Origin of the sequence: Candidatus Erwinia haradaeae, assembly GCF_900698925.1 — a bacterium.
Classification (GTDB): domain Bacteria; phylum Pseudomonadota; class Gammaproteobacteria; order Enterobacterales; family Enterobacteriaceae; genus Erwinia_E; species Erwinia_E haradaeae_I.
In genome coordinates this window covers 230,686-1,076,893 of record NZ_LR217713.1, presented here as the reverse complement: position 1 = coordinate 1,076,893, position 846,208 = coordinate 230,686, and the positions used below count along the sequence as shown (strand labels likewise).

The 846,208-nt window shown below is 30.4% G+C and carries 465 protein-coding genes, 33 tRNA genes, 3 rRNA genes, 3 other RNA genes and 18 pseudogenes; 237 read left to right on the top strand and 285 right to left on the bottom strand.

The annotated features are described in order from the left end of the window. Positions 1–1,644: 1,644 nt before the first annotated feature. The 3 genes from HACICURV3402_RS03280 to hemW all read right to left on the bottom strand — a co-directional run bounded on the left by HACICURV3402_RS03280 (position 1,645) and on the right by hemW (position 5,644). A complete protein-coding gene (locus HACICURV3402_RS03280) occupies positions 1,645–2,211 on the bottom strand; it encodes a Sua5/YciO/YrdC/YwlC family protein (protein WP_157992870.1) in 567 nt (188 codons plus the stop codon). An 848-nt stretch (positions 2,212–3,059) separates the two neighbouring features. Next, entirely contained in the window at positions 3,060–3,533 is a 474-nt protein-coding gene (locus tag HACICURV3402_RS03275; protein WP_174232564.1) for a DUF494 family protein, read from the bottom strand. 974 nt (positions 3,534–4,507) lie between these two features. Continuing rightward, a complete protein-coding gene (gene hemW / locus HACICURV3402_RS03270; RefSeq protein ID WP_157992869.1) occupies positions 4,508–5,644 on the bottom strand; it encodes a radical SAM family heme chaperone HemW in 1,137 nt (378 codons plus the stop codon). A 620-nt stretch (positions 5,645–6,264) separates the two neighbouring features. Between hemW and serC the strand changes: the two are divergent. From serC to ffh, 7 genes and pseudogenes are all read left to right on the top strand, one after another. Then, positions 6,265–7,352, top strand: a pseudogene (gene serC, locus HACICURV3402_RS03265) (3-phosphoserine/phosphohydroxythreonine transaminase). Between the two features lie 1,290 nt (positions 7,353–8,642). Continuing rightward, complete coding sequence (gene cmk, locus HACICURV3402_RS03260; protein ID WP_157992868.1) at positions 8,643–9,326, top strand: (d)CMP kinase; 684 nt, start codon at positions 8,643–8,645, stop codon at positions 9,324–9,326. 153 nt (positions 9,327–9,479) lie between these two features. Then, complete coding sequence (rpsA, locus tag HACICURV3402_RS03255; RefSeq protein WP_157992867.1) at positions 9,480–11,159, top strand: 30S ribosomal protein S1; 1,680 nt, start codon at positions 9,480–9,482, stop codon at positions 11,157–11,159. 81 nt (positions 11,160–11,240) lie between these two features. Next, positions 11,241–11,525 (top strand): integration host factor subunit beta, encoded by a 285-nt coding sequence (gene ihfB, locus HACICURV3402_RS03250; RefSeq protein WP_157992866.1) that lies wholly within the window; start codon positions 11,241–11,243, stop codon positions 11,523–11,525. An 848-nt stretch (positions 11,526–12,373) separates the two neighbouring features. Beyond that, positions 12,374–13,696 carry a tRNA lysidine(34) synthetase TilS gene (tilS, locus tag HACICURV3402_RS03245; RefSeq protein WP_157992937.1) on the top strand — a complete coding sequence of 441 codons (1,323 nt, stop codon included), beginning with the start codon at positions 12,374–12,376 and terminating at the stop codon, positions 13,694–13,696. Between the two features lie 936 nt (positions 13,697–14,632). After that, positions 14,633–14,709 (top strand) — tRNA-Ile (locus tag HACICURV3402_RS03240). A gap of 473 nt (positions 14,710–15,182) precedes the next feature. Continuing rightward, entirely contained in the window at positions 15,183–16,544 is a 1,362-nt protein-coding gene (gene ffh / locus HACICURV3402_RS03235) for a signal recognition particle protein (protein WP_157992865.1), read from the top strand. Between the two features lie 132 nt (positions 16,545–16,676). Here ffh and priA read toward each other — a convergent pair whose 3' ends face one another. The 7 genes from priA to sdhC form a co-directional block, all read right to left on the bottom strand. Beyond that, positions 16,677–18,863 (bottom strand): replication restart helicase PriA, encoded by a 2,187-nt coding sequence (priA, locus tag HACICURV3402_RS03230; RefSeq protein WP_162297970.1) that lies wholly within the window; start codon positions 18,861–18,863, stop codon positions 16,677–16,679. A 297-nt stretch (positions 18,864–19,160) separates the two neighbouring features. Further along, the gene (sucB, locus tag HACICURV3402_RS03225) at positions 19,161–20,378 is read right to left on the bottom strand and encodes a dihydrolipoyllysine-residue succinyltransferase (RefSeq protein ID WP_157992863.1); all 1,218 of its coding nucleotides are present in this window, start codon (positions 20,376–20,378) and stop codon (positions 19,161–19,163) included. 9 nt (positions 20,379–20,387) lie between these two features. Beyond that, entirely contained in the window at positions 20,388–23,213 is a 2,826-nt protein-coding gene (locus HACICURV3402_RS03220) for a 2-oxoglutarate dehydrogenase E1 component (protein ID WP_157992862.1), read from the bottom strand. Between the two features lie 215 nt (positions 23,214–23,428). Further along, positions 23,429–24,145, bottom strand: coding sequence for a succinate dehydrogenase iron-sulfur subunit (locus HACICURV3402_RS03215; RefSeq protein ID WP_157992861.1), 717 nt, complete (start codon positions 24,143–24,145; stop codon positions 23,429–23,431). Between the two features lie 23 nt (positions 24,146–24,168). Next, the gene (sdhA, locus tag HACICURV3402_RS03210; protein ID WP_157992860.1) at positions 24,169–25,938 is read right to left on the bottom strand and encodes a succinate dehydrogenase flavoprotein subunit; all 1,770 of its coding nucleotides are present in this window, start codon (positions 25,936–25,938) and stop codon (positions 24,169–24,171) included. Beyond that, a complete protein-coding gene (gene sdhD, locus HACICURV3402_RS03205; RefSeq protein ID WP_157992859.1) occupies positions 25,938–26,285 on the bottom strand; it encodes a succinate dehydrogenase, hydrophobic membrane anchor protein in 348 nt (115 codons plus the stop codon). The genes sdhA and sdhD overlap by 1 nt, the downstream gene beginning before the upstream one ends. Next, the gene (sdhC, locus tag HACICURV3402_RS03200) at positions 26,279–26,656 is read right to left on the bottom strand and encodes a succinate dehydrogenase, cytochrome b556 subunit (RefSeq protein ID WP_408609275.1); all 378 of its coding nucleotides are present in this window, start codon (positions 26,654–26,656) and stop codon (positions 26,279–26,281) included. The genes sdhD and sdhC overlap by 7 nt, the downstream gene beginning before the upstream one ends. 1,669 nt (positions 26,657–28,325) lie before the next feature. Here sdhC and HACICURV3402_RS03195 point away from each other — a divergent pair. From HACICURV3402_RS03195 to rrf, 10 genes are all read left to right on the top strand, one after another. Next, positions 28,326–29,609, top strand: coding sequence for a citrate synthase (locus tag HACICURV3402_RS03195; RefSeq protein ID WP_157992858.1), 1,284 nt, complete (start codon positions 28,326–28,328; stop codon positions 29,607–29,609). Positions 29,610–30,844: 1,235 nt separating this feature from the next. Continuing rightward, the gene (gene truA, locus HACICURV3402_RS03190) at positions 30,845–31,657 is read left to right on the top strand and encodes a tRNA pseudouridine(38-40) synthase TruA (RefSeq protein WP_232037526.1); all 813 of its coding nucleotides are present in this window, start codon (positions 30,845–30,847) and stop codon (positions 31,655–31,657) included. Between the two features lie 715 nt (positions 31,658–32,372). Beyond that, a complete protein-coding gene (locus tag HACICURV3402_RS03185) occupies positions 32,373–33,056 on the top strand; it encodes a YggS family pyridoxal phosphate-dependent enzyme (RefSeq protein WP_157992857.1) in 684 nt (227 codons plus the stop codon). Between the two features lie 51 nt (positions 33,057–33,107). Further along, positions 33,108–33,647: a YggT family protein gene (locus HACICURV3402_RS03180; RefSeq protein WP_157992856.1), complete on the top strand. Its 540-nt coding sequence runs from the start codon at positions 33,108–33,110 to the stop codon at positions 33,645–33,647. Positions 33,648–34,624: 977 nt separating this feature from the next. Continuing rightward, complete coding sequence (groL, locus tag HACICURV3402_RS03175; protein ID WP_157992855.1) at positions 34,625–36,268, top strand: chaperonin GroEL; 1,644 nt, start codon at positions 34,625–34,627, stop codon at positions 36,266–36,268. 390 nt (positions 36,269–36,658) lie between these two features. Continuing rightward, positions 36,659–38,200 (top strand): 16S ribosomal RNA (locus tag HACICURV3402_RS03170). A gap of 71 nt (positions 38,201–38,271) precedes the next feature. Then, positions 38,272–38,348 (top strand) — tRNA-Ile (locus tag HACICURV3402_RS03165). 94 nt (positions 38,349–38,442) lie between these two features. Next, positions 38,443–38,515 (top strand) — tRNA-Ala (locus tag HACICURV3402_RS03160). Positions 38,516–38,741: 226 nt separating this feature from the next. Beyond that, positions 38,742–41,688, top strand: a 23S ribosomal RNA gene (locus tag HACICURV3402_RS03155). A gap of 123 nt (positions 41,689–41,811) precedes the next feature. Continuing rightward, positions 41,812–41,927: ribosomal RNA gene (gene rrf / locus HACICURV3402_RS03150) — 5S ribosomal RNA — on the top strand. The 16S, 23S and 5S rRNA genes sit together here with 2 tRNA genes alongside, the layout of an rRNA operon. A 212-nt stretch (positions 41,928–42,139) precedes the next feature. Here rrf and ubiH read toward each other — a convergent pair. Continuing rightward, positions 42,140–43,306 carry a 2-octaprenyl-6-methoxyphenyl hydroxylase gene (gene ubiH / locus HACICURV3402_RS03145; RefSeq protein ID WP_157992854.1) on the bottom strand — a complete coding sequence of 389 codons (1,167 nt, stop codon included), beginning with the start codon at positions 43,304–43,306 and terminating at the stop codon, positions 42,140–42,142. Continuing rightward, positions 43,303–44,619: a Xaa-Pro aminopeptidase gene (gene pepP, locus HACICURV3402_RS03140; RefSeq protein WP_157992853.1), complete on the bottom strand. Its 1,317-nt coding sequence runs from the start codon at positions 44,617–44,619 to the stop codon at positions 43,303–43,305. Before pepP ends, ubiH begins: the two co-directional genes overlap by 4 nt. Before the next feature lie 1,354 nt (positions 44,620–45,973). On the opposite strand from pepP, the gene zapA reads away from it, so the two are divergent. Then, positions 45,974–46,309, top strand: a complete 336-nt coding sequence (gene zapA, locus HACICURV3402_RS03135) for a cell division protein ZapA (RefSeq protein WP_157992934.1) — start codon at positions 45,974–45,976, stop codon at positions 46,307–46,309. 573 nt (positions 46,310–46,882) lie between these two features. Here the strand turns inward: zapA and ptsN are convergent. The 6 genes from ptsN to kdsD all read right to left on the bottom strand — a co-directional run bounded on the left by ptsN (position 46,883) and on the right by kdsD (position 53,268). Then, positions 46,883–47,359, bottom strand: coding sequence for a PTS IIA-like nitrogen regulatory protein PtsN (gene ptsN / locus HACICURV3402_RS03130; protein ID WP_157992852.1), 477 nt, complete (start codon positions 47,357–47,359; stop codon positions 46,883–46,885). A 1,590-nt stretch (positions 47,360–48,949) separates the two neighbouring features. Then, positions 48,950–49,678, bottom strand: coding sequence for an LPS export ABC transporter ATP-binding protein (gene lptB, locus HACICURV3402_RS03125; protein WP_157992851.1), 729 nt, complete (start codon positions 49,676–49,678; stop codon positions 48,950–48,952). A gap of 43 nt (positions 49,679–49,721) precedes the next feature. Continuing rightward, positions 49,722–50,237 carry a lipopolysaccharide transport periplasmic protein LptA gene (gene lptA / locus HACICURV3402_RS03120; protein WP_157992850.1) on the bottom strand — a complete coding sequence of 172 codons (516 nt, stop codon included), beginning with the start codon at positions 50,235–50,237 and terminating at the stop codon, positions 49,722–49,724. Next, complete coding sequence (gene lptC / locus HACICURV3402_RS03115) at positions 50,173–50,790, bottom strand: LPS export ABC transporter periplasmic protein LptC (protein WP_157992849.1); 618 nt, start codon at positions 50,788–50,790, stop codon at positions 50,173–50,175. Before lptC ends, lptA begins: the two co-directional genes overlap by 65 nt. Beyond that, a complete protein-coding gene (gene kdsC / locus HACICURV3402_RS03110; RefSeq protein ID WP_157992848.1) occupies positions 50,777–51,355 on the bottom strand; it encodes a 3-deoxy-manno-octulosonate-8-phosphatase KdsC in 579 nt (192 codons plus the stop codon). The genes lptC and kdsC overlap by 14 nt, the downstream gene beginning before the upstream one ends. A gap of 923 nt (positions 51,356–52,278) precedes the next feature. Continuing rightward, positions 52,279–53,268: an arabinose-5-phosphate isomerase KdsD gene (kdsD, locus tag HACICURV3402_RS03105; protein ID WP_408609280.1), complete on the bottom strand. Its 990-nt coding sequence runs from the start codon at positions 53,266–53,268 to the stop codon at positions 52,279–52,281. Positions 53,269–56,500: 3,232 nt separating this feature from the next. Here kdsD and HACICURV3402_RS03395 point away from each other — a divergent pair. Then, complete coding sequence (locus HACICURV3402_RS03395) at positions 56,501–56,701, top strand: hypothetical protein (protein ID WP_331869766.1); 201 nt, start codon at positions 56,501–56,503, stop codon at positions 56,699–56,701. Beyond that, the gene (gene recD, locus HACICURV3402_RS03100) at positions 56,653–58,338 is read left to right on the top strand and encodes an exodeoxyribonuclease V subunit alpha (RefSeq protein WP_331869765.1); all 1,686 of its coding nucleotides are present in this window, start codon (positions 56,653–56,655) and stop codon (positions 58,336–58,338) included. Before HACICURV3402_RS03395 ends, recD begins: the two co-directional genes overlap by 49 nt. 1,808 nt (positions 58,339–60,146) lie before the next feature. Here the strand turns inward: recD and ansP are convergent. The 3 genes from ansP to gmk form a co-directional block, all read right to left on the bottom strand. Then, positions 60,147–61,580, bottom strand: a complete 1,434-nt coding sequence (gene ansP / locus HACICURV3402_RS03095) for an L-asparagine permease (protein WP_157992933.1) — start codon at positions 61,578–61,580, stop codon at positions 60,147–60,149. Positions 61,581–62,520: 940 nt separating this feature from the next. Further along, positions 62,521–62,796: a DNA-directed RNA polymerase subunit omega gene (gene rpoZ, locus HACICURV3402_RS03090; RefSeq protein WP_157992846.1), complete on the bottom strand. Its 276-nt coding sequence runs from the start codon at positions 62,794–62,796 to the stop codon at positions 62,521–62,523. A 62-nt stretch (positions 62,797–62,858) separates the two neighbouring features. After that, positions 62,859–63,482: a guanylate kinase gene (gene gmk, locus HACICURV3402_RS03085; protein ID WP_157992845.1), complete on the bottom strand. Its 624-nt coding sequence runs from the start codon at positions 63,480–63,482 to the stop codon at positions 62,859–62,861. Positions 63,483–65,243: 1,761 nt separating this feature from the next. Here gmk and csdE point away from each other — a divergent pair. The 5 genes from csdE to purB all read left to right on the top strand — a co-directional run bounded on the left by csdE (position 65,244) and on the right by purB (position 72,520). Further along, the gene (gene csdE, locus HACICURV3402_RS03080) at positions 65,244–65,675 is read left to right on the top strand and encodes a cysteine desulfurase sulfur acceptor subunit CsdE (protein ID WP_232037525.1); all 432 of its coding nucleotides are present in this window, start codon (positions 65,244–65,246) and stop codon (positions 65,673–65,675) included. 312 nt (positions 65,676–65,987) lie between these two features. After that, entirely contained in the window at positions 65,988–66,623 is a 636-nt protein-coding gene (locus HACICURV3402_RS03075; RefSeq protein ID WP_157992844.1) for a riboflavin synthase subunit alpha, read from the top strand. A gap of 2,729 nt (positions 66,624–69,352) precedes the next feature. Next, positions 69,353–70,480 carry a tRNA 2-thiouridine(34) synthase MnmA gene (gene mnmA / locus HACICURV3402_RS03070; RefSeq protein WP_157992843.1) on the top strand — a complete coding sequence of 376 codons (1,128 nt, stop codon included), beginning with the start codon at positions 69,353–69,355 and terminating at the stop codon, positions 70,478–70,480. 2 nt (positions 70,481–70,482) lie between these two features. Further along, on the top strand, positions 70,483–71,127 hold the full coding sequence (hflD, locus tag HACICURV3402_RS03065) for a high frequency lysogenization protein HflD (RefSeq protein WP_157992842.1): 645 nt from the start codon (positions 70,483–70,485) through the stop codon (positions 71,125–71,127). A gap of 25 nt (positions 71,128–71,152) precedes the next feature. Beyond that, on the top strand, positions 71,153–72,520 hold the full coding sequence (gene purB, locus HACICURV3402_RS03060) for an adenylosuccinate lyase (protein WP_157992841.1): 1,368 nt from the start codon (positions 71,153–71,155) through the stop codon (positions 72,518–72,520). Between the two features lie 381 nt (positions 72,521–72,901). On the opposite strand, the gene cysQ is transcribed toward purB, so the two are convergent. The 4 genes from cysQ to rpe all read right to left on the bottom strand — a co-directional run bounded on the left by cysQ (position 72,902) and on the right by rpe (position 81,754). Next, positions 72,902–73,645 (bottom strand): 3'(2'),5'-bisphosphate nucleotidase CysQ, encoded by a 744-nt coding sequence (gene cysQ / locus HACICURV3402_RS03055; protein WP_157992931.1) that lies wholly within the window; start codon positions 73,643–73,645, stop codon positions 72,902–72,904. Between the two features lie 1,512 nt (positions 73,646–75,157). Next, positions 75,158–75,622, bottom strand: coding sequence for a SoxR reducing system RseC family protein (locus HACICURV3402_RS03050; protein WP_157992840.1), 465 nt, complete (start codon positions 75,620–75,622; stop codon positions 75,158–75,160). Positions 75,623–77,348: 1,726 nt separating this feature from the next. After that, complete coding sequence (gene pitA, locus HACICURV3402_RS03045) at positions 77,349–78,848, bottom strand: inorganic phosphate transporter PitA (RefSeq protein ID WP_157992839.1); 1,500 nt, start codon at positions 78,846–78,848, stop codon at positions 77,349–77,351. Between the two features lie 2,228 nt (positions 78,849–81,076). Then, positions 81,077–81,754, bottom strand: coding sequence for a ribulose-phosphate 3-epimerase (rpe, locus tag HACICURV3402_RS03040; protein ID WP_157992838.1), 678 nt, complete (start codon positions 81,752–81,754; stop codon positions 81,077–81,079). Positions 81,755–84,801: 3,047 nt separating this feature from the next. Here rpe and pykF point away from each other — a divergent pair. Both pykF and HACICURV3402_RS03030 read left to right on the top strand, forming a co-directional pair. Then, positions 84,802–86,217 (top strand): pyruvate kinase PykF, encoded by a 1,416-nt coding sequence (pykF, locus tag HACICURV3402_RS03035; RefSeq protein WP_157992837.1) that lies wholly within the window; start codon positions 84,802–84,804, stop codon positions 86,215–86,217. A 329-nt stretch (positions 86,218–86,546) separates the two neighbouring features. Continuing rightward, positions 86,547–87,293, top strand: coding sequence for a Nif3-like dinuclear metal center hexameric protein (locus tag HACICURV3402_RS03030; RefSeq protein WP_157992836.1), 747 nt, complete (start codon positions 86,547–86,549; stop codon positions 87,291–87,293). Positions 87,294–88,661: 1,368 nt separating this feature from the next. On the opposite strand, the gene djlA is transcribed toward HACICURV3402_RS03030, so the two are convergent. Beyond that, positions 88,662–89,489: a co-chaperone DjlA gene (gene djlA, locus HACICURV3402_RS03025; protein WP_157992835.1), complete on the bottom strand. Its 828-nt coding sequence runs from the start codon at positions 89,487–89,489 to the stop codon at positions 88,662–88,664. 1,589 nt (positions 89,490–91,078) lie between these two features. Between djlA and lptD the strand changes: the two genes are divergently transcribed. Both lptD and surA read left to right on the top strand, forming a co-directional pair. Beyond that, a complete protein-coding gene (lptD, locus tag HACICURV3402_RS03020) occupies positions 91,079–93,403 on the top strand; it encodes an LPS assembly protein LptD (protein WP_232037524.1) in 2,325 nt (774 codons plus the stop codon). 58 nt (positions 93,404–93,461) lie between these two features. Further along, positions 93,462–94,751 carry a peptidylprolyl isomerase SurA gene (gene surA / locus HACICURV3402_RS03015; RefSeq protein WP_157992834.1) on the top strand — a complete coding sequence of 430 codons (1,290 nt, stop codon included), beginning with the start codon at positions 93,462–93,464 and terminating at the stop codon, positions 94,749–94,751. A gap of 858 nt (positions 94,752–95,609) precedes the next feature. Here surA and ispF read toward each other — a convergent pair. The 10 genes from ispF to cysJ all read right to left on the bottom strand — a co-directional run bounded on the left by ispF (position 95,610) and on the right by cysJ (position 106,969). Next, positions 95,610–96,083 (bottom strand): 2-C-methyl-D-erythritol 2,4-cyclodiphosphate synthase, encoded by a 474-nt coding sequence (ispF, locus tag HACICURV3402_RS03010; RefSeq protein WP_157992833.1) that lies wholly within the window; start codon positions 96,081–96,083, stop codon positions 95,610–95,612. Position 96,084: 1 nt separating this feature from the next. Next, the gene (ispD, locus tag HACICURV3402_RS03005) at positions 96,085–96,801 is read right to left on the bottom strand and encodes a 2-C-methyl-D-erythritol 4-phosphate cytidylyltransferase (protein WP_157992832.1); all 717 of its coding nucleotides are present in this window, start codon (positions 96,799–96,801) and stop codon (positions 96,085–96,087) included. 142 nt (positions 96,802–96,943) lie between these two features. Next, positions 96,944–97,216: a septum formation initiator family protein gene (locus tag HACICURV3402_RS03000; protein ID WP_157992831.1), complete on the bottom strand. Its 273-nt coding sequence runs from the start codon at positions 97,214–97,216 to the stop codon at positions 96,944–96,946. A gap of 178 nt (positions 97,217–97,394) precedes the next feature. Continuing rightward, a complete protein-coding gene (cysC, locus tag HACICURV3402_RS02995; protein ID WP_157992830.1) occupies positions 97,395–98,000 on the bottom strand; it encodes an adenylyl-sulfate kinase in 606 nt (201 codons plus the stop codon). Positions 98,001–98,005: 5 nt separating this feature from the next. Next, positions 98,006–99,433: a sulfate adenylyltransferase subunit CysN gene (cysN, locus tag HACICURV3402_RS02990; protein ID WP_157992829.1), complete on the bottom strand. Its 1,428-nt coding sequence runs from the start codon at positions 99,431–99,433 to the stop codon at positions 98,006–98,008. A 9-nt stretch (positions 99,434–99,442) separates the two neighbouring features. Beyond that, complete coding sequence (gene cysD / locus HACICURV3402_RS02985) at positions 99,443–100,351, bottom strand: sulfate adenylyltransferase subunit CysD (protein WP_157992828.1); 909 nt, start codon at positions 100,349–100,351, stop codon at positions 99,443–99,445. Positions 100,352–100,384: 33 nt separating this feature from the next. Further along, a complete protein-coding gene (gene cysG / locus HACICURV3402_RS02980) occupies positions 100,385–101,773 on the bottom strand; it encodes a siroheme synthase CysG (RefSeq protein ID WP_157992827.1) in 1,389 nt (462 codons plus the stop codon). Between the two features lie 934 nt (positions 101,774–102,707). Beyond that, positions 102,708–103,439, bottom strand: coding sequence for a phosphoadenylyl-sulfate reductase (locus HACICURV3402_RS02975; RefSeq protein WP_157992826.1), 732 nt, complete (start codon positions 103,437–103,439; stop codon positions 102,708–102,710). Positions 103,440–103,451: 12 nt separating this feature from the next. Continuing rightward, complete coding sequence (cysI, locus tag HACICURV3402_RS02970) at positions 103,452–105,167, bottom strand: assimilatory sulfite reductase (NADPH) hemoprotein subunit (protein ID WP_157992825.1); 1,716 nt, start codon at positions 105,165–105,167, stop codon at positions 103,452–103,454. Then, the gene (gene cysJ / locus HACICURV3402_RS02965; RefSeq protein WP_157992824.1) at positions 105,167–106,969 is read right to left on the bottom strand and encodes an NADPH-dependent assimilatory sulfite reductase flavoprotein subunit; all 1,803 of its coding nucleotides are present in this window, start codon (positions 106,967–106,969) and stop codon (positions 105,167–105,169) included. Before cysJ ends, cysI begins: the two co-directional genes overlap by 1 nt. Positions 106,970–108,075: 1,106 nt before the next feature. On the opposite strand from cysJ, the gene queD reads away from it, so the two are divergent. Then, positions 108,076–108,432 (top strand): 6-carboxytetrahydropterin synthase QueD, encoded by a 357-nt coding sequence (queD, locus tag HACICURV3402_RS02960; RefSeq protein ID WP_232037523.1) that lies wholly within the window; start codon positions 108,076–108,078, stop codon positions 108,430–108,432. A 391-nt stretch (positions 108,433–108,823) separates the two neighbouring features. Here queD and queE read toward each other — a convergent pair whose 3' ends face one another. The 4 genes from queE to metK all read right to left on the bottom strand — a co-directional run bounded on the left by queE (position 108,824) and on the right by metK (position 113,293). Further along, entirely contained in the window at positions 108,824–109,495 is a 672-nt protein-coding gene (queE, locus tag HACICURV3402_RS02955; RefSeq protein ID WP_157992822.1) for a 7-carboxy-7-deazaguanine synthase QueE, read from the bottom strand. Between the two features lie 230 nt (positions 109,496–109,725). Beyond that, entirely contained in the window at positions 109,726–110,181 is a 456-nt protein-coding gene (locus HACICURV3402_RS02950; RefSeq protein WP_157992821.1) for a DNA polymerase III subunit chi, read from the bottom strand. Positions 110,182–110,331: 150 nt separating this feature from the next. Further along, positions 110,332–111,837: a leucyl aminopeptidase gene (locus HACICURV3402_RS02945; protein WP_157992820.1), complete on the bottom strand. Its 1,506-nt coding sequence runs from the start codon at positions 111,835–111,837 to the stop codon at positions 110,332–110,334. Positions 111,838–112,132: 295 nt separating this feature from the next. Beyond that, the gene (gene metK / locus HACICURV3402_RS02940) at positions 112,133–113,293 is read right to left on the bottom strand and encodes a methionine adenosyltransferase (RefSeq protein WP_157992819.1); all 1,161 of its coding nucleotides are present in this window, start codon (positions 113,291–113,293) and stop codon (positions 112,133–112,135) included. Positions 113,294–115,049: 1,756 nt separating this feature from the next. Between metK and HACICURV3402_RS03380 the strand changes: the two genes are divergently transcribed. The 3 genes from HACICURV3402_RS03380 to bioD all read left to right on the top strand — a co-directional run bounded on the left by HACICURV3402_RS03380 (position 115,050) and on the right by bioD (position 120,478). Further along, entirely contained in the window at positions 115,050–117,221 is a 2,172-nt protein-coding gene (locus HACICURV3402_RS03380; RefSeq protein ID WP_232037522.1) for a hypothetical protein, read from the top strand. A gap of 936 nt (positions 117,222–118,157) precedes the next feature. Continuing rightward, on the top strand, positions 118,158–118,907 hold the full coding sequence (hda, locus tag HACICURV3402_RS02930; protein WP_197730411.1) for a DnaA inactivator Hda: 750 nt from the start codon (positions 118,158–118,160) through the stop codon (positions 118,905–118,907). A gap of 875 nt (positions 118,908–119,782) precedes the next feature. Continuing rightward, positions 119,783–120,478 (top strand): dethiobiotin synthase, encoded by a 696-nt coding sequence (gene bioD, locus HACICURV3402_RS02925; RefSeq protein ID WP_157992818.1) that lies wholly within the window; start codon positions 119,783–119,785, stop codon positions 120,476–120,478. 2,370 nt (positions 120,479–122,848) lie between these two features. Here the strand turns inward: bioD and ubiB are convergent. The 5 genes from ubiB to rpmE all read right to left on the bottom strand — a co-directional run bounded on the left by ubiB (position 122,849) and on the right by rpmE (position 129,793). Then, positions 122,849–124,519 (bottom strand): ubiquinone biosynthesis regulatory protein kinase UbiB, encoded by a 1,671-nt coding sequence (gene ubiB, locus HACICURV3402_RS02920; RefSeq protein WP_157992817.1) that lies wholly within the window; start codon positions 124,517–124,519, stop codon positions 122,849–122,851. Beyond that, entirely contained in the window at positions 124,516–125,121 is a 606-nt protein-coding gene (locus HACICURV3402_RS02915) for an SCP2 sterol-binding domain-containing protein (protein ID WP_157992816.1), read from the bottom strand. The genes ubiB and HACICURV3402_RS02915 overlap by 4 nt, the downstream gene beginning before the upstream one ends. An 11-nt stretch (positions 125,122–125,132) precedes the next feature. Further along, on the bottom strand, positions 125,133–125,894 hold the full coding sequence (gene ubiE / locus HACICURV3402_RS02910; protein ID WP_157992815.1) for a bifunctional demethylmenaquinone methyltransferase/2-methoxy-6-polyprenyl-1,4-benzoquinol methylase UbiE: 762 nt from the start codon (positions 125,892–125,894) through the stop codon (positions 125,133–125,135). A gap of 1,457 nt (positions 125,895–127,351) precedes the next feature. Next, entirely contained in the window at positions 127,352–128,806 is a 1,455-nt protein-coding gene (gene rmuC / locus HACICURV3402_RS02905) for a DNA recombination protein RmuC (protein WP_157992814.1), read from the bottom strand. A 780-nt stretch (positions 128,807–129,586) separates the two neighbouring features. Next, the gene (gene rpmE / locus HACICURV3402_RS02900; protein WP_157992813.1) at positions 129,587–129,793 is read right to left on the bottom strand and encodes a 50S ribosomal protein L31; all 207 of its coding nucleotides are present in this window, start codon (positions 129,791–129,793) and stop codon (positions 129,587–129,589) included. A gap of 1,592 nt (positions 129,794–131,385) precedes the next feature. On the opposite strand from rpmE, the pseudogene proP reads away from it, so the two are divergent. From proP to HACICURV3402_RS02870, 6 genes and pseudogenes are all read left to right on the top strand, one after another. After that, positions 131,386–132,726, top strand: a pseudogene (proP, locus tag HACICURV3402_RS02895) (glycine betaine/L-proline transporter ProP); the annotation flags it as partial. Positions 132,727–133,291: 565 nt separating this feature from the next. Beyond that, positions 133,292–133,383, top strand: a tRNA-Ser gene (locus HACICURV3402_RS02890). Positions 133,384–133,387: 4 nt separating this feature from the next. Beyond that, positions 133,388–133,464 (top strand) — tRNA-Arg (locus HACICURV3402_RS02885). A 2,398-nt stretch (positions 133,465–135,862) separates the two neighbouring features. Continuing rightward, positions 135,863–136,687 (top strand): glutamate racemase, encoded by an 825-nt coding sequence (gene murI / locus HACICURV3402_RS02880; protein WP_157992811.1) that lies wholly within the window; start codon positions 135,863–135,865, stop codon positions 136,685–136,687. A 444-nt stretch (positions 136,688–137,131) separates the two neighbouring features. Beyond that, positions 137,132–137,207 (top strand) — tRNA-Glu (locus tag HACICURV3402_RS02875). Between the two features lie 2,507 nt (positions 137,208–139,714). Then, positions 139,715–139,790, top strand: a tRNA-Trp gene (locus HACICURV3402_RS02870). Positions 139,791–140,066: 276 nt separating this feature from the next. Here the strand turns inward: HACICURV3402_RS02870 and tsaB are convergent. After that, complete coding sequence (gene tsaB, locus HACICURV3402_RS02865; protein WP_157992810.1) at positions 140,067–140,771, bottom strand: tRNA (adenosine(37)-N6)-threonylcarbamoyltransferase complex dimerization subunit type 1 TsaB; 705 nt, start codon at positions 140,769–140,771, stop codon at positions 140,067–140,069. Between the two features lie 541 nt (positions 140,772–141,312). On the opposite strand from tsaB, the gene msbA reads away from it, so the two are divergent. Both msbA and lpxK read left to right on the top strand, forming a co-directional pair. Continuing rightward, on the top strand, positions 141,313–143,058 hold the full coding sequence (msbA, locus tag HACICURV3402_RS02860; RefSeq protein ID WP_157992927.1) for a lipid A ABC transporter ATP-binding protein/permease MsbA: 1,746 nt from the start codon (positions 141,313–141,315) through the stop codon (positions 143,056–143,058). Continuing rightward, positions 143,027–144,028, top strand: a complete 1,002-nt coding sequence (gene lpxK, locus HACICURV3402_RS02855; protein ID WP_157992809.1) for a tetraacyldisaccharide 4'-kinase — start codon at positions 143,027–143,029, stop codon at positions 144,026–144,028. The genes msbA and lpxK overlap by 32 nt, the downstream gene beginning before the upstream one ends. 2,066 nt (positions 144,029–146,094) lie before the next feature. Here lpxK and HACICURV3402_RS02850 read toward each other — a convergent pair. Then, a tRNA-Ala gene (locus HACICURV3402_RS02850) sits at positions 146,095–146,167 on the bottom strand. A gap of 1,158 nt (positions 146,168–147,325) precedes the next feature. Between HACICURV3402_RS02850 and folA the strand changes: the two genes are divergently transcribed. Then, on the top strand, positions 147,326–147,808 hold the full coding sequence (gene folA / locus HACICURV3402_RS02845) for a type 3 dihydrofolate reductase (RefSeq protein WP_157992808.1): 483 nt from the start codon (positions 147,326–147,328) through the stop codon (positions 147,806–147,808). Between the two features lie 843 nt (positions 147,809–148,651). Here folA and metG read toward each other — a convergent pair. Next, a pseudogene (metG, locus tag HACICURV3402_RS02840) lies at positions 148,652–150,301 on the bottom strand (methionine--tRNA ligase); the annotation flags it as partial. 1,106 nt (positions 150,302–151,407) lie between these two features. Here metG and trpS point away from each other — a divergent pair. From trpS to HACICURV3402_RS02820, 4 genes are all read left to right on the top strand, one after another. Next, entirely contained in the window at positions 151,408–152,412 is a 1,005-nt protein-coding gene (gene trpS / locus HACICURV3402_RS02835; protein WP_157992806.1) for a tryptophan--tRNA ligase, read from the top strand. Between the two features lie 749 nt (positions 152,413–153,161). After that, positions 153,162–153,398 (top strand): 50S ribosomal protein L28, encoded by a 237-nt coding sequence (gene rpmB, locus HACICURV3402_RS02830; protein ID WP_157992206.1) that lies wholly within the window; start codon positions 153,162–153,164, stop codon positions 153,396–153,398. 14 nt (positions 153,399–153,412) lie between these two features. Beyond that, positions 153,413–153,580 carry a 50S ribosomal protein L33 gene (gene rpmG / locus HACICURV3402_RS02825; RefSeq protein WP_157992805.1) on the top strand — a complete coding sequence of 56 codons (168 nt, stop codon included), beginning with the start codon at positions 153,413–153,415 and terminating at the stop codon, positions 153,578–153,580. Between the two features lie 1,091 nt (positions 153,581–154,671). Continuing rightward, positions 154,672–155,628: a DNA polymerase III subunit delta' C-terminal domain-containing protein gene (locus tag HACICURV3402_RS02820; RefSeq protein ID WP_331869764.1), complete on the top strand. Its 957-nt coding sequence runs from the start codon at positions 154,672–154,674 to the stop codon at positions 155,626–155,628. A 1,816-nt stretch (positions 155,629–157,444) separates the two neighbouring features. On the opposite strand, the gene lptG is transcribed toward HACICURV3402_RS02820, so the two are convergent. The 4 genes from lptG to alaS form a co-directional block, all read right to left on the bottom strand. Continuing rightward, positions 157,445–158,524: an LPS export ABC transporter permease LptG gene (gene lptG / locus HACICURV3402_RS02815; RefSeq protein ID WP_157992803.1), complete on the bottom strand. Its 1,080-nt coding sequence runs from the start codon at positions 158,522–158,524 to the stop codon at positions 157,445–157,447. A 1-nt stretch (position 158,525) separates the two neighbouring features. Beyond that, complete coding sequence (gene lptF / locus HACICURV3402_RS02810; RefSeq protein ID WP_157992802.1) at positions 158,526–159,632, bottom strand: LPS export ABC transporter permease LptF; 1,107 nt, start codon at positions 159,630–159,632, stop codon at positions 158,526–158,528. A gap of 1,275 nt (positions 159,633–160,907) precedes the next feature. Further along, positions 160,908–161,087, bottom strand: coding sequence for a carbon storage regulator CsrA (gene csrA / locus HACICURV3402_RS02805; protein ID WP_157992801.1), 180 nt, complete (start codon positions 161,085–161,087; stop codon positions 160,908–160,910). A gap of 440 nt (positions 161,088–161,527) precedes the next feature. Further along, positions 161,528–164,158 carry an alanine--tRNA ligase gene (gene alaS, locus HACICURV3402_RS02800; RefSeq protein WP_157992800.1) on the bottom strand — a complete coding sequence of 877 codons (2,631 nt, stop codon included), beginning with the start codon at positions 164,156–164,158 and terminating at the stop codon, positions 161,528–161,530. 1,584 nt (positions 164,159–165,742) lie between these two features. Here alaS and prfC point away from each other — a divergent pair. Next, positions 165,743–167,332 (top strand): peptide chain release factor 3, encoded by a 1,590-nt coding sequence (gene prfC / locus HACICURV3402_RS02795; RefSeq protein ID WP_157992799.1) that lies wholly within the window; start codon positions 165,743–165,745, stop codon positions 167,330–167,332. Positions 167,333–168,179: 847 nt separating this feature from the next. On the opposite strand, the gene HACICURV3402_RS02790 is transcribed toward prfC, so the two are convergent. Together HACICURV3402_RS02790 and HACICURV3402_RS02785 are read right to left on the bottom strand one after the other, a co-directional pair. After that, a complete protein-coding gene (locus tag HACICURV3402_RS02790; protein WP_162297969.1) occupies positions 168,180–168,473 on the bottom strand; it encodes an RnfH family protein in 294 nt (97 codons plus the stop codon). After that, on the bottom strand, positions 168,451–168,897 hold the full coding sequence (locus HACICURV3402_RS02785) for an SRPBCC family protein (protein WP_157992797.1): 447 nt from the start codon (positions 168,895–168,897) through the stop codon (positions 168,451–168,453). The genes HACICURV3402_RS02790 and HACICURV3402_RS02785 overlap by 23 nt, the downstream gene beginning before the upstream one ends. A 954-nt stretch (positions 168,898–169,851) precedes the next feature. Between HACICURV3402_RS02785 and smpB the strand changes: the two genes are divergently transcribed. From smpB to HACICURV3402_RS02760, 5 genes are all read left to right on the top strand, one after another. Then, on the top strand, positions 169,852–170,346 hold the full coding sequence (gene smpB / locus HACICURV3402_RS02780) for an SsrA-binding protein SmpB (RefSeq protein ID WP_157992796.1): 495 nt from the start codon (positions 169,852–169,854) through the stop codon (positions 170,344–170,346). 68 nt (positions 170,347–170,414) lie between these two features. Then, positions 170,415–170,796: a transfer-messenger RNA gene (gene ssrA, locus HACICURV3402_RS02775) on the top strand. A 1,852-nt stretch (positions 170,797–172,648) separates the two neighbouring features. Then, the gene (gene purU / locus HACICURV3402_RS02770) at positions 172,649–173,497 is read left to right on the top strand and encodes a formyltetrahydrofolate deformylase (protein WP_157992795.1); all 849 of its coding nucleotides are present in this window, start codon (positions 172,649–172,651) and stop codon (positions 173,495–173,497) included. 288 nt (positions 173,498–173,785) lie between these two features. After that, positions 173,786–173,861 (top strand) — tRNA-Val (locus HACICURV3402_RS02765). Between the two features lie 10 nt (positions 173,862–173,871). Further along, a tRNA-Lys gene (locus HACICURV3402_RS02760) sits at positions 173,872–173,947 on the top strand. 1,289 nt (positions 173,948–175,236) lie between these two features. Here the strand turns inward: HACICURV3402_RS02760 and HACICURV3402_RS02755 are convergent. From HACICURV3402_RS02755 to degP, 5 genes and pseudogenes are all read right to left on the bottom strand, one after another. Beyond that, a pseudogene (locus tag HACICURV3402_RS02755) lies at positions 175,237–176,399 on the bottom strand (glycosyltransferase family 4 protein). Then, positions 176,396–177,361, bottom strand: a complete 966-nt coding sequence (gene rfaC / locus HACICURV3402_RS02750) for a lipopolysaccharide heptosyltransferase RfaC (protein ID WP_157992794.1) — start codon at positions 177,359–177,361, stop codon at positions 176,396–176,398. The pseudogene HACICURV3402_RS02755 and the gene rfaC overlap by 4 nt, the downstream one beginning before the upstream one ends. Before the next feature lie 10 nt (positions 177,362–177,371). Next, positions 177,372–178,409, bottom strand: coding sequence for a lipopolysaccharide heptosyltransferase II (gene waaF, locus HACICURV3402_RS02745; protein WP_157992793.1), 1,038 nt, complete (start codon positions 178,407–178,409; stop codon positions 177,372–177,374). A 12-nt stretch (positions 178,410–178,421) separates the two neighbouring features. After that, positions 178,422–179,363, bottom strand: a complete 942-nt coding sequence (rfaD, locus tag HACICURV3402_RS02740; RefSeq protein WP_157992792.1) for an ADP-glyceromanno-heptose 6-epimerase — start codon at positions 179,361–179,363, stop codon at positions 178,422–178,424. Positions 179,364–179,561: 198 nt separating this feature from the next. Next, complete coding sequence (degP, locus tag HACICURV3402_RS02735; protein WP_157992791.1) at positions 179,562–181,001, bottom strand: serine endoprotease DegP; 1,440 nt, start codon at positions 180,999–181,001, stop codon at positions 179,562–179,564. Positions 181,002–182,165: 1,164 nt separating this feature from the next. Here degP and queC point away from each other — a divergent pair. After that, a complete protein-coding gene (gene queC, locus HACICURV3402_RS02730; protein ID WP_157992790.1) occupies positions 182,166–182,861 on the top strand; it encodes a 7-cyano-7-deazaguanine synthase QueC in 696 nt (231 codons plus the stop codon). Between the two features lie 532 nt (positions 182,862–183,393). Here the strand turns inward: queC and HACICURV3402_RS02725 are convergent. Then, positions 183,394–184,173, bottom strand: coding sequence for an inositol monophosphatase family protein (locus tag HACICURV3402_RS02725; RefSeq protein ID WP_157992789.1), 780 nt, complete (start codon positions 184,171–184,173; stop codon positions 183,394–183,396). A gap of 657 nt (positions 184,174–184,830) precedes the next feature. Between HACICURV3402_RS02725 and HACICURV3402_RS02720 the strand changes: the two genes are divergently transcribed. Further along, positions 184,831–185,052: a hypothetical protein gene (locus tag HACICURV3402_RS02720; RefSeq protein WP_331869763.1), complete on the top strand. Its 222-nt coding sequence runs from the start codon at positions 184,831–184,833 to the stop codon at positions 185,050–185,052. A 350-nt stretch (positions 185,053–185,402) separates the two neighbouring features. On the opposite strand, the gene kdsB is transcribed toward HACICURV3402_RS02720, so the two are convergent. The 9 genes from kdsB to cyoA all read right to left on the bottom strand — a co-directional run bounded on the left by kdsB (position 185,403) and on the right by cyoA (position 194,425). After that, complete coding sequence (gene kdsB / locus HACICURV3402_RS02715) at positions 185,403–186,149, bottom strand: 3-deoxy-manno-octulosonate cytidylyltransferase (protein WP_157992788.1); 747 nt, start codon at positions 186,147–186,149, stop codon at positions 185,403–185,405. Then, positions 186,146–186,331, bottom strand: coding sequence for a Trm112 family protein (locus HACICURV3402_RS02710; protein ID WP_157992787.1), 186 nt, complete (start codon positions 186,329–186,331; stop codon positions 186,146–186,148). Before HACICURV3402_RS02710 ends, kdsB begins: the two co-directional genes overlap by 4 nt. Positions 186,332–186,463: 132 nt before the next feature. Then, the gene (mdh, locus tag HACICURV3402_RS02705) at positions 186,464–187,402 is read right to left on the bottom strand and encodes a malate dehydrogenase (RefSeq protein ID WP_157992786.1); all 939 of its coding nucleotides are present in this window, start codon (positions 187,400–187,402) and stop codon (positions 186,464–186,466) included. A gap of 587 nt (positions 187,403–187,989) precedes the next feature. Then, on the bottom strand, positions 187,990–189,369 hold the full coding sequence (locus HACICURV3402_RS02700; protein WP_157992785.1) for an MFS transporter: 1,380 nt from the start codon (positions 189,367–189,369) through the stop codon (positions 187,990–187,992). Positions 189,370–189,543: 174 nt separating this feature from the next. Beyond that, the gene (cyoE, locus tag HACICURV3402_RS02695) at positions 189,544–190,395 is read right to left on the bottom strand and encodes a heme o synthase (RefSeq protein ID WP_157992784.1); all 852 of its coding nucleotides are present in this window, start codon (positions 190,393–190,395) and stop codon (positions 189,544–189,546) included. 12 nt (positions 190,396–190,407) lie between these two features. Continuing rightward, on the bottom strand, positions 190,408–190,743 hold the full coding sequence (gene cyoD / locus HACICURV3402_RS02690) for a cytochrome o ubiquinol oxidase subunit IV (protein ID WP_157992783.1): 336 nt from the start codon (positions 190,741–190,743) through the stop codon (positions 190,408–190,410). Then, positions 190,743–191,330, bottom strand: a complete 588-nt coding sequence (gene cyoC, locus HACICURV3402_RS02685) for a cytochrome o ubiquinol oxidase subunit III (RefSeq protein ID WP_408609273.1) — start codon at positions 191,328–191,330, stop codon at positions 190,743–190,745. The genes cyoD and cyoC overlap by 1 nt, the downstream gene beginning before the upstream one ends. Beyond that, the gene (gene cyoB, locus HACICURV3402_RS02680) at positions 191,320–193,311 is read right to left on the bottom strand and encodes a cytochrome o ubiquinol oxidase subunit I (RefSeq protein ID WP_157992926.1); all 1,992 of its coding nucleotides are present in this window, start codon (positions 193,309–193,311) and stop codon (positions 191,320–191,322) included. The genes cyoC and cyoB overlap by 11 nt, the downstream gene beginning before the upstream one ends. A gap of 229 nt (positions 193,312–193,540) precedes the next feature. Next, positions 193,541–194,425: a ubiquinol oxidase subunit II gene (gene cyoA / locus HACICURV3402_RS02675; RefSeq protein ID WP_157992781.1), complete on the bottom strand. Its 885-nt coding sequence runs from the start codon at positions 194,423–194,425 to the stop codon at positions 193,541–193,543. 564 nt (positions 194,426–194,989) lie between these two features. On the opposite strand from cyoA, the gene brnQ reads away from it, so the two are divergent. Continuing rightward, positions 194,990–196,285, top strand: a complete 1,296-nt coding sequence (gene brnQ / locus HACICURV3402_RS02670) for a branched-chain amino acid transport system II carrier protein (protein WP_157992780.1) — start codon at positions 194,990–194,992, stop codon at positions 196,283–196,285. 1,360 nt (positions 196,286–197,645) lie between these two features. On the opposite strand, the gene HACICURV3402_RS02665 is transcribed toward brnQ, so the two are convergent. Then, positions 197,646–198,545, bottom strand: a complete 900-nt coding sequence (locus HACICURV3402_RS02665) for a DMT family transporter (RefSeq protein ID WP_157992779.1) — start codon at positions 198,543–198,545, stop codon at positions 197,646–197,648. Between the two features lie 137 nt (positions 198,546–198,682). Here HACICURV3402_RS02665 and HACICURV3402_RS02660 point away from each other — a divergent pair, with 137 nt between their 5' ends. From HACICURV3402_RS02660 to HACICURV3402_RS02650, 3 genes are read left to right on the top strand one after another with little or no spacing between them, the layout of a single operon-like run. After that, positions 198,683–199,156 (top strand): Lrp/AsnC family transcriptional regulator, encoded by a 474-nt coding sequence (locus tag HACICURV3402_RS02660; protein ID WP_157992778.1) that lies wholly within the window; start codon positions 198,683–198,685, stop codon positions 199,154–199,156. A gap of 15 nt (positions 199,157–199,171) precedes the next feature. Next, positions 199,172–200,971 (top strand): SmdA family multidrug ABC transporter permease/ATP-binding protein, encoded by a 1,800-nt coding sequence (locus HACICURV3402_RS02655; RefSeq protein ID WP_157992777.1) that lies wholly within the window; start codon positions 199,172–199,174, stop codon positions 200,969–200,971. After that, positions 200,964–202,718, top strand: coding sequence for a SmdB family multidrug efflux ABC transporter permease/ATP-binding protein (locus HACICURV3402_RS02650; RefSeq protein ID WP_157992776.1), 1,755 nt, complete (start codon positions 200,964–200,966; stop codon positions 202,716–202,718). Before HACICURV3402_RS02655 ends, HACICURV3402_RS02650 begins: the two co-directional genes overlap by 8 nt. Positions 202,719–203,066: 348 nt before the next feature. Here HACICURV3402_RS02650 and sstT read toward each other — a convergent pair whose 3' ends face one another. The 4 genes from sstT to HACICURV3402_RS03400 all read right to left on the bottom strand — a co-directional run bounded on the left by sstT (position 203,067) and on the right by HACICURV3402_RS03400 (position 207,848). Then, complete coding sequence (sstT, locus tag HACICURV3402_RS02645; protein ID WP_157992775.1) at positions 203,067–204,296, bottom strand: serine/threonine transporter SstT; 1,230 nt, start codon at positions 204,294–204,296, stop codon at positions 203,067–203,069. 1,213 nt (positions 204,297–205,509) lie between these two features. Beyond that, positions 205,510–205,683 (bottom strand): hypothetical protein, encoded by a 174-nt coding sequence (locus HACICURV3402_RS02640; RefSeq protein ID WP_157992774.1) that lies wholly within the window; start codon positions 205,681–205,683, stop codon positions 205,510–205,512. 1,803 nt (positions 205,684–207,486) lie between these two features. Further along, on the bottom strand, positions 207,487–207,696 hold the full coding sequence (gene cspE, locus HACICURV3402_RS02635; protein ID WP_157991161.1) for a transcription antiterminator/RNA stability regulator CspE: 210 nt from the start codon (positions 207,694–207,696) through the stop codon (positions 207,487–207,489). An 83-nt stretch (positions 207,697–207,779) separates the two neighbouring features. Continuing rightward, complete coding sequence (locus tag HACICURV3402_RS03400) at positions 207,780–207,848, bottom strand: DUF2627 domain-containing protein (protein ID WP_408609279.1); 69 nt, start codon at positions 207,846–207,848, stop codon at positions 207,780–207,782. A gap of 1,581 nt (positions 207,849–209,429) precedes the next feature. Here HACICURV3402_RS03400 and lolC point away from each other — a divergent pair. The 9 genes from lolC to sufE all read left to right on the top strand — a co-directional run bounded on the left by lolC (position 209,430) and on the right by sufE (position 219,884). Further along, positions 209,430–210,632, top strand: coding sequence for a lipoprotein-releasing ABC transporter permease subunit LolC (gene lolC, locus HACICURV3402_RS02625; protein ID WP_157992773.1), 1,203 nt, complete (start codon positions 209,430–209,432; stop codon positions 210,630–210,632). Then, positions 210,625–211,332 carry a lipoprotein-releasing ABC transporter ATP-binding protein LolD gene (gene lolD, locus HACICURV3402_RS02620; protein ID WP_157992772.1) on the top strand — a complete coding sequence of 236 codons (708 nt, stop codon included), beginning with the start codon at positions 210,625–210,627 and terminating at the stop codon, positions 211,330–211,332. The genes lolC and lolD overlap by 8 nt, the downstream gene beginning before the upstream one ends. Continuing rightward, positions 211,329–212,576 (top strand): lipoprotein-releasing ABC transporter permease subunit LolE, encoded by a 1,248-nt coding sequence (lolE, locus tag HACICURV3402_RS02615; RefSeq protein WP_157992771.1) that lies wholly within the window; start codon positions 211,329–211,331, stop codon positions 212,574–212,576. Before lolD ends, lolE begins: the two co-directional genes overlap by 4 nt. A gap of 714 nt (positions 212,577–213,290) precedes the next feature. After that, positions 213,291–213,656 (top strand): Fe-S cluster assembly scaffold SufA, encoded by a 366-nt coding sequence (sufA, locus tag HACICURV3402_RS02610; protein WP_269472380.1) that lies wholly within the window; start codon positions 213,291–213,293, stop codon positions 213,654–213,656. Positions 213,657–213,661: 5 nt separating this feature from the next. After that, the gene (gene sufB / locus HACICURV3402_RS02605; protein WP_157992769.1) at positions 213,662–215,155 is read left to right on the top strand and encodes a Fe-S cluster assembly protein SufB; all 1,494 of its coding nucleotides are present in this window, start codon (positions 213,662–213,664) and stop codon (positions 215,153–215,155) included. Positions 215,156–215,193: 38 nt separating this feature from the next. Next, the gene (sufC, locus tag HACICURV3402_RS02600) at positions 215,194–215,943 is read left to right on the top strand and encodes a Fe-S cluster assembly ATPase SufC (RefSeq protein ID WP_157992768.1); all 750 of its coding nucleotides are present in this window, start codon (positions 215,194–215,196) and stop codon (positions 215,941–215,943) included. Next, positions 215,915–217,195, top strand: coding sequence for a Fe-S cluster assembly protein SufD (sufD, locus tag HACICURV3402_RS02595; RefSeq protein WP_157992767.1), 1,281 nt, complete (start codon positions 215,915–215,917; stop codon positions 217,193–217,195). Before sufC ends, sufD begins: the two co-directional genes overlap by 29 nt. Beyond that, on the top strand, positions 217,192–218,412 hold the full coding sequence (sufS, locus tag HACICURV3402_RS02590) for a cysteine desulfurase SufS (protein WP_157992766.1): 1,221 nt from the start codon (positions 217,192–217,194) through the stop codon (positions 218,410–218,412). Before sufD ends, sufS begins: the two co-directional genes overlap by 4 nt. A gap of 1,040 nt (positions 218,413–219,452) precedes the next feature. Beyond that, positions 219,453–219,884 (top strand): cysteine desulfuration protein SufE, encoded by a 432-nt coding sequence (gene sufE, locus HACICURV3402_RS02585; protein WP_157992765.1) that lies wholly within the window; start codon positions 219,453–219,455, stop codon positions 219,882–219,884. A gap of 471 nt (positions 219,885–220,355) precedes the next feature. Here the strand turns inward: sufE and glyA are convergent, their stop codons facing one another. Then, a complete protein-coding gene (gene glyA, locus HACICURV3402_RS02580) occupies positions 220,356–221,609 on the bottom strand; it encodes a serine hydroxymethyltransferase (protein ID WP_157992764.1) in 1,254 nt (417 codons plus the stop codon). 1,659 nt (positions 221,610–223,268) lie between these two features. Between glyA and mnmE the strand changes: the two genes are divergently transcribed. The 16 genes from mnmE (at position 223,269) to HACICURV3402_RS02500 (ending at position 245,195) form a co-directional block, all read left to right on the top strand. Then, entirely contained in the window at positions 223,269–224,630 is a 1,362-nt protein-coding gene (mnmE, locus tag HACICURV3402_RS02575; RefSeq protein ID WP_157992763.1) for a tRNA uridine-5-carboxymethylaminomethyl(34) synthesis GTPase MnmE, read from the top strand. A gap of 604 nt (positions 224,631–225,234) precedes the next feature. Next, positions 225,235–225,717: a transcription elongation factor GreA gene (gene greA, locus HACICURV3402_RS02570; protein WP_157992762.1), complete on the top strand. Its 483-nt coding sequence runs from the start codon at positions 225,235–225,237 to the stop codon at positions 225,715–225,717. Positions 225,718–226,485: 768 nt separating this feature from the next. Continuing rightward, positions 226,486–227,154: a 23S rRNA (uridine(2552)-2'-O)-methyltransferase RlmE gene (rlmE, locus tag HACICURV3402_RS02565; RefSeq protein ID WP_157992761.1), complete on the top strand. Its 669-nt coding sequence runs from the start codon at positions 226,486–226,488 to the stop codon at positions 227,152–227,154. A gap of 74 nt (positions 227,155–227,228) precedes the next feature. Beyond that, complete coding sequence (ftsH, locus tag HACICURV3402_RS02560) at positions 227,229–229,163, top strand: ATP-dependent zinc metalloprotease FtsH (RefSeq protein ID WP_157992924.1); 1,935 nt, start codon at positions 227,229–227,231, stop codon at positions 229,161–229,163. Between the two features lie 86 nt (positions 229,164–229,249). Then, positions 229,250–230,092 carry a dihydropteroate synthase gene (gene folP / locus HACICURV3402_RS02555; protein ID WP_157992760.1) on the top strand — a complete coding sequence of 281 codons (843 nt, stop codon included), beginning with the start codon at positions 229,250–229,252 and terminating at the stop codon, positions 230,090–230,092. A gap of 5 nt (positions 230,093–230,097) precedes the next feature. After that, on the top strand, positions 230,098–231,435 hold the full coding sequence (gene glmM, locus HACICURV3402_RS02550) for a phosphoglucosamine mutase (RefSeq protein ID WP_157992759.1): 1,338 nt from the start codon (positions 230,098–230,100) through the stop codon (positions 231,433–231,435). A gap of 739 nt (positions 231,436–232,174) precedes the next feature. After that, positions 232,175–232,522, top strand: a complete 348-nt coding sequence (secG, locus tag HACICURV3402_RS02545) for a preprotein translocase subunit SecG (RefSeq protein WP_157992758.1) — start codon at positions 232,175–232,177, stop codon at positions 232,520–232,522. A gap of 62 nt (positions 232,523–232,584) precedes the next feature. Continuing rightward, positions 232,585–232,671, top strand: a tRNA-Leu gene (locus tag HACICURV3402_RS02540). 65 nt (positions 232,672–232,736) lie between these two features. Continuing rightward, positions 232,737–232,813, top strand: a tRNA-Met gene (locus HACICURV3402_RS02535). 676 nt (positions 232,814–233,489) lie between these two features. Then, positions 233,490–234,998: a transcription termination factor NusA gene (nusA, locus tag HACICURV3402_RS02530; protein WP_157992757.1), complete on the top strand. Its 1,509-nt coding sequence runs from the start codon at positions 233,490–233,492 to the stop codon at positions 234,996–234,998. Positions 234,999–235,022: 24 nt separating this feature from the next. Further along, the gene (gene infB, locus HACICURV3402_RS02525) at positions 235,023–237,716 is read left to right on the top strand and encodes a translation initiation factor IF-2 (RefSeq protein WP_157992756.1); all 2,694 of its coding nucleotides are present in this window, start codon (positions 235,023–235,025) and stop codon (positions 237,714–237,716) included. A gap of 173 nt (positions 237,717–237,889) precedes the next feature. Next, positions 237,890–238,306: a 30S ribosome-binding factor RbfA gene (gene rbfA / locus HACICURV3402_RS02520; protein ID WP_157992755.1), complete on the top strand. Its 417-nt coding sequence runs from the start codon at positions 237,890–237,892 to the stop codon at positions 238,304–238,306. Continuing rightward, entirely contained in the window at positions 238,303–239,250 is a 948-nt protein-coding gene (gene truB / locus HACICURV3402_RS02515) for a tRNA pseudouridine(55) synthase TruB (RefSeq protein ID WP_157992754.1), read from the top strand. Before rbfA ends, truB begins: the two co-directional genes overlap by 4 nt. Positions 239,251–239,780: 530 nt before the next feature. Beyond that, entirely contained in the window at positions 239,781–240,050 is a 270-nt protein-coding gene (gene rpsO, locus HACICURV3402_RS02510; protein ID WP_157992753.1) for a 30S ribosomal protein S15, read from the top strand. 206 nt (positions 240,051–240,256) lie between these two features. Next, positions 240,257–242,329: a polyribonucleotide nucleotidyltransferase gene (gene pnp / locus HACICURV3402_RS02505; RefSeq protein ID WP_408609278.1), complete on the top strand. Its 2,073-nt coding sequence runs from the start codon at positions 240,257–240,259 to the stop codon at positions 242,327–242,329. 997 nt (positions 242,330–243,326) lie between these two features. After that, positions 243,327–245,195 carry a DEAD/DEAH family ATP-dependent RNA helicase gene (locus HACICURV3402_RS02500; RefSeq protein ID WP_157992751.1) on the top strand — a complete coding sequence of 623 codons (1,869 nt, stop codon included), beginning with the start codon at positions 243,327–243,329 and terminating at the stop codon, positions 245,193–245,195. Between the two features lie 78 nt (positions 245,196–245,273). On the opposite strand, the gene acpP is transcribed toward HACICURV3402_RS02500, so the two are convergent. The 13 genes and pseudogenes from acpP to rnpB form a co-directional block, all read right to left on the bottom strand. Continuing rightward, complete coding sequence (gene acpP / locus HACICURV3402_RS02495) at positions 245,274–245,504, bottom strand: acyl carrier protein (protein WP_157992316.1); 231 nt, start codon at positions 245,502–245,504, stop codon at positions 245,274–245,276. Positions 245,505–245,624: 120 nt separating this feature from the next. After that, on the bottom strand, positions 245,625–246,359 hold the full coding sequence (fabG, locus tag HACICURV3402_RS02490; protein WP_157992750.1) for a 3-oxoacyl-ACP reductase FabG: 735 nt from the start codon (positions 246,357–246,359) through the stop codon (positions 245,625–245,627). A 24-nt stretch (positions 246,360–246,383) separates the two neighbouring features. Next, a pseudogene (gene fabD, locus HACICURV3402_RS02485) lies at positions 246,384–247,317 on the bottom strand (ACP S-malonyltransferase). Between the two features lie 31 nt (positions 247,318–247,348). Beyond that, positions 247,349–248,302: a beta-ketoacyl-ACP synthase III gene (locus HACICURV3402_RS02480; RefSeq protein WP_157992749.1), complete on the bottom strand. Its 954-nt coding sequence runs from the start codon at positions 248,300–248,302 to the stop codon at positions 247,349–247,351. 6 nt (positions 248,303–248,308) lie between these two features. Then, positions 248,309–249,343: a phosphate acyltransferase PlsX gene (gene plsX, locus HACICURV3402_RS02475; RefSeq protein WP_157992923.1), complete on the bottom strand. Its 1,035-nt coding sequence runs from the start codon at positions 249,341–249,343 to the stop codon at positions 248,309–248,311. A 19-nt stretch (positions 249,344–249,362) separates the two neighbouring features. Further along, positions 249,363–249,533: a 50S ribosomal protein L32 gene (gene rpmF / locus HACICURV3402_RS02470; RefSeq protein ID WP_157992748.1), complete on the bottom strand. Its 171-nt coding sequence runs from the start codon at positions 249,531–249,533 to the stop codon at positions 249,363–249,365. Between the two features lie 2,271 nt (positions 249,534–251,804). Beyond that, positions 251,805–253,112: a histidine--tRNA ligase gene (hisS, locus tag HACICURV3402_RS02465; RefSeq protein WP_157992747.1), complete on the bottom strand. Its 1,308-nt coding sequence runs from the start codon at positions 253,110–253,112 to the stop codon at positions 251,805–251,807. A 177-nt stretch (positions 253,113–253,289) separates the two neighbouring features. Beyond that, positions 253,290–254,378 carry a flavodoxin-dependent (E)-4-hydroxy-3-methylbut-2-enyl-diphosphate synthase gene (gene ispG, locus HACICURV3402_RS02460; protein ID WP_157992746.1) on the bottom strand — a complete coding sequence of 363 codons (1,089 nt, stop codon included), beginning with the start codon at positions 254,376–254,378 and terminating at the stop codon, positions 253,290–253,292. 473 nt (positions 254,379–254,851) lie between these two features. Continuing rightward, positions 254,852–255,322 (bottom strand): annotated as a pseudogene (rodZ, locus tag HACICURV3402_RS02455) (cytoskeleton protein RodZ); the annotation flags it as partial. Between the two features lie 960 nt (positions 255,323–256,282). Continuing rightward, positions 256,283–257,458 (bottom strand): bifunctional tRNA (adenosine(37)-C2)-methyltransferase TrmG/ribosomal RNA large subunit methyltransferase RlmN, encoded by a 1,176-nt coding sequence (locus HACICURV3402_RS02450; RefSeq protein ID WP_157992744.1) that lies wholly within the window; start codon positions 257,456–257,458, stop codon positions 256,283–256,285. A 1,035-nt stretch (positions 257,459–258,493) separates the two neighbouring features. Beyond that, entirely contained in the window at positions 258,494–258,919 is a 426-nt protein-coding gene (gene ndk, locus HACICURV3402_RS02445; RefSeq protein WP_157992743.1) for a nucleoside-diphosphate kinase, read from the bottom strand. A gap of 770 nt (positions 258,920–259,689) precedes the next feature. Beyond that, entirely contained in the window at positions 259,690–260,889 is a 1,200-nt protein-coding gene (gene fabV, locus HACICURV3402_RS02440; RefSeq protein WP_157992742.1) for an enoyl-ACP reductase FabV, read from the bottom strand. An 869-nt stretch (positions 260,890–261,758) separates the two neighbouring features. Then, an RNA gene (gene rnpB / locus HACICURV3402_RS02435) (RNase P RNA component class A) lies at positions 261,759–262,134 on the bottom strand. 1,092 nt (positions 262,135–263,226) lie between these two features. Between rnpB and fabB the strand changes: the two genes are divergently transcribed. The 4 genes from fabB to purD all read left to right on the top strand — a co-directional run bounded on the left by fabB (position 263,227) and on the right by purD (position 270,801). Then, on the top strand, positions 263,227–264,450 hold the full coding sequence (gene fabB, locus HACICURV3402_RS02430) for a beta-ketoacyl-ACP synthase I (protein WP_157992741.1): 1,224 nt from the start codon (positions 263,227–263,229) through the stop codon (positions 264,448–264,450). A 1,512-nt stretch (positions 264,451–265,962) separates the two neighbouring features. Next, positions 265,963–266,706: a 1-acylglycerol-3-phosphate O-acyltransferase gene (locus HACICURV3402_RS02425; protein WP_157992740.1), complete on the top strand. Its 744-nt coding sequence runs from the start codon at positions 265,963–265,965 to the stop codon at positions 266,704–266,706. A gap of 355 nt (positions 266,707–267,061) precedes the next feature. Further along, on the top strand, positions 267,062–268,654 hold the full coding sequence (gene purH / locus HACICURV3402_RS02420; protein WP_157992739.1) for a bifunctional phosphoribosylaminoimidazolecarboxamide formyltransferase/IMP cyclohydrolase: 1,593 nt from the start codon (positions 267,062–267,064) through the stop codon (positions 268,652–268,654). 842 nt (positions 268,655–269,496) lie between these two features. Continuing rightward, positions 269,497–270,801, top strand: a complete 1,305-nt coding sequence (gene purD, locus HACICURV3402_RS02415; RefSeq protein WP_157992738.1) for a phosphoribosylamine--glycine ligase — start codon at positions 269,497–269,499, stop codon at positions 270,799–270,801. A gap of 732 nt (positions 270,802–271,533) precedes the next feature. On the opposite strand, the gene speD is transcribed toward purD, so the two are convergent. The 3 genes from speD to HACICURV3402_RS02400 form a co-directional block, all read right to left on the bottom strand. Continuing rightward, positions 271,534–272,343 carry an adenosylmethionine decarboxylase gene (speD, locus tag HACICURV3402_RS02410; RefSeq protein WP_157992737.1) on the bottom strand — a complete coding sequence of 270 codons (810 nt, stop codon included), beginning with the start codon at positions 272,341–272,343 and terminating at the stop codon, positions 271,534–271,536. A gap of 13 nt (positions 272,344–272,356) precedes the next feature. Continuing rightward, positions 272,357–273,226, bottom strand: coding sequence for a polyamine aminopropyltransferase (gene speE / locus HACICURV3402_RS02405; RefSeq protein WP_157992736.1), 870 nt, complete (start codon positions 273,224–273,226; stop codon positions 272,357–272,359). Positions 273,227–274,311: 1,085 nt separating this feature from the next. Next, the gene (locus HACICURV3402_RS02400; protein WP_157992735.1) at positions 274,312–276,267 is read right to left on the bottom strand and encodes an exoribonuclease II; all 1,956 of its coding nucleotides are present in this window, start codon (positions 276,265–276,267) and stop codon (positions 274,312–274,314) included. Between the two features lie 1,787 nt (positions 276,268–278,054). Here HACICURV3402_RS02400 and rpsF point away from each other — a divergent pair. The 3 genes from rpsF (at position 278,055) to rplI (ending at position 279,503) form a co-directional block, all read left to right on the top strand. Further along, a complete protein-coding gene (gene rpsF, locus HACICURV3402_RS02395) occupies positions 278,055–278,447 on the top strand; it encodes a 30S ribosomal protein S6 (RefSeq protein ID WP_157992734.1) in 393 nt (130 codons plus the stop codon). A gap of 338 nt (positions 278,448–278,785) precedes the next feature. Further along, a complete protein-coding gene (rpsR, locus tag HACICURV3402_RS02390) occupies positions 278,786–279,013 on the top strand; it encodes a 30S ribosomal protein S18 (RefSeq protein ID WP_157992733.1) in 228 nt (75 codons plus the stop codon). A 37-nt stretch (positions 279,014–279,050) separates the two neighbouring features. Beyond that, the gene (rplI, locus tag HACICURV3402_RS02385) at positions 279,051–279,503 is read left to right on the top strand and encodes a 50S ribosomal protein L9 (protein WP_157992732.1); all 453 of its coding nucleotides are present in this window, start codon (positions 279,051–279,053) and stop codon (positions 279,501–279,503) included. A gap of 511 nt (positions 279,504–280,014) precedes the next feature. Here the strand turns inward: rplI and HACICURV3402_RS02380 are convergent. Together HACICURV3402_RS02380 and dnaQ are read right to left on the bottom strand one after the other, a co-directional pair. Continuing rightward, positions 280,015–280,091 (bottom strand) — tRNA-Asp (locus HACICURV3402_RS02380). A 156-nt stretch (positions 280,092–280,247) separates the two neighbouring features. Continuing rightward, a complete protein-coding gene (gene dnaQ / locus HACICURV3402_RS02375) occupies positions 280,248–280,994 on the bottom strand; it encodes a DNA polymerase III subunit epsilon (protein ID WP_157992731.1) in 747 nt (248 codons plus the stop codon). Positions 280,995–281,063: 69 nt separating this feature from the next. Between dnaQ and rnhA the strand changes: the two genes are divergently transcribed. The 4 genes from rnhA (at position 281,064) to cmoB (ending at position 285,875) form a co-directional block, all read left to right on the top strand. Continuing rightward, positions 281,064–281,531, top strand: coding sequence for a ribonuclease HI (rnhA, locus tag HACICURV3402_RS02370; RefSeq protein WP_157992730.1), 468 nt, complete (start codon positions 281,064–281,066; stop codon positions 281,529–281,531). Positions 281,532–282,261: 730 nt separating this feature from the next. After that, entirely contained in the window at positions 282,262–283,023 is a 762-nt protein-coding gene (gene gloB, locus HACICURV3402_RS02365; protein WP_157992729.1) for a hydroxyacylglutathione hydrolase, read from the top strand. A 1,128-nt stretch (positions 283,024–284,151) separates the two neighbouring features. Next, the gene (gene cmoA / locus HACICURV3402_RS02360; protein WP_157992728.1) at positions 284,152–284,892 is read left to right on the top strand and encodes a carboxy-S-adenosyl-L-methionine synthase CmoA; all 741 of its coding nucleotides are present in this window, start codon (positions 284,152–284,154) and stop codon (positions 284,890–284,892) included. Continuing rightward, positions 284,892–285,875, top strand: coding sequence for a tRNA 5-methoxyuridine(34)/uridine 5-oxyacetic acid(34) synthase CmoB (gene cmoB, locus HACICURV3402_RS02355; protein WP_174232563.1), 984 nt, complete (start codon positions 284,892–284,894; stop codon positions 285,873–285,875). The genes cmoA and cmoB overlap by 1 nt, the downstream gene beginning before the upstream one ends. Positions 285,876–286,422: 547 nt before the next feature. Here cmoB and ygfZ read toward each other — a convergent pair. After that, positions 286,423–287,400, bottom strand: coding sequence for a tRNA-modifying protein YgfZ (ygfZ, locus tag HACICURV3402_RS02350; protein ID WP_232037519.1), 978 nt, complete (start codon positions 287,398–287,400; stop codon positions 286,423–286,425). Positions 287,401–288,343: 943 nt separating this feature from the next. Beyond that, on the bottom strand, positions 288,344–289,780 hold the full coding sequence (gene der / locus HACICURV3402_RS02345) for a ribosome biogenesis GTPase Der (protein ID WP_157992727.1): 1,437 nt from the start codon (positions 289,778–289,780) through the stop codon (positions 288,344–288,346). Between the two features lie 1,483 nt (positions 289,781–291,263). Between der and HACICURV3402_RS02340 the strand changes: the two genes are divergently transcribed. From HACICURV3402_RS02340 to ung, 5 genes are all read left to right on the top strand, one after another. Further along, a complete protein-coding gene (locus tag HACICURV3402_RS02340) occupies positions 291,264–292,028 on the top strand; it encodes a YciC family protein (protein ID WP_232037518.1) in 765 nt (254 codons plus the stop codon). A gap of 70 nt (positions 292,029–292,098) precedes the next feature. Beyond that, positions 292,099–292,653 (top strand): septation protein A, encoded by a 555-nt coding sequence (locus HACICURV3402_RS02335; protein WP_157992726.1) that lies wholly within the window; start codon positions 292,099–292,101, stop codon positions 292,651–292,653. Positions 292,654–292,694: 41 nt separating this feature from the next. Further along, positions 292,695–293,111, top strand: a complete 417-nt coding sequence (gene yciA / locus HACICURV3402_RS02330) for an acyl-CoA thioester hydrolase YciA (RefSeq protein WP_157992725.1) — start codon at positions 292,695–292,697, stop codon at positions 293,109–293,111. Positions 293,112–295,175: 2,064 nt separating this feature from the next. Continuing rightward, entirely contained in the window at positions 295,176–296,516 is a 1,341-nt protein-coding gene (pmbA, locus tag HACICURV3402_RS02325) for a metalloprotease PmbA (RefSeq protein WP_157992724.1), read from the top strand. Positions 296,517–297,881: 1,365 nt separating this feature from the next. Next, positions 297,882–298,580, top strand: a complete 699-nt coding sequence (gene ung / locus HACICURV3402_RS02320) for a uracil-DNA glycosylase (RefSeq protein ID WP_157992723.1) — start codon at positions 297,882–297,884, stop codon at positions 298,578–298,580. Positions 298,581–298,758: 178 nt separating this feature from the next. On the opposite strand, the gene grpE is transcribed toward ung, so the two are convergent. Further along, positions 298,759–299,346 (bottom strand): nucleotide exchange factor GrpE, encoded by a 588-nt coding sequence (grpE, locus tag HACICURV3402_RS02315; protein ID WP_157992722.1) that lies wholly within the window; start codon positions 299,344–299,346, stop codon positions 298,759–298,761. A gap of 120 nt (positions 299,347–299,466) precedes the next feature. Between grpE and nadK the strand changes: the two genes are divergently transcribed. Further along, complete coding sequence (nadK, locus tag HACICURV3402_RS02310) at positions 299,467–300,348, top strand: NAD(+) kinase (RefSeq protein ID WP_157992721.1); 882 nt, start codon at positions 299,467–299,469, stop codon at positions 300,346–300,348. A gap of 125 nt (positions 300,349–300,473) precedes the next feature. Here nadK and tig read toward each other — a convergent pair whose 3' ends face one another. Then, the gene (gene tig, locus HACICURV3402_RS02305) at positions 300,474–301,793 is read right to left on the bottom strand and encodes a trigger factor (RefSeq protein WP_157992720.1); all 1,320 of its coding nucleotides are present in this window, start codon (positions 301,791–301,793) and stop codon (positions 300,474–300,476) included. A 964-nt stretch (positions 301,794–302,757) separates the two neighbouring features. After that, entirely contained in the window at positions 302,758–303,819 is a 1,062-nt protein-coding gene (ompA, locus tag HACICURV3402_RS02300) for a porin OmpA (protein WP_157992719.1), read from the bottom strand. A 1,256-nt stretch (positions 303,820–305,075) separates the two neighbouring features. Between ompA and corA the strand changes: the two genes are divergently transcribed. Further along, complete coding sequence (corA, locus tag HACICURV3402_RS02295; RefSeq protein WP_157992718.1) at positions 305,076–306,035, top strand: magnesium/cobalt transporter CorA; 960 nt, start codon at positions 305,076–305,078, stop codon at positions 306,033–306,035. Between the two features lie 444 nt (positions 306,036–306,479). On the opposite strand, the gene ispH is transcribed toward corA, so the two are convergent. From ispH to ileS, 3 genes are all read right to left on the bottom strand, one after another. Beyond that, entirely contained in the window at positions 306,480–307,433 is a 954-nt protein-coding gene (gene ispH / locus HACICURV3402_RS02290) for a 4-hydroxy-3-methylbut-2-enyl diphosphate reductase (RefSeq protein ID WP_157992717.1), read from the bottom strand. 962 nt (positions 307,434–308,395) lie between these two features. Then, positions 308,396–308,875 carry a signal peptidase II gene (gene lspA, locus HACICURV3402_RS02285; RefSeq protein WP_232037517.1) on the bottom strand — a complete coding sequence of 160 codons (480 nt, stop codon included), beginning with the start codon at positions 308,873–308,875 and terminating at the stop codon, positions 308,396–308,398. Continuing rightward, entirely contained in the window at positions 308,872–311,688 is a 2,817-nt protein-coding gene (gene ileS / locus HACICURV3402_RS02280; protein WP_157992716.1) for an isoleucine--tRNA ligase, read from the bottom strand. Before ileS ends, lspA begins: the two co-directional genes overlap by 4 nt. A 1,025-nt stretch (positions 311,689–312,713) precedes the next feature. Between ileS and rpsT the strand changes: the two genes are divergently transcribed. Beyond that, the gene (gene rpsT / locus HACICURV3402_RS02275) at positions 312,714–312,998 is read left to right on the top strand and encodes a 30S ribosomal protein S20 (RefSeq protein WP_157992715.1); all 285 of its coding nucleotides are present in this window, start codon (positions 312,714–312,716) and stop codon (positions 312,996–312,998) included. 1,344 nt (positions 312,999–314,342) lie between these two features. Here the strand turns inward: rpsT and HACICURV3402_RS02270 are convergent. Both HACICURV3402_RS02270 and HACICURV3402_RS02265 read right to left on the bottom strand, forming a co-directional pair. Next, positions 314,343–314,501: a DNA gyrase inhibitor YacG gene (locus HACICURV3402_RS02270; RefSeq protein WP_157992714.1), complete on the bottom strand. Its 159-nt coding sequence runs from the start codon at positions 314,499–314,501 to the stop codon at positions 314,343–314,345. A gap of 1,061 nt (positions 314,502–315,562) precedes the next feature. After that, positions 315,563–315,638: transfer RNA gene (locus HACICURV3402_RS02265), tRNA-Gly, on the bottom strand. Between the two features lie 197 nt (positions 315,639–315,835). On the opposite strand from HACICURV3402_RS02265, the gene recC reads away from it, so the two are divergent. Beyond that, positions 315,836–319,198, top strand: a complete 3,363-nt coding sequence (gene recC, locus HACICURV3402_RS02260; RefSeq protein ID WP_157992713.1) for an exodeoxyribonuclease V subunit gamma — start codon at positions 315,836–315,838, stop codon at positions 319,196–319,198. A 2,708-nt stretch (positions 319,199–321,906) separates the two neighbouring features. Beyond that, entirely contained in the window at positions 321,907–323,730 is a 1,824-nt protein-coding gene (gene typA, locus HACICURV3402_RS02255; protein WP_157992712.1) for a translational GTPase TypA, read from the top strand. Between the two features lie 694 nt (positions 323,731–324,424). Here the strand turns inward: typA and ssb are convergent. Then, complete coding sequence (gene ssb / locus HACICURV3402_RS02250; RefSeq protein ID WP_157992711.1) at positions 324,425–324,955, bottom strand: single-stranded DNA-binding protein; 531 nt, start codon at positions 324,953–324,955, stop codon at positions 324,425–324,427. 1,008 nt (positions 324,956–325,963) lie between these two features. Next, positions 325,964–327,427 (bottom strand): cardiolipin synthase, encoded by a 1,464-nt coding sequence (gene cls / locus HACICURV3402_RS02245; RefSeq protein ID WP_157992710.1) that lies wholly within the window; start codon positions 327,425–327,427, stop codon positions 325,964–325,966. Between the two features lie 2,203 nt (positions 327,428–329,630). Between cls and ffs the strand changes: the two genes are divergently transcribed. Next, positions 329,631–329,727: signal recognition particle sRNA small type (gene ffs, locus HACICURV3402_RS02240), an RNA gene on the top strand. A gap of 682 nt (positions 329,728–330,409) precedes the next feature. On the opposite strand, the gene gshA is transcribed toward ffs, so the two are convergent. Then, complete coding sequence (gene gshA, locus HACICURV3402_RS02235; RefSeq protein WP_157992709.1) at positions 330,410–331,936, bottom strand: glutamate--cysteine ligase; 1,527 nt, start codon at positions 331,934–331,936, stop codon at positions 330,410–330,412. 1,194 nt (positions 331,937–333,130) lie between these two features. On the opposite strand from gshA, the gene pssA reads away from it, so the two are divergent. Both pssA and dolP read left to right on the top strand, forming a co-directional pair. Next, entirely contained in the window at positions 333,131–334,489 is a 1,359-nt protein-coding gene (gene pssA, locus HACICURV3402_RS02230; RefSeq protein WP_232037516.1) for a CDP-diacylglycerol--serine O-phosphatidyltransferase, read from the top strand. 2,085 nt (positions 334,490–336,574) lie between these two features. Further along, positions 336,575–337,147 carry a division/outer membrane stress-associated lipid-binding lipoprotein gene (gene dolP / locus HACICURV3402_RS02225; RefSeq protein WP_157992708.1) on the top strand — a complete coding sequence of 191 codons (573 nt, stop codon included), beginning with the start codon at positions 336,575–336,577 and terminating at the stop codon, positions 337,145–337,147. A 626-nt stretch (positions 337,148–337,773) separates the two neighbouring features. Here dolP and folE read toward each other — a convergent pair. Beyond that, a complete protein-coding gene (folE, locus tag HACICURV3402_RS02220) occupies positions 337,774–338,439 on the bottom strand; it encodes a GTP cyclohydrolase I FolE (protein ID WP_157992707.1) in 666 nt (221 codons plus the stop codon). Positions 338,440–338,879: 440 nt separating this feature from the next. Here folE and sdhE point away from each other — a divergent pair, with 440 nt between their 5' ends. The 6 genes from sdhE (at position 338,880) to rplY (ending at position 344,318) form a co-directional block, all read left to right on the top strand. Further along, positions 338,880–339,146 (top strand): FAD assembly factor SdhE, encoded by a 267-nt coding sequence (gene sdhE, locus HACICURV3402_RS02215; RefSeq protein ID WP_157992706.1) that lies wholly within the window; start codon positions 338,880–338,882, stop codon positions 339,144–339,146. Positions 339,147–341,010: 1,864 nt separating this feature from the next. Continuing rightward, positions 341,011–341,559, top strand: a complete 549-nt coding sequence (gene pgsA / locus HACICURV3402_RS02210; RefSeq protein ID WP_157992705.1) for a CDP-diacylglycerol--glycerol-3-phosphate 3-phosphatidyltransferase — start codon at positions 341,011–341,013, stop codon at positions 341,557–341,559. A 311-nt stretch (positions 341,560–341,870) separates the two neighbouring features. Continuing rightward, positions 341,871–341,944: transfer RNA gene (locus HACICURV3402_RS02205), tRNA-Cys, on the top strand. 14 nt (positions 341,945–341,958) lie between these two features. Continuing rightward, a tRNA-Leu gene (locus HACICURV3402_RS02200) sits at positions 341,959–342,044 on the top strand. Between the two features lie 1,142 nt (positions 342,045–343,186). Next, positions 343,187–343,262, top strand: a tRNA-Phe gene (locus tag HACICURV3402_RS02195). Positions 343,263–344,000: 738 nt separating this feature from the next. Then, positions 344,001–344,318, top strand: coding sequence for a 50S ribosomal protein L25 (rplY, locus tag HACICURV3402_RS02190; protein ID WP_157992704.1), 318 nt, complete (start codon positions 344,001–344,003; stop codon positions 344,316–344,318). Positions 344,319–344,634: 316 nt separating this feature from the next. Here the strand turns inward: rplY and nfuA are convergent, their stop codons facing one another. Together nfuA and sthA are read right to left on the bottom strand one after the other, a co-directional pair. Next, the gene (nfuA, locus tag HACICURV3402_RS02185; protein ID WP_157992703.1) at positions 344,635–345,210 is read right to left on the bottom strand and encodes a Fe-S biogenesis protein NfuA; all 576 of its coding nucleotides are present in this window, start codon (positions 345,208–345,210) and stop codon (positions 344,635–344,637) included. A gap of 1,316 nt (positions 345,211–346,526) precedes the next feature. Beyond that, positions 346,527–347,927: a Si-specific NAD(P)(+) transhydrogenase gene (gene sthA, locus HACICURV3402_RS02180; protein WP_157992702.1), complete on the bottom strand. Its 1,401-nt coding sequence runs from the start codon at positions 347,925–347,927 to the stop codon at positions 346,527–346,529. A 3,438-nt stretch (positions 347,928–351,365) separates the two neighbouring features. Between sthA and acpS the strand changes: the two genes are divergently transcribed. Next, positions 351,366–351,746, top strand: a complete 381-nt coding sequence (acpS, locus tag HACICURV3402_RS02175; RefSeq protein ID WP_157992701.1) for a holo-ACP synthase — start codon at positions 351,366–351,368, stop codon at positions 351,744–351,746. Positions 351,747–353,503: 1,757 nt separating this feature from the next. On the opposite strand, the gene pth is transcribed toward acpS, so the two are convergent. Next, on the bottom strand, positions 353,504–354,094 hold the full coding sequence (gene pth / locus HACICURV3402_RS02170) for an aminoacyl-tRNA hydrolase (RefSeq protein ID WP_269472379.1): 591 nt from the start codon (positions 354,092–354,094) through the stop codon (positions 353,504–353,506). A gap of 580 nt (positions 354,095–354,674) precedes the next feature. After that, a complete protein-coding gene (tmk, locus tag HACICURV3402_RS02165; protein WP_157992700.1) occupies positions 354,675–355,322 on the bottom strand; it encodes a dTMP kinase in 648 nt (215 codons plus the stop codon). A 1,386-nt stretch (positions 355,323–356,708) separates the two neighbouring features. Here tmk and HACICURV3402_RS02160 point away from each other — a divergent pair. The 5 genes from HACICURV3402_RS02160 (at position 356,709) to HACICURV3402_RS02140 (ending at position 358,623) form a co-directional block, all read left to right on the top strand. After that, on the top strand, positions 356,709–357,887 hold the full coding sequence (locus HACICURV3402_RS02160) for an FAD-dependent monooxygenase (RefSeq protein WP_157992916.1): 1,179 nt from the start codon (positions 356,709–356,711) through the stop codon (positions 357,885–357,887). Positions 357,888–358,092: 205 nt separating this feature from the next. After that, positions 358,093–358,168: transfer RNA gene (locus HACICURV3402_RS02155), tRNA-Thr, on the top strand. 11 nt (positions 358,169–358,179) lie between these two features. Further along, positions 358,180–358,264: transfer RNA gene (locus HACICURV3402_RS02150), tRNA-Tyr, on the top strand. Positions 358,265–358,467: 203 nt separating this feature from the next. Then, positions 358,468–358,542, top strand: a tRNA-Gly gene (locus HACICURV3402_RS02145). Positions 358,543–358,547: 5 nt separating this feature from the next. Then, positions 358,548–358,623, top strand: a tRNA-Thr gene (locus HACICURV3402_RS02140). A gap of 551 nt (positions 358,624–359,174) precedes the next feature. Here HACICURV3402_RS02140 and cysK read toward each other — a convergent pair. Further along, positions 359,175–360,158 (bottom strand): cysteine synthase A, encoded by a 984-nt coding sequence (gene cysK, locus HACICURV3402_RS02135; RefSeq protein ID WP_157992699.1) that lies wholly within the window; start codon positions 360,156–360,158, stop codon positions 359,175–359,177. Positions 360,159–360,888: 730 nt separating this feature from the next. On the opposite strand from cysK, the gene asd (HACICURV3402_RS02130) reads away from it, so the two are divergent. Together asd (HACICURV3402_RS02130) and mscM are read left to right on the top strand one after the other, a co-directional pair. Next, positions 360,889–361,800: an archaetidylserine decarboxylase gene (gene asd, locus HACICURV3402_RS02130; protein WP_157992698.1), complete on the top strand. Its 912-nt coding sequence runs from the start codon at positions 360,889–360,891 to the stop codon at positions 361,798–361,800. Between the two features lie 2 nt (positions 361,801–361,802). Continuing rightward, positions 361,803–365,057, top strand: a pseudogene (mscM, locus tag HACICURV3402_RS02125) (miniconductance mechanosensitive channel MscM); the annotation flags it as partial. A gap of 154 nt (positions 365,058–365,211) precedes the next feature. On the opposite strand, the gene epmA reads toward mscM, so the two are convergent. Then, positions 365,212–366,198 (bottom strand): elongation factor P--(R)-beta-lysine ligase, encoded by a 987-nt coding sequence (gene epmA / locus HACICURV3402_RS02120; RefSeq protein WP_157992697.1) that lies wholly within the window; start codon positions 366,196–366,198, stop codon positions 365,212–365,214. A 1,893-nt stretch (positions 366,199–368,091) separates the two neighbouring features. Here epmA and HACICURV3402_RS02115 point away from each other — a divergent pair. From HACICURV3402_RS02115 to hflC, 5 genes are all read left to right on the top strand, one after another. Further along, complete coding sequence (locus HACICURV3402_RS02115; RefSeq protein WP_157992696.1) at positions 368,092–369,375, top strand: N-acetylmuramoyl-L-alanine amidase; 1,284 nt, start codon at positions 368,092–368,094, stop codon at positions 369,373–369,375. A gap of 2,022 nt (positions 369,376–371,397) precedes the next feature. Beyond that, positions 371,398–372,336: a tRNA (adenosine(37)-N6)-dimethylallyltransferase MiaA gene (gene miaA / locus HACICURV3402_RS02110; RefSeq protein ID WP_157992695.1), complete on the top strand. Its 939-nt coding sequence runs from the start codon at positions 371,398–371,400 to the stop codon at positions 372,334–372,336. Between the two features lie 99 nt (positions 372,337–372,435). Further along, positions 372,436–372,756, top strand: a complete 321-nt coding sequence (gene hfq, locus HACICURV3402_RS02105) for an RNA chaperone Hfq (RefSeq protein WP_157992694.1) — start codon at positions 372,436–372,438, stop codon at positions 372,754–372,756. 979 nt (positions 372,757–373,735) lie between these two features. Continuing rightward, complete coding sequence (gene hflK, locus HACICURV3402_RS02100; protein WP_157992693.1) at positions 373,736–374,992, top strand: FtsH protease activity modulator HflK; 1,257 nt, start codon at positions 373,736–373,738, stop codon at positions 374,990–374,992. A gap of 2 nt (positions 374,993–374,994) precedes the next feature. After that, positions 374,995–375,945 carry a protease modulator HflC gene (hflC, locus tag HACICURV3402_RS02095; protein WP_157992914.1) on the top strand — a complete coding sequence of 317 codons (951 nt, stop codon included), beginning with the start codon at positions 374,995–374,997 and terminating at the stop codon, positions 375,943–375,945. A 62-nt stretch (positions 375,946–376,007) separates the two neighbouring features. Here hflC and dapB read toward each other — a convergent pair whose 3' ends face one another. The 9 genes from dapB to secE form a co-directional block, all read right to left on the bottom strand. After that, entirely contained in the window at positions 376,008–376,826 is an 819-nt protein-coding gene (dapB, locus tag HACICURV3402_RS02090) for a 4-hydroxy-tetrahydrodipicolinate reductase (RefSeq protein ID WP_157992692.1), read from the bottom strand. A gap of 100 nt (positions 376,827–376,926) precedes the next feature. Next, complete coding sequence (rpoC, locus tag HACICURV3402_RS02085) at positions 376,927–381,162, bottom strand: DNA-directed RNA polymerase subunit beta' (RefSeq protein ID WP_157992691.1); 4,236 nt, start codon at positions 381,160–381,162, stop codon at positions 376,927–376,929. A gap of 83 nt (positions 381,163–381,245) precedes the next feature. Next, a complete protein-coding gene (rpoB, locus tag HACICURV3402_RS02080; protein ID WP_157992690.1) occupies positions 381,246–385,277 on the bottom strand; it encodes a DNA-directed RNA polymerase subunit beta in 4,032 nt (1,343 codons plus the stop codon). A 330-nt stretch (positions 385,278–385,607) separates the two neighbouring features. Then, complete coding sequence (gene rplL, locus HACICURV3402_RS02075) at positions 385,608–385,976, bottom strand: 50S ribosomal protein L7/L12 (protein ID WP_157992689.1); 369 nt, start codon at positions 385,974–385,976, stop codon at positions 385,608–385,610. A 67-nt stretch (positions 385,977–386,043) separates the two neighbouring features. Continuing rightward, positions 386,044–386,547 (bottom strand): 50S ribosomal protein L10, encoded by a 504-nt coding sequence (rplJ, locus tag HACICURV3402_RS02070; RefSeq protein ID WP_157992688.1) that lies wholly within the window; start codon positions 386,545–386,547, stop codon positions 386,044–386,046. A 436-nt stretch (positions 386,548–386,983) separates the two neighbouring features. After that, entirely contained in the window at positions 386,984–387,688 is a 705-nt protein-coding gene (gene rplA, locus HACICURV3402_RS02065; protein WP_157992687.1) for a 50S ribosomal protein L1, read from the bottom strand. A 2-nt stretch (positions 387,689–387,690) separates the two neighbouring features. Continuing rightward, the gene (gene rplK / locus HACICURV3402_RS02060; RefSeq protein ID WP_157992686.1) at positions 387,691–388,119 is read right to left on the bottom strand and encodes a 50S ribosomal protein L11; all 429 of its coding nucleotides are present in this window, start codon (positions 388,117–388,119) and stop codon (positions 387,691–387,693) included. A gap of 228 nt (positions 388,120–388,347) precedes the next feature. After that, entirely contained in the window at positions 388,348–388,893 is a 546-nt protein-coding gene (nusG, locus tag HACICURV3402_RS02055; RefSeq protein WP_157992685.1) for a transcription termination/antitermination protein NusG, read from the bottom strand. A gap of 1 nt (position 388,894) precedes the next feature. Further along, complete coding sequence (gene secE, locus HACICURV3402_RS02050; RefSeq protein ID WP_157992684.1) at positions 388,895–389,281, bottom strand: preprotein translocase subunit SecE; 387 nt, start codon at positions 389,279–389,281, stop codon at positions 388,895–388,897. A 1,661-nt stretch (positions 389,282–390,942) separates the two neighbouring features. On the opposite strand from secE, the gene ptsI reads away from it, so the two are divergent. From ptsI to udk, 3 genes are all read left to right on the top strand, one after another. Continuing rightward, a complete protein-coding gene (gene ptsI, locus HACICURV3402_RS02045; protein WP_157992683.1) occupies positions 390,943–392,658 on the top strand; it encodes a phosphoenolpyruvate-protein phosphotransferase PtsI in 1,716 nt (571 codons plus the stop codon). A gap of 636 nt (positions 392,659–393,294) precedes the next feature. Further along, positions 393,295–394,167: a pyridoxal kinase gene (gene pdxY / locus HACICURV3402_RS02040; protein ID WP_157992682.1), complete on the top strand. Its 873-nt coding sequence runs from the start codon at positions 393,295–393,297 to the stop codon at positions 394,165–394,167. 306 nt (positions 394,168–394,473) lie between these two features. Beyond that, the gene (gene udk, locus HACICURV3402_RS02035) at positions 394,474–395,118 is read left to right on the top strand and encodes a uridine kinase (protein WP_157992681.1); all 645 of its coding nucleotides are present in this window, start codon (positions 394,474–394,476) and stop codon (positions 395,116–395,118) included. Between the two features lie 3,719 nt (positions 395,119–398,837). Here udk and mrcB read toward each other — a convergent pair. Then, a pseudogene (gene mrcB / locus HACICURV3402_RS02030) lies at positions 398,838–401,141 on the bottom strand (bifunctional glycosyl transferase/transpeptidase); the annotation flags it as partial. 1,813 nt (positions 401,142–402,954) lie between these two features. After that, positions 402,955–403,545, bottom strand: a complete 591-nt coding sequence (gene ribA, locus HACICURV3402_RS02025) for a GTP cyclohydrolase II (protein WP_157992679.1) — start codon at positions 403,543–403,545, stop codon at positions 402,955–402,957. 1,201 nt (positions 403,546–404,746) lie between these two features. On the opposite strand from ribA, the gene pgpB reads away from it, so the two are divergent. Beyond that, the gene (gene pgpB, locus HACICURV3402_RS02020; protein WP_157992678.1) at positions 404,747–405,484 is read left to right on the top strand and encodes a phosphatidylglycerophosphatase B; all 738 of its coding nucleotides are present in this window, start codon (positions 404,747–404,749) and stop codon (positions 405,482–405,484) included. A gap of 1,156 nt (positions 405,485–406,640) precedes the next feature. Here the strand turns inward: pgpB and ydiK are convergent. Beyond that, positions 406,641–407,708, bottom strand: a complete 1,068-nt coding sequence (gene ydiK / locus HACICURV3402_RS02015; protein WP_157992913.1) for an AI-2E family transporter YdiK — start codon at positions 407,706–407,708, stop codon at positions 406,641–406,643. 628 nt (positions 407,709–408,336) lie between these two features. Between ydiK and tgt the strand changes: the two genes are divergently transcribed. From tgt to secF, 3 genes are all read left to right on the top strand, one after another. After that, on the top strand, positions 408,337–409,452 hold the full coding sequence (tgt, locus tag HACICURV3402_RS02010) for a tRNA guanosine(34) transglycosylase Tgt (RefSeq protein ID WP_157992677.1): 1,116 nt from the start codon (positions 408,337–408,339) through the stop codon (positions 409,450–409,452). Positions 409,453–410,764: 1,312 nt separating this feature from the next. Then, positions 410,765–412,600, top strand: coding sequence for a protein translocase subunit SecD (gene secD, locus HACICURV3402_RS02005; protein WP_157992676.1), 1,836 nt, complete (start codon positions 410,765–410,767; stop codon positions 412,598–412,600). A 16-nt stretch (positions 412,601–412,616) separates the two neighbouring features. Beyond that, entirely contained in the window at positions 412,617–413,561 is a 945-nt protein-coding gene (gene secF / locus HACICURV3402_RS02000) for a protein translocase subunit SecF (protein ID WP_408609269.1), read from the top strand. A 63-nt stretch (positions 413,562–413,624) separates the two neighbouring features. Here secF and prmC read toward each other — a convergent pair whose 3' ends face one another. Next, on the bottom strand, positions 413,625–414,458 hold the full coding sequence (gene prmC, locus HACICURV3402_RS01995) for a peptide chain release factor N(5)-glutamine methyltransferase (protein ID WP_157992675.1): 834 nt from the start codon (positions 414,456–414,458) through the stop codon (positions 413,625–413,627). Further along, positions 414,458–415,540 (bottom strand): peptide chain release factor 1, encoded by a 1,083-nt coding sequence (gene prfA / locus HACICURV3402_RS01990; protein WP_157992674.1) that lies wholly within the window; start codon positions 415,538–415,540, stop codon positions 414,458–414,460. The genes prmC and prfA overlap by 1 nt, the downstream gene beginning before the upstream one ends. A gap of 1,479 nt (positions 415,541–417,019) precedes the next feature. Between prfA and lolB the strand changes: the two genes are divergently transcribed. From lolB to HACICURV3402_RS01975, 3 genes are all read left to right on the top strand, one after another. Beyond that, complete coding sequence (lolB, locus tag HACICURV3402_RS01985) at positions 417,020–417,694, top strand: lipoprotein insertase outer membrane protein LolB (protein WP_157992911.1); 675 nt, start codon at positions 417,020–417,022, stop codon at positions 417,692–417,694. 11 nt (positions 417,695–417,705) lie between these two features. After that, a complete protein-coding gene (gene ispE, locus HACICURV3402_RS01980; protein ID WP_157992673.1) occupies positions 417,706–418,566 on the top strand; it encodes a 4-(cytidine 5'-diphospho)-2-C-methyl-D-erythritol kinase in 861 nt (286 codons plus the stop codon). A 257-nt stretch (positions 418,567–418,823) separates the two neighbouring features. Further along, positions 418,824–419,771: a ribose-phosphate pyrophosphokinase gene (locus HACICURV3402_RS01975; RefSeq protein ID WP_157992672.1), complete on the top strand. Its 948-nt coding sequence runs from the start codon at positions 418,824–418,826 to the stop codon at positions 419,769–419,771. 3,272 nt (positions 419,772–423,043) lie between these two features. Here the strand turns inward: HACICURV3402_RS01975 and tyrS are convergent. Beyond that, positions 423,044–424,321 (bottom strand): tyrosine--tRNA ligase, encoded by a 1,278-nt coding sequence (tyrS, locus tag HACICURV3402_RS01970; RefSeq protein WP_157992671.1) that lies wholly within the window; start codon positions 424,319–424,321, stop codon positions 423,044–423,046. Positions 424,322–425,243: 922 nt separating this feature from the next. Between tyrS and kdsA the strand changes: the two genes are divergently transcribed. Beyond that, positions 425,244–426,077 (top strand): 3-deoxy-8-phosphooctulonate synthase, encoded by an 834-nt coding sequence (gene kdsA, locus HACICURV3402_RS01965; protein ID WP_157992670.1) that lies wholly within the window; start codon positions 425,244–425,246, stop codon positions 426,075–426,077. Positions 426,078–426,517: 440 nt separating this feature from the next. Here kdsA and lysS read toward each other — a convergent pair whose 3' ends face one another. Together lysS and prfB are read right to left on the bottom strand one after the other, a co-directional pair. Further along, positions 426,518–428,041 carry a lysine--tRNA ligase gene (lysS, locus tag HACICURV3402_RS01960; protein ID WP_157992669.1) on the bottom strand — a complete coding sequence of 508 codons (1,524 nt, stop codon included), beginning with the start codon at positions 428,039–428,041 and terminating at the stop codon, positions 426,518–426,520. Between the two features lie 12 nt (positions 428,042–428,053). Next, the gene (gene prfB / locus HACICURV3402_RS01955; protein ID WP_157992668.1) at positions 428,054–429,151 is read right to left on the bottom strand and encodes a peptide chain release factor 2; all 1,098 of its coding nucleotides are present in this window, start codon (positions 429,149–429,151) and stop codon (positions 428,054–428,056) included. Between the two features lie 240 nt (positions 429,152–429,391). Here prfB and tpiA point away from each other — a divergent pair, with 240 nt between their 5' ends. Beyond that, the gene (gene tpiA, locus HACICURV3402_RS01950) at positions 429,392–430,156 is read left to right on the top strand and encodes a triose-phosphate isomerase (protein WP_157992910.1); all 765 of its coding nucleotides are present in this window, start codon (positions 429,392–429,394) and stop codon (positions 430,154–430,156) included. A gap of 678 nt (positions 430,157–430,834) precedes the next feature. Here tpiA and nth read toward each other — a convergent pair. The 3 genes from nth to efp form a co-directional block, all read right to left on the bottom strand. Next, the gene (gene nth, locus HACICURV3402_RS01945) at positions 430,835–431,464 is read right to left on the bottom strand and encodes an endonuclease III (protein WP_157992667.1); all 630 of its coding nucleotides are present in this window, start codon (positions 431,462–431,464) and stop codon (positions 430,835–430,837) included. Next, positions 431,461–432,159, bottom strand: coding sequence for an electron transport complex subunit E (locus HACICURV3402_RS01940; protein WP_157992666.1), 699 nt, complete (start codon positions 432,157–432,159; stop codon positions 431,461–431,463). Before HACICURV3402_RS01940 ends, nth begins: the two co-directional genes overlap by 4 nt. A 1,132-nt stretch (positions 432,160–433,291) precedes the next feature. Beyond that, positions 433,292–433,858: an elongation factor P gene (gene efp, locus HACICURV3402_RS01935; protein WP_157992665.1), complete on the bottom strand. Its 567-nt coding sequence runs from the start codon at positions 433,856–433,858 to the stop codon at positions 433,292–433,294. A 39-nt stretch (positions 433,859–433,897) separates the two neighbouring features. Between efp and epmB the strand changes: the two genes are divergently transcribed. Further along, a complete protein-coding gene (gene epmB, locus HACICURV3402_RS01930) occupies positions 433,898–434,926 on the top strand; it encodes an EF-P beta-lysylation protein EpmB (protein WP_157992664.1) in 1,029 nt (342 codons plus the stop codon). A gap of 1,436 nt (positions 434,927–436,362) precedes the next feature. Here the strand turns inward: epmB and HACICURV3402_RS03405 are convergent. Beyond that, entirely contained in the window at positions 436,363–436,452 is a 90-nt protein-coding gene (locus HACICURV3402_RS03405) for an SEC-C metal-binding domain-containing protein (protein ID WP_456298294.1), read from the bottom strand. 131 nt (positions 436,453–436,583) lie between these two features. Beyond that, positions 436,584–439,077: pseudogene (gene secA, locus HACICURV3402_RS01925) on the bottom strand (preprotein translocase subunit SecA); the annotation flags it as partial. A 622-nt stretch (positions 439,078–439,699) separates the two neighbouring features. Here secA and HACICURV3402_RS01920 point away from each other — a divergent pair. Further along, complete coding sequence (locus HACICURV3402_RS01920; protein ID WP_157992662.1) at positions 439,700–440,215, top strand: DUF721 domain-containing protein; 516 nt, start codon at positions 439,700–439,702, stop codon at positions 440,213–440,215. A gap of 14 nt (positions 440,216–440,229) precedes the next feature. On the opposite strand, the gene lpxC is transcribed toward HACICURV3402_RS01920, so the two are convergent. The 14 genes and pseudogenes from lpxC to znuC form a co-directional block, all read right to left on the bottom strand. Continuing rightward, entirely contained in the window at positions 440,230–441,147 is a 918-nt protein-coding gene (gene lpxC, locus HACICURV3402_RS01915; RefSeq protein WP_157992661.1) for a UDP-3-O-acyl-N-acetylglucosamine deacetylase, read from the bottom strand. A gap of 234 nt (positions 441,148–441,381) precedes the next feature. After that, positions 441,382–442,411 (bottom strand): annotated as a pseudogene (gene ftsZ / locus HACICURV3402_RS01910) (cell division protein FtsZ); the annotation flags it as partial. Positions 442,412–442,491: 80 nt separating this feature from the next. Then, the gene (gene ftsA, locus HACICURV3402_RS01905; RefSeq protein WP_157992660.1) at positions 442,492–443,748 is read right to left on the bottom strand and encodes a cell division protein FtsA; all 1,257 of its coding nucleotides are present in this window, start codon (positions 443,746–443,748) and stop codon (positions 442,492–442,494) included. A gap of 794 nt (positions 443,749–444,542) precedes the next feature. Then, a complete protein-coding gene (locus tag HACICURV3402_RS01900; protein ID WP_157992659.1) occupies positions 444,543–445,463 on the bottom strand; it encodes a D-alanine--D-alanine ligase in 921 nt (306 codons plus the stop codon). A 20-nt stretch (positions 445,464–445,483) separates the two neighbouring features. Beyond that, positions 445,484–446,932 (bottom strand): UDP-N-acetylmuramate--L-alanine ligase, encoded by a 1,449-nt coding sequence (gene murC, locus HACICURV3402_RS01895; protein ID WP_157992658.1) that lies wholly within the window; start codon positions 446,930–446,932, stop codon positions 445,484–445,486. 64 nt (positions 446,933–446,996) lie between these two features. Next, positions 446,997–448,054: pseudogene (murG, locus tag HACICURV3402_RS01890) on the bottom strand (undecaprenyldiphospho-muramoylpentapeptide beta-N-acetylglucosaminyltransferase). After that, positions 448,055–449,266: a cell division protein FtsW gene (gene ftsW / locus HACICURV3402_RS01885; protein ID WP_157992657.1), complete on the bottom strand. Its 1,212-nt coding sequence runs from the start codon at positions 449,264–449,266 to the stop codon at positions 448,055–448,057. Beyond that, positions 449,266–450,582, bottom strand: coding sequence for a UDP-N-acetylmuramoyl-L-alanine--D-glutamate ligase (gene murD, locus HACICURV3402_RS01880; RefSeq protein ID WP_157992656.1), 1,317 nt, complete (start codon positions 450,580–450,582; stop codon positions 449,266–449,268). The genes ftsW and murD overlap by 1 nt, the downstream gene beginning before the upstream one ends. 2 nt (positions 450,583–450,584) lie before the next feature. Beyond that, positions 450,585–451,667, bottom strand: a complete 1,083-nt coding sequence (gene mraY, locus HACICURV3402_RS01875; protein WP_157992655.1) for a phospho-N-acetylmuramoyl-pentapeptide-transferase — start codon at positions 451,665–451,667, stop codon at positions 450,585–450,587. Then, the gene (gene murF / locus HACICURV3402_RS01870; protein ID WP_157992654.1) at positions 451,661–453,022 is read right to left on the bottom strand and encodes a UDP-N-acetylmuramoyl-tripeptide--D-alanyl-D-alanine ligase; all 1,362 of its coding nucleotides are present in this window, start codon (positions 453,020–453,022) and stop codon (positions 451,661–451,663) included. Before murF ends, mraY begins: the two co-directional genes overlap by 7 nt. Next, the gene (gene murE, locus HACICURV3402_RS01865) at positions 453,019–454,506 is read right to left on the bottom strand and encodes a UDP-N-acetylmuramoyl-L-alanyl-D-glutamate--2,6-diaminopimelate ligase (protein WP_157992653.1); all 1,488 of its coding nucleotides are present in this window, start codon (positions 454,504–454,506) and stop codon (positions 453,019–453,021) included. Before murE ends, murF begins: the two co-directional genes overlap by 4 nt. Positions 454,507–454,514: 8 nt before the next feature. Further along, a complete protein-coding gene (gene ftsI / locus HACICURV3402_RS01860; protein WP_157992652.1) occupies positions 454,515–456,266 on the bottom strand; it encodes a peptidoglycan glycosyltransferase FtsI in 1,752 nt (583 codons plus the stop codon). Between the two features lie 2,091 nt (positions 456,267–458,357). Further along, positions 458,358–459,143 carry a zinc ABC transporter permease subunit ZnuB gene (gene znuB / locus HACICURV3402_RS01855; protein WP_157992651.1) on the bottom strand — a complete coding sequence of 262 codons (786 nt, stop codon included), beginning with the start codon at positions 459,141–459,143 and terminating at the stop codon, positions 458,358–458,360. Between the two features lie 35 nt (positions 459,144–459,178). Continuing rightward, positions 459,179–459,898, bottom strand: coding sequence for a zinc ABC transporter ATP-binding protein ZnuC (znuC, locus tag HACICURV3402_RS01850; protein WP_157992650.1), 720 nt, complete (start codon positions 459,896–459,898; stop codon positions 459,179–459,181). Between the two features lie 78 nt (positions 459,899–459,976). Here znuC and znuA point away from each other — a divergent pair, with 78 nt between their 5' ends. From znuA to nfo, 3 genes are all read left to right on the top strand, one after another. Further along, positions 459,977–460,939, top strand: coding sequence for a zinc ABC transporter substrate-binding protein ZnuA (gene znuA / locus HACICURV3402_RS01845; protein WP_157992649.1), 963 nt, complete (start codon positions 459,977–459,979; stop codon positions 460,937–460,939). A 17-nt stretch (positions 460,940–460,956) separates the two neighbouring features. Then, complete coding sequence (gene mepM / locus HACICURV3402_RS01840; RefSeq protein ID WP_157992648.1) at positions 460,957–462,282, top strand: murein DD-endopeptidase MepM; 1,326 nt, start codon at positions 460,957–460,959, stop codon at positions 462,280–462,282. A 934-nt stretch (positions 462,283–463,216) separates the two neighbouring features. After that, positions 463,217–464,092, top strand: coding sequence for a deoxyribonuclease IV (gene nfo / locus HACICURV3402_RS01835; protein ID WP_157992647.1), 876 nt, complete (start codon positions 463,217–463,219; stop codon positions 464,090–464,092). Between the two features lie 58 nt (positions 464,093–464,150). Here the strand turns inward: nfo and fruA are convergent, their stop codons facing one another. Genes fruA through fruB form a run of 3 tightly spaced genes read right to left on the bottom strand, consistent with a single transcriptional unit; the run spans position 464,151 to position 467,940 of the window. Next, positions 464,151–465,839, bottom strand: a complete 1,689-nt coding sequence (fruA, locus tag HACICURV3402_RS01830; protein ID WP_157992646.1) for a PTS fructose transporter subunit IIBC — start codon at positions 465,837–465,839, stop codon at positions 464,151–464,153. Continuing rightward, positions 465,836–466,798, bottom strand: coding sequence for a 1-phosphofructokinase (gene fruK / locus HACICURV3402_RS01825; RefSeq protein WP_157992645.1), 963 nt, complete (start codon positions 466,796–466,798; stop codon positions 465,836–465,838). The genes fruA and fruK overlap by 4 nt, the downstream gene beginning before the upstream one ends. Next, positions 466,795–467,940, bottom strand: coding sequence for a fused PTS fructose transporter subunit IIA/HPr protein (gene fruB / locus HACICURV3402_RS01820; RefSeq protein ID WP_157992644.1), 1,146 nt, complete (start codon positions 467,938–467,940; stop codon positions 466,795–466,797). The genes fruK and fruB overlap by 4 nt, the downstream gene beginning before the upstream one ends. A 3,121-nt stretch (positions 467,941–471,061) precedes the next feature. Between fruB and ybeY the strand changes: the two genes are divergently transcribed. Both ybeY and lnt read left to right on the top strand, forming a co-directional pair. Beyond that, the gene (ybeY, locus tag HACICURV3402_RS01815) at positions 471,062–471,517 is read left to right on the top strand and encodes an rRNA maturation RNase YbeY (RefSeq protein ID WP_157992643.1); all 456 of its coding nucleotides are present in this window, start codon (positions 471,062–471,064) and stop codon (positions 471,515–471,517) included. Between the two features lie 1,479 nt (positions 471,518–472,996). After that, positions 472,997–474,532, top strand: coding sequence for an apolipoprotein N-acyltransferase (gene lnt / locus HACICURV3402_RS01810; protein ID WP_232037514.1), 1,536 nt, complete (start codon positions 472,997–472,999; stop codon positions 474,530–474,532). Between the two features lie 2,641 nt (positions 474,533–477,173). Here lnt and rlmKL read toward each other — a convergent pair. From rlmKL to accD, 5 genes and pseudogenes are all read right to left on the bottom strand, one after another. Next, positions 477,174–478,115 (bottom strand): annotated as a pseudogene (gene rlmKL / locus HACICURV3402_RS01805) (bifunctional 23S rRNA (guanine(2069)-N(7))-methyltransferase RlmK/23S rRNA (guanine(2445)-N(2))-methyltransferase RlmL); the annotation flags it as partial. A 2,517-nt stretch (positions 478,116–480,632) separates the two neighbouring features. Beyond that, positions 480,633–481,565 (bottom strand): type I pantothenate kinase, encoded by a 933-nt coding sequence (gene coaA, locus HACICURV3402_RS01800; RefSeq protein WP_157992641.1) that lies wholly within the window; start codon positions 481,563–481,565, stop codon positions 480,633–480,635. A 695-nt stretch (positions 481,566–482,260) separates the two neighbouring features. After that, positions 482,261–482,905, bottom strand: a complete 645-nt coding sequence (gene adk, locus HACICURV3402_RS01795) for an adenylate kinase (RefSeq protein WP_157992640.1) — start codon at positions 482,903–482,905, stop codon at positions 482,261–482,263. An 803-nt stretch (positions 482,906–483,708) separates the two neighbouring features. After that, positions 483,709–484,965 (bottom strand): bifunctional tetrahydrofolate synthase/dihydrofolate synthase, encoded by a 1,257-nt coding sequence (gene folC / locus HACICURV3402_RS01790; protein WP_157992639.1) that lies wholly within the window; start codon positions 484,963–484,965, stop codon positions 483,709–483,711. A 71-nt stretch (positions 484,966–485,036) separates the two neighbouring features. After that, a complete protein-coding gene (gene accD, locus HACICURV3402_RS01785) occupies positions 485,037–485,933 on the bottom strand; it encodes an acetyl-CoA carboxylase, carboxyltransferase subunit beta (RefSeq protein ID WP_157992638.1) in 897 nt (298 codons plus the stop codon). A 343-nt stretch (positions 485,934–486,276) separates the two neighbouring features. Between accD and lpcA the strand changes: the two genes are divergently transcribed. Continuing rightward, entirely contained in the window at positions 486,277–486,861 is a 585-nt protein-coding gene (lpcA, locus tag HACICURV3402_RS01780; RefSeq protein ID WP_157992637.1) for a D-sedoheptulose 7-phosphate isomerase, read from the top strand. 2,133 nt (positions 486,862–488,994) lie between these two features. Then, on the top strand, positions 488,995–491,595 hold the full coding sequence (gene acnB, locus HACICURV3402_RS01775) for a bifunctional aconitate hydratase 2/2-methylisocitrate dehydratase (RefSeq protein ID WP_157992636.1): 2,601 nt from the start codon (positions 488,995–488,997) through the stop codon (positions 491,593–491,595). Between the two features lie 1,075 nt (positions 491,596–492,670). On the opposite strand, the gene queF is transcribed toward acnB, so the two are convergent. Both queF and bamD read right to left on the bottom strand, forming a co-directional pair. After that, a complete protein-coding gene (gene queF / locus HACICURV3402_RS01770) occupies positions 492,671–493,522 on the bottom strand; it encodes an NADPH-dependent 7-cyano-7-deazaguanine reductase QueF (protein ID WP_157992635.1) in 852 nt (283 codons plus the stop codon). A 1,351-nt stretch (positions 493,523–494,873) separates the two neighbouring features. Continuing rightward, positions 494,874–495,587, bottom strand: a complete 714-nt coding sequence (bamD, locus tag HACICURV3402_RS01765) for an outer membrane protein assembly factor BamD (RefSeq protein WP_157992634.1) — start codon at positions 495,585–495,587, stop codon at positions 494,874–494,876. Positions 495,588–495,721: 134 nt separating this feature from the next. Here bamD and rluD point away from each other — a divergent pair, with 134 nt between their 5' ends. Beyond that, positions 495,722–496,699 carry a 23S rRNA pseudouridine(1911/1915/1917) synthase RluD gene (rluD, locus tag HACICURV3402_RS01760; protein WP_157992633.1) on the top strand — a complete coding sequence of 326 codons (978 nt, stop codon included), beginning with the start codon at positions 495,722–495,724 and terminating at the stop codon, positions 496,697–496,699. Positions 496,700–498,802: 2,103 nt separating this feature from the next. Here the strand turns inward: rluD and fabA are convergent. From fabA to HACICURV3402_RS01745, 3 genes are all read right to left on the bottom strand, one after another. Then, positions 498,803–499,321, bottom strand: coding sequence for a bifunctional 3-hydroxydecanoyl-ACP dehydratase/trans-2-decenoyl-ACP isomerase (gene fabA, locus HACICURV3402_RS01755; RefSeq protein ID WP_157992632.1), 519 nt, complete (start codon positions 499,319–499,321; stop codon positions 498,803–498,805). Positions 499,322–500,215: 894 nt separating this feature from the next. Further along, positions 500,216–501,988, bottom strand: a complete 1,773-nt coding sequence (locus HACICURV3402_RS01750; RefSeq protein WP_157992631.1) for an AAA family ATPase — start codon at positions 501,986–501,988, stop codon at positions 500,216–500,218. 648 nt (positions 501,989–502,636) lie between these two features. Continuing rightward, on the bottom strand, positions 502,637–502,951 hold the full coding sequence (locus tag HACICURV3402_RS01745) for a BolA family protein (protein ID WP_157992630.1): 315 nt from the start codon (positions 502,949–502,951) through the stop codon (positions 502,637–502,639). A 1,415-nt stretch (positions 502,952–504,366) separates the two neighbouring features. On the opposite strand from HACICURV3402_RS01745, the gene recB reads away from it, so the two are divergent. The 9 genes from recB (at position 504,367) to HACICURV3402_RS01700 (ending at position 516,188) form a co-directional block, all read left to right on the top strand. Continuing rightward, positions 504,367–507,945, top strand: a complete 3,579-nt coding sequence (gene recB, locus HACICURV3402_RS01740; protein ID WP_157992629.1) for an exodeoxyribonuclease V subunit beta — start codon at positions 504,367–504,369, stop codon at positions 507,943–507,945. A gap of 184 nt (positions 507,946–508,129) precedes the next feature. Next, the gene (gene glnS, locus HACICURV3402_RS01735; protein WP_157992628.1) at positions 508,130–509,809 is read left to right on the top strand and encodes a glutamine--tRNA ligase; all 1,680 of its coding nucleotides are present in this window, start codon (positions 508,130–508,132) and stop codon (positions 509,807–509,809) included. 1,350 nt (positions 509,810–511,159) lie between these two features. Continuing rightward, entirely contained in the window at positions 511,160–511,423 is a 264-nt protein-coding gene (ybeD, locus tag HACICURV3402_RS01730) for a DUF493 family protein YbeD (RefSeq protein ID WP_157992627.1), read from the top strand. 78 nt (positions 511,424–511,501) lie between these two features. After that, positions 511,502–512,182, top strand: coding sequence for a lipoyl(octanoyl) transferase LipB (gene lipB, locus HACICURV3402_RS01725; protein WP_157992626.1), 681 nt, complete (start codon positions 511,502–511,504; stop codon positions 512,180–512,182). 1,017 nt (positions 512,183–513,199) lie between these two features. After that, positions 513,200–514,111 carry a lipoyl synthase gene (gene lipA, locus HACICURV3402_RS01720; RefSeq protein ID WP_408609277.1) on the top strand — a complete coding sequence of 304 codons (912 nt, stop codon included), beginning with the start codon at positions 513,200–513,202 and terminating at the stop codon, positions 514,109–514,111. Between the two features lie 1,688 nt (positions 514,112–515,799). Next, positions 515,800–515,885: transfer RNA gene (locus tag HACICURV3402_RS01715), tRNA-Leu, on the top strand. A 28-nt stretch (positions 515,886–515,913) separates the two neighbouring features. Continuing rightward, positions 515,914–515,985 (top strand) — tRNA-Gln (locus tag HACICURV3402_RS01710). 44 nt (positions 515,986–516,029) lie between these two features. Continuing rightward, positions 516,030–516,106: transfer RNA gene (locus tag HACICURV3402_RS01705), tRNA-Met, on the top strand. Positions 516,107–516,113: 7 nt separating this feature from the next. Next, positions 516,114–516,188: transfer RNA gene (locus HACICURV3402_RS01700), tRNA-Gln, on the top strand. A gap of 1,695 nt (positions 516,189–517,883) precedes the next feature. On the opposite strand, the gene accC is transcribed toward HACICURV3402_RS01700, so the two are convergent. Next, on the bottom strand, positions 517,884–519,233 hold the full coding sequence (gene accC / locus HACICURV3402_RS01695) for an acetyl-CoA carboxylase biotin carboxylase subunit (RefSeq protein WP_157992624.1): 1,350 nt from the start codon (positions 519,231–519,233) through the stop codon (positions 517,884–517,886). Between the two features lie 11 nt (positions 519,234–519,244). Next, entirely contained in the window at positions 519,245–519,715 is a 471-nt protein-coding gene (gene accB, locus HACICURV3402_RS01690; RefSeq protein ID WP_157992623.1) for an acetyl-CoA carboxylase biotin carboxyl carrier protein, read from the bottom strand. Positions 519,716–521,329: 1,614 nt separating this feature from the next. Between accB and cysP the strand changes: the two genes are divergently transcribed. From cysP to aspS, 5 genes are all read left to right on the top strand, one after another. Further along, positions 521,330–522,331 (top strand): thiosulfate ABC transporter substrate-binding protein CysP, encoded by a 1,002-nt coding sequence (cysP, locus tag HACICURV3402_RS01685; protein WP_157992622.1) that lies wholly within the window; start codon positions 521,330–521,332, stop codon positions 522,329–522,331. Positions 522,332–522,333: 2 nt separating this feature from the next. After that, the gene (gene cysT / locus HACICURV3402_RS01680; protein ID WP_157992621.1) at positions 522,334–523,167 is read left to right on the top strand and encodes a sulfate/thiosulfate ABC transporter permease CysT; all 834 of its coding nucleotides are present in this window, start codon (positions 522,334–522,336) and stop codon (positions 523,165–523,167) included. After that, positions 523,167–524,009, top strand: coding sequence for a sulfate/thiosulfate ABC transporter permease CysW (gene cysW / locus HACICURV3402_RS01675; protein ID WP_157992620.1), 843 nt, complete (start codon positions 523,167–523,169; stop codon positions 524,007–524,009). Before cysT ends, cysW begins: the two co-directional genes overlap by 1 nt. A gap of 22 nt (positions 524,010–524,031) precedes the next feature. Next, entirely contained in the window at positions 524,032–525,093 is a 1,062-nt protein-coding gene (gene cysA, locus HACICURV3402_RS01670) for a sulfate/thiosulfate ABC transporter ATP-binding protein CysA (protein WP_157992619.1), read from the top strand. Between the two features lie 1,482 nt (positions 525,094–526,575). Further along, positions 526,576–528,351 carry an aspartate--tRNA ligase gene (gene aspS / locus HACICURV3402_RS01665; RefSeq protein WP_157992618.1) on the top strand — a complete coding sequence of 592 codons (1,776 nt, stop codon included), beginning with the start codon at positions 526,576–526,578 and terminating at the stop codon, positions 528,349–528,351. 1,052 nt (positions 528,352–529,403) lie between these two features. On the opposite strand, the gene cysS is transcribed toward aspS, so the two are convergent. Further along, positions 529,404–530,795: a cysteine--tRNA ligase gene (gene cysS / locus HACICURV3402_RS01660; RefSeq protein WP_157992617.1), complete on the bottom strand. Its 1,392-nt coding sequence runs from the start codon at positions 530,793–530,795 to the stop codon at positions 529,404–529,406. Between the two features lie 746 nt (positions 530,796–531,541). On the opposite strand from cysS, the gene lpxH reads away from it, so the two are divergent. From lpxH to HACICURV3402_RS01595, 13 genes are all read left to right on the top strand, one after another. Beyond that, positions 531,542–532,258 carry a UDP-2,3-diacylglucosamine diphosphatase gene (lpxH, locus tag HACICURV3402_RS01655; RefSeq protein ID WP_157992616.1) on the top strand — a complete coding sequence of 239 codons (717 nt, stop codon included), beginning with the start codon at positions 531,542–531,544 and terminating at the stop codon, positions 532,256–532,258. 170 nt (positions 532,259–532,428) lie between these two features. Further along, entirely contained in the window at positions 532,429–532,944 is a 516-nt protein-coding gene (gene purE / locus HACICURV3402_RS01650; protein ID WP_157992615.1) for a 5-(carboxyamino)imidazole ribonucleotide mutase, read from the top strand. Further along, the gene (gene purK, locus HACICURV3402_RS01645) at positions 532,941–534,011 is read left to right on the top strand and encodes a 5-(carboxyamino)imidazole ribonucleotide synthase (protein ID WP_157992614.1); all 1,071 of its coding nucleotides are present in this window, start codon (positions 532,941–532,943) and stop codon (positions 534,009–534,011) included. Before purE ends, purK begins: the two co-directional genes overlap by 4 nt. A gap of 565 nt (positions 534,012–534,576) precedes the next feature. Next, a complete protein-coding gene (gene erpA, locus HACICURV3402_RS01640) occupies positions 534,577–534,921 on the top strand; it encodes an iron-sulfur cluster insertion protein ErpA (RefSeq protein WP_408609276.1) in 345 nt (114 codons plus the stop codon). Between the two features lie 880 nt (positions 534,922–535,801). Then, entirely contained in the window at positions 535,802–536,500 is a 699-nt protein-coding gene (gene minC / locus HACICURV3402_RS01635; RefSeq protein ID WP_157992612.1) for a septum site-determining protein MinC, read from the top strand. A gap of 45 nt (positions 536,501–536,545) precedes the next feature. Next, entirely contained in the window at positions 536,546–537,358 is an 813-nt protein-coding gene (gene minD, locus HACICURV3402_RS01630; protein ID WP_157992611.1) for a septum site-determining protein MinD, read from the top strand. A gap of 3 nt (positions 537,359–537,361) precedes the next feature. Then, the gene (gene minE / locus HACICURV3402_RS01625) at positions 537,362–537,637 is read left to right on the top strand and encodes a cell division topological specificity factor MinE (protein WP_157992610.1); all 276 of its coding nucleotides are present in this window, start codon (positions 537,362–537,364) and stop codon (positions 537,635–537,637) included. A 190-nt stretch (positions 537,638–537,827) separates the two neighbouring features. Further along, positions 537,828–537,904 (top strand) — tRNA-Arg (locus HACICURV3402_RS01620). Positions 537,905–537,982: 78 nt separating this feature from the next. Beyond that, positions 537,983–538,058 (top strand) — tRNA-His (locus HACICURV3402_RS01615). 13 nt (positions 538,059–538,071) lie between these two features. Then, positions 538,072–538,158 (top strand) — tRNA-Leu (locus HACICURV3402_RS01610). A 27-nt stretch (positions 538,159–538,185) separates the two neighbouring features. Then, positions 538,186–538,262: transfer RNA gene (locus HACICURV3402_RS01605), tRNA-Pro, on the top strand. 541 nt (positions 538,263–538,803) lie between these two features. Continuing rightward, complete coding sequence (mtnN, locus tag HACICURV3402_RS01600; RefSeq protein WP_157992907.1) at positions 538,804–539,502, top strand: 5'-methylthioadenosine/S-adenosylhomocysteine nucleosidase; 699 nt, start codon at positions 538,804–538,806, stop codon at positions 539,500–539,502. Positions 539,503–539,870: 368 nt separating this feature from the next. Further along, a complete protein-coding gene (locus tag HACICURV3402_RS01595; protein ID WP_157992609.1) occupies positions 539,871–540,650 on the top strand; it encodes a TatD family hydrolase in 780 nt (259 codons plus the stop codon). Positions 540,651–541,239: 589 nt separating this feature from the next. Here HACICURV3402_RS01595 and HACICURV3402_RS01590 read toward each other — a convergent pair. Continuing rightward, positions 541,240–541,316: transfer RNA gene (locus HACICURV3402_RS01590), tRNA-Val, on the bottom strand. 1,650 nt (positions 541,317–542,966) lie between these two features. On the opposite strand from HACICURV3402_RS01590, the gene HACICURV3402_RS01585 reads away from it, so the two are divergent. From HACICURV3402_RS01585 to mreD, 3 genes are all read left to right on the top strand, one after another. Beyond that, complete coding sequence (locus HACICURV3402_RS01585) at positions 542,967–544,010, top strand: rod shape-determining protein (RefSeq protein ID WP_157992608.1); 1,044 nt, start codon at positions 542,967–542,969, stop codon at positions 544,008–544,010. A 344-nt stretch (positions 544,011–544,354) separates the two neighbouring features. Next, positions 544,355–545,329 carry a rod shape-determining protein MreC gene (mreC, locus tag HACICURV3402_RS01580; protein ID WP_157992607.1) on the top strand — a complete coding sequence of 325 codons (975 nt, stop codon included), beginning with the start codon at positions 544,355–544,357 and terminating at the stop codon, positions 545,327–545,329. Between the two features lie 21 nt (positions 545,330–545,350). Next, positions 545,351–545,893 carry a rod shape-determining protein MreD gene (mreD, locus tag HACICURV3402_RS01575; protein ID WP_408609265.1) on the top strand — a complete coding sequence of 181 codons (543 nt, stop codon included), beginning with the start codon at positions 545,351–545,353 and terminating at the stop codon, positions 545,891–545,893. Between the two features lie 1,112 nt (positions 545,894–547,005). Here mreD and HACICURV3402_RS01570 read toward each other — a convergent pair. Beyond that, positions 547,006–547,815, bottom strand: a complete 810-nt coding sequence (locus tag HACICURV3402_RS01570; RefSeq protein ID WP_157992606.1) for a biotin--[acetyl-CoA-carboxylase] ligase — start codon at positions 547,813–547,815, stop codon at positions 547,006–547,008. Continuing rightward, the gene (murB, locus tag HACICURV3402_RS01565; RefSeq protein ID WP_157992605.1) at positions 547,812–548,852 is read right to left on the bottom strand and encodes a UDP-N-acetylmuramate dehydrogenase; all 1,041 of its coding nucleotides are present in this window, start codon (positions 548,850–548,852) and stop codon (positions 547,812–547,814) included. Before murB ends, HACICURV3402_RS01570 begins: the two co-directional genes overlap by 4 nt. 1,253 nt (positions 548,853–550,105) lie before the next feature. On the opposite strand from murB, the gene tkt reads away from it, so the two are divergent. The 6 genes from tkt to HACICURV3402_RS01535 all read left to right on the top strand — a co-directional run bounded on the left by tkt (position 550,106) and on the right by HACICURV3402_RS01535 (position 563,490). Further along, entirely contained in the window at positions 550,106–552,124 is a 2,019-nt protein-coding gene (gene tkt / locus HACICURV3402_RS01560; protein ID WP_157992604.1) for a transketolase, read from the top strand. 1,095 nt (positions 552,125–553,219) lie between these two features. Further along, positions 553,220–554,398 (top strand): phosphoglycerate kinase, encoded by a 1,179-nt coding sequence (locus tag HACICURV3402_RS01555; RefSeq protein ID WP_157992603.1) that lies wholly within the window; start codon positions 553,220–553,222, stop codon positions 554,396–554,398. Between the two features lie 68 nt (positions 554,399–554,466). Then, entirely contained in the window at positions 554,467–555,546 is a 1,080-nt protein-coding gene (fbaA, locus tag HACICURV3402_RS01550) for a class II fructose-bisphosphate aldolase (protein ID WP_157992602.1), read from the top strand. 3,590 nt (positions 555,547–559,136) lie between these two features. Next, positions 559,137–560,078 carry a hydroxymethylbilane synthase gene (gene hemC / locus HACICURV3402_RS01545; protein WP_157992601.1) on the top strand — a complete coding sequence of 314 codons (942 nt, stop codon included), beginning with the start codon at positions 559,137–559,139 and terminating at the stop codon, positions 560,076–560,078. After that, complete coding sequence (hemD, locus tag HACICURV3402_RS01540) at positions 560,075–560,824, top strand: uroporphyrinogen-III synthase (protein WP_157992600.1); 750 nt, start codon at positions 560,075–560,077, stop codon at positions 560,822–560,824. The genes hemC and hemD overlap by 4 nt, the downstream gene beginning before the upstream one ends. Before the next feature lie 2,489 nt (positions 560,825–563,313). After that, a complete protein-coding gene (locus HACICURV3402_RS01535; RefSeq protein WP_157992599.1) occupies positions 563,314–563,490 on the top strand; it encodes a hypothetical protein in 177 nt (58 codons plus the stop codon). 2,223 nt (positions 563,491–565,713) lie between these two features. On the opposite strand, the gene ubiD is transcribed toward HACICURV3402_RS01535, so the two are convergent. Next, positions 565,714–567,177 carry a 4-hydroxy-3-polyprenylbenzoate decarboxylase gene (ubiD, locus tag HACICURV3402_RS01530; RefSeq protein WP_157992598.1) on the bottom strand — a complete coding sequence of 488 codons (1,464 nt, stop codon included), beginning with the start codon at positions 567,175–567,177 and terminating at the stop codon, positions 565,714–565,716. Between the two features lie 1,491 nt (positions 567,178–568,668). On the opposite strand from ubiD, the gene aceE reads away from it, so the two are divergent. From aceE to argS, 5 genes and pseudogenes are all read left to right on the top strand, one after another. Further along, entirely contained in the window at positions 568,669–571,332 is a 2,664-nt protein-coding gene (gene aceE / locus HACICURV3402_RS01525; RefSeq protein WP_157992597.1) for a pyruvate dehydrogenase (acetyl-transferring), homodimeric type, read from the top strand. Between the two features lie 21 nt (positions 571,333–571,353). Beyond that, positions 571,354–572,568: pseudogene (locus HACICURV3402_RS01520) on the top strand (2-oxo acid dehydrogenase subunit E2); the annotation flags it as partial. A 140-nt stretch (positions 572,569–572,708) separates the two neighbouring features. Further along, positions 572,709–574,136 carry a dihydrolipoyl dehydrogenase gene (gene lpdA, locus HACICURV3402_RS01515; RefSeq protein ID WP_157992595.1) on the top strand — a complete coding sequence of 476 codons (1,428 nt, stop codon included), beginning with the start codon at positions 572,709–572,711 and terminating at the stop codon, positions 574,134–574,136. 226 nt (positions 574,137–574,362) lie between these two features. After that, a complete protein-coding gene (gene trxB, locus HACICURV3402_RS01510) occupies positions 574,363–575,319 on the top strand; it encodes a thioredoxin-disulfide reductase (RefSeq protein WP_157992594.1) in 957 nt (318 codons plus the stop codon). A gap of 968 nt (positions 575,320–576,287) precedes the next feature. Beyond that, entirely contained in the window at positions 576,288–578,021 is a 1,734-nt protein-coding gene (gene argS / locus HACICURV3402_RS01505; RefSeq protein ID WP_157992593.1) for an arginine--tRNA ligase, read from the top strand. A gap of 387 nt (positions 578,022–578,408) precedes the next feature. Here argS and folB read toward each other — a convergent pair whose 3' ends face one another. Both folB and tsaD read right to left on the bottom strand, forming a co-directional pair. After that, on the bottom strand, positions 578,409–578,765 hold the full coding sequence (gene folB, locus HACICURV3402_RS01500; protein WP_157992592.1) for a dihydroneopterin aldolase: 357 nt from the start codon (positions 578,763–578,765) through the stop codon (positions 578,409–578,411). 690 nt (positions 578,766–579,455) lie between these two features. Further along, a complete protein-coding gene (gene tsaD / locus HACICURV3402_RS01495) occupies positions 579,456–580,472 on the bottom strand; it encodes a tRNA (adenosine(37)-N6)-threonylcarbamoyltransferase complex transferase subunit TsaD (protein WP_157992591.1) in 1,017 nt (338 codons plus the stop codon). A gap of 327 nt (positions 580,473–580,799) precedes the next feature. Between tsaD and rpsU the strand changes: the two genes are divergently transcribed. The 3 genes from rpsU to rpoD all read left to right on the top strand — a co-directional run bounded on the left by rpsU (position 580,800) and on the right by rpoD (position 585,010). Next, the gene (gene rpsU, locus HACICURV3402_RS01490) at positions 580,800–581,015 is read left to right on the top strand and encodes a 30S ribosomal protein S21 (protein WP_157990974.1); all 216 of its coding nucleotides are present in this window, start codon (positions 580,800–580,802) and stop codon (positions 581,013–581,015) included. A 145-nt stretch (positions 581,016–581,160) separates the two neighbouring features. Beyond that, the gene (dnaG, locus tag HACICURV3402_RS01485) at positions 581,161–582,903 is read left to right on the top strand and encodes a DNA primase (protein WP_157992590.1); all 1,743 of its coding nucleotides are present in this window, start codon (positions 581,161–581,163) and stop codon (positions 582,901–582,903) included. Positions 582,904–583,171: 268 nt separating this feature from the next. Next, positions 583,172–585,010: an RNA polymerase sigma factor RpoD gene (rpoD, locus tag HACICURV3402_RS01480; protein WP_157992589.1), complete on the top strand. Its 1,839-nt coding sequence runs from the start codon at positions 583,172–583,174 to the stop codon at positions 585,008–585,010. A gap of 332 nt (positions 585,011–585,342) precedes the next feature. Here the strand turns inward: rpoD and lon are convergent, their stop codons facing one another. Then, positions 585,343–587,697 (bottom strand): endopeptidase La, encoded by a 2,355-nt coding sequence (lon, locus tag HACICURV3402_RS01475; protein WP_157992588.1) that lies wholly within the window; start codon positions 587,695–587,697, stop codon positions 585,343–585,345. A 1,182-nt stretch (positions 587,698–588,879) separates the two neighbouring features. Next, entirely contained in the window at positions 588,880–590,655 is a 1,776-nt protein-coding gene (ligA, locus tag HACICURV3402_RS01470; protein ID WP_157992905.1) for an NAD-dependent DNA ligase LigA, read from the bottom strand. Between the two features lie 2,095 nt (positions 590,656–592,750). Between ligA and leuS the strand changes: the two genes are divergently transcribed. From leuS to holA, 3 genes are read left to right on the top strand one after another with little or no spacing between them, the layout of a single operon-like run. Then, positions 592,751–595,333: a leucine--tRNA ligase gene (gene leuS / locus HACICURV3402_RS01465; protein WP_157992587.1), complete on the top strand. Its 2,583-nt coding sequence runs from the start codon at positions 592,751–592,753 to the stop codon at positions 595,331–595,333. Positions 595,334–595,352: 19 nt separating this feature from the next. Beyond that, the gene (gene lptE / locus HACICURV3402_RS01460) at positions 595,353–595,955 is read left to right on the top strand and encodes an LPS assembly lipoprotein LptE (protein WP_157992586.1); all 603 of its coding nucleotides are present in this window, start codon (positions 595,353–595,355) and stop codon (positions 595,953–595,955) included. Next, positions 595,955–596,977, top strand: a complete 1,023-nt coding sequence (gene holA, locus HACICURV3402_RS01455) for a DNA polymerase III subunit delta (protein WP_157992585.1) — start codon at positions 595,955–595,957, stop codon at positions 596,975–596,977. Before lptE ends, holA begins: the two co-directional genes overlap by 1 nt. A gap of 914 nt (positions 596,978–597,891) precedes the next feature. On the opposite strand, the gene HACICURV3402_RS01450 is transcribed toward holA, so the two are convergent. The 5 genes from HACICURV3402_RS01450 to HACICURV3402_RS01430 all read right to left on the bottom strand — a co-directional run bounded on the left by HACICURV3402_RS01450 (position 597,892) and on the right by HACICURV3402_RS01430 (position 609,616). Then, positions 597,892–598,062: a hypothetical protein gene (locus HACICURV3402_RS01450; protein WP_157992584.1), complete on the bottom strand. Its 171-nt coding sequence runs from the start codon at positions 598,060–598,062 to the stop codon at positions 597,892–597,894. Continuing rightward, complete coding sequence (dapE, locus tag HACICURV3402_RS01445; protein ID WP_157992583.1) at positions 598,055–599,182, bottom strand: succinyl-diaminopimelate desuccinylase; 1,128 nt, start codon at positions 599,180–599,182, stop codon at positions 598,055–598,057. The genes HACICURV3402_RS01450 and dapE overlap by 8 nt, the downstream gene beginning before the upstream one ends. A gap of 3,554 nt (positions 599,183–602,736) precedes the next feature. Further along, positions 602,737–603,711, bottom strand: a complete 975-nt coding sequence (gene cysB, locus HACICURV3402_RS01440; RefSeq protein WP_157992582.1) for an HTH-type transcriptional regulator CysB — start codon at positions 603,709–603,711, stop codon at positions 602,737–602,739. Between the two features lie 1,275 nt (positions 603,712–604,986). Next, entirely contained in the window at positions 604,987–607,584 is a 2,598-nt protein-coding gene (gene topA / locus HACICURV3402_RS01435; RefSeq protein WP_157992581.1) for a type I DNA topoisomerase, read from the bottom strand. Between the two features lie 1,618 nt (positions 607,585–609,202). Further along, positions 609,203–609,616, bottom strand: a complete 414-nt coding sequence (locus tag HACICURV3402_RS01430; RefSeq protein ID WP_157992580.1) for a DNA polymerase III subunit psi — start codon at positions 609,614–609,616, stop codon at positions 609,203–609,205. Between the two features lie 292 nt (positions 609,617–609,908). Here HACICURV3402_RS01430 and rsmC point away from each other — a divergent pair, with 292 nt between their 5' ends. After that, the gene (gene rsmC, locus HACICURV3402_RS01425; RefSeq protein WP_157992579.1) at positions 609,909–610,928 is read left to right on the top strand and encodes a 16S rRNA (guanine(1207)-N(2))-methyltransferase RsmC; all 1,020 of its coding nucleotides are present in this window, start codon (positions 609,909–609,911) and stop codon (positions 610,926–610,928) included. A 2,372-nt stretch (positions 610,929–613,300) separates the two neighbouring features. On the opposite strand, the gene HACICURV3402_RS01420 is transcribed toward rsmC, so the two are convergent. Beyond that, complete coding sequence (locus HACICURV3402_RS01420) at positions 613,301–614,521, bottom strand: multifunctional CCA addition/repair protein (protein ID WP_157992578.1); 1,221 nt, start codon at positions 614,519–614,521, stop codon at positions 613,301–613,303. 1,334 nt (positions 614,522–615,855) lie between these two features. On the opposite strand from HACICURV3402_RS01420, the gene sohB reads away from it, so the two are divergent. Continuing rightward, the gene (gene sohB / locus HACICURV3402_RS01415; protein WP_157992577.1) at positions 615,856–616,884 is read left to right on the top strand and encodes a protease SohB; all 1,029 of its coding nucleotides are present in this window, start codon (positions 615,856–615,858) and stop codon (positions 616,882–616,884) included. Between the two features lie 613 nt (positions 616,885–617,497). On the opposite strand, the gene orn is transcribed toward sohB, so the two are convergent. The 42 genes from orn to HACICURV3402_RS01205 form a co-directional block, all read right to left on the bottom strand. After that, complete coding sequence (gene orn / locus HACICURV3402_RS01410) at positions 617,498–618,043, bottom strand: oligoribonuclease (RefSeq protein WP_157992576.1); 546 nt, start codon at positions 618,041–618,043, stop codon at positions 617,498–617,500. Positions 618,044–618,740: 697 nt separating this feature from the next. Further along, entirely contained in the window at positions 618,741–619,508 is a 768-nt protein-coding gene (locus HACICURV3402_RS01405; RefSeq protein ID WP_232037512.1) for a class I SAM-dependent methyltransferase, read from the bottom strand. 24 nt (positions 619,509–619,532) lie between these two features. Further along, positions 619,533–621,578, bottom strand: coding sequence for an oligopeptidase A (gene prlC, locus HACICURV3402_RS01400; protein WP_157992575.1), 2,046 nt, complete (start codon positions 621,576–621,578; stop codon positions 619,533–619,535). 1,052 nt (positions 621,579–622,630) lie between these two features. Continuing rightward, complete coding sequence (gene hldE, locus HACICURV3402_RS01395) at positions 622,631–624,073, bottom strand: bifunctional D-glycero-beta-D-manno-heptose-7-phosphate kinase/D-glycero-beta-D-manno-heptose 1-phosphate adenylyltransferase HldE (protein ID WP_157992574.1); 1,443 nt, start codon at positions 624,071–624,073, stop codon at positions 622,631–622,633. A gap of 1,687 nt (positions 624,074–625,760) precedes the next feature. Next, a complete protein-coding gene (locus HACICURV3402_RS01390; RefSeq protein WP_157992573.1) occupies positions 625,761–626,066 on the bottom strand; it encodes a TusE/DsrC/DsvC family sulfur relay protein in 306 nt (101 codons plus the stop codon). Between the two features lie 137 nt (positions 626,067–626,203). Beyond that, positions 626,204–626,596 (bottom strand): 50S ribosomal protein L17, encoded by a 393-nt coding sequence (gene rplQ, locus HACICURV3402_RS01385; protein WP_157992572.1) that lies wholly within the window; start codon positions 626,594–626,596, stop codon positions 626,204–626,206. 31 nt (positions 626,597–626,627) lie between these two features. Continuing rightward, positions 626,628–627,623, bottom strand: a complete 996-nt coding sequence (locus HACICURV3402_RS01380; RefSeq protein ID WP_157992571.1) for a DNA-directed RNA polymerase subunit alpha — start codon at positions 627,621–627,623, stop codon at positions 626,628–626,630. Positions 627,624–627,651: 28 nt separating this feature from the next. Continuing rightward, entirely contained in the window at positions 627,652–628,272 is a 621-nt protein-coding gene (rpsD, locus tag HACICURV3402_RS01375) for a 30S ribosomal protein S4 (RefSeq protein WP_157992570.1), read from the bottom strand. A 35-nt stretch (positions 628,273–628,307) separates the two neighbouring features. Continuing rightward, positions 628,308–628,697: a 30S ribosomal protein S11 gene (gene rpsK / locus HACICURV3402_RS01370; protein ID WP_157991967.1), complete on the bottom strand. Its 390-nt coding sequence runs from the start codon at positions 628,695–628,697 to the stop codon at positions 628,308–628,310. A gap of 16 nt (positions 628,698–628,713) precedes the next feature. Continuing rightward, the gene (gene rpsM, locus HACICURV3402_RS01365) at positions 628,714–629,070 is read right to left on the bottom strand and encodes a 30S ribosomal protein S13 (RefSeq protein ID WP_157992569.1); all 357 of its coding nucleotides are present in this window, start codon (positions 629,068–629,070) and stop codon (positions 628,714–628,716) included. 152 nt (positions 629,071–629,222) lie between these two features. After that, entirely contained in the window at positions 629,223–629,339 is a 117-nt protein-coding gene (rpmJ, locus tag HACICURV3402_RS01360; protein ID WP_157991965.1) for a 50S ribosomal protein L36, read from the bottom strand. A 33-nt stretch (positions 629,340–629,372) separates the two neighbouring features. Continuing rightward, a complete protein-coding gene (secY, locus tag HACICURV3402_RS01355; protein WP_157992903.1) occupies positions 629,373–630,725 on the bottom strand; it encodes a preprotein translocase subunit SecY in 1,353 nt (450 codons plus the stop codon). After that, entirely contained in the window at positions 630,715–631,149 is a 435-nt protein-coding gene (rplO, locus tag HACICURV3402_RS01350) for a 50S ribosomal protein L15 (RefSeq protein WP_157992568.1), read from the bottom strand. The genes secY and rplO overlap by 11 nt, the downstream gene beginning before the upstream one ends. Positions 631,150–631,153: 4 nt before the next feature. Then, positions 631,154–631,342 (bottom strand): 50S ribosomal protein L30, encoded by a 189-nt coding sequence (rpmD, locus tag HACICURV3402_RS01345; protein WP_157992567.1) that lies wholly within the window; start codon positions 631,340–631,342, stop codon positions 631,154–631,156. 2 nt (positions 631,343–631,344) lie between these two features. Further along, positions 631,345–631,848 (bottom strand): 30S ribosomal protein S5, encoded by a 504-nt coding sequence (gene rpsE, locus HACICURV3402_RS01340; protein ID WP_157992566.1) that lies wholly within the window; start codon positions 631,846–631,848, stop codon positions 631,345–631,347. A 15-nt stretch (positions 631,849–631,863) separates the two neighbouring features. Further along, positions 631,864–632,217, bottom strand: coding sequence for a 50S ribosomal protein L18 (gene rplR, locus HACICURV3402_RS01335; protein WP_157992565.1), 354 nt, complete (start codon positions 632,215–632,217; stop codon positions 631,864–631,866). A gap of 9 nt (positions 632,218–632,226) precedes the next feature. Beyond that, positions 632,227–632,760 (bottom strand): 50S ribosomal protein L6, encoded by a 534-nt coding sequence (rplF, locus tag HACICURV3402_RS01330; protein ID WP_157992564.1) that lies wholly within the window; start codon positions 632,758–632,760, stop codon positions 632,227–632,229. A gap of 12 nt (positions 632,761–632,772) precedes the next feature. After that, positions 632,773–633,165 (bottom strand): 30S ribosomal protein S8, encoded by a 393-nt coding sequence (rpsH, locus tag HACICURV3402_RS01325; RefSeq protein WP_157992563.1) that lies wholly within the window; start codon positions 633,163–633,165, stop codon positions 632,773–632,775. Between the two features lie 29 nt (positions 633,166–633,194). Beyond that, entirely contained in the window at positions 633,195–633,500 is a 306-nt protein-coding gene (gene rpsN / locus HACICURV3402_RS01320) for a 30S ribosomal protein S14 (RefSeq protein WP_157992562.1), read from the bottom strand. Positions 633,501–633,515: 15 nt separating this feature from the next. Next, positions 633,516–634,055, bottom strand: coding sequence for a 50S ribosomal protein L5 (rplE, locus tag HACICURV3402_RS01315; protein WP_157992902.1), 540 nt, complete (start codon positions 634,053–634,055; stop codon positions 633,516–633,518). Positions 634,056–634,071: 16 nt separating this feature from the next. Beyond that, a complete protein-coding gene (rplX, locus tag HACICURV3402_RS01310) occupies positions 634,072–634,386 on the bottom strand; it encodes a 50S ribosomal protein L24 (protein ID WP_157992561.1) in 315 nt (104 codons plus the stop codon). Between the two features lie 9 nt (positions 634,387–634,395). Next, positions 634,396–634,767, bottom strand: coding sequence for a 50S ribosomal protein L14 (rplN, locus tag HACICURV3402_RS01305; RefSeq protein ID WP_157992560.1), 372 nt, complete (start codon positions 634,765–634,767; stop codon positions 634,396–634,398). A gap of 169 nt (positions 634,768–634,936) precedes the next feature. Then, positions 634,937–635,191, bottom strand: coding sequence for a 30S ribosomal protein S17 (rpsQ, locus tag HACICURV3402_RS01300; RefSeq protein ID WP_157992559.1), 255 nt, complete (start codon positions 635,189–635,191; stop codon positions 634,937–634,939). Further along, on the bottom strand, positions 635,191–635,382 hold the full coding sequence (gene rpmC, locus HACICURV3402_RS01295; protein WP_157992558.1) for a 50S ribosomal protein L29: 192 nt from the start codon (positions 635,380–635,382) through the stop codon (positions 635,191–635,193). Before rpmC ends, rpsQ begins: the two co-directional genes overlap by 1 nt. After that, entirely contained in the window at positions 635,382–635,792 is a 411-nt protein-coding gene (rplP, locus tag HACICURV3402_RS01290; RefSeq protein WP_157992557.1) for a 50S ribosomal protein L16, read from the bottom strand. Before rplP ends, rpmC begins: the two co-directional genes overlap by 1 nt. 16 nt (positions 635,793–635,808) lie before the next feature. Beyond that, on the bottom strand, positions 635,809–636,507 hold the full coding sequence (gene rpsC / locus HACICURV3402_RS01285; RefSeq protein ID WP_157992556.1) for a 30S ribosomal protein S3: 699 nt from the start codon (positions 636,505–636,507) through the stop codon (positions 635,809–635,811). Between the two features lie 17 nt (positions 636,508–636,524). Further along, complete coding sequence (gene rplV, locus HACICURV3402_RS01280) at positions 636,525–636,857, bottom strand: 50S ribosomal protein L22 (protein ID WP_157992555.1); 333 nt, start codon at positions 636,855–636,857, stop codon at positions 636,525–636,527. 11 nt (positions 636,858–636,868) lie between these two features. Continuing rightward, on the bottom strand, positions 636,869–637,147 hold the full coding sequence (gene rpsS, locus HACICURV3402_RS01275; RefSeq protein ID WP_157992554.1) for a 30S ribosomal protein S19: 279 nt from the start codon (positions 637,145–637,147) through the stop codon (positions 636,869–636,871). Between the two features lie 16 nt (positions 637,148–637,163). Then, the gene (rplB, locus tag HACICURV3402_RS01270) at positions 637,164–637,985 is read right to left on the bottom strand and encodes a 50S ribosomal protein L2 (protein ID WP_157992553.1); all 822 of its coding nucleotides are present in this window, start codon (positions 637,983–637,985) and stop codon (positions 637,164–637,166) included. 16 nt (positions 637,986–638,001) lie between these two features. Beyond that, positions 638,002–638,304 (bottom strand): 50S ribosomal protein L23, encoded by a 303-nt coding sequence (gene rplW / locus HACICURV3402_RS01265; protein WP_157992552.1) that lies wholly within the window; start codon positions 638,302–638,304, stop codon positions 638,002–638,004. Next, positions 638,301–638,906 carry a 50S ribosomal protein L4 gene (rplD, locus tag HACICURV3402_RS01260; protein WP_157992551.1) on the bottom strand — a complete coding sequence of 202 codons (606 nt, stop codon included), beginning with the start codon at positions 638,904–638,906 and terminating at the stop codon, positions 638,301–638,303. The genes rplW and rplD overlap by 4 nt, the downstream gene beginning before the upstream one ends. An 11-nt stretch (positions 638,907–638,917) precedes the next feature. Next, the gene (gene rplC, locus HACICURV3402_RS01255) at positions 638,918–639,547 is read right to left on the bottom strand and encodes a 50S ribosomal protein L3 (RefSeq protein ID WP_157992550.1); all 630 of its coding nucleotides are present in this window, start codon (positions 639,545–639,547) and stop codon (positions 638,918–638,920) included. A 29-nt stretch (positions 639,548–639,576) separates the two neighbouring features. Next, positions 639,577–639,888 carry a 30S ribosomal protein S10 gene (gene rpsJ / locus HACICURV3402_RS01250; protein ID WP_157990933.1) on the bottom strand — a complete coding sequence of 104 codons (312 nt, stop codon included), beginning with the start codon at positions 639,886–639,888 and terminating at the stop codon, positions 639,577–639,579. A gap of 318 nt (positions 639,889–640,206) precedes the next feature. After that, positions 640,207–641,391, bottom strand: coding sequence for an elongation factor Tu (gene tuf, locus HACICURV3402_RS01245; RefSeq protein WP_157992549.1), 1,185 nt, complete (start codon positions 641,389–641,391; stop codon positions 640,207–640,209). A gap of 72 nt (positions 641,392–641,463) precedes the next feature. Continuing rightward, on the bottom strand, positions 641,464–643,572 hold the full coding sequence (fusA, locus tag HACICURV3402_RS01240; protein WP_157992548.1) for an elongation factor G: 2,109 nt from the start codon (positions 643,570–643,572) through the stop codon (positions 641,464–641,466). A 93-nt stretch (positions 643,573–643,665) separates the two neighbouring features. Further along, on the bottom strand, positions 643,666–644,136 hold the full coding sequence (rpsG, locus tag HACICURV3402_RS01235) for a 30S ribosomal protein S7 (RefSeq protein WP_157992547.1): 471 nt from the start codon (positions 644,134–644,136) through the stop codon (positions 643,666–643,668). A gap of 101 nt (positions 644,137–644,237) precedes the next feature. Then, positions 644,238–644,612 (bottom strand): 30S ribosomal protein S12, encoded by a 375-nt coding sequence (gene rpsL, locus HACICURV3402_RS01230; protein WP_157992546.1) that lies wholly within the window; start codon positions 644,610–644,612, stop codon positions 644,238–644,240. A gap of 161 nt (positions 644,613–644,773) precedes the next feature. After that, positions 644,774–645,061, bottom strand: coding sequence for a sulfurtransferase complex subunit TusB (gene tusB / locus HACICURV3402_RS01225; RefSeq protein WP_157992545.1), 288 nt, complete (start codon positions 645,059–645,061; stop codon positions 644,774–644,776). Between the two features lie 12 nt (positions 645,062–645,073). After that, on the bottom strand, positions 645,074–645,433 hold the full coding sequence (gene tusC / locus HACICURV3402_RS01220) for a sulfurtransferase complex subunit TusC (RefSeq protein WP_157992544.1): 360 nt from the start codon (positions 645,431–645,433) through the stop codon (positions 645,074–645,076). Then, positions 645,433–645,819: a sulfurtransferase complex subunit TusD gene (tusD, locus tag HACICURV3402_RS01215; protein WP_157992543.1), complete on the bottom strand. Its 387-nt coding sequence runs from the start codon at positions 645,817–645,819 to the stop codon at positions 645,433–645,435. The genes tusC and tusD overlap by 1 nt, the downstream gene beginning before the upstream one ends. A gap of 240 nt (positions 645,820–646,059) precedes the next feature. Further along, on the bottom strand, positions 646,060–646,992 hold the full coding sequence (ribF, locus tag HACICURV3402_RS01210; RefSeq protein ID WP_157992542.1) for a bifunctional riboflavin kinase/FAD synthetase: 933 nt from the start codon (positions 646,990–646,992) through the stop codon (positions 646,060–646,062). 284 nt (positions 646,993–647,276) lie between these two features. Beyond that, the gene (locus HACICURV3402_RS01205) at positions 647,277–647,879 is read right to left on the bottom strand and encodes a peroxiredoxin C (protein ID WP_157992541.1); all 603 of its coding nucleotides are present in this window, start codon (positions 647,877–647,879) and stop codon (positions 647,277–647,279) included. A gap of 2,261 nt (positions 647,880–650,140) precedes the next feature. Here HACICURV3402_RS01205 and fumC point away from each other — a divergent pair. Then, positions 650,141–651,538, top strand: a complete 1,398-nt coding sequence (gene fumC, locus HACICURV3402_RS01200; protein WP_157992540.1) for a class II fumarate hydratase — start codon at positions 650,141–650,143, stop codon at positions 651,536–651,538. 68 nt (positions 651,539–651,606) lie between these two features. Here fumC and glmS read toward each other — a convergent pair whose 3' ends face one another. Next, positions 651,607–653,436, bottom strand: a complete 1,830-nt coding sequence (gene glmS, locus HACICURV3402_RS01195) for a glutamine--fructose-6-phosphate transaminase (isomerizing) (protein WP_157992901.1) — start codon at positions 653,434–653,436, stop codon at positions 651,607–651,609. Between the two features lie 162 nt (positions 653,437–653,598). Further along, the gene (gene glmU, locus HACICURV3402_RS01190; protein WP_157992539.1) at positions 653,599–654,969 is read right to left on the bottom strand and encodes a bifunctional UDP-N-acetylglucosamine diphosphorylase/glucosamine-1-phosphate N-acetyltransferase GlmU; all 1,371 of its coding nucleotides are present in this window, start codon (positions 654,967–654,969) and stop codon (positions 653,599–653,601) included. A 4,483-nt stretch (positions 654,970–659,452) separates the two neighbouring features. Here glmU and pcnB point away from each other — a divergent pair. Then, complete coding sequence (pcnB, locus tag HACICURV3402_RS01185) at positions 659,453–660,880, top strand: polynucleotide adenylyltransferase PcnB (RefSeq protein WP_157992900.1); 1,428 nt, start codon at positions 659,453–659,455, stop codon at positions 660,878–660,880. Next, the gene (gene folK / locus HACICURV3402_RS01180; RefSeq protein WP_157992899.1) at positions 660,877–661,365 is read left to right on the top strand and encodes a 2-amino-4-hydroxy-6-hydroxymethyldihydropteridine diphosphokinase; all 489 of its coding nucleotides are present in this window, start codon (positions 660,877–660,879) and stop codon (positions 661,363–661,365) included. Before pcnB ends, folK begins: the two co-directional genes overlap by 4 nt. A gap of 859 nt (positions 661,366–662,224) precedes the next feature. Here folK and HACICURV3402_RS01175 read toward each other — a convergent pair. The 7 genes from HACICURV3402_RS01175 to ispA all read right to left on the bottom strand — a co-directional run bounded on the left by HACICURV3402_RS01175 (position 662,225) and on the right by ispA (position 672,620). Continuing rightward, the gene (locus HACICURV3402_RS01175; protein WP_157992538.1) at positions 662,225–662,857 is read right to left on the bottom strand and encodes a DsbA family protein; all 633 of its coding nucleotides are present in this window, start codon (positions 662,855–662,857) and stop codon (positions 662,225–662,227) included. A 1,260-nt stretch (positions 662,858–664,117) separates the two neighbouring features. Next, positions 664,118–664,687: a UbiX family flavin prenyltransferase gene (locus HACICURV3402_RS01170; RefSeq protein ID WP_157992537.1), complete on the bottom strand. Its 570-nt coding sequence runs from the start codon at positions 664,685–664,687 to the stop codon at positions 664,118–664,120. A gap of 555 nt (positions 664,688–665,242) precedes the next feature. Then, the gene (purF, locus tag HACICURV3402_RS01165; protein ID WP_157992536.1) at positions 665,243–666,760 is read right to left on the bottom strand and encodes an amidophosphoribosyltransferase; all 1,518 of its coding nucleotides are present in this window, start codon (positions 666,758–666,760) and stop codon (positions 665,243–665,245) included. A gap of 41 nt (positions 666,761–666,801) precedes the next feature. Continuing rightward, the gene (locus HACICURV3402_RS01160; RefSeq protein WP_157992535.1) at positions 666,802–667,281 is read right to left on the bottom strand and encodes a CvpA family protein; all 480 of its coding nucleotides are present in this window, start codon (positions 667,279–667,281) and stop codon (positions 666,802–666,804) included. Between the two features lie 1,145 nt (positions 667,282–668,426). Continuing rightward, the gene (gene ubiK / locus HACICURV3402_RS01155; RefSeq protein ID WP_157992534.1) at positions 668,427–668,693 is read right to left on the bottom strand and encodes a ubiquinone biosynthesis accessory factor UbiK; all 267 of its coding nucleotides are present in this window, start codon (positions 668,691–668,693) and stop codon (positions 668,427–668,429) included. Positions 668,694–669,818: 1,125 nt separating this feature from the next. Beyond that, positions 669,819–671,699, bottom strand: coding sequence for a 1-deoxy-D-xylulose-5-phosphate synthase (gene dxs / locus HACICURV3402_RS01150; RefSeq protein ID WP_157992533.1), 1,881 nt, complete (start codon positions 671,697–671,699; stop codon positions 669,819–669,821). An 18-nt stretch (positions 671,700–671,717) separates the two neighbouring features. Next, the gene (gene ispA, locus HACICURV3402_RS01145; protein ID WP_157992532.1) at positions 671,718–672,620 is read right to left on the bottom strand and encodes a (2E,6E)-farnesyl diphosphate synthase; all 903 of its coding nucleotides are present in this window, start codon (positions 672,618–672,620) and stop codon (positions 671,718–671,720) included. 1,478 nt (positions 672,621–674,098) lie between these two features. Between ispA and HACICURV3402_RS01140 the strand changes: the two genes are divergently transcribed. Then, entirely contained in the window at positions 674,099–675,070 is a 972-nt protein-coding gene (locus tag HACICURV3402_RS01140; RefSeq protein WP_157992531.1) for a polysaccharide deacetylase family protein, read from the top strand. Between the two features lie 276 nt (positions 675,071–675,346). Here the strand turns inward: HACICURV3402_RS01140 and pgi are convergent, their stop codons facing one another. The 4 genes from pgi to mrdA all read right to left on the bottom strand — a co-directional run bounded on the left by pgi (position 675,347) and on the right by mrdA (position 685,542). Further along, positions 675,347–676,990, bottom strand: coding sequence for a glucose-6-phosphate isomerase (gene pgi, locus HACICURV3402_RS01135; RefSeq protein WP_157992530.1), 1,644 nt, complete (start codon positions 676,988–676,990; stop codon positions 675,347–675,349). A 2,891-nt stretch (positions 676,991–679,881) separates the two neighbouring features. Beyond that, on the bottom strand, positions 679,882–680,970 hold the full coding sequence (ychF, locus tag HACICURV3402_RS01130) for a redox-regulated ATPase YchF (protein WP_157992529.1): 1,089 nt from the start codon (positions 680,968–680,970) through the stop codon (positions 679,882–679,884). A gap of 1,554 nt (positions 680,971–682,524) precedes the next feature. Next, positions 682,525–683,640: a peptidoglycan glycosyltransferase MrdB gene (gene mrdB / locus HACICURV3402_RS01125; protein ID WP_157992528.1), complete on the bottom strand. Its 1,116-nt coding sequence runs from the start codon at positions 683,638–683,640 to the stop codon at positions 682,525–682,527. A 24-nt stretch (positions 683,641–683,664) separates the two neighbouring features. Next, positions 683,665–685,542 carry a peptidoglycan DD-transpeptidase MrdA gene (mrdA, locus tag HACICURV3402_RS01120; RefSeq protein ID WP_157992527.1) on the bottom strand — a complete coding sequence of 626 codons (1,878 nt, stop codon included), beginning with the start codon at positions 685,540–685,542 and terminating at the stop codon, positions 683,665–683,667. Positions 685,543–687,597: 2,055 nt separating this feature from the next. Between mrdA and tamA the strand changes: the two genes are divergently transcribed. The 5 genes and pseudogenes from tamA to dapD all read left to right on the top strand — a co-directional run bounded on the left by tamA (position 687,598) and on the right by dapD (position 700,022). Further along, on the top strand, positions 687,598–689,343 hold the full coding sequence (gene tamA, locus HACICURV3402_RS01115) for an autotransporter assembly complex protein TamA (RefSeq protein ID WP_157992526.1): 1,746 nt from the start codon (positions 687,598–687,600) through the stop codon (positions 689,341–689,343). Then, positions 689,340–693,158, top strand: a complete 3,819-nt coding sequence (gene tamB, locus HACICURV3402_RS01110; protein WP_157992525.1) for an autotransporter assembly complex protein TamB — start codon at positions 689,340–689,342, stop codon at positions 693,156–693,158. The genes tamA and tamB overlap by 4 nt, the downstream gene beginning before the upstream one ends. Before the next feature lie 1,906 nt (positions 693,159–695,064). Further along, a pseudogene (hemE, locus tag HACICURV3402_RS01105) lies at positions 695,065–696,061 on the top strand (uroporphyrinogen decarboxylase); the annotation flags it as partial. A 1,953-nt stretch (positions 696,062–698,014) separates the two neighbouring features. Next, on the top strand, positions 698,015–698,233 hold the full coding sequence (gene infA, locus HACICURV3402_RS01100) for a translation initiation factor IF-1 (protein ID WP_157991919.1): 219 nt from the start codon (positions 698,015–698,017) through the stop codon (positions 698,231–698,233). Positions 698,234–699,197: 964 nt separating this feature from the next. Beyond that, the gene (gene dapD, locus HACICURV3402_RS01095; protein WP_157992524.1) at positions 699,198–700,022 is read left to right on the top strand and encodes a 2,3,4,5-tetrahydropyridine-2,6-dicarboxylate N-succinyltransferase; all 825 of its coding nucleotides are present in this window, start codon (positions 699,198–699,200) and stop codon (positions 700,020–700,022) included. 979 nt (positions 700,023–701,001) lie between these two features. On the opposite strand, the gene murA is transcribed toward dapD, so the two are convergent. Beyond that, positions 701,002–702,261, bottom strand: a complete 1,260-nt coding sequence (gene murA / locus HACICURV3402_RS01090; protein ID WP_157992523.1) for a UDP-N-acetylglucosamine 1-carboxyvinyltransferase — start codon at positions 702,259–702,261, stop codon at positions 701,002–701,004. Positions 702,262–702,372: 111 nt separating this feature from the next. Further along, positions 702,373–702,618 carry a BolA family protein gene (locus HACICURV3402_RS01085; protein WP_408609264.1) on the bottom strand — a complete coding sequence of 82 codons (246 nt, stop codon included), beginning with the start codon at positions 702,616–702,618 and terminating at the stop codon, positions 702,373–702,375. A 4,628-nt stretch (positions 702,619–707,246) separates the two neighbouring features. Between HACICURV3402_RS01085 and gshB the strand changes: the two genes are divergently transcribed. The 3 genes from gshB (at position 707,247) to ruvX (ending at position 709,280) form a co-directional block, all read left to right on the top strand. Beyond that, complete coding sequence (gshB, locus tag HACICURV3402_RS01080; RefSeq protein WP_157992522.1) at positions 707,247–708,224, top strand: glutathione synthase; 978 nt, start codon at positions 707,247–707,249, stop codon at positions 708,222–708,224. A 64-nt stretch (positions 708,225–708,288) separates the two neighbouring features. Further along, complete coding sequence (locus HACICURV3402_RS01075) at positions 708,289–708,855, top strand: YqgE/AlgH family protein (protein ID WP_157992521.1); 567 nt, start codon at positions 708,289–708,291, stop codon at positions 708,853–708,855. Next, positions 708,855–709,280: a Holliday junction resolvase RuvX gene (gene ruvX, locus HACICURV3402_RS01070; protein ID WP_174232562.1), complete on the top strand. Its 426-nt coding sequence runs from the start codon at positions 708,855–708,857 to the stop codon at positions 709,278–709,280. The genes HACICURV3402_RS01075 and ruvX overlap by 1 nt, the downstream gene beginning before the upstream one ends. A gap of 192 nt (positions 709,281–709,472) precedes the next feature. Here ruvX and htpX read toward each other — a convergent pair whose 3' ends face one another. The 7 genes from htpX to rsmH form a co-directional block, all read right to left on the bottom strand. Further along, a complete protein-coding gene (gene htpX / locus HACICURV3402_RS01065) occupies positions 709,473–710,360 on the bottom strand; it encodes a protease HtpX (protein ID WP_157992520.1) in 888 nt (295 codons plus the stop codon). Between the two features lie 3,161 nt (positions 710,361–713,521). Further along, positions 713,522–714,160, bottom strand: coding sequence for a glutaredoxin 2 (gene grxB / locus HACICURV3402_RS01060; protein ID WP_157992519.1), 639 nt, complete (start codon positions 714,158–714,160; stop codon positions 713,522–713,524). A 1,007-nt stretch (positions 714,161–715,167) separates the two neighbouring features. Further along, positions 715,168–715,707, bottom strand: coding sequence for a flavodoxin FldA (gene fldA / locus HACICURV3402_RS01055; RefSeq protein WP_157992518.1), 540 nt, complete (start codon positions 715,705–715,707; stop codon positions 715,168–715,170). 3,958 nt (positions 715,708–719,665) lie between these two features. Beyond that, positions 719,666–719,753 (bottom strand) — tRNA-Ser (locus tag HACICURV3402_RS01050). Between the two features lie 2,413 nt (positions 719,754–722,166). Continuing rightward, a complete protein-coding gene (gene mfd / locus HACICURV3402_RS01045) occupies positions 722,167–725,616 on the bottom strand; it encodes a transcription-repair coupling factor (RefSeq protein ID WP_157992517.1) in 3,450 nt (1,149 codons plus the stop codon). A 972-nt stretch (positions 725,617–726,588) separates the two neighbouring features. Continuing rightward, entirely contained in the window at positions 726,589–726,885 is a 297-nt protein-coding gene (gene ftsL, locus HACICURV3402_RS01040; RefSeq protein ID WP_232037511.1) for a cell division protein FtsL, read from the bottom strand. Continuing rightward, entirely contained in the window at positions 726,882–727,823 is a 942-nt protein-coding gene (gene rsmH, locus HACICURV3402_RS01035; RefSeq protein ID WP_157992516.1) for a 16S rRNA (cytosine(1402)-N(4))-methyltransferase RsmH, read from the bottom strand. The genes ftsL and rsmH overlap by 4 nt, the downstream gene beginning before the upstream one ends. A 1,571-nt stretch (positions 727,824–729,394) precedes the next feature. Between rsmH and HACICURV3402_RS01030 the strand changes: the two genes are divergently transcribed. Further along, on the top strand, positions 729,395–730,738 hold the full coding sequence (locus tag HACICURV3402_RS01030) for a UDP-glucose dehydrogenase family protein (RefSeq protein ID WP_157992515.1): 1,344 nt from the start codon (positions 729,395–729,397) through the stop codon (positions 730,736–730,738). A gap of 129 nt (positions 730,739–730,867) precedes the next feature. On the opposite strand, the gene tldD is transcribed toward HACICURV3402_RS01030, so the two are convergent. The 17 genes from tldD to rpsB all read right to left on the bottom strand — a co-directional run bounded on the left by tldD (position 730,868) and on the right by rpsB (position 752,204). After that, on the bottom strand, positions 730,868–732,319 hold the full coding sequence (gene tldD, locus HACICURV3402_RS01025) for a metalloprotease TldD (RefSeq protein WP_157992895.1): 1,452 nt from the start codon (positions 732,317–732,319) through the stop codon (positions 730,868–730,870). A 340-nt stretch (positions 732,320–732,659) separates the two neighbouring features. After that, a complete protein-coding gene (accA, locus tag HACICURV3402_RS01020) occupies positions 732,660–733,622 on the bottom strand; it encodes an acetyl-CoA carboxylase carboxyl transferase subunit alpha (protein ID WP_157992514.1) in 963 nt (320 codons plus the stop codon). Between the two features lie 12 nt (positions 733,623–733,634). Further along, complete coding sequence (gene dnaE / locus HACICURV3402_RS01015; protein ID WP_157992513.1) at positions 733,635–737,117, bottom strand: DNA polymerase III subunit alpha; 3,483 nt, start codon at positions 737,115–737,117, stop codon at positions 733,635–733,637. 555 nt (positions 737,118–737,672) lie between these two features. Continuing rightward, positions 737,673–738,818 (bottom strand): lipid-A-disaccharide synthase, encoded by a 1,146-nt coding sequence (gene lpxB, locus HACICURV3402_RS01010; RefSeq protein WP_157992512.1) that lies wholly within the window; start codon positions 738,816–738,818, stop codon positions 737,673–737,675. A gap of 3 nt (positions 738,819–738,821) precedes the next feature. Next, complete coding sequence (lpxA, locus tag HACICURV3402_RS01005) at positions 738,822–739,610, bottom strand: acyl-ACP--UDP-N-acetylglucosamine O-acyltransferase (protein ID WP_157992511.1); 789 nt, start codon at positions 739,608–739,610, stop codon at positions 738,822–738,824. Between the two features lie 3 nt (positions 739,611–739,613). After that, positions 739,614–740,069: a 3-hydroxyacyl-ACP dehydratase FabZ gene (gene fabZ, locus HACICURV3402_RS01000; RefSeq protein ID WP_157992510.1), complete on the bottom strand. Its 456-nt coding sequence runs from the start codon at positions 740,067–740,069 to the stop codon at positions 739,614–739,616. 152 nt (positions 740,070–740,221) lie between these two features. Beyond that, complete coding sequence (lpxD, locus tag HACICURV3402_RS00995) at positions 740,222–741,244, bottom strand: UDP-3-O-(3-hydroxymyristoyl)glucosamine N-acyltransferase (RefSeq protein WP_157992509.1); 1,023 nt, start codon at positions 741,242–741,244, stop codon at positions 740,222–740,224. 3 nt (positions 741,245–741,247) lie between these two features. Further along, positions 741,248–741,700 (bottom strand): OmpH family outer membrane protein, encoded by a 453-nt coding sequence (locus tag HACICURV3402_RS00990; protein WP_157992894.1) that lies wholly within the window; start codon positions 741,698–741,700, stop codon positions 741,248–741,250. Between the two features lie 184 nt (positions 741,701–741,884). Next, positions 741,885–744,296 carry an outer membrane protein assembly factor BamA gene (gene bamA, locus HACICURV3402_RS00985; RefSeq protein ID WP_157992508.1) on the bottom strand — a complete coding sequence of 804 codons (2,412 nt, stop codon included), beginning with the start codon at positions 744,294–744,296 and terminating at the stop codon, positions 741,885–741,887. Positions 744,297–744,350: 54 nt separating this feature from the next. Next, on the bottom strand, positions 744,351–745,700 hold the full coding sequence (gene rseP, locus HACICURV3402_RS00980; RefSeq protein ID WP_157992893.1) for a sigma E protease regulator RseP: 1,350 nt from the start codon (positions 745,698–745,700) through the stop codon (positions 744,351–744,353). Positions 745,701–745,709: 9 nt separating this feature from the next. Further along, positions 745,710–746,570 (bottom strand): phosphatidate cytidylyltransferase, encoded by an 861-nt coding sequence (locus HACICURV3402_RS00975; protein WP_157992507.1) that lies wholly within the window; start codon positions 746,568–746,570, stop codon positions 745,710–745,712. A gap of 29 nt (positions 746,571–746,599) precedes the next feature. Continuing rightward, the gene (gene ispU, locus HACICURV3402_RS00970) at positions 746,600–747,343 is read right to left on the bottom strand and encodes a (2E,6E)-farnesyl-diphosphate-specific ditrans,polycis-undecaprenyl-diphosphate synthase (RefSeq protein ID WP_157992506.1); all 744 of its coding nucleotides are present in this window, start codon (positions 747,341–747,343) and stop codon (positions 746,600–746,602) included. A 189-nt stretch (positions 747,344–747,532) separates the two neighbouring features. Then, on the bottom strand, positions 747,533–748,732 hold the full coding sequence (ispC, locus tag HACICURV3402_RS00965; RefSeq protein ID WP_157992505.1) for a 1-deoxy-D-xylulose-5-phosphate reductoisomerase: 1,200 nt from the start codon (positions 748,730–748,732) through the stop codon (positions 747,533–747,535). Between the two features lie 141 nt (positions 748,733–748,873). Then, positions 748,874–749,431 (bottom strand): ribosome recycling factor, encoded by a 558-nt coding sequence (gene frr, locus HACICURV3402_RS00960; RefSeq protein ID WP_157992504.1) that lies wholly within the window; start codon positions 749,429–749,431, stop codon positions 748,874–748,876. A 124-nt stretch (positions 749,432–749,555) separates the two neighbouring features. Next, positions 749,556–750,281: a UMP kinase gene (gene pyrH, locus HACICURV3402_RS00955; protein WP_157992503.1), complete on the bottom strand. Its 726-nt coding sequence runs from the start codon at positions 750,279–750,281 to the stop codon at positions 749,556–749,558. 193 nt (positions 750,282–750,474) lie between these two features. After that, on the bottom strand, positions 750,475–751,275 hold the full coding sequence (tsf, locus tag HACICURV3402_RS00950; RefSeq protein ID WP_157992502.1) for a translation elongation factor Ts: 801 nt from the start codon (positions 751,273–751,275) through the stop codon (positions 750,475–750,477). A gap of 185 nt (positions 751,276–751,460) precedes the next feature. After that, a complete protein-coding gene (rpsB, locus tag HACICURV3402_RS00945) occupies positions 751,461–752,204 on the bottom strand; it encodes a 30S ribosomal protein S2 (RefSeq protein ID WP_157992501.1) in 744 nt (247 codons plus the stop codon). 1,351 nt (positions 752,205–753,555) lie between these two features. On the opposite strand from rpsB, the gene map reads away from it, so the two are divergent. From map to serS, 4 genes and pseudogenes are all read left to right on the top strand, one after another. Further along, complete coding sequence (map, locus tag HACICURV3402_RS00940; protein ID WP_157992500.1) at positions 753,556–754,341, top strand: type I methionyl aminopeptidase; 786 nt, start codon at positions 753,556–753,558, stop codon at positions 754,339–754,341. A 2,004-nt stretch (positions 754,342–756,345) separates the two neighbouring features. After that, positions 756,346–756,923 (top strand): annotated as a pseudogene (gene gmhB, locus HACICURV3402_RS00935) (D-glycero-beta-D-manno-heptose 1,7-bisphosphate 7-phosphatase). Between the two features lie 1,137 nt (positions 756,924–758,060). Beyond that, entirely contained in the window at positions 758,061–759,173 is a 1,113-nt protein-coding gene (gene asd, locus HACICURV3402_RS00930) for an aspartate-semialdehyde dehydrogenase (protein WP_157992499.1), read from the top strand. Between the two features lie 860 nt (positions 759,174–760,033). Further along, positions 760,034–761,326 (top strand): serine--tRNA ligase, encoded by a 1,293-nt coding sequence (gene serS, locus HACICURV3402_RS00925; protein ID WP_157992498.1) that lies wholly within the window; start codon positions 760,034–760,036, stop codon positions 761,324–761,326. A 599-nt stretch (positions 761,327–761,925) separates the two neighbouring features. On the opposite strand, the gene thiL is transcribed toward serS, so the two are convergent. From thiL to HACICURV3402_RS00885, 8 genes and pseudogenes are all read right to left on the bottom strand, one after another. Then, positions 761,926–762,912, bottom strand: coding sequence for a thiamine-phosphate kinase (gene thiL / locus HACICURV3402_RS00920; protein WP_157992497.1), 987 nt, complete (start codon positions 762,910–762,912; stop codon positions 761,926–761,928). 49 nt (positions 762,913–762,961) lie between these two features. After that, on the bottom strand, positions 762,962–763,381 hold the full coding sequence (nusB, locus tag HACICURV3402_RS00915) for a transcription antitermination factor NusB (RefSeq protein ID WP_157992496.1): 420 nt from the start codon (positions 763,379–763,381) through the stop codon (positions 762,962–762,964). A gap of 16 nt (positions 763,382–763,397) precedes the next feature. Beyond that, complete coding sequence (gene ribH / locus HACICURV3402_RS00910; RefSeq protein ID WP_157992495.1) at positions 763,398–763,868, bottom strand: 6,7-dimethyl-8-ribityllumazine synthase; 471 nt, start codon at positions 763,866–763,868, stop codon at positions 763,398–763,400. Positions 763,869–763,920: 52 nt separating this feature from the next. Continuing rightward, positions 763,921–765,057 (bottom strand): bifunctional diaminohydroxyphosphoribosylaminopyrimidine deaminase/5-amino-6-(5-phosphoribosylamino)uracil reductase RibD, encoded by a 1,137-nt coding sequence (gene ribD, locus HACICURV3402_RS00905; RefSeq protein WP_157992494.1) that lies wholly within the window; start codon positions 765,055–765,057, stop codon positions 763,921–763,923. A 2,191-nt stretch (positions 765,058–767,248) separates the two neighbouring features. Then, positions 767,249–768,271: an NAD-dependent epimerase/dehydratase family protein gene (locus HACICURV3402_RS00900; RefSeq protein ID WP_157992493.1), complete on the bottom strand. Its 1,023-nt coding sequence runs from the start codon at positions 768,269–768,271 to the stop codon at positions 767,249–767,251. Positions 768,272–768,453: 182 nt separating this feature from the next. Then, positions 768,454–770,879, bottom strand: a pseudogene (gene plsB / locus HACICURV3402_RS00895) (glycerol-3-phosphate 1-O-acyltransferase PlsB). A 2,316-nt stretch (positions 770,880–773,195) separates the two neighbouring features. After that, complete coding sequence (locus HACICURV3402_RS00890; protein WP_269472377.1) at positions 773,196–773,834, bottom strand: haloacid dehalogenase-like hydrolase; 639 nt, start codon at positions 773,832–773,834, stop codon at positions 773,196–773,198. Between the two features lie 423 nt (positions 773,835–774,257). Further along, the gene (locus HACICURV3402_RS00885) at positions 774,258–774,596 is read right to left on the bottom strand and encodes a Grx4 family monothiol glutaredoxin (protein ID WP_157992492.1); all 339 of its coding nucleotides are present in this window, start codon (positions 774,594–774,596) and stop codon (positions 774,258–774,260) included. A 448-nt stretch (positions 774,597–775,044) separates the two neighbouring features. Here HACICURV3402_RS00885 and galU point away from each other — a divergent pair, with 448 nt between their 5' ends. After that, entirely contained in the window at positions 775,045–775,953 is a 909-nt protein-coding gene (gene galU / locus HACICURV3402_RS00880) for a UTP--glucose-1-phosphate uridylyltransferase GalU (RefSeq protein WP_157992491.1), read from the top strand. A 1,321-nt stretch (positions 775,954–777,274) separates the two neighbouring features. On the opposite strand, the gene pgm is transcribed toward galU, so the two are convergent. Further along, a complete protein-coding gene (gene pgm / locus HACICURV3402_RS00875) occupies positions 777,275–778,918 on the bottom strand; it encodes a phosphoglucomutase (alpha-D-glucose-1,6-bisphosphate-dependent) (protein ID WP_157992490.1) in 1,644 nt (547 codons plus the stop codon). 870 nt (positions 778,919–779,788) lie between these two features. Here pgm and HACICURV3402_RS00870 point away from each other — a divergent pair. After that, a complete protein-coding gene (locus HACICURV3402_RS00870) occupies positions 779,789–780,916 on the top strand; it encodes a glycosyltransferase family 4 protein (RefSeq protein ID WP_157992489.1) in 1,128 nt (375 codons plus the stop codon). A 3-nt stretch (positions 780,917–780,919) separates the two neighbouring features. Further along, positions 780,920–782,041 (top strand): glycosyltransferase, encoded by a 1,122-nt coding sequence (locus tag HACICURV3402_RS00865; RefSeq protein WP_157992488.1) that lies wholly within the window; start codon positions 780,920–780,922, stop codon positions 782,039–782,041. A 601-nt stretch (positions 782,042–782,642) separates the two neighbouring features. On the opposite strand, the gene ubiA is transcribed toward HACICURV3402_RS00865, so the two are convergent. After that, on the bottom strand, positions 782,643–783,506 hold the full coding sequence (gene ubiA, locus HACICURV3402_RS00860) for a 4-hydroxybenzoate octaprenyltransferase (protein ID WP_157992487.1): 864 nt from the start codon (positions 783,504–783,506) through the stop codon (positions 782,643–782,645). A gap of 1,108 nt (positions 783,507–784,614) precedes the next feature. Here ubiA and clpP point away from each other — a divergent pair. The 3 genes from clpP (at position 784,615) to HACICURV3402_RS00845 (ending at position 788,079) form a co-directional block, all read left to right on the top strand. Then, entirely contained in the window at positions 784,615–785,199 is a 585-nt protein-coding gene (clpP, locus tag HACICURV3402_RS00855; protein WP_157992890.1) for an ATP-dependent Clp endopeptidase proteolytic subunit ClpP, read from the top strand. Positions 785,200–785,318: 119 nt separating this feature from the next. After that, a complete protein-coding gene (gene clpX / locus HACICURV3402_RS00850; RefSeq protein WP_157992486.1) occupies positions 785,319–786,599 on the top strand; it encodes an ATP-dependent Clp protease ATP-binding subunit ClpX in 1,281 nt (426 codons plus the stop codon). Positions 786,600–787,413: 814 nt separating this feature from the next. Continuing rightward, positions 787,414–788,079, top strand: coding sequence for a DedA family protein (locus HACICURV3402_RS00845; RefSeq protein WP_157992485.1), 666 nt, complete (start codon positions 787,414–787,416; stop codon positions 788,077–788,079). A 241-nt stretch (positions 788,080–788,320) separates the two neighbouring features. Here HACICURV3402_RS00845 and HACICURV3402_RS00840 read toward each other — a convergent pair whose 3' ends face one another. The 7 genes and pseudogenes from HACICURV3402_RS00840 to rplU form a co-directional block, all read right to left on the bottom strand. Next, positions 788,321–790,054, bottom strand: a complete 1,734-nt coding sequence (locus tag HACICURV3402_RS00840) for a proline--tRNA ligase (protein ID WP_157992484.1) — start codon at positions 790,052–790,054, stop codon at positions 788,321–788,323. Between the two features lie 879 nt (positions 790,055–790,933). Further along, positions 790,934–791,542 (bottom strand): outer membrane lipoprotein chaperone LolA, encoded by a 609-nt coding sequence (gene lolA, locus HACICURV3402_RS00835; RefSeq protein ID WP_157992483.1) that lies wholly within the window; start codon positions 791,540–791,542, stop codon positions 790,934–790,936. A gap of 612 nt (positions 791,543–792,154) precedes the next feature. Then, positions 792,155–793,705, bottom strand: a complete 1,551-nt coding sequence (gene murJ, locus HACICURV3402_RS00830; protein WP_157992889.1) for a murein biosynthesis integral membrane protein MurJ — start codon at positions 793,703–793,705, stop codon at positions 792,155–792,157. 829 nt (positions 793,706–794,534) lie between these two features. After that, positions 794,535–796,070: a TerC family protein gene (locus HACICURV3402_RS00825; protein WP_157992482.1), complete on the bottom strand. Its 1,536-nt coding sequence runs from the start codon at positions 796,068–796,070 to the stop codon at positions 794,535–794,537. 631 nt (positions 796,071–796,701) lie between these two features. Further along, a pseudogene (gene cgtA / locus HACICURV3402_RS00820) lies at positions 796,702–797,694 on the bottom strand (Obg family GTPase CgtA); the annotation flags it as partial. A gap of 1,537 nt (positions 797,695–799,231) precedes the next feature. Further along, positions 799,232–799,489, bottom strand: coding sequence for a 50S ribosomal protein L27 (gene rpmA / locus HACICURV3402_RS00815; protein ID WP_157992480.1), 258 nt, complete (start codon positions 799,487–799,489; stop codon positions 799,232–799,234). Then, on the bottom strand, positions 799,479–799,817 hold the full coding sequence (rplU, locus tag HACICURV3402_RS00810; protein ID WP_157992888.1) for a 50S ribosomal protein L21: 339 nt from the start codon (positions 799,815–799,817) through the stop codon (positions 799,479–799,481). The genes rpmA and rplU overlap by 11 nt, the downstream gene beginning before the upstream one ends. 257 nt (positions 799,818–800,074) lie before the next feature. Between rplU and ispB the strand changes: the two genes are divergently transcribed. Continuing rightward, positions 800,075–801,049, top strand: coding sequence for an octaprenyl diphosphate synthase (gene ispB, locus HACICURV3402_RS00805; protein WP_157992887.1), 975 nt, complete (start codon positions 800,075–800,077; stop codon positions 801,047–801,049). 927 nt (positions 801,050–801,976) lie between these two features. Here the strand turns inward: ispB and HACICURV3402_RS00800 are convergent. The 4 genes from HACICURV3402_RS00800 to dnaK all read right to left on the bottom strand — a co-directional run bounded on the left by HACICURV3402_RS00800 (position 801,977) and on the right by dnaK (position 807,709). Then, positions 801,977–802,052, bottom strand: a tRNA-Asn gene (locus tag HACICURV3402_RS00800). A gap of 459 nt (positions 802,053–802,511) precedes the next feature. Next, positions 802,512–803,243, bottom strand: coding sequence for a bifunctional 2-polyprenyl-6-hydroxyphenol methylase/3-demethylubiquinol 3-O-methyltransferase UbiG (gene ubiG / locus HACICURV3402_RS00795; RefSeq protein WP_157992479.1), 732 nt, complete (start codon positions 803,241–803,243; stop codon positions 802,512–802,514). 1,301 nt (positions 803,244–804,544) lie between these two features. After that, positions 804,545–805,687, bottom strand: a complete 1,143-nt coding sequence (gene dnaJ, locus HACICURV3402_RS00790) for a molecular chaperone DnaJ (protein ID WP_157992886.1) — start codon at positions 805,685–805,687, stop codon at positions 804,545–804,547. Between the two features lie 99 nt (positions 805,688–805,786). Next, entirely contained in the window at positions 805,787–807,709 is a 1,923-nt protein-coding gene (gene dnaK / locus HACICURV3402_RS00785) for a molecular chaperone DnaK (RefSeq protein ID WP_157992478.1), read from the bottom strand. Between the two features lie 1,646 nt (positions 807,710–809,355). Here dnaK and HACICURV3402_RS00780 point away from each other — a divergent pair. The 8 genes from HACICURV3402_RS00780 (at position 809,356) to yfaE (ending at position 822,473) form a co-directional block, all read left to right on the top strand. After that, positions 809,356–809,429: transfer RNA gene (locus HACICURV3402_RS00780), tRNA-Pro, on the top strand. Positions 809,430–811,350: 1,921 nt separating this feature from the next. After that, positions 811,351–812,670, top strand: a complete 1,320-nt coding sequence (waaA, locus tag HACICURV3402_RS00775) for a lipid IV(A) 3-deoxy-D-manno-octulosonic acid transferase (protein ID WP_174232565.1) — start codon at positions 811,351–811,353, stop codon at positions 812,668–812,670. Then, positions 812,630–813,412, top strand: coding sequence for a glycosyltransferase family 2 protein (locus HACICURV3402_RS00770; RefSeq protein WP_157992476.1), 783 nt, complete (start codon positions 812,630–812,632; stop codon positions 813,410–813,412). The genes waaA and HACICURV3402_RS00770 overlap by 41 nt, the downstream gene beginning before the upstream one ends. After that, a complete protein-coding gene (coaD, locus tag HACICURV3402_RS00765; RefSeq protein WP_157992475.1) occupies positions 813,402–813,884 on the top strand; it encodes a pantetheine-phosphate adenylyltransferase in 483 nt (160 codons plus the stop codon). Before HACICURV3402_RS00770 ends, coaD begins: the two co-directional genes overlap by 11 nt. A gap of 1,599 nt (positions 813,885–815,483) precedes the next feature. Further along, positions 815,484–816,890: an NADP-dependent phosphogluconate dehydrogenase gene (gene gndA, locus HACICURV3402_RS00760; RefSeq protein WP_157992474.1), complete on the top strand. Its 1,407-nt coding sequence runs from the start codon at positions 815,484–815,486 to the stop codon at positions 816,888–816,890. A 1,832-nt stretch (positions 816,891–818,722) separates the two neighbouring features. Further along, positions 818,723–821,008: a class 1a ribonucleoside-diphosphate reductase subunit alpha gene (gene nrdA / locus HACICURV3402_RS00755; protein ID WP_157992473.1), complete on the top strand. Its 2,286-nt coding sequence runs from the start codon at positions 818,723–818,725 to the stop codon at positions 821,006–821,008. A 55-nt stretch (positions 821,009–821,063) separates the two neighbouring features. Beyond that, positions 821,064–822,197 (top strand): class Ia ribonucleoside-diphosphate reductase subunit beta, encoded by a 1,134-nt coding sequence (gene nrdB, locus HACICURV3402_RS00750; RefSeq protein WP_157992472.1) that lies wholly within the window; start codon positions 821,064–821,066, stop codon positions 822,195–822,197. A gap of 15 nt (positions 822,198–822,212) precedes the next feature. Then, positions 822,213–822,473, top strand: a complete 261-nt coding sequence (gene yfaE, locus HACICURV3402_RS00745; protein ID WP_232037510.1) for a class I ribonucleotide reductase maintenance protein YfaE — start codon at positions 822,213–822,215, stop codon at positions 822,471–822,473. A 1,002-nt stretch (positions 822,474–823,475) separates the two neighbouring features. On the opposite strand, the gene HACICURV3402_RS00740 is transcribed toward yfaE, so the two are convergent. Next, positions 823,476–823,895: a ZapG family protein gene (locus HACICURV3402_RS00740; RefSeq protein WP_157992470.1), complete on the bottom strand. Its 420-nt coding sequence runs from the start codon at positions 823,893–823,895 to the stop codon at positions 823,476–823,478. A gap of 2,606 nt (positions 823,896–826,501) precedes the next feature. Here HACICURV3402_RS00740 and rplM point away from each other — a divergent pair. From rplM to glyS, 6 genes are all read left to right on the top strand, one after another. Next, complete coding sequence (gene rplM, locus HACICURV3402_RS00735) at positions 826,502–826,930, top strand: 50S ribosomal protein L13 (RefSeq protein WP_157992469.1); 429 nt, start codon at positions 826,502–826,504, stop codon at positions 826,928–826,930. Positions 826,931–826,945: 15 nt separating this feature from the next. Beyond that, positions 826,946–827,338: a 30S ribosomal protein S9 gene (rpsI, locus tag HACICURV3402_RS00730; RefSeq protein ID WP_157992468.1), complete on the top strand. Its 393-nt coding sequence runs from the start codon at positions 826,946–826,948 to the stop codon at positions 827,336–827,338. 285 nt (positions 827,339–827,623) lie between these two features. Further along, a complete protein-coding gene (locus tag HACICURV3402_RS00725) occupies positions 827,624–828,265 on the top strand; it encodes a glutathione binding-like protein (protein WP_157992467.1) in 642 nt (213 codons plus the stop codon). Positions 828,266–828,272: 7 nt separating this feature from the next. Beyond that, positions 828,273–828,776, top strand: a complete 504-nt coding sequence (locus HACICURV3402_RS00720) for a stringent starvation protein B (RefSeq protein WP_157992466.1) — start codon at positions 828,273–828,275, stop codon at positions 828,774–828,776. A 512-nt stretch (positions 828,777–829,288) separates the two neighbouring features. Next, entirely contained in the window at positions 829,289–830,218 is a 930-nt protein-coding gene (glyQ, locus tag HACICURV3402_RS00715) for a glycine--tRNA ligase subunit alpha (protein WP_157992465.1), read from the top strand. Then, positions 830,211–832,289: a glycine--tRNA ligase subunit beta gene (gene glyS, locus HACICURV3402_RS00710; RefSeq protein ID WP_157992464.1), complete on the top strand. Its 2,079-nt coding sequence runs from the start codon at positions 830,211–830,213 to the stop codon at positions 832,287–832,289. Before glyQ ends, glyS begins: the two co-directional genes overlap by 8 nt. A 3,162-nt stretch (positions 832,290–835,451) precedes the next feature. Here the strand turns inward: glyS and HACICURV3402_RS00705 are convergent. Then, the gene (locus HACICURV3402_RS00705) at positions 835,452–835,760 is read right to left on the bottom strand and encodes a hypothetical protein (RefSeq protein ID WP_157992463.1); all 309 of its coding nucleotides are present in this window, start codon (positions 835,758–835,760) and stop codon (positions 835,452–835,454) included. A 284-nt stretch (positions 835,761–836,044) separates the two neighbouring features. Between HACICURV3402_RS00705 and rsmD the strand changes: the two are divergent. Continuing rightward, positions 836,045–836,672 (top strand): annotated as a pseudogene (rsmD, locus tag HACICURV3402_RS00700) (16S rRNA (guanine(966)-N(2))-methyltransferase RsmD). 2,325 nt (positions 836,673–838,997) lie between these two features. Next, a complete protein-coding gene (nlpD, locus tag HACICURV3402_RS00695; protein WP_157992461.1) occupies positions 838,998–840,113 on the top strand; it encodes a murein hydrolase activator NlpD in 1,116 nt (371 codons plus the stop codon). A 987-nt stretch (positions 840,114–841,100) separates the two neighbouring features. Here nlpD and dnaB read toward each other — a convergent pair. Both dnaB and gap read right to left on the bottom strand, forming a co-directional pair. Further along, positions 841,101–842,519: a replicative DNA helicase gene (gene dnaB, locus HACICURV3402_RS00690; protein WP_157992460.1), complete on the bottom strand. Its 1,419-nt coding sequence runs from the start codon at positions 842,517–842,519 to the stop codon at positions 841,101–841,103. Between the two features lie 1,464 nt (positions 842,520–843,983). Next, positions 843,984–844,985, bottom strand: coding sequence for a type I glyceraldehyde-3-phosphate dehydrogenase (gap, locus tag HACICURV3402_RS00685; RefSeq protein ID WP_157992459.1), 1,002 nt, complete (start codon positions 844,983–844,985; stop codon positions 843,984–843,986). Positions 844,986–846,208 lie beyond the last annotated feature (1,223 nt).

Below are 846,208 nucleotides of genomic sequence, written 5' to 3'. Positions count from 1 at the left end.
AAATATTATATCAATGGATATAAGATTAAGAAAAACATGATTTATATCAACTAATCACATCCTTTACATTAATTTCATACATGTTTTCTACACGAAAATCTAAAAAAAACCTAATATAGTATAAAAATTCAAGGCTGATTAATACATTTCAATATCAAATCAATATCAAACTAATGAATAAGTTTCGCATCTTAGGATAACTTTTTTTACATTGATTCTAAGCCAATCAGTTGACACGCTGTAATATATAATATACATTACTAATCATACGAATTAAGTCAAACCTAAATCTAAAAAATCTAAATCTAAAATAGATGTAAGAAAAAATTGAAACAAGATAAATTTTCTACGTTAAAATTAGAAAGAAGATAACCATTGTAATGTCTTAAATTTAATTAAATATTAAATTTATCTTATTTATCTTAAGATAATCAGAAAGTAGTGTCTGTATATTTTTAGATTATTTCATATAATACAAAACGTTAAAATCACTTTCAAAAAACATTGAAATTAGTTTCAATGTACCCTTAATAATTAAAGCAGTTTTAGTTAAGAAAAGATTTAAGAAAAAATTGATCTTAAGAAATAAATATAATACCTTGATTAAGCATATAAGATTAAGAATGCATATCATTACTAAACATATACATCAATACTAAACATATACATACAATTTACAGACACATTCATTAATGTGAATTTCATTTGATTTGATGTTATAAAATCAATATAACATCTAAAGATATCAATATACGTATAAAAATATCAATATACGTAATCATATTTAAACATCTGTTAACATAAAAATTCTGTTAGAAAATTTATATAAACAATAGAAATATATAAATATCAAATATATAAAATTTATAATTATAAAATATATACAACATATATAATATATAATACTATTACTAACTAACTACTATACTAATAACTATTATACTATATACTATACTAGTATATACTATACTAATATATATACCAACCTAATATATATATACTAACCTAATATACTATACTAACTATACTACTATACTAAAAACTAAAACACTAATACTAAAATAAAATAAAACGGTTCCTAAATAATAATAAATAAAATAAAATTTAATAATAGAAAATATTAGTAAGTCTTTAAGTCATCAATAAAACATTTACCAATAAAATATTTTAAACACAATAGATTACTGATTTTAATCATGGTTAAGTTTATATACTATTAAAATATAAATTATTTAATAATTTTTATCTAGAAAATTAATATACGGTACCTGTTTACAAAAGAAACATGGTTTAAATAAATATTTAAATATTGTAAGTTATATAGATAAATAAATGTATTTGGTAGATATACAAAGATGATTAATATTTATAGCCCAATTTAGAAATCCAAATAAAAAATAAATTTATTAGAATTTCAATTAGTATTATCAGATTCTGATGTACAATACAATACTAACTATGTGATCTTTGTATAATTCTTCTTTACTTAACAAAGAAAGATAAAAAGAAAATAAAAATCACATAAGATAATTTTTCATATAAAAACTTTATTTATTATTAATAAATTAAATTAATTGTATTTTTTAACTAAATTTACAATAAAAAATACCATTAAATAAAAAAATACAATTATCAACAAGATTTTTATCCTCCACGAATTAACTCCCCAGTGATAAGATTACGTATTTCGGATGGATGCGCATGCCCACTAGTTTGACCTACTAACACTGGAATATGATTACCAATATTTTCTATAACTTCAGATGCGCCACGACATGGAAGAAATCCCGTTAAATTAGCGCTTGTTGATACTAATGCCGTATTACAAGCTTTACATAAAGAAATTACAGTGGGATGATTACTAACACGTACTGCAATTGTAGTAAATTGCCCTCTTAGCCAGAATGGGGTTGTAGGGCGAGCTGGGACAATCCATGTTACCGGTCCAGGCCATCGTGAAAACATGTAAGATCTTTGATCATCAGATAATTCCTCATCAGCAATCCATGGTATAAGTTGTTTATAATTTGCAGATACTAGAATTAAACCTTTTTTCACGGATCGTTTCTTTAAGGAAAGAAGATATTTGACTGCTATCTGACTATTAGGATTACAGCCTAATCCAAAAACTGATTCAGTAGGATAAGAAACGACCATTGACTGAGATACATATTTTGCACATTGCATTAATGAATAAATCATGGGACTCATGTGTGCTATGCTCCAAATTAAAATGTCATCATAAAATATAAAAAATAAAAAATTATTTATATAATAAAATAAGCTCATAAATAAAAAATAAAAAATTTAAATACATTAATTAAAAATTTTTAATAAATAAAATATTTTATACATTCTTTGTAGAATTTATAAGATTTAGCACGTTTATAAATTAGTTCTTAAAATATTAAAACGATATTTCTTTATAGCGTTATTCATGCATTAATATATAATATTTATTAATAAATAAAAAAATTAAAAATATTTTACGAAAAATACTTTAAAATATATTATAATAATAAATATTATTGTAGATTATTACAATAATAAATTGTTATATATAAAATTATTATCTCTGTGTAAGATACAAGTATATTATGAGAAATAATTCAATATATCATATACATTTTTGAAATAGTTTTTATATAATAAATCATTGATATGATATTTACATCTTATAATATTTAAATCTATTGGTATAATTTACTGAATCGTCTTCATATTGAAATATACTTTCAAAGTAAAAAATATAAAAATTATTAACTAAGAAAAAAATCAAATCTTTTTTAAGATAAAAATTAATTATAGAAGATCGCTTGCTTTTCTATGTATAAGAAATTTATTATTTATTGGTAATTAATATTGAATATTTTGAATATTAATGCTTATTCAGTATGTAGTAATAATTTTTATAATCAGTCAGATAAAAATTATCTGACAAAAGAAAATACATAAGCAATTTTATTTTTTTTCAAATATTTTATCGATTTAAAATTAAATATTTAAAATATATTTATGCAATAATGTTGCATGTCACAAGTGTATTACAGTGTTCATGCTCAATGTGTAATATCATCATTATGATCAAATAATAATTCTTCCATTTTTTGATAAGCACCTTCGCACCCAGGAAGGTTAAATAAAACCATTAGCACTACCCACTTAAGATCATCCAGATTAAAGTCAAGAGTGTCTAAAGCCATAATACGTTCAATAACCAATTCACGTGTTTTGAGGTTTAAAACTTGAATCTGTTCTAAAAATAAAAGAAATCCTCGACAATTTACATCTAAACGCTGACTTTCCTCTTGAGTATAAATACGCATAGAAAACGAATCAGTAGTTAAAAAAACTGGAGAAATTAATTCATCTTGATAATCTACTAATTTTTCTAACCAGATCAAAGCATTAAAGATATCTTCACGATGAAAACCCGCATCCGATAAATCATTAGTTAATTTATCTTGATCCACGCGCATTTCTTCCTGATTATGAATATAAGTTTCAAATAAATACATCAGTACATCAAACACTGTATACCCTCATGACCTAGAAATAATGGATGGGTATAGCCCTATCGCCATACAGCTTACTCTAAGTTTTTTTAAAAATTTATTGTCCAAGATTACAAAATAGAGAGTGCTGGCACATGAATCTATGATATTAATAGATATTTCTTCAACTCATACGTTATCTAACACATAGTACAATGACATTTTTTTAATTACTTCATTCATAAATTCAAGTAATAATTGTAATAATTATTTTTAGACCAAACAATAGTGAAGCATGTCTTATTAAAGATAATAATACTATGAGAAAACTAAAATAACCATAAACAATAGATATACCATTCTATATTCAAGATTAATGTATCGATCTATTATTTTCCAGATTGAATTAGAATAGATAGTAAGATAACTTACAACCATCTGTCTCTCAGAAATGTTTAATTTAACAATCATAGTAACAATTAAAAATCTTAAAAATGCATTAAATTTTCATGAAATACTCTATAATAATGCAGTCATTGTACTAAAAAATCTTTTTTTAGATATGAAGTTATCTATCATAATAGCTACTATTAATTATTGTAAGTAAATTTATTTATCAATATAAATTAGTTAATTTATATTAATAATTTAAGTCAAACATAAAAATATGTTTAGTAGAATATATAAACAATTTTTTTTATAAAAAAATAAAAGAAAAAATATGTTACTCATCTAAATGAATGGATAATATATAAAATATATATAAAACTATCCATCTATATAAGATCATATGAGATTGAGATACAGTGATAATCACATGCTATAAGTTATTAACTATACGAAATAATAAATATATAAATTATACTAGAAAATAAAAAATATTATTTTATATTTGGATTATTATCACTTGTTTATAAAATAATTAAAATTATAAAATAAATAATAAAGTTTTCATTAGTTAAAGAGAATTTTTTATTGAGAAATAATATTTTATATAAAATATTAATACTGTTTTATTTAGATAAAAAGACCTCTAACATAGAATTAAGGAACAATCGTCCTTTTTGGGTGGTTTGCCAAAAATTATTTGTTTCCATTAAATAACCTTTTGTAATTAGTATATCAAGAGGAACCCTAATGCTATGTTCTAATAAACCAGTATAACTTCTGTATTCATTTTTTGGTATAGGTTCCAATAGTCTAAATCGATTCATAAAGAACTCAAACGGCTTATCATAGTCACACACTTCTGATAATTTATGTAAATAACAACCAGACATAAATTTACGAGGATGTTTCGTTTTTTCGGTACGAATGATAGAACCATTTAGTTGAGTAATTTTTCCATGCGCGCCACAACCAATACCTAGATAATCCCCAAATCGCCAGTAATTTAGATTGTGTGTACAGTAGTGCCCTTGTCTAGCATAAGATGAGATTTCATACTGTTCGTAACCAGAAGCATGTAACAACTGATGTCCTTTTTGAAAAATATCCCATAAATCATCTTCATTAGGTAATAAAGGTCGACATCTTGAAAATAATGTATTTGGCTCAATAGTTAATTGATACCATGAAATATGTGGAACATTTAAAGTAATTGCTACTTGCAAATCTCTTAATGCTTCTTTTTTTGTTTGGTGTGGCAGACCATGCATTAAATCTAGATTAAAACTATTTAAGCCTAGTGTATTTGCTAGCATTATGGCTCGTATTGCATCACTTGCATCATACGTACGACCAATATGTCGTAAACTTTTTTGATTAAAACTCTGAATACCAATTGAAATACGATTTACGCCAGATGCTTGATAACCGCTAAATCGATTTATTTCTACTGTTCCAGGATTAGCTTCTATAGTAATTTCCGCGAACGGAGACACGTGAATACGGGCGCGGACTCCATTAAGCAATAACTGAATACTTTTCTCACTAAATAAACTAGGTGTTCCTCCACCAATAAAAATACTGTCTATTTTTCTTTCAGATGCTAAAGAAATATCATTCGACAGGTCATTTAATACATGACGTATATAATTTTGTTCAGGTATTTGTGTTTTTGAAACAAATGAATTAAAATCACAGTATGGACATTTTTTCATGCACCAAGGTATATGAATGTATAAGCTTAACTTAGGAAGATTAGGCATGTTTCTAATTCTTATTATTTAGATCCATTATTTTAGTCATGACATAAACTTCAAGTATTTCTAATCCTTTAGTAAACGCATATTGCGGCTTTTTATGTTTTGGTAAATGAAATTTAATATCAAATTCATTGAGTAATATAATAATGTTTAATTCAATATTAAAAATCACTACTTAATATGATACAATGTTATCTATCATGTAACATACATTTAATGCAATCAATAGATAAATTCCCTATTTTCGATAAAATTAATAATTTAAATATAGATACATAATTTTTGTATAATAATTTGGTAAATAATTGAACCAGACTTATCACTCTAATTTAATACTTTATTCTTGCTTGTATGCATAATACTTAACCATTATAAAATTTATGATTTTAATGGATTAATTAAGTGTTTATTTGATAAATATTTTATTGGTATCAATCATGGCTTGGTAAAAAGCCTTTATATCTCAACTATTTTTATTCAAAGATTTTTTATTCACACCATCGATATGAAATAAAATTATCTATTAAAAAATAAATTTTTATAATACAATAGATAAAACAAGGCTCTAATATAATATAGAAAAATAAATTTTTAGCACATAACATTTAACATATGGTTAAAAAATGAGTCTCATTGTTAATTTTAGCTCTGGACCAGCCATGTTGCCTAGAGATGTTCTTAAACATGTTGAAAAAGAACTGAAAAATTGGCGAGGTTTAGGCATATCTGTTATGGAGATTAGTCATCGCAGTAAGGAGTTCATTGAGATTGCTGAAGAGGCTGAATATAACTTACGCGATTTACTTAAGATTCCAATGAGGTACAAAATTTTATTCTGCTCTGGGGGAGCACGCGGGCAATTTTCAGCAATTCCTTTAAACTTATTAGGGAGAAATCCTCAGGCAGATTATATTGATACAGGATATTGGTCTAGAAGTGCTAGCATAGAAGCAAAAAAATATTGCAAACCCAATGTTATTAACGCGACAACCTTGATGCAAGGATGTCGTTCTGTTCTTCCAATAAACGAATGGGGAATATCAGAAGATTCTACTTACGTACATTTTTGTCCCAATGAAACTATTGATGGAATTGCTGTTCATGAACAACCTAACTTTCCCCGTCATATTCTAGTCGCAGATCTGTCATCTACTATTTTATCGAGACCTATTGATGTAAACAAATATGGTATCTTCTATGCTGCTGCACAAAAAAATATTGGTGTTGCTGGTTTAACATTGGTGGTTGTACATGAAAGTCTTTTAGATCAAGCATGTAATGGATTACCATCAATTTTACATTATAAAGTATTAGCAGAGCATAATTCTATGTTTAATACTCCTCCTACTTTTTCTTGGTATATATCTGGTTTAGTTTTTAAATGGTTAAAAAAAAAGGAGGACTTAAAAAACTAGCAAAAATAAATAAAATTAAAGCAAATCTCTTATATAATACTATTGATGCCAGCGCTCTTTATTATAATAATATAGCTACACCCAATCGCTCATATACTAATATACCGTTTTATCTTCTAAATAAAAAATTAGAAAAACCATTTCTTTCTGAATCATTATCTGCTGGTTTATATGGATTAAAGGGTCATAAAACAGCAGGAGGTATGCGTGCATCACTTTACAATTCTATGCCACTTTCTGGCGTAAAAAAATTAATTGATTTTATGCTAGATTTTGAATATCGATACCATAGATAAATTATTTGAATTGTTTACCTTCTGATAAAATAAAAAAATTTTTTTAAATCTATAAAATTATTATTTTAATACATTATCTTAGAATTTAAGATGATGACAGTAATAAAAAAATTTTTAAATAATTAATGTGTTTTCTTTTTGATAAAAGACCAAACATCGATACAATTTCTTCTATGCTATAACCGTTGAAAAAGCTAAAATTCTACTATAAAACCTAAATGAAAATCTAAAATATTGATAGGAAACAATTACTTATGATGCTTTAAATATTGATTAATATATGTGACATATATATAAGCAGCAATGAATTCCATATTAGATTAGATTTAATTAAAAATGTTATAAATGATTTAATATTTCTGAATCTACTATTTTTTATAACAAAATATCAATTTTGATGTGATAAATAATAAAAATGATTACGATGTTTAAAATATTTTTTTTAAATGTTATTTTTTTTATTCATTCTTTTATTAAAGAAGATGCTCTAAATAAATATAAATAAATAGAGATTTTCATATAAGTAAATGAGAGATAATGAATTATCTTAAATAATCTTTAAATTAATTTTGTTTTATTCTGTTTTTTAAATGTTCTATTTTCAAAAATAGAAAAAGTTACTTTATTTTCTTGTATTTACAATTTATTAGTTAATATTAATTATTAATCTAACTAAACAGATAATATCCATACTAATTAATAAATAATATAAATAATGACTAATAAAGCTTTCTGTTTACAGCTGTATCCTAATCCTAATTTTATTGCAATATTTCTTTCATTTTATTATTTTTTTATTCATGATATTACTTTAATACAACTAAAAACTAATCTTTAAAATCTATAGCCTATATATACAGAAGATAATTGAGTAAATTTACAACAAAATCATTAAGCTCGATATTTAATATAAAATATTACACAATAGAATATGTAAGTAATAACAGTTACGCATTAAAATACAAAATAATTTATGTAGAATTATTACTCAATTTATATATAAAATAAAGCTACTAAAATAAGAAGTTCAATTGTTTCATTTTTTTACAATTCAATTATTACATAAAATAATTATAGGCGTACTTGAGCTACAGAATCTTATATAAATTCAATCTCTACACTATTTAATATTTTTATAAATACTGCATTTTAATATATGATTTGGCAGTTACATCAATATTTTATAGAATCTATCACAATTTATAATTCAGTCACTGTAGTGAAATATATTCATAATAAATTTAAATATCATTAGGTAGACTTCAGCGCTATAGTTAAGGAGAAATCTAGATGATCAAGATGATACCTGTTATAACTATTGATGGTCCTAGCGGCGTAGGAAAAGGAAAATTATGTCAAGAAATTATCAATGTTCTAAGATGGAATTTCCTTGATTCCGGCGCCATTTATCGAGCTCTAGCGCTATTAGCATTAGAAAATAAAATTAATACCAATTCTGAAGAAGATCTTTGCATAATTGCTATGAATCTGAAGATTTCTTTTTATTCTGAACATGGAAAAGTACAGGTTATTTTAGAAAATAAAGATATATCTGAGAAAATTCGTAGTCAAACTATTAGCAACATAGCATCAAAAATTGCTATATTACCTCGTCTTAGAGAAGTTTTGCTATCGTTTCAACGTAAGTTTCGTGTATTACCAGGACTTGTCACAGATGGTCGTGACATGGGATCAATAGTATTTCCTGATGCATTAGTTAAGATTTTTTTAGATGCTAGTTTATCTGAACGCGCAAACCGACGTAAGCTACAGTTGCAGAAAAATGGCTTTAGTGTTAATTTTAATAACCTTGTAAATCAGATTCAAGAGAGAGATGCACGTGACTGTTCCCGAAGTAGTTCTCCTCTTGTTCTTGCGCCTGATGCACTCAAGATTGATTCAACTAATATCCCAATGAAACAAGTACTTCAAATTGCTCTTAGTTATGTATATGAAAAACTGACTTTACTATAGATCTAAGGAATATTCATTGAATCTGTAAACAGTTAGATAGTACAGAATCATTTATCTAATTCTATGTGATGGATACCATGGATCATGCCACAAAATTCCACCTGTCAGGATGATAGGGGATGTTAAATTTAAGAATCCTGAAGATTATCAATTATGACTGAATCTTTTGCTTTACTATTTGAAGAATCTCTAAAAAAAATTGAGACCCGACCTGGCTCTATCGTTCGTGGTATAGTGTTATCCATTGATAAGGATGTTGTTGTAGTTGATGCAGGTCTAAAATCTGAATCTACTATCTCTATAGAACAATTTAAAAACGCATCTGGTAGGCTAGAAATACGAGTTGGTGATAAAGTTGATGTTGCCTTAGATGCAGTAGAAGATGGTTTTGGAGAAACGCTATTATCTCGAGAAAAAGCTAAACGCTACGAAGCCTGGATTGCTTTAGAAAAGGCTTATGACAAAGCAGAAACTGTTACTGGTGTGATCAATGGAAAAGTTAAGGGAGGGTTTACAGTTGAACTAGCTGGTATTCGTGCATTCTTACCAGGCTCCCTAGTAGATGTTCGTCCAGTTCGTGATACTCTGCATTTAGAAGGCAAAGAACTAGAATTTAAAGTTATAAAACTAGACCAAAAACGAAACAATGTTGTAGTATCTCGTCGATCGGTTATCGAATCAGAAAGTAGTGCAGAGCGCGATCACCTTTTAACCAATCTACAAGAAGGGCTAGAAGTGCGCGGAATAGTGAAAAACCTTACTGATTACGGTGCATTTGTTGATCTAGGTGGCGTTGATGGATTACTTCACATTACTGATATGGCTTGGAAGCGTGTAAAACATCCTAGTGAAATTGTTGTTGTTGGCGATGAAATCTTAGTGAAAATTCTAAAATTCGATCGTGAACGAACTCGTGTGTCACTGGGCTTAAAACAAATGGGAGAAGATCCATGGATAGCTATTTCTACACGTTACCCAGAGGGAACTCAATTGATTGGTCGTGTAACAAATCTAGCCGATTATGGATGTTTTGTTGAAGTTGAAGAAGGTGTGGAAGGTTTAGTGCATATATCAGAAATGGATTGGACTAATAAAAATATACATCCATCTAAAATTGTTAATGTATCTGATACAGTAGAAGTAATGGTTCTCGATATTGATGAAGAACGTCGTCGTATCTCTCTTGGTCTCAAGCAATGCCAGGCCAATCCTTGGAAGAAATTTTCTGAAACTTATAATAAGGGCGATCAAGTTATAGGAAAAATTAAATCCATTACAGATTTTGGTATTTTTATAGGCTTAGAAGGTGGTATTGACGGTTTAGTTCATTTATCTGATATTTCTTGGAATAATACAGGTGAAGAAGCTATACGGGATTATAGAAAAGGTGATGACATTGCTACTGTAGTATTACAAGTTGATTCAGAACGTGAACGTATTTCTTTAGGCGTAAAACAATTAGTAGAAGACCCATTTAGTAATTATCTTTTATTAAATAAAAAAGGCGCTCTTGTGAATGGGATAATTACGTCTATTGATTCAAAAGGTGCTACAGTAAAATTAGATGATGGTATAGAAGGGTATCTTCGTTTGATAGAAACAACATCAGAAAATACAGAAAATTCTGATGTTATATTCAAAGTAGGCGATTATATTACAGCTAAGTTTAATGGTGCAGATCGTAAAAATCGTATAGTGAATCTATCATCTCGCTCCAAGGATAAAATAGATGAACGAGATAATAGCAATCTTGTCAGCAAAGAGAAAGAGCAGGAAGGTAGTAACTTTTCTAATGTCATGGCTGAGGCCTTTAAAGCTGCACAAAGTGAATAAAATTAGTTTATACGGTGTTGTTTTTAGCAAGAAAGTTGAGTTATCACAATTATTTTAATTGGTAATTTAACGGAGGATTTTGTGACCAAGGCGGAATTAATTACAAGGTTAGCTGAACAACAATCGCATATTTCAGTACAAATTATTGAAGATGCAATACAAGAGATATTAGAACAGATGATTGGTATACTATCTAAAGGTGAGCGTATCGAAATTCGAGGATTTGGCAGCTTTTCTGTACGCTATCGCTCATCTCGCATTGGTCGTAATCCTAAAACTGGAGAGAAAGTACAGTTAAAGGGAAAATCTGTACCACATTTCAAACCAGGAAAAGAATTGCGTAATCGAGCTAACCTTAGTGATTAATTTAGTCAATAAGATTTAATCTTATAGTATTCAATACTAGGAAACCTGGATTAACACTCGACATCTATGATTGAAATATCATGATCATACTTATATTATTGAAGTTGTAGTCAATAAGTTATGTTGGGTGATCCAGGGATTCTAATTGTTACTTTACTAAAATTTTTAATACAATATCTTGGAACCATTAAGTCATCATTCATCACATACAATATTTTGTATACATTAAATATATAAATTTATGTAATAAAGTTATATATGTTATTATATAGTTGTATATAACACTGAAAGTTAATAACTTCTTGTTTAGTGCATGCACAATAAAGTAATCATATCAAATATATATAAATTATTTTTACATTATTAACAATCTAATAATATACATGCTATTATTATTTTGATATCATATTACATAAGTGATGTAAACTAATTAATTTAATTAGAACTGAATTTCACATTAATGATATGTAATCATAACTTCTTTCACGAAGATGCTATTATAATCCTATTTTATTGATTAAATAAACATAAGATTTTATCTAGCACGATTATTTTATTTATAAAAATAAAATTAACTATTAATTGTAAGAACTGTAATTTTAATAACTGAATAAAAAATAAACTATTTATTATACATACTAATATGTAAATATTTTATTTATTGTAATTAAAACTAGTACAATTACAGTACAGCTGATAAGATGACTAGTTAATACATATTACAAATCGTTAATTTTCCATTCTATAGAATATATATTCAATATATATACATTTAAGTTGATTACCTAGAAAGGTTTTTTATCATATCTGATATCTGGTGATTTTTTTCTTCTTTGCGATTATATAAAATGTTTTCTATCATTAATCTAGAAAAATCTCTTTGCAATCAACGTTCTGTGTTAATAGCTTATAGCGGTGGCTTAGATTCCAGCGTTCTTCTTCATCAATTAGTTCAATTACGTGAGCGATGCAGTGATTTTAATCTTCGGGCGGCTTATATTGATCATGGACTGCACGATTCTTCTAAACTCTGGATTGTTCATTGTCAAAATCAGTGTAATATTTGGAAAGTACCTTTAGTAGTGCAAAGTATTCAAGTTAATGTTAAAAAACATGGGTTAGAGTCTTCAGCACGTCAAGAACGTTATAATGCTTTATATAAAATACTATTATCAGAAGAGGCATTGCTTACTGGTCATCATCAAGATGATCAGTGTGAAACTGTGTTATTAGCATTAAAACGTGGTCGTGGCCCGGCTGGTATAGCAGCAATGTCTTCTGAGCGAAATCAAAAAGGCAGACACCATCTCCGCCCTCTTCTGACTTACACACGAAAGACATTAGAAGAATTAGCTAACTATCATGGTCTCATATGGATTGAAGACGACAGTAATTATAATATGCGTTATGATCGTAATTTTTTACGTTTACAGGTAGTTCCTTTACTCAATAAAAGATGGCCCTATTTTTCTAGAACAGTATCGCGCAGCGCGAAATTATGTGGTGAACAAGAACGTTTATTAGATGAATTTTTATCAGAAACATTACATTCTTTAATCGATTCTTCTAATTCATTAAATTATATACCATTATTAACAATGAGTTACGCTCGTCGTTCCGCTTTATTACGTAGATGGATTTCTCATCAATACAATGGTGAGTTACCATCTTGTGATGGATTACAACGAATATGGACGGAAGTAGTGATGAGTCGTCCAGATGCAAATCCATGTTTAAAAATTGGATTACGAGAAATAAGACGTTTTGATTCGCGATTATATTATATAGAATCGAGAAAGTCACTCATTGACGTTAATTTATTATGGGAACGACCTTGGGAACCTTTATTATTACCTGATGGATTAGGTCAACTAATTCAATCTTCAAATGGTATAGCGTTATGTTATCCTAACACACATGTTAGTGTTAACATACGTTTTTATTCGTGTGGTGTCTATAAAATTTTAGGTCGTTCTAAGAGTCGTTCGTTAAAGAAAATATGGCAAGAGTATAAGGTTCCGCCATGGAAACGTACACGAATTCCTTTAATTTTTTATGGAGAAGTTTTTATTGCTGCTGTTGGTATTTTTATAACTTTAGATGGACTTCCTAGGATAAATCAGAAGTCATGGCATGTTTCTTGGACAAGCTCATTACTAAATAAAAATTAATTTCATAATTAAATAAAATCATTCTAATTTAATAGATAAAAAAGAATAAATATCTAATAAATATCTATAAAAAAGATGACTTATATTAAATATATATATAAAATTACTCATATAGTTATTATAAGAACCTGTGTGTAGTATTACAAATGACTGGATCTCTTTATATTAACAATGAATAATATTTTTTTATTAATGTAATATATAACAATGTTTTTCTAAAACTACACAAGACATTAATTATAGATATTGTATCTATCAATTAATATATAATAGAATTGTATAAAATTGATAAAAATTATGATAATATTATAAATAGAACAACTTCTCCATTAGATCAATTTTTGAGTAAAATATAGTATAAACATACTTTTTTGGTCGGATTAATAATAAAATATTTGAGTGTCAACTTAATATTGAAAGAGACTGCCATAATACTTAGGTATCATAGATTTTTGTAGTATGAGTCGATTTAATAGTGGTTAGAATGACTATAAGTTATATACATCTGTCATTCATAAATTGCATATTTTTATTAGTTAAAAAACTGAGTCTTAATATAACAATTTAAATTTTTATGTTCCAACATGATGATAGCATTACTTTGCAGATGAAAGAAGTCACTCTTTAAATTACTATATCTCAAACTAATTTAACAAAAAATATTTGTATAATTGATTGTAAATGAATAATTATTATAATAATTTATTAATCTAATGTATGTTTTCTTTATAAGAATAGTAATTCATATTACTTAAGAACTAAAATAAATGAAAAAGAAAGGTTCATGTCAGTTATTTCAATCAGAATAAAGAATTATCACAGGATAATAGAGATTATCTATGATAATATCATGTTATGTGGTTTAAAATATATCATCATATGTATTAAATTATGAGTATACTAATTAGTAGTACTTTGAAATATCCTGCTTTTAAAGGCCCCTTAGCTCAGACGGTTAGAGCAGGCGACTCATAATCGCTTGGTCGCTGGTTCAAGTCCAGCAGGGGCCACCAAGATTTTAATTTGCAATAAATAAATGAAAAAAAATGATAATTTTAGTTTAAAGTATGATGGCATCCATCCTATATAGATAATTAACCTATAGATACATAAGTTGAAATTTATTAATACAGCTATTTTTTTATATTTTTATCTAATTGATTTTTTAATGTAGATAATTTATTTACGATAAAAAATGATGATTTTAATCAAAAAGGTATTTTAAATCCATTCTCAATGCATGGGTAATAGTGATTTTTAATATTTTTCTGTAGTCACTAGCATTAGATATAATCGATACAATGAATGAGTTATATTAACATTGAATAGATATTAATCGATATTATCTAAAAAAATGTAATCCACTTAACTAGAAATGGAAAAAATTTTTATAAATCTAATTATTTTTTAGTAATTAAATATTTAAATGTCATTTCTTAAAACATTGATTTCCTTAAAATGATTTTATTATTTTGAGACATAAAATATGTTCAATAATTTAACTGAGAGTTTATCACAAGCTTTAAAAAAAATTAGAGGTTGCAGTAGATTAACTGAAGATAATCTTAAAGATACCTTACGTGAAGTTCGGAAATCATTATTAGAAGCAGATGTTGCTTTACCGGTAGTTCGTTCATGCATTAGGCATGTAAAAGAACGCGCTATTAATCAGATAGTAAATAAGAGTCTTACCCCAAGCCAAGAGTTTATTAAACTCATGAAAGATGAGTTAACTTTGGTAATGGGTGAAAAAAATGAAACTCTTAATTTAAAAACTGAACCTCCAGCAGTTATTCTTTTAGTAGGTCAACAAGGTTCTGGAAAAACTACAAGCGTGGCTAAAATTAGCAAATTACTACATGATAAATATAAAAAAAACGTGCTGATGGTTTCTGCTGATATCTATCGTCCTGCTGCAATTCAACAATTAGAAACGTTATCTAAGGAAATTGGACTTGATTTTTTTTCATCTTACTTAAATCAAAATCCCATTGATATTGTAAAATCTGCACTTCAGCAAGCTAAGTTAAGGTTCCATGACGTTCTTGTAGTAGATACTTCAGGTTGTTTATATCTTGACAGTCTCAAAATGAAAGAACTTAAAGAATTATATACAGTCATTAAGCCAATAGAAACATTACTAGTGGTCGATGCGATGACTGGGCAAGATGCAGCTAATATTGCTCGAGCATTTAATGAATCATTGCAATTAACTGGTATAATTTTAACAAAATTAGATGGAGATGCTCGTGGTGGAGCCGCGTTATCGATTCGTTATGTCACCGGTAAACCCATTAAATTGATAGGTGTAGGAGAAAAAATTGAGGCATTAGAACCTTTTCATCCTGATCGAATTGCTTCGCGAATTTTGGGAATGGGTGATATATTATCTTTAATTGAAGATATTGAGAATAAAGTAGATCGAGTTGAAGCTGAGAAATTAGCACAAAAAACTTTTAAGAAAAATAATCTGGATTTTAATGATTTTTTGAATCAATTAAAACAATTTCGTAATATAGGTGGTGTTTCTACTTTGCTTAGTAAATTACCAGGAATGAAAGAAGTCCCAGATCATATTCAATCACAGTTAAATAATACCTCTCTAAAACGAATGGAAGCCATGATTCAATCAATGACATGCAAAGAGCGTCAATATCCTAATATAATCAAGGGATCTCGTAAGCGACGCATCGCTTCTGGCTCCGGTATGACAGTTCAAGATGTTAATAGATTACTTAAACAATTAAATGATATGCAACAAATGGTACAAAAGATAAAAAAAGGAGGTATGGAAAAAATGATGCGAAGTATTAAAGATATGATACCTACTAGTCTTACAAGACATTAATAGAATATTGATACATATGCATATTGATAATTAATTAAAACTGTTTATTTCAGTATATTATAAATTCATGAGAATTTGTTATATTTTGAGTCTTTTATATCATAAAAGTGTGTGATTGAGTTCTAATTAGAATTAATGGATTTCTAATCTCCATTTAATTTTTCTTATAATGGATAAATTTTTAATAGATATTAGACTTATTTTTGTCAATTGATAGAGAATAAATTGAGATGGATGATACAGAGATAGTTGCCATGTATATACATTATTTTGATTAACGGATAAGACGGGCGCAGGACCAATTATATGCAAAGATGCATTACATATTGGATTGAATTGAATAAGATTAATAAGTTTTATTAAGAAAGATTTTGCATGTTGTGTATCTTTATCCTCTACTTCAAAATATATTTGTTTAGTATATGGCGGAAGTAAAAATTTTTTACGTTCTACAAGTGTTTTTTTCGCAAAAAAAATATACTCTTTATTGAGTAAAGCTTGTAAAGAAGGATGTTCTGGATAACGAGTTTGAAATATGATTTCTCCTTTTTTTTTGTTATTTTGTAAAATGTTTATCACTTGATGATAAAATTGGGAAAAATGCTCCAGAGCTTGAAAATCAGTAGAAAATAAGACACTATCTATCTCTGGTAGAGCTATTAATGTTACGTTTGAAAGGAAGCATTCCTGAAAAAGTTCTTTTGTGCCAATTAAAATATGAGCTTTACCACCATGATTAATTGTTACTTGATCTAGAGATTTTCTGGTCGGAGTGATTCCATCAGAATCAATACTTATAACAGGAAAGTGAGGGAATAATGTTTGTAGGTTAAGTTTTATCTGTTCTTGACTTATATTAATTGGTGTTAGAAAAGTAGAGCTACAATGAAAACATTTCTTTGGTGTATCTATTGTCTTTGTACAATAGTGACAGCGTAGTTGGTATATTTTTTTATGTAAGGTGTAATAACAATTGCATTTTTCACATTTCATGATCCAGTTACATTTATTGCATAACAGAGAAAGAGAAAAATCAGGGTGATTTAAAAAAAATAATATTTGATTATGATTATTCAGATGAAATGAAATTCTTTCTACAAGAAACTTTGATAAACCATTTTTTAGATAGGGGATTTTTAAATCAATTAAAGTGCGGGTCACGGAGTGAGTACAGTTTTGAGATTTCTTTAAACTTATTGCGTGATATTTGCCTAAATGAACATTATGCAGAGTTTTTAATGCAGGAGTAGCAGAACCCATAATAATGGGTATGTTCTCTTTTTGGGCACGTAATACAGCTATGTCGCGAGTATTGTGATACCAATCTTTTTTATCTTGATAAGATGGATGATGTTCATCATCAATAATAATGAGTCCAAGTTGGCTTAAAGGGGTAAACAAGGCTGACTGAGTTCCTATAATGATAGCTATGTCGCCAGACCTAGATTTTTTCCAGACGCTTAAGTGTTTTTTATGATTTAATGCAGAATGCAAAATATCAATCGGCGCTTTAAACCGTTCTTCACATAGTTTATTCATGAGTAATACGGAACTAATTTTTGGTACTAAAATGAGTGTCTGCTTTCCCTGAGCAAGTGTTTGTTCGATTATACGAAGATATATTTCAGTTTTATCATCATGCATAGTCCAGATTAATAACCAGGCAATGAAAGTATGATTCGATTTACAGATAGACGAAACAGCTATTTCCTGTTCTACATTCATTCGTAAATATACATTATTAATAGAATAGGTCTTACGCCAATCTTCTTCAAGATAAGTAATTTTTTCTAATTTACATAGATCTTTAGAAGCTAGTGACTGAAGAATAAACTTAGTGATCTGATTTTTATTCGTTTGGTAACTAAATAGTGGTCTATGATATAGTATAGTTAACAGTTTATCCCTTTTAGTATGTGTATGAAAACCATCAGATACTTTTTGACGTCCTTTAGAAGTAATTACCCATTGATATAGGGGCTTATTTTCTACCAACGCTCCTTTACATAATAAACTTGGCAAAGCATGAAACAGAATCATTCCTAATGAAAGATGATAGTATTCAGCAATCCAATGCAAAACTAGCCACAGCGTAGGATGATATAGTGACTGTGTATCTAATACTGCATTTATTTTTTTTAGCTTTTTATATGGCAGCGTTGTATTATCTTTAATAGATATAGTTATACCAATTTCTTGGCGATTTCCAAAGGGAACGCGAACTCGCCCACCAATAATTATATCTTTTATATGAATAGGCAATATATAGTCAAAGCTGTTAGAATAGGGAATAGGTAACACTACCTGAACCACGGGCATATTTATAATCCAGAGAAAAATAATCATTATGATATTTTAATAATGATATTATATGTAATTAATATGGAATTTATATATCAATAACTAAAATCATCCTTGATGCAGAAAAAAAGATAGAAAGATAGATTGATTGTACTCTCAGATCCAAGTTGCATAGAAAACTTTGTACAATGTATTGCAGGTATCTATCATCATAACTGCAAAGAGAATGTGCATTCTAATAAATTTTTAATATAATAATGTATAAATAATATTTTTTGCTATCTTGTAATCTAGAAGATAGCCCAGTAATTATTTTTAAATATCTAGTAAGATACGTGTTGGATCTTCTAATAAGCTTTTTAGTTTTTCAAGATAACCAACCGCTTCACGACCATCGATCAGTCGATGGTCGTAAGAAAGAGCAAGATACATCATAGGCAAAATTACTATTTGACCATCAATTGCCATTGGACGATCTTTAATTGCATGCATTCCTAAAATAGCGCTTTGAGGTGGATTAATCAGTGGAGTAGATAGTAACGAACCAAAAACACCACCATTGGTAATGGTAAAGGTCCCTCCAGTAAGATCATGATAATTAAGTTTATTATTACGGGCCTTTGTTGCTAATTCTTTAACTGTCTTTTCCATATCAGAAATGCTTAAAATATCAGCGTTTCTTAATACCGGAGTAATAACACCACGCGGCGTAGACACGGCAATACTAATATCAAAATAGTTATGATAAACTATCTCTGAATCATCGATAGATGCATTAATTTCTGGATAATGTTTTAGACTTTCTATGACAGCTCTAATATAAAAGGGCATTAATCCCAAACGAACAGAGTGTTTGTTTTCGAATGCTAAACCATATTTTTTACGTAAAGTTAAAATTGGCTGTACATTTATTTCATTAAATGTGGTTAACATAGCTGTTGTGTTTTTAGTTTGTAAAAGGCGTTCAGCCATTCTTTTGCGAAAAAGTGTCATAGGAATTCGTTTTTCACTGCGATCTTGAGTGGTTAAGGATGCAGGTTTTTTTTCATCTTGTGATCTAGAAGAGCTTATAAAAGAATTAACAGAATGCTCTTTTATTTTTTCTTTTGAGACAATGGTATGACAGTTATTATTTTTTAATATTTGTGGTTGTACGTCATTCTCATGTACCAGACGACGCATGGATGGACTCAGAGATTGTACTTGTTCTGTATTGATATAATTCGTTTTATGAGAGTCTAGGGAATTTATTTGATCTGGAATATGAAAAGATTTGCATGGATTACTTGTCTTTAAGGAGTTAAAAATTCCTAATATTTGATGTGCTTTCACAGAAGAATCTGAATTAACTATAATGTCTGTGAGAATACCATCATGAGTTGCCGGAATTTCTATAATTACTTTATCTGTTTCAATATCAACCAAAATCTCATCACGCTTTATTGTATCGCCAATTTTTTTATGCCATTTAGAGACTGTAGCCTCAGACACAGATTCAGGTAAATCGGGAACGGTAATATTTATGCTACTCATTTTATTTCCTTAAGATTCTTTAATGGTCAATGCGTCATGTAATAGATCTTCTTGCTGCTGACGATGTAAAGATATATAACCTGCTGCTGGTGCAGCAGAAGGTGGTCGTCCAGAATAACGCAAGATAGCGCCTAATGGTAGTGTGCGTCGGTAATGTTTTTTAATAAAATGCCATGCTCCTTGATTCTTTGGTTCTTCTTGACACCAAATGAACTCTTTAACATGACTATATTGCTCTAATAAGCTTTTAAGGACTTGATGAGGGAAGGGGTATAGTTGTTCGAGGCGCAATATAGCAACATGAGTATTGTTATTTTGACGTCGTCGCTGTAATAGATCGTAGTACACTTTTCCTGAACAGAGTATAATACGTTTTAATGATGCTATCGAAAGTTTATCCACTTCCTTTATTACTAATTCAAAAAATCCAGATGCCAGATCTTCTAGTGAAGAGATAGCCTCTGGGTGACGCAATAAAGATTTAGGCGATATTACTACCAGTGGGCATTGTAGTCTCGACAGAATTTGACGTCGTAACATATGATATAATTGAGAAGGTGTCGATGGAATACATACTTGTATGTTGTTTTCAGAACACATCTGTAGATAACGTTCAAGGCGAGCAGATGAGTGTTCTGGGCCTTGTCCTTCGTAACCATGAGGAAGAAGCATTACTAAATTAGATCGATAGCCCCATTTTTGTTCACCACAACTAATGAATTGATCGATAACGACTTGAGCACCATTAGCAAAATCACCAAATTGAGCTTCCCAAATGGTTAAGTTGTCCGGAACTGTTATAGAGTAACCATATTCAAATGCTAATACGGCTTCTTCTGAAAGAATTGAGTCCCATATATCAAAATTACCTTGATTTTCATTGATATGTTTTAAAGGACAGTATATGGATCCATTTGATTGATTGTGAATCATAGCGTGCCGATGAAAAAAAGTGCCACGCCTAATGTCTTCACCAGACAAACGACATGAAATCCCCATATCCAGCAAAGTAGCATATGCCAGATTTTCAGCTGCACCCCAGTCAAACGGTCTATAACCAATTGCCATTTCGGAACGATTTTTGTAAATTTTTGTAATGCGCGGATGTGTAGTGATTTCTTTTGGAATTGTGTTAATTTGTATAGCAAGCGCTTTCAAATAATCTATAGTGATATTGCTTGTATTTGTATAAGTCTTTATAAGATTAGAAATCGTTAATGGTTTATTAAAAGAATCATCCTTTTGGGATTTGTTTAGTATTATAGGAGCGATATAATCTCCTTTTTCTAACAAATTACGATTTCTTTGAAACATCTCAAGCACATCTTTCTGTGTAATTACTTGTTCAGATTTTAAATGAGAAGCATAAATTTCACGAGTAGTCGGATGATTTTTAATAATTTGATACATCATAGGTTGTGTAGCACTGGGCTCATCTGCTTCATTATGGCCATGTCGACGGTAACAGACTAAATCAATAAATACATCTCGCTGAAAGATGTAACGGAAATCTAATGCTAGGCGAGTTACAAAGATTACCGCTTCGGGATCATCAGAGTTTACGTGGAAAATAGGTGCCATAATCATTTTCCCAACATCAGTGCAGTAGTTTGTCGATCTAGAGTCTTCTGGATTAGAAGTGGTAAATCCAATTTGATTATTAATAACAATCCGAATTGTACCACCCACTTGATAACCACGTGTTTTAGACATATTTAGCGTTTCCTGCACGACGCCTTGTCCGCTAATAGCTGCGTCACCGTGAATAGTAATGGATAAAATTTGAGACTGATCCATTTTATTCAGATGATCTAAATGTGCACGTGTCATACCCATGACTACTGGATTAACAATTTCTAAATGAGAGGGGTTATATGCTAATGATAAGTGCACGCTGCCACTTTCAGTTTTTATGTGAGAAGTAAAACCCATGTGATATTTAACATCACCACTTCCCTGAAATACTGGTTCTTGACCAGAAAATTCATTGAATAGGTCTTGTGGTTTTTTTCCTAGAACATTAATTAAGGTGTTTAGGCGCCCACGGTGTGCCATGCCAAGAATAATTTTACTGGTGTTTTTTTGTCTAGCATGTTGAATTAATATATTTAACATGGGTATTAGTGTATCTCCGCCTTCAAGTGAAAAACGTTTTGCACCTGGGAATTGCGAAGCAATATAGCGCTCAAAACTTTCTGATTTAGTAAGATCATTCAGGATTTGTTTTTTTTCTTTTATTAAAAATACAGTTGGTTGTTTTATTAACTCTACTTGTTTTTGAATCCATTTTCTTTCATCTGAATCAGTAAGATGCATGTATTCTATTCCTACAGAACCGCAATAAGTGTTGTGTAGTCTGAGATACAGATCTGCTAACTTGATGTCACCTATATCGTTAGAAAAGTAATGACTTGTGTGCAGTTTGTTTTCTAAGTCGTTATCGCTAAAATGGTAGTGGGATAGTTCTAATTCTGGAATTGTGTTTTTTTTATTTAAACTTAATGGATTGGTATTGGAGTTAAGGTGCCCAAATACACGAAATGCATTAATCAATTTCCATATTTTTACTGAATAATCAGTTGTGTTATACTTCTCTGTAGTATTCTGTGAGCTAAAATAGTCTATATTTAAGTCTAAAGAAGATTCTTTCGAGGAAAAGCAAGTTCGTTTTTGATTTATATTGGTTGTAGAAATGTTCTCAAAAATAGAACGCCATGTCTGATCTACAGAGAATGGATTAGTTAAGAATTCTATATAAAGGCATTCTATATAGGCTTGATTGGCTCCAGTAATCCAAGAGGAGTTTCGCCAGGACTTTATTGTGCTATTCTGCATTTGAATCCCTTAAGAATAGTTTGTATTTTATTTTATATGCGCATCATCTACTCTAATTAAAAATTAAATAAGTAGACTATAGTAGTATCAAATACTGATTATTTGTGGATGCGTTTAGTATATAGTGATCTTAGCATATCTTTAGCTACGGAATTATATTAAAGATAGTTGTTACATATTATATTAGTCAGTCGGAAGATAGTAATATACCAGTATCAAGCATCTCTCTGAAGAAGCTTGGATTTAATATGACCAATAGCTTCAGCAGGATTTAGTCCTTTTGGGCACGCTTGAGTACAATTCATAATACTGCGACATCGGAATGCACTAAAGGCATCGCTAAGATTATCAAGTCGCTTATTAGTTTCGGTATCTCTATTATCAATTAGGAAGCGATAAGAAGTAATGAGACTAGCTGGACCTAAAAATTTATCTGGGTTCCACCAAAAAGATGGACAAGCTGTAGAGCAGCATGCACAGAGAATGCATTCATATGAACCATCTATTTTATTTCGTTGTTCTGGTGTTTGTAGGTGTTCTTTTTCTGGCATTATTGTGGAAACATGGCATAAATAAGGCTGAACTTTTTCATATTGTAAATAAAATGGTTTCATGTCCACTACAAGATCTCTGACTACAGGTAACAGAGGTAACGGTCGGATAATAATTTTTTTATTTTTGTGTACTAATGTTGATATTGGAGTGATACAGGCTAGACCGTTTTTACCATTAATATTTAATCCATCTGAACCACAAACTCCTTCACGACAAGAGTAACGGAAAGTAAGTGTTGGATCATTTTCTTTGAGGAGAATAAGCGCATCTAAAAGCATAATATCTTCACCATCTTTTATTTCCAGAAGATGGTCTTGCATATATGGAGTTATATTTAACTCTGGATGATAACGATAAATAGAAAATTTAAGTATCATTAGATTATTTCCAGAAGCTACCTTTAGTAGCGACGTACTTGAGGAAGAAGGGGTGAACGAAAAATGGGCTTCATGTTTACTGCTCGTCGTATCATTTTTTTATATTTAGGGAGATAGAGTGTATGGCATAGCCAGTCTTCATCATTACGAGAAGGATAATCCACTCGACTATGAGCTCCTCGACTTTCGGTCCGGTAATATGCTGATAATGCAGTTACATAAGCAGTTTCGATTAAGTTATCTAATTCTAGACATTCAATGCGATTAGTATTGAATTCACTAGAATGGTCATCAAGACGAGCAGTCTGAAGACGTTTATGTAAATCTTTCAATTCTTCTATACCGCGAGACATAGAAGATCCTTCTCGAAAAACTGAGAAATTTCGATGCATACACTTTTGTAGGGCTTTTCGTATTATTTTCGGGTCTTCGCCTGCTTTATTATGATTCCAACGCAATAGGCGTGATAAAGAGGCTTGAATTTCATCATTACTTGCTTCCAATAAAGGTTCTTGTTTTTGAAATATAGAATTGATATGTAGACCAATAGCTCGTCCAAATACTACTAAATCTAACAAAGAATTCCCTCCTAAACGATTAGCACCATGTACTGATACACAAGCAACTTCTCCTACTGCAAATAAACCTGGGATGATTACATCTTCTCCCTTTTTATTCACTGTTAGGGCTTGTCCAGTGATAGTAGTAGGAATGCCTCCCATCATATAGTGACATGTTGGAATCACGGGGATAGGATCTTGAATGGGATCTATATGGGCAAATGTTTTGGACATTTCTAAAATACCAGGCAAGCGAGATTGGAGTATTTTTTTACCCAAATGATCTAGTTTCAGTTTGACATGAGGACCCGCTGGACCATCATAGCCTCGACCTTCGAGAATTTCAATCATAATGGAACGTGCTACTACATCACGTCCTGCTAGGTCCTTAGAGTTAGGTGCATAACGTTCCATAAAACGTTCACCATGTTTATTTAATAAATAACCACCTTCACCGCGACAGCCTTCTGTTACTAAAACTCCTGCTCCGGCTATTCCTGTAGGGTGAAATTGCCACATCTCCATATCTTGAACAGGCACATTTGCCCGAAGAGCCATTCCGATCCCATCACCAGTATTAATATATGCATTGGTTGTAGATTGATAAATACGTCCTGCTCCACCGGTTGCTAAAATTGTTGCACGTGCTTTGAAATAGACTACTGCACCATCTTCAATATTAAATGCAGTGCAACCGACAATATCACCATGTATATTTTTTACGAGATCAAGTGCATACCACTCAGAAAAAATAGTAGTCTTATTTTTTAAGTTTTGCTGATATAGAGTATGCAAAAGTGCGTGACCGGTGCGATCTGCAGCGGCAGCTGTGCGTGCAGCTTGCTCGGCGCCAAAATTTTTAGATTGCCCACCAAAAGGACGTTGATAAATACGTCCGTTATCTAGGCGAGAAAATGGTAAACCCATGTGCTCAAGTTCTATAATAGCTTCTGGACCAGATTTACACATATATTCAATTGCATTTTGATCACCAATATAATCAGAACCTTTAACAGTGTCATACATGTGCCATTCCCAATTATCTTGGTGAACGTTATTAAGTGCAACAGTGATTCCTCCTTGAGCAGATACTGTATGAGATCGAGTAGGAAACACTTTGGATAATAATGCACAAGTTTGTTGGCCGGACTTGGTAATTTCTAATGCAGCACGCATTCCTGCTCCACCTGCACCGATAACAATGGCATCAAATTCTCTTACTGGCAATTGCATCACACGCTCCAAACAATCATAGTGCCATATATAGCATATATAAAAAGAACTACGACTATTACTAGTTGAAGTGGTAGTCGTATTGAGTATACGGCGATATAATCAGTTAGCACCTGCCACATTCCAATCCAACCATGTACTACTAAAGAAATCAAGGCTAGACAAGTAAAAACTTTCGTAGCAGGTATACTAAAAAAAATATGCCAAGTGCTGTAAGTTATAGATTCTGATGTCGCAATCCATGCTAGAATATAAAGTATGTAAAGTGCGATTATGATAGCAGTCGCACGAAGTAATATCCAGTCATGCAAACCATTACGTCCTAAGGCAGAAGCGCTGCTTACCATATGAAAACTCCAGAGACAATTACAAATAAAATAGTAGAACCTAGTACAAGTTTTGAAGAAATATTACCTGTATCGACAGTTGTTCTAATAATTTCAAAGTCCATTATGAGATGCCGAATTCCACCAATAAAGTGAAAAAATAGTGTATTGACCAATACCCATGCAATAAATTTGAAATAAAAATTATCTATGATAGCGCATGCGTGAAGAAAGTTTGTAGGAGAGGAGAGTGATAGCCCAAGCAACCACAGAAGCGCTCCAATTGAGAAAAAAGTGATAATTCCAGATATTCTATGAAGAATAGATGTAACTGCGGTTAATGGGAAATAGATAGTAGACAAATTTAAGTTTATTGGTCTTTGTTTTTTCACGGTGTTTCTACACTCTCTTTCATATTTTATCCTGTATGCTGAATGGTGGAGATAAATAGACTGGGTCTATGTGTATTTATGTCTATACTAAATAGGTTTATCTATGATCTAGTTTTGATAATATAATATCGCTTTTTAGCGCCGGAGAAAATATTCTAACTATGTCAATATTATAGTTTATCATTATATAATTACAATATTTTCTATCATGGCTTTCTTCTATTTTTTATGATTAATGTAACAATATTAAGAAGTTGATATTTTCAGTTTATTTTACTAATCTGTGGTATATAGTGGTATATAGATACGTAGAGTTTTTGGAAGATTAAGGGTATCTCGTGAATTTATTAGAATGCATATATTTTAATAGTTTGTAATATATAGAAATATTTAATTTTTTTGTTACATAGTTTTGGTAAGAAACAATTTAGTTTACATTTAATATATAGAATTCAATGTGGATTAATAGTTTTTGAAGAACCTTTTGTCGTTATACAAGAGATCTCATATATCAAAAGTTTAATCTTGCTATAATTCTTCTACCTTCTTTTTATTAATTGTATAATAGGAGTTATAGTTTAAATCGGTGTTTTTTAGAAATTATCCAATATCTTCTATGTTGCTTGATTATGTATGTTTCTTGATTATTCTTCTTGTATTGTATAGAGTTTGTGTATTGACTCAGAGACTAATATTAAAAAATGTGCAAATATATTAAGATTGTGTCTTTCCCTTTGCTGTTGTTCTGAATATCATTTTTAAAAAATAGATATTTAAGAAGAGATATAATAATTTTTTGGTATATACTGAGAAATATGCTGATTAGAAAATGTAGATTAGACCTCTCATTATTCAGTATTCTAAGAAAAGAGTTACTTATATTACAATGCATTATCAATCTTTCTATTATCGCTAATTTAAGAAGAAAGAGAAAATATTAATCAAAGAGATTTATTGTTTAAGCTAGTCTATAATCTAGCGTTTGAGAAGAGAAAGATACATAAGCTTAAGTCATGACTTCATGAATTCTAATTAATATGTATAATTAATATGTATATATGATACATGTTATCTTTAAGTTCCTTTATTTATAAAGGACATTAATAATGGTTAGGTTTCAGGATAACGAGCTCATATTCTTGATAGCATATGAGTAGTACTAATTAATGATGATTGACTATTTTATGTTGAGAAATATCTTAATATTCAGGTTATTTTATGTTATCTGGGTTATAGAAAATCATTTTTATGATACATTTTAGTTATTTAATTAATTCAATATATTTTTTTATGAGTTGATAGAATATTGTTCTAAGTATTATAGAGTTATCTTATAAAAATCCTTTGAGGCGAATCTTGATATATTGTAGGATTGACATATGATAGGATTTCATCTCTTTCTCTGTTTTATTATATTTTTAATTCTTAATGTTTTTATTAAAAAATTAAATTTTTAAGGTTTTATCTTGAAATATTTTTTGACCTAACGGTTTTTTTTAATCTTATTTGCGAAGACACTCGTAGAAAGATTAAAATATACCGAAGAGATCAGTTAGGATTTTTAGATATCATTAAAAAATAGATTGTTTTTGATATCCGAGCATAGAGCTATAATATGAGTGGCATCAGTAATCACAATATGCATATTACGTCACTTAGGAGGTGATAGATGGATAAGAAAAAAGCAATATTGACCATCGATGGAAAAGATCCTATTGAATTGAATATTTTAAGGGGTTCATTGGGTTGTAAAGAGTTAGATGTTCGTACTCTTGGTGCGCAAGGATACTTTACTTTTGATCCAGGATTCACTTCTACTGCATCATGTCAATCTACTATCACTTATATTGATGGTGATAGAGGTATTTTGCTGTACAGGGGTTTCCCTATTGATCAGCTAGCATTGAATTCAAATTATTTAGAAGTATGTTATATTATTTTGTATGGTGAGGCTCCTAGTTTACAGCAATTCCATGATTTTAAACTTTCATTAACCCACCATTCTCTGCTTCACGAACAAATATATAATTTATTACGTTGTTTTTGTCGCCGTTCTCACCCAATGGCAATGCTTTGTGGAATGACGGGAGCGTTGGCCGCAATTTACCACGATTCAATGGATGTTCATAAAAAAAGTCATCGTGATTTAATTGCAATACGCTTGTTAGCACAAATGCCTATTATGGTATCTATGTGCTATAGATATGCAACAGGGAAGCCTTTTGTATATCCATGTCATGATTTTTCATATTCTGCTAATATTCTATATATGATGTTTTCTGATCCGTCAGAGACATATATTGTTAACCCGATTTTAGAACGCGCTTTAGATTCTATTCTTATTTTACATGCTGATCATGAGCAGAATGCTTCGACATCTACAATACGCACTGTTGGGTCGTCTGGTGTTAATCCGTTTTCTTGTATTTCAGCAGCCGTTGCATCGTTATGGGGTCCTGCGCATGGTGGGGCAAATGAAGCTTGTCTGTTAATGCTAGAAGAAATTGGTACCATTGAAAATATTCCTGTATTTTTGCGACGTGCTAAGGATAAAAATGATCCATTTCGTTTAATGGGTTTTGGTCATAGGGTCTATAAAAATTACGACCCTCGTGCAATGGTAATGCGTGAAGTATGTCATGAAGTTCTGAATCATCTAGAAGTAAAAAAAGATCTCATGGAAGTGGCAATGGAACTTGAATATATTGCATTACATGATTCTTATTTTATCGAGAGAAAGCTTTATCCAAATGTTGATTTTTATTCAGGTATTATCCTGAAGGCAATGGGTATTCCTTCATCTATGTTTACAGCAATTTTTGCTATGGCGCGCACGGTGGGCTGGATCGCACATTGGAAGGAAATGTATGATGAAGGTATTAAAATTTCTCGACCTCGACAATTATATACTGGATATACACAACGAAATTTTAGCTCTAATATTAAATCTTAGTATTTTTTAAAATTAGAGAAGTATGCGTCACAAGTCATTTTCAGTGATCAATTAGAAGCTTTCTATAACATGTGTCGATGTTAAGATATTTTTATTATATTTTAGTAAAAAATGATAGATCGATACTCTATCTCTGTTTTTTCTGTTTTGAAGAAAAAATGGGTTTGTGAATTTTTAGTTCGCTAGGCTTATTTAGTGAGAACCGTTTTTGCAGGCATAGTATTTATTCTTGACTTCTATGGTTTTATTTTGTTATCTGGTAATAAAATATTTAGGTAATTGTGATTATTAATGGATGTAATCGAAATTAATATTGTGATTGTAATCATACTAATGAATTAGGTAATATTTTTGTGAGTCTGAGTGTGTCTTATGTTAAAGTAATTGCTTGAACAATATATTATAGTTATTAATAACTTCATAAGATCAGATGGTAGATTTATATAAAAATAGAAGATTGTTTTTATTTCTAGAATAACTATCATACGGATTTATCAGAGAATAGAAAATTGATTTAATGTTTAATTTTTTTCCACTTTTTTCTTAATATAGAAAAAAGAATGAGATATATAATTTTTTAGCATACATAAGGATATGTGGTTTTTTGAGTTGGTATGGCTAATTACATAAAAGTATTATTGTTTGTAATTAGTCACAAAAAGCACTTTATTACTTACATTAGATTAGAAGTATGGGATAAGTTTAGATATGTGATCATTAATTAGTGATTTTTTTTGTATACATGTTGTATATCATGAAATGACTGAAGTTCTGTTGAGTTAATTTCCTTAATCAGTATTATGTCCTAATTAGATTAGCGATACAAATTAGAAGAGTACAGATACTAAAGAAATTATATTATCACTTTTATTTATGTAAGAGCTTAATTTGTGAGAACATTAGATAGATTCTCTATGTGATTTTATTTTTATTTTTCTCTCAATTCTTGCTCTATAATCAATTCTTGCTCTATAAATAGATATAAGATCTAGATTACAAATTTAGTATAGTCTCAACATTTTATGGTTATCGCAGATTTCAGTTATCAAAAAAGGAAACCTTGTTGAGAGTTATTAGTTTTGGATAGTTTAAATGTTATCACATGGGTTAGTTTAATTATAATGAGAAGAGGGTTTATCTGTGTAGTTTGAGTATAAATCATTCATCATTCATGATGAATGATGAGCTGAATAGCTGTTAATATTTAGTAATTTCATCTAGGAGTATATTAATTGGTGGCAACTCAGGTCATAAATACTTTTACTACATTAGCATTTGGTGTGGAATATGATGGGAGTTGTTACTCGGGTTGGCAGCGCCAAATTTCAGTTTCTACTGTACAGGAAGAAGTAGAAAGAGCAATTGGACGAGTCGCCGATCATAAAGTTGGGGTGACCTGCGCAGGGCGAACAGATTCTGGAGTTCATGCTACTGGGCAGGTTATTCATTTTAAAACTTTTTCTCAACGTACAGAGAAAGCTTGGCTGCGAGGTGTGAATAGATGCTTACCTGAAGATATAGTGATAAGGTGGGTAAAGAAAGTACCTGATTTATTTCATGCTAGATTTAGTGCTTTGTCTCGCTTCTATCGTTATGTGGTCAATAATCATAATTTACATCGATCTGCAATCTTTAGAGAAAGGGCGGCATACGTTTATCATTTTTTAGACATTGACAAAATGTATCGCGCTAGTCGTTGTTTGTTAGGTGAGCATAATTTTACATCATTTCGTTCTGGGCAATGTCAATCGCGTTTACCTGTGAGAAAAGTAATGTACTTAAATATTACTCGAGACGACAGGTATGTTATCATTGATATACAGGCTAATTCATTTGTTCATCATATGGTTCGTAATATTGTTGGTAGTTTAATAGAGGTTGGTTCTGGAAAAAAACCTGAGTATTGGATTTTTGATGTTCTTATGGAAAAAAATCGTGCATTAGCGGCCGCAACAGCTTCTGCTCGTGGTTTATACTTAATTTCTGTAGACTATCCTTCTAACTATGATATACCCAATACTGTATCTAGCGCCTTTTTTTCAGTCTAAAAAGAAGTCATTAGTTGAAAAATATTTTCGTTAAGCATTAGGTCTATTTTATTTTTTACGAGTTATACTTCATATAACGATATAACGAGAAGTAACTAAATTCATATTATAATTCGATGTTAGAAAGATTTTATTTTTTATTATGATCTACAATCATTTAATCTTTTAATGAGAAAATAAAAGATGTATATCATTACTTAATAATCAGGAAATAGCATTCTCTCTATGTTAAAAGAGAAATACGCGCGGTATTGTCTAGGTAACCGTCATTTCAGTATGTATAGTCTATTGTCATGGAAGTAGCCATGCCCAATGGTTATAATATTATTTATAACTATATGGTATCTCTAAAACACTAGATGATATTTAAGTTAAGTTTTTTTGTACTTACTTCTAACCTGTTTATTGATTATATCAGCATCACCGTATCCGTATGATGAAGATGACGATGACACTGATAATATGATATGATGAATAAGTGTACTCTTAGGACCAGATGTTTATATGATATATAATTAATATCTTGATTAAGAAGTATAAGATTACTAGAGTAATATGACTAAATTTGTAGTAACTATATCTATAAGCTTGGAGAATATTACTCTGAAACTTTATAGTAATTTAGAGGTTAATATCGGAAGGATCTGACTTCTCGCAACACAGTGAAGATAAATGTTTAAGTTTCTTCTTTTCTTCATCGTTATTTATGTAAAATATGAAATTAATTAAATATAATTTATACAATATCTGGAATCAAATGACAGATATGGCACACAAATGTGGCCGAAATCCTCAAGAGATTACTTTACTTGCAGTCAGTAAAAATCACTCTATTACAGCTATTAAGGAAGCTATTTCTGCTGGCCAATATTCTTTTGGTGAAAATTATGTACAAGAAGGGGTGGAAAAAATTAAAATTTTAGCCAACCCTCTTCTCTTGTGGCATTTCATTGGAAGAGTTCAATCCAATAAAAGTCGTCTCATATCAGAGTATTTTGATTGGTGTCACACAGTTAGTTGCTATCGTATTGCACACTTACTCAACAAATATCGATCTTGTGATCAAAAACCGCTTAATGTATTGATTCAGATCAATATTAGCTATGAAGAGACAAAAGCAGGTATTTTATTGGAAGATTTACCAGCGTTAGTTAGAGATATGAACCATTTTCCACGGTTGAAATTACGAGGTCTTATGGCTATACCGAAAGAGCCAAAGAATAATAATTCTCCAGTCATGGAATATCAGAGACTGAAAAACGCATTTAATCAATTAAAAGACGATTATCCTGATCTAGATACTCTTTCACTAGGTATGAGTAGGGATATTAACGATGCGATCATATGTGGAAGCACTATGGTGCGTATTGGTACTTCTATTTTTGGTAAACGACACTAGAGTGATAGAGGGTTACACTTGTCTGGTCAATAAAAATCACTAAGGAATTTCATGTTAGCGTTGATTTTTTTATTAACTACTGTAATAACTTTGTATATTAAGATATTGTTACTATATATTTGGATGCAGTGGACTGGCTGTGATTTTTATAATCCGTTCTTACAGCGTGCAATAAAAATTACTTACCCTATAGTTAGACCGTTTAAGCGCATTCTTTCTGTGTTTAGACCAATAGATATTGCCACATTAGCTATTGCTTATATTCTTAGTGTATTATTAGTCCCGATTACATTACGATTGTTAAGATTTGAACCTGTCTTTTTCTATTTTGGTTTGGTTCTTCTGATTAAATCAGTTGGTTCACTTGTTTTCTGGATTGTAATGAGTCGTGCGATTATAAGCTGGGTTCATCGTGAAGCAAATTCACTAGATTATGTTTTATTACAATTAACAGAACCGATGATGGTTAAAATACGTAGATTCATACCACTTATTGGTGGTATAGATTGTTCACCCATGCTCATTATTTTAATTCTATATCTGTTATATTTTATTGGTTTAGAATATGTTCCTGGATGGACCTTTTTTTAAAAAAAATCGATATTTATGATGATTAGCAGTTATGGTTTCAATATTATAATATTATAGGTTTATTTTATCTGTTTCTGTTTTTCATAATTGAATGCAATGCAGTGTGTAAAAAATTTGATTTTATAGGATATTTGATTATTTTTAATATCTTTAGAATAAGTTATAAATATAATAATGAAAGTTCATTAACGGTTTTTTTATTTTTCATTTATTGATGTATGTGTAGATTTATATGAACGTTCGAGTGGTTATTATGTTTTTAAGGTCTGAGTTATTATGAAGTTATGCATTGATGGAGCCTTCTAAATTTGATTTTATTTATGAATACCTGTATCGACAGAACAGGATATGATACATTGTATGATTCATGTTGATAACAATATAATGATCTATTAGATAGTTGTATTATTGTAATATAATTTATTTTTTCTTGATTGTTTATTACTTATAAGGGATGTAATTATATCTTGAAAAAAATTACGATGAATACTTGAAAGATCTTTTCTAATACCATATATAATTCAGTATAACTGTTAATTAGATTCGTAAGGTGATTTTAAAATATTTTTTTGATATTAACTTAGGTTTCTTTAATTAGGGGGTTAACGAATAAAGTAATTTGTTATATAATTAAGTTATTTACCAGTGAGCACAGATGTAGTTTGACTTTGATTTGTTTCTCATGAGTTTTGTTAGAAGAAGAATGATGGTTTAGTTCTTTACCGGAAGAAGATATTAATCGCATTACAATGGCATTTGTATTACTAAGAATCAAGGATTGAGTTAAGTTTAATTAAAGGTACCAATTTTACAACTATATCATATATATATCATATCATGGATTAATGATTGCGACGTTAGTGATGTACTTTAAGGTATGATATACTTGTAAAAGATTTAAGGATACATATCTAGAGTTAGAAAGCTTTATTATTTTCAACAAGTAATGTGAAATATAATATAAAAGGAAATACATCATGGCAGCTAAAGATATTAAGTTTGGTAATGATGCTCGAGTTAAAATGCTATCTGGCGTTAATTTGCTCGCTGATGCGGTAAAAGTAACCTTGGGGCCTAAAGGCCGTAATGTTATTTTGGATAAATCTTTTGGCGCACCTAGTATTACTAAAGATGGTGTGTCTGTTGCCCGAGAAATTGAATTAGAAGATAAATTTGAAAACATGGGTGCACAGATGGTAAAAGAGGTGGCTTCTAAAGCGAATGAAGCCGCTGGTGATGGTACTACGACTGCTACTGTATTAGCGCAATCTATAGTTAATGAGGGTTTAAAAGCAATTGCTGCTAGTATGAATCCTATGGATATTAAGCGGGGAATTGATAAAGCAGTAATTGCAGCGGTTGAAGAATTAAAAAAAATATCTGTCCCTTGTACTGACTTTAAAGGTATTGCGCAAGTCGGGACTATTTCTGCTAATGCTGACACATCTGTAGGTGAGTTAATTGCTAGAGCGATGGAAAGAGTTGGTAAAGAAGGTGTGATCAGTGTTGAAGAGGGCAATGGTTTACACGATGAGTTAGATGTTGTTGAAGGTATGCAATTTGATCGCGGTTACTTGTCGCCTTATTTTATTAATAAACCAGAAAATGGTTTAATAGAGCTAGAATCTCCATTAATTCTACTAGTGGATAAAAAGATTTCTAGTATTAGAGAGCTTATACCAATTTTAGAAGAAGTTGCAAAATCAAGTAAATCGCTTGTTATTATTGCTGAAGATGTTGAAGGTGAAGCATTAGCTACTTTAGTTGTAAACGCTATGCGTGGTATAGTAAAAATAGCTGCGGTAAAAGCGCCTGGTTTTGGTGATCGTCGTAAGGCTATGTTACAAGATATAGCTGTTTTAACTGGTGGAACCGTTGTATCAGAAGAGCTTGGTATGGACTTGGAAAAAACTGTATTAGAAGATATGGGTCAGGCAAAGCGCGTTGTAATTACCAAAGATACTACCACTATTATTGATGGTTGTGGCAAGACAGAGGCTATTTCTGCTCGTGTAAGCCATATTCGCCAGGAGATACAAGATACAAAGTCTGATTATGATCGTGAAAAGCTGCAAGAGCGTGTTGCAAAATTAGCAGGTGGTGTGGCTGTAGTAAAAGTTGGTGCGGCAACTGAAATTGAAATGAAAGAGAAAAAAACACGTGTGGAAGATGCTTTAAATGCTACCCGTGCTGCAGTCGATGAAGGAGTAGTAGCTGGAGGAGGTGTGGCTTTGGTTCGGGTAGCATCTTGTTTAGGCAATCTCCGAGGTCAGAATGAAGATCAAAATGTTGGAATTAAGGTTGCGCTACGCGCTATGGAATCACCAATGCGTCAAATTGTATCAAACGCAGGTGCAGAAGCTTCTGTAGTAACAAATTCTGTCAAAGAGGGATCAGGCAATTACGGTTATAATGCTCAAACGGAAGAGTATGGTGATATGATCAGTTTTGGTATTCTTGATCCAACTAAAGTCACTCGTTCAGCTTTACAGTACGCAGCGTCTATTGCTGGTTTAATGATTACCACTGAATGTATGATAACTGATGTACCAAAAAGTGATGTACCTGATATTGCTTCTAATCCTGGAATGGGATCTCCTGGAATGGGCGGTATGATGTAGTTATTCTTTTAATTCTTTATAAGACCCACTAATCCTTATCATGGTTAGTGGGTCTTAGATAGGTGATGAGCGAATGGTTGTTGATAGAGAATCTAATTCAGTTAAAGATCTTTATTAACAGAGGATTATAGATAGTTCATAAAATTATAATAAAAATGTTAAAAAAAAGTTGACTCTAAATAAGTTACGTGTATGATGAATATCTCTTGTAGTCGTTCTTTAAAAAATTGATCAGACAATCTGTGTGGGCACTCTAAGAATATCTATAAAAGGTTATTATAGCGTGAAGAATATCAAGTCTTAAATTTATATGTCAGTCTAATATAGATATATTATATATTCTGTATTTATTTTTAAGAATGTTGTTTCTATAATGAAGAATTGAACTTTTAATTGAAGAGTTTGATCATGGCTCAGATTGAACGCTGGCGGCAGGCCTAACACATGCAAGTCGAACGGTAACGGAGAGAAGTTTGCTTCTTTGCCGACGAGTGGCGAACGGGTGAGTAATATCAGGGAAACTGCCCGATGGAGGGGGATAACTACTGGAAACGGTAGCTAATACCGCATAATGTCTTATGACCAAAGTGGGGGACCTTTGGGCCTCATGCCATCGGATGTGCCCAGACGGGATTAGCTTATGGGTGAGGTAATGGCTCACCCAGGCCACGATCCCTAGCTGGTCTGAGAGGATGACCAGCCACACTGGAACTGAGACACGGTCCAGACTCCTACGGGAGGCAGCAGTGGGGAATATTGCACAATGGGCGAAAGCCTGATGCAGCCATGCCGCGTGTATGAAGAAGGCCTTAGGGTTGTAAAGTACTTTCAGCGGGAAAGAAACGAAAGAGGTTAATACCCTTTTTCATTGACGTTACCCGAAGAAGAAGCACCGGCTAACTCCGTGCCAGCAGCCGCGGTAATACGGAGGGTGCGAGCGTTAATCGGAATGACTGGGCGTAAAGGGCACGCAGGCGGATTATCAAGTCGGATGTGAAAGCCCTGGGCTTAACCTTGGAACTGCATTCGAAACTGGTAGTCTAGAGTTTCGTAGAGGGGGGTAGAATTCTAGGTGTAGCGGTGAAATGCGTAGAGATCTGGAGGAATACCGATGGCGAAGGCGTCCCCCTGGACGAAAACTGACGCTCAGGTGCGAAAGCATGGGGAGCAAACAGGATTAGATACCCTGGTAGTCCATGCCGTAAACAATGTCGACTTGGAGGTTGTTCCCTAGTGGAGTGGCTTCCGGAGCTAACGCGTTAAGTCGACCGCCTGGGGAGTACGGCCGCAAGGTTAAAACTCAAATGAATTGACGGGGGCCCGCACAAGCGGTGGAGCATGTGGTTTAATTCGATGCAACGCGAAGAACCTTACCTAACCTTGACATCCACGGAATTTTGCAGAAATGTAGAAGTGCCCTAGGGAGCCGTGAGACAGGTGCTGCATGGCTGTCGTCAGCTCGTGTTGTGAAATGTTGGGTTAAGTCCCGCAACGAGCGCAACCCTTATCCTTTGTTGCCATCGATTTGGTCGGGAACTCAAAGGAGACTGCCGGTGATAAACTGGAGGAAGGTGGGGATGACGTCAAGTCATCATGGCCCTTATGGTTAGGGCTACACACGTGCTACAATGGCATATACAAAGAGAAGCGACCTCGCGAGAGCAAGCGGACCTCATAAAGTATGTCGTAGTCCGGATCGGAGTCTGCAACTCGACTCCGTGAAGTCGGAATCGCTAGTAATCGTAGATTAGAATGCTACGGTGAATACGTTCCCGGGCCTTGTACACACCGCCCGTCACACCATGGGAGTGGGTTGCAAAAGAAGTAGGTAGCTTAACTTTCGAGAGGGCGCTTACCACTTTGTGATTCATGACTGGGGTGAAGTCGTAACAAGGTAACCGTAGGGGAACCTGCGGTTGGATCACCTCCTTACATTAAGTATAGAATTCCAAGAAGTGCCCACACAGATTGTCTGATCATTAGAGTAATACGAAAAACCTTATAGGCTTGTAGCTCAGATGGTTAGAGCACACCCCTGATAAGGGTGAGGTCGGTGGTTCAAGTCCACTCAGGCCTACCAAGTTATTTTGATTGTAAATAAAATCTTAAATGATTAAGATTTGTCGATTAGGATATTTAGTCTATAACAGGTTTCTTTCAGGTTCTAATTATATGGGGCTATAGCTCAGATGGAAGAGCGCCTGCTTTGCACGCAGGAGGCCAGCGGTTCGATCCCGCTTAGCTCCACAATAAAAACTTGTGTAAAAAGTAATTTTATATTAATATATTTAAAATTATAAAGTATTAGTATTTTTTTAAGAATAATGCTCTTTAATAATCCGGAACAAGCTGAAAAAATAAAATAGTATACTTAAAATAATTCTATTTACTATAAAAATAGAGAAAGTATATAACTGAGTGTATCTTAATAAGAAATTTAATTATTAGTCCACAGGACGCTTGTGGGTTGTAAGGTTAAGTGAATAAGCGTACACGGTGGATGCCTAGGCAGTCAGAGGCGATGAAGGGCGTGCTAATCTGCGAAAAGCGTCGGGAAGGTGATATGAACCGTAATAGCCGACGATACCCGAATGGGGAAACCCGATGTAATTTATTACATCATCATATTCATGAATAAATAGTGATATGAAGCGAACCGAGGGAACTGAAACATCTAAGTACCTCGAGGAAAAGAAATCAATTGAGATTCCCTTAGTAGTGGCGAGCGAACTGGAGAAGAGCCCAGAACCATAATCATCTTACGAATTAGTAGAATCGTCTGGAAAGACGAACAATAAAGGGTGATAGTCCCGTATATAAAAATTCGGAAGGAGTGGGTTCTAAAGAGTAGGGCGGGACACGTGATATCCTGTCTGAAGATGGGGGGACCATCCTCCAAGGCTAAATACTACTGACTGACCGATAGTGAACTAGTACCGTGAGGGAAAGGTGAAAAGAACCCCGGTGAGGGGAGTGAAAGAGAACCTGAAACCGTGTACGTACAAGCAGTGGAAGCATTTTTTTAGTGTGACCGCGTACCTTTTGTATAATGGGTCAGCGACTTGTATTTTGTAGCAAGGTTAACCGTATAGGGGAGCCGTAGGGAAACCGAGTCTTAATTGGGCGTTAGTTGCAGGATACAGACCCGAAACCCGGTGATCTAGCCACGGGCAGGTTGAAAGTTGGGTAACACTAACTGAAGGACCGAACCGACTAATGTTGAAAAATTAGCGGATGACCTATGGTTAGGGGTGAAAGGCCAATCAAACCGGGAGATAGCTGGTTCTCCCCGAAAGCTATTTAGGTAGCGCCTTATGAGTTCATCTCCGGGGGTAGAGCACTGTTTTGGTCAGGGGGCCACCCCGGCTTACCAAGCCAATGCAAACTCCGAATACCGGAGAATGTAATCATGGGAGACACACGGCGGGTGCTAACGTCCGTCGTGAAGAGGGAAACAACCCAGACCGCCAGCTAAGGTCCCAAAGTCATGATTAAGTGGGAAACGATGTGAGAAGGCATAGACAGCCAGGATGTTGGCTTAGAAGCAGCCATCATTTAAAGAAAGCGTAACAGCTCACTGGTCGAGTCAGCTTGCGCGGAAGATGTAACGGGGCTAAATCATGCACCGAAGCTGCGGCATCGGACGCATACTTAAAATAGTTAAATTAATTTAACTATTTTAAGTATGCGTCCGATGGGTAGGGGAGCGTTCTGTAAGTCGTTGAAGGTATATCGTGAGAGATACTGGAGATATCAGAAGTGCGAATGCTGACATAAGTAACGATAAAGCGGGTGAAATGCCCGCTCGCCGAAAGACTAAGGGTTCCTGCCCAACGTTAATCGAGGCAGGGTGAGTCGACACCTAAGGCGAGGCCGAAAGGCGTAGTCGATGGACAACAGGTTAATATTCCTGTACTAGTTATGACTGCCAAGGGGGGACGGAGAAGGCTATATTGGCCGGGGGACGGTTGTCCCGGTTTAAGCGTGTAGGTTTGAACTTTAGGCAAATCCTGAGTTCAGTAAGATTGAGACGTTATGACGAGACACTAAGGTGTTGAAGTAATAAATGCCATGCTTCCAGGAAAAGCCTCTAAGCATCAGGTCATAGTTAATCGTACCCCAAACCGACACAGGTGGTCAGGTAGAGCATACCTAGGCGCTTGAGAGAACCCGGGTGAAGGAACTAGGCAAAATGGTGCCGTAACTTCGGGAGAAGGCACGCTGGCTTGCAGGTGAAACGACAAGCTCGAGGAGCTAAAGCCAGCCGAAGATACCAGCTAGCTGCAACTGTTTATTAAAAACACAGCACTGTGCAAACACGTAAGTGGACGTATACGGTGTGACGCCTGCCCGGTGCCGGAAGGTTAATTGATGGGGTTATTCGAAAGAAAAAGCTCTTGATCGAAGCCCCGGTAAACGGCGGCCGTAACTATAACGGTCCTAAGGTAGCGAAATTCCTTGTCGGGTAAGTTCCGACCTGCACGAATGGCGTAATGATGGCTAGGCTGTCTCCACCCGGGACTTAGTGAAATTGAATTCGCTGTGAAGATGCAGTGTACCCACGGCAAGACGGAAAGACCCCGTGAACCTTTACTATAGCTTGACACTGAATACTGAGCTCTAATGTGTAGGATAGGTGGGAGGCTATGAAGCATAGATGCTAGTTTATGCAGAGCCATCCTTGAAATACCACCCTTTAAAGTTTGCTATTCTCACCCAACGCCGTTAACCGGCGTGGAGACAGTGTCTGGTGGGTAGTTTGACTGGGGCGGTCTCCTCCTAAAGAGTAACGGAGGAGCACAAAGGTCAGCTAATCACGGTCGGAAATCGTGAGGTTAGTGCAATGGCATAAGCTGGCTTGACTGTGAGAGTGACGATTCGAACAGGTGCGAAAGCAGGTCATAATGATCCGGTGGTTCTGAATGGAAGGGCCATCGCTCAACGAATAAAAGGTACTCCGGGGATAACAGGCTGATACCGCCCAAGAGTTCATATCGACGGCGGTGTTTGGCACCTCGATGTCGGCTCATCACATCCCGGGGCTGAAGCAGGTCCCAAGGGTACGGTTGTTCGCCGTTTAAAGTGGTACGCGAGCTGGGTTTAGAACGTCGTGAGACAGTTCGGTCCCTATCTGCCGTGGGCGTTGGAAGATTGAGAGGGGTTGCTCCTAGTACGAGAGGACCGGAGTGAACGTACCACTGGTGTTCGGATTGTCATGCCAATGGCATTGTCCGGTAGCTAAGTACGGAAAAGATAAGCGCTGAAAGCATCTAAGCGCGAAACTTGCCTCAAGATGAGTCTTCCCTGACCCTCCAAGGGTCCTAAAGGAACGTTGAAGATAACGACGTTGATAGGCCGGATGTGTAAGCGTAGCGATGCGTTGAGCTAACCGGTACTAATGATCCGTGAGGCTTAACCTTACAACACCAGAAGCGTTCTTTTAGATACTTAAGAACTCAGATATTATATAGTTCAGCTTGTAATGGATATGTATTTTACTTGTTCAGTAAAAAGAGAACAAGTTAAAAATATGACAGAACTTGTCTAGCGGCCATAACGCGGTGGTACCACCTGATCCCATACCGAACTCAGAAGTGAAACGCCGTGGTGCCGATGGTAGTGTGGGGCCTCCCCATGTGAGAGTAGGGAACCGCTAGGCATTATTTTAATAATAAAAGCCATCGTTATGATGGCTTTTATTATTAAAATAATGCCTAGAAAGTCAATGTAATATTTTTAACCTCAATATATATCAGTTGTGTATTTATTATATGTTGTAGTAACTGGTATTATTTATTCTTCAATATATTTAACTTTTTATTTTAACTGATATCTATATGAAATATTATGAAATACTATTCAAATAAAGATCTACTGAATAGATCGTTTAATAAGTATGTTGCGTAAGCATGCCATATCATTTATCATCATTAATCCTAGAGTTCGTCCAATAAAAAGTGTCGAGGAAGGATGAGAAAAAAGCCTGACTAATAAATCTGTAAAATGAATAGTTGTTTTTACATCTATAATTCGTTGTTTTTGGTATTGTTTTAACGTAGAATAATCACCTGCTTTTTTTCCGGTTTTCCACGCTGAAATTAAAATATCCGTTAATGTTAATATATCTCGCATACCTAAATTTAATCCTTGACCTGCAATAGGATGCAGTGTTTGTGCGGCATTGCTCACTAATACTATGCGTTGAGTAATGGTATTGACTCTAGTACATGATTCTATTGGATAGAAGTATCGTTTATCTACTTTTGTTATTTTTCCTAATCGCCATCCAAATATTTTCTGTAAATAAGAAAGAAATTCTTTGTCATTCCAGTTGGACATTGTTTTACGCTTAGTCCGATCTAAACACAAGACTAATGAACTAAATCCGCTAGAAATTGGTAGTAAAGCTAATGATTCATGTCTAGTAAACCGTTCAAAGGCTTGTCCTTGATGTGCTAATTCAGTAGAAATTTTAGTTACTAATGCTATTTGCTGATAATCTTTTTTTTCCCACTGTAAACCACATAATCTAGCTATGTTAGAAAATGTACCATCAGCAGCAACTAATAAATCACCTTTAATTTTTTCACCATTATCTAGTTTGATGAGAATATAATCTGTACATTGTTTGATAAGGACTACAGTGTTTGGGCAGTATAAAGTGATGTTTTTAGTTTTTTCTAGATGAGAAAAAAAATTTTTTTTTGCTTGATTTAATTCAAAAACCTGTCCTAGAAATGGGATCCCATAAGTAGAGGCATCAAGAGAGAAAAAACCACCAGAACCGAGTTCACTTACATGAATCCGAGTAATTGCGGTGGCTATAGGATCAAGTAATGACCAAAGATTGAGTGCGTCTATTTTCCGACAAAGCCCATAAGCTAATGCTATAGTGCGTCCATTGTAATTTGGGTGAAGAAATTTATCGGGTGAAGTAGCTTCTACTAATTTAATATCTTTTTTACCTTGTGTTAAATAAGACAAGGCGAAAGCTAGTGTTAGACCAGCTAATCCTGCTCCTACGATAATAACACTCATAAGGATTTCCTTTTTACCATAAAAGACTCTATTTCATTTATTTTTTTTATAGCTGTTGAGGTTAGATTTTCATTACCATTTTTAGTAATTAGAATGGTATCTTCAATTCGAACACCAATTCCACGATATTCTGATGGTACATTTGAATCAGTAGTGATATACAAACCTGGCTCAATAGTTAAGACCATGCCTGGTTGCAATATTCGTCTATCGTCTTGACTATAATAATTTGAATCATGCACATCTAAACCAATCCAGTGACTCAATTTATGCATGAAAAACTGTTCAATAGCTTTATCTTTAATTAGTTGTTGAACATCACCTTGCATGATTTTTAATTGCACTAACCTGTGTACTAGAAAAGCGATTATTGTTTTTGTAACTGTATAAATGTTGGTTCCAGGTTGATAAAGTTTTAGTGCTAGATTTAATGCATTTAAAACAGTAGTATAAATAAACCTTTGTGGGGCATTAAATTTTCCATTTACTGGAAAAGTACGTGAAATATCACTGGCATAACCTTGAAATTCGCATCCAGCATCAATCAATACTAGCTGACCATTTTTTATAAGCTTGTTATTGTCGGTATAGTGTAAAATACAGGAATTTTCTCCTGAGGCAATAATGGTGTTATAGGCAGTCCAGCGCGCACCATGATGATTAAATTCATATTGAATTTCCCCTTCTATCTGATATTCATGGATGCCATGAAATAATTTTTTGAGAGCTCGCATGTGACCTAAGGCGCTAATAAGTCCTGCTTTTCGTAGTAAAGTTATTTCTGATGAGGATTTAATTAAGCGTAATTCATGTACTAATGGGCGCCAATCGAGTAATATTTTAGGTACGGAGAGAGTTTTTTTTTGGTTTATTCGCAGTTTTTCTAATGCAGTAAAAATAATTTGATCAGAGAAATAATATTGTTTTTCTACATGATAAATTGTTTTTAATCCATCTAAAAAGAGATGGAGATGATCGTTTATGCTTTCCCATGGGAAAGCATAATCGACAGCTAATTGCATACGTGCAGATTCCTGTCCAATATAATTCTGTCCCCATATTTGAGCTTGTCGATTGTGGCTTCGATTAAAGAGTAGACTTTTATAACAGTTGTCAGAGTTTTTTATTAGTCCGAACATTGCTTCTGGTTCATTAAAACCAGTAAGATACCAAAAATCACTGTTTTGTCGATAAGGGTAGGGGTTATCATTGTTTCGTATAGCTACGGGAGCTGAAAAGATTAGGATAATACTAGAAGGTTCCATTTTTTTTAATAAAGCTAAACGGCGGCACAGAAATTCTTTTTCAATCACTGAATCTCCTTAAACTAAGTAAGATATTCTGGTTATTCTATTTAACATTTTATTTAAAGATATGTTCTAACCTTAGAAATTATTGTGATTGTAATTGTTATTATTCATATAAAAATTACATAATAGTTTTTAATAAAAAAAGATAAAATTACTTATCTGTTTCAGATGATTTTTAAAATAGATAACTATTAATTTTAGTATAACTGAATTCTTTTCATTGTAACTTTAATTAGATGATAAATAGCAATGGTAGATAGTTAATATGCATTTTAAATAGATCGCATCTAGTATGATTGATGTCTCATATGTTTTAGAGACATTATATAATGATAGAGTTAGTTATATTAAAATAAGATGATTATACTCATAAACTTAATATGGATTTTTTCATTGTTAATTTTTTCTATTATCGTTATATGTAAGGTAAAACATCTTATTCTAATAAAATTAGAAAGATAATTAACTATACTGTAATTTATTTGTTCTAAAGTTATTATATTGACAATATATTATAATATTTATCTTCTAATGTTGATAATGTTATATAAAATATTAGTTTATATAGGTAAATTTATTAACATAAGAGATTATATTACCTATGATCAGTATGGTTTATGATGTTCATGAGTTAAAAATCTCCTATATTTTTTAAAAATGAGATTAGAAATTATGTTGGGTTGTTCATGGATAACATGGATTATAATTTAATCTGTATTTTTAATAAAATTAGATGAGTTTATTTTTATTTTTATATTTTATATATTCATTTATTATTTAGTGTGTTTAAGTTTTATAAGGTATGGTTAGTGGGTAGTTTGGTTTATATGGTTCGTTTCTATTTCTAATAGACGAGGGATTTATATTTTGTAATTGTTTTTTTAAAATTCAGGTTTGATTTTCTATCATAAAAAAAAATTAAAAAATCATGTGTGTGTTTTTTTTGGAAAGAGGTTGCTATATTTCATGTATAATATTTTTTATATAAGCAAATGTATCTAAATTAGTTAGACATCAAATTATGGAAAAGACGGTTAAATTAGGTTTTATGATTTAAATCATACATGGTTTTTTAACGTATCGACATTGCAAGACTAAATTAACGTTCATGTAAATATGAGGGAATGATAGATAGACTGATTTCTTATTATAAATTTGGTGAATTCATATCATTATTGAATTATTCAATGTTATATGGATTTTCTTATTTAGATAAAATCATAATGTAAAGATTAAGATTTGTAATAAGTATTTGTAATAGGGTTGTTTCTTGTTGATTGGATAGTTATATTAATCTTTTTATAGTATATAGAAAAAATAGATCATGACGGATACCAAAATGACTCATCCTGGCGATATATCTACACAACCAGTAGATCTCCATATTCTTGGTTGTGCATTGCGAGTAAAGTGCCCTCATAAAGAGATGGGTGCATTAAATTTAGCTGCGGAAGATCTTTCTCAACGTTTACAAGATTTAAAGCTTCGTACTAAAGTCACTAATACTGAGCAATTAGTTTTGATTGCTGCTTTAAATCTTTGCTATGAATTAGCTGAGGAAAAAATTAAAACTCGTGATTATGCATTGCATATGGAAAAGAAGATGCGGAGTTTACAACAGATATTAGAACAAGCATTATTTGAGAAAGATAATATTACTTGTATTCAACAACCGTCCACTAAATTTGAATAATGTTATACAACATAAAGAATGGCTATTCTTAACGCTAATAGTCTATGTTCTTTTTTTTAGACAGATGTTAATTTTTTTTATTTGAATAGATATGCAGGACAGATTTGTATCTTTTTTAAAATAAAGAGATTAGTATTTTTTACCACGATAAAATAGAAACTTAAGGAGTGACTAGTATGGATACATCTTGTGATAATGTTTTTTGGTTATAATTTTTTAAAATCAAGAAAAAATGTTGTTTATAGTATCAATAATTTAAATGGTGATTATGGCTTCATAGTATTTAACTTCTGATAAAAAATTGAGTGATTCTGGTATTGGTAATCATTTTATAGCATAGTCAATTTGCCTTATTTTTATTGTTATATCTTATTAATTAATTTTTATTAGTATATAGAAACACATTTGTAGTTTATATAAAGCTATAGAGATTTTTATACAAAACTCATATATACAATTTTATCTTAATTTTCAGACATGGATATTAATAGATCTCCTGGAATACAATAGATGGAACAATAGAAGAATTAGATTAATAGTGAATTATTTTAGAAAAATTGTTATATAATAAGATTATATCTTTTTTTGAGTTATAATTCGGTATAAATCTTCATCGCTAGATGCGGATCTAAGTTGACGAAGAATTATTTTGTTTGCTAGGTGTTGTGCTACTAGAGATAGTGTGTATAAGTGTGTTTTACATTGTTGAGATGGAATAAGGATGGCAAATAGTAGGTCTACTGGTTGGTTGTCAATAGAATTAAAAATAATAGGATGTTTAAGATGAATAAAAACACCAATAGATTGTAATTTTTGTTCCTCAAGTTTGCAATGAGGAATTGCAATACCATTACCAATACCTGTACTACCTATTTTTTCTCTGTTTTGTATGGCATTAAAAATAATTTGCTGAGAAAGTCTAAGTTTTTGAGAAGCTAATTCACTAATAATTTCTAATGCTCTTTCTTTGTTGTGACAAAGAACATCGTTACGTGTACAAGAAATACTTAATATTACGTCTAATTCTAATTTAAAATTATTGTTTATCATAGTTATACTTGATTCTTTACTTTAAGAGAAGCAGTTTCTTTATATTTCATTATATCTAGTAATTAATATAAAGACTTGATATATAAGTAAAGTATATGTAATTAATAAAATCGTTGGTAGAGAACACCCCTACTCTTTAACTACACTTTTCATATGATTTTATAGTTAATATTATAAATTGTATAATTTTCTTGTTTTGATTGTATGCAGATCTTAGTAAAAAAATTAAGATCAGTAATTCGTATCTGAATATGGGATTATTAATAAGATCTATAGTGATTCTAAATATAGAATTTTATTGATAATACTATTGTTTTATAAGATATAAGAAGTAAAAGTATTATACTGGTCTAATATGGTCAAGATAGGTTTTAATTTCCTTAAAGAAAAAGAATTATATAGATGCACTATGTTGTGACATATTATTTATATTCATCTATATTGCTTATTATACCATTAAGCGTTTTTATAATTATAACTGATTTATCATCATTATTTTCTATAAATAATGTATAATGATGAGTAACATTATTATTCATGGATATTTTATATATGGTATAAAATAGGAACTGTAAGTTTAGAAACGTTTCTTACAACAATTATATTTAAGTTGTTTATATTATTTCTATGTCATATATAGATGTGTTAGTTATAAATATTAAGTTTTTTAGTGTTTTAAACCTGTTAACGAGCGTTTTATCTTATAGGATTGATAATCTTTTCTTATGCAGGACAAGATTTCTGAATGTTTATGTATGTTAACTCGTTTTAAATTCTAGGTTTAGCACCTGTTGTATATATTTTTTATATATTTGACAAGTTATTTTAAAAACTGTAATACTTAAAAAAGTAAGCATTGATTAATCTATGTTATAGTTTGTTCAGTTTTAGTAGTTGGTATAATTATTTTATTAATTTTTTTTAGTTAATCACTATACGTGTCACGTGACAAAATATTATTATTACATCATAGCATAAATGCTCTTTCGTCGCTAACACTTATATATGTTGAATGGAGTATTAAACTATGAAGAGTAGTTATATGAAGATAAAGGTTAGTTTTTGAGGAATAAGTAAGATCTTCAATGTCTTAAAAAAATTTATTTTGGAGATTTAAAATTTTTATTCTTAATACAAAATAAATAGCTAAATTATTTTTTACTGAGTAAAAAGAATTTGCATATATTATGTTTTAATTTCTAGTTTTTCCCAGAAAAATATTAACTCGAGTCGTAACAGAAATTAATTTTATAATTTATTTTTATTGTTTTTTTATTTTACATCCAGGGTCGTATTTTTTATTTAGAATATTTTTAATTATATGACCTAGCCTTTAATTTTAATCTTATCTAGATTAAGTTTATTAACTTCTATGATCTAGATATGAATGCGTTATGTTATTCATATTTTTTGAAAGAAAAAACTATCTCTTTATTTGGAGCCCAAGTTTGTAGTTAAGAGAAAAAATTTTTAATACAAATTAGAATAATGTAAATTCTTATTTAAGAATTGGTTTGTCACTGAATAAATATAAAATAGTTTAAGTAATATATTTTATTTTTTTATCTATTGATCAAGATTCACGCTTTATTAAAGTCTAAATTCTGTACCTAAATAAACATGTTGCACTTGTTTATCAGCCATGATTGCTTCCGGGTTTCCGGAAGCAATGACATGACCCTGGCTCACAATATAGGAATATTCACAAACATCTAGGGTTTCACGTACATTATGATCAGTAATTAATACTCCCAATCCACTGTTCCGAAGGTGTTCAATAATTTTTTTAATGTCTATTACTGAGATAGGGTCAACACCAGCAAAAGGTTCGTCTAAAAGAATAAATTTTGGATTTGCTGCTAATGCACGAGCAATTTCTACGCGACGACGTTCACCGCCAGATAATTTGTGTCCCATCATCTTGTGTAAATGATCACTAATATGAAATTCATCAAGAAGTTCTTTAGCTCTATAAAGTCGTTGTTTGTGAGTAAGATCTTTGCGAATTTGAAGAATAGCCATTAAGTTATCATATACACTCAATCGTCTAAAGATAGAAGCTTCTTGAGGAAGATATCCAATGCCACGACTAGCTCGAGCATGTAGCGGTAATAGGCTAATATCTTCATGATCAATGTAAATATATCCTTTATCGTGTTTAATAATCCCAATTATCATATAAAATGTAGTTGTTTTCCCTGCTCCGTTAGGCCCGAGAAGACCCACAATTTCACCAGATTTTACTTGTAGGCTGACACCTTTTACGATTAGATCACCTTTATAGGTTTTCATAAGGTTTTTGATTATTAGAGTTGGCATAATATTGAATAAATTTCTTTTTTATTTTATTCTTATAAAGGATTTAATTCTTCTGGTGAGAAGGTGTTAAAATAGTAGTAACATGTTGCCCTGTATTACTTATGGCATGCATTGTTTTTTCATTGATGAGATAGGTAATACGATCTCCTTGTATTCTATTGCCATCTTGTTCAAGATAAGCATTTCCGCTTAATTGAATTTGTGCTTTTTCTATTTCATAATGTATTTTTTTAGCATGTCCCGTGACAGATTGACCATTATTCAGTATGTGATAAAATTTAATAAGATTTCCATATGCGTTAATTATTATATTCTTATTTTTTTCTCCCGAGAAGGAGATAGTACTGGTATCAGCAATGATTTTAAGATTTCCTTGAGTAATGGAAACATTACCACTAGCAGTTGCTATATTGTTTTGTATATCAATGATTTGTTTTTCCGAATCGATATGAATTGGTGTTTTTAAGTGTGGATCCAGTCCTACTTCTGGCCTATTACAAGCCAGAAGTAGGATAGTTATTAATAATTGATTTATTTTTCTCTTCAGGATTAGCGCCATAAGTCGTACGGACTTTTCCTATAATTTGAGCTGTGTGTTTTTGTAAATTACCGTACATTTTCATTCCTGTTGAGAAAAAGGCAGGACCAGATAATGTTACTGTATTTTCAGAAGTCAACTCTTGGGTAATAAGGTTAATTTTTGCAGTTTCGGTTTGAAGATGTTTTAACTGTGTGATTTTCATTAAGCTATTTATAATGACGTTTCCATAAAGAAATAAAACTTTTTCTTTGGTGAGTTTAGCTTGGTTGGATTTTATAATCCACATTGGTAGTTTGTTCTCATTATATATGATCATAACTGGATTAGTAAACCAGCTAATTTCATCATTAGAGTAATATCTGCTTTTATCTGCTAAGATTTGATGGGATAATATCCCTTGAGGATTATACAAGAGTATTTGTGTCTGATGACTTACGCATGTGGGTATAAGAATATGATTGGTAAGAATTTTTGTATCTTCTTCCTTGTTTCTGTCTTTTATAAGATAGTTAACCACTATAATTGAAAATAGTGTTATAATCAGAGCTATTATGCTTTTAGCATAGATCATCTAGATTACCACTAAAATCTCTTAATATTTTATTTTGTGCTATTAAAATGAGATCAGAGATTTCTCGTATTGCCCCATTTCCTCCGTTCATCCTTGTTATGTAATCAACATGTGGTAGTAACATGGGGTGGGAATCAGCCACTGCGATACTTAATCCTACTTTAAGAAGTACTGGTAAGTCTATAAGATCATCACCAATATAGGCTATTTGATCTTCATTCAGGTGCAGTTTAGATTGAATGTCATTCAATGGTTTAGTTTTATTAGATTGCCCCTGATAAATATAAGAAATGCCTAATTTAGAACATCGATCTTTCAGCATTTGACTGTGATTTCCAGTAATAACTCCTACCTCTATTGCAAATTTAAGTAAACATTGGATACCATATCCATCCCTGACATTGAATCTCTGTATTATATTACCGTTATTGGTGTGATAGATCATTCCGTCGGACATGACACCATCTGAATCACAGATTAATAATTTAATATTTTTTGCTTTATTTAAGATATGATGATGAATGGGACCATAACAGGTGTTAATTGTAGTATGTTTATTACTCATAATTATTATTATCTCATAGATAATAGATTTGATGGAATAGTATGATCATTCATATGTGTAGTTATGTTATGATTACAACGAAAGAGATTTAATTTAATTATGATTAAAACCTGATCCTTTATGACTTTTCATTAGTTCGTGATATTATTTTAGATATATTGATATCTGGTAGTTATATAAACTTCTTTTATAGTTGAGATGTTATAATCTTGAAGATGGATGAATTTAAATTCAGTAGGAATTTTTTATCATTAAAATTAAGGTTAAGGTAGGGTTTCTGTTAATTGAAATTCATTAATCTTTTATACATGAGAATATAAGAGACGTCAATCGTCCGAAGTGATGTGGGATAATAAATACATTTTTATTCTTTAAGACAGCAGTTGGCGATTATAATTGATAATTATAATACTATTAATTATAATTTATTTAATTTAATTAAAGCAATTGAATATATCTTAGGTTATCTTATTATATTATATAATTAATAATGTATATATATTATTATAATGTATATACATTATAATAAGAATATGTATACATGCTGGATTGTGAATATAATCTATTTATTAATATCTCAATATGATTTAACAGAGTTTTCTTATATTGAGTGACTGAATAAGTCAATTTATATTGAATATGATTTGTGTTTTAATATAAATGTTAAAAGAAAAAATTATATTTTAAATTTTGATTTGGTGTAGTAATTTTTTTAAATAAAATAATAAAAATTGATTTTACATATAAAGTTATTGTTGTACTTTCAGGAAATAGGAAACTCTTTAATATTAGATTTCATCGAAACAGATGAGGAGTAATAATATTGTGTTCCAGATATTTATAATATGATATGCATTTTTAATTATTTAAGAAATAAGATAGTAGAGTCAATCGCTTTATATTAACCTTACTTCTGTAGTATATCACATTATACCAGCTTGGTAGATGTCATGTATATGAACTAGTCCAATAAGTTGATTCTGGTCGGAAATAATTATAGAGGTAATATTGTGTTTTTTCATTATATTAAGAGCTTCAATTGCTAGTGTTCCAGGTCGTACGGATATGCCTCTTGGTGTCATTACGCTGGCGATATAAGATCGATGAATATCAATGTTATCGTTAAATACTCTCCGTAAATCAGAATTCGTAAAGATACCTTCAATGTTTTTTTCATGATCACAAATTACTATTATCCCCATTTTTTTAGATGTCATTTCTAGCACAGCTTCACATAAATAAGTGTTAGGATGTATGTATGGTAAGTTATCACCAGAACACATTATATCATCGACTCGCATAAGGAGTTTACGTCCCAGAGCCCCGCCAGGATGAGACAGAGCAAAATCTTCTTGTGTAAAACCCCTAGATTTTAATAAAGCTACAGCTAGTGCATCGCCCATAACTAATGTGGCAGTAGTACTGCTAGTAGGCGCAAGTCCTAGCGAGCACGCCTCTTGTGGTACTTTTACACACAAATGTATCTTTGCATAGCGGGCTATTGTACTTTTTTCATGACCAGTGATTGCAATTACTGGGATTTGGCGATACCTCAGTAAAGGTATGAGTGCTAAAATTTCTAAAGATTCTCCAGAGTTGGAAATAGCAAGAATAACATCACTATTGCTAATCATTCCCAAGTCACCATGACTGGCTTCAGCAGGATGTAAAAAAAATGAGGGAGTACCAGTGCTAGAAAAAGTAGACGCTATTTTTTTTCCAATATGTCCTGATTTCCCCATCCCCATAATTACTACTTTTCCACGACATTGATAAATTAGTTCACAGGTATGGGTGAAATTTTCATTGATATACTGATCAAGCTGATCTAGTCCTTCGCGTTCAATTTGTACAACTTCTTTTCCTACTTGCTGGAAATTAAAGTTTTTTAATTTAAAGAAATTCACAATAATTACTGAGTCCTCTATGAATACCTATTATGGTTCTTTTTCATATATAGAGTTGTATAGGTTAGATGGTATACTGATATTACGTAGCTTTTAAGAGCTATATGGATAAAGTTTGTTCATTAATAGGTTACAATGTTTATCCTTTATTAGATTTTATTATTGCAATCTAGTGAGCATTGATACAAAATTATAGAGAAATCTTGATTTTATCAATGATATATTTCTATTTTTAAGCATTAATAAATAAAAATGAGAGCATATATGGCTATGTTTAAAAAATGAAGTATTGTGTATATTATTTCTATATTTCATGTTGTGATATTTTATAGTCATTGGGTGGATTATATTAAAGATAGTGAGTAATACGTATATATAATATTAGGTTTGTTACATTATCAATTGTTAGAGTTAGATTTTTAAGTCTTTTAACGAGAATGTTTTATATTGAATCTATGTAGAATTAGATCAAAAATACAAGTTGATAGTCAGTGTACAATATTTAACATTGATTAATTTATGTAAAATTTGTTAAAGTTTATATCTTGGATTAGAATTCTATATGACACTGGTCAAGATTTCTAAGAAAGTACGTTTGATAAGTATTATCGGTTAATTGTTAATCAAGATGTATATATGATAAATAAAAGGATTAGTTAATATTTAAAGAAATTATTCACATATGAGTTATGTAGACTTAAATATCTTATATCGTTATTTTGTTCTTAGTACTCAAATATTGTAAATATATTATTTATTTTATTTGGTATAGATTTAATAATTTTTTGGATGAGAAGCTGCGGAAGGGAGAGTATCGTATTAGTATTATTTTATCATCCATGATGAACTAATATATAGAATGTGTGGCAAATGAGATTCAAATTACATCTAAGGTGTAAATTTGGTCTAATAATATTAAGATGATTTCAAGGAAGATCGGTCGTTTCAGTATATCTGAATAGATATATTCTAGTTTGTTCAATATGAAAAGTTATATCATAAGAATATAGATATATATAATTTTTATATTATATGCATTATCTGGATAATGTCACATGATGGAAATTTATATTGTTTTTTAACAAATATAGATCCTTATAGGTTGATAAGGATGAAAGATCTGTATATTTGATATATCATAGGTCGACTTTTCTGATTGAAAAATTTATTCCAATAAATTTACATTAATTTAATTTTAGATAGAATTTAGATAAAATATATGGAAGATAGTACATTAATATAAAATTTAAATCAGGAAGTGTTCAATATTTCTTTAATTAACTATAAGTATTATTAGAGTAATGACAATGAGAATTAATATATAACCAGTATTACGAATAATCAATGGATTATCTAAGTAATTTATTTACATTTTTAGTTGTTCTGTTTTCATGTGAAACATTTTTAAAACACTGCCTATAATTTTCTTGATGAATGATTAGAAATCAATATTATCTGATTAAAAAATCATACATTTTATAGAAAAACTTCTCTTCTTGTGTCGTAGAGGGAAGAGAGGTGAATATAAGCCGATATTATACCATTTTTATTGTCTATGCTGTTATATCAGTGACTATGTGCAAAACGGATGAGGAGTATCTAATTCTGATAATGATTTTATGTTAATCAGGAATGATAAGTAATAGGAGTATGTTTCATATATATTATATAGTATTGATTGTATAAAAAATATTATCTGTTAGCCAAGAAAAAGATATTGTGCTCTTTGTATCTCATAGGGTTTTAACCATAAAGTTTTCTTTTTTATTCTAGATTTCAGTATCAACATTAGATAATTATTATAAAAATACCTATGATCAGCGATGATTCTTCTTTTTAAATTTTTTTAAGAAAATGAATTTTCTTTTTTTATAAAAGTAAAAATCTCTTTGTTTTGAATGTGAAAATATTATTTATTTTACGATTATTTGATTTTTTATTTTTACAAATTTTTTTAATCTGTATTAATGAAATATGTATCTGTTATATATCAGGTTGTAGATTATTGGTATCTTATTTTTTGAATTGATTTATATTTAATAGAGTTTTTTTTATTAATTCAGTGGACGTTTGTTTAACAAAGAACATAGACAGTGATATTAAGTATTTTATATTCTTAGATAAATATTTAATATTTAAGTCATTCTCTGTTTTATTCTAGTACCTATGCAATTTAATTGCATATTAATACAATCATTAATATATAATGTTTATATAAATTGTATTCTTCCTTTCATGATTTTTTCTTTATAAGAAAAAAGAATTTTCATTTGTCTTTGTGGTTATCTGAACAACTGTATCTTTAATATTATTTAAATTTATTTATTAGTAAATTTTTTAGTTTTGTATTAATTATAAACATATATGTATGTTGTGATAAGTCATGCATTATTGAAATAATGTTATCTAGATGTTATATAAAAATTAGAATAATATATATAGGATAGTTTTAATTAAATTTAAGATTTAATTTTATTAAGACTATTTTTTGTTGAAATAAGATTGGGATTTCTGAGAAATTTTTAATTTTTTTTAAAGTACTTAACTTGATTTAGATTGTAAAAATATTGAGAATGAGGCTCAGCTTATTACCATGGTACTTAAAGTTTTTCTTATTATTGTATATATTTTTATGATTTTTAATTAGTATTAAATTTTCATTTAACATTAGAATTAGAGAGGAAGAGAAAGATGTTTTGTAAATATCTAGGATATTAAACATCCTTTTAATACAAAATATAATTTTAGTTTATGTACTCTGTTAGTAAATGGTATTGGTTTGTAATTTATATTAGAAACTATATAACATCGTAGGTCTATCCTACGCAAAACCTTGTCAATTATAAAACAATTCTAGAGGTAGAATTAGAGTTAAAATAAAAAGATGTATTGCTTGTTGATTTAAAAATTTATCTTCTAAGTAGAGCTATAAGCATGATAGGGCTACTAATATTGTAGCGATAGGTATATTCCTATAGTAGGGTAGTTAGTTATCTATACTTTAAGGAGTAGAAATAAGAATTTATATATTAATTAATATAGGTTTTCAAGATGGATCTCCATTTTAAAAAGCAATAATTAAATATTAATAGTAAGACATTATAGTAGACTACTTAAAGTAATATGTTCATTTGGATTTTTTATTCACATCTAAAATTAATATATTTTAAATATGGCATGATGGTGTGCTTAGTTATATCATGTATTTTTTAATTATTATAAATTCGGCATATAAATTATGAAGTTAATAGAACTATTGTATCTCGGACAAGAGAAGAATCTATTTCGTTCTTTTGATGTGCAGTTTGCTAGAGTTATAGCAAGAGAAGAAAATTCTATTTTAATGCTAGCAACAGCATTGTTGAGTCGTGATGTCGGAGAAGGACATGTATGCCTTCCTTTATCACAGATACATCCAGAGTTTTTTTTTATGGTTTAAATCAAGAGTTAGCTCAATCTATATGGCAATCTGTTAACATGCCCCAGGATGTAGAGTTATTATTACATATGTATTCAGAAGTTAGTGATGGGACAAAAGTATCTCCATTAGTATTAAAGAATAAGCATTTATATTTACACCGTATGTGGAAAAGCGAAAAAGTGGTGCTTGATTTTATAAGATATAAAAGTTGTCTTATTCATTCAGAGGAAGGTAAGATTCGTAAGATACTAGATTTTTATTTTGGTCAAGAGGATCGATTTGACTGGCAAAAGATCGCGGCTGCAGTCGCGCTTACATCTCAAATATCAGTAATTTCTGGTGGACCTGGAACAGGAAAAACAACTACAGTAGCAAAGATTTTAGCTAGTTTAATTAATTTATCATTATCACCTCAGTGTATTAAAGTGGTTGCCCCGACTGGTAAAGCAGCATCTCGATTAACGGAAGAACTAGGTTTATTTTTACAGAATTTTATTTTAGATGATTGTGTTTTAGAGAATTTTCCCTTAGAAGCCACAACCTTACATAGGCTTTTAGGGGCTAAAATTGATAGTCAACATATGTATTATAATAGTTGTAACACTCTTCCGGTGGATGTTCTCGTAGTTGATGAATCTTCTATGATTGACTTATCAATGTTTGATAATTTAATTTCTGCTTTACCTAGTCAGGCACGGGTAATTTTTCTTGGTGATCGTGATCAGATATCTTCAGTAGAAGCTGGAACGGTATTTTCTGATATATGTCACTATTCTGATAATAGATACAGCCCTGACCGTTGTGTTCAGCTTTCTCGTTTAACTGGTTGTAACGTTATGACTCATGAATATAGCGATGTTTCATCAGTTGGTAATATGATTTGCTTATTGCATAAAAACTATCGTTTTAAAATAGAATCTGGGATTGGGCATCTAGCTGAAGCAGTCAATAGAGGCGATATTGGATTAGTTGAGCAAGTATTAAAGAGTGATTGTGATGATATTACTTACTATACAATAACAGGAGATTCTGATTATCATGATATGATAAAAATTATTACAGAAGGGTATTACTATTATTTAAGAAAATTAAAAGAAGGGTTAGGACCAGATAAGGTTTTAAATGCTTTTAGGCGATTTCAGGTTTTATGTGTGTTACGTGAAGGTTTATATGGTGTATTAGGAATGAATCAGTCTATTGAACATATTTTATATCAGGAGGGGTTGATTAGTCATGAAATGTTTTTAGATTATCCTTGGTATAATGGTCGTCCAGTTATGATTTTGCATAATAGCAAGGAACTTAAATTATCTAATGGTGATATTGGTATAGCTATCAAGGATGAACACGAACAGTTACGAGTCTGGTTTCCATTATCCAATGGAGGTGCGGTAGCTATTGACCCTTCTCGATTACCATTGCATCAGACTGCTTTTGCAATAACAGTACATAAGGCTCAAGGTTCAGAATTTGAGAATGTAGTATTGGTTTTACCCACCCAGGTCATGCCTATTTTGACGCGCAAATTATTCTATACAGCAATTACTCGTGCTAAGAAGTCTTTGACCATTTACGCTAATCAATTGGTTCTGGAGAGCTCTGTAAGAATGAACATCAAACGTCAGAGTGGTCTAGCGTATCAGATGCATCACTAGTAAAGTTATGTTATGTAAAAGATTATAAGAAATACTGCTAACACTATTCAATTTTTTTTGATTAGAATAGTATTGAAATATACTTAAATCTAATCTGATCAAATGTTTGTCAAATAATTAAAGATAAGTTAAATAGAATAATTTAATTGATAAGGGTTTATTGCATCAAAGAAGTAGGTTATAAATTTTTATAATTACAATAAAAGTTTTATTTTTAGTCAATATGAACTAGATAATAAATATTTAATATTTTTTTAGGAGATTGACAATATTTTAATTCTAATTTTATTGATTTTTATTAATTGATTTAGTAAGAAATGAGGTATTCATATATGTGACAATATAAAATTAAAAGAAAATATTGTTATTTTTTTTGATCCTAATTGTATGATTCAAAGGTTTGAAACATTATTGTTCTTTATTTTATAATTGTGTTCTTAAGATTGGTTGGATTAACTGTAGATACATTGATTGAAAATAATAATATCTAGAAAATCTCTTTGTCAGGTGAGAAAAATCTCTTGAAAAATTTTTTGCTTAATTTCTGATATTTTGTAGAGAATAAGTGTATAGATTGTCTATGATGATATAGCTAATTTTATTTTGATTATGTTAATAGTTTGCAGACAGATTAGTGTTTTCGTAATATTAGGCATGTTTGTTTTAGATATATTATAGTGAATTACATTTATCTTCAACTTTGGAGTCAGATTAGTTTTGTATATAATATATTATATTTTAATAAAACTTACTTATTCAGTATTTATATAAAAGAATGTATATTCTATCAATATAATTTTTATATTAGAGTAGTTATTTTCTTATTTCCTTCTTTTCTAGAATAAATGATCATATTTTATTTTTTTAAGATTATTTAACTCAAATAGGAATAAAAAATTTAACTTTCATTCTGGACTTTATATAAAGAAATAGAAATTAAATTTTAAATTATTTTTTCTTAAGAGCAAAATTCTCTATCCAATCTATGTGATATGAGTTCCTAAATTGTAATTAAATTTATTTAAATATGATAAACAAGGTTTGTTGATGATTAATATATTTTAGTGATAATTATAATTTATTTAGATATACCCAAGAAGAATTTAAATTAGTAAATTTATTTTTTTCCATTCATATAGTTATGTTACTAATTTTTATAGATATAGCTCGTCATGTAAATTTTTTAGTCAATGCATTTTTATGATAAAACGTTATTAGGCTTATTATCGTGCATTATGGTAATGTTGGGTTAATGAATAGATTGGTTTTTTAATCTAGTTTTTTTATATCTATGTGTTCAGTAGTGAGATTGTCATTTTTTTAATAAATTTAATTAAGATAAAAAATATAGATTTTAATGTTATAGAGGATTGTTAGTGTTATTAACAATCAATAGATCTTTAATTATAAGAATATCTATGAATGATTTAAAATTTATGCACTTTTTTAATTAGAACTAATAGAATGAAAGTATAATCTCTATTTATTAGGAAAGGTTCACTTAAAAATATAATGATAAATATTTTATTACATTTGATCACATAAGTAATGATTAATGAATGAATTTTTTGTATAACAAAATTGAGGAATTAAGTTTGATTGATATGTATTTTGGATGTTATATATTCATTTTGTTACTGAGGTAATAGCTTGATTGTTAGAATGGAAGGTAATGTCCTTTAAATTGGGAGTAAGTTTAGTTATATTGATTGTTTAATTTATTTCTAAATTCTTCTTATGCGTAATGACAAGAAGAATTTAGAAAACATAAGATATTAATTAATTATTATGCAGATAGTTTACCTACTTTATTGAGCTAGAGAGTGCACACGTCTGCGAACGCGGAGCCAGCCTAGAGTAAGTACTACCGCTAATAATGGTATTGATGCAATCGTATAGGTTCCATTTGGATAATCAAAGGCCATTAAGCCTAAAACGCTTACTAAGAAAATTAAAGTTAACCAAGATGTAACTGGAGATCCTGGAAGTTTAAAACTAATATCCTCGGCCTTGCCTTCTTTAATTGCTTGACGTAGTCGAATTTGACAAATAACAATAAAACCCCAAGATGAAATAATTCCTAGGGTTGCGATATTTAGAACGATTTCGAAGACGCTAGAAGGAAGGATGTAATTGAGATATACACCAACTATATATACAGCAACAGTCATAATAATTCCTATATATGGAACTTGCTGACTACTCATCCTCGACATGCATTTAGGAGCTGAGCCACCCATTGCCATAGAGCGTAAAATACGACCTGTAGCATATAAGCCAGAGTTTAAACTTGAAAGTGCTGCACTAAGTACTACAATATTCATAATGCTACCAGCATATGGTAGACCTAGTTTAGAGAAGAAAGTAACAAAAGGACTTTGCCCCGCTTGGTAAGCGTTCCAAGGAAGTAGTAAAACCAATAATACTACTGATCCAACGTAAAAAAGACCAATGCGCCAGATCACACGATTAATAGCTTTCGGTAATATTTTTTGCGGGTCTTTGCATTCACCTGCCGCTGTTCCTACTAGCTCAATAGATGCAAATGCGAACACCACGCCTTGAACTAATACAAGAGCAGGTAGTAAGCCGTTTGGAAAAAAACCTCCATTATCAGTAATTAGATGAAAGCCGGTTGTGTTTCCATCTAACGTCTGTCCGCTTCCTAAAAAAAGAGATCCTACAATTAAAAATATAACAATAGCCAGCACTTTAACAAGTGCAAACCAAAATTCCATCTCAGCAAACCACTTGACTCCAACCATGTTCATACCTCCAACAATAGCTAGAGCTCCAAGCGCAAATACCCACTGCGGTATGTCATTACAAGCAGTCCAGTAATGCATATATAAAGCCACAGCTGTAATATCAACTATTCCAGTCATTGCCCAGTTGACAAAATACATCCAACCTGCTACATATGAAGCTTTTTCACCTAAAAATTCACGAGCATAAGAAACAAAGCTTCCACTTGAAGGGCGATGTAGTACTAATTCACCTAGCGCCCGCAAAATAAAGAATGAAAACACACCGCATACCAAATAAACTAATGCTAATGCTGGTCCAGCGATTTGTAAGCGAGCACCGGCGCCAAGGAATAGACCTGTTCCAATTGCTCCACCGATAGCAATCATCTGAACATGGCGATTGTCCATTGCTTTATGATAACCAGAGTCTTGAGCGTTTAACCAACGTCTTGTTGAAGCGCGTTTTGCTGCGCTCGTTTTGTTATCTTCGTTCATATATAATCCTAGTTGTTCAGTTGACTGATAGTGCAATTACCTGTCCAGGTATTGTTATACCGTGTGCAGTATCTAGGTAGAATATTAAATATTTATATATTCGATAGTGTAACTAAGTCTGTCATTATTTCATCTATAAGCTAATTCATTTCTCTATGCCCCTCTGATAAACATCATTACTACTTATCCTGTAAAATACAGTGACCTATCCTAGCCCTTCTTAATTAATAGACGCACAATATAGGATATTATTAGGTGTAAAAGTGATATTTTTAGCATTATTTTAAATTTATTTATGATACTCTTTCTTTTTTTCTTGTGTCTAGTATGAGAATTTTGAATTAATATTTTATTTTCAAAATATGGAGCTATAATTATTCAGATTAATAATAAAGACTATAAACTATAATGTGATATATAACTTAAGTACAAGAAAGTAAAAGTAGTTGGTGAAAGCATGTATTTTTAAAAATTATTATATTTTTAATTATATTTATTTATTATTTATGTAATACACGATGTTATTCTTTCTATTGAAAGAAGATGGTTTGTTTTTTTATTTTACACACACCTTCTCTCAGAGTAAAAATTCTCAGTAGATAGGTTTGTTTTCAGATAAGATAGGGTCGGAAGGCTGCTTAGAAGAATATGTTGATTATGATTGATTATAAGAGCGATTAATATCAATATATTGCATAACGTTGTATCGTTAGTCAACATGTTTTTTTAAATTGATCATCATAGTGTTTTTATTCAATAAGAAATTATGGTTTGGTTAGGTAAAAATATAAAGATTCAAGTTTTCTCTCTAGTAATGCATTGGTCTATATATATTAGATATTAAGAATGAGACATTATACTTTAATTGTTAGAGTTTTCTTGCTATGGCTACGTGATTTATCAGACTTAACGGATAACATTTTATGCTATCCGTTAAATCTTAAAAATAATTTTTATTAATATTTTTAACCTCTTTCCATTCTTTATGTGTGTGATCTGTTCGTTCCTGGCAATCTAATATGTCAAGAATGTGGGTAGTAATAAGGCCTTGTTCAATTTCTCGAAGGGCAATGACTGTAGACTTATCATTTTTTTTTGGCACCAAAGGGCTTTTCCCACTACTTTGTATTTGACGAGCTCGCCGAGCTGCTACTAGAACTAGATCAAATTGATTACCAATTTTTTTTACTGCATTTTGTACGGTTATGCGCGCCATTATGATAGGTCTCGAATTTATTAGGATTAAGTAATTAGAGGTTAAGTATAATAAGTCAACCTTTAGACTGTCAGTAATTTATTTATTAAAGTTTTAGCACGTACTTTTTGACGGTTTAGACGTAAACGTTCAGATTTAATAATAGTCTGAAGATCTATAAGAGCATCGTCGAATTTTTGATTGATTATTAGATAATCATATTCTACATAATGACTGATTTCAGTCATAGCCTGGGCCATTCTCTGAGAAATGATAAACTGAGTATCTTGATTTCGTTGACATAATCTACGTTGTAACTCTTTTTTTGAAGGGGGTAATATAAAAATACTTTTAGATTTTGGCATTACCTTTCGAATTGCTCTAGCTCCCTGCCAGTCTATATCAAGTAATAAATCAAACCCTTGTTGTAGTATATTGGTAACATTTTGATGTGAAGTACCGTAGTAATTTCCAAAAACTTTAGCGTACTCTAAAAATTTTTTTTTATTAATCATGCTACGAAATTGATGGTCTTTAATAAAGTAATAATGTTCCCCATGATATTCTCCTGATCTTATTGTACGCGTAGTATGAGAGATTGATAGTTTTATATTCAATAGAGGTTTAATTTTTAAAAGTGATTGAATTAAACTTGATTTTCCGGCTCCGCTAGGAGCGGAAATAATAAATAGTATACCTTCATGCATTAGCTTTATAAGTTAGTTTAAAGTTGAAATATTTATTTAAAGAAATTGCATTGAATCCTAAAGTACATAAGTCATAATGTTATGAATAAGATAAAACTTATAGATAATATGATATATATTATCATATAAATCTAGAGTCTCCCATAGTAGCACCGTCTATATTAAAGAACTTTACATTTATTGTTTTATAGAAAGAAAGTAACATTATCTAGATTATAGAGCTTTTTGATCCATAGCTTATTTTTTAGTTAATTCGTAGAATTAGGTCTAGGATGTCTGTTTTTACTGATTTATGAAAATATTTTATTGCAAGAAATGTACGGCAGTTTTTTACTATTTTTCCATATTTGATCTATGTGACGATTAAAACGAGATAGGAAAAGAAATACTGCTTAAAGGTTGGAAATATAGCTTAATTAAGGGCTTATAGGTAATAACAATTGATTAGATTAGCGTTATAACATAAGACTCAATTATGTAGTTTTTATCATATAAATTCAGTAATACTGTTTAAAATTTGATTTAATTTTTTGGCTAAAAGAGTGTTACATATTTTCTAATAAACTTTCACTGTATTATCCATATTTTTATTAAACTGCTTATATATAAGAATAATATGTTATGTAATCAAATTAGCCTGGCCTTTCATTGAAAGGTATAAGTGGGGTTTTTTTATTTGTCCTGGCTATTTACTTAGAGTTGTAAGTTGGAAGCGTTTACGAGAAAGGTTGATGCATAACTATTGAATACAATATTTGAAATGTAATACGATTATATGAGCTTAATCAATAGTTAGAATTGTTATGATTTATTTTTTATGTATATGTATTTTTGGTGAATTTTTTCGTGATTTTTATTAGATTAGAAGGTCTTTAAATTATAATCTATTAGTATTATTTTATAGAAAGAATTGTATATACTGGATCATAAAAAGTTATTTTTGAGTGATTTATTACTTAAGATGTTTTGAGAAAAAGTAAGATCGCATGTATCTGAATGGTGGGTTCTATTTTTATTATAAAATACGAGATTATATATTTTATGTACCATACAGATAAAGAGCTTTTAATTTAAAGTCAGTATTTTCTATGGTTATATTTAACCTTTTATAAAAAAATATGATCTAGGATCTTATGACATTAAATGTCTATATACTAGAAAAGTCACTGAACCACTTATCCTAAGCGGTTAAGTGACTAGCGTAATATAGTTTAATGATTATTTATGTATCATATTGTCTATATTCAAGAGAATAATAAGTCGCATAGACCATTGGTATAAGATCAAATTTTTTTAAAAAAATTAAAACCTAGTTATAGTTTTTTTATAGGTTCTTATGATGAATATCATATGATGAATTATAATATCGTATAGATATATTATCAATGAGTTAATTAACGATATTTAATTTTAATGTTAAAGATTTTTACATACAAGCTAATACATTAATAAAAAATTTATTAATTATTTTCATCTAAAATTATCAGATCTTTAATAAATATAATGTATATATTTTTTTATTTTATTTAAACTTGATTACTAGTGCATGAATTATATTTTTTATATAAACAAATAATCTGTGATTATAGTGGTCAAGTTCATGAAATAATAAATAACATCATATATATCATTATTACTTCGACGTAATTATGACAGAATTTCTTCGAAAAGGAGTATAAATAGCAACTCTATGATTTCATTCATTTATTGTCAAAAGTTACATATGTTATGGAACATATAATCAACAGAGAGTTATTGATTATGCATCCTTTTGGTAAATCTATTACATCTGATTTCTTGTTAGATCAATTTTCTTATTTTACTGAATGGGAGGAGCGATATCGATACCTAATTCTATTAAGTAATCAGCTTCCCAAGCTACCTGATTCTATTAAAACCAATCAACTATCTGGGATAGGTTGTTCCAATCGGATTTGGTTTGGACATAAGATGCAGAAGTGTAATAAACTGCATTTTTATGGTGATAGTGATGCGCGAATAATTCGCGGGCTTATTGCGATTTTATTAACCCTTATTGAAGGTCAACGACCTAGTGATTTATGTAAGAAGGATCTATTTAGTTTTTTTATAGACTTAAGGTTAGAAGATTGTTTGACTATAGGTCGTAGCGCTAGTCTCAGTATTTTATCTAATAAAGCTCTAGAGATAGCATGGCAGTATGTAGAAAAATAAGTTATACGAAATTGATAGATCATTAATTTATATTGGACTTGATTGAAATTAGGGTTTAATAATGAAAAGATAAGGGATTGTTAGAAAGAGAGAAGTTTGTTCAAGTGTTTATTAGAATTTTATTCTATGACTTAAATGGTAAGGGTCTTGCATTTTATCATTAGTATTTTTATATATTGTATTTTAAAACGTTAATGGAATGGTTTTAAGGGAGGAATATAAATATAGCGTTCAACATTAATAACAGAATGATAGTCTTTTCTGTATGATCAGAAAATTACATAATATGTTCTTATGAGATTGAGGTTAAATATGTTTACCGGTTTGGTGCAGGGCACTGCAGAAGTATTTTTTATTGAGAATAAAATCAATTTAAGTACTTATGTGATTCAAATGCCATTAAATTTACTCTTAGGATTAGAAGTCGGTGGATCAGTTGCTTGTAACGGATGTTGCTTGACAGTTATTTCGGTTGAAAGTGATAAAATTAGTTTCGATGTACTGACAGAGACATTGAGACTAACTAATTTAAGTTTACTAAAAGTGGGTGAGAAAGTTAATGTAGAGCGTGCAGCTAAATTTAGTGATGAAATTGGTGGTCACTTAATATCAGGTCATATTATGATGACTGCGATAATTATTCGAATACGTAGTACATGTAATATTCACCAAATATGGTTTGAGGTTCAAGATTTTAATCAGATAAAATATATTTTTTATAAAGGATTTATTGCGATTGATGGTATAAGTCTGACGGTAGGAAAGGTTAGAAATAAAACATTTTGCGTGCATTTAATTCCAGAAACATTATCACGAACTACATTAGGTCTAAAGATTCTTGGTCAGAAAGTCAATATTGAAATTGATTTAAATACTAAATCAATTGTTGATACACTAGAGAGGTTTTTACTTGTTAGAAAAAATTTAAAATCATCTTTCTCTATCTGAGTTAAGATGGTGTGATGGCGTTCTTATTTATATGCTTATATAACATAAGTATGATTAATTAGTTTGTACTATTAGATAAGATAAAATCTTTAAATTATTCATTTTTTTTGGATCGGTGTATATAGATTAAAAATCTATCATTGATGCAATCAGATGATAATAAGTAATATATGACTTTTGGGGTCCTGAATTTATAACAGTTCTTTATCATCGAACGAGTGCTTTATAAGTCTTTTCGTAAAAGAAAAAGATTAAATTGTTTTAATCTATTACAGTTATAAACGTATAATTGTATTCATGTATTTTTACTAATTATTTAGTTTATCTTAAATATATAAATATGTATTTGTTTATTATTTCTTTTGTTTATTCATGAATTAAGAGAATCTATGTGATCCATTTACTATATGTATATATTTTATTTTTTATATATCCCGGATAAGAAGAAATAATTAATATTATGTATGTTATAAAGATGAGATTGTTATGATCAGATTAGTTGTCCATGGGATAGGATGAAATTAAAATAGAGAGTGCTTAGATAGATATGCTAATTTTAGTATATATTAGATATCATGTTTTAGGTTATATCCATTGTTTTATAGTCTAGACTAAACTTAGGCTAGTGTAGCCTATGCAAGATTAGAATTAAGATATATAGTCTTCAATAATCTAACATAATATTAGTCTTCCATAATCTATAGTTTTTAAAAAATAAACAATTGAACATAGGTCTGACCTTAATTGCTATAATGCAGGTAGAAGCAATGATAGTTCTAAATATTCTTACTGAAGAAGTGTATGTAGTGTGCCATCTATTATTTCTTGAGATGCTACAGAATTTATAAAACACCTTGGTAGGTGTAGCGATGATTTCCCTGAATAAATAGAAAGATGTTGAATATATTTTTTAGTATAGTTTTTGTAAGAGTTTTATAAAGAAATAATTTTTTGAGTATGTTAATAATCGATAGAGATTCTGTATTTTAGTAATATTGAGAGTTATAAGTTATTACTGTGATGTTTAGATACAAATCAATAATTAGAGTTACTATAACTATAACGCAATGTGTTTTAGGGGGGGGAATGTATTCTGCTTTTCATTAATTTTTCTTAATTGTTGTTTATTTTAAAAATGTATTAAATGAAATTTGGTGATAAGTCCTGAAAAGTAATGTATATTGATTATATGATTTTTCAAATCGTGTTTTTCTTTTTGATGATTTCTCTAAAAACTAGATTTATTTTGTAACTTAGATAAGAAGGAATTATTTAATAAATTGAAAATAATTAGATAATCAGTGAGATAAAGATTTAGTGTAAGTACACAATTTTATTAAATTTTAGTATGATTTTTTAACTAATGTCTATTGGATATTACAGTTGATTACATACATGAGTTGATCAAGGTAATTACTTATTTCATGAGAAAAAGGCAATTTTTGTTTATATTGAGTATGTTTTTTTAATTATGATGTTTTAGAATGATCAGAATGCTATTTTTATTGCGCTCTACTAAAGTAAAAGAGCTTTGATATGTATTTCTATAAAAAAATAAAGTTGTAATAGTTTACTATATAAAATAGGGTTATATTACCTTATAATTTGATATAATTTGGAAAAATTTTCTAATAAAATATTAATATATAGAATAATTATATGTAATATATTAATAATATGGTTTTTATCTGATTTGATTATTATTTGCGTTATCTGTCTATCTATTTTCATGAGTAATTGTATCAAAATACTATTTTTTTTATTCACTACATCGAAAAGTATTAAGATGATTTTAATCACTGATTTTTGATGTTAAATATATAACCTTGTCATCTTAAATGAAATTTATAATTAATTTTAATAGTCATGCAATACTGAAAAGTTGGGAATCAATTATGATGCGTTTACGAATGATAATTTATAATTGTTTAATTGTTATTAAGAGGTGCTCATAGGTTATAGTTATAATTATACTTATTATTTTACTTTAACTAACAGTATGTTGCTATTCATAAGATGGTTCTTAGTAATATATTGTTAATATGTGTATTGTCTGCATACTCTATGATAGTGATATAGATAGTTTGTAGTTATTCAATATAGTGTTCATATTGCATCCGATTGATTATGATTAGTGATTTTTACATCAAGTTAAAATATGGATTTATAGATGTAATTGTTAAATTTTATCTATCTTTATGTAGCATATTATATGACTTACATAAATGATATTAGATAATGACAGTTCAAGATATAGATCAAGATAAGTAGTGTGAAGAAAGAACGAGTGTTATGTATATCAGATTTCTGACGTCAGGATTGAGTTTTTTAGGGTTAAGTTTTTTCTTACTGAATGAGCAATGATAATTAATTCGATAATAACTAAGGGTCATTTTTTTTATTCTTTGTTATTAAAGGTCAAGCGTTATGAGGTCATTATTGACAGAGATGAGAGGAGATATCTTAATTTTGATATTGCGCAACCATATTATTGTTCTAATCACAAGCCTAGTAATTATATTAGGTTAGGGTCGCAGAAAGTTAGTTAAGGTGGATATTTAGATATATTAGTGGATATTGAATCAAATAATTTATGAATATTATTAAGCAATATTCCTAAATATTATGTTTTTTAATTTACTGTGATTAATGATCGTTCTAATAATAGTGTAGATGTCTGAGTATTTTTTAAGCTCTATCGGATTAGTGTTTTGAAGCTAGGTGATATAATGTCTGATAATAAAAAAAAAGTAATCGTTGGAATGTCTGGTGGTGTGGATTCCTCTGTAGCAGCTTTTTTATTGCAGAAAAAAGGTTATCAGGTTGAAGGTTTATTCATGAAGAATTGGGAGGGTGACAATGCTACAGAGCATTGCGAGGCAGCATCTGATTTAGCTGATGCTGAAACTACTTGTCAGCAGCTTGGTGTGAAGTTACATGTTGTTAATTTTTCTGCTGAGTATTGGGATTATGTGTTTCAGCCTTTTTTAGATGAATATAAATCTGGTAATACGCCAAATCCAGATATCTTCTGTAATAAAGAGATCAAATTTAAAATGTTTCTAGAGTTTGCGGTAGAGGATTTAGAAGCAGATTATATTGCTACAGGACATTATGTGCGTCGTAGAGATGTAAATGGTTGCCTCGAACTGTTACGGGGTGTAGATAGTAAAAAAGATCAAAGTTATTTTCTTTATACCTTAGGACATAAAGAAATCAAACGCAGTCTTTTCCCTCTTGGTGATTTATATAAATTTGAGGTACGAAAAATTGCTAAAGAACTCGGATTAATTACGGCAGAGAAAAAAGATTCAACTGGTATTTGTTTTATTGGTAAGCGTAATTTTTCCAGATTTCTTTCACGTTATTTGCCGGAACAGCCTGGTATCATTATTTCTGTTGATGGTGATAAAATTGGTGAACATCAGGGTTTGATGTATTATACGCTGGGACAGCGTAAAGGTTTAGGGATTGGTGGGAAAAAATTAAGTAATAATTATCCTTGGTACGTGGTAGATAAAGATATTTCCAAGAATATTTTAGTCGTGGCGCAGGGACATAGTCATCCCCATCTTATGTCAGTGGGACTAATAGCTCGGAAATTAAGTTGGGTGAATAGAAATTTATTAACAACTCAACTGAGTTGTGTTGTGAAAACTCGTTATCATCAGAAAGATATTCCCTGTATTTTAACTTTGTTAAATAATGATTGTATCATAGCACATTTTCAATATCCTGTGTCATCTGTCACGCCTGGTCAGTCTGGGGTGTTTTATCTTAATGATGTTTGTATTGGTGGTGGAATTATTGAACAACGTTTGCCGTTGCTGCCATGTGACTGGAGAAATAAGGAGTGACTGTGGTAAAAAAAAATCATGATATTGCCCTTTCTTTCGCAGGGGTATGTCAAGCCACACGGTTAGTGCAACAACTAGCACATCATGGTAAATGTTCGACATGGGCATTAAAAATTTCTCTTAATAGTTTGCTAGATTTAAATCCCGTTTCTACATTATCTGTATTTGGTAATAAAGCATCTAATCTTCAGTGTGGTTTGGAGACTTTAATAGGATTGTTTAACAGTAGAATTTATCAGGGTTTAACAAATGAAATTACTCATTATATTATGGGTATAATGATGTTAGAACGTCAGTTACAGGCTAGTAAAATAGCATTACAAAATTTATCTGGATGCATCATTAATCTCTCTAAACAATTAGATGATCACACTATAGATTCTACTAAAATAATAAGTGTAATTGCAGAAATGTATACTAATATCATTAGACCACTTGGTCCTTGTATTAAAGTTTGTGGATCTAAAGCGGTGTTGGAAAACATATATATACAAAATCAAGTACGTGCCATACTTCTTGCAGGTGTTCGTTCTGCTGTATTATGGAAACAGGTTGGAGGCAGTCGTTTTCAGTTATTTTTTTTTCGTCACCGTTTAGTAAAGGTGGCAAAGGATATATTGGAATCTTTAAACAAAGATAATATTTAATATTTTATTGTGTGGAGTCACGATCATGGAATTATGTTCCTTAACTGCTATTTCGCCTATTGATGGTCGTTATAGTGAGCAGGTCGCTCCTTTGCGGGTGATTTTTAGTGAATACGCCCTTTTAAAATTTCGTATTGAGGTTGAGATTCGTTGGTTACAAAAGCTATCTTCTTGTTTAGAAATTGATGAAGTTCCCGAGTTTTCTTCTGAAGAAAATGATTTTCTTGATACAATCATTAGTTCTTTCAATAACGAAGATGCTATGCGTATTAAGACAATTGAAAAAATAATTAATCATGATGTCAAGGCGGTAGAGTATTTTTTAAAAGAAAAAGTTGCGTCGATTCCTGCTTTGCATTCTATTTTGGAATTTATTCACTTTGCTTGTACTTCAGAAGATATTAATAATATTGCGTATGCATTAATGTTAAAAACAGTACGGAATGACATTCTTCTCCCTTTCTGGGAAAAAATTATTAATGTAGTTAAAGATTTATCTATACATTATCGAGAAATTGCACTTTTAGCTCGTACGCATGGACAACCTGCTACTACCACTACATTGGGTAAGGAAATGGCTAACGTGTGTTATCGATTGCAACGTCAATTAAAGCAACTAGAAAATATTGAGATCTTAGGTAAAATTAACGGTGCGGTTGGTAATTACAATGCTCATGTCGTTTCTTATCCAAGTGTAAATTGGTGTCAGATTAGTAAGGAGTTTGTGACTTCTTTTGGTATTAGCTGGAATCCTTATACCACACAAATTGAACCGCATGATTTTATTGCGGAGATGTTGCATTGTGTAACACGATTTAATACTATTCTTTTAGATTTTAATCGAGATATATGGGGTTATATCTCTCTTAATCATTTCACTCAGAAGATGATTGTTTCTGAGATTGGATCTTCTACTATGCCTCATAAAATTAATCCTATTGATTTTGAAAAATCTGAAGGAAATTTAGGCCTGTCAAATGCGATTTTAGATTATTTGGCAAGAAAGTTACCTATTTCGCGTTGGCAGCGTGATTTGACTGATTCCACTGTATTACGAAATATAGGAGTAGGGTTTAGTTATTCTTTAATTGCTTATCAATCTACTCTTAATGGTATTTCTAAATTAGAAGTCAATCATTCTTCTATATCAGAAGAGCTTAATTCTCACTGGGAAGTATTAGCTGAGCCTATACAGATGGTTATGCGTCGATATGGTATTGATAGACCTTATAATCAATTAAAAGATCTTACTCGCGGCAATAAAATTGATGCTAAAGAAATAAAAGATTTTATCGATGGTTTAGCATTACCCAAAAAAGAAAAAAAACGTTTAAAAGATATGACTCCAGCCACTTATATAGGTTATTCCGTGCAAATGGTCGATGATTTATAGTCGTCAATACGACGTTATTAAAAATGATAATTCTTCTTTTAGTTTATTTTATATGATAAGTGGTGGTGTTCTAGATTAATTGTTATAGTGGAAACTGTCTTTTTTATTTTTAGTTTCGGTAATGTCTATTTATTCTTTTAATATTTTTGTTACTGTATAACACATTTCTTCTATGATATTGTGTCTGATTATAGGTTACTGTATGAAATAATTTAACGCATTTATAATAATCAACTAACTATAGGAATTTGTTAATCTTACAGACTTTATTGCTTATTTCATATATGTGAGATAAGGACGTTTCTCATGTAATGGTATAATAAAAAAGTATCGGGGTGAGCATATCCTATTTTTTATATTTTTATATTATTCACAGAAATCTTATATTAATGATACAATAAATTCTGGATTAAGGCATGAATGAGTGGGGGTATAATCGATATGTTCTCCTTGAAAGTTAGTCATCTTAGCTCCTGATCCTATAGCGATTGCGTGTCCTGCACCTGTGTCCCAAATATGAGTTTTTCCTAATCTTGGATAGATCTGTGCTTTTCCTTCAGCTACCATACAAAATTTTAAGGAAGATCCCATCTTAATTACTTGGTGTTTTGGTAGTGTCTTGAGATAATTATTTAATTTTTTATTATTATTATGTGAACGGCTGATAACTACTATAGGCGGTTGTCTATTTTTTACTCGGAGTTGCATATTTAATCCATTTTCTTTTTTCCAAGCTTTATCCTTTATTGCATAATACATTTTTTTTAATGCCGGTGCGTATATGACACCTAATACAGGTATACCAGACTGGATTAATGCAATATTCACTGTAAACTCATCATTATGATTAAGAAATTCTGCCGTCCCATCCAGAGGATCTACTAACCAATATTGTGTCCAATTTTGTCGATTGATCCACAGATCTGACTCTTCTTCAGATAATATTGGTATCTGGGGGGTTAATATTCTTAAGCCTTCTGAAATAATCTTATGTGCTGAAAAATCTGCATTTGTGACTAAAGAGTTATCAGATTTTTTTTGTATATCTAAAGGTATAAATCCATTATATACTTGTATGATAGCGCAACCAGCTGTATAGGCTAGAGAACAAATTTTATCTATTATTTGTGTTGTGTATACCATACTTTCGTGTTCTAACATCAAGATTCCTTTATATTATCTAGTTTTGTGTAATATGATGTAGGATTTTAATAAATAACATGATTGTCAGAGTAATAAGTCAGTATATACTGTATTTAAGTATAATACATATATGTAAATTTTTTACATGTCTGTATTTTTACTACCTAGCTTTCTTTCGTGGATAATTTTTCTCATATTTTTCTATTTTTATAGGATATAATTATATATTATATATTATATATTAGTGTAGATTATATCATAATATACCATGCAGTCTATAGATGATAGAATATCTATAATAGGATTCATTGATGCATATAATGCTCTGGTATATATTAAACCATTTAAAGTCAAGTTTTAAGATAATTTTTGATGGTTATATTTTTAATTTTATTAAGATGACAGAATAATATTCTTATTCAAGAATATCTGTGATAGAGATAATTCAAAAGAAAAAATTTTAAAAAATAAATATTTATAGAATACTTATAATGGAATTAAGCTTATTGTGTGTAAATTAAGAGTCTAGTTGTCATGGTCTGTTTTTTATAGAACATTCAATATTGGTTCCAAAATAACACATGCTTAATCTATCTATATAAGAAAAAGACAGATGTTTGAACCATTATTCTTAAACAGTGAATATTTTATTATTAGATATGATTTTATATTATTTACATAATCTTAAATTTTTTTTGTAAAATGTCCATATATTTGATTATGGATAGAAATGTATTCTATATTTATTGTTTACTCCAAGCTCTCAGAAAATTTATAAGGAGTTGATTATATCCTATGATAATGTCATTATGACATAATTAACGTCTTGGTTTAATAATAGAATATTATTATTTAAATAATAAGAATTTTATTTTTTCGTATTGCAATGATAGTAGATAGATTTATAAAAAAATACTTTTTATTTAAATGATTATGTACATAAAAAGATTCTTTATCTAATTATAAATAATTGTTTAATTATCAAAAAAATTAAATATTGATATTCATAATACCTTTTAATATATAACAATTTTTTATATTTATGCAAAACTATTTTATTTATTTATTAAAATGAATTGATATAATTTAATATTTTTTTGGAATATATCATCGGTTGTATAGTTGATGTGTTTGAGGTATGCACATGATTTATTATTAAATACCATTATTCAATGGTATGCATTGTGACTCATCTGTTATCGCTACAATGCAAATTGACTTGAAAGTATTAAAATATATCACGACGGTGTATGATTTTAATCATTTATATTTTATTGTTAATTGTTAACATAAGGAGATTAGAGATTATAATGATTGATTAAATCGAGATGATTTTTGATATTTTTGTATAGTCTAGATAATGTTTTTAGTACATTTCTACATATTAGTATGATGCGTCTAGGTCATATAAAAATATAATTATGACCCATATGCTATCTTAGAGGTGTCTTTTTTCTGAGTATCTGATTACTCAAAAAGAGAGATGAAGAGTGACTAGTTCTTTATAGAAAGTTTGAGTGAACGAGATAGTATAGAGCTGTATATAATTACTGGTTGAAAAGATGGTGATTGCATTAATAATACAGATAGCCATTTTGTTAACAAAAATCCACTAATTCCTCCTAGTAACACTCCTATGATTGCTGCTAAATCAGTTTTTAAAAATATCTGAAACAATATGCCAGAAAGTAATAAACTCATCAATGGAGTTAGGTAAATGAGTAATGCCGTGATGAGCATGCTGGATTTAGATAAACCTATTTGAATTTGTTGTTTTGGTGCAAGAGCTTGATAGCTATATACTTCAATGATATATAAATTTTTAGAGGTGTTCTTTTTAAATCTATTTTTGTTATTTTCGGTACAAGAGATACAATTTATACAGGATCTATTTTTTTCTATATATAATGTAGCAAACCCATTATGATATTTTATCACTGTTGCCCATACTCGAATCATGTTTGATTCCTTAATATATTGCAATAAGATATGTCGTAATTTAATATAAAGTGCGTTTGGGAACTAGCTGTATATTCTGGGTATTAGTATAGACACATGATTTAAGATAAATATACTAAGTATTTATAAGTATTTAGTATCAAAGATTGTATGAATATTCTAAATTTAATAATTTATTTTAGTATTTTATCATTATTCCGTTTACTTAAATCTCGTATATTTCTACTACATTATAGTATACATGGTAAACATTGACTTAAATTGTAAGAAAGAAGAATAAGTTAGAGTCATTCAAAATAAACGAAGAGGTATTGTAGAATATATGTAATTTATGATTTATAACCTATAATTTATAATTAACAACCTATATTAAGTGTTGATTTATCTTTTTAAGCATAAGGTAGGTGAATTTTATCTATCCAAATATCAGGGTAGTAAAATAGAATCATTTTTTAATTAATATCGTATTTAATATGTGTGATCAATACTTATAATGTGCAACAAAGAAAATGTATCAATATAAATTTATTTGTACCCTTGATCTAAATATTATGCCACTTAACTGGCTCTTATTTTTTTAGGATGAGATAATTATATTATTATTTAATATATTTGTAATATATGCATATAAACTTATTTTTTGTGAATGGTTTTTTGCCTTGTTGTTTTATTTTTATATAAATTTAGAATATATATTCTGATATAATGTGTAATCTATGTTTTGATAGTTGAATAAAAGATATAGATAGTTCTTAGAAAGTAAGAGAATTTTTTTAAATAAAATGGATTGATCTATATTTTTATGAGTTTATTTTTTATATCAAGTAATATTGTCTTTGTCTATAAGATATGATAAATAGAATTTTTAGACTAATATATATATTCAGTTGATATATTTTAATATTTTATTTATTAGATATCAAACATCGATGAATTAAATGATATAGAATTAAATTCTATATTGATATTACAATCTATAAAAAATAGCATAATTCTATTAGATTTATCAATCTATAGAGTAATGATATCCAAGATATTAATAAGATTCAATCTTAAATTAAATAAGATAGATAGTTTCAATAAATGTGATTTTTTTATAGGATATTAATATATGGGGTATATCTTTTTCTTAGAACGATATTAGTATATTTTCATATGGTTGCTATTTGTTCTTTATCTATGTAATATATCTTCTATTAGTTTTTTTTGAAAAACAATACAATAAGTATTTGTATAGGAAAGTCTTAGTATTATAGTTCTATATATAATTGATGATAATGTTATCAAAATACAGGTTGTTAGATGAGGATATAATATAAAAATTATTTAGTATTTTTTGTACAAAAGAAAAAATATTTTTTGATGTAGGTATGGCTTGAAAATAGCTTTACAGAGTTTCATGTGAGTGATTGGTTTTAGTATTAATTTAACTATTTCTAGCTTAAAGTAAGTGATTAGATTTATAATTCATTGACACACTAGAATTATATTAGATGTTTTAGTATAATATACTTAGATTTGTGTAATTACTTATCCTAAGGGTCTTTAATAGTATGTTTAGATTAAATTATTGGTTTTTTTGGTTACTTTGTTTAGTAAATTTGTGAAAATTGATTATACCTTGAATACTATTTTATTTAGCAAGAAAGAGTAATTCGAGTTAATAAGTATAATAATATTATACATTAGTTCATTACTTTTTATAAGTTTTTCAGGATGTTATAATTCAGAGTATGGTTATCGTTATCCAATATAACGTTCCCGAAAGCATAATTGAAATAGGCAAGGTTAATACCCAAACAATGACAATATTTCTAATTGTAGGACCTTGCACTCCCCCCCCGCTGATTAACATGGTTCCTGCTACAGATGAAGAGAGAATGTGAGTGGTTGATACAGGCATTCCCGTGTAGCTAGCTACACCAATCGACATAGCTGCAGTGACCTGTGCAGCTACTCCTTGAGCATATGTCATGCCTGTTTTTCCTACTTTTTCACCGATTGTTATTGCAATGCGTTGCCAACCTGCCATTGTACCTAGTGATAGAGCTAATGCGACTAATAGTATAATCCATACAGGAGCATACTCGACGGTGCTGAGGATATCATGTTTTAGTTTTTTAAGAAAAACTTTTTCTTCATGTGTGATGTTTTTTGAGGAGGAAGCTATTTCTATTTTATCTGATATATGCATTAAGAGATGCCGTAATTGTCTTCGTTCTTCTAGGCTAAGTATTTGATAATTTGTGAGGTTATTAAGTATTTTTTGTGTTTCTTTGATTGGTAAGAGCAGTTGTGACATGTTTAAATTAGAATTAAATAGAGGAGTAGAATTTTCTTTTGATTCAAATCGTAGAATAGTTGATGATTTCTGTATGTTTTTTGGGAGGGACGGGATGTGTTGATGATAATATTGCTCGATATGGTTGATTGCATTTCGGGTACGAATAATTTCGTAATCACTGGCATGCATATTGACCACAAAACCAGCAGGTGCAACTCCAATAAGAACTAGCATGATAAGACCAATACCTTTTTGTCCGTCATTAGCCCCGTGCGAATAACTCACTCCTATTGCTGACAGGATTAGGGCCATTCGAATCCAGAACGGCGGCTTTTTCTTGCCATCGCATCTCTCCAACTCTATTGGAGTCATATGAATCTGTTTTTGTTTTGTACTTTTTCTCCAGTATTTCTGGAGGAGATGCATGAAGCTTCCGGCAATTATTAACCCTAAGAGCGGGGAAATGACCAGTGAGGTTAAGATATTTATCACTTGTGGAATATTGAGCGCATGGAGAATTGACGTTCCGGTTAACCATGCATTGGTCAGACTAATACCAATAATGCCACCAATTAAGGTGTGAGAGCTAGAAGCTGGCAATCCAAAATACCACGTACCAAGATTCCATATTATCGAAGATAATAACATAGAGCAAAGCATGATTAGTCCATGAAATGACCCAACGTTAAGAAGAAGATCAATAGGAAGAAGGTGTATAATGGCATAAGCAACACTTAGCCCCCCTAATAGAACACCGCAAAAATTAAATATTCCTGCCATGACAACCGCAAATTTAGAGCTCATTGCGCGAGTATAGATCACAGTCGCAACAGCGTTAGCTGTGTCATGAAAGCCATTTATAGCTTCATAAAATAATACAAAGAGAAGAGCTAGCAATAATAGTTCGCCATGGATATCAAGATTTGAAAATAGATCTAGCATAAGTGTGCGCCATTATAGGGGATATAAATGTATTATATTATTCAAAGATACACCATATCTTTGAAATTAAAAACGATTTACAATCATGAGCGAGTAGAGAAGTAATAACATGTTACAAATTGTATTTGTACAGCTAATAACATTAGAAATGTTGTTATCAGCGTTTTTGCAAGATACTAAATAAAATTTTAAAGCTTAATCAAACATAACAAGTGTAAACCTTTAATAACTACAACGTCACTTATATTTTGGTTCAAATTTAGATTTAACTTGATCGCTATGGATACATAAAGAATTAGAGTTTAGTCATATATGTGATCCTGATTACAGACAGTTGAATTTTTACGATCTCTCATCATTTTAGCAGTGTAACTGAAATAGCAGTAAATTAATATGGTAAATTATAGTTCTAAGGATGGATGTAGAATCGAGTATTATTTATAGAACATTGATTTAATTAGTATTGGTAGTATCTATATGTTATTTTATATTTATATTGCATTTTGTTTGGTATTCAGAAACATCTGTATTGTGTGTTTTGATAGCACTTATAATGATTTTTTTATTATTTTCTATATTGATATGTTTTATCTTTTTTAATTTGTAATATTATTTACCGTATTACAATGATTATAAGTTCATGATAGCTTGACGTTCTATGTGGTTTAATAAAACTGAGAAAGTTATTTGATAATACTTCTTTTATAACATGACTTTTAACAGAATTAGTACATGAATAGCAAGATATGGTTTGTCATTATTACATCTCTTATCTTGGAAAAGATAAGCCGATCTATCTGTTTCTGTGTGTCTGGTACGTTTTTTCTAAAATATGAAGATAGAATAAAGTATTCATTAAAAATTACAATAATCTAATTAGATAAGTTGTTATTTTTACTAGAATTAAAACTAATATATTTTTTTATCCGAAGACTTACCGTGGTAATATTTTTTCTGAATGTTAAGATAGAATAAAGACTGTTAGTTTGATTTAATTATTAATTTGTTTAATAGCCGCCGATTGTTTTTAATGTATTATTCATACATCCTAGATTTTTGGTCTATATAGCTAATTTAATTTAATCTGGGGATTTTAGACAACCTAGATACGTATAACTACTTTAGAGAGAGTTCTAACGTAAATTTTTTTATCTATTCTTTATTTTTTGAGCGTTTATTTTAATTTTTTTGCTTATATTATATAGAAAGTTGTCTGAAATAATTCTATTGTTTAGTGTGGAGAATTCACTGTATATAGTGCTTAGAGCGTTGTATATAAAGGTTTATTGCAAGATACTTTCATATTTGATTATATTTAGAGAATCTTATATTATTCATCATGAATAATGGTGATAACAAGAAAAGTATGAATGAATATTTATTCTATGGTTATTTGTTAGGACTATGGTTATTTGTTAGGACGATGGTGTTTTCTCTGATAAAAGAGACTATTTATCACTAGTCTTTCTTATGATTCGAAAGACTTAGAGAATTTTTTAGAATGTAGAATGATATTATATATGTATAATTGAGAATTATATTCTATTTATAGAATAAGATAATTTAATGTATATTAGTATATTAAGATATTATTTTCGTTAAGAATTGATAGAGGAGAAAAAATTATAATATTAGTATTGTAATTATCGATTTTATAATTCATTAGATGTGAGTTTAATATAATGTTAGTAGTGAGTTACAATGATTATTTGTTTTTATTGTATACTTCAGCAGGGTTACTTTAGTAACCCTAGTTAGATTTTATTCAGTCGGGATGAAATATTTTCTATTGAATACTTGCTTAGACGTTGGTTCTTAAGTAATTTCTCATGATTTGTGTGCCATAATTACTTGAGAGGTCTATAAGTGTGATTGGTTGCAAGTTAATATTGAGTGAAACATGATTTTCTAGATTATACGACGGAGTTGAAAATTTTTTAATTTTATATAATATTTTATATTTTAAAAAATGCTAAGAGATAGCATAAAAGAAGAATGTGCAGTGTATTTCATACATTATATAAATTAAGATATGTAATGCTTGGGTTCATATTATATTCAAATATTGTAGTAGTAAATTAGCTTAAATAACTATGAAGATAGTTATCTGTAAATGTAACTTGTATAAAAATATTCTATAAAAGTAAGAATATGATTAATAAATTACAAGATTACATAACTAATATTCATTTAGAAAAGGTGAGCCTATTATATAAGAATGAGTGTAATTATCTATAGTAAGATTTTTCTAGTTCAATTCGCATAGATGCAATTACTTTTTTATAATCTACATTATCAAATATAGTAGACCCTACTACTAACATATCTGTTCCTGTATTAGCAATTTCGCAGATATTATTAACATGGATACCTCCATCAACTGCTAGGCAAATATTATAACCACTTCGATCAATTAGATTGCGAACTTGATGTAGTTTTTTTAGGGTTTCGGGTATGAATAATTGTCTACTAAATCCTGGATTAACAGACATAAGTAAAATTATATCAATCTTATCCATGACATCACAAAGGATTTCAAGAGATGCGGTAGGGTTTAATGCTATACCAGCTTTGCAACCAGATTGGTGAATTAGTTGTAGAGTTTGGTCAATATGTTGCGATGTTTCGGGATGAAATGTAATGCAATTGGCACCAGCTTGTATAAAATCAGGTATTAAACGATCTACGGGTTCTGCCATAAGGTGTACATCAATCGGAGCTGTTATGCCATAATTACGGAGATCTCTTACAGTCGTTGGACCCATTGATAGATTAGGAACATAATGGTTATCCATGATGTCAACATGTACTAAATCACCACCTGCATCCAGGGCTTTAGAAGTGTCTTCACCAAGTCGGGCATAATCTGCAGCAAGAATTGATGGGGCAATTAAAAATTTTTTCATTTTTTGATACCTTTTATAACGGTGTTTTAAAATGTATTATGGCTTCTATATTATAACTATATTAATTTAGTATCTATATCTTATGATCTATATTGCAAAATTTTTAATTTATCGATATGTAATAATTTTTATAGAAATTGTTATTTCTGGCATTTCTCTATGAGATTTTTTATTAAAATATAGAAAATTATTTCCTAATTGCTATGAAAATATTCCTATATAGTTGAATATTATTTTTTTATAATACTGAGAGTTTATTAGATAGTAAGAGCGATAACTCAGTAGTTAAAGTAATTGTTAGGTTTTATCAGTGATAGAATATGACATAATAGTATTGTTTATTTTTTATAAGTTGAATATCAGGTGGAGTGATAACGGTTGGGTAAAATTATGGTGGATGTAAATAGAATAGGTTTTTAGAGAGATCATGTTATTATTATAATTGGATCTATATATCATTATAACCCATAGCTATGAATACATTAACAAAATCTTGTTTTTGCATGGTGATTATCAGGATGATAATAATGAAAAAAAGAAGTAAAGTTGGATCCATATATCTTATATGGAGTTGATCTGATTTCTGATATAAATTTTTTATTGAATATAAATCTTATTCATCTTAAGTAATAGAGATTAACATTTTAGTAACGAAATATTATAGTTCTGGTTCGTATTTTATGGAATTAAAATTTATAAGATGGATTGGTCATGTTACGATAATATGACATTATATAATTTGTCATTTTATAATTAAGTATATTTTCTTTATTTGCAGTTAGACATGACATGGACTCTTTGAGTTTATTTTGATTCAGAGTAGATCACATGTAAATAAATTAGTTGATATATTATCTATATTTTAATAAATATTTATTTTTGTAGATATTAATTTATTTAATTTTTTTTTAATTAAATGTATCTCTTATAGAAAGAGTAATCTTAAAAATATCTTTTGTATTGCAATTGCTCATGCAGTTAATCTTTAATTAAACAATTATATTGAGTGGAATGAAGTATTAACATAAAGATAAAACGTTTTTTTGTTTAGTTTATACCTAATCGTTATTTTTATTTTATTTTTTTGATTGTACCAGTCAACGCCCAGAAAGAGGAACAGGAATTTTTTATTCTCATCATATATTTCCATTTTGAATTTTAGTTAATTGTAAAATCGACTTGCATTCAGATATTTAATTAAGTTCATACGGTTTTGTGGATACGAGACGTATTGTTTTTTTGTAGTATTTTCATTACTATACTTTTATTTATGTTAAATATAAAATATTTCGATTTTAGGCCATAATTCAAATGGCGATAAAGTTTATATATGTAATAGTTGGAAATAAATTTAGATGTTTTCTATTGGTTTATTTGTATTAGCTTATACATATTGTATGTTAATTTAACCGCTATATTTGTTAATACGCGATGAGTTGGGTTAATTATATAAGAAATTTTTTTATTTTGATTTAGAAGAATTATCGTTAGGTAGTAAGTAGATATTCTTAATTGAATGGATATTAGATGTTATCTAATCTAAATTAATGTATTAACTAATATACTAATAATAGAAAATATTTCTATTTACTCAGGATAACAATGGTTTTTTGCTAAAAAATATGCATAATAGTTTGTTTAGAGCATGTAATCGGTTAATCTTAATTTAATTGTATGATTTATTATCTGATGGTTTATTCTTATTTCTGTTCTATTCTAAAGTGGTTGGCTATGATATGGACAATTATTGTTTAGTATTGATTATTAGTATAAATATTGGTTTCAGTCATCTGTCTACACAAGTTTAATTGTATTAAATATAATATTCTTTTCTATAATATCTCTATAATATCTTTACCATCGGTTTGGAAAGATAGATGTTGTTTTAATAACAAAGACACATATTTTTTGCAGAGTATAGTTAAATTATAAGCAATGTCACGGGTGGTGAGTTTATAACGTCTGGTGAGTGAATTTATAACATTGTTTTATCTAGTAAGAGTAGTTTTTGACTATCTTCTTAATTACTTAATTATATGAACAATTTTCTCATGCGTAAAAATTTTTTTCGACATCATTTTAATTAAGGATTCTCTTTTTAAAAAGAGAATCTTGAATCAAGATGATAATATATTTCTAAAATGAGTTTGTACTTGAAAGGTATTATATTGTTTATATATTGTATTATTCTTTAATTATACGTACATGCTTTACATTTTGTAGATGTATCTTACATTAACACATCAAGTGCAATAGCACAACTTGTTAGGTTATATTATCATTAATAATGATTTTTAACTTTTATTACTATTGTAAATCTGAGTAGACTCATGGTAATTCTGATGGATTTTATTTTAAAAAAAATTTAACTAATTTGTTTACTTATTTTTTTTACCAATTATAAGATATATGAGAAAATAACTTATTATTTTATTTGATAGGATTAGATAATCTCGGAAAAGTTTCTAAAATGCATATAGCGTGATATTATAATTTATATTTTTATTATATTACTTTGATATGATGAGTATATAGGATGTATATGATACTTGTTCTATATATTATGGAAGGTTCAAACACTCAACTCAGTCTTTTTAAATTGTACTGTAATAGTAAGATTACTACTTGATAGAAAAATCAGTGAATATTGTATTTTTCTTTAAAGAAGTCTTTTAAGTAGTCATCTTTGTGAATCTTTATAAGATATGTAGAAACTATCTATAGTATAGACTCCTTCTGACCAGAACTATCATATGCATTTGATTTATGAGTATTTATATTTTATATTCAATTATGTTGCAAAATATTTGTTATAAAATGGTTACTTTTTATCAACTTATTTGAAATAATAATAAAGATTATACTATGTTTAGTTATACATGTGAAAATTATATTTTAAATATGATGAATTTATTTCAATTAACCCCTAATTATAATATAGAATCTATAATTCAATATTTGATTGCATTAAAAAGTTGCATCAAATCTTTCAAGACGGATCGAGTATTAGTATATATTTTTTACTTATTACATTTAGATGAATCATTATGAAAAAAACTAAGATTGTTTGCACTATTGGTCCCTCAACTGAATCTCAGGAGATTTTAACTCAACTTCTAGATGCAGGCATGAATGTTATGCGCCTAAACTTTTCTCATGGCAGTTATCGAGAGCATGCGCAACGCATTACTAATTTGCGTAATGTAATTAGAAATAGTACTTATCAGGCAGCTATTCTTCTTGATACTAAGGGGCCAGAGATTCGTACTATGAACTTGGAAAGCTCCCAGGGTGTTCTCCTACAATCAGGGCAGAGGTTTACCTTTACTACTAATCAAAATATTAATGGCAATAACAAGGTTGTAGCGGTCAGTTATCCAGGTTTAACCTCAGATTTAAACATTGGAAACACTATTTTAGTGGATGATGGATTGATCGGTATGAAAGTAATAGAAATTACAAGCGGCGCTGTTATTTGTGAAGTTCTGAATAGTGGTATTTTAGGTGAGAATAAAGGAATTAATTTACCTGGTATCTCAGTGAATTTACCTGTTCTTTCAGAAAAGGATAAGCGTGATTTAGTTTTCGGATGCGAGCAGGGTGTGGATTTTATTGCTGCGTCTTTTATTCGAAAACCTGATGATGTAATGGAGATTCGTGAATATCTTAACGTACATGGTGGTGAAAAGATTCAGATTATATCTAAAATTGAAAATCAGGAAGGTTTGTATAATTTTGATGAAATTCTCCATATGTCAGACGGTATTATGGTTGCGAGAGGTGATTTGGGCGTTGAAATTCCAGTAGAAGAGGTTATTTTTGCTCAGAAAATGATGATTAAAAAATGTAATGAAGCACAAAAAGTGATCATTACCGCAACGCAAATGTTGGATTCAATGATTAAAAACCCTCGACCCACTCGGGCGGAAGCGGGTGATGTAGCTAACGCTATTTTAGATGGTACGGATGCGGTAATGTTATCTGGTGAAAGCGCTAAAGGTCAATACCCATTAGAATCTGTTAGGATTATGTCTACGATTTGTGAACGAACTGATCGCGTGATGCAAAGTCGTATTAATTTAAAAAGTAATAATCGAAAATTACGTATTACCGAAGCAGTATGTCGTAGTGCAGTCGAAATGGCTGAGAAGTTATCATCACCACTTATTGTTGTTGCAACTAAAGGTGGTAAATCAGCTAAAGCGATACGGAAGTATTTTCCTACTGCTACGATCTTGGCTTTAACAACAAATAAACAAATAGCAAGACAGTTGTTATTAAGTAAAGGTGTAATGACATTGTTAGTTGAACGAATTTCTTCTACAGATGATTTTTATCGCCTTGGTAAAGCAGCTGCAGAAGCAAGTGGATACGCCCGTAAAGGTGATTCTTTAGTTATGGTATCTGGAGCATTGGTAGAAAGTGGAACCACGAACACCTCGTCAGTTCATATTTTATCATGAGATTGAACAAATTATGAAGACCCGTATAAGCAATACGAATCAATAAATTTTATCTATAACATATAATTTTTTATTTTTATTTTTTCTAGATCTTTTTTGCAGTTGTGTAAAAATCAGATTATTAAGTGATAACGGCATAAAATTTATAATTTTATGTATTTTATTTAGTACGATGAAGAATCGATTGTTAGTCTGAAATAATAAACTTTATATTAAGAGCCAATCTAGACAATAATCTTTTATTTCATTTAAATTTTATACTGATAATAAATCTTAAATATAAGATCTAATTTAGTTTTTGAGACAATTCAATCACAGGATGCATAATTGTGCGTAACACTGATCTAGAAAAGATTGTCAATCAACTTTTAAATAGTACATCTTTTAGTGATTTTACATTCAATGGTTTGCAAATCGAAGGTCGAAGTGAGATTAAAAAAATTGTTAGTGGTGTAACAGCTTGTTATGCATTGCTTGATGAAGCGGTTCGTTTAAAAGCAGATGCAGTTTTAGTACATCATGGTTATTTTTGGAAAAACGAATGCCCTGGGCTTAGGGGTATGCAACGCAGACGAATTAAAATAATTTTGGAACATGATTTGAATCTTTTTGCATGGCACCATCCTTTGGATGCGCATCCAATTTTAGGTAATAATGCGCAGTTAGCCAGTTCTTTAGGAATTAAAATTAATGGTGAAATTCAATCATTATTACCTTGGGGCGAACTGAATACTCCTTTAAGCGCAGAGGGATTAAAGCAACGTATTTCTTTGACACTAGGGCGCGAACCATTACATTGTTCTAGTGATAAAGCACCTGTTTTGATTAGATATGTAGCGTTATGCAGCGGTGCTGGGCAGGGTTTTATTGATTCAGCTTCTTCTTTTGGGGTTGATGCGTTTATTAGTGGTGAGGTTTCTGAGAAGACTGTGCATAGTGCACGAGAGCAGGGTTTACACTTTTTTTCTGCAGGACATCATGCCACCGAAAGGGGTGGGGTAAAGGCATTAGGCCAATGGTTGTCTGAAAAACACTCTCTTCATGTTACTTTTATTGATATTGGTAATCCAGTTTAATTTGTTAGAAAAAAAAATTAGTTTTCCGGTGATTATACATACACACTTATCCGATAGATTCAGTTTGATTAGAGAAAAATAATCCCATTTTGATATATTATATGAATAGATTATTCTATAATATTTATACGATATGTTATAGTAGAAGCTCTGCACAAGAGCTATTAAGATCAGATTGTATGTATATTGATTCAGGAAAATAATTATTATATAAAGGGTATCCTATTATATTTTCGATCACAGAACTTTTTTTTCAGACAAAGTATGTTAGGGATAATAGATCGAGATTAGGTATCAAGGAAAAATTAGAATTGAGCTATGTATTATTATTGCTATCGAAAGTAGCATTGCTTATTTATTTAAAATAAATAGTATTTTTACAATAAATTATGCAGTCATTATATATAGGTGCTTATAGATTGTTTTATGTTTGTCAACATATTAACCAGTTCAGTTGTTATGAGGTATTTACATATTATATTAAGAAACTGTTTAAGTATTATTCTTTTATTAATATGATTGTTAATCATCTGATTTCTGAGATTATAAAAATAATCATTAAAAAAGAGGTAAGTTTAAACTAAGATTTAGTAATCTATTTCTGATCAATAGAATATTCTACCTCTATAGACTAGGTAAGTTACAAGACATAGGGGTAGATTGGTAGATACATGGATGGATAAAAGTATGATAACGATAACCGTTATTATATTTGTTTTAATATTTAACAGTGATATTAAATCTTTTATTGAATTTTTTACTACAATCGTTAGTTTTTGATTGTTAATATTATGAGTCTTAATGAATTATATTGTTATCTGAATTTATAGTTAGTAAGCAGGGTGCGAATTTTTATCGCATTTTTACCATGTCGCATGTAATTTTTTGAAAGAGTATTAAATCTTTTAGTGGGTTATACAATAATGGATAAGTCTTATGAAGCTTATTAGAAAGATAATAGTTTTTTAACTTTGTATAATCAAAATATTTCATCAAAGACCTGCTACGTATTTATATTGTGTTATCTACATTAACTAGCATAGTTTTTAACATTAAAAGCCTGATGCTTGCATTTCTCTAACATATAGAAATATTCAGAGTTAAATTACAAGTCTTTTTATCACTACTTATGTAATTCAAAATTATAGGCGGTCTTTAGAGACCTGTGTATAGATTAGTGATGAATTTTGTCCAAGAATGTTTTTCGTTTGTTTTGGATAAGGATCAAGATGGTTTGATTATCTAGGGATTCTAGATTATATATTAATATTCTTAACACAATAGTGAATATTATGAAAAGTATGTATCAGACCGGTTCGTTAGTTTATAAAATTAAATGTTAGTCACATAATTATAGAAGACGGTTAATTATTTAAAACCTTTTTCAAGCTTAATGAGGTTATATGCTTCTTGAATAGCCTGTGTTTTTTGTTTTGCCATTTCCATCATTTCTGGGGGAAGGCCTTTAGCTACTAATTTATCTGGATGATTCTCGCTCATTCTTTTGCGGTAAGCTCGTTTTATCGTCGTAAAATCGTCGTTTTGTGAAACGCCAAGCATAGCGCAGGCATCTTCGAGTGTTGGTGTTTGTTTTTTTGAACGATAGGTATCTTGATTATGTGAATGATGGTCATGATAATATGTGTTGTTAAACTGTTGCCCGCTTTCCATCATTTGTATGAATTGATCAAACTGTTGGCAAGATATACCTAGTTCTTCAGCAATAATATATAATATTTGACGCTCATTGGGATGTAAGATTCCATCAGCAAACGCTGCTTGAATCTGGATTTCAAGAAACATTCTCAGTAAATCAAAGCGACCTGAAGAGGCAATTCGTAGTTCACGTAATTTTTCGCGAATAGGGTAATCTATCTTTTTTCCTTCACGGAAAGCGCATTGCGCTTCGTGTCGGCTATTTCCATAGAGTTTCATTCGGTCCATTAGTTTGGAGGCAGTTTCAATATCTTTATCGGTTACTCTTCCTTTGGATTTTGTTAGATGTCCTAAAACTTGAAAAGTTGTACGAAAGAATAGAGATTGTCGATTTTGTTGCTCAAAAGCGTCATGCTGATTATCAGGGCAACGACTTTTATCAAATAAATGCCCTATTAGAATGCCTATGAGTATACTCCAGAGGCTTGAACCAGATAGTAATCCCCAAAATAATCCTAATATTTTCCCCCAGTAGAACATAAACTCCTCATTAGGTTATTGACTTTTAACGTTTTATAGCAAGATGAATATATATTCTCCTAAAGGGGAAGCGATTATGCAAGACATTAATTTAGCGTTGTATTTCTAATATTATAAGCCATTTGAAAAATTTTATCATGACCATGTCTAACCCATGAATGTTTTCACAGATCTTATGTGATAGCATACAAAATTCAAATATATTTCTTTACCTATTGTATATTTTGCATTTATTCCTCTTGTGAGCAAGTCATTCTTTATATATGAATTATTAATTTTATATTACAGTGGGTAGGATGTAGGAAAATTTTCTTCTTTAATATGCTTGATTGTTTCTCAAAGAATGGGGTTAGCTATATATTTTTAACTAATTTAAGATTTTATTAAGAAAATTGTGTAGATTAATGATGATGTTATAATTTTAACAAGTATGTTAATTTATCTTGCATTGTCAGTGGTAGTGTACTTAAATTAATATGCTTACTTAAAAAAGTTTGATTTTTTAAATTTTTAGAACAGAATGATATTGCTTTTTATTCCGATAAGTTGATTTGTAGTGCGCAAATAGAAGGAATGTTACTATATAATATTTTTTGTTACTACAGTTGGTGGAGGAGTAGAATAAAAGGTATTTTTTTAAAATTTATTTAGATAAACCAATATAGATACATATACAATTTAATTTTTTAATAAAAAAATTATATGTTTTAATGAACTAAAAATGAAAATGTAGTATTTAGATCATTAAATTGATGTATATAATAATAATGTTATCTAATAATGTATGTTTCGTATTTACATAAGTGTATAGATATTAAAGTAAGTACATAACTTTTATTATATTTATGTTAGTAATTTTTGTCTTATCACAAGGTAAGTTATTTGAGAATCGTGTAGTGTAGTACTAGGTAATTCGCACCATAGCTATATGGAGTATCAAGATTTTGGGTTCAAAGGAATGCATGAAACAATGCATATTTAACAATAAAATAATCTATATTAATAGAAGAGTTTCTTGATGCAAGGAGAGCGACAAGTATATGTTTAATTACAGCATAGTGAGAGAAAATATGGATTTTTATAATATTGAATTTAACCTATTTAGTTAAAAAAAATAATAACAAAGTCATAAAAAACCGATTATTTTTAGTAGAAATGTATGGAACAAGAAAATGGAACCATTGGTTTCGCGCATGGAGGTGTGACATGTATGTGATATAGAAGTTTTCATTCTATATCATCTCTTGATAATCTATTTGAAAAATTTAGTTGTGTATTGTGGTTCATAATATATCACTGAGATAAATCAAATGATTAAATCCTGATTAGTCATAAGATTTTGGTTGCAAATCCTTGTATTTATTATCTCTCTAGATAACAAAGAAACGACTAGTACGATAGAAGTATTATCATTTGGAGAAATAATGCAAGGAGCGTGGAAAACATAAATTTTATTTTATTTACAGAGACAACTGTCTCTTATTTTGTATACATAGTTCATTCTAATGGATCTTACCGATGGTTTCAGATAACAATTATTATAAGGATAATTCTTGATATTTTATATAATAATCAGATTATCTACTTTGGTGGTTGTTCTTGTTAATGTTATTCTATTTAGTTATACAGCTTTAGCTAGTGAATCTACATTACAATGTATTAGTACATCATCTAGTAATGAAGATCGATTTATACAAGAACAATGCTTGAATCAGTTGTCCGTAACCATTACTTCAGATATGGCCACTGTTATTTATTCAAATAACGCTATTTTCAATGGTCATGTTGATGTTTATCATGGAAATCGACATTTAAAATCTGATTATGTTTACTTAAGTCGAAAATTGTTCAGAGGTACTACGACCTTTATTGATACTATCGACTTATTAGGCGATGTTCAGTATGATGATGATCATATAGCTTTATCAGGACCTCAGGCTTGGATAAATCTACATACTAAAGATGTTAATATGTGGGATGGTACTTATACAGTTGTTGGACGACAAGAAAGAGGATTTGCTCGAAAAATAGAATTAAGAAAGAATAACCGTTATACTATTTTGAAGCATGGTACGTTTACTTCTTGTCCTCTTGGAAAGAGAGGATGGATTGTAGAGGGTTCTAAGATTATTCATGATCGTGATTCGGAATTATCTGAGATTTGGAATGCACGATTTAAGATAGGTTCTATTCCTATTTTCTACAGTCCTTATTTACAGATTCCAAAAGGAAATAAGGCTCGTTCTGGTTTTTTGGTACCAAGAGGATCTTATAATAAATTTGGGGGTTTACAATTTTTATTTCCGTATTATTGGAATATAACGCCTCAAGCAGATGCCACTGTTATGGCTCGTTATATCAGTCGACGTGGAATACAGTGGCAGAATGAATTTCGATATCTGATGATTGGTTCTGGTTTATTAGAATTCGATTATTTAAAACATGATCGCATATATACATGTGGACATGATCAACACGGTTCATCTTCTCCTAGATGGTTACTTCATTGGCATCATTCTAATTTTTTTACTGATTCTTGGCGTTTTCAGGCTGAGTATACCAAGGTCAGTGATTCTGATTATTTTCGAGATTTAGATTCTGAGTATGGATCCATAACCAACGGTTATCTTGCACAGAAATTTGACTGGAGTTATGTAGGACGTAATTGGGATATAACGTTATCTAGAAAATATTTTCAGATTTTATCTACAAAACATTATCATGATTTTTATTCAGCTGAGCCTCAGATAGATTTTAATTATTATTCACGCAATCTCAGGTTATTTGATAGTCATTTGTATTCCCAAGTTGTCAGATTTACTAATCGTAATCCATATATGCCAGAGGCTATGCGTTTACATATTGAACCAATGATATATTGGCCATACATAACTGAATGGAATAGATTAAATACTACAATCAAGGTTCTAGCTACTCATTATTTACAAAATAATATAGAGTATTATAATTTAGAGAACAAAAATATTAATAAGTTGAAAAATTCAGTTAATCGTATTATACCGCAATTTAGTATTGATGAGCAAATGCGTTTTGATCATGATATGATATTGTTACCAGGTTATACACAAAGTCTTGAACCCCGGATTCAGTATCTTTACATTCCGTATCATGATCAAAGATCAATACATAGCTATGATTCTACATTATTACTCCGTAATTATTATAGCTTATTTCAAGAACGTAAATATAGTGGTTTAGATCGAATTGAGTCTGCTAATCAATTAACAACCGGTTTAACTATGCGAATTTTTGATGGTCATTTGCATGAATGCTTTAATATTTCTATAGGGCAAATTTACTCGTTTGTGTCGGAATCTCGTAGAGTAAATCATGAGCCTGATCGTCATTCAGGTGTGGTATCGTTAGTTGCATGTGGTAAAGTTAGAATGCAAGACCATTTAGTCCTGTCTGGTGGAGTATATTATGATACTTATTTAGATAGAATCTCCCAGGGGGATTGCATTCTGGAATGGCGCTCTAATGTTAATCATATGATACAGATTAGTTATCGCTATATTAGTGAAAATTATATAACTCAGGTTTTATTAGAAAGCGATATAGATCAGTCTCGATATAAACAGGATATATCTCAAGTTGGTATCACTGCTAGTTGGTCGATTGTTGATCAGTGGTCTATAGCGGGTTCTTGTTATTACAACACAAAGACTCATTTGATAGTAGATCAGTTAGTGGGTATTCAATATAGCTCTTGTTGCTATTCGGTTAAATTGGGTTATGCACACAACATTAAAGATTGGGTACAAGGTACAAGTAAATATGATAATAAACTTATTTTCAATATTGAGCTCCGTGGTCTAAGTAGCAATAATTGTCGGTTAGATACTACTCAAATGTTCCATCAAGGTATTTTACCTTATCAAAGTGCTATCTAATCCTCTTATATATTGAAGATTCACAATCCTGTAGTTTGGAAAAGAAAATGGAATCCATATGACTTATTGGAAGGTATTAGTTCTTAGTGCAGGTCTTGTATCCAGTACTGCATTCTCATCTCCTCACGTAGTAGATCAAGTTGCTGCAGTTGTTAATCATAGTGTAGTTTTAAAAAGTGATGCAGATAGAATGATTCAATCTATCAAAAACGAAGCAATAAAGACTGGTCAAAGTTTACCTAACAAGAATGTTCTTTATCATCAGGTGTTAGAACAACTGATTATTAACAGCATTTTGTTACAAAAATCAAAACAACTTGGCTTGTATGTTAATGACTCACAGTTGCAGAAGGCTATTTCTAAGATTGCACAGCAAAAAAAAATGAGCGTAAGTCAATTAATTAGGTCTTTATCTGATTCAGGCATTAATTATGCTTCGTATCGTGAGATGATTCGTCATAATCTTATGGTATTAGAATTACGTACTAATGAAGTAAGGCGTCGTTTCTCTATTATGCCTGAGGAAATTAATTCATTGGTGAGTTATTTAGAGGCACAAAATAGTTCTAATTTTGTATTTAAACTGAGTCATATTTTATTGCCTTTATCAGAAAATCTAACACAGAAAGAAGCGTTAAATCGGGAGAATATGGCTGTTCAGTTAGTTCATCAGGCAAGAACGGGTTCTAATTTTAGTAAATTAGTCACGGATTATTCGTCTGGTGTGCAGAATCTTATAGAAGAAGACATGGGCTGGAGGAAGTTGAGGGATTTACCTTCATTGTTTTCTTCATTTTTAATGAAAGCAAACAAAGGTGATATTATTGGTCCTATTCGATCTGGAATGGGTTGGCATATTTTAAAAGTTAACGACATAGATGGAAAAAAGAAAAAAATTTCATCTCATCAGGTACATGTTAGACATGTTTTTCTTAGGTCATCACCAGTAGTATCTGATTCCCAACTTCGCTCTAAATTACTTCAAGTGTCTTCTGAAATTAGTAATGGCAGGATCTTTAGTCAGGTTGAACAAGATTTGTATCAAGATTTTCAATCAGAATATAATGGAGGAGATCTTGGTTGGCGTGGTATTGAGGAGTTTGATGATCTATTTCGTAATATTCTTGTAGGATTAAAAAATGGTGAGGTTAGCCAACCGATACATTCTGATTCTGGATGGCATATTGTGCAACTCCTAGATAGTCGAGTGATAGACATAACTGACATGGAACAGAAAGAAGAGGCTTATCAGATATTGCTTGAACGTAAGTTACCTATAGCTACACTGGATTGGATAGAAGATGAACGCCATTTTGCTTATGTTAAGATATGCGATGAGAATAATTAGATAGGGATTTCTTTTGATTAGAGTTGTGAAGGTATTATGATGTGTAATAGAGGGTATGATGGTGACTGTTATGTTGTGATTTTCCTATATTATTTTATAATATTATTTAAGATATATGTATAGAATAACATATGATTGTATAGATATTTGATTTGAATTTTTATTGAGATGAATTTTTCATGGAATCCATGTTAGTTGGTTATGATTTGTTTAGGATGAACCAATCTTATATTATATATTGATAATATTTATTATTAATTGATGAGATTGTAGAGCGTAAAAATTGTGTATAAGATATTTAAATTATAGAAGAAGGATTATTATTTATCTTCATAATTTCAGACTGTCTTATTTAACTAAGTTGAAGAGTAGGGAAGGTTATTATGATGATCGCTTTTATTTTTAAGAAGTGGAAGAATATCTTCATATATATAATGTAATATAGATTATAAAAATAATCGCATTCAAAACCATGTATTTTAATTGGCTTGAAGTTTAATATTTTCGACAGTATTTAGCATTGGTTATATACAGTAATAACTGTATTGATTATATAAAAATTTATGTTTTATTTTTATAGAAATTGCTACATGATCATGTATTTATTAAACCTTAAGAAATATATTAATAGGTTCTTATACTAGAAACAATTTTGGTTAATATTAATATATTTTTTATAAAAGAGTATTAATAATATTGCTTATAGTTACCAAGCGTGATGCTCAGATTAAAAGGAAATCTTCTTTTTTTTAAAAAATCATTAATACAGATAGTCAGGTTGATAGATTATAGTTTTATTATAAAAGTAATTTTAAAATATATTTTTTAATATATTAAATAGGATTAGATTTATCAGATTTAACATGGAAAAAGTAGCGATACTGCTTGACAAGCTATGCCTTCTTGTCGACCCACACATCCTAGTCCTTCAGAGGTTTTTGCTTTTACATTAACATTAGTTATATTAATAGATAAGTCTTCTGCAATATTTATTCTCATTTTTTGAATGTATGGAAGCATTATTGGTTCTTGAGCTATTATAGTTAGATCAACATTTCCTACATAATAGGAATTTTTGATAATCATTTTCATGGTCTTACTAAGAAGACAACGGCTATTTATTCCTCGATAGGCACGATCAGTATCTGGAAATAAACGTCCAATATCCCCTAATCCTGCTGCACCTAAAAGTGAATCTGCAAGGGAATGAAGCAATACATCTCCATCAGAGTGAGCCAGTAAGCCTTTGTGATATGGAATATGAACACCACCAATAATTAATGGGTTATTTCCACCAAAACTATGTATATCAAAACCGTTACCAATTCGCATGTTATATTCCTAATTTTTTATCTCTCTCCATAAGATAAAGCCGAGCTAGGGCTAGATCTTCTGGTTCTGTTATTTTAAGGTTATCTCGTCGTCCATGCAGTATTTCTGGATGAAATCCACAGAACTCTAATGCTGTTGCTTCATCGGTTATTTTATTTTTTTTATTCATAACTTTACTGAGACAGGTTTGTAAAAGTGGTAACGGAAATACTTGAGGTGTAAGAGCTTGCCATAAGTTATTACGTGAGACAGTGTGAGAAATATAATTACTACCCAAAAGAACGTGTTTTATAGTATCATTTATTGGTACCGCTAGGATTCCTCCGACTCGACTATAAGAAGTTAAAGCGAGTAAGCGACATAAGTCTTCAGGATAAATACATGGTCGAGCGGCATCATGAATTAATACCCATTTAGCAGAACCAGCCATCTTTAACGCTTCTATCACTGAATCGAATCGACTAAGACCACCGTATACTGTAGTAATGCGTATGTCTCTAGCTAGGGTTAAGTGATTAAAATAAGTATCTTCTGGGTGAATTGCAACTACTATATGTTGAATTTGCTTATTATTTAATAATATAGTCAAGCTGTGTTCTATAATTGTTTTTCCACAGATATGAAGATATTGTTTGGGACATGATGAGCGCATGCGACTACCGGTACCTGCTGAAGGAACTATAGCGACAATTTTAGAGTAGGAGATTGGATTATTCATGTGATAGGTTTTTACTTTATAAAATCATCATTGTAAATTATGTATTATAAATACACGATAAATGATAATTTTAATATACATTTATTAATTTGTATGAGATGGGTTATCTTTTTATTAAAAAGTAAAGCGCACAATATTACTACTAGGAACTGATGTTATTTTTAGATCCTTTATTTATATTAGACTTCTGTTGTCTCGTAATTTTTAGGTTGTCACGCAAGTTTTGGACCTTAGAAAGTAATTGATCATTTCGTATTCTTAATGCAGAATTGCAAGTTTTTTGCAATTCTAGATCTGTATGAGCTTGTTTTAAGGCGTATATTCCATTTTTTCCAAACCACAGCGAGTATTGCAGTTCACCTAGAAGAATAAATAAAAGTAAGGTAAGTTTAGTCATGCATTTTTTTTGAATCACATGCTAATCCATTTGGTTATTTTGTAAAGTTATTTTTTTGTATAATTAGGATAAATGTATCTTCATTTTTATAGTTATTTAAATGTATAAAATTTTTATCTGGTTTTGTTTGAGATGATCTGAGCCTCCAGTTTGTTAAAAAAGATGGAAGCTCTCATTAGTTTAATATTGCATTAGTTTAATATTGGATTATATTGCGTATTTTTAAGAAATGTAATACTTCATTGGTTAAAACTGTTATGCTTTTTTCACCATCAAGATGAATATCTGGTTTTAATGGTGCTTGATATTCAGAATCTATTCCCGTAAAGTTAGTAAGTGCTCCAGAGCGTGCTTTCTTGTACAGCCCTTTTGGATCTCGTTTTTCGCACATAGAGAGAGGAGTATCTATGAAGATTTCAAGAAAAGACTCTGAGCCAATTAGATTGCGCACCATTTTTCTCTCCTCATAATAAGGAGAGATAAGTGCAGTAAGAACTATTAGCCCAGCGTCAATCATCAGTTTTGCTACTTCCCCTATTCTGCGTATATTTTCTTTACGATCATGCACACTAAAATTCAGATCATGACATAATCCGTGTCTTAGGTTATCTCCATCAAGTAAGTAACTATTAATACCCATTTGGTACAGGTGTTTTTCTAGAGAACCTGCAATGGTTGATTTACCTGATCCAGAGAATCCGGTAAACCATAGCACAATGCTACGATGTCCATGAAGTTGTTCGCGTTCTTTTTGAGTAATAGGATGATTATGCCATATTAAGTTCTGGTTATTTTGTATCATGTTATTTACCTATCATATAGCTCACATACACCCCAATGTGGAAAATGACGGCGTACTAAAGCATTAAGCTCTAGCTCAAACTCACTAAATTTATTTTTATAAGACGTGGCTATATTTGTAAGAGCGCTTCTAACCATGCCAGCTCCAACAGTGCCGTTATTTAATCGGTCTATAAATATGATTGCACCAGTGACTCGATTATGTTCATAAGGGTCTATGGGAACTAGTTCATCGAAGATAATATCAACACGACCGATGGCATTAAGTGGTAATTCTTGAGAATTATAGCGCGTGAGATTATTAATATCAATTTGATGATGAATTTTATCTATACATGCTCGTGTTTTTTTTCCCGCAATCTTTATATTAAAGCTTTGACCGCGTGTAAGTGGTTTTTCTGCCATCCATACGACATCAACTGTTGCGCCTCGTGCAGCTATTAATTGTTCGTTTTCATTTATCAATAAATCACCACGGCTAATATCAAGTTCATCCTTAAGAACTAAAGTGATAGCCTCGTTTTCATTGGCGTATGGTAGATCGCCATCAAAGGTTACGATACGTGTGATTGTTGATTTATTACCACTAGGTAGAACTTGTATTTTTTGACCTATCTCTATTTTTCCAGAAGCTACGGTTCCAGAATATCCACGAAAATCAAGATTTGGACGATTGACGTATTGTATTGGAAATCGCATTGATTTTTGTTCTAAATTGCACTGAACATTAACAGTTTCTAGTAGATGGAGAAGAGTTGGACCTTCATACCAGGGCATTTTGTTATTAGTATGTACAACATTTTCACCCGTAAGGGCAGATAGCGGTATAAAGTGAATATCAATATTATTTGGCAGTTGTTTTGAAAAATTAAGATAGGATTCTTTAATTTTTAAAAATTGATCTTGACTGTAATTAACGAGATCCATTTTATTAATCGTTACGATTAAGTATTTAATACCTAGTAGCGTGGTAATTAAGCTATGACGACGAGTTTGATTCAGCAAGCCTTTTCGTGAATCAATAAGAAGAATAGCAAGATCGCAGGTGGACGCGCCTGTAGCCATATTACGTGTATATTGTTCATGACCCGGTGCATCGGCTATAATAAATTTACGTCGATAAGTAGAGAAATATCGATACGCAACATCAATAGTAATACCTTGTTCACGCTCTGCCTGCAAGCCGTCTACCAGTAATGCTAAGTCTATTTGATCTCCTTGTGTTCCATGGCGTTTGCTGTCATGACATAATGTAGATAACTGGTCTTCATAAATTTGTTTTGTATCGTGTAACAATCTACCAATAAGTGTACTTTTACCATCATCAACACTGCCGCAGGTAAGAAAACGAAGGAGAGTTGTATTTTTCTGTTGCGTTAGCCAGTTTTCTATGATAGAGGATTGAAGATTTTGATGAGGAATAATATTATTCATTACAGTTCCTTAGAAATAACCTTGTCGCTTTTTAAGTTCCATAGAGCTTGTTTGATCTTGGTCGATTAATCGCTCTTTTCGTTCGCTTGTATTAGAAATCAACATTTCAGCGATAATGTCAGGAATTGTTTTCGCATCGGATTCGATCGCTCCTGTTAACGGCCAACATCCAAGACTACGAAAACGAATCATTCGTTGTTCGATTTTTTCACTATTGTGTAAGTTAATTCGCTTATCATCAATCATAATAAGCATACCATTGCGTTCAAGAACTGGACGCATAGCTGCTAAATATAAAGGAACAATTTTAATTTTTTCTAGAAAAATATATTGCCAAACATCTAATTCAGTCCAGTTAGAGAGAGGAAATACTCGAATGCTTTCACCTTTATGAATTTGACCATTATAATTATGCCAAAGCTCAGGGCGTTGATTTTTTGGATCCCATTGGTGTAGATGATCTCGAAATGAATAGATTCGTTCTTTTGATCGAGATTTTTCTTCATCACGCCTGGCTCCTCCAAAGGCGGCATCAAATCCATATTTATTTAAAGCTTGTTTCAAGCCTTCAGTCTTCATAATTTCTGTATGTCGTGTTTTATTATCTAAAAATGGATTAGTATTTTCAGCTTCATTTGTTGAGTTGCGGTGTATTAAGAGTTCTGTGTTTATTTCTTTTGCGGTATGATCACGAAATTGATACATTTCACGGAATTTCCATCCGGTATCTATATGTAGCAATGGAAAAGCTATTTTTCCTGGATAAAAGGCTTTACGTGCTAAATGAAGCATAACTGAAGAATCTTTTCCAATAGAATATAACATTACGGGATTAGTAAATTCTGCTGCCACTTCTCGGATAATATAAATACTTTCTGCTTCGAGTTGTTTTAAGTGAGTACTATTGTTTGGATCCATTATATTGCCTTAAGAAAAATTAAGAATTAGGGTTTATGGTTCATTTTCGGTATTCTTAAACCATGAAAGCTGATGGTGCAAGTTTACTACTTCTCCGATTATTAATAATATGGGGGTGGGTATCTTGTGTGTTAATATTTCAAGTTCGTTCAGTGTTCCGATGAGCACTTTTTGGTCTGGATATGTACCGCGACTAATTATAGCAACAGGTGTTTGTAGATCTCGTCCGTTAATTATTAATTTTGAAGCGATAGCGCCTGCTGTAATAGAGCCCATATAAATAACTAGTGTTTGATTTGATTGTGTTAGATTTGGCCAATCAGTTATAGAATCGTGAGCACGGTAGTGTCCAGTAATGAAAAGAACACCCTGAGAATAATCTCTATGAGTTAACGGAATACCAGTATAGGCAGAAACACCAAGGGCTGTAGTGATACCGGGTACAACTTGGAAGGGGATTCCAGCTGATTTTGCTGCTTGTAGTTCTTCACCACCCCTGCCAAAGATAAAAGGGTCACCACCTTTTAGTCGCACAACACGCTTACCTTGTTTGGCTAGCTTGATTAGCATAAAATTAATTTCTTCCTGTGTGGTGCTATGAGAATTTGCACGTTTACCAACACAGATACGATCTGCATCGCGTCGACTTAAGTCGAGAACTTCTTCACTTACGAGAGAATCATATAGCAAAACGTCAGCTATTTGCATAACTTGTAATGCGCGTAAAGTTAATAAATCGCTATTTCCTGGTCCCGCTCCTACTAGAAAGATCTCACCTGACGATATGTTAATATCATCATTAATCTGTTGATCTAACGTTAACTTAGCTTCATTTAGCTGACCCCTTGCCACTTGATTAGAAAATACACCATTAAAAGCTTTATGCCAAAAATTTCGTCGTTCAGATAAGCTAAAGAATCGTTCTTTAACTTTATCACGCCACTCTCCAGCTATCTTTGCCATTAGTCCTAAATGGGCTGGTAGCAATGCTTCTATTTTTTCACGTAGTAATCGCGCAAGTACAGGTGCTGTTCCGCTAGATGAAATACCTATTATTATTGGGGATCGATCAATGATAGCAGGAAAAATACACGAGCAATGTTGTGGTTCATCTACTGTATTAACGAGAAGATAGCGAGAAGAGGCATCTTTATAAATACGCTGATTTAGTTTAGAGTTATTGGTAGCAGCAATGACTAGAAAGACTCTTTTTAGTTGTTGAGATTGATAAGTGGTAGAAATCCATTCACATTTATTCTTTTTATGTATGGCAATAAGTTCTTCACATAACTCCTGTGCTACTATTTGTATATGAGCGCCAGCTCGATTAAGCAACTCAATTTTTCGTGTTGCTACACGCCCACCGCCCACCACCAGTACCGGTTTATTTTTAAGATTAGCAAAAAGAGGTAGATAATCCACGTTTACCTTCATTAATTACATAACCGTATAATCAGCTATACACATCAATACGAAGTCTAATGCAATTTCTATTCAGAACAACTAATGACTGCATAGAATAACTTGAGGTTAGAGTTTAGAATAAGAGATTCTTAATATAAGATATTAAGAGTATTTACATGTTTCATATTGTATTCTTTTTATTGTCATATACATTTTAGGTGATGTAATACATAAATGTTATTTTTTCATTTAATATGGAAACAATCAGTAATTAGAGTGATCTACAGAAGAAACTGAATCAGAGTGTGTTCTTATTTTTTATAAATTCTAAACCAAACATTAGTTAGATTTTTTCCATTCATCTTTTTTTGGAGATTTTTTTGAATTTCGTGAGGATATTCTCCAACTCGTTGTTAGATTAGAAATAATTTAATTACTGTATATTCTTTAATTTAAAATGTTTAGTCGTTCTGAAATTATAGTCTAGATTCTATACTTAGATAGGTTATTTTAGTTTTTTTATTTTTTATTGGGATAGAGAGTAATTAGGTTCAGTTGAAAACTGTGTGACATAATTTACAAGATGTAGCGGTTTCAGTAATAAAATTCTATAAGCTTCATAGAATTTGATACAATATCTTAGATCATATTAATCTACTTAAGCGATCAAGGTCTGTCTGGTATACTGCTATTTTATCAAACCTTGGTTTGTCTTAAAAATATAATGTTAGATTATAAGAAACGTCATTTAGAGTTATGCACTAATTCATTTTGATAATTCGCATCAGTGTGTTATTGATCATGTAACTGGTGAGGGATTATATAGATGATAGTTTTTATATTTTTAATAAAATTTTTTATGGATTGATGAAAAGATTGGATGTTCGTATTATTTTATATTACTAATTCAAATTAGATTGTTCCTTATTAGATAAGTTTTATCTAACTGTACTTACTCGTGCAGCCCGCATTCTCGTTTGATTCCAAAGAAACGAGTGTCTTCCTCTTTCATTCCCGGTTGCCACTTTTTCGTACTGTGTGTATCTCCAATTGAGATATAACCCTTATTCCATAAGGGGTGGATGGGTAAATCGTGTTTTTGTAGATACTCATTAACCATCTGATCAGTCCAGTCTATAATTGGTAAGATTTTAAAAATTCCTTTATGGATCTCAAGAACAGGAAGTTGTGATCGATGAGTAGATTGGTTGCGACGTAAACCAGCAAACCATGTTTGTGCTTGTAATTTTTTTAGAGCTCTGTTCATTGGTTCTACTTTGTTAAGGTTGTTATATTTTTTTAGTCCATCCAGGCCTTGTTCCCATAACTTACCATAGCGCGCTTCTTGCCACGCAGGGCTGTTAGGGCAACGGAAGATTTTTAGATTAAGGTTCATCTTCTGTGTTAAATCATCAATAAATCGATAAGTTTCTGGAAATAGATATCCGGTGTCTGTAAGAATTACTGGAATGTCAGGTTTTTTTGTCGTTATAAGATGTAAACTGACTATAGACTGGATTCCAAAACTTGAACTTAAAATAGCTTGATGAGGTAGATTTTCCAGAGCCCATGCTACTCGGTTCTCAGCGGATAATTTATCTAGACTAGAATTAATATGAGCTAGATATATTATTTGTTGTGTTTTAGAAAGTGAATTTAGTTTGAGAAGATTCGGAGTTATCATTGCTAATCTCTTTTATGTCCAGAAGTCATTGGCTGGGTTAATTACTGGTTTGATTATATCAGCTCGAATGGTAAAATCACCAAAATCTTCATTTTGATATCGTTCTGTTGACCATCGGTAAATAAGTTTATCAAGATTGTTAAGGATTTGGTCTACATTAACATTATCTAGATACTTACGTGGAATACGTGTACCAACTCGATTGCCACCAATATAGAGATTGTATCGTCCTGGTGCTTTTCCAAGCAAACCAATCTCAGCTAATAATGCTCGACTGCATCCATTGGGGCATCCACTAACACGTACTATAATATACTCATGCCCTACACCGTGATTAGTCATAATTTCTTCTAGAGATGTGATAAATCTTGGAAGAAAGCGCTCTGCTTCTGCCATGGCTAGGGGGCATGTTGGAAATGATACGCATGCCATTGAGTTTATACGTTGGAGGCTAATATTATCTATAAGATTATATGATAAAGCTAGTTTTTCAATATTTTCTTTTTCTAACTCTGGTACTCCAGCAACAATTAAATTTTGGTTTGCGGTTAATCGAAAGTCTCCATGATGAATTTTAGCAATTTCTGCTATCCCAGTTTTAATTGGTCGATCAGGATAGTCTAGGATACGACCGTTTTCAATAAATAATGTTAAATTCCATGTATTGTTAATGCCTTGTATCCAGCCAATCAGATCACCACGGGTAGTAAATTTATATGGTTGTATTACCTTAAACTGAACATTAGCACGACGCTCTATTTCGGTTTTGAATATCTCAGGACCCACGCGATCTATTGTATATTTAGTTTTAGCGTTTTTACGATTAGTACGATTTCCCCAATCGCGTTGTATTGTTACTATAGCTTCTGCTACGTCAATAACTTTATTGAGTGATACATAGCCCAACTCACTAGCAGTTCGTGCATAAGTTAATTTATTTCCGTGTTCGATAGATAGGCCTCCTCCGACAAGTACGTTAAAACCGATTAGTCTGTTATTTTGAGACACAGCAACAAAACTCATATCATTAGCATGTACGTCAACATCATTATTTGGTGGAACAACAATAGAAGTTTTGAATTTACGTGGTAAATAGGTCGCCCCTAGTATGGGTTCTTCATCAGTCGTAGTGATTTTTTTTTGATTTAGCCAAATTTCTGCATAAGCACGGGTATGTGGTAAAAGGTGTTCAGATATTTTTTTTGCCCATTTGTATGTATCTTGATGTATCATTGATGCAACTGGATTGGAACTGCACAGTACATTTCGGTTTACATCATTTGCAGTAGCTATGGAGTCTAAACCAATATCATGTAGCATTTGATGAGCTGATTTTATATTATTTTTAAGAATACCGTGAAACTGAAATGTTTGTCGATTAGTTAAACGTATGCTTCCATATAGAGTTTTATTGTGAGAAAATCTATCGATTGCTAGCCATTGCTTCGGCGTGATAATGCCGCCAGGCAAACGACAACGCAACATGATTGCATGCCGAGCATCTAATTTTTGTTCTGCGCGTTCGGAGCGGATATCTCGATCATCTTGTTGGTACATCCCGTGAAATCGAATAAGGGAAAAATTATCGCCATGAAACCCGCCTGTTAAATTATCATAGAGATCTTCAGTAATACTTCCTCGTAAGTAGTTGCTTTCCTTTTTAATGCGTTCGGCATCATCTAGATGCCCTTCAACTATCAATGGGTTAGAGTGTTTTTTATTATTCATTAATAGACGTCTCTTTGATAACGGTGTTCGATACGCAGATCATTTAAAAAATCATCTGCTGTTTTAATATCCATTTTTCCAAATTTTTCAATTATTTTTAATAGAGCTTTTTCAACATCTTTAGCCATATGGCTGGCATTACCACATATATAAAGGTGAGCGCCATCTTGAATCCAGTTCCATATTTCCTCACCTCTAGTATAGATTCTATCTTGAACATAAATTTTATGCTCTTGATCACGTGACCAAGCTAAATCAATATGAGTTAATAAACCATTTTTTACATATCTTTGCCACTCTACTTGATATAAAAAATCTTCAGTAAAATGTGGGTTTCCAAAAAAAAGCCAATTTTTTCCACAGGCTTTTTCGCTATTTCGTTTTTGCATGAAAGCTCTAAATGGTGCGATACCAGTGCCAGGTCCAATCATAATAATTGGTTTTTTTGGATCCTTGGGTAAGCGAAAATGATTATTTTTTTCAATAAAAATACGTATTTCATCATTTTCATTGAGTCGATCTGCCAAATAGCTAGAGGCACCGCCAGATCGAGTTCGTCCATCTATATTAAATCGAACAACGCTCACTGTAATATGAATTTCGTTTTCATTTTCTTCTTGCGCGGAAGAAATGGAGTATAACCGTGGAGAAATTGGACGCAGTATGTTGATAAGATCTTGAGCATTTAGTTTAGCTGGAGAAGAGCGAAGCATTTCAACAATAGGTGTATTATTTGCATATTTTTGCAATTTATCTTGCGTATCAAGTTGTGTTATAAGCTGATTGTTAGATGAGAGCGAGGCATATTTTTTAATAATTTGAGTGGTATTGATTGTTAATTCATAATGAGTTTTTAGCGCCTCTTGGATTGAAATAATATTACCATTTACAATTACTGTATCATCAGAAGAAAGACATGTCAGATGCATTAATTCTTCTACTAATTTTGGATCATTTTCAAACCAGACCCCTAATGAGTCGCCTGGTTGATAGATTAAATTCGAATGGCTTATGTCAATTTCAATGTGACGCACATCTTGGTCGGAATTTCTTCCAGTGATTTTTTGATTGACTAAAAGGCGGGCTTTTAATGGTGTATCTTTAGTATACAAGGGATTATTTATTGAATTTATATTTTTTATGTTTGGTGTGATCACTTGATTAATGGTATCTAGAGATTGGTTTTGTAATATGTTAACCAATTCGGCACACCAAGAAGAAGCTTGATCAGAGAATTCTACATCAGCGTCTACTCGATTTAATAGGCGCGCAGCGCCTAGCTCCTCTAATCTTCTATCAAAATCTTTACCAGCTTGATTAAATAATTCATAAGAGCTATCACCTAATCCAAATACGGCAAATATACAAGAATTTATATTAGGCGCTTTTTTTGACATTAAAAATTTATATAATGCTAGTGCTTCTTCTGGAGGTTCGCCATTGCCTTGGGTAGATGTGATGAGCACTAATATTTTTTCTTGATTAATTTTTTTAAACTGATAGTCACTAGCATTTATGAGATTAGATTTTAATTTTTCAAGATTTAGTTTATCGTAAAGTTGCTTGGCCAAACGACGAGCATTGCCAGTCTGAGATGCAGAAATGATCGTAATAGTGGGTCTTGGGGTTTCTTTTTTTACTGAGTAGGATGTGTTTTTTTCTGCTTGATAAATGATTCCCGATATATAACCGGTAATCCAGGTTAATTGAGGGGACGAGCAATCATCTATGATTGAATGCAAGAGATCCAGTTTTTCCGGATTGAGTGGTAACATATTCTTCGCAGGTGCTTGAGTAGTCATTTCATCAAAATTCCAGATTTAAGAGATGTAAACAAAAAGGGTTAGGTTGATAGTTTTAATTTTTTTAAATAAGGGTTTTTTCAATTATCATGATAACCGAAATTTTTTTATTTTTTGTAAATAATTTATTTATTACCATAATTCTATTTTTATGCAAATTTTTTATTATTGTGATAACATGTGTTTTTATTAAAAGGTTAATTCTGGGTCTATATATCTCTGTTAAATCGTAGCATGCATCCAGGTAGAATCAGTATTCCTTTCTTAATATGAGAAAGTGAAAAATATAAATTTGGTGTATCTGGATAATATAAAAAATTAAATGAAGTATTGTTATTATTTTCTAGTGTGTATTGTTAGATTTTCAGTATATGATTGTAGTAGATCTACACAGAAGGGTAGAGGTTAATTGTTTTGTAAGATTTAAAAATTGCTATATGGATTGTATGATTAGAGCTTAAGATTTGTTATATATACAATATAGATATAGTTAATATAATTTGTGGATTCTGTTATTCAAAATATTCTGAGAAGAGATGGAATAATATACTTTTTTTATTTTTAGAACTGATAGTAACTTTTAATAAATTGATGGGTTTTGTAGAAGTGGGTTTAGGTTTATAATGATGAGTTAGTATTTAAAATACAGTTTGTTTTATAATATAGGATTGAGGTATTGATTTGACTTTTAAGCATTAATAAAGTGGTTCTAATAATAAAGTGGTTCTAATACATCTAATATAGTAGATGAGATTATTATTATTTTGATTCTTTTGATAGAAAAATTAAAATAATGAGATATTTAGTCATTCATAAGTGATTTATATTACGTTGTTTTCTGGTTTGTTATTGCATGCTAAAGTTAAAATAACTTGTATTATTAACAGTTAGATGATTTTCTGTAGAGATTAAGTATATTATCCATCTTATGGATCCATTAAGGCATCAGAATTAGAAAGAAGTATAAAATTGAATTTATATTTTTTAGGAAGTGTGATGATTCACTTAAAAATTTGGTACTGTTATTACAGTAAGGTAATGCCGTTGTTAAGAATTTATTGATATTGTTTAGAAGCTAAATATTTTAATCATAACTAGGTGTGGCGGTGCATAGTATATTTAAAGAGTTTCAGTTTGAAGCTGCACATTATTTACCCAATGTCCCTGCAGGACATAAGTGCGGTCGTTTGCACGGGCATTCTTTTTTAATTCGTTTAGAAGTAACTGGTGAATTAAATATTTATACTGGTTGGGTAATGGATTTTTCCAAGATTCAAAGTGCGTTTCAACCCATTTATGATCAGTTAGATCACTCTTATCTCAATATGATTCCAGGTCTTGCAAATCCAACTAGTGAATTATTAGTTAAATGGATTTGGATGAAAATGAAGGTATTGTTACCAATGTTAAGCGCAGTCTCTGTTCGAGAGACATGTACTTCTGGATGTGTTTATCGTGGTTAAATTTTTATTTCAGATCTTAATAGTTATGCATATAACTTAATCATTACTATGTTTTTAATTAGTAAAGTGTTAGATTTAGTAGATTGTAATGCATGGGGTGCATTAGGTTTTAGATTATGAATGCGACTATACAATTATATACTTAGAATATGATGATCTTCTCTTTAAAGAGAAAAGAGTAGTAAGTTGTTGTCTTATTAGTGACGATATTCAATTTTTTCTGTAATAATTTAGTTTAAACTTTTATAGATATGGCAATCTCTATATGGAATATCTACGAGAGATAAAGAGAGGAGTGTTCTAATTATTTTTCTAAACACAAAAGATAAGAGAATTGGGTTTAAAGTGATTTTCTTAATGTTTTTATCTGGTTTTTGTCATTCTTTTATATTCAGTCAAGATTAAGATATTTATGACTCTGAATTGATAGTCTCCAATTTCGAGTAATACATGTTTTAATACAGAGTTGTATGGCGTTGGTTTTTTGACTAATGGGTTGTAATGAAATAACACGTTGTTTATTATCATTAATCTTTTGAAGATAGGTGTCTAATTCATTTATATCACTTAAGCATCCGACTGGGTGCTTGATTTCGTCTGCTCGTACTAGGGCTTCATAAAGTACTGGATAGTGTCTGTTCATATTGATTTTTGGTGACACTGTAACCCATGTTTTTTTTGTACAAAGAACCAAATGAGTGCCGCTTGTTTCTATTTGACAAGTAAAACCTGCATTTTGTAATGTTTTGGTGAGTGGTATTAGATCATGTAAGCAAGGTTCGCCACCAGTAATCACAATGTGCTTGGCTGTCCATTGATGTCTGTAAATTACATCAAGAAGTATTTCTTTTCTTGCCATGCACCAGTGATTAGTATTTGTTTGTTTTTTAAGAATAAATTCTAGTGATACTTCTCGTTCCGAGAGTTTTTTCCAGCTATATTTAGTATCGCACCATATGCAGTGTATAGGACATCCTTGAAGGCGAATAAATATAGCTGGCCAACCAGAATACAGACCCTCTCCCTGTAAAGTTTGAAACATTGAATTGATTGGGTATGTCATTTTATACTCAATGAGTGATAAATTGGATGAATAATAATCATAGTATGCATTATTAATTTAAGAGTGAAATATAGTATATTTATGTACTATTTAGAAAAATAGTTATGAAATTGATTTTTAGAGACAATCTAATGTAGATTAGATAACTATATTATTATTGATTGATGATTTTTGAGTTTTTTTATACATGATAGTAATAAACAAATTAGATATATAATCTACGTATTATTTTATATGTGCTCTGATCGTATCTTTTGAATATCTATCTGGTATCCTAAACTTTGATATTTTTTATAGCGATTACGTGCTAGCTGTTTCCATGGTTGTTCATTTGGTGCAAAATCTATTATCTCCAAGAATTCAGAAAAAGAATTGATGAGATATGGTAAGAGATTAATAAGCAAGTTGCGTGGACCTGTAAAAACTTGATTTGACCATGTTATTTCTATTGGTGCACCGTAAGATGGGCCCTGTTGAGCTAGGTTATGAGGTACAAACGAATAAGTTGGTTGATTCCAAAGAGCTTGATCTATTTTAACAGCTTCTTTTTCGCTTGGACAAGATATCAGAATGCGTTTTCCTGTGCACCAATTTGTGTGTGCAAGATAATATATAAGTTTATCTTTAATTGTTGTTTCTTGAGATGAGTTTTCAGGTGGTAATAGATAAAAAGTTACATTTGTCATGCTACTGTCTTGTTTGTAAAATCAATAAATTATAATTCCATTGATTATTTATGATGTAATTAGAGTCTAAATGTTCATATTTAATACATAATATAAATTGTATAGATTATTCAAGTGGTCAATGGTGTTAATTTTTAGTGATTTTTATTCTTATAAGTTAGACCGATTTAATAAAAATTGAGATAGAAGAGATACTGGTCTACCCGTGGCTCCAGTATTGTTTTTAGAATCCCAAGCGGTTCCAGCTATATCTAAATGTGCCCAATGGTATTTTTTTGTAAAACGAGCTAAAAAGCAGGCTGCAGTAATTGCTCCGGCTTGTCCCTTTCCAATATTTGCCATATCTGCAAAGTTAGAATCAATTTGTTTGTGATATGCCTTAGTTATTGGTAGGCGCCATACCGGATCATTAGCTTGTCCTGAAGCTTTCAGAAGTTCATTGGCTAATAGATCGTCATTAGATAGTAGGCCGCTCATGTGATCTCCTAGGGCAATAACGCAGGCACCAGTTAGAGTGGCGATATCAATTACTATGTCTGGATGAAAACGCTTAACATAAGTTAATGCTTCGCATAATATTAAACGTCCTTCGGCATCAGTATTAAGAACTTCAACTGTGTGACCGGACATAGTAGTAAGTATATCCCCTGGGCGGTAGGCCGAGCTTCCGGGCATGTTTTCGCAACTAGCTAAAATTCCAATCACATTAAGAGGGATTTGAAGATCAGCTAATATATTCATTACAGCATATACAGATGCTGCTCCGCACATGTCATATTTCATGTGATGCATATTCTTTTCTGGTTTTAGGGAGATACCACCACTATCGAAGGTTACTCCTTTTCCAACTAGAACTATTGGGTTAGTTGTTTTATCTGGATGTCCTTTATACTCAATGATTGACATAAGAGATTTATTTTTTGAACCAGATCCTACTGCAATATAGGCATTCATACCTAATGCATTCATTTCTTTTTCATCCACAGTATAGGTGTTTATGTGGTGTCTGTAGGTTTCAGCCAAGTGATTAGTAAGAGAGGTAAGGTACGAAGAATTACAGATGTTAGGTGGCATATTACCTAGATCTTTAGCAATTTTAATCCCTTTTGCAATTGCTAGACCATGTTGCATAGCCTGCATTCCAGTAGTTAGTTCACGCTTGTTAGAGACATTAAAGGTAATTTTTTGGAGTACACATTTTGTTTTAGTCGTATGATTTTTAAATTGATTAAAGTCATACAATGCTTCATGAATAGCTTCTATTGCTTGGCGAATCGACCAGTAAACTTTATCTTCTGACATATCTGGTTCTAGAAGAAATAGAGCTGCTTCAATTGATGCAGTGTCATTTAACTTGCTAATTATTGCATAAATTATTTTTCTATACGTCTCTATATCATCTATCTCATGTTTTTTTCCGCAGCCAATCAGTAAAATGCGTTTAGAAAGAACATTTGGTATGTTATACAAGAGTAGACTTTGTCCAATCTTTCCTTCTATTGCGCCATCGCTCAATAGGGAAGTAAGATAACCATTGCTAATTGTATCTAGTTCTTCAGCTTTTGATGAAAGTTTTTGCGATTCAAATACGGCTACAACGATGGAGGAGGTATTGTGTTGTTTTGCAACTGTGCTGATTTTTACATTAAATTCCATATATTCTCCTAAATATATCTTGTGGTTTCAGTATTGTCTATAGCTTTAGTATATAGAAAGGATAGTCTTGAAGAATTTTAAGATTTGATCTTAATAAGTATTCTATTTAATATATAAATATTGTATTAATATATAAATATTGTAATAAATATTTTTTAACTAAATATGTCAATCTATAATTTTTTTAAGCTTAGATTACTTCTGTGTAGAATATATACTACACTTTTTATTATTTATATTGAGATATTTTATTTTTTGGATTTTTAAGTTTTGTTCGTTAAGAACAAATGTGTATCTAACATTTTTTAAGACCAGCAGCTTCACGTAGTTCAGATGCTTTTTCAGTTTTTTCCCATGGAAAGTGTTCACGACCAAAATGACCATACGAAGCTGTTTCGCGATAGATTGGGTGAAGTAGGTCTAGCATTTCGATTACACCATAAGGTCTAAGATCAAAGAACTTTCGTATCAGAAAGATTAATAGTTCGGTTTTAATTTTACCAGTTCCAAATGTTTCTACCATAATGGAAGTAGGTTCTGCGATACCGATAGCATAAGAAATCTGTAGTTCGCATCGCTCTGCTAGACCTGCGGCAACAATGTTTTTTGCTACATAACGTGCCGCATATGCAGCAGATCGATCCACTTTTGATGGGTCTTTTCCTGAGAAAGCACCACCACCATGGCGAGCCATACCTCCATAAGTATCAACGATAATTTTACGTCCAGTTAACCCACAGTCTCCCATGGGTCCTCCAATCACGAAACGGCCTGTTGGGTTAATATGGTATTTAATATGATTATTTGTCCAACTAGATGGTAGGACGGGTTTAATAATTTCTTCTATGATTGCTTCTTTAAGTTCTTTTTGTGAAATATTGTCTTCATGTTGAGTCGAAAAAACAACTGTATCAATACCAATAATTTTATTATTTTCATATTGAAAAGTAATTTGGCTTTTTGCATCTGGACGCAACCATGGTAATCGACCGCTTTTACGTATTTCAGATTGTTGTTTGACAAGTCGATGAGCATAGGTAATAGGTGCTGGCATTAATACGTCTGTTTCATTGGTAGCGTATCCAAACATCAGACCTTGATCGCCTGCTCCTTGTTCTTTTGGATTTGGACGAGTAATACCTTGGTTAATATCTGATGACTGTTTACCAATAGCATTCAGCACTGCACAGGAATTGGCATCAAATCCCATGTCGGAATGTATATATCCTATATCTCGTATGCTTTGTCTGGTAATTTCTTCGATATCTACCCATGCTTTAGTGGATATTTCACCTCCAACCATAACCATTCCAGTTTTTACATAAGTTTCACAAGCAACTCTGGCTTGTGGGTCTTGATCTAAAATAGCATCGAGTATTGCATCTGAAATTTGATCAGCAATTTTGTCAGGATGTCCTTCTGATACAGACTCGGATGTAAAAAAGTGTTTTGCCATCTTGTTGTTACCCTGAGCGTTACAGTATTTCATTAAGCATATTTTTATGGGTGTATAGCTTATATTCTCGATTATTAAGTATTGTACAATGTTCTAAAATGAGTCATCTTATATTAAGAGGTATGTAAGAGCTTGACACTAACTAAAAATATACAAAACATATGTGGTAGCAAATGTTATTTACTATTTTATAACACTATAATTACATAATTTTTTTATATTTAGATTTTTCTATCTAGCAATATATTTTAAGTTTACTTTGAGGTGTATTTTTGATCCAATCATAATACATAATATAAATGGTTGTATGTAGAGAACCAAAGAGATTGGTTGCATTTAATTCTAAAAGATATTTTCAATTTTTTTGAGGTAATTATAATCCACATCTTACTATATATTATAAGATATAATTTATCACATCTTTAATCACCTTGATATAGGGAGAGTGGTCAGATAATGAAAGATCGAGAAGAATATAATGGATATGATTTCAATAATTAATTTATAAGTCTTTGATATATATTGACTTATCTTGAAGTCATTGTAATGACATTATATTTTTGTATGTATTTTGGTTCAGTTTGTATAAAAAAGAATATATCTATTGAAAAATTTATTATTATGGTTAATGAATCTATGTAACAGCTTTGAGATTCATTTAGAAAAAAGATGAATGTGATTCAAAATAGTAAGTTTTGGGCCAAGTGACATGATTTGTATTATGATATGTCTACTTTATCAATCATTTTTTATAACATTCACGAAGAAAATTGTAGAGTCATCAGAATTATTTAAAAAATTAATATTTGATATTTCTCAGGTAGTTAAATCGATAGAATCGGTATTATTTTTTGTAATATTTTATAGGTTTTTTAATTTTTTAAACTGTCATACCATAATTAATGAGTAATTGGTAAGAGATGTTGACTTAATTTTATCATATATAATATATCATAATTAATTGAGCAGTAAGTATTTAAAGGATTAAGTTTGATAGATATTTATTCTTTTAATGTACAGTTTCACACTAATTAAAAGATTTAAAAAAATAATAGAATAATTAATCTATATTAATAAATATATTATTAATAAATATATTAATTTATATTGATAGATCTAGTGTTTAAAGTAGACAATGATTCTACTTTGATTTTCTAATGATAATATAATAATTATCTCTTATTTTTATATTTTAATACAAATATCTTAGGAGTTGGGTAAGCTTGAAAGAGTTTTAACAAAGAAAACCCTGAGAAGATAGAGATTAAGCAAGGATCGTAGAAGATATGTTAATTAGGCTACTCTGCATACCAGTTCATTGTTAGTTAAATTCTGTTCATATTATATTAATAATAAATATTATATTTAGTTATATAGGGTCTGATATTTTTAAGAGTAGGTTTATCGCTATTAGGTGAAATTATCACTATTGTGGTTTTTGAGGTTTTATAGTCTTAATTTTTTAAATTTTCAGAATTTTGTAATGAGAGTTTTTTATGATAAATTTAGAAGATGATTTAATATTTTTATTATTTATATAGTAGGTAAGGATGATTAAATTGACTAAGTTATGTAATATTTTAAAGTTGATGCTGATGATATCAAGTGATTTATGTGATATTCATTTTTTATTAGTGGTATGTAGATGTATTGAATTTAAATTATAGAGAAATATTTCTTACTATAATTGGTAAATTATAAGAGTCATCATAGTTATTTTATATTTTATGAAGACTTCTGAAGGAAATAGCGTTTTATGAAAAATCTTAAAATGAAAATCATTCAAATGATAATTGATATTTTTAATGTACGAATAAGTCAATTATGTTTGATTTTAGTTTTTTTTGGTACCTCTGTTTCGGTTTGTGCGCAAATAGATGAGATAGAATTTGTAGATAAAAAAATGATCTCAAAGTCAATAAGTGAACTAGATGCTGCACAGATCTATGCCATTTCTTTTGATGGTTCCGTAATGGGGGGGGATACGCCACCTAATTCTGATTTTAAAAAAGCAGTAGTGTGGACGGGAGACCATTGGGCCAATCAAATTATTTTAGGTGATTTGGGTTATCATTATTCAACTGGTGCTGGAGTTTCAGCTAGCTCCAAGGACGGAAAAATACTTGCGGGTTATGCTGCGGATAAGACAGGTGGTCGTCATGGAGTGATTTGGTATGGCGATCATTGGCGAAGTGTATATGATGTAGAAAAGGTGAGTACAGGTAAAAGGATTGTTTCTGAAGTATCTGCTTTGTCTGCCGATGGTACAGTGGCAGGAGGGCACTCTAGTTTTAGATCTGGTTATATTTATGCGACTATCTGGTCTGGCGATCATTGGTCTACCGCTATAGACTTAGATAAAAATGTGTCTCTTTCTCAAGGATCTAAAGTGTCCGCGTTATCCTATGATGGTAAAGTGGCGGGAGGATATCGTTTGCTATCGGCCAAATTGATAAACGCGACTATTTGGTTTGGTGATAATTGGTCTATGAGTAAATTACTAGCTAAACCTCAAGGTGATAAATTGCTTCCTTCTGAGGTTTTTTCTTTATCATCTGATGGAAAAATCGTAGCTGGTTATGTTACTAAACCTGATGGTAACAAGCGTGCATCTATTTGGTCTGGTGAGAACTGGGCAACTGAAACAGATTTAGGTACTTTTAAAAGTGATAATACTGGATCATCTGAAGTATATTCATTATCATCTGATGGAAAAATAGCAGCTGGTTATGCTACTGCAACTAATGGTAAGAAACATGCAGCTATCTGGTCTGGCGAGAAATGGGATAATAAGATTGATTTAGGCACACTGTGCAAGGATGATTCTGGAACTTCTGAAGTTTCATTACTATCTCCTGATGGAAAGATAGCTGTAGGTGACTCGATTGATGATGATAATAAGAGTCATTCATTTATACTTAGAATCCCTCGTTTTGCGTTAGATAAATCGCCATCGAGTTCGTCACCTATTAAACCAGCTTTAAATAGTGTATCAGATCATACTACTACGGCTGCATTAATTGATCTTATGAATACGCGTGATAGCGTGAATCAGGTAGTGAGAGACGCGTTTGTATTAATGACATTACAAAAACAAAGTTTAGCTAAGTTGCAGAAAGGGTGTGTAGTTTCTGATAAGAATTGGTGTTGGTTAATTAATTCAGATAAGTCTAATTTAATATCTAAGGATATGGCTCCGCTAGTTAATTTAGGATACGGTATAACCGATATGTTATCTTTGGGGGGTGTTATTACGAATTTTTTCCCTCATGTTCCACATAATAGTCATAAAATTAATGGGAATAATTTTGGGGTTGGGTTTTATGCTGATATGCATTCTCCATTAGGTTTTGGAGAACATTATTTTCGTCCTGCTGTTTCATTCATAGAGAATGGGATAGGGATTAGTCGTTCTGCTTTGTCTCACACTGAACAAGGAAAGGGCAATAGTAAATTAAATGGGTTTAGTTCGTCTATGGAATGGGGGAATGGTCAATCGATTTTTAATAAAAATATTGCATTTTTTTGGCACTTAGGTTTACGGTATGACTACTTATCTCGCTCTTCTTATCAAGAAGATAAGAAATTAAGTTTTCCTGTGAAGTACCATAAGATTAATTATGAAAATTGTAGATCCGATGTAGGGATGGATCTTCGGATTCTAGTTTCACCATCTTTAACATGGATATCTGGTATTAAAATTGAGAATATTATCAAAGATAGTGATTTGATCTCTGATTCTATGGTGAATGCGATAGGTGCGTTACAAAGTCAAATGGATATTAAGAAGACACAGTATATATTAAAGACTGGAGTTAGATATATTTTCAATAAAAATGGTTCTATATCATTTCTTACTTCGCTTAATCAAAAAAAATTAGGTAATGAAACCTTGAAGATTACTTTAGGTCTTACTAGTAAGTTTTAACATTAGAAAATATACTATCTTTGATATCAATCTTTAATTAATTAGTTAGATTAATAGTTTGTAATATATTGCATTCTAATTACAATGAGAGGTTTTTCATTGATCTACGTTGTGTAATTATATATAAAACTATTTTTATATATCTTTAACATACATCTATGCAAGATTGAAAGAAGAGGAATAAATTATAGATATGTTTAGTATTTTTTTATTCCATGTATCTATATAAAAAAGTCTAATATAATTATGATTTTTTTTGATATTAGATGTCAATTTTTTTATGGACTTTTCTATAGATTAGTAATGATATAGTTAATTGACTATTAAAACCAAGAGAAACTATATCCTTTTTTGGATAAAAGTAAGGCGCCCCGTTCTCTTATAAAGGAACGGGTCTGGGGTTTTTCTCTAAGAAGATTCAAAAAATTCAAGGAATGCATGCTGACTAAAGAGGAAAAGGATTGTATAAATATTGATATATTAGATTGCAATATATAATAATTCTCTTATCTAGGAAGATATTATTAGTAATATACTATAATGGAAATTTTAAGATTTATTATTAGGTTATTTAGGATTATTAAAATTCTAATTAATAATAATTTAAAAGAAGAAGTTGTGGATCGTTATAATCCAAAAAAATTTTTTGGTGCAACTTTTTTCTGAATCAAAGATCAATACAATTTTTATTGTATTAAATATTATTTCATTAATATGAGCGGATATTAGTTAATTTTTATATATAATATATATTGATTATGTTTATATTTAAGAGATAAATTAACTACAATAAGATTAAAGGAGAAAGAGATGTATGTAGCTATTTAAATACTATTTAGATGGATAGCTTATACTTTTAGTTTTTCTCTTTTCAAGAATTTGATATAAAATATTTAGTTTTTTTATTTCTGAGAGTTAAGGCGTCTACCGTTAGTTATGTTTGAATTATTACATCTTTTTCCTGCTCCAAGCGCCGAGGTGATTCTGAATAAGCCGGCACAGCTTTTGCTTCCATTTCATCTACCCAATGATAGTACTTTTTCTAGTTTTTGGGTAGGAGAAAATAGTTTACTATTAAATGCATTAAGGAGTTCTTTAACACAGAGTAATAGTAGTTATATTTACTTCTGGTCTAGTCAAAGAGGAGGGCGAAGTCATCTATTACATGCTTCTTGTTCAGAGTCTTCCGAATACGGAGAGACAGCAGGCTATGTACCTTTAGATAAGAGGGCTTGGTTTATTCCAGAAGTTTTAGATGGTATGGAGCATTTATTTTTAGTGTGTATTGATAATATTGAGTGTATTGCTGGTGATGAGGAATGGGAAATGGCGGTCTTTAATTTGTATAATCGTATTTTAGAAACAGGAAAAACACGATTATTTATTGCTGGAGATTGTCCGCCTCGTCAGTTAAATCTTAAATTAGCAGATTTAGCTTCTCGTTTAGATTGGGGTCAGATTTATAAGTTGCAGTCTTTATCAGATGAGGATAAATTGCAGGCATTAAAAGCACGTGCTCAGCTGCGCGGTTTTGAATTGCCGGAAGATGTGGGTCGTTTTTTGTTAAAACGACTGGATCGTGAAATCGGCACGCTTCTTATCATGCTGAATGAATTGGATCAAGCATCAATCAGTGCTAAGAGAAAACTCACTATTCCTTTTGTTAAAGGAACTTTAGCCCTTTAAGTGTTAGTAGTTCTGGATTTTATATCTTACTTTATAAGCTAATTATCGTATAATATTGAAGATTGGTATTGATGGTAGATGGTAATTTTTAGATATTAATGTATATATTATAGTATAATTACTGTTTTTTAGAAGCAATTAAATTATAATGATTAGGTTTATCTATTATGGATTATTTACAGGAGACATAGGATCTAGATTTGATATTAGAAAGATGAAAGTTTTTAGTTGATTCATGATTTGATACTTATTTGATAATAATTCTTTTTTAAAGAGAAGGTAATGTATTAGTAGTGTTATATATTTTTAATAGTATACTATGAGTAGCTTATAGATTGTTAGTGTTGATACATCCAGGTATATACTGATATTGATTATAGTTTAAAACTTGTTAGTTTATTTAGCAGATCAATTATTAGCGGGATCTAATAGTTTCTACTGGATTATTATTTTTTGTTATCAATATAAAACTTAGTATTTAATAGAAGAAGCGTTAATCCAATTGATTCTGAGAAAACATCTCATCAAGTATGTATAAATTAATATAAAAGATTAAGTTGACGTAGTGATGCTAGAAGAGCATCCGTATAAGGATATTGAAGCTGATTAGCAGGTCTCTGGTGTTAGTATAACTCGGAATTTTCCAATCTAATAGAGACTATTGTTATGATATGAAATTAACTTAGTGTATAATTGTGTTTGAGATTGTGAGTCATAGTAAAAATTAAGATTATATACTAGATCATCATAATCGAGAGGAAGTATTGTATTTAATTTTTATTTAGTCAGATAGAATACAGAAGTAAGGATTATGTGCATATATTTTTTATTTGATTTATAATTAACTGAAGTTTATTTTTAAGAGGTATTCTTATTTGGGTCAGTATGTTTTTGTTACTGGAACGGATACAAATGTTGGAAAAACTTTAGCATCTTGTGCGCTTCTACAATCTGCAGTTCGCAATGGATATCGTTCGGTTGGATATAAACCAGTTTCTTCTGGTTGTGTACTAACACCGCATGGTGCTAGGAGCAAAGATGCACTAGCGTTAATCGCTAATAGTAATGTTTCACTTAATTATAACCAAGTGAATCCATTTGCTTTATCCTCTCCTACCTCACCTAGTATTGCATGTCATATAGAAAGACAAAATATTGATATAAACCTGTTATCTAAAGGATTAACAGATCTAGGGATTATTTCAGATTTAGTGGTAGTAGAAGGAGTAGGAGGATGGCTAACCCCTCTAGGAGAAGAATTAGATTTTTCTGATTGGGTAAGATATGAGCGATTGCCGGTTATTTTAGTTTCGGGCATCAAGCTTGGTGTTATTAATCATTCACTCTTAACAGCTGCAGTTATTCATCAAGCAGGTTTGCGGTTAGTGGGGTGGATTGCTAATCATCCTCTGCCATCTGTTCAGTTTGCATCAGAGTACATAATAGATTTAACAAATCGATTAGATGTTCCATTGTTAGGAGTGATTCCATACTTAAGAAGATCTGAGGAGAGAGAACTTGGTCACTATTTAAACTTTTCTTTATTAAGAAGAATTATCTTAGCTAGATGATTTTATGATGAGTGGATAAAATATATATTTTTTTAAATAACTTACTTATATCCTATAAGGTTTATAATTTATTCGTAAGAAAGGATTGATATATATTATATATATGTTTTTTAACAGATTATTTCTAATAAGGTTTCTCTTTAAATGTTATTTTATCTTAAAATATTCATATTTATATCTATGTTAGAGTGATTATATTATATATTTATAAAATAAAAACGTGATGAATAAATACAATAAAGAATGATAATAAAGAATTTTATATATTATATAATTGTATGTTATGATATAAAATAAGCTATTAATTTTTTATTATGATATAAATTAAAGTGTTTGAATAGGAAATAATATTATCATTAATATGATATATGATAAAATGAATAATGTCATATTTATTTTTATGAATATCACCTTAAACACTGCAATAGTTTAATTTATTTTTTTGATTGTATAATCTCATATTACTGAGATAGTAGAGACCTGTATTTTAGATTATCTATATCGTATCAGTTGATTTATTTTTTAAAAAATTGGACATTATTTTATAAAAATTTTGCGTATACTTGATAGGATATTTAATAAAGGGACAACTATCTGTTTAATGTTTTTATTATTGTTAGCTTTTATATTTCGGGTAAAGGATGAAATTCTTATAAAACCGATGCGTAAGAAGTTCTTATGGATTTCATGTATTTTATTTTTCGGTATTTTTTATTGATTTTTGTTTAAAAATTTTAGTTTAATTACTAGTTTCTAGAGAAAATAAATTTTATTATCTTCATATTGTATTTTTTTTCATTTATTTTTGAATAGACCAAAAAAGAATGATTACAATCATTCTTTTTTGGTCTATTCAGTGTTTTTTGGTTGGTCTATTCAGTTGACATAGAATTATACATACCTGTATTGGATTTTATCGTGTGATGTATTTTCTTTTTCTTTAAGATACGGTATATGTATTGTATTTCAGATATCTATAACAGTGATCTACTATAGAATATTTTAGGACAAGAGAACAGATTATAATTAATTAATATATATTATTATCTTTACAATAAGATATTATCGTATATTTTTATTAATTATATTGATAATATTATTTTTATTTATAATCATAAATATGATTAATAGATAATTGAAAGATATATATGATCAAAATTAATAGTTTTATTATTCAAATAAATTTTATTCTGTTATTATAAATCTATATAATTCAAGACAGGAATAAGTATATATTGATTTATAGTAATTAATGTATATATAAAACTATTGTTAAGTTTGTTATAGTGGCAATATATATAATAAAATTACAAAACATATTTAATATTATTAATATTATTTATTTGTTATATTTTAATTAAAATATATAGAATAATTATTTATTATTTTAGTAACTATTTTATCAATTTTTATTCTTTATTATTCAATTGTATTTCAATAAAATATTATTATGGTATAATATATGGAATATATTTTTAAAATAATAACAATATGAAATAAGTATTGTCGTCATTTTACATAATTAAAGACAGAAGTATAAAATATTTATATATATGCATATGAAATTGAAGGAGAGATGGTCAAGTAAATGTGATTATTTTATTACAATAGTATACTTGTTTCGTCCTTCTCTATAAATGATTAGTAGATATTTATAGTTATATATTATAAATAGAATATAAAAGTTAATTATTAATATGATAAATAATATTTATTATAAATAAAAGGAATGTTAGATACTAATATATTATTATTGATAATATATAGAAAAAAGTTTTTAAAATGACTGGTAATATAGTTTAGTAACGAGAGGATTTTTATGAGTGTATTATTTTTTATGTAAAAATTGATCAATTATGAATGGTTTTATTTTTATTTTAGACTATATTAAAATAATTAATTTATAAATAATATTTATTTAATTTATTAAATTAAACATAATCATTATTCATAATATAAATGTCTCATATATATTTATTTTTTAATAAAAAATTTTTTAATATTATATACTATCTGATCTGAGATTTTTAAGGTCCTATATTTTATTCAAGATAATTTTAAAATCTATTATCAGAGTATCTATATATTTTCTAGGTTGTTATTACAGTTTTCTTTGTTTATCTCTATATTAGAATTAGTTGTTGATCAGAAGATCAATGAGTAATTTTTTATTATGATTCATGGTAAGAGATAGAGAATCATATAGTTTTACCATCAAGATAAATAAAAGCATATTCCTTATATTATGTAAGGAAACAGATAATTTTTTAGTTACATCTTTTATTGATTATATATTCAGGGTATGTAATATTTTATTTATATAATAATTATTAATTATTCTTATACTGATATTTCAATTAATATTAACGGTTAAGAATCTAGTTTATTAGGTGCCCGAGTTGGTCTTGCGTTGATCCACCATCCAATTAACCATGTTATCCATCCAGACATGATGAGTCCAATGGAAAGCGTTGTCCACTCTGAAGATAAGAAAAGTAAAATGATATTACTAAGAAGTAGTATAGGGCTAAGACTAAACCAACAATATGATTTTTTTTGTTTATTTTGTTCATAATATAGATTTGATGCTAGTTCATCTATACGATTGTGTATATTTTTATTTTGTTTAAGGTTTTCATAAAAAAGATCTGGTAATTCAGGTAGTTTTGATGCCCATGTTGGAATTTTATTTTTTAAATCTTGTAGTATTGCAAGGATACCTATTTGATTTTGAATCCAGTCCTCCAGAAATGGTTTAGCCGTCTTCCATAAATCTAGGTTGGGATCGAGTTGTCTACCAATCCCCTCTACATACAGCAATGTTTTCTGTAAAAGAACTAATTGTGGTTGGATTTCCATGTGAAAAGATCGTGTTATATTAAACAAACTAATTAGTAGTTGTGCAAAAGAAATTTCTATTAAAGGTTTTTTAAAAATAGGTTCACATATACTTCGAATAGCAAATTCAAAATCTTCTATATCAGTGCCTGGTGGCACCCATCCTGAGTCTATGTGTAGCGTTGCTACTTTACGATAATCACGATTCAAAAAAGCTAGAAAATTTTCTGCCAAGTAGCGTTTGTCTTCTTTTTGTAAAGTACCGACAATTCCGTAATCAATTCCAATGTATTGAGGATTATCTGGATGTGTATAGTTTACAAAAATATTACCTGGATGCATATCTGCATGGAAAAAACTATCGCGAAATACTTGAGTAAAGAAGATATGAACACCTCGCTCAGCTAAAAGATTTAAATTAACACCATATTGAATTAACATAACAATATTAGAAATTGGAATGCCATAAACACGCTCCATCACAAGAATGTTTTTAGTGCATAGTTCTGGATATATTTTTGGTACATATAATACTTGGCTATGATTAAAATTACGACGCATGCGCATAGCATTGTCCGCTTCACGTAATAAGTTTAATTCATTAAGAAGGGTTTTTTCATAGTTATGCACTACTTCTACTAGACGAAGTGAACGAAAAGAAGGTATAAAGTGTGGAATCCATAATGCAAGTCGATAGATAAGTTTTAAATCAGCCTTAATAAGGGGTAGAATTTCAGGTCGAATGATTTTTATAATTACTTCACAACCGTTATTTTTCAGTGTAGCGGTATGCACTTGAGCGATAGAGGCGGAAGCTAATGGGGTGATATTGAAGTTATTAAACTGAGTATGAATAGGCGCATTTAAGGCACATTCAATTAAGTGTCGCGCTTTGAGACCATCAAATGGGGTTACGCTATCTTGCAAGAGCATCAGTTCTTCAGAAATATGGGTGGGCAATAGATCGTGACGCGTAGATAGCATTTGACCAAATTTAATCCATATGGGGCCTAATTGTTCTAAAGCTAAACGTAATCGTACACCTTGAGGTTGGCTTAAGTATTGATTGGGTATCCAAAATAGACATCTTCGATACAATCTTAATACTCGAGAAGCAAATTCTAAAGGGATGAGATCATCTAGATTATAATGAAAACAAATACGAATAATTAGACAGATACGGCGGAACTCACCGTAGGTCATTTCTCCTCCAAAAGCGCTGTTCTTTTGTGTAGAGCATCTAATGAATATATGAGCGCATTCATTTCTTTTATAAACCAAACGAACTCTAATGGGTTAGGAATTAGCTTCCATTCTTCCATGAGGATTTCAAATAAATATCTTTTTTTATATTCTATAGTATGCCAGATCTCATGGGATAGTTGATTATTAAGGTGGTGAATAATTTTTTTAGTAAGGTTGTAGAACAATAGGATTATGTATTTTTTTTGATTTTTTGGTATAGAATACATTAAAGAACAAATATTCTGGATGACTTCTATATCACCTTCTATTTCGAGATTTCCGTCCTGAATTAGTCTGATGAGATTTTTATAATTGTGTATTTTTAGAAAAACTGTGTAGTGGATTGTTATCTTACAGTTTGTTATGTCAGTCCAGTCGGTAAATATAAATATTTCTTTTTCATTAAATAGCAAAGTAATTGGTGGTATTCTTTCAAAGAGATCTATAGATATAGTCTTATTTTTAAGACTTTTTTGAATAGCTTGGGGAGCCTTCTGATAATGCAGGATTATAGTTAAAAATTTTTCCAGTATGACTATATATAGTGTAGATAGTCTCATGTTTATCCTTTTTAGAATTTAAAACCGCAATGTAGTGCTACAATGCCTCCTGTTAGGTTTTTATATGTAGTATCCTGAAAACCAATATCAATCATCATTTGTTTAAGTGTTTCTTGATTAGGGTGCATCTGAATAGATTCTGCTAGGTAACGATAACTATGATAATCTTGTGCTACTATTTTTCCAATGCAAGGAAGGATGTGTAAATTGTATAGATTATATAATCTATGTAGTTTTGTGCATTTTGGGTGAGAAAACTCTAGCACTAACAGGCGTCCCCCTTTTTTAAGGGTTCGCAACATTGATCGTAGCGCTGTATCTATTTCAGTTATATTTCGCAAGCCAAATGCGATAGCGATGCAGTCAAAAAAATTGTCTGGAAATGGTAAGGCCTCCGCGTTAGTTTGTACATAATATATTTTACTAATCAGGCCTTTGTTACGTAATTTATCGCGTCCTATTTTTAACATTGAACTATTAAGATCTGCTAACACAACTAAGCCTGTTTTTCCGACTAAGTAATAAAATTGTTCTGTTAGGTCACCTGTTCCCCCTGCTAAATCAAGTACGCGTTGACCTGGTTGTACATTACTATATTTGATAGCCAAGCGCTTCCATATTCGATGTATACCTAGTGACATTAGATCGTTCATGAAATCATATTTAGACGCAACAGAATGAAATACATTAGTGACTAAATGAGTTTTTTCTTCCTTCATGACGGAGCGAAAACCAAAGTAAGTACTCTGTTTAGATGTATTATTCTGTTTCATATGCGCCCCAAGTATTGAAATTTATTCTAAGTGCATGGTTATGGATATAGATCTCTAATTCTTGATGATGGTTATAGAAATTATTGAAGTTTAAAATGTATTTAGAGAATGTATTGTTTAGATTATTTTTAAAGGTTTTCTAGTATAACATATCGTAAGCGATTGCGTGTACGCCTACAGTATTAAGAAACGTTTTAATTTTTTATCAAGTGAATACAGTTTTGAATTAATTGAGAGTTTTATCATTTTCTGTATTACATTTTTTAGATAAGTATATCATTTGATAGCACATATTTAGAGCATAGGATATATAATAATATAGTTCTTTCTAGACGAAAGTTAAATATATATTTGATTTAATTATTTTTAAGTAGAACGCTCTAATTCAGAGATTATTTAAGGAGATAATAATGTGTTATGGTATGTGTTATCCGGTATAAAAAGATAGGTGTTCTGAATTCAGCATGAAGACAAAATACTGAGAGTTAAAATTATTTTTAATAAGATTAATTGAGTTATTCATTACCAATTTTGTTAATTATACCTCTTTTGATTATAGACAGATAGATGAATTTAAGTATGAGATATTTAATTTTTTATTTTATTTTTTTAATTTATGCAGAGCTCTTTGTAGAAGAGAATATCTATTTATTTTTTGTATAAACATTAGTTGTTTAAAAAAATTAACTGTCTTGATTCTTCTTAATTACTATAATTTTTTATTTTGTGAGATTGTTAAGTAATCACTCAACGTATGATGAGAAGACTTGGTTGATTGTTCATATAAAAGGATTTTGTATAGTGTGCATGATTAAGTTCTTTTTAGAGAACTGCAGTAGATGAGATTCCTATATATATTGTATAATATAGAATAAGTTCTGATAAATATGTTTGATATTTTCTGATGTCAGAAGAAATTATATTTATAATATGGATAACGGTGTATGAATATATCCCATAGAGGATAGGTAATCCTCTTTACATCATCTATTTGTATCTAGTTAAAAATATTTATAATTGCTCCATTTTCTCTTTCATAAAGATATTAAAATGAGATACTTTCATTTATTTAAAGTATTTTAATATATTTATCTGTATAAAGATAAATATCGTGATATAATCATATTATTTTTATTAAAATAATATATCTAAGCTTTATTAGATTTTTGACAATATATTATTGGGTTACCTACGTTAGTTAGTCGATATGTTTATTCTTAAGTAAATATATGGTATGTTGATTACTTTTTTTATTAGATTAATAGATAGTAGAAAGGTTTTTTATATTTAGATAATTAAGCGTGAGATCAGAATGAATTGTATATAATTAATTCATTTACAGTTAGAATTAAATAATAATATTTATATATTATATTATATATTTTACCATACTAGGAATGTCTTATGATATATATTCATATTAATTAAGATCACTAACATTAGTGTGGTTTATGGTTTTATTTATCTTTTATAAGTAATGATTTTTCTATTATTTTTTTATGGATTGGTCGCTTTATTTCAACACCCATTTGACGAAAAGATTCAGCTTGGGCAATTAAGTTTCCACGTCCTTCTGATAACTTTTTCATAGCTTGCTGATAGCAATGTTCTGCTTTACATAGATTATCCCCAATGCTGCACATGTCGTCTACAAATAAGCGTATTTTATCATACATACGTGCAGCGCGATCAGAAATATGTTGGGCATAACGATTTTGGTTTTCATGATGCCACAGATTGTTGATAGTGCGTAATGCAACTAGAAGAGTGGTTGGGCTTACTAGCATAATATTTTGATTTAACGCTTCAGTAATGAGCTCGGGTTTTCTATTAATCGCAAGTAGAAAAGCTGGTTCTATTGGAATGAACATTAAGATATAATCTAGAGAGCGTATGCCTGGTAGTGATTGGTAATCTTTATTATGCAGGTGTTTTAAATGTCCACGAATCGCAATAATATGTTCTTTAATAGCTTTTTCTTGTTGGATGGGATCAATTGAATTGAAATAACGTTCATAGGCCACTAACGTCATTTTTGCATCGATTATTATATCTCTTTCATGAGGCATGTGAACAATAATATCTGGTTGCAAGTGTCCATTGTCCTCTGTTTGAATTTTGATTTGAGTTTCATATTCATAACCTTCTCGTAAACCAGCGGCATCTAAAATATTACTGAGAACTATTTCTCCCCAGTTTCCTTGGGTTTTGTTGTCTCCTTTTAATGCTCGAGTTAAATTGAGCGTTTCTTCAGTTATTTGTGCATTAAGTTTTTGAAGATTGTGAATCTCATAAGTTAAGGTATGGCGTTCTCGCGATTCTTGGCTTAACCCTTCTTGTACTTGACGTCGAAATCCTTCGAGTTGTTCGCGTAGTGGTGTTATTAAACTTTGTAGGTTGTTTCTATTTTGTTCATCAATACGATGTCCGGTATTTTCAAAAATACGATTTGCTAGATTTTCAAATTGCATATTGAAATGTTGTTCATTGCGTGCTAAGAGTTTATTTTTTTCTTCATTGAAGGTTCTTGTTTCTTCTAGACGGGCTGTAATTTCACGTAGTTCGGCTTTTTGGGCGTTATTAATTTCTATTTGACAATCTTTTTCATGTCTTAGTTTTTCATTTTCATTTTTCCAGTGCTCAATATTATCTATTGTTTCTCTAGTAGTTTCTAAATAATTATACAGTACGTCATATTCTTGTTCTTTTTTTTGTTGAAGAATTATGTGTTTCTCTATCTGCTCTTGTAATTGATTCAGTTCGTGATTTTTACATTGAATCTTTTCGTTATAAAGAAGTTTTTCCTTTTTTATTTTGGATAGACGGAATTTATAATGGATAGAGGTCCAGATCCAACCTATTATGGTTGCCGATAAAATATATATAAAATCATATTTAGTTATATTGTTCATTTTTGAGTATATTTTATTAGTATCTAATATTTTTTAAATTTTTTTTAGATTTTAATTGAAGAACATGACTTAATATAGTCTGATTTTGCGTGTAGACATGACGTTGAGAACGCATGTATGATCTATATAAATTCTAGTTAATTACTTATGTAAATTTAGATTTAATATTTTTATCGCGCACAATATCATGTTGTATATAATTTTATGTAATCTTTTTACTAAGATTAAGTTTTATGTATATTTGATCATTTTTTTTGGTGGGTGAGTCTTTATATGACGTTAATGGAGAGTGATATGTATAATTTTTTTATTATTATTCTTAATAATCAAATTAGGAGTACTGGAAATTTTTAAAATATTAATATATTTAGTATTTTTTATAGTGAGAAAAAAGTGATATTAGGTTTAGTATATTACTGGATCTATTGTATTGTCTTATGCCAAGAAAGGTTAGTAGAATATGATTCTATCGAAAGATAACATTCAATTCAGATTGTTATAGAAAACTATAATTACGTAATATATCTTGAATTTTAATTATTTGATCTTTTGTATGTATTTTAAGTGTCTATTTATTTTTATCTGATATGCCTTTATATGCGATATTTTATTAGTGTAGGTTTTCAAAGGTATTTATATAACGAGATAGTTACAGCATTTTTATTTGTATTAAGATTAAAGAAAGCTTAATATTAATAATATATAAATAATTTTAAATTATACAACCATACATTGGTTGTCAATATTTATATATTTTATACGGCTCATTTTATTCCATATCTAATTTGGAATTTTAAAACGCTTATTAAATCGATCGATTCTACCACCTTTGGCTGCATCACGTTGTTTACCAGTATAGAATGGATGGCATTGACTGCATACGTCAAGGTTTAAATCATGACCTAAAGTAGAGCGTGTTTGAATTATATTACCGCAAGAGCATTTGGCGGTAATTTCAGTGTAATTGGGGTGTATATCTTTTTTCATAAATAAAATCTCTATCTCTATTATTAATATTAATAATAATGTTCATTGTTACATTAAATTAATTATCTGAAATGAAGAATTTTTCATCATTTGATTTATATGTTATCTATTGTCACTTCATTAATAAGTCCTATAAAAATGAATAGAATTTTATTCTTATTATATTGGAATTGCAAGGGATATAAAAAATAGCTTGAACATAGTTTCCTTTGGGGGTGGTTTTGATTAATTTCTTACTTGTTTATGTAAAGTAGCATAAGGCTCTGATATTAATGGATTAAGATATTCGGTATCGTTCTGAATATTTTCTTGTAGAGGGGAAAGTTTTAGATCACTTATGATGTTTGTCTTTTTGTTGTTTTTTATTATTGATAATAATATTTTATTTTTTTAATTAAAGAAGAAAATTTTAATTTATTGATTTTATTTAATTTTTAGAATGAATCAAGTCGTATTTCTTTTGAAGGTATGGGATGATTCACACATCATATTGTATTTTATTATTATTTACTCAGGTCATTTGATATTTAGTAGTTAATTATCTGTAACGCTGGTGGTTTGGTGAGTATGGTTAACATCAAGTATTATTACAAGAATCTAGTAGAATTAATGTATAATCGATAAAATGATATTTTTTAGATATCATTGTTCTTATTTTTTTATATTCATTTTTTTAATTTATGTTTTGGATGTTTTATTTTATTGTTCGTATGCAATTAGTTAGGGTGTAAGAGGTAAGGGTTTGCACTAAACTAATATTTTTTATTACATACGATGATATTATTTTATATTGAAATACATTGAGTTAATTATTTTTCATAGTTTATATGTGATATATAAACACTATATTGATATATATCACCCATATAAGTATCGATGATGTTAGACGTGTATAGTGCTTAGTATGAACAAGATATTATAATATATAGAGAAATAATGGTTTTTTCTAGAAAAGAATCAATTAGAGTATTATTCATTTCATTAATATAGTTTGAGATAGGATCTATTACAAATATTATGATATGTGTTATGAAGAATATAGGATCTTGGGGTCTTAGATGTGATCTATGGTTCTGAAATATACATCTAGTCTAGAGAAAATACTATTTTACTTTTTCTCCCCTCAAGCATAACGATAACTGTATGCAATATAAGAATTTTTAAATAAAAATTAGAGTCTTCTTTTTAAGAAGACGATGAAGAGTTGTGGTGGATAGCTTGTGAGGATATTTCTATAGCCTCGCCTTCTTATTCGGTGAGGTGATAAACTGGTATCATTTTTGATAATATTCTCTTTCTTGTTTTTAGCAAGATTGAAAAGGTGGGTGCCTAGGTACAGACAATTGTATATCAGAGGATATTATAAAAAACAGATTGTATATTATACATATGCCATAATTATGGTCTCTTTAATAATTTTCTATACTCTTAAGTCGTATCTTAACTGTCATAGATCTGGAATTTTTATTTCAAAATTGATATTTAGGTTATAATAGTGTTTATGATAAGAAATGCTTTCTTTAAGGATAAATTTATTCTCACGAGCGGTTTATATGTATCTACAACTATCATATATATGGATACTATAAAAAATGCAGTTAAATAATAAGTACTTGAATCTTTTTAAATTAAAAGATATCAATATTATTGCTAGAGTTCGACTGTCTAAAGTCATTATGGCTACTTCATTAGGTAATGCTTGTGAGTGGTTTGATTTTGGAGTTTATGGATTTATGTCGAGTGAGATCGGCAAAATTTTTTTTCCTATCTCTGATTCCGATATTCAAAGAATTGCTATATTAGCAGCTTTTTCTATTCCTTTTTTTATTCGTCCGCTGGGTGGTTTATTTTTTGGAGTCCTAGGGGATCAATATGGTCGACAAAAGATACTTTCCATAACTATTATAATTATGTCAGTAAGTACAGCTTGTATTAGTTTTATTCCTTCTTATTCGGTAGTTGGTATTTGGGCTCCCATTTGTCTCATATTATGTAGAATAGTACAGGGTTTTTCAGTAGGAGGTGAGTATACTGGAGCTGCAATTTTTGTTTCTGAATATTCTCCAGATTGTAATCGTGGGTTTATAGCAAGTTGGTTAGATTTTAGTTCTATTTTCGGATTTTTTTTAGGAGCAGGGACAGTGGTTTCCATTACGAGCATTGCTGGTAAGTCCTGTTTTTTAGAATGGGGTTGGCGTATTCCGTTTATGATTAGTATACCTTTAGGTTTGATTGGTTTATATATGCGTTGTAGACTACATGAGACTCCTGTATTTTATGATTATATAACACAAACAGAAATAAATCATTATCAAAACTTATCGGAGGGGTGCGGGGTTTCTTGTAAAGAAATCATCATGAAGTATTGGAAAAGTTTGTTGATTTGTATTGGTTTAGTGGTAACAACAAATGTTCTATATTATACTCTTTTGACTTATATGCCAGGTTATTTATCATATAATTTGCATTATGAAGAGGACGAGGGATTGATTATCATGAGCTGTGTTATGTTTGTTATGTTATTTTTACAACCTATTATGGGTTGGATGAGTGATAAATTTGGTCGTCGTCCATTAGTTATTATAGGTAGCATAGCATTGTTCTGTTTCTCTACTCCATCTTTTATGTTAATTAATAGCGGAAGAGTCTGTTTTGTTATTTTTGGTTTATTAATATTGGCAGCTATTCTTAATAGTTTTACTGGTGTGACAGCATCTAGTTTACCAGAGATGTTTCCAACATCTATACGCTATAGAGCGCTGGCTAGTTCTTTTAATTTTTCAATCTTAGTGGCTGGTTTAACACCGGTTATTTTAGCTTGGTTAGTAGAGATTACTAGAGATCTGTATGTTCCAGCTTATTGTCTTATGATAATATCAGTGATTGGTTTTTTTACTGGAATTATGATGAAAGAAACTGTTAACACATCTTTGTGTAGAACTGATTCCATGGATTCCATTTAATATATATCTTGAGCTTCCTTGAAGATGTACAATCGTAACATAAAAAAGGAATGTTATATGAACAGTATTCACAGTTTGTATTTTTTAAAAAAATAGTATATATTAGATGTTTTTCTTATATAATAGAAAAGAGAACTTTTTTATCAATAGATTATTTTTATATTTTTTAATATTTTTTTAATTATCAGTGTGTGTTTAATGAGTAATTTTTGAAAACATGATACATAAATATATATTTTGCTTTTATTGAAATAAAAGTACAATTAGAATAGAAGTGTAACATTAATTAATTAATAATTGAGTCTTTGATTGATCTATTTGTCTATTTTATTTTGAATAGATATTAGTTATATTATAAAGGTGAATAATGTTATTAGACATATGTCTGGGTATGACATAGTTTTTATATGTATTTATTTGAAGTTTTTCGAAACAATTTGACTTGTAATATTAATATAAGTAGAATATTAATAATTTAAATTTTTTAAAATTTATTATTTTTTTGATATTAATTCTGTACTTAAGACGTAAAAATGGTGAGATGGCCGAGTGGCTAAAGGCACTCCCCTGCTAAGGGAGTATGTGATGAAAATTGCATCCGGGGTTCGAATCCCCGTCTCACCGCCATTTTGCATCCATAGCTCAGTTGGATAGAGTACTCGGCTACGAACCGAGCGGTCGGAGGTTCGAATCCTCCTGGATGCACCATTTTTGTGATAGGTTTGACTTTTCATTACAGTTCAATGAAATTGAAAAGATACATAATGTGTAGTACGTATATATAATACATATATATCATATGTATTATGTATCTACTATATTTGACTTGTAATCAGTTTATATTTTTTGTGTATAGAAAATCAAAGCATAGTTGGATATTTATGCGTCGTTAAAAGACATTACCATTATATATTAGACATTATATATAGATACGACTTAAAGGTGTTCTGTATTAAAAAATACTATTTTTTGTAAAATTTCTAATTGCCTATAGAGAAGAAGTGATTTTATATATTTAATTAAGAGTAATTAGTAGATATGATTATCTGGTGGTGTAGATAATTGTTATTGATAACACACCACTATACTACTTAATTTATAATATATAATATTATTTTTGATGATATAAAAGTTAGTTTTTTTAACTAAAAAATCTCTAAGTTTAGATTGTATGATCTTAATATATATTTATATCATTTGCTTACATTACGTTTAGTTTAGACATTGTTAATGTTTTTTAGTATAACGAAGATATTTTAGACAGAGTTCCTTTTTATCATAGATGTTTATTCATATATAGATTTTTATATTAATATATAAATTTGACTTCTATATTCCTAGTTAGTTTTTTTAGAACTAGAAGAAGTTCAGTGTATTTTTAGAGTAATGATAAAATTCTATTTTTTAAAAAATTATAGAAAGAAAGATTGAATAAAAATATCAATAATATTTAGCCGCACTGGGTAATGTTTGTGAGTACATGTGTATCAGATATTATTTTTGCTTTCAATGGTCACAGGTAGGTTTCTTTATATAAATTCCGCGTCGGAAGAAGATTTGACTTTTATAGAGAGACAAAATTATTTTTGTAGATTAGAATTATTGTTGATATTAGATACTAGTTGACTTGAGAATTAAAAATATAATATATATATTATGTAATTAATTTGATGTCAGTTGTTGTATTTTATTTTTTTTTATTTAGATTCTTTACTTGGAAATAAGTAGTAACTTGGAAATAAGTAGTAAAATACCATATATTTTTAATATATAATAAGATTATTGGTCAATAAGTACATTGTGTTTTGGATTTTTATCATATAAATAATTTTAGTCATCAAGTATTTGTAAAATGATCTCGGAATTAGAAGGGGAATCAGAGTACATCTTTATCGTGCTATATTTTTATTGGTTCTGTTTATTTTTCTGAATTATATGTATAAAAATATTTTTGTATCCTGAAGTGATAAAATAGATTTTTTGATAATATTTATATCAATTGAAATAGATACAATATCTTATATTTAATATATTTTGGGATATGTATTTTTAAAGAATGTTATGGTAATTATAGGTAGTACAATGCAATGGTGTTTTTTATATTATCTCGTTTTTTATTCATATACAAAATAGATTTAAAGAAAAATTTTAATAGTGTAATCCCCTTATTGCAAGAAATTTTTAATCAAGTGTAGAATGTTATTTGGGATGTTACGTTTTTCTATAAGTTGAGCCTGAATTGATAGAATTTAATGGATATGAATGGTTTATGATATATCAGTTGATATATTCTACAATCTCGAAGAGTAGAGTCTGGTTATTATATATTGAATTTTATATGTTGTGTTTTAAGAAACTGGGTAGTGAGATATAAGTTGAATGTTTAATAGATAGCAATTTGTTTAATCTGTAATTTTTATTTTTTAATTAGTTTATTTATATTGGGTTTAGATGTTATTTTTTTATTATTATATCAATTTTTAATTTACATTTGATTTAAATCGCGTGATAAGTAATGTTTTTATTTATTAATTCCATTAATTAGATCTTATTATCTGGTTATTTTATTTTTAATATTCAATAGGTGAATATCTATTTTAAGTATGATAGATTTTGTATTACATTGTTCAGTTCAGGATACACTGTAGTTATAGAAACTATTTTTATACATTTTGCATAATTGATTTTTCTATAAAAGAATAATGTTACTAAGTGATGTACTATAGTGAATACGTAGTATGAAGATTGCGTGTATTAAAAATTTTTTAATATTTTGGTATGTATTAATATTGTTTATTGTTTTGATTTGTTTGGTTAGAATTGTTGAAAGATTTTAGATATATATAGCTTTATTTTAAAATAAATATATAAGATTAATATTTTTATAATAAATGATGTGAATTATATGATGATCTTAATAAGGTACGTAATAGTGGTTTTTTTTAGCATGAGCAATTGTTTTCAGATGCGGTAATTAGAATCCTTTGATTCTGATTGAATGCCGATAAAGTGATTTATTCTTTTTTTCTTGTTTTAGGTTAGATATATAATGATATTAGGCGTAATAATAAGAGATCATCCATGAGGATATTTTTGGTTACGTATCATGCAACAAGATCAAATATCTTCTTTTAAAGAAGGTTCTACCGTTTTAATATTAGATTCCGGGGTAGGTGGTCTCTCTATTTATAACGAAATTCGCATATTACTTCCACATGTGCACTATATTTATTTTTTTGATAATATGGGGTTTCCTTATGGCGAAAAATCAGAACAGTTTATTATTGATCGTATCTTATCTATTGTTTTAGCAATCACTAATATGTATGCTATCGCTTTGGTTGTGATTGCATGCAATTCGGCTAGTATTGTGACCTTACCTTCCGTGCGTTCTCGTTTTTTATTTCCAGTTGTCGGAGTAGTGCCCGCAATCAAGCCTGCTGTAAAATTAAGTCGAAATAGTATTATTGGTTTACTAGCTACTCGTAGGACAATTGAGTGTAGTTATACGCATCAGTTAGTATCTCGATTTTCTGGAGAATGTCGTATTGAAATGTTAGCTGCTATGGAGCTAGTAGATCTAGTGGAAAATAAATTACATGGTTTTCCGATTTCAATAGAAAAAATTAGATTGACTCTACAACCATGGCTTTCCATGCGTGAGCTACCTGATACGATAGTATTAGGATGTACGCATTTTTCTTTTATTTTAATGGAATTAAAACAAGTATTGCCTCAGGGGACAGTTTTTATTGATTCTGCTATGGCTATAGCTCGTCGTACTGCGTGGTTTTTAGAGAATGGTGTATCTATACCAATTTCAGGAGCTAAGAATGTAGCTTTGTGCATGAAAATTACTTCTAAGAGTATTAGGTTAATACCCATGTTAAGATATTTTGGATTTGAGAATCTTAGGACACTTAAGCTTTAGAATGGGGTGTTCGGCATGAACAAAGTGTGTAGAACATAGTTTTTTCTAATTTTTTGGATATATTATTTATGGTAATAAGTTGATAGTAAGAAAGACATCTGATATAGTTAGAATTTATAAAATGATATAGTTAAAATTTATAAAATTTTATCTATTATGTTTAATACAAAAAGGAAGTTTAATATTTTAGATTGTAATAATGATTTTTTCTAAAATAACTAATTATTAGAAGAGATTAGTTTTTAACTCTATGTTAATATGATTGAATAAAGAAGAAGATAAGCTTTATAATGAATTATGATATGTATGCTGTTATTTTTTTAGATTGTAGGATAAGTTGAGTAATAGAATATTATATAATAATATTATTAGTTATCATGATGATTTATAGATGATGCAAATCATATATTAATTAATTTTAAATATATAATTAGGATGAAAAGAGTCCCCATCGTCTAGAGGTCTAGGACACTGCCCTTTCACGGCAGTAACAGGGGTTCAAATCCCCTTGGGGACACCAAGGATGTCATTAGTAATGCGTTATAGTTTGTGTGTAGAGGTGCAATCTAAACTGAGTTAATAGTGAGTATTAGAAATGATAGTTAAACTCTAATGTTTACGAAATATGAGTAAAATTTATTATTTTTATCATAAAATAATAAATTCATATATTCCTCTATAAATTAAATCATGAAACACTGTTTAAGTGAAATCGTGGATAGAGTTATATTTGAAATAATAAATGGCATATTATGTACAATATATATTTGGTATTGTAATTTTAGTTAAACTTTTTTTATATAAAAATTCATATAAGACAGTAGGTATGCATAATCTATCATAATATATCATGATATATTATATTAATAATTATAGTGTTAATGTTTTTAGAGCGAAGGATATAAAAATAGTGTAGCAATACATTGCATATAAGATTAGTATATTCATACTTTAACTATATAATTGATCTGTAAATATAGTCACAGTTTGTATTTTATGTATAACATTAGATTTTGGTCCGAAAAGTTCTTAAGTAATATTCGCCTCATTTTTATTTCATTTTTTTATTACTTTTTTACAAATAAACTTTTAATCAAGAGTTAATTGGAATGTAATTATTGGGAATAAAATATATATACAGTTTATATTTTAGCTAATGTAGTGAATTATAAATTAAACTTTTACTAACATTATTATTGTTTTTATTTTTATAGGACTTTTTTACAAAAATTTATATATCATATGGTATTGATTTTACTTATTTTTATAATATGTACACATTTTTAAAATATATTGTATATTGTGAGAATAATGAAAAAACTTAATCTATGATCTATATTGGTTAATTTTATTTACACAAAAAAGGAAGAATGGTTTTATAGTAAAATATTAATAATAAAATTATTTAAGTTTTATTGATCAGCGCTATGAAGAGTGACTGAGCTGTAATTTTGATATTTTAAATTATAAATAATTTATATTATATATAATATCAGTATCAGAACAATTAATTCATTGAGATTGTATAATATTGTTTAATGATATTCATCATACGAGACGACAATGGTTATCCTTTTTTAATACAATATATTGAAATGATATATGACTTTTTGCATCACAGTGTTAGTGAATAAATGGTAGTAGCATGTCACACTATAATTTAGTATTTATTTTTTATTTTGCAATATAATGTCACCTGTAATTAAGTTATTTATGTAACTATTATATATGCTATTTATATTTGATAGGAAATTATATTTGAGATGAAAATTTCTTAATTATTATAGATTTTATATTAAAATCTATACGATTCTTTAATAGGTAATCAATATTGCTATATACAATAAGTTATTAAATGAATAATAATTAACTATAGATATCATTTTTTCGTATGATTGTATAGTTTTTTCGGTATTTTTCGAAAAAAATATTATAAATTTATATTATTTGAGTAGTATCTAAACAAGAAGAGATGGTATTGAATGCACTGATTATTTTGATGTATTTATTGATTATGTTTTTCGTATAATGCACTATTTATCAATTTTAAAAGTGCATAGTTTGTTATATGATGCTATATAGATCTACAATAGATCTGTTGGGTGTACAAATATATGCATGTAATTTTATTGTAGTATATAGATTGTTTTATAGAGTGATTTTCATATATCTATTTCAATTAGTATTTAATAGGTATTGATTTTTTTTGTATATGAGAAGTTGTAGTGACTATTAAAATGAATCATGATGATAGTATGTTTTGGTTCTATATAATGTTTGTTTTTCTTGTAAAGAAGTGGTTTAATATATGAATTAATATTTGTGATATCTTCTCTAATTTATTGTTCAATAAATATTTTATTTCTTATTGTTTTTGTTTGTTATGTTATATTAACTAAGTGTTAATATAATCTGGATATTTATTTCTCACAAAAGGTGGAAGATTTTTGGGAATTTTTTCTTCAATATTCTTAGGTTATGTTTATTTCTAGATGATTTGAATATAGAAATACAAAATAGATTGGATTTATCTTTTTGTATAGTATTTATTTTACTATATTTTAGTATTATATTTGAATATACCTAGGAATTTAGGTAATTTTTTAAGACTGTGTTATTAAACATATTCGTACAACATATATATGTAATGTGGTATATGATTTTTTATATTATTTTATCTTAAATTAAGATAAAATAAATCATTTTTCATATGGTTCCTTAGATGAGAGTAATTTTAATAAGATTAGCGTATGATCAGTGTTATATTAATCTAAAAGGGTTTTTTATAAAATTATTGATAATATTTTGAATCTATGTTGATAGATTTTACTTAGATTAAAGGTATAAGGTATATCACTCACTTTAATATGATTATATTAGTATTGATATACTGTTTTCAAAGAAAGGATATTTAAATAAGCATATTTTAGTGAAATCTAATTTATATTAGGCGGGCAAAAATATATTTCTATTTGTTAGAGTTTAAAGTAGATCAAATTTTGATTATTAATTTAGCCTGTACATTACAGGGGCGTAGTTCAATTGGCAGAGCATCGGTCTCCAAAACCGGAAGTTGGGAGTTCGAGTCTCCCCGCCCCTGCCATACTAAATTACACTAACTTGAAAGAATCAATGTTGTAATTATGTTGTGGAGATCGCCTAGTTCCTAACTAGAAGATATTGAAAATAAAATCGATTACATTGTTCGATATTCTGGATTTATATATTTGTTTCAAAACAATATATTTTAGTCTAGATGAGAGTTAGTTCATATCTTTGTTATTTTAGAGGCGGTATAAATTTGTATATGAAAATATATTGTATTGAATCTTAAGATAAAAATTAGTAATATCAATGTTGATACAGCATTTGCGAAATCTTATTTTAATGAGGGAATTCTTATCATTTTGTTATAGATCTCGGTGCTGCGTAAATATGTTGGAGCGACATCTTCTACTTTAGAATGGACACCCTTTGATAATATTTTCAGAGCTAGAGGCAAAATGTCTTTTGCATGTGGTAATACAATTGTAGTCTTTATGAGATTGATTAATGAAAGTTTTATTAACTCTGATCGCTGTATCCACTCTGAGCCGACGCAGATCCATTTTTCAGTAAGATTGGTCATCCTATTTAATATGGTTTCTATATCTAATATAGATTCAGTGTGTTTTCCGAGCCAAGAACCATGAAGATTTCTTTGATATTCTGCCCAATAGATTTCACCTAGCCTTGCGTTCATGGCAACTAGGACGCGTTGAGCACCTAGCTCCCTCCAAGCTCGCTCTGCCATAATGTTAAGAGTTGAAATGCCTATTAATGGTATTTGAGAACCTAATGCTAAACCTTGCGCAATGCTTGTACCAACACGAAGGCCAGTGAAGTTACCAGGTCCGCAACTAAAAGCAATAGCATTTATTTGTTTTAAAGTAATTTGTTCATGTTGTAACAGTTTCTGTATTAATGGAAGAATACGTTGTGCATGTTTTTCAGAGGTTTGTTCAAAATAAAAACGCTCATTCTTATTATTGAGTAGTGCCACTGAACAGGCTTCTGCTGTTGTTTCAAGTGCTAATATACGCATTAATATGTTACCTCTTACAATACGATAGGTCCTTTGTATTACGTCGATCCAGTTGTGTTATCTTCTCATATTTCTGTATTGATTGGCTATGTTGCGGTGAGTCTTAGTATTTTATTAAAGTATTTGATTAAAAGTTATAAAAAGTTCTATGAATTTAATTTAATCTCGCAACAATAGCTATAAAAAATATGTGATTCATATTAGCATGTCCTAAAGTCTTTAGGGTTGTCTCATTCATTACTATGCCCATAGTACTAATAACTTCTCTTTCATCGGGGGGTTAGAAGGAATAATTATGTTAATAGACTGGTATTTATAATGAGATACTGTGTGTAGGAATATGGTAAGATTTTGAAGGATTAAGGACCTATCCTTTTCTTTTTTTTTGGTTTAAGGAGTAAGATGTTTAGGAAGTAACTATATCTTACTTATGTCCTTAGCCTAACAGAAATAATAACTTGCTAGTGTCAGAGATAGTTTTCTATGACGAGGGATGCTGGTTAGAATAATTAGTTCTGTTTCAACTAATGCTGGTTACATTATGTATCTAGATCAAAACTTTTCCACCTGGAGAACATTCCATCGGTTATGGCCGATCATTACACCATATAAATTAGGATTAATTGTCGCTTCTATTTCACTTATCTTTAATGCTGTCGGTGATACTTTAATGCTTTCGTTGTTAAAACCTTTACTTGATGATGGTTTTGGAAAAACAGGACATAAAGTATTATCATGGATGCCTTTAGTTATTATTGCTTTAATGTTATTACGAGGCGTAACCAGTTATATCTCTAGCTACTGTATTTCATGGGTTTCTGGTAATGTTGTGATGAAGATACGTCGTAGTTTATTTAATCATATGATGGGTATGCCTGTATCTTTTTTTGATCAACAGTCTACTGGCGCTCTATTATCTCGTATTACTTATGATTCGGAGCACGTTGCTTCTTCTTCTTCTAGTGCTTTAGTTACGATAGTACGTGAAGGGGCCTCCATCATTGGGTTGTTCATACTTATGTTTTACTATAGTTGGCAATTGTCTTTAATTCTGATTGTATTAGCGCCTATGGTATCACTGGCTATTCGCACTGTGTCTAAGCGTTTTCGTATTATTAGTAAAAATATGCAAAATATGATGGGTCAGGTCACAACGAGTGCTGAACAAATGCTAAAAGGGCATAAAGAAGTATTAATTTTTGGAGGTCAAGATATTGAAAATGAATGTTTTAATCGTGTTAGTAATTGCATGAGACAACAGGGTATGAAGATGGTTTCTGCTTCTTCTATCTCTGATCCAATTATTCAACTGATTGCTTCACTGGCATTGGCGTTTGTTCTTTTTGTGGCTAGCTTTCCTAGTGTAACAGAAACTTTGACTGCTGGAACTATTACTGTAGTTTTTTCCTCCATGATAGGTTTGATGAGGCCTTTAAAGTCTTTAACAAATGTGAATTCTCATTTTCAGCGTGGTATGGCGGCTTGTCAAACTTTATTTTCGATTCTTGATAGTCAAAAAGAAATAGATCAGGGTCAATATAGTGTAGAGCGTGTTGTTGGTAGAATTGAATTTCGTAATGTGACTTTTAGTTATCCAGGCAGAGAGTTTCCTGCATTAAAGAATATTAATTTTATTATTCCAGCTGGAAAAACTGTCGCTTTAGTAGGTCGTTCTGGGTCTGGAAAGTCAACAATAGCGAGTTTACTTACTCGGTTTTATGATATTCAGTTTGGTAATATTTTTTTAGATGGTTACGATTTACGTGAGTATAGACTAGGTTCATTACGTAGTCAGGTGGCTCTAGTGTCACAAAATGTGCATTTATTTAATGACACAGTAGCCAATAATATTGCCTATGCTTGTCAAGAGAAGTATAGTCGCGATGACATTGAGAGAGCAGCTATTATAGCACATGCGATGGAGTTTATTAGTAAAATGGATCATGGGCTTGATACATTAATCGGAGACAATGGTGTGGTGCTTTCTGGAGGACAACGTCAGAGAATTGCTATTGCACGTGCTATGTTACGTGATTGTCCAATTCTTATTTTAGATGAAGCGACTTCAGCGCTTGATACTGAGTCTGAGCGTTCTATTCAGGCAGCATTAGAAGAGTTACAAAAAAATCGTACTTCTCTCGTAATTGCTCACCGTCTTTCTAGCATTGAAAATGCTGATGAAATTATTGTTGTTGAAGATGGGGAGATTGTGGAGCGTGGTACTCATCACAATTTATTATCCGAACCTGGTGTATATGCGCAACTTTATAAAATGCAATTTGGTTAATAAGTTTATTTATTTGGAATATGGGTTTTTTCGCTACTTATTATTACCATTAAGCTTAATATATGGATTAATAACTAATTTCATACGTTTAAGTTATCTTTTAGGTTGGAGAAAAGCGTGGCGTTCTTCTGTACCTATAGTAGTGGTAGGAAACTTAACTTCCGGTGGAACTGGCAAGACTCCATTAGTGATTTGGTTGGTTCTTTCGTTACAAGATCTAGGCTTTTCTGTTGGTGTTGTTTCTCGTGGTTACGGTGGAAAGGCAGGATCTTATCCATTGATAGTGGGGTCAAAAACCACTACATACGAAGCTGGAGATGAAGCGATATTAATTTATCAGAGAACGAAAGCAATAGTAGTAGTATCACCCGTAAGACGAAGTGCAGTAGAGGCGTTATTAATTCAGTCTTCAGTGGATGTGATTATTAGTGATGATGGATTACAGCACTATGCCCTAGCCCGTGATGTTGAGATTGTAGTCATTGATGGCGAGAGACGATTTGGTAATGGATGGTGGCTTCCAGCGGGTCCAATGCGTGAACGAGAAGGTCGCTTGCGTAATGTGACAGCAAAAATAACTAATGGTGGTACGGTTTTACCAGGTGAATTAGGTATGTATTTACAACCTGATTTAGCGGTGAACTTACGTTCTGGAGAGCGCGCTCCAGCTGTACGCCTAAAGAATGTGGTAGCGATGGCTGGAATTGGATATCCACAGAGATTTTTTAATACACTGGAAAAGCAAGGAGTAACAATACTCAAGAAAGTAGTTTTTTCTGATCATCAGTTCTATACTGAAAAAATGTTATATTCTTTAGCCTCAAGAGAACAATCTTTGCTTATGACTGAAAAGGATGCAGTTAAAGTTCGTAATTTTGCTCAGGATAATTGGTGGTATTTGCCAGTGAATGTTGTTTTATCACCGCTAGAAGCTAAAGCGTTACTTTCTTTAATTATTGTTTTAATTTAGATTTTAATAATAATTATTATTAAGATGCAGATATTAAATAATGTTATTATCTTACTAGATAATAATTGATTTGTATGTTAAGTGAATTTATATTCACTAAATTATTTTTTCTTTTTATATTTTTTATACTTTTATTATAAAATAAGTAATTGATTTTTAAAATTTAAGTTTTTATCAAGAGTGAATGAAAGATGTCAGAAATATAATCTGATTCTGCATAAGATATTATAATTAATATTATTCACTGATTATTAAAATAGAATTATTGTTTCCTTTTTAGATGATCAAATATAATTTATGTTATAACTTAGACATAAAATAAGGTTGATGAAGCGATTTTATAATCGAATAACTATATCATTTAATCAAATAATCTCATAGATAATATTACTTTTTCTTGGTTTTATAAAATCTTTGATCAGTATCTTATTCTAATAAGATGGATAGAATGTGAAAGATTTATTTATGAAACTTTCATATTGATCTAAGTATTTTATTTATCTTAAGTCACTCTTGTTCAGTGTTATACTATAAAGTTAGTTAAGAGCGTAGATATTTAGTTAGATTAGATCTCTGTGAGAATATATTGAGTTTCATGTAGTAATTTATTCAAAAGGCATTGTTTTTATTTATTCAAGTTTATGTGTATTAGTATTGTTAACTCAAAAGGATCTTGACATTATAAAAATAAACATATTCTAGATAGAATAAAGATAAATTATTGGATATAGATTAGTTGAATCTAAATCTAAATGTTTCACTATTACAGTTAATATATACTGTGCTATTGATTATCATATAAGCTATTATCATTTTGCGCTTTAAATTGTATGTATACAATATAGACTATAAGAGGAGACCAATAGAATACCAGTATGAAACTATTATTTTGATTGATAATTGTATTATTTCTCTAATAAGAGAAGAGAGAAGGGGTGTGATTGTAAAATATATACATCTATTTTTTATTAAAGTAGAATGAGTTTTTTCAAACTATAATGAAATATATATTATATTATTTTAATTTTTGAATAAGATTTGCTCATTGAATAGTCTTTATATTATCTAAATTTAGTGAGACCAGAAGCAATATATAAGAAAAGATACTAATATAAGATATAAGAAAGATACTAAAATAATAAGATTAATAGAGAATATATAATAATCATATACATTAATTTTAGTAATGTGTATTGAATATGATGTTTTGTTAAACAAGTTTTATTTTTTTATATTGATAAAAAGTGTTTGTATAGAAAAACATTTTAAAAAAATTGATTAGATTGCATAACAATGTAATTTTTTAAATAGATTTTATGATTTTTAGTATCTCGCTGTATTTTTCTTATTCAAAATTAGGATAACGAAACACTTCAGGGGGGTTATTATATTGCCGTATTCTATAAGATCTTCCTTTTTTAGAATCATTTTTTTAGTTATTATCTAAAGTTTTACATGTTCACATGGTAGATTTTATTTTATATATTGTTTGATTTTTTATATTTAAATTTTTTATACTTCGTTTATCTGCCATGGGTATGGTTAAAATCTTATTGTTGAATTTAGACTATTTTATTTATACTATAATGTCTTTTATTTTTTTAGATTATATATAGAATTGTATTGGATAGGTAAGTGTTTTATTATTTGAAATTTGGCTGTGTGCATATGATATAGTATTACTATACTATAAGTTATATATAGGTAAGTATTTGTATATATTATGTTATTTCAAAACTTATTAAGTTAAAAGTGTATATTATATAATAAAATTATTCTGTTAAGCTAGCAGGTTTTTTATTAGTGGTCAGTATATAAAATAATTTTGAGTGTATTTAGATATTTTAGTGTGATCTTAAAACATCTGATCTATCTTTGATGTTATTTAATAACAGACAGATATTCTAGGATATATAATGTTATAATTTCTAATTTGTTCAGCGGATCAGAATTTTTCGCTTCTCGAGCAATATAGAATATAGATAGTAGGGCTCAAAAAATAATAAAATACTAATAGAATATCAGAATATATGTCGATGTATTATACAATATCGATTTCTATTTTGTGGAGATAAGCGGGATCGAACCGCTGGCCTCTTGCATGCCATGCAAGCGCTCTTCCGTCTGAGCTATATCCCCCTTAATTTTAATAACATATTAAATTATATAATCAATATTATCTTGCGAATTTAGTTACGTATTAATATAAATATTAATGTATTTTAGATAAAAAAATTATATCGTCAAGAATTTTTATGGTTTTTCCTTGAGGTAGTTTTTCTTTTTAAGTTTATCGATATGTTCATATTAGTTGAGATATATATCTTTAAGTATTTTTATTTTTTAATTAGTTAGAATTTCGTATTTAGATTGTGAATTATGATTAATAAAAGTATTTTTAAACAAAATGATTAGAAATCATATGTAATATTAATATAATTTTTTATTTTATTTTCATTATTATTTGTATTTTTTGTATTTTTTCTTTAAAAGCTAAATTTCTTAGGAGTTCGGAATTGATGGAAAGAATGGGAATTTAGGACAGAGTTGTCTAGGATATTTAATCAGACTTCATAATTAATGAAGATCAATAAAGAGTTAATTTTTTTCAAAAAATAGATTTATTGAGTTTGTCTAATAATTTATAATTAATAATTTCTAATTGGTTTTTTTATTAAAGTTTAAATTAATAGTAGTAATGAACATTATGTTCAAATACTTTAAGTATATAGGTAATATTGCTTTAATTATATATTTCTAGTCCACTTATTTATATTCTTGATTGAAATATAGATTGAATCCTAAAGAATGCTACAGATAAAATAGGTAAGATTTTTCTTATATAATGTTGATATAAATGGATTTCTTTATGACTTAAAGCTAATTATTATCTAATATATAGATATATGCTTTGTATATAGGAATGCACGTTAAATTTTATTCTTGTAATCTTTTTATTATTATAATACTAATATATAGTAATATGTTAGTAATTATCGATTATAGTTTAAGTATAAAGTCTAAGCTTGATAGACGAAAAGATAGCGTTTCGTTGATTTGTGTTTGTATTGTAAAATGAGTAGCAGGATGGGTTAAACTAGAATCTATTAACGGTAAGATGTAAGATATCTACAAATCATACTAAAGTAGATGAGAAGATATTACAATTAATGAGAGATTTTTTTATAGATAAACAGGTAGCATAGATTAGGTTTGAATAAAAATGAGATTTAATGAGGTCCTCTGTGATCAGAAACGTTTCTGTGATATATTGGACTAATTATTGGATTTTATAGCATGATAATTAGTATTATTGCAGCTATTGCAAGTAATCGTGTAATCGGAGCAGGAAATAAGATTCCTTGGGATTTACCTGTTGATCGAAGTTGGTTTAAAATAATGACATTACATAAGACTGTTCTTATGGGGCGTCATACCTGGGAATCCATCGCTGTTCCGCTAAAAGATCGATGTAATATTGTCATTAGTAGAACAAATTTAGATATTGTAGGAGCAAGGTCGGTTTCTACTATTGAAAAAGCATTGAGTCTAAGTGAGTTAGAAGAGGAGCTGATGGTAATTGGTGGTGGCAGTATTTATCAACAAATGTTACCAAAAGCAGAACGGTTATATCTCACTCATATTGATACAAAAGTAGAAGGAGATATTTATTTTCCGGACTATAATATCAGAAAATGGCAGGTGATCTTTAGTAAAGTTGTATATGCTGATGAGAACAATCCTTATAACTTATTATTTGAGATTCTTATCCGTCGTTAATTTTTTATTAATTAGGTTTAAGATTAATTATCTCATGAATGTATTTTTTAAATAAATATTTGGATTTCAGAGTAGGTATTAAGATTAGTTTCATGTGATAGTAGAAATTGATGTGATTGTGATATATTTTCATATCAGAGATTGATATTAATTGATGCATTTTTGTAGGATTATTAATCCTATTAATATTGATTAACTAAAACTAGATTCCCTTTCCTAAAGAAGAATAGGGTATTTCTATGGTTGATACTTATTATATTTGTCTTTTCTTGCGAGGGTTTTCTTTATTCAGTTTTTAATTTTGAATTTCTTAAAAGTTAATTATGTTAAATGATTAGTTTATATTATTAAGAATAATTTTATAGCTTTTATTATGATACACATCATCATGGAATTTTAGTGAAGGGGAGTGAATAAGTTTTTAGTGAGTTATAAGATTATATCTGTGGTCATAATAGATAAGAAGGGACACTAAAGGTATGATCATAATATACTGTATAATTATAGGAGTGTAATTTTTCCAATTTTATTGGAAGAAATTCCTTTTTTATTAGGAAAGGAATAGGATTGGTTTTTTTATAAACATAGAGACATAGAGCCCATTGATTTAAATATTCAATATGTTCTGATTTTTTTATGGTTATATTATAATGATGAACAACAGATAATGATTTATCTGAGTATGTGGAGACGCTTGTTGGATAGATAGATCTGGATATTTTATGTAAGTAGCTTATTTTAAATATATAATCTGAACATAACTAATTATTCAGGTAATTAATAATATAGTTATCCGAAAGAATCAATGGTTTATTACAATGTTTCTTGTTTTTTTATTAAATTAGAATCTTCTGAGGCAGAAGCCATTAGGTCATGAATTTGATTAATATTAATCCGTTCATATAAGGTTGTAAATATAGATATTTGATGGTTTAGTAGTGGTTTTTCAATGTTAGACCAGGTTAATTTATGATTAAGAAATGATTCAGATCGCGTAGCCAGTGATGGCATGACTGGTTTAAGACATGTTATGAGTATACGAAAAAAATTGATTCCCATTGAGCAGATAGCTTGCAGATCAGTAGATCTATTATTCACTTTAGCTATAAGCCATGGAGCTTTAGTATCAATATAGCGATTAGCAATATCAGCTAATTCTATAATTTTACGTGTTGCATGATGAAATTCTCGAGTATGCCAAAAATCAGCAATATTGTGAGATGCATTAATAAATATTTGATATACTTTTGGATCCAAAAGATTGTTAGATAATTTGCTTTCAAAATGTTGGTTAATAAAAGAGGCGGTGCGTGAAGCAAGATTTACAATTTTATTCACGACATCACTATTAATACGCTTAATGAAGTCTTCAAGATTTAAATCAATATCTTCAATGCCTGACGATAGTCGAGAAGCATAGTAGTATCGAAGGCTATCGGCATCTAAGTATTTAAGCCAGGTCCTAGCTTGGATAAATGTGCCACGTGATTTAGACATTTTTGTACCATTGATTGTGAGATAACCATGCACAAAAATTTTAGTTGGTAAACGGAGGTTGCTACCTGCAAGCATGGAAGGCCAGAATAAACTGTGAAAATAGATGATATCTTTTCCAATAAAATGATAAAGATGTGTATTAGATTTTTTATCCCAAAATTCTTCAAAATTAATATTTTTGTTTTTATTGCATAAACTTTTGAATGTAGATATATATCCGATAGGAGCATCTAGCCAGACATAAAAATATTTTCCTGGTTCGTTAGGTATTTCAAAACCAAAATATGGTTTATCACGTGATATGTCCCATTGTTTTAACCCAGATTTAAACCATTCTATGAGTTTATTGACAACTGACTCTTGTAGTGTTCCAGAAGAAGTCCAGGTTTTTAGTAGGGTGTGAAATTGTGGTAAATCAAAAAAGAAGTGTTTAGATTGACGCAGAACAGGAGTTATTCCAGAGATGACTGACTTGACATCAAGTAACTCTGTTGCGGTATAAATTGATGCGCATACTGTGCAATTGTCACCATATTGATTTGGTGCTTTACAGTGAGGGCAGGTTCCTTGGACAAAGCGATCTGGTAAAAACATTTTAATTTTTTCGTCATACAGTTGAGAGATAGTACGAGTAATAATTAATCCACGTTCTTTCAAGCGTAAAAAGATCGTTTCAGATAACTCACGATTTTCTTTACTATGGGTAGAAGAGTAATGATCGTGGTTAATATAAAAATCAGAAAAATCATTCTTATGCTCTTGATTTATATTTGCAATCATTTCTTCCGGCTTTATTCCCATTTCTTTCGCTTTTAGCATGACTGGCGTACCGTGCGCATCATCGGCACAGATGAAATAAACTTCATGTCCTTGTAGTTTCTGAAAACGAACCCATATGTCTGCTTGAATATGTTCAAGCATATGTCCAAGATGGATAGAGCCATTAGCATACGGCAAAGCGCACGTCACTAATATTTTTTGTGGGATCAGGGTCATAGTAATGCTTATTATACCTTTTAAAATATAAGATATTATAGTAGCTGATGATTACTTTTTCATAAACTACGATACTTATAGTAAGAGAGAGTTTTATTCATAATCAATATGATTTTTGTTTAGATGTTAAAAATTTTAGCACATAAAATTTATTGTAGTATTTACGTTATTTAATCTTCTCAAGGTTGACTTATTATAATAATTTATTACAACATAAAAATTTTTTTACATATAACTATTGTTACTAATAGATCGCTAATTGTTTAATTAGCAAGGAGAGCTATAGCATGATTTAGTAGAGATACAGCTAGTATAGGTTAGTATGTTATGTCTATATTTGTAGTATTGCTAGAATCTATTCTATTTTGATTTTTTAAGAAAAAAGATCAAGATCTTAAGGACAGAAATTATACTTACGATCTGATGAAATAAAAAAATTTTTATAATGATTTATAATCATTATGTTATGACTTTAATGTTCATTCGTGTAAAACAGAATTAGTTAATGTGGTTGCGGATGATACGATTATCAGGAATTCTTTTATTTAAGATGTAGATGACTTGAACTTATTTATTTAGTAAAGATTAAAGTAGTATTATTCGCTTTCTCTAAAGAATATTATATCAAGGAATGATGAGATGAGCGAATATTATAAGTTATGTTTGGAATTTAAGATTAGATTAGTGTCAGAATGATTTATTAAATTTATGATATCGATTTACTTTAGTGCTATATTTGTACTGAATACGCTACTTCTGCAAGAGGTAATGATTCTATTATTGTGTTTTAGTTACTTCTTTTTAGTTATTTGAATATCAATGTATTTATATGGTTTTTTAAGGTTAATGTTATATTCATGGGGTAAATGATATTCAGACTCTTAGATCTAAGTGTACTATTATGTATAGGGCATTTTGATATATAGTCTTTTAATAAATACGGTAGAGCTAGTGTTATTAGTTTAATTATAGTATTATTAGTAGCACATTAGATTATTACTATCTATAATATAATATATTAAGATATATATATTTTTTATATATATTATTTGGGTTAAGGTGGAACTGTTTTTGTCATTACAGATTACTTTTAAGTTAGATAAAAAATGAAAAAATCTATTGTATTTAGCGGTGCTCAACCATCGGGTCAACTAACTATTGGAAATTATATTGGTGCAATACGTCAGTGGGTGAAGATGCAAGATACCCATGAGTGTATTTATTGTATTGTTGATTTACATGCCATGACCGTCCAAAAAGATCCTAGTGTGTTGCGTAAAGCCATATTAGATACAATAGCACTTTATTTAGCTTGTGGAATAGATCCTGAGACAAGTATTATCTTTGTACAGTCACAAGTAGCTGCGCATGCACAATTAGGCTGGATCCTTAGCTGTTATTCTTATTTTGGTGAGCTACAACGTATGACACAGTTTAAGGATAAACTAGCTTCTCATAAAGAAACTATGAATGCTGGTTTTTTTACTTACCCAGTTTTAATGACAGCAGATATTCTTTTGTATCAGACTCAAAAAGTTCCAGTTGGTGAAGATCAAAAACAGCATTTAGAGCTTAGTCGTAATATGGTTTTGCGTTTTAATGCGCGATATGGTGATGTATTTACACTACCAGAACCATACATTCTTCAGTCTGGTGGTCGTATTATGTCTTTACTGGAGCCTACTAAAAAAATGTCCAAATCTGATAATAACTGTAATAATATTATTAGTTTATTAGAAGATCGGAGATCTTTAGTGAACAAAATTAAAAAATCCTTAACTGATAATGATGAGCCTCCTATTATTCGTTATGATTTAAAAAATAAACCAGGTATTTCAAATCTTCTAAATATTTTATCCGCAATCAGCAACATTTCAGTAGATGTTTTAGAAATAGAGTTTTCTGGAAAGATGTATAGAGATTTAAAAAACATGGTGATAGATAGACTATCTGGGTTTTTAATAGAATTGCAGAGCTCCTATTCTTGTTACCGAAATGATGAAGTTTTTCTAGAACAAGTAATGGCAGAAGGGGCTAAGAAGGCGCGGCGTAAAGCTCATGAAACATTGAAAAAAGTTCATGAAGCTATTGGTTTAATTTATGTACCATAATAAATATTAGAATCATTAGGTTCAAAGATATAATGGTAGAGATTTATATTTTTGATTTTCGAAATCTATTTTTTTAGATAGAGAAACGATTGATTATGGTATAATATAAACTATTTAGAATAGGATAAGATATTAATATTTTTTATTTTGGTTTAATTAGTAATTAGTAAGAATGGAAGTTTGATTCAGTTGTCGTAATGTAGTTAATAACAATAGTCTAATAGATAAATTATTGAATATAAGATATTTTTGATTTTTCGATTTTAATTTTTTGAATTATTTATTATGTAATTGAATTACAATTCTAATTTAAATTAGATAGCACTGTAGTATTATATTAAGAATTGTATCTAAAAATTGTGATAAATAGTTCAGCAAACATATATAGATGATTTAATCATAGATAAGGTTTACTATAGTAGTATTGAAAATATGCCAAGTTAAATATTTTATATATTATATGAATGTAAGTATTTTAACATAGTAGGTTTATATGATCTAGTAATAGACAAATTAATTGATTTCTAATATTGAAAAACTTAGTCTTAGCTATGAGCCAAACATCCAGGATGAATACTTAAAATAGTTTAAATAAAAGAATATTGTAGAAATTTCTATAGATCTGTATCTATAAATTAGTAAAAATACTGACTTGAAAAGATTATATATGATTTTGGTGTTTATATGTTTGGTGTGATTTGTCAATTCATCTTAGTTATTAAAAAATAATTTATGTTTGGAGAATGTATATGTCACAGGTGTGTCAAGTTACGGGCAAGCGTCCAATGATAGGAAATAACCGATCTCACGCAATGAATGCAACAAAGAGACGATTTTTTCCTAATCTTCATTCCCATCGTTTTTGGGTGCAAAGTGAAAAACGATTCGTTAAACTACGGATATCTATTCAAGGTATGCGTATTATTGATAAAAAAGGTATTGAGGTAGTTTTAGATGACCTGCGTGTATATCATAGGAATATTTAGATAAGGGGTATTTTATGGCAAAAGGGATGCGTGAGAAAATTAAATTAATTTCGTCTTCTGGGACTAGTCATTTTTACACAACAACAAAAAGCAAACGAAATAATTTAGAGAAGCTTGCATTAAGAAAATTTGATCCAATTATTCGAAAATATGTCATTTATAACGAAAATAAGATTAAATAATCTATTTAATGTCCTGTGAATATAAGCTGCAATATATCTTTGGGCTTTGGTATGAATAGAAATTTCATGCTCTTATGCCTCAACAAGGATGTATGATAATAGCTATTTTATATAATTCTCTGATAGGAAGTAGGTGTAGTTAGTACTAAAATCAGTATTAGAGTATAATGCTAATATCAGGTAGTGAGTGAATAATTAGAATCTTTTTCTTAAAATGGATTCATGTGGTTTATTCTTTTTAAGAGATAATTGATATAGTTGATGACTATCAGAATATTATTATTTTTCAAATAGATGATGGTTCGTGGATAGTTTAATTTTTGACATTCTTTAATTATAAAGAAGTTAAAAGAATGCGAGATATTATCTATGCATGTTGGTGAATAGGCCAACAGCGTGATTTTGTATATTATGAGCATCTAAATATATTATATTTTTTAGAAAAATTTATTCTATAGTATTATGGTTTTTAAAGTTTTTCATACTAATTTTGTTTCAAAATAAGGTAAGTATATATTTCTTTCTTTAGTTATGAAGTATTTTCATACTATTTATATAGAAGATTATTCTAGAAAATAAACATCATTATTTTGATTGCTTTTTCTAGGATAAGGTTACTAATTATTTTAATTAAAATTAATTAATTATTAAGGATTCAGAATAATATATTCTTTTATATAAAAGATTTTATCAAATGATCTACATATTTATAGGTAAAATGACTTACTGAGTAGAATTCTATATTGATAATTAGTTTGTGATGCCTGAGTGTTAGATGCAGTTGATTAATAGTTTTCGGTATTTTGGTAAAAATATTCTAGAAGAAAGGTTATAGTTGTATTTTTATTTTTTATTTCTGCGAACTATTGATCTTAAGAGTAGTATTTTTTTAAATTGTTTTTTAGAATTGTTGGTTTAGATATTCTATCTATGGTTAGTTTTTTAAACTATTCTGATTTATACAGTTTATTTGTTTTGTTTATAAGAATATTACTTTCTCACAAGAGAGTAGGTAAGTTCGTTTCTTCTGATTAGAAGAAATAGTTATTTATTTTTTTGAGAATAATATGCACAGATATCCTTGGTTAAGCTTGAGTTACAAAAAGATTCTCACACAACATCTTCTACAGAGAGGGCATCATGCTGTTCTCATTCAAACAGTTCCAGGGATGGCTGTAGAGATACTGATTTTATCTATGGCTCGATGGTTAATGTGTCACAATCCCTTAGGTTTGAAAAGTTGTGGACAATGTCATTCTTGTCGGTTAATGCTAGCTACAAGTCATCCTGATTGGTACCAACTAGAGTCTGATAAAAATACAAATATTATTGGAGTAGATGTTATACGAAAATTAATAGAAAAAATTTATCACCATGCTAGGTTCAATGGAGCTAAGGTAGTTTTTGTAGTAGATATTGAAAAGTTAACCGAGTCGGCATCAGGTGCATTATTAAAAACCCTAGAAGAGCCACCTCCAAATACCTGGTTTTTTTTAATCAACTATGAGCCTTCCTCTTTTTTATCTTCATTGCGTAGTCGATGTCTTGTATGGTATTTACCAATCTTGAATGAGACAGAAGGTGTGAGATGGCTAAAAAAACAGATCTCAGAAGAGCCTGAGAAGCTGAGTACAGCATTGCGTTTATCTTCTGGTGCGCCTCTAGCTGCTTTATCATTATTAGATTTAAAATATTGGGAGTCTCGACTTCAGGTTTGTCGTAGTTTATTAGATAATTTGACAGGTGATTTGTTAGGGTTACTTCCTATATTAAATCACAGTGATGTATTAAATCGAATTTTTTGGCTCTGTTCTTTGCTTGTAGATGCGGAAAAATGGAATAGGGATGCGGGAGAATTTATTAGTAATCTTGACCAGAGGGAGTTAATTGTTCACCTATCTAATGTATTAAGCCCCAAGGCTTTGAGCATAAGTTCTTACGAATGGATGATCTGTCGTTCACGATTATCAAGGATAGCTGGTATTAATGTCGAGTTATTATTAACAGAGCGATTGTTGTGTTGGGAGGCTCTTATAAACAATAATTAAGAAATACGTATATAAACAGTATTGAGTGTTTCAGTAAAAGATCAGTTTATATAAAAAGTTCAAATAAAGTGGCCTTAATAGAAGAATTAAATATAATTAGATTATAGTAATAATAGTTTATATCTGTGTCATAAGAAATAGAGTATCTTTAAATCTATATTAGATCAATGCATTACAGAATAGCATTTATTATTTCATATAACACGTTTGGTTGGTGACTAATATATGACTGAGAATTTTATATTAGATATAAATAAGATTACAAAGTTAGTTGTTCTGAAATTAAACGTAAGTGTAATTAATTTTATAATATCACAGATACTGTGATGATCGTATATTATGTTTTATTGCTCAGGTTCTAACATACTTTGTAATAATTTGTCATGAGTTATTCTTTTATTATTATATGTATAGAAATCATTTTGTATATTTTGACAATATAAGATATTGCATTATGTTCAGATGAATTTTAATTCTGGTCAGTTGTAAAATATAGCTTAGATTTAGTTATTATATCTACTAGATTTTTATTTTTAGATTTATATTTGAGTTATAAAATAGATTCGTTATTTAGTATGATCAGTAGATAATATTGATTAATGTGATGATAAGTGAGTTATCTTAAGACTAAGGATTGTTATGAGCCCGTTGATAATGACGGTATAAGGGACAATAAAATATTAGAGTAGAAGTGTTCAATCAACAGTATTCCTTTATTAAGGATAGGCTATAATATAGCTTGGTTTAATTAGGTGTGTATAATTTAGTTGGTTGATTGATTAGAGATCATAAATCTATTCATTTCCTTTGAATTTAGAGATGGACTAGTAAAAGTAACTAAGTATGATACAGAGTATTCTAAATAACAATTATAGTAAAACATAGTGATTATCATGTTTTTAGTGCAGTATCTACTGAGTGATATTTAAAACTTTGGGTATTCTACAATAATATTTTTGTATTTTAGAATAGTATTAACTATTAGTTGATGTAATATTAGTTACGTGGATACCCTATGAAGTTTATTTGATTTTTTTGCATTAAGAGCTTATTAAAGAAAGTTATTTACTATAACCTAAGATGGATATCTTTGAAAGATTTTTTATATTTTTACATAGGATAAGAATAGATGTAATAGATCATTTTTTGCTAAGAGTTGACTACACTCTTGGTATTTGGTGTCTCTAATGGAGAGGTAATTTAGTACCCAAATGTAGAAGAAATTGTCTATATAATATTTTGGATTATTCAGCAATATTTAATGTTTATTAAACTACTTATCTCTTCACTTGGATAGAGAGTTTTTATTACTATCTGTTTTGGTTTTAAATATTATAATATAAATTAATTTAAGATGGTTTCTATATAATATTTGAGTGTTGATTAGAAGAAAAGATTATTATGATCTAATGAAAATTAGTAAAAAATAGAGTTTGAGATCTGATTGCTTGTAAGTCTTATGGATTGTAACTTCCATAAGTTTTTTTACTTAACCATAAAGGCATAAAATACTATAGTATAATTCTATACAAAACTACCGTTTTGTTAGTTTTCGTACAATACAATATCTAATAATGTTTATTTGATATTTTTTTACTAAAGTTATTTAAATAAATTGTTTTTTTGTATGATAATTATAAAAAATTAGACATAAATCATTCTGATGGATATGATGTCGTTTTTTTTAATGAGACTATATTAAAATGTTTTAATAGTCTCTTTGTCTGGAAGTATGAACTTAATACGTGCGTATAATATAGTAATATAAAGTATAGAATAAAAAGATTATAGACGCGAGTATTTCTGTAATGATTATTTACTGTTTCCATTTTACTAAAAGTACTATACTAATAGTAAAAAATATAGTACTTGGAAGTACTACTGTTGGGATTGGAGGTATGTGATAAATTAAGCTTAATGGTCTAAAGATTTGATTTATTAAGTAAAAAGCGCTACCTAAACCACCTCCTATAACTATTTGTTTAGTGGTGGACATGTTTTTAAGAGGGCCAAAGATAAATGATAATGCCATGATCATCATGACTGCTACCGCAAGTGGCTGCGATATCTTCCCCCACATGTTAAGCTGGTATAGATCAGAATTCTGACCGCTTTGCTTTAAAAATGATATATAGTGATATAATCCACTAATTGATAATGTTGTTGGGTCTAATGTAATTAAATCCAGTCTATCGGGTGTTAAAGATGTCCTCCATTCTTTATTTAATATTTGAACATTTTTTATTTGATGCGGATCAGCTAGATTAGTTTGAGAGACTTTTTTTAAATCCCATACTTTTTTATTAATATCGTATATTGCAGACGATGCATAGCATATATTTTGTAGATTATGGTTGTATCCCAAGGAATAGATACTAACACCCAGAAGTTGTTTGTTATTGCAGATATGTTCAATAAAGATAAAGTCATTATTGTCTTTAGCCCATAACCCTGATTTAGTAGTTAAGATACTATGATTAGTCAGTTTATCAGTTCGATATGTTCGTGCAATCGCCTCACCCTGGGGAGCGATAAATTCACCACCCGCTAGGGATAGCAACATAAGTGGAATTGCGGTTTTAATTACAGATTTAGTAATTTTTATACGTGTAAAGCCTGACGCTTGCATTACCACTATTTCTCGGTGTCGTACAAGGGACCCCAATCCTATCAAAACTCCAAGTAAAGTTGCCATTGGTAAAAATATTTCAATATCTTTCGGCATGGTAAGCAATGTGTAGACAAAAGCACTTAGAGCTGTATACCCTCCTTTTCCGGTCTGTCTTAATTGGTCAAAAAACTTAATCATACTTGAGAGTGATACCAGTAAAAACAATGTTGTCATAATCATTTTATACATAGTTTTACCAATATATTTATCAAGAATTCCAAACATATTAGAGATCTCCTCGGTGAAAAAACCATGCACGTAAACGACGGACCAGTAGTGTATCCCATGTGTTACACAGTATACTTGCTGTTAGATAGGAAAAATTAATTATCCACATTGATAAAGCAGGGTTCATTCGGTTTTGATTACTTGCTGAATGCATCAAGCTTTGAAGTAAAAAAAAGATTAGATAAAGAAATATTGCGATAAGTATTGATGGTATGCGGCTTTTTCGGGGATTAGCTATGCCTAGTGGCACTGCCATTAATCCCATAACTAATACTGAGAAAACCAGTGTGAGGCGCCAGTGTAATTCACTTCTGTTCAAAGGAGAGCTAGAGCTAGTGACCCAAAGGGTATTTAGATTAATTTGATCAACATTGTATTTTTGAGTTATTGATTGATCATGAGTCAGTATTAATTGATAGTTTTTAAAACTGGTAATTCGGAAGTTATCTAGTACTGGATGACCTTGAAAGCAAGTACCTTGAGAAAGCGTAGTAATACTAGAATTATTACTATAATCTGATATTTTTCCATTTTTTGCGATAATTACATAAGGTATGGTATTATCTTTTTTTCTTAATTTAGCAAGAAAAATATTTTTTAATTGATTTCCTGTTCTTTCTTCAATAAATAGAGTAATTTGTCCGTTTTCAATTGTTTGAAATTTTTTAGGCGAAAGAATAGCTGAACCAGGATTCGATCGAATTTTTTGCAATATTTCATGTTCATAGTTAGTAGACCAAGGTTCTATCCAGCCATTATTAAGTATAGATGCCAGTGTAGTGAATGTAATTAAAATCATTGCAACTTTAATAAGCGAGTTATGACCGAATCCACACGCTTGCATTACTGTGATCTCACTATCTGTACAAAGGCGCCCAAGAGTGATGAGAATAGATAAAAAAAGGCTCAACGGTAGGATTAGTTGTGCCATTTTTGGCATACCCAGTCCTAAGATCGTTAATATGGTATTAATAGCAATTTCTCCTCCCTCTACAGAGGAAAGAGTTTTTATTAATTTTTGAAAAAAGAAGATGAAAAGTAAGATAAAAAGAATAATTAGTTGATTCTTAATGGTCTCCCATACTAGATATCTGGTAATAATCACACGTAATACGCCTTTAAAATCTTTTTAGCAAATTCTTAATATAGTCTCTGATATGTGAGTTTTCGTGTTAATGAAACATAGCATTGAAAATATTCTATATTAACCAAGCAATCTGGCTAGGGAAATATTCTGAATTAGAGTGTAATTATTTATAATTAATTAATACAGGTCTCTAAATAGATAGATTGGATGTATTCAGATCAAAGATAGATAAACAGACACCTCTATCTAATAGAAATACGAGATAGTATTTATATATGATGCTTTTGATGATCTCATAAGTTTTATGTTTAGTTGTTATATCTAAAGATATTATTATTTTATTAGTAATGGCTGAGATTACAGATTTTAATATAATTAATAGATTATATATCTATTTTTCTATTTTGATGTGTTATAGAAAATCCTTAACATTTATAAGTATATGAATTTATATAGTTTGTTTTTTTACAAATTCATTATTTTAATCAGAAAAAATGAATTACTATGTTACTAATTAGGTTTAACAATCGAAAGAATAGAGATTCAATGGATTGCTATATCACTGATTTAATAATGGCATTGAGATTCTAAGTATTTATAATACATTTCATGAAATGTTGAAAAAATAATAGAGAGACCTCTCTTTAATATAGAGTCTAAAATCAGTAGCTTTAGTAATCAGTCTGATTTTTACAATATTTGAAATAAATTTTCTTACTTTATATGCATGTTAATCAGCTAAGGGTGGTGTTGATTTTTCATGTGATTTTTTAATAAAAATTGTTGTTAGAATTATAACTATTCTCAAGCTTTAACATGGTATAAAGATGCAAATATTGTGACATAAAATTATCAATATTAATTATTATATCTTAAATACATATTTGTATATTATAAGATTAATAAATAACACAAATAGCTTATTTTAACGTATAGTTTTATGAGGTTACATTTAAATGAACTTAAAGTATTACAATTTCACTTAATTAGAGAGTATTAATAAGTCTTTTATTTTTTTAAGGTTTGTCAAGATTATCTTTTATGTCAATGAAATACTAAGTATAGTATTTGAGAAGAGTACAATGCATTACTTCAAAAGTAAGAGATATTTCTTGATTTTTTATTTAATATCGAGAGTTCTTTATATTTGATCATTCTCTCAATTTTTAATTTGTCTAATGATGATAGATGTTATGTCTAATATTAGAGAATAATTTTTACATATTTTAAGAAAGTGAACTCTCGATTTTTAAATGAAATTTTTAAGACTAGCGTATAATAAAGGAGTTTTATTTATTCTTTTTGTGTATTTTTTTTGTGTATACGCTGAAAAATTTCTTCACGATGTACTGCTATATCTTGTGGCGCAGCAATACCAATACGCACTTGATTACCTTTAACACCTAGTACCGTTACGGACACTGTTTCGCCAATCATTAGGGTTTCACCCACTCGACGAGTGAGAATAAGCATATTGTTCTCCCAGAGAGATTAAAAGATTTGATGTGATATCATATATAAGATTCATTCACATATTCTGTAATTGTATCTCTTGTATTGGAGATACTTTTTAAGTTGAAATCTCGTGTGTTTAGTAAGGCCGTGTCGCTGCTTGCATGAAAGTAAGATGGATTGTAATATTTTGATTGCATAAACGAAAGGTCTTCAAAGAATATCACAAAATATTTTTTATATTATTTTGTTTTTTATAAGATACTTAACCTTTATGGTTAAAGTCTAACTTTAATTATTACCCCGCTCTATGCAATAGAGCAGGGTAATAATTTTTAAAGAGATTCATGGGTCATATAAATTATTAGTTAATTCTTTTTTATCTGAACCAGTATCTTTTATATTAATTAGAATAGAACACTAGTTTTTTCTTTGAACATAGAGAAATTTTAGAGTAGACATTACAGGTTTTCCGATAGCCATTCTTTAATGTCAATTAAGGCTTTTGGTAGTGTGGTAATATTGAAGCCCATTGCTTGAGCTATATTAGGATGACCACCTCCCTTTCCATCAATTTTTTTAGCTAGTATTTCTATAATGCTACAAGCTTGGATTCTCCCTGTGAGATCAGAAGTCACACTAGCAATTATAAACACTTTTTCATCAATAATATTTGCTAGAACGATAATTCCTGATTTAAGTTGGTTTTTCAATTTTTTTACTATGATATGTAATAGTTTGGGTTCAAGATTATTTAAAGTATATACTAAGATCTGAACTCCTTTTATTGTCATAAAATTATTAGCCAGTAAGTTTTTAGTCTCAAGGGCTTTTTGTTGATATAGTGTTTTTATTTTTTCTTCTAAATTGTGGGTATGATTTATGAAGGAGTGAATTTTTTCATATATATTATAACGATTAGCCTTCAAAAGGTTAGTTATATTTAATAACTGTTCATTTTCTTTTTGTAGTATTAACAAAGCCTTGTCTCCAGTAACTGCTTCGATACGACGAACTCCTGCTGCTACACTGGATTCAGAGCGTAGGTGAAACAGGCCAATATCACCTGTTCTTTTAGCGTGAGTGCCTCCACACAGCTCAATAGAGAAATCACTTATCTTTAGGACTCGTACATAATCACTATATGTTTCGTTAAATAATGATATGGCTCCATATGATTTTGCATCTTCTAGTTTCATAACATGAGTTTCAATCCGTGAATTTAGTCGAATTTTAGAATTAATGATTTCTTCAACGGTATGTATCTCTTCTAATGTCATAGGTTTATAATGAGAAAAATCAAAACGTAAAGAAGAGTCACTTACCAATGATCCTTTTTGTTCAACATGTTTTCCAAGTACTTGTTGTAAGGTTGCTTGTAAAAGATGGGTGCTTGAGTGATTTAAACAAATACGTTTTCTTTTTTGTTCATTTACTTGTATTATTACTGTATCACCTATATGTAATTCACCGGTGATCATTTGACCACTATGCCCAATAGCTTGAGAATATTTTTGTGTATCATGAACAGAAAAATGAGAATTTTTTTTATCATATAGGTTGCCGCTATCACCTATTTGCCCACCAGATTCCGCATAGCAAGGCGTGCTTTCAAGAAAGATGATTCCATTTTTACCAGGTCTAATAGTTTCTACGGTGTTTCCGTTAATATTAATAGCAGTAATTACTGTTTGTAATTGTAAGTATTCGTATCCTTTGAATATGGAGGATTGAGTCGTGTAAATTGCGTTTTGATTTTTAGCATAAAAACGACTGCTATTACGAGCTTGTTGGCGTTGTTGTGTCATTGCATATTCAAATCCAATTTTATCAATTTCTATATTATGTTGTTTGCATATGCCTTCAGTCCATTCTAGAGGAAGCCCGAATGTATCATATAAACGGAATACAATATCACCGCCTAAGGTACGATCTGAAAGTTGTGTGATTTCTGTATTTAAAAGCGATATCCCTCTCTCTATATTTTTGGCGTACTGTTCTTCTTCAGTTTGTAGAATTTTTTCTATGTGTTTCTTTTTTTTGATAAAATTATTATCATTTATATTCATAATTGCAATTAAAGGATCTACAAGTTTAAAGAAAAATGTTTCTTTGGATCCCAGCATTTTTCCATGATGTACTGCGCGTCGAATTAGACGTCGTAATACATACGCTTGGTTATCATTTGATGGAATAACTCCATCTGCAATTAAAAATGCGCAGGATCGAATATGATCTGCGATAACATGTAAAGATTTATTATTTAAATCTGTTGTACCTATGGTTTCGGCGACTGACTGGATTAGTTTAGTAAAAATGTCAATTTTATAGTTTGAGTGTACATTTTGTAGGATTGCTGTAATTCTTTCTAATCCCATGCCAGTATCAACGCATGACTGAGGTAGGGGTAACATAGTGCCATTTAATTGACGATTAAATTGCATAAATACAATATTCCAGATTTCAACATATCTATCACCATCCTCACCTGAGGTGCCAGGAGGGTTGCCAACAATTTTGGGTCCATGATCAAAAAAAATTTCAGAAGAAGGTCCGCATGGACCGGTTTCGCCCATGCTCCAGAAGTTATCGGAATCATATAGAGCGTTTTTTTTGTCACCTATGCGAATAATTTGATTTGGTAATACTCCGATATCTTTTTTCCAAATGTTAAAGGTTTCATTATCGCCTTCATAGACAGTAACCCATAATTTTTCTTTTGGAAGATTAAACCAATGAGGGCTAGTTAATAATTCCCAAGAAAAAGCAATTGCTTCGTGTTTGAAGTAATCACCGAAGCTAAAGTTGCCCAGCATTTCAAAAAAAGTATGATGTTTGGGAGTAAAACCTACTTTTTCTAAGTCGTTATGTTTTCCACCAGCGCGCACACATCTTTGAGAACTAGTGGCTCGAGAGTAGTTTCGTTGATCTTTACCAAGAAAAATATCTTTGAATTGATTCATTCCAGCGTTAGTAAATAATATTGTTGGGTCATTTTTTGGAATCAGGGAGCTGCTAGATATAATTTTATGTCCTTTTTTGTGAAAGAAATTAAGAAACATTTGGCGAACTTCTGAAGTGCTTGGTTTCATATTTTTACCTTTACTGTTCTTATTTATTTTTTTTTAATTATCTCTTTATATTTATATTCTAAAAAAATAAATTATTATAGATTTAGTCAATTTTATATAAAAAATAAAATGAGTTAGTTTACAAATTACTAACTGGAATTAAATCTTTTTAAACGTAATAGATATTGTTTAGAAACTAGAGTTTTTCTTTTATAGGTATTGTTTTTATTTTTTAAGAATTTTATTTAGTATATGTGTAGAAATCTTCATAAGAACAATGTAGTACATTATGTCTTCTTTAATTTAAGTGCATGACTGTTCTATTTGTATTTAGGTACTTGTATAAATTAGAATACAGGTATTTTATAGATTCGTTGGATAAAAAAGAAATTATTATGTAGATTTGGCTTGATCAAAATATGAATATTGGATTACATAATAAGTTTTGTGCTAAAGAGTCGATTGAATTAGTAGTATTAGAGTGCTTAGATAGTAAATATTAGTTATTCTCATGGATACTAAGTTAGGTTTTTGTATAATTTTTTTCTACGGTATAAGTTTTTGACTGTTAGATACAACTCTAAATGATGGCATATAACACTGATTATAATATTATATTAAACTATCTCGATGAGTAGTTTCAGATACTCTGAGTGTAGTTTGTATAGTATGTATTCCAATATATTGATAAAATGTATAATAAATTTATTCTTCATTAAATTTTTACATACATAGGTAATCAAATTGTATTTCGATCTTATGTTTACAAGTGATTAAATATATTTACTGATATTAGTATTTTAATACTCATTGAATGTCGTCATGGTTCTAGAAGTTTATTGGTCATGTGTAGTGCTGTATCGTGTATTATAGGAACAGATATATATCTTTTATATCATTTAGGTGCAAATCAGGCTCATATTTACTGTAGGCTTAACTCTACTTAGTCACTTTTCTCTTATCATTTTATTTTTATATTATAATATGTTATCTATGAAGTTATTGGTTGGCTTGCTTTTAGATTAGATTGTGGAAAGCGTAGGATTTGATGAGTATAATATAGTTTATAATATACAGTTTAAGTATTTTAATATTTTGATTTTAATTTTTATATAGTTTTTAAGTTATTATTAAAGAGATTGATTTACGAGTTAGATCGATATTGCTTTATATACTAGATTACTTTTCAGTCTATACTGTTTGTACCAATATTTGTGTTTTTTATATATCGTATATTTATGATACTTAAGTGTTAGTGAGTAATTATTCATTAAAAGGATATGTATTGAATTTTTTCTATATATTTGAATGGATATTGTATCGTATTGTATATCATATAATCGTAATTGTTTTAAACGTTAATTTACATAAGGAAAGTTGTGAACTAAAGTTAGTGATTATAATGATTTAATTTCAATTCTAGTGTATTTATTTTATAAATAACAAGATTGTTTATATGGTTTATCAATATAGTTCAAAACTAATGTTTTTATTTTAATGCTTATTGTTAAGTTTAATACATACTAATAACCATGTTAGGTTAGTTTTTGATACATTACTTTATGCGATTTGTATAAGATTGCATGCTAAATTAGAAGAATCTTTATGTCAAATATATCTTTTTCTAAAGAAGTGGCGCGACGACGTACTTTTGCTATTATTTCTCACCCGGATGCTGGGAAGACTACCATTACGGAAAAAGTATTGCTCTTTGGGCAGGTTATTCAGATTGCTGGTTCTGTAAAAGGTTCTTTTTTTAATAGATCCGTTAGATCGGATTGGATGAACATGGAGAGAGAGCGGGGTATTTCTATTAGCACTTCGGTTATGCAGTTTCCTTATCGTGGGAGTTTAATTAATTTACTTGACACTCCGGGTCATGCAGATTTTTCGGAAGATACTTATCGAACATTGACTGCTGTAGATTGCTGTCTTATGTTAATTGATGCAGTAAAGGGTGTGGAGGATCGAACTTGTCAGTTAATGCATGTTACTCGTTTACATCGTACCCCTATTTTGACTTTTATGAATAAAATGGATCGTGAGATTCGTGATCCTATTACAGTTATGGATGAGGTGCAGAGTAAGTTAAAGCTTGTTTGCTCTCCAATTACTTGGCCTATTGGTTTTGGTAAGTTATTTAAGGGTGTTTATCATTTGTACAGACATGAGGCCTATTTATATCAGTCTGGTAGGGGGCACATTATTCAAGAAGTTCGTGTAGTAAAGGGTCTGAATAACCCAGAGCTAGAGATAGCCATTGGTGAAGTTCTTGCTAAGCAGTTACGAGAAGAAGTTGAGTTAGTAGAGAGCGCCTCATCAGTTTTTGATCGTCATCAGTTTCTTCAGGGTACTATGACGCCAGTATTTTTTGGTACTGCATTAGGTAACTTTGGTGTTGATCATGTTCTTGATGGCATAGTGGATTGGGGGCCTTCACCATTGCCTCGTTATAGCAACGAGCGGATTGTAACTGCAATGGATCAGGATTTTAGTGGTTTTATTTTTAAAATCCAGGCTAATATGGATCGAAAGCATCGTGATCGTGTAGCATTCATGCGTATAGTTTCTGGAAAATATAGAAAAGGAATAAAATTACATCACGTGCGTACTGGAAAAAATCTTGTTGTTACTTCTGCTTTAACTTTTATGGCCGGTGATCGTTATCAGACTGAAGAAGCCTATCCAGGAGATATTATTGGATTACATAATCACGGCAAGATCCAAATTGGTGATACTTTTACACAAGGTGAAAAGATAAAATTTTTTGGTATTCCAAATTTTGCACCAGAACTTTTTCGTCGCATTCGCCTGTGTGATCCATTAAAACAAAAACAGCTTCTTAAGGGTTTGGTTCAGCTTTCAGAAGAGGGTGCGATACAGATATTTCGACCATTAAATAATCATGATTTAATTGTTGGAGCGTTAGGTGTTTTACAATTTGATGTGGTAGTTTCACGTTTAAAAAATGAATATAATGTGATAGCAGCTTATGAAGAGATGAAAATTGTTGCTGCACGATGGGTTACATGCATTGATACGAGTAAACTTGAGGAGTTTCAAAGTAAAAATTCAACTTACTTGGCGTTAGATGGTAGTGAAAATCTCACGTATATTGCTCCAACTATGGTTCATCTAAGTATTATTCAAGAACGATATCCGGAAGTAGTTTTCTGGAAAATGCGTGAACATTAATTTTAATATGGTTTTTTAATTAATAAGAAGTTTAGATTTTTATGTGATAAACGAACTCTTATTTTAAAAAAATTAAAATTTTTTATGATATTGTTAATGTATAATTTATAATATTTTTATATTCTAATCGACAAAAATATAGATAAGGATGGTCAATTAAGAGTTACTAGATTAAATTGAAAGACTAGTACGTAACAATGATCAAATATTTTATTTTATATACTAAGTTATTTATGAAGTTGTAATCATGTTTTTGTCTTTTATTAGTTATAAGAAAATACATTGAGATTTATGGTTACCAGAGTTATCCCTTAACTAAGGGATAATATGGTTTTTCTTATTATATCAAGAAATATAGCTATTAGTTTTTTGTAGGAACCATTATTTATGGTTGGTATGTGATTTATTGCGGTGGTCTGAATGATTAATTAATTTATACTTATATTATATTAATCTATGTGGCATTAAGATAATGTTTTTTTGTATAAATTTTATGTCTTAAAGAGACAGGCATAGGTTATATGTGTTATTTATAATTAAATAATTAAAGCTTAATATAGTTTGTTCATAACATATAAAATATAGTTTTTAATTTACGATAGGTAGTTAGTTGTATCGATAAAAATTATTACTAGCGGGTTTTGTTTATATTTTATCTCTAAGAGATAATTATGAATTTTATTTTTTATTTTTCTAAATAATTCCTATGTATTTGACTATTGTTTATTTCTTGGTTTTCTTAACTATTTTAGTCTGATTTATGTTGAATTTTTACTGTATATATTGTAAGTATATAAAAATATATATTAGTATTTTATATATGTATAACAATGAGTAGGATAGGTTTTTATTTTTTATATATTGGTCGGTTTTTTTGTTGATGTAATAAATTTCTATAGTTTTTTCCTAAAGGGCGATATATTTCTACTCGATCACCATTATGCACTTGTGTGGATAATTTAACTAAATTACCAAAAATACCAAATTTATTTTTTTGAAGAATAATATCTTTTCGAGTTGTTAGTATTCCAGATTTAATAATAGTTTGCTCAACTGTGCTTCCTTCCTCTATGGTTAAGTGATAACAATATTGTTTATGAGGCAGTGCATAAACAACATCAACTATAATTTTTGTCATCATATATTTTTTTAGCGCGGGAAATAAAGGAATAAATAATCTTTTTATTGATGTTTTTAAACAGATTTTTAAATGTAATAGCGATTAGTCTATTGGTAAACTTTAAATTCAATATGAGCCTCACTTGGCAGGAGTTTTCACTTATTGGTATAAAATACCAGCTGCCATTAAGTTGAGAAAATGGGCCTTCTAGTAACTGTATATGGATGCTTTTATTAGAGATAAGAGTATTTCGGGTAATAATGGTCATTTTTATTCCGGATTTCTCAATATCTATAGAAGCAGTCATTTGTGAAGAGTTACAAGTTATTATTCGACTACCAATACATCCAGAAAGGAACTGTGGATAACATTCGATGTCATTTACAAGAATATACATTTTTTCAGAACTGAATGGCACCCATGATGAACAAATAATATTAGACATATTAATTCCAGTATTTTCTTAGACAGTTATTGCACCTGTTATAATTATGTATATGGATTTGTCTGACTAATTTCATGTTAGCATAATGAATTTACTCATAGTATATAGAACCCATGATTGGAAGTGTGTGTAAATATAGTAACTTGATTCATATTTTTTTTATTATCACCGCGCTTTTATGCTAATCAGAAGTATTAGTTTTTTTATAAAACATATTTATGTGTATTTATAGCTCTTTTTTATAAAAACTTGATTTGAAGCATGGACCAATGTAATTCCAAGTATTGTTATTTATTTAGATAAATATCATAGTATTATGATTTTTCTACAGTATGTTAATAGATAAAATATTGATAATATTAGGTATAATTAATAGTGTTTTATTTTATTTTTTATAAATTAGTCTATTTCAATGATATTGTTTTATAAAAAGTGAATCGGATTCATTTTATTGGCATGTCTGATTTTCAGATGATAATATGTTATTAGAAGAAAAAGTATGAAACGAAGTATTATGGTTTTTATCTAAATACATTTACTAATGGAAAATAACTTGACACACTATTATGTTATATTTTTATAACATATTTCACTAGTGATTGATAAGAAGATATTATATAATTGTTTATATAAGTCTTGTCAGTAGAGTCAGGCATGAGAATTATTATGAATTTATACTAACTAGTAGTTGTTTTTTATTTAGAAGAAAAAATAACAATATGTGTATGTTATTTTTTAATTATTTTTGACTGAGCCATTTACTTTAGAACGTATATTTTGATAAGTTTAATAGTTTTATCTGTTTTTTTAATTTGATTTTTAACAGATACTTCGATAGTTAAATAGATAAGCAGTAGAAAATATATTTTGCAAATTTTATTCAAAAAATTGGATATTTTAATACAGAGTCAATAATTTAGAATTAATAAGTTTGAGGTATTGAGTAGAATTTGGATGATGAATACAAAACAGAATTTAGTGCCTACTATTATTTCAATAAATAAGCACGCTCGTTATAATTACTTTATTAATGAAATAATGGACGCTGGATTACTTTTACATGGCTGGGAAGTAAAATCTTTGCGTGCAAAGCAAGTGAATATTCATGATAGTTATATTGTCTTCAGTGACGGTGAAGCTTATTTATGTGGATCCACATTTCAGCCACTCAGTCTTGTATCATCACATATTACGTGTTTACCTAACAGAAAACGTAAGTTGCTTTTAAAAAAAAGTGAACTAGATTGTCTTATTCGAAAAGTCAATCATGATGGATACACCGTGATAGCTTTATCAATTTATTGGAAAAGTGCTTGGGCTAAGCTTAAAATTGGGATTGCACGAGGGAAAAAGAAGTATGATAAGCGTAATGATTTAAAAGATCGTGAGTGGAAATTACATAAAGAGCGTATAGTAAAAAATATTAATTGCGTATTTATTAGAAATTAGTATAATATATTTTTTATTAGTAATAACTATTACTTAGAATTATCAGTAGTAACTATTACTTAGGATATGGGGCTGATCATGGATTTGACAGGATGTGTAAAGCGGGAGGTGCATGCCGAGGGGCGGTTGGCCTCGTTAAAAGCCGTATAAATAGTCGCAAATGATAAAAACTTTGCACCTGTTGCGTTAGCAGCTTAATTCGTTTAATAAACTGAAGGTGCCCTCTCTCTTCATATTCTCTTCTCTTAGAATAGAAGAATAGAGAGGTCAAAATTAAAAGAGATCGCATTGATATCTTGCTTGGGGTTGATATGTTAAATTAAATCAAGCTAGTTTTTTAGTTGCGTGTCCATTCGCGGCTAATAAATAAAATCTAATAATAGGACTAAGCATGTAGTGCCAATTGTATAGCCATTCTGGACGCGGGTTCAACTCCCGCCAGCTCCACCAATTATTAAAGTATTAAGGTAAGTCATCGTGGTTTGCATTTTACTTAAATGGGTTACTGGTGACTTTGATTTATTGCATTATATACATATACATATACATATATGGTTTTTGATTAAGAGCTAAGGTAGTTTTGCACTAATTTATTTTATAGTTTTTGTTAATGTTTTCTTTTGTTTATATAAAAATATAATATTGAGTTAAAAAGAAAGGTAGAGATAAGATTTATATCTTATATAAGTTAAGAGAAGAAGTAAATATACTGAAATATTTTAAAGGAGAAGAATAGTATTTAATACTGTCGATTTTATAAATAAATGATAATTAACTATATCTAATATATGCTTAGATATCAAAGAAGCTATATATTTTTTTATTAGAAAATCAGGATTTTAATATTAACGTCATTATTTTGAGAACTATCTATGAAACAGTTGATTTATTTTAACAAACTGTTTCAAAGTTAAGATAAATTGGTGTGAAAATATATTATACTTTTATTAAGTTTTGTATCAGAATTGTAGAATATTCTATTGGATATCTTAGAAAAGAATTAAGCTTTAATAAGAAATAAGGTTCTAAATGATCATTCAGTTTCTTAAATGCAATGTCATACATCATAGACATTCATCTAATTTTCTATACTTAGAAAATAGTAATTAAGATTTTTAATAGAATGATTTATGGATCAATGAATTTTTTTATTTTAAGATGTACAGAGATTTTTATATATAGAGAATGTCTTTTTTATCAATTGACATATTGACATCAGGATTGGATTTCAAGTACACAGAAATTATGTAATTTGAAAAAGAACAGAGTAATAGAGTAATGATGTGCAAGTCATTCATGGACTTTTTGTTAAAAAAAGAACTATGTTTCTGAGAAGTAGTCAAAGTAGCTGTAAAGTTAGTTTATCATCTTATTTAAGAGATTTAATAATTATATGTTATATTATCTTATGCGTATTTTTTAATGCGTTTCAGTGTTAAACTAGAACTAATAAGATTATTTTTCAAGAAATTTAATATATTTTTTATTAAAAATAAAATTTTTTATTTTATGTAATACAGTAATGCACTAATAATTATTGTATTTTTAAAGGTATTTTATATATTCAAACGGTGGTTTTGTTTACTTATTAAGGAAGATGTGGGGAGATATTATCTATATCATTAATTGATATATGAAGTAAGGTACATTTTTTGCTTATTTTAATGTACTATTTATATGTGGTGTGTTATCGGTAAGTTAGTTCTATTTTTTACATAGTAATTACTATATACACAGAGAGTGATAATTTTTATTAAATGTTCAGGAATAGTTGCAACATTATATCGTTGTATTTCTTGGATGAAAGGAACAAGAGATATTATCAGAATTCTTTGATATTAGATATATATAATATATTGGGTTTTGGTTGATTTGTATCGTTTTTTTAGATTGTAACATTGATTTCTATCAATATTATTTTTATCTGAGTGTGTAATAGTTTGGTGGGGCAATAATCGTGTATTTATCTGTATTTTAATAATTAACGTTGAATTAATTTTAGTAGATTGTTCTTGATCTTTACAAGACACTAATAACAATATTATTGTTCCGTCATAATGATAATGTGTATCTATTATAATGTGTATCTATTCATACAGTATACATTCTAGCCTATATTTATTCACGAGTCATCTGGTTATTTATAAATATAAATGTTTGAATAGTAAAGGATGTTAAAATAAGTATTGATATTATGAAATGCATTAATCAAATTATATTCATCTTTCTGATTTAAGAGTCAAATGAACTAACATGGTATATACATTACGAATATATATCATATAAACAGGGTGTGTTTAGAATGATTAAACCAAACCTGCAACGAAGAGTATTACATGTTATGTCTTCGAATGCGAAGGGATTGATTTCAAAAATTACTAACATATGTGATCGGAATGAACTTAATATTCTAGAAAACAATCAATTTATTGATGATGATACTAATTTATTTTTTATGCGTACAGATCTAGAAGGTTATTTTGATGATAATAAATTTCTTAAAGATTTGGATTGTGTTTTGCCGGTAGGATCTAGCTGTAAATTACATTTTCTTAGACGTCAGCGAATCGTGATTTTAGCTAGCCAAGAAACTCATTGTGTAGGGGAGTTGTTAATCAAAAGCGCTTATAACGAATTAGACTTGGATATTGCTGTAGTTATTAGTAATCATGAAACGTTACGTTCATTAGTAACGCGTTTTAATATACCATTTATTTTTGCTAGCCACAGAGGTGTGACACGCGTTCAACATGATAATAATATAGCAGATAAGATTGATGTTTATTGTCCTGATTACATAGTTTTAGCAAAATATATGCGTGTGCTCACAAAAGATTTTGTTCATCGTTATAAAAATAAAATTATTAATATTCATCATTCGTTTTTACCTGCATTTATTGGATCTCGTCCTTATCATCAAGCTTATCATCGTGGTGTAAAGATGATTGGTGCTACAGCTCATTATGTAAATGAAGATCTTGATGGTGGGGCTATTATTATGCAGGATACCATACCTATTGATCACAGTTATCATCCAGAAGATATGATGAGAGCTGGGCGTGATGTTGAAAAAAATGTACTTAGTCGTGCATTATATCAAATTATAACACAGCGTGTTTTTTTAAATGGAAATCGTACTATTTTGCTGTAATCAGTAAGTTATTTTTGATCTGAATGCAATTCAGTGATATTTTTTATTATTTTTAATCCTCTGTATTATATAATACCAGCACACTCTGGTTACAATGTGCATTAGTATTTGTTAATTAATTTAGTTTTGAAAATTTATTTGTTATTATAGATATAATAGAGCTGAAGTTAAGAATATAAAAAGATTAATCTAGATTATATGGAGCAATAGCAAGAAATTGTGTATTTTAATATGTAAATTTATTGACTCTTTGTTGGTATATTCTCTATAATCTAAAGAAGAGATTAAGGGTGATTAGCTCAGTTGGTAGAGCACCTCCTTTACACGGAGGGGGTCGGCGGTTCGAGTCCGTCATTACCCACCATATTTAAATTGGGTCGTTAGCTCAGTCGGTAGAGCAGTTGACTTTTAATCAATTGGTCGCAGGTTCGAATCTTGCACGACCCACCATATTAAAATGTTTAATTTACAAGGATTGAATAATGTTGCATAAATTATAATAATTTGTTAGATTATAATAAGAAATATAATGATAGTATTCAATAATATTAAAATGTTTTCATAACTAAGTATCAATGATACTGGACAAGCAGGAAAGAGAAGAATGGATAGTAGTGGGTTTATTTATAACATTCATGATGTAGATTAGTTTGTTATGATTTACATATTTTTATTATAGATAAAATTCTTATTAATTGGATTAGTTCAAGAATATTTATTTCAACTATATAAGTAATGCCTATTGAATAGGCATGAATTTCATTAAATTTTTTCATGAAAGTAAAATATAGATCACTTAAATAAAAATAAATTAAGTGTACTGTATTTTTATATTATCAGACAAAGTACATATATTTATTTCGAATATTCTGGTTTGTTGATGAATATATTTTTAATATGAGAAATAATCTAGTTGTAAGTTAATATTAGGTTAATAGATATTCTTATCATAAAAAATTTAGTGATATTTTGTAATTTTTAGTATGAAAAGAAGTATTTTTAGTTTTAATGATGTTAATCATATCATAATTGTATTGAAAAAATATTTTTTTAAAATATCTCGCTTTTAATAAAGAAGAAGTTTTATAGACTTCTAATCTAAATATTAGAAGATGAATGGCGCTTCTAGCTGTGAGTAATTAGAAGTACCATATTGATTACTTTTTTAGTATGATTTAGCTTTTTTTATTTCAACTGAATATCATAATTCTGAATATATAAAAATGATATAGAATATGGTCTAGATTTATAGAGACTCATTAGTTGATTTTTAATATATCTCAATTAGGTACAGATTATCTATTCTATCTGTAATCTATATTTTATTATAAATTGTGGCGCGTAATATATTATGGATATAATTGAATTTATATATCTCATTTCTTATGAGATGAATTGTGTATTTTATTATATACTATAATCATCTATAGAATTACTTAGTACAAAATACACAAAAATTGTGCAAAAATAGTTTTTTAAAAGTTGATTATATGAACTAACTATAGTATTTAACTTAAATAATATCAGAGTCAAGTAAAATTATTAATTGTTTTATTTAATAAGCAGATGTTTATCTATTTTCTATATTTTTAAAAATTTTAAATCAATTTATCGAGATAAAATATTGATTCAGTGCAGTAATGATATGTAAAAAATTAATAATGAAATCTTCTGTGTCTAAGGTGTTTGAACATTGTCAAATATAGTGTAGCATTGTCTAGTATATATACATAATAATATTATTTCTGTAAAAAGAAGAATAATGTATTCTGAAGTTGTTGTTCACAAATATCGAACGTAAATTTTTCTCTGGTACAGCGTTGCGCGTTCCAGCTAAATCGACTATAAGTCTCATTGACCATTAACATTTCTACTGCATTAGCACAATCTATATGTGAGATAAGTTTTGGTCTTATCAAAACATCGGCGATCGGATCATACACTGCATGGGGATAATTTATTTTTATTCCTGTAATGCATTCATGCTCTTTTACTGATACCTTCGGGACTAGTCCTAGACCACATATACGGTTACTAACTATTTCAGGTTGTCCATCAATAAGAGGAAAAATTACTGGAACTCCATGGTAGAGGGCTTCTAGACAAGATAGGCCGAATGCTTCTGTGATTGGAGTGCTCATGTAAATATCAATGCGATTAAAAAAATCAGACAATTCATTTTGAAAAGGTGAAAATATAACTTGATCATTTAAATTTAATTTTTGTGTTAATATTTCTAATTGCTTTTTATATGGTCCTTGTCCAATAATTTCAATTGTTACGTTGTGACCACGTAACAATAATTCATGCAGAGTTAGAAGAGACACACTAATTCCCTTAAGATTTACTAAACGTGATGCTGTTCCTAGTCGAAGTGGAAAAGTGGATAATTTATTTTTAATCGTTATATTTATTGGTTTTTGAATCCCATTATGTACTACTACATGGGGGCATGGAAGTTGAAATCGTAATTCCATGATTCTTTTTGATGCATATGAAACTGTAATTACACCATCAAGCATCGAAAAAAAATTTATTGTTTTTTTATTCAAAGTTAAGCGCGAGGAAGCTCCATGATCATAGTAGATCATTTTTCTATTTTTTGGTTTAGAAGATAGTCTAATAACAAGATCCCAGACAATGATAATATCAGAAGAAGTTTTTTCAATTTTCCATTTAAGCCAAAATTTACGAATAAATTGTGGACAGCGAAGAGCTAGATGATTACATAATCGACTAGAAAAAATGACTTTTTTTTCAATTTTTTTGTAATATCACTGCTGACTTTAGGACTGATACAAATAACTACATCATTTTCATGATCGATATGGTTAATATATTGTAGAAACATGCGCTCTACACCACCTAATTCATATAAATTAATGATATGAAGTGTTTTCATCTAATCACCTTTTCTAATTCTTTTTGCACCATAGAAGCAGTAAGTGTATCCATATGTTTATCTGATGAGCATAGTGAAATTTGATTATAACCATAATTGCCAATTAATTCGTGGTTAGTTGGTCCATAGAGTGTTATATTTGGTTGGTTAAGTGCAGAGGCTAGATGGCTGAGTCCTGTGTCAACTGATACTACGGCGCGAGAATTAATCAATATGTGTGCCAATTCTTCTAAAGATAGTTTGGGTAAGACCTCAACATAGCTGAATCCCTTTGCTAATCTTTTGGCGCGTTGCCATTCATCATTTGTTCCCCATGGTAATTTGATGTTCAGACCGTTAACATCCATAGAACTAATTAATCTGCGCCAATTTTTTTCTGGCCAATGTTTATTTTTTTGGGTTGTGGCATGCAAAAATACGAGATTCTTTTTAGAATCTTGGGAGGCCTGATTTGAAAAAAAATCTATAATAGCATAGTTAGCATCCATTTGTGGCATGCTATAATTAAGGCTTTTAGAAAAGAGAAGTCTCATTCGTTCCACGGCATGTTGTTTTTTATGAATTCGATGACGTTTATCATATACTAGGCTGGATAATGATTCTTTGGCACTATGAAAATCACCTCCATGTCGGATTCCTTTTGCTAGTCGAGTAATAAACCAAGCGCTTTTTATTAAACCTTGAGCATCAATTATAGCGTCATATTTATTTAATTGCACCGTATGTTTAAATTTCTCTCTTTCCTGTCGTATTTTATGACTAAACCAATTTTTACGCCAACGACGTAAAGCTACTGGAATTACTTTATGAACGGCTGGATGCCAGCCAGGAATTTCAGAAAAGTCTTCCTCGACTACCCAATCAAAACGAGGATTGGGGAGTGTTAGCATTGAATCAGTTAATGCGGGTAGAGTCTGGATCACATCTCCCATTGAAGATGTTTTAATGATTAAAATCCGCATTGTAACGCCTTTAAATAAGATTGAGTATTTTTAGTTCAGTAATGACTTTTTCTGGTGTAATCTTAATAAGACTTGGATGATACCCAGCGTGTATATCGTTTGTTTTTATTTTGTCTTTATTACTCATCAAATGAATAACCCGTGCATTCTTGGAAAGGGGAGGAGTAAAGCCTGGGTCACTGGGACCATATAGTGCAATTAATGGTTGATTTAATGCAGCGGCAATATGCATTAATCCAGAGTCATTGCTAATTATAGCATGAGAGCAGGAGATAAGGATAACAGCTTCTTCTAAGTTTGTTTTACCAATAAAATTACAGCAATATTTTCTGTTTTTTTTTGGAATGCCTTGTAAAATTACTATTCCAGTATATTTTTCATTAGTAGATCCAAGTAATAAAATTTGATAACCAAGATTAATTAAGTGTTTGGTTAGTTCTGCATAATGATAAAATGGCCAGCATTTAGCTAGTCCATGAGCTGTTCCAGGGCATAAACTTATAATTGGTCTCTTGTAATCGATGTTAAATGTATTAAGAGTAGTTTTTTTTTCTTTATCACTTACTGTAAGTCGAGGTAAACAGAGGGGTTTGGGTAGGTCGTTTATGCTGTGTATATTTTTTTTTTCGTATCCTAATGCGATATAGCGGTGCACCATTAGTGGAAAATTTGTATGGTTTAATATGCGTATATCATTTAGCAATCCATAACGCATTTCTCCACGCCATCCAGTACGACGCGGAATAGATGCCAAGAAAGGGATTAGAGCAGATTTAAATGAACCAGGTAAAACTAACGCTTGATCATAACATGATGTACGCAACCTTTGACTGAGACGCCAACGTTCTTTTAAGTTAAGAATTCCATGATTTAATGGCATAGTTAATGCTTTTCGCACTTCTGGCATGCGAGATATCAATGGTTTGCACCAATTAGGTGCGATTACATCAATGATGGTTTTAGGATTGTTTGTTTTTAAAGTACGATACAGGCTGTGTGACATCATCATGTCGCCAATCCAAGAAGGCCCTATAACTAGAATTTTCATTCTCTTATTTTTTCACCGTTTCATGGTAGGATTGAGTGATTTTATATATTCTAAAACCCCTATTTTAATGTGTTTAAATGACGGAACATAGCCTGTTTTTTTTAGTTTAGTAAGATTTGCTTTTGTGAATTTTTGATAGAATCCTTTAAGACTTTCTGGAAAAGGGATATATTCAATTTCATTTTTTTTATGAAATTCTAATATGATTTCAGCTACTTCTTGAAATGAAGTGGCAACGCCAGATCCGCAGTTAAAAATTCCAGATATGGTTTTTTCCCATAACCAAAGTTTTATTGATACCGCGTCTTTTACGTAAATAAAATCGCGTTTAAAGTTGTGACTACCTATAAATAATTGAGGATCTTTTCCAGTTTGTATTTGTTTGTTTAAGTGGAATATTATACTAGCCATATTATTTTTATGAGTTTCTTTTTCTCCATAGACGTTAAAGTAACGACATCCACAAATTGGTGATTTTGCTGTTGTTAAAGCTTTTCGAACATAATGATCAAAAAGCATTTTTGAATAGCTGTAAATATTGAGTGGAGATTCATATTTAGATTCTTCAAGACATTCATCTTTACAGTGACCATAAACAGAAGCAGAGGAAGCATAAAGAAATGGAATACTTTGTTGAATACACCAGTTTAGTAGGTCTTTAGAATACTGATAATTATTATGCATCATGTATTTTCCATTCCATTCAGTTGTATCTGTGCAGGCCCCTTCATGAAATACAGCCTCGACGTTTCTAAAGAAATTCTTGTTTGTTAGAATAGACATTCGAAAACTTTCTTTATCTATATAATCAGAAATATGTAGATCTGAAATGTTAGAAAATTTAATACCGTTGTTAAGGTTATCTACTACTAGTATATCAGTATAATTTTTTTCATTTAAGGAATGAATAATATTACTGCCAATAAATCCAGCTCCTCCGGTGACAATTACCATAAGTTTAAATCCTTAATAGAATGTTTTTACTAGGTAGCATGTTATGTTATTTTTTCTTTAGGATCCTAAAGAACATAAATCATTATTTTAATAATGAATGTTCTTTTATTTAAAGAAGTTGGTCTCAAGGAATATGTCAACTTGTCCTTATAAAGATAGAGTTGCGAATATATGATTAGCAGATATTTTCTCTTATTTTTACTGCATAAGAAGATAGATTGAGTTTTCACCACGTTGAATGTTAAGTGCAAGAACGGAAGGTTTGCTATCAAGGATTTTTCGTAGTTCATCTAAATTAGTAATTGGTTGTTGATTAATTCCCATGATAATATCATTCTTTTTAAGACCAATTCTTGCTGCTGCCGAGCCCTCTTTTAGGTTATCAATTTTAACTCCCTTTATACCTTGTGCGTCGTAATTTTTAAGATCTGCGCCCTCAATTCCACCATATATAGTACCAGATTCTACTTTTTCTGTTTTACTTGGCTCTAAAGAAAGAGTAATACTTATTGGTGCGCCAGAGCGTATTATACCTAATTTCATTGTCGTTCCTACTGGTAACGAACCGATTTGAGCGCGTAAAGCAGCAAAACTGGAGATTGGTTTGTTATTAATGGAGATAATTACATCACCTGCTCGTATGCCTGCCCGTGCTGCTGAAGATTTGGGTAATACTTGGCTAATAAATGCACCTCGCTGAACATCAACTTTAATGGCTTTAGCTAGTTCTGAGTTGAGCTCAATTCCAATAATTCCTAATTCTCCTCGTTTTACTTGACCATACGTAACCATTTGAGTACATAGGTTTTTGACCATATTTGATGGAATAGCAAATCCAATACCGATATTACCTCCATCTGGTGCAAGAATAGCAGTATTAATACCAATGAGCTCACCACTTAAATTGATTAATGCACCACCTGAGTTTCCCCGATTAATAGCAGCATCGGTTTGGATAAAGTTTTCATAGTGATCCGTATTGAGCCCGCTTCGTCCTAAGGCAGAAATAATACCTGAAGTGACAGTTTCTCCAAGACCATAAGGATTGCCAATGGCAACAGTATAGTCACCTACACGTAGGTTTTCTGAATCAGCGATCTTAATGGCTATGAGGTTTTTTACTTCTGATATTTGAATTAAAGCAATGTCTGATCGAGGATCTTTACCGATAATTTTGGCGTCATATTTTCTTCCATCACTTAATTGTACTTGAATTTTTGTTGCATTATCAACAACGTGGTGATTGGTTACTACATATCCTTTTATGGCATCGATTACTACGCCAGAGCCTAGTGCTCGAAATTTCTGTTGCTGTCCATCTGAGCCATAATTATCGTTTGGTGGGCCTGCGGGGCATAATGGTGAGCCAAGGAACGGGGAGCCTTCTTGACAAAATGGTGAGCCACCACCGAAGAAAGGTTGGAATTGTGAAAATTGTTCTGTTTTACGTAGTATTGTTCCCTCAACATTGATGCTCACTACTGATGGCATCACAGTTTCTAACATCGGAGCTAGACTATTAGATTGTGGTGATTGTTGAGATGATACAATGCTTTCACTAGAGGTTGCAGAAAAGGATGGCAGAGTTAAACCCAAGCTTAATGCTAATGCATTTAATATTAATATGTTTTTTTTCATAAGGAAGATTCTCAAGTTATTCAATAAAATATCTAATAGTTTATTTATTAAATAATAAGATTTATATATTTACCACTAGTTTTTATTTCTAGAGTCTTTTTGTATAAATGAGTATTTATTTTTTGTATTTATTACTTCATAAATTTTTTTAAATGTATTTGGATAGCTTTTATCTGTTATTTATTAGTATATGATATATAATTGATTTATTAAGATTTTTAAATTAAAGATTGTAAATGTTTATAAAAAATAGATTTTGTGAGCAACAAGACTTAACGTTATGTTTTATCTTTAAGTTAATTAGCTATATATTAATAGACACTGGATGGTATAGTAATTAATGTTTTATTTTTTTCTTATTTATTTTTTTTCAATAATGATCATGATAGTTTTGTAAGATGTATACTATTCTTTTTTCAGAAAAAAATAAGACTATTTTAATTTTGTATTTTGCAGTCAGTTAGAGAACTTCTAGGTGTTATTGAGGGGAAATCTAGAGTTAGTGGTTTTCTTATTTTTTATAATTTTGTATAGCCTGTATATATAGATACTTCTATGATAATGAAGTAGGGGCTATGGTATATAGTTTTTTTATGTTTGATTTACTTAATATTAATTTTTGATTAGCTAACAGATCTTACTTTTTCTGTATATTATGCTTGCGAAGCGTGGTCAATAATAGTATGAATGGTAGTCTAGATACTATTCAGTATATTATATAGTTTATAGATATGTGCATTATTTTTTTCTTTAGGGGTTCGCATTCTTTAAGAGATAATTCATTTATAATAAGATTATCAGATAAAATTAGGTAATTATTTTTATCTAATTATTGTTCTACGTTTCATTTGAATGATTGATCGAATATTGATTGATTTCATTATAATCGATCAGTTATTTCATATAATTTCATGAGCATTTTACCTTTATATTGTGTTATATTTTTTATTGATGGACATCTTATCCTTTTTGGGACTTATCTAAGGTTTAGATTTTTAATATCATTGTAATGTGTTCCTATAATAGGAACATCTTTGATGTTATTTACTACAAGGTTATTTTATGGTTACATAGATATTTATTTTCTTTAAATTAAAGTTAATGAAAAATAATGTGATTGATATGTTAAGCAAGAATTAATATTATTCCCAAGAGAGTTTATAGATGAAAAAGACAGCGGTTGTAGTCTTTAGTGGTGGTCAGGACTCAACTATATGTTTAATAGAGGCTCTCAAGCAGTATGAATTTATTTACTGTTTGACATTTTATTATGGACAACGCCATAAGAAAGAGATTGATGTTGCAAGAAATCTTGCTTTGCAATTAGGTGTTCAGTCTCATAAATTTATGGATATTTCGGTTTTGTATGAGCTTTCGTCTTCTAGTTTAATAATTAATAACTTATCAGATATTGAGGTGAGAAGCCATCAAGATGGGTCTATACCTAGTACTTTTGTTCCAGGTCGTAATATTTTGTTTCTCACATTAGCTTCAATGTATGCTTATCAGTTACAATCTTCAGTTGTGATTATAGGGGTTTGTGAAACAGATTTTTCAGGTTATCCAGATTGTCGTAATGCCTTTATTCTTGCCATGAATCGTGCTATATCATTAGGAATGCACTTCGACATTGTTTTTAAAACCCCTTTAATGAGGTTGACTAAAGCTGAAATTTGGGCATTAGCAGATCTTCTTGGAGTGTTATACTTTGTAATTCATGAAACTATTACGTGTTATAATGGTATAAAGAGTTATGGGTGTAGAGAATGCAATGCTTGTGTCTTGCGTAATAATGGTCTCAAAGAGTATTTAAATAATAAATCTTCTGTAAGACAAAGTTTACATGATAAGAGAAATTAATTAAAAGTCATAAGTTGGTTGAGAAATATAAATATTATGATCTAAGAGTGTTCTACAAAAGCTTGATAGCAAGTTTTATATTTAGCTCATCTTCATGAGCTATTGATTGTATATAGAAAAATTGAGAACATAGTAAATATCTATCTGTGATTTATACAGCGTGATGGTTTTTTTCTTTATATAAATTTAGACAGCAATATTATTTTTAATATAAGCATAGATTGATGGTGTGTCATAAAATATTTTATTCATGGTATGTTGAATAATTAAATAATAAGGTAAAATGAATTCGTTACAACCCTAACTAATTATCATATGTATCATAAAGGTTTTATTGATGATGTTTATAAGAGAGAATTGAGTATACTCGTATTAAGTTTAACTTATGCAAGATAAGATAGAAATCTATATAAAAATGTATTTGAAAGTAAGTAAATCTATCTTTTTATTTTATCGTTTAAATGTGAATATACTAAATATTAGTATTTACTTGAAATTAATTGATAAGAGCATTAATATTTTATGATGACTCTTATACCCTCTTTACATGCGTGAGTATTGTTTTCACGATTCGCGTATTACCTGCTATAAGATTTCCGGATTCAAAGTAATCATGTGCTCCAGAAAAGTCAGTCACTAGACCACCTGCTTCTCGTATTAAGAGTTCACCAGCAGCAAAGTCTAAGGGTTGTAATCCAGCTTCACAGAAAGCATCAATTCGTCCGGATGCTATGTACGCTAGATCTAATGATGGCGAACCACTGCTACGCATATTAGGGCATTGGGTCGAGATCCTATTGATTATATGAAAATAGGTTTTATGATTTGGGTTGTTTACAGAAGGAAAACTTGTTGCAATAATGGCGTTATTAATATCTCGGGAAAATCCACCCCTTATTCGATATCCATTTAATTGAGCACCCTGACCTCGGCTAGCGCAAAATAATTCATTGCGCATTGGGTCGTATACTACTGAGATCTCGCTTCGTTTTTTAATGCGAGCAGTAATAGAAACACTAAAATGAGGCAATTTTTTTCTATAGTTAACGGTGCTATCTATAGGATTAATTAGCCATTGTGTATTTAGGTTCTCTTCCATTTTGATGCTGTCTTCTGTAAAAATTAAATGTTCTGGATAAGATTTTAGAATCAATGCGCTCATTTGACATAGTATTTCCTGTTTTATGTTCTTAGATAAGGTCTGATGATTATCTTTATAGGTTTCGTGATACCCTGTCATTTCATAGTGCCTGGTAAGAATAGTGCCAGCTTTACGCACAGCGCGAATGGCAATGTTGAGCATAGGGTGCATAGGTGCTATAGTCTCGTTAAATATTTAAGAAAAGTATATGGGATGTTACATAGCAAGATTAGTTCTTAAATTTCTTGATTTATGACTAAGAAATAATCACAGTTTTTTCTAAACTTGAGCATGATATTATTTTATCATAAACAGATTAAAATAGTTCTCAGAATAGATGAAAACGATAGGTAGTTACTTGAATATATATTGTTTTTTAATCTATCAGATATCCTGATTAGACTATTTTGAAAATCGAGCAAATAATTATCTAGACGAAGTGATTTAGTGTTAGAGTAGTTTGTTCATTTTATTTTGTTTTAATCCTATTTATTTGTTATTTTTTTTATTTATTCATCAATACAAGATTTAACTGGAATATCGTTTTTGTAAATATTGATTTAATAGGTTTGAAAATTTTTGTCAATGTATATCTCTATAATGAATTTTCTCATAGTAAACTGATATGTTATACAGATTCATTATATTTTAATCTCCTTCTACCTGTGGTAGGTGATCAAAGTGTTTTTTTATATTTTAGATAAAAAATTAGATATCAAATCCTGTATTATAGTTACTATTCTTGCGTATAAGATATGAGAAATCGCTATTTATTACTTGTCACTGTAGTACACTGGGATCCAAAAACATAAATACATGTAGGAGTTGATGATGGATGAAGCAGATTTAGCGCAAAAGCGTGAACAGGATATGATTAAAGCAGCACTTTCATCCAGAGAACGTAGCTTGCAAAGTCCTGATGGAAAATGTATCTGGTGCAAGGATGAAATAATCGTTGTAGGTACAGCATTTTGCTCTGCCGAATGTGGTGATGACTATAATAAGTATCAACGAGAAATGAAACAACGTCTAGGTCGACAATATCAATAGTATTGGATAATTAAATTTCATATTTTTATTTTTTTATGTAATGGGAATAAAGATTAGGGATCATAAAGAAGAAAGTTCATTTGTAATGAGTGGAGGAATGTCAAAAGATTTGGAAAGTTCTTTTAAGAACTATAATGAATATTTCTGAATAGCTTCAGCCACATGAGTATTTATAGAATAAATAAGCAAGAAGAGCTTTTATAATCAGAATACATTCTTTTCATATAAGATATAAGAAGATATGTATAAAATGGATAATGAGTCAGTCAGACTGATTAAGTAATGTCTATCTTGTATATTCTTCCTTCTTAAGATGTGAGAATGGATAATGTAGTATGCGTACGGATGAGTTATATCTCAGCTGTACGTATGCGCATAAGATCTTCTGGTGTATCTATGCTATTACTTGGATTTACTGTTGCGAGGTCGACATGTATTTTTTCTCCGTAGGATAAAATTCGTAGTTGTTCTAGAGATTCAATGCATTCTAACGGGCTTTTATTCCATCGTATATATTGGCGAATTAAACGAGCGTGATAACTATAGATTCCAATATGCCGTAAAACATTGTCGCATATCGTGGATGATTTAATGCTTAATGGTTTGTAGTGAAAAGGAATGATAGCACGAGAAAAGTAAAGGGCATGGCCATAGAGATCGCGTACTACTTTGACTATATTTGGATTGAACGCTTCGTCTATAGAGGTGATTGGTGCTGCTATTGTTGCTATATTTACATCGTATAATTTAATATTACTTGCAACCTGATTAATTATTTCAGGAGGCATCATAGGTTCATCCCCTTGGATGTTAACAACGACTGTGTCATCAGGAAGTTGGTAGTGTTCGAGTACTTCAGATATTCTTTCAATACCGGAACTATGGTTGGATCTGGTCATGCATACTTCTCCATTTATCGCTTTAACTACGGACTCTATTCCAGGATGATCAGTAGCAACAATTACTCGTTTAGCATTAGATTTCCTAGCCTGTTCAATGACACGTACTATCATGGGTTTTCCGTGTATAGTTAAAAGAGGTTTTCCAGGAAGGCGGCTGGAAGAAAAGCGTGCTGGAATGATGGCAATAAAATTCATAAATGACTTTCTGGTATAGAGATAATTCGAGCTCGATTTTTTATTAAAATCGGTATACCGTCTTTAATTGGATACGCTATACGATCAGTTATACAGACTAGTTCTTTCTGACTTGTAGTGTAAAAAAATAGTCGTCCATGACAGATTGGACAAGCAATAATTTCAAGTAACTTTAGATTCATAGCATCTTAGGATTATAATATTAATATGATATGGATTTTATCCATATTTAAGATCTACCTTTTTTAAAGATGTACAAGTTTCTGTTAACATTTTCTATTCTATAATAGCTTCTATAACAATATTGAGATTGTTTATTCAATAAATTTTTCTCCGATACTAATATCATTATTTAGGGTGTTTAGCATATTACTTAGCATATTTTTTTCAAAATTACTTAGATATCCGATAGATCGATATTCTATAATTCCACTTTGACCCAATACAAATGGTTGTGAAAAAAAGCGCGCATATTCTGTATTGCCTTCTACATACGCATATTCTAAAATATTTCTTTCTCCCTCTAAAGCTCGTATTAACGAGAGAGTAAAGCGCGTAGCAGCTACGCTCATAGCAAGAGTGGCAGATCCTCCACCTGCTTTCGCTTCTAGAACTGCGTTACCTGCATTTTGTATTTGTTTAGTTAGATCGTAAATTTCTTTTTCGCTGAAATCATAATCTTGAGTTAATTGTGATAGAAGGGGAAGTATAGTAATGCCGGAGTGGCCTCCAATTACTGGGGTATTGATTTTTTCTGGATTTTTTTGTTTTAATCTGGCTATAAATGTATTAGATCGTATGATATCTAGTGTAGTTATTCCAAATAACTTACTTCTATTATAAACTCCAGCTTTTTTTAGAACTGAAGCGGCAACGGGAATGATTGAATTAATAGGATTTGTGATAATACCGATTAATGCGTTAGGGGTGTATATTGCAATTTCTTGGATAAGGCTTTGTATAATTTCTGCATTGCAGATAAAGAGATCAGAGCGATCCATTCCTGGTTTGCGTGCAAAACCAGCTGAAATAAGGACTATATTAGAATTACTAAGAGCTTCTCCAATCTGTACACTATGGAATCCGTTTATTTTTACAGAAGTCGGGATATGGCTTAAATCTAGAGCAATACCTGGAGTAACAGTGGATATATCGTAAAGAGAGAGATCTGAGTTATTCGGTAGCTTCATCTTAAGAAGAAGAGCAAGAGATTGTCCAATAGCTCCTGCTGCACCAAGCACTGTAACTTTCATATGTTATTCCTTATATGATGTTGTTAGGATTTTAGTGATGAATGAGTTTATATCATTTGGATTTAAATGGATTTAAAATATTGATTATTTTAATATATTTTATGTGATATATATCATTATGTGATATATATCATTCATGATTTATAAAAATTTGAAAGTAATACATTTGAATTTAGAGACTCAATCTCGTTCTGTTATTATAGTTTTTTGTTAAAGAAAAGGAAACTATATATAAAACTATATGTATATTCAAGCATGAGATTAATGTTATATGTTAGATTTTATGATTGATCTATGATTCATCGCAGAAGTTCCTGGTAAGTAGAGTAATTTTTTTATTGAGATTGGAAGGTTAATTGTATTTTATAAAAGCATGGATAGATATGATCATGTATTTATTACAGGAAGGCATGACAATGTCATTAGTCTTATCGATTAATTCTCAATAGATTATTTTTCATGGTTGATTTTTATCAATCTTATAGAATATACAAGCATGCCGTATAGGGTGAATATTGAACTTGATAATTGTAATACAAGATCGTGTTGGTGACAAAGGCATTGATCTAGATTTTTATTATTTCGTTTTATTTTTGAGGGATTGTGTGATCTGAAATAATTTTTTCTATTGAAGAACGGGAGGCAATTTTATTATCGATCTTGATATAAATATTTTTTTCTTTCGGTAGTAATAATACATCAAAAACCCCTTGATGAGCTCTTAGGGATTTCTCGAGTTTCACCATGTTGATAGAAGAAGATGAAAGTGTTAGTCGTAAACTGCTTAGATAAGGTGGTTCTCTCATATTCATAGTTAACAATAACCATGTTAGAGAAAGAAGAGAACCAAAAAGAAATACATGATTCACGCCAAAATGATCTAACAACCAGCCATTAACACTACCCCCAATTGCTACACCAAGAAATTGACTGGTAGAGTATAACCCCATAGCTGTCCCTTTGAAGCCTGCTGGGCATTCTTTATTAATTAGTGAGGGTAATATTGCTTCCATAATGTTAAAACTAATGAAAAATATTTGTAACCCCATGAATAGTTTATAAAATACATGATCAGAATGCCATAATAGGATTTCAGAACTTAACATTAATATTGTGCAAGAAATAACCACTGATTTCATTTTTTTGTTAACTTCAGCATAGAGAACAGATGGGATCGTAGTGACAAAAGAAATGAATATGGTGCATAAGTAAATTTTCCAGTGATCCTTAGAGGGAAATCCTGATAGTGAGAATTGTGTAGGCAAGCTAATAAAGTTAGACATTAGTAATACATGTAGAAAGAATATGCTAAGATTTAACTTAATTAAATGCTTATTGGTTATAATAGTTTTTATACCACTACGTACAGTTACTACATCGCGATTTAGTATCTGTATTGATGATGATGGAACTATAATTACTGTAATCATAATGGCGATAATAGCAAGCAAAGCAGTAATAGAGAACAATGCATGTATGTTTAGTATATTAGCAATAACGGGTCCTATTATGATGGCAATAGAAAAGGTGATGCCGAAACCCATACCAATAAATGTTATTGCTTTAGTATAGTTTTGTTCAGAGGTAAGATCAGATAATAAAGCCATAATAACAGATGATATTGCACCAGAACCTTGTAATGCACGTCCAAGAATGATACCCCATATGGATTCAGTTATGGCGGCTACTAAACTCCCTGCAGTGAAAAGCAATAGACCTATTATAATTAATGGTTTTCGTCCGAATCTATCTGACAATATACCAAAAGGGATTTGAAAAATTGCTTGAGTTGCACCATATATTCCAATAGCAAGTCCAATCAGTGTTTCGCTGGCTTTTGGAATCTGCATTCCATAAACAGTTAGGATTGGTAGTACTATGCACATACCCAACATACGTAAGAAAAATACTGTACTTAGACCCCAGGTAGCTCGTAGTTCAATTCTGCTCATTTTGTTATAATTCATAACTATCTCCAGGTCTTGAATTGTATTTTATGATTGCAGAGTAAATTTTTTTAAACATTATTAAAAGTGTTACGATTGGTTAAAAGAGGTTCTTTAGGTTTTATTGATTGGTTTTAGTTAAGTGGTTTTATGGATTTGAAATCGAAAAAAAGAGGGTGGTTTATTATAGGATTATTATGCAATATCTATTGATATCATAATGCTAAAAGCACTGATTACTATCAGGGATAAGAGAAAAACTTTTTTAGCCCAAAGTGGATTGCTGTAGGTTTTGTAACCAATAACAGCTACACTCAGCCACCAGATACCTACTATACTCATTACAATAAGATACTTATACCCAGTGTATCCTGCTATGAACAACATCATTGTGGAAGCAATAAATGCAATAATATATATTATGATATGTTTTTTAGCTTCTATAATTCCACGCTTGACTGGTAAAACTGGAATGTTAGTGATTTGATAATCTTTTAAATATAAAATAGAAATAGCATAAGAGTGTGGTATTTGCCAAAGGCTAAATATAGATAGCAATATTAGAGCTGCAGAGTCAAATTTTCCAGAGGCTGAGCAGTAGCCTATTAAAGGAGGGGTGGAACCTGATAGGGAACCTATAAGGGTACCATAGATAGAATGACGTTTCATATATAGACTATAGACGCCAACGTAAATTATAAACCCTATGATAGCGAAGCAGGTTGCTAAAGGATTTGTGCCATAAATAAGTATTATAAAACCGGATATACCTAATGTGGTTGCGTAAAAAAGAACAGTTCGCAAAGAAATGAGAGTGGATGATAAAATTCTATTTTTTGTTCTTTGAGCTTTTTTATCAATATCTCGATCTATGTAATTGTTATAAACACAACTAGATGCGATGATTAGAAGCGTTCCCATTATGGTGAAAAAAAAACGATAATAGTCGATCTTATATTCAGAAGCAAGTAAAAAACCGCCGATTAAAGCAATTAAATTTCCAACAATAATTCCCGGTTTCGTTAGTTCCAGATAGTGTTTAATCATTAGATTATCTATTTAATCATGTATCATATTTTGATTTAAATTCCACATGATCCATAAAGAACCAATAATAATAATTAAGACTATTATTGCTACAAATATGCTAGAGATTAAAGTCCATCCACCTTCTGATTTGTGATCAAGGTGCAGAAAGTATATTAGATGTACTAGTATTTGGCATACTGCGCATGTCAAAACTATAGATAGTATGCTAGTTCGAGATATTTGACCGTTTAAAACTACCAAAAATGGTACGACTGTGAGAAGAATTGAAAAAGATAAACCGGTGCTATAAGACTTGATAGCGGTTTTTGAAAAATTATCTTTAGACTTAATTGGAATCTGGTACATTATATTTTTCCTATTAAGTAAACAATGGTAAATACACATATCCATATTATATCTAGAAAATGCCAAAATAGGCTTAAACACATGATTCGTATACAGTTAATAGTGGTTAAACCTCTTCGAGCTATTTGGATCATGAGCAAGATCATCCAAATCAATCCAGCGGTCACATGTAGTGCATGCGCTCCAAGCAGTGTAAAGAAAGCAGATAAAAAACCACTTAGACTAGGTCCCATTCCTTTAGTGATTAGATGTAATAGTTCATATCCCTCCATTCCAATAAAAGAAAGGCCGAAGACAATAGTCAGTCCAAACCACAATATAACTGAATTTTTTTTCTCTTGATGCATTCGAATTAAGACGAGACCACAGGTCCCGGAGCTTATCAAAAGACAAATGGTTTCTAACAGAACAAATGGTAAATTGAAGATATCTTTACCTGTTGGACCACTTGCAGTGTTTGTTACCATTACGCCGTAGGTAGCAAATAAAGTAGCGAAAATAATGCAGTCACTCATCAGGTATAACCAGAATCCAAAGATTTTGTTAGTACTCATATTATCGTGGGGAGAGATGGTTTTAGTTAACATAATCAATCTCTGATTTTTTTCTTTCATTGATGTGATGATTTTCAATAATTATAATATCGTGAATAGGGACGTGGTAATCAATATCTTCATCAAAACTCTTTATCATCCAAGATATGAGAGTTGCTAAAAATGATATACAAACTAACCACCAAATATGCCAGATCATCGAAAAACCGAATAGGAGACTAAAGAAAGCTATGATAATTCCAACGCTACTATTTTTTGGCATATGAATGGCAGTATATTCTGGGATATCTTGAAATATTTTTTCTTTTTTTTTCATGTGCCAAAAAGCATCGCGTGCATTTATTTTAGGTAAAATAGCAAAATTATAGAATGGTGGTGGTGAGGAGGTTGACCATTCTAATGTGCGCCCTCCCCAAGGGTCACCAGTTAGGTCACGGTTATTTTTACGGTCACGGATGGTAACATAGAGCTGAATGAATTGGCAGATAATGCCACAACTAATCAATATAGTTCCCCCGGCTGCAATTACTAGCATAGTATGGAATTGTGGATCAATGTCTTGACTGAGACGCCGTGTCATTCCCATAAATCCTAAAACATATAACGGAATAAATGCAGTAAAAAAACCAAGAATCCAAAACCAGAATGAACGTATTCCCCATTTTTCATTTAAAATAATGCCGAATATTTTGGGGAACCAATATGCTATTCCTGCAAAACAGCCAAAGACGACCCCTCCGATAATCACATTATGGAAGTGAGCAATAAGAAATAAGCTATTATGTAAAACAAAATCCGCGCCTGGGATAGCGAGTAGTACTCCGCTCATTCCTCCCACAGAAAATGTAACTAAAAAACCGATAGTCCACAACATGGAAGAATGTAATCGGATTCTTCCTTTATACATTGTAAATAGCCAGTTAAAGATTTTCACACCTGTAGGAATGGCAATAATCATTGTCATTATACCAAAGAAGGCGTTTACATCTGCTCCAGCACCCATTGTAAAAAAGTGATGCAGCCAGACAAGGAATGATAGAATGGTAATAACTACTGTTGCTCCAATTAATGAGATATAGCCGAACAAGCTTTTACGTGAAAAGGTAGCAACAACCTCAGAAAATACACCAAAGATTGGTAGAATAAGGATATAGACTTCTGGATGACCCCAAATCCAGATTAAATTAACATACATCATCATATTACCCCCCATTTCGTTGCTAAAGAAATGAAAATCTAGATAACGATCTAGGGTTAGAAGGCTTAGAGTGGTTGTTAGAACAGGAAACGCAGCGATTATCAGTATATTTGTGCACAATGAAGTCCAAGTGAATACTGGCATCTTAAGCATGCTCATGCCATGGGTGCGCATCTTGAGGATAGTAACTATGAAATTGATACCCGTCAAGGTTGTTCCAATACCAGAAAGTTGCAGACTCCATATCCAGTAATCCACTCCGACGCCAGGGCTATATTGCGGGCCTGAGAGAGGGGGGTAAGCTAGCCAACCTGTTTGTGCAAATTCACCAATTCCTAGTGAGAGATTGATTAAAATTGCTCCTATAACAGTGAACCAAAAGCTTAGGTTGTTTAAAAATGGAAATGCTACATCGCGAGTTCCAATTTGTAATGGAACAATGATATTCATCAATCCTACGACTAGCGGCATAGCTACAAAAAAGATCATAATTACACCGTGAGCAGTAAAAATCTGATCGTAGTGATGTGGCGGTAAGAAGCCAGGCTTGCCTGCAGAGGCAAGAACTTGTTGGCTGCGCATCATAATAGCGTCGGCAAAACCTCGGAGTAACATGATAAAGGCCATCACAAGATACATAATTCCTATTTTTTTATGATCTAAAGAGGTTAACCATTCACACCAAAGGTATTTCCATTTATTACAATATGTAATAGCTGCGGCAATGCTAACACCAAGAATCATAATAGTAGAAAGAGTTATCATGATAATTGGTTCATGGAATGGTATAGAATTGAGAGTTAATTTTCCTAAAATCATGTGATGCCTCGGTTCCTCTGTAGGGAAGGAGTTTATGTATAAAATGTACAAAATAACTGAATTAGGGTTGATAACACTTAATTAAAGCTTAATGAGATACTAGCTATATAGTAGCAGTTGATATTGCTATTTATGAAATATTTTTCATTTTAAATGAATATTTAATAATTATTTTTTTAAATTTTCGGCATAAATATCAGAGCATATATGTCATTAATTGTAGATCCTATTTTTTATTTGTTTCTATTGTATTAGAATCTTTTACATGAAATTGGTCCATGATATTTTGAAATAATTCTGGTTTAACAGAAGAAAAAAATGTGACTGAATGATCATTTTTTAGTTGAGCCATATGATTGAAATCATTCATTGTTATCAAAGTTTTAGGAGATTTTTTTACTCTTTCTGTCCATTGATTAAACGTTTCTCTATTCTTAGTGGCAATAGCTTTAAATTTCATTTGTGAGAACCCATGACCACTATAATTAGATGAGATTCCATTAAACGTTCCTGATTTATTTGCAATTAAATTTAGATGAGTCTGCATTCCTGGCATCGCGTACATTTGGCTTCCTAGAGCCGGAACAAAAAAGGAGTTCATTACTGTATGAGAAGTAATTTTAAAGTGTACAGGACAATTGGCTGGAAAAGCAATTTCATTTATAGTAGCGATACCTTGTTCAGGATAGATAAATAACCATTTCCAGTTTAGCGAAACCACTTCGATTAGTATTGATTTAACATCAGATTTTAAAGCTTGTCGAGGTTCTAGTTCGTGGGTCGATTTCCATGAAAGAATGCTGAGAAAGATAATTATCAAGATAGGAATAGTCCATACTATTGCTTCCAATTTATATGAATGATCCCAATCTGGCTTATACTGTGCTAATGTGTTGGATTCTCGATATTTCCAAGAAAATAGAATAGCCATATAAATTGCAGGTAATACAACAATCATCATGAGGCCAAATGCTGTTAGAATGAGTGAGCGCTGTTCTATGGCAATGTGTCCTTTTGGATCCATTAACACACTTTGACAACTATTGAGCAGCATGAGCTGCATTATTAATGGAAAAATGGCTATTCTTTTCTTATATGTTCTGCATTTCATGGAACAACCTCAAATAGCAAGGATTTCATAATCATATACAATGGTTATGACTTTTGTTTATTAATTGTTTATTAATTATTTTTGATTTTGAAAAAGTTTATTTTAGTTAGTATATGGCTATATTTATGATTACTGTGATTGTAAATATATTTTGATTATGAATATATTTTATAGTCAAGGTCTTTCTTTTGTAAATTACTACCTTCTTATTTTTGTTTGATATTTTATTAAAAACGTTAATTTAAATTATAGTGAATGAATTAAAGCGGTTAGTATAGCATTAGAATGAGAGTAGTGCGATCTGTTCTGTTTAATTTTCACTTTCTTTTCTCATGTATTCTAGATAAATAAACTAGAATTAATAGCTTATTTAGGACGGGAGAGGCTTTCATTAGATCTGAATATTATAGATATTGGGAAGTGGTCAAAATTGGATTTCTAGCAGTTTTTCTATTTTTTCATACATAAAACATCATTTTAATTTATTGTGTGAATTTATATTTTATATATTGATCATGAGTTTGCGTGATAGAATAGATTGACTAATTAAGGATGATGATTGTTATGCAAAATTATTTAAGTTTTAAAGATATCTTATCGTTAGGTCTCATGGTTTTGGCTTTTTTTTTAGGAGCTGGAAATATAATATTTCCACCTATGTTGGGTATTCAGTCTGGGGAATATGTTTGGTATACCGCTTTAGGGTTTTTGGTTATGGCCGTAGGATTGCCATTTCTGGGAGTTATTGCATTAGCTCGAGCTGGAGGAAGAATTGAAGTCCTGAGCGCACCGATTGGTAAATGCTTAGGGGTTATATTAGCAACTATTTGTTATTTTATTGTTGGGCCTTTATTTGCGATACCACGTACTGCTAATGTTTCATTTGAAATGGGATTAGTTCCGTTATTTGAACATACTCAATCGCTTATGTTGCATTATAGTCTCTTCTATTTTTGTTTAGTTAGTCTTATTTCTCTCTATCCTGCTAAATTATTAGATATAATTGGTCATGTTTTAGCTCCATTGAAAATATTATCTTTAATTTTTCTATCGATTTCGGCATATGTATGGCCAGCAGGCAGAATGATGCCTATGTCAACGGATTATAAGAATCTAGCATTTTCTCATGGTTTATTAGGTGGCTATCTAACTATGGATGCTTTGGGTGCATTAGTGTTTAGCACTGTGATTATTAATGCTGTACGCTCACGCTCTATTAGTGAAGAAAAATTATTGATGCGTTATACTATAATTGCAGGAGGTATTGCCGCTCTTGGTTTAACTTTAATCTATTTGGCTCTGTTTAAAATCGGTTCTGATAGTGCTAGTATTTTGGATCATCATGTGAATGGTTCTGTGATTCTATATACTTATATTCAACATACTTTTGGTTTGGTTGGTACTATTTTTTTATCTATATTAATTTTTATTTCTTGTTTAGTAACTTCTGTTGGGTTGACTTGTTCTTCTGCGGAGTTTTTTGAGAGGTATCTACCTTTTAGTTATCGTCAAGTAGTTTGTATTATTGGTCTTCTTTCTTTGTTTTTTTCTAATCTTGGTCTTAGTTATTTAATTCAGATATCTATTCCTATATTGATAGCAATATATCCTCCTTGTATCATGTTAGTGTTATTAAGTTTTACGAGGCTTTGGTGGAAAAAGAGTAAAAGAGTTTTTATTCCAGTTTTTTTTGTTAGTTTAATCTTTGGTATTTTAGATGTAGTACAAAATTCCAGTTTAAAAGTTGTTCTTCCTGCGTTAATTCAAGATTTTCCTTTGATTGATCAGGGGATGATATGGCTTTTGCCGTCATTTGGAACGGCTCTTGTATTGGGTTTTTATGATCGCTTTTCTTCTTAGTTAGTAAAAAGATATAAAGTAAGTAAAAGGATGTACAATAGATATTGTGATCATATTGTATTTTTTTACAGTTTTTGCAAAATCACTTATGATTGGGATAGATACTGGTAGTATTTTATATGTTATACAATTAATTGAAATATATTTTTTCTTATGTTTAAGAAAGCATAAAAGAAGTTGATTATTAGTAGAAAAACAGTTTTTAGTAGCATTCTTAATCAATAGTTAAGGTTGCTGACATTGTGAATATAATTTTGTTGTTTAGGGAAGGATTCTCATCAATACATTATATATTTATATCTAATATTTTGGAAATATATTGGATGTTTTATTATCAGTTAGTTATGTCTTGGATTTAGAGAATATAGATTAGGTTTTTCGGATATAATTTGTAATTATTCGGGTCAAATTATTTTCTAAATTTTTTATTCTTAAATATTGGAATCTAGTTATGAGTTTACCTAAACAGGATTAAAAGAACCATGCGGTAAAGTACCAGAACTAGGAGTTTTTAATAACATAGTATAATACTATTAATATATGCTTTATATATAACTATTAATATATGCTTTAATATATGTTGAAGAGTTAGAATCATATGTTCTTAGTTTTATAAGAAGGTGAGTTATAGTGAGTGATGTAGTAACTGTTATAATTCATTTTAAAGTATTCCACAATTTTAATATGTTATCGTTAGGGAAGGGTTAGGTTTTTAATATGGTTGTATTGTTTTAATTAATATTTTGATTTTATGGTATTTAGTTTCTGTGAAATTTTAGATATGTTTGCATGCAATATATGTTATATTATGCGAATAATAACTATGTATATCTACATGTGCGATTTTGATAATAATCATGGATTATTAAGAAATCTAATACGACTTTAATTCTTTAATTATAGAAACGAGTTATTGGATTACGAGGAAGATAATTAGTATTATAATACTTAGTATATACAATGATTTTATGTATATTTAATTTTTTAGTTAAGCAACTTAGTTTTGTGAACAATAATGGTGATCCTAGGTGATTCACGTTTGTAATTTAATTCATTATTAAAATATAGCACCTCTAACATAGATTGATAAGTTATGTATGATCACAGTTCTTTTTTTTGGTTAGAAACCTGTAGAATGATAGATAAAATTTATAGTATGTTTATAAGTGATGTGGATACTAATAGAGCTTAGTGGAACGTTTTTATTTGTTTTTTCTTATTTCATATTGGTTGTGTTGGCAATAGGTGTTAGTGTTAGCGGTAAGCATGTTAGATCATATTTAAATGTTGATCTTAAAAATATCTAGATTGGTGCGAAAATCTTTCATATGGCATTGTAATTGATTTAAAATATTTCGTTTTAAAGGGAGTTTTTCTCCTTTGATTTATACAGTATGAGTATCATACCTACAAGAAATGGTATAAGTAATACTAGAGACGATTTGCTAAGACTGCTACCATTTATGAATCGTTCTAGGGTTAATGCGATCAAGGGGAATATCATAAAAACAAGCGATGCCTGAAAGGGTTTAATAATTTTTTGAAGAAAAAAATATGCTAGAACTCCTCCTACTCCTGCTACTATACCGAGGTAAGCTATGGCTAATAAGGCTTGTGTAGAAAACATCTTAAAATCAGTGGTTTCACTTAGACCGGCTATGGTAAGAATTATACCAGCGCCTAAACAAGGCAGGGTGTTATAACTGAGAACTGAGATAGTCATGCAGCGCTTTTTGCATAGAACATACATAATAGCATGTATTAGAACTGCTGCAACGAGTGCTAATACACCCCGTATTTGGGTATCTAGGTTATGATGTGCTTCTTGCCATAAAATTATGATTAATGTGCTAATGCTTATCCATAAACCAAAAATTTGTTGTATTGTGGTTCGTTCATTTAGAATGAATCGAGAGAGAATAAGAACAATAGCAGGCATGATAGAAAAAATAATTGACGCTAGACCAGAGGCAATGTATCTCTCTCCATAAATCATGAGCGTAAATGGTAAGGCAAAATAAAAAAGTGTGACATATAATTGGAAAAGGCCCTGACCAGACGGGAATAAAAGAGGAGCTTGTTTATAACGTGATAACAAAAACAGGAGTGGTGTTGCAAATAAAAAGCGAAGCCCGGTGGCAAGAATAGGCGGAACAGAAGAGACAGCAATTTTCATTGCCATCCAGGTAGTGCCCCAAGTAAAAGAGACAGCAGTGAATAAACTGATGATCACGAGGTTATGAAAAATTTTTCTTCGCATTATATCTCCATTCTATTAAACTTCTATTAAACTTTGGTACATGTCTTAAATGGTACATGTCTTAAATAAGATTAACGATATGTTTGGAGAAAAAGTTACTAAACTCTTATTTCAAAGGTTATTACAAGGAGAATATATTGCTACCAATAACGTTGGATAAAAAAGATCGTTTGTTACTCAGCCTTCTGCAGAAGGATTGTACTCTTTCTTTACAGGTTTTGGCAGAGACCGTTTGTCTCACTACCACTCCTTGCTGGAAACGACTGAAGAGGTTAGATGATGAGGGGTATATTCGTGCTCGGGTAGCATTATTAAATAGTGATAAGCTTGGTTTGGATCTTACTGCTTTTGTTTTTATAAAAACTCATCAGCATAGCAGTGATGGATTTGATCAATTTGTTAGTACAATACAAATAATGCCGGAGGTTATGGGGTTTTATCGAATGGCAGGGGAATATGATTATCTTCTTAGAGTTCAAGTTGCTGATATGAAAAGTTATGATAGATTTTATAAAAACTTATTGCATAGCGTACCTACTTTGTTGGATGTTACTTCAAGTTTTGCAATGGAAGAGATTAAGTATACTACTTCTTTGCCAGTGCGTCTTTAAATAGCGAGGTTTCGGATGAGTCAGGCCGATCATCAGGATTTTTCAGTTAGGTTATTTAGCCAATTAAGCTGGTATTTTTTACGTGAATGGCGTCGTTATCTTGGGGCGGTTCTTCTTCTTCTTATAATTGCAATATTAAAGTTATTACCACCATGCGTTGTAGGAAAAATAGTAGACGGCGTAAGTCGTAATGAATTAAGTCACAGTCAAGTGTTGATGTGGGTTGGTGTTATGCTTCTTACTGCTACGGTGATTTATGTATTACATTACTTATGGCGCATACTGTTATTTGGTGCTTCCTATCATTTAGCAGTAGAATTGCGCGCAGGTTTTTACAGGCAGCTTAGTTGTCAACATCCTGAATTTTATTTACGTCGTCGTACTGGTGATTTAATTGCTCGAGCTACTAATGATGTGGATCGTGTAGTCTTTGCAGCTGGTGAAGGTTTTCTTACTTTAGTAGATTCTTTAGTAATGGGAGTCACAGTGTTGCTGGTCATGGGTTCACAAATTAGTTTAAAATTAACAATTTTAGCGCTTCTTCCAATGCCTATAATGGCTTTAGTTATTAAATGTTATGGTAATCAACTACATCAGCGTTTTAAAAATGTACAAGCTGCCTTTTCATCATTAAATGATCAGACACAAGAAAGTTTAAGCAGTATTCGCATGATTAAAGCTTTTGGTTTAGAGGATCATCAATCTGCTAAATTTGCAGCTATCGCTAAAGATACAGGAGAGGAAAATTTGCGCGCTGCTCGTATTGATGCTCGTTTTGATCCTACTATTTATGTTTCTGTTGCATTGTCAAATTTGTTAGCTATTGTTGGTGGCAGTTGGATGGTGTGGCATAGTACGATTACTTTAGGTCAGTTAACTAGTTTTGTCATGTATCTAGGTTTAATGATTTGGCCTATGCTGGCATTAGCATGGATGTTGAATATTGTTGAGCGAGGGAGCGTGGCTTGGAGTCGTATTTTTGCACTCCTATCGGAGGCTCCAGTAGTGGTTGATGGTCAGAATATTTTACCTAAAAATCGCGGTTTGTTACAAATTACTATAGGAAAATTTTATTATCCAGGGTCAGAGAAGGCTATATTATCGAATCTTAATGTGACGATTAAGCCTGGTCAGATGTTAGGTGTATGTGGTCCAACGGGTTCTGGAAAAAGTACTTTATTAAGTTTAATTCAACGTCATTTTGACATTGATCAAGGAGATATTTTTTTTCATGAAACTCCTTTATCTCAGATTCGTCTTGATTCGTGGCGCAGTCGACTTGCAGTGGCGAGTCAAACTCCTTTTTTATTTTCTGATAGTGTAGCAAAAAACATTGCTTTAGGGCGTCCAACTTCTACTCAACATGAGATTGAGTATGTGGCAAAGCTTGCACATGTTCATGAAGATATATTGCGTTTACCTTGTGGTTATGAAACACAAGTTGGTGAACGTGGTGTAATGCTTTCAGGAGGGCAGAAACAACGTATTGCTATTGCTCGCGCACTTCTTTTAAATGCTGAGATTCTAGTGTTAGATGATGCGTTATCTGCTGTGGATGGACGTACTGAACATCAAATTATGCATAATTTGCGTCACTGGGGAGAAAGTAGAACGGTTATTATTACCGCTCATCGCCTTTCTGTTTTAGCTGAAGCTAATGAAATTTTAGTATTAAAGAATGGAATGGTGACGCAAAGAGGGGATCATAATAAGTTATTGGCTAATAAAGGTTGGTATCGTGAAATGTATCGTTATCAGCAGTTAGAGGATGTATTGGATAAGGATAATATAGAATACGGAGCGGCCGATGACTAATGTAGTCAAACTTTGGCCAACTATAAAAAGGTTACTTGCGTATGGTGCCCCGTGGTGGAAGTCTCTTTGTTTAGCTATTGTAATGCTATGGATTGCTGCTGGGGCAGAAGTTATAGGCTCAATACTTCTTAGTGTTCTCATTGATCACATGGCTAAACACTATGTGCCTTTTGGAGGTTTGTCGGGATTAATAGTATTGGGTTATCTTTTCTTACAGATACTGGCGGCATTGTTATATTACTGGCAAGCGCTATGGTTTAATCAAGTTTCAGTGAGAGTGGTTCAAGATTTACGAACTAATGTCATGGATGCAGCATTACGTCAGCCCTTAAGTGTTTTTGATGCTCAGCCAGTTGGACAAATTATTTCAAGGGTTACTAATGACACGGAAGTAGTACGTGATTTATATGTGACTGTAGTTTCTACAGCATTGCGTAGCAGCGCATTAGTTGGAACGATGCTTGTGGCCATGTTTAGTCTTAACTGGCGTATGGCATTAGTAGCGATGACAATTTTTCCTGCTGTATTAATAGTGATGTTTATATACCAGCGTTGTAGTACTCCCATTGTGAGACGAGTTCGTAGTTATTTAGCTGATATTAATAATGGTTTTAATGAAGTTATTAATGGAATGAGTGTTATCCAACAGTTTCGACAACAAGCTCGCTTTGGCAAGCGGATGGGAGAAATTAGTCGATTACATTATCTATCTCGTATGGAGACTCTAAGGCTCGAAGGGTTCTTGTTACGACCACTTTTAAGTTTTTTTTCTGCGTTGATTTTATGTGGTTTAATGATGCTTTTTGGTTTTTCATCTATTAATACTATTGAGGTTGGCGTATTATATGCTTTTATCAACTATCTTGCGCGGTTAAACGAGCCCTTAATTGAAGTAACTACGCAGCAATCGATTTTACAGCAGGCTGTGGTTGCAGGCGAGAGGATTTTTGAATTAATGGATTCTCCTCGACAACACTACGGTGAGGATATAGAGCCATTGCATTCTGGAAGTATTGATATTCGTAATTTAACTTTTACGTATTCTTCTTGTTGTCCGGTTTTAACCGATATCAATATATCGGTACCTACTCAACACTTTGTGGCATTAGTCGGGCATACTGGAAGTGGGAAAAGCACATTAGCAAATCTTTTGATGGGTTATTATCCTTTAAATAAAGGTGAAATATTACTTGATTCTAGACCATTGTCTTCGTTGAGTCATTCTGTATTGCGTGATAGTTTAGCAATGTTACAGCAAGATCCAGTAATATTAGCTGATACGTTTTTTGCTAATGTTACTTTAGGCAGATCTATTACTGAAGAGGTAGTTTGGCATATTTTAGAGACAGTACAATTAGCAGCTCTCGCGCGATCCATGCCACAAGGTATCTACACTCATTTAGGAGAGCAGGGTAATTTTCTATCTGTTGGACAAAAACAGCTTTTAGCGATAGCAAGAGTATTGGTTACCACACCACAGATACTGATTTTAGATGAAGCAACAGCTAATATTGACTCGGGTACTGAGCAAGCAATTCAGAAAGCTTTATGTCTTTTACGTAAAAAAGCAACACTTATAGTTATCGCCCATCGTCTTTCAACAATTACTGAAGCAGATACAATTTTCGTACTACATCGAGGGCGAATAGTAGAGAGTGGTAATCATCATCAATTATTACAAAAACAGGGTCGTTATTGGCAGATGTATCGATTACAATTGGCTAGTGAAGAAATTTTCATGATGTAATATATTTCATGAAATAGAGATTGTAATAATTTTATACTTTTAAGGCTTTGATATATAAGAACCAGAATATTACTTATACTAAGTGATATGTCATTAGTAATATGATATGTGTGATATAAAAAAAGAGTTGAGATATGACATGAGAGACCATTATATTTCGACAGAAATATAATATAGCCTTTTAAGTTCAATGAAGTATTGTATTTAGTTATTTTTTGATACATCAACGGAATTACAGACAGTATGGTGTGGATGTAGAATGTTTTCTATTAATTTGAGAATATTTTTGTTTTTTGTTCCTATCTTTTCTTTCCATTTTTATTTAATTGTCTATGTTCGTTATAAGAATTAGATCTTTTTATTTAATGGATTGTATTTTTCTGCCATACATACAGCAGCAGTAAATAAAATAGCTGCGGATGAGTTAAGAGCGGTCTCAGCAGAATCCTGCAATATGCTTATAATAAATCCGATTGCGACTACTTGCATGGCTATTTCATTAGGAATACCAAAGATGTGACATACTACTGGTATTAAAAGTAGCGATCCACTAGCAATACTAGAGGCACCACAAGCGCATAAAGATGCTACCAGGCTAAGTAGAATCGAAGTAGGCCAGTCTAGACTAATTCCTAGGGTGTGTATCGCTGCGAGTGTTAGCACCGTAATAGTGATAGATGCACCCGACATGCTAATATTGGCTCCAATAGGAATTGATATAGTATAGGTCTCTGGATTTAGATTTAATTTTTTGGCTAAAATAATATTGACCGGGATATTAGCAGCGGAGCTGCGAGTAAAAAAAGCAGTTACTCCGCTCTCTTTTAAACAGATAAAGACTAGTGGATAAGGATTACGACGTATTATATACCATACAATTAGAGGATTTAATAGTAGTGCAATTAGAAACATACATCCTATAAGGAGGCTAAGTAGTCCAGCGTATTGCCATAACACCTTAAATCCAGTTGAGGCTAGGCTTGAGGAAACTAATCCGCAAATGCCAATGGGTGCAAATTTAATGATTAAATGCACTAGTTGTGTGACTGCAGCCGCACAATCGTTTAGTAGAGAGCGGGTAGTTTTACTGCTGTGACGAAAGGCAAATCCTAAGCTAATTCCCCATAAAAGAATACTAATGTAATTCGCTTGCATTAATGATTCAATGGGATTAGTTACCATACTCATTAGCAAGATTCTTAATACTTCTAACGTTTTAGAGGGTTGGGTTACAATCGTAGAATGAGTTGACGGTAGTGTTAAAGTTTGTGGCATTAAGTAACTGAAGATTAATGCGATTATGACTGCGCTAAATGTACTGAGTAAATAGAGAATAATAATTTTTCGAATGTTATTTTTTTGTCCTTCGTTATAGTTAGCAATAGATGTTAGAGTAAGGACTAGCACGAGTAAGGGTGAGATGGATTTTAATATATTTACAAATAAATCCCCTAGCACCCCTATGGCTATTGCATACTCTTTTGAAAACCAAGCTAATGTCATGCCAAATGCTAAACCAACAATAATTTGCATTACCAAACTATTTTTTATATTTTTTTTATTTTTTTGTATTATCATTATAAGATCACTATGTATTAGTGTTTGTGATTTTCGGAATTTATATATACAGTATTGATGCAAAGAAGTATAAGGATATAGTGTAAGAGAAAAAATGGACTCATAGTTTTACATTATCATTGTTTAAATTTATAGAATTATAGTTATACATAATTAAGAAAAGTTGATTGAGTAATGTTTATTGAGTAATACTGAGTGAATTTTTTTATTTACATATAAGATTTTTCTCGATCAGAATTAGAAATAACTCTTCTGATGTAGAGTTATAGAAGACTGTGGATTGCATATTATATGATATATATAGGGAATATTTATGTAATGATGTAATAATTAGTAGATTGAGTTAATTCATAGGGTAGTTATACAGCGGAGGTGCTTGTATAGTCAAAGGATTTTTTTTAATCATAAGATGTTTTATTTACCGACAAAGTCTTCGTCATTAGATTTTAGAAACATATGTTTTGTTTTTTTTATTTATTTTTTTATAGCTACATGTCCGTTGTGTTTGCAAAATAAAGTGATCAAGAAATTATTTATTTTTTATATGAAGAACAAGATTAAAAGATTGGAAAAAAGATATGTATGAATATCTAAAGAGGGGTGATAGATATCAAGTTGATTATATATTTTATATAGTTTTCTCAGTGACATGTATTTGGTTTTATTTTTGCTTTGATCAATAATGAAAGTACAGCTTATAAGTTTAATTTTTAGTTCTTTCTTGTATCTTTTTAATCTTTGGATGAAATAGCTAATATAGAATTATTTCTTTATTTTTTATGGGTATAAATACAAGAACTTTTTTAATTTTTATTTATTTAGTCACTAATTTTTTTTATGAATATCAATAATTTAGTATGATGTATTATAGTATAAATTTAATTATGTTAAAATAGTTGAAGAATTTTCACAAAATAGTTTAGATGTAATCACCAAGATCACTTAGTGATATGTTTTATAATTATGTTATTCTATATTAGAAAAACAGTGGTTTTAAGAAAATTAACTTGTGAAATAATTTATATATAGATAAAAACCATAATTAATCTGTAATGATAAGAAAGTCATTATTCTATATATTGTATTTCTCTAGGTTTTTTAGGTTAATAGTTAAATTACTATTACATATGTGGAGAACATGAAGACCATACCTAATTCTATTCGTCTATTTGTTTGTTTGTGATTTCAATGGTGAATATATTGTGATGATGTACTAAATTAAATTCACTGTAATGACTGGATTGATATGACCAGCTTTACCGTAACGGGTAGGACAAGCAAGTCTATCTTGTATATTATTCAATAATTGGTATACAGGTGTCATACCATCTACGATTTCATCTTTAAAAAGCTGAATGTTTTTTAAAGCCATTGGTCTGTAGCTCATAAAAGAAAGATTGCTAATACTTCGTTATTTATGTTAGTGAAAAAGATAGAAGTAGTCGTCACACTATTTTCCTATTCTAGGCAAACTGTTCATTAAAGATTCATAGAGGTTAATGAAGACCCATGACTGCATATTCAGTCATGGATAACTCCATCAAATGGTAGTAGATCAAAACTAATACACACCGATTTTAGCATCGGTGTGTATTAGGCGTATTTGTATAAAAAACAACGGAAATTAGTATCTCAAGTAGGGATACTAGAACTCTCAGGGCGAGAAACTAGTGAAATTCCTAGTTTTTTACATTTGTATTAGATAGATTGACAACCATTCTGTGGTAGCGATCAGGATGAGATGTCTGTGTATATGTGAAAATTTACTTGAATTCGTTCAAATATATGTCTTTTTTATAGTACAGGTGTTTTTTCTTTTTTTTATTTAGGTCCTTGTAAAGTGTTTGTTCGAAGATAAGGTTTTCGATCTATTTTTTTAATTTTTGATTAATTTATTTTCTCGGAGAGAAAAAGAACCGATTGATGAGAGTTATATTTAGTTGATTTGTCATAAGATTTTATTAATATATACAGTTATTATAATATTTTTTTGCAGTAAAAATTCTGATATATTGACTTAATAACATTATATTACTTGATTTTAAATCAGTGATTAGATTGTAAGAACCGATCTTGAAAGAATAAAATTGATTAGATTTTTGGTTATGCCCTTTATTATCCCATGCCTCTGCATAGAGGTGTGGGATAAGTGAATGTATATTATAAAGTTTCAGAATATTGCATGTATTATGGTATGCTATATCTTTGATATAGCTTTCATATAAGTAATTAATTATTTGATTATTTACTACTATACTCATGTTTTAGGAAGTTTCAGAAGTATGCATACTAATGATCTTTTAATCGAAAAGATATTATAATTATAGTTCATAGAGTTGTTCGATAAGAGAGTTCAGCTTAATACTTAGGTTTAAACAATAGTCCATATACATCAGCTATTCAGTATTTTAGATTTATTCTTATGAATATTAATATAAGTAGGATTCTAATAGTTGTTGTTCTTTACCTTTAAAACCTATACTTACATTATATTCATTGTAAAAAGAAATGAGCTAGAGGATGATAAATATATCATATATTCTATTCATATCATGAATTATATTAATTATTATAAATAATAGTAAAGTTAATAGTGCTTATTTTATTTAAGTTTGAATGATTTATTTTTTTATATTTTTCTTGTTTTGTCATATGTTATGATATATGGAATTTTTTTATTGTAATATCAAGATATATCAGTTAACTCACAATAAATACAGAGACTGTATAATAAAAGTATTTCTATTTATCTAGATTTAGATAAAATATTATTTTATTCTTGTTATTAGTTACATGTAAACAGAAATGATTAGACACAACTAGAGTCTTTCTGAAGAAAAAAGATATAACACTTATTATGCGTATATTATAATTTTGTATAAAAATATTAATTTACAGTATGCAATCTCGTAAATATTTTTATTATTGATGGTGCATGCTACATTGATATTATATTATTTATATTTTTATGGTTTTATAATATTTTTAAAGATATGAGAATACTTACAATTCCAACATATCTAATAGCAAACTATTTCTACAAAGTTAACATAAATATTAAACATATCAATGGATCTATTTCTTTTAAATATAAAGAAGGGCCCCGTCATTTCTGACGGAGCTTATATAGAGTATTCAGATTTTCACTGATCTTACTTGTGGGTAGTCAATGATAAACTTAGATTACATATTAGATGGTGCTAACATTTACTGCAGCTGGGCCTTTCTGTCCATCCTGAATTTCAAACTCAACACTCTGGCCTTCAGCGAGAGTTTTGAAGCCGTTACCCTGAATAGCGGAGAAGTGCACAAACACATCTTTGCTTCCGTCGGAAGGAGTGATAAAACCAAAACCTTTAGACTCATTGAACCATTTAACCTGACCTTTAATCTTTGCCATTTTACACATTCCTTAGAGAGATTATTCGCCCGTGGGCTTTTGACGTTCAGAAAAACTAAAAACATTACTGTATGAGGTATTAATTAAGTCGTGGCAAGGAAGCGGTATTCAACGTCAACGTTTTTACTCATATCTTCTTTACTGTCTTTAATTCACATCTTCTTTACTTTTACTAAAGAAGTGGCTCATAAACAGAGATGTATCTTGTTTTACTAAGATGTTTATCACATATCTGCTAATTAATGGCAAGTCATTTTTACAAGATCAGGGTATATCTCAATATCTTTTAAATTCTATTTGTCTCATGCAGTATGACTATTGGTGTATTATGTGCTAATTAAATGCTCTCACCATTAGAATGAAAGGTAATTTAATTGGTTAGTTTGATTAATAAATCGGTGTATATCAAACATATGTTATTTGAAAATGTCGATGTTTATCTGTTGTTAAGAATATAAATAATGTCATATCAATGTAGCATGCACCGTCAATAATAAAAATATTTACGAGATTGCATACTGTAAATTAATATTTTTATACAAAATTATAATATACGTATAATCAATGTTATATCTTTTTTCTTCAGAACGACTCTAGTTGTGTCTAATCCTTTCTGTTTACATGTAACTAATAAGAAGCATGACATAATATGTTATCTAAATCTAGATAAGATAGAAATACTTTTGTACCATGTCTGTATGTATTCAGGATTTTTTCTGATGAATTTTTTATTAAGTTGGGCGAACTAAGATGGCATGACAAGGGAGATGAGTTATAAAATTATTGTAAGTTGATATTATATTAACATGATAGAGCATCAATTATATTTTTAGGATTATCAACATAAAGCATTATATTGTTAGGTAAAATGTATCTTTTATAGGACTGTTTCCCAGTGGACGTGTTGTGGAAAATCTTTATATTCAGTGTATATTTGATGAAATGGATTAAATATTATGGTTTTGATACATATAAAAAGACTGAAAGATGTTCTGTGTATAAATATTATTTATTGTATTTTTTATAAGATTATCGGGATGTGATAGAAATATTATAGTTTATGTGAATGAGATTATTATGTCTTTAATTGATATGATAAAATATCATGTATACGTGTCATAATGCGTATAGAATGAGAATTTTAGATGCTAATTTTTATAATCTATAAATTACTATTAACTTGGATATATAATTATCATTATCTAGAAGAGAGGTAAATTATTTCTAATTGTAAGCCGGATAAATTATTTTTATCGTACAAATTAAATGATTCTTTTCAAGGTGGTATACTAATAATATTACATATTTATTATAAAGATCATTTTAATACATAATATATCAGATATACCTGAGATTACAAGCAACCATTTTAGAACTTTATTCTTATATCTAATGTCTGATTATTTTATTTTTATAAGAGTTTATACAGTGATCTTAGTTGATTTTAACTTAAATAATGTCAGATTAAATAAGATTCTTATACTTTATTTTGTAGTCAGGTGGTTATAAATATTAATTATTTAGCTATTGTGAATTTTTATATTTTTCCTCTTTGATAAATATCATGTAATAAATTATGGATCTCTGATAAAATCAGTATTTATTATTTATATTATTCAGAGATTTATTGGTTTTTTTTATATATAGCATTAGAGATGATGTGTTTGTATAGGACAGTATCCCTATACGTGTAACGTATGATTTATTGCATAGGTGATTGGAAAGAGTAAGTGATGCATCAACCTTTAACTTTGTTTATTAGCTTACGTTATATGCAAGGTCGTAGATTCGATCGTTTTGGATATTTAGTTGCATGGTTCTCCATTATTGGACTGGCAATTGGTGTCATGGTTTTAATCACGGTGTTATCAGTAATGAATGGTTTAGAACACCAATTAGAAACAAAAACTCTTGGTTTTATGCCTCACGCATTAATTACTAGCGGTTCAGGATCTATTGATCCAAAGACAATTCCTTCTAGCAGTTTCCATTTGAAAGGTGTTAGTCGTATTGAATCATTAACTATAGGTGAAGTTGTGATACAGAGTGCTTATCATGTTAGCGCTGGGATGATTTTAGGTATTAATCCTAATAAACATGATATATTAGAACCCTTTTTTATTAATGCGCGACAGGTAGATCTGAAAGTAGGAAAATATAATATCATTGTAGGATCAAAGTTAGCCAATCAGTTAAGATTACACCAAGGAGAACAGGTGCGCTTATTAGTACCATCTGTTAGTTATTCAACTCCATTTGGTTTTCTTCCGAGTCAGAGGTTATTTAATGTTATTGGTATCTTTTTTTCTGATAGTGATGCAGATTCGTATCAGGTTATAGTTAATCAACAAGACGCTTCATCCTTGATGTCTTATCATATCGGGCATATTACTGGATGGCGCCTTTGGTTAGAAAAGCCATTAGAAGTTGAAAAAATTAGTTCTCAACCTTTATTAGAAGGTCTTGTATGGAAAGACTGGCGTGATCACAAAGGGGCGCTATTTCAAGCAGTAAACATGGAAAAAAATATAATGGGGTTGTTGTTGAGTCTTATTATTTTAGTATCTTCTTTTAATGTTGTCACATTTCTTTTTATTCTTATTTTAGAGAAAAAGAATGAGGTTGCTATTTTGCAAACTCAAGGTGTAAGGCGTAGTCAAATAGCTATGATTTTTATCATACAAGGATTGATAGTTGGTTTCTTTGGTTCCTTGATTGGAGCTTTTCTTGGGATATTTTTAACCACCCAGATTGGTTGTTTGATGGAGGCGTTAGGAGTTTTTATTACAGGTATTGTAAGATTGCCTACAATTATTTCTATATTTCAAGTGGTTGTTGTCACTTTCAGTGCTACCATGATTTCGTTTCTTGCAGCGCTTATTCCATCTATTCGCGCGTCCTCTCTTTCGCCAGTTGAGGCGTTGCGTCATGAGTGAACAGATTTTATTGCAGTGTAATAATCTATGTAAAAGTTATCAAGAAACTAATATAAAAACTGATGTTTTGCGTAATGTTACATTTAGTGTGCAATCTGGTGATATGATTGGGATTGTCGGTAGTTCTGGTTCTGGAAAAAGCACATTGCTTCATATTTTAGGTGGACTGGATTCTCCTACGTCGGGAGAAGTGCGATTTGAGGGTCGTTCGTTAAATACCATGTCCTCTTCAGATAAGGCTGAATTACGTAATCGAAAATTAGGTTTTATTTACCAGTTTCATCACTTGTTATTGGATTTTAGTGCATTAGAAAATGTAGCTATGCCTCTTTTAATTGCGAAAATGGATTATAGGAAGGCACGGGTTTTGGCAGAAAATATGTTAAAGGTTGTGGGTTTAAGTTCTCGTATGACTTATCGCCCATCAGAGCTCTCCGGGGGTGAGAGACAAAGAGTGGCAATCGCGCGTGCTTTAGTTCATGGTCCTCGTCTAGTTTTGGCAGATGAACCGACAGGTAATTTAGATACAGTTAATACGCATGTAATCTTTGAATTATTGACTGAGATGAACACAGAGCATAACATGGCGTTTGTTATTGTGACCCATGATTGGTATTTAGCTCAACGTTTACAACATAAAATAAAGATGAAAGATGGTTACCTAGGCAAGCTGAGCAGTGCATTAGGTCAAGTATTGTGAAACGCTCTTTAGCTTTGTTTTTGGGTTTGCGTTTCAGTCATGCTCGTCGACGAGGTAGCATAGTTTCTTTAATTGGGATGGTATCTATTCTTGGAATGGTTTTGAGTACTTCTGTTTTAATTATTAGCTTTAGTGTAATCAATGGTTTTGAATATGAATTAAATCAGCGTGTTCTCTCTGTGGTCCCGCATGGTGAGATAGAACCAGTGAGTCAAATCTTTTCTACTTGGAGGTCTTTGTTAAATGTTGTGGAAACAGTTCCTGGTATAAAGGCGGCAGCACCTTATATTCATTTTTCCGGGTTAGTGCAAACTGGAAAAAGAGTTTTAGCAGTTCGAATCAAAGGGATAGATGCACAATTAGAAAGTCGAATTAGCTCGATTCCTTTCTATGTACAGGGAGTAAGTTGGCAGAACTTCATATCCGGCCAAAAAAAAATTCTGATAGGAAAGGGGATTGCTCATAGTTTAAATGTTAAAGTAGGGGACTGGATTAGTCTTATAGTGACTACGAAAAACTATGAGAATAATATTTTAAAAAATAAGAAGGTCCTTCTGCAGGTTGTTGGGCTTATTAACCTTAATGGAGTGCATGGTAATAATCTAGTGTATATGCCACTTATTGATGCGCAGAATTTATTAGGGATGGGTGAAAATATTACTGGTATTGCTATTAAGGTTGACAATCCTTTTCATGCTGAAAAGTTAGTTCATCTAGCTGGAGAGGCCACAGGTTTATATGTTGGAGTGCGTAGCTGGATAAATTCTTATGGATACATGTATCATGATATTCAGATGATTCGAGGATTACTTTATCTAGCAATGGTTTTAGTCATGGGTATTGTTTATTTTAATATTATGTCTACATTAGTCATAGCTATCAAGGATAGAGGTGCTGATATTGCTATATTACGTACTTTAGGTGCTAAAGATGAGCTTATTTGTTCTATTTTTCTCTGGTATGGATTGTTGTTAGGTGGTGTAGTGGGAAGCACAATTGGGGTATTGATTGGAATTGTAGTGGTTGTTAATCTTGAATCTATTTTCTTTTGTCTTGAAAAAATCACCGGATATCACATGTTGTCAGATGAAGTTTATTTTATTGATTTCATTCCATCAAAATTGTATTGGTTTGATATAATTATTATATTATTTACGGCTTTAGTTTTAAGTTTAGTAGCTAGCTGGTATCCAGCTAGAAAAGCTATAGGCCTCTGTCCTGCTAGAGTTTTATTTAAGAAGTAGGAAAGATAATCACATAGTATTATGAAAATAATTATAATACGCCCTTTTTCTAAACTAAAGTATATTTTTTTTCTAAACTAAAGGATATAATGTTTATATTATATGTTTAAAATATATATGTGATATTTCTAATTATTTAATATTAAAAAGATTTTAAATAATTGATATTAGCTATATTTTTTGATTTTTTATAGATCTAAAATTTATCTAGCAATATTTTTGATCATTTTATATTCATCTATAGATGAAATTCAGTATTTTTTTAAAAGGATTATAAATGAATATTTGTTTCATGTCGCTTCAGATAAAGTTGAAAATTATTCATAATTCTTTAATTATTTATATATTTATTTGATATGTATAAGATTTATTTATAATTATTAAATTTTTGTTTTTTATATTAACTGATGAGTAGTAAATCCATTTTACTTACTATAGTTTATATATAGACGTCGGATGGATGTGAAAAAATAAAATTATATTTTCAATAGATAGTGATTATATGATTTTATTTACTTTGAGATGCGTAGTATATTTTATATTTTAAGAAAAATATATTTTAGTATAGGGTCAAATATATCTTAGATTAATATTGAAATATATCAAGAATCTTGTTTTTAATGAGCTATAAACATGAGTTTTATTAATTTATATGGGTAGTGAAATTTAATTTCAGTTAAAAATATACCATATTTTACACCAATGATTAAATAGTTGTATCTTGAGATATTAGATTTGGAGAATTCTATGTGGAAAGGGCTTAGATTAACTAATAGAGCAGTGAAACAGATTATCCATTTATCAGAAAGAGACCCTGAGATCAAAGGTGTTCAATTAGACATCAAATCTTCTGGCTGCGCCGGTTGGAGTTATGCCATGAAATTGGTTAAAGATTGCTCAGAAAATGATTTGATTTTTACTCATGATGGTGCAAGCTTATTTGTCCCTATTCGTGCTATGCCTTATATTGATGGTACAGAGGTAGATTACGTACGCATAGGTTTAAATCATATGTTTAAATTTAATAATCCTCAAGCTAACAATTCTTGTGGTTGTGGTGAGAGTTTTGCTATTGAGTAAAGTGTATGTCTAATAATCATAATAGCTCTGACGGTTCTCAACTCTTAAATAGTAGATATTTAAAATATAAGGAAGGCTTTGTTACTCAATTAAAAACTGAACAGTTAAAGAATGGCATTAACGAAGATGTAGTGCGTGCAATTTCCTCTAAGCGCAATGAACCTGGGTGGATGCTAGATTTTCGTCTTCGAGCATATACATCTTGGCTGAAAATGAAAGAGCCTCATTGGTTAAAGGCGGATTATAGTAATTTAAATTATCAAAATTATAGCTATTACTCTGCACCTTCGTGCTCTAGTACCGATAACTCTCATAACTCGACATTAGACATTTCTGTACCTTCTTCTCATGGTATTTCTAACTATTTAACCAAAGAAGTAGAAGAGGCTTTTAAGAAACTAGGCGTTCCCTTGCATGATGAACAAGGAGTAGCAGTTGATGCTATTTTTGATTCAGTATCTGTATCGACCACTTATCGTGATAAACTAGTAAAAAAGGGTATCATCTTTTGTTCTTTCAGTGAAGCGATTCACGCTTATCCTAATTTAGTAAAAAAATATCTAGGTAGTGTGGTCTCTTTTCGTGATAATTTTTTTGCTGCATTGAATGCAGCTGTAGCTTCTGATGGTACTTTTGTTTATATCCCTAAAGGGGTTAGATGTCCTATGGAGTTGTCGACTTATTTCCGTATTAATGCAGCTAAAACTGGTCAGTTTGAGCGTACTTTACTTATTGCTGATGAAGGAAGTTCAGTCAGTTATATTGAAGGCTGTTCTGCTCCAATTCGTGATTCTTATCAATTACATGCTGCCGTGGTTGAAGTAATTGTTCATAAGGACGCAAGCGTGAAGTATTCTACGGTACAAAATTGGTTTTCTGGAAGAGAAGCTACGGGTGGAGTTTTAAATTTTGTAACGAAACGTGCAATATGTTCTGGAAAGAATAGCAAAATGTCTTGGACTCAGTTAGAAACTGGTTCTGCTATTACCTGGAAATATCCAAGTGTAATTTTACGTGGTGAGAGCTCTATTGGTGAGTTTTTTTCAGTAGCACTAACTAGCGGTCATCAACAGGCTGATACTGGTACTAAAATGATCCACATTGGTAAAAATACAAAATCAACTATTATTTCTAAGGGAATTTCAGCAGGTCGCGGTCAAAATACATACCGTGGTTTGGTAAAGATCATGCCAACTGCTTCTAATGCACGTAATTTTACTCAATGTGATTCAATGCTTATTGGTTCTGAGTGTTCTGCGCATACGTTTCCATGCGTTGAGGTTCGTAACCATACTTCGCATCTCGAGCATGAAGCAACAACTTCACGTATTGGTGAGGATCAATTATTTTATTGCTTACAACGAGGGATTAATCAAGATGATGCTATTTCTATGATTGTTAATGGGTTTTGTAAAGATGTTTTTTCAGAGTTACCTTTAGAGTTTGCGGTTGAAGCTAAGAAGTTGTTATCCATTAGCCTGGAAAATAGCGTGGGTTAATTTGATATATATATGACCGTGGTTGACAAGGACATCTTATGTTAAGGATTAAAGATTTATATGTTAGTATTGACGGGAAAGAGATCTTACAAGGTTTAAGTCTTCATGTCAAGCCAGGTGAGGTACATGCTATCATGGGTCCTAATGGATCAGGAAAAAGCACTTTAGCAGCTACCTTATCTGGACGACAAAATTACAAAGTAACTAATGGTAGTGTTGATTTTAAAGGTAAAGACTTGTTAGGTTTAGGTCCTGATTCTCGTGCGGGAGAGGGTATTTTTATAGCTTTTCAATATCCAGTTGAAATATCAGGAGTGAGTAATCAGTTGTTTCTTCAAACTGCAGTCAACTCTGTTCGTAAGTATCGAAATCAGGAAATATTAGATCGTTTTGAGTTTCAAGATTTTATTCAAGACAAAATTAGTCTTTTGCAGATGCCTAAAGATTTATTGACTCGTTTTGTTAATGTTGGTTTTTCTGGGGGTGAGAAAAAACGCAATGATATTTTACAAATGTTTGCTTTAGAGCCTTGTTTATGCATTTTAGATGAAACAGATTCGGGTCTGGATATTGATGCTTTAAAAATTGTATCGAGTGGAGTTAATAGTTTACGCAATGTTGGTCGTTCGTTTATTATCATAACGCATTATAAACGAATGCTAGATTATATTCAGCCGTCTATGATACATGTTTTATCTCAAGGGAAAATTGTAAAATCAGGAGGTTTTTGGTTAGTAAGTCAACTAGAGGAGCAAGGTTATGGTTGGCTTCTGCAGCAGGAAGAATAATATAATCGAACAGTGGTCGAGTTTATTGAATCTTGGTCATGAGCAAATTTCTAAGGAAAGAGATATTCATCGAAAACAGTTGCTTCGTTTGGGTTTACCTGAACCTAAGCAATCAATTTGGAAATATACTCCATTAGATCGATTAATTGATAAGAAATTTGTTTTGCCAACATCATCTCAATTAGGTTGTGATTTTATTAATAAAGAAGCATTTACTATTGATGCAGTACGTTTAGTGTTTATAGATGGCTGGTTTGTACCGGAATTCAGTGATGATCAATATGATGCATTTTCTATTAAAATATCTCAAGAATTTGGCCAAAAGGAGGATTGTTCACCCATTATATCTGATTTTTTTTTACATTTAACTGAAAGTTTAGCGAGACAGGTAATCTTTATTCATTTAGAAAGTGGTATTATAGCCAGACGTCCACTTTACCTATTACATATTTCTAGTGGTAGCGCGAGTAACACTGTTTCTACTTCTCACTATCGTCATCATTTTCAACAGGATGATAGAAGTGAGGCTACAGTGATTGAACATTATATTAGTCTAGATAAGTCATCTCATTTTACTGGTTCTCGATTAACTGTGTCTGTGGGAAACGGTGCTAAGTTCACGCATTATAATTTTTCATTTGAGGGGAAGAAGAGTTATCATATATCTCATAATGACTTAAAGATTGGTTGCGCATCAGAAGTATGCAGTCACAGTTTCCTTTTAGGAGCCGGATTGACTCGCCATCAAACGAGCGCGCAACTTAATGGAGAGCGTTCTAATTTGATAATGAACAGTTTGATGATTCCTGTAGGTCAAGAAGTCTGTGAAAGTCGTACATTTCTAGAACATCACGCCGGTTATTGTCAAAGCTCTCAGATTCATAAAACTATTGTTTGTGACTGTGCTCGAGCAGTTTTTAATGGCATTATGCATGTATTAAAAGGTGCTAATAAAACAAAAGGTTATATAATTAATAGGAATATGTTACTTGGGTCTTTTGCAGAAGTTGATACCCAGCCTCACCTGGAGATTTATCATGATGATGTGCAATGTGGACATGGCGCAACCATTGGTGATATTGACAAAGAGAAAGTATTTTATTTACAGTCACGCGGTATTGATGAAGCTTCTGCGCATCGTATGATTATGTATGCATTTATTTCTGAATTGACTACAATGATTAGTAATGATCTTCTAAAAGAAGCATTAATTCATCGTATTATGAAGCGATTTTCCGGTGGTGTATTATGAGTTTTAATGTAACTTCTATTCGCTCAGAATTTCCATTATTATTACGAAAAGTGAACGGATATCCACTAACTTATCTGGATAATTCAGCAAGTACACAGAAACCATGGGTAGTAATTAATGCAGTAAATCATTTTTATAAACATGGTTATTCTTCTGTCCATCGCGGTATTCATACACTTAGTTCTGATGCTACCTTTGAGATGGAGCGCATTCGAGCTCAGGTTGCTTCTTTTATTAATGCATCTAGTATGGAAGAAATTGTTTTTGTGAAGGGCGCAACGGAAGCTATTAATTTAGTTGCTAATAGTTGGGGCGGAAGTAATCTTCAGTCTGGTGATAATATTATTATTACTGAAATGGAACATCATGCCAATATTGTGCCTTGGCAAATGGTAGCGAATCGTTTGGGAGTAGAAGTTCGTTTTATTCCTCTATGTTTGTCAGGGAATTTAGATTTACCCAGGTTGATGTCATTGATAGATGATCGCACTCGTTTATTAGCAGTTACGCATGTATCTAATGTGTTAGGTACAATGAATCCAGTTAAAGATATAGTTGCACAGGCTAAATCGGCTGGAATTGTTACTTTAATAGATGGAGCGCAGGCGGTAATGCATTATTCGGTAGATGTTCAGGATTTAAATTGTGATTTTTATGTTTTTTCAGGTCATAAAATGTATGCTCCTACTGGTATTGGAGTTCTTTATGGACGCAAGGATATTTTAAACATGATGCCGCCGTGGCAAGGCGGAGGGTCGATGATTTCTACGGTTAGCTTAAAAGATGGTACATCATATTCTGATATTCCTTGGGTTTTTGAAGCCGGTTCCCCAAATATTACTTCTATTATTGGCCTAGGAGCTGCTTTAACTTGGATTAAAGATTTAGGAATGGATCTGATTATGCATCGTGAAACAGAGTTAATGCGTTATGCTTTAGATCAGTTATCATTGGTTCCAGATATTATGATTTATGGGTCTTTGCAATCCTGTGGTATTGTTTCTTTTAATCTCGGTAAACATCATGCATTTGATGTAGGTAGTTTTCTTGATCAGTATGGGATTGCTATACGTACTGGGCATCATTGTGCTATGCCATTAATGCAGTATTATCATGTGTCCTCTATGTGTCGTGCCTCCTTTTGTCTGTATAACAGTGAAGAAGAAGTGGATCGCTTAGTAACTGGTTTGAAACGAATCCATAATTTATTGGTGTAAATAATTAGCATAATAAATGAGAATTCCTAGGATGTTGGGTAGTTAATTTTTAGTGGTATAATAATATTTAAATGATGATTTAATCATATTAAATATAGATAAAAGAGCTTACAGTATATCGTGAGAAAGATTTTATTGATATCCATAAAGAGATGAGGATCAAAAGTTTAGTTTATGATATATATTCTAATTGTAAGGCATCTAATCTCGATGATTTTTGTAGAGATAAGCACTTTTATATATAGCCTCTAAAGCAGTGTTACGCATAACATTTATATTTATAAATAGATAGATTGTTTTAGAAAAATCTCTTTTACTGGATATAGAAGCTATGATTTTTTTCTTTTTGAGAATATAGCAGGATAGATTCTATAGTCATTATAGACTGAATATTTTAAAATTGATTTATAATAATTTTTTTATGTTTAAAAAAATTATGATGTTAATGATCTATATTAGATATCAGTTTATTACTTAGGATTTTTAATAATATGATTAAGGATACAATTATTATAAATAAAAATATTTAAAAATAACAGTTTATTAAGTAACAGTTTATTAAAGTATGGTAAAGTTCGATCTTCTTGATTTACTGTGGAAATCTAGGTTGATTATAATTTAGGTAACGAGTTATACATAATATGTAGAATCTTTATGAACTATATTAGTTTTAAGAAGTGAAAATAGTATTTTTATTGATATCACGTATAGATATGATTGCAATCATGATTCAGGAATAGATATTACTTTTAGTGAGTGTGTAAAAATAGATTAAAAGGTGTCAACATAAATTCTCTAGTTGTGTTATAGAGCATTAGAATCCTTATTCTAGTAAACGCTAGTCATCTAGAAAAGAGTTATAATGATGTAATGATGTAGTGCAGAGTTATTTTGAGTCTTTATGTGCATTTATAATATAAGCATTATCCAAGATATACATAAATAGATTTATATAATGATATCGCTTTAATATCTTATGAATTAAAGAAAGTCTAAGGAAAATAAATATCATCAGTAAGCGGGTGAGAGTGAGGATTTTAATGAGCGCTTTACCAGATCGAGAAAAGTTGATATCTAATTTTAATCGCTGTCTTAATCAGGAAGAAAAATATTTATATATTATTGAATTAGGCGCTAGACTTCCATTATGTCCTGACTCTCTTTACACATTAGAGAACATCATTCCTGGTTGTCAAAGTCAGGTGTGGATAACTGTTAATCTTGATAGAAATGGTTTAGTTATTTTTAAAGGAGATAGCGATGCTGCGTTAGTTAGAGGTTTAATCGCGATTGTTTTTTCATGCTATCAAAATATGGCACCACACATTCTTTTAGAGTTTGATGTATGCGCTTGGTTTTCATCTCTTACTCTTACTATACACTTAACACCGTCTCGCTCACAAGGGTTGTTTTCTATTATTCGTTTTATTCAGAAGAAGTCATTGTTATTAAAAAAATATGGCAGTAATTAAATATGAGTAATAGCAATATAAAATTACAGGTTTTTAATTGTAAGACACGTATATGATCTTTTCAATGATGTTAAGATTAAATATAATTAAAGTGAATCTTAGTGTCTATATTTTATATAGTAATATATATTTGTCATATTTCTAATAAAAATATAGATTTGGGTTTAAAATATTAAATATTTTAATATATAATATATATAGGCATATATATTTTTCTTGGTTTTTTTAGAAGATTGATTTCTGTTATTAACTATTATTTACATAATACATTGAGTAATTAGAATACAAGTCGTTAACTTTCTTTAAGGGGTAAAGGGTTTTAGTGTGCGCGTTGGTTAATTAAGAAAACAGTTTTTTATGCTTTTCAAGTTAATTGATTGAGCTGATTGATGTAGATCAATTGTGAATGTATTTCTATTTGTGAAATAGATTGTGTGTTTTATTATATTAGTTATTTAGAAAAGAAGATATTTATTTGTAGATTGGAAATTGATTACAGATGGCAAGAACTTGTTTTTTTATTCTGAGACTAACAGTGTGGTTAGTAATATCGTCTAGTATGTCGCTCACCCATTCTGCAATTTTTTGTACTTCTTTTTCTCTTAATCCTCTTCGTGTTATTGCGGCAGAGCCAATGCGTATACCAGATGTAATTAAAGGGTTTTTAGGATCATTGGGTATGCTATTTTTATTAACAATAATATTAGCTTGACTTAAGGCAAGCTCTGTTTCTTTTCCGGTTAGGTTTTTATTAATTAGATTTAGAAGGAATAAATGGTTATAAGTTCTACCAGAGATAACTTGGTAACCGCGAGTTAAGAAGATTTTTAGCATTGCCTGGGCGTTTTTAGCTACATTCTCTTGGTATATTTTAAATTCGGGCTCCATTGCTTCTTTAAAAGCAACTGCTTTACCTGCAATTACATGTAATAACGGACCTCCTTGTCCTCCAGGAAATACTGATGCATTTAGTTTTTTATATAATAATTGATTTCCACCTTTTGCTAAAATAATTCCCCCGCGGGGGCCTGCTAGAGTTTTATGCGTAGTAGAAGTAACAACATGAGCATAGGGTAAAGGGTTTGGATAAATATCAGCAGCGATTAGACCAGCAATATGTGCCATGTCAACCAAAAGATATGCGCCTATACCATTAGCGATATAACGCATTTTTTCCCAATCACAGATACCTGAGTAAGCTGAGAATCCGCCGATAATCATCTTAGGTCTATATTTTTTAGCAAGATCAGACATTTCATTGTAATTAATATCACCATTATTATCTATACCGTATGAAATTGCATTATAAAGCTTACCCGATAAGCTTACAGAAGCTCCATGACTTAGATGACCTCCATGTGCTAATTTCATACCAAGTATAGTGTCACCGTTTTGAAGAAGTGCCGTATAAACAGCAAAGTTTGCTTGAGATCCTGAGTGAGGCTGTACATTAACATAATCAGCTTTAAATAACTCTTTAGCTCGATCAATGGCTAGTTGTTCAATCATATCAATATATTGGCATCCACCGTAGTAGCGTTGACCTGGATAGCCTTCTGCATATTTATTTGTGAGGCAAGAGCCTTGCGCTTCCATAACTCGGGGGCTGGTATAGTTTTCTGAAGCAATAAGATTGACATTGGTTTCTTGACGCTCTTTTTCTTTTTCTATAGACCGCCATAACTCTGTATCATAATCAGAAATATTCATATTTCTTTTTAACATTTGAATTTCCTAATAGTATATAGGTTAATAAGGTTATATCATTACTTTTCACCACAACATATCACTAATTTTTTTCGTATGGATTTATTTGATTTTAAGAATTGGTTTATAGATTAAGTTATGAAATAGATTCTGTAATATTAGTTTACTGGTAAATCATAAGAGAATCGTGTATTGCTAATAGATAAATAACAATAGTTTAGAGCTCCAGCTTTTAAGAGGTATTAATTTTTTTATTTTTACTTTCTGATCTTGACTTGGTATTTGTAGTTTACAACTCGATGCTAAATCAGAAATTATTAAAGATTCATTATAGGGTTTTTTATAATAAAAATTATGCTTAATAAGAATTCGATGAATTCATAGGTAAGTAGTAGACAATCATTTCAGTATATTGAAGTTTGATGGTCTTAATAATATTAAGACATAATAATAATTTCTATAATGAATAATTTTTTCATAAAAATTAGATTAAATAATGTAGTCTAGTATTTGGTTCTATAGTAACATCAAGTGCAATAATGTTTATAAGTATTTACTTAAAAGTTTATTCAATTTATATTTCAGTATGAAATATTAGAGAAGTATTTAATATATAATATTAAAGTTTTATTTAATTTATATTAAATTATATTAAATATATGAATTTTTTTATAGAGTCATTCAACACAGTAGTATTATAGATTCATTATATGCTTTTGTATAGAGTATTAATTTAATTCTAGATAGGTATATTTGTTAAACCCATTCGTAGAAGTATGATTAAATGTCGTGATATTAATAAGGCTTCATAGATTTTTTTTAGCCATTTGCATAATGTTTATTGTGTGTGAATAGTAACATTTTAATCATATTGAGATATCATAATGGATCTGTAAAATTATTTGTTATCTCAGTAATTTATTAGGTACTTATTCTGAATTGTTGTATATTAGATATGGTATATACATTTTTAGTTTTTAGTATAATTGCGTTAGATTAGGTCTTAGTAGGTATAAAGTTCCTCTAGTCCTTACAGCTATTCCTCATAATCTTTTGTGACATTGTGGAGTATTTACGTTTTAAGGGGTCGTGAGTAGATTTTAAGATTAATTATATAGTTTTGTTGATACATTGGATAAATAGATTGTCTTTAATTTTAATATAAAGACAAGTATAGCAATCAAATATTTGATAAGAAAGTTAGATTTAATAGAGATTAGATCGGAGAGAATATTACGCTATTTTAGTAAAGAATTAAGGTGAGTTGAATAGTGTCTTTTGATTATGTTATAAAAAATAGGTGTTTCACTTTTGATAATTATAGGAATAACGGTTCTTACATCATATGGATGAGATGACAATAGTATCATTTAGAATTTGATATGATTACAGAATATTCATAGTTTTCATTGATGAAGTTTAATTTTTTTGTTCTCTTATATGAGATAATTGTTTTTGATCAAAAATACTTAGGCCTGCTAGAGATATTTTCATATGTTATAGATAATAATAGATTATATGAGTTTGTGTGAATTCATCAATTATGATCTAAATTAATAATATTGATATACTTAAAAGTAGACGATATTTTTGTATTTCGTTTTTTTTAATTAGTTAGAGCAATATGTTAACTCAAACTAGTCAGTTTCTCATAGTGCTATAAAAAGAGAACCACCTATGCATCATAGTGATACGATTGTGGCACAGGCCACTGCGGCTGGATATGGAAGTGTTGGGATTTTACGTGTTTCTGGTCATAAATCAGATGAGGTTGCACGGCAGGTACTTGGAACTCTACCGAGACCAAGATATGCAGAATATCTTCCATTTTTTGATCTCAATGGTAGAATATTAGATCAAGGTATTGCACTATGGTTTCCTGCCCCATATTCTTTTACAGGTGAAAATGTTTTAGAGCTTCAAGGGCATGGTGGTCCAGTTATTTTAGATCTTCTTTTAAAGCGCATCTTGTTGTTACCTGGTTTGCGTATTGCTAAGCCTGGTGAGTTCTCAGAACGTGCTTTCTTGAATGATAAATTGGATCTTACACAGGCTGAAGCCATTTCTGATTTAATTCATGCTAGTACAGAACAGGCAGCACGTTCAGCAGTATGCTCGTTACAAGGTGGTTTTGCGACGCGCATTAAAGATCTAGTTGAAAGTCTAACTCGTCTGAGAATGCACGTAGAAACTATTCTTAATTTTCCAGAAGAAGAGATCGATGTTTTTTCTGAGAGGATCAAAACAGAGTTTAATCAAATAGTTTTGCATCTAGATTTAGTCCGTAAAGAAGCGCATTTAGGTAATGTTCTTCGTGAAGGGTACAGGGTGGTGATTGCTGGTCGGCCTAATGTAGGAAAATCTACTCTTTTCAATCTACTTACTGGGCATTCATCTGCTATTGTCACTAATATTGCAGGTACTACGCGGGATGTATTGCGTGAGCATATTAATTTAAATGGTATACCATGTTGTGTGCTTGATACTGCTGGATTGCACGAGGCTAGTAATGAAATAGAGCAGATTGGTATTGAACGAGCTTGGCAAGAGATTAACAAAGCTGACCATGTTTTATTTGTTTGTGACGCTACTTGTACTACTCATATCAATCCAGATAAGATTTGGCCAGATTTTACCGATCTCTTAAAGAGAGCTCCTTCTTTTACTGTGGTCCGGAACAAGGTAGATTTAACAAATGAAAAAATAGGCATTGTAGAAAAGAAGGGATATTCAGTTCTCTCTCTTTCGGCATTGAATAGAGAGGGTATTTCTGATCTTTATGCTCATTTAAAAGTTAAAATAGGTGTTGTTGGTTCTATGGAGGGTTCTTTTCTTGCTAGACGTCGTCATTTAGAGGCTTTAGAGTTAGCTGATACGTATATTAAGAATGCCTATCATCACCTCTTCTTAGAGGAAGAGCAAGATGTATTAGCGGAAGATTTGCGTTTAGCTCAAGAGGCATTGAATGAGATTACGGGTGTATTTAGTTCTAATGATTTATTAAATCGTATATTTTCTAGTTTCTGTATTGGTAAATAAGTAATAGTAAGTTAGTAATGGGTAATATAATGTATGATGATTATGTCAATATACTGATTGATGTTATAGACATTGAATAAGAGGATATTTTTAATACTTAAAAATATTTATAAGGTATTTAACAATGCTTTATTCTTGATTTGATTTTTAGATTGGATTGATTAATAGGTCAATCTCTTTAAGTTGATTTAGCTTAGTTAGGTAAAGAGCTATTAGATGGTAGACGGTAATGTTTTTTTATTTTTATTGTGGGATTTATACATAAAATTGGATAAATTTCTGGTATTTTTTATCATTGACGATGGATCAATAGAAATTCAGATAATATTAAAATTTTTCTTTTAGTGTTGTGAGTAATCATATTTTAATTATTTTTTGATCAATGACAGATTATATAAAATTACATAAGTTTTTTAGAGAGAAAATATAGATAATCTATAATTAGTTTTGGAATGATGGTTTCAATTGGTTGAAGATTTTTTCTGTACAGAACCTTCTTCTTTGGTCAGAATGGTTCATTTTAATTCGATAGAGAATTTACAATATTTTATATTCCTTTCAGTGTGATAATATCTTGAATGGATAGGTATTAGGAGGTGTAAGCATGAATAAGATTCCCATGACATTAAGAGGTGTACGTAAGCTTCGTCAAGAATTAGAAGAATTAAAACATGTAAAAAGACCTGCTATGATTGCTGCAATTTCTGCTGCTCGTGAGCACGGGGATTTAAAAGAAAACGCAGAATATCATGCTGCTCGTGAAGAACAGGGTTTCTGTGAAGGTCGGATTAAAGAATTAGAAGCCAAGCTCTCACATTCTCATGTTATTGATGTTAGAAAAATGGCTTCTAATGCTAATGGACGTGTAATTTTTGGGTCTACTGTCACAGTTTTAAATATTAAAACGAATCAAGAATTTACATATCGGATTGTAGGTGATGATGAAGCAGATTTCAAAAAACAATTAATTTCGGTTAATTCACCAATGGCGCGTGGTTTAGTTAGTAAGATGATTGATGATATCACTGTTATTAAAGCCCCTGGGGGTGATATTGAATACCAGATTGTACGAGTAGAATATCTTTAGTTTTTTAAATTAAATGATATTAATTATACCTTTATGATATATGATATAAGTTATGATATTTAATAAATACTTTCTAAGTATAGAAAATTATTCTTTCATTCTTTTCTTATTTTTTATTTGTTAAGAAATGTTTATTATATCCATCAGTTGATTTTGATTAAAATATAATTTTTCTTATTTTGGTAAAAGGAATCCAGTTGTATAAATAAATGATTAGTGTGTTATCTTGAGAGCATATTTAGAATATGAGCATCGATGTCAGAGGTTAGATACTATACAAATTGGTATATCTCGCAGGTCTCGAGAAGATTGTTTCTTAAATAGCCTTCATAATCTGTACGATGTCTATCAATATTATTATTATATGTCTATCAATATTATTATTATATTGTTTAAGTATTACAGTTTTCATAGTAAAAAATATGCATTAATGAGAAGTTATTTTATTTTTTAGAGTTGCTTTGTAAGAATAGTTGGATGCTTTGTTTGTATTTGTGTGATTGTGTGAAGTATTGATTTATGGTAAAAATATATTATTTTCGATGTGCGTGATAAGGTTATATCATTGATAAATTATTTTGATATGTTAGAAGGACGTCAGATTGATTTGAATCATGGTGTTGCATGGATTGCTTGCATATTGTTTATAGTTAAATCCTAAAACGGTTAAAGACCTAATGTATAGTGTATTTTATATTTTATATAAGATAAGTCATCACTCTATCTCTATCTAGTTTTTATTAAGTCTAAAACAGATATGGAAGTAATATGGGAACTAATAAGCGCTCGGTAAGTTCTAATTGGTGGCTTCAGCGACATTTAAGTGACCAATATGTACTTAAAGCAAAAAAACAAGGTTTACGATCACGTTCTTGGTTTAAGTTGGATTCTATTCAAAAAAGCGATAAATTATTTAGTTATGGAATCACGGTGATTGATTTAGGGTCCTCTCCAGGAGGATGGTCGCAGTATGCATCAAGACAAATTGGTTCTACTGGTCGTGTAATTGCTTGTGATCTTGCTGTGATGAAACCACTTATTGGAGTTGATTTTTTACAAGGAGATATTCGAGATCCATTACTGATGGAGGCTATTTTGGAACGCATAGGTTGCACTTCAGTTCAGGTGGTTATGTCTGATATGGCTCCTAACTTGACTGGTAATTCTGTTATTGATCTTTCACAATTATTTTACTTATGTAACATTGCATTAGAAGTTTGTTGTAAAGTTTTATCATTTAACGGGAGATTTGTAGTAAAAGTATTTCATGGTGAGGGTTTTGAAGAATATTTACGAGATATTCGCTCTTTATTTTCTAGTGTTAAAATTCGTAAACCAAATTCTTCACGTTCTTGTTCGCGTGAGGTTTATATTGTTGCTACAGGACCTATACCTACGAAGTGTAGAAGAGAGAGATCTTATACTATATTAAATTAAAGGAATGAGTGGTTTTTAGAACGATACTTAATTATTTATAGTGTGTATAACATGAGGTTAATTACTTGAGTGATATGGCAAAAAACTTAATTCTTTGGTTAGTTATTGCAGTTATGCTAATGTCGATATTTCAGAGTTTTGGACCTAATGAGTCAAATGGCCATCAGGTTGATTATACTACCTTTTTGTCAGAAGTTAATCAGGATCAAGTGCGGGAAGCTCGTATTAATGGTAGGAAAATTGATGTGCTCACCAGCAATAGTCGGAGATACGTTACTTATCTCCCCATGAATGACCCCAAGTTATTGGATAATTTATTAACTAAAAATGTTAAAGTTCTCGGAGATCCGCCTGAAGAGCCTAGTCTGTTAACATCGATTTTTATTTCATGGTTTCCGATGTTTTTGCTTATTGGTGTTTGGATTTTCTTTATGCGTCAAATACAGGTTGGTGGTGGAAAGGGGGCGATGTCGTTCGGAAAAAGCAAGGCCCGAATGTTAATTGATGACCAAATTAAAACTACTTTTTCTGATATTGCTGGTTGTGATGAGGCTAAAGAAGAGGTCAGCGAATTAGTTGATTATCTGCGTGAGCCTGGTCGATTTCAAAAATTAGGTGGTAAGATTCCAAAAGGTTTACTGATGGTTGGTCCACCAGGTACTGGTAAGACCCTTCTTGCAAAAGCAATTGCTGGTGAAGCTAAGGTCCCATTTTTTACTATTTCTGGTTCTGATTTTGTAGAAATGTTTGTTGGCGTTGGCGCATCTCGTGTGCGAGATATGTTTGATCAGGCAAAGAAAGCTTCGCCATGTATTATTTTTATTGATGAAATTGATGCTGTAGGTCGTCAGAGAGGAGCTGGCTTAGGTGGAGGGCATGATGAGCGTGAGCAAACACTAAATCAAATGCTAGTCGAAATGGATGGCTTTGAAGGTAATGAAGGTATTATTGTAATTGCAGCAACTAATCGCCCTGATGTATTAGATCCGGCATTATTACGTCCTGGTCGTTTTGATCGACAAGTTGTAGTTGGTTTACCAGATGTAAGGGGTCGTGAGCAAATTTTAAAAGTACATATACGATGCGTACCTTTATCAACTGATGTTGAAACAGGTATTATTGCTCGTAGTACTCCTGGTTTTTCTGGTGCAGACCTTGCCAATTTAGTTAATGAAGCCGCTCTTTTTGCAGCTCGTGACAATAAGAAGACTGTATCTATGCTTGAATTTGAAAAAGCTAAAGATAAAATCATGATGGGTGCAGAACGTCGCTCTATGGTTATGACTGAGGCACAGAAAGCTTCTACTGCCTATCATGAAGCTGGTCATGCAATTATCGGTCGATTGGTTCCTGAACATGATCCAGTACATAAGGTTACTATCATTCCTAGAGGTCGGGCGTTAGGTGTAACTTTCTTTCTTCCTGAAGGTGATTCAATTAATGCCAGTCGACAAAAGCTTGAAAGTCAGATTTCTACTTTATACGGTGGTCGTTTAGCGGAAGAGATTATTTATGGTATTAAAAATGTTTCTACGGGTGCATCTAATGATATTAAAGTAGCAACATCCATTGCCCGAAACATGGTTACTCAATGGGGGTTTTCAGAAAAACTTGGTCCTCTTTTGTACGCAGAGGAAGAGGGTGAGGTATTTCTTGGGCGCTCAGTAGCAAAACCTAAGCACATGTCTGATGAAACTTCGCGTATTATTGATCAAGAAGTTAAGTCTTTAATTGAAACAAATTATAGACGTGCTCGTGCACTTCTTTATGAGAATATTGATATTTTGCATGCTATGAAAGAAGCTTTAATGAAGTATGAAACTATTGATGCTTCTCAGATTGAGGATTTAATGGCACGCCGTGCGGTTCATCCTCCAGAAGGATGGGTGGATCTTGATCAAGCTAATGGATCTGATATAAATAGAGCACAAGAGACCCCTCCTATAGATAATGTTTCTAATGCATCTAGTATGAATAATACGATGTTTGAGAGAACTAAAAGTAAGTAAATACAATAGTTCTTTTGTAGGAATGATTGTTATGAATGATTGCTAGTCCCAAGAGTGATATGGCTCAAAACTGGGGATAATGTATTATGAAGTTATGGGCAAGGGATGTGATGCTAGATTTAACTCATTTTCATGTGATGGGAATTTTGAATATGACTCCTGATTCTTTTTTTGATGGAGGTAAGAATCACCTATTACCTGAGGCGCTTACCTATGTTCAGAGGATGATTGATTCTGGCGCTACTATAATTGATGTTGGTGGTGAATCTACTCGTCCTTATGCTTTGAAGGTTAGTGCAGAAGAAGAACTAGAGCGTGTAGTCCCTATAATTGAAGCTATTGCTCAACGTTTTTCAGTTTGGATCTCTATTGATACATCAAAGCCTGAAGTAATGAATGAGGCAGCTCATTCTGGTGCGCATATGATTAATGATATTCGTTCTTTAAGGTCTCCAGGTGCTCTTGCTATGGTAGAAAGATTAGGTTTGCCTGTTTGCTTAGTTCACATGCAGGGCGAGCCTGATAATATGCAGGATAATCCGTGTTATTATGATGTTTTAAATGATGTAGAAGCATTTTTCATAGAGAATATTTCTCGTTGTGAAGCGGTTGGGATTAAAAAGGTTCAGTTAATATTAGACCCTGGTTTTGGTTTTGGTAAAAGCATTATTCACAATTATCAATTATTAGGTCAACTGGAACGATTGCATCATTTTGGTTTACCATTATTAGTAGGTATGTCGCGTAAGAGTATGATTTCTGATCTTTTAAGCGTGGGTTCCTTAAATAGTTTAAATGGAAGTTTAGCTTGCGCAGTTATTGCTGCGCTTCAGGGTGTTCATATTTTTCGTGTTCATGATGTAAAAGAAACTGTAGAGGTATTGCGAATTGTTAAAATGATGCGGGCTGTTAATGGCAGGGATATATAAATAGCATGCGCATACGGAAATATTTTGGTACGGATGGCATTCGTGGTAGAGTGGGTAAGTTACCTATTACTCCAGATTTTATCTTAAAGCTAGGTTGGTCTGTAGGAAAGGTTCTGTTGCGCTATGATTCTAGGGAAATTATAATTGGAAAAGATACGAGAATTTCTGGCTACATGCTGGAATCTTCGTTAGGAGCTGGATTATCAGCGGCTGGATTATCGACGGCTCTAACTGGTCCAATTCCGACCCCAGCTATAGCCTATTTAACTCGTACTTTTCGAGCTTCTGCTGGAATTGTTATTTCTGCATCACATAATTTGTTTGATGATAATGGTATTAAGTTTTTTTCGAATGAGGGTAGAAAGCTTTCTGATGAAGTAGAATTAGCAATTGAAAATGAAATAGAACAATCATTTACTTGTGTAGATTCCGCCATTTTAGGTCAGACTACGTGCATTAGTGATGCTACCCGTAGGTATATTGAATTCTGTAAAGGTACGTTTCCTAGTTATTTAACACTAAAGACCTTGAAGATTGTTGTTGATTGTGCTAATGGCGCAACTTATCGTATTGCACCGAATGTTTTACGAGACCTTGGTGCTAAAGTTATTGCAATTGGTGTACAGCCTGATGGAATAAATATTAATAAAAATTGTGGTTCTACTGATTTGCGTTTACTGCAGTCGCGTGTGATTGAAGAAAAGGCTGATGTTGGGTTAGCTTACGATGGGGATGGTGATCGAATTATTATGGTTGATCATCTTGGCCATAAGGTTGATGGTGATCAAATTTTATATTTAATTGCCCGTGAGGAATTGTATCGAAAAGAGTTAAAAGGTGGTGTAGTTGGTACGATTATGAGTAACATGGGTTTAGAGATTGCTCTTAGAGAGTTAGGTATTCCATTTGCTCGATCTAGTGTTGGAGATCGCTATGTATTGGAGATGTTAAGAGAAAAAGGATGGCGCTTAGGAGCAGAAAATTCTGGTCATGTAATTTTATTAGATAAAACTACTACAGGTGACGGCATTATTGCTGGCTTACAGGTGTTAGCTGTGATGTTAAATAATAATACGACTTTATATGATTTGTGTAGTGATATTAAGCTTTTTCCTCAAAGAGTGATTAATGTATCTTGTAGTAGAAATGGGAATCCGTTAGAATCGATACAAGTACAAGAGGTACAATCTAAAGCAGAATTAGAGTTGAAAGGTTGTGGGCGCGTTCTTTTGCGTAAGTCTGGTACCGAACCATTAATTCGCATTATGGTAGAAGGAGATAATATGAAGCAAGTTACTTTTTTGGCGCAACATATCGCACATGTGATCAAAACTATAGTATAGTTGTGGACTTTTTAAAAATTTATTTTTTGTTATAATTATTTTATTTCAGGTTTACGTTTATGTGTTTAGTCTACTTTTAGTGGAACAGCAGATAGTTAGAACTTTGTTATATTTTTTATAAACTTAAGTGATATTTTAATTTTTTCTATTTGTAAAGCAATAAAATAAATGAAATATAATTTCATTATATATTGTTTGTTAATAGATGCATTATTTATAAGTATCTTTTGTGGGAATTAGTTTAATTGAGTTAAAGAATATTGATATTTTGCGATTTTTAATATAATTTTCTTGACTATTAAACCTAGAAGAGTATATTATTTATTTTAAACAAAATGCCGTTCTATGAAAATAGATTTTAAGTCTTGTTATGTGAATAGGGATACGAGCACATAGTTATTATACTATGTTAGAAATTTTTTTATTTATTACATGAAAGGATCATTGAATATTATATTCTGTTTAGATATAGAATAGATTTTACTTTTATTTCTGATGAAAATAGCATATTTTTATTTTTTTTCAAATAAAAAGATCTATGTATTGATAATATTTTATGTTATAGTATAATTCTCAGTGAATGAGATACGAGAAGAATGTTAAAAAGTAAAATTAGAAGTTATTCTTATAAAGAAGAAACTATTCTAAACATAATATGTTTTTAGGAAAAGGGTTTATTAATTTTTATTGTCAAGATATTTTGGTGAGATTTTGATATTTATAGGCAGTGGAAAAAGGGATGTTAAGTATTTATTCAGCTCTTGTTTCTATATTTATAGTAATAGCAATTACATTAATTACCTTAATTTTATTACAAAAGGGGTCAGATATAGCTATAGGCAATTCTTTAAGAGCAGGGGCTTCTAGTACTTTTTTTGGATCTAGCGGATCAGGTAGCTTTTTGACTCGTCGCATAACCCCTTTTTTAGCGATTTTATTTTTTTTTATTAGCTTGATAATAGGTAATATGAACAATCATTCAGAAAAAAATGATGATAAATTGGATAAAATTGTTCATTTAGAAAATGCTCAAAACTCTGAGCATAGTTTATCTCCTTCTCTTACAAACAAGAGAGAACTTCCTTGAACATTAAGGAAGAAGGTTTCTCTAAAATTAAGAGAATAGAAATTATATTGATTTTTTAAGAAGCCGTGGTGGTGGAATTGGTAGACACGCTACCTTGAGGTGGTAGTGCCTAAACAGGCTTACGGGTTCAAGTCCCGTCCTCGGTACCATAAAAAATTGTTTCTTAAATTAAATTTTTACTTGTGTATTTATTTTGGATCGGTATATAATAAACCGCGGGGTGGAGCAGTTTGGTAGCTCGTCGGGCTCATAACCCGAAGGTCGTTGGTTCAAATCCAACCCCCGCAACCACTTTGATAAACTATTTTGGTATTATAGTTTTATATAACAGATTACGATAGGTTGTTAGAGAAAAAAGTTTTTGGACATTACCGAACTTCTATAAGCGGGTTACAATGGTCCAGTAATAAAAAACCCCGAAACATTTCGGGGTTTTTTATTACTGGACCAAGGGTTGCTGGGCTCTATAGGCCCTTTTTTTACATCTACTAATTGAGTTTAAGGTAAAAGGATGTATATGCATTGTAAGCTTTTATCAATAAAGTTATATCTATATTCTTATTAGTATATGATTTTTGAATAAGTCAGGATATGGTTTTAGTTGCTCTCTTTTTGTCATATTAAGACAGATGAATAAAGATGTTACTGTTAAACTTTTTAGTAGTTTTAGTATATTAACTAAGTTATTGTGGTTATAGGTTAAAATAAAGAGAGAATAAGGGGGCTTCTGTAGCCTTAAGGATGAAAAATCAATTATTCATACAATGATGAAGATAATATCGGATACCGTCGAGTCGCGTTTTATACATTACAGATCAGAACCCTGGAAGTGGTAGGCTACTCTTTAGTTTTTTTAAAGATATGATGGTAACCGTTTGCAAGGGTAACGACAAAGCATTTGCTAATAAGCATCTAGCAAGCAAACGCGGTTTCCTACCTTTCGAAGTCTGGATTGAGGCATACTGGGATGAATAAAGAAATCTTAGCTGTTGTAGAAGCGGTCTCTAATGAGAAATCGCTCCCACGCGAGAAGATTTTTGAAGCGCTAGAGAGTGCACTGGGCATAGCCACTAAAAAAAAATACGAGCACGATATTGATGTGCGCGTGATAATTGATCGAAAAAGTGGCTATTTTGATACCTTTCGTCGTTGGCGCATTGTTGAAGAAGTGAGTCATCCTACTTGCGAGATTACATTAGAAGCCGCACTGTATGATGATGGATCGCTTTCTTTGGGCGAATATGTTGAAGATCAGATTGAATCTGTTACCTTCGATCGTATTACAACTCAGACCGCTAAACAAGTGATCGTACAAAAAATGCGTGAAGCGGAGCGTGCTATGATTATAGATCAGTTTCGCAAACAAGAAGGCAGGATCATTACTAGTATAGTGAAGAAAGTTAGTCGTGATATGATTTCTCTTGAAGTTCGTTCCAGCGATAGCTCTAATGCTATCGCAGAGGCAGTAATTATCCGCGAAGACATGTTACCTCGTGAAAATTTTCGACCGGGAGATCGTGTTAGAGGAGTATTATACTCTATCCGTCCTGAAGCGCGTGGGGCTCAGCTGTTGGTTAGTCGTTCTCGGCCTGAAATGTTAGTTGAGTTATTTCGTATTGAAGTTCCTGAAATCTCTGAAGAAATTCTTGAGATTAAGGCTGTAGTTCGTGACCCAGGTTCACGAGCTAAAATTGCTGTTAAAACTAATGATAAACGCATTGATCCAATAGGTGCGTGTGTTGGTATGCGAGGAGCTCGTGTTCAGGCGGTGTCTAGTGAGTTAGGGGGTGAGCGTATTGATATTATACTCTGGGATGACAATCCAGCGCAATTTGTAATTAATGCGATGGCTCCAGCAGATGTGACCTCTATTGTGGTAGATGAAGATGCCCATACAATGGATATTGCTGTAGAGTCTGGAAATTTAGCGCAGGCTATTGGTCGTAATGGTCAAAATGTTCGTTTAGCCTCACAACTAAGTGGTTGGGATTTAAACGTAATGAAGCTAGAGGATTTAGAAATCAAGCATCAGGCTGAGGTTGACAAGTCTGTTCATCTTTTTACTAAATATTTAAATATTGATGAAGATCTCTCCATTACTCTTGTACAGTCTGGTTTTTCTTCTTTAGAGGAGTTAGCTTACGTACCTCTTAATGAGTTGTTAGAGGTTCATGGTTTAGATGTGGCCAGGGTAAAAATGTTACGTGATCGGGCTAAGGATGCATTAACTACTCTTGCTCTTGCTAGAGAGGAAGGTATTGTTGAATATCAACCATCTGAAGATTTACTGAATTTGGTGGGATTAGAAAGAGATTTAGCTTTTAGATTAGCTAAAAAAGGAGTTTGTACGTTAGAGGCTCTTGCAGAGCAAGGTGTTGATGATTTGTCAGATATTGAGGGCCTAACCGATGAGTTGCGGGCTGGTAAATTAATTATGGCTGCACGCAATATATGTTGGTTCGGTGCCGAAACATAATAAACTGTAGCAGGAAGGAGTAGCATGACGAGAGATGTGACCATAAAATCGCTGGCTATAGAAATTCAGACATCGATAGAACGCTTAGTACAGAAATTTGCTGATGCGGGAATGCAAAAAACTGAAACTGATTTTGTTAATCAGAATGAAAAAGAGGCACTGCTTGCTCATCTTAACTGTAATCATGATAGTGGATTAGGTAAATTGACTTTACAACGCAAAACGCGCAGCACTTTGAACGTTCTAGGTACTGGAGGTAAAAGGAAATCAGTGCAAATTGAGATCCGAAAAAAGCGTACCTATACAAATTGCTCTTCAACTCGTGTAATACAAGGAGAAGAAGAAACGCAAGTATTTCGTGAATCTAAATCTGTTGAGTGTCGTAAAGATAATTCTAAATCTCAAATTTTAGAATTAAATTCAGACTTAACTAAACATGTAGAGAAAACTAAAAATATTAAAAATAATAAGTTTCATCGTCAAATAATAGTAAGAAAAGACATGAGTAATAAAAACTCTAATACTATTTCTTCTATTGAGCAAGCTGATAAAGTTCGTCGTGAAGCACAAGTGTTGGAATTAAAACGCAAATCTGAAGAAGAAACGCATCGCAAGATTGAAGAAGAAGCTAAGCGTGTGGCGCGCGAAGCTCGTAAAATGGCAGAAGAAAAAGGTGAAGAATGGTCCACAGTCATTAAAGAGATAGAGGATATTTCCGACTATCATGTTACAACCTCTACTCACGCCCGAGAAGCAGAGGATGAGAATGATGCTCAGGTTGAAAATGAGCGTCGTAGTCGTTCTATACGCACTCCTAAAACTCAAGTGCGAAAAAAAGGTAATAAACATTCTGAAGCTAAAACCGATCGTGAAGAAGCTCGTGCACAAGTACGCTATGGTAAAGGAGGAAAACGTAAGACCAGCGCTTTACAACAGAGTTTTCATAAGCCTGCACAGGTTATTAACCGTGATGTTATGATTGGTGAAACGATTACTGTATCGGAACTAGCCAATAAGATGGCTGTGAAAGGGTCTGAAGTGATTAAAACTATGATGAAGTTAGGTGTTTTAGCCACTATTAACCAAGTGATCGACCAGGAAACGGCTCAGGTAGTAGCAGAAGACATGGGTCATAAAGTAATATTACGGAGAGAAAATGAGTTAGAAGCGGCCTTAATGAGTGATCGGGATACCGATATAGTTTTAGCTTCGCGCGCTCCTGTTGTGACTATAATGGGTCATGTGGATCACGGTAAAACATCTTTGCTAGATTACATTCGTTCTACTAAAGTTGCCTTTGGAGAAGCCGGGGGAATCACTCAACATATTGGTGCTTACTCTGTAGAAACGGTAAATGGTATGATCACCTTTTTAGACACGCCAGGACATGCGGCTTTTACCTCTATGCGAGCTCGTGGAGCCAAGGTGACAGACATTGTTATCTTAGTAGTGGCTGCAGACGATGGAGTTATGCCTCAAACTATTGAGGCGATTCAGCATGCTAAGGCGGCTAAAGTCCCGGTTGTAGTTGCGGTAAATAAATGTGATAAGGCGGAATCTGATCCAGATCGTATTAAGCATGAATTAACGCCATATGGCATTATTCCAGAAGAGTGGGGCGGAGAGAATATTTTTATCAATCTCTCCGCTAAAACTGGTAGAGGTATTGATGACTTGCTAAAGGCTGTTCTTCTACAAGCAGAAATGTTAGAACTGACAGCGGCACATCAAGGTATGGCAGTTGGTGTGGTTATTGAGTCTTTTTTAGATAAAGGTCGAGGCCCAATTGCTACTATTTTAGTGCGTGAAGGTACGATAAAAAAAGGTGATATTGTTTTATGTGGTCTTGAATATGGTCGTATTCGAGCGATGCGCGATGAACTGGGTTGCGAGGTTTTAACAGCAGGGCCATCAATTCCCGTTGCAATTCTCGGTATGTCTGGTGTTCCAGTAGCGGGAGATATAGCTACGGTCGTTCGTGATGAAAAGAAAGCTCGTGAAGTCGCGTTATATCGTCAAGGTAAATTTCGAGAAATAAAATTAGCTCGCCAGCAAAAAGCTAAATTAGAAAAAATGTTTTCTAGTATTAAAGAAGGTGAGATATCTGAAATGAACATTGTGTTAAAAGCTGATGTTCAAGGCTCAGTAGAAGCTATTTCAGATGCACTAATTACTTTATCCACCTCAGAAGTTCAAGTTAAAATTATTGGTTCAGGTGTGGGTGGAATTACAGAAACTGATGCTACTTTGGCTGCAGCCTCTAATGCGATTGTGATTGGTTTTAATGTGCGCGCTGATGCATCAGCGCGGAGAATAGTAGATGTAGAAAATATAGACCTCCGTTATTACTCAATAATATATAATTTGATCCATGAAGTCAAATTAGCGATGAGTGGAATGTTATCGCCTGAGTATAAACAGAAGATTATAGGTTTGGCCACTGTTCGTAATGTGTTTAAATCTCCCAAGTTTAGTGCTATTGGTGGTTGCATGGTGACTGAAGGTATAATCAAGCGTCATAATCCAATTCGTGTCTTGCGTGACAATATAGTAATTTATGAGGGGGAATTAGAATCGCTTAGACGATTTAAAGATGATGTGAATGAAGTTCGTAATGGAATGGAGTGTGGTATTGGTGTAAAAAATTACAATGATGTTCGTGTAGGGGATATGATTGAGGTGTTTGAAATAATTGAAGTACAACGAAGTATAGATTAGCATTCCTTATGTAGAAAATAAAAATTGCATAGATATTGTGCTTTATGAGACAGTATATGCTTTTTTTATTTAGGTTATAGGGTTATAAGAAGGGTTGATTATCGAGGCTCGCTGATGTTAAAAATTTACGAAATGGGCCTCTCTAGCTGAGTTAATATCAGGAGATCACTTATATGGAAAAAGAATGCGGTCGTTTACAGCGCATTTCTCAGGAACTCCACCGAGAGATTGCTGTTATTCTTCAATCTGAAATTCGAGATCCTCGTTTAAATATAATGGTAACTGTTTCTGGGGTAGATGTCTCTCGTGATTTATCTCATGCTAAAGTATTTGTTACATTTCTAAATGAAAAAGAAGATGTACAAATTCAAATGCGTTTACTAGTTTTATCAAAGGTTTCTGGCTATATTCGTACTTTATTGAGTAAAGTCATGACGCTCCGTGTTATACCTCGTTTGACGTTTTATCATGACAACTCCTTAATAGAAGGTGAGCGTATGTCTAGTTTGATTTCTTCTTTAGTTACTCTTGACATGCATCGACGGGCTTTAGCAGAAGACAAAATTGAAGAAGGTCGTATAAACTCATGAAACATCCTTTGTATGTTGGTCGTGATATACATGGTGTTTTATTGTTAGACAAACCTTCTGGTCTATCTTCTAACCGCGCTTTACAGAAGGTAAAGCGTTTATATCAGGCTAATCGTGCAGGGCATACTGGTACATTAGATCCATTAGCTAGTGGTATGTTACCTATTTGCTTAGGAGAGGCAACTAAGTTTTCTCGATATCTACTTGATTCGGATAAATCTTATCAGGTTATTGCTAGACTTGGACAACGAACTACTACTGCAGATGCAGAAGGCGCTGTTTTAAGTGAACGTAAAGTGACATTTACTGATGAAATTTTGGAACAATCATTGCATAGTTTTCGTGGTGAAATACAACAAACTCCTCCCATGTATTCAGCCATTAAATTTCAAGGACATAAACTTTATCAATATGCGCGACAAGGTTTTCATGTACCGCGTCTATCACGTAGGATTATAGTACATAAATTATTCTGTAGAAGTTATAATAAACATGAAATAAAGTTAGAGATGCACGTATCAAAAGGAACATATATTCGAACTATTATTGACGATCTTGGTGAAAAACTAGGTTGCGGTGCACATGTAATCTATTTACGTCGTTTACAGGTTGCACATTATCAGATAGATCAGATGATTACTTTAAAAAGCCTTGAAAAAATAACCGATAAAGCCTGTCTTGCTGGTATAAATTCGCAACATTGGCTAGATCCTCTTCTAATGTCAACAGATAGTCCTGTCTCTTCATATCCAAAGATCAAGTTATTGCCGATATTGGCGGAGCTTTTCAAAAAAGGCCGCCCGGTACGAGTAGAGAGTTCTCTGGTATCTGGATTAGTGCGCGTAATTGAAGGTAATCAAGATAAGTTTCTTGGGATGGCAGAGATTACTTCTGATGGTATTGTGTTTCCTCGTCGCTTAGTATCAGTTGGAGTGCATTTGTAATGTAGAATTTATAATATAAAAGCAGGTGTTATAGAGAGTGGCACCATGTCGATTGGTATTAGGGATAAAGAGTACGAAATACTGATTATTTTTATGGTAGGCATAAATGTACTATGATTATTTTTAATTATATCATGTTCCTTGATTTAGATAATAACAATAGAAAATTTGTTACTTTATGAGTTTTGATAATGATATATCCAGTTAGAGAAGTAATTCTGTTGATTAAGGATTCAGTATATAGAATATATACCTCTATGTTTATAACTGAAATCTAATTGTATGTTATGCATTGTGTATTAAATAGTATGTTACATTACTAGGGGTTACTGTAAAAACAGATATATCAGATAATAACGATTATACTAAGACAGTTGATATTAAGTTATGCTACTAACAAGAAGTAGAGAAGTTTTTCTATTATATTTTATCCAGATTGCATGTTTTAATTAGTTTATGAATAATATTTAATAGCTGAATTAGAGATCGGCAGCTATATATGTATAGTACATTATATTGGAGTGATAATTATGTCTCTAAATAAGACAAAAAAACAAAAGATTATTTCTGAGTATGGTAAGAATGATAAGGATAGCGGTGCTACAGAAGTACAGATAGCATTGTTAACTGCCCGTATTAATCATCTTCAATCTCATTTTACTGAGCACAAAAAAGATCATCATGGTCGTCGTGGTCTTCTTCGAATGGTTTCGCAAAGGAGACAGCTTTTGCATTATCTAAAGAGAACAAAGGTTACATCTTACAATGGGTTAATTATTAATTTAGGTTTACGACGTTAGATCAAAATAGAGTGCATCTCTCTTGCTAAGAGCTAGTACAGCTTGGGTTGAGAAAGGAGATTTATTTTCCTTTAGTTATGGAACAATATTTATTGATCATGATGCATCACGAAGATTAGATTAATGACATCTATTTAAAATAGGCTAGATACTATATTAAGGATAGACTAGACACTATAATTGAGGAACTAATTTTGCTCACTTCGATGGTACAAAAATTTCAGTACGGTCAACATGCGATTTCTATTGAAACTGGTATAATGGCCCGTCAAGCTACTTCGGCTGTTATGGTTAGTATGGATGAGACAACGGTATTTGTAACCGTGGTTTGTCAGAAAAAGGCAAAATCAGGCCAGTCCTTTTTCCCTCTCACCGTCAACTACCAAGAACGTACATATTCCGCTGGTCGCATTCCAGGTAGTTTTTTCCGTCGTGAGGGTCGACCTAGTGAAGTTGAAATGCTGACCTCACGTTTAATTGATCGACCGATTCGACCTCTATTTCCGCAAGGATTTTTTAATGAAGTACAAGTTATTGCTACCGTTGTATCTGTTAATCCTCAGGTGAATCCTGATATTGTTGCAATTATTGGGGCGTCTTCTGCGTTAGCTTTGTCAGGATTACCATTTAATGGACCTATTGGCGTGGCGCGGGTTGGTTATATTAATAACCAATATGTTCTTAATCCAACCAGTGATCAATTAAAGGAGAGTAAACTGGATTTAGTAGTATCTGGTACTACAGGCGCGGTACTTATGGTTGAGTCTCAAGCCGAGATTTTAAGTGAAGAAGAAATGTTAGGTGCAGTCGTATTTGGGCACAAGCAGCAGCAGATTGTAATTAATAATATAAATTCTTTGGTAGAGGTAGCAGGAAAGCCACATTGGGATTGGAATCCAGAAGTGGTGAATAAGTCATTACGCTTACGAATGTCTGAATTAGCTGAATCCGATCTTAGTGATGCCTACTCTATTACTAAAAAACAGGAAAGGCAATCACAGATTAATATCATTAAATCTGAAACTATTTCGTGTCTATTAGAAGATGATCAGTCACTGGATCTTGATTTAATCAATACTCTTTTTTATGATTTAGAGAAAAATGTAGTAAGAAGTCGTATTTTGGATGGTGAACCGCGTATTGATGGGCGTGATAAAGATATGATTCGGGCCTTAGATATTCGTACTGGTATATTACCGCGCACTCATGGATCCGCATTGTTCACACGCGGTGAAACTCAAGCTCTTGTTACTGCTACACTAGGTACTTCGCGTGATGCACAGAATTTAGATGAAATCATGGGCGAGCGTACTGATAACTTCTTATTTCACTATAATTTTCCTCCATATTCTGTAGGTGAAATTGGTATAGTTGGTTCACCAAAGCGTCGTGAAATTGGCCATGGTCGCTTGGCGAAACGAGCTTTACTTGCCGTAATGCCAAAAGAAGCGACTTTCCCGTATACAGTGCGTATAGTGTCTGAAATTACTGAATCGAATGGTTCTTCATCTATGGCTTCTGTATGTGGTGCATCTTTAGCATTAATGGATGCAGGTGTGCCTATAAAATCAGCCATTGCTGGTATTGCAATGGGACTAGTGAAGGATAATGAAAACTTTGTTGTACTTTCTGATATTCTAGGTGATGAAGATTATTTAGGTGATATGGATTTTAAAGTTGCAGGTAGTCGTGAAGGTATTACTGCACTGCAGATGGATATAAAAATTGAAGGTATAACACCTGAAATTATGCGCGTTGCTCTTAATCAAGCTCAGGCGGCTCGTTTACATATTTTAGATGTAATGGAAAAGGCATTAAGCAGTCCGCGTTGTAATTTATCTCAGTTTGCTCCACGTATGCAAACTATTCATATTAGTGTTGATAAAATAAAAGATGTGATTGGTAAAGGAGGGGCAGTTATACGAGCTCTTACTGAAGAGACGGGGACTACTATTGAAATTAATGATGATGGAACAGTAAAAATTGCAGCTATTAATGATGAGAAGGTTCAACATATTCTTAGTAGGATTGCAGCAATTACTGAAGACATTGTAGTCGGTCGTATTTATAATGGTAAGGTTATGCGGATTGTAGATTTTGGTGCTTTTGTAGCTATTACAGGTGGCAAAGAGGGGTTAGTTCATATATCTCAGATTACTGACAAGCGTGTGGAAAAAGTAACAGACTATCTTCATATGGGACAGGATATTTTAGTTAAAGTCTTAGAGGTAGATCGACAAGGTCGTATTCGTTTAAGTATGAAAGATGCTATACAATAATCTTAGATTTAATAATCTACATCAAGAAATGTGAAAATAATAGAATGTTTAGTATGTTAAATTCATGCCCGCCGAGAATGGCGGGCATGAATGCTTAGAGAGTATATGGACTTTTTGTACAAAGGTAACAAAGAAAGCAAGGTGATGATTTAATGAATTTTTTGCTTATTAGATATATAGAGACCTTTGAAGAACTATATTTATCGTGCTACTTTTTTATGAAAGTAAGAATAATTTTTGATTATGTACCAAGGACGTGTTTGCACGGCTTTTATATATGAAAATAGTGTTGTATGATGTAGATCATACAGGTCAATATATCATATTGAATTATATTATTTATTTAAAATATATTTATCTGTTTTTTAGTGCAGATATTTTTTATAAATCAAAGACGTGGAATTTACTTTAATTTACTAATTATGAATGAGAAAAAGATTTTGGATATTAGTGATTTTTTAGTTTTAAATAGTGGATTATATATTTTAGATAATGATTTTTGCGAGGATAGGCCATCCCATTCTTTATTTTATAATAAGATGTAAAATGTATATTTAAGATAGAATACTCTTGTATTAGGTCTTTCTAATTTTATTTAAAATCATATATTAGTGTACCTAAGAGAGAAAAGATTAGAGCCTGGATTAAACTTGTAAGTGTCATGATTTAATCAGATATTAATTTGATCAAGATGTTTTTTTTTTAAATAGGTAACATGATAATATATCAACATATTTTATAATGGATTTTAATATTTAGTATTCTATGATTTATTATTGAATATAGTTAGTATTTCAAATATATACAGACAATGACTAGTTCGAGCTATCAGATACTTATTTAACACAGGTCCTATCACCATGATATTTATGGATAAATTTTAGTGTATTGACATTAATTAATTGAGCCGGTACACATCTTTTGATGAAAATAATTATCAATTTTCACAATAAGTTATGTAGACTGGCCGATGCAATCTAAGAGGCACATGTACTACATGACTGATATACAAACTACTTTTTCGTCTCTTGGTTTAAAAGAGACTTTGATTCAATCTCTTAATTCTATGGGTTATATTAGACCATCTCCTATTCAGGTTGAATGTATTCCACATCTTTTAGCTGGTCGAGACGTATTAGGAATGGCTCAAACTGGAAGCGGAAAAACCGCAGCTTTCGCATTACCATTAATTCAAAATATTATTATAACCAGCAAAGCGCCACAGGTTTTAGTTTTAGCCCCGACTCGTGAATTAGCAGTGCAGGTTTCGGAAGCAATTATAGAGTTTTCTAAAAATATGCGAGGTTTAAATGTTGTGGCTCTTTATGGGGGGCAGCGTTATGATGTTCAGTTACGAGCCTTGCGTCATGGACCTCAGGTTGTTGTTGGTACACCCGGTCGTCTTCTCGATCACTTAAAACGTGGTACGTTGGATTTATCTCAACTTCATGGGTTAGTTCTAGATGAAGCCGATGAAATGCTTCGCATGGGGTTTATCGAAGATGTTGAAACAATTATGGCGCAAATTCCGGATAATCATCAGACAGCTTTATTTTCTGCAACCATGCCAGATGTAATCCGTCGGATTACTAAACGTTTTATGAAAAATCCTCAAGAGATACGTATTCAGTCAAGTGTGAATACACGTCCGGATATCAGTCAAAGTTATTGGATTGTTTATGGGCGTAAAACAGATGCGTTAACTCGTTTTTTGGAAGTAGAAGATTTTGATGCGGTTATTATTTTTGTGCGTACTAAAAATGCTACATTAGAGGTAGCTGAATCACTGGAAAAAAGCGGTTACAATAGCGCCGCTCTTAATGGTGACATGAATCAATCATTGCGCGAACAGACTTTAGAACGTTTAAAAGATGGTCGTCTAGATATTTTAATTGCTACTGATGTTGCCGCACGCGGTCTCGATGTTGATCGAATAAGCTTAGTTATTAACTATGATATTCCTATGGATGTAGAATCTTATGTTCATCGTATTGGTCGCACCGGGCGAGCGGGAAGAGCTGGTCGCGCTCTTCTTTTTGTAGAGCATCGAGAGCGTCGTTTATTACGTAATATTGAGCGTAATATGAAGCTCAGTATCCCAGAAGTTGAATTGCCAAATACGAAATTACTTGGACAACGTCGTTTAGAAAAGTTTTCTGAAAAAATTAAAAAGCAATTAGAAAGTTGTGATTTAGAAGAGTATAGAGCATTGCTTTCTAAAATACAGCCTTCTGATTCAATAGATATTGAGATTTTAGCTGCAGTTTTATTAAAAATTGCTCAAGGTGAGCGTCCTCTCTTAATACCTTCAGAGCCGATTTATCGTTTTCGCCGTGAAGATAGAGATTACGAAGACCGTCGCAACCATCGATCCAGTCGTGACCTAAAGGATGGAGATCGACCTCGGAGAGACCGGCAAGAAACTAGAGACATGATGGCCTTGTATCGAATTGAAGTAGGACGAGATGACGGAGTAGAGGTTCGTCACATCGTCGGTGCCATTGTTAATGAAGGTGAAATTAACAGTCGTTATATTGGTAATATTAAATTATATTCGAAATATGCAACGCTTGAGTTGCCAAAAGGCATGTCTAATTCTTTGATCCAAAATGTTTCTCGCACAATGATTCTCAATAAGCCTATTAATATGAAGTTAATAGGTGATGCGCATGTACGTCGTAGTGTTGAGCGTCGTTATAGTAATAGCAACTTAAGCGCCTCTTACTCAAGTGAAGGAAATCGCTTTAGTAATGAAACTAAAAACGAACGACGCCTAGGTGGTTTTAACCGAGATAATCACCGTCGTACTACAAGTTCACCGCGTGAATATAGCGTGCGACATTTATCCCGACGGAATGATGTGTAGTTTAATTTATTTTATACACATTAATATCATGAAGTTCAGGCGGTTATAACATGTCCGCCTGAAACTGATCACTGATACTTAGTGCGTATTAATATAATCAATAGCAGCTTGAACAGTAGTTATTTTTTCAGCTGCTTCATCCGGGATTTCAGTATCAAACTCTTCTTCTAGTGCCATCACTAATTCAACAGTATCAAGAGAATCTGCACCCAGATCTTCTACAAAGGAAGCAACGTTGACTACCTCCTCTTGCTTAACACCAAGCTGTTCGCTAATGATTTTTTTAACACGTTCTTCGATAGTGCTCATATAGTTCAATTTCCTATCAAAACTCGCTTACGCGATGGTTTTTATAGTTTATAAAATGTTGAAAAAGATGCAACTAAATTCCAGTGAGTTATGCCATGATTTATACAGTTTATTTAATGATTATGTCATAAGCATTCCACCATTTACATGAAGTGTTTCTCCAGTAATATATGAGGCTGCTTCAGAGGCTAAAAATGTTACAGCTTGTGCAATGTCTTGAACTTGACCAAGGCGTCCTATAGGTATTTTTGTCATAATTTCTTCTCGTGTTTTTGCGCTAAGAGCCCGTGTCATGTCAGTTTCAATAAACCCAGGTGCTACAACATTTACGGTTATACCACGGGATGCTATTTCACGCGCAAGGGATTTACTTAATCCAATTAAACCTGCTTTAGTTGCTGAGTAATTAGATTGTCCTACATTGCCTGTGCTGCCAATAACAGATCCAATATTAATAATTCTACCGTTTCTTTTTTTGATCATAGTCCGTAAAACTGCTTTAGATAAACGAAAGATTGATGTCAGATTAGTGTCAATTACTTTATTCCATTCATCATCTTTCATTCGGATAAGTAGCTTATCACGTGTAATACCTGCATTGTTAACTAATATATCTATTTCACCGAAGTCACCGTGAATGTTATCTAATGTTTTTTCAATAGAATCTATGTTGCTTACGTTTAATAGAAAGCCTTTACCATTAGCACCTAAATATTTACTAATGGCATCTGCACCATTCTTGGTTGTAGCTGTTCCTAATACTGTAGCACCATGTATTATTAGATTCTCTGTTATAGCGCGACCGATCCCTCGACTGGCGCCGGTTACTATTGCAATTTTACCTTTGAAATTCATTTTATTATACCCCCCCTTTTTTTCTTATTGTACTTCGAGCGCCTTTGCTAAGCTATCTGGATCATTTATTGCAGTTAGCGTGAAACTAGGCTCAGTACGCCTATTTAGACCAGTTAAAGTTTTTCCTGGTCCAATTTCCAGCAAGCAGGTAATACCTTTTCTTTTAATAAATTTTATAATTTCTATCCATTGTATTGGGTGATCTAGCTGACGAATTAAGGCGTTACGTATGGCATGCGGTTTAGTTTCAATGACTACGTCAACATTATTTATTACTGGAAAAATTGGCGCATGAAAATCTATTTTTTCAAGTGCCATTCTGAGTTTTTCTGCTGCTGGTTTCATCAAAGCGCAGTGCGCGGGTACGCTAACTGATAGGGGTAATGTAAGTTTAGCTCCGGCACGTTTACAGGCTAAACTAGCACGTTCAACGGCTTCTTTATGACCGGCAATAACTGTTTGATCTGGCGAGTTATAATTTACTGGTGATACGATTTGGTCATGTGAAGATTCTTTACAAATTTGCATTATAGATTGAGGATCTAGTCCAATTATTACTTGCATGGAGCCTATTCCTTCAGGGAACGGCTTCTTGCATGAGTTTGCCACGAAGTTCTACTAGGGTAATTGCGTCAGGGAAGTTAAGAACTTCTGAACAAACTAATGCGCTGTATTCACCTAGACTATGCCCTGCTAGTAATGAAGGTATTTTTTTACTCCTTTTTTTCCAAATCTTAAAAATTGAAAAAGATGCAGCCAAGATAGCTGGTTGGGTATGGTACGTTTTATTTAATTTTACTGATGGCCCCTCTTGTACCAGTTTCCATAAATCATAACCCAGTACATTAGAGGCTTCTAAAAAGGTTTTTTCTACTAGATTATAAGCTTGAGCTAAGTCAGCTAGCATGCCTATTTTTTGTGATCCTTGACCTGGAAAGACCATTGCAATATTATTCATGTTAATTTCCTTTTTTAATATGCAATCATGATTAAAACCGAATTAGCGCTGACCCCCAAGTGAGTCCTGCACCAAAGGCTTCTAATAAAATTAATTGACCATGTTTAATACGATTATCACGGACTGCTTCATCTAGAGCTAGCGGAATGGAAGCTGCAGAGGTATTTCCATGACGATGAAGAGTAATAATCACTTTATGTATATCTAAGCCTAACTTGCAGGCAGTAGCACTAATAATGCGCAAATTAGCTTGATGTGGAATCAGCCAGTCTATAGAAGAGCATTGAAGATTATTCGCTTCTAAGGTTTCTTTAACAATATTTGCTAGTTTATTAATAGCTACTTTAAATACTTCATTGCCTGTCATACTAAGATAAGTATTGTTATCTGGTTTGGTGTTGTCTCGATTGGGCAGTGTTAGTATATGACCATATCGTCCGTCTGAATGTAGGTGAGTAGAGATAATTCCCTGTTCTTCTCCAGCACCTAGTACTACAGCACCTGCTCCATCGCCAAAGAGAATTAATGTATTACGATCGTTAGGATTTAACATGCGACTCAAGATGTCAGAACCAATGACTAGTGCATATTTAACTAAATTGCTTTTAATATATTGATCTGCTACGCTTAATGCATAGATAAAACCTGAACAGGCAGCTGCTAGATCAAAAGAAGCAGCATCATGAATTTCTAACATTTTTTGAATCATGCAGGCAGAGCTAGGAAAAGCATGACTTGAAGATGTAGTAGCAACAATAATTAAGTTAATGTCATTTTGTGCGATGCCGGACATTTCAAGAGCGCGTCGAGCCGCCTGAAAACCAATAGTTGCTACTGTTTCGTTGGGTAGAGCAATTCGGCGTTCTTGTATGCCAGTACGAGTTTTAATCCATTCGTCTGATGTATCTATCATTTTTTCCAAATCGGAATTTGTTCGTACCTGTTCGGGTAGATACCTGCCTGTACCAATAATTTTTGTATACATGTGCGCTTAGTCACTCTTAGATAATAAAGCTTGTACGCACATTGAAATCCTGTCGAGAACTCTTTGCTGTACTATTTGCTCAGCTTGTTGAATGGCTGCGATAAATCCGAAATTATTCGCAGAACCATGACTTTTTACTACTACGCCTTGTAATCCAATAAGAAGGGCGCCGTTGTATTTATCAGGATTTAAATGATGTAATTGATGTATTAAATCTTCGTCTAACCATTTTTTTAGTAGATTTTGTTTATAGCTTGGTTTTTTTTCTAGACCGTTGGGTTGAACTAGTAAAAGAAACATTCTTACTATTCCTTCTATAGTTTTTAATATAATGTTTCCTACAAAACCATCACAAACAAGCACGTCTGTTTTGTCAGAAAGGAGATCATGACCTTCAATATAACCAATAAAATTAATTTCTTTAGATGATTTAAGTATATATGCTGCATCTTGAACAGAGTTCAATCCTTTGATTGGTTCTTGACCGATATTAATCAAAGCAATGCGAGGTTTGTGGATAGCTAAGAGTTCTTCAGCTATTACAGCTCCCATTATGGCAAATTGTACTAGTAATTCGCTTTCTACAATAACATTAGCTCCCACATCTAACATTACAGTTTTACTTTTTTTTTGGTTTGGTAGAATAGTCATTAATGCTGGACGATTTATTCCATCTAGTGGTTTTAATAAGAGCTTAGCTAATCCCATAATAGCGCCAGTATGACCTGCGCTTACACAGGCATGTGCTTTACCGTTTTTTACTTGCTCTAATGCGATTCGCATCGAGCTTCCATGACTAGATCGAATAAATTCAGAGGGTTTTGCATTGTCAGAAATAACCGATTGAGAAGCAATAATTTCTAGACGAGACAATAAGAAAATGTCTGTATTCAGTAATAGCGGTTTAATAATAACAGGATCACCAACTAGAATAATATGTAAACATGGATTAAGTGATAATGCTTGAATTGATGCAGGCACTGTCATGTGAGCTCCTAGATCGCCGCCCATGACATCTATTGCTAAAGTCAGATTTTTCAAAATAATGGTAGATGATAATTTAAGTGAAAAGGACCTTTCGGCCTCGATAATAGCCATCTGCAGTAATGTGATGGCGACGATGCAGTTCACCAGATAGTTTATCAATGGAGAGTGTAACTGTCGTTAAGGCGTCATGCGCTCGTCGCATCCCTCGTTTAGATCGCGTTGGTTTGTTTTGTTGTACAGCCATAAGTTGTTCTCCTGTTATGGTTGATTTTTTCTTTTTTCAGGTCTGTAGTACGTCTAATTTATTGGTTATCGTTGGTTATCGTTATTTTTTTGGTTATATGTATCATCTGTGTGTCTTAAAAGTATAACAGTATATGATATGATTTTATTATAATATTCAGGAATAGCATAGTTATTCTTCTGTGATAAATGATAGTTAATACATATTATATCTAATAGAAATATAATTTCTAATTATAGTTAATGTATATGTTATATAACATAATTTGTATTATTAATTACTTTTATTCTTATATTTTTCATAAGATTTACTATCGTATTTATCTAAATACATTCATCTTTCTGTACGCTATTAGTAGAGAAAGAGTGATAGTATATAGCATTATTGAAGACGAATTATTAATTTTCTAAAATATGATATGTTTTATATTATTCATATTTTTATATATACCAATTAGTTTATCCGTAAGAATAGGATATTGACTTGTCTTTTTTATTGCAGAGGTATTGTTCATAATGAATTTTATGTTATGTAGATAAGGATAACTAAACAGATATTTAAATTACAGTAAATAACAGATTATTTTAGAGTTGTTCAATTTTTATTTTGAAATATATTATAGAGCATAGGATGCTGTCTATCAAGATATCCTTGATATCTACTTGTAGTATCACGAGTGCAACATCTTGATCTTTGGATATTCATATTAGGGGTCTTAAATTTAATATTACGCATGGGGTAATTCCTAATATTACTTCAGAGTGTGAATCGGGTTGTGAAAAATACAATTTTTTATTTACTAAATAAAGAAATGGTATTTTAATAGAAAGATACTTCGAGTATGCTCTCGGTATTTTTTCTATGACTTTTACTATAGTAGTGTTTATAATTGAAATTTAATATTGATTTACACTATAGTTTAATATTTTATTTGGTTCTTTTTTGGATTTATGAAAGCAGGTTATTATTTAAACAATGAATGTTATTTTTCTTTTTTTAGATTAGTTACAGATGTGACACATAGAATCAAGAGAAAGATTATTTGGAATTCAGAATTATTAATGTGTAGTTTTCTAGAATTTATTGGGTAATAATTGAAATTTAGTAAGATTATTTTAGTGTTTTATAAGAGATTTTTTTCAGAAGTAAAAGGATGAAGGCATATTAGTATATGTGAAGTATAGTATATATGAAGTTGATTTGTTTTTGTATTTTTTATGTTTACGAATATGAAGGATGGAATCATTAAATTGATTATATTTTGATAATATAAGAATAATAATTTATGATCTACTTTTATGGCATAAAAGGATAAGAATAGGTATATATATAATATAGATGTTAATATATAGATGTGATTTTTGGATTTATTTCAGATCCCACAATCATTCATGGATCTATTCTGCCATTTTATTTTAAATATAAACATGAATCTCTAAAAATTGTATTTATATTTTTATTTTTTTTGCACAAGCTATCTGTATATGCTGAATAAAGATTGTGTATATTATTTTAGATAGAAAATAATTTTTTATTTTAGTTTAGTTTTGTAAATTAGGTTATATCTCTGTAAAAGAGATATCAGTAGGACTGATAGTCAGTAGGATTAGATAAATGATTTTGCATCTATAAAATTTATATCGTGAATGTAAATAAGTGACTTTAGTTTAGAGTTCACGATTTTTATCATAAAGCTATATTCTAATACAACTGAATACATCTAATTATTAATTTCATAAATATAACATATTGTGCAACAACAAACTAGATCATAATTTAAGTTTTGATTTGATTATATAAATGTTATAGATAATCTATCTAGTAGAGAGATTTTTTTGATTTTTTTAGGTTTTTCGTTATAGATTTTTAATCTTGAGTCGGTTTTTCTTATTTAGGTATTATTGTCATAATAATGAACAAGTACTGTACTTATATTATTTTTTTAAGATTCTATGTAAGAAGATCGTGTTTATGATTTCTATTGAGAAACTTTGGTGCTATATGATTCATCAAATGAAAAGAGGATATAGTATAAGATAATGATAAGTCTCTATTTTTATAGATTAGAGCTGTCAACAATTGTTATCAAAAAATATGATAAAGCCGTTTTTGTTGAAATAATTTTTAGTTATATGGATATAAAATATGAGGTTTAATGCATGTTTTTGGATATTATATCTAGCTTAATATAATTTTTCTTGAGAGATAAGAATAGTCTTATACTATCTCAATAGTTTTGTATTTTCTATTGTATCTTGAGACCTTTAATAATTAAATTGATATATCATGGGTTGTTAAATGCATACGAAGAAGTGTAGTAAGGATAGAGCATGCATTAGTTTTCTCTATGTTTTTTTGTGTGTTATTCAAAAAATCTTTGAGAATTAGTTCTTCTGCACCTTCTGTATCTTTATTGATGATTATTACAAATCTTGCACCTAGTTTCATTGCGTGTGTGAAGTGTTTTTTTAGGCTTCCTTCACAGGAATTACGTATTAGTTTTAAGTCAGGTATATTGTCACGTAATTGTTCAGATAAAATTAATCCTAAATTGTTTTGTTTCTCTCCTTTTGTGATGAGATAAACATCGATAATTTGATTTGGTATTGGTATAGAGTTAAAATTTCGTACTAATAGTGCTAATCTTTCTAATCCTATTGCGAACCCAACAGCTGGAGTGGATGTCCCACCCAGTTCTTCAACTAAATCATCATATCGACCACCAGAACAGATTGTTCCTTGTGCACCAAGACTATTGGTGGTCCATTCAAAAACCGTTCGGTTGTAATAATCAAGACCGCGTACTAGACGTTGGTTAATATGATAAGGAATTCCAGCGATATCTAATTGGTCACATAGGCCTAAAAAATGATGACTAGATTCAATATCTAGATAATCCTTTAGAGGCGGAAGATCTTTTAATAGTTCTTGAATATGAGGATTTTTGCTATCTAGAATTCGAAGAGGATTAGAATATATACGATCTTTACAATCTTTGTCTAAAAGAGTAATGTGATTTCTTAGAAAAGAAATAAGTATATTATGGTATTTTTTTCGCGTCTCTAGTGATCCGATAGAGTTTAACTCTAACCGAAGATAATGAGAAATACCTAATAGTTTCCAACATCTTGCGGTCATTAAAATTAATTCAGCATCGATGTTTGGACCTTTTAGTCCAAATACTTCAGCACCAACTTGATAAAATTGTCGATAACGACCTTTCTGTGGTCTTTCATAGCGAAACATTGGTCCTATATACCATAGACGCTGTTCTTGATGATAAAGTATACCATGTTCAATTCCTGCACGTACACATCCGGCAGTCCCTTCTGGTCTTAATGTAATGCTTTCACCATTACGATCTTGAAAAGTATACATTTCTTTTTCTGTTACATCAGTAACAGAACCAATAGCGCGTTTAAATAGAGAGGTTTTTTCCACAATTGGCAGACGAATTTTACTGAAACCGTAGCTATTTATAACTTGTTTTAATATGCGTTCGATTTTTTGATAGCAAGTGATATCTATTGGAAGTTGGTCTTTCATACCACGAAGTGCTTGAATTTTATTTTTTTTCACTGTCTATCCTGTTATTTCTAATAACAATATAATTGTACTTATAGTTTATAAATTTATAGAATTATATATGCTTGCATAATTTTTTAATTAATTGAGATCTGTTGGATCTCTTTAACGAGATGATAATAATAAGATGTATTATAACTTATGCAATATTTTAAACTTTAAAGATGATTGCTATTTTTTTATATGTAGCGCTTTAGCGCGAATGCGTTCCTCTAGTTGGTCTACAAGAGTCTGATTATCGATTCGCACATTTAATTGAATTCCATCTTCATAAAAACTACTTTTGTTACGATTACCTACTAAAGCTAGGGTCGCTTGTTTAGCTTCCCCTGGACCATTGACCATACAACCAATAATTGCAATATCCATCGGAGTAAGAATGTCTTCTAGTCGTTTTTCTAGAATGTTAACTACGTTAATAACATCAAATTCTTGACGTGAGCAAGTTGGGCAGGCAATAAAATTAATACCACGTGAACGAATCTGTAGAGATTTCAAAATATCAAAACCAACTTTTACTTCTTCGATTGGGTCAGTTGCCAGAGATATTCGTAGTGTATCACCGATGCCCTCCAATAGAAGGGAGCCTATTGCTATTGCTGATTTTACTGCTCCAGCTCGCGCTCCTCCGGTCTCTGTAATGCCTAGATGAAGTGGTTGTTTAATTTGTTTAGCTAAAAGACGATATGCTTCTATAGCGGTTAAAACGTTAGATGATTTAACGCTGACTTTAAACATATCAAAGTTAAGGTTATCAAAATGATTAATATTACGTAAAGCTGATTCAACTAAAGCTTCTGCGGTAGGACTATTATATTTTTTTTGTAAATCTTGTTCTAGTGATCCGCTATTAATTCCAATTCGAATTGGAATGTTATGATAGCGAGCGCATTCTACCACTTGGCGAATTCGATGTTTATTACCGATATTTCCTGGATTAATGCGTAAGCAGTCTACTCCATATTCAGCAACTTTTAGGGCGATTCGATAGTCAAAATGAATATCTGCGACTAAAGGAGCAGTAACTTGTTTTTTGATAACACGAAATGACTCTGCAGCTTCCATAGTAGGTATAGATATTCGAATAATATCAGCACCAGCTTGTTCTAGAGATTGAATCTGAGAAATAGAGGCTTTAATATTAGTTGTAGGTGTATTAGTCATAGATTGCACAGAAATAGGCATGTTATCACCTATAGGAACTTTTCCAATATTAATACGCATTGATTCACGACGGGCAATAGGTTTCAAGTTATTCATATCTTTCTCCATAATAACTAAGGATGGGGTGAGAATGAAAGGTAAGCTAAAAGAAGGGGTATAGGGATAAGTGGATCTAACATTAAACATTCAAGCGCAGGGTTGTCTGTATCGTGCCTGGAGAGAAAGGTGTAGAAATTATAATATAAATAAAAGAACATTAGTTTAGTTAACTGATCTACTGGTTGTATTAGATGTTATTGGTATTATGTGATCTTACTTTGATTGTTATTCTCTTAATGAGAATATATTGTTATATATTTTATAAGAAAAGAATAAATAATTTGTTCTTAATTGACTCATAAAGTGAATTATTTTGGTCTCGGCTAGACATAAGATAAGTGAGTATTGTTTTGATTTGATTATGATTCATAGTATTTGTTGTAGAGTTTTATATAAATTATTAAATTTTGTATTAATCTATTATTCTAGCTTAGATTAATGTAAATATGAATTTATAAAAATCATTAACGATTCTCTCCTGTAATAATTGTATTTGAAGTTTTAATAGATACTAGATGATCCTGAGTGGTCGTGTAATTTTGCCACCACCAAGTCATAGTAAGACCAAGTATCAAAATAAGAATTAGCCAAGTAATAAGCATAAACCAGTTATCTCGCTTGGTTTTCTGTTGTCCTAGAGAGTAGCTTTGCATAATTTCTACTTTGGCATCATTAACTGGCATTTGTTGTTCCATAAGTGTGATAAGTTCTTCTTCTGAAATTTGAACCAAGCGGGCATAAGAGCGGATATAGCCTCGCAGGAAAGTTGATGCGAGTGAAGAAGAGACGGTATCTTCTTCGATATCGCGAATAATAGATACTTTTAGGCAGAGACGCTCAGCAATATGTTGCTGTGTGAGGCCCAGTTTTTCACGGGCATTCCGTAAGCGTTCTCCCGTTAAAGTTATATGGTATTTATCTTGAGTAGCTTCAATGGTCATAAGAAAAAGATATCGCTGCTGTATCGATAGTGAAAAGTTTTTTAAATTTCTTGTGAAATTATATATCAAAAATGCAATTTTCCTTCCAAAGAAAGGAAAATAATCTATATAAATTTTTTGAAAGAAATAGGATGTTTTTTGATACAAATTTCACAGGAAGCATAAGTTGAAGTATTTTCTTACTATTGGTCCTATTTTCTATTATTTCTCTAGATTAGTTTTAGACATATAAATGTCTAGTTTTACCTACATATTGCTTTATGGAAATATAAAATAATATCTATATTTTTATTGTTAGGAGCCATCTAGTTTTTTGTATATTTGTAATATATATCATATAAGAATAATATTATAGCATACCAAGCCAAATCAGAGGGAGTAGATTGTAATTATTATAATTTTATATATTAAGTTGAATTCTTTCTTTTTTATTTATAATATTTTTCTTGGTGTGGTATTCGTATTTATTGTACCTGGTTATACTATTGTAGTTAAGGACGTTTGTTAAAAGTTTTTTGTAATTTATCAATAGAAAATTAAATTGTATATTTATTAATTTCAAATCTTTATCAATAAAATCGTTGTTTTTTAAATTGAAATTGGGTTAATTTTGTATTTTTTCCATGATGTTAGAGAAAATTGAATTATAATTTAGTTAGAAATAGAAAATTATAGATCTGAATATTTATTTTTATTCTGATTATTTTTCTTATTTTGTAAAGTTAAGTTCGCGATCCTAGGTAAATTATATTAATTAGTGAGATTTTTTCTTTAGTCTATGTATATTTAGGTACATAAAAAAACTGATATTATTGATCTAATTCTTTTTAAGTAGATCCTATCATAGGTAGTTTATTATATTATTTATATTAGATTATATCTTATTTTTTTCAGGAGTTTTAGCTTAATGCGGTAGATTGTATATAATTAGATTAAATCAGAAGGTGATCATACGTGTAATTAATCATAGAGTTTGTTAATATTAATTGTTTCATCCATTCTTTTATCATGTGTTATGTGTTTAGTTCGGTTAATTACGTGTCCAGATAATTGCCCACAGGCTGCATTAATATCATGACCACGCGTTTTACGTATAATCGTAGTAAAACCATGATCTATTAGTATTTTAGCAAAACGATTAATACGGCTATATGAACTGCAATTAAAGAGTGCACCCGGAAAGGCATTCCAGGGTATTAAATTAATTTTACATGGTGTATCTCGTAGCAGTTTTGCCAGTTGATGCGCGTTATTTTGGCTATCATTAATTCCATCGAGCATGACGTATTCAATAGTTACACGTCCTTTATTTGCTCGAGACATGCTAATATAGCGTTTAACTGATTCTAGTATATTTTCAATATTATATACTTGATTGATAGGCATAATTTTATTACGTATTTGATTATTTGGTGCATGGAGTGACACGGCCAATGCTACATCAACTTTTTCTATTAGTTTATCTAGTGCCGGAATAATTCCAGAAGTAGATAAAGTAACGCGTCTTTTAGATAAACCAAAGCCAAAATCATCTAGCATGATTTCAATAGATTGAATAATATTATTTAGGTTCAGAAGTGGTTCGCCCATTCCCATTATTACTATATTAGTAATTGGGCGTTGATTAGTCATTATATTTTTTTTAAGGATTGTTATAGCACGCCAGATTTGTCCAATGATTTCAGAGGTTGTTAAGTTACGGTTAAATCCTTGTTGTGCTGTTGAGCAGAATTTACATGCCAGTTTGCAACCAACCTGCGAAGATATACAGAGTGTTGAACGATCTTTTTCTGGAATGTAGACAGTTTCAATTTGTTGTTTTCCAATCTGCATACCCCATTTAATAGTACCGTCTGAGGATTGTTGTGTTGTTGTTACTTCTGGAGCGCGGATTTCTGCAATGGATTTTAGTTTATTACGGAATAGTTTATTGATGTTAGTCATATCATCAAAATTGGTACAGAAGTGATGATAGATCCATCGCATAACTTGTTCAACGCGAAAGGGTTTTTCATTTAAATCAGAAAAGAATTCATGCATTTTTTGACGATTTAGATTTAATAGATTAATTTTTTCTGACTTACTAATTCTTATGTCATTTGAGGATGATAAGGATATTATGCTTGGTGCTAACATAAGTAGTCTCTAGTTTTTTTAGAATAGATCAAAGGAGTTGAGAATTAGTGTACATGTAAATAACTGCTATAGGAATCCTAATTGATTAGAGAAAACGGTTATTTATATGTTATATGTAGAGTAGAGGATGATGAGTTTGGAATTTATTGTAAAAGTAATAATATAGGTATTACGATTCCTCTTGAAAGAGAGGAGGGATATTATGTTAACGTATGCATAATAGGAAGCTGCGCTTATATCTGAATGTGAGTACAATCGTGATAATACTACTAGTATTGTATTACTTCATATTTCATGGAGCCACGTGATTGGTTTTGTCTAAATTTTTATCAAGTTTGCAATAATTTTTTTGTAAATTTATTTTTTTATTGAGATCTTAGAGTTACATATAATACGTCTATTTTATCAACATTAAATATTTTAAAATTTATAGTATCATGCATTATGATATAATATCTTATAATGATAATATGTTATTGATAACATATTATGTTGGTATACAATTAGGAGTTGTGTTTACATAATAAAAGATTAGATCTACTTCCTAAGTGGAAGGGATTGCAAATTAAAATTAAATGAGTTTAACGCCAGATGTTGTGTTGTGAGTAACATACTAGACATATAGATTTTATATTTATTTAATACATTGATGCATCAATAGCGAGCGTTATAGTAGATAGAGATCATTTTAGTTCAAGATTTAGTCAGACATAATATATTATGAGATATATATGATTACTATTATAATCTTAGTAAGCGCACAATGAATACTAACATAAGATTATGCTATCATAGTTTTTTTATATACTATAATAATTAATTATTAATCAATATAACTTATGTGGAAATGATTATGATTATTTATTGAGATAGTATAATAATTACTTTCTAAATATGGATATGTAAGTCATTTTGTAACGTCTTTATATAAAATATATACATATAACGTGAGTTTATGTATAAATTAGAATTTTAATATACAGGACAATTTTAAAAAAAGAGCATTCTTAGGCTAAGTACATTTATTTATTAATCCTATCTTGGGTATATTTCTTCTTTCTTGAAGAAGAATAAAATTTCACGTTTTGCAGACACGGATGAATCAGAGCCATGTATAGTATTTTCAGTCAAGCTATCTGCATAATCAGATCGCAGGGTCCCCGCAAGAGCCCTAGATGGGTTTGTATCTCCCATTAATTCCCTATATCGCTGTATAGAATTGTGTCCTTCTAATACTGAGAGAATAACTGCTCCAGAAGTCATAAATTTAATTAAATTATCAAAAAATAATTTACCCCGATGTTCTTGATAGAAATCTATAACTTGTTTTTCGGATAAAATTTGCATTTTGTTAGCAATAATTTTTAACCCCGCTGATTCACATCGATGAAAAATTGCACCAATAATATTTTTTTTTATAGCATTTGGTTTAAGAATAGACAAGGTCTTTTCCATAGTCATGTTCATCCTTGGGTTACTTGATATGCATTTAAGAATATTTGTTCATAACACTACAATTTAAAATTAAGGTATCAGTAATATTCAATAATCTATTTTAGATTTCTAACATACCATCGATTTTGTTTTTGATGGATTATCAATAACACTACTTTATCATAGTTTTAATTTTTTTTAAGGATTAAAATGAATATTGCAGAAGTTATATTAATAGAGACAAGGAGTATGTCCTTTTTGAAATTATTAGATTAGTTTTTTTGGATTATTATTTTATTTAAAATAGTGTTGTTTGACTTTAATCGTGCGTGGGGCAGTTATGTTTGCAAGTGAGTATAAATTTTTTATCTAGTAAATATAGAATAATCAAGGTGTATCAGAATCATTTATTTAAGTATTTTATTCTATCGTTTTCGCTTGTAAGCTGTGATTTTAAAAATATTTAAAGTATATCTTCTATATCTTTATATCTTGTTTTTAAGAAATATCACATAGAATATCTTTTATTTTTATTTTGCTTATTTTATTTATCTTGAAAAGATACATAGGAGCGCATGTAAAAAGATTGTAGAGATTATAATATTATCTGTGTGAATTATAGTTTATTGGGTATTTTCTGTCTTCAAAAGATTTAGAACGTTCTGTAACTGAAAATTTTTTAATTAGAAAAGGTGGTTGATTATAAATTGTCATGAGTTATTTTATATATTATTATCTATATTGTAAAATTTGGAATAACTTTTTACAGAATTATCTTTATTTTTATTTAGAAGTAATTACATCTGAATCAGATTTTTAATTTTTATATCTGCGTCTACATGATTTTCATAGTTAATTTCAGGTATGCCAAAGCCAAATAGGCGCATAAAAGCATTTTGATATCCAGAAAGATCAGTCAATTCACAAAGATTATCATCAGTGATAATTTTCCATCGTGTAGAGATAGCATTTTGTATATCAGGGTTTAATTCTTGAGAGTCCATTCGAAACCGACCCATCTTATCTAAGAGAGGTAAAGGATTGTACAAGTTGTCTTTTAAAAGAAAGTATACTTGCTCGATACAATCTTCATGCGTATTTCTTTCTTTCATCACTTTTAAGAGCAGTGATAAATATAATGGCATCATCGGAATGGCGGAGCTAGCTTGAGTGACTACAGCTTTAAGAACCGCAATGCGCGCATCACCGTTATTTTTAGTCATTAAGGTGTTTCGTATATGCAATGCTCTTGTGTCTAGATCTTTTTTTGCTGCCCCTATGGAGCCGTTCCAGTAGATGTCGTGTGTAATTTTTTCTCCAAGATAGCTAAAAGCGGTGGTTTTTGCTTCTTTGGATAGTACATTAGCTTCAAGCAGTGCATGTATCCATGTTTGCCAGTTTTTCCCTCCCATAACAGTGATCGTATTATTAATTTCTTCCAGTGAAGCAGGTTCTAATAAAATATGGGAAATTTTTTTTGTCTTAGTATTTAATGTTTTTGTCATCATAGGTGATCCTATGGGTTTTAATACGGAGCGCAACACTTGACCAGTATCTGGATCGGTACAATACGAAGCTGCGAGGCTATATATGACAAGATCTACTGTTCCCAAATCTCTTTTAATGATTTCAATAGTTTTCTTTTTAACAGAATTGGAATAAGCATCGCCATTAATATTTTTCACGTATAAACCAGATGATATTGCTAGTTCTGTAAATGCAGAAGAGTTATACCAACCAGCACTTGCTGATTTATTTTTTTCTCCTGAGCGTTCAAAAAATACACCAAGTGTACTGGCCCCACACCCAAAAGAAGAAGCAATGCGCATAGCTAATCCATAACCGGATGAAGCGCCAATGATTAGAACTTTTTTAGGGCCAGATGTAAGAACTCCTTTGGTTCTAATATATTGTATTTGTTTTTCTACATTATATTTACAACCTATTGGATGAGCAGTGACACAGATAAAACCTCTAGTCCGTGGTTGAATAATCATTTTGACCTCAATAAAATTATTTAAAAATCTATCTATTTATATCGTTTTTAAGAATGTAGTTACTACTATTTGAGTACAAGTTTAAATATATCTGTCATATTATATAAATAACTAGTTTTATGACATTGATTTATATCAGTAAGATTTACTCTATCTCAGACAATTTAGTTTTGTAAATATATATATTGTTAAGATTTTTATCATTGTTAGCTATTTATAATATGATTCCCAATAGATTTAGATGTACATGAATATGTTTGAAGTGCTTTAGGTAGGATAGTAAAATGATGACATATTGTGTTAAACAATATACACGAATATTTCGTCTATAATTATTTATTAAAAAATTTTTTGGATATGATTTATCTCGTAGTCTTCTAGAAGACCCATGATATATTGCTAGTATCAGATTTAATCAGAACGTATGAGTGCGTTGAGATAGCCATGTGCTTGAACCTTTTATGATTGTTATTGGAGAAAAGGAATTCTTCTTTTTTATGATAAGAAATTGACTGAAATTCTTCATTAATTGAAGAGTATTAAGGTGGGTTTATTTCTATGAGACTTAAGGAAAAATTTAATTTTAATAAAAATAAAGCTAAATATATACAATAAATATATACAATAATGTATATATAAAATATATGTATATGTATGTAATAGTAATAGTAATAGATGTGTGTATGTGATAGGTAATATTTTATTGTAGATGTTGGTATATTATGTTCATGAGAAATATTATAGGGTTATTTATTGTTTATAACACGAGTTATTGCATATAACATTCAGTATTTTACTAATAGTTTTTAAACAAGATAATTTTAAATTAATAATTTAATTAATTATGAGTTATTTCATACCATAACTAGTCATGAAGCTGACTGATAAGCCGGGTTCTGTCAAGGGCAGTCATTCATCTAGACTAGTAATCGCTTACTAGTTCAAGCAGCTTACCCGAGTTCTGTACGGGTCGTATTAGCGAACTCCTATTTAGCTTTGCTCCGGGTGGAGTTTACCGTGCCGCTATCTGTTACCAGATGCGCGGTGTGCTCTTACCACACCTTTTCACCCTTACCTGTAAATTCTAATTTGATAGAATACCGGCGGTATACTTTCTGTTGCACTGGTCGTTAGCTTACGCTACCCAGGCGTTACCTGGCACCCATACCCTCTGGAGCCCGGACTTTCCTCCCTCCTTTTCTTTTTTATGATAAGAAAAAAGACGGCGACTGCCTAGTCAGCTTCATTAGGAAGTATATAGGATATTATAGTGAACTGTCATTAATATTTTATATTAATTTAATTTAAAAATAAGATTAATATTAAACTTTAATGCTCGCCAAATGCTATTTTTTGTTTTTTGTTTGAGGTAGATAGTTATTAAAGGTAGATTATTATGGTTTGAGTACGTTAGGTTTTAAGAGGTTATTCTTTTTTATTAAGGTTATGTTTTTTATTAAATGTTCCTGATGGATTATGGTTCTTTAGATGGTATTAGATATAATTAGTATTCTTTTGAATTTCTAGTTGTATTTAATGATTTCAACTGTGATATATTTTAAAATAAATATAAGTGATTGCAATTCATTGTTTAGTATATATTTTATATGAAAAGATATAATCTAGCTATAGAGTAGTATATATTACTTTAATTTGCAGTAAGTATCAGTATGGAAGTTATATTAGTAGCTTAACTAATTATTAGTAAATTTTTTTCCATGCAAATAGATTCAGAATAAGTCTGCTATATATTATTATTTTTATACGATAAAAGTGCTAAAACATGTTTTTCATGTTCACAATTTATTATGTTGGTGTGTAGCCTTATTATTATAGATTAGATTGATATTATGTATATATGTGATGCACGATGGTTTTTTTAATTAGTAGATACAAGAATATTCAGCATTAGAAAAAAGATTTTTAATAATGATGTATGTTCTATTGAGCTTCTGTTAGTTTATACTTCCATCTGGTTGTTAGTATCTAAGTGCATTGTGTTGTGTTAACTTTCATATCATGATATTAAGCATGATGCTTAGATATATTTATAGATGTATTCATAAGTATATTTATAGATTTTATCTAGTAGATAACTCAGTTATATAGCAATAGTAGCATTAAGTGATTGTATTAGAATATCTGTGTTATTTTCAGTGTGATGATTCTTCTTTTATGGAAGTAAATATAATGATTTTTAATGTATTTCACTAATAATATAACGAATAACATTTATTTAAATTTAACTTAGTAACATATTAATTGGTCTTATTGAGTATAGATTTGCAGGATAAAAATGTACTTGAATTTTAATAAAAGAATCGAAAGAGGTATTGAATGAAACGTGCTGTGGTTACTGGCTTGGGAATTATTTCCAGTATTGGCAATAACCAAGTAGAAGTGCTAGCATCCTTACGTGCTGGACGGACTGGGATTACTTTTTCCCAAGAGTTAAAAGATTCTGGTATGCGTAGTCACGTTTGGGGAAACATTAAGTTATCTAAAAATGATATCTCAGCTCGCATTGGGCGTAAAACGCTTCGTTTTATGAGTGATGCATCTATTTATGCGTTTCTTTCTATGCAGGAAGCTATAAAAGACTCGGGTCTTACGGATGAGCAATATCAGAATAATCCGCGTGTAGGATTAGTAGCTGGCTCAGGTGGTGGCTCTCCATTTTATCAAGTAGCTAGTGTAGATGGAATGCGTGCTAAGGGTTTGCGAGGTGTAGGTCCATATATGGTTACTAAAGCTATGGCATCTGGCGTCTCAGCTTGTTTAGCTACTCCTTTTAAAATTTATGGTGTAAATTATTCCATTAGTTCTGCGTGCGCAACATCAGCGCATTGTATTGGTAATGCTGTAGAGCAGATTCAGTTAGGTAAACAGGACATTGTTTTCGCTGGTGGCGGCGAAGAATTGTGTTGGGAAATGTCTTGTGAATTTGATGCAATGGGTGCGTTATCAACAAAGTATAACTCCATTCCAGAAAAAGCCTCACGTACTTATGATCTTGGTCGTGATGGGTTTGTAATTGCAGGTGGAGGGGGTATAGTAGTGATTGAAGAATTAGATCATGCGATTAAAAGGGGAGCCCATATTTATGCTGAGGTTGTTGGCTATGGTGCTACTTCTGATGGAGCGGATATGGTAGCACCATCCGGGGAAGGTGCAACGCGCTGTATGCGCATGGCTATGGAGGGTCTAGACCTTCCTATTGATTATCTTAATACTCACGGTACCTCAACATTAATAGGTGACGTAAAAGAATTATGTGCCATTCGGACTGTTTTTCGAGAACAACATCCGGCAATATCGGCGACTAAGGCGATGACTGGTCACGCATTGGGCGCAGCAGGTGTACAGGAGGTAATTTATTCACTATTAATGTTAGAACATGGTTTTATTGCACCTAGTATAAATATTGATCGATTAGATCCTGCTGCGGAGGGGTTAGATATTGTTACTGTGCCTTCCAACAGAAAACTTACTACTGTTATGTCGAATAGTTTTGGTTTTGGGGGTACTAATGCTACATTAGTAATGAGTAAACGGGTATAATTTGTTAGATTTTTATGAGTTCTTTTAGTCTATTCATATATACTTAAATAATAGTTTATATCTTGAAGAGAAGGTATATAATATATCGAATATGAAATGTTTTACTTACCTATAAGTCATAAGATTAAGATTCTAATTATTTGTGGAGAATAGAATATACTAATGATTATTATAAGTGTTCATACGTATTTGTTACATGCAATGAATACAACGTATTAATAGTATTTAGTTAATGTCTAGATATAATTTTTTCAGCTATATTAGTGTATATATATTAAAATTTAGATGTTTAGTATAGATACCTACAATGTTGAATTGCATTAAATATAGGATTAATTTTATACAGAAGGTATAGGACGCATGTGTTTTTATATTGTTATGGATTAGTGTGGTTAATTAATAGAATGACATTCTTGAAGCATATTTGGTTTCTAGTTACTCTGACATAAAAGTATTTATATAATATATATATATTGTATGTTGTAACAATTTTTTATTAGATGAACTAAACATGTAGAACGTATGATTTATAATATAAATATTTATTGTATCTTGTCACAAGATGTGTATTGTTTTCACTTTCGGTTTATAATTTATACTCTTAGTTGTCATAATTAATGTTTGTTGTTTGAGATATATTTGATAGGTTGATCATATTTTATTTTTTTATTAATGGAAACCGATGTATTTTTAGATAATATAGTTACGTATTTATCAAAGTTTGTAAGATATGGTTTAATATTTTCTTTTTATTGATAGTTTAGAAGAAAGAGAAAATTACTCTTTAATAATAGTTTCTAAAACTAGAGAATGATTGTAGATCTTTATCTGTATAGATATTTAAATATATTTATTTAAGATACGTAGATAATATAAATTTTATTTATTGTTATAATTGTATATAGCAATGATCTATGACGTATGCACTTAGTTCGGGTTTGTTGTCATTACTTTTCTTTAATATTATCTAGTAGGTTATATTTTTATGAGTATTATGACGCTTGATGGGGTTTGTGTTAAAAAATAAATTTCATAGCTTTACAGAAATACTGTAAAGCTCAAAAAATTCTTTTTTAATTATTTGGAATACTGTTTTATATACCATTTATTGTCCTATTTGGATAAATATAGGCTAGGTTCATGTTTAAAGATACTTTTATGTTATGACAATTGCTGTATTGTTTTCTGTGTACTGTTTTTAAATATTTTTTTATAGTATCAAGAAATTTGAATATAGTTTTTTTTATTGATACCCAATTTGTAACAAATCTTGTTTTGCAGAATGCAGAAAGGTCAATATGAATGTATGCATAGTTGATAAAATACACGATGATTATTTTATTTAGTAAAAAGTGAAAATATAATAAATTTAATAGCTACTTTTGGCAGCTAGTTAATAGTTTTTAGTCTGGTCAAGAATTTATTTTCTATTTACTTTAGTGAACAATTAATAAATTTTTAAAATCCTAGCGATGGGTTTGTAAACAATATTTTATTATTGGATATAAGATAATGCTTGCTTTTTTACGTGTCGTTTTTATTTTAGTTTATTCTATTATTGTTTCTATTTTTGGTTTTTTTTATTGTATGTTAAGCCCACGCAACCCGTGTCATGTTGCAACCTTTAGTAAATTATTTGGTCATCTGTCTTATTTTGTGGGTTTAACGGTCTTACTACGCAAGCCTTTAGGTTTTGAACATTATCCTAATGCAATTTATATCTGTAATCATCAAAATAATTTTGATATGATTACTGCAGCTAAGATGGTTCAGGTTGGTACTGTCACTGTTGGAAAAGTTAGTGTATTATGGATTCCGTTTTTTGGAGTTCTGTATTGGTTAAGTGGTAATATTTTAATTAGCAGGAAAAATTATACTCAATCATATAGAGTAATTAGAAAATTAATTAGAAAGTTTAAACAACAAAAAATTTCTTTTTGGATATTTCCGGAGGGCACTCGGAGTCGAGGTCGAGGTCTTCTTCCATTTAAAATGGGGGCATTTTATACAGCTAAAGCTGCAGGTGTTCCTATTATTCCAGTAGTAGTATCCAGTACTCATGGTAACATTAATCTGAATCGTTTAAAAAATGGTTTTGTTATTGTTGAAATGTTACCGCCGATTGATCCTCGTTGTTTTTCTGATCAGTCAGTTCGTTTTTGTTCTAATTATTGTAGAAAGTTAATGATAAAGAAGTTATATGAATTAAATACTGAAATTTTTTTACATAAAACTATACATCGTCGTTTTAAATAAAACCAGATAAGATAGATCTCTGTACATATTTTAGTCTGTATTTAATTAGTAAATTAATATTAAAAATTTAGTATAATAGATTATCTATAATTTCCTCCTATTTTTAAGATAGGTTAGAACTGGAATTTCTAAATATTATGTAATAAATTTTTTTTAGGATACGATTTCTTTATCTTTATCTTCAGTTTGTGGTGATATGTATGATGTATTATTTAATATATATCAACTATTGTGATATTAATTAAGGCAATTAATCAAATATTAGTCTTGATAAAATACTAGATAATATAAACAGTATTTTTATTTTTTGATTAAAATGTTATCAATATTTTATTTAATAAGGAATGGTATTGACATGTTGTCATATCGACCGATCCGTTGCGCATTGATTAGTGTTTCTGATAAAACAGAAATACTTACATTAGCACAAGATTTATTTCGACGCGGTATAAAATTGTTTTCAACTGGAGGGACCGCTCGTTTTTTGGCTCGTTCTGGTCTAGTTATTACTGAGGTTTCTGATTATACTGGTTTTCCAGAAATCATGGACGGACGGTTAAAGACATTACATCCTAAAGTACATGGTGGTATCTTAGGGAGGCGTCATAAGGATTGCGACGTTATGGATTCACATGGGATCATGCCTATTGATATGGTTGTCGTTAATTTGTATCCATTTTCTCAAGTTGCATCCTGTAGTGCATGTACGTTAGAAGAGGCGATTGATCAGATTGATATTGGTGGTTTAACTATGATTCGATCTGCTGCCAAAAATTATAGAGATGTTGCTGTTGTGGTTAATATTAGTGACTATACTACTATTAGTAAAGAATTGGATCAAAATGGGAATTCACTTACATTAAAAACGCGGTTTTATTTAGCAGCTAAAGCGTTTAAGTATACTGCATCTTATGATAGTAAGATTGCTAATTATTTTAGTAATATTTTAACAGATTCTGATCAAGAAAGAATGAAGCCATCTGAATTTTTTCCTTCTATCCTGCATTTAAATTTTATTAAGAAAGAGGACATTCGATATGGTGAAAACTCTCATCAAAAGGCAGCTTTTTACATAGAAGATACAAATCTTCAACCGTGTGTAGCTACTGCACAGCAATTACAGGGTAAGAATCTTTCATATAATAATATTGCTGATGCTGATACAGCGCTAGAGTGTGTAAAGGAATTTGAGTTACCATCTTGCGTGATTGTAAAACATTCCAATCCTTGTGGAGTGGCATCAGCACAGACGCTTTTTGAGGCATATGAGAAAGCTTATAAAACTGATTCATCTTCTGCATTTGGTGGTGTGATTGCTTTTAATCGTGAATTAGATTTAGCCACTATAAAGTCAGTTATTAGTCGTCAATTTGTAGAGGTTATTATTTCTCCCTCTATTAGTTCTGAAGCTCTGAACTTAGCTGTAACTAAAAAAAATTTACGTATACTTATTTGTGGAGAATGGAAACAATTACGTCATATGGCATTAGATTTTAAGCGTGTCAAAGGAGGTCTTTTGGTTCAGTCTCAGGATACAAAAATAGTATCTAAAAATCAGCTTCGCGTAGTTAGTAAGCGTTTAGCCAGTCAGAGGGATATTCTTGATTCGCTTTTTGGTTGGAAAGTAGCTAAATTTGTGAAATCAAATGCAATTGTGTACGTACGAAATAATATGACGCTCGGTATAGGAGCTGGTCAAATGAGTCGTGTGTACTCTGCGAAAATCGCTTCTATTAAAGCGGCTGAGCAAGGTCTGCAATTACAGGGTTCGGTGATGGCCTCTGATGGTTTTATTCCTTTTAGTGACAGCATTGAGGTTGCTGCTTCTGTTGGGGTTAAATGCGTAATTCAGCCAGGTAATTCTATTCGTGATGATGAAGTTATTGCAGCTGTAGATAAGTATAATATGGTTATGATTTTTACTGATATTCGTCACTTTAGGCATTGATCTTAGATGAAAAAATATTTAATTAGATAGGAAACTTACTAGGTTACTTTCTTATTGTATCTGATTTTAATAGATATTATAGGAAATTTTGAATCACTATAGTTAAGTAGAAGAAAAGGCTAAGATAAATACTTTAATTTTTATTTCAAGCGTTTGATTACTTGTAAGTATATAAAAATTATTTATTATTAAACTAATATTAAGTTTGAAACAAAATATCCATGCGTCTCATCGCATGAGAGAATTGATGTTATCAAGTATATGGTCTAGATTGGATGATATACCTAATACTATTGGATTTTTGAGAAGGATTGAAGAGAAATCTAGTTTTTTGTGACTATGAACTAACTATTAAATATAATTCTATATGAATATATTTTTAGGTTGAATTTACTGAATCATTTTATACTTACATAGTATAGTTTTATTAAAAAGTGTTCATTGGATAAACAGTAAGATAGAGACTATCTATTTAGATGTGTATTATATAATATAAAAGTATAGTTAAATATATTGATTTATAAAATAATATATATGATATATATAATGTTCTTGATACAACCGGATAAAGATCATGGTGATTTAAAAGAAGATCGATTTCCTATCTCAACAGTTATGAGTGTATTTTGTATTATATTTTGGTATAACTGGTTGATTAGCTTCATATATTCAGTCATAATAGATAGAAAATTTTTTTAAACAGGTTGATAGAAAGTTATTTGTTAGGTTTTTGAAAAAATTTAACTATATCATAGTATTAGATTAGAATTTTTTTATTTATCTTAGTAAAGACGTAAGATGATTAAAAATACACCTTAGATTTTAAAGAAAATGAGATTTAGATGAAAGTTTTAGTAATTGGTAATGGTGGGCGAGAACATGCGTTAGCATGGAAAATTTCTCATTCTAAATTAGTGACTAGTGTATTTATTGCACCAGGAAATGCTGGAACTGCTTTAGAATCTAAGATGAAAAACGTAGCTATTCTATCGAATGATCTACGTGGATTACTGCTCTTTGCTTTAAATGAAAAGATTGATTTAACGGTTGTAGGTCCAGAAACCCCTTTAATATATGGGATAGTGGATAGATTCCGTAAAGTGGGTTTAAGAATATTTGGTCCAACTCAATGCGCCTCTCTTTTAGAAGGTTCTAAAGCGTTTACTAAAGATTTTTTAGTTCGTCACAATATTCCAACAGCGGAATATCAAGTCTTTACTAATATTGAGTCAGCACTTGCTTATTTGCGTAACAAAGGGTTTCCTGTTGTCATTAAAGCTGATGGTTTAGCGTCAGGTAAAGGCGTTATTATTGCCATGACAATGGAGGAGGCTGAATCTGCTATACGAGGGATGCTGGAAGGCGGTTTATTGCAGAGGGTAGAGAATAAAATTGTCATAGAAGAATTTCTATATGGTGAGGAAGTAAGTTTTATTGTTATGGTAGATGGTGAGAATGTTCTACCTATGGCTACAAGCCAGGATCACAAGCGGGTAGGCAATGGTGATACTGGTTTAAATACTGGTGGAATGGGAGCTTATTCGCCGACCAAAGTGGTTACTAATGTAGTATATAACAGAATTATGGATGACATTATTTTGCCAACTATTCGAGGAATGGCTTATGATGGCAATCTTTATACTGGATTTTTATATGCAGGTTTAATTATTGATAACAATAGTCAGCCTAAGGTTATTGAGTTTAATTGTCGTCTGGGTGATCCGGAAGCTCAGGTTATTTTATTGCGACTACAATCTGATTTAGTTGAGTTATTGTTGGCAGCTGAGTCTGGTATTTTACATAAAACAGAGGCAAAATGGGATCCTCGTCCATCTTTGGGATTGGTTCTTGCAGCGAATGGTTATCCCGGAGAATACGTAAAGGGTGATCCAATTTATGGTCTTTCATTATTAGATAAATTAGATGGAAAAGTATTTCATTCTGGAACAATGCTTAAGGATCAGTTTATTGTAACTAATGGTGGTCGTGTCTTATGTGTTACTGCATTAGGATCAGATATTATATCTGCACAAAGACATGCCTATGAAATTTCAAATTTAATTTCTTGGAATGGAAAGTTTTTTCGTAGAGACATAGGTTATCATGAGGTTAATCGGGAATTACTAAGAATAGATAAGGCTGTTTGATGACAATAAATTAATAATATCAATTATTAATTTATTAATAGAGATAATAATTTTTTATTTGTGTTTATAAATTTTTAGATTGATTGTTAATGTTCTATAAGATAGACACGTTCTTTAAATAAAAAAATTGTTATATAGGTGATAGAAGTTAGAAAAGTAGATTTAGTGTATTTCATATATTGCAACCTTGATAGCATCTATTTTATCCATCTGTGAGAATAAATTATTATTTTAGAACAAGCATAGATTTTGTATTGTTATTTTATTAAGGTTAGGGTTAAGGATTTTTAAAAACCTATATAATGCAATGTATTGTATAGTGCCTTATACTACAGACAGTTAGAATCTTAACTGAAGTGGTGATAGAATTCTATAAGATATATTATAGGATAATATGTGTGTTGTATTGTTTGTCGTTTTATGATTGTTTTATAGTAATTAAATATGCCATAAGTGATAGAATTAGTCAGATTGGTATTTGCATGAGAATAAAATATGGGAGTGTAATTTGTCTTAAGTGTGCTTGATGTAATGACTTGTAACCTACAATGTTCTTCCGAAAACTGTTCTCCATACTTTTAGTTTGATAATGAAAGTTTTGATATGTTAATTAATTAATCATTATGATTGAAATCATTCTTTTTTGTTTTCATATATAGAATAGTTTATTATGGTTTGTTTCTTATATATACAATCTGAATATGTCATTTTTTATTTCAGTAAGTAATTCTACTATATATATATTTTTCCTACGGTTGGTATATTCCGACCATAATAAATTTCACGCATCTCCTTCCATAAGAGATTAGTAATTCTTTCATGTTCTTTTTGTCCTAAATCTTCTAATTTAGAATTAAATAGATAGTGTGTCAGATCAAATTTTTTTAGAAGCATCTTTGTATGAAAGATATTTTCTTGGTATACATTCACATCCATCATATCATGTTTTAATTTCATATCTTCTGACATGAAATTTTGTATTGAATTGATTTTATGATCAATAAAATGTTTTACGCCATTAATGTCACGTGTAAAACCTCGAACGCGATAGTCAATAGTCACAATATCTGAATCTAGCTGGTGTATTAAGTAATTGAGAGCCTTTAAAGGAGAAATGACTCCGCATGTGGACACCTCAAGATCTACTCGAAAAGTACATAACCCCCCTTCAGGATGGCTTTCTGGATAAGTATGTACGCAAATATGACTTTTATCTAGATGTGCAATCATTGAGTGTGATAGTGGTCCCGGATGTTCTGACGTATCTACATCATGTGGATCCATAGTTTCTTCGCCAATAAGAATTGTTACACTAGCACCTTGGGGCTCATAATCCTGACGAGCAATATTTATAACGTTAGCTCCTATAATTGAACAGGTTTTACTGAGAATTTCAGTTAACCTTGTAGCGTTATATTGTTCATCGATGTAAGCGATATATCCGTCGCGTTCTTCTTCTGAATTAGCATAACATATGTCATAGACGCAAAAACTTAAACTTTTAGTTAAATTATTAAATCCATGTAATTTCAACTTTTGCAATTGTTTTTTTTCCTTAAAATGCTGAGCTATCTTTTAGTGCATCTAAAAAATATTGCGGTAAGGCAAAACTACTAGCGTGCAGTTTTGGATTGTAATATCGGCACTTGAGATTTGTTTTATTATAACGATGAATGAGGGTTGATACATCTATTTGGCGTAGAACAGGATTATTACTTGACCAGGAAAAAGTCATTATACCGCCATAATAGGTAGGTATTGATGCTTGGTAGAACTTGACATCATTAAAATAGTTTTGTAATTTACGATAACTATTTATTGCTTCGTTTAATTGAAAAAAACAGACGCCGCTTTGCGTCACCAAGATACCCCCTGGATTTAGGCATTTGTGACATCCTTCATAAAATTTTGAAGTATACAGACTTTCTCCTGGACCAATTGGATCAGGAGAATCAGAAATAATTACATCAAACCGATCAGAAGTTGTTTGCACAAAATGGACACCGTTATCAATAACAAGTTGACAAAGGGGGTTTTCAAAAGAACCAGAATGGTGATTAGGTAGATATCGCTTACATAACTCAATTACACTTGCATCGATTTCAACCATGGTAATTTGTTCAATATTTTTATGATAACTTATTTCACGTAGCATCGCACCATCCCCTCCCCCAATAATTAATACTTTTCGTGCGTTACCATGGGCTAATAGTGGGACATGTGCCATCATTTCATGATAAATAAATTCATCAGATTCAGTAGTTTGTACTATCCCGTCTAGTGCTAGGATGCGACCTACGTTTGTATTTTCAAAAATAATTAAATTTTGGTGATTTGTACGTGTACGATGTAGTATTTTATTGATAGTAAAATATTGCCCCAATTTAGAATGCAGTGTTTCATGCCATAAGTTATTGGTTAACATGCTAAGGAAGTCCTAGTTACAATTATCAGAAAATAACATGTTGTTATATCACGTGATATATGGAAGGTTGGTATTCTTGACTGATATATTTATTTATTATATTATTCTAGAATAATGTAATGTAATTATCTTTATAATTAATATATATAAAAGTCAACGTTTAATTATTCTCTCGATGAGAGAGAATAATGTGTAATATAATTTTTTTAAAAAATGGTAAAGACATTACTGCACGCCTTGTAAATCAAGAAATTTTTAGCTATTTTAAAATCTTATCAGATTTTATCCGTCTAGTTCTAGGGTCGTATGGCTCTTTTTTTCATATAGTGATTTGTATGCTGGTTTATATAACAACAAATATTGTAATTAAAGAACGTTTTAATTATTTGATTTAATTGGTTATAGATATTATAGATAATATCTAATTATATATTAAAGAATACTTAATTTATTTAATAGTGTAATAAAGAATTATTATAAATAGAAAATTTTCTAAGTATGGTTCTATTTGTATGTTTGATGTCTAACTAAGAGAAATAAATATTATATTGTGAGAACATGAACATTAGTATACACATAGTTTCTGTATTATAGAAAGAGAATCATGTTAGATATTTTTTATAGTAGAATGATAGATTATCCATAATGTTCTTTTAGAATTCAGTCTATAGAATAATATGAATCATCTTGATTTTAACAAATTTTGTTTCATGTATCAACGGAATAAGTGTAAAGCGATAAGATCATAATGTTTAAAATATATATTTTTATGGGATATTTTTTATTCACTGTATTCCGTATAGCATGTACAAAGTGTTTTCATTTATTTCGTCAGTATTTAATACTGTACTAATTAAATACCTATTTAATGTGTATACAATGATATATATTTTTTGTATCACAGAGATGCTCTGATTGATTGGTAATTTCACTTTTAAATACTGAATTAGTTCGGGATTGTAATAATAAAAGAAGTGTAGTAATTTTGTTTAATCTGTTTTTAGTTATGTATACTTTTTACTTTTTATATCTATTTTATTTTTCAGTAATAAATATAAATAGAGACAATTTGTCATGTATAAGGTTTATTTTTTATATGAGGAGACTGGACGAGCAATAATAGTTCGAGTATCCATCCGTATTTCTGTGATCGTTACATCAATCATATCGGTGACTTGATAAAGTAATTGTCCTTTTACTAGGATACTGCCCGAATCATGTCTGCAGATCAGGTCTTCACGAATTGCATAGATTAGTTCTGCAGGAATAAATGCTAAAGCGCCATTTTCTTGAAGTCGAACGCGCATGCCGTGACGATATATATCCAGAACTTCAGCTTTAAAGAAACGATTGCTACCAATTTCTTTTTGTAAGAAGCGTGAATACAACCATTCACCTATATCTCGTCCAGCCATTCGGTTCTTTCGACGACGTTCGACCATGTTGGTTGTTAGTTCTTCTTTTGGATGTACAGCTGGTTCACCCTTTATCATGGATTTTATTAAGCGATGATTAATCATATCGCCATATTTGCGGATAGGAGATGTCCAGGTAGCATATGCTTCTAAACCAAGACCACAATGTGGTCCTGGAGTGGTGCGAATCTCAGCAAATGATTGGAAGCGTCGAATGCGATTTGCTAGAACTTGATTTGATTGACAGTCTAGTGTACGTCGTAGTTTGCGAAATCCATCTAGGGTAGAAAGAATAACAGGATCAACGATAATTCCATGATGAGCTAAGATTGCTGATGCTTGATTTGCATGGATTTTATCAAAACCATCATGAACATTATAGATACCAAATCCAAACCTTTGTCTTAACGCCTGAGCAGCGCAGATATTTGCCAAAATCATTGATTCTTCTATAATTTTATTTGCAATACGTCGGTGTTCAGTAATTATATCTAATATTTCTCCCTGTTTATTGATTAAAAAGCGGAAGTCTGGTTGTTCCTGAAATAAAAGAGCGTGCGTCTGTCGCCAGTTGCTGCGAGCTAAATAAAAACGGTGCAGCAGACAGATCTGGTTAGCTATTTCTTGGCTTTCTGGTTTCCATGGGCTGGATTTATTTGATTCTAACCAATCAGATACACTGTTATATACTAATCGTGCCTTAGATTTGATCCAGGCCGCAAAAAATTCTACAGATGGATGGGGCGTGCCATCTTTGGAAATAGTAACGCAGCAAACCAGTGCAGGTCGACGCTTTCCTTGGCGTAGAGAACAGATATCTTCTGATAACTGTCTAGGTAGCATTGAAACATTAAATCCTGGTAGATAGTTAGTAAAAGAGCGTTCAGCGGCAATTTGATCTAATATGCTATTGGTTTCGATATAAGAAGTTGGATCAGAGATCGCAATAAATAGTTTCAGTTCATCATTACCAATATCTTCTATATATAATGCATCATCCATGTCTTCAGTATGAGCGCTATCGATGGTAATAAATGGGATGTCGGTAAGGTCTTTACGTTTTAGTTTTTCATTAAGCATTTCTTTGGGAATTGGCGCATTAGGTTCCTCGCGCTCCAAATTATAGCGTGCGAGCGTGACCCACCATGGCGCAAGATTATCTTCTTTTTTGGTAATGAACTCTGTGAGTTCAGCATGGAATGCGCTATCACCATTTAATGGATGATGGCGTATTTTTGCTACGGTCCAGTCCCCTTCTTGGAAAGAATGTTTAACATTAAATCCAGCGTCGCATGGGATTGCAGTTTTTAGCCAAGGATTATCCGGAATGATAAGTAAACGATTATTTTTTTTCTGTATTCGCCCAACAAAACGTTTGAGAGATGGTTCAATAAGTTTTTCAGGACAGGCAATTTCTCGATCCTTATTTGTCTGAATGACCGCACTGATACGATCACCGTTCATTACTTTTTTCATAAAAGAGCGTGGAATGAAGTAACTTTTTTGTGCGTTAATTTCTAAAAAGCCAAAACCTTTTTCAGAACCTTTAACTATCCCTTCGACCCGGGGAAGTTGAGAATTTAGTTGTTTTTTGAGCTTAGCAAGCAGAGGGTTATTTTGGAGCATGATATTAATAGATTTTGAGTTAAATGAAATATGAATTATTACGTTTTTCTTTTTTAAGGAAAAAATAAGACGTTTAGAAAGAAGTCAATTTTTTACCTAATGTTGATGTAAAAGAATGTTAAAAATCGATAATTCAGTAGAAAAAGATTATAGATTTAGATTTGCAAGGTATCAATAATTAATTCATTATTTAGTTTTTATCAAAAAAGAAATATAAAATTTTTCTGAATCTGTTAAGTGATTTAATTGATTTCGTGTTGATTACTATTATGTGCTATATTAGCACATATTTCTAATGAAATGACTAGGTTTTTAAGTTATTTTATATAGAGATAATGCTAAACATGTTCTTTGAGTTAGTCATTATTAACAAGAAATTGTTATTTCTTAACTGAAAGATTTAGAGTGACTATTTTTTATCTCTAAATATTGTTATTGTTTTAACTAGTGTGTAGTAGAAATTATATTTGAGTCTTCTTAGATGTTATTAGATGCAATCATAGTTTATTGTATCAAATTATCAAATCAAATCTGAAAATCTTTATGGTATCATTTTAGATATGATATGGAACGACTTCTTTCATCAACTGTTACGTAAATAGATAATTGTGCTTTAGATATATTGTGCTTTAGATATATAGCATGATCTGTAGGAGGTTAAACCTGTAGTTTAATATATTGCTAGTATATTATTTGATTAGTCTAGATATTTATTTTTAATTTTATAATTGGATTGTTTTTCCATAGATTTGGATAAACGGGAGGATATTTCATTTATTTATAACATCTTAAGATGGATTATGCCAGGTAAGCACAGTTCTTGTACTATGTTGATATTGATAGGATTTATTTTTTTGATTTGATTTATTGGTTTTTTAGTTAATTTAGTATTATTTGATAGATAAGATATTGAAAAATTCTTATGTGGACGAAGAGAGAAATATTTCTATAGCGTGAATGGAAGTATTGACTTAGATAAATAACTAAAAGTTTTTTACTATGAGTTAGTAACTACAAAAGAGAAGAAGATTTATTATATACTATCTTTTAGATAAAGTTTAAATAGAAATATGTTCTTTATTATGAAGTTGAAGGTGAATTATACACCTATTAGATGGATAGGTCTAATATATAAATCTGAATTATATTTTATAAAAAAGAAAAAATTCGTAAGAACACAGAAGAGAATGTGATTATATATTTGATACGACAGGATCATTTCAAGATATGGATAATCACGTGATTTGTTGAGATCCTAGATCAGTGAGTTAGAGATATATGTTAGGTTTTAAGAGTGTTTAAAAGTAGTCTTGTAATCTGTAAGTTTATTACTTACATAAGATTTCGACTTTTATGAAACATGGCCGAGTTGGCATCTCAAATTTTTACTAGCTTACTAATTTTGTGTATATCTCGCTGAGAGGGATGATTGTATATTAAATAGATTTATTTCTTAACCTAAGATGCAGAGTCATGGTTGCGTATATATATTTTTTGTTTTACTATGTTCTTTTTAAGTTATCCGATAACGTGAAAATCTATTATTTCAGAGTTAATGGTATTTTCTCATTCTTGAGATATATTATTCTTTTTCAGAAAAATGTTAGAAGTAGTTAATATATTTTATAGTATATAGTATATTCTTTCTTTAAAAAAGAGCCTTTGTTCTTTCTTGTATATTATGCGTATCATAATAAATAGATCTATCTAATAGATTGTGTTCCTTGCCTCTACATGACAAGGTTAATCTTGATATGAGGCTGACTTATCCGTAAGGAGCGAATTAAATGCGTCATTATGAAATCGTATTTCTGGTGCACCCTGATCAAAGTGAACAGGTATCTGGCATGATTGAACGTTATAGTAGTATTATAACGACATCAGGAGGTAAAGTTCACCGCCTTGAAGATTGGGGGCGTCGCCAATTAGCTTATCCCATTGATAAGCTTCACAAGGCTCACTATGTGCTTATGAATGTAGAAGCACCAGAGGGAGCTATTGCTGAATTAATAAACAGTTTCCGATTTAACGATGCTATTATTCGTAATATGATTATACGAATTCACGACGCGGTGACTGCACCATCTCCAATGGTTCGAGTAAAAGAGGAGCGTCGAGATCGTCATGAGGATTTTTCTAATGATTCAATTGCTACTACAGAGATTATAAATGTTTCATAAAAAAATCTGCTTTATTCGGGATGAATATGTCATTTTTTTGGAGTTCTTGGTTAAGAACCTACTATAAGAATTATTTTTCTATTAAGGGTTTCGTACCATCAGATAATTTTGCAATATAATATATTAAGATATCGCAGCTCGTTACAATAGAGTGGTGGATATTAGATTCTGATTGTAATAAGTAGTGATATCTGTTAGGTGATAAGCAAGTTTATTATTATAGTTAATATTCTTAAATTTTAGGAGGGGTGATTTCTTCCAGTAAGGCTGAAATGGTTTGAGATAAATCATGCTTCATGTCAATAAGATTGAGTTCATAGAGTTTGGAGAGTAATTATATGTCCCGTTATTTTCGTCGTCGTAAGTTTTGTCGATTTACTGCTGAAGGTGTGCAGGAGATTGATTATAAAGATATTGCTATATTGAAAAATTATATTACTGAAAGTGGTAAGATTGTACCAAGTCGAATTACTGGTACTCGTGCAAAATATCAGAGGCAGCTTGCAAGGGCTATTAAACGAGCTCGGTATTTATCCTTATTGCCGTATACTGATTGTCATCAGTAATTGAATATTCATTGGTAAATTAAAGAGGATTTTGAATATGCAAGTGATTCTACTAGATTGCGTAGAAAATCTTGGTAAATTAGGCGACCAGGTGAATGTCAAAGCAGGTTATGCTCGTAATTTCTTAGTCCCAAAAGGGAAAGCTGTTTTAGCCACTAAAAAAAATATTGAATTTTTTAACATTCGTCGCTCAGAGATAGAAGCTAGAGTTATTGAGGTTCTTACTATTGCTCAGAAGCGAGCTACAAAAATTAATGAGTTAGGAAGTGTTACTTTGTTCGCTAAATCAGGTAGTGAAGGTAAATTATTTGGTTCAATTGGGACTCGTGATATTGCTTTAGCTGTTACGAAAGCTGGTATTGAAGTGTTGAAAAGTGAAGTGCGCTTACCAAATGGAGTATTGCGTACAATTGGAGAGCATACAGTAGATTTTCAAGTTCATAGCCAGGTTTTTGCTACCTTAATTATTAATATTGTATCTAGATATTAATTTGTAGTTAATATTTTAGTTTTTTTATATAAACATTAGAATAGAATAGAATGAGTTGAATTTTAAGTATAAAGATAAATTTAATTATTTTTTTTGGATGGTATATGTTATAAAAAGAATAAATTATTTTGCGATATGATATATAAAGATCAGTTATTCGTCTTAATATGAATACAAGAAAGAGGTGGATCAATAGAGATGGTTATATCGAACGTTCTGTCGATAAGATATCTCTATTATAAAGCATATAATCCATGAACGAAAAAATGAGCATATAAAATATTATGCTCATTTTAAATCATAACTATAATACATTGTACGTAACATACTGATGTTACATATTACAATCATCAATTTATTTGTAAATTGAGTATAATACTCTAATCATAAAGTATAATGATCATTATAGAATAATATCATCACCTAAGTTTCTAAAAACTAAACTACCTGTATTCCATCAATAGAATTCTTAGGATTCATTCTAATCTAAAAATTAAATATTTTATGTATTTGGCGGAACGGACGGGGCTCGAACCCGCGACCCCCTGCGTGACAGGCAGGTATTCTAACCGACTGAACTACCGCTCCATGGTACTGGTACTAAGTTTATATTATATAATTAACATCTGTATGTTAGATCAAATTTTATATGTCGTCAATATTTTATTAAATATTTATTTTATTCTTTAATTGTCGTGCAATAACCATAAAAAACCTAAGAAAGATAATGAGTTATGAATTTTTTTATTTTTTTTTATTTTTTTTATTCCACAAGCACTCTCCTTTTTTTTCTATTATTTGAAGGTATTTTTTATGTTCTATAAGTTCAGATTGGCTCGCTCGTATAATGCGTAATTTAGAATCTGGTTGTTTAATGTACCGCATGTTTTCTACATTTTTTGTATTATCTAGACTTCCTGTTCTAGGTAAAGAAAAAGAAGTTTGACCTCCAGTCATTCTTAAAAATATTTTTGCTAGTAATTTTGCGTCAAAAAGCGCACCGTGTATTATGCGTTGGCTGTTGTCTATATTATAACGAGCGCAGAGCGCATCCAGGTTATTTCGTTTGCCAGGAAATAACTTACGTGCTATAGATAAGGTATCTATTATTTTGTAGCATTCTTCTATTTTAGAGATTTCATGATTTAGTTGAAAAAATTCATAATTTATAAACCCAAGGTCAAAATTAGCATTATGCATTACTAAGACAGCGTTATGTATATAGGTTAAAAAATTTTCAGAAACTTGAGAAAATGTTGGTTTATCTTTTAAGAATGCATCAGAAATGCCATGTATTTTGAATGCCTCTGGATCTATTTCTCGATCGGGTTTAAGATAGACATGGAAATTATTATCTGTTAAGCGTCTGTTTATTATTTCAACAGCGCCAATTTCAACAATACGATGTCCTTCATATGGAGCACCAATTATATTCATACCAGTAGTTTCGGTATCTAATACAACTTGCCTCATTGTATTTATTTTATTCATAAAATCTATACATGTTAGTGGATTTAGTATTTGTGATGGTGTTTTTATCTGTTAAGGAGTTTACCAGATATGTGTAAAAAGGTAGAAGTTTTTACTGATGGATCGTGTTTAGGTAATCCTGGTCCTGGTGGGTATGGTGTAATCATGTATAGCGAGGGATATAAAAAAACCTTTAGCGCGGGTTTTTATTTAACAACTAATAATCGTATGGAAATGATGGCTGCAATAGTAGCATTGGAATCGTTGCGAGATAGGTCCGAAGTGGTACTAAATACTGATAGTACCTATGTACAACAAGGTATTACTAGCTGGATGGCTACTTGGAAACAACGTTCATGGAGAACCGTAAATCGTCAAGTAGTGAAAAATATTGATCTCTGGAAGCGGTTAGATAAAGCAATTTCTTGTCACCACATGACTTGGCAGTGGATAAGAGGGCATAATGGTCATGTAGAAAATGAATCGTGTGATAGACTAGCCCGTTTTTCGGCTGAACATCCAACTTTAGATGATCTTGGTTACAGTTTTATAAGATAACTTTTAGTATTATGTAGCAGTATTAGAGATGAAAATAAGTGTTTTATATTGTATGGATGACTAGTTTTCTACAATTAATACTTATATATAAGTTATATAAGTAAGATTTCTTCCATTATTATCAATTTTTGTGATTATTATGGCATTTTAGCTGAATGACTAAGTATAGAGCATTGTATTCTATATTATGATGACTAGTATGATAGATTATATCTGCAATATGAATTTCAGATTGTTTGTGGATTTTATTGACAAGATTTATTCTGGTTGTATAGTTTATTTTATTCTTTTTTTATATTTTTATTATGTTGTACCCTTGACTAAGGGTGTTATATTTTATTTTTTTATTTGATAGAATAATCAATAGTGATATCTTCTATTTTTAGTTTAATAAAGGTTAAAAAAATTGCACTAATTATACATAGCTTATCTCTTATTAATTCACGGAGTTATATTTTATATATTAAACTCTACGCCTGATGGTATCAACATATATTTGACTTGATTTATCTAGAAATGGGGTATTTAGAGAAGAGATTATAAAAATACTATCTTGTGTTTCACAATCCATATTGTGGTTATGAAACTGATCTGATTATTTTAAATAATTTTTCTATATTTATTTATTATAAATACATCAAGATTTATATCTTTAGCATTATAACTAATAAAATATTATTTTATTTTTTTAGAGTATTGATTGTTGCAACTACGTTTAAATGGAGTGGGTGTGAAGTTAATAAGTATCCCAGTTCGCAAAGATAATTATGTTTGGATATTAAGTGCTAACGATGGTCAATGTCTTATTATTGATCCCGGTGAAGCAGAACCTGTATTACAGATTATAAATCAATATGGTTGGTCTCCAGTGGCTATTTTATTAACTCATCATCATAACGATCATACGGATGGAGTTTTTAAAATATTACTTTTTTATCCTAATCTTATGGTTTTCGGACCATTAGAAACACAAGGTAAGGGAGTACAGATTTTCGTAGAAGAAGGAGATCAGTTTTATCTCTTAGGTCTTAAATTTATAGTTATGTCCACACCGGGTCATACCTTAGGACATGTTTCATATTATTCTGAGCCTTATTTATTCTGTGGAGATACACTTTTTTCTGCAGGATGTGGTAGAGTTTTTGAAGGTACACCACAACAAATGTTTCAGTCATTACAGAAGATTAATCGTTTGCCTGATAGTACTTTAATATGTAGCGCGCATGAATATACTTTATCAAATTTAATATTTGCCTGTGCTTTTTATCCAACAGATCTTGTTATAAAAAAATATTATTTGCAAGTTAAAATCTTACGAGAAAAAAATCGTGTTACATTGCCTACTAGGTTGGAGAGTGAACGTAAGATTAATATTTTTCTAAGAACTCAAGATATTAATATACACAGATTGCTTAATATGGATGTAGTGAATTTTATTGAATGGGAGGTGTTTTCGGCATTACGTAAGAAAAAAGATCTTTTTATATACTGATTTAGTATCAGTAATAACTTAGTGTTTTATCTCATGTAAAACACACAAATAACTTCATATGGAATGATATTTGCTCTATAAAAAAATAGAACAGGATCATGTTATCTACAATATGATGGATCGTGTTATATATTAATTTTTTAAAAAATTATTTTAACTTTTATAATAATAAAATTATTTATATAATATTTTAGACTGAAAATATAGTAACATATCTGTAATCTCTAATGATTGTTTTGTGATAGGCCAGGTAAAGATTTAAATATAACCATGTTTAATATTTTCTTATTAATTAAAATACGTTGATTTGATTATTTCTAGTTTTTAAGAGTTAAATATTGTTAGAGAAACTTCAAAAAGTTAGATTATGTTTTATAAAGAGAATGGTTTCTATTTATTCTATTATAGATTTCAGATCATCAGTATGAGTTTTTATAGATCTATATAATTATATTATCTTTATTTTAATCGATTTACATTAATCTTATATTGTATATTTTTCTAATTTAATGGAAATAAGAAGGGGTAATTGTCTATTTACTATCATTTTATGACTAGAACTATTATTTTTTATTGTAATAATTGAAGTGTGATCTATGTGATTTAGGTTAAACTGTATAATGGTGTATTTATCTTTTAAATTCTATATCATAACCAATGTAAAATCTTACATTATATTATTTTTGATCAGACAGAGTTTATTAGATGTTATTTTTTTATCTAGACTAGGGTTCTTTATAGCTGGATTGCTTTAATTATTATCTGTTTCTATTAATATGATTCATTGAGTATTCAGTAGGTTATTTTTTTAATATATGAAATATTTTGATTGTTATTTATGAAGAAAATTTAAGAGAGATTTTTATAATAACTTATGATGAGTATTTGATGTTAGTTCCTGTATAGCAGCCTATATCAGTGACAATATGTACTCATCTTTAGATGAATCGAGTAAAATTATCGTATTTATTAAGATAAAAATAATAACTCCAATTGATTTATATTAACTATCTGATAATCAAGAGAGATTGCATGTTTTAATCTTCTTAGTTAATATGAAAGATGATATGCTTGATTAGAAATATCTTCTCAAATAGTATCTTTTATTATATGTTGGAAGCATGAATTATGTTTAATCGTGATACTTTATTCTTATTGCCGAGAAAAAAACTTGGCAATTGGAAATTTGACGAAGAGGTTGCAGAAGTATTTCCGGACATGATACGGCGCTCTGTTCCTGGTTATTCTGATTTAATATCTATGATTGGACTATTATCCAGGCATTGTGTTCAAAGTCATTCGTCAATCTATGACCTTGGTTGCGCTCTTGGTGCTGCTATTGTCTCTGTGCAGAAAAATATTAAAGTAATAGGTTGTAAAATGATTGCGGTGGATAATTCTTCAGCTATGACTAATCGTTGTCGTCATTATATCAATAGTTTTAACTTTAACACTCCCGTTGAAGTTCTTACTATGGATGCTTGCCAGGTACCAATTCATAATGCTTCCTTAGTTTTATTAAACTTTACTTTACAGTTTATTCCTATAGATAAACGCCAGAAGTTATTAGATTCTATATGGAATGGGATGAATTCAAAAGGTGTTTTGGTTTTGTCGGAAAAGCTTAGTTTCAGTGATCAAGATATTGAAAGTTTATTGTTGAAGATACATTATGATTTTAAAAGAGATAATGGTTATAGTGCATTAGAAATTCAACAAAAAAACAAAATGCTCAATTCAGTTATGATAACTGAAACTCTTGACGCGCACAAAAAAAGGTTAGAGAAAGCGGGTTTTCATACTTCTCAGTTATGGTTTCAGTCTATTAACTTTGCGTCTTTATTAGCATTTAAGAGAAATCTTAACTGATGGATTTTAGTGGATTTTATAACTTTCTAGCTATTAATCACCTTTCACACTGGTTAGAAACTTTATCAATTATTTTATCTACTTGGCGGGGCCAATTTAAACATAAGAATTTTAAAGTCTGGGAGAATGCTGTGCAAACACTTCCGCTTCTTATTCCAGAATCATTAGATTTAGTAGACGGTGTGAGCGCCGATAGTACTCTGATTACTTGTCGTCATCGAGTGGGTATTGAGAACTTATTACGTCAGTTGATGCCATGGCGTAAGGGGCCTTTTTCGTTGTATGGTGTCTACATTGACTCTGAATGGCGCTCGGATTGGAAATGGGATAGGTTGTTTCCATATATCTCTTCTTTATCTGGTCGCATTGTTCTTGATGTAGGGTGTGGTAGCGGTTATCATATGTGGAGGATGTTGGGAGCCGGTGCACGTTTAGTAGTAGGTATTGACCCTATTCCATTGTTTTTATGTCAGTTTGAAGCGGTTCGTAAGTTGTTGGGTGGGGATCAGCGCGTTCACCTTCTACCTATTTCTATAGAAAATTTACCTGTTATGAAGGTATTTGACACAGTATTTTCTATGGGCGTTCTTTATCATCGTAGATCACCTTTAGATCATCTGATTCAACTAAAAAACCAGCTGGTTGATGGTGGTGAGTTGGTTTTAGAAACTTTAGTAGTAGAGGGTGATGATCAGAGAGTACTTACTCCCAAAGAGCGATATGTTCATATGAATAATGTTTATTTTATTCCATCCAGTGGAGCATTGAAACGATGGGTGGAGCGATGCGGCTTTAAGGATGTAGAGATTGTCAATACTTCTGTTCTCAGTGTTTATGAACAACGCTATACTAATTGGGCGCATAATCATTCTTTATCTAGTTTTCTAGATCCAGAGAACTCAGACAGAACCATTGAGGGATATCCATCTCCCCGCCGAGTCATATTGATTGCAAAAAAAAATATTAAACATATTAGTTTATAATGTTCTTTTAACTAGATTAAAGTAATCTATTAATATAGCAATTTTTTATATCTAGAAATTTATTCTGAAATAAACAAAGAGCATATGGGTGTTGGCTGTATAAAAGATCATGTCTTATATTGTTTTAAATGTTATTTATTTTATTTTTTCGTAATTAAGTATTTATAAATCACACTTTAACTGACGTAGCGATATTTAGAGATAGGGGGGTAGGTTTCCACTAAGAACAAGAATAATAGTTTTATATTATTTAAAAATTCATTCTTATTGATAATAAATAAGCATAGTTTTATTAATGATATTAAAATTAATGAAGTAAGATTGATTGGTCTTCAGATAACATGATAATTTAGTGATTATTTCAGTGGCTATTTAAGTTCTTTCTTTGAAAGATATTAACACGATAATATTTCTAATCATTGTAGTTGACCTGGAATTTAATATTCCAGACAAATTTATCGATAGGCTATTATAATCGCGTATTTCTTAATCTCTTAATGTATTGGATATTGTTTTGACTTCATTTTATTATCATAAAATCATATTTTTATATTAATAGTTTATATGGTAAACGTTGAATTATTAGTTTTCCTTTGTGATCGCTTAGTAAGCGTAAAGAAGTATTTTCTTTGATATTTTTTCTTAAAATAGCTTGAATCCACGTAGTAGAGTTCCCAACTTGACATGCGGCAAGTATCGTTCCAGTACGACGCCAGTCATTGCCAATTTTCATCGCTAATGCGTCTCCGGCTTCCGGAATACTTTCTGTTATTCCAGTTAACCAATATAATGATTGTTTAGTAGAATTACGAAATTGAGTTTGCGCGATTATTTCTTGCCCTATGTAGCATCCTTTATTAAAGCTGATAGCTTTTAATTCTTGTAAATTAGCTTCTTGTGGAAGAAACTGACCGCTAGTATTGTTATCAATAACTGGTAGGCCTGCTGCTATCTCTAGCGCTAGCCACTGGTGGCTATCATATAGTTCTTCTTTCACCATTAATATTTTACGGATAACCAATGCCTGTTCTTTGGTAGTTATTAGTAAAAAACGTTCAGAAGGCTCTCCAAACCATAGTAACACGTTATTGTCTGATTGAATAACTGGTGATATAGAATCAGGCAGAGGTTTAAAGATGGTTTCTAATATAGATCGAGCTTGATAACCAGCTATACCCAGTAATACATAATTTTTATTGATAATGACGTTCGTTTTAGAAAATACTGCATATCTTTTTAAGATATGTGATTGTGTTTCAATTATATTTCGTCGTGTGATATAGGCTAATCCATTGCCATGATGAAATAGACGTATGGTGCTCCAAATTTTCCCTTTTGGGTTACAGTGAGCAGCTATAAGATGCTGGTGAGGGAGGAGGGTTTTTACATTAATTGTCAGCTGGCTTTGTAAAAAATTAATATGATTAGGTCCATTAATATAGACCATATTCCATTCATCTAGTGATATAAGTACAAGAGGAAGATAAGTAGATTCTAGTGATTTACTAGGATGGTAATTTTTCATTACTATAATGGCATCCTGTGTTAACTCATATCTTTTAGCTTTACATTGATTATAACTAGAAATACTGCCTGTTATTTTACTTTCTAGTATTACAGTGATATATTATTTTCTTCGAAAAAAAATAATTAAGGAATTATATTTAGTATATTATTCGATACATTATAGCTATTTATAATAGATCCTAATTATTTTTTATATTTATCATATTAACTATAGCTCATATTATTTTTTTATCTGTATAACAACATCATATTTATGATGTATCATCAAGTAGTATCAGATAAAAGTTATAATTTCTATAGGATTATACTCCTTTATCTATCTTGATTAATAATATATTGAATAGATAATTTGTAAGACTCTTTGTATATCAATATTTTATCTATGTATCTTATAGATTATTAAGTTCTTGTTATTTCTAAATAATTATATTAATTAGGTTATAATCTTGTTTTTTATCAAGTAAAGTACAGTCAATAAACAGATAATTTACTTAATGAATATTGATGTATAGATGATACGTGGTTCTATAATCTGCTAAGTTATTTAGTCATAATATAATATGGAGAAAAGCGATAAAATTAAAAATTTTTTCCTTCAGTGTTATTGTTATGAGTAATCCTGATATTTTCAATTTATTAAAACAGAGTTAAATATTATATCCCGTAATATATTTTATATTTTTTAAAATTATATTTTTTATTAGAAATGAGAATGTTATATTCTACATAATCTTGTAATTTATTCAATTTAATTATTACTTGTTTTGTATTAAAGATTATGAGTCATGAATTTTTTGATTATGTGTATCTTGATGCAAGATAGATGTATGACTAAGGAGTGTTCTAGATAGTTATATTTATATTTAGTTATGTTAATTATTGTTAATATCATTATTTTGTATTCATTATGTATTTTATTTTTTTAATTTTAGTAAGTTAGGTTAGGATATATATGGGTTTCTACTGTCTTTGAGCTGGATTTGAATTGGAGCTCCTATGATATGTAATGCTTGATGAAAATAGTTTATAAGATATTTCTTATAAGAATCTGGTAGAAATTTCGTCATATTTCCGTGGATTACTATAATCGGTGGATTATATCCTCCGGCATGGGCATATTTTAGTTTAATTCGTCGATTACGGATGCGTGGTGGAGGGTGTTTAGCTATAGCCATATTGATAATTTTCGTCAAGACAGATGATTTCAGTGGGCGTATAGAGCAGTCATAAGCTTCATTAATGGATAGAAATAAATTATTTATACCTTTTTGGTTTATAGCAGAAATAAAATGAATTCGGGCGAAATCAAGAAATTTTATGCGAGATTGAATTAGTATCTTGACTTCGTTACAGCGTGTTTTGGATATAGTATCCCATTTGTTAACAACTAAGATTAACGAGCGTCCATTATGGAGAATTAAACTGAGAAGTGATAAATCTTGATCAGATACACCTTGATAAGCATCAATCACTAATATGGCGACATTAGCATCTTCAATTGCTTTGATTGTTTTAATTATAGAATATTTTTCGACAATATTTTGTATATTATTACGTTTACGTAATCCAGCGGTATCAATTAAGATATATCTACGGGAATGACGTTGCATGGGTATGTATATACTATCGCGTGTAGTCCCAGGCAGATCAAAGACTATTACTCGCTCTTCGTTAAGAAGACAATTTGTAAGAGTGGATTTTCCAACATTAGGTCGACCAATTATTGCCACTTTAATAGGAGAAGAGGATGGGTATAAATACTTTTTATCGCTTTTTATCGTTTTTTCTTGATTGTATATTTGAGGTTCTTGAGTAGGATGTATTGGATTATTAAATTCTTGCTCTTTTTCGATGTATTTATTATGTGTTTTCAGGTCTAAATTTTTTGTCCATAGCAAGAGAATTATTTTTAATAAATCAGAAATACCAAGATTATGAGATGCATCAATTGGATACACTTTTCCTAAACCCAGTGACCAAAATTCTGCTAATACAGAATGTATATTGAGACCAACTATTTTATTAGCAATTACGATAGTAGGTTTATGTTTGCGTAGTAATTCTTGAGCAATGTAAATGTCATCAGGCATTAGTCCAGCACGAGCGTCAACTAGAAATAATATGATATTAGATTCATTAATAGCTATACGTCTTTGTTCTTTGATTAGTTTCTCTAAACCTTTTTTTTGTTTGTTATGTGCACCACCGGTATCAATACAAATAAATTCATACCCCTCGATATTTGTACGACCATATTGTCGATCTTGAGTAAGCCCAGGAAAATCAGATACTAACGCATTTCGTGTGCGTGTCAAACGATTAAAAAGAGTAGATTTTCCAACATTAGGGCGTCCGATGAGTGTCATTACAGGAAGCACGTGAGAACCTCAGAAGTGTATATAATACATATTAATTCATGATAACTTTTTGACATTCTAAAATTAATTTTTAATATATTATATTAATTTATCCTTTTAGGATAATATTTTTATATTAACATAATAAAAAATCTTATTGATTCAGAAGATATTAATATTATTGGTAGTGTTTTCTGAAAGAAAAGAAGGCGTGTTTGATGAGATCTGATTAACGTAATGATAATTAAGTAAATCAGTGCTATACTGTATATTATTTTAGACTAAGATATGTCCGTACAGTCGATGAACCAGAAGAACAATGATATTAGAATGTTAATGTCTGTAATACTGTATTTATCATTATACTCAAGAGATAATTATGTATATTGTACTTTTTTTATTGATGCATTTACGTAATGTTATTCATAATTATGGTTATTATATTATTTTTAATCCTTTAAAATATTATAAGTGACAATGGTTAATTTTGTTGTTAATTAATATTGCTACTTCAGAAAACATTGTTAACTTTTTTTATTAAGAACAAATATCTTGTATATTAGAAGACAATATTTTAGTTAAAAAACTAAAAAATACATTTTATTAGAGTATTTTTCCTGCAGGTGATTGGTGATTTATATTTATTTTACTTTCTCTAATTATACTATTTTACTTTCTCTAATTATACTGAAGTAAAAACTTAGAGTTTAATTGTGTTTAATAGCTTGATTCAGGAAAAGTAATGAGTATTTAATATTTTATGAGATTTATTAGGGATAAAGAGACTTCATCAAGAATGATATTTGGTTTATTTTAAATAAGTGACTAAATCCCTCAGTATTAATTTTCAAATTTTTTATTCTGTTATTGTTTAATTATGTTTATAACAATTTAATTATGTTTATAACAATTATGTTTATAAAATTGATTTCCTTGCTATAGGGATAGGAAAGACTGAAGATAATCGTTAGGATTTAGTGATTTTATAGTTATAAACTTATATATTTATTTTTTAATCAATGCATAATTTTTAGCCATATATTTTCAGCATCGGAAATATAATTAGATGAATTAATTAATTATTGTATTCTGATTATCTGTATTGTAAATAGGTTTTATTAAATTTTTGTTTTTTAAAATTTTATAATTATAATGTATATTATTAAAATAAATCACATGATAAGAATGGTGAAAATGTTGCTAGATAGAATGAAGAAAGTTTAGTTCTATGTTATCTATACATTATTATTGTTTCTTTAATATAATTTAGAGAGAGATGCGATATTGAGTTCTCTATTAGGTTTTGACTAATCAAAGTCTAACTACGATTAGTAAATTTATTGTATGTCTATATAATTAGAGCGAGTAATTTTCTCTATTTAGTTGGCTGTAATTATAATAAAAATTTTTATTTAGGTACAATTAAAATTGGTTTTACTTCTGGTAAAACATTTTAATTAGCATTATATTTTAACAGTATATCTACGAGAATGATCGTATTTTGATGAGTTTTATTAAAGGAGAGCGTATGTTGATTAGAGTTAGTTCTTTATATCGTGATACCAGTCACTTCTTTCGGCATCAATGGTTTAATATTATATTAATAGCATTTTTGATTGCATGTATAACGATATTACTGAATAAGACTTTCATGCCATCTCTCGATCAGATTCAAGTTCTTAACAATAAAGCAGTAATTAGTTCTACTAATAATCTAATAGAGATTATTCGTAATATGTCGCTTCAGCAACAACATGTTCTTTTACAAGTCTCTGCGGTTGGAACCTTTTCTTCTTTAGTCGGAAATACTATGCTATTAGGTGGAATGCTTAGTTTGATTTCTATGGCATCGTCTGGAAAAAAAGTGAGTGCATTAATTGCATTAGGCGCCTCTATTCCAAGTCTTTCCCGTCTCTTTTTATTAATTTCGCTAATGACATTAAGTATTCAACTGGGGTTTATGGTATTAGTTTTTCCAGGAATCTTGTTATCAGTGTTGTTTGCGTTAGCTCCAGTAATTTTAAATACTGATAAAGTAGGGATATTGACATCTATACAGACTAGTAGTCAAATTGGATGGAGTCAGATACGCTTAATAGCGCCTCCAGTCATGTTTTGGATGTTATCTAAGATCTTTATTCTGTTATTAATATCAAAGTTAATATCTGTTCCTCCAGATATAGCTTCAATTATTCTTAATACGTGCAGTAACGTGATTTCTGCTATATTGATTATATATTTATCTCGTCTTTATATGTTATTAAATTAAACTATATTTAATTATTTGAAATAAACTAGCTGTTATAAAAATATTGATATTTCTCATATTGGCAATTGTTATGAAAAAATTATTGGATGTACTTCCTCTTTTAGTCTTTTTTATTTTTTATAATATCTACGATATTTTTATTGCTTCTGCAGCAATAATTGTTGCTTCTGGGTTTAGTTTAGTGATGAGATGGTGGTTGTATTCTAAATTAGACACTTTGTCACTGATTTCTTTTGTTTTTATTTCTATTTTTGGAACTTTGACTATTTTTATGCATAACCCAGATTATATCAAGTGGAAAGGAACTATTTTATATGCACTTATTTCTATAGTGTTTTTATATAGCCATTTTTTTATGAAAGAAACTCTTGTTGAGAGAATGTTAGGTAAAGATGTTTATTTGTCCAAATCTGCTTGGCGGCGGTTAAATATCATATGGGTAATCTTTTTTGTTTTTTGTAGTATTATGAATACATATAGTATTTTTTATTTTTCTCAAGCAATGTGGGTAACTTTTAAGGTATTTGGATTAGGAGGACTCGTTTTATTATTTGGATTATGGAATGGACTTTATATTTATCGCAAATTATGTAATAACAACGCTGTCTTAAAGAGAAATAAGTAAAATTATAATAGGTTATAATATTTAATTAATAAGAGTGTGTCATGAATATAGATCTAAGAAAACCGCCTGGTAAGATGGTTTTAAGAACCCTAGCTATGCCAGCAGATACTAATGCTAATGGCGATATATTCGGTGGATGGTTAATGTCACAAATGGATATCGGTGGCGGTATTTTAGCTAAAGAGATAGCGGAAGGACGTGTAGTTACGGTCCGAGTTGATGATATGACATTTTTAAAGCCTGTAAAAGTAGGCGATGTTGTGTCATGCCATGCTTGTTGTATTGGTACCGGCAAGAGCTCTATTAGAATTAAAATAGAAGTATGGATAAAAAAAGTATCCTCAGAACCACTTGGTCAGCATTATTGTACCACTCGAGCTATTTTTATTTATGTTTCTGTAGACAATAACGGTAATTCGCGTCCTTTACCAGAAGGAAAAACTGGATGGGTTCTATAACCATCATGGTTAAAACTTAAAGTTAGCCTATTTTATGGAGTAATCTTATGTTATAAAAACACTTATGAAAAGATGAATGTTATTCAATAGCAGAGTATGTGAGTATAAAATACGAAATGTAGATCTTGTGGTATGGTTTTCTTTGATTCAATATGAGCTAGGACATTATTTTTAAATTAATGACAATAAAATTAATAATTTGTCTGGAGTGAGAGCTTTTAGATATAGTAAAACTATTAATCTAGTTTGATCTGACATTTTAGATATTAAAAAACAATTATTTGAAATTACAATATACTCAATGCTCATTATAGTCGTCATGAGAAAGGGCGTTATGAATTAAACATAATTATTAGTAATATTATACATACATTAATACACTACTTGATCATTATCTTCATGATAATTAAACAATGATTAATAGAACCAATTAAATTATGACTAAAAATATTTTGTATGGATATTGTGTATTGTGTTTTAGTACACTAAGTATTTAATTACATATATATCCGTATTTTTTAAAATTATAGTTATTATTGATGTTACCATGTACAAAAGTTCATAATCTTGCGTAATGTGTTTTATATAGTTTAATATTACCAACTTAAAATATCAGGATGTGTATTGTAAAGATTTCTGTAGGTTTCTATTCTAATTTAGAATTTTTTAAAAGCTTTGGATTGTATTTTTAATAAAACAAACTTAATTATCTGATTATGATTTTTATATTATATTAATATTGATCTTTATCATACTGAGATAATTCTGATTTTGATAAGAAATTAGATTTATACTTTCATAAAGTTAATGGTTCTGATAGGATAAATAATATTTTTATATAACAATATTATTGTTTTAATGAAATAAAAATTACTTGATTGAGATCATACATATTTAATTAATTGATGTAAAAAATTTTATTAGATACTCTGATTATATAATTATAGTACATAATATTTTTGATGAAGATCGATTCATTTTATTTTAATTTTTTTATTTTTTCATTACAGAGTTTATAATTTTTATTCAAGTGATCTCATATCTATAGATCTTTTTAGATTAATTTCATCGATTAGCATCGTTTTTTAGGATGAGATATTATATTTTTTAATTTTGTTAATATGGTTAATATTTTTATTAGATTTATGATCAAAGATATTTGACATAAAATTGGTATCACTGCATGTAAATAGAATTTAAATATATTTAATAGTCTCAATCTGAATACAGATGATTATAACGATTTAATTAATTAGATCAGAAGCATCTTTTTTGGGTTCAGCTAATGTAATTACTATGCATAATAAGTTATTATTGACTTCTCTTAATTAAAGAAACAACTGCGTTTACGTATATAAACAATGAATATCTTATGATTTTATTTTTTACTTTAGAGTGAAAAGAGTACTAAAAAAGCAATGGATCTACTTTTTTTAGCTAAAATTTAATGAGCTTATAGTACTGTATTATTGTTTTAATGCAGCTGTATTTTTCAACATAATTTTCTATTTTGATAGTATATGTAGATTACAGAAGATATTGGATAGGATTAATCATATAGGTTTTAATTAGCGTAGTAGTTTTTCGTAAGTGCTAAATAGAAGGTTATAATTATTATGAGATTACAATTGATTATTTTTTTATATGATTAGAACTTGATTTACATTTGTATTAAAAGTTGTTATATAAATCTAATAAGCTCTATATCTTTTTATAGGTTATTATTCATAATTACTGTTTTATTACAATAATAGGTAATACAGTTTGTCTTGATTATGTTGAAATCATGGTTTAATTAATAGATTATTCTAAGTATGTAATAGTTATTTGGATAGATATTTCCAATATAGAAATACTTTGATTTATGTTATAATACTACAGTTAGTTAGTCATGATTATTTGAATATATATCAGTACTTAATATATCTTCAGCATTGTTATTCTATAGACCATGAGTTATCTTATTAGATAAGATCTATTTGAATTCTACTCAGCTAATAGTAGTAATGTCATTCTGATGGTTACTGAATATTAATCATTACTTTTTCAATATATGGTTGTCTTATGAAAGGATTATCACAGATTATAGATAAGTGTTATATTTTAGAGAAAGCAGTAGAAACTGCTCTTAGTTTAGCTGAAGCAAATCATAGTCAAGCGGAAGTAACTGTGGTTCAAAGTAATGGTATTAGTATTAGTACGAGCTATGGAGTGATAGAAAATATTGAGTTGCATAGCGATACTTCACTTGGGGTTACTGTTTATTGCCAGCACCATCAAGGAAGAGCCTCTTCTACAGACTTAAGTCAAGTGGCCATTAAACACACCATAGAAGCAGCATTAGGGTTTTCGCGATATACTTCTTCGGATCCTTGTGTGGCTATACCAGAACTAACTCTCTTAGCATTGAATGCTCCAGATTTAGATTTATGTTATCCATCCAATATGGATATTGATTACTCTATTAATTTAGCATCTTGTGCAGAGAAAGTGGCTTTGCAGATGGATCCGCGCATTACTAAGACTGGAGGAGGGAGGTTTGATAGTCACATAGGTATAAAGGTTTTTGGTAATAGTCACGGAATGCTTCAACACTATTGTTTTACTCAGTATGCACTTTCTACTTGTGTTATTGCTGAAGTTAACGGGAGGATGGAGCGAGATAATTTTTATTCAATTAGTCGGTCTATGACGGATCTTCAGTCGCCAGAGGAGATCGGTAAAGAATGTGGTCGTCGAGTTTTATCACGTTTATTACCTCGAAAAATTGGTACCATGAAAGTACCTGTTATCTTTCTTTCAGAAGTGGCAACAGAGTTATTTGAACACCTTGCGGTAGCTATTAATGGACATAATGTATATCAAAAATCGACTTTTTTATTAGATTCTCTGGGTAAGAAGATTTTTCCGAAATGGTTGCATATCACAGAAGATCCTCATATACGAAAAGGTTTAGCATCGGCCCCATTTGATAATGAAGGTGTGCGTACACATAAAACTGAGATTATTAAAAATGGTGTTTTACAACACTGGTTACTCAGTAGTTATACAGGTCGAAAACTTGGATTGCAGAGCAATGGTCATGCTGGTGGTATTTATACTTGGTTAGTGTGTGGGGAAAAACATTCTTTTACTCAAATGCTTAAGCAGATGGGAACAGGGCTTCTGGTAACTAAATTTTTAGGTCAGGGATTTAACAAGATGACCGGAGATTATTCTCGTGGTGCTTCGGGATTTTGGGTAAAAAACGGTATAATTGAGTATCCGGTTAGTGAATTAACTATTTCTGGTAATTTAAGGGATATATGGAAGAACATGATTTCTATGGGTGATGATACTGAAATGCGTGGTAACATTCAATGTGGATCTATTTTAATATCTGAAATACAGGTAGCGGGATATTAGTTTTTAGACTATGTTTATTACGTAACATTCATCATATATTTTATAATTATTGAATAATGTGCATATCATATTTATTTAATCGTAAACACTTTTGTCGAACGTAGAGGTACCTGATCTATAACTGCATAACATCTATCTTTATATTTATCCTTTTCTGTTTATCTAAACATCAGAAAGTTTTAATATGTCAGTATACTCCAGGTATTTGGAGATGATGATTAATAGTTTAAGATGTTTATATGCAATTATATTTTATTATTTGATCATTGTTTTTATATATATAGTTGACAGTATTTGCATATGTATAATGTTAAAAATATAGTAGATAATATAAATTAAGAGGAAGACTTATTGAGGTATTTGTATAAAGTTTTTTAATTAGACATTACTGCGTGTGTACAATACAAAGAAAGAAGTAGTCGAGACAATTAAAAATAAAGAATAATATGAATTAAAATTTCGTGTATCGTAATAGATCTGATTTTAATATCAGATTCATGATTCTTTTATTCTGTTTTAGTTGGATGCAATAATAGATTGCATGAGGTGAGCATGAGAAAGTTCATTAAAATCAGTTTTTTTATAAACAGACTTCGAATCTATGGATTATATTTTGAGAATTTGATATGTTAATTTAATTATAGAGTATTTCTCTTTTGTTAAATAACGTATAAAATAAATTTTATTTTTTAACTAAAATATACTATCTATTATAATATATGGATTCTAGGAATAATTATTCTTTCTATTGTATAATTGAAAAGATAAATGTGATTATTTAGTGTTTAGGAGAGATAAAGAATCCGGTATGCCTTATAATATAATTTTTCTAGTTTAAAGTGACTATAATATTTATTATATTATATATTTTTATTATTGATATATAAATAATAGTATTATGATTATAATATATCTGTAGTGATCGTTTTTATTTCGTTAGACGAGCTAAGTATTTTATCGGTGTAGACGAGTTTAATTTCTTAAGATATGCATTTTATGCGATGCATTAGTTTGTTTATTTATTTTCTTTCTTCATTGATCTATATAAAGATGGAGACGAGAGATTGATAGGAGAAAGATTAGTTAAATAAAATTAATTTGTAAGTTTTTTTTAGAAAAACTAAATGTTTGTTTATATAGACTATCTTAGGTGATATTAATTTTTTTGTGAGAGGCTTGGATTTTGTGTTAAAAAATAAGTACTAGATTTGGAATTAGTGTAATGATGAATAGTTAATTGCACTCTCCTAATAGAGAGTATTTTTATCAAGAGAATGATATGATTCATGAATTAACCAATTTATACATAGATATCAGGATTTTGGATTAGATGATATCTATCTGTAATATACTTAAGTGGCTTCAGTGGGTAGATTAACCAGTTGGTCTCATGTATTGTCTAATGAGAGAAAGAAACCTTATTTTAAGGCTTTAATTGATCGACTTAATGATGAGAGAATGACTGGAAAAATTATCTATCCTGATCAAAAGGATGTTTTTCATGCCTTTCGTTTAACCCCATTAGAAGAAGTAAAAGTTGTTATTATTGGTCAAGACCCTTACCATGGTCCCGGTCAGGCAGATGGTTTATCTTTTTCTGTAAAACCTGGTATACATATTCCTCCATCGTTATCTAATATATATAAAGAATTAGTCAGTGATATTCCTGGTTTTTTGCCCCCTACGCATGGATGTTTAGAAAGTTGGGCAACTCAAGGAGTTTTATTACTTAATAGTATTTTAACTGTTGAGGCTGGACGTCCTTATTCTCATTCGAATTTAGGTTGGGAAATCTTTACTAATCAAGTTATTTCTGTTATTAATCAATGTTCTAGAAACATAGTATTTTTGTTATGGGGTCTTTATGCGCAAAGAAAAACTATACTTATTAACCCAAAACATCATTGTGTTTTTTTAGCACCACACCCTTCACCATTATCAGCGTTTCGTGGATTTTTGGGTTGTAAACATTTTTCTAAGGCTAATCAATGGTTGACTAGACAAGGAAAGTCCATTATAAATTGGACACCGTATTTGTCTGTAAAGAGACATCATATTGATTAGTTTTTTTGATAAAAACTATTTAGATCACTCATAATGAATACATTATCTAATCAAGGAATTATATTGCATTCTTTGGTTAGATAATGTATTTCTTTATGTATACAACGAAGCGATTATTAAGCGATTCTTAGAATAAGAATCGTATATTTAATATAATAATTATTTAAAAGAATAAAGGTTAGTTTTTCTTGCCTTTGGAAACAGAAACCATTGCTGGTCGAAGTAAGCGACCATTCAATGTATAACCATGCTGCATAACCATTATTACGTGGTTAGATTCTACCTCTTCAGAATCTAACATCGACATAGCTTGGTGAATTTCCGGATTAAATGGAACATTAGTTTGACTAATTATTTCTATGCCAAACTTATGGACTGCATCTAGTAATGTTTTCATTGTTAAATCAACCCCTTCTATCATGGGTACTAGTGCAGGGTTAGATTTATCTGCTATCTCTAGCGCTCTCTCGAGGTTATCAATAACAGGTAATAATTCATTCGCGAATTTTTCTAGAGCAAATTTATGTGCTTTTTCTATATCTATTTTAGTACGGCGGCGAATATTTTCAATTTCAGCTTGAGCTCGTAGCTTGGTATCACGTAAAGTGTTTTTTAATTCGACTAAATTTGTCTCTAGAATAGCTAAGTTCTCGGTATTATCTTTGGTGATTTCTGACGATATAATTTGATCTTGTGTATTATCCTGCTCTATTTCAATTTGATTTATATCTGTTTCATTTATTTTTTTTTGGTCTGGACTACTCATGAATTTCTCCGTGTATATAGACATTCATCTCGCTAGTCTTCTTACTATGGGGGTGATCATTGTGGTTTCAAGGGACATGTCACGGTTAGACTAGTTTGTTTTATAAGGAATATTAATATAATGAATCGGTTTTTTAGTTGTATTGGGATTATCGGACATCCACGTCGTCCTGCCATTTTGAGTACTTATAATATGCTTTATCGCTGGTTATTGGCAAAAGATTACCAAGTAATTATTGAGACACATATTGCAAGTCAATTGAATCTCCGTTATCGTGTCCAAACTGGGACCTTATCAGATATCGGTCGCATAGCTGATTTAGCTGTCGTAGTTGGTGGTGATGGAAGCATGTTGAGCGCTGCTCGTAGTCTTGCTTGTTATGATATCAAGGTGATTGGTATTAATCGAGGGAATCTTGGATTTTTAACTGATTTAGATCCGGAAAACGCTCGGTTACAGTTAGAACAGGTTCTAGATGGCCATTTCTTTGTTGATAGGCGTTTTCTTTTGGAGGCACAGATATGTCATAAATCAGGACCACCATGTATTGCTACTGCAATGAATGAAATAGTAGTACATTCTAGAAAAACAGCGCATATGATTGAATTTAAAGTATATATTGATGAAATGTTTGCTTTTTCAGAGCGCTCTGATGGTTTAATTGTTTCAACTCCTACTGGTTCAACTGCTTATGCGCTGTCTGCAGGAGGACCTATTGTAATGCCATCAGTAGATGCGATAGCATTAGTACCTATGTTCTCACATACGTTATCAGCACGTTCTTTAGTAATTCATAATAACAGCAGTATATGTCTGCGTTTTTCAGATATATGCGGTGATCTTGAAATTAGTTTTGATAGTCAGACTGTTTTTCCTATTAAAAAAAATGACCATATTGTTATTTATCGTAGTAATAATGAATTGAATTTAATTCATCCTAAACATTATAATTACTTTAATATTCTTAGTTCAAAGCTTGGATGGTCAAAAAAATTTTTTTAATATTATGTAAGTGTAATTTTATATGTATCCTTGAAAATATTAAAAAATAATGGCTAATTTTTAAGTGTTATTTATTGCGTTATCATATAGTACTATTCATTACTTTTAAATAAGAAAAAATTAACTTATACTGATACAAATGGGTTCATCATATCTTGAAATGATCTCAATATTTTAGTTAATTTTGCTTTTGCAAGCACTATTTCAATAGCCTGTTGTTCTAAAGCAGCGCGCTGAATATTTTTCATAAGTGTGCTATTTTTTTTGTATAGCGCGATGGCTTTTGATGAATCCTCATAAGATAATGCTGTATCTTGGATTAATTTGTGAACATGATCTTCAGTAATTGTTATGTTATGGGTTTGAATAATATTATTTATAAGGAGGTTAATTTGTACACGGCGTCGCGCTTCTTCTTCAAAGAGTTCACGAGGTAATGTTAGTGTACGTTTTTTATTTTCACTAAAACTCTCTTTTGTTTGATTTTTTAGGATATTAATTGTGTTTTCAAGCAAAGAAGCAGGCACTTCTATGTTATTCGCTTTAATTAGTCCATCGATCACCTGCTTTTTAATGTATTTATATACAGCGATATTAAGTTCGCGTTGCATGTTTTTACGAACTTCGCTACGAAGCTCTTCTAGAGAACCATCTTTTATGCCAAGATGTTTAATGAAATTAGATGTTAAGTCGGGCAATTTTTGCCTTTCTACTTTTTTGAGTGCTATTTCAAATACTGCATCCTTGCCTCTTAGGTTTTCAGTGGTGTATCCCTCTGGGAATTTAATATTAATTGTGAATTTTTCACCTGCTTTATGACCAATAATTTTTTCTTGTAAAGTAAGGATCATGATCTCTGAATCTGTGTATCCTTTTCCTGTTGTTAATATAACATTGGAAGCTTTATTCCCTTCAAACGGTTGATTATCTATAAAGCCGATAAAGTCAAGAGTGACGCGATTATCTATAGTGGTGGGTTCAGAAGTTTCTTCCCACGTAGTTCTTTGTTTCCTAAGCAGATCTAGCATTGCGCTAATATCATCTTCAGTGACTTCAGTAATGGGTTGTTTAATCTCCATACCTTCTAGACCTTGCACTTCAATTTCTGGGTAAACCTCAAATTCAGCAGAAAAGGTATAATCTTCACCATAAAGATATTTTTTAGGCATGTATTTCGGCGCGCTAATGGGGTTAATCTTGTTTTGCGTAATTACATCAATAAAGTAATATTGCATAAGGTCATTCAAAATATTTTGATGAATAGAGGTGCTATAACGTTGCTTAATTAAAAATTTTGGTGCTTTGCCTTTACGAAAACCATCAATTCTTATTTTTTTAGCTATGGTATCTAGCTCATTCTGGATTGCTTTTTCAATCACTGTCTTATCAATAGTAATTGTAATGCGTTTACCTAGACCCTGGGTTGTTTCAACTGATGTTTTCATTATATGACCTCAAAAATAATTTATTTGGTTAACTTTAGATACATCCTGTTATTTTTTACAAGATTAATTTTATAACCCGAGTGCTGTAACCATACTCTTTTTAAACAAATTTTGTAAAAATATGTTAGTATGATAGATATGTTACTGTATCATATCTCTGCGTGCTTGAATCAGTTTAGATAAGATTCTTTAATTGAATTATAGTGACTTTTAATGTAGAAAAACTAATTGCAGATTCTTTATTAAAAGTAATATATACTATATAGGTAATAGAAAGGGCATAATATGCAACGTAGGTTATATAATAAAATATTCCAAGACATTATTTTAACTTTCTACATAACATATAGTCAACATTGTGTGTTTAGAGAAAACGAAATGTAATATAAAAGATTGATATTACATTAATTGCAGTATAAGAAGATTTTCTTATCCAAGAACAAGGTAATGATTATGATGACTAATATTCATTGGAGTAGATTTATTTCATTTATAATAAAGATTTTTTCTTTGATTTTTTAGCCAGAAAAGGTGGCTCTTTTAAAGATTTTTTTTTATTAATGAGATTGATTTGTTGATGACATGCATGTTCATTAATGAAAATTCAAGAAAGTAATATTAACTAATAATATTAATTATTTATAGTTTAGAGGTTTATATACTAGAGTAATTGGTTGGAATGATTAGGATGGATATACGGTAATAATTTTACATTCTTTTCTTTTAAAGAGGGAAAATTATGTATAAATTATATTTAATACTTAATTATTGTTATTTTTAATATCACAATTTTCTTAATTAATCATTCTTTTTATCTTGAAACAAGATAAATGATATTTTATTTTGTATAAATAGACAAGACCTTTGCCACGTAAAAAAAAATAATATCAAAAATATTTATAAGAATCAAATGCTTAATGATCTATAAAACCCCAATAATGGGGTTTTATAGATCATTAAGGGGTTAATCCAAGTCACGGTCTACTATGGATTGAAGACCTTGTACTTCAATTTCTACGCGACGATCTGGTGCTAAACAAGCTATCAGCTCTTGTCGTTTTTCTATATTTTCACAAGTATTCATAGAGATAGGGTTTGTTTTTCCTTCTCCATGTGAAGTAATTTGATCAGAAGGAACACCTTGAGACACAAGGTAATCTACTACAGATTGAGTTCGTTTTTCAGATAGTTTTTGATTATATTCTTCGGAACCAATAGAATCTGAATAACCTACTAATTTTATAGAGCGGTGTTGAGGGTCCATGCTTTGTAGTTGAGTGCATATTTGATTAAGAGTGTCCCTTCCTTCTTTTTTTAAATTTGTTTGATCAAAATCAAACAATACATCAGATTTGAATGTATAATGATTAGTTTCCTTGGTTAGAGGTGAAGTGAAAATGTGCATTAACGATGATATATCTTGACCAAAATGATAGGAGAGACCAATATTTATCTGGCTGTTATCAGGACGAGTACCTACCGTTGACGCATCTCCGATATTATTAATCCATTGATAATCGAGATGTGTGGTCCAATGTGGAGTTAGAGTGTATTCTATTCCTAGTGTTGCTACTGGTGATATACCAGTATAATTTGTTCTTTTTTGTTCTTTGTCTAATTGTTTTTGTTTGCTCTGAGAATGCCAAACCATACTTCCTAATCGGGTGTATATATTAAAATCCTGGGTCAGAGGGTAGCTTAATTTAGTTGCTAGTTGCACTCCTTGTGCTTTAAAAGCACCGTGCGTCTTGGTTCCTTTATAAGGCATTCGCCCTAACCAGTTGTAGCCCAAGTCAAATCCAAGATATTGATTAGCTTGATAACCAAAGAATGCGTTAGAGCTCAATTGGTTTTTGTGGGTGGGACCGTCATTATTAAGGTAATGATTACCATAATATTTTGTGTCATGGTACTGAGACCAGCCAAATTGTCCACCAATATACCAAGTGTCATCTTGAGTATTGGATTGCGCTGCTGTAGTAAAACTAGCGAGCGCCGCTGTAATTGCGATAGCTGTTTTGTTCATTTTTTTTCTCGTTATTATGCATATCAAACATGAACTTTAAGTTGTGTCTTTGGTTAAATTATTTACTAGATTATTCAGCTGTTTTATAGTCCTCCATAAATATATATAATGTTTAAATTGTGTCCTAGTTGATAACTAAAGTGTACAACGTACTAGAAAACTTACAAGTGCGTTATTCTATAGTTGAATAAAAAATACAGTATTTATGAGGATATTATGTTTAATCTTTTACTATTTATAGATTTTGTATAGAGATGTAAATATATTAACAGATAATATGATTAATTTTATCGAAAGAAACTTGAAATAATCAGGTAAATCTATACAGATATACTCTCGGTATTAGATAACAGTACTTTGTCGATAATCTTCTGAATCATCTCCCATTAAAATTTATAAGACTTGAGAATTGTTAAATGTAGCAAGTCAGGTATCATTGTAAATGAAGATTTAAGATAATATTTGTGACAAAATCATCCTAATAATAATCCAGCTTATAAATTATTTCTATATCGGATTTTTTTAACTATAATTATATGATTATTTCTACTTGCATATAGCTTTATATTTTAGACCGATATAGTCTAATATATTTTTTATATATCTATAATTTTTATTAACATATTGATAATAAAATATTGAGATGTATGAAGATGGCTAATATATAAGATTATTTTTTGGAGAATGTCACTTGAAGTGTGGCTAAATTAGATAATTTTCGGATGGAGTATGTTTAATTCAGAATGAAAGAGTAGAATGTGAGATGATCTATCATATTTGATATGTATTGCAAGATAGAAATATTTTCAATACTACATATCTTTCTATATTTAATCTATATGGGTTGTAATAATATAATAGATAAACTACTAGAGTAAGATAAGGAGATAATCTTTGTAATCCTTTACAGAGGCAATCTTAATTCATAGTGTTTAAACATTTATACACAAATACTTTATCTTTTTTTTTGTTTGCTCATTAATGTATAATGTTAAATTAATAGATCAGGCATAATTAGTATATATAAAAAATATAATGTAGAAGTAAGCGAAGGAGGATAGTAGTCATATTAATAAATAAAGTATTTTTATAAGAACCTAATATAATAATAATTGAAAAATTAGGTATGTAAGACTTTATCATTAATTATTTATAGTCATGTATGATTTATGTGTATAAAATTTTTTTATTTACTTCATGAAGTAAATCTAGTAAGACTATATTGAATGTTATTACGTTAATCATGAGATGTGGATATGCTGAATGCATTTAGACTAAAAAATAATCGTCTAAGCCGATTGGAATTGGAGGATCCTGGTTCTAACGACAATTTAAGTGAATCAATTTGGGTCGATCTAATTGAACCAGAAGAGATGCAACGGGCACGTGTACAAAGCGTGTTGGGCCAAGTTTTAGCCACTAGACCTGAATTAGAAGATATTGAAGCATCAGCACGTTTTTTTGAGGATAAGGATGGGTTACATGTACATTCATTTTTCTTTTATGCAGATATGGATGATCACGCCGGTAATTCAACAGTAGCATTTACAATTCGAGAAGGTCGTCTTTATACTTTACGTGAACGTGAATTACCAGCATTTCGCCTATATCGTATGCGAGCGCGTAATCAAACTTTAATTGATGGTAATGCTTATGAATTATTACTAGATTTATTTGAAACTAAAATTGAACAATTAGCTGATGAGATTGAAAATATATCGAGTAACTTAGAAAAGTTTAGCAGAATAATTATGGGTGGGAAGCAATGTGATGAATTTGATGAAGCTTTGTCTGCGCTCGCGGGTCAGGAGGATGTTGGTTGGAAGGTGCGTCTTTGTCTTATGGATACCCAAAGAGCTTTGAATTTTTTAGTAAGAAAAGCTCGCCTACCTAGTAATCAGCTAGAGCAAGCGCGTGAGATTATACGTGATATTGAATCTCTTTTACCACATACAGAGTCATTATTTCAGAAGGTAAATTTTTTAATGCAAGCAGCTATGGGATTTATAAACATTGAGCAAAGTCGTATTATTAAAATTTTCTCAGTTGTATCAGTAATTTTTTTGCCTCCTACTCTAGTGGCCTCTAGTTATGGGATGAATTTCATGTTTATGCCGGAGCTGAAATGGTTTCTAGGGTATCCCTTAGCCATCATAGTCATGATCCTTGCAGGACTCGCGCCATATGCTTATTTTAAACGAAAAAATTGGTTGTAGAATTGTAACCTATATTTTTGATATATAGACGGTTTAAGTATTGGGGTAGATAATTATGGGAAATGATCTCATGCATAAAAGGTAGTTAACTATAAGCTAATTATAGTCAAGTACGATAAATAAGTATATATGGATCATAGAATGATGTTGATGTAAATTTATAGAATATCTATTTTTTTAAAAATTAGTTGCATTGGAGCTGCGATGAGATTTTATATGATATATAGGGAACGAATCGTTAGTCAATTAACCTGAATTTAAAATAACAGTATTATATAGATTAGTTATTTTCAATAACTGGAGAGGTTTTTTTGTGGATAAATTCAATGAACCCAAGTTATTGGAATTAATTTCTAAAGGTATTTATTTAATTTTTTTATTTGCAAAAATGATCTCTTTTTTAGGGATAGATGATATTTTATAAATTCATAATTTATTTTGTAACTACTCATGTTCGTGCGTAAAAATACGGAGTTCTTTTGGAATTTTAAATATCACGTTTTCTTCACATCCTCTTAGTTCTGTAGGATCTGATCCTCCGAGTTTGGACAGTTTCTGAATAACTTGTTGCACTAGAATATCTGGTGCAGATGCTCCAGCCGTTACTCCAATGTGGTGAATATTTTTTATCCATTTTTCATCAATATCTTCTTCAGAGGCAATGAGATATGAGTTCGTTCCTATGGATTGAGCTTCTTCGACTAATCGATTAGAATTAGAGGAATTTTTCGATCCAACTACCAGAACAAGATCGCTTTGATATGCTAATATTCTAACTGCTTTCTGACGATTACTTGTAGCATAACAAATATTACTGTTAGGAGAGCTGCTTATTGCAGGAAAACGAGAGCGAAGCGTATTAATAATATGTAGGCTATCATGCATCGATAGGGTGGTTTGTGTTATAAAAAACAATTTACTTTCGTTTTTCACTTTTAGTGAAAACACGTCTTCTTTTTTTTCAATGAGATATATCTCACCTCTTGGGTTTTTATATTGACCCATAGTTCCTTCGACTTCTGGATGACCAGAGTGGCCAATTAGAATAGTTTCGGTTCCTGAGCAGCTAGCACGGATTACTTCTAAATGAACTTTTGTAACTAAGGGGCAAGTTGCATCAAAAAGTTTTTTTAAATCTCGTTCTTTAGCTTGTTGACGTATTTTTTCAGATACACCATGAGCAGAGAAGATAAGAATGGATTTTTCTGGAACTTGATTTATGTTTTCAACAAAAACTACCCCACGATCTTTAAGATTATTAACTACATAGTGATTATGCACTATTTCATGATAAACAAAGACTGGTGCTCCATATATTTCTAATACACGCTCTACAATATTAATTGCACGTTTTACACCAGCACAGAAACCACGTGGTTTAGCTAATAATATTTTCATGAATCATTTTTAAGATAATAGGTTGAATGTATACTAATTTAGTAAAAGGAAATAGTTTTTTTATAACTAGATAGTTAGTAGATCTTATCTTTTCTATATAACTATGTTAAAAGGTATCAGATCCATTTTTAAGAAAAAATATTTATAGTGTTTTGTATCTAAGTGTGAATAATATGTTTTTAAATTTATTTTTTATATTTTAATAATATTAATTTACTTATTTGAGTGAGTAAAATTAGATTAATTGCATTCTTTTTATAATATATTGAAAATATTATTCTGTAGTTTCGTTTAGTATAGAATGCTAATATTATTAGTATTAATGAATTATATCATAATTATCTATTTTTGATTAGTATTTAGTGGTGTTATAGTTTAGTTTCAAATAAAATGGTATATATCGCATGTATAAATAATCAATCATAGAACTCTTTTTGTCTTTCATGATAATTAGTGATTGTAATAATTATAGAAAACAGCTAAATGACCAATAATTCTTATTTTTATAATCATTTACTTTTTAATACAATTAAAGCTTTTTGTATCTTATTAGATAAAAATATCATTAGCTTCACTATTAAGCAAATAAGTCAAGATAGAAGGAAGTGCGGAAGAGTTCGTATTTAAGGCATTTAGATATTGTAGTCAATTGGATATTAATTGCATAATTACTTCATATTTTTTTAAAATTTCACGATATTTGGGATATAGTGTGATATTTATATTCAGAAAAACAAGGTATTTTCATGTTATTGCTTTTTATTAGTAGATATTATTAAGGTAAGATTAGTTTGGTTTTTAATTATGGATGCGTTATAGCTAGATATTCTAGTAGAATTTTTAAAAAGAGATTTTGATGAATATAAGTTATTGGATTGTGTCCTTGTTAAGCAATCGATTAGATTTATTTATAGAACTATAAATATATATATTTTAATAAACTTTTTTATATTGTTTATAATTTAAACTTCTTTATTCCTTAAGCATAAAAAAATAGAACCAATACATACCGAAGTATCTGCAATATTAAATGTAGCAAAATGCCAATTACTAATATAAAAGTCAATAAAGTCTACAACATATCCATAACACACTCGATCATAAAGATTTCCTAATGCTCCACCTATAAGTAAAGAATAGGCCATTTGATGTATTTTGTAATTAATATTCGTTCTATACAGTTTGATGAAGAGAATCATGATGATAGGCATCGTAATGCTAACTAAAGACCAGCGGTAGTAATTTGTTATATGTGAAAGCAAACTAAATGCTACACCGTAATTATGAGTATAAAAAAAATTAACATAAGGTATTATTGGTTTTAATTCATATAATATTAAATTCTGCATGATCCATTTTTTACTGGCTATATCGATGCTACTTATTGTTACAATTAAATATAACCATTTTGCTTTTCTGTAGATCAAATTTGATGGCATCATACAAATTGTCTCTTTTCACCATCTCCCTTAATATTTGTAATACAACGCTCGCAAAGGTCAGAATATTTTGGATTGAGGCCAACATCATGAGTGCGATGCCAGCATCGTAGACATTTTTTGTCAGTGACTTTGTGTACAACTATCTTCAATTTTTTAATAACATCGCTTTTATATGCGTCGCAAGGCGCGTCATCCAGAGGTAATACCTCACTGCTTGATGAAAGGAAAATAAAACGAAGTTCTTCACGTAAACAAGTTAATATGTTTGTCAATGGTTCATTTGTATATAATACAATCTTGGTTTCTAGTGCAGATCCAATTTTTTGCTCAAAACGAGTTTGTTCTATGGCTTTATTTACTTCACCGCGAACTTTGAATATTGTATCCCAGTATTCATTATTCATAGGCTCCTGATCATTTAAACTAAATAAGTCTGTAAACCATTCTTCTGTAAATACATATTTTGTTCGTTTACCAGGTAAATATCCCCACATCTCATCTGCAGTAAAAGATAGAATAGGTGCCATCCAACGCACTAATGATTCGGCAATATACCATAATGCTGTTTGACAACTTTGACGTGCAGTGCTTTTAGTTTTTGCGGTATATTGACGATCTTTAATAATATCGAGATAGCATGATCCCATCTCAATAGAGCAAAATTGTACTAATCGTTGTACTACTGTATGAAATTGATATGTTTCGTAGGAGGCAATTATTTCATTTTGAACTGTTAGTGCGCGACCTACGGCCCATCGGTCTATCATAACCATATTGTTTTCTTTTATCTTATCAGTCTCAGGATTAAAATCGATTAAATTGGATAATAAAAAACGCGCGGTATTACGGATACGGCGATAGCTTTCAGATGCGCTTTTTAGTATCTGATTTGAAATAGCTATTTCTCCAGAATAATTTGTTGATGCTGTCCATAAACGTAGTACATCGGCGCTCAGTTTATTGACAATTTCTTGTGGTCTAATTGTATTGCCTCGAGATTTTGACATCTTATAGCCTTTTTCATCTACAGTAAAACCATGAGTCAAAACTTCTCGATATGGAGCTTTACCTGCAATAGCTGTAGAAATTATTAAAGATGACATAAACCAACCGCGATATTGATCAGAGCCTTCTAAGTAGAGATCTGGTAAATAGTCTTTAAATTCATTTCGTGATTTAAATACTGAATAACTGGTTGATCCCGAATCGAACCAAACATCTAGAGTATCAGAGACTTTTAGGTAGTTTTCTGCATCTAATGTAATGTAGTCAGACAGTTTCAGATCCCACCATGCTTGCACGCCATGTATTTCTACTAATTTAGCGACTTTTTCGATAATTTCTAATGATTTAGGGTGTAATTTATTAGTTTCTTTATGCACAAATAATGTTAGAGGAACACCCCATATTCGTTGGCGCGAGATACACCAGTCAGGACGATTAGTGATCATAGATATAATGCGTTCCTGTCCCCATTCTGGTATCCACCTTACGTTATGCGCTTGATTTAAGGATTGCGCCCTGAGTCCTTTCTTATCCATGCTAAGAAACCATTGTGGGGTACAGCGAAAGATGATAGGTGTCTTATGACGCCAACAATGAGGATAGCTATGATCTATTGTATCTAGGTATAGAAGTGCGTTTTTTTCGCGTAGAAGTGCAATAATGATCTGGTTGGATTTAAATACGTTTTTACCGTCTAGCTCTGGGTGAACTGATGGAATATAGCATCCATCTGGCCCTACGGAATTAGAAACTTTAATCTCATATTTTTGACTGACAATGTAGTCATCTAAACCATGAGCAGGTGCTGTGTGTACAAGACCCGTTCCACCGTCTAGTGTTACATGTTCACCTAGGATGATAGGAGAAATTTGAGGAAGAAAAGGGTGATAAAATTTTAACCCTTCCAACTCTGATCCAGAGGTTTGACCTAAAACTTTCCACTTGACTACACCAATGTTGCTCATACAATTATGCACTCTTTCTGAAGCAATTATAAGAGTTCTTTCGCCAGTACTTACTAATTGATAAGTAAATTTTGGATGTAGTGATATAGCGCGATTAGCTGGTATGGTCCATGGGGTAGTGGTCCAAATTACTATTGAAATTGGACTGATAGTATTGAAATTACTAAATTTACGTTGTACTTGTTGTGTGTCAACAGCGTCAAATAGAACTTGAATAGAAGGAGAAATTTTATTGAGATATTCTACTTCTGCTTCCGCTATTGCAGAGCGACAATCTAAGCACCATTGTACTGGTTTAGCACCCTTATATAGATGACCTTTTTGAATCATTTTCCCAAGAGATCGAATAATGTTGGCTTCAGTCTGAAAGTCCATCGTTGTATAAGGATTATCCCAGTCTGCTAACACACCAAGACGAATAAAGTCAGTTTTCTGTTTTTCTATTTGTTGAGAGGCATATTGTCGACATGCAGCTCGGAAGTCAGATTTACTTATGGGTTTTCTAGATTTAGAAAGATTCTTTTCTACTTGTTGTTCAATTGGTAGGCCGTGACAATCCCATCCCGGGATATAAGGAGAATTATAACCTGCAAGGTTTTTATATTTGATAATAATGTCTTTTAAAATTTTATTTACTGCATGGCCAATATGGATATTACCATTTGCATAAGGAGGGCCATCATGTAAAAAAAATATTTTTTTTCCTTCCTTAGAATTTCGAATCATGTTGTATAATTTATCATTATACCAACGTTGTAATATCAATGGTTCTTTTTTTGCTAAATTTCCTTTCATAGGAAAATCTGTTTTTGGTAAATTAAGAGTTAATTTATAGTTAATCATTAGATCCTTGTATTCCGTTTTTATATTTTACGGGTTTATATTAATATACACTCTCTCAGTATATGTATAGAAATTTGTTGTATTTGTTGAGAATGTAATTATAGTGGATGCTTAGTGTAAGTTACATAATATATGATATATTTGAGTTATTATTGTTTTAACTTAGAAAGAACATGTTATCCTGTTAATAAAAGCGCTGACATCAAGAGTTTATGAATGCCTTTTCATTGGTGATTCACAATACGTACTCAGTTAGTTTTATAGCATGCAAAATTATATTTTTTTTATATTTTTTAATAACATATACTTTATTTTAATTTTTTGCGATACGATTTAGTTTGTTTTTTTATTAATTTTTTATAGTCTTGATTGGCGTTATAAAATAGATATTTGGATCAGTGTAATGGTTATTACAGTCTATAATATTTCTTAATAGGTTTTTTGTTAATAAAATTATAACTATATATTAAATATTGTTCATATTTTTTTCTGTGCAATTAATAGATTGTATCTATATGGATTGATTTTTTATGGATGTAATATTAAAAATAATGTATTTTAGAGGTTAAATGTATCTATAATGATAATCGTAGATTTTTTTATATTGATATGGTAGAAGTAAAATAACTTAAGTTTATATTGAAGTTTGATAAATTAAAATATTTATAGTTATGTAAATATTATATTTGTCTATGTGTTATAGTGTTACATTATTTCAGTGTTAGTGTTATTGAAATAGATAGCAGGTTAATAAGATATAGTATTAGCGATCGTATTTAAAAGAAAAGGTCTAAGTTATTTTTGGATGATTATGATCACCTGTATATGATTCAACATAGTTTAGAGTATTAGTTGCGATTAAACAATTAAAGATTATTATATAGGGATAATATATAATGGTATTAATGGTCTTATAATGACTGTTTATGAATAATTTTGAAAATCTCTTGATATTTTTGAAAAAGACCATAAGACCATAATTGTTGTATTTATACATTCTTAATAAAATTATTAGGAGTAACGCTTTGGCAAATATTAAATCAGCTCAAAAACGCATTCTAACTTCTGAAAAGCGCCGAAAAAATAATATTAGTTGTCGATCCATGATTCGGACTTTTATTAAAAAAGTATACGTAGCTATTTCCAGTGGGGACAAAAAATCTGCTCAGAATGCATTTTCTATTATGCAGCCATTGGTGGATCGTTATGCCTCTAAAGGATTGATTCACAAAAACAAAGCTGCGCGACATAAATCTAATTTGATGGCAAAAATTAAAAAAATGCCCATGAATTTATCTATGCATAAATAATTTTTTTAAAAGTTTATATTTTTATATTTTTCTGTTTTTTTATAAAAGGTTAATCAGGATGTTTGTTAATGTTAAAAAACATTGAGTTTCATGATTACGAATTATTTATAACTGTATAAATCACGTATTTTTATTGATATGTCTATAGTAGAATACGATAATAGAAGAGATAATCTATAATTTTTATCTCTTTAAACGTAAACTATATAATTTATTGTTAATCAAGATGATGAGATAAGTAATAAATTTTCATTGATAAGTATTAATTTTTGAAAATCTGCGTAACATTCAAGGTTAATTTAATTATACATCTTTTTTAACAATTTTTGTGGTTTATTTATTGATTAACTGAATATCGATAAGAGATAAAAGATTTTACCGTGGAGTCTATAAGTCTCTATAGAATTAAGATATTTTGTATTTATTATTACATAGATTGAAGTTTGAAAAGTTTTCAGATTTATATTAATATAGATTTGTTTAATTGTTATATGATATTCTATAATATATTATAGAAAAGGTATGAGAACGTGATTTTTTTCTCACAGAAAAATGTTCCAAAAGGAGAGACGAGTCAGTAAATTGAATGAAGTAACGTATGTAATAATTAGAGTTTAATTCTTTACTGGTAATAAAAGAGAGATAGTTAATGTAATTTAACTATTAAATAATAGTATTTAAATTAAAAAGGATTTTTTTGATTTGTTATGGCGTTTAATCTATTTTTTATTTAGGTACAATTTGGGTTGACGAGATCATTGTGGGAAGGTAACAATTAGTAGGTTTACTAACTACTGAGTGTTATTTATTTTATACATTTTGATGCATAAGCTATTTTTAGAACTAAAAGGACATAAAATTATTAAGATTGATACTTTATATAGTTTTTATTATTGTCTTGATCGTTCTTTTTTCTTCAAGTTAGAATAATTTTCGCTTAGTCAGATTTTAGTTTCTGGTGTATTTTGAGTATAATACCTTTTGTTGGGTTATATCAGGATCATGAATGTTCTTGACTTAATTAAATTCAGTGACTTTTTCTATTGGGATTAGATGAAGATATTATATTTCTTTTAAATATAGTTTTGAACTGTATCACATTTAGTTATTGGTCTAATAAATTACATATATTTAACAAAATTTTATTTTAACTAAAAAAGATATATGAATTTATAGTTTATATGTAACTCAGTTTTCTCAGATAAAGAAACTTTAAGATCATTAGTGATCTTAAGTTTTAATAAAATAAATATTTTATACATATCAAATAAGTAAAATTAAATTAAAGATTTATATTTTTTATTTATTTTATATATGTAAAAAAGAGTTATTTATCTAAGGGTATTAAGAATCTATATTTTTAATATATTGTTGTTCTGTTATCCATCCATGAAGATCTATTTTTTCGCAGCGTTGACTGCAAAAAGGCTTCCAGTGATTAAGTTGATCCCAAATCACTTTTTTTTCACAAGTTGGACATTTTACTGTATTAGGATGGTTCATTATTTTTTCTTTATTATTAGTTTCGTAATGGTTTTATTTATTTTTTATCTATTAATGCAGATGATTATTTAAATTGTGTCCCTAGTTTAATGAGTTAAGTTATAAATAATTTGGATCTTTTATATTAAATGTACCTTTGAATATCTATAAGGAGTGTATATATTTGATTGGTTGATAGGTATTTATTTTTGTATTTGAATGATCAAACATGCATTACTAAAAAAAGATAGAGAGTCTGTGTCAAGAGCGACGTGTGGTATTTTGAGATATTATTTTTTCAATAGAATTAGGTTGTTATAATAATTAATATCAAAATATTAAAGAGAGTTTTTCTATATTTTTTTCTAATATATCGGATTATGATAAATAAAGATTTTTAATCTATACGTTTTAGAGCTATTTATTATTATGTATAATGATAACTATAATATTTAAGAGTATATTGTCATTATTAGTTTGATGTATAAGTATTTTATAGATTTTATGGTTTCTCATACATGATAGAATTATGTAATGAGCATATTATAGGTATCTATATACTATATATTACTAAATCTTACTAATTTACATTACTTTATATTACTAATTTATATTACTAATTTTTATATATACATAGAATTTATATGAATTGTATATTTGAGGATAGTTTAATTCTTTCTGTGAGTTTATTATGATTTTATGAGTAAGTATTTAATTATGTTAGTTTTCACAAGTGATTTTTTTTGAAATAAAACAGTCGTGTATCTGGATAATACAATCAAGTACGGAATTTTTTAGGTTACCATGAGTTGACTATATTTTTATCATCATTAGCCTGTTTAATTAATATAGATCGTGATGTATTTTTTTATTTTAGAAAAAATGTAATTATATTGATATGTTAATCAAATGGGATTTTATTTAAAAAATAAAAATCAATTATTTTTTCATTTCTTTAGACTAAAAATAAATGATATGAATCATATTCAATCATTAAGACTATTTTCAATTTTCTTTTTCTATTGAGAGTGGGAATAAGATTGAGAATTATGGTATAATTGTATGATACAAAATTGATCACTTGGAGCGGGAAACGAGACTCGAACTCGCGACCCCGACCTTGGCAAGGTCGTGCTCTACCAACTGAGCTATTCCCGCAGAAACTATATAGGATGAATTGTATTTTATTATTAACTACGAATTATAACAATATTATTTTCCCACGCAACTTTTCTTTTATGGACTAAGACCATTAATTTATTTAGATAGCTATCGTAACATATTGCGATAATAATTAAAATATTTATTATTATATTCATTTCTAATTCTCTTGCTATATTTAAGGACTGGTTAGCATGCTGACTATTTATCACTCTAATGATTTAGAGATGCTGAAAAATTTAGTTTGCAGTAAAATGGAAAATAAACCTCTTGTAAACCCATTATGCCCTGAAGTATTTTTGGTACAAAGCTTGCAGATGAGAGAGTGGCTAAAAATACAACTATCTGAAGAGCTTGGTATAGCTGCTAATATTGATTTTTTTTTACCTTCTGCTTTTATATGGGATATGTTTGCGCGCGTATTTCCTTTTTTTACTCGAGACAGTGCATTTAATCAATTTAATATACGTTGGAAGTTAAGGGCTCTTTTCCCTACAATTTTGCTAGATAAATCTTTTAGTATGATCCGTCAGTACCTAAGCGATGATCAAGAATATCGTAAGTTATTTCAATTAACAGAGCGTATTGCTCAATTATTTGAACAGTATTCTATTCATAAGCCTGAGTGGTTAAATGCATGGGAAAATGGAGCAATAATAGAGAACGGGTTAGGCGTCCATCAGGAATGGCAATCTAAATTATGGATGGAATTAGTAAAATATACTAATAAATTAGGAGAGTCAATTTGGCATAGGGCAAGTTTATATCAATATTTCATCTCTACATTGCAGCGGGAATTATCAAAGATTCCCAATCTTCCTAGCCGTATTTTTATTTTTGGTTTTTCAGCTTTACCAGCTGAGTATTTAGAGGCTTTGGGTAAGCACACTGATATTTATCTCATGTGTGTTAACCCTTGTCGGTACTATTGGGGTGATATTCAGGAATATCAATTTTTTAAGAAACTTAAAAACCCTTTTCCATTGCGTTGTAAAAACACAAAACCGATAGAGAAATTGCATGGTTATGATGATATTAATTTATCATTTTCTGATGTTAGGAAAAAAGAAGAAATAAATCCTCTGTTAGCCTCGTGGGGTCAATGGGGGAGACAATATTTTGTTTTATTAGAAAAAACTGAATCATATCAAGTATCTTCTTTTGTGGATATTGCAACTACTAGTTTGATAAATATTCTTAAGAGAGATGTATTAGAAGGAGAGGATCATTCCGTTATTGGTGTTAATAGAAGTCAGTTCAGTCATAGTCATACAAAACGTATATTAAGTATAGATGATAGATCAATAGAAATTCATCTATGTCATAGCGCAAAGCGTGAAGTGGAAGTTTTACGAGATCAGTTACTCAATATGATGGAGAAGGATTCAGCGCTCAGTGTTCGTGATATTATTGTAATGGTGTCTGATATGAATGTTTACGCACCATTTATTGAATCTGTTTTTGGTGATGTATCTTTATATGGCTCCATTCCATTTACCATTTCTGATCCTAGAGTTATTACTCAGCCTAATTTAGTTTTTCAAGCTTTTATAAAATTACTTATTTTGCTAGATAGTCGTTTTACTTCTGAAGAGGTTTTCTCTTTTTTGGAGGTTCCTATAATTGCTAGTCGTTTTTCTATAAACCCTGAAGGTTTATCTATGCTCCGTAAGTGGGTAGTAAAATCGGGAGTAAGATGGGGATTAGATGATGATGTTTTTTATGAGACTAACCTTCCTGTTGTTAGTCAGCATACTTGGCGTTATGGTTTAACTCGCATGTTTCTTGGCCACGCAATGGATAGCGAAGAGGGTCTATGGGAAGGAGTTCTTCCTTTTGATGAGTGTCGTGGGTTAATGGCTGAAGTAATAGGTAATTTTGCTGAATTTTTAATGAAATTAACACGTTGGAAAAAGTGGCTTAGTCAGCCATTAGGGTTATCTAGTTGGTTACTTTTTTGTCGTCAGATAATGGACGATTTCTTTCTTAGAGATAGTGATAATGCAACTGAGTTAGAACTAATTGAACAAAAGTGGAATAAAGTTGTTAATTATGGCATTGATTCTTTGTATCAACAAGACGTTCCTTTATCACGTCTAAGAGAAGAGTTGGAATTAGAGTGGAGCTCTCAAATAAGAAGTGATTACTCTATAGGTGCGGCAATTAATTTTTGTAGCTTAACTTCTATGGGATCCATGCCTATCAAAGTAGTATGCCTTTTAGGCATGAATGATGGTGTCTACCCGCGTCTTATATCTCCATGTAGTTTTGATTTAATGCAACAAAATATACAACGAGAGCATTTTCATTCTTCTAGAGATGATCCTTATTTATTTCTTGAGATTGTATGTTCCGTTCAGGAAAAATTATACATTAGTTATATTTTTCGATCTATAGAGGATGATACCGTATGTTATCCATCCATTTTAGTTAGTAAGTTAATAGACTATATTAGTCAAAGCTTTTGCTTGCCTGAAGATCGAGATAAAGATCCTGATAGTAGCTCTAAGGCTGTAGTACAACATCTTCAATATTTGCATAATCGTATGTTATTTCCTGAAGAGAATTTTACTTCTCAATCGAAATTTTATAGTATTGATTCTGAGTGTTTATCTTCTTTTAGTGGTTCAGATGTTAAAAATTCATCTTTTATACAGAGCTTACTAAGAGAAAATAAAATAAATATTAGTTTACATCATTTTTTAAATTTTTGGACTCATCCTGTTCGATCATTTTTTCAATCTCGTCTTGGTGTTTATTTTCAGATAGAAGAATGTGTATTGCCAGATACGGAATTATTTATACTCGATAGGTTGAGTTGTTATCAGGTAAATAGTCAGTTATTAGATCATCTTATTAATGATAAAAAAACTGATTATCTTTATAAACAAGTGCGGGCATCCGGTCTATTGCCTTATGGTTCATGGGGCGATATTTTTTGGAGGGAACAGGAAGCTAAAATGAGCGAGATAGCTACAAAAATCCAGTCTTATCGCACAAAATTAGAAAGCAGAAACATATCTCTGATAGTTGATGGGTTTGTTCTGACTGGTTCTTTAACTGATATTCAAGTTAATGGGTTATTACGCTGGTCTCCTAGTATGCTTCGCTTATCGCAAGGTTTAAGGTTATGGTTAGAGCATCTGGTGTATTGTGCTACTGGAGGCACTGGTTTTAGTCTGATGCTTGGATGCAATAACAGTCTATGGCATTTTCTTCCATTATCTGTAGATAATGCGTACAAGTATTTATTAGATTATATTAATGGTTATCGACTAGGTATGCGTAGCCCCCTATTGCTTACCTGTTCTGGAGGACAATGGTTACAAGCATGTTTTGATCAGAACACGGGTATGGTTAATCATAACGAGGTGTCTCAAAAAAAAGCATATAGAAAGTTATTGCAGTGTTGGGAAGGAAATAAACAGATAGCTGGAGAAAAAAGTGATGTTTATTTGCAGAGATTACTACCTTGTTTAAATAAAGATCGTATTCAGTTAATGACAGAGCAAGCAGAACTCTGGTACATATCTGTATTGCGATATAATCAAGTATAACAAAGGGAGGTTTTTAGTTCATTACAATAATCAATAATATCTTACCTATCATTTATTTTAAGTATTTTAGAATTTAAGAAAATGAATATTTTCTTAGAAGTTAAAACAAGAGATGTTAATCATATATAGATCGATGTTAGATAAGATGTGATAATTAAAAAAATACTATAAAGAAAAATATATTTTTTTATAAATATAAAAATATTATCATAACCAGTGATGTATTGAAAACAGATTACTTTCAATTACCTACATCAGAGTTTTTTTTGAATATGTTTTAATGTCTGTGTTTAGTAGAGTGCCATTGGATTGTGTACTGTTGTTAGTACAGAGATTATTGTTAATCATAGATTTTAAAGATCTTTATGTATTGCCTGATTTTGGTATATTAGATGAATAATTATGTCTAATTTTAGTCATTAATATTTTCTTTAAAATGTATCGATAGATGCGTAGATGGATAAAGGAGTGCCATGGTAAAGTAAATTGATTTTTAGTCAGATATAATCAGAATATGTAGAAATGAACACTTATAGAAAGACGAAGGAAGAACAACTTGGATTTTTATATCATAGATCTAGATATTATAGATGATCGATTAATAGGGTTTATGGCTCACGAATTGCTTGTTTATTATCTATAATAGCTTTTGATTAAAATAAATTAGTTTTGGATAATTTTTTCAGGGTTGACCTAACATAGATAATATTTAATTTTAGTAGATAGAATATAGCAATGCATGTTACAATCGTCATTACTGTAACAAGATTTTGCAAGAAATATTTAGTATTGATACAGAACAGGCCACTTGATTAGCTAGGATACGTATCAAATATTAAATTATGTACTGTGTTATTTTATAAAAAATAGAAATGTTCTTTTAACGCAAGGTTTCTATTTCCTCTATAAAATTTAAATAATTTTATTTATTTTCGATGATTGCAGATACTATTGTCTTATCATTTATAATGAATGAATTAGTGGCTATTACATATATTTTTCTTGTAGATTGCTGGACTATTCTTTATTTTTATACTGATATTTTTTTACTATGTTAGGGATTGTCAGTATCAGTGTTAATAATATATAATCTAGATTAGTTGTTATTAACAGAATAATATACAAAGAAGAACTGAATCAATGCGTAAAGAACTATCGAGGATAGTGGTAAGCGAGTTGGAGATCAGAACCATATCAAACTGATGTATACTTTTTATCGTTATATATTATAGATTTTTTTCGTAGTCTTTTATGGTTAAATATATTATTATGTATTTAATATCTATTAGTATTAATAGGTTATTTTTTTTAACATAGGAGATAGAAAATAAATTAATTTTACTTACATTGTATTTGGTTATCGAGATGATTGATTGAGAAACAATATTGAATGCTCTGAGATCGGCTGATATTGTCGGGGGTTATCGGATACCTAACATGATGATTTACTAGTAATATTGATAATTATGTATAATCAGTATATTATAATTAAATAGATCAGAGAAAATATTTCTAGTGGGCTTTATGAGAAAGAGGTGGATTGACATTTTATTTTTAATTGAGCTAAAAATAAGATAAATTATTTCATAATATTATAATGTTACTCGGAATTGAGAGTGCGTTTCTAACAATTACATATTTTTACTGAATATCCTTTTGGATTATGTAATACATGAAGGTTGAGAGAATTGTATAATATACAGTGTATTATAATTAAATACCTTACATACTAATTTATATTAGAATTTCTATATTATAAGTTCTATATGGATTATTTATTATTTAAAATAGAATTGATTTTTTTATTTTTACAAGATCTTAGATAAGATTGTGTTATAATGATGAGAATAAATTATTATTTATTATTATTTTGTAAAAAATTTTAGTAAACTTAAATAAAATAAATTATTTTTTCCTTTTTTTATAATTATCTGTAGTGAATGTTATTAAATTTAGAAAAGAATCATGTAATGTACATTGTTATAAAATTTGATGGATAATGAGTGGGTAAATAGAAAGAATTATTTCTAATGGTCTTAGGTTAAAGACTGAACAATATTTTTATTAAAAAATATTATAGATTTAATATGTATCGATTATGTATTTAATTTTGTTAAAGATGAGTTATGTTGACATAACATCTTGTTTCTATGTATAAATATTTTAATTTTTATATCATTTCTAAAGTTTTTTTTAAAATAAAAAATTTTTTTATTGAAGTTTATAAATAAATTGCAATTTCTGCAAGGAAGGGATTTTAGGAGATCGGTTTAGATCTGATTGGGTTTCATTATAGATATTGTTAATTTAAAGATAGAATTAGATAGCATATCTACTGATATAATACGCTCTTTTTTCAAAAAAATATAAATTTGAATAATATAATTAGTTAAAGTAATTAATCGATAAGTGGGATGAGAATTTATTCTAGTATAAATATGTGACCTATAAAAATGTAACATCACTTTTCTTAATTGTAGCACATTATGACATCTATCTATCGTTTCATAGACAAATCATGAATGTATGTACTAAATTTTTCATTTATATAATGAACAAACAAGTAATGTGAAATTACTAATTTACTTTTTATTAAGATGAGATTTAAGATAAAAATATATTTTTTTAACTTAAAATTATATGTCAATATATTAAGTTATTTATTTTATCTATATAGCAATGCTATTTCTAATGACTGAGGCTAAGATGTGACTGAGAAGCTGCGTAATATTGCTATTATTGCTCATGTTGACCATGGAAAAACTACGTTGGTTGATAAATTGCTTTTACAATCTGGTACTTTTGATGAGCGAACTGAAGTCACTGAGCGTATAATGGACTCTAATACTCTAGAGAAAGAGCGTGGAATTACTATACTTGCAAAAAATACTGCTATTCAATGGTATGGATATCATATCAATATTGTAGATACTCCTGGTCATGCTGATTTTGGTGGCGAGGTAGAGCGTGTAATGTCGATGGTTGACTCTGTTCTTCTTGTGGTGGATGCTATAGATGGACCTATGCCTCAAACGCGTTTTGTAACTAAAAAATCTTTTGAATATGGTTTAAGACCTATTGTTGTTATTAATAAAGTAGATCGTCCAGGTTCTAGACCAGACTGGGTTGTGGATCAAATTTTTGATTTGTTTGTGAATCTTGATGCCAACGATGATCAACTTGATTTTCCTGTAATTTATACCTCTGCTTTAAATGGTACGGCATCTTTAGATTATAAGAATATGACAGAAGATATGACTCCATTATATACAGCTATTATTAATCACGCTTCTCCTCCAAAGGTAGAAATAAACGCACCATTTCAAATGCAGATCTCTCAGTTGGATTATAATCATTATGTTGGAGTCATTGGTATAGGACGTATTAAACGTGGTAAAGTTAAGCCAAATCAGTTAGTTAGTATAATTAATAGTAAAGGTCAAGTTCGTAATAGCAAAGTTAATAAAGTTTTTACTCACTTGGGTTTAGAACGTATCGAAGCGACTAACGCTGAAGCTGGTGATATAATTGCCGTTAGTGGACTTGGTACATTACATATTTCTGAGACTCTTTGTGATCCACAAAATCCAGATCCATTACCTTCTCTTAATGTTGATAAACCCACTGTGAGTATGTATTTCAATGTGAATACATCGCCTTTTGCTGGTAAAGAAGGGAAGTTTGTTACTTCAAGACAGATCCTTAATCGCCTAAATAAAGAGTTACTCTATAATGTAGCATTAAGGGTTGAGGAAACGGAAGATTCTGATGTATTTCTAGTATCCGGTCGTGGTGAGCTACATTTATCTATATTAATTGAAACTATGCGCCGCGAAGGTTTTGAACTTGCTGTTTCCCGTCCTAAAGTGATTCTTTGTAAAACGGATGGTTGTATCACAGAACCATTTGAATCTGTCACTGTGGATATCGAAGAATCAAGTCAAGGTGTTGTCATGCAAGCTATGGGTATACGAAGGGGATCAGTAAAGAACATGTTATCTGATACTAAGGGTCGAATTCGTCTGGATTATTTAATGCCATCTCGTGGTTTGATTGGTTTTCGAACTGAGTTTATGATGATTACTTCTGGTACAGGTAATTTGCATTCTACCTTTAGTCACTATGATAATATTCTTCCTGGTAAAATCGGCCAGCGTCAGAATGGTGTTTTAATTTCTAACGGAAAAGGTAAAGCAGTTGCTTTTGCTTTGTTTAATCTACAGGATCGCGGCAAGCTTTTTCTTGGTCATGGTGCTGAGGTATATGAAGGTCAAGTGATTGGTTTGCATTCACGTTTAAATGATCTTACGGTGAACTGCTTAACTGGTAAAAAACTTACAAATATGCGTGCTTCTGGTACTGATGAAGCACCTATATTAGTTCCTCCTATTCAAATGACTTTAGAGCAAGCACTGGAATTTATTGATGACGATGAATTAGTTGAAGTAACCCCTCAGTCTGTACGTATTCGCAAACGTTATTTAACTGAAAATGCTCGCAAACAAGCTAATAGACGTTTGACAGAGTCTTAATTTTTTATCATATCATATTTAAGTTTATGATATTTGAGAAAGATAATAGTCTGATTTTATTTTGGATTACGATTCAATCGTGTTAGGACAACTGGCGAAGTATCTGATTTATATCTATATTTTTTATGGATACGATTTTTAGATTTTTTTTATTCATTCATAATGGGTATTAGCTTACAGCTTGTAGAATCGTATATTATTAGTATGTATGGTTGTTTCACTAGTTTTTAAAAAAATTCATTCCGTAGATTATCGATATAGATATAGAATTTGCAGTGATTCTTTTTGAGTTTTAGTTTTAATATTATTTATTAACTTGATTGTTATCATTATAAGAAGATTGAGTTATATCCAATAATTTTATGAATAGTATGCAGAGAAGAAGATTAGAAATTTAGTCTAATGTTCTTAGAACATATTAGATCATATCAAAAATTTAATAGTCTATTTTAATTGAATGGATCTTATATATTTATTAGATCCTATCAATGCTTTCTTTTTTATTTACTGGATGTACTAGTTTTTTTAGTTAATATTGCTTATTGATTAAGATAATTTATTTTTCACTTTTGTTTATTTAGTTTTTATATAAGTCATTACTTATTGTTGTAATAAAATATTGTACATACACTATGTAAGATATATATGTGTGATTGGATCTAATGGTTTATGTTATAGATTTTATCTTTTTTATTTAGAAAGGAATATCGTCCTCAAAATTAATAAGTGGGTCACTGTTTTGAATTATGTTTTTTTGTTTTATTTTTTGTGGTAAGGGATTAGTAAATTTATTTAAATCATTAGATAAGTTAATTTCGTGTTCATTGTGGTTCTTTTCTTCCCATTCATTTCTTTTTCCGGGGTTAGATTGGGATCGACCTCCTAGCATATGCATGGTTCCTCCTACAGGATTCACTATTATTTCGGTGGTGTATTTTTCTATTCCGGACTGATCTGTCCATTTCCGAGTCTGTAGGCTTCCTTCAATATATATTTGAGAGCCTTTGTGTAGATATTCAGAGGCTACTTCAGCGATTTTCCCGAATAATACGACACGATGCCATTCAGTCTTTTCTTTTGTTTCTCCGGTTTGCTTGTCGCGCCAGCTATCAGATGTTGCGACAGTAATATTCGCTACAGCGCTTCCGTTAGGAATGTAGCGAATTTCTGGATCTTGCCCTAGATATCCGATTAAAATAACTTTATTTATTCCTCTACTGGCCATGTCATATCTCCAAATCATAATTTTATTTTACTAAAACTCAATATTACCATAGTCGGTATTTAACATCTATCTTTATTAAATATAAAGGCAATGTATTTCTAATTACTTACTGGTTTTATACAAAATTTACGTTTATTTAAAATAGGGATATGAATTTATTTTTTAATATGTTTAATATTTTAATTTAAGTATCATTCTATGTTTTTTTTATATTGACATTGCTTGCTCCTTCTTTACAAAAATATAAGTTTCATTTTTAGCTAAATCAAAGAATTCTTTTTTATTTAGCCAGAGATGATGGTATTTTAAATTCTACTAGTATTCATTAATTTATATGGTTATATTGTGTACTAATATTGTCTGAGAGATATCTTTTTTTATATAGAAGTCTACATTTTATAGACTGCTATATAATCATTAATGTATATAAATTTCTATAGTCAATAATGTTTATAGATTGGTAATAGCGTCTTGATTTATAGGTTTAAAAAATTTTATTATATGTTTGGTCAAAAACCATTAAGAATTTGGGTTGGAAAGGATTGTATTGATTGGGTTATAATAAATTATAATTATAACTGAGTCATAGCTATATGTAATCCTTTTTAACATACCCATTAACTCTGAATATTTTTATCTTGAATTTTCTTATAATGATCTTTTCTTGTATTTATTGTAAGCAATTATTGATTGCAAGATATTTATTTTCTTATTCTGTAAGATCCTTCGAATGTATCAATAATATGCTAATAATTTTAAATATAAATTTAATCTGATTTCTTATTGAATTTAGTGTTAAGCATTTTTTTAAATACCCTTTCTTTTTAGAAGAAAAGTTCGTTTTGCATACTGCTTCGCATATTTTAGTAGGTATTGTATTGGGATATATGTATAAATTATTAATTATTTTTTAGGAAAAGAAAAGATTGATGATTTTATATCAATTTTTATGTAATCAGTATATTTAAAATTTTTATCATCTAAGGGTTTTTAATATTCATAACGACTTTATAGTAATGGACTAAAGAAGTAAAATAGTCTCTCTATAATCCGTTTCCAATAAGCTCGTTGTGACCAAAGTAGTGCATCAAGTAGACGTGATTGAGAAATGTATTTATTTTGTATACGTGCTAACTCTCTACCACATTTGTTATCATCAATTACTAGAGTAATTTCAAAATTAAGCGATAGACTACGCATATCAAGGTTTACGGTGCCAATCAAACTAAGTTGCCCATCAACAAGAATGCTTTTGCTATGTAATAACCCTCCTTCAAATTGATAGATCTTTACTCCAGCTTCAAGTAGTTCGCTAAAAAACGCTCTGCTCGCCCATCGGACTAGAATGGAGTCATTATGGCGTGGAACAACAATCTTTACATCCACGCCACGATAAGATGCAGTACAAATGGCATGCAGTAAATTATCGCTAGGCACTAAGTATGGAGTAGTAATGATTAGTGTTTTTCGTGAAGAATAGATTACAGTTAATAGAGCTTGATGAATTATTTCTTCTGGAAAGCCAGGACCTGAAGCAATAACTACAATGGTATGATCATTTGTTTTTTTCAATGGAAGTATAGGATGATTTAGAATAGGAGGCGGGGGAATGTGTTTACCTGTTTCAATTTCCCAGTCTCCTGCATAAATAATTCCCATCGCGGTTGCAATCGGACCTTCCATTCGGGCCATAAGATCCACCCATTGACCAACTCCGGCTTCTTGTTTAAAAAAAAGAGGATCGACTAAGTTCATACTTCCAGAATAGGCGATATGATTATCAATTAACACAACCTTACGATGTTGACGTAGATCCATGCGTCGGAGAAAAATGCGAAGAAGACTAACTGGAAGCGCTTCTACTACATCTATACCAGCATTACGCATCAGGCTAGGCCAATCCGTACGGAAAAATTCTACGCTTCCAGCAGAGTCTAGTAATAGACGGCAATGAACACCTCGGCGTGCGGCTTCTATGAACGCTTTTGCAACATCGTCAGCTAGTCCACCAGGCTGCCAGATATAAAATACCATTTCAATATTACTGTGTGCCAGTTGAATATCTTGTACTACGGTTTTCAGTGTAGAATCGCTAGTTGTTAAGAGCTCAAACTGGTTTCCTTTTACACCGGCAATTCCTTGACGTTTTTCACAGAGCTGAAATAATGGTTGTGCGATATCACTGTTTTTTTTATCATAAAAATCTTGATGAGATTTTAAATTTCTTAGCCATATAGCAGTGGATGGCCATATAGTTCGGGCTCGTTTAGTGCGAAGTTTTCCTAAATATAGCTCTCCTAGTGAAAGATAGGCAACAATTCCTAGAAGAGGAAGGGTATAAATAATTAGAAGCCACGCCATAGCAAAAGGTACAGAGCGGCGTTTAATTAAAATTCGTAACGTTACGCCAGCAATCAATAACCAGTAACTAAATATTAGTAGCCAGTTTGTTATAGTATAAAAAGTAATCATGAAATATATAGTTCCTTTCACAGGTCTCTGTTAGTTTTTGTTAAAGCATCAGAACTCGTGATATAGGCACTTTTATCATGCTAATTTTGTTTTTTAATACTAATATTGTAGTGAGTCATGGTAATATAATTTGATTTTAATGTAGATAGTTTTTTTTCGAATCTCTGTTTTCTGATTAATTATTACATAAATGATTATGATTGGATTTACATAATATATTTTATTAAATATTTATTTTTATTGACTGTCAGAATAACACTGGATATAAAATATATTTTTCTGAAAAATTTTTGTGCATCTTTAGATCAGGCTTTGTTTGATCTAGTTTATATAAAATATACATTATTTTATTCTGTATGTTTTTACTTTCATCTGGATGATCTAGTTGTATATAGGGAATATTTATATCGTTATATTAAGAGTTTATATGATTGTATTTTTATTTCGTTCTCTATAATTAATACGTTGGTTTGTATATGTTTCATCAAACGTAGATATTTTGATTAAAATGCGTATTTTCTATTTTATAACATCTTAGATTCTTTTCCATCGTAGGTAATACTATATAGATTAATGATCTTTTTATAGCATCTTGACCTAGTTTATAGTTAAAAAAGATTTTTTTATCTTATATATTTTTTATCTTATATATATTGAAGCATGAATTTTGATAATGTATTCTTATTTTTAGAATTTCTAATTTTTTTAATTAAAATTAAGATATTTTGTTGATTTTTCAATCAGTGTGATTAAGTGTATAGCTTGGAATATAATAAATATTATTATTTCAGAGTTGTCCTTTGATCTGAAAGAGGGTAGTGAATGAGGGTATGCAACTGCAATAATTTTCTAAATAGTTCAAAACTAAATTATTTTTAGATTTTATGTCTTATACTTTTTATCATAGGATCAGTTATATGATTGGATAATCCTAATTATTAGCGATTTTAGTTCTAGTTATATAAATACTCTTGAGTCTTCGTAGTAGTCAGGTCATTAAATCATATGATTCATTCAGTCCAGGTCTATTCATATAGTTACTTTAGTTACTAATAGCATTGTTGACTGAATTTTGATTTATTTAGACCACTTTAGTCTATGATAGTTTTGTATATGTTGGTTTGGTTTGTTGACAGTCTGGCAGTCATAAGATTATAGAATTAATTAAACTCAGGAGATTCTAATATAAGTACATCAAGTTAATTTATGTTTCAGGAGTAGTTTCTAGTACTGTTATTTCTTTTTCTTGGAGTGCTTCACTAAGATTGGTAGTTGTTTGTAAAGCCATATACTTATCAATATCATAAGACAGATATAAGCCTTTAGGTCTAAACCCTATTGATATTAATTATATGATTTGTTTTATTTTATAAATAAAGTACAATTTCTCTATTTTTTGCAGATAGAATTACAGAGAGTAATCAAATTGTTCTGATTAATGTAGGTTTATATGATTAATTATATTTGAGTCATATAATACAATTAATCATTTGGATAGATCAGTGACTCATAAAGAATAATATTATGATTAATGGATCACGTTTTAGTGATACGCTATATAAGTTTGTTGGTTTATCAGCGAAATAGATAAAAATTTTTTAATTTCATCCATTATATTAGTTAAGTATACATTTTTAACTTGATAATAGGTTATTTTAGATTTATTTTGTATAGAATGTCTTTTTATAATAAATCATCAAGAGCTACTGATGTTCAATAATTTTTTTAGTATTGATATAGATTAATATAAATGATAGTTTTACCTTGATTCAGATGTAGATAAGATAACTTATATAACTATGATTATCATACGGACTCTTATTAATTAAGTGCCGAGTTTTTCTTATCCACGCGATACATCTATTATATATTATATATTTATATAATATTTAAAATATATATTTACAATAATGATTGTTAAAGTCGCTTCTCTGAACATAGATAATTGCTTATGTTAGGATTGAATTGAGTTTATTGTTAACCTCTCGTTAGAGATAACTAAGCTAAACTTTTTTTAATATTGTTTTATTAAAAATTTCTTTCTTTTTGGTTTGTAGGTGTATACAATAGAGCATAGGGTGTTATAGAGATAGAAAATAAAGAACTGAAATATAAAGAAGTTATAGTTTTTATTTTTTTAGAAATAACATTATAAATAAATATTTTTATGTATTAAAGATTATTAGTATGTCAATGGGAGAGCCTTTAGTGTACCTACAATGTTAATTTGAGAATTCGGTCAGGTCTGGAAGGAAGCAGCCGTAACAAATAATACATGTGTTGGGATACAGCTAATGCAGCTCTCCCACCTATTTTTAGGAAAAAATTAGATCACTCTAATATTTGATAGATATATTAAAGTGATGTGGATAACTTTGTAGTCTGGATAATAATAAGTAACATGTCTATGTTATTATTTAGGAAAAAATAGTTTTCTCATATGGTTAGTATCTACAAAAGAATTCGAGTGGATAATATATTTTCTTTTTAAGAAAAGCCAGATATGTATGGTTTTTCATTTTTTCTATTTTTGTAAGTAGAATTTAGATATTTTATTTGTATAAAATTACTTTTAATCATATGTCTGTTTGACCCTGACGAGGACAGTTTATGTTGAAATATATTTTTGATTAATACTGTATCTCAATGATCATGAATAATGTAAAAGTTAAAATACTGTGTAAGCTTTGTTTCAATAGATAGTTTATATTTTTTGAGGTGTAGTTTTCTTTTTTAGCATTTTTGATTTTTAACGCTGGTATCAATAAAGTGTGTGAAATAAGTTTTTATGTAAATTTTGTCTGAATTAGTTTTATTTCTTTTTATTCGATTCGCATGTTGGTGTTTCTTAAAATTTTATAATTCTCTTAAAAGCGAATGGTTATTATCACTATTCTTTATATTCTTTATACCCAAACATCTTAAGAATATTTATTGTCTGATTATATATAGATCACTTCTATGATGTTGTAATTGGTTTAATTATATATCATAATTTTCTAGTTTTCTTTGACTAACTCTGGATTGCCTGGCTTCTTCGTCAAATTGATAAATGTCTATAACTTCTAATTTTTCTTTTAAGAACTGAGAGTGATATTTTTTAGCAAGGTCTAATCCAGTTTTCTCTAGACCTTGTTTTTTTAAAATGTGAAGTAAACGGGAAGAATAGGTTAAATCTGGATTATCAAATGCTTTTTGTAAAGCCTGGCATGTCTTTTGGTAAAGAGGTTTTTTACTAGAGTTATCTAAAATTTTTGCTATTAGAATTAGGTCTTGAAGAAGTCTATTTCCTACACGAGAAAGAAGATAGGGCTTATTTTTATGACCTACATGGACTTTTTGTCCAATTTTACGTCCTTCAATGCTTACTAAATTCCAGTTTTTTCGTGCATAATCTAATTCAGTGTTATCTAGTTCAGGAGAGTCTGCTAGGGAGCACCAAATAAGAAAAAGATCAAGAAAGCGTATTTGTTCAGCTGTAATTCCAATTGGTGAGAATGGATTAATATCTAATGATCGTACCTCAACATATTCAATCCCTCGGTATTTCAGTGCGTCAGATGAAACTTCATTTAGATTTGTAAGACATTTAGGGCGTATCGGTATATATAATTCGTCTTCAATTTGTAGTATATTAGTATTGAGTTGTACCCAATTACCTTGTTGATCCTTGATTCCCATTGCCGAAAACTCTTCTGAAGGCGTTTGAGTTGCAGTTTTAATACTAAATATGTAATCTTTCAGATTGTTAAATGTGATAGCTAGTTTTTTGTTATTACGATTAGTATAACCAATCTCACTCATTCGTAGCGAAGTTGCATATGGAAGTGAAAGCATGTCTGGATGGTTATATTCAAATGGTAATTTGAGATGTGTGTCTTGAATTAAAGAAGGAGATACGGCTGGTGAAGCCCCAAAAAGATAAGGAATTACCCATCCTAGTCTATAGTAGTTACGTATTAGACTTAAGTAACCAATAGATATTATTTCTTTTTCATTATTTGTTGTATTAATATTTTTCCAGAGGCGCCAAAAGGATAAAGGTAATGAAAAATTATAATGTATTCCTGCAATAATTTGTATTAATGCACCATATCGATTTTTAAGTCCTTGTCGATACTGGGTTTTCATTTGTCCAAGATATGATGAGCCGTATTGTGCAAGTTTTATATTTGAGCCAGGACATATTCGGCATGGCATGCTGATTGGCCACATCAATTCGTTCTCTAGTTGAGAAGAGACATAACGATGAAGATCACGTAGAAATTGTAGCAAATGATTAATATCTTGATCCACTGGTGTAATGAATTCTAATAATGCTTCTGCAAAATCTGTAGTGATCCAGTTATGTGTTAAAGGAGATCCAAGGTTTTTTGGATGGTCAGTAGTTGCAAGATATCCATCAGGTTTAATGCGCAGGGTTTCTCGCTCAATTCCTCGATTGATTCCCTGAAATACATAAGGATGAGCATTGAGCCAAGATAAAGCTTGTGACAGATCTGGAATCAAATGTGCCTCCAACTTAAAGATAATATGTATATTAAAGAATTATATAGATTATTGTACCGATTGAAGGTAAATGAATCCATGACAGTATTCTATATTTCGTAGATCCATGATGTTGATATGTCTGCATATGCATATTGATGTTAGAGTACAATCATGGTTAGTCTTGTCGTATGCGTTATGAACATGTATGATGAAATTGATAATGTTTAGGATTCTGATTAAATTAAATATCAAAATTGAGTGTGATTGTTTATTGGTTTTTTGAGTTAAGTAATTGCAGAGTATTACGAGATTAGATTATTCAGTCCATGAGAATATGTTTGTGTTATGAGATGATGATATTTCTGTGTTATCTATATTTTTTCCTCTATTTTATTACTTTAGTAAATAATCTATTAGGAAAGTCAATTAGTTATCTTATTTTGATCAATTAGATTAATTGTATATTAATATGTGATGTGGATATTGAAAATATTAAAAATAGGTGAGGATTTATAATCCTCTCTATAATTAAAGGTCATTATGTCTTTATTCTTGAAATTTTTAGTCTTACTGAGCTAGATATTCAGTTTAATTAAGATTTTTTATTATAGTTAATAAAATGAATTTCTAAGAGAGATTGAAGTTTGAGGATAAGAAGTATTTTTTAATATTATTCTATAGATATTAAATGAATTTATTTATTGCATGGATTGTTTTGTTTTTAGAAGTTAATAGAGTGTTCAGAAATGATTAATCATCGAGTTTTTATGATCGACATTTCTTAAGGTTTTAGTTTCTTGTATTAGTAGCAATTAGTTAGTATAATGTAGTTATATTTGCTAAATTTTGATAAACACTATTATTTTACGTAAGAGTGCATTGTGTAGACAAATTAATTCTTATGACATGGTCATGTCGATCGAATGCGAACATTGAAATATTGAGATATTATTGTAAAACAGCAAAATAGAATAATTAATAAACCAATATGTATTATTTTATTAGTACAGAGCGTGTTATGTCATTATATTTTTTTACTGTTATATCGTTATAAGACAGAATATATCTTTTTTTTCTAACAATGATATATCATAAAATTTTGTATAAGAAGGATAAAAAATTTTTGTGTATTAAGGAGAAGGACTAACTTTAGTATTTAGATTTATGGATTATTGCATGAAGATTATTATTTAACTAGGAAAGAAATTTTTTGTGATTGTGTTTAAATTGAAACGAAATAAGTATCAAGAGCATTTTGCAATGCTGCCAAAAATTTCGCAGTCTGTAATGGATTTTATTACATTATTGTCTCCGATTGACTTTCGTAAAACTTTATTAGAACGGATTTGTCAGGCCACAAGACGAGTTTGTATCGTAGCTTTATATTTAGAGAATGATGAAGGTGGTCAGTCTATTTTTTCTGCACTTTATAAAGTTAAAAAACAAAAACCTAATTTAGATGTTAGTGTAGTAGTTGATTGGCATCGCGCTCAGCGTTGTCGTATTGGTAGTACTTCTAGTTTTACTAATGCTGATTGGTATTATGAGATAGCTAGTCAAAATCCTCATATCTCTATTCCTATTTATGGTATTCCTGTTAACACCCGAGAAGCTTTGGGAATCTTACATCTGAAAGGATCAGTTATCGACGATACTGTGTTATATACAGGCGCAAACTTTAATAACATTTATTTACATCAGAATAATCAGTATAGATATGATCGTTATCATATTATTGGCAATCGATTACTAGCTGATACAATGTTTAATTGGATAAGTGTTAATTTATTAAAATCTACAGCCACACAGAGATTAGATCAATACTATCGTCCTCGTAGTTCGCAGATTAAAAATGCAACAAGAAAACTACGTAATGAGTTAAGAAGGTGTCATTATCAATATCTTGGTCATATGATCAGTAATAAGCTATCGGTAACTCCACTTCTTGGATTAGGTAGGCGTAGTTTATTGAATAAAACTATTTATTATCTTATTGTTTCTGTTAAAAGTCATCTTATTATTTGCACTCCTTATTTTAATCTTCCGTCTATTTTAGTACGAAATATCATCTATATTTTACGTCATGGCAGGAAAGTTGAGATTATTGTTGGAGATAAAACTGCGAATGATTTTTATATTCCTGAAAGTCAACCATTTCAGATTATTGGGATTCTGCCTTATTTATATGAGATTAATTTACGCCGATTTTTAAGTCGTTTACAAAATTATATTTATAGAGGACAACTAACAGTACGTATTTGGAAAGATGGGAATAATAGTTATCACCTTAAAGGCTTGTGGGTAGATGATACATGGATGATGATTACTGGGAATAACTTTAATCCACGTGCTTGGTCTCTAGATTTAGAAAATGCAATATTAATTCACGACCCGCTGCAGCAACTTGCAGATCAACGTTTCCGTGAATTAAATATAATTCGTCAAAATACTAAATTCATATATCATGCAAATGATTTGGAGAATATTGTTGATTATCCAGATAAAGCACGGAGATTAATTCTTGGAGTTCGCCGAATGCAGATTGATAGATTGCTTCGACGTATTTTATAGGCATTGATAGTTGTCAAGGGTCGTTCTTTAATAACATTAATCAATAGCGGATTCTTTGATTGAGGAGAAATTATTTTTATAATGTATATTGGCATGAAATAATAAATAATTATTATTAGTTTTTTTTATTTTCATAGTTTTTGTGAAAAAGAATATGAGTGTATGTGATATTGAGATTATAGATAAACTTAGGTTGTTTAAAAAATAAATCTAATATTTCTTTTTTTATTTTTTATGAAATGAGTATTCTATATATATGTTATTATGTCATATCGAGAATAACTTAATATATATATCATATTTCTTGAGATAGTTAATCAATATAGTTTCTTTTATTGATCATGAAACGTAATCTGAATAAAAAAACAGGATGTTCAGTGATAGCGCTAAGGCTTAATATGAAATGAGTGATATTAAAAAATTATAGTATAGATGTAATATATTTATTCACTAATAGTGAGATGTTTTATTTTTTTAGATTTCTGTTGTTGAAGAATTGGATTGATGTTAGATGAAATAATAATAGATATTTTTATACCCGAATATCTACAATAGTGATTAAAAAATTTATTGTATTTGGTGTAATTTTTGAAGAAAAGGTGTAAGAAGAGGTGATATTATATAGAAAATTCTTAATAATTTTATCAGTTGTATAGTAACTAATTTATATCAGAATGTTTATAATATATATTTGATTCTGAACTAAAGAATGATAAATATATAGTAATATTCTGACTAGGTGATCAAGGAAAATACATATTTTCTATTACATAGTTATATGTAAAAAAAGCAAGCATGCTCATATTTTTTTGTTATTTGTATAATTGGTAATCCTTAACTTATGAATAATTCTTATTATATCTATATAAATAAAATTAGTAATTAGATTTTAATAAAAGGCTAGTATCACTATACGACTAATTTTATTATATATTTGGGAGTGCCTTCTTCTTAATCATTCTACTGAATTAGTGAGATAGATCTAATAATTCATTAAAAATCGCTTTATAATATGATTTTTTTATATATTTAATATGAATATATATATTATATTAGGCTGTTCAATGATGGTATACATGCATGATTATTGTGTAGATTCTTATCATCTTAGTAGCTGGAGAGAATTTAAATATATATTGCAGTATATGATTACAAATAAGTTATATATCATTAATATTTTAATTACATAATATTAAAATAATATTTTAAGTTATTAGGCTGGGTGCAGAAAGAGATAAGTGATAAGTAGTAAGCAGAACAATTTTATTGTATTGTTTAATGATGTATAATATATATATTTTATTTTTTATTTTTTATGTAGTAGGATTTTAAATAAATCGACGTTTTTGTTAAATAAATTTTTTTCTAATTATAAGATCAAGGTTTTATATCTTGTGATCATAGGGTATTCATGGAATATTATTATGATTGTAAAATCATCAACATTAATGAATATAAGTAGAATCAGTATCTTTTATTTATGTCAATAATAAAATTATTTTATGTAATTCGATATGGATCAGGTTTTGTAAAATCAAGTATGTTTAATAGTAGATATTAAGGTGTAAAGAGTACCAGTAAGTATGTCACTTAACGTTAAGTTATATTGGTTTTAATAATGTTTTAGATCGCCTTTTATTTATATAATATTGTGACTTAATGCAGTGCTATATTATATTCTAACAAGTACCATACCATAGTTTCTATCGTTACGTTATTTGAGATGTGTATTATTAATACAATACTTATTGTAAGAATTAAGTATTGTATACTACTAAAATTTGGAGCTATTTTAGTAGATGTTAGCTGTTTTTAGAAAAACAATATTCTATTATTGATATTAAAATATTAGTTAATTGTCATAATATTCTATAATTTTTGAAATAGATTAATTAAGTGAGGTTCGGTATTTTCTAATTAATTATAAGTATTTGTAGATGATAGTTTTGTCTTAGAAAAGGATAAAAATTACTATTTTTAAAGTATTAACTGGAAGTTAATGTAGTCATATATGTATTGTTAATTATCTTTATCTAATAAATAAAAAAGCTTGTTTTGTAGGATTTATTTCAAAGGAGTGTGCATATGAAGGTAGTATCTTTTTTGGTATTAATGTGTAACTTGTGTATGTTACAAGGGTGTGCAGCTGCATTAGTTACAAGCACCGCAGTAGCAGCTCAGGTTGTTACTGATCCACGAACTACAGGTACTCAAGTAGATGATCAAATTTTAGAATATCGGGTAACTAAGGCGTTGCGTAAAGACCAAAAGATACATAAAATGACAAATATTGCAGCTACTTGTTATCAGGGAATGGTACTATTAACCGGTCAAGCTCTTGACACTCAGTTGGTTCAGCATGCCAAAGAGATTGCTATGAGTGTTAAAGGTACTACTTCAGTCTACAATGCAATTCGTACAAAAAAAAATGTAAGTTTAGGTACCGCTTCGTTTGACGCTTGGATTAGCACTAAAGTTCGTTCACAATTTTTGAGTAATAAAAAGGTTAAGTTTTCACACGTTAAAGTTCATACTGAATCTAGTGAAGTGTTTTTATTAGGCTTAGTTACCAAAGAGGAGGCAAGAATATTGGTAGATATTGCCGAGCATGTACACGGTGTGCAGAATGTAACCACAATATTTACTATTGTACATTAATTTATGATCTCATGGTATTTTGTTTCTGATCTATATTAATTAGATTATTATAAAATTTAGGAGATATCGTTATGTGATTTATACTGAATTATTTTGAATATTTAATAATATGATTAATATCTTATCATATTCTTTTTATATAAATTTATTAATAGATTGTTTTAATTAATATCACTTTTGTTGAACACAACGCGTTTTCTTGAAGAAAGACATAGGTTTTCTCTAAGAAGTTAAATTATATTTATAAGGCTGATATATCTTAATAAATAGATAGTGGAGTGTATTTGATTGGGTAAATTAAATCATTAATGCTCTTTTTAAGAGAGATATATAAATTTTTAAGGCTGTGAAGCATGTCAGTATTAATTCATAATGTAAATATAGATGAGTTTATATTCTTACATAAGTTTTATGTTATTAAAATACAATAAGTTATATTAATAGTTATTGTCATTTACGTTAAAGGTTATAACCTTGATTTGATGATATAAATATGTAATATTACGTTTAACTTTAGATTATCGTCAGGATTCTATTATAAGTATTTTATTAATATTTTATTTTTTAAGTTTTTGATTATTCTATTGTGTAACTATAAATAAATATAATTAGTTATTGTATTATTATTAATTATTACTTAATAATTGTAGAAATTCTTGTCGGGTTTGCGTATTAGATTTGAATAAGCCTCCTAACGAGGTTGTTGTGGTTGTCGTTGCTTTATCACGCACGCCACGGGCTTTAACACAATAATGTCTTGCTTGAATTGATACTGCTACATTACAAGTATTTAGAAGTATTTGTAATGCAACTAGGATTTGCTGAATCAATCTCTCTTGTAATTGGGGTCGAGAGGAAAAAAAATGTACGATACGATTAATTTTAGATAATCCAATAACTGTATTTTGTGGAATATAAGCTACAGTAGCTTTACCGTCAATCATCATGAAATGATGTTCGCATGTACTAGTTAAGGAAATATTACGTATTATAACTATTTCATCAATTTTCATGTTATTTTTAAGTAATGTAATTTTAGGAAAGTTTGCGTAGTTTAGGCCGGAAAAGATTTCATCTACATACATGTTAGCTATACGTTGTGGCGTTTCCATCAAACTATGGTCTTGTATATCAAGACTCATAACTTCTAGAATTTTCGTTATATAATGAGAAATTAATGTCTTACGAGCATGTTTATCTATGTTAGAATGTGATTCTTTTAATGGGGTTTCTAGATTAAGTTCTAGTAAAGCTGTATGCACGAGCTTAGCTTCTGCACTTATCATTGACATCTATTATTTTCTCCGGAAATGATTTAGTGTCTTGTTAATAAAACAATCTAATGGGATGTTCTTTAATGGGAAATAGATGAGTATGAGTTATTTCACTTAGAGAAGTTATAGCTAAATGTATGAATTTAAAAAAATAATTAATATTATATGATCAAGGTTTTCATGGGTATTATTTTTATTTATGTATATCATAAAATCTATGCAAATCAGAATTATGGCTAAAGTTAGTTCTATTGTATAAAATTGCTATATCCGATTAGGATTTTTACACATGTAAGAATTAGGAGATGTAGATATTTAATTATTTCTATACTAAAGTGAGATTATTATAGCATGAATTGAGGATATTCAATTATTTTATGAAGTGTGTAATAATTTTATAAAGAATTTTTCCACATTAATAGAATAGCATGATTATTATTTAATCGAGAGTATGTTATATGGATATTAAAAATAAATCGCGAATTTATTGGGCATGTCGTCGTGGCATGAGAGAACTTGACTTATTGATTATGCCTTTTTTTCAGCATGATTTCGATTTTTTGAGTAAAAATGATCAAAAGATATTTCTTCGTTTATTGCAGAGTAATGATCCAGATTTATTAAATTGGTTAATGCATTATGAAGTACCAGAAGATACTGATCTACAAAGAATAGTATCCATAATTCAACAGAGAAATCAAACGCGCGAGTTTGTTATAGGGTAAGTGATATTTGAGTCATATTATTATCTTTTTTGACAGAGGTGTTTTATTTATTTCTTTTAAAGAGAAATGCTGCAGATTAAGATGGCATAAATGAATTAGTGTGCTTTATCTTAAAAGATAATCTACTAAGAATGGTTTTTTATAGTTTAATGATTGGATTTATGAGAAATTTATGCAAAAAAGTCATTATTCATAACAATGACATCACTATAGGTCAAATCTTATTTTTAAGTGCTAAAATTTTATTTTTTTATTGATGTCGTATTTATTTTTTATAGTGGCATATTTTGTATAAAACTATTTTTAATATTTTAATTTTATTTAAATCGTATTGTACTAAAATTTTTTAGTAATTTATACTAATTTAGTAATTTTTATAATTAAAAATGATACATTTCTTATATTCTTAGATTAGAAAATTGAGAGAATTCCACTCTATTTTATTTGATAAGAAATTATATAAGAGTAAGATAACATATATTTTATTTTTCCGAGAGACAACGACTTATTATAGAATAAGATTTAATTGGTAAATCTATGGATTGTACTCAAAATATCTCACTGTAGTATGATTCAGAGTAAAGTTCATTTAATTATCACATTATCTATTGCTTTCTGAATGACAAGTACTTAATGAATAGATTGAGTAGTTTTTAATGAGACTAATTTTATGCATCCTTTTAGTGAGTTGTAATATTTATCAGATATATCATTCTTATATCATGATTGGATCCTGTTTACTTGATTGATTTTTTCATATATTTATATAGCGTATGGAGCTCTTAAAGCGCTGAATATGGTTAGTTATTTAAGTATTGTATAATGAATCCTGATACTATTTAGTTTAATAGTTTTCATGATACACCAAACTTTACATTAATTCAGTTGAGAGTAGTAGCTGAAGAATGTTCTATTCTATGTCTGGATTGATAAAATAAAAGGATAAAAGATCCGATCTGATAGGTGTAATGTGTAAAGAATAGTCTTACGGAATTCGTTATTAGATAGTAGATATATTATTAATAATAATATTCATTTTGTATTTTTACTTACTGGACTCAGATGTATTTAAAAAAAAGCTGATTGTATTTAGCTTAATTTAGATTGTTTAATATTACTCACTATTTGTATATTTATATTCTGCATACTTTTTATGTAAATCGGAGCAATATCAATAATATTTTTATATTGTTCTATAATTTTTAATTTTTTAAAGTAATTAAAGTAATCATATCTTATTTATTTCATATATTTTCTAGTTAATACTCATATCTATATGAGTTTTAAGAAAAAATAAGATAATATTGACTTTTAACTAAGTGTAAGTCACAAGTGCTTTAAAAAAGATATACTTCGTTTATGACGATATTGCTATCGGAACTACTAGAGTCTATCGTAGTCCATTTTATTTATATCTACGTTAGAGATAAAATGATTTAATATTTTTTATTTTAGGCTATTAATTCATGCCATATCCTATATCATAAACTATATATTAGTGTTGTGATGGGGTTTAAAAAAATAGATTTAGAAGTCTGTGAACAAGAAAAAGGTTGAAATAGTTGATTATCAGAATGACTAGTATGAGGTATATTTTTTGTTTTTAATTAGAGTATGAAGTGTACCTTTTCTCTAAGATAATGAAGATGATCTCTTCTCATAGTTAATAAAAACAAGAAAAGTGCATGTTTGATAAACAAGAGGTTGTGGTAGATATCATTATAGTTAAAGTTTATCATTATATTAAGATATATACGTAGGATTGGATAGGGGATTTGCATAATGTAAGATTATTATCTGTACTTTTGAGACCAGTCTGATAATAATTAGTTTTATCAAGAACAGTTAGCACGTTAGCATAATTATGCCATTTAATATTCCAATCTTACTTACTTTATGTCGTATAGGGCTTATTCCATTTTTTGTATTTGTTTTTTACTTACCATGTCGTTGGGCTCCATTAGTATGTGCATTGATTTTTGTATTTGCATCTATTACTGATTGGTTCGATGGTTTTTTAGCGCGTCGATGGAAACAAACTACGCGATTTGGAGAGTTTCTGGATCCAGTAGCAGATAAAATTATGGTAACCATTGCATTAGTATTAGTAGTTGAATATTTTCATTCTTGGTTAATTACGCTACCAGCTTTATCAATAATTGCGAGGGAAATTATTATTTCTGCTTTGCGTGAGTGGATGGCAGGCCGAGGAAAAAGTAGTAGTGTTTCAGTATTATGGATAGGCAAGATCAAAACTACTGTACAAATGTTAGCGTTATTCGCATTACTTTGGCGTCCAGATGGTATGGTTGAAAGAATTGGAATCGCGGCATTATATATTTCCACAATGTTAACAGTTTGGTCAATGTTTCAATATTTAAATTCTGCACGTAGTAATTTATTTGAACATTAATAAATATTATAGATATGTAGAAAAAGGTATTTTTTATAGAAAATTATATTGACTTTATCTTCTATTTGAGTTATTAATTTTAAATTAATTGATTTTTTATAACTGTATAGAATAAAATTAGAAAATGTAAAAGTATAAGTCATGCTTTTATGATATAATAAAATTATACGTTATTTCTTAAATTAAGCATGAGACGGTGAATACTAGCTTGTGGAATTTTAGTTTTTTATTTTTTGTTGTATTTTATGCAGTTTAGATCGATTTTAATCAATTTTTAAACTTAATAAGTTGATTTTATTGGTAAAATGTAAGGCGCGTTGGCAGAATGGTTATGCTGCGGATTGCAAATCCGCCTACCTCGGTTCAACTCCGGGACGCGCCTCCACTATGTAATTTTAAGCCCGGGTGGTGAAATTGGTAGACACAAGGGATTTAAAATCCCTCGGCTTATAGCTGTGCGGGTTCAAGTCCCGCTCCGGGTACCATTTGAGACGTTACTGCAAGAAGACATTTTATTTACATATTGATTTTTTGTTTTTTTTACATTTTATATATATGAGTTATGAACTCATTTCCTATGTATATGGTTTAATTTTTTAGTTTTAAGATATTCATTTAGTAGTTCTAATAGTGGATGAAACTTGAATATTATATGTATATTGCAGTAGAACCGTATATATTTTTTAAATTATTACATGTATAATGTTAAAAATTTTCTAGCTTCTTTATTATGCAAGTATTATAATTTGAATAATTATTTATGCATGATAAAGAAGCTAGAAAATTAGCATATTTTGATGTATTATTTTTGAGATGATGGATAAGATTTTTTAAAAGTTTTGATGGAAGTAAAACTAACTCAATTAAAAAAAGTATATATATTAAAATTAAATATAGTGAATTAATGGATCTTTAGGATAAAGATAGTTCATATTAACATCATCACTGTTTATGTATTACTATATAAGATATAGTGGATGTCTTTTTACGAAAGATTGAATGTAATATTAATTTTCATAAAGTGAAGAGTGGTAATATACATATAAGATATGATATTATATAAAATATAAATAAATTTTTAATAAATGGCTTAGTGAGAGCTATATTGATAAAAATGATTATTTTAATTCTAACTTTAATTAAGCAGTAAGAAGATAACATATTGTTCATTATTTTACTGAAAATTATTAAATTCAATAAAATAATTAAAGAATTATAATTTCAACGTTTTTTAAAATATAAAAACTATTAGATATTTTTACTTAGATATATGAAGAGACTGGTTATTTTATAATAAAAGACAATATTTTATTGAATTTGGTTTTATAATGAATCTAATTATATTTAGAGGTTATTAAAGTATGAATTTTTAAATTCAGATAAATCGAGACTTATCTAATATTATAAATTAAAATTTATATTTTAAGAATTTTTATAGTTTCATAAATTAGAAATTTATAGAATATTTATTATATTGAATACTCACTTCATTGGATTAATAATTTAATTATAAAATTTTGAGTAATGTTCTATAATCTAAATGTAATTATGTATTTTTTAAAGTTGTAAATTTCATTTATAATTAGTTGATAGATAGTTTTTTCATATATACTTTGTATAAGTATTTGCCCGGATAGCTCAGTTGGTAGAGCAGTGGACTGAAAATCCCCGTGTCCTTGGTTCGATTCCAAGTTCGGGCACCATATTTATATATTATATGGTATTATAGTAAAAAGCATTGCAGTGATAAGAAATTGAGTTTTGGATCAGACGATAATCAATCTATTTTTTATAGAATTTGATTATTGTTATAATAATGATGATGCAATAACTTAGCCTCGAGCTTTAGTTATTTAATATAAATATTTTATATTTCTTAATAAATTTTCTTGTTAAAATTTTTATAAAAATATAAAAAGAATTATTATATTAGTTTTATTAAATAATAAAATATTGAATGAAATACCTATATGAATTCTGATAAAGAAAAATAATGTATTTTTTTATTTTTAGATTTTATATTTGTAAGAATTTGATGAAGATTTTAAAGATATATGAATTATACTATTTTTTTGTTAGACTATACTATAAAAGTGAGATTGATATCATTTTAAAAATTTTAATGAAATTTTTATAAGAAAAATAAGGGTTTAGTATAAATAAGAATATTGATTCTAATTTACTTCTTTACTATTATTGATAGTATACAGATAATATTTATGCATTAAGTATCCAAATAAGTACTTTATATTTAAAGTAATTGTTTTATTGCGCTTGAATTGTGTACAGTGATTGGTTTCAGTCATATAGTTATGCAATTATTGCTTCATTAATTCAATTGTAAACTCAGCATTATGTGATTTTCTAATTTATATATCATACAAATTAGACTTATTTTATATGGTGTGTAAAAAGATATTTAAAACTAAAAGGACGTAATAATGCTCATTATTCATGCTTCCATTCGTAAGAAGTGTGGCAAGAGTTCGAGCCGCCGGCTACGCATATCTAATAGGTTTCCTGCAATTGTATACGGTGGCAATGAACCTTTATTGGCTATTGAAATAGCTGAAAAATCTGTAATGAATCTTCAGTTAGAAACTGGTTTTTATAAAAACGCTCTTTCTTTAGTTGTTGATGGTATAGAAACTAAGGTTAGGGTGCATGCAATGCAAAGACATCCGTTTAAACCCAAAATACATCATATTGATTTTATGCGTGTTGTCGAATCATTTAACGTAAGTGGATGTGAGTCTTAATATATTTTAAATGGAACGCTACGTACTTTTTTACACAGTACGTAGCGTTCCATTTAAAATATATTATTTGAAATATAAAATACTTCTTTGTATACTTAATGCATAAATATTATCTGTATACTATCAATAATAGTAAAGAAGTAAATTAGAATCAATATTCTTATTTATACTAAACCCTTATTTTTCTTATAATAATTTTATTCATTTTATAATTAGATCTTTTGTAGTTATAGCTAAACATAATTTTTTCTGTACTAGTGAATACATATTGTTATAGATTATCATCTATTATAGAATTTTTATTTTCCTGTTAGATTTAGTAAAAGGAATGTTTTCCATATTGATGGTCAGTAATATCTTGTATTCCTTTTAATTCCGGACATTGAGTAAGTAATTCTTTTTCAATACCTTCTTTAATGGTAAGGTTTACCATAGAGCACCCATTACAACCTCCTCTAAATTTAAGAATTGCATACCCTTCATCAGTTATATTTATTACTGAAACCCCACCACCATGGTGGGCTAATTTTGGATTAATTTTTGTTTGTAAGATATGTTTTACTTTATCAATAAGTGGAGAATTGGAATTAATTTTAGGTGTTTTAGCGTTAGGTGCTTTTAATGTTAGCTGAGATAAAATCGCATCAGTAACAAAATCGATTTCGGCATCTTGAAGATATGGGTGACTATTCTCATCAATAAATACTGAAAATTGAGAGAATTTTAATTCAGTATCGGTTTCTTCTATTGTTTCAGGAGAGCAGTAGGACACACCACACTCAGCAATTTCTGTACCTGGATTGATAATAAATACACGAATCTGGGTTCCGTTTTTCTGAGTTGATAACAGTTTTGTAAAATGCATTTGGGCAGAATTAGTAATCATGATCATGATGAGTTCTCAATAGTATACAATACTCATTTTTTTATCCATTAAGATTTAAAAAAAATAAATAAATAATAGAAAATATTTATATGATTATGAGTGTAATAAATTAATGCATATACGTCATATATTTATATATCATATAATTATTAATTAGATTTACATTCCATGCATTTCATATCCATTATATCTAGCATTGATGATTAACTTGATGATATAATGTAAAATCTATATTAGAAATCTTCTATAGTTTATGCATAATTTTTATTAGATAAAAGTATAGTATAAATCTTTTGTTCAGTCTATATAATTAAATTGAATTATTCAGTCATATACTAATGATTCTATAAAATTTTATTGAGAATGATCACAGATCATATTTGATAATTTGATTATTGATATTAATGTTGTTTTATTTTTTTATAAATATAAACTTTTGTTATATCTATATTCCATTTATTTATGTATAAAGATATCAATGTGTTATTTTTAACATAAGCCTTATATTAGTATTTTTAATATCCTTATCAAGTGTCTATATATTTGATTTTAATTATTTTATAGTATAAATCTATTTTATAGTCAAATATAAATTTGTTTTCTGTGTATATAAACACGACCAAGAAAGATTATAGAGTCCCTATATATAGCTATATGAATTTTATTTGATAGGACATTTTTATTTTTTAAATTTTAAATTTATATATGAAAGGTTGCAGAAATAATTGTCCTTATATTTTTTATTTAAAATATGAAATCAGATAATTTTTTAGTAAATAACAATAGTGATGAATTTAATTGTAATATTAAAATTGTTAATTTTAGATGTTTCTAGCACTTACTCTTTACTAGATGTGCGTGTAGGATGGAAAAGAACTCATAGATTGTTTTCATCTATTTTTTCGTACTTTGGTCTATGCAAATAGAGATTAGATCTTTGTATTAAAAGTAAGTTATATATAAAATATATATATAAAATTATTTGTATATACCACAGGAGATGTTTAAAATTTTATTTTATAGGTAAAATCATGGGTTTATTATCTTGATGCATACTCCTGCAAGCAATTTTTGTATGTTGTTCGAAGTTAAACATTATATGATATTAGAGATCTATTCTAGACAGGCTTTAATTAGACCGCATAGAGCTCCTGCATCTCGAGTAATTCTCTTTCATTAACTTTCATTTATTAATTATATTATTGATACTTAAATATGTGGTCAAGGGTATATTGTTTGATTAATGATATGAATATTATGTTTTTATAATTTATATAGATAAAAGTAATAATTTATCGAGATGCCTTGTTAGTAATCGATTATTAAAATAATCGATTTATACCATTAAGCGCCGCAACTCGATAGGCTTCCGCCATTGTTGGGTAATTGAATGTTGTATTAACAAAATACTCAAGTGTATTACCACCATTTTTCTGTTCCATTATAGCCTGACCAATATGAATTATTTCGGCTGCTCGCTCACCAAAGCAGTGTACACCTAGAATCTCTTTGGTTTCTCGGTGGAAGAGAATTTTGAGACTTCCTACGCTCATACCAATAATTTGCGCACGTGCCAGGTGTTTAAACTGTGCTCTTCCCACTTCATAAGGGATTTTCATAGCTGTTAATTTTTGCTCAGTTTGACCAATAGAGCTAATTTCTGGAATAGTGTATATACCTGTTGGTATATCTTTGCTTAAATTTGTTATTACCTCGCCTTTAATCATTGCTTGAGCAGCAAGACGCCCTTGATCATATGCAGTTGAGGCTAGGCTAGGATAGCCAATAATATCTCCTACTGCGTAGATATGAGGTTGTTCTGTCTGATACAGGTGATTCACTTTTAACATACCCCGTATATCTGCTACGAGGCCTACATTTGTCAATGATAAGGAATGTGTATTACCTGATCGACCATTAGCATATAGGAAACATCCTGCTTTTATTTTTTTTCCGGATTGTAGGTGTACAATAATTCCATCAGGTACTGCTTCAATTTTTTGTAGTTCTTCATTAGGCCGAATTACCACTCCATTATTCCAGAGATGATATGAAAGGGAATCTGACATTTCTTGATCCAAGAATGCGAGAAGACGATTACGAGTATTAATTAAATCAACTTTAATAGAGAGCCCTCGAAAAATTGAAGCATATTCACAACCAATGACTCCAGCACCGTAAATAATAATGTGATTAAGATCATGTTGTAGATTAAGGATAGAGTCACTATCGTAGATTCGTGGGTTGTGAAAGTCAATATTGGGTGGATGATAAGGTCGTGATCCACACGCAAGAACAAACTTTTGAGCCGTAAGTCTTTCGGTACTTCCATCAGGAATTAAAACTTCAATTGTATTGTTATCAATAAAATGAGCATGTCCTTGAAAAATATCACAGTGGTTTCGTTCATAAAATCCTTGTCGCACATGCGTTTGCTGGTTAATTACATTTACAGTATGATTTAATATTTCAGAAAAAGAAGAACGAAGGAGTTGATTTTGATTTCTATAAAGAGGATTTTGGTTGAACTCGATGATTCTGCTTACAGCATGGCGAAGTGTTTTGGAAGGAATAGTGCCCCAATGTGTACAGCCACCACCAATATTCTGATAGCGCTCAATAACTGCTATATGTACCCCTTGTTTGACCAGACCCATCGCAGCACCTTCACCACCTGGACCTGAGCCAATAACAATTGCATGATAATCATGAGATTTTTTCATACTAAAATGTCCTATATTTTATATCATCAACAGAGTTTGTGGCATTGTCTAAATTCTTTTTCATTATCAATATATGTCATACTGCAGTTGATTAATGTTTACTTTATAAGTATATTTATGTTTGGTAACAGGTTACTGTTATATTAAAATTATTTCTACAATATCCACCTCTAGGATACAGAAGAGGTTGCGATAAGTTCGAGATATATACATCCATAGAATTGGGATGTGTTTGAGAATTAAAGTGTTATTAACTATTTTAGTTGTTAACGTATAGTCTTGTTGATACACGTTTATAATATTTTTAGAAATTGTTAGGAGGATCTCTATTCAATGTAATTTTATACTTATCATGTAAATTTTTTTGAATATAGCTCGATAGATGTTAGATGTTTTTTTAAATAATGTATATTGTAGGTAGTCTTGATATTCTTGAAGATAATTAAATATTATTGAAGATAATTAAGGGTTGTAATAAATTTTGTTATTGCTACATTTATTGAGAACTGAGATAGTATTTTTATTTATAATTTATCATACATTTTAATGAGTATTTTATTTTTTATTCCTATAAAAGGTGGTTAAAATTTTTTAAAATTTATGATTTTATAATTCAAGCAATTAATTTTTCACAGACCTCATCATTGATTTAAGCATAATAAATAGTAATAATAATTATTATAGAAATAATAGAGCAGATAGGAAGTAAATTACTGGATATTTATTGTATAAATTTTGTATAAAAGAGATAAGTTTATACTCATACGAGTATGTCATTTTAAGTTACTATTGTCATAACTGTGACTAAATAATTTATTTTTGGTAAGAGTGGGTCTTGAAAGGGTTTACATATTTAGATTAAATCATAATATTATTATAGTATTTTTTTCATATTTATAAAGATAGTATCTGATTTTTATCAGATTAAAGTTAATTTTCTTATCTATTTATATATATTTTATATAGTTTATATAAATTATTTTATTATTTATACTTAAATTTTTCAATTATAATTTTTTACTTTGTTTTATTTATTATCTTGTTTGTTTTATGTAATTTCTTTTAAAAATATTATTTATTCTATTAGTTCTAGTATAAAAAGTTAATTAGATAATTCATCTAAATGTATTGTAAAATACAACAAGATTGTACCTTAGGTTGGTTTATACAGTTATTTTTACATAGAAAAGAAAATTATTATATAAGATATATTGTAATTTTAAATTAATTTATTTTTTAATATCGAAAATAACTATTGATAAAACTATTATAAAACTACCTTGTATAAAGTATTTAATTTATTAAAATTTGGTACTTACATATCTAATCATACATTATTTGGAAGATTTTTTATTTATTTTGCCAATATATCTTTATAATAATATCTATTATTTTATATTTTATATTTTAGATATATCATAAGGTTGAAATAGAATATTTTTAACAGATCAATCTTTTAAGAATCAAGATGTAATATTGTGTATATTAAGATTGAATAGAGCTTGAGGTATGTAAAAATTAATATTTTTTATGTTATTAGTATATCGAAGAGTTATACAAAGATTATATGATATTTTTCTATTGGTTAGTTAATAAACAATTTTTTGTATCAAGACTGCATTAATTTAGAATTAAAATATGTAATTAGTTAAAAACTTTGACATATGGGTCTATGATATATGAGTATTAAGATAGTATTTATATTTTTTCTTAATATAATTTGATGATTATAAATTAATATAATTAGATGTATGTTTAATTTTTAGATATCTCTAATTCTACGTAATTAGAAAAATACTATTTTCTATCGTTGAAGACAGTAGTAGAATATATTAGAAATAGATATATGTTCTCATATATTAAGGGGGGTAATAAAAGAGCGTCTTTACTTATGTGATATAAAAAATTAATATTGTTTATTCATATTTTAATATTTTTTATCTTAGGGTATTTCAGTAACTTGAGACGTGTAGTGATAGCATGATACGCAGAAAATTGATACCAGAAAAAAGATAGAGAATAGTAGATTGGAGAAGAAAATAAGGGGGTATATTTTATATAATATATTCTATTTCATAAATGCGAGGTAAATTAGGTTTATAAGAAGATCTAAAAAATTTGGTTATTGTTAATGATGTATATGCTATTTAACAATATATTGATTCTGGAATAAATAGATAGATAGATATGAGGTTAACGATATATGGATTTAACAATACGCACTTTGTATATTAATTATTATTATAATTAGATTAATTTTAGATATAATTATCTCGATATTAAGATAACACTGTATTAATATTATTTATAATTATTCAATATAGTAAAGAATTTATTTTTTTTATATTTTATATTTTAATAAGTTAGTTCTTATATGATATAGGAATATAGTGTTTAATGAAGATAAAATTAGAGAGGATTTTTTATATTTTATGAAGCTAATGATATTAAATATAATTTAAGGATGTAGTATTCTTTCTCGTAAGAAAAGCTATTATCATAGATAATAGATAGAATATATTTTTACCATTAATAACATTTTTAATTTCTGAAATATAACTTTTAATTCGTATACATAAAATCGATTTTATCAAAATAAATCATGTTAATATGAACTTATTCTACATCAATATAGAGTAATATTGTCATATGTTATTTTATTTCATTGATTCATTTCTATATTTAGTCTTATTGCAATGAAGTCAGTATTTTACTTATTTTTGTATGAACATGCATTCTCTCCAAATGGTAATATTTTGAAATGGATAGAATTAGAGGAATTCTTATTTATATTTATAGGAAATTTAGCTTGGATTAATTAGTCTATATGGATTAATTAGTCCACATGTAGTAGAACATGATTCTTTATATTCTACATATTTTATAAATAAGAGAACATATTTAAAATTATATAAATTAAATTATAACCCATACTAGGTTCTCTTATTTTGATATTGTAGGGTTCTTAATTTTAATTACACAGGAAGAAGAAATGAGTGTGGGTTATAAATATTAGATTTTTAAAGTGATTACTATGTATATAGTATCATTATAGATATTGCAGTGTGTTCTCTTTACCGCTGGAAATAATGGATCAAAGACTCTAAGAAATGCCTTGCTATTACAGATTAGTCGATGTTATTGAATGATGAACATATTTTTTAAAATTGTATTTCAATTTATTTTTTCAGATAGGTTCTATACTATGTGTAGTTTCAGGTATTTGATTTAATTGTTGTGCTATTGATCAGTAGGTAGAGGATAGATATTAAAATTCAGATATAATGTGATAAGAATTGGTATTGTTTTGTGAGATAATGATATATTATAAAATAATTTATAAAATATTCAAGGGAATAAGTATATTATATAATAATATTATTTGATCATAAGTTATCAGGATTATAATTTAAAGACGTGATTGCGTAAGGATGGTTCATGGCTATTCTTGGTATTGGAATAGATATTGTGGAGATTTTTAGAGTATATAAAGTAATTTCTAGGAAAGGAGATCGTTTAGCGCATCGTATTTTGAGTGAATCTGAATGGATTCAGTATCAAAAAAACAATAAACCAGAACGTTTTTTAGCTAAACGTTTAGCTGTTAAAGAAGCAGCATCTAAAGCTTTTGGTACAGGAATGCAGGATTCAATAACATTTAATCAATTTGAGGTTTGTCATGATAAATTAGGTAAACCGTTTTTATGTTTTTTAGATAATGCAAAAATTATGGCCAAGAAATTATTAGTTGAGCATGTTCATATTACATTATCTGATGAAAGGTGCTACACCTGTGCTATGGTGGTTTTAGAAAGTTAATCTATAGAAGATAAATCTAATTTATACTGAATTAAGTATGGAATTTATTTTATAAATAAAGAATGAGTAGGAATATCATATGTAACTATCACTTTAAAAATATATGTTATTAAGGTTCTTATTTAACGAAGGGATTTATTAAGAGTGTTTGTATATTTTAACATATATGTGTTCCTTCATTGAACTTAGAGTTTTGCATATATTAATATGAAGTTAAGTAATCATTGTTATATTTAGAATATAATTTTTTTATATTTTATTTGATTATTTATGTACTAACATAGTTATTAATGTGTGGTCAAAATACTATATTTTATAAAATAAGTTTTTATATAAAAAAACGGAATAATATCATATTTTTATATTTTATCTCTATATTTTTCTATGTTTTCTGTCTAAGATTATAATATATATATTATTAAAAATACAATAGCATTGGATCGATCATTTTTTAAATACTTAATTTTTATAAAAAATGTTTTATATTTTGATCATAAATATTTATGTTTGACTAAAAAATATCTTTTAATATAAATTACAAGCTAACTGAATGGATTTTTATTTTTTTACGATATTAAAAGTATAGTTTTAAAAAACAGGATCTGAGTGTAGTATTTTGTACAACAATGAATCAATGTTTACCTAAATATGATCTTACGGACATGATCTTACGGATTTTAGTTATTATAATGCGTATTGAATATTATTTCCATTTTAATGTATATATTTCTTTCTAATGAGTTCTTGAGAGTATTTATGATAAGATAATATAAGAGAATGTCTTTAACACTGTCTTTAATTTATATTAATATTTTAAGTTTAAAAGTTTTATCTCTATTCTTTTTTATAAAAAATTAGAATTTATATAGTAGAAGAAATTTTTAATTTGAAATCAATATTTCATATTTAAAATATGATCTAAAAGAATATTGATGCATAATCAAGAGATTAGTATACAGGGAATATAGTTTTTATTATAAAAAATGCCTATGTATCAACATATATTATAAGTACAATTTTTTTATACTTTTTAGTAGATGATAAGAAAAACAAAAAGTTGTTATATCTATGTATGACTATATAAAATAAATATTTAATATAATGAACTTTCGTATAAAAACTTTCTATTAAAAAGAATATAAATTTAATTTTTTTATATTTTCATGTACTATCCTATTTTTGCCTCTCATATGCTTTAATCTTTAAACTGCCTGCACTAAGAGCTCTATAAGTAAGTTAGCTATAGAATTTAAGTGGATCGTATAAATAATATAGATTTATGAAGTGAAATTTTAATAAATAAGATAAAGATTTAATCTTTATTGAGATTGCACTAGATAACACAGTTTGATAGGGGTTTTTCTCCGCTTATTCAGCGCTTAACCTTTGTTGGCTCAGAAAATATATTGTGTTTTTAATAAATTTTACAAAATAGGATTATTTCATTACAGATGAGAGACGAATATAAATGGATTTTAATTTTTAACTACAGTTGCTAGTGCTAGTTTGTATTATGTCATAATGTTATTCTAGTTTATATAATTTGTAACAACTAATATCAGTCTATTTATTATATATAGATTAAAGAAAAATATAGATTAAAGAAAAATAGACGAATTATTGTTTTCTAGTAAAATCTAGTTGTGATGAACAAGGTGGGTACGAAAGATTTAAAATATTTTATTAAAAAATAACTAACCATATATCTACATCATTGGTTATGGTTATCAAAAAATTAATAAACTTAATATCATGTATTAGATTGCTTTAAAATTATGTAATCGGTTTATGGCTTCTACATACGTATGTTGTACCCATAATTCAGTACATAAAATAGCTTCATGAATTACATTAATAATTTTTTGTTTTTCTTCTCTAAGAGGCTGCCCCAATACAAAGTCTACTACTTTATTGCGATCGCCTGGATGTCCAATACCAATACTGAGGCGGTAGAAATTACTTTTCTTACTTAAGTTAGTATTGATATTTTTTAAACCGTTATGACCTCCATAGTTTTCGTTATTTTTAAATTTAGCCATACCTACTGGGAGATTAAGATCATCATGTGCTACTAATATTTCTTCATTTTTAATATGATAGAATTTGGCCATAGCCAAGACAGATTTGCCGCTATGGTTCATAAAGGTTGTGGGAATAAGAAGTCTTAAAATATTATTATCGATATCTAGACGAGCCGTATAGCCAAAAAATTTTCGATTTGGTTTGAAAGTTGCATCGTAGCGTTTAGCCAAAAATTCTAGATACCAAGCCCCAATATTATGCCGTGTGTTAGTATACATAGCACCAGGATTAGATAGACCAACAATTAACTGGATAGGAGAGGTCACTTTATAAGAATTCCTTGTTTATATAAAAAAAATAACGATATATGTGCTATTAGTCTAGATGTTTTATGGGTTAGATTAAATCGAAGAAAGATTGTTAAGTATATGATTGTCTAGATTATATATTTAGGTCTGGTAGACTAAATTAAGATTTATATATTCTTTATGTAATTCTTTTTTCTTCATATTTTAATGATTTTATTATAAAATAAAACGAAGATATATTTAATACAATTAAATTCTACCTAAATAATAACAATTATTTATATTGAAGAAATGCTTTAATAATGTTGAAAGATGCAAATAGATCTATTGGAAATATTAATTATATATGTAGTCAGAAATACTTAGATTTATATTCTTATAGATCCATATAGATAGCTTTTTTATTTTTTATGAATTTTTAGTTAGAGAAATTAGATGGTTTTGGATATTGTAAATAAGGTGTTCTGTGACGCGTTAATTGGTTAGTTTGTTTTTTTAAATAAATAAATAATTTGATTTATTGAATGTAATTAACTAAAAAGATATAAATTATTTTTTTAATTTAATATACAGGTTGATATTATATATGTTGATAATCTTAGATTATAAATTTACAATATTTTTTTAACCATTGGTTTATTTTTCTATGTAATTCAGAAGTAACTTTGCTTTGTTTCTCAGTTGCGTCAATAATCTGAATTCGTTTGTCTTCCAGGGCTAGCGTGAGGTATCGATTTCGGGTTCGAGTAAAAAAACTAAGAGATTCTATTTCAATACGATCTAGAGCACCACGCTTTTGGGTTCTTTGTAAACTAATCTCAGGAGTTATATCAAGATATAATGTGAGGTCTGGTGAAAAGTCACCTAAAAGTTCTTCTTTGAGATAGCTAATGAAATTAGGTTTAATTTTTCGCCCACCACCTTGATACGCTTGTGATGAAAGGTCATGCCTATCCCCCACCACCCAGGACCCTTCTTCTAATGCTGGTTTAATTATATTGTTTACCAATTGAATTCGTGCTGCATATAGCATTAATAACTCAGCATAATCTGTGACTTCTTCTTGTAATATTTCCTTTTGTTGAACTAATTTTCGTAACTGTTCTGCTATGGGGGTGCCTCCTGGTTCACGTGTATGTATAACATTTTTAATTCCATATTGATGAAGAAGAGTGATCACTTCATGACACGCTGTACTTTTTCCTGCTCCTTCGAGACCTTCGATAACAATAAATTTACCACTCATGCTATCTCTTTATCTCCTTAAATAATGTTGAGTTAGTTGTTTATGCAATATAATATCTATACTGGCATTGATATAATTTTTAGGTTGCTTTCTATTTTAAATGTCATGATGCATATTTACACTAGGGGTGTTTAGGTTTCTTACCATAATATCATATTCTAAAACTATGATAATACAGGATTATATTGTTATATAGTTGTATTTATAGTCATTTCAACTTTAATTGTTATTAATTAAAAGATGATTTGTGATGATTAACCATAGCATGATTATTTGAACTTTATTTTTTAGATGTGACTGATTGTTTATAAACTTATTTGTATATATTCATTTTTTAGATTAAGGATAAAAACCTTATCTGATTAGAGTAATTAAGTATTTTTTATTTATAATTGCAGTATATTAGGTATATACTAGTATGCTATTTTAGTATTAATTATAATTAGTATTAATTATAATAATAAGAAAATTGTTTATTACAGAAAGATAATGTAGAATTTCTATCATATTATATTTACTAAATATTTAAGTCTAGATCCATTTAGTTTTTTAATCATTAATTTACAGATTCATCATCTGTTGTAATTTTTAGTAGTGGATTTGATATGTGTTTGTAATCCGTAGGAGAGAGATAGATTTTTTATCTTTTATCTTTTATATAATTAAGTTTAGTATTAATAATATAGGTTTTTTAGTTAAGAAAGTATAGTGGGTTCTGATCTAGATTGTATGGTTTAGATAGTTTATAAAAAAATGAAGTAGCTAATATTATTTCGAATCTATTATTTGGTTATATTAATGGTTTTATAATAACTGCGATGGAGCTTTAGTTTATAATCTATAAGGCATGATTATGTTAGTAGTATTTTGTTTAAATTTTTAGATAAAACAAGATAGAATGATTTCTATTTATCTGATACATATTTCATTCTGCTGTGATTGTAGAATTGTTCATTAGGTAGAGATTAAAAATATTACATATTATAAAGATAGGAGTAAGAATATTTAGCGTAATTAGGAATAGAAGGTGGTTGTTATAATTGATAGAGTTAGTTTTTTATAATTAAAAAAACAATTTAATAACAAAGTAGTGTAATTGAATAAAATTAAAATAGATATAAATCTACATTGTAGAATCTATAAATGATGCTAGATGGATGAATATGTGATTAATTATAATATCCTTATATATTAATTATTAAGTGATAGTCGATTGTGTTCTGGAATTTTTCAGCTAAAGAGATAGTTATTTTGAAAAAATTTTAGAAAAAAGAATAAGAACAAGGAGGTTGAAATGATTATCATTAATATCTTTAATACAGTGTTTCTATTATTGAGTAAATTAAGCATGCATTCATTTTGATTTACAACTTTCGGTAAAGGAGAATAAGAAACATCAAATACATAGTTGAAGTTGCAATAGTTGGTGGAGGAATGATTGGCGCGGCTCTGGCCTGTGGGCTGGCGAAAAATGGTTTTCAGGTGGCGTTGCTTGAAAAGAAGATTCCTCTTCTATTTGACCCCAACGCTGACCCTAATTTGCGTATTTCAGCAATTAATTCTTCTTCAATTAGCTTCCTGAGACAGTTAGGAGTTTGGCCAGATGTTTTAAGGATGAGATGTGCACCTTATCGACGGCAGGAAGTTTGGGAATGTCAAAATACAAAATTAAAATTTGATTCAGAATTGGTAGGATTGCCTGAGCTAGGCTATATGGTTGAAAACCATGTATTGCAATATGCATTATGGAAAAATCTATGTAAAGAGAATATATATCTTTTATGTCCTTCTTTTTTGCAAAGAATGAATCGAGTTAATAATCATTGGGACTTGTTTTTAGATAACGGTGATAGAGTAGAGGCAAAATTAATCATAGGTGCAGATGGAGCAGATTCACAAGTGTGTAAATTGGCAGGTATCAGAAAAATAGGTTCGTTTTATCAGCAATCCTGCATGTTAATTAGTGTACATTGTGAGGGTGAGGCAGGAGATACTGCTTGGCAACAGTTTACACCACGTGGACCTCGAGCTTTTTTGCCATTATTTGGTTGTTGGGCATCATTAGTTTGGTATGATAGACCGGATTGGATTCAAAAACTTAAGTCGATGAGCATGCTTGCATTAAAACAAGAGATTCACAACACCTTTCCTATCCGACTCGGAAGAGTTACTCCTGTTATGGCTGCGTCATTTTCTTTATCAAGAAGTCATGTGACATCATATATTTTACCGGGTCTAGCTTTAGCTGGAGATTCTGCGCATACTATACATCCATTGGCTGGACAAGGGGTAAACCTTGGTTATCGCGATGTTATGGTATTAATTTCAGTATTAAGTGAGGCAAAAGAGAATATGACTACATGGTTTCATAGAGATGTGTTACAAGGTTATCAATATCAACGAGAAAAAGATAATCGAATGATGCAAAATGGGATGGATCTATTGTACTATTCTTTTAATAAGAAAAGTGTACCGATAAAAGTTTTACGTAATATAGGATTATTGATTGCTGAACATTCAATATGGTTAAAGCGTAAGACTTTATCTTACATGTTAGGTATTTAATATTTTTATCAATTTATTTATTTCTATGTCATTAATTAATTTTAAAAAAGATTAGTTCAATTTATAAGAGGTTCAATAGATTGATCTGGATTCAGATGACGTGATTATTTCTGTATTTTTTATGAAGTTCTATAATAATATAACAAATATTATAATTTTTGTTGCATCTAGGCTCAGGTTTTTCTAAACTAGAGATTAGTTAATAGCCGGCTTAGCTCAGTTGGTAGAGCGACTGACTTGTAATCAGTAGGTCACCAGTTCGATTCCGGTAGCCGGCACCATTCAATATTTAGGTGGGATTCCCGAGCGGCCAAAGGGAGCAGACTGTAAATCTGTCGTCATTGACTTCGAAGGTTCGAATCCTTCTCCCACCACCATGTTAGTTATATGATATTTGTTAATTAGAATTAAGAATTATAAGGTTAAGGTTGATGATAATAAGGTTTATAAATAAAGAAGATTTTATCGACTAATGTCAATGGTTTGTAAAACACAATTAAGAAAAAATAAATAGTAATGATAATCTGCATTATATCATGGTTAAAAATATAAATTCATAGCCAAGTCAGAAGAAAAAAATGCGGATGTCGTATAATGGTTATTACCTCAGCCTTCCAAGCTGATGATACGGGTTCGATTCCCGTCATTCGCTCCAATCTTGCTGATATAGCTCAGTAGGTAGAGCACACCCTTGGTAAGGGTGAGGCCCCCAGTTCAAATCTGGGTATCAGCACCACTTCTAATAAGATTGGTCATTATTGATATAAATATTATTTTTTTAAATAAATATAAGTGAATAAACAAAATAGATTTTTATGATTTAAAAAAAGTTAATAACATTCCTTATGTCTCCATTATAGATTGATTTATTTAAAAGTTATTTGTCTAAATTTTATTGATTTAAAGCAATGATTTTTTATATTATTCTATCAATAAGTATTTTATATTTACTTTTATATTAAAATAGATAGCTTATACATCAAGCTATCTATTTTAGTGTATGAATCAGATAAAAAAGATAAGTACTTTAAGCAAGATTGCTGTAAGTATGTATTGTCTTCTTAAGGACGTTTTGGTTAATAAAAAAATATAAGTTATATTAATACATTGATAATTATAAAAAAAGATAGACCTATATTGATAATAGAACATTTAGAGTTTTAGATATCATTTTCACTTCATTAGACAGATGTCTATTAAATTTATAAGATTTTGAATCGTATATTATTGAAAATATTTATCTGTACATGAGAGAGCATAATTTAATTAATTCAGAATGATTTAAAATTAAAGCTGTGGATCTGTTTTATAACAGCTATCATCAGCGTAGTTTTCAAATAGAGAAGTTGATAGATAGCGTTCTCCAGAAGAAGGTAAGATAACCACGATATTTTTTTCTTTAAAATTATTCTCTTCTTGTAATTTTAATGCTGCAACAATAGCGGCTCCAGAAGAAATACCGGATAAAATACCTTCTTGAAGCATTAAACTTCGTGCTCCAGAAATCGCTTCATCATTTGTAACAGATATAACGCGGTCTATAAGATTTATATCAAGATTCATGGGAATAAATCCAGCACCAATACCTTGGATTTTATGTGGACCGGGTTGTATTTTTTTTCCTACTAGGACTTGAGAAATAACGGAAGAATCAGTTGGTTCTACTGCGACTGCAGTGAGGTGTTTCATGCTTTTCGTAAGTTTGAGGTAACGACTGACTCCCGTGAAAGTACCACCAGTGCCTACGCCTGAAATAAATACATCTATGTTTCCATTCGTATCTTGCCAAATTTCTGGACCAGTTGTTTTTTCGTGAATTTCTGGATTTGCTGGATTATTAAACTGTTGTAAAAGAAGGAATTTATTTGGATTATTGGTGATAATCTCCTCAGCTTTACTAATGGCTCCCTTCATTCCCTGGATTCCCTCAGTTAGTATTACATTAGCCCCTAATGCCCTTAAGAGCTTACGACGCTCAATACTCATTGAATCTGGCATTGTCAACGTTAGGCCATATCCGCGCGCTGCCGCTACATAGGCTAGAGCAATACCGGTATTACCGCTAGTTGGTTCAATTAAATGCATCCCCTTTGTAAGTATTCCTCTCTTCTCTGCATCCCAAATCATATTAGCGCCAATACGACATTTAACGCTAAAACTAGGATTTCTAGACTCAACTTTCACTAAAATTCGTCCATTTCCAATTCTGTTTAATTGTATAAGAGGTGTTCGTCCGATAGTAAAAGAATTATCTTTATAAATATTGCTCATAGTTTTCCTTTAACTGAAGGTGTTAAGATGTGATAGTGTATAAATATTAATTTTTTAGTATTATCAAGATCATATATATTTTATATAGCTTAAGGATTGACTAATAAGATAAGATTCTTCGAGTAAAGAATCAAGAACCCTTTCCTTTTATACAGGAATTTAATTTTTTTACTTTCAAGGTGTGTAAGACAGTTATTTTATAAAATGATTAAAGCGTCCTAGGTTTTTTTTTGAGAATTAAGGTATAACATGTTTTAATCATTTTAATTTATGGTATAGACGTAAGTGTACAGTTACATCTTTGGTTGGTATGATGAATATCGTTAGATTGATGTATATACAAAGATACTTTGAGCTAAATACTAGATAATTAAACATTAAATTTTTATGATAAATTAGGATCAAATTGATAAGTTAGTTATAGTTATAATAGTGCTTTATTTTTTATAAAAGACTAATTAAAGATAAATAGTTTTATTGTATACGAGGGCTCCAATAAACAGTGAGTGTTTTTTTATATACCAACATATTGGTATTGAATATCAGTAGATATGATTTATTGGATAGTTTATCTAAATTTTATTTGCAAACTATTTGATTTATTTTGAAAAAAAATACAAAAATAATTAGAAAGACAGAAAGATTATTTGATCTTATCATGGTTCTACATAATATAGATTGTGATAATGTTTTATGAAGATTACATCGTTTACTGTATGTAGGAGGAAATTTGTTAGATCGTTTAAAATTGATTTTATATCGTTTCTTTCCTAAAAAAGTTATGACTGAATTATTAGGATGGGGAGCCAACAAACAGGGTGGATGGTTGACTAAAGCTGTAATTGACGCTTTTATCTGGTACTATAAGATAGATATGGGGGAGGCCAAATACCCTGACACATCTATCTACCTGACCTTTAATGATTTTTTTATACGTCAATTACGTGATGATTTATATCTAACTGACACCGATCCTCGGTTATTAAGTTTTCCAGTTAATGGTCGAATTAGCCAGTTAGGTTCTATTCAAGGTGATAAATTATTTCAAGCTAAAGGTCAAACTTATTCGCTCTTAGCTTTGCTAGCAGGCAATTCTTCTATGACATCTTTATTTCAGAACGGGGAGTTTATTACTACTTATTTAGCGCCAGGGGATTATCACCGTGTCCATATGCCATGCTCAGGGAGTTTGCGTACGATGATTTATGTACCTGGTGAGCTTTATTCGCTTAATAGTTTAATGGTAAAAAAAATACCTAATTTATTTGCGCGTAACGAAAGAGTTATTTGTTGTTTTGATACTAATTTTGGAGAAATGGTGCAGATCTTAGTTGGTTCTTCTATTGTCGGAAGCATTCAGACTAGTTGGCTGGGAACCATTACGCCACCACGTGAAGGTATTATAAAATATTGGAATTGGCCTAATACTCATCAGACATCGGATCAAATAGTATTACTTAAGGGGGAGGAGATGGGTTGTTTTAAATTTGGATCTACTGTTATTAATTTATTTCCACCTAGAAAAGTAAAGATAGTCGCAAATTTAATACCAGGAAGTCAAGTGCGTTTTGGTCAACCAATGGCTCAGGTGATAACAGAAGATAATCAGGAAGAAGATTGTTATAAGCCTATAATGAGATAGATATGTTACGGCTTTTATTGATTATATTTCTCTTAGCGGGTATTACCCAGTTGCTTAATATTTTTGTAGCTATAGATGCAGCTCAGATTAGGGCTGTATGCAAAGAAGGAAACTATAGTAATATTTCTATTAGTCAAAAAAGAATTAATCACTATCCATATTATCTTAAAGATCTTAAAGAGGATCAGTGTCACTTATATAACCGATGTTTGAATTACTCTCAAGAGGGTAAGGGTATAGATATTTCTTTCTTTTGGAGAAATAGAGATTATTTGTCGACAATGCTCTTGGCTCCTGCACGTCTGATCGAATCAGGTTCGTACATAACTGAAAAGAGTTGTAAGAAGGTAGTCTTCGAGAGTAGTGGTCAGAATATAGATAAGTTTTTGAAAACTCAAATTAGGAGATATGAGTTTTGTAATATAGGTGTTTATGTATTGAATTTATTGTCTTATTTCATTGCAATAATTAATAATCTGAATGTGATAGATCATCTTTTGAAGATGATGGTTGTCTCTACTTCTAATGATAAATCGCATGAAGAGGAAACGAGTACAGAATCTTTGAGATCCCTTTTTCAACTAAATTCCTTTCAATTATATCCAGTATTATCATATGATCATGCTTACTTAGAAGCGATGAGTGTGAACACCTGTGTGTCTAAAGTAGACCGTTTGAATGTAAGAATGGTAGAGTTATGCACTCTACAAGATTATGACCGTCGTAATGTTATCCGACAAGACTTAGTATTTATCAGACAATTGGCCAAAGATCATTATAACATACCTGATGGTATTAGTTCTCAATTTGAGCTGAATCGTGAACTTTTATCAGAGCTAAAGAAGCAGCGTGCGCGTATGGAAATGGTTTTGTCGCAGCAGCATATTGTTGCTAACCAAATTATACAGGTTCGGGAGGCATTGACTACAATTAGTGAGCAATCTCAGTGGCTCAGTATGTCCAATTCACTGGGTGAAGCACTTCGATCTCTAGTCGCTCGCTTGCCTAAAATGCCAAAGACTCATCAGTTTAATAGTGAAATGGCTGAATTACGTGCTAAACGTTTATATTATATAGAACTTTTAGGCAAACAAGCGTCTCTTCTAGAGAAGGATCATTCTTTTTTAACTAAAGAACTCAAGAATATATTTATAACTCAACTAAACATGCAAAATAAGATTTTAACTTCTTTAATATCTGGTTCTGATATTCTTGCTCTAGAATTAACTAAGTTAAATGTGAGTAATACCCATTTAGTAGATGCTTTAAAGCAAGTGAAAGATGCGAGTCATCGTTATTTGTTCTGGAGCGCTGATGTGAGCTCATTAAATCTTAGATATCCGATTGAGTTAGTCTATGACTTAAGAAAGTTTTTATCATTGGACACGTTCGGTCAATTAAGTAGAGCAATGATAACGATGTGTACCACTCGGGATACAGTCATTCTACTGTTTTCATCCAGTCTATTAGTTGGCTTTAGTATTAGTTCGCATCCTCATTTTTGTTCTTTTCTTGATCGCGCTTCTAGAAAGGTAGGAAAAGTAACTCAAGATCAGTTTAGTATAACAATACGTACTGTATTTTGGTCAATTTTATTTGCTCTACCGCTTCCTGTTTTTTTTGCGGTATTAGGCTATGGTTTGCAGCACTCTTGGCCTTATTCTATCGCAGTGGCTATTGGATATGGTGTAACTGCTAGTGTTCCTTTGCTTTGGGGGTTTATGATCTGCAATACTTTTGCCCACAATAAGGGTCTTTTCATTGTACATTTTCGTTGGCCAAGAGATCGAGTAGCTCTTGCTATGCGTTTTTATAGGTTGTGTATAGGTGCAGTTGTTCCTCTAATGATGATGTTGATATCTTTTGAAAATTTATCGGATCGTGAATTTTCTCCTACTTTAGGTCGTTTTTGTTTTATTCTCATTTGCGGAGCATTAAGCCTAGTTACGGTAAGTTTTAAACATGCTGGTATTCCACTATATCTTGATAAAGATGGGAATAGAAAAAATGTAATGAACAATATTTTATGGAATATTATGCTTTCTATTCCGATAGTTGCAGCCATAGCCTCTTGTGTTGGTTATTTAGAAACGTCGAAGGCTTTGCTAGCTAGATTAGAAACTTCTTTGGCTATTTGGTTTCTTCTTTTAGTAATGTACTATATTATTCGTCGATGGATGTTAATCCAAAGGCGCCGGATTGCTTTTGATCGAGCCCGTGCTCGTCGTGCAGATATTCTTGCGCATCGTGCTCGTAATGAAGAAGAATTAGGCATGCAGCAGGGTGCCTATGATAATATAGAGATTGATGAACCTGGTATTGATTTAGACGCTATTAGCGCTCAGTCATTACGTTTAGTTCGTTCTTTTTTAACATTAGTTGCTCTAGTTTCTGTTATTTTATTATGGTCAGAGATTCATTCTGCTTTTAGTTTTTTAGAGAATATACGCCTTTGGGATGTAAGCACTACAATTCATGGGGTAAAGAAACCACAACCTATTACTGTTGGATCAGTAATGAATACAGGCTTAGTATTAATTATTACAGCACAGTTAGTTCGGAACATGCCCGCTTTATTAGAGTTAGCGTTATTACAGCATCTGAGTTTGAATCCTGGTACAGGATATGCAATTAAAACTTTAACTAAATATTTGATTGTTTTAATTGGTAGTTTGACTGGTTTTACATTGATTGGAATTGATTGGTCTAAGTTACAATGGTTAGTTGCTGGGTTAAGTGTAGGATTAGGTTTTGGATTACAAGAAATTTTTGCTAATTTTATATCTGGTTTAATTTTGTTATTTGAGAAGCCAATTCGTATTGGTGATACTGTTACGATACGTGATTTAACTGGTAGTATCACGCGCATTAATACTCGAGCAACTACTATTACTGATTGGGACCATAAAGAAATTATTATGCCAAATAAGTCATTTCTAACTGAGCAATTTATTAATTGGTCATTATCAGATTCTGTGACTCGGGTGGTGTTAAATATTTCAGTCTCATTAGATTCTAACAGTGAAGAAGTGACTGAGGTTTTATTACAAGCCGCTAAAGGTTGTCGATATGTACTAGAAAATCCATGTCCAGAAGCTTTTCTTGTAGATTTGCACAAGGGAGTTCAGCTGTTTGAATTACGAATTTATGCGGCTGAAATGAATCATAGAATGTTATTACGTCATGATATACATCGACGTATTTTATTAGGTTTGCAGGAGATTGGGGTAGAAATACCTATTCCAATCTTTCAGATATTATAAGAACATATACTTATAATCAACAAAACTTAATGATTAGCATTACTTTTATGAAAGCATTGTCTATACTACATAGATTTTAAATGAAGTAGTCGTCTATAGACTATGGCGCATGAACTGTTTAACGATGCTAGATTTTTTTATTTGTTATTTAGCAGTGATCTTTTGTGAAGGCAATAACCTCGCTTAATGCATTTGCTTTTAGCGCTATCATAATTAAACGATCTACACCTACTGCGACACCAGAGCAGTCTGGCATACCTGATTCAAGTGCATTAAGAAGATAAGTATCAATAGGATGCCTAGGTAAATTAATGGAAGAACGTTTTTGATTATCTTTTTCAAAACGTTTTTGTTGTTCATGTCTATCAGTTAATTCACGAAATCCATTTGCTAGCTCAATCCCTTTAAAATATACCTCAAATCTTTCAGCAACACGAAAATCCTTTGAGCTGATTACCGCAAGTCCAGCTTGATCTGCTGGAAAATTATAAATAAAAATGGGTTTTTTTTGTCCAATTTTATTTTCAATACCGTTTGTAAACAAAAGTTGTAAGAGAGAATCTCGATTGGTATCATTTTGCGTAAAATTACTTGCTCCTAGTTTTTTTGCTGCTTTAGATAGATTGCTGATATTTTCTAATAAAGGATCAATTTTTAAATAACGTAAAAACGCCTCTTGATATGAGAGGAATTCTGCAGGTTTGCAGCCTAGTATAAATTGTAGTAGCTGATCTACTTCATGCATTAAGCGATGCATTTTATAGCCAGGTTGATACCATTCTAGAATTGTAAATTCTGGGTTATGATAGCGCCCCATCTCCTCATTACGAAAGCTTCGGCTTAACTGATAAATAGCTCCGCTTCCTGCCGCCAAAAGACGTTTCATATGATACTCGGGGCTAGTAATTAACCATAGTCTCAGTTTATTTTTCTGTTTGGTACATCCAGGGGGTTTAAAGTGTGTTTGGAAAGGCGAGAGATGTACATCAGTTACTGTATATTTACTCATAGATGGTGTTTCTACTTCTAAAATATTTTGTTTAGAAAAGAAATACCGGATTTTTTTTATAGTTATTGAACGTTGTATTAAATTATGTAGTGACGCACTGGGGCGCCAGTCATTTTTATTATTCATTTTCGTCTGATATTTTGTATAAAATATATAAAATATTTTTAGGATTTTAGGGTTTAGTTCATTCTATAAACTTAAAATCTTATTTTCTTGTTAAGAACATATTCTGAGGATTGTGTTTCCCTGTTGCATGGTGTCTATTTTTCTATCTAGAGCATAGTTTACAAAAAATCACTTATTCTGCATAAAAAAATGAAATCTATTCCTAGAAATATCAAGTAATATATTATGAACTTATTGTGAATTAAACCAGATGATTGTTCATACATATGTATTTTATGTAATATGTCATTAGATTCCAATGGTATATACAGAAAGAACGGCGTAGCATATGACTGTTCAATAAGCGCTTTATATAGTCCATCGAAAGAGATTGTTCATGGAGTTTATTTATTATGTTCTGGATAATAGATAAGTTTTCTGATATTAGGATAGATTGATTAAAAATAAATTATTTTATGATATTTATTTTATAATATTGTTATTTTTTATAAATTTTTCAGTCTAGATTCTGAATCTGTTATTTTAATAATCTGTCTTAATTATGATTATTTCAGTGAAGGCAGAAGTATTTTTGAGATAAATCTTTTATCTTAAATCTATATCTATATCGTCTTAGACAAGAGAGAGATTTATAAAAAATTATTTTTTATAATTATTTTATAAAGCTTGTAGAATAAGTCTATTATTTAGTTAGTAGAGGTAGTAACTATTGAATATGTTATAGAGTGGATAATAGGTTTTTTTTATTTTAATATACCTTTCTTTTTTACGAAACATAAAAAATTCTATTTAAGAAATATATTATAAGAACTCAATTAGGAAATTGATTAAGAATTTTTCATAAACATTGGTAGTTATGTTAATGATTCAATTTGAATAAATAGTTTCATGATCTACTTTTTAATACGAGTTAATTTTTAGTCTATTTTAGTCATAAATCATTAATATTCATTAACGACGTTAGTCATTAGTTATATTCCAGAAATATATGTCAATTAGCAGATATTTATGGATATCACTTAAGTTCGGTAAGTAAGCTAGTGGATTTTAATCAATGTACATATTGGTGCGGCAGGTGCATTACATAACATTGAACCTATTGTATGAGTGAGAAGAACAGATGCAAAGTCATAATGCATGTCATTATCTTTTAATCGAGATATATAGTAATAAAAAAGTTAAATTTATCTTCGCTTTCTATGATAGAAGTTATGTTTAAAAAAATACAGAGATTATGGTTCATTAATGATAAATAATGGATTGATATGATATTGTATCTTTCATAGTGTTTTGAAGATTTTTATCAGTTGTACATAATAATTATTGTGTATAGATAAATTAATTTATATAGAAAGGTATATGCGTGATCTTATTATTTTGTTACTGTTATTTTATTTCTAGCACATCTTATCACTTTGTATGCTTAATAAGAATTGTTCTATAATTTATATTATTTTTATATGTTTGTATGGTTTTGGCTGAGGTTTATTATTTTTTATGTCTAATAATTTATATTAGTTTGTAATTTTTTAGAGGTTATTTAACTAGTTTTGGTAGGTGATTATTTTATAATCGGTATTTATTTTAAGAATTCTTAATAGTTGAAATTGTGAGTATAGTTATTGAGTTTAGCATATTTTATTTTTTTAATGTTTATATATATGATATTAATCTTTAATTAAGGGGTTGTTTGTTTAGAAAAAGAAATCTAGGTCTTTTATGTAATATAAGTTAGTTAAAAGAGTGTATTTAGTTAAGTTATAATGGTTTTATTTTTGTTATTTGTACGTTAGAATTTTTATTGTATTTTGTTTGTGTATAAAAGTTTTTAATTCGTTTCCATTTATTTTCTTTGATAAATCCGTAGAAGATATTGCGTCGGATTATTAGTACATGCGATGTATTATAATGCAATATTTTAAGTATTTATTGTTTGTAGTTTTGTTATTTTCTGTATTGCCTGTTGATGTTTTGGCTATATCAAATTTTCATTTGTTTAACAGTAAAAATGAGGCGAATATTACTTTAAGATTCTCTGTTAAGCCAATATACACTGTGTTCCTTCTGCATCAACCTGATCGTCTAGTTTTAGATTTGTCTCAAGGGACTTGGTTTCCTAAATTACCGTTAAGTTTTAATAAAAGTAATATTATTCACCGAATAAGTTGCAAATCAGAAAGACATAATAAAAGAATTCGATTAGTTTTAGATTTAGCTTCTTCTGTTAGTATTAGGGTGTTCATTAGGAACTCTGGCTTTTATTATAATCTTGTATTAAGTATTACCACCTGTAGACGAAATGGATGTCAATTGATATGTCGTTTTCCACTTGTCATGCATTCTAAAATATATTCACACAAGGTGCATTTGTTAAATAATTCGTTGTCATATACTCGAACAAGTAGTTCGGGTAATAGGAAGAAACGCATCAGATTAAAGAGGAATTCTTACAAGGTAATGGTAGTTATTGATGCAGGACACGGGGGTCAAGATCCTGGAGCTATTGGAAGAAGTGGTTTACAAGAAAAAAATGTTACCATTGCTATAGCTTATAAACTTCAAAAACTTTTAAATTCTGATCCAATGTTTAAAGGAGTAATGACTCGTCATGGTGATCATTTTATTTCTGTATTAGGCCGCTCAGATGTGGCGTGTAAGAAAAAGGCTCATTTACTAATATCTATTCATGCTGATTCTGTACCTGATCATAGTGTTTCTGGTGCTTCAGTATGGGTGCTATCTAATCAACGTGTTAAGGTTGAAATGGCAAACCGTCTGGAACAACATAATCATAGATCGAAAATGTCAGTAGGCACTAAAAGTTTGTTAGTTAGCAGTCAGTCAGACCCCTCTGTTACTCAGGCCTTGCTAGATCTTCAGTTTGGTCATGTTCAGAGGGTTGGATATGATGTGGCAACTCATATTATCAAACAGCTCCAATCTCTTGGTTCGTTACATAAAAATCAACCAGTATTTGCTAGTTTTGGAGTGCTACGTTCTCCTGATGTCCCTTCTCTCTTAATTGAAACTGGTTTTATTAGTAATCCAGTAGAAGAAAAATTACTGAGAAGTAGTGTATACCAGAACAAGATTACCAGGTCTATCTATCAAGGATTGCGTAATTATTTTGTATTTCACTTATCAAAAGATATGAATCCAGATGATTATCTATCTTAATTACAATCACAATTGTTAGAAGTCGGTTTAGATTAGGTTGAACGTAAAATAATATGAATTATCAATATGATTGATAATTGTTTAGAAGAATTTATTTTTTATTATTTTTTATCATTGTTTTATTAGGAATTTCATATACTTGATACATATACTATCAAATCACAGGTTTGCCTGAGGCGTTTTTTGAGATTTGCGTAGTGTAATTGTTTAGAGGAAATCCTATATAACTCGTGCAATCTTGAGTATTTTCATGCAGTCAGTAATAGGCTAATTTTTTCGTATAAAACCGTTAGTTTTTAGTTAAATTGAATTTTTTTAAAATAAAATATTTAGGATTATGTATTTATAGAAATAATTCTATTTACATTTTAATCACAATTTTTGGTTTTGTAGAAAGAATTGATAGGTGTTTTATTAATAAAGAATGATTTTTAGTACATATAGGATATGATGTGATAAAAGGAAATAGATTTATATGGTATTATTTTTTGATATTTTATTGCTTAGATAAAGATTTGTAGTAAGCAAAAAAATTATGTTTCAATACTCTATTGATACATCTCAATAACATGAAGAAATATTACTATTTGATATTAATGAGTTTAGCGTGAAAAGTTATTCAAATTGATTTTTTATTTTTTATTTTGTTCTTAGAAAACTATACATCAAGGATTACGGTTGTGTTATCTTGTTAAGAATCTATTCTCAATTGTTTTTAATGGTAGGCGAAATAATTTTATCAGAAAGTCCAGTTCTTTTATGACAGTAACAATACTATTTGTTCATAAATAAAAGTTTTTTTAAAACGCGTTTTGAGTAAGTTAATGAAAGAAATTAGTTAGCATTGTATGTAATTGTGTTTTTAGTAAAACTTTGTTTTTAGATAATTTTATGTATTGATTGGTTATATCGAATGGTAGATATTTTTTAATGATCATATAGTATTTAAGTGGTTGAGACGATATTTATGATCTATTGTTTGATGATTGAGTTTTACAGTGCATTCTTTGAGTTGAGGGCGATAAAATGTTTCTGGTTTATTAGAATAATGATAATTCTTTCTAAGTTTATGAAAATTCGAAAGAATTATTCTCTAGGTGTAGAAGTAAATTATTTGATCCTAATATTAATATCATCGTGATGATACAGTGATTACTTATTATGGTTGTATATATTTTCAATATGTAATGTTTTGAAGAAATCTGTATGTGATTTCAATATTTTTATTTTTTGATTGTTTTAATTGAATTATAATATTATTATATTAATCTTTATCATATGGATAAAAGTTCCAATAATAATTTAATTGATTAGAATAATAATAATAATAATTATTAAAATAATTTTAATCAATTTAAATTTAAAGAGTATCATTTCTATATTACTATGGGTTCTATATATTAAGATTAATTTTGTTAATGGTTGTTGTGAAGCAAGATTGGTTAATGTTGGAAAAAGAGATCTTGTTTCTTAAGTCTTAATAACAAGGTTTCAACTGGAGGACAATTAATTTTTTATTTAAGAATTCCAATAAGTTATAAAAGTTTAAAACTTGGCAGAACAGTTTAGGTTGATGCATCAAAAATAACCCATTATGATATGAATTGATAAAATAAACAATTTATTTTAAAGATAAATAGATTACTTAATGTCAAAAAACATTTCTATTATGAATACATATAAAAAATAAATTATACTAAGGTATATTTGGATATTGTTTTACTTCTATTGACAGAATATAATACAATGTTTTTGTACTTACTTTGGTTGTTGAGAATAAAACATATGCAGATTTATTCTAAAAATGTTAGAATATATTATATTGTTTTTAGGTGATTGACAGATGGTTGAATTTTACTATTGTAATTATATTGTATACTTTTGGAAAAGTATTTTCAGAAGGGCTTGTGATCTAATAATATTGCAAGTCTATCGCGAAATTAGTATAATTATTTTATAAAATAATGTGCATAAGATTGACGGTAAGATGGATTTTAACACTCTAAAAACGAGTGATGTATTATGATTTCTGCACCATTAGCAATTTTTTTAATGGGTCCTACGGCGTCTGGAAAAACTAGATTAGCATCTTTGTTATGTAAGGAATTACCTGTAGAGTTGATTAGTGTTGACTCAGCTCTGATTTATCGAGGAATGGACATTGGTACTGACAAACCATCACAAATGGATTTACAATGCGTCCCATATCATTTATTAGATATTCGTGATCCTAAAGAGGTTTATTCTGTTTTTAATTTTCGCAATGATGCGTTAAGTGTAATGTCTAGAATTACTCGACGTGGGTATATCCCCCTTCTTGTTGGGGGAACCATGTTTTATTATAAAGCTTTGTTAGAGGGGTTATCAGTTTTACCGCCTGCAAATTTAAAAACTCGCAAGTTGATCGAAGCTAAAGCCAATCAAACTGGGTGGTCATACTTACATCGTCAATTAGAAGAAATAGATCCAGCATCAGCAAAACTTATTCATATAAATGACACTCAGAGAATTTTGCGTGCATTAGAAGTTTTTTTTATTTCTGGTAAAACTCTAACTGAATTAAATAAAAATGCAGGAGAGTCGTTACAATATAATGTTTTGCAGTTTGTTATGGCATCCATGAGTCGTTTATTTCTCCAACAAAGTATTGAACATAGAGTGTATCGTATGTTGGAATTAGGTTTTGAGGATGAAGTAAGGGTACTGTATTCTCGTGGTGATTTGAATATGAACATGCCGTCTATGCGTTGTATTGGTTATCGTCAAATGTGGTCCTACTTATCTGGTGATATTCCTTACAAGAGGATGATTGAGACTACTATATATGCTACTCGCCACCTAGCAAAGCGCCAGATGACTTGGCTTCGTAGATGGAAAAATGATCTATATTGGTTGGATAGTGAGAAACCCGATATGGCGTACAATAAAATATTGCAGGTCATTCGAAGTCGGAGCGAGTAATTCTGTAAAAATAGTAAATGAATATTCATATTTTCTTAGCTCTATACAAATAGAGTTTATCAATTTAGAAATAATCAGCCTATTTAAGGAATAGCGAACATGGCTAAGGGACAATCATTGCAAGATCCGTTCTTAAATGCACTACGCCGAGAACGTGTTCCAGTTTCTATTTATTTAGTAAATGGTATTAAATTATATGGTCAAATTGAATCTTTTGATCAGTTTGTTGTTCTCTTAAAAAATACTGTTAGTCAAATGATTTATAAACATGCGATTTCTACTGTGGTTCCATCACGTCAATTTTGTCATCACAGCAATCATGGAACTGCTACAAGCACTCACTCTCATTATAACACTGGTTATCACAATAGTAATCTGACTGGAATTTCATACCTTGACAAGGATCATCTTCAGACCTAAATATTGAGCATAGATTGGATAATTAGAATGTTCTTTATTACAAGAACTTTAGAGAATATGAATTTTATTTTTATGAATAAAAATATTTTATGAATATATTTATTAGTTGTAGTCAGGGTGTATTTGATGAGAGTCTATCATCGTAGATATTATGTGTAATAAAATGTATAAGATTGATATTTTAATATTCATTTTTTATTGATGCAGGATCTTTATCTACAGATCGGTGGTAGGGCTAATATTTCATTGAATCCTTATTGTTTTATTATCATTGTTTTATTATCAAAATATATTTTGTAAGAAATAGTGCGTAGATGGCTGAGGATTTAATGGAGAAGTGTTAAATTACATGAAAAGTTAAATTATTTTGAGTTGTAACATGAAATGTATATACTGTTCATGGCTATACATTGATTTATATTTGTAGTAATCAAGAAGTATTTGAGTGGGTACAGTTTTAACTTAGTCGAGCACTTGTTATTAAATTATTTAGTTGACAGAAATTTTTAAGGAATTGAAGATAGGTTAGGTTACAAGGAGAAGGGCAATGTTTCTGCCGTGTTTCTATTAGATATTTAATTTATAGAGATAATGTAAAAAGTATTAAAGTGTTTTCTTTTATTTTTATTGAATTGAATTAGTTAGCAAGAATAGGATTATAGTTTATATTATGAGTAAGATAAAAACATTACATGATTTTCATTTGAACAAGTAATGGTTTTTTTGTTTTTATTTATTTTGACTTTTGCTTTATACAATAATTTTCTATAGTATTTGGTGATAGATTTGAGTTTTATCTTAATCTAATTAATCATATTATTTTATAAATAAATAGAGTTGGAGTGAGAGAATGATATGGTATCAGAGCTATTTCCAGTAAAGCCAGTCTAGTTAATATATATTTCTGGAATTAAATGCATTTTATATACGTGTATCCCGTTGTGGATACTAAGAGATACATAATTTATGGAGCATAAATATGGCCTGGAACCAGCCCGGATGTGATGGACAGGACCGAGACCCTTGGGGGGGTAAAAAGAACACCAATGGTAGTTCTACGAATAATGAAGGAGGTTCTGATAAACGGTCACCTAATTTTGATGACTTGTTTCACCACCTGCGTAACAAGATGAGTAAATTAGTATCAGGAAGTGAGAAGAATTTAAATCATGATTATGGTCGAAAAAAAAATTCAGGTTCTAAGAGAAAAATTGATGGTTTGATTGGAACTATAATTTTAGGTATAGCAGGGATGATATGGTCTATAAGCGGACTCTATACTATCAAGGAGGCTGAGCGAGGAGTTATCACGCGTTTTGGGAAATTTAGTCATTTAGTTACACCAGGATTAAATTGGAAGCCGACTTTTATTGATGAAGTTAAGGCGGTAAATGTTGAAGCAGTGCGTGAATTGTCAGCTTCTGGGACAATGCTGACCTCAGATGAAAATGTAGTTCGCGTAGAAATGAATGTACAATATCGGATTACTAATCCAGAGCGTTATTTATTTTCTGTCAGCGATGCGGATGATAGTTTGCGTCAGGCAACTGATAGTGCTTTGCGAGGTGTTATTGGTCGCTTAACTATGGATCGTATTTTAACTGAAGGTAGAACTGTGGTGCGAAGTCAGACTCAAAGCGAACTAGAGGACACTATTAGCAGCTATGATATGGGCATCACTCTATTAGATGTTAACTTTCAGACAGCAAGACCACCAGAAGATGTCAAAGCTGCTTTTGATGACGCTATAGCTGCTCGGGAAAATCGTGAGCAAGTTGTTCGTGAAGCGGAGGCTTATGCTAATGATAAATTACCCCGTGCTCGAGGTGATGCGCAAGGTATACTAGAACAAGCCCGTGCTTATAAAGCACGTATTACCTTAGAAGCCCAGGGAGAAGTTGATAGTTTTGCGCGCATCTTACCAGAATATAGAGCCGCTCCAAGTATTACTCGTGAACGTCTTTATATTGAAACTATGGAAAGAATTTTGCGTCATAGCCATAAAGTTCTTATTAATGATCAGGGTCGTAATTTAATGGTTCTACCGATAGATCAGTTAATAAAGAGAAAAATAGTGACATTGAATAATGGTGCTAAGATTAACAAAGGTAGTGAGATGAACCATATTGCACCCGTGGTAAGTAATCGTAGCAAGGAAAACCATCATAAAGATATCATAGAGCAGCGTCGAGAGTACGCCCAACGTAGTAACATATTAAACGAAGGGAGAGATTGATGATGCGTAAGATATTTATATTTGTATTAGTTATTTTAAGCGCTTTCTATACATCTACATTTATAGTAGAAGAAGGTCAGCGTGGGATTATGATGCGTTTTGGCAAGGTTCTTCGTAATGATCATAACCAACCTTTAGTCTATATGCCTGGTCTACATTTTAAAATTCCACTCCTTGAGTCGGTGAAGTCACTAGATGCTCGTATTCAGACTATGGATAATCAGGCGGATCGATTTGTTACTAAAGAACAAAAAGATCTCATTGTTGATTCCTATATCAAATGGTGTGTGAGTGATTTTAGTCGATACTATCTTGCAACGGGAGGCGGGGATATTGCCCAAGCTGAAGTGTTGCTTAAACGTAAGTTTAGTGACCGTCTTCGCTCTGAAATTGGTCGATTAGATGTCCAAGAGATTGTGAACGATTTTAGTGGTCGTTTAACGACTGATGTGCGCGATTCGCTGAATACTGGTAGTTCAGATCAAGACCATTTTGGAGTGATATTACCGATTAATCAAAATAGCATGGCTGAATTAGGTATTAAGGTGATTGATGTTCGCATAAAACAAATTAATTTACCTACGGAGGTCTCTGATGCTATTTATGCTCGAATGAGGGCTGAGCGTGAATCTGTTGCTAGAAGTCAACGAGCGAGAGGAGCTGAGGAGGCTGCTATAGTTAGAGCGCAAGCAGATTATGAAGTTGAACATACTTTAGCAGAGGCAAGACGTGAAGCTTTAATTACTAGAGGAGAAGGTGATGCTGAAGTAGCTAAGTTATTTTCTTCTATTTTTAGCCAAGATCCTGATTTTTATGTTTTTCTACGTAGTTTACGTGCCTACGATAATAGTTTTAGCGCTACAGAAGATATACTAATACTTAGTCCCGACAGTAATTTCTTTCGATTTATGCAGAATCCTAAACTTATGCCTAGTCAGGATAAGGTGAGATAAGGATTTTGTTAAGGTATGGACTGTGGATTATATTGGGTACTCAACTTGCAGGATATATAATATTATATATCGTGCAAGTTGAGTACATCAATCATATCAAAAAAGCCTGTTTTGTAAGTTCTTAACCATTTTGCTGCTTTTAAAGCGCCTTTAGCAAAAATTATGCGGTTTGAAGCTTTATGGCTAATCTCAATACGCTCTCCAATATTTGCAAACATTACTGTGTGGTCGCCAATAATATCCCCAGCTCGGAGACTGGATAATCCAATAGTATTTTTAGTCCGACTTCCATTGATATCCGGACCTGCGTGCAGAGAATGTGGCTCTACATTCCAGTTCATTTCGTTAGAGATTGTTGCAGCAATTTTCTGTGCAGTACCAGATGGTGAGTCAGATTTATGTCGGTGATGTGCTTCAATTATTTCAATATCATAATCAGATCCTATAACTTTTGTTGTTTTTTCTACTAATTTTAGTAGTAGATTTATTCCAATACTGAAGTTGGCTGAATATACTAAAGCTATTTCTTGTGCTGATTCTTTAATCAGCTCTTGACTTTTTTTATCTAATCCAGTGGTACCTATGACCATAGGTTTATGATATTGTAGACATAGTTCCAGGTTTTTTAGTGTTCTATCTTGGTGAGTAAAATCAATTAGAATATCAAAATCATTAATAACTAACTTGAGATCGTCTGTAATAGATACTCCTAGATTATCGTATTTGGCTAGTTCTCCAGCATCTTTCCCACAAAAAGATGAACCTTTTCGTACAATTGCAGCTCCAAGAAGTACACCTTTAGTATGTACAGTGGTTGTTATAAGTTGTCGTCCCATCCTTCCAGATGCACCAATAATAGCAACACGAACATCTTGATTCATAGCAATATTACCTAGTTCAGTATATATTTTATTAGATTTTAATATATTTGAGCCATAAAAGGGCTCAAATATATTAAGTAACTACCCATTAAAATAATTGTTATAATGTTTTAGTGCTAACTTTACTAAGATTAGCATTTAGTAATTCAGATAGGCTGGCCGAAGCTTCATCTGCTGTGAGCGCTTGTTTTTCAGCAGACCTTATGGTATCTGATGATTTTCGTCGAATACGGGATTTATGATATGCATATCCAGTGCCCGCTGGTATTAAGCGTCCTACGATAACATTTTCTTTGAGTCCTCGCAATTCATCATTTTTTCCTGCTACAGAAGCTTCAGTTAGTACTCGAGTAGTTTCCTGGAATGATGCCGCTGAGACAAAAGATTCGGTGGCTAAGGAAGCTTTGGTGATGCCGAGCAAGTTCCGGACATAGGTAGCGGCGGTTTTCCCATTAGCTTCAAGATTTCGATTGCATATGCTTATGCGTGAAAATTCAACCTGCTCACCAAGCAAAAAGTCAGAGCTACCTGTGTTTTGAATGGTTGCTTTACGTAACATTTGCCTAATGATTACTTCAATATGTTTATCATTAATCTTAACTCCTTGTAAGCGATAAACTTCTTGAACTTCATTAGTTATATAGCGAGTGACTGCATGTACACCGCGCAAGCGAAGAATGTCATGGGGTGACTCAGGACCATCTGAAACTACGTCACCACGCTCTACACGCTCACCTTCAAAGACATTTAGTTGTCTCCATTTTGGGATCATTTCTTCATAAGGTTCGCTACCGTCGATGGGTGTAATAACAAGACGTCTTTTTCCTTTAGTCTCTTTACCAAAGGAAATAATACCACTAATTTCAGCCAAGAGAGCTGGTTCTTTGGGTCGACGTGCTTCAAAAAGATCGGCTACGCGAGGCAATCCACCTGTAATATCTTTGGTACCGCCAGATTCCTGTGGTACGCGCGCTAGGGTATCACCTGCGCTTATTTTCATCCCATCTTCTAAATGAACAATAGCTTTTCCTGGAAGAAAATATTGAGCAGGCATATCAGACCCTGGAATCATTACATCCTCACCATGACTATTAATTACTTTGAGTGCTGGCCGTAGATCTTTTCCCCCTGCAGTGCGTTCAGCATTATCTAGAATTACAAGTGAAGAAAGTCCTGTCAGGTCATCTGTTTGACGAGTAATGGTTTGTCCATCAACCATATCTGTAAAATGAATAAAACCACTGACTTCGGTGATTACCGGCATGGTGTGCGGATCCCAGTTGGCTACTATTTCTCCTGCAGTGACGTTTTCTCCGGCACCCTTAATCATAGTAGCGCCATAAGGAATTTTATAGCTTTCTTTGGTTCGCCCAAAGATGTCAATTAGTTTTAGTTCTGTATTACGCGAAGTAATAACTATCTTACCTGAAGAGTTAGTGACTGATTTGGCATTTATTAGCTTGAGTTGTCCTTGATTTTGTATCTGAATGCTTGATTCTAACGCTGCACGAGATGCAGCTCCGCCAATATGGAAAGTTCGCATGGTAAGTTGAGTTCCTGGCTCACCAATGGATTGCGCTGCGATTACTCCAATAGCTTCCCCTTTATTTATGATATGTCCTCTGGCGAGATCACGTCCGTAACAGTGTGCACATACGCCAAAATCAGTTTCACAGCTCACCACTGATCTAACTGTCAGGCTGTCTACTGAATTTTCTTCTAATAAATCACATTCTTGCTCATGAAGAAGGGTATTTCTCGGTAAGAGGATGTCCATTGTACCAGGTTTTAAAACGTCTTCTGCCGTTACGCGACCTAGAACTCTCTCTCTCAGAGGTTCTTTGACATCACCTCCTTCAATAATTGGCATCATCATCACTCCAGCACGTGTTTTGCAGTCATCTTCAGTTACCACTAAATCTTGAGCTACATCCACTAGTCGGCGTGTAAGGTAGCCAGAGTTAGCAGTTTTCAGAGCAGTATCGGCCAGACCTTTTCGCGCTCCGTGCGTAGAAATAAAGTATTGAAGTACATTTAATCCTTCACGAAAATTAGCAGTAATAGGTGTTTCAATGATAGATCCATCTGGTTTGGCCATTAGTCCTCTCATTCCAGCTAACTGACGAATTTGTGCTGCAGAACCTCGCGCCCCAGAGTCGGCCATCATAAATATATTATTAAATGATACTTGTCTTTCTTCTGTACCATTTCGGTTTATCACTACTTCAGTAGAGAGGTTTTCCATCATGGCTTGAGCAACACGCTCATTAGCTGCAGCCCAAATATCAATTACTTTATTATAACGCTCCCCGGCAGTTACTAATCCAGACTGAAACTGATTTTGGATTTCTGCTACTTCTGATTCGGCTTGACTAATGATTTCAATTTTATTTTCAGGAATTACCATGTCATCTATACCTACTGATGTACCTGAGCGAGCTGCATAGGCAAAACCAGTGTACATGGTTTGGTCGGCAAAGATTACAGTAGCCTTGAGTCCTAAGATGCGGTAACAAGTATTTAACATTTTAGAAATAGCTTTTTTACCCAAGACTTGATTGATAATTGCGTAAGGGAGACCCTTTGGTACTATCATCCAAAGTATGGCGCGTCCAATAGTGGTGTCTATAATATTAGTTTTAGGCACCCATTGACCTAGTTCATTTTTTTCATTTTCAGTGATACGCACTTTTACTCGGGCGTGTAGAGAGGCAAGTCCAGCACGATATACGCGCTCAGCTTCTTTAGAGCTACCAAGAAGCATTCCTTCACCTTTGGCATTAACGCAATCACGGGTCATGTAGTATAGCCCCAAAACAACATCCTGAGAAGGTACAATAATGGGTTCTCCATTCGCAGGAGATAGAATGTTATTGGTTGACATCATTAGAACTCGTGCCTCGAGCTGAGCTTCCATTGTTAGAGGAACATGGACGGCCATTTGGTCTCCATCAAAATCTGCATTGTATGCTGCACAGACTAATGGGTGAAGCTGTATTGCTTTACCTTCTATAAGAACGGGTTCAAATGCCTGAATACCTAGACGATGGAGAGTTGGAGCACGGTTTAAAAGAACGGGATGTTCTCGGATCACTTCATCCAAGATATCCCAAACTACTAATTCTTCTCGTTCAACCATTTTTTTAGCTGCTTTAATAGTAGTGGCAAGACCACGCAGTTCTAGCTTTCCATATATAAATGGTTTAAATAATTCTAGTGCCATTTTTTTTGGAAGCCCGCATTGGTGTAGATGAAGATAGGGGCCTACAGTGATTACTGAGCGACCAGAATAGTCAACGCGTTTACCTAGTAAATTTTGACGGAAGCGTCCTTGTTTACCTTTAATCATATCAGCTAACGATTTTAGTGGGCGTTTGTTCGATCCAGTGATTGCACGACCTCTACGGCCATTATCAAGCAATGCATCAACTGCTTCTTGCAGCATGCGTTTTTCATTACGAACAATAATATCTGGTGCTGCTAAATCTAATAATCGTTTTAATCGGTTATTACGATTAATTACACGACGATATAAATCGTTTAAATCTGAAGTTGCAAAACGACCACCATCTAATGGAACTAAGGGGCGTAAATCAGGTGGTAGAACTGGAAGGACATTCAATATCATCCATTCCGGTTTGTTACCAGACTGTATGAATGACTCAAGTAATTTAATGCGCTTAGTTATTTTTTTACGTTTAGTTTCCGAGTTAGTTTCATTTAGTTCGTCACGTATTTTTTCACATTCTTGTTCTAAATCCATATTTTTTAATATGTTTTGGATTGCCTCAGCTCCTATTTTAGCGTCAAATTCATCACCGAATTCTTCTAAGGCATCAAGATACTGTTCTTCGGTTAAGAGTTGGTTTTTATCAAGACTGGTCATACCATTTTCAATAACTACATAGGACTCAAAGTACAAAACTCTTTCAATATCACGTAATGGCATGTCGAGTAGTAAGCCAATTCGGGATGGTAGAGATTTTAAGAACCAAATATGCGCGGTTGGGGAGGCTAGCTCAATATGTCCCATGCGCTCGCGACGTACTTTAGTCTGAGTGACTTCAACGCCACATTTTTCACAAATGACACCACGATGTTTAAGGCGTTTATATTTACCACATAAACATTCATAGTCTTTTACTGGTCCAAAAATACGTGCGCAAAAAAGCCCATCTCGTTCTGGTTTGAACGTTCTATAGTTAATAGTTTCCGGTTTTTTAACTTCACCGAAAGACCATAAACGTATCATTTCTGGTGATGCCAAAGCAATTTTGATTGCATCAAACTCTTCGGTTTTAGTTTGTGCTTTCAAAAATTTCATTAATTCTTTCACTCATTAGCTCCCCTCAGGTAAGACTTTGTAGGATGTCAGAGGTGATCTGAAATTCCTGTGACAGATAAAATAGATATCAGTATCTATTCATCATCTTCTAGCTCGATATTGATAGCGAGAGAACGAATCTCTTTTAAAAGTACATTGAAAGATTCTGGCATTCCCGGTTCCATCTGATGATGTCCATCAACAATATTTTTATACATTTTAGTTCGACCATTCACGTCGTCAGATTTAACAGTGAGCATTTCCTGCAAAGTATATGAAGCTCCATATGCTTCCAAGGCCCATACTTCCATCTCGCCAAAACGTTGCCCGCCAAATTGAGCTTTACCACCTAAAGGTTGCTGAGTAACTAAACTATAGGAACCGGTTGAACGAGCATGCATTTTATCATCAACAAGATGATTTAGCTTTAGCATGTACATGTATCCTACGGTAACTTGACGTTCAAATGCTTCACCAGTACGTCCATCAAACAAGGTAATTTGACCAGAAGAAGGCAAGTCGCCAAGTTTTAATAATTCTTTGATTTCACTTTCTTGTGCGCCATCAAAAACTGGAGTAGCAATAGGCATGCCATTTTTAAGATTTTCGGCTAATGATAGAACTTCATCATCACTAAAGGTTTGTAGGTCAACTTTTTGCCGAACATGAGCACCGAGATCGTAGGCGCGTTGAATAAATGCACGAAGACTAGATAACCCTTCTTTCTGTTGCAGAAGGAAGCTGATTTTTTTGCCAATGCCTTTGGCAGCCATACCTAAATGGGTTTCTAGGATTTGACCAATATTCATGCGTGATGGGACGCCTAACGGATTTAGAACTATATCAACTGGTATACCATTCTCATCGTAAGGCATGTCTTCTATCGGATTAATTTTAGAGATAACCCCTTTGTTACCATGACGACCAGCCATTTTATCACCTGGCTGAATTTGACGTTTAACTGCTAGATATACTTTAGCAATTTTTAATATTCCTGGTGCCAGATCATCACCTTGTGTGATTTTTCGTTTTTTTGTATCCAGTTTTTGCTCGAATGCACTTTTTAGTTCATTGTATTGTCCGACCAGTTGTTCTAATTGATTTTGTTTTTCTTCATTTATTAGGTCAATTTCTAGCCATCGAGATCGAGGAAGAGTTTTAAGCCTTTCTTCTTTAATGCCACTAGAGAGGAGTAGGTAATAAATACGGTTAAACAGACTAGTTTCAAGAATTTTAACTTGTTCGGATAAATCCTTTTTTGCTTCTTTGAGCTGTAGTTCTTCAATTTCTAAAGCGCGTTTATCCTTTTCTACGCCATCGCGTGTAAAAATTTGAACATCGATTACAGTTCCTGTCACTCCATTTGGAACTCGTAAAGAAGAATCTTTGACATCAGAGGCTTTCTCTCCAAAAATCGCTCGTAGGAGCTTTTCTTCTGGTGTAAGTTGAGTTTCGCCTTTTGGAGTTACCTTTCCAACAAGAATGTCTCCCCCTTTTACTTCGGCACCGATATATACAATACCTGACTCGTCTAGCTTAGAGAGAGCAGCTTCGCCAACATTAGGGATATCAGAGGTGATCTCTTCTGGACCTAGTTTTGTGTCACGTGAAATACAGGCTAGTTCTTGAATATGAATAGTAGTGAAACGATCTTCTTGAACAACGCGTTCCGATATTAATATGGAATCTTCAAAATTGTATCCATTCCAAGGCATAAAAGCGACCCGCATATTTTGACCTAATGCGAGCTCACCAAGGTCAGTTGCAGGTCCATCTGCTAGAACATCATTTTTTTGAATTTTTTCACCAAGCTGAACGCATGGTCGTTGATTGATGCAGGTGTTTTGATTTGATCGTGTGTACTTAGTTAGATTATAAATATCGATACCAGCTTCGTTCGGATACATTTCACTTTCATTTACTTTTATGACAATACGGGCTGCATCTACATATTGAACGATACCACTTCGTTTTGCAACAGAGGTTACGCCAGAGTCGACGGCTACAGCGCGCTCCATCCCAGTTCCAACCAATGGCTTATCAGCGCGTAGCGTTGGCACTGCTTGACGTTGCATATTTGCTCCCATTAATGCTCGGTTAGCATCATCATGTTCGAGAAACGGGATTAAGGATGCACCAACAGAAACGACTTGTTGGGTTGAGACATCCATATAGTCAATCTGCGCGCGATTAAATAAACTAGATTCACCTTTATTACGGCATGTGACTAGATCTTCAATAATATGACCTGATTGATTGAGATTGGTATTAGCCTGTGCAATAACATAATGACCTTCTTCAATAGCAGAGAGATAATGGATTTCATTGGTTACAATGCCGTTCTTTACTCGTCGGTATGGCGTTTCTAAAAAACCGTATTCGTTAGTTTGTGCATAAACAGATAGTGAGTTAATTAGACCTATATTTGGCCCCTCAGGGGTCTCAATGGGACAAACGCGACCGTAGTGTGTTGGATGAACATCTCTTACTTCAAAGCCTGCCCGTTCGCGTGTCAGACCACCTGGACCTAATGCAGAGATACGACGTTTATGTGTAATTTCAGAAAGTGGATTATTCTGATCCATAAATTGAGATAGTTGACTTGAACCAAAAAATTCTCTAACAGCAGCAGAGATTGGTTTAGCGTTAATCATATCTTGAGGCATGAGAGTGTCTAAATCTCCTAGGGATAGACGCTCTTTCACCGCCCGCTCTACACGTACTAAACCAACACGAAATTGGTTTTCTGCCATTTCTCCAACAGAACGAATACGACGATTTCCTAGATGATCAATATCATCTATTTCGCCAATACCATTTCGTATACTAATAAGTTTTTTCATGACTTGAATAATGTCGTCTTTACTTAATATACCAGAACCTGTAATTTCATTTCGTTGTAATGAACGATTAAATTTCATACGACCAACTGCAGAAAGGTCATAGCGTTCTTCAGAAAAGAAGAGATTTTCAAATAGATTTTCAGCCGCCTCGCGAGTCGGTGGTTCACCTGGTCTCATCATGCGATAAATCTCAACAAGAGCACTAAGGCGATCTGTTGTAGGATCAATGCGTATGACTTCGGAGATATATGGGCCATGATCTAAATCATTAGTGAATAATGTTTCGAGTTGTGTATGGTTAGACTGGATTAATCTATTTATTAGATCTAGTGATAGCTCCATATTAGCTTCGATAAAGAGCTCTCCAGTATCATGATCAATATAGTCTTTTGCGGCTACTTTCCCAGCAATATACTCCATGGGTACTGTGATGTAAGAAATGGCGTCTTTTTCTAATTGTCTAATATGTCGTGCTGTAATGCGACGACCTTTCTCAACGTAGATTGTTCCATTTGCTTCAATATCAAATGAAGCTGTTTCACCACGAAGTCGTCCTGGAACGAGTTCCATTTGTAGTCTGTTGTTTCTAATATGATATATAACTTTTTCAAAAAATAGATCCAGAATTTGTTCAGTTGTATAATTAAGTGCACGTAAAATAATTGTTGCAGGTAGCTTTCTTCGTCGATCAATACGCACGAATAAATTATCTTTTGGATCGAACTCAAAGTCTAACCATGAGCCACGATATGGGATAATTCTAGCATTATAGAGAACCTTGCCTGATGAGTGAGTTTTTCCTTTGTCACTATCAAAGAATACTCCAGGACTGCGATGTAATTGAGATACAATAACACGTTCTGTTCCGTTGATAATAAAAGTTCCATTGTCAGTCATTAGGGGAATTTCCCCCATATATACTTCTTGTTCTTTAATGTCCTTAACTGTTCCTTCTGGTGCTTCCCTCTCGTATATTACTAGACGTAGTTTTACGCGTAGAGGAGCAAAAAATGTAATGCCACGAATCTGACATTCTTTAACATCAAAGATAGGATCACCTAAGAAATAGCTGACATATTGGAGTTCTGCATGAGCGCTATAACTTTGTATCGGGAATATTGAACGGAATGCTGCATCTAGACCGTATTGCCCTTCTGGATCTCGCTCAATAAATTTTCGGAACGAATTCAGCTGAATAGAAAGAAGATAGGGAATTTCCAGTACTTCTGGACGCTTTCCAAAATCTTTACGAATACGTTTTTTCTCGGTATAGGAGTAAACCATTAGGGTTCCTCAGTTTGCTGAACAATAGAACCTCTCTGCCCATTTAAATGGGGAGGACAGTTATTCCATGCTATTTAAATAAGAATAATATGAATGGTAGGTCGATATTGGTCCTACTATTTTCTTTCTCTGATGCAATAATGGTGTTGTTCTATCTGAATTCGTAGCATCCGAGTCAGAGAAAGATCTTAAGTAAGTCACTAATTAAATAGTTTCCATCTTTTTTGATCTTGTATGAGTTAAGAACATGGTTATTATATCCTTTAGTAATTATCAGTTGAACTGATAATTTCGAATCAAAATATAGCCATTTCTTACAAATTATATTTTTTATTTTATTTCTATAGTTGCACCAGCTGTTTCTAATAGTTTTTTCAATGAAGCTGCGTCGTCTTTACTGATTCCTTCTTTTAATGTAGCCGGAGCGGACTCCACGAGATCTTTAGCTTCTTTAAGACCTAAGCCAGTAGCGCTTCGCACTGCTTTTATTACAGCTATCTTGTTGGTACCAATAGATTGCAGTATGACATCAAATTCTGTTTTTTCTTCTACCTCTTCAACATCAGAAGTAGGATTGGTCATAGCGTAAGATGTAGCTGATATACCAAATTTTTCCTCCATAGCAGAGATAAGTTCCACTATTTCCATTACAGATAATGCTGCAACCCCTTCAATGATTTGTTCTTTAGTAATTAACATTGTATTTTCCTGAGTTCAGACAGTGGTTGTTACGTAAGCAAATAAGAGAAACAATAAGCCTGTTACTTTAAGAACTATTAGCTTCCTTTTGGTTGCGTAAGGCAACAAAAGTACGTAATAGTTTTCCGGCAGTGGCCTCTTTTATCGTGATTACTAATCGTATAATCGCTTCATGGTAAGTAGGTAGATTTGCTAATCGATCAATAAGATCTGAGTTTATTAGTTCGTTTTCAAAGGCTGAGTCTTTAATTTTAAAATTAACATTGGTTTTAGCGAATGCCTTAAACAAACGAGCAGCTGTGCCAGGATGTTCCATAGAATATGCAATTAAAGTTGGTCCAGTCAATGTTGTGTTTAAACACTCAAACTGCGTGTCTTTAATACTACGGCGTAACAAGGTATTGCGTATAACACGTATATAGACGTTAGCTTCTCGACCTGATTTACGAAGTTCGTTAATTTTATTGACACTTATTCCGCAGGTATTTGCTGTTACTGCAGATAATGCGCTTTTAGCTATATTATTGACTTCAGTAACAATTGTTTTTTTATCTTGAATATTTAAGGCCATTATCTTTTGCTCCTGGATTATTCTGGAATTCACAGAGGCTTTCTTTCGCTCACTTTCCTTATGTTAGGTAGATATATAATTTATGGTAATTTGAATTCCACATAGGGGTTAAAACTGTTTTTGATCTTCTCAGTATTTCTGGCAACAAGTATGTTAAAAACACAGTCTCCGATGCATATGTAGCCTTTCTTTTTGACAAGGAAAGCATTTAAAATCTAAAATGTTAAGATTGGATGTGTCGTAATTTAATAGTTTTATTTAGTATAACTTATCGATTTAGTGAGATATTGACAAGGTTTGAATTAGTTACTTGTAAGGTAAATATTTAATTATCAATTAATATAAACTCTTATAAGTGGGTTAGTATTTTCATATCTATTTAAAGTATTTCATAGATAGATTTTAGGCAAATCTTTTTCTTTGGTAAAGAAAAAGATTAGTTAGCGGAGTCTTTTAGACTAGCTTGATCTAATGTAACACAGGTTCCCATGGTAGTCGAGATGCTAATTTTTTTGATAAACATACCTTTTGATTGAGGTGGTTTGGCTTTTTTAAGAGAGATTAATAGATATTCTAAATTTGTTTTTAAGTGATGTATATCAAAATTAATTTTACCAATAGTGCTATGGATAATCCCGTTTTTGTCGTTACGATAACGAACTTGACCTGATTTAGCATTTCTTACTGCTTCTCTAATATGATCTGTTATAGTGCCTACTTTTAGGTTAGGCATAAGACCTCGTGGTCCAAGTATGTGGCCTAATTGGCTAACAATATGCATTGTATCTGAAGATGCAATAACGACATCAAAGTTCATCTCGCCTTTTTTCACTTTTGCCGCAAGATCTTCTAATCCTACTAATTCCGCACCTTCTTCTATCGCGGCTTGAACATTAGTTCCTTGAGTAAATACCGCTACGCGTGTAATGCGACCAGTACCATAAGGTAAGATAGTGGACCCGCGGATATTCTGGTCAGACTTACGTGGATCAATGCCTAATTTAACTGCTACATCAACACTTTCTATGAATTTAACAACTGCTAGTTTTTTCAGGAGGACTAGAGCTTCATTTATCTCATATGGTTTAGTTCGGTCAATGTTTTCAGAAATTTTTCGCATGCGTTTGCTTAGATTAGCCATTTTTAGTCCTCTATGACTAGGCCTATAGAACGAGCAGTTCCTTCAATAGAACGCGTCATTGCTTCAATGTTAGATCCTGTCATGTCTTCATATTTAATCTCAGCTATCTCACGTAGCTTTGAGCGTGATAATGTACCGATTTTTTGTTGGTTTGGTTTTCCAGAACCAGATACTACCCCGGTTGCTTTTTTTAGAAGAGTGGCTGATGGAGGGCTTTTAGTGATAAACGTAAAGGAACGATCACTATAAACTGTAATAATAACTGGAATGGGTAGCCCTTTTTCAAAAGAATCTGTTTTTGCATTAAATGCTTTGCAGAATTCCATAATATTCACACCTCTTTGTCCAAGAGCTGGACCTACGGGCGGGCTAGGGTTTGCCATACCCGCTGCAACCTGTAGTTTAACGTAGGTTTGTACTTTTTTAGCCATAATAATACCTCAAGCAAGGTGATCATATTTATTTGTTTCTGTATAACTAATTTTTATTTATTATCTTAAATAATTATTAAAGATAATTGATGTTGAATTAGAGTAATTATATTATATCTTTCAATTTATGGATATTTAAGTCTGAAAAGAGTGGATTTTAATGTATTATCACATAATTTATATATAATCGTGTAATAATTATATATGAGTTGAACGAGGGAAAATATATTAACCCTTTTCAACTTGAGCAAAATCTAGTTCCACTGGCGTTGCGCGACCAAAGATAGATACGGATACTGTTAGACGACTTTTCTCATAATCAACTTCTTCTACCACACCATTAAAATCGGAAAAAGGACCGTCATTAACACGGACCATCTCACCTGGTTCGAAGAGTGTTTTTGGACGCGGCTTATCTCCTGCTTGCTGCAATAGTCCCATAATTGCATCAGCTTCCTTAAAGCTGATTGGCGCTGGACGATCTGAGGTACCTCCAATAAAACCCATGACTCTAGGAACGCTACGTACGAGATGCCAACTTGCATCGTTCATTGCCATTTGTACCAATACATATCCAGGGAAAAACTTTCGTTCGCTTTTACGACGCTGACCACGACGGATTTCAACTACTTCTTCGGTAGGAACCATGATATCCCCAAATAGTGTTTCCATGCTATGTAATTTAATATATTCACGTAGAGATTGGGCTACGCGACTTTCGAATCCGGAAAACGCTTGAACAACGTACCAGCGTTTGTTAGGAGTTTCAGACATCTCAAAACCTCAGGCCAGTAATAAATGATATGACGCGGACCAGTAGATTATCAAGTCCCCATAGAATAAGTGACATTACGGCAGTTGCTCCACTAACAATTAATGTTGTATGCAACGTCTCGTTAAGAGACGGCCAAGTAATTTTTTTTATTTCTCTATGCGCTTGATAGATATAGTCTATAGCTATTTTTCCTTTTTCTGTTAATCGGAAAAGGCTAGTTGCTGTAGTTAATAAAAAAAGTATCGCAAATATTCGTAGATATGCAGGGGTATTAGAAAACCAAATATTTCCTATTATAGCGATGAGAAAACAAAATATGATGCTTATCCATTTACTTACTTCTAACCAGCGTTGTTTTTGTTTTGTTCCAGTAAAATATGCATTCATAAACGAACCTTTAAATCAAACATTACTGCAATATAAATTAAAGAAATATTGATTTTGTAATTTATAGATCTTCTAAGTAACCTTAATTATGTATTTATATTCTAAAGAGCTGTTCTTTTTTTTAGATTGTTCAAATTAAATTGCAATATTCTCTTTAATTATTGCAATATTCTCTTTATTTAAGAGAAATGAAGTTTTATAGTGCTTGTTACTCTGATAGTGAGATTCTTGTTTACCAGAATTATATTGTAGCCTATTTATGATGGGTCTTAAATACTCTTTTAAAATAATTTTGTAATATTATTTAAATATAACATAATTATTTATAGATTATATCTATCTATTGAGAGTAGGTGATATCTATAAAATTAATTTAAGAAATATGAATGGTTTAGATTGTGAAAGATTCGTCTATCTAATAAAACATAGAATATCGATTAGGTATATACTAATTGAAGTATGATACGATGTGGGTCTTATAATTTTTCTGTATTTAATTCCAAAGAATGAAGCTTCATATTTGAGTTGGGATTATGAAATTAATGCGGATTTATCGGATTATTTAGGTTATTAATATGAATTAATGAATGATACGTGTTATTTAGGTTTATTTTTTCTCTTGTTGGATCATTGTCATGCGCAATACTTTGTTGTTTCTTTTTATTTTTGGAAAATTATTTTTGGAAAAAAATATTAAAGAGTTATTTGCAATAACACCCTTGATAACTCAAGGGTAAGTATGCCTAATAATTAGGATAGATTTCTTGAGAGCAGAAGGTTGAATCAAAAGACTTAAGGCGATAAAATCGCTTAGATTATCAGTTAAATTCAAAACATTTTCATGCGGTTTTTTTTATTTTATCCATTGTCAGACTTGATTTTGAGTCTGATTTATATATCTATCGATATCCTAGTATTGAGTAGTAAAATAAAAATATCCTATATTTAATATAATTTTTCAGTATCTATTCTGTATCTAGATATGTTTTTAGATTTTATGTTTTAAAATTAATTAGTTTAACTATAACAATATATTATTGATAATGGTTAAATATGTTGTAATTTGAAAATTAATTTTGTGATGAGAGAAACTTTATTGCAAGTCAACAAATTAATGAGATTGGGTTATACTAAAAATAATATTTTTAGTGATTTTGTGTAATTTATATAGCTTATTATGAATTTTAAACTGTGTTTACAAGATTAATGATGCATAAACGCTACTATAATTTATGTTATATATTACCATTTATAATCCAATACTAACTATAAGAGAGATACGATAACTTATTCAATATTCTATGAAATAACTAATTCTATGAAATAACTAATTATTGGATTATATATTAGATAGCTTCGTTGATCTGAGAGTTGGATGATAAGAGATATAATAGACTTTAGAATATTAGATAGTAACTATTACATTAAATAATAGAGTGGGATTGGTATATAGGCCTACATATTAGATCCTGTCTTAAAGACAGTATTGAATATTAATTAAAGAGTACTAGTAATTGTTACTTATACGTAACTGGAAAAATATTTCAGAAAAATTAAGAGATTAATTAACTTTATTTATTTGATGTGTTAATAAAAAATATTAATACAGTTCCGCATTGTTTATTTCTTTAGAAAATGATTAGAAGATAAAGGTAGAGATTATGATTTCAGGTATTTTAGCGTCACCAAATATAGCTTTTGGAAAAGCTCTTCTTCTACGAGAAGAGGAAATTATTATTAATCATCAGAAGATTTCTTCTGAGCAAAAAGACAAGGAAATTCAAAGATTTTTAGATGGACGTCAGAAGGCTACTGAACAGCTTAAAAGTATTGCAATCCAAGCCAGTCAAACTTGTGGAGAAGAGAAAGAAGAAATATTTGAAGGACATCTAATGCTTTTAGAAGATGAAGAGCTAGAAAAGGATGTTGTATCTTTAATTAAAGAAGAATTATACACTGCAGATGCAGCTGTTTTTACTATAATTAATTCTCAAGCCAAAGCGCTAGAAGAGTTGGATGATGAATATTTAAAAGAGCGTGCATCTGACATACGTGATATTGGAAAGCGTTTATTGAAAAATATTCTTGGTTTACATATTATAGATTTCAGTGCCATTAATGAAGAAGTATTGTTAGTTGCTAAAGATCTAACTCCGTCAGAAACAGCACAGCTTAATTTGAAAAAAGTTTTAGGTTTTATTACTGACACTGGGGGCAGAACTTCACATACTTCAATCATGGCTCGTTCACTAGGATTACCAGCTATTGTCGGAACGGGAAACATTACGAGTAAGGTTAAAAATGATGATTTTTTGATTTTAGATGCAATTAATAATAAGGTTTACATTAATCCATCTGAGGAAAAAATTGCGGAATTTAAGATTTTAGCTCACCAATATGCTCTTGAAAAAAATGAGTTGGGGCAATTAAAAAATCTTCCGGCGATTACCTTAGATGGTCATCGGGTTAAGTTAAGCGCTAATATTGGGACTGGGCGTGATATTATAGGTATAGACCGTTATGGGGCAGAAGGTGTTGGACTTTATCGTACAGAGTTTTTATTTATGGATAGAGATTCGTTACCGAGTGAAGAAGAGCAGTTTCAGGCTTATAAATCTGTAGCAAAAACAGTAGGAGATCAGGGTGTAATTTTACGGACAATGGATATTGGTGGTGATAAAGATTTACCATATATGCATCTTCCTCATGAAGCTAATCCTTGTCTAGGTTGGCGCGCTATTCGTATAGGTATGGATCGTACAGAAATCTTACATGCTCAATTACGTGCTATTTTGCGTGCCTCCGTTTTTGGTACATTGCGAGTTATGTTCCCTATGATTATTTCTGTGGAAGAAGTTCGTTTTCTGAAAGAGCAGATAGAGATTTTAAAGGTTCAGCTTCGTAAAGAAAGAAAGGATTTTAATGAGACAATTGAAATTGGTATTATGGTAGAGACGCCTGCTTCTGCGGTAATTGCTCACCATTTAGCCAAAGAGGTTGATTTCTTTAGTATTGGAACAAATGATTTAACTCAGTATACTTTAGCTGTAGACCGCGGTAATAATTTGATCTCCCATCTTTATAATCCTATATCTCCATCTATTTTGATATTAATCAAACAGGTGATCGATTCTGCTCATTCTGAAGGAAAATGGACAGGAATGTGTGGTGAATTAGCAGGAGACGTACATGCCACTTTATTGTTATTAGGTATGGGATTAGATGAGTTTAGCATGAGCTCTATTGCGATTCCACCTATTAAGAAACTTATTCGTAGTACTCAATTTAAAGAGGCTCAGGTTTTAGCAGAGAAAGCGTTAATGAAACCAACGGCGGAAGAATTAGTACAACTAGTTGATCAATTTCTTAAAGAATAATTTTTTGGACAAGGGTGATATAATTTTTTATTAAATATAGTGTTATAAATTCGTTCTATGAATAAGCCATAGTGAGTTTTTCTAAATTAGTATAGACTGAGTGTTTACATAATAGCATGTAGGTAGTTTTTGTGAGTTTTTATTTATGCAATAACGATAGGTATTATTTTTGTTTAGTATGTAATAATCTAAAAACGAAACATGATTTTTACTTCCTCAATATTTAAACGATAATTATAGAAATGATGAATGATTTCTAGATGTTAAACAGGCAACAATTGAATCAAAACTGTATATGATTATGCTATATGGATAAGGGTTAAATCTATAGGGTATTAAAAGTAAATTAATTAGATTCTATAATCTAATCTAAAAGAAAAAATCTAATATTCGTGTTAATTAAACATTGGTGATAAGATAATTATTGTATGTATTTAAATAATGTGAGAACCAATTTCTTTAAGATCGTATGTAGAATCAATTTCTCTTATATATTGAATTAGGCTGTATTAATCATGCTTAAGAACTTCTTGCACTTTACCTCATGTGGGAAAATTTAGAAAAGAAAAAGTCAATCTACTAATTAGCCCATTAATAATTGAGTTTTACCAGACTCGTATCAGGGGTTAAAATGTAATGAAAAATATTTTTTCCATTCAGTCTCATGCGGTTTTTGATTATGCAGGCAATACTGCAGCGCTATTCCTCATGTGGCAGCTCGGCGCAAAAGTGTGGCCATTAAATACTGTGCAACTGTCTAATTATATTCAATATGGTTATTGGCTTATATCAATAATGCCTAAAGATCATCCAATAGATATTGTGTGTCGAATTAGTGATATTAATTGGTTAGAAACTTGTGGCGCAGTACTAAGTGGATGTTTTGGCTCTGTGGAACAGCAAGAGGCAATACTAGAGAGTGTGCGCGTGGTCAAAGAAGCTAACCATAAGGCTTGGTATTTTTGTGACCAAGTAATAGGTCGTACTCAACAGGAATGTGTTGTCGAATCTGGTATCGAACAGTTTCATACAAAAGGATCACTATTGAAAAGTGATATTGTTGTACCTAATTTTCTTTATTTGGAAATATTGAGTAGTCAATGTAGGGTAAAAAATGTTCATGAGGCTATTACTGTAGATCATGTTTGTATTTTTCAGGGTATAAAAATTTTTTTTATAAAGAAGTTATCTCCAGAAGGGTTCTATAGAGATCAATTAGAGGTGTTGTTAGTCAGTGCAGATCAAATATGGCATATTTCTCGAGCATTAATCGATTTTGGTTTCTATGAACTAGCGGGAATGGATGACTTGACTAACAGTATGTTGTTTGTCAATCTTCTTTATTCTTTTTATCTAAAGAGTGCGATGGGGCGCGTTGCAGAAGATTTGTATACAGTTATTCTACAAACGTATCACATGGGTGATTGTGAGCTACAGTTAGTTGTAGAACAACAAGATATTGTTGAACCAACGATAAATTTTACTGCTGTAAAGGCTTTGTTGTTATAAAACTTCATGTGTGAAAGGAGGCGTGTTTAATACGTTCTTAAAGACTAGACTAGATGTATTGATATTTATCACACATGAATTTACTTATAGCTAGTATAGAGCATGAAGTAAGATTAGACCTCATGCGTTCGGATCACCTAGTGTTTTTGGATGGCGGTAGCGTTATACTATAGGAGTACTATTTCGGATATCAGTTTACCTGGCTTTATTATATTCTGAATTAGTGGTTGCTATATTTTTAAATATCTAGAAACCTAGATGGAGCACTTACCCGTTAATATGGTCTTAAGTTCAGGTCGTTAAGATATGATTGAACAGTTGCATCATCAGTGCGTCATCATAGGTATTGCAGGCGCATCTGCCTCGGGAAAGAGCCTGATTGCTAGTACATTGTATCATGAAGTTCGAGCTCGTTTTGGTGATGATAATATTGGTGTCATTCCTGAGGATGCTTATTATAGAGACCAGGGGCACCTTACTATGGTGGAACGAGTTAAAACTAATTATGATCATCCCAATTCCATGGACCACAGTTTGCTTTTAGAGCATCTACAAATTTTAAAATCAGGGCATCCAATTAATCTTCCGATATACAGTTATGTTGAACATACTCGTACTGGCCAAACGCTTCATATAAAACCTAAAAAGGTTATTATTCTTGAAGGAATCCTTCTTTTAACTAATATTAAATTGCGAAAAGAAATGAATTTTTCTATTTTTGTTGATACACCTCTTGATATTTGCCTTATGCGTCGTATTCAGCGTGATGTAAATCAGCGAGGTCGTTCTATGGATTCAGTAATAGCTCAATACCAGGAGACCGTAAGACCCATGTTCTTGCAATTTATTGAACCCTGTAAACAATATGCTGATATCATTGTACCACGAGGAGGGAAAAATCGTATTGCTATTGATATTTTAAAAGCAAAAATTAATCAATTTTTTGAATAATCTATTTAAAATACGTAAGAGCGAATCAATGAAATAATTTGATAATGTTCATTTTATTTTACGATCTATAAAGGTTGCTTTATGGCTTAAAGTATTCAAGGCACACAGAAAACTTTTATTTTTTAATCTGTTGGTTCGGCAGAAGGTTGAGTATTTTTTAAAATTTAATTTTTTGTATTCATAGTTATCGAATATGAATGCAGACTCTTTTTATTAAAAAGATTTGTTGAATAATTATCTAGGATAGAATAGATAGTTTTTAGATATATAGTTTTCAATATTCTAGCTCATAGAAGAAATGCGCTATCTATACTGATTAGCTATATTAAGACTGGTTGATTCGGTTTGGTATTATAAGAGAATGATGATTATTTTTAATTTTGATTCTACAGAATATTTATTCTATTAAATTTTGTTTTGTATAGTAGTTAGTTTTTGTAGTAATATTTTGGATGACCAACCTTTATCCTAAGTATCGGTAGTGGAAGGATTTATTAATGATTTCTTTCGGATCGAAGAGATAGTGATGATGAAATCAATATTAATTGTGATAATATGAATATTTATATTTTAATATCTATTAGGAATTGACGTTTATTTCAAGTTGTTTTGCTAAAGATGCGTGTACAGTTGAATATATTGTCTTTTTATAAAAAGACAAAAGAAAAGAGATTTATTAAGATTTAATTCTTTCAGAATAATAAGAAATTTTCTTGATTTAAATTATTGTATATTGTTTTTAAGAGATAAAGATACTATATTTTTAGTAAATTTTAAATATGTATTATACAATATATGAATCTATACATATTATACTCATTGATTGTTATATACTGTTATGGTATAAGAACATTACTCGGATTGTTTAATTTTAATTAACATATTTAATTAAATGAATGTAAGTGTTAGTATAATTTTTTTTGTGTACTTATTAGATATGATTATAGTATTAATTTCTACTTATAATTATAATAAATAGTATAACAATGAATGTTGGATATATTTATTTTTGTTACTATCTTTCATTAAAATAAAAAATAATTTATGAGTAATATTGTTTGTCTTATGTTGACTAATATATAGAATTGATAATTCATTATATTAATATAAAATATTAATATAAATTGATTATTTATTAATAAGAACTATATTATTATAATTGGATAAAATATTAATATGATATTATATTAGTCTTTATATTATTATCTGAAATAAGTTTTATTATTAATAAGAGATTTTAAGATTATATTAATTTTTTTTGTAATCAAATAAGAAAGATATATTTTATAAGTTTTGCATTTAAATTGACATTTTCTTTTCTATAGACTATGCTATAGAATTATAAGTGATTCAGAATGAATTAAATATATTTAATATTTTATCATATAGTTGTAGTATGGTATTTTTCTTATATTTTTAATATAAAAATAGTTTTTATGTATTAGAATATATAATATTAATAATTATATAGATTTTATATTCAAGAAATAAATGATTACATTAGATTTTATATTCAAGAAATAAATGATTACATAATATAGTCGTGTTAGTTAGTCTTGAAATTTATTCAAGAGACTTAAGTTTAATTATGATAAATAATGATTTTACTTAATGTTAATATTTTATTAATTTATTCTCTGATAAAAGATGATTTATTTATAGAGAGCGCATTTGTAAATTATAATAATTTTTAGATAATAATCATTCTAAGATAAGAGCGGATATGATAAATGATTTATGTATTTCTCTAAATAAAAGATAATATTTTTATTATTTTTTATGAAAAAAAGTTATCTCACCTAGTTTTCTACCACTCTTCTCAAAAATTCGTATAATTTATGGTCAATCTGTTATAATTGTGTTTAGAGGTTCTTTTTTCGCATGATGATTATTTATGATTATTAAGGTCTCATGGTTGATTATTAGAATCTATTTATCATAAATTTATTCATAAAGATTGATCTGTAAAACTATTACGTATACATATTGATTTGTAAAATTATTTTTTCATTAAAATAATTCATATTATTGAAAATGATTGGTTTTTCATATTTTTTATGAGGTTTTTATTAAAAAACATATAATCTATACTTTCTTAAAAAGAATGTTAGATTAATATAATTAGGTTTTTTAGTACATTAAATGCTATCTATTTAGTGAATAGATAGTTAAATAAGAGTGTCTATTACGTCTTGTATAGAATAAAATATTATTTTTAATGATATATTTTTTATTAAGATCAGTAATATTATATTTAACGTATATTATTATTTAGTTCTTGAGAGAGAATGTAAATTATTGGCGATTTATGTTTTTCAGAGATAGGAAAGGTAAAGAATTAAATGCGTGCTGAGCGGATTAGATTGGTATTCTACCAATAGCAGTTTAGTAATGATATTATGAGATCTTTCTTAAAAAATACAGACATAGTAGTAATGCAGAAAATGAAAACAGTGTCTACATTTCTGTCAATGTTTGCAGGAATAATGTATTTATTGTATAGATATGGTTTATATCGTGTATGTTTTATATTCATTATTTAGATAATAGATGATATAGTTAGATTTCTATGCTGAGTCTTTCTATTTACGTTCTATATTGAAATGTTTCACCATAACTATGGTGGAGCATTTAATGATTGGAGTATTTAATTATGAAGTTAAAGAGATGTTTTATATGTAATATATGGTTTGATTGATTACTTAATCTCTTATCTATAGTGAGAGATATTTATAACATTTTTAATTTTTTTAATTATTTACTATAGAGATATTTTAGTTTTTTAAAAAAATTAATGAATAAGTTACATTATGTGTGCATATAATTCTTAGTTTATCAATTATAGTATTATTATATTCATAGTTATTTATGTTATTTTAGAAAATTATTTTTTTATTATATTTTTTATATTGTTTTTTTATATTGTTTAGTTTAGAGCTATATAGACTTTGTTATAAAAGAAATCATAATAATTTTAAATTATAGTGATATGAGTAACTGACGATAGTGTATTCTTGAAAGTTATTCGGTATATTGATAAGATGATTCTTTCTTATTATGTAATGTTTCATATGAAAACTATTAATTTTAATAAGAAATTAAAATCATGGTTTAGGTTATTTTGTAAAGATCAATTGATGTGATTTGAGTAATAATAGTAAAAATATATACTTTAATATGGTTAGAGTATCTAGTCTAGTTTATTAAAATATATTATGTATTGATATATTAAGATTCTTTTTTATAGAACATATTTTTTATTAGTTTGTGTCTGGTTATGATTGTGGTATGTAAGATTAGTATGAATAAAGTACCATTGATTTTTATTAATAAAATTATTTAACATGAATATGATTAAAGATTTTTATTAAATTTGATCTAAATGGTTAAATAAATTATTTATTTTTTTATTACAAGAGAATAGTTTTATTTATTCAGTAAATTTTTATTAGATATATAAATTTAATGTAAAGTAGTTTTGAATGTCATATTATAAAGTATTTTTAATAATTGATTAATAAAAGAAAGAGTTATTGTATTCCATACTCTTGTTAATGGTTATTAATATTCTACACTGTGATAGATTAAATCTAGATTATTATTTATCTCATTTTGTATTCATGGTAGTTTCGTCTAGATGATTTGTTCCGTCATTATAATATTAGCTGATATATATAAAGTACGAGTTTTAGTTTCTTGGCGATATTATATAATTTTTTTTATTTAGAAATATTTATTACCTGTTTCCATATATTTTTGAACCAGTTGATGACTTTTTTGTGACTTGTGGTGTGTTTTGTTTTTTCTTCTTTTGTCTTGTGACACAGGGGTCTTTCTTCTTCAGTCCACACTGGAAGAATGCGCCACGCTGTTTTATTATTACATATCCAAGTACCGGAAAAATTAATATTCATTAATTGAATATTGTGTGGTAATTGTAATTCAAGGGGCATGGGTTCATGATATTCAAGATAGCGTTGATATAATCGCATCGCACCATTTTCACCGTATAAGCGAGTAGGTTGATTGTTATCGCGTCCAATCCATGTAATTGTAACAGATTTTCCATCGATACCTGCAAACCAGCTGTCTACTAAATTATTAGTGGTACCAGTTTTTCCTGCTAATTGAGAATGAGGGAATTGAGCGCCTAATGATACTGCTGTACCACGATTGACTACTTGTTGTATTGCATATAATGTTAAATAAGCTGCTTGACTTGGTACCGTTTGTTTTAATTGTGGAAAACTTTCGTAAAGAATGTTACCTTCTGCAGAAATTACTGATCGGAGAGATGATAATAGCGCACGATTGCCACCGCTGGCAATAGTCTGAAAGGTTTGTGCTACTTCAATTGGTGTTAAGTTTAAAGCTCCTAGAAGGATAGATGGGACAGGTTGTAATTGGTTTATTGGGGCACCAAGACGAGTCCATGTATCTATTATGGATGTAAGCCCAAGTTGCATTCCAAGAGTAACTGCAGGGACATTGAGTGAGTTAGTTAGGGCATCAATTAGCATAATGCGATCACTAAAATATCCTGAGTCATTTTTTGGTTGCCAAATGGTTCCATTTTTTTGTTTTAGAGATAAAGGGTGATCAGAAATCCATGTATTAAGTCCATAGAGATTAGGATGGCATAAAGCAGTTAAGTAGATTGCTGGTTTTGCAAGTGAACCTATGGATCGCCTTGCTTGCAATACTCGATTATATCCTGCAAATTGTGGATCAGATCCTCCAACCATGGCTCGTACTTCACCACTAAATCGGTCTACAATTATCATTGCAGTTTCTAGATCCTGTATGCCTTGTTTTTTTCGAAGTAGAGCTATTTCTTTTTCTACTGATTTTTCAGCGGCATATTGAGAAACGGGGTCGAGCGTAGTAAAAATTTGTAATCCAGATAGATCCTGAATTTTATCTCCTATATTAGCATGTATTTCATTGCGTACCATTTGCATAAATGCTGGTTGCGGTGTAACCACACCGCCTTTAGGTAGAATACCTAAAGGGCGGGAGATGAATCGTTCATAAATATCTTGGTTTATGATGTTCTTCTGTGCTAGTAAATGTAATAGAAAGTTTCGACGTTTTAATGTGAGCTGCGGATGACGCCAAGGATTATAAAGCGAAGCTCCTTTAACCATGCCGACTAGTAAGGTTTGTTGATCTAGACTTAATTCATTTACCGGACGGCCAAAATAGTATAAACTTGCTACTGGGAATCCTCTTAGTTGATCATTGCCAGCCTGTCCCAAGTAGACTTCATTAAGATATAGTTCAAGGATTCGATCTTTTTTATAACGTGCCTCTAAAATAATAGCCATATAAGCTTCGTTGATTTTACGCCAAAGAGAGCGTTGATTTGTGAGAAATAAGTTTTTTACAAGTTGTTGAGTGAGAGTGCTTCCTCCCTGTACTGCATGACCGGCCATAAGATTTATAAATAAGGCGCGACCAATTGATCTGATATTAACTCCACAGTGTTGATAGAAGCCACGATCTTCAGTTGTGAGCAATGCATTTACTAGAAGATTTGGAAAATTTTTTCGCTCTACAAATAAGCGCTGTTCACCGTTGGGTGATTGTAGTAAAGTAATTAAACGTGGATCTAAACGTAAAAATTCAAAGTTGCGTCCATTTTCAAAATTTTTAATTTCATCTAAGTAATTATTTTTAAAAGTCAGAATCGCATGTATTTGCAGTTCTTTTTTGTCGGGGAAGTTAAACGTGCGACGTATTATTTCAATGTTTTTATCTTTGATGGAAAACTCACCAGAAGACATAATGTTTGTCACTTGGCGATACTGAGCTCCTCTTAAGAGTTTGATAATTTCTTTTTTAGAGTAGAAAGAATGTGGTTCAAGAGTGATTACTCGACCATAGACTGCGGCTGGTAGTTGCCATACCTTGCCATCAATTCGAGTGCGAATTTGGCTATCAAGCCAATATCCGTATATAGTTATGACTATAAGAATGATACAAAAACTATTGATTATTAATTTAATCCATCTATTTTTTTTATGTATATTGAGCATAATTTTTGTATTTTTCATTATATATATGCATCTCTTTTCTAATCTAGATCTAGAGTGTTTTTATTTTTTCTTATGATTTTGTTATATTGTATAAAAATAATTTTTTCTCTCTGTTTTATTTGTTGACTAATTATTCTTTTTATATTCAATTAAAATTTAATCATTAGCGTAATTTTGGTGATTGAAAGAATTATAGTAAGAGATATAGTCACTATTGAGTTTTAATTCTAATTCAAAGATAATTACACCTGCTTTTCTTATTTAGTGATGTTATGATCTTATTTTTTAGATATCGATGTACAGAGATACAGTGATTATGATATTAAAAATCATATCCTAGAGTTCGAATAAGTTTATATATAAATATATATTCAAAGTTTTATCATATGATAATATGTCTCTTGTGGATAATGTAATGAGATTTTTCTATAGTGGTGTGTGATTTTTTAATATGATCAAGGTTCCTAGATTTATAGATTAAAAGGAAAGACTTCTTGCACTATAAAATTAGTTAATTGTATTTATTGATTAGTAGTATTCATGATGGTGACAATTAAATCTGATATGTTTGGTTTTTTGATATTACAGCAGTATTGTTATATGTATGATAAAACGATAGATTATAGCCATAGGATGGATGTTTTATTGATTTGGAAAGTATAATGATACAATATTTATTGTAGAAAATAGATTACATAGTTTTTTGATTATCTGTTTATCGTATTATATTGGATTTTAATGTATTGGATTTATGAAATATTTATGCATGATTAAAAATAATTAGATTAAATATTCTATTATATTTGTAAGGTGTTTGTATTGAAGGATATACTATGAAGAAGTGACTCTGTAATTTGTTGTAAATATTATTTAAATTTTAAGTTTATAGAGATTTATAAAGTTTTGAATAATCTGTTTCAAAGGATAAAAGTTTTATGAGTTTAAGCATATACATACAAGTCTAATTGTATATTCTTTAGTATATAGATTAGGATCTATTGCATGGATAAAGATTAGTATATTCTTGATTTTATTATTTTTGATTTAACTAGACTTATATAACATGTGATAATAGAATTATCAAATATAATGGTTTTTACTTTTTAAGTAATCTTGTTTATTTGTAGAATATTTATAATGTTTGTTAACAGGTCTGTTATGTGTTTGTCTGTATATAAATACATATTTATGAATCAATAATTTTTTAATTTGATTTAAAAAACATAATATATATAATACAATATTTAATAAAAAAATTTTCTTTAGAGATAAACTGTTCTAAATTATGTTTCTTTTAAAAAAATAACTATAAAATTAATGATTATATACCATATATAACCATTAATTTTATATGCAATATGAAGTTTCTAAGAGATTAACTCCTATATAAAAGTATAAAATGAGTTATCTTCGTAGAGTGGTAAAATATCATATAATATTTTATTATATTATTTTTTTGAGTGTAATTTCTATTAGCCTATGACTATAGATGGCTTTATAAGCTATAAGATATTCTCTGATTTATTAATAAGATGCTTGTGTCATGTAATATGTTATTATTACATATTGTATTGAAAGTTAATCAATAGAACCTTTTATTTTAATTTATTAGATAACTAGAGATAAATGAATTTATAATAGATTAAGTAGGTTTTTCAATACTGAAAAAGATAGGGTGTAGTTATTATTTACTGATATTAAGCATATGTGTATTTAAGGTATTAGAGATAATTTATATTATTTCATTAAATTATAATTTCAGTTTTTTATTATTGTACAAATAATCAGTATAGTGAATTTATTGCGAAAAGAGATGTCCTAGTTTTTTAGCTTTAGTATCTAAATACTTTGTGTTATTAGGATTTCGTCCTACGATTAGAGGTACACGCTCAATAATATTGATACCCTCTTCTTTCAGCATTTTGACTTTTTCGGGATTGTTAGTTAATAATCGAACTTCATTAACACCAAGTAGTTTAAACATATCTGCACAGATACTGAAGTCACGCTGATCTGCTTTGAATCCTAATTTGTGATTAGCCTCAACTGTATCACATCCCAGATCTTGTAGTGCATAAGCGCGTATTTTATTTATCAGTCCAATGTTTCTCCCTTCTTGTCGATGGTAAATAAGGATGCCAGAATTTTGTGTAGCAATTTGTATTATTGCTTCTTCCAGTTGAAAACCACAGTCACAGCGTAAACTAAATAGTGCATCTCCGGTTAGGCATTCTGAGTGTACACGGGCCAGAATAGGTTTATTCTTAGAAATATCACCAAATATTAAAGAGACATGATCTCTTTGTGTATCTAGCTCCTCAAAACCAACTATTCGGCAATGTCCGAAGGGAGTAGGTAAATCAGCTTCTGCTACTCGTTTAAGTTTCATATTAATCCCCATAAAATCTAGATGTTACGTGGATTTACTGAATAGATGAGACTTGTGGGTATGTATTATTGGTCTAATGTAGAAAATCCTGTAGTACAACATAGATATTGTTTAGCCTGCGAAAACACCATTTAGGTGGTAAGTGAGAATGTCAATAAGAATGATTACCCATCATTGGGATAATTTGAACTAAGAATATTAAAATAGCTGTAGATCTTAAGTTCTGAGTTTTAATAGTTGTTAATTTTTAGTGGTTATTTATTTTTATGTACAATAGATAGTTTATTATTTTTCATGGTTTTTCAGTCAATCGACTAATCAACCACAGACATGTATTGATATTATAATAATATGTATTATGATTATGAATAGTTTAATTTCTATGAATTTTGATTAATTAACGAGTTATAATCCTTTTTTTTAATAAAAGTTTTTTATAAGACTCTGTAAATGTTTTGTATTATGATTCTCCATTTTTTGAGATATAGCCTGTTTTTTCTTAAATGAATTTAATTTTTTTGTGCTATGTTTTATATAGCATTGATGTATGGTGACTATATTATTTCGTTTGTATTGTGCTTAGGTTTTAAGTGATCAAATAGTATGAATTAAAATCTATAGTTTGATTTTTATGGTGTTATGTGAGGATTTCATATAATTTTCTTAATTTTATTTGTCTGGTATCTCTACTAGACGATACAATGTTATCAAGCAGTTTTGGATATTATTTTAAACATAAGAAAATATATTTAGGTTTTGAGTATCTTGAGTATTTTAGTATTATTTAATCTCTTTTAGAGGAAAAGATAGAAGTGCCATGAAAATAGAAGTGCCCATATTAATATAACGATATTATACTTAATTATGAAATAATGCTTATTTTAATTAAGATAAGAATTAGATTTTCTCTTATGTTTCTTAAACAACTCGAGATTTATATAAATATGCACAGAAATATTCTGATTCATGATCATATTTTTTATGCTTGACTAGTCTGTTTTTACTAGATTATTTTTATGATACTTATGTTATTTTATTTTTGTTCTATGAGAAATGAAGTATTGATTTTCTTTGTAGAAAATATAAAATAATATGATATTGTATATTAATTATTTTTAAAGTGCAATATTGTTTAAGTCATGAGTGGGACTCTTAGCGATTAATTTCAATATTTAAATGTCCTTATAAGGATATCATCAACATGTTAGATATACTAAAACGAATCACAATAGGCTCTTTAATACTATTGCTAATGCCTCTATTAGTAATATTATCTGGATGGAAATGGCAACCCATGGATATAGGATGGGGTCATGTATTGATGTATGGTATTACTGCAACTATAAATGATACATGGGTGATATGGACGAGTATTATTTTATGTAGTTGGTTTGTTTATTGTCTGCGTTTTTCTTTTAAACCGACTATTGTTTTGATTATTATCTTGATTTCATCATTAATGATTGGAGAAGGCATAAAGACATTTCTTAAGAATCACGTAAAGGAATTACGTCCTTATAAATTATGGATTGCAGACAATTACCAAGCAAATGTGTCCAATGTTATGCAAGATAAGGATCTTGCATTGCAAGATAAAGTTTTTATATCTTCATTGGATACAAAAAAATTTCCAAAATTTTTGATTCAGCATTGGTCTCATTCAAATAATTTTGCTTTCCCTTCTGGACATACTCTTTTTGCTTCCACTTGGGCTTTGATTGGCATAGGTGTTCTTTGGCCACGACGTTATTATTGTACTGTAGTAATAATTATGGTTTGGGCCTTAGCGGTTATGGCTAGCCGTCTGATTTTCGGAATGCACTGGTCCGTCGATCTTATGGTTGCGATTATTTTTAGCTGGATATTGGCAGTATTGGTTACAATATTATTAGAAAGACTGAATTTTATACAAACTACCAGTGTACGTAGAAAGTGTTAATTATAAATTACTAGTATTATTTTATTTTATTTGTATATTTTATTGATGTTATCTTGCTGTCGCAAGATAACAGATCTTATATACATCAATATTAGATTGATTTATAGACTTATAATATTAAAAAATTTTTCTACAAGAAAATAATATTAAAAAATTTTTCTACAAGAAAAGTATTTTAACTTTAATGTGAATTGAGATGAGCTAAGTATAAGAGTAATTAATAAAATATATGTTACATGGGAATTCTTATTAATGTAAGACTGGTTTATTTAAGAAAAATTATTGATATTGAACCTTAGGTAAGGGGTTAAGATTTATTCGTGAGTTAATTTAACTATATACAATATTTCCATATTAGTGTTGATATTTAATTCATTATTTACTATTGATTCTAGCTAAAACTAGAATGAATGTAGCATGACTGAGTCATATAATAAATGCTAGAAATTATTATAAACTATGTTTATATAAATTTATTTCCTAAGTCCTAATTAGGAATTTTTAGTTTTTATTTCACTGTATACTAATATATAAAATATTATTTCACATAAATATATTATAGAATGCATAGTTTATTTATATTAGGGTTATCTAGGTTTGTATTTTGATTACATAAATAGTGTTTTCTAAAATTAGTCAGTATTTTATTCTAGTCTCAGAAAATTACAACACCTCTTATGCCAAATATAATATCAGGATTATTGATTGAATAATTTTATATATATTAATTCTAATTTTTTATTTTTTCTATGAGAAAAATCTAAAGATAGGTATATGTAATATACTATTTAATGATTTCATATCTGTTAAATAAAATTTTAAAAATTATTATAATCTAAAAATGTGACTATTGAATTGTCATGTTGGATTATACCTAGAGATATCATTGACAATTTTTCTTTATTTTAACAAATTTTTATTTTTCTTTTCCTATATTAAATTAATGGCCTGAGGTGATTTACATGTTTTTTTCCATTAAATTTTATTATTTCTATAAAGTCAGTTCCTGACTTGATATATTGAATGATCTAAATGGATAATAAAAATTATCATAGATAGAGAGAGAATTTAACTAAAAATTAAAATTTCATATAACATATGATTTTTAATATATTGATTCATTATCAATGTCTAAGACATATAATATGATTATTAATTATCTGTGATGTGGAGGAGAAGGGGTTTCCTCAATCCAGGAACATATTACTCGATACGAGATTGCTAAAACTACTGGTCCAATAAATAATCCAATAATTCCAAAAGCTAATACACCTCCAATTATACCAAAAAAAATAAGAGTTATCGGAAGATCTGCTCTTTTTCTAATTAAAAGAGGTCTTAGGATATTATCTATAACTCCTACTAAACAGCTCCAAATTAATAAAATCGTACCTCCTGTTGTATTATTGATCCAATAGAGCCAGATAACTGCTGGTACTAAGATAATTAGCGGGCCTAATTGTACTAGACATGATAGGATCATAAAAATAGTTAGCATTGATGAAAAGGGGATTCCAGATATACTTAACCCAATACCCCCAAGTATTCCTTGCACCAATGCAGTCACTACTACGCCAAGAGCTACGGCTCGAATAGCTTGTACCACAAAAATAACAGATTTATCACCACGGCAATAAGATAATCTAACAATTAAATGATGTATTCGATGACTCACTTCTTCTCCATGCCAATATAGTGGAATACTAAAGAGGAGCATCATGCCTAGATCTATCATAAATTGACCGATATGACCAGCTTGAGTAAAGAAAAAGCTAGTAGTGCGACCAATATATGGTTGTATTTGATTAACAAGAATGGCTGAACTACCATCAATTAAATAGTGATATATTATGTAAAGTTTTTTTCCTATTAACGGGTAATCTTGTAGATATGATAACTCAGGAAATTGTATATGTTTACTTCTGATCCAATCAATGATTATGCCACCATTTTCAACTAAACTGTTAATCAAGAGAACAAGAGGAATTATAAAAATTAAAATTAAAACAAATACCATTGTAATAACTGCTAGCGATCTTCTTCCATATAGAACGTGTTGAGTTTTCAGCATAAAAGGCCAGGTTGCAATTACGATTATACTAGCCCAGGTAAATCCCACTAAAAAGGGTTTAAGTATCCATAAACAAGTGGTAATCATTAGGAAAAAACATAGCAGTGAAAGTATGGTTTTATGCCAATCAGAATTACTTTTTATTTTTTCCATGTGCATAATGTTACTTTGACCTATAATTTAATATATTTTGTATTTACTATTAAAAATAGATAAAACTTTGATTATTTATGTATGACTAGTAATATTATAAGAATATCTATTCTTGATAGATAACGTTATAATGCATGATATATTTCTGATTTTAGATATAGATCTATGTAGTATAAATCTATAATTTAATCTTATTTTATGAAGAACGCGTTGAGTATTAAATGCAATTCAATCATTTTTTTAAGCGGTTGTAGTGCAAAATACTGGGTTAGATTAATGCGATTCTAAGATTAATTAGCATGTATAATATTATTATACAGTTTTATTTTATAATATATTTAAATAAATATATGCTTTTTAAGCAATTAAAATTTAATATATCGCTTTTTTAAAACAGCTCTTTTCGTTGATGTTCTATATGAATAAGAATGAAGATAATTATTTTAAATCATAGGCTATTTCTTATGTATTGAGAGTCTTTGTTATGTTGGTCCTTGTGTATTCTAATAAAAAGAGAATTAAGGGGTGTTTATATAAAATAGGTTCTGTATTATAAATACCATACAAACTTTTTTTATATGAATGTGTATATCTAAAGTCAGCGGGCGATAGTTTCTATGGAGAGAAAGTGAAGTTTATATTACATTCTACTGATGGATTCGCTAGACGAGGTTGTTTGATTTTTGATCGCGGTATAGTAGAAACTCCAGCATTTATGCCTGTGGGTACTTATGGCTCAGTCAAAGGAGTGAGCTCAGAAGAGTTGCATAATACAGGTTCTCAGATGATTCTTAGTAATACTTTTCATTTATGGTTGCGTCCAGGAACCAAGATTATTAAGATGCATGGTGATCTTCATAATTTTATGAAGTGGCAGGGTCCAATTCTTACCGATTCTGGTGGGTTTCAAGTATTTAGTTTGGGATCCACTAACACTATTAGTGAAGAAGGAGTGTTTTTCCGTAATCCGATTAATGGTTCCGAGGTCTTTCTTGATGCAGAACGATCGATGGAAATTCAATGCGCACTTGGTTCAGATGTTGTAATGATCTTTGATGAATGCATGTCATATCCTTCTTCCTGGAAGGATACTGAGCGCTCGGTGAAGAGATCATTAAATTGGGCCAAACGAAGTCGTGATCGATTTGAGTCCTTAGGAAATAAAAATGCATTATTTGGTATAATTCAAGGTGGAATTTATACTGATTTGCGAGATATATCAGTGCAAGGATTATTAGAAATCGGTTTTGACGGGTACGGTATAGGAGGTCTGGCAGTTGGAGAGCCTAAAAAGGATATGCAAAAGATTTTAAAATATGTCTGCCAGAAACTATCAAAAGACAAACCTCGTTATTTAATGGGTATTGGCAGACCAGAAGATTTAGTAGAAGGCGTTTGTTGTGGCGTTGATATGTTTGACTGTGTAATGCCAACACGCAATGCTCGTAATGGATATCTTTTTGTTTCAGATGGAATCATAAAAATTCGTAATACCAAATATAAAGAAGATACGGCATCGCTTGATTCTCAATGCGATTGCTATACTTGTCTGCATTATAGTCGTGCTTATTTACATCACTTAGATCGGTGTAAGGAAATGTTAGGTGCTCGTTTGAATACAATTCATAACTTACATTATTATCAGTCTTTAATGTCGAATTTACGTCAAGCTATTACACAGGGTGTATTACATCAATTTGTTCATGATTTTTATAAAAAAATCAGTGGTATACAACCAAGATAAATTTTCTTTAGATAAAGAAAAATGAAAATTTTAGTTAGATTTCATTTGATTTACAGGGGAAGCTATTATATATGAAATATATATGTCATTTTCTTTCTGGTTTATGCAATATTTATCTTGCAGTATTTCATTACTACAAGATCTTCTTAAGATATATATATCTTAATATGGCATTTTAGGAAAAAATTAAGCATATTATCTTGTATAAAAGAATAATTTAAAATATATTTTGGCAAATGGTAGATAGTGAATCTATTTTCAAATGAATGCATATTACATTATATAATATCATATAATTATGTATGAAATATGAGATTGAACTCTCATTTAGTAGCATAATTATAAGGAGAGATTTAACGTATAAAGAAGAATGTCATATGTGTATTTTTTGTTCATTTTTATATTTTTATTTTTATCTGTTGGCTTTAATTTGATCAATTTTCATTATGAATTGTAAAAACTATTATAAAATAATTTAGTATATTTTACTTAAAAAATTAAGTAAGTATTTACTATGGTAGAGATTGTTGATTGTTTTAAAAGATGATTATTGCATTACATACGAGAGATAGTAAGGTTTATAAATTAGGACAAATAAGATTCACACGTTGATTTCAAGATATATGTTATATTTTGTGTATTATAGATGTCTTCTAGAAGAATTAAAGTTAGTAATATAAAAAGAAGAGTCATATTTGTTTGATAAAAATAAGAATCTTATTTTCGTTGAAAATAAGATTCTTATTTTTATCAAACAAATATGAAAAATAGATGATATTTTTAATTATTGTAAGTAATCGTTTAGGTATTTTAGTGTAAGACTATTTATTTTAGTTAGTATTGGGGTCTGGATTTTATCTTTATTATTATGAGGTTATGATTTGTGATATGATACGTGTATTTTATTATTCTATTTTATTTATTTCTCCATGGAGATCGCATTATTCAACATAGTGTTTAGTGTCAGTGTGTAAGATTGCTTAAACCCTCTCATCCGTATTAGTGCACGTCTTTATAATGCACTCATTGGTTGATGAGGTGTGATGATTTGATAACTGACATTATCAGTTATCTTTTGCAGTTAGATGATTAAGATAACGTAATTATACAATAATTGATTCTGAATTGTATTGATAATATTGTGTTTAATATTAGTGATGAAAAAATCAACTAAAATAAGAAATTGATATTATTACTTTATATCAATATCAATAACCAGGTTTCATTAGATAAATACAAACAATAATTAAAATGTACTGCATAATATTTAAATTTTAGTCACATGTTATTATGTTGCTTAAAGGAAACTCCTGTGTTAAATCATTATCCTTTATGGAAGTATTTGATTTTATTAATTATATTGTTTTTTGGTTGTTTATATGCACTGCCTAATCTTTACGGTGAAGATTCGTCTATTCAAATTACTGGTTTACATGGCAATATTCTCCATGAGAATACATTAGTTCAGATTGAAAATTTGTTAAAAAAGAATCATGTGGAGAGTAAATCTATTGCTTGGAAGAACGGGTCTGTCCTGGTTCGCTTTTCTAACACGAGCTTGCAGTTGCAAGCTCGTGAAGTCATTACAAAATCTGTAGGTAAAAATTACATTGTGGCATTGAATCTTTCTCCAGCAACGCCACATTGGTTGTCATCTCTTCGTGCAGAGCCAATGAAGCTTGGTTTAGATCTTCGTGGTGGAATCCACTTCCTTATGGAAGTAGATATAGATAGTGCGTTATCGAAGTTACAACAGGAGAATTTAGAAAATTTACGTAGTGATTTATATGATAAAAAAATCCCTTATATTGAATTAAGTAAAAGTAATTTTTTTGGTCTAAAAGTAGGTCTTTTAGATCAGAAAAGTCGAGATAAAGTAAGAAGAGATATCCTTTCTCATTATCATGATATAGTGATCCATAACAGTTCTTATAATTTTTTAACCGTAGAAGTTAATGACGAAAGAATTCGTTCAGCACGTGAATATGCAATAGAGCAGAATATCAATGTATTGCGCAACCGCATTACACAATTAGGATTAACAGACGCTATCATTCAACGTCAAGGTAATACTTTTGTTGTTGTAGAGTTGCCAGGGATTCAAGACACTGCGCGGGCGAAAGAAATTTTGAGCTCTATGGCGACGCTAGAGTTTCGTTTGGTGAATATGCATATTAATATTGATGCCCTTTTGCCTCAAGATTCAGAGCTGAAATATACGAGAGATGGCCAAGCACTGGTGGTGCACAAGCATGTGATTTTGACTGGCGATCACATTATTCACTCTACTACTAGCATTGATGAATATAATCAAATACAAGTTAATATCTCTTTAGATAGAGAGGGTGGTCGCATTATGTCTAACTTTACCAAGGATCATATTGGTCAAGCTATGGCAACTATATTTATAGAATATCAGGGTAGTGGTAAGAAAGATATACGCGGTCGTGCAATATTAGAAAAGCATGATGAGATAATTAACGTAGCATATATTCAATCACAGCTAGGAAGTAGTTTTCGTATTAGCGGAATTAATAATCAGAAAGAAGCGCGTCACCTTTCTCTTTTATTGCGTTCAGGGGCTTTTGTTGCACCAATACAGATTGTAGAAGAACGTATTATTGGTCCTACTATGGTAGAACAAAATATAACTCAGGGACTAGAAGCTTGTTTATGGGGGGTCATTGTTTCTATTCTATTTATGGTTTTACGATATAAATTATTTGGTTTAGTAGCTTCTTTAGCGTTATTAGCAAATTTAGTACTAATTATTGGAATTATGTCTTTGCTACCTGGAGCAACATTAACAATGCCAGGTATTGCTGGTATTGTACTAACTTTAGTAGTAGCAGTAGATGCTAACGTTCTGATTAATGAACGGATTAAGGAGGAATTGCGCAATGAGCGTTCTATACAGATGGCAATTCATCAAGGTTATAAAAGGGCATTTTCTAGTATAATAGACGCAAACATAACTACATTAATTAAAGTAATTGTTTTATACGTACTAGGTAGTGGTTCTATTAAAGGATTTGCCATTACAACTGCCATTGGTATAGCCACTTCTATGTTAACTGCTATTATTGGTACCCGTGCTATAATTAATCTTATATATGGCGGAAAGCGAGTAAAAAAGTTATCTATATAAGAGATAAGGAGAGTGAGTGTTACAAGTACAAAGTTCTGTCAATATGACTCATAAGAACACAATTATTGATTTTATGAGATGGAATAAAGTAGTCTTTTTATGTTCAATTATTTTATTAATAGTTTCAATAAATATTATCGGTATGTATGGTTTTAATTGGGGTCTGGATTTTACTGGCGGAACAGTTATCGAGATGAAATTAGAGAGACCAGTGGATTTAGATTTAATTAGATCTAGTTTGAAGAAAATCGGATTGATTCAACCTCAAGTACAGAATTTAGAGAGCGTTTATGACCTAATAGTGCGAATAGAACCAAAAGAAGATATTAAAGGTACCGCACTTAGCTCTACAGTTCTTAACACTATTAATACATCAATAGGACAGAATGTTGTTGTAAAACGAATTGAAGTTATAGGTCCTCGTGTAGGTAAGGATTTAGCGAGAGATGCAGTGATAGCGCTTATTTCAGCGTGGATATCTATTTTTATTTACATTTCTTATCGTTTTTCTTGGAAACTCTCCTTAGGAGTTGTGTTAGCTTTAATACACGATGTAGTTCTTACTTCGGGTCTTTTATCTCTGTTTCAAATAGAAATTGACTTAACCATTATAGCTTCTCTTTTATCTATAATAGGGTATTCTCTCAATGATAAGATTGTGGTGTCAGATCGTATTCGCGAGAATTTTCTTACAATTATTTCATATTCACCTTCTTATATTATTAATCTTTCCTTAACGCAAACTTTAATACGCACTATGATTACTTCATTAATTACTCTGGTGATGGTTTTGGTTCTTTTTATTTTTGGTGGAACGTTATTAAAAGGTTTTTCATTAACGATGCTTCTTGGTATCATTATTGGTACTATTTCATCGGTTTATGTTTCTTCTTCTTTGGCCTTAGAGATAGGGCTACAACGAGAGAATATCCTTTCTGAGGATGTAGATACAGAGGATTAAGATGAAAATTTTCATCTTTATTTAGCTAATATTTATTAAAAATTAGAAATAAACGGGATTAATTTAACAAAGAAGACCGAAGGTTACACGATCATTGCCGCCATAATCTTGAGAGGTTTTTATTTGACAAAAACCATTATCTTCTAGAATGATCCGGACATATTTGGCTTGTTTACATCCATGCTCTAAAAGCAACCACCCTCCATGAGTTAAATAATTTTTTGCCTGTTTAGAGATTAGTTTAAGATCTGCTAGACCGTTATCACTAGAAATTAGTGCATTTTTTGGCTCGAAACGAAGATCCCCTTCTAGTAAATGTACATCAGATTCATCTATATAAGGTGGATTACTAGCAATAATAGAAAATTGTCGCTTTCCTATAGTAGAAAACCAGTTGCTAGGTATAAAAAAGACATTAGTACATCCTAATTTAATTGCATTACATCTTGCTATTTTTATAACAGAAAGAACATTATCAATTCCAAGAACCTGACAGTTTTTACGCTCGCTGGCAATAGCAATCGCGATTGCGCCACATCCGGTTCCAAGATCTAGTATGGAACAAGTTTTATCAGAAGGAATGCGGGTTAATACTTCTTCTACTAAAATCTCACTATCTGCACGAGGGATGAGTACATCAGGCGTAACATCGAAGCTCATAGACCAGAACTCACGCTCCCCTGTTAGGTAGGAGATAGGTGTTCCAATAGCACGCTGTTGGAGTAATTTTTCTAATTGTGCTAAAATAGAGGGGCTTAGAAAATTATCATCAAATGCAATGATCCAAGAGCGGGGCTTTTCTATAACTATCGATAACAGGATCTCCGCATCAAGTTTTGGACTAGTACTATTAGCAAGTTGTGCTATAGCGGTTTCTATCCAATGACGTATTTGCATTAATTCTCCTCAGAAAGAGATACTAGTTGATCTGCTTGATATTCTTGAACTAGAGGATCAATTAGCGTATCTAACTTACCATTCATTGTCTCTTCTAGGCGATAGATAGTTAAATGAATACGATGATCTGTTATACGACCCTGTGGAAAGTTATAGGTTCGATGACGATCAGATCGATCGCCACTGCCAATTAAATTTCGTCTTTCTGATGATGTTTCTTTTTGACATCGAGTTTTTTCAGCTTCCCTAATTCGCAAACTGAGAACTGCTAGTGCTTTGGCTTTATTTTTATGTTGAGAGCGTTCATCTTGACACTCCACTATAATTCCGCTAGGAATATGAGTAATTCGGATGGCTGAATCAGTGGTATTAACATGTTGCCCCCCTGCCCCGGAAGAACGAAAAGTATCAATTTTTAAATCTGATATATTAATAACTGGTAGTTCTTTTTTTGGAAGATCAGGCATTACTGCTACCGTACAAGCTGATGTATGGATACGGCCTTGTGATTCAGTTTCTGGTACGCGTTGTACTCTATGTCCTCCTGATTCAAATTTTAGTCGACCATAAGCCCCGTTACCAATAATTTTAGCTACTATTTCCTTATATCCACCTAGCTCACCTTCATGAGCGCTCATTACTTCAATAGTCCAGTTTTTAGAGTAAGCATATCTACTATACATACGGAACAAGTTACCAGCAAAAATTGCTGCTTCGTCACCACCAGTTCCAGCACGAACTTCTAGATAGCAATTTCGTTTATCATTAGGGTCTTTTGGTAAAAGAAGATTCTGTAGATCTTGTTCTATGGTTTGGCTATAAGCACGCGCTTTCTGTAGCTCTTCTTGTACTAGTTCACGCAGTTCTGGGTCGTGAAGCATTGTTTCAGTACTTTGAATATCTTCTTGGTTTTTTTTCCATTGACTAAAGCACTGGATAACGTTGGTTAACTGAGTATATTCATGTGATAAAATGCGAAAGCGTTCTGGATTATTAATTACTCTAGTATCATCAAGCATCGATTTAACTTCTATATAGCGTTCCTGTAATGTTTCCAATTTAGTGATAATAGAAGAATGCATGTATATTATTTTATCCTTTCGATATGATAAAGAATTTTAAGAGAATAAAAAATAATGTTCTAATTATTTTCTGTTCTGTTTTTAAAAAAATTACTATGAGATAGGTTAATGTTGATTAAATTGAACATGATAAATATATAAAATGGTATGGTTTTTGTTAATTCTGATTTCATCATTGGAAATAGAGTTTTAGTTGTGATAGATTAGGTATTATTGAATTAGGATTTGGCGAATCAGGTGTGAATACTTTGATATTAATTATTGAAGTTTATTAATTTGAATTTAATTATTATTATTGATTTAGTTAGTAGAATTATCTATTTTGTATACACATCGTTTTTTTACTGAAATTGTGATTGTCTAATTTAATTTAATAATTACAATAAATTATATTTTATTTTGGTTGGTTCTGATATTTTATAATAAATCGATCTACTGATTATTAGATTACGTATCTTTCTGGTCAATGTAGTGAAGTAGTATTAAAAAATAAAATAATTTATTAGTTTATAAGATTATGTTATAACTTAATATAAGAGATTATATAAAAATATATTATAAATATTTTTATTATTACAATATATTATTTTATTGACAGATGAATAATCTGTGATTTTTGACTTAGATATGAAGTCTACTAGTTATTGCATTTTTTAAAATATATTATCATTTTTATATCTATTATTATTTTATTTGATCTGTCTATCTCTAGAAGAGGGGTGTTGATAGATTTACATCTATCTTGGTAATATTGAAACTACTTGTTATACTTTATTATAAAGTATAACATAATAGAGTATCACATACTATAATAACAGAGATGTCTATTAGATCGTGTTTTTTTTATGATATATTACCGTTGGATGTGAATTAAGATAGAGGTATTCTCATTATATAAATATAAGAAGCATATAAATATAAGAAGCACTCTACATTAATATTATATTGTTATTCTCCGGTTTATAAACTGAGCCATTTATTAATGGCTTGATTAATCTAATTTTTATAAAAAGTACGAGTTGTTTTTTGTTCTGATTTTTTTATTTCTTTTACAAAAAATAAATTATGAATTGAATGATAGATTTTAGAATTAGATATAGGATGGTTATTAATATATATTTTATAATATAAGTCCGAACCTGGTTTTTTAGAAAATAAAATTTTATTTATTTTACAATATTAATTGTTCTGAGAATGCAGAACAATTAAGAGTTACATGACATCATATCAATGATATTAATAAGGATTTGTATTCATTGATATATCAATAGATTAAAAGATTTATTAGGTTAGAAGTTTATTAGATTTATCGATTGTCTGTCTTAGCAAAGTTAAGAGTGTATTAAGCATTTTGATGACAAATTAACTTAGATCATTTATAATCTTTAATCTTACGATAAAAGATATCAAGTTCTAAATAATTTATTTTATTAAAGAAAATAATAGGTTTTAGAAAAAAAACACATTATGTTATAATTTATATTTAGGATAAAGGGAATCAGACCACTGAATATTATACAAGGACGTAAAATTATTATTTTTGTATTCTACCACCGTTTCTTCGGGGTAATTTTTTTTCTGGGAATCTTATTTTCATCTTGTACCTTTCACGAGCAAGTCAAAAAATATAGTTTAACAAATATGTCTCCTCAGTGGCATGAGCACCAAAAGTTAATCCAAAGTATTACGCAATATCAAATTCGCGGTGTCTTATGTTGGTTTTATGATGACCAGAAAGGTTCTGCTCATTTTAATTGGTATCAGAAGTCACCTGATCATTATCAATTGTTATTAACTAATCCATTAGGTATTACTATTTTTCAAATAAATCAGGAAGAGAAATCTACATATTTGATATGTAAGTTAAGTGGTTGTCCTATTAATGATGATCCAGGAGATGTGATTTTTAAAATTACAGGTATGAATATCCCGCTAGAAAATTTTCATCAGTGGATCATGGGCTTGCCAGGAAAAGGAACTACTTTTTCTATTGATGAAAAATCCCATTTAAGTGAGGTGATCTTTAATGATCATGGACAATATTGGCATATTCTATTATTAGAATATCGTAGTACAAATAATTTACCTCCAATGCCTTCTAGAATTGAGATACGTCAAGGTCATAGGCATATTATGTTATATGTAGATGGCTAAAAATAATTTCAATGATTAAATGGCCTTCTCCAGCAAAACTTAACTTATTCCTGTATATTACAGGTCGTCGTCAAGATGGATATCATTATCTTCAGACGTTATTTCAGTTTCTTGATTATGGTGATACTGTATCCATTGTAAGTAATCAAAGAGGGACTCTTCAGCTCATCACTCCTGTCGCTGATATTAAAGAGGAAAATAATCTTATCATACGCGCTGCAAACCTTTTACGTATTCAAGCGGAAATACATGGAACGTTATCTACTAAAGTCGGAGCAACTTTCTCTATAGAGAAACGTATACCTATTGGTGGCGGGTTAGGAGGTGGATCATCAAATGCGGCTACAGTTTTAATAGCACTCAACTATTTATGGAATACTAGATTTAGCTTAAAACACCTATCATTACTAGCTCTACAACTTGGCGCTGATGTTCCAGCATTTATATGGGGTCTTACATCATTTGCTGATGGCATCGGTGATCGATTAATACCTCTTTTATTGGATGAGAAATGGTATTTAATAATTTATCCTAGAATTAGTATCTCCTCTTTTCAAGTTTTTAGTGATTTTCATTTGACAAGGGATACACCTCGTCGTCATATAAAAGATTTATTATTACATCCTTTTCATAATGATTGTGAACGTATTGTGCGTAAGCGATGTAATGAGGTTGAAACGGTGATTTCTTGGTTGTCAAGATACGCTTCACCACATATGACAGGTACAGGTTCTTGTATTTTTGCAGAATTTAACACTAAGAAGGCGGCGTTAAATATATTAAATCGTATTCCCGAACAGTGGCAAGGGTTCGTGGCGCGTGGGGTTAATACATCGCCCTTGCATACTTTTTTTAGTAGAATAGTTAATTAGTATAATTTTAACCATTTAATTCAATTTTAACTTTTTTTGGATTAGAGGAAGCAAGTGCAATAAAGAAAAAAACTGTGTTCTAATTTTACATGTTTTCTACATTGAAGATATTTTTTAAATCAGATCACTTTATTGGTATTGTTGTAATATTACAGATATTGTATTTAAGTTAGGATTTTATAGAAAGATGTACATTTTTAACTATCATGTTATTTCGAAAATATCACTTTCTAAGTGCCAATCCTGAGGTTTTTCTTGTGCCTAATATGAAGTTGTTTGCTGGTAATGCTGTTCCAGAGTTGGCACGACGTATTGCTAATCACCTTCATACTAGTCTATGTGACGCTGCAGTGGGTCGTTTTAGCGATGGTGAGGTCAGTGTACAAATTAATGAAAATGTGCGTGGGGGTGATATTTTTATCATTCAGTCTACTTGTGCGCCAACTAATGATAATTTAATGGAATTAGTTGTTATGATTGATGCTTTACGTCGTGCTTCTGCTGGTCGTATTACTGCTGTAATGCCTTATTTTGGTTATTCTCGTCAAGATCGTCGAGTTCGTTCGTCTCGTGTCCCCATCACTGCTAAAGTAGTAGCGGATTTTCTTTCTAGTGTTGGTGTAGATCGAGTTTTGACTGTAGACCTTCATGCGGAACAGATTCAGGGTTTTTTTGATGTTCCAGTTGATAATGTTTTTGGAAGTCCAATTCTTTTAGAAGATATGTTGAAAATTGGATTAGAAAACCCAATTGTTGTTTCTCCAGATATAGGTGGAGTAGTGCGTGCACGCGCTATTGCTAAATTATTACATGATACAGATATGGCGATTATTGATAAACGTCGTTCTCGCGCCAATGTATCACAGGTGATGAATATTATTGGTGATGTAGCAGGCCGTGATTGTGTTATAGTTGATGATATGATCGATACTGGTGGTACTTTGTGTAAAGCGGCAGAAGCTTTAAAATATCAGGAAGCAAAGCGTGTATTGGCTTATACCACTCATCCTATTTTTTCAGGCAATGCAGTAAAGAATCTTCAAAATTCAGTAATTGATGAAGTTATAGTTTGTGATACCATTCCTCTACCTATCGAGATTCAAGCATTACCTACTGTTCGAACGCTTACGTTATCAGGGATGTTAGCTGAAGCAATACGCCGTATTAGTAATGAAGAATCAATTTCAGCCATGTTTGAGTATTAAGTATCAATTCTTTTCCAAAATATATAATTTTGATTTATATATGATTGGCATATAGAAGACAATAAGTTCTTTAGTAAGAGTTTCTGTAATAAGTGTTTATTGTGTTTATATTAGTATGGCAATAATTCCTATTAGAATTAGGATTATTTTTCTTGAAAATATTGTTCAAAACTGGGCTCGTCTACAAGAGATTCATTCTCTTGTAATATAAGATATTTTTAAGGTTTTTTTTAATTTTTAGGTTTAAGTTTGGGGAAATTTTAATCAATTCAACTATGTTAATGATTGGTTTATTTACAGTAAAAAACTATATATAGAAATATGATCATAGAACGTTCTTAAAATAGTCTAAGCAATTGGCTGAAATAAATAGATTAATATGATAATATTTATAATGAGATTAAATTATTTATAGAGCCGACTCTTGACTTAAGAGAATAATGTGTGGCTCTATGTCTATAGATCAAAGATTTTTTATCTCAATTTTATAGAAATCATTTAGAATATAACATTATTTGTATAATATAGTTCATCTATCGCTTGAGTCATTTTATATCTCTTGATATAAAATATTGTAGTTGTATAGATAAAATGAAATTAATCCAATTTAATTGGCATTAAATGACCAGTGTTATTTTTGATTTCTAAAGTTTAGTATTGTGATGAATATAGTATACATAAAAGGAATATTCTAAATTATATCCATGATGATCCAGGAAGCATAATGGATGATTATTAATATATAGTCAATACCAGAGTTAGTGTCAATCGTTAGCTTTATAATCGAGGGATCAGTATTATTACATCATATGCATAACTATAGTAATGTTTACTATTACAGTTTGTTATCCGGTGGTATGTGTTATATAGATTTTCATAGAAAGTAAGGTCTAAAATATATTTTTAGAAATATATCATGTATTATTAATATTTTAGCACATGATTATTCTACATAAGGTATATAAGAGATTTTATATATTCAATATAGATTAACTGAATTATCTATAATAAATAGATGATAAGTAAATTATAGCAATCAAGGTGTTTCATGCAAAAAAGTTTATAAGATTTTTTATTTTTCTAGTAGAACATTTATTCTATCAGCATAATCATAATGTGGAGATAAGATGTATTGTATATTGTAAACTATAAAATTCACATATAGAATTTGATTGATCTAGAAAATTATTCTTTGATTAATTAGATGGTGCATATATGAGTAATTGATTTGAATTCCATCAATTATTTTAATAGAATTTATAAAGATTAACCAGTCATTTGTATTTTTGTGAGACAGGTAAAGTCAATTTCATGTAATACTATGACCACATAGAAAGAGAATCATCAAATAAATCGATTATTTAGGTGTGAATTACGTAAGATTCAATCCTTATCTTATTATGCAGAGATATTAAATATGAATGAATTATATTTCTGGTAATCATTGAATTCTTAATATTTGTTTGGGTAATTATCTGTCTTGAGATTTTTTATAGAGTGAGCGATTTAATTAATATTAGATTCTGGTTAGAATATTTTTTAATAGCAAATAAAATAGTATAATTTTCTATAATTATTCAGTTATATATTATATAATTTATTATAAGTGATATATATCGAAATATTCTATATTAGAAGAGATGGAATTATTAAAAGTGTTAATTTCAGATTTCTTATGACTCTAAGTTGATCGATCTATCTTATAATCTAACTATATTTGATGTAGTATTGCTTTCTTGATTAGAAAGAAGGCGTATTAGAAAGAAGATGTTCCTGAGTTAGGAAGTGATTTACATCATTATTCTTATAATCTTATTAGATATGAATAATTTTAAAGTTATTACATCTGTAATGGATCAATTATTAGCATTGAATATTATATGATTTTTTTGGTACTAGTCTCTCATCATTAAAAGCCATGTTGCTATCTATAGGGTATATTCCTTATATATAGAGGCTATCTCAGTATATTAGAAGTTACTACAGGTAAAAATTTTTAGATATCTAGGCTCACTATATTTTGTAATTAGTAAGAGGAATTAGTATTAAATTTCTAATAGATTTTTAAAAATAGATGAGACAATCTGTTGATATCTATTAAGTGTAGTTTTTTATATCAAGGATTTTTATTGATTAAACTTATAATTTTTTTGTAACTATATTTTATTATATGTAATGTCTTATTAATAAGATAGACAGACAAAGAGATTGCAGTCGTTTTAAAAATCTGGTTAGATATATTTATATACTATAAAACATATTTTAAAATAAATGGGATCCTATTGGGTTTCTTTCTGATGGACTAATGATCCATTTGATACGAACTACTTGGAATTTTGTGTTGTTATTTTAAGGTTGATAATACACATATAATTATTATTTTTTAAAAATAAAATCATTCCATTGTCTTAAATCCAGGTTAAGAAAATAAATCAGATATTTCATTTCTAGATTTTTTTTATTTAATTATATTAAATAATTCAGGTCGTAAGTTAACTGACTATGGTTGAATATAGAAGTTTTAATATATTTTTATATGAATCAATGATATTAAATACTTCTTTTTATAACCTATCTATCTAAATAATATTTTTCATAGAATTTACTTTTTTATAAAGTAAGTAAGAAGATATTTGTATATGTCTATTGTTGAAAATATAGTTCGCAAGCTAACGATTTTTGGCTCAGACGGACACTATACTGTGATTTCATTTAAATATTAAGTTAAAGTTTTTAACTTAGGATTATATTTCATCATTGTTATGATATAGAAAGTCATTACATAAAGATATTGATCTTTCTAAATAGATTTATGTTTTACTAGACGCGCAATCTAGAAAATATAATATCATATGAGATTTTTTATTCTTTTGAAGAATACATAAGATTATTAGTTTTTAAAAGAAAAAACGAATATTTATATAAAAATTTTAATGTTTAGATAAGATTATAAAAATACTATTTATTAAAAATAAATTTTTTATCATCTTTGTAATCTATTTAATATTCTTTCTGAGAGAGTAGGTTTTGAGTTTTATATGAAGAATATATATAAAATTATAATTTTTAAATACAATTTACTTCATTTTTTCTTGATGATTAAGAAGAATAATAGAGGACATAGAACCATCTGATGGTATGTAATTATATCTAAATATTATATTTAATGTTATTGACTTAAGTTAAATATTTTCATCAATATTTCATGTATATTTCTTATTTTTATATAGACATTTCTAATAAATAACATAGCAATATTGCTATGTTATTTATTAGATTTTCCAATTAATTAAAGCATAATTTTTTTTACCCCGTTGCAAAAGGGTATATAGTCCAAATAGTCGGTCTTTATTACAAATAACATACTTACTATTACTTTGTAGTACTCCATTAATCTTAATTGATTTAGTGGTAATTAATGTTCTCGCATCACTGCGAGAAGTGGCTAGGCCAGTGTTAACAAGTGCATCTTCTAAGTCTCGGCCAATATTCAGTTGAGTATTGTTTATTCCATCTTTTGAAAGATGTTCTAGGTCTTCCTGTGTCAGGTCTTTTGGATTTCCTGAGAATAAGCTGTGAGTGATACGTTTTGCAGAAAGCAGTCCTGTGTCACCATGTACTAGCTTAGTCATTGTTTTTGCTAATAGATGTTGTGCAGTTGGCGCGTAACTACTATTTTTATCTGTTTCTTCAAGTGTATTAATTTCTTCAATGTTGATATAAGTTAAGAATTTTAGAAAACGATAAACATCAGAATCGGCTGTATTAAGCCAAAATTGATAGAATTTGTATGGACTTGTTTTTTTTGGATCAAGCCAAATGGTTCCACTTGTGGTTTTACCAAATTTACTGCCATCAAATTTCGTCAGAAGAGGTAGAGTTAGACCAAATACTTGAGTTTTGTTGAGTCGTCGAGTAAGATCAATACCAGAGACAATATTCCCCCACTGATCTGATCCGCCAATCTGTAAGATAACACCATAGTGTTCGTTAAGATGAAAAAAATCATAGCTTTGTAATAAGTTATAAGCGAATTCAGTAAAGGAGATCCCTTGACTGTGTCGATGTAGTCGTTGACTAACTGAATCCTTAACTAACATCTGATTAATTGAGAAATATTTGCCAATATCACGAAGGAAGCTGAGTGTATTCATTGACCCAAACCATTCGTAGTTATTAATAATGATTGCTTTGTTATTACTATAGTTAAAATCTAGAAACGAAGTGAGTTGTAGATTAATTTTTTCTATCCAGTGATTAATAGTTTCTTTATTATGTAACTTACGTTCAGATTCTTTAAAGCTTGGGTCACCAATTAAGCCAGTTGCACCGCCAAGAAGAACTATTGGTTTATGTCCTTCTTTTTGAAAATGTTGTAAACATATCAATGGTATTAGATGTCCTACGTGTAGGCTATCAGATGTTGGATCAAACCCACAATAGAGAGAAATGGTTTTATTTTTTAATGTTTGTTCTAAAATATTCTCATGCGTGGTTTGTAAAATTAAACCTCTCTTTTTTAATCGCTGAATTAAGGTATTATTTAACATTAAACCTCTCCTTGAAAAATGATATTGTGTCTGCAGTTGATTTAATCAATATAATAAAATGTCAGATTATCAATATTTATAAGATAAATTGTGATGATAATCCTCAGTTATGAGGTAAATGAGGGTTGTCGTTGTTGCAAAGAGACAAGTCGAGTTCATTCATGAATTACAAGTTGTAGTTATTTATGATATATCATTAAAAATAGATACTATGTGAATAATTTTGATTATGACGGATTTAGTATATAGGAACGAGGTTAGATGTAGTTTTTATCTTTTATATATCGTGCCTTTTGTATCATTTAGTTTATAAAGCAGGTTTTTTAGAATTATTTAATAATAACTTGGAACAATAGGCTCATGGAAACGCTCGTTCGTTTATTGGATAATATGTAATATTATTCATATGGTATTAATTATTGATGATATTGAGAATATGAATATATATTTGTTATTTATAGGAAGATAATCACATTATTTTCGGTTTCATGAGCTCTGTAATAGGTATCTAGGTATTTTTTATGAGCTTAAGATATTCACGATATATACATATTTCAGAACATTCGTAATGTATAACTTGTCTTAGTAAAGCTTTTATGAACTATATTGCAATATTTTCTCTAATTTTTAGATACTCAATGTTTATTCAAATAACTCTAATGTTATAAAATTATATAATTTATGGCTGGAAAATATAGTTTATTTTTAAATGTTATTTGTATTATAAAAAATAATATTTATATTAAGAATATTTCTTTATGGTTTTTAATGGTTTTTGAGTTAAATCGTAATAGATCAGAATATTTTTTATTTTTATTGATTGCATAAAGCGGATAATTATACTTACATGATAGTCTAACTTTCATTCAATCAATATGACTGCATGAAGTTATATTCGATGTAATTTTAAATAGGTTATAACATGAAACATAAAATAGTTAATATTGGTGACATTCAGGTAGCGAACAATTTACCTTTTGTACTATTTGGTGGCATGAACGTTTTAGAATCACGAGATTTAGCGATGAGAACTTGTGAGCATTATATCAATATCACTGAAAAACTTGGTATTCCTTATGTATTTAAAGCTTCTTTTGACAAGGCCAATCGTTCTTCTATTCACTCGTATCGTGGTTTAGGTTTTGAAGAAAGCATGAAAATTTTTGAGGAAATTAAACAGACATTTAAAATTTACGTTATGACAGATGTGCACGAAGTAAACCAAGTAATATTAGTGTCACAGATAGTAGATGTACTTCAACTACCTGCTTTTCTCGCGCGCCAAACTGATTTAATTCACTCTATGGCAAAAACGAATTCTGTCATTAATATTAAAAAACCACAGTTTATTAGTCCAGGTCAAATGGGACATATTATTGAAAAGTTTTCTCTAGGAGGAAATGAAAAAATTATTCTTTGTGAGCGTGGTACGAGTTTTGGATATGACAATTTAATTACGGATATGTTGGGTTTTAACGTTATGAAGCAGGTATCTAAAAATAGACCAGTTATTTTTGACGTAACACATGCAGTACAATATCGTCACGCCACCAGTATAGTCTCTAGTGGACGGAGTTCTCAGCTACGTGAGCTTGCTCGAGCTGGTATTGCTGTAGGAATTGCAGGTTTATTTCTTGAATCGCACCCGAATCCTTTGGATGCTAAATGTGATGGTCCATCGGCTTTACCTCTCAACAATCTAGAACCGTTTTTAGTACAAATTAAAGCAGTGGATGATGTAGTTAAAGGTTTTTAACACTTGATACTACTTATTAGCCTTATCGATACCCCTATAAATTCTTAATATATGTAATAATTTTGATATGATTAGTAGAGAATATTGATATGTTATAAGATATCAAATATATGAATAGTTAGATAATAATTATATTCTATAAAAGAGAAGTAGTGAAATAGATTGATATGATTTAATACTAATACGATGTTATACTATAATTAAGGATTATAAAATGTTTATTAGGGGCCTTTTCTAGTAAGGCGCCTGTTATTTATTAGAAGGAGAATCTATTAGAGATAATTACGTTTTAAGTTAAATTTCATACATTTATTTATGATTTATCAGATGTAATTCATTTAATTTTTGTATTCATATTATGTATTATAGTTTATAAAATTTTTTTAGATCTATAATGCATCTAGATATGCAAAACGATTTTTTGTCTATATAGAATGTTTTTATGTACTATCTGGACGAAGCAAGGGAAATAGGATTACGTCACGGATGGTATGTCGGTTAGTAAATAGCATAACTAAACGATCAATTCCGATTCCTAATCCTGCTGTTGGAGGTAGTCCATATTCTAGTGCGGTAATGTAGTCTTCATCATAGAAGATTTCTTTAGTATTTTCTTCCACATCTTTATTATAGAGTTGTTTTAGAAATCTTTCTTTTTGGTCTTCTGAGTCATTGAGTTCTGAAAAGCCATTTCCAATTTCACGACCACTAATAAAGAGTTCAAATCGATCAGTTATTTCTGGATTAAAATCATTACGACGCGCAAGAGGTGATACTTCTGTTGGGTATTCAGTAATAAAAGTTGGTTCAATTAAATTTGCTTCTATTGTTTTTTCAAAAATTTCATTTATTAGTCGTCCAAGACCCCAAGTTGGATTAATAGTGATACCTAGAGATCGGGTAATTTCTAGTGTTTGATTAAAATTATTAAGATTTACTAGAGTAATGTGAGGGTGGTATTTTATAATTGCTTGTTTCATGGTTATCTTATGGAACGGCTTGTCAAAGTAAAGAGTATGTTTTCCGTATAAAATTTTAGTTTTACCTAATACATCTTTTGATAGAGTATAGAATAGGTTTTCAATAAGTTTCATGAGATCTTGATAGTCGGAATATGCCATATAGAGTTCTAGCATTGTAAATTCTGGGTTATGACGTGATGACAACCCCTCGTTGCGAAAGCTACGATTAATTTCAAATATACGATCAAATCCCCCTACCACTAGGCGTTTCAGATATAACTCGGGAGCAATGCGAAGATACATGTCAAGATTTAAAGCATTATGATGCGTAGTAAATGGTCGCGCAGTAGCCCCACCTGGTTTCATTTGCAGCATAGGTGTCTCTACTTCTAAGAAATCATGATTAACCATAAATTTACGTATTCCTTCGATCAGACGAGAGCGAATTTTAAAAATATTACGTGTATCTGGATTGGTAATTAAATCCAGATAACGCTGACGATAACAGGTCTCTTGATCAGTTAATCCATGAAATTTATCTGGAAGAGGGCGTATTGCTTTAGTAAGGAGGTTAAGCTCAGAGCAGTAAATTGATAATTCACCAGTTTGAGTCTTAAATAGTGTGCCTTTAGCACCGATAATATCTCCAAGATCCCATTTTTTAAACTGTTTTTCATAAAATTCATTCGGTAAACACTCTTGGGATAGATATAATTGTATATAACCTCCTGAGTCTTGTAATGTTACAAAAGAAGTTTTTCCCATAATGCGTCGTGTCATAATTCGACCAGCAATAGTTACTATTATGTCAAGTAATGCTAGTTCTGTTTTATTTTTTTTATCAAATACTGCATGGAGTTCTTCAGAGGTATGCAAACGGCGGAAGTTGTTCGGGAATGCTATGCCAGTTTTTTTTAGAGATAGTAGTTTTGTGCGACGTAATTTAGTGTCTTCACTTGGATTTGGTTTCACTTGAGAAATGAATGGTTTTTGATTAGACATATATATTTCCTGTTATAAACCGGACTTTAAGTTTTCTTCAATAAAAAGATCAAGATTTCCATCTAATACTGCTTGAGTATTTCGTGTTTCGATATTAGTACGCAAATCTTTAATACGTGAGTCATCTAGTATATAGGATCGGATTTGGCTTCCCCATGCAATATCAGATTTATTGTTTTCTTCTATTTTTTGATCTATTTTTTTCTTTTGCATTTTATATTCATAGAGTTTTGCGCGTAATTGCTTAAATGCTTGTTCTTTGTTTTTATGTTGCGATCGGTCGCTTTGACACTGTACAACAATATTGGTTGGTAGATGCGTAATACGTACTGCCGATTCTGTTTTATTAACATGTTGTCCCCCAGCTCCAGAAGATCGGTATACATCAATACGGAGATCTGCTTGATTAATTTCGATATCAAGATCATCATTGATTTCAGGATAAATAAATATTGAGCTAAATGAGGTGTGTCGACGTCGCCCAGAATCAAAAGGGCTTTTTCGAACTAATCGATGAACTCCAGTTTCAGTACGCAACCAGCCAAATGCATAATCTCCGATAATCTTAATAGTTGCGGATTTAATACCAGCAATATCACCACTATATTCTTCAATAATTTCAGTCTTAAATCCTTTTATTTCAGCCCATCGTAAATACATACGGAGAAGCATTTTAGCCCAGTCTTGTGCTTCAGTTCCGCCAGAGCCAGCTTGGATATCCATATAGCAATCTGAACTTAAATGTTTTCCTGAGAACATGATTTGAAATTCTAGTGCGACAAGTTTTTTTTCTAGTTCTTTAAGTTGAGATAGGACATCATAAAATACTTCTTGATTTTTGTTTTCAACTACAAGGTCAAATAAAATAGAAATTTCTTCTATATCTTCTTGTGTTTTATCTAAAGCGTGAATCTTACTTTCTAGTAAGGAGCGTTCTTTTCCCAGTGCTTGTGCATGATTAGTATTTTTCCAGATATCGGATTGTTCTAATTCAAGTATGACTTCTTGTAGTCGCTCTTTCTGTAAATCATAATGTAAGAGTTTTCGCAGAATGGCATTGCGTTTAATGAGATCTTGAATATGGTTATAAACTGGATTGATTTCAAACATAATTTTGGTCTTATAAGATAATGAAAGAACATAGGGTACTTAAATAAATCAAATGCTACTATTTTAGTCAAACTACAATGAGTATGCATAAGTATTGTATATATGATACTATAGAATACTTTGATTTCCACTGAACGAGTTATTTATTACTAGGCAATTATTTAAGTAATTTTGTAAAGGATTGGATTAAATAGATATTTAGTTAAATTATGGTTTGGAATTTTAATTATGGAGGTAAAGGTGCGACGTCCATTTATTATGGGAAACTGGAAACTTAATGGGAATAAAGATACTGTTAATAAGTTAATTTTTAATCTATGTCAAAAAATAAATGATATCACAGGCTGTGTAGTAGGTATTGCTCCTCCAGTAATTTATCTTGAGAGAGCCCGAAAAGCCTTAAATAATAGTCCAATCGTGCTAGCTGCACAGAATGTTGATGTACATCTTTCTGGTGCTTTTACTGGTGATATCTCAGCAAATATGCTGAAAGATATTGGCATACGGTATGTAATTATTGGTCACTCGGAGCGTCGTATATGGCATAAAGAAACTGATGCGATCATTGCACAGAAGTTTTCTGTTTTAAAAAAAATAGGTTTAATTCCGATATTATGCATTGGCGAAACAGCAAAAGAAAAAGAAGAAGGTCGCACTAAAGAAATTTGTATTCGCCAAATTGATGCGATTCTCTGTTCACAAGGGGTAGACGCTTTTTATAACACTGTTATTGCGTACGAGCCTGTCTGGTCTATAGGAACAGGAAAATCTGAAGTGCCTACGAAGGTTCAGATATTGCATAAATTTATTCGTGATTATATTATGAAGAAAGATAAGACAATCGCTAATCAGGTAATTATACAATATGGTGGATCAGTAACTAATGAAAATGCGGAAGAATTGTTTTCTCAACCTGATATTGATGGAGTGTTAGTTGGTGGGGCGTCTCTTCAGGCTAAAGTTTTCTTAGACATCATCACTATCGCAATGGAAAAGAAAGCTTAATTACCACTTTATTATGAATAAAAAGTGGTAATGAAAGTATTTTATCGATTAGAAAATTAGATATGTTGATCTATCGAATTAGATGCCATGCATTGATTATATGATACTGAATTATAGGAATAAGGTTTTATCTTAAAGAAGATAAAAGTCCAAAAAAGATAAATGTTTATTACACACTAATTTTATAGTTACTGCGTGAAGAGTAAAATCAGTCTTCAGTGAAGACTAAATAAGTGTTTTGGTTATTTTTTAAGAGCTCAAAAGGGGAGAAAATGTCATTATATTTTCTTTCTGAATTATTAAGCCCTTTCTGTAGATGAGTATAAAATATTGACATTATCTTGGTATGGATCAGATATTATCTAAGTTAGAAGATTAATTTTATTGTTTAAGAATTTATTAGTTCGAATTTCATCAGGTTATTTGACTAGATCGACTTGATTGATGATGATTTTAAGAAAAGAGAAATTATTAAGAGTCTATTGCATTTTCAATGCAATCACTGTTATAAATCTTAATATTTATCTATAAATGGCTATTGTATTTAATTTTTAAATTTGTATGATTAAGATATCATTATGGTTATATAATTTTATTTTTTTAAATTTTATCTTTACTATTGTGTAATAGTAAAGAATCAGTAAGACCTTTTAGATTGCTAATTAGTGGCAATAAACATTATTTTTTATTATCATATTCACATAAATTAATTATAATACAAGAATTGCACTTGGGTTGACGTGCTATGCAGGTATAACGTCCATGAAAAACTAAGTAATGATGACATCGTAGTTTAAATGATTCAGTAACATAGCAAAGTAGTAGTTTTTCTACTGTATTTACATTTTTTCCTACAGCAAATCCGGTACGATTACAAACACGGAATACGTGTCTATCTACAGCAATAGTGGGTTGGCCGAAAACGGTATTAAGAACTAAGTTAGCAGTTTTTCTTCCTACACCAGGAAGATTCTCTAAATCTTCTCTTCTTTCTGGAATTCTTCCATGATACTTTTCAAGTAAAATGTGGCAGGTATTAATAATATTTTTAGCTTTCATATGAAATAAACCAATGGTTCGAATCTTTTCTTTTAAAGATTCTAAGCCTAGTTTTAGTATATCCGCGGGGGTGTTGGCCACTGCATATAGCCTATCTGTAGCTTTTTTTACACTAATGTCATTAGCTTGAGCTGAAAGAATGATGGAAATGAGATATTCAAATGGTGATAGGGAGTGTAAGGTTGCAGTAGAATGCGAAGTACTCTCCCTTAGTCTGGTCATAATTTTATGACGTTTGTCTTGATTCAAAGTTTTTCTCGTTTCAGGTTAGAAGTATGGTTTTTGATCACGCTCTTTTTATAACATATTATTTTGATCTGTTGATCAATGACATGTTTTGCTGCTAACAGAATTCCTAGACCTATAAAGGCTCCCGGTGGAAGCATGGCTAGTAGCATAGGCCAGTCAAAATGAATTACTTGTATGCGAATTATCTTAGCCCATGATCCAAGAAGTTGATCTGCATTATCAAATATAGTTCCATTACTGATGATTTCACGTATGGACCCCAAGACTACCATAACACTTGTGGCTCCCAAGCCAATGGACATACCGTCTATTGCTGAATAAATTACATCTTTCTTTGAGGCTATAGCTTCAGCACGGCCAACTACTATACAGTTAGTTACAATGAGAGGAATAAAAATGCCTAATGATTGATATAGATTATAGCTATAAGCCTGGATCAGCATTTCCATGCAGCTAACTATTGCCGCAATAATTATTACGTAAACGGGAATGCGAATTTCAGTAGTAATCCATCGGCGGAATAGCGAGATAAGGCTATTAGTGCAAGTTAATACAAGAGTAGTTGTTAAACCAAGCCCAAGGGCGTTGGTGGCTGTAGATGTTACCGCTAGTAATGGACAAAGACCAAGGAGTTGAACACACGCTGAATTTTTTTTCCATAATCCGTTTATTACTAGTTGAGTTACTTTGTTCATGAGACTCTCTAGATTAATTTGCTATCTTGGTTAATAGATTTAGTGAGGTTAGCCTATAGATAATGTTTAAATAGGATCTTTCGGGTTGATTCTAAGGAATCAATGTATTGTTTATCTATCTAGTGTATATGCATATTTATAGGAGTGGTGTTTTTATTTAGTGAGGATAGTTATTCTAATCGCTACTTTTGATTTGATTCTTTTATAAGAAAGCATCTGGTATATGGATCTGAATGTTATGAATGTAGATCTATAAACAAACAAAAAACTACAATAATAATTGTATAATATGTTGTAGGATCTAGATAGTCAAAGTTGTATGATTAATTGAGAATATGTATAATATTTGAGTGTATAGGTTGAAAGGTCTGGATGATAGATATTTATCATTAATAATGATTAATTTAAAAAATTTATAGTTATGTACATAACATAGTGATCTATTTTTTATTAGTTTGAGAAAATCTTTATTTTTTAAATAAGTAAAAATAAATGACTAATTTTGGCTTAATATCTAAGATATTGCATAGAATTAATATTAATAAATTAATCAATGCAACTTATTATTATAATAAGTTTGAGTCAATGAACTGTTTTTAGTTTTTATTCATCATCATTGCAGTAGAATTGGTTTTTCTAAATATAAAAATATATCTATAATAAATATATATTTTTAAAATATAAAGGCGCTTTATTAGATTTCTCATTATTAAATTTTTATAGGTTATATATTGTATTATCAAATATGCCCACTCATAGTATAATTAATTGTAATGGTTGTTCTTACTCTTACATCTTCCAGTAAATTATAGAGATATTAATTTTATAATATTAAGAGTAGTATTTTACATAAATAAATAATTTTAGAGCATATAATTTTAGTAATGGAGGGCAATATAATGTTTTGTGTTCTTGACTTTATTGAATTATAGAAAATTAAATATTTTATTTAATAGCAATTCAAGTAGTATAGTGATTACTGGAATATTTATAAATAGAAATATTTTTAATAGATAATTAAACTTTAATGGAACGCTGTGTGGATTGAGGTAAAATATTCGCTTGATCCAAGGAAAAGTTTATTTGTAAAATAAACTAGTAAGACATATAGATATATCTATAATAATACAGATTATTTGACTCTGGAAATGTAGGAATGAGAACGGGTATCTACTTTAATAATTTCACCTATTTGTATAAATAAAGGAACTTTTATTCTTGCTCCTGTAGAGAGCGTTGCTGTTTTGCTTCCGGCACTAGAAGTATCTCCCCTTAGTCCAGGATTAGTATCTATAATTTCTATTTCCACAAATTTTGGTGGGACTAAATGGATCGGTATATCATTCCATAGAGTCACAATACATTCAGTATTTTTAAGTAACCATTTATATTTATCTCCTACAATTTCTTCTGGGATGCAATATTGTTCAAAGTTTTTAGGATGAAGAAAATAAAAGGAAGATTGATCAGCATATAAGTAAGTTAAATTAGTTTCAATAATATTAGCGCTTTCCACTGATTCTGTGGCTTTTAATGTCTTCTCTATGCGAGAACCGGAGAGAAGTCGTCGCATCTTAACACGAACAAAGGCTTGTCCTTTACCAGGTTTTACAAATTGGCTAGATTCAATAGTATATGGCTCGCCTTCAAATATTATTTTCAGACCAGGCCGAAAATCATTGCTATAATAAGTTACCATAAAAACCCTCTGTAATATATAATGTGGATTTCTACCAATATGAACAAACTTTCAACCTATCAGCCTTTCGTTCACGAAGAATGGTTAGATCAACTGGTTGATGCAATCACTGATTATAACGAATTATTACAATTTTTAGCATTAAAAAATCATCCTTATTTAACCATAAATAATTCTGGAATCGGTCATTTTCCTTTACGTGTTCCTCGTACATTTGCTGAGCGCATGCGTAAAGGTGATCCAGAAGATCCTCTGCTTTTACAGGTGATTACTTCGGAGCGGGAGTGCATTGATACGCCAGGTTATCATTTGAATCCATTAAATGAGCACAAAAGCGTAGCACCTGGATTATTACATAAATATCGTAATCGCGTTTTATTTCTGGTGAAAGGAAATTGTGCAGTACATTGTCGTTATTGTTTTAGGCGTTATTTTCCTTATCAATTAAATAAGGGAAATAAGAGTAACTGGAAACAAGCTATACTATATATCCAAAAAAACCTAGATCTAGATGAAGTAATTATATCTGGCGGCGATCCATTAATGACGTTAGATAGTGAGTTGGATTGGATCATATCACAACTTGAAGATATCTCGCATCTCAAGAGGTTACGAATCCATAGTCGCTTACCAGTCGTAATCCCCAAGCGCATTACTCAAGTATTATGTAAACGTTTAGAATATTCACGACTACAGATATTAATGGTTACCCATATTAACCATATGAAAGAAATTAATGATGAGCTACAATATAGAATGAATATGTTGAAATCTTCTGGAGTAATTTTATTAAATCAAAGTGTATTATTACGAGAGATCAACGATACTCCAATTGCGCTTGCTGAATTAAGTAATGCCTTATTTGATATCGGAATTCTACCTTATTATCTTCATGTGTTAGACAAAGTATATGGGGCAGCGCATTTCTATGTTAGTGATCAGCGGGCTCGTGTTATTGTTCGTGAATTACTTTCTATGGTCTCGGGTTACATGGTTCCTAGATTAGTGCGAGAGATTGCTGGAGAACCAAGTAAAACATTGGTAGATTTGCAAATGAGACAAGAATAAACGATATATAAATTATTTTTTACACAAGTCTTTTTATCTAGTTCTTTATATTTGTACTTGAGATTTGTATTATTTTTAAGTTTAGATTTGATAATGATTTATCGACTCAAATCAAAATAAGAAAGAAAGTAGATAATAAAATTATGCAAGTTATTTTCTAACATGACCATTTAGATTTTAAATCTATATATTATAATGATTCTGTACAGTACAAGAGTATTTTAATGATATGAATCATTGGTATACTAATTCAGTATAAAAGAGATGATGATCTTTGACTGTAGGTATGATATTAATCCTCAATTTTTTCTATGTTTGAGTAAAAAATATTAGATTAAGACATTAGTCGTTTTTAGATAAACGCATTGTATTTATTTATTTTTTTGATAACTTATTAAAGAGATATTGATAACAAGTTCGTAATAAAACTTGTTCATCGACGCAAGCGATTAGTTAATAGAAGTTATAAATTTGCTTTTTTAGGGTTACTTCTCTGTTTGTAAAGACGTTTAATTGCAATGGGTCTAGGTTTTCCTCTTAGTTATAGGAAAAATTATTTTTTTAAAATATCCATCATTATTGTTAAAATAATCTATTTATTGATTTGAATCAGTCTAATGACTTGGTAAGTTATCGGTAAATTTTTATGTATAAAATTGTATATTATTTGAGAAATTAAGAAGATCTGTGTTAACTATATTCTAGTTCATGTATCATATCAGTGATAAATTTTTCACTTTTATTTATTTTTTTAATAAGTAGTCACATAAAAAATATTCTTTTAAAGAAACAATAAATTAGAATTTATCTTCTTCTAAAGAAAAAAGATCACTCAATTAGTTTAATATTATGATAGCTTATAACGATTTTTTATAAAAATATACATACCATGATATGAGCAAGAAGACGGTCAAGAGAACAATAAAATAAGCTCAATGCATCATATATAAGGGTAACAATAAATTAATTACATCTTCTTATATTACATATATTCTCATAAGCTATATTTTTCTGATCAATACCAATCTACCTTATTATTATAACATCATAATACGACATCAATAATATATAGATTTTCACTTTTTATCCTCGTGCCTACAGAACTTAAAACATTAGTTTTATTAAGTAGTAGATTTATGTCTACTGAATAAAATATATTATTTTCACTCAGTAGACGGTGTATTGCTTTCTAAGGTATTCTAAATGGTATAACTTTAGATATACGCTGTATTTTCTTGTATTTTTAATCTTTATTAAAATCAGCTGATGTTCACAATATTGAATATAAATATTTATTTCTTTACTAGATTAGTAAAATACACGCGTAAATATCATCAGATTATAGTTTTTGATGTTATTCTATGAGTCTATTCCTAATAGTACTAGCAATGTTCTGAATTCTAGTAGAAAATTAAGCATCTTATAAATTAAGCATCTTATACAAGATGACCATGACATTGTTTATACTTTTTTCCTGACCCGCAAGGGCAGGAGTGATTCCGTCTTATTTGATAATTAATTGACATCATAGATTGAGATTGTTCGGTTTGAGCAATAGGATTAAATATTTGTTTGTTATTTTGTTCTTTATTGTTATAAGAAAGTTCTTTATTTTTAGATTCTTCTTCCTTATGTCTTAATTCTTTTAGAATAGGACCTTGATTGATCTTACTAAGATTGCTTACTACTTCATATTTTAGTGTTTCTAGCATGGAAGCAAACATAGTAAAGGACTCTCGTTTGTATTCTTGTTTAGGATCTTTCTGGGCGTAGCCGCGAAGATGTATTCCTTGTCTTAAATATTCGATTGCAGAAAGATGTTCTTTCCATAATGAATCTAAAGTTGTTAACATTAGATTTTTTTCGTAGTTTCGCAATATTTTTGGACTGAGGTATTCTTCTATGTAAGAATACTGTTTTTTAGCTTCTGTAATTATTTTTTTTCTTAAAATCTCGATATTGAAATTATTTTCTTTCCCTAACCACTCCGTTATAGAAATAGTTAGGTTAAAGTCATGTTTTAGTTTTTCTTCTAAACCAGAAGAATCCCATATTTCTTCTGTAGATTGTGGTGGAATATATTGATATAAAATATTAGTATAGATGTCTTCTTGCATCCTGGTAATAATATCAGAAATATCAGATGTATCTAAAAGTGTATTGCGTTGCAAATAAATTACACGTCTTTGATCATTAGCTACATCATCATATTCTAGAAGTTGTTTTCGTATATCAAAGTTACGACTTTCAACTTTTCGTTGTGCATTAGCAATTGCCTTAGTCACCCAAGGGTGCTGAATTGATTCTCCAGTACTCATTCCTAGCTTTCTCATTATTTTAGTTACGTTTTCTGAAGCGAAAATTCGCATTAATGAGTCTTGCATTGATAGATAGAAACGAGAAGATCCTTGATCTCCTTGCCTGCCAGAGCGTCCTCGAAGTTGATTATCAATGCGACGCGATTCATGACGTTCAGTTCCAATAATATGTAGCCCACCTGATTCTAATACAGTGTTGTGGCGACTTTGCCACGCAGATTTGCTTTCGGTAATTTGTCTTTCGGTGGCTTCTGATAATTCAGATATTGTTTTATTCCATTTTCCTCCAAGAACTATATCCGTACCACGGCCTGCCATATTAGTAGAGATGGTGACTGAACCGGGTTGACCGGCTTGCGAAATTATTTCCGCTTCACGTGCGTGAAATTTAGCATTAAGTACCGTGTGTTGAATTCCGGCTTTAGTGAGCGCAAGAGATATTGCTTCAGATTTTTCAATAGAAATTGTACCAACTAATATAGGTTGCCCATTTGAGGTTCGTTGACGAATATCGTCAATAATTGCATTAATTTTTTCTTCTTCAGTTATATAAACTAAGTCAGGTAAGTCCTTTCTTATCATGGGTCGATTAGTTGGTATGACAATTGTGTCTAGATTATAAATAGATCGAAATTCAAACGCTTCAGTGTCTGCAGTCCCTGTCATGCCGGATAATTTTTTATATAGACGAAAGTAGTTCTGAAAAGTTATAGAGGCTAAAGTTTGGTTTTCATTTTGAATAGCCACACCTTCTTTGGCCTCAATAGCTTGGTGTAAGCCATCAGACCAGCGACGTCCTTGCATAGTCCGTCCGGTGTGTTCATCGACAATGACGATCTCACCATTCTGGACAATATAATCAACATCACGGGTAAATAAAGCGTGAGCACGTAGTGCAGCAGTGACATGATGCATAATAATAATATTATTTTGTGAGTACAGTGATTCTCCTTTTTCTAAAATATCTTCTTGCACCATTAGACTTTCTACAGAAATAAGACCTCTTTCAGTTAGATATACTTGTCGAGTTTTTTCATCTACTGAGAAATGTCCCTTTCCTTGAAAGCTATCAGAATCTTCTTTTTCTTGTCGAATTAACTTAGGAATAATTTTATTAATTTTAATATAAAGTTCAGAGTGGTCTTCAGTTGGACCAGAAATGATTAGAGGAGTACGTGCTTCATCAATCAGAATAGAATCAACTTCATCAACGATCGCATAATGCAATACGCGTTGCACTCGATCGATTGCGCTAAAGACCATGTTATCCCTAAGATAATCAAATCCATATTCATTATTAGTGCCGTAGGTAATATCAGCATTATAGGCTTTGCGTTTATCTCTAGAAGGCATTCCAGGTAGATTAATCCCAATTTTTAAACCAAGAAATTCAAATAATGGTCGATTTTGTTCTGCATCTCTTCGAGCTAAATAGTCGTTGACTGTTACGATATGCACTCCTTTTTCTGATAAAGCATTAAGATAGGCAGGTAGTGTGGCTGTTAATGTTTTTCCTTCACCAGTACGCATTTCCGCAATACAACGGTTGTGCAATACTATACCTCCTAAGATTTGTACATCAAAATGACGCATATTTAAAATGCGTTTACTAGCTTCTCGAATAGTAGCAAAAGCTTCCGGAATTAGATTGTCTAATTGCTCGCCATTTTTTAATCGTAAACGTAATGCATCTGTTTGTTTTTGTAATTCTTTGTCAGTGAATTTTATAAAAGTTAACTCCAAGTGATTAATTAAATCCACTGTTTTTTGCATTCGACGAAGGGTTCGGTCATTACTACTACCAAAAAATTTGGTTAATAATTTCATTAACATAATTGATAATTTCTCAAGAGTGCTTTCAAAGTAAGAAGATATATAATCTTATTATTGTCATAAATAAATATTTATAACTTCTTACTTAAGCTGGGTTTAGCATGAATACTAGAAAGATTCATTACAAATGGTTTTCTTATGTTATTAGAATGAGTAATCATTTGATTTGGTGTAGTCATTTTTTTCATTAAGATTAGAGGCCTAGTTGTTTGTAGAAGAAGGGTATTAGTTCTGTTTTATAACGATACAATTAGTGAAGCTGGTTTCTTTAACAGATTTATGTTGATCATTTAAAGCATAGTATTTTAGAGAATACGTAGAGATGGTAGTTACTTTTTAATTTTTATATAAAAATGGGGCTTAATAACTGATATTTCATTAGTTGAGAGTGAAACTGTATGTAGAAGTTCTAGTTACGTAACAATATCATTTTATTTATATATGATACTAAATGTATATAAATAGATACCTATTAAATGTTAGGATATTGTGATAATACAATTTGTGATAAAATAATATATGAGATGCGAATTTACTCATAGTAGAGTTCTAACAAAATGATATTTACTGAATTCTGATTAAGAATTTTTACATACCATCATGATTACATCGGAGTTTATTTATGGATACAAATGGTCCGAAATTAATTCAGAGTGTATTAGATCAGGTGAAAAGAAAGAGTATATTACTATATATACAACAGCGTGTAATTGAGATCAACAAACTAACAATATCTCTTCAGGCAGTGTTACCAGAGCATCTAAAACCTTGGTGTCGTGTTGCTAATTTTCGGAATGGTATTCTAGTAATTGAAATAGCTAACGCTAATATTTTAATGTCTTTACGTTATGAGGAATCTAATATTTTCTTAAGACTTCGAGAGGCGATGCTTCCATTGTTATCAGCTATTAAAATCAGAATAAATCCATCGATAGTTTCTTTATCTCATCAACGTACTATGAAATATAGTAGTCACTGTAATTTGGAGAAAAAAAAGATCAAGTCGAGATGTCTTAGCAAAGAAAGTGCCAATATCTTACGGAGTGTTGCAGAACAAAGCCCAGACAAATTAAAAAAAACTTTAGAAAGACTAGCTTCTCTTTCTAGAGAAGAAAGTACGCACTTAGATTGTATCTAAGTAGCAACCATTATTTATACTAACAGAAAATTAGGAGATCTAAAAGTCATTGGCAATGCATCTTCGTCTGCAAATGTTACCCATTCCCAGGATTCTCTTTGAGCTAAAAGAGTTCGCAGTAGTTTATTATTTAAAGCGTGTCCAGATTTATAGGCAGTAAAGGCGCCGATAATATTATGACCGCACATATACAGATCTCCAATTGCATCTAGTATTTTATGACGTACAAATTCATCTTTAAATCTTAGACCGTCTTTATTTAATACGCGATAGTCATCGACTATAATAGCGCAGTCAAAACTTCCACCCAGACATAGCCCACGATATTGCAGCATTTCAATATCGCGCATAAAACCAAAAGTACGTGCGCGACTAATTTGATATGTAAACGCTTCTGTAGAGAAGTCTATGCAGTAACGTTGCGTACTAGCATTAATGGCTGGATGATTAAAATCAATTGTAAAATCGAGAGAAAAACCATGATAAGGAGAAAATTCTGCCCATTTTTCACCTTCTTCAACTCGTACTGGTTGAATAATTCGCACAAATTTCTTAGCGCTGCTTAGTTCTGTGATACCTGCATCCATGAGTAGATAGATAAAAGGTGCTGCACTACCATCCATAATAGGAATTTCAGGCGCATTTACCTCTACTAAAATATTATCAATTCCGAGACCAGATAGAGCTGCACTTAAGTGCTCGACTGTTGAAATTTGAATACCATCCTCATTGACCAGACATGTACATAGTATTGTATTACGTACGGATTTTGCGTTAGCTTGAAAATCCACTGGTGGAGTTAAGTCAGTACGACGATATATAACCCCAGTATTTTCTAAAGCGCAACGAAGAGTCAGTGTCACTTTTTTTCCAGTATGTAAACCGACTCCAGTCGTCTGTACAATACGCTGTAATGTCCGTTGTTTAATCATATTATTTTCTCGAAAAACAGGAATATGACTGTCAGGATATATCACAAACAAGAAATAAATCTCAATATACAAATACAAATTGATAAAATCTACTTTGTAAATACTTTTAACCGATCTATTTTCTTAAGAAGGCTGGGATATCGAGATAATCCAGTTCTGTATGTGATGTAGAGTTGAGTCCACCCATTGTTTGTGTGGCAGATTGTTGTTGTTCTGATGATAAGTTAGGCAAGATATGTCGTTGATAGTGATGATTCATTGGCGGATGCATAGTATGCTTGTTTGTGGTTAAAGCTGTATCAGCGCATCTGCTCATTCCAATACCTGTAGCCACGACTGTTACACGCAGTTCATCTTTCATATCTGGATCTAGTGAAGTTCCAATCACAACGGTAGCGTTATCTGCAGAAAATGCTCGAATCGTATTTCCTACAGTTTCAAATTCATCTAGACGTAGATCAAAACCAGCGGTGATATTCACTAGAACACCACGCGCACCAGACAGGTCAATATCTTCCAATAAAGGACTAGATATTGCCATTGCAGCTGCTTCTTCCGCTCGGTTTTCACTACATGATATACCTGATCCCATCATTGCGTACCCCATTTCAGACATCACGGTTCGCACGTCAGCAAAATCAACATTGATCAGACCAGGTCGAGTAATGAGTTCGGCAATACCCTGAACAGCTCCTTTTAAAACATCATTAGCTGCGCCAAATGCATCGAGTAAAGATATACCCCGACCTAATACTTTTAATAATTTATCATTAGGAATGGTGATTAATGAGTCTACATGTTTAGAAAGATCAGCAATGCCTTGTTCAGCAAATGACATACGCTTTTTCCCCTCAAAATTAAATGGTCTTGTTACGATCGCGACAGTTAAGATACCATGATCTTTTGCAACTTCTGCAACCACTGGTGCTGCTCCAGTTCCTGTTCCTCCACCCATTCCGGCAGCAATAAATATCATATCTGCTCCTGCTAATGCTTGGCTAAGTCCTTCACGATCTTCTTCTGCTGAGTTTCGACCGACCTCCGGATTAGCTCCTGCCCCGAGACCTTTAGTAATACTATTTCCAATTTGGATAGTCTGGCTCACGGTTGTTTTGCGTAAAGCTTGAGCATCGGTATTGACCGCAAAAAATTCGACACCTTCAATACGTTCACGGATCATATGTTCTACAGCGTTGCTTCCACCACCCCCAACACCAATTACTTTAATAATCGCATCATTCGTTAATTCTAATGGTTCAAACATAATAGTTCCCTCCCCATTACCCTCTCTCTTATTAGAGAGAGGGCCACACATACAGAGAATTATCTCCTCATTAAATACAATTAAAATTCTTGTTTTATCCATTTATGGATTTTACGGAACCAATTCTTTATTGAAGCCCTTTGCTCCTCGTTGTCTTTATTATTCCAATGTGATAACTTTCCATAGTGAAGTAACCCAACTGTTGTCGAGTAACTTGCTTCTTTTGCAGACTCTATCAGTCCTGCAATCTTTTTGGGATATCCAATACGAACTTGGGTTTGAAGCGTACGTTGCGCACAGGCTTCTAGTCCTGATATGTTTGCTGCGCCACCGGTTAACACAATACCTGCTGCTAGATGATGCTTTAAACCTTGCTTTCCTAATTCTTCATGAAATGCAACCATTTCATTGTTGACAAGATACAAGAGCTCACTGTAACGTGGTTCAATAACCTCTGCGAGTGTTTGACGTGGCACGTTACGAGAGGAACGTCCATGGGTGGTTGCGATTTCAATCGTATCATCTTTACTAAAAGATGATCCAAGAACACATCCTTTTTCTATTTTTAGAATTTCTGCAGTGGCCGGAGAAGTACCAAAGACATAAGCGATGTCATTGGTTACTACGTTTCCTGCATAAGGGATTACTTTGCTGTAACGTAATGCGCCTTTAGTATATATAGCTATGTCCATGGTACCACCACCGATATCCACCATACAAACTCCTAACTCTCGCTCGTCTTCAGTTAATACCGCATAGCTCGATGCTAGACCAGAAAAAACTAATTGATCTACTTTTAACCCACAACGTTCTACTACTTTCACTATATTTTTTGCCATATCGTTGTGACAGGTAACTAAATGTACTTTAGCTTGCATGCGTACACCAAATAAACCAACTGGATTTCTAATTCCCTCTTGATAATCAATTGAATATTCTTGAGGAATAACATGAAGGATTCTGTGCTCATCAGGAAGATGTACTGATGTGGCTGTATGCACTACATTGTCTACATCATCTTGGACAACTTCTTCATTGCAGATTGGAACCATTCCTATTTCATTTTGACAGTCAATATGCTTTCCTGATAAAGCCAGGTATACTGAAGAGATATGACATTCTGCTATACGTTCTGCTTTTTCTATTGCTATTTGAGTACACTTGACTACTGATTCAAGATCTTTCACATTACCTTTTTCCATTCCCTGGGACGGACATTCTCCTATTCCGATAATATTAATTATTCCATCAGGAAGAACTTCCCCTATTAAGACAGAAATTTTTACAGTGCCTATCTCAAGACCAACCAATAGTTTTCTATCTATTAACTTAATCATGTTAATTAACCTATATCTTCTTTTATATTTTATGATTGTTAGCAGTCTAATTAAGGGAATTATTGTTAAATTTAATTCTGTGATAGAGTGGTGGTACTGAAAATATAGATACTATATTCCTTCTTTGTCTCATTTTACGATTATAGGACATGGGAATAACTTAACAAAACGTTAGATTTTTAGGGTATCTTGAATTATAAGTCGCATGCCATATAAAGATATTGATTTAGTAATAAATTCTAGGCTGTACTTGTGTTTATGAAGATTCAGTATCACTTTAATGAAGGTAATGGAATATTTATTTTTTTTAAAATATATTTTACTAAAAATATTTATTAGATAATATCGTTTATTATGATTATGTATTCATCATGAATATGATCTAGTAAATTATTATGTTTTTTCTTAACAAAGAAAGCATAGGAATAACTTTTAGATTTTATCTAAAAATATGAATATATTCAACCAGATAGATATTTTTATTTATGTACTATTTCTTAGCATAAGAGTCTATTAATTTTTAAATAGATTTTCAGTCTATTATTTTGAGTAAATTAGCATTTTGATATGTTTAGGATAAAAATACTTTTCTCCATGTAGTAAAGTATTTTATAGTTTCATAAAGAAACAGTGTTTACGATTCATTAATAGTTAATAAGTAAAGTAATACTGTTAAAGTGACAATAGCATCATCAGAATGAAATACAAACCTAAAAGTAGTACTTAGGTTAAGATTAGATATACACGCCCTTCATAATTATCAGAGTGAATGCAGAATGTTTTAATGCAGTCTATTAATTTGCTAAAGATAGTATACGAGAGACTAGAGAAGGAAAATTAATTCCTGCTTGTTTTGCTGCAAGAGGCAACAAACTATGAGAAGTCATTCCTGGAGATGAGTTAATTTCTAGCAGATAAAACTTTTCTTTATCATCCATGATGATGTCTACACGCCCTGATCCAGTACACCCGATTGCATTCCATGCTTTTATACTTAACGCGTACAACTCATCTTCCTTTTGCATACTTAACCCTGAAGGACAAAAGTATTGTGTTTGATTTGACGTGTATTTTGAATGATAATCGTAATATTGTCCTCTGGATTTAATCCGTATTGAAGGTAGTAGATCCATACCAATTATGCTAACAGTGTATTCTTCTCCTACAAGAAACCGTTCAATTAAGACCTCATTATCGTAGTGAAAAGCATGGATTAAAGATTTGTTTAACTCTGATTTATGATTAACACGGGAGCTCCCAAGGCTAGATCCTTCTTGGTTTGGTTTTACGAAAAGTGGAAAACCAAGCTGATCCAGTTTTACTATTACTTCTTTGTCCCATGGACTGTTCATTTGATCTTGAGTTAGAAGAACAAAGGGAGGGACTGGTAAGCCTAATCCCTGCCAAATATACTTGCTTCGTACTTTATCCATAGCGATAGATGAGGCCATTATCCCACTCCCCGTATAAGGAAGTTTTAGGTATTCTAATACTCCTTGTATTATTCCATCCTCTCCTCCTCGACCATGCAATGCAATAAAGGCTTTAATAAAACCCTTTTTTTTTAACTTCATTAAGGGGAAATTACATACATCTATAGGATAGGCATTAATACCGGCATCTTTAAGCCCTTGCAGGACCGCCGCCCCTGATAATAATGAAATCTGACGTTCTGAGGAAGTTCCGCCTAATAACACTGCTATTTTTTTAGCCATGAGATTATCTTTTATTTGATTTATAATTGTAATTTTAATTTAGCTAAAGTACGAGCAAGTATCCCTATATTACCAGCACCCTGAACTAAAATTAAATCATTGCCAGTTAATTGTGATAATAAATTATCTAGAACCATCTGATGATTACAAGCGAAAATCGGATTGACTTTATGATATGCACGAATTGTGCCACATAAAGCATAACTGCTAACTCCTGTAATTGGAGACTCACCGATAGGATCTATATCTAGTATTAGAAGAGAGTCTACCTGTGAAAGAACTTTTGCGAATTTCATATAGAAATCACGAGTACGAGTATAACGGTGTGGCTGAAAAATCATTATAAGATTCTTCTCTGGCCACCCATTACGTACAGCTTTAATAGTTACATCAATTTCTGTTGGGTGATGACCATAGTCATGAAATAGCATCACAGTACTGATTTTTCCATTGTTTTTTGTAAGGATAAATTCACCAAGATATTCAAAACGACGCGCGGTACCTTGAAAGTTTCGTAATACATTAAGAATAGTTTTATCATCAATATTATCTTCAGTAGCAACTGCAATGGCTGCTGCGGCGTTTAGCGCATTGTGATGTCCGGGTTCATTAAGAATAACAGGCATGGCAGGCATCCCTGCACGAGTGATGGTGAAATGTCCTTTTCGACCGCAAGATATATAGTTTTTAATACGTACATCTGCGTCTTTACTAAAACCATAGGTAGTAACTGAGCAATGGATGTTAGGTATTAACTCACGAATGACTGTGTCATCAAGACATAATATTGCTTTTCCATAAAACGGAAGGTTCTGTAAAAAATTAATAAAAATTTGTTTGAGGTTGTCGAAGTCACCTTGATATGTGTCCATATGTTCAGCTTCAATATTGGTAATAATAGCTATTACCGGTTTTAAATATATCAGAGATGCATCACTTTCATCTGCTTCGACAATTAGATACTGACTGTGTCCTAAACGTGCATGACTTCCGGTTGACTTAACAAGCCCTCCGTTTATAAAAGTTGGATCCATACCCCCTTCTATATATATATCTGATATCATTGCAGTGGTAGTTGTTTTGCCATGAGTCCCAGCAACAGCAATGCCATATCGGAAGCGCATGAGTTCTGCTAACATTATAGTTCGATTGATAACTGGAATGCACGCTTTGTGCGCTGCAGAAATCTCTGGGTTATGCGCAGGTATAGCAGAAGATACAACTACTACGTTAGAACCAGTTATGTTATTTTGGCAATGGTTAAAATAAATAGTTGCACCTAAGGAACTGAGTCGTTTAGTTATTATATTTTGTAATAAGTCTGATCCACTTATTTTATAACCTTGATAGATTAAAACTTCGGCAATACCACCCATACCAGAACCACCAATACCGATAAAATGGATATGTCGCACTTTTCGCATTTTAGGTATATTATAAACTAGTTTTAATGGTTGTCTCGTATTCATTTGGTCCTTATAGTATTTTTATTGCTTTTGTAAATTGCGGAAGATCTTTCTGTATTCTAATATTTTAGCGAGTTGCACTTCTTACTACTTTTGCAACACGTTCTGTAGAATCAAGAATGGCCATGGTATGAACTTTTTTAGCCATTTCTAAAAGTTTTAGACGATCCCATGAAGCAAGCTGTTCTGCCACGAGATCAGCTGTAAACCAATGTTCTTCATAAATGACGGCACCTCCTGTTTTAACTACTGACAAGGCATTCCAGTATTGTTGGCGATCTTTATGTTGGAAAGGTACAAAAATAGCTGGTAACCCCACAACAGCTAGCTCACTGACTGTCATTGCACCTGATCGACATATCACTACATCAGCCCAAGAATAAGCGTAAGCTATATTGTTAATAAATTCTGAAATCCGATAATGGATTGAATTTGTCTTCATGTACGCATGTTTTACTGAATTAGATGCTCCTTTACCAACTTGATGCCATAGGCATATTTTACTGCCAAGTTTATAAGCTACTTGAGGCATAACCTGATTTAAAATATGCGCACCTTGACTGCCGCCTATTACTAAGACGCGGATTGGTCCTTTGCGTCCTGCAAAACGTATAGAGGGTTGGGGTAATGAAAGAATGTCCGTGCGTACTGGGTTTCCAACTACTTCTGCAGAAGTCCAGGCTCCTGGAAATGCCTGTATAACTTTACCGGTAACCATGCTAGCAATTTATTAGTTAAACCAGCAACACTATTTTGTTCGTGTAAAATTAGAGGTATACCACAGCTCCAGGCTGCAAGACCTCCCGGTCCAGTAATATACCCACCCATGCCTAATGCTACATCTGGTTTCCATTTTTTTATAATTTCTTGTGCTTGAATCCATGCTTTAATAATATTTAAAGGTGCTGATAAAAAAGTTTTTATACTTTTGCCGCGTAGACCGCTAATTCTAATATATTCAATAGTAATACCGTGCTTTTGGACTAAATTTTCTTCCATTTTTCCAGTAGCACCCAGCCAATAGATTTTCCAATTTATTTTTTGTAGATAGATAGCAACAGCCAGACCAGGGAATATATGTCCACCAGTTCCGCCACCAATAATCAGTAGTTTTTTTTGATTCATTTATGACCCCCGTATAAATGCTTGAGATGTGGCTAAACGCGTTTCATGATCAATACGTAATAAACATGTCATGGCTATTGACATAATAATCAAACTGGATCCTCCATAGCTAATCAGTGGCAATGTTAGCCCCTTCGTTGGTAATATTCCTGCCGCCACTCCAACATTAATTAGTGTTTGAAAGCCAAACCATACACCAATAGCACATGCTAAAAATCCTGAAAATTGTTGATTAAGTTTTAGTGCAGATTGACCAATTTTTACTGCACGAAAAGAAATAGAAAAAATCATTAATAACACTATAAAGACACCGATATAACCTAGTTCCTCACCAATAATTGAGACAATAAAGTCAGTATGTGCCGCTGGTAAATACTCTAATTTTTGTACTGAGTTGCCTAATCCTTGTCCCCATACCTGACCTCGTCCAAATGCCATAAGAGATTGCGTGAGTTGATATCCGTTTCCAAATGGATCCATCCAAGGATTCCAGACAGAACTCACACGTCGCATTCTATAAGGTTTTTCTAAGATAAGTAACGTCACCGTAGAAATACTAGGTCCTATAATAAGAAGAAAATGCCATAATTTTGCACCACTAATAAATAGCATTGCTAAAGAAATAACAAACATAATTACTATAGTTCCCAAATCTGGTTGAGCCAGTAACAGTGTTGCTAGTATGAGCAGCACGCTCATAGGTTTCCAGAATCCCCAGAAGTTATTACGCACTTCATGAATCTTGCGTACCAGATAATTTGACAGGTAACAAAAAAGGGATAGTTTAGAAATTTCTGCTGGTTGTATACCGATAGGTCCTATAATAATCCATCGTGATGCTCCATTTGCGGATCGGCCTAAGATTAAAACGAGAAGCAATAAAATCATTGTAATTAGTAGCATTTTATTGCTGTATTGTTGCCATAATTTCATAGGAATTCGTAGTGTAATTTGAGCAACCGTGAGCGCCAATAATATATAGAGCGCCTCACGTTTTACAAAGAAAAAAGGATCGCCTGATAGGCGATGCCCAATAGTCATGGAAGCTGACGTCACCATTACGAAGCCTATTATCACTAAACCAAGTATTAACCATAACAATGTCCGATCATATAAAATTATATCCTCCCTTACTTGTTGATTTTTACACATCATCCAACGCGTTAATGACTTAATAATTCTGATTAGACTTTGGTGGTTTGCTATATGCATTAATTAACTCCTTGTGCGAGTTTAGTAAATAACAAACCGCGGTGTTCAAAGTTTTTAAACTGGTCCAAACTTGAGCAAGCTGGTGATAACAGGACAATATCACCATATTTGACCTGCTTAGCAATTTGATTTACCGCCTCATCCATAGTTGGAGTTATTACTGTGATCTCTGAGCGTAATTTTGCTAGTTGTTCCCGGTCACGTCCAAAACAGTAAAGACGAATCTTGGCTTTATAAAGATAGCGAACCAGAGGTGTAAAGTTAGCCGATTTTCCATCCCCCCCTAAAAGGAGCCATAAGATCCCGTTAGAATGCAACCCCTCTAACGCAGCGATTGTGCTAGCTACATTAGTTGATTTTGAGTCATTAATCCAGCGTACTCCGTTGTGTTCATGAACTAGCTGACAGCGATGTGCTAAACCACGAAAGCTCATTAATACTTGCTTGCTACTAGTTCTTGGTAAGTTAATAGCATCAGCTAGTGCAAGAGCAGTTAGTGCATTAATGTAATTATGTTTACCTATAAGTTGGATTTGATTAGTGTTAAGAAGGCATTCTCCTCGGGCTTTTAACCAGGTACCATTTTTCTTTTTTTTGAGATAGTAATCACCAGTATGTAAACCAACGCTTCGATAGTTTTTATTGTTTGATTTTTCTGGTATAGTAAGTGCATCATCAGAATTAATTACACATATCTGAGCATTGTGATAGATACGTAATTTAGCAGAACGATACTCTTCTATGCCTAATGGGTAGCGTTCCATGTGGTCCTCAGAGATATTAAGAACAGTGGCAGCGCTTGCGCGTAAGCTTCTAGTCGTTTCAAGCTGAAAACTAGATAGCTCTAATACATATAGTTGTGCAGCTTTATTTAATAATGTTAGTGCAGGTAATCCAATATTGCCACCTGTTCCAACTCGCCACCCCCTGTGTTTGGCTATCTTACTAACTAAACATGTAACGGTGCTTTTCCCATTAGAACCAGTAATAGCAATAATTGGAGTCTTTGTTTCGCGGCAAAATAACTCGATATCACCTATAATTTCGATTCCAGCTTGTGCGGCAGAAATTAATGATGGATGCCTAAGACTGATTCCTGGACTACTAACAATTAACTCAGAACCTAGTAACCAATCATCATTCATGCTTCCTAACCAATATTGAATATTATGTGGAAGATTTAGTAAATTTGGCGGTTTAATACGTGTATCTATTACGCGCGGTAGGACACCGCGCGATATAAAAAAATGAACACAAGAAAGACCAGTGAGGCCCAACCCAATAATAACAATTTTTTTTCCTTGATAGTCATTCACTACTATCTTGCCTTTAGGGTTACCAATCCAACAAATACTAATGCCAGAGTTATAATCCAAAAACGTATAATAATACGAGGTTCTGGGCAACCTTTTAATTCATAATGATGGTGAAGAGGAGCCATATAAAAAATACGATGACCACGTAATTTAAAAAATAAGATCTGAAGAATCACTGACAGAGTTTCTATCACGAATATCCCTCCCATAATGAAGAGTAAAAACTCTTGTCGCAATAGTATTGCAGTTGTACCAAGCGCACCTCCTAAGGCTAGTGATCCTACATCTCCCATAAAAATTTGAGCTGGATAAGTATTAAACCATAGAAAACCTAATCCAGAACCGCTGATTGCAGTACAACAGACAACTAGATCTTTAGCATGTTTTAAATAGGGAATATGTAGATATTCAGAATATTGTAGATTGCTAGTTGCCCAGGCTACTAATGAAAATGCTGCAACGATAAATACTATTGGCATAATAACCAGACCGTCAAGTCCATCTGTTAGATTTACAGCATTGCTAGTACCTACTATAACAAAATATGCTAAAAGAAAATATAGAATGCCTGCTTGTGGTATGATATTTTTAAAAAATGGAAGTACTAAAGCTGTAGCAGGCGTGTCTTTTCCGACAAAATACATGATACTACATAAGGCCAGTGCAATTACTGATTGCAAGATATATTTCCATCGAGGTAGCAATCCTTGGCTATTAGCGTCTTTTACTTTTAAATAATCATCAATAAACCCAATAAGACCATAACTCATAAGAATAAAAAGAACACAACAGACGTATAGGTTGAGTGGATTACCCCAGATTAGTACTGAGACAATAATGGAAATAAGTATTATAATACCTCCCATCGTTGGGGTTCCATTTTTTATAAAGTGTGATTCCGGTCCTTCAGTACGAGTTACTTGGCGAATAGATTTTTTCTTTAAGCGGGTAATAATTAGTGGCCCTATCCATAAAGACAGAAAGAAAGAAGTAAGGAAGCTCATTATAGCTCGGAAGGTTAGAGAGGAGAAAAAATGAAAACCAGAAGAAAGAGTTACGAGATATTCTGTCAGGTACATTAGCATATATTTTGCTCCTGTAAGATGCGTACAATGTATTCCATTGACGTGCTACGCGAGCCTTTGACTAATATAGTAATGCGGTGATGTGAGATCAGTAATTGACAAGCTCGCGTAGCCAAACTAGAGAGATCACAAAAGTGTTCACCTACACCACTATTATGAGCAATATGATGGCTAAGTTTTCCTGTACTGAGTACTTTGTCAATATTAGTATTCTGTATCATATATCCTATTTGAGCATGATATTTATCGGAATGTATCCCAAGTTCTTTCATGTCACCTATAATAAGTACGCGATATCCTGGCATAGTTTTTAAAACATTTATAGCAGCAATCATGGATCCCATATTAGCATTATAACTGTCATCAATTATTAGCTTGTTTTTGTTTAAAACAAATGGAAAGAGACGGCCTTTGATCCCTCCGAAGTTATTTAATCCCTGATCAATCGCGCTTAGTGGTGCACCGCTGGAGAATGCTAATGCAGCGGCAGCTAGTGCATTAGAAATATTGTGTGTTCCTGGTACGTTTAGTGTAATTGTCACAGATCCGATAGGTGAATGCAGAACAAAGTGTGTCCCGTAAATATGAGTAATAATATTAGATGCATAAAAATCACTATCTTGTTTTTTATACAAGGAAAATCGCCAAATAGTTTGTTTATGTAATAAAAACTTCCAATTTAGCCAGTCGTTACTATCATGATTAATAATGGCAGTACCATTCACTGATAGAGCATTGAAAATTTCTCCTTTGCCTTCGGCAATCCCCCTAGTTGTTTTAAACCCTTCTAAATGCGAAATTGAAATATTATTTATTAGAACGCTATGTGGTTTTATTAACCCAGAAGTGTAGGAAATGTCACCTTTAGTTTTGGCACCTAGTTCAATCACTGCGTATTTATGCATTGGTTTTAGACGTAATAATGTAATTGGTACTCCAATAGCATTATTTAAATTACCCTGAGTACATAATGTTGTTCCGCATTTTTTTAAGATGGCCGTTGTCATTTCCTTTACTGATGTTTTTCCAGATGAACCGGTTATGCCAACGATTCGTGCTCTAGATTTATTACGAAACCATACTGCTAAATTTTCTAATGCAATACGTGTATCTCTGACAATTACATGAGGAAAGTCTATGGATAGAGGCCTGTTAACTAAGCAACAGACGCATCCTGCGTTAATAGCATCAGGAATGAAATTATTAGCATCATAATTCTTTCCTTGTAAAGCTAGAAAAAGACTCCCTCTTTGTGCTTTTCTTGTGTCTAGCGTAATTGACGAAATAGAAAGATTACTTCCATATAGTTTACCGTAAGTTATGTCTGCTATTTGTTGTAAGGTGATAGTGATCAAGCTTTAACTCCTACAAGGCTCGCAACTATGTGTCGATCAGAATAGCTAAAATTATTAGTACCAATTATTTGATAATTTTCACTTCCTTTACCTGCCAGGAGTATGGTGTCTTTTTTTTGTGCTGTAATCACTGCGTAAGAAATAGCTTCTACGCGATTCATAATTACTTTGGCACGTTTTTTATAAACGAATCCACTTAATATATCTTGAATAATTTTCTTGGGATTTTCGTTACGAGGATTATCATTAGTGATGATAATCACATCAGATAATTTCTCTACAATCGCTCCCATCAAGGCTCTTTTATGTATGTCACGATTTCCACCACATCCAAAAATACACCATAATTGCCCTTGGCAATGTGATCTTAATGCAATTAATGCTTGTTGTAAGGCATCTGGTGTATGAGCGTAATCTACTATGATTTTTGGTTGATTAATGCCCTTAAAGATCTCCATGCGACCGAATGGAGGTTGTAATTGACTAGCAGTTTTTATTAATTTATCAAGCGGATAGGATAAGGATAAAAGTGTAGCTAAGGATATTAATAAGTTGCTAATATTGAATGAACCTATTAGACTACTTTTAATATAACCACTTCCCCAGATAGATTCAAAATTAACACTTATTCCATTTTTATTATATTTAATCTTAGTAGCATTTAGCCATTCTTTATGGTTTTTTATTGGATATTGATTATTTATAGTTACTGCAACTGCATTAGGTAATTTTAGAAGCCATTTTTTTCCAATTGCATCATCAGCATTAATAATGATCTTTTGAGTCTTATGTGTAGAAAAGAGCAGCCATTTGGCATCTTCATAACACGAAATATTCCCGTGATAGTCAAGATGATCGTGACTAAGATTAGTAAAAATTGCTGCTGAAAAATTTAGGGCTGCTACGCGATGTTGAATTAAACCATGTGAAGAAACTTCTATAGCTACAAGGTTTACCGTTTTTTCTAAGCATGTCACTAGAAATTTTTGGATATCTATAGCGGAGCTAGTTGTATTTGTTGTGTGTACTAGTTTTCCATATAGCCCATTTCCATTTGTTCCCATAATAGCGCTTCTTTGATCTACCAGTGACACCCATTGAGCTATTAGATGTGTTATAGTAGTTTTACCGTTAGTACCAGTGACACCAATGACGGTCATTTTATCACTTGGATGGTGATAGAATCGCCCAGAAAGAACTGAGAGGTGAGATGGTAGTTCTGTTAGATAGATAATAGGAATTCCATGTCTTTCTATTATTTGCCCATTATTAGATGTAATATGAGTTTCAGCAATAACTGCTACTGCACCATTGGCAATTGCTTGAGAAATAAACAAGCGACCATCATTATCATGGCCTTTGATTGCAACAAATAGATCTCCTGGTGTTACTTTACGGCTATCTAATTTGATTGATTGAAGTGCACAATGTGGTGCATTCAATATCCATGGATTAAGCAATGTGTTTAAATTATGATTTTCCACTTATTTTCTCATTTTTTATTCATTGTTGTTGTCTGTTGATTTACGTCTGGAAAAGCATCTGGTGCAATATGCATAATCTGAAGGACATTACTCATGATTGCGCTAAAAACTGGGGCCGAGACAGTGCCGCCATAATATTTACCAGATTGAGGGTCATTGACTACTACAACTAATGCAAAACGAGGCTTGCTTGCAGGTGCCACACCTACAGTATAAGCGATATATCTTTGAATAAATTTGCCACCTAACCCAACTTTTTTAACTGTGCCTGTTTTAATTGCGACACGATAACCTTTAATAGCGGCTTTAACACCACCCCCTCCAGGTAAAGCGACGCTTTCCATCATATGCAGCACTGTACGTATTAATGGCTCGGGGAAAATGCGTTGTCCTGATACTGGCGGGGTAACTTTGACAATTGATAGTGGTCGGTAAATACCGTAACTACCAAATGTTGCATATACTCGTGCTAATTGCAAAGGGGTTACCATTAGACCATATCCAAAAGACAAGGTAGCTTTTTCTATATCTGACCAGTGATTTTTTTTAGGATAAAGTCCTTTGCTTTCTCCAATAAGTCCTAAATTGGTTTCTTGTCCCAATCCAAATAGTGAATAAGTGTTTAGTAATGCATCAATAGGCATAGAGAGAGCTAAACGGGATACGCCAACATTAGATGATTTCTGAAGTATTCCAGTTAAAGTTAATTCATTGTAGAATGCTACATCTCGAATTTCATGGTTATTAACTCGAAAAGGAACAGTATTTAATATGCTATCTTCACTTACAATTTTATTTTGCAGAGCAGTAATTACTACCATTGGTTTAACGGTAGAACCCGGTTCAAACATATCTGTGATGGCACGGTTACGCATCATAGCTTGTGTAGCACCATTTAGGTTGTTTGGATTGTATGCGGGGCTGTTAGCCATTGCTAAAACCTCTCCGGTATGAACATCAAGAAGGACTGCTGTTCCAGACTCTGCTTTGTTAAAGATTACTGCATTAGTAAGTTCGCGATATACCTGGGTTTGAAGGCGTTCATCAATACTTAAAATCAAGTTATGTGCATTCTCAGCGTTGACTGATGAAATATCTTCGATTACCGCGCCCAGGCGATCTTTGCGTATTGTACGTATACCAGGATGACCTGTTAGCCATTTATCAAAACTTTTTTCAATGCCTTCGATACCCTGTCCATCAATATTGGTAATACCAATGAGATGAGCTGTGATACTACCAGTAGGATAATAACGTCGCGACTCTTCGCGTATAAAAATACCTGGTAGGTTTAGTTTTTGAATATATTGGCTAATATCTGGATTAATTTGACGAGCTAAATATAAAAACCGGTTATTTGGATTTGCACTGATTAGTGCTTCTAATTGAGTTAGAGGAATAGATAGTGCGTTGGATAACGCTATCCAACGATGATCTATTGTTATGCCGCCTTTATCGCATAGCGCTTTTGGATCAACAAGAATAGCATGAGCTGGAACACTTACAGCCAAGGGGCGTCCTTCTCGATCACTAATCATCCCGCGTGATGCTTGGAGGATTTTTACACGTAATGATCGTTTATCTCCTTCGCGAACTAGTGGATTAGAATTAATTATTTGTAACCATCCAACTCGCAGTAACAATGTAAGCATAGCAAAAAAAATAAAAGCATAGATAAAAGAAAACCGCCAGTGCGTAAAGATCATTTGTTTTTTTATTGGCTGAAAGTAATTCTTATATTTCTTTAGCTGATTGCTCATTTATTTCCTGTTACTTCATTATTAGTGAATAATATTATTTGATAATATCTTAATATGAGATATCTATATTAATATCATTTCTGTAATTTATTTGACCATACACATCTAATTTTAGTGTTTTAAAGAAAAGATCGATTCTCTTAAAATTTTATACAGATATATCAAAATAATCTCTTCAACATGCATGGATCAGTAATTTTAACACTCTAATAACTATATTCTTACAATAGTAGAGATCAATCTTCTCAAGAGAAGGGTTTTTGACAAAAAATTTTGTATTAGTGATGATGCATAGAACTAGATACAGGTGTTTAATTAATCACAACTTACTTGATTATATGAATATTTAATTTGGACAATACAGTTTTAGGTAAAACCCCTGCAGGGTTTTATTGTCTTCCAAATATATAAAGATTAATTGTAGATAAATTATTTATTTATAATATTTTATTCAGTATAATTATAAATAAATATAGTTTATATTGTTAGATTTCTTCTAATAAATTATTAAATAATCTATTATTTTAGAAAAACTTTATTCTTATTAGGAAAGATAATTTTTTGATATATTTAATCTTAATAAAAATTGATTACTTTATGAATGTATTAAATTAATAGTAATTGAATTACTGTTCAAAACAAACTATAAAAAAGACTTAAATTTTCAACTAAAATTTTTAGTGATTAGAAAGTGTATGATAGAGATATTGATTCAAGTTGATCTAGATTTTTTATTATCGTTATATTATATAAATATTTTTAAATCAGTTAGAAAACTAACGAACTATTTGAACATCAGAATGGATGTTATAGATTGATTAAATTTATACTCCGATCTTACTCATAAGATAAATAAGTTATACATATTTATAAAAACCATTATTATCTAGTACATCTTTGGTTATGGGTTAATTTTTTATTATTTGATATCTTATCTTTTTTCTGAGTTCTATAGTTTTTATTTTTTATTAGAACTAGACTGACATATATGTAATGAATATAAGGATCTATTTTTTTTATATCTATTTTACTTTGTAGATGAAAATAATAATTCAATTATTATATAATCATTCGACAAAATGTGTTCTAAAATACCCGTGATATACACGTCAATTCTTTATCTTAGGATAAATAATTTTAGATATTCTTATCCATTTTTATTACTGAGTATATTCTATAAACCATTAGAGAGAGCTTCTCAAACAGTTCACAGAATTTTAATCTAGTACGAGTGATGAGCGATCCATGAAAATCATTTATAAATATAATCAGATAATAAAACACTTAAATTATATTAATTTTTTTGTTTCTAACAAAAGTATAATATAAGAATATACATTCTTCTTTTATCAGTAAATTTGTTATCTTATTTATAAAAATTTAATTTATGATGGCATTGTATTTTATGGTAAATATTTTTGATATTCAGTATCAAATATTGTTTTTTCTAAACTAATAGTGCAAATATGATATACGTTATTATGTTATGCCCAAGACTAAAGAATGAAAATTTATTCTGGTTAAAGGAATAAACTCAGAATCAATTAATAATATATTCTATGCTTGGTAGCTAATATTTATATATTTTATATATAGTGATTCTGTCTTATAATTATAAGAAAATATCAATGATGTTTAATATAATGATAGTTGTGGTGTTTGACGAGAGAGTTATTTCATATAATGATTAATACAATCTCTTCTTTTGCCTTGAATAAAATCTATAAACACTTAATGATATTCAGTCTTTGTAGATTTTATTAATCAAAACCTGAACAAGGCTTATAAGCTTTATTATAGTGTATTTTCCACTGATTATGTAATTCTATTCTGTTTAAGAATAGTTTCTTAAGTTATGCGCATCAATGCTAAAAATGCAATTGTTTTATCTTCTTAATCCTGAATTAAACAATTTTCAACAATCGTTACTTAAATTTTGTTATAACACATAAGTTATATTACATTTTGGGTTGTGTTTGTTGGTGAAATATTCTCTTGTAAGTTTTTGTTAACATTAAATTAATATCGGATATGTAATATATTTTATGATGTATATGTCTTGTTATAATTTAATTAATTTCATTTTAGTATTTACTCTTCTGTTTTTTTTAAGATGCTTAATATGAACATTAATGCTAGACTTAATACCACTGATGGACCCGCTGGGGTATTATAGTATGCTGATAAAGTCAATCCAGATGTAATTGCTAATATGCCTACAACAACTGCAATTATAACCATGTGTTCGGGAGACTTGGCAAATTGACGCGCAGTAGCAGATGGAATAATAAGTAAAGATGTAATAATTAGTGCTCCAACAAACTTCATTGCTATTCCAATAGTTAGTGAGGTCATGAGCATTAAAATAATTTTAGTTCGATGAATGTTGATACCGTCTATCTGAGCTAGATCAGGACTAATAGTTAGAGCTAGTAGTGATCTCCAATGCCATACTAATAGTATCCATACTAGGATCACACTAAAAAATATTATGCATAAATCACTGGGAACTACTGATAATAAGTCACCAAAAAGATATGCAACTAAGTCCATGCGAATATTGGAAATAAGACTAATAAGAACCAGACCTAGTGATAAAGAACTGTGGGCTATTATTCCTAATAAAGCATTGAGTTCTAAGTTTTCATAGCGTTCTAACCAGACTAGAATTAGCGATAATAAAATAGTTAAGGTAATTATTGTATAAAAAGGATTAATGTTTAATAGAAGACCAAATGCAACTCCAAGCAGTGACGAATGTGCTAGGGTATCACCAAAATACGACATTCTACGCCAAATGATAAAAGAACCAAGAGGGCCTGCAATTAATGCAATCAAGACTCCTGCAATCCATCCTGGTAATAATAATTCAATCATTGCGCCATGATTTTCATGAGATGAAATACTTCTTTCTAGGAAGTACAATCGTGAGTATGATTATCGTGTCGATAAATTGCTAACTTATCTGTTCCAAGATAACCAAACATAGAGATAAATTCTGGATGTTGTGATACCGATTCTGATGTACCGGAACAACAGATATGATGATTCAAACATAAGACCCTGTCTGTTTTAGCCATAACCAAATGCAAATCATGTGAAACCATTAAAATACTACAATTTAGTTCATGTCGAAGCTGATCGATTAAATCATATAATATAACTTGACCATTAACATCAATACCTTGAGTTGGCTCATCAAGAACCAATAGTTGTGGTTGGTTAAATAATGCACGTGCTAGCAAAACTCTTTGCATTTCTCCTCCAGATAGTTTGTGCAGAGGGTGTGCAATTAGATGTTCTGCTTGTACTCGTTTTAATGCAGAATGAATATCTCTGTATTGTGCTCGAGGTCGTAATTGCATAAAGCGTTTTACATTTAATGGTAGAGTTAAATCAAGAAAAATTTTTTGCGGAACGTACCCTATACATAGTTTTTTATTACGTTCTACAATTCCAGAATTTGGTGTAATCAATCCTAACACTACGCGTACTAATGTAGACTTTCCTGCTCCATTGGGTCCTAGTAATGTCAATATTTTTCCTGGTTCTATCTGTAGTGATATATTGGTTAGTACTGGATTTAGGCCAAAGTTTACTGAAATTTTGGTAAGCTTAATTAAGTTAGACATAATTGTGATTATAATTTTAAAAATTATAAAAATTATAATATTAACAATAATAGTTAATATCAGGATAAATAAAGCTTTATGTTACATAAAAAATTGCGTTTAATTATAATACAAGGTGGAATTATTATTTCCGCATTATCATTCTTTCCAGTTAAAGCAGATATTGTTGCTTCAATAAAACCTATAGGTTTTATTGCTGCAGCTATTGCTCATGATATAGTTTCAATCGAGATTATTCTACCAGATGGTGCATCAGTACACGATTATTCATTACGTCCATTAGATATTAAGAGAATAAGGGACGCGGAATTAATTCTTTGGTCTGGTCCTGCAATGGAAGCGTTTATGAGCAAGGTTACTGAAACAATATCTATAGATAAAAAAATTGAGATAGACTTGTTACCTGATATTCAATCTTTATTACTGCGTGATTCTAATGGTAGTTGTTTATCATATTTAGACTCCTCCATGTCTTTAAGAGAAATGGGATTGTATAAAGATAAAAAAAAACAAAATCATAGTCGACATAATATGCATTTTTGGATGTCTCCGGAAATTTCTAGAAAAATTGCTATTGTAATTTATGAAAAATTATTAAAACTTATGCCTATACATCATAAGCAATTAGATGCTAATCTTCAACACTTTAAATTTTCTATGTTAATGACTGATGCCTATATTAATAACCAACTCTCAGAACTTAAGGGTAAGGGGTATTTTGTTTTTCATGATGCGTATGCATATTTTGAAAAATATTACGGTTTAACTCCAGAAGGGTGCTTTACCGTAAATCCAGAAATTCCACTAGGAGCACAACGTTTGCATAAGATACGGCGTGCATTAATCAAAAAGAAAGTAATATGTGTTTTTTCTGAACCTCAATTTAGGCCGGCGATAATAAAGGCAATTATTAGGGATACTCCGGTGCGTGCAGGTGCTTTAGATCCTCTTGGTGTAGGTATTTCTTTAGGGAAAGATAGCTATGCTCAATTTCTTATTCAGTTATCTGACCAGTATGTGAATTGTCTCAAAGGAGATTAAAGTAAAGGAAGTCGTACGTGCAGAAAACACTCAACTCTCTTAAGGTAGAGTTTAATAGTTTTTCCTATTTTTACCGTATCATATTAAGCGTGCTGATTTCAGTCAGTCTGATGATTTGTATCTGGGATGCTTGTTTTTATAAAATCATTGGAACAAGTCTTGACGCTAATCACTCTTTCTTTAAGAAACTTTCGTTGAGCATTTCTCTTCCTCTAGATAGCGAACCTATAGAGACAGAAAATTCTGTTATAGACGAGGATCTACCAAAAGATGAATTTGATAATGATATTCCTGATGAAATTGAAACACATGATTATATTGTTTCCTCAGGAGATACGCTGAGTAACATACTAAATCAGTATGGTATTGAGATAGCAGATATTAGACAGCTTGTTAAAGCTGATCCACATTTATATAATGTAAAAATTGGACAAAAATTTTCATGGACATTAAATAATTCTAGTCAGCTGAAAAGTGTCACCTGGGAACGATCCCGTCGCGAAAGTCGACGATATGATCGTGTACAAGATAGGTTTAAGTTATCGGTATTATTAAAAACTGGAAAATGGCAACGTGATATATTAACAGTTATAGTTAACGGTAGTTTTATTAAAAGCGCTAAACTTGCTGGGTTAAGTAATAGTGAGATTGCTGAAGTTATTAAATCTTTACAGTGGCAAATAGATTTTCGAAAACTCCGTGATGGCGATGACTTTAGGGTTTTAACTATGCGTGAAATTTTAGATGGTCAAAGACAACAAAGTGAATTAATTGGGGTTCGTTTGAGTAGTTCTGGAAAAAATTATTATGCTATTCGTGCTTCTGATGGCAAATTTTATGATCGCAGTGGATCAGGTTTAACTAGTGGTTTTATGCGGTTTCCGACAGTTAGGCGATATCGTATTTCATCTCATTTTGATCCACGACGCGCTAATCCAGTGACCGGTCGCATTGCACCACATAAAGGTGTAGACTTTGCTGTTCCTATTGGTACCCCTATTTTATCGATAGGGGATGGCGAAGTCATGGTATCTAAATGTAGTAGCACAGCCGGGAATTATGTAGCTATACGTCATGGACGTCAATATATGACACGATACATGCATTTGAAAACTCTTCTTGTAAAACCAGGAGATCGAGTTAAGCGTGGTCAGTGTATTGCTTTTTCTGGTAATACCGGTCGATCGACTGGGCCTCATGTTCATTTTGAAATCTGGATTAATAATCATGCTGTAAATCCCTTAACTGCTAGACTTCCTTGTATGAGAGGAATAACTGGTGAAGCCCGTCGAAATTATTTAGATAGAGTAAATAAAACTATAATGCAGTTTAATAAAAGATAGACTACTTTCTTTAGTAAGATTGCGTATAATATTTTAATGTGTTCATGAGCACTTAATAAGTTTCTTTTTTTTAAAGAAATATGAATTATCTTTTTTTGTATGTGAAGATTACAAATAGATGTTTCTTGTATTTTAATTAAATTAAGTAATTAAAGTTTAATTAAGAAGATATGGTATGAATATTAAGTTAATTTTTCTTAAAGAGAATAACATTCTTATATATTTTGATATATAAGATCTCTAAGTGTTACTTCAAAAAGTTTTACAAGATATATAGAACTAGATTTTAATATATATTAGTATGCATCTTATTTCAATATCAGAAAAACACACCGCAATCATGAATAATGATGATCATTATTAACATTGATATAAATCTTTAATTTATCTATATGTTAGATTTCTCTATAAAGATCAACTAATATTAAAAATATATTAAAACAATTTTTTAGCAAAAATTACATTAAAACATTAAATAATAATATTATTTAATATAAAGTTTGAATATCATTTTTATTTTTATTTTGAGAAATTTTCTCATTTCTACATTAAAGACAATCAGCTAACCTATTCACAATATATATTATAAATATATGGCTTAATTAAGTTAGAATACTTAAAGAGTATTATGGATAAAAGCGAATAGTATCTAATGATTATCTAGAATAAACATGCTATATCAGATTACGCATATACGTAGATATATATGATAATTATAAAATTAATAACTCTTATTTCTATATATTATTCTTCTTAAGCAATTCTTATTAGTTGCATTTTTAAGAAGCCATGAAATATGTTTTTGGTATTTAATGGAATACATCCAGTGTTTATATTACTAATAAAACGATATGAGGAATTATTGAGTATATTACAGAGTTATGTTGGTTTAACTAGATATGATTTATATAATATGTAAGAGGGGGTTAAAATAATGAAGTATATTGGAGCACACATGAGTGCCGCAGGAGGTCTTAATCTAGCAATAGAGCGAGCGGCAGAAATAGAAGCAACGGCTCTATCACTTTTTGTGAAAAATCAAAGGCAATGGCATTCTACTCCTCTTACTACAGAACAAATTGATTTATTTCGTCATACTTGTGAGAAAAAAAAATTCAATGCATTTCAAATCATACCACATAGTAGCTACTTAATTAATTTGGGTCACCCTACAAAAGAAGGATTAAAAAAATCACGTGCTTCTTTTATAGATGAAGTTATACGTTGTCACCAATTAGGTCTTATATTAATTAACTTCCATCCTGGAAGTCATCTAAATCAGATAACAGAAAAAAATTGCTTAGAACGTATCTCTGAGTCTATTAATATCATTTTAGATAGAACAAGAGGGGTAACTTTAGTGATTGAAAATACTGCAGGACAGGGTAGTAACCTTGGATTTTGTTTTGAGCATTTAGAGAGCATTATCAATGGTGTGGAAGATAAATCACGTGTTGGTGTCTGTATTGATACATGTCATGCTTTTGCTGCAGGCTATGATTTGCGTACTGAAAGGGCTTGTATAGAAACTTTTATGAATTTTCATCGTATTGTTGGTTTACATTATTTACGGGGAATGCATATTAATGACTCAAAAAATGAACTAGGTAGTCGGATTGATCGTCATGAAAGTCTAGGTAAGGGCAGTATTGGTAAAGCTCCATTTAGTTGGTTGATGCAGGATAGCCGTTTTGATAAGATTCCTATGATCCTAGAAACAATCAATCCTGCACTTTGGAAACATGAAATATCTTGGTTAAAATCAGAACAATCGTTAACTAAAAACAACACCATATTATCACGCTTTTAATAAACAGATTTTATATTTAGAATAACTTTTTTAGTAATTAATGAAGATGAAGAATGATCTAAGCTGTATTATACGTAACTTCTGGGTTCTTTAATTGTGCATAAGAAATTCCAGCTACTAATGTACCAATTATGATTGCGATGAGATAACCAAAGACCGGCGTAATGGCTCCAGGAATCAAAAGGACAAATAAACCTCCATGCGGAGCGACTAGTTTGGCCCCAATTGCCATAGAGATTGCTCCAGTTACCGCGCCGCCAATAGTACAACAAGGAAGTACGCGTATTGGATCGCGTGCAGCGAATGGAATAGCACCTTCTGAAATAAAGCACATGCCGAGTATGAAAGCTGCCTTTCCCAACTCACGTTGGTCCTGGCTAAATTTTTTTCTTACTAGTAGTGTTGCTAGTCCCATTGCAAATGGAGGTACAATACCAGCCGCCATTATGGCGGCCATTGGTGTGTAAGTTTGTGAACTAAGAAAACCTACACCAAATGAATATGCTACTTTATTAAGTGGTCCACCCATATCAATGCACATCATGCCACCAAGAATAGCCCCCAGGACTATGGAATTAGCGGTTCCAAGATTCGCTAAACCATTAGTAAGGATAGACATAATGCTGGAAATGGGTTTACCGACTACATAGATCATCAGACAGCCCGTAACTAAGCTAGATATCAGAGGAAGGAGTAAAATTGGTTTCAACGACTCTAAACTTTTTGGAAGACGACATTGTAAATTAATGAATTTTACCGTGTATCCAGCAATAAAACCAGCGATAATTCCACCAATAAAACCCGCGTTAACGCTAGATGCTAGTACGCCACCTATTAAACCTGGCGCTAATCCAGGTCGGTCAGAAATAGAGAAGGAAATAAAACCTGCAAGCACTGGAATCATTAGTGCGAGAGCAGCTCCGCTTCCTACTTGCATTAGGACAGGCGCTAATGTACTAAATTGATGAATAATGGTGTTGCTAACAGCAAATGATAAAGCAGTAATTAACCCACCTGCAACAACTAGCGGTAACATATATGAAACTCCAGTCAGTAAGTGACGATATGCTCCGGTATGTTCTTGATTTATTTTTGTAGTTGTTATGCTTTCACTTATAGTTTGATAGAGTTTAGCTTCTGTGATAGCTTTATCTAGTTCTTCTTCTGTATTCTTTAGTGCTGAGCTAGTTGAGGTCCGATACATGAGTTTGTTAGAGAATTTAGATAAATCGACATCGATATCAGAGGCTACTATGACTAGATCAGCAAGTTTTACTTCATCATCTGTAATAATATTACCAACACCTACTGAACCACGCGTTTCTACTTTAATCCACCAACCGCGTTTTTTAGCTTCATTATTTATAGCTTCAGCTGCCATAAATGTATGTGCTATACCGGTTGGACAGGCAGTGACTGCTATAATGCGTTTTTGTTTAATTTTCGGTTGAGGTAAACTGACTGATTGAGAAGAAGATATAGAATATACCTGAGCATCGGTTTGAGCTGTTAACAGAATGTGTTTTGGATTATGAAGTAATTTTTCGATACCTACTAAATAAATTTTTTTATTGTATAGTTGATTATTTATTGAAGGAATTTGACCAACTACGATCACTCTATCGGCGTCTTCTAATTGATCAGTTAGAAGAATACCAGATTGTTCTGCAGCTGCTTTAGTTAGATTTTTCGCCATGTGTCGTGTGGCTAATCCTAGTGAACAATCCATTATCAGAATGGTTTTCATTGCGTCTCCCCAGTTATCATTGTTTGATATGGATGTAAAACAATACGTGCCATCATTATATCTAATTTTGCACGATCAGAGATTTCAACACTGCCTTGGCTCACCGTTAGCGCAGATAATGCGGTTGCTAAACGAAAGGTGTGTTCGCTTGAGTGATTCATGCAGAGTCCATAAATCATACCCCCAACCATGGCATCACCGGCACCAATAGTGCTGACAACATGACACGATGGAGGTTTTGCCATCCATTCTTCAGACGCTGTGACCCATATAGCCCCTTGAGATCCTAATGATACTACTACATTAGTAATACCTTTTTTTTGGATACTTCTGGCAGAAGTAACAATATCTTCTATGGTTGGCAATTTTTTTCCAACCAAAGTTTCTAATTCATGGTGGTTGGGTTTAATTAACCATGGACGTGCCTCTAGTCCTGCTACAAGCGTTTCTTGACTGCTATCAAATATGATAAATGGACAGCATTCATTCAGTTTTTTCATCCACTGAGTAAAAGAAGATAACCTAATTCCTTTTGGTAGGCTACCACTAATACAAAGTATATCAAATTTCTTTAACCAGATCAGCGAGTCATTAGAAAATGTTTCCCAAGCTTGTTTGGTGACTGTAAATCCGGAAAAATTGAATTCAGTAAGAGCACCGTTTTGTTCAGTCACTTTAACATTAACACGTGTTCGTCCTTCTACTAATTTAAAATAATTATAAAAGTTCATTGTTGTAAACAGTTTTTGGAAACCATCTTTGTTTTCTTTTCCAAGAAAACCGCCTACTGTAATATCAATATCAAGATATTTTAATATTTTAGCAACATTAATGCCTTTTCCGGCCGCATGTAACCCAGTGGTTGTTAGTGAATTCATGGCACCGTAATGAATTTTATTAGTATAACCAATTAAGTCATAGGCAGGATTAAAAGTAATAATAGCTACATGCTTATTCATGTAGGGATCTCTCCAAGTCCAGAAGAAATAGCTTCCCCGATTGCATTGATTAGTTGTTGGGATTCCGTCCCTTTAGAGATAAATCGTAAGTGATGACCTTTTTTCGCACCGAGAGAAACAAGTTTCATCAGACTTCGTCCATTAGCTGGCTTTCCGTTACCATCAAGATTTATGACACTTACTTCACAGTTAAACTGCTTAATTATATTAACTAGTATCGCACCAGGACGAGCATGTAATCCATGTTCATTGCGAATCACAAACTCTTCTATAATTACCTGTTCTTTCACAGAATCGCATGACAAAGGACTGTTAAGTTTTCTTATTATATCATCGGCATTTCCACTCCATAACTGAAGTGCTTTCTTTTTTTCTAATAAGTTACTCAAGTTGTTTAGTATGCCAACTGGTTGATCATCAACCATAGAAACTGTGATTAAGAGTGATACTATCTCGCCATTGCAATTGAATGGCGATGTTGACCGGCTAATCGCAATAGCACTAATAAGATTTCCATCAGGGCTATCGTTTATCCAAATTCCTTGTCCAAGATGAAGAGGTTTATTTTTAATGATATAAGAAATAAAAGAAGAATCTATAGCCCCAGTCTCTTGGAGAAGTCCGGCATTTATAGCTTGCAGTGTGATTAAATTTTTAGCATTTATCTCTGTGGAAATCAAGGAAGAGTCAAATTTAAATTTATTAGTAGAGAATTTTTCACTAATAAATATATTGCGTAGAGTTTCAACTGTATGAGTAGTTTTTAGTTTTTCGATTAAGTTTTCATCATTTAATATAAGTGTTAATTTTTTTAATAACAATAAATGTTCATCAGATTTTGCTGCAATACCAATGACCATATACACTATTTGATCTTCTCCCCAATTTATTCCTTTAGGGAAATGAATAATTTGGACGCCGGTTTTTAAAACCAGACTACGAGCATCAATTGTTCCATGAGGAATCGCAACACCATTACCTAAATAGGTAGACATCTGGTTCTCACGCGCTAACATAGAATCTAAGTATCCACTACTAACATTACCGGCTTTAATCAGAGCAGAGTTGACTTGGCGAATTGCATCTTGTTTATCACAAGCCAATGCTCCAGCTATGATATTATTAAGCGCTAATTGCAACATAGTTTTCCTCGCTGTAAAATTTAAAATTTAAGCTGTTTTTAACAGGCAATGTAATATAAAGTAGTAATTAAGTTACATGTGCTTTGATAAGTATTTTCAATTATGTTAATAAATATTTTAGTTAAAATTAAAATCACATTATATATATTATACCATATTTTACTACTCACAATATATTCTTATGTTCTGTAGGATTAAAGCACAGATTGTCAGATTTTTAAGTTAATAACATTCGTATTATCTTGTCAGATTATACCTTAACAACTTTAATTTAGATTATCAGTGCATGTTAAATGAAGAGATTTATTCTACAGTAAGTAGGTAAGTAAATATCCTGAAATAGAATAAATATTCTATGTATTAAAAGAATGATATTGAACTATATCAATCAATTTAATTAGATAGACTTATGTTAGTTAGAAGGGCTCTTACATTCATGATATTTACCTTTGAGCAATATATGGTTTAAGTTATGTTTAATGAACTTAAAATTCTTTGAGATTAGTAGATTGATAAAACTTTCTGAGTAATATGAGACTGTTATCTATGTTTTTATATGTTCAGTATATTTTATTTTTAATAAATACATAAATATATTTAATATAGTTAATATCATAATTCATTTCATTTTATATATTGTATATTATGTGCATAAGTGAATCTACTGACATTGATTGGAGTGAATATTATAGCGTGAATATATAAAAATCTCTAGAGAATAGATTCTCAAACAAACGATACAAAGAAGGAGATTTCTATATTATTTTTTGAAAAAATCTTATTTGTATATCATTCCTCTATCATAGGAAGATAAGCTTTTTATTTTAACTAATAGATGATAAAAACTGAACTTTAATTTTTAAATATGTATTTTAATTATAGGTGTATAGAAGAAAATAAAAGTACTTATGTGATAATCTAGTCATCATGGGTAAGCTAATGACAATATCTGATAAACATTATTAATAATATACATATAAGATAAGATTAAGTGTTAATAATGCCGATATTAAAGATATCAATCTTGATGATTTTAAAGAATGTAATAAGTTTTCATTTATGTATTTATTTACTATGGTGATCTTCATTTGTTTAGTAGTTGAGTGTTATCAAACAATCTTAATGAATTAAATTAGATAGCATAGATAAGTAGTTTTTTTAAATCTTTCAGATCATCTCTTAGAGAATTTACATTAGAAATCTTTTTTGAAAAAATAAATTTTTAGTTAATCAGCATAGTCGTTTGATTATTTTGCCGTATTTTCGTATATACGACACTGTCGTTATAGATTATTTTATTGGATAAGCATATAAATACTTATACTGATGTAGAGTACTTGTGTAGAGAATGTCAGGTAAAACCAAACTAAGTCAAGAAACAGAAGATACAAACTAAAAAGAATATAGAATTTTTTCTCATCACATTGACGTAGTTAGTATAGTATGATATAAATAAATGATTTGGTATATCAAAGATTGAGCTAATAAGTCCTTTTTTTACTAGCTTATAATTATTTTTTTAGTAAAATTTATATCACAATTCTTAATTAATATAGGTGAATAGAATATAACATATCATCTATAACTTATAACGTAGTATTTCACACAACATGAATATTTAAGGATGATAGAAATAATGATTTATATATTAAAGTTATATATTAAGATATAATTTAAATATTTTAATACAAAATTTATAAAACTTGTATTAATAGAAATTTTATTAGATATAGCAGAGTTTTTTATTGAAATTATATTCATTTTCACTGTAATTATATAAGTCATGATTTGTAAAACAACTGAGTGTAACTAAAGATAATAAGATTATAATACAGAAAATAGTAGATTGATATATTAAGGAGATAATTTTAGTCTTGCCTCTATGACCAATTATGATCTGCTTTTGAATGATTAAAGGTTACAATTAATTTTTGAGATATTGTCTATAATGAATTAATCATATTAAAGAATGGCTCGATATTTGCAGGAGATTTTTGAATTTTCTTTATGTTTAGAATAAGTGATTGTTATTTTTCACTGTGATGTGATTAAAAATGTAGGAGATATATAGATAGATATTATAGATATAGATATAATGTTTAGTAAAAGGAGATTGTTTAATTATTTAACTTAATTTTAATTTTATATAAAAAATTTGCATTGCATTAAAATAGTAACTAGATATCTGTTAGAAATATGATAAAGGACCGGAGGGCCAGAGGGACAGAGGGAATGATAGTTGATTAGAAATAGAAATTAATATAATTTGAGTAAGATGTGCAGCAATACTCGTCAATTAATAATGATTATTATATCTGGAAAACATCACATTTTGAAGTTAATATTCATTAGATGATCAGATTTAATCTGGGTGATTGAACGTAACATTTATTAGAGGAAAAACGATTATTTGACAGTAGCTAGTAATTAGTAATGTTGATAAGTTGCATGTCTATTTTAAAATATTAATTAATAATAGTTTTATTTTTTATTTTAGATTTATTTAATTAATAAAAAACTATTTAGACAGGGATATACTTAATTCTTTACACAAAAGAGATAACGATACACACTTAAATAAGTGAAATAAGATTATGGACTAAATGAGTTATTTTTTATGTTGCGATTATATGGATAATTTAGTTGGAATACAAGAATAGTTGGATAAGTTATTTGTACTAAAAGATAGTTAATCTATGTGATAAGGATTAATAAAGATCATAATATATTACATTTTTAACAAAGACTCTTCGTTAATTCTGCAACCATTATGATACATTTTATATATCACTAACATTCGAGTCTGAATTAAAGATTAAGATTATGAATTGTTTAATTTTTTTAGCTGTTTTGAATTCTATTCTATGGTGTAAATTTGAATAGAGTTGTACCATTTAGGGTTTTTATTTTATGATTGATAATTTTGAAGAAGAGGTCAAAGTGTTGATTTATTAGAATTTTTTAATATTTTTACATAAGTAAAGATAAATAGAGCAATAAGTTTAGGGATATACAGATTATTAGAGTTTTTTCGAAATTATCTGGATATATTCTCCTGGTTTTCATGGTTTCAACAACTATAAAATTCATATTGTATAAAAACTAAGAAGAATATTTCACTATGATTCTAAATTTGCAACTTGCCTGCAAACATAAGAAGAATTTACCAATAAAATCTGATTTTTATCGTTGGTTGAAAGGGGTAGTTGTGTATTCCCCACCAGAAAAAGAAATGAATATACGTGTAGTAGATACAAAAGAGATGAGATCGTTACACTATAAATTTTGCGGTAAAGATAGAGCAACTAATGTTCTTTCCTTTCCATTTGAAAGCATGCCTGGCATAACATTTCCTTTACTTGGTGACATAATTATATGTCGACAAGTGGTGGAATTAGAATCTTTTATACAGGATAAATCACTTTTTTCTCATTGGGCGCATATCACAATTCATGGGTTTCTTCATTTATTAGGCTATAATCATATTTTTGAAAATGAAGCAGAAATTATGCAAAATATAGAGGTTCAGTCGTTGATAAAACTAGGTTATCCTGATCCTTATATTGTAGAAAGATAATCTAATACATTAGTTCTTATGACGCGCATCATAAGAAATCTCTTATGATCATAAGAGATGACATAAACTCTTTTTTAAAGAAAGATGAGATATATAGTAAAAGATATATGGTCAAGAAGATGTATAAAATAGAATCAATTCTTGTATATACAAGATTGTGTAAACCTAATGAAATATATTTCAATTTTTATCTTTTTTATATGTAAACTGAGATACTATTTGTAATAATTGGAATTATATTTCATTGCAATGAATCATATATGTTGCATATATTTTATACTATTATTTATTTAAAATAATAACTGGTTAGAATTTTAGATTAGATAGATTGTTTTTTTTGTTCTTATAATCTTACCTAGATAAAAGAGGGCTAAGTCAATATAGAATTTTTCATTTTTTACAGTAGTTGATTTGTCTATACCAGAAAATATTTTTACTTTTTTTATCAAGAAAGTAGTAACCATTTTCTCTAACATACTGAATTGTAGATTTAAATTTATTGGTAATACGTTTCCAACTTATGACTTATGATTTACAATATGTTATATTCAATGCAAGCAATTATTTATGGGTAATTTACCTTAAACAGTAAAACTTATAGTATATTTATTTATTTTATTTTATTTATTACTTGTATTTTATTATAAAAAAGTGGCGATAATATAAAATTATATATTTTTTAACGCATATTTTATTAGGTTTTTTTAACTATAGAGATTTGACTATATTGTCAGAGATAGTAATTTACTTGTTCTTTTAAAGAATACATTTAATTAATAGTCTTATGACTAGCCCTTGTCACTCAGATAAATATAATTTAATTTATTTTAATTTTACACAAAAACCTAAATAGGTCAATTGATGTTTTTATGACAGAGACTGTAACCTTCTGTGCCTTATTTTGTAAAACATAACACATTATAAATGTATAATCATATTGCAGAATATTCATTAAAGAGAATGGTAACAGTTAATTGCTTATTTTCTATTATTAATTAATATTAATAGGAGCATATAGTAGATAGAGCTAGGGTATAAGTTATTACTTGTGATATAGAAATATTTCATATGAAATATTTCTATATCACAAGTATAATCGATGTATTTAATCTCGTGATTAACACATTTATTATTTGAAATATAGTTAAGTTAATCAAAAGTAGATAAAAAATATATTTCTGGATAAAAATTAACATATTTCTTATTCTAGTTTAGATATTATTAGTCTTATTTTCTCACCTGAGCTTGTAAAGCTCAACATAATATGAATTATACGTTTATATATTAAAGAGATGTGAAGCGAGGAATAAGTGATTTGATTATAATCAGGGTGTATATTTTTAAAAAAAATTCAAAGTATCAATATAGAGTATAAAAATTATCTTAAATAGCTATATTATCTAGTCGATATGTTATAAGGATTTTTATATTAAAATTATAATGCACTTATATTTCATTTTGAAGAATTCTATTAGTTATGTGATAAATACTGGTTACAATCAGCAGTGGATCCGTTTGTTATTATCGTTAACGTCTGGCGCGATTGGTACGCTTAGTTTTTCTCCTTATAACATCTGGCCTGCTGCCATGTTTTCAGTATTCGGTCTGCAGATTTTAACACTTAATCGTACCATTCACCAGATGAATTGTATTGGTTTTGTATGGGGTCTAGGTTTATTTGGAACTGGTATTAGCTGGATTTATGTTAGTATTTCTTCTTTTAGCAGCATACCTTGTGTGATTAATATTTTCTTGATTTTCTTTTTTGTGTCTTATTTATCGTTTTATCCTTTTTTATTTACTGTACTTCTTAATTTTTGTTGCAGAGAGATCTCTTTTTTACGTTTTGTCGTTGTAGCTCCAGCATTGTGGCAGGTTACTGAATTTTTAAGAGGATCAATGTTCACTGGGTTTCCATGGTTACAATTTGGTTATAGTCAGATTCATGGGCCACTAAAATTTTTGGCTCCGTTGATAGGAGTTGAAGGAGTTACTTTTGGTTTAGTAAGTATTACTGGTTTAATAGTATACTTTGTCTTACAGAGGAATATTTTTGCTATAACAGCAAGTATATTGTTATTGCTAATGCATTGGCCTGTTCGCATGTTTTCCTGGTTTGAGCTTTTACCACATCGGTCAGTTGAAGTCGCGTTAGTACAAGGAAATATTGCACCGTCAATACAGTGGGATTCGGATCATTTAAGTCATATTTTGAGCATTTATTCTAAATTAACTGATCCATATATAGGAAAAATACCAATTATTATTTGGCCTGAATCTGCTATTCCAGATTTTGAGACTAACCAGAAGTCATTTTTGGAGACTTTCGATAAAAAATTACGTATGTCAAATACTATTTTAGTTACAGGTATTCTAGATAATCGACTTAAAAAGAATACCAAGAAGATTTATAATTCCATAATTGTCTTTGGTGCTAATCAACCTTATAATTATTTTAGTAGTAGTCGGTATCAGAAAAACCATTTAGTCCCCTTTGGGGAGTACGTTCCATTAGAACATTTTTTTCGTTCGTTGAATTTTTTTTTGAATTTTCCAATGTCTGTATTAAGTCATGGTTCATACATTCAACCTGTTCTCAAAGTTGGCAATTATAACTTATCGGCTGCTATATGCTATGAAGCAATTTTAAGAAAAAAAATACATGATAATTTTCGCGCAGAGATTGATTTTTTTATAGTACTATCTAATGATGCGTGGTTTGGGAAAACGATTGCTCCTTGGCAACATATTCAAATGGCTCAAATGCGTTCTTTGGAATTAGGTCGTCCCTCATTATATAGTAGTAACAATGGGGTTACTGCTATTATTGATGCTAATGGTAAGATTATACGTGTTATGCCACAAGACATTAGTGGAGTTTTAGTTGAGAAAGTAATACCAACAACTGGATTAACCCCTTATGCCCGCTGGGGAAACTGGAGTGTTTGGGTTATGACGCTATCTTGTTTTACGGTTAGATTAATTTCTATTTATTCATCGTATATAGAGGAATAATATGTTTTGATCTGATAAGCTTACTATTATACAATTAACTTGAGGAAGTATATGTAACTTTTATACTGTAAGCATAAAAGTTACATATTAGTCATATTTTCAAATATAAGATTAATATCTTATTTAAGAATCTTCTGTGTAGAAGAGACGTTATTTTAATAATAATATGCACCTTGTTATTTAATTTTAGTAAATGACTATTTTATATATATTTGTACCCTTTATCTTGGTTTTTATTGTGTTAGAAGAGATTGTATTATTTCTAATATTTTCAATATATTGTTTTAAGTAAAAATTTATTATGAGTATTGATTAGTATCAGGAATAAGTTTAAAGAGAGTTTAAAATATTTGAGGTAATTTAAGAATAATACCAGAAGAAAAATCACTGGCTGGTTAAAGCAATAATTGATTATGAACCAATAATATAATGATATTAGGAATAGTTCATGTTGGTTAAAAGTAATATCAATATTCTATTTATTATTTATTATCATATTTTATATTATATAAATTGCTATCGAACAGATACAACATGTCATATGGTATTTTTATGTAGTATGCATAAAAGACATGTATCATCACAATTATATAAGTCATTGATACAAATGATTGTTTGATTTGAAATTAACAAATCTATTAAATAAACTATGTATGTGGGATAAAAAGAAGAATCTAATATTTTATCTTAAAATTTTACAAGTAAAACCACAGAAGGTCTTTATCATTAACTAAAAAATACAAAAAAGTCTTTTGAGACTGTGAGTTCATATTGTGTGAAAAATATTTACATTGATTAGATAAAATCTGTATTTATATTAAATAAATTCTGATGTTTAGGTGTAATAGAAGGGGTTATTGATTGTATTCAGAGAGTTTTTCTTTTTCAGGAAAAAAGTTAATACGTTTAGAGAAATGAGCAATATGGGTATGAATATGTTTGATTAGGTCAATAATTTTTTTAAATTTAAATTTAATACTTATCCATATGTTATGTATTGATTTTTTAAAAACATATCTATTGTTGATTTTAAGCTTAGATGAAATTGGATCCAACATTATTATGAAGAATATTTTCTATTTTTTATATATTGGAATTTTCAGTGATATGATAATGGTTAATAGAGTGGCACTCAGGTAATATGAGAGGACTGAATGTATGTGATATCCCTTATTTTGGAGAACAATTTATTTTTTTAATGAGTTGTGGGTATTATAAAAAATAAGAATTCATTTATAATTTATTAGTGTGTTTACAAAAATTAATCAAAAAGGTGCTTAATTCTAATCATATTGAAATATGAGCTCTATTTGTTTTTATTTGTCTCTGTCAAGATCAATAGAGTTAATTTTCATAGATTACTATAAAATAAGTGATAAGATCTGATATGCATCAGGTGTGATTAGAATTGTACTAACTTAAATTGATTTATCAGTAGTGCACTATAGTGATATTCTTTAGAATTAGTCTATTTTTCCATAAAATGTAGAAGCTGCATTAAGATTAACATTAGTAAAATAGAATCAGTTATATTAATATTCTTAAATATTTTTATTTAATATTTAGAATATTAAAGTAACAAGGTGTAATATAGATATATAAAATATTTAATACTTTCATCTATCTTTAATAGATAAAAGATATATTTTATTTTAAAATAAATATTTTGTGTACGAAATGATGGATGTTATAACAATGATGTATTTATTTCTAGGAAATAATGCTGATTATGTTAGAAATTTTGCGATGATATCAACTTTGATTCAAGATCATTGTTATTGTATTTTGAAATAATTTAGTAAATTGTTACTAAATTTTATAGTTCAACGATTCGACACGTGAAGTGATATTGGTCATTTAGAATAATTCGATAAATGATCACAGTGATTTAAGGTTATTACTATACATAATTGTATTTAAAGTTATTCTTGTTATGTTAATAAAAGCGAATAGTTTATATTATGAGGTAAATTTAGAATCAATTCAGGACTTAGAAAAAACTTAATCCTATCATAGAATATGTAATTTTTTATCATGTATTGTAATAGTATGTTTTTAATCGTAAAGTTTTTAAGAATTAAGTGTTTGATTAAAATCTAAAAGAATAGAGTGTATTTGTTATCTCTATTACTAAGTATTATTTATTCTTTTCTAGAAAAATTTCATTTTATTCTATTAAATTAAACAAAGATGTAAGTTTTAGATTTTATAATTCGTGAATATGATCTATTATTTAATTTTGATAATTAGATATAGATTAATTTGAAGTCTCTATTTTTTTAACAATTGTAGCATTTTCTTATATTTTAAGTGTCAGCATGTTTAATAAGATAAAATATTTAAATATATCTTTATCGATTTAGTATTAATATTAATTACTCTAATTATCTCTTCAAGAGCTATAAAGCATATCTGATATCAGAATAAGAGCGAGTTATTATAGATAATAATTATTTCACGTGTTTACCCATCCTCTTCTATAGATCACTGCATATAACATTAGGAACTCTTTTGCATACTAGGAAATATAACAATTATTTCTTTTATCATAGAAGGTGAAATTTTGAATATTTTATATGTTTTAGAAATAAGATTTTTTAATTTTAAATATGACTGTAATATAATTATTTTCTGAATGTTTTTAATTTTTATGAAGATGAGTAATTAACCAACAGCTATGTAGGGGGCGGGAATGGGAAAAATCTTTTGGTTTTGTTTTAGAACTTAGTTCAGTTACTTTTAACTTTAACAGCTTTAATTCAGTTAAATTTATTTTAAAATTACGTTTATTATTAGAAAATATGATAGAGCCATTATTATGAAGCAAGCGTTTTAAATTGGTGATTATTTCTAGATGATCACGTTGAATATCAAAATTTTTTTTCATTCGCCTGGAGTTAGTAAATGTAGGGGGATCGATAAAAATTAGATCAAATTTTTCTATACTTTCATGTAACCAGTCTAGACAGTCAGCTTGAATAAATCGGTGATTATCACCCGATAACCCATTTAAGAACATATTTTTTTTGGCCCAATTTATATAAGTATTTGATATGTCAATAGTAGTTGTACTCAATGCTCCACCTAAACCAGCATGCACGCTAGCGCTACCGGTATAAGAAAATAAATTAAGAAATTTTTTTCCATTACTCATTCTTCCTACTATTTTACGCGTATTTCGATTGTCAAGGAAAACACCAGTATCTAGATAATCAGTTAAATTAACCAATAATTTTGCATTAAACTCCATAATTTCTAAAAAATTTCCATTGTTATTAAGCTTTTCGTACTGTTTGTTTCTTCCCTTTTGTTTAGTACGAATCTTTAGTATAATTTTATTCAGAGGTATATTCAATACTTCTATCGTCGTGGTAATTATATTAGATAGACGTTGTTGTGTCTTAGAGGGGTTAATTGTATGTGGCGCAGCATATTCTTGAATTAAAATCCAATCACTATAACGATCAATTGTTACTTTATAATCTGGCAAATCGCAATCATAGATTCTATAACATTCAATTTTTTCGATCTTTGCCCATTTATCTAATTTTTTTATATTTTTGCGAAGACGGTTGGCATAATCTATAATGTATTGACCAGAAAGTAGCAAAAAATCTATTCGGTTTCTGAGTATGGATTCATATTTTAGCACACGGTTATTCACGTTATTGCTCTTAAAATTTAATTGTATATACTAGAAGAATTAATTCTATCCTTATTCATTCAAGTATATTCCGAAGATATGTGTTTATATGATCATGATTGTTCATCATATCCATTAGTTAGGTATATAATAATAATATAAGTAAGTTTTTTACAAAATTAAAGTAAAGATGATGAAAGATGTTTTAGTTATACTTATTCGTAGTATATTACGTTATTGGTTTAATATATCTTATAGATTCTATCTGGTATTTACATCAGAGAAAAGCTCGAATCAGCGTTGTTTGTCTGTAAACTACAGTTTTTAATTATGATTACTAGAATCATGGGTTTTTATTGTTCTATTTATTCTATATCTTTTGTATTTAATATGGTTTTGAATGAATCAGACTAATAACGCCGATTTTTTTATAATGCATTGCGTAATGAGTTATGTTATTAAAAACAATCTGTAAGAGGTCTTGAACCTAGCCTTGGTATTGTAAAATATACTCAGTTAAACTATCAGAATAACAAGAGATGAAATAAGTATTTAACGAATATGTATTATATAGCTATGAACATTACTCGAGAGTAATAGTACATATTTGATAAATGATAACAAGCCTTTAGTATTTATTTTCCGACATGAAATTAACTAGTAATCTAATGATTACTAAAGAGAAAGTTAGATATATTTATTTTAAGCAATATAATGAGCGCAAAGAAAGAATATGACATCAGATGTGCATGGATAACGTATTTTTAATAGAACAATACTGATTGTTGTATTTTTCTATAATATTAGAAATAATTTACTATTCAACTTATTGTTTACTTTATGATTCTTCTTTCACGTGTTTAAAATAAAGTTTTATTAATAATTGATCTGTGTAATGTTAAGTCATAAGACATGAAAATATACGAGTTATAATGTAGAATTTATTCTATCAATAAAAGATATATAAAATGAACTGTGATCAAGTTTTTGTATCATTCAGTAAATGTAGACATTGCTAATTGTGTATCATACTGTTCATGGTTTTAACATTTGAAGTCAATTATATAATCATCATTATATCTTAATATGATCATTATCATTGTTAATATTCTAGATTGGGATTATAATACTGAGTTCATAGAAAATAAATGAATAGATATAGAGTTAAGATCTAATTGATATGGCTTATTTAAATCAAAGTAGAACAATCTATATAAAATAAATCCATTACATCTTGTATAACAGTAACTGATCATTTATACTGTTTTACATATTAAAACTATAAATTTCAGATGTCATAAATAAATTATGACGATAGATTGAAATTGTTTTAAATGGTTATTTTATAGATAACTGTCATCAATATGTCTATATGTAGCTTACAAATAAGCTTTTTGATTTCATATCTAAACCTTAGTAGATATAATAGTAATAAATTGATAAGATGGATATGTGGTATGAATAAAAATATTTGTATATTAAAAGATGTTTATCATTAAAGTTTAGCAAATAGTTATTTAGTGGTCTCATTTATGAAATAAAACAACATATTATTGTATGTTGTACAACAATATTTGTTAAAAATAACAAGTGAGACTGAATAATATAGCAACACTAAATGAATTTAGTTTTTTTAATGAACCGTAATAATTACTATGACGTTACAAACGATACCAATAATGTAGTAATAAAAATTGATTGATCAAGAAAAATAACATTTTTATCGATTATATTAAAGTATTTTATGCATCAACTAAATTCGCTAAGTATTTATTAGAGTAGATGCTGATTGTGTCTTATATCTTAATGGGTAGATACAAGATAGAGATTAGGTCTGATGAGCGTAAAAAATTATTGTTTAATTATTTGACATATGGTCAATATATCATTGTAACTTAATATTGAAAAATAAAGTAATAGTGATTATTTTCATTTTTATAAAAGAAAGAGAAAACACTTATTCATATAAATTGCATAGAATACATATGCTCTCTAAAGTAACATAAGGTATAGGTCAGCGTGTATCTATAAAGAATATCTATAAAGAAATAAGAAATAGAAGTTCATGATAGACTATCTTCTGTGGTAGAACCAGCTTGGTCATAATAAGATTTAATCTAGTGATAGAATATGTAGATATTTTTTTTGATCACTGATTGTCATGGTAGAGATTTGTTAAATATTTTACTAATCAAAAGATTTCTTTTCCTAATTTTATATAGATATACTAATAATAGATACACTGATTGTGTATCTATCTCGATCTATATATTTTTTATTTTAAAAAATATCTTTAATCTACGAAGGGTTCTTATATAAGTTATAATATAAAATTATATTAATTATCATCACTAATTATAATTGATGATTTATATCATAGATTATTTTGTCTGACAAGACAAAATAATCTTGGAAAGAATAAATTTTTTTAATAATTACTATTTTAGGTTGTAATAATTATTTGTTTATTTGATATGATTTAATAAGATGATTTAGGCTTTTGGTGATAATTAAAGTAGAATTCTCGCGTGTTGGAAGAATGTTTTCTATTAAATTACGGTAATTGATTTGATTCCATATTGTGTTAGCTATATGCAAAGCTTCTTTTTTAGATAATTGAGAATAATAGTAAAAATACGATTGTTGATTTTTCAGAGCGCTTTTTCTAAATCCAAGAAAACGGGTAAGATACCAAGATTGAAGCAAATCATGTGATGCATCAATATAAATAGAGAAATCTATAAAATTTGATGTAGAGGTCATGTTATCAAAAGATGGATCACTGATTCCTCTTTGCAATACATTTAGTCCTTCGAGTATCAAAATATCAGGTTTTTGGACTATTTTTTTCTTAATAGGAGTTATATCAGAGATAAGATGGGAATATAATGGAACTTTTACTGGAGAAAAGCCGAATTTTATATCTGAAACGAATTTAATTAAATGGTAAATATCATAAGATAAAGGAAACCCCTTTTTCTTTATTAATCCTCGATCTCTTAGGACCGAGTTTGGATACAAAAACCCATCAGTACTAATTAGCTCAACGTATCTATATTTTAAATAATTATTCAATAATATCTGTAATATACGAGCTATAGTGCTTTTCCCAGAAGAAACACTACCTGTAATACTAATAATATAAGGAATTTTTTGTTGAGGGATATTAAAGGGTGTTTGGATTATGCCTTGAGAATACTCATTGGAAGTAATATACAAATTAATTAAATCAGATAGAGGAAGGTATACTTCCATCACTTCTTTAATTGAAATCGCTTTATTAATTTTTTTTAATTGAGTAATTGTGGTGTCTGAAAGTATCATTAATATTAAGTGATAAAATTTTTCCAATTGGTTATAGTTGAAAGATAAATAAGATTTAGTAAACATAGATTATTGTTGATATGAATATTGCTACTATTAATTACAAGCCTGTTGTATACTATAAATTAATTTATCGGTTTGGGTTAGTAAACCTTAGTTTAGTAGTTAATAAAAAAGATATTATAGAATAATTTCACATGAATCTTCAATACATATAGCAATTAAATAAATTAGAATTAAACCTCAATTTAAGAATAGAAGAAGATTACGATTGTATTTAGATCAGATTAGTTTATAAACAAATTGCATGGTCTTGATTATAAAATTAATCATTCGATGTTCTAGTAAATATTCTAGTCAATATAGAGTTGTATGTCATTGACCCAGAAGAGGTATATTAATGTAATTAAAAAAATTATTTCTTTGAATATATTCACATATATGTCATGTTGACATATTAAAAGACGTATTAAAGTACGTAAATCATGCTATAATTCTTTTTTTCTTCTTTAATATTACTAAAATAGTTTAATATTAGCAGGTTTGGTGTTTAGATTGAATTGAGTTTAAATAGTCTGAAAAATTCAGTTTATATTGAAAAAAATAGTTTGTCTTTATTATATTTTACCTTAGTTATACAATAATTATGCATCTTAAAATAGATGCACATGTAAGAGAAAACATAAATGATACAGTAATAAGAACTACATGATAATCTGTAGATAATTTTTTATGAGCAAATTTTAAAAAACGATATTAAATTATTCGCAAAGTTTTATTAATTCGTTATTAATTTCAGAAATTGTGCGAGCACCATTTATTTTATGATACGTTGTGTTACCTAAACATGCTTCTTGTTGATAATAATGAATAAGAGGAGCAGTAAGATGACGATACTCTATTAAACGATGATGTATAGTTTCTATTTTATCATCTTCTCGTATAATTAGTGGCTCTCCAGTAATATCGTCTTGTCCAGTTATTTTAGGAGGGTTAAAAATGGAATGATATATTCTACCAGAAGCTTCATGTATTCGACGTCCAGTGATTCTATTAATAATTAATTGATCTGGAACAACAAATTCTAATATTTTATCAATTTTAATACCCATTTCTCTTATAGAAAGAGCTTGCGCTATAGTTCTTGGGAAGCCGTCTAATAGAAATCCTCGTGAACAATCATTTTCCGAAAGACGATGGTTCACTAATTGAATTACTAGCTCATCAGGAACTAGTTGACCAATGCTTAACACTTTTTTTACTTGTCTACCGATCTTTGAATCTAATTTGATCGCTTTACGAAACATTTCTCCTGTTGAGATCTGAGGGATTTTATATTTTTTTATAATGAACTGGGCATGAGTTCCCTTTCCAGTACCTGGAGCTCCAAGCAAAATAATACGCATTGCATTAATCCTTTTTTTAATACTAAAGAACATGAATACTCATAGATCTGAAAAACAATGTAGGTGATGTTTGAAAAAAAAGAATATTGTATTGAGATATTGAAGTATAAAAATATAGAATATATATTAGTAATCTTTATGTATGTACAATATATTATTACATATCAATTGATATCATTTATTATTTTTCTTAGACATATGATTTCTTAAGTTCAGCCTAAAAGATTGACTATACATATTACGATCAATCATATAATATTACTTTTATAGTAGCTTTGGATATAACAATATAGATTTTAATGCAATGTCTGCAAAAAGATTTCTGTACATTGTTCTTTAGTCTGTCAATACTAATATTCTTTCTTGTGATTTTTTCTGGGTTTATCTGAACGCCTCAATGAATAATATTTTTTATTTGGTTAATAGAAAGTGAATTGTTATTCCATGACTTTGTATGTAAAATAACAGATAATTTTATATAAAAAAAATCATTTTCTTAGTAAAAATTTTTATCAAAAATCATTCAATTACTTAATCAAAGATTCTAGAATCCATACATTTTCTTTTCATTTTAAATTGAAAGCGATAGAATTATATAGTTAATGTTCTTAAAATAGAATTTTTTCTTTCGTTGAGAATTAAATTTCTTGATCTAAAAGATATCCATGAGATTTTATTAATCATGTTTGTAGGCATTGCACGCTGTATGTAAAATGATTAATATCATGTAATATGCATTATTGAATGATAGCAGATTTTTTTATTCTTTTGTATAGAGTTATTCTATTGTTATGATTTATCTATTATTTTATTTTACATTGGTTAATTTTTTTAATCACTTGACTCACGGTATGAAAAGATCCAAAAACTAAAATTATATCTTTTTTTTCTGTATTTTTCAGCGCATCTATCCATGCTAACTCTACTGATGGAAAGTCTTTTGCTTGATCAAGATATGATACAAGTTGTTTAGCAGTACTACCATACGACCCCTCTAATGAGGCGCAATACCAATAATCTATATTGTGGATAAGACAAGAGAATGTGCCAGAAATATCTTTGTCATTACGCATACCGACTACAGCATGTATTTGCGATTGATTTTTAATTTTTATCAGTCTTGTGGAAAGATATTGCGCTGCGTGAGGATTATGTGCTACATCAAGAATTACTCGAGGTTCCTCGGATATTATTTGGAACCGACCAGGTAAAGATGCTTGATGAAGAGAAAGGCGAATATTGGTTTCATCAACATATAAGGGAGAACTTCTTAACGCAGCAAGAGCGGTAGCGGCATTATTTATTGGTATTTTCGGTAAAGACAAATTCTCTAGTCTTCCATGAGAATCATAGAAAGACCAGCTATCAGTTGCTACTTTATACGACCAGCTAGAGTTGCATTGCTGTAGCAATGCGCCTGTTTCTATCGCCACATCTTTAATCGACTGTGGTGAATGTGGGTCTCCAATGATTGCTGGTTTTCCCCTGCGAAAGATTCCAGCTTTCTCGCGGCCAATTTTTTCACAGTCTGTTCCAAGCCATATCGTATGATCAAGAGCGATATTAGTTACTACTGCTACATCTGCATTAATAATATTAGTGGCATCTAGACGTCCGCCCAAGCCAACTTCAAGGATCAAGACGTCTAGAGACTCTTTCTTAAATAACCATAATGCTGACAATGTACTAAACTCAAAATAAGTAAGCGGGGTACTAGAGCGCCCTGTTTCAACTTCTGAAAACGCTTCTATATGTGCAATATCTGTTAGCTCGTCTCCTTGAATACGTACACGCTCGGTATAGTGCATAAGATGAGGAGAATTGTACACCCCAACTGTATAGCCTTCAGCCAACAACATAATTTCTAGAGCCCGACAAGTCGTTCCTTTTCCGTTAGTTCCAGAAACAGTAAATACAAGAGAAGAAGAAGTTAATAGGTCCAGTGCGGCACCCACGTTCTTAACACGCTCTAATCCCAGAGAAATAGGCTGGCTATGAAGATGTTTTAAATAATGTAACCAGGTTCTTATGGATGATGTTTTTTTAGGTACACTATTCATGTTTTTAGGCACGTAAAATGAGTAAATATTGATATAGGCTAAGACATTTTTCTTTCAAAATCATCTATTTTTTAATCTTTAGTTTTGAGTAAGGAGGTATTAAGTACCTCTTTTGGGGTAGGAAGATTCATTATTTTGGATAACATACTAGCAATCTTGCATCGCATAACTGGGCGTCGCAAGATCATATCAATTGCTCCTTTTTCAATGAGGAATTCACTGCGCTGAAATCCTGCTGGTAGTTTTTCACGAACTGTTTGTTCGATTACGCGTGGTCCAGCAAAACCAATTAGTGCATTTGGTTCTGCAATGTTGAGATCACCTAGCATTGCAACGCTAGCAGATACTCCTCCCATTGTAGGATCAGTTAGAACTGAAATATATGGCAATCCTTGTTCTTGCATTTTTTCTAGCGCAGCACTTGTTTTTGCCATTTGCATAAGTGATATTAGGGATTCTTGCATTCGCGCTCCTCCTGAAGATGAAAAACAGATCATAGGACAGTGATCTTGAATTGCTTGTTCTACTGCGCGCACAAAGCGTCCTCCAACTACTGACCCCATCGACCCCCCCATAAAGAAAAACTCGAATGCTGCTGAAACAACCGGGATACCACATAAAGTACCTTTCATCACTATTAATGCATCTTTTTCGTTAGTCTCTTTTTGGGCAGAAATCAATCGATCTTTATATTTTTTAGAGTCTCGAAACTTAAGTATGTCTCTAGGTTCCATTTCACTAGCAAGTTCAAGAAAAGAACCAGAATCTAAAAAACTACGAAGACGATCACGACCATGCATGCGCATATGATGATCGCATTTTGGACACACCTCTAGATTACGTTTTAGTTCAGCACGATATAGGACCTGTCCGCAGCTGCTACATTTTGTCCACAGCCCTTCAGGAATGCATGCTTTACGTAATGGAGTAATTCTCCTTTTATTAAGAATACGTTCAATCCAACTCATCGCTAACCTGTGATGTTTCGTACAATTAAGTTTTGATCTGATAATCTAATAAGATTATAGTATATAATACAATGTTTCTCTAAACATATATTTAGAACATTGAGCTGTACATTATAATGTACTCACATAAAATGTTTATATGTTAACATAAATTTGAATGTAAATTCATTATTTTATTGATTACTATTATGTATGCGCTTATCATATGTACATTCTCATAGTGATTAAGACTCTTCTTAAAATAAGATAAACAAATTTAGGTTTTTATAATCATTGGTATTTCATTATTTTTTTATCCTTACTAGCTCAACTATGATAAGCTTGTCGCTTACAAGGATTTTCTATGTATCAGGATCTTATCCTTTCTGAACTGAATCAAGCAGCAGATACGTTAACCCTCTTTCTTCGCAAAAAAGAAAATATTGAGTTAATCCAGAGCGCAGGGGTTTTATTAGCGAATGCCTTTAAATTAGGAGGAAAAGTTTTCTCTTGTGGTAATGGTGGGTCACATTGTGACGCAATACATTTTGCAGAAGAACTCACTGGTCGTTATCGAGAAAATCGTCGAGGATATCCTGCAATTGCTATTTCTGATATCGGTCATTTTTCCTGCGTGAGTAATGATTTTGGATATGATTATGTTTTTTCACGTTATATTGAGGCTGTAGGTAAACCAGGCGATATTTTACTTGGATTATCTACTTCTGGATCCTCAGTCAATATAACTGAAGCAGTCAAAGCAGCATACTCTCAAAACATGAAGTCTATTTTTCTCACAGGAGCAGATCATACTACAGTAAACCATATTGCGGATGTGGTAATTTGTGTTCCACATTCTGGCTACTCTGATCGAATTCAGGAGGTTCATATTAAAATTATTCATATCTTAATATTATTAATTGAGCAAGAAATGAAAATATTAAACTGATTACTATTATGTAGTGGTCTCTATATATAAAAAAATCAAATTTAATAGGAACAAGTGAAATACTTCATTATGTTTCTATTGTTAATGTTCCTATTTGTATGGTATTACAATGGATACTATTGGTTTAAAAATAAAGAATTATGAAATAATTTTTAAAGGAGATTTTTAAAATATAGAAAATGCTTAATTGTAGTCTGAATACTAAGGTTTTGAATAAATACTTTTAGAATAATTAATGTATATTTTTATCGGATTTAATGTATTAAATAATATGTGAGAAATAGTAGATGGATATTTAATTTTCTTATGATTTACTATATTCTGAGTGACATATTTTTCTATTTATATTTCAAACAGGTCTAACTAGAATGTTCGATAGATTAATTTAATTGTCATGGTAAATAATTATAATGATTATTCAGGAATAATCAGATATTGATTCTATGTTTACATGATATTTTTATGATTTATTAATTTAATATTTTTTAATATATCTTATCCTATAATGCATGGGATAAGATATGTGGTCTATTAAAATAATAGAATTAATATCTAAAGACAGAAACCATACACTAATTAATCACGATATATAAGTTATGAATCCAGTTTGATCAAATTAAAAAAATTTATTTAAATGCTGTAAATCTAAATAACGATATGATTATTGTTAAATGGAACTGAAATGTTCTTTTTATCTGAAGTCGTTTGTCGGAAATGAAAATAATACCTGATGATGCTAGGGGCGCTTATACTCATAGTGTATAATTATTAGATTAAAGCACAGATCTTAATATTAGATCTAGAATACAAAAGAAGTTTGACTATAGTACAAATTAAAAACACCTAAAATTCATGTTTTATTAAGGATATTTTATATATCAAGTAATCTAATGTGATCTTTTTGTGATCACTGGTATGTATTTTTGCAAAAAAGATGATTATATAATAATCTTGTCTCTTATTGCATAAAAAATTTAGATAGGTATAGGTAGTAGAGCTTAAATAATTTGGATTCTTGTTGGAGACTTCTTAGTAAAGAGAATGGTTGAAATCTACATAAATAATTCAGTTATAGATTATTATAGAAAGGTAATATAATAAATTTTGAATCATATGATATTTGTTTTCTAGTAATATTTATTTTTATAAAAGCATCAAATAAATCTATGCAATGTTCTGAATGTGCGTTCATATATTTCGCAATGATATTAATACAAATGATTTATAGAATCAAGCAAGCTATTTTTAATTTATAACACATATCTTCATGCTCATATAGAAACTTAAATGGATGAAGTAATGATGTACAGAAATTTTCATAGAATGATTCTTCTAAAGCATCAACAGTGAAGAGTTTAATTAAAGAAAAATGTTATTTGTTTTATTTTAGAGTACCAAGAAGAGTTTTTATAGATAAAAGTTAAATTATTTCTCTTACCTTAAATACTTAAATAAATGTTTTATTCATAGAATAACTTAACTAAATTTATAATACATATTATAATGCATTATTCTCTCGTATGTTTCGTTATCAATCTTTCTTTGTATGTATATATTAACATATCTTGTTATTTTAGCAGTGATGGCAATCTTACTATTTATAGCTAATTATGATATGAACATATATTAAACACGTTTTATCAAAAACAATCCTTGACATAAGGTGATCAGATATGATTGAGATCATGTCTCAGGTTATAGAAAATATATTTTATTTCAACTGTGTTAGTGTATTTCACAGATCAATCAAAATATGTTAGTTTATTTAGATTCTTGTTATTCCTAATATCTTATCTAATCAATATTGAGATATATAAAATTAAATTTAGAATTTATAAATTATTTTATATCGCATATTATAATGTAGAACATTATGAAATAGAAAATATCAATATAGAATTTTTATATTGGTCCAGTATAATTAATCATTACATTAAGCAAATTATTTATTTTTTAGTATATTACATATTATATTATATTTTCTACCAAGTGACAAGACTAATTTATCTTACAGTGCTGCTTTGCTATATAATTAGCAAGATAGTAAATTATCTAAAAAAGAGGTTTTTTATTTTAATATAGTCTCTTTTATTAGTTTATCTTCTACAGGATATTAAGAGTGAGGAGAATTTTGTGCTAAAAGAATACCGCAAGCATGTTGCAGAGCGCGCTGTTAACGGAGTCGTTCCTAAGGCCTTGGATTCCAAACAAATAGCTCAAGTAGTAGAATTACTACAATCGCCCCCCAAAGGGGAAGAGAATTTTCTCTTAGATTTGTTCACTTATCAAGTACCTCCAGGTGTTGATGAAGCAGCATATCTTAAAGCTTCTTTCCTCTTTTCTGTTGTTAAAGGTGAAGCTAAGTCACCGTTAATTAATCCTGAAAAAGCAGTTAAATTATTGGGTACCATGCAGGGAGGTTATAATGTTGATGCCCTTCTCTATGCACTTGATGATAATAAATTAGCTTCTCTTGCATCTAAGGCCCTTTCTCACACATTATTAATGTTTGATCGATTCTATGACGTTGAAGAAAAAGGAAAAAAAGATCATCTACATGCTAAAAATATTATACAGTCTTGGGCTAATTGCGAGTGGTTCTTTAGTCAACCGCAAGTCCAGGAGAAGATTACTGTTACAGTCTTTAAAGTAACTGGCGAGAGTAATACTGATGACTTATCTCCAGCTCCGGATGCATGGTCCCGTCCTGATATTCCGCTCCATGCCCTAACAATGCTTAAATATCCTCGTCAAGGTATTATACCGGATAAGGAAGGACACATAGGTCCCATACAACAGATTAAAATGTTACAAAAGAAAGGTTTTCCTGTAGCTTATGTTGGTGATATTATTGGTACTGGTTCATCACGCAAATCAGCTGCAAATTCACTTTTATGGTTACTGGGAGAAACAATTCCATACATCCCGAACAAGAAGAGAGGTGGTGTATGCTTAGGTGGGAAAATTGCCCCTATTTTTTTTAATACTATGGAAGATGCAGGTGCATTACCCATTGAAGTTGATGTTTCAAGAATACACATGGGTAATGTTATTGATATTTACCCATACCGTGGTGAAATTCGTGATCATGACACAAATCTACTTCTGTCTCGCTTTAAGCTAAAAAATCAAGATTTATTGAATGAAGTGCGTGCAGGTGGGCGTATTCCATTAATTATTGGTCGTTCTTTGACAAAAAAGGCTCAAAAGTCTTCATGTTTATCAATTAGTAGAATTGTGCAACCAGAACATAACCCAATAGTAAGAACAGATGGTTTTTCTTTAGCGCAAAAAATAGTTGGCCGCGCTTGTGGACTTAAAGGAATCCTGCCAGGTACTTACTGTGAGCCTGTGATTAGCTCGGTAGGATCCCAAGATACTACCGGACCTATGACCCGGGATGAATTAAAAGATTTAGCATGTCTTAAATTTTCTGCAGATTTAGTATTACAGTCTTTTTGTCATACTGCAGCGTATCCAAAGCCTATAGATCTAATCACACACAAGAATTTGCCTGATTTTATCATAGATCGTGGTGGAATTTCTTTACATCCAGGGGATGGAATTATTCATAGCTGGTTAAATCGGATGCTTCTACCAGATACGGTAGGGACTGGAGGCGATTCTCATACTCGATTTCCTATCGGGATTTCATTTCCAGCTGGATCTGGTTTAGTGGCTTTTGCCTCTGCTACAGGAGTGATGCCTCTTAATATGCCAGAGTCCGTTTTAGTAAATTTTACAGGTACAATTCAATCGGGCATTACTTTGCGTGATATAGTACACGCAATTCCATTATATGCCATTAAATTAGGTCTTTTAACTATTGAAAAACAAAATAAAAAGAATATCTTTTCAGGTCGAATTCTAGAAATCCAAGGCTTATCTAACTTAAAGGTAGAACAGGCTTTTGAGTTGTCAGATGCTTCTGCTGAACGGTCTGCAGCTGGATGTGTTATTGATTTAAGCCAAGATTCAATTATTGAGTATCTTGAATCTAATGTAACATTATTAAAATGGATGATTTTAGAAGGTTATAGAGATTCTAAGACTATTAAGCGACGTATTGAGAAAATGGAAAAATGGTTATTACACCCTTATCTATTAAAAGCAGATAATAATGCTCAATATTCTGCAGTAATTAATATTAATTTAGATGAGATTACAGAACCTATATTATGTGCACCTAACGATCCGGATAATGTCTGCTTTTTATCTGAAGTGGAGAATACAAGAATTGATGAGGTATTCATTGGTTCCTGTATGACAAATATTAGTCATTTTCGCGTAGCAGCAGAGTTATTAAAAAACTGGCAAAAGGATTCCCTACCAACACGTTTATGGATAGCGCCACCGACTAAAATGGATGTAGAGCAGCTAAAAGAAGAAGGTTACTATAGCATTTTTATCAACAAAGGTGCCCGTATGGAGATGCCAGGATGTTCTTTATGCATGGGTAATCAAGCACGTGTATCAAATGGTGCGACTGTTCTTTCAACTTCCACTCGAAACTTTCCTAATCGTCTCGGAACCAGTGCCAATGTGTTTTTAGCATCTTCTGAATTATCTGCTATAGCATCTTTGTTAGGAAGATTGCCTAGCTGTATTGAGTATAAGGAATTTATGAAACAAGTCACTGATTTTTCTTTGAAAAACTATAATTTTTTAAATTTTAATCAATTATGTAAGAATGACAATAAAAACTTAAAAGTCATTTTTCAAACTCAGATATAAATTAGTCTAATTTTATAGCTACAAATAGAAAAATTATTTTCTATGAAGGACTAAAGCAGATTAGATGTAATTTAGTTTTCTGTGATCTAGTGAGTAATAAGTCAATTAATGTAATTATTAATTGACTAAATTGATCTTATTGTCTTTCTATATTTTAAGAAAATATAATTAGCAATTTTCATAATCAATGGTTTTGTGTAAATTAAAATGAAGCGTTTAAATACTTTTATATTAAAGATTATTTGGTGATAATTAATTTTTTTTGAGCACGGGGTTTCAATAAACCTATAGAAAGATTGGTTGTATGATATTACGCATTAATAAATTCTTTAGTGATATGTTTTCGATAACTTAATCAAAAAATGTTTTATATTAGTAAACAAGAACTAAATATAAGATCTATATATTTTTTTGTATTCTTGTACTGAATATGTTTATTTAGATCAAAGGAACAATGTTTACTTATTCATTTTTAAAATTACAAATTTTATAATCTATAAAAATTGATACATTATTTTAATATGTCTTAGTAGAACATTAAGCTATATCTACTTTTTATTAGAGTTCTGGGGAATATCAATAGATATCGCGTGAGAACTACGTTCTTAAGGGTTACATAGTAATGTATATTATTTATTGTGATTTATTAGACATACTATCTTTATCTTCTAAGACTTATTAGTAAATGAAGGTAACGAAGCCTAATACAGAATTTAGGCAATATTATAAATATACAAAAAAATAATAAATGATGCTTTTTACAGAATACTATGCATGTGTAAGAATATTCTTACATTAGAAGAGAAGAATGGCACTCAGATATTATGTAAGTTGGATATCTGTAAATACTATAAAAATGTATAATGACATTGAGAGAAAATATGGTAGCAAGTATATTAATATAAATAATAAATTTAGAAAAAAGATTCAATTATTAGGAAATTTCAATTGATTTTACAAATCAAGAAACAAGATTATGCAAAATAAAAATTTGCATCTTAGTTAGTTTGAATATAACTCATCTAATATCAATAATGATTGTAAAATCATTTTTAACTCTATCTAATATAGAGTTCTACTGACGTGCTAGGCGAGATAAAGCTGGAACATAATTCATATTACTGCGCCAGACGTTGATTTCTAATCCACCACGACGGGTATAACGAGCATACACGCTCAGAATCTCTGGGTTGCAATAACGCAATATGTCATAAAAAATTCTCTCTACACAATGCTCATGGAACTCATTATGCTGTCGATATGAAATTAAATAGCGAAGTAATGATTCATGATTGATTTGTGGTCCGCGATAGCTAATTTGTATTGCTCCCCAATCAGGTTGTTGGGTAATTAAGCAGTTAGATTTTAGCAGGTTACTTATTAATTTTTCTTCGACAACACACTGATTAGTAGAATTTAGCAAATAATCAGAATGCAATGTATACTTATCTATTACTATATCTTGATTATCTATACAAGTTCCATCTAAGTATCCAATAGATTGCCCTTCTATATCCTGTATATAGAATAATCTGACTCTAACCAAGCCGATTACACATTGATTTAAGTCGAATTCAATAGTTTGGCATACCTCATTAACATCGGTAAATTTTGTTTGGTTAAAACTGTTTAGATATAGTTTAAAGCTTTTAGATTCAATTAGGTTTATATTCTTAGCATTAAATACCACTTCTCCAATAGCAATTTGGGGTAAACCTTGGTTATTTAGCCAAGATAGTTCATATAACATCCAAAGATCTTCGCCATAACATGGCGTATTGTATGAGCTGATGTCTAAAACATCACGATGTAATTGTCTCGGAATGGGATACAAGAGTGTAGGATCATAGGTAGTGTGGTATGGTGTTTTTTGGCCCAGAACAAAATTATAAATAGAATGGATATCATTATTAATAGGTTTAGACATCGTTTCTCCTTAGAATAAGGATATTATATTTATGGCAGACGATTTTAATATATTTTATTCTATGGTATCTATATATTATGATTGTTCATATGAAATATAATTTATTTTAGCTTTAGATAGAGGAATCATAGATTAAAGTAAGAAGAAGTATATATTAAAATATATAATATTTAAATTTTTAGTTATTTTAATCTTATTGCCTATTCAGGAATTTTTTGTATAATCTAGCAAATAACGGCTAGATTTATATAGAAGAATTGATAGATGTATATCGTTACATTGATAGTGATTCTTAATCGTATAGATGAGATATCGTATATTTAAATAGATTAAAATATGAGATACTTTCTAAGATTATACGTTGAATAAATAATATATTTATATTTCTAATACATAATAACCGTCCTAATTACTTATAAAAATAATTCCATAAAATGGAATCCATTTTCTTACCTTTTTATAACATAGAAAGGATGAGGTCAACGCTATTAAGATTATTAATGATCACAAGATTTAATAGAATATTAATTATATCAACTGATAATGTATTTTATAAATACATTATACTGATGAATATTAATAGAGGAAAAGAATACTTAATACATATATCCCGTATTTTTTTAAATAACGTTATTTTCATAAAAAATAATTTATTCAATAACTTTAAATTTATTTTTTTTGAATAATATTATCAATCGATAGTAACTGAAGAAATTATAGCCATCTCGAATATAATTTGATCTTATTAAAGATAATTATAGGACGTAATTTTAGAAATAGATATAAAATGACAGACAACTTTATAATATAAAGACAATTCTTATTCTACAATGTACAATTTTTTCTTATTTTTAGGAATAAATCCATTTTCTGAGTTGTTACTAAGATAATTAAATTCTTCAGAAAGATTACTCAATTTAATTTCATAATAAAGGTAAATAGCTATTATATTTTTGAAAATATTAAAGAAGTTATAAAATGAAAAGAGATCGGTCAGATCTTTAAATTAAGGAAATTTACTAGATAATAAGGCAAGCAAAAGGAAGTATGTGTATATTACAAAATAGAAACTGTTTTGAGGCATTATTAAAATAGATAAATTACCATATTACAATTTACAAACATTGATTTATCTAGCGTCTTAACTAATTCAACTGAATTTTGATTCACATTTTGTCTGTTGTGGCTATGTTATAATAATGATATAATTTCAGTTAATTTTTTATTTTTTAATATCAATAGATTGTCCTAATCTAAGGTTTAGTAGATACATTAGATTATTTTTTTCATAACTTAAACGATATTTTTTTGATTTTAGTATTATGTCAATCTATTTAAGTAGAATCAGTAGTCATTCTTTTTCTTCTTGATAAGTTTTTATCGGTAGTTTTAATTTACGACATGCATTCTCCATTAAAGGCAAGGCTTTATGTATGGCTTTTGTATTAGGATAATCTCTTAAGATGCTTTTAACACGATTAATTACTGCTACATAGGCTTTTCTTTGAGAATAAAATTCGGCTACAGATAGTTCATATTGCGCCTGACGCTCTCTTAGATAAGAGAGGTGTTTTTTTGTTTCTGTAGCATAGGTACTCTGTGGATAGTTTTGCAGAAGTTGTTTGAAATCTTGTAAAGCATTCTTGGTATAAATTAAGTCTCTATCGGAACGATTTATTCCCATAAAATCTTGTAAAAAATTTTTATCTCGTGCCATATTGGTTAGACCGCGTATATATATTACGTAATCAATGTTTTTATGATCTGGATTTGCTCGTATAAAGCGATCAATTAGTTCTAGCGCCATAGAAAAATTATCATTTTTATAATATGCATATATTAAATCAATTTGTGCTTGCTGGATATACGGACCAGATGGATAACGGTTACAAAATGTTTCTAATTTTTTAATAGTTAATTGTGCATTGCTATTATGAAGCATATTTCCTGAATTATTATAAATATAGGAAGGTGGTTGTTCAGATTGTGTATCTACAGATCCGGAGCATCCGGTTACCGCTAAGCTTAGGATAGCAGTGGCCATTAAGTATTTTATTTTTATCATAGTTGCTGTTTTATCCTCAGATTAATGTTATAACTACACTATTAAGTTTGTATGGTAGTGAAATTCTAATTTTTTTATTATATTATATCGAATTATTATGATAATCCAATGCGAATAAAAGAAGCTATTGATTTATGTCTGATAAAATAGAACTTAATGCTAGTGTACCTTTAGATCCAATTAAAAATCGTTTAGATCAGATATTGGTGGAATTATTTCCTATATATTCACGCTCCATTTTAAAAAAATGGATTCTTTGTCGATGCGTAACTGTTAATGGCGTTGTTGTTAATATAGCTAAAAACAAAATACTTGGTGGTGAAAAAATATGTATTAACGTAGAAATAAAAAAGATAGATCCTTGGGAAGCAAAAGAGATTCCACTGCATATCGTATATGAAGATCAACATATACTGGTTATTGATAAACAGTCAAATCTAGTAGTACATCCTGGTGCGGGTCATAATCATGATACCGTATTAAATGCTTTGATACATTATTTTCCAGCTATTAAAGAGGTCCCGAGGGCTGGTATAGTGCATCGTTTAGATAAAGATACTACTGGTCTCATGGTCGTCGCTAAAACCCCTCTTGCACATGCTCATCTGGTAAAGGCTTTACAAGAACGTAAAATTACTCGTGAGTATGAAGCGATTGTTATAGGTCGTATGATTGCAGGCGGAATGGTTAATAGTCCAATTTCTCGTCATCCTACTAAACGGACTCATATGGCAATTAATCATTTTGGAAAACCTGCTATAACTTATTATCGTATTTTAAAAAAATTTCGTTCTCACACCTGGCTAAAATTACAACTTTATACTGGTCGTACGCACCAAATTAGAGTGCATATGGCACATATTCATCATCCTCTGGTAGGTGATCCTATATATGGCGGTCGTCCGCGTCTTCCTAAGGGTGCCTCAGAATCTTTTATTTCTACTCTTTATTCGTTTAAGCGTCAAGCCTTACACGCAAGCACGTTGTGTCTTGAACACCCTATCTTTGGTGTACAGATGAAGTGGAATTCAAAATTACCGAAAGATATAGCGAAGCTTTTAAGCTCTTTAGAAACAGATGCGAAGGTTTATAAGGAATTATTAGATTATTAATACCTATGAGTTATTAACAGAAAAACTATGCATAAGAAGTGTTTTAAGTCTAAAAATACAATACTTTTAAATCGTAGTTATGTTTTCTAATAGTTTAGAAATTAGTGAAAAATAATTAATTACTGGTTATATTTAATGATTGAGAATTATTTCTTTCTAAAATTATTAATTGATGTAAAAGATTATAATAGTTATATAACAAACTATCATAACTTATAGTTGTTAACCGAAATAATATTCTTTTGATATTACCTTATCACATCTAATATATATTAAGATAATACTGAATATTTTGATATAGAGTAAACTATCATAATGATAATTATGATCTTAAATTCCCTATTGTATATGACATGAAGAATAAAAATCAATTGCTTAGTGGATAAAGAAAGAAACTTATGAAGTTAATGTTAATAATATCTATTAAAGTATTTAAATAATACAGAATGTTATATTTATTTTTTAGTGAGACAGTATCAAAGTTGAGTCTTTGAGAAAGAATAGGATTCTGAACATGCTTGCATAAAGATTATAATCTTCATGACTATTCACTTTTTAAAAATTTTTAATTTGATTTAAATTGAGATTTGCACGGAAAGTCATTCCTAAAATAGATAGCATTAGATTTGAGTTAAGCTTTCATTTATGTTAGATTAAAAGTATATTTCTATGATTTAATAACGTCATTAATCATCTTTTTATTTAATCTATATTTTTTAAAAAATGACTATTTGATCTTGATTTTTTAAGAAAATTACAATCTATATTGTAGAATATATTACTTATAGAATAATGCTCAGTTCATTAAAAATTTATTAATCTTATGGTTTTTAAATTTAATTACTACAGTCTTATTATTTTTTATTTTTTATTTTTAAAGTAATTGAAATTTCAGATTATAGAAATATAGATGGTTACCTATAAATAAAAGATAAGTAAGAGAATTATTTTTGCAAACCAATATTCTATAATAAGTAGGTATCTAATTTTTTTATTTAAAATATTAAAATGATATTTTTAAATAATGTGACAAATTTTCTCAGTAACTATTAGATGATTCATATTATTATAATATGAATCATCACTACAATAATGTGTAATTAGATCTTATATTTATAGATGATAAACATTTATGATCATTTTTATTTATTTCATAAAATCTTTTAGATATGTAATCTAATTAAAAATATAAAAATTCATAGTTTTCTCTATATATATATCTTATAGTCCTGAAAGGGTTATGAATGTATAACAGAAAGATTTCTTCAAGTTGCATGGTTCATATAAATGAACTTATATTCATATGAATATAAATAAATAGACTCACCATGTAGGATGTGTAGTATTATGTATCTACCATACTAAGATACTGTATCTTACAAAAAATTTTTCATTCTTCTAGTATACTAGATTAAGAAAATATACTTTTATATAAAAGTATTTTAGATCAAGCTTTGTTTGCATTCTTAACTAAGTTTTTAGTACAAAGATTAGTAATCTGATTTTATGGTAAAACAATTATTTATAATAAGATATAATATATGTATAAAATTGTTTACTTATAGTCACAAGATTGAGATTATTTAATATAATATTGAGATTATTTAATATAATTGAGATTATTTAATATAATATTGAGATTATTTAATATAATATTGTATAAGTTTAGAAGTCGGATGAAGGGTTCTTTTAAAGATGTCATTATATATAATAATGTGATATCACTATCATAACTGTAATTTTGGTGCATACAACTGCAAATGATTTTATTTTGTTGGGAGTTTAAATATTCACACGGTTTCTTTAGGTAAGATTATATTTACTATATATTTTAAGTTTAGAGAAATAATGTCAGTACATCCCATAAACTTATAAGGGTATAATTACTGCATGATCATGATATCATATTTTCTATATGTATATTCATGAAAATGATATTAATACTCGTATTCATTTTAATCATGTGTTATGCGCATAGTAAAACATTATTTATAATATTTAATTTTTCCTAAGAACATCAAGAAATGCATTGAACTTAGTATTAAAATCATTCAATCAGCATATAGTAAAACTATCAATAAATTTAATTAAATATAGCAATAATTAAAATGGTGAGGTATTTTTAAAAAGTCCTACTTTTAGATCGTTAGCTGTATAAATAACTTGATCATCTACTAAAACTTCACCATCTGCTATCCCCATGATTAATTTACGATTAATTACTCGCTTAATATGAATTTTATAAGAAACCCTATGAGAAATGGTTAGTACTTGTCCTGAAAACTTGACTTCTCCAACCCCTAAAGCACGGCCTTTACCCTTTCCCCCTACCCATCCGAGATAAAAACCAACTAGCTGCCACATAGCATCAAGGCCTAAACAACCTGGCATAACTGGATCACCAATAAAATGACAAGAGAAGAACCATAGATCAGGTCGTATGTCTAGCTCCGCTTCAACAAATCCTTTATTATATTTCCCATTGATTTCTGTGATACAAACCACACGATCCATCATTAACATATTACCAGATGGTAATGGTGGACCTTCAGATCCAAATAATTCACCGCGACTTGAGGCAAGTAAATCCTCTTTGGTATAAAACGAACATTTTTCTAGCATATTCTCGAGCGACCTTAATGATGATCCAATTAATAAGAATTCATATAATATAAGTTATAATATGATGTAAGCTAAGTGATATATGTACGTTCATTGCACACCATCTTTTAATATGCATCAGAAATTTAAATATCAAACCTACAGTCTGAAGGTTTTTATTAGATCGGTTTTTGATTAGATTCTGAAAAAGAATAATCATTTTTTAATATTGTTTAAGTACTTTCTTTTTACCTTTGTTAGGAATTTCTAATTCATCAGATTGTTTTAATTAGATAAGTTCAGTATCTTTAATTAAAGAAAAATGTAAAATTAGATGTTTACTAACTAGTAACACGTATTTTGCATCTTAATTTTTAGCTATTTAATGATTACGCTATAGATTTTAAATGGTCTAGCATAGGTTCAAATAAAACATCTTTCATGATTTTTAATTTCAAGAGGATCAATTGATTATTTTGTTAACTTATGTTAATGGGCGTGTTATGCATATTGACCTTGTGTTTAAATAAATAACGAATATCATTTTTTATCTATCTATAAAGTTGTTTTAACTCCAGATTTAATACTTTTCTCAACATCCATATTAAGACTAATTAGTAATTATTGTATATTGTATAATATATGTTCTCTGGAGGTTCTCCAGGAATCTGTTCTGCATGCCAATGATGATCTAGTTATTCAGAATATATAGCTATGTATTTCATGATACATTAATATCTATTTAATTCTCTTAACCTTAAACAGAGAAGATTAACTAAACAATATAATTTAGTTTTTATATTAATCCTTGTTGATTGCATTTTGATCAAGTATGCAGTTGTTCTTTGATAAAAATCATATATTTATCATAAAACGTATTATTCTTTAATTCTGTAATAAGACATATTTGATGCCTTATTTTAACCACTTAAACCAACGTAAAAGTGACATGTATTCTCTTGTGTTATATTGGGAAGACTTTGTAATACGATCTTGAATAGATCTCAATAAACACGGTTTACCGTTTTTCTTCCACTCTATCCCAGTTAAAAGAATTAGAGCTTCATCGATAGTAGATACTGACCATATAGAAAATTTACCATTTCGCACAGCATTAATAACTTCTTGATGTAATGACAGGTTTTGTATGTTAGAAGAAGGAATTATTACTCCCTGAGTTCCATTTAGAGTTCTTTTTCTGCAAAGTCGGAAAAAACCTTCAATTTTCTCATTTACTTTTCCTATAGATTGCACCTGGCCTAGTTGATCAATGGATCCTGTTACTGCAATCTTTTGATTAATTGGTTTTAATGCCAACGCGCTTATCAGTGCGCATAAAGACGCTAATGATGCACTATCTCCATCAATTTCTTCATATGATTGTTCAAAGACTAAAGAAGAAGAAAATGGCATAGTATGATCTAATTTTAGCTCTGTCATAAGCCATGATTCTAGAATCATTATACCTTTAGCATGAAGATTACCAGCTAATTCTACCTGACGTTCTACATCCGTCAACCCTCTATCTCCAAAATGGACTATACAACTAATACGTGTAGGTTCACCAAAAATACGAGGATGACCTGGGCATTCTATCACCGATAGAGCATTGATTTGTCCAATTTTTTCACCATCTGTTTCAATATGAATTTGGTTATGTACAATATCATGAAGCATTTTTTCTAACAAAAACCCTTCTCTCCATAAACGAGTATTCAGGGCGTTTGTAAGATCTTCTCCTTTGATTATCGCATCCTGACAATACAACTCAGACTCTTGTAACTGATATCTGATCCATTCTAAATTTAGAGGTAATATTTTATGATCCCCAGTCCAGCGTACGGCTTCTTGAATCAAAATTGGCCAAAAATCAGGAGAAAGAACAGGACAAGTGAGACTATCTGCAATTTTTTGGACCCATCTTTTCCAGTTAATAAATGCTATATCATCTGATAAATAAATATTATTTTCAAATTCAGAATATAGTGACGCATATGTTAACTCAGGATCTATGTGTTCAAATTCAGCTAGTGCGTCTTCTTCTCCAACTAAAATAAGTCGAAAATGCATTGGTATAGAAGGGATTTCTACAGGAAGTGATCGGGTATGATCAAGCGTATTCCATTCATATCGCTGATTAACTAGTATTTTTTTAAGTCGTCTCCACATGAATGGTTGTTCTAATAAGGTGCGAAGAGAAAGAATCAGTACCCCGCCATTAGATTGATGCACCAAACCTGGTGACAGGGATATTTCAGAGTGATGAATGCGAACACACCCAAACAGTGCCTCGTTCTCAATCCAACCTGCCTGATAAATTCGTTCGTCATTTACAATATGAGTATTTTGGGATGGTGTTGCTTCCCCACCCGGCCAGTTATTAACTTTTTCATAATATTCTTCATAGAATCTAGATGGTTTTGTTTTCTTTTGATTTATAATAGAAATTAGCATTTTTTTAAAAAAAGTTAGATAAGCGGAGTTATCAGGGCTTTTAATTCTTATTAATGGTACTTGAGCTTTGGTTTTTAAGAAAAGACTTAGTCCATTATAGAGGCGGGCTTGCACAGTACAAAAAACATCTGAGTTTATAACTATTTTTTTCATAGCCAGATGCTCAAAATGTTCCGTATCAGGTTGTAGGGATTTCCAATTTAATAAATAATTATGCAAGGTGATTTTATACATTGAAATAAAATAAAATTATATGTTTTTAGAAATTATATATGATTTATTAAAATTTGATATAGATCTACTTTATTAAATGATATAAAAAATATCTTAAATCTTTTCTATCGTACCTTAATTCTATTTATATTTAATCTAAGGCATTATTATTTTGATGCTAATAAGTATGTATAGGAAGTTTTTCTATAAAAATATAAGGTATTATCTTGTTTTATCAGAATATAAATTTAGATATCTTGTGCTCTCGAAATAAGGTAAATTCGTAATTAATTTATAAAATGTCAACACCATATCATAGAAGTTTCAATAAATATTAATACGAGATATGTGGATGCATTATCAAATTTTTACGACATCTCTATTATACCCATCCACTATAAGTTTCGAGCATATAAATAACATTTATAACTTTAAGAATGATTTTAATTTAACGAAATATTATTCATGGATCAATTATTGATATATTATTTTTTATGTGTACCAACAAGTAATGTGATTGATCAAAATTATTATGTCTGTAAGAATTAAATGTGATTATTATAATTAAGATTGTAAGATATATTAATTTTTTTAGTAATACTTACTATTCAGTAGAATATTTTTATATTCTGTAGATATAGAACATTTATTGTAAAACTACTTTATACTTTATGATTTATAGTTTAAGCATTTAGGATTTTCGTAGATCAAATGAATATTGTTAATATTATTCCACTCTATTAGAGTGTAGGCTTTCAGAGATAAAGAATGAATGCTGTTTTTTATCTCTAATGCGAGAACAGAATAAATAGCCCGATGTCGTTCAATACGATGTTTGTTATTAAAAATATGACTAACTATAATCACTTTAAAATGACTCCCTGAATCTGAATAATTCTGGTGATAATGGTTTTCATTTTTTATTAAAAGATAGAAAGGATTGAATTCTGCATATAATTTAGTTTCTATAGTTTTATAGGTCATTTTGAGATATGTTTGAGATGTTAAGATATGTTTGAGATATAGATAATATGTTTTTTTATTTGGATTTTGTCATCAACAAAATAAATATCTGTATATTTCAAATAAATATTTACTGATATTCGATAAAATATCGAAACTAGATTGTTTCTATAATATTAAAACTATTGTAAATTATTAGTATAATTCTCCAATCTATACAAATAATATAACAATGGTCTAGATAATACAGAAAAACACTATTGATATAAATCATATTAATTGGGTTTTTTTAGAGGATTTTATACTACATAAATTATCATAATAATCAAAGTAATATCTAAATATTTTATAAGATAAACAGAAATATAATATTCAAATCTCTTTATACTTAGGATATATGCCTCTCTGTACAGAGAGGCATATATAACTATATAATGAATATTAGAAGATACTTTTTCTGTGATTAATAATCCTAATTGTTTATGTAAAAAAAATGAGTTATTACATGGGTAGAAATTTAGAAAAGGAAGAAACAACTTTTAGTAAAATAACACCATCATTATCTTATATTGGTCTAATATTTGATGTAGAGATTATATTAAAATTGATGATTATTCTTAATAGATGATGATGAGACATAGTTTGATGCAAAATGATTATTGTAACTTATTTCGCTAAATATCTTCATATCATGAAATGTTAAATGTAACTATAACTCAGTACAGTATGTTTTAAGTTTATATAGTGAAGAATTTCTTATACAGGAGGTTATCAACATATCTTTTAATTATCTATTTGCAGCAATGATTTAGACAATCTACGACCAAGTTATTTATATATTTGAGAGGATGATAACCTCTTTCCGCGTTGAGTGACTCAATAAATATACTTTACCTGAGTTCTAGTTTATAGACTAAAATTGATATGTGATTAATGAGTTAAGAATAAATACATCCTTTTTTATTATTATAATAAACAAATGAAATATGACATAGTAATTAAGCGTGAATGCGTGAGGAAATTAAAGATTAAGGCATGTATTAGTTGCCGTTAAAGGATATTATTTCTTTTTAGTCAGTAAGGAGAGATACTGATGATTTATCCTTATATGCAATTCTATACTAGTCTATAAATAGACTTACTAACATAATGTCTTATGATTTTCTACATAGAATCTTGTATATGTGTACACTCCAGTGATTCTTACATGCAATAATTGCATATCATATAGATAAATTAGATAACATCTGTAGATTAAACATAGAGATAAGTTAATTTGAGCTTGATTGTTGTAGATTATAAAGATGTTTTAATTAAAAACGCATAAAAGACTGTGCAACACATACTATGTAACATGCAAATTAATTATGAATATACCCATTGTAGTTATACTACAAAAACCATTGAATACATCAGGAACTAATATGAGGTAAATAATGCCTATTAATCTTCAACCATTATCTCTTCCATTACATGGTGAACGATTGATTGAAGCCTCAGCAGGCACAGGAAAAACTTTTACTATTGGTTTACTTTATTTGCGCTTATTGCTGGGTTTAGGTAGGAAAGAAGATTTTGTTCGTCCTTTATCAGTACAAGAAATTTTAGTAGTCACGTTTACTGAAAGTGCAACTGCAGAACTTCGTAGGCGTATTTACTGTAATATATATGAATTACGTATTGCCTGTTTACGCGGCCAGAGTATCAACCCGTTTTTCATAGAATTAATGTCTCAGATGACTAATCTATCTGATGCGGCTTCGACTTTATTCATAGCTGAAAAAAACATGCATCAAGCCTCTATTTTTACTATTCATGGTTTTTGTAAACGCATGTTGCATCTTTATTCTTTTGAGATAGGTTTTTTATTTCAGCAGGAACTTCTGGTTGATGAAACCTCAATACAACGTCAAGCAGTAATTGATTTTTGGAGGAGATTTTTTTATCCACTACCACTCTCAGTAGTTCGCGTGGTGCGACAACTATGGATGGGGCCAGAACAGCTTTTTAAAGAATTATCACCTTGGTTGTGTAGACAAACCCTGCGACCTTGTCAATCACTAGAGCCCAATACATCTATTACACAAAGACATGAGGACATCATTTTAGAGATTCAAGAGCTAAAAAAGGAGTGGCTTACTTTAGATGATTTATTTGAATTAATGACAAACTCTGGAATTGATTCTCATAGTTATAATTATAAAAACCTTCATCTCTGGTTAGGAAAAATTACTTCATGGGCACAAACTCAAACTATAGATTATTTTTTCCCAAAAGAGTTATCCTATTTCAGTCAGAAGATTTTATTAAATAAGAGTAAAAAAGGTCCCCCTCCACATCATGCTATTTTTAAACAAATTGAAATATTTCTTTCATGCCCACCTTTTGTCTCTTTACGCCAATGCGTAACTTCCCATGCAAGACAAGAAGTTTATTCCTTTTTAAGGAAAAAAAAGTCTCTGTGTGCACAAATCGGATTTGATGATCTTCTAGAAGAATTAGATAAAGCTCTACATAAAAAGAATGGAGAAACATTATCTGGAATGGTACGCCAACAGTATCCAGCAGTTATTATCGATGAATTTCAGGATACTGACCCAAAACAATATCATATTTTTCGAACTATATATCATGAAAAACCTAATATTGTATTATTATTGATAGGAGATCCTAAACAGGCAATCTATAGCTTTCGAGGCGCTGATATACTAACCTATATAAAAGCGCGTTCCGAAGTTAATGCACACTATACATTAGACACAAATTGGCGATCATCAGAAGCCATGATTGCAGCAGTGAATCAGTTATTTTTACGAAAAAAAAACCCATTTCTCTTTTCTGAGATACCATTTACCAGCGTTAAGTCTGCACCTCCAAATCGTGATTTACAATGTAGCATACAAAGTAAAATACACCCTGCGATCACATTTTGTCTTCAACCCGGTGAAGGAGTAGGCATTGTTGATTATCATCAGTTTATGGCAGATAAATGCGCCGAAAGCATTAGACATTGGCTCGATAAAGGAGCACTAGGTCAGATGTTAATTGGTAATAAGAAAACAAAGAGACCAATAAAAGCCTCGGACATTACAGTATTGGTGCGTAACCGCGATGACGCCTCAATAATTAAAGAAGCGTTAAACAGGCTCAGTATTCCATCAGTATACCTATCTAACCAAGATAGTATTTATAGAACATTAGAAGCTCGTGAAATAGTATATTTTTTACAAGCAGCATCCAATCCTTGGAAAAAATCTTTACTTCTAAGTTCACTAGCTACGAGTTTATTTAATGTTAATGCAGAAACCATTGATGAATTAAAAGGTAATGATATTGGTTGGCGTTCTGTAGTAGAGGAGTTTATTTGCTATCACAAGCATTGGAAAAATCATGGTATCCTTTCCATGATACATTTGTTTATCAGAAAACGTCAAATAGATGAAAATTTATTAGAATCTGATAATGGAGAGAGACGTGTAGTTAATTTACTACATATAGGTGAAATTTTACAAGAAGCTTCTATCACTAGACATAGTCAGAGGATATTAATACGTTGGTTAGTTGAGAAATTAGAACAACCTGATAGTAAAACACCTGTTCAGAAATTACGTTTAGAACATGATGGCCATCTAATTCAGATCACTACTATTCATAAATCTAAAGGTTTACAATATCCACTAGTATGGCTACCCTTCGCTTCCAATTTTTATGCTTTAAAAAATAACTATTATCATAATGTTCAATCTTTAATTCAACCACTTGACGTGTCCGAAGATTTACACCATAAAGAGATAGAAGAAAAAAATAGATTAGCAGAAGATTTACGTTTACTCTATGTTGCGCTAACGCGTTCAATATTTCATTGTAGTATCGGTATTACACCAATATTTAAGGGTAGACGTAAAAAACAAGGAAAGAGCGATTTACATCGTAGCGCGTTAGGCTATCTTATTCAACATGGAATACCTTCTGATGCTAGAGGTCTTCGTTTAAAACTACAAGAATTAAACAGCAATCTTATAGAACTAGATGAATCCTGCGTAATAACAAGTAAGATATGGAGAAAATATAAGGCATGTGATCCTAAGACGTCTCTTTTGAGTAGACATAAATTGTCACGTTTGATATCAAGTGACTGGCGAATGACAAGTTACTCTGATCTTCAAAAAAAAAATCAGAATATAAAGACTATGATGATTAACGCCTTGCCTGATAGTTCTTTTATTTTTAATAAGAAAGAAGAAAGAAACGCAGAAAAACAAATAGTAGACTTAGATTTTACATCACATACTTTTCCGCGTGGGTCTTCATCAGGAGTTTTTCTCCATAAATTATTAGAAAAATTAGAATTTGATACACCACTAAATGAGCGATGGTTATTACGGCAACTAAGATGTCAAGGGCTAAGTGATCAATGGCAAGAAGCCATGTGCAATTGGATAAATAATATTTTACATACTCCTCTAAATGAAACAGGAGTCAGTCTTAGCCAGCTTTCTCGCTCAGCGCGACAGGCAGAACTTCAGTTTTATTTACCAATCTCTCGTCTGTTAACAGCTAAAGCGCTAAATAACGTTATTAAAAATGATCCATTATCCGCGACTTGCCCTCCTCTAGTTTTTTATAAGAGGAAAGGCATTTTACAGGGAACTATCGATTTAGTTTTTTTCTGGGAAAATAAATACTATCTAGTAGACTATAAATCTCATTGGTTGGGAAATACGAATAGTGCGTATACAAAGCAGGCAATGCATGAAGTAATGCAGGTGCAGCGCTATGATATACAGTATCAGATTTATGCTTTAGCATTACACCGACATCTGCGTCGCTGTATAAAGGAATATGATTATAAACAGCATTTTGGAGGTATTATATATCTTTTCTTACGAGGTCTTGATGGAACTAAAGGTAGTTATGGGATCTATTGTGTTCATCCAAATTCTGAGTTTATGAATAGAATAGATGATCTCTTTTTTCATGAAAAGAAAAGCCTGAGAGATCTTGACGGTCTATAAAATAGAACTAATTATGTTATCTTCTATCAAGAAGATAATCTTATGTATTCAAATGAATTATCGTTCAAATAATGTGATTCATTTAATAATAAGATAACTTTTCTTCTATGTTAATTTTAATGTTTTTATTAAACTTTTAAAGTGTTACCATCATTTTATTTTATTTATATGTAAGGATAGCTGAATGAGTAGGTCAACAACTACCCCGACTAACTTTATTCGTCAGATTGTTGAAGAAGATTTAGTAAACCGTAAATATAATTTAATACGCACACGATTTCCTCCTGAGCCGAATGGATACCTACATATTGGTCATGCTAAGTCTATTTGCTTAAATTTCGGTATCGCTGAAGACTACCAAGGGCAATGTAATTTGCGCTTTGACGACACAAATCCAATTAAAGAGAATATAGAGTTTATTGATTCTATTAAGCGTGATGTACAATGGCTTGGTTTTCAATGGTATGGTAATGTTCGGTATGCTTCAGATTTTTTTGAAGAACAGCATAATTACGCCATAGAACTCATAAAAAAGGGATTAGCATATGTTGATGAGTTATCACCTGATTTGATACGACAGTATCGTGGAACGTTAAGATTAGCAGGAACCAATAGTCCATATCGATCTCGTGGTGTAGAAGAAAATTTAAGGTTATTTTCTGATATGCGGAAGGGTAAATTTCCTGAAGGCGCTGCATGTCTTCGTGCTAAAATTGACATGTCTTCTAGTTTTATGGTTTTGCGTGATCCTGTTCTTTACCGAATTAAGTTTGTTGAGCATCACCAAACTGGCTATCAGTGGTGTATTTATCCTATGTATGATTTTGCCCATTGTATTTCTGATGCCATTGAAGGTATTACACATTCTCTCTGTACTTTGGAGTTTCAAGATAATCGTCGATTATACAATTGGGTTCTAGACAATATTAGTATTTCAACACGACCAAAACAATATGAGTTTTCACGTTTAAATATTGAATATACTGTAATGTCTAAACGCCAACTGCAGCTGTTAGTAACTCAGAATCTTGTAGACGGATGGGATGATCCACGCATGCCAACTATTTCTGGCATGCGCCGTCGTGGATACACTCCAGAATCAATACGGGAGTTTTGCAGACGCATCGGTGTTACTAAACAGGATAATTTGGTTGAAATGGAAGCATTAGAATCCTGTGTTCGCGAACATCTCAATGAACATGCGTTACGAGCAATGGCCGTTCTACGTCCAATTCTAATTCATATTACAAATCTTCCTAAAGATTATGAAGAAATTATTTATATGCAATACCATCCAAATAAACCTTCAATGGGTATCCGAGAAGTACCTTTTACGAATGAAATCTATATTGATAAATCAGATTTTTTAGAAAACAAGATAAAAAACTACAAGCGTCTTATTTTGGGAGAAGAAGTCCGTTTACGTAATGCTTACATTATTAAAGCTGAGAAATTAGAAAAGGATAATGAGGGGAATATTATCTGTCTGTATTGTTCGTGTGATCTAAAAACCCTCAATAAAAAACCACATGATGGACGGACAGTAAAAGGAGTAATTCACTGGGTATCAGCGAAATATAGCTTACCTGCAGAATTCCGATTATATGAAAAACTGTTTATTTGTTCAAATCCATTGAAAGATGAGAATCTTTGTATGAGTTTTAATCCAAATTCTCTTGTTATTCAAGAAGGATTTGTTGAACTTAGCTTGAAGACTGCGCAGGTATCTCTCTCTTATCAGTTTGAAAGAGAGGGCTATTTTTGTTTGGATAGTATTTATTCTATGTCAAATAAATTAGTATTTAATCGCACGATTTCTTTGCGTAACCGCTGGTTGGGAGATAAATACGCAAATAATGCTTAGTCTAAATTAAATTTAGAATAAAGGGATGTTTTTGAATCTGATTCTCATGATTATCTATTTATAATGGTTACTAAATTACATTAGATTAAGATAAGTCTAATATATGATACTTATCTATTTTAGAACTGTACTGATACATTACAGGCATATTTATAATTATAGTGAAAAAGTAATAAATATATCTCATAATCTGATCTAGATTAGATGTGTTCTATATTTTAGATATGAGGTGAATCAAAGCACATTAGTCATTGAAGAAAATAAGACTAAAAATAGTTTGTATATTATGATGATAATATCACACAGAACCTATCTAAGCAACGAGTGCGAATTCTACATATTAAAATTACAGAACAATATGTTATGCATACCTAATGATCATATATCTTTTACTTAAAAAGGAAAAGATCTTATCTATACCATAATGCCAAGAAGATCACACAAGAATAAATTAAAGAAGATGGAATTAATTTCTATTTATCATAGTTATCATTTTAAGAATTAAGACAACCAAGCAATTCCCTTGTTCTTCTTAGGTGGTGAAGATACAGAACACTTTTTTATTAAATATTAGCTAGCGTGATAAATTCTGAATAATGCATGTTAGTCAATCTATGCTATGATTTAAAATAATTACAACTTATATAATTCATACTGATTTAGTATTAGAAATTTTAGAGAATATTTTAACAGTAAAATACTACGGTAACACTGTCATGCAAAATTTATTGGTTAAATGTTTGCATATTTATGAATATATATTATCGTTTTGGATTGTAATAAAATCAAACTTTTATAATATTTAATTTTATTAAGTCGTATAATATATGCATACTTATTACTTTCATAGATTTGATGATCTAGATTAGTTTCATGAGAAGATAGAGAATATAAGATTGATAGTACGTTTCGCTAATGTAGAAATCATATATATTTTGATACTGAAAGATTATATATTGAATTCAGTTTTAAGTGCATCTTGGTAAGATTCTAACAGACAGTATTTATTTATATCATAAGGTTATATTTTTTCGAGGTGTGGGTTCTATACAATTAAAATTGACATACGAATTTACAAGTGAGATTAATATAGAAAATATAAAAATAACGAAATCATAAATTGGATAAGAGCTATATCGGAGAAAAGTAATGTAATTGCAATGTGTTTATATTTAAGAGCTGTATATTATATAGTATATCAGAGATATATTGTCTCAATTATGTATACATAATAAGCTGTTGAGTTTAAATTATTCTTTCTGTGTTGCCTATTTATAAGATCAATAATATAGTACTTTCGTAAAACAATGGTTTTTTGGGAGAATTGATATATGATTATCGGAGTATAACTTGAATACTAAACTTGTTGATCTTCTTGTATTTCCAGCATCCATGACTTATAAAATCATAGGAATACCAAAGATCAATTTTATCAATCAAGTGATTGAAGTAGCACAATACCATGTGCCTGGAGATTACTCTCCAACAGTGCTTTATAGCTGTAGAAGAAAATATTGTTCTATTTCTATTACGATTATAGTCAAAAATATTCACGAAGTAGAGAGTTTATATAATGATTTAAGTGATATAAACAATGTTCGCATGGTCTTTTAGTTATTCAGAGAATAGTTGCACTAGATTCCACAACAGTACATTTTATATTTATTTATATAATTGCGGATTTTAATAAGAATGATTGTTTCATCTTTAGATTCTTTGATGGTTCGAAAGCTTGGGTTACGCCCTTGGAACACTGTAGTACAGGCTATGTGTCAGTTTACAAATCAGCGAAGCCAAAAGACACTTGACGAAGTTTGGTTGGTAGAGCACCCCCCAGTATTTACCCAAGGGCAATCAGGAAAGATCAAGAATATATTCATATTAAATCAAATTCCAGTAATGCAGAGTGATCGGGGTGGTCAGTTGACCTACCATGGTCCAGGTCAACAGATTATGTACGTAATGATTGATCTGAAGCGACGTTCCATTACCACGCGTCAACTCATTGATTGTATTGAGAAAACAATAATTGATACATTAACTTTTTTTTCTGTAGTTTCTCATACTCAATCGAGAGCACCTGGCGTTTATGTAGATGACAAAAAAATTGGTTCTCTAGGATTGCGTATACGAAAGGGATGTTCATATCATGGTTTATCCCTCAATGTAAATATGGATCTAACTCCATTTCTTCATATTAATCCTTGTGGGTATGTAGGATTGAAAATGACTCAGTTACAAGAACATAAAAACAGTGTAACATTAACCGACGTGCAACCAATATTAATATATAATTTTGCACGTCAATTATCTATCTCTCAAATACACTGGATAGAAGAAAATGAAATCTGCTCATATGAAAAAACTAGTTAAAATGATGAAATATTTAATAAATCCATATGTTTTGTATAACAATTTTTAGATTTATTTTAAATATTATGTTTAATAGAAAAATCAATATCTCCTACCATATTATAATGGTTATAAAAATTACTATTTTTCTACGATGTTATAGAGAAAATAGGTTTATATATTAATTTTATCATTTGTATTTTTTAAATATATCATGTTTTAGTGTTACTCTTATATTAAATAAGATTGGATATATATTCAGAAATATGATTTATCACAGTCCCTGACAATCAAAGAAGGGTATAATATTAAATTCAATTTAATTTGATCTTATGAGAAAAAATCTATTCTTGGATAGAAACTTTATCTCTATCCACTTGAAGTTCTAGACATAATATATCAATTGATCATAGATCAATTAATGGTATAATATTTTAAACTTTTATGCAGATTGATAAGATAGTAATATAATATGGTAGATGTCATCACTAAAGTTTAGAAAATTATATGTAGTCGGTGTGTATTTCTATATTAAATCATTTCTTAATCCTCAATAATAGAGATTTTATTAAATATCATATCGTGAAGAAATAGGGGCTTTCGAAATCATTATTCAGATCTGTAATCGTAAGAATTAGCGAAGAAGATTATTAAAACGGACATGAAATATTATTAGCTCTTGTTAATAAACGAATTTACGGTATGATAATGAGCATAAGATGATCTTTTGAAGTGTATTTAAGATTAAAATAATAATAAGTTAAATTAGCTTGATCCTATCTGTACTCGATGATACATGGAGAGATGATAAATACTATGTTTTAAGTTATGCAAATAATTCTTTTATCAATGTTCCATGAACTGAAAATATGGGATTTATTTAAATAAATATTTTAAAAATTATTTATTGATCAAGAACAATACAGTTGTATCTATGAATTCTAAATAGCTTTCTACATATACTATATTTGCTAGGCACAATTAATGAGTGAAGTTCATATAACAAACATATATACAAAAAATAATGATCAAGAGGTAATGGAAGAAACTAAAGATAATACTAGAATGATAAATTCAACAGGTTTTTTACCTAAGCCAGAGTGGATTAAAATTAAATTTTCTTCTGATTCTAGAAAGATTCAACATATAAAAGAAGTTATACGAAATCAAAATCTTTATTCTGTATGTGAAGAAGCTGCTTGTCCTAATTTATCAGAATGTTTTCACCGCGGTACGGCTACTTTCATGATTCTTGGTTCTGTATGCACTCGTCGTTGTCCTTTTTGTAATATAGACAAAGGGAGACCTTTAGCTCTTGACCGTGATGAGCCAAATAAATTAGCAAAGATTGTTAATACGCTTGGCTTGCGATATGTAGTAATGACTTCAGTTGATCGTGATGATCTACATGATGGAGGAGCTCAGCATTTTGCAAACTGTATTAGTGCCATTCGTGATAAAAATCCATATATTAAAATTGAAATTTTAGTACCTGATTTTCGTGGATGCAGACAAAAAGCGCTAAGTATATTAACAAAGACTCCGCCAGATGTTTTTAACCATAATCTAGAAAACGTTCCGCGCATGTACCATATAGTGCGCCCAGGAGCTAATTATCATTCTTCACTTCAATTACTTTCAAGCTTTAAAAAAGAAAAACCAGATATTCCTACTAAATCTGGCCTGATGTTTGGATTGGGCGAAACTAATAATGAGTTAATAGAGGTAATGAGCTGCCTTCGTCAGCATGGTGTTACCATGTTGACGTTGGGACAATATTTACAACCGAGTCGCAATCATTTATCTGTTCAGCGTTATGTAAGTCCAGATGAATTTGCAAAAATGAAAAAAATAGCTATAAACATGGGCTTTACTCACGTAGCTTCTGGGCCTTTTGTTCGATCTTCATACCTTGCTGATATGCAAGAGCAAGGGGTGGAGATTAAATAAAAAAATTGAAAATAATAGAATTTAATTATTTTATATTTATATCAAAGTGCAATTATAAAGATATAAATGATAGAAAATATTTTTTATGAATTCATGGTTTAATTTTTTTAAAAAATATTATTTTTTATATTGAATGGCTATTCTCTTTAAATGAGATCCAAAAGAAATAGTAGATACTCGGTCTTTTAGTTGTTACTAAAATTAATTTTTACAAAATTATATCTAGCATATCATAAGTTATTTCTTTGATAAAATGAGTGATAGAATTTAATATCTTTTATGAGTATATAATATAAAAATATATTATTATATAGAATAGATTCGTCTAAAATTTAACATATTTCTTGATACAATCAATCGTTGCATTATTAAAGATGGAATTAATTTTAATCAAAATTATTTTTTAATAAAAATTATTATAGTTATTCTTATGGTTTATATTTTTCTTGAATAAAAAATTTATTTTATGATTTAAAGTGATATATCAAAGGATATCTGAATTAAATTCTTGCGAAAATACTCGGATTTTTCTAATAGAAAAATGATAACTATGTATATGATAATTAGATAAGTTTAAATAATTAAGTGAAATTAGATATTGTTGAGTAACAATCAAAATTAGTTTTATTTAGGTAGTTCTTCTACTTCATGACATTCGTTGATAATAGTATTTCTTGTATTTATATAAATTAAAAAAATATAAATTTAATATTTTTTAATAAACTTCTTACATTAATTATCAAAATGAATTTAATAGAATACCGTAAATAGACAATAAGTATATTGAGAAAAAACTTTTAATACTAAATATTACATAGAATAAATTAAGAAAGAGCTCTTTCATGGGTAAGAGAGAACGCATCCCGTTTAATGGATGATAAAATATAAATGAAAAACTCACGTTCAGATGAGAGAAGAATCATTATAATTACTAAAGGATATTTTGTATTACACAAATAGACGCATCAAATGCTCATCACTGTAGTTATCTTAATTTTCTAGCTAAACTTAATAAAGACAGATATACTTAATCAAAGCTTCTATGTTATAATTATTTTTGAGTTAAATTAGGTATCTATAAAATTATCTTATAATTATACTTATAGTAAGAGAAAATAATTAAGTTGATGATATTGGTAGTATAAAGTCTGATCTAAGAATTTTCATTCAACCACCATCGATATAGTTAATAAACCATAATTAACTTGATCAACGATTTTTATATGATAATAGAATAAATATCATTTACTCTAAGATTTAGATAATTTATTTTAAGATTGTTGACAGAGCATTCAAATAAAAAGAAAATAATTTCTTATTATTTGAATGCTCTATAATTTTTATTATAGAGAAAATACATTTAAAAGAATAAATTGATTAATATAGGTAAGTCATATCTATATATAATCTTTAGATATTATATTTATATATTAAGATAATGTATGCAGCTTAGTATTGGAATACTATAGTTAACAAAAAATGGCTATATGCAAAAACTATCTTTTTAGATTTAATTTTATACTGTATATAAAATCTCGTTTTTACCATAAAAGAAAAATTAGTTGACGAATAAATAACAGATATATATGATATAATATATATTAGAATAATGAATGATAATTTATTTAAAACAATAAAATGATTAAGTTATAAATATCGATATTAAGAATTCAATACACCTTATGAAGGCGGGAGTGGCGAAATAGGTAAACGCACCAGATTTAGGTTCTGGCACTTTAAAAGTCTACGAGTTCGAGTCTCGTCTCCCGCACCATAATATTAGGTGATAAGAAAAATAAGAATGGGGTATCGCCAAGAGGTAAGGCACCGGTTTTTGATACCGGCATTCCCTGGTTCGAATCCAGGTACCCCAGTCAGATGCAGAAGAACTACTGTATATAACAATAAAGTATATACCGGCTACTTAGCTCAGATGGTTAGAGCACAGCACTCATAATGCTGGGGTCACAGGTTCAATTCCTGTAGTAGCTACCAAATTTACTGGGGTGTCGCCAAGTGGCAAGGCTCTGGTTTCTGATGCCAGCATTCCGGGGTTCGAATCCCTGCACCCCAGCCATATAGAATAGATTTCGATCTATAATATCATATTTAAATTTTTCATAAACACGCAGTATTGACAGATTATAGGTTAGAAAAATACATCCTCTCTAAATAGAGGAGAGAGTAGTTTTACATTCTGTTTATTTCTAAAAAGTTTATCTGAAGTATTCAATATAATTTGATTTTTTAGTTCTTATACTTATATTTCTGACCTACCTAACTCCAACCGTTAGGCTAGAAGATAACCTTCTACATGTCTTATAAGTTAATTTTGACTTATATTATGATTTAATTTTTTTTATTTTAAGCTAAAATAGCTTTTTATTTGGATCTTCTAATATACGATAGATCTATTTCCATGTTTGGATGAAAAAAATTATATCAGGATTCTTTTAAATCGTTTATGATTTATTTTATCAAGGTAAAATAATCTTGATTTGTTAATCAATAATAGACTAGTATTATAAAATCTATAAATCGATACCTAGTTAGTTATTAGCATATGAAGATTGACATTATTATGTAAAAATTCTACTAGATAAATATCTAGTATATGGATGGTATCATCTTCGTAATGGTACCAATTGACAGAAGTATTTATTAGGTCAGTATATGAAGAATAAAAATCTTTAATACAATTAAAATATTGATATATAAGATTATTTTAATAATGAAAATAAAAATTAACGTATAATATATAAAAGATAATAATAATATTATTTAAATAGATTGTTAGTTAAGAACCAATGAACATCTTAAAAGAAATGTTTTTAATCTTATTATTTAAAGAAAGTTTTCTTAAAAACTGTTTTCAGTCAAATTGATATTTTGATTAGTATAGTAATCAAACTAATTGTTTTACACTTAAAAATTAATTATGAATGATATTTATTAATACATAAAATATGCAATAATATTTATTTTTTATAATAGGTGGTTGCAATGATCCATTTATTAGATATTATTGCATATGTTATAATATATTTATCTAATGAGTTCTCATTATTTTTATATAATACGACGATTCAATATTAATTGTATATTACTCATATAGTAATTACAGACATGTACAGATAAATTCTCAGTTGTCTATTCTCATATTTTAGTTTATAAAAACTTCTTTCTTACTAGAAGTATATATATACTATATAATTAAATAAATATTAAATATTTGATCTATGGACATCCCTTTTTGTTGAAAGATAACAGATCTTTCTTTTTCATTTGAAATACTGTTATATATAAATACAATAAGTCTGAATATAGTTGTAAATAGCACCTGGTGATTAAAAAGCAATTTTTGAGTCAATTTACAAGACTAAGTAAATAAAAAACATCTCTCTTGGATGTCAATTAGCTCTTATTCTCTCTTTCGTAATCTTGAATTAATAATTCCGAATAGAAAATAGGATACAATTTCATCTTTAATTACAGTTTAGACATAAACAATATTGTCCTTTGTATTGCATAAATATACTAAACATCTTCACTCAAATATGTAAGAATTATTAAGTGAAATAAAATCAATTATATTAATAATATCTGAGAAATAGTTTTATTATTATATCATATTTTTTGGTTTTAAAAAAAAATAATCTTATCCCAAAATAAATATATTGATTTATTAAAGATTACTTTCAAAGAAAAAAGAAAAAAATTTATTCCAATGATTGATCATATACTTTTTCTACTAAAGTAGACAAAGACTAAGTTAAAGCTCTTCTAGACCAAGTTTTTTTTCTAAATAATGAATATTAGTACTGCCAATCTGAAAATTTTTATCTGACATAATATTCATTTGCAATGTGATATTAGTTTTAATGCCATCAATAATTAACTCATTTAAAGCATTTTGCATGCGCGCAATAGCTACATTACGATTTTCTCCAAAAGTAATTAGCTTTCCTATCATTGAATCATAATAGAGAGGAACGCTATAACCTGAGTAAACATGCGATTCCCATCGAACTCCAAAACCACCAGGTGCGTGAAATCGGGTAATTTTCCCAGGACTTGGTATACAAGTAAATGGGTCCTCGGCATTAATACGACACTCTACTGCATGACCACGGACAATCACCTCATCCTCTTTAATTGATAGAGGGTGACCAGAAGCAATACATAGTTGTTCTTTTATCAAATCAATACCGGTAATCATTTCAGTAACTGGATGTTCAACCTGAATACGAGTATTCATTTCAATAAAATAGAATTGACCATTTTCATAAAGAAATTCAAAAGTACCTGCACCACGATAACCAATATCAATACAGGCTTTTGAACAGCGATTCCCTATATAGCGTCGCATTGTCTCAGTAATACCTGGAGCAGGAGCTTCCTCTACGATTTTTTGGTGACGACGCTGCATTGAACAATCTCGTTCGGCGAGGTAAATAGCATTGCCATGGTCATCTGCTAATACCTGAATCTCAATATGACGAGGGTTCTCCAGATACTTTTCCATATAGACTGTTTCATTATTGAAAGCTGCTTTAGATTCTGTTTTCGTTATATTAATTAATTGTTCTAAGTCTTTATCAGAACGAACGACTCGCATGCCGCGGCCGCCTCCACCTCCAGAGGCTTTAATCATTACAGGGTAGCCAATGCGTTCAGCAAAGGCCCGATTTTCATCCATATTTTCAGTCAATGGCCCATCAGATCCAGGCACTGTAGGAACACCTGCTTTCTTCATCACTGCAATTGCTGATACTTTATCACCCATTAGGCGAATTGTATCAGCCTTTGGCCCAATAAAGATAAACCCTGAACGTTCCATTTGTTCAGCAAAATCTGCATTTTCAGATAAGAAACCGTATCCAGGATGAATAGCTACAGCACCAGTAATTTCTGCAGCGGAAATAAGTGCTGGAATGTTTAAGTAGCTTTTTACGGGTTGCGGCGGGCCTATACATACAGTTTCATCTGCTAATAGAACATGTTGCAAGTCTCGATCAACTGTAGAATGCACTGCAACTGTTTTAATACCCAGCTCTTTGCAAGCGCGTAAAATACGTAGTGCAATTTCACCACGATTAGCAATGATAATTTTGTCCAACATGGTTACTCTCGCTATTCGATGACAAACAGTGGTTCATCAAATTCAACAGGCTGACCACTTTCAACTAGAATTACTTTTACGATACCAGCTTGTTCAGCTTCAATCTGATTCATCATTTTCATGGCTTCAACAATGCATAAAGTATCACCAATATTGACTGATTGACCTACCTCTACGAATGGTTGTTCATCAGGACTTGGGTTACGGTAAACAGTGCCAACCATAGGAGATCGGACAATATAGCCACTAATCTTCGAAATAGAAGATGCTTCTAAAATCGCCTCAGATGGAACGTCTGAGCCTACAGTAAGACTAGGTTTTTTAGTTCCTGATTCTTTGTGTATTTGCTGTAATAGAGAGTTATTAGAATGACGAAGTGCGCGGCTAATACGAACCGATTCTTCACCATCAGATATCTCTAGCTCAGCAATACCAGACGCCTCAACTAATTTAATTAATTTTTTAAGTTTACGAATATCCATGAGGTAGTTCCATGCTCAGTTTATGCAGATGCAAATAAATATATGCCTATAATTGGTATAGAATACAAGTATTCATGGATCTTAGTTATTTCTCGTAATCCTGTCAGCATACGTGTTGTATAGAAAAAAGAATACTATTGGCTAAAAATAGAATCTGTCATATATGTTTGTTCTAATATAGTCAAGAATTTTGAGAGCAATAATATAATTTATCTCATCTGTTTTTCGATAAAATGCTTTTACTTATAATAAAGTAATTAGTAATTAAAATTCATCCTACAATATTAGGTTAAAATAAACTAAAATGATCATTATCTGTACTATGACATGATATAGAATATTAACTTATTAATATTTGTTTCGATTTATGATATTTACGTTGTTATTAGATTCATGTATAAAATTTTAGGATAATTCCATAAAAAATCTACAAAAAAATTCTTTTATTTTCTTTTATTATCTATGATTAATTTCAGCATGATACAAAATACATGGATGAAGATAGTTTGTCATCCTTTCAGATTAAATTTGCAATAAAGGTTACGCAAAAGGTAAATCTTTTCTCTGATATCTATATGTATTACTACAATATTCTGTTACGTTGCTCAATTAGATGATATCTGATCCACATCTATGAAAACACGTATTTCTTATAGGCCAGAAGCATTAAATGTTCTCTTTCAATTTATCTAGTCCATATACTGAGATAAATAGATGAGTAAACTAGTTATATTTGAGCAATAGAGTATGTATATATTGTTATAGTTATGTATTTATACCGTCATTAAAGACTGCAGCGTTAACAGTATTTCCCTATTATGGTGATAAAGCATACTATATCTAATGTTAAAGACAAACATTAGACTTTAGAGAAAGACATTCTATATTATTCGATAATGACATCATCCATTTTGAGATACGAATCGTAATGAAAACTGAAAATTATACATTGATTAAATTGTGCATAGATTAAAACTATTCATGTCTCTTTTTTCCGAAAAACTTTAGGTTTACCATTGGGTAGAGAAGAACTAATAAGTCAAGCTTAATAAAGCATAAACCTATAAGAAAAACCAGCTAATTTACTACGTAAATTATTTGAATTAATGAATGTAATAGTTGAGATCTCTTTTTTATCTAGTTCATTATTTAATATATACCAAATATACATAAAGAATTCGATGGTTATAGTATAATGCATCAGCATATCTAGATAATATAGTGAGAAAAGCTAAGGAAAATGATACATGATCACATCAATGACATTTGCATAATATGCCATGACGTTTGCATAATATTCCATAATAAAATACTAATATAAACGCAGATCAAAAGTTTTTTAGTAAAGATAAATTTTTCAAGAGATATTGGTAAAAAATAAAGAAAATCTTCGGATGATAAGTTTAGACTCTTAACCTTAGATAAAGAACTTGTATATCTATGCTCTGTTCTTATTACAGATAAATAACCTATGACCAACACTTATAGTGTTTTTTCATGGAGAAGTACAAAATGATATATAAAATTTCTACATTATTTATATAGGTTATTAATAAACTTGATTAATTTTTCTATAGTAGTTTTTTATTTTCAGGAGGCATAATAAAATAATCGATGAGAAAAAAAATAGCAGCCTATATATTTTCATTAGTTTTAAGTGGTGGAGTAGAGGCGACTACTTTACTGAATAGTTCATATGATGTCTCGCGCGAACTCTTTACAGCTCTTAACCCCCCTTTCGAGAAGCAATGGGAAAAAAATAATCCTGGTGATACACTAATTATTAAACAATCTCACGCGGGTTCCTCAAAACAAGCATTATCTATCTTGCAAGGACTTAAAGCAGATGTCGTAACTTATAATCAAGTCACTGACGTACAGATCTTGCACGATAAAGGTCAACTAATTCCACATGACTGGCAAAAGCGTTTACCTAACGATAGCTCACCATTTTATTCTACAATGGCATTTTTAGTACGAAAGGGAAACCCTAAGCACATAAAAAATTGGAGTGATTTAGTACGTAGTGATGTAAAATTAATTTTTTCTAATCCTAAAACATCTGGCAATGGGCGTTATACTTGGCTAGCTGCTTGGAGCGCATCAGATCTAATTAATAGACATAATCACTTAAAGATAGAAAAATTTATGACACAATTACTACAAAATGTTGAAGTGTTTGATACGGGAGGTCGTGGTGCAACAACAACATTTATTAACAGTGAGATGGGCGATGTACTCATTAGTTTTGAATCTGAAGTGAATACGATTCGGGATCGTTATCCACAAAAAGGATATCAGGTAATTTTACCATCTATTAATATTATTGCGCATTTTCCAGTAACTTGGGTTGACAAAAATATACGACAAAATCATACCGAAAAGGCCGCAAGATCCTATTTAGAATACTTGTACACACCAGATGCTCAAAAGATTATGACTAGTTTTTACTATCGAGTTAACAATCCTAAGTTAATGGAAAAGAATAAAAATCGGTTTCCCTATACTCATTTTCTCAAATTAGAAGAAGTTTTTGGTAGCTGGGATCAAATTATTAAAACACACTTTTCAAGCGGCGGTGAACTAGATAAGCTTTTAGCAACGAGGCATGAGTAATTATGTGGGAATTACCAAGTAAACGAGTGCTACCTGGGTTTGGAATTAGCCTTGGTTTCAGTATTTTTTTCACCTGTCTAATCCTGTTGCTTCCTATTAGTGCATTATTGATGCAACTTTCAAAAATGACTTTAGTAGAATACTGGGATGTAATATCTAATCCACAAGTATTAACTGCATATAAGGTCACATTCATTTCTGCCGGGCTTGCATCAATATTTAACGCTTGTTTTGGAATGCTAATGGCTTGGATTCTCACGCGTTATAATTTTCCGGGTCGTAATTTATTAGATGTTCTTGTAGATCTACCATTTGCCCTTCCTACAGCTGTGGCGGGCCTGATATTAACTGAATTATTTTCTGTTCATGGTTGGTATGGCAACTTATTATCATGTTGCGGTATTAAAGTCTCTTATACTTGGTTAGGAATTGCTATAGCAATGGCGTTTACTAGCTTACCCTTTGTAATACGCACTGTACAACCGGTTCTGGAAGAATTAGGTCCAGAATATGAAGAAGCTGCTGAGACACTTGGTTCTTCTTCGAAAAAAAGTTTTTACCGCGTGGTTCTTCCAGAATTAGGTCCAGCGCTTCTAGCAGGAACTGTACTTTCTTTTACTCGTAGTTTAGGGGAATTTGGCGCAGTTATTTTTATTGCAGGTAATATTGCATGGAAAACTGAAGTTACATCCTTGATGATTTTTGTACGGCTACAAGAATATGATTATCCAGCGTCTAGTGCGATTGCCTCAGTAATTTTAGTAACCTCTTTATTCCTTTTAGCTTTTACTAACGTCTTGCAGAACCGGCTTGGAAAGCGGATTGGAGGACATTGATGTCAGACTTAATAGAAATCTTACAGACTAAACGCTCTTCTATTTCTCAAGGATGGAAATGGATTCTGATAGGTACAGGTATAGTAATTTCTTTGTTCTTATTAGCAGTTCCGTTAATCGCAATTTTTTTTACTGCTTTCTCTGGAGGATTATCTGAAACATTAAGAAATTTAAGTGATTCTAATATGCTACATGCTATTAGTTTAACATTATTGATTGCAAGCATTTCTGTACCAGTCAATGTGATATTTGGGACGTTATTGGCCTGGTTAGTTACACGTTTCTCCTTTCCTGGTCGGCAACTGATATTGACGTTATTTGATATTCCATTTTCTGTTTCACCAGTAGTAGCGGGTTTAATGTATTTGCTATTTTGGGGCATGAATAGTCCCGTTGGAGGGTGGCTAGATGCTCATAATATTCAACTGATGTTTTCGTGGCAAGGCATGGTTCTTGTAACTATTTTTATTACTTGTCCATTTGTAGTGCGTGAATTAGTACCAGTTATGCTTAGCCAGGGTAAGCATGAAGATGAAGCGGCAATACTATTAGGGGCATGTGGTTGGCAGATGTTTTATCATGTAACTTTACCAAACATTAGATGGGCATTGCTATATGGTGTGGTTTTAACTACGGCACGAGCTATTGGTGAATTTGGAGCTGTATCAGTAGTCTCTGGATCAATTCGAGGTGAAACTTATACAATACCATTACAAGTTGAATTATTACATCAAGATTATAATACCGTTGGCGCTTTTAGTGCTGCTGCATTATTAACTATGATAGCAATATTAACACTTTTATTGAAAAACGTATTTCAATGGAAATTAAAAAATAGATGATAATATATGACTAGGGGGGGGGATGAGTATTACAATCAGTGATATAAATAAATTTTTTGGCTGCACACAAGTTTTGAATAATATATCTCTAGATATATCTTCTGGAGAGCTTGTGGCGTTATTAGGTCCTTCTGGATCAGGAAAAACAACACTATTACGTATTATTGCCGGTCTCGAGAGTCAGAATACGGGTTATTTAAGTTTTCACGGTCAAGATGTTAGTCGAGTGCACGCACGTGACCGCCAAGTTGGTTTTGTTTTCCAAAATTATGCGTTATTTCGTCATATGACAGTATTTGATAATATAGCTTTTGGATTAACTGTTCAACCAAAACGAAAGCGACTTTCAGTAAGTTCTATTCGAAAAAAAGTGACAGAACTTTTAGAGATGGTGCAGCTAGGTCACTTAACCAATCGCTTTCCATCTCAGTTGTCAGGGGGACAAAAACAACGTGTTGCTTTAGCGCGTGCGCTTGCGGTGGAGCCACAAATCTTGTTACTAGATGAGCCGTTTGGAGCTCTAGATGCGCAAGTGCGTAAAGAATTACGTCGTTGGTTACGCCAGTTACATGAAGAAATAAAGTTCACTAGTGTATTTGTTACCCATGATCAAGAAGAAGCTATGGAAGTCGCCGATCTTATAGTAGTTATGAGTCAAGGTCATATTGAGCAAGTCGGTACACCTGATCAGGTATGGAATGATCCTGCCACTCGCTTTGTTCTAGAATTTTTAGGTGAAGTTAACTGTGTTGAAGGAAATATACATGGCTCTCAATGTCAGGTAGATCTATATTCTTGGCCTCTTATTAAGACCACAACTTATCAAGGTAAGGTTCAGCTTTTTTTACGACCATGGGAAGTAGATATTAGTCGTCATAAAACTCTTAAAACCCCTCTACCAACTCGAATATTAGAAGTTAGTCCACGGGGGCACTATTGGCAGTTAGTTCTGGAACCCACAACATGGAAAACTGAACCGTTAAGTGTAGTTATGAAGGGCGTAGAGTCCCCACCTAAACGGGGTGAGTATATATTTATTGGTTTACAGAATGCACGTTTATATCATGGAAACCAAGCCTTATAAAAAACGTAGCGATAATTTTATCCATCATTAATATCTATGTTTATACAAAAATATGTGTTGTCATCAATATAGATCTTTTAATTATTTCATTATAACACATTAGGAGTTACGTTTTATATTTAAAAAGAGTGGATAAGGTTTAGTACGCATTGTTTTAATAATCTTGATAGATCATAAACTTTTCCTTTTTCCATAATAAGGAAACATATCTCATTAGATATATCAAATTGTACAATAGCTTATTACATATAATAGTTTTTATTTTTCATTCTAGATTAAGATTAATGGTTGAGGGCCTCTATCATCAGGCTGTGATGCTATTCAAATCTAGATGGTGTATTTTTTCAAAATTATTTTTCAATACAAGAGAAGAGAATAAAAAAATAAACTAATGCAGAGATATATATTGATAGACTGTTTTCTATGTATAATGAGAACCAATGAATATTATTTAGTGTCATTTTAATGTTCAATTAACATATAAACTTGTAATAGTATTGAATAAGCTGATTGCTATAAGTAATAAATATATTTATATAACTACATTTCAATAGAATAATGAAGATAGATGATTTTCTATGTTTTAACGTAACATCACTAGATAATAAAGAGACTAGAAGTGGCATAAAAATTTATACATTACTTATATTATGAAAAGAGTTTATCTGAATAGATAGTTTAAGTATGGTTAGTCTCAATTTGTTGATTCAAGTATTGATTGAAATCATTTATTATAGACAATATAAATACATATACTAAATTTATTTCTATGTTATCTGGATATCATGCAATAGAATTTTGATGCATTATTAATCTTATCTATTATGGTTATAGATAACATCAAATAATTCAATTTTGCTCTAGGATATAATTAGAGTCTTTATTTTAAATCTTTGACATTAAAAAGATCTTTTATATTTTATATTATTATATAGATATAATAGTAAAGATACTCTCATATAATTACTACTATAGTATATGCTTAAGGTATCCTGAAACGCTCAATTATAGAAAATTAGATTCATATCTATGAAAACATAGAATGTAACATTAAAATATATTTATATTTTAATGGTCCTTGAGATTAAATTCATTTTAATGATTCTTTTTAGTATTTAATATAAACATGCAACACTCATGTAATTAGTCATATTTACGTAATCAATAATTACTATATTATTTATTTTTTTTATATTCATTGCATATTACTATCAAGAAGATCAAATCATACTGTTAAATGATCGGTCGAATTAACAAGGATACAGACTTATTTTGATTGGTATTAGTACTTATTAATTCTTACCAGGTACGGTATAACCGATTCTGTTAGAATAGAATAGCCAGTTATATATACGACATTATATCTAAATATATAATCTTAAATTATATCTAATTATTCAAGCGTTCTTAAAAATACCAATATTGAGAACTATATCTTTAACCATAAAACTTTTTAAACCTATATCCTCAAGGAATATTATTATGCGTACTGAATATTGTGGATCTCTTAATTGTTCGTATATAGGACATAAAGTTATACTATGTGGTTGGGTTCATAGTTATCGTAATCTTGGTCGTCTTATTTTTATTGATATGCGGGATCGTGAAGGGTTAGTACAAGTATGTTTTGATTTAACTAATCAAGATATTTTTCTTATAGCCACCACATTACGCAATGAATTCTGTATCAAAGTCACTGGAATTGTTCGAAGTCGTGATGAAAAAAACAAAAATAACAGGATCATTACCGGTGGCATTGAAGTGTTTGCCACTGACTTGACTGTTTTTAACGAATCCGAACCTCTGCCCTTAAACCTGAACGAAGAAAATAGCGAAGCGGTACGATTAAAGTATCGTTATCTTGACTTGCGTCGTCCTGATATGACAAATCGATTGAAAATCCGGGCTAAAGTTACTAGTTTAATCCGTAAATTTATGGAAGGCTCAGGTTTTATTGATATTGAAACACCGATATTAACTCAATCTACACCTGAAGGTGCTCGAAATTATTTAGTGCCAAGTCGTATTCATTTTGGTAAATTTTATGCCTTACCACAATCACCTCAGCTATTTAAACAAATATTAATGATTTCGGGTTTTGATCGTTATTATCAAATTGTTAAATGTTTTCGTGATGAAGACCTTCGTATAGATCGCCAGCCTGAATTTACTCAAGTTGATGTAGAAGCTTCATTTATGAATTCAAAAACAATTCGAATTATAATGGAGCAACTTATACGTACGTTGTGGATCGATATTAAATCAATCGATTTAGGTGAATTTCCTATTATGACTTTTTCCGAGGCACATCAACGATATGGTTCTGATAAACCAGATTTACGTAATCCTTTGGAATTAGTAGATATTTCTGATTTTCTTAAAGAAGTTGAACACCACATTTTTTCTGAACTTTCTAACAACAAGGGGAGTCGTGTGGCGGCACTTCGTGTTCCAGGTGGATCTATAATTAGTCGTAAACAAATCAAGACTTATTCTCAATCTCTTCCAATTCAAGCCAAAACTGATCTTACTTGGATAAAATTAATACAAGATGCTAATAGTGACTTAAAAATTATTGGTCCATTAGTTTCATTTATTCCTCATCAAATTCTGAAAGAAATAATTAATCGAACTCAAGGGGTTTTAGGAGATATTATCTTTCTATCTGCAAGCACTAAAGAAAAAGTTTCTAACATTTTGGGCCCGCTACGTCTAAGATTGGGATCTGAACTAAAAATTACTAATTATACTTCTTGGGCACCCTTGTGGTTGGTTGATTTTCCAATGTTTGAAAGTGATGGAAAAGGGGGTTTTATAGCTATGCATCATCCATTTACTTCGCCTAGAGATATATCGCCAGATGAATTAAAGCGTCTACCAGAAACAGCGATTTCCGATTCATATGATATGGTGATAAATGGTTATGAAATATGTGGTGGCTCTGCGCGTATTAACAATTTGAAGATGCAGAAAACGGTATTTGATATACTTGGGATTTCTTTAGAAGAACAACATAAAAAATTTGGATTTTTTCTAGATGCTTTAAAGTTTGGCGCCCCCCCACATGCTGGACTGGCGTTTGGACTAGACCGATTAATTATGTTATTAACTGATGCGGATAATATACGAGATGTTATTGCATTTCCTAAAACCACTTCAGCGTCTTGCTTGATGACTGAGTCTCCGCAAGCACTTAATGCAGTGGTATTAAGTGAATTAGGACTAGAAGGATTACAAAAATTAAATGATGCACAATAATAGATTAGGAAAGGAAGTATGTTAGTTATTCGGTATATACTCTAATATAATTACTCTAAATATATATATTTTTATATATTCTATGCAATTCATAGAATATCTTCAGTACATGTTAGACAAAATTATAACTTCTTATCCGCTAATGGGTAATGAGTTGGTCTATATAAGAAATAATTTCTATAAATAGATGATTATCTATAATTTTTTTCTTTATCTACTCTTCTTAGGAAGTATAATAAAATTTATTTAAGGTTATGCAACTAATACAGGATCCTCATAATGTTACCATTCTGCATTATTCAATTATAAATGAAACAATTATGTTGTTCATAAACAAGATCATTAACAATAGTATTAACATATCAAATTTATATTATAATTTTAAGAACATATTACTTATGATAGCTTGTAAAGAACGCGCTCTAAAAAGAAGATATCTTAAATATAAAAAATTCATAGATATAGATCCTAGTGTGTTATGAGATTTAAAATCTCATTATTAAAGAGACTAACTAGAATTAGTTAATAATACTTACTGAACTTTCCATTTATACGTTTATATAATTATATAAGTTAAAGAGTGAGAAACTATATCTGTATAGGAGTAGCTTTGCTTAGATTGATACAATCAATATAATATCGTGTTAATGATTTATCAAACATTAGATCACAACAACTTTAATGTCATATATTCATCATAATCTTGATCTTGTCAGTATAAGATTTACAACTTATCTGTTTAAGATAAGTGATGTGATGTTTAAACCAATCTCAATCTAAGCATTGTGTAAATATATAAATAAAAGGCATCATTATGGTGATGGCTAAACTCATGTCGTATAGTGTATAAAGTCAAAATGATATAGATGTTTATAGGTCATTATGTTTTATTTTGATTATATAAATTATTAAAAATTTTCCTTTTTATGTTATGAGAAAATAAATATTTTATTTTCTAGGAATATTAAGAACATTTGTTCTTTTTAAATTTTCACCTCTCCTTAAAACAGAAGAAAGACTTTTATGATAAAAATTAATGATTCAACTTCTGGTTATTTTCTCCTCCACTCAGTACCCTCTATGCCGTCTTCTAAAAGAATACCTAATTGACTTAAAGACTTTCTAGCAGTATCAGCTTTATTCCAATCTTTCTTTTTACGTGCTTCAACCCTAATCTGAAGAAGCTCTTCAACCTTTAAAAGCGTGTTATTACTAAATACCGTATTACTTTTTTTTAAAAAGTGTTCAGGTTTTTGCTCTAATAAACCAATAATATTACCTAATATACGCAAGCGTGTAGCTAAGTTATTTGCTTTTATTGGATTTTTTATTTTATTATAATTAATTTCTCGGGCTAAATTAAATAGAACTGAATAAGCTCCAGGAGTATTAAAGTCATCATTCATTAACTGATGAAATTTAGTCTCAAATTCTATATCTTGTTCTAAATAACTGCTAGTATCTGTATGACGTAATGCAATATATAAACGCTGTAAAGAGAAGCGGGCTTGATTAAGATTAACCTCATTGTAATGTAGTTCACTTCGGTAGTGTGAAGACATAAGAAAATAACGTATAGTCTCTGCATCATAACGCTTTAATATATCGCGTACAGAAAGAAAATTATTTAATGATTTGGACATTTTATCACGATTAATAATCATAATGCCAGAGTGAATCCAGTAGTTAACATATGGAGTGTTATATGCAGAGCTAGACTGCGCTAATTCATTTTCGTGATGTGGGAATATAAGGTCTGATCCACCTCCGTGAATATCAAAGTGATCCCCTAAATATGTATAATTAATTGCAGAGCATTCTATATGCCACCCAGGACGTCCTGGACCCCATGGAGATGGCCAACTTGGTTCATTATCTTTAGAAACTTTCCACAATACAAAATCGATTGGATTACGCTTGATATTATCGATTAATTTTACTCGTATACCAGCTTGTAGCTTCATAGGATCTTGTCGTGATAAAATACCATATTGCAAGTATTTTTTGATAGAAAACATTACATCACCATTTTTTGCAAGATAGGCATACTTTAATATAATCAGTTTATGAACCAGTTCGATGATCTCTTTAATATGATGTGTTACACGTGGTTCGTGAGTAGGTGGTAAAATATTTAATGCAGAAAAGTCTTGATGCATCTTATTAATTAAATTTTGTGTGAAATATTTAATATCTTTTCTATCTTGAAAGGAGCGCTGAATGATTTTATCATCAAGATCAGTGATATTACGTACATAGTTGAGTTGATATCCAATATAACGTAAATAACGTGCTATCATGTCAAAAGTAACAAAGGTTCGAGCATGTCCAAGATGACAAGCTCCATCCACGGTCATGCCACATACATACATACCCACTTTACCATGATGTATAGGTTTAAATATCTCTTTTCTGCGAGTTAAGGTATTAAAAATCTTTAACATAGAAACATCCCATCTTTAAACTTATTTTTTATGGATATCGTTAATTTTTATGAACATAATTTAACAGAACTATCTATATAACTTCATCAGACAGTAAATGTAATCACACTTTGATCTAAATTATCGAAAAGATTCTATAATAATAGTTATTATCTTATGTATTAAAAATATTTTCTATAATAGATCAGATTTCATGTCTAATTTCAACAAGCTTCTTTTCGTTGTGCAAAGCGTTTTGTAATTTCTTTCAGGGTTCACGTACAAAGATATCGTGTGGTCTGCAATGGTATGTCTATTAAAATTTTCTTAACAATTACTATCTAATCATGGGAAATAGTAGCCTAGATAGGCTACAAATTTTATATGGCATAGCCAATGTTTTACCATATAAGTGCTTAAATTATTTAAAATTTTAGTCATGCGATTGTTTAAAAATCAATTTCCTTAGCGCAAAACTAAATAATGAATAATATTATGTATGCTTTATAAAAAATCAGATAATATATAGGTACCAATTATTCTTAATTACACTATAAGTTCCATGCTTCTAATAGGATCGATTAAAACCTAATTTTTAAAACATTAATTATTGAAGATAATTGAATAAATTTGAGTACCATAGGGATGGTGGATTAAAGAATATATAAGTAGTATCTTCTTTAAGAATCTTGAATAAATTCAAGAATACTATGATAAAGGAATCTCACAAATAAAATCCTGAATGATCCAAGAACCACTCACTAATAATGTCAAAAACTTTATTTATTGCAGATCTTCACTTATGTAATGAAAGACCAGAAATCACTTCTGGATTTTTGAATTTTTTATATTCTGAAGCCAAAAACGCTGATGCATTATATATCTTAGGTGATCTATTTGAATCATGGATTGGTGATGACGATCCCAATCCTCTTCATACTACCATTGCTAATGTATTACGTCAGTTATCAATTCCGTGTTATTTTCTTCATGGCAATCGTGATTTATTATTAGGACAAAATTTTGCTAGAACTTCTGGGATTAATTTAATTCCAGAAGAACAAGTATTAGAGTTGTATGGTCAATCTGTATTAATTATGCATGGTGATACATTATGTACTCAAGATATTTTCTACTTACGCTATCGGAAGATAGCAAAGACACGCTGGTTTCAGAATTTATTTCTATCTTTGCCAATTCACATTCGTAAAAAAATTGCATTAAAAATACGAACTATTAGTAAACATAAAAATGCGCATAATTATATAGAAACGCTCGATGTTAATCTAAAACTGGTCATAGATCTTATGTTTCATTATGATGCTCAAGTTTTAATTCACGGCCATACTCATCGATCCGCAGTACACCAGGTATCTATTCATGGGAGATCTGCCCAGCGTCTTGTTCTTGGAGACTGGAATAAGAACGGTTCAGCAATTACCGTAAGTAGAAATGATATTCAATTAATTTCTTTTCCTTTATAAAATAACTGATTGTTATATTACTGAGTATCACACCAATGTCATTATGTGTGCTTTACTTATGCATATTATACTTTACTATATTCATAAATAATGCCCTTCCTTTCCATTAAGCCTAAATTGGCTTGCAAAATTAATAGCGATATACTCTAGTAATGAGGAGTTAGAATTATATGCGCATACTGTCAACGCCGCCTGTCACTCGTATTGCAATTGTTATGGGTTCTCAAAATGATTGGCCCACCATGAAGCATGCTGCAGACATACTAACTCGCTTGGAAATTTTATTTCATTGCGAAATAATATCAGCACATCGTACACCAGATAAATTATTTACTTTTTCTGAGCAAGCTTCAGAAAAAGGTTATCAAGTTATTATTGCAGGGGCAGGTGGGGCCGCACATCTTCCTGGGATGTTGGCTTCCAAAACTCTTATACCAGTATTAGGTGTACCAATAGAAAGCACGATTCTTAGTGGTATTGATAGCCTTCTTTCTATACTTCAAATGCCACGCGGAGCTCCAGTTGGTACTTTAGCAATTGGTAAGACCGGAGCTGCTAATGCAGCATTGCTTGCAGTACAAATTTTGGCACTTTATAACACCAATCTAACTCTTAGTTTGTCATCTTGGCGAGAGGATGAAAGAAATAAAATACTGAATCATCCAGACCCACGAGATAGACTATGAAAATAGTATATGTATTAGGAACAGGTCAGCTTGGCTGCATGTTGCGCCAGGCTGGGGAGCCTCTAGGAATTACTATTTATCTTTTAGATATAGATGGTAAAATAGAGATCCCAATAGAAAAAAAAGATCTCATTACTTCAGAAGTTGAATACTGGCCAAATACAGAATTCACTAGAAAACTAACTGTCAATGATTCTTTTATTAATCGAGATACATTTCCCATAGTGTCAGATCGTTTAATGCAAAAACAGTTTCTTGATCGGTTGGGTCTTCCTACTGTACCTTGGGCACCTATCTTCTCTTCGTCGCAATGGAATCAAATTTTTGCTTTATTTGGTGCATCAGTCATTGTAAAACAACGTACTGGGGGTTATAACGGAAAAGGTCAATGGAATATATCTTCCAATTCTCTATCTCTTTTTCCAAAAAAATTCTACGGTAACGCTATTGTGGAACAAAAGATTAATTTTACTGACGAAGTATCTTTAATTGGTTCTCGTGGATACGATGGAAAAGTAATTTTCTATCCATTGACCTATAATTTTCATCAAGATGGAATCTTGCGAGTTAGCGTAGTCTTAGATAACGAAACTTCTATTCAGAGAGAAGTTGAGTGCATGTTAGCATCTATCATGCATATGCTAGATTATATTGGTATTATGACGATGGAATGTTTTCTTACTCAAAAAGGTATACTTATTAATGAATTAGCACCACGTGTACATAACAGTGGACATTGGACGCAGGATGGTGCATCTATAAATCAATTTGAAATGCATTTACGAGCTATTCTTAATCTTCCTATGCCTGCTCCAATCATATACAAACCAGCCATAATGCTGAATTTACTTGGAATTAATATGAATACAGCCTGGTTATATGATCCAATAATACGTTTACATTGGTATAACAAGGAGGTTTATAGTTTTCGCAAGGTCGGTCATCTTAATTTAGTCACGGATAATCCTATAAAAATGAATATGGCATTAGATCGTCTAAAAATAATTCTACCTTCAGATTATGTCACAGGTATAAGTTGGGCACAAAATCAACTTAAGAGAGTTTAAACATCGATTCTACATCGAGTAGTATACTGATAAAAAAGAAATAAAAAACTTAAAGAGTTATTCAATAAAACAGATTTCTATACAAACATATTAAATATAACATCAGAAAGTAAAGAAGGTATAGATAATATAAATTCCACATTCATCTTAATAAATTTAATACACTTGAATGCTTGATAACATAAAAACCTGTATTGTGTAACACAATAGTACAAATTATATAGTTAACAGATATATTTTCTTTCTCAGAAACATTAATTTTTATAACTTTTGTACAGATCTAATAAAAATATTATACCTATCATTTAAATTCTTGAATTAAAAATTAAGTAATATTAAAGATACATGGATAGATAACAAAGTTAATGATTATAAACTATTTTTTTAGATTTGGGATTTGTATTGAAAAAAACTATGATATGTCTTATCTTAAGAGAAGATCTATACAATTATGAGACCTATTACTTCTTCTCTTCAAGCTTCAAGTATGAGACAATTAAGATAACTATGGTTATTAACTGATTACCTTATTACAACATGAAGTAGATCAAGATTGGAGTGCTTAATAATGGATCATATAGTACCTTCTATCCATATCACTGACTCTGCTGTAAATCGAGTAAAACAACTAACCTCTCATGAGAAACAACCTCACTTGAATCTTCGTGTGTATATTATTGGCGGGGGTTGTGGTGGGTTTCAATATGGATTTAGTTTAGATAATCAAATTCATGATGAAGATGTTGTAGTGCAGAATGCAGGCGTTGTCTTAGTCGTTGATCCTATGAGTTTACAATATCTTTCTGGTGGTTCAGTAGATTATATTGAAGATCTTGAAGGATCTCGTTTTACTTTTAACAATCCTAATGCAAAGACTACTTGTGGATGTGGTTCTTCTTTTAGTATTTAATAAAAACAGTAACAAAGATTATTACATTGTAATGCTATAAAACAGTACTATAAAATATAGTGTAAGGATAGGATTATAATAGATAAAATGATATTTATATCGTGTATTTTTTATCATAAAAATATGATGTTTTAATATTAATCCTTCCTTCACTATCAGGATCCTTATATATAATATCGATATATTTACATATTTATAATAAATATAAGCGGTTTTCTAGTAAAATACTAAGTTATAAACTATTTTTTATTTATAAAAATAAAATTTATTTTATGTATTGAATATCTTTCAACTACTTGATTACATGATTTTTATCTATGATAGAAATATATTCTATTTTAATATACTTCTCTTAATTATTATATTTTCCTTATCTATTAATTTTATTGAATAAAAGTAGGCATTCTGAGAAGAAAATTTAATCAGAAAACACTAAAGATAATTTGAAAAAATATGAGACAGTTCTTTTGAGGAAGAAAGGTTCTGATATTGATAGAGAAGCGCTAGAATTTCATATTCATATACTATTACTAAATAATATACGATTGATATCTAATGAAATATATCTCTAAATGTATCTCATCTTCTTCTCGTTATAAATAATGTCCAATGTGTAATATACAGAGATTGGTAATCTACCTATAATGATAGAATCGTTCGATAACAACTAATAAAAAAATTTATATGATACTTAATCAGTGTAGACAACAATAATATTTATATAAAATTTATAAAATATAACATATCTTTCTCATTAATAAATCGGTAAGGACAATAATTAAATGACTATGATTAGTCATGTTCTTATGTTCTAGAATTTTCTTTCTATACTGTCTACATAAATTTTCTTAAAAATAACATTTTATATAGAGTCAGATCCATGTCGCACTCACCAATCGATTTTAAAGGAAGTAATTTTACTTTTTTAGTTCTTTATCTATATGATAGTGACCACGCTATTATACGGAAAGCGATCCAAAAAAAAGTAGATAACGCGCCTACTTTTTTAAGACATGCACCAATTATTGTGAATGTCTCTATGTTAAGTAGTAAAGTAAACTGGAACCATATACAACATGCGATCCTGGAGACAGGATTATCAATTGTTGGTGTTAGTGGGTGTAGAGATGAAAAATTAAAGCAAGTTATTATGAATTCCGGCCTAGCAATACTTAATGAGGGCGCAATTGATAATTCTTATTCTAACATCTATATTTCTAAGAGCATTCCTGATCAAATCAAAGGGAAGTCTAAAACAAGGCTAATTTCTTCTCCAGTGCGTTCTGGTCAACAAATTTATGCTAAAAACACTGATTTAGTCATTATAAATAGTGTAAGCGAGGGAGCAGAATTAATTGCTGATGGTAATATTCATGTCTATGGCAGTATGCGAGGTCGCGCATTAGCGGGAGTCGATGGAGATGAAAGTTGTCAAATTTTTTGCACTCACTTATTAGCAGAACTTCTATCTATTGCTGGACAGTACTGGATGATGGAGCAGATACCTTCTAATTGCTTGGGTAAAACATCTCGCTTGTATCTTGAATCAGGTGTCTTAACTTTACAAAATTTAATTTGATTAATGCTCACAAACCCTTTCTTTACTAAGGAAAGATTATAACATATGTCACGCATAATTGTTGTTACATCTGGTAAGGGAGGTGTCGGTAAAACCACCTCCAGCGCATCTATTGCTACTGGTCTGGCTCAAAAAGGTAAAAAAATTGTTGTTATTGATTTTGATATTGGCCTACGCAACTTAGATTTAGTAATGGGTTGTGAGCGTCGTGTTGTCTATGACTTTATTAATGTCATACATGGCGATATTTCTTTAAACCAGGCGCTGATTAAAGATAAACATACTAAGGACTTGTTTATTTTGCCCGCTTCACAGACTCGTGATAAAGATGTGTTAAACCGTGATGGTGTGCAAAAAGTTTTAGATGATTTACATAAAATGGAATTTGAATTTATTGTTTGCGACTCGCCAGCTGGAATTGAAACAGGGGCTTTAATAGCACTGTATTTTGCTGATGAGGCTATTGTTACCACTAATCCAGAAATTGCTTCTGTTCGTGATTCTGATCGAATACTTGGTATTTTATCCTCTAAATCTCAACGCGCAGAGATGTGTAAAACACCTATTAAGGAACATTTACTTTTGACACGTTATAATCCAGGTCGAGTTAATCGCGGTGATATGTTAAGCATGCAAGATGTTTTAGATATATTACATATCCCCATTGTTGGAGTAATTCCTGAAGATCAATCTGTTTTACGCGCATCAAATCAGGGTAAACCTGTTATTCTGGATCCTATATCTCGCGCAGGAAAGGCTTACATTGATACTGTAGATCGCCTACTTGGAAAAGAATGTCCATTGCGTTTTATTGAAGAAGAAAAGAAAAGTTTTTTAGCGCGTCTATTTAGAGGATAAACAATGCCCCTACTTGATTTCTTTTTATCCCGAAAAAAAAATACAGCACATATAGCTAAAGAACGTTTACAAATCATTGTAGCAGAACGTAGAGGAGCAAACTATGAGCCCCATTACTTAGCTCAATTGAAAACAGAGTTATTAGAGGTAATAGGTAAATATTTAAAAATTGATCCCGCAATGCTGCAAGTAAAGTTAGATCAAAAAGATCAGAATATCTCTATTCTTGAACTGAATATTACATTTCCTGAGACAGAAGCAAAGGAATCTACTGAGTAATGTATGATCTATATCATTTAATTATATAAGTAAATTGACTTTTTTATGAACATAAAGACTCATCCTCTTTCATATAACTTTCATTTATGTCTACAAGTAAAATCTGTGTAAGTATTAATATATTGTTTTTATAAAAATAGTAGACAGATAAAGATTTTTTTTATAAAATAATAATTTATCCAGGAGAGCTGCGCCCGTAGCTCAGATGGATAGAGCGCTGCCCTCCGGAGGCAGAGGTGACAGGTTCAAATCCTGTCGGGTGCGCCATATTTGTTTATAAAAAAAAATATGTGTTCGATTGTTGTACTCTTTACGGAGAAAAGGTTATATTAATATAGAAATCTGGTGGCCATAGCTCAGATGGTAGAGTCCTGGATTGTGATTCCAGTTGTCGTGGGTTCGATCCCCATTGGCCACCCCAAAGTTACTGATATGCGAAGATGGCGAAATTGGTAGACGCACTAGCTTCAGGGGTTAGTGTCTGAAAAGACGTGAGGGTTCAAGTCCCTCTCTTCGTACCATATGATATAATGAATATATCTATAACTCGGCGAGTAGCGCAGTTTGGTAGCGCAACTGGTTTGGGACCAGTGGGTCGGAGGTTCAAATCCTCTCTCGCCGACCACTTAATATTAAGTAAAAGAAACAATTATTTATCAAGGTTTCACTGCAATTTTTATTTAAATGGATAAATCCTCAGAAGATTATTTATGTACAATGAGTAAATAAAACAAATTTACAATGATCTATACTAGGGAGTTGGAATTCTGTCTACGTTGATACTTAAAATTAGTAATATCTCTATATAGATATAGATCATAACATATATAAATTAGATATAGATAAGATATTTGAATCCGGGAAGGTGACATGAACAAACGTTATTTTTTTCTGATTCATGTGTTGATATTTTCTAACCTAAGAATTTTTTCCTTATAATTATTTATCTCTAATTGGATTAGCATTATAATACTATATGATAGTCATCCTAATCTATATATATAACAGAGAATATATGGTATATAATTGAACGTTGAGTGTTGAAGTTATTCTTTAATAAAAATCGAGACAAAGTATAGAAATAAGCAATGGATCATACTTATGAAAGTATTATTCCTTCTTACCTAAGTCAGAACAATGCTCTAATAATAACAAGAGAGTTTTATATGAAAATAGGTATTATTGGCGCGATGGAAGATGAAATAGTTCCATTACGAAATAAACTTCAAAACCCAAAAAGATGTTTACTCGCTGGAGCTGAAATCTATAGTGGCATTATAAATAATATAGAGGTATTTCTTTTAAAATCAGGAATAGGCAAGGTTGTTGCTGCATTAAGTACTACCTTATTGCTTCATATATATCAACCAAACCTAGTCATTAATATCGGATCAGCTGGTGGTCTAAATCCACTAATAAAAATAGGAGATATTATTATCTCAGATGAACTGAGATATCACGATGTTGATGTTACTGCATGTGGTTATGCACATGGTCAAATGGCAGGATGTCCACTGAGCTTTCGAGCTGATAAGAACCTAATTTCTATAGCAGAACTCTGTTCAAAAAAACTTAACCTACATTCAACGCGTGGATTGATAGTCAGTGGAGACATATTTATTCATGGTGGTGTTATACGACAACATATTCGCAACATTTTCCCAGAAGCTATTGCAGTAGATATGGAATCTTCTGCCGTTGCTCATGTCTGCTATCAATTTGAAATTCCTTTTATTTCTATACGTGCAGTTTCTGATATAGCAGATCAGGAGTCTCCTCTCAATTTTAATAATTTTCTAAATTTAGCATCGCATAACTCATCTCTCATGATAGAATCGCTTCTATATTATTTAGTTACTACTTAAGTTCATTTCGCCATCCATCTACTATCATGAACTGATAGTAGGTTACTACAACCATACGATACTATTGATTATGATGCGTATCATAGTAAGTATTTGTATACTATGTTTAATAGAAGGCCGTTGATATACTGTATACTTGATTTAATCGAGAAGAAGCATAAGATATGTCCCCCTTTCTCTAAGAGGTTATATTATATATTATAGATTTATTTGATAAAATAATTTTTCTTTTATATTGATTTTGATACTTAAGGTGATGGCTCTTGCGGTAAATAGCATTTTAGTTTAAAATAAAAAATATTGATTTATTAATCAATGATTTTTTATATCATACCTGCTTCACATAAAGATTGATTTTAAGGGCAACTATGTTTGATATTGGTGTCAATTTAACTAGCTCGCGATTTAAAAAAGATTATTTAGATGTTTTAGAACGCGCGCGTTTGGCAGGTATAACTGGTATGGTTATTATCGGAACTAACATATCAGATAGTAAAAAGGCTCTTAACTTAAGCAAACAAAATTTAAATTATTGTTGGTCTACTGCTGGAGTTCATCCTCATTATGCTAATAGATGGTCAGACTATTCTGATAGTGAGCTTCGCTCTTTAGCCAGTGAACTTCAAGTGGTAGCTATTGGTGAATGCGGTTTGGATTTTCATCGCAACTTTTCAGAACCGAAACAACAAAGTTATGTGTTTCAAGCTCAATTAGAATTAGCTGTAGAGTTAAACTTACCAGTGTTTTTGCATTGCCGTCAAGCTCATAATGCTTTTATGTCTATTATCAAACCCTTTGTTCCTCGGATAAAGGGCGCTGTTCTTCATTGTTTTACCGGAACATATAAAGAATTGCGATCTTATTTAGATGAAAACTTCTTCATTGGCATTACAGGATGGGTTTCTGATCAGAATAGAGGAAGTGAGTTAAGAGCGCTTATACCTTTAATTCCCTCTACTCATTTATTACTGGAAACAGATGCACCTTGGTTATTACCTCAAGATATATATCCTTCACCATTATCAAAACGTAATGAACCTAGTTTTTTATCGTATATTTTACAAAAAGTAGCATTTTTACGAGAAGAGGTTTCCATAGAATTAGCAAGACAAACAACATTAAATGCCCATAAATTTTTTTCTATCTAAAAACAACCTATGCAAATAGGTGTTATTAAAGGTAGAGAATATTCATTTATTAGTAACTGCATTTCTTTATATAACCATCATGTATATGATACATAGCGTTCTGAGTAAAATATGTGTAATAATTTACAGTATGGTTAGTATTTAGTGTTAGGAAAAAATAATTGGTTATGCATTCCTTTCTTTTTAACTCTAAAAGAGAATCTTACGTAGATCAAGATCTACAATATATATTGTACTTTTATATTAATTAGTATTCAAATATTATAAATATCTCATCGAGTATATTAGTAATGTTATATGTTCAGTAAATATCTGATATATTGCCTTATACACTCTCATTACGCTAATATTTTATATATATTATCTCTATAGCAATAGGAATTAGATTATTACATTCAATCAGCATTGATGGGTATAATTTATTTTTTTATACACCTTAGTATAAACATATTGTTTCTTTATAGAATGCATTAATTGCATATTTCTTTTCTAAGATTTAGAAAAGATAGTTATCTTTTAAAAAGATATGATCTTATTTTTATAAAAATTGTTTTAATTTAATGTTATGGGTCATTGGATTGCACAAACATGGTGCGTCCGAGCAGATTCGAACCACTGACCCCCACCATGTCAAGGTGGTGCTCTAACCAACTGAGCTACGGACGCGTTATCTCTACAATCGTTACTATTTATGAAATATGATCAAAAATTTTCTGGTCTATCTGAAATATATTGATTACTTTTTTTGTACGTCTATCATCCAATGAGTTTAATCTTTTTATTTTTCTAATATCTTATTTTTTAGTACATTTTGTGATAAATGAATATAATTTATTTTAGATTATAATGAAATATTATATTTTATCTTAATTGTCCTAAGTCAATACCATATAGATATTGACTAGATATAATCAAAATAATTATATCTAGTCCAGAGAAAGATGTCTACTATTAAAATAATAAGTAGATACGATTTGAGATCATAAAAACCAAACAACAAAAAAATTAGAAATATCAGTCATTACTTGATTATATAAGAATATTGACTTTTGATATAATTCTTCTGTTTACTTCTTGCATGTACATTTATATATTATCTCTTAGGATTCGAGATATTCTCCATGCCTCTTTAGATATTAATCAAATATATATTTTATTAAAAATTATAATAAGAAAATATATATATCAATTTATGATAGAATATCATATTCATGTATAAAATATAAAAATAATTCAATTATATTAGTTTTTTATCAAATGAATTGACATTTTTTCTAAAAATAGAAAGAGATCCTCTCTTAGTCAATGGAGGTCTGTATAGTAGAAAAAACGATGCTTTAAACGCATCAAATATTCATATTTCTTAATTATTTGCAGATCTATAGAAATAAAAATCCTTTTTATTTATAATGACGTGTTATAATATTATTAGTATATATAATTGTATAAATTAGCTTATAAGATACGCTGCTAATCTTATAGTCAAGTCAAATGAGTTATGTATATTAATGTATATATAAAATTACCATAATTTATTAACCGAATCATGTTATAAACATAATTTAAATCTGATATCATATAAAATATAATTATTTTTTAGTAAAATTTATCTAACATTAGAACCTCTAAATTCTTATCTATTTTGATACCAATCAATAAATTTATTGTATAACACATTATCAGTTTTGTCTAAAAACTTAGTTTACAATAATTGTATAGACTACAGAATGTTCTATGGGGCAATATTATTCTCTTCTATTATCAGAATAAAAAACTCATCGCATTATAAAATTATCAATTAAATCGTCGATTCTGTGATATTTGACTTAATAAATTTTTAGTTATGTAAAGATAGGTCATACTGATTTTTTCTTATATTTTAGATTTCATTCATCCTCTTATATATAGTTTAATATACTCTAATTTTCTTCATTCAGTTAACCATAGACGTATAAATATATCAGGGAAATAATAAAAAGAGATAACAATAAAAAAAGAAAATATATTGAAGTGCTTGAGATGGTAAAGTCATATATCTAGCACTCAGAGTACTAGCCATGCTAACATACAAGCTATTATTAATGTATGAAACCATTCAAATAATTATTTCAATAGTTTAAACTCATATTTATATTCCATAGAGGTGTTATACGTACATATTTCTAAATACGTTATTTTTGATAAAACTTTGTTGTAAACAATATAGAAAACAAGATCATTTTTATGATCAGTTTTTATTTATTTAATAGACATTTTATGTTATTTACAAATGTCAGTAATTAGAATTTTTTTAGATTAAAGGACTGTTTTTATAGCATGTTTAAAAAATTCCGTGGCATTTTTTCTAATGACCTTTCTATCGATTTGGGTACTGCGAATACTCTAATATACGTGAAAGGACAAGGTATCGTACTTAATGAGCCCTCTGTTGTTGCTATTCGACAAAATCGTGCCGGTGCACCAAAAAGCGTAGCAGCAGTTGGTTATGCTGCAAAACAAATGCTAGGGCGCACCCCTACTAACATTGCTGCTATCCGTCCCATGAAGGACGGAGTAATCGCTGATTTTTTTGTTACTGAAAAGATGCTGCAACATTTTATTAAACAAGTGCATAGTAATAGCTTTATGCGTCCAAGCCCTCGCGTTCTTGTCTGTGTTCCTGTAGGAGCGACACAAGTAGAACGCCGTGCAATTCGTGAATCTGCTCAAGGTGCTGGCGCGCGTGAAGTCTTCTTGATTGAAGAACCAATGTCTTCTGCAATTGGAGCAGGTCTTCCGGTCTCTGATGCAACTGGATCTATGGTGATAGATATTGGAGGTGGTACTACTGAAGTTGCAGTCATCTCACTAAATGGCGTAGTATATTCTTCTTCTGTTCGAATTGGTGGCGACCGCTTTGACGAAGCCATTATTAATTATGTTCGACGAAACTATGGCTCTCTTATTGGCGAAGCTACCGCTGAACGGATTAAACATGGTATTGGGTCTGCCTATCCTTGTGATGAAATACGTGGAATTGAAGTACGAGGAAGAAACTTAGCAGAAGGAGTTCCACGTGCTTTTACTTTACACTCTCAGGAAATACTAGAAGCAATGCAAGAACCTTTAACTGGTATTGTCAGTGCTGTAATGGTTGCCTTAGAAAAATGCCCTCCTGAATTAGCATCTGATATCTCTGAACGAGGCATCGTTCTTACTGGAGGTGGCGCGTTATTACGTAACCTGGATCGCTTGCTGATGCAAGAAACTGGTATTCCTGTGGTAATCGCAGAAGATCCATTAACTTGTGTTGCTCGAGGAGGTGGTAAAGCTTTAGAGATGATTGACATGCATGGGGGAGATTTATTTAGTGAAGACTAGTAGTTTTTCTGATATTCTGATGATTTTGTCAGTACGTTTAAAATTGTATAAAAAAAATATAATTTCTCTTATTAAATCACAGAACATAATCAGTTCAACACTGCTTTTATAACTGCTTGTGAAAAGAATATATAGTTTATATCAGTTCTAATGTATTTACATTTACTAAATTCTAGGATCTAATTAGTAAGAGATCCTCTGTTTAATATTTATTCTTATATGTAGTTATAAGAATACATAGATCAGTAATAGCATCGCTATCTTGACCGTATTTAATAAAAATATCTTTCTATCATTTAGTAAAAATTTATTGACTCAGAAGTCTGAAGGATAACATTTACTTTATGAAACCGATGTTTGGTAAAACTAGTTCTTTGCTCTTGCATCTACTAATAGCAATCACTCTTAGCGCGATGATGATGATTGCCGATAATCGATTTCACACTTTCTCTTCTATTCGTGCTTATATGAATACCGTTATTAGTTCATTTTATCTTCTTATAAAGGTTCCTCGTCAAATGTTAGATTATTTATCTCAAATAGCTACTTCTCATCATACACTCAATCTAAAAAATAAAGCACTGCAAAATCAACTTATGTGTAAAAATAGTGAATTACTTATATTAAATCACATGAAAAAGGAAAATGCTCATCTCAGAGCCTTGCTTGGATCACCACTACGTGAAGATGAACACAAGATGATAACACAAGTAATTTCATCTAGTGCGAATCCATATATGCATCAAGTAATGATTGATAAAGGTAGCATAGACAACGTCTATGAGGGGCAACCTGTTATTAGCGATCAAGGCGTAGTCGGACAGGTAATCTCAGTTAGTAAACATACCAGTCAAGTTTTATTAATCTGTGATGCCTCTCATGCGTTACCCATTCAGGTATTACGTAACGATATGCGTGCTATTGCTTCTGGAAATGGATGTTCAAAAGAACTACAACTTGAATATTATCCGGATCATACTGATATGCGCTGTGGAGACATGTTAGTGACATCTGGTCTTGGAGGTCGTTTTCCCGAAGGCTATCCTGTTGCAATTGTATCTTCTATTAAAGAAGACAATCATCGTGGTTATTCTATTATTCAGGCGCGACCAATAGCCGATTTACAACATCTACGATACTTACTTCTTTTATGGGTTGGAAATCGTTATACAACTCAACCACCAATGCCTGATGAAGTGCGTCATATAGCTGAAGAACGTCAAAAAAAGAAAATGACCATGTCATTATTATCAAAGACTCAAAACACAACTGAAAAACAAAGTAACAACAAGTCGCTCCAGTCATCCCAAAACTACTGAAGGTACACAAGAAACTGATATATGCTTAGTTTCTTAAAACTATATGAACCCATGCAGTCTTTAAATTATTTCCGTAGTTGCAAATATTGGTTAATCTGGTTGTCTTTCTTAGTTGCATTAATATTACAAAGCATGCCATGGCCTGAATCATTATCATTATTTCGTCCCTCATGGTTATTATTAATCCTAATTTATTGGATACTAATAATGCCTGATCGGATCAATATTGGTACTGCATTTTCTATGGGTATTGTAACAGATCTTATCTATGGATCTACCCTAGGTCTACATTCGCTAGCTTTCAGCGTGATTGCTTATATAGTGTCCAGACAAAATCATCAAATTTGTAACTTAATGTTATGGAAACAAGCGCTATCTATAATAATATTAGCATGGGTGATGGATATTATTATCTTTATATCCAATTTATTAGTCATAAACGTGGTTTTTTGTCCAGAACAATTATGGAATGGCGTCACAAGCGGAATACTTTGGCCATGGATGTTTTTGTTAATGCACAAGATCGGTCATAATTTATTCTCTAATACAAAAGTTGTATTTTAGTTGTATTAATAAAAATTAAATTTTGTAATTAATAATATATCACTTATTAATTAAGTCATATAAACTTCCATATTATGTCAATTAAATTCTCTTATAACAAGCATAGATGGCAATGACAGATCATGATGTTATAGAAGAAAGACTATTTTCTTATGATCAATTAACTGATACTAATAGTGATCTAATTATGCAATATTCTGACTATATTTTAAGTAATAGAGATAATATACAATATATTAATCATCATGATCCATAGTCATTTAGTGTTTATCATTATTAACCTTATAAGAAAGAGATTAATTTAAATTAATATGCTAATTATTTTTTTTAATTATCGAAATTCTACTTATCTTACAGAGAATTAAATATAATTAGTTCTGATTCAACCACAGTTCTAAAACATAGGGTAGAAAAAATTAAATTTAGATATTATAAGTATCGTATTTTCATTAATAATTCAGAACAATCTCCTTTGTGTTATAAAAAGAAGATTAAATCATGATTCGAAGTAATAAAACTAAGACAAGAAAAACCATTAGATTGAATTTAGCCATTAAATCAAATACAGAGAAGAACAGACTTTTTATTATAACTAAAAAGAACGAGGATATTAGATTTGATCCTACTTTAGGACAAAAAAGAAACGCTTCTAATATTATGTATATGATAACTAATGATTTACATCATTCTTATATTAATTACGATATGTGAACTTGCATTACAGTATCTTACAGATCTACTTTCTTCTAAAAGAACTTAGTTTAATAAAAGAACATAAACATATTATGCATCTGTAATAACGGGTACCAATGTTCATAACAATATATATAGCTGAATATATACATATTACAATAATGCATTATGACTTATTAGTAATATACGATTCTTGTGAGATATCACTAATAACATAATTCAGGGATAAAATACAGCCTGATACTAAATTGATTTAAATCTAAGCGTTATATGTTTCAAACAATATGGTGCCTGCATATACATTTAACATCAAATCCATTTGATATATATGTCTAATTATCTATTTGATATATATGTCTAATTAGTTATATTTAGAGTTTGACTTTCTATTAAGAAGACTGACTAGATGATTAATGTCACTATCTTTTTATTTCTGGTCTAATAAATGAGCATAATCCATATTGTTCAAATTGGGTTAATATATTACGTATTGTGTTAATAATTAAAATTGATAAAATATTTCGATCTACATTTATGCCAACCGATTGAAGATCTATTCCACCGTGCTTTCTCATTATTTCCTGAGCTTGATCATGCATATTGAGATTAATTCCTATTCCAATCACTAAATCCAGAAATTGACTGGATTGGTTTTTTATTTCTATCAAAATACCAGCTAGTTTACGATTATTAAGATAAATATCATTGGGCCATTTGATTTTAATATTACATACTCCTTTTTTCTGTAAAATATCAGAAATTGCTAAACTTATGATAAGACTTAGATATGTTCTTGATACTAAGTTTTTTTTTAAACGCCAATATATAGATAAATACAGATTGGATCCAAAGGAAGAGAACCACGGTCGACTTCGTCGACCGTGCCCCATCCTCTGATGTTCAGCTATACAAACATCACCTTTTTTTAATTTAGAAATGGAATTTAATAAGTATTGATTAGTGGAGTCAATCACTGGAATAACTGATAAACGCCCTCCTGTCATCTCCTCTTGAATGATATTTTCATCTAAAAGGTACATAGTAAATCCCAGGCAATAGCCTTGACCTCTAATAGTTAAGATATTAATTCCCATATGTTTTAATATCTGGATATAATTACAAATATCTATTAATCCTATTCCCAAATTGTGAATCAGTTCTTCTCTTGAATGAAGTTTACCATCAGATAGAATCTGAACAAATTTTATGGGTATAATAGGGTTATTCATGTTATGACCTTTACGGAATCCGTTATTCCTGTTGCAGAAATAAAGCATACTTCTGGTTCTAACCAAACATTAAACTTCTCCGCCACACGTTGACGAACAATACGGGCTAAATTTACGACATCCTCACTGCTAGCAGAACCAGTATTAATCAATACTATTGCTTGCTTACCATATACCGCAGCTCCACCAATATGGTGTCCTTTCAGAAGACAGTGATCAATAAGTTGAGCAGCAGACAATTTTACTTGACCGTCTTTTTGTAAATATTGTGAAATATTAGGATAACGAGAAAACAAATCAGAAGCCACTGAAGAAGTGATTAACGGGTTTTTAAAAAAACTCCCCGCATTACCTATTGTCCGTGGATCCGGGAGTTTACTACGACGCATTTGACACACAGCGTTAAATATTTTTATTGGTGTTACTGTCTTTGAGTTAAGATAGCGCAAATGACCATAGGTAAGAATAGGTCTCCATTTTTTTTTTAATTTCAGCCCAACAGCAATAACAGCATATGGATCCTTATACAAGTGTTTAAATATGCTATCTCGATAACCAAAACAACATTCTATCGTGTTAAGACGTCGATATTCTCCATTAGACAAAAAGATAATATCTACGTATTCACACACTTGATCTAGTTCAAGGTCATAAGCTCCAATATTTTGAATTGGTGCTGATCCAACACAACCAGGAATCAGTGCTAAATTTTCTAAACCACCAAGTCCTTTATCTAATGTAGTTTTTACTAGTTGATGCCAATTTTCTCCAGCACCTACATGTAATAACCATGAATTAGTTTTTTCGACGATACTAATTCCTTTAATGCGATTAATAAGTACTTTTCCGTTAAAATCTTGTAGAAATAGTACATTACTACCCTGGCCTAATAATAGTATTGGCTCATCCTTCTGATAATCTTGCTTCTGACATTGATAAAAAAGAGAAGCTGTACTTGTAGCTATCACAATATTATTAGCGTAAACATTAATACCAAAAGTATGCCATGATTTTAGTGAACACCGATGATAGGACATCAAAAATCCTTTACAAATTAAGTCTACAACCAGAAGACCTTGTATACAAAATCTATGCTATTATCAATATAGGATTTTTAATTATAAATAACATATTTATTTATATAATCTTCTATAGAATCTTCCATAATATTTATTTTTGTAAATCAAATGGACTAGACTCTGATTAGAGCGACGTTCTAATAATAAAATAGAACAATGAAGAATAAAATATAGTATTTCCTTTAAGAAAAAAGTGGTCTATATACATTGATGTAATATTTAAGTAGATGACTAAAAGGAGTATAATAATGATATTAGACAGTTAATGCAGATATTAGGGACCTAATATTCCATTATATTAATCAATAATAATGAGTTAAATAATATTAACAAGTACATAGAAAATTGGTATAATCGGTCTCTGATCCAAATCTATCAGGTGGTTATACTCAGAATTATGTGATTTATTCATAATATGTGATTGTTTATACAAAAACACATTATGTATATAAGACAATAATCTTCTATATAGTGAATATACCAAAAACCTAGTTTCTTAAAAAATCTCCATAGAAGAACAACTTTTATTTAAAACAGGATGAATTTTAGTTAAAAATATGTTCATCTAATTGGATTTATTATAAGTCAAATATCATATCATATATGATTATTTCCAGATCGACTTTTTATTATATATGAGAAATTATCGGAATAATTATTAATTATTAATAAAATAAGACTTCTTAATTAGTCAGATGTATTATATTATTTAATAATAGTATTATTTAAAATAATGTCATATTGTTTAAACACTTTTTCTTGTAATCGAGCTTTCTACCGTTAGAAAAAGAGTTAGTTTATTCCATATGGGTCAAAACTAACAATCTTTTTTATTGTTCGTTCTATAGGACGAGGCATCCCTGTTAGAATTTTAAGAATTTTATTTAGCTTTATCTTTAACCAGTTTAATATCGGTATAAAAAGAAATATGCAATCTTTATTTTATTAATAGATTTATATTAAAAAGTCTATTTAACAGGAATGCATATGAGGATTATTATTTCAATATATTTTAATAACGAATTAATCTGCATAAAATTAGTTTACTCAATTTTTAAATGATAAAATTGTATAATAATTACAATTCTTATGTTATAAAATATATATTTGTACTTTGATAAAGTAATTTTAAATATTTTTAAGTTTTTCTCATTACTTGTTCATCCTTATATGTTTTATAATACAGAATTATACATTGTCTGGAGACAAACATGTGTTCTTTTAGAGAGCTTTCTAATGCTATTCGTGTATTAAGCATGGACGCAGTACAAAAGGCGCAATCTGGTCATCCGGGAGCCCCAATGGGTATGGCAGATATAGCAACAGTTTTGTGGTGCAAATTTCTTAACCATAATCCAAAAAATCCATTATGGGCTAATCGTGATCGTTTTGTGCTCTCGAACGGGCATGCTTCTATGTTGCTTTATAGTCTGTTACATCTTAGTGGTTACAATTTATCAATAGATGAATTAGCTAATTTTCGTCAGATCAATTCTAAAACACCAGGACATCCAGAATATGCTCATACAGAAGGCGTAGAAACTACTACGGGTCCCCTTGGGCAAGGTGTTGCTAACGCAGTCGGTATGGCCATTGCAGAAAAAACGCTAGCTGCGCAATTTAATCGTCCTGGACACCTGATAGTAGATCATCGAACCTATGTTTTTATGGGAGACGGGTGTATGATGGAAGGCATCTCCCATGAAGCATGTTCACTAGCAGGTACATTAAAGTTAGGAAAACTAATTGTATTTTATGACCAAAATGGTATATCTATTGATGGAGAAACTAGTGGATGGTACACTGATGATACTGCACAACGTTTTGAATCTTATAACTGGCATGTAATACGTGATATAGATGGACATGATTTTGATTCAATCACCAAAGCGATCGAAGAATCAATTAAAATTGAAAACCAGCCATCTTTACTAATATGCAAAACTGTAATTGGTTTTGGTTCTCCAAATAAAAGTGGTTCAAATCAAGCCCATGGCGGCCCCTTAGGAGATGAAGAAGTTCTTTTAACTCGTCAGAAGTTAGGCTGGCACCACGAACCATTTAAGATTCCACAAACAATCTATGCACAATGGGATGCTAAAGGTTGCGGTCAGACAAAAGAAGAAAGATGGAGAAGAAAATTTAGACAATATGAGAAAAACTTCCCCATGCTTGCTCAAGAACTGAAAAGACGTCTGAAAAAAACGTTACCATTAAAGTGGAATTTTCAATCAACGAGCATTATTCAAACATTACAATCTAATCCAAAAAATATTTCTACTCGTACAGCATCACAGAGTGTTATCGAGGTTTTTGGAAAACTATTGCCAGAGTACTTAGGTGGTTCTGCAGATCTAACACCAAGCAATCTTACTACGTGGTCTGGATCTAAGCCTATTCATCAAGATCCATCGGGCAACTATATTCACTTCGGAGCTCGAGAATTTGGTATGAGTGCGATTTCTAATGGAATAGCGCTCCATGGTGGTTTTTTGCCATATACGGCAACCTTTTTAATGTTTTTTGAATATGCCCGTAACGCCGTACGCATGGCGGCATTAATGCAAATCAGACAGATTCTGATATATACTCATGACTCTATTGGGTTAGGTGAGGACGGTCCTACACACCAACCCATTGAACAACTATCGAGTTTGCGTCTTACACCAAATATGAGCACTTGGAGACCTTGTGATCAGGTTGAATGTGCAATTGCCTGGAAATTCGCTATTGAACGTTATGATGGACCTACTGCTCTTGTGCTTTCCCGTCAGAACCTAACACAACAAAAACGTACTGATGAACAATTATCTAATGTTGTTCGTGGTGCATATATACTCCACGATTGTGTAGGACAACCAGACCTTATTATAATTGCCACTGGATCTGAAGTCCAATTAGCAGTTAATGCATATCAATACCTCACCGAAGAAGGGTATAAATTACGTTTAGTTTCTATGCCATCTACTGATGTATTTGATAAACAAGATATTTGTTACCGCGAATCGGTATTGCCAAGTTCTGTAACTTCTCGCGTAGCAATTGAAGCAGGTATTGCTGATTATTGGTTTAAATATATTGGTCTAAACGGTGCTATTATAGCAATGACCCAATTTGGTAAATCAGCTCCATCAGAAAAACTTTTTAAACTATTTGGCTTTACAGTAGAAAACGTAGTCAAAAAGATCAAAGACCTACTTAAATTCTATAATAAAAAGTTAATTCATTAAAAATATTTTCTAATTATTCTCTTAGTCATGCTTATTAGAATGACTTTATATAGGTATTAAACGAATAATTTAAATACTAATAATTTCTAATTTTTAATACACTTTAATAGATTTATGATTGAATCAGATTCTGCACTTGAATTATATAAATAGATGGAATCAATATTGTTAAGAGTTGATACATAATATTAATAATGGTTTAGTACTTTTTATAGAAAAGTAATATTTTTATTATAAATAAATAAAAATAATATTAAGGGATTGGACAATTTTTATAGAATCCATTATGTAATATATTGATATTATCATAATAATTCGTGTTATAACAAAATATAAAATCCAATACTTCTATTATTTTCCTCTTTTAAATTAGAAATGATTAGGATAGGGAAATATATAACGTTCTTTTTATTTTTAGATATAGAATACAACTTTTAGAACTAGACCAAGTTTAACAGAGTAAACATTGTTTAAATATCTAGGCAATATTCTACCTACAATACCTCATAATTATTTCTAGTAAATGGCAGGTATTTCCTCAATAAAAACAATGAAGCTAGTCAATTAAAATAGAGTATTTATTAGACAATCATATCTAATATGGTATGGTTTCTATCTGTTCTGTCTTGCTAATCTGCAGTATGAATGTTTCTGATTAGTAATTATTGATTCTAGTGTAAATAATAATTGATACTCAATTCAGTTCTGATCAACGTGTTTAAAAAATACATAACATCATGCGTTGATTATTAAGCTAAATACCAATGCTCTAATATATGAATACAATATTCATTTACTTGAGATTAGCTTACTCATAATTTATTTATTCTAGAATAAAAAATTAGAAGACTATTATAATAAATACCACTCATTACAGATATATCGTCTTTAATAAGAAAAGATAATCCACGCTCAATAGTATATTTCAAAATAATGTGACGGTTTGTGCAATATTATTGCATTTATAAAAATATTAATAGTTCATTTGTTATTATAACTGTAGTTTATACTAAATATAAAACACGCTTTCTCTGATGAAAATCCACTCATAACAAAAACTATCTTATAGTCTTTTATTAAAAAAAAGGGGGGGGTATGCCTATAGCAAAGATGATTGATCTAGATCTTGTTGGAAAACGTGTTCTAATTCGCTCTGATCTTAATGTCCCAGTCCAAGAAGGAAAAATCTTATCTGATGCACGTATTTGCGCCGCTCTACCAACTATTGAAATAGCCCTTAGAAAAGGCGCTTATATAATGGTAAGCTCACATATGGGACGCCCAACTGAAGGGGAATACAATGAACACTTCTCTCTTTTACCTGTAGTAAACTATTTAAAAGAAAAGTTGGGTAGGAATCGTGTTTCTCTCGTAAAAAATTATTTAAACGGTATTCACTTTTCCTCTGAAAAAGTTTTAGTACTAGAAAATGTTCGTTTTAATAAAGGAGAAAAAACCAATGACATAATGCTTTCTAAAAAATATGCTGCATTATGTGATGTTTTTGTTATGGATGCCTTCGGGTCTGCGCATCGAGCACAAGCTTCTACTCATGGAGTAAGCAAATTTTCTGAGGTTGCCTGTGCAGGTCCACTTTTATTATCTGAATTAGACGCTTTAGACCAAGCTCTTACGAATCCCTCTCGTCCTATGGTAGCGGTGGTAGGTGGGTCCAAAGTTTCTAGTAAATTTCATACGCTACATTCGCTTGGCAAGATTGCTGATACTGTAATTGTTGGAGGGGGAATTGCTAATACTTTTATTGCTATTGATAATAGTGTAGGGAATTCACTTTATGAACCAGTTTTTGTTAATCAAGCTAAAATATTGCGTGATACCTTCTCGATAGAAGTTCCTATTGATGTTCGTGTAACTACACCGAATTTAGAAAAGAATCAATGTATTGTTAAGAGGGTCTCTGAAATACAAGTGAATGAAGAGATTTTAGATATTGGCGATAAAACTGCTTTTTCTATGGCTAAATTATTAAAATCCGCTCGTACTATTCTTTGGAATGGTCCTGTTGGTGTATTTGAATTACCTAACTTTCAGAAAGGTACGAAAATTATTGCTCAAGCAATTGCAGATAGTAATGCGTTTTCTATTGCAGGAGGTGGGGATACACTAGCTGCTATTGATTTATTGGGTATCAAAGACAAAATATCTTATATATCTACTGGCGGGGGGTCTTTCCTAGAATTTATAGAAGGAAAGGATTTACCTGCGGTGACTATACTAAAAAATCGTACACATCATGGATATATTAAGAAATAAATATCTTTGTTTTCTAGTGAATATTAGAAATTCTCTTCAACTAATCTCATAAAGCAGGACTAGTTTATATGTCTAATCTTTTAGATTTTATCAAACCAGGTGTTATTACTGGTCATGATGTACAAAAAGTGTTTAAAGCAGCTAAAGATAATCATTTTGCATTACCAGCGGTGAATTGTATAGATACTAATTCTATTAACGCTGTATTAGAAACTGCTGCACAAGTTCAATCTCCAGTGATTATTCAATTTTCTTATAATGGAGCAAGATTTATTGCTGGAAAAAAACTTGAGACCCAACCACCCCACACCGCTGCTATTCTTGGCGCCATATCTGGTGCGAAACATGCCCATTTAATGGCAAAATACTATGGTATTCCAGTAATATTGCACACTGATCACTGTTCAGAAACATTGTTACCTTGGATTGATGGGCTGTTAAAAGAGGGGGAAAATTATTTTATTCAACATGGAAAACCCTTGTTTTCCTCTCATATGATTGACTTATCTTCGGAATCTATAGAAAAAAATATTGAAATTTCTAGCGAATATTTATCACGCATGAAAAAAATCAATATGACTCTAGAAATTGAACTAGGTTGTACTGGAGGAGAAGAAGATGGTGTTGAGAATAGCCATATGGACGCAGCCAAACTGTATACGCACCCAACTGATGTGAACTATGCTTATACTATGCTCAGTTCCATCAGTACAGATTTTACAATTGCAGCTTCTTTTGGTAATGTTCACGGTGTATATCAACCAGGAAATATAACATTAAAGCCAATTATTTTACGTGACTCACAAGATTTTGTTATGAAAAAACACAATTTATCTCATAACCCATTAAACTTGGTATTTCATGGTGGATCAGGATCATCTTCTAATGAAATCAAAGAAGCTATTAGATTTGGTGTTGTTAAAATGAATATTGACACCGATATTCAATGGGCATCCTGGCATGGTATCCTGCAATACTATAAAAAAAATCAATCTTACCTCCAAGGTCAGCTTGGAAATTATTTAGGAGATGATAAGCCAAATAAGAAGTTTTATGATCCCAGGGTATGGTTGCATGAATCGCAGTTATCTATGATAGATCGCTTAACATATTATTTTAAACAACTGAATTCTATTAATATACTTTAGTTAATTCTTAACGCTAACCACTATTTTTAGTGGTTAGAATGTTCTTTAAAACATATCCTTCTTTATGTAGGAAGTAATAAGAAATAAAGTATATTAAACCAAAGTCCTATCAGTAGATGGGTCTATTTCTACAAATAATATCAAAAATTAAATCAGTTGAATTATTCAATATATTTTAGTCCATACCTACTAAACATGGTGGGTCACCTGGTCACGATAACAAAAACTACATGTATCTAAATGTCTTGGTAGGATAAAATTCTTAGTAAATCCGACACATCTCATAAGGGAAATAAAGGAAAGTTGAAGAAAAATCTATAACAATATCAGAAATATATATACAATTTAATTGTACAAAAATTAAATTCCTACTCAAGGAAGGCAAATCAATACTAAATAAAAAGAGATATCAATGATGCTACATATGATCTATAATCATTTTCAATACACTTATAAATAATTAGGCAATCTTTATAGTATAAAGCATCCATATTTTATTGTATAATCACGATTTTCGATATCAATTTTCTAGATAAAAAGCATGTGTATAGACCATATTTGATTTTAACTAAATTCCTAGAGAATACTTTTGTAATATTTTTACCTAAAAACCTTTATAGTCCTTATATTACAATAATTTTTTATACGATTTTCTATAATTAGAGACAGAAGATTATGATCTGTCACCACTACTATTTACCTTGATCTAACCATAAGAAACCTATCAGAAACGCATTACAGACATAGGAGGCTATAAATAGTATTTGATATGTATATTATTAAAATATATATAAACCTATTGTCTATTTCTTTATCAAGAAACCAATATATCAATTGAGCGCAAGCTATTAATCTTTGATCAAAAATTAAACTATTTTATGATATATTAAAAATATTAATTTTTTAAATAAAAATATCTCAATAACTTATTATCAATTGGTTTATACCCAATGATTTTAATCTCTTCATATTATTCTATTTTCTATCAATTGAAAAATTAATTATATATTAACCACTTAATGATCTATTAAATGTAGACTTTTCTGTCTAGAAAATTAATTAATAATGATAAAATCATTTTATATTATAACATGAAATCTATTAATTATTTCAGGTATCATTGTGTCAATCATATGTATGATGCTATTAATCTACTAAACATAAAGATATAAACAAATAAGCTTTTTCTCTTATAAATAAGAGAAAAACAAGATGAATTAGAATTATTAGTCATCACGTTTTGTAAGAAATTTATTTAAATAGAAATCTATTTTTCACAAATTAAGAAATTTAAGTTGAAATAGATTATTTTCATAAAAACATTGGAATAAATATTAAAATCAGAATACTTACGCTATTTATCACAGATAGAAGAACAAATAAAAAAAGATAATAATTTTGTTTATATCTTACCTTATAAAAAAGATAAAACAGTGATGACTGGATTTCTATGATAGAAATATTTCTATGATAGAAGTATTGAAGATATTAAATAGTTTTAACACTGTGTATGCCTATAATTAAGAATATGATTCTTCATACCATTAATCATAATAAATTTTTCTTATAAAATGAAAGTATTTAGAGTTATATGATGACTCTGATAAACAATATTAATAATACAGAAATCATTCTCTTCTGATTTGGAAGGAGATAATGACCCTTTAAAACCGCAACTGACTAATCCCACAATCATTATTATTAGAATTAGAGATCTCATTATTTGTAATATAACTCTTAATTTAATCATCGTTAATTTAATTTTTATAATTTGCATTACGAACATCATCTTCAATGCTAAAGATTTTATTGGTTATTAATTGTACTACATCTTGTAGATAACATGCATATTTTGATACACCTTATCTATTCAATTATAGATTTTATGTGTAAAATATATATATTATATATATTGCATAATTTTATTTCATGTTATCTTTAATCTAAATACAAAAATTAATAACAAAAAGAATCTGTACTCAATGGAATTCATTTTTAAAAATAAATACTATATTTTTTGGTCATACAAAATATACGATTATCCCTTATACTCTAAGTATTTTTTTAATTACTTCTGAAGTATTCAAATATAAAAATTACATAAAATATTGATTACAAAAGATTGCGTTGGATTAACAATCCTTTCGTATTGTGTATAATTTATCTCTAAAATTTTAATTTTAATATTGATTATCTTTTATGATACTAAATTTTTTTAAAAAACGTAATCAATACTTGTTTGATAAAAAATGAATGATGAGTTTATTAATTAAAAATAACAAAATTAAAGTGGAAATCATCATATACGAAGATTTATATTAAATAACATACTAATCATCAATATTGAAAAAATATAAATTTAACGTCATTTTCAAATAGTATATTTCTTATATTTCTAGTATAATTTGTTGTTTCTAACATAATAGATTTATTTCTATATAATAAATTATCAAGGTTAAATTTGAATATAATTTATTATGATGAAGAAAAAGATATTAACGTCTTCCCTATCATGCAAGAAATAAGATCGTTTCTTGAAACTAATTACTTTATTATCTAATAATCTTATTATTATTGAATTTTAAAAATAGTCATATCATATTTTAATATGATTATTGTCATAATTTTCTCTTTTAAAAACAAGTGATTTATCCGTCATAGTTGTCGGAAGAAAATATGTAGATGTAGTCTTATATTCTTTCTATTAATAAAGAAAATACAATATTATAATTATTATTAATCATTCTAGAAATATTGAACATATTTTAATAAATATATAATTCTCCTCTTACTATGTTTTCTTTATATTTCATCTGTTTTATGAATTAAAATATTTGATCCTAAATAGCTTAACGAATATTGTTAAATATCACTTCACTTATATTGATAGTTCATTAATGAATGTATTGAAAGTTCTAATTAAAATATAGATTTATGAATGTAAAAGTCAAGTGGTCATTTTCTAATAATTTTACGATACAAAAACTGATATGTATATTACATCAAGCTGTGAATATATAAAATACCCATACAGTATTATGAGTACTATATAATAATATATCTACATCATGGATACTGCATTAAAATCAGTTTTAATAAGAGATTAATCACACTTTTCTTAAATCCATAAACTATAAATACAACATGGAATGAAAATAATAAAAATATAGTACAACGATTCTCGTATTTTCCTACTAGGAAAAGTATATTACAATACATACTCTAATGCTTATTAAGTTATTTAAAAACATTATGAATCTACTTTAAAAAAATTTAATAGCAAGTATCTCAATATTAAAAATAATTAATTTTTTATTCTAATAATGTTGATATATTAAAGCAGTTCGCTTGGACGAAAAGAATGGTGATATCTCTTTAATTAAATATCGCACAGCTAATGATGAACATTCATTTGAATTAAAATGATTTAAATTTGATTTTCTATAACTGCTATTCATTTGATAGTAGAGCCTCCCTGTAAAACGAATGAACATATATTGAATTCAACTATTCTTGTCCTTTCATCGAGTCTATACACTTAATTGATTATATGGCATAGTTACAAAAGATTAGGAAAGATGGTATGAAAGATGTCACGAAAAGTCTTAAGAATCGCTACTCGAAAAAGCCCTCTAGCTTTATGGCAAGCACAGTATGTCACAAATTCTTTACTCATACATTATCCAGAACTATGTATACAAAAAGTGCCTATTATAACACGTGGTGATATTATACTTAATACATCGCTAATAGGAATAGGTGGTAAAGGGTTATTTGTAAAAGAATTAGAACAGGCCATTTTATCAGATCATGCAGATATCGCAGTGCACTCAATCAAAGATTTACCAATATATTTTCCAGAAGGACTAGGTTTAGTCACCATATGTGAACGCGAAGATCCTCATGATGCATTTGTTTCCAATCACTATTCATTAGTGGAGTTTCTTCCACTAGGATCAATTATTGGTACATCTAGCCCGCGACGCCAATGTCAACTACGAGCTCAACGCCCAGATTTAATTATTAAATTCCTTCGTGGAAATATTGCAACTCGTCTTAATAAACTAGATCAAGGGACATATGATGCAATTATTCTAGCTGTTGCTGGACTAAAGCGACTAAATTTAAGCTCCCGAATTCAACACGTCATACCAGCTGAAGTAGTACTTCCTGCTGTTGGTCAGGGCGCAATAGGTATTGAATGTCGCTTAGATGATTTAGAAACCATTAACTTGCTTAAAATATTACATCATAGTGATAGTGCAGATCGGATAATTGCAGAACGTGCTATGAACACTCGTTTAGCTGCTCACTGTCAAATGCCAATAGGTAGTTATGCCCTTTTGGAAGGGGAGGATTTATGGCTACGAGGACTAGTGGGTTCGTTAGATGGTAGTCATATCATACGTAAAGAACGACGAGGTCCACGCAAGCAAGCAGAAAAAATAGGTATTTTATTAGCCGAAGAACTCTTGATGCACGGAGCGAAGAAGATTCTTTCATCATTTACTGTAGATACGTTATTTAAATGAATATTTTAGTTACTCGGCCAGAACCATCAGCAGATGACTTAGTAAACCAGTTACGTCATCAAGGACATATTGCGTGGTCATTTCCACTAATAGAGTTTGCTCCAGGCGCTCAATTGCATATTGTATCTAAAAGAATAGAAATGTTAAAAAAAGGAGATCTTGTCTTTATTCTTTCTCAAAATGCTGTTCATTACGCTAATATTTTTTTTACAAATGAAAAATTTTTCTGGCCGAAGAAATTAACTTACTACGCAATAGGACACAGTACAGCATTAGCTTTTTATAAAATTAGTGGACATGAAGTATACTGGCCAGACTCACAAGAAACAACTGAGATACTAATTCAGAACCTAGCCTTACAGACTATTTTTGGTAAGCGCGCCCTTATTCTTCGGGGTAATGGTGGGAGGAATTTACTGGAAAACACCTTACGTTACTATGGTGCGGAAGTAGAAAGCCTTGAATGCTATCAGCGTTGCGAAAAACATTATCATGGCTCAAAAGAAGCTAGTCGTTGGAGGAAAAAAGGTATAAATACACTAGTCGTCACGAGTGGTTCAATGTTACAACAGCTATACTATCTGTTTTCTGATACGGATAGGAATGAATGGTTGTTACGCTGTCGTTTATTAGTGGTAAGTAAACGTTTATCAATTTTAGCACGCAGACTTGGTTGGGTCAATATCTATGTTGCCAATAAAGCTGATAACAATTCATTATTGCAAGCTATTTCATATTTCTCTTAATTATTTCTGTGCATATCAAAAGTTGTAATTGAGATCTTATTAACTTTCATATCCATATGTTCAGTAATATCTATTTTTTATTTAAGATGGAATCCATCTTTTTTCTATTCTAAGTTAAAATGTTTTATATAATATAAATAAAGATATCGCATAGTCATGCGATTACTTTATTATTAATTCCTAATTATATTAAATGATTTCAGATCATCACAGCGTGATCAATACTAGATTTTATAATTATCACCTAACTTTATAGGTAGAGTCGATGCTGATTATTTTAATCATCCTTAGCAGTGCTATAAGCTTTAAAATAAATCTGATATAATTAGAGATAATTAAGATTATTTATCTTCACACAAACTCATTTATTAGGGAAGAAATATTGATATTGAATGCTAAGAATTAATTTTTTTAATGATGTAGAATTAGGTCTACTATAGTGATATTAGTATCACTGTCCAAAAAAAATAACCATATGTCCATATCATTCAGTATAGACATATCAAACGACTGTATATCCCTGTCAATATACGATCAATGCTGAAAATCTAGATTATTTAGAAATATTCCTTACTTAATTCGTTCTAATAGAAATGAAGTATGTCACATTATTACTTCGATATATGTATCTTGGTATGATAACTAAATTAAATAAAAATTAATTTATTTAAGTCTTCAGATGAAGTATATAAACTTTTTCACCGAATTGATTATACATAATCATAGGGATTTATCTGAATAGATTATTAGGATACTAGATATAATAAAATGTAACTAAAATCTCTGAAATTTATATCCGCATTACTCCTCAATGAAATTATATGGGTTATATGCAAATAAAATTTATTTTTGTTATGTTCATATATTATCTAAATCGTAGAAGATATTGATTGTATCAACATTTTAATATTACTTAATAAGTAACTCAACTGATATTCATGTCTTGCCATAACGAATCTATCTATAATTCTTATATTGACATTTAAAAAATACCAATTATGCACCCATTCTATATAATTATCTATATAATTATAGAAAACAAAACGATCATAATTCTTGCTAGATACATAAAAAAATAATTTTTATTCCATTAATTGATGATACGCACTCTATTTATATAGATATTTTAATCTAATGTCACCAACTATTATAGGATTCTATTATTTATTTAAAACCATATATATGTTTTTTTTAATACAAAATTATATAAAGCCTGTTTTTCACAATATTAAATATAATTATATATTCAATATATAGAGATTATCCATGATTCTTGTGAGTTATCTGGATTAGCCTTCAATGTATACATAGAAAAATAACATTATTTTATACATTTTAACTTTAGTTTATCTAATTGTATGAATAAAATTAAGCATAGATTCTCTAATATATAGTTATGATGAATCAAAATATGCATTAAAGTATTATATTATATATATTATATTTGATCATCTATAGTGTAATAGTGGTTCTGATTCAATCCTCTATGTACTCTAGAGGAATCGTTTAAAACTTCTATGCAATATTCTACAATCAACTTCTAATATCCTAGATAAGAATATCAGTTTATTTCGATCAATTCAAGAAATATCGATTTTTCACAATAGATCTTACCGAACGATACTATAATTAATAAAAAATAAAAACTTCAAACATTAGAGATAATTATTCTAACTGTAATATAGATTAGTTCTATACAATTTATAATTAAATATATTATCACAAACAATGATATTTAAAAAATTTCTAGCTCTCATATTTACATCAGATGCCTTTTGATTGCACTAAACGTTAACTCTAATAAACACTTATTAAAGTCAGTCGACATAATAAAAAATAAGAAATAAAAAAGAAAAACTATGGAAACACCTCCTTGATTAAGTAAAAATCATAGATTTTAATATGCGTGATGTACTGCTATACATCACTAGAAAATTCTAATTTTATCACATATAATCTCATTATAATATTAAACTAATATATCATATATGTAGAGAAGACTGATAATGATCAATACCTCTAAACTATACTACTCTCACATTAATTTTAAGAGATCTTTACATCTTATATTAAGCTATACAGAATAATTAATCTATTCTTCTATAGAATATAGATTGGAATGAATATGAATAATAAATTTAAAACTTTCTATAGATATTTGTTAAATTTTAATTTATTCATCTCTTTTGAATTATACAGCCTAATAAAAACTGCCAATTGATAACGATCGAAGATCAGTAAATTACATTGAATAATTCTATAAATATAATGATGTGTTGTAATTAGGGAGTTTTGTAGATAATAAAATTATAAATGAAATCAAAGATATTATCTTGATACAATTCAAAATATAACTTGTATACAAAAATTTATCATTTTAGTAAACCTGCCTTCTGACTATCTCACTAGATGGATAAGTAATAATATCATAAAGTCTATTACAACCCTGATAATATTAAGTAAGCGTAAGATGCGTGTATAATAGGAAAATGGATATTTTTCGGAGATTGAACAATCAACATCTTCAATTACTAAAATTAGATAGTGTCATTGAGGAAGCGCTCTTTATGGCGAATAAAGAAATCATTTATTTATCTGGTTTAGGTGTGATTTTAGACTATACAATGATTTGGTGTATTCTCTTTCTCAAATTACGAATCCACTGAAAAATATGGTTGTAGAAAACCACATTCAGATATATTGAATTATTTTCTCTATAAATATTGGAGTCACTATATTGATTTTATTTCTGGTAGGATGAACTGAATATTAGAAAATATAATTTCTATAACTGAACTTACTTAAATAGATAAGTGTGTTTATCTTTGATTTCTAAACATCCCAAATAAGATGCCTAATCCTTATTTTTTACGTAGGATCTTTAACTGTTTAGTCAGTTCTTCTTCCGTAGAATCAGTAAATTACAGATATTATTCTGTTTTGTCTTCTCTGTAATAAAATTAGTGATTTACTTACAAATAAACATTCTAAATATTATTATTCTAGTTTTCATTATTATATTACAATATTACAATAATCACGTTTATTGTAACTATTATCTTCTTCTTGGTTTGATAGAAGCAGGCGATACGTCACTATGACTATATGACTGTTAAAAATAAACGAATTTAAAATTCCTGTTAAGAATAGTTATATCCTTATATCTCGCTACTACATTTTATGTTCTTATTGAATAATTTATTACCCAATGATGTTTTTTATAAATGTAATTATATGCATGTCGGTCATTACTTAGTTAATTGCTATCTTTACGCATATAAATTTTAGATATTAGGCTAGTTATAAAAAGAAAAAATTATTTTTTATTCTTGTGTGTTCTAATAAGAACATGGATATCTATTATTTTATGACGATTATATTAGGTTTGTTAATTATTAAATGAGGTAATTTATATTCTCTATTATCAATTCCTTGATACCACTTGATTCTTATTTATAGAAGACTGTACGATAGCCTATAAGATTAGAGTATCAGAAAATTAATAATATACCATCTCATATTAGAGAACGATCGTATTTCATACATTATAGTTATGGTACACCAGATATAATAACCCTATAATTATACAATTATAATAGCAATATACTAGATCATCATTTTTATATTTAATAAACTATATTTTTTGTAACATTCGCCATCTGTTTCATATAGATTAAACCATTTAGATTACTTTTATTTTAGAATTTTTTCTAGCATTTTTTACTAAAAAATAAAAAATAAAATTTTTATATATCAAACATATTGACACTTTTTATAAAAAACAAATTGTATCTATTGATTATATTTTCAAACACATAAGAGTTATTTCTTATGGACATTTTTTTATTAATTTAACTAGATTAGTTAAACTTATTTAAACTTTGTAAAAATTATTAATATAAACTTATTGATATTTTTTATTTTATAAAAAGAGAACAAAATATTATATTGATTTATATAGAAATTAATATTAATCGTAATATATTATACTATCTTGTGTGTAGAAAAATACATCGCAAAATCAATATATAAAAATAATAACTTGTCATGAAAAATACAAAGTAAATATCATTACACATTAGAGATTTATTCTTGAGAATTTATCTAAATATTGCTATTGCTTATTTAGATAAATTCTATCATTGCAAAACTAATGATATGTTGATATAAGCTATATTCATTATAGCTTAAATATTTTTACATTACAAAAATAAAGCTCCTTGATTACAAAGGGCGCTATCATTGAATTAGATCTCTGAAGTACCAGTATAAGAATTTATTTTTTATTAATTCCATATTGTAGAATAATTAGATTATCTCTATACTGAATAAAATAATAAAATATAAATACAAAATAAATATTTTATCTATATTGTAAATTACATAAACCTTTATAGTGATACTAACTATACTAAAACTATCTAATATAAAACGTTATATACCAATTAAAAATTATAATATTGTCGAAATATAGTCATAGGAATGGCTTCATGACTAACACAGTCATCATCTTTTGTGCACATAAAACATAACACTACAATAAATATTATGGATATTAAAATAAATATTATGGATATTAAGTTGATTTACATAAACCTAATCTATAAAGTTTTCTAAACGTGTAATTAATCTAATATAATATGGAAATGCCTTTGATATAACTGAAAAGACCAATTTAATAAACATAACGGAGAAGAAAGAAGAAAAAACTAATTATATCTATAGACATCCTTGTTAGCTATTCTTTGCTGTAATGTAAATGAGACACAATACGTTGTTATCATAAAAACGATCTAAAAAACACTTGACAGATCAAGATGATAATTAGAACTTCTCATCAATTATTGTATATTTTATTATTAAAACTTCAGCCTTTATTGGTGATTTATTCATATATTCAAGGAATCCCAAATTTCATCTATATGCGCGGTGACAACAGGGTCTTTTTTGATAGGTGTTCCCCAAGTTCGTTGAGTTTCACCTGCCCATTTATCAGTTGCGTCTATCCCAATTTTAGATCCTAATCCGGAAGTAGGTGAAGAAAAATCAAGATAATCAATTGGCATTTTATCTAGTATAACTGTATCACGTAACGGATCTGTTCGTGTAGTTATCGCCCAAATCACATCCTTCCAATCTCGAGCATTGATATCATCATCACAGATGATGATAAATTTCGTATACATAAATTGCCGAAGAAATGACCACACTCCCATCATGATGACTTTTGCATGACCAATATATTTCTTTTTAATTGTTAAGATGGCTAAACGATAGGAGCAACCCTCTGGTGGTAAATAAAAATCAATAATTTCTGGAAACTGTTTTTGTAAGATAGGTATAAAAACTTCATTAAGTGCTACACCTAAGACCGAAGGCTCGTCTGGAGGGCGTCCAGTATAAGTGGAGTGGTAAATTGCTGAACGACGCTGTGTAATATGCGTCACCGTTAGAACAGGAAACTCATCTATTTCATTATAATATCCAGTATGATCACCATAAGGACCTTCAGGTGCTGTTTCACCCGGTTCAATGTATCCTTCTAAAATTATTTCTGCTCTAGCTGGTACCTCTAAATCATTAGATATAGATTTAACAACCTCAGTGTGAGCGCCACGTATGAGCCCAGAAAATGAATATTCTGAAAGTGTATCTGGGATGGGTGCTACTGCTCCAAGAATAGTAGCTGGATCAGCCCCAAGCGCTACAGATACTGGAAAACGCCTCTCAATATATTTTCGATTCCAATCTCGAAAATCTAATGCACCACTACGGTGAGGTAACCATCGTATAATAAGTTTATTAGTACTTATGATTTGTTGACGGTAAATAGCGAGATTCTGCCTTTCCTTATCTGGGCCTCGTGTGATCGTTAATCCCCATGTGACCAATGGTCCAATATCGCCAGGCCAGCACTTCATGACTGGGAAGCGAGTTAAATCAACATCTTTTCCAGACCAGATCCGCTCTTGACAAGGGGCATAACGAAGACGCTTGGTTGTCATGTTAAGCGCTTGCTTCCAATGTGGAATATTGTTATAAAAATCACGAAAACCACAAGGAGGATCAGGTTCTTTAAGAAAAGCAATCAAACGCCCTACTTCACGCAAAGATTTCACATCTGTTTTACCCATACCCATTGCGACACGATTAACTGTGCCAAATAAATTACATAACACTGGCATGTCATAACCCTTAGGGTTCTCGAATAATAAAGCCGGTCCACCGAGCTGTAAAACGCGATCAGACACTTCAGTCATTTCAAGATGAGGATCAATTACTTGTTTAATACGTCTTAGTTCTCCTTTCTCTTCTAAGAAAGAAAGGAATTCTCGCAGGTCTTTATGTATCATAACTTACCAATAATGTTTCAAAATTATTTTACCAATCATAGTCATGATTGTTCAAATAACAGATTAAATAGAATCACCTATAATATCTATATTATATAATAAATCATACATCTATTAACATAACTAACTATACAATACTAATTATTGCTAATAAGACGGATATTATGTTTAAAACAACAATATTAATAATTGCACTGATCCATTCTCTCATTTATAAAATTCAACTAATCTTGTTATAGATAAACATTAAGAGCTATTGAATAATTTTTTTCAAACATATTGTAACATTATATATTATATAGAATTTAGTTGGAAACAGAGTTTAATATCTATTAAGATAAGTATTATTTTATATGATGATTACATTTTAATATGCTAGATGTTGAATATTGTTGTGTATTGGCTTTATAAAGATAATTATATATCTTCTAACCTTCTAAGTGGATTTTTTATATTCTATATGTACTAGATGAAAAACTCATTACTACAATACTGTTATAGATATAACATTTGTTATAAATATAACATTTAAGTTCTAACTTGAAAGTTATATGAAATAGCAATAAAACTAAAATAAATAAATGTCATCATTTAAATTTAAACACATGCCAGTAATAACTTTGTTATGTTACTCTATTACAAGTTCTATTAAAATATTAGTTTCGCTTCATACCGTTATTATAACACCCCTGTAATCATCTAATACATATCTCTATCCTAGAGTGTTATGTGGTATAGATTGTCATATAAATAAATTAAATAATAACTAAATTAGTGCATGCAAAAAAATGCAATTTCTTTAAAAAATCCAAAATACATTAACATATATAACTATATACCGTTTATTATAAAAACCTCTATATATAAATTTTACTTATCATAAGTTCAATTTTCCATGGAAAATGTTAGCTACATCATATGTGAACATTGGTGTCATAAATAATGTTTTATCAATATTGATATTAAAAATTCTACTTATTTACTTTTCTTGAATAAAAAAAGATTAATCAATTAGTGAGTCTAATATAATGGTAACATACCTTAAATAAGACAATAGCTCTTACAACAAGAGTGTATTAAAAAACGACACAATTTAATGAATTAAATTAGAAAAATCTATTTAAGTAATAATCATAAATATCTTGTGAGCTTAAACAATAAAATCTACATATCTTACTGTTTTTCTTAAATTTATCAAGATTATAATAAATAAAAAATTTGTATATATGAAATCATTATATCTATCTACAAAAATCCGTATTTAATTCTCGAATTTAATCTAGACTACAACGCTTAACTGAAGATATACCAATTACTAGAATATAATTATATTAATATTGATTGAATTACAGATTCTAAGGAATTTTAATTCAATATGGCTATGAAAAAACATTAAGACATTATTACTTTAGTCTTCTTATAATAAATAACAATCGAAACAACTTCTTTAAATGTTATAACGTTAATTAAATAGAAACAAGGAAGATCCCTATGTCAGAACACTTACATTATGACTCAGATCCGACCGAAACCAATGATTGGATAGACTCAATTAAATCTGTGATACATTCAGAAGGTGCTGAACGTACAAAATATTTGATTAATCAAGTATTAAAAGTTGCCCATGCAAATGGTGTAGAAATACCTGATCATCAATTGAATAATTGCTATGTAAATTCTATTCCTGTACAAGATGAGCCAGAATATCCAGGCGATATTATTTTGGAGAATCGTATTTGTTCTGCAGTACGGTGGAATGCAATTATTACTGTTTTGCGAGCTTCACAAAAAAATCTAGAATTAGGTGGGCATCTAGCTTCTTTTCAATCTGCTGCCGTTTTATATGAAGTATGTTTTAATCACTTTTTCCGAGCAAGCACGGAAAAGGATGGTGGTGATCTCGTTTATTTTCAGGGACATTCTTCTCCAGGCATATATGCTCGTGCTTTTCTTGAAGGGCGTCTTAGTGAGCAACAAATGAACAATTTTCGTCAGGAAACCAAAGGGTATGGTTTACCATCTTACCCACACCCTCAACTCATGCCTAACTTCTGGCAATTTCCAACTGTATCCATGGGATTAGGCGCTGTAGGTGCTATTTATCAAGCTAAATTTTTAAAATACCTTCTCAACCGAAACCTAAAAGATACATCTAAACAAACAGTTTATGCTTTCCTTGGTGATGGTGAAATGGATGAGCCGGAATCCAAGGGTGCCATTACCATAGCAACCCGAGAAAAATTAGATAACTTAATTTTTATTATTAATTGCAATCTTCAACGATTAGATGGTCCAGTGATAGGAAATGGAAAAATAATTAACGAACTAGAAGGAATCTTTTCAGGGGCAGGATGGAAGGTAATTAAAGTAATTTGGGGTAGTAAATGGGATCCACTCTTCCGCCAAGACACCAGCGGTAAATTAGTTCAATTAATGAATCAAACGGTGGATGGAGACTATCAGACTTTTAAATCTAAAAACGGAAACTATATACGTCAACATTTTTTCGGAAAGTACCCAGAAACATTAAAACTAGTAGAAAATATGACCAACGATGAAATTTGGTCCCTAGATCGAGGCGGTCATGATCCGAAAAAAATCTATGCTGCACTGAAAAAAGCAAAAGAAACTCAAGGTCAACCCGTAATAATTTTAGCTCATACTATTAAAGGTTATGGAATGGGTGCAATTGCTGAAGGTCAAAACACAGCTCATCAAGTAAAGCAGATGAGTATAGAGAATCTACATTATATACGTGACCGTTTGAATATTCCTATTAATAATGATCAAATTAAAAATTTACCCTATTTTACGTTTAAAAAAAATTCAGATGAATACAACTATCTTCATGACCAGCGCATTAAACTAGGTGGCTATTTACCCACTCGAAGAAAAATGTTTAATGCAACTATTGATATCCCAATTTTAGAAAAATTTTACCATATTTTATCTGAGTCATCTAAAGAAATATCAACTACTCTTGCATTTATACGCACGTTCAATGTTTTACTTAAAACTGCTGCCATTAAAGATCAACTAGTACCAATTGTTGCTGATGAAGCCCGCACGTTTGGAATGGAAGGCTTATTCCGTCAGATTGGAATATATAACTCAACTGGTCAGCAATATTGTCCTCCGGATCGTGATCAGGTTACATATTATAAAGAAGAAAAAACAGGTCAGATCTTACAAGAAGGGATAAATGAGTTAGGAGCTGGAGCATCTTGGCTAGCCTCAGCGACATCTTATAGCACTAATAATTTACCTATGATTCCATTTTATATCTATTATTCAATGTTTGGTTTTCAGCGTATTGGTGATCTTCTTTGGGCTGCTGGAGATCAGCAAGCACGAGGTTTTCTTATTGGTGGGACCTCAGGACGTACAACCTTGAATGGAGAAGGACTCCAACATGCAGATGGTCATAGCCACGTACACGCTCTTACTATTCCTAACTGTATTTCTTGGGATCCAGCTTACGCTTATGAAGTAGCAGTTATTATACATGATGGACTGACTCGTATGTATGGTACCGAACAAGAAAATATTTTTTATTATATTACTGTAGGAAATGAAAAGTACCATATGCCAACAATGCCAAAAGGAGCAGAATACGGAATTAGAAAAGGTATGTATCAGATAGAAAATATAGGAGGGAAAGCAGGAGAAATTCAGCTTTTAGGATCAGGTTCTATTCTTCGACATGTTCGTATAGCAGCACAAATATTAGCAAAAAACTATGACATTAGTACAAGCACATATAGCGTAACCTCATTTACAGAATTGGCTCGAAATGGTCAACTTTGTGAGAGATGGAATATGCTACACCCAATGTCAACACCTCGCATACCATACATTACTCAGGTTCTAAACGATAAACCAGTTGTAGCCGTTACTGATTATATGAAGTTATTTGCAGAACAAGTGCGTAACTTTATTCCTTCCAGTATATATCGTGTATTAGGTACTGATGGATTTGGTCTTTCAGATAGCCGTGAAAACTTACGTGATTATTTTGAAATTAACGCCTATTACATAGTCATTGCAGCCCTGAGTGCTTTAGCTGAGAATGGACAAATAAAGAAAAAAATAGTAGCTGAGGCCATCGAAAAATTTGAAATTAATGCTAATAAAATCAACCCAGCTTTAGCATAAGAGGTATAGGATATGACCATTGAGATACATGTGCCTGATATTGGAACTAATACTGCAGAAGTCACTGAAATTCTCGTACAAATCGGAGATAAAGTAACAGTTGATCAATCAATTTTAACTGTTGAAACCGAAAAAGCATCTATAGAAATTCCATCACCCCTGGCAGGAACAGTTAAAGAAATTACTGTTAAAATTGGTGATCAAATTAGTCCAGGTATGCTGGTAATGTTTTTTAATGCTGAGAATATACCAACATCGGATATGCTAGACATAACAGAAAACCAAGACATGATGCCTTCATCGTTAATAATGTCAACTAAATGCATCCATGCTACTCCACTAATTCGTCGTTTAGCCAGAGAGTTAAGTATAGACTTATCTAAAATTGAAGGCAGTGGAACTAAAAATCGGATTTTAAAAGAAGATATAGAGAATTACGTAAAAAATATGCTTCAATATCATGAAACAACTGGAGAAGATAGGAAGTCTCCGTCAGAGCATATTTTGTTACAAAAAATAAATTATAATAATTTTGGAGAAACGCAAGAAATTAAGCTCAGTCGAATCCAAAAACTCTCTGGTAACAACTTGTATCGTAATTGGACAACTATTCCACATGTAACTCATTTTGATAAAACAGATATTACTGAATTAGAAATATTCCGTAATAATCAAAATGATTTAGCAACGAAAACAAAACTTGATGTAAAAATAACTTTAGTAGCATTTATTATGAAATCTGTTTCTCTAGCTCTAGAGAAAATGCCACGCTTTAATAGTTCGTTATCTTCTGATAATACAACATTGGTTTTAAAAAAATATATTAATATTGGGGTTGCAGTCGACACAACTAATGGCTTAGTAGTTCCAGTGTTTAAGGCAGTTAAAACAAAAGGTATCCTTCAAATAGCTCATGAACTAACTGAAGTGGCCACAAGAGCTCGTTTAAATAAATTAGCTCCAAGTGATATGCATGGAGGTTGTTTTACTATTTCCAGTCTGGGTGGTTTAGGTACTACTTATTTTACGCCAATTATTAATGCTCCAGAAGTTGCTATTCTCGGCATCTCAAAGGCTCAAATAGAACCAGTTTGGAATGGTAAAAAATTTATACCACGCTTAATGATGCCTATCTCACTCTCCTTTGATCATCGTGTAATTGATGGAGCTGAAGGGGCAAGATTTATCACAATAATTAAAAATACAATGGCTGATATTCGTTGCTTGGTAATGTAAGCAGATTTTTAATCTATAGATTTTCATGGTATGATATATTAAAGATTGCAAGTAATTTTATACAAAAATATAATATAATTTAGATATTATAGTAGAAATTAAAAACCGACTTATCTCTAGATTTTAATTAAGAGGTCCTAATGAACAAGGAAATTCACACCCAGGTTGTGGTGATTGGATCTGGTCCCGCAGGTTACTCAGCAGCGTTTCGTGCAGCAGATTTAGGTCTTCAGACTATTCTTGTTGAGCGTTACAGTAATTTAGGTGGTGTTTGTCTGAATGTTGGCTGTATTCCATCCAAAACCTTATTACATATAGCTAAAGTTATAGGGGAATTGGACACACTCACAACTCAAAACATTGTTATAGGCAAGACAGAGCTCAACCTAGATAAAATTCGTGAACAGAAAAGAAGAGTAATCTCTCAACTAACCAATGGGCTAGCTAAGTTAGCACGAGCCCGTAAAGTTAATGTAGTACATGGTGTCGGAAAATTCAGAAACAAAAATACACTTCAAGTAACTACAGAATCAAATTCAAGTACAATCATAAATTTTGATCACGCGGTAATTGCAGCGGGTTCATCTGCCGTGAAAGTACCAGTAGTACCATATGAAAATTCACGTGTTTGGGATTCTACCGATGCGCTTCAGCTTAAGGAAATACCAGGTCATCTCCTAATTATAGGAGGTGGTATTATAGGTTTAGAAATCGGAACAATATATCACGCCTTAGGTTCAAAAATTGACTTAATAGAAATGTGTGATCAAGTCATCCCTAGCGCAGACCAAGACATAATAAAAACCTTTACTGGGGAAATTTCAAAGAAATTTCATCTTATGTTAGAAACTCAAATAACTCATGTAGAAACGAAAAGCGATGGACTCTATGTGTCTATGAAAGGGAAACAAGCACCAGCTCAGCCACAACGCTATGATGTTATACTAGTGGCAGTAGGACGAAAACCCAATAGCAGTTGTTTGGATCTTAATCAAGCTGGAGTAAAGTTAAATGATCGTGGGTTTATCTCTGTCGATAAACAAATGCGTACTAATGTTCCTCATATTTTTGCGATCGGTGACATAGTCGGTCAACCAATGCTAGCACATAAAGGTATGCATGAAGGTCATATAGCTGCCGAAGTAATTTCCGGGAAAAAATATTACTTCGATCCAAAAGCAATTCCATCTATTTCTTATACGGATCCAGAGGTTGGTTGGGTTGGTATAACTGAAAAAGAAGCAAAAGAACGAGGAGTGTGTTATGAAATATGTACATTTCCTTGGAAAGCTTCAGGTCGGGCCGTAGCATCTAACTACGAGAATGGGATGACAAAACTAATTTTCGATACAACTACGCGTCGCGTTATTGGTGGTGCAGTTGTTGGTATCAATAGCGGTGAATTACTAGGTGAAATTACTCTAGCCATTGAAATGGGTTGTGATGCAGCAGATATCGCTTTAACTATTCATTCCCATCCCACTTTACATGAATCAATTGGTCTTGCTGCAGAAATTTTTGAAGGCAGTATTACTGACCTTCTCAATTTGAACGCATCAAAGATATAATCTTATTTTCCTGAAAGAGAATATAAACATTTAACTAAGTGAACTATAAATAACAAGTAAGTTAATTTATCAAGATATGACTGATTATATGTCATGATTATAAAGTATATTTTCTTTCAAAGATTTGTATATTTATGTATATTTAAATTACTATTGCTCATTAATGACCCTACATACCCATTCACTGCTAAAATACTACAATATTTCATATTCTTAGGAGTCACTAATGATACACTCTCAACATAATAAATTAATTATTTTAGGCTCTGGACCGGCTGGCTACACTGCTGCTATCTATGCAGCTCGTGCAAATTTAAACCCAGTTTTAATTACAGGACTCGAACAAGGTGGACAGCTCGCTACTACAACTGATGTTGAAAATTGGCCAGGTGATCCTGATTATTTGACAGGCCCCTTGTTAATGCAGCGCATGCATCAACATGCATTAAAATTTAATACTGAAATAATATTTGATGTTATTAATAGTGTTGATCTGTATACTCGTCCATTTACTTTAATTGGAGATCAAAATAAGTACACCACTGACGCATTAATTATTGCTACTGGCGCCTCGGCTCGATATCTTGGTCTTACTTCAGAGGAAACATTTAAGGGACGAGGTGTATCTTCTTGTGCAACCTGTGATGGATTTTTCTATCGAAATCAAAAAGTTGCAGTTGTTGGTGGTGGTAATACAGCAGTAGAGGAGGCCTTATATCTGGCAAATATTGCCTCTGAAGTCCATCTAATTCACCGTAAAAATAGCTTTCGTGCAGAGAAGATTCTAATAGATCGTTTACATAAAAAAATGAAGAAGAAAAACATTTTTCTACATACAGATTATAAAATCGAGGAAATATTGGGAGATGACAACGGTGTAAATTCAATACGTCTGTGTTCCACTAAAAGTGATACAATTAAGGATTTAGTAGTAAAAGGTGTATTTATTGCTATTGGACATAGCCCAAATACTTCTATTTTTAATAATCAGTTAGAACTGAACAATGGTTATATTGTAGTACGCTCAGGAATTAATGGTAATTCTACGCAAAGTAGCATAGAGGGCGTATTCGCTGCTGGTGATGTAATAGATCATGTTTATCGACAAGCTATCACTTCTGCTGGAACCGGATGCATGGCAGCTCTTGATGCTGAGCTCTATCTTGACGGGTTAGGTTTATAAGTACAATACATACTACAATCATTTTATATTTATATGTATAACTTCACAACTTAATTGAAGTTAATTGATGTATTAATGCTTATCAGATACCAGAGTTCCAACACGAGACTACTCTATTCGCTTTAGGTTAATATATTTTCACCAATATATTTAATTAATGAAGGTAAGTATTTATAGATTGCTATAAGAACATTTTTCCAAATAAGTCTAATATATGAAAATTAGACTTTACTCATATAAACACTATTTGATTGTTATATAAATTCTTAAGACCAAAAGCTTGATGGGAGCTCGTGCAACTTAGTCTCACCTATATTGCCTCTGGTACCTTTCAGGTGCTCATTAAAATATACAATGTGACGTCAGTGACATCTTATAAATCCTAATATATATATCTATTTATAAAATCATATGTACTATTTAGATAGACTACAAAACCCTATCTACAAAGGTAAGGAAAAAAATCTGGACCATTTTCTTCATGGGTATTAAATAATACAATTTATCATATATTTTTAATACTGAAATAAATTACAACATATAAAATCTATTTATAATAGAAGAAAAAATATAGAATAGATATTGATAAACATAAGAGTTATGTTTAATAACAGGAATAAGAAAAATCTTTACTATCCTAATACGAAATATACATCCATAGTCTAATTTATGATCTATAATTTATATCCTATAATTAAAAACATCTTGTTTCAGGTGAAAATATTATTGTTTTAAAATTAAAGGATCTTCAGAAACTAAGAGATAAAAATTCTATTATTGATAAAATCAAATCACATAAGCAGCTTTATTAATAGATGAAATTTCTTAGATCAATACTCTTTATCATTAGCATATCAACATCTTTACCTTTATCCTGTAACATAAATAAAGTAAGATTGTTATTGTCGCAAAGATACAGTAAAACTTTTTAACTGATTGATATAGAATTCATGTTCTAAGGCAATAGAATGAATATTCAAAATATAATTAGATGTAAAGTTAGTAGCGCAATGATTTCGGCAGGCGCTCCAATACATTATGATCCTCAAGTTCGACGTTCAGCACGCATACAATTTGGAGATTATCAAGTAAACGGTATCATGACTTTAGCAAAAAATCTAAAAATATCGCCACGACAATTAGCAAAAAAAGTTCTTGATCAATTAAATTTAGATGACTTGACTAAAAAAATTGAAATTGCTGGACCAGGATTTATTAATATTTTTCTTAACCCTAAGTGGTTATCTGTACAAATTGATAATGTTTTAAAACAAGAAAATCTGGGAATCATGCCAATCCATAAACAAATTATAGTCATAGACTATTCCTCGCCGAATGTGGCCAAAGAAATGCACGTAGGTCACCTAAGATCTACAATTATTGGTGATGCAATGGCTCGAACGCTGGAATTCCTTGGGCACAAGGTCATTCGAGCAAATCACATTGGTGACTGGGGTACTCAATTTGGTATGCTTATTGCTTTTTTAGAAGAAAAATATAATAAAAATTGTAAAAATATCACTCTGACAGACCTAGATATTTTTTATCGCAATGCTAGACAACGCTATGATAATAATCTTGAATTTGCTGAACGCTCTCGCCGATATGTAGTCAAATTACAACATGGCGACGAATACTGCCGAAAAATATGGAAACAATTAGTAAATATCACCATGAAAGAAAATCAGGTCATTTATGACCGCATGAATGTAACCTTGACCCATCAAGATATAATGGGTGAAAGCCTGTATCATAACATGATGTCAGACATTATATCTGATCTTCAGACTAAAGGGTTAGCAAGACAAAATCAAGGAGCTATCGTAGTTTTCTTAGAAAAATATAAAAACAATACTAATGAAATACCTGGCGTGATTATTCAAAAAAAGGATGGTGGCTATCTCTATACTACAACCGATATTGCTTGTGCTAAATACCGCTATGAAACCCTCAACGCTAATCGTATTTTATACTACACTGACTCGCGTCAACATCAACATCTTTTACAAGCTTGGGATATTGCTCGTCAAGCCGGTTATATTCCTGAGAGTTTACAATTAGAACACCATATGTTTGGTATGATGTTAGGTCAGGATGGAAAGCCCTTCCAAACGCGTCGCGGTCATACTATTAAACTATCTTATTTACTAGATGAGGCTATAAATCGTGCTACTAAACTAATATTAGATAAAAATCCTGATATACCCCAAGATAAACTAAAAGAATTAGCACGTATTATTGGAATTGGTGGATTAAAATACGCAGATCTCTCAAAAAACCGTACCACTAACTACGTCTTTGATTGGGATCACATGCTTTCATTAACAGGAAATACTGCACTTTATATACAATATGCTTTAACACGAATTCTATCAATATTTCGTAAAATACAGATTAATCAAGAAGAATTACTAACAGCTACAACCAATATAGTCAATAATTGTGAAATAGCTCTTGCTGTATGTTTATTACAATTTAATGAAATCATCACCGAAGTAGCTCAGGATGGCATGCCCCATCTTATGTGTTCTTATTTATATAAATTAGCAGGTCTTTTTTCTAGCTTTTATGAAGAATGTCCAATTCTGTACGCAAAGAACAAGAAAATTCAACAAAGCCATCTACGTTTAGCTTTATTAACTGAAAAAACTCTTAAACAAGGATTAAATCTTTTAGGTATTGAGACAATGGAGTCTATGTAAAGATACGTATCAACAGATCATAATAGATTTTATCTAGTTGTTTCATTTTATTAAACATATGCTTTGTGCGTAGAGTTCTAATAAAGAACAATTCATTTGATTGATAGGATTTCATTGTAATCGAACTAGATTGTTATCAAGTACAGGGGTTTTTTTACATAACCCAAAAGCAATAAAACCACTATGTAATCAAATTAATCTTTTAATATCAACACATAAATAATTTCTAGTTATTGAAAGCATCTATAACCGCGATGTATTTTAATTTCTAAAAAAATAATACTAAAAATTAATATAGCGATGCTCGATTCCTTAATAGAGCTAAAACTCATATGAAAAATATTAACAATAATTTAACTATTTATAACTAGAATAAGAAGATATTAGCTAAACCAAATTACTACGCTCAATTACTATGCCTACTTGACGCGCTTGCGGTACTGCACCAGATTTACTAACTTTAATACGAATCCATTTCAAGGAGTATTTTTGGAGAAGCATCGTTGCAACCTCTTCTGCTACACGTTCAATCAATGCAAACTTACCTTCACTCACTAAAGTAATAATAGAGCTGACTACATCAGAATAATTAAGACAGTCACTGACATTATCACTTAAAGCTGCTTTTCGGTGATCCCATTTTATATCTACGTCTAATATTAATTGTTGTTTTTTAATTTTTTCCCAATCGTCAACTCCAATAATAGTCATAATACTTAGTTGATCAATATATAAAATATCCATACTATATCTCTTGTCTACAGTGGTTATACATATACACTAGTGGTTATACATATACACCAATAGTGTATTAGTATAGATTAAAGTTATCCTTCAAAAAATTAAACCATATCTATTAATTTTTCTTAGTATCATTTTTATATATTTTGTCTATATTTATTCTTCATTATTATAGGGTTGGTATCTTAAGTAGTCTCTTTATTATTTTATTAACTGCAATCTGCTATCACTCATTGTCAATGAACGTAAATGGTTTGCATGGAGATATAGATAAAAAAGTCTAGAATAATCCATTACGTCTTCAAGTAAGAATTACAATTCTTATTCTTTTTAGTTAAAAATTAGAATACTTTTTCTATTATCTTAAAAGATATAGATCTAGTAGTCTTTATCATCATTTTATATTTATAAATATACAATCACTCTTCGCGTGCCATTTGGGTTAATCTGACTAATGATTTTGATACAATAACACAATCATTGCTCTGATTTTTCTTTTTTAAATCTCACTTCATACGCTTTATTGGTTTATGTCTATCTATATCATTCCTTTCACTATTTTTCAATAAATGTCGAAATTAACCCTCATTCTCACATTAACTGCAATTACCTTAATTCTCCTTATATAATTAACAGAACATTAACATGAAGAATAGGACAATTATTCTTTTAGATAATAATAAAAACGCCAATTTAAATTGGAGGTAAATCTGATAGCAACCATTTTGGATAAACAGTAATACTAAGATTAGAACTGATCCTCTTACTATTCAGGCGAATCATGCCTACATAAGCAATCATAGCCCCATTATCAGTGCAAAACTCTGGACGAACGTAAAAAACTTGTTCTCCGCGCTGATTCATAGTCTTAGTAATTTTGCTACGTAATTTTTGGTTAGCACTAACCCCACCTGCAATAACTAATCTCTTAAAACCGGTTTGGTCTAAAGCTCGACAACACTTTATTAATAAAGTATCAACTACTGCATCCTCAAAAGCACGGGCAATATCTGCATATGTTTGTCTACTATTATCATTTTTACCTATAGTACGAGCTACACATGTCTTTAATCCAGAAAAACTAAAATCTAATCCAGGTCGGTTTGTCATTGGACGCGGAAAAATAAAACGATTCTTTACACCACATTTAGCTATATCAGATAACATAGGTCCGCCTGGATAACCTAATCCTAAAAGCTTAGCTGTTTTATCAAACGCTTCACCTGCTGAGTCATCAAGTGATTGCCCCAATACAGTATATTTACCAAAATCTGTTGCACTGATTAACTGAGTATGACCACCAGAAACTAATAATGCTATAAATGGAAAAACTGGTGGATTATCTTCTAACATAGGAGAAAGGAGATGACCTTCCATGTGATGTATAGCGATAGAAGGAACATTCCAAGAAAATGCCAATGAACAACCAATGCAGGCTCCTACCAATAAAGATCCAATTAGCCCAGGTCCAGCAGTATAAGCAACTGCATTAATATCATTTCCCTTTAATCCAGATTCTTGTAGGGCTGCCTGGATCAATGGCACTATTTTCCTCATGTGATCACGAGAAGCTAGTTCAGGAACTACACCACCATAATGGGAATGTAATTGAGCTTGACTATAAAGTTGATTCGAAAGTAATCCTAATACAGAATCATAAATAGCAATGCCAGTGTCATCACAAGACGTTTCAATACCCAATACACGCATAAATTCTTCTCTTATTATTTTTTTTATTGCACAACATAAGATGACATATTATAACATGAAAAAATTTCAGGACAGACAGCCAATCTTCTTCTATTTCATTTACAAAACTAATCGATCCTTGCTCCATCTAATATTAATCTGATTTGAACTAAAATTTAGATGAAAAATATGATCTTTAGATCAGTGGTTTACTAAAAAACAAACTTATATACAAGTAATATGATACTATATTGTCTTATAATACAACCTATGTTAGAGTCATTTAAACAAATTTATCCATATTGTATTAACATCAATAACAACTGAATGCTTTGAGGTAAGAAGTACATGCCCGTAATAAAAGTACGTGAAAATGAGCCATTCGACATTGCGCTACGTCGATTTAAACGATCTTGTGAAAAAGCAGGGGTACTAGCCGAAGTTCGTCGTCGTGAGTTTTATGAAAAACCAACAACTGAGCGAAAACGAGCTCAAGCATCTGCAGTAAAGCGTTATGCAAAAAAACTAGTACGTGAAAATATACGTCGTGCACGCCTCTATTAATTAATTGATTGATTAATTACAAGATGCGTCTGCCAAATTAAAAAAAATGTATTTTCTAATCCGTGTTTTTAAGGAAGTGCGGATTAGTTCTCTTTATCATATGCAAGCGATAAAGATCAGATAATACAGGATGTATAATAATCTTATGACGGGGCGGATTCCAGTTTTATTTATTAAAAATTTATTAGAAAGAACAGATATCGTAAGTTTTATTAACTCTCATATTAAATTAAAAAAACTCGGTAAAAATTACAATGCATGCTGTCCCTTTCATAATGAAAAAACCCCTTCTTTTACTGTAAATCGTGAAAAACAGTTTTATCACTGCTTTGGTTGTGGAGCTCATGGTAATGTCATCGACTTTCTTATTCATTATGAACATTTAAATTTTATTGAAAGCATTGAAGAATTAGCAAATATACATGGTCTCCAAGTTCCAAATAATGAAAGTAATCAACTAAAACAATCTGAAAGCTACCAACGTCCTTATTTGTATCAATTAATGAATGAATTAAGTAAATTTTATCAACATAAATTATTGCAACAACCAATATCAGAAGCATATAGTTACCTTGCACGTAGAGGGATCAATAATAACATTATTCAGTATTTTTCTATTGGATTCGCCCCGCCAGGTTGGAATAACGTCTTAAAATATTTTGGGAGCACCTCTTCTCAACGTCAGTTATTAATGAATTCAGGTATGTTAATCACTAATAATCAAAAATGGTCTTATGATCGATTCCGAGATCGAATTATGTTCCCTATTCACGATAAAAGAGGACGAGTAATTGGATTCGGAGGAAGGGCAATCAATAATGAAGTACCAAAATATCTAAACTCTCCCGAAACAGAAATCTTTCATAAAGGTCGTCATTTATATGGCTTATATGAAGTACTAACCAATAACCCTAAACCAAGCAAATTATTAGTAGTTGAAGGCTATATGGATGTACTGACTTTAACTCAATTTGGCGTCTGTTATGCAGTCGCATCTCTCGGCACTTCTACAACATCTGAACATGTTCAGATGTTGTTTCGTCTCACTGATACAGTGATCTGTTGTTATGACGGCGATAAAGCAGGATACCAGGCAGCTTGGCGCACATTAATGATTAGCTTACCGTATATGAACGATGGACGCTCTCTACATTTTATGTTTCTACCTGATAATGAAGATCCTGACACCTTGGTGCGTAAAGAAGGTAAAGAATCCTTTGAAAAACGCATGGACAACGCAACCCCCCTTTCAATCTTTTTGCTTAACACGCTTATATCGAAAGTAGATTTAAGTTTTCCAGAAGGTCGAGCGCGACTCAGCTCGTTAGCACTACCTCTTGTACATCAAATACCAGGTGGTGCTTTACGTGTCTATCTGCGTCAAGAATTAGGACATAGATTAGGTTTGCTTGACGATAAGCAGCTTGATCACTCTGTTTTAAGAAAAGAAAAAAATAAAGAAAGTATTATAAACCCATCAATTAAACACATCACAATACGTATATTAATTAGTCTCTTAATTCACCAACCGAATTTAGTAAAAATGGTTCCTAATCTAGATAAATTAGAGTCGTTGGAAATACCTGGTATACTATTATTTATCGATCTAGTAAAAACCTGTATAACTTATCCTAACTTAAATACAGGTCAGTTACTAGAGCTATATCGGGGAACAAAATTTATCCATCACCTTGAAAGATTGGTAATGTGGAACCACATGGTAATAGATGAGCAAGTCGAAACAATGTTTCTTGATTCTCTCAGGAGAATTTACAATTATGCTTTAGAACGAAAGCTAGAAGAACTAATTGCCTATGATCGATCCAATGGACTGAGTAGTGAGGAAAAACGTGTGCTATGGAAGATAAGTAAAGCTCTAAAAAAATAGTACATAAAGTCAACTTACGATATGATCTCATCTATTAAATAATATTAAAGAACGATCAATATACAAATAAGAATCATTGCTTTACTGACTAGAACGGAAAGTAATGTGATTATAATTAAATATAATAAAGTCAGTGTTTAGTGAGTTTTTACTTAAAACTCAACACCACTATAACGGGTCATAACAGTAACTGCAACGACCCATACTATTATTCTTGGAATCTTAGTCAACCAAGAGAATCTAATTAAAGAATTATGGACGCCGTCTTATGGAGCAAAACCCGCAATCACAGCTGAAGCTACTCGTTACTCGTGGTAAGGAACAAGGCTATCTTACCTATGCTGAGGTTAATGACCATCTTCCAGAAGATATTATCGATTCTGATCAGATCGAGGATATTATCCAGGTGATTAATAACATGGGTATTCAAGTTTTAGAGGAAGCACCTGATGTTGATGAGTTAATGTTAAATGATAATAGCAGTGATACTGATGAAGATGCTGCTGAAGCAGCCGCTCAAGTGTTATCTAGTGTCGAGTCTGAAATTGGACGCACCACCGATCCAGTTCGTATGTATATGCGTGAGATGGGTACAGTTGAATTATTAACACGTGAGGGCGAAATCGATATCGCAAAACGTATTGAGGATGGAATTAATCAAGTCCAATGCTCTGTTGCGGAATATCCTGAAGCAATTACATATTTACTGGAACAATATGATCGCGTCCAGGCAGGAGAAGCTCGTCTATCTGATCTGATTACTGGTTTCGTTGATCCTAATGCGGAAGAAGACATCTCTTCGTCTCCTATGCATATAGGACCCGAATTATCCACAAACGATCATGAGAATGATGAAGAAGAAGAACCTAGCGACAGCGATGCGGAGGATGAGCATAGTATCGATGTTGAACTAGCAAGTGAAAAATTTACTGACTTGCGTCATCAATATGAAATGACGCGCTCTGTTATTAAAATGAGAACCCGAAACCATACGGAAGCACTTGAAGAAATCCAAAACCTATCAGATGTCTTCAAGCAGTTCCGTCTTGTACCAAAGCAATTTGATTTATTAGTTAACAGCATGCGTATAATGATGGATCGCGTTCGAACTCAAGAACGCATGATCATTAAGTTATGTGTTGATTTATGTAAAATGCCGAAGAAACATTTTATCACCATGTTTTCTGGTCATGAAACAAATGGAATATGGTTTCAATCCGCCATAGATATGAATAAACGATGGTCAGAAAAGTTGAAAGACGTTTCAGATGATGTCGCGCGAAGCTTGCAAAAATTACAGCAAATTGAAGATGAAACAGGGCTCACCATTGAGCAAGTAAAAGACATTAACCGTCGAATGTCTATTGGAGAAGCCAAAGCTCGTCGAGCAAAGAAAGAAATGGTTGAGGCAAATCTACGTCTAGTTATATCTATTGCTAAAAAATATACTAATCGTGGACTGCAATTTCTAGATCTAATTCAAGAGGGTAATATTGGACTGATGAAAGCAGTCGATAAATTTGAATATCGACGTGGTTATAAATTTTCAACTTATGCTACCTGGTGGATTCGACAAGCTATTACTCGCTCTATCGCAGATCAAGCGCGTACTATCCGTATTCCAGTACACATGATTGAAACTATTAATAAACTCAATCGAATTTCACGACAGATACTACAAGAAATAGGACGAGAACCTACAGCAGAAGAATTAGCTGAACGCCTTATGATGCCAGAAGATAAAATCAGAAAAGTAATGAAAATTGCTAAAGAACCAATCTCGATGGAATCTCCTATAGGAGATGATGAAGATTCGCATCTTGGTGATTTTATTGAAGATACTACATTAGAACTCCCATTAGAATCCGCAACCTCTGAAAGTCTTCGTTCAGCTACTCATGAAGTTTTATCTGGTCTCACTGCGCGTGAAGCTAAAGTTTTACGGATGCGCTTTGGTATCGATATGAATACTGATCATACCTTGGAAGAAGTTGGAAAACAATTTGATGTTACACGTGAGCGCATCCGACAAATTGAAGCCAAAGCGCTTCGTAAACTGCGTCATCCTAGTCGCTCTGAAGTTCTCCGAAGCTTTTTGGATGATTAAATTTTTACTTTAAGTAAAGTACGATAGTTTCTTGTAGAGAAATATTAATATGGTAATATCATGACTATTTTTATTTATATTATGCTTATATCTCTAACTATTCGTAGAGTAATGTTTATATAACTGTATCAATAATAATTAATTAGACTTATTCTAGAGCGCTTAGTATATGTCAAATAAATTATTATAGACCAGTCGTGTCTAGTATAAATTTTTTAATGAACTAGTTTCTCAATATAAATCTTATTATCGATTTATCTAGGATTCTATCCTACAAATACATACTATCATAAATATAGTAGATATAAGTAATATAGTAGATATAAGTCGAGTCACATGTTCTCGAGAATGCTATCGGGTAAAGACGCTCTTTTTAATGCATAACTCAACACTTCTTCAATGCACATAACTAGCTTAATCTCAATGTCAGCAATGATGTTGTCTGGAATCTCTTCCAGATCACGCTTATTTTCGTTGGGAATAAGCACTGTCTTAATTCCTCCGCGGTGGGCTGCTAAGAGTTTCTCTTTCAACCCACCAATAGGTAAAACTTGACCTCGTAAAGTAATTTCACCAGTCATAGCAACATTAGAACGAACTGGGTTTCCAGTAAGGCTGGAAACTAGTGCGGTGCACATTGCAACACCTGCGCTTGGCCCATCTTTTGGTGTTGCCCCTTCTGGCACATGCACGTGAATGTCTTGTTTCTCATAAAAATCACTTTTGATTCCTAGTTTTTTTGTCCGAGCTCTAACCACTGTTAATGCAGCTTGAATCGATTCCTGCATTACTTCTCCAAGGGAGCCTGTGTAAGTTAGCTTACCCTGACCTGGAACGCATACTGTTTCTATCGTCAATAAATCACCACCAACTTCTGTCCACGCCAGTCCCGTGACTTGTCCTACTCGATCTTGGTTGTCAGCTCGACCATAATTGTAACGTTGTATGCCTAGATAATCTTTTAAATTATTAGAATCAATTCTAATATGTTTAATTGCCTTTGTCATGAGAAGAATTTTAACTGCTTTTCTGCATAATTTTGATAACTCACGCTCTAGATTGCGCACGCCAGCTTCACGCGTATAGTAACGAATAATGCTAATTATAGCACTTTCATCAATGGTTAGTTCATCTTCCCTTAAAGCATGGCGTCCCGTTTGCTTGGCTAACAGATGTTGTTTAGCAATATTGAGTTTTTCATCTTCTGTATAACCGGATAAACGAATTACTTCCATACGATCTAGTAATGGTGCAGGAATGTTCATTGAATTTGATGTTGCAAAAAACATAACATCAGATAGATCATAATCTACTTCTAGATAATGGTCATTAAAAGAAACATTCTGCTCTGGATCAAGCACTTCTAGCAGAGCCGAAGAAGGATCTCCACGCATATCTGATGACATCTTGTCAATTTCATCTAACAAAAATAATGGATTTTTTACTCCTACTTTTGCCATTTTTTGAATTAATTTTCCAGGCATTGACCCAATATACGTACGACGATGTCCACGAATTTCTGCTTCATCTCGGATACCTCCTAGCGCCATACGAACATATTTTCTTCCAGTCGCTTTAGCAACAGATTGACCTAAAGATGTTTTACCTACACCAGGTGGTCCAACTAAACAAAGAATTGGGCCCTTTGCTTTATTGACGCGATTCTGTACAGCTAGATATTCAATAATTCGATCTTTTACGCGTTCTAAACCAAAATGATCAACATCTAAGGTTTCTTGAGCTTTTCTTAGATCTTTCTTTACCTTACTACGAACACTCCATGGTACTTGAACCATCCAGTCAATATATCCACGCACAACTGTTGCTTCTGCTGACATAGGGGACATTGTTTTTAACTTTTGTAATTCAGATTCAGTTTTCTCCCTAGCTTCTTTCGGCATTTTAGAGCTATCAATCTTACGTCTTAATATTTCATGTTCATCCGGAGATTCATCCATATCACCTAATTCTTTCTGAATAGCCTTCATTTGCTCATTTAGATAGTATTCGCGTTGACTTTTTTCCATTTGTTTTTTAACACGACTACGAATACGTTGTTCAACTTCTAATAAATCAATCCCTGACTCCATCATTGCCATTAAATACTCCAAACGTTCACTAACATCTGACATTTCTAATATGGACTGCTTATCCGCTAACTTTAATGGCATGTGTGCAGCGACAGTATCTGCCAAACGTGCTGCGTCATCAATGCTATTAATAGATGTTAAGACTTCAGGTGGAATTTTTTTGTTTAACTTAATATATCCTTCGAATTGATTAATAGCAGTTCGTACCAATACTTCTTGTTCACGTTCTTCAATTTTAGGGGAAACAAGATACTCTGCTTTAGCTGTAAAATGATCACCATTATCAGATAATTTTGTTATATGAGCACGCTGTAAACCCTCAACAAGAACTTTTACAGTACCGTCGGGTAACTTTAGCATCTGCAAGACAGAGGCCACAGTACCAACTGAAAATAAATCCTGAATACTAGGGTTGTCCGTAGAAGCCTCTTTCTGGGCAACTAACATGATCTTATTATCATGATCAATAGCGGTTTCAAGACAGCAAATAGACTTTTCTCGTCCAACAAACAACGGAATCACCATATGAGGATAAACAACAACATCCCGCAAGGGTAAGACAGGAATTTCAATATGCTTAATACGCTCAGGATTCATAGAGCTCTCTCTCTTAGTTTAATTTTAGCCTGAGTAAAGCAGGACTGCAAAATGCAGACAAAATAAGTTTTTTAATCCAATTGAATCCACAAGTACATAGGTATATGGGGATGAATTTAATAGATTCAATATTAAAGCAGGGAGAAAGGAACTAAGTAGATTTTTTCCCGCATTCTAGTAAAAATTATTAGAAGGAATAAATAAGATGCTATCTACTATTAACATAATGGTATGTTATTCCTAATAAAATTTGGAATTTTTCACACAGAAATCTAATTTAAATCTTGAGTAACTCATAACCATCAGGTTTTTAATACAAGTCTTTTTTACTAAATCATAAATCAATAGTTGTGTGTCATTGACAATGATATCTGTACTGATTAACGATACATCGTAATAACTGTGTTATTAATTAAATATAAAAATATTAATTTCTATATACTCATATATATAATTAAATTTCTCTTCTGAATGCAAACAACCTAAACACTTCTGATCAATACTATTTAATAATTAAGATTATATCATGTTTTATCTAATCTCTAATATATTGTTATATTACATTCAATCCGTGCATTCATCTTACCACTAATTTTTTAACAGATTTTATTTATATGCATCAGACATATTTGGGTATTAGTCTGTATAAATATTTATTTATATAAATCAACTGATCAGCGATCATATAATTATATAAATTTATCGCTTTAATTTTTAATTTTGTGCATGTAACTTAGATGAAAGATTTCCATCAACAAAATATAACTTATCATTGTGTTTGTGGTATCATCTGAAATATAAAGAAAATTAATCTATAAAATTTTTACTGAAACATTTACTAATATTCTAAAAAATTAGAGTTCTTAGCATATGAGTCTGTCAGTTGCATTATAATTCTTATTATATAAATAATTACTTGCAAAGAGCATAATAAAGATATGACCCTATGATTCTATCATAATAAAATTATATATCTTCATTATCCAGTCCTTTTAAAAACTTCCACATAATTCTCATACTAGATTCATTAGAATCTTTTTACAATTGCATACGATTCTATTTTTAGAATTACAATATTAAGTATAACATTGTATGTTTATATAATATTGAAAATATATTCTATAAATATCGTTAAATCAATTATTTAAATTATATTTTTACCTAATGATTCTCTGTTAGTTTTTAATGTAATCCCACTATGGGCATCCAAGTGATTCCAATATCCTTTATCAATATATGAAGAACTTGACGATTATTTTCTTCGTTGAAAAAGTGTCGTATTTGTCTAGCAACCACTTTTCCTATACCATTTACTAAAATTAAATCATCTATGTTAGCATTCATTAATGCATCTAAAGTTTGGAAATGAACTGCTAAATTAACTGCAGTTGTCTGTCCAATGTTAGAAATCCCAAGAGCATACAAAAAACGCGAAAATGTAGTTTTTTTTGCTTTCTCTAATTCATCTACTAAATATTGCGCTGCTTTAGGCCCCATACGCTCCATTTCACTCAGCTGACTAACCGTTAGATAAAATAAATCAGCTAAATTTGTAACATATTTTTTCTCCACTAATTGAGTAATGATTCTTTCACCTATGCCGTGAATATTTAAAGCTCTTCGTGATACAAAATGTTTTAAAGCTCCTTTCAGCTGCGCGCTGCAAGTAAGCCCATTAGTACAATACATGCCCATTTCTCCCTTTGCGCGCTTTAACACGGATCCGCATGCGGGACACATAATTGGAATCACCACTTCATGTCTTTGAGAATTTCTACCAATTATACTAACAATCTGAGGAATCACATCACCTGCTCTGCGGATAGTAACACGATCTCCAATTCTAATTCCTAATCTACTAATTGAGCTAGTATTATACAACGTAGCACTGCTTACTATTACTCCAGAAATACTGACTGGCTCTAATTGAGCCACCGGCGTAAGAACACCGGTTCGACCTACTTGGAAATCTATATCACGAACGGTGGTAATTTTTTCTTGAGCTGGAAATTTAAAAGCCACTGCCCATCGAGGGGCGTGTGTAATACATCCCAGCTTCTTTTGTAATAATAAGTTATCAATTTTAATTACTACGCCATCAATATCATAATCCAGAAAAGGTCGGTTAATTTGCATGTGATCATAAAACTCTAATACTTCATCTTGGGTATCAAGAAGACGCGTATGTTCACTAACCGGCAAACCCCAGTCTTGAAATTTTTTCAGACACTTTATATGACTAGTTGGCATTGTTCCTCCCTCCACAAGCCCTAGTCCATAGCAAATAAAACTAAGTTGACGTTTACGCGTAATACGTGGATCCATTTGACGCAATGATCCCGCAGCAGCATTACGAGGATTAGAAAAAACTTTATGTCCACGGGATAATGCTTCATAATTTATTTTTTTAAAATGCGAAAGCAACATAAATGCTTCTCCTCGCACCTCAAGACTCTCTGGGATATTATGTCCATTTAAATAATATGGAATAGTTTTAATCATTCGTATATTATTAGTAATATTTTCTCCATTTCTACCATCTCCACGAGTAGAGGCTCGGACCAACTTCCTATCTTTATATAGTAAACTAACTGCAAGACCATCAAATTTTAACTCACAACAAAGTCTGATTCGATCCGAATCATGTAGCTCGTCCTTTATTCGTTTATGAAAAGCTAGATAACTATTTTTGTCAATAACATTATCTAATGATAGCATGGGTACTTCATGATATACTTTTTTTAAAGTATTTCGTGAAATAGGAGAAGCACCAATACATTGAGTCGGTGAGTCAGCCATTAGGAACTTCGGATGCTGCTTTTCTAATACACGAAGTTCGTTGATTAGTAGATCATATTCAGCATCTGAAATTTCCGGTTGATCCATCATGTGGTATTGATATTGATAATGACGAAGAAGCATTTGAAGATTAGTAATTTTATCTTTTATAGAATCTATCATATAACACCATTCCTACCAATAATACCACCATTAAAAAATAGAAAAAATCCACACTAGTGACTCAAAATAATGAACGAAAGACATTATTTAATATAATCACGATTATACAAATTTTTCTCTACAAATTACTTCTACATTATCCTATCTTTAATAGGATTATTATCCTATCATTCCTGTATATATTATCATGATCGAAATAATTAATAATACATTTTTCAATATTAGGGTATTGATCCTAAACATAATTATGTTAACAAATCTAATCCTCTCTACACTAATCATTAAACAGCGTAAATAAACTAATAAATATAATAAACTCAATAAATTAAAATGAAATACTTGTTTATTCAGTTCATAATATTCTGTGATATTATTCAATAATAAGGCAAGATAAGTCTCATTATAAAGCGTACTAACTTTATATAATTTTTTATAGATTAAGTAAAATTTATACCAAAAACCAATATGCGTGTTTTATACAAACCATTCTTTAATATACATAATCTTTATCAATCAAATTATATATAAATTGAAATTATATATTCATGACATTTTGCTAGAAAATAATCTATTCACAACATAATAGTAAATATTCTAAAATAGACTATGTATTACAATATTTTACTGAATATATTAACTGTTAATTATCTCTAATTTTAAGGATAGACGAGTCACTTAACTATGTCTTCCCACATTAAGAACTATATCCTCTAATTTTTCTTAAAAAAATAAAAAAACATATTTTCTTGTAAGTTATTCCTGTAAATACAGATACAGATGTCATCGGATTGATTTCCAGTCAGAATGTAATATTAAAGACTAAAAAAACTAAAGCGTTCAGTCATTAAGCTCTCTGTTTTCATTAAAGGTAGAATCAGAGTATGATAACTATATTTGTATTATACATATACAGAATGTGTATAATATATATACATCATGGCTTATCTTAGCTATATGTTTCATAGCTGATCTGAAAAATAAGATTTATTTTCTATATTGAGATGTATAACAATCCTATTGTATTTGATTCTTATCTTTTGTAATAAAATGTTTAAGAATAAAGTAAGTAACATTAATTACTCACTCTTTTATTATCATGAATCTCAATTCAAGATATTACAATCAGGAATGAAAACACCATTTTATAGTTAACATTATTATAACATTGTTATAGCTATATCTCCTAACCATGGAAGATAAAAACAACTAAACCAATTCCATAATAATGTCTCTTTAGTTAAATACAATAATAATGATTTTCTTATGTCTAAAATTACATCTATTTTTAAATATTGCTTGCCGTAGTGTTCCTAAAACTAAATGAGGTATTATAAATATTATCATCCTGCTCTAAGTCACCTAAATAATATGCTATTACCAAAGATTAGGTCTTATTCTGATATATATTTTTTCTGATATATATTTTTTCGAAGAGCCAGCAAATAACTTCCAATTTTTTTAAGTAATTGTAAAATACGAACACATAAATATTGTATAATTTTCATTTTTTTATATTAAAAAGAATGCACACTACGAGCTCATATATTGCCACATTATTACTAAAATCATATATTTATCTTATCTATAATTTTACGTCTATTCTCTAATATAGAATATAAACTCATTAATTTCGCTAACTGTGAAAATAATACATACTAATAATATTTATTATTATAAAAAATAATACATAAAACAGATAAAGTTAATAAAAATTATTAGTTTCTTAATCATATTAATATATACCTCAAGTATCATAAAATATTTGTTACTATTTTAATAAACAAATTGAATTGATTTTATAAAAATAAGAAAATAATTAAGAGTACAAATGAAATTATCAATTTCATCTTTTTTCTATACATTCTTAGGCTTTAAAAGCTATAAGTTAGTATATTAAATAATGATATACATATATTATTTTATTTAATAAAAAAAATTTAGTCATGAAAAATTAATCACATCAATATTACAAAATTTTTAGTAAATATCATTACAAAAATCTTGGTATATTTTTGTATTCAAGTACACTTCAAATCAATAATATAGAGTATGTTATTTTTTTAAACCTGATTAGAAAAGGATCGTAAGAGTGATGCAAGAGCAATATTGCCCACATGAAATAGAATCTTTTGTCCAAAAATACTGGGAAGAAAATAAAACATTTCAAGTTTCTGAGAGAGAAGATAAAGAAAAGTATTATTGTCTCTCCATGCTTCCTTATCCATCTGGTCATCTACACATGGGCCATGTACGTAATTATACTATTGGGGATACATTAGCGCGTTATCAACGAATGCTCGGTAAAAATGTATTACAACCTATTGGATGGGATGCTTTTGGGTTACCAGCTGAACGAGCTGCAATAGAAAATGATGTCAAACCATCATCCTGGACCCGTTCGAATATTAACTACATGAAAACTCAAATTCAAGCACTAGGATTTAGTTACGATTGGAGCCGTGAAATTACTACCTGTCAACCAGAATATTACCATTGGGAGCAATGGTTCTTTACTCAGTTATATGAAAAGGGTTTGGTTTATAAAAAAACTGCTGAAGTAAATTGGTGCCCACATGATATGACAGTATTAGCCAATGAACAAGTGATGGATGGTTCTTGCTGGCGCTGTCAATCCAAGGTTGAATTTCGAGAAATCCCACAGTGGTTTATTAAAATAACAAGCTATGCTGAGGAATTACTAAATGATCTGAATCAACTTAGCGAATGGCCAGAAAAAGTTAAAACAATGCAACGGAACTGGATTGGTCGCTCTGAGGGAACTGAGATTAAATTTCCAATTGTAGGTAAAAAAGAAGCGCTATTTATTTATACAACCCGGCTTGATACCTTAATGGGTGTTACCTATCTTGCAGTAGCCATGAATCATCCTTTAGTCAATCAGATTTCTCTCAACAATCCCGCTCTACGTGTCTTTATTTCTACCTGCCGAAAAACTAAAGTATCTGAATCTAACTTAGTTAAATTAGAAAAAAAAGGAATGAACACTGATTTATTTGCAGAACATCCACTGACGGGAGAAAAATTACCAATTTGGGTTGCAAATTATGTACTCATGGAATACGGAACAGGTGCTATTATGGCTACACCAGCCCATAATCAAGCTGATTGGGATTTTGCTATGAAATATCATGTAGCAATTAAAGCTGTCATTCTTAATGCTGATGGTCAAATCCCTGATTTAAAAAAATCAGCAATGACAGAAAAAGGAATCCTCTTTAATTCAGATCAATTTAATGGATTATCCTTTGATAACGCAACTAAAGAGATACAGGATCAACTAATTAAAAAAAATTATGGCCAAAAAATAGTTAAATATCGTCTCCGTGATTGGAGTGTATCACGTCAACGGTATTGGGGAACACCTATACCTATGCTCACTCTTAAGGATGGAGCTATTGTTCCTGTACCCGAATATCAGCTTCCCGTTATCTTACCAGAAGATTTAATAATGAATGGAATTGCTAGCCCAATTAAAACAAATGTAAAATGGGCACAAACCTCTCTTAATGGCCAATTAGCTCTACGAGAGACTGATACCTTTGATACTTTTATTCAATCATCCTGGTACTATGCACGTTATACGTGTCCCAACTATTCCAAAGGTATGTTAGATTCCAAATCCACAAACTATTGGTTACCAGTGGACCAATATGTAGGAGGAATTGAACATGCCATAATGCATCTTCTTTATTTTCGTTTCTTCCATAAACTACTACGTGATGCAGGATTCGTGAGCACTGATGAACCTGCTAAACGTCTTTTATGTCAAGGAATGGTTTTAGCTGATGCTTTCTATCGAATTGGTGATAATGGTGAACATTGTTGGATAGCGCCGAATAATGTTGTTGTAGAGCGTGATACGCAAGGACAAATCATTCAGGCTTTTGATAAAAATGGAGAAAAACTTGTATATGCAGGTATGACTAAAATGTCAAAATCCAAAAAAAACGGTATAAATGTACAATTAATGATAGACCGCTATGGTTCTGATACTATCCGTTTATTTATTATGTTTGCTGCGCCAGCAGACATGCCATTAGAATGGAGAAATTCTGGCGCTGAGGGAGCGCATCGTTTTCTAAAACGAATATGGAAATTAACTAGAAAACATGTCAATCAGGGATTGACCATGATATTAAATGTCAATGCATTAAGCAATCAACAAAAAACACTACGCTGTGCTCTTCATAAAACTATTAGAAAAGTATCTGATGACATAGGACGTCGTCAAACATTTAACACAGCAATTTCAGCCATAATGAAATTATTTAATAAATTAGAGAATGCTCCACAAGAGATGGATCAGGATCGAGCATTAATGCAGGAAGCATTGCTAGCTATAATTCGAATGTTAAATCCATTTACCCCACATATCTGTTTTATTTTATGGAGAAAGTTAGGCGGATATGGAAATATAGATTTTGCTCCATGGCCACAAGTGGAACTAGAAGCAATACAGGAGAATCATCTAACTATAGCAATTCAAGTGAATAATAAAATTAGAGGAACAATCGTTGTCGCTTTAGAATCAACTCAATCACAAATTGAAGCTCTTGCTATAAAAGAGCCTTGTATAGAAAAATATCTTCGTTTCTCTAGGATTCGAAAGATTATTTATGTACCAGGTCAGTTAATTAATCTAATTCTTAACTAGGCTCAAGAGATTTGATATAATGAACTATGTAAAACTCTCACTAACACTCATAATCAGCATGACCATTTCCATCGTTAATGGATGTGGATATCATCTTCATCAAGCTTTCACCACACCAGATTCAATGAAGAATCTTATTGTACATACAGAAGATCTATATAGCCCACTGACAATTGAAGTCTATAAACAACTTAGAAAATATGATGTTAATATCATGACTCAAGAAAGCACGAAAAGAAATATTCCCTCTCTGCATCTTGGTAAAGAAATTCTTCATCGTAATACTACTACAACTTTTTATGATGGAAAAACTGCTGAATATTCTATTGTAATGATTGTAAAAGCACATATAGTAATACCTAGTCAAGGATTCTATCCGATTATTTCTCAAGTATCGAGTTCATTTTTTGAAAACCCACACACTCCTTTGGCAAAAGATGCTGCAGAAAGTCTTATTATTTATGATATACGGCAAAAAGTAGTCAGAGATCTTATTCATCAGATTTCCAAGATTTATATTGAAACAACTAATGCCACAAAACAGTTAAATAATCCAATTACACTAAAAAATTCAGGTCTATCCCATCGTATCAGACCAGATACGTACTGTGATTCTAACTAATGATTCAAATTTATCCTGATAAGCTACATAATAAATTAGCTGAGAAATTAAACAAATGTTACATATTGTATGGATCAAATCTTCTTTTTATTAAAGAATCAAAAGCGGCCATCTATAAAGTGTCTAAAAATCAAGGTTTTACAGAACGCTTTACAATTTTATTAGATCATAAGACTGATTGGCAAGAAATTTTCTCTATCTTTAAAGAATTTAGTTTATTTTCCAGAAAAAAAATATTATTTCTCATATTACCAGAACAAGGTCCAAATATAGTAATAAAAAAGAAACTTATTGTACTGATTGAATTATTACACAGTGATATAATATTAATATTACAAATCCCAAGATTAACGAAAAGACAAGAAAATGAAGCTTGGTATAAAACTATCTGCACTCACTCAATATTAGTGGTTTGCCAAGAACTAGAGAGGAGAGCAGTACCTTTTTGGATTACCTCCAGAGCAAAGAAACTTAATTTAACACTAGACGATAACTCCAACAAACTACTATGTTACTATTATGAAGGCAATCTTCTTGCGCTGGCTCAAACATTAGACAAATGTGCAATACTATGGCCTAATAGTTATCTTACATCGACCCACATTAAACAAGTGATTCATAACGCAGCATGCTTTAATCCGTTTGACTGGATAAACTCACTATTTCTAGGAAATAGCCAACGCGCACTTCGTATTCTTCGTCAAGTACAAACCACAGATAGTGACTCAGTTATTCTTTTACGAATATTACAAAATGAGCTTCTTGTATTAGTAAAGTTAAAACGAAAGATGCTTTACATGCCGCTTCCCATTCTATTTGATCAGTATCATGTGTGGCAAAAACGTCGTCTCCTATTAAATCACGCACTTCAGCGCCTGGATACTACTAAGCTCACTCATATCTTTACATTATTAACACGGATAGAACTTCTTTTAAAAGAAGAACACAATCCATCAGTTTGGATAGAATTAGAAGCTTTAACATTAACATTCTCAGAGCCTGAGTTCCCATTTAGTTTTTAATATCATACCTAATTATTATAAGTTTTAAACTTAGTTTGGTTGCATTTTAGATTCATTCATTATGACTACCCGAAGCTAGTAGAAAAAATAGATTCCCTTTCGATCTAAATAAGCTATTTCTGTTATCCCATTAAATCTCTCTACACTCTCCGATCGATCGAATAGGAAATTGTCATAGCACGTTCACATAATTAACTTTGATATTAAAGATAACCTCCTGATTTAATATTGATTTGCGTGCAATAAACCGTCGTATCCTTTTATAGATATTAATTAAGTTATCTATTGTACGTAAAGAAAAGGAATAGTTTATTCTCTAGCCTGTACTGTGGGTATCCACAATTGATTAACTATGTAAAAAAATGATATCAATAGGATAAGATCTTATAGATAAGTCATATTTTAGAACCTCAAACATACGGTTATCTAAAAAAATACAACAACCGATAGGATACAGTAATAATTAAGAGCGGATATTACACATGTAATACAAAAATTATTTATCGCTCCATTTCGTCATGTGGATCTAAAAAAGATACTAAAGATATCAATATCCTCTACTGATATTTGTTGAAATCGATATCGAATTTTATCTCATTAGTATCTTTTACCAAAAAGATTAACGCATTTTCTTATCTAAAATAATTATATCAAAATTAATATAGTTAAGCTATACTAGGTTACGCAATAACCTAAATAGAATTTTTTAAAAAATAAGATAAAATTTATATAGCATAATAATACGAACTAAGCAGAGGTAAAGAATCAACTCGCGATTCTCTCTTAATTTTAATACAGACTAACTTCTCTCTTATATCTCCATTATTAACATGTCGAAAGGTGGATCTACAAAATATAATCATGTTACTACTAAATCATCTGCCTTTACTTTATTTACTCTTTAACGACCTTTTTTACTTTGTACGCAACTGCAAGAGGAGGGGGTAACATTCATATCTAGATGATTTTTTCAAATCAATTTCTATTACACCTCTATAGACAAAAGAAGAATAAGCAACATTGATACGATTATCCATAGCTACCAATAATACCCAATACCATGCATATTCACTATCTTTAAGCAACTAACTTCTCCATAATTCTCTGATAGATAAAGCTTAGAATCTTTAAATCAGATTCCTTTACACATTCATTAATTTTGTGAATTGTGGTATTTACTGGACCTAATTCCACTACTTCTGCTCCCATTTTCGCCATAAAGTATCCATCTGAGGTGCCTCCGGTTGTTAAAGTTTTAGGCGTAATCTTGGAATAATGCTTTATTGCATTTACAACTTCATGCAATAGATTACCTTGTTTAGTCAAAAAAGGATGTCTAATAATGTCCCATTGAATGCTATAATTCACTTGGTTCTGATTTAAAATATCCTCGACACGAGATTGAATTATTGAAGAGCTTACTTGAGTATTAAATCGAAAATTAAACTGTGCAAAACAGTTGTCTGGTATAGTATTATTACTTCCAACTCCTGCCTGTATATTAGCGATTTGCATGGAGGTTGGAGAAAAAAACGAATTACCTCGATCCCATTTTATATTGATAAGCTGATGTAAAATCGGTACTATACGATGAATCGGATTATTGGCAACATGTGGATAAGCAACATGGCCTTGAATACCATGCACAAAGAGATTTGCTGTAAGAGAACCACGACGACCATTTTTGATTACATCACCCACCTTTTCATTACTCGATGGTTCTCCTACTAAGCAATAATCTATACATTCATTACGCTCCATTAATCTTTCTACAACCTTTACTGTTCCATTAATCGAACAACCTTCTTCATCAGAAGTAATTAAAAATGCTAAACGACCTCGATGTTGTGGATAAGATTGTACAAATCGCTCTGCAGCAACAATCATAGCAGCTAGAGAGCCTTTCATATCAGCAGTTCCTCGACCGAATAACATCCCATTTTTAGTACATGGCTCAAATGGGGAATACAACCAGCGCTTTATGTCACCTACCGGAGCAACATCAGTATGGCCTGCAAAAACCAGGGTTTTACCTTTTCCTCGTGACGCCCAAAAATTGAATGTGTTTCCAATATTTATTAATTCAATTGTAAAACCCATTGCCTGCAAGCGATCTATTAATATAGGCTGACAGCCTGCATCGTCAGGACTAAGAGAAGGACATCTAACAAGTTGTTTGACAAGATCAATCACTGGACAATACATAATGATCTATATTTCCTGAAGAAATAACTAACTGATATAAAAGGCTCTTTTCTCAATGTGGAATTATACTAACACTATTTTATATGGACAAAAATACATTATATATAATAGTAATGACTGTTAACATGTAGTATTTACAATATAATCTATTTATAAATCCGTATCAGATCAAGATGATTTAATCATAAATAGTATATAATAATCATAAATAGTATATAATATATTCATTCCTAATCAATTTGTTCTAAACAATAAATTTAAATAATACTAAATTTTAATAGTTAATCTTATGTGTATAATGCGTTTTTAGATAAAATAAATTACCAGTCATTCTTTTTATACACACCATAAGAAAACAAGTAACTTATCTAGTATTAATATTATTACTATAGAATACATAAAAAATATTTTCTACTACTCTGTGTATTTCTCCTAACTCAAATACTAGTAATATTATGTCAATCTATATGTTTATCTCTCAATATCAGGATCAGTATGCAACTACATCTAACAATTTATTTAGTTCGAGCAATTTATTTAGTAATATAGACAAATATCTACTACGCATTATTAATATCATGATAGAAACAACCTTTTTTCATGATAGAATGAAATCATTGCAAAATAATAATTAATAGAAAAAATTAGATTTGATTCATAACGTTCTTCTTTCCATAAACTTAATGGCTTTTTTAGTTTGATTGACTTACGTTGTTGAAAACCATATAAGTATTATCTTTGATGGTGAATTAAAAGATCGTCTAATCTTCTGCATATTGTCAATTAAGAGAATAAGTTAAGATTTTTATTAAGTTTTTACAAATATAAATAATTAATTTCTTTTAAAAGAACTAGTTATGGATTAATAGTATAAAATTTTATTGCTTACATATCAGAAAAGTTTATTATCTTGGATTGTGATAAAGTAACATATGTTTAACCACCAACTAAACTTACAATACAAAACCTTAAAACTTCCATTTTGAATTTTATTTTGTTGTCAATCAATAATTGAATTCCTTATAAATAATCTGTTATATCTCTAATAGATCTGCTCTAGTAATATTAGAGATGATCAAATAATTACTAAATTTTTAATAAAATAAACTAATCTGAATCATTGCAAAACTTATAAAGTTTCTATTACAATCACATATTCATGCTAAATAACAATAATTCAGAAAGTAGGGATGCACATTTATAATGTAGTTACAATATTATAACGAAATTACCCTTATTTTTCAATATTTTCATCTATATTTATTTTGTAATTATTCATCTCATCTATACTATTTTATCGCGTTTGAATCATTTGAAAAAATGAATTAGATATTATATCCTAATTCACTCAATAATGATAAAAATCTATATTTATGTAAATATTAGAAATACCAGTAAGTAAGTCAATAAATTATAAAAAATAAAATAGATAACTAATTCACATATGTAGACAATGATAGGTAACTTACTGTTCAGTAATTTTTAGTACAAAACCAACCCCTTGATTAATTATAAGGTAATAATTAAATAAATTAGTATACATTTCTTTATACAATAATCTTATTAAAAAACTTGCAAGCTTGGAAATATTTTGGAAAAACTATGTATAGAAAGTCATATACTTATCAGAGATAGTATATAAATAAATAAAATAAAAGGATTACAAGATTTAAATTATGTTATATAATATATTTCATATTTCACCTAACCAGACATTCAGTAACAATAATTATATCTTTTGTGTAAAAATATTACATTCTCAGATTTTATTAAATCAAGATATATATCTTATAGTAAAATAGCTTACTTTGAATCACAAATTGATTCATAATTAATCTATGATATCATCTTTCTGAAGATAAAAAATATAATTTACTCACAGAGTGTATTTATAAAAAAAACCAATATTCTATAATCTCTACATAATTAACTTGATTAGATTTTTTCTAATCAAGCTTACGTACCATCAGTGTAACTTATGATTTTGTATACAATTTTTGGGAATGATTATTTAACTATTTAAATAATCACAAACATAAAAAAATTTTAGCTCAGAGACTCAATCTATTCTCAGTTGTTTTAGTAAAAAAAATAAAAACTGTATATTTATGTAGCGTGACATGAAAACGATTATAATTTATTTATAAAAAATGAGAGATATGATCTCAATTTTTTATTTTAATAGATAAAAATAATAGGATATTTTAAAAAATAAAAACTATATTCTTGCTATGTTATGTACTAGAATAAAAAAATGATTTATTATTATCTCATACATTATAAATACTCTTCTTATTCTTCTGTAATTTCCAAAAATAGACTAGGCGTATCAATTTAATAAATCCTCTATACTAACGAAATCATACCTTATTTATTCTCTAATCTCATGCGATCAAAAAAGTATGATAAATCTATAGAGTATCTCAGATTTAGTATCAAATATTGACAATAAATCAACCAATAAAAATTAATATAACCATTTGATATCAATAAAATTAATTTTTAGTTGGTAATAATCAATTTATAAAAAAGATACGCTCTGAACCTCAAGGATCAGAGTCAATTTAGAATAAGATAAAACTAAATTGATTGAGAAACAAAAACCCTGTAACCTCAATAAAAATGACAAAATTCATATATGTGATAATAAGGAAAAACTAGATCAATATAAAAAAAATTCATTTTAATGATACAGCTATATCATTTGATGATTCTATAATCACTGATGTATGAACATTTATGTATAATCGATTTTTCTAGCAAGTTTTAAAAGAATGAGAAAGATATATTATAGAGATAATATATTTCATATATATTTATTTACTTTAGTTCAGTAATAATATATCACTCTTATTATTAATCTTATTATAGAAATATATCCTTTTTATAAAATCACACGATACAACAACATTTATATTAAAAATTAAAATATCATTCTAGCTAATTCTATCTTAATTTTTTCACTGTACTACATTTAAAATCTGCTAACAATCAGATTATCTATAATCAGGTTATCTATAATGATAGGTATATTTTCTATACTCACATAAAACTCAATATCTCACGTTATTTCAAAACATTGTCAAAATATAATATATTTAAAGATCATTTTTGACATGTCATGCCCGAAATCTAGTATCCTAACAAAAGAAAAATACTTCTTATATTGTATCTTACAGTCACTATAATTTCTTTTTCAATTTTATTTAATAAAATTTATAAATAATCTCCTTAATTAATTCTATTATTCAAGTAATAACCTTACATAATTAATTTTATATATTATTGCACTCATCTTATGAAAACCAGGTGGTTAGTTACAACCTTGCTGAATGCTTTAGTCTCAACTGATTGCAGAAAAAAATGAATAATTTATTCTAATAGAAATGTAATTATTAACTACATTCTTTTTAAATGGATCAGAGTTAAGTAGATTAACTAATGAAAAAAAGCTGAAATAATATAAAAAGACCTTGATAATAATAAAAATTATTAATCCTTATTTTTATACACTCAATGAATTATTTCATCTTGTTTTTTCTACGTTACAAACGCTACTTCTTTGGTAGTTCAAGATCTTTAAGCATTTCTTCTATATCATTATTAGTACGTAAAGATATAGCCGTATCTACAACATTACGGACTAAGTGAGGAGCAAAACTCTGAATAAAATCATACATATAATTACGAAGAAAAGTGCTACGGCGGAAACCAATTTTAGTTGTGCTAAAATTAAATAGGTCTTCTGCGTTAACTCTGACTAAATCAAGATCAGAAACTGGATCTACCGCCATGCTCGCAATAACCCCTACACCAAGACCTAGTCTTACATAAGTCTTAATTACATCAGCGTCAGTGGCGGTCAAAATAATATGTGGCGTTAATCCAGAACGATAAAATGCAATATCAAGCTCTGAACGACCCGTAAAACCAAAAGTATAAGTAACTAATGGATATTTAGCAAGATCTTCAATAGAAATTGAACCTTTAAAGGCTAAAGGGTGATCAGATTTAACAATAATAGAACGATTCCAATGATAACAGGGTAACATGATTAAATCATCATATAAATGCAAAGCTTCAGTAGCAATCACAAAATCAGAATTTCCTTGGCAGACTGACTCAGCAATCTGAGTGGGAGAACCTTGATGCATGTGCAACGATACATCCGGGTATCGATTAATAAACTTTTTAATTGTTTCAGGTAAGGCATAACGTGCTTGAGTATGTGTAGTAGCTACATACAATGAACCTTTATTAGGACAAGTATATTCACCTGCTACAGATTTAATCGAATCTATTTTCGACATAATATCGCGTGCAATGCGAATAATATCAACCCCTGCTGAAGTGATTGTAGTCAAATGCTTTCCGCTACGAGAAAAAATCTGAATACCTAATTCATCTTCCAGCATTCGTACTTGCTTACTAATACCAGGTTGTGAAGTATAAAGTCCTTCAGCGGTTGAAGATATATTTAAATTATGATTAACTACTTCGACAATATAACGTAACTGCTGCAATTTCATTTTGTGTTCCATCTTGTTTGGAGCCACATACAAAAACTTGGATATTAGCTTAATGAACCACTTTGATAAGCTTTTTCTATAAACAAAGTTCCATATATATTATATTATATCAAATTTGCTAAATTTGTATAGCACCGAATCAGGATAAGGAGTTGTCACATTAATCAAAAAAAACACAGTGTAGTAAGCACCTTGAAGCTAGGACTTGTATTTAAGAACACGAATATTATTTAACATCGCTATCATACTATTGATTAATATAGTAAAAGAACAAACTTTCATTATTTTGAGATAATTATTATACTGAGCTTGTGTATTATACAGTACAATAATATATTGTGCAGAAAGATATGAATAAACAAAGTGTTATTTTAACTTCGTATAAAATTATTAATTCTACTATTTTTTAATAATTTTTATTTCTTCTGTGATCATATAAACGTTAATCTTATAGTCCATTGATGTATTATAACTCTGATTAAGTTAGTTATGATTTTATATCAGAATCCATTCTATATTTATGTTTAAAATTACAGATATTATTTATAATATTCAATCTTCTGTATTTACAAGCACTATTAAAATGTATCCTCTTCTAGAATATAAAAAAAATATAACTTACACCGCCGCGCTATAACTGAAGAATAAAACATAATATGACATTATAAATAAAACTATATTAAATAGTTTATCTTATTTTTTCTAATTGACATTCATGGGATATGGTATAAATCTTCTATCAGTCGTTATATTTAAAATAACCACTACTGATTAATTCTAAAAAAATTTTCATTTTACATTAAGTTTTAAGATATAATATTCACTCAGTAATTACTACAAATAAAGTGATACCTGTCATTCATAACAATGAAATAACATTCATTCAGAAGAATCAATAAGAACTCTATTCTTTATTTACTGCAATATCTAAAGATAACATTCTAAAATTTAGAATTTTAACATTTATCAATATGGTATATCTATAATTAAAATGCTACCATTTGATCAATCTAATACACATTATTTATCTCTTTTATCGTGCGTTGCTTTAACCAAAGCATATAACAAATTCACAGAAATTAAACACTCATATATAGATAAACGCATTATTATATTCTAAATTTCTGTTATTATCTCTAATAATCTTAAACTAAAGAGAAATGGATATTAAATACAGAATTACTATATTCTATAAATATCTAAACAAATATAGAGCAGATTTCTTATAAAAATAATAAGATATTTTAAACGTAGAGAAGAGTCAATATTTATCATTTAATGTTTTACTTCTTTCCACCGACCATCAATAAAATATGCAAACCAACCAGTTTTTTTCCCGTTTTGTTCAGTAAGAACAAACTGTGTTTTATTTTTGCGACTAAAACGAACTATAGATGGATTACCATCTCTATCTATCACAGGTGCATTAGCTAAGTAATGCAGGTTTGTTGGCAAACGATCTCGATAAAGTCGTAACTCTTCAACTTTAGGTGATCTAGTTTCACGTGACTTAGGAAAGGTGTTAGCAGCTAGAAAAATACCTGACGCACTTTGACGTAAGACAAAGTAAGCATCTGAAGTTTGACAGCGCAACTCTGGTAATGGCACTGGATCTAATTTCGGTGGAGCTACATTCCCATTTCTCAAAACTTTTCGTGTATTTTTACAATGTTCGTTCAAGCAAGCCATATATTTTCCATAACGACCAACTTTCATAGACATTTCTGATCCACATCTTTCACATAAAACTGAAAGCTCAGTACGGCCTTGTGTTTTAAACTCACCATACTGAATTTCATAACCATTACACGCAGGATTTTGACCACATACATATAGTTTACGTTGATAATCAATTAAATAACAATCCATAATCGTATTACATAGTAAACATCGTCGTCTGATACGATATGTATGAGTTGATTCTTGATTATTTTCTAAAGTATTAAAAACTTCGTTATCTGGAATGAGATTAATAGTATTTTTACACCGAGAAATAGTAGGTAACGCATAAGAGGAGCAACCAAGGAAAACCCCAGTAGTTGCAGTACGAATCCCCATTTGACCTCTACAAACCGGACATTCTATAGATGTAGGAACCATTTTATTAAGCTGCATACCACCTATTTCAGGATTCATTTCGGCTTTTTCTAGATGTTTACTAAAATTTCGAAAAAAATTATCTAAGACTTCCTTCCATTCTACTTGGTTATGTGCGACTTGATCTAAACTATCTTCCATATTCGCAGTAAAGCTATAATCCATTAAATCAGGAAAGTTATCTATTAATCGATCAGTAACGATTTCACCTATTTTCTCAGCATAAAAACGGCGGTTTTCTATCCTAACATATCCACGTTGCTGAATAGTCGAAATAATAGAAGAATAAGTTGATGGGCGACCAATACCTCTTTTTTCAAGATCATGAACTAATAAAGCCTCACTAAACCTAGATGGTGGTTTAGTAAATCGCTGAGTTGGTACAAGATTTTTTAAAATTAAAACACTTCCAACCTTCATTGTAGGAAAGATTCCATTATCAGTGCGGTCTCCTGTCACTGACAGTAATCGCGTCCATCCATCAAAAAACAACACTCTCTCTTTCGCTTTAAGTGTAAAATTAGAAGCTTCTACAATTAATGTTCGAGTATTATATATTGCAGGTATCATTTGACAAGACACAAATTGACTCCAAATTAACTTATAGAGTTTTTTAGCATCTTCAGACATATCATTAAGTTGTGAAAAAAGAACTTTTACATCTGATGGACGAATTGCTTCATGAGCTTCATGCGAATGCTTAGCGCTATTATATAGGTTTTTTTCTTTCGGTAAGTATTTCTTACCAAAGACTATCTCAATATGGTCACGTGCCATAGTTAAAGAATCTTGGCTTAAATTAGTTGAATCAGTGCGCATGTAAGTGATATAACCAGCCTCATAAAGATGTTGAGCCATAACCATAGTATGGTGAACACTAAAACCCAATTGTGTACTAGAGGCTTGCTGAAGCGTTGAAGTAATAAACGGTGCGCTAGGATTTCTTATAGAGCGTTTATCTTCACAACAGGTCACTTTAAAACAAGCTGTTTTTAACACCTCTAGAGCAATATGGATTTGAGATTCTTTACTTGGAGAAAATGCTTGTCTTGATTGATGAGTAACCTGCATCCGAAGACTAATGCCTTCTAAAGTAGCTAATTCAGCATGTAAGAGCCAATACTCTTCAGGTTCAAAAGACTTAATCTCACGCTCGCGTTCTACAATTAAACGAACCGCTACTGATTGTACGCGACCAGCAGAGAGACCCCGTGCAATCTTTTTCCACAGTATAGGAGAAATCATATAACCCACTACACGATCCATAAATCTCCGTGCTTGCTGTGCATAAACGCGATTAATATTTAATATACTTGGATGATGAAATGCTTGGCAGATAGAATTTTTAGTGATTTCGTTAAAAACGATGCGTTTATAACGCGTTTTGTCTCCGCCAATAACTTCTTGTAAATGCCAAGCAATAGCTTCGCCTTCTCGATCCAAATCGGTTGCAAGATAGATAAATGTAGATTGCTCAGCTAATATTTTAAGCGCGGACACCACTTTTTCTTTTCCAGGTAATATCCGGTAATGAGCTTGCCAACCATTAAAAGGGTCAATGCCCATGCGACTCACTAAAGATTTATTTGTATCTTTTTTATTTTTATTCCCTACGTTACCAGAGTGACCGTAAATATTTTTTTTTTCTATCTTTCTACTAGTCGGCAAGTCACGAATATGACCAAGACTAGATGTCACCACATAATCCTTTCCAAGATACTTATTAATTGTTTTTGCTTTGGCCGGAGACTCAACTATTACTAACACTTTTCTCATAGTTACCTTGCCTAATTAACACTATATGAAGCCATAGGCTCTTTCTTGATAAAAATTCTCAATGATATAATTTAAAATAGTGATTTTAGATGAAATAATTACCATCTATTTAGATTATAGATAGGATTGACTTATTAATAAATTCTCTTCAGCCTTATATACAGCTTGTACATCAATACTGAGTCTTGATAACATTGGTATGAGAGAAATCTCTGTCATTATTTATTTAAATAATCTAATAGTTATATGATTTTTTTATCAAAACAACACGAATTAATATTAAACAAACAGATATTTAATAGAAATCTATACACAATATATGGTATTACCATACTAATTTGTACTACAAGTAAAAGAATAGTCACAAACTCATGTTATATTTAAAATCATGATCCTATCATTTATTGTATGGTACTACATACAATCTATATATTAAATATTCTTATATGTTCTCATACATAATTTTCCTGCTAGGCTCTTCCCTTAAAGGAAGAATATACATATAATTTCCATTATTTAATTTATTAATTTAATCTAGATTTTTAACCAAAAATTTTTTAAAACTTATAGCCTACATTGAATTTTAAATAACTAAGAAATAGTATTTACAATATATACTTCTTTAGTTATGGTTAACTACTTAACATTCTTTTTAATTTTATAAATTATAAATAAGCATATAGAATTTTAACATGACATATCTATCAATAATTTATATTATTTAATTTTATCTTAAAATATGCAATCACATCAGAATCTTATAATCTATCTTTGTACATATAATCAGTCCTATGTCTATAAATATCAATCAAATGTAAAATAGATGAGAGATATTTTTAAATATTCTTAACAGTCTTTTTATTTCTGAAAAATAAATTTCATATCAACAATTTCATCTTAAATCTTTAAACATAGTTGAATCAATAAAAATAATTTCATAATGAAATTATTGTTTAAGACATGAATAATTTATAACAATATTCATGCGGATATCAATTAAAGTTAAAGTTATATTAATCTCATTAAAAACATTAGATAATAAGATAATAGTAATATACTTTATTTGATCATATCTTAATCATCGATAGCATCTAATGCTATATTTCTATAATACCATTAGCATTCATATTAAATACAACATAAAAAAAGAAAAAAGTAGTAACAGTTTGTAGAAATAAAAAATTTTAAAATCATATATTCATTCTACTCTCTTAGAGACAGCGCTTCTCCTTCTTTAAGTCTTAGGAGAAATAAAAAAATAAAAAAACAACCAGTATAACGTAAAGAATTATGATGATAAATTATTAATAATGACGAAAAGACTAATTTTTACATATCTACATTTGATATCCATACTAAAAATATTAGAGACATATACTTTCATCACCTTACACCACACTATCATAAATTGTCTTATTATTGATAGAAATATATATCATAAGTTAAATAGATTTACGCAATTTCAGCGTCAATCTTATTATCAAAATAAATTCTTTATCAACAATAAAATTGTTAGTCAAAATTCAATTTAATTCAATTACAAATTTTATTTACTGTTCTTGTTGATTTTAAAATAGTCAAACAGTCTTATCAAAAATAAATTAAGAGAATTTAATAATTATTGTATATTATGAACTATATCCAAATTAGATAAATAAATTTGTTTCCATAATTCCTTTTTTTCTTCTCTATCGTTAGCGAGCTTCTCTAATATAGAAGAGGTAATAATAATTCCAGTTGATTCACTTGGAATTTGTGTTCCCAAATACCATTTATTATAAAAGATATCTTTTGGTAACATTTTTATCTGACGAGGAGATAATATCTGAACCTGTCCCATATTTAGGTTCATGGCGCGTAACACATCCATGAGTAAAGTATTATTCCTCAATATTAGTCTATGCGACACAATAACTAATCGTGTCATAACAGGTAAAGTTATAGCCATTTCACCTTGAAATACGTGATAATGACGAATCGTATATGGTATAATGCCCATATGATCTAAAATCTGGTTACGTCTGAGAGACATTAGACGCTCCTAATATTATGATATTATTTTTTATATATACTTAATCAATTTATATTTACAATATAAACTATTTTAGTAGATATCACATACCTATTCCTCTTATTAGTATGAAGAAAATAAATTAGTATTGACTCAAATAATATAAAAACATTGTATTTTTTCTGATTTATACCTAGAATAAAATTCTTCTAAAATGAGAAATATAAGAAACAATCTAATTATAATTACTTTATCTAGGATAATAACTGCTATACTTAAACAGTTGCTACGGTGGTCTTCTAGGAAAATTTAGATGTCTAAATTAACTCCAGCCAGTATTCTCATATCACGAAACTACCATATATTTACTAAGCGTCATGTATTTTTTGCAGGTAATTTACAGGATTCCCTACCCGGTTTCTTAAAAACTGCACAGAGTTTTGCACATACTCAACAATATCATCACTGGCAAACTTTACAACCTCTGCTTAACAAGCGAGTTTATTATAGCCTTATGATTACTAGAGACATGGTATCACAGTGTGATACCATAATATATTTTTGGCCTAAAAATAAACGAGAAGCAGACTTTCAATTACAAAATCTTCTCTCCCTTCTTCCAATTGGCAGTGATATTTTCATTGTTGGAGAAAATCGGAGCGGAGTTCGTGGAGTAGAAAAAATCATTATACACTCCTTAAATCTTAAAAAAATTGATAACGGATGCCGATCTAGTCTTTATCAGGGAACTCTGAACTTAAATTCATCTTTTAATGAAAAATTATTTTGGAATGAATATAAAATTAATAATATAATTTTAAAAAGTTTACCTGGAGTATTTGGTTTTAAGGGTCTTGATATGGGAAGCCAGTTACTAATATCCACTTTAAATAAAAATATAAACGGTAAAGTATTAGATGTTGGTTGTGGCACAGGAGTGATCTCTGCTTGTTTATTGAGTCGATCACCTCAAGTTCATCTTACATTAATTGATGTCAATGCCGCAGCGATTGCGGCTAGTCGGGCTACATTATTGTCAAACTGTTTTACCGGTAAAGTATATTGTAGTAATCTTTACTCGAATGTTAATGAGCGATTTCATATGATTATATCTAACCCACCGTTTCATACTGGTCTAAAAACCAATTTAGAAATAGCATATAAATTAATTAAAGATGCACCAAAATTTTTATATAAACATGGAGAGCTTCGAATTGTGGCTAATTCTTTCCTTCCTTATCCAAAAATTTTAGATGATACTTTTGGCAACCATCAAATTCTTGCGAAAAATCAATCATTCAAGGTTTATCGTTCTATAAAAAATTTAGTTTAATTAAAATTAAATACCTATCTGATTATAGATAAAATTACACTTACATCTCGTAGGCTAACTATTAATGCCCTGAGAAAGATATTCTTTTCTAGTCAGAACTAAACTTATGACAAACCTAAAATATAACCGAACCTAATAAAAGTGATTTTTTGTAAGAAAACTACTACTTATATCAAAAATAAAATTTTGTATCAAAAGTAAAATTAAACTTTAATAAACTAAATTACATGATATTTTTTCTTATTAAGAAAAATAAAAGGTTTATTTGATAAAGACGGGCTTCATTCTAAACTACAATGTTATCTGATCCTACAAAAAGATAATAATTTTCCCTTTACTATGTACTATGTAACTACCATTTAATAACTCTAAATTATTTTATTGCACTATAAAAGTTTGATTAAATGAGTGATAAAACTATCATACGCATGTCAACATCATAAAAAATTTAGATGACTACGACTTTTCTAATATAATTTAAATCTTTTTCTATGAAAAAGTCTTAATATTCTAATCTGTTAATGTAGACATATGGTTGTTTTAAACAAATCATATATACAAAATATTCCTATAAAATATTGATTCTTTTTTCCTTATTCAGTTAACTATACAAACATTTTATGATAGCTAATAAATAAAAAAATGTAATAAGTATTAATATATGAATATTTATATATCATCACCTATCAACAGACAGTAAGTAAATATAATTTTATAATTGTTAAAATCCATTCTCGCCTACTGCGATGGGTCATTCCTTTCTATGTACCTTTATTAAAATTTTATATATAGTATTCATGATATTTTACATATTGATATGAATTACATTACCACCATTTATGTTGATAAACAATAGAATATGAGATATTTAATATATCTCTAAACTATCAATTTTACATATCTCAGGCACTACAAAAAATCAACATTCAAAATTTTGATCATCTTCGATATCTTAAGATTTATACACTTGTACTAAAAAATCTTTATAAGAGTTTGTATTCTTGTCTAGTAATTAAAACACTTTGATTATAATAATACTATATGTTATGTGTATAATACATTATTTAATCCCTCTATTCAATCTATCTTGAATATATTGTAAAATACTAAAAGTAATTCAAGTTCGCGTTATTCTTTTAAAATATTTAAATATGTCTTTCTAATCTTGTGCTTACTAGTAGATTTTGATCATCATACTCAATTTATAGTATAAATAAAGAAAGTTGCCAAATAGCTGGAATTAAAAAAAACCAATTAATCCAGTAACATTAAAATAAAAAATTAAAAAATATATTTTTGTAATCTTATCAGACGAGTTTGCAAACAATAATCATGATAATCAATTCTTTCTTTACATGGTTCTTTTATTTTTTAATAACCTAGTAATCACCAATAAAAAAAATCATAAATTGCAGTGGATTAAGAAAAATCACTAAACAAGTGATCAAACCTAATATCCATAAACTATAATACTAAATGTATCTTTATATTCAATGAACTCATATTATTATGTTTACAGAACATGAATAATAAAATCCTCAAATAACTCAATGAATGACTAAAATCATCAAATTTATTAATCTTTGATACTTATTTACACAAGTTAAATAAAAATTAAAAAAGAATATAATATTTTGAGACAAGGTAAAATAATGGAAAATTAGCTTTTTTAATTTCTTTGTCAGTATGCAATTCATAAAATGTTAATTACAATAGACATCAGTTAGAATAGCTAATCTAGTGAACATAATAATAACCACCAAATTTTGTATTACCATAGTCATCCAAAACAATCATAAAATTCTAGACATATGATCTGAATATTAATTTAAAAATAACATACGATATTAACCATCATGCGATCAGATAGTTAGTAAACTATTCAACACATTGTTTGACTCTTGAACATAAAGAGTGAAAAAAAATATTTTTGTATAAACTATAATCGGATAAAGTTTTTTAGGAAAATTTAATATGATGCAAATTTTAGATCAAACGAATTAGAAGTAAAAAACTCATCTATAACTACGATCGTTTCTATCCTTAACTCCACAAAGATAAAAATATTATTATTCATAGAAGAGAATAACATGGGTTTCGATAATAGATAGCAACAAACATCTTATGCGATAATATTTCTTATAAATAAAAAAATAAATAATTGAGTTACGTTTTAAAAACATTCTATTTATTAATATAATATATTGAGTTAAGTTTCAATTTAAAAATTACTTTATCCTATTAAAGTTATTACTAACTTAAATAACAAAAAAAACTATATATTATTTATAATTCACGTAATAACCTCTACAAAGAATATAAGGTGATCTCAGAATAGATTAAAAAATATTTTCTACATGAATAAATTATATCTATATGTCTTGCCATTTTGTGAGCATTGAAATACGACGACGCATTAGTTCATGATAAATGTCTTTACCTTCAAATCCCCTATATAAAATCTCCTTTATCGACACATGTTGCACTGCCCCCCATGCTTGGAGAAGATATTCACTCTTCTTATAAGAGAAATTTATAGAATCACTATTTAGACGGGAAACTATTTCACTAACTAAAGCTATTTTATTTACACGCGATGGTTTTCTCCAGGCATCAATTTTATTAAATAAACCTATTAATTCATAAGGCGAGCGCAACTGGATTGTATCGACAATATGATGAAACTTTATCACTACCATTGCGAAATTGCGTAAAGCATGAGGAACAGATAATCGCATACATAAAGAACTAATCAGAAGAGTCCTATATACATTCAATTCGTCATAGCTAACCCATGTGATATGTCGTAAAGATACTAAAGATAAATCATACAATAAAATGGAAAAACGGATGTCTATGTCTGTAGTTAATTTAGCTGCAATGGATAACGCCATGGGAGAATGAAGATAAATTTGTGGTTTTGACGTTTTATATCTTTTAGAAACAAGACTATTGATGGTGTTTAATTCTGGAAAAAGAACTGTAAGAGAACCACACAATTGCAAAACTTGAAAAAAAACATCAGGATTTTTAGTATGCAAAGCGGCTATTAATTCCTTCCATATTCTTTCCGAAGGAAGAGAACAAAGTTCGCCATTGTTTGACATTCGCTTCATTATCGCCAAGGTTTCATCAACAATATGAAAATTCAGATGAGCCAAAGATGCAGAAAAGCGCGCTACGCGTAATACACGCAATGGGTCTTCGTAAAAAGAAGAAGAGACATGGCGTAGTTTTCGATTCTGTAAATCAATTATTCCACCATGCGGGTCATAGTACTTACCATTTTGATCCTGAGCAATAGCATTGATAGTGAGATCACGACGAGCTAAATCTTGTTCTAAAGTGACCTCTGGTGATGCATGACAAATAAATCCAGTGTATCCTGGAGAAGTTTTTCTCTCAGTACGAGCCAGTGCGTATTCTTCACCGGTGTTAGGATGGAGAAAAACTGGAAAATTACGACCAACTTTCTTATATCCTAAATCTATCATCTTTTGATATGAGCTCCCTACTACAAGCCAATCTTTATCTTTCAATGGTAAATCTAGTAATTGATTACGTATTGCACCACCAACAAGATATATTTTCACCATAACGCCTACAAAATTATGAAAAAATCAATTTAATCAACCTAACTGAACTTCATACACTAAAGCTAACTCTTTTGATAAAATTTTTGCATCAACTTATGATCTTGAATTGTTGTATATACTACTATATAATTCTAAATATTCGTTAATGCCAATATATTGTATGTAGTTAAAGTAATTGTATACTATACGATATCAAGTTATTCTATTCAGTGAATATCCTTCGATTTTTTATCAGTAACAAGCAATTTTCTTAATGTATTCTAATAAAGACATAATCTATCACTTTTCTGTGACATCTACTAAAACTGTAAATTTTTATCAACTAATTTTATTGGAAATTTGCACACTTAGTGACATTAGAAAGGAATTTTCCTTATAATATATATTACGAACTATTACTTATTTTTATTGATTTAATACTAATACAGTTCATCTATATAGAGGGTTATTCTAATGACTAGAATGATATTAAATATACTATCTTGAGAACCAAAGATAGCAATAGAGTACAATATTGTCTAGATTTAAAAAAACCATTAATTATTAATGTTTTATAGATCATACTATAAAAAGTTTATTTGATGGATAAAGAAAAAAAAGAACAAAATAATTAATCATCAGTTAAAAAATAATAACCTAGTGAATGAAAGATAAAACATAACAAAAATATACTTACTTTATGATACTAAAGTAAGATCCCTTTATATGACTAATTGCCCCTTAACTGGGTTTCGATATTTACAACGATGAGTAGAAGATATATCAAGAGAAAATATTGCTAATAAATTTTCAAAAACGAGATTTATACATCTTATTCCCAAAAACATTGCTAAAAGATCTATTCGCATGATAGATACACTACTGTTCTAATCTTAAACTATTCAAATTAAATGCAATTAGCTTAACATTTAAAAAACATCTTTTTAGTCATCCTAAAAAGGAGTATATTAATATCATCCCTTTATTGTAGTAAATAACATAATATAAAGCATAACTATCACTGCAGTAATAATCGCTTATCACATGACTGCATGATAACATCATATTACACCATGATTAATATTGAATGTTAAAATTACTATGATTACTTAATAATATACTATTGATTAGAAGTTTATTCTTCAATATATTAAATTATGTATCCATATATACAATATCTTTTATACATCAAGACTTATTGAGATATTTACATAAAAATCAAATATTTATTGATTAGTACAAGTAACTATACTACTTCATATTTTATACACTAATTAGTGAGAAACTTAATATTTAAGTTAAAATAAACTTACTCAATTTCTAGTTAATTAATATAATTTAAGGTGAACTGAGTGAATATACTCTCTTTATATGGACTTTTTCTTGCAAAGACACTCACTGTAGTCGTGTCGATATCAGCAATAGCAATAATTATTACCAATTTAACTAAACGTAACAATGCTCCAACTGGAAAACTAAAATTAACTAGGTTAGATGAAGGTTATATTGAAATTCAGCATAACATGTGTTTAGCAAAAATGACATCTTCACAAAAAAAAATATGGAAAAAAGAATTTAATAAGAAAAAGCAGAAAGAAGAAAAAATAAATAAAAAACAAAACCGATTGCAACAAAGTCTAGAAATACACAAACCAACACTATACGTCCTTGATTTTCAAGGAAGCTTAGATGCTAGAGAAGTCTCTTCATTACGAAGAGAGATTTCTGCTGTGCTCTCTGTAGCTAAAAAAGGAGATGAAGTTCTATTGCGCTTAGAGAGCCCAGGCGGATTAGTTCACGGCTATGGCCTAGCCGCATTTCAGTTACAGCGTTTACGAAATCAATCTATACCACTTACGATTTCTGTAGATAAAATTGCTACAAGCGGTGGGTACATGATGGCTTGCGTAGCTAATCATATTATTGCTGCTCCATTTTCACTTATTGGTTCTATTGGTGTAGTGGCACAAATTCCTAATTTTAACCGTCTGTTAAAACGGAATGAAATTGATATTGAGCTCCATACAGCGGGTAAATATAAACGAACATTAACTCTTTTTGGTGAAAATAGCGAAGAAGGACGTGAAAAATTCCGAGATGATCTAAATCAAACTTATTTACTATTCAAAAAGTTTGTAGGCGAAATGCGACCTAAGTTAAATATAGAAACAGTATCAACTGGAGCTCATTGGTATGGATCTCAAGCTTTAGAAAAAGGACTTATAGATGAAATTGGTACTAGCGATGATTTTATTATTAATAAAATGGCTACATACCAAATTCTATCAGTCTGTTATATGCGTCATAAAAAAGTCATTGATCGTTTAATACATAAACTTTCTTATAGTGTTAAAAGTTTACTTAAATTTTTAATAATCTAGCTATTTCTATTTATAATAATTAATAATAATAAATATATAATTATAATTAGCTGATTATTACTAATTATCTTTCATTATGTGACTCAATAAAGATGTGAATAGTTAATAAAACTCCAGTCTTGAAACAATTCAAATAATATGGACTGAATATGATTTCACTGTTTTAAAGTTATATTTTTATAGGATATCTTTGTATTTTTTTAATTCAATTAGGTTTTATACAAAAAATTAGGTTTTATACAAGATATGTATATTCTATGCTTAATAAAATTAATATGACATGCTTTAATCAATTTTTATAAAATTTTCTATCACTGAAGATCCTAATTCTTATTCTTTATATAAAAAAATATCTCTTGAATTAAAGAGTATGTATAAATGAGGATTAACAAATCTTCATATGTTAAATTAATTTTCTTATATGAAAATTATCTGTTCTCTGATTATATCATATTAATTAATAAATAAAAAAATTTTACTTTTGATAAATATATTTTTTCTAAAATTCAATTTTTTTATAACATATTATATATTAATAACAATAAAATATTGGAAGTAAAGGCAGTAAATTTAAATCGCTATTAATACGATTAGTATGTATTTATGTATCGTCTTACGTCCTGATAAAATTCTTACGATAGTAATTTAATTCTGCTATAGATTCATAAATATCATCTAATGCATTATGTTTATTATTTTTTTTAAATCCATGTAAAATATCTGGTCTCCAACGAGCGACAAGTTCCTTAAGAACGCTAATATCTAAGGATCGATAATGAAAATAAGATTCTAATTCTGGCATATATTTACGTAAGAATCGACGATCTTGTCCAATGCTGTTACCACAAATAGGTGAACTATAACGTGGAATACGTGGTTTCAAAAATTCTATAGTTGCTAGTTCTGCAAAACGTTCATTAAATATACTTGATCGCACTCGTTCTACTAAGCCGCTTTTAGTATGAGTCCTTATGTTCCAGTCATCCATAGATCTAAGATGCTTTTCGTTCTGATGAATAGCTAAAACTGGTCCTTCAACAATAAAACTTAGATTATTATCAGTTAAAAGCGTAGCTATTTCAAGAATACGATCGTTCTCTGGATTTAGACCGGTCATTTCAAGATCAATCCAGATCAGATTATGAATATTTTCAGTCATAACTAATCCTGGTTAAAATTGTAACAGATTACAACTATTAATTAATACTAGAGTGTACATAATTAATTTGAAATTTAATCTATAGGACCCAGTAGTAATTATCCAGCATGTTATTCTGCATTAATGTATCATTCATATATTATAATCCATGCAATACTGTACATTGATCTCTTAAAAATACACATATATGATAAATACACGTTTTATGATTATATATATTGTAATCAAATTTACTACTAAGACTAGAAGGAATTATATAACAAGAAATGCATTCCCCATCTAACGAATAATTCAATATTTTCAGTATGTTATTCATTTTTAATGAGAACATAAATTACTTCTTTTTTAAAAAATCTTCCCTATATTTGATCATACACAATAGATGATAAATAACTTTTATGAATAAAAGAATTGATTATTACCGGAACCTATAACAATCAAAACTCTAATATAGAGTAAATCATCTAATATTACAACATTGAACAGAATGTTGTTAATTCAATAAAAACTTTTACCATCTTTCATAAATTTGAATATAAAATGATTATTAATGTATAATTTTCTAAAACTTATTTTATTTTATATTAAAATCCCTGAATTTATTAAATAAACACCTTTTTTGAAAAAATTCGTATCAATATTGATGCAGAAAAAATAAAATTTTTAAAATATATTTTTTATCAAATAAATCAGTTGATCATTCAGATTTAAAACTATTAATTGGAGAATAAATATCAAAACGATGTTTTTTAGTTTTTATAATATGATCTGTATGTATCATCGATAAAGCTGGAGCATTACGTGGTCGTTTGACTACCACGCGCTTCTTTGCTAAAATTCGAGCAGGATGTAAAAGTGAATCTGCATCTGTATCCATTCCTACCAAAGACTGTAAAATGCGCATTTCTTTCTTTACTAAAGACTTTTTTTTCTTTAATGGATACATAGGATCAAGATAAACTACATCTGGTAGAGGATCAATATTTGGTGATACTAGTAAACTGGAAAAAGGTAACAGAATCATATGTTCACTTAACCATGAACCTATTTTTGTATCAGTATAACCACGACGCAATCCATCATCCAGTAATGCTGCTACAACAGGATTACGCTCTAACATACGAACATGGCAACCAAGCATTGCTAAAATAAAAGCATCACGACCAAATCCTGCTGTCGCATCCAGGATATTAGGAAAATAATTTTTTTTAATACCTACAGCTCTAGCTATCGCTTCAGATATTCCTCCACCAAACTGACGTCGATATGTTATACTTTTACAGAAAAAATTGACAAATATATTGCCAAGTGCAGGTTCATTAAGATTACATACTGTAAGATAATCAGCTTTAGCTATAAGTATTATAGAGCTTTGTGGATCATGAATTAGACTCCATCGCATGAGTAAACTAGACAGGGCATTTTGATATTTATTGTCTGATTTATCTAACAAACAAACACGCACTAATAAATTACCTCCTAATAAGCTTTACAATTTTATCCCATTTTGATAGAGAAATGCATCTATTTGTGGTTTATGACCACGGAATCGATAAAATAATGTCATAAAATCTTCTGACCCACCACGCATTAAAATATTTTCAAGAAAAGACAGACCGATTTCATGGTTAAAAACACCATTTTTTTCAAAAAGAGACCAGCAGTCTGCCGATAAAACAGAAGACCATAAATAGCTATAATATCCCGACGCATAGCCACCGGAAAAGATATGACTAAATGCATGTGGAAATCGATTCCATTCTAATTGAGGAAGAATAGATATCTGATTGTGAACATCGTGAAAAATATCTAAAATTTTTATATTATCATCTTTATTAAAATTTTGGTGTAAACGAAAATCAAATAATGAAAACACTATCTGACGCTGAATAGATAGTGCTGATTGATAATTTTTAGCTTCTAATATTTTAGATATTAACTCATCCGATAATGGCTCAAATGTCTGATAATGTTCAGAAATAATTTTTAGTGACTCTGGATGCCAACACCATTGTTCCATCAACTGACTGGGTAACTCAATGGCGTCCCACGGAACCCCATTAATCCCAGATATTGAAGGTATATCAATTTTTGTTAGAATATGATGCAGCCCATGCCCAAACTCATGGAAAAGAGTAATTACTTCGTTATGGGTAAATAACGCCGGTTGAGTATGAAGCGGTTGAGTAAAGTTACAAACTAAATAAGCTACTGGTTTCTGCAGAAATCCATTCGATTTCCGCATACGACTAACGCATTCGCCCATCCAAGCTCCGCTTTGTTTATGATCACGTGAATATAGATCAAGAAAAAAACTTCCTTGAAGATCATCTTCATGATTAAAAATATCAAAGAATCGCACATCTTTATGATAAACTTCTACATCATACCGCTCCTTACACTTCATACCAAAAACACGCTGTATTATTTCAAATAAACCATTAAGAACACTATATTCAGGAAAGTAAACTCGAAGATCTTCACTGTTAAAGTTATATAAATATTGTTTATATTTTTCACTGTAATAAGGAATATCCCAAGGTTGTAATTCATTAATATAGTATGTTCTTTTTACGAAATTAGTTAATGTCATGAACTCTAATTTTGCACTTGGTCTCACTTTTTCTGCAAGATCACTTAAGAATTGAGAAACCTGCGTGGGAGTTTCAGCCATTTTAGTTACTAATGATTGAGCAGAGTAGGAAGAAAAACCCAATAATTCAGCTAACTCATAACGAAGCCTCACTTCTTCTTTCATTACTTCTGTGTTATCCCACTTACCAGCATAGGGGCCTCGATCTGATGCACGTGTTAAATAAGCTCGATAAATTTCTTCGCGTAAACACTGTTTATCACAGTAAGTTAAGACTGATAGATAACTAGGATAATCTAATGTCAACAACCAACCTACGCGATCTTGATCTGCTGCTTTTATTTTAGTGGATAAAATCGAGCTTTCCGGGATTCCGGAAAGCTCGATTTTATCTGTAATTAATTTACTCCATGCCAGAGTAGAATCTAATACATTATTGCTGTATTGAGATGCAAGAGTGGATAAGCGTAGAGTAATCTCTCCATATCGATGTTGCATCTCTTGAGGGAGGTCGATCCCAGATAACTTAAAATCACGCAGAGCATGCTTAATTGTTCTTTGTTGCGCAAGGCTTAAAGCTTTATAAATATGAGCCTGATTTTTAATATTGTTATATGCCTGGTATAAAACCTTATTCTGACTAATCCACGTTCTGTGCTCTTCTACAAGAATTAATACTTCTTCATAAGCCAAACGTAATGCAGGGGTATTTTGAACTGAGTTCAAATGACTTGCTAATGCAAATAAACGATTCAATTCATCAGTGGCTTCATTTATAGGCTGAACCAAGTTGTTCCAGCAATATGGACCGCCTTGAGTCACTATTCTTTTTATTACTAAACGACAATGATCCAGCGTTTTAGTTATAGCTGGTACTATGTCTTTAGATTGAATGCTATAAAACGGAGGTAATGTAAAAGGAAGAAGTAAAGGATTAACCATCAGACAGTCCTATAAATATAGTATATCATTATATTGCAAAGTAATAATATCTCTGGTGATAATGAGAAGAATATGATAAAAATATTTATTCAAAAAAATACGGTCATCTTTTATAGACTAAATAAAAAGTTATTCTGTTATAATTTAGCTGGATACATAGTAAAAAACATGTACATTGCCTATATAATATTCTAAAAATTGAAAAACATTCTTCTATATTTATATATCGAAATACGAAATACTATTATTACAAAATAAAAATAATTCATATACGATGTTCTTTTAGTAGTAAAAGAATTAACTTATTAAGTAGTAAATTATATTAATAATGAATGTCTTTTTTACCGAACTTATATTAGCTGTATACTATAATTGTTTTATTTTTTTATATTGTAAATATCTAAACTCTTAATGGAAAAGGTAATAAATATTGTTATTACATTTTCGTAAATCGTTTATTGATTCTCAAAAAAATAAAATTATCTACTTTAGAAAACTGGTAGATAGGATCTAGATCCTATTACACTTAATTCTAAAAAAATAATTAAAAAATTCAGTCTGTATTACAATTAATTTATTTAAAAATAACATATTTGTCATTAAATACATGCATTATCTTAAAACAAATTCATAGAACCCTTCCTATCTATTACTAGATCTATTATTTTAACCATAGTTATGGATGGTTATTCTTTGTTTTGATTAATATAAAAAATTAATCTATAAACTTTTTAAAAGTTCATTCTTTTAAAAAAAATAACTTTAATAAAACCTATATAATTATATAGATGTAACTTCTTATGTAATTTATAATTTCATATTATAAAGTTATAAATTACACTCATAATATTTAATGCCTTTAAAATAATTACAAACAAACTACTCATATTATATACCACTTGAAACAATTATATGATATTTTCTGTACATAATCATATATATTTAAGATGTTTTATTTAATTATTATATGATATATAAGTTATCTTCTAGTACTTTTATCAAACTATCTTACTATTAAGATAGATTAACTGTTAAATTTAAAAAGTCAGCGCTCAGTGACTATCTTTTCCTCTAATAATCCTTTTTATAATATTGCTAGTAGTAATCCCATCTTCAAAGTTTAACACTCTTACACTACCACCATTATCTAACACCTCTTTACTTCCTGCAATCTCTTCAATTGTGGATTTATAATCACCACCCTTTACTAGAAAATCAGGAAGTATTTTTGTAATTAGCCGCTTTGGTGTGTCATCATCAAAACTAATTACCCAATCAACAGATTTCAACCCACCTAATACTCGCATTCGATTGATAAGTGAATTAACTGGTCGCGCCATGCCTTTTAAGCGACGAGTGGATAGGTCACTATTTACTGCTACAATTAGACGATCTCCTAATTTACGCGCGTTGGATAAATAAGACACATGCCCTGCATGCAGGATATCAAAAACACCGTTCGTCATTACTATCGTTTCACCACGTTGACGGGATTTTCTAATTTCAATCATCAGCTGCGCTTCATTAATCATTCTACCACCCTCTTTAAATCTCATGTGCATAGCATGGTCAAGCTCGACTGCAGATACGGTTGAGGTACCAATCTTACCTACGGCTACCCCTGCTGCTATATTTGCAAAGAAACAACTTTCTTCCAGGGTGTAACCAGCCGCTACAGAAGTTGCTACTACACTAATTACTGTGTCTCCTGCTCCAGTAACATCATAGACCTCTTTTGCTTGAGTTGGCATATAGAAAGGATTTTGACCTGGTTGTAATAATATCATCCCATGTTCGGAGCGAGTAATAAGTAATCCAGAAAATGCATTATCTTGCATTAATCTTGTACCTTTTTGAAGAATAGCATCTTCATTCTTACATTTTCCTACAGCTTTTTCAAATTCATGTAAATTTGGTGTAATTAATGTAGCTCCATAGTAACGAGAAAAATCATTACCTTTAGGATCTACTAAAATCGCAATACCTTTATTTCGTGCTAAAGTAATGATAGTTTGAACATTGGCTAAAGCGCCTTTATCATAATCAGACAAAACAATCGCCCGGATATGTGGTAAAAATTTATATATTCGATCATAAATAAGCTCGGAATGAATTTCTTCTATTTTTTCTTCAAAATCTAAACGAATAAGTTGTTGATTACGTGCTAAAACACGTGTTTTAATAATAGTAGAATAATTATCAACAGAAATAAAATCATATATTACATTCACATTGTCCAGAGCTTTTCGTAAAGATTTTGCAGCCTCATCAGCTCCAATAAAACCAATAAGATAAGGTTGGGCGCCTAATGCAACAATATTCATAGCAACATTAGCAGCACCACCAGGACGATCTTCTATATGATTGACTTTTACTACTAAAACTGGTGCTTCAGGAGAAATTTTTGGTGTAAGTCCGTACCAATACTGATCTAATAACACATCTCCTACTATTAACACGCCAACACCTGTAAAGTTAGGCAGGGTAATGTTCATTACATAAGCTCCACATGCATACAACTCACCGCATGAACTAATAAAATCAATTCAAATACGAAAATAGTTTCTATATAGTAATTACTACTATATATATTATCTGTATTTTATAATAAAGGCACCATTCCTGTAAGTCTTATATGTGTAGTTATGCATTAAAATATAACAAGCTTGTCAAAAAAGAAACCACATAAAATATTCTTATGTGATTTATAAATCACTCTAATAACTATGGTAATATTTCGCCTTGCCTAATTTTTTTTTATTTTTTTCAAAATTTCTACAAAAACCAATTAATAAGCTATAACATTTATCCTGTATAAAAATGCAAGAGATAACATATAATTATCAATTATATAATCGAAATTAGTTTATCATTACCCAACAAATAGAAATATATATATTTTCTATTAACCTTTTTTTTGCTAGTATGGTCAAGAAATAGAACGATTCTATATAGATAGATCTAATTAGGATCATCTCCTAATGTCTTGCTGATCTCCATAAAAGATAAATTTCTTGACTCTACAAATCCTTAAACATTTCAAATTATCACTATCGTGATAAACAAAACATTTATAAAAAATATAAAAAACCTTAGATTTGAACAAAGCCTTATAGGTGTGAATTAAAATAATAGATATCATCTATACTATTTCTATATGCATATAATTATAATATAGAAGTATATCATTCTGCATTATAAAACACTTATACAGAGTCTGCCAACATAATTAGAATAAATTTTAAACCCCATTCTTATACATCTAGTATGTGTGAACTAATCTTCCATACCTCTTCTGATGCGGATAAGTATGGAATATCCTGATTTTACTTTTTCATCCCAAAAATCGTAGTATCTATATTGATTTTACATATCAAGATAGATATGACTGAATATGACAGATTATTAAAATAATAATATAGAAAAATACATCTCTTATCTATATTCAAATTTGATAATCATCAAGAATAACCATCTTAAACATAAGCAAAGTACAAATAACACTAATTTATTTTATCATTAAGAACTGTAATTCTTATAAATATTGAGTCTCTAAACAAGAAAAAATAATAGGATATAAATAACTTATTTATATACCGATTTCAAGTAATCTTATGTTTTAAAGAATGATAATTCTTATCTTTTATAATATCCATTATATTACATAAAATCATTAAATCAACACATAACTCATCTGTACTAATATAATTATATTAATACATAAAACTAAATGTTATGACCATGGAACATGATAACTATCTAATCTCATCAGTATTTTCTCTTCATATAAAAAATAGATGTTCTCTGATAAATTTATAAGGAACATAAAAACTATACACTATAGTTTATTTTATATCAACGATATCTTATATTGCATTAATCACTTGCACTAAAAAATAAAAGATCAATACACTCCAACCAAATTACATACCATCAGAAAAAATCAGTAAAATTATATTTCAAATAATTCATAGCTATCTTATTGCACATGGAATGTACACTCAATATGAGTAGTATTGTAGTTTATCAATATCAAACTTACCAATATACAATCAATCTACCTTGTAAAAATCAGGACTAATTTCTATCTTCAATTAACACTTTCTTTTTAACTACTACTACTCATAGTAGATGAGTTGATATATTTATCACTCATATTGAAGCTGATAGCTCTCTATTTAATTAGAGACAATTACTAGGCTTAGGAAGACCAGCAATTTTAGTGGCTTGTTTTGCTGGTCCTTTTGGGAACAGACGAAACAGATAACGACTATTCCCTTTCCCTTTACCATGCCTATTTTGTATCATCCTGACTAACATATGCACTGTCGGAGAAATATTAAATTCTATATAAAAGCTGCGAACTAAATAAATAATTTCCCAATGAGACGGACTGAGATTAATACCATCCTCTTTTGCAATTTTTTTTGCAATATCTTCCGTCCAATCTTCTACAGACAAAAGATAACCTTCTACATCACGATCCATTTCCTTATAAAGGTCTCTGTGTTAGAATTAACTCTTCTGAATCTCTGATCTTCTTATGCGCAATTTTAAAAGATAAATATATTATTTTACAAAATATTATGACTAACATCATTGATATATTATAAAATATAGATCAATTACCTTATATTTTCAGAGCCTGTATTTATCGTTTCTGGCCGACCAACTAGCGCAATATAAACCATAGGAGCATGATCACTAACACGTACACCACACTTCCAAATATGGATATAACCACCAGGTCGATCTATGAAACGTGGGCCTAGTTGATTAAACAGTTTTTTCACAATCTCATTATCACGAATTCGAGAAAAAACTAGACGACGATTAGCAAGGCTATCAGTTTTAGAAAGAGTAATCAATGGTTCAATGATACGACGAAGTTCTTTGGCTTTCGCTACAGTTGTCTTAATTAATTCATAGCGAATTAATGAGGCGGCAATGTTTCGAAACATTGCCTGACGATGGCTGCTATTTCGATTTAGTTGACGCCCGATTTTACGATGGCGCATGACTTTATCCTTTTATAATAAGACTTTAACTTTATATCGTATGATTAATTAGTAATGCTGGCGGCCAATTTTCTAAACGCATTCCCAATGATAAATTACGAGAAGCCAAAACATCTTTAATCTCAGTTAAAGACTTTTTACCAAGATTGGGCGTTTTAAGCAACTCAACTTCAGTACGTTGCACTAAATCACCAATATAGTGAATAGATTCCGCTTTAAGACAATTAGCAGAACGAACTGTTAATTCAAGATCATCAACTGGACGCAATAAAATTGGATCAAATTCTGGTTTTTCTTCTTTTACTTCTGGTTGACGCACATCCCGCAAATCAACGAATGCCTCTAATTGATCTGCTAAAATAGTGGCTGCTCGACGAATGGCCTCTTCAGGATCAATAGTGCCATTCGTTTCCATTTCAATAACCAACTTATCTAGATCAGTGCGCTGATCAACACGAGCAGCCTCAACATTATAGGCGATACGCTCTACAGGACTATAGCAGGCATCAACTAAAAGGCGCCCAAGTGGTCTCTCATTTTCTTCTGAATAAGTGCGAGAAGAAGCAGGTACATATCCTCGACCACGCTCTACTTTCATTCTGATCACAATAGTAGAATTTTCTGAGGTTAAATGACAAATCACATGGTTTGGTTGAACAATCTCAACATCAGAATCATGTATAATATCAGAAGCAGTTACAGGACCAATACCTGATTTATGCAAAGTTAACGTTGCTTCATCTTTTCCATTAACTCTGACCGCCAAACCTTTTAGATTAAGTAGAATATCTAGAATATCTTCCTGTACACCCTCTTTAATAGAGTACTCATGTAGTACTCCATCAATTTCAACCTCTGTAACAGCGCAACCAGGCATTGAGGATAATAAAATACGACGTAGCGCATTACCAAGAGTATGACCGAAACCACGCTCTAAAGGTTCAAGGGTGACCTTGGCATGTGTTACGCTAACTTGCTCAATATCTACTAAACGCGGTTTGAGAAACTCTATCACAGAACCCTGCATTGTATCCTCTCTTTAGCACAACTCTACTTTACTTTGAATAAAGCTCAACTATCAGATGCTCATTAATGTCTGCAGTAAGATCGGTACGCTCTGGGATATGCTTAAAAATGCCTTCCATCTTATTCATATCCAATTCGATCCAACTTGGTTTTTCACGCTGATTAGATAATTCTAAAGCAGCTTTTAAACGAGATTGTTTTTGAGCCTTTTCACAAATACTGATAATATCATTTGGCTTTACCTGATACGAAGCAATATTTACCACTCGTCTATTTACCATAATTAATTTGTGACTAACAAGTTGACGCGCCTCTGATCGTGTGGTGCTAAAACCGATACGATATACTACATTATCAAGACGACTCTCTAAAAGCACTAAGAGTTTTTCGCCAGTATTTCCTCTCAGACGAGCAGCCTCTTTGTAATAATTACAAAATTGACGTTCTAATACTCCATACATACGACGCACTTTCTGTTTTTCACGCAACTGCCCACCATAGTCAGATAAACGCGATTTACGTATTCCATGTTGACCAGGAGCTTGTTGTAACTTACATTTTGTGTCGATTGTACGAACACCAGATTTCAGAAATAAATCTGTGCCTTCACGACGGCTCAGTTTTAATACTGGACCTAAATATCTTGCCATGTCTGTCTCCAGAATTCCTTAATAACAGGCCGCTCTTATACACGACGCTTTTTAGGCGGACGACAACCGTTATGAGGGATCGGAGTCACATCAGTAATATTTGTGATGCGAAAACCTGCTGCGTTCAGGGCACGAATCGTCGATTCGCGCCCTGGACCTGGACCCTTAACCATAACCTCTAAGTTTTTAATTCCATAATCTTTTACAACTTCTGCGCAATGTTCTGCGGCAACCTGTGCAGCAAATGGAGTAGACTTACGAGAACCTCGAAATCCAGAGCCACCGGCTGTTGCCCAGCCTAAAGCATTGCCTTGACGATCGGTAATAGTCACAATGGTGTTATTAAAAGACGCGTGAATATGCGCAACACCATCAGATATTTGCTTTCTTAAACGCTTACGTGCACGAACTGGTGCCTTTGCCATTATTTAATCACTCAGACTATTTTTTAATTGGTTTACGCGGACCTTTGCGAGTACGTGCATTAGTCTTCGTACGTTGTCCTCGAACTGGTAAGCCGCGTCTATGACGTAAACCTCGGTAACACCCGAGATCCATCAGACGTTTAATGCTCAGAGTGACTTCGCGACGAAGATCACCCTCAACAACAAATCTTGACACTGCATCACGCAGCATGTCGATATTCTCTTCGGATAGCTCACTGATCTTAACATTTTCGTTAATCCCCGTTGATTTACAGATAAGCTGTGAACGAGTTTTTCCGATACCGAAAATTGTAGTTAATGCAATGACGGTATGTTGATGATCAGGAATGTTAATGCCTGCTATACGGGCCACTATGCACTCCTATAAATTCACTACAACTAATGTCTCTCTATCCAACAAGCGCATCACGAAAGCGATAAGATGAGAATGAATAGAAATTTGATATATGAACTACTTAATCTATCCAGCTCCTTGCAATTTTGCAAGAAAAATATACTACTAAATTAACCTTGTCTCTGTTTATGCTTGGGTTCAGCGCTACAAATTACACGAACAATTCGATTTCGTCGAATAATTTTACAATGACGACATAACCTTCTAACAGACGTACATACTTTCATTTTAAGTCTCCATGACTTCTTTTAATCATATTACTAACTAGTATAATCTTTTAAATTAGCCTTTTTTAAAACAGAATCATACTGATTTGACATAAGTAAAGTTTGTAATTGAGCGATAAAATCCATGATAACAATAACAACAATAAGCAACGAAGTACCACCAAAATAAAACGGTACTTTCATTGCATCTCTTAAAAACTCTGGAATCAAGCAAATAAAAGTAACATATAACGCACCAATCAATGTTAGGCGCATCATTACCTTGTTAATATATTTTGCCGTCTGTTCCCCTGGACGAACACCTAATATAAATGCACCACACTTTTTTAAATTATCAGCTGTTTCTCTTGAATTGAAAACAAGTGCTGTATAAAAAAAAGAGAAGAAAATAATGGCTATGATATAAAGTAATAAATAAAGAGGTTGATTAGGTTGTAATAACATGGAAATTTCTGTCAACCAATCCCAACCAACTCCTCCACCGAACCAAGAAGAAATAGTAGCTGGAAGTAATATTAGACTAGAAGCAAAGATAGCTGGGATAACCCCAGCCATGTTCACTTTCAATGGTAAGTGCGTTCTATGTGTAGAATATGCACGACGACCCTGCTGACGCTGTGCGTAATGGACTATAATACGTCGTTGACCACGTTCAACAAATACCACAAAAAAAGTTACAGAAAATACTAATACCACAACCGTTAACAATAAAAAAAAGTTGAGATCACCTTGCCTTGCTTGCTCAAGAGTATGACCGATTGCAGGAGGTAAGCCCGCAACAATACCTGCAAAAATAATAATCGAAATGCCGTTTCCTACACCTCTCTCAGTGATTTGCTCACCTAACCACATCAAAAACATTGTTCCAGTAACTAAGCTTATAATAGCAGTTATATAGAAAGAGAAATCTGGATGTAAAACTAATCCTCGCATACCAGGCAAATTAGGTAAACCCGTAGCTATTCCAATTGACTGAATAATGGCTAATATTAATGTACCATAACGAGTATATTGAGCAATCTTACGACGCCCAATTTCCCCCTCTTTTTTAATCTCAGATAAGTATGGGTTCACTATGCTTATTAACTGAATAATAATTGATGCTGAAATATATGGCATAATCCCTAACGCAAAAACAGATGCACGACTTAAGGCACCACCAGAGAACATATTAAACATTTCAAGAATAGTGCCACGTTGTTGTTCAAGAAGATTCGAAAAAATGGTGACGTCCACGCCTGGAATTGGAATAAAAGAACCAATGCGAAAGACAATGAGAGCTATAATAATAAATACAACTCTAGACTTTAGTTCATCAACACTACTTTTTTGACTTAAAAGATTGAATTTTGTCTTCTTAGATAACTTCGAGTGATTATTCCTCAATTGTACCGCCAACCTCTTTAATAGCGGACCGCGCACCTTTAGTTACACGTAAACCGCGAATGATTACTGGCGCAGAAATTGTGCCAGACATAATAACTTTGACAAACTTTGTGTTTATACTTATCAGACGAGCTTCTTTTAAAGAATTTAGTTCAACAAAATCACCTTTAATTTTAGCTAAATCGGATAAACGTACTTCTTTAGTAACCATAGATTTTCTGGATGTAAAACCAAACTTAGGCAGACGCCTATATAAAGGCATCTGTCCACCCTCAAATCCACGATTAGGGCCCCCACCAGAACGTGATTTTTGTCCTTTATGACCTCGTCCTGCAGTCTTTCCAAGACCAGATCCAACACCTCGACCAAGACGTTTAGGCGTAGTTTTAGATCCGTCAGCTGGGGATATGGTATTTAAGTACATCGTTTTACGCCTCTTTTTCTTGTATTGTAATCATGTGGGAAATTGAGTTTACCATACCACGAATAGACGGTGTGTCATTACGCTCCACAGTCTGATGAATGCGACGCAAACCTAATCCAAGTAATGTTGCTTTGTGTTTAGGTAGGCAACCGATAGAGCTTTTAGTTTGAGTAACTTGAATAGTCTTAGCCATAATTAATATCCCACAATATCTACAATTGATTTACCACGCTTGCTTGCAACAACTTCTGGAGACTTCATTTTTATAAGACCATCTAATGTTGCACGAACGACATTAATTGGATTCGTAGAACCATAAGTTTTAGCTAAAACATTATGAACACCAGCGACTTCTAATACTGCACGCATGGCGCCACCTGCAATAATACCAGTACCTTCTGAAGCGGGTTTCATAAAAATATGAGAACCTGTATGAACCCCTTTTACAGCATGTTGTAAAGTCCCGTTATTTAACGCAATAACAATCATATTTCTACGGGCTTTTTCCATTGCTTTCTGAATTGCCGCTGGAACTTCACGAGCTTTACCGTAACCGAAACCCATGCGACCATTACCATCACCAACTACAGTTAATGCAGTAAACGAGAAAATACGACCACCTTTAACGGTTTTAGAAACTCGATTTACCGAGATTAGTTTTTCTTGTAGTTCACCAACTTGTTTTTCAATATGCACCATCTTATGCCTCATAGCCTATAACAGTAAACCAGCTGAACGAGCAGAATCTGCTAACACCTGGATACGCCCATGATACTGAAAACCAGATCGATCAAAAGACACGCGAACAATACCTTTCTCAATAGCTCGTTCAGCAATAATTTTTCCAACCTCTACCGCAGCTTTTTTATTTCCAGTATGCGTTAATTTTTCACGAATCACTTTTTCTACTGTAGAAGCTGATACCAAAACAGCTGATCCACTTGGAGTAATTATTTGTGCATAAATATGATGTGGAGTGCGGTGAACAACTAATCGAATAGCACCAAGCGCTTTCAATTTACACCGTAGACGAGTTGCTCGTCGCAGACGGGCAGATTTTTTATCCATAATACCACCTTACTTCTTCTTAGCTTCTTTACTACGTACAGTTTCATTAAAATAACGAATCCCTTTACCTTTATAAGGCTCCGGGGGGCGATAGGCACGAATATTAGCTGCAACCTGGCCTAGTAATTGTTTGTTAGCACCTTTTAAAAGAATTTCTGTCTGACTAAGACATTCCGCAGTAATACCCGCCGGAAGAACATGCTCAATCGTATGAGAGAATCCCAGGGTTAAATTCAGTCTATTGTCTTTTAGACTTACACGATAACCTACACCAACTAGCTGTATTTTTTTAAAAAAACTACCGATTACACCAAGTATCATAGAATCAACCAAGGAACGCGAAGTGCCTGCCTGAGCCCATCCATCTAAAAAACCTTTTCTTGGAGAAAAAATTAAAGAATCCTTAAATCTCTTTACTTCTACGGATTGATGAAGAGTACGAGTTAACTCACATGTAATACTTTTAATCGAAATAACTTGACCATTCAATCCTACTTCTACACCGGAAGGGATTATAATAGGTGCTTTAGCAATACGAGACATTTCCCTCTCCGATTACGCCACATAGCAAATAATTTCGCCGCCTAGACCAAACTGTCGAGCCACACGATCAGTCACGACACCCTTAGAAGTAGAAACTATAGCAATACCTAGACCTGCCATTACTTTTGGTAGAGCGTCTTTACGTTTAAAAATACGCAAACCAGGACGACTAACACGTTGAATATTTTCAACAACAGCCTTACCTTGAAAATATTTAAGCGTTAATTCTAATTCTAACCGACAACCACCTCTAGTCTTATATTCTAATATGTAACCTTCTTCCTTTAATACCTTGGCAATTGCCATTTTTAATCCAGAAAAAGGCATTCTAACTAAAACTTTATTTGCAGACTGCCCATTACGAATACGAGTCAACATATCAGCGATTGGATCTTGCATGCTCATTTATATGTACTCCCATGAGATAGGTAATACTACCAACTAGCTTTTTTTAAACCAGGAACCTCACCACGCATAGCGGCTTCACGCAATTTCATTCGGCTTAAACCAAATTTACCTACATAGCCATGTGGTCGACCAGTTTGGCGACATCGATTTCTCTGACGAACAGGACTAGAATCACGTGGTAAAGTTTGTAACTTTAGCATAGCTTCCCATCGATCTGAAGTTAAAGTATTCGGGCCAGAAATAATAGCTTTTAGCGCTTCACGTTTGACTCGATACTTATCAGCTGTTTTCACACGAAGAAGCTCACGCTCTTTTAATGCTTTCTTGGCCATAAAAAGACACCCCCTTTATTTACGGAATGGAAAATTAAATGCTTCTAACAGCGCAAGACCTTCATTATCAGATTTTGCAGTCGTAGTGATGGTAATATCCATCCCACGAACACGATCCACTTGATCATAATCAATTTCAGGAAAAATAATCTGCTCACGTACCCCTATACTATAATTTCCATGTCCGTCAAAAGATTTAGTAGACAAACCTCGAAAATCACGAACACGTGGAATAGCAATAGAAATAAGTCGCTCCAAGAACTCCCACATTCGATCACTGCGAAGTGTTACTTTACAGCCAATTGGATAGTCTTGACGAATTTTAAAACCTGCAATTGACTTACGCGCTTTAGTGATACAAGGTTTTTGACCAGAGATTACTGTTAAATCAGCTACTGCACTATCTAGTAGTTTTTTATCAGAAATCGCTTCACCAACACCCATATTTAAAGTAATCTTCTCAAATCGAGGAACCCTCATGGGAGAACGGTATTCAAAATCAGCCATAATTTTTTTCACTACTGTTTTCTTATAAAAATCATGTAATGCCGCCATGGTGTACTGCTCCAACTTACTGAATAATTTCACTGTTTGACTTAAAAAAACGAACTTTTTGCCCATCCTTAAACCTAAATCCTATGCGATCTGGCCTACCGGTGACTGCATTGAAGAATGCAACATTAGAAATGTGAATCGGAGTTTCTTTTGTAATAATTCCACCTGATTGATTTGAAGATGAAGTAGGTTTCTGGTGTTTTTTAATTAAGTTAATTCCATCAACTATAACCTTTCCTTCAACTAAAACTTCTCGCACTATTCCTTGTTTTCCTTTATCCCTTCCAGTTAACACAATGACTATATCACCGCGTCTGATTTTGGCTGCCATACTTACTCCTTATAATACCTCTGGTGCCAGAGAGATAATTTTCATAAACCGTTCACAACGCAACTCACGAGTTATGGGACCAAAAATTCGTGTGCCAATAGGTTGCTCACTTTGATTATTCAATATAACACATGCATTACTATCAAAACGAATTACAGAACCATCTGGACGACGAACACCTTTTTTGGTGCGCACAACTACTGCTTTTAATACATCACCCTTTTTAACTTTACCACGTGGGATTGCTTCTTTAATGGTTACTTTAATAATATCTCCTACTCCTGCACAACGGCGGCGAGATCCGCCTAGAACTTTAATACACATAACGCGCCGTGCACCAGAATTATCGGCTACGCTCAGCATAGTCTGTTCTTGAATCATTGTCATACTCCGCTTAGTTCAATTGCCACTGTGAAACCTTCTTAATCTTATTTATAGACCGCCATCTTTAGACAGAAAAATATTATAACACCGCTAGTCACGTATAGATAGAAATAATAAACGGCTCCCACGAGCCGTTAATCTAAACCTTTAACTATAGAAAATCCCACTACAAAATTACTTTTTCTATAACAGAAACCAAAGTCCAAGATTTAGTCTTAGACAATGGACGGCATTCACGAATGCTCACTGTATCACCGATATTACATTCATTTTTCTCATCATGTACATGTAATTTTGTCGTACGCTTAATAAATTTTCCGTATACTGGATGTTTCACAAATCGCTCAATGGCTACAACAATAGATTTTTCCATCTTGTTACTCATAACTCTACCTTGCAAAGTACGGATTTTATCGGTCATCACGCCCCTGCCTTTTCAGTTAATAAAGTCTTAATCCGCGCAATTTTACGGCGAACCTGTTTAAAAATATGAGTTTTTTTACACTGATTAGATCGTGCCTGCATACGCAAATGAAACTGTTCTTGTAATAATTTTAATAGCTGACTATTCAGCTCTTCTGCACTTTTTGTGCAGACTTTCATTTCTCTCATTACATCACCGTTTTAGTTATAAAGGTGGTTTTGATGGATAATTTAGATGCTGCTAGTTTACAGGCCTCCCGAGCTAACTCTTCCGACACGCCATCAATTTCATATAAAACTTTACCAGGCTGGACAAGAGCGACCCAGTACTCTACATTTCCTTTCCCTTTACCCATGCGAACTTCTAATGGTTTCTGAGTAATCGGTTTATCTGGAAAAACGCGAATCCAGATTTGACCTTGACGTTTAACAGCGCGAGTCATAGCACGACGTGCTGCTTCAATCTCTCGAGCAGTAAGGCGACCACGGTCTATAGCTTTCAAACCAAAAAAACCGAAGCTAATATCTGTACCCTGCGCTAGGCCGCGATTACGACCTTTTTGCATTTTACGAAATTTGGTACGCTTTGGTTGTAACATTGGTGACTCTCCTTACTTACTTACGACTTTTTCGTTGTTTCTTTTTAGGTGGAGCTACCTTTTCCGGTTGCTCAACCTCAGCCATACCACCCAGGACTTCACCCTTAAAGATCCAAACCTTAACACCAATGACACCATAAGTTGTATGCGCTTCAGCAATATTATAATCAATGTCTGCTCGGAGGGTGTGAAGAGGGACACGCCCTTCTCGATACCATTCTGTACGCGCGATTTCTGCTCCACCTAAACGTCCACTAACTTCAACTTTAATCCCCTGAGCACCTAAACGCATTGCATTTTGTACTGCTCGTTTCATGGCTCGTCGAAACATCACTCTACGCTCTAACTGTGAAGCAATGCTATCAGACACAAGTTTTGCATCTAATTCTGGTTTTCGCACTTCAGAAATATTAATTTGCGCTGGAACACCGGCTATATCCGCTACTACTTTTCGCAGTTTTTCTACATCTTCGCCTTTTTTTCCAATAACAATACCAGGACGAGCTGTGTGAATAGTGACACGAATGCTCTTAGAAGGTCTTTCAATAACGATACGAGAGATAGATGCTTTATTAAGTTCTTTCATAAGAAATCGACGAACTTTAAAATCACTATCTAAATTATCAGCAAACTCTTTGGTATTCGCAAACCAAGTCGAACTCCAAGGCTTCACAATACCCAAGCGAATACCATTTGGATGTACTTTCTGACCCATTGTTCATCTCCAGTGCCTCAGCAATCAGACACAGCTACAGTAATATGGCTAGTACGCTTTAAGATTCGATCCGCTCGACCTTTAGCGCGCGGCATAGTACGTTTCATGCTTGGGCCTTCATCAACAAAGATCTTAGTGATTTTTAAATTATCAATATCAACACCATCATTGTGTTCAGCGTTTGCAATAGCGGATTCTAAAACTTTTTTTACTAATACCGCAGCTTTTTTGTTAGTATAAATTAAAATCTCTAAAGCTTTCGACACTTTCTTTCCACGCACAAGATTTGCAACCAAACGAATCTTCTGCGCAGAAGAACGAGCGCGACACTGTCTTGCGATAGTTTCCATCTCCCTCTCTCTTAACGCTTTTTAGCTTTTTTATCCGCAGAATGACCGCGGTATGTACGAGTAGGAGAAAATTCACCTAGTTTGTGACCAACCATGTCATCAGATATAAAGATAGGAACATGATGACGTCCATTATGGACAGCGATAGTCAAACCAACCATCTTAGGAAAGATGGTTGAACGACGTGACCAAGTACGCACTGGTTTCTTTTCTCCAGTGGCCAAGACTTTCTCTACCTTCTTCAGCAAGTGTAGGTCAATAAATGGCCCTTTCTTGAGAGAACGTGGCATTTTTTATCCTCTAAAATTATTTACTACGTCGACGAACGATGAATTTATTAGTCCGCTTGTTACTCCGTGTTTTCTTACCCTTTGTTTGCAAACCCCAAGGAGAGACTGGGTGTTTACCGAAATTACGCCCTTCCCCACCCCCATGTGGATGATCTACAGGGTTCATTGCTGTACCACGGACAGTAGGACGAACACCTCGCCAACGAGCAGACCCTGCTTTACCTAAAACACGCAACATATGCGCGCTATTGCCAACTTCTCCAAGAGTTGCTCGACAATCGGATGGAACCTTACGTATCTCACCAGAACGTAGACGCAAAGTAACATAAGACCCTTCTCGTGCAACAATCTGTACGTATGTACCGGCTGAACGCGCAATTTGCCCACCTTTACCTGGTTTCATTTCTACATTATGTATGGTGGAACCAACTGGCATATAACGCATTGGTAATGCATTACCAAGTTTAATGGCAACATTAATACCAGATTGAATCTGATCACCTACTTTAATCCCCTGTGGGGCTAAAATATAACGACGCACACCATCTTTATATAAAATCAATGCAATATTTGCAGAACGATTCGGATCATATTCAAGACGCTCAATTGTTGCTGGCACATCATCTTTATTTCTTTTACAATCGATCACCCGATACGCTTGCTTGTGCCCACCACCGATGTGACGAGTTGTGATACGACCCAAATTATTTCGACCACCAGTTTTACTATTTTTTTCTATTAAAGGAGCAAAAGGCTTACCTTTATATAACTCTGGATTCACCACTTTCACTACGTGACGACGTCCCGGAGATGTCGGTTTACATTTAACCAGCGTCATGATTCTTTCCTCAGGTCTACTCAACACCACCGAATAAATCTAGAGTTTGACCTTTTGTCATAGTGATATAAGCTTTTTTCCAGTTACTACGACGACCAATACGCTGCTTATGACGTTTGGATTTTCCTTTAACCAACACAGTATTCACATCTTTTATCTTCACTGAAAAAAGTCTCTGTACAGCGGTTTTTATTTCTAATTTTGTAGCATCGTTAGAAACTTTAAGGACAATAGTATTCGTTTTTTCTAGCACTCTGGATGCTTTCTCAGAGAAGTGTGGCGCACGCAGAACTGTTAGTAGACGCTCTTCCCACCTCATACTAATATCTCCTCTATTCTTTTCACTGCATCGGCAGTTATAAGAACTTTCTCAAAAGCAATCAAGCTAATTGGATTAATATTTGCTATATCACGTACGTCAACTTTATATAGATTTCTGGATGCTAATCGTAAATTTTCCTCTAACATCACAGTGATTATCAATACATCCTCTAGATTCATCTCTTGTAGTTTCTTTAGTAGACACCTTGTTTTAGCTAATTCCAAAGAAAACTTCTGAACAATAATTAGTCGATCTTGACGTATCAATTCCGATAAAATACTTTTCAGCGCGCCACGATACATCTTTCGATTAATTTTCTGACTATGATTTTGAGGTTTAGCAGCAAAAGTGACACCACCAGATCGCCAAATTGGACTTTGTAAAGAACCGGCCCGAGCACGACCAGTTCCTTTTTGTCGCCATGGTTTTTTCCCTGATCCAGTAACTTCTCCGCGAGTTTTCTGAGAACGAGTTCCCTGACGAGCACCCGCCGCATAAGCAACTACCACTTGATGAACTAATGCTTCGTTAAAATCACAACTGAAGATAGTGTTGGAAACATTGATAGCGCTTGGCGCGTCTTTCAAAACTAATTCCATGTCTATCCCCCTTAGGCCTTCACAGCTTCTTTAATGACAAGATCGCTACCAACAGAACCAGGTACTGAGCCTCTAACTAAAAGAATATTTCTATCATAATCAATACGAACAACCCTAAGACTCTGAATAGTTACACGTTTGTTACCCATCTGACCTGCCATTTTCTTACCTTTAAACACTTTTCCAGGCGTCTGATTTTGACCAATAGAACCTGGAACACGATGAGACAGTGAATTACCGTGACTAGCATCTTGAGTTCTAAAATTCCATCGTTTTACTGTACCTGTAAAGCCCTTTCCCTTAGATAACCCACTCACATCTACTTTTTTTATATCAGCAAAAATATCAATATTAATGCTTTGTCCAACCCTGAACTCAGAGATATTCGGAATTCGAAACTCCCATAAACCACGCCCAGCCATAACACCAGCTTTAGAAAAGTGCCCTGCTTCAGGCTTAGTAATACGATGAGATTTTTTTACACCAGTAGTAAGCTGAAGAGAGTTATAACGCTCTTTACCAACTTTTTTTACCTGGGTGATACGATTCTCTTCCAATTCAATTACAGTTACAGGTATAGAAACACCATCTTCTGTAAAAACACGGGTCATACCTAATTTCTTACCAACTAAACCAATCATCTCTTCCCCTAGCTTCTTTAATCAGCTTATTAACCTAGACTGATTTGCACATCTACACCGGCAGCAAGATCCAAGCGCATAAGTGCATCAACCGTTTTTTCAGTGGGCTCAACAATATCAACTAGACGCTTATGCGTACGAATTTCATACTGATCGCGCGCATCTTTGTTCACGTGAGGAGAGATCAAAATCGTGAAGCGCTCTTTACGAGTCGGCAATGGAATAGGACCACGTACTTGCGCACCAGTTCGTTTAGCGGTTTCTACAATCTCCATTGTTGATCGATCAATTAAACGATGATCAAACGCTTTCAACCGGATTCGAATTCTTTGGTTCTGCATGAGACCAGAACTCCAATTTATTTATAAAAGAAAAGAATTAGTACTGTCATCTATTATATCTGATTAGATGCAAGCAATTTTTTAACGTAAATAACTAAAAAAACCAATCATTAATAACAAATATCAACACACTGATCTAAACAGCTATAAACCATAGACTACAATAATCACTGATGACATTATAGTATATCTGAAAGTAAATCAACTGTAATATTATTCAGTTCGATACTCTAATAAATACCATAGAACTATAGAAAGATAAAAGAGCGCATGCGCTCTTTTATCTTTCTATAGAGACTATATACAAAAATACGCGCATTAAGAAACTATTTTAGAGACTATACCCGCTCCAACAGTGCGACCCCCTTCACGAATGGCAAAACGCAAACCTTCGTTCATGGCAATGGGATGGATTAAGTTTACAACCATTTTGATATTATCTCCTGGCATAACCATCTCCACACCTTCTGGTAACTCAATAGTACCTGTCACATCGGTGGTGCGAAAATAGAACTGTGGACGATATCCTTTAAAAAATGGAGTATGACGCCCTCCTTCTTCTTTAGATAAAATATACACTTCTGACTCAAATTGAGTATGCGGTTTTATCGTCCCTGGTTTAGATAAAACCTGACCTCTCTGAATATCCTCTCGCTTTATACCTCGAAGCAAAATACCACAATTTTCACCAGCACGCCCTTCATCTAAAAGCTTACGAAACATTTCCACTCCAGTGCAGATGGATTTAACGGTATCTTTAATACCCACAATCTCCACTTCTTCGCCAACTCTAATAATGCCACTCTCAACACGACCAGTAACAACAGTACCCCGACCGGATATAGAGAAGACATCCTCAATTGGCATTAAGAATGATTTATCAATAGAACGCTTGGGTTCTGGTATGTAGTTATCTAAATGAGAAGCTAATTCTAGGATTTTAGCCTCCCACTCTTCTTCACCTTCTAATGCTTTTAATGCAGATCCATAGACAATAGGTGTTAGATCGCCTGGGAAATCATATTGAGACAATAAGTCACGAACTTCCATTTCCACTAATTCAAGCAATTCCTCATCATCTACCATGTCACACTTGTTTAGAAAAACAATTATGTAGGGCACCCCCACCTGTCGACCAAGTAAAATATGTTCACGAGTCTGTGGCATTGGCCCATCTGTGGCAGCAACCACTAAAATTGCCCCATCCATCTGAGCGGCACCAGTGATCATATTTTTGATATAATCAGCATGACCTGGGCAATCAACATGCGCATAATGCCGAGTTACAGTGTCATATTCAACATGTGAAGTATTGATAGTAATCCCGCGTGCTTTTTCTTCTGGTGCGTTATCTATTTGATCAAAAGCGCGAGCAGTACCGCCGTAAGTTTTAGCCAGTACAGTTGTAATAGCAGCAGTTAAGGTGGTTTTTCCATGGTCAACGTGCCCAATAGTGCCAACATTGACGTGTGTTTTAGAGCGTTCAAATTTTTCTTTAGCCACAGCGATATTCCTTACTTTTTGTGCTTACCTAATAATAAGTAAACACGGGACTAATTACATAAACCCAAAAACTTATTTACCACGAGCTTCAATAATAACTTGAGAAACATGGTTAGGTGCTTCAACGTATTTCAAGAATTCCATAGAGTATGAAGCGCGACCCTGAGTCTGTGAGCGGAGGTCAGTTGCATAGCCAAACATAGAAGACAATGGCACTTGAGCACATACTGTCTTTCCGGTAGAAGACTCTTCCATACCTTCAATCAGGCCTCGTCGTCGATTCAGGTCACCAATTACATCACCCATGTACTCTTCTGGAGTATCAACCTCTACTTTCATGACAGGTTCAAGAAGAACAGGTCTGGCTTGACGAAACGCAGATTTAAAAGCTAAAGACGCAGCTATTTTAAACGCTAACTCAGAAGAATCTACATCATGATATGAGCCATAATGCAAACGGACCTTAACATCCACAACAGGATATCCTGCTAAAGGCCCGGACTTGAGCTGCTCCTGAATTCCTTTATCAACTGCTGGAATAAATTCTTTAGGAATGGTACCACCGACAATATCATTAATAAACTGATAACCCAGACCACCAGACTCCAAAGGACACATATCGATCACAACATGACCAAATTGGCCTCGACCACCAGATTGCTTAATATATTTACCTTCAACATCTGTAACAGATGTACGGATGGTTTCACGGTAAGCCACCTGAGGCTTACCAACGTTAGCTGAGACATTAAATTCACGTTGCATTCGATCTACTAATATTTCTAAATGCAGTTCACCCATACCAGCAATTATAGTCTGGGATGACTCTTCATCTGTCCAAACACGAAATGAAGGATCTTCTTTTGCCAGTCGACCAAGAGCCATTCCCATTTTTTCCTGATCCGCTTTTGTTTTTGGCTCCACTGCTACAGAAATTACTGGTTCAGGAAAATCCATGCGCTCTAATATAATTATATTGTTTGTATCACACAGAGTATCACCTGTGGTCACATCTTTTAAACCAATAGCAGCAGCTATGTCGCCTGCGCATACCTCTTTGATTTCTTCACGTTTATTAGCGTGCATTTGCACAATTCGACCCAATCGCTCACGCTGAGCTTTTACAGAATTCATAACAGTATCACCGGATTTTACAACACCAGAATATACACGGAAGAAAGTTAAGTTTCCCACAAATGGGTCGGTGGCAATTTTAAATGCTAATGCAGAAAAAGGAACCGAATCATCTGCACTACGTAGAGCTGGAGTATCTTTTCCGTCATCTAAAATTCCATTAATTGCGCTCACATCAGTTGGGGCAGGTAAATATTCAATCACTGAATCGAGCATCGCTTGCACACCTTTGTTCTTAAAAGCAGATCCACAAGTAACTAAAATTATTTCATTGTTTAAAACACGCTTCCTTAAAGCATTTTTAATTTCTTGTTCAGTAAACACTTTTCCACTAAGATACTTATCCATTAACTCTTCAGAAGATTCTGCTGCAGACTCAAGTAATTTTTGGTGCCAATCCTCGGCAGACTTCTTCATTGTTAAAGGGATTTCCTCATATGAAAAAGTTAAACCCTGATCACTATCATTCCAGTTGATAGCTTTCATCTTAATCAAATCAATCACACCAGTAAATCTATCTTCTGCGCCAATAGCTAGTTGGATTGGAACTGGGTTTGCTGATAAACGCGATTTTATCTGATTTACTACTCTAAGAAAATTAGCCCCCATACGATCCATTTTATTAATAAAGGCAATACGTGGTACTTTATATTTATTAGCCTGACGCCAGACAGTTTCAGACTGTGGCTGCACGCCTCCAACGGCACAATAAACCATTACTACACCATCCAGTACACGCATCGAACGCTCAACTTCAATAGTAAAATCAACATGTCCTGGAGTGTCAATAATATTGATTCGGTGTCGCTTAAACTGATTAGCCATACCCGACCAAAAAGCAGTAGTTGCCGCAGAAGTAATAGTAATTCCACGCTCTTGTTCCTGAGCCATCCAATCCATTGTAGCTGCGCCATCATGTACTTCACCAATTTTATGGTTTACACCAGTATAAAACAGGATACGCTCAGTAGTCGTTGTCTTACCAGCATCGATATGCGCACTAATACCGATATTGCGGTAGCGTGTTATGGGTGTACTACGAGCCATGTGTTTCCTCTAATTTTCGAGCATTCTCAGTTAGTTAATCCTAGTGATATTATTTATTTTATTTTACACGGATTAATCACAAATACATCGCTATTACCATCGGTAATGAGCAAAAGCCTTATTAGCTTCAGCCATACGGTGCACGTCTTCACGTTTTTTTACTGCAGATCCTCTGTTTTCAGAAGCCTCAGACAGTTCATGAGCCAAACGAAGCGCCATAGATTTATCACTGCGCTTTCGCGCGGATTCTACAATCCAACGCATTGCTAATGTATTACGACGAACCGGGCGAACCTCAACAGGAACTTGATAAGTAGAACCACCTACCCGACGAGATTTCACTTCAACAGTTGGTCGAACATTATCTAGAGCTGTTTCGAATATTTCTAATCCGTTTTTACTAATTTTACTAGATACATTAGCTAGTGCATTATAAACAATAGTCTCAGCAATAGATTTCTTACCATTCTTCATCAGAATATTAATAAATTTTGCTAAGAGATCTGATCCAAATTTAGGGTCTGGAAGAATTTTACGTTGACTGATGATACGACGACGTGGCATAAGTAGTACTCCGTAAGTTCATTCAGGATGCCAAACACTTTATATGCGCGTCATAAGAGCGTTTTGAGTTATTCTCTTTGACTTTACCTTTAGAGACAAAATTAAGTTTTTGGTTTTTTGACGCCATATTTAGAACGAGCCTGCTTACAGTCTTTAACCCCTGAACAATCTAACGCCCCACGCACCGTATGATAACGTACACCAGGCAAATCTTTAACTCGACCTCCACGAATAAGAATAACAGAGTGTTCCTGTAAATTATGACCCTCACCTCCAATATAAGAGGTTACTTCAAACCCATTCGTTAAGCGAACTCGACACACCTTACGCAAAGCAGAGTTCGGTTTTTTAGGAGTAGTAGTATAGACGCGAGTACATACACCACGTTTTTGTGGACAACCTTCTAACGCCGGAACATTACTTTTTACTGCTTTTCTAACACGTGGTTTACGAACTAACTGATTAATTGTTGACATAAAAAAACTCCTGGGCTTTAAATATTCTTTTCTTTCTTCTTGACATCTTGATAGTAAGAAAATCTAAGTAATATGAGAAAAACAACATTTTAGATTCAAGTCTAAAAAGAGTCAAGAGATAACCAATATTACTATGATTGACCAAGAAATCTTAATAATATTTACCAGGATACTTGTTGTGGATTCTCTAATACAAGCATAACAAAATCAGTATAACTGATGATCTCAACTTGAGAGGATACACGACTCATTAAACCACGAGCTAATAAATCAACTCTCAACGCATATATATAAGCCGAGCTATTGATTAATATTGACAAAGTTTTAGTTCCTGCCAATGCAAAAATAACTCCATCCTCAAGTAACAACACATGATCACCCACTGCTATCAAGCGTCGTATGGCAGGTACATCGCAACGAAATGGTGACATCGTTAATGTATGTAGCATAATCTTCTAGGCTTAAAAAGTAACAAATCGATCATAATCATTTAACCTTAGACGCAATGCCTTTGGAGATAATACATCAGCACCCAATACATTTGGAACATCGATAACCATACCGCGTTCAACTAACGCGTCTGAACATATGTAAAATCTCCTGACCTCATATAAGGAGAGTAAACTAAAAGTAGCAATATAGTTACGTGCTAAAATCAAGTCTGGTTTTTGATTAGTAGTTAATTGCAATACACCATCACTTACAAAAAACAAAGCAATGTTATCACTAAAAGACAATAATGCCAATATCGCATCTAAACCTTCACGTCCAAAACTAGATCCATGCGGACCTCGTGTAAAAATAAAAGCAATGGACTTCATTAAAATTGTACCACTCGATCACAATTCAATACTGCTTCAGCTAGCTCCCCCAAACCACTTAACCTAAAACCAGAAGCTAAATTATACGATGATAAATGTAAGTTCTGTGCCTCTTGTTGACCACATACTCCTCGACGCAATGCCGCCGAAATACAAACATTTAATATAACACCATGTTGTTTAGATAATTTTTGCCAATAACGCGTCATATGAACTTCATCATTGCTTGGACAATTCAACATACTAGCGTTCAAAACGCCCTCACAATAAAAAAAAATACTAGTAATTACATGTAACTGCTCTATTAACTCACTAGCAAATAACCAAGCTGTGCTAGATCGTTGGGTCCCATAAGCAGGTCCAGTTACCATGAGACAAAAACGCATACGCTATATTTGTGTACCTTTTATTATGTATCAATATAGTGACAAAATTAAATATTATTTTTTCTATCTCTGGTTAAACATAGTTACTGAATTACCTGATAGATTAGACTCTCATATTATAATATCATTTCCTAATTTTTTATATGATTGAATAACTGTATCTATTGGGTATAAATAGAATTATTTAAGCTTCTATCTCTAAAATTTACAATATTGTGTATAGATAATTAATTACCCGCCTCAATCCTGATTTTTAAAAAAATTCCTAGCGGTTGCAACGTCACTTTTAATTTGATTTTTTAGCGCATTAATTGAGTGAAAACGCTGTTCAGAACGTATTTTACGTAACATAACAACCTCTAAATATTTACCGTAAATATCCAAAGAAAAATCAAAAAGATAAATTTCTAACTGTTTAATACCAAGATTAAAAGTTGGACGAACTCCAATATTTGCTATACCAGGTAATATCCTAGAATTATATCCTTGTACATGAACAATGTATACACCTGCAATAGGTAAAACCACTCGAGGTAAGGACAAGTTAGCAGTGGGAAATCCAATTACTCGCCCTAAGGCATCACCATGGATGACTCGACCAGATATACTGAATGGCCTGCCTAATAATCTCTGAGCTAACTCAAAATTATCTTCAGATAACGCGTGACGTATCGCTGTACTACTGATTCGATTCTTTGAGTCAAACAAAGCTTTAAAATTTATAATATCAAAACCATAATGAATACTCGCTTCCTTTAATAAAGGAAAGTTGCCAGAACGATGAATTCCAAATTGAAAATCACTACCTACTATAAGTAACTGTATATTCAACTTCTTTACTAAAATCTCAGCAATAAAATTTTGCGGACTATAAGAACTAAAATCATTATTAAATCGAACACAAAGGACCCAGTCCACGCCGGACCGCGCAAGAAGACGCACCTTCTCATTAAGCCTTGTTAAACGCGCAGGGGCATTTTTTTTATAAAAAAACTCAAGTGGCTGAGGCTCAAAAATCATAACCATCACTGACGCATTACGTTGCAAACCTTCTTCATGTAGCCTTGCCAATAATTTCTGATGGCCACGATGCACACCATCAAAGTTTCCGACAGTCAATACGCAACCTTGATGATATTTTCGCAGATTGTGTATTCCGCGTATTAACTGCATAAATGTCTCATGTATTAAACATCTATTTATGTTGGATCTTACTCAAATAAAATATTTCATTTCAGATAAACAATTAATTTGAATAACATTAAGTGATGCATTAATATCTAATCATAAATATCCATTTAGTGAATATATAAACATATGTTATATTAATTTACTCCATGCATCATTTTACAATATTATAATATTCAACCGAATAAAATATAATATAAAAAATATATCTATCATTCATTTAAAATTGTATGTTATAAATTCTAATGACATATTTTGTTACTAAATAATTACAACTGATGTAGGTTATTAGATAGATATTTAGCAATACCGTCAGAAGATGGTGTAATAGTATCTTTTCCTTTTTCCCACTGCGCTGGACACACTTCCCCATGAACTTCATGGAACTGTAATGCATCAATCATCCGTAACATTTCGTTAATATTACGTCCAAATGGTAGATCATTAACTACTTGATGCCTTACGATACCGAACTGATCGATAAGAAACGACGCACGTAATGCGATACCAGCATTTGGATGCTCAATACCCCAAGATTTCTGAATCTCACGTTTTATATCAGAGACCATTATATATTGGACTGAACCTATCCCTCCTTGATGAATCGGAGTGTTACGCCATGCTTGATGCACAAATACCGAATCTAAGGAGATACCAATTACTTCTGTACCACGCTTTTGAAACTCTGAATATCTCTTGTTAAAAGCGATTAACTCTGACGGACATACAAAGGTAAAATCCATAGGCCAAAAAAATAGAACGCTAGTTTTTCCAGAAGTAAAGTCTAGAAAGTTAAACTTCTCTATAATTTCGCCATTGCCAAGAACAGCGGAAGCTGTAAAATCAGGGGCGATACGACTAACCAATACCATGTTAACTCCTAAAAATCATCTAAAAATTCTTAAAAATAAAATATTTATAATAACATTTTATAATAAAAAACTTAATAAAATCTAAAAATCTGACTAACAGGAAGTGTTGATGATAATCAACAATCACTAGATTATTATACTTTTAGATATTAAAAAAATCAATACCTTTCTCTAATTTACTCCTCAACAATCTAAAGAGGATTTGATAATTAATTTAAACCTGTCTTAACATATTGGCATTCTATATAACAAGTTATATAATCAAAAAATAACTTAAATTCATACATAATATTAACAATAGTATATAAAAATTTATTTTAACAGTAATGAAATTCGAACTTTAATCATATCTAAATAGTAATATTAGAGATACAACATGTTCTGTAAAAAAGTGTAATGATATACTTGTATCACATTAAGTATCGTATTTTACGTATATACGTAGACAGAAATAACAGTGCTCGTTACGTAAACTAATGCAATAACGCAAAAACGAAGATGACTGATCTCTCAAATAATTTCCATCTCTATTGAAACTAAGAACCTAATAAAAATTAACTACTTCTAATAAAAATTAACTACTTGCCATCACAACCTTTTTATGATTCACATCATCTGACTTACAAGAAACATATAACCATGATAGACATCACTAATAGACATCACCCTTTATTGCAATTCTCTTATAGAAACAAAAATGATTACCTGTATTCATAACATATTCTACCATTACTATACGCCAAAAAATAAACAAAACAACGTAAAAACAATTAAATTAAACTATCATCTTTTCTTATTTCAAATACAAGTAAATACTTTATGAAAAAGTATTAATTATAATATTAACTCAATATATGAACTCCTGATATCAACTAATAAAATAAGTCAAATATCTTCGCGCATGCCTCATCAATCTTTATCTAATAAAAAACCTAAATAAGAAAAACTTTCTTATCTCATAAAATCTATCAAGTCTAATGAGATCAAAATAATAATGATCATTATTTTAATACATTAAAAAAGAAAATAGTTAATAATCTTAAAAAATCCGACTTCTGTCATGGAACAAATATTTCTATAATGTCATATCTTTTTTATCATAAAAAAGCCCTATATGATTGATATAGATTAGAAATCTAATATATATTACTGTTTATATATTTAAATCTTCATATATATAGACTTCTATATTTTAAATACATATGTTGTAATAAAAATATTTTACTGGTAGTGCAGAAATTAAAATCAAAAAATATCTATTACTAACTAACCGCATAGACTGTATAGTTTTCTAAAGTCTAAACTCAAGATAGAACATTCAATTACACATTGGTGCTATAATCAGTAATAAATATTATTAGTACTAATAAATAAAAATAATTTAAAATAATTAAAAATATCATATCTATCATCTAAAATAATCACAACCATGTTAACCCTTTAATGCTTTAAAGATGGAGTATTTAAACCCTAAGGACATAATATCAAAATAATATCATAATGCATAAAAAAGATATGTTACTCTGAATTTACAATTGTAGAAAAAACATATTTCAAACTTAATATTTAATATTTATACTTTTAAATAAACTATGCATCATGTAAAATAGTTAGTCATTTCTGATCAAGAAAGAACATATATATTCTTAATTATTTTATTGCGAAATCATTATAGTATAACGTGTAATCTACACTAATAAATAATATTCTATATTATAGGATATAATCGTATCTGTACCTAGTCTTAAATGTCACTCTACATGCTCTCAAAAAAATCAATAGAAAACAATATTTTTCCGTGCTCAACTATAATAAACTGCCATAAACTCTTGTGATAAACCCCACTAAATCATGTATATGGATTATTGAATGATTTAATTTGATTACGGAAATAAAATAATAATTATTATTACTTAATTAAATGATTTATCATCTGTCTGATTTATTTAATAAATAAAAAAATCTTTTATTACTATTTCATAGATCTCCATGTATTTTGTATTTTTTATATTTATAGATACAATTCATGACTTACATACCATCAGCGTGATATTCTACATGTAGACATTACATTAATCTTAATATTCAATATACTTTGTATCAATATATTATATTAAATATACTTTATTGTATATATTACAAATAACTGTAAAAACATTTTTAATAAAATAGTTGTATAAACTCTTTACCTTACTGAACTGATACCTACATTTATAAAATAAAACTATATTGTACTAATAGCTACATTCAGGAACTTAACAATGCCAAGAATTCGCGTTGAAAAAGACTCTATGGGAACTATGGAAATATCTGAAGACCAGCTTTGGGGCGCCCAAACAGAACGTTCATTATCATATTTTAAAATATCTATAGAAAAAATGCCTTTAGAATTCATATATGCATTAGCGCTTATTAAGCGTGCAGCAGCTAAAATCAATGCAGATATAGGTGCGCTCTCACTTGATATAGCACATGCAATAATAAAAGCAACTGATGAAATACTCAGTAATAAACATTGGAATCAATTTCCACTATCAATCTGGCAGACGGGATCTGGAACACAAACTAATATGAATATGAATGAAGTGTTAGCTAATCGCGCTAGTGAAATTTTAGGAGGGGAAAGGGGTATGTCGCGATTAGTTCATCCAAATGATCATGTAAATCATAGTCAGAGTTCTAATGATGTCTTCCCATCTGCCATGCATGTTTCGGCAATAATAGCCCTACATGACAAACTAATTCCCTCTCTTACAGTGCTTACAAACACACTATATCATAAATCAGTAGATTTTAAATCTATCATAAAAATTGGACGCACTCACTTACAAGATGCCACACCATTGACTTTAGGACAAGAATTCTCAGGATGGGTAGCAATGCTAAAACACAATCTTGAACATATTATAAACAGCATTCCTCATCTCTCAGAACTTGCTATAGGAGGCACAGCTGTTGGGAATGGTTTAAACACTCACCCAGAATATGCTGTAAATGTTTCTAAAGAGATATCTAAGCTCACTGGAATAAAATTTATTACTGCAGTAAATAAATTTGAAGCTCTAGCAACCTGTGATGCATTAGTCCATGCACATGGAGCATTAAAAGGTCTAGCAGTCTCTTTGATGAAAATTAGTAATGATGTACGATTTCTTGCCTCCGGTCCACGCTGTGGAATTGGTGAATTAACAATTCCTGAAAATGAACCAGGTAGTTCTATTATGCCAGGAAAGGTTAATCCAACTCAGTGCGAGGCGCTAACAATGATCTGTTGCCAGATTATGGGTAATGATGTAGCAATCAATATGGGAGGAGCATCAGGAAACTTAGAGTTAAATGTTTATCGACCTATGGTGATTTACAATTTTTTACAATCTGTACGTCTTTTATCTGACGGTATGAATAGCTTTGATAAACACTGCGCACAAGGAATTACACCAAATCACACCCGTATTTCACAATTATTAAATGAGTCATTAATGCTAGTAACTTCACTCAATACGCATATTGGATATGATAAATCAGCAGAGATAGCTAATACAGCACATAAAGAAGGATTAAAACTAAAAGAAGCTGCAATAAAACTTGGTTATCTTACTTCAGAAGAATTTGACAACTGGGTAAAACCTAAGAAAATGATTGGAACCATAGATATATAATTTTAAACCTTCTAAGTTAAAAATAAAAATTTTAACACATCTAATGTTTATATAATCGTTTTTATCTTTTATTCTACTGTTACTGATTTTGCTAGATTTCTTGGTTGATCTACATTGTTTCCTTTAAGTAGAGCTATATGATAGCTAAGTAACTGTAAGGGTACAATGTAGGCAATTGGTGTGATGATCGCTTCAACATACGGTATAGAAATAATATGCATATTCTCAATATTCAAAACACAAAATTGAGCATTGGTAAAAATATATAATGAACCACCTCGAGCACGTACTTCTTCTATATTTGATTTTATTTTTTCTAAAAGATCATTATCTGGTGCAACAACGATCACCGGCATATTATCATCAATTAAAGCAAGTGGACCATGCTTTAATTCTCCAGCAGCATATGCTTCAGCATGAATATAGGAGATCTCTTTCAGTTTTAGAGCCCCCTCCATTGCAATCGGATATTGTGTTCCTCTACCAAGAAATAAAGCATTCTCTTTATTAATAAAGTCTTTCGCCAAATCAGCCATAAAATCATTTTTCAATAACATTTGATCAATGCGATAAGGTAACACCTTCAAAGCCTCGACAATATTCCTTTCAATATCAGGCTTCATGCCTTTCAAATAACTAATTTTTGCAAGCAACATTAACAAAATAGTCAATTGAGTTGTAAAAGACTTGGTCGATGCAACACCAATTTCTGGTCCTGCTTGAGTCATAAGAACTAAATCGGATTCACGAACCAAGGAAGAACCAGGTACATTACAAATTGCTAAAGATCCTAAGTAGCGCATCGTCTTAGAAAGACGAAGTGCTGCTAGGGTATCAGCAGTTTCTCCAGATTGAGAAAGGGTTATTAAAAAGCTATTATGTCGTACCACGGGTTGTCGATAACGAAATTCGGAAGCAATTTCAACATCACAAGGCACTTGAATCAATGACTCAAACCAGTATCTGGCTACCATGCCTGCATTATATGAAGTGCCACAAGCAACAATCTGGATATGTTTTAAATTTTTTAATAAAATTTCGTTTTTTGATCCTAACTCAGAGAAATCAACTTTGTTATTTTTTAGGCAACCTTGTAATCTTTTTTTAATTACTGTTGACTGCTCATAAATCTCTTTCTGCATATAGTGATGATATACCCCTTTATTTACCGAGTCGTGTCGGATGTTAGATAGTATTTCAGAACGCTGAACACTATTACCGCAACGATCAAAAATCATAATACTAGATGCTGTAATTTGTGCTATATCACCCTCTTCTAAATAAATCAATCGACGTGTAATTGGAAGCAATGCTATAGGATCGGATCCTATAAAGTTTTCACCAATACTACAACCAATAACCAATGGACTGCCAGAGCGTGCTGCAATTAACCTATCTGGCATGCGTCTATCTAAAATAACCATACCGTATGTTCCACGAAGACGCGGAAGAACACGCTGTACCACCTCAAGGAATGACCCACCCTGTTTCCCTTCCCAATCAACTAAATGAGCCACTACTTCTGTATCAGTTTCTGACGAACATATATAACCACATTCTCTTAGTTGTTTATATATAGACTGATAATTCTCAATAATGCCATTATGTACTATACTAATATCAGACGATGTGTGTGGATGTGCATTAATTTCTGCCGGTTTTCCGTGCGTAGCCCAACGTGTATGTGCAATACCGATTGTACCAGATAAAATAGTATTTTCTACCGCATCAGACAAATTCTGAACCCCTCCAAGACGACGAAGGCACATTACCTGTCCATGAATATCCACAATAGCTAAACCTGAAGAATCATAACCCCGATATTCCAATCGTCGTAATCCATCAAGCAAAATATCTACAATATTACGATACGAAATTGCACCAATAATTCCACACATAACAGTCATTTTCCTGGCATAATGGTCAATAGGGTGTCAGAGTTATGTTCTAGTTTTACAGAATCTAGTAGATTGGCTATCATCATAAAAGCCACTAACAGTTAGTTTTGGCATTAATCTTCTCATTATACGATATATAAATAAGAAAACATGAATCCATCCTTAATTTTTCTTTTTTTCTTTTTTCCAATTCACATTAAATATTTGTTCTTTCCGATTATATACCAACCCGTTATCAGGAACATCTTTTATAATAGTACTACCAGCAGCAATAGTCACACCTGATCCGATATTAACTGGAGCAATAAACTGAGTACCTGAACCCACAAACACATCATCACCAATAACAGTCTTAGATTTATTTATACCATCATAATTACAGGTAATAGTACCTGCTCCGATATTCACATTAACACCAATCTCCGAATCTCCCAGATAACTCAAATGTGCTGATTTAGACCCGGAACCAAGCATCGTATTTTTCATTTCCACAAAACTACCTACATGAGAACCTGTCGATAATTTACTACCTGGACGTAGATTGGCAAATGGACCCACTCTGGACCCTGGCTCTAACTGCGCACCATCAAGTACACTATAAGGATTAATAACACTATCATCAGAAATTAAACTATTTTTTATTACGCAACCAGTTCCAATTTTAACTCGATTACCAATGATAACAGTGCCTTCAATAATTACATTAGTATCAATCATAACATCACGACCATGTTCCAATGTGCCACGTAAATCAAAACGAGTCATATCTTGTAGCATACCGCCTTCTAAAAGGAATTTTTCTGCTAATTCTACTTGGTACATACGCTCTAAATGAGTAAGTTGAAGACGGTTATTTACACCAGTGATTTCAGTTACGCGTTCTGGATATACTGTTTTAATAGAACAGCCAGCATCATGCGCAAGAGCTATGATATCAGTAATATAATATTCACCCTTTTCCTTATTATAAGTTAATTGACTTAACCAGCGCTTAATCTCTGATCCATTAGCAATAAAAATTCCAGTATTAACTTCATTTATAACTAATTGCTGTAGTGTAGCATCTTTTTCTTCGACAATGCCTATCACTTTCCCATGATGACGAATAATTCGCCCATAACCATCTGGTTTATCAAGTTGTACTGTTAAAAGAGCTATACCACCAGGTGGTTTTGCTTTTCGTAAACGACGTAGCGTATTACTTGAAATTAAAGGAACATCGCCATACAGTATCAAAATCTCTTCATTATCCTTAAAATACGGTATAGCTTGCTGTATAGCATGACCTGTTCCCAACTGCTCTCTTTGTAAAATCCAGTTTAAAGAATCGTCATTAATAGCCATTTTAAGAAGATTACCAGAGTGTCCATATACCAGATTTATACATCTGGCATTTATCGCTTTAGACACATCTATTACATATTGTACCATAGGTTTTCCTGCTAGTAAGTGCAATACCTTTGGTAAGTCTGAATGCATTCGAGTACCTTTACCAGCAGCAAGAATTACTACGCTAATTAAACGATTTTCCATAAAAATCCTAACTAATTATTACATCCAATACATCAGAGCATGCATGCATCATTATAGAATAATATTTTTTAGCGACTACTATAACCTGGTTTCAATGTGTTTCTTAACCTTCTTCTTACAGAGTAATTTACTATTTAATAGTATACGACTATCTTATACATGTCAGATTCTTTTCGAAAATCCAGAATACAACCCATATAAGTAATGTAAATACTGATGCCATTCACTCATCCTATATGCATAGTAATTTAAGTAACAAACTAATTCATGATGTTTAACAAAATTGAATTATAACGTATTCAACTACTGAGAATATAATTAAATCTCTGCGTTTAATACGAAATCTATAAAAATAAAAATCTTAGATCTGTTTATCTGTTAACAAACAGAGATAGTAAGATTTCTGTTCTACTATACCAAGAAAGTAAATATTTATTTCTCTATAAAATAGAATGTTCTTCTAATTAATGATGGTCTATTTAACTGATTAATCTATTTGATGTTCACTTAATAGATATCTTTACAATCACCCAGTATAGCCTATAATCCTAGTTGGAATTATAATAACTCTAATAAGTCTATTAATTCAAATTATCAATTTATATCTTATTGTATTTGAATATTAAACTATAAAATCTTATGTGTTTCTAGAAAAATGTTAAGACTTCGTCAACTTGCTAATAAGTGATTCTCTCTTTCTTTTTTCAAATTAACATAACAATCGGAAAAATATTTTTGTTCCAACGTTCTTTAAATATTAATTTTTAATAAATCATTATGGTTTTATAATACATATTAATTCATAATATACTTTATTACGAGAATCATGATTCTAAAAATAAAAAAATCTGTTATATAAATTAAAATAAATTAATTATATGAACAACCACGACTAATTCTCCTTTGATTAAGAAGGGCTTTACCATAATTAATCTATGCGATTATGATTATTTTTGAGAATAAATATCTTCCGAAAAATCAAACATAATTGTTACTGTAACGAAAATATCAATCATATACGATGATAATTAATCCATGGCTTTATTTCCGTACTTTTTTATATTCTTCATTAGATATTATCTATACTGAATTCTTATTGATTAATAACTAAATGTATTATAACACCTAATGACCTGCCTACCTTGGTTATCTTTTATCTGTATATATTAAAGTAGTAACTCATATTATCGCACAACTATTGATCATATCAATCAGTTTCATCCCATGCAATTATTGAAACCTGATTATCTTATAGATAATCACTCAATCAAGAAAATAGGTTCTACACCAATTTTCTTTAAGAGAAATATCTTGTATATCGATCAATGAATAAATAAAAGCATGTTATAACATATTACTAGACATAAAAAGACTAAAACTCTAGACTCTTAATGATTGCTGATTAGACTATACAGTAACGTCTATCTTTTTCATTTATTATATTTTCATACAATCATAAGACTCCTATATTAAAATTAATTACCAACTGACTTAATGACCAAGTGAATTAGTATAAAATACAATATAATAAAATATTCACTTCCATAAAAATAACACTAAAACATTCATAATATAATAAAATACAAGCTAAACTATCAAAATCAAGTATTAAAACATGACCGATATTATAAAATAATACACAGTATTATTGTTTATAACATGAAAAAATTATTTTAATATCTTGCATAAATTAAAATATATAAAAATTTTAATTTAAATTTCATAAGCATTATAAAAATATATCCCTAAAAACGATGACCAAACCCTAGTCTTAATACTCACTCATACTCACTAAATCTAATGAGTAATCTTCTCATCATGAATAACTAATATATATAAATATAGATATAGATCGATAAACGTTTCCCAATTTCTCTAATTAAAACCCTATATCTCATAAAGGAATATATGATATATGTTTTATCGTGACCTCAAAAACATCGAGTTTCTATAAAAAATGTCATTACATATCGCTTTATAGAATATCTAAACGCGAGTATAAAAATAATATTTTATATATTCTATAATTGTTTATATAAAATAGAAATATACTACAAAGTATAATCGAGTTATGTGTGATATTACATTAAAACTACATATACTTAGTTTTGAAAAATACACTATAAGCAATAATCCTCACTGACTAAACCAAGTTAACATATAGTGTATTACCACTATATTACTCTTAAATTATTAATCAATACTAAAAAACAAAAATGAAATAATTCACGAATAGAATTTCTTTCCAAAAGGAAAATGATTCACTTAATTATCAAAACCTATTGATTAAGATAAAATTTTTGATCTTATTTATGATATTTATATAATATTTACTTCTGTAGATCAATAGGATCAAATTAATATTATATTAATTACCAATTATCATAGAGTTATAATAAATAAAAAAGTAAATAAAAAATCAAAAAAAAGATGATGTTCAATATATCTAATTATAGATAATAAAACTATTTAATGAGTCTTACGGATTTTTATATATGAAAATCACCCTTAAAATTAATTCTACTTACTAAAACCACGAAAAATATAAAAAAGTAAAAATAATTATATTTTTAAATCTAAAAATATAATTATATATGTAATCAACTTTAATAAAAATAAAACACAAATCTATGACTTCATTATATATACTCTACTCTATAAAATAGTAAATTGAATTTTTTTATGTAAACAATCTATTAAAAACTCACTAATCATTATTTATATCAATTGATATAATAAATCACTATTAACTTAGAGATATAAATAAATAACCGCACTATCCATTTTACAGTAAATAGATCACAATAATCTTATCCTTACTGTATTGTGGTGTATATAAAAATATTTATTTGTTGATAAAAAACATACTAGAAATAAGTAAATATTCTGAGTTACTAAATAAAAAATATTAAAAAATTCCAGAAAATTATAGTACTAATGACACTATAAAAAATAAAATTAATCAATTTATACAGTTAAATCATACTGAATATTTATAGAAAGTAAATATTAACCAAATATGATCTACATTGAATTATTCTTCATAATCTAGTCATGATCTTATCATATGCATTAACTCTCTTAACATAAGATAAGAAAAAACCACTTTATTTATTTATACAGCACCTAACTTAATCATTAAGTAAAAATAGACTCAATATAAATTCTGTATTTTATACAAAAAATATTTATATATCATTGACGCCAAAACATACAATAACTCTTTTAAATATATCTAAAAGAATGAGTCATTATTGCAATTTGTATACTTGACTGAAAAAAAATAAAAAATAAATTTCTCTAAAAAGAATCTTTTTTCATAAAAATCGAATGTAATTATTAATTCACTTAATGAGTTTTATTATAATCATTCAAATTAACATTATTTATCTAGTCATTTATGAAAATATCAACTCTAAAATAAAAAATACTGTGTTCGTAAAGAACCTAGAGCTCAATTAAATAATCATGCCTTTGGATATCAATAATAAATTTTTCTTTAATTATCTTATTCTTATTTTATTCTATATTCCTTATAAACTAGGACCGTTATGTATAGTTGTATAAAATTCATCACCATACACACAAAGTGTGATTGCTTTACTCGAATTGATTTTATCAATTTATCATACTATCTTGATACAATCAACCCTATTAGATTCTCCGTAAATTTATAAAAATAATAATTTTATATATACTACATGGATAGTATTATACTTCAATATAGATTGAATAAATAGACATAGAGCCTAGGACCGTAATTAAGTATAAATAAATAAAGATATTTCTAATGCTTCTCATTATATCATTCGCATGATTTGATACAATTCACATGAAATCTATTTTAATTTATAGAAGATTCAACATCTTACTAGAAAATCTACTGAGACGAAATTCCACATACAGGTAATATGACCTTTCTGCGATTCTAATATAAAGCAATATAATTTTTATTATTATTCTCAACGAAAGAAGAACTGATTAAAATTTTCTAAAAAATTTATACTTTTCAAAAACATAAACACAGATCGTAATGATTTTACGTATTCACAAGTATATAATGCAATTAATAGAAACTAATTTCCTCAACGCAAATCTCAATACTTATATACTAGTGTTTAGATCGCAATAATATAGTAAAAAACCTAAAAACCACAATACCTCTAAAAAATGCATATGGAGTTTCTCAATGCTCATCATTGAGAAACATTCATGAAATGAAACCAAAGTATACACAAGATACATTGATATATCTACGTTCCTACGCCACAATAACTACTACTTATATTTCTAATATGAAACGATTGTAAAATAGACAATATCAAGAAATTATAGTTTGTTCTACTAAACATTAATGACATATCTCAAAAAATACTTTTAATATATATTAAAGTATTAACAAAATTCTAAAAATCTGTGATCTCAGTTATAATGGTTCATAGATATATTTATAGACTAGATTTTATCACTATAGAGGTGCCCTATTTTTACCCGAGTGTCTAATTTTTGCCGACAAATCCTTAGTCATGAAAAAGATTTACTATCTGACATATCAACAGTATGTCAAGTAACTGTCATTCAACGTAAAAACCACAGGATTCTTCAAAAGAATATAAGTGATAATGCTATTAAAGTAATATATCGCTTAAATAAATCTGGATATGAAGCCTATCTAGTTGGTGGCAGTGTGCGTGATTTGCTACTTAATAAAACACCAAAAGATTTTGATATTACAACCAATGCAACACCAGATCAAGTACGCATGTTATTTCGTAACTGTCGTTTAGTCGGACGCCGTTTTCGCCTTGCCCACATTATCTTTGGTCATGAAATAATAGAAGTAGCGACATTTCGTAGCCATCATAAACCTAAAGAACAAGGTGTAGTCAATCGTAATGGAGCTAGCTGTACACAAAATGGAATGTTATTGCGTGATAACATATTTGGTTCTATTGAAGACGACGCACAACGCCGAGACTTAACTATTAACAGTCTTTATTATAACATTTGTGATCGTACAGTACGTGACTATAGTGGTGGTTTGATAGACTTAGAGTGCGGAATTATCCGAATGATTGGAGACCCAGAAACTCGATACAGAGAAGATCCAGTACGCATGTTACGCGTAATACGATTTTCTACTAAACTTAATATGCAAATTGACTGTAAAACTAAAAAACCAATCCCATATCTTGCTAGATTGTTATATGACATTCCTCCAGCTCGTCTATTTGAGGAGACGCTTAAATTACTTCAGTCTGGCTATGGTTATCATACATATTTACAACTATGTAAATATCAGTTATTTCAACCTCTGTTTCCCATTATTACACATTACTTAAGCACACAGAGTAATAAAAATATAGAACATATAATTATTTTAGTTCTGAAAAAAACTGACCTACGTATCCAACATCAGAAACCTGTTAATCCAGAATTGTTATTTTCTACACTCTATTGGTATCCTCAATTAATTATAACACAGAAATTTTCCCAGGAAAAAAACTGTACCTATTACGATGCTTTCTTAACAGCAATGAATTATTTATTGGATCAAGTTAGCCGCTCACTCGCGATTCCAAAGCGTATTACTAATTTAGTCCGTGATATCTGGAATTTACAATTACGTTTATCAATTCGAGATAGTAAAAGAACATCGATATTAATAGAGCATCCTAGATTTCGCACTGCTTACCATTTATTAAAAATGCGCGCCATCGTAGAAGCTAATTATGAGTTACACGACCTAGTTTCCTGGTGGCATCAATTTCAAATATCTACTGAATCAGAACAAAATAATATGATCAATATTTTACGACAAAACCCAGTGCCAAGCTGTCAGCCATCGAGCCTATGTAAATGCATATCTTCTTGTCCAACACAGAGAGAAAGAAATATATGTCAAGAATAAATCGTGTTTACCTGTCTCTTGGGAGCAACATATCCAATCCTCTTATTCAACTTCAGAATGCTATTAATAAAATTAAACATATAAAAGATGCCCAAGTAATCATGCAGTCACCACTATATTATAGCCCTCCTTACGGTCCTATTAAACAACCTTATTTTCTTAATATAGCCATAGCTATTGAGACTAGTCTAACAGCCGATATATTTCTGGATCAAATACAGAATATTGAAAAAGAGCAAGGACGTGTGCGTCAAATTGATCGCTGGGGTCCTCGTACACTTGATATTGACATTATGTTATTTGGAAAGCAAATATTGCACACACCTCGACTCACACTACCGCACTATGATATGCATAATCGAGCTTTTATGCTTCTACCTCTTCTCGATATTGCACCCAATCTTTATCTTCCAAATGGAAAACGATTATCTCATCTTTTAGCTTCTCTTGATAGTACTATCATAAAAAATATAGTTAAATGCTAATTTGTAACATACACCAAAACTCTTTTTTCCTGTTGAAGCTCATCAACTTGGAGTAAAATTTATACCTTACTATATTAAAAAATTCTCTAACAAAGTATAAATTATGTACGCATGATAAAATCAAAGATACCTAATCACTTATAAATTTAATACTCAAGACATTCTTAATTAATCGTATTAAAGTAAAATAATCAGAGGATGAAAATTATATTGCATCTCTCTATAATAAACATAATTCATTTAAACATTTTATGTTAGCTAAATACAATAAAAAATATCTATTTTTGACAGAAAGATCTTTGATCACTGAAACTTTAAAATCCTTTATTTTATGTAAATAAACCACATATGATGAATAAAAATAAAAAAAATAACCAACGTCTTTTTTACAATGTCATGTTCTAACTACAGAAAAAATTCCACATGAATAGAAATAAAGATAATCATTCTTACCATGATCAAGTCCAAATTATTGAATTCTAATTTAAAATATCTATAATCTTCTAGACTTAGACCTTACAATTTATTATAAATAAATGAATACTATAATTAATGATTTATAAAAATCATATCTATGACAATTTATATATGTTTTTAATCACTTTAGTATTATTTGAATAAAAATGTTCATTCTAAAAAAGACAACCATAGTAATATTTTGACCTAAATAACTCATACATACCCAGTTTAATATAGAATAAGAACAATTATAAACAAAATTCAATACAGCTAAAAACTGATTAAGTTTTAATAATATTTTCTATAAAAACAATATATAAATATCAGACTATTTATAAGTTACCTTGTAATATAAATATGATATCCATATATCAAAAATACTATCGTTTTACTCTCTCATTCATTCTTTTTTGGTGAGTAAGAAATGCACCAAATTAGAATATTGTTGCAAATAAACCTCTGTAGAGCGTGAATCTAACTCACTATTATTAATCATATATTTTCCATAAATTAACATCGTTGGGACCCCTTTTAGACCGACATATTCTGCAATTTTCTCTTGTTTATGTACTAAGTATTCTACTTGATCACCATGCCACGCTACATCATATTCCGCTGACTTTATTCCAGAAGCTTTCATAAAAACTTTTTTCAAAGAAACTTCATCAGTGACAGTTTGATCATACAAAATCCCATGGAAAATAGGTAAAGTAACTTTATTTTCTAACCCCATAACCATAGCAATCGCCCATGCACGTGTTAAAGCGTAACCCATGTTGCCGCCAAAACATCCAATATGATACTTTATGATCTTAACAGGATGAGGAAGGTTCTTTCTTACAACATCACCAATAGGCCAAATTTGTTCAAATTGATAACAATGAGGACAATAAAATGAAAAAAATTCCACTATTGGAGCTTCAACAGGAATAGCCTTATCTAATGTGATATAATGCTGACCATTTATAAATTCAGAAGCTGTAACGTTTACTGTCCAAAACAAACCCAATAACACTAACCAAATCTTTTTCATTTAACCACTACCCCTTCATCACCGATAGCACGCATACGTCTTATAGCTATCCTATAACCAGTAGGTTAGCATGATATAAATACGAAATATGTAAAATCTATTCATTATCCACAATCATTAGCCACAATAATTGTCTTAATTTTCTTTTAAAAGAAAAACTCCATTATTAATCAATTTTATCCTTATCTGAATTTTATATAAAAATATATCTAATCTTATTGCTAAATAAAACTTACTTCATGTCATTGAAGTAATTATATCTACAAAAAAATATTGAAGATAATTTATTTAGATAAATCACCTATAATACTATAACCTACTGAATAAAAAAATTCTATTTAGAAAGAGTTGTGTAAAATATAAACCATATTTTAAGAACACAATCTGATATAGCAATCACATAACTAGTCTATCTATGTATAGACTAATCTAGAAAAGTAAATACATAACACATAATATATAACACTAGATAAAATAATCTCTAATTTATACAAGTAACTTTTCTTCTGAAACAAGAAAAAAATAAATCATTAATATCTCAAATTAAAAAGTATGGAATAGAAAAATTCATTTTTCTCTGTAAAGAACATACTCTTATTATATAAAAGTAGTATTTAACAAGAAATCATATATCTAAATCAATTAAATAAATTATAAAAATAATAACTTCTTCTATCGATTAGGATCGAACCATTTATTAAATAAAATTATTAAATTATTTTATATTATAAAAAATAAAAAAATAAATCTCCTGTCGCTATTTAATTCTAAGATATCTAATTGGGTTATTGCTTTGTTAACCAATAAACTATATAATACCATATTATACCTTGATATAATAAAATGATATCTGATATAAATTGATACATAATCCTTTTCTACTTAATTAAGATTAAACTTAACACTCTTTAATAAAAAAACGAGTTGTTAAAATAAAGATATCATCTTATATAGAAAATAAAAAGATTAAAGAAATTTAAATCTACTATGTTCATTTATTTGTAAATAGCCATTTCAATCACCTTAAATATTATTTTTTTTTAGATAGAAGAATAAATAACTTACGGTATATAACAAAACAATTTAATATACTATTTTACTCTTCTTATAGTTTAAACTAATCATGCTAGTACTGTTTAGAGAACAGTATAGATATACACTTAACCAAGTTCTTACAGATCTATCTTATGTATAAGATTAAGATTCAATCAAAATCTATAAAATAAATTATTATTTATATAGTAATTAAAGTTGGTTTAGCTATTTCTCTCCCCAGCGAATAAAAAGATCATTCTTTATTTTAATATTAAACTGATCTAAAACACGGTTTACTGTTTGATCAATAATGCTCATTATATTATGAGGACGATGATAAAATGAAACTATTGGAGGCATGATTACAGCACCTATCTCCGATGCTGTAATCATCAAACGAAGATGTCCAATATGTAGTGGAGTTTCTCGCACACATAAGACTAGACGACGCTTTTCTTTTAATACTACATCAGCAGAACGAATCATGAGGCCATCATGATAACTATGCACAATAGCCGATAGGGTTTTTATTGAACAAGGTAATATAACCATCCCACTAGTTTGAAATGATCCAGAAGATACACTAGCTGCAATATCATGCACATCATGCACTTCATCCGCCATAGCATGAACATCACTTACCGAGTAATCACTTTCAAGAAGCAATGTACGATTTGCGGATTCACTCATAATTAGATGAGTTTCAATTTCATCAATATTCTGTAAAACCTGTAGAGTTCGTATACCATAAATTACTCCGCTTGCACCAGAGATACCCACGATCAATCGTTGCATGCCATATATCCTAAGTCCGATCTTGAGAATGAATTACCTTTCTATATCCAATTCTTATTTAAAATATTACCAAATATTGATTCAAATTAAAAGAAAATAAAAAATCAATATGATTTTCAAATAAAAACCAGGATCTTTAATAGATACAGTGAAATGCTTGGTTACAAGCCATACAATCAATCTATAATATATATTGAAATTAATATTCTAGAACTCATTTAGAAATACTAAAAAATTACAAAAAATGTTAATCAAATTATTTTTTATAGTTTAGCTTTGATAAAGAACTTATTAATCTGTTAACCAATAATATAAAAAATAATACTATTATTAGTGTATCTTCATATGATGAATAAATTAATACCTAAAAAAACTACTTACCTAATTTGATATGATCACGTTCACCAAAAATCAACGATATATAGCATGCTCATATCACATAAAAAAATAAAACAACAGTGATCCCTTTACAGAAAATACAATAAATATCAGAAATAAAAAATATAAAATCCCATTGTATTAAATAAAATAAAACTGTTATATAGATATATATTCTTAAAGCTCATTATATATTTCTAAATTCTCTACCTCGCTAATATTTTGTAAATCCTCAGAATAATCAATACGCGATTCTTCTAAATATGACAAATATTTCTGATCAACATTTTGAGTAATATAAATACCATTAAATACAGAGCACTCAAATGAAGTAATATCTAGGTTGTCTTCTCGTACTGCATTAATAAGATCTGTAAGATCTTGAAAAATCAATCCATCAGCCCCAATTAAATCACAAATTTGATTAGAATCTCGTCCGTGAGCAATTAACTCTGTAACACTGGGAACATCAATCCCATATACATTGGGAAAACGTATTTCTGGAGCCGCGGATGCTAAATACACCTGATGCGCACCTGCTTCACGAGCCATCTCAATAATTTGCTCAGAAGTGGTTCCTCGAACAATAGAATCATCTACTAGTAATACATTTTTTCCATAAAATTCTGCACGATTGGTATTTAGCTTCCGTCTTACTGCAGTACGACGGAAGTTCTTACCTGACATAATAAAAGTACGACCTACATAACGGTTTTTCACAAAACCTTGTCGATAGGGTTTGTCAAGAATTCGTGCTATCTCCAAAGCTATATCACAAGATGTTTCAGGAATAGGGATGACTACATCAATATCGATATTTTGCCATTCACGCGCAATTTTTTCACCAAGTTTAGTGCCCATACGAACACGAGCACTATATACAGAAATCTTGTCGAGACATGAATCTGGACGAGCAAAATATACATACTCAAATAGACATGGGGTACACTTTGGATCGTCAGAACACTGATGACTATATAACTCTCCTTCTTTTGTTATATACACCGCTTCTCCGGGCTCGATATCTCTTAGTAATGTAAACCCTAATGCATCTAGTGCTACACTTTCAGAAGCAACCATATACTCAACACGCCCATCGTCTATAATGCGCTGTCCAAGAACTAATAAGCGAATTCCATGGGGATCTCTAAAAGCAACTAACCCATGACCAATAATCATTGCAACACAAGCATAAGCACCTTGTACCTTTTTATGAAGCGAAGAAACAGCTGAAAAAATATTGTTTGCGTGAAGAAGATAAGATTCAAAACAATCTAGTTCTTGAGCAAAAATATTCAGAAGAATTTCAGAATCTGAGCTAGTGTTAATATGTCGATGACCACTTTGAAATAATTCAGTACGTAATGAAAGAGCATTAGTAAGATTCCCATTATGGGCTAACGTAATTCCGTATGGAGAGTTCACATAAAAAGGTTGGGCTTCAGATGCATTACATTTCCCAGATGTAGGATAACGAACATGACCAATACCCATATTACCACTCATTCTCTTCATATGAGCAACCTGAAATACATCACTTACTAATCCGTTGCCTTTTCTCATATGAAAATAATTCATTGCATCAATAGTTACGATACCGGCAGCGTCTTGTCCCCGATGTTGAAGCATAGTTAACGCATCATAGATAGACTGATTAACAGGCATAAATCCAGCGATCCCAACCACACCACACATATTGATATACCCTCATAATCTGGCCTTGTGATGCCCGAGTCTTAATAAAAAATTGCTTTATTTTTTAAATAAGCCACGACCGACTCAATAATATAATTAAAATAGGGAATTAACTGAGATTGCTGCCAGTCTGGGAGTTTAGAAAAACTAGTAAAAGTATCGAGAAAAAACAATATGCCTGCAGAAATTAATATACCTCGTAATCCACCAAAAAAAACTCCTAAAACCTTATCCACTGCTAAAAAACTAGTTTTAGAAACTAACCCACCTATAATAGAGTTAATAAAAGAGCCTACAATCAAAGTACTTATAAAAATACACATAATAGAAATACCATTACGTATAATTTCATTTTCAAAACCTGTAAACAAGATAGCAAGGTGAGAATAGTAACGATTAGTTATCAAAATTGCACAAAACCAAGTGAATAAGGAAAACACCTCCTTAATAAACCCACGCGCAAGACTCACAAAAGAAGAAAAACTAATGATTGCAATAATGCTATAATCAATCCAAATCATAAATGATTCCAGTTACTATATCATATCTATTTTCAATTCAAATTTCAATCTAAATGTAAATTTAAGCATACTCAAATATTATGGCTTACTCAGAATATCATTCTATTAATAAGTTATTAAACCAACTGAAATGATTGCACAAACTAACCGATAACAAATCAATCCAATCTATCACTTAGGCAGTGATAACATATAATATTAAAGTTAGGTTAGAAGCCCATTAAGATCGCTTAATCATAGATCAATTTAATATATCTAAAACCTATTCATCTCTTATATATGATCTTGAAATTTTAACCAAAAAATTTAATAACTGCTCAAGATCTACTAAACTATCTCTCATTAATTTTATAGATTATGTCTAAAGATTCTATCTTACGAACTAATTTTTTATTTTTTATAATTATACAGATACATAAAGTAAATATAGTTTATACAACTAACTTTTACAGGAAAATAGCTCATGATTATATCATATAAACTCTACAAACATATTGATTCATAATATAATCAAAAATATCAATTCATTATTTTGATTCAATCCACTAAATTGACTAAATCAGATCTTAAACACAAAATATATAATATATAATATGAATTATTCAGTATATCTCAATATACTAAAAAAATATTTTTATATTCAGGTATTCTGTAACTAACTTTTATGTAATTGATGTATATCGCATACACTTTTTCTTTATCAAAAGAACGTTAATGCCTAAAACATTCAAATATAATATATTAAGATTTTCTAACGATTTGATAATCTCTGATTAAGATCTAAGGTAATGATCGACACTTCATTCTAAGCCTATATATATTAATTATTATTGTATAATGATATTAATGCTCTCCTACCAAGCATTGTGCATCATAACTGTTTTTAATAATCTTAAAAAATGAATTCTAATGGCATTGAGATGACCAAAAACCATCCTGTAAAAGATTTTTATTCCAAAGATCTTGACCTTATCTTCACAAAGATAAGAGGAAAAATAGAAAAAATAAAAGAATATAGAAAAATTCAATAATTTAATTTAGATAAATCAAACAACCTATTATGGTTTTAACTTACATCAAGACCCATCCTTCTAAATTTTAATACAAGAAATAAAAATTTTAAAAAGTTACAAACTATCTTCTATTTATGTTTTATTTAATATTTGATCATTCTTCACCTCTTCTAACTCAGACAATCTTTTTTCTAGAATAACCAGCTTCTCCTGCGCTTTCAATAAAATCTCTGCCTGAGCATCAAACTCTACGCGACTGACTAACTCTAATCGAGCAAGCTGCGCTTGCAGTGTCTGACGTATTTTTGTTTCAATATCATAACCAAAATCACGAATGCTAATTGGCATCGCATTATGAACCTTCCTGGCTAACATTTCAATTTTTTTTGGATCAATCATAACTTGACTCCTAATAAAAATAAATGCAATGTAGTCTCTATCTCTGACTTAACTTAAGTAAACAAGACTCTTATATTATAAGAAAAAATTTCATTTAAAAAAGTCATAATAGATGCATAATCTCTTGAAAAATTGTGAAAAATTCTTTATTGAACGCATTAAATTATAACGAGACATGATTATATTATTAACTATACACTAATTCTCCTTCTTTAAAATATTTTATCTGATAACATCATAACTAAGATTTTCAAAACAATAGAAACATGGTATCCCTCTGTAAACCATACGTTTACAGCCATATTTATATATACATATATCACATCAATACTACTTTGATAAATTCTTCTGACTATATTCAATAATCTAAGAGATCCAGGTTGCAGTAAAAAAATTATATGTTTCAGAAAACAATATCCAATACATACAACTTAAATTTCTTATAGAATAATATTCTTAATCCAGGACCAATGTGCTCTACCATCTATATAGATAGATTACACATAAATAATTTCGTACTTCTTTCTATTTATTTAACTGGTAGATTAGTACACACGCATATTCTATATATACAAAAATCATAATGTTATGCACACAATGTTATCTATATTATTCAACTGTTTAACATTACATACCGACATATATGTCTGGTGTTTGCTTCTCAAAATTAATACCATTCTGATTTCCTTTCCTTTTATGTTTAAAGAACCTTTGATCTTATGAAATGATCAAATATCATATACAATTCATCTTAGACTACTGAATTTAAAACCTTAATAAATTGTTAAAAAGCCATGGTTATTATCTGTTCTAACAAAAACTCATATGGCGATCTTATAAACTCTTGATCTAAAATCAAATAATAAAATCATACTTTTTAATAATAAATTGATTTATTAAATCAATAATTTTATAATCTTGGCCTTTTTTTAAAAAATTTCATAACTGAAAAGATATTATTATTCAATACTAATGATTGTATACAGGTTTGTGAAAAAAATAAAATAAAGCATCACCTATACTCATAACCCTGATACAAAATTATTTCACTATATCAATAAAGCTAACTCATTCCCTTCTTAAGAAGATCATCACTTAATCAGATATTGAAATATAAATATAAACTTAAATGAGATGTAAGTCTGGTCCTAGCCAATCCATAATTTGTTTTTGAATACCAGAACTATCTAACTGATAATCCATCCGAATCTGATTCTGATCTCCCTGGGGGATAAATTCATCTGGTAGACCAATATTTAAAACTAATATTTTTTTTCTTTTAGCCATAAATAACTCATTAATACCACTACCAGCTCCACCCTTTATCACTCCTTCTTCAAGAGTAATGACTACTTGATGCTCTTCTGCTATCTCTAAAATAAGCGTATCATCTAATGGTTTAACAAAACGCATATCAACTAAAGTAGTATTTAGTGTTTCAGAAACTATCATCGCCTGAGATAATAACGCTCCAAAATTTAAAATCGCTATCTTTTCACCTCGTCGCTTAACTACTCCTTTCCCCAAAGGAAGAGAAGATAGCGATTCTAAATACGCCCCGGTTCCATAACCCCGTGGATAGCGAACTACACTAGGTCCATCTTGATAGTGATAACCAGTATACAACATCTGACGACATTCATTTTCATCACTTGGTGTCATAATAACAAGATTGGGAATACAGCGTAAAAAAGCAAGATCAAATGCTCCTTGATGAGTTGGTCCGTCTCCCCCTACAATCCCACCACGATCAATTGCAAATAATACCGATAATTTTTGAATCGCAACATCATGAATAATTTGATCATATGCACGTTGTAAGAAAGTAGAATACATTGCTACTACTGGATTATAACCGCCAATAGCCAACCCAGCAGCAAAAGTTACTGCATGCTGCTCAGCAATTGCTACGTCAAAATATTGTTCTGGATATTCACGTGAAAACTTAACCATTCCCGACCCTTCTCGCATAGCTGGTGTAATAGCTATGATTTTATCATCCGTAGATGCAGTTTCACTTAACCATTCACCAAAAATTTCAGAATAACTAAGAAGACCTCCCGTATTTTTAGGAAATAAACCTCTATCTGGATCAAACTTAGGTACTGAATGCCAAGTAATAGGATCATCTTCTGCTGGGGAATATCCCTTTCCTTTTTTCGTTATTACATGCAAAAATTGAGGACCTTTTAAGGTCTGAATATTCCGTAAAGTTAAAACAAGTGTATCTATATCATGACCATCTATAGGGCCAATATAATTAAAACCAAGTTCTTCAAACAATGTACCAGGCATCAACAGACCTTTAAGATGCTCTTCTGTTCGTTTAAATAATTCTTTAATCGGGAATATACCATTAAGAACTTTTTTACTAGTTTCACAGACACGGAAATAAGTTTCACCTGATAAAATCCTAGCTAACCGAGAATTTAAAGCACCTACATTTTCAGAAATTGACATTTCATTATCATTCAGAACAACTACAAGATCTGCCTTTACTGTACCAGCGTGATTCATGGCTTCGAACGCCATCCCAGCAGTAATAGCTCCATCACCAATCACACAGACGGTTTTCCGACCCATTTTTTCTTTAGCCGCAGCAACAGCTATGCCAAGTCCAGCACTAATCGAAGTTGACGAATGACCTACGCTTAAGACATCGAATTCACTTTCCTCACGCCATGGAAAAGGATGTAATCCATTTTTCTGTCGAATTGTACCTATTTTTTCACGACGACCAGTTAGTATTTTATGTGGATACGCCTGATGACCAACATCCCAAAGAAGTGAATCAAATGGCGTATTATAAACGTAATGCAAAGCAACTGTTAGTTCCACTACTCCTAATCCAGAAGCTAAATGACCACTAGAGCAACTAACACTTGCAAGCAAATACTCCCTTAACTCCTTACAAAGTAATGGAAGAATACTTTTTGGTCGTAGCCGCAATTCTTCTACCGTACTTGCTAAAGAAAGTGTAGGATATTTATAAGGTTCAAAGCTCATCGTTATCTCATTTAAAAGTTATATATCGCGCTCAATAATAAAATGTACCAAACCCTCTAATAAAGTCGTGTTAAAAGATTGTTTAGAAAGTATTTCTAATTCACTAAGCGCATTTTGATGTAGATTCTGAAGCTTAATTTTTGTATTAGCTAAACCAGCTAGCAATGGATAAGTTTTCTTACTAAAATTCTGATCAGACTCTAATTTTTTTTCAATAGACTCCCTATCACTGATAAAATCTAAAATATCATCCTGTATCTGAAAAGCTAAACCAATAATATTAGAAAATCTATCAAGAAACGGCATAATCTCAACACCAATCTCTCCAGCTGCCAAGGCACCGAGACGAACCGCTGCACGAATCAATATTCCAGTTTTATATCGATACACACGCTCTAACTCCTTTAATGTGAACCGTTCTTTATCTATAATCGATAGATCGAAAGCCTGACCTCCACACATTCCTCTTACACCGCTAGCGCTAGATAGCTCAGACAACATAGAAATCCGATTTTCGGGTATAACACCAGACATTGGAGACTCACTTAATATAGAAAAAGCAAGAGATTGTAATGCATCACCAGCTAAAATAGCTATATCCTCTCCAAATTCAATATGACAAGCTGCATGACCACGACGAAAACCATCGTTATCCATGCAAGGTAAATCATCATGAATTAAAGAGTATGCATGTATACATTCAATAGCTGCTGCTGGTACATCGAGAACAGTTTCCTCTACATGTAACATAGCTCCAGTAGCATATACTAAACAAGGACGCAAGCGCTTACCACCCGACAATAAAGCATACTCTATTGCTCTGACTAAAGAGATATTCTTAAATGGAAGTTGCATAATGTGTTGATGAAGAACATCATTTATACGATGATGATACTTGTTGAGCAAGGTATTCAAAATCATAACTGTTCCTATATTTAAAATATTCTCTTAAATACTTTTATGATATGGTGTAATCATCTGAGTTAAAGCAAAAATTATAATGTCCATATCAGAGGCGTTTCTGAGAAAATAAATTCTCTTTCTAAAGAAGAACAAGAGAAAAAGTTAACGAGATCAATAAGCCTCACTCGTTATCGTATCAAACTTACTAAACTAGCCGGCTGATTGAATCTTAGTAATGCAGATCTTGAGTTCAATTTGAAGCCAATAAAATCACTGTAAAATATTTGAAATATCTAAAAAAATCTCCAGGAGAAATGTATATAACCTGGAAATAATGTATAAAAAGATCAATTAACCCATGATAATCAATATTAGACAACTTAAATATACAATTAAAAAATATTTTTCTAAAAACTATATCAACAAACCGATCTTTTAAATCAATATTTAAATCACTTATTAACTCTATATGCAATAAATTATGTCTAAAATCAAATACGCTAGGCTTGTCTTCATCAGATCAACTGATTAAGAATCAACAAACTTAAAAGAATGAGTAAACAAACACTCTCAAAATTAGTTACATTGAATATTCTCAAAATTAGTTACATTGAATATATAGAAAACATCTCCTTTTCTCTCTTAGAAACTAAACACTACTGCCAGCCATGCCTGTTATTACTTAGAAGAATAATAGGTTATTCCATACTCATCACTAACATTGGAGTCATGTGTACATAATATTATAACAATAGTAACATAAATAAGACTCTAAGTAATGAAGACTAGTCTAAAAACTCATATACTTCTTATTACCCATAAATCTAGTTATATTACTGAAAATGTTTAAAGAAAGAAAAAATACTGGTTTAATTTAAATAAAATAAATCCACTTGCTATGCAAGCATATTATCTTTTAAATAAAACTATCAATAATAAACAAATAATCCTAAGATAACAATTTCTAATACAGTAATTGATTCATAATCAAGATGAAGATTCTTATCTTATCTGACGGGATTTTTTAAAGAACACGGATTCTGATTACTCACATGATGTGAAAAAATAACATTATCTTATAATTTAAAAAATTCAATTATAATGATAATAAAATTATACCTTACTATCATATCGTTGTTCTTCTTTCTTCTCCCTACAGAAGAACTGTTAATTATCTAATTATATTAATAAAAATATAGAAAAATAATAATTTCTGCGTATTGTAACTATCTTTTCATTCACACACCTTGCTGATGTAATCTAAATGACAAAATAAAATGACATGAATCTTATAGACATAATATTAATAAATAATTTTTTAAAACACTATTCCTAAGATGGTAGACGTATATTCTACCCATAGTCATCAAAATATTATAATCTTATTCTATATATAGAATAACTTCTTATCCAAGAAGATATATAAACTTATTATTAAATATTTAACTTTGCATAATATTCTACATAGCGCATCTTATCTTAATAGTAGAGGAACAATGAATCTACCCGCACTACTCATTACTGTTGATACAGAAGGTGATAATCTTTGGAATAATCATGATCAAATCATGACAAAAAATACCTATTTTTTACCTCGATTTCAACAGCTATGTGAGAAATATCAATTCAAACCTACTTGGCTTACTAATTATGAAATGATTATAAACCCTGAATATATTGAATTCTCCAGAAATATTATTAGACAAAATACAGGCGAAATAGGTATGCATTTACATGCGTGTAATAATCCACCTTTATACGATCTAACAGGGGATGATAAACAGCATCAACCTTATCTTATCGAATACCCTGAACAGATTATTCGAGATAAAATCATATACATAACAGGCTTATTAGAAGATACTTTACAAATTAAAATGAGATCCCATCGAGCAGGTCGTTGGGCATTTAATATAAAATATGCTCAAATTCTCATAGAACAAGGTTATCAAGTAGATTGCTCTGTTACTCCGCGCGTTAACTGGAAACAAACCATAGGAGACCCTAAAGGAGAGGGTGGTACTGATTACAATATGTTTCCTGATTATTCTTATTTTATCGATGAAAAAAATATTTCAAAACCCGGAAGCACTTCTCTATTAGAAGTGCCAATGAGTATTCAATACAAACACAGTAATTTAATCAACCAACTGCAAATAATATATCATTATTTGCGAGGAAAAAAACATAATCCGACAGTACACTGGCTCCGTCCTTCTGGAGGGAATGTAAAACAAATGATAGATGTAGTAAAAACATCGCTAAGAAATGGAAGAGACTATGTCGAATTTATGATACATTCCTCTGAATTAATGCCAGGCGGAAGTCCAGCATTTAAAACTGCATATGATATTGAAGTACTATATAACGATTTGGAACAATTATTTATCTGGCTGCATCCTTATATAGTAAGCATGACTTTATCAGAATTTTATTCTGAAAAAATAACATATTCTAAAACAAAATAAAAAATTTTCTATGTAATTTCATTTATAAAAAAGAACCTATTATTGATTATCATACACAAATAACCTTAAATTCTTTTAACATAAATATGTGCTTTTTCACCTGGGCTTAATTACATAACATATCGAAACAACGTTAATAGAAATAATATCTAAATATTCAGTAATTTTATTACTACTTATAAATAGAAAACACTACAAATAAAGATTTATAAAAATCTTTGTAAGAAGAAAATTATTAAAAATAGAAAAACCTCTCATAACATCGTATTTCAATCGTTAGCGCCACGACTTATAAGTATTAATAAGTCCGTTAGTTGAACTGTCATGGCTATTAACCTCATTAATATCAGAAAGCTCTGAAAGAATCCGATTAGCTAACTTTTTACCTAATTCAACCCCCCACTGATCAAAGCTAAAAATATTAAGAATGATACCTTGAGTAAAAATCTTATGCTCGTATAATGCCATTAAAAGGCCGAGACTGTAAGGGGTTATGCAACGTATTAAAATGGAATTAGTAGGACGATTTCCCTCTAACCGTTGATAAGGAGAAATATCCTGAAGAAGTTTTAAATCTTGTCCAATATGGGCGTGATCTCTTTCTGTCATTCGAATTGATTGACCAAAAGCTAAAGCTTCAGTTTGCGCTAAAAAATGTGATATCAGTTTATCATGATGATTGCTAAGTTGATTATGTGAAATAACTGGTGCAATAAAATCACATGGTACTAACTTAGTCCCCTGATGAATCAATTGATAAAATGCATGCTGACCATTAGTTCCTATATCACCCCAAATAATCGGACCAGTCTGGTAAGAAACCGCTTTTCCGGTGCGATCAATAGACTTTCCATTTGACTCCATGTTACCTTGCTGAATATATTTAGAAAAATAACGCATATAATGATCATATGGAAAAATCGCCTCAGTTTCTGAGCCAAAAAAATTGTTATACCAAATACTAATCAAAGCAAGTAATATTGGTAAACTTTTTTCGTCTGGTTCATTAAAAAAATGACAATCCATAGCATGAGCACCACTTAAAAATTGCTCAAAATTTTCAAATCCAATAGAAAGAATAATAGATAAACCAACCGATGACCATACCGAATAGCGACCGCTTACCCAGTCCCAGAGTTTAAACATATTATGATTATTAATACCAAATTTATTTACTCCCTTTTCATTAGAAGATAAGGCAACAAAATGCTTGTCTATATCCTTCTCTTTACCGGATTTTAAAAACCATTCACGCGTATGATAAGCATTACTCATAGTTTCTTGTGTAGTAAATGTTTTTGATGCAATTAAAAACAAAGTAGTCTGAGGACTAAGTTCTTTTAATGTTTCAACAATGTGAGTTCCATCAATATTAGAAACAAAATGCATCCTAAGATGATTTTTATACGGACGAAGTGCTTCCGTTACCATACGAGGACCAAGATCAGAACCTCCAATACCAATATTCACCACATCAGTAATAGATTTTCCAGTAAAACCTTTCCATTTACCATTAATAATGGCCTCAGAAAATAATTTCATCTTTACAAGTACATCATTTACCTCAATCATAATATTTTGACCATCAAGAAAGATTGGCGTATTTTTGCGATTACGTAATGCTATATGGAGAACTGCACGATTTTCAGTACGGTTTATTTTTTTGCTAGAAAACATGGACTGAATGGCACCTCGCACATCGGTTTCTTTCACTAACATTTGTAATTTCTCCAGAGTCTCCTCTGTAATAAGATTTTTTGAAAAATCCAGCAAAAGTTCCTCTTCAAACTTTATAGAAAAAGAAGTAAAACGTTTAGAATCATGTTTAAAAAGATCAATAATTTTGATATTTTTCATCTTTTTAAAATGTTGTTGTAAATCTTTCCAAGCAGGAGTTTCTATTGGATTAATATTTTTCATAAAATCTACTATCATGATTAAGGATCTTAGCTTTATACTAATCTAGTAAAATCTTCAACTTCACATCCGTTTCTATCGTTATGGAAAATTACAGATATTATATAATGGAATGTAGATTATCATCAGAAAAACTCTAAATAATCATCCATCCTTTTATAATCCACTTCTCTGTAGATATATCACAATGATCTAAAATAGAAAAAGATTTACATACAATAAACCAAAATACACTTATGAAACTATAAAAACGTTGCTAAGATTCTTATCTTTTATAAACTATTATCCTAATTTAGATCAAATAATGCCGCTGTAAATAATCTTGTCACTACTTATATAATTGATATATTCTATCAACAGTATGATTAAAATGATTTAATCATTTTCATACAAAATATTCTTTATAATCATAATGTACACAAAAACACTAAATCTTAAGCTTATGTAATGAAATTATTAAATAATTATGCATGTTAAATATTTAATAAAAAGTATTATGATAATACATCATGATACAATTGAATGTTTTTACCTTATACTAAAAATTAGTAAACACTATGAAACTAAACTAAAACTGATTGAAATAAACTAATCTTACTTTTATGTCCATAAAATCCAAAAACTAAACAATAAAAAAAACCCAAGATTAATACTGCTAGTTAATATGAGATACTTAACTAAACATAAGAAATAGATGGAAAACGACACCTTAACTAATATCTTAAAAACCAATAAAATCTTGTTATTCTTCCCAATATCTATGATTGCCCTGACCTAACATAGGTATACTATGATATTTTTATAGTGCACATCTAAGTTATAAGACCGGCTTGGTATAAATCAAGGACCACTGTTAAAAATTTTGAGTGAACAGCAACATGTTACTTTAGAAACTAACATTGATATTCTAGCCATACTGAGAAAGAAAATGAGATATAACCATCCTTTTCTAAAAAATTCTATGAATAACTTGATAATTAGACCAGTTACTTATCTTATTATTGTATCGCTGATATCTTGAACTCTCTTTCTCAACTATCTCTATCAGAATGAGATAAATATTAGAAAATATTTCCAACTCTCATGGTATTCCAATAAGTGAACTTTATTAAATATTATGCAAAAAAATCCTACATATAAGTATATTAAAATTTTCGATAAAAGGCTCATTTAATAAACATCGCATACTAAAGCTACTAATGACATCATTTCATGAAATGTCGTAACACATTTTTCATGCAGGCGGTGATTAGAAAAAGGTTGCTATAAATCTTTTCTCTGATTACGAAAAGACCTGATATAAATATCAATATAATGATATTTACTTTTCTATCACGTTTTTTATCATACATATTCAACTCTTCCCTATAAAAAAATTATAAAGAAGCTATCCCAAAAAAATATGTATTACTGTAAAAAAAATTATTCCTAGTTTTGTTTTTGTTGCTTAACAAGCTTTAATAAAAATTCAGAAACCAAACTGAGAAATTTTCTTTTATTCTCGTGAAACCTATTATGAATATGTCCTAAAATTTGATATGGACTTAGGTGATATCAATATAATAAGTGATCTAATACTAAAACTATATGGATTCAACTGGCAATCAACTGCCAGTTTCTATATATATTATTATTCTAATTTACTACATAAAATATTATTTTAAATTTAACACCGTAACAAATTTTTGTATATATTATTATATTAAAGCATCAAGAAATTCTTATTTCATGATAAATAATAACTATGATATTATCTCAATTACTATATTTCTCTACGAACAAAATATATAGTTATACATTGTTAGGATTCTTTTATGCAAAAACTAATATACTTCATCTTGTTATAAAGGATAACTTCTTTCTACTTTATTGACAAATAATAAACACAAATCACATTTATAAGATCCTGCAATAGGGTCCCTCTTCATAATAAATCTTGCAATAGAATATTAAAACTTTTTATTTATTATCTTATTTTAATCTATTTTACAACATATCATTTAATCTATTACCTTCTCACCACCTTTACTTCTCTTCTCTAAAAAGAAGTTTTTATCATCACATATATTACAAAATAAAAATTTATGGAAAATTGATAAAAATAGTCTATTTGGTTTTAACTCATAAGTAATATATAAGCTTAACATCTCATTTAATTTTAAAGATATCATCTTATCTTTTCTGTATCCTCCCGTAAACCTTTTCACATAAACTCATTGTTAGTTATGAAAATAAAATCGTAAAACATATTATAATAATGTAATAATTCTATCTCTCTAATCAATAAATTTTGTCGTCCTAAATATAAACACACTATACATAAAATATATAATCTCTCTGCATTAGAATTAAATTCTATTTGCTCTATTATGCATCTTCATATTATAAGAAATATTTATATCTTAAATAAGATCTAATCTTGTAGTCAAATACCAAGTTCCTTTCTTGGTTATTTAGGAAAATAACCTAACCTATAAAATAGGTATATCTATAATATTAGATACCAATTCATTATTTATATTATTATAATTAACGATACGAAGATTTTTATTTTTAAAAAAGATTATTAAATTAATTCTAATTTTTACAATATTAACATACAATATAATGTATTTTATTTGATAAAAATGACAAAATACATCTTTTCTTTGCATATAAAAAAATAAAATCAATAGAATTAAGAATTCATCAACAAAACAATCATTTTTATATTAATTAAATAAGTTATGAGAAAAAATCTAAACAACTATGGATTAGAATATATTATTTCATTCATAATTAAAACCATTAAAAACACAAAAAATCATTTATGTAATAAGTATTTTACATACTCCATGTAAAATCTCTAAGTTCTTATGCATTCATAATAATGATTATTCTATTAATAATATACACTATGTATTGAACAAAAAATTTATTACATCTCCATCTTGTACGATATAACTTTTTCCTTCTAATCGCATTTTACCGGACTCTTTAGCACCTTTATTACCTTTACAAGAAATAAAATCATCAAAAGAAATCACTTGCGCACGAATAAATCCTCTTTCAAAATCACTATGAATTTTTCCAGCAGCCTGTGGAGCTGTAGATCCAGCTAAAATAGTCCAAGCACGAACTTCTTTTATACCAGCCGTAAAGTACGTTTGTAATTTTAATAGATCATAACTTTCTTGAGCAATACGATTTAATCCTGTTGTCTTCATGCCTAAAGAAGTCATAAATTCCTGGCGCTCTATCTTATCCATCTGAGCAAGATCTGATTCGACAACCGCGCATATGGTTACCACTACTGCTTTCTCACTTTTTGCAATTTTGTATACAGTATCTAGATATGCATTATTTTTAAAAACACCCTCATTAACGTTAGCAACATACATAGTTGGTTTTAAAGTTAAAAAATTTAAAGAACGAACAATAGACTTATCTTCAGTACTCATATCTAAAGAACGCAACATGCCAATATGAGATAAATGAGATAAACATTTTTCAAGGAGAACTTGTTCTTTTTCAACAGGTGAAATTCTATTAGATTTTTTCTGTATCTTTTGAAGGGCGCGTTGACACGTATGCAAATCAGATAGGACTAATTCTGTTTGAATTGTTTCAATGTCATCAGCAGGATCAACCTTATTATTTATATGAAGAATATTTTCATCTTCAAAACAGCGCACAACATGTATAATAGCTGACGTATCTCGGATATAACTTAAAAATTGATTACCAAGCCCCTCTCCTTTAGAGGCGCCTTGAACTAAACCGGCAATATCTACGAAATTCATAATAGCAGGTAAAATGCGTTTAGGTTGTACAATTCCAGCTAGTTGATGAAGCCGTAAATCAGGTAAAGGAACCATCCTGCTATTAGGTTCAATCGTACAAAAAGGAAAATTATTTGCCTCAACACCCGCTTTAGTTAACGCATTAAATAAAGTAGATTTACCAACATTTGGCATACCAACGATGCCACATTTTAAACTCATAAATTACCTTATACATAACTGTTCTAATAGAAAAATAATGATCAATAGACAAAATTGCATAACGAGTTATTTATTACATCATCTATAAATACGTCTTTTCTGTGAAAAAATTACTTCTAAAGAATACAATATATAACTTAACCCGATGTATAAGTCTAATTTACATATAAAAAAACTAAAAAATATAAAACCATCATAATGTTGATCTTCAAACTATATAAATAATTCTATTCATTAGAAATCAATTAATAGGGCTTACAGTTTGAAATAAAAAATAATCTTATGATACTAAAAGTATTGAAATAATTGGATCACTGGATCATCTGAACACTAGACTACTAGACTATAGTGTTATTTTTTACATGACACAAATATAATATTTTTAATATAAACAATCATGTCTATCCCCACAATCCACAAGACATATTAACTTAATAATTTATATTAAAATCATTAATGAATCAAGCGATACCTTATCTATATATCAATATCAAGCCTTAAAATATTAATACTTTTTAAGTAAAAGGATAATGTCAGATATCGTCATATATCTATATTTGATAGTACAATATAAAATAACATTCTCTGAACTACTAAATAATGCATTAAAATATGTTATATCTTAATAGAACATTAATTCTAGATAGTATATAAAAATAAATTAAATCATCAATATTAAAAACAATATTTGACGCGATTGTTAGAATAACAATATAAATATTAAACACATTTGATAAACTATCTTGTCAAAAAAACTCTTCACAACAGTCAATAATCCCTATAGAAATTTCAATCAATTATAAAATATCACAAGAAGATTAATTAAAAATATGCAACTATAATATTAAAAATATGCAACTATAATAAATAAATTATATCGCTTAATTGTCACTAAGAAAATAGCCAGACTCTTTCTATTTTATCTTTTCTTATCAAGTTTTTAGTATATATGCGCTAAATATCACTATAGTTTAAAAGATTAAATCCCATTGAATTCAATAAAAGATTTAATCTAATAATAACTACTCTAATCAATCTTCTATTACTTATAAACATTTATGAACAACATTTATAATCCACTAATACCTGTATGTAATTGAAAAATTTAAGAATATAAGTAAAGTATCTCGTAATCTCAATGTATGTAAATCACATAAAACTAGAACTGATACTGAAATCATGTTCTTTATCACAGAGTTATTTCTTTCAAATAAACCAATATAAAAAAACTAAAAATATAACAATTATAAGTACATACAACTCACGCTTATCTTCTAAAGATAAATTCTAAAAAATCAGTATCATCACACGTTTTAATACACTTAACCTCTTTTCTTTTTAACGTATTACTTGATTTTTCTGTATTAAGGAGGTGATTTGCATGTATAAAAACTAAAATTAAAGACTATGTATTCTCTGCAATATTCAGCACCTATTAGAAACATTATTAACCATATAGTAATATCTTTCACGAATGCTCATTATTCATATGCCATTAAAATATTATGCACTTTTTCCAATTGAATTATAAATACCAATCTACAATCATAATACTTATAAATTTTTAGATAACATTTTTCTGTTTGTATGAATGGACATCACAATACCAAAACCAGCCATTAAAGAAATGAGTGAAGATCCACCATAACTCACTATAGGTAGAGGAACGCCTACAACTGGTAAAAGACCACTTACCATTCCTATATTAATAAATACATAAACAAAAAAAATTAATACATTACCACCAACCATCACTCGACCAAATGTTGTCTGAGAATGAGCTGCGATCACTAATCCACGCAAAATCAACAAAACATATAATAACAGTAAAAACAAAACTCCTACTAATCCTAATTCTTCCGCTAATACAGAAAAAATAAAATCAGTATGACGCTCAGGTAGAAATTCTAATTGAGACTGAGTACCATGCAACCACCCTTTTCCTGGTAACCCACCAGATCCAATAGCAATCTTTGATTGAATAATATGGTAACCAGCTCCTAAAGGGTCGCTTTCAGGACACAACAACATGATAACTCGATTTCTCTGATATTCATGCATTAAACAAAACCATAAAATTGGAACAAATGCTACAATACTTAATACCGATATCATGATTACAGTCCAGCTCATTCCTGATAAAAATAATACTAATAACCCCGATCCAGTAATAAGGATTGAAGTACCTAAATCAGGCTGAGCAAAAACTAACAGTGATGGAATCAAAATAACTATTAATGTAATGATAATATTAATAATCCTAGGAGGACAAATATCACGATTAATAAAGCGTGCTGTCATCAAAGGTACAGTGATTTTAGCTAATTCAGATGGCTGAAAGCGTATCATCCCTAGATCTAACCAACGCTGTGCGCCCTGACTACTTTGACCAAATATTGTTACTGAAATTAGTAATACAATAGAGATTATATATAAAATAGGGGCCCAGCTTTCATAAACACGCGGTGAAATTTGAGCCATTATTATCATTACACATAGACCGATTGTAATTTGAATAATCTTTCTTTCCATCACACCTACATTCTGACCACTAGCGCTCCACATAACCAGTACACTAAATACTAAAAGCAAAACGATTATAAAAAATAAAATTGGATCGAGATGAATACGATTCCAAGCTTTTTTCCATGATTGCTTGTTTGTTATCATAAATCACTGATCCTTATTATCTAATCAACCTGCACTTACGGTGGGAGATTTCACTTGATGATGACCAAGAATAATATAATCGAAAATTTGACGTGTAATTTTACCAATTTCGGATCCACTGCCCCCGTTCTCTAAAATTACAGAAATTGCTATACGTGGTTTCGTATATGGAGCATACGCAGTCATAACTTTATGATCACGAAGACGTTCAGTTAATCTAGTGGCATTATAAATTTCCATTTCTTTAAGACCAAATACCTGTGCTGTACCAGATTTAGCAGCAATTTTATACGGTGCATCTGAAAAATGCTTACGAGCAGTACCATTAATCTGATTAGCCACATTATACATTCCCTCTTTTACTAGTTTCCAATATTCGCTATTTACACAAACCATGCCATTACTTGGTAAATTCTGCCATAAAGCAGTCTTTTCTCCCTGTATCACCTCCATTAATAAATGGGGTGTTTTAACCATTCCATCATTAATAAGGATCATCAAAGCTTTGTTCATTTGTATGGGTGTAGCAGACCAATAACCCTGTCCTATTCCAATCGGAATAGTATCTCCAGGATACCAAGGAATCTTAAAACGTGTAGTTTTCCATTCACGAGTAGGCATAATGCCAGAAGACTCTTCTTGTAAATCAATCCCGGTAAGAGCGCCATAACCAAACTTTTTCATCCATTCGCTAAGACGATTAATTCCCATGTCATATGCAATTTGATAAAAAAAAGTGTCAGAAGACTCTGCTATAGATTTAATAATATCAAGATGTCCATGACCTGAATGCTTCCAGTCACGAAATCGTTTGTTTGTTCCCGGAAGCTTCCACCATCCAGGATCAAATAAAGTAGTATTGCGTGAAATTATACCAGAGCTTAAGGCAGAAATCGCAATATAAGGTTTTACTGTTGAGGCTGGTGGATACGTCCCTTGAATTGCACGATTAATTAAAGGACGATTTTCATCATGAAGTAAGAGGCTATACTGCTGGCTAGAAATGCCTTGTACAAAAAGATTGGGGTTATAGCTAGGAGTCGATACCATAGCAAGAACCTCTCCAGTACTAGGATCAGTAACCACTACAGCTGCTCGACTACCCGCCAGAAGCGTTGCAATATATTGTTGTAATTTTAAATCAATAGTTAAGTAAATGTCATAACCAGCTTGTGGTGCTTTTTCATATAATTGACGAATCACTCGTCCATGATTATTTACTTCAACCTCTTCATACCCCGATTGACCATGTAAGACATCTTCATAGTAACGTTCAATACCTAATTTACCAATGCTGTGAGTTGCTGAATAATTGGACCATATCCCTTTTTTTGCAAGCCTCTTGATATCAATATTATTAATTCTTGATACATACCCAAGAACATGGGTCAAAATAGCACCATAAGGATAGAATCTCTGCTGACAACCTACTATCACTACACCATTAAACCGATATTGATTTACTGAAAATCGAGCAATTTGAACTTCAGTAAGATTAGTTTTAAGTACAATTGAGGAAAAATGCCGTAAACGTTTTTTTTCTTTATAAAAAAGATTAAGCTCTTCATGAGTCAAATCAAAAATTGGTTGTAATTGAGATAAAGTCAATGACAAATTATCAACTTTATCTGGAACTATTTCCAGTTGATAAATTGTTCGATTAAAAGCAAGCAAGACACCATTGCGATCACAAATCATACCTCTGCTTGGAGCTACTGGCACTAATTTGATGCGATTGGCATTAGATCGAGTACTATAATCTCGATAACGGATGATTTGAAGTAGATAAAGGTTGCTAACTAATACAGATGATAGAAGTAAAATACCTAAAAAAGCAATTAACTCTCGACGTACAAATAATTTGCGCTCGGAAGTATAGTCACGAAAGAAGTTGCTTTTCAATTGGTTCCACTGCTTCTGTCTATTCACTTAACTTGGAAAATTAAAATGATATGAAAGGTAATTAGCAATAGCCTACTTTCTGAAAAAACATTTTTCTATTCAATCAGTTTTTATCCTGATAAAAAGAGACTGCTAGTTATACTTTAACCTAGTCATATTAAAGTAATTTATACCCTTATAGTTGATTATTCTTGTAGTGATACGTCTTTGGCAAAAAGAATCCTGATTACAAGATGTATATGATATATTTTTTATCTGATAATATAATATATTGATGCCTTATTGCATTTCTAAATAATATGTAGCTACTATTATATAGTAATTTCTTATATCCACACCCATGTTATCCTGATCAGTTAAAATATAAACTAAACTAATTAGCATGCTATTTCACATAGAAATAGAAAAAAAGATATACACAACATGTATTCGAATGAAACTTCTAATCAAGTGATAGTATACTACTAGACCCTAATAGCAATAATTAATCTTTTCTCGAAAACTTGATTCACTGATATACATAAAATCTATACTATTTCCGATCATATAAAAAAACACTGATATAAAAATATCTTATATCCATATAACGGACCGTAATTACCTCAAGTGAATTTTTAATAATAATAAATATCTATCTGATCTTACCTTTATCAAATATAATAAAAATACTCAATTTAGGGTATTAAAAGATTACAGTATAAAACTATATAATTATATTTTATTTACAGAATCTAATGTATAATAGTAACTGAAATCCTAATTGATGCAGAATGTAATTCCATTCAATATCCAATAGTTCCCGCTTATAACCTAAAAATATCTAAATATATTTAAAAAAATGAATCCATGAGTCAACCGTAAGTTATTCATCTTAGAAAGAACTTATATTATTATTCTAATAATACTGATGTAAATTATTATTAAACCTGATTCAATCATTATTTCTCATTTGTTTAAAAAAAAGATACCCCTACTGAATACATTTTATCGTTATAAAAAATATTTCTCTTGTCATTTAAGGCGAATATATACGTATTGAATAAACCTATCTCTAGATAGAACTATCTAAAATCAATTATAAAAGTATATATTTATTTCGAGCAACGTATATGTTAATAATCATTATTAAATAAATTATATACAATAATAAATATAAAATTCCTCTTCATCTTATAATCAAGTTATAAGATTTTTATAATCAAGTTATAAGCTTTCATTATATCAGTAATACTGGACTTACCACGTTATGATAATTATCCAATCCAAAAAAATTCATTATAATGCTATTGCTAAAAACAAGTTGATTACATCTATTATACAAAATAGATACTTATCTCATAGATTTTCTTATCATTCTAATAATAATCACATAACATAATGACATCTTCATTTTAAATGAAAAAACGAGAGGATATCACTAGTTCACTACTAAATCCATGAACACTTGATTTTTTCTAAAAAAACCCTATATAGAAAATCACTTCAATAAACTTTTCATTAAAATGATAACATAAATATCTTAAATTAAATCAATTTTTATTGAAAAACGTTAAACCAATTAAGAAAAAATACATTATTCTTTTTAAAAATAAATAACTAGAAGATCGGTTCTAAATTATAATTATATCTATGCCCAAGTTATCACCTATTTCTCAAAGAGAAATGAGACAACCTTGGAGAAAATCATATAATAAATTATAAAAAGCACTGTAACACCAAGAAAACTTATTCCGTTAGTATGGAACGATTTATTGAGATATCATATTTAATATCAAATATTATATAATATCGCTTTAATTATCTTAAAATAAATCTCTAATCTAAATTAGAGATCATTAAATAAAAACTATTTTATGTCATGCACTGCTTAATGTATACTACACAACACTTCTCATGGAATTACCTCTAAATAACAAATCTTAGATATCCCATCTACTCCAAAAACTGAAGAAAATTACATAATATCACCATATAGCTACATCATAATTATTTAGCTATATTTTGGACATAAATGAATCTCTTTAGAATTAAACGAAGATAGAATGAGGAGAAAGTGTGCTAAAAATCTATGTCTATTATCTATCCTTCCTACTAATGAACATCTATCCTGCATCTATTCACGCAAAATCAATCAATATTCATGTACTAGGATTATCTGGAGCTCTAAAAAAAAATGTTGAAGAACATTTATCAATAATTAAAATCCAAGAGGTAACTATAAATAATCGATTTTATAACCGTGTCCAAAAAATAGTTAAAGAAGCTACAAAAGTATTTGGGTATTATGAACCGAAAATTCAAATGCACCTTAATCAAACGAAACAAAATAGAAAAGAGCCTGTACTTATAATTCAAGTTATACCAGGAGAACCAGTGATTATTGCTGGAATCAGAGTAAAACTACACGGTGATGCACAAAAAGACCGTGATTATCTTAATCTTATCGCTTATCAACTACCCAAATTAGGTAGTACACTAAATCATGGAGAATATGAAAAATTTAAAAAATCTTTAAATAACTTAGCTTTAGAAAAAGGATATTTTAATGCTAATTACTACAGGAACCAACTAAAAGTATCAGTGCAAAAACACCAAGCATTCTGGGATATTGGCTATAATAGTGGAAAACGTTATCATTTTTCTAGAATAACCTTTACTGGTTCACAACTACTTAAACAATATTTACAAAATTTAGTACCATTTAAAGAGGGTACCTACTATACCTCACGCCATATGGCAGACCTAAGTCGTCGATTATCAGACACTGGCTGGTTTCATTCTGTAATTCTGATACCAACACTCGATGAATCCAATCAAGGCGCATTTTTACGATTACATGGCATCCTTACAGAACGAACCGAGAATACCTTCACTACTGGAATTGGCTCCTCAAGAAAGATTGGGATGCATATACGAACTATGTGGGACAAAAATATCATTAATAATCGAGGACATAGTTTTAAAACCATTGCTAATATTTCTTCTCCTGAATGTGAGCTAAGATTTTCCTATAAGATACCAATCCTCGAAAACCCACTAGAAAAATATTACTTATTACAAGGTAGCCTAAAACGCATTCATTGGAATGATATTAAGACAGATTCCTCTATTATAACAACATCACGATATTGGAATAGTTCTAACGGCTGGAAAAAAGCAATCAATTTACACTGGAGATTAGAACGATTTACTCAAGATGGCATCACAAATACAGCTATGTTAATGTACCCAGGTATCAGTGTTGACCGAACTAGCTCATACGGAGGTCTAATGCCCACACATGGTTATTCACAACATTATTCAATTGATTTTTCCGATATATCCTGGGGATCCTGTATAGATTTTTTAGTATTTAAAATAGAAAATTCATGGATTAAAACTATTAAAAAAAGAAATCGCTTGATTATACACACGGATTTTGGTTGGATTCAGACTCATCATTTTGAAAAAATTCCACCAGATATGCGCTTCTTTGCCGGAGGAAATCACAGTATACGTGGTTATAAATACAAGGGGCTATCCCCGCGCGATCATAATGGAAAAATTCTTGGCGCTTCAAAGATTGTAATAGGTTCTCTCGAACATCAATATAATATTAATGGAAAATGGTGGACCGCAGTCTTTATAGACATAGGTGAAGTCGTGCAGGAGTTTAAGCAGAAAAATATTAAAATCAGTGCTGGTTTTGGTATACGTTGGAATTCCCCTCTAGGTCCGATTAAACTTGATATTGCACGCCCAGTTAATGACAGAAACCATCATAGAATACAATCCTATATTGGTTTAGGACCGGAACTATGAAAACATGGAAACGAGGATTGATTTATATACTGATTTTCATACTGATTCTATTTTTTTTTATTATTTTTTTAATAACAACGACAAGTGGAGCTAAATTAGTCTTCTTTACGATAGAATACTACCTTCCATCTCTCAAAATCCAAACAGTTCAAGGCAGTGTAAGTGACCTAACACTAAAAGGTATTCACTATATAACACAAACTATAGATATTAATATAGACGAATTTCATACAGAATTATGCCTTACGTCTCTCTTGAAAAGAACATTGTATCTAAAAAATATAACAATAAAAAATGCACAAATAGTAGCCACTGAAACACCTCAATTATTCAGACTAAAGCCTTATCTAGAACAAAGTCATAAAAAAACTAAAATTAAATATTTTCACTCACTTCTCTTTAATCAACTTATTCTTTATAAGATTAATTTAATTATTAATAATACTGAGATTATAATAACAAATTTTACTGGAGGCGCCAGCTGGATCGAGAACAAATTTACACTTAGACCAACCTATATTAATGGATTAACAATCGTTCTACCAAAAATAAAAAAGAAAATACCTAACAACGAGAACGAACGACAACAGATTAAACATCTTAAAATTATTTTTCTATTATTTGATGACATATTAAAATCAATATTGAATAAACCTATTCTACCATCTATGTCGAAATTAACATTACCTTTTGCCATCGACATAGTAGAACTTATTTTTAAGAAAATAGAAATTATTGGAAAATATAATATATCTATAAATCATATTCTGACACAATTTCATACTAATTCTCAACATCTCTACCTCAAACAATTAAGAATTGATTCTCCTTACGGTATATTTAATTCTGAAGGTCAGATGAATCTCATCGATACCTGGCCACTAAAGTTCACATTCAATGGTAGTTTAACTACACCCTCTCTAAAAAATGAGAAAATCCAAATCATTATAAACGGAAATCTATATCGCTCAATCAAACTAATACTCAATTTATCTGGGCAAATCCAAGCAATTTTTCATTTACATGTTCAACTTGCTACTACTGGAATACCTTTTTATATGACATTAGCAAGCCCTAAGATATGTTGGCGCATGCATGATGCTAAAAAACTTCAAGCTAACAACATCCATTTGATCTGCAGAGGCACAGCTGTTGATTACGCCATTGCACTACAAACTAACTTATCAGGGGCTGATATTCCACCAACCTCACTAATCTTACAAGGAAAAGGACATGGTAAGCAATTTTTCTTAGATCAATTAAATTTAAGCTCCCCGTCAGGAACGATAAATGTAACAGGGTGGGTTAATTGGCAGGAAACTATTAACTGGCATAGTCAGTTAACCTTATCTAAACTTAATATAAAACATCAATATCCTACATTAAACACAAATATAATGGGTACATTAACCACTAATGGCCATTTCTATAAGAATAGCTGGAAAATAAAAACAATAGATCTACACCTAAACCTTAAAGGCCAAATACTAGATCAGCCATTAACACTAGATGGTTCTATATTAATAGATAAATCCAGCTTCTTGAATATGCAACATATTCAACTTCGTATTGGTAAAAACATTATTAACCTTCATGGATTTCTTTCTGAACAATTAGATCTTGATATAAAGATTGACGGTAAGAATTTACATGAGGTCTTACCTGAACTAAGTGGTAATATATATGGATCTTTTTATGTGAGAGGATCCCTACACAAAGCACAGTTATGTACAAAAATGACTATTAGAGCTCTGCAGTGGAAAAAAATATATATTGGTCACCTGAATCTCGATAGCATTCTCACCATAAGTGATACAATTCAAGGGCATATGAACCTTCTTATAGAAAACATAAAAAATAATAATACTATAATTCGATTATTTCAATTAAAAGCCACAGGAACTTCTACAGAACATGATCTTACTTGTAACCTACAAAACCAACTAATGTCTTGGAAGTTTTTTGTTCATGGCGCTTTGAACTTGTTAGACAAAACCTGGAAGGGAGTAGTGACACGCAGTATCTTTGCCACCCCAACAGGTGTGTGGAATTTAACCCAATCTATTACTGTTAATTATTTTTATCAGACAAATACATTCATGTTCCAACCTCACTTCTGGGATCACTTAACATCTAAGCTATGCATACCAACAATTACTAACATTGGACCATCTTTTTATATAAACATTGACATTAATCATTTTAATTTATCAATACTTAATGCGTTTATGGATAGAAAAAGAGAACTAAGAGGAGAACTAAATGGTTTTGCATCTTTAAGTTGGAATATAAATACAGGGTTTCCAGAGGGAAAGGTTTTTTTACAAGGGAAAAAAATTCAAATTGATTATAAATCTCATATAGAAAGCTCACCAATAATACTAGATAAGGTAATGATTAAGACTCAATTAAGCGATAACTATATGCATATACAATGGTTAATTCAATGTGCTAACAATCAAACAATAAAGGGAAATATTCAGATTTCTGATCTGAACGGATGCCGTAAACTATCTGGTACAATCGATACCGATCAAATATCAATAAAAATATTGAATCCAATATTCAATATCAATGAACAAATATCTGGAATCTTAAATATGCACGTCCATCTAAAAGGTAACTTAAATGCTCTAGAAATATTCGGGGATCTAAAAATAAAAAACATAATCTTAGATAGTCAAGACATACCCATTCAAATAAAAACAGCTAATATAGAAATACTCTTTAATGGTAAAAAATCTAGAATTAAAGGAATCATTCAAACCAAAAAAGGTGATCTAATTATACATGGATATTCTACCTGGAATAATCTCAATAATTGGTATATGCATGTTAAAATAAAAGGGGAAAATATCCATGTAACAATGCCATCCATATTATATATGAACATCTCCCCAGAAATTGTTCTCGAAAAAACGCGAAATTTAATAACTTTAACAGGTCATATCAATATACCGAGGGCACACTTTCTTATTCAAAATAAACCAAAAGACAGCATTAATGCCTCTTCTGATGAAATACTTTTAGATACAAACTTTCAACCGTTGACATCCCAATCCATTAGCATACCTATAACCAGTAATATTAATATCCATCTTGGCAATAATGTGACTCTTTCCGCGTATGGCTTACAAGCTGCAATAAATGGTGATTTAAAAATACTAAAAGATGAACATAACACAAGTCTCACTGGTCAAATTCATATTCCATCTGGCCGTTTCTATGCATATGCTCAAGACCTGAACATACGAAAGGGAGAGCTAAAATTTTCTAAATTCCTAGATCAACCATATCTATATATTGAAGCAATTCGTAATCCAAAAAAAACTAAAGATAACATAATAGCTGGAGTACGAGTAACAGGCCTGGCCAATGACCCTAAAATAGAGGTATTTTCTGAACCCAAACATACACAACAAGAAACTTTATCTTATTTATTACATGGACAAAAAATAAGCGCTATAAATCATGGGAATTATTCTCTAACCTCAATATTAGTAGACTTAGGGCTAGCTCAAAGCGAAAAAATTATAGATCAAATTGGGCGGAGCTTGAGACTTAGTAATCTTGCATTAGATACCATCGGAGTAGGCAGTCAACAAAAAATAGAAGTCAGTGCTAATGTGCTCCCGAATCTACAGATAAAATATGGTATTGGGGTGTTTGATCCATTATCAATATTCACAGTACGCTATCAACTCATGCCGACTCTCTATATCGAAGCAATGGCTAGTATGGACCAAGAAATGGATATGCTATACCAATTTAATCTTCAGACTGAAGATAACAATCAGGATACTCATCGTTATTAATTCATTCAACCATTCTATTTTAATAGACTTCTTAATACCTATTAAGCATTAAGTGAATCTAGTCTCTCTTTTCTTATTCAGAAATTTATTAACATTTAATAAGTCAATCTGACATTAATACATGAATACATTACAATATGTAATATATTATCTTTTTGTACAATTTTTAATATTATTGAATCTTCACGCTATATACCAATACGTTATTTGATGTACAAAACTAATCATTGTTCCGTTATAAAACCTATTGATTTAATGAATATTCTTATGCAACAAATCCATATAATTCATATCAATTGATTTGTATGGTAATAAAGTTTTTATATATCAAGTATCTTGATGAACCCTCAGTATTCATTAATAAATAAAATTATCACGTTCTTTAATTGAAAAAACAAATAAAAACCAGAAGAAAAAATGCAAATAATAATACTTATTATTATTAGAAATAATACAATTTTACAAAAAGATTTTTAATAAATAAAAATCCTACTATATTTATCTTTTATGTAATTAATAATATTTTAAGCTAAATGTTTAAATCAAAAAAATTTTATTAGAACTAATGATTATAAAATAAATGAATAATTCAAAGAATCTAGTTTTTAATAGAACACTATATATCAATAGGTAGTATTGATAAACTTCATGAAATATCATCCTTTTTTTTAAAAATGAAAACAATCTCTTATATGATGAAACGAATTCCATAGAAGAATTTGAAAAATAACAAATAAAAATTAATAACTGTCTTATTATCATTAATAGTAAAAATAGAACTTTCTGTAAAAACTATAGCTCAAGAACATTGCGCTTAACATGATATTTATAGGAAAGAGCTTTTTGAAATAAAATACAACATTCCACTTGTTTTATATATCTCTCAATCTTTGGTAAATTGCCTGAATAGATAATTATTGTCTTTGATTAAATTAATGTAATCAAAGACAATAATTATCCTACAAATGCAGAAATAAAAAATTTTTTAATGCACGCTTCTGTTATTATACCGTGATATAATCAGGTCGTCATAAATATATAGATTTAAGCCTGAATCTTACTCATATAATTTATTCATTAAATGGATATCAAAAAAAATGAATGTAAATCCATGTACACTAAATGCGTTCTATGAACCAAGAACAACCTTATTCTTATGGTAGAATATAATCAAAAAAATATCATACCATCATGTACATGTTATGAACCATATAGATATTATAATATAAGAATTAATTCCTCTCTTTTTTCTAAGAAGAAGAAATTAAATCAGTCAAACTTTTGTTACTCTATTTAACTAGCTTTACCCTGGACTCTAATAAGAGAAGATCTCTCTGCTTAATTTCATAATCAAATAACATTGACAACTCAATTAAATTAAAATTTTTATTTTAAAATCTTTAGTACAATTCTAAATTGTACTTTTTTTTCTAAATACCCTATGATGTAAGTCTAGAACCGTACTTCTTGATACTCTGGTTTTAACATAAGGTTCTATTTTTTATACTTCATGAATGAAATCAGATGTATCTATAACGTAAATAAATCATTTCCTATAGTTATATACTAAATCAAATTCCATTTCTTACATCAAAGAAATAAATGATTAACATAATTTTATCCTAGTTAAGAACTGTGAAACCTGCAACTAAACTGGAAACATAATCTTATATCCTATTATTATATTATATAATAATATCATACTATAATATAAATAGATTTTAATAAGCTCAAATAAAATACTTAAATACTTTTCTGTATACAGACTCTTAACTCATAAAAAATAATAGTTTAAATCTTTATTTATAGTAAAGATTGTTTTCTTTTAGTAAAAAAATGATATAACAAAAAATGAATTATTATAAATAATTCAGTATATTTATTTTTTTAAAAATAGAATCCAATAATGAGTAAATTGAAAAACGATCGTTATCTTCGTGCCTTGCTGCGCCAACCGGTTGATGTTACCCCCGTATGGATGATGCGTCAGGCGGGAAGATACCTACCAGAGTATAAAGCTATACGTGCTGTTTCTGGAAATTTTATGTTTTTATATAAAAATCCTGATCTTGCTTGCGACATAGCCTTACAACCATTACGACTCTACCCCTAGATGAAGTCATTCTTTTCTCTGACATCTTAACTCTTCCTAATGCGATGGGTCTTGATCTATATTTTACCGATCATGATGGACCCCATTTTTCTTATCCTATTGCAAATCGCTCTGATGTAGCAAAATTATTCATTCCTGACCCTGAACAAAATTTAGGATACGTCATAAATACCATTCGAGCTATTCGAAAAAATATGAATGGTGAAGTACCACTTATTGGTTTTTCTGGAAGCTCGTGGACACTAGCAGCCTATATGATTAAAGGTAGAAGTAGTACAGTATTTGCTAAAATAAAAAAATGATGTATTCAGAACCAAAAACTCTACATATCATGCTAGATAAATTAATACATAGCGTTATATTGTATCTCAATGCTCAAATCCTGTCCGGAGTTCAATCTTTGATTATCTTTGATACTTGGGACGGTCTCCTAACCGGAAGGGCTGACCAGGAATTTTCTCTTCAATACATGCATAAAATTATCGATGGCTTATTAAATGAAAACGAATACCGTCATGTACCTGTTACCTTATTTACAAAAGGAGGGGGTCAATGGTTAGAAGCAATGGCTAAAACTGGTTGCGATGCACTTAGTATCGACTGGACTACAAACCTAGCAGATGCCCGACTAAAAGTCGGAAATTAGGTTGCATTACAAGGAAATATGGATCCATCAATATGATATGCTTCCCCTATACGAATAGAGCAAGAAGTGAAAAACATTCTTGATGATTATGGATATGGAATAGGACATATATTTAATCTTGGTCACGGAATTCATCAGGATGTCTGACCAGAACATTGAGAAACATTTATTAAGGCTATGCACAAATTTTCACGCTCTTATCATCCTTTCTAACAACCAAAAATCATCTAATGGTAGCGTAAAAAGATATACACAACCTCTTATCATACTGTGTAAGTTCTCTTTAAGTAAAAATCAAATAGATCTTTATCCACCAATATAGACTTAAAGTCTATATTGGTGGATAGTTCATACAAAAAAAACTAAGAGAATATAACAATATTTACAATTATATATTTTATATAATATTTTTAATATTGAAGTGTTATTTAATTTATTCAATACAGACTACTATATATAAAAATATATATATATTTATATATATAAATATTCTATACTTTAATTAAATATTCAATAGAATCAGAAGATTGATATATGAACAATGTAAATTAATCAATAACTACTACACTATACAGTAATGTATAGAATAACGTTCTTTCTTCTTTAAGAAAGAAGAAATGTACAGACTGAAAAAGAAATATAATCTCTAAGAGATTTACATGATTTCGCCTATATTGACTAAATAATACTCAGTATTATATAACTATTCTTATGTAACTTAGAATAATTTTATTAAAAAAAATTGAATCTTCTAGATCAAAATATGATACCAATCATTATACATACCACTATGTAATTTAAATAGAAAAACTAGACATCGGTGTTTATCTAATATGAATATTCAAACTAGCTTTCTTCTGTTCTAAATAATGTATAGTCAAAATCATGCTTATCTTTCTTATCATCCAATAAACACAAAAAGATTTCTGAATATCCATCCTTGGTTAATAAGGACATAACTTATTAAGAAACCCTAGAACTATTTTTATAAAAATATAGATATCCTCTGTAATTATTTATAAATCTTGATTTTAACAGTACCATCATTAACTCTTTCTTGAATATAGCTAAAACTAATTTTAGAATTATAAATTCCATCCCTTTTTTACAGGCATCTTTTTTTATAAAGATCACCTAAATCTGTTCATATTTACTTCAAATATAGATATCCTCATATACACAATATATATAACTCTTATCTTCAATCTTATATAATATTTTATTATCAGTACATCACTAAATCTTGAATATAAATACTAGTACAATTTGTCTTAAAATATTTAATTTTAATAATACTGATACTCATAAAATACCTTAATGTGTAAGAGCCATAGAATAGATTTATATAAAATATATATCATAAATTAATATAAATTACTATTAGAATACCTGTATCGCATTGAGAATGGGACTTCAAAAATAATTAAGAACTATTTCTTTAAGAAGAATGATTACAAATCTTCAATAAATACTATATTTTAATATTTTATCATAAATCAATATGAATTAAATAATATTTTTTTGACTTTAATTATGAGAATAAACAACAATATCCCATCTGTTCATATAATACAATTATACATCAATAAACAATCTAATATTTTTGACAAATCCCGATTCTGATATAAAATGAATTTTGTTAAAAAATTAGTTACTAATGAGTCTTTTATTCTATAAAAATATTTACAATATAGTATATTCTATTTATTTTCTCTATCTCAGTATATTGGTTTTTTCTAGAATCTTTTTCACATACATAAGAACAATGAATAGATGATCTAAATATTTAAAAAAATTGTATGTTGGAATTATTCCAGTTATGTGAAATACTAAGATACAAAGCAAACATTAACATACCTAAAATACAAATATTCATAGGATAGAATCTAATATCAGCTACTATCAGCTACAATGAAACCTTCTATCTGTGTCTTGTATCATATTCATTAACAAATATATTTAACTTGATAATTGTAAGTTAAAAATAAAAAAAGAAAATAATCAATCAATGATTCTTAAGCATATTTATAGCAATATACAAACAGTTGATATAGATTTAATTACTTTACAAATTAAGGTATTTACCTAGAGGATTTGATGTCTAAAGAAGATAACATTGAAATGCAAGGTGTCGTATTAGACACGCTACCGAATACGATGTTTCGAATTGAATTAGAAAATGGTCATATAGTTACCGCACATATCTCAGGAAAAATGCGAAAAAATTATATTCGTATACTTACAGGTGATAAAGTCACTGTCGAGATAACTCCCTATGATCTCAGCAAAGGACGCGTCGTTTTTCGCAGCCGATGAAACATATAAAGCTAAGTAATTTTATATTAGATCAGATATAACAATAGAGATACTCGACCTCATCAAAAACATATAGAACAATAATTGAGTTATCTCTAATATTAAACGCTGCAAAGGTATATCTCTAGAGATAGACCATATACTTTTTGAAAAGTAGTTAAGCTACTATAAATTAGAGATATAATCTTACAATGACAACCACTAAAGTAATTTAATGTGAAAAAATGTTTTACTAAAAAAATTAAAAAAAATAAAAAAATACAGTATGGTTAAAAATAATCTTCTAGGCTATAATTTAATTTTCTATTCTAACAGATTTATCATTAATTCAAAAAAATAAAAATATAGAATACTTAATTAATTGATGATTTTTTCACATTCTACAATACCTAATACTGTAAATAACCTAAAATATATTAATCTCTCAACTAGAGAATTCTTATCTTAAATTTAATATTTAAAATGAGCATAAAAGAAAATTAATCTCAATTAAACAATGAATCTTACGAAAGAAAAAAGAATATCTTAATATAGAACTAAAATAAAGTAATTATGTTTCTATAAATTAAAACTAGAAATCAATAAAAATATACCCCTTTATATGAAGCGAGGATAATTGTACTTCTTATATATAAAAATTATTTATCTAATAAATAAGATTGCTTTAAAAATCCAAAAAATAACAGAGAGACTAATACAGTGTTATCAAAATCAGTAATATTTGTCTAAACTCGTTGATAGTGCTTATAAAAATACTACTTTTAAAAATAAAGAAGAACCTAACTTAAAAATTCTCCAAAAAATACCATCTACTAAATGTATAAAGACATTAAAATACATATTCAAAAAAACCATAATACATTTAATAATTAATTAGATTAAAAATCTATCATATAATTCAGTCATGTACTAATCAACTATCTCTTAACAATCACAACAAACACTTCAATCAGGTAGTATATTAATGAAACAACTAAAATCTATTATTGAGACCGCTTTTCAAAAACGATTAGAAATTACACCTAAGACTGTTGATAAAGAAACACATGAAGCAATCTGTTATGTCAGCTCCTTACTAGATAGTGGTGAATTACGCGTCGCTGAAAAGATCCAAAATCAATGGATTACCTATGATTGGGTGAAAAAAGCAATACTTCTTTCTTTTTGTATATATGAAAATCAAATTATATGTAACGGAGAAAATTATTACTATGATAAAATACCTATGAAATTTTCTAAATATTCTGATGAAGACTTTAAGAGAGGTGGTTTCCGGATTGTTCCTCCAGCCACAGTACGCTATGGTGCATATATTGCAAAAAATACTGTTCTGATGCCATCTTATATTAACTTTGGCGCATACATCGATGAAGGTACGGTCATAGATACCTGGTCCACCGTCGGATCTTGTGCACAAATTGGTAAAAATGTACACTTATCCGGTGGTGTTGGAATCGGAGGAGTGCTAGAACCAGAACAAGCAAATCCAACTATTATTGAAGATAATTGTTTTATTGGAGCGCGATCTGAGATTGTCGAAGGAGTAATTATAGAAGAAAATTCTGTTATTTCAATGGGAGTCTATATTGGACAAAGTACTAAAATTTATGATCGATCTAGTGGTCAAATCTATTTTGGACGAGTACCTGCAGGATCAGTGGTGGTGGCAGGAAGCCTTCCTTCTAAAGATGGACAATATAATATCAATTGTGCAGTAATCGTAAAACAAGTGGATAATAAAACATTATCAAAAACAAAAGCTAATTTACTACTACGTAATATCAATTAATTATATTTTATATATAAGATTCTATATCTTAGTATTTTAGATCAAATCTAATCTATTATATTATAATGATAACTACAATTGTCCATATTAAGAATCAAATCCACAACTTACATAAATACATCCAATGGTTGATATTAAAAATTCACAACCACTTGTTCTGTTAAAATATATGCATTATTAAAAGGATTTAAAAAAATAAAATCTATTATCTAAACCATTGAATCTAATTCCAATACATGTTCTAGACCTTTAATTCTATAAATGTATATATCGTATGATACCAAATACTATGTAGCTCATAACATCAAGATATTGCAATCAACACCTAAAGTCATAGATTACCTAAAATAACTATAGTGATATAGTAACCAAATCAAAAAAATAAATTATAAAGTTTAAATTGCAAACGATAATCAATTTTCTAGCACCAAACTTCTAGAGTTAAGTAAATATAGCTATTCTTTTTATATGAACAATATATTGCTATGAATAAATACTATATTCTTACTAAATATAGAAATTATAAACATATATCATTATCATGCATATCTAGTCACTTGGAATACATAAGATTATCATAGACTTATATTGAAAAAGCAAAAAAAATTCATACTAGATGCAATATAAAAATATAATATATACTATATCAATAACTCATATCTATTCTTACAAGCTATATCAAATACAGTATTTTATCTAAAAATAAAAACTGACTTATAAAGATCATATAGCTACAGAAAACTATAATAATAGAATGTACAAGTATTAGTATTCTTCCTATAAATAATAAATAGGGTTTTAGAAGATGTCGAAAACATAATAATTCTTAATATATAATATGATACTAGTAAATCTGGCATAGCATTCACCCTATCTAAGACTTTATTTAAAAATAATTATCCGAGATAGCAATTTAAATCCAATATGCATCTTGTATATTTATCCAAGCCTTCATATTAAATTGAAGACCTATTACCTTTTAACCACCTTTTATTCTCTTAATATTAGCCCCCAGCGCTATCAATTTATCCTCAATCATTTCATAACCCCGATCTATATGATCAATACGATCAACTAGAGTTATTCCTTCAGCAATGCATCCAGCAAGAACCAGACTTGCTGACATACGCAAATCAGTCGCCATAACGCAAGCACCTAAAAGCTTAGTAACACCATGACACATTAACGTATTTTTCTTAATTTGAGCTTGCACACCCATTTGGATTAATGGTGGCACATGCGTAAAGCGATTTTCAAAAATCGTCTCAGTAATTCTTCCAGACCCTTCAGCTATAAAGTTCAGAAGACTAAACTGCGCTTGAAGGTCAGTAGGGAAACCAGGGTGAGGCGCTGTACATAAATTAACTGCTTTAGGACGCTGACCATGCATGTTTAAACTGATCCAGTTCTTACCCTTCTTGATGTCAGCTCCAGTTTCATATAGTTTTTCTAAAACTATCTTTAATGTATCAGGCTGTACTTCACGACAGACAATTTTTCCACCAGAAATGGCCCCTGCCACTAGAAAAGTTCCTGTTTCAATCCGGTCAGGAATTACCTGATATATCCCGCCCCCCAACCTCTTAACACCTATAATCGTGATACAATGACTCCCTGCTCCTTCAATTCGTGCCCCTAACATATTGAGAAAATTAGCGGTATCAACAATTTCCGGTTCACGTGCAGCATTCTCAATAATAGTCACACCAATGGCTAAAGTTGCTGCACTCATAATAGTTATAGTCGCACCAACACTAACTTGATTCATAATAATGTGGCTACCTTTGAGGCGGCCATTAACAGAAGCTTTAAGACAACCTGCTTCCATCGTAATCTTAGCGCCTAATTTTTTCAGACCCATAAGATGTAGGTTGACTGGTCTGGCTCCAATAGCACAACCACCCGGTAGTGACACCTGCCCTTGACCAAATCGCGCAACTAAAGGACCTAAAACCCAAATTGAGGCTCGCATAGTAGTTACTAACTCATATGGAGCGCAATATATATTCACTTGACTAGCATCCAAACATATATAACCATTTTTTTTAGTCTGAACACCTAGTTCACTTAAGATCTGTATAGTTGTATCTATATCTTTTAACTTTGGAACATTATGAATTTCAATCGGATCTTCAGCAAGTAAACAAGCAAATAAAATGGGTAATGCAGCATTCTTAGCACCAGAGATAATAACCTCACCATTTAATTGGGTAGGACCTTGTATGCAAAATTTATCCATGGCCCATACCCTCTGGTTATGCAACACACCATGATTGTAAATATACGTAACTTAATACGTATGATTAAATATCATAAAAAAATTGAAAAAGTAAATCTCTTTTGATTCACACTAACGAATCCACTCTTCAGGAGTATAAGTTCTAATCGAAACAGAGTGAATCCTACTATCAGTGATATAAGTTATAAGTACCTGATAGACTATCTGTTGTTTCTTAACGCGACTCAGACCACTAAAGACATCACCAATTGCAATTACTTGAAAATGACTTCCATTATTACTAACATGGGCCTCTTTTAATTTTAACGTAGCTACTAATGTATCCTTTATGGTATTATTATCTATTATCAGATTCATTTTGCTACCCTATTGATAACACACAAAATGTTATTTTAATCTCATTAATTTTCCAAAAACATAACAAAGTTCATAATATCTAAAACTATAAATCAGAATTGAGCTAAAAAATAATCTTTACTGTAAAATTACATGTACATTTTGATAACAAAATTAGATACAAATCTATATACAATATAAATAATACATGTAATTTATAACCTTTCCTCTTCTTATCAGATCTACAATCTGAGATTGAGAATCACTCCGAATAATATCCCACATAAAAATTAATCTTAATTATAATAATCACTACCATCTTATTACTAAAAACTAATGATCTTACAACAAACGACACGTTATTTCTCTCTGAACCACCATTGCTTCAAAATAACTAATCTAAAAAATTCACAATATATTAAGATAAATCATATATTTAAAATATATGCTTAATACCAATCGTTCAGAAAAAGAATACTCAATATGACTTCAGTGTAGTATCATAAAATCTAAGTTACAATCTAACGCCATAACAAAACATTCTAACAGATCTGTGCATAGATTAAGCTTACTTAATATTTGTTCAGTAAAATATTTGATAATTGAATATATACAATATAGATTAATAATCTTTGATGATTCTCAATAATAAAATACAACACAATACGCTCTATCTCAATGTTTACAGACTTTTGCTCTTCTATACTAGCAAGTATTTTTAAACCAGATATATTTACATTTCAATCATTGTCCAGCCTAAAAACATATTTTTTAAAACCTCTTGATAGTTATAAGTAATATTTAACAAAAATAACTACTCATCTATCAGTGTTTAAAGTCCTGATCCTAAACCAATCCAATCTAACAAAAAGTGATGATTATGAAAACTTCTTACAACACCATTACACCAAATATTTTCATTTATAACCATAATTAGATATATCATATAATTTCTAAGAGAAATAATCAGTTAATTACAGAGATCTTGCCTTAATATAAAAAGAAAAATATTTTCATAATAAATCTAGACGTTATAAATAGCTAAAATATTACTATTACTAATGCATAGTTGCCACATATTATTTATAATATTTTTATTAAAATAAATGCTACATAATTTACTCAAAGAGACATTTTTTTAAAAAAGATAAAAAACTACCTGATACTCCTAAAAAATTTCTTGAATAATATTAAAACATCCAGCTTACAGTATAATGTTGTTTATATAAAAATGAACTACTAAAGTTTAAAAACATATCAATTATTATACAACTTAATCACACTGTCCCTTTTGGTTAGAAACACATAAAATAATATATATCTAACTGGGTTCTACTAAAAAAACCATATAATTAACTAATCAGTAAATAAAAATAACTTTTTATTCAATTAAAACCTAGTTTGGCTTAAAACAACTAATAATGCTTATACATCAATCTTAATACCAAGATAGATATTATGAAATCATAATAATTACATGATATTAAGATATCTCTATTTTATAAATACATACAGACTTATCTTCAACAATTGAATAACCTACCAATCTTAAAAACTACTTAAATAATAAGACAATATATAGTTTAATTCGTATATAACACCCATGATTATCAAGTATAATATTAAGACTTGATATCCCCCATATTATAGTCTATATCGGTATTATACAAATAACATTAACGAAATAAGTAATCATAATATGAAAATATCTATTTACATCTAGTATTTCACTTTATCCAATTATAGACAATCATCGTAAAATTAATTATTAAAATTCTAATAAAATATATATAAATATTTTTAATAAAAAATTTAAAATATCGTTTTGGTTTATTTCAGAATTTTTTAAAATAACAACTTCTCTCCGCAACAATAAATATTCGTAAATATTCTTCTTATGATATGATATAAGTAATATTTATAAAAAAAATAAAATTATTTATATATTATAAATATTATTTATTATAAAAAATAATATTTATAATATACATATGACTGTAATAAAGAATTAATTATATAATTCAGAAAAATACAATTTGAATCCAAATGGATACATCAAAATAAAAGACAATGGCTTTACTAGGAAAAAGTTACTGAGAAAAATAAAATATAATTAGGAGCTAAGCTAATCTATAACGAGAGCTTGATTCACCTATTGATCTTTTCTAAAAATCCCTAACATAAATCACTGTATTAAAATAAATATGATTGAATTCTTATTCAAATACATTATCAGAACTATATTTATAATCTTTCTTCCATGTCTTTTAAAGATCAAGCGAAATAAACCTAAACAATAATAAACTCATCTCACTTCACTTCTTGAACAGAACAATCCCTATCCATCACTATTACGCTATAGTTTAACTATAAGATGATCTAGATCGCATGCCTCTTTTTTATCTAAAGTGAAATTAATTTACATATTAATAAGGTTATTTATATAATATAAAGAAATTTCTTTTAGATATAAATTCCTGTTTAATTTGATACAACCCGTTAAAGACTAAATAATATTAAAATAATTATACAGTATTTATAAAAATAAAAATTTGATTTTTATAATCATAAAAGATTACATCCAATATTATTTCTTCTCCAATCGCCCTAAGATTATTGATATAATATCATTATTGATATAATATCATATATGTGTACATTAAAAAATGTAAAGATAAAATATTAACTTAATAATCATGATTAGACTCATTGTCCATATTAGTAATCCATACATTATTGAGGTTTTAAGATGACCTGCTGTAACCTAAAAAATCAATATCATTCATCCATTAAGTCTATCTCATCCTCATCAAATCTATTATCGGTTACAATTATTATTAAGTAATTGAAATATTTATATTTTTTAATTAAAAATTCACTATATTTAGTATAATACCACTATACGATAGTATCGTACTACATATGATATATCAATTAATGTCATATATTTAAAAAAAACCATATAATATATGTTGACCTCTATAATAATAACATAATTAATCAACTAGAAAATATCAAAAATTTCACACAAACAAGAGAATACCAGCCCCAGTCCAAGACTGTCATCTATATTATATATATGTTAAAATTACTACCTATCCAGATCGAATATATTCGATAATCTTATTATTATTTTATTTTTTTAAAAAAATTTATCTTGAAAGATAACAAGAAAAATCTTGATGTACAAAAAATTAAGATATATTTGATTGTTGAATAATTTGCTATAATCTAAAAACATTTGTAAAAATACTGATGTTTGATAAAAAACTAATATCTTAAAATACTTTTATATCTAACGCATTGTTAATATCTCTAATATAGAGCTACGTAAAAAATAATGGAAAATGCCTTAATTTTAAAGTGAATTTTAGTTTTATTAAAAATAATAATTGTTTTTATATAAAAATCAATTTTTATAGTCTAAAATATAAAAAAATCAGTCAATCAATAATTTCTATCATGTTACACTAGAGTGATCATATTGAAATTAATATTCATCTTTTTAAATTAATAATTATAATAAAAAATCAATGAAAAAAAATAACATAATTACTATGACTAAGAATAAAACATATAAAAAAATCTAATATTACCTTTCAGTATATTGCTCAATAAGCAAATTTTCTTTTTAATACAAGATTCTTTTTAGTCATGCTACATTATTTACAACTGACTAATTATAATAGATATACCATTTGAATAAAAAAATTATCTGATGTAGTGAAATATATTTTATAACATATAATTAATCTTATAATACTCTTTGTAATACTCTTATGTAAAAAGAATCGTTCTATACAAAAAATAAATCATGTAATATATATCATATGTCGATATACATGAATAAATAATACATCTATTCTAAATAGATATAAAAATTTCATAAAAAAGAGACTAGTAGTATTAGTAATATTAAACAAGATTACATGGATGATATAGTTCATATAAAACATTCTCTCATACCAATTTTTTCTAATCTGTGCTTATAATTCATCTATGATTTACAACATAAATAACATAACATATCGCCCTCTGATTACAATATAGATTGTAAAAAATCAGTGTTCGGTTCATTCCTGATTAAAAATAATTAAGATACTGAAATATACATTTCAAACCCTTAATATTAATAAAAAATAATAAAATACATAATTCAAGTTACGTATAATTATCTAATACAGACGAGTAACCCCATAAGACATCGTATCTATGGGATCAAAAGAAATAAGATTCAACTTATTAAAGAAGTTCTTTATTTTTCTAATAAAAAATAAATTGATACACATCATCTAACTATTACACTAGCAAGGATAATAGTAGAATATATAAGATACTTCTGTTATACATATTCATAAATTTGATACGGATCAAAAATCAAAAAAATTTGTTCAAAACTAAATAAGATAAATCTACTTATACTAATTTAATATTGATTATCATGGTCTACTTCATAATATTTAAAATATTTTTACTTTCTATAAAGGATCTATATAAAATCATATATCTCCATACTGCACATTTTGTAAATAAATAAAAAGACATCAAAATAGATCTGATAGAAGAAAAAATGTTTGATAATAAAAAAAGAATAATCCAGTTGGGATTCTCAAAAAATATTACAGATAACGCTAATAACGGAGAGAAATATGTTCAAACTTGGATTAGTAATGGATCCAATCACTTCAATTAATTTTAATAAAGACTCCAGCTTGGCTATGTTGCAAGAAGCTCAAAAACGTTGTTATGAAATCTATTACATGGAGATCTCTGATCTATATCTATATAATGATGAAGGACGAGCACGAACTCGCATACTAAAAATTAATAACAGCTACCCTTTCTTTGCCTTTAGTCAAGAACAAGACATTCAACTATCAAAACTTAACGTTATATTAATGCGAAAAAATCCACCTTTAGATTCTGAATTTATCTATGCTACCTACATTCTTGAGCGCGCTGAAAAAAGAGGCACATTAATTATTAATAAACCACAAAGCTTGCGTGACTATAACGAAAAATTATTTACAACATGGTTTACTGATTTGATCCCAGAAACATTAGTTACTCAAAATGCCGATCAAATACGTATTTTCTGGAAAAAACATAAAAATATTATACTTAAGCCTTTGGATAAAATGGGCGGTGCATCTGTTTTTTATATCAAACAAAAAGATCCTAACATGTCAGTAATTATTGAAACTATTACCAATAATAACACTCGCTATTGTATAGCACAAGTTTACTTACCAGCTATAAAAGATGGTGACAAACGTGTTATTATAGTAGATGGTCAACCAGTGCCATATTGCTTAGCTCGTATTCCCAAACCCGGTGAGACAAGAGGAAACCTTACAGCTGGCGCCTACAGCGAAGTGCGTCACTTGTCTTCCAGCGACTACGCGATCATAGAGAGGATAACCCCCACTCTTAATAAAAATGGGTTGATTTTTGTTGGATTAGATATCATAGGTGATAAACTAACCGAAATTAATATTACAAGCCCAACTGGTATTCGTGAAATTGAGTCTGCATTTCCAATCTCTATTACCGATATGTTAATGAATGCTATCGAAAAAAAAATACTTAACACTTCCTCTATAACGAAGTGTATTCCTACAGAATAAAAAAACCCTTTACATTATGCTAACCCGATAATCTTAGCATGACTAAACTATAGAAAAATTTAGTATGAATTTACAGAATAATTTCTTAATTGCCATGCCAACACTTCAAAACCCGTTCTTTAAACGGGCGGTAGTTTATATTTTTGAGCATAATTCTGATGGAGCTATGGGTCTTATAATTAACAAACCTATAGATAATTTTATGATTGAAGATATGTTAAAAAAACTAAAAATTGAACCAGTTCAAAGTGAAGATAATACAAAAAAATTAACTACACCAGTATTTGCGGGTGGGCCATTAGCAGAAGATCGAGGTTTTATTTTACATTCAGCACAAAAAACTTTTTCTTCTAGCATCCAAGTCTCAGAAAATACGGTAATGACTACTTCTCGTGACGTTCTGGAGACACTAGGAACTTCTGAACAACCAGAAAATATACTAATAGCTCTCGGTTGTTGTGCTTGGGGGAAAGGCCCTCTCGAACAAGAACTTATGAATAATGCTTGGCTAACTACTACAGCCAATACGCATGTCCTCTTTAATACACCCATAGCAGATAGATGGCGTGCAGCAGCAAAAAATATTGGTGTAGATATTTACAATATTGTTAGTGAAGCAGGTCATGCCTAGTGAACCATAAAACATTATTATCCTTCGATTTTGGCATGCGACGTATTGGAGTGGCTAGCGGACAAGACGTAACTAAAACAGCATGTCCGTTAAATGTTCTTAATGCGAAAAATGGTAAACCAAACTGGAATGAAGTTGATATACTCTTAAAAGAGTGGCAACCAAATCATATTGTAATAGGTCTTCCGCTCAATATGGATGGCAGTGATCAGGCAATAACAACACACACACGCAAATTTTCTCACTCCATATATCTTCGCTACAATATACCAATTTCTTTGCATGATGAACGCTTGAGCACTAAAGAAGCGCGTTCAATATTATTTGAATATGAAGGGGGCTATCAAGCTTTTCGTAAACGAAATATTGATTCTATAGCTGCAGTCATTATATTAGAAAGTTGGTTAGAAGAAAACTCTTTATAATTATAAAACAAGAAAAGAGCATTCCTATACTTATAATGATAAATATTATTTAAACTACTATTATATGTATTTAACATATCATATGATCTTAATAATAGCTAATTATACTAATATGAATATTAACTGAAAATTAGAAATCATATGATATCAATAGCAGATTTAAATGAAGTAATGGAATACACTACCACAATATCATCTAGTAAATAACCCTTTTCCAGTTCGTAGTGCCTCAATTCGCTTATCTAACGAAGGGTGTGACATGAATAATTCACTGACCCATTTAGACTTACCATGAATACAAAATGCCATTATGCTTCCAGCCTCTTCTGGTTCATGGCTAGTTTTTAGACGTTGTAATGCAGAAATCATCTTCTCACGTCCAGCTAAATGAGCAGCACCGGCATCAGCATGAAACTCTCTATAGCGAGAAAACCACATGGTAATCATGCTTGCAATACAACCAAATACTAATTCAAGAATGGTGGAAGCAATCAAATAGACTATAGGATGACCATGGTTATTCTCGTCTTCTTCACGGTCTCCAGGCATAAGACTTGTCACAATCTGTGCTAAAATTCGTGATATAAATATTACAAATGTATTTACCACACCCTGTATTAATGTCATTGTAATCATATCACCATTCGCTATATGGCTAATTTCATGAGCTAATACCGCCTCTGCTTCATCACGAGTCATATTTTCTAATAAACCAGTAGAAACTGCTATTAATGAAGAATTGCGTCGTGCTCCAGTAGCAAATGCATTCATATCTAGAGCGTGATAAATTGCCACTTCTGGTATAGAAATCCCTACTGATTGAGAGTGCAAACTAACAGTTTTTAATAACCAACGCTCTGTATCATTACCTGCTTTTTTAATTATCTCACCACCAACTGAACGAAGAGCAATCCACTTGGACATTAAAAGTGAAATAAATGACCCACCAAAACCAAAAAGAGCCGCCATAATCATTAAACCTGTCATGCTACCTGATTGCACGCCTGTCAAACTAAGAATCAAACCAAAAACAACCATAACCCCGAGATTAGTTAGAAGAAACAGAGCAATACGTATCATAATATTTTATTTTCCTTACTTATTCAATATTGAACCACTTCTATCGGAATTTCTCTTGATTCAAGAATCCTAATTGTATCAATATCTAAAGAAATGCATCTTTCTTGAATCAAGAAATATAAATTAAACAATAAACTCTAATATATAACACATTTTTTATAAAAAAAATTAAATAAGTTAATAAAAATGGCTATCTCCTTTATTTAGGTATTAATATTCATATATTATAAAGTAAACTCCATGAGTAATTACTCTAGATCTGATGATGAAATTTCTATTTAATGCATATTGCATGATCTTTATATCATCTCAATATATTATATAACTCTGTAACTGAATGGATTACATAAACCTGTTAAATTCATAATTCTCTTATACAAAGAGTGAATTTAACATTATTGCATAATCTTTGAAAGAGATAACGAATTAAACTAAAAGACTAAAATATTGATAAAATTTCTTACTAAACATTTTTTCTAAAAAATGAGAATAAGATTTCTCTTATAAGAAATATCTCGTATTTAAGCATCACAATCTTAAAATATGTTCTCTGATTACAAATTCTATATATCTGTAATTATTAAAGATAATATTACCACCTTAAATCAACTATGATAATCTTGAGTGTTTTAAAAAACTAAAAATTAACAGAAAATTATTATTTATCTTTTTGATGATATAAAAACCAATTTTTTCATAACACACATTAAAATAATTTAGTAAATACATCACTAAAGCAAATACTACATACTTTATTAAGTATTTGATAATAAATTTTATTTTCTAATTAACACCAGATATGTTATTGCACAATAATAATACAATTGTAAAAAAACCATATTTTTAATATATTTTAAATGATTTTTATATCAACACTTAAATATATGTTATATTTAAACTTAATATGATTATTATAATTACCAAATGATATATGCATATAAAATAAAAAATTTTTATTAAAAAGGAAAATTTTTATAAAAGAGAATACAATATGATCAGATTAATAGATTGAATATATTAAAGATACTAAAGTAAATATAATAAGTTAAATATAGATATCAAAAATTACATATAGTCAATATAGTCAGTTGAAAATCTCAGCCTTATACATCTAAATAAGGAAGATATTACGTATAATCTTTTTAACTGTGAAAATTATTTTTAAAAAACATTTACATTATATAATTAAAAACAAAAATCATATAAATTTTTATCCCTTCTCTATAAAAAAATTAATATTAATAATAAAATTGTATTTACATTATAGAAACTATGACTCAAATATTTCAACTTGTTTCTACAACTACAATTCTTACCAAAAACAAGAAGTCATATGATTCTTCTATTCCTATTATTTTTTTATTATTAATAGAATTAACTTTATTAATCTCATAAAAATTCAGTATGTTTCTCTTATGGACTACACCTATAAGAGAAACTAATCGATATGAGATTGTATATTAATTATGCACTCATGGAAAATTTTTTTATGAATAATAAGATACAAAGACTCTATCCACTTGGAGGACATAATGCTTTCTTCTTCATTAAAATTTATTCTTACAATTAATAAAAATAAATATGATGATATCATTATAGAATTATTATGATGATTATCATATGTCATCACATTTAAGAATTTGATCCCTTGGATATAGAATTCGTAAAAATATAAAAATATAGTTCACTACATATATGCTAATATATGTTTATCTAAATTACTTTTTATTGCAATATAAAAAATCAAATAAAAAATATAGATCAAAAAATGAAAATCTTAGCTTATCTAAACCACTGTGATATTAAGAAGATTTCCCGAACATTTTTTCAAATCCAAGGACTGTACAGTCTAAAATAATGTATCCTTTTCAAAACTTAGTTACTCTAAGTAACTCAAATAGTTATAAAATAAATCCACTAGTCATCTATTATGGTGTAAGAAATATTTCTTATTTTAATATTGACATAATCCAGAAGATTTCTCCCTCTGTCATACATTATGATAGCTTAGAAACATGTAATAACTTGCTAAAATTCATCGAATGCTATCTTAGAACAGAATTATTTCATAAACTGAAAAATCCTTAATGATAACTTAATTACAAATTTTTAGTAAAATAATATGGATATGCTAGTCATATATTATTACATAAAATTACAGTATCCAGTCAAACACTTTAGCACATAATTCTATAAAAACTTTATAGACAATGAACATTTGACAATTATGTAAACCCAATCAAATATAGTCACCATGGCTGTAAAAAGTTAAATTTCAAATAAATAACAATATTATAATTCTCAATATGAATAAATCTAATATAATACTACTCACTCAAAGATCACAAAGATCAACAAGAATGTGAATCAACTCATCTGTATTATGAAATATGTACTTCATAATGATAAAAAATATTATATTATAGAAACTATTTATAATAATAATAAAAAAATCAATAAAACTATTAGACCCTACTTACGGTATTATGCTCTGTAAAGTTAACAGTCATAACTCATAATATAACAGTCTTAGTTTTAAGAAATTACTTTTAGCTACATAAAAATACTTTTTTTAAAATTTCTCACCATATATTAACTAATGATGAAAATATCATAAAATAAATCAAATCTAATGTTACACTAACAATCAGACGTAAATATATAAAAATAACATATCAACACAATTTAATCAATATAGTTTTATAATAACATATAAAAAAAATCGTATATGCACACTACAAATATAAAAATTATACTATGTAATTGTATTACATAAAAACTTATAGATCTAATTCTTTTAACCTATCTTAATAAATATGCTACTCTAATAAAGATGACCCAAACTCTCATAAAAGGCTACAAACTCCTTAAACAGAAATGATCAAACTCACTATATCTTCCGCCTACCAATATTGAATCTACCTATGTTATTGTTAATCAATAAATATATTTTTAAAAATTTTTCTTTACTAGACATAGTGATATAATTCTTAAATTTAGACAGGATACTATGTCTATAACTAACTTATTTGATACGAAATAAGATCGAATCTATTAGCAATAATCTATCAAAAAAAATCTATTAATTATAATAAAATTCTTAAGGTGAGATATCATATAAATATATCAAAAACTATTTATTAATAACCTCTTTTAGTAGTTCAAGTGAAAAGAGGACTTATTTTTGTTTGTTTAGCCATGCAGGAATAGTAATTCTCCACAGATGACGGATATTTAATTTCAGAAATTAAATTTAGTAAATGCAGCAATGGAAAAATCTGAAAATCATTAAAAGATAACTCTCTATTAATTGTATCGCGGTATATCATTAATGAATCCAGCTTACATAAATCCTCATTCAGATCGTTAATTAAAACTAGACGTTGTTTTTTTAGTGCAGAAAAACTACCATAAGTGGCCTCCTTTTTATTAATAAAATATTGACGCGCTTCCAAAGTAGAAAATTCATAGAACAATGGTATCGGTAAATAAGGCATAAGAAGTTTGTATACATAGCTATTCACAGTCTCAAACCAATTAGTTACTGACAATCTAGACTGACCAATAATAGAAGATTTTTTATCCAAAGAATCAATATACATAATAATATCAAAACTCTCTGACATATAACTTCCATCTTGTTTCATTAAAATTGGTACCATTTTTTTGCCAATCATATATCTTGGAGTATATTCATCATCATTCATTAAAACTACTAAATCCATAGGAATATTTTTTAAACCAAAAACCATGCGAGCTCTAATACAAAATGGACAATGTTCATATATATATAGCTTCAATATAATCTCCTCACTAAACCATGATAAAATATAGTTATATGAACCTCTTATATAATTTTAGAAAATTGATGACCAATATTCTTAATAGACTAATAGAAAAAAGAGATCTGACATTACCCAACTAATAGGATTGATGTAATTAAGAATGCTCTGTATAATAAACAATTCCATGATGATCTGATACTAACCATAAGTTAGTCAGAATTATAGATAAAACTTTCTACATTTTGAGATATACTTAATATTTTAACTTCTATCTTATTACGAATTAATGTTAATATAAAAGATGAATAATATTGTGTTACTCTATTTTAATGTATACTTTTCTAAAATTATAAATTTAAGGTAAAAATAAAATCAAAAAAAAAGAAACTTTTATCAAAATTGAAAGTAAATATCCATAATGCTATAACCATATATCACCTAACTATGAATTTATATACTATCTCACAATATAATAAAATCGTATAGATATAAATCACCGATACTCTCTCTACGTTATCATAAAGAATCCATATACATTAAAATTAATGTTAAATATAAATATCTAGGATCATTTCTTTTTAATTTTAGATAAAATATTACATTTTATCGTCTAAATATATCAGTTAAGATTTAATTAAATTATATGTTATATATCTTCTATTCAAAAGATAGCTATACCTAGATGACAAAAGTGATATTCACTATGAACACTAATTATATTCTGAATTCTATATAATGCAGAATTAGATTATTACTATAGAAAATAAAAATATTATAGATGTCTAAAAATCCAACTAAATACTGTTATCTGATAATATTCAGACAATAATTAATCACGTTACTAAAAACTTGCTATTAATGAAAAACCTTATAAAATTCTTATCCATTCTTCTTAATCAGTATCATTAACTAATAATACGTCAATCATATACATCCACGTGATGGATGTATATTTCTTGAATACTAGTAAGATAAAAACATAAAATAGCTATTGATTATGAACTGAAAAATTATTTTTCCAATTATATAATAGTTTTTGCAATAATTTCTGGTAAATTTAATTCAAAAGAAATCTGCTTAACCCATTGATCCACGCGATCTTTTGTAAGCTCCGGCTGCCTGTCCTCGTCAATAACTAAACCAGCAAAATAATTATTATTAACCATCCCCTTAGATGCCTCAAACACATATCCATGACTAGGCCAATAACCTATCATCACTGCAGAATTTGACATAACAATATTTCGTATAATTCCCATTGCATCACAAAAATATTCAGAATAATCTAATTGATCTCCACAACCAAATAAACCAACTACCTTACCAGTGAAATTAATTTCAGATAACGTCGGAAAAAAATCATCCCAATCACACTGTGGTTCGCCATAATACCAAGTGGGAATTCCTAATAATAAAATATTAAAATTTTCTACATCTTCTTTACTGCTTTGTGCAATATCAAAAACTTGCGCAACCCCTTTACCAAGACGCTTCTGAATCATATTTGCAATATTTTCTGTATTCCCTGTATCACTACCAAAAAAAATACCGATTATCGCCATAACTTTACTAACTCCTTAAAACTTAATTACATAATATCTACTGAATTCTATTCATAGAATTAAATATATCAAATAAAAAATACAATATAGATATACTATACACCTATATATTGTCTAAGATAAATACATACTGCATCATAGGGAATTAATGTCAGTATGCTAATTTCTAAACTTATCTAGCTTAGATGCTAATACCATCATCTGTTCCTCGTACTTTCATATAAAAATTCCTAAAATTCTTACTCGGATTATTCTGTACAAAAAAGAATAAGCTATCTTCGTTAAAATATTTATATATATAGGATATACTGAGTTGACACTTCAATCGCAGGTACCAAACTAAATACTATCCTACTTATAATAGAAAAAAATTAAATAAAATAACTATGATATATCATACCTTATTAGAATGAGATTATATCTTGTTCAATATAAGAAATTATTATCTGATTCAAATCAGAATCTTGGATTTCTGTCATTCTTATACAAATTTATTTCCATATCTATAAAGATATTCAAGAAATCTATTTCTACTGATTCCAGACACTTTATATTGCATCTAAAAATAATTATTTCTAAAAATAGATTTTACCTAGCATATTTCATTTTTTTTGTTCCTCCTCTATTAGATCCTCTTTTATGTATAAAGATATTCGGTGAAAATAATTTCATATATACATAATTCACAAATATTATATAACAAGCTCGTTTTTATTATTGATGAAATATATTTAACCAATTTAGTACACTACACATATTTATAAATATAAATAATCTTAATCTCTTATTCTTAAATAATTAATTTTAATACCAACTAAAATATAATATTATAATCCAAACCCATATAATATAAATATATCTAATTCTATATGATTATAATTACCAATTATATTTGATCATTATATTTGATTAGATTATATTAATCTTAAATATTTAAGAAAGTGCAATAACTCTAGATATATATAATAATGAGTCCTGTTATTATCTGTGCAGCATAGCACATATGATTCACTTGAACTTTATATAATCTTTTTATGATTAGTACAATAATCTAAAAGAAATCAATAGTTTTTAAAATAACTATATTAGATTATATTTAAATTGACTGAAATTTAATTAGATCTATAAAATAGATAAAAGATCCTTTATTATCAATCCTAAAAATTAGGATAACATATTTATGTTTTAGATATTAATAGATTAAGCACATGAGGAAAAACATAACAACACGTTGATATTCAAAAATATGTCTAAAACTATAAGAAAGATTAGCTTCTATCTAATATCTGTATTCTACTAACTTCATCATCATATTAAATAACTTAACCTTGGATTATAAAACAACTTCATGTCGCTTCAATACAAACAGAAAAAATAATATTTTAAAAAATAATCAATATAATACGACAAACGTAAAATAAGAAAATTATCAAAAAAATAAAAGTATTACTAAAAACCTATTGAAAAGCTATATTAAGAAATAACTGTTTAACTCCATTTAATGAAATCTATAAAATTATGACATAACCTTCAATAAATATTCGCAAACTGACTAATAAAATCTTTTAAAAAAATCCATTCTAATGTTATTAATCAAAACCATCCTGATTCTATAAGAATTCCGATCTTCTTCTTATCGTCAAGCAAAACATTAAAATATACTAAAGTTTATCTAATTTGTTAATAAAGCTAAAGCAACTCATATATATAAACTCTGACTACACCAAGATTTAGATGATTTATAGTCTTATTACTACTATAAATTATAAATCACAAACCCCTCCTGTAACATATAAAAAAATCAGACAATTTTATGGTTTTATAAAATAATAATAAGAACTAAAATGATTCAACAAAATGAGATATAAGAACGTTAGCGATCGTCTTATTAAGTTATTTGCACTTAGTTTGCAATCCAATAACAACTAATTTAAAAATAACGCTGGGTGGACAATTAAAAAATTCTACTTTACTAATAGATTCTTATAGAGAAATATCTCACAGAATTAGAACGTACCATGAACTATTAATACAAAAAATAACTTTCAATATAAGTTATAAACTGCAATATCATCAGAACTATAGCAATCCTTATATAACCTGTTAATATATATAATATTTTAAATAAAAAACTCAAAAGATAAAAAATCATCATCCTTAAATTTAAATAGAACTATTATATACACTTATTAACCTATTCATTCACAGGATTTCAGTATGTAAGCATTTTTACAATACAGCTAGACGACAACAGCAAGATCATCATAGTGCTAAAATCCGTCTTTTTTTCCCATACAATTGATAAACTTTAAAATCTAGAAATATAGTTAATATTAGACTAATCAATTGTCTTATAATAATTTTTTAACTGTTTCTACTCAAAAGATTACTTCTAGCGTTACTATTATACTAACTTAAATTTGCATGTAAGGTAGTATCAAACTCAATAAACAAGCGCTTTATTTACAAAATAAAATTTATAATTATAATCTATAATTATATACATATAAAACTATATAACACTTAGCTTATTTGATTACTATTAACCAATAACAGAAAAGATTCTACCAAGTCTAACATAAAGAGGTATCTAACTGATAGGTTTTTATAGACCTATCGCATCATAATCTTAACTTTCCTTAAAACTTGATATAAGAATTATCAAATTACAATATCTTCTACTACTCAACAAAATGCAATCTCTAAAAATAAATATAATAATATCAACTAACATATTTATTATATGCAATAAACTTATATTATGCTGTATAAAACTTACTATTAGTAAATGACCTATTACATATATTGTGAATCTTAACTCACTGCTTTAGTTTCAATTTTTGATAATAATAAAAAATAAAATATATTATATATAGATATGAACCATATCTAATGAACATATCTTTTTTATTCAAACCAATATTAATGATAAATTAAATTACTTATCACTTCTCTTAATTTAAATCTACTAAAAAACCTGTACTAATAAATAATAGTATTTAATATTTAATATTGTATTAATAATAAAACTATAAAAACTAAATTAATCTAATCCATTTATATATGCACAATTAAGTAAATACTTGAATAATAAATAATATTAAGACAACATACTGATCACTAATTTATATAATCATATAATTCATAATAAATAATAAATCTCTATTATTAACCTCCTAACTAAAGTATAAAATATTAAAAATAAAATTTTTTACTTTTAAGAACAAAAACCTAAATATAAACAAAAAAATAGAAAACAATAAAAACTAAACATATTTAAAATTTAAAAACTAAGATAAATTATTTTTTAATCTATCAAAGTACTGCTGATTAACCTTTGATCAGGTTCTAAATACTTGTAGATAACGTAAACTATAAAAAATTATTTATATTATTACGATAACATACCATACAAAAATTATCGATTATAACATCAATAGACTCCATTATGCCATTTCTTAAAATGTTCTATGAATTAAAATAATTCAGTAATTTTAATCAATAAATCTTACAATTTAAATATTATTTATATTAAGTAATAAATAACTCTAATACTAAACAATCAGAAATAATATGAAAATAATATTCAAAAAGAACAACAATTTTTTAACTAATAATTATTAAAATTAACATACTATATTAACATACTATATATAATTGAGCATGATATATAAAAAACTCACTCCTTTAGAGTTTATGAACATTCTTTTACTCTTAGAAGAATAATTATAAAAGAGTAAAACCTCGAATAAAAAATCAATACTATACTAAATCATCTATCACATAAGTTAATAAATATATCTAAGCCTCCAGACTCTCACTTAACCTGAATACCTCTTAAATTAACTTAAATATTAAACACCAATCCATAGAAAATTAATCTCTATATCTTTATCTTTATCCCAATTAGACAATATCGATCTACAAAGATATATTTATATTTATAATATTAATATTATGGTGGTGAGAGAGGGATTCGAACCCTCGATACGTTACCATATACGCGCTTTCCAAGCGCGCTCCTTAGACCACTCGGACACCTCACCCAATATACCAAAATCTCTCACTACTAATGGTTTAATAATATATAACAATATATCAAAAAATCAAGTGGTATTATATTTTAACTCCTACTTATTTCATTACAAATAAATTAAAATTTGAATAAATATCTGTTTTTTAGAACGGAAATCAAGAAATATACTTAATATTCTTTTTTTAAAAATTAATTTTAAAAAAATAAAAACTTTATAAACCCATAAAAATGTTACAGATAATGTATATCTACCTGTAATGATTATAACGTGATACCAAATAGATATGTCATTATTATGATTTTATCTGAATATCCGTATTTTATGTTAGATCCATATACCTGATTTCATGGTATAGAATATTCTTATTATATAGGTTTAATAAATTAAAAAAAAGATAGAGCATAGAACTCTACCTATAGAACATAATATAACTATTAATAAATTCAATATTCTTATAAATTCATATCTATAACTGAATAAAAAAACCATTCTATTATCTAGTATAAACTAGACAGATATCTTACTTACTACTTTCTATTGCATACATCTAAAGATGTAATAAATATAACCTAACTTTTACAAATGCATATTATTCGAAATAACTGAAACAATAAATATTGTCACAATTACAATAAATTGTACGATCATAATCGTTGTGACTACTTAATATTGATATGGAGAATTCTCATTACTTATCTGTTAAATAAAAATTTCAACTCTGAAGAAATTATGCATTACTTATTGTGATTATTAGTTAGATAATAACTATATAGATCTTATTTTGTATCTTACTAACATCAATGTTATAAATATAATTTCTTAATATCTGTCTTATTGTTTTTGAATAAATAAAAAATAAATCATCAATAAAAATAAATACTCTCTCTTATACGAAAAAAATTAAATAATTAATACATAAATATAAATATAGACTAATCATTACAAAATAAAAAATTTTATTACACTCTTATTTTTTATACGATATAGTTCAAAACTAAATAAGATATTAATCTTTTCCTGAAGAGATTAAATATCATCATATGTTATCTTAATATCTTAATGATAAAATTATTAATAATATTAAATCTCTCTAATTATATTAATTATATATAGAATTTTTATATTTAAAAAAATTCCCAACGTCATATATTATGCTCGCTATATATAACACTAATTGGATAACAAGTAACCTACTCTAAATCAGTTTTTTTAGAAAAAATGTTATTTATTTTTAATGGGATTTGATGAAAGATAGGATATATAAAATATATTTTTATTATAAAAATACATCTATATTTTTAGAATTAAAAGGATTTTATATTGTTAATTTTAAAAATAAAAACTGTACATCAACCATGTATTAGATCAATCTATATTATTTTTTCTCATTGATTTATACATATAAATAAATATAGTAAATACATTCATACCAATTCTCATAATATAAGAACTATCAGATCAAATACAACTGATAACTATCTGTTATATTAACTAATCAATCATATTAATACAATCTTAGAAATCATACTAAAAATAAAGATTATTTTGATATCATATATTATATCTTAAATATTAGAATCGATATTCTTCTCTCTCATGAAAAAAGAACGATATTACATAATCGTACGTTTATTTTCACATATTATATTAACACATTGAGAGATCTTAACTTAAAAAAATATTACAAAATCTATTTATCTTCCACTAATGAGATTAATTAATATAAAATTAAAAATAATATAGATATATTATAAAAGAATAATATATCTATTTCTTTACCAAAGAACATTTTTATTAAACAATAAAATACAACATTAGAAAAATATTCGGTTACGTGACATTCTAAAGAACAATATAACTACATGATTATATCTTCTAAAGAAGATATAATCATGATATATACTATAACTCAATATAATATAACACTTACTCTTCTTAAAAGTTTTACATAATATTAGAAATATTCTATATAAATAATTACAACCTCTAAAGTATCAAAATACTAATAATTATAGTATAATCACCTATATTCATATTAACTATAATAGTTAATTCAATCATAAAATAACCTAAAATCAAAATCAAAAAATAAACTAATACAACTAAATAATCAACTAATATTTACTATTCTAGTTTTTCATTAAATGTTATAAAATAAAAAATCTAATTAACCCCTTCATTCAAAAATTGATAAAGGTAAAATACAAAAAGAAAATCAGTGTTATAAAATTTAACTAATTTAGTAATGCCAATAAAATTAAAGACTATAAGTACAATGAACATGTCAGAAAAATAACATGCTTAAAACATGCAAAATACCTCAAGCAAGAACATGAATCTCTTCAATAATAATTCACGACATTATCTCCCACTGATAATAAATATAAAAAATATATAATATTCTGTATAATGATCATATAGCCTACCCAGGCACTATATTATGAAGCATCTGCTCAATTAATTTAGTAATCCACTGGATACGCACTATCCGTTCTGATAAATCACAAACAAACCTAATACGTGTGGATCCATCTAGAAACCAACAATGAGGCTCTTTCTTTAAGAGACTTAGAAGCCAAGAAGGATTAATCTTATTATCTTCACTAAATTCAATACACCCACCTGTTTCATGAGCTTCTATTTTCTTTAAACCAATTATTTGTGATGATAACCTCAAAGACGCAGTATCAAGAAGAGAATGAGCTGAATCTGGCATTAATCCAAAACGATGGATTAACTCTGTCTTAATGGAATCCAATTCACTATAGTTTTTTGCACTAGCAATGCGCTTATAAAATGCTAAACGAGTGTTTACATCAGGAATAAAAGAATCCGGAAGAAAAACAGGGATCTTGAGATCAATATTAATCTGACTACGCGTAAGATCTTCTAATGAAGGTTCATTACCAGCCCTTAAAGAATCAACAGCATGTTCTAATAATTCCATATATAATGAAAAACCAATACTATCTATCTGCCCACTCTGCCCCTCTCCAAGTAACTCACCAGCTCCACGAATTTCAAGATCATGGGTAGCCAAAGACAAACCAACACCTAAATCCTCTAAAGAGGAAATCGCTTCGAGACGCTTCTGTGCATTAATAGTCATTGCTTTAGGGTGTGGTGTTAATAACCAGGCATAAGCCTGATGATGCGATCGTCCAACGCGCCCTCTTAATTGATGCAACTGAGCTAGTCCAAATCGATCAGCGCCTTCAATAATAATTGTATTGGCAGTAGGTATGTCGATACCAGTTTCAATAATCGTAGTACAAACCAACACATTGAACCTCTGGTGATAAAAATCATTCATAACCCGTTCTAGCTCACGCTCATTCATTTGACCATGGCCAAGAGCAATGCGCGCTGCTGGAACTAACTCAGAAAGTTCTTTTGTTACTTTCTCAATATTTTCAACATCATTATAAAGATAATAAACCTGTCCACCACGAAGTATTTCACGTAAAATAGCTTCTCCAATAATTTTCTGATCATATTGATGAACGAAAGTTTTAACTGCTAAACGACGCGCTGGTGGAGTAGAAATAATTGATAAATCACGCATACCATGTACTGCCATATTCAATGTACGTGGAATAGGCGTAGCCGTTAAAGTCAGGATATCAACATCTGTGCGCATTACTTTAATGCGTTCTTTATGGCGGACTCCAAAACGATGTTCTTCATCTACAACAAGCAAACCAAGATCGTGCCATTTAATCTTGTTTTGCAAAAGCTGATGAGTACCAATTAATATATCTACTTTCCCCTCTTGCGTCTCCTTTAATACCTGCTCCCGCTCTTTCTCGGTACGAAACCGTGACAACATCTTAATACATACCGGCCAATTAGCAAATCGATCTCGAAAGTTATCATAATGTTGCTGAGCAAGAAGAGTGGTTGGCACTAACACTGCTACCTGTTTATGATTAAAGACTGCTAAAAAAGCAGCACGCATAGCAACTTCTGTTTTGCCAAAACCAACATCACCGCATATTAAACGATCCATTGTTAATGGCTGACACATATCACTGAGTACTGCGTTAATTGCCTTTTTTTGATCAGAAGTAACTTTAAATGGAAAACTTTCACAAAATAACTGATACTGTTTTTTATCATGTTTAAAAGCAAAACCATTTTTTGCTGCACGTTGAGCATAAATATCCAACAATTCAGCAGCGGCATCACGCACTTTTTTAGAAACTTTCTTCCTGGCTCTTAACCATGCGGAACTACCTAACCTATGTAACGGAGCATTTTCATAAGAACTACCCGTATAGCGGCTAATAAGATGTAGTGATGGCATAGGAATGTATAGTTTCGCATTTTCAGCATATGCTAACATTAGATAATCTGCTTGAATACCACCCGTCTCTAAAGTAGATAAGCCTAGGTATCGCCCAACACCATGTTCTATGTGCACTACTGGCTGACCTGGGGACAAATCCGAAAAATTCGGTATCAAAATATCAGAATGCATTGTCTTACGACGATCGTGGCCAGAATAGCTAACAAAATCATCTAGTAAATCATTTTCACAAATTAATGCACGCTTTCGTCGGTGATCAATGCAACCTTTCTCACTAGAGCCAATTAATAAATAACACCCAGAACCTCTCGCTTGAGATAATTGATAAATAATATCTGCTTGAATATTAATGCGTGCGAGTAACTCCTGTAAAACCTCTCTACGCCCTTCGTTTTCTACTGAAAAAATTACCGCACCACTAAAAGATTCAAGAAATCTTCGTAAACCATCTAAGGGCTGTTGAGCCTTAGGTCTAACTGATAAGTCTGGCAATGATGAGTATTCTAAATTAGTATGAGTTTGATCTTCTTCTAAGCACTGGTGTTGGAGTTCTATACGCGGCCACTCCTGTAATGCAGACATAAGCTCACTACTGCATAACCATAAATATTTAGGATCTAATAAAGGACGCATTACGTCAACTCGACGATTGTCATATCTCCTATTAATATCAAACCAAAAATCATCACTACTTTTCTTTAGCTCACCAGATATAACCAAGAGAGCATTAGACGGTAAATAACTAAAAAACCTAGGTAAAGGATCTTCAAAAAACAATGGCTGCCAATACTCAATCCCAGCAGGTAAGACTCCTTTTTTAACTTGCTGATAAACATGATCGGGTTCCAACCGAACATCAAAATGTTTACGCCACTTTTTCAAAAAAAGATCAATCACATCTTTGTTGGTTGGAAATTCATGCGCAGGTAGGAGGTTGAGTTCAGTAATTTCTTTCTTTGTGCGTTGGCTCTCACTGTCTAAAAAATATATATCATGAATCTGATCGTCTAAAAAAACAATACGATAAACTTGATCCTTGCCCATAGGAAATATATCTAAAAACTTGTCATAGTTAGAAAAATCACCATGCTCTACAATATGATGCACACTACGATAACCGGACTTCTTAAGATGCACGCGTAATTGCGTACGAGAAATTTTAACACCTCTCTTTAAGCAGAGAGCTAAAGAAGATAAGAAGTTATATGGACACACGCGCTGCATTAAGGTATGTACTGATAAGATCAGAATACCATTTTTTAGCATTGGCAGCTGATAGAGGGTAGAAAGTCTAGCAGATATAGTTGCCTGATCTGGAGAAAATCGATCAAATGGTAACGTTTCCCAATCTGGAAAACGGTTCACTGGTTGATTGGTAAACTGTCTTACTTCCTCCTGAAGACATCGAGCATTTTTTATATCCTGGGTGATTAGTATCACAAGACCGTGATGACGCTCAGCTATTTCAGCACATTCAATAGCATAGGCAGAACCGGTTAATTGTCCCAGCTTCCGTTGGTCACCTTTTCTAAAAGGTAGGTCATAGCAGTAAAGTTCTGGCATAATCAATTAAAAGTTTCGTAAAAATAGAATAGATAAATATATATGACACAGTCACATATCTATAATCGTATCAAATATAGTTATATGAGAGCCATGGTAGTGTAAATCAATAAACTGCGCTTGGAATTGATTATTTTATTCAATCATTGTCATCATTTGAATATAAACTCTCGAAAAGAAAAATTAAAAAAATACCTAATAGAAGCTCAATGAATTATCACTGATCATGAAATAATCTTGTTCTACTTTAAGTTTTCAAGAAAGATCAAAATACTTCATACGCAAATATCACTTTTAGTCTTCCATCTATCCACTTCTTGTTTTTTTAGATAACTTTCAATATCACTGATAAAATAAAAAAAATTATTTTCTAAAATTATTAATTATGGAACAGAACAGAATATCTACTTACTTTAATACAGATTATTATATTAAGTAGTAATATAAAATATATTTAAGTTTTATAACTAACATCAATATAATAATACTATTTACCTACAATGTTATATTGTAAAAGAATCAAGTATGCTAGCAGATAGCATGGCATCATTTTTCTCCTTTTAAATTATAGATAAATCTTTAAAACAAATTTTTTAACATTCTTATTCTTTCTTTAACATTAAAGTTGTATAAAGATGATGAGAATTTATGTTAAATAAAATATAAATCTGTAACTATATATGATGTTAAGCTTTTGGAAAATAATACTTCACTTCATCCAAACTTTTTATATATAATAATCAAGTATCTCTCATATCCAGACACATCTTACATACTAATATATATAAATATATATTTTCTAGCAATCTATTCCACATAACATATGCACTCTTGTAGTATATTTCTATCATTCAGTCTTCTTAAACCGATCTAGAGAGAATGTTTAAAAAATAGATCAGACTCTTGTCGCACAATGCTATGTTTTGTACATATTAAATAAAAAAATCTAATTTTTAAATAAAAAATCTACATCTAATTAGAAAAGTAATTATTCATTAGCATTGAGCTAGGGCTTACAAGTTCATCTGAATGATATTTTGATAATGCATTTTCCTCAAGAATTAAATTCCTCCATTCAGTATCCAATACATCACATTCTAAAATTAATCTCTCACGTTGTGTAATGCTTAAGCGTGTTTTATATGCAGTGATAACTACAAAAAAAGAAGATGCGACCACTACAATTAACAAACACATTGGAATCTTACTATAACGTACAAGATCCATAGCAATAACACTTGATAAATTACATCTCGTAGATCTAGTCACAAACCTATACACTCTGCTAAACGAAGCATAGCACTACGTGCGCGTGGATTGTCCAATGCCTCAATTTTACTTGCCTTAATTTTTCCTAAATTCTGAAGAGAGGGATGATATAAATCCCTGAACTCCCTCTCTATTAAAGGACATCGAGAAGGAATTTGTAATCCACGACTATTCTTACGTATGAATTGTTTAACTATACGATCTTCCAGAGAATGAAAAGAAATAATGGATATGCGTCCTCCTATTTTTAGGCTGCCCAATATTCCTTTCAGTGCTTGTTCTATCTCTTGCAGCTCATTATTAACCCAAATTCGAATTGCCTGAAAACTTCGTGTTGCTGGATGTTTACGAAGGCGTCTAGATGGAACAACAGAACAAATAAGATTCGCCAGTTCCTTCGTTCGCGTTATCGGACAGATTTTATTTCTTTGTACAATGGCATGAGCAATTCGCCACGCAAAACGCTCCTCTCCGAAAGTTTTAAGCACAAAATAAATCTCGCTTTCTTTTGCATTCATTAATTTTTTATCTGCTGATTGTCCATATACTGGATTCATCCTCATGTCTAGTGGACCATCTCGCATAAATGAAAACCCTCGTAAAGGGTTATCAACTTGCAATGATGACATACCAAGATCTAGAATAATACCATCAATTTTTCTTGTCAATCCACGTTCTTCAACATACTTGCCTATCATTGAAAACTGACCATTAATGATTGTAAAACGTGAATCAGTAATTTGAGACGCAATAGTCACCGCCTCAGGATCCCGGTCAATCGCATATAACTTCCCTAATTGACCAAGTCTATCTAAAATTAAACGCGAATGCCCTCCACAACCAAAAGTTCCATCAATATAAACACCATCTGATCTAATATTTAGACCATTCACAGCCTCTTCTAATAAGACTGGTATATGTTTCAAAGTATCCTGCATAGCGCTCTAATCTTTAATCTTATATTAATCCAATGGAACTAGGTCGATAATTAGTCGATATCAATTATCAATTCTATAATAAAATTATTTAATATTACATCTGTTATTCTACTACTCATCATTATTCTAATTTCTCAAAATTATCTTGTTACTTCTTTATATATCTCATATGAAGAATTTTATGCTAAAAACACAAGACGAATAAATTAAAAAAATCTACACTCTAAAATAAAACAAGTGTCACGCAATAATCTAGCTAAATTTCATTTTTTATAAAACAATTCAAATATGCCTCTCTCACAATATACAACATTATAACTGCATTTAAGACATACAAACACCTTAATTACAAGAATCATCACTGATAATTGCCTAAAAAAGAAAATAAAATAAAAAATACAGAGTAATACTGACCATATCTGTACAACACATCTTCTACTTACTACACATGCATATCTTCAGATGTTTTGAAAACTCACTATAAAAACATGAGCAAGGTGTCTCCTGATTATATTATACGATCTAGAAAAATCACAAGACAATAGCTAATAATATTATTATAAGAAAATAATGTCTTACATAGTTTTTTCTAAAAAATAATTAATATTATATACACATTAAAAATGTAATGATATGAAGATCATAGGACAATAAGCTCTTAGAGATCAAAATCAAAAATTGAGACCCCAATAAACAATAGAAAATACAAATCTCTACATAAAATTAGAATCTATCTCTTTATAACACATTACCAGCCACCATTAAAATTCTAATAACTATAATAAATATATAAAACTTCCTAAGGTAATATAAAAAACTAATTAGATTATACCACTAAAACAATATACAAATATTATTTTAAACGAACTCTATAATATACTAAGTTACCAGCCAATATCTATTTTAAAAACAACCTATATATTAAATCCATAACTCCTCCCATCACCAATCAAATAATCTTGACAAAATTAATAAAAAATAGAAAGACTTTGTTATATAAAATGATTAAGCTCCATAAAACTTTAAATCTTATTGAGCTGAACAAGTTATATTATATAGTTTTATATAAACTTTATTATAAAGATATATCTACTATCAAATCAATCTTGTAGAACAAGCATTAAACTGATCTTAATAATATTAATTAAACATATCATCTTCTAGATAGACAGAATAATCATTCAAACGTATACAATTAGAATATACTTAATATACATACGTTAAGACACAATAACATATGCAGACAAGATCGCGCTGATAGTGAAAATGACCTAAATCATTATTATACAAACTAAATTCTTAATATCTGGAAAAATAAAAAATCATAGATCTACCCTTAAATTAAATCATCCATATTGAATCTTCAAAATTGCGTAAATGATCGCTAATGTAAACACACTATAAATAGATAAAAAATCAGAAAAGAGTACCAATAATTCTTCTTCCCAGAATAACACGAGTCACTTAGCTAATACTCATGTCAAAGATTTCACAATATGATATATAGATTAAATCCTAACCTAATATGAAATATATAATAAACGAACATATTTAACACACTGGAATAGTAAATGAAAGTTACAATCTTTGGTATTGGTTATGTCGGACTTGTTCAGGCTGCAGTCCTAGCTGAAGTAGGACATCATGTATTATGTATCGATGTTGACGCTAAAAAGATTGAAAATCTAAAACAAGGGATTCTTCCTATATTTGAGCCAAACTTATCCACGCTGATAACAAAAAATGTTAAAGAAGGCCGATTATGTTTCTCTACCCAAGAAAAAAAAGGAGTAAATCACGGACTAATTCAATTAATTACCGTTGGTACACCATCAGATTCAAATGGCTTTACCGACTTACAATCTATCAATTCTGTCGTACATTCTATTGCAAAATACATGGAAGACTATAAAATGGTGCTGAATAAATCCACTGTTCCAGTAGGTACTACTGAACAAATGCGGGATATAATGATCAATACCATAAAAAAACGTGGTGTAAAATTAAATTTTGATATAGCTTTTAACCCTGAATTCCTCAAAGAAGGAACGGCAGTCACAGACTGCGTAAATCCAGACCGCATTATTATTGGTACCGATAATAAACTGGTACTTAAATTAATCTATGAACTTTATTCCCCTTTTATTCAAAATAGAAATTTTATAATTCTTATGGATATACGGAGTGCTGAGCTCACAAAATATACAGCTAACTGCATGTTAGCAACTAAAATTAGCTTTATCAATGAAATCTCCAACCTAGCAGAACGCCTTGGCGTTGATATTGAAAATGTACGACAAGGAATTGGTTCTGATTCACGGATCGGTTCCTCATTTATTCAGCCTGGCTGTGGTTTTGGAGGGTCATGCTTTCCAAAAGATATCAGAGCCTTAATAAGAGCTTCAAAAGACATTGGCTATCATCCTCGTCTACTCCAAGCTGTAGAAGATGTTAATATTTCTCAAAAAAATAAATTACCTGATCTGATTAAACAACATTTTGGAAATTCTCTTCACGGAAGAACTTTTGCCGTATGGGGTTTATCATTTAAACCCAATACTAATGATGTACGTGAAGCCCCAAGCAGAATACTAATGGAAATGCTATGGAGTTCTGGAGCTAGTATTCAAGCATTTGACCCAAAATCAATGGATGAAATAAAACTTATTTATGGTTTGCGAAACGACCTTAAACTAGTGACAACTAAAGAGCTAGCACTTGAGAATGCAGATGGACTTATTATTTGTACTGAATGGGATGATTTCCAAAATCCTGATTTAAACCTAATTAAAAAAACTCTCAAAGAATCTGTAATTTTTGATGGTCGCAACTTATATGATCCAGAAATAATTCAAAAAGAAGGTTTAATTTATTACGGCATTGGTAGAGGATCATCTAATAGAAAGAAATGTTAAATATCCTTCGAGTTAAACATGGATATTAATTAACTATATGTTTGAAAAAATTACATATGAATGCAAATTAATTAATTTCATTAACTAAAAATCACCTTCTGCTTTAACAGAAGAATTTTTTCTAAAATTTTATATATTCAAACACCCCCCTACAGTGAGGTTGTCTATCTTAACAGTAGGTTGACCCACTCCTACAGGAATATTTTGTCCATCTTTACCACAAACCGCTACTCCTGAATCTAAATGTAAATCATTTCCAACCATTGAAATGGCCTGCATAACCTCAATACCAGAACCAATAAGGGTGGCTCCTTTCACTGATTGTCTAATTACCCCATTTTTAATCAAATAAGCCTCTGAAGTAGAAAAAGAAAATTGACCAGAAGTAATATCTACTTGCCCCCCATGGAAATTAGGTGCATATAAACCATATTCAACACTTTCAATAATTTCTTGAGGAGTATAATCTCCAGCTAACATATAGGTATTAGTCATACGAGGCATGGGTAGACAAGAGTAAGACTCACGACGACCATTACCAGTTGACTCTGAACCCATTAATCGTGCATTTAACTTATCTTGCATATATCCTTTCAAAAAACCTTTTTCAATCAAAGTCGTGTATTGTCCTGGTACTCCTTCATCATCAACAGAAAGAGAGCCTCGCAGGCCATACTTAGTCCCATCATCTACCACAGTACAACATTCAGATGCTACTTGCTGCCCTACTCTACCACTAAAAATAGATGTACCAAGACGATTAAAGTCACCTTCTAGACCATGCCCAACTGCTTCGTGAAGTAAAATACCAGGCCATCCTGACCCTAAAACAACAGGAATCGACCCAGCAGGCGCCTCTAGTGCATATAAATTTACTAATGCCATACGAACTGCTTCGCGCGCCCAAACTTCAGCCCTAACCTCATTGTCGACATTCTCTAAAAAGAACTCGTATCCAAAGCGTCCTCCGCCTCCACTAAAACCCCTTTCTCGTTTTCCACGGTCTTCCACTTGAACGCTAATTGATAAAAGAACTAAAGGACGAATATCAGCTACTAACGTTCCGTCAGTAGCTGCAATTAACACCTGCTCATATACACCTGTGAGACTAGCAGTAACTTGGCGAACACGTTCGTCGGTTAAGCGAGCGACATTGTCAACCTGATGTAACAATAAAACTTTCTCATCACATGTTAAACTACTAAGCGGATCCACAGATAAGTATCGTGCAGGAAAAACTTGCTTCCCTAAAACATGGCATTGTTTATTGCCTTGTTCAGACACAATATTGCGCGCTGCCTGAGAACTCTTTTGTAACGCATCTAATGTAATTTGATCTGCATAGGCAAATCCGGTTTTTTCACCTCTGACAGCGCGTACTCCTAATCCCTTCTCTAGGCCATAGGCACCATCTTTAATCATCCGATCTTCTAACACCCATGATTCCTGGTATCTAGATTGAAAATATAAATCACTGTAATCCATCTCTTTCTCAAAGAGATAACCAAGAATAGAAGTGAGGTCATGGTGACTCAGGTTATTCTCAGAAAGAAGCTGATCATTTAAAAAATGAACATTCATAAGTGCTCGCTTATTAATATAATTCATATCAATTATACTAATTATACAATAGATCAAATTATACAATAGATCAAATCACATTAAAGTGATACGGCTAATAATACAATGAATTAATCAATTATTCTGACTACATAAATATATTATACTACTCTTATACTATTATATCAGTAATCTTTATGCAAACTAACCCATAAACTTAAAAATACGATTATTTCATACAAATATCAATAATCTTTTAATATTCGGATCTAATTAATACTATAAACATACTTCATAATATGAAGATATACTATATTGACATATTAAAATATCTAATTCTAGAATTTATTCTAGATATTCATTAGCAATAAGAACCATAACCCATCAATCTCTCATATCGACGATCTAGTAATTGTTTTATACTAAGAACATCTAAATCATTTAAATCAGATAAAAGCTGATCTTTAATTGCAGAACTGATCTGCAACAAATCCCGATGAGCACCTCCTAACGGCTCAGGGACAACAGAATCGATAAGATGTAACTCCTTTAAACGAGAAGCAATGATAACCATCACTTCAGCAGCTATTGGTGCCTTATCGACGTTTTTCCATAAAATAGACGCGCACCCCTCAGGAGAAATGACAGAATATGTACTATATTGCAACATGTTAACCTTATCACCAACACCAATGGCTAAAGCTCCACCAGAACCTCCTTCGCCAATAACTGTACAAATCACTGGCACAGAAAGACTAGACATCTTTCTAAGATTACAAGCAATAGCTTCCGCTTGACCACGCTCCTCAGCACCTACACCAGGATATGCGCCGGGTGTGTCAATAAACGTGATAATTGGCATCTTAAAGCGTTCAGCCATCTTCATCAAACGTAACGCCTTTCGGTACCCTTCAGGCGCGGGCATACCGAAATTACGACGTATTTTTTCTTTAGTCGTGCGCCCCTTTTGGTGACCAATTACCATTACAGGGCGTCCAGAAAAACGAGCAATACCACCAACAATAGCTTTATCATCACCGTAAGCACGATCTCCTGCTAGTTCATCAAAATCAGTAAATACAGTATGTATATAATCTAATGTATATGGGCGCAGTGGATGACGTGCCAGCTGTGCAATTTGCCAAGCACCTAAATTAGAAAAAATCTTACGTGTAAGTTCAAAACTTTTATTACGTAAACGCTGCACCTCTGCATCTAAACGTATATTTTCTTGCCTGTCATTACAGGCAACAAGCTTGAGGGAATCAATTTTTGCCTCCAGCTCTACAAGAGGCTGTTCGAAATCTGGATAATGAAGACTCATAGTAATCCTATATTAATCAAACTCTAATTCCACCTGTTTGAGCCCTACCCATGCACGGAGATCATTTAATAACTGATCGCTAACTGAGACATTCCAGTCTTTACCTAGACATAATTTGACTCGAGAATCTCTGTTCTGATGATAGAGATGAACGGGTATATTTCCTGAGCTATATGGTAACAATCGATGATCTAGACTCTGCACAAGATTGTCATTTATTTTCTTATCAGTTAACAAGATTGCCAGACCACGTATGTATCGTGTACGAGCCATATTAATATCTATGATATCCCTTGCTATCATTTTGATCTTTCCGTTAAAATCATCCGCTATAACTTGTCCACTAACAATTAAGATACGATCCTTCTCTAAAAACTTCTTGAATTTATCTAAAATATCTACAAATAAAATTACTTCCAAACGTCCTGAAGAATCATCTAGAGTACAGATCCCCATACGATTTCCACGTTTTGTAACTATGATACGAGTTGCTACAACCAAACCAGCAACAATCGTTATTCTTCCATCTCTGGTTACCTCTATATCTTTTAAGCATTTTTCTCTAACATAATGCTTAAGTTCTTGTAAATACTGGTTAATTGGATGACTAGTTAAATAAAGACCTAGAACCTCTCGTTCAGCCTCAAGCTGCATTTGTTCCGACCACTCTGGTACATCTAACAGCACTTTTTTAACTCGATTTGGAGTTGCCGTAAGTATTCCAAACATATCAGATTGTCCCATAGAATCTGCCTTAGAACTCTGATGAGCAGCTTTTAATGCATCTGGTAACACGCTGATTAAAGCAGCTCTATGTAAACCTAAACAATCACAAGCACCAGATAAAATTAATTTTTCTAAAACCCGTCGATTAATCTTTCTTGTATCAATGCGAGAACAAAATTCAAATAATTCATTAAAAGAACCCTTCTGATTACGCGCATTTATAATTGCCTCTATTGGACCCTCTCCTATACCCTTGATCGCACCAATACCATACACAATTTTTCCTTCATCATTAACATAAAAATAATACAAACCAGAATTAATATCTGGTGGAAGAACTTGAAGACCTATTCGCCAACATTCATTTACTAAAGTAACTATTTTATCTGTGTTATCCATATCAGTATTCATGACTGCCGCCATAAACTCAGCGGGATAATGCGTTTTTAACCATAACGTCTGATACGAGACCAAAGCATAAGCCGCTGAGTGTGACTTATTAAAACCATATCCGGCAAATTTTTCTACTAGATTAAAAATTTTAATAGCTAATCTACCATCTATACCATTCGCTTGTGCACCTCTTTCAAAACCATCGCGTTGACGAGCCATTTCATCTGGATTTTTTTTCCCCATAGCTCTACGAAGCATGTCGGCATCACCTAAACTGTATCCAGCTAAAACTTGAGCTATCTGCATTACTTGCTCCTGATACAGTATAATTCCATAAGTGGATTCAAGAACAGGCTCTAACAACTCATGCTGCCATTGTTCATCTGGATAAGAAATCTTTTCCAAACCATGCTTGCGGTTGATAAAATTATCAACCATGCCACACTGTAAAGGACCCGGGCGAAATAAAGCGACTAATGCGATAATATCTTCAAAACAATCAGGTTTTAATCGTTTAATCAAGTCTTTCATTCCATACGATTCTAACTGAAAAACAGCGGTAGTCTCGGCATGTCTTAACATATCAAAACTTCTTTCATCATTAAGATCAATAGAAGAAATATCAATTGGCTGCACATGATTTTTTATATGATTCACATTAATCATTGCTAACGTCCAATCAATAATAGTTAGTGTACGTAGACCAAGAAAGTCAAACTTAACTAAACCAGTATATTCTATATCATTTTTATCAAACTGAGTGACTGGATAATTACCAGATGCGTCACAATATAATGGTGCAAAATCAGTAATTTTTGTAGGTGCAATAACCACTCCACCCGCATGCTTTCCAGCATTACGTGTAACACCTTCTAGTTTTTTTGCCATGTCAATAAGCAGTTTGACCTCTTCATCTGACTTATAAAGAGCTAATAAATTAGAGGAGGATACAAACGCTTTTTCTAATGTTATTCCAGGATCTGCTGGCACCATTTTTGAGATTCGATCAACAAAAATATAAGGATGGCCAAGAACTCGTCCTACATCACGGATAACCGCTTTCGCAGTCATAGTACCGAAAGTAATAATCTGTGAAACTGCTTTACGACCATACATCTCTGCTACATGTTCAATTACTAGATCTCGTTTTTCCATACAAAAATCAACATCAAAATCAGGAAGTGAAACACGTTCTGGATTGAGAAAACGCTCAAATAGCAAATTAAACTCTAATGGATCTATATCAGTGATTTTTAGAGAATAGGCGACTAAAGAACCTGCTCCTGACCCCCTACCAGGACCAACCGGAACACCGTTATCCTTAGACCATTTAATAAATTCCATAACAATAAGAAAATAACCAGGAAACCCCATCTGATTAATAACCTGGAGTTCAGTTTGCAACCTCTGATCATATTTCAAACGACGATCAGAACGAACTTTTTGCTCTGGAAATATAATATTTAACCGCTCTTCTAAACCTTCTTTAGATTTTAAAACAAGAAAATCCTCCGTGGTCATAGAACCCGTTGGAAACTTTGGTAGAAAATATGAACCAAGTTGAATTGTAACATTGCAGCGACGAGCAATTTCCACACTATTTTCTAACGCTTCTGGAATATCTGAAAATAATATACACATCTCCTTTTCAGTTCTTAGATACTGTTGAGCGCTATATAAACGAGGACGCTTCTGATTTTCTAAAGTAAATCCATTTTGGATAGCCACGCGAATCTCATGAGCCTCAAAATCTAATTGAGAAATAAAACAAACCTCGTTGGTAGCAACAACAGGAATGCCTGTTTGTACTGCTAACTCCACTGCAGCATGTAAATATATTTCTTCATTTATTCGTCCAGTTCTAATCAATTCCAGGTAATAACAATCAGGGAAATATTTCTGATAAAAATTAGTAGATTCTTGAACCTGTCTTTCATTTCCGCGTAACAACATTTGACCAATTTCACCCTGAAGACCACCAGAAAGCAAAAGAATACCTTCCCGGTTCTCGACCAACCAACTGCGTTTAATTATTGGACCCTGACTCCCATAACCACGCAAATAGGCACGCGAAATAAGAAATTTAAGATTTTGATAACCCTCATTGTTAGTAGCTAATATAGTAATTTGCGAAAGATTACTACCCATAAGCTCACTACTCATTTTAAAATCAGCACCAATAATTGGTTTGACACCTTTCTTATGTGCAGCATTATAAAATTTAATTAATCCAAAAAAATTAGTAAAATCTGTAATACCAACAGCAGGCATACCTAGTTTTGCTACAAAATCTACTAATGTTCCTATTTTAGCTAATCCATCAATTATGGAGTAGTCGCTATGGACCCGCAAATGAACAAAATGAGGCTCAGGCATCTTGATTCCAGTTTAAAATTAAGACGGAATTATAGAAAAAATGCACATGCATGAATTATATTCTAATGTCCTTATTCTTTGAGTTTATATGGTAAAATTATAGATAAGAATGTTGACACAAGTAGCACTATGTTTCCAGAAAGCTTCTCTGTAAAATACATAAATATTACCTGTCTTAAGATAAGTCACTAATAGATGTGATTCTTATAAATATTGGGACTCGGATGTAAGCTAGAATTAGACTACAATATATATCATTGTATTAAAATACTACTCTCATAAATACAATATGTATTACTACATCATAAACATGTAAGCCATTTATCCATCTGTGTTGAAAAAAGTTATTCTCATCCAGATTGATAAAAAATTTTATATTTATAATGTAAATTATATCTCCTTTTCTATATAATATATAAAACAGTTTAGGATAACAATTAGAAAAAATATTAAATGTATTCTACTTAAAGAATAAAGATTAGAAAACAAAATCTGCGTTATCAAATAAAAATAAAACAATAATGAATGTCTCTCTAAATATTAATAAAAAATTTTTTATTTACACAACTCTAGCACTGCTTTCGCCGCATTTTCATTAGAGTTCTGTCGAATTGTCTGATGTAACTCAGTAAAGGTAGTTAATAAAAAAGGACATATCTTCGGATTAATAAGAAAAGGATCCAGAGCAGCTGCAAGGTGTTGTGGTTGACACTTCTCTTGTAATAACTCTGGGACCAAAGTAGAATTAGATAATAAGTTAGGAAGTGAGACGTAGCTAGTTTTTACTAAACGCTTAGCTAACCAAAACGTAAAGGGTTTCATACGGTAGCTTACTACCATCGGACATTTTGCTAACATACATTCTAACGTAGCTGTTCCAGAAGCTAATAAAGCAACATCACTGGCTTGCATAGCCAGTGATCCTTTACCATCTAAAAAATGCACTTGTAATTTAGGTGCTACTCGATCCTTAATTCTTTTAAATTGCAAACGTCGCTGCGTGTTAACTAACGGTGCTATAACTTGAAGATTTGGATACTTTTCCTGCAAAATTATTGCTGTTTTCAGAAAATCTTCACTTAACATATCAACCTCAGCACTACGACTACCTGGTAATAAAGCTAGACATAAAGAAGCTGAATCAATGCCAAGCTCTTCTCGTATAGACAACTTATCTGGCTTGATAGGAATCAAATCAGCCATGGGATGACCAATAAAACAACAAGAAACATTCCAGCGATCATACAAAGCTTTTTCAAATGGTAATAATACCAAAACAAGATCCGTTACACGACCAATAGTAACAATACGTTTTTGTCTCCACGCCCATAACGATGGGCTAACATAGTGAATCGTACGAATCCCCTTCCTTTTAAGACGGCCTTCCAAGGTGAGATTGAAGTCCGGTGAATCAATACCAATAAATACATCAGGTTGCAAAAGAATAAGACGACGTGTCAAATCACGTCGAATGTATAATAAACGACGCAAACGTCCTACAATTTCCACAACTCCCATAACTTCTAATTCTTCCATGTCATACCATGCCAAACATCCCTCAGACTTCATTAGAGGACCAGCTACACCTATAAAACGCACATTAGCATGTTTTTCTTTTATCGCCCGCATAAGTCCTGCACCGAGCATATCACCAGAAATCTCTCCAGCAACAAGAGCAATAGTTAAGATATTATTCGACATAACTTAACGAATCAAACCTCTAGTAGATCGAGCAAAAAAATCGTAGAATGGCTTAACCTCCGGATGTAAATCTGCAATACGAGCAATCTCTGGCTTGACTGTATCTAATGTCTTACCACTTCGATACAGTATCTTATATGCAGAACGAATCGCCTGTAACGCATCTGTACTGAATCCATGGCGTTTTAATCCAACAATATTGATCCCGAAAGGCCTAGCATGATTACCTTGTGCAATAACATAAGGAGGCACATCCTGGGTTACACCAGAACATCCACCGACCATAACATAAGATCCAATAATACAAAATTGATGCACCGCTGTCATACCTCCAATGATTGCAAAATCATCGACGCTCACATGCCCAGCTAGTGTCGCATTATTAGCTAAAATACAATGATTACCAATGACGCAATCATGAGCAATATGCGCATTTACCATCAACAGATTATCATTACCAATACGCGTTATCCCATTTGATTGTGTAGTTCCGCGATGAATTGTAACACTTTCACGAATATGATTACGATCGCCAATTTCCACTCTTGTTGGTTCACCAGTATATTTTCGATCCTGATTGACTTCACCTACTGAAGTGAATGACCATAAAGTATTATTTTTTCCAATACAGGTATGACCATTGACTACAACATGGGATTTTAGCACCGTACCTTCCCCAATACTAACGTGAGAACCAATAATACAAAAAGGATGAATCTGAACACCTGCACCAATCACAGCACCTGCCTCAATAATTGCACTGGGATGAATAACGGCCGTAGCATCAATCACCAGCTAAACCTCCCGGCTTCGGGCACACATCATGGTTGCTTCGCAGACAATTTTACCATCCACAGCAGCCCACCCTTTAAAACGCGTTAATCCACGACGGGTTTTTTCAAAAGTCACCTCCATAATCATCTGATCACCTGGCACAACAGGTCGTTTAAATCGTGCTTCATTAATACCAGCAAAATAATAAAGCTCCCCTGGCTTTAATTGACCAACACTTTTAAATGCAAGAATACCAGTGGCTTGAGCCATAGCCTCAAGAATTAAGACACCTGGGAAAATAGGTTTACCAGGAAAATGTCCCTGAAAAAACGGTTCATTAACTGATACATTCTTAACTGCTCGGAGATACTTGTTTTTTTCAAAGTCAATGACTCGGTCAACTAGTAAAAATGGATAACGATGTGGTAATAGTTCAATAATCTCTTCAATTTTTAGAGTATGAGTTTTAGTATTCAAAATACTCTTCCTGTCCTGAAAAATCTTATGGCTGGAATAAGACGACCTGTAATAATTTATTTTTCTTTAGGCCGAAAATCATGTCTAGACCTCATACTTTTATCTCTTTACATGTGTTTTATTAAAAATTGATCATGTTGATTATGATGTTTTTACTTTTTATCAATTTTATTTTCGATAATTTTTAAACGTTGTCTTATGTCCTCGATATTCATTACTAATACTGTAGTTTTACGCCAGAGCTTATTGGACTGAACAGGAATACCAGAAGAATATACCCCAGGCTCAGTAATAGATCTCATGACCATGCCCATGCCTGTCACTGTGACTTTGTCGCAAATCTCTATATGACCATTAATAACGCTGGCACCACCAATCATACAATAGCGACCAATTTTAAGACTACCAGCCATAACCACACCGCCAGCTATAGCAGTATTATTTCCAATAATTACATTATGTGCGATCTGACAGTGATTATCTATGACAACATCATTACCAATATAAGTATTATCCAGAGAACCACGATCAATGGTTGTGCACGCACCTATCTCCACTCGATTTCCAATAATAACGGTACCTAGTTGTGGAATCTTAACCCAGGCCTCACCATCCTTTGCATATCCAAAACCATCAGAACCTATTACAGCACCTGACTGAATCAGACAATCACAACCAATCTTAACTGCATGATAAATTGAAACATTTGCCAATAAGCGACTTCCCGAACTAATATGAGTCCTTTTCCCTATAAAACAGCCGGCACCAATCACAACATGATCTCCTAACACTACATCAGACTCAATTACTACATTAGCACCAATTGAAATATTTTTACCAAATTGAACTGTATTATGAATTACCGCACTGGGCGAAATTCCTACATCTGATTTTGGCGTGCTATCAAAAAATTGCGCTATACGCGCATATGTTAAGTAGGGATTTTTAACTACCAGCGAGGATCCATTAAAAAATCTTAGATCTGCTGGAGTTAAAACTACCGCTGAAGCCTGGCATTCTACAAGTTTCTTACGATAGCGCCTACTTGAAAGGAAAGTAATTTGACTGGTTTTAGCAGATTCTATAGAAGCAATCCCAGAAATCGCAATATCACCATCACCATGCAATTCTGCATCCAACTGCTGGGCTAATTCAGCTAGTCGAATTGAAAACATAAATTATTGAACCTGTTTTAAAACATCATCAGTGATGTCTTTAGATTGAACAGCATAAGCTACAGTATTTTGATCAAATACAATATCATACCCTTTAATGCGAGCAATTTTCTTCACAGCATTTTGAATCCTGTCTAATATTTTATTGCGCTCTTCAATTTGGCGACGACGATTATCCTGATCAAATATCTGAACTTTATTTGAAAAAGCTTCTCTTTTTTGTATTACCTCTTGTTCCATACTAATTCTCTCGCTTGGCTTCATTGTAAGTCCATCACGCTGAAGATGGCGTATTTTAGTTTGTAGATCATGCTCCATGCTCTGCAATTCTGCAGTACGTTCTTTAAACTCATTTTCCAATTTCTGTGCGGCAGCAGCACGCTCCGGCAACTGTTGAAAGATACTAGACATATTCACCACACCAATTTTATCAGAAGCCTCAGCCATTGCAGACATAACTAAAGATAAACTCAAACCTGCAATATAAAAAAACTGTTTCACTTTTACACTCCTTCCGCTTTTACTGTTGTTGAATTAAAAACAAATACTAATTTCATTATGATTTACAATCAAGTATGTATGAACTATCGTATTAACTGAGAAATCAAATATCTAGCCTGGATTCAGGACTAATACGTACTTACCATATTTTCCCAAAATGGAACTGAAATGGTTCAATCTGATCACCAGAGCGTTTTTTGAAAGGATGAGAATAAGAAAATACTAGCGGACCAATAGGTGACATCCATTGCACCGAAAGACCAGTTGCGATACGAAACCTACCAGGTTGGCTATAATCAGGAATGTGAACTAGATCTGTATCCGCAATATTTACCCAGTGAGTATCCCAGAGAGTTCCGGCATCTATAAATAGAGAGGTCCGAATAGAATTATAGTATTTTACATCAATCAGTGGAGTCGGTGTAATTAACTCAAGACTAACAATAGCCATGGCATTTCCACCGACTGCGTCATCAGAATGACAGATTCCATTAGGATGAATAATAGAGCATTTAGAAGTGCTAGTGTTATAGTAGACAGCTTTAGGTCCAATTGTATTAGAACGAAAACCGCGTACCGTACTTAAACCACCAGCATAAAAATTCTCATAAAAAGGCAATTCTTTATTACCAATTCCATCTCCATAGCCTAGACGACTGCGACCTAAAAAAATCCAGCTTCTAGATTGATTAATCGGAATATATTTTTGTGCATCAAGCGTTAATTTATAAAAAGAGTTATCTGAACCTGGTATTGTAATTTTCCCATTAAGACTCAGGCTGTGACCAGTTGTAGGAAAAAACCCATGATCAATAGTTTGATAAGTCCATCCATAATCAAATTCTATGTCATCTACAGAAAAAGATGCATTAGAAGAAAGAGAAGGGTATGGACCAATAGAACCAAGGTAACGCCACATAGACACCTGTGGTTTCATATGCGAAAGAGCGTGATGTTGATATCCCATTCCAATACGAAGTGTATTAGCTTCATTTATCGGTAAACCCAATGTAGTATCTAACCCATAGTTCTTATTTGTATAATCTGATAAATCAGCATCATTCGCTTTAAAATCATTATAAAATATACGACCACGAAGACTTATACCAGAAACTGTGAAATAAGGATCAGTCAAAGCAAATGAGGCATAAGTCAAGTAATCATTTTTAGTACTGTTAAGGGAAATTGTATTTCCAGTACCTAACCAGTTATCCTGAGTTACACCAGCTTGAAAGCTAACTCCGCTTTCTGTGCCATAACCAAGGCCTAAATTAATAGTGCCAGTATTCTGCTCTTTAACCTCATAAACAACATCAACCTGATCTAACGATCCAGGAACTGGAGAAATATGAACAGTGACTGTTGTAAAATAACCAAGACGAGATAAATGCTCTCTTCCTTGATCAACAAGATCTCTACCAAACCAAGTCCCCTCCATCTGTCGCATTTCTCGTCTTAATACTGCGTCTTTAGAATTGTAATTCCCCTTAAAACGAACTTGATTTACATAGTAACGACGCCCCCTATCTACATGAAAATATACATTAACAGTATGCTTGATATCATCAATATCTAATTTAGTTTCAACAAATGGATAAGCGTAGCCATTTTTACCCAATATTTGCTTTATTTTGTCTTTTATGTAGGAAACTTTTTCCCCATTATAAAACTCATTAGTTTTTACTATCGTTAGAGCTTTTAGATCTGGAGAATTCACTTCTAGATGATTACTGATTGTGATGTTAGATACTTTGTATTTTTGACCTTCAGTAATATATATAGTAATATAAATATTTTTTTTATCTGGTGTTAAACTAATCTGAGACGAATCAATATTAAACCTAGTATACCCCCGGCTCAAATAAAAGTTTCGCAAATTATCCAAATCTCTAGATAATTGCTGAGTCTGGTATTTACCGTCAGAAATAATGTTCCACCAAGCTCCTTTCTCATGCAATTTAAAATTTGAAATTAACTGATTAAAACTAAATTCTTTATTTCCAACGATATTTATCTGTTTAATTTTTGCTGCAATACCTTCAGAGAAAACTAACCTTAAATCAACACGGTTGAATGATAAAGGAATGGCTTCTACTCTAACTGTTGCATTATATCGACCAATACTATAATAAAAATTTTCTAATCCTTTTTGAATCGCAGTGACAGAAGAACGATCAAAAATCTCACCTACGCGCAAACCAGAAGAATTAAGGCTCTGCCTTAAAATTACATCCTGCACCACTTTATTTCCATAAAAAGTAATACTAGAAATTGTAGGACGCTCTTTTAAACGGACGATAAGTGTATAACCATCACGTAAAATGTGAACATCGTCAAAGTAACCAGTCGAAAAAAGTGCATGAATAGTATTTCCCAAATCTGCATTAGACACAGTATCACCAACATGGACAGTCATATTATGTAATACTGTCTCAGATGAGACTCGCTGTAGACCATCAAAGGAAATATTCTTAACTACAAATCCATCTGCACCATATACAGTAGCGCTGCTTAAAAGCAGCGAAGCTATAAGAAAATGTTTCATCTCCATCCTTTAATAAATACCGCCAGTTTAATGCTCATTGCTCATTTACCGGTCAATAAATCAGAAATATGAAAAATCATTGAAAATCGCCAGTCCCATTAACATGATCAGTATAATAAAACTAATACGATAACTAAACGCCTGAACACGTTGAGACAACGGTTGACCTTTTATTTTTTCAATTAATAAACACAAAAGATGTCCGCCATCTAAACCCAACAATGGCAATAAATTAATCACCCCAAGGTTAACGCTAATCCGAGCAAGAAACATGAGATAATATTTAAAACCATACTCTACTGACTGCCCTGCGCTCTGCGCAATCGAAATAGGACCGCTGAGATTACTGAGACCTATCTCACCACTAACTAGTTTACTTAACATATGGACTATCAACTGAATAAACTGCCAGGTTTGCGATACCGCTTTACCCAAAGCTACCAATGGTCCGTACTGGTACGTTATTCTATACTCTTCAGCTAAAGGTCTCACGTGAGGAACTAGTCCAGCAAATCCTTGATTCTTCTTATTAAAATTAATATCTGGTGTTAAAACTAACCGCACATTACTACCCGCCCTTTCTACCTCAATATTTAACGCTTTATTTGGATTCGCTCGAACTATCTCAGCAAAATGATTCCATGTAGTCTCAAGTTTACCAGAAACTTTAACAATTGTATCACCGGGTCGCAAGCCTGCACGACTGGCCGCAGAATTCTTCTTTACCTGATCCAATACTAAATCAATATAGGGGCCGGGCCCTTCGATACCTAACAAGTGCATAAAATCCGTCTTATCTATATTGCCTTTCCAAGAACGCAAGTTAATAGTTTTTTCACTATCATTCTTGTCTCCCAAAGACATAACAGTAACACGAACTGTATCATTACCAATCTTTTTTAGAAAAGCCATACGCACAGCATCCCAATCAGGTGTAGTTATGCCATCTACAGACTTTATTTCCATTCCTTTAGTAAGATTAGCGTCTTCTGCAGGCGAGCTAATTGTAATTCTATCAATTACTGGACGAACACCAGGCATCCCAATAATAAATATTATCCAATAAAGAAAAGCAGAAAAAATAAAATTAGCAAGAGGACCTGCTATAACAATAGCCACCCGTTGTAATATATGTTTTTTATTAAAAGCCCGAGAGGAAAATGAAGAAGTACTACCCATTGAACATACGTTCAACATTTTAACATAGCCACCTAGAGGAATTAGTGCAAGTATATATTCGGTGCCCCGTTTATCTACATAACGTAATAACGTTTTACCAAAACCAATGGAAAAACGCTCTACCTTAACTCCACATAAACACGCCGTTAAAAAATGCCCAAATTCATGCGCAGCAATTAAAAGTCCTACTGAAAAAATAAAAACGATGAAATTCAAGAACGCACTCAGTATCATATATTCTTAGAATACTCCTGCCAATAACAGCTGTAAACTTGCAAAAACTGGAGCTGCAGCTGTTAAACTATCAATACGATCAAGAACACCACCGTGTCCCGGAATTAGATTACTACTATCTTTGATTCCAGCTTCACGTTTAAACATGCTTTCTGTTAAATCACCAACAACCGATATTAAAACAGATGATAGAGAGCAAACAAAAAGAGACGTAAACGAAATTTTCAATGGCTCAAATAAACACAAAAAATAAAAAATAAAACCTGAGGTCAGTAAACCGCCCAAGAAACCTTCCCATGTTTTACCTTCTGAAACTCGTGGTGATAATTTATTTTTTCCAAATCTTTTACCACATAAATAAGCACCAGAATCCATTCCCCAAATAAGACACATTAAATAAAGAATTAACCAAGAACCAGAATGACGATCCAATAAATAATTATATTGCCTCAAAACAAGTATACTGCAAAAAAAAGGAAGAAGAGTTAGTAAACCAAAAATTAAACGTAATGAACATGAAGTGCGCCAAAATCCAGATGAAATAGGATAGAATAATACTAAACAAATAGCTATAATCCACCAACACAACGAGATCTTAAGAACATTAATACAATTGAACCCATGTAACATCCATGTCAATTTATATACCTCAGATAGTGTATATATTAATATAATAACACCAAACAAAATCGTCATACCTAATCTCTTTTTACAAGAGACTAATCCTGATAACGCTGTCCATTCCCAGGCCGCTAGCATACTGACTGTCATCATAATAAGAACAAACCATGAGAGTGAGCACCAAAATAAACCTGAGATAACAATAGGAATTAATATACATGAAGTGATTAAGCGCAACTGTAACACAAAACCCTGTCTCCCAAAATATAAAAAAATTAAAGACTAGTTCCACCAAAACGACGCTCTCGTTGTGCAAATGCGTTTAATGCGCCTTCAAACACATATTCATCAAAATCTGGCCATAAAGTATCTGTAAACCAGAATTCCGCATAAGCAACCTGCCATAGAAGAAAATTACTAATCCGATACTCCCCTCCAGTTCTTATGACTAAATCTACAGGTGCTATTTTATGCAGACAGAGATGTGCAGCTAAAGTTTCTTCTTCAATTTGCTCCGGCTGAAGAAGACCGTCTTTAACTTGCCACGCTATTTCTCTGACTCCATGAATAATATCCCAGCGGCCGCCATAATTAGCAGCGATATTAAGTCTTAAGCCTTTATTTTTTTTAGTTTTTTCTTCAGCTCTGCAGATAGAGTCTTGCAAACGCCTACTGAAACGACTAATATCACCAATAATTTTTAAACGAATATTATTTTTATGTAAACTTTTTATTTCACTGTCTATTACCAAAATAAAAAGTTCTAATAAAGCCACCACCTCTTGTTCAGGACGATTCCAATTTTCTCTGCTAAAAGCATATAATGTTAATGCATCCAAATGATGATTTACAGAAAAACTTACAGCTCGACGAACGGATTCTATACCCGCTTGATGACCAGAAATACGCCTCTTACCTTGATTCTTTGCCCAGCGACCATTGCCATCCATAATAATCGCTACATGCCGAGGCTGAGCCTCCTGATTGTCACGACTTTGAACTTGTTTTTCAAACGACATCACACGTAATAATTCCTTTAATTCAGAAATGAATACATTCTGAAATCTGTCACTCCGTTCATATTGAATATCTGCAATTATATAGGCTGAATTGATTGGGCTACGCTGTAGCGTTTACAAATTTATAGAACAACTATACCATCTCTCTATATTGCTCACAATTAACTATAATAATGAAATTACACCAAATTACTTTAAGGGAAAATTCTTAAGTAATTCTCTTGATACGGAACGAGCCTCGTAATCAATAGCAAGAACCTCTTCAATACTTCCTGGTTCTCTGCAGAGTAGATTCTCTAAGACCATTCTATTTAGTCTAGCTATATCAGTAAAACCAATTTCTGAAGCTAAAAATGCTGCTACCGCAATTTCATTAGCAGCATTCAATATAATTGTGCTTGCTGGACCAGATAAACCAGCCTCAATTGCCAGCTTCAAACAGGGATAACGTGAATAATCCGGTTCAGAAAAAGTGAGCGCTGCAATATTCTTAAAATTCAGAGAGGATGAACCAGATTCTATTCGATAAGGCCAACCCATCGCATAAGAAATAGGTACACGCATATCAGGAGCACTCATCTGTGCTATTACACTACCATCACAGTAACGAATCATAGAATGAATGACAGACTGTGGATGAAGAATAACTTCAATCTGAGAAAAAGAAACATTAAATAACCACTTAACTGCAATGTATTCTAACCCTTTATTCATCATTGTAGCTGAATCAATTGAAATCTTCTGACCCATTGACCAGTTTGGATGCAAGCAAGCTTGATCTGGTGTGATTTGATCTAATTTCGACAATGATATCTCACGGAACGGACCCCCAGAACCTGTAAGAATAATATTCTTAATACCATTGTTCTCTGTCGATAAAACACCAAGATTTTTCTGTACATAATAAGGTAGACTCTGAAAAATAGCATTATGCTCACTATCTATCGGTAAAAGTTGCGCAGTAGAATCTCTTACGGCCTCTACTAAAAAACGACCACCACTTACTAATGACTCTTTATTTGCTAACAAAACCTGTTTGCCAGACTTAATAGCAGAGAGAGCTGGTAATAAAGCTGCTATACCTACCATGGCAATCATAACCTGATCAACATCATCTAAAGAAGCAATTTCACTGATAGCTTGTTCACCACCTAACACCTCGGTAGGAATCTTAATATGCATTAAGATCTCACGAAGTTTATTTGCAGCTACTTTATCAGACATAACCGCAAAATCAGGACGAAATTCACAACACTGCTCTGCTATCATCTTAACATTTTTATCAGCAACCAGAGCTTTAATAATAAACAGATGAGGATTTTTTCGTACTACAGATAAAGTACTCCTACCAATAGATCCAGTGGAACCGAGGATAGTTAATTTTTTCATTCTTTTACTCAAGAAAATAAAATTTAGTAGTCTCAAATGTAAAGGAAAACAATACGTTTGGTAAACAGCTTGTATCTCACTTAAAGTGATTCTGCATTATTAATTTGATTCTCAGTAATCAAATTAATAATCGATAACATACTAAAAATCTAATAACTCTTTTTCTTTCTCTACCAATATGCAATCGATTTTCTTAATAAAGATACCAGTTTTTTTTTGTATCATATCTTGTATATGACGAGAATTTTCTTCATTTATCTTTTTATTTTTAATTAATATTTTTAGTTTATCATTTACGTCACGTCGTACATTACGTACAGCTATACGACCTTTCTCTGCTTCACCTCGAACCAATTTAATTAATTTATGACGACGCTCTTCAGTCAATGTTGGTAATGGAACTCGAATGCCCCCTACCTCTGATCTTGGGTTTAAACCAAGATCAGAGGTAGTAATGGCTTTCTCAACTAAAGAACTCATTGAGGGATCAAAGAGATTAATTTTTAAAGTGTGCGAATTCTCCACAGTTATGCTAGACAGTTGAGAAAGTGGAGTTAAAGAACCATAGTAGTTAATCATGATACCATCTAGAAGAGATGGTGCAGCACGCCCAGTTCGAACTTTACGCACCTGAGTAATCAACACTTCTACACATTTTTCCATGCGTATTTCTATATCTTTTTTAATATCGTTAATCAAATGCTATTCCTTAGATTCTATATAAAATTTCCTATATACTACTAGAAAATTTAGAACACTTTCATATAAAGTATTTTTTAATATCTCTTAGAGAGATACGTACTTTCCAATATCCAAACAAATCTTAGTGCATAATCAGTGTGCCTTCTTTTTCACCCATAAGAACACGACGAAGCGCACCAAGTTTATTTATATTAAATACGCAAATAGGAAGTGAATAATCTCGAGCCAACATAAAAGCTGCTAAATCCATAACTGTTAATTCTTTCTTTAAGACATCAGAATAAGAAAGTTTCTCATATAACACTGCTCCCGGATCATTCTTCGGATCAGAAGAATAAACACCATCTACTTTGGTCGCTTTTAATACTATATCTGCCTCAATTTCAATACCACGTAAGCAAGCAGCAGAGTCAGTAGTAAAAAATGGATTACCAGTACCAGAAGAAAAAATTACCACTCGATTATTATACAGCAATCGCATAGCTTTAGACCAGCTATAGCTATCACATAACCCATTTAGAGGGATAGAAGACATAAGAGAGGTATTTACATAAACACGATTTAAAGCATCCAACATAGCTAAACCATTCATAACTGTTGCTAACATCCCCATGTGGTCAGCAATGACACGATTAATCCCAGCTTTCGATAATCCAGATCCACGAAAGAAATTTCCTCCGCCAATCACTATACCAATCTGAGCACCCAATGCTACTAATTCTTTTAGTTCCATTGCGATCCTTTCAAGTATTTTGGCGTCAAGACCAAACACTTCAGAACCTTTTAACGCTTCTCCACTAAGCTTAAGAAGCACCCGTTGATACACAAGTTTGGTATTAGTGTTCATTCTTATTCCCCTAGATGACACCTTTAGTAAAATGTCACTATGTTCTGATATCATCTTAAGAGTACTATGTTAATATCAAAATTCTTGAATGATTGAAATCAATATTTACTGTATTAGATACCAATTGATACTTGTTGAGCTATTAAGATATTCTTATCAAGATTGGATCTTATATTAGATTATTTGATTCTTTTTATCTAATAGCATCACCAACTTGAAATCGTATAAAATCCACAACAGATGCATTTTTTTCTTTTAAACACTGACCTATAGTCTTACTCTGATCCAAAATAAAAGTCTGGCCGGTAAGTGATATGCTATCCATAAATTTCTGCATGCGACCTTTGATTATTTTTTCAGAAATTTCTTTTGACTTGCCAGATTTCATAGCGATACCTAACTGAATTTCATGCTCATTCTGTATTACCTCTTTAGATATATCCTCTGGCGTTATATATTCAGGTTGACTTGCTGCAATATGCATGGCAATTTGTTTAGAAAATTCTGTATCAGCTGAAATCGTAGAAAGAAGAACTCCAATACGCGTGTTATGTAAGTAATAACTTATTAATTGACCCTCTATCACAGCTAAGCGACGAATGTTAATATTTTCACCCATCGTCACAATAAGTTTTATGCGTTCTTCTTCAAAATTAGCTCTTAAAACCATAAGATCATTAATCTTATCAGAAAAAGCAGAATTAAGAACTCGATTCACAAACAACTGAAAACTAGAATGTTTAGCTACAAAATCAGTTTCACAATTGACCTCAATCATTACACCGTAATTACTTTGAGTTTTTATGTTTACTATTCCTTCTGAGACAGCATTTCCTGTTTTTTTTGCGGCTTTAATAGCTCCAGATTTACGCATATTTTCAATTGCTAATTCAATATTACCAGAAGATACAGTCAGAGCTTGCTTGCAGTCAACAATTCCTGCATTCGTGCGCTCACGCAATTCTTTTACTAAAGAACTTGTAATATCTACCATAATCTCGCCCTCAGTTTACTCGACTCTATGAATCATATATTTATAAATTAAATCTAAAATATAGCTTTGAAGATTTATTCCCCCCTGTTTTAAAAACTATACAACACCCATACATCTTACACTGTAAATTACAAACTTTTTAAGTAAAATACCTTCAACTTCTATATAGTAAAAATAATCTATACCTAAGATAGTAAGTTTTCTTCCTTAGAAATCATATGGACTTCTTCTAAATTTTGTGGTGTATTTAGAAATAACCCTTCAGACACTACATTTTCCACTATATTTAAGTACAGACTAACTGCGCGAATTGCGTCATCGTTTCCGGGAATAATAAAATCGACACCATCTGGATTCGAGTTAGTATCAACAATAGCAAAAACTGGAATCCCTAAATTATTTGCTTCTTTGATAGCAATCTCTTCATGATAAGCATCGACCACAAAAAGCGCATCTGGAAGACCCCCCATTTCTTTAATTCCACCTAAACTATTCTCAAGCTTGGCTAACTTACCAGCACGAATCAGAACTTCTTTCTTTGTCAACTTATCAAAAGTACCATCCTGAGACTGAATTTCTAAATCTTTTAGATGCTTAATCGACTGTCGCACAGTTTTCCAATTAGTTAGCATGCCACCTAGCCACCGGTGATTTACAAAAAATTGATTGCAATTGATAGCATGTTCCTTGATAGATGCGCTTGCAGCACGTTTAGTGCCAACAAAAAGAATTTTTCCTTTACGAGATGATATCTTTTTTAATTCAGATAAAGCCTCATTAAACATAGGAACAGTTTTCTCAAGATTAATAATATGCACCTTATTACGGGAACCAAAGATAAATGGCTTCATCTTTGGATTCCAATAACGCGTCTGGTGGCCAAAATGAACACCAGCTTGTAACATGTCGTGCATGGAAATCGTTACCATGATCACCTCTATAAATATAATTGTTTAAAATCCAAGTACTAGGTATTCTATAATGTAGGAGTTTTCATTTTTTATGAAATAAAAATAAAAATATATTTAATGTTGATCAGTTTATTGTAGATATAGTCTTAAATATACTAATAATTATATAAACTTATTATTATAATCGCTAGCACAACTAATTTTTACCTTAACCCTAAATCAATATAGACGTTCCAGTTAAGTCCTATCTAACAAAACACGATATACACCAACCATCCATCTCTAATCTAATGCCTAGTTATTATAAAACCTAAATAAAAAAACTCATATCCTCACAACAGCCACCTATCTTTTCTTTTGAATTCAGGCATAACTACCAACGACCACAATACAATATCTTAACTTTTTTCCATCATTGCATTTAGTATTTTAAGAAATATCTTCTTGATTAAAATACGATTTACATTATTAAGAAATAATGAACAAATAAAGAATCTATTATACGTAGAAACAGCTACACATCTAAATGAACATTATAGTTAAAAAACGGAATATTATAGTTTTTTTACCCTAATTCAGAGCATCATCGCTTTCGATTATAAAAAAATAAGATAAATCTGTCACACTTTGAATATTGAAAAACTGTTTACTACTTTTATGCAAGCGCTAAATTAAATTTACACAATACCAATCTTTAAATTCTGCACCCTTATTTTACCATTATTAAATCCATAAAAATCACAACCCATCACTTAACTTCAGCGCTTCTTTTTGATTCTATAAGTAATATGAAAATTACAAATAATATTTTACGGATACTTAGCTAAAAATATAATATACCTGATGCATCTAAACGAATCATCTACATCCTTAGAGTGTTTTACTTGAATCTTGATTTTAACTACCAGTTAACACTGGTATAGTAATGTATATAAAGAGATTTATATCTTAAAAAAATCGCCTAATATTTTTGATAACTAGACAACTACTCTAATTCATAGTCATGTATTATAATGACTTTTGATCTTAAAGATTTTTATTTACAGAATACTTCAGGACAACCTTATTCATCTAAGTACTAAAAAACCCATTTAAACATAATGAATAAAATCAACACTCATGATGAACTAATTTTTCTAAAACTAGAAACATATATTTTCATTAATATAGAAATACAATCTGTCAGTTAATTTGAGATTTAATATCGAGCCGAAAATAACATGAAAATGATTAGAGTTACTACAAATCTCCACTCATGCTTTCTAGCATGAAATAAATTGTTTTGCCATATTAATTACATCTTTGCTAATACTTACTAATAAAATGATAGCACTGGTTAACAAAAAATAATTATCAACTTGGAAAAAAAATGAATATTCCCATCAAAACTAATAAAGAAATAAAAAAAATGAGAATAGCCGGCACTCTAGCAGCAGAAGTCCTTGAAATGATTCAACCATATGTTATCCAAGACGTTAGTACTTCTGAATTAGATCGTCTTTGTCACAATTATATCATGAATACACAACAGGCTGTTGCTGCCTGCTTAGGGTATCGTGGTTTTCCAAAATCTGTATGCATTTCAGTTAATGATGTTGTTTGTCACGGCATCCCTAGTGAAAATCAAATCTTAAAAAATGGTGATATTGTAAACATTGACGTTACAGTACTTAAAGATGATTACCATGGAGACACCTCTACCATGTTTATAGTTGGTAACACCAGCACCCAAGCATATAAGCTTTGTGATATAACGCAAAAAAGTCTTTACTATGCAATTCAACTTGTAAAACCAGGACTTCGCTTGCATACACTAGGGTATCATATTCAAAAATTTGTTGAAAAACACGGATTCTCAGTAGTACGTGAATATTGTGGTCACGGTATTGGAAAAAACTTTCATGAAGACCCGCAGGTTCTTCATTATAAATCTTATGATAATGGCATAATTCTACAACCAGGCATGATATTTACCATTGAACCCATGGTTAACGTTGGTAACTGTCAAGTTCGAATTATGAAAGATGGCTGGACAGTTAAAACTCACGACCATAGTCTATCAGCACAATACGAACATACTATTCTCGTAACTCAGAATGGCTATGAAATTTTAACTCTTCGTCAAAATGAAATGATTCCAACATTAGTTGGTTAACAATACATTTAATTTAATGTTGTGCAAAACTGAGTGAGAAATAAAATCTAATTTGGTGGATGTTTTCTCAATAACTATCTATAATGGTTCATTATATAGATGTTTAAATAAATATCTATTATAAAAAAATCTATTATAAAAAATTGAGACTTTTTCTCTTGTATATACATATTTCTTATACAAACTTTCTTATACCAACACATTACTAGATAATTTACAATCCTATTTGTATATAAGATATTTACAATATCATTAAAAAATATCATAACTTTTATATTATGAACATAATTTCTTAAGCCATATCGTACTACGTAAGTAACTTAATTTAAGACAGTTATAAATATAAAGAATACCTAATAATTTAATATTATTAGAAAATTATATATAAAAATAAACTGAAACATATATTATGATATATTTCATCATAATAATAATAGAAATATTATATTCGTGTATCATAATGCCAGGTATGATGAGTCATCAATCATCTAATATAAAATATTAATTTTTTATAATTCCCTTATCAATATAAAATTATTAAATTTTAGACAAACTATGATACAACTATGAAGCTCCAGATAAAAAATATAAATATAGAAAAACGACCTTTACTTACAAAAAATAAACAATGATACATTATGAACAACTTAATGTTTTAAAAAATTAATCGAATTACCAAAACTATTAATACTAGTAACTCCTAATATGTAAATGATGCAGTATATATCTATATACCTATATCAATGATATTTTTCCAATATATAAGATAATCAATAATTAATTCAAACATCCTATATATATCAGATATAATCGTGAATAATCTTAAACTTATTGCACAAGCGATTGATGATAGTCTAACGGCAATAAATCTTATCTTAATAAGATATCTCTTTTTTCATATTATTGATAATGTCATTTAATTCATATATACTACATTTTTTATTTTATTTTATTTTACAATTAATGTAATACAGAATCTATTATTGAATATAATGATTGCATTATATTAAAAAATAACCACTGGCTCATTCTCTTCTCTTTCTTGAATAATCTTTACATGCAGATATATTAATAAATCAAATATTAGACTAATATGAACTATTAGCTCATAAGACAAACCTCTCCTGTTTAATCAATGTTGAATCAAAAAAACACACCTTTGTTCATACACAAAGAATTCCATTAAACAAGTTATTAGTTTCACTTCTGATAAATATTTAGACTTTAGACCCCTGAGGATAGAAATAGAAAATATTCTGGTATAAAACCGATCTTTCTGATACATCAATTATATTGTTTATATTAAACAAGCGTTTTTTATCATATATCAAATCTTAAATTAATCATCATTAAAGACAATGCACGCGAATAAACCTACACTTTATCAACATACGATACAAAATCAATATTCTTTAGACCTAGAAACATAATTCAAACTAAATATACCCAAAATATAACGATTATTTAAAAATAAATTATAATATGAAATGAAATTCATCCTTTTACATCGCATCAAGAATATGAAAAAAAATAATAAATACTATTTATAAAATCATTAAATTTAATTATCAAATAATATTGATCATGATACATCTTCTTTATTAGAAATAAACAATAATAACAACGTAGTAGTAACATACTAATCTATACACTAAGAATGATTAGTTCATTAAACACATGAGATAGCCATATAAAAAAATAAATATTTATAATATTTTACTGTAATAAAAAGTTTAATCTAATTTTACTATTATGATAACCTCCAATGTCATGACGTTAATGCATAAACATAGTCACTCTTCTGAATTTATATAACTATACTCACTAGAGTAGACATAAGACTCTATATTAAAAATGGATATAAAATCATATATCATGTATATAGATACATGTGATTACAGTATGTAAAACATCTCAAAGATACTGATAAAGCCTTCCTTATTTATTAAAAATTTTTAATTACTTCTATTTGTCACTACATAAAAACAATCAGATTGGAAAACAATGAATCTAAATAAAGTACCAGCAATTTTTTTGATCGAGATGGGACAATTAACATCGATCACGGATACATCTCAGATAGTAACAATTTTGAATTTATTGATGGAGCTATTGAGGCAATGCACGAACTAATAACAATGGGGTTTATTTTAGTGTTAATAACCAACCAATCTGGTATTGGTCGTGGTATTTTTAGTGAAGATAAATTCATGAGATTAACGCTTTGGATGTCTTCGTTTCTTAAAAAACATCATATTCATTTAACAGCTATCTATTTTTGTCCTCATCATCCTAATGCAGTAATAGAAAAATTCCGACAATCATGCGACTGTCGTAAACCAAAACCAGGTATGCTTCTTGCTGCTCAAAAAAAGTTGCGTATTAATATGCTCAATTCCTATATGATAGGAGATAAGATCGAGGACATGCAAGCAGCAAAAGCTGCTGGTATTGGAACAAAGATATTAATTCAAAACCAAAATATCATTAATTCAACAAACTCTAAAACAATTGCAGACTGGATATTAGATGGTCTAAGAGATGTACCTTTACTTATTAAGCAAAGTAAAAAACAGTTATAATACTATAAACATAAAACCAAAAAACATTTGACTGAAAAACAGTTAGCTTAGTGCTAAACTAAGCATGCTCTATATAAAACGACTATGGATTATATCTAATACCAAATATTTTAATAAACGGTAAACTTGTAGAAATCGTCTATATCAAAATAAATTTTATTATGTTAATATATATAGAATATGAAACGAATTTAATCTAAATCTCCATGATCTCTGCATAGTTAAAATGAATTATTAATATTTATGAATATCATAAATACATAACCATATACTGTAAGATGATATTTTTCTATAACTTCATAAATACAATAATGATCTTTATATCCAAAAAAATAAAACAACTAATATTATTATAATATAAAAATATAAAGGTAATGATTTCACATCCATGTTATATTAAGATATTAATCTTATAAAAAATCATAAATAATGCTATATATAAATAACACTTTTTATTTTATACTTGTTAAAAGGAATCGTAAATATTACCATATCTCTATTGCTCTATTTTTCGATGTTATAGAACAATATATATAATGCCTAAATAATTAAAATTATAATATATGTGTTGTAATATCCTATACCTAAGATCAATATAATCTATAAAATTCGATTGTATTACTACAATAAATATCTATACCCTATCCTATCTATCCTATATATAATATTTATCTATTGCCCTTTTTTTGATCACCCATACTTGTTCTAAAAAAATATACAAATAATTTTGACTAGAACATATCTTTTACATCTCAGACATTATAAAAATTATATGATTTATATTGAAAATTAAATTTTACTAATGTTTTAAAAAGCAAAAATTAAAAAATCAACCCTTCTATACTATAATATAAATTATTTAATAAAATAATTGAACCCTAACCATGTAGAGCTATATAAAATACTCAATTTATAAGATAAATCACTTAAAAATAATTATAAAATCATGTTAGTATAGGATACTACTCCTATGTTTTTCCTAAAAACAAATTATTCTAATATTTTTCCTATCACTTAATCTATGTAAAATAGATTTAAACATTATCTTTCTATACAACCAAAATGTTATCATAACTGTTATCATGTTATAAAATAATTACGTATGCAACATTATTGATTTTTACAAAATGGAACTAAATGTATACACTAGGCTTTGTTGGATGGAGAGGGATGGTGGGGTCAGTTCTTATGCAGAGAATGAAAGAAGAACATGATTTTGATCTAGTTCATTCAGTTTTTTTTTCTACTTCCCAAGCAGGTCAAACAGTACCATTCCCATTAAGAAAATTAACAAACACGCTTCAAAATGCTTACGATATTGATACACTGAAAGCAATGGATATCATCATCACTTGTCATGGTAAAGAATATACCAAAGATATTTATCCACGTTTACGAAAATCTGGCTGGCAAGGTTATTGGATTGATTCATCCTCTCTTCTTCGCATGAGAAAAGAAGCAATCATCATTCTTGATCCAATCAATCATAACCTGATCTATGATAGTCTTAATCTTGGTATTAAAACATTTGTTGGAAGTAATTGCACTGTAAGCTTAATGTTAATGTCACTAGGGGGGTTATTCGCAAATAATCTCATAGAATGGGCATCCGTAGCTACATATCAAGCAGCTTCTGGCGCTGGCTCGAATCATGTTCGTGAATTACTGGTTCAGATGGGAGAATTGTATAATAATACTTCTAAAGAAATACATAATCCATCCTCATCTATTTTAAATATAGAACGAAAAATGACACATATTGCTTGTAATAGTGTTCCTATCAACAATTTCGGAGTGTCACTAGCAATCAATATAATCCCATGGATTGATGCATACTTATATACAGGTCAAACATTAGAAGAATGGAAAAGTCAAGTTGAAACTAAAAAGATATTAAATACCAAAGACACAATACCAATAGATGGTATATGCGTACGAGTTGGTTCATTGCGATGTCATAGTCAAGCATTTACTCTAAAGTTAAAACAAGACATACCACTCTTAGATATTGAACAACAATTATCCGAGCATAATCAATGGGTCAAAGTCATTCCAAATGAACAAGACATAACCTTACGCGAGCTAACACCGGCAATGGTTTCCGGTACATTGTGCACACCTGTTGGTCGTTTACGCAAACTCAACATGGGTCCAACATACTTAGCTGCTTTCACCGTCGGAGACCAATTACTATGGGGTGCTGCCGAACCACTACGACGCATGTTACGTATCTTGATAGGATCAAGATAAATAAAATTATTTTTCTTTACAATCTATTACCAAATAACGCCCTTTTATTTTATATATCTTGAAACTACGTTTAAAGTATAATTTAGTGAATAAATATTGTTCATATAACCCCTCCTGAAATCCAGCTCTCTGACTACAATATATAAGTTATTTTTGTTAAAAATATTTATATAAAAATCTAATAAAAAACCATTCTTATTAATTCCTGCTATTCTTTTAATTTGATATAATCAAATAATTGAAGCATATATCCACACACAATATCTATAAATCATCAATATTTAAATCAACAATATCATCAAACTAGATTCAGATAAACCAATCATGACACCGAACCAATATACATCAATTTATACAACATAAACTAAACCTATTTTACAATCACATCTAACCAATGATTATAATCATACTTCTTATTTATGATTATTTTATTTTCTAATAAATTTTTAGAAAAATTTTCACTAGATATTAAGCTTATTATTCTGGACCTCATATTATCAATACAATGCATATGATATTGACATTATTATATAATAATAAGTTTTTATACTAGATGATTTTATCACAATATTTTATGTTATAAACAATACATAATCACCAACAACTCAATGACCCAATCAAAGATGCAAGAAAGTCAAAAAATCGTAGTCAAAAAAGAAATAAACTGCAATCGAACATAAAAACTATTATTCGACATTACTTCTATCCTGTGATGTCCTTATTATGAACCTTAATACCTTATAATAAATACACATGCTTGCTAAAGTATCTCTATAGAATCTAAGATGCTCAAAATATCTATATCACATTTACAAAATCAATACATTATCCTTTATTTTATAATCATTAACAGGACAAATATGCTAGATCTAAATCTTCTGCGTCATCAACCATACTTAGTTGCTAAAAAATTAGCACGAAGAGGCTATAATCTAGATATTCCAACAATACTTCAATACGAAGAAAAACGAAAAAAATTACAAATTGAAACAGAAGAACTTCAAGCACAACGAAATACCCAGTCTCAATATATTGGACAAGCAAAGTTACGCGGAGAAGATGTAAACAAATTATGTCAAAAAGTTCATCTGGTATCTATACGTCTCGAAATACTTAAAAAAGAACTCGATACACTTCTTATTAAAATCAATAAGATATTAATGTCTGTTCCAAATATTCCTGATGACTTAGTCCCAGAAGGCCACAATAGCAATAGTAATAAAGAAATAAGACGCTGGGGTCAACCAAGGGAGTTTAATTTTTCTATACGCGACCATGTTCAATTAGGTGAATTATCTAAAGGTTTAGATTTTGGTGCCGCAGCCAAAATAACAGGTTCACGCTTTATAGTAATGAAAGGTCAAATAGCTCTCATGCATCGCGCTCTAAGCCAGTTTATGCTAAATCTTCATACCGAAAAACACGGTTATCAAGAATTATATGTTCCTTATCTAATTAATGAAACTAGTCTTATTGGTACTGGTCAGTTACCAAAATTTGATTCAGATCTATTCTATATTGCACCATTAAATGAAAAAAATATTGACCAAAAATATGCACTCATTCCAACATCTGAAGTCTCAATAACCAATTTAATACGTGATGAAATCCTACAAGAGTCAGACCTGCCGTTAAAAATGACTGCACACACCCCTTGCTTCAGATCAGAAGCAGGCTCCTATGGTCGTGATACACACGGACTGCTTCGTATGCATCAATTTGATAAAGTAGAAATAGTACAAATCACTCGTCCTGAAGATTCTATGGATACACTAGATGAATTAGTCCAACACGCTGAAACAGTACTCCAACTACTAAACCTACCGTATCGCACTGTATTATTATGCACTGGGGATATGAGTTTTAGCTCGAATAAAACTTACGACTTAGAAGTATGGTTACCTTCACAATCTACTTATCGCGAAATATCTTCGTGTTCAAATATGGGAGACTTTCAAGCTCGTCGCATCAAGGCGCGCTATCGATCTAAAGAAAAAACACAAACACAACTAGTACATACTCTCAACGGTTCTGGTTTAGCAGTTGGACGCACTCTAATGGCAGTTCTAGAAAATTATCAGCAAGAAGATGGTAGAATTGAAGTTCCTATAGCTCTTCGTCCCTATATGCATAACCTATCCATTATAGGCTAATCCTATAGAGTAACTGTCATGCATAATCTAAATAATTTAAAATAATTAATCATTTTTGAATCTCTGTGACTTTTTATATATCATTGACGTCTTTAATTTTATTTTTAAAATCAATAAATGAACAATAAAGAATAATGTTTAAAAATTAAGATAAATGCATAAAAACTATCTTCAGATAATACATTAATTCTAGTTTTTTATGTCTAATTGATACACAGAATAGAAGATGATATGACTTGTTAAGAATGAAACCAAAAAAACTCTCATACGATACTATTACTTCTTTAATACTAACTCATTAATTAATTATTAAATGTAAAGAAAATAGTTAAAGCGTTATAATATCAACATAAATATAAGGATATTGATAAATCCTATGATTAATATAAACATTATATATTTTTGAAATTCTCATCTAAAAACCACTAATGTAGTATATTATGTTTACGATACAATCTAAAATTGTAACGAAACTTACATGAAAATACCTAATATATAAAAAATTAAATTATAATTTCAATTATAATATTATTAGTCTGAATAATCACAAAATATACTTTAAAATCGCTAAATCGAAAAATAAATAATAGATTAAACATCTATTTTAGATCAACATTTATAAAATGATCAAACCCTCGCAAAAGGATATCCACTGGCTTGTCATGATCCAAAATAGTTAAACCTTCAGTTTTTGGAACAATTTGACCAATACAAGTACAGTCTACTCCATATCTTCCTAGTGCAACATCTAACTCTAATCGATTTTTAGTAGATACAGTAAAACATAACTCATAATCTTCTCCACCACTAAGTGCCCACTTAAGAACCTTAGAAGATGGAAAATAATCTCTTAGTTCAGGGGAAATAGGCACAGAATTCAAATCAATACGTGCGCCGCAATCACTAGCCTTAAGAACATGACGCAGATCGGAAAGGAGACCATCTGAAAGATCAATAGCAGAACTAGCTAAATAGCGTAATGCTTGACCCTGTACCACTCGAGGAGTTGGTCTTAAATGTCGTTGAATAAGTGTATCCTGAATCATTGAATTATCAATTGATACTTGGTTCTGCAATAATAACAAACCCGCTATACTATCACCCAAAGTACCTGTAACATAAATCCAATCACCAATACACGCCCCGCTCCGTTTAAGCGCATATCCTTTTGGAACTATGCCATAAACAGCTAATGTTATACTTAGAGGACCTCGTGTTGTGTTACCACCAATTAACTGTACTTTATATAAAGATAAAAACTCAAAGAGACTGTCACTAAAAACCTGTAACCACTCATGATCTACGTTAGGTAGTGTTATTGATAATGTTAACCATACAGGCTCTGCACCTGTTGCAGCTAAATCACTTAAATTAACAGCTAATGCTTTATAAGCCAGATCATAAGGACTGATGTTGTGTAAAAAATGAACACCCTCTACTAATGTATCAGTACTGATAGCTAATGTATGATTCCTTGACATGTTAACCAATGCACAGTCATCCCCAATTCCCGTTTCTACATCTTTTTGAACAAAAAAAGTACGATCAAAATAACGTGAAATTACTTGAGATTCACTAGTGTCCATGTGCAGGCCTCCAGAATTTAAAATGAGCCTAATGATAAGAAGTAATAAATCATATAAAATTCTCACGAATCTGTAACGAAACCTTATCTAATACTCCATTAATAAATTTATGACTATCTTGTGCCCCAAAGACTTTTGCAAGCTCTATACCTTCATTAATCGCTACTTTATAAGGCACATCCGAACGCTTGTGTAATTCAAATAATGCAATACGCAATATAGCTTTCTCTACTAATCCTAAATCATCCAAATCACGGGATAAATGCGGCTTGATTAATCTATCTAACTGAGCATTGTACATGACAATACCATTAATTAATTCACGAAAATAAATAATATCAATATCTTTAATATTTTGCTCTTCCAAAACCTGGTACTCAATCTCTGACATATTATTATTAGATACTTGCCACGCATATAGCGCCTGTACCGCACATTCTCTAGCGCGACGGCGAGAAGAAGGATTCACTGAGCTCTCTCCTGAATCAATTCTTAATGAATTGTAATATATTAATCATTTCAAGAGCCGTGATAGCAGCCTCGACACCCTTATTACCTTCTTTCATACCAGCACGCTCTATAGCCTGTTCGGTATTCTCAGTTGTGAGAACACCGAAAGCAACCGGAATCTCACTACTCACAGCTACACGAGCCAATCCTGAACTAACTGCATTCGCTACAAACTGAAAATGGGAAGTTTTTCCTTTAACCACCGCTCCAAGAGCTACAATTGCATCATACTTTCCGGATTTAGCCAAAACTTTAGCCGTTAATGGAAGTTCATAAGCACCTGGAACCCATACTACAGTTATATAATCATCCTGGACTTGCCCAATACGTTTTAATACATCAATAGCACCACTCAGAAGGCAATCATTGATAAAATTATTAAACCGGGCAATCACTACAACAATACGAGCATCTGGGGCAATAATATCAGCTTCAATAAGATTCATACTCTTTCTTCCACAGTTGATTAAACAGAACGAAAAAAATCATTATACTGGACTACTCGCCAATCGATTTAATTTTAGGAATAACAATATGTGGTGTCAAAATTAACTTGATATCAGGACCAATCCGACAAATATCATTAAAATTAAAAGCTAGAGCATCTTTAAGTCTCTTTAATTGTGGTATTTCACATAAACTACGTCCAGTATCTCCTATTAATCTAGGAGCCAGATAAACAATTAACTCATCTACCAACTGTGCATTTAATAATGCACCAGCAAATTTTGCTCCAGATTCTACTAAAATTACATTTATTTGTTTAGATCCAAGCTCTAAAAACATAGAATATAAGTTCAGGCAATTTTTATAATATTTTACATCTAACCTTTTAACATTATTAGGCCAATCTAACTGATTGTATTTAGTGCGTACCAACCAAGTTTCTCCAGGTTGATCAATAATGCGATGCTGAGGAGTAATACGATTGTTATTATCAATAACTACACGAATAGGTTGCCTAAACCTCTGTACTGGATATAACTCGGACGTAGAAGAATCCAGATCCTTGTAACGCACAGTTAATTCTGGATTATCCATTATAACAGTAGTACTCGTAGTAAGAATTGCTGAACTTTGCGCGCGTAAATTCTGTACATCAGATCTTGATTCCTTGGATGTAATCCACTGACTTTCTCCATTGGCAATGGCGGTTTTCCCATCCAATGATGCGCCTAATTTTAATTGTATCCAAGGCAAACCCTGACGCATCCGTTTAAGAAAACCACGATTTATTTTTTCTGCTTCCAGCGCCATTAACCCCTCAGAAACATTTAGACCTGCCTGTTGTAATCGATACATACCTCTTCCCGATACTCTTGGATTTGGATCTTTCATAGAAAAAACAACCCGAATGATTCCAGAAAGAATCAGAGCATCACAACAAGGTGGGGTGCAACCATAATAAGTACATGGCTCAAGAGTTACATAAGCGGTAGCTCCTCTTGCTTTTTCACCGGCCATAAGTAAAGCATGAGCTTCTGCATGTAAACCACCTCTATACTGATGATAACCTTCTCCAACAATAGAATCATTACGGACTAAAACGCATCCAACATTTGGATTTGGTGCAGTGGTGAACCGACCGCGATAAGCCAATTCTAAAGCGCGAGCCATATAAACTTTGTCACTCATAATATCAACCCTGAATCTAGATCATTTTTTAAAAAAATCAGACAAAGATCTATTACATCACAATACACCTAATCTGAATAAATTCAGATTCATATATTACTATTATGATCTTAAGTATCACCAACCTCCTTTGATAAAATCACAATATAAATCTATACCTAACTTATAAAGTTAGCTATCAATACGACTAAAAATATATTGTACTATAACTAGATACATAAAATTATAAATTAAATATCTTTATCTATTTTCTATAAAACACACTCATATGAATATTTTCATATAATTTAAAATACCAATATTATCAAATAAAACAACTATATCTAAGGTAATCGAAACCACCTTATGTAAATATCTTAACTATAAATAAAAAATTAATTCTATAATCTTTTTTAAAAGTAAAAATTAATCAAATTAATATTCTTCAAACTTACAGACAATATAGAATCGAATCATCATAATTTCTTCATAAAATCTAATATACTCACGTAAATATTTTTCTTCATTCTTAGAATAATATTTAAGCAGATATTTAGTGATCTATAATAGTATACCGTAATTAACTCATCGCATCAAAACGAAAACAATATAAAAATAATAATTGTATATAAATTGTCTTCACTTTCAAAAAAATTATCTGTATAAACTTAATGTAATTTATATAGTCTTACCAATCGAACGCTGCTATAGAAAATAAAAGTTAAATAATAATGCGCAATGAATTCTAGTTTTAATAAACTAAAATCAAACTATCACTATTGATATATAGATTCAAATTTTTAAATCAATTATTAATAAAAATGAATATAAAATTTTCCCATGAAACATATGTAAAATATATAAAAATTTAATAACTTAATATTAAAATTCCCAATCTACTTTTTTCTTTTTTTTAAAACTGAGCGTAATTTTAAAATAGAAAGAACAGTGCAAAAGATGACTATAACTAATACCTAACTATTAATCTTCTGAATCAAATTAAAGAAATATGAGATAGATCAACATCACCTAATCTTCATGCCAAATACATGCTTCTTAATTTTTTTCTTTAGAAGAAAATTATTCCTTACTAAACAGCTTTTAGAATCTCATTCTAATTATCTCTAATAGATAGACACTACTAGACTTATTATCTAAATAATTAATCAAGAAAAATAAAACTAGAAAAGAAGCGCAGATCTGAGTGTTTTGTCTTACAAAGTACTAAATTAAATTTAATTGGATCAACTCAAAAGAATGTTCTAATAAAGATAATTCTAGAAGATTCTTTATCAACTAGAACCTATAACCTGTAATTTGATCCTACAAACATCATAACTCATTAATAAAAAATCATATCATATCAAAATATTGTCATCTAATAAGTACTTGGTTCTAGTTAATCTTAATTAACTTAGAGCAATAGAAAATTTTCTATAATCATATTATATCAATGACTACATATATATCTAAAAATATTCCACAATGGAATCTAACAAAATCTCTATTAAAAATATTATCAATGAACCTTTAAGTAGAATAACGTAGAATGGTTCACTATAGAAGTTACTAATATCTGTATTGAATCACTGCAACCTTTAAATGATCCTATTACAATCCATTCAAGTTATTTTACTAGATATTCAAGTGAGAATCTAACCCATACTAACTAAAATCCTTTAATATTTTTATGTATTACAAAATATATACCCTCTATTACTATATTCACCTCTAGTGATATCAATAACTTCTTTTGCAAAAATAATCAGATCAAGTGATAAATAACATACTCATGTTATCATAACTCATTCATCTTAACTAAAATAAAGAGAAAAATCCTATCAAACTGGATTACTGAAACAGTAATATAATATAATTATAAAATATATTTATATAAATAAAATTGTATTAGCAAGATAAGTAAATACATTGAAGCTAGTGTGCACAGTAAAAGATCTAACAAAAAAACAACTTTGATCAACCTCATATATGTTTTGAGAACGTTTTATTCTTAAAAACCTACTCCAAATAAAATCTGACATACTTCATTTGCACGATACTAAAATACAATCTAATCTGAAAATATTTTCATTATTCATCGTGTTTATTTAACCAATTAAATGAACATTCTATAACATATGAGACTAATATTTGTTCTTCTTAAATACTTGGTACATACATGTGATGCTGAATAAACAATAATAAAAAAAATCTATTGCATATTGTTATAATAATGATTATACCATGAAACGAAATGTGACACACCTACTTCTACTGAAGTGTGAGATACAGAGCCCAGCACTTTTACTAATAAACTAATATCAGCATGTGTTCCAAGCATATCTCCAGCCTGAATAGGCATCATATTCTTATCTGCTACCCGTCCCAATGATTTTTCTAGAGCATGAATATAAGAAATTAAACTTACAGGTTCACTATTACCAATGTTATAAATCTGATAAGGTACACATCTGTTAGAAAGATAACCCACATCTTTAGTAACTAGATCTATACCTCTATTTGTTGGAATTATGTCTTGTAAAGCCATCACAGAGGTAACTAAATCATCAATATACGTAAAATCACGTTTCATATTACCATAATTGTAGACATCGATTTTTTCACCAGACAGGATTGCTTTGGTAAATTTAAATAACGCCATATCGGGACGCCCCCACGGTCCATATACAGTAAAAAATCGAAGACCAGTTGTAGGAATCCCATATAAATAGGAGTAACTATGAGCCATTAACTCATTAGATTTTTTAGTAACAGCATAAAAAGAGATTGGATGAGTGGTGTCACCATCTATTTTATATGGCATATCATCATTAAGACCATATACTGAACTGGACGAAGCATATAACAAATGTTCTACTTTATTGTAACGACAACCTTCTAAAATATTTAAATACCCTAAGATGTTAGAATTAACGTATGAAACAGGATCGAATAGAGAGTTACGAACACCCGCATAAGCGGCAAGGTGAATAACACGTTGAAAACCGTGATCTCGAAATAAATTTTCCATTACCTCACGATTAGCTATATCACATTTAATAAAGGTAAAGTTATCTGAATTGCCAATAGTAGACAAGCGATCTATTTTTAATGTCATATCATGATGATAATTATTTAAATTATCTATTCCGACCACCTCATGACCTGCGCTTAAAAGGGATTGAGTAACATGCATCCCAATAAATCCAGCTGCTCCTGTAACCAAAAATCTCATACTATCCCCATTTGCTCTAAATGTTTGAACACATCGCTTAACACCTCACTGTATATCACTTTATAACATTCTTAAATTAATCCTGAGTTCTTCTGAATATCTAATAGACTATACAGAACACTATAGAACACATTATCCTGAAACTCATTTCGTATCGCTTTTAGTCTAACTAGCTAATATAGCTACAAATCTCTTAATGTATGTTCAATAACAATTCGTATGTTCTCGTCCACTAAATCCAAACATAACTGATAAGTCTTTCGCGCTCGTACGCAATCAGGATAACTTGAATCTTGAATGTAACCTTGATTGCGTAAAGTTAACACTAAGGAACTAAAAGCTAGCTGATCAAAATACTCTAAAAAATTAATACCAGATACAATAGATAAACGTCGTGCTATAATACGACTCTTTTCTTCTAACATACCACGATTAATTGTAGAACAAATACTCAAAAGATAAAAAACAATAGCATAACGTTGTACTATAGTACGACTCCCTTCCGCCAAGAGCTGTAAAATATGAAAAGAATCTGGATTTAATCGCAAAAAATTTTTTTCTTCTATTAACAAACCCTGTCGTTCCATTTCAACAATGAACCTATCTAATACTGTAGATAGGTTATTAACATCCCATCGAAGAAATAATTCACTTTTAATAATAGGATAAATTACACTTATATGTTGAAGAAGATCAAGACAGCTGACCACTCTCTTATTGATGAGCAGAGACGCAATTAATGCGGGTATGACTAAAATATGGTAAATATTATTCCGATAATAAGTAGCCAATACTACTTGTGTAGGTTTCAACGTGATAATGTCATCTTCGCTGTCTTGAAATACATTAAATTCATCCATTTTTAACGCATGATCCAATAACTGTCGTGATGTCATTGTTGGTAATGTTAACTCAGAAGAATAAGATGTGTTTCGTAAAAGATTCATATAACAATCAATCTGATTCATCAATTGTTGACGAGATAAAGAATGCGTACGCGAAGCCAATAAAGCAGTTGCACATAAATTGATTGCATTCACAACTACAGCATTATTAATGCGTATCATAATTTTTTGCGCAATCTCATTAACTATTGCAGTTAACCACACTGGTCGTTGAGGTTCTAGCGAACTAATATTTTTACGCCAATTTGGTACTTGATGAGTTAAATATTCTGTTAATAAAAGCGGCTCACCGAAATTAACATAGCTCTGACCAAGATTGCGCAAACGAAACAATCCTCGTATAATGGATAAAATTCCTTCTTCTTTTTTAGTAGTTCCACGTAATTCATCAGCATAAGTCTGAGATTCTAAAACATGTTCGTAACCAATGTAGATCGGCACAAAAACAATGGGGCGGTGACCATCACGTAACATAGCCTGTATGGTTATAGATAAAATACCAGTTTTTGGATTTAACAAATAACCCGTACGTGAGCGCCCACCTTCAACAAAATATTCCACTGAAGCTCCACGAGTAAAAAGATCGCTTAAATACTCACGAAAAACCGTAGAATAAAGCTTATTACCCCTGAAAGTACGACGAATAAAAAAAGCACCCAAGCGCCTGAAAAGAAAACCAACTGGCCAGAAATTAAGATTAATACCAGCGGCAATATGAGGCGGAACTAATCCCTGATTATAAATAACATAGGAGAGAAGAAGATAATCGATATGACTTCGATGACAAGGAACATATACTAACTCATTTCCAGTTTGCGCTAAGCACCGTATCCGCTCAGCCCCTGTAATATTAATTTTTTCATAGAGTCGTCTCCACGCCCATTTCATAATACGCGAAGTAAAATACAGAGCCAAATCAGATGGATTAGAAGCTATTTCTTTTATAAAACTCGCAGCATGCTTTCTTGCTTTCTCTTTAGAGATCTGTTTACTGTGGGACTCATCGTCTATAGCCTTTTTTATTGCTCTCGATTCCAATAATTTATGAAATAAATTCTTTCGAACTGGTAAAATCGGCCCCACCATAACTAGAAGATGACGAAAAAAATGCATACGAACTTCTCTTATCAGAACCTTAGAGTCCTGTGCTTTTTTCTGACTGTTCATCATAACATAATTAAGTAATTCTAATCTCGAAAAACGAATAAAACTATCACGACCTACAAACAATATAATTAAAAATTTATATATACTATTTAAAATTACATAAGAAGGCACACCTTTCTTATTCTTTCGTTCTCTAAGTAAAGAACGACCAAATATTATAGAAACAAGCACAATTTGAATATTAATCTCAGGCTTCTTATGCTTTAGGCCAATAGCATAATGCAAAAAACTTACTAAATCTACAGATTGGCAAAGACAAGGAAAGAGACTTTTTTTTTATGCATAAATACAACATGTGGTATATTCTTATCATCAAACCCCCATTCTCCTAATGGATCAGGAAGATTCTTCTTACTACAGAGCATTTGCAATGTATATAAATCAACTTGTGACTCATCAGATAAGACATATACCACTGGTTGAGATATATCGATACCCAGTTCAGATATTGGATCATCGGGAATGACTGTGCTTTTTACTAAAATTCTTATACAAAATTTCCATAAATTATAGTATAGCTTACGCCAATCCAACATAAATTAAACACAACCTCTTTAAAAAACTATAAGTTTATCAAAATTAGTTAATCAGATACAATATATTGTCGCAGACCTGATATTAACTATCATTACACACTCATCGAATATCTTATAATTGATTAATAACGAATTCTCATAAACCAACTGATATAAAAGAAAACTAAATGAATAATATAGATATCTATAATTATTTTCTTCATACCCTTATTACGATTAATTCATAACATGAATCAATATCTTTGAATATGACCTTAGGGATATTTAATCTCACTCGATAAATTAGCTCAAATATTAAATATTATTTAATATATCAAGATTCAACCATCCTATACTAAGACTAAAGGTCTATAATTCTATATAGAATATCTTTGTACTCTGTCTATGTATAATTCTACTAATCAGTTATGTATAATATAAACATATCTTTTCCTTATAATGACATTATTAATTCAACTATAATAAATAAAGCTTAAAATAGACTAACTATTATCTGATCACAATATGAAATATATATGTAAATCTAATTCTCAAGTCTGACGAAATATATCAACATTACAACTGATCTCTTTATTCCTAAAAAAATCAATAACTCACAAAAAACTCACCACCTCTAAAATAACTAAACGTTCCTATACATATAAAATTTTATTCCATAGATAGGAAATTAACATTCGTCCTATTGAAGATCCCCACGAAACTCACATAAAATTATAGCATTATTGTAAGTTGAATATATTTTATTTTAATGCAATATTGTGATTGAAAATAAAAAATACAGAATCAATTTACTTACTAGATCAAAAAACAAGAAAATTTTACCTTAATCCACATATTACTATTTTAATAAGAGCAGATTACATAACAAATTGTAATATCATGTCGCACCTTCTTCTAGACCAAACATTAAAGATTCTAAACATGCTTTCGACAAAGTTATGAATCAACTAATAAATAACTTGATGTATATAAATTTTTTCCATTGATATGAATCATCTCTCATATAATTAGATAAAATAATAACAAAATTATGTTTATTTATCTTCTATAAAGATAGAACTTATAAACCCACTTTTCTATCTAATCTAAAAAATTCTTAGTATAATCTATTATAAAAATGATAACAGACAATCTATTTCTTGAATAACTTGATAGAATTTTCATTCTAAAATGAATTTAATAGTTTCATTCTGCTATTATCTAATCAATGTAATTCATGAATAAAGAAATAAATATTTCTGAAAATAAATATTAATTTATTTCAACAACAATAACATTTGTTAACAAGTCACATTGCTATGAATACACTCATCTAATATAGTACTTTATAAAAATTAATATACTCCTTCTTAAGAATATAATCCATCCACTTGTCACAGTTTCTAATTTCTTTAAAAACCATAAAAAGAGATTAACTGACCTATAAAACTTGAATATCAACATCTCCTATGAGCTCAACCTAATTTTTGAATCAAAGACAGACAAAATAGATTATGATTGATCTCTTAATAAAAAAAGAACCATTTTATACGATATTATACAATAATCATTAATATTAGTATAGAAACACCTTTATTAATCAGAGCCTATCATATATCAATAACAATCACACAAAGAACTCCCACCGATTAGATGCTCTGCAAACCTTGTAGACACGCCTTCATAAATTAGTTCTGTCCTTGATATTAAAATAAAAATCTTAATCACAGTTGAAGAGATGTTCTATAATATGTCTCATCAATTTGTACATAAATTACCCTAAATACTATGTCTATAGTGCACGCAGCTCTATTCAATTAATATCTGAATTATATTATTTAATATTGCTGATCTTCATAAAAAATTATCATATAATTAGAATTCATATAGTATTCATTCAATCTCATCAAATTAAATCGCTATATCAAAAACCAACTCCTACCTTAGAAGTAAAATCTCTTTTTTAATTAAAAAAAAGATAACATTAATTACATGTATCAGAAGAATTAAAGAAATTACTAACTAGTTAAAATCTTATACTAAAAGTGTTCTTATAAGATATCAGTAAAATTAAACATAATTATAATGACACGAAGACGTCATAAACATGAATATAATAAAATAAACAATATATTATTATAAGTTATTTACTAAATCACCCAACATGATAAAATATCATATCCAAAAATAATCAGAAATATCGCACAAATCTAAATATGATGATATGTAAAATACGATAATAAGAACCATACAGAATACAAAGATCTACACTTTTAAAAACAGAAGGACTTATTTTATATAAAAATAGTATAATTCATTGTAATATCCATAGTTTAGTTATTTAATCTTAGTTAACTCCCCTGATGAAGAGATGCGGAAAGCATTTCGACAAAAAAATAATAAAGGATCATCCATTTTGCTATCACTATAACCAATGTTAATGTTTAAAGGTTTACCAAGAATTAACTCCAACTGCAATACTTTTTCATACCCTACACAACGAACTAAGAGCGCCCTTCCCCCACAAAACCTTACCATCTGGCTCGCAAGAAGTTTGACTCGAGGCAAAAAATAAGAATTACCATATACGATCTCTACGAGACGTCTAGGTGAACCAGTAATTAACCAAACTTCAGTGTCTACCGAAGAAATATGCTGCATTAGATGTGCTTGTACTTTTGGAAAAGGAGTGAGATACTTCCTAAACCAATTAGCAAACTCTTCTTCTCTCTTCGCCAGAGTTGATTCACTGTGTCCAAACGTAATAGACCAAAGAAGAAAACTTGTCAACCATCGCGATGAATAACCTTGTACTAAAAAAATGCATCCCAGTATAGGAAAAATAAAAATGAGTAAAAAAAAATTTAACGGTTGACGCCATAGAAGCCATAATATAAAAGAACCAAACATATCCTCTCGATGTAACGTACCATCGAGATCAAAAAAGATCACACGCCTCCCACATCGACTAACCACAGTCCTCTAATCCTATTTAGTTGTATTAAAAATACTAATAATATAATCTATATTAATACAAATCTCTTATTATTAAAGAAGCGTGATACTATAAAAAATACTGTTCTGAAGATCTTTTTCTTCCTTAATAATTAATATCATTCAATCAATTGACTATACTTTAATTATATAAAACTCATGTTAAAACATATCTATTTAGTACGATCAATCTCTTACATTCATATCACTCTTCATCATAACAATAAGATTACATTATTAAAACCCAATTCAATAATCATCCCTTAAACAGACTGCATGTGTTTCGCTTACCATGATTACATTTTCAATTATATTATATACTCAATAATGATATTATTTTGTGTAATTTTCGATAAAACTAAAATATAATTTAGAATTAAATGATCTATAGAATGAAATTCTTCTCTATTCTTCTAGAGAAGAAGTTCTCTGGCGAACGGTATCTTTAATTAACTTTTGCAGCTCACCGCTCTGAAACATATCTATGATAATATCAGAACCTCCACACAATTCACCATTAATCCATAGCTGAGGAAACGTTGGCCAATTGGCATACTTTGGCATCTCAGAACGAATATCCGGATTTTTCAGGACGTCTATATATGCAAAACGCTCTCCACATGCTTCTAGAGCCTGAACAGCTTGAGCCGAAAAACCACAACTTGGTAATCGAGGCGAGCCTTTCATATATAACAGAATAGGGTTCTCAGAAATCTGTCTCTGAATTTTTTCAACAATACTCATTTATTATCTCCTTAATTATTAGAATAGATATTTATATTTAATAAATACTCATACTCATATTTTAATCATATGCTCTTCGTCTATAAACAAAAAATAAATACTTTTAAAGTATCTTATACTATTCGAAAACTCTTAAATCATTTAGAAAGAATGTCATTACTACTATAGTATGACAATATCTGGTGTCTAATAGCAAACCAAATTTTATAGAATTTCAATTCTATTCACTATAGAAACACTCAAGCTAGACTCTTTTATAATTATACTCCAAAATAAAATAATAATGATCACGCATAATCTAAGTCATATTTATCTAACACAAATCAAAGAAACTCTAAACCTAATCAACAATCTATAAGGATAATAGTCATAATCCAAATTCTATGTATATTGTCTGTATCCTTTAAAAGATGATAAAATTTCAAATAAGTTAAAAAGAGTAAGTACCATGTCTCAATATAGTCAAAAAAGAATCAAAGCAGTTATTCCAGCTGCTGGATTAGGAACGCGCATGCTCCCTGCTACAAAAGCAATGCCAAAAGAAATGCTACCATTAGTTGATAAACCACTTATTCAATATATCGTAAATGAGTGCGTTTCTTCTGGTATCAATGATATTGTTCTAGTGACAAATACATCTAAATTTTCTATCGCAAATCATTTTGATTCTGATTTGCAATTAATAACTACACTGGAACAGCAAATTCAAAAAAAACTAATAGAAGAAATTTACTCTATCTGTCCTAAATATATTAATATTATTCAGGTTCGTCAGAAACTCACTAAAGGACTTGGAGATGCCTTAAGTTGCGCATGGCCAGTCATTGGATACAATCCGGTCGTGGTGATTCTTCCCGATGTTATCCTAAGTCAACATGAATCAGATTTATCAAAAGATAACCTAGCAAATATGATTGAAGTATTTAATAAGACGGGATACAGTCAAATTATGGTTGAACGAATGACGGATGTCACATCCTATGGTGTAGTGGATTGTGGAGGAACGAAATTAAACCCAGGTGACAGAACTTTTATAGTGGATATAATAGAAAAACCTGAAGAAGACAAAGCACCATCAAATCTTATAGTAGTAGGACGTTATGTACTTTCCAAAGAAATCTGGCCTTTGCTATCTAAAACACCTATTGGCTCTAATAATGAAATCCAACTCACCGATACACTTGCAATGCTAATAGAAAAAGAAAAAATTGAGGCATACCATCTAAAAGGAAAGAGCTATGACTGCGGTAATAAACTGGGTTATATGAAGGCTTTTGTTGAATTTGGAATAAATCATCAAACACTTGGAAATGATTTTAGGGCATGGTTAAAAAAAACCATAGAGATCATTAATTAATAATATCTATTATTTAATAAATAATTATTACAAGATTTATCGCACCAACTCAATATGCTACAAGTTTACATTTTGCTACTATGTTAAATTTTTATCAAAAATATTAATATAATATGTAATTATAAATCATGTTTATATAGTTCATAACTATATCAATTATTGCGGACGATATCCTGAAACTTCTTACACCTCAATATAAAAAATAACGTTAACTCATGTATAAATGTAAATGCAAGTTATTTTAGAAAACAAGAGATGCAATATCGTATAACACAATATTTATAAGCGTTGAAACACGCTACACTATTTCTATAAGAACTAAAATATTTGAAAAAATGAATACCTATAATTACATGCCTCGTATTAAAACAATATAGATACGATTCATTCTTATGGACTCTATTTCTCAATGATTCATAATCATAAAACAAGTTGATTTTGTCAGAAAACATGTCCCATTAGCACTATTAATGATCTTCTCATACGAAAAACGATATATCCATTACATATATTCTCTGTCATTTATAACTAAAATTTATAACTAAAATTTATTATTTATTTATCTGATAAAACAACAATTCCTAATAAGGAGAACAACAAAACTATTAATATCCAAGAACTCCATAATTATCTAATTATTTAAGTCATAACTGCCGATTAATAAAAAAATTCAATATAATTGAAAATCATGACCTATAAAATTATTACCTAATAATATATAATTAGGCTCTACAATCCATTATAAAACCAGACCTAAATTAATAAAAACAACACATCTATTAATCCAGTGTATATTACTGTAATAAAACAACTGGAAAAACTCTTAGACTAAATCTAATATCAGTATATTAAATTATCACTATCAATTAACATAAAATATTGCACCCATAAAAAAATAATTTTTATTATCTCTTTTTCTAATAAATCTTCTATAAAAAATACATTGTAGAGTAATATTAATAAATAATTTTTACTTTTTACCTATAAGTAAAATTTTATAAAATTCCACAAAAATACTTTTATACGATATAGATTAATATAACTACTCGCTTTTTCTTTACTAAAACTAAGCATTTTATATGCTGATACCTTAAAAATAATATAGAGATCTGAGTCGTTCAAAACTTCCTTGTTAACGCTATTATTTATTTTAAGATCTATTTTATTTATAAAAGTGATCTTAAAATAATCCACGTATAAAAATTAAGTGACTAGAACCATTTTATTGATATAAACATTCTAAAAAATTAAAAAAATTAGTAATTAAATTATACAAAACGATCACTATAACAATTATCTTACCAATTACTTCCTCATTATTTTATCCAGCAGAATGCAACAGAGATCTAACGATATCACGCGCTTCTTCTTCTATTATTCTTCGGTGATCCTCTCCAATAAAACTTTCACAATAGATTTTATAAAAATCTTCAGTACCAGATGGACGTAATACAAACCAACCGTTCTTAGTCATAACCTTTAGGCCGCCAATTGCCTCATTATTTCCAGGCGCAATGACTATACTATTAATAATTAGATCACCCGCTAACACATCAGACCTGATCATATCAGGTGATAATTCTGATAAAATTTTTTTTTGTATCGATGTAGCAGGAATTTGTAAACAATTATAACTAAATTCACCAAAGAAATTAACAATCTCATTGTAGTATTGTTGAGGATTTTTACCAGTAACCGCCATAATTTCTGCTGCTAATAAACACATGATGATACCATCTTTATCAGTTGACCATGGTCGTCCATCAAAGCATAAGAATGAAGCACCTGCACTTTCTTCACCACAAAAACCTAAGGTTCCATTAGACAAGCCATCGACAAACCATTTAAACCCAACTGGAACTTCTATAAGCTGACGATTTAAATCATGAACTACGCGATCTATCACACTACTGGAGACTACCGTTTTTCCTACAGCAAGACTTTCCCCCCATAAAGGCCGATGGCGAAATAAATAATGAATAGCTACTACAAGATAATGATTGGCACTCATCATTCCATCAGAAGTAATAATACAATGACGATCATAATCTGGATCATTAGAAAATAATATATCAAATTGATTACGTACTGATAATAAACCTGCCATAGCAGGTTTTGATGCGCAGTCCATCCGAATAACCCCATCATAATCAAGATGCATAAAACGAAATGTTTGGTCAATCGAATCATTAACAACAGTTAAATCAATTTGGTAAAAATCTGCAATATACTGCCAATATTTAATGCCAGATCCGCCCAAAGGATCGACACCTATCTTTAAATTAGCCTTCTGAATTGACGGAATATCAATAATCTTTGATAAACCCTCAACATAAGGCTGAAGTATATCCTTTTCCTCCAAATAACCACTTGCCCATACCTGATCAAAAGGCAAGCGTTGTACTTCTTTTAATTGATCCTGAATCAAAAAATTAGAACGGACTTCTAATATTTTTGTAAATTGACTATCAGCGGGCCCACCATTTGGTAAATTATATTTAATTCCACCATCTCCGGGTGGATTATGTGAAGGGGTAATGATAATCCCATCAGCTTTTAAACTACCTCGCTTATTATGTTCAATGATAGAATGAGAAATAGCAGGCGCAGGTGTATAACCGTTTTCCTTTTGTAAAATAACATTCACACCATTAGCAACGAGAACCTCTAATACTGAACACATTGCTGGCTCTGACAAAGCATGCGTATCTTTTCCTACATAAACAGGCCCGGTTATACCTTTTTTTCTGCGCTCTTCAGCAATAGCTTGCGTAATAGCTAAAATATGCGTCTCATTAAAACTATACCGCACAGCGCTACCACGATGACCAGAGGTGCCAAATTTGACTGCATGATCTATATTACCTAATTGAGGATGAAAAAGATAATACTGAGAAATTAATTGCGCAATATTAATCAGATCACTTTGTCGAGCAGGTTGACCAGCTCGAAAACTATAACCCATTTCGTACTATTCCCTCAATATTAAGACACGAAAGACATCATATAAATTAATAAAATCTGAACCTCTTGACATATTCTTCTTTCCTAGAAACCGAGAGGTTTTTAACAAAACTATACTTATAATATTAACTGTTTGCGATTTAAAAACATATCTTATGTAAACATAAGTCTGCATAAAAATATCTTATAACTGAGATAAATCCTATCAAATCAATACCGAGTTTATATTAATTTATAGAGTTTATTTCCATGAATAATTAAAATTCTAAGGTTGAACCTATTATACGCAAACATTCAAACATTAAGATATCTTCATGACCATATAACATCGAAAATACATTATATTCAATCTAAGATATGTCTACTTATTCTATAAACATTCTTACAAAGATCCAGGGAGAACGAATATTGTTCTCGATAGTATTAGTTCCTGAATCAAAAGAATAAAAAAATTGTTTTTTAATCTTTAAAGACCTTTTAATATAAAATATTCTGTGACACTCGATCCTCTGAGTAACAGTCTAAATAATTCTTAAAATTAATGAACATTATCTTACAAATCAAATATATCCTATCTCTGATACCTACTGTGCGTTAAAATAGAAAATAACTGATTTAAAAAATCATCTTTTTATCACAACCAATTTTTCTAATTAATAACAACCTCAATTATTGAAAATATAATATATTATAATTTATCTGACTGAACACTAATACTATGGTGCGTTGAATTCATCAACTTAGAAATCAATCTTAATCAATAAGACGTAATGACTCCACCTAATCTAAAACCTATCCATTCTACAAAATCAAAACAATATCTTAACTTCTATATCACATCAACACTAAATGATACACTAAAATAATAAATATGAAGAATATACACCTTGCAATCGTTAGACAACAACATCGCTTTGATGGTGGGGCAGAACATTTTATTACTAGCATGCTAGAAGCCTCAGGACTTAAAAAACTCAATCTACATATCATTGCACGACAATGGCCGAAAAAATATCTCACACACTCAACTTTTCATCCATGTAATCCAATTAAATTAGGGCGTATTAGCCGAGAACGAGGCTTTGCAAAAGCCGCTCGTACACTCTGGAAACGAGAACACTTTAATCTTATTCAGAGTCATGAAAGGATTTCGGGATGTCACATATATCGCGCAGGAGACGGTATACATCAAATCTGGTTAGAACAACGTTGTCGCACACTACCTAAATGGCGACAAAAAATACTACTTAGCAGTCAATACCATAATTATATTATGGAAGCTGAAAATAAAATGTACCAAGCACCAGAACTTAGGGCAGTCATATGCAATACACAAATGATAAAAAAAGAAATTATTGAAAGATTTGGTTTAACTAGTAATAAAATTCACGTTATTTATAATTCTATTAATACTAAACGATTTATTCCTGCTAATGAACAAGAAAAAATCAATATTCGAAAACAACTCCACCTTCCATTACAGGCGCGTATACTCATCTATGTTGGTTCTGGTTTTGAACGTAAAGGACTTGCATATGCAATCCATGCAGTAGCAATGACACACTACTATCTCATTGTGATTGGCAGGGATAAAAAAGAAGAAAAATACAAAAAAATAGCTAATGAGCTTGGCTGTACTAACCGTATTCTGTTTGTTGGCATACAACATAATATGTGCCAATGGTATCAAGCTTCAGACGGACTCATTCTGCCATCTCTGTACGACCCCGGTCCCAATGTGATTCTTGAAGCGATGGCTTGTGGTTTACCAATTATCACCTCCACTACTTGTGGGGGTAAAGAATTTGTTCAATCTGGTAAAACAGGCTATATTTGTGATGCACTTAACATTCCTTCAATTAGAGACGCCATTATGAATCTCCCTCCGTCGACATATGATAGCCATATAAGCAACTATATACGGAAAAAAACTATATCACTTTCTTCTGATCAACTAACTCAAAAACTAATATCTCTTTATCAAACAGTGATGGACTAACTTATGCGCATTTTAATGATTATTGATGGTCTTCCCGGTGGAGGAGCAGAGAAAGTAGTTCTCACTCTGTGTCAAGGAATGAGAATATTAGGACATGAGATTAGTCTATTATCATTACGCAATATTTGTCACTATCCAATTCCAATAGGAGTTAGATATCAAGTTGTGGAAACTTTAAACCATTCTTTTTCTTGGCTAAGATTATTAACAAAATCTCAACAAAAGGCATATCAGCTCAGGCAAATTATTCAAAAAAAAGAAGAGAATGAAGGCCAATTCGACTTAATTTTTTCCCACCTACACCAAACTGACCGTATAGTATCCTCTGCTAATTTACTTTCTGATAAAAAAATATGGTACTGTGTACATAGCATGCTATCAACATCTTATTTAAACCATCGATACGGATTTAGCCGATGGATCAAAAAAAGAAAAATTATGAAAGTATACCGAGGAAAAAATATTTTAGCAGTCTCTAAAGCTATCAAAGAAGATTTAATATACAATTTCTCTATTTTACCCAATCAACTAGCTATAATTAATAATCCATTTAACATTAGTTACATTCTGAATCAGTCTAATAAAGATTGTAATCTACCACCAAAACCATACTTGATACATGTAGGACGATTTCATCCAACTAAGCGTCATGATCGATTGCTTGAAGCTTATGCGCAATCAAATATACCAGCTCTCCTGGTTCTAGTTGGTACAGGAAACACAAAACAAGTCAAAAAAATCACAGAACTCATAGAAAAACTGAATATTTCAAAAAAAGTTATACTCACTGGATTTCAAGATAACCCTTACCCTTTAATTAAAAATGCAGTTATGCTAATCCTAAGTTCAGACAGCGAAGGTTTTGGCAATGTTCTTGTAGAAGCGTTACTGTGCGGAACACCTGTTATTAGCACATGCTGCCCTGGAGGGCCGAAGGAAATTTTGACAGAAGCCGGAGAAGATAGAGCGCTGACAGAATTAAATACCAACTCTCTAGCAAAAAAAATGATAGAAACCTATCTCTCTCCACCATCTCGATTGAATATCCAAAAATTAATAAAATATGACTTACTTCCTATTTGTAAACAATATTTAAATCTAGTAAAAATCAACTACAAACTATGAGTTAACAACTTTGATATTTGAAAAATCATTTCATCTTAATTAAAAGATTCGTAATTTTTTATTAACTATATTTATGATTCTAATTCAGATTTAACAATAAAGCTATAAGCTCTTGAATGATATTAATATCTAGATATACAAACTTTTTCTTTAATTTTAAATCATTCAATTATGAATGTGTAGATGTTTTTAAAACAAACTATCAAATTATAATTTCAATATACAGAATAAACTTATCAAAAATACATCTTTGATGCTTTTATTTTGGTTCGCAATGTTAAAATTAATTATTTCAACTAAGCCTCCATATCACTGTATTGGGATCTTTAACAGATTTTGTTAAAAACTCAGTAATTATACATCATATCAATTCAAATAAAATTTTTATTGTATATAGATGCGATATCTATACAAAATTATGAGAACCATGTCATATATAGACAATTTCTTGTTCATATATTTATTGCGGTTGGCATTATTATTTCTTACCTAGTCCAAAATTTATTTATAATAATCCATATAAGAAAAACTATAAAATATACCTAATGTAAATAATTCCTATGTAAAATTTAAATAATAATATTATATAAGATGTTCTAACTTATATACTAAACAAAATACCAAGAAATAAAACAAATCCAACCCAGTTATTATTAAGAAACGCTTTAAAACAATCTTCTGGATGACGATCAGCTATTAGTATCTGCTGATACATAAACAATAAAAACATAATGAAAATACTATAATAAAAACTCGGAGCTAAATGAACTTGCCATCCGATTAATATTAATACGATTAATACTGATAATTGTAAACATCCAATAATCAATTTATCATAACGATTAAATAAAATTGCTGAAGATCGTACACCAATTTTTAAATCATCAGATCGATCAACCATAGCATATTGCGTATCATAAACCATTACCCAAGCAGTATTTACTAAAAAACATAACCAGCAAATTTTCGGAAGACTTTGCGTAACCTCTGCCCACACCATGGGAATGGGCCAACTAAAAGCTATACCCAAAACCACCTGTGGTAGATTAGTATAACGTTTCATAAATGGATAAATTAGGGTTAAAAATAAACCAATAAAAGACAAAAAAATCGTTTTTTGATTCATCGTTAAAACTAAAGAAAAAGACAAAAAGATAAAAAACAAAAAAAGTATTTTTGCTTCTTTTTTTGATACTAATCCACTCGGGATAGGCCGCTTACATGTACGTTTAACATAACCATCAATTTTCCAATCAACAAGATCATTAACTATACAACCAGCAGAACGCATAGAAAAAACACCTAATATAAAAACAAAGAAAACATAAAAAGATGGAGAAGACATCTTTGATAACCATAAAGACCATAAAGTAGGCCATAGTAAAAGAAGTAATCCAGCAGGCTGATCACCACGAATTAAACTATAGTAAGCTACTAACTTAGTTATTTTATAAGAAAAATTCAATAATGAAAATCCCTTCTCCAATATATCCCATACCATAAGATATTAAATAATAAAAATCAGGACAAAATAAGCACCTTAGTTCAAGAAAGTAGAGAGATATGAAAAACTAATATAAAAATAAATTTAAAATCATACCATCATAGATAATATATAAATAAAATAAAATAAATTCAGGAAAAAGGAAAAATATCCTATTTCCGATATTTTAAAAATCAGCCAATAGAATTATTCTATAATATTTAAATCAAAATCTTCTCTCTTTTGATAAATCAATTCATCTATCATAAAAAATATATAATAATATTTGTATTAACATACTTTATAGTAACATACTATAGAAACTAATTACATATTTTCATAAAGAATCTTCTATTATCCGGACTTACATAAGATTTACTTTTTGATCCATATTAAAAATTTTGGTATCTAAAATTCTTTATTATCTAACAATAGCATTTAACATGAATCATATTCTAATACAATATGTAGTGCACTCCATTAAATGTAGTGCACTCCATTAAAAAAATTAAAAACATCTTTCTTAATTTATTGCTAATCGGAAAATCAATAATATATTGATTCTTATCTAGTAGGTTCATCATATATATTAGATCAAATCTATTCCTATTTAATAATAGTGAAAGAAATAAAAACTAAATCAAGTATTTAGAAATACATATTCTCAAACGATATAGTAATTACTTATACACAGTTCTTATATATATCGATTTTTTATAAAATGACCCTCCTTCTGAAAAATAAATCACTATTCTTTCGGAATATACCGATATGAAAAGTAAAATATTTTCTCTTGATGACCAGCAGTTACAACTTCCCTTCCAATAACATAATTTTTTAATAATTATATAACATAAAATCGCTTCCTTTCAATAATTAAACTCCATGACAACCTTGAAATACCCAAGAAAGACCCCAAATAATGCTCATCTAGATATGAAATCTTATAATTATTAACATTTAGACACAAAACTTTCATTGAAGATTTCTGAAATCCTAAACACCTCTCATGTAAATTAATTACTACCCAAGAGTAAACTAGGAGATAACTGTGTTACATAGTAAAATTAACGCGAGCACTAGAGATTTTATGACTTTAATACCAATGGTCGTTGAAAAAACCTCTCAAGGAGAACGTGCATACGATATTTATTCGCGCCTTCTGAAGGAGCGAATTATCTTTCTTACTGGACCTATTGAAGATTATATGGCCAATTTAATTGTAGCGCAAATTCTCTTTCTAGAAGCTGATAATCCAGAAAAAGATATTCACCTTTATATCAATTCTCCTGGTGGAGTTATTACTTCTGGAATGTCGATTTATGACACCATGCAATTTGTTAAACCAGACATAAGCACTATTTGCATAGGACAGGCATGTTCTATGGGAGCGCTACTGCTCACATCTGGTACAAAGGGTAAACGCTATTGTTTAACTAATTCACGAATGATGATTCATCAACCCATAGGTGGTTTTCAAGGACAAGCCTCTGATATCGATATTCATGCACGCGAAATTATCAAAACAAAAAAAATAATGAACCAGTTAATGGCAAAACACACTGGTCAAACTGTTGAAAAAATTGATAATGATACTAATCGAGATCGATTCCTATCCTCTCAAGAATCAGTTTCATACGGTTTAGTCGATGCTATTCTCTCTCAACGCACCTAATACATCACACCACAATTCATATTGTATACAATTATTTTTTTATACAAAATTACCGCATATTAAACTAGAGATATATTTCTAACCTTGTAGTGAATAGAAAATTATAAAGAGAAAGAATCATGACCAATAAAAACAAAGACGGTTCAGGTGAAATCCTGCATTGTTCCTTTTGCGGAAAAAGCCAATATACAGTACAAAAACTAATTGCAGGACCCTCAGTATATGTCTGCAATGAATGCATTAATTTATGCAATGATATGATCGATCAAGACAAAAAAAACGATCAAACAGAACCAGATCCAGCTCATTTACTTCCGAATCCACACAACATTCGTATCCATCTCGATGAATACGTTATTGGACAAGATAAAGCTAAAAAAGTGCTTTCAGTAGCTCTATACAATCACTATAAACGCATTCGTAATGCTAAAATTCCAAATCATATTGAACTAGGAAAAAGCAATGTTCTTCTGATTGGTCCAACGGGGACAGGTAAAACATTATTAGCAGAAACTATGGCGCGCCTACTTGATGTACCTTTTGCCATATCAGACGCTACCACCCTAACTGAAGCAGGATATGTTGGCGAAGATGTAGAAAATATTATTCAAAAACTGCTACAAAAATGTGATTATAACATACAAAAAGCTCAACATGGAATTATATACATTGATGAAATTGATAAAATATCTCGCAAATTAAATAATCCATCAATTACTCGCGATGTGTCTGGTGAAGGGGTTCAACAGGCCCTCCTAAAGCTAGTTGAAGGAACTATTGCATCTGTGCCACGACAAGGAGGACGAAAGCATCCACAACAAGAATTTTTAAGCGTCGATACCTCTAAAATCCTTTTTATTTGTGGAGGTGCTTTCTCAGGGCTAGAAAAAGTCATAGCAAGAAGAATAGATACTGGAATTGGCATAGGTTTTAATGCGTTGGTGACAGGGCAGTCAGAAAAAATATCAGAAAATAAGCTGATCGCACAAGTCGAACCAGAAGATCTTATTCAGTTTGGTCTTATTCCGGAATTTATTGGTCGTCTTCCAATAATAGCAACGCTAGATAACCTTAATAAAGAGGAACTAGTTAGTATTCTGAGAGAGCCTAAAAACGCACTCACTAAACAATATCAAGCATTATTTAATATGGAAAATGTTAAGTTAGAATTCCTCGAAGAATCTCTCTGGGCTATCGCGCAAAAAGCAATAGAACGAAAAACTGGAGCAAGAGGACTTCGATCAATAGTAGAAAATATATTACTAAAAATCATGTATGACCTTCCATCCATAAATACAGTTGAAAAAGTAATTATTGACCGGTTGGTTGTGGAAGGAAAAAAAGAACCTATTCTTTCACATAAAGAAGAAAAAAATCAAACATTACTAATAAAAAAATAAACTTCATCGTATATAAACTTTTGAAACAGCTGTATGAAGATCAAATTTATCTATATAATTACAATATTAGCTTTAAAATCTAATATTGATTAAAAAATAAATACAGTATATCACACTTAATATTAAATAACTAAACCACCAGCCAATTAAAAGTGGTGTGATTTTTTAACACTAAAACACTTGATCATAAGTTCTTATTTATAATCATCCTATGTTACAAAATATATTAAAACATATATTTTCAACCATACGTACTTATGTAATTTACAAAACAAAACTTAAAATCAATGATTATTATATTCTTATAATTTTTATAAATCAACTAGAGCTATCCTTTATCATCTTGTGATAAATTAATGGAATATTTAGAATACGAATATTTATATTCGTACATTAACCTTGTTAAAATATCACTATCTATCTATATAGTTTATATCTTATATTATATAAGAAATCCGCATATAATCTTTATTAATACGATTACCAGTCCAGTCAAATACTACTGACAACTACTATTTTAAATATATTATTAAACAATTATCTTGTTACTACGTAACAGAATATTAAGAAAGTGGATATAAAACATACTATAAGTAGATACCATAATGCAATCATTAATCAAAAATACCTAAAATAATCAGTCCTTATGGTTATATTCATACCTCAACCCATTGAGAACCACATGAAAATAACTAATCACAATCTGACTTGATTATCAAACAGATATAATTAAAAAAATCTACAACGAATTACATCCAATTTATATATCTAATAAGATAAGCATTCACATCTTGTAGTGGAGCTAATATAACTAATGAGTATCTTAACCTCTCTCATTCAGGCCTTGTGGAAACAAGATTACGTTATCCTTGAAGACCCCACCCTTATTTGGACACTATATTTAGTTTTATTTATAATTTTATTTCTAGAAAATGGATTACTTCCAACATCTTTTTTACCAGGTGATAGTTTATTAATTCTCGTGGGTACATTAATAGCCGAGGGCGCAATTAATTGTGTAACTACCTTACTTATCCTAACTACTGCCGCTAGTCTTGGGTGCTGGGTTAGTTATCTTCAAGGGAGATGGCTAGGAAATACTTATACTGTAAAAAAATGGTTATCATACCTTCCTCTTCAATATCATAAAAAATCTAAACATATGTTCCATCAATATGGATTATCTGCATTATTTCTTGGACGTTTTATTGCATTTGTCCGTACTATTCTACCTGTTTTAGCCGGGTTATCTGGTTTAAATCATTTGCGTTTTCAGTTTTTCAACTGGACTAGCTCATTTCTCTGGGTATTAATTCTTATCATGATAGGATTTATGTTCGGACAAACACCAATATTTCATTCCCATGCTAATCAACTAATATGTTTAATGATGCTCTTGCCTTTAGCAATGATGTGCTTTGGTTTAATTGGTTCTTTATTTCTGTTTTGCAGAAAAAAATATCTAATGATAAAAAAATAACATGGATTGTATATTAAAGGCATTATGCAACATAAATAAAAATTAAATAAATATGGAAATTATAACAATAAAACAAATAATGTGTTTACCATATTATTAGTATAGTACAATTTAAATCTATTATTATAGATTATAGATCTAGTTTTATTTGGTTTAATATTGAATAAAAAGTATAGTCGTATTTCTAATTTATACATTATATAGAATATTTTTCTATATCTTTATGAAGACATATACTAGTCTAGACCAAACTAGACACTTTTTTTAACAAACCTGTTAAGTAAGGTATGATATCACTAATTTTTATAATATGTTTTTCATATGAACGACGACATTGGTACTCAACTTCTGCATTCCGAAGATGACGTTCACTAATAACAACAAGATGTGGTATACCAATTAACTCCATATCAGAAAACATTACACCTATCCCTTCCTTCCTATCATCGAAAATTACATCAATACCTAGCGAAGATAACTGACTATATATATCCTCAGCTATATGTTTAATACGATCTAATTTATGCATATTCATAGGTAAAATTGCTATCTGAAAGGGAGAGAGAGCAGTTGGCCATATAATACCGCGCTCATCATGACTTTGTTCAATTGAAGCCGCTATCAAGCGACTAATACCAATACCATAACAACCCATTCTGACAATCTTGCGTTGTCTGTCTTTGTCTTGCACGAATACATCTAGCGCACGTGAATATTTTTCACCTAACTGAAAAATATGACCTACCTCAATTCCACGTTTAATAAAAATAGTACCTTTCCCATCAGGACTGATATCACCTGAAACAACGTTACGAATATCTTCAATGCGCGGTATTGGCAAATCGCGCTCCCAATTAATACCACTCAAGTGCCATCCATCAATATTCGCCCCTGTAATAAAATTACTCATCAAGGACACAGAGCGATCAGCAATAATAGGTATATTAAGACCAACTGGTCCTAATGAGCACAAACTAACACTTACCTTTTCACGAATCTCCTCTTCACTAGCAAAACTCAATGGTTTAGCAACAATATCAATACTTTCGGCTTTAATGATATTTAATTGATGATCTCCTCGAATTAGAAGAGCAATAAATTCAGAACTACTTTCTTTAGAAGCTTTTACTACAATTGTTTGTACTACATCTGTAAGTGAAAGATCAAATTGAGTAACAAGATCTTTGATATTTGTAATTCCTTCTGTTTTAAATTCACGTTTTATTTTAGTAGAAAAGTTACGATTTCCAGAAACCGATATTGCTTCAGCAATGTCTATATTGGCCGCATACTCCGATTCAGTAGATAATGCAATACAATTGTCACCACTTTGAGCGAAAATATGGAACTCATGAGAAATTTGACCTCCAATACTTCCGTTATCTGCCTCTACGACACAAAAATTCAAACCTATTCTCTTAAAAATATGACTATAAGCATGATGCATAGCAAAATAAGTCTCCTGAAGAGATTTCTGCGTTGCATGAAATGAATAACCATCTTTCATTAAGAATTCACGAGATCGTATAACTCCAAACCGAGGACGTATTTCATCACGAAACTTAGTTTGGATTTGGAATAAGTTCAATGGTAACTGTTTGTATGAACTAAGCTCGTATCGAATTAAATTTGTTATTACTTCCTCATTAGTCGGACCAAGGACAAAAGAGCGATTACTCCGATCAAAAAATCGAAGTAATTCTAAACCATAATTCTCCCAGCGCCCACTTTCTTTCCATAAATCAGCCGGTTGCACAATAGGCATAGAAATTTCTAATGCCCCAATATTATTCATCTCTTCACGTATAATGTTTTCCACTTTTTTTAATACACGCAAACCAGTTGGTAACCAAATATATAACCCAGATGCTAACTTCCGAATCATTCCAGCACGCAACATTAAGTTATGACTGACCAGCTCAGAATCAGAAGGCTCATCTCTAAGAGTAGAAAGAAGATATTGAGTAGTACGCATGAATTATCAATTTATATAAAATGACCCAAGGAATAAAAAATATACTCACACCATATCTTTTATCATTAAAAATTATATATATTCATTTTATAGTGAATATATCGAAATATTTTATATAACAATCAATTGAAATATTTCCCAACTTATCTAAAGAATTCAAATTTATGTGACTTCTAAGTAAATTAGAAACAGAGATTACTTATTAAGTTATATTACATACTTTTTCTCTGTAAACTGAAAAATTAAAAACATTAATAACTGAAATATACTTAGAGTAATTAAATATCAAATATGAAACATTCAAAATACGAAAATCATCATTATAAAATATGCTCACTAGATCATATAATCGTTAAAATATCTAATTCAAAAATTTAATAAATCATCGCAAACTAAAATATTAAAATTTATCAGTACTCTATAATTTATATCTTATAGATATATCAAAATATCAAAATATTCTATTCTAGAATAAAAAAAACAAATCTCTGATCTAAATTTATCGCCTATCAGTAACCCTAACTACAAAGTAGGATCACAGATCGATTTCTAATTCTTCTTTTATGTCAAGACTATCATAAAAAAACTAAAAATATTTATAGTAAAATACTGTAGAATCTTCTATATATTTTCACAGACATATAAAAGTTAAATCAAAATTATTATAACATATAGATCTTGAATTTTAAAATATTTTTTTAGAAAACTTTATTTATGTTAACAGATAAAACTAATCGTTATTCAAAATAAATAGTTCTATATTAATTTATTTATTATAAATATACATGTTAAACAATCAAATAATACGAGCCATTAAAGAAATCTATGACCTCTATATTGGTATATAAAGGTAAATTTCATTCTTCAGATAAGATTCTTCTATCTTTGATCATCGATCGTCACTCCGGAAGGAAATATAAGTTTAAATTGATTCATATCTACTAGTATATTTTTTTGATTGTGAAAATCATAACTACTGTACAATCCGCTCTCCTCTATAGCACTAAATCGATTAATTATACCAGATTTAGTGATTTCAATAGAAAATTTAATAAGATCTTTTTCACTCTTTTTAGGAGTAAAAAAGAAGTTATCATTTTTTTGTATTATATTATAATCTTCCCAATCAGAATTCTTCTTGCCTACAATTAGCATTAATGGACTATAACTCAGATCATTTTTTATACGATAAATCACAACTTGATTAATTAAAGGATGATAAAAAAACATGTCTCGTCCATCCGACAGTAATATATTTTCATCCGGACTAAATACATGCCAGTAAAATTGATTAGGTCGTTGCACCCAAAGTTCACCATCAGACTCCTGTATCAAAATATTATTTTTATCCATAACCTTCTGATGAAATTTTAAATATATACCACTGACTTGAGCTAAACGCTGTTGTAAAATACTCTGTGGATCCGCTAAAACAGTTATAGGAGTCAAGATATATAAAAAATAAAAACCAATCGATATTATTTTCATTACAAAATATCATTATAAAATACATTAAAAAATAAGATACAAACACTCATTAATTCTTTCAATAAAGATAACATCTTACAAACACCCTTCTCTCTATTATTCTTGTAATCCAATCCAAAGCTAGAAACCTGAACATCTCTTGTTATATCTCAAGAGTCATTAGAATATATAAAAAATCGACTTTATTATTCATTAAATATAAACTAAACAAAAGAAAAACTACTAACCATCAACATAAAAATTTCATTTTATAACTTATTTAAAAAAAATTATAAAAAATCACTTCAAATACCATAATTCTTTTTCAATAGTTATTATTACAATATTTATGAATATATATCAATCATAAAAAATTGCATATACTAAAGTAAATAGAGATTTTATAAATACTTAAGTTTTTAAATCAAAAACTAATACAACATAATTATTTAGCACTATATTTTGATATAAACATCTATACTATAATCTATAAAAAATGCAATATCCCTCAATTATTTTACAAAATAAACCCTATTCATAAACTATAGCCACCATACAACATGATTCCATCATTATATCTTTCAGAAAAACTATATAATTACTACTATTCTATCACCAATTAATGTATCTTTTTCAACTAAATTCTCCCGTTTTATACAAAGGAATCACATCACGGAGACGAAAACCAAGTACACCTAACATTAGAATATAAGAACTAAAACCAATGAAAATTACTATGATTAATCGTGCTAATCGTTCCATCATACCCCCGCTGTCCCATATGGGCATAATATATAGCACGCTAACTAACGAAGCAACCATCACTAAAACAGAGATAATTAATCGAAAAAAGAAATATATCCAGCCCGGCTGAGGGACAAATAATTTCTGTTTACGTAATTGCCGATAAAGAAGTGCAGTATTTAGACAAGAAGCCAATCCAATAGAAAGCGATAACCCAGCATGCTTGAATGGCCCAATTAGCACTATATTCATAATCTGTGTGGCTAATAATGTAAATACTGAAATCTTTAACGGAGTTTTTATATTCTGGTGAACAGAAAAACCCAGTACCAATACTTTAATGATAATCAATCCTATTAATCCCACCGAATAGGCCACTAATGCATGTTGAGTCATTCCTACATCAAAATCAGTAAAATTACCATATTGAAACAAAACTATAATAAGAGGTCTCGCTAAAATACCTAATGCCACCGCGCTGGGGAGGGCTATAAGGAAACCAAAACGCAAGCCCCAGTCTATTAGATATGAATATTCCGTAAAATTGCCGCTGCTCACGCTTTTTGCTAATAAAGGAAATAAAATAGTACCTAACGTTACTCCTAACACTCCAACAGGAAATTCCATCAATCGATCAGCATAATATATCCATGAAATAGAACCAGGACTCAAAAACGAAGCAACGATAGTATTAATAATAAGAGAAACCTGACTTACTGAAACACCGGGGACTAATGAACCCATATGATGCACTAAACGCCAGACATCCATATCGTGAAAAACTAAACGCGGTAGAACTAATAAACCTATTTTTTTTAAATATGGTAGTTGATAACCAAGTTGTAAAATACCACCTATTAATACTGACCAAGATAATGCCGTAACAGGAGGATGGAAATGTGGCGCAGCAAATAATGCAAAAAAAATTATACTTAAATTAAGAAATGCAGGAGCAAGTGCTGGTACAGCAAAGTAATTCCATGTATTAAGAATGCATCCAACTAATGAGGACAAAGATATTAGTAATATATAAGGAAGTGTAATACGTAAAAGCGTTGTAGTTAACTCAATTTTATCAACAGTGTTAGCAAAACCAGGGGCTGTTACCTTAATTAACCAAGGAGCAATTATTATTCCTAAAATAATAACTATCCCTAATACTAGCGTTAACAATCCAGCAACATGTGTGATAAAGACTTTAGTCACCTCTAGATTCTTCTTACCTTTATATTCAGAGAGAAAAGGAACAAACGCTTGAGAAAAAGCTCCGTCAGCAAAAAAACGACGTAATAAATTAGGTAACTTAAAAGCAACAAAAAAAGCATCAGTCACTATACCTGAGCCAAAAATCCTTGCTATAACAGCATCCCTAATAAAACCTAATAACCGAGAAAAAACAGTCATAAAACTAACCGCTACCAACGCCTTTAAAAGATCCATCTGTGTCCTGCGCATAATTTTTACATATCTTGGAATAACATTTATATTAAACACAATCTGTACTCACTATCACATTAAGGACCATCTAACTACCATAAAAATATTTCTCTAACTAGTTATCACCCTTCTCCATACCCATAATAAGAAAAAAATTTTTTATACATTTATATGCAATATATTGCATATAAAACTACTATCCTCTTTTAATAAAAATTTTCATTAACCTATAATTTTGTAATTACCTTACAATTGGCTTTCATCCCAGAAATATCGAGGTTTGCTCTAATAGAGCTATGCGTTATTAAGTAATATATACAATCTTATTCTTGTATATAACGTTTATATATTCAAATAAGAATCTAAACTAGTCTTAATGAAACTTATTCTAATACATAGTATAATTTCTCTTTATCAGAAATTATTTATCATAAACAGTTACTAATTTTTAATAACTTTCTTATAGAAGCATTTAATTTTATTAAATATAATAAAAATGGAATTATGTGTAATAGAAAACTCTATACTAAAACCCTCTCCTTCTTGATATTAATCAACATAAATAATAAATGTATTTTTAATACAACTTTTCAATCGTATCGAAAAAGATAGATTTTCTAGCATACTCTAATATCTTATTTCTTATCTCTAAATCTGTGCATAATATGTGTATAGGACTCTTATATAAAAGTATTATTCTTTTAAGAAAAATACTTGATTCAAATCTTACCAAGAAAATTAGATCTATTAAAATCAATCTCATAATACATATCAGCCACTGAGTAACATCTTTTTAATAATATAATAATAGTTGTATCAACTAGTTATATTATTAAAATTTAATAATACGTACAAGATTGATACAATAATCACTAGCTTCTACAATTTGAAAACGCAGTGGTGGCATATCAATCACCTCACCAGTTAAAGGTAAACGACCTTGGCATTTAATTAATAAACCCGCTAAAGATTCATGATCATTTTCTGGTTTAATTAATTCTTTATAATCTAATACATGTTGTAATGAATGCAAGTCCGTACCACCTTTCACCAACCACCCATCTCCATCTGCCATAATATCAGGAGTTTCGTCTTCATCAGGAAATTCACCAGCAATAGCTTCCAAAACATCTAAGGGTGTAATTAAACCCTGGACTATACCAAATTCACTAGTAACAACAACAAAACTACCTTTCGCTCGACGAAGAACACCAAGGAGGTTTAATGGATTAAGAGTATCTGGAACAATAATTGGCGGTGTAGTAGTAGAGAAAGAAGAAATATCGATATCATGATCTAATGCTACTAACAATTCTTTTGCTCTAACAACACCAACAATCTTATCTAGTCCACCACGACATACTGGAAACAAACTATGTGGTGTATCCAGCAACTGAATACGCACTTCATCTGGAGAGCAAGTTAGATCTACCCAAGAAATTTCTCCTCGTGGCGTCATAATACTCCGTATAGAACGTGACGCTAAAGTTAAAACAGCGTTAATCATATAACGCTCCTCATCTTTAAAAGCCTCTTGAGGTGCAATAGTTTCTATTGTACTATTATCTATACCATGCGACTCATTCTGTCGATCTCCTCCTATCAAACGCTGAATAGCCTCCGCGGTTCTTTCTCGCATAGGTCGACGTTCCTCATAACGCATAAAATTGCGTCGAGCCATTTGATTAAATAACTCGATAATAATAGAAAAGCTAATTGCTGCGTACAAATAACCTTTCGGTATATGAAAACCAACACCTTCTGCTACTAGACTAAGCCCAATCATTAAAAGAAAACTAAGACACAAAACAACTACAGTCGGATGACTATTCACAAAACTAGTTAAGGGCTTCGAGGCAAGCAGCATCACACCCATGGCAATCACCACCGCAATCATCATCACCGATAAGTTATTTACCATACCTACTGCAGTAATAACTGCATCAAGAGAAAACAACGCATCAAGAACAATAACCTGTATTACAACTGACCAAAAACTAGCATAGCCTTTATGACCTAAACTATTCATATCGTGATTTTCTAAACGCTCATGAAGTTCAATCGTCGCTTTAAATAATAAAAAAACACCTCCCGTCAGTAAAATTAAATCACGTCCAGAAAAACTAATGTCACCTATACTAAAAAATGGACGCCTTAAAGTAACCATCCAGGAAATTAAAGAAAGAAGACCTAGTCGTGTTATCATTGCGAGTGACAATCCAGTCAGGCGGGCCTTGTCGCGCTGATTTGGAGAAAGTTTATCTGCTAATATGGCAATAAAAACTAAGTTATCAATGCCTAAGACAATTTCAAGCATAACCAACGTAAGAAAACCCGCCCATATCGAGGGGTCTAAAAGAAATTCCATGCATAACTCCGAAAAAAGACACGAGAAAATACAGTATTTTTTTGTTAAAACAATCACAGATTGTATTAATAAGCGTATCGGAAGACATAGAAAGAAATACCAACAAGGCCGATTGTATATTTATATCAATTATAAAATCAGTCGATTAAACCACCTGAGGCCCTTTACTCCTAATATTAAAGATCTTTACTTTATCAGCTGATACCTATAGGTCAAAATAATTTTTACTACGCGATGTAATTTGATTAAAAATAAAAATAAAAATATAAACAGTCAAACTAAATAAAAAGGATTTATATACCAGAAATATATTATTCTATTACAACTCTAAATAAAGTTATTATAATATCAGATTACCACTATTATAGTAATAGTAACTTTACTCTCCTATTCCAGTTTCATAATATAAATAAATCTAAAATATTTCATATCTTAATATAATATATAGAGAAAAAGTAATGATAACCATACACTTTAAGAATACCCAACTCTTTTTAGTCTTATACTATATCTATATGCGTTATAGCTTAGATACCGAATAATCTTGATTGTCTTCTTTACTATTTCATGATAAATTCCATTTACATGATTATAGGATTGAATCCAAAGAGTCTATCTGTAGAGGCATTTGAAGCACTGAAATTAAATCCCAGCATAAATCATCTACACCAGAATGATTTATAGAAGAAATTAAATAATATTTATGATGCCAACCTAGTTCCTGCACAATCACTTGACTGACTAATCTTGCTTGCTCCTTACTTAATAAATCAATCTTATTGAAAACCAACCAACGGGGTTTATGGAACAATGTTTGACTATACTGCCCTATTTCATGCATAATAATTTTTATATCTCTTAATATGTTCATTTCTTCCATCGAAGATAAATCAATTATATGCAATAATATACGACATCGCTCAAGGTGTTTAAGAAAGCGAATACCAAGACCTATACCTTTGGAAGCTCCTTCAATTAAACCAGGTATATCAGCAATTACAAAACTCCTTTCTCTATCTACGAACACAACAGCAAGACGAGGTATCAATGTAGTAAAGGGGTAATTAGCAACTTTTAACTTAGCGCCAGAAATCTCACGAATAAAAGTTGATTTGCCTGCGTTAGGAAGTCCCAATACACCCACATCTGCTAAAAGAATTAGCTCCAAATGTAAATCACGTATTTCACCTTGAGTCCCCATGGTCCTCTGACGAGGCGATCGGTTTACCGATGATTTAAATCTTGTATTACCTAATCCATGGTAGCCACCTTTAGCTAACATAACTTTCTGATGATGTGCCATATCTACAAGTACTTCACCAGTTCCTTTATCAATAACACGAGTGCCAAAAGGTACTTTTACTAATAAATCATTCCCGCGCTTACCAGTACAATTAGAACCTTTTCCATGCTGACCAGATCCAGCTTTAAAAATTTTTTCAAAATGAAAGGACGACAGAGTATTTAAATTTGAATCAGTTTCTATATATATATCACCACCATCGCCTCCATCTCCACCATCCGGACCACCACGTGGGATATACTTCTCACGACGAAAACTGATACAACCGTGACCACCATTTCCAGCCACAACCACTATAGCTGCTTCGTCAATAAATTTCATTTTACTTCTCCATCACTTACACAGCTTTATTCTAATTTTCAAAAAAAATGAACCGATATAAAAATAATGCATATAATTAGATCAACTACAAATCACACATAGACCATTTAATACCAAAAATCCTTTTATTAAAAATCTATTCCAAATTCTTTAACAATATAAAAAATATAAAAGATTAAAAATAATGTGTTTACAAACTCATTATCAACTTATTATAGCTATTTTAATTATTCACATTCATTAAATATAAAATACGACAACCTATAAAAACTATAAAAAATGTTGCTACAGTATTTATAATTTCCATTTGAACTATACTTGAAATATTTTTAATCCCTATAAATAATGTCATATACTGTAACTAAAAAATTTTCTCAAACTACCTTTTATAATAGGTAGTTATCAAGAATATATGGATAAACTAATACTAATGATCAAGTGAGTAAAAGCGAGTAAACTATGTAATGTATAAAACATTTTTCTATAAATTATAAATAAATAATAAAAATAAAATGTTTATATAATACCGAAAACAATGCACACTTATACAACTAAAGAATGATTATCTCTACATCCATGTTAAACAACATGGGTCATTTTTCTAATGATACACATCATCTTCTATTCTGAATCCTATTACTCAAAATCAGCTAAAAAATTATAACTACTGCAATCAAATTTATATTGAAATAAAAAATTAAACAATCAAACATTCACAATTGTTGAAACATATTCCGCAATAATCTTTTTACTATATCCCTCTAATAATTTTATTTCCTAACATTGATGATTTTTTCCAAGAAAAAATGAAATATAGACGCCGTAATGACTATTCTATAAAAAACAATCTACACTCTAATAAACAAACAAAATCCATTCTTATTAAAATATACATAAACGCTCTCATTTAACTTAAAGTAAAAAATTATATATGATAGATACCATAAAGCATCTCAGAATGAAGACTCTTGATATCACCAATTATATTATATATGAACAATAATGAGTTACGATCTAGTAATTTAGAATTCATCAATTATATACGTCTCTATTTTCACTATAAATGACGATCATCATACACATCCTCTTCAGCCAGCTAGAGAAGGATATTTTTCTAAATTGATATCAAAAAATATTATTTTATATATTGTAAAATACTAATCTTAGCAAGACTAGTATATAAGTACTGACGTATCTATTTATATATCTATACTTAATATCTATTTTTGATAAAAAATTAGATCATATCTCTATCCTTAATCATCCCAATAGCTATCTTTCTTTTTGAAAGATTATTCACTCATTATAGATCATGTATTATAATCCTTACCTTTGAAAGAAAAAATGAAAATTTAAAAAAATAAATCATAATAATCGATGAAAAATCACGTTTATGCATCTTGATGATCCTAATTGACGATTAAAGATCTGTGTAGGTCTAATCTGAATCTAACATTAAGCCATACTTATAATAATAAAATACACTAATTGTTTATAAATAAAAAATCTATCGTTATTGAGATATAATTTAAATAATCTACATACTAATAATGCTAACATATTTTCTATTTCTTGAGCCTTTTACTTCAAACTGAACCTTACCATTTTCAGTAGCAAATAAAGTGTGGTCGCGCCCAGACCCTACATTTTTTCCAGCATGAAATTTAGTACCACGTTGACGTACAATAATTGTACCAGCTAATACAGCTTCACCGCCAAAACGTTTTATCCCCAACCTTTTCGAATGAGAATCACGTCCATTTCGGGTTGAGCCCCCCGCTTTCTTATGCGCCATTTTTTAGATCATCCTCTGGAGAACTAATACGAGTAATTTTCACATCAGTAAAGCTTTGACGATGCCCCTGTTGCTTATGATAGTGCTTACGAGCACGAAATTTAATAATTTTTATTTTCTTACCACGACCATGAGAAACAATTTCTGCATGAATTAAACTACCCCTAACAATAGGCGAACCAATACTCACATCTATACCATTGACTATCATCAGAACTTGATTAAAAATTATTCTCTCACCAGCAGCTAGATCAAATTTTTCTAAACGAACAGTTTGACCTTCTCTAACCCGATACTGCTTGCCACCACTTTTAAAAACTGCATACATATTCAATTCCACTTCTGCACCTGCCTGATTCAATTTGATACCACATTATTAATAATATTGAATTATAAATTTTACGAAACTTTATGACTAAAGACAAGCATCTATTACCCAATACTATATAAATCGCTAAACATATAAAAGAAAAGATCACATAATATTTTTCCAGTACAATCTTTTTATATTGTCTGAATTGTTATACCAAAAATCAATCAATACATATATCCTAGACATGAACTGATAAATTGTTAAATAGACTAATGAACTTACAGCAAATTAATCAACTTATTTCAAAAGACATGGAAGAGATTAACTCAACCATACTTACCAAACTGCACTCAGATGTGTCTCTTATCAACAAGGTAATTTACTACATAATTAATGGAGGAGGAAAGCGCATCCGTCCCATTATTTCTGTTCTAGCTGCGCGAGCAATAAATAATTGCTCAAATAAACATTATATTACCATAGCAGCACTCATTGAATGCATTCACACCGCAACACTCCTACACGATGATGTTATTGACGAATCAAACATGCGAAGAGGTCAAGCAACTGCAAACACCACTTTTGGAAACTCTGCTAGTGTTTTGGTTGGTGATTTTATTTATACTCGTGCGTTTCAGATGATGACAAGTCTGAATTCAAAACGAATACTAACAGTCATGTCAGCCGCTGTAAATATCATTGCTGAAGGAGAAGTTTTACAATTATTAAATCGCAATAATCCCGATATGACTGAAGAGAATTATATGCAGATTATTTATAGTAAAACCGCGAAACTCTTCGAAGCAGCAACACAATCTTCCGCTATTTTAGCAGAAGCTAGCACAGATCAAGAAAGGGCCTTGCAAGATTATGGTCGATATGTTGGAACCGCTTTTCAATTAATAGATGATTTACTAGATTATAGCTCTAATGGAGAGACATTAGGAAAAAATATAGGAAATGACCTTGAAGAAGGAAAACTCACCCTACCTTTACTCCATGCTATGAATCATGGAACCCAAGAACAAGCTAATCTCATTCGCTCAGCCATTATTCAAGGAGATGGAGGCTCTTGTCTCGAGCAAATTTTAGAAACAATGATTAATTGTAATTCATTAAACAAAACACGTCAAGCTGCGGAAAGAGAAGCCGATAAAGCTATAATAGCACTTAAGATACTGCCAATATCCCCATGGCGTATTGCGCTAGAAGCAATAGCAAACATATCAGTACAACGTTTTTTTTAAAAATTAAGCTTCTATCATACACATTGCTACTTTCATGATGCCTACCTAGGTAATAGGTAGGCATCAATATATATAACCAACCTTAGCTTTCTAAGCATTTTCTATATCTTATAACTTCTCATATTTTACTAACTTTATATTAACAATATTAATCAGATTCTTAATGAGTTCACTATATTTAATATTGTTTATTACAATTCTAAAAAATAATGAATCAATCATATTAAAAATAAAAAAGAAATAGTATTGAATACAATTCAATACTATTACAATCATTTATTTTGTATTAAAAATAACGCATTCTTCATAATCAAAGAATCTTACTAACTTTTTATATCAAATATCCAAAATCAAAACCCCTTACCTTTCCCGATCAAAAATTAAATTATCACTAATAACACTGATAAAGCACAAAATATACTACAAAATTCTATCATAGCATACATAACTAATTGAATATCAATACTAATTTAAAAAAAATTAATAAGATATTTTTATCTTATTTCTATGTATAAGAAATAACTATCAACTTCATGCTGATTCTTTGCACAAAACGACGCATGCAGATTAATATTTTTATTAAAAAAAATAAAACACAATGTTATGTTAATAACATTACTATGTTAATATATGTACATATGTAGGTAAAGTGTTTATAAGTTATTATATATATACTTACAATTGTACCGATCCTATAAATCTACTCATATAGTCCATCTAAGTGTTCGCTAAAATGAAAATTAAAGTCCAATTAATTTTAATTATATAATAATTGTTACTAATAATCCATTATTTTTAATTACTAATGATTCTAATCAAAAAGATAATATCTTATAAATAATTTTTTTCTTTAAAAAAGACTCGTATTTTATTTTTTTAAATACACCATAAATGCATAATTTCAATTTTTTAAGTGATTATTTTAAATGGCTCCTCTGACTGGGATCGAACCAGTGACATACGGATTAACAGTCCGCCGTTCTACCAACTGAACTACAGAGGATCTTATTTTATTTCAGATATACTATATACTAAAAATAAGAGATGTCAAAGTATGATTAAAAAAGATACTCAATTAAAATCTATGTTTACTAATATTAACATCCCTTTAAAATGAAATTTTCATAATAAACTCAATCTGAATTAAAACATTTCTAATTGATGGAATCTAATATTGTTATTACCAAATCCAATGGAATAAAATAATTTATTCATATCTCAGTTTTAAACAAAAGGTAAATCCTTAAGATTAACAATATCATAAATGTAATATCGAAAATATACAACCTAATCAATCATTAGATTTTTCATGCAACAAGCTCTTCTTAATCATTAGATAGTTACCTATATTCTATTGTCACTTATTAATAAGATGATATTAGATTAAGAAATCTCAATTGATAACCAGATCTAACCTATAACATTATCATGTGATACACATAATGCACAATATCAAGATAACTTAATATTCTAATTCTTTATGCGCATGCACCATATAATTCACATCCACGTTAGAAGTTAATTTGCACAACTTAGTTAAGGGATTGCAATCTATACCAGTTATGTGATACACATACAATTTCGTTTTATCAATCCAATGAAGCAACTCTCTAGGTTGAATTAATTTCAATATCTTATGCGTTCCTTGTGGCAATATTCTTAATATATATTCTGCACAAAAGATGGCTAAAAACCAAGATTTTTTAGTTCGATTTATAGTAGAAAAAAACACTTCCCCACCTGGTTTTACCAATCGAGAGCAAGCATAAATCACAGAATAGGGGTCTGGTACATGCTCTAATAGTTCCAAACAAGTAACTACCTCATATTTTTCCGCATAGTTAACTAAATGTTCTTCTGCTGTTTGTTGTACATATTGAACTTTAACTCCATTTTCCAATGCGTGTAGCCTAGCTACTTGTAATAGGTCTTTCTCTATATCTAAACCCACAACATTAGCACCTAAACTCGCCATACTTTCTGCAAGAATACCACCCCCACACCCAACATCTAGTATCTTTTTTCCAGATAAACCACTAGTATAATGCTTAATCCAATCAAGACGCACCGGGTTCATCGTATGTAATAACTTGCACTCACCTTCTAAATCCCACCAACGCGAAGCCATCACTGCAAATTTAGTCATTTCACTATAATCAATGTTTAAACCATCAAATTTTGGCACTTGATGCATTGAAATAAAACTCCATAAAGATAATATAAAATATAACTACCCTTCAATTAAATATAAGCTCTATATAATCTCAAATGTTGAAAAAACTAACCTCTAATCGATTATAAACACTATATATTAGTATGATAATAAACCTATTCAAATTTAATCAACACAAAATTTTAATATTTATTTAATTCAACCTATATCCATCTAATTTTTCTACATAACACGGTCTGGTAGTAACCTGTTACTATACTATCCTTATCAAGGAGCTCCCATTATTAAGATGATCATGAAACTCATTAATATAAGATAGCTTATTAAGCTAATGGATAACATTTATAATCTAAACGACATCATACAATATTATAGATAGGTAAAGAATAATATTGATTATTTTTTATATAGACAAGAAAATACAAGAATTCTCAAAAACTCATCTTTTATTATACTTACCTCTCTTCTATCATAAATCTTGTCAAATTACATCTGTACGTACAATAAGAAATGATATTTCATATCTTAAAAAATAAAATTTATAAAATTATTCTCTCGATTAAGAAAATTAACTTAAATACAATTAACAATCAATGGATTCATCTGAACAGCTAATTCACAATGGCCTCATTATGAAATGATATGCACTTTAATTTTTGATTCATCAGAAAAATTTTAATTATCAACTATTTTCGGTTATATCAACAAATAATTGACTCTATATCTTCATGGTATAAATCTCAACAATTATAAAATATCAATAATTCTATTATATAAACAAATCGACAAAATTTATGTACAAAAATTTAATCAAATTTAAAATCATATTTTATTTAGAAAAAATTATAATGTACTTATTTAGTAAATACTATAGAAAGTAAAAGTATATTAATTATCTTAATTACATGATCTAACTTTCTATAATAAAGTAAAAATTACTTATAGATTCACTATACTAATATATCCAACATCATGTATATAAAACATCATCAGAATATACTTTTAAAAGAACCCCTTTTTTAATAAAAACAACCTAACCCATGCCCTCTCCTTAACAAATAGGACAACATAATAAATATCATAAAGACTTAAGACTCCATCATTTTATTTGTACAAATAACAATAAAAATTTACATTTAAACCAAGTCAAACATATGAATACTTTATCCACGATAATAATATACCCATCATTGTAATTATTACATTAAAATACAATCTAAGATCCTGCATTTTATTTTGTATATCTAAAATAAAATTAAATCTGACAGACTATGTAATTTATCATAAATAGCTGTCAGAAAAAATTAATGCTTTAAGATTATTTAATGCGTAAGATCATCAAAAAATTTTTTCACACTATCAAAAAACGTTTTAGAACGTGGACTATTTTGCTCACCAAAACATCCACTACAACTTTCTTCTAGTTCACGTAAAAGCATTTTCTGTTTATCATTTAAACGAACAGGAGTTTCTACAACAACACGACATAAAAGATCACCAGATGAACCACCTCGCAATGATTTCACCCCTTTATTGCGTAAACGAAACAATTTACCTGTCTGAGTCTCTGATGGAACTTTTAAATTTACCCTGCCATCTAATGTAGGAACCTCAATTTCGCCACCTAGTGCTGCCATTACAAAGCTAATAGGTACCTCGCAATACAAGTTATTCGCTTCGCGCTCAAAGATATGATGTTCTTTCATCTGTACTTCCACATACAAATCACCAGATGGAGAACCATTCTCTCCCGCTTCACCCTCACCGCTTAACCGAATGCGATCACCAGTATCTACACCTGCCGGTATTTTTACTACTAAAGTTTTTAACTTTTCAATGCGGCCTTGAGCATGACAGGTATTGCACGGATCTTTTATTATTGATCCTCGTCCATGACAAGCAGGACAAGACTGCTGGACGGTAAAAAATCCCTGTCGCATCTGTACTTGACCCGCTCCCTGACAAGTAGAACAAGTTTGTGGCTTGGTACCTGATTTTACTGCACTACCATGACACACCCCACACAATTCTAAAGTGGGAATGCGAATCTCTTTAGACACCCCTCGTACCGCCTCCTCAAGCGATAACTCAATTTTATAACGCAAGTCTGCTCCACGCGCAGAACGCTGTTGACGTCGATTACCACCAAAAATATCTCCAAAAACATCACCAAAAATATCTCCAAAATCAGCAGTAGTACCACTAAAACCACCTTGGCTACCCCCGCCAACACCTCCCTGCTCAAACGCAGAATGACCATATTGATCATAACTGGCTCGTTTCTGGGGGTGGGTCAAAACCTCATAAGCTTCTTTAATCTCTTTGAATTTACCTTCAGACCGCTTATCACCCTGGTTACGATCGGGATGAAACTTCATGGCTAAACGTTTATAAGCCTTTTTAATTTCCCGCTCATCTGCCGACTTAGTGACACCCAAAATCTCGTAATAATCTCTCTTCACCATTTTAATTAATCCTACCCTTAAACACGGGTGCACGGGGATGGATACAATCCACACCCGTGGTAGTTATGACCAGTTGCTTTAACGGGCTACCATACCCTATCAAGTGCGATTATTTTTACTATCTTTTACTTCTTCAAATTCAGCGTCGACAACATTCTCATCTTTTTTGATATTTTCCGTGGAATCAGATGTACCGCTAGTTCCACTCTGTTTTTTAGCACACTCTGTTAATTTATCAGAGGCCTCTAATAATAGTTTCATACTAGACTCAATAGCTGATTTATCTTCACCTTTTAATGCATTTTGTAAAGAATTTAAAATTGATTCAATAGTATCTTTATCGTCTTTATTAAGTTTGTCACCTGATTCTCTTATCTGCTTACGAACACTATGCGCAATTTGATCACCCTGATTGCGAACTTGTACTAATTCTTCAAATTTACGATCTGATTCAGCATTAGTTTCTGCATCTCGTACCATTTTTTCAATTTCATTATCATTTAGACCTGAAGAAGCTTTAATAGTAATCTTTTGTTCTTTACCACTCTTTTTATCTTTAGCGGATACATGTAAAATACCGTCTGCATCAATATCGAAAGTAACCTCAATTTGCGGCATACCACGCGGAGCGTTCTGAATACCATCAAGATTAAATTGTCCAAGAGATTTGTTATCTATAGCCCGTTTTCTTTCACCTTGAACTACGTGAATGGTTACGGCAGATTGATTATCTTCGGCTGTAGAAAATATTTGACTATGCTTAGTTGGAATTGTAGTATTTTTAGAAATCAGCGAAGTCATTACCCCACCCATAGTCTCAATGCCCAGTGATAATGGAGTCACATCTAAAAGCAAGACATCTTTAACTTCACCAGCAAGAACTCCACCCTGCACAGCAGCTCCAACTGCTACTGCTTCATCCGGATTCACATCTTTACGTGGCTCCTTTCCAAAAAACTTAGCTACTTTAGCCTGTACCATTGGCATTCTAGTTTGCCCTCCCACTAAAATAACATCATTAATATCAGACACCGACAGATCGGCATCCTTTAAAGCAACTTTTAAAGGAGCAATAGAACGCAAAATTAGATCTTCAACTAAAGATTCTAATTTTGCACGAGTAACTTTGATATTTAAATGCTTCGGACCAGTAGAATCTGCTGTAATATACGGTAAATTAACATCTGTTTGCTGAGCTGAAGATAACTCAATCTTTGCTTTTTCAGCAGCTTCTTTTAAACGTTGCATCGCTAATGGATCATTATGAAGATCAATACCTTGATCCTTTTTAAACTCGGATACAAGGTAGTTAATCATACGACTGTCAAAATCTTCACCTCCTAAGTGAGTATCTCCGTTCGTAGCTAAAACTTCAAATGTTTTTTCTCCATCCACTTCATCAATTTCAATGATAGAAATATCAAACGTACCACCACCTAAATCATAAACTGCAATTGTACGATTACCTTTATTTTTATCTAGACCATAAGCTAATGCTGCTGCAGTAGGTTCATTAATAATTCGTTTGACATCTAAACCCGCAATACGTCCAGCATCTTTAGTAGCCTGACGCTGCGCATCATTAAAATAAGCTGGAACGGTAATTACAGCTTCATTTACCGATTCACCTAAATAATCTTCAGCGGTTTTCTTCATTTTTTTTAAAACTTCGGCTGAAATCTGTGGCGGAGCAATATGCTTTCCTTTAATGTCTAACCATGCATCACCATTATCGGATGCAACAATTTTAAATGGCATAATTTTAATATCACACTGTACTTCATCATCTTGAAATCGACGACCAATTAATCGTTTAATTGCAAATAAAGTATTTTTTGGATTAGTTATTGCCTGACGCTTCGCAGGCTGTCCAACTAAAATTTCCCCATCCTGAGCATAAGCGATGACAGAAGGCGTGGTTCGATCCCCTTCTGCATTCTCTACTACACGTGCCTGCCCTCCATCCATAATGGCAATACATGAGTTTGTAGTACCCAAGTCAATACCAATTATCTTACCCATTTAGACATCTCCACTTTAATTTATATTAAATCATCTTATAAAGCGTAAATGCGGGCATTTTTTATAGTTTCAACTCTAAGTCATGCGTTTTTTCTTAGTGGTAGCATTGATATACACAGCAGGGTCAAGTCTAAAAAAGTATCCATAAGTATATGGCAATCATCATTGTTTGATGATTCATTATCACTATTTTTACATAAACTATAATCTTTAATTAGCTACAAACTAATTATAAATCATCCGATTTCAACTACGTCTTTTGGTAATAAACTTCAAATAAAACAACACATACTCTCTATCTCCAAATAAATAATACAATAGCTCAAGACAAAGCTCGTAACCAAATACATTATAATATATTCTAATGTAATTCTTCTGAATGGATTGCTTTATTTTTTATCGGTTGTATGATATAAAAGCTAATAATTCCTAACAGGATTTATAATAAAATAATATATACATACTGCCATAACAATAAATATTCATAAATATAAATAACTGATGTACAGGGCAATGAAACACTAATTTCTTTTCTATAAATATCAATAATCAATCTTCTTTAAAATCCTATCGGAATCAATCAATAAAAATATAATATCTAGACCATCAATAGTAAAGTACTATACTATTTTTTATAGTCTTGCAAATTATCAATAAGATTGATATCTGTACTCATTAATCATTAAAAATATTTAATAATCATTAAAAATATTTAATTTTAATTAACTAATTATATAATACCAATCTATATTTGATCTTTATTGGATCTTTTGAGGAACCTAAAAGAAAAAGATAAAATTAAATAAATCCCATAACATTTCCTGTCCTACAATCAATAAAAATAAACCTCCAAAATTAGATCACTATCTGATCAAGCTTTTGATTTTTAACAAACAAACTCCAAAATACGTATTAAAAGACTCAACGTTTCATAACTCTTCTTTTGAATATATTAAAACATATTCTGAAAAAATTAAACTATACATATCATATTGCATATCATTTCCAGGCTTAGTAATTTACTAATACATGTTTATTCTTAAAAAAATTACCTCATCTCATATTATGATAAATCTTAATATCATTAACATATTCTACTGAAACATACATAAGATATGTTTATTACTTTAAAAAACCTTCTGCATAATCTGAATTTATACATCCAAAATATACAAGAGACCAATAAAAATATATTATTTAATAGATTAATGGATATTTTCTAACCCTAAATTCATACATTCTGTCTATCATTAGAGAACCCCGGTCTTATCAAAAAAAACTAAAAAACATACTATTAGTTTCGTGTTTTCAAACTAGAAAAATATATAAATATTAATTTTTTAAAAATAGTTTCATCTGTCCACAGCCCGCTGTATTCTTAATGCATAAACTACAGACATACGATAGAAAATTAATGATAGATGAATAAAAATTTCTCATATCATACGATCGTTTAAAGAATCATTTATATCCTCATGTTATTCATATAACGCTACTTTTCTTAGTATACCCCAAGTATATCACGCCCCCTTATATACAGGAATTACATTCAAACCCTCATTTTTTCTAAATTATAAGAACATTGCATTAAGGAATCTTATTTAAATTATTTGCATTTAAATTGTGTGAAAAGTAAAATAACACTTCGGCACGTGGCGCAGCTTGGTAGCGCACCGTCATGGGGTGTCGGTGGTCAGAGGTTCAAATCCTCTCGTGCCGAAAAAATCAAAAAACCTCATCTTATTAATCATTAAACACACGAGTTAAAATAAAAAAATGAGACACATCATGCTAATATACCACTAAATTAATTGACATTATCTTATATATCTTCAAATCAAGTGTAATAAAAATACACTCTAGTTATTAAAATAGTTAACGATTCTTCATGATGCACTAAGTCAAGATTATTGCAGTAACAACTAAAACATTCATTACATCTAAGAAGAATTAGTCAATATCTTACCCAGTTATAAAAAAACTATAATACCTAGCCTATACAACTTATCCTTACCTTAAATATAAAGTTAAAAAATAATGTATATGTAGAGATATATCACTTACACATCTATATTATGTTTCTATATAAACGATATATCTTAATTACCACGTAATAATCAATACAATAAATAATAATTCTGTTTTCTTACGATATCCTACGTTAAAAAATCATTCATATCATCTAACCGGTAAAATAAAATTAAATTTTATCGTAGATTTATTGTAGAAAAAATACGTATACCTTAAATGATAAAAATTTTACGTATGATTAAATACCTAATCAATACTTAACTTTAAAAATTAAAAAATTTAATATTAATTAATGATCTTCCGATCCTTACAAAAAAAATAAAATAAGTAACATGATACTTTTAATTCATCCAATTCATACTATATGCTAAATAATTATCCTCTTATACTAAATAACTATCCTCTTGTTGGTTAATTGTAGCTTCTTTTTTCATTCTATAAGAACACACTATGCCATGAACGCATCTTGTACAAAGACTAAAAAAAATTTATTTGCATTTCTATGACATTTTTAAGCCAAAACCTTTCCCCTAAAAATATTAGTAATATTACAAATACTTTTGTTAGTTATTAAAACTAAATATTTATAAACTATAATATAGTATCCATACTAAATATAGTATCCATACTAAATATAGTATCCATACTAAAATTTTTATCTGACCTAATTCTTCTAATTACTAATAAATTCTCAGCGCCATAGTAGAAAGAATAATAACAACTAATATACTACAATCTTCATACACCCTAATATTCATAGTATTTTTCTCAACACATATCACACAGTAAAATCCAACTGTTCAACTTATTTAGTCTAAAAAATCTTCGACTTACATATAGACTCATGCTAGTAATAAAAAACGGTTTATTAGAATAAATAAGAATAAAAAAAATAAGGTTAAAAATCAGATATAATATACATGTACTTACCCAAATACAATAAAAAATTTTTTATTCAATATATTTATTATTAAAATATACAATATAAAGAATTCGTTATATTCTTATCGTTGTAATAACTTATGTTGTCATAACTTATGAAGTATAAGAGATCCATGTAAAATGAATATAGATATAAAGTGTTATTAATTATCCGTGACTATTATACTAAATGATACATGTTATATGTAACCAATAATATTTTTAGCCCATAAGTGCACCACTATGATACCTCTCAAGACATATATTATATCTATCTAAAACCAACAACAACATCATAAGTCACTATATTAATTGGAAAAGAGACGTAATAATAAAAAATCATAGTTATCATGAAAATATCAGATAGAAATACTATAACTTTGAATATCGTAATATATAAGAAACAAACTATATGCTTCATAGAAATGAGTAAGCACAAACATTAAATTAAATCAATTGTTTTATATTAACTCAGTCTGCTTTCTCATCTTTACCACATTCTACCTTGCAAACTCTTTATAAATCTGTCACTATGCGTAAATAGTAGATTATTTTAACTTAGATATTCATAATACACATGACAAAACGAGAATATTCAATATTTCTATATCGTTGTTTACCTAATTCAATATTTCTTAAATGATCAAACATTCTTAGATTGTGCTCTTTTTTTGTATAAAAAAAATAAAATTATGCTTTTTCTTTACACAATGTTACTATATCTATTGCAACCTATAATCTGGTTGCGCCTCTGGTGTCTCAGTTACAAAAACATTAGATACCGAGAGCGCTGGCCTGAACGTTATGGGTTTTCTATTAAAAAAATTCAACCACATGGAATACATCTACATGCTGTTTCAGTGGGAGAAACATTAGCAATACTACCTCTCATTCAATCCCTTCGTGATAATTACCCCAATATACCTATTATTTTGACCACTATGACACCTACAGGGTCAGAACTGGCTCGCACCATGGCAGATCGTAGCATACATCATGCATACCTACCATATGACCTACCTGGATCCATGAAGCGTTTTTTCAAACAAACATGCCCTAAATTAGTTATTATCATGGAAAAAGAGCTATGGCCTAATATGATTTCTCTTTTATACAATCAAAATATTCCATTAATAATAGTTAATGCTAGATTATCAGAACGCTCTGCCTGTTCTTATAAAAGAATTAGTATATTTATGAAACCTTTACTTCAGCGCATCGCCTTAATCGCAGCACAATCTCATGAAGATAGAGAGCGTTTTATTAAACTTGGAGCAGACAAAACTAAAATAATAATCGCTGGAAGCCTAAAATTCGACATTTCTGTCACATCAGAAATGAAAAAAAAATCTAACAGGCTTCGTCATCAATGGACATTTAGTCGACCGACATGGATTGCAGCCAGCACCCATCATGGAGAAGAAAAGATTATCTTAGAGACACATCAGAAACTATTAGAAGACTTTCCTGACCTATTATTAATTTTAGCACCTCGCCATCCTTCACGTTGCCAAAAAATATGTTATTTAACGAAAAAATATAACTTAAATTATATACTGCGTAGTAGCAATTTAGTTCCTTCTTCTAACATTCAGATGGTAATTGTTGATACAATAGGTGAACTTATGTTGCTATATGGCATTGCCGATTTAGCGTTTGTTGGTGGAAGCTTAGTACAACATGGTGGTCATAATCCCTTAGAACCTGCATCACATGCTATTCCAATACTCATGGGACCCTACACTTTCAACTTTAAAAATATTTGTGAAAGCATTAAGAAAAATAATGGTCTTATTACAGTGACTAGTGCTAACTCCTTAACTAAATCAATTATTATGCTGCTTCTCCATAAAAATTTACGCGTTTATTATGGCTCTCAAGCACAACGCGTATTACAAAATCACCAAGGGACTCGAGAACAACTACTACATATACTTCAACCATTTCTCCCCCCACAACACAATTACTATGAAAATACGACAAAAAATTTCCGTAGTCATAATCACTAGAAACTCAGCTGCATTTCTTCCTGAATGCCTAGAATCAGTTAATTGGGCAGATGAAATTGTTGTACTTGACTTTAACAGTACTGACCAAACTCAAAACATCGCTTGTCAATATGGAGCAATCGTTTACACAACTAATTCATGGAATGGTTATGGCAAACAAAGACAAATAGCGCAGAGCTATGCACACCATTCTATGATTTTAATGATTGACAGTGATGAGCGCGTGACAAATAATTTAAAAAATTCAATCCAAAACGTACTAAAAGAACCAGAAACAGACACAGTCTATCTTGTCTCACGCTCTAACCTGTTTCTAGGACGATTTATGCGCCATGGGGGCTGGTATCCAGATCGAGTAATACGTCTATATCCACGTCATTTTCAATATAACAGCAATCTAGTACATGAAGCCTTATGCGCACCAAAAACCAAAATTAAATTACTATATGGAGACCTGTTGCATATCACCGGTAGTGATTTTTTTTCTTTTCAATTGAAACAATTAGCCCATGCCAAAGCGTGGGCTATACAGAGTAATCAGGATGGAAAACATAGTGATGTCATACGTATTTTATTAAACACTATATGGACTTTTATGCAAACATTATTAATACGTGCAAGTTTTCTAGATGGTACACAAGGATGGATATTAGCCATAGTAAATTCTCAGTATACTTTTAATAAATATACAATATTATGGACCCTAAATCGCTCTACAAAGAAAAAAATCCATGAGCAATAAAGCAATATATCCTGGAACATTTGATCCAATAACTAATGGACATATAAGCATTATCACACGTGCAACACTGATATTTAGCAAAATAATCCTTGCCATTACCACCAATCCCAGTAAAAATCCAATGTTTTCTATTGAAAAACGCGTAGAATGTGCCAAAGAAGCAGTTGCACATTTAAAAAATGTAGAAATAATTCGGTTTAGTGGTTTATTAATACACCTAGCTCAAGAGCAAAAAACTAACGTACTTATTCGGGGGCTGCGCAACGTAGAAGACTTTGAAAACGAAACGAAAAGATATCACATGAATAAATATTTAAACCCTACATTAGAAATTATATTCCTTATGGCTACAGAAGAATCTACTTACCTCTCTTCTTCATTAATCAAAGAAATAGCACAAAACGGTGGTAATGTTGAGTCACTCCTTCCCGCGTCCGCATTCAAAGCACTTACTAATGTATATCAAACATAATTTTTTAATACAAAATAGAAAAAATAAAAAAATAAAAATACTTAAATATAATAATCATATTATCCATAATGATAATTAACAGTCACTATTCCTTCCTCTAGTATCTAACTTCTTTAGAAAAATTCGATCAATAGATAAGACCATATCATTAGAGAACCTCTAGTAAGCTCTTATTTCTATTAAAATAATGTAAATATCACTCAAATAAAAAATATACAGAATAAGATTTATAACTCCATCATTACACATTAGACAAAATTTTCTAACATACTAATAATTAACATTATTAGTAGTAATAGTAATAACTCCATAATCTAGATGAAGAAGGCATCAAGTAGTTAAATTAAAATAATAAAATAATATAGATAACAATTTTTAATTAACTTTCATATATCTATATTGGCTATAACAATATTATAGCTCATTCTACTTCTTAATTTCTGAATTTCTATCATTAAAAGATGTAACTCAGTCAAATACTTATATAAAAAAAATTCTATACATCTTTTCTAAATATTGTCACTATAAAAAAGATAATATCTCAATTAAGTCGACATAATAAATATTAATGCCAGGCGTCCCTTTTTCTATCTCTCTATCAACCTCTCTCGCAATGATAAGCATCTAAGCTGTCGCGTCATCTAACAATTATAGAGTGCTTAAGAGTAAAGATCACACCAGTATAATTCAATCTATGTCTTCTCAATAATAATGTTGAGTGATAAAAGCTCGCCATGTCTACTGTGGATATTAAGCGCTAATCTTAAGTACGCAAAAAATAATAATATAATTAAATTAGAGAATACTTAGGCACTCAAGGAAAATATATAAACCAACCATTCTTAATTAATCATAACCAATAACATGATATAACTTATTCTAACTTACGCCCCCTATCTTGCCTCTAACATAGAAATTACCAGATTATAATATCACACAACTAATCTACAATATGAATTGTACTCCTAAAATCAACCAAAAATCACATAACAAACGATCTTGATTACACATTAAAAATTGCATTAAATAGATTTATATATCTTTATTGCATTATCCTTCTTAAAGAAAAATACAAGAATTGATTATACAGACTAATAGCTATATTTATATAATATATATAGAATTTTATATTATAAAACTCAATTTAAATAAGAATCATTACTATTCAAAACCACAAAACCACATGTATAATATAAAATACATTATGATATGATAGAATCATTGGTCATGAGAACAATAAATCCATATCTGACCCTATGATAAAAAAATAGGAAAAAATTTCTATTAAATCGACATCGACCATATTAAAAATAATCATCTTCAATGACTATAATAATTCATTAAAGTGATCATCTATTCTAACCAAAGCGTGATCATCTCTTTTTAACTATAATAGCTTTATATATATCTCTCTAAAAAATCTACAGTAATACATATTATTAACTGAAAATAACTATAACTTGGTATCTTACCATTCACCTGTATATATAGATAAGCAGTCTAATAACACCCCACCGAGATTATATATAAAATATCAGTTATATAAATTTGCATCCGCGAGGTCCAATCCAGAAATTATTGCATTTAGAGGAAAATAGAATGCCAAAGCAACAAATCGGTATTGTAGGTATGGCTGTAATGGGGCGTAATCTGGCTCTCAATCTAGAAAACCGAGGCTATTCAGTTTCTATATTCAATCGTACTACTGCAAAAACTAACGAAATTCTTACAGAAAACCCCGATAAAAATCTCATTCCATTTTATCAAATTAAAGAATTTGTAAATTCATTAGAAAAACCACGTCGTATTTTACTAATGGTAAAATCGGGTCAAGGCACTGATGAAACAATATCGACCATTACACAATATCTTGAACACGGAGACATCTTAATTGATGGTGGAAATTCTTACTATAAAGATACTATACGTCGCAATAAAGAGTTATCTAACCATGGATTAAATTTCATAGGAACTGGTGTTTCAGGTGGCGAAGAAGGAGCTCTAAAAGGTCCGTCTTTTATGCCTGGAGGCCAAAAAGACGCATATGAACTCATTGCTCCAATATTTAGTAAAATTGCAGCAGTATCGCAAGGCGAAGCCTGTATTTCTTACATAGGACCAAACGGTTCTGGTCATTATGTTAAAATGATACACAATGGTATTGAATATGGCGATATGCAACTAATCTCTGAAGCCTATTTTCTTTTAAAACACGCATTACAGCTAAATAATGATATTATTGCACAAATTTTTAAAAAATGGAATGAGGGAGAACTAAACAGCTACTTAATTGACATTACAGCAAAAATATTTACTCAAAAAAATATAGAAGGAAACTATCTAATTGACTTAATCTTAGACAAAGCTGAACATAAAGGAACAGGACAATGGGCTAGTCAAAGCGCATTAGATCTTAATGAACCTCTTTCATTAATTACCCAATCAGTATTCGCTCGCTATATGTCATCACTCAAGACCATACGAATAAAAGCATCTAGAATTCTATCTGGCCCTAGATGTAAAATATTTAGGGGTGATGAAAAAAAATTCATTGAACAAATACGTCGCGCACTATACCTTGGCAAAATCATTTCTTACTCACAAGGTTTTGCTCAATTAAAAGCTGCATCAAAAAAATATCAATGGAATCTTAAATATGGAGAAATTTCTAAAATATTCCGTGCCGGTTGTATTATTCGCTCTCAATTTCTAGAACAAATCACTCAATCCTATACTTTTGACCCAGATCTGATTAATTTATTATTAACACCTTACTTCAGTAATATCGCGTCTCAATACCAAACGGATTTAAGAAGAATCACCTCTTATGCAGTACAAAACGGAATACCGGTGCCAACATTTTCTTCTGCTATTTCCTACTATGATAGTTATCGTTCAGAAAATCTACCTGCAAATTTAATCCAAGCACAACGCGACTATTTCGGATCACATACTTACAAACGTATTGATAAAGAAGGACTTTTCCATACTAAGTGGACTAAATAATTATCCACTATCTCTTATGTTTAAGATTTCTTATTAAAGAAGCCTTAAACATAAGTCTATTAAAATAGAAATAAAAAAAACATTAGGATTTCTAATTAACTATTTAGTAAAACAATAATTTTGATACAAAAAGTAATTAATAGTATCAGATACTATCAATAACATATAGGCTCTAAAATATATAAAATAGATAATACATTTTTATACTTACAATATTAATATAACTTAAAATCTGTAATCCATTTTCAAAGATTTGCTAAACCCTTCTTGTGATTATTTACTGCGACTAAAATCATCTTCTATTTGCTTTTAAAGAATGAGAAAATAAATGCCTCAATCAATTTTTATAGTTTTCTACTCAAGTAATCTATTTTAAAAAAATTCAATACATGATTAAAGTCTATTTCTGCATCATACATGGATCTTCATAAATATTTTAACCAATCTATATGGTTCAATTATTATTAATATCTGATTGTTCATTAGAACACGTAACATATAACTAAATCCATATTCATCCAGATCTCTAACTAGTGTAAGAAGTGTAATTCTCTAACTAGCGTACTTGCTTCTCTCCCGTGATAAGTCATAACTCAGCTCTATAATTTTTTAATCTATAAATACACATTTTTCACTAAATGTAAAATTAAAATTTTTTATCAGACTTATATAAATACTAATGTGATCTCTTATGAATTAATCTCATCTGTACAAATTTGATGACAATAGCATCTCTATGTGATTGAACTATTATATATAGATATTCTATCAAGCAATAATACAAATTAGTAAACATCTAAAGAAAAGATGAAATATCAATTTACTTTATTTTAAATAAATCTTGTATTACTCATATCCTTAAGCAATTAAGATCATCATAAAAACATCCATAATGTATATCACGAACACATCAAACCTAGTTATAACATAAAGGTCATTACAAACAATATTGATCATATTGCAAATAAACATTATTGTAATTATATAACATTAATTCTATCTAAAAATGAAAATACGCAGGTCATCAAATTATACCTAATAACTTATGACAAACAAAATCACTACTCACACAGACGTATCTGAATTTGATATACTAACCTATTCGGGTTAGTCACATACCCCCCAAAACGATAAAAATATATGTTGATTCTTATACATCCTAGTTCAGAATAAGAATGATATCTCTCTATTTTCTATAAATAGAAACCTAATATATTACTTATATAATATCTATATAAGTCACAACTTAATATGAAAAAACTTATAAGTTGGAGCAATAAAAAATAAAATATTATGAAAAATAATACACTCTATAATCTTAAAATAGATTGTTAACCTCTTCTATTAAAATAACCAAAATGATGAAAATCTTTATGTATCTTGTTAATAACTAATACAAGAAATTTAAAATCATATAAAACAACAAATAAAAAAAATAAATTTATTTATTAGACTGTTTTGAAGGAAAACTTAAGAATATCAGTATGATTGAATCATTTTTCTATTATAGATTAGATAAGTAATAAATTCTCATTCAGTTAACAATCAACCCCTTCAAATCCAAAAAAGAAACCCGCATGGAAGAATAAAATAAAAATTGTTTACTTTCTGGCATCACTGAAAAAAGAGAAACATGAACTTAGAAACAAATACATTATATGCTTCTGTGCGCTCCTGAAATCACAATTTATTAACTAGATAGAAACCGATAGAATAATACATGTATTATTACCATTTACCCTACAGCTATATTCGTGTTGATATATAGAATTAAATACAAAAGATATATATCAAAACACGGGGATTATTTATTAAAACAGGTAAAAATTGACATGAATCAAAGTCTATTTGTCACTAAACGCAATGGCCGCGCTGAATGCATCGATCTCGAGAAAATACACCGTGTACTCAACTGGGCAGCCAAAGGTCTAAAAAACGTCTCCGTTTCACAAGTGGAACTTTGTTCGCGTATTCAATTCTATGAAGGCATTCGAACGTTTGATATTCATGAAACTATTATCAAGTCAGCAGCCGACTTAATCTCAAGAGATGCACCTGATTATCAATATATGGCTGCGCGATTAGCTATATTTCATTTAAGAAAAAAAGCTTATGGACAATTTAAGCCCCCCACACTTATAAATCAAGTTACACGAATGGTAGCTATGGGGAAATACGATAAACACCTCATAACGGATTATAGTACTGAAGAATTTGAAAAAATGGATAGTTTTATTGATCACTGGAGAGATATGAATTTCTCCTACGCCGCGGTCAAACAGCTAGAGGGAAAATATCTAGTGCAAAACCGTGTGACTGGTGATATCTACGAAAGCGCTCAGTTTCTATATATCTTAGTGTCTGCATGTCTATTTTCTAATTATCCAACCACAACTCGTCTTAACTATATCAAACGATTTTATGATGCAATTTCAACTTTTAAAATCTCCTTGCCTACACCTATTATGTCGGGAGTTCGAACACCAACGCGTCAATTTAGTTCCTGTGTACTAATTGAATGTGGTGATAGTCTTGATTCAATTAACGCCACCTCCAGTGCAATTGTTAAATATGTCTCTCAACGCGCTGGTATTGGTATTAATGCTGGTCGTATTCGTGCTTTAGGAAGTCCGATTCGCGGCGGTGAAGCCTTTCATACTGGTTGCATTCCTTTTTATAAACATTTTCAAAGCGCGGTAAAATCCTGCTCTCAAGGAGGTGTTCGTGGAGGAGCTGCTACCTTATTCTTTCCTCTATGGCACAGAGAAATTGAAAGTCTTCTAGTATTAAAAAATAACCGCGGTGTCGAAGGCAATCGAGTCCGACACATGGATTATGGTGTACAATTAAATAAAATGATGTACCAACGATTGCTGAAAGGAGAAGATATCACTCTATTTAGTACATCAGATGTACCTGGTCTATATGATGCGTTTTTTGCAAACCAAGAAGAGTTTGAGCGACTATACACACAATATGAACAAGACCCAAGTATTTATAAACAAAAAATAAAAGCTATTACTTTATTTTCCTTAATGATGCAAGAGCGCGCGTCAACTGGTCGGATTTATATTCAAAATGTTGATCATTGTAATACTCATAGTCCATTTAATCCTGTTCTTGCACCTATTCGTCAATCTAACTTATGTCTTGAGATCGCCCTCCCTACTAAACCAATGCAAAATATTAACGATGAAAATGGAGAAATTGCACTTTGCACTCTTTCTGCATTTAATCTTGGTGTTATTGACAGTTTAGATGATCTTCAAGAACTAGCAAGATTAGCTGTACGTGCACTTGATGAATTAATTGACTATCAAGATTACCCTATCCCAGCAGCTAGAAAAGGGGCTATGGGACGACGAACTCTAGGCATTGGCGTAATTAACTATGCATACTATTTAGCAAAAAACAGTGTACGCTATTCTGATAATAGTGCCAATGTCTTAACACATCAAGCCTTTGAGGCAATACAGTACTGGCTTCTTAAAGCATCCAATGAGCTAGCAATTGAGAAAGGTGCTTGTCCATGGTTTTCCGAAACCACCTACTCTCAAGGAATTATGCCCATTGATACATACAAAAAAGATTTAGACACAATATGCAATACCCCTCTCCTTCTTGACTGGGAAGGACTCCGAAAGTCTGTAAAGAAATATGGTCTTCGTAACTCTACTTTATCAGCGCTCATGCCAACCGAAACATCTTCACAAATTTCTAATGCCTCCAATGGAATTGAGCCACCTCGAGGGCATATCAGCATTAAAGCGTCAAAAGATGGTATACTTCGTCAAGTAGTACCAGAATATACGCGCCTAAAACATCAATACGAATTACTATGGGATATACCAGATAACAACGGATATTTACAACTAGTTGGCCTCATGCAAAAGTTCATTGACCAAGCTATTTCTTCGAATACACATTACGATCCAAACCGCTTTACAGGTGGTAAAATTCCAATGAAACAACTTCTCAAGGACTTATTAACTGCTTATAAATTTGGCATTAAAACACTATATTATCATAACACTCGTGATGGATCAGATGCTTCTCAAGATTCAACCATCCCAATACATCCAGACGAAGGGTGCGAAAGCGGGTCCTGTAAAATTTAACCATTACTCAAAACTTTTGTAAAAGGATGTTTACTTAATGTTTTTGGAATAAAATATGGCCTATACAATATTTTCACAAAAAAATAATAATCAACTACTAGAACCAATGTTTTTTGGTCAATCAGTAAATATTTCACGATTTGATCAACAAAAATATAACATTTTTGAAAAACTAATTGAAAAGCAACTGTCCTTCTTCTGGAGACCAGAAGAAATTGACGTATCACGAGACCGAATTGACTATCAGTCACTTCCTCAGCATGAAAAACATATATTTATTAGTAACTTAAAGTACCAAACATTACTGGATTCGATTCAGGGACGTAGCCCAAATATCGCTTTATTACCCCTTATATCTATTCCAGAATTAGAAACGTGGGTGGAAACCTGGTCGTTTTCAGAAACCATTCATTCACGTTCGTACACACATATTATCCGTAATATTGTTAATAATCCTGCAGTTATTTTTGAAGACATTGTTACACACAAAGAAATTTTATCTCGAACTAAGGATATATCTAGATATTATGATAATCTTATCTTTATGACTCATTCCTGGCTCCTTTTAGGCGAAGGAATTCATAAATTAACGAATAGTACAACTATTACAGTAAACCTAAGAAAACTAAAAAAACAACTATACCTGTGTCTAATGAATGTAAATGTACTTGAGGCTATTCGCTTCTATGTCAGCTTTGCTTGCTCTTTTGCTTTTGCTGAACGCGAACTTATGGAAGGTAATGCAAAAATTATCAAACTGATTGCTCGTGATGAAGCTCTACATGTTACTGGTACACAACATATTCTCAACCTTCTACATAGCGGCTTAGATGATCCAGATATGGTAGAAATAGCAACAGAATGTAAACAAGAATGCTATAATCTTTTTCTACTGGCTGTTAGGCAAGAAAAAAAGTGGGCGGAGTATTTATTTAAAAATGGCTCAATAATTGGTTTAAATAAAGAGATTCTCTGGCAATATATTGAATATATTACTAATATTCGCATGCATGCAGTAGGACTTCGGCAGCCATTTCAAATACGATCTAATCCTATTCCATGGATTAATTCCTGGTTAGTCTCAGATAACGTCCAGGTCGCACCTCAAGAAGCAGAAGTGAGTTCTTACCTAGTTGGTCAAATTGACTCTGAAGTACATACAGATGATCTTATCGATTTCCAGTTATAACTAATGACACCTTTCATGATTATACTTCATCCCTCTGGAACAGAAATACAATACTATAATTTACATGATACGCTGCTAAGCATCATAGAATCATATCACATATATATCGAATATCAGTGCCGTGCAGGATATTGCGGTTGTTGTCGAGCCCGTCTCTTAAAAGGGGTAGTCACCTATAACACGCTACCCTTAACTTGTATTAAACCAGGTGAAATTTTACCATGTTTGTGTCATATTCACGGTGACGTCGAAATTGAACTATATAGTTCAATTTAAATGACATTGATATTTAATAAATACACATAAATACATAATACGATTTTTTCATTAATGTCACAGAATAAAACTCTTGATATTTTAAAAAATCTTCTCTAAACGACTTGATATTGAAATAAATAATGTTTTTCCTTATTATTATCCTTTTCAGTATTTTCGATCACTTCAATCAATTAAATTGTCTCATATCACATCCGTAACATATTAAAGAATTAATATAATCTAATACCATGAAATTCAATTGTATTGAAAATTTCTACCACTTTAACCATAATGATGATCATAGATCATTTAAGCATAATTTTCAAAACCAAACATAGTCATATATGTAAAAATATATGTAACAATTATATTTCAGTGCAATATCTGTGCGAAAAAAAGAAAAGCAACTCCCATATGAAATTTAACATATAAAATATAAACTCAGCTTTCCAAACACAACATCTAACTCCAAAGGGTTTTAGATATTCAGTCATCCTATCTGTAATAGAAATTTAAAAAAAATATGAAATTATTTTAAATAAACAACATTACTTCATAATACTGACAATATAGTAAAATAATATTTATCCTGACAGTAATACATAAAAAATAGAAATATAAATAATCTCACTGAAGAGGTATACATTAGAATTTATTTGATAGTTTCAAAAATAATTATAATACTATTCACTAGAAGAATTTATAAAAACTCGTACTACCTATTAAATTTTATAGAAACAACGCTAGTGAATAGGGATTTAGTCGTAATAAGAAGAAAGAATTCATCAGTTAATTTTGACTATGATTTCTCAAATGTAAATAAATTTAAATTAAACCAATGTAATTACTATTACATAACATATGAATTTTATTACTTTAAATAAATAATAAGAACTAATCTCTTTCTTTCTTGTATAAAAGAATGCTTCTCTAAGAATATTGTATTTTTAATCAAACTACCTGTTTAAACAAGACAACATATAAAATAAAAAAATCTAATGGAATGTGAATCACACCAATCTATTTACTTAATGGAGTATAGAATGGTGGCTTTGAGAATACATTTTTAGACTCTTCCGGATAATCTCGTGGAAAATTTATAGGAACTTGATTTTTATCTACTTCCGATTCAGCTAAATCATATCTATATAAACTTTTGGAAGTTACTAGATGAGACAATAAAACATTAGAGCCATTTTTTATATGTTGATGTAGTTTCTTATGATCACACTCTAGATTGTCTAATAAATGTAAACTTTGTGCTAAATAATTACGCAACTCCTCTCGATATCTCATCAGATCAACTTGACTTTGTTTTAATTTATCTTCTAATTTTTTTTTCTCATGCAAATTCCGACCACCAAAACACATTGCAAAAACCCCGATAATTATTCCAATTACTAATCCAGAAACTGCTATCTCCCACATCATTATACTCATAATCCATTAATCCTTTTGGTAATATCTTTATTCATCTAAACTCTATTTTTTTAAAACTAGACTAAATCTCTAAATCCAATAGTATTAAGTAGTATAAGGAAAAACCTTAATAGTAACTAAATGGAGAGTGTATAAATACAATGAACTAAAAAACTATATAATTAACAACACCCTAATTACACCGCAATAGAGCCAATCATTATTACCTTCTCTGTGTGCTACATAAGTTATTGAATAAACTAAATATTAATAAATACAAAACACACAATTTAGAACTCTTGCATTACAACATCATTTGCGACAATCATATCAATATCTATTAAAATAATAAGTATAGATTACTTATAGTCTATTGTATAATTGCCGATTAAAATACATTAACGTAAATATACCTACCCCTCTTGGTTCATAACAATAGATCATTTATTCTATTAACAATCAACATATGATCAATAATAAAAAACACTATCCTTAATATGCTTAATTTATAGTTTCTATATTTTAAAATATTCTAGCTGCTTACTCTCCCTATAATCTTATTTTTTTGTGATCAATACAAATATTACGCATTTTGACTAAAAATCATCATAGACAATATTTTTTCTATGCTATATAGAAAAATTCCACTCATCATTATCATTATAAATATTAGAAAAATTAATCATTATTCCACCCCTTCATTAGACTAAGCGCAGAAGAGATATCAGCCTTATCGAAATAGAAATAAATAAGCAACATTATTTCAATACATAGAAACTATTAGATTACAATAATTTTTAACTTCTTGTCTCCACCGAATCTTCAATAAGAAAATCAAGTCCTTCTATTCTTCAATACTTGACTAATATTAATCTAGATCACAAAAAAATCTAAGAAATATCTACTTATAAAATTTCTAACTAACTTCTTTGTATATAAAAAAATACATATTAAGTGATAGTGAATCTTGTCCTAACAATATAAAACCTCTTTAAAAAATTTTATTGTTTTAATCATGCATGAATCATCAAAAATTTAGAAAAATGCTATATCTAGCACTGAATATATCAATCTCAAAACATGTCGTGACTATAAAAAATAAAAATTTTTACTCATTTTAAAATCAACTTATATATATTAAGCTAAAAAGTGGTTTACAAAAACATTTGTATCCAACAAATCGAAATAACTAGCAGTTAAACAAAAACAGATCAGTACTTAAAAAAATTCTTCTTATATATATAGAAAGGCGAGGAAACTTTTCCTAAATGACATAGGGAATATAACTATATCATGCCAAAAGCATATCCTGGAAAATAATATAACAGATGCATTGTAATAAGAATGGTTACCTCTATTGAATTACAGAAATCTACTATTATTGATTTAGACAATATAAATGAAGTCTTGATCTAAAGAAATAAATTATAAACTTAAAAATAGAAAATAACCACACGAAACGTCAACGCACATCGTAAAAATATATTATTACCAATAAATAGCCTGGATACTTTGTATAAAAAAGGAATAATATGGCTTATGTATACTCCATGCAAGAGTAATAGGTCACTGCAAAAAAAATAAACTAATATTATTATGTTCTTCCAAAATATCAACACTTACAAAAATGATAAAATTTGTATTAGCCTAATAGAAATTATTGCGAATCAATATAAAATTGAGATCCATTGCTCCTATGTCTATAAATTATTACCTCAGATCTTGTTAACTCCAGACTATTCATGTAATCAATATACAACTATTAAAACTGCCTCACCTTCAGTAAAAACCTTCCGCACGTCGTAAACCTTATTATAAAATAATCATTTTATCACATGTAATTGAATCAAATTATGAAAATAATTAAGAAAAATGTGAAAAAATCACAATAATATATAGAATCGTTAATTATCACAGAGAGCAATTCACTAATTACGACCTTTAGATGACATCCTTAGAATGATACGAAAAAAAATCTTTATTGAAATCATGAACAATATTTCTTCAAGATACAGATCTATCAGCATCTGTAATAAACATATACCAATAAAAGAGATTTCTGAAGAGATATAAGGAATAGATTTTAATCGCTTATACAAAAAAAAGGAAATAAATATATCTATCTTCAATCAAGATACCATTGCATATTTAATTACTATAATAATATCAAAATAACGACTATCTATGTTCGAGTCCCATCGTTAAAATTTCTACCTCTCATAAACGAATTATATAAAACAATACAATAAAATTGATCACTACATTGATATCTTCATTCAATACAATAAATCAAGATACAACTAAAATTTGCATCTCAAGATTGCATATTTTCTTCAGAAAATACAATATAAGGGCTTTTTCACCCACAGAATATAATTCTAAATGAATAAAAACATACTCAGATATAGTGATTGACTAGAAGAAAAGATTCGATTTTTATAATCTAATTTTATATAATATAAAATCTATGTTAATATAAGATTATATCTTATAGGTTAAGTGTTTACTAGTGTCCAACTTTGTTTCAAAGTAGTATTTTTCTAGTAAAAACAATCGAATAAATGCCAACCGATATATTAATACTCTCATATCGCATTAACATAAAATTAATTCAGGTGTGTGTTACAATGAGAACTTTTACCGCTAAACCTATATCAGCCCAACACGACTGGTATGTAGTCGACGCAACATATCAAATTCTAGGACGTCTAGCTACAGAATTAGCTAGACGACTAAGAGGTAAACATAAAGCAGAATATACTCCACATGTTGATACAGGTGATTACATTATTGTTTTAAATGCGAAAAATATATCTGTAACTGGTAAAAAAAGGAAAAACAAAATCTATTATCACCATACTGGCTATGTTGGTGGAATTAAACAAATTACTTTTGAAGAAATGATTACACGACGACCTGAACGAGTTATTGAGATTGCAGTTAAAGGTATGCTACCAAAGGGACCATTAGGTCGAGAGATGTATCGTAAACTAAAAGTTTATGCAGGAAATACACACAACCATGCGGCACAAAAACCACAAGTTCTTGACATTTAATTAGGATTACAAACAATGGTTGAGTATAAAAAATATGGAACTGGTCGTCGAAAAAGCTCTTCCGCCCGTGTCTTTTTAAAGGAAGGTAGTGGTCATATCGTGATAAACCAGCGTTCTCTGGAGCACTATTTTGGTCGAGATACATCTCAGATGGTGGTATGTCAACCTCTCAAATTACTTGATAAGATGCATCAATTTGACTTATTTATTACTGTTAAAGGTGGTGGTATTTCTGGACAAGCGGGTGCAATCCGTCACGGAATTACGCGCGCTTTAATAAAACATGATGAATCACTACGCAGCGAGCTTCGTAAAGCAGGATTTGTCACACGAGATTCTCGCCAAGTAGAGCGCAAAAAAGTTGGTCTTCGTAAAGCACGGCGTCGCCCACAATTTTCTAAACGATAATTTTCTATCCATAAAATAATAAAAACCCGGAAACCATCACCGGGTTTTTATTTTAAATGACTCTGAGGAGAACTAAATAACATAACTGTTACATTAACTATATTGAGCTCTTCCTGAAATCCAAGATGAAAACTACATATTTTCTACAAATATTTGTTTTTAACAACACAAATATCTTATGATTTAGTAAAGAAAATATAAAGGTTCCATAATATTAGCATATTTAGACACCCAGAAAAGTTAGATAACTATAGTAATAATTTTTTTATTAACCTTGGAGACTTCATGTCCGCTATTACTAATAAGCGTGCAGCAATGACGCTATTTTCTGGACCTACTGATATTTTTAGTCACCAGGTTCGCATTGTACTCGCTCATAAAGGAATAAATATAAAGATTGAACCAGTTGAAACAAGAAACTCAACAAACGATTCTATTCTATTACACCCTCCCCTCTCTATACCCACACTTATTGATCGAGAGTTGACTCTTTATCAACCTCAGATTATTATGGAATACTTAGATGAACGATTTCCACATCCACCTCTTCTTCCAGTCTATCCAGTAGAGCGAGCTGAAAGCCGACTTATCATGCATCGTATTCAACATGATTGGTACGTCCTTATGCATACAGCACAGAATAATATGGGATCTCAGGCAGACACTGCACGAAAAAAACTCCAAGAAGAACTACAATCTGTGAAAACAGTCTTTGCGCGTTCACCGTTTTTTATGAGCGAAGAATTTAGCCTGATAGACTGTTATTTAGCTCCACTATTTTGGCGCTTACCTCAAATAGGTATTCATATATCCAGGCCTGATTCCAAAGACTTAAAAGATTACATGAACCGTGTCTTTACACATAATTCTTTTCTTTCTTCTCTCAGCGAAGAAGAGAATGCCATGCAAATACATACAATAAAGTGACATAATAATGATTGAATCTCAATTTACAGATCAACGCCCCTATCTTTTACGTGCTTGGTATCAGTGGTTCATTGACAATAAGATGACACCCCATATATTAGTCAATATTAACTTTCCTTCTGTCGTAGTGCCAATATCTTATGCAAGTCATGGGAAAATAATACTGAATATTTCACCAAAGTCAGTAGAAAATCTAGAAATAAAAAATGATAAAATTTCTTTTAATACCTGTTTTAATGGCATAATACATAAAATTTCATTACCTCCAACCTCCATTCAAGCAATTTATTCTATTGAAAATGGTATTGGAACTAGTTTTGAAAATACAACAATCAAAATAGATCGCACTGTAAACCAATCACAAGAAAACTATCACCTTGCACCAATAGCAATAGAATCAGATACTACTAACTTAGATTATTTAAAAAGTAAAAATAACAACAATAATATAGATACAAATAAAACTTTTTCAGAAATAAAAAAACGCTCTATACTTCGTATTATAAAGTAAATTATCTATATTATGATAACTCATATGACCATTTATCCTAAAATCGAATAATATTCATCTAGTATAAATTTCATAACTCTGTATGCTATTATTATATTTTCATATAACAAAATTAACTATCATTTTATATAGAAATCATAGCAATCATAAGTTCATCAATTTCTACCTCTACTAAGTAGAAATTAATAATTTTATAAAAAATTATAACTCATAATATATAAAAATTAATTAGAAAGTAAAATACTTCTAATTCATACACTCAAATAAAAAACTGTAATACTGAAAGTATCTTGCAAAAAAGTGAATAATTAAAAAATTATATTACAACCACTTTCGTTCTCCACCTAAATAGAGATCTTTATTATAATAAAACATATCATTTATTATAATTTACTAAAATAATTAACCAAAGTTATATCCAAACTAAAATAGATATTTTTTATAATTTTCATCAAAATTATTACAATATCTAATTACATATAATAATTTATTATAGCGCATATAATATCAATATGACAAATCTTGACAATAAAACCGTCCAAGGACTCATTCTAATCTTACAAAATTACTGGGCCAATCAAGGCTGTAGCATTATACAACCACTAGATATGGAAGTCGGCGCAGGAACATGCCATCCAATGACCTGCCTACACGCCATAGGGCCGGAACCCACAGCAGTAGCCTATGTACAACCATCGCGACGCCCAACAGATGGCCGCTATGGAGACAACCCAAACCGTCTTCAACAATACTATCAGTTTCAATTAATCATAAAACCTACACCAAAAAACATACAAGACATTTATATTAATTCTTTAATAAAACTAGGTATTGACTTCACAACACATGATCTGAGATTTGTAGAAGATAACTGGGAAAATCCAACTTTAGGAGCCTTGGGTCTTGGATGGGAAGTATGGTTAAATGGAATGGAAATAACACAATTTACTTACTTTCAGCAAGTCGGCGGCCTAGACTGCAAACCTATTACCGGAGAAATTACCTACGGTTTAGAGCGCTTAGCTATGCACCTTCAATCAGTTAGTAACATTTATAAATTAATATGGAGCAAAAACACTCTAGGTACAATTACTTACGGTGACTTATTTCACCAAAACGAAATAGAACAGTCAACCTACAATTTTGAATACGCTGATGTTAATTTTCTTTTTCTTGCTTTGGAGCAACACGAAAAAGAAGCTAGAAATCTAATACAACTTCAAACACCTCTTCCACTTCCAGCTTATGAACAAATTCTAAAAGCTATACATAGTTTTAACTTACTAGACGCACGAAAAGCAATTTCATCTACTGAGCGTCAACACTGCATTTTACGTATTCGGTCTTTAACTAAATCCGTAGCTGAAGCCTATCTAACATCCAGAAAAAAACTAGGATTTCCTCGGTGTAAAAAAAATCAAAATATGGTGCACTATGAATAATCAAACTTTTCTAGTTGAAATTGGAACCGAAGAATTACCTCCAAAAACACTACGAAGTCTGGCCGAATCTTTTGCAGATAACTTTACTAATAGACTAAATCAAGAGGGCCTTATCCATGGTGAGATTCATTGGTTTGCTACACCTCGTCGCTTGGCTTTACAGGTAGAAAAGCTCGGTACAGAAAAACGAAGTTATGTAATAACAAAACGTGGACCAACAATTCAATCTGCCTTTGATTCTAACGGAGAACCAACCCTTGCGGCTAAAGGATGGGCAAAAAGCTGTGGCATTCGAGTTGATCAAGCAGATAAACTGATTACTAATAATGGTAGCTGGTTGACATACTGCTTTAAAAAAATCAGACCATGTGTTCAAATATTACTCCCAGAAATTATTGAAGAATCTCTAACTCGAATCCCTATTCCTAAAGTTATGCAATGGAACGAATCAAAAGTTCAGTTTATACGCCCAATACACCACGTAATTTTACTTCTTGGAGACACACTTATCGAAACCAAAATTCTGGGAATTTGCTCTACACGTACCACTCGTGGTCATAGATTTATGGGAATTCCCTATTTTAATATTAAACATGCTAACCAGTACCCAGAAATACTATTTACGCTTGGTAAGGTGCAAGCAAATTATCATGTTCGCAAAGAATTTATAAGAAAAGAAATTAACAAAGCCGCTTCAATTATAGGAGGAGAAGTAATTCTTAGCGAAGAACTTCTTGAAGAAGTAACTTCATTGGTAGAATGGCCAGTAGTTCTCACTGGAAGATTTAAAAAAAATTTTCTACAAATACCTAATGAAGCGCTCGTACAGACTATGCAGTCTCATCAAAAATACTTTCCTATATACCATCAATCAGGAGAGCTCTTATCTTATTTTATCTTTGTCTCTAATATTGAATCCAAAAATCCGGAAAAAATTATTTCTGGTAACGAAAAAGTATTGCATTCACGTCTAACAGATGCTGCATTTTTCTTTCATAAGGATCGTTATTATCGTTTAGAAAATTATCTTCCATATCTGAAAAACGTCTTATTTCAAAAAAATCTCGGTACTTTATATGATAAAACGCAGCGTGTTAAAAAGCTAGCAGGATGGATTGCTATGCAAATTGGAGGAAATATTAACAAAGCTCAGAGAGCTGGTCTTTTATCTAAATGTGATCTAATGACCAAAATGGTATGTGAGTTTACAGAAACACAAGGATTTATTGGCATGCATTATGCTCGTCAAGACGGTGAATCTGAAGAAGTGGCAATCGCACTCAAAGAACAATATCAACCTCGATTTTCTGGTGATGGCCTTCCTTCTAGCCAAACATCTTGTTCACTCGCAATTGCAGATAAAATAGATACAATAGTAGGAATATTTGGTATTGGTCTGCATCCAAAAAACGATAAGGATCCTTATGCTCTCCGTCGTATAGCACTTGGAATCTTACGTATTATTATTGAAAAAAAACTGCCCCTTGATATTCATGCGCTCACTAATGAAACGGTTCGTCTATATGAGAACCAGCTAATTAATTCTAACACAATAGATGATGTAATTCACTTTATATTGGGTCGCTTGCGATCATGGTATCAGGATAAAGGTCATAGAAATGATACATTGCAAGCAGTTCTCGCACGCCGACCATTTAAACTAGTAGATCTAGATTTACGAATCAACGCAATTACACAGTTTCGTTTTCTAAAACAAGCAACAGACCTTTCAGAAACTAATAAACGTATCTCTAATATTCTAGCCAAAAAAACAGATACATTAAATGCAAAAGTTCATAGAGAGTTATTAATAGAGCCAGAAGAAATTCAATTAGCAGATCAGGTTAATAACCTATACAGCATATTACCTCTATACTATGCAGATTTTCGTTATAAAGAAGCGTTGATGAAAATAGCTTCTCTGAATACAATAATTAATAACTTTTTTAATAAAGTTATGGTAAATTCCACAAATGAAGCATTACGTATTAACCGTCTAACATTATTATATAAATTACAATCTCTATTTATCGAGATAGCTGATATATCTCTACTTCAAGACAATTTCTGAATCTATACAAAATAACTTTCCACTTAAAAAATATCTAGTAATGTACATAGATAATTATCTATTATAGATACATGGCAGTAGTATCACCCAGTTTTAGCATAAAATGAATGACAAAAATAAAGAGATTTAATACACTTAATTGCTTAAAAAGCTAAACTTTCTAGTTGGTATTTGTGGCATTTGAAATTAAAAAATTTTTTATAAAAAATATATACTATAAAAATATCATGCTTCTAAGCAATAGGAGAAAATTTTTTGATTCTCTTCTTATAAAATATTATACTTATTTTTTTATATAATTTTCTATGTCATATTAACATGTATGTAACAATAAACCTTGTTAAGAAAATATAGAATTACTACGTAGTCACTACTAAAATATATGCTCAATTTTAACTGATCGAGGGTGAGCATATTATACAGATATCTATATTAATAGAATATATTTTCTACACTTAATTACTTCTTTTTTTATAACATTAAAAACTTTTGGGTTAGAACTATCTAACCTTCTATTTTTAGATCCATCTAATATAGTTCTCTTTGTCTTATAGATTTCTTTTTTAATCTAAATGACTCTTTACTTTCTCTTGTATGAAATTTTTACTTAATACCACCATATCACACATTAAAGGATCCTGGGAAATAACCGTATAGTTATTGAAAATAATAACGTAAACAAAATAATTTGTCTTTAATCTAAAGACTTAAACAGTAGTTTTCTAAAAAAATACTAAGATAGACTATCAATTTATTATATAAATTAATACCATAAAATACAACTAATCTATATTTATTTAAATATAGCTTATCTATTATATCTTATGTATTTTATTTATAAAAAATAAGTTCAATATAATTGTATAATACATTCAGCCTACCCTCTTTCAATAAAACCATATATTAATATCATAGCTATCAAAAATTATCACGCTCTCATGTATAAATCAAAAAATTAAATCAGACATAAAAATCAGAAAATACTTTCACTATTTCATCTCAAATAATTAAAGCAATGATATTTTCACCTATTAAATAACTATAAAATATAATCTATACATTCTAAATTAAGCATAAAAAATTAAATACTTATCTGATTTAAAAATTAGCAAAATACAAGATATACGTACCTTGAATAAAAACTTAATCTAATAAATCAATCATACAATCAATGTTTTTATTAACATACTCACCATCAAAACACACAATCTTCATTAATACTAAATAGAAAAATAACGCATCACAATATACTCTAGGTTTTCTTATCAAGAATACCATCATCTTTATTAAGATATTTATCTCTATCATTATTTGTGGCATAATAAATAATTTTTTATACAATAAAGTATCAGATGATGTATTTATCATAATTCTTAATAATCAATGCTATATAATTTTCAAAATTTTAAAAATCAAACATTCAATCACAAGAAATTATGATATTATATCTATATTATTCATGAAACTAATGCATAAAAAATAATGTTTATAATAAAATATTATACATCATTGGGTATGATGAGACATTACTATCTAAATATGAACAAATAACATTCTCAATGCCTATTTTAAAATAAACATACTTGACATATTTCTTGTATGTTAATTAAAAATTGATCAACCATTATGAAACTCATTTTCTACCTCTAACTTCCTACATTCAAGAATTTTAAAAAAAATTACTAATGCAGATAATATTCACATAATATATTTCACTAAATTAGATAAATATATCTTCAGTATAGAACTAAAACTATATTAGCATTTTAATATACCACATGTATCCCACTATTCTAGATAAAGTTGATAAGCTTATTAATTTTACAATTTTCTATTTTAGACATCATCATGAAACTTATGATCAAATAGCACTAATCAAATACATATAAAATATGAAAAAATTTTCTCTATCTCGTAACATAGAAGATACTTATTTCGCATCAAACTATATTTAGAATATATTTGCGCAAATAATTTCTATCATTAATAATTTAGTATAATCTCGAATTAATACATAATAAAATTGATTAATGTATTAGATGTATCACTAAGTCTCTTAACTAAAATTTCATATTATTTTATTAATGAAATTAATTTAAAGATGAGACTTACTTACTAGAATAATCCTAGTATTTCTAAAACACAGTGTGAATAAAATTTATTCAAAATACTTTAATATATTTTATATCTAGTTAAAAACTTTCTATCTAAGTAATGATGTTGATTAAATATCCAATGTGATGCATTCTATTCATATAACTCCATAATCACTATTATACATTTTTATATAATCAAACATTATGCTTTATTTAAAAAAATAATCTATTATGTACAATTCAAGACTGATTTAAATAGATAAAATAATAATCTATTCAAATAATTCTCATAGTGAAAGCTAGTACATATTTAAAATATCTATCAATCCATGATTAAATCAAACTTATTTATCTCTCTTCATTAGACTTCCTAAATTAAAAGATCAAATAGAAACCTGATTGACTTAACTAATTTAAATAAAAATAGTTTTCTCTATAAAATGGTCAATAATATTAACAGAATATACCGACTGTAGATAACCTAAATATAAAAAGTAAAATGTTTTTTAAATTATCCTGAAATATACTTTCAACTTTTCTATAAAAGAGACAAATATTAATTTATATCATAGATATATCTACAATATAACGAGATAATTCATCATATAAAGATAAAATTATAGCGAATATAATGAATAATTATTAAATTCAATATTTACACCCTTGTATTTTTTAGAAAATATTCTTAATTTTTAATTTAATTAAATTCAATTAAATCTTTATATATTTATCTATAAGATATCTAATGCAAAAAAACTACATCAATCTACATACAGTAAGTTACAGGTTACCTTTCTTACTTTAACTAATAATGCATTCCACATACCTAGTATGTTAATACTTTTCTAATACTATAGAAAAAATCTGTCTTCAATAATGAAAAAATACATATATAAATAATATGTCCTGTCTAGTACTATTTATTTATAGAAGACTTAATAAACTAACTCACAGTTAGTCCTCCGCTCTTTAGTTGAGTAATGGATTGATGGTAATAATTTAAAAATCGTTCACTTATTCTAACTAAAACTTCTCTTTCTGTTGATATAAACGAATAAAGAGGTTCTCAATGTAAGCGCCCCAACATAAATATGTGAAATTTCTTCTTCTCTAGTTGTTGGATGTAGTACCAACGCTCTTCTGGTTTTGGTGGCAAACCTATCTCATGTTCATGATGAGTTGGCGTGACTGACATAACACATGATTTCTCTGGAATCATAAAAAAAAATATACCTATAAAAATTGATTGAACAAGAATCACCATCGCTAATGCAATTGTTAATATACCGCTATTACGTTTTACACGGACAGTCACAGGATTTTTATACCCTAATCCTATTGCCCGTTCACGATTGACATAATCTTTATGTATCACTTTTTCTCCACATAATATCTTGTTGTTTCAATTTATCCAGATAAAAGCGCTCTATCAACTATTAATTTATAACTTACTCTTCTTTTTCAAGAAGAAGAATAAATAACCATTATGTTATTTTAACATATATAAAAATAAACTATAATGGATGAAATATTTTGAACAAAAAATAAAATATAACATTAGCATCTAAATTAAATAATAAAATACTAAGTCATCAAATGATCTATTCTCCAAAGTTTTAATCATACCTAGCTAATATACTTCTTACATATGTATAAGTAATGCTTTGTTCTAATCAACAAATAAGGTATTACAATACCCAAACAAGAACACCAAATTATGCCGCAAAAAAAAATCAGTATCATTGGTGGTCAATGGAGAGGAAGAAAACTATTTGTTCCTTATGGTAACGGACTGCATCCCACCACCCATCGTGTTCGTGAAATGCTTTTTAATTGGTTAGCATATGATATTTATCAAGCTAAATGTCTTGATTGTTTTTCTGGAAGTGGTGCGCTAGGGTTTGAAGCCCTTTCGCGACATGCCTCCAGTATTACATTGTTAGAAAAAAATCAGATAATAGCCCGTCAATTAACTAAAAATAAAAAAATCCTAGGAGCGAGTAATGGACATATTATTAATACAAATACATTGCACTACATATCTAAAAAGGGCATACCCCATCATATAATCTTTATCGATCCACCATTTTATCAAGGTTTAATTATAAAAACGATTACTCTCTTAGAAAGAAATTTCTGGTTAGAAAATGAATCGCTAATTTATATAGAAAGTGAAATTAACAAAACAGATATTCCAGTTCCAAAAAATTGGCAGATCTATCGAAAAAAAATAACCGGTCAAGTCGAATCTCGATTGTATCTACGCCTAAAAATAAATCATGAATAATATTCAAATTTCTATGTACAACAGTAATTAAATTCAATATTCTAAACTTTTTATTTTAAATACAAAATAATGTACCTATCAAAATTTATGAATATTCTTAACATTTTTTATCTTGTATATCATGAAATATTGCTTTTTGGAAGAAAACGATCTAAATCCCCTCTAATTTAATACAATAGATATAATTAAAAGTAAAACACAATAAAAAGCAAACAACATACATAATATTTATTTATAATAAATCAGTCTTTATTATACATCTTATAGATACTTTTTTAGCAATCATCCTCTTAATAATAGAGGGGAATTTAAAAGTAACAATTCTTCATTGAATAAAAATATTCTAATAACGCTTCTATCCATAACTCATTATATCTCTCATTAAACTCAATATTATTCCAAAATAACTTATTCATCCCCAAAATAAATACATACGATGTGTCAATCATACACAATCTGACTGATAATAAGTTATATGATTAGCATCAAATCATAATCATATACTAAATTATGACTTCCAATCTAAAAATTTAATAATAAAGAAAAGGATGAACAATATAAATCGAACTTCTATAATGATAATTATATTGCTTAGAAATAATTAATCATAGATATTCCTAATAGGATTATAAATGCGCTTCTTAACACAACTGAAAACAATTCCATAACGTCTAAAATTAGACTACAATCTTCACTGTAGATTACTAATAAATGGATAATAAAGAAAATAAAAAAGTAATATGGCACATATAAATATAACTGTCACCTTACAAACCATATTATTTTATATAGAAATAACTCTATTGATATTTTAATTTTAATATTCATGTCTCTAAAAACCAATCAATAGAATTAAATATATTAAAAATATAATCAAATACTTTAAAAATTAAATTTTTATGATTTACTCTTTACAAGTAATAAGTAATATTAATGAAATTAAATATAATATATGTAAGTTGTATCATTTAGACCCATATAACACTTTGTTCCAATAACCAAGGTAGACCCAGTTTAACAATTCACTTAGATCTCACAAAAAAGTAATTCTCATCTACCAATAGGAATTTACCTTTCTAAAATAATAAATTCTTATCTGAAACTTTGATATTGCCCAAAAATAACTATAATACATAAAATATGAATAAAAAAACTTTAGATGAAAATGAAATACATCCATAAATTTGTATTTAGCACTGTACAACCCTTGATAAATACACAATCTTAATTACAAGAACTAAATTGCTCTAAACCAAATTAAATTGTTTTTATCAAAACAATATAAAAGAATCTATTAAGCAATCATTGTAAAAACTAGTACAAAAAACTCACGAAATGTACAACTATTAAATACTGAAAAAAGAAGACCGAAAAATAATCTCCCCAAAATCCTATTTTGTAGAATCATTGACATTTGTAATACAAACTGCTTCCTTGATTTATGCATATTTTACTTTATATACATATGGTAATTGCATAACCTTTTCAGACTACTTGGCCGCATATTAATAATATAATACAAAAAATAATAAGGCAATAATCTTTCCTATAAATAAACATATTCTATCCAGAATCATCTGGATATGATCCTTTTATCATGTATAGTATTTTATATATATCTAAAAAAAATCCAGTAATGCAGAAGAATATAATTTTTTAATAAAAAATATACTTATTTCACTATTTTTAGCACATAATTACATATAAACTGAGTGACTAATTTTTAATAATCACATCTTTACTTTAAATAAATATAGAGAAATTTATAAGTCATGATTAACGTATTCACAACAGTATATAATACTGTCATCGATCACTTGATTGAGTCCGCTCTTCTAGAATATAACACTACCTATACTAATAAAAATCTCCGATCACATAAAGAAACATGAATTTTACTCTAATCTATATTAGTTATATAAAAATTATTTATATAACTAAATAAAAAAATTCATGTAAATCATATTCATATATGAATTTTATGTCACTAAATAGAATAAAAAACATATAAAACATACAAAATAAACATACTTTGATTGTAATCAATTAACTAATAGTTAGGAACTATAATGATAAGAACAATACAATCAAATCTAAAAACTAACTATACAACTTTTTCCTTATTAAAATAATATAGAAATAAATCTTTATTTATCACATTAATAATAAATCAGAAAATTCAGATATTATTATTATACCTCAAAGGCTTCACTAATAATATACTATTAAAAACATCTTAATCTCTCTTATTTTATTATTCTAATTAAGCGGAACCTAAGATTACGAATTCTACATTAATTGTATAAAGCTGTAATAGAGGAGTTAATGAAAATAGGAAAGCTACTATTTAAAGCCAATCCTGTAATAGTAATTACAGTACTAGGATGTGGTCTGATAGGTTGCTCTAAAACTATGAATACCGAAGTAACTATAAATATAGTTGAAAAAAATACATCAGATATGCTCAGTAATTACTTGAATCAAGTTAAAAACATTACTCAGATAAAAATCAATCATCCAATACAAAAACAATCACTATCTATATTAAATAAAAGAATAAGCCTCAATATCTCTAAATTACTCAAAATAAAAAAAATAGTAAAAAAACATGGTTCTATAGTTTATAGGAAAAAAAATACAAATATCAAACCAAAACCAAATAGCCAAACAAATTATATCGTTAAAAAAGGTGATACTTTATTCCATATTGCATCTATTACTAATAATACAGTTCGTCATCTAGCAAGTCATAATAACATTCCTATACCATCTGTCCTTGCTATAGGACAGAAGTTAAATATTCTTAAAAAAACTACTACTACAAAAAAATCTAACCATAGAGACACCACTCTAAATAAAAAAAATAAAACAAAACAATCTATCTCCAGCTTCAAGATAAAAACAAAAAAAAACAATATTAGGCACACATCAAATATTTTTTATCCTAAAAAATTAGATCAAGTTCATAAAATCAACGCTCCCCCTAGATCTAGTCACATTCTACTTAAAAAATCAGAATTCATTTCTACCCATATGATAAAAAATATTACTAAAAAAAATATTCCTCTTATAACAAATTGGAAATGGCCTACACATGGAAAAATTATTGATAATTTTTCTTCGGAAGAAGGAGGAAATAAAGGAATTGATATTGCAGGCGTATATGGTCACGCAGTTGTATCTACTGCATCCGGGCAAGTAGTATATGCTGGTAATGAGTTACGAGGATACGGTAATTTAATCATTATTAAGCATAATAATGACTATCTAAGCGCTTACGCGCATAACGCAACCATGTTCGTAGCAGAACAACAAACCGTCAAAGCTGGTCAAACTATCGCTACAATGGGAAATAGCGGAACGAACTCTGTAAGATTACATTTTGAACTTCGTTACAAAGGAAAATCTGTTAATCCATTATATTATTTACCGAAACAATAACTGAAAATACATTCCATATTATAAATAATAATAAACTTTTCGGTTTGTTAAACATACGAAGCAAAAATATACTAACCCATAAGTCAATGATTAACATCATCAAAATTACAAATATATGTTATAACAAATATAAATATCGTTGAGTCAAAAAACTAAAAATAATTAAAACTGAATACATATTTTGCCTGACACACATCAATATATTCAATATTGATTGAATTCTTGATTGTAAAAGATATAAGGTCTCTTTCTTATGTTACTACATGATCTGGTTAAATCTAAAACTTAGTTAGTTTAGATTCTTTTTCATACATTTAAATATATAACACTATACTATTAATGTAATGCTGATTGACACATTTGTTTGTTATTTCATGACAAACCGATTATCAAGTATATAAGAAAAAATAAAAAACTAATCCAATATACCTACTATCTTAAATCTAAATTTTTTTATTTATTAACAATAAAAAAATAAAAATCTTTGTTTCTTATTAAATAAAACATAGATGACAATCAATATTAATATATAATTCCAATGGAAATCCAATTTTATTGGCTCATAAACTAGAACAGCATGCTAGTTAAAATAGACAATATATAGCACCATTATTATTTTATAATATAATTCACTCAATTAATGAATATGTTTTTTTCTAAAAAAGAGAATATTTCATAAATGAAAAATTAATACAAATAAAATATTCTTTTTAATTTCTGTAGAAGCATACATCACCATTTATTATGATGCATGTTACCAATCAATAAAAACGTAAAACCAAGACTTATCATTTTAACTATCTTAATAAAATTATCTAAAATATACCAAAAAATTAAGAAAAGAGACTAATCTAATAAATCTAACATCTATATAAATCCTTATTTTTACAACTCTCTCTGTATTAAAAAATACACATACTTAATTGTTATTATATATATCACAATATTATCTAATACAGTATTCGATAAAAATATCATTCTATATACCTATTTATTATCATACTGTTGCGGCCATGCATAATTATCAAAGCGTGACCATTGTCCATTAAAAGTTAATCTTACCGTACCGACTGGACCATTACGTTGCTTACCCAAAATAATCTCTGCCACACCTTTTAAAGTGCTATGCTCGTTATAAACTTCATCGCGATAAATAAACATGATTAAATCAGCATCCTGTTCAATAGAACCAGATTCACGGAGGTCAGAATTAACTGGTCTCTTATCAGATCTCTGCTCTAAAGAACGATTAAGTTGTGATAACGCTATAACAGGTACTTTCAGCTCTTTTGCTAAAGCTTTAAGAGATCGAGAAATCTCAGCTATTTCTAATGTACGATTATCAGATAAAGCAGGAACACGCATCAATTGTAAGTAGTCAATCATAATCAAATTAAGACCACCGTGCTCTCGAAATATACGGCGAGAACGTGATCTCACCTCAGTTGGAGTAAGACCGGATGAATCATCAATAAACATATTTTTCTTTTTTAAAAGAAGACCCATAGTGCTAGAAATACGCGCCCAATCTTCATCATCAAGCTGGCCTGTACGGATTCTGGTCTGGTCCACACGTGATAACGATGCTAAAATTCGCATCATAATCTGCTCCCCAGGCATTTCAAGACTAAAAATAAGAACCGGCTTATCTTGCAACATTGCTACATTTTCACATAAATTCATAGCAAACGTGGTTTTTCCCATTGAAGGACGCGCAGCAACAATAATTAAATCAGAACGTTGTAAACCAGCAGTTTTCTTATTTAAATCTTGATAACCTGTATCCATCCCAGTCACACCATCATGAGGCCTCTGGTATAAAGCTTCAATACGTGATACCGTAGATTCAAGAATTTCATCAACACTTTTTGGCCCTGAATCCTTTTTAGCCCTATTTTCAGCAATCCGAAATATTCGTGACTCTGCGAGATCAAGTAGAGCGTCACTACTACGACCCTGCGGATTATAACCTGAATCAGCAATTTCATGTGCTGCAGAAATCATCTCACGAACAACGGCGCGCTCACGTACTATATCCGCATAAGCACCAATATTTGCTGCACTTGGTGTATTTTTTGACAACTCTGCTAAATAAGCAAATCCACCTGCTATATTTAATTTACCTTGCACCTCCATCCATTCAGATAACGTTATCAAATCAATCGGTTTACCTTGATCCAGCAAATGCTGCATTTCTTTAAAAATTATCCTATGAGGGCGACTAAAAAAATCCTGAACCACCACACGTTCTGAAATATTTTCCCAACGGTCATTATCAAGCATTAAACCACCTAATACTGATTGCTCCGCTTCTATTGATCGAGGAGGTAATTTAATCCCCTCCATTTGGCTATCAAATGGCTCAGTATTTGCATAGAACTTGTGGATGGATTTCTTTTCTATCATAAGAATTTTGTACCAAAATCGTTTTAATGAAATAATTATCACTAGAAGTAAAATTTCTATCAATTCTAGCATTCTGCTAAGGCTTATAATTAGCCTTAATAATAAAACAACTCAATATAGATAGATCTCTATACAATGGAACTAAACCATAATCATCTAGATAGTTAAACGCTCGCGTCTATAATGTGGAAAATTTTTTTCAACTCAATAATATTAATCTAGATTATAGTGATAATCGACAATAAATTAAAATAATCAAAATCAAGCTATATTAGAATTAATTCTTATTTGTCTCTAGTATTTACATACTATTTACAATTCTTTTATCTACTTAGAAAATAGAAAGTAATAGTATCTTGAATTATTCAATTACAATCGACTAAATAAGATAATATCAAAGCTTGTGATTTAAAAAATGTGTATTGCATACACAACTGAAAGAACATAGTATAATATTAATGTATAAGAAAAGAAAAATAACGATCTTCTCTCAACAAATAAAAAATGTCATATCCATTACCTAGACTCACCATAAATCTTAGTAAATAAATTAATTTTTTCTAAAAAATTAAAAATCAAGTAACTACGATTATCATTACTTGTATTAAATTACATTGCATAACTAAATATTTTAGAATCTAATTTGATATCCTTCTCCATCTTTATTACCCTCAATACTTATATTAAGATACTTGTCTCTATATCTTATAGATCAAAATGAAAACAATGAGGTATATTAAATAGAGTGATAAAACGAATATCTCTTCTTTCTCTTAAGATAAGAGATTTGAGTTTTCTAGAAAAACCCATGATTTATATATTAATCACAAAATGTAATTCCCATGCTACCTATTAGCAAATCAGTTAAATCTTTCATCTAACCATAACGATTTGATTACAAAATTAATCTTTATAAACCATTAACCTCTTCAGCTTAGATGATAAAATCTTATAAACTAATTAAATTTTACTATTAAATCCTTGTTAAGAAAATAATATCTACTACAATTAACCGGATTTCATTAATCAAACACTAATGTTAACTATATTAATTCTTTATATTTTCTTTTTTATTTCTCATTGATAATTAGATAAGACTGTTACAAAAATAACGAGATTTCAGATCCAAAAATATTTTATATAAATCTTTACTATAACAAAAGCACACTTATGACACTCTTAATGCCTTCTAAACTTATAGAATGAGGTATACCCTGGCACGAACATATTAAAAAAATCAAACTATAAATATTTTATATTATAGATAAAACTTCAATACTTTAATATCATCCAGTCTCATTAATAAACCATATTTATTACATCCAAAATCATACAACACTCATTATTTCTTTTTATTATAAAAATAGTAAAAAAATAAAATATTAAAATAAAAAGATTTTATAATTTCTTTTCTAATCATCAATGTGATTTCTTATAAAATATAACTGCCTCGCGGCTTTTAATTTATTTAAAATTACTAATATAAGTTACCAAATCAAGCACCTTGTGAGAATATCCTGTTTCATTATCATACCATGCCACTAATTTTACGAAATTTTTATTTAAAGCAATCCCTGCTTGTTCATCAAAAACACATGTAAAAGTAGTACCATTAAAATCAGTAGAAACCACTTGATCTGATGTATAACCAATGATACCTTTCATCGAACCTTCGGAGGCAGATCTAATGACTTCACATATTTCTTTATAAGATGCAGATTGTACCAATCGTGCTGTTAAATCAACGACAGAAACATTAGGAGTAGAAACCCGAAACGACATACCAGTTAACTTACCATATAATTCAGGTAATACTTGTCCCACCGCTTTAGCCGCACCAGTGGAAGAAGGAATAATATTCTGACCCGAACCTCGACCACTACGCCAATCTTTATAAGAGGGACTATCAACAGTTTTTTGCGTTGCAGTTACGGCGTGAATAGTAGTCATTAAAGCTTCTTCAATCCCAAATTTATCATGTATCACTTTTGCTAATGGAGCTAAACAATTCGTGGTACAAGATGCATTAGAAACAATATCCTCACCTTTATAGACATGATTATTTACCCCCATAACAAACATAGGTGTAGCATCCTTAGAAGGACCAGTTAAAACAACTTTCTTTGCTCCAGCCTTAATATGTTTGCGCGCAGTCTGATCAGTTAAAAACATTCCAGTTGACTCTACTACAATATCAGCATCCACCTCATTCCATTTCAAGTCTTCTGGATTCAATTCAGAAGTAATACGAATCGAATGACCATTTACTAGTAACAATCCATTAAAAGAGCTGACTGTACCATTAAAACGACCATGAGTTGAATCGTACTGCAACATATACGCCATATATTCAGAATCAAATATATCATTAATCGCTACTATTTCTATGTCAGAACGTTCTTGAGCAGCTCTGCAGACAAGACGACCAATTCGACCAAAACCATTAATACCTACTTTAATAGTCATATATTCACCAAACATTTCAACATTGATTGATTATATAATAATAGAAATCATTATAGTACCATTAAAAACAACCATAAACACGATTTTAAAAAAGCTTACCAAAAGAATCACCTTAGTGATAACAAGTTACATATCCAATTTCTATTCCCTTATTGTGATCAGCATTCTTAATATTGAACTGAATGATCTATGTTATAAAATTCTCTATCAATCAGACCTATAAAATACATCTAATTTACAGATACGATAAAAAATAATAAATATAACTTTAATTTTCTCTAAATTATATTTCATTAATGAAAATTTTCTAAGACAACTTATCATATTAATCTCTACATCTTATACTACTAAAATTCTTATAAAGTGAAATATATTCTAAATGATTTTTAAAATTAGATATATATGATATCCTTATAATTCTGATACATATAAATAAAGTCTTATCAAGATAAGCTTCTCCTATTAAACCTCTACAATCAACTAAATAAAAAAATAAATATTTTAATATCGTATTAAAATTTTGATAAAATAAAATTTTTTATTTCTATAAATCTTATGGTTTTCATATTTTTTATTAAAAAATATTACCTATGACTAGATTTTTATAAATCCTTGTAAATCCATTAATGAACCATATCATTTTCTTAAAAAAATATAAACAAAATACATAACATCAATAAAAAGAATATTCTATTATGTATATATTTTATAGATATATTAACCACCTAATGAATTAACTGATTACTCTATGTAATAAAATGGCATATATTAATCAATATATATCAATAGAATATATCAATAGCTCATATATGGATATTCTTATTGTTTATCAAAAATCAAAACTAACCATACAATATTATCTTATAGATAAAGGATATAGAACACTAACTATTTATTATTGTTGTGATCATATTAAAATATAGATGGAACAAAAGCATTAACATCAATATTCCGTATCTATTATGTCTTCTTTATAAATTCAAGAAAGATAAAATCTTAAACAATTAATTATCTTGTTATAGTTTAAAGCTATCTAAACTATAAATTGCCCAAAATCCTAAAAAGATTATTTCCTAATATTCGACTGAATATACTTATTAATATATCTATGTGTTCAAAACTTGTCTGAAACATAAATCTTATTAATTGCTAATATCTAAGCAATCAGTACCTCTTATGCTTAATTCTAGTTTCTAAAAATTCTATAGCCGTTCCAATCAAAG

What these genes read in the sequence shown, in the direction of transcription:
- ribH (WP_157992495.1), bottom strand. Translation starts at nt 763,868, where the DNA reads ATGAATCTTATTGAAGCTGATATTATTGCCCCAGATGCTCGTATTGTT.
- sufD (WP_157992767.1), top strand. Translation starts at nt 215,915, where the DNA reads ATGGTTGGCTTCTGCAGCAGGAAGAATAATATAATCGAACAGTGGTCG.
- argS (WP_157992593.1), top strand. Translation starts at nt 576,288, where the DNA reads ATGAATATTCAAAATATAATTAGATGTAAAGTTAGTAGCGCAATGATT.
- HACICURV3402_RS02425 (WP_157992740.1), top strand. Translation starts at nt 265,963, where the DNA reads ATGCTTGCTTTTTTACGTGTCGTTTTTATTTTAGTTTATTCTATTATT.
- yfaE (WP_232037510.1), top strand. Translation starts at nt 822,213, where the DNA reads ATGATTATACTTCATCCCTCTGGAACAGAAATACAATACTATAATTTA.
- glnS (WP_157992628.1), top strand. Translation starts at nt 508,130, where the DNA reads ATGAGTAGGTCAACAACTACCCCGACTAACTTTATTCGTCAGATTGTT.
- sucB (WP_157992863.1), bottom strand. Translation starts at nt 20,378, where the DNA reads ATGAGTAGCATAAATATTACCGTTCCCGATTTACCTGAATCTGTGTCT.
- folP (WP_157992760.1), top strand. Translation starts at nt 229,250, where the DNA reads ATGAAGTTATGGGCAAGGGATGTGATGCTAGATTTAACTCATTTTCAT.
- glmU (WP_157992539.1), bottom strand. Translation starts at nt 654,969, where the DNA reads ATGGAAAATCGTTTAATTAGCGTAGTAATTCTTGCTGCTGGTAAAGGT.
- rplO (WP_157992568.1), bottom strand. Translation starts at nt 631,149, where the DNA reads ATGTACTTAAATACCATATCCCCAGCTGACGGATCTAAAACTACGCCT.
- HACICURV3402_RS02400 (WP_157992735.1), bottom strand. Translation starts at nt 276,267, where the DNA reads ATGCTCCAAAATAACCCTCTGCTTGCTAAGCTCAAAAAACAACTAAAT.
- lpcA (WP_157992637.1), top strand. Translation starts at nt 486,277, where the DNA reads ATGTATCAGGATCTTATCCTTTCTGAACTGAATCAAGCAGCAGATACG.
- rplX (WP_157992561.1), bottom strand. Translation starts at nt 634,386, where the DNA reads ATGGCAGCCAAAATCAGACGCGGTGATATAGTCATTGTGTTAACTGGA.
- HACICURV3402_RS02950 (WP_157992821.1), bottom strand. Translation starts at nt 110,181, where the DNA reads ATGACAAATGTAACTTTTTATCTATTACCACCTGAAAACTCATCTCAA.
- cyoA (WP_157992781.1), bottom strand. Translation starts at nt 194,425, where the DNA reads ATGAAATGCAGAACATATAAGAAAAGAATAGCCATTTTTCCATTAATA.
- aceE (WP_157992597.1), top strand. Translation starts at nt 568,669, where the DNA reads ATGTCAGAACACTTACATTATGACTCAGATCCGACCGAAACCAATGAT.
- tig (WP_157992720.1), bottom strand. Translation starts at nt 301,793, where the DNA reads ATGAAAACATCAGTTGAAACAACCCAGGGTCTAGGTAAACGCATTACA.
- cyoE (WP_157992784.1), bottom strand. Translation starts at nt 190,395, where the DNA reads ATGATTAAACACTATCTGGAACTAACGAAACCGGGAATTATTGTTGGA.
- lpxH (WP_157992616.1), top strand. Translation starts at nt 531,542, where the DNA reads ATGTCAAAAACTTTATTTATTGCAGATCTTCACTTATGTAATGAAAGA.
- rplK (WP_157992686.1), bottom strand. Translation starts at nt 388,119, where the DNA reads ATGGCTAAAAAAGTACAAACCTACGTTAAACTACAGGTTGCAGCGGGT.
- minC (WP_157992612.1), top strand. Translation starts at nt 535,802, where the DNA reads ATGTCGCACTCACCAATCGATTTTAAAGGAAGTAATTTTACTTTTTTA.
- rplU (WP_157992888.1), bottom strand. Translation starts at nt 799,817, where the DNA reads ATGTATGCAGTTTTTAAAAGTGGTGGCAAGCAGTATCGGGTTAGAGAA.
- recB (WP_157992629.1), top strand. Translation starts at nt 504,367, where the DNA reads ATGCCTATTAATCTTCAACCATTATCTCTTCCATTACATGGTGAACGA.
- HACICURV3402_RS01900 (WP_157992659.1), bottom strand. Translation starts at nt 445,463, where the DNA reads ATGGCTAAAAAAATAGCAGTGTTATTAGGCGGAACTTCCTCAGAACGT.
- dolP (WP_157992708.1), top strand. Translation starts at nt 336,575, where the DNA reads ATGAAGGTAGTATCTTTTTTGGTATTAATGTGTAACTTGTGTATGTTA.
- HACICURV3402_RS01570 (WP_157992606.1), bottom strand. Translation starts at nt 547,815, where the DNA reads ATGAATAACCCTATTATACCCATAAAATTTGTTCAGATTCTATCTGAT.
- pyrH (WP_157992503.1), bottom strand. Translation starts at nt 750,281, where the DNA reads ATGAACACTAATACCAAACTTGTGTATCAACGGGTGCTTCTTAAGCTT.
- purF (WP_157992536.1), bottom strand. Translation starts at nt 666,760, where the DNA reads ATGTGTGGTGTGGTTGGGATCGCTGGATTTATGCCTGTTAATCAGTCT.
- ribF (WP_157992542.1), bottom strand. Translation starts at nt 646,992, where the DNA reads ATGCAGTTAATACGCGGAATACACAATCTGCGAAAATATCATCAAGGT.
- HACICURV3402_RS00990 (WP_157992894.1), bottom strand. Translation starts at nt 741,700, where the DNA reads ATGTCTGCAATGGCTGAGGCTTCTGATAAAATTGGTGTGGTGAATATG.
- bamD (WP_157992634.1), bottom strand. Translation starts at nt 495,587, where the DNA reads ATGATAAAAATAAAATACTTAATGGCCACTGCTATCCTAAGCTTAGCG.
- HACICURV3402_RS03405 (WP_456298294.1), bottom strand. Translation starts at nt 436,452, where the DNA reads ATGTCAATTAATTATCAAATAAGACGGAATCACTCCTGCCCTTGCGGG.
- acpS (WP_157992701.1), top strand. Translation starts at nt 351,366, where the DNA reads ATGGCTATTCTTGGTATTGGAATAGATATTGTGGAGATTTTTAGAGTA.
- rpsC (WP_157992556.1), bottom strand. Translation starts at nt 636,507, where the DNA reads ATGGGTCAGAAAGTACATCCAAATGGTATTCGCTTGGGTATTGTGAAG.
- cspE (WP_157991161.1), bottom strand. Translation starts at nt 207,696, where the DNA reads ATGGCAAAGATTAAAGGTCAGGTTAAATGGTTCAATGAGTCTAAAGGT.
- mtnN (WP_157992907.1), top strand. Translation starts at nt 538,804, where the DNA reads ATGAAAATAGGTATTATTGGCGCGATGGAAGATGAAATAGTTCCATTA.
- rpsG (WP_157992547.1), bottom strand. Translation starts at nt 644,136, where the DNA reads ATGCCACGTCGTCGTATCATCAGTCAACGTAAAATTCTTCCAGACCCT.
- murI (WP_157992811.1), top strand. Translation starts at nt 135,863, where the DNA reads ATGCAACAAGATCAAATATCTTCTTTTAAAGAAGGTTCTACCGTTTTA.
- HACICURV3402_RS01555 (WP_157992603.1), top strand. Translation starts at nt 553,220, where the DNA reads ATGCCTATAGCAAAGATGATTGATCTAGATCTTGTTGGAAAACGTGTT.
- rsmH (WP_157992516.1), bottom strand. Translation starts at nt 727,823, where the DNA reads ATGCAGGATACTTTGAAACATATACCAGTCTTATTAGAAGAGGCTGTG.
- HACICURV3402_RS02480 (WP_157992749.1), bottom strand. Translation starts at nt 248,302, where the DNA reads ATGTATACAAAAATTATTGGTACAGGCAGGTATCTACCCGAACAGGTA.
- rpmF (WP_157992748.1), bottom strand. Translation starts at nt 249,533, where the DNA reads ATGGCTGTACAACAAAACAAACCAACGCGATCTAAACGAGGGATGCGA.
- dapD (WP_157992524.1), top strand. Translation starts at nt 699,198, where the DNA reads ATGAAACAACTAAAATCTATTATTGAGACCGCTTTTCAAAAACGATTA.
- ffh (WP_157992865.1), top strand. Translation starts at nt 15,183, where the DNA reads ATGTTCAATAATTTAACTGAGAGTTTATCACAAGCTTTAAAAAAAATT.
- purU (WP_157992795.1), top strand. Translation starts at nt 172,649, where the DNA reads ATGATTAAACCAAACCTGCAACGAAGAGTATTACATGTTATGTCTTCG.
- kdsB (WP_157992788.1), bottom strand. Translation starts at nt 186,149, where the DNA reads ATGAATTTTATTGCCATCATTCCAGCACGCTTTTCTTCCAGCCGCCTT.
- ftsA (WP_157992660.1), bottom strand. Translation starts at nt 443,748, where the DNA reads ATGATTAAGTTAATAGATAGAAAACTATTGGTTGGTCTTGAGATAGGC.
- tusC (WP_157992544.1), bottom strand. Translation starts at nt 645,433, where the DNA reads ATGAAGTCCATTGCTTTTATTTTTACACGAGGTCCGCATGGATCTAGT.
- orn (WP_157992576.1), bottom strand. Translation starts at nt 618,043, where the DNA reads ATGACTGAAAATATTCATAATCTGATCTGGATTGATCTTGAAATGACC.
- pmbA (WP_157992724.1), top strand. Translation starts at nt 295,176, where the DNA reads ATGAAAGGATTATCACAGATTATAGATAAGTGTTATATTTTAGAGAAA.
- cysN (WP_157992829.1), bottom strand. Translation starts at nt 99,433, where the DNA reads ATGAATAATATTATTCCTCATCAAAATCTTCAATCCTCTATCATAGAA.
- folA (WP_157992808.1), top strand. Translation starts at nt 147,326, where the DNA reads ATGATAATTAGTATTATTGCAGCTATTGCAAGTAATCGTGTAATCGGA.
- rplB (WP_157992553.1), bottom strand. Translation starts at nt 637,985, where the DNA reads ATGACGCTGGTTAAATGTAAACCGACATCTCCGGGACGTCGTCACGTA.
- rpe (WP_157992838.1), bottom strand. Translation starts at nt 81,754, where the DNA reads ATGAAAAAATTTTTAATTGCCCCATCAATTCTTGCTGCAGATTATGCC.
- dapE (WP_157992583.1), bottom strand. Translation starts at nt 599,182, where the DNA reads ATGTATTGTCCAGTGATTGATCTTGTCAAACAACTTGTTAGATGTCCT.
- ispA (WP_157992532.1), bottom strand. Translation starts at nt 672,620, where the DNA reads ATGATTTTGAATACCTTGCTCAACAAGTATCATCATCGTATAAATGAT.
- rfaD (WP_157992792.1), bottom strand. Translation starts at nt 179,363, where the DNA reads ATGGTAATTGTCACCGGAGGAGCTGGATTTATTGGCAGTAATATTATT.
- ftsI (WP_157992652.1), bottom strand. Translation starts at nt 456,266, where the DNA reads ATGAGCAATCAGCTAAAGAAATATAAGAATTACTTTCAGCCAATAAAA.
- msbA (WP_157992927.1), top strand. Translation starts at nt 141,313, where the DNA reads ATGTATCTAGATCAAAACTTTTCCACCTGGAGAACATTCCATCGGTTA.
- kdsC (WP_157992848.1), bottom strand. Translation starts at nt 51,355, where the DNA reads ATGAGTAATAAACATACTACAATTAACACCTGTTATGGTCCCATTCAT.
- rpsI (WP_157992468.1), top strand. Translation starts at nt 826,946, where the DNA reads ATGGTTGAGTATAAAAAATATGGAACTGGTCGTCGAAAAAGCTCTTCC.
- rplC (WP_157992550.1), bottom strand. Translation starts at nt 639,547, where the DNA reads ATGATTGGTTTAGTTGGTAAGAAATTAGGTATGACCCGTGTTTTTACA.
- ansP (WP_157992933.1), bottom strand. Translation starts at nt 61,580, where the DNA reads ATGAACGAAGATAACAAAACGAGCGCAGCAAAACGCGCTTCAACAAGA.
- HACICURV3402_RS03395 (WP_331869766.1), top strand. Translation starts at nt 56,501, where the DNA reads ATGAAGTTAATAGAACTATTGTATCTCGGACAAGAGAAGAATCTATTT.
- degP (WP_157992791.1), bottom strand. Translation starts at nt 181,001, where the DNA reads ATGAAAAAAAACATATTAATATTAAATGCATTAGCATTAAGCTTGGGT.
- cysC (WP_157992830.1), bottom strand. Translation starts at nt 98,000, where the DNA reads ATGATACAAAATAACCAGAACTTAATATGGCATAATCATCCTATTACT.
- cysA (WP_157992619.1), top strand. Translation starts at nt 524,032, where the DNA reads ATGAGTATTACAATCAGTGATATAAATAAATTTTTTGGCTGCACACAA.
- lipA (WP_408609277.1), top strand. Translation starts at nt 513,200, where the DNA reads ATGGAAGAAACTAAAGATAATACTAGAATGATAAATTCAACAGGTTTT.
- ydiK (WP_157992913.1), bottom strand. Translation starts at nt 407,708, where the DNA reads ATGGAAAAAATAAAAAGTAATTCTGATTGGCATAAAACCATACTTTCA.
- HACICURV3402_RS01595 (WP_157992609.1), top strand. Translation starts at nt 539,871, where the DNA reads ATGTTTGATATTGGTGTCAATTTAACTAGCTCGCGATTTAAAAAAGAT.
- hflK (WP_157992693.1), top strand. Translation starts at nt 373,736, where the DNA reads ATGGCCTGGAACCAGCCCGGATGTGATGGACAGGACCGAGACCCTTGG.
- rpmB (WP_157992206.1), top strand. Translation starts at nt 153,162, where the DNA reads ATGTCACAGGTGTGTCAAGTTACGGGCAAGCGTCCAATGATAGGAAAT.
- lpxD (WP_157992509.1), bottom strand. Translation starts at nt 741,244, where the DNA reads ATGTTTTCAATTCGACTAGCTGAATTAGCCCAGCAGTTGGATGCAGAA.
- tmk (WP_157992700.1), bottom strand. Translation starts at nt 355,322, where the DNA reads ATGAGTGGTAAATTTATTGTTATCGAAGGTCTCGAAGGAGCAGGAAAA.
- tsaD (WP_157992591.1), bottom strand. Translation starts at nt 580,472, where the DNA reads ATGCGTGTATTGGGTATTGAAACGTCTTGTGATGACACTGGCATTGCT.
- hemD (WP_157992600.1), top strand. Translation starts at nt 560,075, where the DNA reads ATGAATATTTTAGTTACTCGGCCAGAACCATCAGCAGATGACTTAGTA.
- brnQ (WP_157992780.1), top strand. Translation starts at nt 194,990, where the DNA reads ATGCAAAATTATTTAAGTTTTAAAGATATCTTATCGTTAGGTCTCATG.
- nadK (WP_157992721.1), top strand. Translation starts at nt 299,467, where the DNA reads ATGAATCGGTTTTTTAGTTGTATTGGGATTATCGGACATCCACGTCGT.
- adk (WP_157992640.1), bottom strand. Translation starts at nt 482,905, where the DNA reads ATGCGTATTATTTTGCTTGGAGCTCCAGGTACTGGAAAGGGAACTCAT.
- rpoB (WP_157992690.1), bottom strand. Translation starts at nt 385,277, where the DNA reads ATGGTTTACTCCTATACCGAGAAAAAACGTATTCGTAAAGATTTTGGA.
- rpsA (WP_157992867.1), top strand. Translation starts at nt 9,480, where the DNA reads ATGACTGAATCTTTTGCTTTACTATTTGAAGAATCTCTAAAAAAAATT.
- pitA (WP_157992839.1), bottom strand. Translation starts at nt 78,848, where the DNA reads ATGCTAGATCTATTTTCAAATCTTGATATCCATGGCGAACTATTATTG.
- HACICURV3402_RS01940 (WP_157992666.1), bottom strand. Translation starts at nt 432,159, where the DNA reads ATGAACAAAGTAACTCAACTAGTAATAAACGGATTATGGAAAAAAAAT.
- ubiH (WP_157992854.1), bottom strand. Translation starts at nt 43,306, where the DNA reads ATGAGTGTTATTATCGTAGGAGCAGGATTAGCTGGTCTAACACTAGCT.
- sthA (WP_157992702.1), bottom strand. Translation starts at nt 347,927, where the DNA reads ATGAAAAAATCTCATGATTATCATGCAATTGTTATTGGCTCAGGTCCA.
- gap (WP_157992459.1), bottom strand. Translation starts at nt 844,985, where the DNA reads ATGACTATTAAAGTAGGTATTAATGGTTTTGGTCGAATTGGTCGTCTT.
- rpsL (WP_157992546.1), bottom strand. Translation starts at nt 644,612, where the DNA reads ATGTCAACAATTAATCAGTTAGTTCGTAAACCACGTGTTAGAAAAGCA.
- rluD (WP_157992633.1), top strand. Translation starts at nt 495,722, where the DNA reads ATGTCTGATAAAATAGAACTTAATGCTAGTGTACCTTTAGATCCAATT.
- accC (WP_157992624.1), bottom strand. Translation starts at nt 519,233, where the DNA reads ATGTTGGACAAAATTATCATTGCTAATCGTGGTGAAATTGCACTACGT.
- speE (WP_157992736.1), bottom strand. Translation starts at nt 273,226, where the DNA reads ATGTTAACCAATAACTTATGGCATGAAACACTGCATTCTAAATTGGGG.
- efp (WP_157992665.1), bottom strand. Translation starts at nt 433,858, where the DNA reads ATGGTAACTTATTATAGCAATGATTTTCGGCCTGGTCTGAAAATAATA.
- folE (WP_157992707.1), bottom strand. Translation starts at nt 338,439, where the DNA reads ATGTCAATGATAAGTGCAGAAGCTAAGCTCGTGCATACAGCTTTACTA.
- ispU (WP_157992506.1), bottom strand. Translation starts at nt 747,343, where the DNA reads ATGTCGTTTGAAAAACAAGTTCAAAGTCGTGACAATCAGGAGGCTCAG.
- ssb (WP_157992711.1), bottom strand. Translation starts at nt 324,955, where the DNA reads ATGGCCAGTAGAGGAATAAATAAAGTTATTTTAATCGGATATCTAGGG.
- lpxK (WP_157992809.1), top strand. Translation starts at nt 143,027, where the DNA reads ATGCGCAACTTTATAAAATGCAATTTGGTTAATAAGTTTATTTATTTG.
- HACICURV3402_RS00870 (WP_157992489.1), top strand. Translation starts at nt 779,789, where the DNA reads ATGAAGAATATACACCTTGCAATCGTTAGACAACAACATCGCTTTGAT.
- folB (WP_157992592.1), bottom strand. Translation starts at nt 578,765, where the DNA reads ATGGATATTTTATATATTGATCAACTAAGTATTATGACTATTATTGGA.
- murJ (WP_157992889.1), bottom strand. Translation starts at nt 793,705, where the DNA reads ATGGATCTTTTAAAGGCGTTGGTAGCGGTTAGTTTTATGACTGTTTTT.
- nusG (WP_157992685.1), bottom strand. Translation starts at nt 388,893, where the DNA reads ATGTCTGAAACTCCTAACAAACGCTGGTACGTTGTTCAAGCGTTTTCC.
- miaA (WP_157992695.1), top strand. Translation starts at nt 371,398, where the DNA reads ATGATTTCTGCACCATTAGCAATTTTTTTAATGGGTCCTACGGCGTCT.
- purB (WP_157992841.1), top strand. Translation starts at nt 71,153, where the DNA reads ATGGAATTATGTTCCTTAACTGCTATTTCGCCTATTGATGGTCGTTAT.
- prfB (WP_157992668.1), bottom strand. Translation starts at nt 429,151, where the DNA reads ATGTTTGAAATCAATCCAGTTTATAACCATATTCAAGATCTCATTAAA.
- groL (WP_157992855.1), top strand. Translation starts at nt 34,625, where the DNA reads ATGGCAGCTAAAGATATTAAGTTTGGTAATGATGCTCGAGTTAAAATG.
- cyoC (WP_408609273.1), bottom strand. Translation starts at nt 191,330, where the DNA reads ATGTTAACTAAAACCATCTCTCCCCACGATAATATGAGTACTAACAAA.
- yciA (WP_157992725.1), top strand. Translation starts at nt 292,695, where the DNA reads ATGAATATAGATCTAAGAAAACCGCCTGGTAAGATGGTTTTAAGAACC.
- HACICURV3402_RS01585 (WP_157992608.1), top strand. Translation starts at nt 542,967, where the DNA reads ATGTTTAAAAAATTCCGTGGCATTTTTTCTAATGACCTTTCTATCGAT.
- fusA (WP_157992548.1), bottom strand. Translation starts at nt 643,572, where the DNA reads ATGGCTCGTAGTACACCCATAACACGCTACCGCAATATCGGTATTAGT.
- nlpD (WP_157992461.1), top strand. Translation starts at nt 838,998, where the DNA reads ATGAAAATAGGAAAGCTACTATTTAAAGCCAATCCTGTAATAGTAATT.
- HACICURV3402_RS02790 (WP_162297969.1), bottom strand. Translation starts at nt 168,473, where the DNA reads ATGATGACAAAAATTATAGTTGATGTTGTTTATGCACTGCCTCATAAA.
- fumC (WP_157992540.1), top strand. Translation starts at nt 650,141, where the DNA reads ATGCCAAGAATTCGCGTTGAAAAAGACTCTATGGGAACTATGGAAATA.
- surA (WP_157992834.1), top strand. Translation starts at nt 93,462, where the DNA reads ATGACTTATTGGAAGGTATTAGTTCTTAGTGCAGGTCTTGTATCCAGT.
- ubiK (WP_157992534.1), bottom strand. Translation starts at nt 668,693, where the DNA reads ATGATTGATCCAAAAAAAATTGAAATGTTAGCCAGGAAGGTTCATAAT.
- rplW (WP_157992552.1), bottom strand. Translation starts at nt 638,304, where the DNA reads ATGAGGTGGGAAGAGCGTCTACTAACAGTTCTGCGTGCGCCACACTTC.
- HACICURV3402_RS02270 (WP_157992714.1), bottom strand. Translation starts at nt 314,501, where the DNA reads ATGAACCATCCTAATACAGTAAAATGTCCAACTTGTGAAAAAAAAGTG.
- sufS (WP_157992766.1), top strand. Translation starts at nt 217,192, where the DNA reads ATGAGTTTTAATGTAACTTCTATTCGCTCAGAATTTCCATTATTATTA.
- HACICURV3402_RS00825 (WP_157992482.1), bottom strand. Translation starts at nt 796,070, where the DNA reads ATGGAATTTCTTTTAGACCCCTCGATATGGGCGGGTTTTCTTACGTTG.
- sdhE (WP_157992706.1), top strand. Translation starts at nt 338,880, where the DNA reads ATGGATATTAAAAATAAATCGCGAATTTATTGGGCATGTCGTCGTGGC.
- rplE (WP_157992902.1), bottom strand. Translation starts at nt 634,055, where the DNA reads ATGGCGGCATTACATGATTTTTATAAGAAAACAGTAGTGAAAAAAATT.
- HACICURV3402_RS00900 (WP_157992493.1), bottom strand. Translation starts at nt 768,271, where the DNA reads ATGAGATTTTTGGTTACAGGAGCAGCTGGATTTATTGGGATGCATGTT.
- metK (WP_157992819.1), bottom strand. Translation starts at nt 113,293, where the DNA reads ATGGCAAAACACTTTTTTACATCCGAGTCTGTATCAGAAGGACATCCT.
- rlmE (WP_157992761.1), top strand. Translation starts at nt 226,486, where the DNA reads ATGGGAACTAATAAGCGCTCGGTAAGTTCTAATTGGTGGCTTCAGCGA.
- mdh (WP_157992786.1), bottom strand. Translation starts at nt 187,402, where the DNA reads ATGAAAGTTACAGTGCTTGGTGCAGCAGGAGCTATTGGACAATCTCTT.
- asd (WP_157992499.1), top strand. Translation starts at nt 758,061, where the DNA reads ATGTATACACTAGGCTTTGTTGGATGGAGAGGGATGGTGGGGTCAGTT.
- purD (WP_157992738.1), top strand. Translation starts at nt 269,497, where the DNA reads ATGAAAGTTTTAGTAATTGGTAATGGTGGGCGAGAACATGCGTTAGCA.
- HACICURV3402_RS03195 (WP_157992858.1), top strand. Translation starts at nt 28,326, where the DNA reads ATGGATAAGAAAAAAGCAATATTGACCATCGATGGAAAAGATCCTATT.
- HACICURV3402_RS03185 (WP_157992857.1), top strand. Translation starts at nt 32,373, where the DNA reads ATGAAATTAATTAAATATAATTTATACAATATCTGGAATCAAATGACA.
- ispD (WP_157992832.1), bottom strand. Translation starts at nt 96,801, where the DNA reads ATGAATAATCCAATCTCCTACTCTAAAATTGTCGCTATAGTTCCTTCA.
- fabB (WP_157992741.1), top strand. Translation starts at nt 263,227, where the DNA reads ATGAAACGTGCTGTGGTTACTGGCTTGGGAATTATTTCCAGTATTGGC.
- HACICURV3402_RS01170 (WP_157992537.1), bottom strand. Translation starts at nt 664,687, where the DNA reads ATGCAACGATTGATCGTGGGTATCTCTGGTGCAAGCGGAGTAATTTAT.
- gmk (WP_157992845.1), bottom strand. Translation starts at nt 63,482, where the DNA reads ATGCATGAAGGTATACTATTTATTATTTCCGCTCCTAGCGGAGCCGGA.
- rplI (WP_157992732.1), top strand. Translation starts at nt 279,051, where the DNA reads ATGCAAGTGATTCTACTAGATTGCGTAGAAAATCTTGGTAAATTAGGC.
- coaD (WP_157992475.1), top strand. Translation starts at nt 813,402, where the DNA reads ATGAGCAATAAAGCAATATATCCTGGAACATTTGATCCAATAACTAAT.
- rpsU (WP_157990974.1), top strand. Translation starts at nt 580,800, where the DNA reads ATGCCCGTAATAAAAGTACGTGAAAATGAGCCATTCGACATTGCGCTA.
- cysI (WP_157992825.1), bottom strand. Translation starts at nt 105,167, where the DNA reads ATGAATAATAAAAAACACTCTAACCCATTGATAGTTGAAGGGCATCTA.
- hda (WP_197730411.1), top strand. Translation starts at nt 118,158, where the DNA reads ATGTTTGAATTATTACATCTTTTTCCTGCTCCAAGCGCCGAGGTGATT.
- nrdA (WP_157992473.1), top strand. Translation starts at nt 818,723, where the DNA reads ATGAATCAAAGTCTATTTGTCACTAAACGCAATGGCCGCGCTGAATGC.
- hemW (WP_157992869.1), bottom strand. Translation starts at nt 5,644, where the DNA reads ATGCCTAATCTTCCTAAGTTAAGCTTATACATTCATATACCTTGGTGC.
- mfd (WP_157992517.1), bottom strand. Translation starts at nt 725,616, where the DNA reads ATGCCAGAACTTTACTGCTATGACCTACCTTTTAGAAAAGGTGACCAA.
- ubiD (WP_157992598.1), bottom strand. Translation starts at nt 567,177, where the DNA reads ATGATACATAAAGACCTGCGAGAATTCCTTTCTTTCTTAGAAGAGAAA.
- cmk (WP_157992868.1), top strand. Translation starts at nt 8,643, where the DNA reads ATGATCAAGATGATACCTGTTATAACTATTGATGGTCCTAGCGGCGTA.
- HACICURV3402_RS02700 (WP_157992785.1), bottom strand. Translation starts at nt 189,369, where the DNA reads ATGAATTATAACAAAATGAGCAGAATTGAACTACGAGCTACCTGGGGT.
- rpsS (WP_157992554.1), bottom strand. Translation starts at nt 637,147, where the DNA reads ATGCCACGTTCTCTCAAGAAAGGGCCATTTATTGACCTACACTTGCTG.
- infB (WP_157992756.1), top strand. Translation starts at nt 235,023, where the DNA reads ATGACGAGAGATGTGACCATAAAATCGCTGGCTATAGAAATTCAGACA.
- HACICURV3402_RS01380 (WP_157992571.1), bottom strand. Translation starts at nt 627,623, where the DNA reads ATGCAGGGTTCTGTGATAGAGTTTCTCAAACCGCGTTTAGTAGATATT.
- secE (WP_157992684.1), bottom strand. Translation starts at nt 389,281, where the DNA reads ATGAATGCATATTTTACTGGAACAAAACAAAAACAACGCTGGTTAGAA.
- lptG (WP_157992803.1), bottom strand. Translation starts at nt 158,524, where the DNA reads ATGTTTGGAATTCTTGATAAATATATTGGTAAAACTATGTATAAAATG.
- rplM (WP_157992469.1), top strand. Translation starts at nt 826,502, where the DNA reads ATGAGAACTTTTACCGCTAAACCTATATCAGCCCAACACGACTGGTAT.
- glmM (WP_157992759.1), top strand. Translation starts at nt 230,098, where the DNA reads ATGCGCATACGGAAATATTTTGGTACGGATGGCATTCGTGGTAGAGTG.
- rplR (WP_157992565.1), bottom strand. Translation starts at nt 632,217, where the DNA reads ATGGATAAAAAATCTGCCCGTCTGCGACGAGCAACTCGTCTACGGTGT.
- map (WP_157992500.1), top strand. Translation starts at nt 753,556, where the DNA reads ATGAATATTCCCATCAAAACTAATAAAGAAATAAAAAAAATGAGAATA.
- HACICURV3402_RS01085 (WP_408609264.1), bottom strand. Translation starts at nt 702,618, where the DNA reads ATGAATCTGATAATAGATAATAATACCATAAAGGATACATTAGTAGCT.
- tamB (WP_157992525.1), top strand. Translation starts at nt 689,340, where the DNA reads ATGAAAACATGGAAACGAGGATTGATTTATATACTGATTTTCATACTG.
- thiL (WP_157992497.1), bottom strand. Translation starts at nt 762,912, where the DNA reads ATGGACACTAGTGAATCTCAAGTAATTTCACGTTATTTTGATCGTACT.
- nrdB (WP_157992472.1), top strand. Translation starts at nt 821,064, where the DNA reads ATGGCCTATACAATATTTTCACAAAAAAATAATAATCAACTACTAGAA.
- rplY (WP_157992704.1), top strand. Translation starts at nt 344,001, where the DNA reads ATGCTCATTATTCATGCTTCCATTCGTAAGAAGTGTGGCAAGAGTTCG.
- tkt (WP_157992604.1), top strand. Translation starts at nt 550,106, where the DNA reads ATGTGTTCTTTTAGAGAGCTTTCTAATGCTATTCGTGTATTAAGCATG.
- rplA (WP_157992687.1), bottom strand. Translation starts at nt 387,688, where the DNA reads ATGGCTAATCTAAGCAAACGCATGCGAAAAATTTCTGAAAACATTGAC.
- gshB (WP_157992522.1), top strand. Translation starts at nt 707,247, where the DNA reads ATGTTCAAACTTGGATTAGTAATGGATCCAATCACTTCAATTAATTTT.
- folC (WP_157992639.1), bottom strand. Translation starts at nt 484,965, where the DNA reads ATGAATAGTGTACCTAAAAAAACATCATCCATAAGAACCTGGTTACAT.
- HACICURV3402_RS03380 (WP_232037522.1), top strand. Translation starts at nt 115,050, where the DNA reads ATGAAAAATCTTAAAATGAAAATCATTCAAATGATAATTGATATTTTT.
- ptsI (WP_157992683.1), top strand. Translation starts at nt 390,943, where the DNA reads ATGATTTCAGGTATTTTAGCGTCACCAAATATAGCTTTTGGAAAAGCT.
- HACICURV3402_RS01160 (WP_157992535.1), bottom strand. Translation starts at nt 667,281, where the DNA reads ATGATTTGGATTGATTATAGCATTATTGCAATCATTAGTTTTTCTTCT.
- sstT (WP_157992775.1), bottom strand. Translation starts at nt 204,296, where the DNA reads ATGATAATACAAAAAAATAAAAAAAATATAAAAAATAGTTTGGTAATG.
- pdxY (WP_157992682.1), top strand. Translation starts at nt 393,295, where the DNA reads ATGAAAAATATTTTTTCCATTCAGTCTCATGCGGTTTTTGATTATGCA.
- gndA (WP_157992474.1), top strand. Translation starts at nt 815,484, where the DNA reads ATGCCAAAGCAACAAATCGGTATTGTAGGTATGGCTGTAATGGGGCGT.
- lptA (WP_157992850.1), bottom strand. Translation starts at nt 50,237, where the DNA reads ATGGCGCTAATCCTGAAGAGAAAAATAAATCAATTATTAATAACTATC.
- pgi (WP_157992530.1), bottom strand. Translation starts at nt 676,990, where the DNA reads ATGAAAAATATTAATCCAATAGAAACTCCTGCTTGGAAAGATTTACAA.
- cls (WP_157992710.1), bottom strand. Translation starts at nt 327,427, where the DNA reads ATGATTACTTTTTATACTATAACAAACTGGCTACTAATATTTAGTTAC.
- rpsQ (WP_157992559.1), bottom strand. Translation starts at nt 635,191, where the DNA reads ATGACCGATAAAATCCGTACTTTGCAAGGTAGAGTTATGAGTAACAAG.
- queF (WP_157992635.1), bottom strand. Translation starts at nt 493,522, where the DNA reads ATGTCTAAACCTATTAATAATGATATCCATTCTATTTATAATTTTGTT.
- cysK (WP_157992699.1), bottom strand. Translation starts at nt 360,158, where the DNA reads ATGAGCAATATTTATAAAGATAATTCTTTTACTATCGGACGAACACCT.
- rsmC (WP_157992579.1), top strand. Translation starts at nt 609,909, where the DNA reads ATGTCTAAATTAACTCCAGCCAGTATTCTCATATCACGAAACTACCAT.
- cysP (WP_157992622.1), top strand. Translation starts at nt 521,330, where the DNA reads ATGAGAAAAAAAATAGCAGCCTATATATTTTCATTAGTTTTAAGTGGT.
- HACICURV3402_RS03215 (WP_157992861.1), bottom strand. Translation starts at nt 24,145, where the DNA reads ATGATACTTAAATTTTCTATTTATCGTTATCATCCAGAGTTAAATATA.
- HACICURV3402_RS03075 (WP_157992844.1), top strand. Translation starts at nt 65,988, where the DNA reads ATGTTTACCGGTTTGGTGCAGGGCACTGCAGAAGTATTTTTTATTGAG.
- epmA (WP_157992697.1), bottom strand. Translation starts at nt 366,198, where the DNA reads ATGAATAATAAAAATGACTGGCGCCCCAGTGCGTCACTACATAATTTA.
- rpmG (WP_157992805.1), top strand. Translation starts at nt 153,413, where the DNA reads ATGGCAAAAGGGATGCGTGAGAAAATTAAATTAATTTCGTCTTCTGGG.
- rpsO (WP_157992753.1), top strand. Translation starts at nt 239,781, where the DNA reads ATGTCTCTAAATAAGACAAAAAAACAAAAGATTATTTCTGAGTATGGT.
- corA (WP_157992718.1), top strand. Translation starts at nt 305,076, where the DNA reads ATGCTGAATGCATTTAGACTAAAAAATAATCGTCTAAGCCGATTGGAA.
- rplL (WP_157992689.1), bottom strand. Translation starts at nt 385,976, where the DNA reads ATGTTAATTACTAAAGAACAAATCATTGAAGGGGTTGCAGCATTATCT.
- rpsD (WP_157992570.1), bottom strand. Translation starts at nt 628,272, where the DNA reads ATGGCAAGATATTTAGGTCCAGTATTAAAACTGAGCCGTCGTGAAGGC.
- dnaG (WP_157992590.1), top strand. Translation starts at nt 581,161, where the DNA reads ATGACGGGGCGGATTCCAGTTTTATTTATTAAAAATTTATTAGAAAGA.
- waaF (WP_157992793.1), bottom strand. Translation starts at nt 178,409, where the DNA reads ATGAAAATTCTAGTTATAGGGCCTTCTTGGATTGGCGACATGATGATG.
- HACICURV3402_RS02115 (WP_157992696.1), top strand. Translation starts at nt 368,092, where the DNA reads ATGCGATGTATTATAATGCAATATTTTAAGTATTTATTGTTTGTAGTT.
- djlA (WP_157992835.1), bottom strand. Translation starts at nt 89,489, where the DNA reads ATGTTCTACTGGGGGAAAATATTAGGATTATTTTGGGGATTACTATCT.
- rnhA (WP_157992730.1), top strand. Translation starts at nt 281,064, where the DNA reads ATGTGTAAAAAGGTAGAAGTTTTTACTGATGGATCGTGTTTAGGTAAT.
- sufE (WP_157992765.1), top strand. Translation starts at nt 219,453, where the DNA reads ATGAGCGCTTTACCAGATCGAGAAAAGTTGATATCTAATTTTAATCGC.
- dxs (WP_157992533.1), bottom strand. Translation starts at nt 671,699, where the DNA reads ATGAGCTTTGAACCTTATAAATATCCTACACTTTCTTTAGCAAGTACG.
- HACICURV3402_RS02640 (WP_157992774.1), bottom strand. Translation starts at nt 205,683, where the DNA reads ATGAGCTACAGACCAATGGCTTTAAAAAACATTCAGCTTTTTAAAGAT.
- rpsK (WP_157991967.1), bottom strand. Translation starts at nt 628,697, where the DNA reads ATGGCAAAGGCACCAGTTCGTGCACGTAAGCGTTTAAGAAAGCAAATA.
- rplQ (WP_157992572.1), bottom strand. Translation starts at nt 626,596, where the DNA reads ATGCGCCATCGTAAAATCGGGCGTCAACTAAATCGAAATAGCAGCCAT.
- cysD (WP_157992828.1), bottom strand. Translation starts at nt 100,351, where the DNA reads ATGGATCCAAACAATAGTACTCACTTAAAACAACTCGAAGCAGAAAGT.
- HACICURV3402_RS02650 (WP_157992776.1), top strand. Translation starts at nt 200,964, where the DNA reads ATGACTAATGTAGTCAAACTTTGGCCAACTATAAAAAGGTTACTTGCG.
- dnaQ (WP_157992731.1), bottom strand. Translation starts at nt 280,994, where the DNA reads ATGAATAAAATAAATACAATGAGGCAAGTTGTATTAGATACCGAAACT.
- pgpB (WP_157992678.1), top strand. Translation starts at nt 404,747, where the DNA reads ATGTTAGATATACTAAAACGAATCACAATAGGCTCTTTAATACTATTG.
- mreC (WP_157992607.1), top strand. Translation starts at nt 544,355, where the DNA reads ATGAAACCGATGTTTGGTAAAACTAGTTCTTTGCTCTTGCATCTACTA.
- HACICURV3402_RS01750 (WP_157992631.1), bottom strand. Translation starts at nt 501,988, where the DNA reads ATGTATAAAATCACCTTGCATAATTATTTATTAAATTGGAAATCCCTA.
- mrdB (WP_157992528.1), bottom strand. Translation starts at nt 683,640, where the DNA reads ATGATAACAAACAAGCAATCATGGAAAAAAGCTTGGAATCGTATTCAT.
- HACICURV3402_RS01205 (WP_157992541.1), bottom strand. Translation starts at nt 647,879, where the DNA reads ATGGTATTGGTTAGTCGTATCGCCCCTGATTTTACAGCTTCCGCTGTT.
- tldD (WP_157992895.1), bottom strand. Translation starts at nt 732,319, where the DNA reads ATGAATGTTCATTTTTTAAATGATCAGCTTCTTTCTGAGAATAACCTG.
- rpmJ (WP_157991965.1), bottom strand. Translation starts at nt 629,339, where the DNA reads ATGAAAGTATGTACGTCTGTTAGAAGGTTATGTCGTCATTGTAAAATT.
- HACICURV3402_RS02710 (WP_157992787.1), bottom strand. Translation starts at nt 186,331, where the DNA reads ATGAATCTAAAGTTACTTGAAATTATTGCTTGTCCAATCTGTCATGGA.
- HACICURV3402_RS02720 (WP_331869763.1), top strand. Translation starts at nt 184,831, where the DNA reads ATGATGGATGAAGCAGATTTAGCGCAAAAGCGTGAACAGGATATGATT.
- trxB (WP_157992594.1), top strand. Translation starts at nt 574,363, where the DNA reads ATGATACACTCTCAACATAATAAATTAATTATTTTAGGCTCTGGACCG.
- glyQ (WP_157992465.1), top strand. Translation starts at nt 829,289, where the DNA reads ATGACAAATCTTGACAATAAAACCGTCCAAGGACTCATTCTAATCTTA.
- HACICURV3402_RS01745 (WP_157992630.1), bottom strand. Translation starts at nt 502,951, where the DNA reads ATGACCTATAAAACTATAGAAACTAAATTATATGCAGAATTCAATCCT.
- HACICURV3402_RS01390 (WP_157992573.1), bottom strand. Translation starts at nt 626,066, where the DNA reads ATGGATCGTGATGTAGAAGGTTATCTTTTGTCTGTAGAAGATTGGACG.
- HACICURV3402_RS02500 (WP_157992751.1), top strand. Translation starts at nt 243,327, where the DNA reads ATGACTGATATACAAACTACTTTTTCGTCTCTTGGTTTAAAAGAGACT.
- purH (WP_157992739.1), top strand. Translation starts at nt 267,062, where the DNA reads ATGTTGTCATATCGACCGATCCGTTGCGCATTGATTAGTGTTTCTGAT.
- nfo (WP_157992647.1), top strand. Translation starts at nt 463,217, where the DNA reads ATGAAGTATATTGGAGCACACATGAGTGCCGCAGGAGGTCTTAATCTA.
- aspS (WP_157992618.1), top strand. Translation starts at nt 526,576, where the DNA reads ATGCGTACTGAATATTGTGGATCTCTTAATTGTTCGTATATAGGACAT.
- hflC (WP_157992914.1), top strand. Translation starts at nt 374,995, where the DNA reads ATGCGTAAGATATTTATATTTGTATTAGTTATTTTAAGCGCTTTCTAT.
- epmB (WP_157992664.1), top strand. Translation starts at nt 433,898, where the DNA reads ATGAACAAACTTTCAACCTATCAGCCTTTCGTTCACGAAGAATGGTTA.
- HACICURV3402_RS01140 (WP_157992531.1), top strand. Translation starts at nt 674,099, where the DNA reads ATGAATCTACCCGCACTACTCATTACTGTTGATACAGAAGGTGATAAT.
- clpP (WP_157992890.1), top strand. Translation starts at nt 784,615, where the DNA reads ATGACTTTAATACCAATGGTCGTTGAAAAAACCTCTCAAGGAGAACGT.
- ptsN (WP_157992852.1), bottom strand. Translation starts at nt 47,359, where the DNA reads ATGATAAACAATAATTTTAAATTAGAATTAGACGTAATATTAAGTATT.
- tsaB (WP_157992810.1), bottom strand. Translation starts at nt 140,771, where the DNA reads ATGCGTATATTAGCACTTGAAACAACAGCAGAAGCCTGTTCAGTGGCA.
- HACICURV3402_RS00845 (WP_157992485.1), top strand. Translation starts at nt 787,414, where the DNA reads ATGAGTATCTTAACCTCTCTCATTCAGGCCTTGTGGAAACAAGATTAC.
- dapB (WP_157992692.1), bottom strand. Translation starts at nt 376,826, where the DNA reads ATGAATCAAGATGTTCGTGTTGCTATTATTGGTGCATCTGGAAGGATG.
- HACICURV3402_RS00725 (WP_157992467.1), top strand. Translation starts at nt 827,624, where the DNA reads ATGTCCGCTATTACTAATAAGCGTGCAGCAATGACGCTATTTTCTGGA.
- ygfZ (WP_232037519.1), bottom strand. Translation starts at nt 287,400, where the DNA reads ATGAAAAATTACCATCCTAGTAAATCACTAGAATCTACTTATCTTCCT.
- kdsA (WP_157992670.1), top strand. Translation starts at nt 425,244, where the DNA reads ATGAAACATAAAATAGTTAATATTGGTGACATTCAGGTAGCGAACAAT.
- dnaE (WP_157992513.1), bottom strand. Translation starts at nt 737,117, where the DNA reads ATGCCTGAGCCTCATTTTGTTCATTTGCGGGTCCATAGCGACTACTCC.
- minD (WP_157992611.1), top strand. Translation starts at nt 536,546, where the DNA reads ATGTCACGCATAATTGTTGTTACATCTGGTAAGGGAGGTGTCGGTAAA.
- pnp (WP_408609278.1), top strand. Translation starts at nt 240,257, where the DNA reads ATGGTACAAAAATTTCAGTACGGTCAACATGCGATTTCTATTGAAACT.
- pykF (WP_157992837.1), top strand. Translation starts at nt 84,802, where the DNA reads ATGAAAAAAACTAAGATTGTTTGCACTATTGGTCCCTCAACTGAATCT.
- lolA (WP_157992483.1), bottom strand. Translation starts at nt 791,542, where the DNA reads ATGAAAATAATATCGATTGGTTTTTATTTTTTATATATCTTGACTCCT.
- rmuC (WP_157992814.1), bottom strand. Translation starts at nt 128,806, where the DNA reads ATGAACAATATAACTAAATATGATTTTATATATATTTTATCGGCAACC.
- mnmE (WP_157992763.1), top strand. Translation starts at nt 223,269, where the DNA reads ATGCATCATAGTGATACGATTGTGGCACAGGCCACTGCGGCTGGATAT.
- ybeY (WP_157992643.1), top strand. Translation starts at nt 471,062, where the DNA reads ATGATTCTAAATTTGCAACTTGCCTGCAAACATAAGAAGAATTTACCA.
- ompA (WP_157992719.1), bottom strand. Translation starts at nt 303,819, where the DNA reads ATGAACAAAACAGCTATCGCAATTACAGCGGCGCTCGCTAGTTTTACT.
- pgm (WP_157992490.1), bottom strand. Translation starts at nt 778,918, where the DNA reads ATGGGTTATAGTTTTCGAGCTGGTCAACCTGCTCGACAAAGTGATCTG.
- tsf (WP_157992502.1), bottom strand. Translation starts at nt 751,275, where the DNA reads ATGGTAGATATTACAAGTTCTTTAGTAAAAGAATTGCGTGAGCGCACG.
- rpmC (WP_157992558.1), bottom strand. Translation starts at nt 635,382, where the DNA reads ATGAGAGAAATGAAAGTCTGCACAAAAAGTGCAGAAGAGCTGAATAGT.
- ribD (WP_157992494.1), bottom strand. Translation starts at nt 765,057, where the DNA reads ATGAGTGACAAAGTTTATATGGCTCGCGCTTTAGAATTGGCTTATCGC.
- coaA (WP_157992641.1), bottom strand. Translation starts at nt 481,565, where the DNA reads ATGTTTACTAAATCTTATTTATCTTTCAACTATAACCAATTGGAAAAA.
- rpsH (WP_157992563.1), bottom strand. Translation starts at nt 633,165, where the DNA reads ATGAGCATGCAAGATCCAATCGCTGATATGTTGACTCGTATTCGTAAT.
- HACICURV3402_RS02975 (WP_157992826.1), bottom strand. Translation starts at nt 103,439, where the DNA reads ATGATAACTCCGAATCTTCTCAAACTAAATTCACTTTCTAAAACACAA.
- tilS (WP_157992937.1), top strand. Translation starts at nt 12,374, where the DNA reads ATGTTTTCTATCATTAATCTAGAAAAATCTCTTTGCAATCAACGTTCT.
- HACICURV3402_RS01430 (WP_157992580.1), bottom strand. Translation starts at nt 609,616, where the DNA reads ATGTCTCTCAGACGTAACCAGATTTTAGATCATATGGGCATTATACCA.
- secG (WP_157992758.1), top strand. Translation starts at nt 232,175, where the DNA reads ATGTTAAGTATTTATTCAGCTCTTGTTTCTATATTTATAGTAATAGCA.
- HACICURV3402_RS02335 (WP_157992726.1), top strand. Translation starts at nt 292,099, where the DNA reads ATGAAAAAATTATTGGATGTACTTCCTCTTTTAGTCTTTTTTATTTTT.
- rbfA (WP_157992755.1), top strand. Translation starts at nt 237,890, where the DNA reads ATGGAAAAAGAATGCGGTCGTTTACAGCGCATTTCTCAGGAACTCCAC.
- fruK (WP_157992645.1), bottom strand. Translation starts at nt 466,798, where the DNA reads ATGAATAAGCATGTAGCTATTATTACTTTTAATCCTGCCTATGACTTA.
- mraY (WP_157992655.1), bottom strand. Translation starts at nt 451,667, where the DNA reads ATGCTAATGTACCTGACAGAATATCTCGTAACTCTTTCTTCTGGTTTT.
- trpS (WP_157992806.1), top strand. Translation starts at nt 151,408, where the DNA reads ATGAAAAAATCTATTGTATTTAGCGGTGCTCAACCATCGGGTCAACTA.
- HACICURV3402_RS02665 (WP_157992779.1), bottom strand. Translation starts at nt 198,545, where the DNA reads ATGCGAAGAAAAATTTTTCATAACCTCGTGATCATCAGTTTATTCACT.
- rpsF (WP_157992734.1), top strand. Translation starts at nt 278,055, where the DNA reads ATGCGTCATTATGAAATCGTATTTCTGGTGCACCCTGATCAAAGTGAA.
- glmS (WP_157992901.1), bottom strand. Translation starts at nt 653,436, where the DNA reads ATGTGTGGAATTATTGGTGCAATTTCGTATCGTAATATTGTAGATATT.
- murB (WP_157992605.1), bottom strand. Translation starts at nt 548,852, where the DNA reads ATGTCCTATCATCGGTGTTCACTAAAATCATGGCATACTTTTGGTATT.
- rplV (WP_157992555.1), bottom strand. Translation starts at nt 636,857, where the DNA reads ATGGAAACTATCGCAAGACAGTGTCGCGCTCGTTCTTCTGCGCAGAAG.
- csdE (WP_232037525.1), top strand. Translation starts at nt 65,244, where the DNA reads ATGCATCCTTTTGGTAAATCTATTACATCTGATTTCTTGTTAGATCAA.
- fabG (WP_157992750.1), bottom strand. Translation starts at nt 246,359, where the DNA reads ATGAATTTCAAAGGTAAAATTGCAATAGTAACCGGCGCCAGTCGAGGG.
- HACICURV3402_RS02945 (WP_157992820.1), bottom strand. Translation starts at nt 111,837, where the DNA reads ATGGAATTTAATGTAAAAATCAGCACAGTTGCAAAACAACACAATACC.
- HACICURV3402_RS01535 (WP_157992599.1), top strand. Translation starts at nt 563,314, where the DNA reads ATGGATATTTTTCGGAGATTGAACAATCAACATCTTCAATTACTAAAA.
- alaS (WP_157992800.1), bottom strand. Translation starts at nt 164,158, where the DNA reads ATGAAACCAAGCACTTCAGAAGTTCGCCAAATGTTTCTTAATTTCTTT.
- glyA (WP_157992764.1), bottom strand. Translation starts at nt 221,609, where the DNA reads ATGTTAAAAAGAAATATGAATATTTCTGATTATGATACAGAGTTATGG.
- rplF (WP_157992564.1), bottom strand. Translation starts at nt 632,760, where the DNA reads ATGTCTCGTATTGCTAAAGCACCTATTATAATCCCTTCCGGTGTAGAA.
- fruB (WP_157992644.1), bottom strand. Translation starts at nt 467,940, where the DNA reads ATGTTGCAATTAGCGCTTAATAATATCATAGCTGGAGCATTGGCTTGT.
- cysW (WP_157992620.1), top strand. Translation starts at nt 523,167, where the DNA reads ATGTCAGACTTAATAGAAATCTTACAGACTAAACGCTCTTCTATTTCT.
- HACICURV3402_RS00740 (WP_157992470.1), bottom strand. Translation starts at nt 823,895, where the DNA reads ATGAGTATAATGATGTGGGAGATAGCAGTTTCTGGATTAGTAATTGGA.
- udk (WP_157992681.1), top strand. Translation starts at nt 394,474, where the DNA reads ATGATTGAACAGTTGCATCATCAGTGCGTCATCATAGGTATTGCAGGC.
- cyoD (WP_157992783.1), bottom strand. Translation starts at nt 190,743, where the DNA reads ATGTACCAGATTCCAATTAAGTCTAAAGATAATTTTTCAAAAACCGCT.
- mnmA (WP_157992843.1), top strand. Translation starts at nt 69,353, where the DNA reads ATGTCTGATAATAAAAAAAAAGTAATCGTTGGAATGTCTGGTGGTGTG.
- cmoB (WP_174232563.1), top strand. Translation starts at nt 284,892, where the DNA reads ATGGATTTTAGTGGATTTTATAACTTTCTAGCTATTAATCACCTTTCA.
- queC (WP_157992790.1), top strand. Translation starts at nt 182,166, where the DNA reads ATGAAAAAGACAGCGGTTGTAGTCTTTAGTGGTGGTCAGGACTCAACT.
- rpsB (WP_157992501.1), bottom strand. Translation starts at nt 752,204, where the DNA reads ATGGTAACGATTTCCATGCACGACATGTTACAAGCTGGTGTTCATTTT.
- lpxB (WP_157992512.1), bottom strand. Translation starts at nt 738,818, where the DNA reads ATGTCGAATAATATCTTAACTATTGCTCTTGTTGCTGGAGAGATTTCT.
- HACICURV3402_RS03180 (WP_157992856.1), top strand. Translation starts at nt 33,108, where the DNA reads ATGTTAGCGTTGATTTTTTTATTAACTACTGTAATAACTTTGTATATT.
- prfA (WP_157992674.1), bottom strand. Translation starts at nt 415,540, where the DNA reads ATGCATTCTTCTATTATCACTAAATTGGAAACATTACAGGAACGCTAT.
- rpmE (WP_157992813.1), bottom strand. Translation starts at nt 129,793, where the DNA reads ATGAAAAAAGATATACACCCCAATTACACTGAAATTACCGCCAAATGC.
- ispG (WP_157992746.1), bottom strand. Translation starts at nt 254,378, where the DNA reads ATGAATAACTTGAAACCTATTGCCCGTCGTGAATCAATGCGTATTAAT.
- HACICURV3402_RS02785 (WP_157992797.1), bottom strand. Translation starts at nt 168,897, where the DNA reads ATGTCTAATATTATTTGTTCATCATGGGTGCCATTCAGTTCTGAAAAA.
- queE (WP_157992822.1), bottom strand. Translation starts at nt 109,495, where the DNA reads ATGACATACCCAATCAATTCAATGTTTCAAACTTTACAGGGAGAGGGT.
- nfuA (WP_157992703.1), bottom strand. Translation starts at nt 345,210, where the DNA reads ATGATCATGATTACTAATTCTGCCCAAATGCATTTTACAAAACTGTTA.
- lolD (WP_157992772.1), top strand. Translation starts at nt 210,625, where the DNA reads ATGAGTGAACAGATTTTATTGCAGTGTAATAATCTATGTAAAAGTTAT.
- sdhD (WP_157992859.1), bottom strand. Translation starts at nt 26,285, where the DNA reads ATGGTAAGCAGCGCTTCTGCCTTAGGACGTAATGGTTTGCATGACTGG.
- HACICURV3402_RS01920 (WP_157992662.1), top strand. Translation starts at nt 439,700, where the DNA reads ATGGATACAAATGGTCCGAAATTAATTCAGAGTGTATTAGATCAGGTG.
- cysB (WP_157992582.1), bottom strand. Translation starts at nt 603,711, where the DNA reads ATGAAATTGCAGCAGTTACGTTATATTGTCGAAGTAGTTAATCATAAT.
- znuB (WP_157992651.1), bottom strand. Translation starts at nt 459,143, where the DNA reads ATGATTGAATTATTATTACCAGGATGGATTGCAGGAGTCTTGATTGCA.
- ispC (WP_157992505.1), bottom strand. Translation starts at nt 748,732, where the DNA reads ATGAAAAAATTAACTATCCTCGGTTCCACTGGATCTATTGGTAGGAGT.
- HACICURV3402_RS00840 (WP_157992484.1), bottom strand. Translation starts at nt 790,054, where the DNA reads ATGCGTACTACTCAATATCTTCTTTCTACTCTTAGAGATGAGCCTTCT.
- ubiE (WP_157992815.1), bottom strand. Translation starts at nt 125,894, where the DNA reads ATGAAACAGAATAATACATCTAAACAGAGTACTTACTTTGGTTTTCGC.
- holA (WP_157992585.1), top strand. Translation starts at nt 595,955, where the DNA reads ATGATTCAAATTTATCCTGATAAGCTACATAATAAATTAGCTGAGAAA.
- ispB (WP_157992887.1), top strand. Translation starts at nt 800,075, where the DNA reads ATGAACTTACAGCAAATTAATCAACTTATTTCAAAAGACATGGAAGAG.
- HACICURV3402_RS03220 (WP_157992862.1), bottom strand. Translation starts at nt 23,213, where the DNA reads ATGCAGAATAGCACAATAAAGTCCTGGCGAAACTCCTCTTGGATTACT.
- znuC (WP_157992650.1), bottom strand. Translation starts at nt 459,898, where the DNA reads ATGTCTAACTTAATTAAGCTTACCAAAATTTCAGTAAACTTTGGCCTA.
- murA (WP_157992523.1), bottom strand. Translation starts at nt 702,261, where the DNA reads ATGGATAAATTTTGCATACAAGGTCCTACCCAATTAAATGGTGAGGTT.
- recC (WP_157992713.1), top strand. Translation starts at nt 315,836, where the DNA reads ATGCTGACTATTTATCACTCTAATGATTTAGAGATGCTGAAAAATTTA.
- purK (WP_157992614.1), top strand. Translation starts at nt 532,941, where the DNA reads ATGAAAATAGTATATGTATTAGGAACAGGTCAGCTTGGCTGCATGTTG.
- lspA (WP_232037517.1), bottom strand. Translation starts at nt 308,875, where the DNA reads ATGATGCCATCAAATTTGATCTACAGAAAAGCAAAATGGTTATATTTA.
- ubiB (WP_157992817.1), bottom strand. Translation starts at nt 124,519, where the DNA reads ATGACCTACGGTGAGTTCCGCCGTATCTGTCTAATTATTCGTATTTGT.
- ftsW (WP_157992657.1), bottom strand. Translation starts at nt 449,266, where the DNA reads ATGCATATAGCAAACCACCAAAGTCTAATCAGAATTATTAAGTCATTA.
- HACICURV3402_RS00720 (WP_157992466.1), top strand. Translation starts at nt 828,273, where the DNA reads ATGATTGAATCTCAATTTACAGATCAACGCCCCTATCTTTTACGTGCT.
- HACICURV3402_RS02340 (WP_232037518.1), top strand. Translation starts at nt 291,264, where the DNA reads ATGAGTTTTATTAAAGGAGAGCGTATGTTGATTAGAGTTAGTTCTTTA.
- bamA (WP_157992508.1), bottom strand. Translation starts at nt 744,296, where the DNA reads ATGGAGATGAAACATTTTCTTATAGCTTCGCTGCTTTTAAGCAGCGCT.
- purE (WP_157992615.1), top strand. Translation starts at nt 532,429, where the DNA reads ATGCGCATACTGTCAACGCCGCCTGTCACTCGTATTGCAATTGTTATG.
- rfaC (WP_157992794.1), bottom strand. Translation starts at nt 177,361, where the DNA reads ATGCGGATTTTAATCATTAAAACATCTTCAATGGGAGATGTGATCCAG.
- HACICURV3402_RS02450 (WP_157992744.1), bottom strand. Translation starts at nt 257,458, where the DNA reads ATGTTAGCACCAAGCATAATATCCTTATCATCCTCAAATGACATAAGA.
- rplD (WP_157992551.1), bottom strand. Translation starts at nt 638,906, where the DNA reads ATGGAATTAGTTTTGAAAGACGCGCCAAGCGCTATCAATGTTTCCAAC.
- mreD (WP_408609265.1), top strand. Translation starts at nt 545,351, where the DNA reads ATGCTTAGTTTCTTAAAACTATATGAACCCATGCAGTCTTTAAATTAT.
- rpmD (WP_157992567.1), bottom strand. Translation starts at nt 631,342, where the DNA reads ATGGCTAAGACTATTCAAGTTACTCAAACTAAAAGCTCTATCGGTTGC.
- lon (WP_157992588.1), bottom strand. Translation starts at nt 587,697, where the DNA reads ATGAATCCTGAGCGTATTAAGCATATTGAAATTCCTGTCTTACCCTTG.
- rpsJ (WP_157990933.1), bottom strand. Translation starts at nt 639,888, where the DNA reads ATGCAGAACCAAAGAATTCGAATCCGGTTGAAAGCGTTTGATCATCGT.
- rpsE (WP_157992566.1), bottom strand. Translation starts at nt 631,848, where the DNA reads ATGGTGCATATTGAAAAACAAGTTGGTGAACTACAAGAAAAACTAATC.
- fruA (WP_157992646.1), bottom strand. Translation starts at nt 465,839, where the DNA reads ATGAAAACCATTCTGATAATGGATTGTTCACTAGGATTAGCCACACGA.
- ychF (WP_157992529.1), bottom strand. Translation starts at nt 680,970, where the DNA reads ATGAGTTTAAAATGTGGCATCGTTGGTATGCCAAATGTTGGTAAATCT.
- cysS (WP_157992617.1), bottom strand. Translation starts at nt 530,795, where the DNA reads ATGTTAAAGATTTTTAATACCTTAACTCGCAGAAAAGAGATATTTAAA.
- fbaA (WP_157992602.1), top strand. Translation starts at nt 554,467, where the DNA reads ATGTCTAATCTTTTAGATTTTATCAAACCAGGTGTTATTACTGGTCAT.
- ispE (WP_157992673.1), top strand. Translation starts at nt 417,706, where the DNA reads ATGATTAAATGGCCTTCTCCAGCAAAACTTAACTTATTCCTGTATATT.
- rplJ (WP_157992688.1), bottom strand. Translation starts at nt 386,547, where the DNA reads ATGGCCTTAAATATTCAAGATAAAAAAACAATTGTTACTGAAGTCAAT.
- rpoD (WP_157992589.1), top strand. Translation starts at nt 583,172, where the DNA reads ATGGAGCAAAACCCGCAATCACAGCTGAAGCTACTCGTTACTCGTGGT.
- lpxC (WP_157992661.1), bottom strand. Translation starts at nt 441,147, where the DNA reads ATGATTAAACAACGGACATTACAGCGTATTGTACAGACGACTGGAGTC.
- greA (WP_157992762.1), top strand. Translation starts at nt 225,235, where the DNA reads ATGAATAAGATTCCCATGACATTAAGAGGTGTACGTAAGCTTCGTCAA.
- leuS (WP_157992587.1), top strand. Translation starts at nt 592,751, where the DNA reads ATGCAAGAGCAATATTGCCCACATGAAATAGAATCTTTTGTCCAAAAA.
- HACICURV3402_RS00865 (WP_157992488.1), top strand. Translation starts at nt 780,920, where the DNA reads ATGCGCATTTTAATGATTATTGATGGTCTTCCCGGTGGAGGAGCAGAG.
- accB (WP_157992623.1), bottom strand. Translation starts at nt 519,715, where the DNA reads ATGGATATTCGTAAACTTAAAAAATTAATTAAATTAGTTGAGGCGTCT.
- HACICURV3402_RS03280 (WP_157992870.1), bottom strand. Translation starts at nt 2,211, where the DNA reads ATGAGTCCCATGATTTATTCATTAATGCAATGTGCAAAATATGTATCT.
- sufB (WP_157992769.1), top strand. Translation starts at nt 213,662, where the DNA reads ATGTCTAATAATCATAATAGCTCTGACGGTTCTCAACTCTTAAATAGT.
- cysJ (WP_157992824.1), bottom strand. Translation starts at nt 106,969, where the DNA reads ATGACTACTCAAGCACCTGCGAAGAATATGTTACCACTCAATCCGGAA.
- prfC (WP_157992799.1), top strand. Translation starts at nt 165,743, where the DNA reads ATGTCAAATATATCTTTTTCTAAAGAAGTGGCGCGACGACGTACTTTT.
- HACICURV3402_RS01075 (WP_157992521.1), top strand. Translation starts at nt 708,289, where the DNA reads ATGAATTTACAGAATAATTTCTTAATTGCCATGCCAACACTTCAAAAC.
- hfq (WP_157992694.1), top strand. Translation starts at nt 372,436, where the DNA reads ATGGCTAAGGGACAATCATTGCAAGATCCGTTCTTAAATGCACTACGC.
- tusD (WP_157992543.1), bottom strand. Translation starts at nt 645,819, where the DNA reads ATGCGTTTTTGTCTCATGGTAACTGGACCTGCTTATGGGACCCAACGA.
- prlC (WP_157992575.1), bottom strand. Translation starts at nt 621,578, where the DNA reads ATGGTTAATCCTTTACTTCTTCCTTTTACATTACCTCCGTTTTATAGC.
- HACICURV3402_RS01175 (WP_157992538.1), bottom strand. Translation starts at nt 662,857, where the DNA reads ATGAAAAAGATTTGGTTAGTGTTATTGGGTTTGTTTTGGACAGTAAAC.
- hldE (WP_157992574.1), bottom strand. Translation starts at nt 624,073, where the DNA reads ATGAACATTACCCTGCCTAACTTTACAGGTGTTGGCGTGTTAATAGTA.
- serS (WP_157992498.1), top strand. Translation starts at nt 760,034, where the DNA reads ATGCTAGATCTAAATCTTCTGCGTCATCAACCATACTTAGTTGCTAAA.
- galU (WP_157992491.1), top strand. Translation starts at nt 775,045, where the DNA reads ATGTCTCAATATAGTCAAAAAAGAATCAAAGCAGTTATTCCAGCTGCT.
- lipB (WP_157992626.1), top strand. Translation starts at nt 511,502, where the DNA reads ATGATTGTTTCATCTTTAGATTCTTTGATGGTTCGAAAGCTTGGGTTA.
- htpX (WP_157992520.1), bottom strand. Translation starts at nt 710,360, where the DNA reads ATGATACGTATTGCTCTGTTTCTTCTAACTAATCTCGGGGTTATGGTT.
- HACICURV3402_RS01030 (WP_157992515.1), top strand. Translation starts at nt 729,395, where the DNA reads ATGAAAGTTACAATCTTTGGTATTGGTTATGTCGGACTTGTTCAGGCT.
- recD (WP_331869765.1), top strand. Translation starts at nt 56,653, where the DNA reads ATGCCTTCCTTTATCACAGATACATCCAGAGTTTTTTTTTATGGTTTA.
- lptB (WP_157992851.1), bottom strand. Translation starts at nt 49,678, where the DNA reads ATGCCAACTCTAATAATCAAAAACCTTATGAAAACCTATAAAGGTGAT.
- znuA (WP_157992649.1), top strand. Translation starts at nt 459,977, where the DNA reads ATGTTACATAAAAAATTGCGTTTAATTATAATACAAGGTGGAATTATT.
- ispH (WP_157992717.1), bottom strand. Translation starts at nt 307,433, where the DNA reads ATGAAAATATTATTAGCTAAACCACGTGGTTTCTGTGCTGGTGTAAAA.
- fldA (WP_157992518.1), bottom strand. Translation starts at nt 715,707, where the DNA reads ATGGCGATAATCGGTATTTTTTTTGGTAGTGATACAGGGAATACAGAA.
- prmC (WP_157992675.1), bottom strand. Translation starts at nt 414,458, where the DNA reads ATGCAAATACGTCATTGGATAGAAACCGCTATAGCACAACTTGCTAAT.
- dnaB (WP_157992460.1), bottom strand. Translation starts at nt 842,519, where the DNA reads ATGATAGAAAAGAAATCCATCCACAAGTTCTATGCAAATACTGAGCCA.
- lptE (WP_157992586.1), top strand. Translation starts at nt 595,353, where the DNA reads ATGAACTATGTAAAACTCTCACTAACACTCATAATCAGCATGACCATT.
- truB (WP_157992754.1), top strand. Translation starts at nt 238,303, where the DNA reads ATGAAACATCCTTTGTATGTTGGTCGTGATATACATGGTGTTTTATTG.
- HACICURV3402_RS00885 (WP_157992492.1), bottom strand. Translation starts at nt 774,596, where the DNA reads ATGAGTATTGTTGAAAAAATTCAGAGACAGATTTCTGAGAACCCTATT.
- tyrS (WP_157992671.1), bottom strand. Translation starts at nt 424,321, where the DNA reads ATGTTAAATAATACCTTAATTCAGCGATTAAAAAAGAGAGGTTTAATT.
- glyS (WP_157992464.1), top strand. Translation starts at nt 830,211, where the DNA reads ATGAATAATCAAACTTTTCTAGTTGAAATTGGAACCGAAGAATTACCT.
- lysS (WP_157992669.1), bottom strand. Translation starts at nt 428,041, where the DNA reads ATGTCTAATCAAAAACCATTCATTTCTCAAGTGAAACCAAATCCAAGT.
- rplN (WP_157992560.1), bottom strand. Translation starts at nt 634,767, where the DNA reads ATGATTCAAGAACAGACTATGCTGAGCGTAGCCGATAATTCTGGTGCA.
- fabA (WP_157992632.1), bottom strand. Translation starts at nt 499,321, where the DNA reads ATGCTAGAAAAATGTTCGTTTTATACCAAAGAGGATTTACTTGCCTCA.
- lpdA (WP_157992595.1), top strand. Translation starts at nt 572,709, where the DNA reads ATGAACAAGGAAATTCACACCCAGGTTGTGGTGATTGGATCTGGTCCC.
- HACICURV3402_RS02725 (WP_157992789.1), bottom strand. Translation starts at nt 184,173, where the DNA reads ATGCACCCTATGCTCAACATTGCCATTCGCGCTGTGCGTAAAGCTGGC.
- rpsN (WP_157992562.1), bottom strand. Translation starts at nt 633,500, where the DNA reads ATGGCCAAGAAAGCATTAAAAGAGCGTGAGCTTCTTCGTGTGAAAACA.
- cmoA (WP_157992728.1), top strand. Translation starts at nt 284,152, where the DNA reads ATGTTTAATCGTGATACTTTATTCTTATTGCCGAGAAAAAAACTTGGC.
- rpsR (WP_157992733.1), top strand. Translation starts at nt 278,786, where the DNA reads ATGTCCCGTTATTTTCGTCGTCGTAAGTTTTGTCGATTTACTGCTGAA.
- acpP (WP_157992316.1), bottom strand. Translation starts at nt 245,504, where the DNA reads ATGAGCACTATCGAAGAACGTGTTAAAAAAATCATTAGCGAACAGCTT.
- hemC (WP_157992601.1), top strand. Translation starts at nt 559,137, where the DNA reads ATGTCACGAAAAGTCTTAAGAATCGCTACTCGAAAAAGCCCTCTAGCT.
- pgsA (WP_157992705.1), top strand. Translation starts at nt 341,011, where the DNA reads ATGCCATTTAATATTCCAATCTTACTTACTTTATGTCGTATAGGGCTT.
- HACICURV3402_RS03050 (WP_157992840.1), bottom strand. Translation starts at nt 75,622, where the DNA reads ATGATTCGAGTATGGGCAACAGTGATAAAATATCATAATGGGTTTGCT.
- cysT (WP_157992621.1), top strand. Translation starts at nt 522,334, where the DNA reads ATGTGGGAATTACCAAGTAAACGAGTGCTACCTGGGTTTGGAATTAGC.
- rpmA (WP_157992480.1), bottom strand. Translation starts at nt 799,489, where the DNA reads ATGGCGCATAAGAAAGCGGGGGGCTCAACCCGAAATGGACGTGATTCT.
- sufC (WP_157992768.1), top strand. Translation starts at nt 215,194, where the DNA reads ATGTTAAGGATTAAAGATTTATATGTTAGTATTGACGGGAAAGAGATC.
- accA (WP_157992514.1), bottom strand. Translation starts at nt 733,622, where the DNA reads ATGAGTCTTCATTATCCAGATTTCGAACAGCCTCTTGTAGAGCTGGAG.
- nusA (WP_157992757.1), top strand. Translation starts at nt 233,490, where the DNA reads ATGAATAAAGAAATCTTAGCTGTTGTAGAAGCGGTCTCTAATGAGAAA.
- grpE (WP_157992722.1), bottom strand. Translation starts at nt 299,346, where the DNA reads ATGAGTAGTCCAGACCAAAAAAAAATAAATGAAACAGATATAAATCAA.
- minE (WP_157992610.1), top strand. Translation starts at nt 537,362, where the DNA reads ATGCCCCTACTTGATTTCTTTTTATCCCGAAAAAAAAATACAGCACAT.
- csrA (WP_157992801.1), bottom strand. Translation starts at nt 161,087, where the DNA reads ATGCTTATTCTCACTCGTCGAGTGGGTGAAACCCTAATGATTGGCGAA.
- ileS (WP_157992716.1), bottom strand. Translation starts at nt 311,688, where the DNA reads ATGATTAACTATAAATTAACTCTTAATTTACCAAAAACAGATTTTCCT.
- infA (WP_157991919.1), top strand. Translation starts at nt 698,015, where the DNA reads ATGTCTAAAGAAGATAACATTGAAATGCAAGGTGTCGTATTAGACACG.
- ispF (WP_157992833.1), bottom strand. Translation starts at nt 96,083, where the DNA reads ATGCGAATTGGTAACGGTTTTGATATACATAGTTTTGGTGGAAATAAC.
- lptC (WP_157992849.1), bottom strand. Translation starts at nt 50,790, where the DNA reads ATGATCTATGCTAAAAGCATAATAGCTCTGATTATAACACTATTTTCA.
- topA (WP_157992581.1), bottom strand. Translation starts at nt 607,584, where the DNA reads ATGAGAAAAGTGTTAGTAATAGTTGAGTCTCCGGCCAAAGCAAAAACA.
- fabV (WP_157992742.1), bottom strand. Translation starts at nt 260,889, where the DNA reads ATGATTATTCAACCACGGACTAGAGGTTTTATCTGTGTCACTGCTCAT.
- ftsH (WP_157992924.1), top strand. Translation starts at nt 227,229, where the DNA reads ATGGCAAAAAACTTAATTCTTTGGTTAGTTATTGCAGTTATGCTAATG.
- rplP (WP_157992557.1), bottom strand. Translation starts at nt 635,792, where the DNA reads ATGTTACAACCAAAGCGTACCAAATTTCGTAAAATGCAAAAAGGTCGT.
- HACICURV3402_RS02915 (WP_157992816.1), bottom strand. Translation starts at nt 125,121, where the DNA reads ATGAGACTATCTACACTATATATAGTCATACTGGAAAAATTTTTAACT.
- clpX (WP_157992486.1), top strand. Translation starts at nt 785,319, where the DNA reads ATGACCAATAAAAACAAAGACGGTTCAGGTGAAATCCTGCATTGTTCC.
- dnaJ (WP_157992886.1), bottom strand. Translation starts at nt 805,687, where the DNA reads ATGGTGAAGAGAGATTATTACGAGATTTTGGGTGTCACTAAGTCGGCA.
- murC (WP_157992658.1), bottom strand. Translation starts at nt 446,932, where the DNA reads ATGAATACGAGACAACCATTAAAACTAGTTTATAATATACCTAAAATG.
- priA (WP_162297970.1), bottom strand. Translation starts at nt 18,863, where the DNA reads ATGCCCGTGGTTCAGGTAGTGTTACCTATTCCCTATTCTAACAGCTTT.
- smpB (WP_157992796.1), top strand. Translation starts at nt 169,852, where the DNA reads ATGATGAATACAAAACAGAATTTAGTGCCTACTATTATTTCAATAAAT.
- ndk (WP_157992743.1), bottom strand. Translation starts at nt 258,919, where the DNA reads ATGACTATGGAAAAGACCTTGTCTATTCTTAAACCAAATGCTATAAAA.
- HACICURV3402_RS02655 (WP_157992777.1), top strand. Translation starts at nt 199,172, where the DNA reads ATGAGTCAGGCCGATCATCAGGATTTTTCAGTTAGGTTATTTAGCCAA.
- rpoZ (WP_157992846.1), bottom strand. Translation starts at nt 62,796, where the DNA reads ATGGCGCGCATAACCGTACAAAATGCAGTAAAAAAAATTGGTAATCAA.
- ubiG (WP_157992479.1), bottom strand. Translation starts at nt 803,243, where the DNA reads ATGCATCAAGTGCCAAAATTTGATGGTTTAAACATTGATTATAGTGAA.
- HACICURV3402_RS00770 (WP_157992476.1), top strand. Translation starts at nt 812,630, where the DNA reads ATGAAAATACGACAAAAAATTTCCGTAGTCATAATCACTAGAAACTCA.
- dnaK (WP_157992478.1), bottom strand. Translation starts at nt 807,709, where the DNA reads ATGGGTAAGATAATTGGTATTGACTTGGGTACTACAAACTCATGTATT.
- lolC (WP_157992773.1), top strand. Translation starts at nt 209,430, where the DNA reads ATGCATCAACCTTTAACTTTGTTTATTAGCTTACGTTATATGCAAGGT.
- accD (WP_157992638.1), bottom strand. Translation starts at nt 485,933, where the DNA reads ATGAGTTGGATTGAACGTATTCTTAATAAAAGGAGAATTACTCCATTA.
- ribA (WP_157992679.1), bottom strand. Translation starts at nt 403,545, where the DNA reads ATGAAACTTAAACGAGTAGCAGAAGCTGATTTACCTACTCCCTTCGGA.
- sdhA (WP_157992860.1), bottom strand. Translation starts at nt 25,938, where the DNA reads ATGCAATTGCCAGTAAGAGAATTTGATGCCATTGTTATCGGTGCAGGT.
- tusB (WP_157992545.1), bottom strand. Translation starts at nt 645,061, where the DNA reads ATGCTACATACATTAACGATGTCACCATTTCGTTGCGATGTACCTGCC.